We start from the raw sequence: 922,746 nt of genomic DNA on the forward strand, positions 1-922,746 counted from the left end.
CCGCCCGCCGACGGGACGGGCCATTCAGGAGATCGCACGGAGTCCATCAATCAGTCGCAGGATGAGGGCCGGGTCGAAGACGTCCTCGGTACCGCCGACGTGCACGTCGAGGTGGCCGGCGGCGCGCAGGTCGCCGACCAGGACCCGGGTCACGCCGAAGTGCATCCGCATCCGGGCGGAGATCTCGGCGACCGAGATCGGCTCGCCGCAGAGCGCGACGATCGCCTGGAGTTCGGGGGCGAGCCGGGACGACACCGCCCACGAGCCGGTCTCCGGGCGGGCGGTCACCTGGGTCTCCAGGCCGATCGCCGGGTCGGCTCCGGTCGTCCGCCCGGCGGTCAGCACGAACGGTCGCGGGCTGGCCGGCCGGTCCGGGCCGGTGTCGACCCCCTCCGGCTCCGCCGGCGGGGGCGGGCCGGCGGGGGACGACCGCAGGTAGGGCCGGATCCGGACGGCGGGGTCCGGATCCGGTTCCTCGCCGGCGACCTCGGGGGTCATTGCTGAACGGCGTTCTTCAGCTCGGCGATGAGGCGCGGGGTCAGCGCGCCACCGGCCCGCCCGGCGAAGAGCGTCATCTCGTACGCGACGGTGCCGAGGTTGGCGGACCGGTCCGCGACGACGCCGAGCACCGAGCCGCTGCTGATCGCGCTGATCAGCAGGTAGCCCTCGGCCATGTCGACGATCACCCGGTTCAGGCCGCCGAGGGCGTACCAGCTGGCGGCGCCGCCGGCCAGGCTGGTCATCCCGGACACCACGGCGGCGAGCCGTTCCGCGTTGGAGCGGTCCTTGATCGCGGACATGGCCATCAGCAGGCCGTCCGAGGAGACCGCGATCGCCTCCATCACCCCCGCGGTGCTGGAGGTGAACGAGTCGAGCAGCCAGTTGAAGGTGCGGGCCTCCGGGCTGAGCTCGCCGGGGTGGCTGTCGACGTTGTCGTGCAGGAAAGGGCTGGTCACCGTGATGATCCCTCTTCGTTGCGGCGGTCTGGACTGACTTCGCGCAGAGCACGGGCGACGCCCGCCTCGAACTGGGTGATGAGGTCGCGTACCTCGGCCGGGTCGCCGGGGTGCGGGCTGGGCGGTGGTGCGTGCGGTGCGGTGACGGTGAGGTTCGCCCCGGGGACCCGCCGACTGAGCCGCGGTCGCTCGGGCGTGGGCTCCACCGGTCCCGCCGGGTCCGGCCCGACGACGCCGGCCCGGGTCGGTTCGGTCGTGGCCGCCCGGAAAGCTTCGGCGGCGTCCGCCCGGATCGCTTCGGGGACGTCGGCCCGGATCGGTTCCGGGACGTCCGTCCGGATCGGCCCGGTGGTGCTCGGCCGGGTGCGTTCCGCCCGGAGGATGCCGGACTGGAACTCCTCGACCAGCGCGCGGACGGCCGCCGGGTCGGCCGGCTCACGCCGACCGGCCGGGCGCTGCTCGACCGGCTCGTCGCGCTCTACCTGGACCGGCTGCCACCCGAGCTGGCCGCCCGGGAGGCGAGCCGGCTCGACGGCGGTGAGCTGCACTTCGCCTGGGCCGGCCCGACCTCGCCCGGCCGACAGCACTACTACCGGGTGCAGGGCGACGACCTGCTGATCGAGTACGACAACACCACCGACGACGGCAACCACGCGCACACCGTGCTGCGCCACCCCGCCACCGACTTCGGCCCCGATCCCCTGACCACCCACCACACCCACCACCACTGACCGTGACCCGCTCCCGGCGGACCCCGCATCGCCTCGCTCAACTCGCGGACGACCGCGTCTACCCGCCGTGATCACGCTCGATCCTGGATCGAGTGGCATCCGGGCGAGTGGATGGCCACTCGATCCAGGATCGAGCGGCCAACCCGCCGACGCGGAGGTGGTCAGGCGAGGCGTGGGACGGGTCAGGCGCGGGGGCGGACGATCTCCACGGTGGAGCCGGCGACACCGTGCAGCGCCTCGAAGCCGCTGGGCTCGACGCGGCTGTGGTCGAACTGGCGCATCAGCCGCGCGCCCAGCGCGACGCCGAAACCGCCGAGCGCGAGGGCGACCAGCTCGGTGGCGAGCAGGGCGCCGGTGGCACCGCGCTGCGGCGAGTGCGACCGGATCAGGCAGACGAGCAGGAAGAGCCCGGCCATCGCCGCGTTGACCAGGTTGAAGGTCACCGCCGTCCGGCGGGTACGGCCGGCCCGGACGTCCCACAGGTCGACCATCCCGGCGAGGGTGGCGAGCGCGGCGGCGGCCAGCGCGGCGACCGACGTCCAGTAGCCGACCTCCCCGAGGAAGGCCGGTCCACCGGCCACGTCGGCCAGGTCGAAGACGGCGGCGCTGACGAAGAGCCCGAACGGGAACGTCACCAGCATCGGTTGGATCGGATTTCCGTGCACCCTCAGCCGGCTCTCCATCGGTTCCTCCCCAGATTCGCGCAGCTCACCAGTCCAGGGTGCTACCCGAGCGCCACCGGGGCGAAACGAAACCCCGCTCAGCTCTCCCGGGGCCGGGAGACGGTGACCACCAGCCGCTCGGCCACCTCGCGCAGCGGAATGTCCAACGAGGAGGCGGCGCTGCGGAGCACGTCGAGCGCCTCGGGCGCCGGGCAGCCGCGCTGGGTCATGATCACCCCGATGGCCTGGCCGACGACCCCCTTCTCCAGCAACGTGCTGTCCAGCGCGTCGGCCTGGGCGGCCCGTCGCTCCCGGTCCCGGACGGCGGCCAGCAGCAGTCCGGCGTGCTCGGCGAGGAGCATCGCGGTGAGCTGGTGCCGGGCGGTCAACGGGCCGGCCGCCCCGCCGTACAGGTTGATCACCCCGATCACCTGCTCGTCCACGTCCACCGGCGCGGAGATCACCGCCCGTACGCCGAGGTTGCGCGCCCGGGCGGTCCAGGCCGGCCAGCGTGCCTCCTGGTCCAGGTCGGACGCGGTGATCATCTCCCGGCGGTGGATGGCGCTCATGGCGGGCGAGTCCGGGCCGTGCCGGAGGTCGTCCAGCTCCGCCAGCTCCGGGTCGGAGGCGGCCACCCCGGCCGGCTCGCCGGCCCGCAGCGCCGTGAACCCGCAGCAGGTGACGCCCTCCACCGCGTCCCGGGCGATGCGGACCAGCTCGGTCAACGCCTCGTCGAAGGTGGTCACCGCGATCAGGCCGGCGGTCAGCTCGCGCAGCAGCGCGGCGGTCTCCAGGGCCCCGAGCGTGTCGATCATGGGTTCCCGCGTGTCCAGGTTCACCGGGTCACGGTCCCCGCCACCCCCACGCACGACCACGCGGTGTCCCGGTACGGCGCCATTGCCTGTGTCATCCGCCTGCCTCTTCCCGACTCGAAAGCCCCGGGCTACTACCCTCGCAAATCAGCGCCGAAACCACGCAAAGGGGTCCCACCCGGCGACGGTACGCCGAACGGGACCCCTGAGCAGGTCAGCGGGAGCCGGAGATCAGCCGCCGCCCCACCGAGGCGATCAGCCGGTCCAGCTCCGAGCCGAACGGGTTGTCGTGCACGAGGTAGGTCCAGGTGGCGGTGGGCCGGACCAGCTTCGAGGCGTCCGGCTCCCAGTCCTCGCCGAACTCGGTCTCCTCGAAGGTCGCGATCGTCCGGGCCTCGATCTCCGGGATCAGCGCGTTGAACGCCGGCACCGCGCTGCGGTGGAACTCGTCCAACGGGTCGAGCCGCCCCAGGGCCCGCAGGTGTACGCCCTCGCGGACCTCGGAGAGCTCGGCCAGGTGCTCGGCCCAGAGCCGGTCGAGGTGATAGAGGGCGATCGACCGGGCGGCCCGGGCGAGCAGGTCCTCGTCCATCTCGCCGGCCTTCTCGGGCACCCGCTCCAGCAGCATCAGCGCCGCGATGTCGCTGGTCAGCAGCCGCTCCCGCCGCTCGGCGAGGGCCTTGCGCTGCTGCTCGATCACCACGCTGTAGCGCCAGGTGTTGCGGTGGATCTCGTGGTTGACGCCCTCGGCGACCCGCTGGGCGTGCTCCACCGCGTAGTCGACCTGCGGATCGGTGACCAGACCGTCGGCGTTCATCCGCGGCGACGGCGGGACCGTGTCGCCGGCGTGCCGGACCACCAGGTCGTCCTCCAGGCTGACCAGGAAGACCGACCCACCCGGGTCGCCCTGCCGGCCGGCCCGGCCGCGCAGCTGGTCGTCGACCCGGCGGCTGTCGTGCCGGCCGCTGCCGATCACGTAGAGCCCGCCCAGCTCCGCCACCCGGTCCCGGTCGGCCTGGTCGCTGCCGCCGAGCCGGATGTCGACGCCCCGACCGGCCATCTGGGTGGAGACGGTCACCGCACCGTACGCGCCGGCCTCGGCGATGATCGCCGCCTCGTCGTCGTCGTTCTTGGCGTTGAGCACCACGCAGGGCACCCCGGCGGCGTGCAGGCCGGCGGCCAGCCCCTCGGACTCCTTCACGTCGAGGGTGCCGACCAGCACCGGCCGTCCGCGCTCGTGGTTGCGCCGGATCTCGTCGATCAGCGCCTCTTCCTTCTCCGCCCGGGTGGCGTAGATCCGGTCCGGCTCGTCCTCCCGGACGCACGGGGTGTTCGGCGGGATCACCGCCACCTCGAGGCCGAAGAACTCGCGCAGCTGGTCACCGACGAGCACCGCGGTGGCGGTCATCCCGCACACCGTCGGATAGAGCGCGATGTACGCCTGCACGGCGATCGTGCCGAGCACCTCGCCCTCGGCGGTGGCGTCCAGCCCCTCCTTCGCCTCGACCGCCGCCTGCAGCCCGTCGGGCCAGCGGCGGCGCTGGGCCACCCGGCCGCGCATCTCGTCGATCAGTTCCACCGAGCCGTCCCGGACGATGTAGTCGACGTCGCGGTGCAGCAGGGCGTACGCGTGCAGCGCCACGTTGACCGCGGAGAGCTGGCCGACGTGTTCCTCGTCGTACAGGTCGATGCCGCCGAGCTTGGCCTCGACGGTGGCCAGGCCGGCGGAGGTGAACGCGACGCTGCGACCGTCCTCGGCGACGGTGTAGTGCCGGCCCCGCCGCAGGCCACGGACCAGCGCGGCGGCGGCGTGCACCGGGTCCTGCTCGCCGGCGACCGCGCCCGCGAGGACCATCGGCACCCGGGCCTCGTCGATGAGGATGGAGTCGGCCTCGTCGACGATGGCGGTCCGCAGCGGCGGCTGGACCCGGTCCTCGAGGTCGGTGACGAGCTGGTCGCGGAGGAAGTCGAAGCCGGCCTCGCTGACCGACACGTAGGTGACGTCGCAGCCGTACGCGGCGCGCCGCTCGTCGGGCGTGGATGCCTCGTTGACCCAGCCGACGGTCAGCCCGAGCAGCGTGTAGACCGGTGCCATCCACTCGGCGTCGCGGCGGGCCAGGTAGTCGTTGACGGTGAGCACGTGCACCGGGCCGTTGCCCATCCGGACGTGCCCGTACGCGGCGACGGTCGCGGTGAGCGTCTTGCCCTCACCGGTGGCCATCTCGGCGACCTTGCCGGACAGCAGCGCCATCGCGCCGAGCAGCTGCACGTCGTACGGCCGTTGGTCGAGGCCGCGGCGGGCGGCCTCCCGGCCGATCGCGCAGATCTCCTCGTAGCCGCTGGCGGTCGACGCGGCCTCGGTCAGCTCGGCGTCGTCGAGCTGCCGCAGCTCCTCCTCGCGCGCCTCGACGGCGGGGAGCAGCTTCTCCAGCGGGGCCAGGTCGACCGTCGTCCCCGGGCGCTGGAGGAACCGCCGGAACCTGCTCTTCAAGCGTTGCGACACACCCATGAGCGGCAACGGTACGCGAATCGGGGCCCGTTGTGCGGCCCGGCCGGCGCCGGGTCGCGCGGGTGTCCGGAATCCGCCCTGTCCGCCCAGCTCAGGAGGGTTGGCGCGGGTCAGCTGACGAGGAGCTGGTGGGTGGCGAGTTCGCGGTAGAGCGGGCTGGTCACGGTCAGCTCGTCGTGGGTGCCGACGGCGACGACCCGACCGCCGTCCAGGACCACGATCTGGTCGGCGTCGACGACCGTGGAGAGCCGGTGCGCCACGATCAGCAGCGTACGCCGGACGGCGACCGCGTCGATGGCCCGGCGCAGCGCGGCCTCGTTGCGGGCGTCGAGGTTGCTGGTCGGCTCGTCGAGCAGCAGCACGGGCGGCCCGGCCAGCAGCGCCCGGGCGATGGCCAGCCGCTGCCGCTCCCCGCCGGAGAGCAGCACCCCGCCCTCCCCCACCTGCACGCCCAGCCCTTCGGGGGCGCGGTCGGCGAGGTGGCCGAGGTTGACCTCGGCGAGCACGGCGCGCAGTTCGTCGTCGGTGGTGTCCGGCGCGGTGATCAGCAGGTTCTCCCGGAGCGTGCCGGCCAGCACCGGCGCCTCCTGCTCGACGTAGCCGAGCCGGGACCGCAGCGCGTCGCGGGGCAGCTCCCGCACGTCGGTGCCGGCCAGCCGCAGCGTCCCCTCGGTGACCTCGTAGAAGCGTTCGACCAGGGCGAGCAGGGTCGACTTGCCGGCACCGGAGGGCCCGACCAGCGCGGTCCGGGTGCCGGCCGGCACGGTGAAGGTGACCTCGCGCAGCACCGGCGGACCGCCCGGATAGCCGAACCCGACCCCGTCGAACTCGACCGCGACCGGTCCGGCCGGGAGCGTCGCCGGCCGGGTCCGCCGGTCGTCGGCCCCCTCCACGGGTACGTCGAGGATCTCCTCGATCCGGGCGAGGGCGCCCAGCCCGGTCTGCAGCTGGGTGTAGGCGTGCACCGCCTGGCCGAGCGGCAGCACCAGGAAGAACAGGAACATGACGAAGGCGACCAGGTCGCCGACGCTGATCGCCCCGGCCGCGACCCGGGCCCCGCCGACGGCGAGGACCAGCAGGAAGGCGCCCTGCATGGTGACCGTGCCGACCGGCCCGACCACCGCCTGCACCCGGGCCACCCGCAGCCCCGCCGCGTACGCCGACTCGGCGCTGCCGGCGACGGCGGTGGCCTCCCGGTCCTCGGCCCGGCTGGCCCGGATGGTGCGGGCGGCGGAGATGGCGCGCTCCACCGCGGAGGTCATCTCGCCGACCCGTTCCTGGGCGCGGCGGGCCAGGCCGCGCACCCGGCGGGCGACGGTGAGGGCGAAGCCGACGCCGAGCCCGACGGCGGCGAGGGTCACCCCGAACAGCGGCGGGTCGAGCAGCAGCATCGCGGTGCCGGCGCCGAGCACCATGACCGCGCCGGTGACCGTCTCGAAGAGGCCGGAGGTGACCACCGCGCGCAGCAGGGTGGTGTCCGAGCCGACCCGGGACAGCAGGTCACCGGTGCGGCGGCGGTCGTACTCGGCGATCGGCAGCCGCAGCAGGTGCCCGGCCAGCCGCCGCCGGGTGCCCAGCACCAGGCCCTCGGCGGTGCGTTGCAGCAGGTAGTCACGGATGCCACCGACCACGGCGGCGGCCACCACCAGGGCGACCAGCAGCGCCACCAGCGCGCCGATCGGCCGGGTCGCGGTCATCCGGTCCAGCACGGCCCGGGTGAGCAGCGGCTGCCCGAGCGACGCCGCCGCGCCGGCCAGCGACAACGCGCCCACCACGGCGAGGGTGCCGCGGTGGGCGCGCAGGTAGGGCAGCAGGGCGGCCAGCCCCGGTGGGCGGCCGACATCGGTGGTCATGACAGCACCGTATCCGGCGCCGGCCCGGCCTCAGCGGGTGAGCACCACCTGGAGTTCCTGCCGACGACGCTCCGCCAGGTCGGTCAGCAGCGTCGGGGCCTGGTCGAACGGCACCACCGCCGAGACGAGGTGCTTGCGGATCTGGTCGCCGTACTCGCGCAGCAGGTCGATGGTCTCCCGGGACAGCCGCTCCCGGTCCCAGGTGGGGGCCAGGCCGCGCGGCACCCGGCCGATCTGGGCGCAGCGCAGCGTCAGGCCGTTGTGGTGGAACTCCTCACCGAACCGGACCTCGTCCGCGCCGGCCTGGTAGAAGGCCAGGTCGACGACGGTGCCCTGGGGGCGCAGCAGGCGCAGCGCGAGCTGCAACGCCCAGGCCTGCCCCCGGCACTGGAAGACCACGTCGGCGCCCCGGTCCCCGGCGGCGTGGTTCCACCGGGTCTTCAGCACCACCGCCGGGTCGTCCGCCTCCGGGTCGAGGGTCTCCAGGCCGAGCGCCTCGGCGACCGCACGACGCTGCGGGGTCGGGTCGAGCACCACCACGGAGGCAGCGCCGTGCCGCTGCGCGAAGAGCGCGGTGAGCAGCGCCACCACCCCGCTGCCGACCACCGCCACCCGGCGGCCCCGGACCCCGTCGCCCAGCGACCGTACGTCGGTGCCGCAGAGGTCGGCTGCGGCGTGCAGCAGCCCGTTGGCGCAGATCGGGCCCATGTGCGCGACGTAGACGCCGAGCAGCGGATCGAGGTCGTCGGGGAGCGGGACGAAACGTTCGGCGACCGGGTCGGCGACGTAGCCGGTGCGGTGGCCGTAGGTCATCGCACCGACGGTGCCGACGGTGACCGCCGGGGTCCGGCTCTCCACCACCCGGCCGACCTGCATGTAGCCGAGCCGGTTCACCGGGTAGGGGGTGCTCGCCGCGCCGGGCTGGAAGAGGCCGAGGTCGCCGTTCCAGGTGACGTTCAGGTAGGGGTTGGTGCCCTTGACGAAGCTGAGTTCGGTGCCGGCGGACACTCCGCTGTAGAGGGTCTCCACCCGGAAGGTGCCCTCGCGCAGCTCACCGGCGTCCTGCTCGACCAGTTCCACCTGGCCGGGCCCGCTGACCACCACGACGCTGTCACGCATCGACGGTCACCCCCGCTGCGACGGCGGTGGCGGGCGCGGCGGCCGGACCGGTCGGCAGCGCCACGCTGCGTCCGGTCCGGGCGGACTCGGCGACGGCGAGGGCGAGCCGCTGGGTGCGCAGCGCCTCCGCGTACGGGACGCGGACGTCGTCGCCGACCCCACGGACCGCGTCGACGAAGGCCCGGTCGACGGCCACCCGGGCGCCGTCCGGATCGGCGGGCAGGTGCCGCTCGCCGTCGGCGTCCCGCACGGTCAGGCCGTCCTCGGCCAGCGACAGCGCCAGCCCGTCGGCGAGGATCTCCAGGCCGGCCCGGTGCTTCCAGGTCAACACGCAGGCGGCGGCGAGGGTGCCCACCGCCCCGCTCTCGAAACGCATGGTGGCCGCGGTCACCGAGTCGATGTCGGCGCCGTCGACCGGCGGCGGGGTGCCGTCGCCGTACGCGGTCACCTCGGTCGCCTCGCCGACCAGCGCGCGGACCAGGTCCAGCACGTGCGCGGCCTGTTCCACCACCGGGCCGCCTGACCGGTCCCGGCGGGCCCACCAGGCCACCGGCGGCACCTTGTCCAGCCACGCGCCGTTGACCATCCGGACCGGATGGTCGGCGAGCAACTCCCGCGCCTGTTCCACCACGTGCAGGTAGCGCCAGTGGTGGCCGACCGCGGTGAGCAGCCCACGCCGCTGCACCAGCTCGGCGATCCGCTCGGCGGTCTCCAGGTCCACCGCGACCGGCTTCTCCACGAACATCGGCACCCCGGCCGCGATCACCGCCTCCTCGACGGGCCCGTGCGCGAACGGCGGTACGCAGACGTACACGGCGTCCGGTCCGGCGGCGAGCAGTTCGTCCACATCGGCGAAGGCCCGGGCGCCGTGCGCCCCGGCGAGCGCCTCGGCCGCGCCCCGGTCGACATCGGTCACCCCGAGCAGCTCCACGTCGTCGAAGCCACCCAACACCCGCGCGTGGCGTTGCGCCACCCCGCCGGCCCCTACCAGTCCCACCCGGCACGTGCGCATTCCATCGGCCCTCTCGCCACGGTTCACGGATACGTTTCAGCTCTCCCCCTGCCGGCACCGGGCCAAACCCGGCGGGTGGCGCAACGAGACGTTCATCCCCGGAAAACCTGCCGGTGTCCGATACGTGATCAAGCTGATAGGAACAATCCGGTTAGCGGGCTGCGCGAACTGGGAAAACATTGTCTGCGTTTCCGCCACGACCAGGGGGTGCCTGTGCGGGATACAGAACCGATCGTCTCACCGGTGGTGGAGGCCTGGGCCACGTATCGGACGACGTCGGCGGCCGAGTGGCCGGCCCGGCGGCTGATGCGGGCCAAGGGCGACAGCCGGGTCAGCGTGGTGCTGCCGGCACGGAACGAGGAGTCCACCGTCGGGGCGATCGTGTCGACGATCCGCGAACACCTGATGGACCGGGTGCCGCTCGTCGACGAGCTCATCGTGGTGGACTCCCGGTCCACCGACCGGACCGCCCAGGTCGCCCGCGCCGCGGGCGCGGAGGTGGTCGGTCAGGACGCGATGACCCGGGGCCTGCCCCGACTCACCGGCAAGGGCGACGCGCTCTGGGCCGGCCTGGCCGCGGCCCAGGGCGACGTGGTCGCCTTCATCGACGCGGACCTGCGGGAGTTCCGCCCGCACTTCGTCACCGGCCTGATCGGGCCGCTGCTCACCGACCCGTCGGTGGACTTCGTGAAGGGCTTCTACCACCGGCCGTTGGTGGGGGCGACCGGGGTGGAGGCCGACGGCGGCGGCCGGGTGACCGAACTCATGGCCCGCCCGCTGCTCAACCTGTTCTGGCCGGAGCTGGCCGGTTTCGTCCAGCCCCTGGCCGGTGAGTACGCCGGCCGCCGGGAAGTGCTGGAGCGGGTGCCGTTCGTCTCCGGCTACGGGGTGGAGACCGCGATGCTGATCGACCTGCTGGAGCTGGTCGGTCTCGACGCGCTGGCCCAGGTCGACCTCGGCGAGCGCAAGCACCGCCACCAGGACACCGCCGCGCTGGGCCGGATGTCCGCGCAGATCATGCTCACCGCCTGGTCCCGCCTGCAGCGGCGCGGCTGGGCGAGCCCGGGCACGATGCCGGCCGCCCTGCTCACCCAGTTCCGGCGGGGCGGGTCCGAGGCGCTGCCCAACCTGGAGCGCGAGATCGTCGTCAACGACGTCTCGATCCAGGAGCGCCCGCCGCTGGCGGAGCTGCGCCACCGGGTGCCCCGCCGGCGGGTCGCCGCGTGACCGCCGTCAACACGTCGATCCCCGTCCAGGGAAGGGACACCGCACGATGAGTCTCACCGTTCTGATGAACGCCGGTCCCTGGTTGTCCGTGCCGCCGCCCGGTTACGGCGGCATCGAGAACGTCGTCGCGACCCTGGTGCCGGAGCTGCGGCGGCTGGGCGTGCGGGTGGTGCTCGCCTCGGTGGAGAGCAGCACCCTGCCGGTCGACGAGAAGATCTCGGTCTTCCCGGACGGGCAGTTCCACGCCCTGCAACGGCCGTACAACCAGGTCTGCGGGGTGTCGCAGGCGCACCTGGGCGGGGTGGTCCGGGCGCTGCACTCGCGCGACGACATCGACCTGGTGCACGACCACGTGGAGGCGGTCGGGCTGGCCACCATGGCCGCGATGGGCCCGGACGCGCCGCCGGCGCTGCACACCCTGCACTGGGACCTGGCCAAGCACCCCGAGCTCTACGGCCAGCTCGACGGCGGGGACCGGGTCCGGGTGAACGGGGTCTCCGCCTCGCAGCTCGCCCGCGCCCCGCGCGCCCTGCGCGACCACTCGGTGGGGCACGTGCACCTGTCCACCCCGCTCGCGGTCGGCGCCGACCGGCGGCCCCGGGTCGACAAGGGCGACTACATGATCATTCTCGGTCGGATCAACCCGGGCAAGGGACAGGACGTCGGTGCCCGGCTGGCCCGGCAGGTGGGCTTCCCGCTGGTCCTGGCCGGGCCGGTCGGCCCGTACCACCGGCCGGAGGACCTGGCCGCCGCCGGTGACGAGGCCCGGCAGAACCCGGACGTCCGGTTCTTCTACGACCACGTCGCCCCGCACATCGACGGCGACCTGGTCCGCTGGGTGGGCACGGTGGCCGGCCAGGAGCGCGACGACCTGCTCGCCGGGGCCCGCGCCTCGCTGTTCCCGCTGCGCTGGGAGGAGCCCGGCGGCACCGCCGTGGTCGAGTCCCTGGCCCTGGGTACGCCGGTGGTCGCCACCGCCCGGGGCTGCCTGCCGGAGCTGATCGAGCACGGTCGTACCGGCCTGCTCACCGGCGACGAGGAGGAACTGGGCGACCTGGTCCTCGCCGCCGACCTGCTGGACGAGGCCGAGTGCCGGCGGGAGGCCGCCGCCCGGTTCACCCCGGCGGTGATGGCGCAGCGCTACGTGGAGCTCTACGAGCGGGTCCGCCGGCTCGCCCTGCAACCCGCCTGAGGTGTAAGGAGGGGCCCCTTGTTAACACCCGTCTGTTAATAAGGGGCCCCTCCTTCGTTTGGGGTCGGGCGGGACGGGAAAGCGCCGGTGCCTCGATCCGGGGAGGGACCGGTGACGAACTCGACGGCTCACGCCCGGGCCCGCCGCAACCCGGCCGACGGCCGCGCCCCGGTACGCCGGGCGGCCGGCGGCCTCGCGGTCCTCTTCCTGCTGCTCGGGCTGCTCGGCTTCGTGCCCGGGGTGACCAGCGGCTTCGCCGACCTGCGCTGGGCGGGCCACCACTCGGGGGCGATGCTGCTCGGCGTCTTCCAGGTGTCGGTGCTGCACAACGCCGTACACCTGCTCTTCGGGGTGGTCGGCCTGGCGCTGGCCCGGACCGCCGGTGGCGCGCGGACCTGGCTGGTCGGCGGCGGCGCGGTCTACCTGGTGCTCTGGCTCTACGGTCTCGCCGTCGACCAGCGCAGCGCGGCGAACTTCGTCCCGGTCAACGACGCGGACGGCTGGCTGCACCTGCTGCTCGGCGCCGCCATGATCGCGTCCGGTCTGCTCACCGGACGTGACGCGCATCGCCACCGACCAGGCCCGGGCGGGCGGCCGGTGCGGTTTGGCCGGCCGGGGCGCGGGTAGTTTGCAGGCCTGCGAAACCACCGAAACGAGGCCTGATGTCCACCGGTATCAGCTGCGAGGTCCGCGACGAGGCAGCCGTCACCGTCGTCCGCCTCGCCGGCGAGCTGGACCTGTCCACGATGCGCTCGCTGCACACCGTGCTCGACCACTGCCTCACCGCGCAGCCGGACGCGCTGGTGGTGGACCTGTCCCGACTCGCCGTGACCGACCCGCTGGCCCTGTCGGTGTTCGCGGCCGCCGCCCGCCGGGCCGCCGACTGGCCGGCCGTGCCGATGGTGCTCTGCTCCCCGCCGCCGGAGACGGCGACCTGGCTCGCCGAGACCACCGCCTGTCGGGTGGTGCCGGTACGGCAGGACTGCGCCGAGGCGACCGCGGTGGCCAACGCCGCCGCCGCCCCTCGGCTGCGGGCCCGGCTGGAACCGGTCGCCGGCGCCTGCCGGCGGGCCCGGAGCTGGTGACCGACGCCTGCGGGCGGTGGAACGTCCCGGAGCTGGCCGGTCCGGCCTCGCTGGTGCTCAGCGAGCTGGTCGGCAACGTGGTCCGGCACGCCGGCACCCCGATGCAGGTGACGCTGACCCTCCGCCGGCCCTACCTTCAGCTGGCCGTGGCCGACGGCAGCCGGCGGGCGGCGTGCGCCGCGACCGGCCGTGACCTGCGCGCCGAGGGCGGCCGAGGGCTGCTGCTGGTGCGGGAGCTGACGCAGCGCTGGGGCAGCGCCCCGGCCGGCGACGGAAAAGTCGTCTGGGCACTGCTACCGGCGATCTGACCGAAATTATCCTTCTCGCCTGGTTACATGGGCGGAAGGGCGGGTAGGCACGCCCGTCCTTTCTGTCCTGACGACGGGGTGAGAAGCCATGCCCAAGCGGGTAGTCACGGAACCGGCCCGAGACCGGGGGCCCGCCATCCTGGCACCGGCCCGGTTCGGCGGTTACCCGGGACCGGTGCGCGGAGCGGTCAAGGGCAGCTCGCTGATCAAGCTGCTCGCCACCACCGACGCGAAGCTGATCGGGCTGCTCTACCTGGGCACCTCGTTCGCGTACTTCCTCGTCGGCGGCTTCATGGCCATGCTGATCCGCGCCGAGCTGGCCCAGCCGGGCATGCAGTTCCTCTCCCCCGAGCAGTACAACCAGATGTTCACCATGCACGGCACGATCATGCTGCTGCTCTTCGCGACACCGATGGTGTTCGGGTTCGGCAACTATCTCGTCCCGTTGCAGATCGGCGCCCCGGACGTGGCGTTCCCCCGGCTCAACGCCTTCGCGTACTGGCTGTACTTCTTCGGCGCGCTGATCGCCGTGGGCGGCTTCTTCACCCCGCAGGGCTCCGCCGACTTCGGCTGGACGGCGTACACCCCGCTGAGCACCGCGCAGCACAGCCCCGGGGTGGGGGCCAACATGTGGGTGGTCGGGCTGGCGGTCTCCGGCCTGGGCACCATCCTCGGCGCGGTCAACCTGATCACCACGGTGCTCACCCTGCGGGCCCCCGGCATGACCATGTTCCGGATGCCGATCTTCACCTGGAACCTGCTGCTGACCAGCGTGCTGGTGATCCTGGTCTTCCCGCTGCTGGCCGCCGCGCTCTTCGCACTCGCCGCGGACCGGATCCTGCACTCCCACGTGTTCGACCCGACCACCGGCGGACCGATGCTGTGGCAGCACCTGTTCTGGTTCTTCGGGCATCCCGAGGTCTACATCATCGCGCTGCCGTTCTTCGGCATCATCACCGAGATCATCCCGGTCTTCTCCCGCAAGCCGATCTTCGGCTACACCGGTCTGGTGCTCGCCACCATCGCCATCACCGTGCTGTCGATGAGCGTCTGGGCGCACCACATGTTCGCCACCGGCCAGGTGCTGCTGCCGTTCTTCAGCATCCTGAGCTATCTCATCGCGGTCCCCACCGGGGTGAAGTTCTTCAACTGGATCGGCACCATGTGGAAGGGGCAGCTGACCTTCGAGACGCCGATGCTCTTCGCCGTCGGTTTCCTGGTTACCTTCCTGCTCGGCGGCCTCACCGGGGTGCTGCTGGCCAGCCCGCCGGTGGACTTCCACGTCACCGACACCTACTTCGTGGTGGCCCACTTCCACTACGTCCTCTTCGGCACCATCGTCTTCGCCGCCTTCGGCGGGCTCTACTTCTGGTTCCCGAAGATGACCGGCCGGCTGCTCGACGAGCGCCTCGGCAAGGCCCACTTCTGGACCATGTTCATCGGCTTCCACGCCACCTTCCTGGTGCAGCACTGGCTCGGCAACGAGGGCATGCCCCGCCGCTATGCCGACTACCTGCCCAGTGACGGCTTCACCACGCTGAACATGATCTCCACGATCGGGTCGTTCGTGCTCGGGGCGTCCACCCTCTTCCTGATCTGGAACATCTGGAAGTCCTGGCGGTACGGCGCGATGGTCACCGTCGACGACCCCTGGGGCTTCGGCAACTCGCTGGAATGGGCCACCACCTGCCCGCCCCCGCTGCGCAACTTCGACCGGATGCCGCGGATCCGCTCCGAACGGCCCGCCTTCGACGCCAAGTACGGCACGCTCGTCGCCGACCTCGGCCGGGACCTGCCGCAGCGGACCACCAAGCCGCCACAGCACTTCGCCGAGGAACTGCGCCACGAACGGCACCGCCCCGAGTCGCCGGCCGCCGAGGGGGCGCACGGCGCCCGCGCGGCCGTCGAGTACCAGCCCGCCCCGCAGTCCGGGGCGCGGCCGGTGGTGGTGCCCGAGCCGGAGCAGATCCGCCGGCCGAGCTTCGAGGAGACGGACGTGTCCGAGGAGGCCGAACCGGGCACGCCGGGCCAGCCACCGCAGGAGACCGAGCGGTGGCGGCACCCGCGCGGCCACGGGGACACCCCGGAACACTGACGGGCACACCGGAGGGGCCGGCGCCATCGGGCGCCGACCCCTCTCGTCGTACGGAAGCTCAGTCGGCCGCGGGCAGGCCGGCGGCGGCCAGTGACCGGCGGACGGCCGGCTGGACCCGGGTCAGTCGCAGCGGCACCCCGGTGCGGACCGCCGCGTCCCGGCCGGCCATCAGCGCGGCGATGCCGCCGGCGTCGACGGCGCCCGCGCCGACCAGGTCGACCACCACCTCGCGGGGCTGCCCGGTCACCGCCTCCAGCATCGCCCGGCGCAACTTGTCCGCACCGTCCCGGTCGACCTCGCCGCCGACGGAGACGACCACCTGGTCGCCGTGCTGCTGCACCGAGATCCGGGTCTTCGCCGGCTCCGCCTCGGCCGTCCCGTTCTGCCAGGGCGGCGGCGCGTCGGCGAGCATGGCCTGCCGCAGCCAGGTCAGCGCCCGGGACAGCAGCCGGGAGACGTGCATCTGGGAGATGCCGAACCGGGCGGCGATCTCCGCCTGCGTCTGGTTGCCGTAGAAGCGCATGGCGAGGATCCGCCGCTCCCGCCAGGGCAGCCGGTGCAGCAGTCCGCTGACCGTGACCCGGTCGTCGACCGATTCCAGCGCGCTGTCCGACTCACCGACCAGGTCGCCGAACTCGGCCGAACTCTCCCCACCGACCGGCGCGTTGAGCGAGGCCGGGCTGTAACCGGCGGCCGACTCCAGCGCGGCGAGGATCTCCTCCTCCGGCGTCTCCAACCGGGCGGACAGCTCGGCCACGGTGGGCGCGCGGGACAGCTCACTGGTGAGCGCCGCCGTGGCCTGCCCCACCTCCAGGATCAGGTCGCGCAACCGGCGGGGCACGTGCACGCCCCAGGTGCGGTCCCGGAAGTGCCGTTTGATCTCACCGACGATGGTGATCGCCGCATACGCGGTGAACGAGCCCCGCTCCGGGTCGTACCGGTCGACCGCGTTGACCAGGCCGAGGCGGGCCACCTGCTCCAGGTCCTCCAGCGGCTCCCCCCGACCGCGGTAGCGGCGGGCGAGCCGGCCGGCGAAGGGCAGCGCGAACCGGACGAGGTCGTCCCGCGCCTCCTGCCGCCGCTCCGGCGGCAGCCCGGCGATCCGCGCCGCGTACGCCAGCGCCGCCGCGTCGAGATCCTCCAGCCCGCGCTCGGTGGGTGGTGGTGGTGTGGTCGTGGTGGTCTGTCCGAACATCCGCGCCTCCCTCGCCGAAGGTCCCCCGCCCGGATTGGGAAACCGGTCGTGCGCGTGGTCGAGCCACGCACCGGGCCGGAAGTGGGTTACGTGACGGGCACGTAGGAAGCGACGACACGTCGCTGCGCAGCGCCGATCGCCGTCGCAGCGAGCGGTGTTCCCGCTCCGTAGGTACTCAATCACGGACCGCGAGGTCGTGAGGATGTTTCGCCGGGGTTGGTGGCACGAGGCGCGGGTCCGCCGCCGGCGCATCCCGGCAGGTGCCGCTCAGCTGACCAGCAGGCCCTGGTGGGCGCCCCCGTCGCGGAGCGCGTCGAGCGCGTCGACCATGCGCAGCGGCGGCGGCACCGGCAGGTCGTACGGCTGGTTGCGGAGCACCTCCGTGGCCCGGCGGGTGGGCACCGAGGAGACCGGGTAGCCGCGGGCCGAGCCCCGGTCCAGGGCCCGCCGCCGACGGCCGAACGCGGCCACGGCGAGCCACTGCGGCAGCCCGGCGAGGGCCGGCGAACGCACCCCGGGCGGCTCGGGCAGCACGTCCACCGAGCTGAACGGCTCGCTGCTGGCGAGCCACCACTCCACCCCCTCCACCCGGCGTCGGGTCGCGTTCTCGCACCAGTACGGCACCAGCCCGGCGCGCAGCACCTGCCAGGGGTCGAGCAGCCGCCCGCACTCGACCACCAGCCGGTTCCCGGTCTTGCCGTGCCGCCGCAGCCAGCGCCGGTACAGGTCGGCGACCACGGCGCTGAGCGCGTCCGGGTGCGGCACGCACACCCGGTGCAGCGGGTGACCGTGGCGGCCGGTCCAGCCCCGGACGGAATCGTCGAAACCGGACTCCACGCCGTGCTCGGCATCCCCGTGCGGGGTGGAGACCTGGGGCGGCACCCAGTGCCGCCCGTCCCCGCCGGCCGAGCGGAGCACCTGCCGCAGCGCGGGCGCGTCCGGGTGGAAGTCGACCGGGTCCAGGCCGCTGGCGGGGCAGCCGACCTGGAAGCTGTGCCCCCGTCCGTCGTCGAGCAGCGGCCAGGTGCGGGCGTCCCGCAGCAGCAGCACCGGGGCACCCGGGTCGAGCCGGTCGGCGAGGAAGCGCCGGTACGCCCCCGGCAGCGTCCGCCACCGTACGGCGAGGGCCACCGTCGCGCCGGCCAGGGCCCCCGGCTGGCCGGGCAGTGCACCTGCCGGACGTGCACGTCGGGGTTGCCGGCCAGCAGGCGGGCGGCGAGGGCCGCACCGTGGTCGAGGGCGTCCTGCGGCCGGTCCACCGCGCCGCGGCTCCAGTGCACCGTCGTCTCGAAGCCGGTCGGCAGCCAGGGCATCCCGAGGGCGACCGCCAGGTGCGCCGCCGCGCCGTGCGGCGAGCCGAGCACCACGCCCGGCCAGCGGCGGTGCGGATACTGGCCGGCGATCCAGCCGGCCACCCGCTCGGCGTCCACCTCGGCGGTCTGGGCCGGGGTGAGGGCGAGCCGACCGGCGGCCCGGGACGCCGCGGCCCGCCGGAGCGGTTCGGGGGCACCGACGAAACGGGACGGCGGGACGGGGCGACCCAGGTCGGCGCAGTCGTCGCCGCGCAGCGCCCGGGCGGTCGCCGCCACCAGCACCCGGGCGGTGCTGCCGACGGCGACGACCCGATCGCCGGCCAGGCCCGCGTCCGCCGCCGTCAACCCCACCGGCACCTTCGGCACCGGCCCCACCTTGCCTCGTTCGCTCACCACGCGGCCCGGCTTCCCGTCCCTATCGGGTCTAAACGGGCATCCCCCCACGCGCCGGACCAATCCCCGGTCCGGCGGCTGACCGGGCGGTAGCGACGCACGCCGCGCAGGGACACCGAGTCGCCGTGGTCCGGCGGTGCCGGGCGGAAGCAGGGCGGCCCGGCGTGGCGGGCACCCGGACGGGCACTCCAGCGCGCATGCCCGACGACGAGCCCACTGCCCCGGCCGCCGCCACCATCACCCCCTACCAGGACGGACCGCTGCTGGTCCGCGGCGACTTCGCCCTGGTCACCCCGGACGGGCAGCGCATCGACACCCGCCGCGGCACGGTCGCGCTCTGCCGCTGCGGCAAGTCCGCGCTGAAGCCGTTCTGCGACGGCACGCACAAGGCGGTGCGGTTCCGCGCCGGCACCGACCGCGAGGCCCGAGGCCCGGCTCAGGCGGCGGAACGGACCGCCCGAGCCCCGGCGACGGTACGCAACGACGAACGGCCGGCCGCCCAGCTGTCCAGCAGGTGAGCGGTGAAGAGCGAGATGAGGTTGTTGGTCGCCAGGTTCACCGCCGGCACCCGGTCCAGGTGGGCGGCGTAGCCGGTGTCCAGGTCCAGCCGCTGCACGGTGACCCGGAACAGCTCGGCGTGCATCCGGTCCAGCCGGCCGTCGCCGTACTCGTCCATCTGGATCCCGACCAGCGCGGCCATGGCGGGACCGCCGAGGCGGTGACCGGGTCGACCGCGTCGACGTGCGCGCCGAGCCCGCCGGCAGGTCGTGCGGCGGCTGCCGCACCGCCGCCAGCAGGGCGGCGGACAGCGGGCCGCGCGCCACCGGCAGCGGCGCGGGCCCGTAGCGACGGTCGACGGATCCGGACATGCCACCTCCAGCGAAGACGATCTGCTGGACATGCCCTGGTCGGGGTCGACTAGACGAGGCCGTCGGCGCCCACCGCCAGGTTGGCGAGCGTCCGCTCCCGCACCCGGCGGGCCGCGTCCCCGTCGGCGAAGAGGCCGCGCAGATCGGCCAGCGCCGGCTCCGGTGGGTCCAGCGGCACGGCCGGGTCCACGATCGCCTCCAGCACGCTGGGCCGGTCCGCGGCGAGGACCTCGTCCCAGGCGGGGCCGACCAGCTCCGGCCGGTCCACCCGGACGCCGTGCAACCCCAGCAGCCGGGCCCACCCGGCGTACGGCACGTCGGGGCGGCGGTCGGCCGACTCCCCTGGTGGGGTGCGCCCGGCGCCCCGGCCGGACTGGTCCCGGTTGTTGAGCACCAGCACCACCAGCCGGGGATCGCGCCACTGTGGCCAGTGGTGCGCCACGGTGATCAGCTCGGCCAGGCCGTTGAGCTGCATCGCCCCGTCGCCGAGCAGCGCGACCACCGGTCGGTCCGGACGGGCCAGCTTGGCGGCCACCGCGTACGGCAGGGCGCAGCCCATCGAGCCGAGCGTGCCGCACAACTGGGCGGTGACCTCCGGCGGCAGCGCCAGGTGCCGGGCGTACCAGTAGAGGACCGAACCCACGTCGACGGCGAGGGCGCCACGACGGGGCAGCCGGGTGCCGAGTTCCTGGAGCACCAGTTGCGGGTTGATCGGCTCCGCCGGCACGGCGGCCCGTTCCGCCACCTCCGCCCGCCACCGGTCGACGGAACCCTCCACCACGCCGCGCCACTGCTGGTGGCGGCGGCCGGGCACCCGGGTCAACAGGGCACGCAGCGTCTCCACGGCGTCACCCACCAGCGGCACGTCCACCGGGTAGCGGGCGCCGATCCGGCGCCCGTCGATGTCGATCTGGACGGTCCGGGCCTGCCCCGGCACCGGGAGGTAGTCGGTCCACGGGTCGTTGGTGCCGACCAGCAGCAGGGTGTCGCAGCTGCCCATCAGCTGGGCGGCGGCGGTGGTGCCGACCTCGCCGAGCACGCCGGTGTGGAACGGCAGCCGCTCGTCGAGCACCGGCTTGCCCAGCAGCGAGGTGGCCACCCCGGCGCCGAGCCGGTCGGCGAGCGCAACGATCTCGTCGGCCGCGCCGTGCGCGCCCTGCCCCACCAGGATCGCCACCCGCTGGCCGGTGCTCAGCACCGACGCGGCGGCGGCCAGGTCGCCGTCGTGCGGCAGCACCCGGGCCAGTGGCTCCCCCGGCGTCGCCGAGAGGATCCCGGCGGCCTGCGGCAGCAGTTCCCGCACCGGGGCGAGCTGCACCTCGCGCGGCAGCACCACGCAGGTGGGGCTCCGGGTCGCCGCCGCGGTACGGAACGCCTGGTCCAGCACCGCGGGCACCTGTTCCGGGGCCCGGGCGTAGCGGACGAACTGGCAGACGTCGCCGAAGAGCCGGCTCAGGCCGATCTCCTCGTGGGCCGCGCCCAGCGGGCCCGAGACGTCCTCCCCGATGATCGCCACCACCGGTTTGCTGTCCAGCTTGGCGTCGTAGAGGCCGTTGAGCAGATGCACCGCGTTCGGTCCCTGGGTGGCCAGGCACACCCCGATCTCGCCGGTGAACTTGGCGTGCCCGGTGGCCATGAAGGCGGCGGTCTCCTCGTGCCGGGCGGGGATGAACTCCGGGTCCCCGCCCGAGGCGTCCAGGGCCGCCACCACGGGGGCGATCGCCGGCGCGGGACAGCCGAAGGCGCGCGGCACCCGCCAGGCGCGCAGCCGCTCCACCACCAGGTCCGCCCCCGTACGGTCAGCCATTGCCCCGCCCGGGGGTGCTCGCGTCGACGTAGCGCAGCACCGCACCGACCCCGTCGGTGAGCTCCGGCGCCTCCTCCGGCGCCAGCACGGTCAGCTCGGCGTCGGTGCCGACCAGCGCCCGCAGCAGGGCGGCGTCGGCGCGCACCGGCTGCGGGTCGGCGACCGACATGGCGGCGAGCTGGTCCGGGTCGGTGGCGATCTCGGTCGGGTCGGGGCCGACCCACAGCTGCCCGTCGGCGGAGGCGTCGTCCACGATGAGCATGGTGTCGACCTGGTTGCGCTGCAGCGCCCGGACCACGGCGTCCAGGCCCGCGCCGACGTCCTCCTGCAGGCCGAACCGGTCCAGCGCGGCGGTGACCCGCTGGTCGGCCACCTCGGCGATGGTCTGCACGGTCAGGTCGTCCATCGCCGTCGGGTCGGCGCCGCCGGCCCGCTTGCCCGCGTCGGTACGCACCAGCACGTCCTGCCACCGCTCGGGGAGCTGGGCGGCGATCATGCCGGTGGCCCGGATGTCGCCGGCCACCAGCACCACGTCGGCGCCGACCTTGTCGGCCAGCTCGGCGGTGGCCGCGGCGGCGTCGCCGGCGTTGTGGTGCCACGCCTCCATGGCGGCCCGCTGATAGCGGGACTGGGACCAGCCGCCCGGCTGCACCCGGCGCAGCTGCCAGCTCTCCCGCCCCTGCACGTGGGCGCGGCGGGGCACCCCGCCGGCGCTGACCGCCACGGCGTCGGCGCCGGTCCGGTCGGCGAGCACCCGCACCCAGGCGACCTGCTCACCACGCTGGGCGACCAGCGGCATGGTGTGCGGCAGCGCGGACCAGGTGGCCAGGTCACGCAGCGGCGGGGCGGCCAGGTACTCGGTGAGCACCACCCGCCCGCCGGTGGCGAAGACGGCCACGCCGTAGTCGCCCGGCATCGGGTCGTGCCCGCGGACCACCCGTTCCACCGCGTCGATGGTCCCCGCGTCGGCGCCCTGCTCCAGCAGTTGGCCCTTGAGGGCCCGCCAGCGCAGGTCCAGCGCGGGACGCGAGTCGTGGGTGTCCCGGGAGGCGTCCAGATAGACCGAGCACCACGGCCCGGGACGGTCGTAGAGCGGGCGCAGGAAGGACAGCTGCATGCTCGACCCCTTTCCGGCTCGGCCGCACGCATACCCGCGCCGGTCCGGAGTTCACCTGCCGGTCAACCGCGTGAAGTGTGTTCATTCACGTCGTTCAACCCGATCGGCCGATACCATCGGTACACGTAACGGAACTCTGGGTGGTGACCATGGAAACGGACCTGCACACTCCCCGCGTCGTCCACCCGACGGAGCGGATCGTCACCGGCCGGGTGCTCCGGCTGCTGGAGGGCTACCCGCGCGAGGTCCGGGTGGGGCAGCCGGTCCTGGTGGCGGTCCTGACGGCCGCGGGCGTGGTGGGACTGCTGATGCTGCTGGTGCGCTCGCTGCTGACGAACGTCGGCGGAGGCGCCCGACGCAGCTTCAAGGAGCTGAAGAAGGGCCCGGAGTTCCTGGTCACCCCGGTGCGGCTGCGGGACCGCGCGGAACGGCTGGTCGAGGTGGAGCTGCACGGGCACCTGCCGCAGAGCGCCCTGCACCCCGGCGACCACGTGCAGGTGACGCTCCGCCCCCAGCCCGACGCCGACCTGCCGCCGAAGATCGAGCGGATCGTCAACCTCACCACCGGGCAGCTGCTCACGCCGCGCACGGCCACGGTGTGGTCGCACCTGGGTCCGGCGCTGCTGCTGCAGGCCACGCTCGGCGCGCTGCTGCTGTGCGGCATCGCCGCCTGGTCGATGCTCCGCTAGCCGCTCGCGTCGACCGCCGGTCAGCCGACCGGGGTCGGCGTCCGGCGCGCGTCGGTCGGGTCGTCGAGCAGGCCACGCCGGCGGGCCCGGCGCTCGAAGACGACGGTCGCGAACGGCGGCACCGCGCAGGCCAACGCCACCACGGTGGTCACCGGCGACCAGCCGCGCAACCGCGCCACCACCAGCACGAGGATCCCGTACGCCACGAAGAGCGCGCCGTGGATCGGCCCGAAGACGTGCACGCCGATCTCGTTGCCGGGCGGGCCGTACTTGACGGCCATCCCGGCGAGCAGCGCCGCCCAGGAGCAGGCCTCGGCGATCGCCGCCCACACGAACAGCCTGGTCGCCTTCTCGCGCATCGCACTCCCCCACCCGACGGTCGCCGCCATGGTAACCAGCCGGCCGGCCCGAGCCGCGCCGCCGGACCCGGACGCGACCGGGATCACCCGGCCGCGGACGGGGTAGGTAAAGGGACCTTCGGGTCTTCCCCGCCCCACGGTGTCGTGCAAGGTTAGGGGAACCAACGGTGACAGGGTGGTGACCATGGGCGAGGATGTCGGCGCACGGACGTTCAGCCGGGAGGACCGGGCCCGCTACCGCGAGAAGGTCCGGCGCTGCCTGGACGTCTTCGCCGAGATGCTGCGCGAGTCGCGCTTCGACGTGGAACGGCCGATGACCGGCCTGGAGATCGAGCTGAACCTGGTCGACGACGACTCGCTGCCGGCGATGCGCAACGCCGACGTGCTGGCCGCCATCGCCGATCCGGACTTCCAGACCGAGCTGGGCCAGTTCAACGTCGAGATCAACGTGGCGCCGCGCCGGCTGACCGGCACCGGCACCGCGCAGTTCGAGGAGCACGTCCGGGCCAGCCTGAACGCCGCCGAGACCAAGGCCCGGACCGTCGGCGCGCACATGGTCATGATCGGCATCCTGCCGACCCTGCGCCCGGCGCACCTGACCGCCGACACGCTGTCGGCCAATCCGCGCTACGCGCTGCTCAACGAGCAGATCTTCGCGGCCCGCGGCGAGGACCTGCAGATCTCCATCGGCGGGGTGGAACGCCTCGCCACCACCGCGGACACCATCACCCCGGAGGCCGCCTGCACCAGCACCCAGTTCCACCTCCAGGTCAGCCCGGCCCAGTTCGCCGACTACTGGAACGCCGCCCAGGCCGTCGCCGGCATCCAGGTCGCCCTCGGCGCGAACTCGCCGCTCTTCTTCGGCCGGGAGCTGTGGCGGGAGACCCGGGTACCGCTGTTCCAGCAGGCCACCGACACCCGCTCCGAGGAGATCAAGGCCCAGGGGGTACGCCCCCGGGTCTGGTTCGGGGAACGCTGGATCACCACCGTCTTCGACCTGTTCGAGGAGAACGTCCGCTACTTCCCGGCGCTGCTGCCGGTCTGCGACCCGGAGGACCCGGCGGCCACCCTGGCCGAGGGGGGCGTGCCGAAGCTCGCCGAGCTGCGCCTGCACAACGGCACCATCTACCGCTGGAACCGCCCGGTCTACGACGTGCTCAAGGGACGCCCGCACCTGCGGGTGGAGAACCGGGTGCTGCCGGCCGGGCCGACCGTGGTGGACACCGTCGCCAACGGCGCGTTCTACTTCGGCCTGGTCCGGGCCCTCGCCGAGTCGGACCGTCCGCTGTGGTCGCAGATGTCGTTCAGCGCCGCCGAGGAGAACTTCCACACCTGCGCCCGGCACGGCATCGACGCCCAGGTGTTCTGGCCCGGGCTGGGTTACCTGCCGGTGACCGAGCTGGTGCTGCGCCGGCTGCTGCCGCTGGCCCATCAGGGGCTGGACCGGTGGGGACTCGACCCGGGCGAGCGGGACCGGCTGCTCGGCATCATCGAGCAGCGCTGCCTGACCGGGCGCAACGGCGCGACCTGGCAGGTGGAGACGCTGCACCGGCTGGAGTCGGCGGACCATCTGGACCGCCCGGAGGCGCTGCGAGAGGTGGTCCGCCACTACGTCGAGCTGATGCACAGCAACCGCCCGGTCCACGAGTGGCCGCTGCCCTGAGCGGCCCGCCCGGGCATGACCTGCCGGGCAGGCCGGGGCACGACGCGGTCAGACCTTCAGCACGACCTTCGTGCAGTCGTCCTGCTTCTTCTGGAAGATCTGGTAGCCCTTCGCGGCGTCCTTGAGCGGCAGGTGGTGGCTGATGACGAAGCTCGGGTCGATCTCGCCCCGCCGGATGCGCTCCAGCAGCGGCCGGGTGTAGCGCTGGACGTGGCACTGCCCGGTCCGCATGATCAGCGACCGGTTCATGAACGCGCCCATCGGGAACTTGTCCACGAACCCGCCGTACGCGCCGATCACCGAGACCACTCCCCCGCTGCGGCAGGCCAGGATCGCCTCGCGCAGCGCGAACGGCCGCTCGGTCTCCACCCGCGCCGCCTGCTTCGCCCGGTCGTAGGCGTACATCGCGGCGTTGCCGTGGTGGCCCTCCAGGCCGACCGCGTCGATGCAGGCGTCCGGGCCCCGGCCGGCGGTCAGCTCGTTGAGCGCGTCGAGGACGTCGGTCTCCTCGTAGTTCAGCACCTCCGCCCCGGCCCGGTCGGCCGCCAGCCGCAGCCGGTACGGGTACCGGTCGATGACGATGACCCGTTCCGCGCCGAGCAGCCGGGCGCTGGCGGCGGCGAGCAGCCCGACCGGTCCGGCGCCCCAGACGGCCACCACGTCGCCGGGCGTGATGTCGCACATCTCGGCACCCATGTAACCGGTGGGGAAGATGTCGGCGAGCATCAGCGCCTGGTCGTCGGGCACCTCGTCGGGGACCTTCAGCGGGCCGACGTCGGCGAAGGGCACCCGGGCGTACTCCGCCTGACCGCCGGCGTAGCCGCCGGTGAGGTGGGAGTAGCCGAAGATGCCGGCAGGCGAGTGGCCCATCAGTTTCTCGGCGAAGCCGGCGTTCGGGTTGGAGTTCTCGCAGACCGAGAAGAGTCCCTGCTGGCAGGAGCGACAGCGGCCGCAGGCGATGGGGAAGGGCACCACCACCCGGTCGCCGACGGCGAGGTTGCCCACCTCGGGGCCGACCTCGACCACCTCGCCCATGAACTCGTGGCCGAGGATGTCGCCCTCGCGCATCGCGGGGATGTAGCCGTGGTAGAGGTGCAGGTCGGAGCCGCAGATCGCGGTGGAGCTGATCTTCACGATCGCGTCCCGCGAGTTCATGATCTTCGGGTCCGGGACGTCGACGACCTTGACCTTGTCCTTGCCCACCCAGGTGGTGGCCTTCATCGTGTCTCCTTCGGGCAGGTCAGCGGCCGGAGCCGGCGGACAGGGGCTGGGCAGGGCGCTGGCGGAGCTGCTGCCCCAGCGAGATCCCGTCGGGGCCGGCGTCGGAGCGGACCACCTCGCCGGTCTCCAGCACCTGCTTGAAGCGGCGCAGGTCGTCGCGGACCTGCTGCTCGGGCTCCTCGCCGAACAGCTTCGCCACGGCCCGACCGAGGCGACCGGCGGGCGGCGCGTAGCCGAGCTGCACGCGGACCTCGGTGCCCCGGTCGCCGGGGGCCGGCAGGAAGCGCACCCGACCGGCGTTCGGCACCCGCGCGCCGGGCAGCGAGCGCCAGGCGAGCGACTCGTTCGGCCGGTCGTCGACGATCTCCGCGTCCCAGGAGATCGACCGGCCCGCCGGTCCCCGCGCCACCCAGTGGGAACGGCGCAGGTCGTCGGCCCGGACCGACTCCAGGTGGGTCATGAACCGGGGCAGGTTCTCCAGGTTCCGCCAGAACCGGTACGCCTCGCTGGCCGGGGTGTTGACGGTCACCGCGAGTTCCATCCGGACCAGTCGCCGGCGGGCCCGCCGGGCTCGCCCCGCGCGCAGCGTGGCCACCACGTCCACGGCGGTGATGCCGGCGATGACGGCGGTGGTCACGGCGACCCGACGGCGTCGGTCGCCGGACCGGTCGGCCCAGGCCCGCCCGAGCAGCGCCAGGTCCATCGCGTCCCCGCCGACCCGGCTCCCCGTCCACCGGCCGGGGTGCCGCCCCGCAGCAACCCGGCGGCGGGGGCCAGCTCACGCAGCCCGATCGCCGGCAGCAGCGCCCGGGCCTCGCGCGAGTCGTCCAGGCCGGTCCACCGGGCGACCAGGTCCGGCGCGAGCAGCGCGCCCGCGCCGAGGGCCAGGCTGACCAGCCCGAGGGTACGCGGCAGCGCGCCGCTGCGCGCCGACCCGTCCAGTTCGGGCAGCACCACCCCGTCGATTCTCTCCACGTCCACGCCTCGCTCCCGCGTCGTCGGGACCGCCCCGCCCGGCGGCCGGCGGTGATCCCGCCATGCTGACGCTATGCCCCCGAATCGGGACACGAACCCCGAATCCACGCGCGGGCCGCCGGATATCGACCGCTGGGTGCCGGAGGCCGGATGCCGACCTCTGCGCGCCGGAAGCCGGATGCCGGTCGGGCACCAGGCGCTCTTCCGGCGACGACCAGCACGATGCCCCGGTTCTCCTTGCCGCCGGTGGGCACCGGCGAGTCCTCCGCCCGGTCCCGTTGTTCACCGAGCCGGACCAGGCTCACGGCCGCTACGAACCTGATTACATCAGTGGATCAGGCACTCGACGGTGATCATGATTCATGTGGGTAATCAGGTTCGTAGCGGCAGGGCAGCGTCTTCTCCCGTCGCGTATCTCACCCACCGGCGGCGGGCCCGGACGGGGCTGCTCACGGCATGCCAGCCGGTGACGAGACCGTTCGCGAAGCCGGACACCGGCCAGCGGCGGGCGAGGACGGCCGGCGAACCAACCCGGCCACCGGCTGAACCTGGCCAGCACCCGACCCGGCCGAGGACCCGACCCGGCGGGACGGACAGCGGCGGCCGGGTGCTCGGCCGCCACTGCCGGGGCGGCTCAGGCGACGATTGCGGCCGTCTCGGCCGGCAGCTGGAGGCCGTCCCGCATCACCGTGACCCCGGTGCCGGTGGTCAGCAGGACGGTGCGTACCGGGCCGGGCAGGTTGATCCGCTGTGCCTTGCCGGCCAGGTTCGCCACCACCAGCGTCTCGCCCCGGCGCATCACCAGGAACTGGTCGCCGTGCCGGACCTCGACCGCGTCCAGTCGGGGGTCGGACAGGTCGGCGCGGCTCTTGCGCAGGGCGATCAGCCGCCGGTGGAAGTCGTACATCTCGCGGTGTTCGGGTTTGTCCAGCTCGGCCCAGTCGAGCCGGGAGCGGACGAAGGTCTGCCGGTCCTGGGGATCGGGCACGTCCCCGGGCGGCCAGCCGTGCGCGGCGAACTCGCGCCGACGGCCGGTGGCGACGGCGGTGGCCAGCTCCGGCTCCGGGTGGCTGGTGAAGAACTGCCACGGGGTGCTGGCCGCCCACTCCTCCCCCATGAACAGCATCGGGGTGAACGGCGCGGTCATCAGCAGCGTCGCCCCGACCCGCAGCAGCGCCGGGGAGAGCGTGGCGGAGATCCGGTCACCGGTGGCCCGGTTGCCGATCTGGTCGTGGTTCTGCAGGTACGCCACGAACCGGTGCCCCGGCGTCCGCTGCCGGTCCACCGGCCGGCCGTGGCTGCGCCTGCGGAAGCTGGACCAGGTGCCGGCGTGGAAGAACGCTCCGGTCAGCACGTCCGCCAGGCACTCCAGGGAGCCGAAGTCGCCGTAGTAGCCCTGCCGCTCGCCGGTGAGCAGGGTGTGCAGCGCGTGGTGGGCGTCGTCGTTCCACTGGGCGTGCAGGCCGTACCCGCCGGCCTCCCGTGGCGTGATCAGTTTCGCGTCGTTGAGGTCGGACTCGGCGATCAGCGACAGCGGCCGGCCGAGGTGGGTGGCCAGGGCCTCCACCTCCACGGCGACCTGCTCCAGGAAGTGGGTGGCCCGGGAGTCGGGCATGGCGTGCACGGCGTCCAGCCGCAGCCCGTCGACGTGGTAGTCGCGCAGCCACATCAGCACGCTGTCGATGATGTAGCGGCGCACCCCGTCGGAGTGCGGGCCGTCCAGGTTGACGGTGCGGCCCCAGGTGTTGCTCTGCTCGGTCAGGTAGGGCGCGAACATCGGCGCGTAGGCCCCGGAGGGCCCGAAATGGTTGTAGACGACGTCGAGGATCACCCCCAGCCCCTTGGCGTGGGCGGCGTCGACCAGTCGTTTCAGCCCGTCCGGTCCCCCGTACGGCTGGTGCGGGGCATACCAGCAGACCCCGTCGTAACCCCAGTTGTGCTCGCCGTTGAAAGCGTTGACCGGCAGCAGCTCGATCAGGTCGACGCCGAGGTCGACCAGGTGGTCGAGGCGGCCGATCGCCGCGTCGAAGGTGCCCTCCGGGGTGAAGGTGCCGATGTGCAGCTCGTAGAGGATGCTGCCGGGCAGCTGCCGGCCGGTCCAGCCCTGGTCGGTCCAGTCGAACGCGGCGTGGTCGTAGCGGCGGCTCGGGCCGTGCACGCCGGCCGGCTGCCAGGCCGATCGGGGGTCGGGCAGCGCCCGCTCGTCGTCGCCGAGGACGAAGGCGTAGTCGGTGCCCGGGCCGGCGTCGGGCACCTCGACCCGCCACCAGCCGTCCGGGCCGGAACGCATCTCGTGGTCGGCGACGCCGGGCAGGCGCAGCCGGACCCGGGCGGCCTCGGGCGCCCACACCGTGAACTCGGTCATGCGGCAGCCTCCACGGAGTCGGTGGGAGCCAGGAGGGCGACGGGATAGGTGCTCAACAGATCATGAAGGAGCAGCTCAGAACCACTGTAGACCCGACCGGTGAACAGGTCGGTCACCGGATGAACAGGAAGTGACAGAGTCGTGTCGCGCCAGCCGCCGGCCTCGGCCAGACCGAGCGGCAGCCGGGTGGCCACGGCGATCGCCCCGCCCCGGTCGAAGGCGACCACGTGCGTCCCGGCCGGCCCGTGCGCCGGCACCGGCCGGTAGCCGGCGAACAGCTCCGGGCGGTCCCGGCGCAACCGCAGCGTCCGGGACACCACCAGCAGCTTCGCCGCGCCGTCGGCGGCCACGTCGGGCCGCCGGCCGGCGTCGAGCCGGGCCAGCAGCTCCCGGCGTACGGCGAAGTCGACCGGGCGGCGGTTGTCGGGATCGACCAGCGAGTTCTCCCAGAGCTCGGTGCCCTGGTAGGTGTCCGGCACACCGGGCATGGCGAGCTGGACCAGCTTCTGCCCGAGCGAGTTGGACCAGCCGGCCGGGGTGATCCCGGCGGCGAAGGCGGTCAGCTCGGCGTGCAGCTCCGGGTCGTCGTACATCCGGTCGACCAGGGCGTGCAGCTGCCGCTCGAAGGCCGGGTCGGGGTCGGCCCAGCTGGTGGAGACCGACGCCTCCCGGGCGGCCTTCTCCACGTACGCGTGCAGGCGCTCCCGCTCGATCGGCCAGGCGCCGACGGCGGTCTGCCAGAGCAGGTGGGCGAAGGCGGGGTCGGCCAGCGGGGCGCGGGACATCCAGTCGCCGACCCGCTCGGCCCAGCGGCCGGGCAGCTCGGACAGGACGGCCAGCCGGGCCCGGACGTCCTCGCCGCGCTTGGTGTCGTGGGTGGAGAGGGCGGTCATGCTCGCCGGCCAGCGCACCTGGCGGGCGGCGGCGAAGCGGTGGAACTCGGCCGGCGGCACGCCGAAGTGGGCGGGGCTGCCGCCGACCTCGTTGAGCGCGACGAACCGGCTCCACCGGTAGTAGGCGGTGTCCTCGACGCCCTTGGCCATCACCGCGCCGGTGAGCTGCGGGAACCGGGCGGCCAGCTCGTGGTCGGGGTCGCGGAGCCGGGCGGTGACCGCGTCCAGGGTGGCGGTCAGGTCGGGGCGGCGGCGCCCGGCCTCGGCGCGGGCGGCGGCCAGGTGCCGGGCCCCCTCCGGCGGGTAGCCGCGGTAGACCGGGAAGCAGGCGGCCAGCTCGGTGAGGGCGGCCCGGACCTGTTCACGCTCCAGCTCGGGCACGAGCGCGGCGAGCCGGCTCAGCTCGGCGGCGAGCAGCCGGGTGGCGGCCTCCAGCTTCGTGTCGTGGGTCAGGTTCGGCCAGGAGGTGGCCTGCCCGGTGAGCCGGGTGTCCAGGGCGGTGAAGTCGCCCTCGGCGCGCGGGTCGACGAAGAGACCGCTGACGGCGGCGAGGGCGTCGTAGCCGGTGGTGCCGTCGACCGGCCAGTCGGGCAGCTCCTCGCCGTACTCCAGGATCTTCTCCACGACCAGCCACGCGGCGGGCGCGGCGGCGCGCAGCCGGGCCAGGTATTCCGCCGGGTCGCGCAGCCCGTCCGGGTGGTCCACCCGGATGCCGTCCAGCTCGCCGGCGTCGGCCCAGCGCAGGATCTCCGCGTGGGTGGCCCGGAAGACCTCCGGGTCCTCCACCCGCAGGCCGGCCAGGTCGGAGACGGCGAAGAACCGGCGGTACGTCAGCTCGCTGTCGCCGCGCCGCCAGGAGACCAGCTCGTAGTGCTGCCGGTCGTGCACCTGCCGGGGGTTGCCGGCGTCGGTGCCGTCGGCGATCGGGAAGCGGTGCTCGTGGTAGCGCAGCTCCCCGTCGGCGACCTTGAGGTCGTCGAGGGCGTCGGGGGTGTCGGCGAGCACCGGCAGCAGCAGCCGACCCCGGTCCCAGTCGATGTCGAACCAGTCCGCGTACGCCGACTCGCGGCCCCGGCGCAGCACGTCCCACCAGGCGGGGTTGGCCGCGGGTCGGGCCACCCCGGCGTGGTTGGGCACGATGTCCACGACCAGGCCCAGGCCGGCGGCGCGCAGCGCCCGGACCAGCCGCTGCCGGCCGGCCTCGCCGCCGAGTTCGGGGTTGACCGCGCGGTGGTCGACCACGTCGTAGCCGTGCGCCGAGCCGGGGGTGGCGGTGAGCAGCGGCGCGCTGTAGAGGTGGGTGACGCCGAGGTCGGCGAGGTAGCCGGTGAGGCCGGCGGTGGCGTCGAGGTCGAACCCGGGCCGCACCTGGACGCGGTAGGTCGACCCCACCCGCGTCGTCGCGTCGGGTCGGGGGATGTCGGTCATGGTCAGGCCGTCCTCTCCAGGACCAGCAGGGAACGGTCGGGGACGCAGACGGTGCCGCCCGCCTCGACGACCGTGGTCTTCTCCGGATCCGGTTCCGCGGTGCTGATCACCAGTTCCCACCGCTGACCGAACTCGGCCGGCGGCAGGGTGAAGTCCAGCGCCGCGTCGTGGGCGTTGAAGAGCAGCAGGAAGGAGCTGTCCCGGTGGCGTTGGCCGTACTGGCCGCGCTCCCGGATGCCGTCGCCGTTGACGAACAAAGCCACCGAGCGGCCGAAGTCGTTGCCCCAGTCCTCGCCGGTCATCTCCCGGCCGGCGGGGGTGTACCAGGCCAGGTCGGGCAGCTCGGAGCCGGCGGTCCGGCCGCCCACCGGCAGGCCGGTGAAGAACCGGCGGCGACGGAACACCTGGTGCCGGGTGCGGAACTCGGTGACCCGCCGGACGAAGTCGAGCAGGTCGTCGTCGGCGGACTCCCAGTCGACCCAGGCCAGCTCGCTGTCCTGGCAGTAGGCGTTGTTGTTGCCGTGCTGGGTGCGGCCCAGCTCGTCGCCGTGGCCGATCATCGGCACGCCCTGAGAGAGGATCAGGGTGGCCAGGAAGTTGCGCCGCTGCCGGGCCCGCAGGGCGAGCACCCCGGCGTCGTCGGTCTCCCCCTCGACGCCGCAGTTCCAGGAGCGGTTGTGGCCCTCGCCGTCCCTATTCTCCTCGCCGTTGGCCTCGTTGTGCTTGTCGTTGTACGACACCAGGTCGTTGAGGGTGAACCCGTCGTGGCAGGTGACGAAGTTGATGCTGTGGAACGGGCGGCGGCCGTCGTCCTGGTAGAGGTCGGCGGAGCCGGAGATCCGGGAGGCGAACTCGGCGAGGGTGTTCGGCTCGCCGCGCCAGAAGTCGCGGACGGTGTCGCGGTATTTTCCGTTCCACTCGGTCCACTGCGGCGGAAAGTTGCCGACCTGGTAGCCGCCGGGGCCGACGTCCCACGGCTCGGCGATCAGCTTGACCTGGCTGACCACCGGGTCCTGCTGGACCACCTCGAAGAAGGTGGAGAGGCGGTCGACCTCGTAGAACTCGCGGGCCAGGGTGGCGGCGAGGTCGAAGCGGAAGCCGTCGACGTGCATCTCGGTGACCCAGTAGCGCAGCGAGTCCATGATCAGCTGGAGGGAGTGCGGGCTGCGCACGTTGAGGCTGTTGCCGGTGCCGGTGTAGTCGACGAAGTAGCGCCGGTCGGACTCGGACAGGCGGTAGTAGCTGGGGCAGTCGACGCCCTTGAAGCTGAGCGTCGGGCCGAGGTGGTTGCCCTCGGCGGTGTGGTTGTAGACCACGTCGAGGATCACCTCGATGCCGGCGGCGTGCAGCGCTCGGACCATGCCCCGGAACTCCTGCACCTGCTGGCCGAGCCGGCCCAGCGCCGAGTAGCCGTGGTGCGGGGCGAAGAAGCCGATGGTGTTGTAGCCCCAGTAGTTGCGCAGGCCCAGGTCGGCCAGGCGGTGGTCGTGCACGAACTCGTGCACCGGCATCAGCTCGACGGCGGTCACCCCGAGCCGCTTGAAATAGTCGATCATGACCGGGGAGGCGATCGCCGCGTACGTGCCGCGCAGTTCCTCGGGGATGTCCGGGTGACGCATGGTCAGCCCGCGTACGTGCGCCTCGTAGATCACGGAGTGGTGGTAGGGGGTGCGCGGCGGCTTGTCGTTGGCCCAGTCGAAGTAGGGGTTGACCACCACCGACTTGGGCATGAACGGCGCCGAGTCGGTCTCGTTCATCCGGTCCGGCTCACCGAGCACGTAGTCGTAGACCGCCGGGTCCCAGGAGACCTCCCCGTCGACCGCCTTCGCGTACGGGTCGAGCAGCAGCTTGTGCGGGTTGCAGCGCACCCCGTTCGCCGGGTCGTACGGGCCGTGCACGCGGTAGCCGTAGCGCTGGCCGGGTTCGATCCCGGGCAGGTACGCGTGCCAGACGTAGGCGTCGACCTCACGCAGCTCGACCCGGCGTTCGGTGCCGACGTCCCACTCGTCGAAGAGGCAGAGCTCGACCCGCTCGGCCACCTCGGAGAAGATGGCGAAGTTGGTCCCCATCCCGTCGTAGGTGGCGCCCAGGGGATACCGCTCGCCCGGCCAGACCTGCATGTCGCTCCTTCGGCCCATGATCATGAACGCACCGGTGGGCGTCCCGCCGGTGCGCACGCCGCTAATGCCCAGCGTCCCGCGCGCCCAATCCACCCGTTCGGACCGTAACCGAAATCCACCCACCTGAGGCGGGGTGGACCTTTGGGTGTCGTCCGTCACGATCGCGCCTCTCGAGATGCGGTGCGGCGCGGAATGCCCTTTGCTGGTGCTCGGACGCGCGCGCACGCGTCGTCCGTCCGGCCCTCGGCCACCCCCACCACGCTCCCCCGCCGCCAGTGTCGTCGGCGCGCCCCTGCATGTATGGATGGAGATTGATGTGACGACCCTGCGGGTCGGCGAGCAGACCGCCACCGCCGTGGACCGGACCCACCGGCCCACCCTCACCTCCCGGCCCCAGCTCCCCCCGCCCGGCGGCGGCGGCGTCCCGCCCCGGACCCGGCGCATCCTGATGCTCTCCTGGGAGTACCCGCCGGTGCTCGTCGGTGGCCTCGGCCGGCACGTGCACGCGCTCTCCGTCGCGCTGGCCGCCGCCGGGCACGAGGTCACCGTCGTCACCCGCCACACCGAGGGCGCCCCGCTGGAGGAGTACGCCGACGGCGTGCGGATCGTCCGCGCCGCCGAGGACCCGGTCACCTTCCCGCTCGCCACGAACTCCCTGCTCGCCTGGACGATGGCGTTCAACCACACGCTCACCCGGGCCGCCCTGCGCGCCGCCGAGTCCGGCTCGTACGACGTGATCCACGCCCACGACTGGCTGGTCGCGCACACCGCGATGACCCTGCGCGAACACCTGGACGTGCCGCTGGTCAGCACCATCCACGCCACCGAGGCGGGCCGGCACCAGGGCTGGCTGCCGGAGGAGATGAACCGCACCATCCACGGCGTCGAGCAGTGGCTCGCCGCCGAGTCCGGCCGGGTGATCGTCTGCTCCGGCTACATGCGCGACGAGGTGGGCGCGCTCTTCGGGGTTCCGGGCGCCCGCGTCGACGTGGTGCCCAACGGGGTGGAGCCGCACCGCTGGAAGGTGTCGGCGTCGGCGGTGGCCGCCGCCCGGACCCGGTACGCCGGGGACGGCCCCCTGGTCACCTTCGCCGGCCGGCTGGTCTACGAGAAGGGCGTGCAGCACCTGCTCGCCGGGCTGCCCCGGCTGCGCGACCGGCACCCGGGCCTGCGCGCGGTGATCGTCGGCGACGGCCCGTACAAGGCGGCGCTGGAGGCCGAGGTGCACCGGCTCGGGCTGGGCGGCACGGTCAGCATGCCCGGCTTCCTCGGCGGCACCGACCTGCCCGCCGTGATGGCCGCCTCGGACTGCTTCGCGGTGCCGAGCATCTACGAGCCGTTCGGCATGGTGGCCCTGGAGGGCGCCGCCGCCGGGGCGCCCCTGGCGGTGGCCCGCACCGGCGGGCTGGCCGAGATCGTCGAGACCGGGGTCACCGGGATGACCTTCGCCCCGCAGGACCCGGACGGGCTGAGCGAGGCGGTGCACGCGCTGCTGTCCGACCGGGAGCGGGCCCGCACCCTGGCCCGCCGCGCCCGGCGGATGGTGCACGAGCAGTACGGCTGGTCCGCCATCGCGGCCCGCACCGCCGCCGCGTACGCCGCCGCCATCGCGGGCGACGCCCGGTTCACCGCCGAGCGCACCGAACAGCGGATGGCGCTCGGCCGTACCCTGCCCGCCCTCCCCGACGGCAACCTTCTCGCCGCCGCCGGCCTCCGCTGACCCCGCGCGGGGCGCGTACGCGAAAAGGCCGCCGACCCCTCGCGGGGTCGGCGGCCTTCGTCGTGGGTGCGGGGCTCAGCGCTCCGCGGCCGGCGGGTAGTCCCGCGCGGGGTAGCCGGTGTAGATCTGCCGGGGGCGGCCGATCTTGGTCTCCGGGTCGTTGATCATCTCGCGCCACTGGGCGATCCAGCCGGGGAGCCGGCCGAGCGCGAAGAGCACCGTGAACATCTTGGTGGGGAAGCCCATCGCCTTGTAGATCAGGCCGGTGTAGAAGTCCACGTTCGGGTAGAGCCGGCGGGAGACGAAGAAGTCGTCGGCGAGGGCGATCTCCTCCAGCTCCATGGCGATGTCCAGCAGCGGGTCCGGCTTGGCCATCCGGCCGAGCACGTCCTGAGCGGCCTTCTTCACGATGGCGGCGCGCGGGTCGTAGTTCTTGTAGACCCGGTGGCCGAAGCCCATCAGCTTGACGCCGTCCTGCTTGTCCTTGACCTTCTGCACGAAGGACCGGACGTCGCCGCCGTCTTCCTTGATCTTCTGGAGCATCTCCAGCACGGCCTGGTTGGCGCCGCCGTGCAGCGGGCCGAAGAGCGCGTTCACGCCGGCCGAGACCGAGGCGAAGAGGTTGGCGTTGCTGGAGCCGACCAGCCGCACGGTCGAGGTGGAGCAGTTCTGCTCGTGGTCGGCGTGCAGGACGAAGAGCATGTCCAGCACCTTCGACATCACCGGGTCGACCTCGTACTCCTCGGCCGGTACGCCGAAGGTCATCCGCAGCAGGTTGTCGACGTAGCCGAGCGAGTTGTCCGGGTAGAGCAGCGGCTGGCCGATCGACTTCTTGTACGCGTACGAGGCGATGGTGGGGACCTTCGCCATCAGCCGGATCGTGGACATCTCCACGTGCTCGGCGTCGAACGGGTCCAGGCTGTCCTGGTAGAAGGTGGAGATGGCGCTGACCGCCGAGGAGAGCACGGCCATCGGGTGCGCGTCGCGCGGGAAGCCGTCGAAGAACCGACGCATCTCCTCGTGCAGCAGCGAGTGCCGCCGGATCCGGTCGCTGAACTCGGTCAACTGGGTCGGAGTCGGCAGCTCACCGTAGATGAGCAGGTAGGAGACCTCCAGGAAGGAGGACTTCTCGGCCAGCTGCTCGATCGGGTAGCCCCGGTAGCGCAGAATGCCGGCGTCGCCGTCGATGTAGGTGATCGCGGACGAACAGGCGGCGGTGTTGACGAAACCGGGGTCGTAGGTGGTCATCCCGGTTTCCTTGAGCAGCTTGCTGACGCCGATGCCGGCGGGTCCCTCGACCGCGGGCTGCACCGGCATCGACAGCTGCCCACCGGGGTGGTCGAGCTTGACTTCCGTCATGTGTTCCCTCGCTTCGCCGGCAAGATCTTCGCTGAATTGCCTTCGCTTTTACCGTAAACACGGTCGTGGGGACACCGCTCGCCGTGGTTCTGCGGTGAGGTATGCGTCACCCGTTTCCCGACGAGTCGGCGCGGAAACCCGGCCGGGCGGGTCCGGGCCGCCGACGGGTGCCCCGCCGGACGACGCTGGGAGCGCGCCCAGGAAATGCCTGGTGGAGGGCCTGGTGGTGGCGTGGGCGGCGGCTCAGGAGAGGGTGAGGCGGCGCAGGGTGCCGTCGGCGGCCACCCGGAAGAGGTCGAGCCGGTTCGGTCCGGCGGCGAAGAGCCGGTCGTCGGGGAGGAACGCGGCGAACCGGCGTCCGCCGGAGTCGGCGGGGACGACCGGGACGACCGCCCCGATGGTGCCGTTGACCGCGACGGCGAGCTTCGTGCCGTCCGGCACCGAGGCGGGGACGGTGCCCCAGACCAGCGCCGGCAGTTCGCCGTGCGCGGGGTCGACCGCGCGGAACGCGTCGAGGTTCGCCACCCGGGCGGTCCCGCCGACCGGCCGCTCCCCCGGCCGGGTGCCGACCAGCGGGTCCGGTGCCGGGGGCGGGAGCGGGGCGGGCACGCCGCCGGTGATGGTGGTCGGCTGGCCGGGACGGTCGTAGAAGAGCTTGTCGCCGCCGGGGCGGGGGGCCTGCCGGGCGGAGCGGCCGTCCATCCGCCACGGGATCCGGACGTGCGTCTCGTCGGCGATGGTGGGCAGCAGGTCCACGTGCTGCCAGTTGCGGTCGTCGACCCGGCCGGCGCGCTGGCCGGGCTCCTTGACGAACATCGGCACCCAGGCGACCTGGCCGGCGGCGTGCACGATCGCGTCCATCCCCCGCCCCTGCCAGTCCCGGGTGAAGCTCACCCCGTGGTCGGCGGTGACCAGGACCAGCGCCTTGTCGTACAGGCCGGTGGCGCGCAGGGTGCGCAGCGTCTCGCCGATCAGCCGGTCGGTGTAGCCGAGCTGGGCGAGGTGCCGCTGCCGGGCCAGCTCCACCCAGCCGGCGCCGTCGTTGGGCAGGTCCTCCGGGGCGGCGTAGTGCGCCCCGGACGGCAGCCAGACCCACGGCGAGTGCGGCATGAGCAGGTGCAGGAAGTGCAGGGTCGGGCGGGCCGACGGGCGCAGCCCGGCCAGGAACTCGGTGAACCGGGCCGGCTGGTTGTCGTCGAGGGTGTCCCAGCGGAACTTCGGGTCGACGGGCACCGGCTCGGCGGCGTCCAGGCCCGCCTCGGCGCGGCTCAGCTCGCGGTAGGAGTCCTCCGGGTCGACCCGGCTGTCGACCGGCGCGGTGACCTGCCGCAGGAGCCGGCCGCTCTCCCGGACCAGCACGCCGAGCCCCTGCTCGGGGCTGGCCGGCTGCTCGCAGCGGCTGGGCGGGCAGAGCCGGGTGATGCTCTCCTGGGCGCGGACGTCGTAGAGGCCGCCGAGGGCGGTGAAGAGGTTGTCCGGGTACTGCGAGTAGTGCGGGGCGACAGGTCGGGCCGGGTAGCGGCCGGTCAGCATGGCCGGCAGCGCGTAGGGCGTCCAGCCGCTGACGCCGGTGGCGTTGCGGTACCAGGTCGACCCGGCCGCCAGCTCGGCGAAGTGCGGATAGCGGGCGGAGTCGATCTTCCCGTCCGGGCCGAGCAACGAGACCAGCGGCAGCTCGTCGAGGACGATCATGACGACCGGTGGGTGGCTGCCCGGGCCGGCCACCCCCGCCGCGCCGGAGTGCGCGCGGGGCAGCACCACCGCCGAGGCCGGTGAGGCGAAGAGGAAGAGCCCGACGAAGACCGGCGGCCCGATCGCCGCGGCCCGCAGCACCCGGCCGGGCACCCGCCAGCGCCGGTGGGCGGCCGCGCCGGCCGCGCCGGCCACCCCCGCAACCAGCAGCAGGGGTACGCCCCGCAGCGGCGTGAGGTGCCGCCCCACCTGCACGGCGAGCGCGCCGAGCAGCAGCCCGACGAGCAGCGTGTGCACGGCCGCGCGGGCGGTCCGACCGGCCATCCGGCTCACCACCCCGACCAGCGCGACCGCCACCGTCGGCACCACGGCGATGAGCGCCACCAGCAGCAGGATGTCGGCCGGGGCGGCCCGGTGGAACAGGAAGAAGTCCGGGCTGCGCCCGAGCACGTCGAGCAGGGGCTGGGTGACCACCAGCCCGACCAGGGCGGCCACCTCCAGCAGCCGGCCCGCCTCCGCCCGCCACCGCCGGCCGGGCCGCGCCGGCTCGGCCGCGACCGGCCGCAGCCCGGGTGGGGCGAGGGTGTCCTCAGCCACCCACGACCGCCTGGTAGAGCGTCCGGGTGCCGGAGGGCAGCTCCCAGCGACGCTCGACCCGGCAGCGCGCGGCGAGCAGCCGTTCGAACTCCTCCCGGCGGTAGTCGGGGAAGAGGCCGTCCGGCTTGTTGGCCAGCAGCCGGCGGGCCATCGGGTCCTCCGGGTGCACGAACTCCACCACCAGCCGGCCACCGGGCACACCGAACCCGACGAACTGGTCCACCACCTCGGCCAGCGGCACGTTCCGGCCGATCGCGAGGTGGTGCGCCACGGCCAGGGCGAGCACCACGTCCGCCCGGGTACGCGCGGCGAAGCCGGCCCGCTCGACGCCGCGCCAGCCACCGCCGGGCGACGGGTCGGCGAGGTCCATCACCAGCGGCAGGATGCGCCGCTCCCCCTCGGCGTGCAGCGCCCGCCAGAGCGCGTCGACCACGGCGGGATCCTGCTCGACGGCGACCACGTAGCCGGCGTGCCGGGCGGCGATGCGCGCGTACCGGCCGTCGTTGGCGCCCAGGTCGACCGCGAGCGCGGGTGAGCCGGCGGCGGCCACCGCCCGGTCGACGAAGCGCTCCTTGGCCAGCCGGTCCGCCGCCGAGTAGGCGCAGGTGCGCTGGTAGTCCGCCCAGTGGCTCTCCCCCGGCCGCCGGTCCAGCCGGCGGACCAGCTTCTCCAGCCCGCGTACGGTCGCCGCCGCCAGCTCCCGGGAGTAGCCGGCGGCCCGCAGCTGGGCCCGGACGTCGGCGGTGCTGGCCCGGGCGTTGCGCTGCTGCATCGCGCCGTGCAGGTGCACGTGGGTGAGCACGCCGGGCAGCAGCCGGCGGCTGCCGCGGAAGAGCGGGCGCAGCTGTTCCGGGTCGATGCCGTCGACCCGGGCCCGTAGCCACGGCTGGAAGTCCACCCCGAGGTGGGCCTGGAGCAGCAGCGGGCAGAGCAGGGTCTGGCAGAACTGCCGGTAGCCGGCCCAGGGTTCGCCGTCGCGCAGCGGCGTGAACGAGCCGACGTCGATGAAGACGGGGTACGCGCCGCGCCACTGGAGGTTGTAGGCCGAGCCGTCCTTGGTGGTGAAGCCGGCCGCGACGGCCTCCCGCAGGATCTCCAGGTGCAGCAGGGCGGCCTCGCGCAGCATCCCGGACGACCACTCGTACGGGTGCGAGACGAACGGGATGCGCTCGTGCCGGAGCACCGCGGACCAGGGCGGGGTCGCGGCGACCTCCTCGGTGCCGCAGACCCGGCCGTCGGCGAGCAGGGCGCGGAAGAAGTCGCTGGCCGCCAGGGCCCGCCAGTCCGCGGCCGACCGCTCGTCGAGGCCGCGCAGCACCTCGGTGCCGCGGTGGAAGACCCGGTTGCCCGGGTCGCGGAAGGAGCCCGGTTCCACCCGGGTGTCGGTGGCGGTCATCGCCGGGCCCGGTCAGATGTCGGCGGACTGGCGCCGGGGCACGCCGTCCGGGTCGGCCGGCAGCGGGTCGGCCGGGGCCGGGTCGGTCGGCCGGGGGCGGAACCGGCCGACCAGCCGGCGCCAGTAGAGCTTGGCCGCGACCGCCACACCCGCCACGCCGCCGACCACTGCCTGCACGATCAGGCTGCCGGAACCCGCGTCCAGGTAGGCCAGGTGCATCATCGACCGTTTCCTTCCCTCGCCGTCGTGGCACCGACCGGGTACGCCGATAAGCGGCTTTTGACCCGTATAGCCGGAGTTGTCCTCGACACTAGCCCGGACGAGCCGGGCGTGCGGGGCACACGGACCACTCCACCGCCGTCCGTTTCGTTCGAGACGGCCGGCCGGGACCGGTCCTGGCGTGGCCGCATGGCACCTCGCTTCGACTTCATCGGCCTCGTCGTCACCGACATGGCCCGCAGTCTCGACTTCTACCGGCGGCTCGCCACCCCGACCTCCCGACGTCAGGTCCGCCCGTGGTGCATGGCGAGGCGGAGCAGGACGAACCGCGACACGGTGGCCACCAGGTTCGCGGCGACCAGCACGGTCAGCTCCAGCGGGCGGGACGGCGTCGTGCCGGCGTGCAGGACGGCGAGCGAGCCGCTGGTGAGCGCCAGGCCCAGCGCCAGGGCGAGCAGGCCCTGCAGGTGATGCCGGCCGGCGTGCCGGCGGCCGGTGACGCCGAAGGTGAGCCGCCGGTTCGCGGCGGTGTTCGCCACCGCCGTCACCAGCAGGGCCAGCAGGTTCGCCGCCTGGGCCCCGAGCACGCCCCGGGTCGCCACGAACAGCGCCAGGTAGGCCAGCGTGCTGGCCACCCCGACGGCGGCGAACCGGACCAGTTGTCGGGGCAGCCCCACCGGCACCCGGGCCGGGGGCGGCGTGAGCGGGGCCCGGCCCAGCTGCGCCCGCAGCTCGGCCAGCGGCAGCGCGCCCGTCACCAGCGCCCGGGCCAGCCGGCCGATGCCGCGCAGGTCGGCCAGGGCGGTGGCCACGATGTCGACCCGGCTGTCCGGGTCGTCCACCCAGTCCACCGGCACCTCGTGGATGCGCAGCCCGGCCCGCTGCGCCAGCACCAGCAGCTCGGTGTCGAAGAACCAGCCGGTGTCCCGGACCAGCGGCAGCAGGCGGGCGGCCACGTCGGCCCGGATCGCCTTGAAGCCGCACTGCGCGTCGGAGAACCGCACCGCCAGGGTGCCCCGCAGCAGCAGGTTGTAGCCGCGCGAGATGACCTCCCGCTTGGCGCCCCGGACCACCCGGGAGGTGCGCGCCAGCCGGGTGCCGATGGCCAGGTCGGAGTGGCCGGAGATGAGCGGCGCGACCAGCGGCAGCAGGGCCGCCAGGTCGGTGGAGAGGTCGACGTCCAGATAGGCCAGCACCGGGGCCGGCGACGCCGACCAGGCCGCCCGCAGGGCGCGTCCGCGCCCCTTGGCGGGCAGGTGCAGCACCGCCACGTCCGGCAGCTCCGCGGCGAGCGTACGGGCCACCGCGAGGGTGCCGTCGACGCTGGCGTTGTCCGCGACGGTGATCCGGAACGGGTACGGGAAGTGTGCGGTCAGGTGCGCGTGCAGCCGGCGTACGCAGGGGCCGAGGTCCCGCTCCTCGTTGTGGACCGGCACCACCACGTCGAGCACGGCGGCCGGCGTCGTCGGCCGGGCCCGGACGGCGGACCGAGGGGACGTGCTCATCGCGCTCCCCCTCACTGTCCGCTGGTCAGGTCATAGACGGTGACCCCGTCGACGGTCTTCGCGGCGTAGTGCCCGGCGACCCAGGCGGCGATCTCCCGGGAGGCGCTGCTGCCGCCGTCGGCCCGGAACCCGGCGCCACCGAGGAAGTAGTGGATCTTCCCCTCGGCGACGTACCGCTGGAACCGGGCGAGGGTCGGTGACGGGTCGCTGCCGTTGAAGCCGCCGATCGCCATCACCGGCCGCCCGGTGGCGAGCTGGTAGCCGGCGGCGTTGTTCGACCCGATCGTCGCCGCCACCCAGGTGTACGCGTCGGCGTCCGCCGTCAGCAGCGCCGTCATCTCGGCGCTCGGCTCGCGGGCGTCCAGCAGACCGCCCGGGCCGCCGCTCCGGGTGCCGCGGCCGTCCGGGAAGCCCGGGAACTGCCCGGTCTGCCCGCCGGTGCTGCCCGGCACGCCCGGCAGGCCCGGCGGCAGCTGCCCGTTCTGCCCGCCGCCGGGGAAACCGGGAACCTGACCGGTGCCGTCGTTCTGGCGCGTGCCGCCGTCCTGACCCGTGCCGCCGGTCTGACCGGTGCCGCCCGGGAAGCCGGGGAACTCGCCGCCCGGGAACCGGCCGCCGGGGAAGCCGCCCCGGCCGGGACCGAAGGCGCCCTGGACGAACGGGCCGGCGGTGGGGATGGAGCCGGTGTGCGGGGTGGCGGCGGTCTGCACCGCGTAGCCCACCGGACCGGCCAGCGCGGCGGCCACGCCGAGCGCCAGCACCAGCGCGACGGCCCGGCGGGGCAAACGGTCGACCAGTACGACCAGCACCGCGGCGGCGAGCCCGGCCACGATCACCGCGATCCGCAGCCACGGCTGCCAGTCGGCGCTGCGGGTGAGCAGTCGCCACGACCACCAGGCGGTGAGCACGAGGGTGAGGGCGAGCACGGCGGTGGCGGCCGGGGCGCGCCACCGGGCGGCGGCCGGCGGGACGGGCTCCACCGGTCCGGCCGCGGCGGTCCGCTCCTGCCAGAGCAGGGTGGCGCTCGATGCCCACCAGCGCGCCGACGGCCGGGGCGAGCGCCACCGTGTAGTACGCGTGGAAGATGCCGGACATGAAGCTGAAGACCAGCCCGGTGACCAGCAGCCAGCCGCCCCAGAGCAGCAGGCCGGCCCGCCGCCGGTCGGTCCGGGGCGCCCGACCGACCAGCACCAGGGCCGCCACCAGCAGGACCAGCGCGGCCGGCAGCAGCCAGGACACCTGCCCGCCGACCTCGGTGTCGAACATCCGCAGCCAGCCGGTCTGCCCGGAGAACGGACCGCCACCGCCCATCGGCCCACCACCGCCGACCCGGCCCTCCTCGTCGCCGGTGAGCCGGCCGAGACCGTTGTAGCCGAGGGTCAGCTCCAGGATGCTGTCGTGCTGCGACCCGCCGATCCAGGGGCGGGCGCCGGAGGGCACGAGTTCCACGATCGCCACCCACCAGCCGGCGGTGACCAGCAGCGCCAGCCCGGACAGCAGCAGCTGCCCCACGCGACGCCACCGCCCGGTCGGCGCGGCCAGCAGGTACACCCCGGCGAAGACCGGGATCACCAGGAACGCCTGGAGCATCTTGGTGAGGAAGCCGAGGCCGACCAGCACGCCGACCAGCGCGAGCCACCGGGTGCTCGCCGTCTCCACCGCGCGGACCGTGGCGTACGCGGCGGCGACGAGGAGCAGGACCAGCAGCGCGTCGGGGTTGTTGAACCGGAACATCAGCGCGGCGACCGGGGTGGTGGCGAGCACCGCGCCGGCGAGCAGACCGGCCACCGCACCGTGCCAGCGGCGGACGGTGGCGAACAGGACGCCGACCGAGGCGACGCCGAGCAGCGCCTGCGGCACCAGGATCGACCAGCTGCTCAGCCCGAAGATCCGCACCGACAGGGCCATCAGCCAGAGCGCGGCCGGCGTCTTGTCCACCGTGATGGAGTTCGCCGCGTCGGACGAGCCGTAGAAGAACGCCTGCCAGCTCTGGGCGCCGGCCTGCGCCGCCGCAGAGTAGAACGAGTTGGCCCAGCCGGACGCGCCCAGCCCCCACAGGTAGAGCAGCCCGGTGACCAGCAGCAGGGCCGCCAGGGCCGGCCGGGTCCACCGGGGATCGGCCGGTCGGTCACCCGGCCACCGGACGGGTTCGGGGCCGGTCACGGCGGGCGTGGGTGCCGACGGGGGTTCGGGGTCCGTCGGCGCCCCGGGCGCGGTCAGCAGGCGCTCTGTTCTGTCCATGCCGGGAAGCCTCCGGGAGCCCGCTGACCCGGTCCCGTGAGCGACCTATGCGTCGGCTGTGGAACCGGGCAGCCACACGGTGAAGGCGGTACGGCCGGGGCGGCTGGCCAGCTCCACCCGGCCGTGGTGGGCCTCCACCACGGCGGCCACGATGGCCAGGCCGAGGCCGGTGCTCCCGTGCTCCCGGGACCGGGAGCTGTCCCCGCGGGCGAACCGCTCGAAGACCTCCGCCTGCAGGTCGGGCGGCACACCGGGCCCGTCGTCGACGACGCTCAGCTCGACGCCACCGTCGACCGGGGCGAGTCGGGTGGTCACCGTGGTGCCGGGCGGGGTGTGCACCCGGGCGTTGCCGAGCAGGTTCGCGACCACCTGGTGCAGCCGGGGCGCGTCGCCGGTCACGCCCATCGGCTCGTCGGGCAGGTCGAGCTGCCAGTGGTGCTCCGGGCCGGCGACGTGCGCGTCGCTGACCGCGTCGACCACGAGCGCGGTCAGGTCCACCGGCTCGGCCACCAGGGGTCGGCCGGAGTCCAGCCGGGCCAGCAGCAGCAGGTCGTCGACGAGGCTGGTCATCCGGGTGCCCTCGGACTCCACCCGGCGCAGCGCGTGGGCCACGTCCGGGGGCACCCGGTCCCGCCCGCGCCGGGCCACCTCCGCATAGCCCCGGATGGCCGCCAGGGGCGTACGCAGCTCGTGGCTGGCGTCCGCGACGAACTGGCGTACCCGCGTCTCGCTGGCCTGCCGCGCGGCCAGCGCGGCGGCGACGTGGCCCAGCATCCGGTTCAGCGCGCCGCCCACCTGACCCACCTCGGTACGCGGGTCCGTGTCGGACGCCGGCACCCGCACCGACAGGGCCACCTCGCCCCGGTCCAGGGGCAGCTCGGCGACCCGGGCGGCGGTGGCGGCGACCCGGTTGAGCGGGCGGAGGGCGGCCCGGACGATGAGCGCGCCGAGGAGCCCGGCGATCACCAGGCCGGCGGTGACCACCCCGGCCTGGGCGAGGACCATCCACATGACGATCTCCTGCACCCGGCCGAGCGGGTAGGCGAACACCAGGACGTCGCCGTCGGACACCTGCCGCGCGACGGCCCGGTAGTCGCCGTGGTCGCCGAGGTCCACGGTGCGCGGCCGGCCGTCGGTGGGCAGCCGGGTCAGTGGGGTCACCTCGCCGGCCGGCAGCGACTCGGCGGTGCCGGCGGCGGTCCGGATCCGGCTGCAGGTGACCTGCCCGCCCACCACCTTGACCGCCACCGAACCGGACGGGAAGCCCGGTGGCGGTTCCGGCCCGCACGACTGAGGGGTGCGGGGGAACGACGCCGGATCGCGGAAGAACGGCGGCACGTCCTCGCGCCGGCGGTCACCCGCGGTGAGCTGGTTGTCGACCTGGGTGATCAGGAAGTGTCGCAGCGCGACCGTGGTCAGGCCGCCGACGCCGATGCTGACCAGGGCGAGCAGCGCCACCACGGAGACCACCAGCCGACGGCGCAGGGTCCAGCCGGCGAGCCGGGCCCGCAGCCGCCCGGCCAGGTCACTCGGCGGGCTTGAGGACATACCCCGCGCCGCGCAGCGTGTGGATCATCGGCTCCCGGCCGGCGTCGATCTTCTTCCGCAGGTACGAGATGTAGAGCTCCACGACGTTGGCCTGGCCGCCGAAGTCGTAGTTCCAGACCCGGTCGAGGATCTGCGCCTTGCTCAGCACCCGGCGCGGGTTGCGCATCAGATAGCGGAGCAGTTCGAACTCGGTGGCGGTGAGGGTGATCATGTCCGGCCCCCGGCGTACCTCGTGGCTGTCCTCGTCGAGGGTGAGGTCGCCGACGGTGAGCACGGCGTCCTCCCGGGCGGCCACGGCGAACCCGGAGCGGCGCAGCAGCGCGCGCAGCCGGGCGATCACCTCCTCCAGGCTGAACGGCTTGGTGACGTAGTCGTCGCCGCCGACGGTGAGCCCGGCGATCCGCTCCTCCACCGCGTCCCGCGCGGTCAGGAAGAGCACCGGCACCGTGGGGGTCTGCTCGCGCAGCCGGCGCAGCACCTGGAAGCCGTCGAGGTCGGGCAGCATCACGTCGAGCACCACCGCGTCCGGCTGGAACTGCCGGGCGGTGCTCAACGCCGCCATGCCGTTGCCGGCGCTGCGCACCTGCCAGCCCTCATAGCGCAGGGCCATCGACAGCAGGTCGGTCAGGGTCGGCTCGTCGTCCACCACCAGCACCCGGACCGGCTCGCCGTCCGGTCGGCGCAGCTCGATCCGGCCCTGCGCGGCCTGCCCCTCCATGACCATGTCCCCCATCGTGGGCGCGGTCGCTGTACCGGCCCTGTCCCGATCCTGTGTACCAGCTGTGCGGGCGGTGCACCCCGTACCCGAGCGCCGCCCGGCCGGTCACTCGGTGTCGCCGAACGGGTCGGTCCGGACGAAGCGCATGGTCCAGACGCCGTAGCCGTCGCGGCGGTCCCGTTCGTAGAGGTGGTCGGGCCCGCCGCCGGCCGGGGACGGCTGCCCGCCGGGGTGCCGCACGATCCAGCGTCGCGGGGGCTCGCCGTCCGGGTCGGCGGGCAGCTCCCGGACCAGTTCGTCGGCCGGTCCGCCGACGAACCGTACGCTCACCACACCCACCCTGCACCACCCTCCGCCATGGACTCGTCACGCCGCGTCAGCGTCGTCCCTGCTGGGCAAGCTACCGCGCGTGCGACGACGCTCCCGGCGGTTTGCCCAGCTCGGACGCCGGGTACCGCGTCCCGAAGTGCCGGTGTCACCGGCGGGACGAGGGCGAGGAGCGATCGATGAGGACGCTGGGCGGGCGGTACCGGCTCGAACAGCGCATCGGCATCGGCGGCATGTCCGAGGTGTGGCGCGCCCACGATCTCGTGCTGGACCGACCGGTGGCGGTCAAACTCATCTCCCCCGGCCTCGACCACGAGGCGGCGTCCGTGGAGCGGATCCGGGACGAGGCCCGCTCGGCCGCCCGGCTGGTGCACCCGAACGTGGCCAGCGTGCACGACTTCGGCACCGCCGCGTCGGTGCCCGGGCGCGAGCTGCCGTACATCGTGATGGAGTTGGCCGAGGGCGAGACGCTCGCCGTCCACCTGCGCGAGGGTCCGCTCGACTGGCGGATCGCGGTACGGGTCTGCGCCGAGGTGAGCGCCGCGCTGGCCGCCGCGCACGCGCACGGCATCGTGCACCGGGACGTGAAGCCGGCCAACGTGATGCTCACCCCGGCCGGGGTGAAGGTCCTCGACTTCGGCATCGCCACTCCGGCCGGCGCGCCGGACCGCACGCCGGACGGGATCGTGGTGGGCACCCCGGCCTATCTGGCACCGGAGCAGCTGGACCGGCAGCCGGCCACCCCGGCCGCGGACATGTACGCCCTCGGCGTGCTGCTCTACTACTGCCTGACCGGTCGGCTGCCGTACGCGGCCAGCAGCACCACCCAGTTGCTGGGGGAACGTCGGCGGCAGGCGCCGGAGCCGCTGCCGGAGATCGAGAGGCTGCCCGCCGAGGTGGCCGACCTGTGCCGGCGCTGCCTCGCCGACGACCCGTCGAGCCGACCGACCAGCCTGATGGCCGCCCTGGTGCTGGCCGAGGTGGTGGACGCCCGGGTGTACGTGCCGATGCTCGCGACCCCGCCGCGGCAGCGCAACGGGACGGTGTCCCGGTGGACCGAGCGGGCGGCGACCGAGGCGACCGAGGCGGTGGCGCTGGACGGGCCGCCGACCGCCTGGGGCGGCTGACGCGGCACCCCGGCGGTTTCACCCGGGCGGGGTCGGGAACCCGGGCCGGTGAGCGACGGGAGGAACGCGATGCCGGATCCGAGTTCCTGGCTGCATGAGGCCACCGCGACCGCGGCGGGCGGCCACGTACGCACCGACGACGGAGGGCTCTCCTCGGCGCTGGCGTCGCCGTTGGCGCCGCACTGCACCGGGCTGACCCCCGAACAGCTGCTGGCCGCCGCGTTCGCCTCGTGCCTGCACCACGCGGCGGTGGAGGCGGCCGGCGGGATCACCGACGAGGCGCACACGGTGCAGGTGACCGCGGAGGCGAAGCTGGGCCGCGACGACGACGGCCGCTACCGCGCCGACGTGCGCGCGCAGATCTCGTCGGCCGGGTTGAGCCGGCAGCAGCTGGCCGAGCTGGTGGAGCACGCGGACCGCCTCTGGCCCTTCTCCAGTGGGGACAACTCCCGCCACCGGCTGACCGTCACCCCGGCGGAGAACGGGCGGCACTGACTACCAGCGGAATCCGGCGGTGACCGCGCGGTGGTCACTGTCCGGCGTGTGCAGCACCCCGGCCGAGGTGGGGGTGAGCCCCCGGTAGAGGACGTGGTCCGGTCGGGTCACCGGCACCGGTGCCGGCCAGGTGAACCCGAAGCCCTGCCCGGCGTCGCTCTGGGCGTCGTGCAGCAGCCGGGCGAGCGGCGCGAAGACCCGGTCGGTGGGGGCGGTGTTGAGGTCGCCGAGCACCACCAGCCGGGGCGCGTGGTCGGCGCGCAGGGTGGCGGCCAGCGCGGCGACCGTCTCGTCCCGGGTGGCGGTGTCCCCGGCGCGGGCCGAGCCGAGGTGGACCACGTAGACCACCAGGTCACCGTCGGGGGCGGCGACGACGGCGCGCAGCGCCCGGGTCCAGCCGAGCCCGGTGTCGACGCCGGTGGAGCCGCGGATCGGCCAGCGACTCCAGAGGGCGACCGTGGAGACGGTCGCCCGGTGCGGGTAGCGCCCGCCGAGGGCGGCGTCGATCTGCCGGTCGTCGTCGACCTCCTGCAGAGCGATCAGGTCGGCCCCGGAGGCGGCGAGCGCGTCGACGGTCGCGCTCGGGTCGGGGTTGCCGGAGCGGAGGTTCTGGCTGGCCACCCGCACGGCGGCCGGCCCGGCGCCGGCGGCCGGGGGCAGCCACTCGCCGCCGTACAGGGCCAGCCAGACGACCGCCGGCACCAACACGGCCGCGAGCGCCGGCCGGGAGCGGCGCAGCAGCGCCACGAGGGCGAGCAGGGGTACGCCGAGACCGAGCAGCGGGGTGGCACTGTCCAGGAGACTGCCGAGGCCGTGCACGTTGGGGACCGCCCGGTGGCCGGCGAGCACCGCGGCGAGCAGGCCGGCGAGGAGGCCGACGACGAGTCCCCGTCGGCCTCGGTTCGGCTCGCCTGCCGGCGGTTCGTCGCTCACGTGCCCGGTCACCGTCCGCATCGTACCGAGCGGCGGTCGCCCGCCGGTCGCCGATCACCGGGCCGGGCCTTCGGGCCCACGGTGGAGCCGATGCCACCGATGAGGCCGATGCCCACCCGGGCCGAACGGCCGATGGCCGCCCGCCGACCGGGAAAGACGATCTTCGGGGGTCTTTGCACCACCAAGGGCGACTTGCCGGATATTTACGATGGAACCGGTGAGCCTGTTTCATAGTCATCTGGGCTGATTGTGCGGACGGATAGCGGCAAATTGTGACTCAAGGCACCAACTATCCCGATGGCAACGGCCGCGTGGCTCTCTAGCCTCGGCGGGTGCATCCCGACGACTCCCCCACGCAGCAGACGACCGAGGCGCGACCCGCTGACCGCTCCACCGACGTCGCATCAGCCGAACGGATGATCGGACGCCACCGGACCCCGCCGCCGCCCCGGCGACGGCCCCTCGCCTCCACCCCGGCCCGGGTCGCCGTGGCCACCGGCGTCAGCTGCTGTCTCGGCCTCGTCGCCGTCGTCGGCGCCCGGGACACCGGGCAACGGCACGAGCCCGTCCGGGAGGTCCTCGCGGACCGAGCCGCGGCCGACCAGCGCGCCTCCCGTGACTTCCAGCGCGGTGCCCCGCCCGTCACCCCGACCGCGGGTGTCCGCCCCACCGCCACCGCGACCCCGGCGCGCCGGCCCGTCACGCCGCAACGGCCCCGCCCGGTCGCCGGACTCGACCAGCGCCAGATGGACAACGCCAAGGTCATCGTGGACGTCGGACGGGACATGCGGATGCCGCGCCGCGCCCTGGTGGTGGCGCTCGCCACCGCCATGCAGGAGAGCGACCTGCACAACCTGGCCAGCGACGTGCTGCCCGAGTCGTACGACTATCCGCACCAGGGCAGCGGCGCCGACCACGACTCGCTCGGGCTGTTCCAGCAGCGCCCGAGCAGCGGCTGGGGCAGCGTGGCCCAGCTGATGCGCCCCGCGTACGCGGCCCGGGCGTTCTACGCGGCGCTGAAGGAGGTGCCCGACTGGCAGGAGCTCAGCGTCACCGACGCGGCCCAGGCCGTGCAGAGCTCCGCATTCCCCGGCGCGTACGCCAAGCACGAGAAGCGGGCCACCACGGTGGTCGACGTGCTGGTCTGAGCACGGTTCAGGCGGCGCTGCGCTCGCCCGGCGGCTCCTGCGTCGCGTCGGTCGCCGGACCCGCCGCCCGGGTCACCGGGACGCCGGCCGCGGCGGTGGGCGTGTCGGCCGGCACCGGGTCGACGGCCACGCCGGCCAGCAGGTCGTCCACCCGGGCCGCGCGCCGGTGCCGGGCCAGCAGCGCGGCCTCGAGGTCCCGGCGCGCCCGCACCGCCTCCGCGTACGCCCGCTCCCGGACCTGACGGGCCTCCTCGCGGGCGGCGTCGAGTTCGCCGCGGGCGCGGGCCAGCAGGTCGGCCGCCTCCCGCTCGACGGTCGCCGCACCCGCGCGCACCGCCACCACGTCACCGTCCACCGGCCCGGCCAGCAGGTCGCGCAGGACGGTCGCCTCCTGCCGGATCCCGTCCCACTCGCGGCCCACCCCGGCGGCGCTCTCCGCGCGCGCCGCGAGCCGACTCAACCGGACCGCCAGCTCGTCCAGGCAGGAATCGACCTGCCGCTGGTCGTAACCGGTCCCGACGACGGAGAACCTCATACTGTCGCCCCCCAGGCAGCTGCTGTTTCCTTCCCCCACCCGCCGATCCTGGACGGTGCCGGGCCCGGCCGGGGCGGTTGGCGGAAAATGTTCAGCATCCGCAGGTCGCGGTCAGCCCCGCTTGGGCAGCACCACCACCCGGCCGAAGAACTCGTCGATCCGGCGCACCACGTCGTTGAAGTCGTCCAGGTCGATCGGCTTCGTCACGTACGCGTTCGCCTGGAGGGTGTAGCTGCCGACGATGTCGGTGTCCGCGTTCGAGGTGGTCAGCACCACGATCGGGATGGTCCGCAGGTCCTCGTCCTGCTTCACCTCGCCGAGCACCTGCCGGCCGTCCATCCGCGGCATGTTCAGGTCGAGCAGGATCACGTCGGGGCGGTGCGCGTCGGTGTGCCGGCCCTCCCGGCGGAGGAACTCCATCGCCTCCTGGCCGTCGCTGACCACGTCGATGACCTTCTCGACGTCGGAGTCCGCGAGGGCCTCCTCGATCATCAGGACGTCACCGGGATCGTCGTCCACCACCAGGATGCGGACGGGGCTCGGGGTGCCTGGACCCATGGATCTACCTGCTTCGTCTAGAAGGCGGAACAGCGACCGCACGGTCACCTGTTGGCGGGCGAAATCTAGCCCATCACGAGGCCGACTGCGACCTCGGGTCGGGCACCGCGTCGTACGTCAGGACCTCGGCGAGACCGGTCACCTGGAGCACCCGGGCGACCCGCCCGGTCGCGCCGGTGACCCGCAACCAGCCGCCGTCGACGGAGGCGCGGTTGTCGCCGCGGACGAAGGCCGCGATGCCGGTCGAGTCGCAGAAGGTGAGCTCGGTCAGGTCGACCAGGAACTGCCGGACGCCGTCGGCGACCAGCCCGTCGATCGCGGCGTTGAGCTGCGGGGCGCTGCTCATGTCGAGCTCACCGGCGAGGCGCAGGCACACGGGCGCGCCGTCCCGGCGGGCGTACGCGACGGTGAAGGTCACCGTGGCCCCCCTCGCTCCACCGCAGGCGGATGCTTGCAGTGGAGCAAGTATAAGCAGGGGGTCGGGCCGTCCTCAGCGCCCCGCCGCCGCCGAGACCAGGACGCGGCTCTGCGCCAGGAACGCCGCCGCGCGGGGGAAGTCCCGCAGCAGCTGGCCGTAGTGCTCCAGGGTCAACCCCACCGCGCCGGCCGGCACCCCCCGACTGGTCAGGATCGACACCAGCCAGCCGACGAACTCGGTGAAGAGCGTGCCGTCGTCGACGAAGAGCGCGGCGGCCAGGAAGTCGACGATGTAGCCGAGGTCGCTGATGGTCGAGTCGAGCTGCGCGTCGGTGTAGTCGTTGACGCTCGGCACCCGCTCCCGCAGGTCCGCCAGGGCACTGTCGATCAGCTCGCCGCGCCGCTTCACCAGGCTCGCGTACTCGTCGTCGGCCAGGTGGTCCAGCCGGGCCGGGGTGACCCGGCGCAGCGCCCGCTCGTCGGCCACCAGGTCGGCGGCCGACGGCGCGTCCGGCGCCCACGGCACCCCGAGCCGGGCCGCCCAACGCCCGTCGTCGCCGAAGCCGCGCCCGCCCACCAGCACCGGCACGTCCGCCCGGCGGCACGCCTCGATCATCCGGTGCGCGTACGGCAGCCGCATCGGCAGCGCGCAGGCCAGCGCGACCGCGTCGGCGTCGTACCGGTGCAGGTACGACACCAGGTGCGCGGCCGGCACGCTGGCCCCGAGGAAGGTCACCTGCCAGCCACGCAGCCGCAGCACCTCCGCCACCAGCCGGGGCGGCAGCGCGTGCCACTCCCCGTCCATGCAGGCGACCACGATCCGGCCGCGCTCCGGGCGCGGGTTGGCGTACGCGGCGACCGCCGCCACCACCCGCTCGCTGATGTGCGTCGCGGCGTGCTCCTGGGCCACGCTCCACTCGTTACGCGCCCAGCGCTCCCCCACCTCGGCCTGCGCCGGGGCGACCAGGTCCAGCAGCACCCGCTCGGCGGGCACCCCCGCCTCGATCAGCCCGAGCGCCACCTCGACCGCGCCGTACTCGTCGGCGTCGGCCAGGAACTCCAGATAGCCGGGGTAGGCGTGGGCCGGGTCGGCCGCCGTGCTGGTCGCGGTCACGCGCTGCTCTCCCTCGGGTCGTCGGCGGGGGCCCGGTTGGGCACCGCGTGCAGGTGGCGGGGCGCCCGGGTGCCGGTGCCGGTCGCCCGGAGCGCCAGCACGGCGATGTCGTCGTGGTCGCCGTGCGCCAGCCAGTCGCAAGTCACCTGCTCGACCCGCTCGGCGAGCGCCGGCGCCGGCATGCGCGCGCAGCCGGAGACGGCGGTCAGCAGCCGGTCGGTGCCGAACTGCTCGTCGCCCCGCCGCCCGCCGCGCGCCTCGGTGACCCCGTCGCTGTAGAGCAGGCAGGTCTCGCCGGGCTCCAGCCGGACGGTGACCTCCCCGATGCGGGGGTCGGGGACGACGCCGATGAGCATTCCGCTCAGCGGCACCGCCTCGACCTCGCCGGAGGCCCGCAGCAGCAGCGGTGGGAGATGGCCACCGCCGGCCATGGTGAGGGTCAGGCTGCCGTCGCGGTGCGGGCGCACCACGCCCAGCACCATCGTGGCGAACCGGCCCTGGCCGTGCGCCTGGGTGGTCTCCAGCAGCGCGTCGTTGAGCAGTTTCAGCAGCCGGCCCGGTTGCGACTCGACCCGGTGCAGCGCCTGGAGGCACTGGCGGAGCTGCCCGGTGAAGACCGCCGCCTCCACCCCCTTGCCGGAGACGTCGCCGAGGAAGAAGACCGAGCCGCCGTCGGCGAGCCGGTGCGAACCGTAGAAGTCGCCGCCGATGCGCAGTCCGGCCTGCGCCGGCCGGTACGCCGTACCCCACTGCACGCCGGTCGCCGGGGTCGGCTCGACCGGCACCAGGCTGGCCTGGAGGGTGTCGGCGACCTCGGCCTGGTCGCGATAGAGCACCGCGGTGGTCAGGGCCGCCCCGGCCCGGCCGGCGAAGGCGCGGACCAGGTCGATGTCGGCCTCGTCGTACCAGCGGGCGGTGCGCCGGGCGACCAGCAGCACGCCGACCGGATCGTCACGACCGGGCAGCGGCACCACCCGGGCGGTGGCCTCGCCGGTCGTCAGCCCGGGCAGCCAGCCGGCCTCCACCGCCTGCTCGACCAGCCAGTCCAGGGTGTGCGGCTCGACGCCGCCGAGGCCCTCGGCGATCGCCGCCGGCAGCGCCGTCGAGCTGAGCATGCCGCTGTCCACCGCCGGGGCCTCGTCGTCGCTGCGGGAGGCCCGCCACCAGCGGGCCCGCCCCGAGCGCGGGGCCAGCACCAGCACGGCGACGTCGGCGAGGGTGGGCACGGCGAGCCGGACCACGGCGGCGGCGGCCCGGTCGGGGTGCAGCGGGTTGCCGAGCTTCTCCCCGACCACCGCCAGGAACGCTGAGCGGGCCCGCTCGGCCAGCAGCGCGTCCGCCCGGCTGACGCTCTCGGTGACGTCCTCGACGTACCAGCAGCAGCGGGCGGCCGAGAGCGGGACCTGGCGCATCCGCAGCCGGCGCTCCCGGTGGGTGAACTCGGCCGGCCCGCTGCCGGTGAACGGTGCCAGGCCGGTGGCCTCGAGCACCGCGCCGGCGCGGACCTCGGGCAGCAGCCGCTCGGCGACGGGGCTGACGTGCCGCACCACGCCGTCGGCGTCGCAGACGATCAGGCCCTCACGGAAGTGCTCGACCACCTCCGACCAGTCGGGCGTGGCGAGGTCGCGGTCCGGAGCCAACGGGGGCAGGGCGGACCGGGCCGGGACGGCGGCGGACCGGGCCGGGGCCCGTGCGGCACTCGGCGTGGAGATCCGTCCGTCGCCCGGGTCCCAGTCCCTGACGTCGGCAGCAGTCACCAGCTTGAGCCCCACTCCTTGTCGACATCCGCGGCGTCGATACCCGCGGTCCACCGGAAACAGCCAGTGTGTTCCAATCTCTTCGCCCCACCCTACGCCGGTATGCCGGGACCGCCACTCCTACGGGCGCGTGAGCCGGCCGGGCGCTCGTCACCGGGCGGGGTGGTTGCCGGGTTGTTACGATCTGGACGGCCCTTGTTTCCCGATCGACAGCCGACGGAAAGGCGTGAGTGTGGTGTCCCAACGGAGGAAGCCCGAGGCGACCCCGCTGACCATCTCCGTCGACCGCACCGACCCGCACGCCCCGGTCGTCCTGATCGGCGGTGACCTGGCCTTCACCACCGCCGCACCGCTGCGCACCGAGGTGGACCGGCTGTTGGCCGAGGCTCCGCCCGTCATCGTGCTGGACTTCGCCGATCTGCTCTTCATCGACAGCACCGGCCTGGCGGTGATCGTGCACGCCTGGCGGGAGGGTCAGCAGGGTGGCACCGCCCTCCGGCTGCGTGCCACGCCGCGCTTCCTGGAGACGATCCTCGACATGACCGGTGTCACCGGCCTGCTCGCCCGGCCGCAGCCCGGCGAGCGCGCCGACCTGTCCCAGGCGGACACCGCCACGTCGGCCTGAGCCACCCCGGGGTTTCCCCGGCGGGACGGGCTGGGAACAATGGAGTCATGCCCGCCCAGCTGTTGACCATCGAGGTGCACCGGCTCGACGCCGGTCGCGCCCGACTCCGGCTGGCCGGCGACTTGGACTTCGACACCGCGCCACAGCTGGTGGCCGCCGCCGCCGAGCTGCGCCGGGACGGCTGCCAGGAGCTGCTGCTCGACTTCGCCGAGGTCGGGCTCTGTGACTCCTCCGGGCTCAGCGCGCTCGTGCTGATCCACCGCGCCGGCACCGGGCCCATCCGGCTCAGCGGCACCAACCCGCAGGTCCAGCAACTGCTGGACCGCACCGGCCTGGGCGAGCTGCTGGCGGTGGCACCCCCCGTCGCCCGCGACGACACCCGCGAGGTCGGCTGACAGAGTGCGGCGACCCGTCGGGCCGACATTTCATTCATGATCGTCTGCACTCCGTGGTCACGACACGCCGGGCCGACGTGCCGCCACCATCAGACGATCTTCGTCGGCCGGGAGGCCGCTGAGACCGGGACCACACTCCGTCGTGGCGGGCGGTGGGCCACCCGGGCGGCGCCCCGGAGAGGGGTGGCCCCCGACCCTGGGACCAGGGGTCGGGGGCCGGGAGAAAGGCTCAGGCGGCCGGGACGGGTTGCAGGCGCGGGCCGCTCTCCCGCAGCTGCTCCGCGCCGGGCGGCTCGGCGTCCTCCGGTGGCCCGGAATCGGGCGTCTGGAAGAGATAGCGGACGAACTCCCCACCCGCCTCGTTGTCGTCCGCTCCGGGCCACTGCCCGACACAGTCGACGCCGACCACCTCACGGCCGGTGCCGTCGGCCTCCTCCAGCAGTGCCCAGAGGGACACCGGATAGCAGCGGGTGGCCTCGGGCGTCACCTGCCAGCGGGCGTACCAGCCGGGTCGGGCGGGGACGATCTCGACGATCCTCTTCATGACGACCTTCCCTTCCGCGTGCGTCGGAAGATTTCCGGTCCGTCCCGAGCGTGCCGGCCGGGCGGGTGACCGGCCCTCACCCGCTGCGAATGAAGCCGGCCGGCCGGATCGTCCGGGGCGGCCGGCCCGCCGTTTCGGTGCCGGGCACCCGGGAAGGCTCACCGTCGAGCAGTCCGACGAGGAACGAGGTGTGACGATGCGCAAGCAGATGGAGGGCGACAACCAGCGCCGTCGAGCGCTGGCCCGCCAGGCCCGGGAGCAGGGTCGGCAGCCGAGCGAGACCGGCGCGAGCCTGAGCGCGTCCAAGCAGGTCACCTCCCTGGACCGGGGGCGGCGGACCGGTCCCCCACCGGCCGGGCGGCACAAGCCGGACAGCACGCGCGGCGGACCCGCCCCGCCGCCGGCCGGCATGCCGGAGCGCCCCCGGCCGCAGCCGCGGCCCGGCCCGGCGGTGACCACCCTCGGCTACCGCGATCTGGTCGACGACGTGGGTCGCCGCGCCGGTGTCGACTTCTCCACCGCGAAGGTGGGTGCCGAGGCGACCGTGCTCGCGCTGGCCTGGGCGCTGGACGAGGCGGCCCGCGAGCGGCTGCTGGAGGCGGTGCCGGTGAAGCTGCACGACGTCGTGCCGGTGGACGGCATCGAACGGCACGAGGAGCTGCCCGGCTTCCTGGCCGAGGTGGCCCGGATCAGTGGTCGCAGCCCCGAGCAGGCCCGCTATCAGGCGGAGGCGACCCTCGCCGCGCTGGCCGAGGCGGACGGCGACCTGGTCGAGTCGCTCCGCGTACCGGACGGGTTGCGGGAGTTGCTGACGCCGCCGGCACCCGGCGGCGGCCTGGTGGGGCCGGCGTCCGCCGCCGCGCCGCTGACCGACCAGGAGCTGCGGGAGGCCCTCACTCGGCTGCCGTACTGGTCGAGTGACCGGCAGTCGCTGGTGCGGACCATCGAGCTGCCCGCCGGCAACCTGGACCGGGTGCTCGACCGGATCGACCAGCTCCGGGTGGACCTCGGACGCGGCCCGCAGATCGGCCGGCCGGAGCCGGACAGCGCCGTGCTGACCGTGCGCAACCGCCAGGTCGACGGGGTGACTGCCGCGGACGTCGACCTGGCCCGGCGGATCGACGACGCCATCGAGGAGGCCGGCGCGGGGATGGCCGCCGGCTGACCGAGGGGCCGGCGGGCGGTGCGCCCGCCGGCCCACCCGGTACCGTGGCCCGCCATGGACAGCCCCGCCGACGAGCTCACGCTGGTCGTCGACCCGGCCCGGCGGACCGGGCGTACGCTGCTGGCCGGCGGCGTGGCCCAGTCGTACGTGGACGTCGTCGACCCCCGGCACCTGCACTTCGAGTACGTCCGCCGGATGGCCGCGGTGCTCGACCTGGCCGCCCCGCCCGGCCGGCCGCTGGAGGTGCTGCACCTGGGCGGTGGCGCGCTCACCCTGCCCCGCTGGCTGGCCGCCACCCGCCCCGGGTCGGCGCAGCGGGTGGTGGAGCGGGATCCGGCGGTGGTCGACCTGGTCCGCCGGGAGTTGCCGGCACTGCCGCCGGAGGTGGAGGTGACGGTCGGCGACGCCCGGGACGTGGTGACCGCCGCCCCGCCCGCCCGGTACGACGTGGTGCTCGCCGACATCTACCGGGCCGCCCGGATGCCCGCCCACGTGGCCGGCGTCGAGTTCGTCACCGAGGTTGCCCGGACGCTGCGCCCGGAGGGCGTCTACCTGGTCAACGTGACCGACCTGCCCCCGCTGACCTTCTCCCGTACCCAGGTGGCGACGCTGCGCGCCGTCTTCGCCGACGTGTGCCTGGTGGCGGACCGCCGGATGCTGCGCGGCCGCCGGTACGGCAACCTGGTGCTCGCCGCCGCGCACCGCCCCGACCGACTGCCGGTACGCCGGCTGGCGGCCCGGGTGGCCGCCGATCCGCTGCCCGGCGGGGTGCTGCACGGCGCGGCCCTGGCCGCCTTCGTCTCCGGTGCCCGCCCGGCCACCGACGCCACCCTCGCCCGCTGACATCGACCAGCCGCCGAACACCCGGGGTCCCAACTCCGAGACTGCGTTAGGTAGTCTCCCGAACGCATCCGGTGGAGAGCTGGCGAGAACGAACCGGGGCGACGACACACGTCTTCGGTCCTAAGGACGGCCCTCGGCTCCGGCAGTCCATACGGCAGGGTTGACGACCTCGGGTACGGAGACCTCGCTGGCAACCTCTAGCGTTACAGGGGATCAGATGGCACGTGGGCGCCGGGCACAGGCCGCCAGGTATGCCCTGTACCTCGTACTCACGGTCATGATCACAAACCTGACCGGCTTAGCGATCAACATTCTGTCGTCCGGTGAGGGGAAGCTACCTTTTGGCTTGGAGAGCCTCCGCGACCATGCCGTCGAGTGGACCGTCGGTCTGACGCTGGCAATGGGCGCACTGGCGCTGGTGATGTGGCGGCGCCAGGGGGACAGTTCACCGCAGCAGAGCGATCCACCGCCCCCCACTCTGCAGGAACCACCGGGTTGGGTGGTGAAACGACCAGCCGAAGTGGACCATGTAGTTCACGGCCTGATTAGGGGTGACGGTCAGGCGGTCGGAATTACGACGGCGCTGCAGGGGGCCGGCGGATTCGGCAAGACGACGCTCGCCACCGTCGTATGCGCGGACCCTCGCATCCGCCGCCGGTTCCGAGGTCGCGTGTACCAGGTCACCCTGGGCCGGGACCTTGTCTCGCCGGAGGCCATCGCCAGCAGGGTGAACGACACCATTCGCATCATCACCGGAGAGGACACCAACTACTCCGACCCGCGACTCGCCGGACAGCACCTTGGCCGGCTGCTGCACGACCGGCCCCGGATGCTGCTGCTCGTCGACGATGTCTGGAACCGCGACCAGGTGTCTCCGTTCCTTCTCGGCGGTCCGAGATGTGCTCGGCTCGTGACAACCCGGGTTTCTTCCGCGCTCCCTGGTGACGCCACCACGATCAAGGTCGACCAGATGTCGCCGGAGCAAGCACGACAGGTGCTCGTGTGGTCGCTGCCCAGCCTTCCACACCAGACGGTGGAGCAACTGCTAGCCGCGACGGGGCGGTGGCCCTTGCTGCTACGCCTGGTGAACCGGGTAATCGCCAACGCCGTCGAGGAGAATCGTGATCCGGCCAGGACGGCCGCGGACATCCTTCGGCTCCTGAGTGAAGGGGGCCCCGCAGAAATCGACGGCCTCACCGACTCCTGGCAGGAACTGGACCTCAACATTCCGGAACAACGCGCGCGAGCGGTGCGCGCGACCATCGAGGCCAGCACCAAACTGCTCGATAACGGCGGTGACCAGCGCCTCGCCGAACTGGGGATCTTCGTGGAGGACGAGTCGATCCCTATCCGGGCGATTGCAGTGCTGTGGGAGCGGACCTCGTCTCTGACCCGGACGGAGTCCGAGACGCTGTGCCGCAGAATGGTCCAACTCGCGCTGGTGCGCCACGCCTCAACCGACGGCACCTCGTTCGCGATCCACGATGTAGTCCGCGACTTCCTTCGCGCCGAGCTCGGCGCAGACAAACTTGAGGCACTCAACAAGACGCTCGTTGAGGCAGTTGCGCAACGGCTGCCCCGGGTTGCGGCAGCGGCAGCGGACTCGTCCTCGCGGATTCGAATTGCCTGGTGGGAGCTCAAACGGGAAGATCGCTACCTCTGGGATCACCTCATCACACACCTGGTGGCAGCCGGCCGGGCCGACGAGGGTGAAGAACTCGCCGGTAACCTGGTGTGGGCGGGACAACGGCTGATGCGTTTCGGTCCCGCCGCCCCCTACAGCGATCTCGCAGCCTTCGACACCCCAGGAAGTCGGTTGCTCCGGGCCGACCTCGGTCGCGCCTCACACCTGCTCGCACCGACCGATCCCCCAGAAGCGGTCATCCACATCCTGCACAGTCGCCTTCGCGACCGATCGAGTTGGCAGGCACAGGTGAAGCAACTCGACAGCGTCACGGTCGGCCCGCGCTTGATACACCGCTGGGCCATGCCGGACCTGCCGCACCCGGCAATGCGACGCAACCTGGTGGACCACGATGGCGCGGTCCTCGCCGTCGCCATGGCGTCTGACGGCGCTTGGCTAGCGACGTCCGGCGAGGACGCAAAGGTCCGACTGTGGGACAGCGCGACCGGTCAGATCAGGGCGACTCTGGACGGCCACACCGGTCCCGTTCGGTTGATCCGTCTGAGCGCCGACGACAAACGGGTGGTCACGGCCAGCGGGGACGACGTGCGGATCTGGGAGGCGTCGAGCGGACGAATGCTCATGCGCCTACCCGTTCAGGGCGGAGTGGTTAACGACTTGGCCCTAGCGGCCGACGGGACATGGGTGGTGACAGCTGGCAGCGACCCTGCCGCGCGGATCTGGGACACGGTGAGCGGACGGCTAATACGCAAGCTTCCCGGCCACGCCTCGACGGTCACGGCCGTTACGATGCCTCCGGACAACTCCTGGATCGCTACCAGCAGTGGATGCACTGTACGGATCTGGGACGCCTCGACGGGACAACTCAGCGCGACTTGCACCGGCCATCGCGGAGAGGTCACTTTGCTTTCGGCCTCGCCCGACGGTCGATGGCTGGCATCCGCTGGAAAGGACGAGGCCGCGCGAGTATGGAGCAGTTCAGACGGGTCTCCGCTCGCTGTACTTCATTCCGGTTCCGGCTGGTTGTCGGCTATTGCCTTCGGAGCCGACAGCAGCTGGGTCGCCACCGCCAGCAAAGCTTTCGTCCATCTCTGGAGGCTCCATACACCCGACAAGCCGGTCGTCCTAGACACATCGGCGGGCCACGTGGTGGGTCTGCGTTCGTCGCCCACGTCCCGGTGGCTGGCCAGCGCGGGCAGCGATGCGACCATTCGCCTCTGGAACACCAGATCTGGTCGCTCGATCGCGACGCTCGGTGGCCACGCGGACCGGCTGACGGCCCTCCGCGTCGCCCCTGACGCGTCCTGGCTGGTCTCCACCAGCCGAGACGGCACTGTTCGAACGTGGGACGTCGAGGCAGCGAGCGAGCAGGTCACCCGTACAGGTGACAACAGACTCGCCCACATCAGCGCGGCGGCCGATGGCTCTTGGATCGTCGCTACGGGAGGCGGTGATGGCGCTCGTGTATGGAAAGTGTCGGATGCCAGAAAACTGCGGGTGATCCACCACGATCCCCTCAAGAAGGTGGGCTCCGGCGCTGAGTCGACCCTGAACGCGATCGGCGTCACCGGCGGTTTCCTCGCCACCTTCGGCAACGACGAGAGAATCCGCATCTGGGACCCCTTCGTAGAATCGGACGTGCATGAACTACGCCTAGACGAGAACGAGCGGGCGGGCCGGCGCGTCAAGGCCATCGCATCCGATCCATCGGGGCCCTGGTTAGTGGCCCACGACTCGGAGAACAACCTTCGCGCATGGAATCTTGAGCACCAACAGCAGATTGACGGGAGAATCCTGGACAAGGCCCTTACATTCAAGATCGGTGCGGACCGGACGGCGGCTCTTGCCGTACGCCAAGGGACACTGCTCATTGGTGAGGCCAACGGGTCAGTCCGCACCTGGGAATTGGAGACCGACTCTGTCCGATGGTCCACGGTGGGTACAGGTCCGGTCACCGCCGTAGAATTTTTGCCGGAACAGGGCATAATCGTCACCTCCAGCAACGCTGCTGCAGTAGTGATCTGGCGGGAAGGCCAGCCGAAGCCTGTTACGGAGCTCGCCACCGACGGTAAGGTGACCGGCCTCGTCGCGACACTCGACTGCCACCACCTTGTCGTCACCACAGCTCGGGGAAGCATGGAAGTCTTCGCCGTGGAGTCCTGGAGGCGGGTGACCGTAATGCGCATCGACGGTGACCTCACCTGCTGCACCCGAATTCCCGGCAGCAACCTCATTGCGGTGGGCGGTTTGCGCGGTCTATACATGTTCGAGCTCCGGACGGACTAGTACATCAAGTAGGTTTTCCGCGCCCCCGGCCGGGTAGCCGCGCCGGATGAGCAGAGCCGAGGACCGGGGCACCGCCCGCCGGGCGCTGATCGTCATCGGTCTGGTGCTGGTCACCCTGCTCGCGCTGGCCCTGGTCTGGGCCACCCGACGGGTGCTGATCTGGCTGCTGGTGGCGGTCTTCTTCGCGGTGGCGTTGAAACCGCTGGTGGACCGGGTGGAGCGGCGCTGGGTGCGCCGTCGCGCGCTGGCCACCCTGCTGGTCTTCCTGGCGGTGTTCGGGCTGCTCGGCGCGCTCGCCGCGGGGATCGTGCTGCCGTTGCTGGACGAGGTGGGGCGGTTCGCCGACCGGGCGCCGGAGCTGCTGCGCGAGGCCCGCGCCGGCCGGGGACCGATCGGCGAGGTGCTGCAACGGCTGCAGCTGCGGCAGTACGCCAACAGCCACTCCCACCAGATCAGGGAGTACGGCGCACAGCTGCGGCAGCCGGCGGTGGGGCTGGTCCGGGGCGTGCTGGAGACCCTCGCCGGCCTGGTGACGGTGATCGTGCTGGCGTACCTGATGGTGCTGGAGGCCCCGAAGCTCATCGCCGGGACGCTCGCCCTGGTCGGCGACGGCCCGGCGGAGCGGCTGCGCCGGGTCGGCCGGGACACCTCCCGCACGATCACCGGCTATCTCAGCGGCAACCTGCTGATCAGCGTGATCTGCGGCGGTCTGACCTTCCTGGTGCTCTTCGTCACCGGCGTGCCGTTCGCGGCGGTGATCGCGCTGCTGGTGGCGATCGCGGACCTGATCCCGCTGGTCGGCGCGACGCTGGGGGCGATCCTCGCGGCCGGGGCCGGTTTCCTGCACTCGCCGGGCACCGGCGTGGTGGTGCTGGTCTTCTTCGTCGTCTACCAGCAGGTGGAGAACCACCTGCTGCAACCGCTGATCATGTCCCGCGCGGTCCGGTTGAACCCGCTGACCGTGCTGGTCAGCGTGCTGCTCGCCGCCGAGCTGGCCGGCCTGGTGGGTGCCCTGCTGGCCATCCCGGCGGCGGGCGTCGGGCAGATCCTGCTGCGGGAGTTCGCGCCGGCCGGGCTGCGGACCGTGCCCGCACCGGCCAGCGACGACGATTCGGCCGGCGGCCCGGACCCCGGGGACGGGGACCGGCCGCCGGCCGACGACTGACCGGCCTGCTCAGGCCCGGCGGACCACCTCGGGCGACTCGCTCTCCAGCGGCACGGCGGTGCCCGGCACCAGGCCGAGCTGCACGGCGGGCCGGGGCAGGGCCGCGTCCAGCACCCAGTCCGCCCCCACCCGGGCCCGGTTCCCCGGCATGGCGAGCAGGTGATAGCCCCGGGTGACCGCCTTGGCCGGCAGGCCGGCCAGCGACACCTTCAGCGGGTTCGCCGCGGCGTCCTTCCCGCCGAGGTCGACCACCCAGCCCAGGTCGTGGTGCTTGTACGGCTTCCGGGTGCCCTGCCCGTACGAGGCGGCGATGTTGTGCGCCACGAGCTTGCCCTGCCGCTGCGCGTGCTGCGCGGTCATCGCGCAGACCTGGCCGGGGCGGGTGATGTCGGGCACGGCGGAAGCGTCGCCGCAGGCGTACACCTCGGGGAAACCGGGGACGGTCAGGTACTCGTCGACCACCAGCCGGCCCTTCTCGGTGCGCAGGCCCAACTCGGCGACGAACGGGTCGGGGCGTACCCCGACGCACCAGACCAGGCTGCAGGTGGGCACGTACTCACCGTCGGTCAGCATCACCCCGTCGGGGGTGGCCTCCGAGACGGAGGTGCCCATCCGCACGTCCACGCCGCGCCGGCGCAGCACCCGGTCTGCGGTGGCCGACATCCGCGGGTCGAGTTCCGGCAGCACCCGGGGCGCCACGTCGAGCAGCATCCAGCGCGGCCGGACGTTCAGGTGCGGGCGCTGCTTGACCAGCCGGTCGGTGAAGAGCTGGCCGTGCGCGGCCACCTCGGTGCCGGTGTAGCCCGCGCCGACCACCACGAAGGTGGTCCGGGCGCGCTGCTCGGCCGGGTCGTCGGTCAGCTCGGCCAGCTCGACCTGCCGCACCACGTGGTCGTGCAGGTAGAGCGCCTCGGGCAGGCCCCGGAAGCCGTGCGCGTACTCGGTCACCCCGGGGATCGGCAGCAGCTTGTTCACGCTGCCGACGGCGAGCACGAGGCGGTCGTACGCCAGCCGGCCCCGGTCGCCCTCCTGCTGCCGGTAGCCGACCCACCGGTTCTGCAGGTCGACCCGGTCGGCCTCGCCGACCACCACCCGGACGCCGTCGAGGGTGCCCGACAGCGGCACCGAGATGCGGGTCGGCTCCACCACGCCGGCGGCGACCTCGGGCAGCAGCGGCAGGTAGAGGAAGTAGTCGGTCGAGTTCAGCAGGACGATCTCGGCCCGCTTGCCGGCGAGCCGGCTCAACGTCTTCGCCGCGTGGTATCCGGCGAACCCGGCCCCCACGATCACCACACGAGGTTTCGTCATGCCCGCTGCCGTTCCCGTCGACACGCCCGACAAACGTGCCCGCCGAGCCGCCGTAGACATGGACAAACGTCACGACATGGGACGAGGATGCGCTGATGGGATCCCACGAGACCGCCGGGGAACGACCCACGAGGTCGACCCGGCGTACCTTCCTCACCGCGTCCGCGGCGGCCACCGCCGCCACCGTCGCCGCCCCACTGGCCACCCCGGCGGCGGCGCACGAGCCCGGCCCGCCGCCCGGCCCCGGCCGGCCGGTCCGCCCGCAACCCCCCGGCCGTGCGCTGGCCGCGCTGCTGCGCGAGGTCGACCCCGACCGGATCGAGGCCACCGTCCGCCGGCTGGTCGCCTTCGGCACCCGGCACACCCTCTCCAGCCAGGACGACCCGCAGCGCGGTATCGGCGCCGCCCGGGACTGGATCCACGCCCGCCTGTCGGAGTACGCCGCCGCGTCCGGCGGCCGGATGACGGTGGAACTCCAGTCGTACGTCCAGCAGCCGGCCTCGCGGATCCCCACCGCGACCCGGATCACCAACGTGGTGGCGACCCTGCGCGGCGTCTCCTCCCCCGACCGGGTGTACGTGGTCACCGGCCACTACGACTCCCGGGCCACCGACGTGCTGGACGCGGTGAGCGACGCCCCCGGCGCCGACGACGACGCGTCCGGCGTGGCGGTGCTGATGGAGCTGGCCCGGGTGATGGCGACCCGGCCCACCGAGGCCACCGTCGTCTTCGCGGCCGTGGCCGGCGAGGAGCAGGGCCTGTACGGCTCGACGTACCTGGCCGGGCAGCTCAAGGCGGCCGGCGTCGACGTGCAGGGCATGTTCAGCAACGACATCGTGGGCAGCAGCACCGCCGACGACGGCACCCGCGACCCGCGGACCGTCCGGCTCTTCGCCGAGGGGGTGCCGACGGCGGAGACCCCCGCCGAGGCGAGCGTCCGCCAGTCGGTGGGCGGCGAGAACGACTCCCCGTCCCGGCAGCTCGCCCGGTTCGTCGCCGACGTCGCCGAGAACGGCGCCACCGGGATGCGGGTGCGGGTGATCTACCGCCGGGACCGCTACCTGCGCGGCAGCGACCACATCTCGTTCCTGCGCCAGGGCTGGCCGGCCGGCCGCTTCACCGAGCCGAACGAGGACTTCGCCCACCAGCACCAGGACGTCCGGGTGATCGACGGCGTGCAGTACGGCGACCTGCCGCAGTTCTGCGACTTCGACTACATCACCCGGGTGGCCCGGGTGAACGGCGCCGCGCTCTGGTCGTTGGCGCAGGCGCCGGGCACCCCGAAGGGGGTCGTCGTGGTCACCACCGACCTCACCAACGACACCACGCTGCGCTGGCAGCGCGGGGACGAGCCCGACCTGGCCGGCTACGAGGTGCTGTGGCGGGAGACCACGGCCGCCGAATGGCAGCGGGTGATCGCGGTCGGCGACGTCACCGAGGCGACGATCGACCTGTCCAAGGACAACGTCTTCTTCGGCGTCCGCGCGGTGGACCGGGACGGGCACCGCAGCCCCGTCGCCTTCCCCCGCCCCGGCAGCTGAGCCGGGTCCCCGGCGGTCGACGTCTCAGTCGGCCGCCGGGGCGGTGACCGCCCAGCGTTCGTGGTCCCGCCACGCCCCGTCGATGAACAGGTAGTCCGGGGAGAACCCCTCCAGCCGGAAGCCCAGCTTCCGGGCCAGCCGCCGCGACGGCTCGTTGCCCGGCTGGATGTTCGCCTCCAACCGGTGCAGCCCCACCACCTCGAAGGCGTGCGCCACCACCAGGCCGACGCCGGTCGAGGCGTGGCCGGTGCCGGCGTACGGCCGGAACGCCGCGTAGCCCAGGTAGCCGCCGCGCAGCGCGCCGAGGACGATGCCGCTGATCGAGGCGTACCCGGCGATCTCCCCGCTGGCCCGGTCGCAGAACAGGTAGCCGGCGCTGTCCCGGCGGCGGATCTTGCGCAGCCAGGCGGCGTACGCGGCCGGATCGCCCGGGGCGGTGAGCCACGGGTGGTGCAGGTCCCGGCTGCGCCGGGCGGCGGCGACGAACTCGGCCTCGTCGGCGGGCCGGGGCCGGCGGATCCCGACCGCGCCCGCGGTACGCAGGTATCTCACGTCGGCACACTCTCGCCGCACCGACAGCCGCTGTCCAGCCCGACTGAAAGGATCTTGGTGTCTAACCAGGCCCCGGGGCCCAGGGCCTTCGTCAGCGTCAGGAGGGCCAGGGAACCTCGTGGTACGTCACCGACGAGGCGATCGAGATCAGGTACTGCTGCCCTCGCAGCGGCCCCTCCCACAGGGCGTCGACGTCGACGGGGTGGTCGTCCAGGAAGACCATCGGCCAGTGGCGCTCCACCGGATGTTGGCTGGGCCTGGAGAAATTCGCCTGTGACCAGCTGACGTAGATCCGTCCGTCGTGACCCGGCGCGTGGTAAGTCCACGTCGGCGGCGACAGGAGCCGCCCGTCCCCGGGCCTGCCATTGGCCGCGAGGCTGGCCTCCACATCCTGCAGCGTCTCGCCGCTGTCCGTCATCAACCCGGCTTGCTGCGCCGCGGCGTCCAGCTGGCGCAGCACACCGGACAGCTCTCCCCGCACGGTGAAGTACCTGCCCTCACTCCGGCTGCACCGGAGTCGGTAGGGGTCGTGCGGCCACAGGGGGTCCGTTTCGCCGGCCAAACAGGTATCGGAGGTCGACGTCGCGACCGGCCGCAGTGCGGGGGTTCGCTCGGCGAAACCATCAAGGATCTCGTCGAGCTGGATGGCTGCCTGTGAGCTCGCCTGCCTGACGGCGTCAGAGTTGGCCTCACTGGTGGTGTCCTGCGGAGTGGGGGCGTCCGGCCCACACGCGGTCAGGGCGAGTGTCAGGAGGAGAGCTGCTGCCAGCTTGATCGGGTGCGGAGAAGCCACGGCCATCAGCATGCCGTCTCGACGTGTCGGGGTGCCTGAGCCGGCGTACTCATCCGTCGTGAGCGCCGGGCTCCTCTCCCGGCCCGGCAGCTCATCGACGTATCCAGACAAATCCTCGCGTTCGCCCGTGCCGCAGGTGTGAACCGTGAAGCCGCGGCCTAGGCTGGTGGCTCGGACGACAGGAGGTCGATCATGGGGATGGCTCTTCTCGGCACGGTGCTGGTGCTCGCTTCGTCGCGGCGGACCACGGCGTCCTGACCCGAGCCGGCGGCCCGACCGGCCGCCCGGCCCCACCCGATCCGCGCCGCCCCTGCCGGCGCACCGATCGTCCCCCGGACCTCGCCCCGCTTCGCGAAGCGATCAGGTGACCCGCCCTCCGCGCGGGTCCTCCGTCATGGCGTGACCACGCCACCACATCGCTTCCGAGGGAGTTCCTCGTGTTTCCGGACCATCCGTCCGGGCGCCCCGTCGCGCCCGGACGTCACCACCCTGCGCGGTGGTCGGCATGACCACCGACGTCACCCGGGGCCGGCTCGGCCCCGACTTCCTCCGTCTCTGGACCGCCAGCGCGGTCTCCAACCTCGGTGACGGCGTCACCATGGTGGCCGGGCCCCTCCTGGTCGCCTCGCTCACCCGGGACCCGGCCGCGATCGCCGCGGCGGTGCTGGCCCAGCAACTGCCCTGGCTGCTCTTCGCGCTGGTCAGCGGCGCACTGGTGGACCGGCTCGACCGCCGTCGACTGATCGTCGGCGTCAACCTGGGCCGGGGCCTGGTGCTGGCCGCGCTGGCCGTCGCGGTGCTCACCGGGCTGGTCACGGTGCCGCTGATCTGCCTGGCGTTCTTCCTCACCGGCGTCGGGGAGACCCTCGCCGACACCGCCGCCGGGGCACTGCTGCCCTCGGTGGTGCCGCCGGAACGGCTGGAGCAGGCCAACAGCCGGCTCTTCGCCACCTTCGTGGTGGGCAACCAGTTCGCGGCGAAGCCGCTCGGGGCGTACCTCTTCGTGGTCGCCGCCGCGCTGCCGTTCGGCGTCGACGCGGCCAGCTTCGGGCTGGCCGCGCTGCTGCTGGCGCTGCTGCGCTGGCGTCCGGTGCCGCCGGCGGCGGCGGAGCCGGCCGCCGTCGACCCGCCACGCTCGCTGCGGGCCGACATCGCCGCCGGGGTACGCGCCCTGTGGCGGATACCCGTGCTGCGGACCCTCGCCGGCTGCATCGCGGTGATGAACGTGGCGTTCTGCGCGGCGTTCGCCGCGTTCGTGCTCTACGCCCGGCAGCGGCTCGGCCTCGCCGAGGTTGGGTACGGCGTGCTGCTCACCGCGTCGGCGTTCGGTGGGCTGGCCGGCACCGGGCTGGCGCCCCGGCTGCGGGCCCGGTTCGGCACGGCGGCGCTGCTGCGGGCCGGCCTGCTGATCGAGGTCGGACTCCAGGTCGTCCTCGCCACCACCCGGCAGCCCTGGGTGGCGGGTGCGGCCATGGCCGTCTGGGGGGTGCACGCCATGGTGTGGGGGGTGCTGGTGGTGTCGTTGCGGCAGCGGCTCGTGCCGGACCGGCTGCGCGGCCGGGTGAACAGCGTCTACTCCCTCGCCGACCTGGGTGGGGCGGCCGTCGGCACGGCGGTCGGCGGTTTGCTGGCCCGGGCGACCGGGAGCATCGTGACGCCGTTCTGGCTGGCGGCCGCCGCGTTGACCGTGCTCACCGCGCTGGCCTGGCGTCGGCTGTCCGCCGCGGACGGCTGAGCACCGTCGCCGGTGGGGAGGGCTGCTCCAGCGCTCCCCACCGGCGGCGACCCGGTCGGCGGGCAGCCCACGCGGCGCTGACGGCCCGGGTCACCACCGAACCGCCGTCGGACGGTCGCCTGCGCGTCACGTCGGTGTCGCCGTCGCGTCCCCTGCCTCGTTGAGGTTGGTGTCACGCCGGAGCAGCCGGCCGACCAGCCGAGGAGCAGCAGGTGACACCGGACGACAGCACGCCCACGCCCCGACGGGGCCGGGTCGTCATGCTCGTCGACAACCGGGTCGAGGGCGACTCCCGGGTGCAGAAGGTCGCCCGGTCCGCCGCCGAGGCGGGCTGGGACGTCACCCTGCTCGGCCGGTCCCCGCACGGCGGGGAGGTGACGTGGCGGCTCGGCGCCGCCGAGGTACGGCTGCTGCCGGTGCCGGACCCGCTGGACCGCCGCCGGCACGAGTTCCGCCGCTCCTGGCTGCGGTGGCCGCTGGCGTACCGGCCGGGTGGGATCGCCGAGCACCGGGCGCACCAGGTGCGCGGCTGGCAGGCCGACCTGACCGTCGAGGCGGCGCTGCTGGAGCAGCGGGCCCGCGCGGGTGCGCTGGACGGCGCCGACTGCGCCGGGCCCGGCGCCGGTTGCGGGTGCGGTCGACCGCCGCCCGGCTGCTGGAGCGCTGGGTGTGGCTGCGGACGAAGATGATGCACCGGGTCCGCAGCGGCCGGAAGTTCCGCAACCCGTGGGACCGGGCGTACACCCTGTTCTGGCAGGTGGTGCGGGGGACCGCGCGTGGCGGCGGCTGGAGCCCGGCCTGTGGGACTACGAGCTGGCCTACGGCCCCGAGCTGGACCGGTTGCGCCCCGACCTCATCCACGCGCACGACTTCCGGATGCTCGGCGTCGGTGCCCGCGCCAAGATCCGGGCCGCGGCGCGGGCCGCCGGGTCGCGCTGGTCTGGGACGCGCACGAGTTCCTGCCCGGCCTGCGACCGTGGCGCGACCACGCCCGCTGGCTGCCGGCCCACCGCGCCCACGAGCGGAGTACGCCCCGTACGCCGACGCCGTGGTCACCGTCTCCGCCGATCTGGCCGAGCTGCTGCGCCGGGAGCACCGGCTGCCGGAGCTGCCGGCGGTGGTGCTCAACGCGCCGGCGGTCGAGCACCGCCCGGCCGGTGCGGCGCCGCCGCCGGACCTGCGCACCGCGTGCGGGCTGACCGGCGACGTGCCGCTGCTGGTCTACAGCGGCGCGGCGGCCCCGCAGCGCGGCCTGGCCACCCTGGTCGACGCGTTGCCCCGGCTGCCCGGGGCCCATCTCGCGCTGGTGGTCAACCCGGCGCTGCGCCACGTCGCGCAGCTCGCCGAGCGGGCCGACCGGCTCGGGGTGGCCGACCGGCTGCACGTCCTGCCGTACGTGCCGCACTGGCAGGTGGTGCCCTTCCTGGCCGGCGCGGACGTCGGGGTCATTCCGATCCACCACTGGCCCAACCACGAGATCGCCCTGATCACCAAGTTCTTCGAGTACGCCCACGCCCGACTGCCCGTGGTGGTCAGCGACGTCCGCACCATGGCCGCCGCCGTCCGGGAGACCGGTCAGGGCGAGGTGTTCACCGCCGACGACGTCGACGACCTGGTCCGCGCGGTCACCACCGTGCTGGCCGACCCGGGTCGCTACCGGGCCGCGTACGACCGGCCCGGCCTGCTGGCCGGCTGGACCTGGCCGGCGCAGGCCGAGGTGCTGGAGCAGGTCTACCGCCGGCTGCTGCCCGCCGCGCCCGGCACCGTCGGCACCGCCGTCCCCGAACCCGCCGAAGGAGCGCTCCGATGACCGCGCCCGACGTCAGCGTCATCGTCCCCGTCTTCGACACCATGCCCTACCTGCGCACCTGCCTGGACTCGCTGCTGGCGCAGACCATCGGGCCCGACCGGATGCAGATCGTGGCCGTCGATGACGGTTCCACCGACGGCGGCGGGCGGCTGCTGGACCGGCTCGCCGCCCGGCACCCGGGCCTGGTGACCGTGGTCCACCAGGCCAACTCGGGCGGTCCCGCCGCGCCCTGCAACCGGGGTCTGGAGCTGGCCACCGGCCGGTACGTCTTCTTCCTCGGCTCCGACGACCACCTCGGGCCGGAGGCCCTGGAACGCCTCGTCGCCGCCGCCGACCGGTACGGCTCCGACGTGGTGCTCGGCAAGGTGGTCGGGGTCAACGGCCGGCACATCTTCGCCGACGTCTTCGCCGGCGGCAACGTCGTCGACGTGGACCTGTTCGACTCCGCGCTGCCCTGGTCGCTCGCCAACACCAAACTGTTCCGCCGGGACCTGGTCGACGCCCACCGGCTGCGTTTCCCCGAGGACATGCCGGTGCTCAGCGACCAGCCGTTCACCCTGGAGGCCTGCTACCGGGCGCGGCGGATCACCGTGCTGGCCGACTACGACTACTACCACGCGGTACGCCGGCTCAACGCGCGCAACATCACGTACCACAGCCGGGTGGAGGCGCGGCTGGCCAGCGTGGAGCGGCTCTTCGCGTTCGTCGCCGACCTGATCCCGGCCGGTCCGCGCCGCGAGGCGGTGCTGCGCCGGCACGTCGGCCTGGAACTGGCCAACCTGGTCGGTGACGACTTCCGGCTGCTGGACCGGCCCACCCAGGAACAGGTGCACGCGACGGTCCGTCGGCTGGTCGAGCGGCACGTCACCGACTCCCTGCGGGACCGGCTCGACATCGAGGCGCGGCTGCGGCTCGGCGCGGTGACCACCGGCGGGGTGGACGACCTGCTGGCCGTGATCGCGCAGGACGCCGAGCACGGTGTCCCGCCGACGGTGGTCCGCGGTGACCGCTGGCACGCCGGCTATCCGGGGGCCGACCGGTGGGCCGACGTCACCGACGTGCGGGCGGCCTGGCTGGCGAAGCTTGACACCGTCGCGGTGCACTGGACCGACCGGGACACCCTGGCGGTGACCGCCCGCAGCCCGTACCCCGGTTTCGCGGTCGACGGCGGACCGGTCCGGCTGGTGGCCGGGCACCTCGCCGGCACCACCCTGCTGGACGCCACCGACCCCACCGGCCGGACCGTCCGCACCGACTTCCCGGTGCAGCGGCTCCTCGCCGCCAGCGCCGCGACCGGGCAGCGGCACCCGGTCCGCGCGGAGCTCACCGGCGCGTACGGCCGGGGCAGCGCGCCGGTCCGCGCGCCCCGGCTGGCCGCCGGCCGCCCGCGCCTGCTGCGGCACGGGTTCCGGCTGTACGGGGTGGCCGCGACCGTCGACCGGCGCAGCGGGCAGCTCGTCCTCTCGGTCGTGCCGGTGACCGTCCGTCAGGTGACCGCCCGGCTGGCCCGCCGCTTCCGGCGTGACCCGGCGGCCTCCGCGAAGCGGCTCCCGGCGGCCCGGCCGGCGGAATCCCCGGCGGCGGGCGTGACCGCGCCGGGGACCCACGCCGAGCCGGGCCGGGCCGAGGTCGGTCAGCTCACCGTCACGTCCTGAGACTCGCCGACCGCGTCGAAGACGTTCACCCCGAACCGGCCGGTGGCGTACGTGCCGTCCAGCACGTCGATCACCGGCGTCGCCCCGGCGTCCAGCCAGACCTGGAGGCGCGGACCGGCGGCCACCACCCGCAGGTGGTACGTCCGCCCGGGCACGATCGGCGTCGGGTAGGTGGCGATGTCCCGGCCGGGCCGCCAGAGCTTGACCAGGCCGTCGGTGTCGATGTTGGCGGTGTAGTGGCCGGTGCCGTCCGGGGTGGCCCGGAAGGTCAACCCGGCGGCCCGGCCGGCGAGCACCCGCAGGTCGCCCTGGTAGGTGAAGTCGCCGCCGGTGCGCTCGGCGAGCCGGAACCCGTTGTCCATCCGCCGGCCGCGCAGGCCGCCCGCGGTGACCGTCCACTCCCCGGCCACCGGGTTCCACCGCTGGTCCAGGTTGGTGCGGAAGCCGACGGCGTCGCGCCGGACGTTCTGCACCACGGCCGCCCCGGCGAAGACGTTCACCCCGAGCCGGCCGGTGGCGTACGTGCCGTCCACCGCATCGATCACCGGGGTCGCGCCGTGGTCCAGCCACACCCGGATCCGCGACCCCGTGGCGTTCACCTTCAGGTGGTACGTCCGGCCCCGGCTGATCGGCGTCGGGTACACCGCGATGTCCCGGCCGGGCCGCCAGAGCTTGACCAGCCCCGCCGCGTCGACGTTGACCGAGTAGCCGCTGCCGTCGGGGCCGGCCCGGAAGGTGAGGGCGGCGGCCGCTGCGGTCTCCAGCCGCACGTCGGCCTCGTAGTCGAGGTCGCCGCCGGTGCCGGCGCTGAGATAGAAGCCGTCCCCGGTCGCCTCGCCGCGCTTGCCGCCGGTGACGTCGGTCCAGGAGCCGCCGACCGCCTGCCACGGGCCGGGTAGGTTGCTCTCCAGCGTCGGCTCGCCCCGGCCCCAGGTGGAGCCGATCCGGTGCAGCGCCAGCGAGACCACCTTCACCGCGCCGCCCTCGGCGACCAGCCGCACCCCCTGGCTGGCGGGGGCGGAGTCGAACGTGACGTTGTCGGTCCAGGAGAGCCGCCCGTCGCCGCCGAAGATCTCCAACTGGCCCCGGTCGACCAGCAGGTGCAGCTTCACCCGGCCGCCGGTGGCCGGCAGCGGCGCCCCGTCGAGGGTCTGCGCCAGCCGGTCGTAGCTGACCGCCCGGTCGTACGTGCCGTCGGCGCGGGTGTGCAGCCGGAAGCCGAACCGGGTGGCGGTGCTGGCGGCCAGGTCGAACTCCGCCTCGATCTCGTAGGTGTCGGCGCTGACCCCGGCCAGCGGGTCGGTGATCGGATCGGTGGTCACCGTCCGGTCGGTCCAGCTCTGCGAGCCGCTGCGCAGGGTGGCCAGTTCGGCGACCGGGGTCCGGGTCAGCCGGACCCCCTCCGGCCAGGTACGCAGTCCGAGCCGCACCGGGAAGGAGGCGTTCCCGGTCCAGGTCGTGCCGTGGTTGGAGGGCTGCCAGACCAGCTGCACCACCCGGTTGTCGGGCAGGTTCGAGAAGGTGAGGCCGGCGTAGAAGGTGCCCTTGTCGAAGGTGGCGCCCTGGTCCATCCGCTGCGGGGTGGCCGAGTCGGGGGTGAAGGTGACGCCGTCGAAGGAGCCGACGACGTACTCGCCGCTGGCGTCGGTGAGCACCCACTTGGTCGGGCCGGTGCCGTCGAGCGGCAGGGCGAAGAAGTCCGGGCACTCGACCAGCCAGTCCGCGGCGTGGCGGCTGCGGAAGGTCCAGTCGCGCAGGTTGGGTGAGGTGTAGAAGTGGGCTGCGTTGCCGCCGTTGTCCGACCAGACCACCATGACCCACCGGTTGGTGGCCGCGTGCCAGAAGACCTTCGGGTCGCGGCTGTTCGCCGGCATCGAGATGACCTTGCGCCCGCCGTCGTAGTTCTGGAAGGTCCGCGCCCCGTCGTTGCTGTAGGCGATGCTGACTCCGTTGGTGCCGGTGAAGACCACGATCGGGGCGTCGGTGCCGGTCTTGAGCCCGGAGGTGTTGGCGGTGTCGACGACCCCGCCGCCGGACCAGAGGTCGCCGGGGTGCACGCCGGGCTCCAGGGCGATCGGCTTCTGCGTCCAGTGCACCAGGTCGGGGCTGGTGGTGTGTCCCCAGTGCATGGTGTCCCAGCCCAGCCCGTGCGGGTTGTGCTGGTAGAAGAGGTGGTACTCGCCGTTGTACCAGAGCGGGGCGTTGACGTCGTTCATCCAGCCGGCCCGGGAGCTGAAGTGGAACTGGCCGCGCCCGGGCTCGTCGTAGCCGGTGCTCGGGTAGGGGAACTCGGGGTAGTCGCCGGGCGTTCCGGCGGTCGCCGGCACGCCGGGCAGCAGCGCCAGGACGGTGACCAGCAGCGCGAGCAGCGTCCCGCGCCGGGTCCGCGCCGCCGTCACGGGGTGGCCCGGAAGGCGTAGTTCGTCGTGTACGCCTGGAGCTGCGCGGCGGTGCCGCTGTCCAGCACCCGGGTGCCGGTGCTGGTGGCGTCGAGCACCACCGTCTTCACCGCCACGTTGGCCACCGTGTGGTTGGTGGCGATCACGTTGCCCGCGCCGCCGGCGACCAGGATCATCGTCGGCGTCGCGCCGGCCGGGGCGATCTTCGCGGGGTCGACGTACCAGGCGATCAGGTTGCCGGTGACCAGGTTGTTGTCGCCGCGCAGCTGGATCACCCCGAACAGGTCGTCCCGGCCGTTGCCGTACGGCTGCATGGGTCCCCACGGCTCGGCCTCGCGGCGCAGGTGGTTGCCGCTGACCAGGTTCTCCTTGTTCAGCCCCTCGAAGACGATCATGCCGGGATAGAAGCCGTGCAGCCGGTTCGCGGTGATCGACGAGCGGTTGGTGTTCTTGAACTGGACGGCGCTCTTCCCGCGCGGGAAGATGTTGTTCGCGGTGACCAGCAGCCCCTCGTGCCCCTCGGCGAAGAGCGAGTAGCCGACGTAGCCGGCGCCGATCAGGTTGTCGGTCACCTTGGACGCCTGACCGGAGCCGATCAGCTCGACGCAGTTGCCGCACTCGGCGATGAAGTTGTCGCTGACGCTGAGCGCGTCGGCGTTGCGCACCACCAGGGCCCGCTCCAGATAGACGAAGCCCATCCGTTCGATCCGGAAGGCGTCGTTGTCGGTGTCGACCAGGATGCCGACCTTGCCGTTGCGGTAGGAGTTCTGGTTCGGGGTGAAGCTGACCCCGTCGAGGCAGAAGTTCTCGAAGACCACCGCGCTCAGCCGAGGGTTGCCGGTGCGGGCCACCCGGAACGCCTCGGCCTTCCCGTCGGTGTTCTCCACCCGGATGCGGCTGCCGCCGGGCCAGATCTCCCACCAGCTCGACGTGTCGCCGGAGTTGTAGCGGATGCTGGAGGAGGTGAAGCCGTGCCCGGAGCCCTTGATGGTCAGGTAGCTGACGTCGACGTCGACCCGGGTACGCAGTGGATAGTCGCCCGGCGGCAGATAGATCACCGCGCCGGGCTTGCTCGACTGGCTGGGCTGGCCGGCCTTGATGTCGGCGATGATGCTGTTGATCACGGCACCGACGTCGGTGAAGCAGGTGACGCCCGGGTTCCCGGGCACGGTCCAGGTGGTCACGTCGTAGACGGTCGACATGGGACTCCCCTTCGAGGTCGGGCGGGCTCAGAGGACGCCGATGAGGGCGCGGTGCGAACGGGTCGGCGGGGCCGGGCGGCGGCCGGCACCGTCGCTTCCGGGGCCGGTGTGACGGCGGGGGCGGCGACGGCCGCGGGGGTCGCGGTGAGCGCCGCCGGGAGGGCGGCGGCGCCGAGGCAGAGGGCCCGCAGGAGGGTACGGCGGGGCAGGTGGGCTGGGCTCATGGAACTCTCCGATGCTGGGGTGCCGGCACGGGCCGGGACGGTCGGGGAGAGTGACGAAACGATCGGTTCATCGATCGTTAACACGTGTTAGTACTCCGCGCCCCGTACCCTGTCAAGACACTGACCGCGACCGATAGGCTCGGCCGGTGACCGCCGAGCGCCCCGCCCGACCGTCCCAGCGGGACGTCGCCCGGCTGGCCGGGGTGTCCCGCACGACGGTCTCCTTCGTGGTCAACGGGGTGACCGACGTGGCCATCTCCCCCGCCACCCGGGCCAAGGTCTGGGCGGCCGTCGAGCAGCTCGGCTTCCGCCCCAACGAGCTGGCCCGGGGCCTGCGCTCCAGCCGCAGCACCGTGCTCGGCCTGGTCACCAGCGCCATCGCCACCACCCCGTACGCGGTGGGGATCATCAAGGGCGCGCAGGAGGCGGCGGCCCGGCACGGGTGGACGTTGCTGATCGTGGACACCGACGGCGCGGGCGAGCCGATGCTGGCCACCGCCGCCGCGATGACCCGCTGGCAGGCGGCCGGCCTGATCCTCGCCACCGACCACCACCGCACGCTGACCCTCGCCGGCGACCTGACCGGGTTGCCACCGACCGTCCTGGTCAACTGCGTCGACGCCGACGGCCGGCTGCCGGCCGTGGTGCCCGACGAGCGACAGGGCGGCCGGCTCGCCACGGCCACCCTGATCGAGGCGGGTCACACCCGGATCGGGCTGGTCAACGGCCCACCCGACTACCCGGCCTCGGCGGGCCGACTGGCCGGTTGGCGGGACGCGCACGCCGCCGCCGGGCTGGCGGTCGACGAGCGGCTGGTCCGGGTCGGCGACTGGTGGCAGGAGTCCGGCTACGCCCACGCCGCCGACCTGCTCGACCTGCCCGACCCGCCGACCGCGCTGTTCTGCGCGAACGACTGGATGGCGATGGGCGCGTACGACCTGCTGCGCGAGCGCGGCCGGCGCATCCCGGCCGACGTGGCGGTGGTCGGCTTCGACAACCGCGAGGAGATCGCGGCCCACCTCCGCCCGGCGCTGACCACCGTCGCCCTCCCCTACCGGGAGATGGGCCGCCGCGCCGTCGACCACCTCGTCGCCGGCACCCTCCCCGCCACCCCCGAACTCCTCCCCTGCCCCCTCATCCCCCGCGCCTCCCACTGACCCGTTTGCGTCTCCTTCCACCCGGATCCCGACGCAAAGCTCTTGATCACGAGGGCGAGGGGGGCGGGGCGGGGTCGCGGAAATTTACCGGTTCGACACTTGACCGCCACAGGACGCGCTCTTAGGCTCTGCCAAAAGCTTTTGCCAAAAGGTTTTGGCACTGGTCAACCGCACCCTCACCACGCGCCCCGGCGCGCGCCCCCACGCGCCCGGCGAACCCCTGAACGGAGCAGCATCATGGCCCCTCGCGCTCTCCCCGCGACAACCGGCGGGTGGCACCGCCGTGGCTTCCTCGGCCTCGCCGGCGGTGCCGGCGCCGCCGCCCTGCTCGGCACCGCCGCCTGCGGCGCCGGCGGCGACAGCGGCACCGGCTCGACCGACGCCAAGACCCTCACCGTGGCCTGTGAGGGCGGCGGCAAGATCGAGCTGCAGCCGGTGGTCGACAAGTTCAAGCAGGACACCGGCACCACCGTCACCCTGGTCGAACTCCCCTACGACGGCCTGTTCAACCGGCTGACCAGCGAACTGGCCAGCGGCAAGCCCTCCTTCGACGTCTGCGCCGTGGACGCCGTCTGGATCCCGCTGCTGGCGAACAAGCTCGCTCCCCTGGACGGCCTCTTCACCGCCGAGGTCAAGAACGACCTCTTCCCCGCCCTGGTCTCCGAGGCCCAGTCCGGCGGCGCGTTCATCGGCATGCCGGTCTGGACGAACAGCGAGATCCTCTTCTACCGCAAGGACCTCTTCGAGGACCCGAAGGAGAAGGCCGCCTTCGCCAAGAAGTACGGCTACCCGCTCGCCCCGCCGACCACCTGGCAGCAGTTCACCGACATCGCCACCTTCTTCACCCGGCCCGACCAGAAGCTCTACGGCACCGACGTCAAGGGCGCGGTGGAGACCGAGTGGCTGGCCCACGTGCTCCAGGCCGGCTCCCCCGGCGTGGTCCTCGACGACAGCGGCGCCGTCATCGTCGACAACGCCCAGCACCTCGCCGCGCTGACCTTCTACGCCGACCTGAACAACAAGCACAAGGTCGCCCCGGCCGGCGCCGCGCAGACCGACTGGAGCGCCGCGCAGAACCTGTTCAACCAGGGACAGACCGCGATGACCCGGTTCTGGGCGCACGCGTACCGGCAGATCCCGAAGGACGCGAAGGTGGCCGGCAAGGTCGGTGCCGCGCCGATGATCGGCGGCACCGCCGGCGTCGCCGGCATCCCCGGCCCGTGGTACCTGTCCGCCCCGAAGGGCGGCGCGAAGGGCGACCTCGCGCAGCAGTTCATCAAGGCCGCCTACGACAACAACGCGCTGAGCATCGAGACCAGCCTCGGCCTGGCCGCCCGCAAGTCCGCCTACCAGCAGTACGCCGACAAGCCCGGCTACGAGTCGTTCGGCCCGCTGCTGGCCACCCTCAACGCCTCCGCCACCCGGGCCCGCCCGGCCAGCCCGCACTGGCAGCGGATCGTGGACAGCGTCCTGGTCCCCACCATCCAGAAGGCGCTCACCCCGGGAGCGGACTACGCCGCCCTGCTCAAGGCCGCCCGTACCCAGATCGAGGGAATCATCAAGTGACCCGGACAGCGCCGGTGGCGCCGCCGCGTACCCCGTCGGCGCCGGCACCGGGAACCGCCGCCGTCCGACGGCGGTCGCGGGCCCGCGGCCGGTTGTCGGACGCGGGGTACGCCACCCTGCTCGCCGCCCCGGCTGCGGTGGTGCTGCTCGCGCTGGTCGGCTGGCCGCTGGTCAAGCTCGTGGTGGACAGCCTGTACACCGGCTCGGGGCTCGGCGACGGGCGGAGCTTCGCCGGGCTGGACAACTACCTGACCGCGCTGACCGACCCGGGCATCCGGGCGGCGGCCGGCCGGACCCTGGCGTACACGGTGATCGTGGTGACGGCCGAGCTGGTGCTCGGCCTGGCGGTGGCGCTGCTGTTCCACCGGCTCGGCCCGAAGGCCCGGATCCTGCAGACCCTCTTCCTCTATCCGCTGATGATCGCCCCGGTGGTCGCCGGCCTGCTCTGGCGGTTCCTGATGATCGACAACGTCGGCATCGTCAACGAACTGCTCACCCGGGTCGGCCTGCTGGACAACCCCGGTGACGTCTCCTGGCTCAGCGACCCCGACCTGGTGCTCTTCTCGGTGGCGCTGCCGGACATCTGGCTCACCACCTCCTTCATGACCCTGGTGCTCTACGCCGGCCTCCAGGCCATTCCACCGGACCTGTACGAGGCGGCCCGCCTCGACGGCGCGCGCGGACTGCGGCTGCTGGTCAGCGTGACCCTGCCGCTGCTGCGGCCGGTGATCGCGGTGGCGCTGATCATCCGGGGCGTGGACGCCGCCCGGGCGTTCGACGTGATCCTCATCCAGACCGACGGCGGTCCGCAGTCCGCGTCGGAGACGTTGAGCCTGACCATCTACAAGACGATGGTCAGCTACAACGACCCCGGCACGGCCGCCGCCACCAGCACCCTGTTCATGATCGTCATGATGCTGGTCGCGATGGTCGCGGTGCTGACCATCTGGCGACCGGGCAAGGAGTCCTGATGTCGCACCTGCTCGCCGCGCGGATCAGGACCGGGCTGCTCTGGGCCGCCGCCGTCGCGGTCGTGGCGCTCTACGCCTTCCCCTTAGGCTACCTCGTGCTCACCTCGTTCAAGCCGGCCGTCGACGCCATCGCGGTGCCCCCCACCGTGCTGCCGCAACGGTTCAGCCTGGACAACTACCTCACCGCGCTCCAGCGGCCCGGGGTCACCGCCTCGTTCGTCAACAGCGTCAGCACCGCGGTGATCGCGACGCTGCTGTCGATGGCCCTGGCCATCCCGGCGGCCTGGGCGATCACCCGCTACCGCAGCCGCACCGGGCGGATCCTGATGGCCGGCTCGCTGCTGGTCCGGATGGCCCCGGCGGTGGCCGTCGGCATCCCGCTGGTCACCATCCTCGGCGCGGTGGGCCTCACCGACACTCCGACCGGGCTGGCCCTGGCCCAGACCACGGTGGCGCTGCCGCTGTCGATCTGGCTGCTGGCCAGCTTCTTCGAGGGCGTGCCCCGGGAGATCGAGGAGGCCGCGCTGGTCGACGGCTGCGGCCGGTTCACCGCGCTGCGGCGGGTGATCCTGCCGGTGGTCTCCGGCGGGGTCGCGGTCACCGCCATCTTCGCCTTCCTCGCCTCCTGGAACGAGTTCCTCTTCGCCCTGCTGCTCACCTCGGTACGCGCGCAGACCACCCCGATCGCGATCGCCAACTTCCAGAGCCAGTTCGGCCTCGACTGGGGCCCGATGACGGCGCTGGCCACCCTCTACTCCGTACCCGCGGTCGTCCTCACGCTGCTGCTGCAACGGCGGATCGTCGCCGGGCTCAGCCTCGGCGCGGTCAAGGGCTGACGCACCAATTCCCCGTACCACCCCGGAAAGGAAGCACCATGTCGTTCTGGCGACCCACCAGCCCTCTCGCGGGCCTCACCCGGGTCAAGGCCGGCCGCTCCAAGCGCGAGTCGAGCTGGGACCGTACCGGCGGCAACCGCGACTTCGCGGTCGTCCCGCCGGGCGAGACGCACGTCCTCGCGGACATCGAGGGCACCGGCGTCATCGAGCACATCTGGCTGACCACCCGCTGCTACTCGGAGAAGTACCTGCGCAAGCTGGTCATCGAGATGTACTGGGACGGCGAGGAGAACCCGAGCGTGCGCAGCCCGCTGGGTGACTTCTTCGGCGTCGGGCACGCCACCTGCACGCACTACGTGTCGCTGCCGCTGAGCATGGTGTTCGGCCCGCGCCGCGGCCCTAAGGGGCCGTTCGCCGCCGCGATGAACTCGTACTTCCCGATGCCGTTCGGCAGCTCGGCGAAGATCGTCATCCGGAACGAGTCGGACAAGCCGATCGAGAACCTCTTCTACTACGTCGACTACGACCTGACCGACGAGGCGAAGCCGGACGACGTGGCCTACTTCCACGCGTACTACCGGCAGGAGAAGCCCTGCACGCCGGTGCCGAACGGGCTGGCCCCGGGTGAGGTGCCGAACCCGTGGGACCTGCCCGGGGTGAACCTGACCGGTGACGACAACTACGTCATCCTCGACACCGACGGCGGGGCCGGGCACTACGTGGGCTGCGTGCTGAGCATCGACAACCACAACGCCTCCAACCAGCCGTACACCTGGCCCGGCGAGGGCGACGACATGATCTTCATCGACGGCGAGCAGTGGCCCCCGTCGCTGCACGGCACCGGCACCGAGGACTACTTCAACGCGGCGTGGGGCTTCCCCAGCGGCGCGTACGCCGGGCCGTACCACGGCATCAGCCTGGCCAGCAGCCCGCAGGAGCACTTCGGCCTGTGGAGCATGTACCGGTTCCACATCGAGGACCCGGTGCGCTTCTCGAAGTCGATCAGGGTGACGATCGAGCACGGGCACGCCAACGACCAGGGCAACGACTTCTCCTCTGTCGCGTACTGGTACCAGCACCACCCGCACAAGCCGCTCGCCGAGCTGCCGCCCGTGGAGGAGCGCCTGCCGCGCCGCTGGCCCGAGCACGGCCTGTGGGACGAGTGACCGGTCCGATACCGTTGACCGGCCGTCCACTCCGGACGTCCGGACCCCCGCGAGCAGGGTGATGGTGAGCTGATGGGATCCAAGGCGAGCATCCGGGACGTCGCCGCCGCGGCGGGCGTCTCGGTGACCACCGTGTCCCACGTGCTGAACAACAAGTCCGGCACCCGGGTCAGCCCGGAGACCCGCGAACGCGTCGAGTCGGCGGCCCGCCAGCTCGGCTACGCGGCGAACGGGTTGGCCCGGGGGCTGCGGCTGCAACGCTCGCAGACCCTCGGCCTGCTCAGCGACGTCATCGCCACCACCCCGCACGCCGGCCGGATCATCCTCGGCGCGCAGGAGACCGCCTCGGCGCGCGGCTGGGTGCTCATGCTGCTCACCACCGGGGGCGACCCGGAGGTCGAGCGGCGGGAGATCCAGGCGCTCGCCCAGCACCGGGTCGACGGCGTCCTCTACGCGACCATGTACCACCGGGTGGTGCGGGTCCCCGACGAGCTGGCGCCGATGCCGGTGGTGCTGCTCGACGCCACCAGCGCCGACCCGGCGTGGCCGTCGGTGGTGCCCGACGAGCGCGGCGGCGGCGAGGTCGCCGTCCGCGAGCTACTCACCCACGGCCACCGGCGGATCGGTTTCGTCACCAACGTCGACGACATCCCCGCCACCCGGGGCCGGCTGCTCGGCTACCAGGCGGCGCTGCGCGAGGCCGGGGTGCCGTTCCGGCCGGAGCTGGTGCACGCCGAGGTCTCCGACAGCCACGGCGGCTACCGCGCGTCCCGCGACCTGCTCGGGCTGCCGGACCGGCCCACCGCCCTGTTCTGTTTCAACGACCGGATGGCGATGGGCGCCTACCGGGCCGCCGCGGAGCTCGGCCTGCGGATCCCCACCGACCTGTCGGTGATCGGTTTCGACAACCAGGAACTCATCGCGGAGGGGCTGTTCCCCGGGCTGAGCACGGTGGCGCTGCCGCACTACGAGATGGGCGCCTGGGCGGTGGAGACCATGGTCGACCTGCTCAACCAGCCGAAGGGGACCCGCCGGCGGACCGCCCGGCAGGTCGTCATGCCCTGTCCCCTGGTCCGCCGCGACTCGGTCGCCGCCGCCCCACCCGCCTGAGCCACCGCCGTACCCCGTCGGTCTCCCCCGCCGACGCCACCCGCCGCCGTGCGCGGCGGCCGAACCCCCGCCGCCTGCGCGCGGCACCGAAAGGACCCCACCGTGCTGCGACTTCCCGACGCCTGGATCTGGGACTTCTGGTTCGCCCGCGAGGGTGACACCCACCATCTGTACTTCCTGCGCGCCTCCCGGGCGCTCGGCGACCCGGAGCGGCGGCACTTCCGGGCCAGCGTCGGCCACGCCGTCTCCACCGACCTGCGCAGCTGGACCCAGCTCGCCGACGCGCTGGTCCCCGCCGACCGGCCCGCCTTCGACGACGTCGCCACCTGGACCGGTTCGGTCCTGCGCGGGCCCGACGACCGCTGGTACATGTTCTACACCGGGGCCGGCAGCACCGAGCGCGCGCTGGTGCAGCGGATCGGGCTGGCCACCTCGACCGACCTGGTCACCTGGGAACGGCACCCCGCCGCGCCGGTGCTCACCGCCGCCGGCCGCTGGTACGAGCGGTTCGGCGACTCGACCTGGCAGGACGAGGCGTGGCGGGACCCGTGGGTCTTCGCCGACCCGGACGGCGACGGCTGGCACATGCTGATCACGGCGCGGGCCAACGAGGGCCCGGTCGACGACCGGGGCGTCATCGCGCACGCCCGCTCGCACGACCTGGTGCACTGGGAGGCGCAGCCGCCGGTCACCGCCCCGGGCAGCGGCTTCGGGCACCTGGAGGTGCCGCAGGTGGAGATCGTCGACGGCCGGCCGATCCTGCTCTTCTCGTGCCTGCACGACCAGCTCGCCGAGCGCTGCCGGGACGCCCGCGCCTGCGGGGTCTGGGCGGTGCCCGGGGACTCGCTGCTCGGCCCGTTCGACGCCGCGAAGGCACAGCGGCTCACCGACGACAGCCTCTACAGCGGACGCCTGGTCCGCGACGACAACGGCCGCTGGCAGCTGCTGGCCTTCCTGCACCACGACGAGGAGGGTCGCTTCGTCGGTGAGCTGAGCGACCCGATCCCGGTCCGGGTCCTCCCGGACGGCACGGTGCTGCTCGGGGACGCCGAGCCGGGCACGCCCTACTCGGTGCACGGCCGTCGGCAGGTCGCCCCGGACCCGACGCAGGCCGGCGACCGGACCCAGGCCGACACCGTGGGAGTCTGACGCGTGCTCACCGTGCTCGGCGAGGCCGTGATCGACCTCGCGCCCTCCGGCGTCGGCGACCTGTTCGCCGCGCACCCCGGCGGCAGCCCGCTCAACGTCGCGGTGGGGCTGGCCCGGCTCGGCCGCCCCACCACCATGCTGGCCCGGTTCTCCCGGGCCGCCTTCGGGCGGCGGTTGCAGGCCCACGCCGAGACCAACGGGGTGGATGTCACCTCGGCGGTGGCCGACGACCGGCCGGCCACCCTTGCCGTCGTCTCGCTCGACGACACGGGAGCGGCCGGCTACGACTTCTATCTGGACGGCACCAGCGACTGGCACTGGACCGCCGACGAGCTGACCGGGCTGCCCGCCGACACCCGGGTGCTGCACACCGGCTCCCTCGCGGTGCTGCTGCCGCCCGGCGCGGACGCGGTCGCCGACCTGCTGGCCCGCGAGCACGCCGCCGGGCGGGTGCTGGTCAGCCTCGACCCGAACGTCCGCCCGGCGGTGCTCGCCGACCCGGCCGCCGCCCGGGACCGGCTGCTCACGCTGGCCCGGCACACCCACCTGGTCAAGGCCAGCGACGAGGACCTGGCCTGGCTCTTCCCCGGGGCCCCGGTGGAGACCGCCGCCCGCCGGTTGCTCGACCTCGGCGTACGCCTGGTGGTGGTCACCCGGGGGGCGGCCGGCTCCTACGCCGCGACCACGTCGGTCGAGGTGAGCCGGCCCGCCCGGCGGGTGACCGTGGTGGACACCGTCGGGGCCGGGGACGCGTTCACCGCCGGGCTGCTGGACGCCCTGGTCGAGGCGGACGCGGCGACCCCGACGGCGATCGGGGACCTCGACGTGGAACGACTCGGCGCGGTGCTCGACCACGCCACCCTCGTCGCCGCGCTGACCTGCCAGCGGGCCGGCGCGGACCCGCCCCATCGCGCCGACCTCGCCTGACCGCCGCGTGCTGACGGGCCCGACCCGCGACGGCTCAGAGCGGACGCGGGTGGGGCTGGTCGAGGGGCATCGGCACCTGGAGATAGGTGGAGCCGCGCAGGTCCAGCCAGGCCCGGTCGGGGGCGCGGACCAGCCGCAGCATCACCTCCGTGCAGGTGGGGCAGCGGCCGACCAGTCCGGGCGCGTGGGAGAAGACGTGCAGCCCGGCCATCGGGCCGACCGTCCCGCACGACGCGCAGCGCCCGGTGGCGGAGCTGAGGTCGACGGCGAACAGCTCGCCCAGCGGCCCGTCGAGCATGTTGCCGTCCAGGTACGACATGTCGGTCATCAGGTCTCCTCGCCGTTCACCCGGTCGGGCCGAACCGTTCGGTCTTCACCCGCCGCGCCGGATGCCCCAACCCGACCAGCAGGTCCGCCGCCGTCTCCACGAACCCGGTCGGGCCGCAGACGAAGCAGAGCGGCTCCAGGTCGGCCGGCCAGCCGTGCGTGTTCACGTCGGCCAGGCCGAGCCGGTGCGGTTCGCCCCGCCAGCCGTCGGGCGCCGCCCGGGTGTAGACGTACGCCACGTCGAGGCCCTGGTCGTCGCGGGCCCGGCGGCGCAGCTCGTCGGCGTAGATGACGTCCGCCGGGGTGCGCACCGAGTAGATCAGCCGGAACGGCGCCCGGCTGCCCGCCGCGCGGCGGGCCCGGATCATCGCCATCAGCGGCACCACCCCGGAGCCGCCGGCCACCAGCAGCACCGGCGCGGTCTCCGCGGTCCGCCAGACGAACCAGCCACCGACCGGCCCGCGCACCTCCACCGGGTCGCCGGGGGCGAAGACGTCGATCAGGTACGGCGAGACCTCACCGTCGGGCACCTTCTGCACGGTCAGCGCGATCCGGTCGCCCTCGGCGGGCCAAGCCAGCGAGTACGAGCGGGCGGCCTGGTAGCCGTCCGGGGCGGTGAGCCGGACGTCGACGTGCTGCCCGGCCAGGTGCCCCGGCCAGCCCGGCACCTCCAGCACCAGGGTCTGCGCGGTCGGCGTCTCGGTCCGGCGCTCCACCAGGCGGGCCACCCGCCAGGTCAACGGCCCACCGGTCCTCGGTACGGCCACCTCAGTCGCCCTGGTAGCGCTGCTCACGCCACGGGTCGCCGTAGTCGTGGTAGCCGGCGGTCTCCCAGAAGCCCGGCTCGTCGTCGACCAGCAGCCGGATCCCGCGCACCCACTTCGCCGACTTCCAGAAGTAGAGGTGCGGCACCAGCAGCCGGGCCGGTCCGCCGTGCTCGCGGTCCAGCGGCGCACCGTCGAACGTGTGCGCCACCCACGCCCGCCCGTCCCGCAGGTCCTCCAGCGGCAGGTTGGTGGTGTACCCGCCGTACGAGTGGACCAGCGCGTAGTCGGCGGCGGTGTCGATGCCGTCGAGCAGGGTGTCCAGCGAGACGCCCTGCCAGCTGGTGCCGAGCTTGGACCAGCGGGTGACGCAGTGGATGTCCACCGTCGGCGTCTCCTGGGGCAGCGCCATCAGCTCGGCCCAGGACCAGCGGTGGTCCGTGCCGGTCTCGTCGGTGATGACGAACTCCCAGGTCTCCTGCGACACCCTGGGGGTGGGGCCGGCGGAGAGCACGGGGAAGTCCTCGGTCAGGTACTGCCCCGGTGGCAGGGCCGGCTCCGCCGAGCGGGGCCGGCCCTGGAACCCTGGCGACACGATTCCCACTCGCCTTTCCTACCACCCGGGGGGCGGCAGGGGCATCGGGTCGCCGTATCCGGTGGCGCGGGCAGCTCAGTGCCGCTCGGCGACGACCTCCTTGTCGCCGGGCGGGGCGTCGCGGGTGGCGCGGAGGCTGGTCAGCGTCACCACCACCAACACGCCGATGATCACGCCGAGGGAGGCCAGCGTCGGGATCTCCGGCACGCCGGCCCAGATGCCGTGCGCCCAGTGCAGGCCGAGCTTGACGCCGATGAAGGCGAGGATGATGGCCAGGCCGTAGCTGAGGTGCACCAGCCGGCTCAGCGCGGCGTGCAGCACGAAGTAGAGCGCCCGCAGTCCGAGCAGCGCGAAGGCGTTGGTGGCGAAGACCAGGTACGGGTCCTCGGTGATGCCGTAGACGGCGGGCACCGAGTCGACGGCGAAGACGATGTCGGTGGCGAGCACCGCGACGACGACCAGCGCGAACGGGGTGAGCGCGCGGCGGCCCGCCTGGCGGATGGTCAACTTCGTGCCGTGGTACTCGTCGACCACCGGCATCACCTTGCGCAGCAGCTTGACCGACCGCATCTTGTTGATGTCGACCTCCTGCTCGTGCCCGGAGACGGCGTCGCGCAGCAGCTTGACCGCGGTGGCGATCAGGATCAGGCCGAACAGCAGGAAGGCGAAGTCGAGGGTCTGCAGGGCGGCGGCGCCGAGGGCGATGAAGACCGCGCGCAGCACCAGCGCGCCGGCGATGCCGTAGAGCAGCACCCGCTGGGCTAGCACGGCGGGCACCGCGAACGCGGCGAGCAGCAGCATGAAGACGAACAGGTTGTCGACCGACAGGGACTTCTCGACCAGGTAACCGGTGAGGTATTCCACGCCCTGCTGGGAGCCGAAGCGGGACCAGATCCACGCGCCGAACGCCAGCGGCAGGGCGATGTAGAACGCCGACCAGCCGAGCGCCTCGCGCATCGACACCTCGTGCGGGCGGCGGGTGACCAGGAAGTCCAGCACCAGCAGCACGAGTACGCCGACGATGGTGACCGCCCAGAGCGTGGGCGTACCGACCGACGACAACTCGGCGGCGGACAGATAGGTCAGATCGCGCATGGAGCCTCCTCGAACACCGTGTCATGTTCGAGGTCTCCTTCACCCACGGATCGTGGGCAACCACCCGAGGCACGCCCGGGGCGCGCCGTACTGACCGGAATGGTTCGTGGGAAGTACTCCCCTCGTGGCTCCCAGGTTAGGGCATCCTCACCGTGCTGCCAAACTTCGACGCAGCACGGTTGCCCTGGTCAACGGCTGTGTGGGAGCGCGGCGCCGGTCCCGGGCGCCGGGCGGCGACGCCTGCGCCTATCGTGGCCCGATGACCGATGACGCCCCGGCCCCGAGCGGCCCGCTGACCGGCGTACGGGTGGTGGAGCTGGCCGGGATCGGTCCCGGCCCGTTCGCCGCGATGATGCTGGCCGACCTCGGCGCGGACGTGGTCCGGGTGGACCGCACCAGCCCGGCCGGCTTCGGCAGTCCGCCCGGTGACCTGCTCAACCGGGGCCGCCGGTCCGTCGCCGTGGACCTCAAGTCGCCCGGGGGCCGGGAGGTCGTGCTGGCCCTGGTCGCGGGTGCCGACGCGCTGGTCGAGGGGTTCCGCCCCGGGGTCACCGAACGGCTCGGCCTCGGCCCGCAGGACTGCCACCGGGTCAACCCCCGCCTGGTGTACGGCCGGATGACCGGCTGGGGTCAGGACGGCCCGCTCGCCCCGTCGGCCGGGCACGACATCGACTACCTGGCGTTGACCGGGGCGCTGCACGGCATCGGCCGGGCCGGCGAGCGCCCGGTGCCGCCGATGAACCTGCTCGGCGACTTCGGTGGCGGCGGCATGATGCTGGCCCTGGGCGTGGTCGCCGCCCTGTACGCGGTCCGCGCCGGCGCGCCCGGCCAGGTGGTGGACGCGGCGATCGTGGACGGCGTGTCGGTGCTGTCCACCCAGATCCACGCGCTGCGTCGGTTCGGCATGTGGCGGGACCCGCGCGGGGTGAACCTGCTCGACGGCGGCGCCCCGTTCTACGACACGTACGAGTGCGCCGACGGCCGGCACGTCGCCGTCGGCGCGCTGGAGCCGCAGTTCTATGCCGAACTGGTCCGGCTGACCGGCTTCCCGCTCCCCGGCGACGAGGCGCCCGACCGGAACGACCCGGCGAACTGGCCGGCGCTGCGCGCGGCGTGGGCACGGTTGTTCCGGACCCGCACCCGCGACGAGTGGACCGCCCTGCTGGCCGGTACGGACGCCTGCGTCGCGCCGGTGCTGGACTGGCGGGAGGCGCCGGAGCACCCGCACCTGGCCGCCCGGGGGGTCTTCGTCGACCACGACGGGGTGACCCAGCCCGCGCCCGCCCCGCGCTTCTCCGGCACCCGACCGCGCTGCGCCGGCCGCCGCCGACGCCCGGCGAGCACACCGACGAACTCCTCGCCGAGGCGGGCTTCGACGCGGAGCGCATCGCCGCCCTGAGGAACAGCGGCGCGATCGGCTGACCCGGCGGCACCGCGGCCATCAGCGGCCGCGGACGCCGGCAGGCGGGCGCGCGACCGGTCGGCGGCGTTCCCGCCGGCCGGGCGAACGACGGGCGGTGCGTCAGGGGCGGCGGAGGGTGGCGCCGGGGGCCAGGGCCGGCTCCACCATGTCCCGGTAGTCGCGTGGTAGCTGGGTGACCAGGTCGTCGAACTCGCCGCCGCTGATCGCCTCGCGCAGCGCGGTGAAGACCGCCCGGATCGCGTCCCGGGCGACGTTGCCGTCCACCCCGGCCCGCCGGCCGACCCGGGCGACGAACTCGGCCGCACCGAACCGGTCGGCGGCCTCCGTGTCGGGGCCCGGCTTCAGCACCACCTGCAGCGGCCGGGGCAGCTGGCCGGCGAGGTCGAGGACCTCACCACCGGTGAGCCGCTCGGCCAGCGTCTCCAGGGTGGCGTGGGTCAACTCGACCGCCCGTTCGGACGAGGTCCGGGTGCGCTGGGCGACCTGGTCGACGAAGGTGTCGTAGTTCATCGGTGGTACCCCCTTCGGGTGCTCGCCGCCGCGTACCCGGCGATGCCGGCGGAAAACGGCGGTGAAATTCTCCGGCGGCCGGGCGTGACCGGCGGGCCGGTGGGTAACCGCGGCCGGTCGTGACCGCAACCCCAGGCGCGAGGGAGCCCGTTCCATGGCGAGTTACACGGACGTCCTTGAGTACCTGTCGGCGTTGGACTACCCGGCCGGGAAGGACGACGTCGTCCGCGAGGCCGAACGGGAGGGCGCGCCGCCGGAGGTGCTGAAGGCGCTGCGGGCGTTGCCCCCGGTGGACTACGCCAACGGCACCGAGGTGGCCCGGTCGGCCGGCATCGACGCCGCACCGGAGGTGGACGCGTCGCAGCGGGCGGCGCAGGCCCGCGAGCCGCACACCCGGGTGTCGCAGCACCTGCGCGGCATCTGACCGACCCCGGTGCGGCGTCCGAGCGGCCACCCCGACGGGCACACCCCGGCGGCGGTCCAGCTCACCGTGATGGGGCTGGTCGGGGTGGCCTGCGGGGGACTCTTCGGGATCCTGCTCTCCGCCCGGCTCGCCCCGCTGGTGGGCTGGGACGCCGCGGCGCTGGCGTGGCTGGTCCTGCTCTGGTGGCGACTGTGGCGGGTGGACGCCGACGGCACCGCCCGGCTGGCCGTACGGGAGGACCCGAACCGGGCCGTCCGGGACGTGCTGCTGCTGGTGGCGTGCCTGGCCAGCCTGGTGGCGGTGGGCGTGCTGCTGACCACCGCACACCCGATCGCGCCGGGCCTGCCGCTGGACGCCTACGGCGGGCTGGGCGTGCTCAGTGTGGTGCTGTCCTGGTTCGTCGTGCACACCGTCTTCACCACCCGGTACGCCCGCCTCTACTACGCCCGTACGCCACCGGGCGGGGTGGACTTCCACCAGGCCGAGGCGCCCTGCTTCGCGGACTTCGCCTATCTGGCGTTCACCGTCGGGGCGACGTTCCAGGTCTCCGACACCGACCTGTCCGGCGCGGAACTGCGGCGTACGGTGCTGCGGCACGCCCTGCTGTCGTACCTGTTCGGGGCGGTGATCATCGCCGCCACGGTGAACCTGCTGGCCGCGCTGGCGAAATAGCCCCGCAGACAGGCGGGCGCCCCGGGTCACGAACCGCGACCTGGGGCGCCACGCAGTACCTGTCCCAGCGGGTCCGCGCCCGAACCGGGTCGCGGCCGCCAGGGTGGTGGATGGTCGCCCGAACCGGGCGGGCATCCCTGCCACGATCATCGTACCGGACGCCATCATCCGAACGGATGACTTTCGGGGAAGTGTGTCCGGGGGCACGTCCTGATCAGCGGGTCAGCTCGGCGTACCGCTTCTCCAGGTCGACTCGGGCGAGGGCCCCCACCAGCCAGGACAGCCGCTCCGACTCACCGCTGCCGGCCAGGCCGGCCAGGTCGGCGGCCGACCGCCCCAGCCCGAGCCGACGGGCGGCGACCAGGGCCCGCCGGTCGGCCACCGGCGCCACCTCCCGCCACACCGCCTGCACCTCGCGGAGGAACAGCTCGACCACCTGGTCGTCCACGCCGGGCAGGTCGGTGAGCAGCCGCCGCTCCCGGGCGGCGTCCTGGTGCGCCTCGGTCCGCAGCCGGCGCAGGTCGCCCCGGTACCGCTCCACCACCGTACGGGCCAGGTCGCCGAGGACGTCGGCGAGCCCGTCGACGTCACCGCGCCGGCCCGCCTCGCGCAGCACCCGGACCCGGTCGGCGTGCAGCGACCCGGCCAGCCGGGCCGCGCTGTCCCAGCCGTTGGCGCGCAGCGCGTCGGCGGCGGCCACGGCGCGCCGGAAGTCCCCGCGCCGGCCGAGCAGAACGGACAGGTAGAGCACCTGGAACAGGTGGGACGGGTTGTTGACGACACGGAAGCCGTACTGCTCCGCGAAGCCCCGGCCGTCGCCGGCGAGCCGGCGGACCAGCCGCTTCTTCTCCTCGATGCTGGACATCGCACTGGTCGACATACCGGCGACTACCCGCACCGGGGACGGGCAATCAGCCGAACAGGGTGCCGCGCCGGTCGCGGGCCTTCAACCGGGTGGTGGGCAGTGCCGGGGCCGGCAGCGGCGGCGCCGCGTCGTCGGCCACCGTGCCGAACCGGCGACCGGCCATCCAGTCCTCGCGGGCGGCGGCGACCTCCTCGTGCGACCGACCCACGAAGTTCCACCACATCACCAGGGGCTCCTCGAACGGCGTGCCACCGAGCAGCAGCAGCCGGCTGCCCGGCTCGGCGCGCAGGGTCAGCGCGTCCCGACCGACACCGAGATAGAGCAGCGCGCCCGGCGCGAGGGCCACCTCGTCCACCCGGGCCGAACCGGACATCGCCAGCAGCCCGTACTCGAAGTCGCGGCGCAGCGGCAGCGTGGCCGGCGCCGGGCCGCGGACCTCCAGCTGCGCGCCCAGCAGCGGGGTGTGCACCACGGCCGGGGAGCGCGCACCGCCGAGTTCGCCGACCAGCAGGGTGACGTCCAGGTCGCCGTCGCGCCAGGCGGGCAGGTCGGCGTGGTGCGCGAAGTCGGCCGCGCCAGCCCGCGCCGGGTCCGGCAGCGCCACCCACAGCTGTACGCCGTGCATCAGCGGCGGATGCGCGGCCGGCGACCGTTCGGAGTGGGCGATGCCGTGGCCGGAGGTCATCACGTTGAGCTCACCGGGCCGGATCGGCTGCACGTTGCCGAGGCTGTCCCGGTGCACGATCTCGCCGTCCAGCAGCCAGGTCACCGTCTGCAGCCCGGTGTGCGGGTGCGGCGGCACCTCCATGCCGGGGCGTTCCGCCACGTCGTCCGGCCCGAAGTGGTCCACGAAGCACCAGGCGCCGACCATCCGGCGCTGTCGTTGCGGCAGCAGCCGCCGCACGGTCGTGTAACGGCCCAGCGGCACGTCGTGGCCGGGCAGCAGCACACTGCCCGGGTCGGCGCCGGCCACGCCGGCCGGCACGGTCTGCGCCGGCATCGATTCGGTACGGTCCACCGCCCGACTCTACTCAGTCACCGCCGACGGTCACCGTGTTGGCACCCGCCACCAGGTCGACGTAGAGCCGCCGGACCGCACGGTCCCAGCCCGGCGAGCCGAGCAGCTCACCGGCCGCCACACCGTCCCGGCGGTCCGCGCCGACGGCGACCGACCCGGCACCCGACGCGACCCGCACCCGGACCGGCACCTCGTCGGGGACGCGGATCACGAACTGGTTGACGCCCCCGGTCATCCGCACCGTCAGCGTCCCGGCCGGGCGCGGCAGGCGCAGCTCCGTCCGGGTGGCGCCACCCACCAGTTCCACCCCGGCGACCCGCGCCGAGGTGAGATCCAGCAGCTGGACGTCGACGCCGCCGACGATCCGCAGCCGCCAGGTCACCCGCGAGTTGAGCAGCACCTCCACGGCGGCCGTACCCCGGCGGCCCCGCTCCTGGACGCGCAGCCGCACCCGGTCACCGGAGAGTTCCGCCCGGGGGCTGACACTCCCGTCCGGCGGGGTGCTGATCCGGTAGAGGTCCTCCCCCAGGTCGGCCGTCCGCAGGCCGAACGTGGTCAGCCCGTCCACCAGTTCGAAGGTGGCCCGGCGACGCCCGGCCAACGGCGCGGCGAGCACCTGGTCGGCGGCGGCCTCCGCCGCGCCCACCCCGCCGGACTCCGCCCCGGTGGCCGGTGCCGGCGGTCGACCGCCCCCGGAGAAGGCGAAACCGAGCCGCTCGGGATGCGACATCGTCACCACCACCGCCACCACACCGAGGACCACCACGAGCACGGCGGCGGCGGCGAGCACCGGGCCGGCCCCGGCCACGCCCGTCCCGCCCGGCGCGCCCGCCCGGCCTGCGGCGGCGTCGGGGTCGCCCGACACCTCGACCACCGGCGCCGGTGCCGCCGTCGTCGGCTCCGGTCCTGCCGGACGGCGACCCGCGTCGTCCCCCGATACCGCCATGCTGGTCCCCTTCCGCGGTCCCCCGCGTGGCAGTACGTACCCGGCGCCCGGTCGGATCACTTCGTCGGGCAACCCCCGGCTCCGGCACGGGCGGGCGAACGGCGTCAGGTGGCCCGCGCGCGGACCTTGGCCGCGCACGCCGCCAGCACCTCCCGGGCGTCCAGGCCCAGGCTCTCCACCGCGACGAGGGCGGTGAACGCGACGTCGGCCAGTTCCGCGGCGACGTCCTCGCGGCGGTGGGTCACGCCCTTGCGCGGGTTCTGCCCGAGTACGCCGATCCAGGCGCCGGCCACCTCCCCCGCCTCCTCGGTCAGCTTGAGGATCCGACAGGTGAGCTCGGTGTCCCCGCTGCCGTTGGCGGCGTCCAGCCATTCGCGTGCGCCGCGTACCGCGGTCCAGATCGACTCGTCCACGGCCACCAGTGAACCGGACGGGGCCGGTGGTCCGTACTCGGACACGTCGGCGGCGACGAGGCCGCCGGATAGGAAGGGACGTGTCGGTGATGCCGGAAGCCGTCGAGACGGTGTTCGCGAGCGTGGTGCGCCGGAACCCGGGTGAGCCCGAGTTCCACCAGGCCGTCCGGGAGGTGCTGGAGAGCATCGGCCCCGCCCTGGCCCGGCACCCCGAGTACGCGGACGCGCGGATCATCGAGCGGATCTGCGAACCGGAGCGGCAGGTCATGTTCCGGGTGCCGTGGGAGGACGACCGCGGGCGGATCCGGGTGAACCGCGGCTTCCGGGTGGAGTTCAACAGCGCGCTCGGCCCGTTCAAGGGCGGGCTGCGCTTCCACCCGTCGGTCTACCTGGGCATCGTCAAGTTCCTCGGCTTCGAGCAGATCTTCAAGAACGCGCTGACCGGGCTGCCGATCGGGGGCGGCAAGGGCGGCGCGGACTTCGACCCGAAGGGCCGCTCCGACCGGGAGGTGATGCGGTTCTGCCAGAGCTTCATGACGGAGCTGTACCGGCACATCGGCGCGCAGACCGACGTGCCGGCCGGGGACATCGGGGTGGGCGGCCGGGAGATCGGCTACCTGTTCGGGCAGTACAAGCGGATCACCAACCGGTACGAGTCGGGGGTGCTCACCGGCAAGGGCCTGGCGTACGGGGGTGCGCAGGTGCGGCGGGAGGCGACCGGGTACGGCGCGGTGTTCTTCGCCGACGAGATGCTGCGGCAGACCGGGGACAGCCTGGACGGCAAGCGGGTGGTGGTCTCCGGCTCGGGCAACGTGGCGATCTACGCGATCGAGAAGGTGCACCAGCTCGGCGGGACGGTGGTGGCCTGCTCCGACTCCGACGGGTACGTGCTGGACGAGAAGGGTATCGACCTGGCGCTGCTGCGGGAGCTGAAGGAGGAGCGTCGCAGCCGCCTGCACGACTACGTACGCCACGTGCCGCACGCGGTGGCGGTCTCCGGTCGTACCGTGTGGGAGGTCCCCTGCGACCTGGCCCTGCCGTGCGCGACGCAGAACGAGATCGGCGGCGCGGAGGCCGCGACGCTCGTGGCCGGCGGCTGCGTCGCGGTGGTGGAGGGGGCGAACATGCCGACCACGCCGGAGGCGGTCCGGATCCTCGGCCGGGCCGGGGTGCGGTTCGCGCCCGGCAAGGCCGCCAACGCCGGCGGGGTGGCGGTCAGCGCGTTCGAGATGCAGCAGAACGCCGGGCGGGAGTCGTGGACGTTCGACCGGTCGGAGCAGCGGCTGCGGGAGACCGTGCGGGACATCCACGCCCGCTGCTGGTCCACCGCCCAGGAGTACGGGGTGCCCGGCGACTATGTGGCCGGGGCGAACATCAACGGGTTCCGCCGGGTGGCGGAGGCGATGCTCGCCCACGGGGTGGTCTGACCGGACACTGTGGGTGGACCGGGCGGGCTTGACTGACCGAACGGTCAGCAGGTCATTGACAGCGGTCCACGGCGGGCCTAGTTTCAGGGCGCTACCGGCCGGTAGGCATCCGTCCCGCCTGGTCGCCCCCGGTGGGCGGCACCCGTTCCCGGGGGAGCAACGATGCTGACCTCAACCACCCGCCTGGTCCGCCGACTGCTCGCCGTCGGCACGACCCTGACGCTCGCGGTCGGGCTCGCCGGCGCCGCGCCGGCCGTCGCCGCCGACCGCGACGGCGACGGCAGCCAGCCGCTGCCCGGCTACACCATCAGCAATCCGCCGCTGGCGCCGGTGGAGATCTCCGGCGCGGCCACCACCGTCCGCCAGGGCGTGCACCGGCACGCCGGCTACATCATCGAGACGCCCGCAAAGTGGAACGGCGACCTGGTGATGTGGACGCACGGCTACCGCGGCCAGAGCACCGTGCTCTCCCCCGAGCCGCCCGCCTTCGGCCTGCGGCAACGGATGCTGGAGCAGGGGTACGCCTGGGCCTCGTCGTCGTACGCCACCAACGGCTTCGACATCCGCTCCGGCGTGCTCGGCACCCGCGACCTGGCCGACCTCTTCGGTCGTACCGTCAAGCGTCCGCACCGGGTGCTGATGGCCGGTGTCTCCATGGGCGGCTACATCATCGGCCGGTCCCTGGAGCAGTACCCGGGCTACTACGACGGCGCGCTGCCCATGTGCGGGGTGCTCGGCGACCACGAGCTGCTCGACTTCTACCTCGACTACAACCTGGTGGCGCAGGCCCTCGCCGGGGTGCCGGCGTACCCGACGCCCACCGACTACCTGACCAACGCGGTGCCGAAGATCCAGGTGGCGCTCGGTCTCGCCGGGCTCAAGCCGGGCGGCCCGGACACCACCACCGACCTGGGCAAGCAGCTGCGGGCCATCACCGTCAACCGCTCCGGCGGCGACCGCCCCGGCGCCGAGGCCTCCTTCGCGGTCTGGAAGGACTTCCTCTTCGCCATCAGCACCACCAACGGCGGCGACTCGCCCGCCCAGCGCCCCGGCCAGCTCGCCACCAACCTGCTGACCCGCTACACCCCGAACAGCCCGGTGAACGTCAACGCCGGCGTCCAGCGGGTCGCCCCGGAGAACCTCTGGCAGCGGCTGTCGCCCACGCTGACCGAGGTGCCGCGGATCAGCGGCCGGCCGACCGTGCCGGTGCTCAGCCTGCACGACCTGGGTGACCTCTTCGTGCCGTTCTCGATGGAGCAGGCGTACGCCCGGGACGTGGCGTGGCACGGCCGCAGCCGGTTGGTCGTCCAGCGGGCCGTCCGGGCCTCCCAGCACTGCGAGTTCAGCCCGACCGAGGCCGGCACCGCCTGGGACGACCTCACCACCTGGGTACGCACCGGCGACCGGCCCGGCGGCGATGCCGTCACCGACCCGAAGGCGGTCGCGGCCCCCGACTTCGGTTGCCGCTTCAGCGACCGGGCCGAGTACGCCGCCGGCACCGGCACCCGCCGCCTGTACGCCCCCTGTCCCTGAGGGATCCGCTTCTCACGCCGCTGGCCGGCACCCCGGGTTCGGGGTGCCGGCCAGCGGCGGTTTGCTCCCTGAGTCAGCTGTTCCAGTGCTGGGCGACGAGGTCGGCGGCCTGCTGCTCCCACTGCGCGTACGCGTCCGGGTAGGCCGACACCTGCACCGTCTGCGCGGCGTCGGTCAGCGGCATGTCCTGCCACCCGTCGACCTGCTTCAACCCCTTCAGGAACGCCAGCGTCGAGTGCTCGGGGTCGGTGATCTGCTCCGGCGTACCCCAACCACTGGACGGGCGCTGCTGGAACAGACCCAGCGAGTCATGATCGTTCTTGTCACCCAGGTGGCCCAGGTTCTCCAGCTTCGACTCCTGCAGACTCGTCGCGATCGAGATCACCGCGGCCCGCTCCGGCAGACCCGCCTTCTTCGTCGCGGCGATGATCGCCTTCGCGTTGGCGGTCTGCTCGCCGTTCAGGTCGATGTGCGACTGCGCGCCCTGCACACCGTGCGGGATCAGCTTGCTCGTGTCCGGCTTGTCGGCCTGCACCGCCGCGACCGGCTTACCGGTGGTGACGGGGGTGGTGTCGGCGTGAGCGGCGATCGGACCGGCGAACACACCACCGGCGAAAGCCAGACCAGCAATACCCAGCACACTCTTACGCAGCATCGTGTTCATCGAAAGCTCCTCGGGGGTCGGCGCACACACCCGACCGGGGAGGTCGGACGCGACGCAAGCACCGTCAGGCGCTCCACACACAAAAAGGGGGAAAGTCTTCGACCGGCGGGCTCGCGGGGCGGGTGCCTCTTCGCGGCGCCGGGACCAGGTGTAACGACCGGCCGCCCACCCGCATTCCGGGGCCGGGCCCGTCCACCAGGCCGGTGTTCGGCGGTGCTACTCGGTCGTACGGTGGGTGTAACGATCCCGCCCCCGCCACGATTCCGGCCTGAGGATGCCCCCGGTCACACCCCGAACCGGACATTACGCCCAGACGGCACGTCGCACCCCGCCGAAGACCCCATCAGGGCGCACCGCCGGCACCGCCGCGACCAGCCCAGGGGTCTGGCCCGCCGTGACCGGCGCAGGGATCAAGCCTGACCGCCCGGAGCCGGGCACGGCGGGCCAGACCCGCCACGCGACCCGACAGAGACACGATCCGAGGGGAGTCAGTGCGGGCCGTCGTCGTACCCCCGGGTCCGCTCCCCCGACCAGGTCCCGCCGCGATAGACGGTCCCCCGCGCGACGGGAGGCGGCGGCGTCGCGGCCGGGGTGGCGGCCCGGCGGGCCCGGCGGGCACGACGGACCCGGCTGACCACGAACCAGCCGACGGCCCCCGCGCAGCCGACGATGACGACGTTCTGGACGGCGCCGACATAGCTCTCGACCCGGTGCCAGTTCTCGCCGAGCAGGTAGCCGGCCAGCACGAAGGTGCTGTTCCAGATCAGGCTGCCCAGGGTGGTGTAGAGCAGGAAGACCCGGACCGGCATGCGTTCGACGCCGGCCGGGATGGAGATGAGGCTACGGAAGATCGGGATCATCCGGCCGAAGAAGACCGCCCGGGTGCCGTGGCGGAGGAACCACGCCTCGGTCCGGTCCACGTCGTCCAGCTTGACCAGCGGCAGCCGGGCGGCGATGGCGCGCATCCGGTCCCGCCCGAGGGCCGCGCCGACCTGATAGAGGACGAGCGCCCCGAGCACCGAGCCGAGCGTGGTCCAGAGGATCGCCCCGACCAGGCTCATCCGCCCCTGACTGGCGGTGAAGCCGGCCAGCGGCAGGATCACCTCGCTGGGGATGGGCGGGAAGAGGTTCTCCAGGGCCACGGCCAGGCCGGCTCCCGGACCGCCGAGCCGTTCGACCAGGCCGGTGACCCAGCCGACCGGGCCGTCACCGGCCGGCTCGGCCCGGGTGGTCGCGACGCGCGGACCGAGCAGGAGCTGAGCGTTTCCGATCATGCGGCAACGGTACGGGGCGTGCCGCGGCTCGCCCAGCGCGACGGCGCCGCAGGTGGTTCAGTCCTCGGCGCGGTCGCCGCCGGACAGCTGGGCGTACGCGTCGAGCAGCTGCTGGAGCCGGGCGGCGGTGTCGTCGCCGAGGCGTCCCCGGTCGGCCGCCTCGGCGACCCGTTCACGCAGCTCGGCGAGCCGCTTGGCACGGTCCTTCGGCTTGCCCCGGCCCAGCTCGGCGGCCTTCTTCCGCAACTCCTCGGCGGTCTTCTCGTCGATCTGGTCGGTGGCCCGGGCGTCGGCGAGCACGGCGGCGAACTCGGCGGCCAACTCCCGCCGGGTGACCGGCACCGACCGGCCAGGGGCGGGCGCGGCGGTCGTCGCCGACGGCGGCGCGGATGTCTCCTCGGCGGGCTCCTCGCCGGGTACGACGGTGACCGGGCCGGCGTCCGGCGTCCGGTCGGCGCGGTCGCTGAGCACGAGCGTCCCGACGAGGCCGAGCAGGAGCGCCACGCCGGCCGCGACCAGCCCGGCGATGGCGCGGTTCGACCGGGCCGGTGGTCGCGGCGGGGCCGGGACGGCGGGCGGGTCGGCGGACCGGGGCGGGCGCCCGGTCGATCAGGGTGGGCGGGTGCGCGGGCGGGGCCACGGTGGGCAGCAGGGCGGTGGGCGGGTCGGCGGGCTTGCCGGCGCCGAACCGGGTGGCGAGCTGCGCGGCGGTGGGTCGCCGGCCCGGGTCGAGCGCGAGGCAGGCCAGGGTCAGCTCGGCGAGGTCGGCGGGCAGCCCGGGTACGCGCAGCGGCGGCACCGGTGGCCGGTTGGCGCGTACGTCGAGGACGTCCTCCCAGGTCAGCACGGGCAGTGGCGCCCGACCGGTGAGGGTGCGGTAGAGCAGCGCGCCGAGGGCGTACACGTCGCTGGCCGGGTCGGCCGGGCCGGGCGTCATCCGCTCCGGCGCGAAGTACGCCGGGGTGCCCATCATCAGCTCGCCGGTCTGCCCCGGATGGCGCGGCCCGGCCAGCGCGGCGATGCCGAAGTCGAGCACCTTCGCCCCGGTCTCGGTGAGCATCACGTTGCCCGGTTTGATGTCCCGGTGCACCACGCCGATCCGGTGCGCGGCGGCGAGGGCGGCGGCCACATGTCCGGCCACCCGGACCGCTTCGGGCCAGGGCAGCGGGCCGGTGGTCAGCCGGTCGGCCAGGTTCTCCCCCTGCACCAGCTCCATGACCAGGTACGGCACCACCGCGCCGCCGGCCAGCGTCGCCTCGCCGTAGTCGTACACCTGGGTGACGTGCGGGTGGGTGAGCCGGGCGGCGGCGCGGGCCTCGCGCTGGATGGTGGCGCGCAGCTGCGGATCGGCGGCGAGCTGCGCCGCGAGGGCCTTCACCGCGACGGGGCGGTGCAGCACCTCGTCGTCGGCGTGCCACACCTCCGACATCCCGCCCAGGCCGATGCGCTCGCGCAGGACGTACCGGTCGTGCAACCGCAGCGCAGGTGTGAACGGCGACATGGTGGTCCAGTCTGCCTGCCGCCGGTCAGGGCTTGCGGGCCACCCCGCCGTACATGCTGACGTCGACGACGGAGGGGCGCGGCTGCGGCTCGCCCTCGGCCCGCCACTCGGCGACCGAGGTGATGCCCGGCTCGACCAGCTCCAGTCCGGTGAAGAAGCGGCTGAACTCGTCCCGGCTGCGCAGGTTGATGATGCCGTGCGGACCGCCGCCCCGGGCCGCTGCCTTCGCCTCCTGCGCCAGGTGCGGCGGGAGATGGTCGTGGGTGGCGTGCGACGCGGCGAGGTAGCTGCCGGCGGGCAGCGCGTCGAGCAGTCGGGTGACGGTGGCGTACGGGTCGTCGCCGTCGGGGACGAAGTGCAGCACGGCCAGCAGCATCAGCCCGACCGGCCGGGACAGGTCGAGGGTGCGCCGCAGGTCGGGATGGGCGAGGATCTTCTCCGGGTCGCGCAGGTCGGCGTCGATGTAGGCGGTGGCGCCCTCGGCGGTGCTGGTCAGCAGGGCGCGGGCGTGGGCCAGCACGATCGGGTCGTTGTCGACGTAGACCACCCGGGCGGCGGGGGCGAGCCCCTGGGCCACCTCGTGGGTGTTGTCGGCGGTGGGGATGCCGGTGCCGATGTCGAGGAACTGCCGGATGCCGGCCTCGCGGGCGAGGTGACCGACCGCGCGCCGCAGGAAACGGCGGTTCTCCAGGGCACTGATCCGGATGGTCGGGAACCGTTCCGCCATGGCGTCGCCGGACTCCCGGTCGGCGGCGAAGTTGTCCTTCCCGCCGAGCCAGTAGTTGTACCGGCGGGCGGGGTGCGCCACCGAGGTGTCGATCCGGTCGCTGGGGTGGGCCGGACCGGTCGCGGTGTCGGGAACTTCGGTGGTCAAGGGGCCCTCCACGGCTGCGCGCCGCCGCGCCGGGCGGCGTCCGTCCACTCTCCTGCGTCGGCGCTCATGGTAGTGCCCGGCGTGGATCGGGACGGCCCCGGGACCGGTTACGACGGGTAGTGCTCGGCGAGGATCCGGCCCAGGATCTCCGCGGTCCGCTCCGGCGGCTCGGCCTCCACGCAGAGCCGCTCCATGGCCAGCGCGTAGTAGTCGAGGTCCTCCCGCTTGTCCAGGTAGATCGCGCTGGTCAGCTGCTCGATGTAGACGATGTCGGGCAGGTCCTGGTCGCCGAAGCGCAGGATGGTGAAGGCGCCGCCGGCCGCGGCGTGACCACCGGCGTCGAAGGGCACGATCTGCAACCGTACGTGGGGTGACCTGGTGGCCTCGATCAGCGCGGTCAGCTGTCCGCGCATGACGTCCGGACCGCCGATCGGTCGACGCAGGGCGGCCTCGTCGACGACCGCCCACAGCTGGGGCGGCTGCGGGCGGCGCAGCAGCTCCTGGCGCTCCACCCGCAGGCTCACCCGTCGCTCGACCTCCTCGGGCGGGGCGGCGCGGTGGCCCAGCAGGATCACCGCGCGGGCGTACTCCGGGGTCTGCAGCAGGCCGGGCACGAACTGCACCTCGTAGGTGCGGATCAGCGCGGCGGCGGCCTCCAGCCCCAGGTAGGACTGGAACCAGTTGGGCAGCACGTCGCCGTAGCGGTGCCACCAGCCCGGGCTGTTCGCGTCCCGGGCCAGCTTGAGCAGCGCGGCCCGCTCGTCGGTGTCGGTGACGCCGTAGAGGGTGAGCAGGTCGGCGACGTCGCGTTCCTTGAAGCCGACCCGGCCGAGCTCCATCCGGCTGATCTTCGACTCGGACGAGCGGATCTCCCAGCCGGCGCCCTCCCGGGTCACCCCGGCGCCCTCACGCAGCCGGCGCAGCTGCGCGCCGAGCAGCATGCGCAGTACGGTCGGACCGGTGGCCGGGCCGCCCTCACCGGGAACCATCGTCACGTGCCGTCCTTCGCATGCCAGGGGAGTGGCGGGCCGGACGCCCGACGGGTAAGCATGCCATGAACCGACAGTGAGGTGAACTCCCCCGTACGGCCGTGTCAGTCCCGTCGACGGGACCGCCTGCCGGGGAGGAGGTGGTCGAAGTCGCCGTCGCGGGCGCCGAGCACGAAGGCGGCGATCTCGTCCACCGTGTAGATGAGGGCGGGTCCCTCCGGGTGGCGCGAGTTGCGCATCGCGACTCCCGCACCGTCGGGCAGTTCGGCCAGCTCGACGCAGTTGCCGCTCGGGTTGCTGCGGCGGCTCTTCTGCCAGCGGAGCGAGGGGAGCTGACTGACGGGTACGCCGTTCTCGGGCTGCTGCATGGGGCGTCTTTCTGTGGAAAAGCCAGCCGATGCCGCGGGAGGAGCGGTGGTGGCGCGGGGGCGTGTCGGTCGGAAGGGACGCTCGTGCACGTGCATCTGCTATTGCATCTGCATTGGACAGCGATGATACTTCATGTGCGGTGTACCCATTCGTTCACTGAGGGTTACCGCATCTGGGCTGCCACCAGGGAAAACACGGGCCGGAGCGGACGGTGGACCGACCGCGACGGCGAGGCGACGGCTGGGATGAGGGAGGACTCGTGCCGGATCCGATGACGGTCGCCTCCGGCGTCTCCGCCGCCGGTGCCCTCGTCTCCGCCTGGCAGCTGCGGCGCCGGGCACTGCGCGCCGAGGCCGAGATCGAACTCCTGCAGGCCGAACTGGCGGCCGAGCGGCACGCGGCCAGCCACGACCCACTCACCGGACTGCCCAACCGGCGGGCCTTCTACCGGCTGGCCGGGGCCCTGCTGGCCAGCTCCGCCGGCACCCCGCTGATCGCCGTCGTGCTCGACCTCGACGGCTTCAAGCTGGTCAACGACCGCTACGGGCACGCCGCCGGGGACCAGGTGCTGATCAGCGTCGCCCAACGGCTGGCCGCCTTCGCCGGCGACAACCCGGTGGCCCGCCTCGGCGGCGACGAGTTCGCCGGCCTGCTGGTCAGCCCCACCGTCGACCGGCGGTGGATCGAACGCGCCACCCGCCGGCTCTGCGAGGCCCTGGCCGCGCCGATCTCGCTGGGCACCCGGACGGTCCAGGTCACCGCCTCCGTCGGGCTGGCACCGGTGCACGGGCCGACCCAGCTCGCCGAGGCGCTGTGCCGGGCCGACGCGGCCATGTACGAGGCGAAGAGCGTCGCCCCCGCCCGGCCCACCCGGCAGCTCGTGGACACTCCCTATCTGGCGGAGTGCTGAGTCAGTCGCGCTCGCGGCCCAGGTCGCGCAGCGCCCGGCGGGCCAGGGTGACCAGCCCCAGCGGCGACAGCAGACCGTCCACGATCGACAGTGCGCGCACCCGGTCCGCCTCGGGCAGACCCGCGTCGGCCACGTCGGCGGACCAGCTCCACATGTCGTCCAGCGCCCGCACCCCGAGGTGGTACGCGAGCCGGACCGGGTCCGGCCGCACCGGACCGTAGCCGGCGAGGAAGGCGGCCTCGTCCACGCCCGCCGCAGGGGCGAACGCCGGACCGCCGCCCAGCACGAACATCAGGTCCCGCTCACGGGGCGCCAGCACGGCGTCGTCCCAGTCGATCAGCCAGACCTGCCGGTCGGGCCCGAGCAGCAGGTTGCCCAGGTGCGGGTCGCCGTGGCAGAGCACGAGGTCGGCCGGGCGCTCCCGCAGCTCGGCACCGAGCCGGTCGACCTGGTCAAGCAGGGTTGCCAGGTCGGCGGCGACGGCGCGCCAGCGGGCCGCCACCCGCCGGGTCCACCCGTCGGCCGTCCGGTCGTCCACGGCGCGCAGCCGTTGATCCGTGCGCCGGGTCGCCGCGCCGACCGCGGCGTGCGTGTGGTCCTCCCGGGGCAGGTCGGCCAGCTCACCGGTGACCGGGGTGGCGTGGGTCGCGGCCAGCACCGCGCCGTAGCCGCGCCAGTGGGCGGGACGCACGCCGGCGCGCCTCGCTCGTCGGAGACCCACGGCACCACCGACAGCCGCCGCCCGTCGCGGACGGCGTAGACCTGGCCGTCGCGGGTGCGGCGCGGGCGACGACGCCCGGCACGCCGCGCCCGGCCAGCCGGGCCGGCACCAGCAGACCGGTCGGGCTGCCACCGCCGGAGAGCTTGACCGCACAGGCGGCGCCGTCCACGGTGGTCGCCCGCCAGAGCCGGGCGGTGGGATCCGCGCCGAAGCCGACCGGCACGGCGGAGACCAGGGTCAGCCCGAAGTCCGCCGCCACCCAGGAGGCGATCCGGTCGTCGACCGGATCGCTGGCCTCCCCGGGCACCGCTCAGCGCCAGCCGTAGCCGGCGCGCAGCGCCTGACCGACCCGGTCGAACCGGGGCCGGTCCAGCACCGCGCCCTCGCGCCGGATGCTGTCCTCGCGCATGGTGAGCACCCGGTCCAGGCGTACCCAGCTCGGCCGGTTGTCCCGGTCCCAGGAACCGGGTCCGAGCGCCAGCCAGTGCCGCTGCCCGTCGCGCTCGCTCTGGCTGGAGAGCATCAGGCCGAACAGGGTGCGGCTGCGCCGGCCGACCACCAGCACCGGGCGGTCCTTGCCCTGGCGGGGGTCCTCCTCGTACGGCACCCAGGTCCAAACGATCTCCCCCGGGTCGGCCTGCCCGTCCAGCTCCGGGGCGTACGACAGCTCGCGCCGCTGCAACGCGCTGACCTGGCGGCGCCGCGCGACCTGGGCCGGGATCGGACCCGGGCGGGCCGGCGCGGCCGCGCCCCCGGTGAGCCGACCGAGCGGGACGCCACATTTCTCAACAGACCTGCCACGGCCGGCAGCCTATCGCCCGTCGCCGCGCCCGGCGGGGCGCCGCCGTCGGCGCGGCAAGCGGTGAGTACGACCGGGGCGGCGGAGCCGGCCTCGGCGACGAACCCGGGCGGCGCTGGTCCCCGCCGAGCGGCCCCACCCGCTCCCCCGCCGAACTGGCCCGGCTGACCGGGGCGGGCACGCCCAGCACCGGTAGCCTGACGGCTGCGCCGACGCGCGGAGGGAGAGCCATGAGCGAGCTGCCCCGGGACCTGCCCGTCGTGGAACGCCGCGCCGTCCGGCTGGTGGTGCGCGACCGGGGCGGGCTGATCCTGCTCTTCCACACCCGCGACCCCGAGCATCCCCGGCTGGGCACCTGGTGGGAGCTGCCGGGCGGCGGCATCGACCCGGGTGAGACGGTGGCGCAGACCGCGCTGCGGGAGCTGCGGGAGGAGACCGGGTTCGTGGTCACCGCCGCCCAGCTCGGGTCGCCGTCGTGGCGGCGGCGGGCCAGCTTCGTGCACCGGCAGCGGCGGCACGTCCAGGACGAGGTGGTGCTGACCGTACGTCTGGACGCCGACACGCCCGACGTGGACGGCACCGACCGACTGGACTACGAGGTGGAGGACTACTTCGGGTTCCGTTGGTGGCCGGTGGACCGGATCGTGGCGAGCCGGGACCGGTTCTATCCCGGCCGGCTGCCCGACCTGCTGGTGCCGTTCCTGGCCGGCGACCAGATCGACGAGCCGTTCGAGCTCTGGTCGTGAGCGGCGCCGGCCGCCGGGCCGTGACCGGATCCGGCGCCGGGCGTGCCGGACCGGCGGCCGGTGGGCACAGTGGTGCCATGAGCACCCTCCAGGACGCCCTCGCCCGGTACGCCGCCCGCCTGCACGCCGCCGCCGGACCCGGCCACCACGTCACCTCCCCGCTCGGCGCCTGGCTGCTGCTGGCGCTCTGCGCCCCGGCGGCGAGCGGCGGGGAGCGGGACGCGCTGGCCGACGTCCTCGACGGACCCGGCGGACGCCGCGACGCGGGCCGCCGCGCTGCTGGCCGAGCCGCACCTGGTGCCGGCGGCGACCGCCGTGTGGCAGCGGGCGGGTCGGCCGACTGGCAGGCCGGGCTGCCTCGCAGACCGCGACCGGCCTGCTGCCGGACCAGGCGACCCTCGACACGTGGGCCCGCGAGCACACCGGCCTGATCGACCGGTTCCCGCTGCGGCTCAGCCTGCAGGTGGTGCTGGCGCTGGCCAGCGCGGTGGCCTCCGGGTCTCCTGGGTCGACCCGTTCGACGTCGCGCCGGCCGCCGACCTGGGGCCGGAGAGCTGGTGCCGGGACGCTGACCTGGTGCTGCGCAGCCCCGGGCACGGGCACCGGAGCTGGATCGCCGCCGACGAGGGGGCCGGGGACGTGATCGTGCACGCCGCGCCGGCCCGTACCGGGTCGGGGGCCGGGCTGACCGTGGTGTCGGTGGCGGCGGCGCCGGACGTCGAGCCGGCGATTGCGCGGCCGCCCACCGGCTGGCCGTTGCCGCGGCGGACGGGGCGGAGCCGGGGCGACGGTCCCCGTTCGACCTGCCGCTCGGCGGGACGGCGCTGTGGGAGCTGCGTCAGGAGCGGGTCCGCACCTGGCGACCGACGGGCGCGAGGAGCGCCACACGGCCGTGCTGCCGTGCTGGTCGGCGCGGAGCGAGCACCCGCTGACCGGTGCCGGCCTCGGGTTCGACGTCGTCGGCCGGGCGCTCGCCGGCCGGCTGGGCGTGCCGGGGGCCGGCGTCGAGGCGCGGCAGAGCGCCCCGGCCCACTTCGGCCGGTACGGCTTCGAAGCCGCCGCCGTCACCGCCGCGTTCGCCCTGGTCAGCCTCGCCCCGAGGGGTGGCCCGGACGGCGGAGCTGCGCTTCGGTCACCCGTACGCGGTGGTGGCGGTGGCCACCGACGAGCGGCGGGACGGCGCCGGGGTGTGGCACGGGGTGCCGGTCTTCTCCGCCTGGGTGGCCACCCCGCAGGAGCCGTCGGCCGACGACCTCGCCGACCCGCCCCAGGCCGGCTGACGGTTCACCCCTCGTACGGGGGGCGTGGGATCGGGTCGACCATCGCGTCGAAGCCGCGCGGCAACTGCGCCACCATGTCCTCGAACTCGCCGACGGTGACCGCCTCCCGCAGGGTGGTCAGCACCGCCCGTACGCCCACCTCGGCGACGGCCGGGTCCACCCCGGCCCGGTGGGCCACCCGGAACAGGAACTCCACCGACCCGCCGGTCGGGGTGTCGCCGGGCGGGGCGGCGAGGTAGCCGCTCAGCTCGTCCGGCAGTTGGGCGGCCAGGTCCTCGCTCTCGCCGCCGGTGATCCGCTCGGCGAGGGTCTGCAGCACCGCGCGGGAGATGGTGGCCGCCTGCTCGACGGGCAGCTCGGCACGGCGGGACACCGCCTCGACGAACCGGGGAAACCGCACGTCGCCCTCCTGTCCTCGCCGGCCCGCCCGACTCCGGGACCGGCGACGCGGTTACCCGCACCGCCCGTCGACAAACGGCCGGTGCGGGGCGCGGGCGGCCCCGATCGCCGACGGTCCGGGGTACGCCCACCGGCGTAGCCCGGACCGGCCGCTACGCCGCCGGCGGTAGCCGGGGTGACGCGGCCACGCCGACGACCCACCGGGGGCCGGCGGTGGATGCTGCGGTCCATGAGGGAGATGGCACGCGCGTACACCGTTCTGGGTCTGGTCGTCGGCGCCGCCGGCATCGGCGGGCTCTGGGCGGCGGGGGTGGAGTTCCCCGTCGCGATCCCGCCGGGGATCGTCATCCTGCTGGCCGGCGCGCTCGTCGTGGGCCTGGGCCGCCGCTGGTGGTGGTCACCGGCGGTGGGGGTGCTGCTCGGCCTCTTCGTGGCCGTCGGCTGGGCGGTGAGCCCCTCCGGCTGGGGCAACCTGACCGCCGGGCGGGCGCCGCCGTGGCGGCCGGTCAGGCGGTCCAGCTGGCCGGGTGTGCTCACCGCCAGGTGGTCGCCGGGGTGACCGCGACGGTGTAGCCAGCCGGCGGTCCCGCGCGGCGGCGTGACCGGCGGACTGCCGACGGCGTCAGCTTCCGCAGCAGCCACCGGCCTGGGCGGCGGCCGGCGCGGCGCCCAGGGTGATCAGATTCAGCGGGACGACCCGCGGGCCGCCGGAGACCCCGGTGGCGAGACCCTTGCCGGCCGGTTCGGCGGTACCGCAGCAGCTGTCGCCGCCGGCCGGGTCGGCGGGGTCGCTGCTGCAGACGCCGGTCTCGGGCAGGTCGAGCCGGACGTCCCGGGCCGCCGCCCAGTCGCCGGCGAGCGCCGCCACGACGGAGCGGACCTGCTCGTAGCCGGTGGCCATGAGGAAGGTCGGGGCCCGGCCGTAGCTCTTCATGCCGACGGCGTAGTAGCCGGCCTCGGGGTGGGACAGCTCGTCGACCCCGTGCGGGGGGACGGTGCCGCAGGAGTGCTCGTTCGGGTCGATCAGCGGGGCGAGGGCCCGGGTGGCGCCCAGCACCGGGTCCAGGTCCAGGCGCAGCTCGGCGGCGACGGAGTGGTCGGGGCGGAAACCGGTGGCGGCGACGATCCGGTCCACGACCACCGCCTCGCCGCCGTCGGCCCGCCGGACGACCACGTCGACCCGGCCGCCGGCCGGTCGCAGCGCGTGCACGGAGAAGCCGGTGAGCAGCCGGATCCGGCCGGCGTCGACGCGCGCGCAGCCGCGCGCCGAGCGCACCCCGGGCGGGCAGGGCGTCGGCGTCGCCGCCGCCGTAGGTGCGGGTGGCGCTGGTGGAGCGGATCGCCCAGGTCACCTCGGTACCGGGCACCTCGGTGGCCAGTTCGACCAGGCTCAGCAGGGTGTTCGCGGCGGAGTGGCCGGCACCGACGACCAGGGTGTGCCGCCCGGCGAACCGGTCGCGGTCGGCACCGAGCACGTCCGGCAGCGCGTGCTCCAGGTGCGCCCCGGCCGTGGTCTCGCCCCGGGCGGGCAGACCGGAGCCGCCGATGACGTTCGGGGTGCGCCAGGTGCCGGAGGCGTCGATCACCGCGCGGGCCAGCAGTTCGTCACCGTCGGCGAGGCGGACCAGGAACGGGGTGGCGTCCCGGCCGGCGGTACGCAGCCGGTCCAGGCCGAGCCGGCTGATCGCCTCGACCCGGGCGCGGTAGCGCAGGTGGGGCGCGAGCTGCGGGAGTTCGGCGAGGGGCTGCAGGTAGTCGGCGGCCAGTTCCGCCCCGGTGGGCAGGGCGTCGGGGTCGGGGGCCGCCCAGCCGGCCGCGTCGAGCAGGCGCCGCGCGGCGGCGTCGACGTCGTACCGCCAGGGGGAGAAGAGCCGGACGTGTCCCCACTGCCGGACGGCTGCGCCGACGCTGTCGCCGGCCTCCAGGACGGTGAAGGGCAGGCCCCGCTCGTGCAGGTGGGCGGCGGCGGCGAGGCCGACCGGGCCGGCGCCGATCACCACGACGGGCAGTTCGTCCAGGGCGTTCATCGGTTCTCCTGTGCGGTGGAAGATGGATCAGATCAGCGGGCTGCGGCGTTCGAGCAGGATCACGTCGCGCCACCGGCCGTGGTGGCGGCCGACCCGTTCCCGGGTGCCGACGACCCGGAAACCGGCCCGCCGGTGCACGGCCAGGCTGGCGGTGTTCTCCGGGAAGACGCCGGACTGGACGGTCCAGATGCCGGCCGCCTCGGTGCCGGCGATCAGGGCGTTCAGCAGCAGCCGGGCGACGCCACGGCCCCGGGCGGCCGGGTCGACGTAGACGGAGTGCTCGACCACCCCGGCGTAGACGGCGCGGGTCGAGGTCGGCGAGACGGCGACCCAGCCGAGCACGGCGTCCGCCCCGTCGACGGCGACCAGGCGGTGGTCGGCCAGCCGGCCGGCGTCGAACGCCGCCCAGGTCGGCGCGGTCGTCTCGAAGCTGGCGTCGCCGCCGTCCAGGCCGGCCTGGTAGATCGCCAGCACCTGCGCGGCGTCGTCGGCGTTCATCGGGCGTACGGTGGTGTCGGCCGGCACGGTGCCACCCCCTTCGAGGACTGTCTCGACGTTCGTCGAAGCAGACGGTTGCACATTGATTAGACATCTGTCAACCTAGAGCGATGTCGAAGCAAGCGGCCCCTCCCCCCGACCGCGCCGACGTCCCCTGCTGCGCGCCGCTGGCGCAGCGGCGGGTGCCGGCCGGGACCGCCGCCGCCCTCGCCCCCGCCTTCAAGGCCCTCGGCGATCCGGTCCGGCTGCAGCTCATGTCGATGATCGCCTCCGCCGAGGGCGGGGAGGTCTGCGTCTGCGACCTGACCCCGGCGTTCGACCTGACCGGGCCGACCATCTCGCACCACCTGCGGACGCTGCGCGAGGCCGGCCTGGTCGACGCGGAGCGCCGGGGCACCTGGGTCTGGTACCGGGCCCGGCCCGCCCTGCTGGGTCAGCTCGCCGCCCTGCTCACCGTCGAGCCGGCCGGATGACCGGCGCGTCCTGGCGGCGGCTGCTGGCCGAGTTCACCGGCACCGCCCTGCTGGTCACCGCCGTGGTGGGTTCCGGCATCATGGCCAGCACCCTCTCCCCCGGCGACGTGGGCCTCCAACTCCTGGAGAACTCGACGGCCACCGCGTTCGCCCTCGGCGCGCTGATCCTGATCTTCGGCCCGGTCTCCGGCGCCCACTTCAACCCGGTGGTCTCCGCGGCGGACTGGTTCCTCGGCCGCCGCGCCGGCACCGGCCTCACCGGCCGGGACCTCGGCGGTTACGTGGTCGCGCAGGTCGCCGGGGCGATCAGCGGGTCGGTGCTGGCGAACCTGATGTTCGACCTGGCGGCCGTGGACCTCTCCGGCTCCGACCGCACCGGCAGCCACCTCTGGCTCGGCGAGGTGGTCGCCACCGCCGGGCTGATCCTGCTGATCTTCGCGCTGGCCCGCTCCGGCCGCGCGCCGGTCGCCCCGGCCGCCGTCGGCGCCTACATCGGCGCGGCGTACTGGTTCACCTCGTCCACCTCGTTCGCCAACCCGGCGGTGACGGTCGGCCGCGCCTTCACCGACACCTTCGCCGGCATCGCCCCCGGGTCGGTCCCCGGCTTCGTCGCCGCCCAACTCGTCGGGCTCGCCGTCGGCACGACGCTGCTGCTGGCCCTCTATCCCGACGCGGGGCGGGCCGCCGACCAGGTGGTCGTCCCGACCGAAGACCCCGCACCGACCGCCTGACCCCCGCGAGAGAGGCCCCCGATGTCCGACAAGCCCAGCGTGCTCTTCGTCTGCGTGCACAACGCCGGCCGCTCCCAGATGGCCGCCGGGTGGCTGCGCCACCTCGCCGGCGACACCGTCGAGGTCCGCTCCGCCGGCTCCGCCCCCGCCGACACCGTCAACCCGGCCGCCGTCGAGGCGATGCGCGAGGTCGGCATCGACATCACCGACCAGACCCCCAGACTGCTGGAGTACGCCACGGCGGAGTCCTCCGACGTCATCGTCACCATGGGCTGCGGCGACGCCTGCCCGGTCTTCCCCGGCAAGCGCTACGAGGACTGGAAGTTGGAGGACCCGGCCGGCAAGGGCGTCGAGGCGGTCCGCCAGATCCGGGACGAGATCCGGACCCGGGTGGAAGTCCTCCTCGCCGAGCTGCACGCCGCCTGAGGCGGAACACCCCGGCCCGGCCCGCTGAGCCGGCCGGACGCGCCCGCCGATGGCTCAGCCGTCGGCGAGCGCGTCGAGGGCCAGCGACGCCGTCCAGCTGAAGGCCGGCGAGCCCAGCCCCGCGCCGGTGTCCGGGTGGAAGTACTCGTGACAGCCGGCTCGCGCGACAAGGTCCAGCATGGACTCCCGCAGTCCGGCGGCGAGGTCGGGCCGGTGGTGCAGGCGCAGGCCCAGCCGGAGCAGCCAGGCGATGTTCAGCCAGCTCGGCCCGCGCCAGTAGCGCAGCGGCTCGAAGTCCGGCGCGGTCCGGTCGTGGCTGGGCAGCGGTCGGGCCATCCGGGCCGCCAGGCCGAACCGGACCGAGCACGCCTCGGCCAGCACCGCGCCGACCTGCCGGGCGGGCAGGTCCGGCAGGATCAGCGGCAGCAGCCCGAGCGCCGTACGCGCCGGGACGAGTCGACCGGTGCGCAGGTCACGCGGGTGGAAGGTGCCGGTGGCCGGGTCGTACAGGCGGGCCACCACGGTCTCGGTGATCCGGGCGGCCCGGTCCCGGTGCGGTCCCGGGTCGGCGCCGACCACCGTCGCGATCCGGGCCAGCGCGTGCTCGGCCGCCCCGAGCGCCGCGTTGACCAGCGGACACTCGACCAGGAACGGATGGCCGCCGGCCAGGCCCGAGTCCCGGTAGCGGGCCTCGCGGTAGGCGGCGACGATCGCGACGTAGCGCGCGTAGTCCAGGTCGGTGGGGCGGTGGGCGGCGTCGGCGTGCGTGGTGTCGTGCCGGCGGTACGCCCGCATGACGGCGGCGTCCGCGGGCACCGCCGCCAGCGGCGCGTCCCAGGCCGGGCTGTTGTCCAGCCCGGACTCCCACGGGTGCACGATGCAGGCGAGCCCGGCGCCGCCGACGTCCCGGCGGACGGTCAGGTAACGCTGCTGGGCGACGAGCCGGGGATAGAGCCAGCGCAGCGCCTGCACCGACGCCTCGGTGGGGGCGCGGCGGTGCACCAACCAGGCGGCCAGGGCGTGCACCGGTGGTTGCACCATCCCGGAGGTGGCCACCGGTGGGGCTTCGTCGGCCCGAGCGGAATCCCAGAACTCGGGCCCGGGGAAGTACGACCCGACCCGCAGCGCGGGGTTGAACACGATGTGCGGCACCCGCCCGTCGGCCCACTGGGCGGTGAAGAGGGTACGCAGCTCCCGCCAGGCCCGGTCGGGCCGGACGTGGGCCAACCCGACCGCGATGAACGCCGAGTCCCAGCTCCACTGGTGCGGATAGAGGGTCCGGGACGGCACGGTGTGGTCGTGTTCCCAGTTGGCGTCGAGGGTGGCCAGGGCGAGCCGGTGCACCGCGGCGGTCCGTTCGTCGCCGCGGGCCGGCCGAGGCAGTCCGGCGGAGGCGGTCAGCTCCGCGCCGGAGCCGGGGGCGGGGGTGCTCACGCCGCGGCCCGCCTGGGCTCGGCGTCCCGCAGCACGGTGGCGGCCTGCCGCAGGGCGCGCAGCGGGTCGCCGCGCAGCCGGCACTCCAGCGCCAGCCAGCCGGGGTAGCCGATCTCGTGCAGCGCGCCCAGCAGGCCCGACCAGTCCAGGTGCCCGGCGCCGGGCTGGTGGCGGTTGGAGTCGCTGACCTGGACGTGCCCGAGGTACGGCGCGGCGGCGCGCAGCGCCTCGGGACCGTCGTCCTCCTCGATGTTCATGTGGTAGGTGTCCGCGACGACACGGACCGAGGGCAGGCCGACGGCGGCGCAGAGGGCAACCGCCTCGTCGAGCCGGTTGACCATGTGGTCCTCGTACCGGTTGAGGGGTTCCAGGAAGAGGGTGACCCCCTCGGCGCGGGCGTGTTCGCCCAGCTCGCCGAGGGCGTCGACGAGCACCTGCCGGTCGCCGGCCGGTGACCGGGGCGGGTCGAACGGTGGCAGCCGGCGGGAGAACATCCCCCAGGCGGCGGGGGTCATCGCGCCGAGACCGCCGAGTTCGGCGATCACCGAGAGCTGGGAGCGCAGGTTGCGGACCGCGTCGCGGGAGCGCTCCGGGTCGAAGTCGCCGATGAAGTGGTCCATCTCGACGCAGACGGTGGGCATGACGACGCCGTCGGACCGGGCGCGGCGCAGCTCCGGCAGCCGGCGGGCGAACGCGAGGTCACCCCGGCCACGCAGCTCGATGCCGTGGTAGCCGAGGCTGGTGGCGAGGGCGAACTTGTCGGACAGCGTGGTGCCGGGGAGCAGCTGCTCCTGGCAGGCGAGTGGGATGGGCATCAGAACCTCAGTACGACTTGGAGAACGTCACCGTCACCGCGGTCGAGCAACGTGAGCGCGTCGGCCACCGCGCCCGCGTCGACGACGTGGCTCACCAGCGGCAGCGGGTCGACGCTGCCCTCGGCCACCAGGTCCATGAAGGTGTGGGCGATCCGGGTGCCGGTCCACCGGCCGGCCAGGCCGGGCAGCGGGGCGGGCCCGGAGACCTGGGCCGCCACCAGTTGGATCCGGTTGTGGTGGAACTCCTCGCCCAGGGCGAGCCCGGCGGCGTACCCCTGGTAGAAGCCGGCGGCGACGACCCGGCCGCCGGGTGCGGTGGCCCGGATGGCCTCGTGCAGCGCCGGGTACGACCCGGACAGCTCGACGCAGACGTCCGCGCCGCGACCGTCGGCGGCGGCGCGCAGCACCGTGGCGGCGGACGCGACGGCGGCGTCGACGGTCAGCCGGGCGCCGAGGCGCGCGGCGACCTCCAGCCGGGCGGGCACCCGGTCCACGGCGACCACCCGGGCACCGGAGAGGGCGGCGAGCCGGGTGCCGAGCAGCCCGATCACGCCCTGCCCGAAGACGCCCACCCAGTCGCCGAGGTGCAGGTCACCGGCGAGGACGGCGGTGAGCGCGATGGCGCCGGGGCGGGCGAAGACGGCGGTGAGGGGGTCCACCCCGGCCGGCAGCGGGCTGACCGCGCCGGCCGGCAGGACTGCCTCGGCACGGTGTCCCCAGATGCCCCAGACGAGCTGGCCCGGGTGGCGGTCGGGGACGTCGGGGGCGACCTCGACGACCTCCCCGACCTCCTCGTAGCCGAAGCCTGCGACCGGGTAGGGGGTGGGGTTCTGGCGGGGCACGAACATCCGGGTGGCGTCGTCCCACTGTTTGGTGAGGCGGGGATTGCTGCCCCGGTAGAGGGTCAGCTCGGTGCCGGCGGAGATGCCGGAGTAGCAGGTGCGGACGCGGACCTGGCCGAGGCCGAGCGGGTCCGCGGGGCAGGGCTCGAGGCTGATCCGTCGAGGCCCGGCCAGAGAGACAACCCAATTGCCCATGGCGTCGCTCCAGGGAAGTACCGGAGGCCATTCTACCAGCTAAATCGGCATATGCGGTTGAATCGATGTATCGATGGGTATAGAAGGCTCGATGTACCCTTCGAGAGGAGTGCCGCCGATGCCAGCTTCTCCGGTGCGCCTGCTGGCCACCACCCTGATCCTCGCAGTTGCCGGGGTCGGAACGGTGGCCTGCGGCGACGACGCGCAGAAAAGTGACAGTTCCCAGATCACCGTCTGGAGCCTGGAGGACGTCGCCGACCGGGTGAACGCCACCAAGGCGATCATCGCCGACTACACCGCGAAGACCGGCGTGAAGGTCAACCTGGTCGCCGTCAACGAGGACCAGTTCCCGTCCCTGATCGCCTCCAGCGCCGCCGCCGGCGACCTGCCGGACGTGGTCGGCTCGGTGTCGCTGGCCGGCATCCGCACGCTGTCCGGCAACGACCTGCTGCACCCCGACGCCAACGCGAAGATCGTCGAGAAGCTGGGTCGGGACACCTTCTCGCCGCGGGCCCTGGAGCTCACCTCCGACGACGGGAAGCAGCTCGCCGTCCCCAGCGACGGCTGGGGCCAGCTGCTGGTCTACCGCAAGGACCTCTTCGCCGCCGCCGGCCTGCCCGCCCCCGACACGTACGACAGGATCGCCGCCGCGGCGGCGAAGCTGAACACCGGCGGGGTCGCCGGCATCACCGCCGCCACCGCCCCCGGTGACGTCTTCACCCAGCAGACCTTCGAACACCTGGCGCTGGCCAACAACTGCCAGCTCACCGACGACGCCGGGAAGGTGAAGCTGGACTCCCCCGAGTGCGTCGAGGCGTTCCGCTTCTACGGCGACCTGGTGCGCAACCACTCGGTGAAGGGCGCGCAGGACGTGGACACCACCCGGGCCACCTACTTCGCCGGCAAGGCGGCCATGGTGATCTGGTCGCCGTTCATCCTCGACGAGCTGGCCGGGCTGCGCAACGACGCCCGGCCCACCTGCCCGCAGTGCCAGTCCGACCCGGCGTTCCTGGCGAAGAACAGCGGCTTCGTCACCGCGATCAAGGGCCCGAACGGCACCGAGCCCGCCCAGTACGGCGAGATCAGCTCCTGGGCGGTGCTCGACGGGGCCGCCTCCCCGGCGTCCTCGTTCGTGGAGTACCTGCTCTCCGACGGCTACCCCCGCTGGTTCGGCATGTCCCCCGAGGGACGCGTCCCGGTACGCCGGGGCACCCCGGACGACAAGGACAAGTTCCTCACCGCCTGGACCACCAGCCCGGCCGGGGTGGACACCAAGAAGCCGCTCTCCCAGGTGTACGGCGACGACGTGCTGGCCACCCTGCGCCGCAGCCCGGACACCTTCGGGCGCTGGGGGCTGCCGCAGGGGCAGGGGAAGCTGGTCGGCGCGATCCTCGGCGAGCTGCCCGTACCGAAGGCCCTGGCCGACGTGGCGGGCGGGAAGTCCGACGCCGCCGCGGCGGCCGCGCGGGCCCGCAGGGACGTCGAGGCGATCGCCAAGGGGGTGAATTGAGCACCACGGCGCCGGAGGCCGGCCGCTCCCCCACCCGGGAGCGGCCCACCCCCGGCCGCCGCCGCCCGCTCACCCTGCGCCGCCGCGAGTCCCGCGCCGGGCTCGCCCTGGTCGCGCCGACCCTGCTCGTCGTGGTCGCGGTGATCGGCATCCCGATCGTCTGGACCGTGGTGCTGGCCTTCCAACGGGTACGCCTCGCCACCCTGCGCAAGACCGGCCTCTTCGGCGAGCTGACCCTGGGCAACTTCGACCGGGTGCTGCACACGCCCGGGTTCGCCGACACGCTCTGGACCACCCTGCTCTACAGCGTCGGCGGGACGTTCGGCTCGATCGCGCTCGGCCTGGTCGCCGCGCTGGTCGTCCGTCGCCCGTTCCGGGGCCGCACCCTGGTCCGGGCGTCGATGCTGCTGCCGTACGTGGCGCCGGTGGTGGCGGTCGCCTTCGTCTGGCAGGTGATGCTCGACCCGCAGCTCGGCATCGTCAACGACTGGGGCCGCCGGTTCCTCGGCTGGGACGCCCCGGTGGCGTTCCTGTCGCAGGACTCCACCGCCCTGTGGACCGTGATCGCGTTCGAGGCGTGGCGCTACTTCCCGTTCGCGTTCCTGTTCCTGCTGGCCCGGCTCCAGGCGGTGCCCGGCGAGCTGGAGGAGGCCGCCCGGGTCGACGGGGCCACGCCGACGCAGCGCTTCCGGCACATCCTGCTGCCGCAGCTGATGCCGGTGATCGGCCTGCTGGGGGTGCTGCGGTTCATCATGACGTTCAACAAGTTCGACGACGTCTATCTGCTCACCGGTGGCTCGGCCGGCACCGAGGTGGTCAGCGTCCGGGTCTACCAGTTCCTGACCGCGCGTACCGACATCGGTGCGGCGGCGGCGCAGGCGGTCGTCCTGGCCGTGGTGCTGATCGTGTTCGTCGCGATCTACCTGCGCTTCTTCTCCGGCCGACAGGAGGCGTGATGGACCGCGACCGGATCGAGACCGTTTCGCTGCGCTGGCTGCGGCGCCTGGTGATCGCCGCCTTCCTGCTGGTCACCCTGCTGCCGTTCTGGTACATGCTGGTGCTGTCGGTACGCCCGATCGAGCGGCTGCTGCTCGACCCGGGCGCGCTGCTGGTGCCGGTGAACGAGCTGACCGTCGCCACGTACGCGGAGGTGCTGCGCTCGGTCGAGCACGGCGGGCAGGGCTTTCTCACCTTCATCCGCAACAGCGGACTGGTCGCGGTCGCCGCGACCCTGCTCACCCTGGTCGTCGCCATCCCCGGCGCGTACGCGGTGTCCCGGCTGCGCTTCTTCGGCCGGCGGCAGGTCAACGTGCTCTTCCTCGCCGTCTACCTCTTCCCGTCGATCGTCATCGCGATCCCGCTCTTCGTGGTCTTCACCCGGGCCGGGCTGCGCGGGTCGCTCTTCGGGCTGGTGCTGGTCTACATCTCGCAGACCCTGCCGGTCTCGGTCTACATGCTGAAGAACTACTTCGAGACGATCCCGGTCAGCCTGGAGGAGTCCGCCGCCATCGACGGGGCGGGGCGGCTGGGCATCATCCGCCGGGTCAGCCTGCCGCTCGCCGCGCCGTCGATCATGGCCGTCGCCCTGTACGACTTCATGATCGCCTGGAACGAGTACCTGTTCGCCCTGCTCTTCCTGGTGGACCGGCCGGACCGGTGGACCGTCTCGCTGGGGCTGTCCCTGCTGGCCGACGGCGTCGAGGTGCCCAAGACGGTGCTGATGGCCGGCTCGGTGATCCTCACCCTGCCCATCGTGCTGCTCTTCTTCGCCGGCGAGCGGCTGCTGACCGAGGGGTTGACCAGCGGCGCGGAGAAGGGCTGAGCCCGCCGGGCCGGCCGCAGCCCGATCGGCCGGCCCGGCGGGACCCGTCCGACACCTGGTCGGGAAGGCCCGGTTACCGTGACTGCATGGCCAAGCCGACCCGTTGGGTGACCGACACCGATCCCGGCCACTCGCAGTGGTATATCGACCGGTTCCGCCGTCTCGCCGCCGAGGGGGCGGACCTGGCCGGTGAGGCGCGACTGGTGGATGCCCTGGTGGCGCCGGGCGCGCGGATCCTGGACGCCGGCTCCGGCACCGGACGGGTGGCCGCCGCGCTGGCCGCCCGGGGACACCGGGTGGTCGGGGTGGACGCCGACCCGGTGCTGGTCGACGCCGCCCGGGCGGACCACCCGGGGCCGCGTTGGCTGGTCGGCGACCTGGCCGAACTGGACCTGCCCGCCCAGGGCGAGGCGGAGCCGTTCGACGCGGCCGTGATCGCCGGGAACGTGATGACGTTCGTCGCGCCCGGCACCGAGCGGTCCGTGCTCACCCGGGTCGCCGGCCACGTCCGCCCGGACGGGCTCGTGGTGGTCGGGTTCGGCACCGACCGGGGATATCCGCTGCCCGACTTCGATGCCGACGCGGCGGCGGCCGGGCTCGGCCTGGAGCACCGCTTCGCCACCTGGGACCTGCGCCCCTGGCGGGACGACGCGGACTTCGCGGTGAGCGTGCTGCGCCGCCCGGCATCCTGAGCCGCACCGGCCGGGCGGCGTACCGGCCGGCCTTGGGGGCGAGGCAGGTCGCGCGGTGCAGGTCAGGCGGGGGCGGCGACCGCGCGGGCGGCGGTCGGGTCGAGGGCGCTGCCGGCCGGGACCAGGTCGACCAGCCCGGCGGAAGCCGCACCGGCCGGACGCCGGCATAGCCGAGCATGCCCAGCACGCCGGCGTCGGCGAGCACGTACCGCCGGCCCAGGTCCGTGACGACGCAGATCGCGCCACCGGACGCGCCGGGGGCGGCGACGGCCTCCACCACCGCGCCCCGACCCGGCTCCACCAGCACCTGGTCGGCGAGCAGGTCGCCCCGCCCGACCGGCGGCACGCTCCGGGGGCGGCGGTGAGGTCCGGCGGGGTGACCCCGGTCCGCACGTCGCGTACGCCGGTGTCGTCGCCGACCCGGGCGCAGATCGCGCCGGTGTCCCCGCCGGCGAGCCGGGGCGGGCCGGTCGGCGGGGCGGCCGGGCCGACGGGCACCAGGTCGGGCCGCTTGGGCAGGGCGGCGAACCGGCCGAGGGTGATCGGCTTCGGCTCACCCTGACCGGTGCGGGCGAGCAGCAGGCTCGCCTGGAGTTCGGTGATGCCGGCCAGCCCGTCCCGCTCCGCCACCGCGTACTGGCGACCGCCGCCGGAGTTGCGGACCAGGTAGACGTCGCCGACGGTGGCACCGGAGACCGCGTCGGACGGCCGGCCGAGCCCTCGCACGGGTGGCGGCGCCAGGTCGGCACCGGCCGGCAGGGTGTTCAGCAGCGCCGGTGCCACCGGCACGGCGCGTTCCCGGGTGGCGGCCAGCGCGGCGAGCACCCGGTCGGTGTCCCGCAGCAGGTAGCGCCGCTGGTGCCAGAGCAGGTGGATGGCGCCGTCCGGGTGCCGCAGCAGGATCCCCTGCTCGCCCAGCGGTTGGCCGCCGGTGGCGTCGCGGCCGATGAGCAGGGCCGAGCGGGGCTCGCCGCGCCCCGGCTCGGTCGACGGGACCGAGCAGACCGTCCACGCGGTGGTGGCGAGCCGGGCCGGGGCGGGCAACGAGTCCGGGGCGTCGGCGATGCCCAGCGGCAGGCCGCGCGGCACGCCGTCGATCGAGCGCCGGGAGACCAGCACGGTCCGCGGCCGTTCCGCCCCGATGATCAGCAGGGCGGAGGCGTAGTTGAGCACCGGGTGCAGCTTCTGCTCCCGATAGACGAACCGGGCGCCGGACTCCTTCTCGACGATCACCGCGCTGCTGTCCCGCCAGGACGTGCCACCCCCGGCGAAGAGGCCGTAGAGGGCGAAGCCGCCGAGCCCGATGACCGCGACCAGGACGCTGGCCAGCCCGGCGCCGGCCAGCCGCCGGAACGGCGACCGCGCCGGGTCGGTCTCCCGCATCACCAGCGCGGCGACCGCCCGCTGCACGGTGAACTGGTACGAGTGGAGCTGGTCCTGCCGCGACGGCATGGGGTCCCTTCCGTGGGTCGGTCGGGGCACAGGATAAGCGCTCCGTCGATCCCTCGGGGACCCTGCGTGGTGCCGCCCTCCCCCGCCCCGGTCAGGCGACGGCGGTGTCGCACACGGCGTGCCAGGCGCCGTATCCGCCGAGCAGGTCGGAGACGTCCCGGCGGCCGGCGGTGCGCAGCACGCTCGCCGCGACCGAGGAGCGGTACCCACCGGCGCAGTGCACGACGACGGGACGGTCCGCCGGCACCTCGTCGAGGCGTCGGGACAGCTCCGCGAGCGGGACGTGCAGCGAGCCGGCGATGGCGCCCTGCTCCCGCTCGCCGGCGTTGCGCACGTCGAGGACCACGGGCGGGTCGGCGCTCTCCAGCGCATCGCGCAGTTCGGTGGCGGTGCGGCGGCGGGCCGGGGTCAGTTCGGCCGCCAGTTCGACCAGCGCGGTCTCCGCGTCCCGGAGGTGTCCGACCACCCGGTCGAAGCCGATCCGGGCGAGTCGTACGACGATCTCCTCCTCCCGGTCGTGCGGGGCCACCACGAGGACCGGGCGGTCCGGGGCGACGACGCTGCCGGCGGTCTCCGCGAAGCGGCCGTCGGCCGGAACGTTTATCGCACCGGCCAGGTGCCCGGCCGCGTACTCGTGCGGGTCGCGGGCGTCGACCACGACCGCGCCCTCGGCGCGGGCCCGGGCGAACTCGGCGGTGGTGAGCGGCCGGGCCGCGGCGGTGGAGTCGAAGAGGTCGCGGGCCCGGCGGTTGAGCACGGCGTCGAAGGCGAAGTAGCCGGGCGCAGCGGGCTGGCCGCCGGTGACCAGGGCGAGGAACTGTTCCCGGCTCATCGGCGCGCAGGCGTAGTTGGTGCGGCGCTGCTCGCCGATGGTGGACTGCCGCTCGGTGGAGAGGTTCTTGCCGCAGGCGGAGCCGGCGCCGTGGGCGGGGAAGACCCGGACCTCGTCGGGCAGGCCCATCAGCTTGCGCTGGACGCTGTCGTAGAGCATCGCGCCGAGTTCGTCGGCGGTGACGCCGAACGAGGCGAGCAGGTCGGGGCGGCCGACGTCGCCGATGAAGAGGGCGTCGCCGGTCAGCACGCCGTACGGCACGATGGCGTCGGCGTGCTCGTGGACCAGCACGCTGATCGACTCCGGGGTGTGGCCCGGGGTCTCCATGATCTCCAGGGTCACGTCGCCGAGGCTGATCCGCTCCCCGTCGGCCAGCTTGCGGATCGGGTACTCGGTCTCGGCGCGGCGTCCGTAGCCGATCCAGGCGCCGGTCGCGGCGGCGACCTCCAGGTGGCCGGCGAGGAAGTCGGCGTGGAAGTGCGTGTTGATCACTCCTTCGATGCGCAGGCCGCGCGCCCGGGCGTCGGTCAGGTACTCGTCGATGTCGCGGCGGGGGTCGACGAGCACGGCCCGGCCGGTGGCCTCGTCCGCGACGAGGTACGACGCCTGGGACAGGCAGTCCAGGTAGTACTGGGTGAACAACATGGTGCGGACTCCTTCACGACGATGACGGGCGATGTACCGACCGTAGCGCATACCCCCGGGGGTATATTCCGGCCAGGGAGCGGGGAATCGCCGCGGGTGGATCCGGGGTTCAGGATACCGGTGGGGGTATGCGATGGTATGCCGGTACCCCCTGGGGTATGTTGGGGAGCAGGAGGTAACCGTGAAGCTTCGACCCGAGATGACCGGTGACGCACTGACCCGGCTCAAGCGAGCCCGGGGCCAGCTCAACGCGGTCATCGAGATGATGGAGAGCGGCCAGGACTGCCGCGAGGCGCTGACCCAGCTCGCCGCCGTGTCGAAGGCGATCGACCGGGCCGGCTTCAAGATCATCGCCTCCGGCATGCGGCACTGCAACGCCGCCCGCGAACGCGGTGAGACGCCGGAGATGACCGAGGAGGAGCTGGAGAAGCTCTTCCTCTCCCTCGCCTGAGGCACCGACTCGCCCGAGGCGCCGACCTCCGCCCACGCCGCCTGACCACGGCGTGGGCGGGTAGTCGCCCGTCCGGAACAAGAGCGCACTCTGCCCACTGGATACCCCCGGGGGTATAAAGAAGGGAAGAACGACATGACCGTGCAGGTGTCCGTCCTCGCGACGTCGTCGCTCGGCGACAGGCTGGGCCGGCTGATCGACTGGGGCGCACCGGTCACCCTGCTCGCCGACACCCCCGAGCAGGTCGCCGACGCCCAGCGGGAACTGGTCCGACTCGGCATCGACCGGCCGGCCGCGCAGGCCACCGGGACACCCGAGGAGTGGGCGGCCGCACCCGGCGGGCTGCGGGAGCTGCGGACGGCCGACTTCCCGGCGCTGGCCGCCGCCCGGGCGGGCGCCACCCCGGCCGGGCTGCCCCACCCCGACGTCGTGCTCGACGTCCGGATGACCGACGAGTGGCGGGCCGGGCACGTCGACGGTGCCGTGCACGTCCCCCTGCCCGACCTGCCCGGACAGCTCGCCGACGTACCGGCCGGCACGGTCTGGGTGCACTGCGGATCCGGCTACCGGGCGACCGCTGCCGCGTCGCTGCTGACCAACGCCGGCCGCGAGGTCGTCGTGATCGACGACCGGTTCGACCGGGCCGGTGTCGCCCTGACCGCCTGACCCCACCCGCCCGTACCGGCCGACGCACCCGCGCCGGCCGGCGTACGACCCTGCCGTCGAGCCTGGCGGTTTGTCCCCGAAAGAGGAGAGATGAGCACTTCCGCGACCACCCCCCGCCCGGCCACCATCGACGCCGCGAGCCTGCGCGAACTGATCGACTCCGGACGCGCACCCCGTCTGCTCGATGTGCGCACCCCGGCCAAGTTCGAGACGTCCCACATCCCCGGCGCCTACAACGTCCCGCTGGACCTGCTGAGGGAGCACCGCGCGGAACTGCGCAACCACCTGGCCGAGGACGTGGTGCTGATCTGCCGCTCCGGCGCCCGGGCCACCCAGGCGGGACAGTCCCTCGCCGGGGTCGGGCTGCCGAACCTCAAGGTCCTCGACGGCGGCATGCTGGCCTGGCAGGCCGGCGACGCACCGGTCCGGCAGGGCACCCCCCGCTGGGACCTGGAGCGCCAGGTCCGCCTCTTCGCCGGGTCGATCGTCCTGGTCAGCGTCGTGGCCTCGATCTTCGTGCCGGGCCTGAAGTGGGTCGCCGGGCTGATCGGCGCCGGGCTCACCTTCGCCGCGGTCACCAACACCTGCGCGATGGGGATGCTGCTCGGCAGGCTGCCCTACAACCGGGGCGCCAGCTGCGACCTGGACACCATCGTCGGCCAGCTGCGGGAGAGCACCGGAGCGCGGGCATGACCGGGACCCTGGCCCTCACCGTCGGGCTGGCCGTGCTGATCGGGGTCGCCCTCGGCCTGCTCGGCGGCGGCGGGTCGATCCTGGCCGTGCCGCTGCTGGTCTACGTGGCCCACCTGCCCGCGAAGGAGGCGATCGCCACCTCCCTGCTGGTGGTCGGCGCCACCAGCGCGGTGGGCGTCCTGCCCCACGTCCGGGCGCACCGGGTCCGCTGGCGTACCGGACTGGTCTTCGGGCTGGCCGGGATGACCGGCGCGTACGGCGGCGGCCGGCTGGCCGAGTTCGTCCCGGCCGGCGTCCTGCTCACCGGCTTCGCGCTGATGATGCTGGCCACCGCCGTCGCGATGATCCGCGGTCGGCGGCCGGTCGAGGGCCGGCCGGTGCCGCACGAGCTGCCGATCCTCCGGGTGATCGTCGACGGCGTGGTGGTCGGCCTGGTCACCGGCCTGGTCGGGGCCGGCGGCGGCTTCCTGGTCGTGCCCGCGCTCGCCCTGCTCGGCGGCCTGCCGATGCCGGTCGCGGTCGGCACCTCCCTGGTGGTCATCGCGATGAAGTCCTTCGCCGGGCTGGCCGGCTACCTCTCCAGCGTCAGCATCGACTGGGGCCTGGCCGCCGCGGTGACCGCCGCCGCCGTCGTCGGCAGCTTCGTCGGCGGCCGGCTCGCCGGTCGGATCCCCGCCGACGTCCTGCGGAAGTCGTTCGGCTGGTTCGTGGTGGTGATGGGGGTCTTCGTCCTCGCCCGGCAGCTACCCGTCGGGTGGGCGCTCGGACTGGTCGCCGTCGCGGCCTCGGCGGTGGGCGGTACGGTCACGATGATGCTCTGGGGACGCCGGACGGAGGGACACAGTGGACAGCCACGCGTGGGACACCCGGTACGCGAACACGCCGGGACTGGTGTGGAGCGCTGAGCCCAACCGCTTCGTGGTCGAGTCGGTCACCGGGCTGGCCCCCGGTGCCGCGCTCGACCTGGCCGCCGGCGAGGGACGCAACGCGGTCTGGCTCGCCGGGCAGGGCTGGCGGGTCACCGCGGTGGACTTCTCGCCGGTGGCCGTCGAACGGGGCCGTGAGCTGACCGCCCGGCACGGCGTGGAGGTCGAGTGGCGGGTGGCGGACGTGACCGCGTACCGGCCGGTGCCCGGCTCGTACGACCTGGTGCTGCTGATCTACCTGCACCTGCCCGCCGCCGCCCTGGCCGGCGTGCTGGCCTCGGCCCGGCGGGCGCTGCGCCCGGGCGGCACCCTCGTGGTGGTGGGCCACGACCTCGCCAACCTCGAGGGCGGCATCGGCGGCCCGCAGGACCCGGCGGTGCTGCTCACCCCGGAGACGGTGGTCGACGGGCTCGCCGGGCTGCACATCCGGCGGGCCGAGACGGCCCGCCGCCCGGTGGCCACCGCCGACGGCCGTACCGTCGACGCCCTCGACACGGTCGTCGTCGCGAGCCGATCGGCCGACTGATGGCCCCCGTGCGGCGCGACGACGCTCAGCCGCCCACGCTCCGCCCCGCGACACCGGACGAGCCGGACGAGCCGGGCCGGACGGACCAGTTCGGACCGCCCGACCCGGCCACCGCCGATCCGGCACTCGAGGACCCCGGCCCCTGGACCGACGCGGTGCTCCTCTTCGTGGTGCCGTTCGCGCTGCTGGCGTGGCTGGCCGTCGCGTACTGCGTGCTCGCGCTCTGGGCCGGGCGGACCAGCATCGAGGGCATGCTGACCTTCTCGGCGCTGGTGCTCCTCGTCCCGACGAGCGCGCTGACCGCAGCGGGCACCGCCGTCACGATCGTCCTGCTGCACCGCCGTGGCTCGCCCCGGGCCGCCCGCGCCGTCGGGTGGCTGGGCCTGCTCGGGCTGGTCGCCGTGGTGGTCTCCGCCGGTCTGGCGTTGGCTCTCTGACCCGGTGGCGCTGCCCGACCGGCCGGCATCCGGCCCGATCGGACGGATGCCGCCGGCCGGCGGTCAGGGGCGCAGGATCAGCCGGATCGGGTTGCCCTGCTTGTCGTGGACCCGCCGGACCGCCTCCGCCGCGTCGGCGAGCGGCAGCACGTCGCTGACCGACGCGGCCAGGTCGAGCCGGCCCTGGCCGGTCAGCGTCACCAACTGGTCGACGTGCTCGGCCTCCGAGCCGTAGTGCCCGTGCACGGACTGCCCGAGATAGGTGAACCGGCTGTCGGAGGCGATGGTGACCGGCTGGTTGGCGATGCCGGCGAGCACCAGCCGGCCGCGCCGGCCGAGCACCGTCAGCGCCTGTTCGCGGACCGGCGTGACGCCGGCGAAGTCGAAGGCGACGTCCAGCCCCCGGGCGGCGGTCAGCTCCAGCACCGCATCGCGGAAGCCGTCGTCCTTCGGGTCGAGCGCCACGTCCGCGCCGAGGGTCAGCGCCCGTTCCCGGGCCGCCGGCAGCGGGTCCACCGCGATCACCGGGGCGGCGCCGACCAGCCGCAGCAGCTGCACCGCGTGCGCGCCGAGGCCACCGACGCCCCACACCCCGACGGCCTCCCCCGGCCGGGTCCGGGCGGTGTCGGTCACCGCCGCCCACGGCGTGGAGACCGCGTCGGGGATGATGCACGCCTGCTCGAAGGGCAGGTCGTCGGGGATCGGCACCAGGGTGTCCTCGCGGGCGAGGGCGTACTCGGCCCAGCCACCGTCGTAGTCGACGCCCCGGGTGAGCACCGTGCCGCGCCGGTCCCGCTCCCCGGCCTGGAGCAGCACCCGCTGCCCGGGGAGCCAGCCGTCCACGCCGTCGCCGAGCGCGTCGACGGTGCCGGCCACCTCGTGACCGAGGGTCACCACATCGCCGGCCAGGTAGAGCGGGGTGAGGGTGCCGTCGATCAGGTGCACGTCCGACAGGCACACCCCGGCGGCGACGACCCGGACGCGGACCTGCCCGCGACCCGGCTCCGGCACCGGCACCGACTCCATCCGCAGCTCTCGTCCGGTCACGTGCAGCCGTCCGGCCAGCATCTCCGCCACGCCGTTCTCCTCTCGGGACATCTCGACCGGTTCGCGTACCCCGGACGGGGCGGACGATGCCGGCACGGGCGAAAAAGCGCAACCCCGGCGGACCGTCCGGCGCCCGCCCGGCGGACCGGTAACATCCGGTGACGAAACCGGCGGAAGGATCATCCCGTGGTCGCGCGATTCGAGGAACTGGCCTGGCGGGAGACCCCGATCGGGGAGATCAGCCTGCGTCGCCGCCGCGATCCGGCGCTCGACGTCGACGTGTACGAGGTGAAGCTCGACGACGAGTTCCTGATGTCCAGCCTCTTCCCGGTCGCGGAGATCGAGCTCGCCCGGCTCGGGCTGGCCCCGCTGACCGGCCGGGACCTGGACGTGGTGGTCGGCGGGCTGGGCCTGGGTTACACCGCCCGGACGGCGCTGGAGGACCCCCGGGTCCGGTCGCTGGTGGTGGTCGAGGCGATCGAGGACGTGATCGACTGGCACCGTCGGGAACTGCTGCCGTTCGCCACCGGGCTGGCCGGCGATCCGCGTACCCGGTTCGCCCACGCGGACTTCTTCGCCGCGGTCGCCGACGGCACCGGCTTCGACCCCGAGTCGCCGGGGCGTCGCTTCCACGCCGTGCTGCTGGACGTGGACCACTCCCCCCGCCAGGTGCTGCACCCCAGCCACGCCGCGTTCTACACGGTGGACGGGTTGCGGCGGCTGGCCGCGCTGCTGCACCGCGACGGGGTCTTCGCGCTCTGGTCGAACGACCCGCCCGACCCGGCGTTCCAGCGGGTGCTGACCGAGGTGTTCCCCACCTCGGTGGCGCACGTGGTCCGCTTCCCCAACCCGTTGCAGGGCCGGGAGTCCGCAAACACCGTCTACGTGGCGCGGCACTGACCGCCGCCGCGGGCACGGCGGCGGCGGGAACGGCACCGGACGCGCATGGCCGGCGGCGGAACGGGAAGCCGGGCGGTCGGCATCCTCGTCACGGGAGGCGAACATGCGCGCCTTGCTCTGGGTCGTCGGCGTCGTCGGCGGCGCGCTCATCCTGCTCGGGCTGCTGCTGGAGGCGGTCCGCTGGCTGGTGATCATCGGGATCATCGCGCTGGTCGCGGTGGTGGTGTGGGCCTTCCTGCGCGGCCGGCAGGCGATGCGCCGACGCTGATCCCGGCTACGGCTCAGTAGGTTACCGAGCGGTAAGTTATGCTGCGCGTGGTGCCACCCCCACCCAGCGAGGAGACGGCGATGGACCCGACCGCGCAGCGGCCCTGGACCCGCAGCTACGCCCCCGGCGTACCGGCCGACGTCGCCGAGTCGACCGACTCGCTGGTCGACCTGCTGAGCTCCGCCGCCCGCCGGTTCGGCTCCCGGGTGGCGCTGGACTTCTTCGGCGCCACCACCAGCTATGCCGAGCTGGACGCCCAGGTCACCCGCGCGGCCGAGGCGTTGCGCCGGCTCGGCGTGGCGCGCGGCGATCGGGTGGCCCTGGTGCTGCCCAACTGTCCGCAGCACGTGGTGGCCTTCTACGCCGTGCTGCGGCTCGGCGCGGTGGTGGTCGAGCACAACCCGCTCTACACCGCGCAGGAGCTGGCCCACCAGCTCACCGACCACGGCGCCCGGGTGGCGGTGGTGTGGGACAAGGTCGCCCCGCTGGTCGTCGGGCGCGGCAAGGTGGAGACCGTCGTCGCCGTCGACCTGACCCGGGCGCTGCCACCCCTCAAGCGCCTCGCCCTGCGGCTCCCGCTGGGCAAGGCCCGCGCGGCCCGGGCCGCGATGACCGCGCCGGCGCCGGGCACCCTCGCCTGGTCGGGGCTGCTCGCCGCCGCGACCCCGCTGGCCGCCGACCATCCCGCGCCGCGCGCGGAGGACACCGCGCTGCTGCAGTACACCGGCGGCACCACCGGCACCCCGAAGGGCGCCATCCTCACCCACGCCAACCTGCGGTCCAACGCGGCGCAGGGCCGCGCGTGGGTGCCGGGCCTGCGCGACGGCGAGGAGACGGTGTACGCGGTGCTGCCGCTCTTCCACGCGTACGGGCTGACGCTCTGCCTGACCTTCGCGGTGAGCGTCGGCGCCACGCTGGTGCTCTTCCCCCGCTTCGACCTGGAGCAGGTTCTCGACGCGGTGCGCCGCCGCCCGCCGACGTTCCTGCCGGCCGTCCCGCCGATCTACGAGCGGCTGGCCACCGCCGCCCGCGACCGTGGCGTCGACCTGACCTCCGTCCGGTACGCCATGTCCGGCGCCATGGCCCTGCCACCGGCCACGGTCGAACTGTGGGAGTCGGTCACCGGCGGCCTGCTCGTCGAGGGGTACGGCATGACCGAGACCTCGCCGATCACCCTGGGCAACCCGGTCTCCCCCGCCCGTCGACCCGGCACCGTCGGGGTCCCCTTCCCCTCCACCGACATCCGGATCGTCGACCCCGAGGACCCGTCCCGGGACCGCGGTCAGGGCGAGGCCGGTGAGCTGCTGGTACGCGGCCCGCAGGTGTTCGCCGGCTACTGGAACCGCCCCGAGGAGACGGCACAGGTGCTGCTGCCGGAGGGCTGGCTGCGCACCGGCGACATCGTCACCATGGACCGGGACGGCTTCGTGACCGTGGTGGACCGGATCAAGGAGCTGATCATCACCGGCGGCTTCAACGTCTATCCGTCCGAGGTGGAGGAGGCGTTGCGCCGCCTCCCCGGCGTACGCGACGCCGCCGCCGTCGGGATGCCCGGCCGGGACGGCGAGGAGGTCGTGGCCGCCGTGGTCCTGACGCCGGACGCGACCGCCGATCCGGACGCCCTCCGCGCCGCCTGCCGGGAGCACCTCGCCGGCTACAAGGTGCCCCGCCGGATCGTGGTGGTGGACGACCTGCCCCGTTCCCAGATCGGCAAGGTGCTGCGCCGCCAGGTCCGCGACACGCTGCTCGCCGGCCACTGAGCCGCCGCACCGGCTCGGGTGCGACCGTCACCGGGGCGCGACCTCGAGGCCGGTCCGCCAGTTGAGCTGGTGCGGCTCGTGTCACCGGACCGACCCGGGTCGCCTCCAGTACGGTCTCGGTCCGGTGGATACCGAGGAAACCGTGCGACCAGGCCAACGGCTCTACGAGATCGACCTGCTGCGGTTCATCGCCGCGCTGGGCATCGTGATGCTGCACTACACCTTCCGCGGGCAGTCGACCGCCTATGACTTCGCGCCGCACCTCGGTCGGGTCGCCCAGTACGGCTACCTGGGTGTGGACCTGTTCTTCGTCATCAGCGGCATGGTCGTCCTGATGAGCGTGTGGGGGCGCACCGGCCGGGAGTTCCTGGCGTCCCGGATCTCCCGGCTCTATCCCGCCTACTGGCTGGCCGTCACGCTGACCGCCGTCGTGGTGGTCGTGGTCCGGCCCCCGTGGCATTCCGAGGTGACCGTCACCCAGTACCTGGCGAACCTGACCATGTTCCAGTCGGTGGCGGGCATCCCGCACGTCGAGGGCGTCTACTGGACACTCTGGGTGGAGTGGCGCTTCTATCTGCTGCTGCTCGGTTTCACCCTGATCGGCATCACCGTGCGCCGCACCCAGTGGCTGCTGTGGGGGTGGCTCGCCTGCGGCGTCGCCATGCAGGCCCTGCCGGTGCCCGAGGTCGTCCGGGCGGGGTTGCGGTTGGTCGTCCAGCCGCAGCTGTGCCACTACTTCATCGCCGGGATGTGCCTCTATCTGGTCCACCGGCACGGCATGACGCTGTCGCGGGCCGCGCTCCTGGTGGCCTGCTTCGTCAACGCGGTGGTGCAGGCTCCGCCCCGGTTCGAGGAGCGGGCGGGACTGACCCCGAGCCTGACCGTCGTCACGCTGATCCTCGCCGGGATCTTCACGGTGATGACCCTCGTCGCGACGGGGGGCACGAGGTGGCTGCGCCGGCCGTGGCTCGCCACGGCCGGCGCGATGACCTACCCGCTCTACCTCATCCACTCCACGGCCGGCACGGTCCTGTTCAACGCCCTCACCGCCGTGCTGAACCCGTGGCTGGCCCTGCCGCTGGTCGTCGCCACGATGTGCGCGCTCTCGTGGCTGATCGCCACACAGGTGGAGAACCGCTGTCGGCCGCTGCTGACGGCCCGGCTGGCGGGTCGGGCCCGGCCGCCACGGACCAGCCCGGCCGTCTCCTACGCGGGTTCGTCCCTCTCGTAGGTCGTGACCGGCTGCCGGAGGACGGTGCGTCGCCGGTCGGGGGCGACCCGGCGGAAGTCGCTGAGATAGACCTCGTGGTGGGTGCCGGCCGGGCGCAGTCCGTGGTCGGGGAGGAACCGGTGATGCAGCCGGGCGAGCACGTCGGCCTCGTCGTCGAAGGAACCGACGTGCAGGGTCTGCACGCATCGCCCCTCGGTCAGGGTCCGGAGGCGGACGTCGTCGAGGCGTGCCGGTCGGTGCTTCGCCCCGGCCTGCGCGACGGCGGCCGTGACCATGGCCTGGTCGATCCAGTCCGGCACCATCAGCATCAGCGTCCAGTCCCACCGGGACTTGTCCCGTGCGGTGGTGAAGGTGGCCATGTCCTCGGCCCACCACAGGCCCTCCAGGGGCGGGACGACGTAGTCGCGCCCGAGCTCCCGCTTGCTGGCGAACTTCAGCTGGTACGCCACCGGGTAGAGCGCCTCGACCGCCTCGGCGAAGGCGGGCGAGGTGTTGGGGTCGCCGTGGCCGTCGGCCGTCAGGTATCGCAGGTCGGGCACGTCGACGAGCCGGAACCGGCCGCGTGGCGCCCGGTAGGCGTCGAGGGTCTTCCTGAAGTCGATCTTGTCAGCGGTCCTGATCGTCACCGGGCACCTGGGCTCGGGTGGCGAGCCACTGCCTTTCTGCCTCCAGGAGGCCGAGGGAACAGGAGAAGACCTCACGCGCCGCGAGCGGGAGGGGGGCCTGCGCCGACCGGGCGGCGTGGATCGCGGCGATCCGGGCGTCGATCTGCGCCAGCCGGGTGCGCAGCGCCTGCGCGTACTGCTGAGTCGTGAGCAGGGACAGGTTGGCGAGCCCGACCAGCAGCGGCTGCGGGACCGGCCGCGCCTCGGCGACCAGGGCCAGCGCGTTGCGGGCGGCGACCCGACGCCCCTCGGCCGTGGCGTGGAAGACCCGCCGGGACTTCGCGGTGGCGGGCGCCTCCGGGACATGGAGCAGGCCACGCCGTTCGAGCTTGGCCAGCAGGTAGTAGATCGACGAGAACGCCACATCGGTCCACTGTCGGATGCCGCGCTGCTCGATGACCTGCGCCAGGTCGTAGCCGTGCTGCGGCCGTTCGACGACCAGGCCCAGCACGGTCAGCTCGGCGGGAGTCAACTCCACGGCATTACTCTAACACTGGAATAATCGTGCGTCGTGCCGGTCGAGGGGCCGTCCCTGGTCATAGGATCGGGCCATGGCAAGGACCGACCGGGCCAGCCGGGTGATCGCCGCACCACCGACGACCGTGTACGCGGCCCTGCTGGACCGCGCCGCGATCGAGGCATGGCTGCCGCCGGAGGGCATGCGCGGGCGGGTCGAGCGGTGGAACCCTCGCCCCGGTGGCGGGTTCCGGATGACCCTCACCTACCTCGACCCCACCGACAGTCCGGGCAAGACCTCGGACGCGACGGACGTCGTCGACGTCGGGTTCGTCGCCCTGACGCCGCCGGAGCGGGTCGTGCAGCAGGCCGTGTTCGCGGCGGACGACCCCGCGTACGCCGGGACCATGACCATGAGCTGGCACCTCGCCGCCACCCGCGGGGGCACCGAGGTCACGGTCACCGCCACCGGCGTGCCACCCGGCATCGACCAGGCGGCCCACCAGGCCGGCATCGCCTCGTCCCTGGCCAACCTGGCGGCATACCTGGCGACGGCCGATGGACGTGGCTGACCGGCGGCAGGTGCTGAACTTCCGCGTCCGGGCCCAGCAACTCGACCGGACCGGCGGCTCACTCGCGGACACCGCCGTCCTCGACATCGGGGTGCAGGACACCGGTCCGGACGGCAGCCGGTGGGCGCTGGCCGTCCGCGGGGTCGACGTGGCCGCGGTGTCGGCCGAGGAGCTGACTCTGCTGTGGACCGTACGCGGCGCGCCCCACCTCTACCGACGCGCCGACCTGCCGCAGGTGGCGGCCGCGGTCGAGCCGTTCTCCGACGCCGACGCGGGCAAGCGCATCTTCGACGCAGCGCGGCCGTTGAAGGCGGCCGGCATCGGCAACCTGGCCGCCCTCGACGAGGTGGCCGCCCGGATGCGGGACGTCGTCGGCGGGCCCACCGTCAAAGGGGAGGTCTCCGGTCGCCTGGCCGAGATGATGCCCGAGCCCTACCTGCGGTTCTGCCGGCCGTGCAGCACCACCCACCTGTACGAGATGCCGTTCCGGCTGGCCGCCGTGCGGGCCGGGCTGGAGCTGCAACTGGACACCTCGCCCCCGGTGCTGCGCCGCATCCCCGGGTTCACGAAGGCGGCCACGCCGGGCGGTCGGTTCGACCTCATCCGCGCCTACCTGCGGTTGCTCGGCCCGGCCACCCCCAAGCAGGTGGCCGGCTATCTCGACGCGCCGGTCAAGGAGGTCAAGGCACACTGGCCGGCGGATGTGATCGAGGTGGAAGTCGAGGGCGAGGCGCGCTGGCTGCTGGCCGCCGACGAAGAGGCGCTGCAGCCGGCCGACGTCACGGCGATCCGCCTGCTCGGTCCGTTCGACCTCTTCCTTCAGGCGCGGGACCGGGAAACGCTGGTGCCGGACCCGGTCCGGGCCAAGGAGTTGTGGCCGGTGCTGGGTCGCCCCGGTGCCGTGCTGGCCGACGGTGAGCTGGTCGGCACCTGGCGGCCCCGCAGGACCGGCCGGACGTTCACGGTTGCCGTGCAGCCGTGGCAGAAGCTGCCCGGCACCCGTCGCAAGGCCATCGTCGAGCAGGCCGAACGACTCGCCGCGTACCGTGGCGTCCCCCTCGCCGGCGTCGACTTCGCCGACTGACAGTGCTCACCCGTCGTGGGCCAGCCCGGCCTCGTAGGCCAGGATCGCCGCCTGGACGCGGTTCTTCAGGCCCAGCCTCAGCAGGATGGCGCTGACGTGCGTCTTCACCGTTCCCTCGGCGAGGGAGAGCGACCGGGCGATCTCGTGGTTGGACATGCCCCGGCCGACGAGCGCCAGGACCTCCCGCTCGCGGGTGGTCACCTGCTCCAGCCGGGTCCGGGCCGTCCTGGACCGCACCAGCCCGTCACCCAACTTCGTGATCACCCGCTGGGCGATCCTCGGGGACAGGAAGGCCGCTCCGTCGGCGACCGACCGTACGCCGAGAATGAGCTCGCGCGGGTCGGCGGCCTTGAGCAGGAAGCCGCTCACGCCGAGGGCGAGCGCCCGGGCCACGTACTCGTCCTCGTCGAAGGTGGTCAGCATGACCACCGCCACCGCCGGCGCCACCGCGGCCAGCTCGGCGGCGGCGGACAGGCCGTCGAAGCCCGGCATCCGGATGTCCAGGAGCGCGATGTCGGGCCGGTGCCGCCGGACGAGTTCGACGGCCTGGCTCCCGTCGGCGGCCTCGGCGACCACCTCGATGGCCGGATCGGTCGTCAGGATGGCGGCCACCCCGACCCGGATCGCCGGCTCGTCGTCCGCGAGGACCACCCTGATCATCGCCGCTCGACTCCTGTCGCCGGTGCGGCCGGCAGGTGGGCGGTCACCGTGAACGCGCCCTCCCCGGCGTGCGCGTGCACCGTGCCGCCGATCAGCTCCACGTGCTCCCGCAACGTGGCGATCCCGGTACCGGTCCCGGCCGGTGCGGGCGGCCGCGCGACCGGGTTGCGCACGGTCACCGCGATGGTGTCGCCGACCGGCTCGATGCGGACGTCCACGTCAGCCCCGGGCGCGTGCCGTGCCGCGTTGGTCAGTGCCTCCTGCACCACCCGGTACACGGCCCGGTCGGTAGTCGGCGCAGTCACCCCGTCGACCGTGCTGCGCAGGTGGACGGTCATCCCGGCGGCCCGCGCCCGCCTGACTAGTGCGTCGACGGACTGGTCCACGGCGGGATCCGACGTGGTGCGTAGCTGGTGCACGGTGCGGCGGAGCCGGTCGGTCGCGGCCACCGCCGAGGCCCGGAGTTGCGCGGCGGTCTCCCGGTCGGCCTCGGTCACGTCGGGCCCGAGTTCGAGCGCGCCGGCCCGCAACGCGATCAGGGCCAGCTCGTGGCCGATCGCGTCGTGCATGTCGGCCGCGAACCGGGCGCGTTCCCGCAGCCGGGCGCGGTCGGCGACGAACTGCCGCTCCCGTTCGAGGTGCGCCACCCGCTCCCGCCCCGCCCGGACCAGATCGGCCTGCTGGCGGCGGAACCGGCCGGCCAGCCACGGCAGCGTCACGAAGACACCGAGCGCCAGCAACGCGCCGGCGCCCGCCGACACGTCGATGACCGCGTACCCGGCGGCCGGGAGCGCGACGGCCGCCAGCAGCACCACGTCGCGCCGCACCGGCAGGTGCCGCCCGTGGAGGTGGGCGGCCACCACCAGGGCCGCGAACAGCGCCTGCCGCCACGCCGGCAGCCGGTCCATGTCGAGGCCGTTGAGCACCGCGCAGCCGGCGAGCAGGACCAGCAACAGGCCGTTTCTCACCGGGCCGACCCTACCGATCGCAGGCGGGTCAGCCGCGCGGCGGCGGTCGCCAGCCCGGCCACCGCCGCGACGGCGAGCGTGATCGTCAGCGGCACCGGGAAGTACGTCAGCTGAGCCCAGGTGACGGCCCGGCCGTTCATCAGGAACGACACCCACTGCGGATACGTGGCGAACACCGCCACCGGCACCAGTACCCCGACCAGTCGGAGCGCGGTCCACCACCCCGCCCGCCCGGCACGTCGGCGCGCCCAGCGACCGGATCGGCGTACCCCGAGAATCCCGAGCCCGACGGCGGTCAGGGCGGTGAGCGCGAGGATCAACTCGGTCGTCTGCCGTCCCCCGCCCGGCGTGGTCGGCCGGCGGCCGTCGGCGAGGGCGACCAGCCCGAGCAGGACGTCGTACGTGTCGTCGTGCAACGAGGCGCTGTTGGTCAGGACCGCGAAGCCGAAGCCGGTGGCCGGGTCCACCGCCTGGACCGCCGTGTACGTGAACAGGTTGCCCGAGTGCACCAGCAGTTTGCGGCCCGCCACCACCTCCTCCCCCCAGCCCATGGCGTAGTCGGCGCCCCGGGGTGGCTCGTGGAGTACGGCCAGGCTGCCCGGCGTCACCACCGGCGGGCCGTAGCCGGCCTGGCTGATCAGCCAGCGGCCCAGGTCGGACGCAGTGGTGACCACCCCGCCGGCACCCCCACGGAACCCCGGCAGCTCGGTGCGGGGCACCCAGGCGCCGTAGACGGAGACGAACCCGTCCGCCGGCCGCACCACCCGGTCCCCGACGGCGCTGCCGGCCATGCCGAGCCGCCCGAAGACCCGCTCCCGCATGGCGACGGGGAAGTCGCGCCCGTCGACGACCTCGACCAGCCGGGCGGCGACGTCGTAGTTGACGTTGCAGTACTCCCAGCGGGCTCCGGGCTCACCGGCCAACGTGCCGGGTCGCAGCGCGGCCAGGTAACCGGCGAGGGTCGTCGCCCGCTGGGTCGCGCCGATGTCGACCGTCCGGTCCGACAGGCCCGAGGTCTGGTTCAGCAACTGCCGCACGGTGATCCGGGCGGCGCGCGGATCGGCCATCCGGAACTCGGGCAGGTAGGTGGCGACCGGTCGGTCCAGCACCACCCGCCCCTCGTCCACGAGGGTCATGACCGCCGCCGCGGTGAACGACTTGCTCACCGACGCCACCCGCATCGGCGTGTCGGCGGTGACCGGCCGGCCGGATGCGTCGCGCCCGAGCCCGGTCGCGTGGACGACCCGGTCCCGGTGGGTCACCACCGCGGACATCCCCGGCAGTCCGGTCGAGTCGGCGGCCTTCCTGAGGTAGCCGTCGATGGCGGTGGGCGTGAGGGCAGCCACCGGCCCGTCACCCCGGGCGGGCCCGGGCGCGGCGACGACCAGGGACACGACGACAGCTGCCAGAAACGTCTTTCGCATGGGTCGAACCTAGGAACCGGCGAGCGCAGAAGCGCCTGGCGATGGTCGCGGCCGACCCCTGACGAAAGTCGTAGCCGTCGACCACGTCGGACCGTGTCGTACTAGCCTTCGCCGCATGGCCCTGACACCGGACGAGTTCTACGACCACGCGATCTCCGTCGCGGACGGCGAGCGCCGGCTCCCGCTGGCCCGCATGACGGGTTGGCAGATCAGCCCCTTCGAGCCGGACGGGCTGCGGGTGTCGCCGTTGCGCCCGCCGGTGCTCCCGGAGCCCTCGCGGCACGGCGAGGACCCATCGGACTGCAGCTCCTGCCGGGACCGGGACGAAGGGATCTGGGTCAACGACCACTGGCGGCTGACCCGGATCGCGGGAGTAGGTGTCCCGCTGGTGCTCATGCTCCATCCGCGCGAGCACTACGACATGGCGGATCTGCCCGACGAGCTGGCCGCCGAACTGGGCCTGCTGAGCACCCGCATCGTCCGCCACGTGCAGGCGCTGCCGCACATCTCGCGGGCCCACGTCTATCGCATCGGGGACGGCGGCGCGCACCTGCACGTGTGGTTCTTCGCGCGGCCCGAGGGACAGGCCCAGCTGTACGGATCGTGGCTGGTCGTCTGGGACGACCTCCTCCCGGAGTATCCGGCGGACGTCGCGGACGCGGACGCGGAACTCGTGGCGGACGCGTTGGTGGCGTCCCACGGAGGCCGTCGGCTGCCCACCGGGTGACCGGCCCCTTTTGCTACGCGCCCGCCCGGGCGGTGCCGGCGAGCGCCTCGATCAGCGGCAGCGGGTTGACGTAGTCGCGGCACGAGAGGATCTGGCCGTCCCGCACGCGGAACACGGCGATGACGGTCTGCTGGAACGGCGCGCCGGTCGGCACGACGGTGCCGTGTGCGTCGTACTCGACGATGACCACGTGGGGATCGGTGGTCTCGTGGAGCACGACGTGGCGGTGCTCGTCCACCCGGATGGCGGCGTCGGCCACCCGGGCCAGGTGCTCGCGGATCGCCGGCCGGCCCTGCACCCGCGCGGGCACGCCCGGCGGTCGGTACGGCCACTCGAGGTAGCCGTCGGGCGCCATCAGCGCCACGAACGTCTCGACATCCCGTTCGCGGCCGGCCCGGAGCACCCTCTCGACGAGTTCGCGCGGTGTGCCGGTCATCGTCCCACCTCTCGTTGAACGCCTGTTGATTGAACGACCGTAGAATGAGGATCGGGCTCTGTCAACGACCGTAGAATGAGCAGGTGACGGAGCCGAGCGCCAGACCGACCCGGGCCCAGCAACGCCGCCGGACCGAGGACAGGATCCTCGCCGCGGCCCGCCAGATGTTCGCCGAACTCGGCTACGACCGCACCACGATCCGTGCCGTGGCCCGGGCGGCGAACGTCGACGCCGGCCTGGTCATGCACTACTTCGGCACGAAGGACGAGCTCTTCGCGCGGGCCGCGACGCTGCCCGCCGACGAGGTGCCCGGCGATGCCGTCGACGAGGTGCCCGAGGGGCTGCTCACCTCGCTGGCCAAGCGCCTGGACAGCGAGCCGGCGGCCTCACTCGCCGTCCTGCGTTCCATGCTCACCAACCCCGACGCCGCCGACCGGTACCGGGCGGCAGCCGAGCCCCAGCTCGCCCGGATCACCGCCGGGATCCCCACCGCCGACGCGGAACTGCGCGCCAGCCTGCTCAGCGCCATCGTCCACGGCGTGATCATCGAGCGTTACCTGCTCCGACTCGGCCGCCTCGCCGACGCCCCGCCTGACCAGATCATCGACCTGCTGCGCCCGTGTTTCCAGGCCCTGGCCGCGGCGGAACCGCCACCGCCGGCCGACCAGCCGTCGATCGAGGACTGAGCGCCCGCCGGGGATGTCAGCTCAGGGTGGCCGCCTTGCACAGCAGCACCGAGCGCTCCCGCTGGTTGGTGCAGAGCCGGGCCGCCCGCTCCAGCTCGGCGCACGCCTCCGGTCGCCGGCCGAGCCGGGCCAGCAGCTCACCGCGCACGGTGGGGACCAGGTGCGAACCGGGGAGCCGGTCCGCGGCGATCAGCTCGTCCACGATGGCCAGGGCCTGCGCCGGGCCCGAGGCCATGGCGACGGCGACGGCCCGGTTCAGCTCGACCACCGGCGAGGGCGCGACCCGGCCGAGTGCCTCGTAGAGCAGCACGATCCGGTCCCAGTCGGTCGCCTCGACCGAGGGCGCGGAGGCGTGGGTGGCGGCGATCGCCGCCTGCAGGCCGTACGGACCGAGGCCGCGAGCCGATGCCCTGGCCAGCGCGGCCAGCCCGCGGCGGACCGCCGATACGTCCCACCGCCGCCGGTCCTGCTCCGCCAGCAGGACCGGCGAACCGTCCGGGGCGGTCCGGGCCGGGAAACGCGCGGCCGTCAGCTCGAACAGGGCGAGCAGGCCGTGCACCTCCGGTTCGGCCGGCTGCAACGCGGCCAGCGTGCGGGCCAGCCGAATCGCCTCGTACGCGACCTCGGGACGCAGCAGCCGGTCCCCCGACGTGGCCGTCGCCCCCTCGGTGAAGATCACGTAGAGGACGCCGAGCACACCGCCGAGCCGCTCGCGGCGCTCGTCGGCAGCCGGCAGCTCGAACGGCACGCCGGCCGCCGCGATCGTCTTCTTGCCCCGGGTGATGCGGGCCTGCACGGTCGGCACGGTCACCAGGAACGCGCGGGCGATCTGCTCGGTGGAGAGGCCGCCGACGACGCGCAGGGTCAGCGCCACCCGGGTCTCCGGGGAGAGCACCGGGTGACAGCTGACGAACATCAACGCCAGCACGTCGTCGTCGATCCGGTCCGGGTCGATTTCCTCGTCGACCCCCGGGTCGGCGGCCAGGAGGGCGTACCGGTGTCGGAGGGCAGCCTGACGGCGGACCGCGTCGATCGCCCGCCGCCGGGCGGTGGCCATCAGCCAGCCGGCCGGATTCGCCGGGGCGGCGAGCGGCCAGGACACCAACGCTTCGGCCACCGCCTCCTGGGCCGCGTCCTCGGCCAGCCCGAAGTCGCCGGTGAAGCGGGTCAGCGCGGCGACGATCCGCGCTGACTCGATCCGCCAGACGGCCTCGACAGCGGCCGCACCCATCAGAGCGGGCCGTTGTTCCCGCTGCCCTGCGGGACCTCGTCGGCCTCGGCCACCCGCCGCACCTCGATCTTCGACCCGAGGGCCGCCGGGACCCGCGTGGCCCACTCGACCGCCTCACGTTTCGAGGCGACGTCGAGCAGGAAGTAGCCGCCGAACAGTTCCCTGGTCTCGCCGTACGGCCCGTCGGTGACCACCGGGGCGGCGCCGCTGAAGTCGACCACGACGCCCTGGGCCGGATCGTCCAGCCCTTCCGCCGCGAGGAGCACACCGGCCTTGATCATCTCCTCGATGAACTGGCGGGTGGTGGTCATCATCTCGTCGATGTCGGCCATCATCGCCGCGTTCGACTCGTCGGTACCCCGCATAATCAGCAGGTACTTCGACATCGCGTTCTCCTCGTCCGGGGCCGCCTGTCGGCCCTCGCACCGTCACGTCGAACGCGCGGCCCGCGGATCGACACGGCCGGCGGAGAAATTTCCCGCCGCGGCGCGGCCGGTCCCGCCGCCCCGCGTTCGCCCGGCAGCGGCAGCACCCGATGTCTCTGGGCGGGGGCCTTTCGGGCCTTGTCACTGTGCGTCGAGGTCGCGCAGGGCGTAGCGGAGGTGCTCCCACTCCTCCTCCAGGATCACGTGCAGGCAGTGCACAACCGGCTCCTCGCGCTCGGCCGACCAGGCGGTCGGTCGCGACTCGGCGAGCAGCTCCGGCGTGACGTCGGCGAGGAAGTCGCGCACCATGGCCTGCCGCTCGGCACGCAGCTCGAGCGTCTCGGCGAGGGTCGGCTGCCCGGTCGCGAAGATCGACGTGTCGTATCCGTCCGTCTCGTACTCGACGTGGGGTTGGCCGAGCGGGTGGAAGGGCTGCGGCCGCCGCTGGATCGCCTTGCCGAGCCACGCGTCGGTGGCGAACGCGAGGTGGCGCAGGGTCTGCGCGAACGACCACTCGCCGTCGACCGAGACGTCGGCGGCACCGTCGGGCATGGACGCGACGCGGTCGACCGCCGCCGCCCAGGCCCGCTCCAGCGCCGCCCACGCCCCGCGCAGGCCGTCGGGATCCATGGCGTGCCGCAGCTCTCGCCCGGGAAACCGCCGGTTGAGCTCGGCCTCGACGAGCGGCGCCACGTCGACCCCGTTGACCACCAGCGCACCGTCCGCGAGCCACGGCGCGTCGATGTCGAGCCCGCGCACGTCGACGCCCCGCATCACCGCGCCGGCCAGCGTCGACCTGGTAAACCGCGCGCCCCGCAGATCCCTGTCGACGAACATCGTGACGTCGTCCTGGGCCACCTGGTTCTCCCTCCCTTCGGCGATCGCGGCGATGCTAACGAGCGGGTCCGACAACGATGCCGACGAGCCGGGACGGGCGCTTCGGGTCAGGCGGTCCACTCCGGGTCACGGCCGATGAAGCCGAGCAGTCTGGTCTGCGGGTCGGCGTCGTCCTTGACCGGTACGCGGGGACCGTACTGCCCGGACGAGCGGATGATCTCCTCCATCGGCTGCATCCCGGCCAGCAGTTGCGCACAGTGCTCCCGGTCGAGGCGGTCGTCCTGGCCGGTCGCCCGGGCCAGGTCCCAGGTGTGCATGAACACGTCGGTCGTGTAGAACTGGTCGATCGCGCGGTCCAGCGGCAACTCGCCGAGATGCGGATTCGACAGCCGACGGCCGGCCGTGGCCGGGTCGTCGAGCAGGGACTGCACCGCGTCGCGGTGGGCCTGCCACGCGGCGGCCGGGTCGTCGTCGACCGACGGCCCGGCGGGCAGCCGGACACCGGCGCCGGCGGCCAGGAACGGCGGCAACCATTCGGTGAGGTGGCGTACGACGTCGCGGGCGGTCCATCCGGCGACCGGCGCGGGCGCGTCCCACGACCGGGCACCGTGGACCCGGTCGGTGAACCCGCGGCTGACCTGTCGGTGCCGCTCGGCGGGCCGGTCAGACAGTGCCATCGGCGAGCAGCCCTTCGAGCTTTGCGTAGCCCTCGTTGACCCCGGTCTCCATGCCGCCGGCCAGCCATGCGTCGCGGGCCTCGAAGCTTTCCACCAGCGACTGGGTACGCAGCAGCGTCCGCCCGCCGTCGAGCCGCTCGAACCACAGCGTCTCCAGCGCCACGCCGTCGGGTTGACCCTCGAAGGTGAAGGTCTGGACGATCCGGTCCGGCCGTACGTCGTGGAAGCAGCCCCGGAACGCGTACTGCTCCCCGTCGCGGGTGGCCACGTAGCGCCAACTGCCGCCCGGGCGCGCGTCCCACTCCTCGATGCGGGTGTCCATCCCGTCAGGGCCGACCCACCGCACGAAGAGCTGCGGATCGGTGTGCGCCCGGAACAGCTGCTCGGGCGTGGCGTGGAACTCTCGGCGCATCCGGATGATCGGCACCTTCGGGTCGGCCTCGATGGTCGTCTCGGTGATGGCGCTCATGCCACCCTTCCTTCCTCGGTCTGGTCGGTCGTGTCCTGGTTCATCTGTGCCAGTACGGCGTCGAGGCGGCGGTACCGCTCCTCGGCCTGGCGCCGGTAGCGTTCGATCCACGTCTCCATCAGGTCGAAGACCTCGACTTCCAGCCTTACCGGACGGGGTTGCGGCCCAGCGGGCCGGCTCACCACCCCGGCGTCCTCCAACACCTTGAGGTGCTTGTAGACCGCCTGCAACGAGATCGGGTAAGGCTCGGCGAGCTGGTTCACCGTCGCGTCGCCCACCGCCAGCCGAGCCACCATGTCGCGCCGGGTCGGATCCGCGAGCGCCGCGAAGACCCGCGACAGCGTGTCCGCCGCCATCGACACCCCTCCCGCACTTTCAACCTGCTAGTTGAAAATCAAGCTACCCTCGCCGTGCGACCGCGTCAACCGAAAAGGTGAAAGCGCAGGCCAAAGCGGCAGAGGCCAAGGTGTCACAGCGCAGCGATAGCCTGCTGTCATGGCGAGGGCGGAACTGGATGAGCTGATCGTTGCCGACGCCGACGGGCTTCGCGCGTGGTTGTCGGTCAACCACGCCACGTCGCCCGGCGTGTGGCTCGCCCTGACCAGGAAGGGCGGCACGGTCACCACCCTGACCTGGCAGCAGGCGGTCGACGAGGCCCTGTGCTTCGGCTGGATCGACGGGCAGGCCCGGAAGCGGGACGAGGAGAGTTCCTGGATCCGGTTCACCCCTCGCCAGCCCCGCAGTTCCTGGTCGCAACGGAACGTCGCCCACGTGGCCCGGCTTGAGGCAGACGGGCGCATGCAGCCGGCGGGCCGCGCCGCGGTGGAAGCCGCGAAGGCGGACGGCCGATGGGCCGCCGCCTACGCCCCGCCGTCCGAGGCGGAGGTGCCGGCCGATCTCCTCGCCGCCATCGCCGCCGAGCCCGCCGCGCAGGCCATGTTCGACGTGCTCACCAGGACCAACCGGTTCTCTCTCATCCACCGCGTCAACGCCGTGAAACGGGCGGAGACCCGGGCGCGCAAGATCAGCGAGTTCGTCGCCATGCTGGCCCGACACGAGACGATCCACCCGCAGAAGGCCACCCCTGTTGGCTCCGCCGGGCCGCCGGAAACCGCGGCGCGCGCCGACGACGCCGACGGCTAGGCTGCCGGCCGTGTCCACGATCGTCTCGGTCAACCTGGCGGTGCCGCAGCCCAACCCGGCCAAGGGCGTCGGTGTCACCGGCATCGACAAACGGCCGGTCGACCACCCGGTGCCCGTGCGGGCGCCAGGACCGAAGACGACGGGGCTGCACAGCGGCCTGGTCGGCGACCAGATCTTCGACATCGAACACCACGGCGGCGACGACCAGGCGGTCTACGCGTACGCGCGGGAGGACTACGACTGGTGGCAGGCGCGGCTGGGCCGCCCGCTGGCCAACGGGCTCTTCGGCGAGAACCTGACCACCGAGGGCGTGGACGTCAACGGCGCGGTCATCGGCGAGCGGTGGCACATCGGTCCGCGGTTGGTGCTCCAGCCGACGTTCGGCCGCATCCCGTGCGTCACGTTCGGGCACCGGATGGGCGAGCCGCACTGGGTCAGGACCTTCACCCGTGCCGATCGCCCCGGGGCCTACCTGCGGGTGCTGGAGCCGGGCGAGGTGCGCGCCGGTGACCCGGTGACCGTGGCGGACCGCCCGGCGCACGGGGTGACGATCGCGCGCGCGTTCCGGGCGTACCTGACCGAGCCGGAGCTGCTGCCCGAGCTGATCGGGATCGACGGGCTGCCCGACGACCTGCGCGAGACGCTGGCGGAACGGCTCCCCCGCCAGCGCTAGCACCGGCGCCCCGTGGCCGGCGGCCCGTCACCGTTCCCGGCAGCCCGTCGCTACGCCGTCGAGCTGCGCCAGCACCCGCAGCCGCAGGGTCCGGTACTGCTCGCGGCATCGTCGCGGGACGCCCGGTGGCCGGTGCTGCACCTCACCGCCGACGACGACCTCTTTCGGCCGGAACTGATCAGCCGTGAGGTCCACCTGGCGACCGTCGGGCAGCCGGTTCCAGTAGTGGTGACCGACCTTGGCGGCGCCGACGAAGACCTCGCCGAGGACCAGTTCCCCGCCGAGCAGGTCCTGGACGACCAACGCGGTCACTCCGCACTGCCCCCGGGCGGGATTCTCCGGCCCCCAGTCCCGCGCGTCGTGCGGGTCGCAGGTGTCGGCTCCCCAACTGGCGCGAAACATCGGGTGCAACTCTTCCAGGGCGAGCATCTGCGAAACCCTCCTCCCTCGCCGGACACCTGCCGGACGCTGAGGTGAAGGGTGCACCCTCGACCGGCTTGAGGATCAAGGGGAAGCGTCGTCGGTCGCGTCGTGGAATGCTTCGGGCATGCCGTCCCTCCCACCGACCTTCGCCGACCAGGTCATCGCCCAGCCGCCCCGGGCCCAGTTCGAGTCGTTCCTCGACGAGCACCGCGACGCGCTCAACGGTTGCCTGGACGGGCTGACCGAGGAACAGGCGCGCCGGTCGTTGGTGGCCTCCCGGACGACGCTGCTGGGCCTGGTGAAGCACGTGACCTTTGTGGAGAAGGTCTGGTTCGACCAGGCCGTCACGGGCCGGTCGCGCGCGGAGATCGGCATCCCGGCGGCGTCCGAGGACTCGTTCCTCCTCACCGACGACGACACGATCGCCACCGTGCGGCTCGCGCACCGCGAAGCCTGCGCGGCGGCACGCCGTACGACGTCGGCCTTGGAGCTGGACGACATCCTTCCCGGACATCCGCGGGGTCCGCTTCCGCTGCGGTGGGTCTATCTCCACGTGCTGCGCGAGCTCGCCCAGCACTGCGGGCACGCCGACATCCTCCGTGAGCAACTCCTCGACGAACGGCCCGTGGGCCCGGCTTCGGTAGGGGTTCCGCAGCTCGGAGAGTTGCCTGCGGACACCGGTCAGGCCTTCGGCGCACCGTAAGGGAGCGCGAAGAGCCATTGTTGCGGGATGCGACCGTGGCGAGCCTCGAACCAGGGCTGCCACCCGGTGTCGGCATCCTCGTTCAAGGTGAGGAACAGGTGATTGCCCATCGACTGAACGGTGTATCCGATGCCGTCGGGCGTGCCGCTCAGTCGCCACCGCTGCGAAGGAGAACCGTCGGGCTCGCGCATCTCGGGATGCGGTGCGGCGCTCAGCGCCAAACCGTTCGACTCCGAGACGATGAGGACCTCCCCCTCGACGCCGCTGGGCCTCAGCGTCCACAACTGCTGCGGCTGCCCGTGTGCGGCCCAGACGATGACGCCATGGTTCGGCTCCGCAGCGTATGCCGTGTCCAGGCCCTTTCCGCAGGATCGCGCGACGATGACGAAGGGACCGGCGACCGGTGGAGACAGCTGTCGGACTCACGACCGACATGCTCACTGCGCTGACCGTCGCGTCAGTTTTCCGAGCACCCCCGGCGGTGCCCGCTCGGCTCCCGGTCAGTGGGTCAGGCCTCGGCCGCGCACCAGCGGCAGGAAGATCTCGTCGACGATCTCGACCAGCACCTCGTCGGGCACGGACGGAATCCCCCGCAGGGCGTACTCCCCGCGCAGGAGCATCAGTGGCAGCGCCGCCACCCGCGGCTGCACCGCCTCCGGGGGCGCCTCGCCACGGGCCACCGCCCGGCTGAGCAGGGTGAACCAGGCGGCGTTCATCGCCCGGCCGCCGGCCTGCTCGCGCAACAGCTCCAGCAGCGCCGGCTCGTCGGCGGCCGCCGCCAGGAGGTCCCGCAGGATCGCCCCGAAGGGTGAGGACCAGGTCGCGTTGGCCCGCCGCAGCAGCTCCAACGCGTCGCCCCGGAGGCTGCCGGTGTCCGGCGTCGGGGTGCGGGTGTCGGCCAGGTGCTTGTAGGCGGCGATGCCGAGCGCGGCGCGCTGCGGCCAGCGCCGGTAGATGGCGTTCTTGTTGGTGCCGGCGCGCCGGGCGACCTTGTCCATCGTCATGCCGGCGTAACCGGAGGCGGTCAGCTCCTCGGCGGCGGCCCGCAGGATCGCGTCCTCCAGCTCCGCACCTCGTCGTCGCTGTCCGGCCGCCACGGTACGCATCGTACGCCAACCCATGTAAGGTACTGCCCGTACCCTAAAGGAGGTAGCAATGCGCGCCTGGGGCGTCACCTACGACACCGGCTTCACCACCGTCGGAACCACCACCCACGAACCCTTCGACCCCGACGTCGTCGCCCGGGACATGCGGGTCATCCGCGACGACCTGCACGCCGACGCCGTCCGGATCACCGGTGGGGTCGCCGACCGCCTGGCGGTCGCCGCCCGGCACGCGGCAGCCGCCGGCCTGGAGGTCTGGTACTGCCCGTTCACCAACGACCTGACCCCTGACCAGCTCCTGACCTTCCTGCTGGACGCCGCCGAACGCGCCGAGCGGATCCGGCGGGACGGGGCGAACATCCGGTTCCTCACCGGCTCGGAGATCAGCATCATGACCCTCGGGATCCTGCCCGGCGCCACCCTGACCGAGCGGGCGGCCGTCCTCACCGACCCGGCGCGGGTCCGCGAGGTCCTTCCCACCGTGCAGCGGGAGACCAACGCGCTGCTGGCCCGCGCCGCCGCGGGCGCCCGCGCCCGTTTCGGTGGCCTCATAGGGTACGCGTCGCTCCCTATGGAGGCGGTTGACTGGACGCCGTTCGACTTCATCGCCACCGACGCCGGCTACCGCGACGCCAGCAACGCCGCCGCCCTGCCGGCGAGCCTCGCCGCCATGACCGCCCGGGGCAAGCCCGTCGCCGTCACCGAGTTCGGCTGCGCGGCCTTCACCGGCGCCGCCGACCGGGGCAGCCGCAGCGACATCATCGAGTACGACCAGCACACCGCGCGGCCCGTCCGACTCACCGAACCCGTCGATCGCGACGAACCCGAGCAGGCCGCCTACCTGCGCGATCTCCTCGACGTCTGGGACGCCGGTGGCGTGGACACCGCCTTCGTCCAGACCTTCGCCGCCCGGCACCTGCCCACCTCGGACGATCCCGCGCAGGACTTCGACCGGGGCAGCTTCGGCATCGTGAAGGTCCTCCCACCCGGCCGCACCGGGACCGCCTACCCGGGCATGCCGTGGGAGCCGAAGGCCGCCTTCCACTCCTTGGCCGAATACGGTCGCGCCCGGGCCGGCGCGTCCACGGTCTGACGCCGCTCACGCGAGGCGCTGGAGACGGACCTTCGGCTGCTCGTTGCGCAGGTGACCTTGCTTGTGCTGGCGGACCTGCTCGTCCCACACCTCCTGGTCGTAGTCCGGATCCGGCGGGATCCACCTGTGCGAACCGTCGCTGTAGTGGAACTTCTCGTCCCCCGGTCGCAGGATGCTCACCGCAGCCACCCCAGGAAGCGCCGGTGCAACGCGCCGGCCGGCGCCCAGCTCAGGTCCGCAGTGGCGTGGACGAGCTGCGCCCCCAGGTACAACGCCAACGACACCGGAGCGTCCGCGTACTCCGCCCGCAGTTCACGGCGGCGGGTCGCGCACGGCCACGGCGCACCGCAACCACCGCACGACCAGACCGGCGGCACCGGGCCGTGGGTGGTCACCCGCGCACCCCCGGGAACCGCGCGGCGGCCGCCCGCGCCCGCTGGCCGGTCACCCACTCCACCTGCCGGCACGGGTACGGCACCAGCCGCGCCCGGCGCCCCACGCACATCCCGTCCCGACCCCGCAGGTGTACGGGCTCGTCGTCGCTCACTGCTCCCCCTGGTCCGGCCAGTGGCCGCGGTTGATCGGGATGCGGTGGCGGGCTCGGCACGGCAGGTCCGCACCGCACCGGCAGACCCGCCGCCACCTCCGCCAGCTCCACAACGGCCGGTGCCGCCGTGCGAGCGTCAGCGCGACAGCGAGCAGATACGCCTCGTATGTGACCCGTGGCGCGAAGCGGCCATCGCACCTACCGCTGACGCCGAGGAGGGACCAACGCAGGCTCGGCACCGCTGGCCCGACCTCGCCGGTCGGCGTCTGATCCGGGTTGGCCATCGCGAGGATGCGACGCTTCGCCGCCTCCTGCTCGGCCGCCTGGATCTGCTGGCCCAGACTCTGCCGCGCGGCGTCGCGCCGACCGCCCATCGCTACCTCCGCCGGTAGGGGCGCGATCGGTCAGCCGTGAGAGAACGTGGCTCCGCCGCACCCGGCCACGGGAGACAATCGCCTCCTCCGAAACGGACAGTAGAGCCGACAGGTGATCGCGTAATTACCGTCGGTTATGACGCCAGGTTGATGCCCAGTCGGCCGGCCAGCAGTCGCAGATCGCGCGGCACGGCCCGCTGCTTCGCCCGCTGCGCCATCGCCACGACCGCATCCTGCACCAGCGGATTCAGCGCGAACGGCACGGGCGCGGCCTGCTCCGCCCGTACGAACGCTGCCAGCGCCTCGGTGTCCCGCCGGCCGGAGTCGGCCAGCGCACGACCGAGGTCGACCCAGTAGGACATCTGGCGGATCGATGCCACGAGGATCTGGGGCCGCACCGTTCGGGACAGCTCGATCACCCGGCCGGGCTCCCCCGATTCCGCCGCGATGGACATCTCCCACAGTCCCACGTTGGTCGGCCCGAAGCCGCAGCCGTTGAAGCCGGCGCCGTCCGGCGGATCACCGAGGGTCGCCGCCTCACGAGCCGCCTCGGTGAGATGATCACGAGCGACATCAGCTCGCCCGCTCACTGTGGAGGTCAGCGCGGCCGACAGGTGCAGCTGCCCGAGCATCTGCCGGACCCTCTCGTCGGCGGCCGCAGGCTGAAGCGCAGCCAGCGAGCGGTCGGCAGCCCGGGCGGCCAGCGGAGCGGACTCGATCGGCAGACTCTGCGCGTAGGCAAAGCGGGATGCGGCGAGCCACGCCGGCTCCTCGGCCTCCTCGGCGGCGGTCACCGCGATCCGAGCGGCGTTGAGTGCCAGGTGCCGGTACCCGAGATTGCGCAGGCAGGTCGACGCCTGGTACGCCACCCGAGCCAGTACGGTGCCGCCGATCGCCGCGGCGTCCAGCAGCAGATGGGGAAGCATCCGGGCCATCGCCGGATAGTTGCAAAGGTTGCGAAGCTCGTCGCTGCGTGCCACGTCGGCGGTCAGCTCATTCCTTCCCCGGCTCGATGACCGGCGCTCACCATCCTCGATCTCGATGAGAGCGGACCAGATGGCCGGTACGCTCTCGGCGGCACGCTCCCGAGCCGGATCGCCGGGCTCGGTGCCCTGCCCGAGCAGATCAGCGACCGTGACCTGCAACGCGGCGGCGACGGCGACCAGGGTGGAGCGTCGGTCGATGGTCTTGTGGCCGGACTCGACCTGCGAGATGTACGGCTGGCTGACCCCCGCCAGCCCGGCGAGAACGGCCTGGCTCATTCCGCCACGGCGCATCCTCCAGTAGCGGATCCGGGCACCGATCGTGTCTGCCTTGGTAGCCATACCTTCGCCTGCTTCCAGGTCGAGGACTGGGACTGCCGACCAGTCCAACTCGTGGGTAGCCGCCAATCGGACGGTACCGTGTAGCCCTCAGCCGCGTCTCGGGCCATGTCGGGCGGGTTGACCGGACAGGGACGGGCAGATGAGCGACGACCACGACGCCGCCGGGGCGATGAGTTTCATCTTCGAAGCGGGTGTGCTGAAGCGGGCAGCGCGAACCGGCTGGTGGTTCGCCGGCGTGAAGAACCCGGGTTCATCGCCGAGCACTCGTTCCGTACCGCGCTCATCGGGATGATGCTGGCTGCCATGGAGGGGGCGGACCCGGCGCGCGTATCCATGCTGTGCGTTCTGCACGACACCCAGGAAACCCGGATCACCGACATCCCCCACATCGCCAAGCGCTACCTGACCGCCGCGCCCAACACCACCGTCACCGCCGACCAGGTTGCCAACTGCCCTCCTGTGGTCGCCGACGTCATCACCGATGCCGTCACCGAGTACGAGGCCGGCGAGACCCTCGAAGCCGTCGTGGCCCGCGACGCCGACAAGCTGGAATGCCTCGTCCAGGCCGTCGAGTACCGCCACCAAGGCATCGACAACGTCCAGCGGTGGATCGACAGCTCGCGGGCTGCGCTCAAGACCGAATCGGCTCACCGCCTCGCCGACGCCGCAATCCACGGGCAACCTCTCGCCTGGCTGAACCCGCCTCGACAGCCTGAATAACATCCCTGAAATCAGCGCTCTACCACTTCGGTGGGGTGACTATCGGTCCTGATCATCGGGCACGTCGCCACGCATGGGCACCCGACCGCCTGTGTGGACCCTAGGATCGGGATGATGGCGGAGAAAGGGCTGACGGTTCGGCCGGCGAGCCTGGCGGATGTTGTTTCATTGGTGGAGCTGCGCCTGGCCAATGCTGAGGCACACCTTGCTCTCGACGCTGCCACTTACCGCGTTCCGCATCCGGCCTGTCCCTCGGTAAGAGCGTGGATCAGCAGCAGTGAGGTCGTCATCGGGGCCGGATCATGGCACCGAGGCCGCGTTCCACGACGGTGTGTCCCACGTGCCGTCGGCGGTCCAGCGGCGCAGACGCTCGTGGCAGGTCGTCCACGGCGCTCAGGAAAGGTTGTGCAGATGGAGCCGGCAGCAGCGGCCGACAGAGCTTGGCGCGAACTGTTGGATGACAAGCAGCAGTGGTGGTCGGAGCATCCGGTCTTCAAGGCCGCCTACGAGAACCCCACGTTGCGCACGCTCTTCCCCTTCGCCACGCACGGAACGCTGAGGTTCTTCAGAACCCCGTGGGCCTGGCCCGACAAACCCGTTCACGACCTGCCGCTCATCGCCTGCGGCGGCCCGCCCTACCAGGTCATCTCCGCCGGTTACGAACGGCTCATCGGTCTGGCCGGGTCAGCGGAGGAAGCCGTGGAGCTTGTCGTCGCCAATCTGCCGCCCTCGACCGGGCCCGGTCCCGTGCACTGATCCAGGGCGTCGTCCCCGGCACCCGACCCGGCCTTGCGAATAGTCGTATACGCCTATAGGTTGCTCGGGTGCCCCTGAATGCGTCCCGGAACAGCCTGGTGTTGCCGATCCTCGGACTCCTCGTCGAGCAGCCGGCACACGGTTACGACCTCACGACACGTCTGCGCGAGCGATACGGACACCTCCCGGTCACCCGCAGCACGGTCACCACCCTGCTGAAGGCGCTCGACAAGGCCGGTCTGGTCTCCGCCCGTCCTCCCGAGCGAGTGGACAACCGGCCACCACGTACGGCGTACCAGTTGACCGCCGCCGGTCTGGCCGACTTCCGCCGCAAGGTCGAGGCCGGGGTGCGCGACACCCCCGCAGCGTCCGTGGACTTCGTCATGGCGGTCGCCTATGTCGGAGTTCTTCCGAGCGAGCACGCGTCGTCCATCCTGTCCGGTCGGGCCGACCGACTGGACCAGGAACTGGCCGCCCTTTCGCAGCTCCCGGACGGCGACGTACTCGAAGTGCACATGCTCGAAGTCGCCTACTGGCGCACCATCGTCGCCGCCGAGGTCACCTGGCTCCGGACCCTGGTGCGGCGAATGCGGACACACGAGATCGCCTGGCCGGTCCGGCAGATCGACCAACACGGGAGGGCAGACGCGTGAAGTTCGGTATCTATCCCGGCGGGCGGGCCGGCACGGTCTGTTCCCACCCACCCGACGTCGCCGCGATCCGCCGCGTCGTCGCCGACCTGGCGGGCGGTCGTCCCTTCGTCATCCGCGAGTACGTGCACTTCTTCGGCGACACGGCACCGCCGGACGTCGTCACCTCACTCGGCGCCGAACACGAACTCGACCACCTCACCATGCCCGACGAGTGGTACGTCGAGGACAGCCGCGAACTGGATCTCGTGGTCAGCTACCTCCCCCGCGTCGCCGACCTCTCCGGATGGCTGAAGTTCCTCGACACTGTCATCGACCGCTACGGTCACCTGACGCGCTACCTCCAGGTGACGCTCGAACCGAACTTCCCCATCCCGCTCATCGACGGGAGCGCTCCCGGCGTCCTCGAAGCCCTCACCGTCGGCATCCCGCACGCCCGTGCCGTACTGGACCGGCAAGGGCTCCAGCACGTACGGGTCGGCTTCTCGGTCGCCGAGCCAGCCGAATGGTTGGGCGGCGACGAGCAGTTCTGGTCGTACCTCTCGTCGCTCCCGTACCGGGACTTCGCGGCCCACGTCGACTACGTCGGCCTGGGCCTGTATCCCGACGCCTTCTCACCCGTCGCCCCGCGAGGCAACCCGAGAGACACCGCATCCCTCACCAGACACGCCCTGCACCACTTGCGGAACGGATCCCTGCCCCGGGCGCACATCCCACCCGGCACTCCCCTCCACATCGTGGAGAACGGCACCCCGAGCGGGTCACCGCGCACCGAGCAGGACCAGTGCGACTCACTGTCCGACATGCTCGGTGTCATCCTCGCCGAACAGGAGACGCTGAACATCACCCATTACGAACTGTTCAGCCTGCGGGACGGCGACAGTGGTTCCACGGAACCCACCGGGACCCTCGGGCTCCTCACCGACACCTACCGACCCAAGCCCGCCTTCGCAATCTACCGCGACATCGTCCGCGGCAGTGGCGAGCTGCCCGGCACCGACCGTCCCTGAGCGCGGCGCACCGAACAGCAGGCGGGCCGATGTCACCATCGGCCCGCCAACACCGGTCCGGCCTTTCTCAAACGCTGCTGTACACCTTCTCCGCGGGCCGGCTGGCGGCCCGGCGGCGGGAACCGAGGGCGAAGGCGACCCCGCCCAGCCCGGCCGCCGCCCCGCAGAGGCAGAACGTCGCCCGATAGCCGAAGTGCTCGACGGCCACGCCGGCCAGGATCCCGGAGACCAGCAGGCCGGCTGTGGACGCGTTGGCGAAGAGCGTGGTGGCGCGGCCGGTCGCCGGGGCGAGGAGGTCCTGGAAGTAGCGGATGCCGGCCGCCCCGACGATCGCGATCCCCACGCCCCGGAAGACCTGCCCGATCACGAGCATCAGCATGGTCGAGGACACGGCCGTCAGGGCGTAGAGGCAGACGAAGGAGCAGAAGCCGCCGAGGATCAGGGCCCGCTGGCTGACCCGCGCCGGAACGACGGCCAACCCCAGGGTGACCACCACCTCCACCGCCGCGCACACACTGAACAGCACCCCGACCGACGCCGGCTGTTGATGCAGGGCACGCGTGACGAACAACGGCAGCGCCACACCGCCCGCGAACATCGCGGCGAAGAACAGGGTGACGCTGGCGGTGAGCAGGACGGGGATGCTTCCCGGCGACGTGCTCGCACCCGCGACGGGCCGGGGCCGCGGCACGACGAGAACGGTCAGCGCAGAGGCCAGGAACACCGCGGCGGCCGTCCACATCAGCCCTGAATAGCCGCCCCGGGACAGCACGAGCGCGCCCAGCAACGGCCCGACGGCCCACGCCAGGGACCAGGCCGAGCGCAGCAGCGGCGCGGAACGCTGCCCGGCCGCGCCCTCGCCCAGCACGGAGCGGGCCAGGGCGAACAGTTGCGGAAAGGCCGCTCCCACCGCCCCGAGCACCGTCGCCGCCATCAGGAGCAACACCGGGAAGCTCGAGACCTTCGGCAGCAGCAGATAGCCCGCCGAGCCCGACAGGATCACGGCTGTCGCGTACGTCCGCGCGGGTCGGCGGTCGAACAAGCGGCCCAGCCACCAGCCGATGGCGATGCCGCCGATGGCGACCACCGAGGCCCACACACCGATCTGCAGCGGCGTCAGACCCACCACATCGGCGCCGAAGAGCACGATGTAGGAATTGACCATCGAGTCCGCGATGCCGAGCAGGAGGACGGCGGCGGAGAGCGCGAGAAAGGGCACCTGGTCTTCGTACCGGTCGGAACTCTCCGGCGACACCGGTTAACCGTGTCACCGCCGACGGATCTTGCTGTCGTCGAGGTCGGTCGCCACCGACTTCAGGTCGCGGTAGTCGGCGCTCCGCCCGCAGGTCCACGGGAATGGTCAGGGATCCCTGGCCCACCGGGCGAACGCGCCCGAGCATGGACAATGGATTGATCAGCAATATATGTTGCTCCGGTGAGTGAGATGCGTGAGGCCACCTTTCTGATCCTGACTGCGCTGGCCGACGAGCCGCGTCACGGTTACGGGATCATCCAGGAGGTCGGTGTCCTGTCCGGCGGCCGCGTCACCCTGCTGCCGGGAACCCTTTACGCCGCCCTGGACCGGCAGGTCGCGCAGGGCCTGGTCGAGTTCAGCCACGAGCAGGTCGTCGACGGCCGGCTGCGCCGCTACTACCGGCTACGCGCCGACGGGCGCGCCGAGCTCGTGCGCCAGACGGAGCGGCTGCGCCAGCTGACGTCCGCCGCCGAATCCCGGCTGCACACCCTACGGCCCAAGCTCGCCTGACCCCCGACCGTCGTAGCTCCTGGGAGAATCCGTGCACCGCTGGCTGCTGCTGTCCTATCCGCGCGACTACCGCCGCGAGCGCGGCGCCGAAATCCTCGAGACGGTGCAGGACGTCGCACCCACCAGCCGACGTGCGCGGGTGGCCGCGAATCTCGTACGCCACGGTCTGCGCGCCCGCCTCGGACGACCGGCGAGTCGCTCCGTGGTCGTCTGGGCATCGATCTTCGCGGTGGTCTGCGGTCTCTTCGCCGCATCCTTCGCCACCTGGCTCACCTGGGTCGACTCCCGCCCGCTCGACCACGACGAACTGGCCGGCGCGGTCGGCCACCTCTATCCGGACCAGCAGGTGAGCCACCTGGACAGGGACGACCCACCCTCCGCGTTCACCATCTACGGGCAGCCGCTGAGCTGGAGCTCCGCCTCCGACCTGCTGTTGGGTGACGGCGGGGAGTATTCGCTGGCCGTGCTCGGCGCGTCCTTCGAGCAGCTGCCCGCCGGCCGTCCGCTCGTCCTCGCCGAGCTCCGGCAGCGGCTCCAGGCCGCCGGCTGGGACGACACCGAGCCGGTCTACTCGAACGCGTACGACTGCATTCCCGACGACCCGCGATGCGACCCTGCCTCGATACCCGCCGACATCACGGTGTACGCGAAACGTGGCGACAACGTCCTCGAAGTACACATCAACGCCGACAACACGACCCCGGTGATGGACTTCGCCATGACCCGGTCGACCCCTTCGAGCTCGTCTCCCGCCGGTGTCGTCGCCTTCGTGCTGGGCGCGTCGAGCGGCTGGTGCCTGTTCGGCTGGGCCAGCCGACGCACGGAAGGGGGGCATCCGGCGGCCCAGGGAACGGCGAAGTTCCTGTACGGCTTCGCGATGTTCCTGTGGTGGGCACCGATCCTGCTGAGCGCGCCGCAGCTGCTCTCCCACCAGCTGAGCGAGCCGCACGTCCGCTGGCATCCACTCTGGGAGTGGCTCGGTCAACCCGTCATGTCGCTGCCGTTCCTGCTCGGCTGCCTCATGCTGACCCTCGCGCTGGGCCTCGCCGCGCTGCCGCACCGGCAGCCGGCCGATCGGACGCTCGCACACGGCTGAGACATCTCGGACCGGGGCGCCCGCAGTTCGAGGCCAACCACCGGCACGCCCGCGGCGCGGCGGTTGCGTGCCAACCGGTGACGGGGACAACGGGTTTGCACAGGCAGCGGGCTGAGAGTTCGACTGCCCACCATTCCCGTGACCCGTACGACGGCCTGCTTGGCGCCGGCGTGCGCGTCTCCGTCGACACCCAGGCCTGTGACGAGGTGCGGCTCTCCTGCCGTCCGTCCCACCGACGCCGCGCCGGAAAAGTGGTTGCTGGTGGGTGCGGCGGTGGGCGATGCTCCGGCTGTGCCGGCTCTCCTTCCCGTGCTGTGGTTGTGTGGCCCCTCGGGCGTCGGCAAGTCGACCATCGCGTGGGAGCTGTTCACCGGGCTGCCTGGATCCGGCCACGTCGACATCGACCAGGTGGGCATGTGCTTCCCGGAGCTTCCCTCCGACCCCGGCCGCACCGTGCTGGAGGGGCGCATCCTCGGCCGGGTGGTGGCGAATTTCGCGGCGGCGGGTGCCGGCTGCCTCATCGTCTCGGGATACGTGGACTCCCGTCGGGGCGTGCATACCGGGTACTTGAGGCAGGCCGTGCTCACCGTGCTCCGGATGCGTTGCGACCAGCCGGAGCTGCGCCGACGCCTGGAGATCCGGGCCCGCCCTGGAGAACGGCGGGAATCCGCGCTACGGGAGGCGGAGCTTCTGGATCGCAGCTCGCCTGCGTATCGGGTCCTGGACACCACCGGGCGCACCGCCGTCGAGGTGCTCGAAGCCGTCCGCGCTCGATGGCCGAAGCATCCCGCCCGACAGCCAGGTCCCTGGCCGGACCCCCCGCGAACGCCCGGTGAGATCCTCTGGCTGTGCGGTGCGACCGCGGTCGGGAAGTCGACGATCGGGTGGGAGGTGGCTGAACGGTCGCGGCGCGCGGGACACATCACCGGGTTCGTCGACCTGCAGCAGATCGGCTTCCTCGACCCGGCGCTCGGGCACGATGCCGGCAATCACCGGCTCAAGGCGGCGAATCTCGCCGCCGTCTGGGCCGAGTTCCATCGGCACGGGGCCCGGCGACTGGTGGTGGTCGGCCAGGTAGCGGACCACAGCCAGGTCCGTCGCTATCTCGAGGCGCTTCCCGCCGCCACCGTGATGCTGTACCGACTGCACGCGGGCCCGGAGCAGTTGGGCGAGCGCATCCGGCACCGCGGGCTGGGCGGCGGCCCACCCATCGCCGGTGACGAACTGCGTGGCCGACCCCCTGTCGTGCTGGCTCAGGCGCGCGAAGCTGCCGTCGCACAAGCGGCGGCGTTGGACCGCGCCGACATCGGTGACCTTCGCATCGACACCGACGGCCGTTCCGCCCAGGACATCGCTCAGGAGATCATCACGCGTACCGGTTGGTGATCGACACCAGTTCGGAGACTTCGGCCGGTCGGATCGATCGAGGTTCGTCGGCTGGTGTCCGGCCCGCTTCGGCCACGGCGAGGAGGCGCCGGCGGCGCCATGCGAAGGGCTGCCACCCTGCCACGCCAAGACGGGGGATCAAGGCGGGGGCCCGGCAAGGGTCTGCGGGTGGCAGGGCCGGTCACGGCGAGCCGCATCACTCGCGCCGCTCGTCCGCCTCATCGCCCATCACCCCGACGGGCACCATCAGCAACGACCCGATCGCCATGCAGAGCAGGAAGGGAACCATCGGCAGGCCGGCTCCGACCGAGGGCCGCCAGACGAGCATGATGCCCGCCACCGCGCACAGCCCCAGGAGCGCCACACCCGCCGTGGCCAACAGCGGAGCGCGTACGCCTCGGGCCACCGGCCCGCGACCCCATCGGCCGCCGACGGCTGAGCCCAGCACCAGCAGGCCGCAGAACGTGATGCCGAACCACGTCCCGGCCCCGGTCCCGGCAGTCATCAGGATCAGGACACCGACACCCACCGCCGCAGCGGACAGGAAGAACAGCAACCTCCGCACGATCCATCCTTCCCCGCGTCGGACCGGGACCACGTCGATCGATCCGACCAAGGGTCGCCGCGCGGCGCAACCGGAGGCGCACGGCTCGGAGCAGGGCGACGCGTTCGAGGTCGACGACCTGTGGGCCGCCGTCGACCCGGCGGCCGGCGAGGGCTGGTCGGCCGTGTCACCGCCGACGGACCTTGATGCTGTCGAGGTCCGTCGCCACCGACTTCAGGTCGCGGTGGTCGGCGCCGAGTCCCCGGACGGCGGCCGCAGCGAGTGCCTCCGCCTTGCCGATGACGACTGCTTCCCCGTCCTCCGCGGTCGCTGGGACCAGCCAGCGGAAGGTGAACGCGACCAGGGATCGCTCGTAGGTCACGGTGCCCTACTACGGCTCTGGCACTGAGATGATCGCCCAACGGGAGATTCGCGACGCCGCCTGGGACTGGTTGAGCATTCCGCGCAATGCCGACGGGATCAGGACGTACGTCGACCGCTGGACGGCGAGGATGGCGGCCTTGTCGACGATCGAGGGTGGACGGCCGTTCCGCGACGACCCGTGATTCAGCGCACGCGGCGGTAGTGCATGGCCACCGCGCCGTTGCGGAGCGGCTCCGCCGAGAGCAGCTCGAGCCGGCGCGTGCCGGGCAGCCCGTCCTGGTACAGCGTCGGGCCGTGGCCGGCGATCCGGGGATGGACGAGCAACCTGTACTCGTCGATCAGGTCCAGCCGGTCGAGCTCGGTCGCGAGCTTGCCGCTTCCGAGAAGGACTCCGGCCGGGGTCGCGTCCTTGAGCTTCTGCACGCCCTCGCGCAGATCGCCGGCAATGTGGTGGCTGTTGGCCCACGGGAAGTCCGTGCGCGTCGACGACACCACGTACTTGGGTTTGGCCTCCAGCTTGACCGCCCACTCGCGCATCGCCGCCGGTGCCTCCACATCGCCGCGGGCGACGGCCGGCCAGTAGCTCTCCATCATCTCGTAGGTGACGCGGCCCCACAGCATCGCCCCGCCCTCGTCCATGAGACGGGTGAAGAACGCGTGTGTCTCGTCGTCCACGATCCCCTCCTGGTGGTCGACGCAACCGTCCAGGGTGAGGTTGAGGCTGAAGATGAGCGGTCCCATGGCCGGCGAGTCTAACGCCACCACGGCGTCGGCCAGGGGATCCTCGCATCAGCGAGACCCGACCATGGGGGCACGGTTCATGTCATACGTACGGCGCTTCGACCACGTCGGCATCACGGTCGCCGATCTCGATGTCGTGACCGCCTTCTTCGTGGCGCTCGGCCTGGAGGTCGAGGGGAGGATGTTCGTCGAGGGCGAGTTCCTGGAGACGGTCTGCGGCATTCCCGACTCGCGTACCGAGATCGTCATGCTGACGTCGCCCGACGGTGGCGCCCGCCTGGAACTCGCGCGCTTCGTGCGGCCCGACTCCGTGCCCGGCTCGCCGACCGCGATGGCCAACGAACTGGGCTTGCGCAACGTGTCCTTCGAGGTCAGCGACCTGCGGGCCGCGGTCGACTGGGCAGCGAGCGAGGGCTACGGACTGGTCGGCGGTATCGGCGAGTACGAGGGCGCCTGGCGGATGGCGTACGTGCGGGGGCCGGAAGGAATCATCGTCTCGCTGGCCGAACGCGTCGGGACGCCGTGACGGGGACAAATGGATTGCCCGAGAGTCCGGCGGAGAGTTTGACTGCTCGCCATGCCTTCCCCCTCACCGGTCTTCGTCGCGGGTACGGGTCGTTCGGGAACGTCACGGATCGCCGACATCATCGGTGAACATCCGCTGATCCATCGGATTCCCATGGAGACCCGGTTCCTCATCGACCCTGGTGGACTGCGGGACCTGGCCGACGCGCTCACCGATCGGTACGACCCCACCGTCGGCGAGGACGCCCTGCACCGGCTGGGTGACTTCCTCACCGTACGAGTGCCCGGCCGACGCGACGATCGCGGCAAGACCGTTCCCGAGCTGGTCGGCGCGCAGCGCTACCGGGACGCCGTACACCGGCTCTGGCCGCAGTTGGTCGCGTGCACGTTCGACGAGCCCGCCTCCCCGGAGGGTTTCGGCGACGCCGACCGGCCTGCCGGGCCGTTCGCGCCGCCGAGCCGCCGACGGGTACTGCCCAGGTACTTCAGTGACCGGGCCGAACTGATCGCCATCCTGCGCGGGCTGATCGACACCCTGTTCGGCGGAGCGGCGGCCGACGCGGGCAAGCCGACCTGGTGCGAGAAGACACCGTTCAACCTGCTGTACATGGACTTCCTCTGGGAACTGGTCCCCGGAGCGACCATCGTGCACATCACGCGTCACCCGGTCTCGGTGCTCGCCTCCCACCTGGCCCAGCCATGGGCACCACCCACCGTCGACGGCGCGCTCGCCTACCTCACGCCGATCTACCACCGCTGGCTCACCTGGAAGAACACGGTCGACCTGACGGACAGGCGATACGTCGAGGTGAAAGCGGAAGACCTCGCCGCCGACTGGCCCGGGCAGCGCCGCGCCCTATTCGAACGGCTCGGCGTCGACGACGTCGCCACCCCGTCGACGTTCCAGGCGCACAAGCTGGCGAACCGCAGCGACCAGTTCGACGCCGAGATCCGCCAGGTCATCGAAGCAGCGCTCGGCGACATCATCCCGGCCATGGGATACGCGTGACGGCTCTGGCGTCATCCCTCTCCTCGGCTTGACCTTGACGCAGCGTCAACCCTGCATGCTGGCGCCATGAATCCCCGGATGACATCCGAGCAGGCCACCGAGCCTGCGATCCAGGTACGCGGCCTGGAGAAGTCGTACCAGGAACTGCACGTGCTGCGCGGGGTGGACCTCGACGTGGCCCGGGGCAGCATCTTCGCCCTGCTCGGCTCGAACGGCGCGGGCAAGACCACGCTGGTGCGCATCCTGTCGACGCTGCTCAGGGCGGACGCGGGAACAGCCGGCGTCAACGGCTTCGACGTGGCCGGGCAGGCACCGCAGGTGCGTGAGTCGATCAGCCTGACCGGGCAGTTCGCGGCCGTCGACGAGGTCCTCACCGGTCGGGAGAACCTGGTGCTGATGGCGAGGCTGCGGCACCTGAGGAATGCTGGTCGCATCGCGGACGACCTGCTGGGCCGCTTCTCCCTGACCGACGCGGCGACCCGGCGGGTGTCGACGTACTCCGGTGGCATGCGCCGCCGTCTCGACATCGCGATGAGCCTGATCGGGAACCCGCCGGTGATCTTCCTCGACGAGCCGACGACCGGGCTCGACCCGCAGGCGCGTCTCGAGGTGTGGCAGGCCGTCCGGGAGCTGGCCGGGCAGGGTACGACGGTGCTGCTCACCACGCAGTACCTCGACGAGGCCGAACAGCTCGCCGACCGGATCGCGATCCTGCACCACGGGCGCATCATCGCCAACGGCACCCTTTCCGAACTCAAGCAGCTCCTTCCGCCCGCCAAGGTCGAGTACGTCGAGAAGCAACCGACGCTCGAGGACGTCTTCCTCGCCATCGTCGGTGACGAAAGCACCGACACCGACGCCGGCTCCGCCAACCTCTCCACCACGAACAACTGAGGACTCTCGATGACCAAGCACTTCTTCGGCGACACCGCCGTCCTGCTGGGGCGGTCCCTGCGCCACATCAGCCGCAGCCCGGACACCATCATCACGACCGCCATCATGCCGATCGCCTTCCTGCTGCTGTTCGTCTACGTCTTCGGCGGCGCGATCCGGACCGGGTCCGACAGGTACGTGAACTACCTGCTGCCGGGCATCCTGCTCATCACCGTCGCCTCGGGCATCTCCTACACCGCGTACCGGCTCTTCCTCGACATGAAGGGCGGCATCTTCGAGCGGTTCCAGTCCATGCCGATCGCCCGTTCGTCCGTGCTGTGGGCGCACGTGCTGACCTCGCTGGTCGCCAATCTGATCTCACTCGTGGTGGTGGTGCTGGTCGCCCTGGCCATGGGCTTCCGCTCGGGCGCCGGCGTGCTGGACTGGCTCGCGGTCACCGGGGTCATGGTGCTGTTCACGCTGGCCCTGACCTGGCTCGCCGTCATCCCGGGCCTGACCGCGAAGTCCGTCGACGGCGCGAGCGCGTTCTCCTACCCGCTCATCTTCCTGCCGTTCGTCAGCTCCGCCTTCGTACCGACGGAGAGCATGCCCGGCCCGGTACGCGCCTTCGCCGAGAATCAGCCGGTGACCTCCATCGTCGACACCATCCGCAAGCTGTTCGCTCAGCAGCAGGTCGGGGACGATGTCTGGATCGCCCTCGCCTGGTGTGCCGGCCTGCTCGTCGTGGCGTACGGCGTCGCCATGGCCGTCTACCGGAGGAAGATCAGTTGACGACGGTCCTTCTCGGTGGAGGCTGAGGGCATGCTGACGATCGGACGGCTGGCGGCCTACGCCGGGGTGACCATTCGCGCGGTGCGGCACTACCACCAGATCGGGCTGCTCCGGGAGCCGGAGCGCGACGCCTCCGGCTACCGGACGTACGACGCCGCCGCCGTCGTGCGGCTCGTCCGGATCCGAACCCTGGCCGAGGCCGGTGTCCCGCTGGCCCGGGTCCGCGAGCTGCTCGACGCCGAGCCCGAGACGTTCGCCGCCGCGACCGCCGAGATCGACCAACGGTTGCGGACGCAGATCCGTACCCTGCAGGAGCACCGGCGGCGGATCGCGCGCCTGGGATGCGGCGACTCCCTGGCCGTCCCGCCGGAGGTGGCCGACTATCTGGACCGGCTACGGGCGATCGGAGCGTCCCCGGCCGCCGTCGAGTCGGAGCGGGACGCCTGGATCCTCATGGCGGCGCGCTGGCCGGAGGCGATCCCGGAGATGATGGTCCAGAAGGTGGCTCAGCTGTCCAACCCGAAGGTGGTCCGGCTCTATCAGCTCATCGACCGGATCGCCGAGAACTGGGCGGACGAGGAGCTGCTGGCCGAGACGGCCGACCTGATGAGTGAGCTGTTCGCGCAGGCGGAGGCCGCCGGGGAGCTGACCGGGCAGGACGATGTCACGCCCGACGAGGCGTTCATCCGCCTGATGGACTCGTTCGCCGATGCCGCCCATCCTGCCGTCGCCCGGCTGCGGGAGCTGGTCGCGGAACGCGGGTGGGTCGGCTGGACCCGGGTGGAGAAGCGCCGGCCGTGAGGCGGCGGTACGGCTCTTCGCCGTGCGACGCGGGGCAGGACGTCGGGCGCTGAGCATCCGTTGATCCCCAGCGCCCGACTGACCGGTCCCCCGCGATCCGTGGCGGCTACTCGCAGCCCAGGGCCTGCTCGTAGCCGGTCGGTGACTTCCCGTCGGCCACCATGTCGGCGTACTCCCAGAACACCTCCGGCCAGTCGCCGGCGTCGTTCATCTGGTGCAGCACCTTCCACCGGTGGCTGCTGCGCAACGCGTCCGCGGCCCGCTGTACGGCGGCGGCGTCACCGGCCTTGCGGGCGCGCAGCCATTCGCTGATCCACCCGCAGCCGACGCGGCTGGTGACCTTGGCGCCGAACTGGTAGGCGTCGTTGGTGCCGAGATCCGCCAGTGCCGCGGGGTCGAAGCCGGGCGGGAGCGGCACGTCGGCCAGGACCTTGGCCGCCTGCTCGCTCACCCGCTCGGGTGTGACGATCTCCGCCGGGAGCGCGGCCAGCCAGGTACGGGCGTCGACGCGGACCACGTGGGCGAGCAGCTGATCGAACTCGCTCCGCGTCCAGCCGAGGCTGCTGCGCAGTTCGACGAAGGAGCCGTCGCGGGGCCGGAGCATGACGGCGAAGTCGCCCGCCCGGTAGCGGAACAGGTCTGCGGGCCAGCGGTCCACCTGTACCCGTTCCGGCCTGCTGACGTCGAGTCGGTCCCGGTGGTAGCTGTCGTACTGGTCGGCGGGGTACCAGTTCATCTCCACCTCCCGTTCGCCGTTCCGGAAGGCGATGGTGCCCGTCTTCTCGGCGAAGCCGTAGACGGTGGTCGCCTTCCAACCGGGCTGGTCGATCAGCAGCCGCGGGTTCTCCTCGGCCGCCTTGAGCACCATCGCCGAGTACCCGACCGGCCCCTTCGCTCCGGAGGTGATCCCCGGGATCACCGGCTGCCGTTCGGGCTGACGGCCGTCGAGGACGGAGACGGCCAGGACACCGGCGAGGACCGCGGCCGCCACGCCGCCCGCGGCGAGGGCGCTCAACACGCCGCGGCGCGCCCGCAGGGGCCCGGGCGGCAGTTCGGCGACGGGTTCGAGGGTCGACAGGGACACGATCTCCTCCAGGAGGTGCTGCGCGGCCCCGTCGAAGCGCCCGATGACGTCGGGTCGGTACGGGTCGGCATCCCGGATCATCCGGTCGAGGTGCTCGTCCGTCATCTGCCCTCCTCCGAGGTGCGTACGGCCATGACGCCCAGTACATGTCCGGGTGGACCGTCGCCGTCACCGATGAGATTCCGCAGCCGGGCCCGGGCGCGGGACAACCGGGTACGGACCGCGGCCGGGTTCACCTGCAGTACCTCGGCGACCTCGCGCGGCTCCAGCCTCTCCCAGAAGGTCAGCATCAACACCTCCCGGTCCAGCTCCCCCAACTGGGCCAGCGCGGCCCGCACGGTGAGCCGTTCGGGCACCTCGCTGCCCGGGTCGACGGCAGCGGCCATCCCCAGCCGTTGGCGCAACCGGTCGCCCAGCCGTTCCCGGCGCGCTCCGCCGCGGTGGTGGTTGGCCAGCACGCGCCGGGCCACGCCGTACAGCCACAGCCGGGCTTCGGCCTCCGGCGGCATGTCCCGGCTGCGCCGCCAGGCGACGAGGAAGGTCTCCGCGACCACGTCGGCGGCGTCTTCGGGCTGCGCGACGCGCCGCGTGGCGTACGCCAGCAGCGGTGCGAAGTTGACCGCGTAGACGCGTCGGAAGCGGTCCTCGTGCTCGGTCCCGGAGCTCACGTCCAATCCATGTCCGGTCGAGCACTCGTCGTGACAGGCCCGCCGGAAAATCCTCGACGGTCAGAACCAGCCCTCCCGGGTGTCCAGGGTGGTCCGGTCCAGGCTCTCCAGCAGGTCGAACTGAGGTCCCGTGCGGGGCAGCTCGTAGCGGAAGAAGTAGCGCGCCGCCTGCCGCTTCCCCGCCAGGAACTCCCCCTCCGCCCCCTCCGGCGCTCCCATCGCCTCCACGGCGAGCAGCTGCTCCAGCCACATCCAGGCGATCACCACATGTCCGACCGCCTCCAGATAGAGCGAGGCGTTCGCCAAGGCCAGTTCCGGGTCGCCGCTGCCCCAGAGCCGGCGGGTCACCACGCCGATCCGGTCCACCGCGGCCCCGAGGTGCCCGGCCAGCTCGGCGGCCTCCCCGTCGGCCTTCCAGGCCCGGGTGACCGTCGCGCCGATCGTCTCCAGCAGCAGCGCCAACCCCGCGCCACCCTGCATGGTCACCTTGCGGCCGAGCAGGTCGAGGGCCTGGATGCCGTGGGTGCCCTCGTGGATGGGGTTGAGCCGGTTGTCCCGCCAGTGCTGCTCGACGTCGTAGTCGCGGGTGTAGCCGTAGCCGCCGTGCACCTGGATGGCCAGGTCGTTGGCGGCCAGGCACCACTGTGAGGGCCAGCTCTTGGCGATCGGGGTGAGCATGTCCAGCAGCAGGTGGGCCCGCTCGCGGTCGGCCTCGGCCGGGGCGGTCCGCTCCTCGTCGAGCAGCCGGCCGCAGTAGAGGACCAGGGCGAGCGCGCCCTCCACGTAGCTCTTCTGGGCCAGCAGCATCCGGCGTACGTCGGGGTGGGCGACGATCGGCACCTGCGGCGCGGTCGGGTCCTTGTCGGCGACCGGGCGGCCCTGGGGGCGCTGGCGGGCGTACGCGACGGACTTGAGGTAGCCGGTGTAGCCGAGGGCGGTCGCGCCGGCGCCCACCCCGATCCGGGCCTCGTTCATCATGTGGAACATCTGCGCGAGCCCCTGGTGCGGCTGGCCGACCAGGTAGCCGACCGCCCCGGCCCGCCCGTCCGGCCGGTGCACGCCCTCGCCGAAGTTGAGCAGGGTGTTGGTGGTGCCCCGGTAGCCCATCTTGTGGTTGAGGCCGACCAGCACCACGTCGTTGCGCGGACCGGGCTGACCGTTGTCGTCGAGCAGCACCTTGGGCACGATGAACAGCGAGATGCCCTTCACCCCGGGCGGTCCCCCGGGGATCCGGGCGAGGACGAGGTGGACGATGTTCTCGGCCAGCTCGTGGTCGCCGCCGGAGATCCACATCTTGGTGCCGGTCAGCCGGTAGGTCCCGTCCTCCTGCGGCTCGGCGCGGGTGGTGATGTCGGCGAGCGAGCTGCCGGCCTGCGGCTCGGAGAGGCACATGGTGCCGAAGAAGCGACCCTCGACCATCGGCCGGACCCAGGTGTCGACCTGCTCGGCGCTGCCGTGGGTGAGCAGCAGGTTGGCGTTGCCGAGGGTGAGGAACGGGTAGGCGGCGGTGCTGACGTTGGCGGCCTGGAACCAGGCGAAGCACGCCGCGGCGACCACGTGCGGCAGCTGCATCCCGCCGACCGTCCCGTCCATGGTCGCGGCCAGCAGCCCGGTCTCGGCGAAGACGTCGAGGGCGGCCTTGACCTGCGGAATGGTGTGCACGCGGCGGCCGTCGAAGGTGGGCTCGGCGAGGTCGGCGGCCCGGTTGTGGGTGGCGAAGTGCTCGGCCGCCACCCGCGCGGCCAGGTCGAGCACGTCGTCGAAGGTCTCGCGGGAGTGCTCGGCATAGCGGGGGCGCTCGGTCAGCCGGGTCACGTCCAGCCAGTCGTGGAGCAGGAACGCCAGGTCCCGACGGGACAGCAGGGTGGACGACGACACGGGTCTCCTTCCGGCGGGCCGGCTCAGCCGCGACGCAGCCCGGCGACGGCTTCTCGCAGGTCATCCTGGCTGATCGGGCCGGCCGGCGCACCCTCGGTCGCCTCCCGCATCGCCTTGGCCAGCTGCACCCGGCGCAGCAGTTCGCGGATGTCCGCGCCGGTCAGGCCGGGGGTGAGCGCGGCCAGCTCGGCCGGGTCGACGTCGGCGGCGAACATCCGGAAGCCGGGCCCCTCGTGCCGGTCGATCAGCTCGCGGACCATCTTCGTGATGATCTCCGCGCGGCCGGTCTCGTCGGGCGCGGGGATGGCGACCTTGATGTCGAAGCGTCCGGAGCGGATCAGCGAGGCGTCCACCCGTTGCGGGAAGTTGGTGGTGGCCACCACGATCACGTCGGGGTTCTCCTCGAACAGGGTGTTCATCTCCTGCTTGAAGATGCCGGCGACCGCGTTGACCGCCTGGCTGGCGGCGTCCCCGCCGGCCCCGGCATAGCTGATGATGCTGTCGAACTCGTCGAAGAGCATCACGGTGGGCTGCCGGTAGCGGCGGGCCTCCCGGAAGATCTGCTTGATGTTCCGCTCGGAACCGCCCAGATACTTGTCGAGGATCTCCGGGGTGCGGATCTCCCGGAAGTCGGCGCCGATCTCGTTGGCCAGGGCGCGGGCCAGCATGGTCTTGCCGGTGCCGGGCGGGCCGTACATCAGGATGCCCTGCGGCCGGCGGGCGCCCCAGCGGGCCATCACCTGCGGGTGACGGAACGACACGGCGATCTCCCGGAACCGGGCGACCACCTCGGCGAGGCCGCCGACCTGGTCGAGGGTGACCGCGTCGCTGCGCGGCACGGCGCGGACCGGCGGCGTGGGCGGTCGGCCCACCGGGAAGGCCCGGCCGCGCAGCGCCCCTCGCCGGCCAGCTCGCGGACCGCGTGCAGCACCAGACCGACCACGGCCCGCAGGTGCGCCGGCCCGACTTGCGCGCTGGGCAAGGCCACGCGCAGGGTCACCGTCCGTCCACCGTCGGCACTCTCGTCGTACGCCAGGTCGGGGCGCAGGCCGAGCGCGGCGGCCTCGCGCAGCGCCACGGCCCCGGCCGGGTCCTCGTCGAGGGTGCCCGGCGGTCGCAGCCCGAGCCGGCGGGACGCCTCGGCCAGCAGCCCGCCGGCCGACGGGTCGCCGCCGGCCAGGCGGCGCACCAGCAGCACCCGGCCGGGCCGGCGACACCCAGGCTGAGCAGGCCGACCGCCCGGCCGGCGGCGGCACGGACCTCGGCGTCGAAGTGGTGGGTCCCGTCGGCGGCCCGGACGGTGAGCCGGAGGGCGCGCAGCGACGCGGAGCGGTGGGCGTCGCCGAGCAGGCTCGACCGGGCCGGCTGCGGCGGCGGCGAGCAGGCCCGGGGCGTCGTGCACGGTGACCCGGGCGCCGAACAGCTCGAAGCTGTCGGCACCCGGTCGGAGGTCGTGCCCGTTGTCCGTCATGGACTCGTGTCCTTCCGCCGGTGACCTCCCGAAAGTCTGCCAGCCACCCCCGACGACCCGCCACCGTCGCGCCCCTCGGACCCGCCGCCCGAGGGACCGTGACGGGCTCCGGCCCGGACACCGTGACGGTGCCGGGCCGGACAGCGGTCGGGGTGGGGGCGGGTCAGGCCGGCGCGCCCGACGAGGCCAGCGCGGCCGGCACCGCCCGCTCGGCCCGCCGGTTCGGCAGGGAGAGCCGGATGACCTTCCACCAGGCGGAGGCGACCTGCTTGGGCAGCGGGCCGGTGGTGTACTTCAGCCCGTACCGGTCGAACAGCGCCCGCACCTGCGGGGCGATCTCCTGGTAGCGCTTGCTGGGCAGGTCGGGGAAGAGGTGGTGCTCGATCTGGAAGGACAGGTTGCCGGTCATGATGTGCATCAGCCGGCTGCCGCTGATGTTGGCCGAGCCGAGCATCTGCCGCAGGTACCACTCGCCCCGGGTCTCGCCCTCGATGGAGGTCCTGGAGAACGTCTCCACCCCGTTCGGGAAGTGCCCGCACATGATCACCGAGTGGCTCCACAGGTTGCGGATCAGGTTCGCGGTGAAGGTGGCGGCCAGGGTGCTGAGGAAGGAGGGCCCGGACAGCAGCGGGTGGATCAGGTAGTCCTTGAGGAACTGCCGACGGATCTTGCGACCCACGGCGCGGGCCCGGGCCCGGAACTCCGGCGACTTGTGCCGCCCCTTCTGCAGGTTCCGCCCCAGCTCCAGGTCGTACGCGGCGATGCCGTACTCGAAGAAGCAGGCGTTGATGAAGTTCCACAGCGGCTGGCCCAGGTGCATCGGGTGCCACTTCTGGTCCTCGTCGACGCGCATGATGCCGTACCCGAGGTCGTTGTCCTTGCCGAGCACGTTGGTGTACGTGTGGTGCAGCTGGTTGTGCGAGTGCTTCCACTGCTCGGCCGGGGAGACGTGGTCCCACTCCCAGGTCGTGGAGTGGATCTTCGGGTCGCGCATGAAGTCGTACTGGCCGTGCAGGATGTTGTGGCCGATCTCCATGTTCTCCAGGATCTTGGCCGCCGCGAGGCCGGCGGTGCCGACGACCCAGGCCGGCGGGAAGAGCGAGAAGAGCAGCACGGCCCGGCTGCTGATCTCCAGCGTCCGCTGGGTCTTGATGACCTTGCGGATGTAGGTCGCGTCCGACTCGCCGCGCTCGGCGAGCACCCGGTCCCGGATGGCGTCCAGCTCCTTGCCGAGGATCTCGATGTCCTCGGCACTGAGGTGGGCGATCGGGTTGACGGCCTTCTTCTGGATCACGGTCACGTCGGCCTCCTGTCTACAGGTCGATGTCGCAGGTACCGGCCGCCGCCGACACGCAGGTCTGGATGAGTACGCCGTCCCCCGGGACGGCGGTGGTGACGTCACCGGTGCGCAGGTCACGGACGGCGCCCTGGCGCAGCGGCAGCACGCAGCCGTAGCAGATGCCCATCCGGCAGCCCGACGGCATCAGCACCCCGGCGTTCTCACCGGCGTCGAGGATCGGGGTCGCGCCGTCGGCCTCGACCGTCACCGCGGCACCGGTGAAGGTCACCGTGCCGCCCTCCCCCGCGGAGATCACCGTGGGCCGGAACCGCTCGGTGTGCAGCCGGTCGGCGAGGCCCTTCGAGGCCCAGTGCCCCTCGACCGCGTCGAGCATGCCGACCGGGCCGCAGGCCCAGGTCTCCCGCTCGGCGTGGTCGGGGACCAGGTCGTCCAGCTCGTGCACGCCGAGCAGCCCGTCGACGTCGGTGTGCCGCTCGACCAGCCGCAGCGCGCCCTGCGCGGCCAGCGCCCGCAGCTCGGCGCCGAAGATGACGTCACCGGCGGCCGGTGCGGAGTGCACCAGCACCACGTCGGCGCGGGTGTGCAGACCGGCGCGGAGCATTCCCATGACCGGGGTGATGCCGCTGCCGGCGGTGAGGAAGAGGACCCGCGGTGGGGTGGTCCCGGGCAGCACGAAGTCGCCCTGGGCCTGGTCGAGCTGCACGATCGTGCCGGGGCGCACCCGGTGGACCAGGTAATTGCTGACCTTCCCGTCCGGGATGGCCTTCACGGTCACCGCGATCCGGCCGTCCGCGCCGCCCGGCGGACAGGTCAGCGAGTACGCCCGCCACTGCCGCACCCCGTCGACGTCGACGCCGAGCCGGACGTACTGCCCGGGGGTGTGCCCCCGCCAGCCGCGGCCCGGCTTGATGACGACGGTCGCCGCGTCGGGGGTCTCGGGGCGCACCTCGACGATCCGGCCGCGCAGGGCGGCCCCGGCGCGCAGCGGCGCGACCAGGTCGAGGTAGTCCTCGGGCAGCAGCGGGGTGGTCACCGTCTCGGCCAGCCGCAGCAGCCGGTCCCGGACGGAGACCCGCTGCGGCGGGCGCGGGACAGTTGTGGTCATATAACCAGGGTGACCGCGTGAGCGCATAACATCTTGACCGACGAAGGTGAAACAGCCACAGTTTTTTGTTCGGGGAGAACAAACATGTCGGACCAGTCCGGGACGACCCGGCGCGCCGCCCACCTCGAACTGGACGAACAGGTGGCCGGTCGGCTCCGGGACCGCCTTCCCGTCGTCGCCGAGCGCACGGTCAGCGCGATCACCGCCGAGGTGCCCAGCTATTCCGGCACCCTCACCGGCAGCATGCGGGAGAAGATCGAGAACGCGGTACGCCTCGCACTCGGCACGTTCCTGCAGCTGTTGGAGGGTACCCAGCCGTCCGACCCGAGCACCCCGCTCACCCCCGCCCTGGCGGCCGCGTACGCCCTGGGCAGTGGGGAGGCGCGCGCCGGGCGGAGCATGGACGCGCTGCTGGCCGCGTACCGGATCGGTGCCCGGGTGGCCTGGCGGGAGGTCTCCACCACCAGCGTGCAGGCCGGGCTGGCCGCCGCCACGGTCGCCGAGTTCGCCGAGCTGATGTTCGCCTACATCGACGAGCTGTCGGCGGCCAGCGTGGCCGGGCACGCCGACGAACTGGCCAGCGCCGGTCGGGCCCGCCGCCGCTCCCTGGAGCGCCTCGCCCAGCAACTGCTGGCCGGCGAGCCGGAGGAGACGCTGCGGCGCAGCGCCGAACGGGCCGACTGGCCACCGCCGCGCACGCTGACCGTGGTGCTGCTGCCCCGCCGCAGCCTCCGCGCGGTGCTGGCCCTGCTCAGCCCGCACACCCTGGAGAGCGGCGAGGACCTGCCCGGGGTCGAGCCGGCCGAGGAACTGGCGGTGCTGCTGGTGCCGGACGTGCACGCGGGCCGCCGCCGGCAGCTCACCCGGGTGCTGCACGGCCACCGGGCGGTGCTCGGGCCGGCCCGCCCGTGGCACCGGGTGGCCACGTCCTACCAGCGTGCCGTCCGGGCACTCGCCCTCGACCTCGGCGACCCGACCGGGGAGGCGCCGCTGGACACCGAGCAGCACCTGGCGCGGTTGCTGCTCAGCATGGACCCGGAGGGCCTGGCCGACCTGCGCACGCAGGCGCTGGCGCCGCTGGCGTCGCTGCCACCGGCCACCGCGCACCGGCTCGCCGGGACGCTGCGCTCCTGGCTGCTGCACCAGGGCCGCCGCGACGACGTCGCCGCCGACCTCTTCGTGCACCCGCAGACCGTCCGCTACCGGATGGGCAAGCTGCGCGAACTGTACGGCGACCGGCTGCACGACCCGGCCACCGTCCTCGACCTGACCCTCGCCCTGGCCGTCCCCCCACCGCCGCCCGAGCCGGACTGAGCCGGGACGGCCGGCCCGGCGGCACCGGGCCCTTGGGCCCTGTCCGCCGACCGGCGCCGGCCGCAGGGTGGGAGGGGACGAGCAACGAGGAGGCCCACCATGAGCCAGCCATCGACCTGGACGGAGCAGACCGCCACCGTACGGGTGCTGGAGGCGGCGGCCCGCCAGTCCCTGCACGCCCCGTCGGTGTTCAACACCCAACCGTGGCGCTGGCGGGTCGCCGGGGGCGCGCTGGAGCTGCGTACCGACCCGGGTCGGCAGCTCACCGTGACCGACCCGGACGGCCGGTTGCTGGTCCTGAGCTGCGGCGCCGCCCTGCACCACGCCCGGATCTCGCTCACCGCCGCCGGCTGGGGCGTCGAGGTGGACCGGCTGCCCGACCCGGCCGACCCGGGGCTGCTGGCGCGGCTGCGTACCACCGGCCCGGCCGAGCTGGACGTGGCCGCCGGCCCGCTGGTCGACGCCATCCCGCGCCGGCGCACCGACCGGCGCGCGTACGGTGACCGGCCGGTGCCCGAGCCGCTGCTGACCCGGCTGCGGGAGGCGGTCGAGGCCGAGGGTGCCCACCTGCACGTGGTCCGGCCGGACCAGATGCCGATGCTGGCCGTCTCCACCGCGCGCGCCGCCGACGCCGAACTGGCCGACCCGGCGTACCGGGCGGAGTTGCGCGAGTGGACCAACCGGCCGGCGGGCAGCGGGACGGCGTGCCCACCGCGACCGTCCGGCCGGCGCCGCGCCGGGTCCCGGTACGCGACCACGCCCGGCGGGGCGGCCGGGCTCACCGCCGGCACGGACTTCGACCGGGGCGCGGCGTACGTGATCCTCTTCGGTGAGCGGGACGACCCGGCGGCCTGGCTGCGCGGCGGCGAGGCGCTCTCCGCGCTGCTGCTCACCGCGACCGCGGCGGGCCTGGCCACCGCGCCGATCAGCGACGCCATCGAGCTGGCCTGGCCGCGCCGGATGATGCGCGACCTGCTGGCCGGCATCGGCGATCCCTACCTGGTGGTGCGGGTGGGCTGGGCACCGGCCGGCGAGCTGCCGCCCGCGCCCCGCCGCGCGCCCGCCGAGGTGATCGAGGTCGACGGCTGAGGTGGCCGGGGGGACCCGGGTCGGGCGCGGCGGCACGGCCGCGCCCGGCCCGGGTCAGCTGGTGCGCGGGACGATCTCCATCTGCCCCATCATCCCGAAGGCCGAGTGGTCCAGCATGTGGCAGTGGTAGAGGTAGCGGCCCAGGAACCCGTCGAAGGTGGCCTGCACCCGGACCGACTCCCCCGGCCGGACGTAGATGGTGTCCTTCCACCCGGACTCCCCCGGCGCCGGCGGCGCGCCGTCGCGGTCCAGCACCCGGAACTGGGCCAGGTGCATGTGGAAGGTGTGTTCCAGGTTGAGGCCGGCGTCACCGTTGACGATCTTCCAGATCTCGGTGCTGCCCTGCGTGATGGTGGTGTCCACCCGGTCCGGGTCGAACGCCTTGTCGTTGATCAGGCTGGCGAAGGTGACCGGGTCGACCCGCATCACGAACAGCCGCTCCGCGGTGGCCGGCGGCAGCGTCGGCAGCGGTCGCAGCTGCGGCGGGACGCAGCTCGGGTCGGTCGCGCGGCGGACGACGTCGAACCGGACCAGCGGCCCGCCGGTCGCGTCGGCCAGCACCACGTGGTCGCCGACGGCGTACCCGGAGAAGTCGATCACCACCTCGGCCCGCTCCGCCGGCCCCAGCAGGATCGAGGTGCGGGGCACCGGCGCGGGCAGCAGCCCGCCGTCGCTGCCGACCTGGGTCAGGGTGGCCCCGCCCGCGTTGACCTCGAAGGTGCGGTGGGTGGAGGCGTTGAGCAGCCGCAGCCGGTAACGCCGGGCGGCCACCGGGAAGTACGGCTGGTGCCGGTTGTTGGCCAGCAGGGTGTTCCGGCTGAACGGGTCGGCCTGGTTCCACACCAGCGAGCCGTCCTCGGCGAAGAGCGAGTCGCGCAACGCGATCGGGATGTCGTACGGGCCCGACGGCAGGCGCAGCGCCGCCTCGTCCGACCCCTCGATGAGATAGAAGCCGTAGAGCCCCCGGTAGACGTGCTCGGACTCGGTGTGGTGGCTGTGGTCGTGGTACCACAGCGACGCGCCGGCCTGCTGGTTCGGGTACTCGTAGACCCGCTCCTCGCCGGGCTGGATCAGGTCCATCGGGTGGCCGTCGTGCTGGGCGGCGACGTGGCCGCCGTGCAGGTGCACGTTGACCGGCTGGTCCAGCCGGTTGCGGTAGGTGACCCGGACGCGGCGGCCCTGCCGGGCCCGGATGGTCGGGTTCACCGGGTAGCCGCCGTAGCTGAGCATCCGGCTGGTCAGGCCAGGGATGATCTCGATGTCGGCGGTGGTGACGTCGAGCCGGTAGTGGTCGGTGTCCGCGGTGACCGCCACCGGGCGCAGCACGGGCGGCACCACCAGCGGGCGGGTGAACGGCTCGCCGGTGGCGGCAGACCTCACCGGGTGCGGCGGGCGGTGGTGGTGCGCCGGGGCGCCGCCCGGAGCGGCGGCCGCGGGCGTGATCGTCTCGGCGGCGGGGATGACCAGCGCGGCTCCCGCCGCACCTCCCAGTGACAGCAGCGTACGTCGGTGCACGGGGTCCCCCGAATCGTGGATTGCGGCCGACCACCTCCCCGGCCGGCCCGCGTCGCGGTCGATCGTGGCACCCGCCGGCCGCGCCGGCTTCTTCCAGATTGCTCTTCTGCGCGCTCAGTCAGTCCACACCGGACACGGCGGACGGAACCGGCCCCGGGCCACCCTGGCGGGGCGGGACCGGGGCCGGTGCGACGCGGTCGGTCAGCGGGTGACGGTGGCCAGCGTGGCCGGCGCACCCGGCGAGACGGGCACCCGGCGGTCCCGCCGCCGCTCGCCCCACCAGATCCACCACCAGTACAGGCCACGCAGTGCGCAGACGATGGTGACCGCGAAGAACAGCGTGTAGACGACGTTGAACACCATCAGCACGCCGTAGACCGTCGCGACCGACGAACCGAACATGAACTGGTTCTTGAAGGTGGTCGGGGTGGTGCCGGGGTCGGTGATCATGTAGTTCGTGAAGAGCACGAACGCGACACCGGTCATCGGCACCAGCGCCGCCCAGAGCGCGACGTCCCAGACGAAGTGCCGGATGAGCGCCTGGATCACGAACCCGCCGACCCAGCCCATGATGAGCGGGACCTTCTTGGTGAGCACCGCGTTGAGCACCGTGCCGGAGGTGATGATGACCAGCGGCACCACGATCCGGATGACGTCCGGGACGTTCTCCGTGAAGTGGTACGGCGGCGCGATGTTCACCCAGGAGAAGGCGAGCAGCGTGACGGTGATGCCGAGGTTCGACGGGTTCATGAAGTGCCGCATCCGGCCCTTGATGGGCGCCTGGAAGACGGCCTTCTGTCCGATGGCGACCACCACCGCGAACGCGATGGGCCAGAAGTTGTCGTTGGCATAGAGGAGCATGTTCGCCGCGAGCGCGGTGATGTGGGTGGGCAGCAGGAAGGTGTAGAGCCCCCACATCCCGTTGCCCCGGTAGGCCGGGGTGCGTCCCCGCGACCAGGCCGCGATCGCCTCGATGACGATCTCGGCGCCGTAGCCGACCGCCAGGGCGAGGAACGGCCAGGTCCACGGCTGCTCGAAGCCCAGGACGGTGTAGCCCAGGATGTTGAAGATGCTCATCGAGATGGCGAAGTTGCGCAGCGCGATGTAGCGGGGATCCTTGGCGTCCACCCGGGGCGGTGCGCCGTTGCGGGACTGCGGGGCGGCCGGCGGGGTGCTGGCCGGGGTGGGCACGGTCGTCGGCATCCCGACGGGTGCGGAACCGATCCGATGGGTCTGCGTCATGACGCCTTCACCTCCTGAGCCTGAGTGGTGAGCATGAGGTCGTGCCAGCCGGTGGAGAGGTCCAGCTGCTGGCGGTGCGGGACGCCGTCGAGGTCACGCCAGCACACTTCCGCCGAGACCGGCTTCGCGCCCTGATGACCGAGGCCGAAGAAGACGTCGAAGCTGCGCTTGCCGGAGTGGCCGCCGCCACCGTCGAGCTGGCTGACCCGGGTGCTGCCGTCGGCGAGCGTCAGCTTCACCTGGGCCCCGTACGCCGGCGTGCCGACCGGCCCGTCGGCACCGGCGCCGGCCGCCGGGCGGTAGAGGCGCAGACCGAGGAAGTCGCCGCGCTTGCCGCTGGTGTTGCGGTAGTAGGCCGGGGCACCCCACTGGCGGGCGACGGCGAAGTCCTGGCCACCGTCGCCGTCGGCGTCGGCGACCGCGATGCCGCGGGTCGGGATCGGCACGTCCAGGCCGAGGTCGTGGCTGAGGTTGACGAAGCGGCCGCTGTCCTCCCTGGCCCAGAAGCCGACCGGCTCGGAGCCGGCGATGTCGTCACCGGGCACCGCCTTGGGCCACATGTCCGGCTCGCGGAGCATCAGGTCGTTGCTCATCGCGAGCTCCTGGAGCCAGTTGAACCGGTTGATCCTGCCCTTGACGAAGCCGCTGGCCTGGACGACGGAGAGCTTTCCGCTGTTGTCGAAGTCCGCCATCTTGGCGTCCCAGCCCCAGCCGATCCAGGCCATGTTCAGCCGGGCGGCCCGGTTCTCGAACGGCGCCCGCCCGGCGGCGAGCTGCGCCCTGGCGTCCGCGGTGTCCTTGGCGGTGTTGTGCCAGACGAAGTTGCTCTCCTCCAGGCCCCAGGAGACGGTGATGTTGCTGACGAACATGTCGAAGCGGCCCTCGCCGGAGAGGTCGCCGAAGTCGACCCCCATGCCCTTGAACGAGTCGTGCCCGACCACCAGCGACTTCGGCGTCGCCGGTCCGCGGCGTCCCTCCGCCAGGGCGAAGCGGATCCGGCCCGGGGTGGAGACGTTGTGGAAGAAGCGGTCGTTGCCGAAGTCGTTGGCCAGGTAGAGCTCCGGCAGCAGGTCACCGTCGAGGTCGGCGGAGCCGGCGGCGAGCGTCCAGCCGGTGCTCACCTTCGGGTCCAGGGCGGGCTGCTCCTCGAAGCGCACCGAGTCGGCCGACGCGGACGTCCAGCGCAGCAGGTGCGCGCCACCGCCGTTGCGGGCCGAGGACATCGAGTGGTTCATCTCGACGTTGGGCTGGCCGACGGGGTTCAGGACCTCGCTGTCCCGGAAGTAGTTGAACACCCCGAGGTCCGGGTGGCCGTCACCGTCGAAGTCGGCCACCGCCACCGCGTTGGTGTTCCACAGCTTGCCGTGGTAGACGCCGTCGGAGGACTCCTGCTCCGGCAGCACCTCGATCGGGCGGAAGCTGGCCAGCGTCAACTCGGCCCGGGTGGCGCGGTGCAGGAAGAGCACCGGCGTCCGACCCCAGTAGTAGACCAGCAGGTCGTTCCACCCGTCGCCGTTGAAGTCACCGGGTACGCAGCCCATCGGGGACATCGTGGCGCTCTTGGGCAGCGGCGCCGGATCGAGCACGAACGGCTGGTAGCCGCCACCGCTGCCGGGAGCGGGGGTGACGATCGCGGCGTCGCTGCGGGTATCGACCAGGCAGAGGTCGTTGGCCACCCCGGTGCCGTCCAGGTCGTTGACGGCGATCGCCGCGCCGACCGACGACACCCACGACCTGATGTGCTCGTACTTGGGGTTGACCGCCCGCACGGTGTGCTGTGGCAGGCCCGGCGGCAGGGCGATCGGCAGCTCGGTGAAGCCGAACCGGGACGCCAGTGAGGCACGGTCCGCGGCCGATGCCTGCGGCAGACGGGCCACCTGGAACAGTGCCGCCAGGAGCACGAGCACGAAGATGGCGGGAGCTAGGCGGCGGAGCTTTCCGACGGGTTTCGTTGGCATCGCTTCCCCTTGCTTGGACGGCGTGCGGCGCATCCGGCACCGGTGCCCGGTCCGGGACCGGGCCCGACGCGCCGGCCCGACCCGGCCGCCGGCCCGTGGTGCCGGCGGAACGGCACCGCGTCGGCGGCGAGACGGTCAGGCGTGCGGACGGGATTCGGCACCGGACGACGGGGGTGGGAATACCACCTGACCGAAGTGCCGACGGACGGACGGCAGCGGGACGAAAGGCTGTCCTGACGTTCGTAATCCTCACGGCCGGCCGTGCACGAAGTCTTCTCAATAATTGCTCTGCAAACCTCGTCGGCCGGTGATTCGCAATTTTGGAGAAAAGATTTTCCGAGTACGCACGAAGGCCACCGACCAATGTCGGTGGCACCGGCGTTCAGCTGGGGTCGCAGTCGCCCCGGTCGTCCTGGCGGGCCGCGAGGCGGTGCTCGTACGCCATCCGGCGCATCACCGCGAAGGCCACCTCGAACAGCACGGTGCGGGCGACCACGGTGGCCGCCGGCACGGCGGGGTCCACGTCCTCGATGCTGCGGGCGAGCCGCTCGGCCGCCTCCGCGTAGGGCACGAACGCCTCGGCCTGGCAGGAGCAGCCCAGCCCCTGGAGCGCGGCGAGAACCTGGGCGAGGGTGTCGCGTTCCCGGGCGTCGGGCGCGATCCGCCACCCGATGGCGTCGATGAACTGGTCGGTCTGCTGGCGTGCGGTGCGCAGGGAACGCCCCTCGGCCTCCGGCATCGGGTGCTGCGCCAGCAGCCGGTCGTTGACGATGCGGGCCAGGCCCTGGGGGGACAGACAGTTCGCGTCGATCGCTGCCAGCACCTCCCGTACCGACGCGAGACTCATCATGCCGATCCCGGTGAGCAGCCGGATCAGGCGGAGCCGGACCAGGTGGGACTCGTCGTACTCCGCCTGGTTGCGCGCGGTCGGTGTCCCCGGAGGGAGCAGTCGCTCGCGGAGGTAGAACTTGATGGTTGCCACGGAAACACCGCTCTGCCTGCTGAGATTCGAGATTTTCATCGAACTCCATCAGTTGTTTAGCGATGACCTCGGCTCATGCTGCCACACCTGACCAGCCAGCGACAGAGCTACTGATCGGTCGCCCACCTGACAGCATCCCAGGAGAAATTCCGGACACTTGGCTATTAGCGGCACCATTGGGCAATAACCCACGGTCGTCGCATGAGCACTCCGTGTAACTATGGCAAAACCCCTGGTCACGGGGGTTGTCGAGGCGTCCCGGCGGAAGTTCTACCGGCCGCGGACGAAGATCGACCGTCACTTTCCGTACATCTTTCTGGATAGTGGAAATTGCCAACCTCCCCTTTCCAAATGATTGCTCAGTTTGTCGGTCGGGCGCGTCTCCGGACCGACGAAACAGCAGCTCAGGAGGCATGTGGACACAGCGTAACCAGGCATCGGCCGGCCGGGCGGCCGGCTGCGACCAACGGAGTATTGCCGCCGGGCGCTATCACCCCTAACATCAACTTCCGTCACTCGGTGCTACAACGAGGGGGAAGCTTGGGCGTGTGACTGCCGACGGTTGAACACACACGCACCACGCCACCTCACGGGTATGGGACCAGCAACCGGACAATTCTTGCGCACTTCGTCGCGGGAATTGCGCCGCGCACGTCGCCACGGGTCCATCGTTTACCCGACACCGTGACAGGGACCTTTACTGGGGAGGTAAAGAGGTCATGGACAACGCCGCGGAAAAAGCTGTCGAACGCGTCATCGCAGCCATGCACGACAATCTCGGTGAACAGCTCACCATCGACGACATGGCACGGGTCGCGATGTTCAGCAAGTTCCACTTTTCGCGGATCTTCCAGCGGGTCACCGGGGTGTCCCCCGGCAGGTTCCTCTCGGCCCTGCGACTGGCGCAGGCCAAGGAGCTGCTGACCTCCACGTCGTTCAACGTGTCGGATATCAGTCTCCGGGTGGGCTACACGAGCGTCGGGACCTTCAGCTCCCGGTTCACCCGCAGTGTGGGGCTCTCCCCCACCACCTACCGCCGGCTGCGGGGCATCGCGCCACGCATCCAGTCCGGCACCGACCTGGTCGACCCCACCCAGGCGACCGGCATGGTCCGGGGCCTGCTCACCCCGGCCGACCCGGACAAGCCCGGGCTCACCTTCATCGGCCTGTTCCACGACCGCATCCCCGAGGGGCGGCCGGTCAGCTGCGCCGTGCTGGCGGAGCCGGGCCCGTTCCTGCTCGACAAGGTGCCGCCCGGATCGTGGTACCTCCTCGCGCACTCCGTCGCCGAGAGCCCGGAGCAGGCCGTCGAACCGTCCTCGCTGCGGGGCGTGGGCCTGGCCGCCGCCACGGTCGGCCCGCTCACCGTCGGGCAGTCCGACATCGTGGAGAACGCCGACCTGCACCTGCGGCCGATGCGCTCCCTCGACCCGCCGGTGCTGCTCGCCCTGCTCGACGTGCGCAAGACCGCGATGGCCCGGGTCGGTCGCGCGCCGCAGCGGTATCCGCTGGCGGCCTGACCCGACCGCACACGGTCCGGCCGGCCACCGCCAGTGCGGTGGCCGGCCGGACCGTGTGCGTGCCGGACCCCACGCCCACCGACGCCGCCCTCCACCCGGCGGCCCGGCGCCGGACCCGGACCGGTGGCCGACACCGTGGTCGGCGGCCGTACCGGCCCGGTGGCGGACAGCGACCCGGTCGACGGCCTACCGGCCCGGTGGCGGACAGCGACGTGGCCGGCGCCGCGGGGCGCCGGCCACGTCGCGAGCGGTCGGTCAGGACACCGGGCGTACCGACATCGGCAGACCGCCGCGCACCCGCAGGGACAGCATCGGCTCGGCCACCACCGGATGGCCCGGCTTCAGGACCAGGTCCAGCTCGCGGACGAGCATCGCGATGACGAAGGTGGCCTCCATCATCCCCAGGTGGTTGCCGACGCAGAACCGCGGACCGGCGCCGAACGGCAGGTACGCGTACCGGGGCCGGTCGGTGGGCCGGTCCGGGGCGAAGCGGTCCGGGTCGAACCGCTCCGGCCGGTCCCACAGCCCCGGATGCCGGTGCAGGGTGTACGGGCTGATCAGCACGTCCGCACCGGCGGGCACGTGGTAGCCGCCCACCTCGTCGTCCGCCAACGCCAGTCGGGGCAGCAGCCACACCGGTGGGTAGAGCCGCATCGCCTCCTCCACCACCGAGGTGGTGTAGGGCAGCCGGTGCAGGTCCTCGTACGCCGGCAGCCGCCCGCCGAGCACCGACACCGCCTCGGCCCGCAGCCGCTCACGGACCTCCGGGTGCTGGTCCAGCAGGTACAGCGTCCAGCTCAGCGTGCTGGCCGTCGTCTCGTGCCCGGCCAACATCAGGGTGACCAGCTCGTCGCGCAGCCGCTGCCGCCCGACCCGCCGGTCCGCCTCGGCGGCGGTGGACACGACCAGCCTCGACAGCACGTCGTCCCGCCCGTCGCCGGCCGGGTCGCGGTCGGCGACGAGCCGGTCGACGAGGCGTTCGAGGTCCCGGCGGGCCCGCCGGAACCGCACCTGCCGTGGCAGCGGGATCCAGGTGGGCACCGCGCCGAGCGTCTCCAACTCGAACATCGCCTGGTCCTGCACGGCGGCGAAGGACGCACCCACCGAGCCGAACGCGCTGGCGTCCGCGTCCAGCAGCGCCCGGCCCAGCACCCCGAGGGTCAACCCGGTCATCTCCTGGACCACGTCCACCGGGCCCTGGCCCGCGTACCGCCGCAGGCGCTCGACGAGCCGCGCCCCCTCCTCGGCGATGACCGGCGCCATGGCGGCGACGCGCCGGCTCTGGAAGGTCGGCTGGATGACCCGGCGCTGCTTGCGCCAGAGCTCACCCTCGCTGGTCAGCAGGCCGTCACCGAGCGCCCGCTTGGCGTGCCGCAGGCCGACGCCCTTGTGGTAGTTGCCGCTGTTGTCGGCGAGCACGTGCTTGGCGTGCTCGGGATGGTTGAACAGGTAGAGGGTGATCGGCCCGACCGGCAGCCGGACGGCGTCGCCGTACCGGGCCGCGGCCGAGGCCAGCATGCTGAGCCGGTCCCGCCGCATCGCCGCGAGCAGGCGCAACGTCGCCGTCCGGGGCGGGCCCGGTGGTACGACTCGGGGCAACTGGTCGATGGTCATATCGCCACATCGCTTCGCTTCGGTTCGACCTGTCGGAAGCCGCCGTCGACGAACAGCAGCGCGTCGTCGCCGAGACTGCGGTCCATCCAGAGCAGCTCGCCGAGGAAGATGCTGTGATCGCCCCCGTCGTACGTGCGCCGCAGCGCGCACTCGAAGTGGGCGAGCGCGCCGGTGATCAGCGGCGCGCCGGTCCGGCCGCCGGGCAGCCAGTCGACGGAGTCGAACTGTTCCCGGCCCAGCGGCCTGCGCCGGTCGGCGAAGTAACGGGCCACCGCCTCCTGCTCCGCCGCCAGCACCGAGACGCCGAACGCGCCGGTGTGCGACAGCACCTGGTGCATGACCGCCTCCCGACCGACGCAGATCAGCACCAGCGGCGGATCGAGGGACACGGTGGCGAACGAGTTGGCGGTCATCCCGTGGGGGGTGGCGCCACCGACGGTCACGATCGTGACGCCGGTGGCGAACGCCCCGAAGGCCCGCCGGAGCAGTTTCGTGTCGGTCACCTCGGCCGGGGGCCTGGCATGCACGTCCACGAGCGCCTCCTCATACGGCTCGGACGCCTCACCCACGGACGGGTGCGCGTTGGTACGACTCAAGTGCCCGCGCGAGCGCTTCCGGCACCCGGGCCGGGACGGTGCGCGTGTTCGGGCCCCGCATGCAGGCAACCCGCTGGCTGCCGCGGGCGATCAGGGTCTCCCCGCCGTCGGCGTCGAGCCGGACGTAGTCGAACCCGAACTCGATCTGCGTCTGCGCCAGCTCCACCAGGCGCATCCGGATGGCGAGGTCGTCGAAGGCGGTGATCTCGGCGAAGAACTCGCAGTCCACCCGGAGCGTGAAGAGCTTCAGGTCGTCCTGCAGGTCCGCCAGCACCTCCGGCGCCCGGTCCCGCAGGAACATCTCCCGGCAGCGTCCCTGCCAGCGCAGGTAGTTGACGTAGTAGACGTTCCCGACGATGTTGGTCTCCTCGAACCCGACGGTGTGCCGGTGCTCGTAGTAGCTCTCCACGGTCAGTGGCTCCCCTCGACCAGGACGGCGATCACGACAGGCTCGGTGACGTCCCGCAGGGTCGTGGCCGTCACCGCGATCCGGTGGCTGCCGGACGCGAGGACCGTCCACCCCGGACGGGGGGTGGCCGACAGCGTCAGCGGTTCCCGGTTGGTCCGGCCGGCCTTCTGCAGACACTCCACCGCGGTCCAGACCCGGGTGGCGGCGGTGGCCCGGTCCTCGCCGGTCGCCCGGCCGATCGCCTCGGCCAGCGCCTGGTGCGGGCCGAGCAGGCCCTGCCACACGGCGTCGGGACGCTCCTCGACCGGTTGCAGGTCGCAGGCGACCGGGCCGTCGGCCACCACGCAGAGGGTGACCCCCGCGCCGTGGCTGGCCGACATCGACCGGCCGCCGTCGGCTCCGTCGGCCGTCCGGCCGGTACCGCACCTCGACCGGCGCGCCGCACGCCCGGCCGGCGGCCGTCGCGGTGGGCCCGTCGGGCGGTCACGAAGTCGGTGGACGTCGGCTCCCCCGCCGGCTCGACCGCGGCGGCCACGTCGACCCCGACCAGGTCGGCCACCGTACGCTGCAGGTAGGGGCCGAGCAGCGGCGGCGCCCACGGCCCCCGCCCGTCGTTCTTGCGGACCGCCTGCAACCGCAGGCCCTCCCAGCGCTCGAGCGGCGTCCCGGCGGCGTCGCGGAGCACCACATCGTAGACGTAGGTGTCCCGGTCGCGGTGCCGCTCGGTGGCGCAGAAGCGCAACCCCTCGGCGCTGAACACCGCCGGCCCCGCCGCCTGGACCCGGGCGATGCCGGCCGGCAGCAGGGTCGCGTCGGGCACGCAGACCTGCAGACCGTGCATCAGCGCGTCCCGGGTGCCCGGGTCGCCCAGCAGCAGCCGGCCCGGCAGGAACCCGGCGAACCAGTCCGTCGTCGGGTCGGCCGCCACCGCCACGTCGACGTCCCGGGCCGCGACCCGGTGGTAGCGGCGCAGCCGCTGGAAGCGTCCACCCTGGAACAGCACCGGGCCGTACAGCTCGGTGGCCGGGTCCAGGGGCACCGCCGGCAGGTCGGCGGGGACCTGGGTGGGCGGTCCGTCGGCGACGGCACCGGCACCGGTACGCAGCCGGGCCCGGAAGTGGTCGACGACGAAGCCGGTCTCCTCGCTGTGCAGCGCTACCTCCACCGTGTCCGCGCCGGTCACCACCGCCGCGATCCGGATCCGGGTGGTCCCGTCCGGCGGCACCACCACCGGCCGGAGGAACTCGGCCTGCTCGATCACCGGCACCGACTCGTCGCCGGTGACCGCCGCGGTGACCTGTGCCATCGCCTCCATGCCGAAGACGGCGGGGAAGAGCAGGTTGCCGTCGAGCAGGTGGTCGGCGAGATAGCGGTCGGTGCCGGCGTTCAGCGCGACCTCGGACACCAGCTCCACCCCGTGGTAGCGGATCAGCGGGCGGTCGACGAAGCGCAGCAGCGGCAGCTCCGGCAGGTCGTACCGGACGGTGTCGACGCCCTCGGTCCGACCGCTGATCACCACCCGGTCCGGGCTGTCCGGGTCGGTCAGCAGCCGGCGCAGGATCGCGATGCCCTGGTCCGGGGTGATCGGGGTGACGCCGTCGCGGGTCAGCGACTCCACCACGGACAGCCGCTCGCCCATGCCGACGCCGGACCAGACCGACCATTCCAGGCAGCGGGTCCGGCAGTGCGGGTGTGCTTGGCCGAACTCGCGGGTGAGGTCGGCCAGCCACTCGTTCGCGGTGGCGTAGTGCGCCTCGCCGCGCAGGCCGGCGCGGCCGATGATGCTGCCCAGGGTGACCAGCATCCGCAGCCGGTCCGGGTCGACCGCGGCCAGCACGGCCCGCAGTCCGTCGACCTTCGGCGCGAAGGTACGCCGGAACGCCTCCCGGTCCAGCTGGGTCAGCGCCGCCGGCTCGTTGCGTCCGGCGCCGTGCAGCACGGCGGTGACCGGGCCCAGGGCCGCCACCAACTCGTCCACGGCCCGCCGGACCTGGGCGGGGTCGGTGACGTCGGCGCGGGCGTACCGCACCCGGACACCGGCTTCGGCCATCCGCTTCAGGTTCACCCCGAGCTCGGCGTCCTCTGCCGGGTCGGCGCGCCCGATCAGGGCGAGCGCGGCCCCGGTGTCGGTGGCGACGGCCAGCGCGCACTCGGCGGTGATGCCCTTGCCGCCACCGGTCACCAGCAGCACGTCGGTGGCGTCCAGCGGCGGGTCCGTCCGGGCCGCCTCGACGGGCAGCACCCGCAGCGTCGGCACCCGCCGGGCACCCGACGCGTCGTAGTGGACCTCGGCGAACTCGGCGGTCGCCGCCACCTCGGCCACCACCGGAGCGACGTCGCCGACCTCGGCCGGCAGGTGCACGACGGTGACCCGCAGCTGCGGTGCCTCCAGCCGGAGCGTCTTGGCCAGCCCGGCCGCGCCCCGGTCCCGCTGGACCAGCACGAACCGGTCACCCGCGGCTCCCGACAGCGCTGCCTTCGCCCCGTCGAGCGCCAGCCCGACGTGCTCCTCGGTGGCGCCGGCCGGCAGGCAGACCAGGACACCGCCGCCGACCGCGGCCGACTCCAGCGCGGTCCGCAGCGCCGACCCGAGCGGGTCGGACGGCTCGGCGTACAACTGCCAGGCCCGCGCTGCCCGGCCGCCACCGGCGGCGGCAGCGGCACCTCGTCGAGGTCGACCGACCACGGCCGGGCCCACGGGCGGCACCGGTGACCGGGGCCGCCGCCGTCGCGTCGCCGGGCCAGGCGGTCTGCGCGAGCGTGTCCAGCGCGTCGGCCAGCTCGCGGACCGTGGCGGTGGCGAAGTTCGTCGGCGTCTGCGCCGGCGGCACGGCGAGCTGCGCCGCGACCTGGTTGACCACCCGGCCGACGGTGATCGAGCTCGGGTGCAGGTCGTCCAGGAGCCGGCTGTCCTCGCGGACCAGCTCCAGCGGCAGCTCGGCGCGTTCGGCGGCCAGCCGCCGCAGCAGCTCGACGGCCGGCTCGGCCGCGTCACCGGCCGGTACCGGCACCGCCTGCGGTGCGACCGCCGGAGCCGGTGCGGGGCACCCGGCCGGGCGGGTCCGGGCCGGCAGGTCGACCGGCGGCGCGGCCGCACACGGGCTGGCGAAGAAGCTGAACGTCTGACCCAGCCGCAGCGGACGCATCAGCCGCCCGTGGAACAGCGGGGCCTCGTTGACCGGCGCACCGACGACGTACGCCGCGCCGACCACCCCGAGCACCCCGGCCAGCGACTCGCTGTCGGTGTCCAGGGCGATCGCGGGGACGTCGGTGGCCGCCGCGGCGAGACCCGCCAGCACCCGGCCCGGGCCGACCTCGACGAAGAGGTCGACGTCCTTCGCCGCGACGGCGACGGCCTGCGCGAACAGGACCGGGTCGGTGATCTGCCGGTGCAGCAGGGCCGGCACGTCGGTCTCGGCCGGCAGCGCCTCACCGGTCACCGTCGAGACGACCCGGCGGGTCACCGGGCCGAAGCGCTCGTCGGCCAGCGCGGCACCGAACGCCGCCGCGGCCGGGGCCACCAGCGGCGAGTGGAAGGCGTGCGACACCGCCAGCCGGGTCGCGGTGATGCCGGCCTCGCCGGCCCGCGCGCAGAGCGCCTCGATCTCCTCGACCGAGCCGGCGACGACGGTCTGGTGCGGGCCGTTGTAGCCGCCGATCACCACCGACGTACCGGCGGTCAACTGCGCGACGGTGTCCGCCGAGGCGTTGAGCCCGGCCATCGTGCCGGAGGCGCTGTGCCGGCTCATCGTCCCGCCCCGGACGGCGGCCACCCGCAGCAGGGTCTCCTCGTCCATGGCGTCGGCCCAGTGCAGCGCCGACAGCTCGCCGAGGCTGTGCCCGACGGCCACCGTCGCCGCCAGGCCCAGGGTGTCCAGCACCCGCAGGCCGGCCATCGAGCCGGTGACGATCCGCGGCTGGGCGACCTCGGTGGCCACCGCGTCCGCGCCCACCGGCAGGGCGGCCCGCGCGTACACGTCCTCCGCCTCGGCGAAGCGGCGCCGCAGCGCACCCCCGCTCAGACCGCGCCCCGAGCCCTGGCCGGGGAAGAGGAACCCGATCCGGCCGGGACCGGTGGCGTGGCCGAGGAAGCACCGGCCGTCCGGGCTGAAGAAGCTCGTCTCCCCGGCGGTGATCTTGTCGCGCAGGGTACGCAGCCGCCGCTCCGCGTCCTCCGGCGACGAGACCACCGTCGCGGCCCGGAACGGCAGGTCGCGCAGCTCTGCGTGCAGGGTGGCGGAGAGGTCGGCCAACTGGGCGTACGCGACGGTGGGCACGAACGCCAGCAGCTGGTCGAGCCGCTCGCCCAGCTCGTCGACCGAGGCGGCGTCGACCACCAGCAGTTCGACGTCCTGCAGGGCCGAGGCCAGCGCGGCGGTCCGGCTGTCCAGCCGGCCCCGGCGGCGGCCGTCGGTGTTCTCCAGCACGATGTGCGTGTTGATGCCGCCGAACCCCATCGCGGTGATGCCCGCCCGGACCGGGGCGCCGGCCGGGAACGGCTCCGCCCGGCGCAGCACCCGCAGCTCGGCGCCGTCCTCGGTGAGCAGCTCGTGCGGCTCCACGCAGCCGATCGCCGGCGGCAGCACCCCCTGGTGCACGGCCATGGTGGCCTTGATCAGGCCGGCGACCCCGGCCGCCGCCTTGGTGTGCCCGATCATGCCCTTGATGGAGCTGATCGCGGCGGGCGTGGTCGCCCCGGCCGCCCGGCGGGCCAGGGTCAGCGCCCGCAGTTCGGTGGCGTCACCGACCGCCGTGCCGGTGCCGTGCCCCTCGAACAGCCCGACCGTGTCGACCCCGAAGCCGGCCCGCTCGTACGCCCGGCGCAGGGCGAGCTGGTAGCCGCTCACCTCGGGCCGGGTGATGCCGCCCTTGCCGTCCGAGGAGATGCCCCACCCGGCGATCGTGGTGTAGATGCGGTGCCCGGCCCGGCGGGCCTCGTCCTCCCGCATCAGCACGACCATCCCGCAGCCCTCGCCCGGCCAGAAGCCGTTGGAGCCCCGGTCGTAGACGCGCATCTCGCCGGTGGCCAGGGCGCCCGTCTTGGCGAAGCCGATGATCTCGAACGGGTCGATCGACAGGTCCACCCCACCGGCGACCACGACGTCGAGCTCGCCGTCGACCAGGCCCTTGCAGGCCGTGGCGACGGAGAGCAGGGACGACGAGCAGGCGCCGTCCACGGTGTAGCCGCCACCCTTGAGGTCGAAGTGGTTGCAGATCCGGCCGGCGATGGTGTTGGAGAGGCCACCGGCCAGGGTGTCCTCGTCGATCTCCGGGAACGGGCTCTTGAAGGTGGCCTCGAAGTCGTCCAGGAAGGTGGTCAGCTGGTCGTCGTCCCAGTTCTGGTCCTTCAGGGCGGCGGCCACCATGCGCCGCACGAACGGCCAGCGCAGCCGCAGCTGGTTGGCCCGGGAGAACTCGCCGGTGAGGCTGTTGCCGACGATCACGCCGGTCCGCTCGCGGGGCACCCCCTCGGCCATCGGGAAACCGGCGTCGGCCAGGGCCATGGCGGCGACGTCCAGGGCCAGCCAGTGGGTCAGGTCGGTGGAGCGGTAGGTGCTGCCGGCGACCTTGTAGGCGATCCGGTCGAACTCGTACCCCTCGATCACCGCCGCGTTCCGGGCGTAGAACCGGTCCGGGGCCTTGGGGTCGGCGTCGTAGTACTCGTCGAGGGACATGCGGACATCGGGCAGCCGGCGGAAGGCGCGACGACCCGCGAGCGCGTTCTCCCACAGCTCCCGGGGTGACGTGGCGTCCGGGTATCGGCACGCCATGCCCACGATGGCGATTCTGGTCATCTGCTCAGGACCCTCCTTGTGCCGGGACTCCGGCCGGTACGGCCGGGGTCCTGCGTGAGTCGTCGTACGGGGGCGTCAGCACTGCCCGAGCGACACGAACGATGCGGAGATGCGCTGCCGCCAGACCTCCCAGGACGGCACGGAACCGCCCTCGGGCAGGTCGACCAGCGCCTCGTCGGTGACCTTCTGCGCCTGCGCCGCCGGCATCCCGCAGAAGATCTGGGTGGCCAGCTCGGTGTGCGGGCCGAGCAGTCCGGCCCGCACCCGCGCGCCGGCGGCGAACGCCGAACCCTGGGCGAGCTGCGGGCGGTACTCGGCGCCGCGCTCCCACAACGTCCGCAACTCGTCCTCGTCGGCCCCGCCGGCGTAGGTGGCGGCGAGCCCGGTGCCGCTCCACAGGTCCGCCCGCCGCTCGCGCGGGTACGCCTCGATCAGCTGCGCCACCCGCTCCGGGTCGGTGCCGCCGACGAACCACAGGGCACGGCCGATGCCCTGGTCGATGGCGTGGCCGGCGTACCAGCCGTGGTCGTCGCCCGGCCAGGGGAAGTTCTCCTCCCGGTAGCGCCGGCGCACGTACCGGTCGGTGCGGAAGTAGGCCTGGTGGAAGCCGTAGCCGTCGAGCACCAGCCAGCGCAGCAGCGGGTCCGGGGCGGCCAGCCGGGACCAGAGCGGCCGGGGCAGCCGGGCCATCGCCCAGCCCACCCCGACGTACGCCATGTAGACGTGCGCGTCACCGCGGCCGGCCAGCAGCTGCGGCACGTACCGGGGCCGGCCCGGCCGCAGCGCGTCCCGGACGGCGAATCCCATCGCCGCGCCCTCGTAGGCGAAACCCCGGAACCGGAAAGGCACACTTTCCAGTTCCCGCTCCGCGGCCGACACGTCGGACGCCTCCGCCGCGTGACCGAAGCCGCGCAGGAAGCTGGCCCCGATCGTCTCCAGCAGTTCCCGCGCCTGCGGATTCTTGACATGGAAACCGCGTACGTCGAGTTTCGTTTCCGACACGTCCGGCGTCAGTATTTTGCGCCGCAGCGTCCCGAACACTCCCATGAAACGCTCCCTGCGTCATCGCGCCAATCGGGAAGAGTTTCCCGGGAAATCGTCCCAAGCAATCGAAGGTAATTGCTTCTTCAAATGTGCCGAGCAGGCGTTCAGCAATTTCACCGCGGCGGGACGGGCCGGTCGGCGGGCCTCAGCTCGGCCGGGCGGACGGCGCGACGGCCAGCCGGTCCCGTACCCGGCCGCGCCAGGTCTCGTAGTGGGGCTGCGCGGCCGCCGGGAACGGGTCGACCACGACGTCGTCGGCGAGCTGTGCCGCCGCGGTGGCGTCCACGCCGGCCAGGGTGTGCACCGCCACCTCGCTGTGCGGCGGCACCGCGCCCGCCCAGGTCCGCGCCTTGGCGGCGAAGACCGCGCCCTGGGCGAGGTCCGCCGCGTACGGCCCGGCGTGCCGGCGCAGCGCGGCGAGGTCCGCCGCGCCGCAGCCGCCGGCGAAGGTGGCCGCCAGGCCCACCCCGCTCCACAGGTCGGCGTGGCGGTCGGTGGCGAACCGGCCCACCGCGGCGGCGACCGCCGGGACCTGTCCACCGTGGATGAACCACAGGGCCCGCCCGACGCCCTGGTCCCAGGCACGGGCGAAGTACTCCGGGTGCCCGTCCCACGGGTAGGGCTTCGGCCGCCGCTGCCCGTCGACCCAGCGCGGGGTGTCGAAGTAGGCGCGGTCGAAGCCGAGGCCGTCGACGGCGAGCCAGCTCATGGTGGGGTGGTAGGGCACGTCCGGCAGGTCGGGCAGCACCCGGGCCCAGAGCGGGCGGGGCAGCCGGGCCATCGCGAACCCGATGCCGATGTACGCGAGGAAGATGTGCCGGCGGCCCGGTCCCCGCAGCAGCGCCTCGGTACGCCGGCCCCGCCCGCCGGCCATCGCGTCCCGGACGGTGCACGCCATCGTGGCGCCCTCGTAGGCGAAGCCCCGCTGCTCCGGGTCGACCAGTTCCAGGCGACGTTCCAGCTCCCACAGCTCGCGGACGTCGATGCCCCATTCGAAGCCGCAGATCACCGCCTGCGGGATCGCCTCCAACCGGCGGGTGACGTCGGCCGGCGCCGGGGGGAACCCCCGACGCCGGAAGCCGACCTCCGCCATCGACGGCGTCATCATCAGGCTGCGCAGTGCGCCGAATACGGTGGGCATGGTCCCTCCTGACCCCGTGCCGGGTGCGACGGACCCATCGTCGTACGGGCCCGCGGAGGTGGGCGTCTCCTGCCGTGCGCTGTGGCCGGCGGCGGTTCAGTCCCGCAGTCGGGCGGGTCGCACCAGCACCGTCAGCAGCGCGAGCAGGGCCGCCACGGCCACCAGGGACAGCCCGAGACTCAGCGGGTCGTCCCCGCCGTGCTGGTGGCCCGTCGCGGCGCCGGCCGCCTCGGCGGCGGGATCCGGGACGGCGGTCGCGGGGACCCCGGGGCCGGCGGCGGTCACCCGGAAGCGGTCCACGCCGGACACCTCCCGCCCACCGGGGAGCACCACGTGGTAGCCGATCAGGTAGCCGCCGGCGGCGGAGATCGACACCGGCGCGGTCACCGTCGTGCCGGCGACCGTCGGCGGGCCGACGGTGACCCGGTCCCCACCGGCCGTCGTCACGGTCAGGTGGACCTCGCGGGGGGCCACCTCCCGGTCGAACACCAACGCCACCGTGGGCGGCGGGGCAGCGAGGGTGGCCCCGTCGGCCGGCGTCACGGCACGCAGCGTGGCGGGACTGGACTCGCTGAGCGCGACCAGGAGCCCCACCGTCACCACCACCAGCACCACCGCCGCCCCCAGCAGCCGGCCCCGCCGGCGGTCCCCCGCCGCCGGGACCGGCATCCGGTCGCTCACCGGGCGCTCCGGCTCGTCACCCGGTCACGGCTCATCGGGCGGCGAGCAGTTCGGCCGGTCGGGCGCAGTCGCAGACGGCGGCGCGGGCCTCCGCGACCGACGGCCGCAGGTGCAGCCAGACGGCCACCACCATGGGCAGGAACACCAGGGTGTTGTAGGCCAGGTGCAGCTCCACCCGGGGGATCAGGAGCTGGATGAAGCTGGTCGGCACCGGCCGGCCGAACAGGAAGTGCCCGGTCTGGGCCTGCAGCAGCAGGGCGAAGTGCTCGATGTGGTGCCAGAACTGGATGGCCAACGCGACCGTCCACCAGGTACCGGCGCGACCGACGAACGCCTTGCGCAGCAGGAACAGTCCGATCAGCATGACGATGGCGTACCCGTAGTGCAGCCACTCCGAGGTGATCAGCCAGGGGTAGAACTGGCCGAGCACCCCGCGGGACTGCTTGACCGGCCGGTGCAGGCCCCAGATCTGGTACGCCTGCACGAGGTGCTCGGCCCAGTGTCCGAGCACGACCAGCATGAACAGGTTCAACGCGAGCCGGTGACCCGCGCCGTTGAGCCACCCCACCGACCGCCGCTCGGCGGTGTCGAAATCGGTCATCTCAGCCTCCTGATCGGGCGACCTCACCGCACGCCCGGCCGCGGGCTACGGCGCGTCCAGCCTGGCCGACGCGGCGGGGCCGCCGCGTCTTCGAACGTGCGCTCCTCGGTGCTATCGGCCGGTCGGCTGATGCCAGGCACCCACCCGGCGGGCCGCCGCGAAGCTGGCCCAGGCGGCCACCTCGACCAGCGTCACGTCGTCCGGATGCCACTGCCGGAACTCGGTCACCACGTCCTCGTCGACCTGGTAGGAGGCCACGGCGGTCAGCAGGGCCAGCCGGGCGGCGGCCCGGTCGGCCGGTTCCAGGTCGGCCACCAGCAGTTCGCACCAGCGCCGGCTCAGGCCGGTCTCCGCCCCTGCCAGCCGGCCAGGTGGTCGGCGACCACCCGGCGGACCGCCGGCGGCACCGACCGGTCGCCGGCCGCCTCGAAGGCCGCCGCGGCCTGGGCCACCGCGGCGGCGACCGTCGGGCTCGGGCGCGCCCAGGCGGCGTCCGCCGGCAGCGGGGCGTCCGGCAGCAGGTGTACGGAGAGCCCGGCGGCGCGCGGCTGCCGCAGGGTGGGGCGCAGCACCCGGCTCACCCCGCGCTTGAACCGGCGCCGGGCCTCGGGGCTGAGCCGGGGCGGCAGCAGGAAGCTGGAGAGGAAGACGTTGACCACCCGGGTCAGGTAGTGCATGGCGACCAGGACGCCGACGAGTTCCGGGCGGTGCCGGTCGCCGAACGGCTCGGGCAGCGGACCCCGGCCCGGCTCGGCGGCGGTCCGCGCCCACTGGGCCAGCGGTCGCAGGCTCGCGTCCCGCAGGTCGCCGGGGCGGTCGGCGACCAGCGCCTCGGCGTCGTCCTCGCCGACCAGGTCGTACATGCCGGTGCTGTGCATGTCGACGCAGTACGGGCAGATGTTGGCGGTGGACACGGCGGTCGCCACCGCCTCCTTGACGTCCCGGCCGACCGTCTCGCTGGGCAGCATCGGCTCCCGCATCAGCATCCAGTACGCCGCGGCCAGGTCGGGCACCGGCGAGTGCAGCTGCACCGGCGGGCTGACCAGACCCATCTCGGCGGAGGACTGCCGGTAGACCGTGCGCAGGACGCCGGTGGCGGCGCCGACCGGCACCGGCGTGACGTACCTGACCTGACGTTGGGCGACCGACGCCGCGATCCGTCTGGCGACCATGCTGTCCTCCTCGGGGCGCGGGTCCACCTCGGCGCCTGGCGCACCCGTGACCCTGAGGACATGGATACTGGCGGCACAGACCGCCCCGCAAGCGCTCGTCACGGTCCGAGCACGCTGGGATAAATGCGCGGTCCGGCGATTCCGACCCACCATTCCGGACCGCATTCCGGCGCGTTCACCTGTGCGCTATCCATTTCCTGTCGTGGGCCACCGGTTCCGGTTCCGCCGGCCACTCGGCCCGCAATTCGCGGCACCGTCGCACGGCCGGTGTCCCTGCGCACGACGAAAGATGCGTCGCGTGACGCGCCGATCGGACGATGTGGCGGCAGCGGACGGGCGCGCGCCCCGGCACCGCCGGGTGGCCACGGCAGGCTCACCGGCCCGTCCTGGAATCCGACGGACGGACCGGCCGGCACGGCCGCCGGGGAGCCGTCGGTGTCGAGGAGGCGACGTGGTGAGTTCCGATTCCGAATCCGACACCTGGACGATGACCCTCGAGGCGTTCGCCGACACCATCATTCCCGGCGAGAAACGCTTTCCCGGGGACCGGGCCGTCGCGGGGGTCTCCACCGGCGGCGGCGCGGTCGCCTCCGGTGCCGTGGAGATGCTCGCCCACCCCGCGGGCGGCCTCGCCGAGTCACTGGACGGCCTGGTCGCGTTGCTGAACGGCCACGCGGCCCGGTACGCCGACGAGCAGCACCGGGTGCTGGCGGCGGACCTGCCGCCGTTCGTCGCGCTGTCCTATCCGGACCGGGCGGCGCTGGTGCAGCAGCTCACCGCGCCCGACCACCCGGAGCGGAGCATCTGGGTGGGGATGGCGCTGTTCAGCAACATGGCCTTCGACAGCGCCGCCCACCTGAGCACCCCGCAGGCCCTGGCCGACGGGCACCCGGGCCTGTTGACCATCGGCTACGAGCGACCCGACGCCGACGGGCTCTGGCGCTTCGGCAATGCCTCGTACGGGCGCCGGCTCGCCGACATCCACCCGCAGACCACCACGACGGGGAGTCCCGCATGAGCAGCATCGAGAGCACCGACGTCGTCGTCATCGGCAGCGGGTTCGGTGGGGCGATCGCCGCCTACCACCTCGCCGCCGGTGGGGCCCGGGTGGTGGTCCTGGAGCGTGGTCCCTGGCTGTCGGCCGAGGAGTTCGACCACGACTTCAAGCTGGGCGCGTCGTACACCCGGATCTTCGACTTCGTGGTCGGGGACGGCATGAGCGTGCTCAGCGGCAACTGCGTGGGCGGCGGCAGCGTGGTCTATTTCGCGACCATGCCCCGCGCGCCGCGCTTCACCTTCGAGCGCCGCGGCAGCATCGGCCGGCGGATGTGGCCGGCGTCGATCAACCGCGACACCCTCGACCCCTGGTACGACGTGGTCACCGAGTCGCTGCCGGTGACCGCGCAGAGCTGGGACAAGGTGCCGTACGGCGGTGGCCTGTGGGCGGCGGCCTGCGCGCACGCCGGGCGGACGGCGAACCCGGTGCCGTCGGCGGTGGACGTCGACCAGTGCACCAACTGCAACTGGATGATGGCCGGCTGCCGCTTCGACGCGAAGAAGTCGTTGCTGCTGAACTACCTGCCGGGCGCGCTGGCCCACGGCGCGCAGATCCGCCCGCTGCACGAGGTGCAGCACCTGTCCCGCACCGACGACGGCGGCTACCGGGTGCACTACCGGATCGTCGACGACGAGGACTACCGGGTGCTGCACGAGGCGGGCGCGATCGACGCGAAGATCATCGTGCTGGCGGCCGGGGCCGGGGCGACGCCGGTGATCCTGCAACGCTCCGAGCCGACCCTGGGCAAGATGCCGCACGCCGTGGGGCGCTACTTCTCCGGCAACGGCGAGCGGCTCAACACCGCCGCGTTCGACGAGGACCGGGTGCGCGAGGTGCTGGGCCTGAGCCGACCCGACGGGGTGCCGTACGAGGCGCACCAGATCGGCCGGGGTCCGGTGGTGGCGAGCTGGGACCGGCTGGACGGGAACCTGCCGGAGTACGAGCGGTACTCGCTGGAGCAGCTCTACTTCCCGCCCGGCCTGGGCACCATCCTGGCGCAGGCCCCGGACGCGGCCGGGCCGAGCTGGTTCGGGGTGGACAAGAAAGACTTTCTTCGCCAATGGAAGTCGTGGCTCACCATCTTCACCATGTCCGAAGACGACAATGAGGGCGTGTTCGGACCACCCCCGGAGACCGGCAACGCGCGCCGCTTCTCCCAGCAGATGCTCGGGCACGGGCCGCTGTCGTACCGGCCGACGGCGAACACCTGGCGCGGCTGGGGCCTCGCCGACGCCGATGTGCGGGACATCCTGGAGCGCGACGGGCTGGCGAAGGTCAGACCGTGGACCAACGACCTGGTCGGGGCGTACACCGTGCACCCGCTGGCGTCCTGCCGGATCGGCGACGACCCCGCCACCTCGGCGCTGGACGACCGGCACGAGCTGCGCAACCACCCCGGCATCTTCGTCACCGACGGTTCGGCGGTGCCCGGCGCGCTGACCGTGAACCCGGCGCTGACCATCTCGGCGCTCGCCGAGCGGGCCATGCCCGGCATCGTCCGCGCCGCCCAGGAACGCGGCGTACGGGTCACCTACGGCGCCCCGCACCCCGCGCCCGCCGCCAGCTCCCGTATCGCCGGCTCGCCGCACCTGACGGCGGCCCGCTGACCCCGCGCGGCGCCCGCGGTCACCGCGGGCGCCGCCCGCCCAGGAGAGGACCGCCATGGCTCAACTGATCGCCCGGGTGACCCGCGCCGCCGCCCTGGGGCAGATCCGGTACGTCGCCCCGGTGCCACCCGCCGCGGCCACCGGTGTGGTGCGCACGGTCTACCAGCAGATGGAACGGGACTTCGGGATGCTCGCCACCCCGGTGGCGCTGCACGCCGCCGCCCCCGACGTGCTCGCCGCCTGCTGGACCCTGCTGCGCGAGACGCTGCTGGCGCAGGGCCCGGTCAGCCGCGCGGACAAGGAACTCGTCGCGGCGGCGGTGTCGGTCGGCAACGCCTGCCCGTACTGCGTGGACGTGCACGGTGCGGCGGTGACCGGGCTGGCGGGCACGGACCGCACCGCCGCGGTGGTCGCCGCCGACCGGCTCGACGAGGTGCCGGACGCCCGGCAACGGGCGCTGGCGGGCTGGGCCCGGGCCAGCGGCCGGGTCGACGACCGGCCCGCCGCGCCGTTCCCGCCGGCCCGGGCCGCCGAGCTGATCGGCGTGGCGGTGGCGTTCCACTACCTCAACCGGATGGTGAACGTCTTCCTGCCGGACTCGCCGGTGCCCGCGCCGCTGCGGCGGCTCGGCGCGGCGCGCGCCCGGCGGATGGCGGGCCGGGTGCTCGGGCCGCTGGCCCGACGGCGGGTCGGGCCCGGCGCGTCCCTGCCGCTGCTGCCGGCCGCACCGACCGCGCCCGACCTGGTCTGGGCGGACGGCAACACCACCATCGCCGACGCGGTGGCGCGGGCGGCGGCGGCGATCGACACGGCGGGGGAACGCAGCGTGCCGGTCCGGGTCCGCTCCCTGGTGCTCACCCACCTGGTCCGGGCCACCCCACCGCCCGGCCCCGGCGACCGGCGACGGATCACCGAGGCGGTCGCCGACCTGCCCCCCGGCGACCGGGCCGCCGGCGAACTGGCCCTGCTGACCGCGCTCGCCTCCTACCGGGTCACCGAGCGGGAGATCGAGGCGTTCCGGCGTCGCCAGCCGGAGGATGCCGCCCTGGTCGGGCTGACCGCCTGGGCCAGCATGGCCGCCGCCCGGCAGATCGGCCTGCGGCTGCGCGCGGACCTGGCCGCCGGCCCGCTGACCGAGGGGGCGTACGGTGACCGGACCGGTCCGGGCGCGCAACCCGTGGGCCGCGCTGGCGGTGCTCTGCCTCGGCAACTTCCTCATCCTGCTCGACACCAGCATCGTCAACACGGCCGCCCCGCAGATCATGGGCGACCTGGACACCGGCATCGACGAGATCCTGTGGGTGCTGAACGCCTACCTGCTGGCGCTGGCGTCCCTGCTGATCGTCGCCGGCCGCCTCGGTGACCTGCTGGGGCCGCGCCGGGTGTTCGTCGCCGGCCTCGCCGGGTTCGCAGCGGCCTCGCTGCTGTGCGGGGCCGCCCGTACCCCGGGGGAGCTGATCGCGGCGCGGGCCGTGCAGGGCACCGCGGCGGCCGCGCTGCTGCCGCAGGCGTTGGTGCTCATCTCGGCGATCTTCCCGCCCGCCCGGCGGGGGGCCGCGTTCGGCATCTTCACGGCCGTCGCCGGCCTGGCGGCGGTCAGCGGACCGACGCTGGGTGGGCTGATCCTGACCGATTTCGGCTGGCGCTGGATCTTCCTGGTCAACCTGCCGATCGGGGTGGCCGGCGTGGTGGCGACGCTCCGGCTGGTGCCGGACCTGCGCTCCGCCCGACCGGCCGGGTTCGACCCGGTCGGCGTGCTGCTCGCCACCGCCGGCCTGGTCGGCGTCGCCTACCCGCTGGTGGAGGGGGAACGGCTGCGCTGGGGGCCGGTGGTCGGACCGGTGACGGTGCCGATGATCCTGGCCGCCGGCGTGGTGCTGCTGCTGGCGTTCGTCGGCTGGGAACGCCGGCATCCCGCGCCGCTGGTGCCCACCGGGCTCTTCGCCGACCGCACCTTCACCGTCGCCGTCGTCATCACCATGGGCACCTCGTTCGCGCTCTACGGCTTCCTGCTGGTCTTCGTCATCGAGACGCAGACCCTGCTCGGCATGAGCCCGCTGCTGGCCGGCGTCACCGCGCTGCCGTGGACCGTGACGCTCAGCGCGGTGGCCCCGGTGGCGGGCCGGCTCACCGACCGGCTCGGCGGCCGACGGCTGCTGGTGGTCGGCCTGACCGCGTACGCGGCCGGGGTGTTCGCCGTGGCCGCGGTGCCGGCGGCGGACGCCACCCCGGCGACCTTCGTGCTGCCGCTGGTGCTGGTGGGGATCGGGATGGGGGCGGCCATCGCGCCCACCACCACCGAGGCCATGCGGGCGGTCCGGCCGGCGCTGGCCGGGGCCGCGTCCGGGGTGCTGAACACCGCGCGTCAGGTCGGTGGCGTGCTCGGCGCCGCGGTGGCCGGCGCGCCTGCTGCAGCACCGGCTGGTCGCCGGCCTGCACGCCAGTGTCGCCGCGCGGGCCGGTGACCTCCCGCCGGAGCTGCGGCCCGCCTTCCTCCGCGGCTTCGAGCGGGCCGCCGCGCACGGGCTGAACCTGGGCGCGGGCCAGCACGGCGGGGTGAGCCCACCGGCCGGTCTCGCCGCCGGACCGGCGCAGCGGTTCTCGACCGCGGCGGCGGACGCGTTCGCCGACGCCTTCCTGCCGGCGGCCCGCACCACCCTCACCGTGGTCGCCGTCGTGCTGCTGGTGACCGCCGCCCTGGCCACCCTGGTGCGCCGCCGGCCCGCCGGCGGGGAACCCGCCCAGGTGCCGCAGCCGGTCGGCGCGTCCGCCGCCGGCACGGCCGTCCTCGACCGACCGGAGCCCCACTGACCTGCGACCACCGGTGACCAGCACCGGGCCGGCCACGTCCGCAATCCGGAAGGTGCGACCGCAACCGGCCCGGTGCCAAGGTCGTGATGCGGATCGGCGGGCACCGGCGGCACCGGCTCCCCGCACCGCGTTCCCCGCGCCGACCGGTGTCACACCGGCCGGTCGTCGCGCCGACTGTCCTGCCCACACCGTGACCCAAGGAGCATCCTGTGGACCTCACCGACGCGCCGCCCACCGCGGAGCTCGTCCGCCGCGCCGCGGAGCTTGCACCCCTGCTGCAGAAGAACGCCATCTGGCAGGAGGAGAACCGCCGCCTGCACGACGGGACGATCGAGGCGCTGACCGACGCCGGGCTGCTGCGGATGCGGGTGCCGACCCGCTACGGCGGCTACGAGTCGGACATGCGGACCGTCGTCGAGGTGATCGCCGAGATCGCCCGCGGCGACGGCTCGACGGCCTGGACCCTGTCGGTCTGGGCGATCAGCACCTGGATGGCCGGCCTCTTCCCGGACGAGGTGCAGGACGAGATCTTCGCCGTTCCCGACGTGCGGATCAGCGGCATCCTCAGCCCGTCCGCCGTCGGGGTGCCCGCTGACGGTGGCATCGTCCTCAACGGCCGGTGGTCGTTCAACAGCGGCGTCCAGCAGAGCAGCTGGAACACCAACGCGGCGGTGCTGGCCCACCCCAACGGCGAGTACGAGCCGATCATGGTGGCGCTGCCGGTCTCCGAGCTGGAGGTCATCGACGACTGGCACACCGCCGGCCTGCGCGGCTCGGGCAGCGTCACCACGGTCGCGAAGGACCTCTTCGTGCCGCAGGCGCGGGTGCTGCCGATGGGCCCGGTCCTGCAGGGTCAGCACCGGTCGGTCCGCAACGCCGCCTCGCCGGTCTTCCAGGCGCCGTTCATGCCGACCGCCTGCACCACCATCGCGGCCACCGCGCTCGGCCTCGGCCGGGCCGCACGGGACGCCTTCTTCGAGCGGCTGCCCGGCCGCAAGATCACCTACACCAGCTACGAGAGCCAGGCCGAGGCGCCGCTGACCCACCTGCAGGTGGCGGAGGCGACGACCAAGCTCGACGAGGCCGAGTTCCACGCGTACCGGGCCGCGGACCGGCTGGACGGCAAGGCCGCCCGGGGCGAGGCGTGGACGCTGGAGGAGCGGGCCCGTACCCGGCTCGACCTGGGCGCCACGTGCCAGCGGACGAAGGAGGCCGTGGACATCCTCAACACTGCCAGCGGTGGCTCCTCGATCTACACCACGGTGCCGATCCAGCGCATCGAGCGGGACGTGCAGACCCTCAACCTGCACGCCATCATGCACCCCAACACCAACCTCGAGCTGTACGGGCGGATCGCCTGCGGCCTGGAACCCAACACCCTGTACCTGTGACGGGCCGGATGGCCGCGGAGACCCGTACCACCGTGCCGCGGCCACCGTCCCGCCCGACGAGCGAGAGGACCGCACCGTGACCCAGCAGGACGTCATCGCCGACCTGACCGCCGACGGCGAGGAGCTCGACCGTCTGGTCGCCGGACTCGACCCGGCCGACTGGAGCCGGCCCACCCCGGCCCCCGGCTGGACCATCGCCCACCAGATCGCCCACCTCGCGGCCACCTTCCGCCTCGCCGCGACGGCGGCGGCCGAACCGGACGTGTTCCGGGCCGTCACCGCCCGGCTCAGCAGCGACTTCGACGCCAACGTCGACGCCGCGATGGCGCCGTACCTCGCCGAACCGCCGGAAACGCTGCTCGACCGATTCCGGGCCGAACGCGCCGCCGCCGAGAAGGCGCTCGCCGCGGTGCCGGCCGGTGAGGTGGTGCCCTGGCTGGTCCGCCCGCTGCCGGCGCCCGTGCTCGCCGCCGCCGGGATGATGGAGCTGTTCGGCCACGGTCAGGACATCGCCGACGCGCTGGCCGTGCGCCGCCGGTACACCGACCGGGTCGGGCACCTCGTCGGGTTCGCCGTGCGGACCTGGGACTTCGGCTACCAGGCGCGCGGGATGTCCACCCCGGACGTGCAGTTCCACTGGTCGCTGACCGCCCCGTCCGGACGGCGCTGGGAGTTCGGGCCCGCCGACGCCGAGCAGCGGATCAGCGGCCCGGCCGTGGACTTCTGCCTCCTGGTGACCCGGCGGCGGCACCGCCGGGACCTGACGCTGGTGGCCACCGGACCGGACGCCGACCAGTGGCTGGACATCGCCCAGGCCTACCGGGGACCGGCCGGGCCGGGGCGTACCCCCGGGCAGTTCACCACCGGCGACTGACCGCGCCGGCCACGGCGCCCGGCTCCACCCGGAGCCGGGCGCCGTGCTGAAAGGCGGTCGCCGGCCCGCCGTCGCGACGAGGAGGAATCGTGTCCGCACCCCGCAGCAGCACCGGGCACTTCACGATACGGGCGGTGCGCGGCGCCGTGCAGGTGCCCCGCGACGACCCGGACGCCATCGGGCGCGGCACGGTGGAGCTGCTGACCGAGGTGCTGGCGCGCAACGCGCTGACCGTCGACGACCTGGTCAGTGTGCTCTTCACCGCGACACCGGACCTGCGCAGCGCGTTCCCGGCGGCGGCGGCCCGCCGGCTGGGCCTGCACGACGTGCCCCTGCTCTGCGCCACCGAGATCGACGTCCCGGACGCGCCACCGCGGATCATCCGCCTGCTGGCCCACGTCCACACCGATCTCCCCCGCACCGCCCTCACCCACGTCTACCTCGCCGGCGCCGCCACCCTCCGCCCCGACCTCCCCACCCCTAACCCCCCGACCCCCTCCCCCTGACCCCGCCCAAGCGCGTTGATCATGGGCTTAGCGGCAGGAATCGGCCTGTTTCCTGCCGCTAACCTCATGATCAACGCGCTGGGTCGGGGTGGGGTGGGGGTGGGGTGGGGGTGGGGTGGTCAGGAGACGCGGAGGCAGGGGGGGTTGCGGCGGGGGCCGGTGGGGGGTGCGCAGTGGGTGTTGTAGGCGGTCAGGAGGGTCTGGGCCTCCTGGGTGGCCTGGGTGAAGCGGGTGGCGGGGTCGGCGTCGTGCAGGAGGACGTCGTGCATGGCGCGGGCGTTGACGTCCTGCATGCCGCCGAAGTCGCCGAAGAGGGCGCCCCGCGCGGCGGGCGACGAGCCGGACGCGGCGAGCTGGTCGACGCCGACCCGGGCGTGCGGGTTCTGCGCGAACCAGCCCTCCCGCTCCAGCAGCTTCACCGCGCTGCCGGTGATCGGCAGGTAGCCGGAGACCTTGTGCCGGTCGGCGGCGTTGCGCGGGTTGTCGAGGTACTGCATGAAGGCGAGCGCGCCGTCCCGTACCACCGGGTCCAGGCCGGCGGTGAGCCAGAGCGAGTCGCCGCCGATCAGGTTGCCCACGTACGGCACCGCGTCGTTGTGCGGCAGCCGGGCGGCCACCACCTCGAAGCCGCCGTCCCGGCCGGCCTGCACCAGGTGCGGTGCCGCCACCGAGGAGCTGACGGTCAGCGCGGCCCGCTGCTGCGCGAAGGCCATGAAGGTGCCGCCCCAGCAGGTGCTCGGGTCCATGTCCTCGGTGTAGAGGAAGTAGCCGTCCCGGTGCAGCCGGCGCCACCAGCCGACGAACGCGAGCATCTCCGGCGAGGCCAGGTCGACGGTACGGGCCCGACCGGACCGCCCGTTGTCGTGGTCGGCGAGCAGGCCACCCTGCTGGGCGATCGCCTGCTGGAAGATCCACCCGTGGTTGGGCCAGGTGATGGCGTACTCCGGACCGTCCGGCAGGGCGGCGACCGCCTTGCACGCCGCCTCCACCTCCGCCCAGGTGGACGGCACGGTGGTGACCCCGGCGGCGGCGAGCACGGTGGTGTTGGCGTACAGCAGTGCGGTCGACGCCAGGGTCGGCATCGAGGCGAGATCACCGTCCACGGTGTAGAACTCCCGCACCCGCGGCAGGATGTCGTCGAGCACGACCGGCTCGCCGAGGATCTCGCGTCGGCCGGCGATCGCCTTCGTCACCGAGGTGAACAGCGGCCCACCCGACGGGTGCACCATGTCCCGCGCCTCCTGGGTGGCGGTCAGGTAGATCTGGGCCACCGCCGGGGTGACGCCCCGGTCGGCGGACTCCGAGACCACGCGCGGCAGGTCGTGGAAGTCGTGCCCGGTGATGACGACCTCGTATTCCGGGTGCCGGGCGTTGAAACTCGCCGCCATTTCCCTCGTCTGGTCCAGGAAATGCGGCGTGTTGTAGTAATGGAGCCAGAACTCCACGATGGTCCGATCGCTCATCGCTGTCGTTCTCCTTTCGCGGACAACCGTTCCTCAACTCCGTCCGCCCCGCAGACCGGCAATTCCTCCCGCCATGATTCGGGGCGGCGTGGCGGGGTCGCATCTCTGTGCGTGCGGTGCGCCGTCACCGCCCGACCGACACCCAGGTGGCCTCCGCCCGCGCGGCCACCGCACCGTCGACGTCGTACAGGGTGCTGCGCACCAGCGCGCGGCGGCCCTCGGTCCGGACGACCCGACCGACCACGAGGCACTCGGTGCCGGGTCGGGGCAGCCGGTCGACGGCGACCGCCAGCCGACCCAGCAGGTACGACCGGTCCGGCTCGATGACCGTCCAGCCGCCCGGGCAGTCCAGCGCCGCCCAGACGGCGAGCCGGACGGGCACCCCGTCGGCCGGCAGTACGACCACCCCGCTGGTGCTCCCGTCGGCCGCCCGGCGCGGGCGGATCCGCAGCCCGTCGGGGCGCCGTGGGCCGCAGACGAAGCAGGTGGGCAGGTGGTGCGGCCCGTGCCGGGGCACCCACCCGGTGGGCGGGCCGGCCGGGGCGACGGCGGGGATCCCGGCGGACCGGGGTCGCACGGTGGCGACCAGCCGGCCGCCCGGGGCGTGCAGGGCCGCCCCCGTACCGTCCGGGTGCAGCGTCAGCGGCACGCCCAGCGGGGCGGGGCTGCGCAGGGTCACCTCCGGCACCGCCGGCGCGGCGGGCAGGGCCGCGGCGACCAGGCCGCACGTCCAGCCGCCGTTGCCGGCGCCGGGCGGCCCGCCGTAGCGTGGCTCGACCCGCAGCCGCGCCGTCACCGACGCACCGCCCGCCCGGCCCCGACCGACAGCGAGCCCCGGGCCGACACCGGACCCACCCCGACGGCGGGACCCGCACCGACGTCGGAACCCGCACCGACGTCGGGGCCGAGGCCGACAGCGAGCCCCGGGCCGGCATCGGGACCCGCGACGGCATCGGGACGCGGCGGGGCCGGCATCAGGACCGGGCCAGCATCAGGACCGGGTCGGTGAGCAGGTCGGCGACGTCCCGCAGCACCCCCGCCGCGAGGTCGCCGTCGACCACCCGGTGGTCGAAGGAGAGCGCCAGGGTGGTCACCTTGCGGACCGCCAGCGCGCCCTCGTGCACCCAGGGCATGTCGCGGACCTGGCCGACCGCGAGGATCGCCGACTCCCCCGGGTTGAGGATCGGGGTGCCGCCGTCCACCCCGAACACCCCGGTGTTGGTGATCGTGATGGTGCCGTCGGTGAGGTCGGTGGGCCGGGACCGGCCGGCCCGCGCCGTGTCCACCTGCGTCTCGATCGCCGCCGCCAGCGCCGGCAGCCGCAGCGCGTGGGCGTCCTTGACCTTCGGCACGAGCAGGCCACGGGCGGTCGCCACGGCGATGCCGAGGTGGACGTGGTCACGCAGCACGATCTCCTGGGCCGGCCCGTCCCACCACGCGTTGATCATCGGCCGTCGCTCCACGGCGAGCAGCAGCGCCCGCGCCACCAGCAGCAGCGGTGTGACCCGCAGTTCGCGGAAGTCGGGCAGCTCGCGCAGCCGGGCCACCGCGTCGACCGTCGCGGTGACGTCGGCCTGCACCCAGGTGGTCACCTGCGGCACCGTGGACACCGAGCGGACCATCGCCTCGGCGGTCGACCGGCGTACCCCCCGCACCGGGATGCGGACGGGCGCGGCGCGGCCGGCGGCGCGCCGGATGTCGTCGCGGGTGATCGCGCCGTCCGGTCCGCTGCCGGTCACCGCGGCGAGGTCGACGCCGAGGTCGCGGGCCAGTCGCCGGGCCGGCGGCGTGGCCGCCACCGGGGCGTCGCCCGGCCCGGCCGGTGGCCGGGACCGGTGCTGGCGCCGCTCCCCCCTGGGCGCGCCCCGACGCCGGGCGTGGAGCCGTACCCGACCAGCGCCGGCGCCCGGTGCGGCACCGCGCCGACGAGTTCCGCCGGTACGTCGGCGGGAGCCTCCACCGGCTGCTCCTGCGGCCGGTCCACGGTGACCGCGATCAGCGGCGTGCCGACCGGCACCGTGGCGCCCTCGGCCACCAGCAGTTCGGCGACCCGGCCCGCGAACGGGCTGGGCAGCTCGACGGCCGCCTTCGCCGTCTCGATCTCCACCACGACCTGGTTGACCGTGACCGGGTCCCCCGGGCGGACGTGCCAGGTCAGGATCTCCGCCTCGGTCAGGCCCTCACCGACGTCGGGCAGGTTGAAGTGCCGCAGCTCGTCCATCGTCACTCCGCGGTCGTCCGGTCCACCGCCGCCAGGATGCGGTCGACGCCGGGCAGGTAGTCGCTCTCGGCCCGTGACGGCGGGTACGGCGCGGAGTAGGCACCGACCCGTTCCACCGGGGCCTCCAGGTGGTAGAAGCAGCGTTCGGCGACCCGGGCGGCCAGCTCGGCGCCGAAGCCGCTGAACACCGGCGCCTCGTGCACCACCAGGCAGCGCCCGGTACGGCGCACCGACGCCAGCACGGTCTCCTCGTCCAGCGGGTTGAGCGAGCGGAGGTCGACGACCTCCAGCGACGCCTCGGCCACCTCCGCCGCCTCCAGGCAGGTCTTCACCATCGGCCCGTACGTCAGCACCGTCACGTCGTGCCCGGGGCGGACCACGGCCGCCCGGTCGAACGGCAGCGCCCGGCCCGGGTCGACCTCGACCGGTCCCCGGTCCCAGTAGCGGCGCTTGGGCTCGAAGAAGATGACCGGGTCCGGGCAGGCGATGGCCTGCTGGATCAGGGTGTACGCGTCGGCGGGGCTGGCGCAGGTGACCACCCGCAGCCCGGCCGTGTGGGTGAAGTACGCCTCCGGCGACTCGCTGTGGTGCTCGGGTGCGCCCACCCCGCCGCCGAACGGCACCCGTACCACGACCGGCAGCTCCAGCCGGCCGGCGGTGCGGGCCCGCAGCCGGGCCAGCTGGGTGGTGATCTGGTTGAACGCGGGGAAGACGAACCCGTCGAACTGGATCTCGCAGACCGGCCGGTAGCCGCGCAGGGCCAGCCCGATGGCGGTGCCCACGATGCCGGACTCGGCCAGCGGGGTGTCCAGCACCCGGCTCTCGCCGAAGTCCTTCTGCAGGCCGTCGGTGACCCGGAAGACGCCGCCGAGCCGCCCGACGTCCTCGCCCATCACCAGCACCGCCGGGTCCTGCTCCATCGCCTTGCGCAGGCCCTCGTTGATGGCCCGGGAGAGCGCCCAGGTGCGGGCGGCGGGCCGGGCGGTGGCGGGACCGGTCGGCGGTGCGGCGGGCGGCGGCTCGGTGACGACGGCGCGCGGTGCCCGGTCGGGCCGGTGGGCCCGCGCCTCGTCGGCCAGTTGCCGGTGCGCGGCGGCGTAGACGTGCGACCAGATGACCTCCGGGGCGGGCTCGGCCAGGCCGAGGCAGCGCCGGCGCAGCTCCGCGCCCGCCTCGTCGACCTCGGCGTCGACGGTGGCGAGGAACGCCGGGTCGGCGGCACCGGTCCGGACCAGGTGGGCGCGGACCCGGCTGATCGGGTCGCGCAGCCGCCACCGTTCCAGCTCCGCCTGCTCGCGGTAGCGGGTGGGGTCGTCGGTGGTGGTGTGCGGGCCCATCCGGTAGGTGACCGCCTCGATCAGGGTGGGCCCCTGCCCGGACCGGGCGTTCTCCATCGCCGCCCGGGTCACCGCCAGGCAGGCCAGCACGTCGTTGCCGTCCACCCGGACGCCGGGGAAGCCGAAGCCGGCGGCCCGCCGGTACAGCGGCACCCGGGACTGCTTCTCGGTCGGCACGGAGATCGCCCACTGGTTGTTCTGGCAGAAGAACACGATCGGCGCGTTCTGCGCCGCCGACCAGACGAACGCCTCGTTGACGTCGCCCTCGCTGGTGGCGCCGTCACCGAAGTAGACGATGGCCGCCTCCTCGACACCGTCGCGCTGGATGCCCATGGCGTAGCCGGTGGCGTGCAGCGTGTGGCTGCCGATGACGATGGCGTACGGGTGCAGCCGGTGGTCGGCGGGGTCCCAGCCGGAGTGTGCGACGCCGCGGAAGGAGGCGAGCACGTCGGCGGGCGGCACGCCCCGGCACCAGGCCACGCCGTGGTCCCGGTAGGTCGGGAAGACCATGTCCGGGGCGGTGAGGGCCCGCGCCGAGCCGACCTGCGCGGCCTCCTGCCCGAGCAGGGACGGCCAGGCGCCCAGTTCGCCCTGCCGGGCCAGCGCGAGCGCCTCGGCGTCGAGCCGGCGCACCAGCAGCAGGTCCCGGTAGAGGCCGCGCAGTTCCTCGGTGGACACGTCGAGGCGGTAGTCCGGATGCTCCACCCGGTCTCCGTCGGGGGTGAGCAACTGGACGAGGTCCGGATCGGGCGCGGTCTGGGCACCCGGCGGTGTCGCGGGCGGGTAGTCGATGGTCACGTGCCACTCCTCGTCAGGGGGAACCGGCCGGCGCCGGGTTCAGGCCGGGTGGGCGCGGTCCCGGCGCGGGCCGCCGGGCCGCGGATCGACCCGGTGCGAGCGGACGTACGCGTCGCAGGCCGCCCGGTCGGTCGGACCGTGCACGGTCGTCCACCCGGTCGGGACGTCGATCGGGTACGGCCAGAGCGAGTGCTGGCCCTGCTCGTTGACCAGCACGGAGAAGACGGCGTCGGGAACGTCGAAGGGGTTGGTCATCACGCTCTCCCGGCTGTGGTTCGCAAGGGGTCAGGCCGCGACCGGGTCCAGCCACCGGGCCAGCGCGGCGGGGGTGGCGGCGTCGAAGACCAGGCTGATCGGGACCTCCCGGCCGAGCACCGCGCGGATCCGGCTGACCAGCCGCATCGCCTGCAGCGACTGCCCGCCCAGGTCGAAGAAGCTGTCGTCCGGCCCGACCCGCGGCATGCCCAGCACGTCCGCGAAGATCTCGCAGAGCGCCCGCTCCCGTTCGGTCTCCGGGGCCCGGCCGCCGTCCTGGGGGCCGAGTTCCGGCACCGGCAGCGCCCGGCGGTCGACCTTGCCGTTGCCGGTGAGCGGGAGCCGGTCCAGCGGGACGACGACCGAGGGGGTCATGTAGTCGGGCAGCAGCCGGCCGACGTGGGCGGTCAGCGCGGCGACGTCCACCGGCCCGGCGGCCGGCACCACGTACCCGACCAGGCGCCGGTCGCCGGTGGGCACCGGCACGGCGACGACCGCGGCGTGCGCCACCGACGGGTCCGCCTCCAGGGCCGCCTCCACCTCGGCCAGTTCGACCCGGAAGCCCCGGACCTTGACCTGGTCGTTGGCCCGGCCGCAGAAGTGCAGCAGCCCGTCGGTGTCCCGCCGGACCAGGTCACCGGTGCGGTACATCCGCCGGCCGGGCAGGCCGTCCGGGTCGGCGACGAAGCTCGCCGCGGTCAGCTCCGGCTCGTCGACGTAGCCGCGGGCCAGCCGCTCGCCGGTGAGGTAGAGCTCGCCGACCGTGCCGTCCGGCACCGGCCGCAGCCGCTCGTCCAGCACCCGGTGCCCCACCCCGTGCAGCGGGCGGCCCATCGGCACCACGTCGGCCGGCGGGTCGACGGCCGTCATCGGCGCGTGCACGGTGAACAGGGTGGCCTCGGTCTGGCCGTACATGGCCCGCACGGTGAGGTCGGGGCAGTGTCGGAGCACCTTGCGCACCGCGCCGGCCGAGACCACGTCGCCGCCGGTGAGCACCTCGCGCACCCCGGCCAGGCAGGTCGGGTCCTCCTCGGCGAGGACCCGGAACAGCCCGGCGGTCAGGTGCAGCCCGGTGACCTCCTCGTCGCGGACCAGCCGGCGCAGCGTCGGCGCGTCGGGCACCCCCGGCGGGGCCACCACGACCCGCCCGCCGCGCAGCAACGGCACCCACAGCTCGTACGTGGAGACGCTGAACGCGTGCGGGGCGAGCATCGGCACGCAGCTGTGCCGCCCGGTGTCCCAGCACGGGTCGGCCACCAGCCGCAGCACGCCCCGGTGGGTCACCGCGACGCCCTTGGGCTGCCCGGTGGAGCCGGAGGTGTACATCACGTACGCCACGTCGTCGGGGTGCGTGCCGGCCGCCGGGGGCGGGCCGTCGGGACCGGTGGCGCCGTCGACGCGCAGCGCGACGACCCCGTCGGGCAGCGAACGGTCGCCGGTGGCGGCGTGGGTGAGCGCCAGTGCCGCCCCGGACCGGTCGAGGATCCGCCGGATCCGTTCGTCGGGGCCGGCCTGGTGCAGCGGCAGGTAGCAGGCGCCGGCCCTGAGCACCGCCAGGAAGGCGACCACCACGTCGGCGGAGCGTTCCAGCAGCACCGCCACCGGCTCCTGCGGCCGTACGCCGTGGGCCACCAGCCGGGCGGCCAGGCGGGCGGTCTCGGCGTCGAGGTCCCGATAGCTGAGCCGGCGCTGCCCGTCGACGACGGCAATCGCGTCCGGAGTCCGTTCCACCTGCGCGGCGAAACGTTCCTGAATGGAGGTGAATCGCATCAGGCCCCTCTTTTCCCCGACAGTTTCCGCACTGGTTGGAATTCAATTTCTCCGCTTGCAGAAAGCGTGCCACCTGACCCACCGGGAAACATCTCTCGAATTGCCGTCACGGGTCGCGGCCACCGGTCAGCGCAGCGCCGACGTGTGCGGGGCGACGTCGTGGCGGAACAGGCCGTCCGGGTCGACCCGCGCCCGGACCCGGTCCACCGCCGCCACCCCGGCGGCGTCGAGGTGTCCCTGCGGCTGGTCCACGGTCTCCACGAAGGTGGGCGCGGTCCGCCCGGTGTCCCAGGGGGTGAGCGCCCGGCGTACCGACGCGCAGTGCCGGCGGATGTCCGCCGCGGTGACCGGACCGAACGGCATGCCACCGCTGACGTACGCGTAGCGGGCGGGCAGGTGGTCGAGGACGCCGCCGCCGGGGCCGGGCACCGCGAGGGCGCCACCGAGCTGGCGGAGCTCGGCGTTGATCAGCGGCGAGCCGGAGCCCGGTCCGACCGCCGTCAGGAACGCCGCCTCCCCCGCCTCGTCCAGCTCGCGCAGGAGCAGGTGGTCGCCGACCAGCGGCACCGGATCGGCCGGGTCCAGGTGGGCCTCCAGCACGGCCAGCGGCCCGCCGGTGGCCCAGCTGTCCTGGATGGGGGGTGCCACCGCCCGCAGCGGACCGAGCAGGTCGTCCGCCGCGCGCCGGGCGGCCGGCAGGTCGTCGTCGGTGCCGGCGAGCACCGCGCCGTCGACGCAGACCACCGGGCCGGCCGACAGCGCCGGTGGGATCACCCCGTCGATCGCCGGCAGGTTCATCACCCGCAGCGAGGTCGTCGCCCGGTGCGGCGCGTCCCGGGTCCAGCGCCGCCAGGCGGCCAGCAGCCCGGCCGCGTGGTCGGCAGACCAGAAGGCCGCGCCGGTGACCACGGCGGCCACCGGGAAGAGCGCCAGCTCCACCGCGGTGACCACGCCGAAGCCACCGCCCCCGCCCCGCAGGGCCCGGAACAGCTCCGGGTCGTGGTCGACGTCCACCCGACGGAACTCGCCGTCGGCGGTCACCAGCTCCACCGCGCGGACGCTGTTGGCGGCCAGGCCGACCTGCCGGCCGTAGCTGCTCACCCCGCCGCGCAGCAGGTAGCCGACCGCGCCGACGGTGGGCGAGGAGCCGTGCGGCGCGGCGAGGCCGTGGGCGGCGGCGGCGCGGGCCACCTCACCCCACCGGGTGCCGGCCGGGATCCGGGCCACGCCGGTCGCCGGGTCGATCCGCACCTCACCGGCGATCCGGGTACGGATCAGCAGCCCGCCGTCGACGGGACGCGCGGCGGCGCTGCCGTGCCCCGTCGAGTGCACCCGGACCGGCCAGCCGCGCCGGCGGGCGTCCAGGACCGCGGCGCGGACCTGCCCGACCGTACGGGCCGTCACGGCGGCGGCCGGGCGTACCGGGGCCGCCAGGTTGAACACCTCGACGGCGGCCTGGTACCCGGCGTCCGCCGGGAACAGGGTCAGGCCGTCCACCTCACCGACATTGGTCACCACAGCCTCCAGGGGTTCCGGCGCGCCGGGTGGCCGGCGGCGCGGGGGGTCAGCCCACCGCGAAGTGGGCGCGGGTGTACTCGCGGGTGGCCCGGGTGGGCAGGAAGACGGCGAAGCCCGCGTGGGTGTGCAGCATCGACATGTCGCGCCAGATCCGTTCCAGGCGCTCGCCGTGCCGTACGGCGCTGGACCCGGCGGTCGGGAACAGGTGCCGCTCGACCGCCTGCCAGCACAGCCGGATCACCTGCCGGCAGATGGTGGCCAGCCGCAGGTCCTGCTCCCGGGTGAACGCCTCCGGGCCGGCGGCGCAGAGCTCGTGCCACTGGCGGACCGCGTCGCGCAGCGCCGCCTCCGCGGTCGCGATCATGCCGGTGGCCTCGCCGTACCAGAGTTGGTAGTCGGGGTCCTCGGTCCGGCCGACGACCGGCGGGAAGACGGTGCGCCGGGAGCGCATCAGTTCCGCGTAGACGTCCAGGGCGCCGTACGCCATGCCGACCGAGAGGGCGGCGACCTCCAGCACCATGAAGCTGATCGGCCCACCGCCGTACTGCGGGTTGCCGTGCAACGCCCGGCCGGGCGTGCCGAGGGTGACGTCGACCTCGCTGAGGTGGGTGTCGGGCAGGACGAACTCGGCGGGCAGGTCGGCGTCCACGGTGATGCTGTGCGAGCCGCTGCCGCGCAGCCCGAGCTGGCCGCCCCAGTCGTCGAGCCGCCGCCACTGGTCGCGCGGGGCCACGAAGAGCACCGGCCGGGGCGGCCCGCCGTCGTCCGGCTCGGCCAGCGCGTGCCCCAGGAAGTGCGTCGCGTAGGGCGCCCCGGAGCAGTAGTTCCAGGTGCCGGTGACCGTCCAGCGGCCGTCCGGCCGGCGGTGGGCGGTGCCGGACGGCACGATGGTGGCCGGACAGACGAAGTCCCCGTCGGCGAAGAACCGCGCCTGCGCCGCCTCGCCGAAGAGGGTCGCCACGGCGACCGCGTGGGTGGCGCCGAGGCAGTACATCCAGCCGGTCGACGGGCAGGCCCGGGTCAGCTCGGTGACCACCGCGAGGAAGGTGCCGATGTCGGTCTCGTAGCCGCCGTAGCGGCGCGGCACCAGCATCCGGTAGAAGCCGGCCTCGCGGAACGCCTCGTGCACGTCGGGGGCGTAGTAGGTGCGCTGCTCGGTCTCCGCCTGCCGCCGGACCAGCAGCGGGGCCAGTTCCCGGGCCCGGGCCAGCAGCTCGGCGGGGGTCGGGACGGGTTCCGGCGACGAGCCGGGCGCCGGCCCGGCCTGCTCCGTGACGACCGCCATGGCAGCACGCTCCTTCACCGTCGCTCCTCGTCGCCGCGCCCGGCGGCGGGTGCCCGCCGGTGGTCGACGTGCCGCCGGTCCGCGGCCCGGCCAGCGTCACACCGGCCCCGCCGGACGGTCACCTTCCGGGTTGCGGTCTGCCACCCCGCCGGACCACCAGGGCGGCCCCGCCCGTCCCCTGCGCACGCTGGAAGAAGGGCCGTCCGGAGCGGGCCGGTAGCGTCGGTCGCGGTCACGACGACCGGGCCGGGCCGCGCGCCCCCGGGTCGTCGGGCCGGGCCGTCCGCCGCCTTCAGGCGGTACGCCGGCGGGAGGAGCGCCCGCCGGCCCCAGTCAGGCCCGGGGAGCACGGGCCGGCAGATGCGAAGGAGCCCGTCAGCATGGACACCGCGCCGACCGTGACCACGGATGGTCCCCTGCTCAGCGGCATCCCGTTGTCGTACAACCAGGAGTTCCTCTGCGGGTTCGACCGCGGCGACGAGGAGGGCCCGTTCGGGCCGCACAACCACATCGTGCACGGCTGGCGGCTGCGCGGGCGGGTGGACGGGCCCACCCTGCGGCTGGCGCTCGGCGACCTGGTGGTCCGGCACGAGACCCTGCGTACCCGGATCATCCGGCACGGCCCGCAGCAGACCCAGGAGGTGTTCCCGGCGGTCCTGCCCGACCTGGCCGTCCGCGACGAGCCCGGCCTGACCGCGGACGCCCGGGAGCGGCGGGTGGAGGAGCTGCTCAACGAGGTCGAGGCGGGCGAGCTGCCGGTCGGCCGGCTGCCCCTGCTACGGGCGCTGCTGGTCACCTTCGACGCCGACGACGCGCTGCTGATCCTCGTCGTGCACCACACCGCGACCGACGGCTGGTCGGTCCGCGTGCTGGCCCGGGACCTGGCCGGCCGGTACGCGGCCCGGCGCGGCCACCCCGGCCACGAGCTGCCGCCGGCCAGCCCCTACCGGGAGTACGCGCAGTGGCAGCGGTCGCTGCCGGCGGAGTCGGCCGGGCCGGCCCGCGACTACTGGCGGGCGGAGCTGCGCGACGCGCGGATCTTCGCGGTGCCGGCGGACCGCCCGAAGTCGGCGGGTCTGCCGGAGTCCACCGCGGTGCACCGGTTCCTGATCGGCGCCGAGCTGGTCGCCCCGGCGTTGCAGGTGGCGCGGGCCAGCCGCAGCACCCCGTTCATGGTGCTGCTGGCGGCGTTCACGCTGCTGGCGAACCGGATGACCGGGGACACCGACGTGGTGGTGCCGACGTTCTCGCCGGGCCGCGCGGACGAGCGGTTCACGTACACCGTGGGTCCGTTCTTCAACCTGCTGCCGCTGCGGACCCGGCTGGCGGACTGCCGGACGTTCCTCGACGTGGTGGCCCGGGTGCGCCGGTCCTGCCTGGACGGGTACGGCCACGACCTGCCGTTCCCGCAGATCGCCGCGGAGGCTCCCGAGCTGATGCTGCCGGTGCTGCGCGACGACGCGGCAGCCTGCGTGTTCCAGGTCTTCCCGTTCCCGTTCGTGCTGGACGACGAGCGGGTCGGCGACCTGGTCTGGACCGAGATGCGTCGGCGGCTGGTGTCCCAGCCGGTCGGCTCCGACGTGCCGAACGGGGCACTGTGGACGCTCAACCTCGACCCGGTCGGCGACATCGTGGGCAGCGTGCAGTACAACAGCAACCTCTACGACGAGCGGACCGTCGCGGCGATGGTGCGCGGCTACCGCGAGGTGCTGGCCGAGGTCGTGCCGGCCGCGGACGCGCCGCTGCGGCTGGCCTGACGGACGCCGCAATCCAGAAGATCCGCTCGGACCCGGGCGACTGCCAGGATGAGGACACAGGCTCCACTCGCCGCTGCCGCTCGGCGGACGACAGCCGCGCCCCCGACGTACCTCACCCGCCCGGCCCCGGTGCCGGTGGGCGCCGGCACGCGAGCGGAGCACGAGGCAGGAGGTACCCGATGACCCAGGCCGCGCAGGCGCGCCCGACGGCCCCCGGCCCCGAGTCGGGCGACCGCCGGTCCACCCGCCCGCTGACCGGTGACGAGTACGTGGAGAGCATCCGCGACGCCCGGGAGATCTACCTGTACGGCGACCGGGTCGCCGACGTCACCACCCACCCGGCGTTCCGCAATCCGGTGCGGATGACCGCCCGGCTGTACGACGCGCTGCACGATCCGCAGCGGCGCGCCGAGCTGACCGGGCCCACGGACACCGGCAGCGACGGCTGGACGCACCGCTTCTTCACCACCCCGCACAGCGCGGAGGACCTGGTGGGCGCGCAGCGGGCGATCGCCGGGTGGGCCCGGATGACCTACGGGTGGATGGGGCGCAGCCCCGACTACAAGGCGTCGTTCCTGGGCACGCTGGGCGCGAACGCCGACTTCTACGACCCGTTCGCCGACAACGCCCGCCGGTGGTACCGGGAGTCGCAGGAGAAGGTGCTGTTCTGGAACCACGCCATCGTGCACCCGCCGGTGGACCGGAACCGCCCGGTGGACGAGATCGCCGACGTGTTCATCCACGTGGAGCGGGAGACCGACGCCGGGGTGGTGGTCAGCGGGGCGAAGGTGGTCGCCACCGGGTCGGCGCTGAGCCACTACAACTTCATCGCCCACTACGGGCTGCCGATCAAGAAGCGGGAGTTCGCCCTGGTGGCGACGGTGCCGATGGACTCGCCCGGGGTGAAGCTGATCTGCCGGCCGTCGTACGGGGCCGCCGCGGCGGCGATGGGCAGCCCGTTCGACTATCCGCTGTCGTCCCGGCTGGACGAGAACGACACCATCCTGGTGCTGGACAAGGTCCTCATCCCGTGGGAGAACGTCTTCGTCTACGGCGACATCGGCAAGGTGCAGACCTTCGCCGGCCGGTCCGGGTTCGTCGAGCGGTTCACCTTCCACGGCTGCACCCGGCTGGCGGTCAAGCTGGAGTTCATCGCCGGCCTGCTGGCCAAGGCCCTGGAGATCACCGGCACCCAGGACTTCCGGGGGGTGCAGGCCCGGCTGGGCGAGGTGCTGGCGTGGCGCAACCTGTTCTGGGCGCTCTCCGACGCCGCCGCCCGCAACCCGGTGCCGTGGCACCACGGCGCGGTCCTGCCGAACCCGCAGTACGGCCTGGCGTACCGCTGGTTCATGCAGATCGGCTACCCCCGGGTGCGGGAGATCATCCAGCAGGACGTGGCGAGCGGTCTGATCTATGTCAACTCGGCGGCGGAGGACTTCCGCAACCCCGATGTCCGCCCCTACCTGGACCGCTACCTGCGCGGCTCGAACGGCACCGACTCGGTGGGCCGGGTGAAGGTGATGAAGCTGCTCTGGGACGCGGTGGGCACCGAGTTCGCCGGCCGGCACGAGCTGTACGAGCGCAACTACGCCGGCAATCACGAGAACACCCGGGTGGAGCTGCTGCTCAGCCAGGCCGCCGACGGTCAGCTCGACGGCTACCGGGCGTTCGTCGAGTCCTGTCTGGACGAGTACGACCTGGACGGTTGGACGGTGCCCGACCTGGCGCCGCTCGACGACGTCCGCGCCCACCGGGCGCGCGGGGGCGGGGCATGACGGACCTGCTGTCCGGGTGCGACGCACCGGGTGACGGCATCGGCACCGAACGCACCATCCATGGCGTACGATTCTCGGCATCTTGTGGACAGCGTCCACAAGATGCCGACGTACCGCTGGCGCCCACACGCCCGGACGCGCCCTGCGAGACAGTCCCGGGAATGAGGAAGGAAGTCCCATGCACGATGCGACCCTGACGGCCGTGGGCCAGCGGGCAGGCCGCCGACAGTGGTTGGGGTTGGCCGCACTGGCCCTGCCCACGCTGCTGGTGGCCATCGACAACGGCGTCCTTATCCTGGCGTTGCCCAAGCTCAGCGCCGACCTGGAGGTCTCCGGCACGCAGCAGCTGTGGATCACCGACGTGTACGGCTTCATGCTCGCCGGTTGGCTGATCACCATGGGCACGCTCGGGGACCGGATCGGTCGGCGGCTGCTGCTGATGGTGGGCGCGACCGCGTTCACCGCCGCGTCGGTGGTCGCGGCCTACTCGACCAGCGCCGAGATGCTCATCTTCGCCCGGGCCGCGATGGGTGTCGCCGGCGCGACGCTCATGCCGTCGACGCTCGCCCTGATCATGAACATGTTCGCCGACGCCAAGCAGCGCGGCTTCGCCATCGCCTCCTGGGCCACCTGCCAGTTCGTCGGCTCCGCGCTCGGCCCGGTGGTCGGCGGCCTGCTGCTGGAGCACTTCTGGTGGGGTTCGGTGTTCCTGCTCGGCGTCCCGGTGATGCTGGTGCTGCTGCTCGTCGGGCGGGCCCTCCTGCCGGAATACCGCAGCCCCGGCAGTGGCCGCCTCGACCTGGTCAGCGTCGCGGTCTCGCTGGCCGCCATCCTGCCGATCATCTACGGCATGAAGGAGCTGGCGGTGCACTCGGGCGCCGACCCGGTCGTGCCGACCACCGCGCTCGTCGTCGGCCTGATCTTCGCGGTCGTCTTCGTGCAGCGGCAGCGCCGGCTGGACGCGCCGCTGCTGGACCTGAGCCTGTTCCGGAACCGGTCCTTCACCGTGCTGCTGTGCACGATGCTGTTCAACGGCGCGGCGATGGCCGGTCTCGGCCTGCTCAGCAGCCAGTACGTGCAGAGCGTCGCGGGCCTGACGCCCGGCCAGTCCGGCCTGTCGCTGGCCCCGATGGGCATCTCCATCGCGGCCGGCACGATGCTGGCGCCCCTGCTGGTGCGGCGGATTAGGCAGGGCACGGTCATCTCCGCGGGCCTGGTCCTGTCCACCCTCGGCTTCGTGCTGATGACCCAGGTCGACGCGACCGGCGGCCTGTTCCTGGTGGTGGTCGGCATCGTCTTCATCTTCCTGGGCGACGGGCCGCTGGTCGCCCTCGGCACCGGCCTGATCATGGGTTCGGTGCCGCCGGAGCGCGCCGGTTCCGCCGCGGCGATGTCCGAGACCAGCCTCAACCTCGGCGGCACCCTCGGCATGGCCGTGCTGGGCACGGTCGGCGCCGCCATCTACCGCAACCAGATGGCGGACGCCGTCCCCGCCGGACTGTCGGCGGAGGACTCGGCGGTCGCCCGGGAGACGATCGCCGGTGCGACGGCCGTCGCCGACAAGCTGCCGGCCGGGCCCGCCGGGCAGCTGCTCGACGCCGCCCGGGAGGCGTTCACCAGCGGCCTCAACGTGGCGGCGACCATCGGCGTCGTCATCTTCGTGGTGTTCACCATCCTGACCGCCGTCACCATGCGGCAGCGGGACCGGGAGGCCGCGGCGGCCGAGCAGACGCCGACGGAGGCACCGGCGACCGCCTGAGCCGACCGGGACGTCCGGCGTCCGCCGCTGACCCCCCCAGGCAGCCGGACGCCGGTCAGCGGGGCCGGTGGGTACGCATCGCGTACCCACCGGCCCCTTCGTCGTACCCGCCGACGGGCGCCGTCGGAGCGGCCGTGGGATTGCGACGGGACGGCGAACGCACGGCGTGCAAGGTGCGCAATCTGAAAGACGTGCCGGGGACGGCCCGTTGCTAGTTTCAGCAACCAGTCAGCCGCATCGACCGGAACTGGCGACCGACGCTCCGGCGTCGGCAGCGCGGGCGAACGGGATCTCCGCGGTCGTACGCCAGCAGCGGTAGCGCGGTTCGCCATCCATCCCGCTCCGGAAAGTGGCCCCTCATGACAGCTACACAGGACGTCCGACCGTCCCGGCTACCCTCTCTGACCGGGCTGCGGTTCCTCGCCGCGCTCCTGGTCTTCATCAACCACGTGCAGCACCTGAACGTCTTCGCCGACCCGGCGGTGCAGAAGGGATACGTCAAGGCCGTCGAGAACGCCGGCCAGATGGGGGTGTCCTTCTTCTTCATCCTCAGTGGCTTCGTCCTGACCTGGGTCGCCCGGCGCGACGACACCGTCGGGCAGTTCTACCGCCGGCGGTTCTTCAAGATCGTGCCGAACCACGTCGTGGCGTACCTGGCCTCCCTCGCCCTGCTGCTGGCGGCGGGGGTGCCGCTCTTCGCGCCCGAGGCGGTGGCGAACTTCTTCCTCGTCCAGTCCTGGATGCCGAGCTCCGACTACATTGTTTACTCGGTCAACGGGGTGACCTGGTCGCTCTCGGTCGAGGTGCTCTTCTATGTCAGCTTCCCGCTGCTGATCCTGCTGGTGGGCCGGCTGAGCCCGCGCCGGCTCTGGTCCTGGTTCGTGGGCCTCGCGGTGCTCTCGGTGGTCGTCCCGCTCGTGGTGGCGCAGTTCCTGCCCAGCGGCCCGAAGAGCCCCTTCGCCGGCCCGGAGTCCTGGCCGGTGCTCTGGATCAGCTACTTCTTCCCGCCGATGCGCCTGTTCGAGTTCGTCGCCGGCATGATCCTGGCCAAGATCGTCATGGCCGGCCGGTTCCCGCGGATCGGCGCGCTGCCGATGGCGCTGCTGACCGTCGCCGCGTACGTGGTGTCGATCGTGGCCCTGCCCCCGTTCTCCGCCTACTACGTCGCGGCGATCTACCTGGTGCCGATGGGTCTGCTCATCGCCGCCCTGGCCGTCGCCGACGACGAGGGCCGGCGCACGGTGACCGGCACCCGGCCAATGGTGTGGCTCGGTGAGATCTCCTACGCCTTCTTCCTCATCCACCTGTTCATCCTCTTCAACACCCACGCCGCGCTCGGTGGCCAGTGGGCGGGCTGGGGCGGTTACCAGCGCAAGGCGCTGAGCACCCCGCTGGCGGTGCTGTTCGTCCTGGCCGTGCTCGGCCTCTGCGTACTGCTGTCCTGGCTGCTGTACGCGCTCGTCGAGCGGCCCATGATGCGGCACTTCTCCCGCCCGCGCCGCGGTGGCCGGCCCGCCGGGACGGTGCCCACCGACCCGGCCGCGCTGCCCACCTCGCCCGCGCCCGCCGGCTCGGCGACGCACCCGCCGGCCCCCACCGCCTCCTCCGGCGTCTGACCCCTCCCCGCACCGCCCCGCCCCGGGGCGCCGTCCGCCGACGGCCACCCGGGGCGGGGTGCGTCCGCGCCCCGGTCGCCGCCCACCCACGACCACCCCGGGCGCGGTGCGTCCCGCGCGAACGCCGCCCACCCACGACCACCCCGGGCGCGGTGCGTCCGCGCACCGAACGCCCCCCACCCACGACCACCGGGGGCGGAGGTACGCCTGCGCTTCGCCGTCCGCGAGCCTGCCGGCCCCGGCCCTCCTCACCCGCTACAGCTTTGATGACGAATATGAATCACCGGCAGGACCCGCCCGCCGGGGCGCCGCGATTCATCTACGTCATCAAAGCTGTAGCGAGGTTGGAGCGGTGCCCACGAGGCCCGGTCGGCCCGTGGCCGGGCTGACGGGGTCCGGCGTGAATCGGCGACCCCGGGTCCGGCCCGGCCGCCGAAGCCGCTCTCCACGCCGAAGATGCCGGTCCGTATCGCGGGGCGGGAGGGGTCCCGGAGCGGGCGCCCGGCCGCCGCGGTGCCCCGACCACCGCCCTCGATGAGCCACGGCACCCGGCGCCGGAGAGGTACGCCTCGCACCCGGGCAGGAGACGACGATCGGCCAGGTTCCCCGGGGGAACCTGGCCGATCGGTCGACGGCGGGCGGTCAGTGGTGGTGCTCGCCGCCGTTCACGTCGAGGCACTGCCCGCTGACCGCCCGGGCCAGGTCGGACAGGAGGAACACCACCGCGTCGGCGACGGCGTCCGGCTCGGGCAGGCGCCGCAGGTCGATGTTGGCGGCCACCTCGTCGTAGACGTCCTGCACCGACACGCCGCGCTCACCGGCCAGGTGCGCGAACCAGCCACGCAGCGCGTCGGCCCAGATGTAGCCGGGGGCCACCGTGTTCACCCGGATGCCCCGCGGGCCCAGCTCGGCGGAGAGCGTCTGGGCCAGGGCCAGCAGGCTCGCCTTCGACATCTTGTACGCGCCGAACATCGGCTTGGACTCGCGGATGACGCTGGAGTTCACCATCACCACCGCGCCCCGGCTCTCCTCGAGCGCCGGCGCGAAGAGCCGGGTCACCCGCAGCGCGCCGAAGACGTTCGTCTCGAAGCCGGCCCGTACCGCGTCGAAGTCGACGTCACCCAGCCCGACCAGGGGCGGGTTGGCGAACGCGTTGTTGACCACCGCGTCGACCCGGCCGAAACTGCCGACCGTGGTCTCGACCAGGGCCGCCACCGACGCCTCGTCGGTGATGTCGGTCGGCACCGTCAACGCCCGCCGGCCCTCCTTCTTCACCTCCTCGGCCACCTCGGCGAGCACCGGCTCGCTGCGGGCGGCCAGCACCACGTCGGCGCCCCGGCGGGCGCTCTGCACGGCGATCGCGCGGCCCAGACCGGGCCCGACGCCGGAAACCACCACGACTCTGTCCTGCAACATGCTCGGCTCCTCACGAGATCGAACGGGACGCGGCCGGCGCTGACCGGCCGAGGGACGGACACCACCCGCGACCCGGCGGGCGGACGGGGATCAGGCCGGCAACTCGACGGAGAGGCCGTGCCGGAACACGTCACCCGGGTCGTAGCGCCGCTTCACCGCCTGGAGGCGGGGATAGTTGCCCTTGTAGTACAGCTCCTGCCAGGACACGCCCGACGTGTTCCAGGCGGGGTCGGCCAGGTCGACGTCCGGGTAGCCGATGTAGGAGCCGTCGGTACGGTCGTCGCAGACCGGCACGCCGCCGGTCTGCGCGAACAGGTCACGGTAGAACTCCCGTACCCATCCGATGTGGACGTCGTCCTCGGCGGCGTCCTGCCACATGCCCGCACTGCACATGAGCTTGAGGATCGAGTCCCGCTGCGGCATGGCGGTGGCGTCCGGCGCGACCGCGCCCACCCGGCCGCCGAAGCCGGTGAGCAGGATGCAGGCGCTGGGGTTGGCGTAGTCGTCCCGGGTCAGGTGCCGCCAGACCGCCGCGAGCTGCCGGTCGGTGAGGCCGCGCCGCAGGTAGGCCGCCTTGTTCTTGTACCGCCCCTTCGGGTCGTTCGGCCAGCTGTACGACGGCATCCACTCGCTCATCCACGGCATCACCTGGTCGACCGTCATGCTCGGCTGCACGCCGCTGCCGGCGCTCATCGCCTCGAGCTGGGCGTCGAGCAGCTTGTCGCTGTCCGGCACCGCCTCGTCGATGACGGCGGTCAGCACGAACATCGGCGCCGACCGGTGCATCACGATGAGGTTGGTCCACATGTGCGCGTACGGGGAGTCCGGGGCGCTGTTGCGCTCGTACCAGGTGCAGTAGTTGCGCAGCAGGGTGGTGAGCGCCGCCTCGGTCATCGTCTCCCACGACCACATGACGTCGCGCCGGCGCACCCGGGCCGGCGCCTTCGGCAGCACCGCCTCCGGCTCGTGCGACACCGCGTCGGGGCTGCGCATCCAGTAGCGGGTGACGACGCCGAAGCTGCCGCCGCCCGCGCCGGTGTGCGCCCACCACAGGTCGTGGTGCGGGTCGTCCGGCTCCCGGGTGGCCACCACGGCCCGGGCCCGGCCGGTGTCGTCGACCACCACCACCTCGACGGCGTACAGGTGGTCGACGACGAGGCCGTCGCGGCGGGACAGGTGGCCGTAGCCACCGGCCGAGAAGTGGCCGCCCACCCCCACCTCGAAGCAGGTGCCGGCCGGCACCGTCACGCCCCAGCGGGCGAAGAGCGCCCGGTAGACGTGCCCCAGCTTGGCGCCGCCGCCGATGGACACGGCGTGGAACCGCTCGTCGTACGAGATGTCGTCGAGCTGGGAGAGGTCGAGCAGCACCTGCGTGTCGGGCAGCGCACTGAAGTTCTCGAAGCAGTGTCCGCCGCTGCGTACCACGATCCGCTTGCCGGCGGTGACCGCGGCCTGGACCGCGTCGACCACCTGCTCGGTCGTCGTCGGCACCCGGATCACCTCGGGCCGGGTCACGAACCGGTGGTTGTAGGCGTCGAGCAGGTTCTCGTAACGCGGGTCGTCGGGGGTGACGGTGGCGGCGCCGGCGATCGTGCCGGGTCGCTCGGTCATGGTCATGGAACTCCCTCCGGTAGGCGTTCGCGGCCCACCGACGGTGGCACGGGGCCGGTCGGTCGGGCATCTCTGGACGTGCGCTCCGCGCCGGCCGGTGACGACCGGAGACGCCCGGGTGACCCGGGCGTCTCCGGCACCGGTCAGCGCAGCGGGCGGACGAACTCCCGGACGTCACCGACGAGGAGTTCGGGCTGCTCGAGGGCGGCGAAGTGACCGCCCCGGTCGAACTCGGTCCACCGGGTCAGGGTGGGCAGGATCGTCTCCGCCCACCGGCGGACGGGACGCACGGCGTCCTGCGGGAACACCGCCACCCCGACCGGCGCGCGCAGCGGCCACGGGCCGGCCCAGGTGGCGACGAACTCCTCGTCGAGCCGGTTCGACTCGTAGTAGAGCTGGGCGCTGGAGCCGGCGGTGCCGGTCAGCCAGTACAGCGACGCGTTGGTGAGCAGCCAGTCGCGGTCCACCGCGTCCTCGGGTCCCTTGCTGGACTCGGTCCACTCCCAGAACTTCTCCACGATCCAGGCGAGCTGGCCGACCGGCGAGTCGGTCAGCGCGTACGCCAGGGTCTGCGGGCGGGTCGACTGGATCTTGCGCCAGCCGGCACCGTCCTGTTCGAAGTGCGCGGCGAACCGCAACCGGGCCAGGTCCTCCTCGGGCAGCCCCTCGAAGGCGGCCGGGTCCTGGGGCGGGAACGTGGCGAGCATGTTGACGTGCACCCCGAGGACGTGGTCGGGGTCGGCGAGGCCGAGCTTGAGCGACACCGGTGACCCCCAGTCGCCGCCCTGGGCGACGTACCGGTCGTAGCCGAGCCGGCGCATCAGCTCCGCCCAGGCGCGGGCGACCCGGTCGACGCTCCACCCGGTCTGCCGGGGGGCGGCGGAGAAGCCGTACCCGGGCATCGACGGGATGACCAGGTGGAAGGCGTCGCGGGGGTCGCCGCCGTGCGCCGCCGGGTCGGTGAGCGGGCCGATGACGTCGAGGAACTCCAGGAACGAGCCCGGCCAGCCGTGGGTGAGCACCATCGGCACGGCCGTCGGCTCGGGTGACCGGACGTGCAGGAAGTGCACGTCGACGCCGTCGATCTCGGTGACGTGCTGCGGCAGCCGGTTGAGCCGCGCCTCGGCGGCCCGCCAGTCGTAGCCGGTACGCCAGTACCCGGCGAGTTCCCGCAGGTAGTCCAGCGGGACGCCGCGGCTCCACCCCACGTCGGGCAGTTCGCCGGGCCAGCGGGTCAGGTCCAGCCGTCGGTGCAGGTCGTCGAGGGCTTCCTGCGGGATGTCGATGCGGAACGGGCGCATGGGGTCACCTCTCGCGGGTCAGGAGGTCCGGGGCGACGGTCCGGGCAGCCACCGCCGCACGGTCTGCCACAGCACCCGGACAGCCGTGGCGGGGCGCATCAGCGCCGACGGTGGGTCGATCAGGCCGGCCGCGCGGATGAAGGCGTTGGTCAGGTTGGCGTCGTACGCCGCGCCGTCGTGCAGCCGCGACACGTACGCGTTGGCCAGCCGGATCTTGAGGGTCCGGCGGCCCTCCACCCCGGCGTAGCCGAGGTCGGCGCCGGCCGAGAAGTCCCAGGGCACCGCCACCGTCGCGGCGACGTCCCGGAAGAACGCCCGGGCCTGCGGCAGGGCGCCCCGGCGCAGGTGGTCGCGGAGCACCAGCGACTCCAGCGCCGCCACCGTCATGCCCTGCCCGTACACCGGGTTGAAGCTGCACACCGCGTCGCCCATCACCAGCAGCCCCTCGGGGAACCGGTCGAGCTGCTCGTAGTGCCGCCACACGCTGGCCGGGAACTGGAAGGTCACCGGGTCGTCGATCGGCTCGGCGTCCTTCACCGTCTCGTAGATCTCCGCCGCCGGCAGGGACCGCGCGAACGCCAGGAAGCCGTCCGGGTCGGTCGGCGGGTGATCGCCCAGCACGCCGGTGAGCGACAGCTCCACCCGGTTGCCGGGGCCCGGCAGGCGATAGAAGAAACCGCCGCGCGGGTGGCTGGGCGTGGCGATCGGGATGACCGCGATCTCCTTGCCGAACGGGTCGTCGGGCAGCCGGTAGTGCCGGGTGGTGTAGGCCAGGCCCACCTTGACCCGCTGCTCCGGCGGCCGGGGGTAGCCGAGTTCCGCCAGCCAGGCCGGCGTGCGGGAGCCGCGCCCGGTGGTGTCGAGGACCAGGTCCCCGTCGAGCACCCGCTCGGTCCCGTCGTCACGGGAGCGCACCCGCACGCCGGTCACCCGGGCCCGGTCGGCCGTGGTGACCAGGTCGAGGATGTCGTGCCGCTCCAGGAACGTGACGTTGTCGATCTTCTGGACCCGCTGCCGGACGTGGAACTCCAGCACCGGCCGGGTGGCCGGCACGGAGAGCAGGCCGGTGTGCCCGGAGCGGACCCGCCGGCCGTTGAAGTACCAGCGGATCCCGCCGCTGAAGTCGCCCGGTGTCACGCCGGCGTCGATCAGCTCGGTGGTCAGCCCGGGGAACTGTTCCTCCAGGATCTGCTGGCCCCGGGCCACCAGGCCATGCGCGTGACCGCCGTGCGGCACGCCCCGCCGGACCCCCTCCACGCCGGTCAACTCGTCCCGGTCGACGAGGACCACCTCGCTGAACGACTCGGACAGCACCCGCGCGGCCAGCAGGCCCGCCATGCTGCCGCCGAGTACGACGACCCGGTCACCGACACGGTGTGCCATCGTGGTCCCCTCTCTGCTCTCGCGGTCCGTGGCTCAGGCGCCGACGGGGGTGTTCTGGTAGGCGGCGATCCGCCACTGCCCGTCCTCCCGGCCGATCACCCAGGTGGCCCGGATGGTGCGCTCCGGCGCGACCTCGGTCTCCCCCGGCGCGAGCACGCCGCCGCGGGTCACCACCACCACGACGTCCGCGCCGACGGCGCGCACCGACAGCGGCTCGCCGAAGACCCGGGTGCCGCGGTACGGGCCGGCGTACGCCTGGCGCATGAAGGCCCGGATCTGCTCCCGGCCGGTCAGGAACACGTCGCCGGGCAGGATCATCGTGCCGTCGGAGGTGAACGTGTCGGCGAACGCGTCGCCGTCGTTCTTCTCCCACGCCGCCACGATCTGCGACGGGACGGCGACGGCCTCGTCGGCGACGGTGAACTGATTAACCGACATGTTCTTCTCCTTGTTCGGCCAGTGCGGAAAGCGGACTGCCGGGCCCGGAACAATGGCGATCGGGGCCGGCGCCGAAAGGCTGCCGGTCCGCGACGGCGTCCGCCGGCGGACCCGGCCACTGGCAGCCTGGCACCCGCCCCCGGCCACCGGCACCTCCTGGATTGCGCTCCGGCCGCACCCCCGCCCGGCGGCTCCGTGCGGACCTCGCCCGCCGGCCCGGTCACCACCCGGGCGACCCGGCGCGGCAATTTTGAATAACTGATCCGGACCGGCGTGTGGATACAGTCGAGCGGGCGGAACGCCAGCGGCGATGCCCATTCACCACGGCCGAATAATCATTTCCTGCCGACGACACGACACCCCGGTCGACGTTTTCGTGAACGGCGCCCGTGGTCGAGGCGTCCCCAATTCTTCCGGAGGTTCGCATGACCGGCCGACCTGTGCTCATCGACCCCAGCGGCAGGGACATCCACGGCGAGGGGGCCCGCATCCGCGCCGGCGGCCCGGTCTCCCGGATCGTGCTGCCCGGCGGCGTCCCCGCCTGGTCCGTCACCGGGCAGGAGGCCGCCCGTCAGGTGATGGCGGACCCGCGGCTGTCCAAGGACCCCCGCCGGCACTGGCGGGCCTACACCGAGGGCCGGATCGGCGAGGACTTCCCGCTGATCGGCTGGGTGCTGATGGAGAACATGACCACCAGCTACGGCCCCGACCACAGCCGGCTGCGCCGGCTGACCGCGAAGGCGTTCACCCCGCGCCGGGTGGAGGCGCTGCGACCGAAGGTGCACCAGGCGGTGCAGGAGCTGCTCGACGACCTCGCCGCCACGCCGGCGGGCGAGGTGGTCGACCTCAAGCGGCGGTACGCGCACCCGCTGCCGGCCCGGGTCATCTGTGACCTGTTCGGCGTGCCCGAGGAGTCCCGGGCGCAGATCCTGCGCGGTGGTGAGGTCAATGTGGACACCACCATCAGCCCGGAGGAGGCCGCCGCGAACGTCGCCCAGTGGCACCGCGACCTGCAGGACTTCGTGGACAGCAAGCGGGCCGAGCCGGGCGACGACCTGACCAGCGACCTGCTCCAGGCGCAGGAGGAGGACGGCTCGCGGCTCAACGAGAGCGAGCTGATGGGCACCCTGCACCTGATGCTGGCCACCGGGACCGAGCCGGTGATGAACCTGATCGCGAACACGGTGCGGGCCCTGCTGACCCACCCCGACCAGCTCCGGCTGCTCCGCGACGGCACGGTGAGCTGGGCCGACGTGATCGAGGAGACGCTGCGGGCGGAGGCGCCGGTGGCGCACCTGCCGTTCCGGTTCCCGCTGGAGGACGTCACCGTCGCCGGGGTGACGATCCCCCGGGGCGAGCCCGTCCTGATCAACTTCGCGGCGATCGGCCGTGACCCGCAGGTGCACGGCGAGACCGCCGACCGGTTCGACGCGACCCGCGCCGACAAGTCCCACCTGTCGTTCGGCTACGGCATGTACCGCTGCATCGGCAACCAGCTCGCCCTGCTGGAGGCGTCGATCGCGCTGCCCGCGCTCTTCGACCGCTTCCCCGACCTGACCCTCGGCCTGCCGCCGGAGCAGATCGAGCCGCAGGTCACCTTCATCATGAACGGCGTCGCCGAGCTGCCCGTCCGGCTCGCCGCCGCGGTGCCGGCGGCCGCGTGAGGCGTACCGAGTCCCCCAACGAGTCCGAAGAGGTGGTCGAGTCATGAGAGCTGCGGTCGTACCGGGTGTCCGGCAGCGGTGGGAGCTGCGCGAGGTGCCGACGCCCCGGCCGGGACCGGGCGAGGTGCTGATCCGGGTCCGGGCCAGCGGGGTGTGCGGCAACGACGTGTGGCTCACCGACGGCACGTACCCGTATCCGGAGATGGACCCGACCATCCTCGGGCACGAGCCGGCCGGTGAGGTGGTCGAGGTGGGGCCGGGCGTGACCTCGCGTCGGGTGGGCGACCGGGTCGGCGCGACCTGGGTGCAGGGCACCTGCGGCACCTGCGCGTACTGCCGGCTCCAGCTGCCGCTGACCGGGCAGTCGGCGATGAACTGCGCGGCGCCGGCGATGACCGGCATGACCCGCCAGGGCGGGCACGCCGAGTTCATCGCGGTGCCCGCCGACAGCACCGTGCTGCTGCCACCGGGGCTGTCGTACGAGCTGGCCGCCCCGATGCTCTGCGCGGGCTACACCGCGTGGTCGGCGCTGCGGGCCGCCGACCCGCAGCCGCACGAGCGGGTGGCGGTGCTCGGCATCGGCGGACTGGGCCACCTGGCGGTGCAGTTCTCCCGCGCCTGCGGGTTCGAGACCGTCGCGGTGACCGGCACCCCGGACAAGCACGACCTGGTCCGCAAGCTCGGCGCGGACCTCGTGGTCGGCGACGGCGACGAGCTGCGGGACTCAGGCGGCGCCGACGTCGTCGTGGTCACCGGTACCTCGTTCGCCGCCGCCACCCGGGCCCTGTCCGGGCTGCGGGTCAACGGCCGGATGGTGCTGGCCACCATCGACCCGGCCGGTTCGTTCACCATCGACCCGAGCCGGCAGTTCTTCGCCCAGAACCACCGGATCCTCGGCGCCACCCACAACGGGCTGCCCTACCTGGTGCAGGCGCTGGAGCTGGCCGCGCAGGGCGCGGTGACCCCGATGGTGGAGCTGTTCGACAGCGAGCAGGTCACCGAGGCGGTCGACCGGGTCGCCGTCGGCGACGTCCGGTTCCGCGCCGTGGTCACCTACTGAGCGCGGCGGTTCACGCCGGCCGGCCCTGCGGGGTCGGCCGGCGTCGCCGTCACAGCCCCTTCTCCACCATGTCCAGCAGGAGCTGCCCGACGTGTTCGGCCTCGGCGTCGTCGACGCTGCGCAGCGGCCCGTCGATGAGCAGCGTGGCCAGGCCGTGCACCGCGGACCAGGCCAGGAACTCGGCCCGGGGGCGCCGCCGGGCCGGCAGCGCGCCGGCGTCGACGAGCCGGTCCAACGCCTCGCCCAGCAGGGCGAAGGGGCTGCGACCGCTGTGGCCGCCCTTGTCCGGGCTGGTGGCGGTGGTCAGGTCGGCGGGCACCGAGACGGCGGTGCGGAACAACCCCGGCTCGGCCCGCGCGAAGCGCAGGTAGCCGGTGCCCACCGCGCGCAGGTCGGCGCGGGCGCGGGCCACCGGGTCACCCTCGGTCGGGGCGGCGGCGAGTTCCGTCTCGATCGCGACGGCCAGCGCGGACTGGGCCGACGAGCAGACCGCGTGCAGCAGCGCGTCGCGGTCGGCGAAGTGCCGGTAGGCGGCGTTCGGCGCCACCCCGCCCGCCGGGTCGCCTCCCGCAGCACCACCGCGTCCGGCCCGCCCGCGCGGGCCATCGCCAGGCCCGCCTCGAGCAGGGCCCGCCGCAGGTCCCCGTGCCGGTAGGTGCTGCGCCGGGGACCGGACTTCGGCGGGCCGGGTAGTTCGGCGCGCAGGCCGGTCATCGTCGCTCCATGTGGACACCGTACACAAGCGGCCGCCGTCCGCGGCGCGGCACCCCGGCGTTCGCCCAGCGTAACCGGGTCGCCGGCACCCGGACCGGGGCCGGACAGGCGGATGCCCGCCGTCGCCGGGGCGACGGCGGGCATCCGGACCGGGTTCAGATCAGCTGCCCCGTGCAGGCGTCGTCGATGTACGCCTGCTTGGCCGCCGCGTCCCGGTTGGACTGCAGGTAGCGGGACCAGCCCCGGCGCTCGTGCGAGGTGCAGTCCAGCTCCACCACCTCCTGGGTGGGCCGCAGGAAGCCCGGCTTCGGCGGGTACGGCAGGAAACCCTCCTGGTCCTTGTAGTAGAGGCCCTGCCACATCTCGGTCTTGTCCCGCCAGACGCAGACCAGCATGAAGTACTTCGCACCGTCGCGGTGCAGCATCACGAAGCCGATCTCGTTGCGGAACTCCAACCGCCCGGCCTCGACCTCGGCCCGCAGGAAGGCACGCGCCTCGTCGCTGACCTCGGGCGTGGCCTCCTGGTCGGCGAGCCGGATGTCGTACCACTTGAGGTAGCCACCGGGCACGGCCAGGTTCTCACCCGGGTAGATCTGCTTGTCCTGGTGCTTCCAGTCGCTCGGGTACTCGGCCAGGTTCTCGAGGTGGGAAATCGTCTGCGTCACGGAACTGCTACCGCCTCACTTGTCGTTGCGAACACGTGGATCAGCTGCCGGTGGCGTACAGGTCTGCTTCCTCCCACCTCCTGAGTCGCTGGTAGTCCGCCTCCACCTGCCCGACGTCGGGCGAGCTGAGGTAGAGGTAGCCGGGGGACGTGGCCAGGTCGACGGTCGGCCCGATCGGGGCGCCCTCGGGCGCGGTCAGCACCAGCTCCAGGAACGAGTCCAGGGAGCGGATCCGGTCGAGGCGCTCGCCGGCCGGGGCGACCCCGGGCCGCGGGTTGATCAGCGTCACGTACCGCAACCGGTTGAGCAGCCGGTACGGCGGCAGCGCGCCGGAGATCAGGTCCTCGGGCCGGGCGATCGCCCGGGCCAGGCAGTCGATCTGGTCGGTGCCGAGGCACCGGGACACGATGGCCGGTACGTGCGAGCCGCCCGCCCGGCCGGCCGACTCGACCAGCACCGGGCCCTCCTTGGTCAGCATGACCTCGGTGTGTGCGGCGCTGTTGCGCACCTCCAGCGCGTCCAGCACCGCCAGCGTGTACGCCACCAGCGGCCCGACCACCGGGTCGTCCGGCGGCACCGGCTCCTCGTGGTCGTACATCAGCGCGCCGCTGTCGAGCTGCCGCTTGTGGTAGCGCCACACCTCCACGACGTGGTGCACCCCGCCCCGGCTGACCGTGTTGACGAAGTACTCGTCGCCGTGCAGGAACTGCTGGCCCAGCAGCGTGTCGTTGCGGGCGCCGTACCGGTCGGTGCTGCCCAGCACCCGCCCGGCGGCCTCGCGCAGCTCGCCGGCCGTCCGGCAGACCGCCACGTTGTCCGTGCCGGCGCTGGAGCGGGGCTTGACCACCACCGGCCACTCGCCGAGGTCCTGCGCCCAGTCGACCAGCTCGTCGACCGAGCCGGTGGCGATGCTGCGCGCGACGGGCAGGCCGGCTTCCCGGACCGCCTCCACCATCTCGTACTTGTCCCGCCGGGCCCGGGGCCGGCTCATCCCGTTGCCCGGGGTGCCGAGCTCCGCCGAGAGCGCCTCGGCCAGCAGCACCCCCGACTCGGTGCCCGGCACCACGAACTCCACCCCCAGCGCCCGCAACCGCTCGGCGGTGGCCGCCAGGTCACCCTCGTGCGCGATCTCGTGGGTGAAGTTCCCCGGCGGGTAGGGCAGGTGCACGTCCGGCGTGCCCGACCGGACGTGCACGACGTCCACGTCGTACCGGGCGAGGGCGGCGGGCAGGAAGACCCCGATGCCGCACGCGTCGACGATCGCCGTTCGCATCACACGCTCCGTGCTTCGGTCGGGGCCGGTGCGCCGGCCGGTACCAGGGACGCCGGGCTCGGCCGCCGCTCGTGCCGGCCGCGGGCCAGCACCCCGACGCCGACCAGCGCGGTGATCCCGACGACGCCGACCAGCGTGACGGCCGACGGGCGCAGGCGGGCGTCCGGCAGTTGCAGCAGCAGCGCCATCGGCGGGGAGAGCGCGGAGATCAGCGAGGCGGTGATCGGCTCGGTGTGCTTGATCCCCACCTGGATGAGGTACATGGGCAGGCCCACGCCGATCACCGCGACGACCAGCCCCGGCAGCAGCGCGGGCGGCAGGGCGCCCGGGTCGCCGACCAGCACGAACCCCCAGGTCATCGCCATCATCAGGAAGAACCGCACGGCCAGCACGGACTGCGGGTCGAGCCCTGCGTCGCTGAGCCGCTTGGAATAGATGACGTTGGCGGTGGAGGTGAGCCCGCAGACCAGGGTCAGCGCGAGCCCGACGACCGCCGCGTCGACGCCGACGTCACCGACCCCGCTGCGCCCGGTCACCGACGCCCAGACCAGCAGGGCGAGGAAACCGCAGATGGCCACCGAGACGGCGATCTCGGCGCCCAGCACGCTGCTGCCCCGGCGCAGCAGCGGACCCAGCACGACGGTGAGCACCGGGCCGATGGCCAGCCCCACTACGTTCACCACCGCGGGTTCCAGGTATTTCAGCGCGAACAGCAGCGACAGCCAGGTCACCGCGGTGGAGACGTTGATCGCGACCACGTCGTACCGCCGGGTCCGCAACGGCGCGAAGGTCGCCGCGGGACCCCGGCGGACGAGGTCGAGGCCGAGGAAGAACAACCCGCAGAGGGTGAACGAGACGGCCGCCAGGCTCAGCGTGTCGACCTTCTGGAGCTGGTTGCCGGCGTAGACGTCCACCAGGGCGGACATCGCGGCGAAGAGCAGCAGCACCAGGATGCCCCGGTTCGTCCGCCGGCCGGCGGCCCCCGTCATACGGCGGCCATCCGGGGGATGCTCGCCGCGGCGCGGGCCAGCGCCGCCGCGTCCACCGCGTCGTCCTCCAGGATGCCGGCGAAGTACTTCTGGTAGGCCACCAGGTCGAAGTGACCGTGCCCGGACAGCCCGAACAGGATGGTCCGCGAGGTGCCCTCCTCCCGGCACCGGATCGCCTCGTCGACCGCGACCCGGACCGCGTGGGTGGACTCGGGGGCCGGCAGGACGCCCTCGGCGCGGGCGAACTGCACGCCCGCCTCGAAGCAGCGGGTCTGCGGGACGGCCACCGGCTCGATCAGCCCGTCCTCCACGGTCCGGGTGATCATCGGGCCGATGCCGTGCGCCCGCAGGCCACCCGCGTGCACCGGCGGCGGGACGAACTCGTGCCCCAGCGTGTGCATCCGGAACAGCGGCCCCAGCCGGCCGGTGTCGGCGTAGTCGTAGGCCACCACGCCCTGGGTCAGGGTCGGGCAGGCGGCCGGCTCGACGGCCAGCACCCGCACCGCGCGACCGCCGCGCAGCTGCTCGCCGAGGAACGGGAAGGCCAGGCCGGCCAGGTTGCTGCCGCCGCCGGCGCAGCCGACCACGATGTCCGGGTAGTCGTCGGCGAGGGCGAACTGGCGGATCGCCTCCTGCCCGATCACCGTCTGGTGCAGCAGCACGTGGTTGGCCGCGCTGCCGAGCACGTAGCCCAGCGAGGGGTCGGTGCCGAACGCCTCCAGCGCCTCCGAGGTGGCGATGCCGAGACTGCCCGGGGAGTCCGGGTGCTCGGCCAGGATGGCCCGGCCGACCGCGGTCTCCTCGCTCGGGCTCGGCACGCAGACCGCCCCGTACGTCTCCATCAGCGCCCGCCGGTACGGCTTCTGCTCGAAGCTGACCCGGACCATGTAGACCTTCGCGGTCATCCCGAAGAAGTTGGCGCTGAGTGCGGTGGCGCTCCCCCACTGCCCGGCGCCGGTCTCGGTGACCAGCCCGGTCTTGCCGGCCAGCTTGTTGTAGTACGCCTGCGGGATGCCGGTGTTCGGCTTGTGGCTGCCGGTCGGCGCGACGCCCTCGTACTTGTAGTAGATCCGCGCCGGGGTGTCCAGGGCGCGCTCCAGCCGGCGGGCCCGGATCAGCGGCGACGGCCGCCACAGCGCATAGATCTGCCGCACCGGGTCGGGGATCTCGTACTCCCGCTCGGTGCCGATCTCCTGCTCGATCAGCTGCTCCGGCATGGTGTACGCCATCTCGTCCCGGGTCAGCGGCTCGCCGGTGGCCGGGTTGAGCGCCGGCGCCAGCGGCCCGCCCTTCAGATCGGCCGCCAGGTTGTACCAGCTGGTCGGGATGTCCTGCTCGTCAAGCAGGAACTTGGTTCTCTCCAGCACGGGAGTCCTCCTGTGTCGTTGCCTCGGCGACCAGCGACCCGGTGGCCGTCGTGTAGGAGCTGGCGAACAGCAGCGGATGAGCCGTCCGGATGCCGTCCACCACGAGGTCGTAGGGGACGTCGTCGAACTCGCCCCGCATCTGCAGGAACTCCATGTGCTGCCGGCCCTGCTCGTCGAAGGGGTGGTAGAGGCTGTCGGACCGCCCGTCGAAGTCCAGCGGCCTGATCCGGTAGAGCTTGCAGAGCATCTTGTTGAACACCGGCGTCGCCCTCACCCAGGTGCCGTCGAGGTGCACCGAGGTCAGGCTGTGGAACCGGAACACGTCCCCGCCCACCAGCTCCCGCAGCCGGGGCGAGGCCAGGTGGTTGCGGACGTCGCCGTAGACGATCCGGCTCGGCACGCCCACGGCGCGCAGCGCCGCCGCGTACACGATGGACTTGTGGACGCAGAAGCCGAAGCCGCGCTCGAGCACGCCGCTGGCGGTGAGTCCGCGCCGGGACAGGTCCGCGCCGTACACCTCGTAGCGGATGCCGTCGCGCACCGCGTAGTACAGCCGGACCGCCTTGTCCACGTCCGTCCCGCCCGCGTCGTCGCCGAGGGCGTCCCGGACGAACCGGCGCACCACGGGCGAGTCGTGGTCCAGGAACTCGGTGGCCCGCACCAGTGCCGGGTCGGTCTCGCTCATGCCGTACGCCCCCCTGTCGGGCCGGTCGCCGGGGCGGTCCGGCCCAGCCCCATCAGGGCCGCCACCCGCTGGCGTTGGATCTCCGAGGTGCCGGAGTAGATCGTGCCGGACACCGCGTTGCGCAGGTCCTTCTCCAGCCCGTACTCGGTGGTGTAGCCGTAACCGCCGAAGACCTGCACGGCGGCGAGCGCGGACCGGACGTTGCTCTCGCTGACGATCAGCTTGGTGATCGCCACGTCGGTGGCGACGTTCTCCCCGGCGGCCATCCGCTCGGCGGTGTCGTAGAGCCACTTGCGGGAGGTCTCCAGGTCGATCCGCATGTCGACGATCCGGTTCGAGACCGACTGGTAGGAGCCGATGGCGGCCCCGAACTGGGTGCGGCTGCGGGCGTACTCGACGCACCGCTCCAGGCGGTGCTGCATCTCGCCGAGCACGCCGGCGAAGCCGCAGAGGATCTCCCACCGCATCACCGCGTCGAGCACCAGCAGACCCGCGCCGACCGACCCGACCACGTGGTCGCGGGGCACCCGCACGTCGTCGAGGAAGAGCTCCGACAGCGGCGACGTGCGCAGCCCCATCTTGCCGATCGGACCGCCCACGGTCAGGCCCGGCGAGTCCCGCCGGACCAGGAACGCGGTGACCGCCACCGGACTGCCCGGGCGGCCGGTCCGCGCGTAGACCACCACCAGGTCGGCGATCGGGCCGTTGCTGACGAACGCCTTGCTGCCGCGCAGCACGAAGTGGTCGTCCTCGGCGACCGCGGTGGTGGCCATGTTGGTGACGTCGGAGCCGCCGGCCGGCTCGGTGATCGCGTGCGCGCCGATCATCGTGCCGGCCACGATCTCCGGCAGGTAGCGCTCCCGCAGCGCCGGGGAACCGAAGCGCTGCACCGGGACGCCGGTGCTGACCAGGTGGGTGCAGGCGGAGAAGGTCAGCCCGGCGTCCCGGCAGGCGTAGCCCAGCCCCTCCAGGACGTACATCGTGGTCGGCAGGTCACGACCGAGGCCGCCGAAGCGCTCCGGGAAGGGCAGCCCGAACAGCCCGGTCGCCCGGAGCCGCTTCCAGCCGTCCCAGGAGAACTCGCCGCTGGCGTCCCGCTCCAGGTGGTCCGCGCCGACCAGTCGGCCGGCCTGCTCCGCCGCGTCGCGCAACGCCCGTTGTTCGTCGGTCCATCGCATACCCCGGCCGCCTCAGTACTGCGAGAATTCGACGGAGTCCAGGTTGTGTCGCTCCGGACCGACGAGCGGTGGGTTGAAGACGCTGACCAGTTCCAGGTCGGTCTCGGGCGCGGCGATCAGGAAGTGCGCGTCGTGTTCGTTCAACGCGTACAGCACGCCGGGCCGCAGCTCCCAGCTGCGGGAGCCGTCGGCGGTCTGCACCCAGCCCCGGCCGCCGATGCAGTAGCACGCCTCGAGGTGGCGGCGGTACTCCAGTTGCGACTTGGTCCCGGCGCGCACCACCGTGTGGCACACGGTGAAGCCCATCTTGTCGGTCTCGAGCAGGTAGCGGTAGCTGAGGCCGTTGCCCCACTCCACCGGTTCGGTCTGTTCCCTGGTGCGAACGATCATCAGTCCAGTCCTCGTCCGGTCAGCCGATGGCGGCGTGGTCACGGGCGGCGGTGACGAACGCCGTCATGGCAGCGACCGACCGGAAGTGCTCCGGCGAGATGTCCAGGTCGTCCATGGGGATGCGGTAGCGTTCGCCGAGCCAGGCGATGAGCTGGAGCAACCGCAGGCTGTCCACCACACCGGTGTCGAGCAGGTCGTAGGCGGGGTCCAACTCCTCGGGGGCGGTGCCGGGCAGGTATTCCGACACCACGTACCGGGTTATCTCGTCGGCGAGACTCACGTCAGCTCCCTCATCAGGTGGTCACGGACCCGGCGGCGGTCCACCTTGCCGGTGGGCCCGACCGGCAGCGCCTCGCTGACCAGTCGGAACACGTCGGGGATCGCCACCCGGGTGAGCCGGGCGGCGCAGTACGTACGCAGGGCGAGGCTGCTCGGGCCGGTGCCGTCGACCCGGACCACGGCGTGCAGCCGGGTGCCGGCCGCCGGGTCGGGCAGCGCGACGACGACCGCCTCGACGACGCCGTCGTGGCCCTGGACGACCCGTTCGACCTCTTCCAGGTTGACCCGTACACCCCGGACCTTGACCTGGAAGTCGTTGCGCCCGGCCAGCGTCAGCCGGCCGTCGGCACCCCGGTGGACCAGGTCCCCGGTGCGGTACCAGGTCCGCTCGCCCCGGTCGGTGACCCGGCGGAAGAACCGGTCCGGCGCCTGGTCGCCGAGGTAGCCGTCGGCCTGGAACGGCGTGGCCACCACCAGCTCGCCGGTGCCGGGGCCGGTCAGCACCTGCCCCTGGTCGAGCAGCGCCACCTCCACCCCGGGGATCGGCCGGCCCAGGGGCAGCACGTCGTCCGTGGCGGCCTGCTCCGGGCCGAAGGTGTGCAGGAAACTGTCGTTGGTCTCGGTGCAGCCGTACACGTTGTGGAAGGTCGCCCGGGGGAACACGGCCGGCAGCCCGGCGCGGACCCGGCGCGGCGTGTGGTCGCCGGTCAGCAGGACGTGCCGGACCGCCGGGAATGCCTGCCCGTCGGCCGCCTCGGTGAGCAGCCGGAACAGCATCGGTACGGCCTGGACGACCGCCGGCCGGGCCTGCGCGAACAGCTCCAGCAGGTAGCGGGGCTGGACCGCCCGGGCCGGGTCGACGAGGACCACCTCCCCGCCGTGGCTCAGCGTCGCCCAGACGTCCAGCAGGCAGAGGTCGAAGTTGAGCGGCGCGTAGTTGAGCACCCGGGTGCCCTCGGTGAGGTCGAACTGCTCGGCGGCCCAGTCGACGAACCGCTCGACGCCGGCGGCCGACAACGGGACGATCTTGGGCAGTCCGGTGGAACCCGAGGTGGTCAGCAGCAGGCAGGTGTCCGGCGGCAGCGCGCCGCCGGTGCCGCCGGGACGGGGCGGACCCGCAGGCCCCGTCCTCGGCCGCGAGGACGGCCGCGCACCCGGCGCGGGCGACCAGCGCGTCGAAGACCTGCGCACCGAGGTCGGTGGAGAGCAGCAGCACGGGCTGCCCGGCGGCGAGGCAGGCGAGCACCGCCGCGACCGACTCGGGCGACTTGCCGGCGCGGAGCGCGACCGGCGCCCCGGCGGTGGGTACGGCGGCCAGCTGGGCGGACGCCTTCGCCGCCAGCTCGACCAGCTCGGCGTAGCTGACCAGCCGGTCCTGCCAGCGCAACGCGGTCGCGTCGGGTATCCGGTCGGCCTGTTCGTGGATGCGGGACGCGAGGGATCCGATCGACATCACTTCCCCCCTTCACCGGTGCCGACCGGTCATCTCCCCCGACCGGTCCGGCGCACCGATCTTCGATTCCGGCGCACGGACCGTGCATCTTTCAAAATGCGCAGTCCCATCGGCGGGAAGACCGCGTCCGCGTGTCATCGGGGTGACACGCTGGTACCCCACCACGTCGATGTGTACGGTGTCCACTACACGACGCTGTCCGGACACCGCGGTGTCCACTCGGGAAGGGCTGGAATGGCGCGAGTTCTGCTGGATGTCACGATGTCGCTGGACGGCTTCATGGCCGGTCCCAACGTCAGCGTCGAACACCCGATGGGTGAGGGCGGTCTCCGCCTGCACGAGTGGCTCTTCAACACCTCGACCAGCGAGGTCGACGCCGGGATCGAGCGGGAGATGTCGGCCACCGGCGCGGTGGTGCTGGGCCGGCGCACGTTCGACGTCGGGATCAACGTCTGGAACGACACCCCGTTCCCGGTGCCCTGCTTCGTGCTGACCCACGACCCGCTCGCCGAACGGGTCGAGAAGAGCGGCACGTTCACCTTCGTCACCGACGTCCGGGACGCCCACGCCCGCGCCGTCGCCGCGGCCGGCGACCAGGACGTCCGGCTGATGGGGGCCGAGGTCGGCCAGCAGTTCCTGGCCGCCGGCCTGGTCGACGAGGTGCGCATCCAGCTCGCCCCCGTGCTGCTCGGCGCGGGCCGCCGGCTCTTCGAGAACCTGGGCACCGAGCACATCGAGCTGGAGCGGTTCCGCACCGTGGAGTCGCCGTACGTGACCCACCTGTGGTTCCGGGTCCGCCGGGACGCGCCCGCGCGTTCCTGACCCGCCGGTCACCTGCCCGGGCGCGGTCCCGGCACCCGGGCAGGACCGCAATCTGAACGAAGACAGCCACCGCCGCGCCACCGCATGCTGGGTCTCCGCCGTACGGACCATCCGACGAAGGCGAGGCCGGTGCCGTGACCGATTTCCCAGTACGTTGCGCGGTTCCCACCGGGCCGCCCCGGCGCGCGGCACAGCGGAGCGTCCGATGAGGCCGGCCGACCCGGCCCAGGTGGTCGCGATGTCGATGCTCGGTGCGGCGGTCGACGGTCCCGTCGTCCGCCGGCAGGTCGGGGCCCGGCTGTCCGCCGCGGACGGCACCGAGTGGCTCGACGCGGCCGGCGGCGGATTCGGCCCGGGCCACCCGGCGGTGACCGCGCGCATCGCCGCGCAACTGCGGCGGGTGGCGCTGTCCAGCCGGGTGTTCGTCAGCCGTCCGCTGGCCGAGGCGGTCACCGCGCTGGACGCCCTCGCGCCGGGGCCGCTCACCATGTCCTACCTCTGCAACAGCGGCGCGGAGGCGCTCGACGCGGCGCTGAAGCTCGCCAAGGGCAGCCACCCGGAGCGACGGCGGATGCTCGGCCTGCGCGGCGCGGACCACGGCAGCCTCAGCCACGGGCTCGCCCTCACCCTCGGGTCCGGCCTGTCGGCGGACGCGCCGTTGCAGCCGGTCGGCGTGCCGGCCGACCGGGCGGCGGAACTGGCCGACCTGGTCGACGACAGCGTCGCCGCCGTGGTGCTCGCGCCGGCCGCGCCGGGCCGGGCGCTGGCCGACCTGCCGCCGTCGTGGTGGCACCGCCTGCGGGCCGCCTGCGACGCGGCCGACGTGCTGCTGGTCGTCGACGAGCGGACCACCGGCCCGGCCCGGGTCGGTGCGGGCCTGGCCAGCGACCTGCTGCCCGTCCTGCCCGACGCGGTGGTCCTCGGCGAGACGATCGGCGCCGACGCGGTCCCGGTCGGCTGCATGATCACCACCGCGGCCCGGTACGACCGCGTCTACGGCCGCCGCAACCCCACCGTCCAGGGATCCACCTTCGGGGCGAACCCGCTCTCGGCCGCCGCGGTCACCGCCGTCCTCGCCGTGGTGCGGGACGAGGACCTGCCGGCACGGCAACGGGCGGTGGCCACCGAGGCCGTCCGGACCCTCGGCGGGCTGGCCGACCCGCACGGGCCCGTCCGGGCGGTCGGCGCCGACGGGTCACTGATCTGGCTGCGTACCGACTCGGCGGAGACCGCCGCCTCGCTCGCCCTCGGCCTGGCCCGGGAGCGGGTCCTGGTCCGCCGGCCCACCGGCCCGGTGCTCGCCGTGCTGCCCCCGCTGACCGCCGACCCGCCCGACGTGACAACCCTGCTGGACCGGGTGGCCGCCGCCGCCGGCCGGCTGACCCCGCAGGCGGTGACCCGGTGACCGCCGTCGAGAGCCGGGAGGGCGTGCTGGCCGCCCTCGGGCGACACTGGAACCCGACGGCCGCCGCCATGCTCGCCGGCTCCGGACGGCAGCTCGAGGGGCACGCCGAGGGCACCCGGGTCTGGTCCGAGGACGGCGCCGAGGCGCTCGACCTCGCCGGCAGCTTCGGTGTCTTCCTCGTCGGGCACGGCAACCCGCGGGTCCGCGCGGCCGTGCTCGACACCCTGTACGCGGCGCCCACCGTCCCGCCCGGTGCCGTCCACCCGGCCACCGCCGAACTCTGCGTGCTGCTGCGCGAGGTGCTGCCGGCCGGGCTGGAACACTTCGTCCTCGGCTGCTCCGGCGCGGACGTCACCGAGACGGCGCTGCGCGCGGTGCGGCTGGCCCGACCGGACCGGCCCCGGATCGTGGTGCTGGAGGGCGGCTACCACGGCAAGACCCTCGGCTCGATGCCGGTGCTGGGCCAGGCCCACCAGCGCCACCAGTTCGAGCCGCTCGGCGGTGACCTCGTCGTCCTGCCGTACGGCGACGCCCGGGCCGTCGAGGCGGCGCTCGCCGACCGCCGGGTCGCGGCGGTGATCGTCGAACCCGTCCTCGGCGGCGGCTACCTGACCGTGCCGCCGGCCGGCTATCTCGCCGCCGTGGCCCGGGCCTGCGCCGACACCGGCACGCTCCTGGTCGCCGACGAGATCCAGACCGGTTTCGGGCGCACCGGCCGGATGTTCGCCGTCGACCACGACGGGGTGTCGCCGGACATCATGCTGCTGTCCAAGTCGCTGACCGGGGGCGTCGTGCCGGTGGCGGTCTGCGCGCTGACCCGGCAGGTCGTCGAGGACGCCCGACGGCATCCCGGGCACCACGAGGCGCTGCTCACCGCCGACAGCTGCACCAGCGCGCTGGCCGTCGCCGCCGCCGCGGCCACCATCATCGAGGTCCGCGAACGGGACCTGCCGGCCCGGGCCGCCGTGCTCGGTGCCCGGCTCGGGCAGGGGCTGGCCGAGATCGTCCGACGCCACCCCCGGCACGTGCTCGACGCCCCCGCGATCGGCCTGATGACCGGCCTGCGGACCCGTAACCCGGCGGTCGAGCTGATGCTCACCATGGGACTGGCGGCGCGCGGCATCCACACCGGCTTCTCGCTGTCGGAGGAGATCCGCCGGCCGGTGCTGCGGCTCTACCCGCCGCTGACCTGCACCGAGGCGGAGATCGACCGGGTGCTGGCCGCGACCGAGGAGGTGCTCGCCGGCCTGGACCGCCGGTCCCGGCTGATGACGACGGTGACCAGTTGGCTGCTGCGCCGCCAGTACGGGCGGCAGGCGGCCCGGGTCCGCCGACTGATCGGCTGGTCGTTCCGCCTGCCCTGGTGACCCGGGGATCAGCCCGCCCTGGTGGCCTCGGATCAGCCCGCCTGGTCGGACAGGGTCGCGTGCATCTCCCAGGCGAGGATCTCCGCCGGTTCGGTGGCGGTGACCCGCTGACCACCGGTGGCGGTGAACCGCACGGCGTCGCCGGCGCCCAGTGGTCCGGTGCCCTCCAGGGTCACCGCTCCGCGCGGCACGAACAGGTGCAGGTAGGGCGCGTCGGGCAGCTGCACGCTCTGCCCCGGCTGGAGCCGGGCGGCGTGCAGCGCCGCGTACCGGTTCCGGATCCGGATGGCGGCGGCACCGGCGTGCCGGTCCATCCCGGAGGCGACCGGGACGAGCCGGCCGGAGAGCAGCTCGTCGTCGATTTCCAACTGCTCGTAGCCGGGCGTGATCCCGGACTCGTCGGGCACCACCCACATCTGCACGAAGTGCACCTCGTCGTGCGGCCGGTCGGGCTCCAGCCGGTACGCGTCGTTCTTCTCGCTGTGCAGGATGCCGGTCCCGGCGCTCATCCGCTGCGCCAGCCCGGGATAGATGACGCCGCTGTGGCCGGTGGAGTCCTGGTGCACGAGGGAACCGCGCAGCACCCAGGTGACGATCTCCATGTCCTGGTGCGGGTGGGTCTCGAAGCCGGTGCCCGGGCGGACGATGTCGTCGTTGTTGACCAGCAGCAGTCCGTGGTGGGTGTTGGCCGGGTCGTAGTGCCGGCCGAAGGAGAACGAGTGTTTGCTGTCCAGCCAGGCGATGCGGGTCTTGAAACGCTGGTCGGCACGCCGGACGTCGGTCCGTGGGGTGAGCAGGGTGGACATGGCGGGTCCTCTCCGTCGGGTCGGTCAGCGTTGGGCGCGGAACAGCCAGTGCTGCTGCTCGACGGCCCCGGTGACGGTGATGAGCAGGTCCTGCGAGACCGGGTCGCTCGTCGCGGTGTCGGTGACGGCCTGGCGCAGCGTACGGACAAGGGCGAACAGCGCGTCGGTCACGATCTCGACCGCGCTGCCCTCCTCGACGTCGCCGTGCTCCAGGGTGGGCAGGGTGGACTGCGCGGCGACCGTCGCGGCCCGGCCGTCCGGGTTGAACCCGACCGCGACCGCCCGTTCGGCGACCTCGTCGGCGTACCGGCGGGCGAGGTCGGCGAGGTCGTCGAGCTGCCCGTGCAGGCTGCGGAAGTGCGGGCCGGTCAGGTTCCAGTGCGCCTGCTTGGCCAGCATGCCCAGGTTCAGCAGGTCGGCCAGCGCCTGTTGCAGCGCCTCACCGGTGACCTTCCGGTCCGTCGAGTCCAGAATGCCGTCGACGACTGCCATGGGGTTTCTCCTGTCGGAAGGGGGCGGGCCGGCCCGGCGTCGCCGCCGGGCCGGTCACCGCCGGTCGGTCGGTCAGGCGGAGGTGGCTCGGATCGCCTCGCGGATCACCGCGACGACGTCCGTCGGGCGCGACAGCATCATCAGGTGGGACGAGTCGAGTTCGACCGTGGTCATCCCGGCCCGCTGGTAGCCGAAGCGCTCCACGTCGGGGTTGATGGTGTGGTCGGCGGCGGCCACCACGCCCCAGGACGGCCGGGTCTTCCAGGCCGCCACCGGCGCCGGCTCGCGGAACGCGGCCGCGGCCAGCGGCCGCTGGGAGACCGCCAGCACGGCGGCGAGGTCCGGGTCGACGTCGTGGGCGAAGATCGCCGGGAACCGCAGGGCGTCGACGGAGACGTCGGTGCCCTCCCCGCCGTCTCCCGTCGGGTAGGGCGTCTGGACCAGCGCCGAGGCCAGGTCGGAGTCGGGGAAGCGGCCCTGCAGCTCGCCGAGGCTCTCCCCCTCCGCCAGGGCGTAGCCGGCCAGGTAGACCAGGCCGACCACGTTCTGCTCGGCCCCGGCGACGGTGATGACCGCGCCGCCGTAGGAGTGCCCGACGAGCAGCACCGGGCCGGGGATCTGCCGGACGACGGACGCGACGTACGCGGCGTCACCGGTCAGGCTGCGGTTGGGTACCGCCGGCACGACGACCTCGACGCCCCCGGCGAGCAGCTCCGCGGTCACCGCCGCATAGCTGGACGCGTCGGCGAACGCGCCGTGCACCAGCACCACCGTCGGCGCGGACGGGCGGCTCATGCGGCGATGAAGTCGAGCAGATAGCGGTTGACCAGCTCCGGGTGCGTCCAGGCGATGTTGTGCGGGCCGTCCGGGACCACCTCGAAGCGCAGGTCGGCGATCAGCCCCGGCAGCCGGGCGGCGGTGGCCTCGAGCGGCAGGATCCGGTCGGCGTCGCCGTGGACCAGCAGCGTCGGCACGTCGATCTTCGCCAGGTCGTCGCGGAAGTCGGTCAGCCAGGTGTCGACGCAGGCGTACGCGGCGTACGTGGAGGCGCCGAGCGCGGTGACGAAGCTGTTCTGCCACGCCTCGTCGCTGATCCGGGTGCCGCCCAGCACGTCGACGTTGTAGAAGTTGTCGAGGAAGCTCTTGAAGTACGCCGGCCGGTCGGCGACCACGGCGGCCTTGATGTCCTCGAACACCTGCCGGTCGACCCCCTCGGGGTTGTCGTCGGTCTTCAGCAGGAACGGCGGGATGGCGCCCAGCAGCGCCGCCTTGCGGACCCGGTCCGAGCCGTAGGTGCCGAGGTAGCGGGTCACCTCGCCGGTGCCCATGGAGAAGCCGACCAGGATGATGTCGCGCAGGTCGAGGTGCTCCAGCAGGGTGTTCAGGTCGGCGGTGAAGGTGTCGTAGTCGTAGCCGACCGTCGGCTGGCTGGACCGGCCGAAGCCGCGCCGGTCGTACGTGACGACCCGGTGGCCGGCCGCGAGCAGCTCCCGGGACTGCTTCTCCCAGGACGCCCCGTTGAGCGGGTAGCCGTGGATCAGCACGACCGGCTGGCCGGTCCCGTGGTCCTCGTAGTAGATCTCGATGTCGCCGCTGTTCTCTTCGCCGACCTTGACGTAGGGCATGGCGCACTCCTGGTGATGAGAGGGGATCGGGTCGCCGGAAGTCCCGCAGGCCCCGCGCCTGCCGGCCTTGGCGAATCGCTCACCCAGAGTCAACCGGGCCGCGTCCGGAGGCACCACGAAGAAGACACGCAGAAGTGGCGCGGAAACCGGCCGCGTCCGCCCGTTTGCGCACCTCAGGGGGTGTCTGTGCGGTGCGGTGCTGGGCAACCGGGGTGCCGCGTGGCACGATCGCGCAGGTGACCAGCAGACCCGACCCGGCGCAGCAGCTGCGGGACCTCGCCCGGTTGCGCCGCGTCCGCGACCGCATCGACCGGGAGTACGCGCAGCCGCTGGACGTCGAGGCGCTGGCCCGGGGCGCGCACATGTCGGCCGGGCACCTCAGCCGCGAGTTCCGGCGCGCGTACGGCGAGTCGCCGTACTCCTATCTGATGACCCGGCGGATCGAGCGGGCGATGACGCTGCTGCGGCGCGGTGACCTCAGCGTCACCGAGATCTGCTTCGCGGTCGGCTGCTCGTCGCTGGGCACCTTCAGCACCCGCTTCTCGGAGCTGGTCGGGGTGTCGCCCAGCGTCTACCGGCAGGAGGGGGCGCGGGTGACCGCGGGGATGCCGCCGTGCCTGGCGAAACAGGTGACCCGACCGGTCAGGAATCGAGAAGCGCAGCTCGTGCCGGCGCACCTAGCCTGATCGACATGGACATCACCATCAACACCACCTTCCTCCCGCACGACGACCCGGACGCCTCGCTGGCCTTCTACCGCGACGTGCTGGGCTTCGAGGTCCGCAACGACGTCGGGCAGGGCAAGATGCGCTGGATCACGGTCGGCCCGGTCGGCCGGCCCGACACCTCCATCCTGCTGGCGCCGCCGGCCGTCGACCCCGGGGTCACCGACGACGAGCGGCGCACCATCACCGAGATGATGGCCAAGGGCACCTACGGCTGGATCCTGCTGGCCACCCCGGACCTCGACGGCACCTTCGAGAAGCTCCAGGCCAGCGACGCCGAGGTGGTCCAGGAGCCGATCGAGCAGGCGTACGGCATGCGCGACTGCGCGTTCCGCGACCCCGCCGGCAACCTGATCCGCATCCGGGAAACGCGCTGAGCCGTCCGGCCACCGCGTCCCCGACCCGCCCGAGCGATGGAGAGACGATGACCACGGCCACCGGGACGGACCCGGGCTCGCCGGCGCCGCACGCCGCCGACCGCCACGACCTGATCCGGGTGGTCGGCGCCCGGGTCAACAACCTGAGGGACGTGAGCGTCGAGATCCCGAAACGCCGGCTGACGGTGTTCACCGGGGTCTCCGGCTCGGGCAAGAGCTCACTGGTGTTCGGCACGATCGCCGCGGAGTCGCAGCGGATGATCAACGAGACCTACAGCACGTTCGTGCAGGGCTTCATGCCGACGCTGGCCCGGCCCGACGTCGACGTCCTCGACGGGTTGACCACCGCGATCATCGTCGACCAGCAGCGGCTCGGCACCGATCCCCGCTCCACGGTCGGCACCGCCACCGACGCGCACGCGATGCTGCGCATCCTCTTCAGCCGGCTCGGCCGGCCGCACATCGGCTCGCCCCAGGCGTTCTCCTTCAACGTGGCCTCGATCAGCGGAGCGGGCGCGGTCACCGTGGAACGCGCCGGTCGGACCACGAAGGAGCGGCGCAGCTTCAGCATCACCGGCGGGATGTGCCCCCGCTGCGAAGGGCGCGGCGCGGTCACCGACTTCGACCTGTCCGCGCTCTACGACGACAGCAAATCGCTCAACGAGGGTGCGCTGACCGTGCCCGGCTTCACCATGGACGGCTGGTACGGCCGCATTTTCGGCGGCTGCGGCTTCTTCGACATGGACAAGCCGATCGGTAGGTACACCAAGCGGGAGCTGCACGACCTGCTCCACCGGGAGCCCACGAAGATCAAGGTCGAGGGCATCAACCTGACGTACGAGGGGCTGCTCCCGAAGATCCGCAAGTCCATGCTCGCCAAGGACCCGGAGGCGATGCAGCCGCACATCCGCGCCTTCGTGGAGCGGGCGGTCACCTTCACCACCTGCCCGGAGTGTGCCGGCACCCGGCTCACCGCGGCGGCCCGGTCGTCGAAGATCAGGGGCATCAGCATCGCCGACGCCTGCGCGATGCAGATCAGCGACCTCGCCGTCTGGGTACGGCAGCTGGACGAGCCGTCCGTGGCGCCGCTGCTGGCGTCGCTGGGGCGCACCCTCGACTCGTTCGTGGCGATCGGGCTGGGCTATCTCAGCCTCGACCGCCCCTCGGGCACCCTGTCCGGTGGCGAGGCGCAGCGCACGAAGATGATCCGGCACCTCGGTTCCGCGCTGACCGACGTCACCTACGTCTTCGACGAGCCGACGGTCGGGCTGCACCCGCACGACATCGCCCGGATGAACGACCTGCTGCGGCAGCTGCGCGACAAGGGCAACACCGTGCTGGTCGTGGAGCACAAGCCCGAGGTGATCGCGATCGCCGAGCACGTCGTCGACCTGGGTCCCGGTGCCGGCAGCGGCGGCGGCGAGGTGGTTTTCGAGGGCACCGTCGAGGGGCTGCGGTCCAGTGGCACGGTCACCGGGCGGCACCTGGACGACCGGGCCGCCCTGAAGCCGTCGGTGCGTACGCCCACCGGGGTGCTGCCGGTGCGCGGCGCCGGCACCCACAACCTGCGCGACGTCGACGTCGACATCCCGCTCGGCGTGCTGGTGGTGGTGACCGGGGTGGCCGGCTCGGGCAAGAGTTCCCTGATCCACGGCTCGGTGTCGGGCCGGGACGGGGTGGTGGCGGTGGACCAGGCGGGCATCAGGGGCTCCCGGCGCAGCAACCCCGCGACCTGGACCGGACTGCTCGACCCGATCCGCAAGGCGTTCGCGAAGGCCAACGGCGTGAAGCCGGCGCTGTTCAGCGCCAACTCCGAGGGCGCCTGCCCGGCCTGCACCGGTGCCGGGGTCGTCTACACCGACCTGGCGATGATGGCCGGCGTGGCCACCGTCTGCGAGGAGTGCGAGGGCAGGCGGTTCCAGGCCGAGGTGCTGAAACACACCTTCGGCGGCCGGAACATCAGCGAGGTGCTCGCCATGTCGGTCGACGAGGCCGGCGAGTTCTTCGCCGCCGGCGCCGCGAAGACACCCGCGGCGCACCGGATCCTGTCCCACCTGGCCGATGTCGGGCTCGGCTACCTCCGTCTCGGCCAGCCGCTCACCACGCTCTCCGGCGGCGAGCGGCAGCGGCTCAAGCTCGCCACCCATCTGGGCGAGCCGGGCGGCGTCTACGTCCTCGACGAGCCGACCAGCGGCCTGCACCTCGCCGACGTCGAGCAGCTGCTCGGCCTGCTCGACCGGCTCGTCGACGCCGGCAAGTCGGTCATCGTGATCGAGCACCACCAGGCGGTCATGGCACACGCCGACTGGATCATCGACCTGGGCCCGGGCGCCGGCCACGACGGTGGCCGGATCGTCTTCGAGGGCACCCCGGCGGAGCTGGTCGCCGCCCGCGCCACGATCACCGGCGAGCACCTCGCCGCGTACGTGGAGGGCTGACCGGGGCGGGGCAGCGCACCAGGTGGGACGCCGGTCACGAACCGGTCGACCGGCCGGCGGCGCGTGGAAGAATCCCCCGGAGAACCACCCCCGGGAGATCCAGATGCCGGACGACGAGGCCTTCGGGCCGTTGCTGCGAACGTTGCGCCAGAGCGCCGACCTGACCCTGGAACAGCTCGCGGAACGCTCCGGCGTCAGCGACCGGGCGATCAGTGACATGGAACGCGGGGTGAGCCACGGTCCGCAGACCCGTACGGTCGCGGCGATCGCCGACGCCCTGCGGCTCGACCCGGAGCGCCGCACGGCGTTGACCTCAGCCGCCCGCGCCGGCCGCCGGCGCACCGCGCACGGCCGGCAGCCGACCCCCGGCCGTACGCCGACGCAGCCGGATCCGGCGCCCGTCAGTCCCCTGCCGGCCCAGCTCCCGGCGGACCTCGCGGTCTTCGCCGGCCGCCGGGACGAGGTGGCGGAGCTGGTCGACGGGCTGACGTCGGCCGGGACGACCGGCGCACCACTGGTCAGCGTGGTCACCGGCATGGCCGGCATCGGTAAGACCACGCTGGCCGTGCACTGCGCGCACCGGCTCGCCCCGCGCTACCCGGACGGCCAGCTCTACGTCGACCTGCGCGGCTTCGACCCGGCCGGGCCCGCCCCCACCGAGGAGGCGCTGCGCGGGTTCCTGACCGCCCTCGGGGTGCCGTCGCGCCAGGTGCCCGCCGAGGTGGACGCGCAGGCCGCCCTCTACCGCAGCCTGCTCGCCGGGCGGCGGACGCTGATCCTGCTGGACAACGCCCGCGACACCGGGCAGGTCCGGTCGTTGCTGCCCGGCGCGGCCGGCAGCCTGGTCATCGTCACCAGTCGCAGCCAGCTGCCCGGTCTGGTCGCCACGCACGGCGCCCACCCGGTCCCGCTGGGGCTGCCGGACCGGGACGACGCCCGGGAGGTGCTGACCCGCCGGATCGGCCGGGCCCGGATCGCCGCCGAACCGGACGCCGTCGACGAGATCGTCGAGCGGTGCGCCCGACTGCCGCTGGCGCTGGCCATCGTCGCCGCCCGGGCCGCCACCCACCGGCAGTTCCCGCTCGCCTCGATCGCCGACGAGCTGCGCCGGGCCGCCGGTGGTCTCGGGTCGTTCACCGGTCCCGAGGCGAGCGCCGACGCGCGGACGGTCTTCTCCTGGTCGTACGCCGCGCTCGGCCCCGCCGCGGCGCGGCTGTTCCGCCTGCTGGCGCTGCATCCGAGTGCACCGGCCGCCGTCGAGGCGGTCGCCAGCCTGGCCGGCACGCCGGTCGACCGGGTCCGGCCGCTGCTGGCCGAACTCACCGGGGCGCACCTGGTCACCGAGCCGCTGCCCGGCCGGTACGCCTTCCACGACCTGCTGCGCGCCTACGCCGCCGAGTTGTGCGCGGACGGGTCGGCCGAGGAACGCGAGGCGGCGCTGCGCCGGCTGTACGACCACTACCTGCACTCGGCGTACGCGGCGGACCGGCAGATCAGCCCCACCCGGCCGGCCATCGTGCTGCTCTCGGAGCCGGAACCCGCGGTGACGGTCGTCCGGCCCGGGGACGAGGGCACCGCCGCCGACTGGTTCAGCGGACACCGCCCGGCGCTGCTCGCCACCGTCGAGGCCGCGTACGCCGACGGCTGCGACGACGCCGCCTGGCGGCTGGCCTGGACGCTGGAGCAGTACCTGGAGCGGTGGGGGCACTGGGCCGACTGGACGGCGGCGCTGCACACCGCGCTGCGGGCCGCGCGCCGGCTCGACGACACCTACGCTCTCGCCCAGGTCCACCGCGGGCTGGGTCTGGCCGCCCTGGTCACCGACGTCGAGGATCCGCTGCCGCACTTCACCGCGGCGCTCGCGCTCTTCGCGCGGCTCGGCGACGTCGAGGGGCAGGCGGCCGGCCAGCGCGGCCTGGCGACCACCCACCAGTGGCAGGGCCGCGCCGAACTGGCGCTGCACCACGCAGGGCTGGCACTGGAGCTCTATCGGGCGGCGGGGAACCGCAACGGGCAGGGCCTGACCCTGAACCTGGTCGCCGTCAACCACCTGGAGCGCAACCGGGCCGAGGCGGCGCTGCCAATCGTCGAGGAGGCGATCACGCTGCTGGACGGGGTGGGCAACCGGCGGGGGGAGGCGGCCGTCCGGGACACCCTCGGCTCGGTCCAGCACGCCCTCGGCCGGCACCGGGCGGCGATCACCGCGTACCGGTGCGCGGCCGACCTGCGGGCGCAGGTGGGTGACCGCTACCAGCAGGCGCGCACCCTGGTACGCCTCGGTGACGTGCAGGTCGACACCGGCGACCGGGACGGGGCGCGGGAGACCTGGCGGACCGCGTACGGACTGCTGACCGAGATGGCCCATCCGGACGCCGAGGGCGTGCACGCCCTGCTGGCGACGGTCGCCTGACGCACCGATGGGCCCGCCTCCCGGGCGGGAGGTGGGCCCATCGGGGTGCGGCTCAGTGGCGGCGGCGGCCGTAGGCGCCGGCGGCGATGAAGACGCCGATCGCGGCGAAGACGACCTGGAGCAGCAGCTCGATCCAGTCGATGCCGCTGGTGTCGTCGACGCCGAGGGCGCCGGCGACGAGGGTGCCGAGGATCGCGGCGACCACACCGATCAGCAGGGTGAGCCAGATCGGGATGTTCTGCTTGCCGGGCACCACCAGCCGGCCGAGGGCGCCGATGATCAGTCCGATGATGATGGCGGTGAAGAAGCCCGTTACCTCCACGGGAGCCGTCCCTTCCTAGAAGTCTCGTCGTCAGCGACGTCTCCGTGCCCCGCGCGGCGGGCCGCCCAAACCGGCGACCGGGGCGTGGGCCTGTTTTGTCACACGACTGTCATGGGCCGGGTGAGGCCGGTCACGCCCGCGCCGCCGGCAACGGCACCCCGGTCGGCGGTGACGGCTCGTCGGGGGTCAGCGCGGGCTGATCAGGGGGGCGTAGTCGGCCCGGGTCAGCGGCCCGGTGGAGAGTGAGCCGTCCGCGCGGGGCACGCCGAGCGGCGCGCCGTCCCGCTGGAACACCACGGCGGTCACGTCGGCGCGGCTGGTGAGGGTGCAGACGATCTGCCCGAAGGCCAGCACCTCGTCGCTGCGGCCGGTGTCGTCCCCGGCGTCGTCGAGGGTCACCTGGGCGCGGTTGCCGGCCACGGCGGCGCTGGCGGCGCTGATCGCGCCGGGCAGGGCGCTGGCGACGTCGGCGTCGCGTTCCGTCGTGGTGGGTCCGGCCAGCAGGTGCCGCAGGTGTTCTCCGACGGTGGGCGGCCGGTCGACGCGTCGGAGCACCGGGACGATCCGGTTGTCGCGGACGAAGCAGAGCGTCTCGGTGGCGGGACCGGCGGGCGCGGTGCTGTCGGCCGGGGCCGGCACGGGGAACGGCCCGGGCGGCGGCTGGACCGTACGGGGGCGTCGTCGGTGGGGACGCCGCAGCCGGCGAGCAACGCGACGAGGGCCAGCGGGGCGAGGCGGCGGCGGTTCACGGCAGGCTCCCCGGCAGGGTGACCCGGAAGCGGGCGCCGCCGCCGGGGCGGTCGGTGACGGCGACGTCGCCGGCGTGGGCGGCGGCGTGCTGGGCGACGAGGGCGAGCCCGAGGCCGGTGCCGTCGCCGGTGCCGCGGGTGTGCGCGGCCCGCCCCCGGACGAAGCGGTCGAAGATCGCGTCCCGGTCCTCGACGGGTACGCCGGGCCCCTCGTCGTCGACCTCGATGACGCCGGTGTCGCCGTCGCGGGTCAGCCGCAGCGCGACCGGTCCCCCGCCGTAGGTCACCGCGTTGTCCAGCAGGTTCGCCAGCACCTGCGCGACGCGTCGCCGCTCGACCCGCCAGGTCACGGGCAGCCGCGGTGCGGTGTGCACCAGGGAGAGCGGCAGGTCCCGGGCCGCGCACGCCTCGCGGGCCAGGGCGACCACGTCCACCGGGACGCGGTGTGCGGGCTGGTCGCTGCGGGCGAGGTCGATCAGGTCGTTGACCAGGCGTTGGAACCGGTCGATCTCGTCGGCGACCAGCCGGGCGGCGGTGGCGGTGCGCTCGTCCTGGTGCGCACGGTGGCGGGCCAGGACGCTGGCCGCGGCGGCGAGGGTCTGCAGGGGGGAGCGCAGTTCGTGGCTGACGTCGGCGGCGAAGCGGCGGTCCCGCTCGATGCGGTGGGCGAGCTGGTCGACCATCTGGTTGAACGAGGTGGAGAGCCGGGTCAGGTCGGGGTCGGTGGCCGGGTCGAGGCGGGTGGTGAAGTCACCGGCGGCGATCTTCTCGGCCGCACTGGCGACGGCGGTCAGCGGGCGCAGGCCGTGCCGGGTGGCGTACCAGCCGAGCGCCGCCCCGGACCCGGCGACCATGATCGCCACGGTGGTCAGCGCGAGCGCCAGCACCTGGAACGTCTGCTCCAGCTCGCGCAGGGAGTTGACCTCGTAGTACGTGGCCGTCGCGGAGAGCGGAACGGCGACCACCAGCGCGGTCTGGCCGTCGACGCGGACCCGCTGCACCGCCGGCGCACCGGTGGCGACGGCCTGGCGCAGCTCGGCGGGGATGGCGGTGGTGGCGACCGGTTCGGCGGTGCGGGCGTACCACCGGCCGTCGAGTTGCAGCACGGGGCGCCGGCTGCCGCCGGTGTCCAGCGAGCGGAGCACCGCCACCACGTCGGGGACGTCCGTGTCGAGGCCGGCCCGTACGACGGTGGCGTCGAAGTAGGCGACGCGCAGGGCGGTGCGTTCCCGCTCGTCGAGCAGCGAGCGGCGGGTCAGCTCGTAGGAGACCAGGGCCATCGACACGGCGAGCAGGAGGGCGCCGACGGCGTACGCGGCGGTGACCCGGGCACGCAGTCCGAGGCGTCTCATCGTTGCAACTTGTAGCCGAGGCCGCGCAGGGTGACCAGGTGCTCGGGGTTCGCCGGGTCCGGCTCGATCTTCTGCCGCAGCCGGCCGACGTGCACGTCGACCAGTCGTTCGTCGCCGCTGTCGTAGCCCCACACCAGGCTGAGCAGCTGCTGCCGGGACAGCACCCGGCCGGCGTGCTCGGCCAGCTCGCAGAGCAGCCGGAACTCGGTGCGGGTCACCGGCACGGGCCGGCCGGCGCGGCGCACCTCCCCCGCCTCCGGGCTGATCTCCAGGTCGCCGAAGACGAGCACCGGCGGTGCGGTGGCGACGACCGGACGGGCGCGGCGGCGCAGGGCGCGCAGCCGGGCCGTCAGTTCCTTGATCGCCACCGGCTTCACGACGTAGTCGTCGGCGCCGGCCTCCAGCGCGGCGACGATGTCGTGGGTGTCGTCGCGGGCGCTGACCACCACGATCGGCACGTCGTCGTCCCGGCGCAGCTGCCGGATGCACTCGAAGCCGTCGAGGCCCGGCAGCATCAGGTCCACCAGGACGTAGTCGGCCGGCTCGCGGCGCTGGCGGCGCAGGCCCTCCTCGGCGGTGGCCGCACCGAGGGTGTCGTACCCCTCGTCCTCGAGCGCGAGCAGCAGGGCCAGGCGGATACGGTCGTCGTCCTCGATCACCAGTACGGCCGTCATGCCCGGCATCATCCCCGGGCCGCCGGGCGGGCCGCCAACCGTGGCCGCCGGCTGGCGGATTTGTCACGCAACTGTCACAGGTCCGCGCGGTGACCGCCGCACCGGCCCGGCACGGTGGTGGGCGACCGGGTCCGCGAGGAAAGGGGTACGACCGTGACGACGCCGTTGGCGCCCGCGGGGTGCACGCTGCCGCTGGTCGAGGTGTGCGTCACCGAGTTCGACCTGGCCTGCCTGCCGGAGACGGGCGCCGTGTTCGACCGGCTGCTGGCCCTGCGTCCCGCGCAGGTGGTGGTGGACCTGTCCCGCTGCCGGCACGTCGACGCCGCCGCGATCGGCCTGCTGCTGGACGTGCACCGGCGGCTGGCGCGGGCCGACGGGACGCTCACCGTCCGGGACCCGAACCCGCGGATCCGGCGCATCCTGCAGACCGCCCGCCTGGACCAGGTCCTACCGGTGGTGACCGGCACCGCACCGGCCGGCGACCCGGCGGTACCACCCGCGCGGCCGGTGCCGGCCGCCTGCGGCAGGGCCGCGGTCGCCACCCCGCACTGACCCGCCGGACAGCGGCGGTACCGGCAGCTCCGGCGCAGGAGGCAGCATGAGCGTCCACGGCCTGATCAGCGCCCTCGTCGTCGGCCTCGTCGTGGGTGCCCTCGGCCGGCTCGTCATGCCCGGCCGGCGGGGCATCCCGGTGTGGCTCACCCCGGCGGTCGGCACCGTCGCGGCACTGCTCGGCAGTGTCGCCGCCCGGCTCGCCGGCCTCGGCGCCACCGGGTTCGGCGTCCCGGACCTGCTCGTCCAGATCGGCGTCGCCGGCGTCGGGGTGGTGCTCGTCGCCGCCACCACCGGCCGGGACCGCTCGCCCACCGGTTGAACCACGGACACCCGGGTCGAACCCGACCGGGTGTCGTCGCCCGGCACACCCGCCGGGCACGGAGGAAGGACCAGCACATGACCGTCGTCCCGGACGACCACCTGATGACCCTGATCTGCGACAGCTGCGGCGAGACGGTCACCGCGACCGCCTGCGTGCTCCCGGACGCGGAGGTCGTCTGGACGCTGGTGTCCGAGCACGGGTGGAGCGGTTCCCCGTTCGCCACCGGCCCGCACCGCTGCCCCCACTGCAGTCTGCTGCCCCCGTCCGGCGGCGGCCCCACCCGGTGCGACGGGCACGGGCCCGGCGGCATCCTCGGCATCGACCATCTCGACGACGCGACCGTCATCACCGCTACCGGCGACCTCGACCTGGACACCGGCGACACGCTGCGCACCGCGCTGCGCCACGCCGCCGAGACGGGCCGGCACGTCGTGGTGGACCTGGGGGGCGTGCACGTCATCGACTCCACCGGCCTGGGCCTGCTCGTCCGCGCGCACCAGGACGCCCGCGAGCGGGGCGTCACGCTCTGCCTCGCCGCGCCGTCGCGGTTCATCCGTACGGTCCTGCACACGATGCGCCTGGACGGGGTCTTCCCGGTCTTCGACAGCCGTACCGACGCCCTGGCCCACCTGGCCACCGGCGACCCGACGCCGCCCACCACGACGCTGTCGTACGCCGGCTCGTGACCGTCGTGTCCCGTCAACCCAGCGAGAGGAGAGTTCGGTGCTGATGCCCGGCCAGTTCCCCGAGGAGCACCCCTGGCAGGCCGACCCGTCGCCGCCGCCGGCCGAGCACGACATCCGGATCGCCACGGCCGTCGCCCAGCGGCTCAGCAGCGACTGGACCACCCGCCGTCAGCAGATCGTGGTGAGCGTGCAGAACCGCGTGGTGGTCCTCACCGGCATCGTTGCCGACCCGGAGACCCGGCAGGTCGCCGGGGAGATCGCGTGGGACACCGACGACGTGTTCGACGTCTGCAACGCCCTGCGGCTCTCGCGGCCCCGGCGCTGATCAGCCAGGAGCGGGTCCGAGCGGTCCGGGACCCGCGGTCGCGGCCCGCCACTCGTCGGCCAGCACGGCGAAGACGAGCTGGTCGGCCCACTCGCCCCGGAACCGGTAGCTGCGCACGTGGCGGGCCTCCTGTCGCATGCCGAGCCGGGTCATCAGCCCGGCGGACGCCTCGTTCCCGGCGTGGCACCGGCCATACACCCGGTGCAGCCCGAACTCGTCGAACCCCAGGGCCAGCAGCGCCGTGACGGCCTCCGTGGCCAGCCCCCGGCCGCCGTGGTCGGGGTGGAAGACGTACCCGATCTCGGCCGTGCGGTCGCGCCGGCTGCGCCACACCAGCTCCACGGTCCCGATCACGCCGGCGTCGGTGGCGACCGCCAGCGTCAGGCAGTCGCCCTCCGCGCGCAGCGCGTCCTCGGCCGCCATGGCGAGCACCGACGCCCGGGACTGCTCCCGGGTACGCGGCTCGGCGCCGAGCATCCACCGGACGACGTCGGGCCGGCGCTGCCAGGCGTGCACGTCGTCGAGGTCGCCCAGGGTGACCGGGCGCAGGGTGAGCCGCGCGGTGCGGATCGGGTACGTCGGCCGGAACACCGGCCGAGTCTAGGCAGCGGTGTCCGGTCGCGGGTTCAGCGACGTACCGGCATGGCCAGGGCACGGTCGCACCTGGCCCGGTCCTCGGCCAGGTGGGAGGCGAACACGCAGGTGAGCCCCGGACGCCGGTCCAGCGCGGCCCAGAGCAGCGCCCGCGCCGCGGCGTCCAGGGACCGCCCGGGTTCGTCGAGCAGCACCACCGGCGGGTCGCCGAGCAGGGCACGGGCGACGCTGATCCGGGCCCGCATCCCGGCGGAGCACTGGTTCGCCGGCACCCGGGCGTAGTCGGTGATGCCGAGCTCCTCCTCGACCCGGGCGACGGCCCGGGCGGCCTCCCGGGTGGACAGTCGCATCCGGGCCACCAGCAGCAGATTGTCATGCCCGGAGAGCTGGCCGCAGAGGGTCTGTTCCGGGGCGAGCGCGACGCCGACCAGCCGGCGGGCGGCGGGTGAGCCGGCCGGGCGTCCGGCGACCGTGGCCCGGCCGGCGCTCAGCGCGAGCGTGCCGGCCAGGCAGCGCAGCAGGGTGGTCTTGCCGGCGCCGTTGCCACCGGTCAGCAGCAACCGGGTGCCGGGCGCGACCGCCAGGTCGAGGCCCGAGAAGACCGGGCGTCGCCGGAAGGTTCGCCCGGCACCGTCGAGTCGCAGCATGTCAGGACCGAGTGGACCGCGCGGTCAGATCGATCTCTGGAGGCCGGCCCGACCCTCGGCGTCGTCGACGCCGGGAAAGCCGCCCTGGATCAGCCCGGCCGGCGCGTCGAGCCGACGCAACCGCGGTAGCCGGTAGCCCTGCGGAGCCGACCATGCCGGAGCAATCTTCATCAAATCTCTCATTCGCCAGGAATGCCGACCGTCGCTGGCGTCGGCGGGCACCGGCAGTGAACGGCGGGCGGGACAGGGTGACGGACGCGGTGCCAGCAGGCCACCGACCTGCCAGAACATGATATACCAAGATAGCCCCATTTCAATGCATGTAAGGCTATTTCGCATTCGTTCTTCCCACTGCCGGCAATCGGCCGGGCCCACGGGGTGCCCGTGCCCGCCGTGCACCGTGCCACCACCCGGAAAGGCAGGTCCGATGCCACCCTCGTCCCGCATCCACGCACTGGTGGGATCGGCGCTCCCCGGCCTGCCGGTCGCGACGGTCAAGCCGTGACCACCACCACCGGCGGCCTCGCGCTGCGCTGCCTCGCCCTCGACGCCCTGGCCGTGTCCACCAGCGACCTGCTGCGCCGGCAGGGCGTCGACAGCGTGCTGCTCAAGGGCGCCGGGCTGGCCCGCCGGCTCGGGGTCGACCGGCTCTACGCCGACGTGGACCTGCTCGTCGCACCGCACACCATCACCGCCGCGCAGACCGCCCTGCACGCCGCCGGTTACCGGCCGACACTTCCCCCCGACCTGTACGACGTCGCCGGGCCCTGGCACGAGCAGCCCTGGTCCGCCCCCGGTCCGCTGCCGCTGGCCGTGGACCTGCACCGCGGCTTCGCCGGGGTTGGCGACCCCGACGCGTTGTGGCGGTCGCTGCGCGCCGGTGCGGGGCCCCTCGACCTGGCCGGCGGGCACGTCCTCGTACCGGACGAGTCCGGCGCCGCCCTGCTGGCCGCCCTGCACGCCGCCACCCCCGGCGGCGTCGGCAAACCCGCCCAGGACCTGGCCCGCGCGCTGACGGTCCTGCCCCCGGACGCCTGGGACGCGGCGGGCCGGCTCGCCGCCGACTGCGCCGCCACAGCGGCGTTCACCGTCGGGCTGCGGGTGCTGCCGACCGGCAGGGCGCTCGCGGACCGCCTCGGCCTGCCGACCACCCCGGACCGTCGTCGGCCTGGCTCGCCGCCCGGCTGGCCAGCTCCACCTCGGTCGGCCTGGCCCGCTGGGCGGAACAGTCCGGGCCGGGGCACCGCCTCCGCTTCCTCGCCCGGCTGATGGTGCCGCCACCGCCCTACCTGCGGCAGCTCGACGCGGGCGCCCGGCACGGCCGGTGGGGCCTGCTGCGGGCGTACGTCCGGCGGGCCGGCCGGCACGTCCGGGGCCTGCCCCGGGCGCTGCAGGAGCTGCGGACGGCGCGGCGGCGGCAGCATGACTGACCGGTTGCGGGCCCTGGCCCGGCTGACCCGCCGGCACGGGCCGCTCGGCCTGGCCCTGGCGGCCTGGACGATGCTGGCCTGCCGACGGGTACGCCGCCAGCTCGCCCGGGGCGGGCTGGACGCGGTACGTCTCTCCGCGCCCCCACCCGGCGGCACCGACACCCTGGTCCGACACGCGCTGCGCCGCAGCGGCGGCAACTGCCTGGAGAGTGCGCTGGTGCGGCAGCGCTGGTTCGCCCGGCACGGGGTGACCCGGACCGTGGTGATCGGGGTCAGCGGGCCCGGCGCCGGCTTCCACGCCCACGCCTGGCTCGACGGCGACCCTGACCCGCACCGGCACGAGCTGGCGGAGATCCTGCGGCGGCCGGCGCCGCCCTCCTGGCTGCCCTGACCGGACCGCCGCCCCGCCGCCGCGCCGGGCCCGCCGGCGACACGGCTGTCAGCGGCGTTCGAGCAGGTCGGCGGCCTCCAGCTCGGCGAGGAAGGCGTGCACGTCGGCGACGGCGCGCTCCGGATCGACCGGTTCCCGCCCGGCCAGCACCCCCGCCAGCTCCCCGACGGTGGCCCCCGCCACCAGGTACGGCCAGAGCAGCGCGGCCGAGCGGTCCAACGCGAAGTAGACCGACTGCCGGACGTCCAGCAGCACCGCCTCGTCGCCCGCCGCCCGCCAGGCCACCCGGTCGTCCCGGACCCGGTAGACGGTCGAAGTGTCGGTGTTCATCTCGGTTCCTCCTGAGTAGGTCGTCGCGGTGCCGCCGGCCAGTTCTGCTGCGCCCGTCCCCTCACCGGGAGTGCTCGCCGGCACCGACGAGGAGGCGAGCGACATCAGTCACGGGTGAGCACCCCCCGGCGCCGGCCGAGCCACAGCGCACGATCGAAGATCCAGGCGGACAACGGCAGCAGTACGGCGGTGATCCCGGCCAGTACCGCGGCCGCGCCCCGCCAACCGCCCCCGCCGAGCGCGTGCCGCAGCCCGTCCAGCGCGATACGGGTCGGCAGCACCGCGCACACCGGGTGCAGGACGTGCGGCAGCACCGACGGCGGGAAGTACGTGCCGGACAGGAACGACAGGGCCACCACCAGCAGCCGGGCGGCGGGATCGCCGTACCCGACCGCGACCCCGATCCCCATCAGCAGCACGCAGAACGGCAGCGTGCACAGGGCCGTGAGAGCCAGCATGACCGCCACCCCGGGCCAGTCGGCGTGGCCGACGTGCAGGCCGAAGAAGCCGGCCAGCACGGCCAGATAGAGCGCGGCGCGCACCAGCGCGAAGGCAAACGGGTAGCCGGCCAGTCCCAGCCCGACCGACCAGGCCGGCACCGGCTGCGCGGCAAGGAGTTCCAGGGTCCCGTCCCGCTGCTCGGTGACCACCCGGGCGACCACCTGCAGGGTGGCGGCCTGGAGCACCAGCAGGAAGACGATGCCCACCGCGACGAAGTCGAAATAGCTGGCCGCCCGCTCCAGGCCGCCGGCCGGTACGGGCGTGAGCACCCGGGACACGAACAGGAAGACCAGCAGGTTGAGCAGCCCGAAGAGCAGGTCCAGCAGAAACGACAGGCGCAGCCCGCGTCGCTCGGTCAGGTCCCGGCGCAGCAGCGCCAGCAGCCCCCGCCCGCCGGCCCGCCACTGCGACGGCGCCCCGCCGGGCGTACGACGGTCGCCGTTCTCCGCGACGCGCACCCCGGGAGGGCCCGCGAGCAGCACGTCGATGCCGGACGGCTCCGCCCCCGGCCGTCCGGCGGCAGCGCCGCCGCCCGCCGGCAGCCCGTCGAATCCCCGCATGCGCGCCTCCTCCCATCGGTTAACGCGCCTGCGGCCGATACGGCACTCCCGGCAGACATCCGATGCGGGCCGGCGGGCTAGCGTGGGCGGCACGAACGACCCTGGAAGGGCAGCCGTGGGTGGTCTCGACGAGGCGGCGTCGGTCTTCACCGGGGTGCGACCGCGCCTGTTCGGGATCGTGTACGCCAGCTCGTGGGTGATGATCTCGTGACGCTGAGTCAATTGTGTGTCCCCTTTGGGGCTGTTGCTGGCGATAGGTGCTGTCAAGGCGTAACGTCTATGGACTCCTGTCCATACGGTGGATAGCATTCGAAGTAATTGTTGCTGAGCAATCAATCCAACGGGGGTTCACATGATTGCGCTGACCGGCAGTTGTCCGCCGTCCGCGGTGGCACAGGGGTGACAATCTTCTGCTCATTGCGGTGCCCCTCTTCCCGCTCGCCCTTCTGATACCGGTCCCTGGCAACGCCGCCCATCGGATCAATCACGATCTGGCCGTGCCAGTCGATTCCCCTCCTGGTCCGGGGACGGCTCCGCCTGCCGTCCGCTCGGACGATCATTCGCCGGTCTGATCTCTGGCCGTTCATCGGCGCCCGCTCGTCCGGGCGCCGATCACACCTGTCCTGAGCTGGGTCATTCCGGTTCGGTGTGCAGTTTTTCGGCATGGCTTCACGCCAGTGGAAACACGTCCGCTGGAGTCGTACGAGGAGTGTTGATGGGTCAACGCAAAGCAGCCGTGGTCATAGCCTCCGCGCTATTGGCTGCATCGGTGCTGGTGATTCCGACAGGTGGTTCGGCAATCGCCGCTCCGTCCGGCGGCAAGGACAGGGTGGGAAAGCCTGTAGTGTCGCCGAAATCGAAGTCCTCGGTGTGGTTGTTCGACACGCCGCACACGTCCTCGTCGCGTACCACCCTCCTGGCCGGGGCGGCGCCGTCGGTGCCGAAGGGCACCGGGCCGGTACGCAACGCCACCCAGCTGTCGTTCTCGTTGAGCGACCGTCTGCAGGCGAAGGTGAACGTCGGTTCGGGCAACCTGATGCTGAGCAGCACCGAGCTCACGCTGCCCGGCATAGCGGGGAACGTCACCATCGGCGCGACCTTCAACAGCCTGCTGCTGGGAAGCGACCTGGCCACGGGCGCCCACGGCGCCGGGTGGCGCACGCGCGCCGGTCAGGACGTCAAGCTCTACCCGGCCGACGACGGCTCGGTGACGTACGCGGCCGCCGACGGTGTGGTCGGCAAGTTCACCGCTTCCGGCTCCGGCTATGCCGCCCCGAGTGAGTTCAAGGCCACCTTGGCGCACAACGGAACGGGCTGGAAGCTCACCGAGCACGACAGCGGGAAAGAGCTGTTCTTCGGCTCCGACGGCCTGCTCGACAAGACCGAGGACCGCAACGACAACGTCACCGATGTCGCCTACAGCGGCGGGCAGATGACCGGCATCACCTCCGACCGCGGCCCCACCTCGGCGCGTACGGCGGCGGCGACCTGGACGGCCGGGAAGATCGGGAAGTACCGGCAGACCGCCAGCGACGGCAGCTGGCGTGAGGTGTCGTACGCCTACGACAGCAGCGGCCGCCTGCAGACGATCCAGTCGGCCACCTGGCGCAAGGTGATGTTCGAGTACGACGCCGCCGGTGACCTGACGAAGATCACCACGAAGGACAACACCTTCGTCACCCTGACCTACGACGGCCAGCACCGGGTCACCTCGCTGACCCAGGTCACCGACAACGCCACGATGCAGGGCTCCACGACCCGCCTGGCGTATCCCACCTCCACCCAGACGCTGGTCGCCGACGCGCGGCAGGACATCTCGCTGGCCGTCTCGGCGGTGCCCCACACCACCTACAACCTGAACAGCGACAAGCGGGTCACCGAGGCGATCGATCCGGCCGGCAACAGCCAGAGCAAGACCTACACGCCGTTCAGCGACGTGAAGACCTCCATCAGCCCGGAGAACTCCACGGTCACCAACACCTTCGGCGCGAACGCCGGTGAGTCGATGACCAAGTCGGAGTCGCCGACCGGCGCCAGCGCCTCCGCCGCGTACGCCAATGCCGCCACGTCGACCAACCCGACGGCGAACTTCCAGCCGTCGTCGTCGATCGACACCCAGAGCAACAGCTCGACCTACACCTACAACGGCGCCGGCAACCGCACCTCGACAGCCGACGCCCTCGCGGCGAAGGCCGACGTCGACTACAACACCGATGGCACCGTCAAGACGTCGACCGACCCGGCCAACACCGGCAACCCCACCAACTACAGCTACGACGGCAGCAAGCAGCTCACCACGGTCACCCCGCCGACCGGCAACGGCCTGGCGACCAAGACCATGACGTACGACCCGTACGGCCGGCTCAGGACCGTGGACGACGGCTGCACCACCACCTACACCTACAGCCTCGACGACCGGATCTCTGAGATCGCCTACTCCGGCTGCGGTACGCAGCCCTCGGTGACCTTCGACTACGGCGGCACCGGGAACCTGCTCACCCGCACCGACGCCACCGGCACCACCACCTGGTCGTACGACAACCTCAACCGGCTGCGCGAGCGGAACAACCCCGGCGGTGGGATCCTCAAGTACGTGCCGGACCCGGTGGGCAACCTCGAGCAGCTGACCGACGGTCGGGGCACCACGAGGTACTACTACAACTCGCGGAACTGGCTGGTCCGGATGGACACCGCCGGGGGCACACGCTACAACTTCCAGTACGACAAGGACGGCAACCGTACCTACACGTACTTCGCCGCCAACGACGTCAACAGCGTCTACGCCCTGCGGATCAAGACCACGTACGACAAGTCGAACCGGCCGACCCGGATCACCGCCACCCGCAACTCGGCGAGCCCGGCCACGGTCTTCGACGTCACCTACTGCCACGCGAACTATGTCTCCGGCTCGCCCTGCTCCACTCTGAAGACCGACGACACCGGCCTGCGGCAGTGGCAGAAGGACGAGGTGACCGCTGCGGTCAGCCAGTTCAGCTACGACAAGGCCAACCGGCTCACCAAGGCCACCAACTACAACGGCAAGACCTACGACTACGCCTACAACAGCAACGGCAACCGCACCAGTGTCAAGGTCGACGGCACCACCACCCAGACCCTGACCTACAACACGGCCAACCAGGTCACCACCACCAACAACACCTACGACGGCCGCGGCAACCAGACCCGCAGCAGCTCGCCGTCGGTGAACCCGATGACCTACAACTCGGTCAAGCAGATGACCGGGGCCAACAGCGGCACCTACTCCTACGCCGGCGCCGACCAGGTGGAGCTGGTGCAGAACGCCTCGGCCACCATGCAGTACGGCATGGAGGACCAGAACGGGATGGCGTGGCTGCAGTCCTGGACGGCGAACGGGTCGACGGCGTACGTCGAGCGGGACGGCATCGGTACCCCGCTGGGCCTGCGGCTCGGCTCCACCGACTACGCCTATGTGCTGGACGCGCTGGGCTCACCGGTGGCGATCGTCAAGGCCGACGGCACCGTCTCGGCCACCTACCGCTACGACCCGTACGGCAACGGCACCACCACTGACGAGTACAACCTCGGCCAGACGAACCTGATCCGGTACACCGGTGGGACGTACGACCTGACCACCGGGTTCACCAAGCTCGGGCAGCGGTGGTACAACCCTGCGCAGGGACGCTTCACGCAGTCGGACAGCCTGAGCTTCATCGGTAGTCCGGAGCACGGTAACCGGTACGCGTACGCCGGCGACAGCCCGGTCAACTACATCGATCCAACCGGCCTGAGCTGGAAGGCGGCACTTGCCGGTACCCTGATCGGCGGAATTGCCGGCATGGCCGCGTGGGGTCTGTCGGGCGGCAACCCTGTCATCGCAGGTGCGGTGGGCGGCGGCGTCGGCGGATTCGCGCAGTCAGCTATCGGCGATTACGAGGACGGGGAGCCGGTCGACTGGGGCAACGCCCTTGCTGAAGGAGCGATCGGCGCGGCGGGTGGCGCCGCCCTCGGCTTCCTCCAGAGCCTGCCGCCCAAGCCGACTCTGTGAAAGCGGAGGTGAGGGCGGCGGGACCGCCCTCACCTCCTGGCCATGTCGAGAAAACAGGAGTGACCGCATTGCCCTTCGCCCGGCTACCATCGCCAAAAAAGATGAGCATCGCTGAGAGCAGCTACTGGTATCTGACATGCGTTTCACCCTGGATCGTCGCCTGGTCGGGCTACGAGTTGATCTCGGGTGAACGCAGAGATGCCCTACCGTGGATTTTGCTGATCGTCTCGGTCGCGGCACTGATCGCTGGTGTCGCCGGGCTGGTCGTATTGAAGACCAGGCGAAACTGACCTGTGCCACCACGGCGGCCGCGAAGCGCCCGCCGTGGTGGCTGGTCTGCCTCCTGGCTCATCGGAGCCCCAGTGGGGAGAGCGTGCGTCATCGCCGTGTCGTCCGTCAGCCATTCGCCGAGGCTGTCAGATGCTGGAGAACCGGGTCGACGCCACGACGGCCCTAACCCGCCCGGAGGGTGAGCAGGGTGATCTCGCTCGGCGCGAAGATCCGGAACGGCGGACCCCAGAAACCGGTCCCCCGGCTCGTGTAGAGCTGGGTTTGGCCGTGCCGGCTGAGACCCTGCACCACCGGCTGGTCGAGCCGGACAAGGTAGTGGAACGGCCACATCTGGCCGCCGTGGGTGTGCCCCGACAGTTGCAGATCCACGCCGGCCGCGACCGCGTCGTCGATCTGCTTGGGCTGGTGCGCCAGCAGCAGCACGGGCAACCGCGGGTCGGTGCCGGCGAGCGCCGCGGCGTGGTCGGCCCGGTGGCCGGCCACGCCGGACGAGGCTGCCGTCACGTCGTCCACTCCGGCGACGACGAGCCGGGCACCGCCCCGCTCGACCACGAGGTGCCGGTTGTGCAGCGGCTCCCAGCCGAGGGCCCGCATGTGCTCGACCCAGCCCTGCGCCTCGCCGTAGTACTCGTGGTTTCCCGTCACGTACACCCGGGCCAGCCGGGCCTGGACTGCGCCCAGCGGCGCGGCCTGCGCCCGCCGCTGGTCAACCGTGCCGTCGGCGATGTCGCCGGTGTGGCAGACGATGTCGGCGGCCAACCCGTTGACCACCTCGATGGTCCGGGCGGACCAGCGGGCGCGGTCGATCGGGCCGTAGTGGGTGTCCGTCAGCAGCACCACCCGGACCCCGTCGAGGCCCGCACCCAGCCGGTCGACGGTGACGTCCACCCGCCGGACCCGGGGCACCCGCATCGCCTCGGCGTACCCCCAGACGGCCAGGACGACCGAGACGACCGCCGCACCGACCGCCACCGCTCGGGACCGCACCGGATCGGCGACCCCTGCGGCGGCCAGCGGGAGCCGGGCCACGTTGCCGAGCAGCGCCCAGACGAACAGGATCCAGACCAGACCGAGGAGCGTGTCCCCCGCGCGGGCCGCCGCGTCCAGCCGCCGACGGCCGTGCCCGAGATACATCAGGACGGGGAACGCGACCATCGCGACGACGAACACGCTCGTGCCGGCGGCCACCACCGGCGCCGGCCACCGCGCCGCCACCGTCAACGTCCACCACGGCAGCCCGAACAGCAACGCCAGGACCGCGACCAGCGTCGCCCCGGACACCAGTGGTCGCAGCGACCGTCGCGCCGGCCGCACCTGTACGGCATCGCCAGCAGCCATCGTCGTCCTCCCGTCGAGTCCGTGCAGCATGACACGGTCCGGGCCGGATCGACCACGCCCGGAGACCGGGACGGAACCGGTCAGGGTTTACTCGCGGACCGACCAACCCCGAGGATCGAGGTCAGTGCGGGAGTTCGGCGGCGCAGCAGGCCTCCCCGTCGGCGGAGAGCAGGCCTTCGAAGTCGGCACACTTGATCTTGAAGCGGCCGTGCTGGCCCCAGCCTGGCCCCCAGGAGTTCTGGAACAGGTACGCCTGCTCCTCGTCCAGCCGGTCCAGCATCACGTAGCAGTGCCCGCCGGCCACCTTGCCGGTCGGCTTCACGTAGCCGTCGGCGTCCGGGTGGAACATGTCGTCCGTCCAGTTGGTGCCGACCACCACCGATCCCTGGGCGTTGATCCACTGGTCGATCTCGGCCAGCGAGCCGGCGAACGCGAACGCCGCGAGCCGACCCCGGTTGCGCAGCGCCAGCGCCCCCGACCGGACGGTCGAGCCGTTCTCCGCCCGCGGCTCGCCGTCGATCACCTTGCACTCGTAGTACAGCGCATGCGCGTCGGCGTTCTGGTACTCCCCCGGGACCGGCGTGGCGTCCACCCAGCCCGACCAGCCGAAGCCCACACAGTGCCCGGTGTCGCCCTGGTCCAGCTGGAGCGGCAGCTGCCAGGCCGGGGCCGCATCACCGGCCGGCGTCGGGCCCGGCGCGGGTGGGATCCCGCCGGCCTGTTTCTTGAGCCAGCGCCAGAAGACCAGGTACGCCCGCCAGTCGGTGAAGTACGTGGTCTCGCTCAGCACCTGCTCGATGGTCCGCTGCCGGATCTCCTCCGGCGGCTCGGCGATCTCCATCAGCCGCGACATCGACCAGTCCCGCGGGTCCGGCCGGTACACCCGGCCCAGCAGATGGGGGCCGATCACCTCGCTCGCGCTGCGTTCCGGTGGGTCCTGCGCCAACCGCCGGTCCAGCTCCATCACGGCCTCCTCTCCGACCAACCCCCAGCAGGGGTGTCAGCTCCCACGATGCGCCCCGGCCGACGGCCGGCACTGTCCGTTTGCCGACTGCCGGCACGGAATCCGCCGGCCGGGTGGGCTCGGCGAGCGGCTACAGTCAGCTCTCACGTTGGCGAGGCTCTTCATCCAGCGCGGAGGCGCTGACCCGGGGCCTCCGGCGAGCCGTGCGGCGTGGTGCTTCCTGCTCGCGGCGGACCACTCCTCGGCCGGGCTGGTGAGCGGCGGCCGGAGCCGGGCGGAGGGCCAGTGGCGCGACGCGTCGGCCTTCTCCACGGCTTGGCGTTCCTGGTGGGCGCGCAGCAGCAGAACACCCCGAACGAGGTCGACGCGCGGCCACTTGAGACCGGCCAGCTCCCCTCGCCTGGCGCCGACCACGATGGCCAAACACCCAGGCGGTACGCAGCCGGTGATCGGCGTGGCGCCTGAGGCACTTCGCCGACTACGCCGGCGTCCAGACGCCCTTACGCCTCATCGTCTCCCGCTCGGCCTGCCGAGGCTGTCGTCCGCGCCGAGGTCCGCTCCCCCGTAGGCGGCGCGCGCCTCGCCCTGCCCGTAGGGCAGCGGTCTGGCTGGGGAACTCCTGCCGCTCGTGCTGGCGGCGGCGCCCGTTCGCGTCGGGCGGGAGGTCGATGATGAAGAATCAGCGGGGCTGGCCGTTGGAGAGGCGGTAGCCGTAGACAGTCATGGGGTTGCACTTCCGCAGTAACGGGATCGGGGATGCAACCCACGTTGAGCGATCTCCGTTACCGCCAGCGTTACCACAAGATCACACAAAACACGGCCTCGGACCGAGCCCGCGGGTTCGTGTAACGAGCCGAAGGTCTCGCCCTCAGCAGCCGATCGCGGCCTCGATCCGGCTCGGTACCGACTTGCAGACCTCGGCGCGGTCGGGGTGCCAGTAGGGATCCAGCAACCAGGACCACTGCCGCTCCTGATAGTGCAGCACAATCCAGCCTATCGGTGGGGTGCCCTGGACCGGCGCGTACGCGAATCCGGCCTGACAGACGACTGAACCGGTGACCTTCAGATTCACGTCGCTGCCCTCAAAGATCCCGGGGCCCAGGGTGTCGACACGCTTCGCGAAGGCGTCCCTGGTCAGGCACGGCCCGGTGGCGGCGCCGCGGGGTTTGCCGGTCGGCGAGGCGTTCGGGTCGTTCCCGGGCGGCGCGGCGATGCTGCGTACGTTCGAGGCGATCTTCGTGCCCTCACCGTTGATCTCGCTGTAAAGCTTGCCGCCGTCCGGAACCACGACCGCCTTGAACGACTTGCTGAGCTGCCGGACTGCTGCCACCGGCCCGCCGTCGACGCTGACCCACTTGCCGTCGTCAAGTCGCCACAGGCTGGACGGCATCATCGGGATTCCGCCGTACGGATCGCAGAGGTAGCTGGCCATCGTCGCGTACCACCGCCGGTCCCGTCCCTGCCACGCGTCGTTCAGGAAGACCTCGGCGTTGTCGGTGGCGAGGGTTGCGGCGTTCGTCGTGGTCGGCGGGCCACCAGCGATGTCCGCGGTCCGGATTGGGCCAGGGTGGGCACAATCGCCCTGGGATGTGACGACCTGGTAGACGAGCTTGCCGCCGCCGGCCGCGATCGTGATGTGCTCGGCCAACTCCGGGAACTTCTCGACGGTCCTGGCCTGACCGCTTCCCGTCACCCAGCTCAGGGTGCCTCCACCGCCGCTGCGGGTGAGCACCGCGAACCCATCGTCCGCACCGGCCACGGCCGTTTTCTGCCCACTGGGGAGGGTCGTCCCGAGTGTCCGCGAGGAGCCGCCCGCGAGATCCCGCAACGTGACCTTGCCGCCGGAGTCCGCCCAGGCTACGGTCGATCCGGTGACTGGCACGGCGTCGGTGCACCCGCAGCGCACCTTGCTTTCCTCGGTGCCGAGCACGTAGAGGTAGCCGTCGCTGCCGGCCGCGAACGCGTACCGCCCGTCGGTGGTCCAGCGAGCCTCCCCGGCGATCGGGCCGGACGTGCGGAGCGTGACACCGGAGCCGCGTACAACGGCCAAATCATTGTCGCCGGTGTACGCGTAGAGCGGCTCGCCGCGGGCTAGATACTCCGCAACCAGGCCGAGGACCTCGTTGGTGTGCTGGATTACGCGTGCCTCATTCGAGTGGTAGCACGTGCCGAAGAGCGAGAGTAGCCAGTACTGCCGTACGTCGATGTCGGCCTTGCGGTTAAGCGCTCCCAGCAGGTTGTCCCAGGCCGACTGCGTGAGCGACGAGGTGACCCGGCATTCGGCGACACGTTCGGCATGGTCGCCGGAGGTCGCCGAACTGGTCGACACGATGACGTCGCCCAGGTCCACCTCCGGCCCCCTGGCGAAGAAGAGCCCGGTCTCGACGACCGCGCGGCTGGCCAGCGTGTTGACCTCGGTGCCTTCCGGCCACGCGGCCAGCGACTTCATCTCCGGGCTGCCGGGCGCGAACGAGTGCATCGCCGAGAGGAAATCGACAAGGTCGGCGCACCCCGGGAAGTTCCCCACGTCATGGCAGAGCGCGAGAAGCTGGTGAACCGTGGCCGCCAAGGCGGAGGTCGTTTTGTCCATCTTCGCAGCCTCGCTGGCGAGCGAAGTGACAAGACCGGAGATCAGCGAACCTTCGTACGGGGTACCGAGCGTGACCACCAGCCCGACGTGCCCGCGCCGCTCGACTCCGCCCGGCGCCGCCTCGGACAGCGACCACCTCGTGATCAGCCCACCCATCGAATGCGCGACTACCACCACCTTGTGTCCGCGGAACGCCGTGTTCTCCGCCAGGCAATTCATTGCCTCAATGACCCGCGGCGCCCCGCTCCCGTCTTCGAGAAAGAACTTCTTGGCGACGTCGCTGTAGTCGACGGTGTAGACCGCGGCCCCCGGTAGCTTCTGAAGGTTGCCGAGCAGGCTGCTCTTCACCCGCGGCTCGATGTTGAGGGTGGAGAGATTGATGGATTCCGACCACATGCGCGGGTTACCGCCGTTCCAGCCGTGCACGAGCAGAATCGGGGTGTAGTTGCCGTCCCCGTGCGGCGTGCGCTGGGCACCCTTCTCGAGCGGCGCGAGCTCAGTGTGCGCACCGCAGTTCGCCGGCGGTGTTGTGGCGGCGTAGGAGGGTGTCGCGGCCGGTGCACTCGCGGCGACGAGTAGCATCGCGGCGAATGCGATGGTCATTGTTCTCACGCGGCCGTGGTGGATAGGACTCGCCACGCGCCCTCCTCCTGAATGACGACCAGCCGGAACCGGGTCCCTTTTGCGCCGGGTGGGGTTGCGGTCACGAGCACAGAGGCAACGGATCCCGTACGGCGCCAGCTCGCGCCATCGACTGCAAGGGTCGTGCCAGCGGGCAGCGCCTTCCGCACGTCGCCGAACTGGTCACGGCTCCCGGCGGCAAGCGCACTGGTGTCGGCGGCGGCAAACTGAGCAGGGAGGCCTTCGACCACCCTGGTGACGGCGGTAAGACGCTCCGCCTCACCCGGGTCGGCAGTCGTTAGCACCACGACCTTGCCGGTCAGTTCTGCCGGCTTCTCGGCTCCGCCGCCGCGATTCCAGACGAAGGTGCCGACACTGCCCGCTACCACGACAACGACGGCCGCTAGAAGCAGAGCCTTCTTCACTCGGATGACCTCCCTGCCCGGACCGGGGCTGTAGCGTAAATCGACGGGTGAGCATGCACGAGAGCCTTGAGGACGCAGTCCGACTATCCGTCCGGCTCAACTTCGCCAACCGTCCAGCACTTCGTCCGGCCACTAGCTTGATCGTGAACCTGTGATCGGGTGACATCTACTCCTGATCAGGAGAAGAGCTCTTGATTGATCACTCCTCCCGACTAGGAAAGAAGATCAAGAATCAAGGGCTGTCAGGTGATCAGTAAGCCATTCCGTCCAAGCGTTTGACTCCTGCACGCTGTCACGTGGTGCGGACATGATCGTGGTGGAGGATGACAAAGCGCCGCAGCGACGGTCTTTCCGATCCACTGCGGATCCAGGCTGACGTTGCGTAGCGCTCTGAATAAAAGTAGGCTTCCACAAGCCGCTGGCCTGCGTAGGCTTGGCATCTGGCCGCGACTGGTGGAACCGCGTCGCAGCGACGATCTCAGTCGAGCACCTGAGCCTCCACGACCACGGACGAGCCGGTGGCTGTCTTGCGCACGTGTAGGCGCGATGGTATCCGCCTGCGCAGTTCCGTGATATGGCTGACCAGTCCGACGGTTCGGCCACCGGAACGCAGGGCGTCGAGCGCGTCGAGCACCTGATCGAGCGCCTCTTGATCGAGACTGCCGAAGCCCTCGTTAACGAACAGACTGCCGAGTTGAGTGCCGCCTGCCTCGGCCAGGACGACATCGCTGAGTCCGAGGGCAAGACATAGCGAGACCAGGAAGGTTTCCCCGCCGGAGAGCGTGGCGGGACGACGTTCCTGGCCAGTCCACGCATCGATGACGGACAGGCCGAGTCCGTTTCGCCCGGCGCGGCGGCCGGTGTCTGACTCGGTGACGTGACGCAGCAGGTAGCGGTTGTAGGTGACCTGCCCGAGGCGGGTGTTCGCTCGTCCCCTTACCGAGCCGGGTGGAACCTGGCGGCGGGCAAAGTTCGGTGGGCCGCCTCTGTGACGACGTCGGCAACGATGGTCCTGGTGTACGGCCAGCCCGCAGCAGTGGAACCCGGCGTCCACCAGAGACGACACCCGGGCCCGCAACCTGCCCGGCATCAGCCACCGACAACGAAATGGGCCCCCGACTCCGTCGGCGGCCCATCACGAAAGATCGAGGTTGGTTGTCAGGTCCGCGCTCTGCCTGAGGGGTTGATGGCCTCGCTGACCTGGGACCGAGGCATGGAACTCGCCGAGCACAAGCGGTTCACATCGCCACCGACGTCAAGGCCTACTTCGCCGAAGCGACTACCCGCCTGTGCACCTGAGCTCAATCCGATGGAACTGCTGTAGTCCTCGCTCAAGAAGCGTGAACTCGCCAATGTGCCGACAACCACCTCGCAGAAGCCCGACGCTACCGAACAGGGCATCCGCCGGATCAACCAGAACCGCCGGATGCCCTGTTCGTTTTCCTCGCCCACACGGGCCTCACTATCCATCCATCAACCCCACAGAACTAACGATCAGTAGGGCTCACAGAAGAAGATGTGGACGAGCGGCGCACTGACTCGTTGCGTCAAGTAACAGAACCTACAGGTTGTTTACCTGCGGGCCCTTAGATAGCCTGGGGCATGCAGTCAACATAGCCAGTCACTCGCGCCGACGTGTCGTTCCAGTTGGAAAAATTCCACGTCGCCGTTTGAGGGGCTTCTTTGTCCAGCGACAAATCTGCATCAACCCCTGTAGGGTGCGATGCACTTCCGCCTGCAAAAAACGGCACGTTTGCAGGGCAGCCGAGCTCCACTTTTGCCACACCAGGCAGAATGAGCCCCTTAGCGGGAACAACGACGTCCTGCTTGATTCGAATGTTTGGATCGGGTTGCTGGGCAATGGATGAGCAGGTAACTTCCATGGCGACCCAGACATTCTTGGCCGGGTTGCTATACTGGTTACCATTGAAGAAATCAACTCTCGTTTCTCCAGGATTACTTTCCGTCGCGATGTTGATCAGGCGCCCACGGCTTCCGGAGATCGCGAGGGAGACGGACTTCGCGTAGGGGTAAGCTGACGGACACTTCACCTTTACATAACTGGCTGTCTGAGGGGCGGCCCAACCAGAGTTCGAGGCGAGATAATCGCTCGAACTGGCCGCTGCAGCGCTGGCACCCGGGGAAAAGAGAATGAGTCCCGCGGCGATTGCCGCGGCTCGGCGGATAGCGGTGGAAGGCATCAGAAAACGCTCCTTGCAGAAGTTGACCAGATGATTGCGGTTCTTCGATGAGCCGAGCGGCCTCGCGCGGCGATGCGACGGTCCGTCAGACCGTCGTCGGGGTTCGGTCCGCCGCGGTCGCGCGGGCCAGCACCAGGGAGAGTGGGACGCTTCCGCCCAGCGGCACGATGTCCGGCTCGTCGAAGCCGGCGTCCGCGAGCCAGGCGCGGTAGTCGGTGAGGTGATGCACGTCGCCCGTCGAGGTACGGCCGGCGAGCCCGAGCGCGTAGAGCGCGACCGACCGCCGTGCAGCGGCGTCCTCGGATGTCGCAGGCAGAACGTCGACCACCGCGACGCGGCCGCCCGGCCTGAGCAGGGCGGCGACCCGGCGGAGCAGGTCGGCGCAGGTGGCCCGGTCGAAGAGGTGGCAGAGGTTGGCGACCACGGCGGCGTCGAACCGGGGCTCGGGGGCCTCGCCGACGGTCAGCACGTCCGTGCCCCAGAAGGAGAACCGGTCGGCGACTCCCGCCACGTCGACCGCGGCCCGGGTCGTGGGTAGGACCTCCGGCAGGTCGAGGGCCGTGATCCTGACGTCAGGCGTACGGCGGGCGACGGCGATGCCGTAGATCCCGCCGCCCGCGGCGACATCGAGAACGTCACGCACGCCGGGGCCGAGGACGTCCGCTACCCGGCCGGCGATGTCGTGCTGCGCTGCCGACAGCGCGGCGACCGCCCCCGGATAGAGGCGGCCCGCGCCGTCGGCGGTGCGGACGTCGACCGGCGGCAGGCCGGTCCGTACAGTGTCGTCGAGCCGGTCCGCGCTCGTCAGCAGTCCGCCGATCTGCTCGGCGCCGGGAACGGCGAGCCGGAACCGGCCCCGCTCGGCCACGACCACGCCGATCGCGTCGAGCGCCTCCAGCAGCAGCCGCGTGCTGCGGGGATTCGTGCCGGCCCGCGCGGCGACGTCCTCGGCCGGGCCGGGAGCCGCAGCGAGTTCCGCCAGCACGCCAGTCCGGTCCGCGGCACGCAACGCGGCCACGGTGTGGATGGCTTCGACCGCGACGTTCAACGCGCTCATCGGTCGACCGTCGAGACGATCGTGACGATGCCGTTCGTTCCATCGACGCGGACGACGTCGCCGTCTCCGAGCCGGGACGTCGCCGATGCGGTCGCGACGACGGCCGGGACGCCATACTCGCGGGCGATGATCGCCGGGTGGGATAGGGTGCCGCCGGAGTCGGTGACGAGCGCTCCGACCGACGGGAAGAGCACCGACCACACCGGGGAGGTCGACGGGCAGACGAGGACGTCGCCAGGTCGCAGCCGAGCGAATTCGGTCTCGTCGCGGACGACGCGGACCGTGCCGGTGTAGATGCCGGGCGAACCGGCGACTCCGTGTATCGGGCCTGTGGTGTCGCCGGGGCGGATCGGCGGGAAGATCTGGTTCGTCGTCCAGAGGAACGCCGCCATCGCGAACCGCGTTGGCCCGGGCAGCAGGGACAGCGGCGGCGGGTCGGCCGGCGCCGGCCCGTACACGTCCGGCCCCGGGTGGGCGAGCACCCAGGCCCGCTCGCCGAGCCGGCGAAGGACAACCTCGCGCTGGTCGTCACGGTCCGCGAGGGCCGCGATCAGCTCGTCGGCCTCAAGCATGAAGGCATCATCCGGCTGGTCCACCTGGCCGCGTTCCGCCAACCGGATGCCCACCGCGAGGGCGGCGTGGTGCAGCACCGCCAGCGGCCGGCTGACCGTGGCGAACTCGTTGTCCTCCCGTACGGGGTAGGCCGCCGTCGCCGCCGCCAGGTCCCGCTCGAAGCGTTCGGCGTCGGCTTTCGGGCGCCCGGCGAGGGAACGGCGGGCGGCGGCGAGCGCCTCCTCGCGGTCACGCGCTACGGCCGCCTCCTTGGCCGCGGGATCGGCGTCACCCTCGAGCTGGTCCCGCAGCAGTCCGAGGATCAGGCCGGGTCGCTCGTCGATGGTCGGCTCGGCAGCGTCGTACTGCAGGGCCCGGCAACCGTAGTCCCGCAGGTACGCGTCGAGGGCGGCGGCGACGACAGGGTCGGCGGCCTGGACCTCGGCCAGCGGGGCGCCCTCGCGAAGCCGTGCCAGGGCTTCCGGTGAGCGTCGGATCAGGCCGGCCACCTCGGCGAGTGCGCGAGCCGGCGCCGTCGAACGGTGCGATGTGCCGGAGACGAGCCGGAACGTCTCCGCGATGTCGAGGCCGAGGACGTCCCGGCAGGTGAAGTAGAACCGCGACAGTTCCATGCACAGAGCTCCGTGCAGCCGGAAGTGGACGTCCGTGCCGTCCCGGACGAGCGTGACGGCGTCCCGCAGGTGCGCGGCGAGCGCGTCATCGCTCAGACCCGCCCGGTCCACGGCCAGCAGCTCGGTGGTCCGCCTCGTCAGGTCTGGCTGCCACTGCTCGTGCCAACGGCGTACCCATTGCCCTGCAAGGTCCTGGTCCTGCGCCCGGAGCGCCGCAGCGTTGCGGGCCCGCATGGGTGGCGCCAAGCGGGCGGCGAGCCAGGTTACCCAGGCCGGTGCCTTCGGCGGCTCCTTGCCGCCCAACGGGATGATGCGCTGGTACTCCCAGCCGCCGATGTCACGGAACTCGATTCCGTCGACCAGCAGCCCGAGTTCCTCGCAGACCTCGGTGAGGGTACGGCCACGCTGGTCAAGCCAGGATCGGTTCACGGGTGTCCAGGGCAATGGCGCATGGCTGGCCTCGCGCTGCCAGTAGCCCGGCGGCAGGTCGGCAGGCACCTCGACCGGAACGACGACTCTGGTGGAGGTCGGCAGCGTCGTCACCGGGCGGGCCTGCAACAGGTGAACCGCGCCGGCCGCGTCGAGCGCCCACTCGACGTCCTGCGGGCCCTCCAGCAGCGCCTCGGCGCGCCGGGCGAGGTCCGCCACGGCCTCGGCCTGAGCGGCGGTGAGGACCGTACCGTCCGGTGACGGCGCGATCCGGGTCGCGAGCTGACCGACCTGCCAGTGTTCCGGGGTCGCCGCACCGCTCACCAGCCGCTCGCCGAGCCCCCGGACGGCGTCGATCGTGACGACGTCACGCGCGCCGGTCACCGGGTCGGCGGTAAAGGCGACGCCGGCAGCGACAGCATCGATGAGCGGCTGCACGAGGACGGCGATCGTGGCGGCCTCGAGTCCGCTGCTGCCGTGGTACCGGGCGACGCGGTCCGCGCTCGCCGAGGCGCGGCACCGCTCCACGGCGGCGAGCAGGGCGTCGCGACCGCGGACGTCGAGGACGGTCTCGTAAAGCCCGGCGAACGAGGCGTCGGCGCGGTCCTCGTCCAGGCCCGACGAGCGCACCGCGAGCGGGACGTCGCCCCACCGCGCGGCGGCCGCGACGAGCAGGTCGGCGACACGCCCGTCGAGGCCGGCGTCGGCGCGCAGCACGACACCGTCCGGCACGGGCAGGCCGAGAGCGCGCAGGTGGGCCAGCGTCGCGGCCTTCCGGCCCGCGGTCGCCGGGTCTGTCGCGGCGTCGAGGTCGAGCACCGCGGCGAGATGCAGAATGGTTGACGGGGTCATGATCGGTCTCCTCCTTGGCTGTGTGGAGGATGTTTCCGCCATCCCTGGTTCCCGGGACATACGCAGGCCTACGTATCTCCGATCCGGTCGAGCACGTAGCGGGTCAGTGCGGTGCGGGAGGAGACGCCGAGGCGTACGTAGATGTTCTGCAGGTGCGTCGTCACCGTCCGCGGACTGATGAACAGGCGCCGCGAAACCTCGGCGTTCGACAGCCCCTCCGCCACCAGGCGAGCGACCTCCTCCTCACGGGGGCTGAGGTCGAGCGGTCCTGCCGCGGGCCGGGCCCGCGTGGTGCGTACGCCAAGCCGGCGTAGCAGGGCACGAGCCCGATCGACCTCGTGGCCTGCCTCGATGCGCTCGGCGGTGGCGAGCGCAGCGCGGACGGCCTCCCCCGTCGCCGCGTCGGCCGTCCCCGCGTCGAGGGCCCTGGTGGCGGCGTCGAGCCGGGTCGTCGCCTCCTCCAGCCGGTAACCGAGGGCGGCGTAGAGGTCGGCGGCGCCGGACAGCGCCGCCCGGGCCGCCTCCGGGTCGCCCGTGGTGGCGTGCAGCAGCCCTTCCACGCGGCGTACCGACGCCGCGGGCCACGGCGAGCCGGGTCCGACCTCCCGCAGCCGGCTCAGAGCCTGCCGGGCAGCCGGCACGTCACCGTCGAGCAGGCACGCCTCGGCGAGCACCTGCAGGCAGCCGCCGAGCAGGGCACTGCCCGCCGAGAGCGACTCCTCCGCCCGGGCACGAGCACAGGTCGCGTCGCCGGACTGCAGCAGCGCGAGACACTCGACGTACTCGATCGGCGAGAAGGCGTGCCGGTCTCCCTGCGCCCAGTGGCCGTGCTCCGACCGGATCGCCGCCACGAGCGCGAGTCCCTCCTCGGCCCGGCCGCGCCGGACCATCCCCAGCCCGCGTATGGCCTGCCGGATCAGAACGCCACGCTGGAAGCGGCCGCCGAGATCCAGATCGCTGAACCGCGCCAGCCAACGCGCCTCCGCAGCCACGTCTCCCCGCAGCTGAGCGATGAAACCCAGGTAGAGCAGGTACACGCCGCCGAGCGTGGGCACTCCCAGCCGTGCCGCGAGGCGGAGCCCGTCGAGGCTGTCTCGCTCGGCCGTGGCGAGATCGCCCCGGATGAAGGCAACCTGGCCCCCGGGACGGCGTACGTGCTCGCGCAGCACGTCGTCGCCCGTCGCGTCGGCACTCGCGTACAGCTCGCGGACGGCCGGCACCGCCGCTTCGAGCTGCCCTCGGCGGATCATCAGGGTGATCCGTGCGTACAATTCCATCAGGCGGGCCTTGCCGGACCCGGTGGCCCGCACCAGGGCGCCGAGCCGGTCGAGTTCGACGGCGAGCCGCGCGTCATCGACGCGGCCGGCGAGCGTCGTCCGGGTCTCCTGCAGGGCGATGTGATGAGGTCCCACGGCCACCCCGGTCAGTTGGCCTTCGGCATCGGCGAGGCGCTGCCATGCCTCGTCGAAACGGCCGACGTTCCAGTCGGAGAGCGCCGCCCGCCGCAGGCGGTGCGCGCGCTCCGGACCCGGCGGGCCGGCGGACGCGGCCCGCGACCAGGCGGTGAGCGCGGCGGGGAAGTCGCCGATGATCTCGGAGGCGACGGCGAGGGTGTCGAGCAACCCGGCCCGGCGTTCGTCGCCGGCGTCGAGCCGGTCCAGAGCTGCCTGCGCATCGGCCGCCGCCTCCTCGCCCGCACGGCGGCGGAGGGCCTCCGCCGCAGCGGGGACAAGGACGTCGAGTGCCTCCTCCGGCGGCAGCTCCGACCCGGCGCCGCGGACGTGACGGGCCATCCGGGATGTGTCCCGGGGCATCGACGCCTTGACGGCACGGGCGAGAGCGGTGTGCAAGCGGCGCCGCGTGACGGTCGGCAGCCGGTCGTGGGCGACTTCGGCAAGCAACGGGTGGGACGCGCGGTACGCGACGCCGTCCGGCCCCTCCTCCTCGAAGATCAGACCGGAACTGAGCAACCCAGTCACTCCGTCGAGGGCCCGGTGCTCGTCGAGGACCGAGGCCAGCAGCACGTGCGGAATCGCACCCGGGCTCACCGCGAGAAGATCCATGACGGCGTGCGCGGCGTCCGGCAGCCCGGAGATCCGGTTGCCCATCAGCTCGGCTACCGCTGCCGGGACCGGTACGTCCAGAGCCCGGTCGAGCACCCATTGGTCGGCGACGCGGCGCAGGGCCCCGGACGCCAACAGCGCGCCGACGATCTCGGTGACGAACAGCGGGACGCCCCCGGACCGTTCGACCAGCAGGTCGGTCAGGGTCTGCGGGACCACCCCGCCGACGAGCGTCTCCGTGATGGCGGCGACATCCCCCGCGGCGAGCCCGTGCAGGTCCAGCGCGGTGAACTCGGCCGTTCTGCGCAGCGCGGCCAGCATCTGCCCGGCCGAGGTGCCCTGCACCTCGGCGCGGTGGGTGAGAAGGAGCAGGAACGGCCGCTCGTCCAGCCCACGGACGAGATACTGGACCAGCCCCAGCGTGGCGGCGTCCGCCCAGTGCACGTCATCGAGCAGCCACGCGACCGGCGCACGCCGCGCGGACCGGTCCACCAGCCGGCGGACTGCCTCGAACAGCCGAGTACGTTCCAGTCCGGGATCACCGAGATCGGCCGGTGCGGGGACGCCGAGCCCGTCGAAGAGCCGGGCCAGGTCGGTGAGCCCCTGACCCAGCGTGGTCCCGCCGTCGACGAGCGGGCGCAACGCCTCGACGACGGGGGCCAGCGACAGGTCGCGGTCCAGCGGCCCGGCGGCGCTGGCGAGGACGGTGAAACCCGAAGCCTCGGCGATCGCCAGCCCCTCCCGGGCCAGCCGGGTCTTCCCGATGCCAGGCTCACCGCCGATGGCGACGACCTGGGCGCGACCGGCGGCGGCACGGCGCAGGGCATCCCGCAGGACCTGACACTCACCTGTCCGACCCATGATCGGCGGCGGCGCCGGGCGGGCGTCGCGCTGCCCACTGGCCACTGACGGACCTCCTGTCGTCGGCCCCATTCCTCCGAGGGGGCGCTCCCGCCGGCGAGCGGTGACGACGTCGCTGCTCGCCGCCCGGCCACGGCCGCCGAGCCGGACCCCCGGCCGATGGTTCCCACAGGGTACTCAGTCGCAAGCGCAGCTCAGCCCCGGTACGGGCGTGGTTCCGGGCCTGGCACGGGCTCGCCCTATATGCGGCGACCCGCGAGATCGAGGGCTTGGACGGTCAGGCGGTCACCCTACTGGCCGCGCAGCTCGCAAACGATCCTGACGGGCAGGTCCGCACGATGGCCGCCGCACACCACGAAGCGATCCGCGAGGACCGGCGTGGTCAGGCAGCAGGCCCAGTTTCCGATCCGCCCGGCAGGGCTGCGCCGTGCCGTCGGCTGGATCCAACGCCACACACAGCAAGCGCCGGCACTGATCGTCATCGACGGCGCCGGATCCTATGGCGTCACCTTCACCGAGCAGTTGATCGCAGCCGGCTTGACCGTCGCTGAGGCACCTGATGTCCCGTCTTCCACCCGCCGCCGCCGCGGCAAGAGCGACGCCGTGGAAACCGTCGCGATGGCTCAAGCCGCTCGCAGCTCGGACGTCCACCACCTGTGCTGGCCGCGCGGCGCCTGAACCGAACACTCTACACCGTCGCGCTGGTCCGCATGGGCCACGATGCGCGAACCCGCGACTACGTCACCCGCCGCACCAGCGAGGGCCGCACCAAACGCGAGATCATGCGCAGCCTCAAGCGCTACATCAGCAGGCAACTCTTCTGGACTCTGGACGGAGCCAACGCTTGACAGCTATAGAAGCATCTCATTAGAAGAAGATGGGGTCAGCGAATTCGAGCATAACAGACTTTCCCAAATTGTTTATAAATGTGACGCTTGATTTGGTGACCTCAATTCTTTCAAAGGAGTTGCCATTTCGCATGAATACGACCCAAACGAGATTTCCACTTTGGTCGAGACGCGCGAAGTACCCCTCGGACCCGTGAGCACCTTCCCCGCAACAAACATAGCCCAAGTCGTACGGCAATTCGACCCGCGCCGACTCGTCGATTTCAGCCACTTCCGTTGGGTCGTCGCCGACCATGCGGCCGGCAGAGCGGCGCCCTTGTGCTTGCCCCGGGCCCGCCGGTAACGGCTGAGCGCCCGGGCGGTCTTGGGTCCGAACCGTACCCGTCGGTCCTTGGCGCCCTTGCCGTGGAAGCGCACCGACTCGGTGTTCAGGTCAATATCGGTCATGAGGAGGTTACCGACCTCGGACAGGCGGGCGCCAGTGTTGCAGTACAGCCGGATCAGCGCCTCGTCGCGGAGGTTGGCGAAGCTCTTGCCCTTACACGCGTCGAGGAGCTTGCCGGTGTCCTCGTCGCGCATGAGCGGGATCAACTTCCGGGGTGTTTTCGGCTGCCGCACCCGCTCCATCGGCGAGCGGTCGACGGCCTGCTCGTCGACCAGCAGCCACTTGAAGAACTGCTGAAGCCCCTTGTGCTTGTTCAACGCGGTCGACGCGGACCTCGTATCGATCATCCACGCCTGGAACGCCTCCACGTGCGCCCGCGTCACCGCGCACGGATCCTCGGCCGCGTCCTCGGCATCCGGGTCCGGCCAGTGCTCCCTCAGATAGCGGCCGAGTTGGGCGGCGGCGAGGGGGTAGTTGTAGCGGGTGGTCTGCGGGTAGTTCCCGGCCCGCAGCGACCGGTCCCAGTCGCGGAGGAACCCGGACCAGGTCCGGGACAGTCCGACGGTGAGCTTCTGAAGATCGAGGAGTGGCATTCGGCACCTGCCCGAGTCAAGGAGTCCAACAGCGACGTCCTAGACCAGGCATCCATGCCAAGCGATAAAAAGAGGGCTTCCGCAAGTCGCTGACCTGCGGAAACCCTCTCGCTGTCGGGACGGCCGGATTCGAACCGACGACCCCTTGACCCCCAGTCAAGTGCGCTACCAAGCTGCGCCACGTCCCGATGCCCCCGCGTGGTCTTCCCCGCGACAGCCGGTACAGCTTAGCGCAGGATCCCCGTACCCCGCGCACACCCCCTCCCGTGCCGCCGACCCCTCCCCAGGGGGCAACCGTCGGGTCGCGCCGGCCGGCGGGGTGGGGTCAGCGGGGTGGGGCGGCCACGCTCTGCCGGGACACCAGCGTCGGCGCGATCGTCTGCCGCAACTCCCCGACCGTGTCGGACTCGATCTGCGCCAACAACAAATCCAGACTCGCCCGCGCCACCGCCACGAAATCCGGCCGCACCGTCGTCAACGGCGGGATGAAATACGCCGCCTCCGGCACATCATCAAACCCCACCACACTGACATCACCCGGCACCCGACGCCCGTACTCGTGCAACGCCCGCAACACCCCCAACGCCAAATGATCATTCGCCGTGAACACCGCCGTCACCTCCGGCATCCGCGCCAACATCTGCCCACACCGATAACCCGACGCCGCCGACCAATCCCCCGGCACCAACGGCGGCTCCTCCACCCCCGCCGACCGCAACGCCTCCCGCCACCCCTCGATCCGCCCCGCACTGTCGAACCAGTCCGCCGGACCCGACACGTGCCACACCGTCCGATGCCCCGCCTCCAACAGATGCCCGGTCGCCTCCCGCGCACCCGCCACCTGATCCACCGTCACCAACGGCACCCGACGACGCGGATCACCGTCGACCGTCACCAACGGCACATCCTTCGGCAGATGCTCCAACGCCTCACCCGCCGACTCCACCGGAGCGATCACCACGATCCCCGCCACCCGATGCGCCAGATGCCGCTCCACCGCCGCCGAAATCGACACCTGATCCAAATCCCGAACACTACCCACGGTGACCGCGAAACCCTCCTCCGCAGCCGTCTGCTCCAACGCCGCCAACAGCGACGCCGGACCGTACAAGGTCGTGTTCTGCGCCACCACACCAATGACCTGCGACCGACCCGTCACCAGAGCCCGCGCCGCACGATTGGGTCGATACCCCAACTCGGTGATCGCCGCCTGCACCCGCAGCCGCGTCTGCTCACGCACATTCGGATGCCCATTCAGCACCCGCGACACCGTCTGATGAGAAACCCCCGCCAGACGAGCCACATCGGTCATCGCGGGACCCCGCACGGCACCCACCCTCCCGCCACACTCCGACCGCACCCCGGCGGCGACACCGAACGGCCGGATTCACCATCCGCAGCCCGTCTTCCGGCCCGGCGAGACGACCCGGGCCAGGCCCCACAAGGCCAGCGCCAGTCTACGCCCAGGTGTCATCCGGCCACGTCAAGGCGACATCGAAGCGATCATCGCGGTGGCCGGGCGCACGGGGAACCGGAGTGCCGCCGGCGGGCCCATCGTCCGACGGGTGACCGCCGGGCGGTTGCCGGCCCGGATGGGACCTGGAACCGGCCGAACTCGGGATGCCTTCAAGGCTGTAAATGTGAACGACAACTTGATAGTTTCTCGGCGGGAGCGCAGGGCACGCTCCCCGTACGGGATCACCGACCGCGCGCGGCCCTCTCGGGCCCAGGCCGCGACGCCCTTTCCGCCGGCGACCGTTCCGGGCATTGAACAACGTCTGGCAGTTCTTCACGGGCTACCGGTACGCGATCTTCAACTGCGCCACCGGCAGCCTCGACGGCCCGGTCACCGTGCCGCGCTTCCAGCTCAGCACGCCCTGATCCCGCCGGATCGGGTGGCCCCGCACCGTCGCGGCGGAGCCGACCATCCTTCGGGCAGCTGATCGACAACACCTACGACATTGGGGATCATCGATTCCATGAACATCGGGTCCACTGACGCTCGACGATCCGCCGGGATCGCGAGCCCCGACCGTGCCGCCCCCGTGACGGGCGGGCCGCGCGGGTGGCGCCACCCCGCGGTGGAACCGGCCCTGGCCATCCTGGCCGGCCTGCTGCTGGCGGTGGCGCTGACCTGGCCGACACTGCGGCATCCGGGGAGCACGGTCCCCGGCGACCTCGGCGACCCCACGTTGCAGGCGTGGCAGGTCGCCTGGGCCGGGCACGCCCTGCTGACCGACCCGGTCGGCCTCTGGCACTCGAACACGTTCTATCCCGAGAGTTACACCTACGCCTACAGCGACACCCTGCTCGGGTACGCCCCGATCGGGATGCTCGGCACCGGCTTCGAGGCCGCCGTGGTCCGGTACAACGTGCTGTACGTGCTGCTGCACGCGCTCGCGTTCGTCGGGGCGTACGCGCTGGCCCGGCAGCTCGGGTCGGGCCGGTGGGGCGGCGCGGTCGCCGGCATCGCCTGGGCGTACGCGCCGTGGCGGCTGGCGCACGCCGGCCATCTGAACATCCTGTCGAGCGGGGGGATCGCGCTGTCCCTGGCGATGCTGGCCCGGGGCCACGGCTGGTCGTTGCGCCACGGGTACCGGCCGCAGCGGCGGCGGCCCGGCTGGGCGCTGGCGGGGTGGCTCGTCGCCGCCTGGCAGGTCAGCCTCGGCTTCGGCATCGGGCTGCCCCTGGTCTACTTCCTGCTGGCCGCGGTGCTGGCGGCGGCCGGCTGCTACGGCTGGTCCTGGTGGCGCAGCGGGGAACGCCCCCCGTTCGGCCGGCGGCTGCTGCTCGCGGACCTGACCGGCGGGGCCGCGTTCGGCGCGGTGACGCTGCTGCTCGGGCTGGTCTATCTGCACGTCGTCGACCTCAATCCGCAGGCCCACCGGGGGCTGGACTGGACGAAGATGTTCTCCCCACCGCTGATCGGTTTCGTCACCGCGCCGGCGGACTCGTGGCTGTGGGGCGAGCCGCACGCCGCCGCCCGCGAACAGCTGTCCTGGCCGCCGGAGATGGCGCTGCTGCCGGGGATGACGGTGATCGGGTTGGCCGCGGCGGGACTGTTCGTCTCGGTCTACCCGGTACGGCACCGGATCGCGCTCGGGCTCGGGGTGCTCACGACGGTGCTGCTCGGTCTCGGTGCCACCCTCGGTGGCGACGGGGATCCCGGCTACCTGACCCTGTCGACGCACCTGCCGGGCTGGGACGCGTTGCGTACCCCGGGGCGGCTGATGCACTGGACCAGCCTGCTGCTGGCGGTGCTGGCCGCCGGCCTGGTGACGGCGCTGGCCGAGTCGACGGGTCGGACCGCGAAGGCGGAGCCGACCGGCAGCACCACCTCCGGCAGGACGGCGACCCGCCGCTGGACGAGGTTCGTCGCGCCGGTGATCCTGCTGGTGCCGCTGGTCATGGTCACCGTCGAGGGTGTCAACCGGACCCCGCACCCGGTCGTGCCGCGGCCACCGGCCGCGATGCGGACGGCACCGGAGCCGGTCCTGCTGCTGCCCGCCGGCGGGGTCGGCGACCTGACGTACATGTTGTGGTCGACCGACGGGTTCCCGCGGGTGACCAACGGGCTGGCCGGATTCGAGCCGGCCAGTCAGGCACGGACCCGGGCGGCGGTGGCGTCCTTCCCCGACCCGGGCAGCGTGGCGTACCTGCGCGGGATCGGCGTGCGGTCGGTGGTGGCCGTGCCGGACCGGGCCGCCGGGACGCCGTGGGAGGGCATCGCGACCCGGCCCGTCGACGGGCTGGGCATCACCCGGGAGGATCACGACGGTGTGCTGGTCTACCACCTCTGAGCAGGGGCACGCCGGGCGCACCGGCGTTGCCGACGGACGGCCCGGCACGGGCGGGACGAGGTGAGGGCGGTGCGCCTGTCGGTGGTGGTGCCCTGCTTCAACGAGGAGGCGTCGGTCGAGCGGCTGCACGAGACCGTGAGTGCCGCGCTCGCCGAACTCCCCGACGTGGACGTCGAGGTGGTGTACGTCGACGACGGCAGCGAGGACGGCACCCTCGCGGCGCTGCGCCGGCTCGCCGCCGCCGACCCGACGGTCTGCTACACGTCGTTGAGCCGCAACTTCGGCAAGGAGGCGGCGATGCTCGCCGGCCTGGAACGGGCCACCGGTGACGCCGTCGTCATCATGGACGCGGACCTGCAGCACCCGCCACGGCTGCTGCCCGAGATGGTGGCGTTGTACCGGCAGGGCTTCGACCAGGTGATCGCCCGCCGGGACCGGCGCGGCGACCGGCTCGTCCGGATGCTCGCCTCGCGGTCCTTCTACCGGCTGGTCAACTGGTGGATCGACGTGCGGTTGCTGGACGGGGCGGGTGACTTCCGGCTGCTGTCCCGACTCGCGGTGGACGCGGTGCTGGCGATGCCGGAGTACAACCGGTTCTCCAAGGGCCTGTTCTCCTGGATCGGCTTCCGGACGGCGGTGGTCGCCCACCACAACGAGACCCGGCAGGCCGGGAAGAGCAGATGGACGTTCGGCAAGCTCTTCAACTACGCGTTCGACGGCCTGCTGTCGTTCAACAACCGGCCGCTGCGGCTGGCGATCTACGGTGGCCTGTTCCTCACCCTGATCGCCGTGGCGTACATGGCCTGGGTGGTGGCGGACGCCATCGAGAAGGGCATCGACGTGCCCGGGTACACCACGATGATCGTCAGCGTGATCGGCCTGGGCGGCATCCAGATGATGATCCTGGGCGTGATCGGGGAGTACATCGGCCGGATCTACTACGAGACCAAGCGTCGGCCGCACTATCTGGTGCAGGAGACCGAGCACCTGGCCACCGAGGCCGGCGAGGTGCGCGGGTTGCCGGTCCGGCCGGTGGCGCGGTGGACCGAGCGGGGCCAGTGGACGGTGCCGGCGCGGGAGGACCCGTACCGACGTCGCTCCCGTCGGCGGGTCGACGAGGAGCCGATGACCGGCGAGGCGAGCTGAGCCCGACCCGGCCGAGGGCGTGCGCCTCAGGGCGTGACCCGCGCGGACCCGCGATCGGGCTGCGCGGCGTGGCCGGGTGCCCGGCCACGCCGCCCGTCGTCAGCCGCGTAGCGACCACTGCTGGTTGGCCCCGCCGTGGCAGTCCCACAGGGCGATCTTCGTCCCGTTGGTGGTGCCCCGGTTGGAGGCGTCCAGGCAGCGTCCGGACTGGACTCCGCTGATGGTGCCGTTGGCGTTGACGTTCCACTGCTGGTTGGTCGCGCCCGTGCAGTCCCAGATGATCACCCGGGTGCCGTTCGCGGTGCCGGCACCCTCGGCGTCCAGGCACTTGCTGCCGTACACCTGCAACTGCCGGGCGGCGGTCCAGGTCCAGCGCTGCATGGCGCCACCCCAGCAGTCGTAGAGCTGCACCTGCGTGCCGTTGGTGGTGCTGCCGCCCGGCACGTCCAGGCACCGGCCGGACTGCACACCGACGATCTGGGTGGTGGTGCCGCCCGTACCGCCAGGGGTGCCGATGCTGCCGGCCACCGCCTGCAGGGCGCGATACCAGACGGCGGCCATCTTGTCGTAGCCGGTCGCGGTGGGGTGGATGCCGTCGATCAGGTCGGCGGTGGTCACGGCGCTGTGCATGTCGACGAGGTGGACGTGCCGGCCGGCGTTCGCCTTGGCCTGCACGATGCCCGGGACGGCCGCGTTGAAGCTGCGTACCGCTGCCTCCTGACCGCTGTTGGCCAGCGGGGTCAGCTGCGCGACGAACACCTCCGCGTCGGGGGCCGTGTTCGTGATGTGGTCGATCAGGGTGGAGAGCCGGTTCGGCGCGGTGGAGACGTTGTAATTCTGCAGGATGTCGTTGGTGCCGATGTGCAGCAGTACGGTGTGCGGCCGGTAGGTGTTCAGCCAGCCGACCACGCTCGCGTCGAGCTGGTCGATGCGCCAGCCGGGGTGGCCCTCGTGGTCGTGGTCGCCGAGGCTCGCCGGCCCGTTGTACTGGGAGCCCACGAAGTCGGTGGTGTAGCGGCCGTTGGCCAGCCGCTGCCAGAGGCCGATGCGGTAGCCGCCCGGCACCTGGGTGCCCTCGGTGATGGAGTCACCCAGCGGCATCACCCGTACCCCGCCGTTGGACTCGGCGGCCGCCGGGCCGGCCTGGACCACCGCGCCGGCCACCAGGGTGGCCAGCGCGGCGCCCGCCGCGAGCCACCGTGCCATTGTTCGCATGCTCGTTCCTCTCGGTCGGGTGCACGGCGGGTGGCGGCGTCGCGCCACCCGCCGTGCGGGACGGTTCGGGCGGGTTCCCGCCCGTGCGTCGGCTCAGGACGCGGTACAGGTGAGCGAGGGCGTCGACGTCGGGCCGTTCGCCAGGAAACCGAAGGTGGTCGAGCCGCCGGCGGACAGCGGACCGTTGTACGAGACGTCGCGGACGGTCGCCGTGGTGCCGCTGGTGGTCAGGGTGCCGTTCCAGACCTGGCTGATGCTCTGCCCGCCGGCCAGGGTCCACTGCACGGTCCAGCCGGTGATCGCCGCGGTGCCGGCGGTCACGGTGACCTCACCCTGGAAGCCGCCGGACCACGTGTTGGTGGTGCGGTAGCTCGCGCTGCAGGCGCCACCGGCCGGCGGTGGGCTGCTCGGCGGTGGGGTCGGGGTCGGCGACGGCGGTGGGCTGCTCGGCGGCGGGGTGGGGGGCGGCGTGCTGCCGACCGGACTGAACCGCCAGTTGTCGAGGTTGAACAGGTAGCCGCTGCCGCCGGTGAACCGCAGGTACAGGTCACGGGTGCCGGTGGCGCCGCTGACCGGGCAGGTGGTGTCGGTCCAGGTCTGCCAGCCGCCGGTGCCGGCCACCCGGCAGGTGCCCACCAGGGGGCCGGTGGCGCTGTCCAGCCGCAGCTCGATGGTGCCCCCGGACGCGCCGGAGGCCACCCGGGCCGTGTACGCGGCGGCCCCGGTGCCGAAGCCCGCTCCCTTGACCTTGAGGTGGTCGCCGTTCTCGATCCAGCCGACGTCCATGCCGCCGCCGGAGGCCGCCTCGGTCTCCACCCCCGACTCCCAGGCGATGGTCTCCGCCTCCTGCCGGACGTACGGGTTGAGCGTCCCGACCTGGGGCGCTCCGCCGGTGGTCATGGTGATGGTCGGGATCGTGCCGTCGGCGTTGTAGGAGAACTTCTCCACGGCCACCGAGCGGGTGAAGCCGCCGCCGCCGGGCAGCGCACCGTTGTGGTAGAAGAAGTACGACCCGCCCTTGAAGTCGACGATGCCGGGGTGGTTGGTGAAGCTGCCGCCCTGGGTCGGCATGACCGTCCCCCGGTAGGTCCACGGTCCGAGCGGACCGGGTGCCGTGGAGTAGGCGATGAACTCCGAGCAGCACTTCGCCGCGTAGACGAGGTAGTAGAGGCCGTTACGCTTGTAGACCCACGGCGCTTCCTCGAACAGCGTCGGCCGGTTCGCGTCCCCGGTCCGGGTGCCGAACCCGGCCGTGGTCAACGGGATCTGGGTGGGGCTGCCCGCGTACGACACCATGTCGGGGTTGAGCTTCACGTACCACAGGTGCGGGTTGCCCCAGTAGAGGTACGCCTGGCCGTCGTCGTCGATGAAGACCGTCGGATCGATCTCCCCGTTGCTCACCAGCGGATGCCCGATGGCGTCCCGGAACGGCCCGGTCGGGCTGTCGGCGACCGCCACCCCGATGCCCATCTGGCCGGTGGCGCGCACCGTCATGGGCACGTACCAGTAGAACCTGCCGTTGCGGGCGATGACCTGCCCGGCCCAGGCGTCCTTGCTGGCCCAGCTGAAGCTGGCGATGCTGAGCGGGGAGCCGTGGTCGGTCCAGTTCACCATGTCGTCGGAGGACCAGACCCGCCACTCCTTCATGGTGAACCAGGTCGAGTTGTCCTCGTCGTGACCGGTGTAGAGGTAGACCCGGCCGTTGTGGACCAGCGGCGCCGGGTCGGCCGTGTAAATCGTCTGCACGATCGGGTTGTCCGCCCGGGCCGGCGCCGGGAAGGCCCCCAGCACCGCCAGCAGGCTCACCACCAAGGCCAACCAGCGCCGGCGGCCGGCACGCGCGGACGCAGCGCCCGACTGCCCGGCCATCAGCTCCGGCTCCACTTCTGGTCGGTGCCGCCGGTGCAGGTGGCCAGCACGATCGGCGTGCTGTTGCCGGTCCCGCCGCCGTTCGGGGCGAGGCAGAGGCCGGACTGGACACCGGTGACGCTGCCGTCGCCGTTGACGTTCCACTGCTGGTTGGCGCCGCCGTTGCAGTCCCAGATGATCACCTTGGTGCCGGGCGTGGTGCCCTGCGCGTTGGCGTCCAGGCACTTGCTGCCGTACACCTGCAGTTGCTTGCCCGCGGTGGCGGTCCACTGCTGGTTCGCACCGCCGTTGCAGTCCCAGAGCGTGACCTGGGTGCCGTTGGTCTGGGACTGGTTGGGCACGTCCAGGCAGCGGCCGGAGTTGGTGTTGCGGACCACGTCGGTGATGCCGCCCGGGTCACCGCCGGGGCCGGCCACCACGGCGAGGTTGTCGAACTGGGCGGTCTCCCCCTGGCTGGTGCCGAAGCCGACCTGGCCGGTGCCGAAGGTGGCGTCGCTCGCGGTGCCGACCGTCGTGCCGTCCACGGTGGCGGTGATGGTGCTGCCGGAGAAGCCGAGGGAGAGGCTGTACCAGCGGTTCGTGCCCGGCGCCGCGACCGTGCCGCTGCGCAGGGTGGTGAGCTGACCGGCGGTGTTGTTGCGCAGGATCGACCAGGAGCCGGTGTCGGTGACCCGCAGGAAGTACGCGTTGTAGCGGCCGATCGGGTCCAGGTTGGTGGTGCCGACGTGCCCCTCCAGTTGGGCGTAGCCGGCCTTCTCGAGCAGGGCGTCGGCGGAGACCGTGTAGTTGCCCCAGCTCAGGTTCCCGCCGTAGGTCGCCGGGTCGGCGAGGGTCTTCCAGGTGATCGGGGCCTGCGCCGACATCTGGCGCAGGCAGGTGCCGGCGCGGCCCCCGCCGCAGCCGACGGTCTCGAAGGCGCCCTGCATGTCCTGCAGGTACTTCGGCATCCGCCCGGTGGCGTAGCCCTCGAAGTCGTCGCGGTACGGCAGGCCCAACGAGCCCTGGGCGGGGCTGGTGGCGGTCCCCTTGCCCTGGCCGGTGGTGGTGGTGACGCTGTAGAGGTAGCCCGGCTGGACGGTCAGCGAGAAGCTCCCGCCCGACGGGGTGAGGTCGGCGGTGTGCACGAAGTGGTCGCCGGTGTTGTTGGAGTTGAGGTTGGTCGCCCAGACGTGCACCGGGCCGGTGGAGAGGCCGCCGGTGACGTTGACGGTGACCTGCTGGGCGCTGGTGGCGTCCATCGTCTCGACGATGGTGCTCCAGTCGGTGTTGTTGGTCGACTTCAACGAGACGTAGCTGCCGTTGGCGCGGTTGCCGTTGAGGTAGCCGCTGGAGGAGTCGAGGTATTTCCAGCCGGGCGCGGTGAACTGGGTGGTGTGCGCCAGCGCCCAGGTGTCCTTGCCGACCGCGTACCAGCCGGACCAGGGCTGGTTGGCCAGGATCAGGCCGACGGTGGCCCACGGCAGGTTGGGGGTGATCGCCGCGATCAGGTCCCAGTTGAGGTAGGCGACCATCCGGCCGTCGAGGTAGCCGCGGTTGATGCCCCGGGCCAGCGGCTTGGCGCCGTCGTTGTAGTCCTGTGAGCCGCCCTCGCTGTCCCACAGCGTCTTGCCGGTGCTCGTGGCGGTGGACGACACCGTGCAGGTGGTCTGGGCGCTGAGGTAGCCGCACGGGTAGTGGCCGCTGAGCACGTCGATGCTGTTGCGCAGGGTGGTGTTGCTCGCCACCGCGTTGGCCGGGTTCCAGCTGCCGGGGTAGTCGTCGCCATAGATGATCTTCACGCCGCCGTAGCCGTGGCTGTCGAGCGCGCTGCGCAGGTTGATGGTCCAGTTCGCGTCGGTCTGCTTCTCGTTCTGCGCGGCGGTGATGTAGTCCATGGTCAGGTTGTGCTGCTTGGCGCAGCCCAGCCAGTCCACGAAATAGTTGATCATGTCCGGGGACATGAAGGTGCCGTTGCCGATCCAACCCGGCGCACCCCAGGGCAGCGCCGCCAGCTTGATGGCGGGGTTGCGGGCCTTGGCCTGCTCCATGATCCACCACTCGTAGCCACGGTTGCAGTTCAGGTCACCGCGGACGTGCTCGTGGCTCGGCTCGGCACCGCTGGTCGAGTTGGTGTCCCCGCCCATCTCCACCTTGAGGATCTGCAGGGCGGCGCCGTAGCCGGGCTTGAAGAGGTAGTCGAGGACCTGGCCGCGCTGCGGCTCGGGGTAGTCGATGAGCAGCCGGCTGTTGCCGCCGCCGCCACTGACGGCGCCCACCCCGTCGAACGTGTGCCCGCCGGAGGTGCCGTTGACGGTGATCGACGTCGCGGCCCGGGCCGGGCCGGCGGTCACCGCCACCAGACCGGTGGCGGCCAACGCCGCGGCAGCCAGCGCGACCACCGGCCGCGCCGGGCGGCTGGATTGTCTTGGTATCGACACTGATGGATTCCCTTCGACAGCGGTACGGCGGGCCCCGGTCGGCACGGCCGGACGGGGAGGTGGAGGTACGACGGAAGGCGACCGCGGCCGGCGACAGCCGGCAGCCACGGTCGTACGGGCCTGCCTCACCAGCGCCATGCCGACGACGGCAGGAGGTCGAGTCCTGGCGGGTCGGCTGCCCGGACGGCGGTGGCGAGGGACCTAAATGTTAACGATAACATCCATGGGCATGATTAAGCCAGACCGGCCCGACGGGTCGCCCGACCCACGGAGACGTGATGATCCCGCGGTTGCGTACCGGGGCATGGACACCCGGCCGCGTGGCTCCGCCGGGCGGCTCGGCTCGGCTCCCGGGCGTGGTCAGGAGCGATGGTGCGACCGGGCCACCGGATAGCCGCAGAGCAGACCGGCGGCGAGCAGCATCAGGGCGCGGGGCGTGACCGCCGCGCGCAGCTTGCCCAGACCGGCCTTCGGGTCCACCACGGTGCCGGCCACGTCACCGGCCGCACCTACCGCCACGTCACCCAGCCTGTCGAGGTTCCGCATCGCCACCCCCTCGCCCGGCGTCACCCGGCCCGGTTACGGCGAAACGCGCCCGCGATCCGGTGGACCCGGACCACTCGCCCTCACGAATGAAATTCAGGACAGAAGATCCTAAAGCAGCATTAATCACTCATCGGGTTGCTAATCATTGCTTGTCTACCCGTTCGGCAGGGAGCGCCCGTGATACCTCGACGACACCTCATGGCGGCTGGCCTCGCCGGCCTGGCCGGCCTCGCCGTACCGCTGTCGGGCGCGGCCGCGGCCGGCCGGACGCGCGGCGCGTCGGGGCCACGGGACCGGGTGCCGCCGGCCGCTGCCGGCACGGCACCCCGCTCGACCCGGAGACCATCCCCCGGTACGTCACCCCGCTGCCGGTACCCGGACGCATGCCGGCCGTCCGCTCCGGGGGCGACGTCGACGAGTACCGGATCGCTGCCCGGCAGTTCGCGCAGCAGGTCCTGCCCGTCGGGCTGCCGCGCACGACGGTCTGGGGGTACGGGTCGGCGGACCACCCGGGAACGTTCGGCTACCCGGCCCGCACCATCGAGGCCCGGGTCGGCCGGCCGGTCCAGGTCACCTGGCTCAACCAGCTCATCGACGGCCACGGGCGGTACCTGCCCTTCTTCCTGCCGGTGGACCCGACGCTGCACTGGGCCAACCCGCCCGGCGGGATACCCGGACGGGACTCGGCCGGATCGCTCACCGACCCGGACGGCCCGGTCCACTACACCGGCCCGGTGCCGCTGGTCACCCACGTGCACGGGCTGCTGACCCGGCCGGAGTTCGACGGGTACCCCGAGGCATGGTTCCTGCCGGACGCCCGCGACATCCCGGCCGGTTGGGCCCGGGTGGGCAGCTGGTACGACCGGTACGCCGAGATCGCCCGGGAGCGCACGGGGCTGCGCTGGCGGCCGGGCTCGGCCACCTACCGGTACCCGAACGACCAGCCGGCCGCCGCCTACTGGTTCCACGACCACGCCCTCGGCCTGTCCCGGCTGACCATCCACGCCGGACTGGCCGGGTTCTACCTGCTGCGCGGCGGCGCGTACGACCTGCCACCGGGGGTGCTGCCCGAGAGCCCGGACGAGATACCCATGCTGATCCAGGACCGGTCGTTCCGGGTCGACGGCTCGTTGTACTACCCGGACCGCAGCGCCGGTCACCACGACCGGGCGGACGCCGCGCCCCGGCCCGGCCCCTCCCCGGACCCGTCGACGCCACCGGTCTGGGTTCCCGATGTCCGGGGCGACACGATGGTGGTCAACGGCGTGACCTGGCCCGTTCTGCACGTCGGGCGCCGCCGCTACCGGCTCCGCCTGCTCAACGGCTGCAACGGCCGTACGCTGGTCCTCGCGATCACCGCCCACCCGACGGCCCGACCGGCGCGGGCGGAGCTGCCGCTGTGGCAGATCGGCTCGGACGACGGGTTCCTGCCCGCACCGGTCCGGCTGGACCGGGTGCTGCTCGCACCCGCGCAGCGGGCCGACGTCATCGTCGACTTCACCGCCGTACCGCCGGGAGCGGTGCTGTACCTCGTCAACGAGGGTGCCGACGCGGCGCACGGCGACGACCCGGGGTACGGGCCCACCGACCCGCGTACCACCGGCCAGGTGCTCAAGCTGGTGGTGACCGGCCGCGACCGGGCGGACCGGAGCGTACCGCCGGACCAGCTCTCGCTGCCGGCGCCGGCGACCACGGACGGTGGGGTGCGGCGGACCCGCCGGCTGCTGCTGACCGGGCGGCACGGGTCAGCGGCGGAACCGGGTGTCCTCCTGCTCGGCACGGTGGACGGCCGGGGCCGCGAGCGACCGCTGCACTTCGACGACCCGGTCACCGAGACGCCGGTGGTGGACGAGCCGGAGATCTGGGAGCTGCACAACCACACCCCGCACGCCCACCCGATCCACCTGCACGGTGTCCACTTCCGGCTGGTCGGACGGGGCCCGGACGGCACCCGCCCACCACAGGCGCAGGAACGCGGCCTGCTCGACACGGTGCTGGCCCATCCGGGCCAGGTGACCCGGATCCTGGCCCGATTCGCCACGCCCGGCCGGTTCGTCTGGCACTGCCACAACCTGGAGCACGAGGACAACGAGATGATGCGCCCGACCGAGGTGCTGCCCTCCGGCGCCGCCCGCACCGGGGACGGCGGCCGGGCCGGGACGGACGCCGCCCGGCTGGCGGTGGGCGGCGTACTGACCCTGGGCGCGGCCGGCGCGGCGGCCCTGGCCCTGCACCGCCGCGCCGGTCGCTCCGGCTGAGCGGGGCGTGCCGGTCGAGCGCGGCCGGCGGGGACGGTCAGTCCCCGGTGTTCATCGACCTGATGCCGCTGCTCAGCGTCGCGGTGACCGCCGAGACGCCGACCAGTCCGGCGAAGACCAGCATCGTCACCGCGGCGGGGAACCGGGCCAGCAGCAGCCCGGCCAGGCCGGGCGCGAGGGCCGCGGCCGAGGTGGCGGCCAGGAAGATGACGCTGACCACCCGGCCCTGGAGCCGGTCCGGCGTGATCGCCGCCTGGTAGCCGAAGAGCACCGCGTTGGCGGTCGGGGCGAGGAACACCGCCGCCGCCAGCGGCACCGCGGCCAGCACGCTGGACGGCACCAGGGCGCTGGTCGCCATCAGCGCGGTGGTGGCCCAGCACAGCACGATCACCAGGGTCGGCAGCCGCAGCCAGCGCTGCACCGCCGGGGCCGCCAACGCGCCGAGGAACCCGCCGAGGCCGAAGATCGTGCTGGCCAGGCCGACCAGGACCGAGGGTGTGCCGGCGCGTTGCAGGGACACGATGATCGCGAAGATCATGCCGGTGAAGGCCATGTTCAGCGGCGCCGCGATCACCAGCAGCGCCCGCAGGAACGGGTTGGCCAGCACGAACCGGACGCCTTCGGCCGCCGCCGCGCCCCCGGACTGCGGGGCCGCCTCGGTGCGGGGTTGTTCCATCGGCCGGCGGATGAGCAGCACCGCCAGCAGGGAGAGCAGGTAGGACACCGCGTTGCCGACGAAGGGCAGGGACCGGCCGAGCCCGTAGAGCAGGCCGCCCAGGGGTGGCCCGGCGAGCTGGGTTCCGTAGGAGCGGGCCTCGTTACGCGCGACGGCGGCGGCGAGCTGCCCGGCCGGCACGAGGTTGCGTACCGCGGCGTGTTCGGCGGTGCCGAAGAGCGCGTTGGCGGCGGCACCGACCACGGTGACCAGGAGGATCATCGGCAGGGTGGCAACCCCGGCGAGCACCGCGCCGGACAGCGCCAGGTAGGCCACCAACCGGACCACGTCGCAGACCGCCAGCAGCGTACGGCGGGGGAAGCGGTCGGCCACCACGCCGGCCGGCAACCGGCAGGCCAGCGTGGTGAGCAGCCCCGCGCTGCCGACCAGACCGGCCTGGGCGGCCGAGCCGGTGAGGAAGAGCACCAGCAGGGGCATCGCCAGATTGGACATGGCGGAGCCGAGGTCGGAGAGGCTCTGGCTGATCCACAGCAGGTTGAAGTCACGGTTGCGCCAGAGGCTGACCGGACGTTCGGGGCCCGCCACCGGCGGGTCGGTGACGGTGCTCATCTGTTCCTCGTCGGGTGCGGTCAGGGCCGGCTCGGTGGCGGCGCTCATGCCGGCCACCAGGAGCCGGGGGCGGGACGCAGGTCGTCGAACCACTCGGCCGTCGGGTCGTACTCGGCGAAGAACTGCCGACCCACCTGGGCCGCGTCGCGCGCCTGCAACATGCGCAGGCTGAACAGCTCGGTCCCGCCGATCCGCACCACGCCGTCGACCAGCACCTTGCCGGGGGCGGCGGACATGACCGGCCCGCGCGCGGTGCGGGCGAGCCCGGATACCGACCGGATCGCGTCGGTGTAGACCTGCCAGGCGCGGACCAGCGGCACGCTGAAGTAGCTGCGGGCACCCGTGTCCCGCTCCACGAACATGTAGTACGGGACCACGCCCAGTTCCACCAGCCGCTGCCACATCGCCGCCCAGTCCCCCGCCCGGTCGTTGACGTGCGCGATCAGCGGCGCCTGGGCCCGGATCACCGCACCGGTGGCCCGGATCCGGGCGATGGCCCGGCGTACCTGGTCGGTGGCCAGCTCGCGCGGGTGGGAGAAGTGGGCCATCACCGCGACGTGCCGGCCGGCGGCCACGATCCGTTCGAAGAGGCGCAGCAGCTCGTCGGCGTCCGGATCGGTGGTGAACCGCGCCGGCCAGTACGACAGCGCCTTGGTGCCGAAGCGGAGGGTGCGCAGGTGTTCGAGGGCCGGGTCGAGCAGGGGGGACACCCACCGGTCCAGCACCGCCGCGCTCATGATCATCGGATCGCCGCCGGTGAACAGCACGTCGGTGACCCCGGGGCTCTCGGCGAGGTACCCGACCACGTCCGCGACGTCCGACGCGGCCTGCCGGATCTCGGTGTTGCCGACGAACTGCGCCCAGCGGAAGCAGTAGCCGCAGTAGGAGTGGCAGGTCTGCCCCTGCGACGGGAAGACCAGCACGGTCTCGGCGTACTTGTGCTGCAGGCCGAGCAGCCGGCGGCCCCGGTGGGTCGGCACGTTCGCCTCGAGCTGGGCGCCCGGGTTCGGGTTGAGCCGGGCGTGGGCGTCCCGGGCCGCCTTGCGGATCACCCCCGGCTCGGCCGCGGACAGGCGCAGCCCCGACAGATGGTCGAAGACGTCCGGCGGCAGCATGTCCCGGTGCGGGAAGGTGAGCCGGAAGATGGGATCGTCCGGAACGGCCGACCAGTCGATGAGTTCGTCCACGACGTACTGGTTGACCTTGAACGGCAGCACCGAGGAGACGACCCGCAGGTCGTGCAGGTACTCCTCGGGCATGCCACGCTCGCCGGCGAGCCGCGCCAGACGCTCGTGGGAATAGACCTTCATCACCGTCGCCTCGTTGTCAGCGGGATGGGACAGGGGTGGCCGTCGTCGGACGGCCCGGGTCGGGACGGTCCACCCGGACCGCCCCGACCCCGGACACGTCAGCCCTGCGCGGCGGCCATCCGCTCGCGCAGCCTCTTCGGACGCATGTCGGTCCACACCTCGTCGATGTGGGCGAGGCAGTCCGTACGGCTGCCCTCGAAGCCGGTGGCGGTCCAGCCCGCCGGCAGCTCACGGTCGGCGAACCAGATCGAGTACTGCTCCTCGTGGTTCATCACGACGCGGTAGGTGCGGTCATCGTCGTCGACGGCCATCGCCGTTCTCCTTCTCGTTCGGTTACTCGGTCGGACGGGCCCCGGTCGGGTGACCGGGAAGGGTGCGGCGCGGGCGGTGGCCGCCCGCGGGATCTACAGGCGGACCGGCAGTGCCCGGAGGCTGCGGTTGAGCAGCGACGGCTGCCAGCTCACCTCGGTCGTGGCGAGCGCCAGCCGGGGCGCGGCGGCCAGCAGGTCGGTCAGCGCCGCCCCGGCCACCAGCCGGGCCAGCGGCGCGCCCAGGCAGAAGTGGCCCCCCTGCCCGAAGCCCAGGTGCGGATTCGGGTGCCGGCGCAGGTCCAACTCGTCGGGGCGGTCGAAGCGCGACGGGTCCCGGTTCGCGCCGGCGGTGACCACGTAGAGCCGCTGCCCCGCCCGCAACCGGCGGCCGGCCAACTCGAAGTCGTCCTTGACGTGCCGGATGGACATCTTGGACGGCCCGTCGAAGCGCAGCAGCTCCTCCACGGCGACCGTGGCCAGCTCCGGGTCGTCGCGCAGCAGGGCCAGCTGGTCGGGGTGGCGCAGCAGGTTCCAGGTGCCCACGGCGATGAGGTTGCTGGTGGTCTCGCCGCCGGCGAACGCCACGTGGGTGAGCATGGCGACGAACTCGTCCTCGCTGACCGACTCCCCCACCAGGCCGGTGGCGAGCGCCGCGCTGATCAGGTCCTCGCGGGGCGCGGCCCGACGGGCCCGGACCAGCGTGCGCAGATAGTCGAAGAGGTCCAGCAGGGCCTGCTGCGAGCGGTCGTTCTCCTCCGGCGACTGCACCGCGCCCAGGGCCAGGTCGCCGACCTGGATCGCCCACCGCTGGAACATCGCGGTGTCCTCGACCGGTACGCCCATCCAGGCCGCCGCGACGGTCGCCGGCAGCGGCCGGGCGAACTCGGCGACCAGGTCGATGACGCCACCGCCGGCACCGGCCCGGGCGGCCAGTCGGGTCACCGCCTCCTGCACCATCGGACGGTTGCGTCGCACCTGGCGGGCCCCGAAGGCGCCCCGGAAGACGCTGCGCAGCCGCCGGTGCTCGGGCGGGTCGACGAAGACCATCCAGCCCGCCATGATCGTGAAGGCGCGGGCCGCCTCCGGGCTGAGCAGGTCCAGCGGGGTCTGGGCCAGCATCGGGCTGATCCGGTCCGCGGAGATCGCCGGCTCGGTGTAGCAGGCCGCCGCCGGCTCGTAGCCGGTGACCAGCCACGCCCGGTGCACCGGGCTCCAGTGCACCGGCTCGGCGGCCCGCAGCTGCGCCAGGTACGGGTACGGGTCGGCGACGAGGTCGTCGTCGAGCAGGTAACGGTCGGTCAGGGTCGCGGTCCTCACGGTCTACGCTCCAGCAGCTCGGCGGCGAGGGCGGCGACGGCCGCCACGCCCGGTTCGGTGACCATGCTCCGGTGGGTGCCGGGCAGGTGGTGCACGGTGAGCGCGCCCGGGAACATCTCCCGGCAACGCCGCTCGTAGGCGGGCCCGTCCTCCCCGGCGACCACCGACGGGCGACCGGGCCCGGCGGTCGCCGCCTCGGCGGTGACCAGCAGGTGCGCCGGCCCGAGGTAGGGCTGCGGGCGGTAGCCGGCGGCGGCGCGCAGCAGCGCCGTCCACATCGTCACCGGCCAGTCGGCGCCCAGTTCCGCCTCGGCCTCGTTGACGCCGGCCGCGACCAGGGTGGCGATCAGCTCGCGTTCCTGGCTGAGCCGGGCCGGGGTGCCCGGGGTCAGCTCGCGGAGCGCCGCGCGCATCGCCACCGCCCGGTCCAGCAGGTCCAGCGCCTCGGTGACCGCGAACGTCCCGTCCTCGTCGGGCACCGCCGGTTCGAGCAGCAGCAGGACGTCGACCTCTTCGCCCGCGGCGGTCAGCCGGATCGCCATCTCCTGTGCGATGTTCGCCCCCATCGACCAGCCGAGCAGGGCGTACGGGCCGTGCGGCTGGTGCGCCCGCAGCTCGCGCAGGTAGTCCTGCGCCAGCCCGGTCATGGTGTCGGCGTCGACGCCGCCGTCGATGCCCCGGGCCTGCAGGCCGCGTACCGGCCGGCCGGCGGGCAGCGCCTGAGCCAGCGGCAGGTACCAGGCGACGCTGCCGCCGCTGGGGTGCACGCACCAGAGCGGACGGTGGCCGGCGTCGCCGTCCCGCAGCGTCACCACCACGCCGGCGTCGTGGCGGACCGCCGTACCGGGCTCGACGGGCTGACGGGCGGCGATCGCGGCGGCCAGCGCCGCCACCGTCGGGTGCTCGACCAGATCGGCCACCCCGACCGGCAGGCCCAGGTCGCAGGCGCGGGCGGCGAGCCGCACGATCGCCAGCGAGTGGCCGCCGAGGGCGAAGAAGTCGTCGTGCACGCCGACCCGGTCCAGCCGCAGCGTCTCCGCCCACAGCTTCGCCAGGGTCGCCTCGACCTCGGTCCGCGGCTCCAGGTAGGGCCGGTCGGGTTCGCTGGCCGCCGTCGGCGCCGGCAGGGCCGCCCGGTCCAGCTTGCCGTTGCCGGTCACCGGCAGCGCGTCCAGCGGGACGAACGCGGCCGGCACCAGGTAGGTGGGCAGCCGGTCCCGCAGCCAGCGGCGCAGGTCGGCGGCGTCGGGCAGCTCCAGCCCGGACACCGGCACCAGGTAGGCCACCAGCCGGGCGTCACCGGGCCGGTCGGCGTGGGCGGCCACCGCGGCCATCGCCACCTCGGGACGGGTGGACAGCACCGCCTCGATCTCGCCGAGTTCGATGCGCCGGCCGCGGATCTTGACCTGACCGTCGATCCGGCCGCCGAAGTCCAGGCTGCCGTCGGCCCGCCAGCGTCCCCGGTCACCGGTGCGGTACAGCCGCCGGCCGCCGCCGGCCGGGTCGGGCACGAACCGGTCCGCGGTCAGTCCGGGCTGTCGGAGGTAGCCCCGGGCCAGCGAGTCGCCGCCGAGGTAGATCTCACCGGCCACGCCGACCGGCACCGGCCGCAGCTCGTCGTCGAGCACGAGCACCGTGGTGCGGGCCAGCGGCCGGCCGATCGGCACGCTGACCGCGTCGGCCGGCAGGTCACGGACCTGGTGGGCGGTGACGATGAAGATCGCCTCGACCGGCCCGTACCCGTTGACCAGGCGCAGGTGCGGCCAGCGGGCGGCCAGGTCCCGGCAGTGCGGCGCGGACGCCGCCTCCCCGCCGAAGACGACCTGCCGCAGCTCGCCCAGTTCCGCCGGCACCTCCTCCACCGCCAGGTTGAACAGGGTGGTGGTGAGGAAGGCGGTGGTCACCCGGTGGCGGCGGATCGCCGCGACGATGCCGGCCGGGGTGACCGGCCCGGCCGGGTAGAGGGCGCAGGTGCCGCCGTGCAGCAGCGGACCGAAGATCTCGAAGATCGCCGCGTCCCAGTTGACGCTGCTCAGGTGCAGCACCGTCTCGTCCGCGCCGAGGTGCGCGAAGTCCTGCCGCAGCAGCGAGTCGACGATGGACCGGTGGGTCACCGCGATGCCCTTGGGCCGCCCGGTGGAACCCGAGGTGTAGAGCACGCAGGCGAGACTGTCGGGGTCCGGCGTCGGTGCCGGCGGGTCGGCCGGCTCGGCGGCGAAGGTCTCCTCGGCGAGGGTGAGCACGGTGCCGATCCGGGCGGGCACCTGGTGCCGCCAGGCGGGCTGCGCCAGGGCCAGGTCGACGCCGGCGTCCGCGGCGAGCAGGTCGAGGCGGCGGCGCGGGTCCCGCGGGTCCAGCGGCAGGTACGCCGCACCGGCCTTGAGGATGCCGAGCATGCCGACGATCAGCTCCACCGACCGTTCGGCGCAGAGCCCGACGACCCGGTCCGGTCCGGCGCCGTGCCGGCGCAGATGGTGGGCGACCCGGTTGGCCCGCGCGTCCAGCTCGGCATAGCTGAGCGGACCGTCCGGGGTGGCCAGCGCGACCTGCCCCGGCTGGGCGGCGACCTGGGCGGCCAGCACGTCGACCAGGCTGCGCGGGTCGGACGCGGTGTCGGCGACCCGGGTCCGGCCCTCCTGCGCCGGGGTGGGGACGCCGGGCGCCGCGTCCGGGTCGGCGACCATCCGCGCGAGCAGGTCGCAGTACGCGTCGGCCAGTCGCTCCACCTCCCCCGGCGACATCCGCCCGGCGTCGGCCTCGAAGGAGACGCCTTCCGGGCCGGTGGTGACCATGAGCCCGAAGTTGGTCCGGGCGATCTCCTCGATCTCCTGCTTGTGCTCGCTGTCCAGACCGTGGAAGTGCACGTAGTTGAACGCGGTGTCCACCAGCACCTCACCGGCCCACCGGCCGCGTTGCAGCTCAGCGAGGGGGAACCGCCGGTACGGCAGGAGCGCCTGCTCGGCGGCGAAGACGTCCCGCAGCAGACCCAGCCAACTGGTGGCGGCCGACCGTACGCCGAAGGGCACCACGTTGAGGAAGAGCCCGCGCATGCCCTCCGCGCCGGCCCGCTCCGGACGCCCGTTGGTGGCGAAGCCGGTGGCGTACGCCTCACCGTCGGCGAGCTGCCCCATCAGGTGGTGGTAGGCGGTGAACAGGACGGTCTTGCGCGGCACGCCGGCCCGGGCGGCCAGGGCGTCGATGCCGGAGCGCAGGTGCCGGTAGTCGCGCAGCACCTCGCAGGTCGACTTGTCGGCCGGCTCGGCACCGACCGAGCGGGGCACCCGCACCGGCGGGAACTGCTCCACCATGGCGTCCCAGAACGCCCGGGCGGCCGGGTCGGCCACCGCGGCCCGCTCCAGCGCCACGTACTCCGCGAAGCGGGGCACCGGGCCGGCGGACGGCTCCTGAGGCGCGCCGGTGACCGCCCGGCGGTGCCGGTCGACCAGCTCGGCGATGAGCGAGGTCAGGCTCCAGCCGTCCAGCACGGCGTGGCAGTCGGTGATGGTGAGCCGGTACTCGGCGTCGTTGAGCACGTGCACGTGCAGCCGGATCAGCGGCGGCTCGGCCAGCTCGAACCAGCGCACCGACTCGGCCTGCAGGTGGTCCCGGACCCGCTGGGCCTGGGCTTCCTCGGCCAGGTCGCGCAGGTCGTCGACGCCGACCGGCAGGGTGGCCCGCTCGTGCACCAGCTGCAGCGGTTCCTCGTAGGAACTCCAGTCGAACCCGGTGCGCAGGATCTCGTACCGGGCGACGACGGCGTCCACGGCGGCCTGCATGGCGGCGGCGTCGAACCCGGCCGGCTCCTGCACCCGGAAGCTGGTCACGTTGTGGTAGGCGCCCTTGCCGGCGTCGGCGAGCAGCTCGTAGAGCATGCCCTGCTGCATCCGGGTCAGCGGGTAGGCGTCCGCCAGGCCGGCGGGCAGCCGGTCCCGGTCGGCCGGTGCCACCATGGCGAACCGCTCGACCGGTGCCGCCCCGGCCGGGTCGGTGGCCCGCCGGTCGGCGGCGGCGTCGACGGCCCGGGCCAGCTCACCGAGCGCCTGGTGGGCGAAGACGTCGCGCAGCGCAACGGTGACACCGCGCCGCTCGGCGAGACCCACCACCCGCAGCGCGAGGATCGAGTCGCCGCCCAGGTCGAAGAAGCGGTCGGTGACGCCGACCCGGTCGGTGTCCAGGGCGGCGCACCACACCTCGGCCAGCAGCCGCTCGGTGGGGGTGGCGGGCGGGACGTGGTCGCGGGCGACGGCCAGGGTCGCCCCGTCGACGTCGGGCAGCGCGCGCCGGTCCACCTTGCCGTTGGCGGTCAGCGGCAACGCCGGGAGCACGGTGAACGTCGCCGGCACCATCGCCTCGGGCAGCCGGTCCCGCAACCAGCGCCGCAGCTGCTCGCCGGTCAGCTCGCCGTCGACCACCAGGTAGGCGTGCAGCCGGTGCTCGCCGCTGCGGTCCCCCCGGGCCACCACGGCGGCCTGGCCGACCGCCTCGTGGCGCAGCAGGGCCGCCTCCACCTCACCCAGTTCGATCCGGTGCCCGCGGATCTTCACCTGGTCGTCGGCGCGGCCCCGGTACTCCAACTCGCCGCCGGGCAGGAACCGGGCCCGGTCGCCGGTGCGGTAGAGCCGGGCACCGGGGGCGGCGGAGAACGGGTCCGGCACGAACCGCTCCGCGGTCAGCCCCGGCCGGCCGAGGTAGCCGCGCGCCAGGCCGGCGCCGCCCACGTACATCTCGCCGGTCGCGCCGACCGGGACGGGCCGCAGGTGCCGGTCGAGCACGTGCACGGTCAGGTCGCCCAGCGGCCGGCCGATCGGGGAGGTGGCGTCGCCGGCCAGGTCGGCGGCGGTGACCAGGCGGTGCGTGACGTGCACGGTGGTCTCGGTGATGCCGTACATGTTGACCACCCGGACCCCGGCGCCGGGCCCGTCGAGCCAGCCGTCCAGCTCGGGTACGTCGAGCTTCTCGCCGCCGAGCACCACGTGCCGCACGCCGAGCTCCGCGAGCGGCCGGTCGCCGAGGGCCGCCCGCAGGTTGCGGAACGCGCCGGGGGTCTGGCTGAGCATGGTCACCCGCTCGGCGGCCAGCAGCGCGGCGAACCGCTGCGGATCGCGGGCGGTGGCCTTGTCGACCACGACGACCGTGCCGCCGCGGGTCAGCGCGCCCCACAACTCCCACACCGAGAAGTCGAAGGCGTACGAGTGGAACAGGCTCCACACCCCGCCCGGCGGCAGGTCGAGCGCGTCCACGCAGGAGTCGAGGAGGCGGACCACCTGCCGGTGCGCCACCCCCACGCCCTTGGGGCGGCCGGTGGAGCCGGAGGTGTAGATGACGTAGGCGAGGTGGTCGGCGTCGGTGACGGTCGACGGTTCCTCGGTGGACGCGGCGGCGATGGTCGGGTCGTCCAGGGGCAGCAGTCCGGCCGGGTCCACCGGCACCCGGTCGGCGAGGTCGGGCGAGACCACGGCCAGGCGTACGCGAGCGTCGCCGACCACGTAGGCCAGCCGGTCGCGCGGGTGCTCCGGGTCCAGTGGCACGTACGTGCCGCCGGCCTTGAGGATGCCGAGGATGCCGACGGCCAGGTCGAGGTCGCGGCGCACGCAGAGCGCCACCGGCGTCTCCGGCCCGACCCCGGCGGAGCGCAGCCGGTGGGCGAGCTGGTTCGCCCGCGCGTTCAGCGTGGCGTAGTCGACCCGCTGGTCCCCCGCCACGACGGCGACGGCGCCCGGGTCGGCGGCGACGTGCCGGGCGAACCGCTCGTGCAGCAGGTCCGCCGAGGGGTACCCGCGCACCGGGGCGGTCCAGGTGGCGAGCGAGCGCTGCTCGTCGGCCGGCAGCAGGTCCAGCTCGGCCAGCGGGGTCTCCGGGTGGGCGACGGCCTGCTCCAGCAGCCGCCGGTACTGCGCGGCCCACCGCCGGACGGTCGCCGGCCGCCACAGGTCCGCGCGGTGGAAGAACGCGCCGGCCAGCCCGTCGGGACGGCGGGCGGTCTGCAGGATCAGGTCGAACTTGACCGCGTCGAGGTCCAGCTCGAACCGCGCGCCGGTCACCGGGCCGAGGCGTACCGGCCGGTCGTCGGCGTCGTCGTCGAGGCTGAACATGGCCTGGAAGAGCGGGGTGCGCTCCAGGCTGCGGTCCGGGGCGACCTGGTCCACGACCCGCTCGAAGGGCGTGTCCTGGTGGTCGTACGCGCCGAGGGCGTCGGCGCGGACCCGGTCCAGCAGGTCGGTGAAGGACGGGTTCCCGGCGAGGTCGGCGCGGAGCACCAGGGTGTTCACGAAGAAGCCGACGACCTGCTCGACCTCGGGCCGGTCGCGGCCGGCGACCGGGGTGCCGATCCCGAAGTCGGCCTGACCGGTGAGCCGGGCCAGCACCACCTCGAACGCGGCGAGCAGGGCCATGTAGAGGGTCGCGCCGCGCTGCCGGGCGAGCCGCTCCAGCGCGCCCACCAGGTCGGCCGGGACGGTGAAGTCGCAGCTCGCGCCGGCGGTGGAGCGGCCGGCGGGGCGCTCGCCGTCGGTGGGCAGTTCCAGCGCCGGCAGCCCGGCGAGCCGGTCCCGCCAGTACGTCAGGTCCCGCTCCCGACGGTCCTCGGCGGCGGTTCCGCGCTGCCAGGCCGCGTAGTCGGCGTACCGCACGGGCGGCTCGGGCGACGCTGTTCCGGTGTAGAAGGCCTCCAGGTCCCGCACCAGCACCCCCATCGACCAGCCGTCGGCGACGATGTGGTGCAGGGTCAGCAGGACCACGTGGTCGGTCGGCGTGAGCCGCCAGCCGGTGACCCGGAACAGCGGCCCGGTCGCCAGGTCGAACGGCTCCCCGGCCACCTGCCGGGCCGCCTCGGCGACCGCGGCGGCGTCGTCCGCGTCCCGCCAGTCGACGCCCGGCCAGCCGACGACGATCTCCTGCCGGACCACCCCGTCGACGACGGTGAACCGGGTCCGCAGCGCCTCGTGCCGCTCGACCAGGGCGGCGAACGCCGCGTCGAGCCGGTCGCGGTCCAGCGGCCCGGTGAGCCGCCAGGCCACCGGGATGGTGTACGCCGCGCCGGCGCCGTCGAGCCGGTCGAGGAAGACCAGCCGTTCCTGCCCGAACGAGACCGGCAGGTCGTGGGTGCCGCTGCCCCGGGTGATCCCCGCCGGGGCGGTACGCCCGGCGTCTCCGGCGAGCCGCCGACGGAGCAGCTCCTGCTGGGCGGCGGTGAGGGCGGTCATCGGGTCTCCTCCAGTTTCCGGGCGAGCCGGGCGATGGTGCGGGCCTCGAAGAAGCTGCGCAGGGTGAGCGGGGCGGCCAGCCGGTCGCGCAGCCGGGAGATGACCCGCAGCGCGGTCAGCGAGTGGCCGCCGAGGGCGAAGAAGTCGTCCTCGACGCCGACGTCGGGCCGGTCCAGCAGGTCGGCCCAGACCTCGGCGATGACCCGTTCGGTGTCGGTACGCGGCGCCACCCGGGTCACGGCGGTCCGCTCGGCCCGGATCTCGGGCAGCGCCGCCCGGTCGACCTTGCCGTTGCCGAGCAGCGGCAAAGCGTCCAGGACCAGCAGCTCGGCCGGGATCAACGCGGACGGCAGGCGGGCCTCCAGGTGCCCACGCAGGTCCGCCTCGGTGACCCGGCCGTCCGGGGTCCGCTGGGCGTAGCCGGCGAGCCGCCAGCCGTTCGGCCCGTCCGGGCGGGCCACCACGGCCGCCGCGCCGACCTCGGGATGCTCGGCCAGCGCGGCCTCCACCTCGGCCGGTTCGACCCGCACGCCGCGTACCTTCACCTGCCGGTCGAGCCGGCCGCGGAACTCCAGCGTCCCGTCGGCGAGCCAGCGCGCCGCGTCGCCGGTGCGGTACATCCGTGCACCGGGCGGCCCGGCCGGGTCCGGCAGGTAGGCGGCGGCGGTGAGCCCGGGCCGGTCGTGGTAGCCGCGGCTCACCCCGCTCCCGCCGATGTGCAGTTCGCCGAAGACGCCCACCGGCACCGGGCGCAGCGCCGCGTCGAGCACCTGCACGGTGGTCCCCGGCATCGGGACGCCGATGCCGATCGACTCGTACGCCCGGCCCGGGTCGAGGTCGGCGAGGGTGGTGGTGACGGTCGCCTCGGTGGGGCCGTACTGGTTGACGACCCGGCGCAGCCCGGGCAGCGCCCGGTGCACCTTGGCCAGCAGCGCCGGGGTGCACGGCTCCCCGCTGAGCACCAGCAACCGCAGCCCCGGCAGGGTCGCCGCGCCGACGTCACCGGCGTCGAGCAGCTGGTGCAGCAGCGACGGCACCATGCTCAGCAGCGCGGTCGGCGCGGGTCGGCCCGGCAGGTCGGCGGCGAGCGTGGACAGGTCGGACCGGCCGGCCATCAGCACGGTCGCGCCGACGGTGAGCGGGCCGACGCAGTCCCGCAGGAACGCGTCGAAGCCGGTCGAGGCGCGTTGCAGGACGACGTCGTCGGGTCCCAGCCGGTAGTGGGCCAGGACGGTGTCGAGGTAGGCGGTGATCCCGGCGTGCTCGACCAGCACGCCCTTCGGCGTCCCGGTGGAGCCGGAGGTGTGCACCAGGTAGGCGAGCTGGCCGGGGCGGACGGGGACGGCGGGCAGGTCGGCCGGCGGGGCGGTGGCCCGGGCGACGGTGAGGGTGTCCGGGTCGAGCACCAGCAGTTCCTGCTCGGCCAGTCGCGCCAGCCGGTGCGGCGGCAGCTCCGGGTCGACGAAGGCCATGCCGGCCTTCCAGACGCCGAGCACGGCGACCACCGTGTCGACGCCCTGGGGTGGCCGCAGCCCGACCCGGTCCTCCGGCCGACGCCCCGCTCCCGCAGGTACCGGGCGAGCTGGTCGGCCCGCCGGTCCAGGGCCGCGTAGGTCAGCTCGCCGGGCTGGCCGACCACCGCCGTGCTGTCCGGGTGGTTTCCGGACGCGATCGGCGATCCGGAACAGCAGCGAGCGGAACGGGGCGGTTGGGCGGCCTGCGGGGCCGGGACGGCGTCGGCCAGCGGCAGGTCGTCGATCCGGGCCGCCGGGTCGGCGGCGACGGCGCGCAGCAACCGGACGTACGCGCCGGCCATCCGCGCCATGGTGGCGGCGTCGAAGATGTCGGTGGTGTAGTCCAGCGCGCCGGCCAGCCCGTCCGGGCCGTGCACCAGTTCCAGGGTCAGGTCGAGCTTGGCGGCGCCCCGGTCCACCGGCTGGGCGACGCCGGTCGCGGCACCCAGCCGCAGGGTGTCCAGGGTCCAGTCGTTGTAGCTGAACAGGGCCTGGAACAGCGGTGAGCGGCTCAGGTCGCGCTCCGGGCTCAGCTCCTCGACGAGCCGGCCGAACGGCAGCTCCTGGTGCTCGTACGCGGCGAGCGCGTCGTCGCGTACCCGGCCGAGCAGGTCGGTGAAGCGGGGACCGCCGGCCAGGTCGGCCCGCAGCACCAGCGTGTTCAGGAAGAACCCGACCACCTCGCGGACCTCCGGCCGCCCCCGCCCGGCGACGGGGGTGCCGACGGCGAAGTCGGTCTGGCCGCTCCACCGGCCCAGCAGCACCTGGTAGGTGGCGAGCAGCGTCATGAACAGGGTCGCGCCGTGCGCCCGGCTGAGTCGTTCCAGCGCGGCGACGACGTCCGGTTCGACGGTGAACCCGACGCTCGCCCCGGCGCCGGCGCGCACCGGCGGCCGGGGCCGGTCGGTGGGCAGCTCCAGGTCGGGCAGGCTGGCCAGCCGCCGGCGCCAGTGGTCCAGCTCCCCGGCCAGCCGGTCACCGGCGAGCCGGTCGCGCTGCCAGGCGGCGAAGTCGGCGTAGCGCACCGGCGGGCGGGCACGTCGACGCCGTCGTAGCCGGCCTCCAACTCCCGGACCAGCACCGCCGCCGACCAGCCGTCGGCGATGGCGTGGTGCAGGGTGAGCAGCAGCAGGTGGGTGTCGCCGGCCTGCCACAGCACGGCCCGGAACAGCGGCCCGGTGGTCAGCTCGAACGGCCGGCGGGCCTCCCGGGCCAGGTCGGCCTCCGCGTCGGCCCCGGTGGCCGCGACCCGCCGGTCCAGACCGCCCCAGCCGGGCAGGACGTCCTGCCGGACCACCCCGTCGACCAGGGCGAACCGGGTACGCAGCGACTCATGCCGGTCGACCAGCGCGGCCAACGCCGCGGCCAGCCGGTCGGCGTCCACCGGCCCGGTCAGCCGCCAGGCCAGCGGGATGGTGTACGCCGCCCCGGCGCCCTCCAGCCGGTCGAGGAAGACCAGCCGTTCCTGCCCGAAGGAGACGGGCAGCCCGACGGTCTCCTCGCCCCGGATGATCGGGGCGACCCGGGCGTCGGTCCCACCGAGCAGGCGGGCCAGCCCGGCGACGCTGCGGGCGGTGAACAGGTCCCGGAAGGTGATCTCCCGGCCGGTACGCGCGGCGACCGCGCCGACCACCTTGATGGCCAGCAGCGAGTGCCCGCCGAGGGCGAAGAAGTCGTCGTCCATGCCCGGGTCGGTGACGCCGAGCACCTCGGTGAAGATCTCCGCGAGTTGGCGTTCCAGTTCCGTCGCCGGCTCCCGCCGGCCCGCGCCGGTGGCGTACGTCGGCTCGGGCAGGGCGGCCCGGTCGACCTTGCCGTTCCCGGTCAGCGGCAGCTCGTCGAGGACCACCACGGCGGCCGGCACCAGGTACGCCGGCAGCACCTGCCCGAGGTGCGCCCGCAGGTCACCCAACTCGGTCGGGTCGGCGGCCACGTACGCGACGAGGCTGAGCACGCCAGCGCGGTCGGGGCGGGCGAGCACCACCGCGTCCCGGACCGCCGGGTGGCGGCGTACCGCCGTCTCGATCTCGCCCGGCTCGACCCGGAAACCGCGCACCTTCACCTGCCCGTCGGCCCGGCCGACGAACTCCAGCACCCCGTCGGCGGTCCACCGGACCAGGTCGCCGGTGCGGTAGACCCGGCCGCCCGGCGCACCGAACGGGTCGGGCAGGAACCGTTCGGCGGTGCGGGCCGGCGCACCGACGTATCCCCGGGCCAGTCCGGCACCGCCGAGCAGCAGCTCGCCGACCACCCCGGTCGGTACGGGCCGCAGCGCCCGGTCGACGACGTAGGCGGTGGTGTGGTGCATCGGCCGGCCGATCGGGACGCGACCGGTGCCGCCGGTGGGTGTGGTGACCGGGTGCCAGGTGCCGAACGTGGTCGACTCGGCGGGGCCGTACATGTGCAGCAGCCGGCCGGGACCGCCGTGGGCGAGCAGGCCGTCCACGGTGGCCGGGTCGGCGGCCTCCCCACCGAAGAGCACGTGCCGCAGGTCGCGCAGGGCGTCCGGGCGTTCCCGGGCGACCTGGTGGAACAGGGCGGTGGTGAGGAAGAGGGTGGTGACCCGGTGCCGGGCCAGGTGGGCGGCCAGGGCGGCGGTGGAGAGCGCCACGTCGGGCGGGGTGACCACCAGGGTCGCCCCGGCGACCAGGGTGGCCCACACCTCGAAGGTGGCCGCGTCGAAGACCGGGTTGGCGGCGAACGCCACCCGGTCGTCCGGCGTGAGGTCCAGGTAGCCGCCGTCGTGGACGGTGCGGACCAGGCCGCGGTGGGTGATGCCGATGCCCTTGGGGCGCCCGGTGGAGCCGGAGGTGTGCACCACGTAGCCGAGCTGCTCCGGGTCGACCGGGACCGCCGGGTCGGTGGTCGGCCGCCGGTCCAGGTCGGCGGCGTCGCGGACCAGGTCGACGACCCGGCAGTCCAGGCCCGCGCCGTCGTGGTGCCCGGCGGCGGTGACCAGCAGGGTGGCGCCGGCACCGGCGGTCATGTGCCGGCTGCGTTCGGCCGGTTGGTCGGCGTCCAGCGGCAGGTAGGCGCCGCCGGCCCGGAGCACGGCGAGCTGCGCGCGGACCAGGTCGGCCCGCGCGGCAGGCTGACCGCCACCACGGTCTCCGGGCCCACGCGCCGAGGTCGCCAGGGTGGTGGGCCAGGCTGGTTCGCCCGCCGGTCCAGTTCGGCGTGTACGTCCAGACGGTCGCGCCGTCCACCACGGGCTGGTCGGGGTCGGCGGCGATCCGGTCGGCGACGAGGTGGTGCAGCGGCCGGGCGGGTAGCACCGGGGTCGCCGCGGTGCTCGCCAGCAGGGCGTCCCGCTCGGCCGGGTCGAGCACCGGCCAGTCGCCGAACCGGGCGCCGGCGTCGTCGGCCACGGCGCCGAGCAGCCGGACGTACGCCCCGGCCAGGCGGTCCACCGTGGCCGGGTCGAACAGGTCGGTGGCGTACTCGAACAGGCCGGTACGGGTCCCGTCGGGCGCCTCGTCGACGAAGAGGGTGAGGTCGAACTTGGCGGTCCGCCAGCCCAACGCGAGTTCGGTGACCGTCCGGCCGGGCAGCCGCAGCGCGGTGAGCGCGGTGTCCCGCAGCGCGAACATGCTCTGGTAGATCGGCGTACGGCTGAGGTCCCGCTCGCCGCCCAGCTCCGCGACCACCTGTTCGAACGGCACGTCCTGGTGCTCGTAGGCGCCGAGGGTGGCCTCGCGGACCCGCCCGACCAGGTCGGTGAAGGTGGGGTCGCCGGCCAGGTCGGCGCGGACGGCGACGGTGTTGACGAAGAAGCCGACGACGTGCTCCACCTCGGCCCGGGACCGGCCGGCCACCGGCGTGCCGACGGCGAAGTCGTGCTGCCCGCTCCACCGGCCGAGCAGCGCCTGGTACGCGGCCAGCAGCACCGTGTGCAGGGTGGTGTGCTGCTCCTGGGCCCACGCGGTGAGCCGGCGCAGCGCGTCGGGCGGCAGGTCGAAGCGGTGGGTGGCGCCGTCCGCGCCGAGCACCGCCGGGCGGGGCCGGTCGGTGGGCAGCTCCAGCGCCGGCACCCCGGCGAGGCTGTCCCGCCACCACTTCAGCTCGGCGGCGAGCCGGACCGGACCGAGGTCGGCGCGCTGCCAGCGGGCGAAGTCGACGTAGCGCACCGGCGGCGCGGGCGGGGTCGCGCCGGCGTAGAGGTCGCCGAGTTCGCGGGCGACGACACCGAGCGACCAGCCGTCCGCGACCACGTGGTGCAGCACCAGCAGCAGCACGTCGTGTTCGGGGAGGCGGACCAGCGTGGCGCGCCACAGTGGCCCGGCCGCCAGGTCGAACGGTTCGCGGATCCGGGCGGCGGCCAGTTCGTCGGTCCAGGCGTCGGCGTCGACCCGCTCCAGTGCCACCGTCGGTTCCGCCGCCACCACCGGTACGTCGTCGACGAACCGGGTCCGCAGTGCGTCGTGCCGGGCGGCGAGCCGGTGCAGCGCGCGGCGCAGGGTGGCCTCGTCGAGGTGGCCGTCGACCCGCCAGGCGACCGGGATGACGTAGTGCGGGCTGTCCGGGTGGATCCGCTGCAGGAACAGCAGCCGCTCCTGGCCGAACGAGGCCACCGCCGGCGTGTCGTCGTCGCCGGCCACCAGCGCCGGCGCGGTGTCCGGCGTGGACGCGGCGGCGACCGTCTCGGCGAGACCGGCGACGGTCAGCCCCTCGAACAGGTCCCGGAGGGAGACCTCCACGCCCAGCTCCTCCCGGAGGCGGGCGATCAGCCGCACGGCCAGCAGCGAGTGCCCGCCGAGGGCGAAGAAGGTGTCGTCGACACCGACCCGGGCGACCCCGAAGACATCGGTCCAGACCTTCGCCAGGCGCTCCTGCACCGGGTTCTCCGGTGCCCGGTACGCGACGGCCAGGTCGGGCCGGTCCGGGGCGGGCAGCGCCTTGCGGTCCAGTTTCCCGCTCGGCGTCAGCGGCAGCTCGGCCAGTGGCACGAACGTCGACGGCACCATGTAGCCGGGCAGCCGCTCGGCCAGCCGGTCCCGCAGCACGTCGAGGTCCGGCCCGCCGTGGTCCGACCCGTCCCCCGGCCGGTCCCCGACGACGTACGCGACGAGCCGCTTCTCGGTGGCCTCGCCGGTGGCCACCACCACCGAGGCGCGCACCCCCGGCTGGTCGTCGAGCACCGCCTGGATCTCGCCCAGCTCCACCCGGTTGCCGGCGAGCTTGAGCTGCTCGTCCACCCGGCCGAGGTAGTCGACCACGCCGGGGCGGTGCCAGCCGGCCAGGTCACCGCTGCGGTACATCCGGCCGCCCGGCTCGCCGTACGGGTCGGGCAGGAACCGCTCGGCGGTCAGGCCCGGCTGGCCGAGGTAGCCGCGGGCGAGCTGCACCCCGGCCAGGTACAGCTCACCCGGACCGTCCCCCGGCGCCGGGCGCAGCTCGGCGTCGAGGATGTGCAGCTGGGTGTTGTCGACGGCCGCGCCGATCGGCACGCTCGCCCCGGACCACTCCGGCCGGCAGGCCCACGCGCTCACCTCGATGGAGGCCTCGGTGGGGCCGTACAGGTTGTGCAGTTCGACGTCGGGCAGGGCGCGCAGCACCCGGTTCTGCAGGTCGGTGGGGAGCGCCTCGCCGCTGGCCAGGATCCGGCGCAGGCTGTGGCAGTCGGCGACGCCGGGTTCGCCGACGAACAGGGCCAGCATGGTCGGGATGAAGTGCACGCTGGTGATCTGCCGGCGCTGGATGGTCTCCACCAGATAGCGGGTGTCCCGGTGCCCGCCGGGGCGGGCGATGACCAGCCGGGCACCCACCATGAGCGGCCAGAACAGCTCGTGCACCGACACGTCGAAGGCGTACGGCGTCTTCTGCAGCACCCGTTCGTCGGAGGTCATGCCGTACTCGTGCTGACCCCAGCGCAGCCGGTTGACCACACCCCGGTGCTCGACCACCACGCCCTTGGGCCGGCCGGTCGAACCGGAGGTGTACATGACGTAGCAGGCGTTGCGCTCGTCGACCACGACGTCGCACGGCTCGTCCGGTTCACCGTCGGCGTCGGCGAGGGTCAGCTCGGGCAGGCCGGGCAGGCCCAGGTCGACGTCCATGCCGGGGCCGCGGACCAGGGCCACCGCGCCGCCCTGACCGGCCATGTAGGTCAGCCGGTCGGTGGGCAGTTCCAGGTCCAGCGGCAGGTAGGCGGCGCCGCTCTTGAGGACGCCGAGCAGCGTGACCAGCAGGTCCAGGGAACGCTGGGCGCCGACGGCGACCACCGTCTCCGGTCCGGCGCCGGCCCGGCGCAGGGCGTGGGCGAGGCGGTTGGCCCGCCGGTCCAGGTCCCGGTAGGTCAGCTCCGCGCCCTCGAACTCCAGCGCGACCGCCTCCGGGGTACGCCGGACCTGCGCCTCGATCAGACCATGAATGGTGCTCACTGGTTCTGCTCCTTCAGTGCCTGCTCGACGTCCTCGCTGCTCATCGCGGCGATCTCGGCCATCAGGCGGTCCTCGACGGCGGCGGCGAGCCGGGCCACGGTGGGCTGTTCGAAGAGGGTGCGGACGGCCACCTCGCAGCCGAAGGCCGCGCGCAGCCGGATGGCGACCCGGGTGGCGAGCAGGGAGTGGCCGCCCAGGTGGAAGAAGTTGTCGTGGACACCGATCCGGTCGACCCGCAGGACCTGCCGCCAGATGTCGGCGACGGCCTCCTCGGTCGGCGTACGGGGTGGCTCGGCGTCGGCGCCGGGCGGTGCCCGGTGTCCCGCCGGGTCGGGCAGCCGGTCCCGGTCGACCTTGCCGCCGACGGTGCGCGGCAGCTCGTCGAGGACGATCAGCACGGCCGGGACCATGAACCCGGGCAGCCGCTCGGCCAGCCGGTCGCGCAGTTCGTCGACGGCCACCTGATCGCCGGCGAGGTAGGCCACCAGCCGGTCCTGCCAGGCCACCACCACGGCGTCCCGGACACCCGGATGCTCCCGCAGCCGCGCCTCCACCTCACCGACCTCGACCCGGAAGCCGCGCACCTTCACCTGGCCGTCGGCCCGACCGTGGAACTCCAACTGCCCGTCCGACCGCCACCGCACCAAATCGCCCGTGCGGTACAACCGGCCACCCGGCTCCCGCCCGTACGGGTCCGGCACGAACCGCTCCGCGGTCAACCCCGGCCGACCCAGATAGCCCCGCGCCAACTGGGTGCCGCCGACGTAGAGCTCACCGACCGCGCCCACCGGCACCTCGGCGAGGTCACCGTCGAGCAGGTACAGCGCCCGGTCCCCCACCGCGCGGCCGATCGGCACCACGCCGTCCACCTCGGACGGCACGTCGTAGACGGTGGCGCTGATCGTGGTCTCGGTCGGTCCGTACGTGTTCACCACCGCCACGTCGGGGTGGTGCCGGCGCCACCACGCCAGGTCGGCGGGGCGGACCGCGTCACCGCCGAGCACCAGCAGCCGCAGCCCGGCCGGGCTCCAGGTGGGTGCGGTGGTGCCGTCGGCGGTGACCTCGGCGATCAGTTCGGTGAGATAGCCGGGGACCACCTCCATGACGGTCACCCGGTGGCGTTCCACGTCGGCGACGAGCTGGGCCGGCGCGACCAGGCCGTGTTCGGGCAGCACCAGCGCCGCGCCGCAGGACAGCGCGGGGAAGATCTGCTCGACGGAGGCGTCGAAGGCGAGCGCGGCGAACTGCAGCACCCGGTCCGCCGGACCGAGCCCGAACCGCCGCCGCATCCGCGACACGTGCGCCGCCATCGCCCCCCGCGACACCCCGACCCCCTTCGGCCGGCCCGTCGACCCCGACGTGTAGATCACGTACGCCAACTGCGCACCGTCCACCGCCAGCCCCGGGTCGTCGTCCCGGCCACCGTCCGGCAGCGCCCCGTCCAGCACCACGGACGCGCCCAGGTCGGCGGTGACCAGGTCGACCCGCTCGGCCGGCCACTCCGGGTCGACCGGCACGTACGCCCCGCCGGCCTTGAGCACACCGAGCACCGCGGCGAGCAGGTCCACCCCGCGCGGTAGCCGGACCACCACCGGCGTCTCCGGCCGTACGCCCCGTTCCCGCAGCCCCCACGCGACCCGGTTGGCCCGCGCGTTCAGTTCCGCGTACGACAGCACGCCGTCGGTGGCGACAGCGGCGAGCGCGCCCGGGTCGCGGCGGGCCCGGTTCTCGAACGCGGTCACCGGGTCGATCACCCGGCCGGGCTCCTCGGCGGCGCCGAACCGGCGCAGCAGCGCCGTCTCGGTGGCCGGCAGCGCCGTCGCGCCGATCCGGGTGTCCGGCGCGGCGGCCACCGCGGCGAGCAGGTCCTTGCACCGCTGCACCAGCCGGTCGATGGTGGTCGCGTCGAACAGGTCCGTGCGGTACTGCACGAAACCGCCGGCCGAGCCGGGGTCGGTGGTGAAGGTGACCATCAGGTCGAACTTGGTGACGTCGAACGGGATCTCGGCGGGACGCAGTCGGGCGGCGCCGAGCCGGGGCGCGGCGACCGAGCGGACCTCCAGGTCGAACATCACCTGGAACAGCGGCGACCGGCCGGGATCGCGGTCGGGGCGCAGCTCCGCCACCACCCGCTCGAAGGGCAGCTCCTGGTACTGGTAGGCGTCCAGCGCCCGGTCGCGCACCCGGCCGAGCAGCTCGGTGAAGGTCGGGTCCCCGCTGGTGTCGGCGCGCATGACGAGGGTGTTGACGAAGAACCCGATGACGTTCTCCACCTCGGGCCGGGTACGCCCGGCCACCGGCACCCCGACGCCGAAGTCCTGCTGCCCGGTCCACCGGGACAGCAGCGCCTGGAACGCGGCCAGCAAGGTCATGTAGAGGGTGGCGCCGTGCCGGCGGCCCAGCCGTTCCAGCCCGGCCACCAGCTCCGGGTCGAGGGTGAACTCGCGGGTCGCGCCGGCCCAGGAGGGGTGGGCGGGCCGGGGGCGGTCGGTGGGCAGTTCGAGCGCCGGCAGGTCGGCCAGCCGCTCGCGCCAGTGGTCCAGTTCGGCGGTGAGGCGGTCACCGGTGAGTTCCTGGCGCTGCCAGCCGGCGTAGTCGGCGTACTGCACCGGCAGCTCCGGCAGGGGCTCGCCGGCGTAGGCCGCGCCCAGCTCGCGTACCAGCACGCCCATCGACCAGCCGTCGGAGACGATGTGGTGCATGGCCAGCACGAGCAGGTGGTCGTCGGGCCCGAGCTGCCAGACCAGGGCCCGGAACAGCGGGCCGGTGGCCAGGTCGAACGGGCGGTGCAGCTCCGCGCCGGCCCGGGCCACGGCGGTGGCGTACGGGTCGGCCTCCGCGCTCGTGTCGGACCAGTCGGCGGTCACCTCGCCGGCGGCGGCGACCCGCTGCACCGGCGCCGTGTCGACGACCGGGAAGGTGGTCCGCAGCGACTCGTGCCGGTCGGCGAGCTGCCGCAGCGCCCGGTCGAGCCGGTCGCGTTGCAGCGGGCCGGTCACCCGCCAGGCCAGCGCGGCCATGTAGTCGGGCGCGTCGGGCTCCAGCCGGTGCAGGAACCACATCCGTTCCTGCGCGAACGAGAGCGGGAAGTCGCCGCTGCGGCGTAGCCGGGTGATCGCGGGTGCGGGGTCGGCGGCCGGCCCCGGCAGGGCGGCGGCGAACTCGGCGATGGTCGGGTGGGCGAAGAAGGTCCGTACGTCGACCGGCCGGTCGAGGGCCTTCACCAGCCGGGCCACCGCGAGGGTGGCGAGCAGCGAGTGGCCGCCCAGGTCGAAGAAGTTGTCGTGGACACCGATCCGGTCGACCCGCAGGACCTGCCGCCAGACCTCGGCGATCGCCTGCTCGGTCGGGGTGCGCGGCGCCACGAAGCTGTCGGTCACCTCCGGACGGTGTCCCTCCGGGTCGGGCAGCCGGTCCCGGTCGACCTTGCCGCCGACGGTGCGCGGCAGCTCGTCCAGGACGACCACCACCGCCGGCACCATGAACTCCGGCAGCCGCTCGGCCAGCCCGTCGCGTACGTCGGTGCCGCTGAGGTCGTCGCCGGCGAGGTAGGCCACCAGCCGGTCCTGCCAGGCGACCACCACGGCGTCCCGGACACCCGGATGCTCTCGCAGCCGCGCCTCCACCTCACCGACCTCGACCCGGAAACCGCGCACCTTCACCTGGCCGTCGGCCCGACCGTGGAACTCCAACTGCCCGTCCGACCGCCACCGCACCAAATCGCCCGTGCGGTACAACCGGCCACCCGGCTCCCGCCCGTACGGGTCCGGCACGAACCGCTCCGCGGTCAGCCCCGGCCGGCCCAGATAGCCCCGCGCCAACTGGGTGCCACCCACGTACAGCTCACCCACCGCGCCCACCGGCACCTCGCGGAGCCGGGCGTCGAGCACGTGCAGGGCGCGGTCGGCGAGGGCCCGGCCGATCGGCACGGTGCCGGTGAGGCCGCACGGGACCTCGGCGAGCGTCGTGGTGACGGTGGTCTCGGTCGGCCCGTACGCGTTGAGCACCGTCACGTCGGGGCAGCAGGTGGCGAAGCGGTCCACGTCGACGGGGCGGACCACGTCGCCGCCGAGCACCATCGTCCGCAGGGCACGCGGCACGGTGCCGCCCCGCTCGGTCAGCTCGGCGACGAGTTCACCGAAGTACGCCGGCGGCAGGTTGGCGAGCGTGACGTCGTGCCGGTCCAGCAGCGGCAGCAGCGTGGCGGGGGCGACCAGCCCGTGGTCCGGCAGCACGAGGGCCGCGCCGCAGGACAGCGCCGGGAAGACCTGGTCGATCGAGGCGTCGAAGGCGAGCGCGGCGAACTGCAGCACCCGGTCCGCCGGACCCAACCCGAACCGCCGCCGCATCCGCGACACGTGCGCCGCCATCGCCCCCCGCGGCACCCCGACCCCCTTCGGCCGGCCCGTCGACCCCGACGTGTAGATCACGTACGCCAACTGCGCCGCATCCACCGCCAACCCGAGGTCGTCGTCCCGACCACCGTCCGGCAGCGGCCCGTCCAACAGGATCTCGAGGCCGGCGTCGGCGCGGACGAAGTCGACGCGTTCGGCCGGCCAGGACGGGTCCAGCGGGACGTACGCCCCGCCGGCCTTGAGCACACCGAGCACGGCGGCGAGCAGGTCGACGCCCCGGGGCAGCCGGATCCCGACCGGTGTCTCCGGCCGCACGCCCCGCTCCCGCAGCCACCAGGCGACCCGGTTGGCGCGCGCGTCCAGCTCGGCGTAGCTGACCGTTTCGTCGCCGGCCAGGACGGCCACGGCGGCGCCGTCGCGGCGGACCCGGTCGGTGAAGGCGACCACCGGGTCGACCACCCGGCCGGGCTCCTCGGCGGCGCCGAAGCGGCGCAGCAGCGCGGTCTCCGCCGCCGGCAGCTCCAGCGCCCCGACCCGGGTCCCGGGGTCGGCGACCACAGCCGCCAGCAGGGCCCGCCAACGCTGCGCGAGCCGCCCGATGGTGGCCGCGTCGAACAGGTCGGACCGGTAGACGATCGTCATCGCCAGTTCGTCGCCGCGCGGTTGGGCGAAGAGCGAGACCGCGAAGAGCGCCTTGGGCCGGTCGGTCTCGAAGTCGGTGAAGCGCAGCGGGCCGGCCGACGGGCCGTCGCCGGGCACGTTCTGCATCGCGAACCAGGCGTCGATCAGCGAGTCCGTGTCGGGCCGCTCGGGCCGCAGCTCCCGGACCACCCGCTCGTACGGGACCTCCTGGTGGTCGAGGGCGTCGAGGGCGTCGTCGCGGACCCGGCCGAGCAGCTCGGCGAAGGTCGGGTCCCCCGCCAGCCGGGCCCGTACGACCACCGTGTTGACGAACAGGCCGATGAGGTTCTCCACCTCCGGGCGGCTCCGGCCGGCCACCGGGGAGCCGATGCCGAAGTCGTGCTGCCCGCTCCACCGGCCCAGCAGCACCTGGAAGGCGGCCAGCAGCGTCATGTAGAGGGTGGCGCCGTGCTCCCGGCCGAGCCGGTGCAGCCCGGCCACCAGTTCCGGGCCGATCACGATCTCGGTGGTCGCCGCGGCGTGGGACGGTTGCTCGGGGCGGGGCCGGTCGGTGGGCAGGGTCAGCGCGGGCAGGCCGGTGAGCTGGCGACGCCAGTAATCCAGGTCGGCGCCGAGCCGGTCGCCGTCGAGTTCCCGACGCTGCCACTCGGCGAAGTCGACGTACCGGACGGGGAGTTCGGGCAGCGGTTCGTCGGCGTAGGCGGCGGCCAGCTCGCGGGCGAACAGGTTGACCGACCAGCCGTCGGAGACGATGTGGTGCATGGCGGCCAGCAGTACATGTTCGGTGTCGCTGAGCCGCCAGACGACCACCCGCAGCAGCGGACCGGTGGTCAGGTCGAACGGCCGCTCGGCCTCGGCGCCGGCCTGGGCGGTGACCTCGTCGGCCGAGCTGGCGGTACGCCAGTCGACGGGGACGTCGATCGACCGGGCGAGGACGACCCGGGGCGTCCCGTCGCGTTCGAGGAACACGGCGCGCAGCGCGTCGTGCCGAGCGACCACGGTGTCGAGCGCCGCCGCCAGGCGCGCCCGGTCGAGCGGCCCGTGCACCCGCCACATCGGGGTGGTGACGTAGGCGGTACCAGAGCCTCCGTCCAACCGGTCGAGGAACCACATGCGGTGCTGCGAAAACGACACCGCGTAATCGTCCTGCATACAATTCGCTGGCTGGCGCAATTCGAATTCCCCTCGGCTGGAAACTGGCAGGCGGCAGGCTCGTCAACCGCAGCGCAAGGCGCGCGGTTGCACTATTAGGGCGGCCACGACAAAGGCCGACAACGCTCATTCGCCGTCCGCCAGAATGCACAAGAAAGCGGGAATGGCCGCATGCGCGACGCATCCCACCGCACCAAGTCGATCAAGAAAGGGTCCGGCCACACGCCTGATGGCGCTACCTTGTGTCGGGTTTACCCCGCTACGACCACAACCCAGAGATCATTAGTCCACTCCCCCAAGACCTTATCGATCATTAAGTTCGTCGACCGCAGTGGATCCCCCGACAACTGCGGACAGCACCCATTCTGCAACGGACGGCAGCCATTCCGCAAACCTCCGGGTGTCGGGAAGGCGATGATCACGAGGGCTACCGAGGCACCGGATCACCAATGATGCCTACCCATTAGGTGAGGATTTTCCAACGTTGCAGCAGTTGAGGACGGGGGTCCGGGGCCGACGCCGGCGGCCCGGCGACCGGGCGGCGGCGCCCCGACACCGGCGAAAAATTCCTTCGTGTTCGGCGTGTCGGGCGGCACTCAGGGCCACGGCGACGCCCCCACTGGCACTCAGCCGTCGATGCCTGCTCGCGCGGAGGTGAGGGCATCCCATCCGGCCATCGCACAACCGATGACCGCTTCCAGCTCGGCGCGGGTGGCGCCGTCGCGGGCCTGCACGGAGAGTCCCTGCACCACGGTGGCGTAGTAGCGGGCGGCGGCGTCGACGCCGGCGTCCGACGCCGCGAGGTCCCCGTCGGCGACGCCCCGGACGAGTCGGTCCTTGATGGCGGTGACCTGCGTACGCCGGATGTCGGCCAGCAGTTCGCGGACCGCGTGGTTCTCGACCGCGCCGGTGGGCGCGGCGAGGACCAGCATGCAGTAGTGCGGCGCGTCGGGGCGGGTGATCTGGTCCGCGGTGGCGCGCAGCATGGCGTGGATCGCGGCCCGGGCGGTCGGGTGCTCGTCCAGCGCGCGTCGGGGCGGCGCGCCGGCGGTCGCGCCATAGAGCTCCATCACCTGCCGGAAGAGGTCGGCCTTGCTGCCGAAACAGGCGTAGATGCTGGCGGAGGCGATGCCCATCGCCTGGGCCAGGTCGCTGAGCGAGGTGCCCTCGTAGCCCCGCTCCCAGAACAGGTCGAGGGCCTGCCGCAGGGCGGCGTCGGGGTCGAACGTGCGCGGCCGGCCGCGAGTAGCCATCGGTACGTCTTCCTCGTTGTTTGTCGCTCGACCAAGTTTACGTTGACCCACGAAGGTCACCGTGCCAAGGTTTGTTTGTCGATCGATAAACAAAATGGAACGGATGGTCATGAGCATTCCCGCAACGATGCGCGCCCTGCAGCAGACGTCCCTGGACGGCCCTCGGGGTCTTCGTCTTGTCACCGGCGCTCCGGTGCCGAGCCCGGGGCCGGGCGAGGTGCTGATCCGGGTCGCCGCCGCCGGCGTGAACTTCGTCGACATCTCGCAGTCCCGCGGCACGTTCGCGGGTGGCCCACAGCCGCCATACCTGGCGGGCATCGAGGGTGCCGGCGAGGTGGTCGCGGCGGGGCAGGGCGTTTCGGTGGAGCCGGGTGCGCACGTCGTCGGCGTCGGCATCCGGGGAGGCGCCTTCGCCGAGTACATGGTGCTGCCCGCGGCGGGTGTGGTTCCGGTGCCGGCGGGTTGGGCCGACGAGCAGGCGTTGGGCATGGTGGTGTCCTGGCCGACCGCGCTGGCGGCCCTCGGACCGCTCGGCCGGATCCGCGCCGGGGAGACCGTGCTGATCCACGCCGCCGCCGGTGGGACGGGGCAGGCCGCCGTGAAAGCGGCGAAGCACTACGGCGCGACGGTGATCGCCGCTGCCGCACGGGAGAAGCATGCGGCGGTCCGGGCGCTGGGGGCCCAGCACGTGATCGACTCCCGTGGCGCCGACCTCGTCGCCGAGGTGCGGCGACTGACCGACGGCGTCGGCGCCGACCTGGTATTGGAGTCGGCGGGCGGTGTCACTCTCGCGGCCAGCCTGGCCGCGGCCAAGCGGGTCACGGGTCGGGTGGTCGTCTACGGCCTGGCCGGCGGCGAAGCTGCCGTCACCAACTGGGACCTCGTCTACCGGCACCCGGTCCAACTCATCGGACTGAACATCGGCGCCCTGATCCAGTTCGCACCGCAGATCTTCGGTGCGGTCATGGACGAGATGTTCACACTGCTCGCGGCCGGAGTGCTCGGCCCCGGCCAGCCCACCAGCTACGCGCTCACCGAGGGGCCGACGGCGCTCGCGCAACTCGAGGCGCGAGCCACCGTCGGCAAACTCGCGCTCGTGCCCTGAGCAGACCGGCCGGATCAGTGCCGGCGCCAGGCAGCCACTCCCGCCGCCGTGGCGCCCAGCCTGGCGGCGGCGAGCAGGCGGTGCCGGGACAGCCACGCCTGCGGGCTGTGGCCGTGGGCACGGCCGGTGAAGTCGCCCCGGGCGCCGTAGTCGTGCCCGCCCGGCTTCCGCCGGACCAGGGCTTGCATCCGGTACCCGGGTACAGGCTTACCGTCGAGGCATGAGCGACCACCGCCTCCGGCCGGCCGCCTGGCCACCTGACACGTGCACCCTGCCGACAGCGGAGCAGCCGCTGCGGCTCGCCGAGTTCGACCAGTTCTTCCGGGACGCGGTCCGTGGTGCCGACCGCCTCTCGGCGCACCGGCTGCGTCTGCACCTCGACGGCGGGCCGCAGGTGGCACAGGCGGCTCGGGAGCTGACCGCCCGCGAGTCGTCCTGCTGCTCGTTCTTCACGTTCGACCTCGTGCGGACCGGCCCGGACTCGTTGACGCTGGACGTCCGCGTACCGGCGGCGCACGTCGGCGTCCTCGATGCCCTCGCCGCGCGGGCCATGTCGGTCCGGGTTCTGCGATGACCGGAGCGCAGCTGCGCAGCGGCCAGCTCGCCGACGCGGTCGGCGTCAACCTGCAGACCCTGCGCTACTACGAGCGCCGGGGACTGCTCACCGCCCCGCAGCGGTCACCCGGCGGGCATCGGCTCTATCCGGCCGACACGGTCACCCTGCTGCGGGTGATCAAGACCGCGCAGCGCCTCGGCTTCACCCTCGACGAGGTCGCCGACCTCCTCGACGCCGGCCGACACCGGCACCGCGGACGCGACACCGGCCTCCAGGCCCGCGCCACGGCCGAACTCGCCGAGGTGGAGCAGCGGTTGCGGAACCTCACCGTCATCCGCGACACCCTGCGGGCCGCGATCTCGGCCGGCTGCGACGACCTGGTCACCTGCGCCGGCAGCTCCTGCTGCCCCCTGCCCTTCGCTGAACTCGCCGAGACGAACGACCGTGCCGGCACCCACTGACCGGGTACGCCGCCTGCTGCCCTCCGGGCTGACCGGACTTGCCGGAGCCGCCTACTGCGTACTGCCGGTGTTGCTGACCGCCGGGGTGCTCGGCGGCGCCGGCTGGGCCGCGGTCACCCGTTTCGTGCCCGGCGTCGCCGTCGCCCTGGCCGTGCTCGCCGGCCTGGCCTGGTGGTGGGCGGGCAGCCGCCGTCACTGCCGCGGCTGCGCCGGCGGCACGTGCTCGTGCACCCGGGACGACCAGCGGCGACGCCCGGCGCGCAGGCTACGGTCGGACGCATGACCGTGGCCCGCTCGATCCTGCTGTTCCTGCTCGCCGCGCTCGCCGAAATCGGCGGCGCCTGGCTGGTGTGGCAGGGCTGGCGGGAGAATCGGGGCCTGCTCTGGATCGCGGCCGGAGTCGTCGCGCTCGGCTGCTACGGCTTCGTCGCCACGTTCCAACCCGACGCCAACTTCGGCCGCATCCTCGCCGCCTACGGCGGTGTCTTCGTCGCCGGCTCCCTCGCCTGGGGCATGGTCGTCGACAAGTTCCGCCCCGACCGCTACGACCTCGTCGGGGCCGCCATCTGCCTCGTCGGCGTCGCCGTCATCATGTACGCCCCGCGCTCCGGGTGACGGGCCGGCCCGCCGAGCGACACAGCTGCTCTCCCCGTTCGGCCCAGCCGCCGGAGGCAGCGAGGAGCAGCGGGGCGCCGGGACGTCAGAAGCCGAGCAGGAACAGCACGCCGGCGGCGGTCAGGCCGACCTCCACGAGGGACACGAACAGCCGGTCACTGATCCGCCCCACGGTCTTGCGGCCGGCCCAGGCGCCCAGCAGGGTCGCAGGAGTCAGGGCCACCCCGAACAGCAGGACGGTGCGGTCGAGCAGCGCACCGGCACCGTAGGCGGCGATCTTCGAGGCGTGCATGACCAGCGCGCCTGCGGCTTCGGTACCGATGTAGGCGGCGCGGGTCAGTCCGTACGCGAGGAAGAACGGTGCGGTCAGGGGCCCGACCGACCCGAGCAGCGCCGAGCCGAGCCCCGAGGCCGCGCCCACGCCCGCGAACGCCCGGTCGGACGGCCGCCGCGGATGCGGGTTGCGTCGTCGCCAGACGACCACCGTAACGAGGAACACCCCCAGCAACCGCTTGAGCGGCCCCAGCGGGGCGTGGGCCAGCAGCAGCCCGCCCAGGACGGCGGTGGGCACCGCGCCCAGGGCGAACCAGCGCACCAGCCGCCGGTTCACCTCCTGCCGGTTGAACCACACGCGCGAGCCGTTGCTCCATAGCTGCGTCAAGGTCAGCATCGGCACCGCCATCCGCAGTCCGAACAGCGCGGTGAACACGGGCAGCAGCAGCACGCCGCCGCCGAAGCCGGCCACCGCCGACAGCCAGGCCAGCGCGAACGCGGCCACCGACGCCACGGCGAGGGCGCCGACCGGGTCCGACGCCATGCCCCACCTCCGGACGCTCACAGACCGTCTTACTGTACCGTCCAGACGGTACAGTAAGACGGTGCGAAGAACTCGTGAGCAATTGCTCGACGCGGCGACCCGGGTCCTGCTCCGCGACGGAGCCGAGCACGTGACCCTGTCGGCCGTGGCCGCGGAGGCCGGCGTGAGCAAGGGCGGCCTGCTCTACCACTTCGCCAGCAAAGCGGCCTTGGCGGCGGGACTGGTCGACCGCCTGGTCGGGCGGTTCGATGCGGCGATGCACTCCTGTGACGAGCGACCAGGGGCGGCCACGCGCACCTACCTGGCGCACAGCGTCGGACAAACGCCCGCCGGCGACAGGCAGGCCGCCGCTGCGGTCCTCGCGGGGCTGCTGATGGACCCCGCGAGCCTGGCACCGTTGCGGGAGCGCTACACGCGTTGGCAGCACCGGTTGGAGAACGACGGCATCGACCCGGCCGTCGCGACCGTTGTCCGCCTCGCCGCCGACGGATGGTGGCAGGCGGAACTGCTCGACCTGGCCCCTCCCGACCCGGCGCTGCGGGAACAGGTACTCGCGATGCTCGACAGCCTGATCACCGGCGGCGACTGATGACTGAGGCATGGATCAAGCGCCTGATGTTCGGCACCGACGTCGGGTTCCTGTTGTACTGGCTGGCCAACGCCGCCCAGGTCGTCCCGCCTTATCCGAGTCCGATTCTCAACGCCTGGAACTGGTCCTTCCTGGGGCTGGATACGCTCGCCGCGGCCACAGGTCTGGCTTCACTGCGCATGACACGGCGCCGACATGACGGTGCCGGCACCCTACGGGCGGTCTCGCTCGCCCTGACCCACGCCGCCGGGCTGCTCGCCGTCAGCTTCTGGGCTCTGCGTTGCGAGTTCGATCCCCTGTGGTGGCTGCCCAACCTATGGCTCACTCTCTTTCCCGACGCCGCGCTGGTCTCCACACTGCGGCGACCGTGAGGAGGGGAACGCACTCGTGCGCCGGGGCGGGGTGCGCGTCGGCCCGCCGGCTGCTGGACCGCCGCCCGGGCCGGTCAGACGAACCCCGGGTGTGACCGTCCGACAGGACGCGAGCAGACCGGATTCGCCGCCGGGCCTGCTCGACCCGCCCGCCAGAACGGTCACGGCGCGCGGCCGTGGTCCGGTTGCCGACCACGAGCCGGCCGGGTAAGAAGAGTTCAGTTATCGAGTTCGATGCGAGGAGACCGTATGAGACCTCCGGCCCTCACTGCCGCGACGATGGTTCTGGCGACGGTCGGAGCGGTCGGCGTCTCCGCCCCCGCCCAGGCGAAACCGGTCGAACCGGCGAAGACACCCACCGCCGTCGGGTACGGAGGCGCGATCTCCACGGTGGACGCCACTGCCACCGCGGTCGGGCTCGACGTGCTGAAGCGCGGCGGCAACGCGGTCGACGCCGCGGTCGCCGCGGCCGCGACGCTCGGCGTCACCGAACCCTTCTCGGCCGGCATCGGGGGCGGTGGTTTCCTCGTCTACTACGACGCCCGCACCAAAAAGGTGCACACCATCGACGGCCGCGAGACCGCGCCGGCGTCGACGACCGAAACCCTCTTCATCGACCCGGCCACCGGGCAGCCGTACGCCTTCGACGAGGCCCGCATCAGCGGACTGTCGGTCGGCGTCCCCGGCACCCTGCTCACCTGGCGGGACGCGCTCGACCGGTGGGGAACCCGCTCGCTGGCGCAGACGCTACGACCCGCCGAACAGGTCGCGCGAACGGGCTTCACCGTCGATGAGACATTCGCCGGTCAGGTCGCCGCGAACCAGGCCGCCTTCGCCCAGTTCAGCTCCACCAGCGCGCTGTACCTGCCAGGCGGCCACCCACCGGCGGTCGGCGCGACCCTGCGCAACCCCGACCTCGCCGCGACCTACCGCCTCATCGCCCAGCGGGGCACCGACGTGTTCTACCGGGGTCGGATCGGCCGGGACGTGCTCGCCACCGTGCAGAGCCCACCGCTGGCCGCGCAGCCGACCACGTCGTGGCCGTATCCGATCCGTCCGGCCGCGATGACCGCCGCGGACCTCGCCTCCTACCGCACCCGCTCCCCGGCGCCCACCCGCTCGGACTACCGCGGCCTCGAGGTGTACGGCATGGCCACCCCGTCCAGCGGCGGCACCGCGGTCGGGGAAGCCCTCGACATCCTCGAACGGTTCGACCTGCGGTCGATGACCGCGCCCCAGGCGCTGCACCACTACCTGGAGGCCAGCGCGCTGGCGTTCGCCGACCGGAACCGCTACGTCGGCGACGGCACCCCCCGCCCGACGCTCCGCGAACTGCTCAGCGACGCGTACGCCGCCGAGCGGGCGTGCCGGATCGACCCGGCGGCGGCGCTGCCCAAGCCGGTCGCGCCAGGTGTACCGGACGGCAGCTACGGCGGATGCCAGGCGGCGGCGCGCGCCGACACCCGGGACGACCGCACGGGCACCACGAACCTGACCGTCGCCGACCGCTGGGGCAACGTCGTGGAGTACACGCTGACCATCGAGGCGACCGGTGGCAGCGCGATGGTCGTACCCGGACGGGGTTTCCTGCTCAACAACGAGCTGACCGACTTCAACTTCAGCCCGACGCAGGGGACGGCGCCGGACCCGAACCTGCCGGCGCCGGGCAAACGGCCGCGCAGCTCCATGGCTCCCACGATCGTGCTGGCCGGCGGACGGCCGTTCCTGGCCGTCGGCTCGCCGGGCGGGGCGACGATCATCACCACCGTCCTGCAGACACTGGTCAACCGCATCGACCTCGGCATGACGCTGCCGCAGGCGCTGGCCGCGCCGCGTGCGTCCCAACGCAACGGCACCACGACGCAGGCCGAGCCTGCCTTCATCGCCGCGTACGCCGACGGCCTCCCGCCGGGTCACGTCCTCGCGTCCACGACGGAGATCGGCGCCGCCACCGGCATCGAGTTTCTGCGGGACGGTCGGATGGTGGCCGTCGCCGAGCCGGAACGCCGCGGCGGCGGGGCGGCGGCCGTCGTCTCCCGGCCACGTCACTGAGCTGGCGTTCCCGACGCGGGGCGGTCCGGCGGCAGACCGCCCGTCATCAGCGGGCGGCGCTGCTGTCGGCGAGGATCTGTCGAGCCACCAGGGACGCGTCGAGGAGCGCCTGCCATCGGTTGGCACCGCGGCGGGGGCCGGCGGTCAGCCGCCAGAGGGCACAGCGACCGTCGAGGGTGTCCAGGCGGGCGCCGCCCCGGTCCTGGTCGAGCAGGGCGACCAGCGCGCCGAGCGCCGGATGGTGCGCGAGAGCGGTGACGGCGGGCGCGGCGCAGTCCCGCCGCACGGTGAGGCGGAGACCGGCGACCGGCACCGCGACGGTCGTCGAGCCGTGGGGCCGGAACCTGTCGCTGAGGCGGTGGTGCTGCCGGCCGTGCCGGTGCAGCGAGAGCTCGGCGTGGGGCAGCGGCACGACGGTCGCCGGAGCGTCCCAGGCCACCATGTCGAAGGACGCCGTGTCGTACTCGTCGTGGAAGACGGACAGGTGGGAGGCGAGCATCCCGTCGGGTGAGGCCGCGGCCCAGTACTCGCACGGTGTCGGTCGCCGGCCGCTCAGCTCTTCCACGTCGGCCCGGGCCAGGACCGGCGGCTGGAGCCCGACCAGGGTCGGCGGTGCCACCTGCTGCCACCCGCGCGCGGCGGCGGCGGCGAGCATCGCCGTGGGGGCGTTCGGCTCGCGCCACCGGGAGAAGACCATGGCGTGAGGCTAGCGAAGAGGCGGGCCGCCGGGACGGCGAGAACCATTGAACGATCAGCCACGCCATTCACCCCGATCGGAGCACCGCGCGACGTGGTCGGCGAGACGCCCGGGTGGAGAACCCCAGGGCGTCTCGCCGGTTGCCGCCACTACCCGCTCTGGGTCACCGCCGCACGAACTTGACCGCGTCGGCTCGGGCGCAGCCGCCGCCGCTGCCGGTCAGCGTGACATGGCCCGCGGTCCCGGCGGCGAAGCCGTACTGGCCGAGGGAGACCCAACCGGTGCCGCCGGACCGGCCGTTGACCGTGGTGGGCGTGCTGCCCGCACTGTGCGTCACGGTCAGTCGGGCGGCCGGGTCACCGTTCGAGCTGACCACGTTGCGGTAGAAGACCTCGTACGTGCCCGCGGCGCGCAGGGTCGGCCGCCAGGTCGCGGCGGCCCCGGCGACCGAGCAGCCGGCGTACCGGGTGGTGGAACCGACCGTCCAGCCGGACAGCGACGAGTCGAGCCACGGGCCGGACTCGGTGTAGCCGTAGGAGGCCGGACCGTCGTTGTCGACGTAGGCGTCCTTCAACCAGTAGTGCACCCAGTCGAACTGGGTGGCCGACGGCAGCTTCGAGTCGTCGGGCAGCGCGCCGTAGCCGATGCTGGTGAGCCACATCGCCACGTAGTCGTGGGTGTCCTCGCTCGGCAGGTAGGACGTGGTGCGGGTGAGTTGCCCGTCGACGTAGAACTTGACCGACGTCTCCGACCAGTCGACGCCGTACGTGTGCCACTGCCGCACGTCGAAGCCGCTGGGGCCGTAGCTGCCGGTCTTGCTCGACGCGGCCTTCGCCCCCGAGCCGGCCCAGAGGTGCACGTTCTGCGCGGTGTACGTCGGGTTGACCGAGTCGTTCTCGAAGATGTCGATCTCGGTGCGCTGTTCGGCCGGGTAGGTGGTGGTGCCGTCGCCGGCCTGGAGCCAGAAGGAGCCGTGCCAACCGGCACCGTCGGTTACCCGCAGCCGGGACTCGTAGTAGCCGTACCGGAACCGTTGCTTGCTGACCACGCCGCCGGCGGTGTAGCTCTTGCCGGCGTAGCTCTCCTTGCGGTGGTGGACGTTCAGGTAGCCGCCCGACACGCTGACGTTCTCCGGTCGTTGGGCGCTGTTGGCCTTGACGTCGGTGCGGTAGTGCCACTTCGTGGTGTCGAGGGCGGTGCCGTCGAACTCGTCGCTGAACACCAGCGTATACGCACTGCTCGGCGGGCTCGCCACGGCCGGTGCCGGCGGGGCGGCGACGGCGGTGAGCAGGCTGAGCCCGGTGCCGAGCAGGACGGCGCCGGCGAGCAGCCGGCGGTGGTGGTGGGGGAATCGCACGGTGGTGCCTCCTCTGCGGGGGTGAGGTACGCAGGTGGCGCGGCGACCGTTGAGCACCCGACGGGGGCGACCAGCCGGGGGCCGGGGAGGGTCGACCCTCTTCCAGAAAAACTGACCGTCGATGCCGAACACAGAAGTCGCTTGCTGCTGGCGGTAAGTTATCTCACATATTGCAAGTGGTCAATCGCGAACAGGCGCGCAGGTCACACGCCCCGGCATCGACCACCGTCCGGCTCTCAGGCGGGCCTGATTGTCGGGCAGCTTTCCCCGCAGCGGCTTCCGTGCAATGCTCTTGCACATGCTGAGCGCCGACCCCGTCTCGCTGCACACCTATGAGCAGGGTGAGGGGCCACGGCTCGACCCCCGGACCGGCGAGCTGATCTTCGTGGACATCGCCGGGCACGCCGTGCACCGCAGCCGCCTCTCCGGCGGCACGCTGCGGCCGGTCGGCACGTACGACCTGGGTGCGCCGGTGGGCGCCGTAGCGCCCCTCGCCGCACCCGGTGCGGGCTGGCTGGTGGCGGTCGCCGACGACGTCGTCCACCTCGCCGAGGACGGCACCCGCACGGTGCTGCACACCGACCTCGCCGCCGACCACGGGCAGTTGAACGACGGCGCCTGCGACCCCGCCGGGCGGTTCCACTGCGGCTCGCAGAGCCGGCTGCGCCGACCGGTGGCCCGGCTCCACCGCCTCGACACCGACGGGTCGATCCATGTCGCGCTGACCGGCGTGACGGTCTCCAACGGCATCGGCTTCACCGCCGACGGCACCACCATGTACTACATCGACACCCTGCCGGCCCGCTGCCTGGACTCGTTCGAGGTACGCCCGGACGGCAGTCTCGGGCACCGCCGGACGGTGGCGCCGGTGTCCGGCGGCAACCCGGACGGGCTGGCGATCGACGACGAGGGCTGCATCTGGGTCGCCGTCTGGGACGGCTGGACCGTGCACCGGTACGCGCCGGACGGCCGGTTGCTCACCGAGGTACGGCTACCGGTGGCCCGCCCCACCGCGGTGGCCTTCGCCGGCTCCACCCTGCTGGTCACCACCGCGTACCACGGTCTGGACGCGACCCAACGGGTCGCGCAACCGGACGCCGGACGGATCTTCGCGGTCGATGTCGGGGTCGGCGGACCGGCGGCCTACCCGTGGCGTGGACGACCGCCGGCCCGGTAGCGCAGCGTCGGCAGCGCACCGGGTGGACGAGGCCGGTCGCTCAGGTCGACGAGAGCAACGGTCGCAGGGCCGGCAGCGCCGCCGGGTCGGCCAGCGCGGCGCCGAGCGCGACCATCGCCGCCCCTGCCGCCAGGTAGTCCGGCGCGTCGGCCGGTCGCACCCCGCCGGTGGCGACGATCCGCAGCCGGGGAAAGGGGCCGAGCAGGCCGGCGATCCACTCCGGACCGAGGGCCGAGGCGGGAAAGGCCTTCGCAGTGGCACCCGGCACGCCGCGCCCGCTGCGCCTCCGTCGGGGTGGCCACCCCGGGCAGGTGCGGCAGGCCGGCGTGCAGGCTGGCGGCCAGCACCTCCGGGTCGAAGCCGGGAGCCACGGTGTACGCCGCTCCGGCGGCGGCCGCCGCAGTGACCTGTTCCGGTGTGACCACGGTGCCGGCCCCGACCGTCAGGTTGCGGCGGGCGCCGGCGGCCACGGCCGCCGCGAGGGCGGGCACCTGCGCCGGTTCACCGATCGGCACCTCCAGGGCGGTCACTCCGAGGTCCCAGGCCGCGGTGGCCAGGGCCACGGTGCGGTCCGGGTCGTAGCCCCGCAGGATGGCCATCACCCGCGCACCGCCGAAGAGTTCGTCGAGCGTCGTCACGGTCGGGCCTCCTGGAGGTCGGCGGGGAGCTGGACGGTGTCGCCGGTGGTGCCGAGCACGGCGGCGGCGACCCGGTGGCCGAGTCGCAGCCGGGCCGGCACGTCGGCCCCGCGCAGCAGCGCGGCCAGGTAGCCGGCGGCGAACGCGTCTCCGGCGCCGACCGGTTCGAGCACCGGCACCGGGACGGTCGGCACGAAGGTGTCCCCCTCGGTGGCGCCGACCGCACCGTCCTTGACCACCACCGCGCCCGCGCCGGGCAGCACGGCCCGCACCTGCGCCGGGTCGGTGCAGCCCCAGAGGCGGTTGGCCTCGTCGAGGCCGACGAAGACGACGTCGGCCCGGTCGGCCAGCTCGGCCAGGACGGTGGCCGCCTCGTCCGGACCGGACCAGAGTGCCGGGCGGTGGTTGACGTCGAAGCTGACCAGCGCGCCGCGGACCGGTCGGTCGGCCAGGGTGTGCCGGACCAGGTCCCGGGCGGCCGGGGACAGCGCCGGGGTGACCCCGGTCAGGTGCACCAGCCGCGCGGCCGGCGGCAGCATGCCCCGGTGCAGTCGGGCCCCGGCCGAGCCACGGCGCAGGTAGTGCACGGCGGTACCGTCCGGCGCGGGGTCCTTGAAGAGGACGCCGGTGGGATGGTCGGGGTCGGTCTCCGCGCCGCCGATGTCCACCCCGGCGGCGGCGATGCGGTCGAGCACGAGCCGCCCGAGCGGGTCGGCGCCGACCCGACCCCGCCAGGCGACGCGCACGCCGAGCTGGGCCAGGCCGATCGCCACGTTCGACTCCGCGCCGGCGACGTCGAGGTGGGCCGGTCCCCCGTGGTGCAGCCGGGCCGGCGGCTGCGGGGCGACCAGGGCCATGGTCTCGCCGATGCAGTACGCGTCAGTCATCGAGGAACCGTCGGCGCAGGTCGGCGCGGAGGAAGGCGGCCGGCGAGGCGATGGAGAGCCCGCCGTCGACGGGCAGGACCGTGCCGGTGACGAACGAGGCGGCCGGTGAGGCGAGGAAGCAGACCACCGAGGCGATCTCCTCCGGGGTCCCGATCCGGCCGAGCGGATAGCCGGCTGCGGCATCCGGCACCGCGGCCGGGGCGATCATGCCGGGCGCGACCGCGTTGACCCGTATCCCGCGCGGCCCGTACTCCAGGGCGAGTTGGCGGACCAACCCTTCCAGCCCCGCCTTGGCGGCGGCGTACGCCGGGACGCCGGGTGCGGCCAGGGTGCCGTTGACGCTGGAGACGGCGACCACGGCGGCGCCCGGTCGCAGGTGGGGCAGGGCGGCCCGGGTGACCTGGAAGGCGGTGCCGAGGGTAGCGTCCAGGGCGGCCTGCCACGCGTCGTCACTGGTCTCGGTGATCGGGGCGACCGGCATCACGGCGGCGGCCAGGATCAGCACGTCGAGCCCACCGGCGGCGGCGAGTGCGGCAGCGACCGCCCGCCGCGCCCCGGCCGGGGTGGCGCAGTCGCCGACCACGTCGTCATGGCCGGCGGCGGCAGCCAGGCTGGCGCCGGTGACGGTGTGGCCCGTCGCGGTGAGCTGGGCCTGGACGGCGCGGCCCAGTGGGGATGACGCGCCGACGACCAGCGCACCACGGTGCTCGGGCATTCTGCTCCTCAACGGTCGGTGTGCCGGCTCGTGACGGGAACGGCAACAGCGGCTAGAGTGTCATAGCCGGCAACTCACTTTCAAGGGGTGCACGTGGTTTCCGATAACGCCTCCAACCAGAGCGTGCTCCGCGCCGCCGCGGTGCTCGACGCCTTCACCCACGGGCGCCCCGAGCTGCGGGTCACCGACGTGGCCAAGGCGACCGGGCTGGGCCTGTCGACCACCTCGCGGTTGTTGGCGACCCTGGAGTCGCTGGAGTTCGTGGAGCGGGACCCGATGTCCAACCTCTACCGGCTCGGCGCCAAGACGGTCACCCTCGGCGGGATCGCGGTCAACCAGATGCCGGTGCACCGGGCCACCCGCCAGATCGTGCAGAACCTGGCCCGCGAGCACGGCCTCGGCGCCAACGTCGCGATCCGCCGCGGCGACCGGGTCTTCTACGTGGCCAACTTCGAAGGGCCGCTCGCCCCCCGGTCGTTCACCCTGGTCGGGCAGACCAATCCGCTGCACGCCACGGGGCTGGGCAAGAGCCTGCTCAGCGGCCTGGACCCGGCGGTCCGCCGGTCCCTGCTGCCGGACCCGCTGCCCGCGTTCACCCACCGGACCATCACCGACCCGGCCGCCCTCGAGGCGGAGCTGGACCGGATCACCGGCCGGGGATACGCCACCGAGCTGGAGGAGCTGGCGCTCGGCCGGGCCTGTGTCGCCGCCCCGATCCGGGACGGCTCCGGGGAGATCGTGGCGGCCCTGTCCATCTCCGGACCGCTCTCCGCCATCGACCTGCCCCAGCGCGAGTCGCAGCTCGCCTCCGCGGCCATCGAGGCCGCCGACGCGGTCAGCGTCAGCCTCGGTCACCACGCCCCGGCCGCACTGACCACCCTCACCTGAGGTCCGCTGCCCGGTGCCGGTCGGCCGGCACCGGGCAGCGACGACTCACAGACCGGTCGCCGCCAGGATCGCGTCCAACTCGGCGACCGTCACCTCGTCGATCGGCTGGGCGGGAGCGCGCACCGTGGCCGTCGCGATGACCCCCCGGCGGACCAGCACGTGCTTGTGGATGGCCCAGGCCAGACCCGGCTGGAGGCCGTACCGGATCAGCGGCAGCAGACGGTTGAACCCCTGGTACGCGTCGTCGCGCAGCCCCTTGGCCCAGTCGTCGAGCACCGGGCGCAGCGCGTCGGGGAACTCGCAGGCCGGCATGGTGCCGACCGCTCCGCGCGCGTACTCCTCGAGCAGGAAGAGCGCGTTCTGCCCGCCGAACACGGCGAACCCGGGGGCCGCCCGGCCGACCGCACCGCACTTCGGGGCGGTCGGTGGTGCCTCCACCTTGACCGCGTCCACCCCCGGCAGCGCGGCCAGCTCGGCCAGCAGCGGCACCGGCATCTGCACGCCGGTCATGTTCGGCGCGTCCTGCACCATCACCGGTACCGGCACCTGCGCGGCCAGCGTCCCGTAGAAGTCGGCCAGCTGCGCCGGCGACGGCTTGACCATGTACGGCGGCAGCACCATCAACCCGGCCGCCCCGTGTTCGGCGGCCTGCCGGGCCTGCTCCACGGCGGCCGGCAGGCCGGTGGCGTTGACCCCGACCACCACCGGTACGGCACGTCCGACGACGGCGTCCACGGCGTCGAGGATCTGCTCCCGGTCGCGGGCCGAGAGCGCGAACGTCTCGCTGGCGAAGCCGAACAGCGCTATCCCGTCCACCCCGCAGGCGAGCTGGAACTCCAGCAGCCGGTGCAGGTCGGCGACGGCCAGGGTGCCGTCGGAGGCGAACGGGGTGGCGAGGATGGGTACGAGACCGGTCACGGGGAAGGTCACCGGGTCACCTCCGCGAGGGTGTCGAGGTCGATGTCGATGCCGAGCCCGGGGCCCTGCGGCACGGGGAAGCCGTCCGGGCCGTGGCGCAGCGGTTCGGCCAGCAGCCGGTTGCCGACCGGGAACGGGTTCGGCTGGTACTCCATGGCCACCAGCTCGGGCGTCGCGGCGCAGACGTGCAGCGCGGCGGCGAGCGCGATCGAGCCGGCCACCGAGTGGTGCGGTGCCACCGGCACGTGGGCGGCGTCGCAGAGCTGCACGAACGCCATCCCCTCGGTGATCCCGGTGCGGCCGATGTCGGGCTGGCAGATGTGCAGGGCCCGGCGGCGCAACCAGTGCTCCGCCTCGTACCGGCTGCGCAGCGCCTCGCCCACGGCGATCGGGGTGCGGACGGCGCGGGCCAACTCGCGGTGCCCCTCCACGTCCTCCGGGGCGAGCGGGGCCTCCAGGAACCAGGCCCCCCGTTCGTCCAGGCCGTGGGCCAACCGGCGGGCGTCGAAGAGCGGGTACGCCCAGTGCGCGTCGAGGGCGATCCGCACCCCGGGTACGGCGGCGGCCACCGCGTCGTAGGTGGCCAGGTCGGCCTCGACCCCCGCGCCGAGGTGCAGCTTGACCGCGGTCATGCCCTCCTCGGCGGCGGCCCGGGTGGCCGCCGCGGCCCGCTCGTCGTCGGTGCCGCCCGTCAGTCCCGAGCGGTACGACGGGACGACCGTGCGGAAGGCACCGCCGAGCAGCTCGTGGACGGGTACGCCGAGGGCCCGGCCCCGCAGGTCCCACAGCGCGATGTCGACGGCGGCCACCGCGTCGGCCTGGTGCCCGCTGAGGTGTCCACGGACCCGCATGAGCTGGCGCAGCCGGTGCTGGAGCACCGCGACGCCGGCCGGGTCCTCGCCGAGCAGGGCCGGGGTGAGCAGTTGCGTGACGAGGGTGGCGACCGCCTCGGTGCCGACCGGGGTCAGCGCCTCCCCCCAGCCGACCAGGCCGTCGTCGGTGTGCACGGAGACGATCAGGGTCTCCAGGTCACGGGGGTAGAGCGTGTTCCTCGGGGGGAGCACCCGGTAGTCGGGCCACCCGGACAGGGCGTGCTCGGGGCGGTCCCCCAGATAGGTCGCCGCGGCCTGTCGGACTACGTACGTGCGTACGTGGCTGATCTTCATGGCGCCTCGCGGGATAGATGTTTCCAGCCTGTTGACGGTGTGCAACAGGCACGCCTACTCTTCCGCAGTACGAGAGTGAATTGCAAGATGTGGTTCTGATCCTTCAGCCAGCGCAAGCCAAACCCGAGAGGAGTGAACCCGTGGCCTCCCCTGTCCCCCGCTCCCCACGGGCCCTGTCCAATGGGGTCGTTGCGGTACTCCTCCTGCTGCCGGGCCTCGGCCTGCTGGGCCTGGTGTCGGTGTATCCGCTGATCGCGTCCTTCCTGACCAGCCTGTCCAACGAGAGCCTGGTCCAGCCGGGACGGACCTTCGCCGGTTGGGCCAACTACGCCGCGGTGCTCGACAGCGGGTTCGTCGACACCGTCTGGACCACCCTGGTCTTCACGACCGGGGCCACCCTCACCCCGTTCGTGGTCGGGCTCGCCCTCGCCCTGCTGCTCGACATGCGCATCCCCGGACGGAACGCGCTGCGCGGGCTGATGCTGCTGCCCTGGGTCATCCCCGGGGTGGTCGTCTCGTTCCTCTGGTCCTGGATCTTCAACAGCAACTACGGACTGCTCAACCAGGTTCTCGGCAGTCTGGGGCTGCCGGCGGACCACTCCTGGACCGGGGACGTCTCCACCGCGATGCTGACGGTGATCGTCGCCAAGACCTGGACCACCTTCCCCTGGGTCATGGTCACCCTCCTCGCGGCACTCAAGAGCGTGCCGTTGGAGATGCTCGAGGCGGCCCAGATCGACGGTGCCACCCGCTGGCAACGGACCTGGCGGGTCAAGCTCCCCCAGGTCCGGGGCGTCATGCTCGTCGTCGGGATGCTGGAGATCATCTACAACTTCCAGCACTTCGACATCATCTACGTCCTCACCGGCGGCGGCCCCGGCAAGGCGACCTCCACCCTCGCCATCCGGATCTACGACGAGGCGTTCCGCGGCTTCGACCTGGGCCGGGCCGCCGCGCTCGGGTTCTGCGGACTCGTCCTGCTCGCCGCCCTGTTCACCGTGTACCGATGGCTCGACCGTCGCGTGGAAGGTCAGAACGCATGAGCACCGTCCTGGACACCCCCCGCCCCGCACCACCGGCCGGCGCCGCACCCGGCCGTCCCACCCGCCGGCGCCGGATCCGTGACCGGGTCGGCGCCGAGCGTCCCGGGGTCCTCGGCTGGGCCCTGCTGATCCTCCTGCTCGGCTTCGGGCTGTTCCCGATCTACTGGATGACCGTCACCGCGTTCACCCCGGACGCCGACGCGATCGGCGGCGACTTCCGGCTCTTCCCGGCCCGCCCCACACTGACCCACTTCGCCGCGTTCTTCGCCGACGCGACGCTGGTCCGCTACCTGGTCAACTCCCTCATCGTGGCCGGGGTGACCGCCCTGCTCGGGGTGGCCGCCGCCACCTACATGGCGTACTCGTTCAGCAAGTTCCGCTACCGCGGGCGCGGGTCGCTGATGACGATGGTCTTCGTCTCGCAGCTCTTCCCGTCGTCACTGCTGCTGATCGCGCTCTACGTGCTGTTCCAGAACCTCGGCCTGCTCTACACGTACACCGCGCTGGTGCTGTCGTTCTCCACCTTCACGCTGCCGCTCTGCGTCTTCGTGCTGAAGGGCTTCTTCGACGCCATCCCGGACGACGTCATCGAGGCGGCCAAGATGGACGGTGCCGGCGAGTGGACCGTCATCCACCGGGTCGTCCTGCCTATCACCGGACCCGGCCTGGTCGCCGCCGGTCTGTTCGCCTTCATCCGGGGCTGGAACGACTTCATCTTCGCCCTCACCCTCGGCGGCCCCGACACCCAGACCCTGCCCCCGGGACTGGTCCGCACCTACATCACCGAGGCGCAGGCGAACTGGCCCGACCTGATGGCCGCGTCCCTGATCGTCTCCGCCCCGGTGGTCGTCGTCTTCATCCTGCTCCAGCGGTTCCTGGTCACCGGCCTGGCCGCCGGCGCCGTCAAGGGCTGACCGGGGCACGCCGCGCCTCCCCACCACCCACATCCCCCTTCCCACGTTCAGGAGAAACCGATGAGCGCCACTCTCAGCCGCCGTACCCTGCTGCGCGCCCTCGGCGCCGGCGCCGGTGTCGCCGCCCTGTCCGCCTGCGCCTCCAAGGGTGCCGCACCGGCCGCCGGCGACAAGGCCGCCAAGGAGATCAACTTCTACAACTGGTCGATGTCCGAGGAGGCCAACAAGCCCGCCTGGGAGAAGCTGCTCGCCGCGTACCGGTCGAAGCAGCCGGCCGTGAAGATCGACCCGGTGGTCTACCCGTGGACCGGCTTCCTGGAGCCGATGCTGCTCGCGGCCCGCAACGGGCAGACCTTCGGGGCCCTGCAGATGCCGATCGACCAGCTCACCGCGTTCGCCTCGCTCGGCGTCCTCGAAGACCTCGGCGACCTGGCGAAGAAGAACGACTACACCCCGTCCACCCTGCTGATCGGGCAGGCGAACGGTCAGCAGCTCGCCCTGCCGCACTACTCCGGCGCGATCGGCATGTTCGTCAACCAGACCTGGCTGGACCGGATCGGGGTCAAGGACGTACCGGCCACGGTGACCGAGTTCGAGAGCCTGCTCACCGAGCTGAAGAAGGCCACCGGCAAGGCGCCCTACCTCGGCTCGACCAAGGACCCGGCGCTGAAGGACCTGATCCCGTGGATGTGGACCTTCGGTTCGGCCGTGTACGCCGACGGGCGGGTCCAGGTCAACGACGACGGCGGGGTCCGGGCCCTGGAATGGTACAAGGGCCTGCTGGACAAGGGCCTGATCCTGCGCGACATCTCGCGTACCGAATCGCGGGTCATCTTCGGCCGCGGCGACGCCGCCCTCTACGACGACGCCACCCTGGCCCGGCAGTTCCTGCTGGCCGCACCGAAGGGCAAGGAGGTCGCGGCGGTCACCCGCCCGGTCTCCCGGCCGGTACTGGCCGCCGGGGACAAGCCGCGGGCGATGTCGCACGGCCACTGCGTGGCGGTGTTCAAGGGCAAGGGCGCGGAGACCGGACGGCAGTTCGCCGAATACCTCACCGCCGACCCGGAGAGCCTGAAGACGTTCTTCGAGGGGACCAGCCTGCCGCCGGCTGCCACGAAGGCGCTCCAGTCGCCGTGGTTCACCTCCGACACCTACCAGATGGACTTCGCCGAGAAGGTGACCCGGACCGCCTCCGCCGACCCGTTCTGGGTGCTGCCGAACTTCGCCCAGGTCGAGAAGGTGCTCACCGACGCCGTCGGCGCGGTGCTTTCCGGCCGGGAGAAGGCCAAGCCGGCACTGGACGCCGCCGCCGCCGCGATGCAGGACCTGATCAAGAAGTAGCCCGGTCCCTCCCGCTCCCCTCACCCCCGAAGGAGAACGATGCGACAAACGAGCGTACGGCGGCTTGTCGCCGCGGCGCTGGGCACGGCGCTGCTGGGTGTCGCCGTGCCGGGCCTGGGCTCCTCCGGCGCGGCGGCCGCCGAACCGCCGGTACCCGGACGACAGCTCCTCGCCGACGACTTCGCCGCCGGCACGACCAACTGGCGGGCGGTCACCGGCAGCCTCACCGAGTGGCAGCCGGCCAGCGCCGAGATCGACTACCTGACCATCGACGCCCGCACCCAGACATCCGGCCGCTACATCACGCCCACCACGGCGCTCACCCTGCCGGACCGGTACGAACTACGGACCCGCGTACGTTTCGAGGCCGCCTCGACCGGCCCGAGCCTCAACCTCCTGACCGACTTCCAGGGTGACCCGCTCGTGGTCAGCCAGCGGAACCTGGCCGCGCAGATCCTCGGTCCGGGCAGCATCCAGGTCTCCCGCCCGAACGCCACGGTGGTCTGCAAGGGACCCGCGCCGGTCCAGACTGGGCAGTGGCACGAACTGGTCATCCGCCGGGCCAACGACATCTCGGTGGTGGAGGTCGACGGGCAACGGGTGGCCTCCGTGGCGGCACCGGCCGCCGGTGGCACCCTGGCGCTCGGCGCTTACCACGTGAAGGCGTCCTTCGCCTCGCTCGCCGTGTACGAACTCGACCAGGTGCCGGCGGACCACCCCACCCAGGCCGGCGGTTGCCAGTGGACACCGCCCGGGACACCGGACGTCGACCAGCCGGTCCTGGTCAACCAGAGCGGCTACGACGTCGACCGGCCGAAGCGGTTCACCGCACCCCGGGCCGCCGCCGGTGACACCTTCGTCGTCACCGACGCCTCCGGCGCGACCCGCTTCACCGGTACGGTCAACGGCCAGGTCGGCGACTTCACCAGCTTCCGGCCCACCGACACCGGCCCGTTCACCATCCGGGTCGCCGGGGCGGCCGGCACCGGTGACTCGGCACCGTTCGGCATCGGCGCCAGCTGGACCGAGCGGGTGTCGTACGAACGTGCCGTCAACTTCATGACCGACGCGCGCTGCTACTACGGCCGGTTCAGCCAGCGGGTACCCGGTGGCACCCACCCGGACTGCAAGCTGGCCGTCGGCTGGCGGGACGGCCACCAGTTCTCCTTCGAGCTGTCCACCCTGGTCGACCTCTACCTGTCCAACCCGGCGGCGTTCGACCGGATCAAGGACCCCACCGCGGTGTACGAGGGACTGCCGGTCACCCTGCCCGCCGACACCCCGGAGATCATCCGCCTGATCCACTGGGCGGTGGAGAGCTACCTCGACGCGGGCGTCAACCACACCCTCTTCAAGGAGCAACTGGCCGCCTTCCTCTACGCCTACCCGTACCTGTCCGACCACATCCCCCGGTCGGTCTACGAACGGGCCAGGGACTACCTGTTCCCGCTGTGGGGCCAGGACGCCAAGGACCGCTTCGCCTGGCACGACTACACCCCGCACACGGCCAACCTGTTCCAGGTCTACACCCAGGTCGGTACCGGCAAGGGCGAGTTCCCGCCCGGCCACTCGGTCTGGCCCAACCTGATGATGTACGAGGTGGCCAAGCGGGAGGGACGCGCCGACGCCGACCGCTACCTCACCGCCGCCCGGGACCAGGCCGCCTGGCTGGTGGGCAACCTCGACGTCGCCGCACCGCAGACCACCAAGGGACAGCGGCAGGGCGAGTACCACCTGATCACCGGACTCGCCCGGTTCGCCCTGACGTACCCGGACCAGGCACCGGCCGGCATCCGGCCCTTCGTCCAGAAGTGGGCCGACGTGGCCATCGCGCGGTCGGACAACATGTGGGACTTCCGCCGGTACTCCGACAGCCGGTGGACGATCCCGTCGTTCACCGGCGGCGCGGCGGCCGACCCCAACGAGACCGGCAACGTGGCCGGCTTCGCCTCACCCGCACTCGCCGCCGCGACGCTGCTCGGCACCGGACCGACCAGGGACCGACTGCGCCAGATCGCCACCGCGCACGTCGACAACCTCTTCGGCCGCAACCCGACCGGCCGGCACGCCTCCTACCGCGCGGCCACCGGCCAGTGGGGCTTCGAGGGCGTCGAGCTGGGCTGGTACTCCGAACTCCAGGGCGGCTACGGCAAGCTCCAGGGCGTACGCGGTGTCCTCGACGGCAGCCCGAAGAACGAGCACTACCCGTACAACCCGCAGCTCGGCAACATCGGCTGGACCGAGGGATGGGTCACCTTCAACACCGCCTGGAACGAGTCACTGGCCTGGCTGGGGGCGGCGAACACCACGCTGCGGGCCCGGGACCTGCACGGGCACCCGGCCACCCGGGTACCGGCCGGGACGACGGTGTCGCTGACGCTGGAGGCGCCGCTCAACCTGGACCCCGCCGCGCTGGACACGGCGGACCTGCGGCTGGTGGTCAACGGCGTCGACCGGGGCACCGTGCCGGTACGCCAGGCGGTGGAGAACACCGACGTCCTGACCGGCGAGCTGGACCTCGCGGCGTTGGGCGCCGCGCCGGGTGACCGGATCGAGGTCCGGTACGGCTACGGCGACTTCACCCGGCACGCCGGCTTCACCGTGGTGCACGGCTGCGACGGTCGGGTGGCCACCGTGGTCGGCACGGAGGGCGACGACCTGCTGCGCGGTACCGCAGGGGCCGACGTCATCGTCGGGCTCGGCGGGAACGACGTCCTGCTCGGCCTCGACGGTGACGACGTGATCTGCGGCGGCGCCGGCAACGACGTCATCAACGGCAACGACGGCGACGACCGGCTCTTCGGCGGCCCCGGCACGGACGTGGTCAACGGGAACGACGGCGACGACGTGATCTCCCAGGACGGTCCCGCCACCGGCTGACCGGTAGCACCGTTGCGGTGCTCGAACCGCGCACACGCAGCACGAGCAGGAAGGAACGTCCGGCGACCGTCACACGGTCGCCGGACGTCTCCGTTTCCAGGATGGTCCCGGAGCACGCTCCCCATGACGGAGGTGACGCCGGTGAGGAACACGCGCACGGGTGCTGTCTCCTGTCTGTCGGGCGTCGTCGGACGGGTCCTCCGGCGCGACCGGGCCAAGCCTCCGGCCGGTCGATGAGCGGCCCGTCCTCGGGAACTGGTCGACTTACCGAGTAATGGTGTAATGATGTAATCAGAACCGTCAGGAGGTTGCCATGTCCCCTCGTACCGCCCCGCACGGGGCTCGCCAGGACCCGCCCCCCGCCGACGACGCCACCGGCTGGATCACCGGGGCCGTGCCGGACGGCTGGTTCTCGGAGCCGCCGCAGATCGTCATCGACCGAGACGAGATCATCATCTGGGGGCGTCTCCCCGAGCCCCAGCTGGCGGCCGACGCCACCGACGCCGACCGCACCGCCGCCCAGTCCGGGCGGATCCACCAGTTCCGGGAGGACACCCGCGACGACCGGATCCGGGTCGCCCGGCAGGCCGAGCACCGCTACCGGCGCAAGGTGAGCTGGGGTGCCCGGTGCGGCGCCGCCGAGCAGCTCTTCTCCCACCTCGCCGCACCGGTGATGACCCGGCTGCGCCAGCCCGAGCGCCAGGTGCTCGACACGTTGGTGGAGGCGGGCGTCGCCCGCTCCCGCTCGGAGGCCCTCGCCTGGTGCGTCCGGCTCGTCGGCCGGCACACCGACGACTGGCTGACCCAGCTGCGTGAGGCCATGACCGCGGTGGACGACCTGCGCCGCCAGGGCCCGGACGGGCTCTGACGGCCGTCGGGCACCGCAACGGCAGCCCCGCCGCGCCGAACCCGCCCCCGGTGCCGATCGCGCACCGGGGGCGGGGCCGTCCACCGGTCAGGTCGGCGGCGCGACACCCGCCAGCTTCGCGGCGCAGGCGGTCTGCGCCGCCTGCCAGGTCGCCTCGTCGACGCCCGCCGGCTTGGGCGGGCTCCCGCCGCCCGGTCCGCCGGCACGCCGGACGGCGGGGTCCCACCGGGCACACCGGACGGTGGTGTCCCACCCGGCATGCCGGACGGCGCGCCGCCGGGCGGAGCAAGCGTCACCCCGTTCTGCGCCAGGCAGTCCACGTACCCCTGTAGCGCCGACGGGTCGAACGGCGCTGCGCCCACGGGCGCGCCACCGGAGGGGTGGCTGCCTCGCCGGGGTCGGTGCCGCCGCCGTCGTCCGACCCGCAGGCAACGGTCATCCCGACCAGGCCGGCGAGCGCGGCCTCGCTGGTGCTGACCACCGCCGCGGCCCAGGTGCCGGTGGTGCCGCGCAGCAGCGACACCAGAGCCGGGTCGACCCGCCCGCCCGCTCCCGGGAGGCCGCCGGCGCCGCCGGAGGGCTCGGGGAAGTCCGCCGGGGAGGCGGCCACCGGGGAACGTCCGCGCCAGGCGTTCGGCCAGCTCCGCCTGCCCACGCCGGCGATAGAAGCGGACCGTGGTCCGCATCACGTTGACGACGTCGCGCCATCCTCGTACCGTCGAGACCACAAGCGGACCACAGTCCGCTTAATCGAGGAGATCGACGATGACGAGCCTTCTGCACATCTCCGCGTCACCGAGGGGCGAGCACTCCGAGTCGCTCGCCATCGCGCGGCAGTTCACCGACGCCTATCGGGCCGCCCACCCCGACGCGACCATGGAGCACTGGGATTTGTGGGACGGGTCGCTCCCCGCGTTCGGGGTCGGGGCCAACGCCAAGATGACCGTGTTCGGCGGGGGAACCCCCACCGGCGCGGAGGGCGCGGCCTGGGCCGAGGCGCGCCGCGTGTTCGACCGGTTCGCCGCGGCCGACCGGGTGGTGTTCAGCGTGCCCATGTGGAACGGCACGGTCCTCTACGTCCTCAAGCAGTTCATCGACGTGGTGAGCCAACCCGGGTGGGTGTTCGGCGTCGACGCGGCGACGGGCTACGACGGCCTCCTCGCCGGCCGCGGCACGCGGGTCGCCGTGATCTACACCAGCGCCGTGTGGGCGCCCGGGGTACGACCGGAGTTCGGCGCCGACTTCCAGTCCACGTACTTCTCCGACTGGCTCCGGTGGACCGGCCTGGCCGACATCACCGAGATCCGCTTCCACCCGACCCTCACCGGCGACCGGGACCTCGCGCGCGCCCGCGCGCTCACCCGGGCCCGCGACGTCGCCGAGACGTTCTGACGCACCCGGGCGTCCGGCGGCACGCCCCGCCGGACGCCCGGTCCGGAAACCGCCAGCACCAGACCCGGCGGCTGCGGCACCGTTGACCGCGACCGCCGCCGGGCACCCGGCCGACCTTCGGCTGGGCCGCCCGCACCATTCAGGTGGCGCTCATCGGTCATGCTCAGAAACATGATCCGGTTCGTGCTCAACCTGCTGTGGCTCATCTTCGGCGGCGGCATCGTCCTCGCCGCCGGCTACGGCATCGCCGCGCTGATCTGCTTCCTCCTGGTCGTCACCATTCCGTTCGGCGTCGCATCGCTCCGGCTGGCGGTCTACTCGTTGTGGCCGTTCGGCCGCACCGTCGTGCCCAAGCCGGGCGCCGGTATCGTCTCCGGGCTGACCAACATCCTCTGGGTGGTGCTCGCCGGCTGGTGGCTGGCCCTGACCCACATCCTCGCCGGTATCGCGCTGTGTCTGACGGTCATCGGCATCCCGTTCGGCATCGCCAACTTCAAGCTCGTGCCCGCCGCATTCTGGCCCCTCGGCCGCGAGGTTGTCGACGCACCATAGAAGCAACGACCCTGCTCCACAGTGCTGGCTACCTCTGCAGACGCAGAGCGAAACGGCGCCCTCGCCTGACGTGCGGCGGCACGCGTCAGGCGTATCGCCCATCCGCCGGTACAGGACACCTCACGGTGCACGGGAGCAGGTCGCGTCCGCAGGTCGGTGCGCCAGACGGCGACCGAAGCGGGTGCGGGGCCCCTGCAACAAACCTGCACGTCCCGCCTCTTGCCCTGCAGGTAAGCGCTTTCCTAGTCTGATGTTCATCAATGTCGCGAGCCCTCGACCCGGGCTGAGGGTGCGGACACGAGGTCATTCGCGGTGTCGGGCGGGAAAGGGTGCCCGCCCGCACCGCGCTCACTCCTGAGGAGTCCACCAGTGCGAATCGCAGTGCGACACAAGTTCCTTGCCGGCAGCACCGCCGTGACCGCCCTGGCCGCGGTTGCCGCGGCATTGCCGATGACCCAGGCATCAGGCGCGGCAGGCGGCCCCGGTCCCGCCCCGGTCAGCGTCAATGCGACGAACCTCAGCCTCGGGGCCGGCGCCGACGGCTCCAGCAAGGCCGACGGCACCAGCTACGGCAACGTGACCGACGGCAACCTGAACACCTACTGGTCGCCGTCCGGCTCGACCGGCCGCATCTCGGTCAAGTGGGATTCCGCCACGACGGTGGGCTCGATCAACATCCGGGAGGCGGCCGGCGCCATCGGGGTCATCCGCTCCTGGCGGGTCGTCAACAACGACACCGGCGCCACCCTGGCCAGCGGCACCGGGGCCGGGGCCGTCACCTTCGCCGCCACCTCGCTGCGCAAGGTCAACTTCGAGATCGCCAGCGCGACCGGCACCCCGAAGGTCGCCGAGTTCGAGACGTACGCGTCCGGCTCGGCCACACCGCCGCCGACCACCCCGCCGCCGACGACTCCCCCGCCGACCACGCCACCCCCGACCACGCCCCCGCCGTCCGGCAGCACGCTGTACGTGGCCCCGAACGGCACCGACGGCGCGGCCGGCACGCAGGCGAACCCGACGACGCTCACCTCCGCGATCACCAGGGTTGCCGCCGGCGGCACGATCTACCTGCGCGGCGGCACCTACCGCTACTCGCAGACCATCACCATCGGCCAGGGCAACGACGGCACGTCGAGCGCGCGCAAGAACCTGTTCGCCTACCCGGGTGAGACCCCGATCCTGAACTTCTCGGCCCAGAGCGAGGACCCGGCGAACCGCGGCCTCGCCGTCGGCGGATCGTACTGGCACATCCGCGGCATCGTCGTCGAGCGCGCCGGGGACAACGGCATCCTGCTCGGGGGCAGCAACAACATCATCGAGCGTACGGTGACCCGCTACAACCGGGACTCGGGGCTCCAGCTCTCGCGGCTGGTGGCCAACGCGCCCCGCGACCAGTGGCCGTCCGACAACCTCGTGGTGAGCACCGAGTCGCATGACAACGCCGACTCCGACGGCGAGGACGCCGACGGGTTCGCGCCGAAGCTCACCGTGGGCCCGGGCAACGTCTTCCGCTACACCGTGTCCCACAACAACATCGACGACGGCTACGACCTGTTCACCAAGACCGACACCGGAGCCATCGGCCCGGTGACGATCGAGTCCTCGCTCGCCTACGGCAACGGCACCCTGAGCAACGGCGGCCAGGCAGGCGCCGGTGACCGCAACGGCTTCAAGCTCGGCGGCTCGGACATCGGCGTGAACCACATCGTCCGGGGCAACATCGCCTACGACAACGGTCATCACGGGTTCACCTTCAACCGCAACGTCGGCTCGATGACGGTGTCGAACAACGCCAGCATCGGCAACACCGAACGCAACTTCAACTTCGAGGGCGGATCCTCGGTGTTCCGGAACGACACCTCCTGCGACGGCGGCTCGAGCGACAAGATCGTCGGCAACTCCGACAGCTCGAACCAGTTCTGGTCCGGCACCAACGGGTCCCGGTGCGCCCAGTACTCCGGTGCCCTGGGTTGGTCCTTCGCCTCCGACGGGCGCCTGGTCGTCACCTTCGGCGGCAGGGTGGTCACCCCGTAACGGGCCGGCCGACGCCGGCGTCAGATGACGCCGGCGTCGGCCGCGAGCTCTGGCCGGTGTGGCGGTCCTCAACCGGGCGGTGCCCGTCGACGGCACCACGACGGCCGGCCCGCGCCCGGGAGCCGGAGGGCCGACGCCGGGCCACAGCCGTGCTCATCGCCAGCCGAGGCCGTAGACGCAACGCTGCCGGTGACGCCATCGAACCCACGCGCACGGCTGACTCGTGATGCTGCCCGAAGTCGTAGAACCGCCCACTCGAAGGTCCTCCGGCTGCACGCTTCGCCGGCGGAGGAGGATCAGGCTGTTCGCAGTTCGAGGACGAGGTCCCGCAGGGCTGCCCGGTCGGCGTGGCCGGCCTTGGCCATCAGACTCGCGACATGCTTCTCCACGGTGCGGGGGGAAAGGTGCAGCCGTTCGGCGATCTCCCGGTTGCCCAGCCGTGCGGTGATCATGTCGAGGATCTGGTATTCGCGTACGGTGATGCCCAGCTCCCGCAACGATCGCGGGATGCCGTCGACCCCCTCGCGGCGCTGTCCCGTCGCGACCCCGGCTCGCCGCAGCAGCGCACGGCAGGCACCGGCGACCCGTACCGCCTCGGCATTGTGGAAGAACGCCTCGGCCTCGCGCAGCCAGGACACCGGGTCGCCCCAGCCGTCGGCGAGCGCCGGCTCGGCGATCAACCGGAGGATCAGGTGCCGGGCCAGCGGATAGGGCTCGGCTGCCCGCAGGGCCGAGGCGGCCGCCGCCTCCGCGACGGGCCGCTCCCCCGTCCTGCCGGCCAGCACCGCCCGGGTTGCTTCCACGAACTGCCAGTTCCACCGCAGCCGTCGCACCCCGTCCGCGCCGTTCTCGTACGTCCCGACGTCGTCCTCCCCGGCCAGCGCGCGCAGCAGCGGGTGCAGTCCGACCCGGCCGCTGATCGGCGAGAGCGCCGGGTTGCCACCGTCGGCCTGGAGGGTGCTGGCCAGCTCGGCGAGGGCTCGGGGCCGGTTCTCCTCGAGCAGGGAGCAGAACGCCCGGGCCAACCCGAACACCTTCGCGTCGGCCCAGTGGGCGTCCTTCTGCTGCCGGCGCAGCTCGCCGATGACGCGTTCCATCTCGCGACGATGACCCTGGTGGGCCGCGACGACAGCCCGCGTCTGCCCCAGGTGTCCGGCGGTCTCGCCCAGCTGCAGACGGGTGGTGGCCGGCAGTGCGCGGTCGATGATCTCGGTCGCCTCGGCGAACCCGCCCTGGAGGGCGACCTGCAGGGCGATGCTGGACTCCGCCTGGTATGCCGCCGTGACCGCGCCGGCCGTCCAGGCGTCCCGAGCCACGTGGCGAAGTCGACGCAGGCTACCGTCCCGGGCCGCGTCGTCGTTACCCAGCCGGACCAGGGCGTGGATCTCCCAGATGCGCAGCCCGTGCTTCACGGCCAGCTGCCGCGACCGTTCCAGGTAGAGGGTCGCCTCGTCGACGTCCCGGCGCCGGGTCAGCGTGCCGAGCAGCTGCCACGCCTGGCACGCCACCACCGGGAGGTCGTGCTGCTCGGCGACGGCGGCGGCCTGCCGGGCCATCCGCTCGGCCAGCTGGAACTGGCCCGGTCCCGGCAGTTCGAAGACCAGGTGCGCGGAGACGACGTCGATGGCGGCGGTCTGCTCCGGTGACGCGTCGTCGCCGAGCAGGCGGCGGGCGGCGGTGATCTGGTCCAGGCCATCGGCGGTCCGGGCGGCAACGACCGCGGCCCAGGCCAGGTGGGTGTGCAGGGCAGCCAGCCGGGCGGGGTTCCATCCACCGCCGACGCCGTCCAACTCGGCGATCATCTGCAGCGAACGGTCGATCTGGCCTGCCTCGACCAGTGCCTGCACCCTGGACTCCTGGACGTCGGCGTGCAGCGCGGGGTCGGCGGTGACCAGCGGCTCCGCCTGCTCCAGCAGGTCGACGGCCGACGCGGCGGCGCCGTCGGCCATGGCCCGTCGGGCCGCCTCGGCCAGGTGACGGCCCGCGCCGGTACGATCTCCTGCCCGCAGGCGCAGCGTGGCGGCGAGCTGGCAGAAGACGCCGGGCAGGTCGGGGTGGATGGCCTCCACGGCCTCGAACGCCCGGGTCGCCAGCTCGGTCCTGCGTGTCGACGCACAGGTGTCGAGCAGGGCTTCGGCGATCAGTGGATGCCGGAACATGTACCAGTCCTGGCCGTCCGGGCGGACCAGCTCGGCGGCTGCGCCGTGATGCAGTTGCCGGACGAGGTCCGGCTCGTCGAAACCGCTGGCGCGGTGCAGCGCGGTGAACGGGAACCGCTCCCCGAAGATCGCGGCGGAGACCAGCAGCTCACGCTCGCGCGGCTCGTACGCCTCCAGCCGGCGGGCCAGGCGACGGGCAACGGAGCCGGGGACGTACGCCCGTGGCGGACCGGTCAGCCGCCACCCCTGCGGGGTGTCGCTCAGCCAGCCGCTCTCCAGCATCTCGGCGAGCAGTTCCTCGGCCAGCGCCGGGTTGCCGGCGCTGGTGCGCCACAGGGGCTCCACCACCTCGTCCGGCAACCGGGTGGGCTCGCCGTCCAGCCAGTCGGCGACGACCTGACGCAGCTCGTCGCGGGTGAGGCGGCGCAGTCCGAGCAGATCTGCGACGCCGTGCCGGTCGGCGGTACGGGCCAGGTCCATCGCTGCGCAGTCCCGCTCCCGGGTGGCAGCGATCAGCGCGATCGGCTGGTCGGCCAGGTTGTCGGTGAGGTACTCGACGATCGCCAGCGTCTCGGTGTCGGCGTTGTGCAGGTCGTCCAGGACGATCAGGCAGCCGCTCTCCCGACCGGCCAGACTCAGCAACCGCAGCACGCCCTCGGCGAGCACTATCAACGACTGGTCGGCGGGGGTCGGCCCGAGGTCACGCCACTCGGGAATGAGCGGCCCGAGCAGGAGCCGGTACGGGCCGAGCGCCTCGGTGGCACTGCCGGCGGTCCGGGTGTAGGCGAGTAGCGCCTGGGTGAGCGGGCGGAACGGCGTCGCGGGTGCCAGGCCACCGCAGCGCCCGCGCAGGACCACCATGCCGGCGGCCTGGCCGATCCGGCCGGCCTCGGCGAGCAGGCGGGAGCGGCCGATACCGCTCTCGCCGTGTACGAAGATGCTGCCGCCGTTGCCTCCGCGTGCCTCGTCCAGAACGCGTTCCACCTGGTGGATCGCGCCCTCGCGGCCGCGTAACGGTGCTGTCCGGGTCGCCATCGTGGCCGATGGTAGTGATCGACCGTGACCGAGGTCCATCCACCGAACGGCAGGCCGCCCGTCGATGGATGGACCCCGGTGGATGCCGCTACGGCCGGTGGATGCAGCAGCCGGTTCCGGAGTCGGCACTGGCGGTGACCGCTGCGGGTCCGGCGAGGGCGATGCCCAGGGTGGCGGCCGCCGCTGCCAGCACGGTGGCGATGGTGAGGCGGATCCGGTTGCGGCGGTTGTTCTCGGTGGTGATCATCGTCGTTCCTTCCGCGAGCTGAGCCCGGTGAGGTCCCCGGCGTGCTGGGTCGCAGGCGCCGCGGCCTCCGGTGGCGGATCCCGGGCCCGTCGTCGTGGTCGTTGCTGACCTGCAGACGGAACCCTCCCACGCAGGCGTCCGGGGCGACATGGGTACGTTGCACGTATCTTTCCCCGGTGGTCCGCGCGCTCAGGCCCGCAGGTCGAGCAGGGGCTCGGCGTACGCGGACCGGCCGCACACCGTCATGAGCACCGGCGCCTGCCCGGCCGGGGTGCCCAGCAGCGCGCCGAGGTGGTGCTCGTCGAAGGACCGGGCGGGCCGGGCGAAGAGTCCGTGGGCCGCGGCGGCCATGCTGAGGCCGTGCGCGACCCACCCGCACCACACCTGGAGCAGCCCCCAGGCGTCGTCGCCCAGCTCGGTGACGAGCGCGCGCAGGTCCACGGTGAACACGCAGATCGCGAGGGCGTGCCGTACTCCGCAGTCGTTGGCGGTGGAGAGCGGGTAGCCGAAACTCTGCTCGATGCGGGCCGGCAGGCGGTCGTCGAGGGTGCGGGGTCGCACGGTGCCGCCGTCGACCTCGTACCAGCCGGTCGGCAGGTCGGCGACGCGGTGCAGCACGACGCCGAGACCGACCCGCTCGCCGACCGCGCGCAACCGCCCGGTCGGGGCGGGCACGGCCGCCCAGGCGAGCAGGTCGTCGAGGAACGCGCGGTCCCCGCGTGCCGGCCGCGCAGGCCGGTCAGCGGGGCGCGCACCCGGCCCGCGGAGCGGCGCCACAACACCTGCTCCCAGCTCAGCACCGTGCCCGGCGGCAGGACGGGGATGCCAGGCGCGGTGGTCCCGGCGGACGCGGCCGGGCCGGTGGTCGCGGCCCGGGCCACGCGGTGGCCGACCATGGGCGCCAGGTCGGCGAGGGTACGGTCGGCCGACGCGGCCGGCAGCCGGTCATCGGGGACCGTGGTGGCGGGCAGGTCGACCGGTTCCGGCAGCGGACCCGCGTCGCGCAGCACCGCGGTGACCGGTGCCGCCCAGCTGCCCGGCCGGTGGCGCCGACCAGGTCGGCGGCGCTGGTGACCGTCGGGCCGTCGGTCGCCGCCACCGCCCCGAGCCCGGCCAGCTCGGCGGCCACCAGGAGGCTCCGCAGGTTGATCCCGGTCTCCAGGTCGGTCAGCGCGCAGCGCAGCGCGCCGTACGGCGCCGGGAGGTCGGTGTGCCGGGCGGCCAGCACCACGGTCACTTCACCCGGGCCGGGCCGCAGCGGCGGCGGAACGGACACGTCGGGCACGTCGACCAGCGCGTGCCGGTAGACGTCGAGGTAGCCGGCCGGTCCCGCGGGCGGCACGACGAAGACGTGCACGGGGAACTTGCTGCGCACCGACGCGGTCACCCGATGGTCGTTGGCCGGGTTGGACGGTTCCCGCCGCTGGAGCCCGAACGCGGCGAGCAACACGGTGCCCAGCCGCTCCCAGGAGACCGGCCCGGCCGGCAGTCGTCCGGCCGGGTAGGCCGCCGCCGCCAGCGCGGCCGTCGTGCCCGGCGGTAACGGCCGGCCGCGCACCCCACGCGCCGCCGCAGGCGGGAGCAACGCCGTCGTCGGCACCGACTCGTCGATGACGATCGGGTCGTGCAGGATGCCGCGCAGGGGACCCTGGCGCAGCGCGAAGCGGAGGGTGTCGGTCGCGTCGGCCATGGTCACTCCAGCCACATCGGTCCGTACGCCAGCGGCAGGTCGCCGATGACCGGGTCGGATACCAGCGGGTCACCGGTGAGGCGGCGACCGCCGAGGGTGGTGTACAGGTGGGTGAGCGCGGCGGAGACGGCGTCGTCGCCGCTCTGCGCGATGGTCCACGTCCCGGGCAGGACGACCGACGGGGCACCGGCGTCCACCGTGGCGAGCGCGGCCATCAGCGTGGCGTACAGGGCGGCGGCGGCCCCGGACGCCCACTCGGCCGCGAGCAGGTCGCCGGTCGGGTCGTACGCGCCGGCCAACACCCAGTCCCCCACCGGGAGCCGGCGTAGCCGCAGCGTGACCGGCCGCTCGTGGTAGTCGCGCAGCGCCGCAGCGACGGCCCGCGCGGCGGGACTGAGCCGGTCGCTGTCGGCCGGCGTGCCGGGCTCGTCCCGGAGCAGGTCGGCCCCGATGAGGCGCAGGCCGCCGTCGAGCCGTCGGCGCGGCTCGTCGAACCCGGCGGCGGCGACCCGCCCGGGCCCGAGGTCCGTCCCGCACCGGGCCCGGGCCAGGGCCAGCAGGGCGTCGGCCTCGGCGGCGGCCGTGGTGACGCCCCAGCCGTACACGGCCGGGAGAGCCGTCCACCGGTTGCCGGGCGACCCGGCGCAGCGGCGGCACCGGGGCCGGCTCGGGCAGCGGAACACCCCAGCCGCGCCACGGCTCGGTCAGGTCCACGGGCGGCTCGGTGGCCAGCGGGACCTCGACGGTGTCGGCGGCCGGCCCGTGCACCACGGTCAGGGTCTGCGCCCCCCGCTCCAGCAGGTGGTCCAGCACCCGACGCGCGGCCAGCGAGCCGGCCAGGACCGCGCCGACCGGGAGCGGCGCCGCGCCGCCGGCCAGCGCGCGTTGCCACTGCTCCGCCCGGTCCATCGCGGCGGTCACCCCCGGCAGCGCGGACCGGTCGGGCAGGACCGGGCCGACCATCACCGCGCCGGGCCGGGCCCATCACCGGCAGCACCGGCACCCCGGGGGGCGGCGTGACGTCGACGGCGACGACCAGGTCCGCGTCCGCGCCACCGGCACCGACGCCGGCGGCGGCGAGTCCACTGCGCGCGCCGGCCGCCGCCGGTCCGTCGCCGAGCACCGTCACCGTCGTGCGCCGCAGGGTCGCGAAGGCGGCGTACGGCTGGGCGCAGTGCTCCTCCAGGTAGGCCAGCACGTCGGCGTAGCGCGCGGCGCTCTCCCGGTCCGGCGGCGGGGCGACCGCCGGGTCGACGGTGAAGAGTGCGCCGCGCTCCAGCAGCACCGCGACCACCCGGTCCAGCGCCGGCCGGGCGGGCGCCGCCACGGTGGCCAGCAGCTCCTCGACGGTCGTCCCGTCGTAGAGGTCGCCCAGGGCGCCGTCGATCAGCGGAAAGAGCGCGGGTGGCCCGGTGAGCAGGAAGGAGTCGTCGGCGCGGGTGCAGCGGACGCCGCGCGGCGCCGGTACGAACTGGGTTCCGGGGCGGAGCTTCACCTTCATCGGGGCCTCACCTTCTCGGGGCCGAGCAGCACCCCGGTGTACGCCTCGGCCCGCAGGTACCGCTGCGCAGCGGCACGGACCTCGTCGTCCGTCGTCTCGTGCAGCGCCACCGGGAACCGGGTCAGCCACCGGGGGTCCAGCCCGGCGACGGCGACCCCGCAGAGGGCCTCGGCGAGGCCGATCTGGGTGGACTCGGAGATGGCCGTGATGCCGGCCAGGTGACCGCGGGCCGCCTCGATCTCCGCCGCGGTGGGTGGTGCGGTGTCACTGATCCGGGCCAGCAGCGTCCGGGTCTCGTCGACCGCCGCCCAGGCGTGCTCGGGGGCGCAGCCGAACTGGATGACGCTGAGCGCCCGCCCGGCCTGCTCCTCGATGCCGGAGGACGCGGTGTAGACGTAGCCACGCTCCTCGCGCAGCCGGTGCACCAGTCGGGAGCTGAAATAGCCGCCGTACACGTGGTCGGCCAGGCGCAGGGCGATGAAGCCGGGGTCGACCCGGGCGAGCGAGGGCGCGGCCAGACGGACGTCGGCCTGCTGGGCGCCCGACCGGTGCCGGAGCACGACGGTGTCGCCGGTGGGCAGCGGCGGGGGCCCGAGCGCGACGGCGGGATGCGGTGCCGCCCAGCCGGCCAGCCGCTCGGCGAGCAGGGCGACCGCGGCGTCCGGGTCGACGTCGCCGACCAGGACGAGCACCGACCCGTTCGGTACGAGCCGGGTCGCGTGCAGCGCGGCGACCTGCTCGGCGGTGACCGCGCCGACCTGCTCGGCGTCGGGGGTCTCCACGGCGGCCGGGTGGTCGCCGAAACAGTGCCGCAGCAGGGCCGCCCGGGCGATCCACTCCGGCAGCGTGCCGGCCAGCCGGACCCGCTGGAGCAGCCGGGTCCGCTCGAACTCCACGACGTCCGGCCGGTACGCCGCCCCGGTCAGGCAGTCGGCCAGCACCTCGGCGAGGGTGTCGAGCTCCTCGGCGAGCGCGTGGCCGGAGACCCTTAGCCGCTGCGGTCGGACCGACGCGGTCAGCGCCGCGCCGGCGGTGGCCAGCTCGTCGTCGATGGTGGCCCGGTCCCGCCGTGCGGTGCCGGAGAGCAGGCTGGCCGCCAGCAGTTCGGCGACGGCGACGTGGGTGTCGTCACCGGGGGCGGCACCGAAGGGCACCGCGAGGCGCAGCTGGACCAGCGGCACGGCCGGGCGTCGGGCGACGAGCACGCGCAGGCCGTTGGGGAGCGTGAGGTCGGTGACCTCCCGGTCGTTGACGGACGGGGTCACGGTGGTCACCTTCCGCCTCCGGAGGGTACGAGGTGCACGGCGGCGTGGCGCCGGCCGGCCAACTCGGCGGCGGCCGCGCGGACCTCGTCCGCGCCGACCGTGGTCAGCTCGGCCAGCGCGGAGAGGGCCAGTTCGGCGCGGTCGTGCAGCAGCTCGAAGGCGGCGACCCGCCGGGTCCGGGCGCCGATCGGGTCGATGTCGCGGTACCAGTCGGCCCGCAGCCGGGCGGTCGCGCGCAGCAGCTCCGCCTCGGTCGGGCCGTCCTGGGCGAGGGCGGCCAGTTCGCCGAGAATCGTCTCCTCGACGGCCCCGGCCGGGGTACGCGGCCCGAAGACAGCGGACACCACCAGGGCGTCCGGGTCGCGGCTCTCGAACGGCCCGCCGGTCAGACCGAGGTGCGCGGTGACCCGGGTCGCCGGCCCGTAGTCGCGCACGGCGGCCCGGACGAGTCGGCTGGCCGGTCCACCGCCGAGGACCGCGGCGACCACCAGGGTCGCGAGGTACGCCGCGACGCGGGGGCAGGCACCTGCCAGCCGAGGGCGAGCGCGGGCGGGGCGAGCGGGTCGGGCCGCTCGCTGCGGCGTACCGCCCGGGGTGGCTGTTCGCCGAGGTCGACCGGTGCCGGCACGGCACCCGCCGGGATGGCCCCGAAGTGCCGCTCGGCCAAAGCGAAGGCGTGCTCGGTCGGGATCTGGCCACCGATGGCCAGCACCGCGTTGCCCGGGTGGTAGTAGTCCCGGTGGAAGGTCTCGCACTCCGCGACGGTCGCGTCGGCGAGCGCGGCCACATCACCGTAGCCGTCGTGGGTGTTGGCCTCCCGGGTGAACAGCACCGCCGGGAGGTGGAAGGTCGGGAAGCCGCCGTACGGGCGGTTGAGCACGTTGCGGCGGATCTCCTCGGTGACCACCGCCACCTGGTTGGTCACGTCGGCAGCGGTGACGTTCAACGCCCGCATCCGGTCGGCTTCCAGGCGCAGCCCCTGCTCCAGGGCCGCAGCGGGCAGCGCCTGGAAGTAGCTGGTGTGGTCACGGTGGGTGGTGCCGTTGAAGACGCCGCCGGCCGCCTGGACCTGCCGGGCGTACGTGGCCCGACCCGGCCCGCCGCCGCCCTGGAACATCAGGTGCTCGAAGAGGTGGGCGAACCCCGGCCGCGTCTCGGTGCGGTATCCGACGTCGTAGGCGACCGCGATGCCGACCGCGCTCAGCCGTGGCTCGTCCAGCGCCACCACCCGCAGGCCGTTGGCGAGCCGGTGCCGGGCGAGGGCGGGCGCAGCCAGGGTGAGGCTCATTTCGAGATGCCCCGTACCGAGCGGACACCGAACCAGAGCGCCAGCACCGCCGCGGTGAGCGCCACCGTCGAACCGACCAGGACCGGCCGGCCGGTGGTCTGACCGGCGAACAGGCCCCGCGCGGCGTCGACGACGTGCGACAGGGGGTTGACCCGCGCCACCACGGCCAGCCAGGCCGGCGCCAGGGTGAGCGGCAGCAGGACCCCGGACAGCAGCAGCGACGGCAGGGTGAACGCGTTGACGATCTGGCCGAACGCGCCCTCGGAGCGGACCCGCAGCGCCAGCGCGTACGACACGGCGGACATCGCCACCGCGAAGACCGCCAGCAGGACGAAGGTGAGCAGGATCCCGCCGGCCGGGGCCCGCAGGCCGAACGCGACCGCGCCGAGCACCAGCACCGCGGCCTGCGCGAGCACCACCAGCACGTCCCGGCTGATCCGGCCGAGCAGCAGACCGAGCTGGCTCGCCCCGCTCACCCGCATCCGGTCCAGCACCCCGGACCGGGCCTCGGCGAGCACCCCGAAGCCGACGAACACCGCGGCGAAGACGCACTGCTGGACCAGCAGGCCGGGCACGAAGAAGCGCCAGGAGTTGCCGCCGCCGAACCCCTGCACGTCGTTGAGTCCGCTGAGCAGCGGACCGAACAGGACGAGGTACAGCACGGGCTGGAGCAGCCCGGTGACGACCCACGCGGGGTTGCTGACGGTGTAACGCATGGAGCGCTGGAAGATCACCCAGGCGGTGCTCATCATGCTGCCACCTCCGTGCGGAGCGGGCTGGCCGTGGCATGCCCGGTGAGACGCAGGAAGACGTCGTCGAGGGTGGGTCGTTTGACCGACACCGAGGTGAGGGCCACCCCGGCCCGGTCGAGTTCGCGCAGCAACCCGGGCAGGCGACGCTGGGCGTGGTCGATCTGGAAACGCACCCGGCCGGGAGCGGTGTCGGCCGCGCAGCCGGGCAGCTCGGCGGCGATCACCGCCGAGGCGGCGCCGAGCTGGTCGGTCTCGAGCACCACGACGTCCCCGCCGAGCTGCTCCTTGAGGGCGTCGCTGGTGTCGTCGGCGACGATGCGCCCCGCGTTGATGACCACGACGCGATCGCACAGCGCGTCCGCCTCGTCCAGGTAGTGCGTGGTGAGGAAGACGCTGGTGCCCTGCGTGGCGCGCAGCTCACGCAGCAGCTGCCACAGCTCGGCGCGGCTGTGCGGGTCGAGGCCGGCGGTCGGCTCGTCGAGGAAGAGCACCTCGGGCCGGTGCACCAGGCCGAGTGCCAGGTCGAAGCGGCGACGCTGCCCACCGGAGACGCGCAGCGCCGACCGGTCGAGCACGCCGGTGAGGTCGAACCGCTCGGCCAGCTCGGCGGTCCGGGTCGCGGCCTGCCGGGCGCTCAGCCCGTGCAGGCGGGCCTGGGTACGCAGCTCGTCGCCGATGCGCTGCGGGACGAAGGAGCTGGCCTGGCTCACGTAACCGATCCGCCGCCGGACCTCGGCGCGCTGCCGTACGACGTCGAAGCCGGCGACGGTGGCCCGGCCCGCGGTCGGGTCCAGCAGGGTGGTGAGCATCCGGACCGTGGTGGTCTTGCCGGCGCCGTTGGGCCCGAGGAAGCCGACCACCTGGCCGGCGTCGACGGCCAGGTTCACCTCGTGCACCGCGTCGACGCTTCCGGCCCGTGACGTGTATGTGCGGGACAGTCCCTCCGCGCTGATCACGTTGACTCCCTTCTTCCGTGTGCCCCCACCATGGGCCTTTCCGAAGGGTCTGCCAATGCTTCCGCCACGCCCTGGCAGCTTGTTGCCGAGCGGCCCGGAAATCTGCATCTTGATGCCGCCGGGAAATCTTGTGCGGCGGCTCCACGATCGCGCATCGTGTTTTCAGGTCACCACCGGAAACACCGATCGCACTCAATTCATGAAGGAGAAAAGCCATGAACGCTACCCTCGACTTCGGCTCGTTCGACGTCAGCGAGCTCGCCGTCCTGGACGCCACCGACGCCGTCGCGCTGCCCGACATGGGCGCGTCCGTCATCATCATCATCGCCGACACCCCGGACGGCGAGGAGATCCTCAGCGAGGACCCGCTGAACGCCTCGGGTTCCGCGTCGACCTCGTCGTCCTGCTGCTGAGCGAATTCCCCGGAACACGTACGACCCGGGCGGCCGACCTCTGATCTGACCGCCTCGCTCCATCGGTGACCGACCATTTACCGGCCATTCGGCGGGTGCCTTTTCCGGAACTCATTCCGGTCGAGCACGCCGTGTATTCCCTGGAGTCACCATGTTGAATCTCGGCCCAGGTAAGGCCGTCCGCATCACGGACCACAGTGCACAGCCGCGGGAGCTGCTGCGGGAACTCGCCGAACCGATCCGGCGACTGAAGTCCTCGCAGCAGCTTCCCGTGGTGCACGTACGACGGGGCTGGCTGCACGGCTCCCACCTGCTGGTCACGGCCCGGCCGTACGCCGACCGCGAGGCCGACCTGACGGAACTCGCCACCCGGGCCGGAGCCTTCGCCGCGGCCCGCCCGACGCCCACCCCCGACGAGCAGAGCTACCTGCGGCGGGCCTCGGACCTGGCGCGCTGGGAGAACGTCCGGCAGGAACTGTCGCCGGTGCACCCGCACGGCCACGTCGAGGTCGTCGCGCACCAGCCGCGTCCCGCCGGCGCGCCCGCCCTCGCCCTGGCCGCCGACCAGATCCTCGGCCGGTTCCTGGAGCCGATGCTGGCCAGCGCCGCCCTGCGGGACGACGAGATCCTGCCGCACCTGGCGGCCGTGCTGGGCATGCTCGCCCGCACCCATCCCCGGGGGATCAGCGCCGGGGTGCTGCCGTACCGCTCGCACGTTGAGGGTGTCTCCTCCGCCACCGGCAACCACACCGACCTGCGGGCCCGCTACGCCCAGCGCTATCCGCACGACGAGCAGGTCTTCCGGGCCGCGCTCACCGACGAGCCGAGCCCCGCGCTGCGCGCCTGGGAATCGGCCTTTCTGTACGCCTGGGGGGTGGCCGAAGGGCTGACCGCCGCCGGATCGGTCACCGACCGGGCCATCCAGGAGGCGATCGGCCCGACCCCGCTCCCCCTGGGCACCCCGGTCCGCAGTGACTTCATCGGCGAGATCCTCCAGACCGGCCTGGTCGCGGACCCGTCCTACCGACACGTCGCGCACCGGGTCGTGCTCAACGTCCTCTACTGGTCGCTGACCTGCTTCGGCATCACCCCACTGCAGCGCTACTACCTCTGCTACGGGCTGAGCGAGGCCACCGACCAGATCACCGGCGAGACGGCGACGCAGCGGTTGCACCGGTTCGCCCGCGAACTGAAGGGCCAGTCGTGACCGATCTGCTGCACCCCGCCGACGCCCACGTGACCACCGGTCCCGGATGGGACCTGGCCGACACCGCGTTGCTGCGCCTCAACCCGACCCCCGGGCGCCGGCTGGGCGGTCCGACCCTGCGGATCGCCCTCCAGGCGCTCTATCTCGCCGGCCGCGAGCAGCACCAGTGGCGCGAACCGGCCTGCGCCGAACTGTACGAGCTGACCGCGGCGGCGACCGGCGCACAACGGCACCGGCTGCTGCAGCTCAAACGGGCCGTCCACAACGGCCGTGACCCGCAGCCCGAGCAGCTCGCCGCGCTCTGGCCGGAGAGCGCCCCGCCGCCGGCGGTCGCCGCCTGGTGGCGGGCCACCGAACGGTCGCTGCTGGCCCGCAACACCCTCAAGGCCGCCTACCCCAGCCTCCTCGCCGAGGAACGCCGCGTCCTGGCCGACGCGATCGGCGGCGAGCCGTTCCAGCTGTCGTTGGCGCTGAACTCCCCGCAGGTGCTGGACGCCGTGCAGCGCTACCGGCGCGCCCCGGGTGAGCCGTCGGCCCGGGACCGCAAGTCCGAGCGCGGCATCCTCCAGCACTACGCCCGCGCGGTGCTGCGGGTCAGCCCGCTGTCCCGGCTGACCGCCGTCGGCTTCGCCCGGTGGTCGCCGGAGGGCGAGCCGATGGACCGGGCCCGGTTCGACCGGCAGCGGACGCGGTCGGTGCTGACGCCCGACCGCGCGTTGCTGTCCAGCCTCGTCACCGGCATCGTCTCCGCGCCCGGTGCCGGGGGCGTCCCGGACGTCGTGCAGCGCAACCCCACGCTCCGGGTCGACAAGCACGTGCGGTTCCACCACTGGGCGGCGGGCCGGCGGCGGGCGCTCGCCGCCGCGCTGACCGACCAGGTCGCCGCCCTGCTGCGGCTCACCCAGCTGGGACCGGTGCCGAGCGGCACGCTGGCCACCGAACTGGCCGCCCGGCTCCGGGTCCCGGTGAGCGAGGCCGCCCGGCTGGTCGCCGCCGCCGTCGAGGCCCAGATCCTGGTGGCCGCCCCGGTCCTCGACGAGCAGGCGGTCGACCCCGTCCCGGCAGCGCTGGGCCTCCTGCTCGACCGGGATCCGACGGCCGCCGCGGAGATCGCCGCCCTCGGCGAGGCGCTGAAGCTCGCGCGGCGCGGCTCGGTCGGGGAACGGGTGGCCGCGCTGTCCCGGATCAGGGCCGTCGAGGGCCGCCTCAACGAACGCAGCGCCTTCCCGGCCCGCCTGCACGTCAACGAGGACTACCTGCTGCCGCCCGGCACGGTCTCCCCGGCCGGCTACGAGCCGGCGCTGGCCGACCTGCGGGCGGTCACCGGGTTCCACGCGATGTTCGACCGGCACCACGAGATCCGCGCGTTGCTGGTACGGGCCTTCGTCGACCGGTTCGGCCCCGGTGCCCGGGTGAATCTCGTCGACCACGCGGAGGAACTGGTCGAGGCGGTACGCCGCCGGGAGGGCGTCCTCGGCGCGGCCGGCGCGAGCGGCGGCGACCGGTCCGCCGCGGAACGGTTCGGCCCGGCCGACGGCTCCCTGGTGACGCTGCTGGACCGGCGCGCGGCGGCGCTGCGGCAGGTCACCGCGGCGATCGAGGCCGCCGGGGACGCGCCCGAGGTGGTGCTGGCCCCGCAGTGGCTGGCCGGGCTGGCCGACGGACTGCCCGAGCGGTACCGGCCGGCGGCGGCGTCGTACTCGATGATCGTGCAGCCCGACCGCGGCCTGCTCGTGGTCAACGCCTGCTACACCGGCCACGGCCAGGTGGTGAGCCGTTTCCTCGGCCTCCAGCAGGAGATGGGCAGCGACGCCACCCAGCGGCTGCGCGACCGGATCCGGCAGCGGTACGCCCGCCCCGGCGTCGCCGTCCGTGAGGACCGGGGCCTGCACCGGTCCAACATCAACCATCGGGTGCGGGTGCTCGACGACACCCTCGACCCGGCCGACTGGCTGGGGCTGCGGCTCGCCCACGACCTGGCCACCGACCAGTTGTCGGTGCTCGACCCGGACGGCGTCCGCGTGGTGGTGATGGGCCTCGGCATGAAGTGGATCGAGCTTCAGCCGGCTCCGCTCACACTGGCCGTGTGGCTGCACGACACCGGGCGGGTGGCGGTGGACCCGGTGGCCGTCCGGCACGCCGAAGCGGTGCGTGCCTGGGACGGCGATCCGGCGGGACACCCCACCGTCGGCTATCCCCGGCTGCGCGCGGGTGGCGTGGTGCTGCAACGCCGACGCTGGTATCCGGGCGCGGACCTGCCCGCCGTCGCGGACCCCACCGATCCGGCCGGTCACCTGGTGGCGCTCACCGCGTGGCGGGCGGCGCACGGCGTACCCGACGAGGTGGTGCTGAAGACGCCGTTGTGGACCGGACCGGCAGCGAACGGCGACGACGCCGACGCGCCGGGCGGGGCGACCGCCCGGCTGAGCCGCTACCTGACCGCCCGCCGGCGGGAGAAGCCGCAGTACGTCGACCTGGCCAGCGCGCTGATGGTGCGGGTCCTGCCCCAGTCCCTGGAACGGCGGCTGCCGGGCTATCTGGAGGAGGCGCTGCCCGGCGTGCGGTCGGGGGCCCGCGCGACGGAGTGGACCCTCGAACTGGATCTGGCCCGTGAGGCGGCGGACCGATGAGGGTGAAACTGCGCCCCGGCACCCACTTCGCGCCGGTGCCGCAGGGCATCTACTGGACGCGGGCGGGCCGGTCGTTCCTGCTCACCGCCCCGGCGGGGCTCTATCTGGCGCTGGACAGCCAGCTGGACCTGTTGACCCGCGGCACCGACGTGGACGAACTCTCCTCTGCGCTGGGCGAATCCGCCCGCCCGGCCGTCCAGCGGATCCTGGACACCCTGCTGGACCGGGACGTGCTGCTCGACCTGGACCGGGCGGGCACCCCGCCCACCCCCGGCGAGGCGGACCGGTACGCCGAGGTGCTGAGCTATCTGGAGGCCCGCTGCGCCGACCCGTACCGGGTCTTCGCCCGGCTGCGCGCCTCGGTGGTCCCGGTGCTCGGCGACGGCCCGGCCGCGGCGGTGGCCCGGCGCACCATCGTCGGGTACGGCGCGACCACCACCGCGACCGTGTCGCCCGGGACGGAGCTGGTCGTGCTGGTCGACGACGCCGACCGGCCGCTCGACCTGGTGGCCGCCGCGGCGTCCCTGCCGGCCGGGACCCGGGTCGTGCCGGTGCACGCGGGAGAGCGGATCGCCCTGGTCGGGGCGCCGGAGGCCGGCGACCTGGCGGAGTTCGTCGCGCTGGGCCGCCGGGCCGGCGACTGGGCCGCCGCCGAACCGGACGGTGCGGCGCCCTGCCCGCTGAGCGCCGTGCTGGCCGGGTCGCTGGCGACCCACGCCGTGCTCGGCGCGCTGACCGGAACCCTGCCCGCCGAATCCGCGCCGACCCTGGTGCACGGCCACGACGTGCAGGCGCAGCGGCTCCCCGGCCGACCGCCCCGGCCGCCGGGGACACACCCGAGGCGATGCTCGACCGGCTCGGCCCGCTCTTCGCCCGCTGGACCGGGCCGTACCGTCGGGAGCGGGACCTCGACCTGGCCCAGTTGCCGATGTCGCTGGCCACCGCGGAGCTGGTTCCCGGGCCGGGCCGGGTGGCCGGCTGGGGCGACGACCGCGCCCAGGCCGTCCTGTCGGTTCGCCTGGCGGCCGCCCGCGCGGCCGTCGGTCCGGCCGGTCCCGGCGTCGCCGCGGCCGGGCCGACCACTGGGCACTGGCGGCCGACGGCGCTGCGGTTGCTCGGCGCCGCTCTGCTCGACACCGCCACCGGTACGGCGACCGGCTGGGACGACCCGCCGGCCGCCGCCCGCACCCTGTGGAGCCTGCTCGACGAGCACTACGAGCGGGCGGTGCAGGCCCGCCGCCACACACTGCCCGACCTGGACTGGGTCCTGGTCGAGGTGACCAGCGCGGACGGTACGGTCCGGCCGCCGAGTGGGGCGAGACGCCCGAGCTGGCCGCCTGGGCGGCGCTGTCGGCGGCCGTGCGCAGGCCCAGGCCGCACCGAGGTGCGTGCCTTGCTCGCCGCCGACCGCGTCGGCACCCACCGGCTCGCCCAGGCCGGCGGTGACCGGCTGCGGCGGCTGACCGACCGGCTCGACGCCCTCCTCGCCGCCCGTGGCCAACGGATCACCGGCGACCCCGACGCACCGGACCCGGTCGCCGGTGACGTGCCGCTGGTCGCCGGCCCGGTGGTGCTGCGATGACCGGCACACCGGTCGGGACCGTCCGGCTCGGCCCGCAGGCACCGGCCTCGTGGGACTGGGCGACCTGGGCCGCCGGGCTGCCCGGACACCTGGTCGCCGCCACGGGCGGCCTCGACCTCGGCTGGGAACGGCCTCGCGGACGGCCGCCGCCGCGCAGGCCGCCGCCTGCTCCCGGTACGGGTCACCGCGACGGAAGTGCTGATCGGCCGCCGACCGGCGGGGACGACGACGCCTGCCCCGGCTGCGTGCAGGCGCACAGCGAGTACCGCCGTTGGGAGACCGCCAAGCGACCCGAACGCGACCGGTCGGACCGGAGGGTCGTACGCCTGGGCAGGGCGACCTGCCCGCGGCGGCCGGCGGCGCGGCGTCCTTCCTGCCCTGGCTGGCCGAGGTCGTCGGCGCGGTGCTGACCGGCCGCCGGCCGCACGCACCGGTCGGTCCGGGCGACCTGATCGCCGTCTCCGCGACCGGCACGGTCACCCGCCACCGGGTGGTCCGTACCTTCCGCTGCCGGCTCTGCGGCGGGTCGGACCGGCCGCTGCTGACCGGGCCGGACGTGCCACCCGGGCCACTGGTCCGGCAGCGGCATCCGTCGCCCGACCCGGTACCGACCCGCTCGGGTGCCCCGTTCGGGCTCGACCCGGACCGGATGCGGGCTGCCCTCGGTGACGGCCGGTTCGGTCCGCTGGTCCGGGTGGCCCGCAACGCGGCCGGCGCCTTCCCGCTGGTCGAGGCGGAACTGCTGGCCGGTACCCCGGCCGGAGCCGGGCGGGCGGTCCGGTTCCGCGAGGCGGAGGCGATCGCGGTGCTGGAGGCGTACGAGCGCCTCGGCGGTTATCCGCACGCGGCGCCGATCGTGCCGCAGCGCACCCGCCGGGAACTCGGTGACCTGGCCCTCGACCCGACCCGGCTGGGGGGATACACCGACCGGCAGCTCGCCGCGCCGACCTGCCGGATCCGCCCGTACCACGAGGACGCCCCGCTGGACTGGGTGTGGGGCCGCCCGCTGGACGGCTCGGCGCCCCGGCTGGTCCCGGCGGAGGTGGGTTTCTACCGCTACGGGTACGGACTACGCGGCACCGACCCGCGACCGTACTTCCTGGAGTCGTCCAGTGGCAGTGCGCTGGGCAACAGCCTGCCCGAGGCGGCTCTGCACTCGCTGCTCGAACTGGCCGAGCGGGACGCCTTCCTGCTCGCCTGGCACCGGCGACGGCCACTGCCGACGATCGATCCGGACTCGCTGACCGATCCGGACTGCCGGATGATGCTGCGCCTCGCCCGTGCCCGGGGTTACGACGTGCACCTGCTGAAGGCCACCGCCGACATCGACGTCCCGGTGGTGTGGGCATTGGCGATCCATCGTGACCGGGCCCTGCCGGCCAGCTTCAGCACCGCCGGCTGCCACCCCGATCCGGTGGCCGCTGCCCGGGCCGCGCTGTGGGAGCTGTGCCAACTGGTTGCCGCCGGGCTGGCGTGGGACCCGGCCGAGGTGGAGCCGATGGTCACCGACCCCTGGCTGGTCGAGGACATCGCGCACCACTGGCGGCGGTACACGTTCCCGCAACTGCTCCCCCGGGTGGAGACCGTCCTGGGCGGCCCGGTCGGCACCGTCGAGGACGCCTTCCCCGACTGGCCGCAGCAGTTGAGCCGGGCCGCCGACGGCGATGTCACCGGCGCGCTCGAGTTCGTCGCCGGCCGGTTCGCCGCCGCCGGGCTCGACGACATCCTCGTCGTCGACCAGTCCACCCCCGACCACACCGCCGCCGGACTCACCGTGGTCAAGTGCGTCGTGCCGGGGATCGTACCCATGTGCTTCGGCCAGGCCCACCAGCGGCTCTCCGGCCTGCCCCGGCTGCGCGCCGCACTCGGGCCGGACGCCGACGACCGGTCCCCGGACCCGCACCCGTTCCCCTGACCCGGAGGACCGATGACCCTCGACGTGCGCCGTTTCGCCTTCCAGCAGGGGCCCGGCAAACGCTACCTGGGGGAACAGGGCCTGGTGGACGACGACGCCGCCACCACCAGCCTGCTCCCGCCGCCCGCGGCCCGTACGGACACCGGACGGCTGCTGCCCACCGGCACCCACGACCTGCTCGCCGGGACGACCTATCCCGACCGGTGCCCTCCGGTCGCCGACCCGGAGCAGCGGTTGGGGCACCTGCTGCTCACCGCCTTCGGGCTCCAGCGGCGGGAACCGTCCAACCAGTACAACGACCACCGGACGGTGCCGTCCGGGCGCGCCCGCTTCCCGGTGCACGCCTTCGTGAGCCGGCCCGGGCGGTTGCGCTACCTCGACGTGTACCGCCACGCGCTGGTGGACACCCCGGCGGCCGGGCCCACCGACGGACCGGTGAGCGTTCTGCTGGCCGCCCGCTACACCGACCTGCCCGACCCGTACGGCCGGCTCCGCTGCGCCATCGGCGAGGTCGAGCTCGGCGTCTACCTGCGCGCCCTGGCCGTGGCCGCCGACCTGTTCGGGGTGGCGGCGACGGTACGCCTGGACAGCGCGTCGGTGACCGCAGCCGCCTCGGCGGTGGCGGCTACCGGGCCCGGCGTCTGGTCGCCGCCGCTGGTGGTTGCCCTGGCGGGCGCGGAGTCACCGGCCGCGGGGACACCGCTGCCCAGCCCGGGCTGCTCCGCCGGGTCCGCTGACCGGGATGCGCTGCTCAGCCCGGCCGGTGGTGCGCTGGACGAGGTGGTGGCCGTCGCCGCGCACCGCCTGGCCCTGCCGCCGACGCCCCCGCAGCCGTTGCGCGGGCTGCCGGTCCAGCCACCTGCGGTCGAGCTTGAGCTGGGCCGACCTGCTCTGGCGGCGCAGCGCCGGCCGGGTCCCGGCCGGCACGTACGGGTTCGCGCTGACCCCTTCCCCGGTCGGTGAGGAGGCGCTGCGGGCCATGCTGGCGTGGCTCGCCGTGCCGCCGCCGGGCGGGCCGCTGCGCGAGGTCGCCGCCCGGGTACGCGTCACGGTGGCGCTCCAGCGGGTCGGCGACCGGCCCACCGGCGCCTACCGGGTGGTGTCCGGCGAACCCGAACCGCACCGGCTCGACCCGCACCTGCTGCGCCGGATGCAGCCCGGGTTCGGCCGACCACCGTCCGCCGACACCGACGCCGGCTTCCGGCACGCGTCCCTGGTCTGGGTGTTCTCCACCGACGTGGACGCGCTGCTCGACGACCTGGGCCCGGCCGCGTGGAGCCTGCTGCAACTGTGGTGCGGCTGGGCGACCCAGGGCCTCTGCCTGGCCGCCGCCGCGCACGGACTGGTCGCCCGTCCGGCCCGATCCTTCGATGAGCACCACGTCCAGCCGTTGGCCGGTCTCGACCGGCGGGAGGTGCCGGTGTTCATGACGGTCTGCGGCACGTCCCGCTTCACCGAGCCGATGCTGGACCTGCGGTCATGACCGACTGGCAGAGCTGGCACCTGCATGTCGACAGTCTCGCCCCCCGGGCGGTCGAGGCGGCGGTGCTCGACGTGGTCGGGCCCACCGTGGCCGAGTTCGGGCGAAACGCGGACCGCCCCCGACCGTGGTTCTTCATCCGCTACTGGCAGGGTGGTCCACACGTACGTTTACGGCTGGCCGACGCCGGTCCGGACGCCGCAGCCGTCCAGGAGGCGCTGGCGCGCCGGACGGCGGCCGTCAACGCGGCCCTGCCGGCCGGGTCCCGGTTGACCACGGAGGACTATCGGCGGTCGGCCGCACCGATCGCCGACCGGGGCGAGGCCGGTATCCCGCTGCCACTTACCCCACTGCTGCCGCCCGGCTCGCATCCCGCCCGGTACGAGCCGGAGTTCGACCGCTACGGCGGCAGCGCGCTGATCGGCGTCAGCGAAGCCCTGTTCCACGCGTCCAGCGTGGTGTGCCTGCGGGCGTGCCAGGCCCGCGCGGGCGGTTCGCGGACCGCCGCGGACGGGTTGGAGGCGATGGCCGCGACCCTTTCCGCGTGGCCCGGTGACCGGCTCGCGCTGCTGCGTGGCGCCCGGGACGGGTGGGCGCGGTGGCTGGGCGCAGAGTTCGACGACGCCGCGGAGCAGGCCCGGACCCTCGCGCATCTCGTACCGGCCCTGCGGGAGCTCACCGACGGCGCCACCTCCCGGTGGACTCCCTGGACGGCACGGCTCGGTGCTGCCGCCCAGGAGTGGATCGACCGGCTCGGGCCCGCCCGGGCCCGGCAGGTCTTCGGCTCCCACCTGCACATGACCCAGAATCGACTCGGGGTCGGCGCCACGCGTGAGGGCCGCCTCGCCGCGATCCTGCTGATCCTGCTCGACGGCGCTCCGTGACCACCGCGCAGCAGCCGGAAAATGTGCGTGCGTCGTACCGATGTCCGGTCAGGCGGGTGCCCGCATGCTGGGTCTGAGCGGAATCCACCCGATCCGCTGCGGAGGCAGACCACGGTCGCACCGGCCGTGTGGGGGGAGGCATGACGTGACCGTGAACATCGACATCCTGCCGGGACCGGAGTTCCGTGCCACCGAGCAACAGCTCGCGCTGGCCGGGGACGCGAAACGATGGAGGCAGGCCCTGTTGTCGGCGTACCGCGCACTGTCCCGCGAGGTGGCGGAGGTCGACACCCTGCCCGGCTTCGACACCGTACGTGGTGCCGGGGCCAGCACCGGCGTGCTCCTCGACCACCTGCGGAAGGCCCAGGAGGCCACCATCTGGATCCACTCCGTGACCGGCATGTTCGCCGGCCTCAACCGGCTGCCGTCCGTACCGCGGCTGCGGGTCCTGGTCGATGCGCGAGCCGCGGACCTGGACCGGATGCCCTGGCTACGCACCGTCGACACCCGGCTCACGACGGCGTCCCCGTCGGAGGGCCCCGAGGGCCCGGACGCTGTCGTCCTGGACGGCGCGACGGTGGCCGTCATCCCCCGGCCGGCCGAACCGGAGCCGTACGCGCTGATCCTCCGCCAGAACGGGCTGGCCGAACTCGTGCAGGCGATGTTCGATCTGGCCTGGCCCGGAGCGCCGGCGCTGCTGCAGGAACCGACCTGTCGGACCGCCGACGCCGAACTCAAGCGGCAGATCATGTGTCAGCTCGCGGACGGCGGCAAGGACGAGGCGATCTCCCGGGCGCTGGGCATCTCGCTGCGCACCTGCCGCCGGTACATCGCCGAGATCCTGACCGACGTCGGGGCGGTGAGCCGGTTCCAGGCCGGGTACCGGCTCGGCCGCGACCGTCTGGCGGGAGCCCGATGAGCGCCCCGCCCGCGATCGAGCTGACCGGACTGGCCAAGCGGTTCGGTACGGTCGTCGCCGTCGATCACCTGCAGCTACGTGTCGAGCCGGGCGAGGTCGTAGCCCTGCTCGGGCCCAACGGGGCGGGCAAGACCACCACCCTGGACCTGCTGCTGGGCCTGGCCCGACCCGACCACGGCACCGTCCGGTTGTTCGGGCGTACGCCCGCCGACGCGGTCGCCGCCGGTGACGTCGCGGCTGTGCTCCAGACCGGGGGCCTGCTCAAGGACCTCACCGTCGAGGAGACCGTCCGGTACGTCGGCTCCCTGTACGGTCAGCACAGTCGGGCGGCGATCGCGGAGGTGATGAACCGCGCCGACCTCACCGGCATCGCCCGGCGGCGCGTCGGCCGCTGCTCGGGCGGGCAGCAGCAGCGCCTCCGGTTCGCCCTGGCGGTGCTACCCGAGCCACGGCTCCTGGTGCTGGACGAGCCGACCGCCGGGATGGACGTGTCCGGGCGGCGCGACTTCTGGTCGGCCATCCGCCGCGACGGGGCGGGTGGGCGCACCGTGCTGTTCTCCACCCACCAGCTCGAGGAGGCAGACACCTACGCCGACCGGGTCGTGCTCATGCGGCGGGGCCGGGTGGTCGCCGACGGTGAGGCGTCCGAGATCCGTCGGCTGGCCCTCGGGCGCCTGGTGCGCGTCACCTGGCCGGACGCCGATCCCGGCGGGCTGGCGGAGCTGCGCCGGCTGCCCGGGGTCCGCTCGGTGGAGGCCCGCGGGGTCACCGTGTGGATCCGGACCGAGGATTCCGACGCCGCTGCCCGCCACCTGCTGCACCACACCCCGGCCCGGGACCTGGAGGTCACCTCCACCAGCATGGAGGAGGCGTTCCTGGCGCTGACCTCCGACCTCGACGAACAGGAGGCGACGCGATGACCGCACCGGTGATGGTTGGCATCAACCGCACGATACTGGGGATCGAGGTCCGGCGAATCCTGCGTAATCGACGGACCCTGCTGTTCGTCGTCGCGATGCCGGCGGTGTTCTTCCTGGCGTTCGGTCTGCCCTGGCGGGACAAGCCGGCCGGCGCGAGGACGTTCGCCGTCATCATGATCGGCATGGCGGTCTACGGCGCGATGGTGGCCACCACCGCCTGCGGCGCGGCGGTGGCGGTCGAGCGCGGGCAGGGCTGGAGCCGGCAGCTGCGGCTCACCCCGTTGCGGCCGGCCGCGTACATCGCGGTGAAGGTCGCGACGGCGATGGTGCTCGGGTTGGTCGCGGTCCTGGTCGAGTACGCGCTGGGCGCCGCGGTCGGGGTGCGGATGCCGCTGGCCACCTGGCTGGAGTCGGGGCTCGCGGCCTGGCTGTGCTCGCTGGTGTTCGCCGCCTTCGGGCTCTTCGTCGGGTTCCTGCTGCCGGCCGAGAACGTCATGCAGATCCTCGGTCCGCTGCTGGCGCTGCTCGCCCTCGGCGGTGGCCTGTTCCTGCCGCTGGACCTGCTCCCGCACGCCGTTCAGGTGGTGGCCGCCTGGACTCCCGCCTACGGGGTCGGGGTACTCGCCAGGGCGCCGTTGACGGGCGGACCGGTCGGCGTCGCGGCGCTCGCCGTGGCGGCCTGGACACTGCTCTTCATGGTCGGCGCGATCAGATTGTTCCGGCGTGACACGGCCCGCGTCTGAGCCGGCTCAGGCCGATGACGTTCCGAGCTGCAGGCGGCCGATCCGAGTTCAACGCCCCGCAGCTCGCCGCGCCGACCCCGCCGCCGGTGCCGATCGAGCACCGGCGAGGGGCCGGTGCGGGGCCGTCCACCCGTCAGGTCGGCGGCGCGACGCTCGGCAGCTTCGCCGCGCAGGTGGTCTGCGCCCCCTGCCAGGTCGCCTCGTCGACGCCCTCCGGCTTGGGCAGGCCCCCACCTCCCGGTCGGCCCCGTGCCGGCGGCGCACCTGCCACCACGAAAGAGGTCACCGATCGGGGACTGACAGGTCATGACGTGATCGATAGCTTCGGGCGAAAGGTGAGGCTGTGGCCTGTTCGACCTAACCCCGGCACGAGTGTGCGCCGCCGCCGGCCGCAGTCACCGACCCCGACCGGAGGACCTTCATGACCAGGACCCGCAGGACGATGACAGCCCTCGCCACCGCGGCATTGGCCGTCACGGCGGCGACGGGTGCCGCCTCCCCGGCACAGGCCGCCAACATCCAGTACTTCTCGGGCTACTCGACAGCGGTGATCGGTGGCGGGCCCGGCAACACGATCCAGGACGCACTCATCCGCGCCCAGGCCAACGCCGAGGCGAGCATGCGCGCATACGAGCAGCAGTTCGGCAAGACCTGCATGGTGACCTACCGCGACGGCAACTGGCAGAGTGGCGGCGGCTACGGCGTCATCCTCGCCGACTACCAGATCACCGCCAATTGCATCTGATCACCGCCGCCCGGGGGCGCGCCGTCACCAGGCGCGCTCCCGGGCGGCGTCGACCCGACGCACCGCACCAGGTCGTGGTCGCCGTCGACCGCGTACGCGCGGGCGTCCCCCTCGTGAGGGTGAGCCGTCGGCGAGGCCACGTCCAGCGGCGGCGCCGGGAAGTACGCAGTGCTGCTGAGCCGTTGACGATCCACCGGCGACGTCGACACGAGCCCGCCGGTGCTCCGCACCCGGAACCGCCGATCCGCCCGCTACGCGGCCCGGCCCCCTTCGGACGCCTCGCCCCGGAACGCTTCGCCGCCGACCGAAGGGTTCCGGTCCTATCGTCGACGACCATGCCGAGCACGAGCGACCCGACGGTCCGCGCCCATGTCACGATCCGCCCGAAGATTCTCTACTTCGGCACCCCGGTGGTGCTGCTGAGCACCGAGAACGAGGACGGCAGCGCCAACCTCGCCCCGATCTCCTCCGCCTGGGCGCTGGGGCGGACCGTCGTACTCGGCCTGGGCGCCGGCGGGCAGAGCGGGCAGAACCTCGCCGCCCGGCCCGACCTGGTCGTCAACCTGCCGGCCGCACACCAGTGGCGGGCGGTCGAACGCCTCGCGCCGCTGACCGGCCGGCATCCCGTGCCGCCGGACAAGCGCGACCGCTTCCGCCACGAACCGGCGAAGTTCGCCGCCGCCGGCCTACGCCCGCAACCCTCGACCCACGTACGCCCGCCCCGGGTCGCCGAGTGCCCGCTGCACCTGGAGGCCCGGGCGGCCCGGATCCACTCCGCAACCGGCGACGGCTTCCTCATCGTCGAGGCCCGGGTCCTCGCCGTGCACGCCGACCCGGGCATCGTCGTGCCCGGCACCGACCACGTCGACCCGGGTGCCTGGAACCCGTTGATCTACAACTTCCGCCACTACTTCGGGCTCGGGCCGCAGCTCGGCCACAGTTTCCGCTCGGAGACGCCAGCGGACGGCCGCGACCGTTCCTGACCCCGCCGGGAAGGGCGCCGGCAGCGGGCCGGCCACGTGCCGCCGGCCGGTCCAGGTCACGCCCCGGTGCCCGGGGCCAGGTCGCGCAGCACGACACCGGCGGGGACGGGCAGTTAGCGCGAGCCGGGGGTGGTGCCGGCGCGGGTGGGGCTCGCGCTCGTGGCGGGGGCCCGGCCCAGGCCGCTGATCCCGTCGACGGCGGCGGGCGGCGTGGCGGTCGACGTCCGCGGCGCGGCGGCGGCCGGCTGCGGGCCGGCTGCGCCGGCCGGCGCGGCGACGGACGTCCCGGCCCGGTCACCGCAGGCGGTGACGGCCAGCAGGATCACGACGGTGGCCACGGCGGCGTACGGGCGTGCGGCGTTCGGCATCGCCTTCCCTCCTGAAGCGACACAGATGCTACGGACGGCGCCGGCCGGTTGCCCCGGTCCGACGGAATGCGCACATCGGACCGGAAATCGGTGACGCGGCGGGCGCCCGCGCGTCAGGGCGCGGTCAGGGCAACGGTGGCCGGGACGCGCGCAGCGCGGCGGGCCGCAGGGTCGACATGCTGAACCAGCCCCACCGCCCGGTGACCCGTTTGAACCGTCCGTGCCCGAGGGCACGAAGGTAGCCGGTGTCGGCGCGGGTGTCGACGTCGCGCCAGTAGGTGCCGCCCGTGCTGAGCACGAGGCAGGCCACGTCGCGGTCGTCGGGGCCGCGCGGGTTGTCGAGGATCAGGCGGGCCTGCACGGTGGTCACCACGCCCGGCTCGGTGCGGATCCGTTCGCCGGTGCCGCCGCCGGAGAAGTCCTCCGCGTACGAGCTGCCGGAGGCGCTGTCGGACCGCTGGGCCGACCGCCACCGGCCGGTCCCGTGCGCTGCGCACAACCGCCAGCGCCGCGGCAGCCGCGGCGGACGCCCGGTCCCCTTCGACACGACGCCTACCGCCTGCGCAACACTGTCGAACGCGCTGTGGGCAAGCTACGCGGCCACCGCGCCGTCGCCACCCGCTACGACAAAGGCGACCACGTCTACCGCGGCACCGTCGACATCGCCGCCAGCGGCATCTGGCTCCGCGACCCCCCACCTGATCTGCAAGATATGCTCTAGGCGTCGGCGGGCGGCATCCCGTCGCGCCGCTCCGCAGCGAGACGGAGCTTCACGTAGGGCCACTGAAGTGCACTTCAGCACGCAAAGCGGACTCCGGCATGCACGGCGGCGGCGCCGGAAAAATCTTGAAGAAGATCCAGGCCTGGCTGTCGATCCGGCGGCAGGGTGTTCGTCGTCGCTGATGACGGAGCCGGACAGGCCGGCCCGCGACCCAGTGCAGGAGGCAGCTCCATGGCCAAGTACGCGATCCTCATCTACGAAGACCCGGCCTACTACGCGAACATCTCGCCCGAGGCGTGGCCTGCGATGGTCGACGCGCACAGCAAGTTCGTCGAGCAGGTCTTCGCGCTCGGTGGGTCCCTGGCGGGCGGGGAGGCGCTCGCGCCCCCGACGACGGCCACCACGGTCAAGGGTGGCGGCACGGTGACGGACGGCCCGTTCGTCGAGACCAAGGAGACCCTCAACGGCTTCTACGTCGTCGAGGCGCGTGACCTCGACCACGCCGTCGAGATCGCCAAGCTGTGCCCGGCCCCGGCCCCCGGCGGCGGCGTCGAGGTCCGCCCGGTCGTGGACCCGACGACGAACCCGTTCTGATCGCTCCCCGCGACGAGCCGACCGCGTCCGCCGTGCAGGCGGACGCGGTCGCTGCCGCGCTGGCGCAGGCCCACCGCTCTGAGTGGGCCTTCGTGCTGTCCGCCACGGTGCGCGTCACGGGCGACCTGGACGTCGCGGAGGAGTGCGCGCAGGAGGCGTACGTCAGCGCGCTGCGGACCTGGACCCGGGACGGCGTCCCGAAGCGGCCCGGCGCGTGGCTGACCACCGCGGCGCGGAACCAGGCGCTGGACCGGTTGCGTCGCGAGGTCACCCTCCGGCGCAAGCTCCCGCTGCTCGTGGAGCCGGCGACCGTCGATCCGCACGACCCGGCCGACCCGGACCGGCCCGACGCCGCGGTGCCGGACGACCGGCTCCGGCTGGTGTTCACCTGCTGCCACCCCACCCTCGCCCCCGAGGCCCGCGTCGCCCTCACCCTGCGCCTGGTCTGCGGCGTTCCCACGCCCGACGTCGCCCGGGCCTTCCTGGTATCCGAGCCGACGATGGCGGCACGGATCACCCGGGCCAAGAAGAAGATCTCCGAAGCGCGGATCCCCTACCGGGTCCCGGGCCGGGCGGAGCTGCCCGAGCGCCTGGACAGCGTGCTCACCGCCGTGCACCTGCTCTTCAGCACCGGCCACACGGCCGGCGAGGGGGACGCGGTCGTCCATGAGGAGCTCTGCGACCGGGCCCTGCACCTCGCGCGCACCCTCGCCGCGTTGCTCCCCGAGCAGGCCGAGACCCGCGGCCTGCTGGGCCTGCTGCTCCTCACCGACGCGCGCCGGGCCGCCCGGACCGCCGAGCAGGGCCGGCTGCTCCTGCTCGCCGACCAGGACCGGACGCGCTGGGACCAGCACGCGATCCTGGAGGGGCTCACGGTGACGGCCGGGGCGCTGGCGTCCGGCCCACCGGGGCGGTTCACCCTGCAGGCGGCGATCGCCGGCGTGCACGCGATGGCGCCGTCCCTGGAGCAGACCGACTGGCCGCGCGTCGTGCACCTCTACGACCGGCTGCTGGCGGTGTGGAACACCCCGGTGGTCGCGCTCAACCGGGCCGCCGCCGTGGCGTTCGCCGACGGTCCGGCCGCCGCCCTGCCGCTCCTCGACGAGTTGGCGACCGATCCCCGGCTCGCCGACTACCCCTACCTTCCCGCCACCCGCGCCGACCTGCTGCGCCGTCTCGGCGACGCCGCCGGCGCGGCTCAGTCGTACCGGCGCGCGATGGAGCTCACGGCGAACGCCGCGGAGCGCGCCTTCCTGAAGCAGCGCCTGGCCGAGGTCAGCCGCGCCGCCGGTGCCGAGCCCGCGCACGGCTGAGGACGGCGGGCTCGGCGGTCACCTCCGAGGCCTCGCCCGGGGCTCCAGCGCCAAGACCAAGATCAAAGGTTTGTGGTGCTGGGACAGATACACAAGCGCGGGGCCTTCAAGCCCTGGCACCGACTTCGACACAGGCCCTAAGGTGTCCACGAGGTCTCCAGTTTTCAGGTTCTGCTTGGTCGCTGAACCATCTACCGGAGACCTCACCACCGATCTTCGACACGCCGAGCGGTCACGCCAGCTCAGGCACCACCGCCGACTTCGACACAGGCCCTAGTAGTGCTTTGTTAGGTCGGCGTGTCGTGGGGTGGTTGGAGGGGTCCGGGGTAGTTCGATGTTGGGGTGACCCCTGACGAGCTTTCGGTTGTGCGGCAACGGCTTGAGGCGTTCGCCGCGGATGTGTTCACCCCTTTGGTGCGGTCGGATCAGCGGGCGAAGGGTGAGATGTATCTGCGGGGATTGCTGCTGGACGGGCGGCGCAAGTCGATGCAGCCGATGGCGCAGCGCCTCGGGGTGGATCATCAGGGGTTGCAGCAGTTCGTTTCGACCTCGACGTGGGACACCATGGCGGTGCGGATGCGGCTGGCTCGCCGGGCCCTCGAGGCGGTCGAGCCGGTGGCGTGGGTGGTCGACGACACCGGTTTCCCGAAGGACGGCAAGGGATCGCCGGGCGTGGCCCGGCAGTACTCCGGCACGTTGGGCAAGGTCGCGAACTGCCAGATCGGGGTGAGTGTCCATGCGGTCACCGACACCGCGTCGTGTCCCCTGGATTGGCGGCTGTTCCTGCCTACGTCGTGGGACGATCACGCCGTTGACGAGGCCGACCGCCCCGATGTGATCGCCCGCCGGTCGAGGTGCGGAATACCGGAGGACGAACACCATCGTCCGAAGTGGGCGTTGGTCATCGAGATGCTCGATGACCTGGCCGCGCATGGCCTGCGCCCGCCGCTACTGGCCGCCGACGCCGGCTACGGGGACAACAGCCAGTTCCGCAGCGCCCTGGACGAACGTGGGATCGGCTACATCATGCAGGTCAAAGGCGACGCCCTCGCCCACAAGCCAGACGTGCGGCCGGTCGAGCGGGTCTGGTCCGGACGGGGCCGACCACCGACCCGCACCGACCCGCGCTACCCGAAGACGGCCACCAGCCTGGTCGAACACGTCCGCGCCGCCGGACGCGAGTCTGCAGAGACGATCACCTGGCGAGAAGGCTCAAAAGGCATGATGAGATCGCAGTTCATCTTTCTTCGAGTGCGTCCGGCCGGGCACCGCGTCGCCCGGGACACCGACGGCACCCTGCCCGAGCGGTGGCTCATCGCCCAGTGGCCCAACGACCAGCCCGAGCCGGTCAAGTACTGGCTGTCCAGCCTGCCCGCCACCACCAGCCACACCGACCTGGTCCGCCACGGCAAGATCCGCTGGCGGATCGAACACGACTACCGCGAACTGAAGACCGGCCTCGGACTGGACCACTTCGAAGGCCGCTCCTGGACCGGCTGGCACCGCCACGTCACCCTGGTCACCGCCGCGCACCTGTTCATCACCGAACTACGCCTGGACCCAAAAGCGGCTGCGCCGGCCTGACCCTCTACAGGGTCATCCGCGAGCTGCAACGACTCCTCGCGACCTGGACCGGCGCCTGCATCACCTGCCACCAACCCGTGAAACCGTTACACCGCAACAAACGCCACCGAACCTAACAAAGCACTACTAGCCGTCGATCCGGCGCTGCCGGTGCTCGTGCCGGACTGGGTGCATCCGCTGCTCGCGCCGGTCGACGGGCCGATGCCGCAGGACGCGGCTTCGTGGCAGGACGTGGTGGAGTCATTCCACAAGCTGCTCGCCGCCGAGATCAGCGACGCTGGCGTGTTCGAGCGCGACTTCTCCACCAGCACGGAGGTCGACCGGCTCGCGGGACGAGTTGGCTTACGGCGTGAACCCCGGCACCACGTCGGCGAGCGCCTGGTCGAGGATCTCCAGGCCCAGGTCCAGCTCGGCGTGGGTGGAGGTGAGCGCCGGCGCGATGCGGAAGACGCCGCCCATGCCGGGCAGCTGCACCACATTCATGTGCAGGCCCAGCTCCAGGCACCGCCCGGTGACGGCGGCACCCAGCGCGTCGGCCGGTCGTTTCGACTCCCGGTCGCTGACCAGCTCCAGCCCGACCAGCAGCCCGCGGCCGCGCACGTCGCCGACCACCGGGTGTCGCTGGCCGATCTCCCGCAGGCCCTTCCGGAGGTACGCGCCCAGCTGCGCTGCCTGTTCGTCCAGCCGGTCGGCCTCCAGCACGTCCAGGACCGTGTTGCCGACCGCGGCCACCAGTGGGTCCGAGACGTGCGTGGTGAAGAAGAGGAAACCGCGCTCGTGCGCGGTGTGCTCGATCTCCGGGCTGGTCACCACCGCAGCCAGCGGTAGGCCGGCACCGAGCGTCTTGGACAGGGTCAGGATGTCCGGCACGACGCCGTCACGCTGGAACGCGTACCACTCGCCGGTGCGGCACAGACCTGTCTGCGCCTCGTCGAGGATCAACAGCCCGCCGCGCTCGTGCACCTTGTCGCGCAGCGCCGCGAGGTATCCCGGCGGCAGGTCGATCACGCCGCCGGAGCTGAGGATCGGCTCGACGATGCACGCCGCCAGACTGCCCACCGACTGGGCGTCGAACAGCTCGAACGAGAACTCCAGCTGACGCCGCCAGTCCAGCTCGCCGCCGGGAAGGGTGAAGTCGGGCCGGTACGCGTTCGGCGTGGGGATCGCGAAGTTGCCGGGCGCTGCGGGCCCGTACCCCTTGCGCCCCGAGCTGTAGGTGGCGCTCGCCGCCGCCTGCGTCATCCCGTGCCATGATCGGGCGAACGAGATGATCTCGTGCCGACCGGTGACCAGCTTCGCCATCCGGATCGCCGCCTCGTTGGACTCCGCGCCGGTGGTGAGCAGCAGGGCCTTGTCGAGCGGCGCGGGCAGGGAGCCGGCGAGGCGGCGGGCCAGCTCGACCACGGGCCGGCTCAGCATGCCGCTGAACAGGTGGTCGAGGGTGGCGGCCTGTTGCTGGATCGTGGCTACGACAGCGGGGTGGGAGTGACCGAGGATGGCGCTCATCTGCCCCGACGTGAAGTCGAGCAGGCGGCGACCGTCCGCGGTGAACACGAAACTGCCTTCGGCACGATCGATGATCTCGTGTACGAAGCTGCCCGCGCCGGTGTAGCGGACCAGGTGACGATCGACGTCGGACCAGAACGAATCAGCCATGAACCGACGCTAGGCAGTCCCGGGGAGGCACGTCCATCGCACATTTCCGTTGTCGCTGTTAAGCAGAGCCGTACAGTCGGGGGTCATGACGCTGAATCCGTGGCGGCTGCGCCTGCTCGCCGACCTGGCAACCTACGGCACCGTCCGAGCCGTTGCGCAGCGCGGCAACCTGAGCCCTTCGGCGGTGTCTCAGCAGCTGGCCACGCTGGAACGGGAGACCCGGACCGCGCTGCTGGAACGCGCCGGGCGGCGGGTGCGGCTCACCGCGGCCGGGATGTTGCTCGCCGGCCGGGCTCGGGAGATCCTCGCGGCGATGGAAGCGGCCGAGGCGGAGCTGCGCCGCCTTGCCGACGAGCCGGCCGGCACGGTGACCGTGGCCGCGTTCCAGAGTGCCGTGCAAGCCCTCGCCGATCCGGCGCTGGCCCGTCTCGCGGCCCGTCACCCGGACGTGAGCGTGGTGTTGCTGGAGCTGGAGCCGCACGAGAGCATGCCGGCGCTGCGTCGGGGCGACGTCGACCTGATCATCACGACGGCCGACTTCGCCGGCGCCGAGCTCTCCCCGGAGATCGACCTGGTGCCGCTCGCCACCGACCCGGTCGTGCTCGTGCTGCCCCCGGAGCACGCGCTGACCGGCGCCGAGTCGGTCGCCCTGGAGGCGTGCGCGCAGCAGCGCTGGACATTCGACGTAGCCGGCTCGTACATGTCCGAGCTGTCCACCCGGCTGTGCCGGGAGGCCGGCTTCGAGCCCGTGGTGATCTGTCGGTTCAACAACTACATGCTGGCGCTCCAGCACGTGGAGAACGGCCGCTCGATCACGATGCTGCCAAAGCTGGCGGTGGACCCGCGGTACCGGGTGGTGACCCGACCGCTGAACCCGCCGCTGACCCGGCGCATCACCACCGCGGTGCGGCGACCGGCTGCGTCACGTCCCGAGGTGACGGCCGTGCTCAGCGCGCTGAGAGCAGGTGACTGACCTCGGCCGCGAGCCCCGGCCGGGACCTGTCAGCCGGCAGAAGCGCGGCTCGACGACCCTCTGCGAGCTTCGTTCGCCGGTCCAGGTCAAGGCGCGGACACAGGTCGGCGTTCGGGCTGAATCGCGCACGACGCTCAGTGCCCGGATCCACCACGGGCTGCGCAGTAACCGCTTCCAACGTTTGCCCGTCTTCGATCGCCTGGGTGGTCGTGGGGGTGGTCCCGGTCAGGGGCGCTGGCCGGGATGTGCGCCCGAGGTGTTCGTGCGCGGTCGCTGGTCAGCACTCGAAGACCGCGCTGATCAGGTTCTGCAGGTGAAGGCGTTCGCCTGGATCGGTGCTGGTCCTCTGTCTGTCGCTGATCGCCTGGGCCCACTTGACCTTCTGGTCGGCGTCGGTCATGCCCTTGTGATTGCTGACGAAGTCCTGCGCGTCGTCCCACCGGCCGCTGCTGATCGCGTCCAAGGTTTGGAGGATGCCGGTGGTGAATCGGATCTCACCGAGCGCCGCCTGGTCGTTGACGCCCCTGCCGGTCGCCTCGACCAGCCAGACCAGGCCCGTGGTGCTCGTCCCGGTCCCGTCGACGAGGTGCCCGGCCAGTTCGAGTTTCTGCAACTCCTCCAGCAGCACGCTCGGGCGATCCTTTTTGGGTGCTTCCACGTAGCGGGGCACGACGTCGCTGACGGGCCCGAGTTCCAGCAGTGGCTTGACCAGGTGCGCCATGGCGCTGTCCGGCATCCGGGTGGCCATCTCGTCGGCAGCTCGCAGGTTTTCCGGGGTGTGGTATTCCGACGGCGCGTTCGTGATCTTGCGTTGTTGGTCCCGCAGGCCGTTGCTGGCCCACACGAGCGAGCCGAAGGACTCCGACACCCGGTTGAATTTCGGGGCCGCACCGCTCGCTGCCACCGCCGAGTCCAGCAGACCCGCAGTGATCTCCGGGGACTGGACCAAAGCGCCGCTACGGCTGTGGGCCGTCGCCTTCCAGGCGGTCCCCAAGCCGGCGGGGACCTCGCTGAGCAGCGTGACGCCGTAGGCGTCCAGCACCGACAGCACATCGAGCGACGGCCGGCCCGGCGTGAACACCAGAGGCCGAACTCCGGCCTGCGCGAACTGCTCCAACCGCTGGTGAATCGCCGAACGGTCGCGCGCATCCAGCGCATCACCGCGCTTCGCCTCGTGAAAGTAGATCCACAGGTCCGGCCGCTTCCTCGCCGCGTTGATGAGTGTCTTCGGCACCCGGGCCGTCGTCCCGGCGTTGGTCACCAGGTTCGGCGCGTCCTCCGCGGGCCGGTTGAGGTGCCGATCCAGCGCTGCCTGCAGCCACTCCGGCTCGGGCGCCAGGTCCGAATCGGCGGGCGACGAGAAGCCACGCGACGGCCCTTCGCCGGGCAGCAGGGTGCCGGGGGAATCGATCGTCGCCGCATCGGGCAGGTGGTGGTCGGGCTCGATGGGTTCCGAGGTCTCCCTGGACGGCTCGAACCGCGGCGTCGTCACCGGCGGCTCCTGGACAACCTCGACAGATGTGGGAGCCCGGGCCTCGGGCGGCTGTTCCACCGAGTTCAGGAACTGCGTCCTGATGCGCTGGGCGAGCGCGCCCGGCCGGTGGGCCGCCGCCGGGCTCACACCCAGGAACCTCTGCCGGAAGTCGTCCAGCAGGTCGTAGTGCCGCTGTTCCAGGCTCCACCACTCTCGGCCGGCCTCCTCCCACGTCGCGATCAGCTCCGGCAGCGCCGCTTCCGCCGTGGTGCGCCCCGCGCTGCCCTCAGGGTGGAAGTGGGCTTCGAACCGGGCGGCGTCCAGGTTGTCCGCCGCGGCGGTGAAGTGGTCGGCGGCCTTTGCCAGTCCCGTCTCGTGTCGGGCTATCTCGTCGAACGCGGCGGCCCGGCCGGTGGGGTCGGTCGTGGTGGGAATGCCCAGCGCGGTCCGCGCGTCGTGCAGGCCCATGCGGAGGGTGACCGTGGTGGTCTCCGTACCGGTAATGGTTCTGGGTGCGGAGCCGATCGTCCCGGCCAGGGTGATGGTGACCTCGACGCGACTCAGGTAGTCGAGGGCGGCCGAGGCGCTTTCCGGCTTGACGTTGCCGAGCGGGCCCGCCGACGCACCGATGGCTTCCGTCGCCCCCTGCTGGTCGCCGTTGAGCAGACCCGGGCCACCGTGCTCGAGGCCCTGGTAGGCGTCATTGGTGAAGCCCCGGCCGAGGATGGGCAGCCGGGGAGCCCGCAGGGACTGCACCAGTGAGTCGGTGCCGGCACTGTAGCCGGCGGTCGTCGCGGATGCGTGTTCACGGAAGACACCCGAACTGACGCCGTGCAGTGCCACGCCCTCCGGCACGATCCGGAGATTGATCTTCGCGTGTTGGCCGAGGAGTTGCGCGCTGACCACCGAGGGTAGGTCCATCCCGGCGGTCGTCATCATCTTCGGCACAGCGGGCAGCAGGATCTCCGGCGTGAGGCTGTGGTGGATCTGGTGTGCGCCGCCGCGGCCCGGGGTCTTGAGCCGTTCGGCGGCGTCCTCGAGCAGATCCTCGACGGTGGTCTGCAACTCGGCGAGCCGGCTGATCTCCTCCGGAGTGAACCGGGGCGGCAGTGGCAGGCCGTTGACGGTGCGCCAGCCCGGGTCCATCGACTCCGGCGCCCTGATGACGTACTCCCGGGCGAGCTCGTCACCCGGTCCCACCGTGCGGGGCAACCGTAGATCGTCGGCCCACCGGTCCTGGGTCACGAAGTCGTCGACGACGAGCAGGTCGGAGTCGATCCGGGTGCCGTTGTCGAAGATCACGAGGGAGAACCTGACCGGGAACCGGAGGCGAGCCTTCACGCCCCGTGCGGAGCTCAGCTCCATGTTCGTGGCGGTCTGGCCGGTGCCCTGCGTGTTCGCCACCTGTGACGAGCGGCCGGCGGTGTCACCGAGGCCCGCGGCGAGGTTCTCGCCGTGGTGGTTGGCGACGCCGGTACCGGCGACCCCGAGCGTGTCGGTGTGGCCGTGCGTCTGCTGAATCGTCGTACCGGCGTCGCTGATGTGGGTCAGCTTGACGTCGATGTCATCGTGGCTCGCGACGAAGCCCTCGAAGATCGGCTTGCCGCATGGCTCGGCGACGAGTCGGATGTCCCGGGAGTGTTGGGTGGTCTTGCCCGGCTTCATGTGCAGAACGGAAACGCCACCGTCGACCAGTGACGACCAGTGCGCGGCCACGCCGTCGGGGGTGAGCAGCTGCAGCAACCGACGTCGGTTGAGCATCGGGTCGTCGAGGCCCGACCTTGAGACGGACTTGGAGATCTTCGCCAGCGAGACGTTCTCGGCCCGGCCCCGGAGGACGTCGAGCAGACCAGTGAACCGGCCCGTGCCGGCGTCGGCGCTCTCCGCCGCCGCGCTCAGCGCCTTGATCATCGAGTCGGTGAGGTTGGGGGTCTCGCGGAAGGTGTAGAGGCCAAGGCCCACACCGTGCCCCGGAGGCAACCGCAGTTGAGTGTCCGGCCCGGGCGACCAGGGTGCGCCGAACGAGCCGGTGTCTCCGGTGAGCGGCCTCAACAACCCCAGCCGCTGCACCTCCTCGCCGGCCAGCCGCAGGTAGATGGCGTTGCCCATGGTGCCGTGCCGCTCGGTCGACTTGAAGTGGTGCAGCCAGTCACCGAACCGCATCGCCTGCGGCAGGATCGCGTACCTCGCCGGGTCGGTGGTGATCTCGGCCGCGACCGAGACCCGCATGTCGAACTTGACCAGGTACGACCGCATCTTGCCCTTGCGGTTGTTGGCGTTGCGTTCGATCACCCCACCGATCTCGAAGCTGCGCCGTACGGCGCGCGAGTACAGCAACCATTCGTGGGTCACGCTGAGCAGTCCGCCACCGCCGCTGGTGCTCTCGCCGGTGCCGGACTTGCGCATGTTGGCGGAGAATCCGGCCCGCAGGATGAGCTGGTTCTCGGCGGTACGTGCGCCCTCGACCGAGGCGCCGCCGACCGTCGCCGACTCGGTGGCGACAGGTGTCGCCGTGGTGGGCACGAGCACGGAATTGATCAGCGCGGCGGTGACAGTCAGATCCACGGCCGCGCCGTCCGCCGACGTCAGCACCTTGTCGACGGTCCACTGGCCGTTGAGCATCGACCGCAGCCCGCTGACCTGTTCGTGATCGGCGAAGCGGCGCGTCAGCGCCGCCCAGGCCTCCATGCCCTCGTCCAGCGAGTCGGTGCCCCGTAGCCCGCCGAGCTTGGTCCGCGATGTCAGCTCCGCACCGTAGGTCTGGGCATCCCTGAGCGCGTCCCGGGCCAACTGCAGGACGTACGGGCTGGCGGGCAGGTCGTCCACGGACAGCCAGTCGAGAACGTCCACCTTCGCCGGCTGCCCGTCGGCGTGGTCCACCCAGGTACGCAGCGTGCCGCGTTCGAGCGGGGTGCGCCGGTGGACGTTCACCGGGTCGGGCCGCGGTTGGAACGTGACCGGGTATTCGTGCCGGATGTCGGTGACGCTTGCTCTGTCGAACAACACGGTGACCGGGCGGCGCTGCGACAGGCGCAACCGGGTGATCTGCCGGAACCGGGTGCCGGGAACCAGCTCACGGGTGTACCGCTGGGCGTCACCCGTCGGTCGAGGTAGGCGCTGGTGCACCGTCCGGCCCACCTTCACCACCGACCGCGGATCGTGTCCGAGGCGGGTCACGTACGAGTAGATGTGCACCGTGAGTTCGAGTTCGTTGTCGAACGCCTCGGAGTCCGGGGTCCCGCCGTTGAGCCGGATCTGCTGGCCGGACAGTTGCGTGGCGCTTCGCCGCACCAAGCGGCGACGCACCTCCAGCGCCCCGCCGGGGACGAGCGCCGATGAGACCGGGCCGGGCACCCGCAGTACGCCGCCACTCTCGACGGACGCACCGATCCGTCGTTGGCCGGATATGATGATCTTCTGTTGGGCGCCGTCAACGGTGGCGTTGCGGACCGCGTGGCGCTGCTCGGTGCCCTGGTGCACGAAGTCCCTCGTGTACCGACCGGTCACGTGCACGACCATGTGCTCGGTGCCGAAGGGCCGGGTGCGGATCAGCTGGGCGATCAGGCCGGTCTTGAGGATGGTGCCGGTCGCCGCCCGCCAACCGCCGGGGTGCAGCACCCGGTCGAGCTCGGACTGGTTGTGCAGCCGCTCGATGGCGGATTTGCTGCCGGCCATCCGGGTGACCTTGCCCGGGTCGGTGAACTTCGGGAGGAAGCCACCCTTGTGGGCCCGAACGGTGGAGATGACGTCGAGCCGCAGCTGAGTGAAGGCACTGAGGCCGTACGTCACCGAACGACCGCCGGTCATCGCGTACGGCGGGACGTGGCTGAGCGGTGCGGGGATGACGGTGCCGGTGCCGGAGAGCAGTTCGGCGGCCTTGTTCAGTGGCATCCGGCACAGCACCACCAGGTCGACGGTCGTCGGCCCGATCGGCACGGCAGCGAACGGATTGCGGGAACCGGGCACCTCCCGCAGCGCCGGAGTGAGGACCAGCCGGAAGTGCGCCTCCACGGCGACGTTCCTGATGTCCTTGAACTCCGTGCCGACCCGGGTGGTGCCGCCGCTCGTGGCGGAGGCGGTCATCGTCCGCACGCTGCCGGCGAAGAGTCGCAGCTGGACGTACCCGGTCCCCCACGCCCACCGGACCGGGACGAGGTTGATCGCACCCCCGACTCGACTGGCCTGCTCCAACTTCGACCCGGCGGTCAGGCCGGGCTGGTGACGGAACGACGACTTGGGGATGTCGGCCAGCACACCGAGCCGGGGCAGCGTCGCGGTGATGTCCAGGGACAGGGCGTGCGCGTTGTGCGCGCTGCTGATCAGCGCCGGATGTACGGCGCCCTCCAGGCCGGGGACCAGTTTCGCGATGATCGACGACTCGGAGAGCAGGCCGCGGGCCTGGTTCCGGCCCACCGAGCCGGGCTCGACAGCCTTGCTCGGCCCGAGCCGGACGAGCAGCTCCTCGGCCACGTCGTTCCAGGTCGAGGTGGCCGGAGCCCCGTTGACGCCGGCTCTCAGGATCCGAACCGGCGTGAGAGTCTCCACCAGCAGCGGCGTGTGCCTGGCCGGATCGATGGGGACCAGGTCGGGCTCACGCACGGTGGCGTTGGCGATGTCGTCGACCGAGCGGTAGATCACCGGGCTGACGACATCCGGGCCTCGGGTCCCCGGCGCTGCCTGCGGCCCGAGAACCGGGCTGCGGATGTCGGACGCGTGGACGAGAAAGACGACCTGCCGTTCGAGCAGGTGCGAGGCGCCGCCGCTGCGGATGTTGTGCGAGTCGGTGACCCGGGTGGTGAACTCGAAGGTCTCCAGCGGCCGCGACAGCGCCACCTCGAACCCGCCGCCGGCGCCGTACCCGACCCGTTGGGGCAGCATAGTGCTCACACCGAGCGACCCGGCGCCACCGACGGTGTCCGACTTCTGCGTGACGGCCAGGGAATCGGCTCGTGTGTCGAACTTGGCCTTGTCCGCCTCCTGACTGATGAACCCGGTCGCCTCGTCGGCGGGGAGGGGGGTGATGGTGACCCGGTGCCATCCGTGCATGGCGTCCCGCACGTCGAAGCTGCGACCACCGGTGACGAAGAACGACTCCGGCTCAGCCCGCAGGGCCTGGACGATCTCCTGGGCGTTGACCGGGCGCTGGGCCAGCAGCGGGACCCTGCTCTTCCAGGTGCCAGCGATCCGGTCGTGCACCGCGGCGTTCACGCTGGCCACGATGCCGTCGATCAGAGCCTCCAGTTCGGGGATCGAGTCCACCTCGTGGAGCAGCTCGGGGCGGGCCGTATAGGTCCCTGGCAGCGGGGTGAGCGTGGTTTCGGGAGCCGCCGGGACGACCTCCACGGGCGGCGTCACCGTGAGCTGGGATGCCGGCGGCGCCGACCGCGCGTCGACTGGTTCCGCGACCTCCCGAGGGTCGGCGCGAGCGGGGACCAGATCCCGGGTGGTGGCGTTCGCCGCAACCCCGGCCGGCGGCGATGGCAGGGACACGTCGAGCGGGAAGGCGGTGCGGGGAAAGTTCACCCCCGTCGGCGTCCCGCCGACGAATGCGAGCACGCCGAGTCCGTCCGGGTCCCGAACGATGTGGAACGTTTCGGGCTGGGCATCCTCGGTGCGCCGGACGTCGACGACCGCGCGTTGGCCCGGGGTCAGCAGGTCCAGCTGTCTGATCAGGTCGGCCGGGCCGGCCGCCGCGACGGTCACGGCGTCCGTCGGCCGTACGTCGGCGAGACCGCCGTGCCGGGCGGCCACGAGCGCCGAGGGCAGACCGATCGCCATCGCGTCGGGCGACAGCCGGACCTGGCCGTGCATCGCGGGCAGACGCGGAGCTTCGGCGGTAGCTGTGACCAGGGGCGACCTGTCGAGGAGGTGACGCTCGGGCAGCACGCGTACGCCAGTGGCCGCCCCGGCCGTGGTGACCCGGCCGGCGGCGTCCATGGGCAGGATCCGGTCGTCGCCGGGCACGAGGAGATCAGCGCGGCCGGGCAGGTCGACAGGCAGGCCGTGCGCCCTGCCCCGGCCGTCGACCTCCCCGCGGGTGATACGGCGCGTCAGCTCCGGCGAGAGGACCTCGACCATGCGCGCGACCGTCGCCGGGTGCTGGCGCAGCAGCGCGTCGATCACCCGCGACGCGCCCAACGCCCCGCTGCCCAGATGGATCTGGACCACACCCTCGGGGGCCTGCGACTCGCGGACGTACCTGGGGGCGGGTCCCCCGTCGAGCTCCACCGCGAGCCCGGAGGGGACCGGCACGAGGCCGTCGAGGCAGAGCGCCGAACTGACCGTGGAAGCCATCACAGGGCCTTTCTCCGCAACGGGTTCACCAGGTCGCGATGCGCTCGAGCAGCTCGAGCGGCTCCCGCTCGGCGGTGAAACGCGGCAGGACCGAGTACTCGTAGATGTGGTTCCACGCGGTGCGGTCCGGATCGGGAAGGCAGTCGATCGCCGCGCCGATCTTCTTGAGGACGTCGACGTCGTCCGCCGAGCGGGCCGCCAGGCCGCTGCCACGCTCCGAGAAATGATGCCGGTGAGCGCCTCGGTCAACGTCCCGTTACTGTGGAAGACCTCCTTGGCGTTCGGTGCGCGCACGGCGCGCGTTGGAGCAGTTCCGCGACCGACCGAACACGTGATCGGCCGGCTCGACCGTGACCCGCCCGGCGGCTCGGCCTGCAGATCCCCCTGCTACGCGCCCCGGCGTGCCGATGCGCCACCCACTCTGCGTCGGACAGGTCATGCCGCCTCGCCACCGCTAGCCTGGGTGATTTCACGGTGATCGCCGATCATGACGGGTCGTCAGCGTGCAGATGACCGGAAGAGGACTGTCTCGCTAACGTGTTTCCGGCGATCTTGGTCAGTTCGATGTTCGGTTGCGGGTCCTGACGGACACCTGGAGCCCACCGCCGCCGGCGTCGGCTGTGTGGGGCGTCGTGCCGGGCGGTCCACGATCTTGCGCGCCTCGGTGACGGTCGCCGGGCGGCGAACCAAGCGTCAGGTGTCGAGGCCTGCGAGGTTCAGACGTTCGAGCAGGCTGGGCTTGCGGCGGTGGCAAGCAGTTCCCCGGCGGTGCGGGCGACTGCCGCGACCACGACGCACTGGTTGAAGATCAAGCTAGGGCAACACGAGGGCGCCTGTCCCCCGAATGGGGACCTTCATCCCTCTCGGCCGGCGGAGCAAGGATCCGCCCATGGCAACCGGTGGGGCCGTGGCCCAGAGCTACTTCTTCCAGCCTCTGCGGCACTTCAACCCGTTCTGGGGCGAGGTCATGCCGCCGATCGTTGATCTGACCAACGCGACGCGATCCGTGTGGGAGGACGCGACCGACAACGTGGATCTGGCGGTGGTCGAGGCGGTCACCGGCATGGGCGGCGCGGTGGCGCTCTGGCGGGCGTACCGGCGGGATGCCGACGACAGCTCCGCTGCCCTACGCCGGGTGTACGTGGCTGAGGTCGAGGACCCCGACGCGGTTGTGGACGTGGCGGCGGCATCGGCTGCCGCCGGCACGGACGCAGTGGTCGAGTTCTTCCCGACCGGAGGGGCTGGTTCGCCGCACGCTCAGGCGGCACTCGGTGGCGCGGCACTGCTGTGGGCCGCGAACGCCGATGGACCCGTCATGATCGCTCGGCTCTTCGACCACGACGACCCGGAGACCGGACCGGCGTGGTCGGACGATCATCTGCTGTTGAGCGGTGGCGAGGCGAACGCGGTGTTGCGGTATCTCGACAACGGCACCCCGATCGTGTCCACGGCAGCCGTGATGGTGGATTTCCGGGACCTGCCCCGAGGCATGGTCGTGCCGATGGGGTTCCGCACCGACGGCAGGTGGGTCTGGAACGACGCGGTCACGTACTACCTACGAACTCATGCTCTTGCTCCCGAGCCGGCGTTCCTCGACCACATCCGCCGGGCGGGCCCCGTTCCGGCGACGCTGCCCCTGGTGGACCGTCACCGTGCCGTCGCCGCCTTGCTGAGTCCACTCGCCGAGGAGCAGACCTGAGCCGTCGCTTCCGCCCCTGTCATGTGAACGAGGACTTGCCGGTGCCCTTGTGAGATAGGCCATAGTCGGCAATGAGTGACAGAGCGGAGGAGAGGCGACGTGGATGTGCTTCGGATCTGCCGCGAAATGCTCACCCTTGTCGGGCCCAGCATTTTCCAGTACATCGCCGGCTCCGTCGGGGTGACGGTCCACCATCAGGTGTACGAACTCGCCCGCCGGACCAAGGTCCCGGGTGGCATCGCGGTGCTCACTCCCCTGTCGGCAGCCACCTCCACAAGCTTTCGTGACTACCTACACCACCTGGTGGCCATGGACGGCCGGCTGACGGTGATCCCGTTCGACCCGGAGTCCTCCGGGCACCTCAGCGGTCTGGAAGACACAGCCCGGGTGCAGGACGGGTTAGGCATCGTCGTCGGGGTGCCGGGAACTGCCGTCAAGGGCGATGTGCCGAAGCACCTGGAGGCCCGACTGGAGCCGGTCGGAACGACAATGCATTTCGGTACGACCGGCCTACCGCCTAACGCCTACCGTCTGCTGCCCGAAGCACTGATGGCGAACCGCAGGCAGCTCGCCAAGTTGGCTGCGGCGGCGGACCAACGACCCTCCGTGGCCAAGATCAGCCAGCTCGCGACCGATGGGAGCCGAACGGCCGGGGATGACGGCGTGGCGGTGGGTGACCTCACGCCTCTGGCCGGCGTGTACTACGCGATGTTCGGCGATCTACCCGAGCTTTCCCTCACGGAACTGCTCGCCACCACGAGCCCGCTGTCTCGACCGCGTCTGGACGATGCCCTCGGCCTGGCGTCGGCGCCCATGCCCATGGCGAACATACTGCAGGAGTTCGAGTCGGGTCGGGCGGCTGCGGCACTGGTTCACGCTCCGTTCGACTCCCCGACTCCCGGTTCGTTCTGGCTGGTGCAGGACGACGCCGGGCAGTTGCGGTGGGCGACCGGTGGCCAGCCGCTCGCTCCGGTGGTGCTGGATGGGGCCGTCGACCCGAGAACGGCCGTCCTGGAACACCCGCACAGCACGTTCGTCGTCGTTGACCCGGACGGTGTGCCGTACCAGCCTGAGCTGCCGGCCGAGCCGACGTGGACGCCGCGGGTGTCGGCGAACGCCCGACTGAGCGGCAACACGATCCTGCTCGGCCCGGACGGGCCATCCGCCGCAATCAACGAGATCATGGCGGCGCTCGACGGACACGGCGGCAAGATCCTCGTGGTCAACGTCCGCCGTGGCCCTCGCACCAAGCACGGATCCACCCTGGACAAGCTCGCTGCGTCGGAACTGCACCACACCTTGGCAGCGAATCCTGAGATCCTGGTGGTGGTAGCCACGGAGGACAACGATGAACTGAAGTTCATCGTTGCCGACCAGCACGGACGGGCCTCGGTACAACCGACGATGGTCGGCTTCGACAGGCGTTGGGATGTGCAGGGGGCCCGGTCGGTACACCGGGAACGATACCCCAGCCTCACAGACGACGCGTTGACGCGAGCCGTGGCACTTGCCGACCCGACAAAAGCCGCTCCCTCGGCACGGGTAGCGGAGTTCGTCACTCAGCCGACGTGGGAGGCAGCAAGGGAATACCTGGAGCGATTTGGGGCCGAGTTGCGCACCGAACAGGTCGCCCAGGAGTTGAGGGCCCTGGAAGCAGCGGACAAGGCCAACGGAGAACGGCCCTACCGGTACGGGCTGATCAAGGAAAGTCCGTTCTACCGGGAGAACCGGGTTCTGAGCGCTTTCCGGGTATTGATCGAGCAGGATCTGCGTGCACGGGCCGATCAGACACTGCGCGGCAGGGCTCCGCTGGAACCGCAGAACCCCTGGCTCGCGGAACCGGTGGCGGCGCACACCCAGACGGCCGACTCCACGTTGTTCCTTGGCTACCTCACCGGACGTCCCCTGGACGGAGCCCGCCTCGGCAGGGAGGTAGGTCCCTATGAAACGAACCTCCTGTGGTTACGGGAGTTGCTCCAGGCCGCGAGCAGCAGCGCCATGACACAGGTCAGCATCGCTGACGTCCTCGCGGTGGTGCGCGCCAAGGGCGAACTCGAGGAAGAACGGGCAAAGCGCACCCCGGGCCAAGCGGAAATCTTCCGCGCGCACGCCGCTGTCGTGGAGGCGATCGCCAACATCGTAGGCGCTGAGGAGACGGCAGTCGGCTGGCGCGACCTGCTCAAGGCCACCGACTGCCTCAGCGGTCCGGATCGGGTCGCCTGGCACTACATCTTCAAGGACATCGTCGTGCCGGCGTTTCCGGATCACGAGTTGGTTTTCAAGGACATGATGAATCACATCGTGATCTGTCACGACAAGGCCGGTGCGTAATGCCCGGCACCTCTCTCCCGGATATCTGCCTCTACGGCTTCCGGCCGACCGAGTCTGGCTTCATCCTCCAACTGGAGAAGACAAAGGTGCCTGCTCAAAAGGCGCCCATCGACGGCGTGGTGCAGGTGCACCTCGTTGGCCTGACCGCCGCCTCGCTCGCCCTCGGTGGGGCCGAGGGCGCGACGGTGACCGAGGCGCTGGGTAGACAACATCCGGCGACTGTCGCACGGATGGCCGTGACGCTTGACCCGGAGCCTAGCCACCTCAGCCGCGACGAGGCTCTGGCCATCGCCAATCGCCTCCGCGTGTACCTCGATCTGCCAGGACATCCCGACCTGCTCCACCCCGTCGACGACCGGTTCCTACCCATCACCGTCGAGCGCGGTGTCCCAGCAGACTTGGCTACCGCGACCGGCGTCCGGGTGATACCCGAGAACCATCTGGTGCGGGATTTCACCGAGCCCGCGGGCATGTCGGACCTTCACTACCCGGCGATGCGCGGCCAACTGCGTATCACCTCGGACACCGCCGAGATCGGCCTACCACGCGTGGTGGTCGACGCGCTGCCGATTCCGACCACCGAGCCGCCGGCCGGGTTCACCGAGCCGCTGCCCCTGCACACCTACGCCGAACTGGTGTCGCTTCTTGACGGTCTCGCTCCCGGACAGATGGCGAAGTTCACCGTAACCGCCTCCGGCCGCACCTACACGTTTGTCGCCACGATGCACGAATCCGGCCTTGCGGTGCGGGATGACAATCGGCTACCGGCGTCGCTGCCTCGGCGTCCGGAGTCCATCTCCGTGTCGCTGCCGGCCCCGGCCGCAACCGTTGATCGTCACGCCCGCCAGAAGTTGGACGCGGACCAGTTCCTGAAGGCGGCGGCGGCGGCAGGCCAGCCCGAGGTACTACTGCCGGTCGGGTTCGATTCTCTCGGCGGATCACCCGGCACGCTGGGCTGGGGTGAGCGCGGCAGGCTGGAAAAGATCGGCGAACGCCCGCTGACGGACCCCGGCATGGTCGCACAGATGGTGATCAAGCACCGCCCGCAGATGTCCTCCGACCCAGCGGAGCAGCTCAAGATCAATCAGGACATCCGCGATGGGATCCAGCGCCGTCACAAAGACTTGGGCGCCGTCGAATTCGGACGCAGGTTGACCGGGATCGGTCTGCATCTGTGGGTCACTCGCGGCGGCGAGCGGTCCCGGCTGACGGTGCGGTGGAAGCTGAATGGCCCCTCCCGTTCGGCTGACGGTAAACTGCGCCCGATTCCCGCCGCCGAGGTGAAGAAATCGCTGTCCGGAGAGATCGCCGGAACGTCGATCGACCCCGGCTACCACATGTCGCACCGGACCACAGAGACGACGGCCAAGGCTCTGGGAACCAAGCTGCCGTTCGGGGTGCGCATTCTGCAGGGAACCCCTTATTTGCCATGGGTGCAGGTCGGCGCGGACATATTCGTCAGTCTCAAGGATGTGGATTCCACCTTCTCCGAGCAGGCCTACACCGCGAACCTCAGCATGCCCCTCGACGGCACCACGCGCTACGTCCCCGTCTTTGGCGAGTTGGAGTTCGACTACCTGCCGGAGAGGAGTGACGTCCGAGAGACCCACACCGGTGGAGCAGGTGCCGCGGTGTTGTCGTTCCCCGCCGAGCAGGTGGACGTGCAGGGTGGAAGAACAGGGACCGATTTCCACGTCAGTCTGCCGGCGGAACCCACCGATGATCAGCGTCGGCGGATGAAGGCGATTATCAGTACGGCGGTACCGGAATCCATCGCGGGCCCGCAAGCCCTCGCCGAAAAGGTCGTCGCCGCGCTGTCCCTGTCCGAAAACGAGGTCCGCAACGACATCGAAGATCGGTTCGCCAACGAGAGCCTGACGCTACAGGAATTCCTGAACTTCGTCGGCCCGGGCGCCGTGAGCCAAGATTTCGAGGGTGGTGGAAAGAAGTTCGCAATCGTGGTCTCCGGGCTGCCCCTGGAGGTGCGGCGCGTGGACGAGCGATCGGACGGCGTGGTCAAGAACGACTTCCGACACAATCAGCAGAAGGGCTCCGGCGAGGGGCAGGGCCGCTCGGCCGGCTTGGCACCCTACCTGCGGCCCAACTTTGGCGGAGCTCTGCCAGTGGCGGCGATGATCGGCCTCGATCTCAAGGCAAACGTCTCGGGCAAGGTGAGCGGGGGGGACACGCATTCGGTGACCTACGCCGAGGGCAGCACCACCTGGCACATCACCACCGAGACCGGACCGACGGCGGTCTACAAGGTCACGACGGCGTTGAAAGCCGACGTCACCTCCGATGCCGGCCCGGTCGCCCCCGTCACTTTTACGGGCACAATGACCGTCCATGTGCCCTTGGTGGACGCCGACAGGTTCGAGCGGTCGCTGCGGTCGATCAACGAGGCGACTGGCCCGGTGCAGCTGAGCACTGACCCGCAGGACACCGACATCCGGTATCTACCGGCCGAGATCGAGAACGGCGACTCGCTTGGGGATGGTGTGGTCACCGGCCTGCCAGGTTTGGAGGAGGTGATCCCGGAAATGCTCCGGCTGGTGGGCGAATCCGGCACCCGGCGTAGCGCCCTCGAGATGATCGAACTTCAAAGGAAATTGGGGCCGTTGTACGACCCCAATGCCCTGCGTGCCCTACAGGATCTGCTTTACCCTCACCCGGGCAGCAACGGCGCCAATGGCGCGGCGGCAGATGGCGACAGTGACGGCTTCTTTTACGGGCTGCCGTTCACCGTCACGTGGGAGAACAAGGACGGGAAAGTCGAGGTTCACCACTTCCTGCTCTCCCTGCGCAAGAGGACGGCGCCCTCCGGAGCACCGCCGCCGTTGTCGTCCCATAGTCCTCCGCGTCAGGGCTTCAATCTGACGTTCTCCGGCCCCACCTCAGCAAAGGAGTACGCCGACGGGCGGCAGAACGACCGTGGGTTGAACCTTTCCGCCCTGGCCACGGTGGATCTTCTCAGGTCGCCCGCAGCCGGCGCTGGGCGAGGGCCGGGGCGTTTCGGACTGCTCAACGTCGGTGTGCAGGGCGGCCACGAGCAAGGCTGGTCCGGCGCGCAGGAGCGGCGGGCAGGGGAAAGCTCGATGCGGGTGGGGGCGGTCTCGCACGAAGGCACGATGTACCCGTTCTGGGCGGACGTTGAGGCCGTCATCGAGGTGCGTAGCGGAACCGGCAGCCCTCTGCCAAGTGTGCTCTCCGCCCAAGTGAGGGTCACCGTTCCCGAGCCGTTCACCCGGCGCGAGCCCCCCGCGCCGGACGAGGCGGCAGCGATCGGGAGGATATCGGTCGTCGACACCGCTGCTTCGAACGACATGGGATCGCGTAGCCCGGCCGGGTCGGGACCGGAGCGGAGCCAGGTGCCGGCAGGGGTGACCTCGCTGGCCCCCGGCGATCTGGTCAGGGGCACGCTCGGCGGGCCGGCGCTGGCCGGGGTGCTCCGCAGGACACCCCCAACCGGAATGTCGCAGGCTGCCATCGATGACCTGACGCTGTGGCTGGCCAACCCGAACTGGCTAGTGCTGGTGCTGGCCGGCCTGGCGGCACCTGAAGACGGCAGCGGGGTGACGCTGACCGGCACGTTTTCCCGATTGCGGCCGAAGGGAGAGACGGGGATCCCGGGCCGCGACTGGGCGGTCTGGGAGCGGACGGTGGGAAGCGTCCTTTTTGATGCGAACGGGCACACCAGCGCCTCCGAAGTGCCGGCAGCCGGGTTCATACCAATACCGAACGGAATCGTGATCGGGACGAGCGCCGAACCGGACGGCACGCAATCGCTCGGGCTGCTTCCCTTGCCCAAGAGGGTCGTCGGCCACAAATCCACGCAACAAGGCACGGTGCGCTCGCAGGTGACGTCGACCGGCCGATGGGAGGAGCGCCCGGCCACCCACGACCGGTATCTGGTCGACGTGAAGTGGACGATGACGGTCGACGGGGGAAAGCCGGTCCGGATCTCCGTCACCGGGGTTCCCGTATTGCGACGGTCGGGCCCTGAGGTGTCTGGGCCGCCGCCCCGAGTGCCTCGGTCCCTGGACTGGTCGCGCATCCCGGTGTTGTCGTCGACTCGGAGGCTGGAGCCATTGCCGGATGCGGGCCAGCCGAACCAGCTCAATCCGGTGGGTCAGATGGTCGCGTCGTTGCTGAAGCGTAACAATCTGGTCGGCCTGATCATCGAGAAGTGGCGCGGCTGGGGCGATCCCCGGTCCGAGCTCAAAGAGTTGAGTGAGTTCACCGAGCTGACCTGGTTGCAGACGATGATGCCAGCGCTGCTCGGCGCCGGCGTCCCTCTCCTGTCCATCGACGGCAAAACGGTGATCGTTTTGCGGGCGTACCGTCGCGGCAGCTACAAGCATGCCGACGCCGAGTTCGACAGCACGATCATCCGCTTCGGCGCGAAAACGGTCACCACCGAGCAGTCGATCACCAATATCGATGCGCACGGCTGGCATTTCTCCTCGTACGGAATGCAGGGCTTCCCCAACGGCACCGCCACCTCGTGGCGCATACACCCTGACGTTCTGCGCATACTCACCGGTTTGACTACGAGCGCTGCCGCCCACCAAGAAATGGATCGGAAATTCCTCACATATCACGCCGAATCCTCACATGTGTACAAAGGCTCCGTGGAGTTCGTCGCCACCCTCGTCACGGCGGAGGGCTACACTCTGCCGAGCGCGTTCGAGCGAGCCTCCGGGCTGGAGTCCCAGTCCAGGACAGAGATCGGCAGGGCGACGGTTCGGGAGCACGTCGGCGCCTCAGAGGACGTGCTGCCAGATCCGGCGCAGGCGACCTCAGCGGCCCCGCCGCCCACGGTGACGCTGCTGGAGCCATTCAATCTGTCGAGGCCCGATTACAGTCGGGCCGATATGAACTGGTTCCCCGTCTCAGTTTCCGACATTCGGGACGGCCGGGTCACCGTGCTCGAATTCGACCCCGACGTCGTACGCGCCCTCTCGGCTGAAATCCACGAGGTCCTGCGGACGTCGTCGGTCAACAGGTTTATCAGTGACGGAATTCCGGCGGTCGACCTCTTACATATCCTTGAACAGCTCGCGGCGCCGACCGTCGTCGAAGACGCGGTGGGAACCGGGCATTCGTTCGAGACGGGCCGTTCAGAGGGTTTACTCAAGGGCGAAGCCGGCGTAATCAGGATCCAATACCAATTTTTCAACGCTGCGCTCGATGGCTACCTCGACGTGACCCGGCGGACCGAGCGCGGCTTCAAGTCGAAATTTTCAGCCGGGCGACAGGTGCAGAGCACCAAGCGCGACGAAGTGGAGTCAATTCTCAGCTTCGCCACGTCTTCGCTGCCTGACAGGGCGACCGACCTGCCCGCCCGGGACGCGGTACCCGTTGGCATTCCCAATGCAAGCCTGAGCAGGCAGTTGTCGAAGGGGAGCACAGCAGCCACCAGCTCATTGCATGCCAGTTTCTCCGAACAGAGGGGCCAGCACCCGCTGACGATGACGAGCGTGCTGCTGCGGTTCCAGGTGACCCTCGGCGAAAAAATGTTGGTGGACGAAGGCTTCCGGCTCGACAACGCAGTATCGATGGTGGTGGACCCCGAGACGGCCCTGGCCAATGCCCCCTACTTCAGCCCGCCGGGCCGCCCGGTCGAGACGGTGTTCGATGACGGCATCCCGACCCCCGCCGGGCGGTTCTTCCCCGCCGGGGATGATGCTGAGACCTACTGGGCGGCGGCCCACGCGCAGCAGATGTTCCCCTCCTCGGTAGTGGTCACCGGCCGGTACGACCCGTTGACCGACCGATTCAGCGGCCAGGACGTGGCAGGCCTGTCCAGTCGGCTGGCCCCGCTCGTGGGCGACAGCGGCCTGGTCGTCCTGCCCGTGGGTGGGGTCGGTGACATCCGTGCGCTCCATCCTGTCGGCGGGGCCGACCCGAGGCATCAGCGCTCGTTCGCCGCCCGGCTGGCCGCACAACTCGAGCGCGACGCGCCGGAGAAGAACATCCGGGTGATCGCACCGGCACACGACGACGATGTCCTGCAGACCCCCGTCACGCCGGATGCGCGGCCGAACCCGCCCGGACAGTTGGTCGCGATGCGGTTCTCCCCCGTAGTCGAAGGGGCGCCTCCGCAGGAGGTGGCTGCGCTCGGAACCTTCGCGGAGCACTCGGCGAACGGGGAGTTTCAGCCGCTGGATCACGACTTGACCCCCGCGGTGCTCTCCCGAGAACAGAATCGGGGGGCGCGGCCAGTTGGTGGTCAGAAATCCATCCCAGGCGCCCGCCCGCCCCTCGGGAGATTCGGTTGGTCGGCCCGTCGGCCGTTTCCGACCGACGAAGAATCGAAGATGGTCGCGGGGTGGGTCACCGGCAAGGTCGTCATCGGCGGTGCGGAGTCCGACCAAGCCCCGGAGCGGGCCGGTTCGATGCTCCCCGGTGTGGTGCAGGTGTACGTCCGAGGCGGAACGCCGGGCGAGCTGGTCTTCGCCGCGCTCGGGCTGGTGGCCGAGCGGGCCGAGACCGGCCACATGCTGCGCGTGCTGACCGTCGATGGCGACGGTGTGACGGTGCAGCCCGACTACGATGTGGGATACCGCTCGTCGACCGGCGAATTCACCGCCGGCTCGCTGTTCCAGAAACTCGCGGACCGTCATCTCATCGACGTGGACGTCGACAACGGCCATGCCGAGCCGAAGCGCCTGCGTCCACACAAGGGTCTGGCCGAGGGACCGGCCAGCGACGCCGAACCCGTTTCGCAGGGCTCCGTCACACCGGGCACCCCGCAGCCCAGCGGGGCCGATCTCGACGCAGCCGTACCGGCCGCGGGCCAGCGCACGGGCGACAGCGACCTGACCTCGGAGCCGCAGTGGCTGCGGGACTCTCTCGCCCGAATCAAGCGGCCGTACGAGGACACACCGAACCTGCTCAGTGACATGGCGGTACTTGGCCTCCAGAAGGCGACGTTACCGCCGGGCGCCCTCAGGAGCATCGCGTCCAAGCGACAGGGCCAGTATTTCGTGTGGCTCAGCACGGCAGCTGGCGACGCGGTGGACCGACAGGTGTACGAGTGGTTGAACGAGCGGCTGGAACAGCTCGCCCAGGCCGGGAGGACGCTCATCGTGGTGACCCGCGGCCGGCCCACCCTCGACGATGTGACCGGCGGATCAAGGCTCGCGCCGGGGCCCGAGAAGCGCAGCCTGGACGCGCTGCTCGCTAGGTACGGTGTCGCTGTCGTGCACGAGGTACCGCAGAGTTCCGGCGGGCTTCACGGGCTGAATGTCGACAACAGCTGGAAGGTACACGGGCCCACGCCCGCAACAGCACACGACGGGGAAGCGGACGCCACCTGGGACAAGATCAATGCGTCCCTGGTGGACGCCGCCCTCCGCCTGACCCGACCGACCAGCGCCGTGCACCCGGTGTCCGAGGCGTTCGGCGCGCTGGCGTGGGGCGCGAAGAGCGTACGCGAGCAGTTCGAGCTGCTGGGAGAGCGCCGGACCGACCTGCTGAACGAGGCAAACCTGGAGCAGGCCAGGCGAATGGCCGAGCGGGTCCCGACCAGCATGAGCATCGCCCTGGTCACACCCCTGCTGCGCTTCGGCCGGTACGTGGACGTGGACGTGGTGGTCAGGTTCACGGAGGCCCTGCCGACCGAGCGACCGGGCACGCTGCTGAGTGCGGTCGGCGAGCTCGACAAGGCCGGCAAGCTGAAGGACCCGCAGGACGGCGGCGTTGCCACCGGTGACTTCGTGGATCTGGTCCAGGCGGTCCGGTTGGGCGCGCCGAAGGTGGAGCACGGCGGCTTCGACTTCGCCGTGTCCCTGCTCCAGGCCATCGACCAGGTCAAGGCCGGCAGGTTCGGCGACGCGCAGAGGCTCATCGAGGTTCACCGCGGGGACCTCGAACCGACCCAGAAGGAGGCTTGGGTCAACGCCCTCGGTGAGCTCAAGGGCGGCATGACCGACGACACCGAGCGCAGCAGCCTCGAATGGCTGCTGGCGGAGGTGTACAAGTGCTGATCGGACGTGCCCGTGCTCGCGCGGCTTCCGGTCTGCGGCGGGTCAGGCGGGCGGAGGCCCGCCGGCATGCTCGCGACGCAGGACGGGCAGCACCTCGGAGCCGAGGATGTCCAACTGTTCCAGCACCGTGCTCACCGGCAGCCCGGCATGGTCGATCAGGAAGAGCAGACGGTGACAGTCACCGACGTACTCCCGGTAGCCGAGGACCCCGTCGATGATCTGCTGAGGGCTGCCCACCGTCATCGGTGTGGTGTTCATGTGCTCCTCCAGCGAGGGTCCGTGGCCGTAGAGGGGCGCGTTGTCGAAGTACGGCCGGAACTCCCGGACCGCGTCCTGTGACCTCGGCCGGACGAAGACATGTCCACCCAGCCCGACGACCGCCTGCTCGGCGGTGCCGTGGCCGTGCGCGGCGTACCGCTCGCGAAAGGTCCGGACCAGCCGGGCCGTGTGCTGCCAGGGCCACATGATGTGGTTGGCGAAGAAGCCGTCACCGTGGGCGGCAGCCAGTTCCACGGTCTCCTGGCTGGACACCGCCGCGTGCCAGACGAACGGCGGCTCGGCCGCGAACGGCCGCGGCACCGCCGTGAAACCCTGCAACGGCGTACGGAACTCACCGGACCAGTCGACGGTGTCCTCGTCCCACAGCCGGCGTAGCAGCCGGTAGTTCTCGGCGGCCAGCCGGTGACTGTCGTCGGCGTTGCGGCCGAACCACGGATACACAGGGCCGAAAATGCCCCGCCCGAGCATCAGGTCCAACCGGCCTTCGCACAGATGCTGCACGGTCGCGTAATCCTCGGCGACCCGGACCGGGTCGTTGGTGGTGACGAGCGCCGTCGCCGTGGAGAGCAGCAAGCGGCTCGTCCGCGCGGCCAGATAGCCCAGCAGCACGGCCGGCGCGGACACGGCGTACGGCGGGTGGTGGTGCTCGCCGACGGCGAAGACATCGAAGCCGGCCGCCTCGGCGTGCTCGGCGATCCGTGCCATGTGGTGTATCCGCTCGTTCTCCGTCGGCATCCGGCCCGTCACGGGGTCGGGAGTGCGGTCGCCGATACTGTAGACACCAATCTGCATACCCGTCAGACGCCCGGAGCCGGCGACCGGTTCAGATCGCGGCCCGGCTCATCGGCCGGGGGTGGCCGGCGTACCCGCGCTGCGAGGCAGGAACACCGTGACGACGACCCGGGCGCCGTGGGTGACGGCGATGTGGGATAGATCGGCGATGCCGACCGGCAGTTCGCCGGCGACCTCGTGCACGCCGGTCCGGCCGGTCCAGTTGACCAGCGGCCACCGCCGACCGTCGAAGGTGTAACCGTAGAGCCGGTAGCCGGTGCCCTCGTCCAGACCGCTCAGTGTGGCCCGCACGGTGACCCTGTCGCGTCCTTCGGTGAGGAGGACCGACATGTTCGCGCCGGAGTCCGGGTCCGTCGCGGAGGCGACGGCGGTGGGGACGGTGACCGGCTGCCCTTCCAGGGCCGGCGGGTCGAGCAGGGCCCGCGCGGCGATTCCGGCCACCGTGAGGGTGAGCAGGAGCAGGGCGCTCAGGCTCGCGAGGGTGGCGGATCGCCGGGAGAAGAGGCGCTTCCGGGTGGACCTCGCACGCTGGCCGTCGCCCGCATGTGGGATGTCCGGCGGGCGGTCGAAGCCGGGTCGGGTCGGGTGCGCAAGGGGCCGTCGGGCGGCCGGCTGCTGCGTCGGTACGGCCGGCAGTGCAGCCCGCTGCTCAATGGGCGGTGGCTTGTGGACCGGTGCGACCGGCCGGGGTGCCGCCCTCTGCTGCGGGGGCTCTTGGATCGGCGCCACCGGCGGGGGTGCGATCCTCTGCTGCGAGGGCTTCTGGACCGGTGCGACCGGCGGGGGTGCCACCCGCTGCTGCGAGGCCTTACCCTGCCCGAGGTCGGGTCCAGCGGCGGCAGGCGCCTTCCGGGCTGCCGTCTCGACACCCGTACGGCCGCGCCGATGCCGGAACCGGCGTTTGTCGGTCTCCTGGGTCTCCTCGCCCGCCGGGCCTGCCAGCTCCTGCGGCGCGAACCGCGCCGGAAAGGCCGGCGGCACCGCCGTCCCCAGTGCCCCGTAGTGGTTGAGCAGGTCATCCCCGTCGTCGCTGAGCAGGGCCAGCGCGGCGAGCGTCTCGCACACCTCGGTCGCCGCCGTCCGGCACAGCTGGCACGACTGGAGATGGTGGCCGACCTGCTCCCCGCTACGCCGGTCGAGCGCGTCGAGGTAATAGAGGGCCAGCAGGTCCGCCACATGGGCGCCCGTAGCAACGTCTTCCACCCGCATCAGACCCTCGGTTTACCGACTTTTCGACGACCATCGCTCAAAGTACGCCTGCCGGCACCGTTCAGGCGGGCGGCATCAGGCCCGGGGCCATGCTGTCGAAGATATCCCGCGGGTCGGGCATGCGGCGTTTCTTGATCTAAGGAGTTGCGCTGTCACGTCGCGTAGCGCCGCCGGCATCGCGTCTCGAACTCTTCCGAGCCAAGCACCGCATCCCTCGATCCCTCGGCCTGCTTCGACACGGTCAGCCTGCCACCGGTGCTCAAGACGCTGTAGTCCTCCAAGTAGGGGCTGACAACCATGTCCCCCATGCTGACGAGGTGGTCGAGGACCGCACCGCCGGGGTGACCTGGCGGGTCATCCCGGCCGTCGGGTCGCTAGGAAGGGGATCGGGACCGGCCGCAATCCCCTCTTCGAGGCGGGGGGAGGTCCTCGACGAGGCGACTCGCAGATTTTCGCGAAAGCGTGAACTGGGGACGGTCGCGCGCCGTTTGATGGCTGCCCCCACCCTGCCGGGGGTGGTAGCAGAAGCTTGGAGGAGCGCGTGTTCACAGTTGCGATCGTCGCGGAGCATCCGATCTCCCGCGCGGGCATGGAGAAGTTGGCGTCCGACGACGCCAACATGCGGGTGGCGGCCGCTGTCGGGTCGGTGGCGGAACTCGACCCGACAGCTGGCTCGTACGACGCGGTGGTGTTGGATCTTCCGCAGATCGACGTGGCGACGGTGATCCAGATCGCGAAGGTGGCCGCTCTGGGCCGGCCGCTGGTCAGCTCGTCGTGGACCGGCTCGGCGACGTTGCTGGCCACGATCCGGGCCGGCGCGCGCGGCTGCATCAGCCGGTTCGCGGAGCAGGCCGATGTGCGTGAGGCGATGCGGGTGATCGTGCAGGGCGGCTTCTACGTGTGTCCGAAGATGGCCGGTCGGTTCCAACTGGAGTTGACCAATGCCGAAGACGAGGACGCCACCAGCCTGGCACCACGGGAGATCGAGACGCTGCGCCTGATCGCGTCGGGACTGACCCACTCGCAGATCGCGACCCGGATGGGCCTGTCGCAGGCGACCGTGAACACGTACGCGAAGCGGATCCGCGCCAAGCTCAACGTCAACAACAAGGCTGACCTGACCCGGGTGGCGATTGAGCTGGGCCACTACTCGAAGGGCTGGCGGTCCACCTCAGCCGCATGAGCAGCGGCCCGCGCTTCGGACGTAGGTCAGCGCTATCTGCGCGGTTTGCCGGCCGCGCTCGTCAGGTGCACCGACACGACCGTGCCGGACGGATCGCGCGAGACGGTGAAGTAGGACAGGTCGCCCACGTCCACCCCCGCGAGGTCGCCCGTGACGTCCTGCACACCGGCCTGCCCGAGCCATTGCACGACGCGGTGTGTCGTGCCATTGGCCGTCACCGCGTACAGGACGTACTTGTCGCCTTCCTTGAGGCCGACGACGGTGGCGCGCACCCGCGTGCCGCCGTCGTCCAGCCCGGTCAGGAAGATCGAGACGGTGGCGCCCGACCTGTCGTCCTTCGCGGTGGCGTTCACGGTCACCGTGGTGACCGAGGCGTCCGGCGTGCCGGGCCCGCGCACGAGCGCGCTGAGCCCGAGGCCGGCGACGACCAGGGCGACGGCCAGCAGGGAACCGAGGCGTACGAGACGGGTGCGCTTACCGCGCGTACGGGATCGGACCGGCCCGGTCTTTCCGGTCCGTCCGGGGGGACGGCTACTGAGGACGGGCGCCGGATGGCTGTCTCGCGCCGGGGGTTCGGTGATGACTCCGAGCTCCGCGGCCAGGTCAGCCAGTTCCAGAAGGGCGATGGCGTCGACGACGGCGTCCGCCTGCGTCCGGCAGGAGTCGCAGTCCTGCAGGTGCCGATGGATGGCGTCGCTCTCTGCCGGGCTCAGCTCACCGAGGAAGTGCGACCCGAGGGTCGACTCCTCGACGTGTGCGTCGCCGATGTGGTCGGTCATCACTTGTCCCATGACTACTTGATGAGCATCCAACGCTGGTCGCGGGCGCGGTCCTGCCTGTCGTACTGCTCGACACGGTAGCTGTTCCCGGCACCGTCGGCGATCGGCGGACCCGGGTCGTCGCCGAGCAGGTCCACGACACTGCCCGACCGGCTCATGAACCTGAGCATGCCGCTGTCCGTCTCAACAGGCTGTGGAGATTGGCGTCTACAGCATCGGTGACCGCACGACCGACCCGCTGACCGGGCGGCGGCCGACGGAGCGGGAGAAGCTCAGATCCGTGGTGCGGATCGCGGAACACGCCGAGGAGGTGGGTTTCGACGTGTTCGCGCTGGGAGAGCATCACCAGCCGCCGTACGCGTCCTCCGCGCCGGTGGCCGTGCTCGCCTACCTCGCCGCGCGCACCAACCGGATCCGGCTGTCGACGGCGGCCACGCTGATCACCACCGGCGACCCGGTACGGATCGCCGAGGACTACGCGACGCTGCAACACCTCTGCGACGGACGCCTGGACCTCCTGCTCGGCCGGGGCAACGCCGGGCAGGCGTATTCGTGGTTCGGCAGGGACGCCCGGGACAGCTACCCGCTCGCGGCCGAGAACTACGCACTACTACGCCGCCTGTGGGCGGAGCAGGACGTGAACTGGACCGGCACGTTCCGCACGCCGTTACGCGGCTTCACCTCCGTGCCGCGGCCGCTCGACGATGTGGCGCCCTTCGTCTGGCACGCCGCGGTCGCCAGCGAAGAGACCGCCGAACTCGCCGCCCGGCACGGTGACGGTCTGTTCGCCATGCACCTGTTCTGGCCGTGGCAGCACACCGCGGCGCTCGTCGGCCACTATCGGGAGCAGTTCGCGAAGCACGGGCACGGCGATCCTGACCAGGCGATCGTCGGCCTCGGCGGCCAGGTGTACGTCCGCCCGCGTTCGGAGGACGCTGTCGAGGATTTTCGGCCCTACTTCGACAATGCCCCGTACGCGTCCGGCTCTGCGCTCGAGCAGTACCTGCGCCAGACGCCGCTGGCGGTCGGCAGCCCCCAGCAGGTCATCGACAAGGTGCTCACCTTTCGCACCTACGTGGGTGACTACCAGCGTCAGCTCTTCCTCATCGACCACGCGGGACTGCCGGAGAAGACGGTCCTGGAGCAACTGGACCTGCTCGGCGCCGAGGTGCTGCCGGTGCTGCGCCGCGAGTTCGACGCGGACCGGCCCGCCCCGGCGCCGTCCGACACGGCACCACCGCGCTGAATACCTGGTTTCCGACATCCGTCGTCATCGCCTCAATGCCTGAGCCGCCCCGACCATCAACAGTAGGAGTGCACGTGCCGGGCAAGATCATCGAATGCCTCGGGGGTACGCTGCAGTCGGTGCCTGGCCGGGGCTTCTACTTCCAGGCCGGACTCACCGGTGGCGATCTGGTTGACGAGGCGCTGCGGTCCACGGCCCAAGACATACCGGTGCCGAGCCAGGTCGCGATGTTCCTGCGCACGGACATCGAGCCGGCACACCGCGACGGGCTGCGCTCGTATCTGGAAAACCTCGACTCGGCAGCCCGGGCGATAATCACGCTCGTCGCCCTCAGTCCACTCGGTGTGCTCGTGGACGCGACCCGGCTGCGGGAGTTCGCCGACCGCTACGACCTTCCGGTGTACGCCCCGGCGTCGATGCGCGGCGAGGAATCGTTCGTCGCGGTGGACGCCACCGGCACCGAGACGGCCGCGGAGCCGGCCGCGCACCTGGTCCTTCCTCGGAACGCGATGGCGCAGCGGACCGCGCTGGAGAGGCTCTCGGCCGCTCTCGAACGGTCGGCGGCTGACCCCGCCGCCCAGGCCGAACAGTGGCTTTCGATCGTCGGTGACCTGCAAGCCGAGCTCGGTGTCGAGCCCGCGCCGACAGCGGACCAGGACGCCTACCGCGGCCGGGAGGAACATGCCACGACGTACGCCATCGGCACCTACATCTCCCTCTTCCACCGGGCTCCAGATCAACTCACCGATCTGCGGACGCGCACGAGACCGCTCGGGGTCGGCGAGACGTTCGATGTGATCGGGGCCCGTCCGGCGATGGTCGAGCCCCAGCGGACGATCGACTTCCTCCGTACTCATCCAGGTGCCGCCGCCCTGGTCAGCGGGCTTTCGTTCAGCTCGCCGACCAGGCAGTTGTTGTGGTTGACCAGCGGCGGGGACGGAGCGCTCTCGTGGGCCGACCCCCGGGCGGGTGAGCGGGTGCCGTTCTCCGTGGACAGTTCGGCCGACTGGCGTACGTCCGTGCTGTACGGCGAGGAGACGGTAACCGCCGTCTTCGACAGCAACGGCGAACCCACCGCGCTTCCAGACGTACCCGCCGAGATTCTCACATCGGTGCCACCGGCGCCGCTGATCGGCGTGCCACCGGGGGCCATCGCCCGCCCCCGCGACGGCATGGTCCTGATCGGAGACTGGCCGGAGTCGGCACAGAAGCGGCTGGGGTTGGATCGGATCGACGTTACCGGCCTGCCGGTCGTCGCCCTCGACGTGCAGGAACTGCGGACCGAGCGCACCCTCGACCCCGGCCAGCGCAACGTCCTGGGCACCACGCTTCAGCGGCTCCAGGCAGCGGGAGCCCGGCCGATTGTCATCGCGAGCGCGCGCAGTGACGTCGTCGAAGCGATCGTTCAACGGCATCGTGGCACGCTGATGCAGGTCATCCCGAAGAACCTGGACTTCACGATCGAGGTGCGGACCGGTTCGACGGTGAGCCGGACCTCCGGGCCGCTCGACCAGCAGGCCGTGAACGACGCCGCCGCACCGGGCCAGGACAGACCTCTACCCGTCCCGCCGGTGGTGCGTGGGCTGCTCAACACCGACACCTGGGAACAGGCTCGCGACTACGTCCAGGCCAACCTGGCCGAGCTGACCACCCGGTCCGCGGTCGACGGGCTGCGCGAGATGCGCGAGGCGACCACCGAGCCCGAGCAGAACGACCTGCCCGGAACAGCCGAGCTTGCGCCCTCGGATCGCCGGCTCAGAGCCTTCGAGGTGATCGCGGCCATCGGTACGAACGTGGGCTTCCGAGCCGGGGAGACGGCACTGGAACCCACCGCCCGGCTCACGATGACCACGGAGCCGCCGATCGCGTTCGACCGATCGGTCGACCTCACGTTCGTGTTCGACTACCTGACCGCCCGGTCGCTCCCGCCGATTGCCAACGATTCGCACGTGCCGGGGCCGTATCAGACCCGGCTGCTCTGGGACGGCCTGCTCTTTCAGGCGATGCTCGACCGGAAGATCGCGCCGCAGCAGGCGGTCGTGCTGCGCGACGCGGCGGACCAGTCGCCCGCGGACACGGCACGGATCACCATCGGCGAATTGCCCACCGGGCATGCCCACGCCTTGATCTTCGACGCCGTCAGCCGTCTGCTCGAACGGTACTTTCCGGAGTTCGCCACGAACGCCGGCCGAGGGGCGGACTGGGAGACCGTCCGAGAACACCTCAGGGCTGTGCTGACCGAGACGTGTCTGACCGGCGAGGACCGGGTGCCCTGGCACTTCCGCCTGGAGAAGGTGTTTCTGCCGCTGGCCGAAAGCCTGATGCCCGAGCCGAAGGTCGAGCTCCTCACCCGCACCGCCGACCTCAAGCGCGAGATCAACTTCTGCCACTGAACCTTCGCTTCCGTCGGTCGATGTCGACGCCGCAACGCGCAGCACCGAGGAGTCATGATGACCACGCCCTTGGAATGTCCCGAGTTCATGAACACCTGGGTGACTTCCGGCCGCTGGCTGGACCCCACCAGGCAGCCGATCCCGCAGGAAGTGCTCACCGCCCCCCGCCGGAGCGCTCCTGGCGGAGCGGTGCTGGAGGTGCGACTGCCCGGTGAGTTCGCCGGCTCAGAACTCGTCCGGGCTGCGCTGCTCGCCGAAACACGGGAGAGCCTGACCGCCGCTGTGCACCGGCCCCTCGCCGCCGAGCTGGACCGGCCGGACTTCGACGTGGTCTCTCGGGCGGACGCTATCGGGCTTCCCGTCGACCTGCCGGCCAGGTCTGCAGCGGCCACCAATCTGTCGGGGGCTACGGCCGGCCGGGTGACCCACCTGGACGAGCACGGCGGTCTCGTCACCGACGTCGCCCGCGCCACGTTCGTGCGCGTCCACCCGGCGGCGCACCTGGCTGATGCGCATGCCGCCTCGGACAGCCCGGTGGATAAGGTGTTTGGGCCGGTGCGGCCGGTGTACTCGGATGCGGGCCTGCGGTTGCTGCACGAGAGTGATACGGCTCATCAGTCGCATGCCGATGCGTTCGTGGTCGGCGGGGACTACAAACTCTCGATGGAGGGCGCCGAGGGTGAGCTGGTCGCGGGCGGACACACCTACGACCCGGCAGTGGTAGCCGGCCTGATCCGGAGTGATCCCCACTGGAACGGTCGCCCGATCACGATCGTGGCCTGTGAGGCGGGCCTGTGGTTCGCTCGTGGTCTGGCGCGGGAACTCGCCGCGGTGCCGGTGCGAGCGGCCATGGGCGTGGTGAGAACGACCGACCGGGGGCATGTCGTCGTCGACGACCCCAGTGTGATCGGCGCCCCGTGGGTCACGTACCAGGCTGACGACAACGGAGACGTGCAGGCCACGTTCCACCAGCAGGCTCATGCGCCGGACGGGCTGGCGCCGACCGCGGCCGAGATCGCAGCGGCCGACACCACCTGGCGAATTGGGCTGGAGACCGAGGTCGCCATCCAGATCGGGTCGCCGGACAACCAGTTCACTCTGGAAGAGGGTGAGGTCCTCGCCTGGTCCCCTGAACTAATCTTCAAGGTTGACAGCCAGCATCGGACGATCAACGGTCGGACCGGCCGTGTCTGGATCATTGAGATCGTCTCCCGGCCCGCGAGAGTCACGGAGCACGAGAACGCTCTCAGCCTCAGTGCAGTCCGATCTGCCCGCTCCAGAGCCCTGCGTGGACTTCTCACCATCCCGGAAGGGCGGTACGTCTCACTAGGGGATGCGCTGGGCAACGTGCCGGGCATCGAGTTCTCCGTGAGCGGCTCCGGCAATTCGGCGGCCGACAGTGTCATGGTCCTGGGCGGCGAGTTTGCGGCCCCGTACACGCAGTGGACTGCGGGCCTGAAGAGCTACTCACTGTACAACTGGGTGCAGTTCGCGTTGAACAACTTCGACCACACCGGAAGTCAGGATCTGCGGGACCTGGCCCGGGAAGGCCTCGCGATCGGTGACCGGGTCGCCGCCGACTTCCTGGAGTACACCCGCGCCCGCGGACTTCCCTGGCATGCACGCCAGATCGCCGGGCACCTCGCGTTCTTGTATCCCCATCTCGGAACGAACATAAAAAGGTTCATCTACAACCATACCCGCACGCCAGCGCTGATTGCCAAACACTTCCTTCTGCTCGCCACCCGCAAGAACTTCGCGGACATGCACGCCGATCTGCCCGACCGTGCCCAGGTTTTTCTGAGACAACGCGCTCAATCCATCAAGAACATGATGAACGAGTATTTCATCAGATATGACAACATCGATATCGTTGTCGATGGATTGCCGGAGGTCTACGACAGCTCGACCGGTGGAGCCAACTTCTTCCACAATGCGTATTTTGGCAGGGCAGCCGACAACATTCTCTACGGCTACCGCTACCTCGACGGTTCGCCGGTGCCGTTCTATGACGTCGGGGATGAATTTGGGATCAACCTCACCCGGGACGGCGTCGATGCGCACGACGTAGTGGGCGGCGAGTTCCGTTACCTCCACACCAGCCGTTCCGGCCTGCCTGACATCGATCGGCAGACAGAAGAAATAGCGGACATGACGGCGGCGTACGAAAACCCGCCACGGATCCGGGAGCGGGAGCTCGACGCCATCAACCGAGCGGTCGACCAGGTCGACCGAGAAATCGGAGACACGCACGACAACATCGCCGGTCGGCTCCAACATCAGCAGCAGACGCAGTCATCCCTGCGGCGCCTGCTCGAGCGGGCCAGCACCAATCTCTGGCAAGCCCAGGACAATCTCAGTTACGCGAGGGACGCCATGCTTGCCGCCCGGGACGGCCTACCACCCTCCAACCGCTTCCGGGACCACACCCTTACGATTCTGCAAGGAGCGAGACAGCGGGTCGCCTCCGCCGAGAACCTGGTGGACCGCATCGAGCGGGCGCTGCAGGGCTCTACCCAGTACAACCAGTACGTGGGTGTGACCTTCGTCGACTTTGCCCCGACGAACACCACCGGGCAGGCCGCCGCAGCCGTGACGGACCTGGACCCGGCGGCTGTCCAGCAATCTCCGCGACCACGGCTGGCCGACACCGATGACAACAATCTTTCGCAGCGGCCCGCACTGCTGCGCCCGGATCTGGACTCCGACAGCCGGCGCGAGCTCGTCGACGAGCTGAGAAAAATTGCGACCATCCCCATAACCGGATGGCTGCAGCAACTACGGTCACACGCGGAACGCGACACGGTCGACGCGGCGACTTTGCACGAAATCGACACGGCCTCGGCAATGTGGGAAAACTTCGCCGCAAGCGCCGAAAAGACCATTCCCGGCATCGTGCAGGACACTGTTCTTGTCTATCAGCAGGCCTATGCTGCGATCACCCGACTGGCGCAGAAGCAGCACGCCCATCCCGACCGGCTCCACAACCAACATCCGCTCCCCGCAATCAACGAATTCGTGTCCGCCCGGCACAACCTGTGGCAACAAGCAGAAACCCCACCCTTCTCGCATCACCCGACAGCACTACCGGGTGACGTCCTGGTGAACATGGTGCGGTCGATCCCGACGCCGCCCGTGCGGTTCGACGACCTGGTGCCGAAGGAGCCGGACGGGCTGCACGCGATGCTGTCCGCCTTGACGGTGACTGGGCGTTACGGTGTGGGGCGGTCGCTGCGGGCCAGGTTGACGCGGGCCGCCACCGCCGGGGACACCGCGGCCGGTGATGCCCTCGGCGTGCTGGACCAGCTGGCTCGGCAGGTCGACCTCGTGCGTTCGCGGCTGGGCACGATGACGCCGGATGGCCTGTCGGCGGTTCGTGCGGAGTTCCACGATCTCCTCCTCCTGGTCGATCAGGCGTACCGGAAGGGCAGTGCCGTCCTCGGCGAGTCGGCTCCAGACATGACTGTGCTGACGGGTGATACACACTCCGACGCGCGGATGGCTGCCGCCGAGTTGCGTGCTGCCGGGTTGCCGTGGAGGGCTGTTCTTCGGATCGCCGCGAGTGGGGTGGTGGATCAGGCCGCGGTGGGGCGGGTCGCGCGCGACTTGGGTCTGGATGAGCCTGGTGAGCGGCGGTTGGTGGAGTTGTCGGAGGTGCTGGGTGGGGTGCCGGTGGTGTTGTCGCCGCCGGCGTATGCGGTGGCTCGGGATCTGGGGTTGCATCCGGAGCAGGTGGTCGCCGCGGTGGGGGACGTGCTGGCGCGGGTTGCCGGGGATTCGGTGGTGGTGGATCCGTCCGGTGGTGCGTGGGTTGATCGTCTGGTGGAGGCGTTGGCCGGGGAGGGTGTGCGTAATCGGATTGATCTGACTGATGTGGTGCGGTTGGCGTCCGGGTTGGGGTTGGACGCCGGTGAGCGGGCGGAGTTGCATCGCCTGCGGGGCGATGGTGTTCCGTTGGCCTTGTTGGCGGAGTTGCCGGCTGAGTTGGCGTTGGAGAGCATCCGGACCAGCCGTGGGCGGATTGTCACCACGTCGGCGCAGTGGGCGCGAGCACTGGGGCTCGCGGTGCCGGCTTCGCTCGTCGCGGCGGCTGAGGTCCTCGGTGTCGAGCCGTTCGACGTGTTCTTTGTGGTGTCGCGGTGGCCGGGGTTGGTCGCGGGTCTGCGGGTCGAGGTGGTGGACCCGCAGTTGCTCGGTGAGGCGCGGGTGTCGGCGGTGCGCCGGCAGGGCCAGGCGTACGGGACCGCGGTGCGGGACCGTCTGGTCGCGCACGGGTTCGACGGTCCACTGATCGCCGAGTGGATGAAGCACAGTGCCCGGTTGGGATTCTTTGTGCAGAACTTGGGCGAGTTGTTCGGCTCGCGGGATCCGGAAGCGAACCGGTATCCGTTGCGGTTGGTGGCGGCGGCATTGCCCGAGGTACGGCCGGAGACTGTGATCGATCAGCTGTTCGATCTGCCGGATGTGCCGGTGCCTGCGGTGGTCGAGGCGGGATGGGTGCGCCGGATGGAGCACCTCGAGCATCGGTTTGCTCAGGTGGGGGTGACGGCGGACCGCGTGGGGCTCGGCGATGGCGGGGCCGCCCGATTGGTGGATCTGGCGGAGCGTACGGGTGTTCCGTTGGTCGCCGAGGAGGTGCTGCGGACGGCGTATCTGGCCGGTGGGGTCGATCCGGCGGACGTGGCCGGTCTGGCCGTCGGGCTGGGTGTCGACGTGTCGTTGCTGCGGCCGTTGGTGCCGCTGCTGGGTCGGGTGACGTCGTTGGACGAGCGGCCGTCCACCGACGAGTTGGTCACGGAGCTCCGGCGGTTCCTGAACGTCGATGGTGACGACCAGACGTTGGAGGCGCTGCTGTGGGTCGGGGCCCGGGGCAACGGCCCGGACGGCCTACTCCTGTCCGAACTACGCCACCTGGGAGAACGAATCCTCGACCTGGCCCCCGACTATCTGCGGAGCGACCCCTTCACGCGGGTGAACGAGCGCGCCTCGTCGATCCGGAAAGCGGCCAGTGCGATGCGCGGCGCTCTCCCGACGGACCACCCGGTCCCGGGCATACTCGACGCGGTGGAGGGTGTGGCCGACTCCGCGCGGGACGTCGTGCTGGAGATCTTGGCCGCCGACCGGGCCGAGGCGGCTCGCAGGGCCGGGACGTTAGCCCTGGAGGTTCATCGGTTGGCCGACCCCGACAGCGACCGGGCGGACACGGTGAAAGACCGGCTGGACAGCGACGACCTGCCGGTGGTCTCGACGGAGGGCCTCGAAATCGCGCTGGCCATCGACGCTCTCCGGCTGGCCGGTGACGGCGTGGTGCGGGCCACGGAGAGCCTGGACCGGCCGCTGCGGATCCTGGCCCGGGAGATCGTCGAGCAGCTCAGCGAGACCGCGGGCGAGCTGGCTTACCTGCTGGCCGCGCAATTCCGGTCGACAGACGGAGCCACTGCGGCCGAGTGGGCGTCCTTCATCGACGCCGAGCTGCAACCGGACGAGGGCGGCGACTGGCCGTTCCACAGGTCGACGACGGGCGACCCCGACATGCTGCTCGCCGACGCCTACTGGGCCGAGCGTCTGGACGTCGAGGCGGAAGAGATCGAGGCCGCCCTGGCCGGCTCCGTCGACCTCGAACTCGTGGAGCTGCTGGGGCTGAGTCGGCGTACCGGCGTTTCGACCGACACTCTGATCGACCGGCTCCTCGAGGACGGTAGCTGGCTCGTCGGCTTCGCCGACGCGGTCACGGAGGCGACGCGCGAGTTCGGAGACGCCGTCGTCGATGCGGAGGCGCTGCGCAACATCGAGCTCGTCGCGTACCGTCTCAATATCCGCCCGGCGCGGCTGATGCGAATGACGCGGTCGGTGTGGGGGTCCAGCGGCGAGGTGTTCGCGCAGGGCACGGAGCGGTTCAGGGAATACGTCGTGCGCCAACTCCAGAAAATGAGTGAGCGCTTCCCGGTCGAGACGCCCCTCCGGGGCGCGTTCATGAGTGACTTCCGGCTCACCCTCGGAGATCTCGATGCTCCGAGGCGCATGGAGAGGGCGATCCGCCACTGGTATGCGGGGGTCCTCGGGCTGGGCGGGCGAGACACGGACATCGTGTTCGGAGGCGGGTGGTTCCGGCTGGGGTCCTGGCTCGATGTTCTGGAGGATCTGCGGCAGGAGCGGCAGGAGCGGGATCCGGCGGGCGGTTGGGAGGTGGAGAACATCCTGCGGCTGGGTGTGTCGCTGGGGGATCTCAGTCAGGAGTGGGTGACTGCGTTCAGTCTGCACGTCGGACGGGTGCCCAGGCCTGGCGAGGTGGAGCGGATCGCCCAGGAGTGGGAGGTGGTGGAGCCGGTCCGGTTGTTGATGGTGTCGTCGCTGTTGCACACCGATCCGCGGGATCTTTCGCGGGCGTGGCAAGGTGAAGCGGAGGAACTGCGGGGCCGGTTGTCCGTGCTCAACACCGAGGCGGACCGGTTCACGGCGGTGACGAGCGTCGCTGCTGCTCTGCGGCGGGCTGGTTGGCGGGCTCTGGACTATCCGGGGGCGCCGGCCCTGCTTGCCCGGGTGTCCGTGAACGCCGAGCGGGTTCTGACCGATCTACCGGAGCGGGCTCATGCCGCTGGTCGTACGCAGATCGATCTGCTCTTCGCGGCGAAACGGGCGTTCGAGCTGCCCACGTCGGTGCCGCCGCACCTAGTGATCAAGCGGGAGTCGCAGCAGAAGGCGCTCGGGGATCCGCGATTGTTCGAGGCGTACGTCCGCTCGACAGCCCCGCCCGGTGACGTCGAGTCCAAGGTGTATCGCGATTCCGCCTGGATGTCTCCGCAGCAGCTGGCCCGCCATGCGGTGGATTGGGCCAACGGCCTGTGGCGGCGCTATCGAATCCGACCCGAGCAGATCTGGCGGTTGTACGACGTGAGCATGGCGAGCGGAGAAACTCTGGCGTTGCTGAAGGAGCCGACGCCCGCCGTACGTGACACGCTCGACGACTGGCGCTCAGCCGCCTTCCCGGACCACTTCAAACAACGGATCGACCGGATCCTTGTCCGGTCGTCGAACGACGTCGACCTGCTGAAAAACGTCCGGGAATTCGGCGACCGGGTGGCGGCGGTCGGCCAGTCGACCCTGCCGCGTCTGGATCTGCCCGAGTTCCGGGGAGATGCCACGGTGAGTGTGGTCCTCCAGGTGGTCGAGGACGAGGCCGCGACCGCCGAGCTCTTCCTCGTGGGCCGGCAGGACGACGTCGACATGACCGAAACGAACGTCGATGGCTCGAGGGTGCTGCGGCTGGACCTACGCCTGGACGGCGAGGCTCCGAATTGGCTGCTCCTCGAGGAGCTGCTGTCGGCCGCCGCCGGACGTGGGCTCTCGGTCAACCGCGTCGACGTGAGTGCGGGCGAGAGCCGGATACGGGTGGATGACCTGGTCGATGCGGACGGGACCGCCCGTCAGCTCCTGCTTCTGGCGCTGACGGACGACGACCCGGTGCGCCGCCTGGCCGTCCTGGGTTGGAGCAAGACCGAGGACCCGGAGCAGTTGCTCCGGCGTACCCCGGAAACGGCCGGCACGACCGTTGAGGACTTCGAGTTGTTCCCGAAGGGTCAGCTTCGCGCGCTGGCCATGCTGAGCGCGGCGAGCGTCCGGCGAGCCGCCGCGGTCGCGGCCCGCGTCGAAGGAGCCGCCCCCGCGGACGACACGGCCTCCGTCGGGACCGACACGACGATGGCTGCCCCGGCGAGCCCTGCCCTGTTGGCGGAGCCGGAGGACGAACCATCGCACACCACGGACATTGTTCCAGTGCCCGACGCCCTCTCCCGGCCGGTCGGCGGCGCGCTGGCCACCGGGCCGGACGCGCTGGCCATCGCGGTGCTGGCCGCCGCTGCGGGACAGAACGTGCCGTTGCCGGTGAGCGATCCCCCGGGTCTGTGGCGACACGTGGCGGCCCGGATCCGGGACTCTGTCGTCGCACCGCCGGCGATGCGCACCTCAACCGAGGAGGCGATCGCTTACCTGCTCGACGTCGGCGCACGGGCGGCGGTCGAACGGGCCTGGGACCTCTGGAATCCGGACGAACCTCTCAGTCTGCTCGACATCCTCGACCAGTCGGATCTGCAGTTCGTGGCGTACGACCTGGAGAACGAGGGCCACCACACGGCAGCGGCGCTGGTGTCGCAGGTCGCCGAGGGGCTGTCGGTCGCGCACACGTACGGCGCGATGCTGGCCGATGAGGATCTGCGGGTCGCGCTCCCGCGGGGGACGCTGGCCGAGGCCGTCGCCTACGCCCTGGCTGTCACCGTGGTCGTCGTCGATCCGGGGGAGCCCGACGGCATGGGGTTCGGCCCGGAGGGTACGCCGCGGCTGTTCATCGAGGGCCGCGACGGCGCTTACGGCGCGTACGTCCCGGCCGGGCCCGTTGTCGCGGTGGCCCGGACCGTCCCGGTGGCCGCGCCGCCCGTCATCGAGGCGACACGTGACCCGATCGAGATGGCCCGGGTCGCCGCGGGCATCCAGGGCGTCGGCCGTACTCTGACCACCCGTCTGGCGCAACACCCCGACACGCTGGACCTGGCGGAACACCTGCGCACGAGTGCCGCCCGGCTGCAGGGCGCGCTGCTGGGCGAGGGGAACCTGCCGCCGGCCGTGATCGTGGACATGTACCAGAACCTGCTGCTCACCCTCGACCAGACGCTCGGTGCGGTCCGCGAGCGGGTGCCGGACATGGCGGCGGTCCTGCCGACGGTGGCCGGCCTGGTCGATCTGGCCACCGCCACCGACCCAGGGCAATCGGCGGCTCCGGAACCGAGTTGGGATCTGCGGCGGGCTGACACGGTCACCGAGCACGGACGCCTCTATGTCGTCTCGTCCCATGGACCGGAACCGGAGAGGCTGGTCAACGGACTCGCCGCGAGCCTCCCACCCGGGGAGGTCGTCATCCTGCTGGGCGTAGGGCGCGGCCTCAACCTCGTGGACCAGGACATCAAGACCGTCAACGAACTGATGGAACAGTTCGCTCAGCGCGGCCGACTGCCGATCGTCGTGACCCGTGGGCGGCATGACCACCTGGTGCAGCGGCTCACCCCCTACGGCGCGGCCATCCTGCACCCCCCGGCCAAGCCGGACACCGGTGGGCTCACCATGCACCTGGACAACCTATGGGCAGCCACCGCCACCCACCCGGCCAACCAGAGCCTCGCCTCAGCGCAGACATGGCGCACGCTCGACCAGGCAACGCTGCGCGCAGTGGCCGCGCTGGGCCGACCGACCGCCGCGGTCAAGCGCATCGACGACCGGCTCGGGACGCTGATCTGGGCACCCGACCTGCGGTCGCAGTCGCACCGGCACTCCGTCCGCGACAGCCTGCGTGGCTGGAACCCTGACCAGATGTGGTACCACCTGACCGAGGTCCAGGACATGATCGGCCGAGTGCCCGACCAGCCGTCCGTGGCCACCTTGGAGCCGGTCCTCGAACTGGCCACAGCCGGCCACGCCCACGTTCTGGCCGACTACTTCAACGCCGACGACGCAAACCGCACGGAGGCGCTGCTCTCCGTCACCGCCGAACTGCACCGCGCCGAACAGCTCGACCGCGACGGCCTGACCACCGGCAAGCTTGCCGGGGTCGTCGCCGCGGTCGGCATCGACGACTTCACCCCTTCACTGGTACGGATCATCGGTGCCATCGCCTCCGGCGCCCTCACCGACGTCCAGGCCGCCGACAAGTTCATCACGGACAACCGCCACAAACTCACCCCTGAACAGAAGTCCGAAGCCGTCGAGGCCATCAGCACCCTCCATACAACCGAGCACGAACCCATGGCCGCACACAAGGAGGCACTAGAGAAACTGGCCGCCGCCGTTCTCCGGTGCCCTTAGGGGCTGTCTCGCTGACGGCCCTCAACCTCGGCGAGCCGTCAACACGCGAATACGGCCTCGATGAGTGCCTGCAGGCGCTGGCGCTCGTGTAGGGCGGCGGAGCCGGATCCAGGTGGTCAGCGGCCGGGCGGCGTGGTGGCCCAGCAGCAGGCCCATCCGGATCCTGCTCTCTGTCCCGTACTGCCGGCGTCAGCTACCGAAGGCCGATCGGGCCTCGGTGATCTCGCCCATGCGCTGCCCGGTCAGCTGACGTCCCTTGACGGGGACATGCGAGAGCCGCCGCCGGTTCCCGGCGGCGGCTTTCCGTGCATCGCGACCTGGACGAACATCCGAGGTATCAGGCCCGACACCGGGCCAGGTCCACCGCTGATCGACGCTTGCGCCAGCCGTACACCGCGGTCTGCGACACCCGCAGCCGGCGCGCGATCTCCGGCACCGGCGCGCCGAACCACAGTGGACGGACCTGGCGATTCAAGGTCTGTGGCACGAGCCTGCGTGTGTCGGCATCGATGATGATGCCTTCTCCCACTCTTGCGACGCAGGCCGTGCCATAACGGACCGTGACGGGTTTACCGCACGGACACGCTGTCGCCGGACCGGAGCCGGCGCGAAGCACCGACCGCCGCCGCCCGGGCTGCCTCGGGGCTGGCGGCGGCCAGGGCCGCCTCGGCGATCTGGCGGCACTCGTCCAGGGTGTGCGCGGCCAGGGACTCGCGCACCGCCGGGATGCTGCGGGGCGCCATGGACAGGCTGGTGATGCCCAGGCCGGCCAGCACCAGGGCGAATGCGGGATCCGCGGCGGACTCTCCACAGACACCGACCGGCTTGCCCGCCTCGGCGCCGGCTGCCGCGCAGGAGGCGAGGAGCGCGATCAGCGCGGGCTGCCAAGGGTCGAGCAGTTCCGCGAGTTCGCCACACATGCGGTCGGCGGCGAACGTGTACTGGCTGAGGTCGTTGGTGCCGATGCTGAGGAAGTCCACGTGGCGCAGCACCTGGCCGGCGCGCAGGGCCGCGGCCGGCACCTCGATCATCACGCCGGCGGTCGGCAGGCCGTGCTCGCGGCAGGACTCGGCGAACGCGGACGCCTCCCCCGCCGTGGCGACCATCGGCGCCATCACCCAGACGTCGGCGTCCGCCGCCGCGGCGGCCGCCGCGATCGCGGCCAGCTGGGTGGTGAGCACGGTAGGTGTCTGCCGCCCGACCCGCAGACCACGGATGCCCAGCGCGGGGTTGGGTTCATCGGCCAGCCGCAGGAACGGCAGCGGCTTGTCGGCGCCGGCGTCGAGGGTGCGTACGACGATCTTGCGGCCGGGCAGCGCGGCGAAGACGTCGTGATACGCGGCGACCTGCTCTTCGTGTGACGGCGGGTCGCCGCGGTCGAGGTAGAGCAACTCGGTGCGGAACAGGCCGACGCCTTCCACCTCGCCGGTGAGGTCGCGGGCGGAACCGATGTTGGCGAGCAGCGCAATGGAATGGCCGTCTGCGGTGCGCCCGGGGCCTCGGGATCGGGCCCGGCGTTCGATCTCCGCGAGCCGGTCCGCGTTGACGGTGGTCACCGTCTCGGCAGAGACGTCCGCGACCACCTCGCCGCTCGCGCCGTCGAGGCTGACCAGCGTGCCGTCGGCCACGTCCAGGATGCCCGCGCAGCGGACCACGGCCGGGATGCCGAGGGTCCGGGCCAGGATCGCGGTGTGGCTGGTCGGCCCGCCCTCGGCTGTGATGATGCCCCGTACCAGGGCCGGGTCGAGGCCGGCGGTGTCGGCGGGCGCCAGGTCGCGGGCGACGAGCAGGTACGGGTGGCCCGGGTCCGGCACCCCCGGCATCGGCAGCCCCAGGCACGCCGCGACGAGACGGTCCCGCACGTCGTCGAGGTCGCTGACCCGTTCGGCGAGGTACCCGCCCGCGGCTTCGAAGGCGGCCCGGTGCCCGGCGAGCACGTCGGTGATCGCGTGCGGCGCGTCCGCACCGCCGTCGATGGCGACGTCGACCGCGTCGACGAGCGTCTCGTCCTGCGCCATCATGACCTGCGCGCGCAGGACCTCGGCGGCGGTCGCGTCCAGGGCGGTGTCGGCACGCCGGGTCAGGTCGGCGGCGACGGCGAGGACTGCGGCCCGGACGGCCGCCTTCTCGGCCCAGGGATCAACGGTCTCCGCCGACGGCGGCAGGGCCGGCGGCGGGGCCAGCCGGTAGACCGGCCCCGCCGCGCCGCCGGGGCTGGCCCCGATCCCCCGAAGCTCACGCATCGACGGCGTCCAGATCACGTTCGAGGAGGCTGGCCAGAGTGTCGAGGGCGGCCTGCGCGCCGTCGCCGTCGGCCTCCAGGGTGACCTCGGTGCCCTTCTTGGCGCCGAGCGACAGCACGGCGAGCATGCTGCGGGCCGGCACGGGCTTCTTGTCGCCGGTGCGGATGGTGACCAGCACCTGCTGCTTCGCCGCCTCGGCGACGAACAGGGCCGCCGGGCGGGCGTGCAGCCCGCTCGCGGAGCCGACGAGGACTGTTCTGGTGGGCATCGGATCCTCCTACGGCTCGATCGTCACCTTGATCGCTTCACCGCGCGCGACGATGCCGAAGGCGTCGAGGGCGCGGTCGAGCGGCAGGCGATGGGTGATGAGGTCGGCTACCGGCACGGCGCCGCTGGCGATGAGCCGCAGCGCCTCCTTGTTGTGCTCCGGGCTGGAGCCGTTGGCCCCAACGATGGTCAGCTCGCGGTAGTGCACGAGGTTGGAGTCCAGGGAGATGACCGGCTTGTCCTTCGGCAGGCCACCGAAGAAGCTGATCCGGCCCTGCCGCGCGGTCATCTGCACCGCCTGTTCCTGGGCGGCGCCCGCGGCCGTGGCGGTGATGACGACGTCGGCGCCCCGGCCCTCGGTGAGCTTGAGCACCGCGTCGACCACGTCGGTCTCGGCGCCGCAGATCGCCGCGTCCGGCTGCACCAGGTTGGCGGCCAGATCGAGGCGTTCGCGGTTGAGGTCGACGAGGAACACCCGGGCCGCGCCACGCGCCCGGGCCAGGCGGACGTGCAGGCAGCCGATCGGGCCGGAGCCCACGACGACCACGTCGTCGCCCTCCCCCACCCCGGCGAGGTTCTGGCCGTTGAGGACGCAGGCGAGCGGCTCGGCGACGGACGCCTCGGCGAAGCTGAGTCCCTCGGGGATCCGGTTGAGCCCGTCGACGGCGAGGACGTTGTGCGGCACGACCATGTACTCGGCGAAGCCGCCGTCGAAGTGGTATCCCATCGACACCTGGTTGGGGCACACGGTCATCCGGCCGTGCCGGCACTCGGCGCAGGTGCCGCACGGGATGGCGGCGATGACCTGCACCCGGTCCCCCGGCTGCCAGCCGGTGACGTCGCCGCCGACCTCGGTGATCTCGCCGGCGATCTCGTGGCCCATGACACGCGGCGGATCGATGTGGTGGTGGCCGAAGCGGGAGATCTTCACGTCGGTGCCGCAGGTAGAGCAGGCGCGGACGCGGATCTTCACGTCGGCGGCGCCCGGCGTGGGCTCGGGGGCGTCCTCGATGCGGACGTCACCGGGCGCGTGGAATCGGACAACCTTCACGATTGCTTCCCTTCGAGAATACTGATCACGTCATCGACATTCGTCGACTCTCGTAGCCGCTGTGCCTGTTCCGGATCCATCAGCACCGAGGCGAGCTGGGCCAGGATGTCCACGTGCCCGTCGCCGGCAGCGGCGATGGCGACGCAGACCCGCACGTCGAAGCCGTCCCAGTCGACGCCGTCCGGAAAGCGCAGCACCGCGAGGGCATCGCGCTGGACCGACTCCTTGCTGTGCAGCGTCCCGTGCGGGATGGCGACACCCTCCCCGATGTACGTGGAGACGCTCTGCTCACGGGCGAGCATGGCGTCCACGTACGCCGGGGCGACCGCGCCGACCTCGACGAGTACCGCGCCGCAGCGGCGGATCGCCTCGTCCCGCGATCCGGCCCGCTCGTCGAGCCGGATCGCGTCCCGGGCCAGCAGCTCAGCCACTCAGTTCACCGCCGCGCTGCACCGCGTTCACGACCTTGGTGACGCCCGGGTCGCCGAGGAACACCTGGATCGGCACGATCACCTTGTCGGGCGCGCTGACCCGGGCCCGCGCGGCGAGCCCCTGGTGGCAGATGACCACGTCGGCGTCGGCCGGGATCGAGTTGACCGGCGTGTGCTCGACGGTCACCGCGTTCTTCGCCAGTTGCCGCCGGAGCTGGCTGGCCAGCATCACGCTGCTGCCCATGCCGGCGTCGCAGGCGACGACAACCTTCTTGATCTCTGTGCCGTTGATGGTGGGCATGCTGCTCAGACCTCCTGCTTGGCCGGTTCGGTGCGGGCCTCGTCCTGGCTGGCGACCCGCTCTCCGTCGGGGCGCACGGCCGTCTCTTCGTCCGGGCGGACAGCGGTCTCCCCATCCGGGCCCAGGTCGGCCGCGGCGGGCTCGCCGCGGCCGAAGCCGAGCAGGGCCGAGGCGACCGCGAAGGTGACGGCAGCCGCGATCAGGACGCCGAGAAGGACCCCGAAGTGGCTGCCCTTGGGGGTGACCGCGAGGTAGGCGAAGATGCTGCCCGGCGAGGGGGTGGCGACCAGGCCCGCACCGGTGATCACGAAGGTGCCGACGCCGGCCGCGCCCCCGGCGATCATGGCGAGGATCAGCTTCGGCTTCATCAGCACGTACGGGAAGTAGATCTCGTGGATGCCGCCGAGGAACTGCACGATGATCGCGGCCGGTGTGCTGGCCCGCAGCGCGCGGGGGCCGAAGAGCATGAAGGCGAGCAGCAGGCCGAGGCCGGGGCCGGGGTTTGACTCGATCATGAAAAGGACCGACTTGCCCTTGTCGGCCGCCTCGGCGATGCCCAGCGGACCGAACACGCCGTGGTTGATGGCGTTGTTGAGGAAGAGCACCTTGGCGGGTTCGACGAGCACCGAGGTCAGCGGCAGCAGATCGTTGTCGACGAGCCAGTCGACGCCCGAGCCGGCCTGCTTGGTGAGCCATTCGACCACCGGGCCGACACCGTAGGCACCGCCGATGGCCATCGCGGCGCCGATGATGCCGGCGCTGAAGTTGTCGACCAGCATCTCGAAGCCGGGACGGATCTTGTTCTCGACCAGGCCGTCGAACAGCTTGAGGACGTAGGCGGTGAGCGGGCCGATGATCATCGCGCCGAGGATCATCGGCACGTCCGCGCCGACGACGAGGCCCATGGTCGCCACCGCGGCCACGACCGCGCCGCGCTGGCCGTGGACCAGCCGGCCGCCGGTGTAGCCGATGAGCACCGGCAGCAGAATGGTGATCATCGGGCCGACCAGTTCGGCCAGGGTCTTGTTGGGGATCCAGCCGGTCGGGATGAACAGTGCGGTGATCAGGCCCCAGGCGATGAACGCGCCGATGTTGGGCATGACCATCGCGGCCAGGTAGCCGCCGATGCGCTGCACCGTGGCTTTGAAGCCTTGGCCCTGCACATCTGGTGTGTAGGAGGAGGAGCTCACGGGGGTATCTCCTTCGGAAGGGTGGCGGTCGGAGGGCCGCAGGGGAAACCGGCCGTCCGGTCAGGGGTGGATGGTGACAAGGTGGCGGAACAGGTCCGCGGGGCCGGGCATCCGGCTGCCGGGCAGGCTCACCGCGGCAGCGCCCCAGGCCAGGCCCTCGGCGAGAGCGGCGGTGCCCTGCGCGCCCGCGGCGAGGAACCCGGCGAGCAGGGCGTCGCCGGCGCCGACGGTGCTGCGGGGCCGGGCGACCGGACAGGTGCCGGTGTGCACCCCGTCGGCGTCGACCAGCACGGCGCCGTCGGCACCGAGGCTGGCCACGACGGTGCCGGCCCCCCAGTCCCGCAGGCACTGGGCGGCGTCGACCACGTCGCCGAGGTCGGTCAGCGGGGCGCCGACCACCTCGGCCAGTTCCTCGCGGTTGGGCTTGAGCAGGTTCGCGCCGGCCAGCGCCGCCTCGCGCAGGGCCGGGCCGCTGGTGTCGACGGCGACCCGGACGCCGGCAGCACGCAGCTTCCGGCACAACCGGGCGTACGCGTCGGCGGGCAGACCGGGCGGGACGCTGCCGCACAGCACGACCCAGTCGGCACCGTCCGCGCGGGCGAGCACCCGGTCGATCACCTCATCGAACTCGGCGCGGTACATGGTCGGGCCAGGCTCGTTGATCTTCGTGACCGTGCCGTCGGGCTCGGCCAGAGTGATGTTGGAACGGGTCCGTCCGGAGATCGACACGGCGAGGACCTCCACGCCCTCCGCCTTGAGCAGGCGGATGAGCTGGTCGCCCTCGTCACCGCCGGACGGCAACACCGCTACCGACGGCACCCCGTTGGCCAGCAGGGCACGGGATACGTTGACGCCCTTGCCGCCGGGGTCGAGGTGGGCCGCGGCAGCCCGGATGACCTCGCCCCGGGTGAGCGAGTCGACCTCCACGGCGCGGTCGAGGCTGGGGTTGAGGGTTACGGTGACGATCATGCTCGCACCACCCGAACGCCCGCAGCCTCCAGGTCACCGACCAGGTCGCGGTCGGCACGGCTGTCGGTGATGAGCAGGTCGACATCGGCCAGCTCGGCGAACCGGGCCAGATAGTCGTTGCCGAGCTTGGTGTGATCGGCGACCAGCACGGTGCGGCGGGCCGCACGGACCATCGCCCGCTTCACCGCCGCCTCGGCCGGGTCCGGGGTGGTCAGCCCCCGCTCGACCGAGATGCCGTTGGTCCCGACGAACGCGACATCGACGTAGAGGTCTGCCAACGGCCTCAGCGCCCAGTCGTCGACGGTCGCGAGGGTCTTCCCGCGAACACGTCCACCCAACAGCAGGACGTTGAGGTTGGCATACGTACTGAGGGTCGTGGCGATGACCGGCGAGTTGACCACGACGGTCAACTCGCGGTCGACCGGCAGCAACTGGGCCAGCCGGGCGGTGGTGGTGCCGGCGTCGAGAATGATCGCGCCCTCCTCCGGCACCTCACTCAGGGCAAGCTTGGCGATGCGCTCCTTCTCCTCGATGAGCACCGCGTCACGCGCCGCCAGCGCGGGCTCGAACCCGAGCCGCTCGACCGGGATCGCTCCACCATGGACCCGGCGCAGCACACCGGCCCGCTCCAGGATGGTGAGATCACGGCGGATGGTCTCCGACGTCACGTTGAGCCCGTCGGCCAGGCCAGCCACCTCGACCCGGCCCACCTCCCGGGCGATGCGAAGGATCTCCTGCTGTCGCTCTTCGGCGTACATGCTGTTGTTTCACCGCCGTTTCATTTTGCTTGTGCTTTGTTTACGCCCGGCTCGGGTGGAAGTCAAGGGAAGAGCCACAGAAAACCACATCGCCGTCACCGCCGGACGGACGGTCGGTCCACACCGCATCGCCGTCGATGGGCAGCCCAGGCACCCAGCGGCCCCGGCCGCCCTCGTCGGACGTCCTGGGTGGACAACTGGTGATCCCGGGTGTAAGTCTTTGCCGCGTGCGACCCTCCCCAGACGTCAGCGGCGCCAGTGACACGGCGGCTGACCCGCAGCCCCCTGCGGATGGCCTGAGTCCGAGCAGAGACCGTCCCGAAGATGTCGCCGCCCTGCGGCATCTGCAGCAGGTCCACGCGCCCGTGCTACTGAGCTTCCTGACCCGGTTGACCAGGGGCGACGTCCACCGCGCCGAGGACATCGTGCAGGAGACGCTGTTGCGGGCGTGGCGGAATCCAGAAGCCCGCAACGCCGAGGGACACTGGAACCGGGCCTGGCTGTTCACCGTTGCCAAACGCATCCTGATCGACCAGGTGCGCTCCGCCGACGTCCGGCCGGCCGAGCTGCCGGTCGATTACATCGATGATCACGCGCAGCCGGACGACGCCATCGAGCGCCTCCTGGACGCACGTGAGGTCCGGGCCGCGCTCGACTCCCTGCCCGAGCGGCTGCGTATCACGCTGGTCGAGATCTTCTTCCGGGAACGGTCGGTGTCCGAGGCCGCCGACGCTCTCGACGTCCCGGCCGGCACCGTCAAGTCACGCACTTTCTATGCCCTTCGGGCCATGCGAGAGGCACTCGTCAGTCGCGGCTTCGATTTCGATCCCACAGACCAGCGCGAACGAACCTGACGGCGCGTAAGCAGCCTCAGTCAACGAACGCCGACAGTGCCTCGGTCACCTGGCTCATCCGCTCTTCGGTCAGCCGGCGCAGCTGCGCGCCGGCGTCCTTCAGGGCCTCCAGCACCAGGTCCTCGACCTCCTCGTGCTGGGCGCGTCGGAGCAGCTCCGGGTCGAGCCGGACGTCCCGGAACTCGGCGTCAGCGGTCATCGTCACGGCCACCGCGCCGTCACAGGAGCTGCCGACCACCTCGCTGACGACCAGCCGGTCCCGCATATCCGCCATCTGGTTCGAGACCAGCCGCAACCGCTCGAGCATCTGGTCAAGGTCGTTCGACGCCATCGCGCACTCCTTCCACGGGCTTCCCGGAACACTCCCACGGCTCACGGGATCGGCCGCCAGGTCCCCGAAGGGGGACGTGCCAGAGCCGCCGCCGACTCCCGGCGGCGGCTGCCGGCGGGCCTGTCAGACCTTCCAGGTACGCACGTTCGCCCATTCACCATCGGCGTAGTTGTTCCACGACACGTTCATCGCCGAGGCGATCTGACCGAGAACGCCGGTCGGGCCGAAGAGGCCGTCCGCGGCGATGTTCCACTCGTTCTGCAGGCCCTGGTAGTAGGACTGCGCGGGCCCTTCCCAGGTGTCCTGCAGCGGTGCCAGCTTGGCGATCAGGGCATCCAGCTGACCGACGATCTCGGTCGCCTTCGTGTTGAGCTGCTGACCGGCGAGTTCGAGCTCCGCGGGTACGCGCAGATTACTGGTGGCGGGGTCTGCCATGGTCCACTCCTGATTCTGATGATGGAGGCGGTGCCGCGATCACTAGAGGCGGGCGCCGGGAATGTCACCGTTGACCGCGACCAGGCTGGAGATGTTGGCCTGCTCCGCGTCGACGTAGTTGACGAAGTTGCCGCGCAGACCGGACGCGATGTCGGTGAGCGCGTCGTGCAGCATCTTGCCGAACACATCGAAGTCGTGCATCAGGATGTTGAACTGGTCGGACGCCACGCCGTGCCAGATCCCCTGGAGGTTCACGACGTAGGAGCGCAGTGCCGCCAGCTCACCGTCGATGTCCGTCGCGGTGGTGTCACAGCTCGCCGCCGCATCGGAAATCATCTCCGGTGTTACGAGAATATGGTCCATGCCGTTCCTTCCTCGATTCCTGAACATCAGGCTCCCCGCGCTCCGCGTTCGCCGCGAGAGACCTTTTTAGGGGACAACAGGCGCTATTTGGCGTTCGTCATGTTCTTGGTGTTCGCGCCCTCGGCGCCCACGTAGGTGTCGTAGGACTTCTGCATGGCGCGGATCGCGTCGTCCAGTAGACCCTTGGTGTCGATCGTCAGCTTGCTCATGTCCTTGCCCAGCTCCTGGTACTTGGTCCCGGACGGGCTCACCCACGCGCTCCCGACCGCGTCCTCGAAGTACGCCCACAGAATTTTCAGCGCTACTTCGATCGCGTCCCGCTCGCCCTCGATCTTCTTGATCGCGGCGCCGAGCTTTGGGATCTCGACGGCGTATTCCGCCCGCTCGCCGTTGACGATCTGGTAGATCGGGTTGCCGTCGGAGTCGGAACCGACCACGGTGCCATTGCCGAACGTCGACTCGACCAGCCCGTCGGCCGTGTATTTGATGTCGACGGTGTTGCCGTCGCCGTCATAGCCGTGCGTCGGGCGGGCCTCGCTGTCGAACTCGTCGTACGTCCAGCCGTTCGCCTGCGAGTTCAGCAGGTCACCCTTGGCGTCGCGGGTGACGATGTTGCCGTCGCTGTAGGTCCAGACGCTGCTGCCGTCCTTCGCGTAGACCACCTTCACCGTTCTGCCGGTGCCGTCCTCAGTGCCCGCGGTCGGCCGATCCTGGGCGTCGAACGTGTCGAATGTCCAGCCATTCGACTGCATCGACGTCAGATTATCCGCGCCGTCGCGCTTGACGACCGCGCCGTCACCGAACGTCGACGTACTCGACCCATCCGGACCGTAGGTTATCGACACCTGCTGCGCCGGCCGGCCGTCCCGGGCCGGGACCACGCCATGCGTCGGGCGCTCCTTGGTGTCGAACGTGTCGTACGTCGTCCCGTCGGAGAGGACCTGCTTCGTGAGGTTGTAGTCGGGGTCGCGGTAGATCTTCGTGCCGTCATCCTCGTACGACTGCACACTGCTGCCATCGGGGGCGTAGGTGATGTCCACGTTCCGGCCATCGATGACGCCGTGGACCGGCCGGTCCTCACCGTCGAACTGGTCGTAGAACCCGGCGCCGTTCGGCAACTCCTGCCGGGCGATGCTCCCGTCGGGGTTGAGCGTGACTTTCTCACCACCGGCATACGACTGCACACTGCCGCCGTCGGGGGCGTAGGTGATGTCCACGTTCCGACCATCGACCACACCATGCGTCGGCCGGTCCTCACCGTCGAACCGGTCGTAGAACCCGACGCCGTCCGGCAACTCCTGCCGAACGACACTCCCGTCGGGGCTCAGCGTGACCGTCTCACCACCGGCATACGACTGCACACTGCCGCCATCCGCGGCATAACGAATATCGACGTTCCGACCATCAACCACACCATGCGTCGGCCGGTCCTCACCGTCGAACCGATCGTAGAACCCGACGCCGTCCGGCAACTCCTGCCGAACGACACTCCCGTCGGGGCTCAGCGTGACCGTCTCACCACCGGCATACGACAGCACACTGCCGCCATCCGCGGCATAACGAATATCGACGCTCTGACCGTCAATGACGCCGTGAACCGGCCTGCCCTCACCGTCGAACCGGTCGTAGAACCCGACGCCGTCCGGCAACTCCTGCCGCACCACATCACCATTAGCGTCCAGCGTGACCGTCTCACCACCGGCATACGACTGCACACTGCCGCCATTCGCGGCGTAACGAATATCGACGTTCCGACCATCAACCACACCATGCGTCGGCCGGTCCTCACCGTCGAACCGGTCATAGACCCCACCGTCCGGCAACTCCTGCCGCACCACGCCACCATCAGCATCCCGACTTACCGAAGTGCCGTCGCCGTACCGCCACGTGCTACCACCATCACCGCCATAAACCACATCCACCGGCTGACCATCAACCACACCATGCGTCGGCCGACCGCCACCATCAAACCGATCGAACACCCCACCATCCGCGGTGGCCTGCCGCACCACGCCACCGTCGGGGTCCAGCATGACCTTGTCACCACCGGCATACGACAAGACACTGCTGCCGTCGGGGGCGTAGCTGATGTCCATACCCTGGCCATCGACAACGCCGTGGATCGGCCTGCCCTCATTGTCGAACCGGTCATAGACTCCGCCGTCCGCCAACTCCTGCCGCACCACGCCACCATCAGGGTCCTGAATGACCTTGTCACCACGGGCGCTCCGCACGAAGGCCGGCTCAACCGGGCTGAACTGGGCCGCGTCAGGCTCCGCCGGCTCGGCTGGATAAATCACGACCGGGCTGGCCTGGGCTAGAGGGATGCCGTCGACGGACTCTGGTGTGGACACGGCAAGCTCCTGCGACTGATCGGCTGGACAGCGATCTGAGCGTATGAGCGGGCCGGGAGATCGGGGCAAGCCATCCGTTCGGGGACGTGGAACGGAGTTTCTAGCCGCATCCGCAACCCGATCCCGAACGGCCTCCCGGCACGGGCGAGGGGATGGCGTGGAGGAACCGTGTACACAGTCGCGGTGATGGCCGAGCAACCGATCTGGCGTGCCGGCCTGGAGACGCTGGTCGGGGACGATCCGGTCCACGGGTGGAATCGGCGGTGGCCGGCATCGACGACCTGCCGGAAGCTTCGATCTGGTGGTGCTGGATGTGGCCCGCCCGGAGTGCACGGTCGGCAGCCTGATCAGGCGGACGATCCGGCACGGGCCGGTGCTGGTCGGCGCGGAGTGGCCGGGAGCCGGCGGCCTGATGGAGTCGATCCTCGCGGGTGTGCGCGGCTGCGTCAGCCGGCAGGCCGAGCAGGAGGCCGTACGCGAAGCGACGCGAGTGACCGCGCAGGGTGGTTCCTACCTGTGCCGACGCCTCACGGAGCGGCTGCCGGAGGGTTTGTCGCAGCCGCCGGCGCAGGAGCCGGGTGGGTTGGCGCCGCGCGGGGCGGAGACGCTCCGCCGGCGACGAGGCGAAGTGACCCGTCGAGCAATCGAACGTGGCCGTCTCCCGCGCCGTCGAGGGCTGAACGGGCCCGGAGGACGCCGCCACCGGCCTCCCCCGGGCACCCGCTCAGAACAGCGTCCGGCCCACCATCATGAGGTGCCCGAAGGTGCCGAAGACGCCGATCGTCAGCGGTGCGATCGCCATCGCGGCCCCGGCTCCGACGACCTCGGAGCGGCTACGGCGGATCGGCGGTTTCGGCCCGGAGCCGGTGTGCTTCCGGCGCGGTGGGATCAGCACGCTCATGCCGACACCGACCAGCACCACCGCGAGCGCGATGCCCACGAGCAGCGACGAGGCGCCGGCACCGCCCATCGACTTCGTCCCTGCGGCCAGCAGGCCGAAGACACCGGCGGCGGTCGCGACGGACAGCATCCACAGCTCGGCCGTGAAGGCGGCGCCCCTGCTGCGCGCGAAGAGAGCCAGGCAGCAGATGCCCCCCAGCACGACGGCGAACGTACGCCCGGAGAGCGCCAGCACCGGCAGGGCGATGCAGAGCGCCACGATCGGCCCGCCCATGACGACCGCGGTGACCTGGGCGGAGCGGTCGACGAGCCCGGTGGTGGCCTCGGCGAACGCCTGCCGGCCGCGGGGAAGCTTCTGACCCCACGCGGTGACGGTGGCGGCGAGCCGGCGCGACATGGCCAGCATGCCGATGGCGACGGCGGCGACGACGGCGCTGGCCTCGACGGCGTCCGCCTCCAGACCACCGGTGAGCGCCACCACGCCGGCGCCGACGGCGAGGGACAGCTCGACGGCGATGAGGAGCACGTCGCCGAACATGGCGACGGCCATGAGCATCGCGGTGTTGGCGCCGACGGCGGCGCCGGACCACGCGGAGAAGCCGAGGCCCTCGGCGACGAGGCTGCCGGCGGCGGCCAGCGCCGGCACGGCGGTCAGCGCCATCAGCTGGATGAGCACCGGTGGGGTGGCCGATTCCTTCTGGCGTACTCCCCACGCCGCCCCCAGCAGCACGAGGCCACCGACGGTGAGGCCGATCGCCGCTCCGGTGTCGGCGTCGTGGCGGAAGCCGACCAGCACCGCCGCGGCCAGCAGCAGCAGCAGGCCGATGCCGGTGACGACCGGGCCGGGGTGCACCGAGCTCAGCCGCAGCTCCTCGGTCTCCTCGGCGACGATCTCGTCGATCTCCTTGACGATGGGCGCGTCGACCGGGCCGTCCGCCAGGTCGTAGAGGTAGAGGACGTCGCCGTCGACGACGCCGGCCTGGAGCAGGCTGGTGTCGAGGGCGAACGGGCCGGTGTCGGGCCGGGACAGCGTCCACACGGGTGGAAGCTGGTCGTTGCCGTCCTGGCCGCACACGGCGGCGAGTCGCGGGGTGAACTCGCCGAGCGGGCTCAGCGACGGGAGGGCGACGTCGGTGCTGCGGTAGGTGCCGACCACAGTGACGCGGGTCTGTTCGTTGGCCATGACGGGTCTACCCCTGGGTGGTCTCGGTGAGGGCGGTCTGGATGAGGCGGTTGGGCTGGCCCCGGCGGACGAGCACACCCCGCCCCGGGGGCCGCTGCGCCGCGCGTTCGTCGCCGAGCACGATCCCTTCCTTCGGATCGCCCGAGAGGATGAGGCCGCCGCAGCCCATGTCCCGAATGCGGGTGGTGAGCGTGTCGGACATGCCGCTGCGGACCATCCCGGCGACCCGGCGGGCGAGGACCAGGTGCAGGCCGACCTCGCGGGCCTGCGGGACGAACGGCAGCAGCGGCGCGAGGACGCTCTGCGGGCCGACGATCAGGTCGTAGTCGTCGACGACCACGTAGATCTCGGTGCCCTCCCACCAGTCGCGCGCCTTCAATTGCGCGGGGGTGATGCCGGGCGGAGGTACCCGCTCCTTGAGCTTCTCCACCACCTGCTGCACGTACACCTGGGCCGTCCCCGCGTCGCCCGCGTACGCCCCGAGGTGTTCCTCCGGCACGGCACCCATCAGCGTGTGCCGGTAGTCGATGAGCACGACGCGCACGTCGTACGGCGAGGTCCGCTCGACGAGTCCGCTGAGCCAGGTACGCAGCAGCGAACTCTTGCCCGACCCGGCGTCGCCGTAGACGAGGAAGTGCGGGTCGCTGCCCTGCAGGTCGAGTCCGACCGCGGAGAGGTCGTGCTCGGCGAGGCCGATCGGTACCGCCTCGCCGGGCAGCTGCGGCAGTTCGCTCACCAGCACCCGCTGCGGCAGCAGCCGGATCGGCGGTGCGGCCGGCCCGGTCCAGTGCTCGGTCACCTTGGCGAGCGCCTCTTCCTGGGCCTCGCGCAGGCCGTCGGCGGAGTCGTTGCCGTCGAGGCGGGGCAGGACGAGCTGGAAGAAGACGCCGGGCGCGCTGATGCCCCGGCCGGCCATGTTGGACGGGATCCTCGCGGCGAGCCGGCGGTGGACGTCGGACTCGGTGGGATCGTTGAGCCGCAGCTCGATGCGGGTGCCGATGCTGTCCCGCAGGGCGGGCCGGATGTCGTTCCACCGCCCGGAGGTCATGACGAGGTGGACACCGGCACCGAGCCCACGTGCGGCGATCTCGGTGACGTACGCCTCCGCGTTCTCGAACTCGGCCCGCAGCGCCCCCCAGTTGTCGATCATCAGGAAGACGTCGGCCGCCCGTAGCCCGGCGGGGAGCAGCCCCGCCTGGCGGCGCTCGCGCAGCTCGGCGATGGACTCGACGCCCAGTTCGCGCATCTGCCGCTCGCGCCGCACGATCAGCGTGCGGATCTCGGCGAACGTGCGATTGACCAGCTCGGGGTCGTTACGCCCGGCCACAACGCCGACGTGCGGCGCGGAAGCATACGGGTGCAGCGTGCCACCACCGAAGTCGATGCAGTAGAACTGCAGCTCGTCAGGGGTGTGCGTGAGCATCCCGGACATCATCACGGTGCGCAGGAAGGTGCTGCGGCCGGTGCGCGGGGCGCCCACCGCGGCAAGGTGTCCGTGCACACCGGCGAAGTCCATCACCAACGTCTCCTGGTCCTGCTTGAGTGGCAGGTCGATGAGACCGATCGGGACGGCGAGTCGGCCGGAGAGCGGCCACAGGCGGGCGGCGTATCCGCGGCCGGTCTTGGGCGTCGGTCGGCCGACGAGGTGGTCGAGGGCCAGTGCGGCGGGCAGCGGTGGCAGCCACACCTGGTGCGCGGGACTGGCGATCGAGTGCAGTCGCTCGGCGACGATCTGCAGCTCGGTGGGGCCGGGCCGGGCGGCCAGCTCCGCGAACTCGTCGCTCTCGCGACCGACGACGACGGCGTCGGAGCGCAGGTCGAACGGCGCGATGGTGGTGTCGCCCGCGCCCATTCCGGCCAGCCGCTCCTCTGGGCTGACGTAGGGGGCGGAGACGTGGGCGACCCGGAACCGCTGGTAGATCGACTCGTCGACCTTGAGGTACGCGGATCCGGGAATGGACGGCAACTTGTACGCGTCCGTCGTGCCGATCACCGTGCGGCTCTCGGCCGCGGAGAACGTGCGCAGGCAGATCCGGTACGACAGGTGCGAGTCGAGACCGCGCAGCCTGCCCTCCTCGAGCCGCTGGGTGGCCATCAGCAGATGCATGCCCAGGGACCGGCCCACCCGGCCGATCTGGACGAACAGGTCGGCGAACTCGGGGCGCCCGGAGAGTAGTTCGCTGAACTCGTCGACGACGATGAGCAGCGTGGGCAGCGGTTCGAGGGGTTCACCGTCGGCGCCGACGGCACCGGCCGCGCGGCGGATCTGGTACTCGCGTACCGTGTCGATGTTTCCCGCGTCCCGCAGGATGTGCTGGCGGCGCTGCTGCTCGCCCATGAGCGCGGCCAGGACACGGTCGATCATCGCCGCGTCGTCGGCGAGGTTGGTGATCAGCCCCGAGACGTGCGGGAGGTCTCGGAGCGGCGCGAACGCGGCACCGCCCTTGAAGTCGATCAGGACGAACGAGAGCAGCTCCGGCGAGTGTGTCAGCGCCAGGCCGGTGACGAGCGTCCGCAGCAGCTCCGACTTGCCGGAGCCGGTCGCACCCACGATGAGCCCGTGCGGTCCGGAGCCGCCCTGGCCGGACTCCTTGATGTCCAGCATGACGGTCTGGCCGTCGCCGTCGGTGCCGATCGGGGCGCGCAGCATGCGCGGGTCCCCCGCTTTGACCCAGCGGCTGGTCACGTCGGCGCGGCCGGGGTCGCTGCCCAGGACCATCTCACTGAGGGAGCGGGTACGGGTCAGCACCTGCTCCCGCTCGTCGCTCAGCCGTAGCGGGGCGAGGTTGCGGGCGATGAGTTCGGCGAGCTGCGGGGTCACCTCGTCGGGCCGGCACCGGTGTGCGGGGGTGACCACCGCCGCGAGGTTGCCCTCGCTGACGATGTGCCCCTCGTGGTCGAAGCGGATGCGCAGGTCGACGCGGCTCGGCTCGTCCTGCTCGCGCTGGCTGAGGAAGACCAGCGTGATGCCGAGCTGGTGACCGGCGGCCTGGAGCAGCGCCTTCATCAGCTCGGAGCGGCCCCACTCGGAGAAGGGCGCGAACCCGGTGAAGAGCACGACCAGGCGGCGCTGCCTGGCGTCGTCGGAGCGCTCGCCGCTGAGCATGTTGCGCCGGCTGATCTGCTGCTCGTTGCGCTTGGCCAGCTCACCGGCGAGGAACGCGCCGAGCACCTCGGGGTCCTCGGCGACCAGCGACACCGTGCCACTCTCGCCTCGTGCGTCGGGCTCGAACGTGTGCGGGAGCCACTTGGTCCACTCCCACTGCTCGGCCCCGGAGGTCTCCACGGCGATGGTGACGTCGTCCGGCGCGTGCAGCACGCCGATCTGGGTGAGCATGGCCCGGGCGAGGGTGTCCGTCTGTGGTGGGCTGCCCACGACGCTGAGCACGCCGGCGCGACCCACGTCGATGATCATCGGCTGCGCCGCGACGTGGCCCATCCGGTCGATGAGCCGGTGTGCGGCCTGCAGCGACTCCCAGTCGTAGTCGCCCAGCGGGTCCATGTTGGGGTCCAGCCCCAGCGGGGTGGCGAGCCGGACCGCACCGTGACCGATGCGTACGCGCAGGAAATCCTCGTCGCTCTGCCGCCGCTCCCACACCCGGTGCCGGTTGGTGCTGATCGACCACAGCCGGTGCGGATCGGGGTCGGCAAGCATCGTGACGGTGCGCTGGGCGGTCGCGACCTCGCGCGCCTCGTCACGGGCCAACGCGAGGTGGCGGCGGTAGCGGGTGCGGGCCTTGCGGGCCTGCCGACCGTTGGTGCTGCGCTGCGACATCCGCATGCCGATGACCGCACCGGTGGAGGTCAGGAAGAACAACACACCGATGATGATCAGTGCGGGCTTTCCGAACGTCACCATGTAGGCGGCCATACCGACACTGGACAGCAGCGGAAGCAGCAGGGTCCAGGCGTTGTTCGCCGGGTTCTCCTTGGGCGGCTCCGGCGGGTTCGGCAGCGTGACCTGCTGCGAGGGGAGCTGCGGCAACAGCATCCGCGCGGGGCGGTGGAACGCCAGGCGGCTCATCGGGCTCCTCAGCCTCGGACGTCGAAGGCGATGTCGGTCAGGTCGGCGGCTTCCAGGGTGCTCAGCTGCTCGTCGCTCGGGTCGTCCAGCTCGGCGACCCGCCCGGCGTGGTTCTCGGTCATCTCCTGGAACACCTTGCGAGCGAACCGGCCGTTGCCGAAGCCCTCGCCGCGGTCGACCGTGACGAAGTAGCGGGCCAGGCTCGCGCGGGCCGCGTCGGACAGCCGGTAGTCGTGGTCGCTCGCCTGCTTGTCGACGATCCGCACCAACTCGGTCTCGTCGTAGTCGTCGAAGGTGAGGGTGCGGGAGAAGCGCGACGACAGGCCGGGGTTGGCGCCGATGAAGCGGTTCATCTGGTCGGGATAGCCGGCGACGATCACCACCACCTCCTCCCGATGGTCCTCCATCAACTTCACGAGCGTCGCGATGGCCTCGTTGCCGAAGTCGTTGCCCTGCCCTTCGGGCACGAGAGCGTAGGCCTCGTCGATGAACAGGACCCCGCCGAGCGCACGCTGGAATGCGGCCTGCGTCTTGGGAGCGGTGTGTCCGACGTACTCGCCGACCAGCATGCTGCGGTCGACCTCGACGAGGTGGCCGCTGGTGAGCATGCCGAGGGCCGCCAACAGTTGGCCGTAGAGGCGGGCGACGGTCGTCTTGCCCGTGCCGGGGTTGCCGGCGAACACCAGGTGGCGTGACATGGGCGGTGGTGCCAGCCCGGCTTCGCGGCGGCGCTTCACGAGGTGCATCAGCTTGACCATCGTGCCCACGTCCCGCTTGACGCCGGTCAGACCGATGAGCTCGTTGAGCTGGTCGAGCAGCGGCTGCAACGCGTTCTCCGGCGTCTCGGTCGGCGGTTCCCCGCCGGTCCCGTCCTTCTTCGTCGCTGTTCGGGCGACCGCCGGCACCGTCTCCGCCGTCGCGGGCCACACCGGGGACCCCACCCGCTCGCTGTGACAGGCCTCGAAGACCGGGGCGGCGTCGTCCGCCAGGCTGACGTCCTCGTCGGCGTCCCGAACGGCGCAGCGGCGCAGCACGGGGTCGGCCGCAGCGCCAACGTGGATCGCCGGGTAGCCGGTACGCGAGATGCTGACGTCCTCGGCCTCACCGTGCGCGCCCGCGGCGAAGTAGAGGCCGTTCTTCCGGACGTCGGTGATCGACACGCGGCGCAGCACGGGGCGGGCATCCGTCCACACCGCGAGCCCGCTCCCCCCGACCGTGTCGATCTCGCAGTCCTCGAGCACCGGCTCGGCGTCGGCGTCCAGGAAGACACCCGCCGCCCCGCAGCGTGCCACCGTCGACCTGAGCAGGGTCGGTGCCGAGCCGGCCGCGATCTCCACGCCGGTGTGGGCGATGTCGCGCACGGTGCAGCCGGCGAGCAGAGCCCGGTGCGGGGTGTCCACGCGCAGGCCGGTGCCGCAGTTGGTGATCGTCACCGCGCGCAGGACGGCGTCAGCCGCGTCGTCGACCTGCACGCCGACGAGTTCGGCGTGGTCGATGCCGGTGTCACTCGCGTAGAGCATCGCGCGACCGGAGGCCCGGATGCCGAGCTCGGCGGTCACGGCCACGGCGACGCCCAACAGGGTCACCGCCGCCGTGCCGGTGAGATGCACGGCGGTGAAGCCGCACTCACGCACCTGCGCGTCGCGCAGCTGCAGGTGGCTGTCGTCGACCGCGAAGACGCCGTTGGCCTTCGAGCCGGTCAGCGACCCGCCACGCCAGCGCACCTGGGCTTGGTCGCGCAGCGCCACGCCGGTCTGGGCGCTGTTGGTGACGCGCGCCGAGCGGACCGCCAGCCGGCTGTCCTGCACGGCCAGTACGCCCGCGCTGCCCGCCCGGTCGAGGGCGCTGTCGTCGAGCAGCGTCGCCGACTCGCCGCCGGTCACGATGCCCGCGGCCCCGGTGCGGCTGATCTCGCACCGTCGCACCACGACTCCCCCGGTCGGGCCCGGTTCGGCGGGTACCAGGTCGTCGGGGCGGCCGGGGCGCAGCGCGGGCCACCAGTCGGCGCCGAGGCCGCCGCTGCCGAGGACGCGTACGCCGTCGCCACCGACGTCGTGGATGTGGCTGTCGAGCAGGCGCAGCGCGGCGCTCTCGCGTACCTCCACACCCGCATCCCCGGTCGAGCCGATGTCGCAGCGTTCGAGCACGGCCGTGGCGGTGTCGCCGACGCGCACGCCGACGCCCGACACGTCGTGCAGCACGGCGCCGGACAGCACCAGATGCGACGAGCTGTCCGCCACCACCCCGACCCCGGAGATCTTCGTGACGCGCAGGTCGTCGGCCGTCAGCCGGGCACCGTCGGCCACGCTGAGCGCGCACGGTCCGGTCTCCTCGACGGCGCAGCCGGTGAGCGTGGCTTCGGCCCGGCCGCCGACATGGACGAACCCGGCGCTGACCCGGCTGGACACCAGGTCGAGGTGGCCGGCCGAGACCAGCACGGCGACGCCGCCGGTCCCGCCTCCGCGTACGGTGATGCCGCGCAGCGTGACCGAGCCGCCGCGGACCTGCACCGCGGGCCCGTCCGGCGCGACCAGTTCGACCACGCCGGATTCGTCCTCGGCGACGATCGTCACCTCGTGGTCCAGGACCAGGCACTCCCGGTAGGTGCCCGGGGAGACCGCGACGACCGTGCCGGGCCTGGCGGCGCGGACGGCCGCACCGATCGTCTTGTGCCGGCTCCACACTCGGGTGGAGACCCGCTCGACCCGGCCGGTCGGTGGGGTACGGGCGGCGGCGGGAGCGGCGGCGACGAACGACTCAGCTGGCACAGTTCACCCGTACCTGACCGAACGCGACCCGGGCTCCGCCGGCGCCGGAGGTGTTCGAGGCGTCGAGTCCGACGGCGATCTGGTTCTGGTGCACGGGGTAGCTGCCCGCGTCGAACCACCGGCCGGCATTCGCCTGCTGGTCGATCGTGAAGCTCGCGAACGGGGCACCGGACGGCCCCGCGGTCACCGTGTACGTGGCCTTGTCGACCAGCTTCGAACCGGTCCTCGGGAGGTAGACACTGACGTGGCAGGAGTTGATGGCCTTGCCCGTGGTGAACCACCAGGTCGCTGACTGGCCGGTGACCGGCCGGCCGTCCTTCCTGCCGGGCTGCGGCAGCGTCACGGAGGTGCCGTGGCAGCCGCCCTGCGACCAGCCGCCCGCACCGATCGTGCGCCACTGCCCGGTACGGCCGCGGGCCTCGAACCCGCGGTCTCCGGCGGCCTCGCAGTCCCAGCCGGTCACCGCCTCGAAGGTGCCCGTCGGCCGGACGCTCGGCGCCACCGTGGTGCCCTTCGCCGCGGCCTTTTGCGCCGGTGTCATCGGCCGGACCAGGTTCCAGAACACGCCCACGACGACCGCGCCGACCGCCACCACCGCGGTCACGGTGATCAGGGTGGGCAGGCGTACGGTCGTCCGCTCGCTCGCCGGGCGTTCGGCGGCGTGCTCGACGAACGCGCGGACGAACTCGCGTCGCTGGCTGACCTCGGCCGACGCCTGGTGCTCGGGGGCCGGCGGGGCCGCCACCGTGGCGCGCCGCACCGGCTGCTCGGCGACGGGGTCGGTGCTCACCGGCTCGGTCATGCGACCGGTCGCCGGAGCGGCCCGGGCGCGGCGCCGAGGTCCGACCCGGCCGGCATCACGTCGGCCAGGGTCGGAACGTCCACTTGCAGCGCCCGGTGGACATGAGCGTCGTCGGTCGTGTGGTGCATGCTCTCGTTCCCCTCGCGCGCCGGCCCGGTGAACCGGACATCGCGATCATCGCCCCGGCTGCGGGGACGCGGCCAACCCCCGCGAACGGGGGACACCGTCGCAGAACCCGTCGGTCAGCAGTCGAGAACCAACTCGGCGAAGCGTTCCAGCACGGCCCGGTTGGCGTTCGCGGATCCGGCCAGCCCCAGCAGGGTCTTCATCAGCGGGATTTTCGTCCCCACCAGCAGACCCTCCGCCGCCGACTGCACCTGCGCGGCCGGCACGGACCCGCCGCGAAGCGCCGTCTGGGCGTACCCGAGGACCCCGGCGAGGGCCACGTCGGAGCGGGCCGGGTTCGCCAGGCCGACGTACAGCTCCGGCAGGGCGCCCCGGACGGCGTCATCGGCCTCGAACAGGTCGAGCAGCAACAGGTCTCGTGCCGCCGCGTCCGGCTCGGACAGGAACGCCGCGACGGCGTCCAGGTGGCCGGCGAACCCGAGGGTTGCCACGGCGTCCCGGGCCGGGCCGCGCTCCACCGCACCTCGCCGCACGCCGGACAGGCCGCCCGCCGTCACGTCCGACTGCGTGGCGCTCGCCGCCCCGGCAGGACCGTCCCGCCACTGCTCGGGCAGCGGACTGAGCCAGTGCACCGCCGATTGCCCAGGCTCGACCGGCAGCCGGCCGATCAGGTCGAGACCGGCTCGCGCGACCGCCGCCGGGACCGCGACCCCGGGCTCCCCGACCACGATCAGGGCGCCCCCGCTCTCGGCACCCGAGCGGACCCGGAGGGCGAGCTCCGGATCGGGTGACCCGGCCGGCCGCGCCCACAGGCCCCACGGCAGATCCTCCAGGGTCCAGCCCTCGGGCAGCTCGAACCGATCGGGGTGATCGCCTCGCCGCAGCCCGTACGGCGTCTCCGGCTCCCGGCCCGGCGGGGTCACGAGCCAGTGGTCCGCCCAGCGTCGCAGGCTCGGCGTGCCGTCCGCGGCGACCGGTGCCGCCCGTCGGGCCTGCCGCTCGTCGGCGGGCCGCTCGGTGTACGCCACGGTGACGCCGTAGCGATCACCGAGCGTGCCCAGCACCGACGCCGGCGCGGACGGGGCGTGCACGACGATGGCGGCGCGCTGCGCCGGATCGGGCACCCGGTCGGTGACCTCGGTGAGGAAGCGGGCGAGATCCACGCCGGGCGACACGATGACGCGCTGCTTCCCGGCGATCGGCAGGAAGCTCTGCGCGATCGTCGTCATCACGTCCGCCGATGGGGTGCCCGACTCGGTCAGCAGGAGACCCGAGGCGACCGGCGCGACTCCGCTCGGCAGCGCCGCCCCCGCGTCGAGCAGCGCGCTGCGCAGCGCGCCGGGGCCGAGCACGTCCAGGTTCGGCGCCTCGATCGTCGTCTGCTGTGCGAGAAGGCGCAGGCCGGTGTCGACCGCCTTCGCCTCCGCCGCCGTCGCGGCACCGCGGAACAGACGGTCGTAACGGGTCAGCCAGTCGTGCGCGAAGGCGATCGACAGGTCCTTGACCACCGTCGGCGGCAGCGCGTCGCGGGTGGCCAGCAGATCCTCGAAGGCTCGCTCGGCGCGACGTAGCTCGGAGCCGACCTGCTCGTGGTGCAGCAGACGCCCGGGCACCGACCCGGGCAGCCCGGCCACCCGCTCCGCCAGCTCGGCGACGGCCGCCGCGATGGCGATATCCGTGCCGTTCCCCCGCTGCGCGCGGGCCCGGGCCGCCGCGTCCGCCTCGTGCAGCACCGCCTCGACCTCGCCGACGATGCGGGCCCGGACGTCGGCGGGCACGTCCCGCCCGTCGCGGTGCAGGCCGGCGCCGACCCCGACCCGAACGGCCTCGAGGACCGGCAGCGCCGCCTGTTCGTAGGCGGTCGGCGGTGCCGCCAGGCGGGCGGTCGCTCGGTCATCGGTCCTGGCGGCGGCCTCGGCGCGAGCGGCGTACTCACGAAGACGGGCGTCGGTGAAGTGGCGGGCGATCTCGCGGGCGATCTCGGCGGCGACGCTGTCCCAGTGCGCGGCCCTGCTCGCCGCGAACGGGTCCAGCTGCTCGCGCACTTCCTTGCGCAGCCGCGCAAAGGCGTCGGTGAAGAACGACTCCACAGCGAGCGCGTAGGCCGAATCCGGTGGTATCGGCCGGCCGTGACGCTCGGCAGCATCCCGGTGGGCCGCCACGGCGGCGGCGACCGCCTCGTCGTGCCGGTGCGCCTGCAGGTACACGAACGCTTCCTGGCGGATGGTGGTGCGCAGGTGCGCGTACTGGTGCCGCCACTCCGCCTCGGCCCGAAGGAACATCGGATCGAAGACGCGTGCGCCCGCATCGATCGCGGGGGCGAACACCTCCCCGAACCATCGCCGACCGATGGTGACGTAGTCCGCCCGGAATCCGTCGAGGATGCCGGGAGCCAGGCCGTCGAGCGTCGCCGTGCCCGTGCGCTCGGTCTCGGCCCTGGCCTCGGCGAGCGCCGTGTCGAAGTCGCGAACCAGGTCGGGTCGGTGCCGCTGCGCCAGCAGCGCGGTGTCGAGACGGTCGGCGTACCGCACCCGCAGGGAGTTCGCGTCCCGGTGCCACTGCTTCGCCCGCTCGGCGTCGCTCAGGGCCGCGATCTTGTCGACGGGCCTGCGCAGCGCGTCCAGCTTCTCCTGGAAGGCCTGCCGCTGCAGGTCCTCCAGGCCGTGGAAACGCTGATTGTTCAGGGCGAGCTGCTCGACGGCGAACTGCTGGCCGAGGACCCGCAGGGACACCTCCGAGAGGCTCTGGTCCGGTGCGGTTGCCAGGCCCGCGCCGATCGACCCGTGGAACTTCGTCGCCGCGCTCTGCGCCGCCGCCCAGGCCTTGCCCGCCACGAACAGGTCGGTCCGGGCGCTGTCGAACTGCCGCTGCGCGTACGCCTGCCACACCGCCTCGCGGCCACCGTCCTCGGCGAAGCGCGCGTCGTCGCCCTGATGGCGGATGGCGTCGTGGTGGCGCAGCACCTCCGCGGTGAACGTGCGGCGCATGCGGTCCAGCACGGACACGGGCAGGGTCAAGCCGTGGTCGTAGTCGACCACATCGACCGCCCGGGTGAAGACGTCGTCGGCCAGCTCGGCCGCCTCGAGCTCCTGACGGAGCCGGACCGGGTCGCCGACCCACCGGTCGCCCAGCAGGTCGCGGATCGCCGGCGGGACCGCCCCCACGTCCCGCATCGTGTCCAGCGTGGCCAGGAACTCCGCATCGGCAACTGTCGGTTCGTCGGCGACGTCGGACGGTTGGTCCCTGACGGCCCGTTCGATGATTCCCGGGAGGGCGGCGGCCGCTGCGGCGACGGCACCCTGCCAGGCCGCCGCCGGCTGGTTACGCCAGCCGTCGGCGATGCGCTTGGCGTATTTGGCCAGGACGCCGTCCAGATCGAGGAGGACCCCGGGATTCGCCGTGCGGAACTCGGCGACCGCGGCCCGCAGACGGCTGTCCGCGTCGAGCCCTGCCGCGTGCAGGTCCCGTTCCGCCGCGGTGGCCGCGAGGACGCGGTCCTCGATGTCCCTGTGGGCCAACTCCTGGGGCGTCGGCGCCGTGGTGTCGCGCGCGGGCGGACGGCCGGACGGGACGGCGGGAGTGACGGTGGGCGGGGCGTCGATCGGGTCGCGGGACAACGGCGCCGCCATGGGCAGCCCGTCGCCCGGCCCCTCCGGCTGGACGCTCTCCACCCCACGAGCCGGGGCGGGCGCGGGGCCCGCCGACGGGCCGTTCAACGCAGCAAACCGCTGTCTGAGGACATCGGCCTGCTCCTTCAGGTCGACCGGCATACGTTCGGGCGGCGTCACGTCGTCCGCGAGGTTACGGTGGTCGGTGTTGTTGCCGGCCAACTCCCGGGGCGTCAGCGCCGTGGTGTCGCGCGCGGGCGGGCCGCCAGCCGGGGCGACGCGGGCGACGGTGGGCGGTGTGCCGATCGGGTCACGGGTCAGCGGCGCCGCCATGAGCAACTCGTCGCCCGGCCCCTCCGGCTGGACGCTCTCGGGCCGGTTCTGCTTTCCGGGCAGCGGCGTCACGTCGTCCGCCTTCATCCGGGCGCCGAGGTCGTCGATGACCTTGCCGAAGGTGTGCCTGTTGGCCTTGGCCTCTACGGCCGCCTGCGCCGCGAGCTCGTCAGCGTGCCGTCCTGCGGTGACGGCGGAGATCTTTTCGCTGATCTCCACCTGTACCTTTTCGACGCCGTCCCAGTCGTCCTTGCGGTACGCCTCCGCCAACCTACTGCGGGCACTGGCGACGAGATCGTCGGCGAGGCCCTCGCCGTCCGGAATCGTGAGGGCCGCGAACTCGTCGAAGAGCCTCGTCGTCAGCCGCGCCGACGCCAGCTCGGCACGGAAGGCGGACCGGGCCAGGTCGCGCAGCTCGGCGTCACCGCCGGCCAGGTCCTGCGTACGTAGCTTGTTCGGCGTCAGGTCGTGGCGGGCGTACATCTCCTCGACGAGGGTCTTGCGTACACGGACGACGGTCGCGCCGCGCAGGAGCGTTTCGCCCCAGCGGTCCTCGATGTCCCGGAGCAGCTGCGCGGTGGCGGCGTCGTCGAGGCCCGCGTCCTCGGCCAGTTCCCTGCCGAAGATCTGCAACTCCTTGAGGCCGGAGTCCGTCGGCACATCGAGCCCCGCCGGGAGTTCCTCGCGCGCCAGCGGGCCCTCCGGCACGTCCAGCTGCTGAAGCTGCTGGTCGAACGCGTCGTCCTGCGCCCGGGAACTCGAGTCCGAGAACTCGTCGGTGTGGCCCATCCGCTCCGAGACGGACGGCTCTGCCTTCGGCCCCGGCGACGGCTTGAGCGGGACACCCGCGTGCAGCTCGGGCAGCACGTCCCGGCGGAACGCCTTCTGGACTCCGGCTTGGGCCTGGAGCTCCCCGGAGGTCAATGCGGGGGCCTGCTCCGGCGGCACCGGCTTGGCGGCCGGCTCCCGCAGGGCGTCGAACGGCGTCCGCAGGTCGTCGAATCGCATCTCCAGCTTTATGTCGGTAAAGTGCTCGTTCAGCTCGGCGCGCATCGTCGACAGGTCCCGCCCAATACTCACCGGTTCGGTGATCTCCCTGATCCGGGCCTCGTCACCCTGCCGATAGGCGAGCGTCAGCCGCTCCCGTACCGCGTCGTCGAAGGTCCTTCCGAATCGCTCGAAGTCGTCTGCGTACAGCCGCACCCACTCGTCGTAGAGGCGGTTATCGACGCCCAAAACGGCCAGCTCGTCGCGGTAGACCCGCCGCGCGTTCCGGCCGCCGAGGCCACCGTCGAGGTCACGGGCGGCGAAGACCGCCGCGCGGTCCGGGTCCATGCCCGCCCGCACGGCGGTGTTCTCCAGCAGCGTCCGCTTCGCCTCGTCCAGCGAGAGCGTCAGGTCGTATCGCTCCTGGACCTCGGCCTGGATCCGGCTGATCTCCTTAGGCCAAAGCCCGGCTTGCTTGCCGAGGTCGTCAGCCGAGGCCAGCAGTTCGTCGAGCTGGTCTCGGTGCGACGGTTGGTCCGGCAGGCCCGAGGGGCTCTCCTCCGTGTCACGTTGGAAACGCGCCCACTCCTCTTCGGAGGCCACGATATCGTCGTGGCGCTGCCGCACCGGCGGCTCGACCCGGGTCGGCTCCGCGGGCGTCCTGAGGCCCATGGCCTCCGCCGTGCTCGCGCCGTTCTCGACATTGACCCGAGACTTCAACTCCCTGAGCGGCCCGGCACGGAAGTCCTTGGCGAACGCCTCCTGCGCGGCCCGCTCGGCGGCGGCATCGGAGGCCGCGACCGCCTCCTCGTCCGCTCTCCCGTGCCCGAGCTGCTCCAGCCGACGTCCCAGCTCTGCCGTGACTCTCTCCGAGGCCGCGTCCTCCGCTGCTGCACGAAAGGCGACGGCACGATCGAGTTCACTCTGGATCCTCTCCTCAGTCGCGTCGTCACCGGTGCGCTTCGCCTGAGTCAGCTCCCTGCGGACAGCCTGCGTATACGGGACGCCGACCTCCTCGGCGCGGCCGATGCGCCAGTCCACCACCAGCTCGATCCTCCGGTTGTCGTCCGCGAACGCTCTGATCTCGGCCTTGAACTCCTGATGGGCGGCCCACGATCTCGCGGTGTTCGGTGACGTGGCTCGCTCCGCGAAGTTGCGGGCCACGCCCTCGTCCATTCCGGCGCGCACGCCGATGTCCGTCATCAGCTTGCGCGTGACGGCCGCGTCGGCGCCCTTGCTCAATATCGCGTCGCCATGTCTGGTGTACGAGTCCAGTAGCTCGTCGATCTCCCGCCGGGGCAGCCCGGCCGCGGCACCGAATTCCTCGATCAGCTCCTTAGGACGCTCCATGTCCGCCGGCACGGCAGGAATATTCAGCTCGTCGAACTTCTGCGCGCGTGGTTCGGTCTTCGGGACCTCCGGCAACTTGTCGCTTCCCAGCCCGGTTATCCGGTCCAGCAGCGACCGGGACGTCGGGGCGCCGGCCGACGGGGCGTTCAACGCGCCAAACCGCTCCTCAGGCGCCCTGACCAGCCCACTGTCCACCGGCCGCTTCACCGCCGGCGGCGCACTCTCGGCCCGCCGCACGGGCACGTCACCCGACTCCACCGGACGGCCCCGTACGGCAGCGGGGCCCTCCCCCCCACGAGCCGGACCAGACGCGACACCCGACGGTCCTTCCAACGCCTCGATCTGCAGGCTCCTGACCTGCCCGCCGCCGACCGGCGCGGTGGGATGGGTGCCGGTGGGCAGGTCCGGCGTAGCGCCGGGGCGCGGGCCCATCGCGGGCGGCAGGCTCAGGCCGTGCGGCACGGGCGCGGGCCCGCTCGTCGCCGTGTGATGCCCGCGGCCCAATCCCGTCGGTACACCGACGACCGACGAAGCGGGCGTGGAGGGGGCGCTGACCGACCACTCCGACGCCGATGACGGGGTGACCCGGCCGGACTGCGTCGGGCTGGCCGGCGGGTTCTCCGCGGGGTACGGCGACCGCGTCGGCAGGGTGGTCACCTCTGGTTTCGCCACGGTGGTCGGCACCTGCCCGGCGGTCGGGGTGGTGGGCGATTCGGGGGTCAGCGCCCGGGTGGGCCCGGTGATGGTGGAGGCGTTCTCCGGGACGGCCGTACGGCCCGGCTGGTGCGGAGCGCCCGGGGCATGGGTGACCTCGGGTCCCCCGACCGTCATCTTCGGCGGCGGTTGACCGACCACGTCACTCCGCCCGGCGACGAGGTCGACGCTGCCCCGCTGGGACGGCGTAAGGCTGGTCGGCGAGAACTGTTCGCCGTTGACGACCCGTGTCGGCTGGCTGACGCTGCGGCCAAGCTCGAGATTGGCGACCGGTTGATCAGTTGGCCGACTGGCGACGCCGCCGGGATGCGGGGCCTCGCCCTTGACGGTGCCTCCACCGGTGTCGACCCGTAGCGAATGGCGAACGGTGCCGTCACGGTCGAGGTTGGCGACCGGCCGATCACTGGCCGCCACCACAGGTGGCCGGGCGGCGCCCGACACCACAGGTGGCCCGTCGCCGGCCGACACCTTGGGTGGCCGGTTGGCCATGACGCCGCCGCCGGGCAGGGCGGTGTCGCCGGTGAAGGTGCCGTCACCCGGTCTCGACGGCGCGCCGACGTGCGGGCCGCCGCCGGAGACCGCCTGCCTGGTCGCGGTGGTAGGCGGCACCGGCGTCGCGGGGGTGGTGACGTTCTCGAAGGTGTGCGGGGCGGGCTGCGGAGTGGCCTGCTTGACGGTACGGCCGGCGCTGCCCACCGACCCTTCGCCGGAGTGGACCCGCTGGTCTCCCAGGCCGCTGGTGGGGCCGCCTGGGCTCACGTCCGGGATGTGCGGTGGGGCCAGGTCGGTGGCGCTGACCGCTGCGTCCCGGACGGGCATGGGGGTGCCGTCGACAGTGTTGTTCCTAGGGAGCGTGTCTCCGGCGGCGTGCGTGCCGTTGGTGGTGCCGTCGCCCTTGCGTGTCGGCGCGGGCTTTGGGAACCCGCCGGGCCCGCCCCCGGCTTTCGTCCTTGGGAACGGGACGAGCTCGGCGGGACGGATGGAGAAAAGGCCGCCGAGGATGCTGGCGAGGAAGACGTTGACCAGGATCGGCATTGCCGAATAGTCGACGGGCACATTCATGACGCCGGAGACGGCGTCCCGGACCGAGAACTCCAGCACGACCTGCCACGTGCCCCAGACAAGGGCGTTGATCGCAAAGTCGAAGAGCGCCGTGACGATCCTGCTCGCGAGGGTGCCCATGGCGGTCACCAGGCCCGCGAGCACGTCGGCGAGGATGGCCAGCGCCTTGAAGAGCACCGCGCCCAGGCCCATGGTGAGCAGGTCGAGGAAGGACAGCACGATTTCGACGATTAAGTTGGCCCTCTCCTTGTCGATCTGCTTCTGGACCTCGTCGGCGTAGTCGTCGAGGACCTTCGCGAACTCGTACGCGGAGTCCTTCACCTGTTTCAGCTTGAGTTCGACGTCGAGCGTGGCGATCTCCGCATAGAAGTTGGCTAACCCACGCCAGGTCGTTGCGTGGTACGCCTTGCTGACGCCGGCGCCCAGGGTCGTCAGCCGGTCGCCCTGTTCCCGCCACTCCGCGGCGAGCTGGCGCACCAACGCGGGATCGGCATGGCCGTTATATGAAGCCACGGCTCAGCTTTCCTCGGGCTTGTGCCAGGGGTAGGGGTTGTCGACGTAGTCGGCCTTGATCGGGTCGAGTGTGGTGTCCTTGCTCGGGGGCGGCGCGCCGTCGCCGCTGTCCTCCGGCTCCTGCGCCATCTGCTCACTGAAGGCTTTCCACATGTCCTTGACGGACAGCTCGACGCTGTCGTAGTTGGCGGCGGCGACGAGGACTCCGCCGCGGAGCTGGTCCAGCAGGCCTGGCGTCTCGACGGTCTCGCCGTCGGCGCTCGGCACCCCGAAGAGCCGCTCCTGGATGTCCGTGAGCCGGGTGTTGAACTGTGTGGCGGCGTCGGCGCTGTCGCCGATCCAACCGAGTTTGAGGTCGGTCCAGGTCTTGCCGATGGTCTCCCAGTGCTCGGCGATGCTGGTGATGATGCCCTTGATGGTTTCTGCGGCACTTTGCATCTCCGACGGCGACACGTCGATCTCCGTCGACGCGAGGTTGTAGTTGGCCTCGGCCATCGCGTCACCCCTGCTGGTCCTGGTCCATCCCGTCGCCGAGACGCTAGCCAGGACCACGCCGAGTCCTCCAGCCCCCACTTCGGGGACGTTGTCGCCGTCACCCCCGGACCGCGAGGGTTGCGGGCATGGATATCGAGAACGTCGGCGAAGCCATGGGCGAAACCGACGCGGTGCCCGTCGACCTCGACCAGACCTGGGGGAAGGGCCGCAACGTCGACGGCGACGTCAAAGGCGAGGACTCCTCGCTCGTCTTTACGCGCCCGGAGCCGGACGGCAAGGGCGGCTTCGTCGATGCGGACGGCAACCCGGTCGACGAGGACGGTAAGTACATCCCGCAGTCCGACGGCAAGGGTGGTTGGGTCGACGGCGACGGCACGCCGGTAACCAAGGAGGGCGCGCCGCTGCCGCCCGCCGACGGTTCGATTCCCGGCGCGGTGACCCCCGGCTTTACGGTCAGCACCGGCAGCATCCGCGACGCCGAGACCACCATCCTCGGCCTGACGAAGACCGAGATCGACGCTTTCGAGACGTTCCGTGACAGTGTCATGCAGCGGGCCAGCTGGATCTTTTACGCCGAAGCCTACGAGCAAACCGTGGTGCAGAAGCAAGGGGGCGGCCCCCCGACGAATGGCAACACCTACGGAACGTTCCAGTGGGATGAAGTCGAATACTACCCGAACGTCGTTGACCCACACCCGGAGATGACCGAGCAGCTCCAGTACAGCCAGTACCAGCTGCTGCAGTCCGTGGGTGGCGCGCTGGAGCTGGTGGGCCAGTACGTCGCCAAGCTGAACAACTCGGCCCAGATGTATGCCTCGGCAGACATCCAGTCCGCACCGCCCACCGACTGAGGATCCCGCCGCTCGGCGACGCGGCGTCGGCTCCTGGCATGGATCTCCCGAGCCGCTCGTGAACCTGGACCCGGTTCCACCCGTCCCAGGGTCGGTCCGCGACCGAGGGCGGCAGCCACGACGAAGGAGCACCGGGCGTTCGAAGTCGCCGTCGCCACGGTCGAGGATCTCCTCGCGCTGGGCGGGCGCTACGACGTCCTGGCCCTGGACCTACCGGAGGCCGCCGACGCCGGAGTGATCTCACTGGTGTCGTCGGTGGGCCGGCCACTGGTCAGCGCCGGCTGGCAGCAGACCGGCCTGGTGGCCGCGGTACGCGCCGAAGCGCGCGGTTGCGTCGGACACCGCACCGAGCAGCAGGACATCGGCGAGGCCCTGCACGTCATCGCCGGCGGCGGGTTCTCCGTCTGTCCCCGGCTGGTCGGCCGTTTCCGCGAGGAACTGGCCCGCGGCGGCGACGAGTCGGGCGACCGGCGGAGTTGACCCGGGCCGCGATCGGGCTGGGTCACTACCGGCAGAAGCGGCCGGTGACCCGGGCCGCCTGAGCCGGCCACCCCGCACGACGAACGGTCCGGGCACATCGCCCGGACCGTTCGTACGCCGCCGGTTCAGTCCTTGGCCCGCGTCGACTTGGCACCCACCGAGGCCTTCGGATCCGCGACGCCACGATCCGCCGTCTCGTCAGGCGGCGGTGCGCTGACGGGCGCGCTGGCGGAGTCCGGTGTGGGGGCGGACCCCGCTGCGCGCGACGTCTGCACGGTGGGCGGCGGCGACGGCGCGGCCACGGGCTTCTCCGGCGTCCGGGTGCTCGACGTCGCCAGCTCCTGAGTGAGCTTGACCGACGGCGGCCGGACCGCCGCGGGGGGCGGCGGGGGATCATCGTGGGGCGGCTCGGCTGGCGCCTGCCCCTCCTCCGGCGCGATGCCGGCATCGGAGTCGTCACGCAAAAGCCGGCGGATGCGGAAGACCAGCAGCACCGCCGCGGCCAACGCCACCAACGCGACGATCACCAGCAACGTGGTACGCCCCCCGCCGGGGCCGGCGTCGATCGAGGCGAGCTGTTTCGCCCGCTCGCCGGCGGCGGTGGCCTCCTCGGGTAGCACTCTCGTCACCGACGCGGCTGGGTTGATCAGTCCGTAGCCGAAGCTGCCGTCCGGCACGGTGCCGTCGGTCATCTTGTCGGCGGTCACCTCGATCCGGTGCGCGACCTGCTCCGCGTCCAGGTCCGGGTACGCGGAGCGGACCAGCGCCGCGGTGCCGGCGACGAACGCGACGGCGTACTGGGTGCCGCTGCCGGTCCAGTTGCCGGTGCCGGTGATGCCGACGCTGCTGACGTTCACCCCGGGGGCGACCACGTCGATGCCACCCTTGCGGTAGTCCGCCGCGCCCTGGCTGTCCACGCCGATGCCGGCGACGCGCAGGGTGCCCTCGCCGATCTCGGCCTCGGGGTTGACGGCCTGGGAGTCGAGCGACGCCCCCAGCACCACGAGGACGTTGCGCTGGGTCGCGGCGGCGATGGCGTCGGTGACCACCTTCTGGGTGGTGTCGACGTAGGAGCCGAGCGCGATGACTGTCGCACCGGCGCTCACCGCGGCGGTGATGCCCGAGGCGGAGTCCTGGGCCGACACCTTCGTGCCGGTGCCCGCGATCCGCACCGGCATGACCGTGGCGTCCGGGGCGACACCGGCGATGCCGCCGCTGACGCCCTGCGCGACGATCAGGCCCGCCATCGCGGTGCCCGTGCCGAGGCAGTCGGTGTCACCCCGACCGTTGCCGATGACGAGGTCCGAACCGACGGCGACGTGGCCCTTGAGCTGCGGCAGACTGCCGTCGACACCGGAGTCGACGACGGCCACCAGCTGGCCCTTGCCCTTGCTCTGCGGCCACGCCTTGTCCGCGGCCAGTCGTAGACCGGCCCAGTTGGACGAACCGCTCGATGCCGCCGCGGTGGCGCATTTGCCGCCGCCGCTGTTGCCGCCCTTGGATCCGCTGGTCTTCGCCGAGCCGGGACCGGAACCGCCGGAGCTGCCGGGCTGGCCGCCGCTGGAGCTTCCGCTGCCCGGCGGCGCCGTGGCCGAGGGCTGGACCGCTGCGGGTGAGGGCTTGACCGCCACGTCCGGGGCCTTGTCGGGCAGGACCCCGTACCGCACTCCGGCGCCGACGGCGTCCCAGGGCAGCACCAGCAGCCAACCGGCGTTGAGCTTGGCGCCGTCGATGAGTGTGGCGCCGTCGGGTTGGGGGCGCCCCACGTTCAGGTTGAAGATCTCGACAGATCGGGATCCGTCGCCGAGGACGCGCCCGGCGATCTCGGTGAGGTTCTCCTTCGCGCCGCCCTGGGCCGGGGCGACCGTGTAGTACTTGACGTACTGGTCGTCGGCCTGCGCGGCTGCCACGCCGGAGCCAAGCGTTCCGACCGCCACGGTCAACGCCAGGACGACCCGCGCTGCCACCCGGGTGATCAAGGACATTCGCCACTCGCCTTTGTCGATGGGATACTCCCCCGTCCGCCGGGAGCGGACGCGGGATGATACGTCGGACCGAGGTCAGCTCGATCTGCTCGGCTCGCCGGCCGGGCTCAGCAGGTGTACCGAGACCACCGTGCCGGCGGATTCGCGTAGGACATTGAAGTAGGACAGCTCGGCGACGGTCACGCCCGTGAGGTCGCCCGTGACGTCCTGCACGCCGGGCTGCCCGCGCCAGGCCACCACCCGGTGCGCCGCGCCGTCGGTCGTCACCGCGGACAGGACGTACGTCTCGCCCCCCGCGAGCCCGACGAGGGTGGCCCGCACCCGCGTGCCACCGTCGTCGAGTTCGGTCAGGAACACCGAGACGGTGACGCCCGACCTGTCGTCCCTCGCCGAGGCGTTCACCACCTCCGTGGTGACCGAGCGGCCGCGGGTGGCGGGCTCGCGCAGGAGCGCGCTGAGGCCGAGACCGCCGACGACCAGAACGATGGCCAGCAGGGCGCTGAGACGTACGAGACGCCTGCGCCTACCGCGCGTACGGGAACCGGCCGGCCCGGTCCCGTCGCCGCGTGCGGAGGGACGGCTGTTCCGGCGCGGCGCCGGGCGTGTCCCCGGCGCCGCGGGCCCGGTGGCGCTCCCGGACCGCGCAGCCATGGCTGCCATCTCCAGAAGGGCGACGACGTCGACGACGGCATCGCCCTTCTCCCGGCAGGAGGCGCACTCCTGCAGGTGCCGGTGGACGGCGTCGCTCTCCGCCGGGCTCAGCTCGCCCAGGAAGTGCAACCCGAGGGTCGTCTCCTCGATGTGAGCGTCGCCGGTGCGGTCGGTCATCACAGGCCTCATGACTACTTGATGAGCATCCAACGCTGGTCACGGGCGCGGTCCTGCCTCGTGTACTGCTCGACCCGGTAGCCGTTCCAGGTGCCGTCGGCGTTCGGCGGGCCCAGGTCATCGCCGAGCAGGTCCATGACCTTGCCCGAATTGCGGTTCTTGAGGTAGATCTGGCCCTCGCCTGCGTCGATGAGCTGCCATTCGGCGCTCGCCTTGACGGTCGGCTTCTCCAGCACGACCAGCTTCGCGTAGTCCTCCTTCGACGCGTTCTCGACGGCGAGCTTCTTGCCGTTGAAGGCGTTCGTGATGGTGACGTAACCGCCGCCGGCGTCGGCGATCCTCCAGTACATGTCCGCGGTGCGGAGATTCGCCCACAGGGTCACTCGGGTGTTGTCGGCGGCGCCAACGAGATCCCTGCCGGGCATGTCGAGGATCGATCCCGCCCACACGTTGTGCAACAGGTACTTCGCGCCCGGATCGAACTTCACGCCCTCGGGCCTGTTCGAGGGGGGCGCGGACCGCACCGGGGAGGACTTCGACGGCTCCGGCGTGGGCACCTTCGTAGACGTGGGCGTGGGCGTGGGCGGCGGCGACTTCGGGCCGGCCGGCTTGGTCGCCCGGCGACCCAGTCGGGAGTCCTTCTCGTACAGCGCGGCGTTCCGCGCGACCTCGTGAGCGAGCTGCGGCACGCTGGTGCGCGGCAGGCCGTTGGCGAGGCGGATGACGTCGGGACCCCACTGGTAGGCGCCCAGCGCCAGCGTGTACGGGTCGGCCCCGCTCAGCCCGGTGAACTGGTCCGTCAGGTCGCACATGGCGATGGTCATCGCGGGGATGGCGTCGGCCGGATTCCACATCGACGAGTCTTCGCGTGGCTGGTATCGATCCCACAGTTCGGTGGTGAACTGCGCGATGCCGGCCGCGCCCGACGACGAGCGCCGGTTGGCATCGAAGCCGGACAACACCCGGAGCTGCGCGGCGATCCGGGCCGGCGTCATGGTCGGACAGATCTTGCCGGCGGCGTTGATCGTGTCCACGAGGTCGTCCGGGACCTTCGGCCCGGCGGTCACCGGGCCGGTGGACTCGACCCGCTCGGCGTTCGTGCTGAACTGCGGCTGGTTGGCGTACCAGTTCGCGTACGCCTTCACCTTGTCGACGTACGCCTTGACGGAGCCGGGCACGCCCTTGGCAGCCTTGACCGCGTCGACACCCACCTCACCGGCGGCGACCGCAGCGGCCCACAGGTCACCCTTGACACCGGCAGAGCGCAGCGTGCCGACGTGTTCGCAGGTCCGATGAGCCAGGGCGAGGATGTTCGCCCGCCGGTCGGTGCGCTGGGCGTCCTTCCACGGGCGCCACTTCTGCCAACTGCCGTCGTCCAGATCGGCGATGCCGCGGCTGCCGCCGGTCGCGCCGAAGGCGGTGGCGGCCATCACCTGCGCGGCGACCTTCGGCGGTGTCAGCGACGGGCAGGAGAGCGCCGCGGACACGACGGACGGGACGTCCTCGTCCGGCACCGCTGCGCCCTTGAGCTTCTCACCGGTCGCGATCGCGGGCACCACTTCGAAGGCGAGGGCGGCACAGACCACGATGGTGAGGGACAGCGCCACCACCTCGGTGCGTCCACGGGTCGTCGATAGGAACCGTCGCCACGCCGGGCGTGGCCTCACTCTTCCAGTCATGTTTCCATTTCTCGAATCGTTCGATGAGCGACCGGGGAGTCGTACGCGACCAAGACGTACGGGCGAAGGCTACGGTTCACGTCCTCTGGTCTTCTTCTGCGACTTGTTCTCGGCTCGGAGATGGAAGTCACGGCCGGCCAGGTTCTCGCGTAGCGCGCAGGGCGTAGAACGTCCGGGACTTCACCGTGCCCTCAGGTACATCGAGGACCTCGGCGACCTCCGACACCGGTCGGTCCTTGAAGTGGATCTCCACGAGTGTCTGACGCAGTCGCTCGGGCAACGCGTCCAGGGCAGCCCGCACCTCGTGCCGGTCGAGCATCCGCTCGGTCGGGTCCTCCGCCAGGGCGTGCGTGCCGATCTGCTCGTCGGAGATCTCCTGAGGCCGGGCCTCGGCCATTCGCACCTGATCGATGAAGATGCGCTTGGCCACTGTGAAGATGTAGGCCCGGCTCCAGCGACCGTCCGCGTGTCGCGCCTCGGGGTTCCGCCAGGCCCGTAGTAGGGTTTCCTGAACGATGCCCTCGGCGCGGTGGACGTCGCCCCCGGTGAGCCGGGTGAGGAAGTTCAGCAGGACCGGGCCGTGTGTCTGCTGAAGGAACCGCAACGCCTCCACCTGGTTATCGGCGACGTCCCCTGCCACGGCTGCCGATTGCCCCGGATCGGGGACGTCCGGGTCCGAGCAGGCGGGATCGTGGCCACCGGAGGTGGGCGCGAAGGCGTTGGCCACCCGCGCATCGTGCCGGCTTTCTGGCGCTATGTCACCCTCTGCGGCCCTAGCCAGAGGTGACGGCCGCGGTAAGATCATGTTACTCCACAGTGACTTCAGCTCTCGCGCCAGTTCTTCCAGCTCACCGCAGGCCAGAGCCCTCCTGTTCGCCACGAGCCGGGAAGGACTGCGGCGCGGGTGACCACTTCGCCGGCCCGCTCCCGATCTGTTCTTCCGCGCAAGGCCACAATCGACTAACTCCGAGGACTGAAGGACCCAAGCGACCAACGCGCCACCATCGACCGGGAACTGCCGGACGGACTCACACGGGCGATGTCGTCGGCCGCACGTGGACTCCCGTCGCGGAAACCCAGCCCTCGCCTGCTGAACCTCCCAGTCGGGTGAGGCGGCTGGCGATGTCAGCGGGGAGTCCGGTCGCGTCGCCGTGGGTCGTCAGTACGAGTCTCAGCGACCCGGCGTACGTGACGACGCCGAGGATCCGTTCGTCGCGAACCTGCGTCGACATCGTGGGTCCCCAGATCGCGACCGCCGACGTGTCGGGCTCGGCTGTGCCCAGGTTGGTGATCTCCAGGTCGGCGGTGGTCGCGGCCAGCATCGCCGCCTCGGCCTGAAGGGCGTCGGCGGGGTTGAGCGAGGCCAGCATCAGCGCCGCGTCCCGGGCGGCGCCCCGTGCTGCTCGCAGTTGTGCCGTCGCGTCCTGCGCGAGGGACCAGAGCGCGCTGCGGGCAGGGTCCCGCAGCACCACGGTCGTCGCCGTGAAGCGGTTAACGACGTCGTCCTCGAGACCCAGCGCCGCGCGGAGGTCGATGGGAACGTTGATACGGATGCTCTCGGCCCCGGTGAGCGCGGAGAGTGCCTGCGCGGCGGCGGCGCAGAGAGCACCCTGGACGGTCGAACCCTTGACGCGGGCGGTGGAGCGCAGGTGTGCGGTCGTCGCGGGGTCGAGTGCGGCGATCTCGATGCTCGGTGCCGTGGCGTCGAACGGTCGGATCGTGGCGACGGCCGGCTGCGCCGCAGGGCCCGGGGTGTGACCGGTCGGCCGCTCCGCCTGGGGTGGGCCCTCGAGCAGACTCTCCTGGTCGATGGGCACCGGCCGGGCCGGGGGCGTCTGCCCGGCGAGGATCGCGAGAAGGTCGTGTGCGGCGCGCAGCGCGCCGCGTCCGTCGGTGATCTGGTGGGAGAACGTCAGGAGGACGACGGTTCCACGGTCACCGGATGCGTCGCTCACGAGCGTCGCCCGCGCCAGCGGACTGCCGCCGGCGTCGATGGGACGCGTCTGCTCCTGCGCTGCCGCTTCGCGCCAGTCGTCCCCGCGGACCTGTCGGACACCGATGGGCTCGGTCGACGCCCGGAACGCCGGCCGTTCGCCGGTGCGGTCGATGCCGACGGCGAGCAACGGGTGCGTCTGCTGGAGTCGCGCGAGCGCGTCCTCGAGCTGCTGCGCCGAGACGGGCGACGCGAGTTCGACGACGAGCGAGAACTGTACGGGGTTACGACTGATGTAAAGGTCGATGACGTGCTCGAACGCCCCCAGCGGACGCACGACAGGGTGTGCTGGAGAGTGGCGCATGTTGTCCTTCGGGTCGATCGGATGGGCCACGTCAGTGCTCGGACTGCTCGGCCCCGGTGCTGTCGTTCGTAACGGGTCGACGGGCGGTTGCACCCTGGATGAGACACCCGGCCGCAGCGGCACACTCAATCCCGCGCCCATGTGATTTCCGCCTCGGAGGCCGGTGAGCCGACGCTCGCTTCACCGACACGTCCGGTCCGTGCGGACGCTCGGCGGCCAGTGGGTGCGGTCACCCCGTCAACAATTGGCCAGCATCACCTCCGTCGCCACGGCCCTTCGCTGCGACCGGTCGCCGCCGTCCGACCCTCGCGCAAATCGCCGCCGTCGCCGTACGCCGTACGGAGATCGCACCGATCCGTCAACGGACATCGCTGAATGGGCCGCCGTCGAAGACGCGCTCAGCGAACCGGGAGCCGATCAGAAGGTGCGCCTCGGCGCTGGGGTGCAGGTTGTCCGGCAGCGGTTCGTCGTCCGGCCCGTACAGGTCGGTCCCCTCGAGGTAGTGGAGGTTCTTGTCCGCCGATCGGCGGTCGAACAGCGAGCGCAGCTCGGCACGGATCACCTTGAGGGTCAACCGTCCAGGGCCGGCCTCCCCGGCGGCGACGAACCGGACCTGGTCGCTGCCGAGCGTTGCCGGGTCGAAGGCACCTGGGCCAGGGGTCTCCTCATGGATCGCACAGAACAACGGCGAGATGAGCAGAAGCGGCGTGTCGGGATGCCCGTCACGGATGGTGTCCAGAAATCCGTGCACGGCGGGAACGAACGCACGCAGGCGCATCGCGTCGAGGTTCACGACGTTGATGCCGAGTTTGACGCTGATGACATCGGCCGGAGCGTCCCGGATCACCCGGGCCAGAAACGGGTCGACCAGCGCGCTACCGCCGAGACCAAGGTTGCGCAGCTCGACTCCGGCGCGGCGGGCCGCGACCGCCGGCCAGATCTCGCTCGGCGCGAGCGCGTTGGAGCCCTGGCTGATCGAGCTGCCGTGGTGCACCCACAGCGGCGCCACGGTCCGGTCCGGTTCGATGGGGGCGTCGGCGCGTAGCTCGACGAGGTCGACCGTCTCGTTGTGCGGCAGCCATATCTCGACCCGGTGCCGGCCCCGAGCCAGACCGGAGACGGTGGTCGCGTGCGACTGCCCCGGCCGGAATGCCGTCTCGCCGGTGGCGAGGTCGACCTCGACCCGGTCACCACCGGCGAGTTCGTCACGGAGCACCCGCTCGCCGTCGACGTAGACGTCGATGCGTCCGCGGGGCCGGTCGGCCCCCTTGTAGGCGAACCGGGTCGGGTGCGTGACCAGGGTGAACGAGGTAGCGGCCGTGGCGAAGACGACGCGTACGCCAGACGGTTGACTCTCCATCGCAAGCAGTTGGCCGTCCGGGAACTGCTCGCGTACCCAGGTAGGTAGCCGGTGCGGCCGCAGGCCACGCGGGGTGACCTCCACCTCGGCGGCGCCTCGGACGAGTTCTGGGGTAAGCGTCACGATCGAGTCTCCTTCGGACCGGGCCAGGTGTGGAGGGCCGTGTCGAGCGCCCGCTGCCACGGGAGAGTCAGTTTGCCCGCGCCCACATGACTCAACCTAACAAGTGTCGAGCTTTACCTACAACCTTTAGGTAATAGCCATCATTACCTAAGCAGATGGCGTTGGTCACACTCACGCGGGCGGGCTGCGGCTGCGTCAGCCGCCCGCGATCCCGCGAACCACCGCCTCGCGGGTGCGCGCCCTGATGGGCGACGACGTGCACCGGAAGCGGCCCGAGAACAACCGACTCGCCGGACCAAGGGGGTACGCCGGGTACGGCGTACCCCCTTGGCACATGGAGATGAGAGCAGTGACCGCCGGTCGCGGAGTTCATGCCGTTCGCGGTCGACGTGGGCGACATCGCTGATCACTGGATGCTGCAACCACTATCGGCTGCGCACCTGACCAACCGCCACCTGGACCGGCGTCCGCCCCCTCAAGGTGACGCAGACCGGCCCGAAGCACATGAGCCACGGCATCGGCACACCGGACCGTTGGCGCGCCCGGACGCCCTGAGCTGACGGCTCCGCGTCATCCGGCGCTGAATGCCTCGATCTGGCACTCGCGTTCGAGTTCGTCGGCGTTCGGCGGGATGACCACGTTCGACGACTTCCAGCTCCAGCCGTCGTCGGTCTCCACGATGGGCATGCCCTTGGCCTTCAAACACTCCACATGCTTGTGCCACTGCTGCTTGTAGTTCGGGTTCAGGTCGGGGTCCATCTCCTCCGGCACGAAGTTGGGTTTCTTCGCGGCGCAGGCCCGGAACGTCTCCGGTGAGGCCTGGGACGGGTCGACGAAGCCGGTGAGTTTGGCCTTCTCGGAGTCGTCGACCCGGGCGCCGTTGTCCTTCATGCACTGCCAATACGCGCGGGCCCACTTCTCCTGCTCGGCTGCGGTGGTGTCCAGCCGGGCGCGCGGCCCCTGTGCCGAAGCCGGCGACGACGACGCGGCCGGCGCCTGGGAGATCGACGCGACCTCGGGAACCGTCTGCTCCGGGGTCGCGCCGCAACCGCTCAGCAGGACCGCCAGCACTGATGCGGTCAATGCCGCCTGTAGTTTGGTCATACGGCCAGTTTTCCTACTCTTTGTCGGGAAGCTGTCGGGCTGCAATTGCGATTCAGGAGGCGAGCGCCTGCGCCGGAGGAAGCCGTGCCGCCTGCATCGACGGGTAGACCCCCGCGACCACGCCGATCAGCGCCGCCCCGCCGAGTCCGGCCAGGGCCGCGGACGCGGGTATCACCACCGGCCAGCCGAGCCAGGCGGCATAACCCGCCGTCGCCGCCGCGCCGATGAGGGTGCCGGCGAACCCGCCGAGCAGCGACAACACGACGGACTCGGTGAGGAACTGGCCGCGAATCTGGCCCCGGCTGGCGCCCAGCGCCCGTCGCAACCCGATCTCCGGGCGTCGTTCCAGCACCGAGATGACCATCGTGTTCGCGACGCCGACGCCACCCACCAGCAGCGCGACCACCGCCAGACCGAGAAACAGTGCCGAGAACGTGTTCGCCGTCGCGCGTTTGGCGGCCAAGGCGTCCGACGGCAGGCTCACCCGTACCTGACCCGGGTTCGCCGGGTCGACGGTGGCCTGCAGGACCGACCGGACCTGTTCGATGGCCGGCTCGTACGTGCGCACGTAGATCACCGTGGGGCGCCGGTCGAAGTGCAGGTAGGTGGCCGCCGATTCCCAGCCGATGATCGCCGCCACGTCCAGGTCCGGGGAGAGTGGGACCGGGGCCAGGATGCCGCGTACGGTGAACCATTGGCGGCCGACCAGCACCTGCGGTGGTGGCTCTCCCGGCCTCAGGTCGGGGATGCCGAGCCGGGTGGCGGTCGCCGAGCCCAGCACGATCATCGGCAGTTTCGCGGCGGTCGCGTCGAGGAAACTGCCGCTGTGCATCCGAGCACGGAGGACCGGCAGCAGGTCCGGCGAGCCGGCCAGCACCGCGAGTCCCGCGCCGTCGCCCTCGGCGCTCTGATCCGAGCGGCGCAGCGGCGTGTGTGTGTTGGCCACCGCGGCCACCTGCCGCACCGGGCCGATCCGGGCGACCATGGCCGGGGCCTGCGCCGGCAGGGCCACCGCCTCCCCGGTGCCGCTCGGCGCCGGGGAGACCTGGAGGACGTCGGTGCCGAGAGCCGACAGTTCGGCCATCAGGTTGCGCTGGCTGGACGCCGGTATGCCGGTCACCACGACGATCGTGGCGATGCCGATGGCGATGCCCAGCGCGGACAGCACGGCCCGCACCTTCCGGGTACGCAATCCGATCAGTCCGAGGGCCAGCAGGTCCAGCGGGGTGAGCCGGACGGGGCGGGTGGCACGGTCGACGGTTTTCATGCCGTACCTCGGGCGGAGTCGGCGTGGATCCGGCCGTCGCGGACCTCGACCCGGCGCGGCAGGCGCGCCGCGATGTCCGCGTCGTGGGTGATCACGACGATCGTGGTGCCCTCAGCGTGCAGCCGGGTGAGCAGGTCGAGCACGGTACGCCCGGTGCTGGTGTCGAGGGCGCCGGTGGGCTCGTCGGCCAGCAGCAGCGCCGGATTGTTGGCCAGGGCCCGGGCGATGGCGACCCGCTGCTGTTCGCCGCCGGACAGCTGGTTCGGCCGGTGTGTCATGCGGTGCGTCAGACCCACCCGGTCGAGGGCTTCGGCGGCCAGGGGGCGCCGCCGGCGGCGGGGCACACCCGCGTACAACAGGCCGGTGGCGACGTTGTCCACCGCGGAGAGCCCCGCGGAGAGCCGGAACTGCTGGAAGACGAAACCCAGCCGCCGGGCGCGCAGGGCGGACAGCTGCCGGTCGGAGAGGCCAGCGACGTCCGTACCGTCGATCTCGACCGTGCCGGAGGTCGGCCGGTCCAGCGTGCCCATGGTGTTGAGCAGGGTCGACTTGCCTGATCCGGACGGTCCGACCACGGCCAACAGCTCCCCCGCGCCGACATCGAGGTCGACGGCGTCCATGGCCACCACCCCGCCGGGATAGATCCTGGTGGCCGCGCGCAGTCGCAACACCGGGGTCATGAGGTGGTCACGACCCGGGTGCCCTCGCTCAGGCCGTCGCTCTCGACCTCGACCATGCCCCGGGCGATGAGGCCGGTGGTCACCGGGACGAGACCACCGCCGGAGACCTGCACGGCGTAACCGCCCTCGTGCAGCGCGAGCAACGCGCCGACCGGTACGGCGAGCACGTCCTCGCGGACCTCGGCGACGAAGTCGACCTCGACGGCGGCGGAGTCGAGCCGGGCAGCGTCGGCGGCCCGGACGAAGGCGACGGTGATCGTGATGGTGGGCGCGGCGTTGGGGTCGCCACCGGTCGGGTCGACAACGGCAGTGGTGCCGATCGACGCGACCCGGCCGGGCACCGACGTGCCGTCCGGCATCGTCACCTCTACCGTGTCCCCGCGCTGCGTCGTGCCGGCGTCGCCGACCTCGGCCGGCACGCTGATCACCTTGGTGGCGCCGGTGATCGTCATGAGTTCGTCGCCGGCCACGTCCCCGATCTGCGCGGTCAGCGCCGCGACGCGGATCGGCCCGGACTGGACGACCACATCGCCGCGGCCGACGACCCCGGTCTCCGGCCGGTGAAGATCACGCTGCCACGACTTGATCGCCGTAATCAGGGACCGGGTCAGGACCGCCTCGCCGCGCTGCACGGTCACCGGCGCGGACGGCGCCGCACTCGCGTGCGGGGCGGGTGCCGTGCTCGCGGGCAGGGCCGGCGTCGGAGCAGCAGCGGCGGGTTGGATGACGGAACCGGCCCGGGGCTGGGCGCCGATCCGGTAGCCGAGTGCCGTCAGATTGCGGGCGATCACGCTGACGTCGCGGCCGACAAGGCCACGCCGGTCGAGCGGGCGGTACAGCGGGACCTCGCCGTAGAACAACGGCACCGGCCGGTCGTCGATCCGGTAGACCGGCCGTCCCCGCTCGATGACACGGCCCACCGCGGGCAACCACGTGATCACCCCACCATCGGCGGCTTTCAGCGGCCTGGCCGCCCCGTACCCGATCGTGCCCGGCAGCGGTTTGCCGCTGCTCAGATCCGTCCGCACCACCGTGACGGTCTGCAAAGGCTGCGCGGTGGCGGCCGGCGAGGCGTTCGTGCCGGTCCGGCCACCGGTCGTCGCCCACACGGCGGCACCCGACCCGGCCAGCACGAGCGCGAGCGCGCCGTACCCCCAGAAGCGCTTGGTTGGTGACATGAGCCGATCTTCGGAGAAGATTGTGGGGAACCTGTCGGGTCCGGCCGGCCGCCGCAAGATCGCACCTATAGTCGGCGCCGTGTGTGCCGCCATCCTGCTCGCCGAGGACGACCCCAGCCAGGCCGAACTGGTCCGCCGCTACCTCGTGGCCAGCGGGCACGACGTCACCGTGGCGCCGGACGGGCAGCGAACGCTCGAGCTCGCCCGCTCCCGCCGGCCCGATCTGATCGTGCTCGACGTGATGATGCCGCGCCTCGACGGGCTGACCGTCTGCCGGGTCCTGCGCGAGGAGTCACCGGTCCCGATCCTCATCCTGACCGCCCGCAGCAGTGAGGACGACATGCTGCTGGGTCTCGACCTGGGCGCCGACGACTACCTCACCAAGCCGTACAGCCCCCGGGAGCTGATGGCCCGAGTGCGTACGCTGCTGCGCCGGGCCGTCCCTGCACCGGCCCGTCCGGAGCGGGTGCTGCGCATCGGTCGGATCGTCGTCGACCTGGACGGGCACACCGTCACCGTGGCGGACCGGCCGGTCGAGTGCACGCCGGCCGAGTTCGCGATCCTGGCAGCCATGGCGGCTCAGCCCGAACGGGTTCTCACCCGCCCGCAGCTGCTGGAGCACACCCGTGGCATCGACCGCGAGTCGACCAATCGGGCGATCGACACCCACATCATGAACCTGCGCCGGAAGGTCGAATCAGATCCGCGCCGCCCCGTCCACCTGCTCACCGTCTACGGTGTCGGCTACAAGATCTCCGATGCGGCGCGGTAGGGTCCCGCTCCGGCGCAGCCTGATCGTCCGGCTGCTGGCGGCGTCGCTGACGATCGCCGTCACCGCGATCGTGGCCACCGCCTGGCTCACGTTCCGCGCCACCACCCAGGTGATCCAGCAGGAGCGGAGCCAGTCGCTGGCCAACCACGCCCAGATCTACGACTCCCTGACCGGCTACGCCGCCACCCACACCAGCTGGGCATCCGCCGGTCCGCTACTGGCCGACCTGGCCCGGCACACCGGACGGCGGATCACCCTGACCACCCGCGACCGGACGGTGCTGGCCGAATCCGCGCCAGGACCCGCACTGCACGGGACCGCACCGTCGGCAACCGTCGACCCGCTGCGGCTGGACGCCGGTCTCAGCGGCCGCCCGGACGGCAGCATCGACCCGAGAGTCATCGGGCCGTACGCCCTGTCCGCGAAGGAGGCGACGGTGCTGCGGGACGCCGCCGAGCGGACGGCGACCTGCATGGAGACATACGGCATCAGGACCGAGATCTCGGTACGGGCGTCCGGGCGCCCGGCAGTCGAGACGCTCGGTGCCGAGGACGCGGCGGCCCGCGCCGAGTGCACGCTGCCGTACCTGAATCTGGCGATGTCCAGTGAGCAGCGGCCGTTGGCCGACCTGGCCGAGGCGACCAGCACCTGTCTGGGCCGGCCCGGCGCGGTTCGGGCGATCTCTCCGGACTTCACCGCCGTTCTGTCCGCGGGCGCCGGCCCGCCGTCGGACGCCGTCGAGGACTGTGTCCTGGAGAGCCGCCGCGACCAGCTCCGGAGGTACGTCGCGCCGCCGGCGCTGGTCTTGGTCACCTCGCTGCGTGGCGAGGCCGGCGGCACGACCATCGACCTGTCGCGGCCCAGCCTGCTGCGCATCTTCGGGGTCACCGGTCTGGTGCTGGCGCTGGCCGTCGGCGTCACCGTGCTGGTCGGTGTCCGGCTGGTGCGCCCACTGCAGACACTGACCGACGTGGTCGGTGACCCGTCCGGGCGCCGGCGGCGGGTCACGGTGCGTACCCATGACGAGATCGGCCGGCTCGCTACTGCGTTCAACGAGCTCAGCGAGCACCGCGAGCAGCTGGAACGCCAGCGCAAGGACATGGTCAGCGACGTGGCGCACGAGCTGCGCTCACCGCTGACCAACATCCGCAGCTGGCTGGAGGGCGCTCAGGACAGGGTGGTCCCGCTCGACCCGCAACTGGTGGACCTGGTGCTCAACGAGGCCGTACTGCTCCAGCACGTCATCGACGATCTGCGCGACCTCGCCGCCGCGGACGCCGGGACACTGCGGCTGCACCCCGAGCCGACCTACATCAACGATCTTCTCGCGCAGGTCGTGGAGGCGCACCGAGGATCAGCGGAGCGCGCCGGCACGCTTCTCGTCAGCGAACCGGCCGACGACCCGCTGGTGACGGTCGACCCGAACCGGCTCCGACAGATGGTCGGCAACCTGGTCACCAACGCGATCCGGCACACGCCGGCGCGCGGACGAGTGACCATCCGCTCCGGCGTGACGGCCGACCGGCTGACGATCTCGGTCATCGACACCGGCACCGGGATCCCCACCGCGGATCTCCCCCGCGTCTTCGACCGCTTCTGGCGCGCCGACGCTTCCCGAAGCCGATCCACCGGCGGCAGCGGGCTGGGCCTGTCCATCGTCCGGCGCCTCGCCGAAGCCCACGGCGGCACCGTCAGCGCGGCGAGCGAGATCGGTGTCGGCAGCACCTTCACCCTCAGCCTCCCGACAGCGTGACCGGCCGCACCCACGCCCTGACATGACGGCTTGACCGTGCCCCTACGACACAGTTTCCACTCGGGCAGGTACACCTCGACACGCACTCGAAGGGCCTGCTGATGGACACCTCACCGACCGTCGATCCACGACACCCGGCCATCCACGTGAAGCCGGCGTCGCCCACGTCGGCCCGGCCGGGCGTCGACGACTCCCGGCCGTTCGGCGCCCACCTGCGGATGGCCTGGTGGAAGCCGCTGGTGGCGATCGTCGTACCGCTGGTGATGCTGCTCGTGCTGCAGATTCTCGGCTATCAACTCGCCGGTGCTCTCACCGGCAGCGACGACCCGATGGCGGCGACCATGACGCCGTCGAAGTTCCTCGCCGTGAACCTCGCCACCATCGTGACCGGTGTGCTGGCGGTGCTGCTGCTGGCCAGGCTGGCCGGGGTGCCCTGGCGCACGCTGATCAGCTCACCGCGCTCGCTCGATCGGCGCCGCCTGGTGCGCTACCTGCTCAGCGCGGCCGTGTTGGTGGCGGCCGGCATCGGGGTGGTCGCCGTGCTGGCCCCCGACTCCCCGGGATGGGTCGCGTTCGGCGTGTCCGGCACCACCGTCGTCATGGTTGTCCTGACCTTGCTGACCACGCCGCTTCAGGCCCTCGGCGAGGAGCTGATGTTCCGCAGCGTCGCCCTGACCGCGGCGGCGTCCTGGGTGCGCGCAGTCCGTCCGGCGCTGGCCCTCGGTATCGTCGTCTCCAGCCTGCTGTTCGCGCTGTCGCACGGGTCCAGTGACCCGTGGCTGTTCGGCTACTACGCCTTCATCGGCGCCTGCACCGCCCTGATGGCGATCATGAGTGGAGGTATCGAGGCACCGGTCGCCTTCCACGTCGCCAACAACGTCCTGTTCACGATCGTCAACACGGTGATGTCGGACGGCGAACCGTTCGCCATCGAACGCTCCTCCGGCAGCGGCGACGCCGCCGTGCTGCTCCTGGCCCTGGTCAACGTCGCCATGCTCGTGCTCGTCTGGTGGCGCGAGCGGAAGTCCCGTGCCGCCTGAACCGCCCGAGCCGCCCGAAGGAGACGCGACCATGGCCTGGAGCACCCGCGAGATCGCTGAGCTGTCGGGAACCACGATCAAAACGGTCCGTTACTACCACGAGATCGGACTGCTCGACGAGCCCGATCGCCGATCCAACGGCTACAAGCAGTACGAGATCCGCCACCTGACCAGGCTCTTGCAGATCAAGCGCCTGACCGGGCTGGGTGTCCCGCTCGAACAGGTCGCCGCGATGGGCACCGACCCCGACGGGCTGGTGTCGGTCTTCCGGGCCATCGACACCGAACTCGAAGCGACCGTGGAACGACTGCAGAACATCCGACGGGAATTGGCGGTCCTGACCCGGCCCGGGGCGGCGCCCGACGTCCCGGCCGGGTTCCACGCCGTCGCGGAACGTTTGCGCGACAACGACCGCGCCCTGCTCATGGTGTACGCCCAACTGTTCTCCGACGAATCGATGCAAACGGTTCAGCAGGTCCTTCGGGACCGTCCCGACGACGCCTTGGACGAGGCCTTCCGCGACCTGCCCGCCGACGCCGACGAGGCCACCCGACAAGCGCTCGCCGAACGACTTGCGCCACTGATGGACCCCACGGCCACCACCAACCCGGTGACGCTCGCACCGAAAGCCACCACACCCCGGCAGTCCGACGCCGCACGCAGCACCGCCGGCCAGGCCCTCGAGGCGCTGTACCACCGCGCCCAGCTCGACGTACTGCGCCGGGCATACGAGATCAGCAGCCGACCCGGAGGAACCGGAAGTCACGGCAGCTGAAGAGCGATCCATCGAGCTTGGCGTCAGATCGAACAGCTCCACAACGTCTCGTAGGGGCTGCCCTGTCCACCAACTTCCGCGGGGTGACGGAGTGGCACGTGCGCGGTCATCCGTACGGGCCCGTTCTGGGTCATCCAGTACCAGATCGAGGTCTTCCAGGCCACGGCCGCGTCGGTCTCCACCAGCGAGGGGTTGGCCAGCAGCGGGAGCCCGAGGGCGATATCAGCGGCGTTGTAGTTGAAGTTCCAGCTGAGCTGGATCGGCCCACGCCCGTAGTAGTCAGCCTGGCCGGCTGGGCATCCGTACGGCTGGCTGGCGTCGCAGTACTGCGGATATTTGGCCTGATTCTGCTCGACGACATGGACCAGGCCGCCGGTCTCGTGGTGCACGTTAGCCAGGAAGGCTGCGGCTTCTTGCCGCTGCACGATGGTGCTGCCGGTCCTGGTGAAGCCCGGGTACGCGCTCAGCGCGGCCACCAGACCGGAGTAGGTGTAGAAGGAGTTCCGGCCCGGGAACATCTGGTTGAGCTGGGCCTCGGTGACCACGAAGTCGCCCGGGTTGCCGGGGGCGTGGTGCTGGTGGGCGGCGTGGACCCGCCGCAGGTACCGAGGTCGTTCCAGACGCCGGTGGTGCCGGGCGGCGCCTCGTTCCGGGTCCACCACTTCGCCTGGTAGTTGTGGCCGTTCGCGGAGACCTGGTTCCCTCCGGTATAGACGGCCGAGGGCTGCCACGGCACCGCACAGGCGGCGGCGGAGGCTGAGGTCATCGGGACGATCGCGGGTCGCCACTCGCGGTGGGGAGGGACCGGTGCGTGGTCCCTCCCCGCCGTGTGGGTGGTGCGTCGGCGCTCGGCTCAGCCGAGTCCGCCCTTGATGGCGCCGATCAGCTCGCCGTTGCTGGTGTCACCGGAGAGCTCCCAGAAGAAGGCGCCACCGAGGCCCTGGTTCTTCGCGTACGTCATCTTTCCGCCGATGGTGGACGGGGTGTCGTAGCTCCACCAGTTGCTGCCGCACTTGGCGTACGCGGTGCCGGCGACGGTGCCGGTGGCCGGGCAGCTGTTCTTGAGCACCTTGTAGTCCTCGATGCCCTGCTCGTAGGTGCCCGGGGCGGGGCCGGTGGCGGTGCCGCCCGGGGCTGCCTGGGTCACCCCGGTCCAGCCCCGGCCGTAGAAGCCGATGCCGAGCAGCAGCTTGTTCGCCGGGACGCCCTTGGCCTTGAGCTTCTGGATCGCCGCGTCGGACCAGAAGCCCTGCTGCGGGATGCCGGTGTACGAGGTGAGCGGCGAGTGCGGCGCGGTGGGACCCTGGGCGGCCCAGGCGCCGAAGAAGTCGTACGTCATCGGCATGTACCAGTTGACGTACTGCGCCGCCGCGGCGTAGTCCGTCGCGTCCAGCTTGCCACCGTTGCTGCCGTCCGCGGCGAGCGCTGCGGTGACCAACGCCGAGGAACCGAACTTGCTCCGCAGCGCGCTCATCACGTTCTTGAACGCGTTCGGGCCGCTGGCGTCGCACTGTAGGCCGCAGGCGTTCGGGTACTCCCAGTCGATGTCGATGCCGTCGAACACGCCGGCCCAGCGCGGGTCGTTCACCAGGTTGTAGCAGGAGTCGGCGAACGCGGCCGGGTTCTGCGCGGCCTGGGTGAAGCCGGCCGACCAGGTCCAGCCACCGAAGGACCAGATCACCTTCAGGTTGGGGTACATCTTCTTGAGCTTGCGGAGCTGGTTGAAGTTGCCGCGCAGCGGCTGGTCCCAGGTGTCGGCCACCCCGTCGACGCTGTCCGCCGCGGTGTACGCCTTGCTGATCGCGGCATCGGAGTCACCCAGCGCGCACTTTCCACCGGCGGTGTTGCCGAACGCGTACATCAGGTGGGTCAGCTTCGCCGCCGACCCGCTCGTCGCGATGTTCTTGGGGTAGTACTTGCGGGCGTAGACACCCCACTCGGCAAAGTACCCGACGACCTTCTTGCCGTCGGTGGACGGCGGAGTCGCGGTCGGGGTCAGAGTCGGCGACGCGGTCGGAGTGCCGGTGGGCGACGCGGTGGACGGCGGCGGGGCCGACTTGGTGGGCGTGACCGTCGGCGAGCTACTCGGCGTGGACGTCGGGGTGCTGTCGCCGCCCCCACCACACGGAGCGCCGTTGATGGTGCAGTTCAGCGGCGCCTTGAACGCTCCGGTGCCGTTGTAGCCCCAGTTCGCCTTCGCACCGGCGGCGATCGGGCTGGCCCAGCTCTTCCTGACCGCGACGTAGTGGTTGCCGCTGTTGGTCACGTCGGCGTCCCAGAAGCTGCTGATCGTCGTACCGGCCGGTAGATCGAACTCGATGCGCCAGTCGGTGACTGAGTCGCCGGTGCCGTTGGCGACGGTCACCTTCGTCTCATGGCCGCTGCCCCAGTCCTGCGCTGCGGCGAAAGTGGCGCTCATCGCGCCGGTGTCGGCGCCGGTGATGCTCGCGACGAGGTCGGTGGCGCCGAAGGCGGACGCCGCCGGCACCGCCGCGGCGGCGGTCAGTGCGACCACGGCGCCGGCCCAGAGCGAGCGGCGGAGTGATCTCTTCATGGGGATCCTTCCCGTTGTGCGTGCCTAACTGGTGGGCGGTACGGGAGCGCGCCAACGTGCACCTGGTCAGGTGCTCGTCCAACGCGCGCTCCCGTACCTCGGTACGAGTGGGGGTTCCCGTACCGCCGTGCGTGTCCCCGGTGGGTGGTCCAGGGTCGGACCGCCGGCGCCGGTAGGGCCGGCGGAGTTTGCCGTCAGAGGCGCTGCCAGAGCGCGGCGGTGCTCGCCGGCTCCCAACCCTCCAGCGCCGTGTGTGCCTGCAGGCACCGGTAGTCCACGCCGCCGTAGCTGACGACGGTGCCGGTGGCGTACGCGGTACCGGCCTGCCACCCCTTGGTGCCGGGAACGATGGTCGGGGGCGTGGTCGTCGGCGGCGTGCTGGTCGGGGGCGTGGTCGTCGGCGGCGTGCTCGTCGGGGGCGTGGTCGGAGTCGTGCCACCGCCGACCTGGAGGTCGATGCAGGCGTAGAAGGCAGCGGCCGTGTCGGCGATGTTCCAGCGCGCCAGCAGCTTCTGCCGTCCGCTGTAGCCGCTGAGGTCGACGTTGTGGGTCACGGTGGCGTTGGGCTGACGACCGGCGTCGTCGAAGACGGCGATGCGGCGATCACCGATGAAGTACTCCCAGGTGCTGGTCGAGTGCCGTGCGGTCAACGCCCAACTGAATGTGACGTTACGGCCGACCGGGGTGGCGCGCCACGCCTTGCTGTCGTCGTTCAGCTCCGGGAAACGCTCGTTCCCGCCGTTGCACTGCATCGAGCCCTTCGGCGCCTCCACGCTCTGGGGTTCGAACTTGACGTTGCCGCAGTCCGGCACGATGCCCTGCGCGCACTGCGCCTGCCGGCTCGGCGGGTTGGACACGTATCCGTGTGCCTGCGCGGGGGACGCCACGAGGGCCGAGGTCAGGACGGTGCTGCCGACCGCCAGGGGCAGCAGAAGTTTCTTGCGCTTCACGGGTTCACCGCTTTCTGGTTGACGCGACCGCATTCCATTGCGCTGAGGCAATGGGAAACGGTGGTGGGGGTGTGCGACCTCAGTACCGTAAAACGCGCGACTCCCTCAGGAAACAAGGTTAACTATTGCTTCAGGTACTGATGATGTGGAATCAACAAAGGACCGGGCACCGCCAGAAAAGCGGCGGTCCCGCCTGGGGCCCCGAAGGACACCCGAGCGGGACCGCCGCTCCTGCCGGTGTGCAGGGTCAGCGGGTGACCGACAAGGTCACGCCCGCACAACCCGTCGTACCGGACAGGCTGACATAGTGGTAGCCGGGTTTGGGCGCGGTGACCAGGAGCGTCTCCGAGTTGCCCTTCGCCGCCGAGCGCCGCAGGTAGGAGTCCCTGGACGCCCATCCGTCGGGGTGGTAGTAGAGGTCGCAGTCACCCGTTCAGCCGGCCGACGAGATACCCAGCCGGTCCGTGCCGGCGGGCACGAGCAACCACAGGTAGTCGTAGTTGCCGGCGGCCGCGGCACGACCGGTCCGTTGGCAGTCCAGACCCAGGCTGTTGCGGTCAGGTCCGGCACAGGTCCGCACCACCGAGCCAACGGTGACCGACCGGCCGACCGTCGCCGTCGCGCCCTTGTCGTCGGTGACGGTCAGCCGCACCTGGTAGGTCCCGTCGGTCCGGTACGTCTTACGCGGGTTGCCGGCCCGCGAGGTGCTGCCGTCGCCGAAGTCCCACGTCCTGGCGACGACCCGACCGTCGGTGTCCGAGGACCTGTCGGTGAACGAGAGGGTCCGTCCACTGCTTCGGTGCGTGAAGTCCGCGGTCGGGGCCTGGTTGACCGCCGGGTCCGGCGAGGTGGTGGTGTCGGGTGACACGCTCGGCGACGCGGAGGGCGACCCGCTCGGCGCCGAGGGACTGGGCGAGGACGGCGACGGCGTGGGCGAGGACGCGCTCGGCGTGGGTGAGGCTTCGTCCGACGGCGTTACCATCCGCTGACACCCCCCGCTCGCGCAGGCGGCCAGCCAGGTGAACCAGGAGTTGTCGTAGCGGGTGCCGATGTCGGCGGTGAGCAGTCGACGGGCGGCGGCGTAGTCACCGGTGCGGTACGACCGGAGCACGGCGTCGACGTCGCCGCGATGGTTCTCGATCATGTGCCGGACCGCGAGGTAGCCCCACAAGTAGACCCGGGTGCTGTCCTGCCCGTACCCGGTGTCGAAGACGGTGCGCAGCGAGTAGGTCCGCCGGCCGGCCTCGGCCACCGCGCTGCTGTAGACCTGCCCACGGTAGTGGTAAGAGACGTACTCGGCGAATCCCTCGATCCACCACACCGTCGGCGTCTGCGTGGCGGTGCCGAAGTCGCCCCGCATGTCGAAGCGACCGTCCAGATAGTGGGTGTACTCGTGGTTGAGGTTCCAGATCTCGAAAGTGGGCCTGGACCACTCCGCCTCGTACGCGATGAACCTGGCCTGATTTCCGGTCGCGGCGGGATTTCCTTCCAGGTACATGCCGCCGTTGTTCGTGTCGATGCCGAAGGTCGCTCCGGCGTAGGCCCGGTAGTCGTTGCTGGAGTTGTAGACGACGACTTCCAGCGCGGTGTTGTTGTCCGCAGCCACCGGACCAGGGTCTCGGACCAGCCGATGGAAGAAGGCGTCCTGAGCCAGCAGACTGCGGCAACTCGCCTCGGCCTCGGCGATGGTCATCTGCTGGGCGCGGATCCGCAGCGTGGGGCTGCAGATGTGCCGGAAGACCAGCACGTCGTTGAGCTGTCCGGCCAGGCCACACGTCTGGTAAGCCGCACAGGACGGGCGGTCGTACGTGTCCGCCATCTCCGCCGTGCCGATCCACAGCGAGGCCGTCGGACCGGTGCGCCCACTGTGGGCGAGCACGTCGCGAACCTGCTCACGGGTACGGCCGCGCAGGGCGTCGTACTGGAGGAAGCGTCCGAGTTCCCGGCCCGCGTTGACGACCAGGAAGTCCTGCTCCGTGCCGAGCACCCTCTCGTGCTGCCGGGCGAAGTCGTGCAGGGTGTCCAGCAGCTGCGGGTCGGCGCGGACCGCGGCGACGAAGTCGGGGTCCCGGCGGCCGTGGAACAGCAGCGTGAACGCCTGGTTCACCGCGTTGACCATCCACCACGAGCGGTTGTACTTCGGCCCGTACGACGACAGCGTGCCACGCACCACCGGCAGGTAGAAGCGGTTGAGGCCCAGTTCGTCGGCGAGGACCAACGCTTCGGTCCGGATCTCCCCGTTCACGTCGTTCACCACGGCGAGCGCCGGGTTGGCGAAGAGCGTGTCCAGGGCCGGTCGGGCCGCTGCCGCGAGTCGCTGGTCCGGCTCATCGCCGTGGGCGCGCCGGAACGCATGCCCGGTGCTGAGGTAGAGCGCGAACTGAGCCGCGTGGGACGGACTCTCGCGACGACCTGCCTCCTCCGCGAAGGCCCGGACGATGGTGGTCAGTTTGCCGTCCTCGAAGGCGCGACTGCCCTCGGTCCGCCCGAGCTTCGACAACCCGGCGATGCACTCGGTGGTCGACCGCTTCACCCGGTCGACCAGGTCGGCACCGCGCTGGTCGGTGTAGTCACGGGTGACGCACTGACCCCCGGCTGGGGCTGCCCCGGTGACCGGCCGGCGCTTCAGGGCCACCGACGCGTCGTCGTAGCTGCGGTACGCCTGGTCGTGCGAGGCCGGAAGCGGAGCCCGTTCGTCCAGCGGCTCGGGTTCATGGGACACGTGATCGAGCGTGTCGTTCGACGACAACGGCACGATCGGGGAGGCCGAGGTGGGACTGGCGGCGGGTCGCCGCTGGTGCGCGGTAGTCCAGGCCACGGCGCCCGCGGACAGGAGCACGGTCGCGATGCTGAGCGCCAGCAGTGCCCGTAGGCGCTGACGTCGGGGATCTCTTCTCATGCGAGACCTTCGTGGGAGAGAGGGGAAGCCGCCGCCGGGTGGGATTCCGGCGATCGCAGTCCGCGGACATCGTCCGGATGCGGAGGACGTGCGGCACGCTGTCCGGCGGCGGTGCCGGTCCGGGACGGGCCGCACCACGATGGTCGTGAGATGGTGCGCCCGCTTACCGACGTCGGGACGCTAATGGCGTGAATTCGCGGGGCACAAGCCAACTAAGCCGATCGAAAGAATGCGCCGGGCCGTATCTCCGGCTTCTTAATAACGGGGTTCGGCGAGTTGGCGGCCACCGTGTCGGCTCCGCCTGAAAACTGACCACGTGGTTCCGGCTGAATCGGGACCACCTCCTGAAGCATCGGGAGGTGCTGAGCGTGGAGGACTGGGCGGAGATCCGGCGGCTGCGGCGGTCGGAGGGTATGGCGATCCAGGCCATCGCACGGCGGTTGAGGATGTCTCGCAACACCGTGAAGAAGGCCCTGGCTAGTGATGAGCCGCCGCGGTATCGGCGGGCGGCGAAGGGCTCGATCGTGGATGCGGTCGAGCCGCAGATTCGGGCGTTGTTGGCGGAGTTCCCGGAGATGCCGTCGACGGTGATCATGGAGCGGGTTGGGTGGACCCGGGGCAAGACGGTGTTCTGTGATCGGGTGCAGCAGTTGCGGCCGTTGTTCCGGCGCCCGGATCCGGCTCAGCGGACGGAGTATCTGCCGGGTGAGTTGGCGCAGTGTGATCTGTGGTTCCCGCCGGCGGACGTGTCGTTGGGTTTCGGGCAGGTCGGCCGGCCGCCGGTGCTGGTGATGGTGTCGGGGTATTCGCGGTGGCTGTCGGCGGTGATGATCCCGTCTCGGCAGTCGGCGGACCTGTTGGGCGGGCACTGGACGCTGATCTCGGGGTGGGACCGGACGCCGAAGGCTCTGGTCTGGGACAACGAGTCCGCTGTCGGGCAGTGGCGGGCCGGACGGCCGCAGCTGACGGAGGCGATGAACGCCTTCCGCGGGACCCTCGGCATCCGCGTGATTCAGTGCCGGCCGGCGGATCCGAAATCGAAGGGCCTGGTGGAGCGGGCCAACGGCTATCTGGAGACGTCGTTCTTGCCCGGCCGCCGGTTCGCCTCACCAGGCGACTTCAACGCCCAACTCACCGAGTGGTTGGTGCGGGCGAACAACCGCCGGCACCGAATGTTGGGTTGCCGACCCGTGGACCGGTGGGATGCCGACCGGGCCGCGATGCTGTCGCTGCCGCCGGTCGCGCCGGTGGTCGGTTGGCGGCAGAGCACCCGGTTGCCTCGGGATCATTACGTCCGGTTGGACGGCAACGACTACTCGGTGCACCCGGCCGTGGTGGGCCGACGGGTGGACATCGTCGCCGACGCCGACCGGGTGCAGGTGTTCTGCGAGGACCGCCTCGTCGCCCGGCATGACCGGTGCTGGGCCAAGCATCAGAGCATCACCGATCCCGCTCACCGCCAGGCCGCCGCCGATCTGCGAACAGCGGCCCGACAGGTGCCGGCGCCGGCGGTCACGACCGAGGTGGAGCACCGTCGGCTGGCCGATTACGACCGCATGTTCGGCCTGGACGAGGTGGCCGCCTGATGGCCACCAAGACCAACCGCAACGTCGCATCGGAGATCGCGTTCCTCACCCGCGCCCTCAAGGCGCCGTCCCTCGCTGCCTCCGTCGAACGCCTGGCGGAGCGGGCCCGAGCGGAATCCTGGACGCATGAGGAGTTCCTCGCCGCCTGCCTGCAACGCGAAGTCGCCGCCCGCGAAGCCCACGGCGGTGAGGGACGCATCCGTGCAGCTAGGTTCCCGGCCCGCAAGAGCCTGGAGGAGTTCGACTTCGACCACCAACGCTCTCTGAAGAGGGAGACGATCGCCCACCTGGGCACCCTCGACTTCATCACTGGCCGAGAGAACGTCGTCTTCCTCGGCCCGCCCGGCACCGGCAAGACCCACCTGTCCATCGGCCTCGGGATCCGGGCCTGCCAAGCCGGCCACCGCGTCGCGTTCGCCACCGCCGCTCAATGGGTGTCCCGCCTGGCCGACGCCCACCACGCCGGCCGGCTGCAGGACAAACTGGTCAAGCTCGGCAGGATCCCGCTGCTGATCGTCGACGAGGTCGGCTACATCCCCTTCGAAGCCGAAGCCGCGAACCTGTTCTTCCAACTCGTCTCGAACCGCTACGAACGAGCCTCGCTGATCGTCACCAGCAACAAGCCCTTCGGCCGCTGGGGCGAGGTGTTCGGCGACGACGTGGTCGCCGCAGCCATGATCGACCGCCTCGTCCACCACGCCGAGGTCATCTCCATGAAGGGCGACAGCTACCGACTCAAAGACCGCGACCTCGGCCGCGTCCCCGCAGCCAACAAGACCAACGACTAAAGATCAACAAAACCGAGGTGGTCCAGTTTCAGCCGGACCACGGTGGTCCCGTTTGGGGCTCTGGCACACATTTTGTGAGTCGCGCTCGTCGGTAGTTCGGGTTGGGTGCCGGGATGGAGATCATTCCGGCGTTGCTGCCGCACCTGACGGGCCTGCGGTTGGACGCGGTGGTGGTCCGGGGTGTCGGGGTCAGGATCGATGCGGCGACACAGACTGTGCGGGCGCGGTGTGGCACCTGCAGCACCTGGTCGACCACTGTGCATGGCCGCTATGTGCGGAGGCTGGCGGATGTCAGGTTGGGTGGTCACGAGGTGCTGGTCGCGTTGACGGTCCGCCGATTCACCTGCGTGAACGGCGAATGCGGGCGGCGGACGTTCGTTGAGCAGGTGCCCGGGCTGACTCGTCGGCATGCCCGTCACACCGTCGTGGCGGCCGGTGACCTGGAGGCCGTCGCGGTGGCGTTGGGCGGTCGCCCGGGCAGCAGGCTGGCGCATCGGTTGGCGGTGTCGGTCTCCCGGTCAACGTTGATCCGGATGATCCGCCGGATGCCCGACCCGCCGCCGGTGACACCGACGGTGCTGGGCGTGGACGACTTCGCCCGCCGTCGTGGGCACCGCTATGCGACCGTGCTGCTCGACATGCACACCCGCCGACCGATCGACGTCCTGCCCGACCGCACCGCCGACACCCTCGCCGCCTGGCTGCACGAACATCCCGGTGTTCAGATCATCTGCCGCGATCGAGGCGGCAGCTACGCAGACGGCGCCCGCAAGGGAGCACCTGATGCGATCCAGGTCGCCGACCGGTGGCACCTGCTAAAGAACCTCAGCGACACCGTCGAGAAAGTCATCCGCGGGCACCGCCGATGCCTACGCACCCACACCGAACCAACATCTGCCCTGGCCGCGCCGGCCGACGAGCCGGGCGAGACGGGGCGTCGGGCGGCGAACACGCGCCAACGCCACGCGGCCGTGCACGCTCTGCGAGCCGAGGGGCTGTCGATCAGCGCGACCGCCCGCCGCCTCGACATGAACGTCAGAACCGCCCGCAAGTACGCCCACGCCTCCACCGCCGAGGCGTTGATCGGCCCGAACGCCAGCAGCAGACCCAGCGTCCTCGCCCCGTTCCACTCCTACCTGCAGCAACGCCTCACCGACGGCGTCCATCAGACCGCTGACCTGCACGCCGAGATCCTGGCCCGCGGCTACCACGGCAGCCTGCGGGTGCTGCGCGACTGGCTCACCATCAACCGCAACCGACCCGCCCCTGCGACCGCAGTCCGGGTGCCGTCGGCCCGGCGGATCACCGCCTGGATCATGCGACCCGGCCACAAACTCACCGACGACGAACACGCCGCTCTCGCCGACGCCCGCCGCCGCTGCCCGGACCTCGACACCGTCGCCGACCTCGCCCGCGGGTTTGCCGCCCTGGTCCGCCACCAAGGCACCGGGCAGCACCTCGACGCTTGGATCAACCGCGCCCGCCGCGCCGGATACCCCGAGATCCGCGGCTTCGCCGCCGGTCTTGTCAGCGACCGCGACGCCGTCGTCGCCGGCCTCGCCCAGCCATGGAGTTCAGGTCCGGTCGAGGGCCAGGTCAACCGCATCAAGACGATCAAGCGACAGATGTATGGCCGGGCGAACCTCGACCTCCTCCGCAAACGCGTCCTGACCAACTCGTGAGCCGCCATCAAGATCAATCACAGAATCTGCGCCAGAGCCCCGTTTGGGGCGGCGTTGACACACCGGTCGCGCGAGGCGACGGGTCGGGCATCGCGTCATGTTATGGGGCCGATGTCATGGCCGACGGCGGCGCGCCGCAGGACGATGGAGGACCAGGCGCAGAATCGGAAGACTCATGGCGAAGGTCCTTCTCATCGATGACGACGCCCGTTGCCGGGCACGGACGAGTCGCCAGCTGACGCGGCTGGGCCACGCGGTGGCCAGCCTCGACACCGAAGCGGTCGGGGCCGCCGCATCCGCTCTCCTGCGCCGCGGCACCCGGCGACCGGATGTGGTGGTCATCGATCCCTTCGTCAGTGACATGCATGCCCTGCCGATGGTGCAGATGGTGTGCGCGACCGCTCGCCGGCCGGTCCTGGTGATGACCGCCCCTCGACCGGATCACGAGATCGCTCGCATTCTCGTGGCGGGCGCGGACGACTATGTCGGCAAGCCGGCCTCACCCCTCGTCCTGGACGCCCGGATCGGGGCCATTCTGCGTCGCCGCCCGGTCGAGGAGGAGGCGGACCAGCTGATGGTCGGTCAGCTGCGCCTGGATTCCGCGTCACGTGAAGTCAGTGTCGCCGGACGAGCCCTGTGTCTGACCCGGACGGAATTCGATCTCATCGCGCGGCTGGCAGAAGCACCGGGCAGGTATGTTCCCCGGGCCCGACTCGCCGAACTCCTCTCCCCCGACGGCTCCCTCTCTGTCGGCGCGCTCAACACCTTGCTGTCACGGCTGCGGGCCAAGCTGGGAGAATCGGCCCGGCAACCCCGCTATCTGCACAGCAGCCGCAGCAGAGGCATCGCGCTAATGGATGCGGAACGGGGTTAGCTGACCGAACGCGCCCGGCGGTCACCGGGGCTGAGCACTGAGAGAGCTCTGCCACCAGCGATGAAAGCCGGGATTGTCCTGCGCGTGAGCGGCTATCGCCCGAGTGACCGCATCGACCAGCGTGCTCGCCTCGCGCGAGGAGAACGTGACGCGCTGCCACACCAGGCTCAGCCTGGCCATCTGCGCCTCGTCGGCCAGCGGCAGGGTCACGGTACCCGGAGCCGCCGGCCAGGACGGGTCCACCAGGCGGACGCATCTGCCCTGAGCCACCAGCGGCCAGGCAGCGCCGCTCGGCGCGTCGTAGCGGAGCAGCGGCTCGAAGCCCTCCTTACGACAGGCGTGACGCAGCGCGGCGAGGGACCCGTCGTCGGCGCCGGGCGGCCGTACCCAGAACTCCTGGCGCAGGTCCGCGAGCCGCACCGACTCCCGACCCGCCAGGCTGTGCCCCGCCGACATGGCCACGAAGATGGGATACCTCGGCAGCAGGATGCGGTCCATCAGCCCCTCGGGCAGCTGCGGGACGAAGCCTTCGACGAAGCTGACCAGCCCGACATCGAGCAGTCCCCTGGCGGTCAGGTCGAGCAGGGTCCGGGACGAAGGCTCGATACGCAGCCCGACGGCGGTCCCGGGCATGGCTTCCTCGACGCACCGCACCAGGCTGCTGCTGGCGGCGACGTGCACCGCTCCCATCCGCAGCAGTTCCCGGGACGGGGCACTCACCGGCAGATTCTCCAGGATCGCGTCCAACTCGCCGAGCACGACCCGGGCACGGCTCAACAGCTGGCGGCCCGCGTCGGTGGGGACCACGCCGCTGCGGCTACGGACGAACAGGCGGGTGCCGAGTGCCTCCTCGATCCGGCGCAACTGAGTGGTCAGCGCCGGCTGGCTGATCCCCAGTCGCACCGAGGCGCGGCTGATGCTGCCCACCTCCGCGATGGCGGAGACGGCTCTCAGATGGCGCACCTCAACCTGCATGCGCCCACGATACGGAGACCTGCGGCAGCGCCCGACCACTCACACCGCCCCGATCATCGATGGGCAGATCTTCATGCGCGTCCGACGGCCGGGCCGGCGTCAACCGTTGAGCAGGCGAAGCGCCTCGCGTACCTGGGCCTGCCGTGACCGGGCCAGCCGGGCGGCCAGCTCCCGCACCTGCGGGTCGTCACCGGTCTTCCGCGCCGCCGCGAAGTTCGCCGCTATCAGTTCGTGGGACATGAAAAGGTTCAGGAAGAGCTTGTCCGCTTCCTTGCCGACGGGGCTGGCCATGAGTTGCGCGAGGTCATCCGGCCTGACGCTCTCCAACGCGTCGGAGGTGCCGTGACCGCCGTGGCCCTCCGACGATCCGACGTGGATGTCTGTGGGCATCGTCGACCCGGCATTCGTCTTCAGCAGGCGATTCATGTCGGCGATCTCTGCTTTCCGGGTCACGGTGATCGCGGCGGCGAAGGTGCGGACGTCCTCGCGACCGGCCCGCTGTTGCCCGAGCTTCGCCAGCTCCAGCCCACGCTCGTCGTGCCCGACCAGCAGCCGCAGGAAGGCCGCGTCGTTGTCGGCCCGCACGACCGGCGCACTGGCCAGGGGTGGGGACGCCGAGCCTTGGTCGGCGGACTGCGCGCCGTCACATGCCGAGAGCGTGAGGGCCGCCAACAGGACAGGTACGACAAGACGGGTACGACGCACGACCGACTCCGAGGTGGGTTGATGGACGGGAACCGCCGAGTTGACGAGATCCGGGGAATGCGGATACCAACCGCGAGGGGCAGGACGTCCCCGATCAGCGGTGGTCGCCAGCGACGGTATCAGCGCCGGCCGGTCGGCTACCTTGGCGAATTGTTGGATGTTCCGGAACAAAACTTCAACCGCGTGATGACCGGTCCAGCGTCGTCTGACGAGGCGGCAGCGGAAAGCTCAGGACGATCCGGGCGCCACCCAGCTCCCTGCTTCTCCCGATCTCCAGCCGACCGCTCGCGTGCGTACACATCCGATGCACGATGTCGAGGCCCAGGCCGCTCGACGCGGCTCCGCTCACTCCACGCTGCACCGCCTGGTCGGCGTCGGTGATACCGGGTCCGCCGTCCTCGACGACGAGGGCCCGCGCCGTGACGGTCACCCGGAACGGTGTACCGGCCGGAGTGTGCCGGAAAATGTTGCCGAGCAGTGCGTCGACGGCGCTCACCAGCTCCGCCCGTGGTACCGGTACCGGCACGGGCGTCGTGCCACCACGCCACTGCCACTGCCGCTGCTGGTGTTCGGCGGGAAGGGCCCAGAACGACAGCCGGTCGTTGACCACCTCGGCCAGGTCACAGCCCTCGGCGCTACCGGCCGTACCCGGATTTCGCGCCGCCGTGATGATCGCGTCGACCTCGGCCTCGATCGCGTCGATGCCCTCGATCAACCGCTGCTGGAGGGTGCCGCCGGCGAGGGACTCCGCGTCCAGGCGCAGCGCCGTCATCGGTGTCCGTAACCGGTGCGACAGATCTGCGGCACGTTCCCGTTCCTTCAACAGCAGAGCGTGGAGGCGCTCCGCCATGAGATTGAACGTCCTACCGACCTCGGCCAACTCGGCCGGTCCGGACGGCTCGACGCGGGCCTGCAGGTCGTGCTGACCGATCCGCCGGGCCGCCGCGGCCAGGTGCCGCGCCGCCGTGACCGGGCCTGCAGCGAGCCGATCGGCCAGGACGGTCGAGCTGGCCACCAGCACGGCCGCCAGCACCACCATGGACAACCGCGCCGGACCTACCCCGCGCTCCAACTCGGTCCGCGGCACCCAGACCTCGATGACCCCGATCCGGCCCGGCGCGAAGGTCGACGGCTGCAGGAAGACCACGCCGTCGGGGACGTCGGCGGTCAGCGGCTGCCCGGTGTCCATGACGAGCCGCAGATCAGCTGGCTCAGCGCGCGGCACACCGATCGGCTCCTCGTCCGGAAGATGCAACGCGAGCCGGCCATCGGCACCGGCAGGGGTGCTCGCCACCACGCGCTCCAGCACCGCGCGGTCCTCGGTAACCGTGACCGCGGCGATGACGACCGCCGTCTCACCGCGGGCGTCGGCGATCGCCCGGTCGTGGGCGATCTGGCCGGCCAGGAGGGCCAGCGGGACGAGGAAGGCGATGGCCACCATGGAGGTGACCGCCAGCGCGCCGCGAACCAGTCGGCTTCTCAAGGCGAACTGGTCAGCATCAGCCCGACACCACGGATCGTCCGTAGCATGCCGGGCCGGGCGGCGGACTCGCCCAGCTTCCGCCGCAGGATGGAGGTGTGAGTGGCGAGCGTCTGATCACCCCTCATCAGCGGTTGCTTCCAGATCGACAGGTACAACTCCTCGCGGGTGATCACCCGGTCCGCACGTTCCGCCAGGTAGCGCAGCAGCTCGAACTCCTTACGGGTCAGCGTCATCGGGCTGCCGTGGAACAGGACCGAACGAGTGTTCGGATCGATCCGTAACGGCCCGACCGCCACGATCTCGGACAGCGGCGGATCGAGGTCCCGGCGTGGCGTGCCGGAGCCGCCTCGGCGCAGGACCGCCGCGATCCGGGCCAGCAACTGCGCTGCGGAGAAGGGCTTGGTCACGTAGTCGTCCGCACCGGCGTTCAGCAGGCGCACGATGTCGTGTTCGGCCCGGCGGGCGGTGGCCACGATCACCGGCACCGAGCTGACGGCTCTGATCATCACCAGTGCGTCGGCCCCGTCCATGTCCGGCAGCCCGAGGTCCAGCACGATCACCGACGGCTTGACGGACATGGTCAACGTGAGCGCCTCCATCGCTGTCGTCGCCGGCTGCACGAGGTAGTCGGCCTTGGTCAGCGCCAGGGTGAGAGCCCGTCGTACGGAGGGGTCGTCTTCGACGATCAGCACCAGCGGCATGACGTCAGCCTTTCGATGTGTCAGGGTGTTCGGATGCGTGGATGGCGAACCGTCGGTGTCGTAGCTGCCTGGGCCGCCTTCACCTCGGCCAGCACGGCCGTCGTGTGGTACGGGCTCGGTCCCGTACGAGATGCTGCAGTCCCCCACCGGGTGCAGACGCTGACACAGGCCGAACTGCACCAGATGGCCAGGAACGCCCGAGCCACCCCGTCGTCGAGCCCCGCGCCCAGCGTCGCAGCGCCATCACCCACGACCACCGCGACTCCCCGTCAGACCCGGTCACCGGGCAAGTCACCCACCCGACCGGCCGACCAGCCGTCCCGCGACGGGTGGAAGCAGGTCAGGGAGAAGGACGGCACATACTCCTACGTCCGTCGGTTCGAGGTCGAGGGAGGACAGACGACCATCCGGGCGGTCTCCGGCAAGATGATTCTCGGCTCGGCGACGCCCAACCCCGGCTACTCGGTGAACGTCGAGCAGAGCAGCCCGGACCGGCTGCTCCTGCGGTTCATCTCCCGCGACCGGGTGATCATGATCGATGCTCTCTGGTGGGAGGGCCGACCCTTCGTCACCGTGACCCCACTGGGTGGCTGACTGTCAGCCGTTCGAAAAGACATGCACACCCCACCACCCGCTGCTGTCGTGGTAAAGGCCGACGCCGACCTCGGTCCACTCCCGAGTCGTCTGATTCTTGTAGTGCCCGGGGCTCGTCCGCCACATATCCTGCAGCCTGCGCGCGGCCTGCTCGGCATTGAGGTCACCGTCGCTCCACCAGACGATGTTCTCGCTGGTAGTGGTTCGCTGGCCGCGTACCAGGTAGTCCCGTTCGCTCCCGGAGTGGTGGAACGAGGTCCGGCGCATGAGTTCGGCCCACCTGCGGGCGAACTGGCTGAGGTCCCCCTCCTGCGCCACCGGCGGCAGACCCACCTTGGCCCGTTCCTCGTTGAGCAGTGTGAGCGACCATCGTTCGGCCTCGGCATTGACCTGCCCGGCACTCGTCCCACCGGGCCTGGACGAACCACCGGTCACCTGCGGCCTACCGGGTCGAACTGGTCCGCCGGACTCGACAGGGCGACTACCTGTGCGCGGTGACTGGCTCTTCGCCGGCACCGGCGTGGGGGAGGCCACCGGCTCATCGGGCAGACTGCTCGTCGACGGTACGGAGCTGGCAGTGGTCGATGGGGCCGCCGCGCTCACAGAGATGCCGGGGACCACCCGGTCGGCGGCCTGCGGCGCAGTCGATTCGGGTGCTGCCGACCATACGGTGGTCGGCTGTTTCCTCGGTTCCAGTCCGGTGAGCATCGTCTGAGCCCCGGCCGCCATCGCCACCACGAACACCGCCACGCCGGCGAGGAACACCAGCCGCCTCCACGAAGCAGGCTTCCCGGACGGCAACGCCCCGGACCGATCAGCCGGAGGCGGCAGCACGCCCAACTCCGCGAGGCGCGGGTCGAACTCCGTCCAGTTCGACCGCCACGGCGGCGCACCTGAGGCGGAGAACTCCTCATCTTCGAGGTGACGGCCCTGCCCCGTCGCTGCTGCGGCGTAGTCCGTAGGCCGGTCGGACATGCTGCGGTGTCCATGATCCCTGCTGTTCATACCGTCCGGTCCTCCATCGGTGTTTCTCCTCCGTCACCCTCCGACGGACCGCCATCTCGACCTGTCGGAGAGGTGAGCGGCCCAGACGGTACCGGCCGGGGCCCGCAGAAAGACGGCTGCTTGTTGATTGCCTGAGAATGGCGAGTCGCTTCGCCCGTCCTGCCCCGTTGTCGGCCACCGAACCTCACGTTTGTCTTAGGCGACGGAACGCATCAGGCGCGATCACTGACCCGGGAGTGAGAAGGCGAGACCTGAAGAATGCATCCAGCGAAGGTAACGAGAATCGAAATCAGCTTCGCCAGCCGCATTCCCTTGGCAAGACTGACTCGGCTGGCGCAGCAGCGCAGGCGATCGACCCGGTGGCCGCATTGGCGGCGGGCTGCCTCGCGCCCGGGCAACCCGTGTCCACCTGTCCGACAAGAAGGGGCATCACACCGTGCAAAGCCGGTCGTGGAGCTGTAAATCGACGGGAAAGCCTCCAGCGGCTCCCCTCCCGCGGCGGATACGGAAGGAGCGGCCAGACACTCCCGTTCCCCCGGGGCAGGGCGACGCCGACGAGCGGTCGACGCCTGGCGATCATCGCGGGTGGCCGCACTCGGCCGGCTGAGGTTCGGCATCACGTCGTCGCCCTGATCAGCTCGAACGACGCAAAGGCGAACACGGCCGCCGAACAGGAACACCCCCGCCGGCCGTGGTCATGGCGCCGACGCCAACCGATCAACGTACGGCGGTCGTCGCGCCACCACCGGCGGTCGGCGAGCAACCACGTACTGGGCGGCGCTGCCACCGGGCCTGACCCGCGAGCGGCGGTCGCCGGGCGACTGCTCTCGGAGCGTCAGGCACGGAAGCGGTAGCCCATGCCGGGTTCGGTGATGAGGTGCTGCGGCCTGGCGGGGCCGTCCTCGATCTTGTGGCGCAACTGCGCCATGAACTGGCGCAGGTCGCCCGGTCTCGTCGTGGCGCGCCAAACGGGCCCGGCGCAGCCTCAGCGGGGCACCCCGGCTGCGGGTCGTCGGCGTCGATCATGTTCGAGAATAGCGGCACCGGCGAGGAAGCCGAACTAGGTGGCGCGCCGCGCCGTGTCGTGACTGGACAGCACCGAGGTGGTCGTTGCACCCACGCCGTGGTACGCGGCCATCGACTCCTCGATCGCGGCGCTTGCCGGTCGGGGTCCCAGACGGTGCCGAGGGAGTCGAAGCTGAAACCCTGGTGTATCTCGGCGAGTCAATCACGTCGTACCCGCCGTCGACGCCGCCGGAGGGATAGAACGGGCTGAGCCAATCGCGTCCACGCCGAGTTCGGCCAGGTGCGGCAGGCGTAGGTGATGCCCGGAGGTCACCGACTCCGCCACCTCGCCGTCGCTGAACGAGCGCGGATAGACCCGGTAGACCATCGCGTCACCCACCACCCCGCTGGCGCGGAGGAACGAAGAAACCGTAATACAGCGTTGCAGGATTGTTTCCACCAGCCAAGCGCCGGAGGTGTACACACTCGATCGACTGTGGGCTAGCTGGCGGTGTGGCGGGAGGGTCGTCTTCCGGACCACCGGGGACGACTCCAGCACCCGCCGGTGATGGCTGCCCTCGCGCGACCCGAGCTGGCGCATCAGAGGGTCCGCTAGCCGACGGGTCGCGCGGTACTGGCTCGTCGGCTGGCGACAGCACATTGGGCGCCGGGTTGGCGGGGACCGATGTCGCTCTGCTCGTCGGGAATCGGCTCGACCTTCCGCTTGCCCTCGGTCGGCTGCCGTGGCGGCATGTCGATGCCGATTGCTCGGGCGTACTCGGCGAGGATGCCGCCGGCTTCGGCGAGCAGCCATGAGCCGTCGCGGAGCTTGACGGTTCCTGGGCGTAGTTGCCCAGTGCGGTTGGCAAGGGGTTGTTGGCTCCGGTGGTCAGGGCGCGGAACTCGGCTCGGGCGCTCTCGGCGTCCTGGATGACGACCTTGGTCAGGTCCTGCTGTTAGCCGTTGGAGACGTGCAGGGTCGCGGAGCGCGGCGGCGATGTCGGGCAGGGTCACGGTTGGTACCTCCGAGTGAGGTCGGCTGCGGGATCGGGTCCGGCGGTGATGCAGCGGGAATTGATGAGCTGAGGTCGGGTCGCACTGGGTGTTCTTCGACGCAGGCGGTCGTAGCGGATCAAGGTGGCGGCGGCTTGTTCGGTTGGCCTGGTGAGCCGTAGGGCGCCGGATGATCCAGTTGCTGGCGGTGCCGAACAGCACCGAGTAGCCGGCGTGGCAGGATTTGACCCCCGAGCCCAATCGCCAGATGCTTTAGCGTCGACAATGGGCAGGTGGGCCGCTGGTTCGGCACCGCTGTTGCGGCGCGACGGCCGACGGCGGGCCGCTGGATCACGCCACACCGCCGAGTGTCTCGGCGCGGCAGGGGCCGCAGTTGCGGGCGGGACTGCCCCGGTGTCGAGCGCATTGGTCGGCGCGACGGCTGTCGGCGGAAGCGCCGGTGGCGGTTCGTGCGCGCGGACGCGCGGATATTTCTTTGATGGTTAAGGACGGTTCGTCTGAAGCACGCTTCGTGCCGTTCGGTCGCGTGCTTCGTGTCGTCAGGTAGTGGGCTTCACCCCGTCTGGACGTCGGCTTCACCCCGTCAGGTAGTGGGCTTCGCCCCGTCCGGGGGTGGGCTTCACCCTGTTTGGACGTCGGCAACGCCCGGTCGAGGGCGCTGCCTTGTCCCATGGAGAACGGTGCTGTGCCCCGCTTGGTCCCGGTTGTCAGACCGGCTGTCCGGGCCTCGTCGTTCCGGTGTGGTTGCTGGCACTCGCCCGGCTGAGGTTGCGCGAGAGGTTCCTGGGAGCCGGGTAGCGGCCGGCGGCGGTCCAGCGCCAGGTCCCAGACGACAGGTCGGCGGTCGGCCGCCAGGAAGGCGGCGCGGCTTTGGTCGCCACGGCGGATCAGACCGAGCTTTTCAAGGGTTTTCAAGTCGCTTTGCACGGATCGGACTGTTTTGCGGGCGTAGAAGGCGAGGCGTTCTTGGCGAGGGAAAGCGCCTCGGCCGGCATCGTCGGCGTGGTTGGCCAAGCCGATGAGCACGGCGAGGCAGGACGGGGGAACGTCCGGTGCGTGGGCGAGCGCCCAGGTGACAGCCTCGACGCTCATCACGCCGCCTTCGACATGTCGGTTCGTCGCGTGCTGGTCCCGCAACGCCGGCCTTTCAGGTCCAGCAGCGGGATACGGCGGTGGGCGTAGGCAACTGAGGCGAGTCCCGTGCCGCTGGCTGTTGTCGGTCGCACGGCTGCAGTGAGGGGTGACCGCTGTCGCATCGATCTTTCTCCCTTTGTCCGTAAGTAGATGACGAGTGCAGGGCTCGCCCCTGCCGTCCTGAACGGGCGGCGACTGATTGATGTCTGCCTTCGCCACCAAGGTCAAGTCGTGCTGTGGGACTGCGGCATAGCGACCGCCATCTCCGCCCCGAGGTGGGGCCGTCGAGGTGGTGCTTCAGCCGCCCGGTACAGCGAGGTACCGGAGGGCCGCTGGGCTCACCGCGTGCCCAGCCAAGGACTTTTCGCGGCGCGGTCGTACGGGCCGGCGAAGAGTTCTCGGGTGGCGGGTGGGCCTCAGCGGTGGCGGCCCAGGAGAAGATGCAGGGCAGCGGCCGCCTGGGCGGGTACGACGCCGCTACCGAGGACGCGCAGCGCTCCGGTTCGTGGTAGATCCAGCGTGGGGTCGATGACCCAGGCCGGCGGGCAGACCCATAAGCCTTAGGGTTCTCGAGCGTCCGGGCTAGATCATCTGGACTATCGGTGGGGTCCGGGTGTGGCTTGGCCCATGACGACGCCCGGTGGTTCGAGCGGTATGGCCGCCCCGCTCCTCCTGGACGCCCTGGCCGCCGATTGAGAACCGCGAGTCGCCGCTGTCTAAGGCTGTCCTGGCGGGGATATCCCTCGGCTGTCCATACAACCCTCCACTTGGTGGCATCGGACGGCGCAGCAGAGCGCGGTCGCGCAGGTCGAAGCAGTCGCATGGTCATCTCCTCGACAATGAGCACGGGCGGACGGGATGGGTGCGTTGTACCGGGGTGGGGGCAAGCGCCCGGGTGCGGATGTCGGTCTGATCAACGGGGTGCCGGAACGGGCAGGTGAGGAGTTGCTGGAGTCGCCCCCGCGTCTGCCGGGTGGCCGGGGTGGTTAGGCCTGCCGGTGCGCGATACGGGATCGCCTCGGTGATCGCTCATGTCGATGTTGGCTCCACACCGCGCGGGTGTCGGCGACACTTCCAAACCGGCGTTTGTGTGCTCTGGTGAACACCTGCGCCACTCACAGCGGCTCACAACGGCTCACAGAACCGCGCGTCCCACCACACGCTGACCCCCGAGCCGGCAGCGCACCGTCCCCACGCCAGTCACCGTGGCAGCGAACGAGGTTTCGATGACATGCCGGGTCGCGGCCGGTTCCTGGCCACCCCGCACGGGGCCACTGACACGCCGTCGCGGCACCGACATGCCAGATGGCCACGAGAGCCAGGCAACAGGACACGCACTGATGCCAGCCGATGGCCCCATCGCCACGACATGTCCGCCTGTCGCGAAGAACGCCATGTCCAATAGACGGTTGACGGACCGGCCAAATGACCCCGGCGGTGTCACAGCGATGCGGTCAACACAGGCCCGGCCGCGCTTGTGGCCGGTCGGATGCCGTCGGACACCTCTGACACACGGACGGCCACACTGTCCCAGCCCTGCCCGGCAAGACATCGGACCGGGCACGTGCCCGCGATGTCCGTCGGCGGCCATGGACGGACGACGGCCTCCGACATGTAACACGGGGGTCTTGTCAGCGAGCGTGTCGTCACGGCCGTGACCACCACCTCCCTGGAGGACATCATGTTCATCGGCGTTCTTCGTTGACATCGCCCCGCCCGCACTTGACATCGGGATCGGCGCGCCGCGAACCCGGGTGCGGGTCCGTGCCGGAACCGGTAGCACGCCGGCATGACGCGCCGGGCGAGCGAGACGGCGGGGTGTTGTCATCCCGACGGAGCCGTGGCTAGGCCGGACAACCGAGAGAATGCCTGCCACCACGTCCCTGATCAGCTGTCCGCCCAGCCCCGCTGTCACCGTCGGTCGCAGGACTCGGCGTCTGACATTCGGTGTCCGGCGCCGGATGACAGAGGTCATCCGGCGGACGGCCTGTTGGGCGCAGAACGGCTCGCCAAGGACAGGCGAGGGTCGCTGGACGGGTCGTGCCGGCACTGACCCCTGCCTCCCGCTACGCCGATTGACAGTCCACCGGCCGGTGAACGGTTCTGGTCGACAGAAGTCGCGGACTCCCGGACGGACTGGCCGACACCTCCAACGGCGCCCCTACTGGTCGCCGGATCCGCCCGCAGCCACTTCGTCCGGCCGCAGTCCGCTAGCCGTGATCAGCCCCTCCCAAACCATGCCGGATCAGGGTTGTGTGGACACTGTGAGGGACTGTGGGAGCCCTGTGAGAGCTCTGTGAGAGAGGGAGGGCGTTCGTCAGAGCACACAAACGCCGTTTAGAGGGTGCGGGACACGTATCGCGAGGCCAGCGGCTCCCCACCGCCGCCCTTACCAAGCCGCTCCGCAGGTGCTGCCATCTGCGGGGTATGACCCACCCCGATCCACGTCCGCAGTGCAGCTGTCTCGCCCGGAACGGCGGCCCTCCGAAGCGCAGAAGCCCGGCAACCCCTCACGCCACAGTGCCCCCCGGCAGGGCAATCGGAGTGCCCGCGGCCAATGCGAGGAGGCCAGCCCCGCATGGGTGGCCCCATCGGCTTCCGGCCTTGCTGTCCCTGCTGCGGTCCGTGCTGCCTGCCGTTTCGCGGTCCGTCTTCAGGTGGACCGCGACACGGACGGGTCCCCGCGTCCGTCAGTGCAGGCCAACCCAGGCCTGACCGATCCGACCGCTGCTCAGAGACACCTGCGGTGTCATCTCCCCCAAACGCACATCCGAAAGGGAACCTCGTGCCCGACCAGGTCCTGCGCGTGCAGTCCGTCCTGACCGCCCGCGACCACCTCCTGCTTCAATGGCTCACCGACCACGGCGTGTTCACCACACCGCAGCTCGCCCACGCCCTGTTCCCCTCCCTGGACTACGCCCAACACCGCCTCACACGCCTCACCGCCCTGCACGTCGTGGACCGGTTCCGGCCCTTTCGTCCCGACGGCGGCTCGTTCCCGTTCCATTACGTCATCGATCAACTCGGCGCGGAGATCGTCGCCGCCCAACGCGACCAACCACCACCCCGCCCCGGCCACGCCAAGACCAACCGGCGGCGGTGGACCGCCGCCCGCACCCTCGGCCACCGCCTCGGCGTCAACAGCTTCTTCACCGACCTCGCTGGCCACGCCCGCACCCACCCCGACCACACCCTCACCCGCTGGTGGCCCGAATCCCGCTGCGCCCAAACCGGCGCGTTCGCCCGCCCCGGCGACCCCGTCGCCCTACACGCCTTGGCCGCCCCGATCCGCCCCGACGGACACGGCATCTGGACTACCCCCCGCGCTCAGGTGCCGTTCTTCCTCGAACACGACACAGGCACCGAACCCCTCGCCGAACTCATGCGCAAACTCATCGGCTATGCCCGCCTCGTCGACGCCGGCGGACCCCGCTGGCCTGTGCTGTTCTGGCTCCACTCCGCCACTCGCGCCCACCACCTCCACCAACACCTCACCACCATTCGAGTGCCCGTACCCGTCGCCACCGCCAGCCGCGACCACGCCACCCACGGACCAGCAGGACCGGTCTGGCACCTCCACGGCCACCCCGGGCCACTCACCCTCGCCGACCTCGCCACCACCATCCCGGACAACAGCCACGGCAGCCTCGACTAATTGACATCGACCTCCGCCGACCCGCCGCAGGACCCTCGCACCCACCGAGCGCCAGCTGTCGAATCCTCCCCGCAGCCCGACAGCATCCACACCTCTGAATGCCGAAATCCTCGCCGGACATCGGAGGCCTGCTCCCCGACTTGACCTTGGGTATGAAATGAGCGTGGATCCCACAACGGGGTGCGGGGTAAGACGGTGCTGACCGACGTCGGGCCGGTGCAGATTGAGGTGACCCGGGCTCGGGACGGCACGTTCGAGCCGCAGATCGAGCGCCAGCGCCAGCGCCGGTTACCCGGGGTCGAGGACATGGTGACCTCGCTGTCGGCCATGGGATTGACGACCGGCGAGATCCAGGCCCACCTGGCCGAGGTGTACGGCGCGGACGTGGCCAGAGAGACGATCTCCACGATCACCGACAAAGTCGTCGACGCGAGATCTCCCACGCCGATCAGCAGTGGGCGTCGACTCATCACCACGGCCCGGCCCTGCTGCATAGGGTCGACCCACGTCGCGGGTTGACCGAGCACGACTTCGATGCCATCAAGAGCTGGCTCAGGCGGGCGCGGTAGTGCGATCTGGACGTCGTCGCAGTCGCCGTGCTTGACGGGCTGTCTGACCACTCGGGACCGACGTTTGCGAACGGTGCGCGCGGAACGGGGGCACCGGTAGCCTGCTTAGCTGCTCTACGGGGACGGAATGTTCGGTAGCTGGTCGTCGTCGCGTCCGGTCTGGGGTAGCCCGGCGGCAGCTGCGATGGTCTTGACGGCCTCGTTCAGTCCGGTGGTCTCGGGTAGGACGAGTTCGTCGGGCCAGCCCAGGACGTCATGGGCGGCGTACCAGCCGCTCATGTGCTTCGCGGTGAACTCGCTGGCCTGTGGGCGGGTGAGGTGCCGGCGCAGGGTCTCGGCAAGGGAGACGTCGAGGTAGCAGAACAGTGACCGGCCGCGGTGGTCGTCCCGCAGGGCGGTCAGCATGCTGCGGTAGCGGCTGCTGTGCATAATGCCTTCCAAGACCACGTGGTAGCCGTGGTCGAGGGCGAACCGAGCGGTCTGCGCGATCAGGGCGGGTGCGGCGCCGCCGGGCAGGTCCCGTTCGCGCAGCAGGATGCGGCGCAGGTAGTCCTGCTCGACGAGGGCGCAGCCCCGGCCGTGCCGGCGCCGTAGCTTCCGGGCGATGCTGCTCTTGCCGGAGCCGGAGTTGCCCCGGATGCAGACGAGGATCGTGTCCGGGCTGCCCGTGGGTTCAGCGCGCACGATGCCTCCTCGCTTCAGGTGTTGCGCACGGTGAGGTTGAGGGCGGCGACGGTCAGCTGGGTGAGGTCAGGAAGTTGGTCCTCACCGAGGGTGACGCCGCGTAGGTTGTCCAGCGGCGTCTTGAGCCCGTGGAGGCGGCTGCCCCGCAGGTCGGCCCCGTCGAGGTGGCAGGAGTCCAGTTCCAGGCCGGCGAGGTCACATGACCGCAGTGCGACGCGCGGTAGCCGGCAGGAAGACCACGCGCCGTTGGTGAGAGTGCAGTCGGTGAATGCGACCGAGCCGGCGGCGGCGACGCGGTGGAAGGTGGCGTAGTCGAATCGGCAGCCGTCGAACAGAACGTCCTTGAGGCGGACGTCGGTGAGTCTGGTGCCGGTGAACCGGGAGCCGGTGATCGCGCACCGTTCGATGGTGATGCCGGTCAGGGTCGCTCCGGAGAAGTCGGTGCGGGTGATCTCGCAGCCGAAGAGGCTGCCGGCTTCCCACGTGCTCTCGCTCAGGTCCACACCGGTGATCAGGCTGCTGCGGATGCTGACGTCTTCAAGGTGCACGCCGCGCCACGCTGCGCCCTCAACCAGGACCTCGGTGAGGCTGTCGGCCAAGTCCGTCGTGGTGTCGAGGTCTTCCGGCTCGAGGTCCGGCAACAGGACCTTCACATCGCCGATCGTGCTGGTGCGCATGTGTCCTCAACCTGTGCGGGCGCGGGGTGGGCACGCCACCCCGCGGGTCCCCCTGGTGGGGGCGGCTACTTCTTCTTGTTCCAGTTGTCCCAGCCGGGTCGGCTGTCGAACTTTCCGCGGTTGTCCCAGGTGGGCCGGTTGTCGAACTTCGCCGCGTCGATCGACGCTACCGACCGCTGCGGGTCGACGCCGAGGCGGGCGAGTTGCTCGGGTGCGGCGTTGACGAGGACCGCGAGAGCGTTGGTCATGAGGTTCCTCCTTGAGGGGTGAGGTGATCCGCAGCCGCACGGACGAGGGCCTGACGGGTGGTTCGGCAGTAGGTGGTCTCGCGGGTGGTGAACGTCGCGTGCTCGAAGTAGCGGTTGCCGGCCTGGGTGCCCCGGCAGAAGCCGTAGAAGGCGCAGTGATCGGCACAGTCGTTGAGGGCCGTGACGAACTCGGCGACGTAGTCCAGGTCGCCGGCGCGGGCGAGCATGGCGGTGATGGGCTGATGGAGGACGTTGCCGGCGATGAAGTCGCCGTATCGCGGCTCGGTGATGCCGAGCAGCTCCGGTGACAGCAGCGCCACGATCGCCGACCGGGTGGCGGCGACCTCTCCGGCCGGCAGGCCGGTCGGCACCAGCGCGAGGGTGGTGTCACCGAGCCCCCCGGTCCAGTTCCAGTCGTAGCCACGGGTATTGAAGCTGACGCCCATGTAGTAGGGCGAACCGGTGACGTCAGCGCGGTAGCCGGCCGCCCCGGTGGTCGCGTACAGCTCCGCGGCCGCCCAGTAGAACTCGTCACCGACACCCGCGTCCTCGTACGGGCCACCGCCGACGTTGTCCGTGCCCGGCGCCAGCCGGTTCGGGTTGGCCTTCGCGGCGGCGTACGCCTTCTCGGCGGCGGCTAGCGCGCGGCCGGAGAAGGCCGCGTCGTACGGCTTCCACAGCCGCGACGCCTGCGCGGCGGTCGCCGCGAGGTTCAGCGTCGCCGCGGTGCTGACCGGCGCGGGCCTGTCCCGCTCCGTGCTTGAGGGCTTGGTCAACGAGGTAGGGCGTGGCTACCTCGGGCACCACCCGCAGGCGTTGATGGACGCCACCGAAGTCCGCGTGCGCCGGCCGATCGCGGGTCGAGCCGGCTGAGACCGATTCGTGTCCGGTAAGGCCCGACTCAACACCATCAAAGCCTTGGTGATCTGCGATCCGCTCGGTCGGCTGCTGTTCTGCGGCGAGACACGTCCCGGTTCGATGCATGACCTCACCCAGGCCCGCACCGCTGGTCTGGTCGGCCTTCTCCTGAACGCGCCCCTGGGCGTGCAGATCCTGGCCGGCGCCGGCTACCAGGGCCTCGGCACCGACACCAACGGCGCGGTCATCACCCCCAGACCCAAGCCGCGCAAACGTCAAACCACCCTGCCACCGAGCGTCATCGCCGCCCACGAGGCGGCACGCAAACGGCACTCCTCCCAGCGCATCCGGGTCGAGCACGCCATCGGACACCTCAAGAACTGGCGGATCCTCGGCCGCTACCACGGCCGACGCGAGTCCTTCGACACCACCATGCGCACCATCGCCGGGCTCCTGTCCGACCACCAACACACCGACCGCACCGAACACCACCCTGAACGAATCCGTGCCCTACCCGCCGCACCCCACCTCCGATGAAACGGCGCAGCTCCCGCTATCGCCGACCACGCACGAGGTCGTTAGCCCATTGATTCGTCGGCGATCCCGGGGAACGCCGCCGGATGCCGGCAAATCCAGTCCCAGTACGCTGGCGACCGGCGGGCCTGCGATCGATAGAGGCCGCGCACAAGGCCCAACACCCGGTCCGGCAACTGCCCACCGGCCAGGGCCGGGTCCCACGCCAGGTAGAGATGCCTCGCGGGCGACTCGGCCAGGCCGTGCAGGGGCACCACCCGGTAGGGGGGTATGGAGTGGGCGAGCGCGCTGGTGAAGGCGACCGCCCGCCCTGCGTCGATTAGCTGCCGGCCCGCGGTGGACGATGTGGGTACCACCTCTGCCGTCGGGTAGTTCGCGAGAATCCGGCTTTCCCAGTCGAACGGCGTCTGACTACGCGGGCTGACCACCCACCGCTCGGAGTCCAGTTGTGCCATCTCCAGCAGGTCAGCCGCACCGAGTGGGTGCGCCCGCCCGATCTGCACCCAGATCGGTTCGTGCACGACGGTGGCCACGTGCAGCGGTGCGGGAACGTCCAGCGGTTCGCTGGGGAAGGCCGCCAACAGAGCCATGTCCAGCTGCCCCCGCCGCAGCATGGCTGACAGTTCGGCGGCGTCGTCGGTGAGCCAGTCCAGCTGCCTCTCCGGCATTCCGCTGGAGATGTGCTCAGCCATCCGCCTGCTGCACAGCTCGATCAGCCCCAGCCGCAGCCGCGGCATCGGCTCCGATGGGCTGCGGACCTCCCGGATCACCTGCTGCCACTGCTCGGTCAGGGTCGGCAGCCGGGCGGCCAGCGCCGAGCCGGCCGAGGTGAGCGCCACGTGCACCGTGGAACGTTCGAGTAGCCGCTGCCCCAGGTCACGCTCTAGGCGCTGGATCCGCCGGACCACGGCGGAGGGTGACAGGTGCAACCGCTCGGCGGCGCGGCCGAACGAAAGCTCCTCGGAAACCTCGGCGAACGCCTCGAGATCGGGCCACTGCACACCGCTGTTTATACCTCCCATCGATGAACGCCGAGCAACGTACCCACCCGGTCACGTGCATAGTTGCGCCGCGCGCAGCAGGAGCGCGGGCCGTGGTGCAACATTGTCACTTCCGGTTTCTGCCATATCTGTCCTTCCCTTGATGGTGCTGGTTCACTCCACTACGGAAGGTGCGACATGCACGTGCTTTCGGCCCCGTACCGCGCTCTGGCATGGGTGCGCGGGGGCCTACGAGTCACCGCCATCACCCTGCTGGCCACCCTGCTGATCGGGCTGGGAGGCGCCACCCCTGCCCGCGCCGATGGTCTCAGGCAGTTCCAGGTTGGGTCGCAGACCCAGGTCAGCCTCCAGTTCGGCGGCGCCAACTCGCCGTACGACCCGGGCTGCTATCAGGTCCAGATGGACCGGCCGGACCCCCGCTGGCCGGGATCGATCATGAGCTTCTACATCACCGCGAACAACTGGTACCCCGGCTCGTGGGGGCTCCCGCTGAACTTCTCCTACACGTCGTACTGGCAGACGGTGTCGGTGGGGACCGCCGGCGGAGTGATCACGGAAGGCGGCACCAGCGTCAGCGGTGCGCTGGCCACCATCGAGCCGGGCGCGATCGTCACCGTGACCCGGGTTTCCACCATCCCGATCAGCCTTCCCGGCAACCCGTACGGCTGGACCTGCACGCCGCCGGGTGGTGAGCAGTGTCGGGACTTCACCGTGACCGGCGAGTACGGTGCGGTGACCTATGGCGTCCTGCTCGGCAACTCCGACTCCCGCAACGTCATCGACAGCCTCGCCTACGCCCAGCTCAAGGGACGATTCTGCTGGCAGGACGGCAAGGTGACCCAGCATCTGATCAAACCGATCCAGTACGACTTCACCTCCTCCCCCGTACCCCCCGGGCTCTTCTTCTCCTTCCAGAACCCCCGTAACGGCCTCGAGTACTCCAATCAGGACGGCGCCCGGTACCAGATCGATCAGGCCGGCGTCGACGTCCACCTGGACATCCCTGAGGACATCGAGATCTCCGGCGTGAAGATCCCCAAGTTCGGCTCCCGCAAAATCGGATCGATCAAGTTCGACACGGCCCTCAAAGGTGACGGCACCGTCGACATCGAGAACGCCTCCAAGGTGTGGCTGGGCCCCCTAGAACCGAAGTTCTGATCGGACGGCGGCTGGCGGAGGACGACAGCCGGTGGCCGGGCCGAAGAGGCCCGGCCACCACGCGCCCCCGGCCAGATTCGGGCCAGGATGGTCTTCGTCGTGTCGATCTCGCCCTATTGACCAGGTCCTTGCGCTGCTAGGCGAGCATGATCCGACCGGCGGGAGGCTGCCGGTAGCGATCGAGACGAGCCAGGGACTGCTGTTAGCTGGTCTCCGAGCCGCGGGTCGACAGGCGTTCGCGATCAATCCTCTTGCCGTGTCGCGTTGTTGGGACCGGTATCGGGCCTCATGCGGCAAGTCGGAGGCGTTCGACGCGATGGTGCTGGCGAACATCCTGCGCACCGACGCGACCGCGCATCGGCCACTGCCCGCCGACAGTGAGTTGCTGCAGTCGCTGCGGGTCGTGACCCGGGCGCAGCAGGATGCTGCATGGGACCAGATCACGCTCACCAACCGGATCCGTACGCTGCTGCGGATGTTCTCTACCGCCGCCCTGGCGGCGTTCGAACGCGGCGGACGGCACCGGCTCGACTCGCCGGCCGCCCGGATGATTCTTGCCGCGGCGCCGACGCCTGCGGCCGCAGCTGCGCTGGCTCCCCACGAGCTCGCGGCGTTGCTGCGCTGCGCTGGCCGTCAACGCGGCATCGCCGCCGAGGCGGACAAGCTGCACGGCATCCTCCGCGGCGAGCAGATGCGCCAACCAGCAGCCGTCGAGCAGGCCATGGGCCTGCACCTTCAAGGACTGGTGCGGCAACTCGACGCGATCTGCCAGACGCTGCAGCAGCTGGAGCAGCGTGTCGACGAGGTGTTCAGGGCTCACCCCGACGCGAAGATCGTCACCAGCGTCCCCGGTCTCGGCGTGCAGCTCGGCGCCCGGCTGCTGGCCGAAATCGGCGACGACCGCAGTCGCTTCGCCGACGCCCGCGCGTTACGTGCTTTCGCCGGTGCCGCGCCGGTGACCCGTTCCTCGGGCAAGAGCAGTTTCGTGCACGCCCGCCCCGCCAAGACCGACCCGATGAACTGGAGTCAGGCCCAGCTTGACGGCCGCCTACCGATCACCCTGCGGACAGCCGAACAGGTCAAGAAGATCCTCCGGTTCAGAGCACCGTCAGATCCGATCGCCAGCCGCTACGCCCAGTACATGGGGTCTGCTGCACCGATAGGTGACATCTGAGATGGCTTGCCCTGCGGGCGGGCTGGAAAAATGTCGCTGTGCCCAAGCCCTACCCCCCGAGAGTTTCGTGATGACGTCGTGCGTGTCGCTCGTGACCGCGAGGCGGGAGTGACCGTCGAGCAGGTCGCGAAGGACTTCGGGGTGCACCCGATGACGTTGTTCAAGTGGCTGCGCCAGTCCGACGTTGACGCCGGGACCAGGTCCGGGACGGCTAGCAGTGAATCCGCCGAGCTGCGCGAAGCGCGCAAGCGGATCCGGTTGTTGGAACAGGAGAATGAGGTCCTGCGCCGGGCCACCACCTACCTGTCACAGGCGAACCTGCCGGGAAAAGGCTCTACCCGCTCGTGAGCGAGTTGGCCGCCGACGGGATCCCCGTCGCGGTGACGTGCCGGGTACTGAACATCGCTCTCCAGCCCTACTACCGGTGGCTGGCCCGACCAGTCACCAGCGCCGACCTGGTGGCGGCGTATCGGGCCAACGCGTTGTTCGACGCCCACCGTGATGATCCGGAGTTCGGTTACCGGTTCCTGGTCGACGAGGCCCGCGACGCCGGGCAGCCGATGGCCGACCGCACGGCGTGGCGGATCTGCTCGGGTAACGGCTGGTGGAGCGCCTTAGGTAAGAGGAAGCGTCGGGGCAAGGGCGGCAAGGTAGGCCCACCGGTGCACGACGATCTGGTCCAGCGGGACTTCACCGCCGACGGCCCGAACCGGCTGTGGTTGGCCGACATCACCGAGCACCACACCGGCGAGGGCAAGCTTTACCTCTGCGCGATCAAGGACATCTGGTCCCACCGGATCGTCGGCTACTCCATCGACTCGCGGATGAAGTCCCGCCTCGCCGTCACCGCACTCGACAACGCCGCCGCCAGACGTGGTGACCTGGCCGGTTGCGTGTTGCACACCGACCGCGGGTCGCAATTCCGGTCCAGGAAGATGCGGCGTGCTCTGGACCGTCACCGGATGGTCGGCTCCATGGGTCGCGTCGGCGCCGCCGGCGACAACGCCGCCATGGAGTCCTTCTTTGCCCTCCTGCAGAACAACGTCCTCAACCGGCGAACGTGGGCCACCCGCCAGCAACTACGGATCGCGATCGTGACCTGGATCGAACGGACCTACCACCGTCGCCGACGCCAGCGGTCGCTGTCCCGGTTGACCCCCGTTGAATTCGAGACCATCATGCACCCACCGGCCAGTCAGGCCGCGTGACTACACCTGTCACCTGCCGGTGCAGCAGACCCGCCGGAGGTGCTGAACGCCTACGTGGCACGGTATCTAGACGAGGACGAGGGAGCCCCGTCACTAGCCAGCGACCGGATCACGTACGCGCCCGACGGGACGGCGCTGGTCGCGGACCGGGCGACGATGTTGGGAAGCATGATGCAGATAACCGCCGACCGGGCCGCCACCAAGCTGTCTCTCCACTGGCAAGTCGTCTAGCTCGAGGTAGTACTCGGGCCACAGATGGTGATCGGAAGCTTCGGTGTCGATTCGCTGGATGTGGTTAAGGCAGCAGGAGCCGCACAAGCCAGCCATCTTCACGGGTCAGCAGTAAGCGAGGAGCGCCGGACGGGGGATGGTAAGACGAAGGTGTAAATCCTGATCGAGGAACAGCGCCCGATGTCTGAGATGTCTATGGTCGCCGCAGATTCCGCCACGGCGGCGATGCAGGGGTCGGGCCATCCGGCGGATGGAGTCGACGCGGAGCTGATCGCCCAACTGGTAGAGCAGGTCCGGACTGCTGGGTTGCAGCTGACCGACAATGGCAGTCTATTGCAGCAGCTGACGAGGCGGATCCGGGAATCGGCGTCCACCTGGCGGTGATGAGTTTCGACCGACCGGAACGGGCCGCCGCAGGTGGACCACCCGCCGGAAACCCACTCTGAACGCCTCCGACGTCGCCGTCGAACCCGTCCGTCGGCTGTCGGGGGTGTCGGCCGGACGCTCGTCGCGCTCCCGCGGTCGCCGCAGCATCACCGGCTGGCTCATCGCCCGTTCCGCCTCCCCACCTGCTCGCCGTCGCGGTCGCCGACCGCGCCCCCGGCGCCTCGGGGCGCGGACGGAGCGGTCGACGGCCGCTCTATGACGCGACCGCCCTCTCAGTTCAGCGCGGGTTCAAGGTTTTTCCACCCGGTGCCCTGCGGAGAAATCCGGGACCACCGCTGAACCGGGACCGGGGCCGGCGCGTAGTCGGTACACCGCGGTCCGTGGACGGAGGGCGGCACGCCGGGGCCGGCGGCGGAAGGCCGCCCGCCGGCTGACCCAGTCACACCCAGCGTTCGAAGGAGTGACCATGTCCGACATCCCCTACGACTACGAGCCGGATCCGCTGGATCCGTCGCACCGCGCCCAGACCTTAACGTCGTGGAGACCGAGTACGAGCTGGAGGCCACGGACCGGCACTACAGTCTGCCGGTCAACCCGTACAGCCAGTCGACGTACACGTATGCGTCGTCGTCCACGGTGCCGCCGCAGTTCACCGACTCGTTCAACAACGGTCGGCGGATGTCCCCGCCGGCACCGGCGCGGTCCGGCCGGCAGAGCTCGACCCGGGACTCCGTCGCCGGTCCACCTTCGTGGCCACCGAACCGGACCGGCTCGTGGAGAAGGCCATTCGGGTGGGGGCGGTGACCACGCCGGAGCCGGTCGATCCCCGGCGGGGCAGCCAGGTGAACCCGCGCAACCCCAACCGGCCGACCGACCTCAGCGGCATGGGCCTGAGCATCGCCGGCACCGCCGCCAGTGTTCCGCAGCTCACCGCGACCGGCGCGTTCGTCGCGGCCGGGGGCCACGATCTCCGCGGCGGTTGACCAGCGGCGGACCGCGATCTAGCAGCAGTCGCAGAACCTCGACCTGGAGCGCGGGCAGAACCGGCGGCAGTCGACCACCGCCCCGGCGGCGGGCACAAGGCAGCAGCAGGCGCCGGCGCGCACCCGCTGACCCGTCCGCACGAACCGACGGGCCCGGGTGCACCGCACCCGGGCCCGTCGTCGTCCACCCGTCAGCGAGCCTCGCGCCAGTTCTGGTTGCTCTGGCTCGCGGCGCACTCCCAGATCTGCAACGGCGCGCCGTCGTCGGAGTTCCAGTCGCGTACGTCGAGGCACTTGCCGGAGTTCGGGTTACGCAGCAGCCCGCCCTCGGCCACCCAGACCTGCGCCGGCCCGCCGGTGCACCAGGCGAGCTGCACCTTGGCCGCGTTGTCCCGGGACGCCCATGCCACGTCCATGCACTTGTCCAGCACCCTCAGGGTGTCACCGGACCCTCGGGTGAACCATTGGGCCGGGGTGCCGTTGCACTGCCAGAGCTGCAACCGCACGCCGTCGGCCGACTCGCCGTTCGGCACGTCGACGCACTTGTCCGCGTACCCGCGCAGCGCGAAGCCGGTGGCGTACTTGAAGATCGTAGCCTTGGCCAGTGGCACCAGCGGGGCGCCGCCGCTGCGGAACGTCACCACGACCTCGCCGCAGCCGGGGCAGTTGTACACGGTCTCGTTGCCGGCCACCCGGTCGTGGGTGGACCACAGGTAGGCACGCGGGCCGAACGGGAGCAGCGCGGCGGTGTAGGCGCTCTGGGCGTCCCGGTTCGGGTTGACGCAGTTCACCCGGTCGCCCCTGGCCGGGTCGCGTACGGCGTGCGCCGCCGGGCAGGCGGCGAGCAACTGCCCCGCGGAGCAGTCCCACCGGGCGCAGCTGCCCGCCTTCTCCGGCCGAGGCGCGCCGGGCGCGTCGATCGTGATGGTCGTGGACACCGCGTCGACGTAGCTGACGTTGTACCAGGGCGCGGCCGGATTGTTCCGGTCGAAGTTGAACTCGGCCAGGCTCACCGGCTCCGCGCCCCGCTCGCACCTGTCGGCGAAGGCGCCGCAGTCACCCACGAGGCAGCGGAACCCGCCGTTCGGGTCGCCGTCGCAGCGCTGGCGGGCGAAGAACCGGCCGCGCCAGTGGCCCGGCTCGCCGGCGTCCGGGATGACGATCGTGCTCCGCTCGCCCGGACGCAGGACGGGCAGGCCGGTGATCGGCCGGGAACCGTCCCCGCTCTCCCCCGCGCCGATCCACAGCGTCTCCGCGGTGCCGTTGACAAACGTCACCCGTTCCCCGGTGGCGGCGGTCGCCGTACCGCCCGGCACGCCCACGATCAGTCCGAGCGCGAGCAGCACCACGGCGAGGAGCGCTGCCCTTCCGCCCGCCCCGCGTGCCGGGCGGGTGCCCCGGTCGACGCCTTCGGATGCGGCAGGGTCCGCGCCCGACACCGCGGCCCCCGTCCCACGGGTCGGTGACGATCCGGTCCTCACAGCCATGTAGCCCTCCCTCGGCCTGGCGGGGACGCGCCGCGTCCCCCGACGGGTGCGACAGGCGCACGGCCTTATGACGGCGCGGGAGGGGAACCGGTTCAACCGGAGGTGACCCGGATCGGGAGCGTCCGGTCAGCGTGAGATCGGCGCGTCACGAGGGACTGCGGTTTGCGTTCTACGGCCGGATGTCCACCATCGATCATCAGGATCGAGCGTCGTCGTGCCGGTGGCAGCGCAACTACGCCGAAGACCTGATCGCCGGTCATGGTCGCATCGTGGCGGAATTCTTCGACGAGGGTGTCTCCCGCCGGATCGCCTGGCCGGACCGGCCGCAGGCGGCCCTGCTGCTCGCCGCCATGGCGGACCCGGCACGTGGGTTCGACGCGATCGTCATGGGCGAGTATGAACGTGCCTTCCACGGCCAGCGGCTCGAACAGTTGACCTCCACGTTGCTCAGGCATGGTGTGCAGTTGTGGCTGCCGGAAACCTACAGGCCGGTGGACTTCGACAAGCCTCGCCAACTCGCGTTGCTGGACCTGCTGGGCGTGCACTCCCAACGCGGGGTGTCCCGGGCCCGGCACCGCACGACCGCGGCGATGCGCGCCCAAGCCGAACTGCAGGGTCGATATCTCGGCGGCCGGCCGCCCTACGGCTACCGGCTGGTCGACGCCGGCCCTCATCCGAACCGTGCCCACGCCGCCTGGGGACGCCGTCTGCACCGCCTGGAACCTCAGCCACCAGCATCCGCGACGTCAACCGCACCGAAACCACCATCGCGGCACCCTCGAAACGCACCCCCTCCACAGCCGTTCCCTTGAAACCCAGAAGGCGGTTGCTGACAGCAGCGGCGCGCACGCGGGAGCCCCTCATCCAGAACGGTCTCAGCAACCTTCTGAACGAGCCGGCCCCCGGTGCGCGCCGCCGTTTTGTCCGCTACAGCCTCTTAACCCCACCCACAGAAACCCGAGGATTGGCACACCCGTGCTGCAGACATGAGCTCAGCCCGCTCAACATCGAGGAGCAAGGGACATCTCCACCGACGGCCCAACTAGCGCCGCCCCGTGTAGGTGACAGAAGCCGCTCTACGGCGCCACGTACGGCCGGGAAGCTTCTCGGAAACGGCGGTACTTGCTCACGACAGGGCTGTCAAACGCGTCCCAGAATTCCTGACTCAGCTCACCGACCGCCATCAGATCGAGCAGGTCCGTGGCCGCAGCCCAGTCCGCCTGACCTTCCGCCGTCACCTGCATGTGACGGTAGATCGCCGCCTCGTCCGCGTACCGCTCGTGCTGTAGGAACGTGCCGTCCTCCTGGCAGAAGATGTGGTATTCGAGAACATAAGGCTCCTGCGACTCGGTAACGGGCAGCACCTTCTCCAAATATTGCTCGAAACGCTCCTGCTCGCCGTCCTTGACGCGATACCGGAAGATCAGATCGACCTGCTTGGTCATGGCGATGCACCTCTCTTTGACGTGGTGTTTGTCCGAGGTCAAGGCTAGGTCGCCCGGTTACCATGGGCATGATGTAGAATGCTCCCATCGTTGCCCGATCCGCTCCGGCCGCCGGCCTCGACCGCCTGTCCTCTCGCGCCTCGACCGCAGAAAGTCGGCCAGTCCTCGGCGGTCCATGCGACAAGTCTCCCCGGGAGGGCGCGCACCATCCAGGCACCGTCGCTACCTGGATGAGCCGGACCGGCCCGGCCCAGGCTCGAAGCATGACAAATCTGCTCAACGAAAAGGTCGCATTCGTCGGCGGCGCGGGCCGCGGCATCGGAGCCGCGGCGGCCCAGCTCCCGGGTTCCGCAGCTTGTAGTCAAACGATCATCGGGATCTGGGCGCAGAGCAGCGAAGATTGAGGTGTGCCGCTGAAGGGTCGTGTGCCCACGCGTCCTTGCCGATTCCTGATCTTGGCTACCTGACGGGATCTCAGCTCTGAAGCCCATCCCCATCCCTGGTCCGGTCGTGGACAGCCCGGTCCAATCGAAGATCGGGGCACGTCCTTCAGGGTGTCAGTGTGTATCGCGTCAACCGAGGCTAGAGACGAGGTGATCTCCGTTTCATCCGACTCGCGATACAAGCGCACAGAACGCGCCCGGAGTTCGTCGGGGCACTTCTTCGGTGCGGCCACGAATACTTCCTAAACACGATCAGTCGAACATGCTTGGGAAGCTCCGCATAAGACGCGCCCAGTTCAGGAATCAACCAAATTTTGGGCTCTGTCTCACATTCGGTGGTGACCGAAGGTGGTCGATGTCGTTGAGATCATGTGTGCAAGATCGATGATCTTACGAAGATGGTGTTCTCGGGGCTGCTGCCGCTGGTGATCGACGACGTGACGGACGAGGGCGAACGGATCCTGGTACGGGCTCGGACTCCCGAGGGGCCGGTGGCCTGTCCGGGTTGCGCGGCCGTGACGGGCCGGGTGCACGGGTATCACCAGCGGACCGTCGCGGACGTGCCGGTCGATGTCCGGCCGGTGGTGGTCCGGGTGCGCATACGTCGGCTGGTGTGCCCGACGCGGGGCTGCCGTCGAACGTTCCGGGAACAACTGCCCGGGGTCCTGGACCGCTACCAGCGCCGCACCTGCCGGCTGATTTCCCAGGTCGGTGTGGTGGTGCGGCAGTTGGCCGGCCGTGCCGGCGCGCGGATGTTGTCGGCTCTGGCGGTGGTCGTGTCCCGGCACACCGCCCTGCGGGCGCTGCTGCGCCTGCCGTTGCCCGAGCGGCTGGTGCCCAGGGTGCTTGGGGTGGACGACTTCGCGTTGCGGCGACGTCAGCGATACGCCACCGTCCTGATCGACGCGGTCACCCGTGAGCGCATCGATGTGCTGCCGGACCGCAAGGCCGCAACGCTGGAAAGGTGGCTGCGCGATCATCCCGGTGTCGAGGTGGTGTGCCGGGACTCCTCCGGCGCCTACGCCGAAGCCGTTCGCCGTGCCCTGCCCGAGGCGTTGCAGGTCGCGGACCGCTGGCACCTATGGCACAACCTCGCCGAAGCCGTCCGCAAGGAGGTCACCGCGCACAGCTCATGCTGGGGCAAAGCAGGCCCGCCGCCGCAGGACGGCAGACGAGCGTTGACCACTCGCCAGCGGTGGCAGCAGGTCCACGACCTGCTCGACAAGGGCGTTGGCCTGCTGGAATGCGCCCGACGGCTCAACCTCGGCCTCAACACCGTCAAACGCTACGCCCGGATCAGTGAACCCGAACGCCTGGTCCGCGCACCGCAGTACCGGCCCACCCTTGTTGACCCCTACCGCGAGCACCTGCGCCGCCGCCGGGAACATGACCCCGCCGTCGGCGCCACCCAACTCCTGGCCGAGATCAGAGAACTGGGCTACACCGGCAGCCTCAACCTGCTCTACCGCTACATCACCCAAGGCCGCGTCGAAGCCGACCGCCCGGCTCTGTCGCCCAGGCGTCTGACCCGCTACCTCCTCACCGACCCCGACCAGCTCAAAGAACACCAGCGGACGTTCGTTGACGCTCTCACCGCGGCCTGTCCCCAGATGACCGCGCTGGTCAATTTTATCGGCTCGTTCGCCGCGCTACTCACGCCCGCGGGCGGCAACGACGACCGTCTCACCGCGTGGATCGCCGAGGTCAAGGCCACGGACCTGCCCCACCTGCACACGTTTACCCGCGGCCTCGGCCTTGACCGCGACGCCGTCAACGCCGCCCTGGCCTACCCCTTCCACAACGGCGGCACCGAAGGCGTCAACACCAAAACCAAACTGATCAAGCGACAGATGTACGGACGCGCGGGCTTCGCTCTCCTGCGTCATCGAATCCTGCTCGGCTAACCAGCACCCTCCGTCACCACCGAATGTGAGACAGAGCCAAATTTTGGACAGGCCCCTACAGCGCTCGTGCGTGTTGTAGCGGTGGAACACCATACCGTTGCCGGTAGTCGCGGCTGAATTGTGAGGCGCTGACGTAACCTACTGCGGAGGCGGTGGACGCAGCGGTGTAGGAACCGGTTGCCAATAGTTGGCGGGCGCGTTGCAGTTTGAGCTGCTTGTGGAACCGCATCGGGCTTGTGCCGGTGGCTAGTCGGAACTGTTTCGCCAATGCGCTCGGACTGCAATGAGCAACAGCCGCCAATTCAGCAAGGGAGACTTTATGGGCGATCTTTTTGGCGAGATAAGCGGTAGCTAAACGCACCGTCGCTATGTGGCCGGGGGCCATTGCTCTCGTCAACGAGCCGCCGAGCGGCCCGATCAGCACGCGATAAAGAATCTCATCCTCAACGCGCCGGGACAAGGTCGCGGCATGGGCCGGTTCGTCGTTCAGTTGCACCCAACGAGACACCGCATCCAGTAATCGCTCGTCCATGATCGCGGTCGCGAAGACTCGGTCCACCGGATGTCCCGATCGTCCATCTTCATTCAATTCCACAATCAGGTTAGCCAAGATGCGCTCATCGAGGATGAGGGTCACCGCGCGATACGGAGCCTCGAACGCCGCTGAAACGGCAGCGTCGATCACCCCCACGAACATCTCACCTCGGCTGACCATCAGCGTCTCGTCATTGACGAGCAGGCTCTTCGCGCCTCGTGCGACGAAGCACACCATCGGCACATATCGGAGATCCTCTGCCGCCGCCTGCTCATTTACACTGACCAGCAGTTGGTGGTCGACGACCGTCGGAGTACCGAAGCCGGTCGCATGGCGATCGATCAACGATGACAGGCGGTCCAAGCCGACCTGCGAAGCGGACCGGGCGATGACGGGATCGTTCTGCACCATCCCTATTCTACCCGCGCACCTTGTGACGATGCAGGTCGACCTAATCTTCAGGCATCGCGTCAAGGACGGGGAGCAGGTCCGTTTCGAGCAGTATTTTAGCCTCGATCCACCGACGTGATTCGTTCGGGGCTTGGTCGTAAAGTTCTGTATTGGGTGGTTTCGGGGCATGACGGTGTCGCCGATTATGTGATCGGCTTGCTCCGGGCGTGGTCGTTGCGGGGTGGCGCGGCAGGGCCCCGGCAAAGTCGTGAGGTGATGCCGAGAAGGGCCAGGGGGCGGGTGCCGTCGCGGGCGTGATGTCGGTTGACGGCGGCGATGTTGGGGAGGCATGGATCGCAGCCGGGCTAGGGCGCGTTTCGTAAGTCGCGTTGGCCGGGTGAGGTCACGGCGTGGCGGTGATCGATAACTGAAGAGGTCTCCGGTAAGTGGGTTAGCGACCAAGCAAACCTGAATACCGGAGACCTCGTGGCCAGCCTAGCGGCGGCGGCGCGGCATGACCTGAGCGACATCCAGTGGCAGCACCTGTGCCCGTTGCTGCCTGCGGAGTCGTCGTGGGGAAGGCCGTGCAAGTGGACCAGGCGACAGATCATCGACGGCATACGGTGGCGGGTACGTACCGGTGCGCCATGGCGTGACGTGCCCGCGAACTACGCCCCGTGGCAGACGCTGTATCGGTGGTTCCGCCGGTGGCAGCGTGATGGCACCTAGGCCCGGATCCTGGCCGGGCTGCAAGCTGCCGCCGATGCGGCCGGGCGGATCGACTGGACCGTCAGCGTCGACTCCACGATCAGCCGCGCCCATCAACACGCCGCCGGTGCCCGTCGTGACGGCGACCGGCAGAAAGAACCACCGGGCGGGATCCTTGCCGAGCCTGCTGATCATGCGCTGGGCCGTTCGCGGGGCGGGTGGACCACCAAGACTCACCTCGCCTGCGAACAGGGCCGCAAGGTTCTGGCCACCGTCGTCACGGCCGGGCATCGCGGTGACAGCCCGCAGTTCACCACAGTCCTCGACCGCATCCGAGTTACCCGCTGCGGTCCCGGCCGGCCCCGGACTCGCCCGCAGCAGGTTCTGGCGGACCGGGCCTACACGTCCAAGGCCAACCGTGCCTATCTGCGCCGACGGGGAATCAAGGCCTGCATCCCGAGCAAGACCGACCAAGACGCCCACCGCCGAGCCAAAGGCTCCCGCGGCGGCCGGCCACCCGTTTTCAACCCGGAGACCTACCGCCGACGCCACGCCGTGGAGTGCGGCATCAACCAGCTCAAACAACACCGCGCCATGGCCACCCGCTACGACTGTGAGGATGATCAGGTGCCGCCCGGTGCTCGGGTCTGACCCGCGTTACGACCGGCCCTTCGGTGCCTTGAGTTTGATCTGTCGGCTCGGGTCCTGGGTGGTGCTTGTTGCCGCCGGACCGGCGGGACGTGTCCCGATAGGGGCCTTGCCGCTAACAAGGCGCCATCACAGTCCTGACCGCCCCTTGCCGGCCGGCGACGGCCATCCGTTCCCGAGCCGTCAGGAGCCGAACAACCGTGTCCAGCATGTCGCACCCGCCAGTGGCCGAACCGCATGACACCGCCGTTGAGGTGATCCTTGGCGTCGACACGCACAAGGACGTCCACGTCGCGGCGGCCGTCAACATCCACGGTGTCCTGCTCGACAGCTGTAGTTTCCCCACCACCGCCGAGGGCTACCAGGCGATGGTGGACCGGGCCATCGCGCTCGGCCCGCTTCGGCGGGCCGGGGTGGAAGGCACGCATTCCTACGGCGCGGCGCTGACTCGCCATCTACTGACCGCGGGAATCGGCGTCATCGAGGTCAACCAACCGGACAAGGCCCACCGGCGCCGCCGCGGCAAGACCGACGCCATCGACGCCGAAGCGGCAGCTCGAGCGGTCCTTTCCGGCAGGGCAACCGCCCTGGCCAAGGCAGGCGACGGCCATGTCGAGCGGATACGGCTGTTCAAGCTGGCCAAAGCCTCGGCCACCAAATCGCGAGCGCAGGCGATCAACCAGCTCAAAGCCGTCCTCGTCGGCGCCGACCCGACGCTGCGCGACTCGATGACCGGGCTCAGCAACCCCAAGCTCATCCACCGATGCGCCGACCTGGAGCCGGGCCAGCCGGACACACCCGCAGCAGCCGCTGCCTACACCCTGCGCCTGCTGGCTCGCCGGATCATCGAACTCACCAGCGAGGTCGACGATCTGAACCAGCGGATCACCGAGGCCATCAACGCCCACACACCCGAGCTGCTGCAGCGTTACGGCGTCGGCCCCGACACCGCAGCAGCTCTGCTCCTGGCCGCGGGCGACAACCCGCAACGGCTCACCAGCGAAGCGTCCTTCGCGGCCCTTTGCGGAGTCAGTCCCATCGAGATGTCCTCGGGCAAAACCCAACGACGCCGGCTCAACCGCGGCGGCGACCGCCAAGCCAATTCGGCCCTCTACATGATCGTCATCGCGCGACTTCGCTGGGACCTGCGCACCCGCGCCTACATCGACCGACGCGTCAGCGAAGGCAAAACCAGACGCGAAGCGATCCGCTGCCTGAAACGCTACGTCGCACGCGAGCTCTTCGACCTCATCGCTCAGACCCCGCATCCCGCCAGCCAGACATCGACCGCTTGACATCCATAGGGGCATCAAACTCGCTGTGCGCTACGAAGCCACCCTGACCATCGCCGCCATCAACCAGCACCTCCGAGCCTTATGAAACAGGGGCTAACGGCACCACCGCCCGAAGGTCACGACCGGGATTCACGTTCTGCGGCATCGAAGGATCGCTATCCACCGCGAACCCGCTGAAAGATCCTCAACTGGACGCAGAGCATAGATCAACTCAAAGATCTTCGAACCGACCTCTGAGGGAGTAGAACTCGGGTCGGGATTACCCCTCGGACCTGACCGATGCCCAGTGGGCGCTGATCGAGGCACTACAGGCAGGGCGGCAACCGCCGGACGATCGCGTCGACGGGCCCGGGAATGACTGTCGCAAGCGGACGTCCGTTCCGGTAGCGCGCCTGCGCCGACTCGATCCGCACGGCGGCCAGTACCTCCCCTACCACGATCCACATCATCTGCCAGGCGTACCGCTCACCCACGCAGTGCCGAGGACCGAGGCCGAACGGCATGAACGCCGTCTCCTGCGAGATCGGGCAGCCGCTCGTCCCCGAGGACCACGGGTCGAACGACGGACCGACCGGGAAGTGGACGTGATCCCTGTGCATGGCCCACGGACTGTACAGAACCTCGGTACCGCCAGGCAGGGTAAGGCCGCCGAGCACGGTGTCGCGCACCGTGCGCCGGGAGATCGCGAAGATCGGCTGACGGCTGCGCAGCACCTCCGAGAGCACCCGTTTGAGTAAGGGTGTTTCGGCGAGATCCGGCCCGTACTCGACACCGCGGGCTCGAGCAGCGGCCAGCTCCTCCCGCAGGTCGTCCTGGAGCGCCTGGTCACTGGCGAGCTCGACCGTTAGCCAGGCGAGCGCCGTGGCGGCCGTCTCCGCGCCGGCCAGCGTCACGGAGACGATCTGGTCCGCGATTTCCTCCGAGCTCAGCGGTTTTCCGTCGGGACCGTCGACCGACCGCATGACCGAGACGAGATCGAGCCGGTCGGAGGTCGCTCCCCGGTGGGAATTCATGGCCGCGACGATGGCCGACCTCAGCCGGTCCATCGCGGTGTCGTGCAACCGGTTCTTCTTCGTCGGCACGCGGAGGTACCAGCCGGGAACCACGGTGCGCAGCATGGCTGACTCCAGTACGACGGCCAGCCACTCGTGGATGCCGTCGAACTTTCCAGCATCGAGCTCGGTGCCGAACATGGTGGCACCCAGGATCTTGAACGCCACACGGTGCAGTGCGGCGTCGAGGTCGACTGTGCCGTCCCAGGCCACCACGTCCTCGCGCACCACCTCGGTCATCAGCCCGGCGAGGCCGATGACGTGCTCCCGCTTGAAGAACCGGTCGAGGTAGACCCGCTGCCTGCGGTGCTCGGCCCCGTTCGCGGTCACGACCCCGTTGCCCACCAGGCGCCTCACCCGGTCGAAGAACACGCCCTTCTCGAAGTCACCACGCCGGTCGACGAGCATCTCTTTGACCAGCACAGGATCCGTGAGGTGGACGAGGTCTTGACCGAACGCGCGGAACACGTGTACGCCTGCCGTGTCGTTGAGCGAGGTGACATAGGTCAGCGGGTCTCGACCCAGCCTGACCACCTCCCGGACCAAGCTCGTGCCCCGGTATAGGCGGACGCGGTAGCCGGCGGTCCGGTCAGACCAGTCCTTCCGCCACGAGGTCCCGGAAAGCCTTGCGGGTAAAGCGCGTGCTGCCCTGTAGAAGCTGAACAACCTGCGGGTACCGGCCATCCCACTCATGCCCTTCTCCGTTGTAGCGAGTGGTGCGGTACGACCATTCGACATTCCCGCACATCATGTGCCAGAGCAGCGCGCCGTAAGCGTTCACCGGATGGTCGGCTCCCAGCTCGGCGACGGCGTCGTGCAACTGCTTGCGGAAGGCGTTCTCATTGCGCAGCACCTCGAGCCCGACGCGATCGAACGCCTCCTGAACGGTGAGCCGCTCGCTGAGGATCAGCGTGGCGACGGCGTTCACGACGTCGTCGGCCTCGGCCTCCGCCCGAAACGAGTACAGGTCGTTCGTCAGCGCGATGTGGTCCAGCGCGTGCGCCAAGAGCCGCTGCTTGTGCTCCGCACCGCTCGCCTCGGAGATCGGCGGTGCGAGGGCCTCTCCGAGAGCGAAGTACATGCCCATGCCGACGCTGTTGCGCCGCATGCGCAGGTACGTTTCGAAGTCGTACACGGTCGCGGAGTTGCGATACCGCACCTCTTCCACGCAGCCGACGAAGAACCGGTACACCTCGCGGTGCAGGCTCGCCCACACCTCGTCGGTCAGGTACCCGCGGAGCGTGGAGAGGCACTCGATCAGCGGCTTGAACCAGGTCGCCATCTCCTCATCGACCGAGGCACCAGGTGCTCCACCGTCGAACACCACGTCGATGGCGGCCTTCAGCGTCGTTGCGTACACCGCGTCGCTGCCGAGGCGCTCCTTGTCTACTAGCGCGTTGTCTAGAATGGACAAATACTCGGTATACCTTGCTGCGGCGACCAAGAAGTCGTAGGGAGCGGTGGGCAGGACGAAGACCGTCCATAGTGATGCACGCTCGGCGAGCAGGGTCGTCAGATCGGCCGGCGGCAGCAGGTTGACGAGTCCTTGGCGGCACCACTGCTGGCTGTCCTCGACGACCTTGGCGCTGTCCTGCCTCTCAACGGCGGGCACGCAGTGCCCGAGACTCGGCAGCAGGACATAGGTGCCACTCAGCGCCTGGTTGAGACTCTTTGCCACGGCGGGAACCTCTCAGTGGACAGAACGGGAAGCCGGTCGTGTGGAATGAGCTCGTGCTCGATGTGGTCGATCGTCCGGCCCGAGAACCCGGCTTCGCGCAGCCTGACGCGTGCTCCCTCCAGCAACGTCTGCAGTTCACCGATGATCCGGTCCCCGTGCGCTCGCACGAGTCCGCGGTAATAGGTGAGGTCTGACTCGGTGCAGTGGCCGTGCCCGTAGACCTGGCGCAGCAGCGCCAGCTCGTCGGCGGTGGCGTGGCTGCGGACGAGGTGGTGCAGGAGTGTCGCCTTGCCGGTGTTCATGTCGTCCAACGGGTTCTTCCCCGTCGTGGCGGAGTCGGCGAGCAGTCCGTTGAGGTCGTCGAGGAGTTGGAAGGCCTCCCCGTACGCCGATCCGACCGTGTCGAGCAACGGCAGCACCTCGTCGTCTGCCTCGGCGCACAGGGTCGCCAGCGTCATCGGCGCGATCACGGTGTACCAGGCGGTCTTGTTCACCGCCATGCTGGTGATCGCGCTGCGGTCCGCGTTCACTCGGCGATGTTCGAGCAGGACGTCCTGGAATTCACCGACCACGGTGCGCAGCTGCACGTCCTGGAAGAATTCGGTCGTGCGCTCGCGCACGGGCTCGTTGACGCGGCCTATCGCACGGGCGCACAGTACCAGCAGCACGTCCCCGCCGAGCAGACCGGCCGCGAGCCCGAGCCGGGCAGGCCGGCGGGACGGCAGGTCGCCGTTGCGCTGTTCCGCGAGGGTTACGCCCCAGCCAGTGTGCAGGGTGGGGTGGTGCCTGCGGGTGTCGCTCTCGTCGATGATGTCGTCGTGGACCAGTGCCGCGGCGTGGAACAGCTCTAGTGCGGAACAGGCGTGGGCGAGGTTGGTGAGCGCAGGATCCGTGGCTCTCTGGTAGCCGTTCAGCACGTGGGCCGCCACCCGAGTCCGCCGCATGCTGCCGAATCTGGTGACGAAGTCGGCCAGCCGTTCCTTGAACATCGAGATCTGGTCTGTGGTGCCGAGATCAGTGGTGTTGGGATCGCAGCTGCCAGCCAGCGCGGAGAACTCGGCGAGCAACTCGGCCACGTTCGCCCGAACCCGCCGGGAGAGCTCGGCGGCGACGGACTCGTCGTCCGTCATCGCTTCACTACGCTCTCGAGCCGCATCGGCAGGTCGCCCGCGGGCACGAGGGAACCCATGGTGGCCGGCCGCACCTGCTGACCTGGCAGCAGCGACAGGTGGTAGCGCTGCAGGACGTTGACCAGGGTGATGGACGTCTCGATCCACGCGAAGTGCTCGCCGATGCAGTTGCGCACCCCTGCCCCGAACGGCAGGAAGGCGGTGCGCGGGTACTTCTTGCCGCCGTCGAGCCAGCGGCCGGGCTTGAACTCGTCGGGATCGTCGTAGATCGCTGGGTCGCGCTGGATCGTGTAGACGGAGTAGAAGACCTGGGACCCGGTCGGCAGCGCGTACCCGCCGAGCGTCGTCGGCGCGAGCGTTCGACGGCCGAGGAACCACACGGGTGGATACAGCCGCAAGGATTCCTTGACGACGGCCTGCAGCAGGGGCACCCGGTGGAGGGCCTGCGCGGTGCCCTCCGCGACCACGTCGAGCCCGGTGACCTTCTCGCGAAGCTGCTCCTGGACGTCCGGATGCCGTGCCAGCAGGTAGCAACACCACGCCATGGCGCTCGGCGTCGTCTCCGAGCCCGCGGTGAGGAAGGTCAGAAATTCGTTGAGGATCTGTGCCCTGTCGTTGTCCCGGCGTGCGGTCTCGTCGTCAACGTTGGCGAGCACGTCGATGAGGTCCGCCCAGTCACTCGACGCACGATCCGCGGCGAGTCGCCTTTCGACGAGTCTGTCGCCCAGCGCCCGCAGCTCGCCGATCGCCGTGTAGAAGGTCCGTTTCTCCGCGGTGGGCAGCGCGTCGAACACCTTGGTGGGCAGGGCACCGCGCTTCTGCATGCCCGAGATGACGACGGGCATCCTGCTCTGGACGAGAGCAACGTCGGCGTCGTTCATCGTTGTGGAGAAGAGCGTGTCGATCACGACCCTAGTGGCCAGCCGGTAAAACTCCGGGTAGAGGCGCACGACACCGAAATCCGACCACGACTCCACCATGGCTACGCTGTACTGGTGCATGGCGTCGATGTAGTCGTCGATCGACGGCTTGTTGAACATGGGCTGCATCAGCCTGCGCTGACGGAAGTGGAAGTCGCCCTCTGCGAGGAGGACACCGTTGCCCAGCAACGCACGCGCCCGCTCGTACTGGACCCCCTTGTCGTACTTTTTCGCGTCGTTGACCAGCACGTGGTAGAGCAGTTCGTGGTTGGCGATCAGGTAGGCGTCCGTCCACCCGATCTTGAGGCGGGACAGCGGTGCGGTCAGTGCCGCCTCGCTGAAGAACTCGAGCTGGTCTTTGAAGATGCCCGGTGCGTGGCCGACGATCGGCTTAGCATTCGGCACCAATGGCGGTTTGACGGCCACGGTGTGACTCCTTACCACAGGAGGGGCAGCGAGCTGAAGCTGCGGAAGACGTAGCCACCGGGCATTCGGATAGGCGGGCTCTCCTCGTCGAAGCGGGGAGTCGCGGGAATGGCCGCCAGTAGGTGCGCCAGCACGATGCGAGCCTGCGCCCGCCCAAGGTGAGCGCCGACGCAGTGGTGGACGCCGTACCCGAACGCTATATGCCTGCTCGCGTGGGGCCCGTTGCCCCGCTTGCCCTCGAGCGCCGAGTAGGCCCCGATGGCGAGGTGCACTCTGGCGCCGGCGGGCACAGTTATACCGTGCAGCTCAGTGCTCTCCTCCACCAGCCGCGGGGCACTCTGCAACGGGGGGTCGAGCATCAACGTCTCCTCGACGAAGTCCGGTATCGCGGCCGGATTCCGTGCCAGGGCCTCCCAGCGCCCGGTCTCGATGAGAAGCGCCACCGCGTTGCCGATCAGCCCGGACGCCACGTCGTGCCCAGCGCCGATCATCATCCGAGCCGCCACGATGACATCGTTGACATCGTGCACGGCGGACGGCGTGTCGATGGCATCGACCATGTCGAGCAGCAAGCACGCCCGACGCGCGGACGTGATTTCCTCGATCAGGCCTCTCATGTAGTCCTCGTAGGCGCGCACCGATAAAGCCGCTCGCACCTGGTCCTTCTCCGGCATCTGCAGGACCTGGAGCGCGATCCATTGGTCGTTCCACTGCTTGACCCGCTGCCGGTCCTCATCCGGAATCCCGATGACCTCGGAGAGAACCTTGATGGGCAGCGGAAAAGCAAGCTCCCCGAACACGTCGAAACCATGCCGGCCGGACAGGTCACCGCACATCTCGGCAGTCAGCTCGCGGATCCGGGGTTCCAGATCCGCGACCGCGGCCGAGGTGAACGGCCTGCCGAACGTTCGTCGAAATGCCGTGTGCTCCGGCGGAGCCTCGTTGATCAGCGCACGGCCGAAGAACAGCGTGTCCGCTAGAACCTCCCGCGCCGCGCCCGCTATGGGAACCTGCCCCTCCAGACATCGTGCGCTCGAGAACCTGCTGTGATCTTTGAAAAGTTCGAGCATCAGCTGCGGGTCGGTCACTACGAAGTCGTTCGGCCCGACTCTGCTCAACGGCGCCTCGGACTGCATCGCCCGGTACATCGAATACGGATCCTCAGTGAAGTCTTCGATAGTCCTGGCAAACGACAAAAGACCCCCAGGTGAAATCAATGACAAAGAATCAGTCATCCATCTTTGCCATCGTGACTATGAGGAGGCCGCCGGGCAATCGAAATGAAAGAAAGATGGAAGATGAGCGCGCAGGGCGTCGCACAACACTCGACCCCACTACTTGGGCATTCACCTGAACGGCATCCCGCCGACGGTCCGCACTCCACCCTCGACGAAATGGAACGACTGCGTCCAGACACGTGTCCGTGTGAAGTTCCAGGAGGTTTTGGACGTCAGTGCTTCATAATATGCTTGACGGACTTAGAGTACGTCTGATATTCAGCCAGGCTGATTCCTTTGTTCGCTGGTCCTCGCCCGTTGTTCCGGCTCGTGGGCCAGGCGTGAAGATGGAGCGGCGCCCATATCGATGAGACCTGTCCGCGCGCGGTGGGCGTTGATCGAACCGGTCCAGGCGCAGTGGCGGGCGGCGTGGCCTGGTCTCGGAATCAGTCAACCGGTGCATGATCTGCGGGAGATCGTGAACGGGATCCTCTACGTCACGCGCACGGGAATCGCCTGGGATTACCTCCCGCACGACTTCCCGCCCGCGAAGGCCGTCTAGGACTGCTACGCCCAGAGGCAACGGGATGGCACGACGCAGCAGATCCACGATCTGCTGCGTCACCGGCTGCGAGAAGCAGAGGGCCGCGACGGGTCACCGAGCGCTGCGGCGCTCTATGCGCAGAGGGTCGAGATCTCATGCAACGTAAGGGAACTCGAGCAAGACATCGACGCGGCCAAGAGGATCAAAGGCCGTAACCGGCACAGCGCGACCAACGCCCTGGGGTTGCTGGTGGCCGTCATAGTCACCGCCGCATCAGTGTCGTGCACCGCCGCCGGCAACGACCTCCTACACGTGCTGGCGGTCGATCATCCCGCGGCGTGACGCCGGCACGCACCGGAGGCAGGGTGGCCAGGTGTCGTCACCTCGTCGGGGTTACCCCTCGGATCTGACCGATGCCCAGTGGGCGCTGATCAAGGCGCTGCTGCCGGAGCCGAACACCGACCGGCGGCGTGAGGAGCACCTGCGGCGGGAGATCGTCTACGCGATCCTGTACGTGGTCCGCTCCGGGTGTCCGTGGCGGTACCTGCCGGCGGATCTGCCGCCGTGGCAGACGGTGTACTGGTACGTCACCCGGTGGGAGACGCAGGGGTGACCGAGAATTCCCGGCCACACTGCAGGTCAAAGCCCGCATTCAGCAGGGTCGCGAGCCGCAGCCGTCGGCCGGGATCATCGACTCGCAGTCGGTCAAGGGCGCCGGCACCGTCGGCGCGGACAGCCGCTGCTACGACGCCGGCAAGAAGGTCAACGGCAGGAAGCGGTTCATCGTCACCGACATCACCGGCTTGCTGGTCACCGTGGCGGTGCTCGCTGCGTCGTGGCAGGACCGCGATGGCGCCACGACCGCCCTGCTCCGCGCGTACCTGGCCACCCCGATTCGGCACGTCTTTGCCGACCAGGGCTTCGCCGGTCGCCTGGGCCCGCGACATCCTCACCGCCACCCTGCAGATCGTGCGCAAGCCGGCTGATCAGCGAGGCTTCGCGGTACCACCGCGCCGGTGGATCGTGGAGCGGACTCTGGCCTGGCCGGGCCGCCTACCGTCGGTTGGCCCGTAACTACGAACGCCACCCCGAGGTCTCCGGAGCCATCATCCGCTGGGCCGCCATCGCCGGCATGGCCAACGGATCGCGGTGAACCGGCTCACCGACACGCCCGCCGCGCCTTCACCTGGAACTGATCAACCCCCGCTCAAACATGCGCATAGAAGGGCGGCGCCGCCGGCCGGAACCGCGTCAGGAGCTGCAGGTGTTGAGCCTGCTCTGCAGGGCGGACTTCTCTGACGATTGCAGGGTGAGGCCCCAGGTGTATTTCACGGTGATCCACATTTTGCTGTAGGTACAGCGGTAAGACAACAGGGGCGGCTGCCAGGTGGAGGGGTCCTGGTCGCCCTTGGCCTGGTTGACGTTGTCGGTGACGGCGATCAGCTGCGGGTGGGTGAGGTCGTTGGCGAAGCTCTGCCGGCGGCTGGTGGTCCAGGCGTTGGCGCCGGAGCGCCATGCCTCGGCCAGGGGTACGACGTGGTCGATGTCGACGTCGGAGGCGGCGGACCAGGTGGCGCCGTCGTAGGGGCTGTACCAGCGGCCCGAGGTGGCGGCGCAGGAGCTGTCGGCGACGACGGAGGTGCCGTCGCGCTTGAGAACGGTCTCGCGGGTGTCGCAGGTGCCGCTGATGGTGATCCAGTGCGGGAACAGATCACGGGAGTAGCCGCTGGTCGAGCCCTGCGCCGCCACCGTCAGCGCGTTGAGCTGCGACTGCGCCGTCGCCTTGGAGGGGATTCCCGGAGGCGTGGCCATCGCCGGCTGCGCGTTCACCGCCACCAGGCACGCGCCGGTGAACGCTGCGACGGCAGTCGCAGCGACACGGCGCCGCAGCGAGGATCGGGGGGCATCAGGGTGTTGCGCATACGGGACTCTTGGGCGACCGGGGTGGACAGCGACCGTCTCCATCGATCATGTCCATCGAAGGTGGTCCTTGTGAAGAGGTGGAGGCAATTCCGCGAAGACCTATTTCCTGCGCTCCAGGCGCGCCGTCCGGCCCGGCTTTTCGTAGTGACGTTTGCGCATGGCGTGCATGACAGCGGCGCGTGGACGATCCCGGGCTCTGCAGGGGTGTTGATCTGGATACCTCTCGATGTTCGGCCAACATGCTCCGCCAGCCATCGCGTCACTCCGTACGCTGACGAGCGCATCCCAAGCAGCAGACGGCCAGTTCGCTGCGGGGTGAGTTCGACGGCGAACCTGAAGCCGTTGCCATGATCCAGCGTCCCCTCGCCGCCGACGTGGCGGTATCTGATGCCAGCAGGCCGCCAACGTCGCCTCATCACCGCCCCAGCGACGGCAAGTACGGCGCGGCCGGCGATCGCGCCGGAGACCGGCGTATCGCCGCGAGCAGGTCGACCGCCTCCCTGGCGTACCGTCAGGCCGCCGTGACGCTGACGGCGAAGCCGCAGGCCAGATGGGTGAGGATGTCACCGTTGCGGAGTTGGGCCAGGGCGAGCAGGGGTCTGCCGGCTGGCGTCGAGGCGCCACCACCGACCTCGGGGTCGGGTGCGTTCGGTGCGGAGGAGGTCGGCCAGGGGGTTCATAATGCGGCCGGATAGCGCGAGTGAGGACGGGTAAGGCAGCACAGAGACGCTCTCGGTTGGAGCATCAGATCCTGGTCGACTGCGGTCTCACCGGGAGCGTCGTCCTATGTAGACATCAGATCTCCGCCGCGCGCACCGTGACCAGGCCCCGCACGACGGAAAAGGGCTCACTGGCCGTCCTTGATTACCGCCAGTAGGCTTCCTCCTGTATCCAGTGGAAGCGCCGGCTGACGAGAGGGAAGGATTCGAGATCGACCCGATGCATGCGCAGTTTCACCTGCCTACCGTCAATCTCGCCTTCCAGTGCTAGCTGGTCCTCCGCCGGATTTTCTAACGCTAAGGTTGTACTCTGCTGTGGATGGTTGATGTTGAACAATATGATGGAGCCGTTTTGCGTGTCGATCGTGGCGAGGTAGTTGTCGAGCGCGTCGTCCATGCGCTGAACGGTTACAGTGTCGGCGGACTCCACGATAAAGCGTCGCCACCGCTTCCCCTCGGTCGTCAGGGGTGGGAGCTGCTGACCATTGACCAAGAACTCGTCTACGTTCCAGATCCCGTACAGGGCGGGCTTCTCGCGTCCGCTGCCGTGATTCTTCCAGAACGTCCACGCGTTGCGAAGTTGCGCGCCGAGCACCCACCCTCCTGCGATAACCTCGGCGGCTGCGGCGATCTGGTTCGCACGGTGCGAACGGAACGGCTTCCGTCGACGCGTGGGGATGACGGCGTGGTCCGTCAGGAGGGCCTGGACAAAACGCTGCGACTCCGGCGCCAGCAGCACGAGACTGAGCAGCAGCAGGTGGGACGAATGGATCTTCACCGGAACGTCGAAGGTCATGTTGAGGAATAACACGTGACCCATCTCGGCCGCTGAGACCAACGCTCCAAAGTGTGTGGTTTTGGGCACGACTAGCAGCGCGCCGGCGGCGATTTCCGCACAGCCCAGCAGCCGCTGATACGTCTCCGAGTATGCCGACTGCGACCAGAGCACCGTCATCGGGCTGAAGTTGCCGAACGGCTCGACCAGCCTGGCCAGCGGAAGTTGGAACTGCAGCGGGACGGCCTTGGCGGCACCGTAGTAGAACAGCTGCCCGGCGAGGCACATGCGCACCGCGAGGTCGAACCACGGGCGCCAAGCATCCTCATCCTCTGCTCGACTCCGGTCCAGAGCCGTCCAAACCGGGGCCGCGACGGCGGCGACCGCCAGCCAGCAGAACTGGCCCACCCATGCGAACCGGTCGTCGCCGCCGTCGAAGCGCTTACTTAGGGTTGTTCCGAAGATGCTCTCGGCCACCCAGTTCCGCACCGGATGCATCGCCCAGACCTTTGCCCAAGCGTCGGCCACCTCCTGCCGGCGTCCTAGACCTCCCCCTACCAGAGCCAGCAGCACTTGAGGCGTCGTGAGGCAGTAAAGCCCGGAATATATGATGCCGGCGCGGCCAGCGACTCGGGCGACCTTGCTCCAGCGTGGTACGCCCAACTGGCGGGCAGTAGGCCGGTTCGCACGTCTGGCCGCTCGGTTTGGTCGTGCGGTCAAGCCTTCCACGAGCCACGTTCCTACTCGTGTCCACCTCATGGCCTATCACCCTCGTGCTTGCCGTTTTTCTGGTTCAGGAATTCGTTTTTCTCGCCCACGACAGGCGGCGGCGCCGGGTCAACGTGCGGCGGCGTATCGCCAGGCGACGGAGGCTGCCATCGGCTCAGCACGCCGGTGCGGTACGGCCGGAAGCGGTCGTGGTCATGCGCCCATATTCCCTCTCTGCCGCACCATCATTCTCGATTCCTTGCCGACTTCTGTCATTCGGTCCACCGAGCCGGGAGACGGCACCACAATTGATGCCGATGGCTGCGCCACCGGCACGGAGGCCCGCGTTCGGTAGAGCGCGAGGTCGCCTCGTCGCCGTCGAGCGCGGGAAGGGATCATGAGCAGCGACAGAGTAAACCAGCTTCAGGCCCTAACTCGTAGCGACGTTGCAGGCCTCACCGCGGACGTGACCGGCGTCGTGCTGCTGCCAGAGGACAACGGGTATGCCGCGGAATGCGCCACGTACAACACCGCAGTTCCGCGTCTTCCCGCAGTTGTTGTCGGGGCCGCCTGCGCCGCTGACGTCCAGCGTGCTGTTCGTTTCGCTGGCGCTCACGGCCGCCCCGTGACCGTGCTGAACACCGGCCACACCAGTCTTCCTTTGGGCCGAGATGCCGTATTGATCACCACACGCCGGATGACGGGGGTGACGATCGATACGACGCTCGCGCGCGCCCGGGTGGGTGCCGGAGTTCGCTGGCAGCAGGTCATCGAGGCGGCCGCGCCGCACGGCCTCGCCCCGCTCAACGGCTCGTCGCCGACTGTCGGTGTGGTCGGCTACACCCTGGGAGGCGGGCTGAGTCCGACCCTGGGCCGAGCGTTTGGATGGGCTAGCGATCACGTGACCGCACTTGATGTCGTCACCGCGAACGGCGCCCTTCGCCACGCCACGGTCGCGACCGAGCCCGAGCTGTTCTGGGGTATCCGTGGCGCCAGGGAGAACCTCGGCATCGTCACCGCGATGGAGTTCGACCTTTTTCCGGTCAGTCGACTGTACGGGGGTTCGCTGGCGTTCAGCGGTAAGCATGCCGAGGCGGTGCTGAGCGCCTATGCCCGACTCACCGCGCTCGCTCCGGACGAACTCACGACGTCCATCGCGTTCCTACGCTCGCCCGACCTGCCGGCCTTCCCCGCGTCGCTACCTGGCACCTGCACGATCCACGTCCGGGTGTCGTGGCTGGGTACCGCCGCGGAAGGGGACGCGTTGCTGCGGCCGTTAAGGGAGGCCGCGCCCACGCTCGCGGACACCGTCGCCGATATGCCTTACAGCGCATTCGCCAGCATCCACGCTGACCCTGTCGATGCCCTGCCGTTCGCCGAGCGCACCGTCACGCTTGCGGCGCTGGAGCCGCGTCTGATCCAGCGGCTTGTCGAGGACCTAGGAGGAGAGTCCGACGGCGCACCGGCCATAGTCGGGCTTCGTCACCTCGGCGGCGCGATGGCGGGCCCATCGATCAACGCAGGGGCGGCAGGGCTGCGCGACGGTGAGTTCGCGCTGTGGGTGATCGCTCTCGGCGACGAGAGCACCACCGCGTCAGCACGGCCGTGGACCGATGCCTTCTTCGGTCGACTCGGACCATGGCTGGTGCCCGGCAGACTCCTGAACTTCATGGGTCGCGATGACGTCGGCGAGGAGGCGGTCCGAGCGGCCTATCCGCCAGCAACGTATCGGCGAATGCAGGAGGCCAAGGCCGCGTACGACCCGGGGAACCTCTTCCGGCTGGGGCACACCATCCCGCCCCATCCATAGTGAGGTCTTCGCAAGGGACCCGCTCGGACGGTGCGTCGTCGTGCGGCCGAGGCCGCACGACGACGCACCCATCTCCGCGCGGGTCCTTAGCTGCCGACGTAGTCCGCCAGGTGCTGGCCGGTAAGTGTGGAGCGGGCGGCTACGAGGTCCGCCGGCGTGCCCTCAAAAACCACTCGGCCACCATCGCGCCCAGCCCCGGGGCCGAGATCGATGATCCAGTCGGCATGCGCCATGACCGCTTGGTGGTGCTCACTCACGATGACCGAAGTGCCGGAGTCGACCAGCCGATCGAGCAGGGCCAGCAAATGTTCCACGTCAGCGAGGTGCAGCCCGGTGGTCGGTTCGTCAAGCACGTACACGCTGCTGGCATCGCCCATATGCGCAGCAAGCTTGAGCCGCTGCCGTTCACCTCCGGAAAGCGTGGTGAGCGGCTGGCCGAGGCTGAGGTAGCCAAGACCGACCTCGACGAGCCGTCGCAGGACGGTGTGCGCGGCCGGCGTCCGCGCCTCCCCGGCGCCAAAGAACTCAGCGGCGTCCGACACCGACATTCCGAACACGTCACTGATGGTGCGGCCACCAACGCGGTAGCGTAGAACGGACGCCTGGAACCGCTTCCCCTCGCACTCATCGCATGGCACGGCGATGCCTGCCATGATCGCGAGATCGGTGTAGACGACCCCGGCTCCCTTGCACTGAGGGCACGCGCCCTCAGAGTTAGGGCTGAACAGTGCCGGCTTGACACCGTTGGCCTTGGCGAACGTCTTGCGGATCGGCTCTAGCATCCCCGTGTAGGTCGCGGGGTTGCTGCGTCGCGATCCCTTGATGGGTCCCTGGTCCACCGTCACGACGCCGTCGTGAATAGCCACCGAACCGCGGATCAACGAGCTCTTGCCGGAGCCCGCCACTCCGGTGAGCACGGTGAGCACGCCGAGCGGGATGTCGACGTCGATGTCGCGCAGGTTGTTGGTGTTGGCACCACGAACCTCAAGCCTGCCCTTCGGGGTGCGGACCGACGGCTTGAGACGGACCCGGTCGTCCAGATGCCGTCCGGTAATGGTGCCGCTGACGCGTAGTCCATCGACCGATCCCTCATAGACCACCTGACCACCCTCGCCACCCGCCTTGGGTCCGAGGTCAACGACATGGTCGGCGATTCGGATCGTCTCCGGCTTGTGCTCCACCACCAACACGGTGTTGCCCTTGTCGCGCAGCCGCACGAGCAGGCCGTTCATCCGCTGGATGTCGTGCGGGTGCAACCCGACGGTGGGCTCGTCGAAAACGTACGTGACGTCGGTGAGCGCGGAGCCCAGGTGCCGGATCATCTTGGTGCGCTGGGCCTCGCCGCCCGACAGCGTCCCGGAGGGCCGGTCGAGCGAAAGATATCCCAGCCCGATGTCCACGAAGGCGTCCAGCGTCTGAGCGAGCACCGACACCAGTGTGGCGACCGACGGCTCCTCGAGCCCACGGACCCACGCGGCCAGCTCGCTGATCTGCATAGCGCAGGCGTCGGCGATGTTGGTGCCGTCGATTTTCGCCGATCGGGTTAGTGCGGTGAGTCGCGTGCCGTCGCACTCGGGGCAAGTCGCGAAGGTCACCGCCCGGTCCACGAACGCTCGAATGTGCGGCTGCAGGCTCTCCTTGTCCTTGGCGAGGAAGGAGTTACGGACCCGGGCAACCAGGCCTTCATATGTAGTGGTGACGCCCTTGACCTTGACCTTGAGCGGTTCCCGATGTAGAAGGTCGTGCATCTCTTGGGCGGTGTAGTCGCGAATCGCCTTGTGAGGGTCGAAGATGCCTGACTCGATGAAAGACTGGACTACCCAGCCGCCGGGTTTCCAGCCGGGGACCGTGATCGCGCCGTCAGCCAGCGACTGAGCGCTGTCGTAGAGCAGGTTGGCGTCGATATCGGTGACGACGCCCGTGCCTTCACAGTGCAAGCACATGCCGCCAACAACGCTGAAACCCTTTTCGATGGTCTTCCCGCCGACTGTCAACGTGCCAGACGCGTCGGCCGTGGCCACGTTGAACGCGAAGGCCTTCTGCGATCCGATGTACGGCTTGGCGAGCCGGCTGAACAGGATGCGCAGCAACGCACCCGCGTCGGTAGCGGTGCCGACCGTGGAGCGGGGGTGGCCGCTCATGGGCTGCTGGTCGACAATGATCGCGGTGGTTAGCCCGTCCAGCATGTCAACCTCGGGCCTGGCCATGGTCGGCATGAAACCTTGGACGAAGGCGCTGTAGGTCTCGTTGATCAACCTTTGCGACTCTGCGGCGATCGTATCGAAGACCAGTGAGCTCTTGCCCGAGCCGGACACTCCCGTGAATACCGTCAAACGGCGCTTCGGAATCTCGATGGTGACGTCTTTGAGGTTGTTCTCTCGCGCGCCGTGTACGCGGATCCGATCGTGCTTGTCGGCGATGCGCGGCTCAGTGTCGGTGCTCGCCCCGACAGTCATCAGGCCTCCCTATTTGGGATCGGAAAGTATGCGCGGGACGCGAATGCTGCGTCGCCGATGGCAGCCGGCCAACCTGCCTGCGGCCTGCCGGTGGCTGCGGTATCCGTTGGAACAGCAACGGGACCCTCGGCGACATCAACGTGGGCCACCCGCGCTGCCCTCGTTCAACAAGTTAAGCGTACACCTGTAATTCCGGTTGAAGCTATGTGGCATTTCTTCGCGCCTTTGTCGCCTTAAGTTTCAAACCAAGGTACAGCATGCCCGGAGCATGGACATCTGCTCAAGGGCCCTAAATCGAGTCGCGCTGCCGCGGGCACGTCGCACCATCTCCTCAGTGGAGACCACAGGAGAGTGCCTGCTCTTGCCGGATTCTGTTCCGGGTACCGGCGTCAACCGCGGCCCCGCCTATGGTGAGCAGGCTGCAGTGCTGGCGTCTCCCTGCAGGGACGGCGACCGGCGCTCCCGGCTCGACAGCGGCGACGACGAGAGGGGGGGTCGGTTGAGCACGGCGACCATCGTCGGCGGGGGTCCAAACGGGCTAGCGGCAGCAGTGAGTTTGGCGCGCGCTGGCGTGCAGGTGACTGTCTTAGAAGCCGCCGACACTATCGGCGGCGGCACCCGCTCCAGTGAGGCGATAGTCCCCGGCCTGCTGCACGACCACTGCTCGGCAGTCCACCCGATGGCGGTAGGCTCGCCCTTCCTCGGCGAACTGGGGCTGGAGCGGTACGGCCTGCGGTGGCGGCTCCCTGAGATCGACTGCGCCCACCCTCTCGACGACGGGACCGAGGGCGTCCTATACCGGTCAATCAACGACACCGCGGTGGCCCTCGGTGTCGACGGGCCGCGCTGGGCTCGACTTCTCGGTGGCGCAGTCCGGAACTATGACCTGCTGACCGAGGATATTCTCGGCCCGATCCTGAGCGTCCCCCGCCATCCGCTGGCCCTGGCCCGCTTCGGGATCCTGGCACTCGCTCCGGCCTCGCTGGTGGCCGCTACCTTCGCTACCGAACAGGCGAAGGCTCTCCTCGGCGGGGTCGCCGCACACGCCTTTCAACCGCTTGAATCACCCCTGAGCTCGAGCATCGGCCTGGGCATCCTCGCGGCCGGACACCGGCATGGCTGGGCGGTCGCCGAAGGCGGTTCACGGCGCATCACCGACGCGCTGGCCGCCTTCGCAGCAAACCTTGGCGCGGTGATCGAGACTGGAGTGGCCGTGCGCTCGGCGGCAGACCTCCCTGCGGCCGACGTCACCCTCTACGACCTGTCGCCGACGTCTGTCGCCCGTATTCTCGGCGACCGTTTGCCCCGGCATGTAGCTCGTGCCTACCGCCGCTTTCGTTACGGGCCCGGTGCTTTCAAAGTCGACTTCGCGGTCCAAGGCGGAGTGCCCTGGACTGCCCCCGCCGCACGACGAGCGGGCACCGTTCACCTAGGCGGCACATTCGCTGAAGTTGCCCACACGGAGCGGCAGATAGGGCGAGGCCTGATGCCAGACCGCCCCTTCGTTCTGGTCGGCCAGCAGTACCTCGCGGACCCGGGCCGTTCGGTAGGCGATGTGCATCCGCTATGGACCTATGCACACGTGCCCCATGGCTATACCGGCGACGCTACGGAGGCAATCGTCGCCCAGATAGAGCGCTTCGCCCCTGATTTCCGCAGTCGCGTCGTTGGCATGTCAACCCGCACGACGATCGACCTGGCCACGTACAACCCCAACTACGTCGGCGGCAACATTCTCACCGGTGCCAAAGATGTCCGCCAGCTCCTCTTCGGTCCCCGCATCGGCCTGCGCCCATACGACACCGGCCTGCCCGGCCACTTCCTCTGCTCCGCGGCGACACCACCGGGCCCCGGTGCGCACGGCATGTGCGGCGCCCACGCGGCGGACCGCGCATTGCGGCACCTGCGGCGATGACATCCGCGGGCACACGGCCCAATCTCAGGCGTTGGCCCGGCGCGCGGGCGCAGCCGCGTCCGCGGTGTCGCCGAGCGACTCGACGTACCGAGACAAGTGAGCGGACGCGTGGAGCATGGCGTGGCCCCGGACCGTCAGCCCTCGCCGCCAGTCGTGCAGGGCGGCGTAGATTGCGCTGGCACCTCCCGCCACGCCGATCTGCTCGATGACGGTCTTGATCTGATCGAGCCCGTAGCCGCCCCGTCTTAGCAGCTCGGCCAGCTCCGCGTCGCGCAGGTCGGCGGCGCCGTAGCGGCGCTGCCCGGAGACGGGATCACGGTCCGGCTTGAGGATGCCCGCCCGCTCCCAGTTGCGCAAAGTAGCCGCGGTCACGCCGAGGCGCTCAGCGAGCGCCCCGATCCTGAGCGTCGTGGCGCCTGCGGACCGATGGGGAGCGGTACCCGCAGCAGTCGCGAGGTTCTCGAGCGCCTCGCCAACAGTGTCGAGCGTTTCGCGGTCGCGCAGCAGCTGGGCATGACTGCGGTCAATGACCGCCAGCGCGGCGTCAATCCGGCCCGTATTCACGGCTCGCATGATCTGACCGCCGAACCCGTACCCGTGCGCCGCCACAAGAGCGAGATAGGCGCGCAGGGCCGCCGCGTGCGACTCAGTGTAGGTGCGGTAACCCGTCGCTGTGCGGCGAGCCGGAGGGATGCACCCATCCTCCTCATAGTTGCGCACGGCCTGAGTGGAGATGCCGTGCTCGCGGGCGAGGTCGACCGGACGCAGGTTTCGCATAGCTTGAGAGTTTATCAGATTCTCAGGCGCGGAATTGTCACCAAGTCTCAACCGAGATTACAGGTATATGATGAGGTATGTGAACCGGCACAAGGTTCGCCGACACGTGCGGTGGACAACTCTGGCTCAGGGAGGAACACCGAACATGCCTGCAGCGATCGACGTGGCTGGGCTTTGCAAGAGCTTCGGCCCGGTGACCGCACTCGATCACCTCGACCTCACCGTTCCCCAAGGGACAGTGCATGGCCTGCTTGGCCCCAACGGCGCCGGCAAGACGACTACCGTTCGGGTGCTGAGCACCCTGGTCAGTCCAGACAACGGTAAGGCGGAGGTCTTCGGTGTCGACGTGCGCAGCGACCCTCGACGAGTACGGTCCGCCATCGGACTGACTGGCCAATATGCCGCGATCGACGAGCTACTGACCGGCCGGGAAAACCTGCACATGATCGGCCGACTCTTCCGGCTGTCTCGGGCCGATAGCAGGGCTCGCGCCGGCGAGCTGCTGGAGCGCCTGGACCTGGGCGAGGCGGCTGACCGGCAGGCGAGGACGTACTCGGGCGGGATGCGCCGTCGGCTCGACATCGCCACCAGCCTTATGGCACGCCCTAGGCTCATCTTCCTCGACGAGCCGACCACGGGCCTCGACCCACGCAGCCGCCTAGAGGTATGGCGGATCGTGCGGGAGCTGGTCGCCGAGGGGACGACGGTGCTGCTCACCACGCAGTACCTGGAGGAGGCAGACCAGCTCGCCGACGCACTGTCAGTGATTGATCAGGGCAAGGTTATCGCCTGCGGAACCCCAGACGAATTAAAGTCACAGGTCGGCGAGGACTGGGCCGTGGTCACCCTGATCTACGCCACCGACCTCGACGCGACCACCGAACTGCTGCGTCGCACGTTGGGCGCGGACCCGGCCGTCGACCCGGTGGCGCTCCGGGTGCAGGCGCCCCTGCCCCACGGCGGATCGCTCGCCGAGCTACTACACCTGCTCAAGTCCTCCGGCATCGGTATCGGCGACGTCTCCGTTCGCCGTCCGACCCTCGATGACGTGTTCCTCGCGGTCACAGGTCGCTCCGCCGACCACGGGGCGAACAAGCAGGAGACCAGAAAGGACAAAAGGCGCCCATGACGTCCACGACCTTGACTCCACAGCGCGGCCCGGTGCAGGCCCAGCCGCCGACCGGAGTTTCCTGGTGGTTCTCCGACGTATGGGAGATGACGCTACGAAATATTCGGCACCTGCTACGCAGCCCTGAGCTGGTGATGTTCTCACTCGTACAGCCGGTGCTGTTCATCCTGCTCTTCACATACGTCTTCGGCGGCGCGATCGACATCGGCGGTGGGGAGTACGCCCAGTTCCTGCTCCCAGGCATCTTCGTCCAGATGGCGCTCTACGGGTCGGCTGCCGGCACCACCATCGGCATCGCCGCGGAAATGCGCACCGGATTGATGGACCGTTTCCGCTCTATGCCGATGAGCCGCACTGCGGTGCTTGTCGGCCGGACGCTCTCGGAGGTGTTCCGTAACGTCTGCGCCATGGCAGTGATGGTGCTCATCGGCATGCTCGTCGGTTTCCGATTCCTCAACGGGTTCCTGCCGGCGCTGGTCGGTATGCTGCTGTTGCTGCTCTTCGGCTACGCGGTGTCATGGCTCGGCGCCTTCATCGGACTGTCAGTGCGCAGCGCGGAGGCCGCCCAGGCGGCCGGCGGCGTGTGGATCTTCCCCTTCACTCTGATTTCCTCAGCGTTCGTGCCGACCGAGACGATGCCCGGATGGCTCCAGGTCTACGCCGAGCACAGCCCCATGACCGCAGCCGTGAACGCATTGCGCGCGCTGTTCAGCGGTGGGCCGGCGGGAAGCTGGGTACTCCAGACCGTCGCCTGGTCAATCGGCTTGATTATCGTCTTCGGTGGGCTCTCGGTGCGCAGGTACGGATCCCTCACCAATCGCTGAGCGGCAGCCCACGGCGCGGAGACGGCGATGACAGAGGTGAGCAAGATATCGTGGAGGAAACAGGCGCCAGCGCGAGTATGGGAGCATGACGGCACCCGCTTCGCCACCGCATGGGATGGACGCGTTGACCGAGATCTTCGACGCCGTCTACCGCGGTGAGAGCCCGTTCGGTCAGCGTCCCCCGTGGGACATCGGCGGGCCGCAGTCCGCCTTCGTCGCGGCTGAAGAGGCCGGGCTTATCCGCGGTGCGGTCCTCGACCCTGGGTGCGGTACCGGCGAAGATGCGCTTTACCTGGCCAGCAAGGGCTACGCCGTGACAGGGCTGGACTTGGCGCCGACTGCGGTTGCCATCGCGCGGCGCAAGGCCGCCGCGCGTGGACTGCAGGCGACCTTCGAGGTCGCCAATGTTCTTGATCTTGTTGGCTACGACCAACGCTTCGACACGGTGATCGACTGTGGCCTGGCGCATACCTTCGACCTCGGCACCCTTCGGAGGTACGCCGCCACACTCCATCGGGTTTGCCGGGCCGGGGCGCTCGTTCATGTGCTCGAGATCAGCGACCGCGGTGCCGAACAGATGCAGGCGCGGCTCGCCGAGGTAATCGAGCAGATCCCCGCTAAGCGCCCCACCGACGCCCCGCAGCGCACCTCTGCCGACCTGTGCAGCGGCTTCGCCGAAGGGTGGACTGTCGAGGCCGTCACCGAGACGGTGATGCAGGCGATCCTGCCGGGTGCGTCGGAGCCCTTCGACATACCCGCTTGGTCCGGGCGGTTTCGCCGCGCCTGATGTCGCGAGTAGACGGCATACACCGCCACGGAAGGTATCGTCCCATGCCCTCGCCGCACGACGCCCAGACAGTGGTCATCGGGGCCGGCCCTGCCGGCCTCACGGCAGCACTCGTCCTTGCCAGGTACCGCCATCCGGTGGTGGTCGTGGACGGCCGCCAGGAACCGCGCAATAACGCGTCGGAGGGTGTCCATGGCCATGTCGGCCTGGATGGTGCCTCCCCCGACTACATCCGGTCGCGGGCGTGGGCGGAACTCTCCCGATATGCGACCGTACAGCGGCGCCGGGCCGACGCCGACAACATAGAGGCCGTTCACGGCGGCCGGTTCCGCATCGGCCTTGACATCGGCGAGACCATCGAGAGCTCAAGTGTCCTGCTCGCCACCGGCGTCGTAGACGTCCATCCGAATCACGTCAGCGGTTTCTCCGCCTGCTGGGGGCGCAGTGTGATTCACTGCCCGTTCTGTCTAGGAGAGGAGAACGCTGGCGGACGCTGGGCCGTCGTCACAGACGACGCGCGACTGGCCGCGCTGTCGGCCGTAGCGTTCCGCGCCTGGAGCGACGACACCGTCGCCATCTGCGCCGAGTCAATGCCGGATATCAACGACGCTCGCACTAAGGCGCGCGGCATGGGAGGCGACATCGTCACGGGCGCCATACGTCGCCTGCACCACCAGGGCGGGGCCCTGCAGGCGGTCGAGTTCGACGACGGTCGCGTTCTGGAGCGCGACACGCTGGTGTGGACGCTGCCGCAGCGGCAGCAGCCCGTTGTCACGCGGGCGATCGAGGATCTGAAGCTGACAGCCGACGACGCCGGATTTGTCACCGTCGACGCAACCCAATGCACGAGCGTTGCTGGCCTGTTTGCAGCCGGCGACGTGGCCGCTCGGTGGAGGCAGTCGTTCACCGCGGCTGCCGCGGCGGGTGCGACGGCCGCCGAGGCCATCCACGCCGCGGCGATCCTCAGCGCCGTACAGCACTGAACCGAGCCCCAAGCGTGGCTCGAAGGCCGCCCGCACCAGCCGCCGCAGGCCCATGGCGCCCATCGCTAGGAGGCACCTTCAAAGGATTTTGGTGTCGGATGACGTAGCGCGTGGGCCGTCGCTCCGAGTTGTCTAACCTCGAGCGGGAAGCCCTGTCGAGGTATCTGCCCTCGGTGGTTACCAGTGGTCGACCGCGAGCCGATCACCGGCGGGTGCTCAGCGGGATCGAGCGGAAGGCACGGGCCGCAGCGGCGTGGCGGGGCGTGCCCGCCCCCTGCAGGTCCTGACAGTCGATCCACGCCCGTTTCCCCAGGCCGGCCCGGACGACACGTTCGAGCGGACTCTCTCCGGAGTCCAGGTCGACACGGATGCCGAAGACATCGACTGGCTGGTGCCGGTGGACTCCCCGATCGTGCGAGCCCACCAGCACCCCGCCGGCGCTAAAGGGGGCACCGAGAAGCGGACGAATCACCAGATCACGCCCTCGGTCGATCTCGAGGTGGACCGACCACCAAGATTCACCTCGCCTGCGACAGCCTGGGCCAGACGCCGGCATTTGTGATCTCCGGCGACGACGTCAACCACCGCACCCCCTCACACACGTTACGGCCGCTATCCGCGTCAAGCGTTCGAAGTTCCGTCCGGCCACGGGTCCAACCCGAGCACGTCATCGCCGACATGGGCTACAGCTCCAAAGCCAACCGAGCCGACCTGCGCCGACACGGCATCGGACACACCATCGCCGAATGAGCCGACCAGCAGGCCAACCGGCGCCGGCGAGGCAGCCACGGCGGCCGGCCGCCGATGTTCGATAAGCAGCTCTACAAGCGGCGCACCGTCGTCGAGCGGTGCTTCAACCGGCTCTACCAGTACGGCAGCGTCGCCACCCGATACGACAAGACCGCCACACCTCGTACCAAGCCCCTGTCACGCTCGCCGTGCTACTCCAAAGGTGGTGAATCTTTGACGACACGTCATACGGCCTCACGGGCTGCTGCTCTCCAACAGGTACCCACGACCCCACACGGTCCGTACCGACAGCCCCATCGCCTGGATGCGGCGGCGAAGCCGCATAACGTGCAGGTCGAGAGAGTTCCGCGTCAGCTTCTGCACCTGCGCGCGGAGAGCGTCCACGAATTCTTCCCGATACACCACCTCTCCGAAACGCTCGATAAGCAGCTCCATGAGCGTGGCCTGGGCGTTGGAGAGCGTGACCGACTGACCACCGAAGCTCAGCGTCCCCGCCGCGTCGAGCGTCGGGATCCGTTGACTATTCAGCCGGTTCTGCAGAGCCCTGACCCTCGCCTCCACGTCATACTGCGAGATCGGCGCTCGAACCCAGTCTTCGAACGGATCGACGCAGACTGGTGGCTGCGCGCCTCCTTCCACCACAAGCAGCCGCGGCACACCGTCTCGGTTGTAGCGGCTCCTCAGCTCCCGTTGTGCTGGCCATCGCAGAAAGATGACACCATTGTTCGACACACCCACACCGCATCCCTTCCCCGATTCGGCATTTGGCGCATGAGCATCCGTGCGGACATCTCGCACGGATCGTTAACCGTGCGTGACTTCCCGCAGGCTGTTGGGCCGCATGTCCGTCCAGTTCGCCTCGACGTACGCGAGGCTCTCCGCATGGCTGGCCGGACCGAAGACTGAGCGCCACCCGGCAGGTACGTCTGCGAACGTCGGCCAGAGTGAGTGCTGATCCTCGTCGTTGACCAGCACGTAGAACTGACCGTCCTCGTCATCGAACGGGTTGGTGGTCACTTATCGCCTCCAGAAGTCGTTCCATCAGTCAATTGCTGGCCAGAGGCCACGCCGGCGCGGAGCATCCGGTTGATGACACGGCTAATCTCGGCCGCGTTACGCGGCCAGTACATTTCGTTGTGAGCGCAGGCAATGTCGTAACGGTGCACCCGGCCATCGACGTACTGCTGCCAGAGCATGTCCATTTCCTCGTCTAGCTGGCGCTTGTCGTGGGTCTCTGGGTCAAGCAGCGCGTTGAAGAAGACGACATCGCCGCGGTACCGGCGCGAGGTGTAATGCCGCATCTGCTCCATGTGGTCCACGAAGATCGACGACGCGGTGCCGACCAGGAACTCGTACTCCTCCATTCCCTTCAGATGGCCCATGTAGTTGGCGAGGAAGACGCGCACCTCCCTCTCGTCGAGGGCTTCCAGGTCGGCGAAGTGGCTGGCTGGCGCGGCGTCCAGCAGCGCCAGGAGCGCCACCTCGTGCCCACGGCGCTGCAGCTCCGCAGCCATGGCATGCGCTAGCGTGCCACCGAAGGACCAGCCCAGCAGGTAGTACGGGCCACGAGGCTGGACCTCCTGCACCTGTCGCACATAGTCATCGACCATGTCCTCGATCGAAGTCGACGGGGGCGTAAGCCCGTCGAAACCGCGGGCTTGGATGCCGTAGAGGGGCCATGCTGGGTCGATGTGTCGTCCGAAGCTCAGGTACGGCCAGCTCAGTCCCCCGCCTGGGTGTAGCCACCACAGCGGCGGATTGTCCCCCGCAGTGCGGATCGGTAGCAGAACGGCGAACGGGTCCTCGAAGCTCACCTCCGTGTCCGCGGACAACTGCTCCGCGAGTTCCGCCACCGTGGGGTGTTGGAACACCGTCCTGATGGGCACGTCGATGCCCAGCTTCTCGTGGATCTGCCAGACAAGGCGGGTCAGTCGCAGCGAGTGGCCACCGCAGGCGAAGAAGTCATCGTCGATGCCGACCCGGTCCAGCCCCAGCACCTCGGCGAATAGCCCTGCGAGGGACTCCTCGCGTGGGGTGCGGGGGGCCCGATACGCACCGGCAACCGGGTCGGGATCCGGCAGCGCGGCGCGGTCGACCTTCCCATTCCTGGTGAGCGGCAGCTGGTCGAGGAGCATGATCTCGCTCGGCATCATGAATCCTGGCAGTTCGCGGGCCAGGTCCTCGCGTAGCAGCGACGGCAGCCGGGACGCCCGAACCGAGACCGCAGGCGTGTTGGTGAGTCGCCCGGAGCTGATGCGCGCGGGCCGGTACACACCGGCGCAGACGAAGGCGCCGACATCGGGCAGCACGACTGCGTCGAAGTGCTCCGCTGCCTCCATCGACCACGTGCAGTACACCGCCAGCCCTCGGGCAGCACCCCACGCTTCGAGCTCAGCGGGGTCGAGTGAGCCCCGATCGTCGATAGTGCCGCCCCACTCGCCGGCCTCGGTGACCAGCCTGGCGTTCGGGATGCCGGCAAGACGGACAGGGCCGCCGTGGCGTGCCAGCGCTGACTCTACATCTGTCAGCTCGCGCACCTCCGATCCCCAGGCCGCGACCGGCAGGTCCGCGAGATCCAAGGGCTGAGCCGGTTCCTTGTGCAGCACGACCTCGAAGCGGTGCCGAGTGAGCTCGTTGTGGTAGCTGCCCTTCTTGAGGCGAATGTCGGTGCCGACCACCTCAGGCCGCGCGTCGGCCCATCGGGTGAAGTAGTCGGGGTCGATGACCAGTTCTTTCTCGTCCAGGACCGCGCGCTCGACCGCGGCCTGCACGGCGGACGGCCGGTCGTCGGGGTGCCGGGCACGGTGGACCGCGGCGCTGAACGACCTCTGGGTGCGATAGTTACGCACGTCACCGATGACGATTCGTCCCCCCGGAGCCAGCCGAGCCAGTGCGATGTCGAGCACCTTGGTGAGGTATTCAGCATCCGGGAAGTACTGCACTACCGAGTTGAGAATCACCGTGTCGAAATGTGCTGCGGGCAGGTCACCGGGCTTGTCGGCGGGCAGGCAGCGCAGAGTCACCCGGTCCGACAGCCGAGGGTCGGCGTCGACCTGCGCGCGCAGACGGTCGATGACGGGGGCGGAGAAATCGGTGCCCCAGTACTCCTCAACTCGTGGTGCCAGCGGGCCCAGCAGCAGGCCGGAGCCGACGCCGATCTCCAGCACCCGCCGTGGGCGGAGTGCCTGCACTCGCTCCACCATGGCCTCGCGCCATGCCCGCATCTCAGGGAGCGGAATGGCTCGACCGGTATAGGAGCTGTTCCAGCCAGTGAAGTCGTCGCCGACCCCTTCCAGGCTCACCTCGCTCGCACCGTACATAGAGTCATAGATGCCGCGCCACTCATCGACCTGTTCGACGGCCTCCTGTTGCGACGAGACGGATGCGTCGGGCACTACGTAGGCGACGAGGTGGCGCTCACCTGACCGGTCCATGCGGACGGTGGCCACCGCCTGTGCCACACCAGCGCGCCGGCGCAGTGCAGCCTCGATCTCCCCCGGTTCCACGCGGAAGCCGCGGACCTTGATCTGGTCGTCCACCCGGCCCAGGTACTCCAGGAGCCCGGCAGAGTTCCAGCGCACCAAGTCACCCGTGCGGTACATGCGCCTACCGGGCGCCCCGAACGGATCGGCCACGAATCGCTTAGCGGTTAGGCCTGCGCGGCCGGCGTAGCCGCGAGCGACACCGTCGCCCGCGATGTACAGCTCCCCCACCACTCCGGGCGGCACGGGCCGGAGACGCTCGTCGAGAGCACGCAGTGCGGTGCCCTGCATTGGTCTACCGATGGGCAGCGGGTTGGTGCACTCGTCCGCCGAGGTCACCCGATGCCGAGCGGCGAACGTGGTGGTCTCCGTCGGGCCGTAACCGTTCACCACCACCAGACCGGGGCAGGCGTCGAGGACCCGGCGGGTCGCGGACGGCGACAGTACGTCCCCCCCTGCCCAGACCTCGGAGACCTTCGCGAAGCACTCCGGATGCTGCTCCGCCATCACGGCGAACAGGCCTGCGGTCAGCCACACGCCGGTCACCTTGCGCTCGACGATGGCCTGGGCCAGCACCGCGATGTCCAGCCGGCCTGCGGGTGCTACCACCGCCGTACCGCCGCCGAGCAGCGGCACCCACAGCTCGTATGTCGACGCGTCGAACGTGTGTGGTGAGTGAACTAGGACGCGGTGGTGCGCTCCACCGGTCCAGCAGTCGTCGAGTGCGAGGTCAACCACGTTGCGGTGGCTCACCTCGACGCCCTTCGGGCGGCCGGTCGAGCCGGATGTGTACATCACGTACGCGACGCTGTGCTCGCCGATATCAGGGATATCGGGTGCCGAATCTGGATAGGCGGAAAGATCCTCATTCGCGAGGCTGTAATCCACGACGACGTCGGGGGCGAGATCGGCGAGCATGAAGTCGATGCGCTCGCTCGGGTAGCCGGGGTCGACTGGAACGTATGCCGCTCCGGTCTTTAGCACCGCAAGGACCGTGGCGACCAGCAACGGCGAGCGGTCGAGCACCAGCGCGACCCGACCGTGCGGGCGGGCACCGCTCGTCTGCAGATGGCGAGCGATGCGGTTGGACCAGCGGTCCAGCTCGGCGTAAGTCCATCTGTCCGCGCCGTCCGCGGTGACCAGTGCTGTGACATCTGGGTGCGCAGCAGCCACGGTCGCGAACCGTTGGTGTACCGGGACCGCCTCGAGCGGCGCGTCGCGGCCCTGACCGCCCCAACGGGCCAGCGTCGCTGATTCTTCGTCCGTAAGGAGGTTCACAGCCCCGATGGGCGTCTCCGGTACGGCCACCACTTGGCGCAGGAAGTGCGTCCAGCGGTCGAGCAGCGTGGTGATCGTGTCGGTGTCGAAGAGCTCCGTCGCGTACTCCGCGAAACCGGAGATGCGGCTGAGTCTGTCGTCGGCACGTTCGGCGAGGCTGATGAACAGGTCGAAGCGCGAAACACCGGTGTTGAACAGTTCCTCGGACACGCTCAGGCCCGGCAGGGTGAACTCTGGCCGCGCGTTGTTCTGCATGGCGAGGCAGACCTGGAACAGGGGATGGTGGGCAGGCGACCGCACCGGGTTGAGCACCTCGACGAGGTGTTCAAACGGAATGTCCTGGTTGTCGTAGGCGGCCAAGCTCAGTTCCCGCACCCGGCCGACGAGCTCGGCGAAACTAGGGTCACCAGAGACGTCGGCCCGCAGCACCCAGGTGTTGACAAAGAAGCCCACGAGCCCGTTGAGTGCCTCGTCGGTGCGGCCGGCGATGGGCGAGCCGATCGGCACGTCGGTGCCTGCGCCCAGCCTGGTGAGCATCGCGGCGAGCGCCGCGTGGAGCACCATGGACACCGTGGCGCCGGTCTGCCGGGCCACCCGCCGGATGCCCTGGGTGAGCTCCTCGTCGAAGTCGAGGGGGACCAAGTCACCTTCGTACGACGCCGCCGGGGGGCGGGCTCGGTCGGTAGGCAGGTCGATGGTTTCCGGCAGGTCCGCCAACTGGGTCGTCCAGTAGTCCAGCTGCCGCCGGTACAGGCTGTCTGGGTCGTCACTGGAGCCCAACAGCTGCCGTTGCCACAGGGTGTAGTCCGCATACTGGACCGGCAGCGGTTCCCACGCCGGTCGCCCGTCGCGGCATCTGGCCTCGTACGCGGTAGCAAGATCCTTCGCGAGCGGCAGCGCCGACCAGCCGTCCGCCGCGATGTGGTGCGCGGCGATCAAGAACACCGATTCGCGGGCACTGATCCGGAACAACCACGCGCGGATGGGGACCTCGGCGGTGAGGTCGAAGGGCCGGCGGGCGGCCGAGCGCAGGGCGGCGTCGAGTTCAGCCTCGGCGACTTGGGTCTCCTCCCAGGGCACTTGGACCTCATCCATGGCGATGACCTGCTGATACGGCTCGCCGTCCGCCTCGCCGAAGACGGTACGCAGAGATTCGTGCCGCATCACGACGTCATGCACGGCACTGCGCAGAGCTGTCGCGGCGAGTGTGCCGCGCATTCGCAGGGCCAGCGAGACGTTGTAGGTCGCCGAGGGCCCTTCGTACCGGTGGATGAACCACAACCGCTGCTGGGCGAAGGAGAGCGGCAGCCGCTCCGGCCTGGCCTGAGGTTGCAGCGATGGTCGGACGTTGTTCACGTTCGTCAGGTGCACCGCCAGCTCGGCGACTGTGGGTGCTTGGAAGATTACCCGAATAGGGATTTCCACGCCGTGCACCGCGCGAATCCGGCTGACCAACCTGGTCGCGAGCAATGAGTGTCCGCCGACGGTGAAGAAGTTGTCGTCCACGCCGACCCGGTCGAGTCCGAGCACTCCGGCGAAGAGTGCGCAGAGAGACTTCTCCTCGGGCGTCGTCGGGGCTCGTCCGCTGCTGCCTACCGTGTAGTCCGGTACGGGGAGCGCACGACGGTCCGGCTTGCCGTTGTCAGTCAGCGGCACGCTACCGATCGGTACGATCGCGGCGGGCACCATGTACTCGGGCAGGCTGTCCCGCAGATGTGTACGCAGGGCGGGCAGCAGCGTGGTTATACCGCTGGCCACTGCAGGGTTGTTGACCAGCATTCGGTCCCCCGCCGCGGGAACGTACGTGTTGCTCAGGATTCGGCCAGGCTTCGGGCCGTCCTGAAAAATGAGCACGTCGACTTGGTCGACCGCGCTCGCCGACAATGCCACGACCGCATCCCAGCCGTGCTGCTCCGCCCACGCGCGAACTGCGGCCGGATCGAGCGGTGGCGTTGCGGGCGCGAGGGTCTCCTCCACGCCCAGCTCGCGTGCGGCGGCGCACTCGTCGGTCAGGCGCGCGTTCGGCACGCCGGTGACGCGGACGGCTGCTTCCTTTCGGGCGGCGACCCGCTCGGCGAGCCTATCGAGGTCACCGTCCCACACGATGGCGGGCACGGCGTCCAGGGATGGCAAATCGGCCTGTCCGACCGGCTTATGCAGCACGACCTCGTACCGGTGTCGGGTGAGCTCGTTGTGGGCGGTGCCGTCCTTCACCCGGAGGTCGACGCCGGCGCCGCCGGCCCTCGTGGCCCAGCGCAGGAACCACTCGGGGTCGACAACGAGCTCCTTCTCCAGCAGCACGGCTTGTCCAACGGCGCTGCGCAGCACGGCCGGCGTAGCGTCTGGGTGCTTTGCCCGCAGGATGGCGGCCTGCAGGACCCGGAGGGAGCCCGCCCGTCGGATGTCGCCCAGGACAATCCGCCCGCCGGGCGCGAGTAGCTCCCACGCACCGTCGAGAACCCGCTGCAAGTACTGCTCGTTTGGGAAGTACTGCACGACGGAGTTGAGGACCACGGTGTCGAATCGGTTGCGGGGAAGGCCGGACAAGTCGTCGGCGGCTTGGCACCGCAGTGCCGCGCGGTCGGCCAAGCCGGCGCCTGCCACCTGCTGCTGTAGTCGTTCGATCACCGATGCGGAGAAGTCGGTCGCCCAGTACTCTTCCACCTGCCCCGCGATATGGGCGAGTAGGAGCCCGGATCCAACGCCAAGCTCGAGGACATGCCTCGGCGACCAGCACAGGATGCGATCTACCGCCGCGTCCCGCCAGGCCCGCATCTCCTCGAGCTGGATCGGCTCGCCAGTGTAGGCGCTATTCCAGCCGGTGAAGTCGTCACCGAGGTCGGTGTCTTCGCCGTCGGCGTATGCCTGCTCGTAGACCTCCTGCCACTCGTCGACCTGCTCGCTCGCTCCGCCCGCGGTGTCCAGGGCGCTGGTGTCCGGGACGACGTAGGCGACCAGCCGCAGGTCGCCGGGCTGGTCTTCGCGCGCGGTGACGATGGCTTGGCGGACGGCCGGGTGCCGGACCAGGACGTGCTCGATCTCGCCGGGTTCGACGCGGAACCCGCGCAGCTTCACCTGGTTGTCCGCCCGGCCCTGGAAGCAGATGTTCCCGTCGGGGAAGAAGCTGGCCCGGTCGCCGGTCCGGTAGAGACGGTCACTGTCACGGTCACTGAAGGGGTCGTGCACGAAGCGTTCGGCGGTCAGATCCGGGCGGTTGGCGTAACCGACGCAGAGAACGTCTCCCCCGATGTACAGGTCGCCTTCGACGCCGATCGGGCACGGCTGCATGTGCTCGTCGAGAACGTAGTAGCGCGCGTTGTCGATGGGACGGCCGTAAGGGATGCTGTGCCATGCCGGGTCGATCTCGCGAACGCGGAAGTAGTTGGACCATACTGTTGCCTCGGTCGCCCCGCCGAGGCTGATGACCTCTGCGCGGCGGAACACCTTGCGAATCTCGTCCGGCAAAGGCAGCGGCGTGTAGTCACCGGAGAGAAATACCAGGCGCAGGTTGTCGGTCCCGTCCCACTCTTTGTCGGAAGAGAGCAGCGGGGGCAACTGATTGAGCGTGGTCGGCACTGAGTTCCAGAAGGTGATCGGCTGGGTGAGCAGCAGATTCAGCAGCAGCTCAGGGTCGCGCTGCTCAGCCTCGTCGGCGACGTACAGCCCACCGCCGCATCCGAGCAGGCCGAAGATGTCGAAGACGGAGAGGTCGAACCCCAGCGAGGTGAGGCACAGGCCGATGTCGTCGGGGCCGAAGTCGAAGGTGCGGTAACACCAGTTGAGTAGGTTATAGACGGGTCGGTGCGTCATCACGACGCCCTTAGGCTTTCCGGTGCTGCCGGACGTGAAGATGACGTACGCGGTGTTGTCGGGTCCGGTAACCGGGTCCGGGTTCCCCGCTGAGCCGGGCGGTGCCGACTCCCCCTCGGCGGCCACCTCGACTAGCTCGACACCCACAGGGAGGGCCGGTGTCGACGTGTCTGAGGTGGACAGCACCAGTGGTGCGCCGGTGTCGGCGAGCATGCTGGCGATACGCTCGGCGGGGGACGATGGCTCCAGCGGCAGGTACGCTCCGCCCGCCTTCAGTACGCCGAAGACCGCAGCGACCATGACTGGACCTCGGCGGATGCTGATGCCGACGACGGTCTCCGGGCCGACGCCGCGCTCCTTGAGGTCCCAAGCGATCCGGTTCGCCCGGTCGTTCAGCTCGCCGTATGTCATGCTCCCGTTGGCCCAGCGCAGCGCGACCGCTCCCGGCCGACGGGCGGCCTGTTGCTCGAAGAGCAGGTGGAGCGGCCCCGGGCAGGGGAAGTCGCGAGCCGTGTCGTTCCACTCGATCAAGACCTTGTGGCGCTCAGCCGCGTTGAGAGGTGAGATCGCCTCGGTGGGCGGCGTCGGCGCAGTGCTGAGCTTCCGCTCGCCGACGGCCGGTACGTCGAGGGCGTCGATGGTGATCGTTGGGTCGTCGATTGTTTGTTCCACGACGCGTATGAAGCGCGCCGCGATCCCCTCCACCGTTGAGCGTTCGAAGAGTTCGGTGGCGTACTCGATCTCCCCCATCACCGAGCCGTCGGACTTGTTTGGCGCCAAGTTGAAGAACAGGTCGAACTTCGCGGTGCCTGTGGGGATCGGTTCCATCGACACTGTTAGACCCGGCATGTCCAGCGTCGGCGGGGCGTTATTCTGCCACGCGAGCACCACCTGGAACAGCGGGTGGTACGCAGCCGAACGCTCCGGGCGCAACGACTCCAGCAGCCGTTCGAACGGGACATCCTGGTTCTCGTAGGCCGCGAGTGCCTTCTGCCGCACTTGATCTAGAACCGATTCGAAGGACGACTCCGGGGAGACGTGGACTCGCAGCACCCAAGAGTTTACGAAGAACCCGATCAGGTCATGCAGTGCCTCGTCGGTACGCCCCGCGATCGGTGATCCGATCACCACGTCGGTGCCACTGCCCATCCGGTTCAGCAGCACCACCAGCGCGGCTTGGAACACCATCGACACTGTGACGCCGCGGGCCCGGGCCATCGCCTCCACCCGTGCGCGCACCTCAGCAGGCAGCTCCAGGGGCACCGACCCGCCCAAGTTGCTCGCCACCGACGGCCGCGGGTGGTCCCACGGCAGCGGCAACGGTTTTGACACGCCGGCGAGTTCCTCACGCCAGTACGCTGTCTGGACAGACAGCAGACTCTGCGGATCCGTCTCGTCCCCGAGTTCCTCGCGCTGCCACAACGCGTAGTCCGCGTACTGCACCGGCAGGTCCGTCCACTCCGGGTCGCGACCGGCCACCCGCGCGCGGTATGCCACTGAGACGTCGCGCGCCAGCGGCGCCAACGACCCGCCGTCACCGGCGATGTGGTGGATCACGAGCACGAGCAGAAACTGGTCGTCACCGTACTGGACGAGGCTCGCTCGGAGCGGCACGTCGGTCGACAGGTCGAACCAGCTTCGGGTGACCGATGAGATCACACCCGACACCCGGTCCGGAGCTACCCGACCCCAGTCCTTCCAGGGCAGCTCGACCTCGGCTGGGTCGAGGATGCGCTGGAAGGGCTCTCCGTCCAGCTCCCCGAAGACGGTCCGGAGCACCTCGTGGCGCCCCATGACGTCCTGGAATGCGGCACGCAGCGCGGCGGCGTCAAGCGTCCCGGTGAAGCGCAGGAGCAGCGGAATGTTGTACGTCGAGGATGAACCCTCAAAGCGGTTGATGAACCAGATGCGCCGTTGCGCGTATGACAGGGGGATCATATCTTCGTTCACCTCTTGATCATTTTGCGCAGCGGCTTGCGAGCAGGGGCGGACATCTCACTCCAGCGAAGGGCCAACTCAGCGACGGTCGGTGAGGTGAAGAGGGTCCGGATCGGGATCTCCACCCCCAGCTCCGCCCGGACCCGCGCCACCAGGCGGGTGGCGAGCAGCGAGTGGCCGCCCAGGGCGAAGAAGTCGTCGTCGACCCCGACCCGGTTGACCCCTAATACCTCACCAAATAGTCTGCACAGCGTTGCTTCTTGCGGGGACTCCGGCGCCCGGTAGTCGTCCCCGCTGAATTCCGGCCTTGGCAACGCCGAACGGTCCAGCTTTCCATTCGGCGTCAATGGCAGCTCGGGTAGGACGACGACGGCTGCCGGCACCATGTATCCGGGCAGACTCTCTCCCACGAACGCCCGCAGCTGCTCGGGAACCGGCTCCGCGTGCCCGGCTTCGGGCACGACATACGCCACGAGCCTGCGGTCGTCGGGAGAGTCCTCACGGGAGAGAACGACGGCTTGGCGGACGGCTTCGTGTCGGATCAGGGTGCCCTCGATCTCGGCGGGTTCGATGCGGAAGCCCCGCAGTTTGATTTGGTGATCGGAGCGGCCGAGGTACTCCAACTCACCGGTGTCGGTCCAGCGTGCGAGGTCCCCGGTGCGGTACATCCTGGAATTCGCCGGACCGAACGGGTTCGCGACGAACCGGTGGGCGGTCAACCCCGGTTGGCCGGCGTAACCGCGGGCGAGACCCCGTCCGGCGATCCAGAGGTCACCGATCGCGCCGGGGGGAACTGGACGCAAGGTTCGGTCCAAGACGTAGACCTGGTAATTGGCGACAGGACCGCCGATGGACGGGGGCATGCCCGAGGAGCCGGGCATGAGATGCGCGGCCGTGGAGTAGATGGTGGTCTCGGTCGGGCCGTAGAGATTGGTCACCTCGGCCGCGTGCGCGCACAGCTCCTCGGCCAGCGACACGGGCAGCGCCTCACCGGTGGAGATCACCCGCAGCCCGGCCAGGCATTCCGCGGCGTGGGTGACCAGCACCTGCCAGAGCGCCGGGGTCGCCTGCATAACGGTGACGCCGGCCCGCCGGAGAAGGTCGCGCAGCACTAGGGGCTGGGTTACCTCCTCCGTGCCCGCCAGCACCACCCTGGCTCCGCACAGCAGAGGGAGGAAAAGCTCCAGCGCGGCGATGTCGAATGCGACCGTAGCGACCGCCAGGACCCGGTCATTCTGCGAGAGCGAGAACCGGTCCTGCATGCCGAGAAGGATGTTGGTCAGCGCTCCGTGCTCGATGACCACGCCCTTCGGTCTGCCAGTAGAACCGGAGGTGTAGATGGTGTAGGCGGTGTGCCGCGCGTCAATGGTGGCGGGCGGCTCGTCGGTGGAACAGGCGATCAGGTCCGCCTCAGCCAGCTGCCGCGCATCCAGTACCAGCACCGGCGCGCTGTCCTCGATCACGGACCGCACGCGGGCGGCCGGGTAGTCCGGATCCACCGGGATGTAAGCCCCACCCGCCTTCCACACGGCCACCAGCGCCGCCACCAAATCAACCGAGCGTGGCAGCAGCACCACCACCCGGGACTCCGGTCCTACACCGCTCCCAATCAACCAGTGCGCCAACCGGTTGGCCCGCTCGTTCAGCTCCCGGTAGGTCACCGTGCGGCCATCATGCTCGACCGCCACCGCGTCCGGGGTCGCCGCCGCCTGCGCGGCGAACAACTCGGGCACGGTCACCTCAGGAACCACAGTTGCGGTGTTGTTCCACCGGCGCAGAACCCGATCCCGTTCCTCCTCGGTCAGCACGTCGATTGCACCGACGGGTGCCTGCGGGTCGGCCGCGATCTGCCTCAGCACGTTGATCAGCCGATCGGCGATGACCTTCACCTCGTCTTGAGTGAAGGCATCGTGCTGGTACTGCAGGGATAGGCGTACCAGCGGATCGGCCGCTGCGATAACAGTCAGCGGGTAGTGGGGTGGGGCGTACGGACGAACGCCGGTCACGGTCAGGTCCGATCCCGCGCTCGCGGCGCTGAGGCCCGCCCGGTCGACGGGGAACGACTCGAAGACCATGAGCGTGTCGAAGAGCGTGCTCATCCCGAGTGACCGCTGAATGTCAGCGAGCCCGACATGGTGGTGGTCCAGTAACCGTGCCTGGGTGTCCTGCAGCCGCCGCAACATCTCCGCGATGCTGTCGGTCGGTGCGCACCGTACGCGCACAGGCACCGTGTTGATGAACAGCCCGATTGCCGCCTCCACCCCCGGCAGTTCCGCGTGACGGCCGGAAACGGTGGCGCCGAAGAGCACGTCGTCCCGGCCGGTCAGGCAGCCAAGAACGACGGCCCACGCGCCCTGCACCAGGGTGTTGACGGTGACGCCGATGCTCGCGGCTCGACGCGCCAGCAGCGCGGCGTCCTCCCCGGGAAGCGCGGCCACCACTTGTCCGCTGCCTGTACGGTCCGACCGCGGCCCGGGTGCTAGCAGGGTGGGCTCTGCCACCCCGGCCAGTTCCGCCTTCCACGTGCGTGCCGACCACGCCCGGTCCTGCCGTGCCAGCCATTGCAAGAAGTGCCGGTAGCCGGTGGTGGGCGGATCTGCGTCCCGACCGTTTACGGCATAGAGCCGGATCAGCTCCCGCTCGATCAGCGGCAGCGACCAACCGTCGAACAGCACATGGTGCGCGGTGAGAATAAGCTCGGCCTGCTCCGACCCCAATGTGACCAGGGCGAGCCGCAGCAGCGGTGGCGTGTCGGTGTCGAATCGAGCATTCCGTTCGGCGGCGACAATGCGCTGGAAGCGTTCATCCGCCGCCGGCTCGCCGGTGAGGTCAATGTGCAGCCAGGGCAGCGAGACGTCGTCGACGACGACCTGTACGGGTTCACCGGTGCTAGTGGAGAGGAATGCCACCCGCAGGTTCGGGTGCCGATTGATCAGGGCCTGGCCGGCGGCGCGCAGGCGCGTCGGATCGACCGGACCGCTGAGCCGGAACACGAACTGGGTCTGGTAGGCCCCGGTCGCCGTGTCGGTGAGCATCGTGTGAAACAGCAGACCCGCCTGCAGGGGGGTGAGGGGCCACACGTCACTTATTCGGCCGAAGCGTTGTTGCCAGTCGTCCAGCTGGAGCTGGTCCACCGACACCAGCGGCACGTCCTGCGGAGTCATGCCAGTCGCGCCCCCGTTTACCAGGGTCCGCAAGCCGCGTAGGGCGGCATACCAGGTGTCGGCCAGGGCGTGGACCTCGTCGGCGTTGAGCACACCGGTGGCGAAGGTGAACAGGGCGGTCAGCTGCGCACCGTCGCCGGTATCGGTCACGAGGGCGTTGAGCTCCAGTGCGCTGACCACGGGCATGGAGGCATGGGGTGCCGGGACCAGCTCGTCGAACTCCGGTGCCGGGGTCCACCCCGGCTCGCCTCCCGGCTGAGGACGGGCGAACGAGAAGTGTCCGAGGAAGTTGAACTGGACGTCGTCCACCGGGTACCGGCGCAGCACCGTCGCGGTCTCGTCGTTCATGCAACGCAGCAGTGTGTAGCCGTTGCCGTCGCCGGGTAGTTCGCGCCGCTGCTCCTTGACGCGTTTGATGGCTTCCCCCGCCGCCGCTCCCCCGGCGATGGCCTCGTCAACATCGATTCCCGACAGGTCGAACCGGACGGGATGGACACTCGTGAACCAGCCGACGGTACGAGAGAGGTCCGCGCCGGGCACCAGCTCCTCGTGCCGTCCATGCCCCTCTAGGCGGACGACCGTAGCGCTCTCGGGCGCGCCACGCCGGTGCCGTGCCAGCGCCAAGAGCAGAGCGGTGAGGAGTACTTCCTCTGCGCCACTGCGATATGCCGCCGGCACGGCCGTCAGCGCGGCACTGGTGAGGTCGGCGGGTAGCCGTAGGCGGACTGTCTCCGTCGCCGCAGTGATATCCGCTACGGGATCGAGCGGTCGAGATCCGACCGGTGCCGCGGGGCCTGACAGTAAGTCGCGCCACAGTGCGAGCTCGGCCATTCGCTCGGGCCGCGCCGCCTCGTCCGACAGCGCCTGCAGCCACCGCCGCAATGACGTTCCGACCGGGGGTAGCTCCGGCGTCGCGCCCGCGCGGACCTGCCGCCACGCTTCGGCCAAATCGGGCAGCAGCACCCGCCAAGACATCCCGTCTACCACGAGGTGGTGAGCCACGATCAGCAGCCGTCCGTGTCCGCCTGCGTCCGGCTCGAACCACACGAGCCGGAGCATTCGTCCCGCGTGGGCGTCGATGTGACGCACCGTCGCCGTCGCCTCCTTGGCCAGCAGCTCCCCCCAGGAGTCGCAGCTCCAATCCCCCGAACAGCGCAACTGCTTGATGAGTGCCGCAGGGTCAGGGGTGCCGGGCGGCTGCACGAGCAGGCCGCCCTCAACCAGGCGCGAGCGCAGCACGTCGTGCCGGTCGAGCACGGCGCCCACGGCTGCGGTGAGGGAGTCGTGGTCCACCCCGGTGGGCAGTTCCAGTACGAGCCACTGGGCGAGCCGGTCCAGGCCCGGGCCACGCTCGGCGATTAGCCGCGCCATCGGCGGCAGCGGCACCAGGCCGACACCGCCGCCGTCGAGCTCGGCGAGCGCTGGCGGGGATGTGCCCTGGGTGGCGGTGACGGCTAGCGCGGCGACGGTGCGGCATTCAAAGACGGCGCGTGGGGTGAACACGAGGCCGCTCGCGCGGGCGCGGGTCACCACCTGGATCGCCCGGATGCTGTCGCCACCGAGGGTGAAAAAGTCGTCGTCCACCCCGATCTCGCTCAGCCCTAGCACCTCGGCAAATGCGTCCGCGAGCACCCGCTCCTCTGGGGTGGCGGGCGGCCGGTGGGCACGGGGGGTGAACTCTGGTTCCGGCAGCGCGCCGCGGTCCAGCTTGCCGTTCGCGCTCAGCGGCAGCCGATCCAGGACGACGAAGGCTGCGGGAACCAGATGTGCCGGTATTCGACCTGCGATGAAGGCCCGCAGCTCGGTGATGTCCAGCCCGGTGTGGAAATCCCAGTCTGAGCCGTGCCGGTCGATGCCGCCTGAAGCGGTTGGCACGACGTAGGCGACCAGCTGATTGGCGCCGTCGGCACCGCGGCCCGCTTTGGCGAGGACTGCGGCCCTGGCCACCCCGGGGTGCGCGGCCAGCGCCGCTTCCACCTCGGCGGGCTCGACTCGAAAGCCGCGAATCTTTACCTGGTGGTCCGCGCGGCCCTCGAACTCAAGTTGGCCGTCGGCGTTCCAGCGAGCCAGGTCACCGGTGCGGTACATGCGCTGCCCGGGCGGCCCGAACGGGCACGCAACGAAGCGTTCCGCCGTGAGAGCCTGGCGGCCGTGGTAGCCCCTCGCGAGGCCGGCACCTGAGATGTAAAGCTCGCCGCGTACGCCGGCCGGGACCAGCCGTAGACTGCTGTCGAGCACCAGCATGGTGGTGTTCTGGATCGGCGTGCCGATCGGAATCGTGGTTACGCCCGGCCGGTATTGCCAGGCCGTGACGTCCACTGCCGCTTCGGTCGGCCCGTACAGGTTGTACAGGGGCACGCCGAACAGCCGGAAAAATCGGGCGGCCAGGGCGGCGGGCAGGGCCTCGCCGCTACACACGACGCGGCGCAGGCTAGCGCAGGAGTGTGCGATCTCGTTGTCGGCGAACTCCGCGAGCATCGACGGGACGAAGTGAAGCGTGGTGACCCCAGCTTTCTCGATCACCTCGGCGAGGTAGGCGGGGTCGCGGTGGCCGTCTGGTCGGGCTACGACGAGCGTCGCGCCGGCGATCAGCGGCCAGAAGAACTCCCAGACTGATACGTCGAACGAAGCCGACGTCTTTTGCAGCACCCGGTCGGTGGAGTCCAACCTGAAGTGGTCTTGCATCCACAGCAACCGGTTTACGATCGCGGAGTGTGGCACGACGACGCCCTTGGGCTGGCCGGTCGAGCCCGACGTATAGATCATATACGCGGGATGCCCCGTGGAGATGGGCGCGACCGCAGTGGGGCTGTCGGCTATCGGAGTGTCGTCTGCTGTGATCACGGGGATGCCGGTGATGGACAGCTTCTCGGTGGCTGTTTTGACGCCCAGCACGAGGACGGGCTGGGCATCGGCGAGCATGAACTCTATACGAGCAGCTGGATAATCTGGATCAATCGGCACGTAGGCCGCACCGCTCTTGAGCACCGCGACCAGCGCCACGACGAGTTCCAGCGAGCGGGGAATCACCACGGCGATGAACCGCTCGGGCCCGGAACCGTTCTCGGTCAACGTGCGGGCGAGGTGATCGGATCGGTCGGCGAGCTCCTGGTAGGTCAGGGACGCGCCCTCGAAGGTCACCGCAAGGGCGTGAGGGGTAGCGCGGGCCTGTCGCTCAAGCAACTCGGTCAGCGTGACGTCCGGCACGGCCACCGCCGGGCCCGAGCATCCGGCGAGCAGCGCCCGCTGCTCGCCGTCTTGGAGCACGGGGGCGTCTGCTACCCGCGCCGAAGGGTCAGCCATGGCCGCGCGGAGAAACATCACGAATCTGTCGACCAGGCCGGCGACGTCCTCGTCGCCGTAGAGCGCACTCGGCGCATCGAAGCGGACAAACAACTCGCTACTGCGAGTGCCGTCGGTATAGATGCAGACCATGACCTCGTCGGCGAGGCCGAACGTGCCACCAGCAAATCGCGCCACCCCGTCACCGAGGTCGAGCGCTTCGACGAACGGAATGACGTTGACGACAGCACCGAACGGACCGCGCGTCTCGGCTGCGCGCCCGGTGGCCCTCTTGATCAATGCGGTTTCGTGCCGGGCGTGCCGGAGCACGGCGACGCGCTCGCGGCGCAGCGCTGTGGCCAACTCCAGAAGGCTCGCTGCAGGAGCCACCTCGACTTGAACTGGCACCCGGTTCGAGAAGAGGCCCATCGACCGCCGCAGGGCACCAGTGCGGTGGTTGACCGTGATGGTGTGCAGTGGCTTGGACACGCCGCACATGAGCCGTAAGTATGCTGTTGCCGCTGCGGCGATAAGGTCGGGGACACTCGCGCTCGACGCCGCGGCCTGGCGTGTCCAGGAGGCGACCTCGGCGGCGGGAACCGTCGCAGTGCGCGTGGTCATGCCCAGCGGTCGGGTGAGCCTATCCCAGTACCCGGCGTGGGGAGCGCCAGCAGACGGGCGGACACCAGCAGGAAGCCGCGCTGCGGCTGCCTCATAGGTGAGGTACTCCTGCCAGAACCGCTCGGCGTCGGCGAACCGACGCGAGGACCGATACGCCTCGTCGCCCTTTGTGGCGTCAGTCCACGACCACGTAGCGTTGCCAGGGATGGCGGAGCCTTCACTCAGCGCCCGATAGACCTCGGCAATCCGGCGAGATAGCAGCGTAAGGACGCCGAACGCGTCGGTGAGGATATGGTGGAACACGAGGACCAAGAGGTGACGGTGACCGCCCAGCCGGATCGAGCCAATCCGCAGGAGCGAGTCCCGCTCAAGGTCGAAGGGCCTAGCGACTAGATCGGCCACAAAGTCCCGGGCGGCCTCGGCCGGATCCTCGGCGTCGCTCACATCGACATGGAACGGCTCCCACCCTCCCATGTCTCTGGTGACCAGCCACAAATGGTCGCCCTGTCGACGGAAGTTCACCGCAAGCGCGTCCGCTTCCGCCACGACGGCCTTCAGCGCCGAATCGAGGAGGGGTAGGTTTAGGTCACCGTTGACATCCCACAGCGACGCCACGTTGTTCGGTCGGTCCGGTGCGAACTGCTGTGCGAGCCACATAGCCTCCTGCGCCGACGTAACGCCGATCCGTCGCATCCAGGTATCCCTCCCGCGGATATGGGATCCGCGCCACCCCGTCGTCCTCGCGACCAATCGTCGAGGCATCGCAGAGGTTCGACCACTAAGGTGAAAGAGTTTGGCCAGAGATCAAGAAGGAAGCCCAGTACAGCGACGATCACCTAAAGCGCTGTGTCGTAACCAAGCGGGGCATGGTGACCGTTGCAGGGTTGGCGGGACGCGGATCATGCGGTGCGGGACGTAGAGGTATTCACTCCAGAGCGGTAGATCGCCGCCACACGTGGATTTGCGTCGAGGGTTGATCACCTCACACTGCCGCTGCGGCGCCGTCGGCCATGACCGGCAGTCGGTTGACCGACCGTGGATCACCGACGGCATGCCAAGCATCTGCCGACACCAATGGTGACCTGCGGTCCTGTCGAGTACCGATGGTTTATGCTCCGCGCGACCCAGCCCTAGACCCAAGTCGGGATCGAGGTGCCGTCGACGATCGCGACCTGGTCGACCGACCGTCGCTGCACTGGCGCGAAGGAGAGAGCGGTCCGAAGATGTCGATTCTATTCGTATGACGGATGAGCTGGTCACACGGTCTATCCGCTGTGGCCGTCGAGGGGTGAGCAGGCTCTTGAGGTGGTGTTCATCGACGAACTGGGGCCTGGCGGGCGCTTTCGGATGATCGTTGGCGTTATTTCGGGCGCGCCGAGCCGCGTCGCCGGGCGCTGGATGACCTGGCCGGGGCAACTGCCGATATCGGCGAGTGAAAACGGCTGGACTGTGGCCGAGGCCGCTGCTGACACCATGCTCGACCGGACGGAGCGACAGCTCGACAGGCTGCGCCGGACTCGGACATTGTTCGCGGTGAGCTGTTTGCCTAGGTCTTCGGGCCCGTCGGCTACGACGGGCTGCTGGCCATCGGCGATGCGGCGCCTGGCCAGCCCGGACAGGTAGACCACGTGAGGCCCCCACGCGTGAGCCACCGCGACAGGCAGAGCGCCGATCGAAACCGGCTGGTCGACCACGAGAAGCCGGCCGAGGCGGGCGAGCTTGTCGACCAACTGCCGCATCCGGGCCTCGGTGTTCAGCAGTGCCGCGTCATGCAGCCGCTTGCCGTCCGGTGCCGACGCGATTGCGTGGTGATCACCCTTGCCGACCTTCAAGCCGAGGTAGATGCCGCAACCGTCTTCTACCGCGCTACGTATGGTCCCCGCCGCCTCGGTCGCTGGTCCAGGTGCCGGACTGTCGGCAATCGCGTTATGAAGTGACCTACCCCCACACGGGTGGCTGGGTACCTATCAGCGGTCCACCGACGCCACCCGAGCCGGCGACAACCCCCGGATCATGCCTACGACAGGGGGAGGAAGTCATACCGGATCCGGGCGACCGAGGGCGGGCGCGGCAAGGGTCGACGGTGCTTCCGTTACCCCCCGCGACCCCGAAGACCCCTGCCGCTAGGTCGACTGTCAGTGACAGGCGTTAGTACGTCCCTCAGGCCCGATGCGGACACGCGATTGCGGTAGATGCGCGGTGACCAGCTAGGTCGATGTCACCAGCCCGGGTTGAAGAACGTGCTATGTCGGCTGCTCTGGGCTCTGAGGGTGCCGGGCCGCGGTGTTCGCACCGCCGGCGCTGGTACGGACCACCTCCGCGACGGTCACCTCGTAGTCGGAGTACCACGTTGTGTGGCCCATCCGCTGCGCCGCGCGGTGGTCGTCGTCCGTGCGCCACTTCTCCAGCGTCTCCTTGTCCTGCCAGAAGAGGACCGCGAGGCGTTCGCCATCTTCTGCCGTGTACTGCTTGATCTTGACTGGGTCGGACCCGGCGATGGCGCGGACCCGCTCTGTCAGGCGCTCCTCGGTAGCGTAGTACTCCTCGCCCGCCTCATCGGAGAGACGGGAGCTGAACAGGATGACAAACATCAGCACTCCCCTAGGCTCGCTATGCCGGCGGCGGACACGCAGGCGCGCAGCCTGGAGTTCGACGCCGAGACCAGTTCCGCGCCGTGCCTGCTCAGCAGGTCCTCGACCAGGCTATCCAGACGTCTGTCGTCTTTCAGCACTGCGGCGTAGCTCTCCTCGGTGAAGGCACACCGCTCGTACAGGGGTACAAATCGGTCGGGAAATAGGGCGATGAGACGGTTCCGTAGCTCCTCGGCGTGGGCGATGCTTTCCGCTGGCGGGTTCGCCATGTGGTGGTAGTGCTGATATGACAGGTAGGAAATCGCATGCGCGTCCTCGATCCGGATTTTCTCGTAGGCGGCTAGCGCAGCCGCCCAATTCTGGGTGGAGTCGAGGCGGTCGACGAGTGTGCGGACATCCTCGAAGCCGCAGTTCATACCGTGCCCCATGAACGGTGCCATCGCGTGGCAAGCGTCTCCGAGCAGCGCGAGCTTGTCGCGCCACACCCATCGGTCACAGCTCACGGTCATGATGGTGCCGATCGACTTGACGGAGAGCTGATCGGCGAGGTCGGGAATGGCGGCCGCCGGCTTGCCGAACCGTGATACGAACATCTCGAGCAGGTCCTGGCCGCTCTCGACGACGGCATAAGAGGGTGCCGGCCCTTCGTGCCGTAGGAACAGCGAACCGGCGAAATTCCCCGAGGGTAGCGGGAAGGCGGCGAACAGCGCGTCACCGGTCGGCCAGTAGTGCATAGTCGACGGATCCAGCCAGCCACCCGGTACATCGATTTCCTGGTGTGCCAGCTCGAGTCTCCGTACCACCGCCTGCGCTCCACGCGTGACCAGGGCCGCGCGCACGACGGAGTGTGCGCCGTCGCAGCCGAGCACGCGGCTGTACGCCATCCGAGTCGAGCCATCGCCGTTTTCTACTTCCACGGCCGGGACGTCCGGATCGACCTCGCGGACCCGCTGCTCAAACAGGATCTTGACCCCGGGAGTCGCCTCGGCGGCGTCCAACAGGAGGCAGTGCAGACGCGCCCGCTCCACGGACCAAATCGGCCGCCAATCGCGGCTGTAAGGACTGACGTGGGAGCGTCCGTCCGGTAGATGCGCACAGCGGCCGTGGATGGGCAGGCAGATAGCGCGTACTGCGGCGTCGAGACCCAGCTCCGACAGCGCCCGCCAGCCGCGCGTCGACAGCATTACCGTGATGGAACGGCCTCGTCGACCGCCGCCACGACGGGGATCGGCTCGTCTTTCTAGGACCGTCACGGGCCCGAACCGCGGCGCCAGGTACATGGCGGCAATCGCGCCCACTGGTCCTGCACCGACGATGGCGATCCCGCCTCGTTCCTCCGAGCGAGCCATCTGGTTGTCCCGCATGTCACCGCCGTCTCTCCTCGCGGCACTCCCTTCCGGGGGCCGGGTGTTCACTTCGTCAATGAGGCGAGGCGGCTAACGCAGCTCTGCCATGACAGCGGCACCCGTCTGCGCCGTGCTCAGCGATCCGCCGAGGTCAGGCGTCACGCGGCCCGCCTCGACAGCGGCCACCACCGCCCGCCGAATGGCCCCGGCCTCGTCGGCGTGGCCCAAATGCTCGACCATCAGCGCCGTCGATAGGATCGCGCCCAGCGGGTTGGCGGTCCCGGTGCCAGCGATGTCAGGTGCGCTGCCGTGCACCGGTTCGAACAGCCCGTATGCGGTATCGCTATTCAAGTTGGCAGACGGCGCCATCCCCAGACCGCCCGCGAGTGCAGCGGTGAGGTCGCTGAGGATGTCCCCGTACGAGTTGTTGGTGACAATGACGTCGAAGGCCGTCGGGTCGCTGACCAGCTTCATGGCCGCCGCGTCTACGTACAGGTGCGACGTCTCGACATGCGGATACCGTTCGATGGCCTCGCGCCAGCAGCGCTGCCATAGCTGCCCGCCGTGTCGGACGGCGTTGGCCTTATCCACCATGCACACTGACCTACGGGCTACGGAGAAGGCGAAGTCCAGGACCCGCGACACGCCCCGGTGGGTGCTGACGTCGAGGTCGACTGCGAACTCCTCCGGTGACGCGGCACGCATGCTCCCGCCGATCCCGCTGTACAGGCCTTCGGTGTTCTCCCTGACGATCACGCAGTCGATCCCGCGTCGTGCTGGATCGCGCAACGGGCTGAGCCGGTCGTGCCACAAGTGCGTCGGACGGTAGTTCACGTACAGGTCGAACTCGAGGCGGAGTCTGGACAGCACGGTGCGCACGTACGCCGTCTCGCTCACCCGTGGATCCCCGATCGCGCCGAGCAGTGTGGCGTCGCTGTTGCGAAGGTGGTCGAGGTCGGCTTGAGATAGGGCGTTGCCCTCATGCAGGTACGTGTTCACATTCACGTTGTCCAACACATCGAACTCCAGCCCGAGACCGAGCACCTGGAGGAGCGCGAGCGCCGGTTCGATCACCTCCGGACCGATTCCGTCTCCGGGAATGACGGTGATCCGCTGCATGGGGATGCTCATGCCGGGTTCCGGCCCAGGACGTCCGAGATCAGCTCCCTGGTTTCGGTAGCGATGTGGAAATGCCCGCCCGCGCGCACTCGTAACGCGAACTCACCTTCGGTAACCGCGGCCCATCCTGCTAAGCGCGCCTCGTCTACGAGTGGGTCTCCGGTGCCGTGGTAGCAGGTCACCGGGCACGAGAGCGGGTTGGCCGCCGAAGGCGGTTGGTAAGTAGCGTGCGCCCGCAGGTCCGAACGCAGCGTCGGAAGCAGAAGCTCGCGCAGTTCGTCATTCTCAGCGATTCCGGGCTCGATGCCGCCTAAGTGTTGCAGGATTTCCCAGAACTCATCGTCGGGCGCTAGGTGTACTTGAGGGTTGGTCATGTGGCCCGGCGGCAGGCAGGCGGAGACGCAGAGCCTCCTCGGTTCCCGGCCTCCGTCGCGCAGCGCCAATGCGGTTTCGTAGGCCACCACCGCACCAAGGCTGTGCCCGAACAGCACGTAGTCACCCATGGGCAGCCGGAGCAGCTCCGTCGCGGCGTGCGCCGCCATCATCGATACAGTGTCTACCAACGGCTCGATGAACCTGTCGCTACGTCCGGGGTATTGGACTGCTAGGAGTTCCACACCAGGCGGCATCGCGGAAGCCCATTCAGCGAACGCCGCGGCGGAACCCCCGGAGTGCGGGAAGCACACCACGCGCAGGGAAGGAGCCGCAGCGGTGGTCAGCGACCGCAGCCAGCCTAGTTGCCTCTTCCGGCTCATCAACCCGCCTTTCTCGCCAGTCTCCGCTGCCCCTGACATGTTCTGTCGACTCCGGACCGCTTCGCCCGATCGCCGAAAGATCTACGCAAGAAATCGGGGAATTTAGTTTGCGCGTTGCCACGATAAAAAAGGAGTGAAAAACCCACTGGAGCGCGCTGTAACGATTTCCTGAAAGGTAAGTGATCATGCTGGATGGATTTGTGCCCTGGCCCGGTCATCTAGCGGCGGAATACCGTCGGAAAGGATTGTGGATAGGCAAACCCTTGGGCGACCTGATGCATGATTCTTGCGAGCGGCACGCCGATCGGACGGCGGTGGTCTGCGACGATGAGCGAATGACCTACGGTGAGCTGTCCCAACGCGCGGATCGGCTGGCCGGCGGCCTGCTCCGGCTGGGCATCAGGCCCTTGGACCGGGTCGTCGTACAATTGCCCAATATCCCGGAGATCGTCGTCGTGGTCTTCGCTCTGCTGCGCGCCGGCGCAATCCCGGTCCTGGCGCTTCCCGGTCACCGCAGAACCGAAATTTCCCACGTGGCTGACCACTCGGGAGCGGTCGCCTACATTGTGAAGGACCGTTTCGGCGGCTTCGACTTCCGCCAGCTGGCCAGGGAGGTTTCCTTCATCCCTCACGTACTCGTCAGCGGCGACGCCGAGGAATTCACTGCGCTAGAGTCCGTCAGCATCGGGGGTGCCGCGTTGCCTAGGGTGGACGCAGCCGATCCGGCGCTGTTCCTGTTATCCGGTGGCACGACGGGACAACCGAAGCTGATACCTAGGACACACGATGACTACGGCTATGTCATGCGCGCCACCGCCGAGGCCGTGCATGCGGACGAGGAGTTCACGTACCTCGCCGTCAACCCGGTCGCTCACCAAGCCGCGCTGGCATGCCCCGGGGTATTCGGGACGCTGCTAGTCGGTGGCAAAGCGGTCCTCACTTCGAGCGTGCGCCCCGACGAGGTGTTCCCGCTGATCCGTCGAGAGGGCGTCACCTTCACGACGGTCGTTCCCTCCGTGCTGCGCCTGTGGGTCGACTCAGGCCGGGCGGATGGCGATCTATCTCAATTGATTATCCAAGTCGGCAGTGCCCCGCTGGACCCTGGGCTCGCACGTCGAGCGGGCGATATTCTGGGCTGCCGGATCATGCGGTGGTACGGCATCAGCGAAGGGTTGCTGACCCACACCAGGTTCAACGACCCGGAGGACGTAGCCGTGAGCACCGATGGTCGGCCCATGACTCCACACGACGAAGTGCGAATCGTCGACCGGCTGGGGGCTCCCGTACCTGACGGCCACATCGGCGAGATGCAGGCACGTGGCCCTTACACCATTCGCGGATACTTCCGCGCTCGCGAGGAGAACACTCGTTCATTCACGCCCGATGGCTTTTTCCGCACGGGCGACCTCGTCCGGCGCTCGGACGACGGCAACATCACAATCATGGGTCGAGCGAAGGACGTTATCAACCGCGCGGGCGAGAAGGTGTCGGCAGAGGAGGTCGAGTCCCAGTTGCGCACCCACCCCGCCGTGCGGGACGCCGCAGTCGTCGGGGTGGCGGATCGCCTCCTCGGCGAGCGCACCTACGCGTTCTTGGTGGTCGGCGACGATGACGTCCGGGCACCTGCAGTGAAGGAGTACCTCATCGGACGCGGTCTGGCTACCTACAAGATCCCCGACCGGGTAGTCCGAGTCGACGAGCTGCCCCGAACCCCGATGGGCAAGGTGGACAAAAAGGCGCTGCGCTCGCTCGCCGCGAACACCCGACGATGATGCCACAGGAGAGCGGAGCGCTACGGCCGGTCAGCTGTTCTGTCCATGAACGTCGGTGACAGGGCTGAGCTCTTGAAATAGGTGAGGACCTCCGGGTGAAGTACAGCTCGCGCCACCCGGAGGTCCTCGTGCCGGACGCTAACGCACCCCTGCCTGAACGCGGCGGGCTGCATCTTGCCCGCTGCGTGGCCGATGGCGGTTGGCCGCTGCTGCGGGTCGCGGAGCGGTGCCAGGTCAGTCCACCACGGTCAAGCGGTGGGATGACCGGCATCGCGAGGAGGGGCTGGCAGGAATGATCGACCGGTCGAGAGGTCCGCATTGGTCACCGCGCCGCACGCCGGCGCCGAGCGAGCGGAAGGTGCTGCACCTGCGGGTACGGCGGCGGAAGGACCCGCCCTGCACCGCCGGCCGACTCGGCGTGGCGACTTCGACGGTCACGCGTGACTACGCGGGGCAGGGTGGCCGGGCTGGCACACCAATGAGCCCATTTCATCTTGCGTAGCGGTTGGCTTCGACGTGGTGCAGGACGAGGATGGCCTGCACGATCGGGGTCGCTCGTCGTGGGCAGCAGCGCAGCTTGTTGAGGATCTTCCAGGTCTTGAGGGTGGCGATGGCGCGTTCGCCGCGGGCGCGGATCTTCGCGTGGGCGCGGTTGACGGCCTTCTGCCGGCGTGACAGCTTCGGGCGGAAGCGGCGCCGCTTGAATGGCGTGCGCACGCTGCCGTGGACGCCCTGGTAGCCCTTGTCGGCGAAGGTCATCACGTCTGCCCTGCTCAGCACCTCGATGATGCCGTGGGTGCGGGCTGCGGTCAGGTCGTGGACCGAACCGGGCAGCGCTGGCGAAGCCCAGACGAGCCGGCCAGCGGCATCGGCGATGACCTGCACGTTCACGCCGTGGTGCTTGTGTTTCCCGGAGTAGTAAGGCCGCTGGTCGGCGACCCGGTCGATCGGAATCAGGGTGCCGTCCAGGATCGCGTACGCCAGTCGACGGATCCGTTCCATGGCGGTGGCCAGACCGTCGGCTACCGAGCTGAGCAGGGCTATCGCCTCCTGCACGTAGCGCCAGGCGGTGGCGACGCCAATCTCGAAGCCGGCCGCGAGTCGGGTGTAGGTGTCGCCGTTGCGCAGGTGGGCGAGAGCGAGCAGCGCCTGCCAGCCGGGTTCGAGGCGCCGCCACCGGGATCGGCGCTGCTTGCGGTGGCCGCGGATGCGTTCGGCGAGGTGGTTCAGGGTGCGGCTGGACAACGGAATCGTGGCGGGGTAGGACAGCATGGCGAGGCTCCCGGTCGGGGCTTCGAGTCTTGGTCGACAGCTGTCCTACCTGGAGCCTCGCACCCATCGATCACCGGGCCCACCGCACCCGTCCTGAGCTGCAAGATCAGCTTGGAAAAGGCTTAATGAACCTGAGCGGAAATCGATTCGTCTACTGTCGTGGCAGCATTAGCCGTTCGCAGGGTTGAACTACTCGCATCCGTGGGACGACGTGGAGGTACGGCGGCCTCCTCGAAACGGCTCGCTCAGTGAGTCATATTCATCCTGCCTAGTAATCGAACTTGGTCAGCGGTATCCGCGATAAGCTGTACGTTCACGCCATGGCTTTCTGCTTGGCAAAGGACTCGGCGACCTGGTCAATCGGGAACAGCGTGCCGGTCAGGATCACGTACGCCAGCAGCAGGATACGTGGCACGGCGGCGTTTAGGTTGTTGGCAACCGAGCCCGGCAGGGCAACCGCTTCCTGGATGTAACGCCGGGCGATGATGACGGCGATCTCGAAGTCGACCCGTAAGCCGCGAGCAGGAGTCGCCGTTACTGGACGGGCCATGCCAACACCTGCCGGCCAGGATCGAGGCCTCACCCATCGGATTCGCATTGCTTACGACGGCCTTGGGTGGTTTCGGCGAGGTCGTTCAGCTGTCGCTGAACAAAGAATCGTGGCATGCAAGGCGCATGGCGAGGCGCCGGGTGAGGGCCTCGAGTCGTGGTCAATAGCTGCCACCCGGGCCAGTCACACCAGTTCAGATCTACTGTTTCAGCTGAAAAAATGCTTGGACTGCAATTCCCATCAGCGGAAATAGCGACAAACCTTGCGTGAGAAATCAGCCAATGTTATTGTCGCCATCATCCAGACAAGAATCACCGCCTGGGAGAGTTCTTGGTCAGCGACATTCATGCCGGCGTGAAATTCATACGGTGGCCCACACAGAGAGACTTGCGAAATAAATACAGGAGAGAGAAGATCCCGTGTCTGCTGGTCGTGGAGGCGGGCGCCCGTCCACCAATATGCAGCGACCCGCGGGAAGATTGGGTTCGGACACCTATATCAAAAGGCGATCTCGATGCCCGCGTGGAAGCCCTCGTTATTCGATCAATGAAGAGTCAAACGCCGGTCGTGGACTCGACCGGAGTCTTGCGGCTCGGATCCCGGTCGACGACGATATCCCAGGCGCAGGTAGAACTGCTGGACCCCCTCATTAAGCATTTCAAGCAGGTCGTCTATCGGCAGGAGCTGGAGCACCGGCTCGCTAGGCGGGCGACAAGGCCAACAAGGAACTCTCTTGATCTGCATATCATGCGGCTACGACGCCGGGTCGCATCAGTCGGCTTGGTGATCCGAACGGCCTGGGGGCGAGGCTACGTGCTTGAGCCGCAGCCAGGCACGAGCGATACGCGGGCGGCAGGCTGGTCAACCGACGGGGCTTCGGATCTTGAACGGCTGCGGTCCTCGTCCTCATCGATCATCGCGCTCACGGATCGATCGTCGAGCTTACGGAACCCGTCTGAACTGCAAGATCCTCTGAAAGGAGATCAGTTAATCTAGTGCAACTGGCCCCGCAGTCGACGCAACTCTGGAAAGGGTCGGATGATCCGGCGCAACAGAAACTCGATACCGCTACTGCCGCCGGTACCTTCGATGTTTCCGACCATCTTCGATATCAGTGCCAGATGGGCAACTTTCCAATGCCAATATCCATTTCCGATTTCCAGTAGCGCTTCGACGATGCGGTGTAGTGTCCTGGCACTCACTCCGAGGCGGCATACCTCAGCAACCGAGAGGTTATGATACCCAACCGCCGCTGTAAATGCCTCGTAAAGACTGCCGGGATTTCGGTCGTCGCCGAGCAGTCCGGTTAACTGTCGGAACTGCGCGGACTGGACCCCGCTCGCTGTGTCTAGGCGCGGCCGGAACTCGACGAAGTGGCGGATCGGCAGCTTCTCCAGTGCGAGCAGTTGGTGATGCAGCACACGGAGGATCTCACCCGTGCGCAACAGAAACTCAACGCCCAGCTCCAAGTCGTCGGGGCCGCAAGGAGGAGTGAGCGTCTGAACGACAGCGTCCAGGTCGGCCACCACCTGCTTCAGCCACAGCTCACAGGACTGGTGCGTGATGATGAAGAACTGCTCGGCCAGCGCTACCGCCCTGTCATCCGTCGCCGGAGTCCGCATCTCCTGCAACGAAAACAGCGTCTCGAGCCGGAGGTAATCGGCGTACTTCAGAGCGGTCAAAACATCACTCCTCACCGGTCACCACCCGCCGGCCTCAGCCGGCGCTTAGTGCCTTTAACGCCACTGACCGGCGCGCGCCGGTCATACTGACGATTCCATGACCCAGGACACAAGCTTGGCACGACGACATAGGCCACGACCGAAATCTTTCGCTTCTCATTCAAGCGCGAAAGACCTCGGCCAGATGCGCGTAACAGCTTGGAGCCTAGCGGTGATGATGCCGGCATGAGCAGGCGGACGGAGCTGGACCTAACCGACCCCACCACCTTTGTTCGAAACGACCCCCACGATTTTTGGCGCGAGGTGCGCCGGACCAGGCCTGTGTACTGGCAGGACGGCAATCCCGGGTTCTGGGTTGTCGCACGGCACGCCGACGTGCTCGCCTGCTATGCCGATGTGACGGCGTTGAGCTCGGCGTATGGGACCGTGCTGGAGACCATGCTGCATGGCAGGGATCCTGCTGGCGGGAAGATGCTCGCGGTCACCGACCGGCCCCGGCACCGCGAGCTACGCAATCTGATGCAGCGAGCATTCTCGCCGCGCGTCCTCGGCGCGGTCGAGCGCAACGTGCATCGGCGGGCGGCCCGACTCATCGAGACAGTGGTCGAGCGGGGCGAGTTCGACTTCGCCACGGAGGTTGCGGAACACATCCCGATGAACACTATCTGCGATCTGCTCTCGATTCCCGAAGCAGACCGCCCACGACTGCTGCAGTGGAACAAGCTGGCGGTGTCCGTAGACGCCGCCGATGCCGACCAGATCGACTCCTTTGAGGCGCGCAGCGAGATCGTCGGCTACTTCATGGAGATTGCCCAGCACCGTCGGCGTGTGCCGGGCGACGACGTCATCAGCATGATCGCTACTGCCCAGGTCGGGGACCGACAGCTCACCTTGGAAGAGGTGGCGCTCAACTGTTACAGCCTGATTCTCGGCGGCGACGAGTCGTCCCGGGTGTCGGCAATTTGCGCGGTGAAGGCGCTCGCCGAGCACCAAGGGCAGTGGCGCGCTCTGCGTAGCGGCGGAGCGAACGTCGACACGGCCGTTGAGGAGGTGCTCCGGTGGGCGACTCCCGCGATGCACTTCGCCCGCACGGCGATTCGAGATGTAGAAATCGGCGGCCAGGCGGTGCGCGGGGGGGACATCGTGACGATGTGGAACGTCTCGGCCAACAACGACGAGGACGTCTTCGGCATGCCCCGGCGTTTCGACCTAACCCGTTGGCCCAACAGACACGTGTCGTTTGGGCACGGCCCGCACTTCTGCGTCGGAGCGTTCCTTGGCCGGGCGGAGCTACGGGCCCTGCTGAGCGCGATGACACGGTCAGTTACCGACATCCAGCTCACCGGTAAGCCCTTGCCGATCTATTCGAGTTTCCTGCAGGGTTACAGCAGCCTGCCGGTCGCCTTCCGCTGATCACGCTACGCCGGCACGGAGACGGTCCACCGCCGTGGCAAGCTCACCGAGCGTGGCCGACTCCAGGACGGTCCGGATCGGCAGCCGGATGTTAAGTTCCTCGCGGATGTGCCCGGCAAGTCTGGTTACCTGGATCGAGTGTCCGCCTAGCTCGAAGAAGTTGTCTGTGGGGTGGGCTTGCGGGACGGCGAGGATGTCCCGTACCAGTTTGCAGATGATCGCCACGGAGGAGTCACCCGACTCCATCTTGTCCTGCCGCTGCGGATCGCTGGACCGCGCCTCTGGTGCGGGCAGGGCGCTCCGATCGATCTTCCCGTTCGCCTGGGTCGGGAACCGGTCCAACACAATGATCTTCGTTGGCACCATGTGAGCGGGGAGTGCCTGCCCAACGTGAGTGCGCAGCTCAACCGACGTAACCGGAGCGCTGGCGGTGACGTAGCCAACGATGTGCGCGTCGGCCATGTCACCACGGACCACTGCGACAGCCATATCCACCGCGGGATGGGAGACCAGCCGGTTCTCGATCTCTCCCAGCTCGACCCGGAAGCCGCGTAGCTTTACCTGGCCGTCCACTCGGCCGGCGAAATGAAACTCGCCGTTGGGTGCTGCATAGCCGCGGTCACCTGTTCGATACATCCGGCTGCCGGGTGGCCCGAAGGGGTCCGCCACGAACTTGGTCGCGGTCGCTGCGGATCGGTTCAGATAGCCGCGGGCAAGACCGCTGCCCGAGATGTACAGCTCGCCCTCTGTCCCCGACGCCACTGACCGCAGCTGCTCGTCGAGCACGTAGATTTCATTTCCGATCCACGGCGCGCCGATGGCCACAGCTTCGGCGTGCCGGATCGGTCCGCCGATCGTGGCGCCTACGGTGACCTCGGTGGGGCCGTAGCCGTTGTACATCCGCCGGCCGTGAGCCCACTTCCGCACCAGGGTCGGCGTACAGCTGTCCCCCGTGGACATGACAGTGCCGCCTACAAGGACGTCGTCTGCGTCGGTTTCGCTCAACGCGACCGGCGGCAGCACGGCATGGGTAACGTCGTACTTAAGCAGAGTGTCCCGTAACGGTTCGCCCGGCAGCAGGTCTTCGGCGGCCGCCATAACGAGCGTCGCACCTGATAGCAATGCGAGGCTCACGTCCCAGAACGCCGCGTCGAAGCTCATCGACGCCCACTGGAGCACCCGGTCACCGGGCCCGGCACCCAATACAGCGGCCTGCGTGGCCACCATGTCGCTCACGCCGCTGTGCGGCACGGCCACGCCCTTCGGTGAGCCGGTCGAGCCCGACGTATAGATCACGTACATCAGGTGCTCCGGGCGCAGCGGTGCGCGACGCTCGTGCTGGACGATGTTGTGATCCGGCAACAGGGCACAGGCCTGGAGGACGTCCGGCTGGTCGAGCACGATCTCCGGCAGCCCGGCCTCTAGCACCGCCACCGAAGAGGTGCGCACCAGCAGGGCTGGCCGCGCGTCGGAAAGCATGAACGACAGGCGCTCCACCGGATAGGCCGGGTCAAGCGGCAGGTAGGCACCGCCTGCCTTGAGCACCGCCATGATCGCGATGATCAAGTCGTTGGACTTCGGCACCGCGACAGCGACGACTGAATCCGGACGCACACCGCTCGCTATGAGTCTCCGAGCCAGCCGATTGGCCCTCGCGTTGAGTTCCTCGTATCGAAGAGCGCCTTCGTTGTCAATGACCGCAGACAGCGCGCCGTGCCGGACAGAGATCGACTCGAACAGGTCAGGGACCGTCTCCAACGCAGCAGCTCCTTCAGCAGAGACCGTGATTAAGGGCGAATCTAGCTTTGTCCCGGCACGCGCCCGGCGGATCCTTCCGCCTTCTTTCAAGGGCCAACGCTCTGGCCACACTGGCCTGAATTGAAGTTTTGACAGTTCATCGACGTGATCGACGTCTGACCTGTGCCGGGCTGTGTAGCTGCTCGTCGATGCTATTCACGCGAGGCGTCATGGGGTGCCCTACGTGTCTGTTGTGGTCACCTGTCAGGCGGCCAGGATGTTGCACTTTTGTTGATCAATGAATTTGTGGGGTGGCGGGCAGAGCTGAACGATCTATTGACCCGGCCCACGCACCTACAGGCGCCCAGAGCTTCGCCGAGAGGGCTGCCCTCCCTGTGGTCGGGTTGTTGTCGTTTCCGACGGCGAAGAACGGCTGTACGGTCGCTGAGGCCGCTGGCGATACGACGCCCGACCGGCTGCAGCGTCTACTCAACGGGTCAGCTTGCGACATCAGCTGCCGTCCGTGTGGCGAGGAGACGTTCACCCTCACAGCCGACCGCCCTACTACCGGTGGCTCGCCCAACCGGTCGGCAACGCCGCACTCGTTGCCGCTCACCGCGTGAACACCCTGGTGGATGCCCACCGCGATGACCTGGAGTTCGGCTGCCGCTTTCCTGGTCGACGAGGCCCGCAACGCCGGACAGGCGACGGCAGAGCGAACCGCGCGGAAGATCCGTTCTGTGCGCCCACGCCTACCTCGCCGTCACCGCCGCGCAGGCCAAAAAGGGGGCGCTGAATCCGATGACGGCCTCATTCCCCTCACCCTCGGCGAGGTCCGCCGTCTCCTGGCACACCTGATCACCACCACCCGACCGTTCGACCACATCCATCGATGGTCACGATGGCGACACCGACACCAGTACCGCGCCAGAACAGCCCACTACCAGCGAAGACACCGACTTCATCAGGTGCGGCTGGAGTACTAGTCCGCCCCGATCGTCACTCAACACCCCGTTATGCCAGTGGGTGTGGCTCACCGGTGAGTGCCGCCAACGCCGCAGCAACCTCGTGGACGGTTGCGCGTACGTAGGTGGCGGTGGTTCCGGCATCTCCCCCGCCGGCGGAGTGACCGGCGTAGGCGCGGGCGATGGCGTACCCGAAGTTGCGCTCCACCCACGTCAGCGTGGTGTGCCGTAGCCAGTGGGTGCTGATCTGCTGCGCGTGCACCCAGGGCAGGTGTTCACCGATGCGCACCCACAGGTGGTCGTAGCGCCGGTACGTGATCGGCTGGCCGCTGCGGTACCGGAACACCGGCCCCGTCTCGGTCGCATGCCGCTGCTCGGCGTGCCGCTGCAGATATCGCATGAGCGTCGGCGACACCGGCTGCCACCGCACCGTCTCACCCTTCTCCCGCAGCAGGATCAGACACTGATCCGAATCCAGGTCGACCGGCCGCAAAGCGAGAGCCCCACCCCGACGGCACGCCGTCTCGGTGTGCAACCGCAGCAGCAGACTGTCCAACGCCGGATCGTCACCCGTGGACGCCGCCACCTCGTTGATCTCCGCCAAACGCACATCCGCCAACGCCCGCCGGGTGCTCGGCAACCGCCGCGGCTTCGCCACCTTCAACGCCGGGTTCTCCGCCTCAGACAGGAGGCCGTCGGCGACCGCCCGCCGGTACAGGCATCGCAACGACGCGATCAGATGCTCCGCCGCGCTGCGCCCGCCCCGCGCATTCCGCCGGGCCACCACATGCGTCTTGACGTACTCCGCCAGCCGCTCGATCTCCGATGGTGTCGGCTCATCGATACGCCGCCGGCCCCACTGCTCGACCACGCGCTTCCAGTACGACCCGTACGCCCGCCGCGTCCCAGCACTCACCGCAGCGGCAACCACCGGGACGTACTCCGCGAACGTCGGAGCCGGCGGACGGTCCGACGCCACTGCCAACAGGTCCGCTGGAGAGATGCCCATGCGCGACAGCAACAACCGAGCGGCCTCCAGTTCGGCCTTGCCCGCCACGCCGCTCACGACTCACCGCCCGCGAACGCCTCGGCGTGCACTCTGGCGACCACCGCGTCCAGCGAGGCCGGCGGGTGCAGCACGAGACGTCCGGCCTTCGGATCGGCCGCCAGCAGCACCCGATCGCCGGCTGTCAGCCCGCACCACTGGCGGACCACCGCAGGCAACCGCACATGGCCCTCTTTCGTCACCTGGAACACGCCGCGCGGGTCAGGGTCGACGATGATCAGACCGCCGCTTTCCCTGATGCCCAGCCTGAGGCCAGGAGCCCAGCCGCGCGCGGCCATCACCGCCCGATCAGCGACGCGGCCATGCACATCAAGAGTCGCCAGCCCATACACCGTGCTGCCGTCACGAGTAGGAGCCAGTCGCGCCAGCGGCAAAGGCGGTCGCTTCATCGCGGCACGCGAGTCGCCGCGGATCTTGAATCCGCCTGATGGAACCACCGCCGGGATCACCGAATCGATTGGCCGGTCGCTCATGACCCACCTCGCCTGAGGACGAGGCTGCTGCCAACGACGGTGACAGAAAGTGAAAACAGGTGGTCAAGCATGCTTGACCACCTGTACGTCCAACGTCGCATGGATGCTACGCGGGAGTGTCCGAGGGGGGATTCGGACCCAAATTCGCGGCACCCATGCGCAGCATGGGTGCTCATGCCGTAAGCCTATAGCAGCCAGCGGCCATGAGGAGAAGCAGTGAAGCCGCCGGATCGGACGCCCAAGCGCTCACGGCGGCAGGGTCGGGTGCGCCGTGGCCTCGTTGGCTGAGTGCCAGCCTTTCTGGGCAAGTGCCTTCAGCCCTCGCGCCGCCCTTGATCAGCAGATCCCTCGCTAGTCATCCACACCCCTCTGATGGATGCGCGTGACGAGTCCTGCCTGCCGCAGGGTTCGATGTAACATCTCCATAGCCAGCACCAAGGTATCCGGTCCTCAACGCCGTTGAGAATTTCTTCTGCAGCCCGCCGAATCTGCACCCGAGGCTCTGCATCCCGATCGTCGGCGTCGTCGGCTGTTTCCCGTAGGGTCTGAAAGGCAGCGAGGATCGAGATGACCTTGGCTTTCGGATCTCCGGCAGCAAACTGGAGGTCGGCGTAGCGGTCCACCCACCAGACCAGCCCAAGAGCAGGATCAGTGAGGCGGCGCTGCAGCATCCGCAGCTGAACCGTCTCACGGGCGAAGGCGGTGTGAAGAGCATCCTCCTCAGCGCTTCGTCGTCGCATTGCCCGCCGAGCGGCACGGCAGACGGAAATTCGTCCGCTGCCGCTGATACGGATGCGAGCCTCGGCATCACAGACGTCGCGACACAGCTCGACGTTGACCGCGTCCTCCGCTCTTTCGCGCTCGAACAGCCGGTATTGACCTGCGATTGTTCTCACCGTACACCCGTACCAGCACGGCACCACGGCGACCGAAGCAGTACCGCGCCATCGCCGTCGACGGCAAGCCCTTGCGTGACGACCCGCAGGGCCGACATCTCGCTGGCCGGCCACCGTGCGGCTGCCGGCTCGTCGACGCCGGCCCCCACCCGAACCACGCCCGCGCCGCCTGCGGGCGCTGTCAATGCTCGCTGGACTCCGAATTCTTTCTTCGCTTCGCTCTAGAGCATGACGATCAGCGACAACTGATCGGCGAAGCCGAGATTGGGCACACAGAATAACACCGTCTGGCTGCTGCATGAAAGCTTCGACGGACGTCAAGGCATCATCGATGCACTATTCCGTTGGCGGACTGAGGACCACTCGCACCGTCCCCTCGAAGCGGGAGGCCCGAAAGGATTTACCAAAACCTCAGTCTATTATCGGCAACAGATTCGAGCCAACGACGCATCTTCGCTCATGTAGAGCGCTTCCCTGATCGCGGGCTGGCAGCATCCCCCTCACTCCAAATCGAAATTACATGGCCATCTCCATATTCCTCAGAAACGAGGGACCTAGCTTCTTCCAGAGACCTGGCGAGAATACGTAGGCGGATGCCCGGCTTTTCTTCAATCCAGATCAGTCCCACATACTCGCGAATCGGCTGACTCTCGTCGACGCTCACGTCGATCTCCACAACGGTCACTTGAAGGATGCAAGACAAACGGCGCTGTTGCAGAAGCCGCCGATAATTGTACCCGGCCCTTGAAGCACCTGCTGCACCTCAGCAGGAGACATCGACGGCAGGTTGTGGACAGTAACTCCAGGGAGACTACCAAACCTTGCGACATCATCAGCATAGAAGCCGGCATCAGAGATCAGTGAGCCGTCGGGGAGCCCGTGGGCGCCGCTGATGATGTGCACTTCGTCGCCCCGCATTAAGGCGCCGTTGACGATGCCCACGAAGTCATTTTGAGCGATCTCTCCACTAGAAACAAACAGACGCCCTCCGGCCGCGTTGACACCTTCCTCTGATATCACACCGCCGAATTGACTTATGCCGCGCGAACTAGCTGTTGCCGGCCGGAGAAGTCTTGAACCTGCAACAACTCCCCCCGACGCGGCGAGCGCCGGAGCATAAATCACTAAGGCTACAGCGATGATGTCTACAAGCTTCCTCGTTATACATACAACAGAGTTAGCACAGCTTGTGTCATCAAGATATTTTTCGACGTTTCTGCAGTCGTTGAACTTGGCGCACTGAATCATCGGTGATCCCGCCACGCACTTTTGCGCCAAGCAAAGCCACTGTCCAGTTGAAACCGCATCAGGAACCACTTTCTTCGTCTTGCGCGAGGAAGGTGACTCCGGATCCAAGTGGATGCAGCGTGATTGACACCTGAGATTGGTTGGATTCCACCTGCGCTTCTCGTTGTCCTGCCGCTGCTCCGCCTTGCACTCCGATCCGCAACCAGCGCCGCCATACCTCAGTTCGGTGTTGATTTGGGAGTGGCGCGACGGCTTCCCACCGGCCCATTGGGCGTCCTCTGGACTAAGCCCACTCGGGTCGCTTGAGGTGACCGGACTATTGCTAGCGTAGGAATAGGCATTCCATTGCTGCGGATCTGCCAAGTCTTGTAGGGGGTCTACAGAGATGAATCGACCGAGATTGGGGTCGTATTCGCGTACGCCGAGGTGGATCAACCCGGTGGGACTGTTATCGCCACCAACGAAACCCTTGGGGTTGACCCAGGAGACTTGTGACCCGCGGGAGTTTCCGTAGGGGGTTTGGTAGCGGTGGGCAACAGTCTGTGTGCTCGAGTTGCTGACCGTGGCGTATTGGGTGCCTTGATGGTCAGCGAACAACCAGGTGAGGGCGCCAGCAGTGCGGGAGGCGATGAGCTTGCCACCGAACGTGTAATAGCGTGTCGTATTGCGATTAGTGCCGTTCCAGCGGATTTCCATATCCGGCAGGTAGAGGGTAGTGCCGGTAGCATCTCTCCGGATGAGGCGGTTGCCGCCGACGTCATAAATGTTGCTGCCAGCCGTAGGAGCATCGCCGGAAATGCTGGTGAGGTGTCCCTCGGGGTCCCAGGACAGGTTTTGAGAAGCGCTTCCTGAAGCACAGGCGTTGGTGCTGCTGCCGGCGGGTCGGCAGGTGGTGTTCCCGGCGTTGTCGTAGGCGTAGGCGTTGGTGACGGTCGGTTGCCCGGGTGTTTCGGTGGTGACGGCGGTCGTGGCGTGCGGTTGCACTACGTCCTTGCCGCCGGCGGGGACGATGTAGCTGTGTTTGGTGTCGCCGCCGCTGGTGTGGGCGGTGTCGGTGAGGCGGTTGCCGACCTTGTCGAAGGTCCAGTCGTGCCAGTAGGGGGCTGGGCCGCCGAGGTTCCCGACCGACGGTGCGGTCGTGCAGTCGACGCCGGACTTGGGGGTCCAGGCGGTGGTGAGCCGGCCGAGCGGGTCCTGCTGGAAGCACTGGGTGTCGGTCGGGCCGACCTGGGGTTGGTCGGTGATGGAGGTGATGTTGCCGGCGTCGTCGGTGTCGTAGGTGCGGTTGGAGACGGTGCCGGTGGAGGTTTCGGGTTTGACGTGAGTGTTGGTGAGCCGGCGGGTGGTCAGGTCGTAGGTGTTGGTCTCGTCGACGTAGTTGCCGGCGTTGGATTTGCGGGTGGTGAGGGTGGGTTCGCCGTAGGCGGTGTACTGCTGTCCGATGACGTAGCTGCCGCCGTAGGTGGAGCCGGTAGTGAGGGTGACGGGCAGGCCGGAGGTGGCATCGTAGGTGGTGGTGACGGTTTCGCTGGCGCTGAGGTCACCGGCGGCGGGCATGGTGACGCTGCTGGGTGAGCCGTCTTGCTCCCGGTAGCCGTAGCCGATCTCCCAGGTGGTGTTCAGGCCGGTTTCCGTGGCGGGGATGACGTACTGCACCGCGCCGGGCTGGTAGCGCTTGGTGAAAGAGAGGAACCGTTGCTTGTAGGCGTTGGTGGAGCCGGGTGGGTCGAAGCGGGTGGCTTCGGTGAGCTGTCCCCGGACGACCTCACCGCCGAACATGATGTCGGTCTTGTCGTACTTCCAGCTCGCCCGCTTGGTGGCGGTGGAGATGGTGTCGTCGTAGAGACCGATTTTGCGTCCGAGTGTGTCGTACTGATAGGCCAAGACCTCGCCCCGTGCGTCGGTGGTGGTGGCGAGGTCGTCGGTGTCGTAGTACGTGCTGTTGGTGGTGCCCTTGTCGGGGTCGCTACTGGAGGTTTGGCGGCCCTTGACGTCGAAAGCGTAGGTCCATTCGTTGCCGTCGGCGTCGGCGACGGTGGTCAGCTTGCCCTTGCGGTTGTAGGTGTAGCGGGTGCTCTGGTAGGCGCCGTCGATGCCCTGGCTGGTGATGTGCTGCCGCAGCTCGATGATGCGGCCTTGAGCGTCCGTGACGGTGGTGGTGGGAGTACCGCCCTTGGGTGGGGTGACGCTGGTTCGGTCGCCGAGGTAGGTGGTGGTGGTGCGCCACTTCTCGACCTGGCTGATGACCTCGTCGGTGCCGAGAAGGATGCTGGCGGTGGGGCGGGACGCGTCGTCGTAGACGGTGCGGGTCACGGCGGGCACCGACGACTCAGGCTGGGCCCACAGGGTGCCCGATGGCGCGCCGATCTTGCCGTGGGCGGCGTAGGTCGCGTCGACACGACCTGACTTGTCGTAGATCGTGTCGGTGATGACACGGTCACCGTTCGCGCCGGTGGACTGTGTCTGGCGGGGCCGCAGCAGGGCGTCGAAGATCTGATACGTGGTCAGATATCCGCCGCCGGCGTGGAGGGTCCTGACCTGGACGTACGGGTATGCGTTGCGACCCGACGCGTAGGAGTAGCTGTAAGAGGCCGACGGCGTGGCCTCGCGGTTGGCGCGGTCCCAGCCGACGGCCCATACCTTGCTGACCCGGCCGAGCGGGTCGTAGGTGCTGTCCTTGACGCGGCCGTTGGGGTCGGTGGTCTTGACCGGTGCTCCCCAGTAGGGGGCGTTGGTGACGGTGGTGCTCCAGTCGGTGCCCCCGTTGGGGTCGGGGCTCTTCGTGGTGACGGAAGCGACCGGGCCGGTGGCCGGCGTATAGGTGGTGAGGGTGGTGTTGCCGCGTACATCCGTGGCAGAGGCGAGGCGACCGAATACGTCCTGGGTGCTCTGGGCGGTGGTTTGCCAGGTGGTGCCGGTGGATGCGGACCACGTCTTGAGCTTCTCCACCTTGGTGACCGCACCGTAGGTGGGTTCAATGTCCGGGTTGGCAGCGCCGTCGTAGGTGTTGCGGGTGTCGGAGATGATGTCGTTGGTGCTGGTCGGATTTTGGCCGCAGGCCAGCCCGGTTGTCGTGGTTTGTTTGACCGTGCCGGTGATGTTCGCGTTGGTGTTGCGGTTGTACGTGAGCGTCGTGCACTGCTCGTCGCCGGTCGTGGGCCACTCGCCGTCGTCCTGTGTCCAGGTGACGGTGCCGTAGGAGTCGTCGAAGCTCGCCTGGGTGCGCGTAGTGCGCCAGCCGTCCTGTCCGTCGACGCCGAGCGCGGTCGCCTGGTAGGTGGTCTTCGTGTTGACGAACCGGGCGGTGACGGCGTCGCCGTTGATGGTGCGCGTCGCGGTTTCCGGGGAGCGCCAGGGTACGTGGACGGTCTTGCTGACCGGCTTGGTGAGAGTGCCGTTGTAGACGACCTCCTCGCGGATCATGCCGGCGAACTGGTCCTCGTCGTAGACGGTCTCCGAGCCCAATGACGCGCCGATGGCGACGGTGCGGCTGCCGCCGGCGGTGTTGAGGCGGTCGCCGTGCATGCCCTGCAGGAAGGTGGTGCGGGTCAGGGTCTGCCGGGGTGCGTCACCGGTGCGGGTTTCGACGGTGCGGTAGCCGCGGAACTGGCTCCACGTCTTGCGCTTGGGTTTGATGAGCCCGTCGTCGTCGGCGTAGTGCCAGGCCGGGTCACCGAGGTAGTCGTAGAAGGTGTTCTGCACGGGGGCCTGGTAGTCGAGGCCGTCGACGACAGCGGGGATGTCGGACTGGGACACCTGCCGGACGACGTACTTGTGCCACCACTCGCGGATGTCCGGGCCGTCAGGGTTGTAGGGATCCGGCCCGATGACCGGGTAACAAAGCTTTGTGTTGGTCTCCGGCGCGCTGGGCAGATTGCTGGAGGAGCATTCGCGGTCGCTGTAAGTGACCTGGATCTTGGATCCAGTTTCGGTGATGATGTTGCCGATCCGGTTGCGGTTGTTCGTGGTGTTGTGCGAGGCGAGGACCCGGTTCTGCAGGGACGTGGGTTCGAACGTCACCGGCGGCAAAGCGATCGGGGCGAGGTTGTCGGGAACGGTGGCGGTGGATCCGGTGGCAGTGGTGTTGGTGACCAGACCGGTGTGCACGATGGAGGCCAGCCACATGCCGGCGTAGTCGCTGCCGTCACCGACCGACGGGTACGTGTGCGTAAACGTCCAGGAGTCGACGTCCTGCCAGGCCGGGGTGGTCTTGGTGGTGTCCCACACGCGGGTCGTCACCTTCGCCAGCCGCTTGGTGGACCAGAACGTGGGCGCGTAGTTGGTGCCGCAGGTGGTGGCGGTAGAGGTGCATTCCTGGTCCCAGGGGACGTCTTTCCAGCTGACACCGGGGCTGTGGTTGGTGCAGTTCGAGTCGCAGCGGTCCAGGGCGGTGAACGTGACCTGCCCGGTGGAGATGATGGATCGGCTCCCGGACCGGTCCCAGGTGCCGTAATCGATGCGGCTCAGCGTGCCACCACGGGTGTAGACGGCCTTGTCGCTGGCGTTGAGGTTCTTGCCGTACCGGTTCGTCTCCGGGCTGTACCAGTAGGACATGGTGTTGCCGCGGGGGTCGACAACGTAGTCGAGGTTCCACCGCCAGGCCTGGTTGCAGAACGACGTCGCGAAGGTGCCACCGTTGCACGGCTCATTAGTGTGGTTCCCGGCGACCGGGACGGTCCACGTAGAGTTCGTGGCGGTGCTCTGGCCGGGTGGGTTGTTCAGGCCGAAGAAGTACTGGGTGCCGTCGGTGGTGGTGACCTTCCAGTGCTCACCGCCGTTGGCGCCGTTACTAGCCCCGGGTAGCTTCTCGATCTTCGCGCCGTCCTCGTCGCGGGAGTGCCAGCCCTTGCCGGCTTCGAAGACCAGTTCGCTGCCGCCACCGTTGAGGGACATGGTCGCGTTGTAGGAGCGCCAGCACAGGTCGCCGGTCTTCACCGTGTTGTTGGCCGAGCCGGCCATGTCCTCGCTGCACGGCACGTAGCTACGTTCGATGAACCCGGGTGAGTAGTCGAAGCCCTCACCGACCCACGACGGTTGGCTGTTCTCCGCGCTCGAGCGCCCGTCGACAGTTCCGGAGGAGTAGGCCAGGGACACCTTCGGCGCCAAACCGGCCGCCGGCGGGACGCGCATGTCGTAGGACCAGGTGAAGTTGCCGGTCGATCCGCCGGAGGACCAGGTAGAAGACGCGGCCAGCGGCGTGGCGGAGTAGTCACCCTGCACACCAGCGGGACCTGCCGCGAGGGCCATCACCGTGCCAGCCGACCCTACGGCCACCCGGGCGCTCACGGTCCCCTCTGCGACGGAATTGACCGACTTCACCGCGGTCGCTCGGCAGTCGGCTGCGGAGGGGGTCGTCAGAGCACAGGATGGGAGCGTCCATAGCTTGAGCCGTGAGGACCAGTTTCCGCCATAGGCGTGGCGGAAGGTGCTGTAGTCGACGGTGACATCAACGTCCGCCGGCCCTGCCGCACCCTCAGGACGGAGGGTCAGCAGGAGGCCGTTTCGCCAGGCGCTGGGGCTCTTGCCGCGGTCGTGGACCTCGACATCGACTCCGGTGACGGTGCGGCCGGTGGTGGTCGCGGCACGGGTCACCGTGACCGGCAGGCTTCCGACACGGGCAGGGATGGCGGCTGCGGCGCGAGTGGTGGTCGCCGGTAGGGCGGCGCGGGCTCGGCCCGGCGCCGGCCAAATCGGCTTGGCCCACGTCGCGGTCTTCGCCGGCTTGGTCGGCAGCGCCTTGTGCTTCGCCGGTCCGCCGATCGAGTCGAGCTTCTCGACCGGGACGCTGTGGTGCGTCGGGTGTGGCTTGGCCTGCGCCGGGGGTACTGCGAGCGCGCCGGCGCTGAGGATCGCGGTCAGGGTCGCCGCGATCAGGCGACGTGGCGTGGACAGCATTCGAGTCCGGTGGGGTCGGTTGGTCGGGGTCGGCACCTTGTGCAGGTCCTCTCGGGTGATCCTCCGGCGAGGTGCCGGTTCCTGATCGTGCAGCTGGTCAGCGGCGTGCGGTGGCGTGGTCATTCGTCGCCCGTCTGGCTGACCTGCGTGTCGTAGAGGTCGCGCACGCCGCCGTCGGTGAACGCGCCTTGGTAGGCGACCACGTCGTCCACGCCGCCACGGAACCAGTCGGTGAACCCGGCGGGCTGGTCGGAGCGGCCGACCACGAACGGTCCGGTGGCGTTCCATCGCTGCCAGGCGGCGGCCATCGGTGTGGTGGCCGCGAGCTTCCCGTCGACGTAAAGGCGGATTTGGCGGTGCTCGACGTCGAGCACCCCCGTCAGCTGGTGCCATTCCGTCGGGTCCGTCGCGGCGGCAGCCGCGGTGGTGATGGCGGTGGTGTTGGTCGCGCCCGCGCGGATCGTGAACGCCCACTGCCCGCCGGAGGTGTCGGTGAACTGCAGGTCGAAACCGCTGTATCCGGAGGCGTGGTCCTGCGACAGGACCGTCTGCCGGCCAGTTGCGGCGTCCACCCGCGCCCACGCCGACACCGTGAACGAGGCGTCTGTGCGCACCACCGCCCCGTCGCTCCAGTTCGGGTTGATCTCATCCCCGAGGTTGTTTTGGGCGCGGCCGTACTCCTGGGTGACCTGGTTGTAGTGCGGATCGGCCGGATCCTCAACGAAGTGAGAGCCGTCCAGCAGCAACGCCTTGTTGCGCTGCCCGTAACCGACCCAGGTGCCTTCGGTGAGAGCGAGTTGCCGGCTGAAGTCGCCCACCTCTGCTACCCGGCAGGTAGCCGGGTCCGGGGTGATCTCGTAGCAGGGGTAGGCGTTCTTGAAGTCCCATGCGGAGGTTTTCGGGGCGGTGACCATGCCCGGCTCGTTGTAGGGGTAGGCATCCGTGGCCAGGCTGCCGGTGAAGTCTTGGGCTACCAGGACCCGGTCGTAGACCTGCACGTCGGCGATGGCTCCGGTGAACCATTTCGCTGGCGTCGTGTTGAAGCCACGGCCGATGGAGAAGATCCCGGTCGCTGCCCAGGGTGTGGCCGCTCGGTCGGCGTCACCGACCAGTGTGCCGTTGACGTAGAGCTGCATCTTGCCCGACGGCCGGTCGAACACCCCCGCCACGTGGGTCCACTTCCCCACGTCGGCGGATGTCAGGGCGGCGACCGCAGCCGCGGAGCGGGTCGCGCTGGTCTGGTCCGGGGTGTCCTTCATGACGAACGCCCATCGCGGCGTCAACGGCGATCCCGCCATCCGCACGCCGAGCTGGAACCCTGCGGCGCTCGTGCCGTCCTGGCTGACCGCGACGTTGTCCTCACTGGTCGGCAGCGCCGACAGTCGCACCCACGCCGCCACGCTAAACGACTGGGTCGTGTCCACCACCGGCTGGTTGTGGTTCAACGCCGAGGATGACCCGTTGAAAGTCGGGCTCGCGGCCCCGGGCAGCCGCAGATTCGGCGACCAGGTCACGCCCGTCGGAGCCAGCGGAGTGGCGATCGGCGCCCCAACCCGGTCGTCGGTCAGCGCCTGGGTCTGGTTGACTCCCGGCCGTGTCTCCAGCTTCCACCAGTTCGCCGGCGGCGCCGGCCGCTCCACAATGAAGGCCACCGACCCCTGCCCCTCTGTCAAGGCGGAGTTGATCGCCGACACGTACAGGATGTTCTCCCCAAACTTCGGGGCGGTCAGAGTCACCGTCGCCGTGCGAACACCCGCCCCCGTGGCCGTGATCTCCGTCGTGGGCGGAGAGCTCCAGCCGTAGCGGAACTTCATCACCGTCGACGTGTTCGACGACAGCGTGAACACGCCCTTCTCCCCCGGCCCCGCAGGCAGGGTCGTCACCGTCGCGGTCACGTCCGGGTAACTCACGTCGGTCGTGAACTCACACCACGCCGACCACGCGCTGGCCAGGTTGTACGGGGCCGGGTCGGTGGCCATCGCCCGGAACGCATACGACTTGCCGTTGACCAGACCCGACAGCGCCGCCGTGGTCGACCGGCCGCCCGCCGGAACCGACGCGCCCGCCGGTGCCGGCTTACGCGGGGTGCTGTCGTTGTAGGTCCCCGTTGCGGGGATCTCCAACCACTCCCACTTCGTCGTCAACGCCTGCGTCCCGTCCGCGTCAGGAAACACCGCTGACAGGGCCGGCGTCAGCGTGCCGATGGTCGCTCGCACCCCGGCCGAGCAAGCGGCGCCGGTCGTCTGCAGTCCGTACGGCTGTCCCGGGTAGGAGCTGAAGTCGACGATCAACTTCACACTGTTCGGGAAAAACTTCTTCCACCGATCCTGGGTGGTCTCACCGCTGCCATTCCCCGCGCAGGCGCAGAACGCCAGCGTGATGTACGGAGCGGAGTTCGCCGCATGATCCTGGATCTTGCTCGTGATCACCGAGCTTTCGAAGGTGACCGTCATGTCCGGGTCCTTCGGGCCGCACCCGTCAGCCTCGTTGCCGTGCGAGTACGCGTTCTCGATAGCCTGCTTCATGGTCGGCGACCACTTTGTGCGCGGCGTCGAAGAGATCGGTCCCGCGTGCCACAGGTAGGTGATCGTGTCATCGCAGGAATAGGAGTGATCCAGCGTGGCCTGCACATAGGCCTTCGCGATGTACTTCTTCGCGATACCCGCCAGAGGGAAGTCGAAGAACGACCGATACAGCACCCCGGTGTCCGGGCTCTTACCGACCCGCGCGACGGTGACATCCGAGTTGGACGAGTTGTTGTTGGTCGCGTACGCCCACCGGCTCTTGCCCGTCGACCACGGCGGGTCGATGAACACCGGGAACACCGCATCCCCGCCGGTCAACAAGGTCTGATCGGGGTGCAGCAGAACGTCTCCGTCGCTGGTCACCTCCGTCCGCACGGGCGCGTCGCAGCGGCGTCCCCAGGGCCCGCAGGCGACGATTCCGCCGCCGCCATGCCGGCGACGCGCGCCGTCGTCTGCGGTCGCGCCGCTGAACTCGGCGTCGAATCCCACATCGTCGCCGTCGCCGACTCCGCCAACACCTGACCGTTAGCGACCGCACGCAACCCGCCGTCGCCGGCCTGAACGGCCCGCGCGTCACCACCGATGTCGAACCGCAGCTGACGCAACGCCGGGTTCGCCGCCGCCTCCGGCGTCTTCACCACCAACACATGAGAAAAGCCCGTCCACGTCGCGCGCACCACCAGATCCACACCCGGCAAGACCTCCGAATAGGTCGCCGACTCCCCCGCGACCGTCGGCGCCGGCAACGAACCACCCTGCCACGACAGACTGAAACTCATGCCCTGGCGCACCAGCGTCACCATCGGCCCGCTGCCACCAGAAGAGAACCGCACATCAGCCACCGACACCGCCGGACGCCACAACCCGTCCCCACCACGGACCAACGACAGGTCCACGGGCGCCCACGACCCATCCGCGCGACGCGCCCGCTGGGGCACCACCCCTGACTCCTGCTGGAATCCGCCATCGGGCAACGCGAAGACCTGCGTCAGCTCCGACCGCCCCGCGGCTACCTCCACCCGCTGCCCAGACTCCTCCGCCAAGCGCGAGGCAGCTGCCACGTCCCGCGCCACCAGCGGTCCCCTCGGCGCCGACGCAGCTGCCGCCGCTGGAGCACCCGGTGCCACCAACAAGCCTGCGAGAAGCACCATCGACAGCACCAGCGCCGAGCGCCGCCGTGGCCGATGAACAGCCGAGGAAGGACCAACCCATAGCCGGGCAGCAGTCACCACAAGTCCCCCGTTGATTACCGTGAATGAAGTCGCCGAACTGTAGAGATCACGATCACCTGCTGTAAAGATCCCTCACAACTTGCAAGGAGGATCCGGACACCTACACGCAGGGCAGGCACGAAAGCAACGCAGCGTGACCGGCCTGCACGCCCTGCCTGCAGGGCCTCGTGATCGCGAGGATTTCGTGACTGGCGTGCTCGGCGCTGGCACCTTCGAAGCCGCCGAAGAGGTCATCGCGGCGGCCGCCGTGTGCTGTCACTGGCCTCGCCGTTCGGCGCAAGGCAGCAGCGACGACCGCTCGATCACTCGCATGGGTGACGAACCGCCACAATCTCGTCTCCGGCCGCTAGCTTGGAAGAGGCCATGAGCAGGCAGGCGTGCCGATCGTGGAGGTCCCATGACGACGCGAACAGATGTGATCCCCGGCCAGCCCACCCTCACATCGTGGGCGACTCAACAACGGAGGTTCCGACCACGGCGGTTCACCCCGTCGCCGGAGGAGCTGCGGTTTGCGTTCTACGGCCGGATGTCCACCATCGATCATCAGGATCGAGCGTCGTCGTGCCGGTGGCAGCGCAACTACGCCGAGGACCTGGTTGCCGGCCACGGTCGGATCGTGGTCGAGTTCTTCGACGAGGGTGTCTCTCGCCGGATCGCGTGGCCGGACCGGCCGCAGGCGGCACGGCTGCTCGCCGCCATGGCTGAGCCGGCGCGCGGGTTCGACGCGATCGTCGTGGGTGAGTACGAACGCGCCTTCCACGGCCAGCAACTCGAACAACTGACCCCCACCTTGCTCAAGCATGGTGTGCAGCTGTGGCTGCCGGAAACCCACGGACCGGTGGACTTCGACAACCCCCGACAGGTGGCGCTGCTGGACCTGCTGGGCGTGCACTCCCAGCGGGAGGTGTCCCGGGCCCGGCACCGCACCACCGCCGCCATGCGCGCCCAAGCCGAACTCCAAGGACGGCATCTCGGTGGCCGACCACCCTACGGCTACCGCCTCGTGGACGCTGGTCCTCATCCGAACCGCGCCCACGCCGCCTGGGGACGCCGCCTGCACCGCCTGGAACCCGACCCGGCCACCGCACCCTGGGTCAGGTGGATCTTCGAGCAGCGGCTCGCCGGCTACAGCGTGGCCAGCATCGCCCGCGCCCTCAACGACACCGGCATACCCTGCCCGTCCGGCGCCGACCCGGCACGTAACCGCCACCGCAGCGGCCACCAATGGATGCTGACCACCGTCGCGGCGATCCTCGCCAACCCCCGCTACACCGGCCGCCAAGTGTGGAACCGGCAACGCACCGACCACGACGACATCGAGCCAGACGGCACCATCAGCCGACACCACGAAATCCAGCGCCGGAACGCCGCCCCACAGTGGGTCATCTCCCGCCAGATCGCCCACCCGCCACTGGTCACCGAGGCACAGTTCATCGCGGCCCAGGCCATCCACACCGCGCCCACCCCAGCTGACGGCGCTCCCCGCCGCTACCTCCTGGCCGGCCTCGTGTGCTGCGGCGTCTGCGGCCGCATCATGGACTCCCACTGGGTCCACGGCCGCCCCGGATACCGCTGCCGGCACGGCCACACCAGCAGCCGTACCAAGACCTCACCCCGACCGAAGATCCTCTACATCCGGGAAGACCACCTGCTCGACCGCATCCGACACGACCGCGGACTACACCGGCACCAGCCTGCGCTGCGCAGCCCCGACCCGGATAAGGTCGCCACCTACCTGCACACCAACAACATGATCATTGTGTGCGACCACCACGCATGGACCATCGAATCCGAGACCGCGGTACACACGCTCAACCGACACGGAAGCGGCTTCGCCGCCACAGCAAAAATCCCCGCCCAACGGGACGGGGATCACGCAAAACACGAAGAACTATCACGCTTCGTGTGGAAATAACGTGTCCGAGGGGGGACTTGAACCCCCACGCCCTATACGGGCACTAGCACCTCAAGCTAGCGCGTCTGCCATTCCGCCACCCGGACCTGCTCGCCCAGCCTACCCTGTCGGCCGGAGGCGACCTCGTCGCCCCTCGGCCGCCCTGGCGGGCCGCACGGGGCATTACTGTACACGGCCCGGATGGATCATGCACATCGCCGCAGCCTGGCCGATCATGCCGGGCATAACCGCAGGTCAGCGGCATGGTCGGCGGACTCGCTCGGCCGCCGGGCCGGGGCGCCGTAGTCGGCGGGTGGCGTCCGGCCACCGACTACGGGCAGCATTGCTGGCGTGTCCGACCCCTTCCCCCTGAGCGTCGCTCGGCACCAGGCGCTCGCCCTGCGTTCCGCCGGTGACCTGGCCACCGCCCGCCAGTTGCTGGAAGCCGCGGTCGAGTCGGCCCGTCCGGCGTACGGGGAGGACCACCCGGAGGTGCTGGAGAACGCCCATCTGCTGGCCCGGCTGCATCACGAGGCGGATGACCCGACCGCGGCCCGGCGGGTGCTGGAGGAGACGTACGCGGCCGGGGAGCGCGGGCGCGGCGACGCCGACCCGCTGATGCTGGCGGTCTCCTATGACCTGGCCGTGGTGGCCGAGGAGCTGGGCAACCGGCACGAGGCCCGCCGCAACTACAGCCGCGTCGCCACCGTCGGGCCCGCCGTGCTCGGTCCCGACCACCCCGCCGTACGCAACGCCCGTGAGTACCTCGGCGAGGGCGCTCCGGGACCGCAGCCGGACCTCGCCGGGCCGACCATGACCCTGCCGTCGGTGCCCGCCCCCCGCTCTCCGCACGCCGGGTCGGCGGCACCACCGGCCCGGGCTGTCCCCGCCGCGCCTATGCCGGCACCGCCCCTGACCGGGCCGGACCGGCCACTCCGTGGACCCGAAGTCCAGCCGCAGCCGCAGCCGCAGCCGACGATCGCACCGGCCGCCGCGCACGTCCCGGAACCGTCGCCCTGGGCACCGCCGTCCGCGGCGACGGTTCCGCCCCGGCCAGCGCCCGGACCGGCGACCAGCCCGGCCGTTCCCGCCCTCCCGCCCAGCCCCGCGCCGCTCCCGGCATCCTCCTCACCGTGGAGCCCGAGACCGGCACCGTGGAGCCCGGCACCCACCGCATCTCCCGGCCCTGCCTCCACTCCTGCCGACCCGACCTTCGCGCCACCCGGCCCGGCCGCCGCACCCCCGGTGCCGTCGTCCGCACCGGCGCCTCGAACGCCGCTGGGACCGCGGACGCCGTCACCGGTACCGCCGGTCGCCCCACCGGCGTCGGTCACCGCCCGACCGGCCGGCACGTCGGCGTCGGCCGGTGGAGCGGCAACACCTTCAGCGGAGGCACCCGTTGCGGCGCCTGGTGTACCGAGCGGGACGGGTGACCAGCAGCCGGGGGTGCGCGCACCTGGCTGGGCGAAGCCGACCATCGCGGTGCAGCAGATCGCCCCGCTGCTGGAGACGACGGCGCCGCCGACCGGGGCGACGATCCCGCCGGCACCGCCGGCTCGGACTCCGGTCGTCCCGAGCCCGGACGGGCCGCTCCCCCCGCCCCCGGTAGTGCCCCGGCTCCAGCGGAACGCATCCGCCAGCCCGACCCCGGCCGGCGGACTACCCGCCGGCACGTCGGCGGGGCCTCCGAACGGCCCGACCGGCATCGCCCACCCGACCAGCAGCGCTTCCTTTCCGACCAGCGGCGCTCCCACTACCGCCCCTCCGGTCAGCGGACCGCCCGGCTCCTACCCGACCAGCGGCGCGCCGGCCACCGCCCAGCCGACCAGCGGACCACCCGCCGTCTCCTACACGACCAGCGGCGTTCCCACCAACGCCCACCCGGCCGGCGGACCCGGGCCCTCCTACCCGACCGCGACGCCCTACCCGGCCCAGCAGGAACTCGGAGCACCCCAACCGGCGGGACGAGTGCCCGGAACGCCGGTCGGTGGCCCGCACGTCGATGCGCCGGCCGGACCACGTGCCAACGCGGCGGCCGGACCGCGAGTCGACGCGCCGGCCGAGCCGCCGCACCCGGTCGGCGGTCCGGCCTTCGGCCCGCCGCCGGTGAACCCGGCGGCACCGGTCGGCGGGTCGCCGTCACCGGAGTGGGCGACGACGTCGTGGAGCGGCGTCCCGGCGGGGCACCTCGCCGACCGACCGGCACCGGGCCACGTGGAGCCACCCTTCCCGGCGTACCCCGGGGAGCAGGGCGGGCCACCGCCGGCGGCGTACCCGATGGGGGCGGAGCCGGCGTCGCGCGGGCGCAGGCGGGCGGTCGTGGCCGGCGGGGTCGCGGTCGCGGTGGCCGCGCTGGTCGGGGTGGGTGCGGTGGTGCTGGGCCGGGACGATCCGGCGCCCGCGCCGGCACCCGGGCCGACGGGCGCGGCGCCGGAGGCGTCCGGTGCGCCGCCGGGCGGGCTGGAGCTGCGCGACGACAGCACCACCATCACCATCACCTGGACGGACCCGACCGGCGGCGGGGTGCCGTTCATGGTGGCGGGCGGCCGGGCCGGCCAGCGGTTGGGGGTGATGGCCACGGTGGACGCGGGGCAGACCAGCTACACGGTGAACGGGCTGAACGCCCGGCTGGACTACTGCTTCACGGTGCTCGCGGTCTATTCGACGGACAGCTTCGCAACCTCCGGGCAGGTCTGCACGGACCGGGAGGGTGGCCGGTCGCCGGGTTGACCGTCGCGCCACTGCGGACACGCTGGGTGTCCACAGGCGGACGGTGCGGGTTCCCCCGCCCGCGACCGGCCCATATGATGGCTCCCGGCTCTGGGGAGGGTCGCGGCCGCACGGCCCGTCTCCCCCGCACCGAGACGGGAAGGCGACCGGCTGTGGCCACCATCGAGGACGTCGCGCACACCGGGACGGAGCCGGCCCGGCCCCGCCGCCCCCGCCTCCGGCGGGGCGGGCTGGTGACCATCGGTACGGTGGCCGCGCTGCTGGCCGCCATGGGGTTGACCGTCCTCGGCCTCGGCGCCGCCGACAACGCGGTGGCGAACTACGACGCCGCGTCCTGGCTGTGGAGCACGGGCCGCAGCGAGCTGGCCCGGGTCAACGGGGTCACCGCCCGGGTCGACACCCGGGTCGAGGTGCCGGGCGCGCGCCGGCACTCGGTGCAGGTCACCCAGACCGACCGGCTGCTGGTGCTGCGGGATCTGCGGACCGGTCAGGTCAGCTCGCTGGACCTGGCCACGCTGCAGATCACCGCGACCACGCCGACCACGCCCGGTCTCGGGGTCAACGTGGTGCTGCACGAGGAGACCGCGTTCGTGGTGGACGCGGTGCAGGGCATCGTGCGGCAACTCGACCCCCGGTCGTTGACGCCGGTGGGCGAGCCGGTCCGCTATCCGCCGGGGATCACCGGCGGCGCGTTCGACGGCAAGGGTCGCCTGTGGATCGCGGTGCCGAGCGAGGGTACGGTCTCCGCGGTCACGGGCGCCGCGCTGCCGACCCGGACGGGTGCGCCGCCGTCGCCGGGTGCCGGGTTGAGCCCGAAGCGGGTCGAGACGTACGACGTGGCGGAGCCCGCGCACGAGCTGGTGGTCTCCACCCTGGACGACGGGGTGGCGGTGCTCGACCGCACTTCGGCCTCGCTGGTCACGGTGCGTTCCGGGCAGACCCGGCGGGCGAGGCTGACGTTGAGCGCCCCGGCCACCCTGCCGGCGCGGACCAGCGGCACCCAGGTGCCCGTCACGGTGCCCGGCGAGCGGCGGGTGCACGTGGTCGGCGAGGACGGCGAGGTGCGGCAGTTCACCGTGCCGGGCAGCGGCACCGAACTGAGCCCGGCGGTGGCCTGGGCGGGGCGGTTCTACTGCGGCGACGAGACGACCGGCACGGTCTACTCGTTCGACGCCGACGGCAAGCTGGTGGACACCGTTCCCGGCACCGGTTCCGCCGGCCCGCTGGAGCTGGAGGTGCGGGAGAACCACCTGTTCATCAACGCTCCGAACGCGGCGACCGCCCGGGTGGTGGACGACCACCACCAGGTCCGCACGGTCAACAAGTACGCCAACGACGTGCTCGGCGGCGACCCGCCGCCGGTCGCCCCGCCGCCCCCGCCGAAGAAGCCGCAGGTGGGCAAGCCGGGCGCGCCCCGGAACGTCACCGCCGCCGCCGGCAACGCCTCGGCCCGGGTGAGCTGGCGGGCCGCCGCCGCGAACGGCGCCGAGATCAGCCGGTACGTGGTGGAGGGCGCCGGCCAGCGGCACGAGGTGGGCGCCAACCAACGGGCGGTGGAGGTCACCGGCCTGACCAACGGGGAGACGTACACCTTCGCGGTGCACGCGGTGAACGCCAAGGGCGACGGGCCGGCGCGCCGGAGCAACCCGGTGACGCCGACCGCGGCGGTGCCCGACCCGCCGTCGGCCGTCACCGCCGAGGCCCGGCCGGACGGCACGGTGCTGGTGACCTGGCCGGCCGCGAACGGGCAGGGCAACACCATCGCCAGGTACGCGGTGACCGCGACCTCGGCCGGCACCAACGCCCCGGCCGGCGAGTCGACGAAGACGCAGCTGATCGTGCCGGCCGGTGAGTTGGAGTACGGCACCCAGTACGCCTTCACCGTGGTCAGCGTCAACGACAAGGGCGCCGGTTCGGCGGCCTCCCCGGTCAGCAACACGGTGGTGCCGTTCGCCCCGCCGGCCCCGGCGACCGAACTGCGCGCCACCACCGTCGCCAACCGGCCGGGTACCATCGCGGTGCAGTGGGCACCGGCGGTGGACAACGGCCGCCCGGTCACGAAATACCTGGTGGACGTGGGCGGGCGGAGCAGCGAGGTGACCGACACCCGGGCCACCGTCAGCGGGCTCGGCGACGGGCAGAACGTGACGGTCAAGGTGAAGGCGGTCAACGAGGCCGGCCCCGGCCCGGAGGCCACCACCACCGCCCGTACCGTGGCCGCGCCCCGGGTCACGGTGACCGGCTCGTCGGCCGACGCGACCTCGGTGACGGTCACGTTCACGGTGGACGCGGGCGGCGGGAAGGCCACCTGCTCGGCGGTAGCGGGCGGGAAGAGCGCCAGCGGCAACTGTGCGAGCCTGCGGGTGACCGGGTTGACGCCGGGGACGGCGTACTCGGTGACGGTGACGGCGAGCAACGCGGCCGGCAAGGGCACCGCCGACCGGACCCAGTCGACCGACCCGCTGTACGGCATCGCCACCTGCAACAACGGCCCGACGGGCGACCAGCGCACCTACTGTGACCGCGACGTGCCCGGGGACCGCAACGGCAACGAGATCTTCTCGGTGCCGCGCCAGGACAACGCCGAGCAGGTGGGCTGGGCGAAGCCCGGCACCCGGCTGAAGGCGTACTGCCGGATCCAGGGCGAGAACGTCGACTCGTGGATCTACAACAGCCAGAAGCAGAGCACCTGGTGGGTGCGGGTCGAGTACAAGGGACGGAACTACATTCCGTGGGCCTGGCTCAACCTGTCCGGCGGCGACACCATCACCGTCCTGCCCACCTGCTGACCCCAGTCGAGGAGCACCGGAGCACGTGAACAGCCACGAACCGCTCACCCAGCCGGAGGTGCAGGGCTTCGCCGCCCTGGCCGCCCGGCTGGCCGAGAACGTCAACGCGGTCGTGCTGGGCAAGCCGCAGGTGGTCCGGCTGGCGTTGACCGCGCTCTTCGCCCAGGGGCACGTACTGCTGGAGGACGTGCCCGGGGTCGGCAAGACCACCCTGGCCCGGGCCGTCGCGGCCACCGTGCAGGGCGAGTGGCGGCGCATCCAGTTCACCCCGGACCTGCTCCCCTCGGACGTCTCCGGAGTGACCATCTTCAACCAGGCCACCCGGGGCTTCGAGTTCCACCCCGGTCCGGTCTTCGCCAACATCGTCATCGCCGACGAGATCAACCGGGCGTCGCCGAAGACCCAGTCGGCGCTGCTGGAGGTGATGGAGGAGCGGACGGTCACCGTGGACGGCGTACGCCACCCGGTGCCGCAGCCGTTCCTGGTGGTCGCCACCCAGAACCCGGTGGAGATGGACGGCACCTACCGGCTCCCGGAGGCCCAGCTCGACCGGTTCCTGGTGAAGCTCTCGGTGGGCTACCCGGACGAGGCGGTCGAGGTGGAGGTGCTGCGCGGGGCCACGGTCCGCTCCCCCGACTCGCTGAGCCCGGTCACCGACACGGCCACCGTGGGGGAGATGGTGAAGATGGCCCGCCGGGTGCACATCGCCGAGCCGCTCTACACGTACGCGGTCCGGCTGGCCGCCGCGACGCGTACCCACCCGCAGGTGCGGGTCGGGGTGAGTCCCCGGGGCGTGATCGCGCTGACCCGGGCGGCCTGCGCGTACGCGCTGGTCGACGGGCGGGGCTGGATCATGCCGGAGGACCTGAAGACCCTCGCCGAGCCGGTCTTCGCGCACCGGCTGCTGCTCACCGCCGACGCGCAGGTGCGCGGGGTGACGGCCGCCGAGGTGCTGCGCCAGGCCGTCGCCTCGGTGCCGGTGCCGCTCCCCTCCGGCCAGCCCGCCCCGGTACGCGGCTGAGCCGTGCGGATCACCGCCCGGGGTGTCGGGCTGCTCGTCGCCGCCGTCGTGCTGCTGGTCGCCGGTTTCCGTTTCGCGTACCCGGAGCTGACCGTGCTCGGCGCGGCGGCCGGCGTCGCTGTCGGGTACGCCCTGGTCACGGCGGCCTGGCGGCCCCGGCTGGCGGTGACCCGCAGCGTCGACCCGGACCGGGTGGCCCGGGGCGAGCCGGCCGTGGTGACGCTGATCGTGCGGAACACCGGGCGGCTGCGGGCGGCGAACCTGCTGGCGGAGGACCGCTGCGGCGACAGGTGCGTGCCGGTGCCGGTGCTGCGGTTGCGGCCGGGGCGGGACACCACGGTCCGCTACGACGTGCCGACCCACCGCCGCGGCGTGGTGCCGATCGGCCCGCTGCGGGTCACCCGCCGCGACCCGCTCGGGCTGGTCGCGCTGGCCCGACCGTACGGGGAGACCGTGCCGGTCTGGGTGCACCCGCGCATCCATCCGCTCGGCGCGGTGCCGCCGGGGGCGGGACGCAGCCTGGACGGCCGCACCGACGCGGTGCCGCACGGGTCGATCACCTTCGACTCGCTGCGGGAGTACGTGGTCGGCGACGAGCTGCGCCGGGTGCACTGGCGGACCAGCGCCCGGGTGGGTGAGCTGATGGTGCGGGAGAACGTGGACACCAGCCTGCCCCGGCTGGTGGTGGTGCTGGACAACCGGGCCGCCGCGCACCCGGTGCGGTCGGCCGGGGTGGCGGAGTCCTTCGAGGCCGGCTGCGAGGCGGCCGCGTCGGTGGTGGCCGCCGCCGTCCGCGAGGACCTGCCGGTGACCCTGCTGCTGGTGGCGCCGGACCCGGCGGGTGGTGACCCGCCGCTGGACCGGCTGGCCGCGGCCGGGCTGACCGACGGGGGCGGGGACGTGCTGTCGACGGCGGTGAGCCGGTTGCGGCAGGAGCGGCTCGGCGACACCCTGGTCTTCCTGACCGGGCCGGGTGGCCGTGGTGACCTCGGGCATGTCGGCGCGCTGCGGGGGACGTACCCGTCGGTGATGGTGGCGGTCCTCGGCGCGACCGAACCGACGCCGCCGGGCGGCGCGGGCCTGGTGGTGCTGGATGCGGCCGACGGCGCGGAGTTCGCCGCCGGGTGGGACGGGATCCGCCGGTGGTGACCGGGTCGGACGCCGACCGGGCGGCGTGGTGGCGGCCCGTGGACGTGCTGCGCGCAGTCCCGGTGCCGCTGGCCCTGGTGGCGATGATCTCCCTGGCCGGCGTGGTGCTCGGCCGGGTGTACGCCGGTGACCTGCTGACCCGGCTGACGGTCGGCGCGGCGGTCGGCTCGGTGCTGGTCGGGGTGGCCGCCCGGCGGCTGCCGTCGTGGCTGGTCGCACCGCTGTCGGTGCTCGCCCTGGCCGGGTGGACGGCGCTGTCGCTGCGGCTGGCCGCCGCACACGCCGAGCTGCCCGGCAGCCTGGCCGGGGTGGCCGGGGACGCGGCGCGCAACGCGGTCCCCGGCTGCTGACCGCGATGATCCCGGTCGAGCCGGCCCCCGACACGGTGCTGGTGCCGGTGGTGGCGGCCTGGCTGGCCGGGCTGGCCGGCGCGGAGGTGGCGCTGCGGGCGGGCCGGGTGCTGCTGGGCTACCTGCCACCGGCGCTGCTCTATGCCGGGGCGGTCTACGTGGTGGGCCCGAACGCCGAGCCGGCGATCTGGCCGACGGTGGCGTTCGCCGCGGTCGCCGCGGTGGGGCTGGCGGTGCCGGGCCGGCGCGACGCCGGCGACCCGGCGGCCGGTCTCACCCCGGCGGTACGCGCCGCGGTGCGGCTGCGCCTGGCCGGGGCCACGGCGGCGGGGCTGACGGTGGTCGTCGGGGTGGCCGCCCTGCTCGGCCCGGCCCTGGCCGGTCAGGTGGACCGGCGGCCGGTGGATCCCCGCCGCTACGTGGAGCCGCCCCGGGTGGAGTCGTTGGACGAGAACCCACTGATCCGGATCTCCGGGTGGGCGCTGAACCCGGACCAGAAGCTGCTGGAGGTGCGCGGGGGCGGTCCGGACGCCCGGATCCGGCTGGCGGTGCTGAGCGACTACGACGGGGTGACCTGGCGGGTCGGTGCCACGTACCGCAACGCGGGCCGGATCCTGCCGGTGTCGCAGTCGCCGCCCGGGGTCACCGTGGAGACGGTCCGGCAGGAGATCACCGTGGCGGAGCTGACCGGGCGGCTGCTGCCGGCGGTGGCCACCCCGCGTGAGGTGACCGGCGCCCGGGCCGCGTACGACCCGGCGACCGGGACGCTGATCCGGCCGGAGGGGCTCACCCCGGGGCTGCGGTACGCGGTGACGTCGGCGCGGGAACGTCCGGAGGGGAACCTGCTGGCCACCGCGAACGTGCCGGCCGGCGACGCGGTGGCCCGGGAGCTGCGGGTGGCCGACGGGGTGCCGGAGCCGCTGCGCCGGCTGGCCGCCCAGCTCGCCGAGTCCAACGGCGCCCCGTACGCGCGGGCCGCCTCGATCGAGCAGTTCCTCGCCGAGCACTACCGGGTGACCGCGGACGCACCGAGCGGGCACGCCTACCCGAACCTGGCGTTCTTCCTGTTCGGACCGCGTAACGGCGGCGGGCAGCAGGGCACGTCGGAGCAGTTCGCGGCGGCGTTCGCGGTGCTGGGCCGGTTGACCGGCCTGCCGACCCGGGTGGTGGTGGGGTTCCGGCCGCGCGGCGACGGCCCGGTCCGGGCGGCGGACGCGTCGGCCTGGCCGGAGGTGCTCTTCGACGGGGTCGGTTGGGTGCCGTTCGACCCGATGCCCCGGCCGGACGAGAAACCGCGACCGGTGGAGGAGGACTTCCGTCCCACCCCGGACGACCCGCCGCCGTCGCAGGTGCCGGAGCCGACCGTGGAGCCCACCGCCACGCCGGCCGCGGTGGCGTCGGGCCCACCGCGCCGGGACGTCGGGCCCTCCACGCCGGCGCTGGTGGGGGGCGGGCTGATCCTGGTGGTCGGCGGGCTGCTGCTGGTGCTGAACCTGGCGCGCCGGAACCTCACCCGGACCCGGCTGGAGCGGGGCGACCCCGGCGAACGCGTCGCCGGCGCCTGGCGAGAGGTGACCGACGCGCTACGGCTGGCCGGCCACCCGGTCGGCGACGACCTGGCCGCCGCGGAGGTGACCGACCGGGCCCGCCGGGCCCTCGCGCAGGACGGGACGGCGCTGACCACCGCCGGCACCCGGGCGGTCGACGGGCCGGCCGCCCAGGTGGGCGAGCTGGCCGCGCTGCTCAACCAGGTGGCCTTCGCCCCGGGCACGGCCACCGGGGCGCAGGCCGACCGGGCGGCGACGCTGGCCGACGGGTACGTCTCGGCGCTGCGCTCGGCCCGCCCGTGGTGGCGCCGGTTGCTCTGGTCGGTGCATCCGGTCCGCTGCGCTGGCGTCGCTGACGTCCGATGGCCGCCGCCTCCTACCATGCAGGCGTGTCCACCGGGATCTGGCTGATCGTCACGCTGGCCGCCCTCGTCCTCGCGGCGGCGACCACGGCCGGCGTGGTCGCGCGGTCCCGTCGTCGCCGCCGACCCGTGACCCGTGCGGAGCGGCTGGCGGCGGCGGCGAAGGCGGCCCGGCAGCTGCGCCGTTCCGCCCCTCGGCCGCATCGTGACACCTTCGAGCGTGGCGCCGATCCGACGGACCGCTACTCCGCCGCGATCCTGGAGAACAGCACCTACGGCGACGCGGCCGGTCACGGAGGCGGCTCCTACTGACCGGCGGCGCGCAGCTTGCGGACGAGTTTGCGCAGGCCGGCCTGCCAGCCGTCGGGGTCCTCGGCGCGCCGCCGGGCATACGCGGCGACCTCGGGGTGCGGCAGGATCAGGAAACGCTCCTCGGCCAGCCCGGCGATGGTGGCGTCGGCGACCTGGCCGGGGGTGAGCACCGCGCCGGAGGCGGCGATGACCCGGGCGCCGAGGTGGCCGGCGGCGAGCCCGTCGGCGAGCATCGGGGTGTCGACGCCCTGCGGGCAGAGCGCGCTGACCCGGATGCCGGCGTCCCGGTAGGTGATGGCGAGCCACTCGGCGAAGCCGACCGCCGCGTGCTTGGTGGCGGTGTACGGGGCGTCGCCGACGGCGGTCAGCACGCCCGCCGCCGAGCAGGTGAAGAGCAGGTGTCCCGCGCCGCGCCGGAGCATCCCCGGCAGCACCGCCCGGGCGGTGTGCACGTGGGCGAGGACGTTCACCTGCCAGGCCCGCTCCCAGTCCGCGTCGGGCGCGTCCACTCCCCCGCCGGTGGCCACGCCGGCGTTGGCGCAGAACAGGTCGATCCGGCCGTACCGCTGCTCGGTCTGCGCGACCAGGGCGCGGACCTGGTCGGGCGCGGTGACGTCGAGGGCGACGCCGTGGGCGACCGGGCCGATGCCGTCGGCGACCGCGCGGGCCGCGTCGGCGGCCAGGTCGGCCACCACGACGGCGGCGGCGCCCTCGGCGGCGAACCGGCGGGCCAGGGCGGAGCCGATGCCGCCCGCGCCGCCGGTGATCACCGCCACCCGGTCGGTGAGGTTCATTGTCGGCTCCCGTCCGCGACGCCGAGTCGGGGGATGAGGGCGGCGAGCGCCGCCGCGCCGCCGGCGGACAGCTCGGGCGTGGGCAGCAGCGCCGTCACGGGTACGTCCACCCCGGCGGCGGCGTAGCGGCGGACCTGTTCGGCGCAGTGCTCGGGCGAGCCGTGCAGCACCAGTGCGTCGACCACCTCGTCGGGCACCGCGGCGGCGGCGCCGCGCCGGTCCCCGGCGTCCCAGGCCGCCCACATCGGCCCGAGCGAGTCCTGGCGGCCGAGCCAACGGTGGAAGGCGGCGTACGCGGGCACGGTGAGGTAGCCGGCGATCAGCCGGCGGCCCAGCGCGCGGGCGTGCCCGGCGTCCTCGGTGGGGCAGACGAAGATCCGGGCGACGACCTCGAAGCCGGGTCGGCGGTCGCCGAGTTCGGCGAGGGCCCGTGGCACGTCGTCGGCGGCCAGCCAGTTGAGGATCACCCCGTCGGCCTCGGCGGCGGCCAGCCGCAGCATGCCGGGGCGCAGCGCGGCCAGCAGCACCGGTGGCGGCACGGCCGGCGGGCGTTCCAGGGTGAACCGGCGGACGGTGAAGGTGTCGTAGACCTCGTCGACGGTCTCGCCGCGCAGCGCCGCGCGGAGGAATCGCAGCACGTCCCGGGTACGCCGGAACGGCTCGTCGAAGCGGCCGGCGTTCCAGTCGCGGACCAGGACCGGCGAGGAGGCGCCGATGCCGAGGGCGAACCGGCCGGGGGCGGTCTCGGCGAGCGCGGCGGCGGTCATCGCCAGCAGCCCCGGCCCCCGGGTGAAGACGGGGGTGATGGCGGTGCCGAGGCGCAGTCGCGGCTGCCAGGCGGCGGCGAGCGTGAGCGGGGTGAACGCGTCGGTGCCGGCCACCTCGGAGGACCAGACGTCGGTGAAGCCGGCCCGGTCGAGGGCCGCGTAGACCGCGGCGTGGTCGGCGAGCGGGATCCCGCTCAGCGGCACCGTCATACCCCATCGGTTCGTCACCGGTCGATCGTGCCCGCTGGCCGCCGCCCCGAGCAAGATCCCGCAGGGATCCGGGCGTTGTGCTCCGATACGCCCGGAAAGAGTGTTACGACTGCCAGGTGGGCCGGACCGAGGGTGGGAGGCGATGGTGAGGACCCCCGAGCCAGCCGCCCTGCTGCCCGAGGACCAGGGGGGCCGGGCCACCTTCCTGGAGCTCTTCTTCGACCTGGTGTACGTCTTCGCGCTGACCCGGATCGGCGCCCGCGCCTTCGAGGACCTGGCCGTGGAGCCGGCGCACGGGAGCGTGTGGCGGGCGCTCACCGGAGGCGGCAAGACCCTGATCCTGCTTTTCGCGCTCTGGGCGCTCTGGCAGGGCACCGCCTGGACCACCAGCCGCTACGACCCATACCACATCTGGTTGCAGACGATCGTGATCACCGCGCTGGTGTGCAGCATGGTGATGGGGGTGGCGGTCCCCCGGGCGTTCAGCACGACCGGACTCGCCTTCGCCGTCGCGTACGTGGTGGCGCAGGTGAGTCGGCCGGGGATTCTGCTGCTCGCGCTGCGCCGCCCGCAGTACCGGCGACTGAAACAGCGCATGCTGATCACCTTCTGCGCCACCGGCGTGCTCTGGATCGTCGGGGCGTTCCTGCCCACGAACCCCCGGGTCGTGCTCTGGGTGACCGCACTCGTGCTCGAGTACCTGGCGCAGCGGTTCGGCTGGCCGGTGCCGGGGCTGGGCCGCTCGACCGTCTCCCGCTGGGACATCCACGGTGAGCACCTGGCCGAGCGCTACCAGCAGTTCTTCCTCGTCGCGCTCGGCGAGACCATTCTGGTCGCCGGGGTGTCGTACAGCCGGGACCCGACCAGCCTGACCAGGACCGCCGGCTTCGCGGCCGCAGTCGTCACCTCGGTGCTGCTCTGGCGCATCTACGTGCAGCGGGCCGGACAGATCCTTGCCGAGGCGGTCACCCGGGCCGCCCATCCCGCCACGATCGGCCGGTCCGCCGCCGACACCCACCTGGTGATGGTGGTCGGCGTGGTCGCCACCGCGATCGGCTACGAGCTGGTCAACGAGCACCCCACCGGACACGGCGAGATCCCGTGGATCGCCATGATCCTCGGTGGGCCGGCGATCTTCCTCGCCGGCCGGGCCCGCTTCGAGTACGAGGTGTTCGGCCGCGTCTCACCGTCGCGCTGGCTGGCGTTCCTCGTCCTGCTCGGACTGATCCCGGTCCTGATCCACGTGGCGCCGCTGGCGTCGGCCTGGGCGGCTGCCCTGGTGCTGCTCGCCGTGGCGGTCGCCGACGCCCGCCGCGCCTGGGGCCGCCCGCCCGAAGCCGCCGCCCCACCGTTCTGACCGCCGGCCCCATCGACCCGCCAGCCCCGTCGACCCACCGCCATCCCGGCCCGTCCGCCACCACCCGGGGTCCCACGCGCCGGCCATCCCCCGGGCGACGCCGGGGGTGCCGACCGGTCGGACCCGGGACTAGCATCCGCCAATGACCTTCTCGATCGTCGCCCGCTCGGCGGACGGGCTCCTGCACGGTGTCGCCGCGGCCAGCAAGTTCCTCGCCGCCGGTGCGCTCGTCCCGGCCGCCGAGGCACAGGTGGGCGCCGTCGCGACCCAGGCGCACGTCAACCTGGCGTACCGATCGCAGGGGCTGGCGCTGCTGCGTACCGGCGTGGCCGCCGCCGACGTGGTGGCCGGCCTGGTCGCCGCCGACCCCGGCCGGGACGACCGGCAGCTCGGTGTGGTCGCCGCGACCGGCGACGGCGCGACCTGGACCGGGCCGCGCTGCCACCCGTGGGCCGGCGGTCAGGCCGGCGACGGCTGGGCCGTGCAGGGCAACATCCTCGCCGGCCCGCACGTCGTCGACGCGGTCCGAGACGCCTGGCTGGCCGGCGGGGAACTGCCGTTCCCGCAGCGGCTGCTGGCCGCGCTGCACGCCGGTGACCGGGCCGGCGGCGACCGGCGGGGCCGGCAGAGCGCCGGCCTGCTGGTGGTGCAGCGGCACGGTGGTTACGCCGGCACCGGCGACAACCTGGTCGACCTGCGGGTGGACGACCACCCCGACCCGGTGACCGAGCTGGGTCGACTGCTCGACACGCACACCCTGCTCTTCGGCAAGCCGGACCCGGCCACCCTGCTCGACCTGACCGGCCCGCTCGCCGACGAGGTCGCCGCCCTGCTGGCCGCCGCCGGCCACCCGACCGGGGCTGCCGGGCCGGACGACGCGCTCGCTTCCTGGGCCGGGGTGGAGAACCTCGAGGAGCGGCTGGTGCCCGGCCGGATCGACCCCATCGTGCTGGACCACCTGCGCCGCACCGTCCCGGCCACCCGCGCCGGCGACTGACGTCACGCCGCCGGCCGCCATGCCGGTCCGGGTCCGGATCAGGCGCCGAAGGAGAGCCGGCGCACGCCCGCGTCGGCGCTCAGGTCCCGTTCCCGGCCGGTGCGGTCGGCCCGGCCGGTGGCCTCGCGGATCAGCGTCACCGGATCCCGGTCGAGCGCATCGGGCCCGGGCCGGCCGCCGGTCAGCAGGTCGGCGATCACCGCGGCGGCCGCCGGGGTCAGCCACGGTCGCCGGTCCAGCGCCACGGCCAGGTCCAGGCCGTGCACTCCGACCTCCACCACCCGGGTACGCAGGAACTCGGTGAGCGCCATCGCGTCGCCGTGCCGGGTGCGGACCAGCCGCCCCGGCGGCTGCCCGCCGACGGCCGCGTCGGCGTCCCGCCAGGCCCGCGCGAACCCCGCCACCACCTCGGGTACGCCGGCCGACCCGCGCGCCGCCCGTCGGGCGCTGTCGATCCGGTCCTCGTCCACCTTGGGCGTGAACTTGGCGGTGCCGAAGTAGCCGGCGGCGTCCACCTCCGCCCGGTCCGGGGCCGGCGCGGCGAGCATGTCGACCAGCCGGCCCGCCCCGGTACGGACGTGCGCCACGAGGTCGCGCACCTGCCAGGACGGGCACGGAGTGAGCCGGTCGAGATCCGGCGGCGCCAACCCACCCAGCACCTCCTCCAGCCGCGCGCACTCGTCCCGGAACGCCGCCCGTACGTCGTCCATCCGGTCCTCCCCCGATCGTGAAACACCGCCGGCTGAAGGGGATACGGCGGCGAAGCCAAGCGTGCTGGGCCTAGCGTAGTAGGCTGACAGTTATGGGCCGGTTCTCCGAGGAAGAGCTGCACGCGGTTGTCTCCCGGTACGAGGCGACGCGGGCGGCGGCGCTGACCGAGCGGGACGAGCAGCTACGAGCGTTTCATGCGGCCGGCTGGCGGCCGGTGGATCTGCAGCGGGTCACCGGCTACAGCCGGGAGACGATCCGTCAAGCACTACGACCTGAAGTCCGGCGGGCGACCAACCTCAGCCGGCGCCGGACATCACCCCAGCCGCCAGCGGACTACCGGCCCTACGGTGACCGGAAGCCCTACGTGGTGGCCGAAACCCTTGCCGCCCTGCACGGCCCGACCGACGGCACGGTGACGCTTCCGCGTCACCTCGACTGGTCGGGCCACGCCCAGTACGACCTGAACCGGACCGCGCGCCTGGCCAGCATGTACAAGGTGGTGCTCACCGAAGCCAGCACCGTCGAGGACCTGCACACCTGGCTCGATGCCGACCTCCTCCGGCGGCTCTGGCCCGCCCTCTGGCTGCCACCCCAGCTCCGCCAGCGCTGGGAGGACGCCTTTCCCGAACTCGCCGCGACCCGCAACAACGCGGCATAGCGGTGGACCCCTTCCACGAACGCCTCGCCCGCACCGGGCTCGGCGCGGCCGAGCGATACGGCTTCGCGCTGGCCGGCGGATACGCGGTGCAAGCCGCCGGGCTCCTGGAGCGGCCCAGCGAGGACGTCGACCTGTTCACCGCCTGGGACCGCCGCGACGAGTTCACCGCCGCGGTCACCGCCGTCGTGCACGCCTACCGAGACGACGGCCTCACCGTCGAGACCGAGCGGCAGTACGACACCTTCGCCCGGCTGGCCGTCACCGACGGCGTGCGGGTCTCCAAGGTCGAACTCGGCGTGGACTGGCGTGCCAACGAACCGATCCTCATGGCGATCGGACCGGTACTCCACCCCGACGACGCGGTTGCGAACAAGATGAGCGCACTCTATGGGAGAGCGTTCGCTCGTGACTTCATCGACATCGACGCCACGCTCCGATCCGGCCGCTACACCCGCGAAGCGCTCCTCAACCTTGCGCAGCGCGCCGACCGTGGCTTCGACCCGCGCATCTTCGCCGACGCTCTCGGACAGGCCGCCCTGCTCGATCCTGACGACTTCGCCCAGTACGGTGTCGCCGGCCGAGCGCTGACCAATCTCCGTGGCCGATTCGCCGAATGGCGCCGAGAACTGCTCGGCGAGGAGGAGCCTCCTCGAACTGACGGCTCCGGCAGTTGATCCTGCGGCGATCCGTCAGCGCCCGGGACGGCACCATGTGCCTGTGGCCTCCCAGGCATGAACAGGACGTGGCGTTCCGATGGCCTTTCCCGCGGACGGCGGCGTTGAGGTAGCCGCCTCGGCCAGTTCGCTGCTCTGTCCACCGGGCTGGGTCGGGTTCGTCGCGTTGGGCGACGCCGCCCTCGCCACCGTGCCGGCGGACAGTCGGGCCGGGCTCGTACGCGAAGCGTTGCACGTCCTGCCCGTCGCCGAGGTCGGTAACCCGCCGGCCGGGCCACCGTTGGCGGCGACCTGATCGCCGGCACGCCTGACCATTCGGCAACTCACCACCTGGCCGGGGATCCGTGCAGCGAAGCTGTTCGAAGCAGCGCCCGTTTCGCGGCAGGTGGGCCGGGTACGCGGCCGGCGGACGAAAGGGGGCGCCAGATGGCGGGCATCATGCTGCGCAGCACCGCGTTCACCGACCACGACCTGCTGCCCGGACGTTTCGCCCGGGACGGCGGGAACGTGTCACCACCGTTGCAGTGGGCGGACGTACCGGACTCGGCGGAGGAGTTGGTCCTGCTGGTCGAGGATCCGGACGCCGGCCGGGAGCCGTTCCTGCACTGGCTGGTCACCGGGATCTCCCCCGACTCGGGCGAGGTCCCCGAGGGCAGCACGCCGCCGGGCGGCCAGGAGTGGCCGAACAGCTTCGGCGAGCGCGGCTGGAGCGGGCCGCAGCCGCCCCGCGGCGAGGAGGCCCACCGGTACTTCTTCCGCCTCTATGCCCTGGACCGGCCGCTCGAGCTGCCGGAGACGCCGCAGGCCGCCGACGTGCACCGGGCGATCGAGGAGCGGGAGATCGCCAGCGGCACCACGGTCGGCACGTACTTCCGCTGATCAGAGCCGGCGGGTCACCGCCGGTCAGCCCTTGACGCGGGGCACCAGGCGGTGCACCGACGTGAGGACCAGCGCGGCCACCACAGCCATCGCCCCGGCGATGCCGGCCGCGCTGCCCGCGTACCCGACGAGGAGCGGACGGCGGCCCAGCTCGGCCGCCGGGACGTCGCGCAGGTCGAGCAGCCAGGACAGGGCCAGCGCGGACGCGACGACCGCGAGCAGGCCGCCGACGCCGAGCACCGCCGCCGCGATCCGGTGCGAGTCGGCCGACGACACCTGGGCCCGTTCCCGCTGGAAGACCAGCAGGACCAGGCCGGCCAGCGCGGCCCAGACGCCGACCACGAGGAAGGCCGCCACGGCGTCGCTGGGCCGGTGCCAGCCGGCGGAGAGGGTGGCCACCCCGGCGGCCGCCGCGTACGCCACGCCGAGGAAGGCGCCGAGCACCCGCACCTTGCGGGGCAGCACGAGGATCAGGGCCACGGCGACCGAGGCCGCGATGGCGGTGTGCCCGCTGGGCAGGCTGTTGCCGGCCGCCGCCCGCTCCGGGTCGACCCCGAAGTCGGGCCGGGTGAGCACGTACTTGAGCAGTTGGGTGGTGACGTTCGCGCCGGCGATCAGCAACGTGGCGGTCACCGCGAGGGCCTTGCGGCCCCGGATCAGCGCGATGAAGCCGATCACCGCGGTCGCCGCCAGCAGCGACACCACCGACATGGCGTTGAGGATGCGGTTGACCGGCCCGTCGATGGTGTCCTGCCCGATCCGGTTGCCGGTCAGCGCGACCGTGTCGAGCCACTGGCCCACCTCGGTGTGCAGGGCGAACCGCCACACCACCAGGAACGCGGCCGTCTGGACCAGGGCCAGTACGACCAACCAGACTGCCGTCCAACCCCTTGCCGTCTCCCGCACCCGCACACCGTAGCGGGGTGTCACCGGTTCCGCTCAGGCCGGGGCGGCTTCCGGGACGGATCGGTGCGGCCGGCCTCGATCGGGTGCGCCTCCGGTCGGGGAGCGCTCCCGGCCGGGCGGCCCACCGGAGCGCCGTCGCGGCCTCCCGAACTGACCGACCACTCAGGACATTTCTCGCCCGGGCATTGACGGCGACAAACGCGGATCTTATGTTCACCCGGCACCAGTGCGATCTAGCTCACATACAGGAACTTCTCCGCGAAGGACACCCATGCGACGTACCCTCGCAGCCGCCGTACCGCTGGCGCTCCTCGCCGCCGGTCTGGCCGCCGCTCCCGCCGCGGCCGCCACCAGCCTGCCGGTCGGCGGCGTCATCGCCAGCTCGGACGACGGCAACGTCCCGGCGAACACCCTCGACGGTGATCTCGCCACCCGCTGGTCGGCCCAGGGCTCCGGCTCCTGGATCCGCTACGACCTCGGTGCCGCCACCACGGTCGGCTCGATCGCCCTGGCCTGGTACAAGGGCAACGAACGGACCAGCAGCTTCGCCGTGCAGACCTCCACCGACGCCGCCTCCTGGACCACCGTCGTGGGCCAGCGCAACAGCAGCGGAACCAGCCTCCAGTTGGAGACCTACGACTTCACCGACCGCGCGGCCCGGTACGTGCGGGTGGTCGGCTACGGCAACCCGATCAACGACTGGACCAGCATCACCGAGACCCGGATCTACGGCGCGGACGGCAGTGGCTGCGCGGTCCCCGCCGACGTGCTGAACCTGACCAACTGGAAGGTCACCCTGCCCACCGGGCCGGCCGAGGACCCGGACACGATCACCCAGCCCACCCTGGACGGCTTCCAGGCCTCCCCGTGGTTCGTCACGGCGGCCTCCTGCTCCGCCGTGCGGTTCCGGGCGGCGGTCAACGGCACCACCACCAGCGGCTCCGGCTACCCCCGCTCGGAGCTGCGGGAGATGACCGGCAACGGCACCAGCAACGCGAGCTGGTCGTCCACCTCCGGCACCCACACGATGACGTTCGAGGAGGCGTTCACCGCCCTGCCGGCGACCAAGCCGCACCTGGTCGGCGCGCAGATCCACGACGCCAACGACGACATCACGGTGTTCCGGCTGGAGGGCACGAACCTCTACGTCACCAACGGCGACAACGCCCACTACAAGCTGGTCACCGGCAGCTACCAGCTCGGCACCCGCTACCGGGGTAGGTTCGTGGTCAGCGGCGGGCAGGTCAAGGTCTACTTCAACGACGTGCTCCAGGCGACCATCACCCGCAGCTTCTCCGGCGCCTACTTCAAGGCCGGCGCGTACACCCAGGCGAACTGCACCAACTCCTCACCGTGCAGCGACAGCAACTACGGCCAGACGCTGATCTACGCCCTCTCGGTCACCCATTCCTGACCCGAGCCGACCGACCCGATCGGGGCCACCCCACCCGTGGGCGGCCCCGATCGGCGTTTCCCGGTCTTCCCCGCCGCGCAGCGTCCCGGCAGGTGGCGAGCGGGTCACCGGGTCCGGCGCGAGGAGGGCGTGGGCGGTGTCGGTCGGCCGCGACCGGGTGGGCGGTCGGTACCGTGCAGCCGGGAACCCACACCGTGACCGGCAGGAGGCGACGTGACCGGCACCGCACCAGGGCGGACACCGCCCGCCGACCCACCGGCGACGGAGTCCCTGGCGGACCTCCTCGGCGGGCGACGCGGGGCGGTCGACGCGACCGTGCCGCCGGTGGCGTTCGCGGTCGGCTGGCTGGCCGCCGGACTGTGGGGCGGGGTGGCCGCGGCGGTGCTGACCGGCCCGCGGTGGCGGGCTGGCGGCTGCGGCGCGGGGACCGGCCGCGTTCGGTGCTGCTCGGGCTGCTCGCGGTCTGCCTGGCCGCGCTGGTCGCGTTGCGCACCGGCCGGGCCGGCGACTTCTTCCTGGTGCAGCTGGTGTCGAACGCGGCGAGCGCGCTGGCCTGGCTGGTGAGCATCGTGGTGCGCTGGCCGCTGCTCGGGGTGGTCGTCGGCACGGCACTGGGGCAGCGGGGCCGCTGGCGGCGGGACCCGGCGCTGCTGGCCGCCTATGCCCGGGGCAGTTGGGTGTGGGCGGCGACCTATCTGCTGCGGGTGGCGGTCTTCCTGCCGCTCTGGCTGGCCGGCCAGGTGGTCCCGCTGGTGGTGGCCCGGGTGGCGCTGACCTGGCCACTGGTGGCGTCGGCGCTCGCGCTGAGCTGGCTGGTGATCCGGCGGTCGCTGCCGGCCGGGCATCCGGGCCTGCGGCATCCGGTGTCGCCGGTCGGGTCGGACGGCGGACCGGGTGACCGCGGACCGGGCAACGGCGGAGCGGACAGCGAGGGGCCGGGAAATTAGGAGAGAGGCCGCCACGGGGGGAGCGGCCTCTCCGGTGAATTACGTTACTCCGTCCGCGCCCCGGGTGTGATCCCGTGGCGGCCCGAATTTCAAGGGCTTTTTCGCGGCACGCTCGACTCTGGACTTCGGTGGTGGACCGACCGTTCCGCTGCGTCGGCCGGAACGGCCGGCCCACCCGGCCCGACCGTGGGAGTCAGGCCGTCCACCGACCGGGCTCTCCGTTCCCCCAGACCCGGTCGGTCTCCGGACGGGCGGGTGCCCCCGCCCGTCCGGAGAAGTCGCCTCAGCCGTTGGGGAACAGGTTGCCGTAGTCGGCGTACGCCATGGCGACGTCGGCCTGGGCCCAGAAGCGGTGGTAGTTGAAGGTCGGCTCCGGGCCGCCCTTCAGGTAGGCGTCCACCTTGGGCCAGTCCGGGTCGTTCTTGTAGAACGACCGGATGTCCAGGAAGCTCTTGCCGGCGGCGATGGCGTCACCGTTCGGCATCTTCCCGGTCCAGCCGGCCGGGACGTAGAGCCCCTGCCCGTCGGCGGCGTTGTAGACGTCGTCGAAGCGCTTGTAGTCGCCACGCTTCTCCGTGGTGGACACGCCCTTGGCGTCGCTGGCCGCGGAGAGCGCGTCCAGCAGGCCCTTGGCGGTGTTCTTGGCCGCCACGTTGCCCGACTTGGCCGCGTACGCGATCAGGGTCCGGGCGTAGGCGGCGGCGACGCCGACGTCCTGGCCCTTCACCGTCACCTCGACGTGCAGGTTGGTGTTCGGCTGCGGGCTGGTCGGGTTCCAGTTCGCGGGCTGGCCGGTCCACTTCATGTCCGACGGGATGGACCAGTTGGTGCCGACCGTGGTGTTGGCGATGGCCCACGGCACCCACTTGTCCAGCAGCGCCTTGGCCTTCGCGTTGCCGGTCTGCAGGTACAGCTCGGCGATCCGCTGCATCGACCACGCCTGCATGCCGAACCACTGGTTCGACGGCGGGTCGTTGTAGACCGGGTCGACGTCGTAGTACATGCCGTAGAAGGTGGCGGTGCCGGCCGGCGGCTGGGCGTAGCTGCCGTCCCAGCTGTTGGTGGCGCCACCGGCGATGCCGCCCTCGGCGGACTGCAGCCAGGTGTAGAACTCCAGCTGCCGGTCGAAGCTCTTCTGCCAGTCCGCGGTCGCGGTGGGCGACTTGGGCTTGAGCTCCGGCACGTTGGTCAGCGCCCAGGCCGCGAGCGGGTTCTGGTAGCCGAAGTGGTTGTGGCTGGAGCCGATCCGCCAGGACCAGTTCTGCTGCGGGTCGTACGCGCCACCCCAGGCGTAGTACCAGGACATCAGGTAGTGCGCCGAGTCCTTGCCGCTGCCGGCCGGGCAGGTGGCGGCGCCGACGCAGTTGCCGATCTTCTTGAAGTACTTGTCGAACATCGCGTACCGCAGGTAGTCACCCATCTTGGCGGCCTTCGCCACGGTGGCCGCGACGTCGGCCTCCTTGCCCTGCGCCTTGGCCCAGGTCAGCGCCCAGTACGCGGCCTGCACGGCGCGGGCGTCGGCGTCCGGGGCGTCGGTGTACTTCCACTGCTTCGCCGGGGCGTTGGACTCCTTGACGAACAGGTCGAGGTAGCCGTACTGGCCGCCGTGCTTGAACGTGTCGCAGGACGGCTGCGGCACGGTCTCCCACACCGACTCCTGGGTGCCCCGCTGGAAGGTGTTGATGTACGCCGGCTTGGTGGTGCCGTCGCCGCAGTGGCCGAAGCCGTACGTGTTGTCGACGTCCATCAGCCAGTGCATGCCGTAGATGTCGCCGGTGCCGTAGGTGGACTGGAGCTCGGCGCGCAGCGGGTCCTGGCCGACCGGCACCGACGGCTGGAGGGCCGACGGGTACTGGCTGGGCAGGTTGTACTCGGCGGCGTACTGGGCGGTGCCCGGGGCGCCGGCGGTGGGCTGGTCGGCGTGCGACGGGATGATGTACTTCTCCATCACCGTCCAGGCGTTGTTGAACGGGGCCCAGTTCTGGGTCACCCGGCCGTACTGGGCCTCCAGCCAGAGCCAGAAGCTGAACGCCTCCGACGTGGTCTCGTGGCCGTGGTCGGGCGCCTCGACGATCAGCGTCTCCACCGAGTGGTACGGCACGCCCTCGGGGCTGAAGTACCCCGAGTTCTTGATCTTGCCGTACTGGTCGAGGAACTTCTTGATGTACGCGTTGTCCCCGCCCGGGGTGTCGTTGTCGGCCTCGGTGGCGACGACGGCCAGCGGCGCGAAGCCGGTGGCCGAGGCGGTGACCGTGGCGGTGCCACCGACGGTGTCGGCGTCCTCGGCCGCGGCGACCGTGGCGGAGACCCCGGTGCTCCAGTTGCTCGGGGTGAGCGTCAGGGTCGTCGGGGAGACCGTGACGTCGCTGTCCCCGGTGACGGCGAGGGTGACCGGGACGTTCGCGGTCGGCGCGGCGCTGAGGGTGTACTTCACCGTGGCGGTGCCGCCCTCGGGGACGGTCACGGCCGACGGGGTGGCGATCAGCTTCGGACCGGTGGCCGGGTTGACCGTGAAGGACTTCTCGGCAATCGCCGTGGCACCCGCGTTGTCGTACGCCTTGGCCTGCACGGTGTAGCTGCCGGCGGGCAGGTCCAGCAGGTCGTAGCCGTACGGGGCGGTGGTGTCGGTGTTGACCAGCAGGCCGTTGCGGTAGAACTCGACCTTGCTGATCGTGCCGTCCGGGTCGCTGGCGGTGGCGGTCAGCGGCACGTCGGCGGGGGCCTCGAACGGCCCGGCCGGCACCCCGAGGGAGACCGTCGGCAGCTGGTTGGTCGGCGCGCCGTTGCAGGCGACCCCGTTGAGAGTGAAGGCGGAGGGCTTCGGGTTGGACCCGCTGTAGACGCCCTGGAAGCCGATGTCGGTGCTGGCGCCGGTGGCGAGGGAGCCGTTCCACGACTCGTTGGTCGCGGTCACCTCGGTGCCGGACTGGCTCCACTTGGCCGACCAGCCGTAGGTGACCTTCTGGGTGCTGTTGCCGAAGTTCCACTTCAGCGTCCAGCCGTTGAGGGCGTCACCCAGGTTCTTGACGGTGACGTTGGCGGTGAAGCCGCCACCCCAGTCGTTGGGCGCGTACACCACGTCGCAGGCAGGGGCGGCCTGCGCGGCGCCCGCCGGCAGGGCGACCCCGCCGATGGCGAGGGTGGTGGCGGCGAGCATCGCCGTACGGCGACGTCTTGCCAGGAGTCTCATCTGCGCGGTGTCTCCTCGGACCAGGCCGGGAACCGTACGGGTCCCGGCGGGGCGCCTCCACGTGGCGACGGGGCACACGGGGGGACGGAAGCGCCCGGGAAAAGGTCGACCCCCGGCCGTGCCGGGGTCGGGGTGCCGCACCGGACGGACCGGTTGCCCTCGGCGACCCACGCTCGCGCGTTCTGGCTCCGCTGCGTTGATTCGACAGTCTGCCATGGAAGCGCTCCCACGACAAGCACCATCGCGTTCAGGCACGTCCATGTTTCGATCTTGTTTTGGGGCTTTCACAAAGCCGTGACGGGCGTTACAGTCGCTGCATCGCCGATGGGAGCGCTTCCATCGACGGAGATGTACAGAGAAGATCGTTGCGGGCGTCCGCGCCCGCAACGCGCCAGCCAGAGGCTGACGACGGGCCAGCCCGGACGCCGCCGTCAGCCGTCACCCACCGGCATGGAGGGAGGTGGAACCAGAGCCACTCGCGTGGCCCGGCTCCCGCGCGACACGCACGGTTCGGACGCCAATTCCAGACGTGCGTGTGTGCATCACAGGTGGGGACGGGGGTTGCCCTCCCCCGTCCCCACACTAAACCCCCGTTGTCGACGGGAAAAGAGGCCGACGGGTCAGGCGCGACGCGCCACCCGGCCGGCCTCGCTCGCTATCCGCACCATCCGCCGGCCCGCGGCGTTGCGCCGGCCGACGAACCCCTCTCCCCCGCCCCGGCCGCCGGGAACGGCCGGACCGCGCCCGGTCGCGGCCCGACGACACCGCGGCCGGCAGCGCCTGCCGTACGATGGGAGCGCTCCCGGCCGTCGGGTGGCCCCAATCCTCCGAGGAGAACGCCCATGTCGATACTCACCCGACGGCGGTTGCTCCGCCGCGCCGCCCTCTCCGCCTGGCCGCTGGCGCGGCCCGCGCCGGACTCGCGGGTAGCGCGGCGGCCGCCGTCGTCGCCGCTGCCGCCACCGGCGGCTGCGAGAACACGCCCGACGCGGACCGGGAGAGCAGCCCCGACCCGACCGGCCCGCTGCGCTTCCCCCCGGGCTTCGCCTGGGGCGCCGCCACGTCGGCGTACCAGATCGAGGGCGCGGCCAAGGAGGACGGCCGGGGTGAGTCGATCTGGGACACCTTCAGCCACACCCCCGGCCGCACCCGCAACGGCGACACCGGCGACGTCGCCGCCGACCACTACCACCGGTACCGCGACGACCTCGACCTGATGGCCGAGATCGGACTGCGCAGCTACCGGTTCTCCATCTCCTGGCCCCGGATCCAGGCCGACGGCGCGGGCAAGCCCAACCAGCGCGGCCTCGACTTCTACCGGCGGCTGGTCGACGGGCTGCACGAGCGGGGCATCGCCCCGATGGCCACCCTCTTCCACTGGGACCTGCCGCAGGCGTTGCAGGACGCCGGCGGCTGGGAGTCCCGGGACACCGCCCACCGCTTCGCCGACTACGCCGACGCGGTCTTCCGCGGCCTCGGCGACCAGGTGCCGGTCTGGCTCACCATCAACGAGCCCAAGACCGTGGTGCAGAACGGCTACCTGTGGGGACACCACGCCCCCGGCCGGCAGGACCCGCAGGCCGCCTACCTGGTCGCCCACCACCTCCAGCTCGCCCACGGCCTCGCCGTACGGGCGCTGCGGGCCACCGGCCAGGACGGCCGGATCGGTCCGGCGCTCAACCTGCACCCCTGCTACCCGGCCGACGACAGCCCCGAGGCCGCCACCGCCACCCGGCTCTACGACGGCTACGAGAACCGCCTCTATCTCGACCCGATCCTCAAGCGCGGCTACCCGCAGGACGTGCTGGCCGACCTCGGCCCGGACAGCCGGATGGTCAAGGGCATCCACGACGGCGACCTCGACGTCATCGCCAGCCCGGTCGACCTGCTCGCCGTGCAGTACTACACGCCGATCTACGTCACCGGTCAGGGCGACACGGTCCGCAAGTGGCCCACCTCGGAAGCGGAGTGGCAGCAGATCCACCCCGAGGGGATGTACGACATCCTGACCCGGGTGACCCGCGACTACGGCCGGATCCCGATCACCATCACCGAGAACGGGCTGCCCTGCCCGGACACCCTCGGCGCCGACGGCACCGTCGACGACGCCGGCCGGGTCCGGTTCCTCCGCGACCACTTCGCCGCCGCGCACCGGGCCGTCGCCGACGGGGTGCCGCTGGAGAGCTACCACGTCTGGTCGCTGCTGGACAACTTCGAGTGGGCCGAGGGCTACGACCAGCGCTGGGGCCTGGTCTACGTGGACTACCCGACGCAGCGCCGGGTGCTCAAGCGCAGCGCCCACTGGTACCGGGACGTCATCCGCAACAACGGCCTCTGAACCCGCCACGGGCCGGTCGGGACATCCACCCCGGCCGGCCCGTACGCCTCAGCGGGGCAGCGCCTGCTGCAACTCGGCGCGCAGCGCCGGGGTGAGCATCTCACCGGCCTGCTTCGCCAGCCGCGCCATCTCGTAGCCCACCACGCCGATGTCCGCGTCGGCACCGGCCAGCGTGGCCAGGATCGAGCCGTCCCGGATCTGCATCACCAGGAAATAGCCCCGGCCCATCTCGACCACGGTCTGCTTGACGATGTCCCCGTCGAACATCTGCGCGGCCCCGGCCGTGATGGACATCAGCCCCGACGTCACGGCGGCCAGCTTGTCGGCGTGGTCGCGGGGCAGGTGGGCCGAGATCGCCACCAGCAGCCCGTCGGAGGAGACCACCACCGCGTGCGCCACCCCGGGAACCCGCTCGGCGAACGCGTTCACCAGCCAGCTCAGGTCCCGGGCCTCCTGACTCATCGTCATCATCGTTGTCCTCCCTCGGTCGGCCCGCCGGCCGGCGGCATGACGATCTCCCTGGTCTCCTCGGCCTCCGCCCGCCGCACGCCCCCGTAGAAACGGGAGAGCATGCCGCCGACCGCGTCCGGGTCCGGCTCGTGGCGCGGCATCGGGTCGGTCGGGCGGGCCGGCTGGGTGACCGCGGCGAGCTGGGCCATCGGCACCCGTACCGGCAGACCCCGCTCGTTGGTCCCACCGGTGACCGGCGTCGCGGCGGGTGGCGGTGTCACACCCAGCGTCGACGACGACGGTCCCTGCCGGGAGAACCAGCCGCTGCCTCCGGCGGGGGCCGCCGAGGTGAGCACGTCCCCGGCCCGGGCCGGCCCCGGCCGGACCTGGCGTGGCAGCGCCGGCTGCTGGCGTACGTCGGGGTGGCTGCTGCGGCGGGCGGCCCGCCACCGGCAGCTCGGCCGACTGCGGCGGACGCCCGGCCACCGGCAGCTCCACCGCCGACGCGGTGGGACCGACCACCGGCTGGTCGGCTGGTGCCGGCCGGCGACCGGCCACCGGCAGCGGCTCGGCGGCGCCACCGGCGGGGTGCTCGGCCCGGTCGCCGCGGCGACGAGCTGTGAGCATCCGCGGCGCGGCGGGCTGGTCCAGCTCGGGGGCGGGGGCCGAGGCCAGCAGGTCCGCCGGCAGCCGGACCTGCGCGACGAGCCCCTCACGCCGGCCCCGCAGCCGCACCTGGATCCGGTGCCGCGCACCGAGGTGGCTGACCACGAACAGCCCCATCCGCTCGGAGGCCGCCACGTCGGCCGCCGGCGGCTCCGCCAGCACCGCGTTCGCCTCGGCCAGCGCCGACGGGCTCATCCCGAGCCCCTGGTCGGCGATCTCCACCAGCGCACCGGAGCCCTCGGCCCGCGCGGTGACCTGCACGACGGTGTCCGGCCGGGAGAACGCCGTCGCGTTCTCCAGCAGCTCGGCCAGCAGGTGCACCAGGTCACCGACGGCGTGCCCGACGAGGTGCAGCTCGGCCGTCGAGGAGTGGCGCACCCGCTGGTACTGCTCGATCTCGGCGCTCGCGGCGAGCAGCACCGCACCCAGGCCCACCGGTCGGTTCCACCGTCGGCTCGACTCCGTACCGGCCAGCACCAGCAGGCTCTCGTCGTTGCGCCGCATCCGGGCGGCCAGATGGTCCAACCGGAACAGGTTCTCCAACTGGTCCGGGTCGCTCTCCTCGCGCTCCAGGTCGTCCAGCAGCTCCAGCTGCCGCTCGACCAGCACCTGACTGCGCCGGGCCAGGTTGACGAACATGGCGTTGACGTTGCGCCGCATCATCGCCTGCTCCACGGCCACGCTGACCGCGCTGCGGTGCACCGCCACGAAGGCCTCGGCCAGCTCACCGATCTCGTCCAGCGAGCGGACCACCGCCGGGGGCACCTCGATGTCGGTGACCGGGCTGTCCACGGCCCGCAGCCGGTCCAGCGCGTCCGGCAGCTCGACCTGCGCGATCCGCAGGGCCTGGCCGCGCAGCAACCGCATCGACCGGGCGATGGACCGACCGATCAGCAGCGAGATCAGCACGGCGACCAGCAGCACCGCGACGATGCCGCCGACCACCAGCAGGGTGTCCCGCAACTGGGCCGAACTCACCTCGTCGGCGCGGGTCACCGCGTCGTCGAGCACCTCGCGTTCGAGTTGCCGCAACAGCTCCTGGCGCTGCTCGCTGGCCGCCCACCACTGCGGGGCGGGCAGCACGGCCGGGTCGCCGGCGGCGGAGGGCAGGCTCTTCTCCTCCAGCTTCGTGGCCGCCACGAACGCCGGATCGAGCGAGGTCTGGTCGTAGCGGCGGATCTGGTCGGTGGTCGCCGCCACCCGGAACGCGCCCAGCGCGGTGAGCTGCTGGGCCCGCAGGTCGGTGATGCTCACCTGGTCGTTCAGCTCGTACCGGCCGGCGCGGGCGGCGGCATAGAGCTGGGCGCGGATCCGCGAGGTGAGTTCCTTGACCCGGGCGAGCTGCACGTACCGCAGCACCGCGTCGCTGAGCGCCTGCTGGTCGGTCCCCGGCGACGGCTCGGCGAGCAGGGTCAGCAGGGCGTCGACCGACCGGTGGTAGTTGCTGAGGATCGTGTCGCTGCTGAGCACCGCCGCCGGCACCGTGGCGCGGATGTAGACGACCTGGTCGTACGCCTCCAGCACCTGCGAATAGGAGACCCGCCACGCGGCGTCCGCGTCGACGAGTGGCTCGGCGGCCTGGCGCAGCTCACCCATCGCCTGGTCGGAGGCGATCTGCAGCGGCTTCAGGGTGGCGATCGCGGCGTCCCGGTCGGCGCTGCCGCCGGCCCGCCGCAGCGCGGCCAACTCCCCCGCGGTGCGGTCCCGTTCCTGCTGCAACCGGTCCACCACCGTGGTGATCTGCCGACCGATGCCGACCTGCTGGGCGAAGTCGCTCAGCGCGGCGGTCTGGCCGACCAGGCCACGCGCCTGCACGCCGGCCAGCACGAGAAAGGCGAGCGACGGGATGACCAGCACGGTGGCGAGCTTGGTGCCCATCCGCCAGTCCCGCAACCGGAGCGGGGACCGCCGCCGGTGCGGTACGACCCGAACGTCGAAACGGCTGCGGCGGTGCTGGGACACCGCGCCCCCGCCCGGGTCGGGACCTGCGCCCACACGTGCCTCCTCGGTCCCTCGCCTCCACCGGGGTCGGGGAGCGCTGTCCATCCAACCAGGCCGTCCGGTGGTGTCAACGGCCTGGCCGGCCGACCAGGAAGGTCAGCGTGGTGGGGCGTCGGCTGCCGGGTCCGGCGTGTCCGGCTCGTCCGTCCGGCCGATACCGGTGACGTGTGCCCCGTCGGCCACCCGGCCCAGCGCGACCAGCGCCGCGCCCATCGCCCCGATCTCCGGATGGTGCTGATGGCGGACCCGCCGGGGCGCCAGCGTCTCGGCGAACGTCTGCCGCCACCACGCCGAGGCGGCCATCGCGCCGCCACCGAGCACCACCTCGGCCGGTGCCCCGACCCCGGACTCCAGCAGCGCCAGGTCGTCGGCGACCAGGCGGCAGAGCGCGGTCATCAGACCGGCGAGGATGTCCACGGCGGTGGTGTCGAACCCGAGCCCGCGCAGCTCACCGGAGCCGGCGGGCACCAGGCCAGGCGGGCGGTCGCCGCCGAAGCGCGGATTCACCACGAGCCGCCCGTCCGTCGCGACCCGGGCCAGCGCGGCCTCCAACTGCGCCCCCTGGGGCAGCCGCAGCTCCCGGTTCGCCCAGGCGAAGAGGTTGCCCCCGCTGGAGTAGGCGGCCCCGGTGACCACGTGGTGGTGGTCCACCCGGTAGCGCCAGAGCTGGTCGGGCAGCGGCGCGAGGTCCGCGCGAGCGGGCTGAACCAGCCGGACGGCGGCCGACGTGCCGACGGTCACCGCCGCCCGGGTGGCGTCGACGCAGCCGGACCCGACGTTGGAGGCGGCGCCGTCGTCCACCGGCGCGGCCCAGGCCGCCCCCGCCAGCTGCGGCCACCGCCGGGCGTACGTGGACCGGAGGCGCCCGCGCCAGCCGGCGGGCGCCAACGGCGGCAGGTCGGCCGGCCGGACCTCGGCCAGCTCGCACGCCTCCGGGTCCCAGTCCATCCGGTGCAGGTCGAGCAGGCCGGTGCCGGAGGCGAGCGAGACGGACATCGGGGCCTCGTCGAGCAGCACGCCGAGGACGTAGTCGACCAGGCCGACGAAGCGCGCCACCGGCGTCGAGGTGCGGTCCCGCAACCAGGGCAGCCGCACCGACCAGTAGCAGCGGTGGAACCAGGTGCCGGTGCGCTGGTGGAAGGCGTCCGGGTCGGCCGGTCCGACCGCCGTCGCCAGCGGTGCCGGCCGGGTGTCCAGCCAGGTAAGCACCGGACCGAGGGGCTCACCGGCGGCGTCCAGCGGCAGCACCGAGTGCCACTGCGCGGAGGTCGCCACCAGCTCGACGTCGCGCAGGTGGCCGGCGGCGGCCAACTCGTCCAGGCACTCGGTCAGGCAGGCCAGATAGCCGGGACCGTCGAGGGTGCCGCTGCCGTCGGCCCCGGTGGCCACCCGGACCTTGCGCCGGGCCAGCGCGCCGGGCAGCGGGGTGGCGTCCGCGTCCAGCACGAGTCCCCGTACCGAGGAGGTGCCCAGGTCGAGAGCGAGAATGTTCATCGCCGGTCAACCTACCCGTCGGGGCCGCCGACAACGCCAAGATCCGCGCGGGCCGGCGCGGTGGCCACGACGAACGGGGGCCCGCACGACCGTCGGGTCGCGTACAGTGATCGTCATGCTCGCGCACCTGTCCTGCTGGTGGCCCGCCGACCCGGCGGCCCACCCCCGCGCGTAGCTTCCCCACGCGGCCGCCCGACGAGGCGGCCGCCGGTCCTCCCCCGGCACCCGGGTCGCCTCCACGGCGGTCACCGGCCCACCGAGGAGAACCGATGACCCGCCCGCACGACCTGCTCGCCGCCGTCGCCGACGGCCGCGACCCAGGCCCCTTCGCGCTCGTCCGCCGCGAGGGCGCCGACCAGCTCGAGCTCTTCACCGGCACGGTACGCACCGCCGACCGGCTCGCCGACATCCCGCTGCCCGACGGCCCGCCCGGCCCGCGCACGCTGGCCCTGGTGCCGTACCGACAGGTCGCCGAGCGGGGCTTCGCGTACGTCGACGACGGCGTGCCGCTGGAGTGCCTGGTGATCGACGGGCACCAGCGGATCGGCCTGGCCGAGGTGCTCGGCACACTGCCGGACGCCCCGGTGGTCACCCGCGACGCCGGCTTCGACGTCACCGACGACGAGTACGCCCGCATCGTCGGCCGGGTGCTCGACGAGGAGATCGGCCGGGGCGAGGGGGCCAACTTTGTCATCCACCGCACCCTGCACGCCACCGTGCAGGGTCCACCACTGGTGGCCGCGGCCGCCGCGCTGCGCCGACTGCTGCTGGCCGAACGCGGGGCGTACTGGACGTTCCTGGTGCACACCGGCAGCCGGATCCTGGTCGGGGCCAGTCCGGAGCGGCACGTCAGCGTGGACGACGGCCTGGTGACCATGAACCCGATCAGCGGCACCTTCCGGCACACCGGCGCGGCGGCCGACCGGGACGCCCTGCTGCGCTTCCTCGACGATCCGAAGGAGATCGAGGAGCTGTACATGGTGCTGGACGAGGAGCTGAAGATGATGGCCTGCGTCGCCGAGCACGGCGGGCAGGTGGTCGGGCCGTACCTGAAGGAGATGACGCACCTGGCGCACACCGAGTACCTGCTCGCCGGCCGGGGCGCGCTCGACGTGCGGGAGGTGCTCCGGCAGACCATGTTCGCCCCGACGGTGACCGGCAGCCCGATGGAGAACGCGTGCCGGGTGATCGCCCGACACGAGCGGACGGGCCGCCGCTACTACGCCGGGGTGCTGGCCCTGCTGGGGCAGGACGCCGACGGCCGGCAGACCCTCGACGCGCCGATCCTGATCCGTACCGCGGAGCTCTCGCCCGAAGGCGCGCTCCGGGTGCCGGTCGGCGCCACCCTGGTCCGGCACTCCACGGCCGCGGGCGAGGTGGCGGAGACGCACGCCAAGGCCGCCGGGGTGCTGGCCGCGCTCGGCCTGGCCCCGACGCGCCGCCGGCCGGGGCGGCCACCGCGCCGGCGCCGTCGCTCGCCGACGACCCGGCGGTACGCGCCGCGCTGGCCGCCCGCAACGCGCCGCTGGCCCGGTTCTGGCTGGAGCAGCGGGGCGCGACGGCGCTGCCCGGTCTGGCCGGCCGCCGGGCGTTGATCGTGGATGGCGAGGACACCTTCACCGGTATGCTCGCCCACCAGCTCGGCGCGCTCGGGCTGACCGTGGCGCGCTGCGACTGGCACCGGCCCGAGCCGACGGCGGCGTACGACCTGGTGGTGGTGGGTCCGGGCCCGGGTGACCCGCGGGAGGTCGCCGACCCGAAGATGGCGGCGCTGCGCGAGCAGCTGGCCGGTCTGCTGGCCACCGGCCGGCCCACCCTGGCGGTCTGCCTCGGGCACCAGTTGCTCGCCGGGCTGCTCGGGTTGCCGCTGCACCGCCGGGACACGCCCTACCAGGGGGTGCCCCGGGACGTGTCGGTGTTCGGCACGACCCGTCGGGTGGGCTTCTACTCCAGCTTCACCGCCCGCGCCGACGCCGACCGGGTCGCCACCGCGTACGGACCGGTCGAGCTGTCCCGCGAGGCCGGGGACGGCGCGGTGCACGCGCTGCGCGGGCCGGGCTTCGCCGGCGTGCAGTTCCACCCGGAGTCGGTGCTCAGCCGGGACGGCATGGCGGTCCTGGCGGACCTGCTCGGGCATCTGCTCGACCGGCCGGCGCTGGCCGGGCATGGTCGGGCGGAACGGGGGTAGGGCTGGGGGTGACCGGTGGTCCGGGCGGGCCGCGAGCCCCCGCCCGGCCACCGGTCGCCCCGTCCGGGATCAGCCGGGCAGGCCGCGCTTCAACGCGGTGCCGATCTGCACGGCCCGCTTCGCGGTCAGCCGGGACGCGGTCAGCGCGACGTCGTCGGGCGCGGTCTCGCCGTTGTTGCTGGTGTGCGAGGCGCCGTACGGGTTGCCGGAGGTGAACTGGCTCGGCTCGGTGTAGCCGGGGGTCACCACGACCCCACCCCAGTGGTAGAAGGTGGTGTACAGCGACAGCAGGGTCGACTCCTGGCCACCGTGGGCGGTGGCGGTCGAGGTGAAGCCGCTGTAGACCTTGTTGGCCAGCGCGCCCTGCGCCCAGAGCGGGCCGGTGGTGTCGATGAACTGCTTGAGCTGAGCGGCGATCATGCCGTAGCGGGTGGGCGACCCGAAGATGACCACGTCGGCCCAGGTGAGGTCGTCGAGTTCCACCTCCATCACGTCCTGGGTCTCCAGGCGGTGCGCGTGCCAGCCGGAGTTGGACCGGATCGCCTCCTCGGGGGCGAGTTCACGCACCTTGCGCAGGCGTACCTCCGCGCCGGCCTCGCCGGCCGCCTCGCACACCGCCTGCGCCATCTGGTACGTGATGCCGGTCGCGCTGTAGTAGATCACCGCGACCTTGGTCTGGCCAGCCATCAGTCGTTCCTCCTCGGTTCGGGGTCAGCTCCGGCGACTACCCGTTAGTTGCGGCGTCAAACGCCGCCCTGCTGGCAGCCGTAACGGTGAGTGTCGATCCTGTGTCAGGGCTCAAGATTTGCGCAAGTTCCGAGCCGGGCCGGTGTCGAAACCCCTGCGGCCGAGGATTCTGATCGCACCGGTGCCGGCGGAACCTGCCGCCGCCCCGCAACGGCGAACCTGAACGGGGGATCGCGCTCCGCCGGCGACCTGGCTGGCGTAGCGCGATCAGGGGGTGACAAAACCCCCATTCCTCGCGGGTTCTGCTGCTACTCCTCCTATTCGTCCCGAATCCCCGGCATGCTTCCCGGCCCCGGCGGGGATCCTCGTCGTGACCCACGAGAGGAAGGACGAACCATGCGACTGACCGAGCAGCAGATCCGTTCGCTGTACGGGCAGGACGTCCAGGACCGCTCGGGCGCGAAGATCGGCAGTGTGGGCCAGGTCTGGGCCGACGCCGCCGGCGAGCCGACCTGGGTCAGCGTGAAGACCGGGGTGATGGGCCACCACGAGTCGATGGCCCCGCTCCAGGCGGCCCGCATGCAGAACGACGGCCGGCTCCAGATGCCGTACGACAAGGCCACCGTGCGGAGCGCGCCGAGCGTGGAGACCGGCACCGACCAGCCGCTCGACGCGGACCAGCTGGCGCAGCTGTACCGGCACTACCAGCTGCAGCAGCAGGGCGCGGCCCAGCAGCCGCCGCAGCGGATGCCGGGCGCTCCCGAGATGGTCCGCTCGGAGGAGCGGATCCAGGTCGGCGCCGAGAGCGAGCCCGCCGGCACGGCCCACCTGCGCAAGCGGGTGGTGACCGAGAACGTGCAGACCACCGTGCCGATCGAGCACGACGAGGTGAGCGTGGTCCGCGAGCCGATCACCGCGGCGAACCGCGGCGACACCCGGCCGGACATCCGTGAGGAGCAGCGCGACATGGAGCTGCGCGCGGAGCATCCGGTGGTCGCCAAGGAGCAGGTGCCCGTCGAGCGGGTACGGCTGAACAAGGACGAGGTGGTCGAGGAACAGCCCGTCAACGCGCAGGTCCGCCGGGAGATGGTCGACGCGGACGTGCCGGAGCGGGCGCGCCGGAACCGCTGACCCCGGTACGACGCGGGTCATCCCGGGCGGGTGGGCGAGAGCCCACCCGCCCGGTCGCGTTCCGGCACGGTCGCGCTGTCGGATCGGCCGCCTATGCTCCCGTCCATCACCGACGGAAGGTTGCCCGTGGACGTGCGGCTCACCGGCGCGGAGGCGCTGGCCCTGCGGATGACCAGCCTGCTGCTGCGTCCGCACCCGATCGGCCGGCCGACGGACGTGGCCGGGGTGGTCGAGTGGTTCGGCGCCATGCAGGCGCAGGACGTCGCGAGCGGTCTGTGGTCGCTGGGCGTACGCCTGCCGGAGTTCACCCTGACGGACGTGCTGGCGGCGCTGAAGGAGCGTGCGGCGCTGCGCACCTGGCCGATGCGGGGCACGGTGCATTTCGTACCCTCGCGGGACGCCCACTGGATGCTGGCGGTGACCGGTGTGCGGGCGCTGGCCGGCGTGGCGGCCCGCTGGCGGTCGCTGGGCCTGACCGAGGCGGACGCCGAGCGGGCGCTCGACGTGCTCGGCGCGGCGCTGGCCGGCGGCGGCCGGCTCACCCGCGCGCAGTGCCTGGCCGCGCTCACCACGGCCGGCGTCGACACCACCGGGCAACGCGGCTACCACCTGCTCTGGTACGCCAGCCTGCGCGGGGTCACCTGCATCGCCCCGCACGTCGACGGCGAGCAGACCTTCGTCCTGCTGGACGAGTGGGTGCCCGATCCGCACCACCCGGAGCGCGACGAGGCGCTCGGCATCCTGGCGTCGCGCTACTTCCGCGGCCACGGCCCGACCACGGTGCGGGACTTCGCCGGCTGGACCGGGCTGACCCTGACCGACGCCCGGCGGGGCGTGGCGGTGGCCGGTGACACGCTCGCCGTCGTGCGGGTCGACGACACGGAGTCACTGGTCGACGCGGCGCTGCTCGACGCCCCCCGAGGACCGGTCGACGACCTGCACCTGCTGCCCGGCTTCGACGAGTACCTGCTCGGTTTCAAGGACCGGACCCTGATGCTCGAGCCGGCGCACCAGCAGGCGGTGGTCCCCGGCAACAACGGCGTCTTCCAGGCCACCGTGGTCCACGCCGGCCGGGTGGCCGGCACCTGGCGGCGCACTCTCACCAGGAACCGGGCCACGGTCACCGTGCATCCCCTGACGCCGTTCGACGACGGACTGCGCGCCCGCGTCGAGGCGGCCCTGGACCGGTACGCACGCTTCCTCGGACTGCCGCTGCGTCACTCCTGGTGACCGAATGGGGCCGGTCTCCGCCGGAACGTGCTGCCGCTCCGGCAGCACGTCCGTGCGCCGCGTTGGTAGGTTGCGCTCGTGAATCGCGTTCGGGCGGCGCTGTACCTCGACTTCGACAACGTGTTCAGCGGCCTCTACAAGTTGGATCCGGACGTGGCGATTCACTTCGCCGAGGATCCGGGGGGATGGCTGCGCCGGCTGGCGGCGACGGCCACGACGGATGGCGAGCGGCGCTGGCTGGTCCTGCGCTGCTACCTGAACCCCGCAGGCTGGGTGTACCGCACGGGCCCGAGCGAGGAGCAGCCGCGGCTGTACTTCTCGAAGTTCCGGCCCTTCTTCGTCCGCGCCGGCTTCGACGTGATCGACTGCCCGCGCTACAGCAGTACGAAGAACGCCGCCGACATCAGGATCGTCGTCGACGCCGTCGACGCGCTGTCCGCCGACACCCGGTACGACGAGTTCGTGATCGCCTCCGGCGACTCCGACATGACCCCGTTGCTGCAGCGCCTGCGCCGCTCCGACCGGCGAACGATGATCGTGTCACCGGCGGACGCTGCCGAGGCCTTCACCGCTATCGCCGACCAGGTTCTCGACAGCCAGCACCTGCTGGCACTGGTGCAGGGTGAGTCGGTCGACCTCGACGATGACACCGACAGCGAGGTGGAGGACGAGTTCGACGAGCAGCTGGCCGCTGCCGACGGTGTCCCCCCTACCGCTGGCCAGGGCGAGGCGTACGAGGCCTTCCGGTCCATCCTGACCGAGGAGTACGCCAGGGCGAGCGAGCCGTTGAACATGGCCTCGCTCGCCTCCCGGCTGCGGACGCAGCTCGGCCACTCGGTCAGCGACAGCAACTGGTTCGGCTTCGGCAGTTTCGCCCGCGCCGTGGGAAGCCTCGCGTTGCCGGATCTGCGGATGTCGCAGCACCTGCTCTGGGACACCAGCCGCCACCCGGCCCCGACGGCCGCCATCGCAGCGCCGCGCGTCGCGCTACCGGATCCCGTCGAGCGCCTGGTCGATCAGGTCGAACTGCCGCGGATGCCGCAACACTGGTGGCCGGCGCTCTACCGGACACTCGCCGAATACGCCCGGTCCCAGCGGTTCAACCTGACCCAGTGCACCAGCTGGGTCCGAGACCAGCTGCGCGAGCAGGGACTGCCGGTCAGCCGTAACGCCGTCGGGTTCGTCGTGCGGGGTACCTCGTACGGCGGGTGCCCGTTGCACCGCCAACCCGCTCCTGCGGCGGACGAGATAGCCACCGCGTTCGTCGCCAACGTCCTCAGCCGCGCCGACGCCGCGGAGGTCACGTTCTCCGACGAGGAGATCGCGACGGTTCGCGCCTGGTTGGGCGCACCGCCTGACGGCGGCACCGAGCAGGCAGGCCGGTGAAGGACCGCAGGTCACCGGCCTGCGGACACAAGCCGAGCCCCGGGTCAGGAGACGGGGCGGACAGGTGGCGAAGAGCGCCACCGGCCCGCCCCGTCCCGGTCAGTCGGCGAGGGCGCCCGACGCCCGGCCCTCGTGCAGGGTCAGGTTCCGGCCCGTGGTCGGGTCGAACAGGTGGATCTTCTCGAGGTTGAACCAGACCCGCCGGCTCTCCCCCTCCCGCACCGGCGACTCGGCCGAGAGGCGGGTGACCAGGCTCGCCCCGGCGCCGGTGAAGTCGGCGGCACCGGCGTCCGCGGCCAGCTCCTCCAGCTCGGCGGCGCTGGCCCGCTCACCCTCGACGGTGAAGTAGACGTACTTGTCCGAGCCCATCGACTCGACGATGTCCACCGGCGCCTCGAACTCCATGCCCCGGCGACGGGTGTCGTCGTCGACCAGCTCCGCGTCCTCGAAGTGCTCCGGCCGGACACCGAGGATCAGCTCGCGCGGGGCGTCCGCGCCGTCGAGCTGCCGGCGGACCCGGTCGCCGATCGGCACGTCACCGAGCGCGGTCCGCAGCTTGCCGTCCTCCACGGCGGCGTGCAGGAAGTTCATCGACGGCGAGCCGATGAACCCGGCGACGAAGAGGTTGCGCGGGTGGTCGTAGAGCTCCTGGGGCGGGCCGACCTGCTGCACCGCGCCGCCCCGCATGATCACCACCCGGTCGCCGAGGGTCATCGCCTCGGTCTGGTCGTGCGTGACGTAGACGGTCGTGGTGCCGAGCTGCTTCTGCAGCCGGGACACCACCGTACGCATCTGCACGCGCAGCTTGGCGTCCAGGTTGGACAGCGGCTCGTCCATCAGGAACGCCTTCGGCTGCCGGACGATCGCCCGACCCATCGCCACCCGCTGCCGCTGGCCGCCGGAGAGGTTGGCCGGCTTGCGGTCCAGCAGCGGGGTCAGCTCCAGGACCTTGGCGGCCTCGTCGACCTTCCGGTCGATCTCGGCCTTGTCCAGCTTCGCCAGCCGCAGCGGGAAGGCCATGTTCTCCCGGACCGTCATGTTCGGATACAGCGCGTACGACTGGAACACCATGGCGATGTCCCGGTCCCGGGGCGCCTTGTCGTTGACCCGCTCCCCCGCGATGCGCAGCTCACCGGAGCTGATGTCCTCCAGTCCGGCGATCATGTTCAGGGTGGTGGACTTGCCGCAGCCCGACGGGCCGACCAGGATCACGAACTCGCCGTCGGCGATCTCCAGGTCGACGTCCTGCACCGCGACGGTCCCGTCCGGGAACCGCTTACTCACCTTGTCCAGCACGATGTCAGCCACTGTTACCACCTATCCCTTGACTGCGCCGGAGGTCAGACCGGAGACGATGCGGCGCTGGAAGAAGAGCACGAACAGGATGATCGGAATGGTGATCACCACGGCGGCGGCGCAGATCGCCCCGGTGGGGTCCTCGAACTGCGACTCGCCGGTGAAGAACGACAGCGCCACCGGGACCGTACGGGCCCGCTCGGTCGAGGTGAGCGTGATGGCGAAGAGGAAGTCGTTCCAGCAGAAGATGAAGACCAGGATCGCCGTGGTGAACAGCCCCGGCGCGGCCAGCGGGGCGATGACCCGCCGGAACGCCTGACCCTGGGTGGCGCCGTCCATCTTCGCCGCCTTCTCCAGGTCCCAGGGGATCTGCTTGAAGAACGCCGACAGCGTGTAGATCGCCAGCGGCAGCGCGAAGGTTATGTACGGCAGGATCAGCCCCGGCCAGGTGTCGAAGAGCCCCAGCTGCCGCTCGATCTCGAACAGCGGCGACACCAGCGACACCTGCGGGAACATCGCGATCAGCAGGGAGACCCCGACCAGCAGCTTCTTGCCGGGGAAGTCCAGCCGGGAAATCGCGTACGCGGCCATCGCGCCGAGCACCACCGCGATCAGGGTGGCGATGAGCGCGATGCCGATCGAGTTGGCCAGGGCCCGGACGAACTGATCCGTGTCGAAGATCGTCCGGTAGTTGTCCAGCGTCCACTCCCGGGGCCAGAACTTCCCGTCGGTCAGGGTGCCCGGGGTCTTGAACGACAGCGAGGCGATCCAGAGGACCGGGACCAGCGCGAAGACGACGACGATCACGTCGAGCAGACCCCAGCGCAGCTTCGCCCGCGTGGTGGTTTCGACTGCCATGTCAGCGCCTCTCCCCGTCGTCGCTGCCGGGGGCAGCGGTGCCGAACAGCTTCACGAAGACGAAGGCGATGATCGCCACGGTGATGAAGATCAGCACCGACATCGTGGAGCCGATGCCGAGGTTCAGACCCCGGATCAGGTTGTTGTAGGCGAGCATCGACACCGACGAGGTCTCGTTGCCGCCGTTGGTGAGCACGAAGATGTTGTCGAAGACCCGGAACGCGTCCAGCGTGCGGAACAGCAGCGCGACCAGGATCGCCGGCTTCATCACCGGCAGCATCACCTTGGTGAACCGCTGCCAGGAGGTGGCGCCGTCGGTGGAGGCGGCCTTGAGCAGGTCCTCCGGCACCAGCGCCAGGCCGGCCATCAGCAGCAGCGCCATGAACGGGGTGGTCTTCCAGATCTCCGCCAGCATGATGATCGCCAGCGAGCTGGCCCGCTCGGTCAGCGGCGCGCTGCCGTCCATGAGGTTGGCCAGGTAGCCGGTGCCGGGCGTCCAGGCGTACCGCCAGGAGAACGCGGCGACGACCGTGACGATCCCGTACGGGATCAACGCCGCGGTCCGGACGATGCCCCGACCGACCAGGGTCCGGTGCATGATCAGCGCGAGCCCCATGCCGAGCACCAGCTCGACCGCCACGGTGACCACCGTGATCAGCGCGGTGACCCCGAACGCGGTCCACCAGAACTGGTTGCTCAGCACGGTGGCGTAGTTCTCCAGCCCGATGAACTCCCGCTGGTCGGGGAAGCGCAGGTCGAACCGCTGCAGCGACAGCCAGATCGAATAGATGATCGGGTACGCGGTGACCAGCACCATGACCAGCGCGGCCGGTGCGCAGAGCAGCCAGCCGAGCTTCCGTTCGGCCTTCTTGTTCTCGCTCAGCGGCGCCTTCGCCGACCGGCGCGCGGCCCGCTGGGTCGGTACGGCGGCGTGCCGTCCGGTGGCGGCGGCCGTCTCGTCGGCGGCGACGTCCGCGCCCGTCGGGGTGGCGTTGATGCTCACGGGAGCACCCCCTTCGATTCGAGCGCGTCGGCGATAGCCTTGCGCAGCTCGTCGGCGGTCTGCTCGGGCCGGATCCCGGACGGCGGCGACAGCAGCGCCGACATCACCGTGGAGATGCTCTGGTAGGCGGGGGTCAGCGGGCGGACCGCCGGCTCCTTCAGCTCCTCCAGGATGGTGTCCTTCATCGGGTACGCCTTGTCCATCTCCGGGTCGTCGTAGACCTTCTCGATGGTCGGCGGCACCCCGTCGTTGACGGCGGAGAACTTCTGGTGCTCGGCGTTACGGATGCACTTCGCCGCCTCGAACGACTCCGTCGGGTGCTTCGAGTAGGTGCTGACGGCCAGGTTGACGCCGCCGATGGTGACCTTGCTCGGGGTGCCCGCGTCGATCCCCGGCACCCGCGCCCACGTGACCTTCTTCGCCAGGTCCGGGTTGGCCTCCTGCATCGCCGGATAGACGAACGGCCAGTTGACCTGGAAGGCGCCCTGGCCGGACTGGAACTCCAGCCGGACCGGGTCCTCGGTGGCGTTGCTGAACGACGGCGACGTCACGCCCGACGTGGCGAACTTCTTCAGCTGGTCGAGCGCCTTGACGGTGCCGGCGTCCATCACGGCCTTCTTGCCGTCGTCGCTGAGGATCTTCCCGCCCGCGCTCTCGGCCAGGGTGTTGTAGAGGACGACCAGACCCTCGTACTGGGCGCCCATGGTGAGCACCTGGTAGGGCTTGCCCTGCTGCTTGAGCTGCTGGGCCGCGGAGATCATCTCGTCCCAGGTCTTCGGCGGCTGCTGAACCAGGTCGGTGCGGTACCAGAGCAGCTGGACGTTGGTGTTCTTCGGCGCGGCGTAGAGCTTGTCCTCGTAGCGGGCGGTGTCCAGCGGGCCCGCGAGGGTGCCCTGCTCGGCCTCCGCCTTGTCCTGGCCGGTCCACTCACGGATCCAGTCGGCGCTGGCGAACTCCTGGGTCCAGGTGACGTCGAGACCGAGCACGTCCATCCCGGTGTCCTGGGCGGCGAGCCGGCGCACCATCTGCACCCGCTGGTCGTCGGCCTGCCGGGGCAGCACCCGATAGACGATCTTGTAGCGTCCCTGGGCCTGCGAGTTGCAGTCGTCGACCACCTTCTGCAAATTCTGCTCCGGCGGGTAGTACAGGTTGATCATCGGTGTACCGCCGTCGTCACCGGAACCGCAGGCGGCGAGCGGCGCCACCAACGTCAACGCGGCGGCTGCGGCCGCCGCGCGGAAACGTGGGCGCCGCCGACGGGCGGCCTCGTCGGGGTCTGCAGTCATCGCCCTCCCCTTTTCTTCGGCGAGAGCCGGGGAGGTGACGTGCCCCGGCGCACGGCGAGACGGCCGGGGCCAGGTGTTGCGGTCGGCCCGACCCCGGACGTTTCGTGCGCCCACAGTGCCCGACCTGCGACATTGCGAAACATCGCCGGTGTTCGAACGGTTGTTCAGGAGCAACTGTGGCGCGGATCACCGAGCTGCGGGCCGCGCCGGCCGCCCGTAGGCTCGGCGGATGGACGCCACCTTCTTCTTCGATCCCGCCTGCCCGTGGACCTGGCGCACCTCGCGCTGGCTGGTCGCCGTCGCCGAGGCCCGCGGCCTGGACATCGAGTGGCGGGCGTTCAGCCTGGCCATCCTCAACGAGGGTCGGATCGCCCCGGAGTACGCCGACGCGATGACCGCGTCCGGCCGCGCCCTGCGGCTGGTGGAGGCGCTGCGCGCCGAGGGCCGCCACGACGACGCCGGCCGCTTCTACACCGAGCTCGGCACCCGTACCCACGACGCCGGCAACCCGATCTCCGACAAGATCGTGGCGGCGGCCGTCGAGGCGGCCGGCCTCGCCGAGGCCGCGCCGGCCCTCGACGACGAGCGCTGGGACCGGGCGGTGCACGAGTCACACGCCCTGTCGTACGCCTCGGCCGGCCCGGACATCGGGTCGCCGGTGCTGATGGTGCCCGGCGCGGAGCGGGGCATCCACGGGCCGATCGTCACCGAGGTCCCCGGCACCGACGACGCCCTGACCATCTGGGACTCGCTGCTGCCGCTGCTGCGGCTGACCACCTTCCACGAGGTCAAGCGCGGCCGTCGCTGACCCGGGAACCCGGCTCCCCCTGACCCGTTCGGGGGAGCCGGCTGCCCCGCGCCGGGGAGGCCGGGACCGCGCCCGGGCCGGCACCGTCGAGGCATGACATCCCGATGGGCGAGATGGACGCCGCGGTCCGCGGCGCTGGGCAGCCTGGTGTACGCGGCGGTACACGCCTACTGGGCGGTGGCCGGCCCGCCGCGGTTCCCCGGGCCCGGTGAGTCGTTCCTGCCGGAGGGCTGGGCGCCGGTGGCGGCGAGCGCGGTGGCGGCTGTCGTCGCGCTGCTGGTCACCGTGGGGTGGGACAGCCGGCCGGTCGTCCGGTGGTCGCTGGCCGCCTCGGGCTGGGTCACCGGCGTCGCCCTGCTGCTGTACTCCTTCATGCTGCCGTTGAGCCTGCTGACGGTCCTCGGCGCGCTCTTCGGGGCACCCGTGCGGCGGGCCGACCTGGCGGTGCTGCTGGCCCAGGGCAGCGGCGCAACGACGGGAGTGCTGGCGGTCGCGGTGGCTGTCGTGGCGCAGCGCCGGGCCCGTCACGCCTGCCCGGCCTGCGGCCGGATCCACGGCCGCTCCCCCGAGCGGCGCACCGATCCGTCGCCCTGGTGGGCGTACCTCGGCGGGTACGGCGCCGTCGCCGCCTGCCTGCTCCGGCTCGGCGCGCAACTGCCGGACGGTTTCCGGATGAGCCTGTCGCCGGGGACCACCCGGGCGTTCGTGCTGACCTTCCTCGTGCTGATGGTGCTGGCCGGTACGGTGCTGCCGCTCGCGCTGGCGCACCGCTGGGGACGGATCTGGCCCGGCTGGGTGCTGCCGCTGGCGGGTCGGCCGGTGCCGCGCTGGCTGGTGCTCGGTCCGGCCCTGTTCGTCGGTGCCGGCCTGACCGGCTACTTCGGCGTCGGCGGGACGACCGCGTGGGCGACCGGGCGGATCCCGGGGGCGTCCGGCTGGTTCCTGCCGGTGACGCTGGCCGCGTACACGGTCTGGGGGCTGGGGCTGCTGGTCGCCGCCGCCTCCTACCTGGCCCTGACGAGGCCGGTGTGCCCGACGCGGGCGACCGGCGGCGACGAGCCGGAACCGTCCCACCCCACCGGCATGATGGCCGGATGATCGCACGCTTCAAGGACCGCTGCCTGCGGCTCGCCGGGCCGGAGCCGGCCGCGCTGCTGGCGGCCGGTGCCCGGCTGGTGCGCGAGCCGGACACGGAGGTCAGCCGGTGGGTGCTGGCCGACCCGGCGGGCAACGAGTTCTGCGCCTTCCCGCCGCGTCCCACCCAGTGAGCGGGGAGGCTACCCAGCGTCCGGCGGGTGGACTAGCGTTCCCCTAGCTCCGCAGCCAGCGCGTCGCCGTCGAAGTCGATACGCCTCCGGCCGACCCCAGCCCGCCCGAACGGTTGGTAATCGCGCGAACCCCCTTCTGCCGGTTCACCGGTTGGGCAGGATCGTCCCCAACGAGGAGGTTGTCGTGCAGGACACCCGCGCTCTCGCCCTGACGTTCGAGGTGAGCGGCCTGCCCCCGGTCAAGACCGAGGCCCTGTCCATCTTCGCCGCCGGCCACCGGCAGGCGACGAGGGTCCGCGCCCTGCTCCAGGCGGCCTGCACCGCGGCCCAGCGCACCGGCTGGACGCCGCTCGCCGGGCCGATCGAGGTGGACCTGACCCTGCGCTGCCCGCCCGGGCACCGCACCTCCGACGCCAGCACCCTGCTGGGCGGGGTGTGCGCGGTGCTCCAGGACAAGAAGCGGGTGGCCAACATCGGGCTGGCCCACCTCGGCGTCCTCGTCGACGTCGCCCTCTACGACGACGACCGGCAGATCCGCCGGTTGTCGTACGTGGAGGAGCCGGCGGAGGACTTCTCGTACCAGGTCCGGGTGGCCGCCGTACCCACCGTGGTTTGACCGACGGCCGCGGTGGGGTACCGCGGACGCCGACGAAGGGAGCGCCGATGTCGGAGCCACATGTCACGCTCGACCCGAGCGGGCTCGACCCTGTGCAGCAGAAGCTGCGCGGCCCGCTGGAGGATCAGCTGACCTCGGCCCTGCAGGCGGCCACCGAGCGGATCCGCGCCAGCTATGCGGGCGAGCCGGTCGAGGAGGTCTGTCGCCGGCTGCTCGACGAGACCCGGGCGGGCCTGCACCCGGACATCGCCGCCGGCTTCAACCCCGACATGGACGAGTTCTGCCGGGTGGCCGTGGCGATCGTCCGGGGCGGGGTCTCCTGAGACACGCCGACCCGACCGCGCCGGCCCGGTGCCGGCGCGGTCGCTTCTGCGGGCCGGTTCAGCCGCGGCGTACGTCGACCGAGACCACGTGCAGGCCGTCGGGCCGGGTGGACTCGGCCAGCCGGACCGGCAGCGGGGTGCCCGTGGTGCGCAACCCGAGGCCGAACCCGAGGTGTCCCTCGAAGTCGCCCGCCGGTGCCCAGCCGCGCAGGGTCGGCAGGTCGACCGCCCGGCCCGGCGCGGTGTAACTGGTCCGGCCGTTGCTGAGGTGGCCCTGCGCCGGGTCGAAGCGGACCGAGAGGTCGGCGTCGCCGGGCAGGTCGATCGGGTCGCCGCTGCCGTCGGACGCCACCCGGTCGACCAGGGCCACCTGGTAGCCGGGGGTCGGACCACGGAAGGCGAAGGTGACCCGGGTCCAACCCTCGCCCGGATGGTCGCCGACCCGGATGTCGACCAGGACGGGCAGCGGCTCGCCGGGCGCCGGGGTGACCGGCACCCGCACGGCGTGGCCGACCCGGGCCGGTGCGGTGGGGATCGCCCAGCCGTAGGTGACCCGCCAGTCGGAGGCGGCCGGTGTGCCGGTGGGGGGTGCGGGGGCCGTGGTGGTCACCGCGCTCGGGGACGGGGTGGGGGCGGCGGTCGCGCTGGGCGCGGCTGCCGTCGAGGGCGCTGACGTCGCGCCGTCGTGGTCGGTCGTGGTGCAGGCCGCCGCGAGCAGCACGACCAGGCCAGAAAACAGCAGTGGTACGCGCTGAGGTGTCATGACTGAGTGTGGCGCTCGACCGCCCACCCGGAGAAGAGGCGTTCGTCCCTGCTCAGCGTCATTGTCGTAATCCGGTGTGCACAGGGTGCCGCGACCGGCGGGACGGTGGGACGAGGCGGGGGCGGGTCAGGACCGGGTCCGCAACTCCCCGATCCTGACCCCCAGCCGTCCGGCGTGGTAGCGGATTTCGCCGTTGCGAGCGCGGCGGGCGTGGCACGCCGCCCACGCCGGGCTCAACACGGCGAGCCGGCCCGCATGCACTCAGCTCCACGGTGCCCAACTACCGGACTTCGGTGCGTTCCGACTCACCCCGAAGAGCCGTGAACGCGCGCTCAGGTTAGGCAGCCCGCCGCAGGTCGGACAAGCTTTTCCGGGCCCGGCGGAGTGTGATTGATACCTACGTTGAAATACGGCATGTCGGCGTAACACGGTCAGTCGAGCTGGCGCTGTTTCTCATCGAAGCGACCGGTCCGTTCGGCGGCCGGTCGACCGGCGCGGAGACCGCCCGCCGCCGCTGCGCCCACGATCAGCGCAAGCGCTCCCACGTGGAGCAGGCGTACCCCGGCCGGCGCCGGCACGGTGCTGGCCGGCAGGGCCGGCAGGACGGCCGCCCCGGCGACCACCACCGGCAGGGCCGCGCCCCAGAACAGGCCGGGACGCGCGGGTGGCGGGGGTGGGCGTACCCCGGTGAAGATCTCATGCCGGCGGGCCGCGCGCAGCGCCAAACCCACCACGAGCACCGCGCCCACCGTGCTGTTGACCGCGTCGGTGACGAGCGGCCAGTGGACGCCGGCCACCGAATAGAAGTTGTCGATCCCCAGCAGGCGCCACCAGCGCTGGCTGTGCGCGACCCGGTCCCAGGCGACGTGGCTGAACGCGCCGATCAGCGCCGAGCAGAAGGTGACCTGCCAGGGGTGCCGCACCCCGCCGAGCGCGGCGTGGTCCGGCCAGCCGAACGCCCGCTGTCCGGGCAGGTGGACGGCGATGCCGGCCATCGTGCGGCGGACGATCCAGGCATAGCCGAGGGCGACCGGCAGGCACCACCAGAGCAGCCCGGCCAGGGTGTGGGTCCGCATCCCCAGGTCGAGGCGGGTGCCGGTGAACAGGTAGCAGGCGTCCGGCGCGACCGCGCCGGTGACCAGCGCGACGCCGTCGAACCAGCGCGGTCGCCACAGTTTCAGCGGCAGCACCGGCGCCAGGTGCGACGGGAACGTCAGGGGCATGAGCTGGACGGTACCGGGCCGGTCAGAAGTGCCGGCGCAGATCCGGGAAGGCGGCCAGTCGCAACACGCCCCGGTCGCCCGGGTCCAGCTCGTCGTGCTCCAGCACCCAGGTGTTCGCGTTCGGGATGAAGACCGCGTTCATGCCGGCGGCCCGGGCCGGGAGGATGTCCGACCGCGGGGAGTTGCCGATCATCCAGGCGTCGGCCGGCGCGAAGTCGTGCTCCCGGGCCAGCCACCGGTAGGTGTCGGCGTTCTTCTCCCGGACGATGTGCGCGGCACGGAAGTGGTGCAGCAGCCCGCACGCGTCGAGCTTGCGCTGCTGCTCCTCCCGGTCCCCCTTGGTCAGCAGCAGCAACTCGTGCCGGGTGGCGAGGTCGTCCAGCGTCGCGGCCACCCCCGGCATCAGCTCGACGGTGTGCCCGACCAGCGCCGAGGCCAGTTCGTCGATCTCCCGGCGTTCCCGCTCGGTGGCCGGCCGCGCGCGCAGCTTCTCCAGGCACTCGCCGAGGCTGCGCAGGAAGACCTTGCTGCCGTAGCCGTGCGCCACCGCGTTGGCCCGCTCGATGTCGTCCAGCACGGCCCGGATCTCCTCCCGGTCGAGCGTGGGGTGCGCCAGCCAGTCGAGGAAGTCGTCGATGACCCGTTCGAAGAGGACGTTGTTCTCCCAGAGCGTGTCGTCGGCGTCGAAGACGAGCACCTGACCCTCCCGGCGCTGCGGCATGTGTATTCCCCTCCCCTGTCCGGACCGGGCCACGCTACTGCGGCCGGCCCGCACGGACGAACCCGTTTCCGCCGGCCGGCTGGACGGTCGGCGCGGACTGACCGAACGCCGACGGACGGGCGGCGGGCAGCCGACTGTGCGGGGCCGGCGCCGGCGGGATGCTGCCTGGATGAGGAATTCTCGCGACCGGCAACGCCGCGGGACCAGGGCCGGACGGTCGTACCGGAAACGGGCCGCCACCGGTCTGCTCGCCGCGCTCGTCGCGGTGGGCACCGCGCTCCCCGCCACCCCCGCCCGCGCGGTCAACGCCGCGCACTCCACCGTGGTCGGCGCCGACCCGGCGAACTGGACGCCGCACGCGCTCGACGGCACCGTGTACCGGATCCTCCAGCTCGGCAGCCGGGTGTACGTGGCCGGCTCCTTCACCAAGGTGCGCAACGCCGGGACGACCGCCGAGCTGGCGATGGCGCGGCTCGTCGCGTTCGACGCCACCACCGGCCGGATCGACACCACCTTCCGACCGGTGGTCAACGGCACCGTCAAGGCGCTGGCCGCCGCCGCCGACGGTCGCTCCCTCTATCTCGGCGGGTCGTTCACCTCGGTGAACGGGGTCGCCGCGCCCCGCGTCGCGCGGGTCGACGCGGCCACCGGCGCCCGGGTGGCCGGCTTCGCCCCGGCGGTGTTGAACAACCAGGTCAACGACATGCGGCTGGTGGGCGACCGGCTCGTCCTGGGCGGGGCGTTCCAGACCGTCGGCGGGGTGACCCGACGCGGGCTGGCCGCCCTGAACGCCACCACCGGAGCCGCCGACGGCACGGTCGACCTGCGACTGGACGGCCCCCGGACCACCACCACCGGCGTCACCGCACCGGTCAAGGTCGAAGCCCTCGACGTCTCCGCCGACGGCAGCCGACTGGTCTTCGTGGGGAACTTCAGCACCGTCGCCGGGCAGCCGCGGCACCAGCTCGCCGTGGCGGGGCTGACCGCGACCGGGGCCGCCCTCTCCGGCTGGTCGACCGACCGTTACCGACCGCAGTGCTCCGCGCGGATACCCAGCTACCTGCGCGGGGTGGACATCTCCCCGGACGGCACCTGGTTCGTCGCGGTCACCACCGGCGCGGCGTTCCCGGGCACCCTCTGCGACGCCGCGTCCCGCTTCGAGTTCGGCACCGCGGTCGGCGCCAAGCAGCCGACCTGGGTCAACTACACCGGCGGGGACACCCTGCTCTCGGTGGCGATCACCGGCGCGGCGGTCTACGTCGGCGGCCACCAGCGCTGGCTGGACAACCCGTACGGCCGTAACTCGGCCGGCGCGGGGGCGGTGGAGCGGCCCGGGATCGGGGCGATCCACCCCACCACCGGCAAGGCACTGGCCTGGAACCCGACCAAGGACCGCGGGGTGGGCACCGGCGAGCTGTACGCCACCGATCGGGGCCTCTTCGTCGGCAGCGACACCACCACGGTGGCCGGCGAGTACCACGCACGGCTGGCCTTCTTCCCGCTGCCGTGAGCGGCGCAGGGTGAGGATCAGGTCGGCGACCAGCGCCGTCCACCCGGTCTGGTGCCAGGCGCCCAGGCCGGCGCCGTTGTCGCCGTGGAAGTACTCCGGGAAGCAGATCAGGTCCCGCCAGTCCGGGTGGGTCTGGAAGAGCTGGGCCGCGCCGTAGATGGGGCGCCGACCCCAGCCGTCCCGGGTGAAGAGCGAGATCAGCCGGGCCGAGATGTCGTCGGCGATCTCGTCCAGGGTCCGCTTGCACCCCGAGCGGGTGGGGTACTCGACCTGAAGGTCGTCGCCGAAGAACGCGGCGTAGTCCCGCAGCGCGCTGACCAGCAGGAAGTTCGTGGGCATCCAGATCGGCCCGCGCCAGTTGGAGTTGCCGCCGAAGAGCCCGCTGGTGGACTCGGCCGGCTCGTAGCCGACGCTGAACTCCTGGCCGCCGAGGGTCACCGTGAACGGCTTGTCCAGGTGCGCGCGGCTGAGCGTACGCAGGCCGTACTCGGAGAGGAACTCGTCGGTGTCGAGCATCCGGGCCAGCAGCCGGACCACCTGCTCGGGGCCGACCATGGACAGCAGCCGCTGCTGCCGGCCGTCCGGGCCGAGCCGGCGGGCGCCGATCACGTCGGCGTACTCGGGGCGGTTGGTGAGGAACCAGCGCAGCCGGGCACCCAGTTCGGGCAGCCGGTGCAGGGTCCGTGCGGTGAGCCGGGTGGTCGCCGCGAGCGGCAGCAGCCCCACCACCGAGCGGACCTTCAGCGGCACCTGGCTGCCGTCGGCCAGCCGCAGCACGTCGTAGAAGAAGGCGTCCTCGTCGTCCCAGAGCCCCTGGTCGTACGCGGCGGCGGCGATGTACGCGAAGTGTTCGAAGAACTTGGTGGCGGTGTCCACGTACGCCCGGTCGTGCTCGGCGAGCACGATCGCCATGTCGAGCATGTTCAGGGCGTACATGGCCATCCAGCCGGTGCCGTCGGACTGTTCGAGCACCCCGGCCACCGGCAGCGCGGCGGAGCGGTCGAACGGACCGACGTTGTCCAGCCCGAGGAAGCCGCCCTCGAAGACGTTGTTGCCGCCGGTGTCCTTGCGGTTGACCCACCAGGTGAAGTTGAGCAGCAGCTTGTGCATCACCCGGGCCAGGAACTCGTGGTCGCGGGAGCCGTCGATCTCGAAGACCTTCAGCGCGGCCCAGGCGTGAACCGGCGGGTTGACGTCGGCGAACGCCCACTCGTACGCGGGGATCTGCCCGTTGGGGTGCAGGTACCACTCGCGGAGCAGGAGCAGCAACTGCTCCTTGGCGAAGCCGGGATCGACCCGGGCGATGCTGACGCAGTGGAAGGCCAGGTCCCAGGCCGCGTACCAGGGATATTCCCAGGGGTCGGGCATGGAGATCACGTCGAAGCTGGTCATGTGCCACCAGGCGCTGTTGCGCCCGTGCCGGCGCCCGGCCGGCGGCGGCACCGAGCCCGGGTCGCCCTCCAGCCACCGTTTGACGTCGAAGTGATAGAACTGCTTCCCCCACATCAGCCCGGCGATCGCCGTGCGGGCCACCAGCGTCTCGTCGGGGCCGGCGGCGGCCGGGACGACCCCGGCGAAGAAACGGTTGGCCTCGGCCCGCCGGGCCCAGAGCACCGCGTCGAAGCTGTCGCCCAGGTCGGCCCGGGGCGGCGGCACGCTGCCGGGCGGCGGGGCGGTCCGGGTCAGCCGCAGCCGGATCTGCCGCTGGCCGCCGGCCGGCACGTCCAGCACGTAGTGCAGGGCGCCCTTGGTGCCCACCCGGTCCGGGTTGACGGTGGCCGCGCCGGCCACGACGTGGTCGTTGATGCCGTCCTTCGGGTACGCCGACCGCCCGGGCAGTCCCCACAGCCGCTCGGCGTTGGTGTCGTTGTCGCAGAGCAGCGGGGTCGGCGCGCCGTCGCCTTCGAGGAGGACCTGGCCGAGCACCCAGTGCTCGCCGACCAGTCGGCCGTCCTCACCGGTCAGCGTCGGCACCCGGTCACCGCCGGGCAGCCCCCACGCCCAGGTGTTGCGGAACCACAGGTGCGGCAGGACGTGCAGGGTCGCCGCCTCGGGGGCCCGGTTGGCGACGGTGACCAGGATGCACATGTCCGTCGGGGTGGCCTTGGCGTAGTCGACGGTCACCGCCCAGTACCGGTCGTCGTCGAAGATCCCCGTGTCGACCAGCTCGTACTCGGTGTCGTCCCGGCCGCGCAGCGCGTTGACCGCGACCAGCTCGTCGTAGGGGAAGGCGGCCTGCGGGTAGTGGTAGCGCCAGCGCATGTACGAGTGGGTCGGTGTGCTGTCGAGATACCACCAGTAGTCCTTGGCGTCCTCGCCGTGGTTGCCGCCGTCGCCGCCGAGGCCGAACATCCGCTCCTTGAGGATCGGGTCGTTGCCGTTCCACAGGGCGAGGGCGAAGCAGAACGTCTGCCGGTCGTCGCAGACGCCCGCCATGCCGTCCTCGTTCCACCGGTAGGCTCTGGACCGCGCGTGATCGTGGGGGAAGTAGTCCCACGCCGTGCCGTGTTCGCTGTAGTCCTCCCGTACCGTCCCCCACGCCCGCTCGGACAGATAGGGACCCCATGCGCGCCAGTCCTGCTCGCCGGCATCTGCCTGGGCGAGACGGATCCGCTCGGGGTCGGGGGCGTCGGAAGCTGACCGGTCAGTGAACACCTGCACATCTTCGACGCCGCCGGGGTACTTCACCACAGCGGCCATTGTCGTCGTGGCGTGTTACACGCCGCTGCCGGTGGAGGAAAGTTGATCGACATTCGTTTCGGCCCGCAGGTCTGCGGCGAGCTGTCCGCCTCGGCGAGCCGGGAGTGGCTGGTCACCGACGGTCGCGGCGGCTACGCCATGGGTACGGTGAGCGGCCTGCGCACCCGCCGCTACCACGGGCTGCTGGTGGTGGCCGACCGGACACCGGCGGTCCGCCGGCTGGGACTGGCCGCCCTGGACCCGGCGGTCGTCCTGCCCTCGGGTGCCCGGGTACGCCTCGGCGCGCACGAGTGGTCCTCCGGCGACGTCGACCCGCGCGGCTTCGAGCTGCTGGAACGCTTCGACCTGGTCGACGGGGTGCCCCGGTGGCGGTGGCGGATCGGTGACGTGGTGATCGAGCGGGAGATCGCCATGGCGTACGGCCGGTCCTGCGTCGCGGTCGTGCACCGGCTGGTCTCCGGCGGCCCGGTCCGGCTGGACCTCTCCGCCGCCTGCACCTGGCGCGACGCGCACGGCGAGCGGCGGGCCGACGGGCCGACGCCCCGGCTGGAGCCGGCCGACGGCGGCGCGGTGGTGGAGGGGGCGTTCCGGCTGGCCGGCCCGGACTGGACGCCGGAGGGGCAGTGGTGGCTGGGCGTGCGGCACCGCGAGGAGGCCGCGCGCGACTGAACCGGACGAGGACTCCTGGTACGCGGGCCGGTTCTCCGGCGCGCTCGACGTCCCCGGCGACACGGTCTCGGTGCTGGCCTGGGCGGACGACCTGCCGACGAGCCGGCCGGCGACCGCGCTGGTCGAGGCGGCCCGGCGGCGGCACCGGGAGGTGGTGGCGGCGGCGAAGCCGGCCGACGCGGTGGCGGCGACCCTCGCGCTGGCGGCCGACGCGTTCGTGGTGAGCACGGCGGCCGGGCCGGACGTGGTGGCCGGCTACCCCTGGTTCGGCGCCTGGTCGCGGGACACCATGACCTCCTACGAGGGGCTGTTCCTCTGCACCAACCGCGCCGACGAGGGGCGCGAGCTGCTGCGGTCGTACGCGGCGACGCTGTCGGAGGGGATGCTGGCGAACACCGCCGACACCGGCCGGGTGGAGTACAACACCGTCGACGCGACGCTGTGGTTCCTGCACGCGGTGAGCCGGCACGTCACCGTCACCGGCGACACCGACCTCGGCGACGAGCTGCTGCCGGCGCTGCACGCGGTGGTCGACGCGCACGTCGCCGGCACCCGGTACGGCATCGGCGTCGACCCGGCCGACGGGCTGCTCACCCAGGGCGGCACCCCGGGCACCGCGCTGACCTGGATGGACGCCCGGGTGTACGGGGTGCCGGTGACGCCGCGTACCGGCAAGCCGGTGGAGGTGAACGCGCTCTGGGTGAACGGGCTGGCCGGGCTCGCCGAGCTGACCGAGCTGGCCGGCCGGGACGCCACCGCGCTGGGGGGGCTGCACGCGCGGGCGTCGGCCTCGTTCCGGGACCGCTTCCCGGCACCCGGGGTGGGCTGGCTGCACGACGTGGTGGACGGGCCCGCGCCGGCCTACCCGCTGGGCGGCGCCCCGCACCACGACGACGACCTGCTCCGCCCCAACCAACTGCTCGCCTGGTCGCTGCCGTACGCGCCGCTGGAGCCGGACGAGGCGACGCTGCGGCGGGTCACCGCGGGGCTGTTCACCCCGCTGGGGCCGCGCAGCCTCGCCCCCGACTCCCCCGGCTTCGTCGGGCGGCACCGGGGCGGTCCGGCGGAGCGGGACGGCGGCTACCACCAGGGGACGGTCTGGCCGTGGCTGATCGGGCCGTTCGTCGACGCGTACCGGCGGGCCGGACTAGGCACCGATGACCTTTTGGTCGGTCTTGAGGGGCATTTGGGGGAATATGGCCTCGGCTCGGTGAGTGAGACGGCCGACGGGCTCGCCCCGCACGCCGCGACCGGCTGCCCGTTCCAGGCGTGGTCGGTCGCCGAGCTGCTGCGGGTCCGGCGCAGCGTCCGGTAACCCGTTACATCCCGGCAACGGCGGCGTCTCCGCCGGTTAGCCACCGGTCGGCAGGATGGGCCCCGACCCGGACGGAACGGCGGGCACCCGGTGCGGTGCCGGCCGTCGCGCGCCGCGGGAACAACTCCGAGGGGGCCGCATGTCACCGGACGCCGACGTGATCGACATCCACCCCGCCCGGCACCAGCGGGTGCTGATCCTCTCCTGGGAATACCCGCCCGTGCTCGTCGGTGGACTCGGCCGGCACGTGCACGCCCTCTCCGTCGCGCTGGCCGCCGCCGGGCACGAGGTCACCGTCGTCACCCGGCACGCCGAGGGCGCACCCCTGGAGGAGTACGCCGACGGCGTCCGGGTCCTGCGCGCCCCCGAGGACCCGGTCACCTTCCCGCTCGCCACCGGTTCCCTGCTCGCCTGGACCATGGCGTTCAACCACACCCTCACCCGCACCGCCCTGCGCGCCGCCGAGTCCGGCCCGTACGACGTGATCCACGCCCACGACTGGCTCGTCGCGCACACCGCCGTCACCCTCGCCGAGCACCTCTCCCGGCCGCTGGTCACCACCATCCACGCCACCGAGGCGGGCCGGCACCAGGGCTGGCTGCCCGAGGAGATGAACCGGACCATCCACGGCGTCGAACACTGGTTGAGCAACGCCTCCGCCCGGGTGATCGCCTGCTCCGGCTACATGCGGGACCAGGTGACGCGGCTGTTCGACGTACCGGCGGGGCGGATCGACGTGGTGCCCAACGGGGTCGACGACCGGGCCTGGCACGCCCGCCCGCAGGCGGTCGCCGCCGCCCGCGCCCGCTTCGCCGCCGACGGCCCACTGGTCGGGTACGCCGGCCGGCTGGTCTACGAGAAGGGCGTGCAGCACCTGGTGCACGCGGTGCCGTACCTGCGCGGCCGGCACCCGGGGCTGCGGGTGGTGATCGCGGGCGACGGGCCGTACCGGGAGGAACTGGTCGCCGAGGCCCGGCGGCTGCACCTGGGCGACACGGTCCGCTTCGCCGGCTTCCTGGACGCGACCCGGCTGCCCGCGGTGCTCGCCGCCACCGACGCGACCGTGATCCCCAGCCTCTACGAGCCGTTCGGCATGATCGCCCTGGAGGCGGCGGCCGCCGGCGCGCCGCTGGCGGTGGCGAGCACCGGCGGGCTGGCCGAGATCGTCGAGCCCGGCGTCACCGGGGTCACCTTCCCGCACAGCGACCCGGACGCGCTCGCCGGCGCGGTCGGCCGGCTCCTCGGCGACGAGGTCTTCGCCCGCCGGGTGGCCCGCCGGGCCCGCACCATGGTCGCCGAGCGGTACGGCTGGGCCACCATCGCCGCCCGGACCGCGACCAGCTATGCCACCGCCCGGCGGGAGCACGGCACCTTCCAGGCCCGGCGGGCGGCCGCCCTGCTGGCCGGCGGGCGACCCCGGATCGACATCCCGGACGGAAACCTGCTGATCGGCCAGGGGGCCGCCTGTTGATCAGATGTCGCCCGACAACCGATAGGTCCCGTCCGATCGATTGGCTATTGTGGACGGCGACCAGCGGTGAGGAGGACGGTGCAGCAGGTAGTGATCGCCGACCGGTACCGCCTGCTCGACCTGGTCGGCCGCGGTGGGATGGGCCGGGTCTGGCGAGCCCGCGACGAGACGCTGCACCGCGAGGTCGCGGTGAAGCAGGTGGTGGCGCCGAACTGGCTGGCACCCCACGAACGCGACGAGCTGCGCGGCCGGACCATGCGGGAGGCCCGCACCGCCGCCCGGCTGAACCACCCGAACGTGGTGCGCGTCTACGACGTGGTGCAGGTCGACGACGACCCGTGGTTGATCATGGAATACGTCCCCTCCCGGTCGTTGCAGGAGGTCATCGAGGCGGACGGCCCGCTCGACCCGCGCCGGGCGGCCGGCATCGGCCTGGCGGTGCTGGCCGCGCTCCGGGCCGCGCACGCCGCCGGGGTGCTGCACCGGGACGTGAAGCCGGCGAACGTGCTGCTGGCCCGGGACGGGCGGGTGCTGCTGACCGACTTCGGGCTGGCCGTCTTCGACGGCGGGGACGGCGTGATGACCCGTCCCGGGCTGGTGCTCGGCTCCCCGCAGTACGTCGCACCGGAGCGCGCCGCCGAGGGCGTCTCCACCGCCGAGGCCGACCTGTGGTCGCTCGGCGCCACCCTGCACGCCGCCGTGGAGGGCCGTTCCCCGTACGCGCGCAGCACCGCGATGGCCACCCTCGCGGCGCTGGCCAGCCAGCCGCCGGACCCGTCACCGCACGCCGGGCCGCTGGAGCCCGTGCTGGCCGGGCTGCTGCGCCGCAATCCCCGCAACCGGCTCGGCCCCGACGACGTGGCCCGGCTGCTGGCCACCGCCGCCTCCACGGCCCCGCCGGCCGGCGGCCCGCCGGCCGGCCGACCGGCCGGGGCCGGCCTGGGACAGCACCGGCGCGACACCGGTCGAGCGGCCCGAGGAGGCGGAGCGGGACGGCCGGTCACCGGCCGGCACCGCCGAGGCGTGGAGCCGGGCCGCCCGCGCCGGCGCCCGCCCTCCGATTCCGGCTCCCGACCACCCCGCACCCCGGCCGGGCACCCCGACCCGGACCGGACGACGCCGCTGTCGCCCGTCACCGCCGGTCCACCACCCGCCCCCGGCGCGGCGGCGCAGCCGACCCGGCGGTGGGGGCTCGCGGCGGTCGCGCTCGTGGTCGCGACGGCGGCCGGCGTGGGCACCGTGGTGGCCCTGCACGAGGCGCACGAACGCTCGCGGGACATGCCGGGCGAGGCGTACGGCGAACCACCGCCCGGCTATCCGGCGCCGGACCCGGGCCGGGCGGGCCGGGACCGCCGCCGGGTGGCCGGAACGTGCCACCGCCCCGTTCGCCTGCATCCGGCCGTTCCCGGTCGGCGAGCCGGTGGTCGCCGCCGCCCCCGCCGACGGCGACGTCGCCCTGCCGGCCGGCTGGGTCTGGCACGCCGACCCCGGCGGGTTCCGGGTCGCCGTGCCCGCCGGCTGGTGGTACGCGCGGGAGGGGAACGCCGCCTGCTTCCAGGACCCGACGAGCCGCCGCATCCTCAGCGTCGAGCCGCCCACGGGCGGCGGTGCGGACCTCACCGGTCAGCTCCGCTCGGCCCGGCGCACGCTGGCCGCCGCCGGTCGGCTCCCCGGCTACCAGGAGGTCCGCCTGGCCCCGGTTCCCGGCGGGGCCGAGTGGGAGTGCCGCTTCCGGACCCCGTACGGGGAGCAACTGCACGCGCTGCGGGTCCTCCCCGCCGACGTCGGCGGCTGGACGCTGGGCTGGAGCGCCCCGGAGACCGACTGGGCCGCCGGCACGGCCCAGTTCGCGGTCGTCCGGCAGAGCTTCCGGCCGGGTCGTCCCACCCACTCGGCGGGCTGACGTCCGGGTTCGGTGACCGTCCCATGGCCGACAGAACAGGTCGGGCAGCGGGCCGGCGAGGACATACTTCCTGGTGGTCCGGCAGCGCCGCCGACCCGGTCACCGAGCCCCCTCCCCAGTGGACCGTCCGGGTGATGCCCTGTCGTCCAGCGGCTGACTACAGTGGCGTAGTTTTGGCGATCAAGATCTCTGGGGAGGGCGAGCCGACATGATGGGACCGTCCCACGCGCTGTCCGGCGCGGCGGTGTGGCTGACCGGCTCCTGGGCGTTGGACCAGTTCGCCGACTACCACCAGACACCGCTGGCGCTCGCGGTCGGCACCGCGGTCTGCGCCGGTGGGGCGCTCTTTCCCGACCTCGACCTCTCCGGCAAGGTGACCCGCAACCAGGGCGGCGCCACCGTGGCCCGGACCTTCGGCGTGTTCAGCCTCTTCGTCGCCGAGGTGGTGGAGAAGATCTCGCTGGGCGTCTACTACGCCACCAAGCTCAGCAAGGACCCGCGGCGCAACAACGGGCACCGCACGCTGACCCACACCCTGCCGTTCACCGGTCTGGTCGGCTGGGGCACCACCGCGCTCTGCGCCCACTACGGCAAGTGGGCCGTGGTCAGCATCCTCTTCTTCATGATCGGTCTGGCGCTGCGCGGCCTCTTCGACTCCTGGGCCGAACGGGCCGGCTGGGTGATCGTCACCCTCGCGTCGGCCGGTGCCGCCTGGTTCACCTTCGCGAACCTCCCCGGCGACCGGGGCTATCCGATGATCGGGCTGGCCGTCGGCGTCGGCTGTCTCGTGCACATCCTCGGCGACATGATCACCCGCGCCGGGGTGCCGATCCTCTGGCCCATCCCGATCAAGCGCCGGATGTGGACGATGGTCGGCCTGCCCAACAGCATCGCGCTGCGTACCGGCAGCAAGGCCGAGGTGATCGTGCTGCGGACCGCGTTGACCGTGCTGGCGGTGCTGGCGGCGGTGGGGCTGGTCGCCCCGTCGGTGCTGCACCGGTTCAACATCGAGGTGTGACGAGCGGGTCACGTCGCCGCACCGTTGCACCGGGACGGACCGCCGTCCCGGTCAGGCGCCGACCCGCTGCTCGGGGACGTTGAGTCCGTAGAGGGCCATCAGCTCCGGGGTGTCGACCCGGCTGCCGTCCGCGACCGAGTCGCAGGAGATGTCGACGATCTGGTCCTTGTGCGCCAGCAGGTAGGGCCGGGCGCCGACGTCCGCGCTGGCGAGCGTGGCGATGCCGGACCAGTGCCGGCGGCCGAAGAGCATCGGGTAACCGCGCAGCCCGCCGTAGGTGGCGCAGACCAGCACGTCCGGGTACGGCAGCGCGGTCACCCGCCGGACGGCGGCGACCGTCAGTCCCGGCATGTCCACCGGCACCACCACCACCGCCTCGATCCCCCCGTCGGTCAGCGCGGCCAGCCCGGCGCGGATCGACGAGCCGACCCCGGTCCCCCACGCCCGGTTGACCACCACGGTGGCGGCGGTCAGGTCCGTCGTCCGGCGCACCTCCTCGGCCGCCGCGCCCAGCACGACCACGACCTCTGCGCAGCCCGCCTCGGTCATCGTGTCGATCATCCGGCTCACCAGGGGTTTCTTCCCCTGGTGCAGCAACGCCTCGGGTCCACCGATCCGGCGTCCCCCACCCGCGGCGATGATCATTCCTGCGATCCGGTTCAGCTGCTCCCCCTCGTCCGTGGGGGCGGTCCATGGCCGGCCCGTCCCGTCGTACGCACAACGGGCCCAACGAGCACGCCCCGGATCCGGTAGCGGGGCAAAAGGGAAAATTGCCCGACTATGCCGCGTCGGCGTAGCAGTCGACGATGGACAGATCCAGCGGGAACCGGACCGGGGTGTCCCCGAACAGCAGCGCCGTGGCCCGTTCCCCGGCGGCGCCCACCGCCCGGGCCACCGCGTCGGCCTGACCCGCCGGACAGTGCACCACCACCTCGTCGTGCTGGAAGAAGACCAGCTCGGCGTCGCTGCCGGCCAGGGCGGTGCGCAGCGTGGCCAGCAGGGTCGCCGCCCACTCGGCGGCAGTGGCCTGGATGACGAAGTTGCGGGTGAACCGGCCCCGGGAGCGGGCGGCCCGGGCACGCGGGCTCTGCGGGTCGACCCCGCCGTCCGGACCCGGATCGTCCCCGTCGGTCACCGGCACCCCACCCGGCGGGCAGGTACGCCCCAGCCAGGAGCGCACCAGACCACCCGCCTCACCGGTCCGGGCCGCCGCCTCGACATACCCGAACGCGGTGGGATAACTGCGCCGCAGCACCGCCAGGGCGGGCACCGCCGCGCCGCCGGTCTGCCCGTACATCGCGCCGAGCAGGGCCACCTTGGCCCGGGCCCGGTCACCGGCGAAGGCGTCCCGGGCCAGGGCGGCATAGAGGTCACCGGCACCGCCGGCCGCGGCGAGCCGGGCGTCCCCGGAGACCGCGGCCAGCACCCGGGGTTCGAGCTGGCCGGCGTCGGCCACCACGAACCGCCAGCCCGGATCGGCCATCACCGCCCGCCGGATCACCTTGGGGATCTGCAACGCGCCGCCGCCCCGGGTCGCCCAGCGGCCGGAGACCACGCCGCCGGGGACGTACTCCGGGTGGAAGCGCCCGCCGGAGACCCAGGCGTCCCGCCAGGCCCAGCCGTGCGCCGTCCAGATCCGGTAGAGCTCCTTGTATTCCAGCACCAGCGGCACCGCCGGGTGCTCCACCCCGCGCAGCACCCAGGCCCGGGTGTTGGGCAGCTCCACCCCGACCCGGGCGAACGCCTTCAACAGCTCGGCCGGCGAGTCGGCGTGCAGCTGCCGGACCCCGAACGCGTCGGCGATCCGGGCCGCCAGCTCGGCCAGCCGCCGGGGCGGACCACCCACCGGGGACGGCTCGCCCAGCAGCTCGGCGAGGACCGCGTCGTGCACGTCGGCCCGCCACGGCAACCCGGCCGCGCCCATCTCCGTGGCGATCAGCGCACCGGCCGACTCGGCGGCCACCAGCAACCGGAACCGGCCGGGGTGGGTGGTCGCCGCGATCCGGGCGAGCTGGTCCGCGTACACCTGGGTCAGGGTCTCGATGCCCGGGCCCGGCGGACCGGACGGCGCGTCGAAGAGCGCGCCCTGCCCGTGCCCGGGTGGCTCCGGCGGGCGGGGCGGGTCCGGCGGGACGGGCCCGCCGGTCAGCCGCGCCGACGCCGCGGCGAGCGAGCGGGGCTCGCCCCACCGGCCGGCGTGGCCGAGCAGCAGCCCCTCGGTCAGCTCCACGTCGTGGCAGCGGTCGAGCCGGACCCCGGCGCGCAGCAGCGCGGGATAGAGCGCGGCCCCCGACCCCCACACCCAGCGGGGTCGCTCGGCGGCCTCCCGCGCGGCCACCGCGGCGGCGAGATCGGTCACCGGCTCGGCGGGACCGGCCGGCCGCCCGACGGCGTCGAGCGCCTGGAGCACGCCCCCGCCCCGCTCGTCCGCCACCACCCCCACCACCAGCACGGACGCGATTCTCCCTCGCCCGTACGACACCCACCCCCACCACCCACCCCCCGCCCCCACCGTCGCCCCCCGCCACCCAGAAAGCGCCACTTTCACGGAAACAGTGGCCACTCCTCGTGGAATGGCCACTGTTTCCGTGAAAGTGCAGGGCGACGACGGGAGGGGCGGGCGCGGGTGTGGGGGGGGTGGGAGGGGGGGGATTACTTGCTGACGCCGGCGGTGAGGCCGGACTGGACCTGGCGTTGGAAGATCACGTAGACGACCAGGACCGGGAGCATCGCCATGGTGACGCCGGCGAAGAGACCGCTCCAGTCGGACTTGTAACCCTGGTTGACCGAGAGTTCGATCAGCCCCTGGGCGATCACCTGGTGCTTCGGCTCGCCGGCCACCGACTGCATGAGCAGGGTCGGCAGGTACCACTGGTTCCACTGGCCCAGCACGTTGAAGATGCCGATGCTGATCAGGCCGGGTTTGGCCATCGGCAGCATGACGCTGAAGAAGAGCCGGCTGTGCGAGGCCCCGTCGACCATGGCCGCCTCGGCGATCGAGTCGGGCAGCGTCCGGAAGAACGAGTGCATGAAGAAGATCGTGAACGACAGCGACCACGCCACGTAGACCACGATCAGCATGAGGTGCTTGTTCGGGCCGAGCAGCGGGAAGGTGACGCCCATGTTGTAGACGCCCTTGAACAGCGGCACCGCGGCCAGATAGATCGGCAGGGTCAGGCCGGAGAGGAACATGTAGTAGATCAACCGGTTGCCCGGGAACTCGTAACGCGCCAGCACGTACGCGGCCATCGAGCCGAGCAGCATGGTCAGGAAGACGCTGCCGGCCAGCACCAGGACGGTGTTCAGGAAGAACGCCCCCAGGTGCCCCGCCCCCCAGGCCCGGGAGAAGTTCTCCCAGTGCAGCTTGTGCGGGATCAGCGACAACGGCTCGCGGATGACCTGCGAGTCGTCCTTGAACGCCGACATCACCACCCAGACCAGCGGATAGATCACCATCACGGCCCAGACCACCAGGAAGGCGTGGGAGAAGCCGTTGAAGATCCGCGAGCCGACCGCCGCGACGCGCGACGGCGCGGGCCGCGGCCGGGTGCCGCCGGTCGGGGGAACCGGGCCCGGTCGGGTCCGGTCACCATGGGTCACCGTGCTCATCGTCCAGGCCTCCTCAGTACTCGATCCGGTCACGACGGGTGATCCTCAACTGCGCCGCGGCCAGCAGGATCGTGAAGATCGCCAGGGCCACGCCCATCGCGCAGGCGTAGCCGAACTGGCCCTTCTGGAACGCGGTGAAGTTGAGCACCGACGCGAAGATCTCGCTGGCGTGGTTGGGGCCGCCCTGGCTGGGGGTCATGACGAAGACCAGGGCGTACATGTCCAGGGCGATGAAGCCCAGGTAGACCCAGGCCACCGAGATGGTCTCCCGCAGCAGCGGCAGGGTGATCCGGAAGAAGGTGTGGAACCGGCCCGCCCCGTCGAGGATGGCCGCCTCGTAGATGTCCTTCGGGATCGACTGCATCGCCGCCGAGAAGAGCACCATGTAGAAACCGGCGCCGCTCCAGACCGCGATCAGCAGCAGCCACCACAACACGGCCGGTACGCCGAGGAACGGCTCCGGGTCGGCGGTGAAGGCGATCGGGTTCGCCGGGTCGACCAGCCCGATCTTGATGAGCAGCCCGTTGACCAGACCCTGCGAGTCGGACCGGTAGATCTGCTGCCACATCACGGCGATGACGACCAGCGACAGCACCTGCGGGAAGAAGAAGATGACCTTGTAGATGCTCGACCCGAACACCCCGCGGATGCCGGCCCTGTCCTCGCGTCCGCCCACGTTGAGCAGGAACGCGAGGAACAGGGCCAGCCCGATGGTGAACAGCGGCACGGTGACCAGGAAGAAGACGTTGTGCCAGAAGGCCTTCCTGATCAGTTCGTCGGAGAAGAGCCGGACGTAGTTGTCCAGCCCGACGAACTGCTGCTTGTCGGAGTAGCCTCCCCAGCTGGTCAGCGAGTATCCGGCCGCCTGGGCGAAGGGCCACACCACATAGAAGAGGTACAGCGCGACGGGCAGGGCCAGGAACCCCGTGACGAAGCGCGCAACACCGTGCCGCATTCCACTCACTCTCTCGTCCGGATCAGGCGGTGCGGGTCTGCTTCTTGATCGACGAGTCCTTGGCGACCTTGTCGGCGGCCGCCTGCATCTTGTCGACGAACTGCTGCGCGGTGAGCCGGCCGGCCATCAGCTCCTCGGAGAGGTTCTGGCTCTCCTTGTCCAGGTCGGCGTAGAAGTCCCAGAGCTTGACCTTGATGAGGTCCTTGGGCGCGTTCTTCATCAGCTCGTTGGCGGTGGTCAGCGAGGTGTCCTGGACGCCGTCGCCGGAGCCCTTGGTGGAGGCCAGCGACTTGGTCAGCTCGGCGAACTTGGCGGAGCCGGACTTGGAGAGCACGGCCCGCAGGAACTCCTTCGCGGCGGCCTTGTTCGGGGCCTTGCTCGGCACCACGATGCCCTCGCCGGCGCCGGCGAAGACGTCCTTCGGCGCCTTGTCGCTGGCGCCGAGGCCCCAGTAGTCCGACAGCTTCATCTCGAAGCCCGGCGGGATGGTCGCCGACATCTCGTTCTTCAGCCAGGTGCCGACCTGGATGAAGGCCGCCTTGCCGTCGAGCCAGGCCTGCTGCGACTGGGTGTGGTTGAGGTTGCCCGGCAGGAGCAGCTTGTCCTTGACCAGCTTCTCCCACGCCTGCAGCGCCGGCAGGACGCCCTCGGCCTTCCAGGCGTTCTCCTTCAGGTTGTCGATGTCGATGATCGCCTGCTTACCGGCGGACTTCCAGATGGTCGCCTGCAGCGCCCAGCGCGGGTAGTAGCCGTGCACCGCGTCGTGCACGTACGGGGCGATGCCCTTCGCCTTGATCTTCGGCGCGAGGGCGAAGAACTCGTCGAAGGTGGTCGGCGGCTGCCAACCCTCCTTGCTGAACAGCGCACCGTTGTACCAGTTGCCCCAGACCGTGTACGCCACGTTGACCACGTAGAACTTGCCCTGGAAGGTGCCGTCGACGGCGGTGCCCGGCAGCAGCGAGTCGCCGACCGTGCCCTCGCCGTCCCAGGCCGGCGCGGCGAGCAGGTCGTCCAGCGGCTCGATGGCGCCCTCGTTGACCAGGGTGCTGATGTCCATCATGTCGGCGCCCGAGTTCATCACCACGTCACTGGGCTGGGTCGCCATCTTCGGCTGTTCTTCGGTCTTGATCTTCTGGGTGGAGCTCATGTTGACGGTGACGTTCGCGTGCTTCGCGTTGAAGACCGCCTTGTCCTCCTTGGCCCACTGGTCGCCCAGGCCGCCGTTGAAGATGACCACCTTGACGGCGCTGCCGTCCTTGACGCCGAACGGGTTGTCCTTGCTCTTCGCGGCGCCCGCGTCGTCGGACTTGCTCGGCTCGCTGCCGGCGCAGGCGCTGAGCAGCCCGACGGCCGGGACGGTCAGCAGACCGGCCGCGGCGGCCCGCCGCAGCAGGGTCCGGCGGTCCAGGTCGCCGAGGTTGGGGTTAACCGACATCTTGTCTCTCCTTGTGGTGTCGGGTCAGGCGGTCCGCCGGAGACGCCCGGCGTACCGCGACTCGAGGGCGAGGTTGTGCTCGTCCCCACCGGGGACGTTGGCGGAGAGGTAGATAGGGGGTACCTCCCCGGCCTGGTGGAACCGTCGTACGACCTCCGCGGTCAGCAGCTGCGCCAGCAGCGCCGCGGTGACCGAGGAGACCGCACAGACCGCGCCGCCGCCCTCGAGCGGCAGCAGTGCGTCGCCGTACGGCGCGCCGTTGTCCAGCACGACGTCGGCGAGGTCGGCGAGCCGGTGCCCGGACGGGTGCCGTGGGGCGACCCGGGCGGTGTGCTCGACCGAGGTGACCGCGATCAACGGGTGACCCCGCTGCTTCACCAGCGTGGCCAGCTCGACCACCGAGCCGTTGATGCCGGACTGGGAGGCGACCACGAACACGTCCTGCGGCTGTGGTGCCGCGAGGGCGTAGAGCTGGTGGGCGACGGCCGGGTCGCGTTCCAGCTTGGGGTCGGCGAGCACGTCCGGGGACGCGTCGCCGTGCAGCACGAGGTCGTGCAGCGTGAGCCGGTTGGTGGGGACCAGGCCGCCGGCCCGGGCCACCAGCTCGGCGGCGAACGCCTCGGAGTGGCCGGCCCCGAACGCCTGGAGCACCCCGCCGGCGCGCAGCCCGGTGGCGATCAGGTCGGCCGCCCGGTCCACCGGTTCGGCCTGGGTGTCGACCAGCCGGTCGAGCACCGGGCGGACGGCCTCGGCGTACCCCTGGGCACTGATCATGAATGGGCTCCCTTCGCGGCCTTGTGCCCGTCGACGGCCTGGGCGGTACGCCGGAAGGCCGCATGGGCGCGGTCGTGGGTGCGCTGGGCCACCGCGATGTAGAGCAGGTCGAGCACGACCAGCTGGGGGTGGCGGGCGGAGAGCGCGTCGGGCCGGAAGGTGGTGGCCTGGCTGGCGGTGAGCAGGACGATGTCGGCCAGCTCGGCCAGCGGTGAGCGGGGGAAGCCGGTCAGCGCGATGGTGGTCGCGCCCCGGCTGCCCGCCTCGGCGAGCATCTCGATGGTCTCCCGGGTCTGCCCGGTGTGCGAGATGCCCAGCGCCACGTCGCCGGCGCGCAGCAGGGCGGCGCTGGCCAGGCCCTCGTGCACGTCGTTCCAGGCCCAGGCGGCCACCCCGATCCGGTGCAGGCTGAACTGCATCTCCTCGCCGACCAGCGCGCTGCCGCTGGCGCCGAAGATGTTCACCCGGGCGGCCCCGGCGATGGCGACGGCGGCCCGTTCGACCTCGGCCAGGTCGAGCAGGGCGGCGGTGTCGTGCATGGCCCGGGTGTCGGCGGCCATGATCTGGTCGAGCACCCGGGACAGCGGGTCACCCGGCTGGATCTCCCGGCCGATGTCGACGGTCCAGCCGGCGGAGCGCGCCCGGCCGGTTTCCGAGGCGATGCCGAGCCGCAGGTCGGCGTAGCCCTCGAAGCCCATCGCCCGGCAGAACCGGGTGATGGTCGCCGGTGAGGTGCCGCTGCGCTCGGCGAGTTCCACGATGGTCGCCCGGGCCGCCGCCTCGGGGTCGCTGAGCACGTGTTCGGCGACCCGGCGCAGCGCCCCGGTCAGCTCCCCCGCGCCGGCCCGCACCCTGGCCAGCACCCCGTCGGCGCCCCGGCGGTCGAGCGCGTCGGCGTCGACCACCGCGGTCCCCGCGGCGGTGTCCACCTCGTGTTCAACCATGGGAGGCCTTTCGGAAAAGAGTGTTAACTGTTAGTGGTAAAAGTTCTTACTGAAGGCCCCTCCGTGTCAATAGCGTGGGCGAAGTTTTCAAACCGTTACCTGCCGCACCCGCCGTCGGGCGGGCGCGGATCTTGCTTCTGCGGCCCCGGCCGGACAGCATGGAGCCGCCAGCGCGAGACACCGGGAGGCGCAGCGGATGTCCGGCACCGTCGTGGTCGGTCTCGACATCGGGGGTACGTCCACCCGCGCCGCCGCCTACGACCTGACCGGCGCGCGACTGGGCACCGGTCGGGCCGGCGGCGGCAACCCGACCAGCCACGGTGCCGAACCGGCCGCGGCACAGCTGCTGGCCGCCCTGCGCGGCGCGCTCGCCGACGTCGACCCGACCCGGGTCCGGGCCGGCACCATCGGGCTGGCCGGGGCCGGCCGGCCCTCGCCGACCCGCAGGCCCGCGCCGCCTTCGACGGCGCCTGGTCCACCGCCGGCCTGCGCTGCCCGTACGCCGTGCACGGCGACGCCCTGGTCGCGTACGCCTCGGGCACCGCCGCCCCGGACGGCACGGTGCTGATCGCCGGCACCGGCGCGATCGCCGCCGGAGTGCGTGACCTCCAGCTGGACCGGGTCGCCGACGGACACGGCTGGCTGCTCGGCGACGCCGGCTCCGGGTTCTGGCTGGGCCGGGAGGCGGTCCGCCGGCTCCTCGCCGACCTCGACCGGGCGCACCGCCCCGGTGACCTGGAGACCCGGGTGCTGACCGAGCTGACCGGCTCCCCCGAGGTGGCCGCCCGGCCGCGCGCGACCGCCGACGCGGTGGTCCAGCGGGTGACCCGGCGACCACCCGTGGAGTTGGCCCGGCTCGCCCCACTGGTGGTGGCGGCGGCCCGCGACGGCGAACCGACCGGGGTGGCCCTGGTCGCCGAGGCCGCCGCCCGGCTCGCGGAGAGCGCGAGCCGGATCCGGCCGGCCGGCGCGACCGACCCGGTGGTGCTCGGCGGCGGCCTGCTCACCGGGGACACCCGCTCGGCGACGCGGTCCGCACGGAACTGGGGTCGCGGTGGCCGGACGCGCCGCTGCGTACGGCCGGCGACGGTGCCGCCGCGGCGGCCTGGCTCGCCGCCCGCGAGCTGCCCGAGGTCACCGACCCGGCCGCCCTGCACGCGCTCCTGGTCCGCACCCCCGCCTGACCGTTCCGGCCACCACAGGCCCGACACCGACCGGTACGCCCGGAACCCGCCACCGAGCACGACGGCCGGCCAACCCGGTACGGGTCGGCCGGCCGTCGCCGGACAGGTCACGCTCAGGCCGTCGGGTGCCCCTGGGGCGCCTGACCGTGCTGGCCCTGCTGCGACGGGTACTGGCCCTGCGGGGCCTGGCCGTAGTCGCCCTGCGACGGGTACTGGCCCTGCGGCACCTGGCCGTGGTGGCCCTGCGGCGGGTACTGGCCCTGCGGCGCGGCCTGACCCGGGGCCGGCCAGCCCTGCGCGGCCTGACCCGGGGCGGCCGGGTAGACCTGGCCGGGAACGACCTGGTGGTGCACGGCCGCCGCATTGTCGGCCTCCTTCGCCTCCTTGCGCGCCTTGACCGCCCGCACGATCAGCAGGATCGGCAGGATGAAGGCGTAGAAGAAGATCCGGTACCTGGTGCCCACGGGAGCGAGGAACATCAGATAGAAGCCATAGCAGAAGAAGGCGAGGCCGATGACGGCGTTCAGGATCCGGGAGCCGGTGCCCTGCTCCTTGATGGCCAGGCCGGTGACGATCATCGCGATGCCACCGAGCATCAGCAGGATCTCGTATACAAGCTCAAACATGTAGTTTCCTGTCAATCCGGTGAAGGTGCCGGCCCACCATAGAGGAGCCCCCGCCGGTCCCGCTGCCCCGTCACCCGTGGTGGGCGACACCTCACTTGAGCTGGCCGGCGGTGAGTCCCGCCTGGATCTGACGCTGGAACGCGACGTACACCACCAGCACCGGGAGCACGGCGATGGCGAGGCCGGCGAAGAGTTGCGCGTAGTCGCCGGCGTACCCCTGGTTGACGGCGAGCGCGTTCAGGCCCTGGGCGAGCATCCACTTCGACTCGTCGCCCTGCATCAGCACCTGCGGCAGCAGGAACTGGTTCCAGTGGCTCAGGAAGTTGAAGATCCCGACACTGATCAGTCCCGGTCGCGCCATCGGCAGCATCACCCGGAAGAAGAGCCGGAAGTGGCCGCACCCGTCGATCAGCGCGGCCTCCGCCACGGCCGTCGGCAGGGTGCGGAAGAACGCGGTCAGGAAGAAGACCGTGAACGGCAGCGAGTAGGCGGTGTAGACCAGGACCAGACCGGTCCAGGTGCCGAAGAGGCCGGCGTTGCGCACCACGAAGAAGAGCGGCACCAGGGCCAGGAAGACCGGGAACATCATCCCGCCGACGAAGAGGTAGTAGAGCACCTGCCGGCCGCGGAAGTCGTATCGGGCGAAGACGTAGGCGGCGGCCGCGCCGAGCAGCATGGTCAGGGTCAGCGACCCGGCGACGACCACCGCGCTGTTGAGGAAGTAGCGGCCGATGTGCGCCGTCGTCCAGGCCCGCGCCCAGTTGTCCAGGCGCAGCTCGCCGGGCAGCCCCCACGGGTCGGCCAGGATCTCGCCGTTGTCCTTGAGCGAGCTGAGGAACATCCAGACCAGCGGCAGCAGGGTCATCGCCGCCCAGAGCAGCAGGAAGCCGTGCGAGAAGACGTTCGCCACGCCCAGCTCCCGACGCAGCGGCCGGTCGGTGGCGCGCTGCGCGACCGCCGCCCGGACCGGCGGGGCGTCGGAGTCCACAGTGGTCACGAGTACTCGATCCGATCGCGCCGGGCGGCCCGCAGTGCCAGCACCGCCACCGAGAGGGTCAGGAAGAACATCACCACGCCGATCGCCGAGGCGTACCCGAACTTGGTCTCGCTGCCGAACGCGGTGTCGTACATCCGCATGCCGATCACGTCCGAGGTGAAGTTGGGGCCGCCGTTCGTCATCAGCTGGACCAGGATGAAGCCGTCCAGCGCGGCGATGGCCAGATAGATCCAGGCCACCTGGACGGTGTCCCAGAGCAGCGGGATGGTGATCCGGCGCAGCATCACCGCGCGGGAGGCGCCGTCGAGCAGCACCGCCTCGTAGATGTCGCGTGGGATGGCCTGCATCGCCGCGCCGAAGAGCACCACGTAGAAGCCGACGTTGCTCCAGACCATCACCGCCAGCACGCACCAGAAGGCGAACCGGGGATCACCCAGCCAGGCCGGCGCGGGCAGGCCGACCGCCCGCAGCGCACCGTTGAGCAGCCCGCTGGTCGGGTGGTAGATCTCCTTCCACAGCAGCGCGATGATCACCACCGAGAGCACCTGGGGGAAGAAGTAGACCAGCCGGTAGACCGCGCTGCCGCGCACGCCGGTGACCCCGGCCCGGCCCTTGCGCCCGCCCATGGTGAGCATGGTGGCGAAGAAGAGACCGAGCGCGATGGTCAGCACCGGCACCACGGCGAGCAGGATCGCGTTGTTGGTCAACGCGTTCCAGACGTACCCGTCGTGCAGCAGGGTCCGGAAGTTGGCCAGGCCGACCGGGTCGGCCTGCGCCGAATAGCCCAGCCAGTCGGTGGTCGAGATCTGAAAGGCCTGGAGGTACGGCGAGAGCACGAAGACGCCGTACAGCACCAGTGGTGGCAGCAGGAAGCTGACGATCAGCGGGTATCGGCCGTGTCGCACCGGCGGGACCCCTCCCTGGTTCGGCCGGTGGGGGCGGGGATCGCCGCCCCCACCGGAGACGTCACGCGGTCCGCTTGTACTTCTTGATCGAGCTGTCCTGGGCGATCGAGTCGGCACCGGACTGGCACTGGGCGAGGAACTGCGCGGGGGTGGACCGGCCGCTGAAGAACTCGCCGCAGGCCGCGTCGACGAGGTTGCGCTCCAGCTTGCGGTAGTAGTTGTTGTAGACCCAGTTGAAGCCGTTGTCGCCGGACGCCTCCAGGGCCTTCACCACGGTGGTCAGGCCGAACGGCAGCTCGACGCCCTCGGTCGCGCCGGCCACCACGGTGAGGCTGGCGACCTTCTTCGTGAAGTCCTGCGCGCCCTTGCGGGACAGCATCGTACGCAGGTATTCCAGGCCGCCGGCGCCGTTCTTGGCCTTGGCCGGGACGATGAACGGCTCCCCGGCGGTGCCCCGGACCGCCTCGAACGGCAGCTTGTCGCCGCTGCCGAGGCTGGGGGTCGGCGCGACGGTCATGTCGAACCCGGCCGGGGTGACGTCCTTCTGCTCGCTCTCCAGCCAGGAGCCGCAGGAGATGAAGGCGGCCTTGCCCTGGCACCAGGCGGTCTGCGACTGCTTGTGGTCCAGGCCCGGCGAGCCCTCGAGGATGAACTTGTCCTTGACGATCTGGTACCAGGCGTCGGCGGCGGCCTTCATCGCGTCGGACTTCCAGGCGTTGGGCTCCAGGTTGTCGATGGCGGTGGCGACCGACGGGCCGCCGAACTTGATCGCGGTGGAGATCAGCGGCCAGCTCATGTAGCGCGGGTGGAGACCGGCGTACGTCCAGGGGGCGATGCCGGCGGCCTTGATCTGCTTGCAGAGCGCGATGTGCTCGTCCCAGGTCTTCGCGTACTGCCAGTTGCGCTCGGTGAAGAGCTTGGTGGAGTACCAGATGCCGTAGACGGTGTAGGTGTAGTTCATCACCAGGAACCTGCCGTCGTACGAGCCGACCTCGACGGCACCGGGGAGCAGGGTGTCCTTCACCGTCTTGCCGGGGATGTCGAGGCTCGGCGCGGTGAGCAGCTCGCCGAGGTCGGCGAGGGCGTTCTGGGCGACCAGGCCACCGGGGTCGATCTGGCCGGCGCCGGAGTTGTTCACCACGTCGGGCGGGGTGCCGTCGACGAACCGGGGCTGGAGCGTCTTGTTGATCTCCTGGGTGGCGGAGTGCTTGATCTCGGCCTTGGGGTACTTCTCGCGGTACATCGCCTCGTGGGACCTGGCGTACTCCTCGCCGAAGCCGCCGTTGAAGATCACCACCTCCAGCGGGGCGTCCTCCTTGACGCCCAGCGGGTTCTGCGCGCTCTTGGTGCCCTTGTAGGTGCCGGAGTCGCCCTTGTCGTCGGCACCGGAGGTGGCGCAGCCGGCGAGCAGGCCGGCGGCGGGGGTGGCCAGCAGGCCGGCGGCGGCGCTGCGCCGCAGGATCTCACGCCTGTTCATCACATCTCCTCGGTTCGGGTACGGGCGTCCGCTGGGGGTGGCGGCCGTCGTGTCGAGGCACGGGGGTGTCGCTTGTCTTCACTTCATGTGATGTTGCTGAAGAATTTCTACGACAGTGGCGCGCGGACCACAAGACCCGACGGCCGAACCGTTATCAGCACCGGCCAGCCGACGCTGGCATAGCCTGGGCCCATGCGCCGCCTCCGGCAGCTCGCCGAGCGCACTCCGGCCACCCGGGAGCGGTACGTCGACCTGCTCCGGGCGCTCGCCATCACCATGGTCGTTCTCGGTCACTGGGGCGTCACCGTCATCGGTCACGACCCGACCGGCCGGCCCACCGGGCACTCCGCCCTCGGTGACCTGCCCTGGGTCTGGCCGCTGACCTGGCTGGCCCAGGTGATGCCGGTCTTCTTCCTGGTCGGCGGGTACGCCAACGCCGCCTCCCTCACCGCCCGCCGCGCTCACGGGGGAAATGCCACCGGCTGGCTGATCGACCGCAGCGCCCGCCTGGTCCGCCCCACCACCGCCCTGCTGGTGGTGCTCGCGGTCGGGGCCGCCGTCGCCCGGCTGCGCGGCACCGACGCCACCGAGATCCGCACCGTGGTCTGGTTCGCCACCATCCCGCTCTGGTTCCTCGTCGCCTACCTGGTGGTGGTCCCGCTGACCCCACCGATGTACGCGCTGCACCGCCGCTTCGGCCTGGCCGTGCCGCTGGTGCTGGTCGGCCTGGTGGCGCTCGGCGACCTGGGCCGGCTGCTCGGGCCGGCCGGCCTGGCCACCGGGAACTACCTGTTCGGCTGGCTGGCCGTGCACCAGCTCGGCTTCGCCTGGTACGACACCCGCTCCCCCGACCTGCCGCGCCGGCGTCGGCTCCCCACGTCCCGCCGGGCGGCGCTGGTGCTGCTGGCGGGCGGGCTGCTCGCGCTGGTCCTGTCGACGGTGGTCGGGCCGTACCCGGTGGTGATGCTGAACGTGCCCGGCGAGCGGCTGGACAACGCCGCGCCGCCGAGCCTGGCGCTGCTCGCGGCGGCCACCACCCAGCTCGGGCTGGTCCTGCTGCTGCGCGATCCGGCCACCCGCTGGCTGCGCCGCAGCCGTCCGTGGCAGGCGGTGATCGCGGTGAACGCGGTGGTGCTGACCGTCTTCCTCTGGCACCTGACCGCCGCGGTGCTGCTGGTCGGGCTCCTCGACGCCCTCGGCGTGCTGCCCACCCCCCGGGTCGGGTCGGCGGCCTGGTGGGCGTGGCGGATCCCCTGGCTGGCCGCGCTGGCCGTGCTGCTGGCCGCGCTGGTCGCCGTCTTCGGCCCGATCGAGGCGCGCAGCCGTCGGTACGCCCCCGCCGGGCCGGGCAGCGGCCCCGGGCCGGGGAAAACCATCGGGCCGGGAACCGCCCGGCCCGGCGGGGCGACCGGCCGGCGGCTGCGCACCGGGCTCGCGGTGGCCGGTTACGCCGGGGTGGTGGCGGGACTGCTGCTGAACAGCCTGACCCGCAAGGCCGCCCCGGAACCGCTGGGGCTGCCCGCCCCGGCGCTGGTGGCGTACCTGGCCGGGGCGGGGGTGCTGCGGCTGCTCAGGTCTGGGTGGGGAAGCCCAGGTTGACCCCACCGCCGCTCGGGTCGGGCCAGCGACTGGTGACCACCTTGCCCCGGGTGAAGAAGGCGACCCCGTCGGCGCCGTGCGCGTGCAGGTCGCCGAAGAGCGACGCCTTCCAGCCACCGAAGGAGTAGTACGCCATCGGCACCGGGATCGGCACGTTGATCCCGACCATGCCGACCTCCACCTCGTGCTGGTAGCGCCGGGCCGCACGACCGTCGTTGGTGAAGATCGCCGTGCCGTTGCCGTACGGGTTGGCGTTGACCAGCTCGACCGCCTCGTCGTACGAGCCGACCCGCAGGACGCTGAGCACCGGGCCGAAGATCTCGTCCGTGTAGATCGACATCTGCGGGGTGACGTGGTCGAAGAGGGTCGGGCCGAGCCAGAAGCCCTCCGCCGCGCCGTCCGGGTCCGCGTCCCGCCCGTCGACCACCGGCACCGCGCCGGCCGCGATCCCCGACTCCACGTAGGAACGGACCTTTGCCGCGTGCGCGGCGGTGACCAGCGGACCCATGTCGCAGCCCCGCCGGCCGTCGCCGGTACGCAGCCCGGCCATCCGCTCGGCGATCCGCGCGACCAGGGCGTCGGCCACCGGCTCCACCGCCACCAGCGCGGAGATCGCCATGCACCGCTCCCCCGCCGACCCGAAGCCGGCGTTGACCGCCGCGTCGGCCGCCAGGTCCAGGTCGGCGTCGGGGAGCACGACCATGTGGTTCTTGGCCCCGCCGAGCGCCTGCACCCGCTTGCCGGCCATCGACGCGCGCTGGTGCACGTACCGGGCGACCGGGGTGGAGCCGACGAACGAGACCGCCTTCACCCCGGGGTGGTCGAGCAGCGCGTCGACCGCCTCCTTGCCGCCGTTGACCACGTTGAAGACCCCGTCGGGCAGGCCCGCCTCGGCGAACCACTCGGCCAGCAGCAGCGCGGCGCTCGGGGTCTTCTCGCTCGGCTTGAGCACCACCGCGTTGCCGCACGCGATCGCGACCGGCACGAACCACAGCGGCACCATCACCGGGAAGTTGAACGGCGAGATCACCGCCACCACCCCGAGCGGCTGGCGCAGGCTGTAGGAGTCGACCTCGGTGGAGACGTTCTCCGAGAAGCCGCCGCGCAGCGCCGAGGGGATGCCGCAGGCGTACTCGATCACCTCCAGGCCGCGCTGCACCTCGCCGGCGGCGTCCGCGAGCACCTTGCCGTGCTCGGCGGTGATCACCTCGGCGAGCCGGTCGCGGCGCGCGTGGACCAGCTCGCGGAGCGCGAAGAGCACCGCCGTCCGCTTGGTCAGGGAGGCGTCCCGCCAGCTCCGCGCCGCCCGCTCGGCGGCCTCGACCGCCCGCGCCACGTCCGCGGCGCAGGCCAGCTCCACCGCTCCGGTACGCCGACCGGTGGCCGGGTCGAAGACGTCGGCACGCCGCTCGGAGGTGCCGTCGACCCGCTTGCCGTCGACGAAGTGCCCGATGCTCGCGCTCATGCCGAACCACCCTTCGTTCCCGACTGCGGGGCTCGCAGAACCGGCTCACTCCTCGCGCTCACCGGACCGCCTCGGCGCTGGTGCGGATCGCGTCGACCAGGATGGCGAGCCCTTCGCGGGCCTCGTCCTCGGTCAGCGTCAGCGGCGGGCCCATCCGCAGCACGTTGCCGTGCAGCCCGCCCTTGCCGGCGAGCAGCCCACCGGCCCGGCACGCCTCGAAGACCCGGACGGTCAGTGCCGGGTCGGGCTCGGTGGTGCCGGGCCGGACGAACTCGACGCCGAGCATCAGCCCCTTTCCGCGTACCTCGGCGACGCAGTCGAGATCGCCCACCGCGGACCGCAGGCCGTCGGCGAGGATCGCGCCGACGCGGGCCGCGTTGGCCTGGAGGTCGTGGTCCAGAAGGTAGTCCAGGACGGCGTTGCCGGCGGCGGTGGAGACCGGGTTGCCGCCGAAGGTGGAGAAGCTGATCGCCGGCACCGACTCCAGCACGTCGGCCCGGCCGACCACGCCCGCGAGGGCGAAGCCGTTGCCGATGCCCTTGGCGAAGGTGAGCAGGTCGGGGGTGACGTCGTGCGCCTGGTAACCCCAGAAGTGCTCGCCGGTACGACCCCAGCCGGTCTGCACCTCGTCGGAGACGAAGAGGATGCCGGACTCGTCGAGCACCTTCTTCCAGGCGGCGAAGAGGCCGTCCGGCGGGTGCACGAAGCCGCCGACGCCCTGGATCGGCTCGGCGATCAGGCAGGCCACGTCACCGGCCGTCTGGGTGGCGAGCACCTCGCGCAGGTCCTCCACCGCCGCGTCGACCTGCTCGTCGGGGCCCAGCCGGGACAGCAGGCCGCGCAGCCGCTCGCCGGAGTGCAGCCAGGCCACCTGGAGCGGGTTGAGCGCGCTCGCCGACCAGCCGCGGTTGCCGGTGACGCCCATCGCCGCGTACGACCGGCCGTGGTAGCTGTTGCGGACGGCCAGGATCTGGTGCGAGCGGCGGTAGTTGGTGGCGACCAGCAGCGCCGCCTCGTTGGCCTCGGTGCCGGAGTTGGTGAAGAAGACCCGGGCGTCGGGGATGCCGGAGACCCGGGCGACCTTCTCGGCCAGCTCGACCTGCTGGCGGATCAGATAGAGCGTGGAGGTGTGCACGATGCCGGTGCGCAGCTGCCGCTCCACCGCCTCCCGGATCTCCGGGATGTCGTAGCCGATCATGTTGGTCAGCACACCACCGAAGAAGTCGAGATAGCTGCGCCCCTGCGCGTCGGTGACCCGGCGTCCCGAGCCGGAGACCAGCTCCATCGGCTCGTCGTAGTAGAGCGGCATCCAGGACGGGAGCACGGCCCGGTGCCGGGCCAGCAGGTCGTCGGAGGTCATCGTGTCGGCACCCTTCAGCGGCTGTTCTGTCCTCGCACGCTTTCACCGCCCGGCGGCAGGGACAACTGTCACTGTGTAGCGCAGCGGCGGTGCAGGGCTGACAGCGCGTCAACCCGGACGCTGCGCTTTCCGGGGCGGTACGTGATCTGCACTCACCTTTCCGTCGGTCCGCGTGCCGGTCAACCACTCATTCCGTACCGTGGATCGCGCCGCCCGGGCGACCGGCCGGCGACGGTAGCATCCGCGACGTGCGGACTGTGCGGGTACGGCTGCCGGGTGACCCGGCGGGGACGTCCGGGGACGAACTCGCCGCCGGGGTGCGGGCCTGGGTCCAGTCACCGCCGCTGCGCGCCCTGGTCGCGCACTTCGGCGGCGACTGGCCGGCCGGTGGGCTCGACGCGGTGCTGGCCGGGCTGGACGACTTCTCCGCCCGGCACTGGGACTTCCGGGACGGCCGGGAACGCCCGGACGCCCGGGAACCGGCCTTCGACCCGGCCACCGCCGGGCTGGTCCTCGCCTCGGCCGACGCGCTGGGCCTGGTCCGGGCCGCCCCGCCGGCCCTGCCCCGGTACGCCCACCTGCTCGTGCTCGGCGGGCTGGCGCACGCCTGCCTGCGACGCACCGAATACGCCGCGCACCTGGTACGGACCGGCACCGGGGTCGGCGGCGAGGTCGCCGTGCTGGGCAGTTTCCGGCCGCTGTCGCCGGCCGAGTCGCGGACCCTCGACGCCGCCGGGGTCCCCGGCTGCGCCACCGAGGTGGACGTCCTCGACGCCGGGGTGCGCGCCGCGTTCGGCGTGGACACCCCGCACGAGGAGGCCGGCGCGGATCCCGGGCATCCGCACCGGGCCTGGTCCTCGCGGACCTACCGGCCACCCGGCCGACCGCCGGTACGCGTGCTCGCCGCCCGTCCGGCGAACCCGAGCGGCGTCGCGCGCACACCGCCGACACCCAGCGGTTCTGGGCCGAGCACGTACGGCTGGGCGGCGCCGACCGGGTGCTGATGGTGACCGCCCCGATCTACGTGCCCTTCCAGCACTGCGACGCGCTGCGCACCCTCGCGGTGCCGTACGGCTGCGGCATCGACACCGTCGGGGTGGACCCGGCGTCGGCCGCGCCGGCCGGGATACCGGAGCCCACGCTCACCCCGGGCCGCTACCTCCAGGAGATCCGCTCGGCGATCCGCGCGATGCGGGCCCTGCACGACCTGCTGCCCCCGACCGCCTGAACGGGCCCGGTCGACGCCCGGCGGACCGCCGGGCGTCGACCGGTGGACGGTCAGTTCACGTACACCGGGCTGCCGCCGACGGTGCTGTCCTTGACCGGCGAGTACCGGACGCTGAAGTACGAGGTGCTGAAGCAGGTGCTGGGCCCGGAGGACTTGGTCAGCACCTGGTTGGTGAAGACGATCGAGTTGGTCGAGTTGACCGCAGTGCCGTTCAGGCCGGCCGTCTTGTAGACGCAGGTGATCGGGCCGAGCAGCGTGTTCAGCACGATCGTGCTCTGGATCGACCCGGAGATGGTCACCGCACCGGCACTGGTCACCGACGTGGTGTACGGCAGGTTGTTGACGGTGATGCTGCTGACGCCGGTGGTGCCGAGCACGTTCGTGGTGCAGCTGCCGAAGGTCTGCGCGGTGAGGCTCTCGGTGGCGGTGCCCGGGGCGGTCGGGTTGGTCAGCACCTTGGCGCTGAAGCTGGAGGCGGCGCACTTCACGCCGGTGGTGCCGGTGGTGGTCGAGTAGAAGGTCGCGCTGGTGCCGCTGGCCAGGCCGGCCTGGATCACGTGGCCGACGGCGACGGCGGAACCGCCGACGCTGCCGTAGGTGAGCACCGACGAGGCGAGCGAGGACGTCGGGGCGGCAGCGGCCGGGGCCGCACCGAGCAGGCTGGTCAGCAGGGCCACGGTGGCGAGGCCGGCGCCGGTTCGTCCGTACCTGGGCATGGTTCTTCCTTCCGGTGGTGGAACGGGGGTGTCGGGCCGCCCGGACCCCGGGCGGCGGGGGCGCGGTCCCCGTGCGGCCTCGGGGGCCGGACGGGTCGGGGCCGTCCGGGGCGGACGGCGCGGGCCGGACCGGTCGGGGTCCGGCCGGGCGGTGGCGGATGCCGGGCGTCAGCGCGGCGGGTGCGGTGGTGCCTCGCGGCGTGGCCGCGTCACCTGCGTCTCTCCGGCCTTGGGAGGGGACTCGTGGGTGGCGATAATGGCTGCCATCGCGCCCTCCTTCGACGAGCTCGGGGTGATCGCCCAGGGAGATCACCAATCGTGACTGGAGGCCAACTCAGAGTGCAGAATTTATAAACCCCTGAGGGTCGCAAAGTCAATGCATCCAAGGAGGTCGATCACTTGACCGCTCCGCGCCGTCCGCGACCGGCGCCCGTCCCGCTGCCCGGCGCGCGCCCCGGCCGCGACCCGGACCGCGCCATCAAGCGCGGCCCACGCCGGGTCTCCGCCGAGGTGGTGGCGGCGACCCAGCGCGACCGCCTCTTCGACGGGCTCGTGCAGGAGGTGGCGACGAGGGGTTACGACAACGCCCGGGTCACCGACATCTGTCGCGCCGCGGGGGTGACCCGCCCGGCCTTCTACGCCCTCTTCACCGGCAAGGAGGACGCCTTCCTCGCCGCCTACCGGCACGGCATCGCGGTGGTGTCGCAGCTGATGGAGAACGCCTACCGGGAGGCCGGTCCGCAGTGGCCGGACGCCGCCCGGGCCGCCCTGCGCACCCTGCTGGAGGTGCTCGCGAGCGTGCCGGCCTTCGCCCGGATGGCCCTCGTGGAGGTCGACGCGGCCGGTCCGGCCGCCCGCCGGGAACGGGACGCCCTGCTCACCAGCTTCCGCCGGTTCTTCGTCGACGCCGGGCCGGTGGACAACGCGGTCGACCGGGACCTGCTGGTGTCCACGGTGGTCGGCGGCCTGTACGCGACCATCCGCAGCCGGGTGGCGCAGGGGCCGGTCGAGGAGCTGTCGCAGCTGCTCCCGGTGCTCACCTACGCGGCCACGGCCCCGTTCCTGGGGCGGCAGACGGCGAGCCGGGCCACCCACCCGGTCCGCCCCGACGGTCCGGCCGCCACCGCACCCTGCGCCGAGCCGGTCGCCGGCCGAGCGGACGCGGCCCGGTGAGGTGAGCGCGGGTAGGAAACCCGCCGGGGTTCTCACCGTTGGCCGCATTTCGCAGATGCCGCCCAACGTCGCCCCACTACCCACTGTTGACCCCACCTTTACCCAGCGGTAACTTCGGCCTGCGTCCCCTGGGCGCGGCACCGTGCGCAGCCAATTCAGGTCTCTTCCACCACACCGGCGAGCGGCCGTCCCGCCGATGAATTGATCTCGAAAAGGAGCCGCCATGTCCGAGCAGACCGCACCGATCGAACCGGACCCGCCGCAGAGCGGGGTCCGCTGGCGTCGATTCGCCGTCACCTTCGGCACCGTGGCGGTCGGCGCGGCCGGCATGATCGCACTGACCGCCCAGGGCGCGCTCGGCGCGCAGTTCGCCATCTCCGGCATGCCGTTCACCGTCACCGCCGACCGCCTCGACGGCACCGGCTTCGAGCAGTTCGCCACGATCGACCACATGATCGAGAACAGTCCCAACGAGGGCGACACCGGCGGCCAGGTGCTGGTGATGGTCTCCGCGATCGACCGGGCGAAGCTGACCAACCTCTGCCAGAGCATCAGCCTGGGCGGGATCAACCTGCGGATCACCGCCGGGGACGCCGGCACGCCGGTCACCGCCAGGACCCTGGTCGTCGACGGCGACGAGGTCGCCGGCAACGCCTCGTTCACCAACATCAACGTCGGGCAGGACGCCAGCACCCTGGACCAGGTGCCCGGCGTACGCGGCAACCCGGGCGTCTTCTCCCAGCAGGCCGACAAGGTGACCATCACCAACGTCCGGCAGCACAACTACGCCACCACGGCGGCCGTCTTCACCCTGCCGAACCTGCACATGTCGTTCAGCTCCGACGAGTGCTGACATGACCACCGAGGACCACGCCGCGGTGCCGGCCGTCCGCCACCCCGGCGGGCGCTGGCGCCGCTGGCGGCGGGCCCGCCCGTTCACCGCCGGCCTGCTGATCACCCTCGGCGGCGCCGAGATGCTGGTGACGCTCCGGGCACCCCTCGGCGTGCTGCTGCACGTCGGGCCGCAGGGGCTGGCCGGCTACCTGGTGCCGATGATCCTGGTGCTCTGCGGCGTCCTGCTGGTCACGGCCCCGCAGCAGCGGGTCTTCTACGCGCTGCTCTCCCTGCTGCTGGGGCTGATCTCCTGGCTCACCTCGAACCTCGGCGGGTTCGTGGTCGGCATGCTCCTCGTCCTGGTCGGTGGCGCGCTCGCCTTCGCCTGGACGCCGGACAAACGGCCCGCACCCGCCCCGGTCGGGGCGGACGCCGACGCCGCCCCGTCCGCTCCCCGGGACCCGGCGGACGCCGCCGCCCCACCGGCTCCCCGGGATCCGGAGGACGTCGGGGCGGACCTGCTGCCGGGCGGCGACCCGCCGGAGCGGGCCCCGGTGGAACGGGCCTGACTCAGCGGGCCGTGTCGGCCACCGCCTGGGCGAACACCTCCGAGCGGTGCTCGAAGTTGCGGAACCGGCCATAGCTGGGGGCGGCCGGCGAGAGCAGCACCACCCCGCCGGTCGGGGTGAGCTTGCGGGACAGTCCCACCGCGTCGACCAGGTCCTCGGCGAGTTCGGTCCGCACCCCCGGGAGCCCGGCGAGCGCCTCGACGATGCGCGGGCCGCTGTCCGGGATGCCGATCACGGTGATCTCCCGCTCGGCCAGGTGGTCCCGTAGCGGCGTGTAGTCCAGGCCCCGGTCGGTGCCGCCGACGATCACCGTCAACGGCCGCCCCTCGTACGCGTCGATCGCGTGCATCGCCGCGTACGGGCTGGTGGCCAGGGTGTCGTCGACGAAGGTGAGCCCCGACGGGTCGGCGATCTCGGTGAGCCGGTGGGCCAGCCCTTGGAAGCCGGCGACCGCCACGGCCAGGGTGTCCTTGCGGGCGGCGACGTCCACGCCCAGCGCGTCGAGGACGGCGAGGGCCACGCAGAGGTTGCCCTCGTTGTGCCGGCCCACCAGCGGCAGCACGGCGCGCGGGAAGAGCGGCTGGTCGCGCAGGTGGAACCAGGGCGTACCGTCCGGGCCGGTGGCGACGTGGGTGGTCTCCGGCCGGCCGGCGCGGACCACGGCCCGGTCGCCCAGCTCCACGGCCAGGCGCGGGTCGGCGCCGTTGACCACCACGGTGTGCGGGCCGTGGTCGAGCAGGTTCAGCTTGTCCCGGTAGTACTCCCGTTCGCCGCCGTGCGCGTCGAGGTGCTCGGGGAAGAGCGCGGTCACCACGGCGACCCGGGGCGAGTCGGCCAGGTCGGCGCACTGGTAGCTGGACAGTTCCAGCACGTACAGCTCGGCCTCGGGCAGGTCGAGCAGGGGCACGCCGATGTTGCCGCCGAAGACGTTGGGCCGGTCCATCGCGGCCAGCAGGTGGCTGATCAGGCTCGACGTGGTGCTCTTGCCCTTGCTGCCGGTCACCCCGACGGTGCGGTCCGCGTGGTCGGCCATCCAGAGCGCGCTGCCCTGGGTGACGGTGACGCCCCGGTGGCGCAGCTCGACCATCCACGGGTGGGTGCTCGGCACGCCGGGCGAACGGACCACCACGTCGGCGGCGGCCAGCCGGGCGAAGCCCTCCTCCCCGGTGACCAGGGGCGCCGCCGCCGCGAGCGGACCCTCCCAGGGCAGGGTGAGAAAGTTGGCACTGTCGTCCACGGCGACCAGGCCGGCCGGGCCGTGCGCGGCGATCGCGGTCACCGCCGCCCGGCCCTCCCGGCCGGCCCCCCAGACGGCGACGGTACGTCCGCGCAGGTCAGACAGGCGCACAGGCTCTCCTCGGGGGTTTCGACGACGATCGGCGGCCGGGGTCCGACGCAGCCGGACACGGCGGACGAACCAGGGCCTAGTATGGCGTGTGCCCAACGAGCAGCTCCGGCGGATGGACGCCTTCACCTTCCCGTCCTACTCGATCGACTTCGCCACCGGCGAGGCGTTGTTCGACTACGCCCTGACCGGACCGGACGGCGAGCAACGGTTCACCGAGGTGATCACCCTGCCGCTGCCGGCCGAGCCGGTCTCCGATGCCACGGCCGCCACCCTCGGTCGGGTCCTGGAGCTGCTGCACGTGGTCGCCGGGGTCAGCTACTACAAGGCCGCCGCGCCGCCCCGGCTGGTGCTGCCGGCGCCGCTGGGCGCGGCCGCCGTCGAGCTGGTCACCGCCGTCTACACCAAGGGCCTCGCCGAGTACGCGTACCGCAACCAGCTGCCGCACGTGCTCCAGCTGCGCCCCGAGGTGCCGACCGGTTCGGTCACCCCACCCCGGGTGTACGACGACTCGGACCGTCGCCCGCTGTCGGCCGTCGGCGGCGGCAAGGACTCGATCGTCAGCCTGGAGGCGCTGCGCCGGGCCGGCTTCGACCCGGTGCCGTTCTCGGTCAACCCGAACCACGTCATCGTCTCGGTCAACGAGGCGTCCGACCTGGTGCCGCTGGCCGCGCGCCGGCGGATCGACCCGGTGCTGTTCGACCTCAACGACGCGGGGGCGCTGAACGGGCACATCCCGGTCACCGCGATCAACTCGCTGATCGCGGTCGCCACCGCCGTGCTGCACGGGCTGGGCCCGGTGGTGATGTCCAACGAGCGCTCGGCGTCCGACCCGAACCTGATCTGGAACGGTCACGAGATCAACCACCAGTGGTCCAAGGGCGTCGAGGCGGAGGGGCTGCTGCGGGCCGCCCTCGCCGAGCACGCCGGCCTCACCGAGCCGTACTTCTCGCTGCTGCGGTCGCTGTCGGAGCTGCACATCGCCCGGCTCTTCGCCGCGATCGACCGCTATGACGACGTGGTGACCAGCTGCAACGCGGCGTTCAAGTTGCGCGACGCGAGCGAGCGCTGGTGCCGCAACTGCCCGAAGTGCCGCTTCGTCTTCCTGGCCATGGCGCCGTTCATGTCCCGGGAGCGGATCACCCACATCTTCGGCGGTGACCTGCTCGCCGACCCCACCCAGCTCCCCGGCTACCGGGAGCTGCTCGGGGTGGACGGGCACAAGCCGTTCGAGTGCGTGGGCGAGGTCGAGGAGTCGGTGGTGGCGCTGAGCCTCCTCGCCGAGCAGGAGCAGTGGCGCGACGCCCCGGTGGTCCGCGCCCTGGTCGACGCGGTCCCCGACACCGCCTGGTCGGCGGCGGCGACCTCCGACGTCTTCACCCCCGGTGGCCCCAACTTCATCCCCTCCACCTACGCCAAGACCCTCACCGCCCTCACCTAACCCACCCCCACCCGCCCACCCCACCTCTCGCGCCGCACTTTCACGGAAAGAGTGGCCATTCCACGCCCCATGGCCACTCTTTCCGTGAAAGAGGGATCGGCAGGGCGGACGGGCGGAGGGTGGGTCAGGGGGTGCGGATGGCGTCGAGGGCCAGCAGGGCCACGTGGAGGGAGAGGCAGGCGTCGACCGAGTCCAGGTCGGTGTCGAGGATGCGGCCGATGCGGGCCAGCCGCTCGTAGAAGGCCGGGCGGGACAGGTGGGCGGCGGCAGCCGCGGCCGACTTGTTCCGGCCCTGCTCCAGGTAGGCGCGGAGGGTACCGAGCAGTTGCTCCCGGGGGTGCTGCGCGTCGTAGGCGAGCAACGCGCCCAGTTCCCGCTCGACGAAGGTCTGCAGCCGGGGCTCGTCCCGCAGCAGGTGCAGCAGGCCGGCCAGCCCGACGTGCGGCAGCCGGAAGATCGGCAGGTCACGGCGGTCCCGGCGGGCCGCCTCGGCGATCTGCCGCGCCTCGATCAGCGACCGGCCGGCCTCCCGCAGGCTGCCGACCCCGGAGCCGGCGGCCACGATCACCGCTGCTGGACGGGGCGGGGCGGCGTCGAGGCGTACCCGACGCACCGCCGCGGCGAACGCGGCCAGGGCCTTCTCCTCGCCGGCCGGGTCGGGCAGCGCCAGCAGGACGCCCACGGCCTGGTCGTCGACGGCGCTGGTGAGGCCGGTGAGTCGGGCCTCGCGCAGCGCGTGGCCGACCGCCTCGGCCAGGTCCCGTAGCCGGGCCGGGCCGGCCTCGGGGCCGGTCTCGGCGGCGGCGCCGTCCCCGGCCGGGTCGTCGGCGCGGTGCCGGACCACCACGCCGACCAGGTGCCGACGGTCCAGCGCCACGCCGAGTGCCTTGGCCCGCAGCGCCACCTCGTCGACCGGGCGGGAGTGGTCGAGCAGGGCGGTGAGCAGCGTACGGTGGATCTGCCGTTCGAGGCCCTCGGCGTCGCGCCGGATCAGCCGGCCGAGCGCCAGGGTGGAGGCGGCCCGCTCGATCAGGATGGTCAGCCGGGTCGGCGGGGTACCGGCCGACCAGCGCAGCAGCAGCCGGCCCCAGTCCTGGCCCCGGGCGCCGACGGTGGTGACCAGCCAGCCGCTGTCCGGGTCGTACGCGGTCCGCCCGGCCGGCCGGATCCGCCGGGAGTGCTGCTCCCAACCGTCCAGCAGCAGCTCCGCGCTCTCCCCCGCCGGGTCGTACGCGAGCACCTGCCGGGACAGGTTCTCCAGCACCACCGGGCAGCCGGCCAGCTCGGCGGCCTGGCGTACCACCTCGGTGGGGCCGGCGCCCTCGACGGAGAGTTCGGTGAACCGCTGGTGGATCTCCTCGGTGGCGCGCAGCTCGGTGAGCTGGGCGTCCACGATCAGCGCGTGCACCGCCTCGGTGATCCGTACGAACGGGGTGGCCCGCCGCAGCTCGACCAGGGGCAGTCCGCGTCGCTCGGCGGCCGCCGCCATCACCCGGGGCACCCCGCTGACATAGCGGCGGCCCAGCTCCACCACCAGACCGGAGACCCCGACGTCGGCCAGGTCACCGATGAACGCGCGCAGGCCGGCGTCGTCGGCGGGCAGCCCGATGCCGGTGGTGAGCACCAGCTCCCGCCCGCCGAGCAGGGTGGCGATGTCCGGCACCTCGGTCACGTGCACCCAGCGGACCGGCTGGTCCAGCCCGGCCTCCCCGGCGACCAGGCGCGGGGCGCCGTGGCGGACCGGGTCGAGCGCGAGAACCTCACGGACGGTAGGGAACACGGGCGACACGCTACCCTGCGTCACCCCAGGTCTCGAACCGCCGAGTCTTCGATCCGGGCCTGGTGCTCAGCGGGAGGCATCGCCCGGACCGGGAAGGCGACCGCCCCGATCCGGGCGAGAGGGTCCCGCTGCATCGCTCAGTCGACGCCGAACTCCATCGCGGCGCGGTCCAGTGCCTCGTCCTCGACGGAGGGGACGCCCCGGGAGGCGATGGCCTCCGCGCCGCCCTGCGGCATCGCGCCGATCAGCCCGGTCGAGGCCGCCTGCGCGGCGCCGACCATCCGCTGGGGCGTCGCACCGACCATGCCGAGGGTGGCGTACTGCTCCAACTTCGCCCGCGAGTCGGCGATGTCCAGGTTGCGCATGGTGAGCTGGCCGATCCGGTCCGACGGGCCGAACGCCGAGTCCTCGGTACGCTCCATCGACAGCTTGTCCGGGTGGTAGCTGAACGCCGGGCCGGTGGTGTCCAGGATCGAGTAGTCCTCGCCCCGGCGCAGCCGCAACGTCACCTCGCCGGTGACCGCCGTGCCGACCCAGCGCTGCAGCGACTCGCGCAGCATCAGTGCCTGCGGGTCCAGCCAGCGCCCCTCGTACATCAGCCGACCGAGGCGGCGACCCTCGTTGTGGTAGTTCGCCAGGGTGTCCTCGTTGTGGATGGCATTGACCAGCCGCTCGTACGCGGCGTGCAGCAGTGCCATGCCGGGCGCCTCGTAGATGCCCCGGCTCTTGGCCTCGATGATCCGGTTCTCGATCTGGTCCGACATGCCCAGGCCGTGCCGGCCGCCGATGGCGTTGGCCTCCAGCACCAGGTCGACGGGGCTGCCGAACTCCTTGCCGTTGATGGTCACCGGGCGGCCCTGGTCGAACCCGATGGTGACGTCCTCGGTCGGGATGTCCACGGACGGGTCCCAGAACCGGACGCCCATGATCGGAGTGACCGTCTCGATGCCGGTGTCGAGGTGCTCGAGGGTCTTCGCCTCGTGCGTGGCGCCCCAGATGTTGGCGTCGGTCGAGTACGCCTTCTCGGTGCTGTCCCGGTAGGGCAGGCCGCGTTCGAGCAGCCACTCCGACATCTCCCTACGCCCACCCAGCTCGGTGACGAAGGCGGTGTCGAGCCACGGCTTGTAGATGCGCAGCTGGGGGTTGGCCAGCAGGCCATACCGGTAGAAGCGCTCGATGTCGTTGCCCTTGAAGGTCGAGCCGTCGCCCCAGATCTGGACGTCGTCGGAGACCATCGCCCGCACCAGGAGCGTCCCGGTCACGGCCCGGCCCAGTGGGGTGGTGTTGAAGTAGGCGCGCCCGCCCGAGCGGATGTGGAAGGCGCCGCAGGTGAGCGCCGCCAGGCCCTCCTCGACGAGAGCGGTGCGGCAGTCGACCAGTCGCGCGACCTCGGCGCCGTAGCTGAGCGCGCGACCGGGCACCGAGGCGATGTCGGGCTCGTCGTACTGGCCGATGTCAGCGGTGTAGGCGCAGGGAACGGCGCCCTTGTCGCGCATCCACGCGACCGCGACCGAGGTGTCGAGACCGCCGGAGAAGGCGATGCCGACACGTTCGCCGATGGGCAGGGAGGTGAGAACCTTGGACACAGGAAGATCATGCACCCAACTGCATTCTTATGCAATCGGATCCGGAGACTCCACCGGCCGACGGTGTCTTTCCTGCGGTCGAGTAGCGTCGCCATGATCGTGATCAACCGGAAGGGGAGGCATGGACGGGACGACGGTCGACCGGCGTACCTTCGGGAAGCTGGTCGGTGCCGCGGGGGTGGGGACGCTCGGCGCGGGAGCACTCGGGGCGGCGCCGGCGGGCGCCGCGCTGCCCATCTGGACGACGTCCGGTACGGCGGTCAGCTCGCTGAGCGCGTTCGACGACACGATGAAGAGCTTCATGCTGGACCGGCAGATCAGCGCCGGGCAGCTCGCGGTGACCTATCAGGGCCGCCTGGTGCTGGCCCGCGGCTACGGCAACAACTCGCCGCAGAACATCCGGCCCACCACGTTGTTCCGGGTGGCCAGCCTCTCCAAGTCGTTGACCGCGGCGGCGCTCGTCCGGCTGGCGCAGGACGGCAAGCTGAGCCTCGGTGACCCGGTCACCAAGTTCCTCGACTTCATCCCGCCGGCCGGGCAGACCGTCGACCCCCGACTGAGCCAGGTCACCCTCTGGCGGCTGCTGCAGCACACCGGCGGCTGGGACAAGGACCTGACCAACTTCGACCCGGTGTTCCGGGACAAGGTCATCGCCGACGCGCTGGGCGTGCCGATGGAGCTGACGCACGCCGACGTCATCCGGTTCATGTCCGGCCAGCCGCTGATGCACGACCCCGGCTCGACGGTCTCCTACAGCAACTACGGCTACCTGCTCGCGGGCCGGATCATCGAGAAGGTCAGCGGCCTGCCCTACGAGACGTACGTCCAGCAGGCGCTGCTCGCCCCGCGGGGCATCACCCGGATGGCGAGCGGGTGGACGATCGGTCGGCGCAGCGGCGAGGTGGGGGGCTACGGGTCCCAGTACACCGGCCCGACCGTGCTGGACAACTCGGGCACCATCGTCAACGCCCCGTACGGCACGTTCAGCATGCGCATCCACGACGCCAACGGCGGCTGGCTCGCCTCCGCGGTGGACCTGGTGCGCTGGGCGGCCACCTTCGACAGTGGCAACACGGTGTTGAACAGCACCTCGCTCAGCCGGGTGTTCGCGGTGCCCAACCCGACCGGGGTGAACGCCGACGGCTGGTACTACGGCCTGGGCTGGCAGGTCCGCCCGGTCACCGGCGGCACCGGACGCAACACCTGGCACACCGGCAGCTTCGCCGGCACCTACAGCATCATGGTGCGTACGTACCAGGGGATGAGCTGGGCGGCCGTGCTCAACCGGCGCGACGACGAGTCCGGGCTCAGCTACAGCACGATCGACTCGGCACTCTGGGCCGCGTCCCGCGCGGTGACCAGCTGGCCGACCCACAACCTCTGGTCGACGTACTTCGGCTGAGCCGCACCGGCGTCGGGGGCGGCGACCGTCGTCCCCGACGTCACAGCGGGTCGTCGCGGCCCAGCTCCCAGCAGGCGACGGCGGTGGCGGCGGCCACGTTGAGCGAGTCCACGCCGCGCCGCATCGGGATCACCACGCGTACGTCGCTGGCGTCCATGGCCGCCCGGGTCAGGCCGGCCCCCTCGGCCCCCATCAGCAGGGCGGACCGGGCCCGCCGGGCCGCGTCCAGCCGCTGGATCGGCACCGCGTCGGGCGCGGGCGTCATCGCCAGCACCGTGAAACCCGCCGCCCGGACCTGGGCCAGCGCGTCCGGCCAGGGTTCCAGCTTCGCGTACGGGACGGCGAAGACCTCGCCCATGCTGACCCGGACACTGCGCCGGTAGAGCGGGTCGGCGCAGGTCGGCGAGAGCAGCACCGCGTCCACGCCCAGGCCGGCCACGGCCCGGAAGATCGCGCCGAGGTTGGTGTGGTTGTTGACGTCCTCCAGGATCACCGCCCGACGGGCGTCCGCCAGCACCTCGGCCGCGGTCGGCAGCGGCTTGCGGTGGAACGAGGCGAGCACGCCCCGGTGCACGTGGAAACCGGTGGCCCGCTGGAGCACCGCCGGGGTGGCCGCGTAGACCGGGGCGTCGCCGGTGTCCAGGTCGGCGAGCTGGTCGCTCCGCTTCGCGTCCACCAGGTAGGACCGGGCCGGGTAGCCGGCCCGCAGCGCCCGCCGCAGCACCAGCTCCCCCTCGGCGATGAAGAGGCCGTGCGGCGGCTCCCAGCGGGTACGCAGCTCGACGTCGGTCAGCGCACGGTAGTCGGCGATCCGGTCGTCGTCGGGGTCGGTGATCTCGTGGACGGGCACCCGACGATTCTGCCGCACGCGCCGGCCCACCCCGCGCCGCGCGGGTGCCGGGCGAGGGACGTCACCGTGGCCCGGTCAGCCCGCCCGGTGGTAGCGCAGCAGCACGGACCTGCCGTCGAAGCCTCGACTGTCGACCAGCCGCAGGTCGACCCGGCCGGTCCCGGGGAGGACCGGCTTCCCGCCGCCGAGCACCACCGGATGCACGATCGCCTGGTATTCGTCGACCAGGCCGAGCGCGGTCAGCGCCGCACCGGCGCCGGCCCCGCCGGTGAGCAGCAGGTCGCCGTCCGTGCCGGTGCGGAGCTCGGCGAGTGCCGTGGCGAGGCCGGCGCCGCCGACCACCCGGGCGCCGTGGCCGGCGGCGGTCAGTGTGCGGGACAGCACGACCTTCGGGGTACGCCGCCAGATCGGCGCGAAGGCCAGGTCGTGCGGGTGGTCGCTGTGGGACTCGGCCTGCGGCCAGTAGTGCGACATCATCTCCCAGACCCGGCGCCCGTAGAGGAACGCGCCGGCCCGCTCGCTCAGCTCCAGCGAGTACGCCGACAGTTCCTCGCCCATCGCGGGCCAGTCGAACTCGCCGTTCGGGCCCTCGATGAAACCGTCGACCGACTGGTGCACCCAGTAAATGATCTTTCCCATGGCGATTCTCCCGGATCGGTCGCGCCCCGGCGGGACGCGTACCGGTGGGGTCGGAGCCGGCCGGCGCGATCCGACAACCGGCCCGGCCGAACTTGTGCCGTCGGGGTACCGTGCCCGGGCGTGGCCCCTCCCGTGATGATCGCGCTGGTCGGGGTGGACGGATCGGGCAAGAGCACCCAGGCGCGCGCCCTCGCCCGGCGACTCACCGCCGCCGGCACCCCGGCCCGGTACTTCGAGAACGCCGGCGGTCGGCCGCTGTGGAACCGGCTGGCCCGAGCGTTGGGCCGGCCGGACGGCAGGGCGCTGTTCGGTCGTACCCGATATGCGGCCCTGGAGGCGGCGGTGCGCGCGGCGGCGATGGCCCGCACGGTGCTGGTCAGCCGGGTGACCGGGCGGACGGCGGTGCTGGACCGCTGGACCTGGTGCCAGGACGTGATCATGACAGCGCGGGGTGACCGGGGCCGGCGGGCGGTCCGGGCCGCGTACGCGATCTTCCCGCGACCGACGGTGGTCTGCTTCCTGGCCACCTCGCCCGAGGTGGCGCAGGCCCGGGTGACGGCCCGCGGCATCGACACCGAGGAGCTGGCCCACCTGCGGGCGCTGGACGCCGCCTACCGGGCGCTGCCGGAGTTCGGCACGTTCGTGGTGGTCGACGGCGACCGGGACCCGGAAGAGGTGGCGGCGGCGCTGGACCGGCTGGTGGCACCGCTGGTCGGCTAGATTGCCGATCATGGAGTACCACCTGGTGGACCGGCTGCCCACGGTCGACGAGTTCGTCGCCGTCACCACCGCGGTCGGCTGGACCGACGCGTACGACCCGGTGGCGATCCCGGCGTCGCTGGCCGCCTCGCTGCACGGCGTGGTGGCCGTCGAGGGCGACCGGGTGATCGGGCTCGGCCGGCTGATCGGGGACGGGGCGATCTACTACTACCTGCAGGACCTGGCGGTGCTGCCGGAGCGGCAGCGGCGCGGGGTCGGCACGGCGATCCTGGGCCGGCTTGAGGGGTGGATCGCCGGTCGCGCCGGCACCCGCACCTTCGTCGGCCTCTTCGCCGCCGGGGACTCGGTCGGCCTCTACCGCCGCTTCGGGTACGCGGTGCACGACGACATGACGGGCATGTTCCGCGTCGGCCCGTACCGCCCGGGGCGGTGAGCGGGGGCCTCCCCCGTCGGGCTAGCCGCGGCGGTTCTGGAGCCAGCGGAGCAGGTCGGGCGGCAGGTTGTCGCTGGGCGTGGGCGACGTCGGCGTGGGCGTCGGGGCGGGCTGCGGCCTCGGGCGTTGCGGGTCGCCGGCCAGCTCCCGGCTGGGCGCGGTGAAGTCCTTCACGGGCTGCCCGTCGACCGCGGTACGGATCACCCGGGCCACCGCGTCGATCACCTTCGCCTGGACCGGCGAGCCGACCAGGTCGGTCGAGTCGTCCGGGTTGGCGGCGATGCCGGCGACCGCCACCTGCGGGGTGAAGCCGACGAAGGTCTCGGTGGCGTTCCGCTCCGAGCTGCCCGTCTTGCCGGCCACCGGCCGGTCCACGATCCGGCCCACCGAGGTGGCCGTGCCGCCGTTGCACTGCCCGTACGCGGACTGCTGGCCGACCGGGCAGCGGGCCGCGTCGGTGGCGGCCCGGGCCACGTCGGGCTCCAGCACCTTCTTGCAGGACGGCTGTCCGACGGCCACCTTCTCGCCGTTAGCGGCGGTCACCGAGACCACCGGCAGCGGCGTGCAGTACGTCCCCTCGGCGGCCACCGTGGCGTACGCGTTGGCCAGGTCGAGCGGGGTGGTGGCGGCGACGCCGAGGGTGAACGCCCCCCAGTTCTTCGCGTCGTTCCTGGCGAAGGCGGCGTCGGAGTCGGCCCGGAAGGTGATGCCGAGCCGCTGCGCCATCTCCACCACCTTCTCCTCACCGACCTGCTCGGCCAGCCAGACGAAGTACGTGTTCACGGAGCGGCCGAAGCCGTCCCACATCATCCGGTACCCGTCCATCCACTCCGGGTTGGCGTTGGCCGGGCACCACTTGCCGTCGCAGTTGCCCTCGGCGTCGGAGGCGTACCGGGTGGGCAGTTTGGCCGGCGCGTCGAAGCCGGTCGCGAGGGGCTTGCCGGCCTCCAGCGCGGCGAGCATGGTGAACAGCTTGAAGGTGGAGCCGGCCTGGTAGCCGTCGACGCTGGCCCCGCCGGAGATCAACGGGTTGACGGTGTTCGGGTGGTTGGCCTGCCCGGCCGGGTTGTCGGCGAGGCTGTAGTGCCGGTTGACCGCCATGGCGAGCACCCGGCCGGTGCCCGGCTGGACCGCCGCGATCGGCAGCGCCCGCTTGTTGTCGTACCCGTAGACGCCGGTGGCCTGCTGCTGCGCGGTCTGCTGGATCTTCGGGTCGAGGGTGGTGACCACCGTGTAGCCGCCCCGGCGCAGCGCCTGCTCACGCTCCTCGGCGGTGCCGCCGAAGGCCGGCTGGGTCAGCCACCACTGGCGCAGGTAGTCGCAGAAGAAGCCCCAGTCGTCGTGTCCCTGGGCCACGGCGGTGCAGCCGTTCGGCTGGGCGGTGGGGTGCAGGGTCAGCTTCTCCGCCTTGGCCGCGGTGGCCTGCTCAGGGGTGATCGCGCCGGTCCCGGCCATCGCGTCGAGCACGTAGCCGCGGCGCTGGAGCGCCTGCTGCGCGTCGCCGTCGATCGGGCTGTACGCGTCGGGCGACTGGACCAGCCCGGCGAGCAGGGCCGCCTCGCCCAGGGTCAGGTCGGCGGGCGCCTTGCCGAAGTAGCGCTGGCTCGCGGCGGCGACGCCGTACGCGCCGGAGCCGAAGTAGGCGATGTTCAGGTAGCGGTTGAGGATCTCGTCCTTGCTGAGGGTCTTCTCCAGCGCGGTCGCGTACCGGATCTCCTGGAGCTTGCGGCCGACGGTCTGCTCGGTGGCGGCCTGCCGCTCCTGCGCGGTGCGGGTGGGGTCGGTCTTGAGCACGTTGCGGACGTACTGCATGGTCAGCGTGGAGCCGCCCTGCGCGGTGCCGCCGCCGGAGACGTTGGCGACCAGGGCGCGGGCGATGCCCCGCAGGTCGGCGCCGCCGTGCGAGTAGAAACGCCGGTCCTCGGCGGCCACGATCGCCTGCCGCATCACCGGGGCGATCTCCGCCAGCGGCACGTCGGTGCGGTTGACGTCGTAGAACGTGGTGATCAGGGTCTTGCCGTCGCTGGCGTAGAGGTAGGAGCGCTGCGGCTGCGCGGGGGTGCGCAGCGCGTCGGGCAGTTCCGCGTACGCCCCGAGGGCCGCCTTGGTGAGCTGACCGCCGATCAGGTTGCCGGGCAGCGCCGCGACGGCGAGGACGAGCCCGGCGAGCAGGCCCGCGAGCAGCACGGTGAAGAGCCGCGACAGCGGCGACCGGGAGGACGGCATGCCCTCCAGGATTACCGCGAAAGCCGCCAACCGGCCACCCCGTCAGGCAACTGTCAGTTACCTCACGGCAACTCCCCAGCCTCCCCCCACGCCGCCGACTGGCCGCCGCACGCCGGCCGCCGCCCCGTTGATCATGGAGTTGGCGGCGATGTGGATCTCTGAAAGTGCCGCAAACTCCATGATCAACGACGCTGGGCGGTGGGGTGGGTGGGGTGGGTGGGGTGGGTGTCAGGTGGGGAGGGGGCCTGGGGGGGTGGGTGGGGTGGCGGCGACGCTGGCGGTGGCGGCGTCGCGGGCGATGGTGGCCGGGACCAGGCGGCCGGAGCGGTAGCCGATGCCGATGCCGGCGACCAGGACGAAGATCGCCCCGAAGGTCTGCAGGGAACCGATCAGCGCGCCGCCGAGGCCGAGCAGCGGGGCGGCGATCATGAGCATCACCCCGTCGCCGTAGCTGAACATGCCCGACCGGGCGACCGACCAGCCGGTGAGGAACCAGCCCGCGCTGTAACAGAACGCCCCGACCAGGACCAGGCTCCGGGCGGTGGTGCCGAAGACCGGGGTCTGCTCGGCGAGCCCGGCGAAGGGCAGCATCAGCACCATGCCGGCGAGGCTCACCAGCAGCCCGGCCGCGGCGACCCGCCGGCAGCGGGTGGCGGCGAGCAGGCCGGTGAGGGCCAGCAGCGCGAGCAGGCCGAGCCAGACCGCGGCCACCCACCCCACCAGGTACACCGGCCGCCCGTCGGCCGGGTAGGGGTCGTTGCCCACCCCGCCGTCGCTGGCCATCGCCACCGCGCCGTAGAGGATCGCGTACGCGGGCAGCAGCCAGACCGCCGCACGGGCGAAGCGGCGTACGGACCAGGCCCAGCTGGCGTTGGTGGCCGGGGCGGCCGGCCCCGGGTCGGGGACGAACGGCAGCACCCCGAACCCGCCCCCGGTACGCCGGGTGCCGAGCGGTCCGGCGGGGTCGTGCGCGCCGGTCACCGGGGTCCTGGACCACAGGCGGTTCGCCGGATCCTTCATGCGTCACCTCGCTCCGCCGACGGGCGGCGCGGGACGCGTACGGCGCCCCGACTCCTGCTCACCACCCGTCCTCAGACCGATCGTGGCAGGCGTCGGGACGCCGTATGAGTGTTTCTCGCATTTGCCGTCCGGGATCGGACGGCAGCCCGGGTCAGCCCCGCTCGCGCCGGTCCGTCGGGTCGTTGAGCAGGCTGTCCGGGGAGACCGGCTCCGGCGCCGGCAGCCCCTGCGGGGCGGTGCCACCGGTGGCCTGCGCCTCGGCGACGCGTACCTCGTCGTGGATCTGCTGGGCGGCGTTGGCCGCCGCCCGGGCGGCCTCGGCGGCCTCCCGCTCGACCTCGCTGGCGTGGTCGGCGGCCTCCGGTGACGGTACGTCGCCGACCATGTTGGCCAGCCCGCCCAGCGCGCCGCCCATCCCCTCCAGCGCCTTGGTCAGCTCGGTCGGGACGATCCACACCTTGTTGGCGGTGCCGTTGGCGATCTGCGGCAGCGCCTGGAGGTATTGGTAGGCGAGCACCTTCTGGCTCGGGTTGGCCTGGTGGATCGCGTCGAAGACCGTCCGGATCGCCTTGGCCTGACCCTCGGCCTGGAGGATCCGCGCCTGCCGGTCACCGTCGGCGCGCAGCACCGCGGCCTGCTTCTCGCCCTCGGCGGTGAGGATCTGCGACTGCTTGTGCCCCTCGGCGTTGAGGATCGCCGCGCGGCGGTCCCGCTCGGCGCGCATCTGCTTCTCCATCGAGTCACGGATGCTCGGCGGCGGCTCGATCGCCTTGATCTCCACCCGGGTGACCTTGATGCCCCAGCGCCCGGTGGTCTCGTCCAGCACGCCCGACAGGTGCCGGTTGATCTCCTCGCGGCTGGTCAGCGCCCGCTCCAGGTCGAGCGAACCGATCACGTTCCGCAGCGTGGTGACGGTCAACTGCTCGATCGCCTGGAGGAAGTTCGAGATCTCGTAGGTGGCCCGGACCGAGTCGACCACCTTGAAGTAGAGGACGGTGTCGATCGAGACCACCAGGTTGTCCGAGGTGATCACCGGCTGCGGCGGGAAGCTGACCACCTGTTCCCGCATGTCGACCTTGGTCCGGACCGCGTCGATGAAGGGGACCAGCAGGTTCAGGCCCGGGTTCAACGTCCGCTTGTACTTCCCGAGCCGTTCCACCACGTCCTGCCGCTGCTGCGGCACGATCCGTACCGCCTTGACCAGGGTCACCATCACGATCACCGCGATCGCGATCAACAGGACCGCTGCAAACTCCATACCGTTCACCTTGTCCCTTCGGGCAGCTCGCCCGGGGTGGAAATGTCGTCCTGCCAGACCAGGGCGGTCGCACCCTGGACCTTTATCACCTGCACCCGCTCACCCGCCGCGAAGCTCTGCGTCGCGTCGTACGACCGGGCGCTCCACAACTCACCGTCGATCTTGACCAGGCCGTGCTCGGTGTCCACCGGCTCCAGCACCAGGGCGGTGACCCCCTCCAGCGCCTCCACGCCGAACGCCTGCTCCCCGCTCTCCAGCGCGGAGAGCGCGTGCCGGCGGATCACCGGCCGGACCACCGCCACGGAGAGCGCGGAGACCACCGTGAAGACCAGCGCCTGGAGTGGTACGGGCGCACCGAGCGCGGCGGCGCCCGCAGCCGCGAAGGCGCCGGCGGCGAACATGATCAGGAAGAGCGTCGTCGTGAAGATCTCGGCGACGGCCAGTACGACACCCAACACGACCCACAGCACGGCGTCCACGCACCAATCGTGACACGTCGTGGCACGCCGCCCCGCCCCGCGATGATCAGTAAGCTCGGCGGACGCCCCGACCCGCCGACGTCAGGAGAACACCGTGCCCCTGCTGCCCGAGACGATCCGTCAGGTCGACCTGCTGGTGGGCCGGGCCCAGGCCGAGGGACGCACCCCGTCGCTCGCACTCGGCGTGGTCCGGGACGGCGAGCTGGTCCACCTGGCGGTGGCCGGTGAGAACCCCCGCCCGGACGCCGACCGGCAGTACCGGATCGGCTCGATCAGCAAGACGATGACGGCGGTGCTGGTGATGCAGCAGCGCGACGCCGGGCGGCTCGCCCTCGACGACCCGCTGGAGCGCCACCTGCCCGGCACCCCGGTCGGCGCGCTCACCCTGCGCCAGCTGCTCGGCCACGCCGGCGGCCTGCAACGGGAACCGGACGGCGCCTGGTGGGAGCGGACCGAGGGCGTCGAGCTGGCCACCCTGCTCGCCGGCCTGACTTCGGACAAGATCGCCTATCCGCCGCACCACGTCTACCACTACTCCAACCTGGCGTACGGGCTGCTCGGTGGGGTGCTGGAGCGGATCACCGGCACGCCCTGGTCCGACCTGCTCCGCGAGCGCCTGCTGGCGCCGTTGGGCATGCACCGGACGACCTACCACGCCACCGAGCCGTACGCCCGCGGCCATGTGGTGCACCCGTGGCACGACACGCTGCGGGAGGAGCCGCGTACCGACACCGGGGCGATGGCGCCGGCCGGGCAGCTCTGGTCCACCGTCGAGGACCTCGCCCGCTGGGCCGCCTTCCTGGCCGACCCGGCGCCGGCGCTGCTCGCGCCGGAGACGCTGACCGAGATGTGCGCGCCGGTGGTGATCAGCGACCTCGACGCCTGGACCGGCGGGCACGGCCTCGGCGTGGAGCTCTACCGGGTCGGCGAGCGGGTGTACGTCGGGCACGGCGGCTCGATGCCCGGCTACGTCGCCGGCCTGGTGGTGCACCGCCCCAGCCGGACCGCCGTGGTCGACTTCGCCAACTCGTACGGCCTGCGCGGCGGGCACCACATCGTCGGGCTGGCCCGGCAGGCCCTCACCCTCGTGCTGGACGCGGAGCCGGCCGCCCCGCGCCCGTGGGTCCCGGCCGAGGCGCCCCCCGCCGAGCAGGCCGAGCTCACCGGCCGCTGGTGGTGGATGGGCATCGAGTACGAGGTCCGCCCCGCCCCCTCCGGCGACCTCTGGGCCGGCCCGGTCGGCCAGCCGGTGCTCCGGTTCACCCGGGTCGACCGGGACCGCTGGCTGGGCCGCAGCGGCAGCCAGCACGGTGAGACCCTGGCGGTGCTCCGGGACGAGGCGGGACACCCGGTCGCTCTCGACATCGCCACCTTCGTCTTCACCCGCACCCCCGACCAGGAGCCCTGACCCCGCCGCCGGCCGGACACCGGCCAGCCGGCGGACCGGCGGACCGGCGGACCGGCGGGCCGGCGGACCGGCGGACCGCGGGCCGGCGGACCGGCGGACCGGCGGGCCGGCGGACTGGCGGACCGGCGGCCGGCGGACCGGCGGACCGGCGGGCCGGCGGACCGGCGGACCGGCGGGCCGGCGGAGCCCGGCGGGCCGGCGGACTTGACCAGCCAGCCCGAGCGGGGCAGCGGCCGAGCGGGCAGCGGGCCGAGCGGCTCGCCGGGCCGAGTGCGCTTGGCCACCTGGCCCGGGCCTGGCAGAGGCCGGGCCTGGCAGAGGCCGGGCCTGGCAGAGACCACCCAGGGGCACTCGGCCCCTACAGCTTTGATGACGTAGATGAATCACCGGTGATTCATCTACGTCATCAAACTGGTAGCGCCGGGAGGACGGCACCTCCCCGGTGAGCGTCACCGCTCCGGCCGCCGACCTGAGGACGCCCCGGCGCGGCGCACCGTCCCGGTCAGGCCGCCCCGGTCAGGCCGCCCCGGTCAGGCCGCCCCGGTCAGGACGGCTCGGTCAGGACGGCTCGGTCAGGACGGCTCGGTGACGAAGTCGATCAGCCGTTCCATGGCGTTGATCAGCGGCGTCTCCACGTCGGCGAAGCTGTCCACCCGGGACAGGATGTGCCGCCACATGGCCGCCGGCTCGGCCACCCCGAGGGCCGCGCAGACGCCCTCCTTCCACGGCCGCCCCGGCGGCACCACCGGCCACGCCGCGATGCCCAGGGCCGCCGGCTTGACCGCCTGCCACACGTCGACGTACGGGTGGCCGGTGACCAGCACGTGCGGCGAGGTCACCCGGGCCACGATCCGGCTCTCCTTGGAGCCGGGCACCAGGTGGTCGACCAGCACCCCGAGTCGTCGGGTCGGGCCGGGACCGAAGTCGCGTACCTCGGCGTCGAGGGCGTCGATGCCGTCCAGCGGCTCCACCACCACTCCCTCGACGCGGAGGTCGTCGCCCCAGATCCGTTCGACCAGGGCGGCGTCGTGGATGCCCTCCACCCAGATCCGGCTGGCCTTGGCGACCTGCGCGCGGACGTCGTCGACCGCGATCGAGCCGGAGGCGGTCCGCCGCCGCGCCGCCGGCACCGGGGACCGTACCGGCCGGCGCAGCGTCACCGGCTCGCCGTCGAGCAGGAACGCCGCCGGCAGCAGCGGGAAGTTGCGCCGGCGCCCGTGCCGGTCCTCCAGCACCACCGCACCGGACTCGAACCCCACCACCGCCCCGCAGAAGCCGGAGTCGGCGTCCTCGACGACCAGGTCCGGCTCGGCGTCGACCTCGGGGGTCACCTTCCGCCGCCGCCAGTCCCCCGCCAGCACGTCATCGCCGTATCGCCGCACCATGCCGAGCACGCTAACCGCCGGCCCGGTACGCCGCCCGTCGACACGCCACCCACCAGCCGGGCAGGAAGGGGCGAAGCGGGCAGTTCGGGGCAGGTCACGCCACCGGAGCGGCAGTCGAGACAGGGGCGGCGGTGAACACGTACCCTTTCGGCATGTCCTCCCCCGCAACGGGCGCGGCCACGCTGGCTCCGCGCCGGTCCAGCCGTTTTGTTGCCTGGGTACGCGCCTGGCGTGCCGGCCTGGTCTCCTTCGACGAGGTCGCCGACTCCGTCGCGGGCGACGAGGAGCACCTGGTCGCGGACGCCCCCGGCACCTGGACCGATGTCCCGCTGCGGGACGCGCTGCCCACCCTGGCGAAGCTCTCCCCCGACGAGATCCGGCTGGTGCTGCCCGCGCCGGGTGACCCGCGCGGGCTGCCCGGTCCCGGTGACTTCGCCGGCGCGGCGCTGCTCACCGGGGAGGCGGTGGTCGCCGGCGGCCTCGGACTGATCCCCGAGGTGCGCAGCCACACCTCCGGCTCCGGGATGACCTGGGAGACGGTGCTCTGGCGGGTCTATCCACTGCCGGCGGACGCGCCGAAGGCGTCCCTGGCCGGTCCGGGCGCGGCCGAGGCGGAGGCCGAACTGGCCATGGCACTCGCCGAGACGACCGCCGCGCTCACCCGCCTCGACGTGGCCCAGTGGCGACCCGAACTGGCCGGTGCGCTCGCCGCGCTGCGCCGCCCGGACGGCACCACCGACCTGCCCCCGGGCTTCGACCCGCGCGCCCGGCGGCTCTTCGCCCGCGCGGCCGTGCTCGACCGGGTGCTCGCCCTCGCCGGGGAGAGCGCGCCCGGCGGCGCGATCAACAACTACGAGGCCCAGCAGCGCGACGCGGCACTCCGGCCGCTGACCACCGCCTGCCGGCAGGCCCTGGTCGCCGCCTGCAACGCCCCGCTGCGGCCCTGAGACGCCCCGGCCGGCCCGGCGGCGGGGGTCAGACCTCGTCGACCAGGTCGGCCACCGAGTCGACGATCCGCGACGGTCGGTACGGGTAGCGCTCCGCCTCGGTCCGGCTGCTGATCCCGGTCAGCACCAGGATGGTCTCCAGCCCCGCTTCCAGGCCGCAGAGGATGTCGGTGTCCATCCGGTCGCCGATCATCGCGGTGGTCTCCGAGTGCGCGTTGATGGTGTTCAGCGCCGACCGCATCATCATCGGGTTGGGCTTGCCGACGAAGTACGGCTCCACCCCGGTCGCCTTCGAGATCATCGCGGCGACCGAGCCGGCGGCGGGCAGCGCGCCCTCGACCGACGGGCCGGTGACGTCCGGGTTGGTGCAGATGAACCGGGCCCCGTCGTTGATCAGCCGGACCGCCTTGGTGATCGCCTCGAAGCTGTAGGTGCGGGTCTCCCCCAGCACCACGTAGTCCGGGTCGAAGTCGGTCAGCACGTACCCCACCGCGTGCAGGGCCGTGGTCAGCCCGGCCTCGCCGATCACGTACGCGGTGCCGCCCGGGCGCTGGTCGTCCAGGAACTTGGCGGTGGCCAGCGCCGACGACCAGATCGCCTCCTCCGGCACGTCCAGCCCCATCCGGACCAGCCGGGCCTGGAGGTCCCGCGGGGTGTAGATCGAGTTGTTGGTCAGCACCAGGAAGGGCTTGCCGGACGCCCGGAGCCGCTTGACGAACTCCGGTGCGCCGGGGACCGGCTGGCCCTCGTGCACCAGCACGCCGTCCATGTCGGTGAGCCAGCTCTGCACCGGCTTGCGTTCACGCATCAGGGGTCCCAGGGGGTGTCGGGGGTGGGCTCAGGGCCGGCGGGCCGGCGGTACGCAGCACGGGGTCGGGCAGGTGTCCCACATCGGCAGCTCGCCGAGGCGGCGGCGCAGCTGCTCCCCGTCCGACGCGGTGCGCTCGGTCACCAGCTCGCGGACCATCGACACGAACCGCGGGTCGGTGCCCGGGGTGCCCGCCCGGACGAAGTCCAGACCGAGCTGCTCGGCCGTCTCCAGCGCCTCGGTGTCCAGGTCCCAGATCACCTCGAGGTGGTCGGAGACGAAGCCGATCGGGCTGACCACCACACCGGTGACCCCCTGCCCGGCGAGGGTGGCCAGGTGGTCGTTGATGTCCGGCTCCAGCCACGGCACCTGCGGCGGGCCGGAGCGGCTCTGCCAGACCAGGTCGTACGGCAGGTCGGGCGCGGCGGCGGCGTGCACCAGCCGGGCGGTCTCTGCCAGCTGGGCGGTGTACCGACCGCCCTGCGGACCCGCGGTGGCGGCCATCGAGCTGGGGACGGAGTGCGCGGTGAAGACCAGCCGGGTGCTGTCCCGCCGCGCCGGGTCGAGCTGGGCGAGCGCCGCCCGGACCGCGTCGGCGTGCGGCTCGACGAAGCCCGGGTGGTCCCAGAACTGACGCAGCTTCTCGATCACCGGGGCGTCCGCGCCGACCGCCGCCCGGGCCTTGGCGATGTCCTCCTGGTACTGCCGGCAGGAGGAGTAGCCGCCGTACGCGCTGGTGACGAAGGCGAGCGCCCGGCGCACCCCGTCGTCACGCATCTGCGCCACGGTGTCGGCGAGCATCGGGTCCCAGTTGCGGTTGCCCCAGTAGACCGGCAGGTCCACGCCGTTCGCGGCGAAGTCCGCCCGGATCGCGGCCAGCAGCTCCCGGCACTGCTCGTTGATCGGGGAGACCCCGCCGAAGTGCAGGTAGTGCTCGGCGACCTCGGCCAGCCGCTCGGGCGGGACGCCCCGCCCCCGCGTCACGTTCTGCAGGAACGGCAGCACGTCCTCGGGCCGTTCCGGACCACCGAAGGAGACCAGCACCAACGCGTCGTACGCCATGGCCCCATTCTTCCCCGCCGCAGTTCACGGGCGCGCGACGCCCCCCGGGGTGTGGCCGTACGCCTCAGGCGCCGATGGCGTGGTAGCCGCCGTCGACGTGGACGATCTCGCCGGTGGTGGCCGGGAACCAGTCCGACAGCAGCGCCAGGCAGGCGCGGGCGGCCGGCTCCTGGTCGGTGAGGCTCCAGCCCAGCGGGGCCCGCTCGGTCCAGGCGTCCTCGAACTGGTCGAAGCCGGGGATCGACTTCGCGGCGATGGTGCGCAGCGGCCCGGCGGCGACCAGGTTGCTCCGGATGCCCTGTTTGCCCAGGTGCAGCGCCAGGTAGCGGGAGGCGGACTCCAGCCCGGCCTTGGCCACGCCCATCCAGTCGTACACCGGCCAGGCCTTGGTGGCGTCGAAGGTCAGGCCGACCACCGCGCCCCCGGCGGACATCAGCGGCAGCGCCGCCATCGCGAGGGACGTGTAGGAGTACGTGGAGACCTGCAGCGCGGTCGCCACGTCCTCCCACGGGGCGTCGAGGAAGCCGCCGCCGAGGCAGCTCTGCGGGGCGAAGCCGATCGAGTGGACCACCCCGTCCAGGCCGTCGACGTGCTCACGCACCTTGTCGGCCAGGCCGGCGAGGTGCTCCGGGTTCGTCACGTCGAGCTCGATCACCGGGGCCGCCTCGGGCAGCCGCTTGGCGATCCGCTCGACCAGGGAGAGCCGGCCGTAGCCGGTGAGCACGACCTGCGCGCCGTTCTCCTGGGCGAGCTTCGCCACCGAGAAGGCGATCGAGGCGTCGGTGATGACGCCGGTGACCAGCAGCCGCTTACCGGCGAGCAGTCCGGACATTTGCAGAACCTCCGTGTGTCTCAGTGACCCATGCCCAGGCCGCCGTCGACCGGGATGACGGCACCGCTGATGTAGCCCGACGCGTCCGAGGCGAGCCAGGTGACCACGGCCGCGACCTCGTCCGGCTCGGCGAACCGGCCCGCCGGGATGGACCTGCGGTATTCGGCGCGGCGCTCCTCGGGCAGCTTCGCCGTCATGTCGGTGTCGATGAAGCCGGGGGCCACCACGTTCGCGGTGATGTTGCGGCTGCCCAGCTCGCGGGTGATGGAGCGGGCCACGCCGACCAGCCCGGCCTTGCTGGCCGCGTAGTTGACCTGGCCGACGCCGCCGTAGAGGCCGACCACCGAGGAGATGAAGATCATGCGTCCCCACCGGGCGCGGAGCATCTTGGTGGAGGCCCGCTTGGCGCACCGGAACGCGCCGGTGAGGTTGGTGTCCAGCACCGAGGTGAACTGCTCCTCGGACATCCGCATCAGCAGCGTGTCGTCGGTGATGCCGGCGTTGGCGACCAGCACCTCGACCGGGCCCAGCTCGGCCTCGACGGCGCTGAAGGCGGCGTCGACGGAGGCGGCGTCGGTGACGTCGCACCGTACGCCGAAGAGGCCCGCCGGCGGCTCGCCGCTGCGATGGGTCACCGCCACCCGGTCGCCCTGCTTGGCGAAGGCCTGCGCGACGGCCAGTCCGATTCCGCGGTTGCCACCGGTCACCAGCACGGTACGGGCCACGGTTCCCCCTGAAGCTCAGCTGATCTCTCGGTCGGTGGCGAGCCTAGGGGTTACCGGTAGGTAAGCGCTAACGGTGGCGGGGCATCGGCGCGGTGGGATCGGCCGGACGTGGGGGCCGGCCGGGCCGACCGGCCGAGTGCGGGGGCGCGGGAACGCCGGTGTACGATGATCCGCGTTTGCGGGCCGAAGATCGCCCGCGCTCCGGGCCCCGCCGACCGCAGGAGGTGATCGCTGTGCGAGATAGCGATCCTCCCAGTCGTGGCCGGGCCGATCGTCAGCCCCGCTGAGCCACGACTCAGCAGGTGAGCTGACCCAGCCTCCGCTCCCCCCACCGTTGCACCGTCGGCCCCGGCCGGGGTGACCGTGCTGCGCCGCCCGGCACCGGGCGGCCGGGGAGCACCCCGGTCACGACTTCGTGTGTGCGCGTCCTGATCCACCCCCGGTCCCCGTACGCCGACGTGGACCGTCCTGCCGCCACCGGAGCCTGTCCCATGAGCCGTTACGTCGCCCCGCTGGGCTTCACCCTCGCCGCCGTCTGGGTGGCCGTCCTGTTCGTCCTGGCCGGCGGCGGTCACTGAGCACCGCCGGCCCGCCCGCCGCTAGAGCAGGCGCGACGACCAGAGCAGGCTCAGCCCGCCCGCGCAGAGCGCCAGCAGCAGCGCGATGCCCGCGTACCACTGGGTGATCTCCCGCGGCTGGGTGCGGAACCCGATCGAGCTGCCCATGTCCTGGTAGACCTGCTTCAGCTCGCTCACCGACGCGGCCTCGTAGAAGAAACCCTCGGTGGTCTCGGCGAGCTGGGCCAGGGCCAGCCGGTCCACCGGCACCCGCTGGAGCTGGCCACCGATGTCCACCTGCCCCGCGTCGGTGCCGAACGCGATCGTGGAGACCGGCACGTTCGCCGCCTGCGCCGCCGCGGCGGCCTCCTCCACCGACCGGCCCGCCGTGCGGTAGCCGTCGGAGAGCAGCACGATCCGGGCCGGCGGGATGCCCGCCGCGCCGTCCGCCGGCACCGACCGGATCGCCTCCAGGCAGGTGAAGACCGCCTCGCCGGTGGCGGTCGCCTCGGCCAGCACCAGACCGTCGATGGCGGTGGTCACCGCCGACCGGTCCTTGGTCGGGGAGACCAGCACGTTCGCCGACTTCGCGAACGACACCAGCCCCAGGTTGTAGCTCTCCGGCAACTCGCCGACGAACTGCTTGGCCGCCTCCTGGGCCGCCTCCAGCCGGTTCGGCGCCACGTCGTCGGCCTGCATCGACAGCGACACGTCGATCGCCAGCATGACGGTGGCCCGCTCCAGCGGTTCCTTGGTGTCCACCGCCGGGCGGGCCATCGCGGTGGCGAGCACCAGCAGGCAGAGCAGGAACGCGGTCGCGGCGACGTGCCGCCGCCAGCCCAACCCCTTCGGCGCGACGGTCCGCAGCAGGTCCACATTGGTGAACCGGACGGCGTACGCCCGGCGGTGCAGCTGCCGCCAGACGTACGCGGCGGCGAGGGCGAGCACCGGCAGTACGGCCAGCAGCCACCACGGTTGCAGAAAACGGATCATCGTGTCGTCCCTCGGGTGCGGGCGTGCCGCTGCGCGGCCACGAAACGCACCATGTCCAGCAGCCAGTCTCGGTCGGTACGCAGCCTCAGGTGCCCGGCGCCGGCGGCGCGCAGTTCGGCGGAGATCGCGGCGCGCTGGGCGGCGGCCGCGTCCGCGTACCGGCGGCGCAGCCGCGGGTCGGCGGTCTGCACCTCGTGCAGCTCCCCCGTCTCCGGGTCGACCACCGGCAGCACCCCCACGTCGGGCAGTTCCAGCTCGCGCGGGTCCACCACCTCGATCGCCAGCACGTCGTGCCGGACCCGCAGCTTACGCAGCGGCCGGCCCCACTGCTGCGGCGGCGCGAGGAAGTCGGAGATGACCACCGCCACGCCCCGCCGCCGGGGCGGCCGGTTCAGCGTGTCGACCAGGACGCCGAGGTCGCTGCGCCCCGGCTGGACCTGCGCCTCGGCGATCGCCGGAGCAGCCCTGGGCCTCCTTGGGGCCGGTGTCCGTCGGCGGGCAGCCGCAGCGGGGCGTGCCCGGCCCGGCCGGCGGTGCCGTGCCGCGCCACCAGGCGGCGCGCACCGGTGCGGGTGGACCGGTGCCGACGACCGCGCCGATCCGGTTGCCGCCGCGTACGGTCAGGTGGGTCAGGGCGGCCGCCGCGGCGACCACCACGTCCCGCTTGAGCCAGCGTCCGGTGCCGAAGTCGAGGCTGGCCGAGAGGTCCACCGCCAGCCAGGTCTCCAGCTCCCGGTCGGCCACCGTACGCCGCACGTGCGGCATCGTGGTCCGGGCGGTGACCGGCCAGTCCATCCGGCGGACGTCGTCGCCGGGGCGGTACTCGCGGGACTCCCCCGCCTCGCTGCCCGGCCCCGGCAGCAGTCCGGCGTAGTCGCCCTGGAGCAGGCCGTCGAGCTTCCGGGTGACCAGCAGCTGCAACCGGGACAGGGCGGCGCCGGAGCGGTCGCCGGCGGCCGGCAGTCGGGTCGGTGGGGTCACGGCCGTTGCCCGGGCCAGCCGGCGCCCGGGGGCACGGCCGGCGGCGGGGTGGCCTGCTGTCGGGGCGCGACCGCGGGCAGCGGGATGGTGGACATCACCCGGTGCACGATGTGGTCGGCCGGCACGTCGTCGGCGAGCGCGTCATAGCTGAGCACCAGCCGGTGCCGCAGGATGTCCGGGGCGATGTCCTGCACGTCCTGTGGCAGGGCGTAGTCCCGACCGCGCAGCAGCGCCAGCGCCCGGGTGGCCCGGACCAGGCCGAGCGAGGCGCGCGGGCTGGCGCCGTACTGGATGAGCTGGGCGACGTCCGGCATGCCGTGCTCGGCCGGGGCGCGGGTGGCCAGCACCAGCCGGACCGCGTAGTCGACCAGCGCGTTGTGCACGAAGACCTGGTCGGCCTTGCGCTGCAGGGCGATCAGGTCGGGGGTGCTGAACACCGGCGCCGGCTCGGGTGCGGCGACGCCCATCCGGTAGACGATCTCCCGCTCCTCGGCGTCGGTCGGGTAACCCACCACGATCTTCATCAGGAAGCGGTCCCGCTGCGCCTCGGGCAGCGGATAGACGCCCTCCTGCTCGATCGGGTTCTGCGTCGCCATCACCAGGAACGGGTCCGGTACCCGGTGCGTCTCGCCGCCGATCGACACCTGACGCTCGCTCATCACCTCCAGCAGCGCCGACTGCACCTTGGCCGGCGCCCGGTTGATCTCGTCGGCGAGCAGGAAGTTGACGAAGACCGGGCCCAGCTCGACGTCGAACTTCTCGCTGGACTGCCGGTAGATGCGGGTGCCCATGATGTCGGCGGGCACCAGGTCGGGGGTGAACTGCACCCGGGCGAAGGAACCGCCGACGACCCGGGCCAGGGTCTCCACGGCGAGCGTCTTCGCCACGCCGGGCACCCCCTCCAGCAGGCAGTGCCCCCGGGCGAGCAGGGCCACGAACATCCGCTCGACCATCCGGTCCTGCCCGACGATCACCCGTTTGATCTCGAACAACGCCCGCTCCAGCAGGGTGGCGTCCTCCGCCGGGGTGGTGCCGGCGGGCGGCGGCGCGGCCGGCACGGCCTCGGTCGGGGTCGGGGCATCGGGCGTGGTCGGCTGGGCCACCGGTCCTCCACAGCATGATCGATCGTCGCGGTGTGGTGCGTGTCAAGACTGTCATGCCCGGCTGAGTGCCGAGGTGGGGAGAAGCCGATTTTCGCCGTGCCGCGTCGCCGGGCCGGAACGCGCCGGTTCGACGCGGGGAAAAGCGTTGAACACGGGTGGACAGGAAGGGGTCCGGCGTGTGTACGATTCACCCCGTCGCCGGGCGGCTCCCCCCGTGGCCGCCCGGCGCTCAAACTTCCGCTCACCGCGGCCTAGACTCGCCCGGATGAGCTCCCCCACCCCGGTCGACGAGCCGCCGATCTGCTCGGCACGCGGCTGCCGCGCGCCCGCCGTCTGGGCGCTGCGCTGGAACAATCCCCGACTGCACGACGCCGACCGGCGCAAGACCTGGCTGGCCTGTCCCGACCATCGGGAATCGCTCGGTGACTTCCTCGGCGCGCGCGGCTTCCTGCGCGAGGTGGCACCGCTGGCCGGATCGCCTAACCTCGAAGGGTGAACGAGCGCAGCGGACCGGTGCCCGCCGAGGACCACCCCGGGCCGCCGCCGGCCCACCCCCTGGAACCCTGGCCGGACACCGTCCGCTGGCAACGCATCTCCACCGACCTGATCTGGGTGGAGCTGATCCGCCTCGGCATCCTGCTCGCGGTGCTGCTGATCGGGCTCGGCGTCGGCTGGGCGGCCAGCGGCCACTGGGCCTTCGGCGCGGCCCTCGGGCTGGTCCTGCTGCTGGCCGGCTGGCGGGCCGTCACCATCGTCCGCGCGGTACGCGCCTGGGGGTACGCCGAGCGCGCCGACGACCTGCTGGTCCGGCACGGGCTGCTGGTGCGGCGGCTGTCCATCGTCCCGTACTCCCGGATGCAGTTCGTCGACGTCAGCGCGGGCCCGCTGGAGCGCGCGTTCGACCTGGCCACCGTGCAGTTGCACACGGCCGCGGCGGCGAGCGACGCCCGGGTGCCGGGCCTGCGCCCCGCCGAGGCGTCCCGGCTGCGGGACCGGCTCACCGCGCTCGGCGAGGACCGGGCGGAGGGCCTGTGAGCGAGGCCCAGCACCGGTCCGCCGCCGTCCTGGCCCGTGCCGGGCTGGCCAGGATGGGGCAGCCCGGCGGGCCGCCGGTCGAGGAACCACGGCAGCGGCTGCACCCGCTCAGCCCGGTGCTGCACGGCGCGAAGTCCATCGTCGTGGTGGTCGCCGGCCTGTCCTGGTCGACCCTGTCCCGGGTCGGGTTCGGCTGGTTCGCCGTGCTGGTGGCGGTGCTGGCGCTCGGGGCGACCGTGCTCGCGGTGATCAGCTGGTACAACACCGGCTACCACGTGGTGGGCCGGGAACTGCGGGTGCACGAGGGACTGCTGTGGCGGCGTACCCGGGCCATCCCGCTGGAACGACTCCAGGCGGTCGAGGTGGTGCGGCCGTTGCTCGCGCAGCTCACCGGGCTGGCCGAGCTGCGCCTGGAGGTGGTCGGCGGGGGGCGTACCGAGGCGCCGCTGGCGTACCTGGGGGTGGCCGAGGCGGCGGCGCTGCGGGAGCGGCTGCTCGTCGTCGCCGGTCGCACGCCCGGCCTCCCGGAGGCCGCCCCGCCGACCGCGGACCAACCGCCCGCGCCGGCACCGGCGGGCCGCCGGCTGCACACCGTACGCAACGCCGACCTGCTGGTCAGCCAGCTACTCACCCCGCAGGCGTTCCTGCTGCCGTTCGGCGTGGCCTTCGTGGTGGCGCAGTTCCTCTCCGAGGGGTCCTGGTCGTTCATCGCGGTGGCCAGCACGCTGACCGCGATGGCCGGCGTCGTGCTGCAACCCGTCCGCCGGGTCCTCGACGACTGGAGCTTCCGCCTCGACCGCGACGCCGACATCCTGCGGGTACGCAACGGACTGCTGGAGACGCGGGCGCAGACGGTGCCGCTGCACCGGGTGCAGACGGTCGGGGTGACCTGGCCGCTGCTGTGGCGGATGAAGGGCTGGCTGCGGCTGCGGCTGGAGGTGGCCGGCTATTCGGGGGCCGAGCCGGACGACCGGAACCGCCCGGACCGGCTGCTGCCGGTCGGTGACCTGTCGACCGGTGAACGGATCGTGGCGGAGGTGCTGCCCGGGGTGTGGCTGGGCGCGCTGCCGTTGACCCCGCCGCCGGCCCGGGCCCGCTGGCTGCGCCCGCTCAGTCGGGCGGCGCTCGGCACCGGTCTCGACGACCGGGTCTTCGCCGCCCGCTCCGGTCTGCTCACCCGGCAGCTGACGATCGTGCCGTACGCCCGGATCCAGAGCGTGCGGGTCACCCAGGGGCCGGCGCAGCGCCGGCTGCGGCTGGCCACGGTGCACGCCGACACGGCCGGCGGGGCGGGCGCGGTCGCCCACGGACCGGGACGTGCGGGCGCTGGGCGCTGGCCGCCGAACGACCGAACGGTCGCGGGCGGCCCGCCACGCCGACGGACGACGGCGACCCTAGCCGCGCCGAGCTGCGGTCGGGCCACGACCGCGCGCCGACGGAGGCCGGGGCCGGGCCGACCGGCGACGGTGGGTCGTGGTCGGGGGGTGCGGTCGGTGGATCAGCGGTCGGCGGACGCCGGAGCGACCTCGGCCGACCGGTCCGCCGGGCGGTCCACCGGCGCGTCGGCGGGCTGCCGGGCCGCCGGCACCGCCGGCCGCCGGGCCGCCCAGGCCCGTTCGGCGAGGCCGACCACCAGGAACGTGATGCCGACGTACGTCCAGCCGACCAGCACGTCGATCAGGTAGTGCTCGCCGCTGTAGATCAGCGTGAACGTCATGGCCAGCGGGTAGGCCAGCAGCAGCGGCCACCAGCGCCGCCGGGTGGTGGGCAGGAAGAACAGCACCACGAACAGGGCGAAGGCGGTGTGCAGCGAGGGCATCGCCGCCACCGGGTTCGAGGCGATCTGACCGGCGTTGAGCACGTTGCCGGCACCGTGCATGCCGACCGTCTGCCAGCCCCGGGTGGAGATCCGGGCGACTTCGGTGAGCAGGCCGTTCTGGGCCGCCCACCACGGCGGCGCGGCCGGATAGAGGAAGTAGGTGGCCAGCCCGGCGGCGCAGAGGAAGCCCCAGCGCCGCATGAACGCCGCCCAGCGCGCGCGGTCCCGCAGCCAGAGCACCCCGGCGGCGGCCAGCGCCACCACGAAGTGGGAAAAGTAGACCCAGCTGGCGAGCACGTCCCACCAGTGCACCTCGGGCCGGTAGAGGTGCTGCTGCAACCAGACGGTCGGCACCTCGCCGCCGGTCGCCCAGCCGACCAGGAACCGGTCGGCGACGATCAGCTCCAGGGCGTGCGGCGTGGCACCGTTGTCGGCGAATCCCCGGGAGAGGTTGTAGGCGGCCAGCAGCAGCACCACCGGGATCCAGTCGCGGGCGAAGCGCAGGTGGCTGCGCCACGGTCGCGACGAGTTCCACGCGATGGTCCCCGCCCAGATCCAGAGGAAGGCGTACGCCGGGTCGGTGGGCAGGCCGATGGCCAGCCAACCGGCCACGAAGAGGACCGCCCAGACCGTCATGGCGACGATCCGGCGCCGGCCGCCGTCGGGCGCCGGGTCGGTCGGGACGGGGGGCTGAGGATCGGTCACGACGGCCATCGCGGTCAAGGTTAACGGCGGGCGACCGACCGGTGGACGCCGACCACCGCCGCGAACCCCACCTCGGCGGGCCGGTGCCGCTCCCGTCGAGGTGGGCAGCCGGTTGCCGGCGCGTACGGGCCGGGCGGCCGGGCAGCCCCTAGGCTGAACGCATGCAGGAGCAGTCGGACCCACCCTTCCCGCCGGGCCTGAGCGCCCGGGTCGAGCTGACCGTGACCGACGCGGACACCGCCCAGGCCGTGGGCTCCGGTGACGTGCCGGTGCTCGGCACACCCCGGGTGGTGGCCCTGGCCGAGGCGGCGACCGTGGCGGCCACCGCGACGCGGATGCCGCCCGGGCGGACCACCGTCGGGCTCCGGGTCGAGCTGGACCACCGCGCGCCCACCCCGGTCGGCCGGACGGTCGCCGCGACGGCCACGCTCGCCGGGGTCGACGGCCGGCGACTGCTCTTCGAGGTCACCGTCACCGACGGCGCGGAGACCGTCGCCGCCGGCCGGATCGAGCGGGTGCTGGTGGACCGGCAGCGGTTCGTCGAGCGGGCCGGGGCCGCCTCGTGAGCGCCCGGTTCGTCGAGGTCGCCGACCGGGTGCACGTGCTGCGCGACCCGCTGCTGCACGTCAACGTGACGCTGGTGGTCGGCGACGGCGCGGCGCTGCTGGTGGACACCCTCTCCACCGCCGGCCAGGCGCGGGAGCTGGCCGAGGCGGCCCGGCTGGTCACCCCGCACCCGTGGACCATCGTGAACACCCACCACCACTTCGACCACTGCTTCGGCAACGCCACGCTGGCCGCCGACCCGCCCCGCCCGGTGTACGCCCACGAGCTGGCCGCCGCCGCGCTGCGCGACCGGCCCGACCGGTTGCGCCGGGCGGCGTACGAGGAGATGCGCGACGAACAGCCGGCGCTCGCCGTCGAGCTGGCCGACACCGTGCTGCTCGCCCCGACGCACACCGTGCACACCGAGACGGTGCTGGACGTGGGCGGCCGGCGGGTGCTGTTGCGCCACCCGGGGCACGGGCACACCGATGCCGACCTGGTGGTACACGTACCGGACGCGGACCTGCTGGTCGCCGGCGACCTGGTGGAGCAGAGCGGGCCGCCGGCGTTCGAGGAGTCGTACCCGCTGCAGTGGCCGGACGCGGTCGCCGACCTGCTGCGGCTGACCACGCCCACGACGGTGGTGGTGCCCGGCCACGGCGAGCCGGTCGATGTGGAGTTCGTCCGCGCCCAGCACGCCCGGCTCGCCGAGCAGGCCTGGCTGATCCGTGCCGCCCACACCGCCGCCGCCCCACCCGAACGGGTCGCCGCCGAGTCCCCCTTCGGCGCCCGCGCCGGCCTCACCGCCGCCCGCCGCGGCTACGCGGAACTCGACGGCACCGCCTGACCCGGCGTCGATCATGGGGTGGTGGTGTCGGTTCCGCCCCGGTATGTCGGCTGTGCCGGGGACCACGGGTCCATGATCGACGCTGGGAAGGGGTGCGGTCAGCCGGGAAAGCGGGTGGTGACGGCGGTGCGGGTGGGCATGGAGATGGCGCCGCCGGGGGATTCGCAGACCAGGGCGGCGACGCGGAGGGCGTAGGCGACGCGGTGCTGCCAGCCGGTCGGGTCGGTGGGTTCGCCGTCGGCGAGCAGGTCGGCGATGAGCGCGCCCATCACCGAGTCACCGGCGCCGGTGGCGTCCACCGCGTCGACCTTCGGCGCGGGGATGCGTACCACGTCGGGGCCCGTGGCGACCAGCGCGCCGGCCGCACCCAGGGTGACCACCACCGTGGTCGCGCCGAGTTCCCGCAGGTACGCGGCCACTCCCTCGACCGGCTCCCCCGGATAGAGCAGTTCGGCGTCGGCGGTGCTCAACTTCACCAGGTGGGCGCTGGCGGCGAACTCGGCGACCACCTCGCGCAGCCCGGCCAGCGCCCCCGGCCCGGTCAGCAGCCGGGGCCGGACGTTCGGGTCGAACACCCGCAGCGCACCGGCGATCGACCAGGCCCGGCGGGCGGCGGCGAGCACCGGCGGTTCGAGCAGCACGATCGACCCGCAGTAGAGCACGTCCGCGCCCTCGACCAGCGCGACGTCCAGGTCGTCGGCGGTGAGCAGACCGTACGAGCGGGGTTCGCCGTAGAAGCGGAAGTCCGGCTCGGGGCCGGCGAAGGTGGCCACGCCCAGCGCGGTCGGCGCCGGCACGGTGACCGTGCCGGTCAGCCCGACGCCCGCGTCGCTCAGGAAGGCGCGGATCCGGTCGGCGAGGGCGTCGTCGCCGAGTGAGCCGACGAACCGGGAGTCCCCGCCGAGCCGGGCCACCGCCACCGCCACGTTGAGCGGGCCGCCGCCGATCGCCTGTCGGTAGACCGGCTGCCCGTCGTGCTCGGCGTCGAGCAGGTCGACCAGTGCCTCACCGAGCACCACCGCGTACCCCATCTCCGGTTCCCTCCGTTCGTCGTACCCACGATCCTGGCGCACGGTGCCGGTCCGGCGCACGGGGACGACGCGGACCCGGGCACCCGGTGCGGGCCCTTTGCTCTGCAGCCATCGGCGCAGCAGGCACTGTACGTCACCTGCTGCGTCGGTGGCTGCAGAGCAAAGGGCACCGGAGGCAGCCGGGGCCGGCACCGCCCACATCGACGTACGACTATTGCGTCCGGTGTCGGGGCGTGATGGGATGGCGCTTGCCGGAGCGGCGCGGGGGCTGCCGCGCCACCGGCGTCGGGATCCGGTCGACCAGCGAGGGCATCCCGGTCCGTGCCACGGACCGCAGGCGGTGCGCGCGTTCCGCCCGGCCGCACGACGGCCGCCGGGCGCGGCACCGCGACAGTCGCATCCGCTCGTCGCAGCGGGGTGGGCCGGTGCGGGCCACGCCCCGCGAGTCAGGAGAACCTCGTGTCCCGATCCCGTACGGCCGCGCTGCTCACCGCGGCCGCCACCCTCCTGTTCGGCGCCGTCGCGCTGACCGCCGGCCCCGATCCGGCCGCCGCGCACGGCGCGGCGATCACCCCCGGCAGCCGGACCTATCTGTGCTGGAAGGACGGCCTCACCGCGACCGGTGAAATCAAGCCCAACAACCCCGCCTGCGCGGCGGCGGTCGCCCAGAGCGGGGCCAACTCGCTCTACAACTGGTTCGGTGTGCTGCGCTCCGACGCCGGCGGCCGGACCGTCGGCTTCATCCCCGACGGCAAGCTGTGCAGCGGCGGCAACCCCGGTTACGCCGGATACGACCTGGCCCGCGCGGACTGGCCGCTGACCCACCTGACCGCCGGGGCGAAGCACGACTTCCGGTACAGCAACTGGGCCGCCCACCCGGGCACCTTCTACTACTACGTGACGAAGGACAGCTGGGACCCGAACCGGCCGCTGGCCTGGAGCGACCTGGAGGACCAGCCGTTCCTGACGGTCACCAACCCGCCGCAGAGCGGCTCACCGGGCACCGACGGGGGCTACTACTACTTCAGCGGCAACCTGCCGGCGAACAAGAGCGGGCGGCACATCATCTACTCCCGCTGGGTCCGCTCGGACAGCCAGGAGAACTTCTTCGGCTGCTCCGACGTGACCTTCGACGGCGGCCACGGCGAGGTGACCGGCGCCGGCCTCGGCGGCACGCCCACCCCGACCCCGACCACGCCGACGCCCACCCCCACCACGCCGAGCCCGACGCCAACCCCGACCGCACCGAGCCCGACGCCGACCCCGACCACCCCGCCGCCGGGGGGCGACTGCATGGCGGTCTACAAGGTGGTCAGCGCCTGGCCGGGCGGCTTCCAGGGCGAAGTCATGATCATGAACCACAGCTCGCGCACCTACGGCGGCTGGGTGGCGACCTGGACCTGGCCCAGCGGTCAGCAGCTCACCCAACTCTGGAACGGCACGGCCAGCACGACCGGTGCCACGGTGACCGTCACCAACGCCGCCTGGAACGGCACCGTCGCCCCCGAGGGCACCACCACGTTCGGCTTCACCGCCAACACGACCGGCGCCAACACCCTTCCCACGGTCACCTGCTCCGGCCGGTGACCCCGGCGGCGCACCCCGGCTGAGACGAGCAAGAGGTTTGCGTCGCCGGTACGAACTCCGGCAGACGCAAACCTCTTGATCGACGATCCAGGGGCGGACGGTCAGCGGACCATGCTGCCGACCACCGGCTTGGTGAGCAGGGCGGACTGGTTGCGCTGGATGCCGGGGTCGAGGGTCTTGGCCACGAAGATGGCGTGCCAGATGCAGAAGATCAGCACGGTCCACACCTTGCGGGAGTGGTCCGCCTCCTCCCGCTTGTGCTCCTCCAGCAGCCGCATCGCGTACGACAGGTCGAGCAGGTCACCGGCGCCGGAGGTGGACAGCACGTGCCGGGCCCACTCGTACATCTCGCCGCGCAGCCAGACCCGGGTCGGGGTCGGGAAGCCGAGCTTCTTGCGGTTGACGATGGCCGGCGGCACCACGCCCTGCAGCGCCTGGCGCATCGCGTACTTGGTGGCGTCGGAGCGGGGCGGGAGCTTCAGGTCCACCGGGATGCCGGCCGCGACGTCGAAGACCTCCCGGTCGAGGAAGGGCACCCGCACCTCCAGCGAGTGCGCCATCGAGATCCGGTCGGCCTTGACCAGGATGTCGCCGCGCAGCCAGGTGTAGAGGTCGACGTACTGCATCTTGGTGACGTCGTCCAGCTCGGTGCACTCGGCGTAGATCGGCGCGGTGACGTCGGTGTAGCGGACCGAGGGGTCGTAGCGGCGCAGCAGGTGCTGCTTCTCCTCCTCGGTGAACATCCGGGCGTTGCCGTAGTAGCGCTGCTCGATCGGGGTGGTGCCGCGCTCCAGGAAGCTCTTGCCCTTGACCCCCTGCGGAATGGCCCTGGAGACCGCCCGCAGGCCCTTCTGCACTCCGCCCGGCAGGCCGTTGACCGTGCCGAGGGAGAGCGGCTCGCGATAGATGGTGTACCCGCCGAAGAACTCGTCGGCGCCCTCACCGGAGAGCACCACGGTGACGTGCTCGGCGGCCTTCTTGGCGACGAAGTAGAGCGGGACGAGCGCCGGGTCGGCCACCGGGTCGTCCAGGTGCCAGATGATCTTCGGCAGCGCGTCGATCATGTCCTGCGGCCCGATCTTGGTCGGGATCGTGGTCACGTCGAGGTGTCGGGCCGAGTCCTGGGCGACGTCGATCTCGGAGTAGCCGGGGACGTCGTAGCCGACGGTGAAGGTGAGGATGTTCGGGTTGAACTCCCGGGCCAGCGCCACCACCGCGGTCGAGTCGATCCCGCTGGACAGGAACGAACCGACCGGCACGTCCGAGCGCATGTGCATCCGGACGCTCTCCCGGAGCGTCTCCCGGATCTCGTGGTAGAGCTTCTGCTCGTCGGGGACCGGGGTCGGCCGGAACACCGGCCGGTACCACCGGCGTACGTCGATCCGGCCGCCCGGCGTCCAGGTCAGGTACTCCCCCGAGCCGATCCGGTTGATCCCCCGGTGCAGGGTGCCCGGCTCCGGGACGTACTGGAGGGTCAGGTAGTGGCTCAGGTTGGCGGTGTCGATCCCCGCGTCACCCTGGTAGGCCGACTGGGCGAAGGGCAGCAGCGCCTTCTTCTCCGAGGCGAGATAGAGCCCGTCGGCGGTCTCCAGGTAGTGCAGCGGCTTGATGCCGAAGTAGTCCCGGGCGCCGAACGCCCGCCGCTCCTGCCGGTCCCAGATGACGAAGGCGAACATGCCGCGCAGCCGGGTGAGCACCTGCTCGCCCCAGTAGTGGTAGCCGGCGACGATCACCTCACCGTCGCCGTTCGTGGCGAACTGGGCCCCGAAGTCCCGGATCAGCTCGTCGCGCAGCTCGATGTAGTTGTAGATCTCGCCGTTGAAGGTGAGCAGGTAACGGCCGCCCGCGTAGGGCAGCGGCTCGTGGCTGAGCGCCACGTCGATGATGGCCAGGCGCTTGTGCGCGAACACACCGTCCGCGTACCGGCCGGAGGCGTCGCCGACCACCTCGACCCCGGTCTCGTCCGGGCCGCGGTGGTGCAGGCACTCCAGTGCTCCGGCGATGTTGTCGCGGTGGGCGGCGGCGTCGCCGCGCGCGCTGAAGAAGGCCAGGAGTCCGCACATGGTCAGCATCTTTTCACGCGGGCCGGGCGGGCGTCGCGGCACCGCTGGCTCTGCCCCCCGCCGCGCTCCGCGACCCACCGTCGGCTGCCCGGCCCGGGCCGCCGGGTAGCGTCTGGACCAGCAACGACGCGCAGCAAGGGGGCGGATCATGACCGAGGAGCGGAACCAGCCGGACGGTACGGAGTCGCACGACCCGGACTTCCCGGAGGCGTTCCTGGCGTTCATGCGGCAGGGCTGGCGGGACACCGAGCTGCCGGTCGGCCCCCGCCCGGAGGTGCCGAACCACGCCAAGCGGCGGGCCGCGCTCGCCGCGGCCTTCCCCGGCGAGACGCTGGTGATCCCCACCGGCACCGAGAAGGTACGCGCCAACGACACCGAGCACCGGTTCCGGCCGGGCAGCGACTTCGCGTACCTGACCGGCGACCTCGATCCGGACAGCGTGCTGGTGCTGCGCCCGGGCGGGGACGCCACGCTGTTCATGCGGCCCCGCTCGTCCCGCCGTACCGATGAGTTCTTCCGCAGCCGGCACGGTGAGCTGTGGGTGGGCCGCCGCCCCACGCTGAAGGAGAAGTCGACCGAGCTGGGGCTGCCGACCGCCGACCTGACCGAGCTCGACGCGGCGCTGGCCGACCTGGCGCCGGGGCGTACCCGGGTGCTGCGCGGTGTCGACGCCCGGGTGGACGCGGCGGTGCGCCCGTACGACGGTGCCCGCGCCGAGGGCCGGCCCGGCCGCGACCGCGAGCTGGCCACCGCGATCGCCGAGCTGAAGCTGGTCAAGGACGAGTGGGAGATCGCGCAGCTGCAGGACGCGTGCGACGCGACCGTCCGCGGCTTCGAGGACGTGGCCCGCGCGTTGCCGGCCGACCGGGGCGTCGCCGAGCGGCTGCTGGAGGGCGTCTTCGCGCTGCGCGCCCGGCACGACGGCAACGACGTCGGGTACGGCTCGATCGTCGGTGCCGGCGAGCACGCCACGATCCTGCACTGGGTGCACAACCACGGCGCGACCCGGCCGGGCGAGCTGCTGCTGATGGACATGGGGGTGGAGAACCGCAACCTCTACACCGCCGACGTCACCCGGGTGCTGCCGGTCGACGGCCGGTTCACCCCGCTGCAGCGCCAGGTCTACGACGCCGTGTACGCCGCCCAGCAGGCCGGCATCGAGCGCTGCCGGCCGGGCGTGCCGTTCCGCGACGTGCACCTGGCGTCGATGCGGGTGCTCGCCGAGGCGCTGAAGGACCTCGGCCTACTGCCGGTGAGCGTGGACGAGGCGATGGACCCGGCCTCGACGGTCTACCGCCGGTGGACCCTGCACGGCACCAGCCACATGCTCGGCATCGACGTGCACGACTGCGCCAACGCGCGGAAGGAGACCTACCGGGACGGCCCGCTCGGCGAGGGGTACGTGCTCACCGTCGAGCCGGGGCTCTATTTCCAGCCCGAGGACGAGCTGGTCCCCGAGGAGCTGCGCGGCATGGGCGTCCGGATCGAGGACGACATCCTGGTCACGGTCGACGGTCCGGTGAACCTCTCGGCCGGGCTGCCGCGCCGCTCCGACGAGGTGGAGACCTGGCTGGCCGAGCAGCGGGAGGCAGGTCCGCGCCTGCCGGGCTGAGCGTTCCGTACGGTGGCGGGCTCGCCACCGGCGTCTGCGACGTGTGCTGTCGTACCGACGCCGGTGTCGGGCCCGCCGCCGTTTGCGCTGCTCGGCACCCTTACGGCCGGCGCGGCCCGGTCGTACCGACGATGCCAGATGTGAGCGTAATGCGGGGTTTTCTCGGATAAGTCCTCGTCGCGAGGATCCTTCTCATACGGTGAGCATCAGAGGCTACAACCGATTTGTAGCTTGTCGCCCCACCTGCGGTGGTGCGAAGCCTTTGAAGCACGAAAGGGCGGAAGGCTCTGATGTCCAACGACGTAACGACTACCGACGGCGGGGCCCCGATGACCCCGCCGACGAACAGGCGGCGGGCGCTCTGGGTCGCCACCGGCGTGGCCGGGCTGACCGGCGTCGTCGGTCTGGCGGCGCTGGGGGGTCTCGCCGCTCGGGACAACAAGTCGGACGACGCGCAGCGTGCGTCGGAGAACCAGGCCGCCGCGCCGCGGAACGTCAGCGACGCCGGCAAGGCCGAGGACGAGGCCGGCACCGACGACCAGAAGAAGGACCGCGACGCGCGGAACGCCGAGGACGAGTACGGCCGGGACGGCAAGGGCGGTGACGAGCGCGGCGAGCACGGCCGGGAGAACAAGGACCGGGACAAGGACCGGGACAAGGACGAGCACGGCCGCGTGCGGGAGGTGCCCTGCGACGACGAGAAGCTGATCGAGGCCGTCGACCTGGCCAACCGGGACCACGGCGGCACGCTCAAGCTCGCCCCGCACTGCACCTACGAGCTGAGCTTCTCCGACAAGAAGACCGGCACCGGCCTGCCGACCATCCGGCAGGAGATCACCATCAAGGGCCAGGACTCCACGATCAAGCGCGACTCCGAGGACGCCTTCCGGCTCTTCCGCGTCGCCGACGGCGGCGACCTGACCCTCAAGGACGTCACCCTCAAGGACGGCAACGCCGCCGAGTTCAAGTACGGCCAGGCACCCTCGACCAGCTCGCAGGGCGGCCAGGGCCTCCAGGCCCCGCAGGGTGGCCAGGCCGGGCCCGCGTACCCCGGTCCCGGCAAGGACGGCGAGGCGGACGGCGGTGCGCTGCTGGTCGAGCACGGCGGCAGCGCCCACCTGGAGAAGGTGAAGCTGACCGGCAACAACGCCGAGGGCAACGGCGGCGCGATCGCCAACTTCGGCCGGGTCGACCTGGCGTGGAGCCTGGTGGAGGGCAACCACGCCCGGGGCAGCGGTGGCGGTGTCTTCAACGCCGGCCTGCTCAAGGTCAAGGAGTCCCACGTCGCGGACAACACGGCCGGTAAGAACGGCGGCGGCATCGCCAACGGGCACGGCAAGAAGTACGGCTTCCCGCACGTCGTGATCGACGGTCGCGACCAGGCCGGCAGCGTGGAGATCTTCAAGAGCGAGATCGAGGGCAACCAGGCCGGCGACAACGGCGGCGGCCTGTTCAGCTCCGGCGGGTTCGTCAAGATCGCCTTCGCGGCCGTCAAGGAGAACACCGCCTGCCGCAACGGCGGTGGCATCTACGCCGAGGACACCGACCTCGATCTCGAGAAGGTGCTGGTCGCCGGGAACCACGCCGACAAGGACGGGGGCGGCATCGTCAACACCGGCGGTAAGCACGAGGAGAGCCTGGTGCCCGGCGGCGACGAGCGCGACCGGCGCGCCACCGCCACCATCGCCGACAGCAAGATCGTCGACAACACCGCCGGGCGCTTCGGCGGCGGCATCTTCAACGGTGACCTGGAGGTCAAGCTCGAGGACGGCTTCCTGCAGGCGCCCGAGGGCGGGGACAGCCGGGGCGACAACACCCTGCTGACCCTGCGGGACACCGAGATCAAGGGCAACACCGCCCTCAACGGCGGCGGCATCTTCAACAACAAGGGCACGGTCACCCTGACCAAGACCCGCGTCACCAAGAACACCGCCACCGACAGCTCCAAGACCCACCGGGTCGCCGGCGGCATCCTCAACAACGACGGCCGGGTCCGCCTCGACGAGACCTCGACCGTCACCGACAACGACCCGACCAACTGCGCCGGCACCGTCAAGGACTGCTTCAACTGAACCACCACATAACCGCGGGGGTCCCTTTCCGTCGCCCGGCGACGGGAAGGGACCCCCATCGTCCTCCTTCGCGGGGTACGTCGGGCCCGTCCCGAATGCGGCGCACCATCGGCCGGCGCACGCTTTCCGCCCGGACCGGGCCGCTTCGCCACCGGTGACGCCGCTGCCGCCCCGCCGTCCCGCCTGCTGCCGGCTGCACCGCCCACACACCTTATGTGGGCTTTTTTCGCATATGCACACGAGGCGAAGAAAGCTCTCATACGGTGTTCTTCAGAAGCTACAACCGATTTGTAGCGAAGGCCGCCTCGCCGTGGCGAAGCGACCTTGTCTGGTACAAGGAGAGGGCAGAGAGCTCCGATGTCCAACTACCTTCGCAATAACGATGACGCCGTTCGTGAGACGACCTCCCCGATCCGTCGTCGCCGGCTCTGGCTCGCCACCGGCGTCGTGGGCCTGACCGGGGCGGTCAGCCTGGCGGGCGTGGCCTACGCGACCACCGGCGCCACCGGCCCGCACCGGCTCGCCGACCTGAAGTGGTCGACCGCCCAGCAGCTCAGCGACGACACCCACGGCGACGAGAAGGACCGCGACGCGCGGAACGCCGAGGACGAGTACGGCCGGGACGGCAAGGGCGGTGACGAGCGCGGCGAGCACGGCCGGGAGAACAAGGACCGGGACAAGGACCGGGACAAGGACGAGCACGGCCGCGTGCGGGAGGTGCCCTGCGACGACGAGAAGCTGATCGAGGCCGTCGACCTGGCCAACCGGGACCACGGCGGCACGCTCAAGCTCGCCCCGCACTGCACCTACGAGCTGAGCTTCTCCGACAAGAAGACCGGCACCGGCCTGCCGACCATCCGGCAGGAGATCACCATCAAGGGCCAGGACTCCACGATCAAGCGCGACTCCGAGGACGCCTTCCGGCTCTTCCGCGTCGCCGACGGCGGCGACCTGACCCTCAAGGACGTCACCCTCAAGGACGGCAACGCCGCCGAGTTCAAGTACGGCCAGGCACCCTCGACCAGCTCGCAGGGCAGCCAGAGCCTCCAGGCCCCGCAGGGTGGCCAGGGCGGCCAGGCCGTCCAGGCGCCGCAGATCGTACAGGCGCCGCAGGGGGCCCAGGCCGCGGCGGCTCCGCAGGGGGCGCAGGCCGCTCAGGCTCCGCAGGGAGCGCTGGCGGTGGCTCCGCAGGCCGTGCAGAGCGGGCCCGGGTACCCGGCGCCGCGCAAGGACGGCGAAGCGGACGGCGGTGCGCTGCTGGTCGAGCACGGCGGCAGCGCCCACCTGGAGAAGGTGAAGCTGACCGGCAACAACGCCGAGGGCAACGGCGGCGCCATCGCCAACTTCGGCCGGGTCGACCTCGACTGGAGCACCGTCGAGAACAACCACGCCCGGGAGAACGGCGGCGGCGTGTTCAACACCGGCCTGCTCAAGGTCAAGGAGTCCCGTGTCGCCCACAACACCGCCGGCGAGAACGGCGGCGGCATCGCCAACGGGCACGGCAAGAAGGACGGCCCGCACATCGTCGTCGACGGCCGCGACGAGGCCGGCAGCGTGGAGATCTTCAAGAGCGAGATCGAGGGCAACCAGGCCGGCGACAACGGCGGCGGCCTGTTCAGCTCCGGCGGGTTCCTCCAGGTCAGCTTCTCCTACGTCAAGGAGAACACCGCCTGCCGCAACGGCGGTGGCATCTACGCCGAGGACACCGACCTCGACGTCGACCACGTCATCGTCGCCAAGAACCACGCGACCTTCGGCGGCGGCGGCATCGTCAACACCGGCGGCAAGCACGAGGAGAGCCTGGTGCCCGGCGGCGACGAGCGCGACCAGCGCGCCACCGCCACCATCGCCGACAGCAAGATCGTCGACAACACCGCCGGCGGTTTCGGCGGCGGCATCTTCAACGGCGAGTGGCTGGTCAAGGTCTCCGACGGCTTCGTGGAGGGGCCGGAGGGCCGGGGCGACAACGCCCTGCTGACCCTGCGGGACACCGAGATCAAGGGCAACACCGCCCTCAACGGCGGCGGCATCTTCAACAACAAGGGCACGGTCACCCTGACCAAGACCCGCGTCACCAAGAACACCGCCACCGACAGCTCCAAGACCCACCGGGTCGCCGGCGGCATCCTCAACAACGACGGCCGGGTCCGCCTCGACGAGACCTCGACCGTCACCGACAACGACCCGACCAACTGCGCCGGCACCGTCAAGGACTGCTTCAACTGAGGCAGCTTGCCGGCCGGACCGGTCGAACCGAACCGGCCCCCTTCGCCGAGGCGAAGGGGGCCGGCTCACGTCCGTCCGGGTCAGCTCTGGACGAACACCGCCACGCTGCGGGCCGGCACGGTGAACGTGCCGCTCGCCTTGGCGAACGAGGCCGTCCGCAGCACCGGGTCGGCGGAGGTACGCAGCACCGGGTGCAGCGCCACGTTCGCCCCGCGCAGGCCGGTCACCGTCTGCTCCGCCGCCTTCGGGGTGGCGTTGAAGACCACGGTCACCGACTTCCACTTCCCGTCGAGCCCGCGGGCGTCGAGGGTCATGGTGAGCACCCCGGGCGTCTCCTGCTCACCGGAGAGCGGGAAGGCCACCCGCTTCTGCACCTGGTCGGCGGTGGTCAGCCCGAACACCGGCGAGGACTCGCGGATCTTCAGCAGCTCCGCGTACCGGGCGTCGGCCAGGTCGATCGCCGCGCAGTCCGGCACCAGCTTCGGATCGGCCAGCAGCGGCTTCGCGTACGGCCACTTGTCCTGGTTGTCCTGCGCCGGCGGGAGACCGGCGCCGAAGCCGTTGCCCTGGGTGCAGTCCCAGCGGATCTGGTTGAACCAGTCACCGGAGTTGAACGAGTTGCGGTCCAGCGACTTGGAGCGCAGCCGCTCCGAGCCGGCCGTCACGAACCCGGGCCCCTGCCCGAGGGCGGTGGTCGACAGGGCCAGCACCTGCATCCGGGCCCGGTCCTGCGCCGAGGTGTCCTGCGGCAGCTTGTACGCCAGCGCGTCGTACAGGATCTCGTTGTCGTGCGCGTCGACGTAGGTGACCGCCTCGCCCGGCGCGGCGGTGTAGCCGGCCGGTGAGCCGTTGTAGTCCACCTGCGCACCGGTGACGACCTTGCCCGACGAGTCGGTGAACCGGTAGCCGCGCAGGTTGCCGGTCAGGCCGACCTTGATCAGGTCCTGGGAGTGCCGCAGTCGGGCCTTCTGCTCGGCGGCGGTGCCGTTGACGTCGTCCCCGTTCGGGTCGGTATAGAGACCCGAGGCGAAGCCCTGCACCCGCGGGTTGCCGTCGAACGGGCCGCCGCCGCGGACCGCGTCGCGGAGCCGGTCGTTGAAGGTGGCGATACCGGTGCCGGCCATGTTGGCCTGGGTGGCCTGCACGAACCGGGCGTCGTTGGCGACCTCGCCGAAGTTCCACCCCTCGCCGTAGAGCAGGATCTTCTTCCCGTCCACACCGTCGCGCGCCACGGTCAGCTTGTCCAGCGCGGCCCGGACGGCCAGGATGTTCGCCTTCGGGTGGTGACCCATCAGGTCGAACCGGAAACCGTCCACCTTGTACGCCTTGGCCCAGGTGACCAGGGAGTCCACCACGAGCTTGCCCATCATGGCGTGCTCGGGGGCGGTGTTGGCGCAGCAGGTGGAGTTGGCGATGCTGCCGTCGTCCAGCTGCCGGTGGTAGTAGCCGGGCACCACCTGGTCGAGCACCGACTTCGGGTCGGTGCCGGCGGCCGAGGTGTGGTTGTAGACGACGTCCATGACTACGCGCAGGCCCGCCTGGTTGACCCCGGCGACCATCTGCCGGAACTCGGTGGTCCGCTTCGCACCGTTCGGGTCGACGGCGTAGCCGCCCTCCGGCACGGTGTAGTGCAGCGGGTCGTACCCCCAGTTGAAGCCGTCGGACTCGGCGACCGCCGCGACGCACTTCTGCTGCTGGTCGGAGTCCGGCGGCAGCGCGGCCAGGTCACAGGCCGGCTGCTGCTGGTCGGCCCGCTTCTCGGGGATGGTGGCGAAGTCGAACGCCGGCAGCAGGTGCAGGTAGTTGACCCCCGCGTCGCCGAGCGACTTCAGGTGCTTCATGCCGGCGGTGTTCGGGTCGGTGAAGGCGAGGTAGGTGCCCCGCCGCTCGGCCGGCACGCTCGCGTCGGCGATGGAGAAGTCGCGGACCGACAGCTCGGAGATCTGCGCCCTGGACGACGGCACCGCCGCCGGCTTGCGCAGCGTCGCCCAGCCGGCCGGCGCGAGCGCCGGGTCGGTCAGGTCGACGAGCTGGCTGTGCGTCGAGTCCGGCGCGAGGGCCACCGAGTACGGGTCGGTCACCGAGGCGGTGACCACCTTCTGCGCGGCCGGCTGCCACGCCTGCACCTGGTAGCGGTAGTACTTGCCGGTCCACGACTTCGTGCCGCGCACCGACCAGACGCCGGTGCGGTCGTTGCGGCTCATCGGCACGGTCTTCGTCGGCTCGGCCGTGGCCGAGTCGAAGAGCTGGAGCGACACCGTCCGGGCGGTGGGCGCCCAGACCGCCAGGGTGGGCACCTTGCCGGCGAAGGTCGGTCCGAGCTTCGCCGTGGTGGCGGCCCGGTAGACGTCGTCGAGCACGCCCGGGATCTGCACCCCGGTCGCGCCGAGCAGGGTGCCCGCGGCGTCCCGCTCGGTCACCACGAGCTGCCCGCGCAGCGCCGCCGGCACCTTGGCCAGGTCGGCCTGGCCGAGGCTGAAGGCGTGGTAGGCCCACAGGTGCGGGAAGGCCGCGCGCTGGGCCTCGGTGAGCCCGTTGCGCTGCGCCCGCAGCGGCAGCGTGGTGTACGTCCCGGAGAGCTCACCGTCGGTGATGCTGAGCCCGCCGGCCGGCGCGGCGACCAGGGCGTACTGCTTGCCGTCGGTCGGCCCGGTCTGCCAGGCGACGGTGGACCGGTCGATCCACTGCGCCTTCTCCTTGGTGATGTCGACGTCCTTCGCGACGCCGGAGGACGTGGCCGGCAGCAGGCGGCCCTTGACCCCGGCGAGCAGCCACACCTCGTGCCCGGCGGCGGCGAAGTCGAGCCGCTGGTCGTCGGGCTGATCCTTGGCGTCGCCGTTGTGGATGATGTAGTTCAGCCCGGTCGCCCCGGCCGCGAGCGGCACCCGGAAGACCGCCCCGTACGAGTCGATCTTCTCCGGCTTGAGCGGGTTGCCCCAGTCGGTGGGGTTGGCGGCGCCGTCCCAGAGGTGCAGGCCCCAGCCGTCGTAGTTCCCGTCGGCCTTGCGCCAGTGGATGACCGCGGTGCTCTGGTCGACCGCCGGGTCGGGCTCGCCGGTGGCGGCCTGCCGGGTCGGGTAGAGCGTGCCGTCGCCCTGCTTGACCCAGACCTCACCGGTCTGCGTCACGTCGATGGTGCGGTCGTTCGCGACGTCCTTGTTCCCGTCCTTGTCGACCACGAGGAACCCGACCGACTTCGCGCCCGGCTTCAGCTTGACCCAGGCGAACCGGCCGAACGAGTCCTCACCGGCGAACGGCTGCCCTTTGGGCCACTCGGTGGCGTACGCCGGGTCGATGTCGCCCCAGGTGTAGAGGCCCCAGTCGGCGTACCCACCGGCCGGACGCTGGTAGTGGACCACCGCCCAGTCCCGCGACGCGCCCTGCGCCGGGGTGCCGACGACGCCGGTGGAGCGGGCGCTCGCCGTCCGGCCCTTGCCGTCACGCACGACCGCCTTGTACTCCACCTTCGTGCCGCCGGCCAGGCCGGTCAGGTCGTGGTGCACGGTGTACGGCGCGGTGTGCGCGGTGCCCAGCAGGGTCCACTTGCCACCGGGGACCCGGGCGGCGAAGGTGACCGTGGCGAGGGGGTCACCGGTGACCTGGGCGGTCACGGTGGCCTTGGTGGCGACCGGGTCGGTGCCCGGCGCGGTGATGGTGATGCCCGGGGCGGCGTCGGCCTGCGGGATGGCCCGGTCGGCCTTGAGCACCACGGCCGACATGGCCGGCACGGTGACGCTCAGCTTGCCGTCGGCGCCGGCCGTCGAGGTGGCCGCGCCGCCGTAGATGCCGGTGAAGGCCGCGCCGGCCGACCAGGTGTCCACGGAGACAGTCTGCGCGGTGGACGCGTTGTTCACCGCGACGACGTGTTCGGTGCGGTCGGACGGCAGGATCCGGGAGAAGGCGAAGACGCCCGCGCCGTCGGCCGCGTACCGGGTGACCTGGACGCCGTCGCGCAGGGCCGGGTTGGCCGCGCGGAGCTTGCCCAGCTCGGCGATGGTCCGGTACAGCGGGTGGGTCTTGTCGTACTGGTCGCTGGCGTGGGTGCGGGTGGTGCCGATCAGGTCGTCGTCGAGGTAGTCCGCCGTCTTCGTGGCGAACATGTCCTGCCGGGCGTCCTTGTCGCCGCCGGGGCCGGTGAAGCCCTGCTCGTCGCCGGAGTAGACGACGGGCTGACCACGGGTGAGGAACATCAGCTGGTGGGCGAGCTGGTCGCGCTTGAGCTGGCTGGCGTCGTCCCCGCCGGTCGCCGCGATGAACGAGCCGATCCGGCCCATGTCGTGGTTGCCGAGGAAGGTGGTCAGCCGGTTCGCGTCGGTGTCGCGGGCGGCGTACAGGTCGTCCTTGGCGTACACGTCGGCGAGCGCCTTGGCGGAGCCGTCGGCGGCGGTGTAGCCGCGCGCGGCCTCCTGGAAGGAGAAGTCGAGGGTGGCCGGCAGGCCGCCGCGCCGCACGTACGTCGACTCGATCTCCTGGTCGGCGCTGTAGACCTCGCCGAACATGAAGAAGTCCTTCTTGCCGGCCTTCTCGGCGGCCCGCTTGATGCCCTGGCTGAACTGCGGCCAGAAGTCGAGGTTGGCGTGCTTGACGGTGTCCAGCCGGAAGCCGTCGACGCCGGTGCTGCCGATCCAGTCGCCGTAGACCTTGGTCAGCCCGCGCACCACCTCGGGACGCTCGGTCCACAGGTCGTCCAGGCCGAAGAAGTCGCCGTACTCGCTGTTCTCGCCCGCGAAGGTCGAGTCACCGCGGTTGTGGTACATCGTCGGGTCGTTCAGCCAGGCCGGGACCTTGACCTTCGCGTCGGCCGCGCTGGCGAACGTCGGCGTGTACGGGAAGGACTTCAGGTTGACCTTCGGGAAGTCCCGGGTGCCGTCGGCGTAGTTGCGGTCCTCGAAGGGCCGCCCCTGCGCGTCGGAGTACGGCGCGGTCTTCTTGTCGACGTACGCGTACTTGTCCTCGGCGTACTTGATGACGTCGGCGGTGTGGTTGACGATGACGTCGAGGTAGACCTTGATGCCCCGCTGGTGGGCCAGCTTGACCAGCTGCTTCAGCTCCTCGTTGGTGCCGAAGTGCGGGTCGACCTGGGTGAAGTCGGTGATCCAGTAGCCGTGGTAGCCGGCGGAGACGTCCGCGCCGGTGCCCTGCACGGGCCGGTTCTTGAAGATCGGGGCGAGCCAGATGGCGGTGGTGCCGAGGCCCTGGATGTAGTCGAGCTTGTTGATGACGCCCTTGAGGTCGCCGCCGTGGTAGAAGCCCTTGTCGGTCGGGTCGTACCCGGTGCTCAGCCGGTCACCGGTCAGGCCGCCGGAGTCGTTGCGCTTGTCGCCGTTGGCGAAGCGGTCCGGCAGGACGAAGTAGAACTGGTCGGCCTTGGCGGTGCTGTTGCCGGCCTTGAGCAGCGTCTCGACCGACGGTTCCTGGCTCCACTGGGGCGCGCCGGCGGCGGCGAGGAGGTCGGTGCGGGGGGCCCGGTCGGTGGCGTCGTTGCCCAGTTGGTGAACGGCGACCGGCACGCCGACGAGGGCGAGGGTGAGGGTGGAGACCAAGGCGAGCAGTGCCTTGCGGGATATCGGCGGGGGTTTCATCGACGGCCTTCCTCTGGTCGTGATTCGCCCGCACGCTAGCTCTTGCCGAAACATTCTGCAATACCTTGCAAACCAAGTCGTAATAAAGCAGCTTGCTTGCGAAATCCGACGTCATCGGGGCGCACCGCGACCGTCGCCCACGGTGACGGGCGCGGCCGGGCCGGCGGGTCAGAGCCCGGAACAGGCCGCCCCGTCGACCGTGCACTGGGCGGGACGGGTGGTGCCGCTCGTCTCGTAGTGGAACCGCAGCGACACCGACGCGCCCGCCGACAGGTCCACCCCGCTGGTGTACGTGAAGACGTCGCCGGAGACGCCGGCCCGGCCCTGCTCCGCGCCCTCCACCCAGGACGTGACGAGTCGCCCGTCGGGGAAGACCAGCCGTACCGTCCAGCCCCGGGCGGTCGAGTCGGTGTTGCTCAGCCGCACCTCGCCGATGAAGCCGCCGTCGAAGGTGTCCACCACCTGGTACCGGCCGGTGACCAGGGCGGGCGGCGGGACCGGGGCCGGTGACGGCGGCGGTGGCGGGGTGGGCCGTCCGCTGCCCGCGCCGCCACCGGACGACGCGGACGTCCTCGCCACCGGCCCGCCGGTGCTCGGCAGGACGGTGGAACGCGGCGAGAGCCCCGGCACCACCGGCCCGGTCGCCGTCGGCTCCACCGGGGACGGGGTCGGGGACGGCAGCTCGGGCAGCGGCACGGTCGCCGGTGGGGGGACGGGCTCGGCGTCGCGGTAGGGGCGTCGCCCGCGGGCCGCACCCAGCGCGACGACCAGCAGCACCACCATCACGATGACGCCGATCGACACCACCACCCAGGGCGACGAGGCGATCGCGGTGCTGGTGCCGGGCGATGATCGTGCGCGACGAGTGCCGGACATGCCCCTCCCCTGTCGATCCTGTCCGGTGAGAGTAGCGATCGACGGCATTGCCGGAAAGTGCCCGACCCGCGCCGCCGGCCTGGTCAGGCGAGGGTGCAGGCCGCCCCGTTGACCGTGCACTGACCGGGCCGGTCACCACTGCCGGTACGGCTGAAACTCATCTCGACGACCGTGCTGCCGCCCGACGCGAGCGGCGCGGTACCACGCAGCACGTACCAGCCGTTGCCCTGGGTGGTGACCGACACCCCGGACGACGAGGACGCCCGGATGCTCTTCACGTTGCCGGTGAAGAGCAGCTCCACCCGCCACTCCTGGGCAGCGGACGACCCGTTGCGTACGGTCAGCAGCGCGGTGAAGGAGTCCCGGTCGCTGCCGGTGGCCTGGTAGCGCGCGGTCACCGTGCCGGACCGCGAACCGCCCGGCGCGGGCGTCGCCGAGGTCGACGGCCGGACCGACGCGGACGGCCGGGCCGAGGCGCTCGCGCTGCGCGACGGCGTGGCCGAGGCGCTGTCACCCACGGCCACCAGCGGGGCGGCGGTCGGCGCGGCGGACGTCGTCGGCGGGGCGAGCGGCAGGTAGATCGGTGGTGCGGGCGCGGGCGCCGCCTGCCGCACCGGCGTACGCAGGGACAGCAGCGCGACCACCAGCAGGCTGACCAGCAGGCCGACGCCGAGGAGCACCACCAGCCACGGCACCGAGGCCAGCACCCTCGACACGGATGACGGGGAACCGGGCCGTGCGTCATGCCGGACGCTCATCAGGTCCCCCTCCGCCATCATCGACGCGCCAGCGTAGCCAGCCCGCCCCGACGAGCACAGCCACCCCCACGTGATCCGACCGTCCGGCCGGTACGCCACGGAAAACGGCTGGCCACCGCAGGTCGGTTCGGGTCTACTCACGACCATGCGCACGCTGATCCCACCCACCGGACGGGCACGCGCCAGTCTCCTCGCCGCGAGGGCCGAGCACACCGCCGAGAGCTTCGCCCGCCATGTCGCCGAGCTGTGGCTGCAGGAGACGCCGTGCCCGGTGGGCTGGGTGCCGGACACCACCCACTGGCGGGTCGGGGACGACGAGACCCTGGGCAGGATCGTCCTCCGGCACCGGCTCGCCCCAGTCCTGGACGAGGTCGGCGGCCGTCTCGGGTACGAGGGCCCGGCCGGCACCCGGCGACGGGGCACGCGACGCCGCTGCTTCGGACGGCGCGGCCGGTGGCCCGGGCGCTCGGCATCGAGACCGCCCTGGGCACCTGCGACGTGGCCGACGAGGCGTCGCGGCGGGTGACCGGTCAGGCCGTGCGGATGACGGTGCAGATGGCCGGGCCGTCGTCGGTGCTGCGCAGCAGGTAGCGGTAGCGCTCCCCCGGCACGGCCTGGCCCTGGCTGTCCAGGAACTCCCACCGCACCGCCACCTCGGTGAGCAGCGCGGAGACCGGCTGCACGTCCTCGATCAGGGCGTTCGCCGCGATCAGTTCGCGCTCCTGATAGTCCGGTGCGGCACCGACGAAGGAGAGCGCCACCGCCGCCGGCGAGGTGAACGAGAAGCTGTAGGTGTCGGCCACCACCAGGCCGGGCAGGGCGTAGCAGCCGGCGATGGCGGGCACGTCTCCGGCGGTGAGCGCCACGCCGTACCGGTCGAAGAAGTCGGTGAGCGTGTCGAAATCAGTGGAAGCCTTCACGCCGCAGTCAATTGCCGGGCGGCGGTCACGGCAAACCTGCTCAGCGGGGCGGGATGCGTACCTCGATCTCCTCGCCCAGCCGCGCGCCGTCGCACAGGTCCAGGTCGTCGCCGCTCCAGAACCGCCCGGGGTCGTACCAGTTGGGACGCCGGCCGGCCGGCAGCAGCCCCATCGCCTCGTACGTCACCGCCACCACCTCGGCGCAGTACGCGGTCTCCAGCGCCCGGTCCCGTACCGACACGCCCCCGCCGTCCGACCCGGACGGTCGCGGGCGGCGGACGGCGGGCACCCGTCCGCGGGCCCACCGCCAGGCGAGCTGTGCGGTGGACGGGAACGGGGTGCCGTCGAGCCGGGCCACGGTCCGCAGCACCGCCTCCTCCATGGCGGCGTCGGCCGACGGGTCGAGCTGGCGCAGCCAGGCCCGCTGCCCGTACCGGTTGGCCCAGACGCAGACCGCGTCGCGCAGGTCGTGCAGCTGCACCCCGCGCTGGTGGGTGCCGGTCCACAGGTCCGGCAGGGACCGGCCCAGCTCGGCGTGCCACATCAGCGGTGGCATGTCGTCCAGCACCACCGCCATGCCGACGTGGTTGACCGGGCTGTTGGTGGTGAACTGGATCGCCCGGTCCGGCACGCTGCGTCCCCGGAACACCCACACGTCGCCGGTCCGGGTCAGCTCCACGGCCTCGTCCAGACTGATGCTCATGAGGGACTACCCTAAGCCGATGCGGCAACGTGTGCGGTGGTGGAAGGTGCTCGGGCTGGCCGGCCTGGCCGGCGTGGCGGCGTCCGGTGTGGTCATCGCCCGGGCGGAGCGGCGGCGCCGCGCGTACACCCCGGAGGAGATCCGGGACCGGCTGCGCGAGCGGCACGCGAAGGCCGCGGGCAGTCCCAGCCCGGCCGACGACCGGGCCTGACCCGGCGCCGCGCCGCTCACCCGCCGTCGCGGGTCGCCCGGCGCACCGCCTCCGCCAGCGCCTCCGGGGTACGACCGACCAGCGCGCCGCCGTCGTCGAGCAGCAGGATCGGTCGCTGGATCAGTTCGGGGTGCGCCACCATCGCCGCGATCCAGCGCGGCTCCTCGGTGTCGTCCCGCGCCCAGTCGGCCATGCCGAGGGTGTCCGCCGCCGGCTCGCCGGTACGGCAGATGTCCCACGCGCGGGCGTCGAGCCGACGCAGCACCTCGGTCAGCTCGGCCGGGCCCGGCGGCTCCACCAGGTACGCCCGCAGCCGGTAGGGCACCCGTGCCTCGTCGAGGGTGCTCTGCACCCCGGAGCACTTCGAACAGCTCGGGTTGTGCCAGATCTCCATGCCCGGCATCGTCGCAGACCGTTCCCCGCGCGGCGTCAGCCCTTCCGGACCGTCTGCGCCCGGGTGGCGAGGTCGTCGAGCTGTCGGACGACCGTCTCGACCGGGGCGGAGGCGTCGATCTCGACGGTGGCGGTGGCCCGCAGCAGAGGCTCGACGGTGGCCAGGTGCTCCAGCACGGCGGCCCGTTCCTCGGGCCGCTTGCCGTAGGGGTTGTTCGTTCTTCCGGCGATGCGCGCCAGGAGCACGTGGGCGGGGGCACTGAGCAGCATGACGTGATCGAAGCGCGGATAGAACTCACCCTGGTTGCTCTTGCAGCCGGCCACGAAGAGGCTGCCGTCGCGGTGGGCGGTGAGCAGCCCGTCGATGGCCTCGGCTCGCCAGATCCAGTCCGCGGTGCCGTCCGGCAACGTGACCCATCGGCTCCACTCGTCGGTGTCGGTGTCGACGACGCGGTGTCCTCTCGCGGCGAGAAGCGCAGCGCCGTCGACTTACCGGTCCCCGACATCCCCGTGACCAACACCTTCACCACTCCCCAACCCTAGGCCCGCCCCCCGTCACCCCTTCCCGGCCCAGCTTTGCGTCACTTTCGGTGAGTACCGCTGTCATCGACCAGGCCCTCACGGAAAGTGACCGGTCGTGCTGCCGCTGGCTGGACCGTCATCGCCGATGCGCTCTGCTGAGCTGCCCGAACGCGGTTTCGCGCCATCCCCTCGGCACCGCGCTCCGCTCCCTTTGCTCTGCAGCCACCGACGCAGCAGGTGACGCACGGTGCCTGCTGCGCGGATGGCTGCAGAGCAAAGGGACCGCATCGTGTGTCCGGCCGGCGCAGAGATGGTCACGTTTGGTGATCAGCTGGACCCGGTGCCACGGTCACGGCACGGCTCCCGGCACCCCTCCGCCTGTCCGGGCCCATGCGCCCATGGCGGACATCAGGGCCCCCGGCCGCCAGGCCGCCCCGGCCGTCACGCAATGGCGCACGGGGCTCGCGGCGCTCGCGGGGGCGCAGCCGGGCGATCTGCGTGGGCGTCATCCTGGCGAGCGGCGTAGATATCGACACGCTGGGCGGTCTGCGAGGTTTGACGCCAGTCAGCATGCCGGAGCGGTGTATGGCGTTTCGTCCGGCCCGGGTGGGGCGCTGAGTTGCGGCTGAGGGCTTTGATGGCGGGCGTCCCGTGGTCGGGACCACCCGCCGGACGGAATCCGGGCGGGGTGCGGGTGGTTGTACCGGGCAGACCGTGTGGCATCCGGGCCCGCGCCGAGAACGCCGCCGGCGGGAATGACCGGCCACCGGCCGTCGTTACATCCCCGGACCGCGAACACCCGGTCCCGAGCCGGTGAGGTCGAGGGAATCACTCCCCGCCACCGGTCGTTACATCCCCGGGCCACCGAGCAGGTCGACCACGATCGCCGGACGCCCCGAGACTTTCCCCTTTCGCGGCACGACCGCATCCCCCGTCGCGGGTGCCGCGCAACCCCCGAATGGAAGGCGTGATCTGATCATGGCTACCACTCTGCTGCGCAAGACCGTGCTCACCGCTGCCGGTATCGCCGCCACCGCCGGTGGCATCGCCGGACCCGCCATCGCCGCCCAGGCCGCCCCCGCCGAGAAGGCCACGTCGTCGGTCACCACCGACCGCAAGGGTCACGGCGAGCGGGAGCTGAACGTCCGCTACGAGGCCCAGCCCAACTTCTACTACTGCGGCCCCGCCGCCACCCGTAACGCCCTGAGCGTCCTCGGCAAGAACATCGACGTCGACGCCATGGCCAAGGAGATGGGCACCACCGAGAACGGCACCAACAGCATCAACGACATCACCCCGGTGCTGAACAAGGAGACCGGCAAGCACTACCGGTCCGTCGAGATCCGGGACAGCAAGGCCGACGACAAGCAGACCGACACCCTGCGCGCCGACATCGTGCGTACCGTCGACGACGGCCGTGCCGTGGTCGCCAACATCGCCGGCACCGCCACCGACACCGACGGCAACACCCACAGCTTCGAGGGTGGGCACTACATCAGCGTGGTGGGCTACCGCGACGGCGGGAAGATCGTGACGATCGCCGACTCGGCCAACCCGGACCAGGCCGCCTACCGGATGAGCGTGGACAACCTCGCCGACTGGATCGCCACCCGCGGCTACAGCGCCTCCTGACCGGACAACCGAAAGGGCCGTCCCCATCACGGGGACGGCCCTTTCGTCAACTGTCGGGCCGGGCAGCTGGAAGGTCAGCGGTCGGTGCCGGCCTGCACCGGTTCGGCCTCGTCGGCCGGCTCCGGCGCTTCGAAATGGCGGGCCCGGCGGCGCAGCCACCAGGTGCTGGCCAGCCCGGCGACCACGGCCAGCGCCAGCCCGGCCCAGGAGATGTCCTTGAGCCAGTGCTCGGCCGCCCGACCGACGCTGAACAGCAGGTAGGTGGTGCCGAACGCCCAGACCAGGCCGCCGGCCGCGTTCGCCAGCAGAAACCGGCGGTACGGCACGTGCAGCGCACCGGCGAGCGGCCCGGCGAGGATCCGCAGCAGCGCCACGAACCGGCCGAAGAAGACAGCCCACACGCCGTGCCGGGCGAAGCTCTGTTCGGCGCGGGCGAGTTGGGCGGGGCCGAGATGTCGGGGGAAGCGCCGGCCCAGCCGGGCCAGCAGTGGGCGACCGCCCCGGCGGCCGATCGCGTACCCGATGGAGTCGCCGACGATGGCGCCGGCCGCGGCGGCGGTGGCGACCCAGTGCGGTTCGACCACGCCGGTGGCGGCGAGCAGGGCGGAGCTGACCAGGACGATCTCGCCGGGCAGTGGCACGCCCATGCTCTCCACGCCGATCACCGCGGCGACGATCAGATAGACGACGCCCGGCGGCAGCGCGGAGAGCCAGTGCTGTACGTCGACCACCGCCACCCCTTTCCGGTCCGACCTCGAACCCTACCCTCGGCGCGACGTCGGGGCCGCCCGCTCGTGGCGAACGGGTGTCGCGCAGCAGCGGCACGCCCACGTCCGCCTATAGCGAGGGCTTATGACACCCCACCAAGTATTGATTTCTCTCGTTGTCCCGGCTGTCCGATCCTGGGACCACTCCCGTCCTCCACCCGCCACAGTCGGGTACGGCGTGAAAGGTCCCCCATGATCAGTTCTTCGCTCCGATGGTCACCACGCGGCCGCCTGCTCACGGTCCTGGCCGCCGTGGTCACCGCCCTCGCCACGGTCGCCTCCACGGTCCTGCCGGCCACGCCCGCCCGGGCCGATTTCGGCATCTCCTGCGGCTTCCTGACCACCACCGACGGCTGGCGCAACTGCGAGACGTGGCTGAACGGCGACCGGGAGATCAACGACATCGAGCCCTACTTCGCCTGGGTCCACCTCGGTGACAAGGTCTCCTACAAGAAGCAGGCGACCACCAACAACGTCGGTCGGATCTTCGTCAGCGGCAACTCCTCCTCGTGCAGCGGATACGGGATCACCGACGACACGCCTGTCAAGGTGACCCAGATCGACACCTTCACCTTCAGCACCATCGGGTTCGGCTTCACCGTCAACCCGTCGACCTCGTCGGGGACGATCAACGTCACGGCGGGTGGCACCAGCGTCAGCTTCACCAACGTCCATGACCGGGGCAGCTGCGTCCAGCACAACTACGGCATCGAGTTCCTCCCCACCGGCCTCGGGGTGGTCTGGTCCATGGCGCACAGCACGACGACCACCTTCGACTGGGGCGGTGGCCGCAGCTGGACGGTCGGCACGTACGACACCACGAGGTTCCCGGGCGTCTGAGCCGCCGCGGGCCACCCCGACCTCCACCGTCGGGGGCCGGGTGACCGTTCCCGTCGTCGCTGACGCGGCGGCGGGAACGATCGCGGGGTCGGCGTCGCCGGGAACAGCCGTCTGGTGCCGCCGGGCGAGCAGCGTCCGGGCGTACTCCGGGTTGTTGGCCAGGGCCGCGTCGAGGTAGCGCCGCCGCATCAGGTCGGCCAGCACGACGACCAGCTCGTGGGCCACCTCGCCGGTGGACCAGATCAGCCGGAGGGTCCGTTCCACCGGGTCGACCAGGGGACGCTGGACGTAGTGCGGACTGCCGAGGTTGATCGGCGATCCCAGGGTGACGCAGCCATGATCGGCGATCATGTATTCGATGGCGGTGCCGTCGGTGGCGGCGTGGCGTACGCGGGGCTCGAACCCGGCGCTGCGGCACGCTTCGACGACGAACCGGCGCAGCCGTTGCCCGGTCGGGCGGAGCACCCACGGGTCGCCGGCCAGCTCGGCCAGGGCGACCGCGGGCGCCTCGGCCAGCCGGTGCGAGCGGGGCAGCACCACCCAGATCGGCTCCCGGTCCAGCACGACCGAGCCCAGTCCGTCCAGCGGCAGCGGGGCCGCCTCGAAGTCGTAGACCTGGGCGGCGTGCCGCTGGCCGGCCCGGATCTGCGCGACGCTGCGTTCGGACAGCTCCACCGCCACGTCGAAGTCCGTCGTCGGGAGGAGTCGCCGCAGCGGGCCGAGGATCCGGGTCAGCGCCGGCGCCTCCGCGCCGAAGCGGAACGTCGTCGGGCCGCCGCCGGCCATCACCCGGTCCACCTCCGTCAGGTCGAACACCACCCGCTCGGCGAGGGGCAGCAGTCGACGGCCCGCCTCGGTGAGGCGGACCATCCGGGTGGTGCGTTCGAACAGCGTCAGCCCGAAATGCCGTTCGAGCCGCTTGACGTGGGCCGTCACCGCCGGTTGCGTGAGCCCGAGGAAGAGGGCAGCCCGGCTGAAGCTCTTCGATCGGGCCACCGCCAGGAACACTCGCAGCTGTCGGATCTCCAGTTCCAACCGGTCGCCTCCGTCCGACCGCGGGCCCCTCCGCGAGCCGACGGGTCATCGCCTCCGCCGACGCCTACATAGTGCACCACGAATGTGTCTCACCCGTGGGGCCCGAACTTGCGTCGATAGCAAGACGGACGTACGGTTTTGTTGAACGAGAATCGGCGGTAAGTGTCACCTAACCGGGGCGTCGTCCCGGCCGGTGCGACAGACTGCTCAGGACTACTCACGGTCGCTGGTGTGAAGGAGTACGACGTGGCGAGCCTCGACACCTTCGGTGCGAAGACCCAGCTACGCGTCGGAGACGCGAGCTACGAGATTTTCAAGATTGACAAGGTGGAGGGCCACGACCGACTGCCCTACAGCTTGAAGATCCTGCTGGAGAACCTGCTGCGGACCGAGGACGGCGCGAACATCACCGCCGACCACATCCGTGAGCTCGGTGCCTGGAACGCCGACGCCGACCCGAGCGTGGAGATCCAGTTCACCCCGGCGCGGGTGCTCATGCAGGACTTCACCGGCGTGCCCTGCGTCGTGGACCTGGCCACCATGCGGGAGGCCGTCCGCGACCTCGGCGGCGACGCCACCAAGGTCAACCCGCTCGCCCCGGCCGAGCTGGTCATCGACCACTCCGTCATCGCCGACCTGTTCGGCCGCGCGGACGCCTTCGAGCGCAACGTCGAGCTGGAGTACGAGCGCAACAAGGAGCGGTACCAGTTCCTGCGCTGGGGCCAGACCGCGTTCAACGAGTTCAAGGTCGTCCCGCCGGGCACCGGCATCGTGCACCAGGTCAACATCGAGTACCTGGCCCGTACGATCATGGAGCGCAACGGCCAGGCGTACCCGGACACCGTGGTCGGCACCGACTCGCACACCACGATGGTCAACGGCCTGGGCGTGCTCGGCTGGGGCGTCGGCGGCATCGAGGCCGAGGCGGCCATGCTCGGCCAGCCGGTCAGCATGCTGATCCCCCGGGTCGTCGGCTTCAAGCTGCACGGCGAGATGCCGGCCGGCACCACCGCCACCGACCTGGTGCTGACCATCACCGAGATGCTGCGCAAGCACGGCGTGGTCGGCAAGTTCGTCGAGTTCTACGGCCCCGGCGTGAGCGCCGTGCCGCTGGCCAACCGGGCCACCATCGGCAACATGTCCCCGGAGTACGGCTCCACCGTGGCGATCTTCCCGATCGACGCCGAGACCGTCCGCTACCTGGAGCTGACCGGCCGCGACCCGCAGCAGGTCGCGCTCGTCGAGGCGTACGCCAAGGAGCAGGGCCTCTGGCACGACGCCGACCACGAGCCGGACTACTCGGAGCGGCTGGAGTTGGACCTGGGCACCATCGAGCCGTCCCTGGCCGGCCCGAAGCGCCCGCAGGACCGGGTGCCGCTGGGCAGCGCCAAGACGCTGTTCCGCTCGGCGCTGACCGACTACGTGGCCGCCGACGAGACCGGCGGTGACCCGGGGCGCAAGCCGGGCGTGCCGCAGCAGCAGAAGCCGTTCGGCACGGACGGCCCGGCCGACGAGGCCAGCGCCGAGTCCTTCCCGGCCAGCGACGCCCCGGCCAACGGGGTCAACGACCCGGCCGACGCGCCGCGCGACCTGGAGACCGCCGCGGTGGGCGCGGGCGGTCGGGCCACCAATCCGGTACGCGTGACCGGCGCCGACGGCGTCGAGTACGAGCTGGACCACGGCGCCGTGGTGATCGCCGCGATCACCTCCTGCACCAACACCTCCAACCCGCAGGTGATGCTCGGCGCGGCGCTGCTCGCCCGCAACGCCGTCGACAAGGGCCTGAGCCGCAAGCCCTGGGTCAAGACCACGCTGGCCCCGGGTTCCAAGGTCGTCATGGACTACTACGACCGCGCCGGCCTCACGCCCTACCTGGAGAAGCTCGGCTTCAACCTGGTCGGGTACGGCTGCACCACCTGCATCGGCAACTCCGGCCCGCTGCCGGAGGAGGTCTCCGCCGCGGTCAACGAGGGCGACCTGGCGGTCGTCTCCGTGCTGTCGGGCAACCGGAACTTCGAGGGCCGGATCAACCCGGACGTCAAGATGAACTACCTGGCGTCCCCGCCGCTGGTGGTGGCGTACGCGCTGGCCGGCACGATGGACATCGACCTGGCCAACGAGCCGCTCGGCGAGGACACCGAGGGCAACCCGGTCTTCCTGCGCGACATCTGGCCGAACAGCGCCGAGATCCAGGACGTCATCGGCAAGGCGATCGGCGCGACCGGCTTCAGCGCCGCGTACGCCGACGTCTTCGCCGGTGACGAGCGCTGGCAGTCGCTGCCGACCCCGACCGGCGACACCTTCGCCTGGGAGGGTGAGAGCACCTACGTCCGCAAGCCCCCGTACTTCGAGGGCATGCAGCAGGAGCCGCAGCCGGTCGTGGACATCACCGGCGCGCGGGTGCTGGCCAAGCTGGGCGACTCGGTGACCACGGACCACATCTCCCCGGCCGGCTCGATCAAGGCCGACTCCCCCGCCGGCAAGTACCTCGCCGAGCACGGGGTGCCGCGCCACGAGTTCAACTCGTACGGCTCCCGTCGGGGCAACCACGAGGTGATGATCCGGGGCACCTTCGCCAACATCCGGCTGCGCAACCAGCTGGTGCCGGGCGTGGAGGGTGGCTTCACGGTCAACCACCTGACCGGCGAGCAGTCCTCGATCTACGACGCCTCCACCGCCTACCAGGAGGCGGGCATCCCGCTGGTCATCCTGGCCGGCAAGGAGTACGGCTCCGGCTCGTCGCGGGACTGGGCGGCCAAGGGCACCATGCTGCTGGGGGTCCGGGCGGTCATCGCCGAGTCGTACGAGCGGATCCACCGCTCGAACCTGATCGGCATGGGCGTGCTGCCGCTGCAGTTCCCGGTGGACACCACCGCCGAGTCGCTCGGCCTGACCGGCACGGAGACCTTCTCCATCACCGGCGTGACCGCGCTCAACGACGGCGACACCCCGCGCACGGTGCAGGTCACCACCGACACCGGCGTCCAGTTCGACGCGGTGGTCCGGATCGACACCCCGGGTGAGGCGGACTACTACCGGCACGGCGGCATCCTGCAGTACGTGCTGCGCCGCATGATCGCCAGCTGACGTACCCGAAGAAGGGCCCCTTCCCGCGACGGCGGGGAGGGGCCCTTCGGCGTTTCCGGCGGCGGGCGCCGTCGGCCCGGGTCAGCGCGCCCCGTCGGGCCCGGCGGAGCGGGACCGGACCAGCGCCTCGATGCCGTCCAGGATCCGTTCCAGCCCGAAGACGAAGTCCGCGTCGGGGTCGTCCGGCTCGCCCTCCATGTCCCCGCCGGCCATCAGCTCGCTGACCTCGGGGAACCGGGCCGGGTCGACGACCTTGGCGAGCCGCCGCCCGTACGTCGTCATGGCCTCCTCGGCGGTCGAGCCGGCGGCCTGCGCGACGGCCTGGATGTCGAGGGTGACGGTCGCCCAGTACCGCACGTAGCCGCTGACCAGCAGCACGGTGGCGACCTTCTCCTGCCCGCCGAGTCCGGTCGGGCGGAGCACCACCAGCGCCTGCTCCATCCAGGCGATCTGGTTGGGCAGGATCGGTGGCGAGCCGACCGACACGTGCCGCAGCCAGGGGTGCCGCCGGAAGCCGGCCAGCTCGCCCCGGGCCCACCGGCGCAGCCCCTCGCGCCAGGTGACCTCGGGGCCGGGCGTCGGGCCGGGCGGCCCGAAGGCCACGTCGGTCATCAGGTCCAGCAGTTCGGTCTTCGCGGCGACGTACCGGTAGAGCGACATCGGGGCGGTGCCCAGCTCCTTGGCGACCCGGCCCATCGAGACCGCGGCGAGGCCGTCCGCCTCGGCGACGGCGATCGCGGCGCGGACGATCCGGTCCAGGCTGAGCCCGCGCTTCGGTCCTCTGGTGGGCCGTTCCCGCAGCCCCCAGGCGGCTTCGAGGCTCGCCGGCAGTCCGCTGTCGCTGTCGTCTTTCATCGCTCCGCTTCCCGTCGCTTGACTGCCCATCCTATTACTGCGTATAACGTACGCAGAACCGCGTACGGCATACGCAGTTAACGGGTCGCGGTGGCGCGGCTCCCGACAAGAGGAGGTGGCCGCATGACCGCGGTGAGCACGGCGGGGCCCCGGGCGGGCCGGCGGGAATGGCTCGGCTTCGGGGTGCTGATGCTGCCCCTGCTGCTGGTCTCGATGGACGTGTCGGTGCTCTACTTCGCCGTCCCGTTCATCAGCCGGGAACTGGCCCCGACCAGCACCCAGCAACTCTGGATCTTCGACATGTACGGCTTCGTCCTCGCCGGCCTGCTCATCACGATGGGCTCACTCGGGGACCGGATCGGTCGGCGTCGGCTGCTCCTGCTCGGCGCCGCCGCGTTCGGCGCCGCCTCGCTGCTGGCCGCGTACGCCGGCAGTGCCGAGGTGCTGATCCTCGCCCGGGCGCTGCTCGGCATCGGCGGCGCCACCCTGATGCCGTCGACGCTCGGCCTGATCCGCAACATGTTCCGCGACGACAAGCAGCGGGGTACGGCGATCGCGATCTGGACCGCCGCGATGACCGGCGGTATCGCGGTCGGACCGGTGCTCAGCGGCTTCCTGCTCGAACACTTCTGGTGGGGCGCGATCTTCCTGATCAACATCCCGGCGATGGCCCTGCTGCTGATCCTCGGCCCGATCCTGCTGCCCGAGTTCCGCACCCCGCGGGCCGGCGGCTTCGACCTGGTCAGTTCCCTGCTGTCGCTGGCCACCGTGCTGCCGGTGATCTACGGGATCAAGGAGTTGGCCCGGGACGGCTTCGCGCCGCTGCCGGCGGCGGGCATCCTCGGCGGACTGGTCGTCGGCGCCGTCTTCGTCCACCGGCAGCGCACCCGGCCCGACCCGATGATCGACGTGGCGCTGTTCCGCCGTCGGGCGTTCGGCGCCTCCCTGCTGGTCAACATGCTCGGCATGTTCGCGATGGTCGGCTTCGCGATCTTCACCACCCAGTACCTCCAGCTCGTCCTCGACATGAGCCCGCTGCGGGCGGCGCTGTGGAGCCTGCTGCCGACCGTCGGGGTGGGGGCCGCCGCGCCGCTCGCGGCGGTCGCCGCCCAGAAGGTCAACCGGGCGTACGTCATGGCCGTCGGCTTCGTCGTCGCCGCCGGCGGCTTCGCGGTGCTGACCACGGTCCGGGCCTGGTCGAGCCTGTGGCCCGTCATGATCGGTGCGAGCCTCTACGCCGCCGGCATCGTGGTGGTGATGTCCCTGGTCACCGACGTGGTCCTCGGCGAGGCGCCGCCCGAGCGGGCCAGCTCGGTCTCCGGCCTGCTGGAGTCGGCGACGGAGTTCGCGGGCGCCCTAGGCATGGCCCTGCTGGGCAGCGTCGGCAGCGCGGTCTACCGGAACCGGATCGGCCCGGCGCTGCCCGACAGCCTGCCCACCGGGGCCGCCGGCGAGGCCCGGGAGACGCTGGCCGGCGCCCTCGACCTGGCGGCCGGACTGCCCGGCGGGACCGGCGGGCTGGTCCTGGCGGCGGCGCGGGCAGCGTTCCTGGACGGCATGCACGCCGCGGCCGTCGCCGCCGGCGCGGTGATGCTGCTGGCCGCGGCGCTCTGCGTCCTCCTGCTCCGCCACGCCCACGCGGCCGACGCCGCCGCCGCGCGACCGGACGGGCCGCCCGACCCGGGCAGCGCGCACCCGAGCAGCGACCACCCGGCCGCGGTCCGGCCAACCGCCTAGGACAACCGTCGCACAGCCGGCGCAGGGTCCCGTCCCGCGAAGGGTCGCGGGACGGGGCCCTGCCGCGTTCACCAGGGGATCACCCCGGCGTCCTCGAAGTACCCGCCGGTCGGGCCGTCGTCGGGCAGGGTCGCCAGCCGGATCGCCACCGCCGCGCCCTGTTCGGGGGTACGCACGCCCCGGAAGCCGTTCAGGTCGGTCGCGACGAAGCCCGGGCAGGCGGCGTTGACCAGGATGTTCGTGTCCCGCAGCTCCTTGGCGTACTGGATCGTGACGGCGTTGAGCATGGTCTTCGACGGCGAGTACGCGGCTGACAGCGGGCCCGTGTCGCGCTCGTCGAGGGAGCTGGACTGCCGGGTCAGCGAGCCGACGCCGCTGGACATGTTCACGATCCGGGGAGCCGGGGAGCGGCGCAGCAGCGGCAGCATCGCGTTGGTGACCCGCAGCACGCCCAGCACGTTGGTCTCCAGGGCCGTCCGCACCGCCGCCAGGCTCACCGTGCTGGGCTGCTGCGGCATGCCGCCGGTCACGCCCGCGTTGTTGACCAGCACGTCGAGCCGGCCGGCGCGGTCGGCGACCAGCCGGGCGGCGGCGGCCACGCTCGCGTCGTCCGTCACGTTCAGCGGTACGCCGAACGCGTCGACGCCGGCCGCCCGCAGCTTCGCCACGGCGTCCGCCCGGCGCTGCTCGTCCCGGGCGCCGACGCCCACGCTCCAGCCGAGCGCGCCGAGGCCCGCCGCGATCTCGTACCCGATTCCCTTGTTCGCGCCGGTGACGAGCGCGATCGTCCGTTCGTTCATGCCGCCGATGCTGGCCGGGATCCGGCCGGCCACCAACACCGTCCGGGTGGCCGGCGATACCTCACGGGTATCGACCCCGGGTACGGTGGTGGGATGGAGACGCGGGAGCTGCGCTATTTCGTGGCGGTCGCCGAGGAACTGCACTTCGGGCGGGCCGCGCGACGGCTCGGGATCGCGCAGCCGCCGCTGTCGCGGGCGATCCGGCAGCTCGAACGGCGGCTCGCGGTCACCCTGCTGGAACGCAGCAGCCGCGCGGTCGCGCTGACCGTGGCCGGCTCGGTGCTGCTGCGGGAGGCCCGGGCGGCCCTCGACGCGGTCGACGCCGCCGGCCGCCGTACCCGCCGGGCCGCCCTCGCCCCCACCGGCGAGCCCGGCCTGGTCCTGGTCACCAAGGCCGGCGCGAGCGGTGAACTGCTGCCGAAGCTGCTCGACGCGTACGCGGCCGAGCCCGACGCGGTCACCGTGGACGTGCAGCTCTGCGGCATCGGCGAGCAGGAGCGACTGCTGCGCGACGGGCGGGCCGACGTGGCGCTGCTGCACCGTCCGTACGACTCGGTGAGCGGGTTCGACAGCGAGGAGCTGCGCACCGAGCAGCAGGTCACGGTCCTGCCGGCCGGGCACCCCCTCACCGGCCGGGCGGAGCTGCGGATGGCCGAGGTGGCCGCGCTGCCCGACCTGCCGTTGCCGCGCTGGCCCCGCCGCGACGGCAGCTACCCGGACGGCCCCGGCCCGGTGGTACGGGACCACGCGCAGCTCTACCAGCTGATCGCGCTCGGCCGGGCGGCGGCGGTGCTGCCGGAGTCGTGCCGGGTCCACCTGCGCGCCGACCTCGCCACCGTGCCGGTGCCGGACGCCCCGACGGTGACGACGGTGATCGCCTGGCCGCCGCACAGCCGGTCCCGGGCCCTCGCCGCGCTGGTCCGCACCGCCACCCGCCTGTAGAACGCGAATCCGCTCGCGGCGCGCCAGCACCTGGGGAACTGCCGGCGGCACCCGGGTCGCCCAAGTCGACAGCCAGGCCCCGGCGCCGATCATCGAGCAGGCGTCCACATTGCTACATTGGATCCGCCTGGACACGCTTCGTGGCATCGACCAGGCGCGGCTGACGGCGGCAGGAGGACGCATGGCACCGGGGCCGGTACTGGTGATCGGACTCGATCCGGTCCGGATCCCGGGCTGGGATCCCGAGCCCGTCGTGGCGGCCATCGCGCGCGGCCAGGCCCGTTTCGAGGCCCACGGGATCGAGGCCGACCTCTGCCTGGTCGTACCGGACGACACCGCCGAGGCGGCGATCGTCGAGGCGCTGACCCGGAAGCCCTACGCCTGCGTGGTGGTCGGGGGCGGCATCCGTAAGCACGAACCGCTGCTGGAGCTTTTCGAGCAGGTCGTCAACCTGGTCCGGCAGCACGCACCCGGCGCCGCCATCGCCTTCAACAGCACCCCCGAGGACACCGCCGACGCCGCCCTGCGCTGGCTGCGGTAGGCCGACTTGTCGTTCGGCGTGCCCGATCGCGGCACTGATCGGCTGACGGTGGTGGGCCTGAACTCGATCGCCCATCTCCTGCCCAGGGCACGCGGTCGGTGCGGCGTGTACGAGTTGACCTTCGCCGACGGTGAACGCTACGTGGGACAGGCGGTCGACGTGGTGGCGCGGTTCGGCCAGCACCGACGGACCTGGACCGACATCGTGGAGCTCGCCTTCCGGCAGGTCGGTCGTGACCGGCTCGACGAGGTCGAACGGGATCAGATCCGCCGACGGGAGGCGGCCGGGGTGCCGCTGCGCAACGTCGTGCACACCACCGGCCGGCTCGGCACCAGCGACCTGGACCTCCACCTGTCGCCGCCGGAGCAACGGCGCTGGCTGACGGACCACCAGCCGCACCAGGTCCGCCTGGACGCGCGACCGGACGATCCCGTCCTGCACCGCCGCAGCCGGCACCGGTTCGACCGGTTGCAGGCCGATCCCCGGTTCACCGACGAACTGGCCCGCCTGGTGGGTGCCTACCTCCGCGCCACGATGCCGGTGCCGGAGCTGACCGAGTTGAGCTACTGGACGCTCAGCGCCCTCCCCGGCACCAACGCCGCCAGCTACCCGCGACTGTTCACCCTCACGGTGCACGCTCTGGAGACCCTGTACGTGTGCCACGACCGACACCGTCCGGAGGAACCGCAGATCTGGGTGAACGTCGACCGGGCAGTAGCGCGGTCGCAGCTCCGGACCCGGTTCCGGCTGGCGACGATGCACGCCGTCGAGGGCCACTACCGGATCCGCCCCGGCGTGCTGGGCCTGCGCTTCACGTCGGTGCGCTCCGCCCGTGACGCGCTCACCCAGCCAGGGATCATCAGGGCCGCCCGCAGGCTCAACCTCGACCTGATGCGAAAGGGGCCGGCACTCAACTGGAAGACCCACTGCCCGCACCTCGTCGAGCGCGTGCTGTCCGACTGACCGGTCGGCCCCGCGTACGCCGATCGGGTGGGTCAGTCGGCGGCGCGGCGGCGGGCCTCGCGGGTCTTCATGGCGTGCTCCAGCAGGGTGATGAGGACCTCCTTGCTGGACTCCCGCTGCCGCGCGTCGCAGAGCAGCACCGGTACGCCCGGGTCGAGGTTCAGCGCGGTCTGCACCTCGCCCAGCCGGAACTCCCGGGCACCCTCGAAGCAGTTCACCGCCACCACGAACGGGGTGCCCCGCTCCTCGAAGTAGTCGATCGACGGGAAGCAGTCGGCGAGCCGTCGGGTGTCGGCGAGCACCACCGCGCCGATGGCGCCGAGCGCCAACTCGTCCCAGACGAACCAGAACCGGTCCTGTCCGGGCGTGCCGAACAGATAGAGCACCAGGTCGTCGCTGATGGTGATCCGGCCGAAGTCCATCGCCACCGTGGTGGTGTTCTTGTCCTCCACCCCGGAGAGGTCGTCGATGCCGATGCCGGTCTCGGTCAGCACCTCCTCGGTCCGCAGCGGGCGGGTCTCGCTGACCGCGCCGACCATGGTGGTCTTGCCGGCACCGAAGCCGCCGGCAATGAGGATCTTGATCGCGGTGGGCAGCGGCGCCGCGCCCGCCGGCCGCTCAGAGCGCCCGTAGTCCATTGATTACCGCCTCGAAAACGCTCTCGTCGGGAAGGCCGGCCGATGTGGGCCGTGGCTCACGGACCCTGACCAGGTTGCGGGCCACCAGGTCGCCGAGGAGGACCCGGACGCTGCCCACCGGCAGGTCCAGGTGTGCGGCGACCTCGGCCACCGACAGGATCCGCTGGCAGAGACCCACGATGGCCACGTGTTCCGGCCCCAGGCCGGCCTCCGAGCCCACGTCGGCCCGGGTCGCCGTCACCAGGGAGATCAGGTCGAAGGTGCCGGTGACCGGCCGGGCCCGCCCACCGGTCACCGCGTACGGGCGGACCACCGGGCCCGCGTGGTCGTCCACCCACTCCTGCGCGGCAGGCTCCCCGGTCGCTGTCATCGCGCCAGGTTCTCGCCGGGCGACACCTCACGGGTCGGCGAGGCGACGAACTTGCCGACCCGGGTCACCAGCATCGCCATCTCGTAGGCGATCAGCCCCACGTCGGCATCCTCGCTGGCCAGCACCGCGAGGCAGGCGTTACGGCCGGCCGCCATGACGAACAGGAACGACGACTGCATCTCGATGATGGTCTGCTGCACCTGCCCGCCACCGAACCGCTTGCCGGCGCCCCGGGCCAGGCTCTGGATGCCGGCCGCCATGGCGGCCAGGTGCTCGCCGTCGTCCCGGCTCAGCCCCTTCGACGCGGCCATCAGCAGCCCGTCGGTGGAGAGCGCCGCGGCGTGCTCCGCCTGCTTCACCCGGCCGACCAGATCGTCCAGCAACCACGTCAGGTCGGAACTCGTTGCGGTCTTCTGCGCCACTCGTCGTCCTCTTCTCCCCCGGCTGGTGCGCCGTTCTCGTGCGTCGGCGTCGTACGCCCGGCGACCTGTGCCGCCGGGCCGACGCCCTCGTCAGGTCGCCTGCTCGTCCCCGGTGTCCGGCCCGGCTGCTGCCTCCCGGCCGGTCCCGCCGACCAGCCGCGCCGCGTCGGTACGACCGCGTCGGGTGCCGCTCTGGTAGGAGGCCATCATCCGGCGCATCTGCTCCGGCGGCCGGGTCGCCTCGTCGTCGGCCTCCGTCTCCACCTCGGACGCCTCGTCCCGCAGCTCCGGCACCAGGTTCGCCTGCCGCACCCGTACCGGCAGTCCGGAGTCGGTGAGCTGGGGCTCGGCCGGCGCGGTCCGGGGCGGCTCGGCGGGCACCGCCGGCTCCGGCGCGGTGGGCACCGTCGTCGGCAGGCCGGTGGGGACGGTCGGGTCCTCCAGCGCCGGCTGCCGGCGCCGGGTCCGGGTCGGCAGGACGGTCGGGGTTCCGGCAGCGGCTCGACCTCGCTCCCGTCGCCGGTCGGCAGGGTGTCGACGGCGGCGGGGCGGACGTCCACCGCGGCCGGTGCCGAGGCGACCGCCCCGGTCGGTGCGGTCATCGCGGCCGGCGTGCCGGCGGTCCGGTCGACACCGGCCGGGCGGGACGGGACGTCGCCGGTGGCGGGACCGTCCGAACCGGTGGCGTCCCCGCTGACCAGTTCGAGCGGGATCAGCACCACGGCGGTCGTCCCGCCGTACGGGGACTCCTTGAGCCGCACCCGCACCCCGTGCCGCGAGATGAGCCGGCTGACCACGTAGAGGCCGAGCCGGGAGGCCTGGGCGAGGTTGAGCTCGGAGCGGTCCACGATGCGGTGGTTGGCGGCGGCGAGGTCCTCCTCGGGCATGCCGAGGCCGCGGTCCTCGATCTCGATGACGAAGCCGTTGCCCACCATCTGGCCGCGCACCTCGACCGTGGTGTGCGGCGGCGAGAAGGAGAGGCCGTTCTCGATCAGTTCGGCCAGCAGGTGGATGACGTCACCGACCGCGCGACCGGCGAGGAACACCCGCCCGAGCGGCAGCACGTTCACCCGGGTGTAGTCCTCGACCTCCGCCACCGCGCCCCGGACCACGTCGACCATCGGCACGTTGCGCCGCCAGGACCGGCCGGGCGTCGAGCCGGAGAGCACGATCAGGTTCTCGGCGTTGCGCCGCATCCGGGTGGCCAGGTGGTCGACCCGGAACAGGTCCTCCAGCTCCTCCGCGTCGTGCTCCCGCCGCTCCATGGCGTCGAGCAGGGTGAGCTGGCGGTGCACCAGCGCCTGGGTGCGCCGGGCCAGGCTGAGGAACACCTCGCGGACGCTGCGCCGCAACTCGGCCTGTTCGACGGCGGTCCGGATGGCGGTCTCCTGCACCGCGTTGAACGCCTGGCCCACCTGCCCGATCTCGTCGTCGCCGAACTCCAGCGGGGGCGCCTCCCGGGCGACGTCGACCTCCTCGCCGTGGCCGAGCCGCGCGACCACGCCGGGCAGCCGCTCCTCGGCCAGCGTGTGGGCGGCCTCCCGCAGCCGCTCCAGCTGGCGCAGCAGGGTCCGGGCGGTGGTGATGGAGATGATGATCGAGGCGATGACGGCGAGCAGACCGAGACCGGTGGCGAGCACCAGCCGGACGATGACCATGATGGCGGTGCCGGTGGCCCGGCTGACGATGCCGTCACCGCCCGCGGCCACCACCTCGTCGACGGCGGTGAGGGTCGGGTCGACCGTGCCGCGCCACCGGGTGTCGTCGAAGGGCAGCACGTCGCTCGGGCGACCGTCCCGGATGATCTGGTCCTGGGTGGTCCGCAGCCGGCTGAACGCCTCGCCCTCGGTGAGCTGCTGGTAGCGCCGCTGGTCGTCCGCGGAGAGCCGGGCGGCGGTCTCGGTGCCGAGGAAGCGTTCGGCGCCGACCAGGGAGACGAACCGGGCGTACTCGGGGCCGCTGATCCGGCGGCTGCCGGACAGGCCACTGACCAGCGCGTCCTGCTGGGAGATCAGCTCCTTCATCCGGTTGAGCTGGATGAGGGCGGCGGCATCGGCGGCGATCTCCTTGTCGTCCAGGCTGCCCGTGACGTCGTACACCTGGAAGATGGACTCGATCGCCTCGGTGTAGCCCTGGGCCGCGGCCACCCGGTCGACGCTCCGCTCGTTGACCGCCTTGCGCAGGTCGCGCAGCGCGTTCAGCCGCTGCACCGACTGGTCGAGACGGCTGCGCAGCAGGCCGCTGCCGGCCAGGTCGACCTGCCAGTCCTTGACGGACCGCTCGAAGGTCGCCGCCAGTTCCTCGGCCCTGCGCTGCTCCGTCTGGTACGCGTCGCGCTGCTCGGCGGCGGGGATGCTGAGGTACGCGGTGGCGAGCCGCCGTTCCAGTTGCAGTTCGCGCAGCAGCGGTTCGCTGGGTACGTAGACCTTGCTGTTGAGCAATTGCACGCCCAGAAGGTTGAAGCCGTCCCGCACGGTGACCCACGCCGCGAACGCCCAGAGAGCGACCAGCGAGAGCAGGAGGGCGACGATCTTGGTGCGAATGCTGGTACCGCGAGAACGCATCGGACCGTCCAGACAGGGCGCTGACTCAGCTCATCAGCGCATGATCGTATTGAGGGGGCTCGTCCTGCGCACTACCGTCCAGGGGCGCGGGCTGTGCGTACGCTAGCAGTGTCCACAGGTCCCCTCAAGTCGCTGAATGTCTGCTGTGCCCGCTTTCGGCACACTGACCGCCTCCCTGGCCGGCCGCCCGCCTCCCGCCCTGAGCAGGTGTTCCGTGGCGAGATGCCGCGCGGTGAGCACCGCCGCCTCGACGACGGCCACCGGCCGGTAGAGCTCCTTGCCGTACCACAGTGGAGGGTGCGGCGGGTCGGGCGGATCGATCAGCCGGCCGTAGCCTCGGGCGATCGCGGCGGTCACCCCGGCGGCGGCCCACGGCGCGGCGAGCAGGACGTGCAGGGCGTACGCCGTCTCCTCCACGGTGCCCGACCAGCGTCCCCACGAGCCGTCCGCGTGCTGGGTACGCAGCACGAAGCGGACCGCCGCGCCGACCGCGTCCGCCGCCGTCCGGCCGGCCCCGGAACCGACCAGGGCCAGCACGCAGCAGGCGGTGGCGTAGTAAGGGGAGGCGTGCCAGCGGTCCTGCCAGCCGCCGTCGGCCGACTGGCGCTCCCGCAGCACCGCAGCGAGGCGGGTCGGGACGGCCCGGTGCCGGGCATTCGCGTCCGGATGGTGGGCCAGGTGCCGGGCGAAGGCGTCCAGGACGTGCGCGTTGGTGGTGACCGAGAAGCCGTCCTCCCCCGGCCAGGTGCAGAACCCGTCGGCCGTCTCGTACTCCCACAGCACGGCCGGGTCGGCGGGGCGGCCGAGCCGACCCAGCGCGTCCAGGGCGACGGCGGTGGTGTCCGCGTCCGTCGGCAGGCCGGCCCCGGTGGCGATGCCTCTCCCGGTCGCGACGGCGAGGCTGTCCACCAGTGCCGCCGGCGGGACCACCGGGACGCCGGCCCGGAGCAGCCCGCTGAGCACCCAGGCCCGTTCGAAGACCGTGATCGGCGTCGGGCACGGCACCGGACCGCCGCCGTGCCGTACCAGCTCGGCCAGGAAGCCCCGGGCCGCCGCGCCGTCCGGCGGGCGGGTCGCGGCGGCCAGGCCGCCGTCGCCGCCGGGGATGGCGCCCACCGCCAGCGGATCCCCGCCGTGCGCGCCGGGCAGCCGGTCCGGTGGCAGCTCCAGCACCTCGACGAAGTGGGCGAGCTTGGCGGGCAGGTCGACGCCGGCCGCCACCCCGGCCCGGATCCGGTCGAGCCGCTCCCGGGTCACCCCGGCCGGCAGCCCTGGCCGACCGGCCGGCAGCCGGTGCCGGACCTCCGGCGCCAGCCGGTCCAGCCGCTCGCCGATCGAGCCGACCAGCGCCGGCACGATCAGGTCCGCGCCGGGCGTGTCCGGCAGGTCGACCGGGCCGAGCGGCCCGTGCAGCGCCCGCAGGCCACCCGCCACCGCGTCGAGCAGACCGGCGGCGGGCGTCCCCGGCCGGGCCAGCTCCGCCAGCAGCGCGTCGGTGGCGCTCACGGTCGGCACCAGCGCGTACCCCTGGACGGGTGGTCCCCACCGTGCCGTCGGCCGCTGCGCGCGCAGCAGGTGCGCGACGCGGGCGTCGTGCCCGGGCAGGCCGGGCGCGACCGCGACCAGCCGGGCCGTCTCGTACGTGGACGGGTCGACCTGTCCCCACGGCCGCCGCGACAGTCCGGCGACCAGCTCGTCGGCCGGGCGGGGCAGCGCGGCGGCCCGGGCCGGCCGGGTCATCACGCCGCCCCCCAGAAGTCGGAGAGCTGATAGAAGCCACTGGTGTAGGCGATCTGCCGGTGCAGGTACTCCGCCTGCCGGGGGCTGCGGTCGGCGAGCGCGGCGATCCGCTCCCGGCAGCGGGCGGCCAACTCGGTCAGCCGGGTGGTGACCTCGGCCGGCTCGGCGACCAGCAGCAGCGCGTTGAGATCCCCCCACTCCAGGTCCCGGCGGTGGGTGGCCAGGTCGTTGACCAGCCGCAGTACCCGCTGCACGTCCCGCCCGACACTGCGCAGCTCGGGCAGGTGGTCCAGGCAGTCCGGGTCACCCACCGAGATCCAGTGCGTCACGTTGACGAACGAACAGGCTAGGTTGTCGGCGTTGTCGAGGTATCCGTCGAGGTCGAGCGGCGGCCGGCCGGTGACCGGGTCGGTCGGCAGGCTCTTCCAGTCCCACTCGCGGGCGACCGCCTGGAACATCCGGTCCAGTTCCTCCCGCCACACCGTCCGCTGGGCGGCCCAGGCCGGCGCGGTGGTCAGCTCGTCGCGGATCTCGGCCAGCAGGTGCGCCAGCTCGGCGCCGCGCGGCGGGGGCGCGCCGTCGGCCACGGCCAGGCAGTCCGCGACGGTACGCCGTACCTCCTCGGCGGTGCCGGCCCGGGTGTCGATCGCCCAGTCGGCGGCGAAGACCCAGAGCAGCACCCGGGTGGTGAGGCGCAGCCGCGCGGCCGGGTACCAGGGCGCGGTGAACGCGATGGCGGTGGCCACCGAGCTGAGCAGCGCCGGGTCGAAGGTGGCCGCCGAGAAGAGCCCGGGGTGCCGGGCAGCGACGTCCTGCAGGTCACGCAGCCCCCGGGTGGCCAGGGCGCAGATCCGGCCCTGCTCCGCCACCGAGGCCGGGGCCACCCCGCCGTCGAGCGTGGCGGCCGGCGGTGGGCCGCTCACCGGGAGACCGGACCGTGGGCCGGGGAGAGGGTGAGCTCCATCCGCTGCCGGGGCGACAGCGAGGCACCCATCCGAGGCGTCAGGTCGGCCGGGCCGCCCAGCTTGAAGCGGAACCGGCTGAGCACGGTGCCGACGATGAGCTGCGCCTCCAACAGGAAGAGGTACTGGCCGAGGCACTGGTGCGGACCACCGCCGAACGGGAAGTAGGCGTACCGGTAGCGGCGGCGCGGCTGGTCGGGGGCGAACCGCTCCGGGTCGAACCGGGTCGGGTCGGGCCAGAAGGTCGCCATCCGCTGGGTCACGTACGGGCTGACCAGCACCGTGGCGCCGGCGGGCAGCCGGACGCCGCCGACCACGTCGTCGGCGACCGCGGTACGCGGGATCAGCCAGCCGGCCGGATAGAGCCGGAGCAGCTCGTCCAGGACCATCCGGCCGTAGCGCAGTTCGCCCAGGTGCTCCCGGCGGACCGGCCCGTCGCCGACCACCCGGTCGATCTCCTCGTAGAGCCGGGCCGCCACGTCGGGTTGGGTCTCCAGCACCGGCCAGAGCCAGGACAGCAGCGCGATGGTGGTCTCGGTGGCGGTGGAGAACATCGCCACCACGTCGCCCCGGATCTGGTACTCGTCGGGTACCCGGCCGTCCGGGCGGGGCCGGCAGAGGGTGGCGATGATGTCGTCGCCGTCGTCGGGGTTCGCCCGGACCGACCGGATGATCGGCAGCACCACCTGGTCGATGGTCCGTACCGCCTCCCGGAAGGCCCGGTCGCCGGGCATCGGCACCGCGTACGGGACGAAGGGGGCCAGCAGCCGGGGGATCATCGCGGTGGTCACCGTGTCGAGCGCGGCGCTGATCCGCAGCGCGTCCACGAGGGTGATGCGGTCGGCGAAGAGCACCCGCATGGTGGCCCGCAGGACCAGCCTCTTCAACTCCTGCGCCCCGTCGACCGGGCGGCCCGCCCGGGCCGGTTCGGCCCAGTCGTCCACCGCCTCGCCGATCGCCTCCGCCATCCGCTCGACCAGCGTCTCCGCCCGTTTGGCGGTGAACAGCGGTTGCAGGGCGGCCCGGCTGGACTCCCAGATCTCGCCCTCGGCGACCAGGATCGCCTCACCGACCACCCGACGCACCGGACGCCAGAGCAGGCCCCGGTCGTCCCGGATGTAGTTGGCCGCGTTGTCGCGCAGCACCCGCTGCAGGTGCTCGGGGTGGGTGACCAGCCAGGGCCGGAACGTGCCGAGGTTGAGCCGGACGACGCGACCCTCCGCCTCGTCGGCGATCCGCACCAGCCCTCCGAGCGGGTCCTTCATCAGCGTCGGCAGCGCTCGGCGTACGGGCACGTCGACCGCCCGGCCGGCGGTCGGGGCGGGATCACCACTCACCGCGTCGGACATCAATATCTCCCTCGTCGTCTCGGCACGTCACGTCCACATCGGCTGTCAGTTGTGGAGTCGGCCGCTCCGGTGGGTCATGACTATGTCACTGACGCGAGATATCCTCCAGACGTGCTCGCGGTGAGAATTCCGCAAGTGGAACATCGGGGTGCCGGCCGGTCGGAACGTGGGCGCGCCGCGGCCCCCTGTGCCAGGCTCAGGGGCATGGACGACAAGACCATCCTGAACCGGATCTCCGAACTGGTCGACGAGGAGCACCGGCTCCGCTCGACCGCACAGGAGCACGAGTCCGGCACCGACGACGAGGCCAAGGAACGGCTGCGGGCGCTGGAGGAGTCCCTGGACCAGTGCTGGGACCTGCTGCGTCGCCGCCGGGCGGCCCGGCAGGCGCACGGCGACCCCGACGCCCAGGGCGAGCGGCCCCTGTCGGAGGTGGAGCGCTACCTGCAGTGACCCGCCGTCCGGTCGGACGGACGTGGCCGTCCCGGGCGGGTGGACCCGCCCGGGACGGCCACGCTCAGCGCAGGCCGCCCTCGCGCAGCAGCACCTCGGTCAGCGCGGCCGGGTCGGCGTCCGACGCCGGCAGGCCGCGGGCGACGAACCAGGTGGCGACCACCCGGACGTCGCGGGCGAGGAACTCCGCCCCCTGCGGGTTGGCCACCACGTCGACCACCTGCGGCAGGTCGATCAGCACGAGCCGTCCCCGGTGCACCAGCAGGTTGTACGGGGACAGGTCGCCGTGGGCGTAGCCGGCCCGGGCCAGCACCACCAGGGCGTCGACGAGCTGGTCCCACAGGTCGCGCAGCCCGGCGGCGTCGGGGCGTAGCTGGGCCAGCCGTGGTGCCGCCTGGCCCTGCGCCGCGTCCCCGACGAACTCCAGCATCAGCTCGGTGCCGAGCAGCTGGACCGGGTACGGCACGGCGATCCGCCCGGAGGCGGCGCCGATCTCCCAGAGCCGGGCGAGGGCGCCGAACTCGGCCGCCGCCCACTGCCCGGCGATCATCTGCCGACCGAAGGCGGTACGCCCCGCCATGGCCCGGTTCTCCCGGGACCGGCGGACCCGACGGCCCTCCAGATAGCCGGCGTCGCGGTGGAAGAGCCGGTGCTGGGCGTCCCGGTAGCGTTTCGCCGCCAGCAGGCAGGACCGGTCGGTGCCCGGCACGGCGCGGCGGACCAGGTGGACGTCCGCCTCCTTGCCGGTCTTGAGCACGCCGAGTTCGGCGTCCTTCGCGGCCAGTTCGGTGACCAGCCACTCGGGGTGCGGTTCCGGTCCGTGCACGGCCTGGTCCCAGGAGGACCAGCCGCCCTCGGGACCGGGTTCGTCGTCGGGTTCGGCGAGGGCCGGCTCGGCGGACCGGCCGCGCTTCAGGAAGGAGGGTTCGTCGTCGTCGAAGCGGCGCCTGCCGCGGCCACGGCGCTCGTGCGCCGGGATGTCGTTGTCACGCAAGGTGGGGTTGATCCTTCGATCGAGGCTGATGGAGGCAGGTGGAACGACCCTGCAAAGACGGCCATGACCGACCTCCTCTCCTCGACCGGGTGTCACCCGGCAGCGCACTCGCGCGGCCCCATGCTCATCGGACGCCCGCGTCGTGGTCAACCGATTTTCGGCCAGGGCGGCGGCGGCCCGCTCAGCCGCCGAGGACCACGGCCACCGCGGCGATCAGCCCGTCCACCGTGCGGGTCGGCGCGAACCGGGTGTCCGACCAGCTGCGGCCCCGGTGCAGCCAGACGCTGGGCAGGCCCACTGCCGCCGCGCCCCCGATGTCCGCCTCGGGGCTGTCGCCCACCACCCACGCCCCGCGCAGCGGCAGCCGGGCCCGCTGGGCGGCGAGCGCGAAGATCCTCGGGTTGGGCTTGCTGACCCCGACCTCCTCGGAGATCACCCAGTCGGCGACGTAGCGGTCCAGCCCCGTACCGCGGATCTTCGCGTCCTGCTGGCGGGTCGCGCCGTTGGTCACCACCACCGGCACCCAACCCGCGTCGTCGGCGATCCGCAGCGCGCAGGCGACCAGCGGGTCGAGCCGGGTGTTCGCCGCCACCCCGTCGTGCAGCTCCTCGACCAGGTCGATGGAGGGGATGCGGAGCGCGTACCGGTCCCGGATGGCGTCCGCGACGTCCCACCGGTCGGTCAGCCCGTCCGCGTCGACGGAGAGCAACCAGTCGATGTCGGTGGGCGGTGCGCCGATGTCGGCCAGGAAGCGCTCACCCCAGGCACGGAACGGCCCCGCCCGGTCGAGCAGGGTGTTGTCCAGGTCGAGCAGGAGCAGCGGCACTCGGGCACCTTACGGGACTTCGACCGGCCGCCGACAGGGCCGAGTCGCCCCCGGGTCAGCCGCGCAGCACCGTCCGGGACGGGCCCTGGTCGGGAAGCCGGTCGGTGAGCATGGTGTGCGCCGCCCGGGTGGCCGCGAGCGCGGCCGGGTCGAGGTTGGCCACCAGGAGGTCCTCCCCCGTGTCGGCACCCCGGGCCAGCGGGCGCCCCTCGGGGTCGTACACGGCGGCGCCGCCGTTGAACCGCCACGGGTCGGCGCCACCGACCGCGTTGGCGAAGACCACGTACATGGTGTTGTCGAGGGCCCGGGCGGCGTAGTACAGGTCGCGCCGGTGCGCCGAGCCGGCCAGGTAGCCGCTCGGGCAGAGGTAGCCGTGCGCGCCGTCGGCCGCGGCGGCCCGGCCGTGCTCGGGGAAGCAACCGTCGTAACAGATGCCGAGGCCGAGCCGCCAGTCGTCGACGAGCAGGGTGGCACCGCGTCGGCCGGCGTCGAAGAGGTCGCGCTCGCCGCCCCAGAGCTGCTGCTTGTCGTACGCCACCCGGACGGCCCCGGACGGGTCCACGACCAGCGAGGAGATGGTCCGCCGCGCGTCGGGGTGGCGGACCGAGGCACCCAGCACCACGGTCGTCCCGCCGTCCCGGGCGGCCTGCCGCAGCGGATCGAGCCGCGGGTCGTCCACCGCCTGGTCGGCCGTCGCGGCCAGGTCGGTGCCGGCCGGGTCGGCGGCCAGGGTCGGCGGGTGGTACGCCGGCAGGAAGAGCTCGGGCAGTACGGCGAGCCGGGCACCGGCCGCGGCGGCCCGGTCGGTCCACCGGGCGGCGGCGACGGCGTTGCCGGCGAGGTCACCGGGGACCGGCTGGGCCTGCACGGTCGCCACGGTCAACGGGTGCGCGGGGGACGGGGCTGCCGGGGTCACCGGGTGATCGTAGACCGGGACGACCCGCCCCGATCCCAAGCCGTACGTACGGTTTGCGTCGGCCCGGGGCACCTGACACGATCGACCCGTGCCCAGAGTAAGTCAGGACCAGCTCGACGCGCGCCGGCAGGAGATCCTCGGCGCCGCGCGGGCGTGTTTCGCCCGGCACGGCTACGAAGGCGCCACCGTACGCCGCCTGGAGGAGGCGACCGGCCTCTCCCGCGGCGCCATCTTCCACCACTTCCGGGACAAGGACTCGCTCTTCCTCGCCGTCGCCGAAGACGACGCCGCCGCCATGGTGGAGACGGTCGCCCGCAACGGCCTGGTCCAGGTGATGCGGGACCTGCTCGCCCGCGCCGGCTCCACGGACACCACCGGCTGGCTCGGCAGCCAGCTGGAGGTCTCCCGGCGGCTGCGTACCGACCCGGCCTTCGCCCGCCGCTGGGCGGAACGCTCGGCGGCCATCGCGGAGGCCACCCGCGAGCGGCTGATCCGCCAGCGGGAGGCCGGTGTGCTGCGCGAGGACGTACCGATCGACGTGCTGGCCCAGTTCCTGGAGCTGGCCTACGACGGTCTGGTGCTGCACCTGGCGATGGGCCGACCGGCCGGCGACCTGGGGCCGGTGCTGGACCTCGTCGAGGAGGCGGTCCGCCGCCGCTGACCGGCACCGGATCTCGGTCCGGTAACTCGACCGGCCGGCCGGATCAGCCCTGGCGGGGCTGCTCCACAATAGGGCCGCGTACCCCTCGCGACAGGAGCAGAACATGGCGGTCCTCGCGGCACCCGGCGACACCTGGGGCATCCCCGGCCCCGTCTTCCTGCGGTGGTACCTCCTGGCGGCGGCCGTGCTGGTCGTCGGCAGCCTGATCCACCGGCTCACCGCCCTGGCCGGCACGTCGACGGCCGGCGCTCCACTCGGTCCCCAGCAGGTCGCCTACCTCAACGGGGGTGACCAGCTCGCCGTCTGGACCGCGCTCGGCGGCCTGCGCCGCAGCGGTGCGGTCGACGTACGCCCCGACCGGCGCCTCACCACCGGCGCGACGATGCCGGTCGGGGCCACCCCCCTGGACCAGGCGATCTACAACGCGGCCGCCCGGCACCTCACCGCCCGCGAGCTGCGCCGCGACGAGTGGGTGGTCCGCGCGCTGGACCAGCTGCGCGACGGCCTCCAGCAGCGCGGCCTGACCCTCTCCCCCGAGCGCCGCAACGCCGTCCGGCTCGGTTCGGTACTCCTCGGCGCACTCGTCCTGATCGGCGTGGCACGGCTGGTCACCGGCCTCTCCCACGGGCGGCCGGCCGGCTTCCTGATGCTCACCCTGGTGCCGCTCGTCGTCGTGTCCCTGTTGCTGGCCCGGGTGCCGTGGCGCACCCGCGCCGCCGACCGGGAGCTGCGCGAGCTGCGCCGCCGGCACAGCTTCCTGCGACCCGCCGTCGCCCCCGCCTACGCCACCTACGGGCCGTCCGACGCGGCGATGGGGGTGGCCCTCTTCGGCACCGCCACCATCTGGGCGATGGACCCCGGCTTCGCCGCCCAGGCGGAGGTGCAGCGCCAGGCGATGAGCGGCACCGGCTCGTCGGGCAGCTCGTGCGGCGGTGGCACCTCGTGCAGCGGCGGCAGTTCCTGCGGGGGCGGCAGCTCCTGCGGGGGCGGCGGGTGCGGCGGCGGAGGCGGGTGCGGCGGATGACGACGCCCGGGACCGACCCGTCCGGGATCGGGATCGGCTGGCGGCCGGAGATCGCCGGTTTCGTGGCCGGGCTGCCCGGACTGCGCTTCGTCGAGGTGGTGGCGGAGACGGTCGCGGCGACCGGCCCGCTCCCGCCCGAGCTGGCCGAGCTGGCCGAGCGCGGCGTCACCGTCGTACCCCATGGGGTGAAGCTGTCGCTCGGCGGCGCGGAGCCGGTGGACGCCGCCCGGGTGTCCCACCTGGCCCAGGTGGCGGCGGCGCTCGACGCGCCGCTGGTCAGCGAGCACATCGCGTTCGTCCGGGCCGGCGGCCTGGAGGCCGGGCACCTGCTGCCGCTGCCGCGCAGCCGGGAGGCGGTCGCCGCGGTGGTGGCGAACGTGCGGCGGGCGCAGGCGGAGCTGCCGGTGCCGATCGCCCTGGAGCCGATCGCCGCGCTCTTCGACTGGCCGGACGACGAACTCGACGAGGCCGACTTCCTGACCGAGATCCTGGACGCCACCGGGGCGCTGCTGCTGCTCGACATCGCCAACGTGCACGCCAACGCACGCAACCGGGGCGGTGACCCGGCGGCCCTGCTGGACCGGCTGCCGCTGGAGCGGATCGCCTACGTGCACGTCGCGGGCGGCGCCGAGCAGGGCGGCTTCTATCACGACACGCACACCGACCCGGTCCCCGCCGAGGTGCTCGACCTGGTGCGTGACCTGTGCGCGCGCCGCCGGCCGCCGGCCCTGCTGTTGGAACGCGACGGCTGCTACCCGCCGGCGGCGGAGCTGCGCGGCGAGCTGGATGCCCTCGCCACCGCTAGCGGCTTCCCGGTGGTCACATGACCCGCCCCGAACGACCGCCGGGTCGCACCGGCACGGACGCCGCCCCCGGCGGGCCGACCGGACCCGACGGATCGACCGGACCCGACGGATCGACCGGACCTGGCGGAGCGACCGGAGCCGGCGGGGCGACCGGAGCCGGCGGGGACCTGGCCGCGCGGCAGGCCGCGCTGGTCGCGGCCCTGGTCGCCGGTGCCCCGACGCCGCCCGGCTTCGACCCGGCCCCGGTCGACGCGGCCCGCCGCGCCCTGCTGCGCAAGCGGGCCGGCGACGTGGCCCGACACTGGCCGCTGCTCGCCGCCGGCCACGGCGCCGACTGGCCGGAGACCTTCGCCGACTGGGCGGCCGGCCGCCCCACCAACGGCTCGCTCCGAGACGGCTGGGACCTGGCCCGCGAGCTGCGCGACCGGGGCACGCTGCCGCCGCTGGGCGCCGACGAGCTGGTCGCCCGGGAGGCGGCCACCCGCTACGACGGTCGGACCGCCCCCGGCCCCGCCGGCTGCCGGCCGTCGCCCGGGCCGGCGGCTGTCGCGGTGCAGCTCGCCGGTCGGGTACGCCTGCTTCGCCCCGCCGCCGGCTGACCCCCGCTGCGCACCCGCACCGGGTACGGCAGGATCGACGGCATGGATCTCGGACTCGCCGACCGGGTGTACGTGCTGACCGGTGCCTCCGGCGGCCTCGGCCTCGCCACCGCCGAGCAGTTGGTGGCCGACGGCGCGAAGGTGGTGATCTCGGCCCGTGCCCCCGAGCGGGTGGCCGCCGCCGTCGACGCGCTCGGCGGCCCGGACCGGGCGATCGGGCTGACCGCCGACCTGACCGACCCGGGCACGCCGCACCGGCTCGTCGCCGCGGCCCGCGAACAGTTCGGTCGCCTCGACGGCGCACTGATCTCGGTGGGCGGCCCGCCTCGCGGCACCGCCGCCCAGGTCACCGACGAACAGTGGCGGGAGTCCTTCGAGACCGTCTTCCTCGGCACCGTCCGCGCCGCCAGGACGGTCGCCGCCGCCCTCACCGACGGGGGCGCGATCGGGCTGGTCCTCTCCACCTCCGCCCGCGGCCCGGTGCCCGGCCTGGGCATCTCCAACGGCCTGCGCCCCGGCCTGGCCGGGGTGGCCAAGGACATCGCCGACGAGTACGGCCCCCGGGGCGTACGGGTGGTGGGCCTGCTGCCGGGACGGATCCTCACCGACCGCAACCGGGAGCTCTTCGCCGCCACGGGCGACGCCGAACGGGCCCGCAAGGAGGCCGAGGCGACCATCCCGCTCGGCCGCATCGGCGCGCCGGCCGAGTTCGGCCGGGTGGCCGCGTTCCTGCTCTCCCCGGCCGCCAGCTTCGTCACCGGCGTCACCGTCCCGGTCGACGGCGGCGCCCTCCGCACCCTGTGACCGCCCACCCGCGGCCCACCAGGGACGAGCTGGCGGCGGCGGCCGACCGGACCATTCCGGACCTGATCGGTCCCGGGCTGGACGTGCTCTTCGTCGGGATCAACCCGGGGCTCTGGTCGGCGGTCACCGGGTGGCACTTCGCCCGGCCGGGCAACCGGTTCTGGCCGGCGCTGCACCGCGGCGGTTTCACGCCCCGCCAGCTGGACCCGAGTGAGCAGGACGAGCTGCTCGGCCTCGGGCTGGGCATCACCAACATGGTGGCCCGGGCCAGCGCCCGCGCCGACGAGCTGAGCGCGGCGGAACTGCTGACCGGCGCGGAGCTGCTGACCGCCAAGGTGGCCCGGTACCGGCCCCGGTGGGTGGCGGTGGTCGGGGTGACCGCGTACCGGGTGGGGTTCGCCCGGCCGAAGGCCACCTTCGGGCCCCAGCCGGAGCTGCTGGCCGGAGCCCGGCTCTGGGTCCTGCCCAACCCGAGCGGGCTGAACGCGCACTTCACCGCCGAGACGCTGGGTGCCGCCTTCGGCGAGCTGCGCGCCGCCAACGTCGACGGGGTGGCGACGTGATCCCGGTACCCGAGCCGGACTGCTGGCTGCATCCGGACGTGGTGGTGGGGCGTTCCTCGATCGCCGGGCGGGGACTGTTCGCCCGCGTGCCGATGGCAGCCGGCGAGGTGGTGTCCCGACTCGGTGGCCGACTCGTCCCGACTCGGCAGCTCGCGGGCCTCCTCGACGCCGCCGCCCGGGACCCCGCGCGGCCGTACGTGGACAGCATCACCGAGGGGACGGACCGGCACCTGGTGCTGCCGCCTCGGCGTCCCAGCGGCTACGGCAACCACAGCTGCGACCCGAACCTGTGGTGGGTGGGCCCGTACGAGCTGGCGACGCGGCGGGAGATCGCGGCCGGCGAGGAGCTGACCAACGACTACGGCACCAGCACCGGTGAACCGGGCTTCACCATGTCCTGCCGCTGCGGCTCGGCGCTCTGCCGTGGCGTGGTGACCGGGGACGACTGGCGACTGCCGGCCCTGCGGGAGCGCTACGGCGAGCACTGGGTGCCCGGCCTGCTCGCCCGCATCCGGGGCGAGTGGGACTAGCCGGCCGGGTCAGTTCGCGACGGCGGGGGGCAGCGCCTCCTGTGCCACGTACTCGCCCATCGGCACGGTCCGCACCACCGGCTCCGGCTGCTCCGGTCCGGCGTACGGGGTCGGCGAGTCGGCGACCGCGAACTGGGTGCGGTAGAGCTCGGCGTAGAGGCCGCCGACGGCGACCAACTCGTCGTGCCGGCCCCGCTCGACGATCCGCCCCCCGTCGAGGACGAGGATCTGGTCGGCGTCCCGGACCGTGGAGAGCCGGTGCGCGATCACCAGTGCGGTACGCCCGGTCAACGCCACGGACAGCGCCCGCTGCACCGCCGCCTCGCTCTCCGAGTCCAGGTGAGCGGTGGCCTCGTCGAGGATCACGATCGACGGGGCCTTCAGCAGCAGCCGGGCGATGGCGATGCGCTGCTTCTCACCGCCGGAGAAGCGGTAGCCCCGCTCCCCGACCGTCGTCTCCAGCCCGTCGGGCAGCGAGCGGACCAGGTCGGCGACCTGCGCCCCGGCGAGCGCGGCCCAGATCTCGTCGTCGGTCGCGTCGGGCTTGGCGTAACGCAGGTTCTCCGCGATGGTCTCGTGGAACAGGTGGGAGTCCTGGGTGACCACGCCGATCTCGTCGCGCAGCGAGGCGAGGGTGGCGTCCCGGACGTCGACCCCACCGACCAGCACCTGGCCGTCGCTGACGTCGTAGATCCGGGAGATGAGCATGGAGAGCGTGGACTTGCCGGCGCCGGACGGGCCGACCAGGGCCACCATCTGCCCCGGTTCGACGCCGAACGAGACGCCCTTGAGCACCGGCTCGTTGACCGTACGGTCCAGGGTGGCGACCTCCTCCAGGGAGGCCAGCGACACCTCGGCGGCGCTCGGGTAACGGAACCGCACGTCGCGGAACTCGACCCGGCCGTTGCCCCGGGGCACCGGCACCGCGCCCGGCTTCTCCTCGATGCCGGGGTGCAGGTCGAGCACCTCGAAGACCCGGTCGAAGGAGACCAGGGCGCTCATCACGTCGACCCGGACGTTGGAGAGCGCGGTCAGCGGGCCGTAGAGGCGGGTGAGCAGCAGCGCCAGGGTCACCACGGTGCCCGCGCTGACCGCACCGGTGACCGCGAGCCAGCCGCCGAGACCATAGGTGAGGGCCTGGGCCAGGGAGGCCACCAGCAGCATCGCCACGAAGAACGTCCGCGAGTACATGGCGGACTGGATGCCGATGTCGCGGACCCGCTCGGCGCGGCCGGCGAAGCGGCGTGCCTCGACCTCGGGCGAGCCGAAGAGCTTGACCAGCAGCGCCCCGGCCACGCCGAACCGCTCGGTCATCGTCGCGTTCATCTTCGCGTCGAGGTTGTACGACTCCCGGGTGATCTCGGCGAGCCGCTTGCCGACCCGGCGGGCCGGGATGATGAAGATGGGTAGCAGGATCAGCGAGAGCGTGGTGATCTGCCAGGAGAGGGTGAACATCACGCCGGCGGTGAGCACCAGCTGGATGACGTTGCTGACCACCCCGGACAGCGTCGAGGTGAAGGCCCGCTGGGCACCGAGCACGTCGTTGTTGAGCCGGCTGACCAGGGCGCCGGTCTGGGTCCGGGTGAAGAACTGCAGCGGCATCCGCTGGACGTGGTCGTAGACCCGGGTGCGCAGGTCGAGGATGATTCCCTCGCCGATCCGGGCCGAGTACCACCGTTGGACGAGGGAGAAGAGCGCGTCGGCGACCGCCAGCGCGGCGATCACCAGGGCCAGCCGCACCACCACCGAGCCGGCCTCGGTGCCGCCCCGGTTGATCGCGTTGATCACGTCACCGGCGAGCACCGGGGTCGCCACCCCGATGACCGCGGAGATGACCACGGTGACCAGGAAGACGACGATGTCGCGCCGGTAGGGTCGGGCGAAGGCGACGATCCGCTTGGCGGTGCCGCGCTTGAGCTGGTGTCCGGAGACCTCGTCGCTGCTCCGCATCGACCGGAGCATGCTCCAGCCCGCCATGCCCCCGCCGTGCATCGGACTGGACACTCGTCACCTCCGGGTCGTGGGCAGCACGCGTCGTCGGGTCAATTCTCCCGACGACTACGACAACCTCGCGAGTAACCCGGATCTTCCCGAACGGTCCTTACTATTCTCCGCGGCCGGCGAGATCACGCAACCGGCGGGTCTGGGCTTCCCGCTCGGCCCGCTGCTGCTCGGTGTGGGAGCGTCCGCCGGCGCCCGCGAGCAGCGCCTTGATCTCCACCACGGCGTCCCGGTTGCCGGCGAGCAGACCGGCGGTCAGGTCCCGCACCGCCGCGTCCAGCTCGTCGGTCGGTACGACCAGGTTGGCCAGGCCGATCCGGTCCGCCTCGGCGGCGTCCATCCGGCGGCCGGTGGCACAGATCTCCAGTGCCCGCGCATAGCCGACCAGCTCGACCAGCCGCTTCGTGCCGGCCAGGTCCGGCACGAGGCCGAGGGTCACCTCGGCCATGGAGAGCTTGGCGTCCTCGGCGAGCACCCGCAGGTCACAGGCGAGGGCGAGTTGGAAACCGGCACCGATCGCGTGCCCCTGCACGGCCGCCACCGAGATCACGTCCGGTCGGTGCAGCCAGGTGAAGCCGCCCTGGTACTCGGCGATCCGGTCCGCGCACTCCTGCTCGGGCAGGGTGGAGAGTTCGGCGAAGGACCCGGGGCCGGAGGCACCGGCCACCGACAGGTCCAGGCCCGCGGAGAAGGCCCGCCCCTCGGCGCGTACGACCACGACGCGCACGTCGCCCGGCAGGTCCCGGGAGAAGTCGCTCATCGCGCGCCACATGGCCGGGGTCTGGGCGTTGAGCACGTCGGGCCGGCACAACGTGACCGTGGCAACCGGCCCGTCGCAGTCGAGTCGTACCCCGGTCGTCTCGGCGGTCACCGGACGACCCGGAGCACGATGCTGATGGACGACGCTGGTGGGCGGGTCACGCCTTCTTGCGGCGCCGGGCGCCGCCGCGCTGCCGCAGCTGCACCCCGGACTCGGTGAGCACCCGGTGGATGAACCCGTAGGAGCGGCCGGTGGAGGCCGCCAGCGCACGGATGCTCTCCCCGGAGGTGTACCGCTTTACCAGGTCCTTGGCGAGCGTCTGACGCTCGGCTCCGACGATCCGGCGACCCTTCTCAGTGCTGGTGGCTGTGCCAGTGGAGGCCATGCTGATTCCTCACGTCGCAGACTGTGCGGTTCGGATACGGTCCCACCTATTAGACCGCCTCCGACGATCATGCGCTAGATATCAACTCTTCGCCAACCGACACGCTATGCGATGTCAACTTCCCGATAGCGTGATCCTGGCTACCAGTCGCCGTACGATCGCCCGTGCTGCGCCGACTGCGGCGTGGGGCCGTACCCTGCCCGGCGTGACCGACCCCCTCGCCGCCGCAGCCGGCGCGGCCGCCGTCTTCGCCGCGACCAACCTCGACGACGTCGTCGTGCTCACCGTGCTCTTCGTGGCCGCCCGCGGCGCCGGCCGGCCCCGTCCTTGGCAGATCGTGGCCGGGCAGTACCTGGGCATCGGCACGCTGGTCGCCGTCGCGGTGGTGGTCGCCGCCGGGCTGCTGGTCGTGCCCGACCCGTGGACCGGCCTGCTCGGCCTGCTGCCGATCGGGCTCGGGATCCGTGCCCTGGTCCGCCGCGCCGACGACGACGAACCGCCGGCCGTGGTGGGCAGCCTGCTCGGCGTGGCCGGGGTGACCATCGCCAACGGGTCCGACAACATCGCCGTCTACGTGCCGGTCTTCCGCTCCCTGGACCCGACCGCCGGCCTGGTCTGGCTGCTGGTCTTCGCCGCGCTGGTCGCGGTCTGGTGCGCCGTCGCCGCCCTGCTCGGCAGCCACCCGGGAGTGGTCCGACTGGTCGGCCGGGTCGGTCACTGGCTGGTGCCGGCGGTCTTCATCGCCATCGGCGCGACCATCCTGCTCACCTCCGGCGTCCTCCCCCACCTCACCACCCTCCTCCCCTGACCCACCCACCCGGCCAGACCCGATCGCCGTTGATCATGGAGTTGGCGGCGATGTGGATCTCCGAAACTGCCGCCAACCTCATGATCAACGCAGCGAGGGGGGCGGGGGGGTGGGGGGGTGGGGGGTGGGGGTGGGGGGTCAGGCTAGTTCGACGAGTTCGAGGAGGTCGTCGGACCAGGCGTCCTCGTCGCCGTCGGGGAGGAGGATGGCGCGGTCGGGCTTGAGGGCCAGGACCGCGCCCGGGTCGTGGGTGACCAGGACGATGGCGCCGGGGTAGCGGGCGATGGCGTCCAGCACCTGCTCGCGGCTGACCGGGTCGAGGTTGTTCGTCGGCTCGTCCAGCAGCAGCACGTTCGCGCCGGAACAGACCAGCGTGGCCAGGGCCAGCCGGGTCTTCTCACCACCGGAGAGCACGCCGGCCGGCTTGTCCACGTCGTCACCGGAGAAGAGGAACGCGCCGAGGATCCGGCGCAGCTCCGTGTCGGTCTGCTCCGACGCGGCACTACGCATGTGGTCCAGGATCGTCCGGTCCACGTCCAGCGTCTCGTGCTCCTGGGCGTAGTAGCCCAGCCGCAGCCCGTGCCCCGGGCGCACCTCGCCGGTGTCCGGCTCCAGCAGGCCACCGAGCATCCGCAGCAGGGTGGTCTTGCCGGCGCCGTTGAGGCCGAGGATGGCCACCCGGGAGCCGCGGTCCACCGCCACGTCGACGTCCGTGAAGATCTCCAGCGACCCGTACGACTTCGACAGCCCGCTCGCGGTCAGCGGGGTCTTGCCGCACGGGGCCGGGGTCGGGAAGCGCACCTTGGCCACCTTGTCGGCGTGGCGCACCTCCTCCAGACCGGAGATCAGCTTCTCGGCGCGGCGGGCCATGTTCTGCGCGGCGACGGTCTTGGTGGCCTTGGCCCGCATCTTGTCGGCCTGGGCCATCAACGCGCCGGCCTTCTTCTCGGCGTTGGCCCGCTCCCGGCGGCGGCGCCGCTCGTCGGTCTCCCGCGCCTCCAGGTACGCCTTCCACCCCAGGTTGTAGACGTCGACGACCGAGCGGGTGGCGTCCAGGAACCAGACCTTGTTGACCACCGACTCCAGCAGCGAGCCGTCGTGGGAGATCACGATGAGGCCACCCTTGTGGTTGGCCAGGAAGCCCCGCAGCCAGGTGATCGAGTCGGCGTCGAGGTGGTTGGTGGGCTCGTCGAGCAGCAGGATGCCGCCGCCGTTCTCACCGGCGTCGCGGAACAGGATCCGGGCCAGCTCGATGCGGCGGCGCTGACCGCCGGAGAGGGTGCCGATGGTCTGCGCCAGGGCCCGGTCCGGCAGGCCCAGGTTCGAGCAGATCCGGGCCGCCTCGGCCTCGGCCGCGTACCCGCCGAGGGCGGCGAACTGGTCCTCGAGCGCGCCGTAGCGGCGGACCAGCTTCTCGTCGGTGTCCTCGGCGAGCTTCGCCTCCAGCTCCTTCATCTGCGCCATCAGCACGTCGAGGCCGCGCGCGGAGAGCACCCGGTCCCGGCCGGTGACCTCCAGGTCACCGGTCCGCGGGTCCTGCGGCAGGTAGCCGATCGCGCTGCGCCGGTCGATCTGGCCGGCGTACGGCTGGCCCTCCCCCGCGAGCACCTTGAGGGTGGTGGTCTTGCCCGCGCCGTTGCGGCCGACCAGGCCGATCCGGTCACCCGGCTGCACCCGCAGCGTGGTGTCGGACAGCAGGATCCGGGAACCGGCGCGCAGTTCCAGGCCGGTGGCAGTGATCATGGTGGCGGTACTCGCTCTCGGGGTTCCGGAAGGGCTGACTCAGGGCACGCGAAAGCGCCGGCGGGTTTTCCTCTTCCCGTCGGCGCGGGGCCGTTCAGCCTTCGCAGCGCAGCACCCGACAAGTGTACCGGGCGTCGTCTGTCGCTCCTGCGGATTACCGGGCAAGATCATCGGGTACCGAATTCGCCGTCCGGACCCGGTCCGGTACCGCAACCACCACACACGGACTAATCGGTGATCGGGGTCAACATGGAGCTGAACGAGAACGCGCAGGTCGACACCAGCCAGGTGGACGATCGGCGAGGATCCGGTGGCGGCGGGGGGATGGGCATACCGATCCCGATCGGCGGTGGCCGGGGCGGGATCGTGGGCATCATCATCGCCGTGCTCGTCGCCCTGGTCGGCGGCGGTTTCGGCCTCAACGCGGCGACCAACGGCGGCGGCGGATCCGACGCGGGCGACAACACCTCGCTGGAGCAGAAGTGCTCGGCGCAGGACGCCCTGAAGCAGCTCGACTGCCGCAACACCCTCTACGTCAACTCGATCCAGGCGTACTGGACCAAGGCGATGCCGGAGGTCTTCGGCGACCAGTACAAGCCGTCCAAGACGGTCTTCTTCAGCCAGGGCGTGAACACCGGCTGCGGGCAGGCCGACTCCGGCGTCGGACCGTTCTACTGCCCGGCCGACGACCTGGTCTACATCGACCTGACCTTCTACAAGCTGCTCGCCGACCAGCTCGGCGCCGAGGGTGAGTTCGCCCAGCCGTACGTGCTGGCGCACGAGTACGGCCACCACGTGCAGGACCTGCTCGGCACCGAGGCGCAGATGCGCCGCCAGCAGCAGCGCGACCCGAACAACGCCAACGCGCTCTCGGTCAAGCTGGAGCTGCAGGCCGACTGCTATGCCGGCGCCTGGGCGAAGAACGCCACCGGCACCTCGGACGCGCAGGGTCAAAAGATCTTCAAGAGCATCACCGAGCAGGACATCCAGCAGGCCATCGACACCGCTGAGAAGATCGGTGACGACGCGATCCAGAAGCGTGCCGGCCGCCCGGTGAACCCGGACGAGTTCACCCACGGCACGTCGGAGCAGCGCCAGCAGTGGTTCACCAAGGGCTACTCGACCGGTGACCCGAAGGCCTGCGACACCTTCGGCAGCAGCCAGTAACGACCCCGGTATCCGTGCCGTCGGCCTGCGCCGCTGCCACCATGGACAGCGGTCAGGCCGACGGCACAGCACTATCTACCGCCGGCGGTCAGCTCAGGGTCACCTGGGCCGGGGTGGACCGTCCGGTGGTGGTGCCGTCGCCCAACTCGCCCCCACCGTTCGCGCCCCAGCACCACAGGCTGCCGTCGGTGCGGATCGCGCAGGCGTGTTCGGTGACGTCGACACCGTCGGTCCAGGTGGTGGCGGTGCCGACCCGGGTGGGCGTGGACCGGTGAACGGTGGTGCCGTCGCCCACCTGACCGGACGTGTTCTTGCCCCAGCACCACAGGCTGCCGTCGGTGCGGGCCGCGCAGGACGCGTCAGCGCTCGCGCCGACCCGGCTCCAGTTGGTGGCCGTGCCGACCTGGACCGGCGTGGTCTGGTAGGCGGTGGCGACGCCCAGCTGCCCGTACCCGTTCTCACCCCAGCACCACAGGGTGCCGGCGCGGACCCCGCAGGTGTGGGCGTACCCGGCCGTCACACCGGTCCAGCCGGTCGCGGTGCCGACCTGCGCCGGCGTCGTCTGGGAGCCCAGGATGCCGAGACCGAGCTGCCCGTCCGAGCTGTAACCCCAGCACCACAGCGTCCCGTCGGTACGGAGGGCGCAGGTGTGCGCGAAGCCGGTCGTGACGCTCGCCCAGGTGGTCGCCGTACCGACCTGCAACGGGCTGGTCGCCGTCCAGGGCGACGTGCCGACGCCCAGCTGGGAGGTCCGGTTGAAGCCCCAGCACCACAGCGTCCCGTCGGTACGGACGGCGCAGGTGTGCTCGTAGCCGGCGCTGACCCGGGCCCAGGTGGTGGCGGTGCCGACCTGCACCGGGGTGCTCCGGTTCGTGGTCGTCCCGTCTCCGAGCTGGCCCCGGTAGTTGCTGCCCCAGCACCACAGCGTCCCGTCCGTCCGCACCCCGCAGGTGTGGCTGGCGCCGGCGTCGACGGCGGCCCAGGTGGCGGTACCGACCCGCGCGGGGGTGCTCCGGTTCGTGGTGGTGCCGTCGCCGAGCTGGCCGCTGTAGTTCGCGCCCCAGCACCACAGCCCGGCGTCGCCGGTGACGGCACAGGTGTGTGCGGTGCCCGCGGTGACGCTGGTGACCGTCGGGGCGGCCAGGGTGCCGCGCTCGACGGGGCTGACGGCCGCGGACGCGGTGCCGACCGTCAGCGCGGCGGTGAGCACGACGGCTCCGGTGGAGATCGCCGCGGCGGCGGCGAGGAGCCGGGTCGCACGGCGCCACCGGGCCCGCAGCCGACCGTACTGATCTGTGTTCATGAGGGTGTTCTCTCCCAACGATGTCGGTGCCTGGACGACGAAGCTGCCCTGGCGGGTCGCCCGGAGACCCACCTCTTCGTCGCACCGACCCTATGCATCGGCTCAACTCGATGCACTACCGGCGGATGGGATTGACCCTCTTGGGAGGAACTTTGCCGTTCAGCGGACCAGAATGTGGACCGCTCGGGCGGCGGTGACGGCGGCGACCAGGACGGCGTGCCGGGGCTCCGGGACGTCGAGGAGGCGGCCGGCGCGCAGCGCGGCGAGCGGGGCCAGCCGGCGGTCGGTCAGCACGGTCTCCACCGCCCGCCGGTCGCCACCGCAGACCAGGGCCGCCAGGTTCGACACCTCCGGCAGCAGCAGGCGTACGGCCAGCTCCGCCGCGTCGGCCAGGGCCGCCTTCGCCTGGTTGTCGCGCCGCCGGGCGAACCGCTGCTGGGACCACCCACCGGCGGCGGTACGGCCCTGCACGTAGCGGGTGTCCACCTTGGAGACGACCAGTTCGGCGCCCTCGGCCACCCCGACCGCCACCGCGCCCTTGCGGGCCAGCAGCAGGCCGAGCCGACGGGGTGCGCCGGCCGCCGCCACGAACCCGGGCACGTCCGGGGTGGGCGGCGCACCCGGCGGGGTGTGCAGCTCGGCGGTCGCGCCGTCGGGGGCGGCGAGCAGCAGCCCGTACCCCTCGACGGTGGTGGTGGGCGGGCCGTGCCGGTCGGCGAAGCCCTCGACCCAGCGGGCGACGCGGGTCGGGTCGACCTCGACCCACCGGCCGCCCCCGGCTGCGGGTCGGCTGGTCACCGCTCGACCGTACGGCACGCCCGGTCAACCCGGCAGCAGGGTGACGACCGCGAGCCCGGCGATCAGCGCGCTGGAGACCAGCCCGGTGACCAGCCGGCCGCGGGGTCCGGCCAGCGCGCGGCCGACCAACGAGCCGCCGCCCGCGATCAGCAGTTGCCAGCTCGCCGAGGCCAGGAACGCGCCCGCGACGAAGAGTCCGGCGGTGGTGGCGTCCGGTTCGGCGGTGTCCCGCCGGCCGAGCACCAGTGCCGCGAAGTAGACGACGGTGGTCGGGTTCAGCAGGGTCAGCCCCAGCACACCGGCGAAGGCCCGGACCGGCGTGGTGAGACCGGTCCGCGCCGGCGTGGGCGCGACGGCCGCCGGTCGCCGGGCCCGCCAGGCGGAGCGCAGACCGTGTACGGCGAGCCCCAGCAGCACGAACGCGGCGATCACCCGCAACGGGCCGGCGACCGGGGCGATGACCCCGGCCAGTCCCGCGCCGCCGAGTGCCGCGACGGCCGCGTAGAGGCCGTCGGCGGTGGCCACCGCCAGGGCCGCGGCGGCACCGACCCGGAAGGAGGTACGCGCGCTGAGCCCGAGGATGAGGATCGCGATGGCGCCGACGGGGATGGCGACGCCGTAGCCGGCCACCAGACCGGCGAGGAACGCGTCACCCATGACGGGTGGGCCCGGACCGCCTTCCGACAGGTGCCGTCTGCTGTCGCGCCCCGCCGACGAGGGCGTGGGTGGACAGGGGCGGGCAGCTGCGGAGAACGGTCACCCGGCCATTCTGGCCGGCGCGGACCTGCGGCGAAATCGGATTTCGCCACCGCCCCGACCAGCCGCTCCGTGCCCACCCTCGTGCGGCGGGACAAGGGTCGCGGCGGGACAAGGGTCGCGGCGGGACAAGGGTCGCGGCGGGACAAGATCGTCTGATGTTGCCGGCACTCCCGGACGGCGTGTCGGAGCCGGGACGTGCAGACGATCATGCGGCGAGGGCTCGGCGAAGGAGGATGGTGCCCAGGGAGGGGCTGCACGGCGCGGGCGCGGTGCCCCCGGAGGGGAACCGCGCCCGGTGACCGGCGAACTGCGGTCAGACGTTGAAGCCGAGGGAGCGGAGCTGGTCCCGGCCCTCGTCGGTGATCTTGTCGGGGCCCCACGGCGGGAGCCACACCCAGTTGATCCGAATGTCGTCGACCAGTCCCCCGCCGGGGCCGGTGGTCAGCGCCTGCCGGGCCTGGTCCTCGATCACGTCGGTCAGCGGGCACGCCGCCGAGGTGAGCGTCATGTCCAGCGTGGCCACGTTCTCGTCGTCCACGTGCACGCCGTACACCAGACCGAGGTCGACCACGTTGATGCCCAGCTCGGGGTCGACGACGTCCTTCATCGCCTCCTCGATGTCGGCGACGGCGGCCTTGCGCCCGTCGGTCGCCGGCGCGGAACCGTCGGTCGCCACCGCGCCGGTCTCCGGCGTGCTGGTCTCTTCGCTCATGCCTTCACCTCCGGGCTCACGCCCACACCGGCGCGTGCCGCGGCGTCCTTGAACGCCATCCACGGCAGCAGCGCGCACTTGACCCGGGCCGGGTAGCGGGCGACACCCGCGAACGCCACCCCGTCACCGAGCACGTCCTCGTCCGGCGTGACCTGGCCACGGCCGGACATCAACTCGACGAACGCCGCGTGCACCGCGAACGCCTCACCCGCGTCCCGACCGCGCAGCAGCTCGTGCAGCACGCTCGCCGACGCCTGGCTGATCGAACAGCCCATGCCGTCGTACGAGATGTCGTGCAGCGCGTCGCCGTCGGTGGCCACCCGGACGGTGATCTCGTCACCGCAGGTCGGGTTGACGTGGTGCGCCTCGGCGACCCGGTCGCCCGGGTCGTCGGCGTCACGCAGGCCACGGCCGTGCGGGTGCTTGTAGTGGTCCAGGATGATGTCCTGGTAGAGAGATTCGAGCTGCATCAGTCGAACACCTTCCGCACCTGCTCCAGACCCGACACCAGGGCGTCGATCTCCTCGGTCGTGGTGTACAGGTAGAACGAGGCCCGCGTCATGGCCGGTACGCCGTACCGGGTGCAGACCGGCTTGGCGCAGTGGTGACCCACCCGCACCTGCACACCGAGCGAGTCGAGGACCTGCCCGACGTCGTGCGGGTGGATGTCGCCCAGCGCGAACGAGATCGTCCCGCCCCGCCCGACCGGCACCGTCGGACCGAAGATCCGCAGGCCGGGGACGGTGGCCAGGGCGTCCAACGCGTACGCGGTCAGTTCCTTCTCGTGCCACTGGACGGCCCGCATGCCGACCCCGGTGAGATAGTCGACGGCCGCGCCGAGCGCGACGGCCTCGGCGATCGGCGGGGTGCCCGCCTCGAACCGGGCCGGCGGCGCCGCGAACGTGGACCGCGCCATCGACACCGTCTCGATCATCGAGCCGCCGCCCATGACCGGGGGCATCGCGGCCAGCAGCTCGCCCCGGCCCCAGAGCACGCCGATGCCGGTCGGGCCGCACATCTTGTGGCCGGTGAAGACGATGAAGTCGGCGTCGAGGTCGACCACGTCGATCGGCATGTGCGGCACCGACTGCGAGCAGTCGAGCAGCAGCAGCGCGCCCACCTCACGGACCCGCTGGGTGATCCGCGCGGTCGCGTTGACCGTGCCGAGGATGTTGGAGACGTGCACCAGCGAGACGATCTTCGTCCGCTCGGTGACCAGCTCCACCAGCCCCGACTCGTCCAGCCGGCCGGACTCGGTGAGCGGGAACCAGCGCAGGGTCGCGCCGGTCCGCTCGGCGAGCAGCTGCCACGGGACGATGTTCGAGTGGTGCTCCATCTCGGAGATCACGATCTCGTCGCCCGGGCCGATCCGGAGGCGCGGGTCGGCGTCCGGACGCAGCGAGGCGTTCGAGAAGGCGTACGCCACGATGTTGATCGCCTCGGTGGAGTTCTTGGTGAACACCACCTCGTCCACGCTCGGCGCGTTGACGAACGCGGCGATCTTCGCCCGCGCCCCCTCGTACGCCTCGGTCGCCTCGGTGCCCAGGGTGTGCACCGAGCGCGACACGTTGGCGTTGTGCCTCGCGTAGTGCTCGGCGAGCACGTCGAGCACCTGACGCGGCTTGTGCGAGGTGTTGGCGCTGTCGAGATAGACCAGCGGGTGCCCGTTGACCTCCCGGTCCAGGATCGGGAAATCGGCCCGCACCCGCGCCACGTCGAAGCGGGGCACGTCGTCGTACTGCGGCATGCCCGCCGGGATGGTCAGGGAGGTCATCGTGGGTCAGGCCCGGGCCGCGCCGGCTCCGGCGACGTACCGCTCGTAGCCCTCTTCCTCGAGCTTGTCGGCCAGCTCCGGGCCGCCCTGCTCGACGATCCGGCCGGCGACGAAGACGTGCACGAAGTCGGGCTTGATGTAGCGCAGGATGCGCGTGTAGTGGGTGATCAGCAGCAGGCCGGTGTCGCCGGTGTCGCGCACCCGGTTCACGCCCTCGCTGACCACGCGCAGCGCGTCCACGTCGAGGCCGGAGTCGGTCTCGTCGAGGATGGCGATCTTCGGCTTGAGCAGCTCCAGCTGCACGATCTCGTGCCGCTTCTTCTCACCGCCGGAGAAGCCCTCGTTGACGTTGCGCTGGGCGAACGCCGGGTCCATCTGGAGCTTCTGCATGGCCCCGCGCAGCTCGCCGGCCCAGGTGCGCAGCTTCGGCGCCTCGCCGTCGATGGCGGTCTTCGCGGTACGCAGGAAGTTGGCGACGGAGACGCCGGGCACCTCGACCGGGTACTGCATGGCCAGGAAGAGGCCGGCGCGGGCCCGCTCGTCGACGGACATGGCCAGCACGTCCTCGCCGTCGAGGGTCACCGAGCCGCCGGTGATCTCGTACTTGGGGTGGCCGGCGATCGAGTACGCCAGGGTGGACTTGCCGGAGCCGTTCGGGCCCATGATGGCGTGGGTCTCCCCCGACCGCACGGTCAGGTTCACCCCATCCAGGATCGGCTTGAGCTCACCCTCGGGCAGCTTGACCGACACCTTCAGGTCGCGGATCTCCAGGGTGCTCATCAGCGGGTCACTCCATTGCTCGGCGTCAGACTGACGTAGATGTCGCCGTCGCGGACTTCGACGGGATAGACGGGAACGGGTTCGGTGGCGGGGAGACCGGTGGGCTCACCCGTACGCAGGTCGAAACGGGATCCGTGCAGCCAGCATTCCAGCGTGCACCCCTCGACCTCCCCCTCGGAGAGGGCGACGGCGGCGTGCGAGCACTCGTCGTACACGGCGTAGAACCGGTCGTCCTCGCCGTGCACCAGGGCGAGCTTGGTGCCGTCCACGTCGGCGCTGATCACGCTGCCCTTCGGCAGGTCCTCGGTCGAACAGATCCGGATCATCAGGCGCCCGCCTTGGCCAGCCGCGCCTCGATCGCGTCGCCGAGCCGCTCGCGCAGCTCCTCGACCGGAATCTTGTTGATCAGCTCGGCGAAGAAGCCGCGGACCACCAGCCGCCGGGCCTCACCCTCCGGGATGCCCCGGGCCATCAGGTAGAACAACTGCTCGTCGTCGAAGCGGCCGGTCGCGCTCGCGTGGCCGGCGCCGGCGATCTCGCCGGTCTCGATCTCCAGATTGGGTACGGAGTCCGCCCGCGCGCCGTCGGTGAGCAGCAGGTTCCGGTTGATCTCGTACGTGTCGGTGCCGGTCGCCTCGGCCCGGATCAGCACGTCACCCACCCAGACGGTGTGCGCGCTGGCCCCCTGCAGGGCGCCCCGGTAGCCGACGTAGCTGCGGCAGTCCGGCACGGTGTGGTCGACCAGCTGGCGGTGCTCCAGGTGCTGGCCCGAGTCGGCGAAGTAGACGCCGTACAGCTCGGCCTCGCCGCCCCGGCCGGTGTACTCCACGCTGGTGTACTGCCGGACCAGGTCGCCACCGAGGCTGACCTGGACGTGGATCACCTTGGCGTCCCGGCCCAGCTTCACCTTCAGGTGCTGCGCCTGCACGGCGTCGTCGGCCCAGTCGGCGACGGTGACCAGGGTCAGCTTCGCGCCGTCGGCCACCGACACCTCGACGTTGTCGGCCAGGGTGGCCGAGCCGACGTGCTCCAGCACCAGGGTCACCTCGGCGAACCGGCCGACCTCGACGAAGGTGTGCCCGAAGGCCACGCCCTGGGCGCCGTCGCCGACCACCCGCAGGCTCACCGGCGCCGACACCACGGCGTCCCGGGCGACCTCGACCAGCAGCGCCCCGTCGGCCGCCCCGTGCGCGAGCGCACTGATCCGGTCGACCGGGGTGAGCACGCTGCCCACCCGCGGGTCGTCGGAGCCGATCCGGGAGACGGTGACGCCCTCGGGCAGGTCACCGTACTCGTGCCGGACCGTGGCGGTCGCGGCCTGCGCGTCGCCGACCAGGCCGCGCAGGCGCTTGAGCGGGGTGAAACGCCACTCCTCCTCCAGGCCGGTCAGGGCCGGGAAGTCGGCGACGTCGTACGAGCGGAGCGCCTGCGACTTGGTGCTGGGCGGCGCGGAAGCCTGGGTAGTCATCTCTTCCTTGGTCTGTGCTGTTCCGTCGGGGGCCTGGTGCGGCGGGCCGGTTTCCCGGCCCGCCGTGCGGGAGTGGCGGCGTCAGCCGACCGCGCCCTCCATCTGCAGCTCGATCAGGCGGTTGAGCTCCAGGGCGTACTCCATCGGGAGCTCCTTGGCGATCGGCTCGATGAAGCCGCGCACGATCATCGCCATCGCCTCGTCCTCGCTCAGGCCCCGACTCATCAGGTAGAAGAGCTGGTCGTCGCTGATCTTGGAGACGGTCGCCTCGTGCCCCATCGACACGTCGTCCTCGCGGATGTCGACGTAGGGGTAGGTGTCCGAGCGGGAGATGGTGTCGACCAGCAGGGCGTCGCACTTGACCGTGCTCCGGCTGCTGTGCGAACCCTCCAGCACCTGCACCAGGCCCCGGTAGGAGGTGCGGCCGCCACCACGGGCGATCGACTTCGACACGATGGTGCTGCTCGTGTGCGGTGCCGCGTGCACCATCTTGGCGCCCGCGTCCTGGTGCTGGCCCTCACCGGCCATGGCCACCGAGAGCACCTCGCCCTTGGCGTGCTCGCCGGTCATGTAGACCGCCGGGTACTTCATGGTGACCTTGGAGCCGATGTTGCCGTCGACCCACTCCATGGTCGCGCCCTCGTGGCAGACGGCGCGCTTGGTGACCAGGTTGTAGACGTTGTTCGACCAGTTCTGGATGGTCGTGTAACGGCAGCGCGCGTTCTTCTTGACGATGATCTCCACGACCGCGCTGTGCAGCGAGTCGGAGGAGTAGAGCGGCGCGGTGCAGCCCTCGACGTAGTGCACGTACGCACCCTCGTCGACGATGATCAGCGTCCGCTCGAACTGGCCCATGTTCTCCGTGTTGATCCGGAAGTAGGCCTGCAGCGGGATCTCCACGTGCACGCCCTTCGGCACGTAGATGAACGAGCCACCGGACCACACGGAGGTGTTCAGCGCGGCGAACTTGTTGTCGCCGACCGGGATCACCGTGCCGAAGTACTCCTTGAAGACGTCCTCGTGCTCCTTGAGGGCGGTGTCGGTGTCCAGGAAGAGGACACCCTGCTCCTCGAGGTCCTCGCGGATCTTGTGGTAGACCACCTCGGACTCGTACTGCGCGGCGACACCGGCGACCAGGCGCTGCTTCTCCGCCTCGGGGATGCCCAGCCGGTCGTAGGTGTTCTTGATCTCCTCCGGCAGGTCCTCCCAGCTGGTGGCCTGCTTCTCGGTGGAGCGCACGAAGTACTTGATGTTGTCGAAGTCGATCCCGGTGAGGTCCGCGCCCCAGGCCGGCATCGGCTTGCGGCCGAACAGGCGCAGGCCCTTCAGGCGCAGGTCGAGCATCCAGGCCGGCTCGTTCTTCTTCGCCGAGATGTCCCGCACCACCGCCTCGTTGATACCGCGCTGCGCGGCGGCCCCGGCGACGTCGGAGTCGGCCCAGCCGTACTCGTAGCGACCGAGGGCGGCGAGCTGCTCCTCCTGGGTCAGGGGCTGGACGATCTGCTCGGTCATCTATCTGTCCTCACAGTGGTGACGGTGTTTCCGGACTTCGTACGCGGCTGACCGGGAATGTGCGTGGTGCACACCCCGTCGCCGTGCGCGATGGTGGCCAGGCGCTGCACGTGGGTGCCGACCAGGCGGGAGATCACCGCGGTCTCGGCCTCGCACAGCTGGGGGAACTCGGCGGCCACGTGCGCCACCGGGCAGTGGTGCTGACAGAGCTGACCGCCGGAGGCGATCGTGGACGCGTTGGCAGCGTATCCCTCGGCGGTGAGCGCCCCGGCGAGCGCCTCCGCCCGCGCGAGCGGGTCGGTGCCGGCGTCCTCCATGGCGGCCCGGCAGCGGTCCTCCAGGGCGGCCACCTGGTCGGCGGCGAACGCCTCGACCGCGTCGGCACCTCCGTTGCTGGCGATCCAGCGCAGCGCGGCGGTGGCGATGTTGTCGTAGTGGTGGGTGCCGCAGCGGACCCGGGCCGCGTCGGTCAGCAGGAACACCTTGGCCGGACGGCCCCGACCGCGGCTGCCGCGCACGGCCTGCTCGCGGGCGACCACGTCGCCGTCGGCGAGCATCGCGTCGAGGTGCCGACGGATCGCCGCCGGGCTGAGCCCGAGCGCCGTGCCGAGCTGGGCGGCGGTGGTCGCCCCCCGCTCCAGCAGCAGCTGGGTGACCCGGTCGCGGGTGGAGAGGTCGGCGGCGGTGGACTCCGGCTCGGCCCGCCGGACGCCACGCGGTGCCCCGCCGGCGGCCGGGGCGGCCGTCGGCTGGTGCCCGGAGAGCGCCGCCGCGTTTTTCACAACGCCAACGTTACGTAATTCGTCCAGGGCCCGCAAACCCGGGTCCCGGTGATCCGGACCACCGGCACCGCGGAGTCGCCCGATCGGGCACCACTACGGTGCGTAGGATTCGCTCCGTGAAGCGATCCGTCCGTTTCCCGGCCCCCGCCGCGCTGCGTGGCCCGCTCGACCGGTTCCCGGTGTCGACCACGCTGCTGCGCCGCCTCGCGTACGCCTCGATCGTGTCGAACGTGGCGGTCGTGGTGACCGGCGGGGCGGTCCGGCTGACCGCCTCGGGCCTCGGCTGCCCCACCTGGCCCCGCTGCACCGACGACTCGTACACCACCACGGCCGAGATGGGCGTGCACGGGGTGATCGAGTTCGGCAACCGGCTGCTCGGCTTCGTGGTGGGGTTCATCGCGCTCGCCGTGCTGCTCGCCGTGCTCGCCCGGCGCCCCCGGCCGCGCGGGCTGCTGCCGTTGGCGGTCGCGGTCTTCCTCGGCATCCCGGCCCAGGCCGTGCTCGGCGGGATCACCGTGCTCACCAACCTCAACCCGTGGGTGGTCGGGCTGCACTTCCTCGCCTCGATGGCGGTGATCGCCGCCGCGTACGCCCTCTGGCGGCGCACCGTCGAGCCGGACGGCCCGACGATCCCCACCGTGCCGGCGCCGCTGCGCCACCTCGCGCTGCTCACCACCGTGGTCGGCGCGGCCGTCCTGGTGGTCGGCACCTGGGTGACCGGTAGCGGCCCGCACGCCGGCGACCAGGGCGCCAAGCGCAACGGCCTGGACCCCGAGGCGATCTCCCAGCTGCACGCCGACGGGGTCTTCCTGCTGATCGGGCTCTCGGTGGCGCTGGTCTTCGCCTTCCGGGCGGTCGGCGCCACCCGGGCCACCCGGGCCGCCGTGGTGCTGGTGGCGGTGGAACTGGGGCAGGGCCTGATCGGCTTCGTGCAGTACTTCACCCACCTGCCGGCGGTGCTGGTGGCCGCGCACATGCTCGGCTCCTGCCTGGTCCTGCTGGCCACCCTCGCGGTGCTCTGGTCGACCCGTGAACGCGGCCCGGTCGCCCCCCTGGCCAGGCCGGCCGAGACCGCCACCCCGGTCACCACCGCCGCCTGACCCACCCCCGCACACCGCCCTGGGTCACCCCTGCCCGCCGCGCCCCGATCGAGGCAGCAGTTTCTCGGAAACAGTGGCTTCCCTACGGGCTGAAGCCACTGTTTCCGAGAAACTGCGCGGATCTTGGTCGTGGGGGTGGGTCAGGGCAGGTGGGCGGTGATGGCGGCGGCGAGGCGGTCGGGGGCGCCGTCGGCGTACCCGATGAAGAGGCTGGGCTCGGTGAGCTCCAGCTCGACCAGGACGGGTGAGCCGTCCGGGCCGGGGATGAGGTCGACCCGCGCGTAGAGCAGCGACCCGGTACCGCCGGGGATCGCGTCGAGGACGCGGCGGGCCACCGCCAACTGTTCCGGCGTGGCCGTCCGGGCGTCGATCTGCTCCTCCTTGTAGAGCGCGGTCTCGCCGAGGTCGGGACCGGTCAGCATCGGACCCTTGCGGATCGCGTGGCTGAAGGCCAGGCCGCCGGGGCCGGTGAAGAAGAGCAGGGCCGTCTCTCCCACGGTGTCCACCGCGCTCAGGTACGGCTGTAGCATGCTGACCCGGCCGGCTGCGGAGAGTCGCGCGACGTGCGCCTCGGCGAGCGTCCGGTGCTCCGGATCGGCCAGGTCGTACCGGCCGGTGTCCTGGCTGCCGGCGCTGACCGCCGGCTTGATCACGTACTCCCCCGCCTCGGCGGGCGGGGTCCAGCGCTCCCCCGGCTCGACCCAGACCGTCGGCACGGTCGGTACGCCCGCCGCCGAGAGCTCGGCCAGGTAACGCTTGTCGGTGTTCCAGCGGACCACGTCGGCGGGGTTGACCAGGCGCGGAACGGTCTGCGCCCAGGCGACGAACTCGTCGCGCCGCAGCGCGTAGTCCCAGGGTGAGCGGAGCACCGCGAGGTCGTACCGGGACCAGTCGACGCTCGGGTCGTCCCAGACGGCCGGCTCGGCGTGGACGCCGAGGGCGGTGAGCGGGGCGAGCACGAGCCGATCGTCCGGTTCGAGGTCCGGCAGCTTGGTGCAGGTGACGAGAGCGACCCGGGGTTTCCCCCGGGTCGACTGGTGGTGGTCGGTCAATTTATGTGTCTAACGAGCCATCGTGCGCCGGGCCATCGACCGCCACAGGTCGTTGCTCGGACGCATCTGGTCCATCAGTTCCCGCTCCCAGGTGTTCTCGACGGTGACTCCCGCCGTGGCGCAGGCCTGCCGCGCGACGACGGTGTCGTCCGCGAACTGGTCGGCCCACGCGCCGTCCTCACCGACGAGGACGATTCGTGCCCCACGCTTGCCGACGTACTCGATGACCGCCTTCGCCCCGCCGTGCCCGGCGGCGAACGACTTGATACCCGCGACCAGACCGTTGAGGGCCGGTGCGGGGGCGGCCTGCTGAGCCGTCAGCGTCGTATCGGAACCATCTGCCATGACGCGAAGCCTAAGCAGAGTCCCACCCGGATGTGCGAGAACCATGAACTATTTGTGATGCCAATTACCTCCTGGTTTAAGGAAGACCACAGGTAATTTGACCGGATTTGCCGGCACAAGATGGGGCGAACCGGGCGGGGCGGATCGTCACAATCTGTCCGACTTGAGCCGCCTCAACTCAAGCCGAAAAAAATTCTGGTGAAATCCCGCACCTGCGGAAACTCGGCCACCCCGGGTGGCCACGCCGGGCTCGTTCAGAGCAGCGCGTCGAGCGCCACCGCGGCGAAGAGGATGGTCAGGTAGGTGGTGGACCAGTGGAACAGGCGCATCGGCTTGACCGCCTCGCCCCGCGCAGCCCGCCGGCAGAGCTTGTGCGCCTCCACCACGAAGATGCCGCCCACCACCAGCGCGGTGACCCCGTAGATCGGGCTCATGCCCAGCGGCCAGACGGCGAGCGAGGAGAGCAGTGTGAGCCAGGAGAAGATGATGATCTCGGCGTTGACCCGGCGCACCGACGCCACCACCGGCAGCATCGGGATGCCCGCGCGGGCGTAGTCCGCCTTGTACTTGATGGCCAGCGCGTAGAAGTGCGGCATCTGCCAGAAGAAGACCACCGCGAAGAGCCCCCACGCGGCCGGCGACAGCGTGCCGGTGACCGCGGCCCAGCCGATCAGCACCGGCGCCGCCCCGCACGCGCCGCCCCAGAAGGTGTTGGCGGCGGTGGTCCGCTTGAGCCAGAGCGTGTAGACGAGGTCGTAGTAGGCGATCGCGGCCAGGGTCAGCCCGGCCGCCAGCCAGTTGGTGGCCACGGCCATCAGCACCACCGAGACCACCGCGAGCACGAGCCCGAAGACCAGCGCGTTGCGCGGCGACACGGTGTGCGCCGGCAGCGGGCGGCGCTTGGTACGCCGCATCAGCTGGTCGATGTCCCGGTCGATGTAGCAGTTGATGACGCTGGCCGCGCCGGCCGCCAGCGAGCCGCCGATCAGCACGACGGCCACCAGCCACAGCGACGGCATGCCACCGTCGGCGAGCATCATCGCCGGCACCGTGGTCACCAGCAGCAGCTCGACGATCCGGGGCTTGGTCAGCGCCACGTACGCCGAGACGACCGCGCGGACGTCCCGCCGCCCGGTCGCCGACGCCGCGTCCTCCGTGCGCACCGGCGGCTGCCCGGCAGAGTTGCTGACGGGGCGCTCGGTGATCATGCTCACGGATTGCCACCTTCCGGCATCGGCAGGGGGAGATCGGATCGGTCGGGACCCGTCGCGGGTCCGCACACCGCCCCACAGACTACGCGTCGTCGTTTGCGCTGCCCGGGCGACCCGACAACGGTGCGGGTCGTCACAGTCGGGATCGAACGCCCGGCGCCGCCCAGCCGTACCCACCAGCATGCCGAGATCCCCGGGCGGAGGTTTAGGACCGCTCGATAGGGTCATCGGTGAGGGTTCCGCCCATCTGCCGAGGAGCACAACCATCGTGGCTGCCAACCGACCCGAGCAACCCGCACTCAACTGGTCCGACCTCGACCGCAGGGCCGTCGACACGGTCCGCGTGCTGGCCATGGACGCCGTGGAGAAATCCGGCAACGGTCACCCGGGCACGGCGATGAGCCTCGCGCCCGCGGCGTACCTGCTCTTCAACCGGGTCATGCGGCACAACCCGGCCGACCCGAACTGGCCCGGCCGGGACCGGTTCGTGCTCTCCGCCGGGCACTCCAGCCTGACGCTCTACATCCAGCTCTTCCTCGCCGGCTACCCGCTCGCCCTGGACGACCTGAAGTCGCTGCGGCAGTGGGGTTCGCTCACCCCGGGCCACCCGGAGCACGGCCACACCCCGGGCGTGGAGACCACCACCGGCCCGCTCGGCCAGGGCCTGGGCAACGCGGTCGGCATGGCGATGGCGGCCCGCCGCGAGCGCGGCCTGTTCGACCCGGACCCGGACCGCGCCGACTCGCCGTTCCGGCACGACATCTGGTGCATCGCCTCCGACGGCGACATCGAGGAGGGCATCAGCCACGAGGTCAGCGCCCTCGCCGGCCACCAGCAGCTCGGCAACCTCTGCGTGATCTACGACGACAACGAGATCTCGATCGAGGACGACACCCGGATCGCCAAGAGCGAGGACGTGGCGGCCCGTTACGAGGCGTACGGCTGGCACGTGCAGACCGTCGACTGGCGGCGCGGCGACGCCGACCAGGACGACTACCACGAGGACGTGGAGGCGCTGTACCAGGCGCTGCTGGCCGCGAAGGCGGAGACCGACCGGCCGAGCTTCGTCGCGCTGCGCACCATCATCGGCTGGCCCGCGCCGAACAAGAAGAACACCGGCAAGATCCACGGCTCCGCGCTCGGCGCGGACGAGGTGAAGGCCACCAAGGAGATCCTCGGCTTCGACCCGCAGCAGACCTTCCAGGTGGACGAGGAGGTCCTCGGGCACGCCCGGCAGGTGCTGGAGCGGGGTGCCGAGGCGCAGGCGGCGTGGACCACCGCGTTCGACGCGTGGGCGCAGGCCAACCCGGAGCGCAAGGCGCTGTGGGACCGGATGGCCGTCCGGCAGCTGCCGCAGGGCTGGACCGACGCCCTGCCGACCTTCCCCGCCGACGCGAAGGGCGTCGCCACCCGGGCCGCCTCCGGCAAGGTGCTGGAGGCCCTGGCCCCGGTCCTGCCGGAGCTCTGGGGCGGCTCGGCCGACCTGGCGGAGAGCAACAACACCACCATGAAGGGCGAGCCGTCCTTCATCCCGGCGGTGCACGCCACCAAGGACTTCCCGGGCGACGAGTACGGCCGCACCCTGCACTTCGGCATCCGTGAGCACGCCATGGGCGCGATCCTCAACGGCATCGCCCTGCACGGCGGCACCCGGGCCTACGGCGGCACGTTCCTGGTGTTCAGCGACTACATGCGCCCGTCGGTCCGGCTCGCCGCGCTGATGAAGCTCCCGGTGACGTACGTCTGGACGCACGACTCGATCGGCCTCGGCGAGGACGGCCCGACCCACCAGCCGGTGGAGCACCTGACCGCGCTGCGGGCCATCCCCGGCCTGGACGTGGTGCGCCCGGCCGACGCCAACGAGACCGCGTGGGCGTGGCGGCAGGCGCTGGAGCACACCGACCGGCCGACCGCGCTGGCGCTGTCCCGCCAGCCGCTGCCGACCATCGACCGGGAGCAGTACGGCCCCGCCGAGGGCACCGCCAAGGGCGGCTACGTGCTGGCCGAGGCGTCCAACGGCAAGCCGCAGGTGATCATCGTCGGCACCGGCTCCGAGGTGCAGCTCTGCCTCACCGCCCGGGAGCGGCTGGAGGCCGACGGCACCCCCACCCGGGTCGTCTCGATGCCCTGCCAGGAGTGGTTCTACGAGCAGGACGAGTCGTACCGGGAGTCGGTGCTGCCGCGCGGGGTAAAGGCACGGGTGAGCGTGGAGGCGGGCATCGCGATGTCCTGGCGCGGGATCGTCGGCGACAGCGGCGAGAGCGTGAGCCTGGAGCACTACGGCGCGAGTGCCCCGCACACCGTGCTCTTCGAACAGTTCGGGTTCACCCCCGACCGGATCGTGGCCGCCGCGCACGCGGCGCTGACCCGGGTGGGCGACATCACCGGTTTCACGACCGGCAACTGAGGGGAGCGTGGACGGCATGACGGACAGGCTGAGCGAGCTCACCGCCGCGGGTGTGGCGGTCTGGCTCGACGATCTTTCCCGGGTACGACTGAGCTCCGGCGGGCTGGACCAGCTCCGCCGGGAGCAGCACGTGGCCGGCGTGACCACCAACCCGAGCATCTTCGCCAAGGCGCTCAGTGACGCCACGGAGTACAACTGGCAGCTGACCGACCTCGCCACCCGTGGCATCGAGGTCGAGGAGGCGGTCCGCATGCTCACCACGTACGACGTGCGGTGGGCGTGCGACGTGATGCGCCCGTCGTACGACGGCAGCGCCGGGGTGGACGGCCGGGTCTCGATCGAGGTCGACCCCCGGCTGGCCCACGAGACGGCGAAGACCGTCGCCGAGGCCAAGGCGCTCTGGTGGCTGGTCGACCGGCCGAACCTCTTCATCAAGATCCCGGCGACCGAGGAGGGCCTGCCGGCGATCACCGCGACCCTGGCCGAGGGGATCAGCGTCAACGTGACCCTGATCTTCGGGCTGGACCGCTACTCGGCGGTGATGGAGGCCTTCCTCGCCGGCCTGGAGCAGGCCAAGGCGAACGGCCACGACCTGTCGAAGATCGGCTCGGTGGCGTCGTTCTTCGTCTCCCGGGTCGACACCGAGGTCGACAAGCGACTCGAGAAGATCGGCTCCGACCGGGCGAAGGCGCTGCGCGGCAAGGCCGCCGTGGCCAACGCCCAGCTGGCGTACGAGCGCTACGGCAAGGTCTTCTCCTCGGACCGCTGGCAGGCCCTGGCCGACGCCGGCGCTCACCCGCAGCGCCCGCTCTGGGCCTCCACCTCGACGAAGAACCCCGACTACCGGGACGTCATCTACGTCGAGGAGCTGATCGCCCCCGGCACGGTCAACACCATGCCGGAGTCGGTCATCCACGCGTACGCCGACCACGGCGAGACGCGGGGCGACACCATCACCGGCTCGTACGACGACGCGCGGCAGGTCTTCACCGACCTGGAGGCCGTCGGCGTGGACATGGCCGACGTGATCGCCACCCTGGAGCGCGAAGGCGTGGAGAAGTTCGAGGCCAGCTGGCTGGAGCTGCTCGAAGGGGTGAAGAAGTCGCTGACCGAGGCGGCGAAGGGCACCGGCGAGCCGAACAAGGCCGCCAAGGACAACGCGCAGGCCGCCCAGCAGGCCGGGGGCAACGCGTGACGATGGGCGCCGTCCGCGCCCCGGGGATTCCCGGGGCGCGGCCCGCCGTCGTCCGGCCCGGTCCGGTGGCGACGTGAGCGACCTGCTGGCCGGACCGGTGGACGTGGCGGCCGGGCTGGCCGTGTACGGCGCGGACCCGGTGGACCGGTCCGCGCCGGCCTCTGTCCGGGCCGCCCTGGTGGCCCGGGACGTCCCCGGCCGGCTGGCCGCGAAGGACCCCACCCTGTGGGGCCCGGCGGCCGAGGCCGAGGCGCGGACCCGGCTCGGCTGGGTGGACACCCACCTGCGCAGCCGGGAACTGCTCCCCCAGCTCGCCGAGCTGATCGACGAGCTGGCCGACCTGGACCACGTGGTGCTCGCCGGGATGGGCGGCTCCTCGCTGGCCCCGGAGGTCGTGGCGCGGACCCTGGGTCGCCCGCTGACCGTGCTGGACACCACCGACCCGGGGCAGGTCCGCGCGGCGCTCGCCGACCGGCTGGACCGTACCGTCGTGGTGATCTCCAGCAAGTCCGGCACGACGGTGGAGACCGACAGCCACCGGCGGGCCTACTGGCAGGCGTTCCTGGACGCCGGCATGACCGAGGCCGAGGCGGCCCGGCACTTCGTGGTGGTCACCGACCCGGACTCGCCGTTGGCGGCGACCGCCGCCGAGATGGGCGTGGTCACCATCGTCGCCGACCCGGAGGTCGGCGGCCGGTACTCGGCGCTGACCGCGTTCGGCCTGGTGCCGACGGCGCTGGCCGGGGTGCCGGTGACCGAGCTGCTCGACGACGCCGAGGCGCTGGCCGGTTCGCTGGGGCAGGACCGGGACAACCCCGGCCTGGCCCTGGGCGTGGCGCTCGGCGCGGCGGCGACCACCGGCCGGGACACCGTGGCCCTGGTCGGCGACGGCACCGGCCTGGACGGGCTGGGCGACTGGGTCGAGCAGCTACTCGCCGAGTCGACCGGCAAGGCCGGGCTCGGCATCCTGCCGGTCGTGGTCGAGTCGCCGCAGGCGCCCGGGGCGACCGGGCCCGGCGTGCTCACCGTGGCCTACGGCGGGGCGCTGGCGGCCGGGGCCGTACCGGGGGTAGGCGGCGCGGACGTGGCGGTCAACGGCCCGCTCGGCGCCCAGTTCCTGACCTGGGAGTACGCCACCGCCGTGGCGGGCGCGGTGCTCGGCGTCGACCCGTTCGACCAGCCGGACGTCGCGGAGAGCAAGGAGAACACGGCCCGTCTGCTGGCCGCCGGACCGCCGGCCGCGACGCCGTCGTTCACCGAGGGCGCGATCGAGGTGTACGCCCCGGCGGGCGCCCCCGACGACCTGGCCGGCGTGCTGCGGTGGCTGCTCGACGGGCTCGGCGACGACGGTTACCTGGCGGTGTCGGCGTACCTCGACCGGCACGCCGACGCGGCCGTGGCCGGCCTGCGCCCGCTGCTGGCCGGGGCGACCGCGCGGCCGGTGACCTTCGGCTGGGGCCCCCGGTTCCTGCACTCCACCGGCCAGTACCACAAGGGCGGCCCGGCGGTCGGCAGCCATCTTCAGCTGACCGGCGCGGTGACCGCCGACCTGCCGGTGCCCGGCCGGCCGTACACCTTCGGGGAGCTGCAGGCGGCGCAGGCCGCCGGCGACCGGCAGGCCCTGGCCGACCGGGGGCGACCGGTGCTGCGACTGCACCTGACCGACCGGGCGGCCGGCGTGGCCCAGCTTCTCGTTGCGGCCGGACGGACCTGACGTGACGATGGACGAGACGAACCCAGCGGAGCGAGGAGGCACCGTGAGCGGCGACGAGCACGCCGGTGCTGCGAGCCCCGCAGTCGCGAATCGAGGAGATACGGTGAACCCGCTGCGCGACCCCCAGGACCGGCGACTGCCACGGATCCCGGAGCCCTGCGCTCTGGTGATCTTCGGCGTCACCGGTGACCTGGCGCGGAAGAAGTTGCTGCCGGCGGTCTACGACCTGGCGAACCGAGGGCTGCTGCCGCCCGGTTTCGTGGTCCTGGGCTTCGCCCGGCGGGACTGGGGTGACGGGGACTTCGAGACCCTGGCCTGCGAGGCCGCCCGCAAGCACGCCCGCACCCCCTGGCGGGACGAGGTCTGGGCCCGGCTGGCCGGCAACATCAAGTTCGTGGGCGGCTCGTTCGACGACGACGCGGCCTTCGACCAGCTGGCCACCACGCTGGACGAGCTGCGCACCAGCCACGGCATCCCGGGCAACGCCGCCTTCTACTTCTCCATCCCCCCGGCGGCCTTCCCGGTGGTGCTCAAGCAGCTGGCCCGCACCGGCATGGCGGACAACGCCAAGTCCGGCGGCTGGCGGCGGGTCGTGGTGGAGAAGCCGTTCGGCAACGACCTGCCCTCCGCGAAGGAGCTCAACGACCTGGTCGACGACGTGTTCACCGGGCAGGACGTCTTCCGGATCGACCACTACCTGGGCAAGGAGACGGTCCAGAACATCCTGGCCCTGCGGTTCGCCAACAACCTCTTCGAACCGCTGTGGAACTCCAAGTACGTCGACTCGGTGCAGATCACCATGGCCGAGGACGTCGGCATCGGCACCCGGGCCGGCTTCTACGACACCGTCGGCACCGCCCGTGACGTGCTGCAGAACCACCTGCTCCAGCTCCTCGCCCTGGTGGCGATGGAGGAGCCCACCAGCTTCGACGCGGACGAGATCCGCGCCGAAAAGCTCAAGGTGCTCAAGGCCATCACCGTGCCGAAGGACGTCGCCCGGGACACCGTGCGCGGCCAGTACCTGCCCGGCTGGGTCGGCGGCGAGCGCGCCGTCGGCTACCTGGACGAGGAGGGCGTGCCCGAGGACTCCACCACGGAGACCTACGTCGCCGTCCGGCTCGGCATCCAGAACCGTCGGTGGGCGGGGGTGCCGTTCTACATCCGCGCCGGCAAGCGGCTGCCCCGCCGGGTCACCGAGGTGGCCATCATGTTCAAGAAGGCGCCGCACCTGCCGTTCAACCCGGCGGACATGGAGTCGCTCGGCCCCAACCAGCTGGTCATCCGGGTCCAGCCGGACGAGGGCGTGGTGCTGAAGTTCGGTTCCAAGGTGCCCGGCACCACGATGGAGGTCCGCGACATCGCGATGGACTTCCAGTACGGCGAGGCGTTCACCGAGTCCAGCCCCGAGGCGTACGAGCGGCTCGTGCTGGACGTGCTGATCGGGGACCGGACGCTCTTCCCGGACGCCGCCGAGGTGGAGCAGAGCTGGCAGGTCGTGGACCCGCTGGAGCACGCCTGGACGGGCACCAAGCCGGAGCCGTACCGGTCCGGCGAGTGGGGGCCGCGCGCGGCCGACGAGATGCTGGCCCGCGAGGGCCGGGCTTGGAGAAGAGCATGATCGGGCTGTGGGACACCACCGGCAACGAGGTGGTCAAGGCGCTCGCCGCCGAACGGCGCAGCGCCGGCGGGGTGGCCAGCGGCATGGCGCTCACCCTGATCGTGGTGGCGGACGAGAAGCAGGTCCGGGAGGCGGAGGCGGCGGCGACCATCGCCGCGGCCGCCCACCCGTGCCGGATCGTCGTGGTGGTCCGCTCCGACGTCGAACGGGACCGTAACCGGCTGGACGCCGAGATCGTCGTCGGCGGCCGGCTCGGCCCGTGCGAGGCGGTGGTGACCCGGATGTACGGTCGGCTGGCCCTGCACGCCGAGTCGGTGGTGATGCCACTGCTGGTGCCGGACGTACCGGTGGTGACCTGGTGGCACGGCGAACCGCCGGTGGAGATCTCCACCGACTTCCTCGGTGTGGTGGCGGACCGCCGGATCACCGACTGCGCGCAGGCGGCCGACCCGATCGCGGCGCTGAAGCAGCGGGCCGCGGACTACGCCCCCGGCGACACCGACCTGGCCTGGACCCGGATCACCCCGTGGCGCACCCTGGTCGCCGGGGCGTTCGACACCACCCAGGCCCGGGTCACCGAGGCGACCGTGGTGGCGCCCCGCACCGACCCGACGGCGGCGCTGATGCGCGGCTGGCTGGCCGCCCGGCTGGGCATCGACCCGGCCTGGGAGCACACCGACGAATACCCGCGGATGCGCGAGGTGCAGCTGCGCTGCGCCAACGGCGACGAGCTGACCCTCACCCGGGACGACAGCATCGCGACGTTCCGGCGGACCGGTCAGGACGACCGGACGCTGCCGCTGGTGCGCCGGCCGCTCGGCGACGAGCTGGCCGAGGAACTGCGGCGGCTCGACGCCGACCAGATCTACGCCGAGGCGCTGGGCACCGCCGCCGGGCTCACCGGGTTGGACGAGCGTCCCGCCCACCGGCGGCACGTGTGGAAGGACCCGGCGACCGCCCAGCGGGCCGAGGCGGGGATCACCGCGCACGCCGGCGCGACCGCGAACCCGTGAGCGGGACAGGTGACCGCGAGGCGGTCGGAACACGAGGGCACGACGAATGAGTGAGGCGAGTGTCGCCGTCCACGCCGACGCCGACCTGCTGGCGCAGGCGGTGGCGGCCCGGCTGGTGGTGAAGCTGCTCGACGCGCAGGCGGACCGGGGTCAGGCCTCGGTGGTGCTGACCGGCGGGCGGATCGCCGCGGCGGTGTACCGGGCGGTGGCGGCGCTGCCGGCCCGGGACGCGGTGGACTGGTCCCGGGTCGACGTCTGGTGGGGTGACGAGCGTTTCCTGCCGGCCGGCGACCCGGAGCGCAACGAGACCCAGGCCCGGGCGGCGCTGCTGGACGCGGTGCCGCTGGACCCGGCCCGGATCCACCCGATGCCGGCCTCCGACGGCCCGGCCGGCAACGACCCGGAGGGGGCCGCCGCCCGGTACGCCGAGGAGCTGGCCGTCGCGGCCCGCCCGGGGCACGCCGCGCTCCCCCACTTCGACGTGCTGATGCTGGGCGTGGGCGAGGACGGGCACGTGGCGTCGGTCTTCCCGGAGCACCCGGTGCACCACGACAACCGGCCGGTCAGCGCGGTGCGGGGCAGCCCGAAGCCGCCGCCGGTGCGGACCACGCTCACCCTGCCGGCGATCAACACGGCCGAGGAGGTCTGGCTGGTGGCCAGCGGCGCGGACAAGTCCCGCGCGGTGGGCATGGCGCTGGCCGGGGCGGGTCCGGTGCAACTGCCGGCGGCGGGGGCGCACGGCGTCGCACGTACCCTCTGGCTGCTGGACCGGGCCGCGGCGGCCGACGTGCCGGCCCGCCTGCGCAGCGTGCGGAAGTGAGCAGCGGGCAACGGTCGTAGCTGCCCGTCGCCGCGGTCGGTCAGGACCGGCCGCGGCGGCGGCGCAGGGCGGCCAGCGCCTCGGCGAGGATGGCCTCCCCCTCTTCGGGGGAGCGCCGCTCCTTCACGTACGCCAGGTGGCTCTTGAAGGGCTCGGCCCGGGCCCGGCCGGGCGGGTTCTGCGCGTCGGGGCCGGCGGGCTGGCCGCAGTGCGGGCACTCCCAGCCCGGCGGCGTCTCCGCCTCGGCGGCGATCTGGATCTCGACCCGGTGGTCGTTGCGGCACCAGTAGGTGACCGCGCGGCGTGGGGCCGGCGCATAGCGCTCGGTGAGTCGTTCGGGACCGGACCCGATCCGGGTGCCTCGGAAGGTGTTGCCAGTCAGCACGCTGCGCTCCTGTCGTGGTGCGGGGACCACCGCTCAGGGCGGGCGGCGGGGCGGTGCCGTGCGGGCGGAGAAGAAAACTGCGCGCGGCCCGCCGTGACGGACCGCGCGCAGATTGTACGACCTGACGGGCTGGCTATGCCCCGCTGCTCATCTGGAGGCGGAGCCAGAGCCCGATCCCCACGATGCAGGCGAACCAGACGATCCCCACCAGGACGGTGTAGCGGTCGAGGTTCTTCTCGGCCACCGACGACCCGGCGAGGCTGGAGCTGACGCCACCGCCGAACATGCTCGACATCCCGCCACCCTTACCTCGGTGCAGCAGGATGAGCAGGGTGAGCATGATGCTCGTGATGATCAACAACACGATCAACGTGTATGCGAACGCGATCGGCATGGTCGGGGTCAGTCCTCTCGTAGCGATCATCTGCCCGGGCTGGTCGGGCGTGCGGCACCGGCCTGCGGACGGGCAGAGTCCAGGATAGCGAGCGATCAGCGGGTGATGTGCTCCGGGAACCGGCAGATCTTCGCGAACTCCTCGGCGTCCAGGCTCGCACCGCCGACCAGGGCCCCGTCCACGTCCGGCTGGGCCATGATCGAGGCGACGTTCGAGGACTTGACCGAACCGCCGTAGAGGATCCGGACCTGGTCCGCCGTGCCCTGGTCGTAGGTCTCGACCAGCCGCTTGCGGACCTCCCCGCACACCTCCTGGGCGTCCTCCGGAGTGGCCGTCTTGCCGGTGCCGATCGCCCAGACCGGCTCGTACGCCACGACGACCTTGGTGACCTGCTCGGGGGTGAGCCCCTTCAGGGCGCCGTCGAGCTGGTCGCAGCAGTGCGGCACGTGCCGCAGCTGCTCCCGGATCTCCAGCCCCTCGCCGATGCAGAGGATCGGGGTGAGCCCGTTGGCCAGCGCGGCGGCCACCTTGGCGTTGACGATCGCGTCGTCCTCGTAGTGGTACTGCCGGCGCTCGGAGTGCCCGACCGTCACGTACGTGCAGCCCAGCTTGGCCAGCATCGCACCGGAGATGTCCCCGGTGTACGCCCCCGACTGGTACGGCGACAGGTCCTGCGCGCCGTACCCGATCAGCAGCTTGTCGCCGTCCACCGCGGTCTGCACGGTGCGCAGGTCGGTGAAGGGCGGCAGGACCACCGTCTCGACGTCGGTGAGCTGCTTCTCGGTGAGGCTCGCCGCGAGCTTCTGCAGCAGCAGGTTCGCCTCGAGGTGGTTCAGGTTCATCTTCCAGTTGCCGGCCATCAGCGGCCGGCGGGTGAAGCCCGCCATCAGTCCTCCAGCGCCGCGATGCCCGGGAGGGTCTTGCCCTCCAGGTATTCCAGGGACGCCCCGCCCCCGGTGGAGATGTGCCCGAACGACGACTCGTCGAGGCCCAGGGCGCGGACCGCCGCGGCGGAGTCGCCGCCGCCGACCACGCTGAACGCGTCGGCCTTGGTGATCGCCTCGGCGATCCCCCGGGTGCCGTTCGCGAAGGCGGCCATCTCGAAGACGCCCATCGGGCCGTTCCAGAAGATGGTCTTCGCCTGGGACAGCGCGGCGGCGAAGCCGGCGACCGTCTCCGGGCCGATGTCCAGGCCCAGCCGGTGGCTGGGGATGCCGTCGGCGGGCACCGTGTCGTGCGCGGCGTCCGGGGCGAAGGCGTCCGCCGCCACCACGTCGACCGGGAGCATGATCTTGCCCGCGGACCGCTCCAGGAGGTTACGGCAGGTCTCGACCATCTCCTCCTCCAGCAGGGAGGAGCCCACCTCGTGGCCCTGCGCCTTGAGGAAGGTGAAGCACATCCCGCCGCCGATGAGCAGCCGGTCGACCGTCGGCAGCAGGGCCTCGATCACCGCCAGCTTGTCGGAGACCTTGGAACCACCGAGCACCACCACGTACGGGCGCTCCGGCTCGCCGGTCAGCTTGCCGAGCACCTCGACCTCGCGCAGCACCAGCCGGCCGGCCACGTGCGGCAGCCGGGCGGGCACGTCGAAGACACTGGCGTGCTTGCGGTGCACGGCGCCGAAGGCGTCGTCCACGTACGCGTCGCCGAACGCGGCGAGCTGGTCGGCGAAGGCGCCCCGCTCGGCCTCGTCCTTGCTGGTCTCGCCGGAGTTGAAGCGCAGGTTCTCCAGCAGCGCGACCTGACCGTCGGCCAGCCCGTCCACGGTGGCGCGGGCGGAGTCGCCGACGGTGTCGGAGGCGAAGTGCACCGGCGCGCCGAGCAGCTCACCCAGCCGGCCGGCGACCGGCCGGAGGCTGAACTGCGGGTCGGGCGCGCCCTTCGGGCGGCCCAGGTGGGAGCAGACGACCACCTTGGCGCCGGCCTGCACCAGCGCGCTCAGCGTGGGCAGCACGGCCCGGATCCGGCCGTCGTCGGTGATGTCCCCGGTCTGCTTGTCGAGCGGGACGTTCAGGTCGGCGCGCACCAGCACGCGCCGACCCGACACCCCCTCGGCGAGCAGGTCGTCGAGGTTGCGGATCGTCACAGCGACTGACCCACCAGCTTGACCAGGTCCACCAGGCGGTTGGAGTAGCCCCACTCGTTGTCGTACCAGCCGACGACCTTGACCTGGTTGCCGATCACCTTGGTCAGCGGCGCGTCGAAGATGCACGACGACGGGTCGGTGACGATGTCGGCGGAGACGATCGGGTCCTCGTTGTAGCTGAGGAAGCCCTTGAGCGGGCCCTCGGCGGCGGCCTTCAGCGCGGCGTTGACCTCGTCCACCGTGGTCTCCCGGCCGACCTCGACGGTCAGGTCGGTGGCCGAGCCGGTCGGGATCGGCACGCGCAGCGCGTAACCGTCCAGCTTGCCCTTCAGCTCCGGCAGCACCAGGCCGATCGCCTTCGCGGCGCCGGTCGAGGTGGGGACGATGTTCAGCGCGGCGGCCCGGGCCCGGCGCAGGTCCTTGTGCGGCGCGTCCTGCAGGTTCTGGTCCTGCGTGTACGCGTGGATGGTGGTCATCAGACCCTTGGTGATGCCGAACGTGTCGTTCAGCACCTTCGCCATCGGCGCCAGGCAGTTGGTGGTGCAGGAGGCGTTGGAGATGATGTTGTGCTTCGCCGGGTCGTACTGGTCGTGGTTCACACCCATGACGACCGTGACGTCCTCGTTCTTCGCCGGCGCGGAGATGATGACCTTCTTGGCCCCGCCGTCGATGTGCGCCTTCGCCTTGGTGCCGTCGGTGAAGAACCCGGTGGACTCGATGACGACGTCGACGCCGACCTCGCTCCACGACAGCTTGGCGGGGTCCCTCTCCTCGAACACCTTGATGGCCTTGCCACCCACGGTGATCTCGTCGGCGCTGGCCTTCACCTCGTGCGGCAGGCGGCCCAGGATGCTGTCGTACTTGAGCAGGTGGGCGAGCGTCGCGTTGTCGGTCAGGTCGTTGACCGCGACGACCTCGATGTCAGCGCCGGACGCCAGCACTGCCCGGAAGAAGTTACGGCCGATCCGGCCGAAGCCGTTGATGCCAACCCGGATGGTCACAGGTCCCATCTCCTCGCGTTCTGGTCCGCCGGCGTCAGACCCGGGCCGGCGGAAATGTGTTCGCCGACCGTTGGAGCCGGCCGTTGACGGTTCATCTCGGCCACCCCGCCGCGGCCCTGAAGGACCTGACCGCCCGAGGCGGTGGGCACAACGAGGGGTGCCTGTGCCGGCCCCCTTGCCGTACGCAGCGACCTTATCCGAGCGTGCGGCGCCGCGCTGCGTCGGGTGGTGATCCCGCTCGCAGAATGGCGACCCACCGTCCTATCAGACCACGAGCATGTCGGGCGTGACGGCTGCTTCCGTATCCGGGATACCCAGGTCGCGGGCCCGCTTGTCGGCGAGCGCCAGCAGCCGGCGGATCCGGCCCGCGATGGCGTCCTTGGTCAGCGGCGGATCGGCCAGCGCGCCCAGCTCCTCCAGCGAGGCCTGCCGGTGCTCCAGCCGCAGCCGGCCGGCCGAGGTCAGGTGGTTGGGGGCGTCGTCGGCGAGGATCTCCAGCGCGCGGGTGACCCGGGCCGCCGCGGCGACCGCCGCGCGGGCCGAACGGCGCAGGTTGGCGTCGTCGAAGTTCGCCAGCCGGTTCGCGGTGGCCCGCACCTCGCGGCGTACCCGGCGCTCCTCCCAGGCCAGCACGCTGGAGTGCGCTCCTATCCGGGTGAGCAGCGCGGCGATCGCGTCACCGTCCTTGACCACCACCCGGTCGACCTGGCGGACCTCGCGGTTCTTGGCGACGATGCCGATCCGGCGGGCAGCGCCGACCAGCGCGAGCGCCGACTCCGGGCCGGGGCAGGTGATCTCCAGCGCGCTGGAGCGGCCCGGCTCGGTCAGCGAACCGTGCGCCATGAACGCGCCCCGCCACGCCGACACGGCGCAGCAGACGTTGGCGGCGACCACGTGCGGCGGCAGGCCGCGTACGGGCCGGCCGCGCACGTCGAGCAGCCCGGTCTGGCGGGCCAGCGCCTCGCCGTCCTTGACCACCCGGACGATGAAATGACTGCCCTTGCGCAGCCCGCCGGAGGCGAGCACATGGATCTCACTCGGGTAGCCGTAGACCTCGGCGACCTCCCGCCGCAGCCGCCGGGCCACCGCGCCGGTGTCCAGCTCGGCCTCGACCACCACGCGACCCGACACGATGTGCAGCCCGCCGGCGAAGCGCAGCAGAGCCGCCATCTCCGCCCGTCGGCAGCAGGGCTTGGGCACGTCCACCCGACTCAGCTCGTCCTTGACCGCAGCCGTCATCGCCATAGTGCGCCCCTCCACGGACCGGTACCGGCGTGTCGCCGGTGATTACGTACGTGCTTAACGATCGGCGCCCAGGACAGGCACCAGCGCGGCGCCCAGGGCAGCCGGATCATGACGGGGCGTGCCGTCGGTGACGGCGACGGGAGCGAGGACCAGCCGGGCACCCAGCGATTCTGCCGCACGTTCGACCGCACCGGGATCACCCACCGCCGCGGAGTCCGCCAGCACCAGGTCCAGCTTCAACTCGGGCAGATAGCGACTCAGGGTGGCCAGATGGTCGGCCAGGGAGAGCCCCCGGGTCTCCTTCTCCGCCACCAGGTTGAGCGTCACCAGCCGTCGGGCCGGGCTGGCGACGATGGCGTGCGCCAGCCCCGGCACCAGCAGGTGCGGCAGCACGCTGGTGTACCAGCTGCCCGGCCCGAAGATCAACCAGTCGGCCGCGCCGATCGCCGCGACCGCCTCCGCGCAGGGGGCCGGCGCGGCGGGCGTCAGCAGCAACGACTCGACCTGCCCGGTGGTCACCGCCACCTGGTGCTGGCCGCGCACCGTACGTACCTCTTCGGGGTGGTCCGGGACCGCGCCGCGGACCCGGGCCTCGATCCCGACCGGCTGCCGCGACATCGGCAGCACCCGGCCGACCGCGCCGAGCATCGCGCCGGCGTGGTCGAGGGCGGCCACCGGGTCGCCGAGCTGCTCCATCAGGCCGCAGAGCACCAGGTTGCCGACGGCGTGCCCGGCCAGCCCGTCCTCCGCCGCACCGGCACCCGCCGACCGCGGCGAAGCGGTGCTGGAACAGGCCGGCGCTGCGCCGGGTGGCCGGGTGGTCGCCGGCCAGCGCGACCAGGGCCTGCCGCAGGTCGCCCGGGGGCAGGCCGCCGCGGGCGGCGCGCAGCCGGCCGCTGGAGCCGCCGTCGTCACCGACGGTGACCACCGCGGTGAGGTCCAGGTCCAGTTCGGGTACGCAGTGCCGCAGCGCCCGCAGGGACGCCGAGAGGCCGTGCCCGCCGCCGAAGGCGACGACCTTCGTACGGGTCATTCCCGCCCCAGGTCCCGGTGCTGCGCGTTGGCGGAGAGCCCCGACTCGCGCAGCCGCCCGGCCAGTTCCTCGGCGATGGCGACGCTGCGGTGCTTGCCGCCGGTGCAGCCGACCGCCACGGTCAGGTAGCGCTTGCCCTCCCGCTCGAAACCGGCGGTGGTGGCGTTGACCAGGTCCGCGTACGCGGCCACGAAGGCGTCCGCGCCCTCCTGCCCCAGCACGTACGAGCTGACCGCCTCCTCCCGCCCGGTGTGCTCCCGCAGCTCCGGCACCCAGTACGGGTTGGGCAGGAAGCGGGCGTCGAGCACGAAGTCGGCGTCCGGCGGGAGACCGTACTTGAAGCCGAAGGAGATCACGGTGACCCGCAGCCGGCGGGCGTCCTCGCCGCCGAAGAGCTCCTCGACCCGGCGGCGGAGCTGGTTGACGTTCAGGTGGCTGGTGTCGATGATCACGTCGGCCTGCTCGCGGGCCTCCTCCAGCAGGGCCCGCTCGTTGGCGATGCCGTCGGCGAGCCGCCCCTCGCCCTGCAGCGGGTGCGAGCGGCGCACGCTCTCGAAGCGGCGGATCAGCACCTCGTCGTCGGCGTCGACGAAGACCACCCGGGGCGAGAACCCGCGCTCCTTCAGCTCCCGGATCGCGCCGGCCAGGTCGGTGGAGAACGCCCGCGAGCGGACGTCCAGCACCATCGCCGTACGCCGGGCCGCGCCGCCGGCCTTGAAGGCCAGCTCGGCCATGTCCAGCATCAGCGCCTGCGGCAGGTTGTCGACCACGTAGTAGCCGACGTTCTCCAGCGCCCGGGCCACCGTGCTGCGGCCGCCGCCGGACAGTCCGGTGACCACCACCAGGCTGGTCTCCGCCTCGGTCGGCTGTGTCGCTGTCCCCGCCGGCACCGGGTCCGCCGCCGTCGTCCGCGCCTCGCTCACCTGCTACCCCCAGCCGTGGCGCCGCGGCCGGTCGGCCGCGCATGGTCAATCAGCGACTCTAACTGCTGGGACCCCGCCCGGGATTCCACGGGGTGACGACCGGAACATCGCCTTGTCCGTTCCCCTCCCCGGTCCCGCCTTCCCGGTCCCACCTCGTCGATCATGGGGTTGGCGGCACCGATGGAGATCCGCACCGCCGCCAACCCCATGATCGACGGACTGGAGCGGGGGCGCGGGGCGGGAAGGAGGGGTGGTGTCGGGGGACGCTCGTAGACTGCGCCAATGGTCTCCCCCACCGATCTGCGGACCGAGGACGCCTCCGGGGTGCTCCGGCGGGTGTTCGGCTACGACGCGTTCCGCGGCTTCCAGCAGGAGGTCGTCGAGCACGTGGTGGCCGGCGGCGACGCGCTGGTGCTGATGCCGACCGGTGGTGGCAAGTCGCTCTGCTACCAGATCCCCGCCCTGGTCCGGCCGGGTGTCGCGGTGGTCGTGTCGCCGCTGATCGCGCTCATGCAGGACCAGGTCGACGCGCTCACCGCGGTCGGCGTCCGCGCCGGCTTCCTCAACTCGACGCAGGACCTCACGTCTCGGCGGCGGGTCGAGGCGGCGTACGTCGCCGGCGAGCTGGACCTGCTCTACCTGGCCCCCGAAGGGCTGGCCGTGCGGTCCACCCTCCAACTGCTCGAACGCGGCACCATCGCGCTCTTCGCGATCGACGAGGCGCACTGCGTGTCGCAGTGGGGGCACGACTTCCGCCCCGACTACCTCAACCTGTCGATGCTGCACGAGCGCTGGCCCGGCGTGCCGAGGATCGCGCTGACCGCCACCGCGACCAGCGCCACCCGGTCGGAGATCGCCACCCGGCTCAACCTCACCGACGCCCGGCACTTCGTGGCCAGCTTCGACCGCCCCAACATCCAGTACCGGATCGTGCCCAAGCGGGAGCCGCGCAAGCAGCTGCTGAGCCTGCTCCGCGACGAGCACCCGGGCGACGCCGGCATCGTCTACTGCCTCTCCCGGGCCTCCGTGGACAAGACCGCCGAGTTCCTGGTGGCCAACGGCATCCCCGCGCTGCCCTACCACGCGGGCCTGGACGCGGCGACCCGCGCCGCCAACCAGCAGCGCTTCCTCCGCGAGGAAGGGCTGGTCATGGTGGCCACCATCGCCTTCGGGATGGGCATCGACAAGCCGGACGTACGCTTCGTCGCCCACCTCGACCTGCCGAAGTCGGTCGAGGGCTACTACCAGGAGACCGGCCGCGCCGGACGGGACGGCCTGCCGTCGACCGCCTGGCTGGCGTACGGGCTGCAGGACGTGGTGCAGCAGCGCAAGATGATCGAGACGTCGGAGGGCGACCTGGCCCACCGCCGCAATCTCGCCGCCCACCTGGACGCGATGCTCGCCCTCTGCGAGACGGTCCGCTGCCGGCGGGTGCAGCTGCTCGAATACTTCGGCGAGACCACCACGACGGCCTGCGGCAACTGCGACACCTGCCTGAGCCCGCCGGAGTCCTGGGACGGCACGGTCGCCGCGCAGAAACTCCTCTCCACCGTGTTCCGGCTCGACCGGGAGCGCAACCAGCGCTTCGGCGCGGGCCACTGCGTGGACATCCTGCTCGGCAAGCAGACCGACAAGATCACCCAGTACGGCCACGACAACCTCTCCACCTTCGGCATCGGCACGGACCTGCGCGAGACGGAGTGGCGCGGGGTGGTGCGCCAACTGCTGGCGGAGGGACTGCTCGCCGTCGAGGGCGACTACGGCACCCTGGCGTTGACCGAGGCCAGCGCCGAGGTGCTGGGCCGCCGTCGCACGGTGACCATGCGCCGCGAGCCGGAGAAGGTGCCGTCCAGCCGGTCGGCGAAGCCCCGCGGCGCGGCCACCGTCGTCGCCGAGCTGGACCCGGCCGCCGGGTCGCTCTTCGAACGGCTGCGCGCCTGGCGGGCGGCGAGCGCCAAGGAGCAGGGCGTTCCCGCGTACGTGATCTTCCACGACGCCACCCTGCGGCAGATCGCCACCGACGCCCCCACCTCGCTGGCCGAGCTGTCCCGGATCAGCGGCGTCGGGGAGAACAAGCTCGCCAAGTACGGCGAGCAGATCCTCACCGTCCTCGCCGGCAACGACGCCTGACCCGGACGACGAAAGGGCCGACCCCGGGGGGTCGGCCCTTTCGCGTGGTTGTCGCGGATCAGGAGGAGTAGCCGCGGCTGGCGATCCAGTGGGCCAGCTCGTCGACGCTGATCCGGTAGGAGGCCTGGTCCGGGTTGGCGGAGTCGGCGATGGTCACGGTCTTGCCACCGTCGCGGTAGCCGACGACGCTGATGTAGTGCCCGCCCTCGAAGGAGTGGGTGGTGCCGTCGGTGTCGGTGGCGGTGCCGGCGATGTTGGCGACCACGGCCCGGCCGTCGTCCACGGCCCGGACGACGTCGGCGCGCAGCTGCTCGACGCGCTTGCCGTCGACCTTGTCGGCCGGGATCTCGGTGCTGTGGTACGCGTTGCGGCCGGTCTCCTTGTTCAGCACCGGGGTGATGTCGTTGATCGAGTTGGTGCCGTCCTCGGTGGTGCCCATCTCCTTGGCCATGGCGTCGACGTCGATGGCCTTGCCCTGCACGGACAGGGCGTTACGGGTGGCGGCGGGGCCGCAGTAGTAGAAGTTGGGCTGGGCCTCGTAGCGGACGTTCAGCTCCCGCTCGCCGTGACCCTTGCGGTCGGTGGTCACCGACGACGCGGCCTTCTCGGCGGGGGTGGCCTGGGCGGCGATGGCGGGTCCGGCGATGCCACCGGCGGTGGCGGCGATACCGGCAGCGGTCAGCACGGTCTTGCGCAGCAGAGTGGTAGCCATGATCAGATCACGCCTTCCATTCGGGGGTGTGCGGCGCGGGCGCAGGGGGGTGCGGTCGTGCCGCGAAAGCTTTCGGGGGATGCACGGCACCCGCACGGGGGCATGCCGCGAAAAGGGGGAAAGTCCGGGGGCGTCCGGCGGTCGTGGTCGACCTGCTCGGCGGCCCGGGGATGTAACGACCGGCGGCGGGGAGTCATTCCCTCGGCCGTACCGGCTCGGGACCCGGTGTGCGCGGTCCGGGGGATGTAACAGCGGTCGGCGGCCGGCCATTCCGGCCGGGTCTCCCTCGGCCTTGGAGCCGACCGGCTCACCGTTCTCGATCCGGTCATTTCGACCGGGCTTCCTCGGCTCGGGGCCGGGATGCCGCGCGGTCTGCCATGTTCAACGACCCGGCCCCCGGCATGATTCCGCCTGGCGGGTGGCCCGACCACGGGACGCCCGGCATCAACGACGCAACCGCCCCACCGACCCCGAACCCCCAACTCCCCAATCGGACAATCCACGCATCTGCCCCGTCGAGACCATCCCGCCGACGCGGCACCCCACCCGCCCGGGCTCGCACCCTGCGCGGTCCGGAGAGGCTGGTGTCACGGGCCGCACCGCCCTGAGAGCAGCGAGGCGGAGCGGTCGGTGGAACGTCATGGAGGTCACCGAGGCCCGGAAACCTCCATGACGTCCCACCGAGGGTCCCGCCTCCAGCCAGCAGCCCGACATTCCTCGCACCACAGCCGCGAGCGACTCACCGACCCGTACCGCAGATCGGCACGCGCCACCCCAGGCAGGGGGATCGTCTGCACCGACGCACCCCGCCCCAACCCGCACCGACCAGGACCCGGCCACCCGGCCCCCGCCCCCTCCCGCGCCGATCATGGAGGAGTGGCGCCCGAGAAAGGGCTTTCATGGCTTCCGTTCACCACCACAACTCCATGATCGCCGCGAATCCGGACCGCAGGGACTGCCACCGCGGGCACGGGCACGGAGGCACGAAGGGTTCACGATGCGCCGGCCTGTGGGCCCTCCGTCGGCCACCGAGGGCTGGCGGGACGGCGGGCGCGGGTGTCAGGGGTGCGGCGGGGTGGCGGTGGCGGGGTCTTCGAGGGCGGCGAGGATGGCCTCGGCGGTCCGTTTGCCCACGCCGGGAACCTCGGTGATCTCCTCGACGGTGGCGGCGGAGAGGCGCTTGAGGGAGCCGAAGTGCCGCAGCAGCGCCTTGCGGCGTACCTCACCGAGGCCGGGGACGTTGTCCAGCGCCGACTCGGTCATCCGCTTGGAGCGGCGCTGCCGGTGGAAGGTGATGGCGAACCGGTGGGCCTCGTCGCGTACCCGTTGAAGCAGGTAGAGCCCCTCGGAGGTGCGGGGCAGGATGACCGGGAACTCGTCGTCGGGGAGCCAGACCTCCTCCAGCCGCTTGGCCAGTCCGCAGAGCGCCACGTCGTCGATGCCCAGCTCGGCGAGGGCCTGGGCGGCGGCGGCCACCTGCGGCGCGCCGCCGTCGACCACCACCAGCTGTGGCGGGTACGCGAACTTGCGGGGCCGCCCGGTGGTCGGGTCGATGCCGGGCCGGTCGGGGTCGCCGGCGGTCTCCTCGCCGATCTCGCCGCTCTCGGCCCGGGCGTCCAGATAGCGGGCGAACCGTCGGCGCAGCACCTCGTGCATGGCGGAGAGGTCGTCGGTGGCGCCCCGGACGATGAACCGGCGGTATTCGCTCTTGCGCGGCAGCCCGTCCTCGAAGACGACCATGCTGGCCACCACGTCGGTGCCCTGGATCTGGGAGACGTCGAAACACTCGATGCGCAGCGGTGACGTCCGCATGCCGAGCGCGTCGCTGATCTCGTCGAGCGCCTTGCTGCGGGTGGTCAGGTCGCCGGCCCGCTTGAGCTTGTGGCGGGCGAGGGCGTCCTTCGCGTTGCGTGCCACCGTCTCCATCAGCGACTTCTTGTCGCCGCGCTGCGGCACCCGCAGCGACACCCGGCTGCCCCGGTGGGCGGAGAGCCAGTCGGTGAGCGCCTCGGCGTCCGCGGGCAGTTCGGGGACGAGCAGTTCCCGGGGCACGTCGCCCTCGCCCTGCTCGTCGCCGTACACCTGGGTGCAGAAGTGGTGCACCAGGTCGCCGGTGGTGAGGTCCTCGGTCTTCTCCACCACCCAGCCACGCTGGCCGCGGATACGCCCGTCGCGGACGTGGAAGACCTGGACGGCGGCCTCCAGCGGGTCGTCGGCGAAGGCGACCACGTCGGCGTCGGTGCCGTCGCCGAGCACCACGGTCTGCTTCTCCATCGCCCGGCGCAGCGCCGCGACGTCGTCGCGCAGCCGGGCGGCCCGCTCGAACTCCAACTCCTCGCTGGCCTGGATCATCTCCCGTTCCAGCTTGCGGACCATGGTGTCGGTGCGGCCGGCCATGAAGTCGCAGAAGTCGTCGACGATCTCCCGGTGCCGGGCTGCGGAGACGGTGCCGACGCAGGGCGCGGAGCACTTGCCGATGTAACCCAGCAGGCAGGGGCGGCCGACCTGGGCGGCCCGCTTGAACACCCCGGAGGAGCAGGTCCGCGCCGGGAAGACGCGCAGCAGCAGGTCGAGCGTCTCGCGGATCGCCCAGGCGTGCGAGTACGGCCCGAAATAGCGCACCCCCTTGCGCTTGGCGCCCCGCATCACCTGGAGCCGCGGGTACTCCTCGTCGAGGGTGACCGCCAGGTACGGGTACGACTTGTCGTCGCGGTAGCGGACGTTGAACCGGGGGTCGTACTGCTTGATCCAGGTGTATTCGAGCTGGAGCGCCTCGACCTCGGTGCCGACGGTGACCCAGTCGACCGACTCGGCGGTGGTGACCATCTGCTGGGTGCGCTGGTGCAGCCCCCACAGGTCGGCGAAGTAGGAGTTGAGCCGGCTGCGGAGGTTCTTCGCCTTGCCGACGTAGATCACCCGGCCGGTGCCGTCGCGGAACCGGTAGACCCCCGGTGACTCGGGGATGGTGCCGGGCGCGGGACGGTAGGTCGAGGGATCAGCCACGGCTCCGAGATTAGCCGCTGCGCCCGACACTCCCGGCGACGCCGAGCTGCCCGGTCGCCCCCGGCAAACCGCGAGCATCGACCACTTCCAATGCGATGCCGATCGACGTTACCATCCGGTATCCGAATGTTCTTCGTGTAATGATCCCCATCCCCCGCGGAGGATCACATGCACCGTCCCCCCACCGTCCCCCGTCGACTCCTCGCCGGTCTCACCGCCGGCCTCCTCGTCGCCGCCGGCCTGGTCACGTCCCCGACCGCGCCGGCCGCGGCGGCCACCCCCACCGCCGGCCTCTTCGCCCCCGGCGACCACTGCCTCGGCGAGTGCGGCGACATCCTGCCGCCCGGCCAGAACGGCAACGCCACGCTCGTCGACATCCTCGGCAACCAGACCCTCGGTACCCTGCCCCGGCACTCCGCCGACCAGCTCGGCCGCTACGCCGACCTGGTCTACGGGTACGCCGGACTGCGGCCGGAGCAGATCGGCACGTTCTTCGCCGACGCGTCGTTCGGCGTACCACCCACCCAGGTCGAGCGGGACTACTCCCCCCGCGCCGACGTACGGATCGTGCGGGACCGGGCCACCGGCGTGCCGCACGTCACCGGCACCACCCGCGGCGGCACCATGTTCGGCGCCGGGTACGCCGGTGCCGAGGACCGCCTGTTCACCATGGACCTGCTGCGGCACGTCGGCCGGGGCACGCTCACCCCGTTCGCCGGCGGCGCCCCCGGCAACCGGGCGCTGGAACAGAGCGTCTGGCGCAACTCGCCCTACACCGAGGACGACCTGCGCGCCCAGGTCGAGGCGTTGCGCACCAAGGGACCGCGCGGCGAGCAGCTCTACGCCGACGTCCAGGAGTACATCGCCGGCATCAACGCCTACATCGGCGTCTGCATGGCGAACCGCAACTGCCCCGGCGAGTACGTGCTCACCGGGCACCTCGACGCGGTCACCAACGCCGGCGGCCCGGAGCCGTTCCGGCTGACCGACCTGATCGCCATCGCCGGCGTGGTCGGCGGCCTCTTCGGCGGCGGTGGCGGCAACGAGCTGCAGTCGGCGCTGGTCCGGATCGCGGCCCGGGCCCGGTACGGCACGGTCGCGGGCGACCAGGTGTGGACCGCGTTCCGGGGCCGCAACGACCCCGAGGCGGTGCTCACCCTGCACGACGGGCAGCGCTTCCCGTACGGCGACGCGCCCGCCGACGCGGCCGGCGTGGTGCTGCCGGACGCCGGCTCGACCCGACCCGAACCGGTGGTCACCGACCCGACCGGTTCGGCCGGCAGCACCGCCGCCACCGGCTCCTCCGAGCTGGCCGCCGCGCTGTCCGGACTGACCATCTCCCCGCAGCACCGGGGCATGTCGAACGCGGTCGTGGTCAGCGCCGCGCACTCGGCCACCGGCCACCCGGTGGCCGTGTTCGGCCCGCAGACCGGCTACTTCTCCCCGCAGCTGCTCATGGTGCAGGAGCTGCAGGGGCCGGGGATCAGCGCCCGGGGTGCCGCGTTCGCCGGGCTCAACCTCTATGTGCTGCTCGGCCGGGGCCAGGACTACGCGTGGAGCGCCACCTCCTCGGTGCACGACATCACCGACACGTACGCGCTGCCGCTCTGCACCACCGACGGCAGCGCGCCGACCCTGGCCAGCGACCACTACCGCTACCGGGGCGCCTGCCTGCCGATGGAGCGGCTCGCGCACGTCAACACGTGGAGCCCCACCGTCGCCGACAGCACGCCGGCCGGGTCGTACCGGCTGGTCGCCTGGCGCACGAAGCTGGGGCTGGTGGCCTGGCGGGGCACGGTGGGCGGCCAGCCGCACGCGTTCACCCAGCTCCGCTCGACCTACCGGCACGAGGCCGACTCGGCGATCGGCTTCCAGCTGTTCAACGACCCGACGCAGATGGGGTCGGCGGACGCCTTCTTCACCGCGGCGAACAGCGTCGACTACGCGTTCAACTGGTTCTATGTGAACGCCACCCAGGCGGGCTACTTCAACTCCGGGCGCAACCCGCTGCGCGCCGCCGGGTCCGACCCGAACCTGCCGATGCGGGCCGAGCCGGCGTACGAGTGGCAGGGCTACGACCCGGCCACCAACACCGCCGCGTACGCCCCGCTGTCGGCGCACCCGCACTCGACCGACCAGGACTACTACGTCAGCTGGAACAACAAGCAGGCCGCCGACTTCGGCGCGGCGGACGGCAACTTCAGCTTCGGCGCGGTGCACCGGGCGAACCTGTTGGACCGACCGGTGCGCGACGCGCTGGCGGCCGGCCGTACCTTCGACCGGGCCTCGCTGGCGTCGCTGGTGGAACGGGCCGGCCTGACCGACCTGCGCGGCGCCGAGGTGCTCGACGAGCTGATCCGGGTGCTGGAGAGCCAACCGGTCACCGACCCGGCGCTGGCCACCGAGGTCAGCCGCCTGAAGGCCTGGCGGCAGGCCGGCGCGCTGCGGGTGGAGACCGCCAAGGGTTCGAAGGTCTACCAGCACGCCGACGCGATCCGCACCTTCGACGCCTGGTGGCCGCTGCTGGTCCGGGGCATGTTCGCCGCCCCGCTCGGCACCGACCTCTATCAGTCGCTGGTCAACGCCCTCCAGGTCAACGAGTCACCCTCCGGCCACCAGCAGGGCGACGTGTCCGACCTGCCCGGCTCGGCCAACGAGACCCAGGCGCACAAGGGCTCGTCGTTCCAGTACGGCTGGTGGGGCTGGGTCGACAAGGACCTGCGGACGGTGCTCGGCGACCCGGTCCGGGGCGGGCTGGGCCGCACCTACTGCGGCGGCGGCGACCTGACCGGCTGCCGGCAGATCCTGCTGGACACCCTGCGCAGCGCGGCGGCCACCCCGGCCGGCGAGGTCTATCCCGGTGACGCCTCCTGCGCCGCGGGCGACCAGTGGTGCGCCGACGCGATCGTCCAGTCGCCGCTGGGCGGCATCAGGCACGCCACCATCGCCTGGCAGAACCGGCCCACCTACCAGCAGGTCGTCTCGTTCCCGGCGAAGCGCGGCGACGACCTGTCCAACCTGGCCGCCGGTCGGCCGGTGACCGCGTCCAGCAGCCAGTTCCTGCTCAGCCCCGGCAAGGCCGTCGACGGGGACCTGGGCACCCGTTGGAGCAGCTCCTGGTCCGACGACCAGTGGCTCACCGTGGACCTCGGGTCGACCCGCGCGGTCGGCCGGGTGGCGCTCGCCTGGGAGGCGGCGTACGCGCGGTCGTACCGGATCGAGGTCTCCAACGACGGGACGACCTGGCGTCCGGTCTGGTCGACCACGACCGGCGACGGCGGCACCGACGTGGCGGCCTTCCCGGCGACCACCGCGCGGTACGTCCGGATGCACGGCCTGACCCGCGCCACCTCATACGGCTTCTCCCTCTGGGAGATGGCCGTATACGCGCAGTGACCGGCCCCGGCCGGCGCGGAGAAACCCCGCGCCGGCCGGGCACGGGTCAGGCGAGCGAGATCTGGTCGCCGTCCACCTTGATGTTCTTCGGCGCGAGGGGGCGTGGCGCGGGGCCCTCCTTCACCGAGCCGTCGGTGATGGAGAACCTGCTGTTGTGGCAGGTGCAGTTGATGGTGCCGCCGTCGACGTTCGACACCGGGCAGCGCTGGTGGGTGCAGATCGGGTCGAAGGCCTTGAACTGCCCCGGCTCCGGCTGGGTGATCACCACGCCCTTGCTGGCGTAGACCGCGCCGCCGCCGACCGGGATGTCGGTGGTCCGGGCCAGCGGAGCGGAGCTGCCCCGGCCGCCGCCCGCCGGGTCGCCGGTGTTGGTCGCGCCGGGCGGGCCCCCGCTGGTCGGCGCCGACGTCCCGGTGCCGGAGTCGTCGTCGCTGCCGCAGGCGGCCAGCACGACCGCCGCCCCGGCTGCTCCGGCCCCCGCCAGCAGGGCGCGGCGGGTCTGCGTACCCGGCCCGGTCAGCTGCTGATCGTCACTCATGTCCGACCTTCCTCTCGGCTGCCGCCGCCCGTCGTGATCCGCGGCCACGCTTCTGCACACGCACCACCGTGCCGGACGGTTCATACCCGCGCGTCACCGTACGCGCAACGGAACGGGCGCACCGGATTTCCGGCCCGCCCGTTCCGTGTTCCGCCCGTCCGTCGTACCGTCGCTCAGCTCGCGGCGGCCACGGCCTTGCGGGCCCGCGACTTCGTCGCGCTGCCGTTGGCCTTGGCCGCCCGGGTGGTGGCCGCCCGGGCGCCCTTCGCCTCGCCGTCGAGCTTGAGCACCTGGCGCAGGAACTGGCCGGTGTGGCTCTCGGCGACCTCGGCGACCTCCTCCGGAGTGCCGGTGGCGAGCACCGTGCCGCCCCGGTGGCCGCCCTCCGGACCCATGTCGATGATCCAGTCGGCGGTCTTGATCACGTCGAGGTTGTGCTCGATGGTGATCACCGTGTTGCCCTTGTCGACCAGCCCTTCGAGCACCATCAGCAGCTTGCGGATGTCCTCGAAGTGCAGGCCGGTGGTCGGCTCGTCGAGCACGTAGACCGTCCGCCCGGTGGAGCGCTTCTGCAGCTCGGAGGCGAGCTTGACGCGCTGCGCCTCGCCACCGGAGAGGGTCGGCGCGGGCTGCCCGAGGCGGACGTAACCCAGACCGACGTCCACCAGCGTCTTCAGGTGCCGGTGGATGGCCGGGATGGCGGAGAAGAACTCGGCCGCCTCCTCGATCGGCATCTCCAGCACGTCGGAGACAGTCCTGCCCTTGTAGTGCACCTCCAGGGTCTCCCGGTTGTAGCGGGCGCCCTTGCAGACCTCGCAGGGGACGTAGACGTCCGGGAGGAAGTTCATCTCGATCTTGATGGTGCCGTCACCGGAGCACGCCTCGCACCGGCCGCCCTTGACGTTGAACGAGAACCGGCCGGGGCCGTAACCCCGGACCTTGGCCTCGGTGGTCTCGGCGAAGAGCTTGCGGACGTGGTCCCAGACCCCGGTGTAGGTGGCCGGGTTCGACCGGGGGGTGCGGCCGATCGGCGACTGGTCCACGCCGACGACCTTGTCCACGTGCTCCAGCCCGGTGACCCGGGTGTGCCGGCCGGGGACCAGCCGGGCGCCGTTGATCTGGTTGGCCAGCACCGCGTGCAGGATGTCGTTGACCAGCGTCGACTTGCCCGAACCGCTGACCCCGGTGACCGCGATGAGCTGGCCGAGCGGGAACGAGACGGTCAGGTTGCGCAGGTTGTGCTCCCGCGCCCCGTGCACCACCATCTCCCGGCCCGGGGTCTGCGGCCGGCGCATCGCCGGCGTCGGGATCGACCGCCGGCCGGACAGGTACGCCCCGGTCACCGACTCGTCGTTCTCCAGCAGGGCCGGCACCGAACCGCTGTGCACGATCCGGCCGCCGTGCTCACCCGCGCCCGGCCCGATGTCGACGATCCAGTCGGCGACCCGGATGGTGTCCTCGTCGTGCTCCACCACGATCAGCGTGTTGCCCAGCCCGCGCAGCCGGATCAGCGTCTCGATGAGCCGGTGGTTGTCCCGCTGGTGCAGGCCGATCGACGGCTCGTCCAGCACGTAGAGCACGCCCACCAGGCCGGAGCCGATCTGGGTGGCGAGCCGGATGCGTTGCGCCTCGCCGCCGGAGAGGGTGCCCGCCGGACGGTCCAGGGAGAGATAGTCCAGGCCGACGTCGAGCAGGAACTTGAGCCGCGCGTTGATCTCCTTGAGCACCCGCTCGGCGATCATCTTCTGCCGGTCGGTCAGCTCGATGCCGGCGAGCAGGTCGGCCGCCTCCCCCACCGACAGGTTGCAGACCTCGGCGATGCTCCGGCCGGCCAGGGTGACCGCCAGCACCTCCGGCTTCAGCCGGGCGCCGCCGCAGGCCGCGCAGGGCACGTCCCGCATGTAGCCCTCGTACTTGTCGCGCGACCAGTCCGACTCGGTGTCGGTGTGCCGGCGCTCGATCCACTGCACCACGCCCTCGAAGCCGGTGTAGTAGGAGCGCTCGCGGCCGTACTTGTTGCGGTAGCGGACGTGCACCTGGTCGTCGGAGCCGTGCAGGATCGTCTTCTGCGCCCGCGACGGCAGTGCCCGCCACGGCGTGTCGACGTCGAAGTGCTGGCTCTCGCCGAGCGCCTCCAGCAGGCGGAGGAAGTATTCGAGGTTGTGGCCGGTGGCCCAGGGCTGGATGGCACCCTCGCGCAGGGTCCGCTCCGGGTCGGGGACGACCAGCTCCGGGTCGACCTCCTTCTTGGTGCCCAGGCCGGTGCACTCCGGGCAGGCGCCGTAGGGCGCGTTGAAGGAGAAGACCCGGGGCTCCAGGTCCTCGATCGCCAGCGGGTGGTCGTTGGGGCAGGCCAGGTGCTCGGAGTAGCGGCGCTCCCGCTCCGGGTCGTCCTCGGCCAGGTCGACGAAGTCCAGCAGGACGAGACCGCCGGAGAGACCGAGCGCGGCCTCCACCGAGTCGGTCAGCCGCTGCTTGGCGCTCGGCTTCACGGTGAGCCGGTCGATGACCACCTCGATGGTGTGCTTCTCCTGCTTCTTGAGCTTGGGCGGCTCGGTCAGCGGGTGCACCACGCCGTCAACCCGGGCCCGGGCGTAGCCCTTGGACTGGAGCTCGGCGAAGAGGTCGACGTACTCGCCCTTGCGACCGCGCACGACCGGGGCGAGCACCATGAACTTGGTGCCCTCGGTCATGGCCAGCACCCGGTCGACGATCTGCTGCGGGCTCTGCTTGGAGATCCGCTCGCCGCAGACCGGGCAGTGCGGCTCGCCGATCCGGGCGAAGAGCAGACGCAGGTAGTCGTAGACCTCGGTGATGGTGCCGACGGTGGAGCGCGGGTTGCGCGAGGTCGACTTCTGGTCGATGGAGACGGCGGGGCTCAACCCCTCGATGAAGTCGACGTCGGGCTTGTCCATCTGCCCCAGGAACTGCCGGGCGTACGACGAGAGCGACTCGACGTAGCGGCGCTGCCCCTCGGCGAAGATCGTGTCGAAGGCCAGGCTCGACTTGCCCGACCCGGAGAGCCCGGTGAAGACGATCAGGGCGTCCCGGGGCAGATCGAGACTGACGTCACGGAGGTTGTGCTCGCGCGCGCCACGGATGATGAGTCGGTCGGCCACGGTCCGTGTACTCCCGGGTGAAGAAGATGAGGTGACTCTGTCCGCTCCGGGATGCTTCCGGGCGGTTTTCGAGCGGCCTCCAGGCGGTCAGGGCATGCCGGGAGAACGCCCCGGCAACTCTAGCCCCGAGGTACGACAACTTCCCGTGCCGGCGCATTCCCACAGCTCAGCCCGGTCGGGCGGGACGCGTCCCGCCCCGCCCGACCGGTCACTTCGCCGCGCTGCTCAGGGACGCGCCTCGCGTCGCCGGCCGCCGCGCCAACCGCCCCGCCGTTCGGTGCCGAGCCGGGCCTCGCGGCGGCGGCTCTCGAAGGCCACCTCCCGCTGCAACCGCCGCCAGTTCTCCCAGCGGCGCACCGGCAGCTCGCCGGTCTCCAACGCCGCCCGCACCGCGCAGGCCGGCTCGCCGTCGTGCGCGCAGTCGGCGTACCGGCAGCCGGTGGCCAGCTCGGCGATGTCGGCGAACGCCCGGTCCAGGCCGGTGACGCCGTCCAGCAGACCGACCGCCCGCACCCCCGGGGTGTCCACCACCGCGCCGCCGCCGGGCACCGCGACCAGCGAGCGCCAGGTGGTGGTGTGACGGCCCTTGCCGTCCACCCGGCGGATCGCCTGAGTCGGCATCACCGGCGTGCCCACCAGGGCGTTCACCAGGCTCGACTTGCCCGCGCCGGACGGGCCCAGCAGGCCGAGCGTGCGCCCGGCGACGATCTCGGGCCGGAGCGCGTCGAGCCCGGTGCCGCGTTCCGCGCTGACCGGCAGCACCGGCACTCCCGGGGCCACCGCCGCCAACTGCCGGGCGATCGCAGCCGGGTCGGCCGCCAGGTCCGCCTTGGTGAGCACGATCAGCGGTCGGGCCCCCGACTCGTGCACCAGGGAGAGCGCCCGCTCGATCCGGGCGACGTCCGGCTCCGGGTGCACCGCCTCGACGACCGCGGCGCTGTCCAGATTGGCGGCGACGACCTGCCCGCTGGCGTCCTTGCCGGCGGTGCGGCGGACCAGCGCGGTGCGCCGGGGCAGCACCGACTCGATGGTCGCCCGGCTGTCGGGCCAGGCGCCCACCAGCACCCAGTCGCCGACGGCGGGCAGCGCGGTCAGGTCGCGGGCGGCGGCGGCCAGCACACCCCCGCCGAGACTGGCGCGGATCGGCCCGTCCGCGCGGAGCACGGTGCAGACCCCCCGGTCGACCCGGGTCACCCGGCCCGGGCGGTGGTCGCTGCGCCGTCGTACGTGGGCCGCCCATTCGGCGTCCCAGCCGAGGGCGGTCAGATCGATGGTCATGGCATCCTCATCGGTGTCGAGGCGGTAGTTGGCGGAACACGCGTGCTGGGACCGGCATGTCACCACCTCCACTCCGGCTTCCGGTGCCGCGTTCGTCGTGTGCCGACGGTAGGTGGCCCCGCGACGCGCCGAAAGCGATTTCCGCGGCGACGCACGGGGCGTACGACCGCTAGGGTCGACGGGTGACCAGCGATCCCCTGTTGCTGACCGGCGAGCTGGACGACGCCACCGACCGCCTGCTGCACGCCGTGGACGAACTCGACGCCGCGGACGTGGCCGCCGACTCGCTGCTGCCGGGCTGGACCCGGGGGCACGTGCTGACCCACCTCGCCCGCAACGCCGACGCCTTCGTCAACCTGCTGACCTCGGCCCGGACCGGCGAGCCGATCCCGATGTACGCCAGCCCCGCCGCCCGCGCCGCCGACATCGAGGCGGGCGCCGCCCGACCGCCCGCCGCCCTCCTCGACGACCTGCGCCGCAGCGCGGAGCGGTTCACCGAGGCGGTGGCGGCGATGCCGGTGGCGGCCTGGGCGGCCACCGTCGAGACCCGGCGCGGCCCGTGGCCGGCCGCGTCCCTGGTGTGGGGCCGGTTGCGCGAGGTCGAGGTGCACCACGTGGACCTGGCCGCCGGCTACCGGCCGGCGGACTGGCCGGAGGCGTTCGCCCAGCGGTTGCTGCACGAGGTGACCGCCGGCCTGGTCGACCGCGCCGACGCGCCGGCCATGGTGCTGCGCTTCGACGGCAGTGCCCACGAACTGCTCGTCGGCGAGCCGACGGACGCGCCCACGGTCACCGGGCCGGCCGCCGAGCTGGCCGCCTGGCTGATCGGCCGCAGCCCGGGCAGCACCCTCACGGTCACCCCCGACGGCACCCTGCCGACCCCTCCCGAGTGGATATAGAGGACGCATGACCTACACCGGAGACGTCACGCCCGGCGGTGCGCCGGCCGTACGCGAACTCGACCGGCTCACCATCACCAAGCTGTCGGTGGGCCCGATGGACAACAACGCCTACCTGCTGCGCTGCCGGGACACCGGCGAGCAGGTGCTCGTCGACGCCGCCAACGAGGCGCCCCGGCTGCTGGACCTGGTCGGCGACGGCGGCCTCGCGGCCGTGGTCACCACCCACCAGCACATGGACCACTGGGTCGCGCTGGAGGAGGTGGTGGCCAAGACCGGCGCCCGTCCCCTGGTGCACGCCGACGACGCGGCCGGGCTGCCGATCGAGGCGGAGCCGCTCGCCGAGGGCGACACCGTCCGGGTCGGCGACTGCGCCCTGGAGGTCATCCACATCAAGGGGCACACCCCGGGCTCCGTCGCCCTGCTCTACCGCGACCCGGCCGGCTCCCCGCACCTGTTCACCGGGGACAGCCTCTTTCCCGGTGGGGTCGGCAACACCGACCGGGACCCGGAGCGCTTCGGCCAGCTCATCGACGACGTGGAGCACAAGCTCTTCGACCAGCTGCCGGACGAGACCTGGTTCTATCCCGGTCACGGCCGGGACAGCACGCTCGGCGCGGAGCGCCCGTCGCTGCCGCAGTGGCGCGCCCGCGGCTGGTGACCTGCCGGCCGGTGCGGCCACCCGCCGCACCGGCCACCGCCGGCAGGCCCTGCCGCAGGCCCGGGTCGACCCGGGGCCGACGCGGTCAGCGCGGTCGCAGCACCTGCACCCGGCGCACCGGCGAGTCCACGAAGGGTTCGGTGGTGGGCACCGGATAGCTGGCCACCACCTCCATCCGACCGGCCGGCAGGTGGCCACGACCGGGGTCACCGACGAGCACCTCGACGCCGTCGGCGGCGGTCCGCTGCAGGAACGGCAGCACCCGCGCGGCCATCTCCGGGCTGTAGAACACGTCCCCGGCGACCAGCAGATCGGCGTGCACGCGGCGGTCGAGCAGGTCGTCCCCGGTGACGTCGAGGGCGACCCGGTTGGCCCGGGCGTTGACCGTGACGGCGGCCACCGCGTACGGGTCGATGTCGTTGGCGACGACCCGCTCGGCGCCGGCGAGCGCGGCGGCGATCGCCACCAGGCCGGAACCGGCGGCGAGGTCCAGCACCCGGCGGCCGGTGACCAGCTCGGGATGGTCGAGCAGGTGGCGGGCGAGCGCCTGCCCGCCCGGCCAGGCCGACGCCCAGAACGGCGGCGGCAGGCTCCGGCCGGCGTCCGCCTCCATCCGGGCCCACCACACGATGGCGTCCTCGGCCAGGTGCAGCCGGACCTCGGGTACGAAGGGCGTCTCGGTCAGCCGGAGTCGGTCCAGTCCCGCGCCGGGCACGGCGATCTCGCGTTCCAGTTCGGCCAGCGCCGTGGGGCTTCTCATCGAGGTCAGCATGCCCTGTCCGGGCGCTGCGGGGGCGACTTTCCCGGCCCGGCGACGGATTCGATGGAACTACGACGGCACTTCCGGCAGCAAATCGGCGTCCGGGGGACTACTGTCGGGGAGGTAATGGGCGATCATCGGCTCGACGGCCGGTGATCACCCGCATTGAACAGGGAGAGATTGCATGGCAACCGGCACTGTCAAGTGGTTCAACTCGGAAAAGGGCTTCGGCTTCATCGAGCAGGACGGCGGAGGCCCGGACGTGTTCGTCCACTACTCGGCCATCGCGACGAGCGGCTATCGGGAACTCAACGAAGGCCAGAAGGTCGAGTTCGAGGTGACCCAGGGGCAGAAGGGGCCGCAGGCGGACAACGTCCGCCCGATGTAGCTCCGTGCCGGTGGCGGCGGTCGGTTTCCGACCGCCGCCGCAGCGCATCTCGGGCCGGTCGGATGCGACACAGCTCACGGCACCGGCCCAGCGGGCCGAGCAGCAGGATGAGCGGGGTCGCCGCCGGCCGGCCGGTCAACGACGCCGACACCGTCGGCGGCGACCTGACCGACCCGGCGGCCGTACCCGCCCCGGCGAGGGTTCAGGCGACCAGACGCCGGGCCAGTTCGTCGGCGACCTGCTTGGCGACGGTCGGTGGCAGCGCCGCCGCGATGGCCTGCGGCGTGAGGGTGGCCAGGATGCCGGCGACGATCGCCTGCTCGTCCACCATGTCCTTGCCGGCCAGCGCGGCCACCTCGGCGCGCAGCGCCGTCACCTGCGCCAACGCGGCGTTCGCGTCGGCCCGGGCGCTGAACAGCGCGTGCACCGTCGAGATCGGCGGGCGGCTGCCGGCCGCGTTCACCACGTAGTCGTTGTAGAGGCGGGCCCAGACGGCCTGGGCGATCTCGTCGGCGGTGGGCATGTCTTCCTCCAGAAGGCCGATGCTGGTCAGGTAGCGGCGGAACAGCGGGGTCTGGTCCCGGCCCGCCTTGATGGAGTCGCGGAAGAAACTGAAGTGGGTGTGCCACAGGTGGGTGTCGTCGCCGGTGGTCCGCCGGCCCAGCCGGTCCCACCGCTTGACCGTCCGGCCGTCCGGTGAGTAGATGATCGATCTGATGTCCCGGGTGTCGGCCGCGTCCGCGACGCACTGCGCGACGCACCAGCTGGAGAAGGTGTACAGGTTGTGGGTCACCCCGTCGACCCGGATCTCGAACATCCCCACGTCCAGTCCGGCGGCGTCCAGGGTCAACCCGCTGGAGTCCCGGATGGACTCGACCACGGAGTAGTCGTTGGCCACCACCCGGTCGGAGCCACAGTGGTAACCACCGCGGTGGGAGGGGTCGCCGACGATGCCGACCTCGCCGGGTTCGAGGTCCTGGTCGCGTTCGGTGTTCGGGTCCACGTCGAGATAGGTGAGCAGCAGACTGCGTACGGCCAACAGGTTGGCAGGAGCCCGCGTCATCGGATCTCCCATTCGGGATCGGAGCGGCACCCGGGCACGACGGTCACTCCCTGTAGGCGACAAGGGTGATCGGTGGCCTGGGTGAGAACGCTGCAGGACGTCGAGCAGTTGACCCGAGGATATCTGGGCTTTCGAAGTATTCCCAGTTCAGAAGCACCATCTGGAACCGTGGGCCGGTTTCACGTCGACAGCGGGACGAGTGGTACGGGCCGCCGCAATCCACTCGGAACATGAACACTGCGTGACAGCACGCGTGCTCGGGCTCGGCCAGACGGCCGTCCGGGCGGGGTCGGTCAGTCCGCCGCGCGGCGGGGTGGCTCCGGGCGGGCGGCCCGCACCGCGTCCCGGTGCTCGCGTACCGAGGTGCTGATCTCGGCCATGAAGCGGTGGACCACTGCCAGCTCCTCGTCGCTGAAGCGCGCCATCACCCGGTCGGTCCGGGTGCCGAGCGGGCGGAAGAACTCCATCGCCAGGGCCGCACCCTGGTCGGCGTAGTGCAGGAAGACCTTGCGCCGGTCGGCGGTGTCCCGGTCGCGCCGGATGTGCCCGGCGCGCTCCAACCGGTCGACCAGCGCGGTGACCGAGCCGGACGAGAGGTTGAGCTGCTCACCGAGCCGGCCCGGGGTGATCGGGTCGCCGGCCAGCTCGGCGTCCATCACGGCGATCAGCGCGTGCAGGTCGGTGCCGTTGAGCCCGTGCAGGCCGGCGAAGGCGTGCCCGACGTGCTGCGCGTCCACGGAATAGCGCCGCAGGTCGTTGGCGATGTCCGCGATCATCTGCCCCCGACGGTCGCCCCGTCGTCGATACATGCCGTGCGCTGCCACGTGTCGTCGATCCCCCTGTCGGACAGGCCGTCAGCAGCATAGAGCGCCGCAGACCATCTCGCCGATGAAGATGCTCGCCCTTCGAGTTGCCAGGCTACTCTTGATGAGCGAAACTCTCGGCAATCGAGATTTCACCGTCGAAGCACCGTGAGGGCATCCGATGTCTCTGTTCACCCGCGTCGCCCGGGGCCGACTGGCCGCGTGGCTCACCGTGGTCGCCGCGATCGCCATCGGCGCGGCCGTGTTCGGCCTCCCCAAGCCCGACAACCCGGCCCCGGTGTCGTCCACCGGGCTCTCCGTCGAGTGGCAGTCGACCCAGGTCGAGCGGCTCCAGCGGGAGCTGCCCTCCAGCGACGTGCAGCCCGCCATCGTGGTGGTCAGCCGCGACGACCGCGCTGCGCTCACCGAACCAGACCGCGCCGCCCTCACCGGCGCCTCGGCCGGGCTGGCCCGGTTCGCGGCCGGCGGCCGGGTCAGCCCTCCGCAGGTCTCCCCGGACGGCGCGGTCGCACTCGTCGCCGTGCCGCTGTCCACCGCCGGCGGCCAGGAGCAGGTGGCGGAGACCGTCGACCAGCTCCGCGGTTCGCTCCAGGCACTGCCCGACGACCTCACCGTCGAGGTGACCGGCGGACCGGCGTTCACCGCCGACCTCACCAAGGTCTTCGAGGGCGCCGACACCACGCTCCTGCTGGTCACGGCCGCTGTCGTCGCGCTGCTGCTGCTGGTCACCTATCGCAGCCCGTTCCTGTGGATCGTGCCGCTGGTCGTGGTCGCGGCCACCGAGCAACTCACCCTGCGCGCGGTCGACACCATCGTCCCGGCGGTCGGCATCCACCTCCAGGGCGGCGCCGTCACCGGCATCGCCAGCGTCCTCGTCTTCGGCGCCGCCACCGACTACGCCCTGCTGCTGATCGCCCGATACCGCGAGGAGCTGCACCGCGAGCAGGACCGCTTCGCGGCCATGCGGGCCGCCCTGCGCCGCACCGCCGAGCCGATCCTCGCCAGCGGCGGCACCGTCGTCCTCGGTGTGCTCACCCTGCTGCTCTCCGAGCAGGAGACCAACCGGGCGCTCGCCGTGGCCTGCGCCACCGGCGTCGTGTTCGCCATGCTCTCGGCGCTGTTCGTCCTCCCCGCCGTCCTGGTGATCTTCGGCCGCGGACTGTTCTGGCCGTTCGTGCCCCGGGTCGGCGACAAGGTGCGCGAGGGCCGGCTCTGGAGTCGGCTGGGCGCCGCCGTGGTGCGCCGCCCGGTGCCCGTCGCGGTGCTCTCGACGCTGCTGCTCGCCGGGCTGGCCCTCGGCAGCCTCGGCATCCGGACCGGACTGTCCGAGACCGAGCAGTTCCGGGTGAAGCCCGAGGCGGTGGCCGGCGCGGAGACCCTCGCCCGGGCGTTCCCCGCCGGGACCACGCAACCCGTCGCCGTGCTGACCACACCGTCGGCGGTGGCGGCGGTCACCCAGGCCGCGGCGGCCGTACCGGGGGTCGCCTCCGCCCGCCCCGGTGACGCGGGCAGCACCGTGGCCCAGGTCGACGTCGTGCTGAACGCCGAGCCGGGCACTCCCGCCTCCGACCGGACCGTCGAGGCGCTGCGCGACGCGGTCGCGGCCGTACCCGGTTCGGCCCCGCCGGCGGTCGACGGCGTGGACCGGTTCGACGGTGCCGTCGTCGGCGGCACCGTCGCCGCCACCTACGACACCGACGAGGCCAACGGTCGGGACCAGCTGCTCATCCTGCCGATCATCCTGCTGCTCGTGGGCGCGGTGCTGGTGCTGCTGCTGCGCGGCCTGCTCGCGCCGCTGCTGCTGGTGCTCACCGTCATCGCGTCGTTCTTCGCCAGCCTCGGCGCGGCGTGGCTCCTCTTCGACCACGTGCTGGACTTCCCGGCCCTGGACAGCGGGGTCCTGCTGCTCGCCTTCGTCTTCCTGGTGGCGCTCGGCGTGGACTACAACATCTTCCTGGTCACCCGGGCCCGCGAGGACGCCCGGCGGACCGGCACCCGGGACGGCATGCTCTCCGCCCTCCGGGTCACCGGCGGCGTGATCACCAGCGCCGGCATCCTGCTCGCGGCGGTCTTCGCCGTCCTCGGCGTGCTGCCGCTGATCACGCTGACCCAGATCGGCATCATCGTGTGCATCGGTGTGCTGCTCGACACCCTGCTGGTCCGTACGGTGCTCGTGCCGGCGTTGGCGTTCGTGCTCGGCGACCGGTTCTGGTGGCCGGGACGGATCCACCGGGAGCCGGCGGCCGACCCGACCACGGCGCCCGCCGAGCCGGTCGCCGCCCGCGACTGACCCGCACCGTGACGGCGGGGCCGCAGCGGTACGTCCGCTGCGGCCCCGCCGGTCGGTTCAGTAGTCCAGGCAGACGCACTCGGTCATCAGCGCCCGCACGTTGCGCACGTACTGCGGGTTGGGGATCGCCAGCGGCTCGCCCTCCCGGGCCACCGCGGCGTGCCCGTAGTTGAAGGCGGAGATGACCGCGTTGAGCAGGCAGGAGTTCAGCTCGGCGGTGCACAGCGAGGCGTCCAGCCGGTAGTCGGACTCGAAGTACATGTCGCCGATGTACTTGGTCAGCCAGGCCAGGTAGTTGGCGCCCAGGTAGGCGTTGTCCCGGTAGTCGTCGATGTCGTACGACTCGCCGAAGCGCTGGTTCATCCAGTCGGCGGTGGCCGGCATCACCTGCATCAGCCCGATCCCGCCGTCGCAGGCGACGATGTCGGACTGCCAGCCGCTCTCCTGCCAGGCGGTCGCCTTCATCAGGGGCAGCGGGATCGCGATGTCCGGCGCGGAGGTCGGCCAGTACGTCTTCGCCGCCGCGTCGCCCAGCGCCGCCTTCACCTGGCTGCGGCTCGCCTTGGTGCCCCGGTGGGTCGGCTGGCACCCACTGGGCGCCGGCTTCGGCGGGGGCGGCGGCACCCGGGTCTCGGTGGGCGCCTTCGGGGTGGTCAGCGGCGCCGTCGAGGTCCGGCTGGGCTTCGGCCGGGGCTTCGGCTTCGCCGTCGGCCTGGCGGAGGCGCTGGGCTTCGTGCTCGGCGCGGCACCCATCGCCGCCACCCCCGCCGGTTCCTCGGTCGGCTCGTCGACGGGCGCCGCGACGGCCTCCTCGGTGGGCGGCGCGACCGGCGCGGCCACCTCCCGGGGCGTCCGCTCCTCGCCGCCGCACCCGGTGATCCCCCCGGCCAGCAGCAGGGCGGCGACGACCGCGACACCCACCCGTCTCGTGAACACACCCATTCCGGCCCCTCCCCCGTGGCTGTCAGCGGACCCTAACAAGAACCGGTGCGCCCGGATGCCCCGTCGAGATGCGCCGCCGGGGTGGCGGGCGGCCCGAAAAGATGTGTCGCCGGTCACGGCCACCGCCGCCGACCCGGAGCGCCGGGACGCGTCCCGGCGTTCCCGCGTACGCTAGGAAGCCGACCAGCAGCAGGGTCGCCGCTCCCGGCTCCACCAGACCGACGAGCACCGGGGTCGCACCGCGACGGTCGTCGCGGCGACCGGGTGGCTCGGCCGGCGCCCGGCGGGCCCTGCCGCCACGTCCTGAAGGTCGGGCATCCGTTCGGGTACGACACCGGCCGGCGCGCCCAGCCGCCGGACCGGTCGGCATCGGCAGTTCCGCAGAGATCCGGGCGCGCCCGGGGGTGACCCCGGCCCGTGTCCCGGCAACCGCAGACAGGAGTATGGAGGGTATGCAGCTTCGCACCGACCTCCGCAACGTCGCCATCATCGCCCACGTCGACCACGGCAAGACGACCCTGGTCGACGCCATGTTGCGGCAGGCCGGCGCCTACGGCGCCCGTGGTGAGACCACCGAGCGGGTCATGGACTCGATGGACCTCGAGCGGGAAAAGGGCATCACCATCCTGGCCAAGAACACCGGCGTGCGGTACCTGCCGGCGGACGGGTCCGACCCGGTCACCATCAACATCATCGACACCCCCGGCCACGCCGACTTCGGCGGCGAGGTCGAGCGGGGCCTGACCATGGTCGACGGCGTGGTGCTGCTGGTCGACGCCAGTGAGGGCCCGCTGCCGCAGACCCGCTTCGTGCTGCGCAAGGCGCTCAAGGCCCGGATGCCGATCATCCTCGTGATCAACAAGGTGGACCGCCCGGACGCCCGGATCAAGGAGGTCGTGGACGACACCTACGAGCTCTTCCTCGACCTGGACGCCGACGAGGAGCAGATCGACTTCCCGATCGTCTACGCCTGCGCCCGCGACGGCATCGCCTCGCTGACCCAGCCCGCCGACGGCGCCGTGCCGGACGACAGCACCTCCCTGGAGCCGCTGTTCCGCACCCTGCTCGACACCATCCCGCCGCCCGCGTACGAGGACGGCGCGTCGCTGCAGGCGCACGTCACCAACCTCGACGCGTCGCCGTTCCTCGGCCGGCTCGCGCTGTGCCGGGTCCGGCAGGGCACCATCCGCAAGGGTGAGACCGTCGCCTGGTGCCGCACCGACGGCAGCACCCAGCGGGTCCGCATCTCGGAGCTGCTGATGACCGAGGGGCTGGAGCGCAAGCCGGCCGACTCGGCGGGCCCGGGCGACATCATCGCGGTCGCCGGCATCCCGGAGATCATGATCGGCGAGACCCTGGCGGACGCGGAGAACCCGATCCCGCTGCCGCTGATCACCGTCGACGAGCCGGCCATCTCGATGACCATCGGCACCAACACCTCGCCGCTGGTCGGCCGGGTCAAGGGCGCCAAGGTCACCGCCCGGATGGTGAAGGACCGGCTCGACAAGGAGCTGATCGGCAACGTGTCGCTGCGCGTGCTGCCGACCGAACGGCCGGACGCCTGGGAGGTGCAGGGCCGTGGCGAGCTGGCCCTGGCCATCCTGGTCGAGCAGATGCGGCGCGAGTCGTACGAGCTGACCGTCGGCAAGCCGCAGGTGGTCACCCGGGAGATCGACGGCAAGACCTGCGAGCCGGTCGAGCGGCTGACCATCGACGCCCCGGAGGAGTACCTGGGCGCGATCACCCAGCTCCTCGCGACCCGCAAGGGCCGGATGGAGCAGCTGGTCAACCACGGCACCGGCTGGATCCGGATGGAGTGGCTGGTGCCCGCCCGGGGCCTGATCGGCTTCCGGACCGAGTTCCTCACCGACACCCGGGGCACCGGCATCCTGCACCACGTCTTCGAGTCGTACGAGCCGTGGTTCGGTGAGCTGCGGACCCGGAACAACGGCTCGCTGGTCGCCGACCGGTCCGGTGTGGTCACCCCGTTCGCCATGATCAACCTGCAGGAGCGCGGCCAGCTCTTCGTCGAGCCCACCACCGAGGTGTACGAGGGCATGATCGTCGGGGAGAACTCCCGCTCCGACGACATGGACGTCAACATCACCAAGGAGAAGAAGCTCACCAACATGCGGGCCTCGACCTCGGACGAGACCGAGAAGCTGATCCCGCCGCGCAAGCTGTCGCTGGAGCAGGCCCTCGAGTTCTGCCGCGAGGACGAGTGCGTCGAGGTGACCCCGACCGCGGTCCGCATCCGCAAGGTGGTGCTGGACCAGACCCAGCGCGGCCGGATGGCGGCCCGCCGCAAGCACGCCGGCTGACCCGACCGTCGGCCCGTACCGGAGCCCGGAACGCCTCGGCGGTCCGGGCTCCGGCGTGTCCGGCCGCCGGCCGGTCGACCCGAAGGGGGGCCGCCGGGGCCCCGACGCCCGGCCCGTCGGCCCCGGGGGCGGACCGGCAGCGCCCCGATCGGCTACGGTCAGCCGCATGAGCTGGGTTGATCTCGACGCACACCTGGACCGGGTGCCGGGCACCGTCTCCGCGTACGTGGCGCGGCTCGGCGCGGCACCGACCTGGACCCGCCGGCCCGACGCCACCCACTACGCGGCGAGCACCATGAAGCTCGCCGTGCTGGTGGCCCTGCACCGGGCCGCCGAGGCCGGCACCCTCGACCTGGACGCCCCGGTCGCGGTGCGCAACGCGTTCGACTCGGCGCTGCCCGGCGCGCCCGAGTTCACCTGCGCCCGGCACTACGACAACGACGAGGCGGTCTGGGCACGGGTCGGCGGGACCGCGCCGCTGCGTTGGCTCGCCGAACGGATGATCATTCGCTCCAGCAACCTGGCCACCAACATCGTCATCGGCCGGGTCGGGCTACCCGCCGTGGCGCAGGCGTGGGCGCTGGGCGGCGCCCGGCACAGCGTGACCGGCCGGGGCATCGAGGACTTCGCCGCCCGGGAGGCCGGCATCACCAACCTGGTCACCGCCGCCGACCTGGCCGCCCTGCTCGACGCCCTGGCCCGCGGGGTCGACCGGCCCGGCCCGCTGGCCTCGCCGGCCGGTTGCGCCGCGATGCGGGACGTCCTGCTCGCCCAGGAGCACCGGGAGGACCTGGCCTCGGGGCTGCCCGAGGGCACCCCGATCGCCCACAAGAACGGCTGGGTACGCGGTGTCCGGCACGGTGCCGGCGTGGTCTACCCGCCCGACGCGCCGCCGTACGTGATCGTCGTCTGCACCACCACCGACCTGGCCGACGGCGGGCCGGACGGTGAGCAGGTGGAGGATGACGCGTGCCGGCTGATCGCCGACATCTCGGCCCAGGTCTGGGCCGCCCGCCACGACCTCACGGCCTGACCCACCCTCCCGCCGGCACGACGGGGACATCGACCACCGTTGACTACTGAACCGGTTCAGAAATACCATCGTCCTGCCGTCGGCCCGTGAGCCGGAGGACGACGGCGGCGCGCGGCCCGGGCAGCCCGCGCAGGCACGTGATCCGAGAACTTCTCGGGTCCATCCCGGCGAGCGCCCGGCACCGCGTCGGACTCGACGCGCGGGTCTGCTTGCCTTAACCGATTCAGTCAGCATCCGCGAGGAGATCACCCATGCGCCTCCGCGCCCGGTACCGACCCCTCACCCTCGGCTGCGCCGCCGCCACCCTGCTGGCCGGCGCCGTGGTCGCCCTGCCCGCGGCGCACGCCGCCACCACCGCCTGCACGGTCACCTGGCAGCCCACCAACGACTGGGGCAGCGGCGCCACCGTCGACGTCACCGTCACCAACCACGGCGCGAGCCTGACCGGCTGGACGCTCGGCTGGACCTTCCCCGGCACCCAGCAGGTCACCTCCAGCTGGAACGGCAGCTACCAGCAGACCGGCGCGGCGGTGACCCTGCGCAACGCCGACTGGAACGCCACCCTCGGCACCGGCGCGTCCGCCACCGCCGGCGTCAGCCTCAACTACACCGGTGGCAACCCCGCGCCCACGGCCTTCACCCTCAACGGCGACCCGTGCACCGGCCCGTCGACCAGCCCCAGCACCTCGCCGAGCACCAGCCCGAGCCCCAGCACGTCGCCCAGCACCAGCCCGAGCACCAGTCCCAGCCCGACCGGCGACCCGAACCCGACCGACCCGCCCGGCATCGGCCGGGTCACCCGGCAGGGCACCAAGCTGCTGCTCGACGGGCGGCCGTTCCGCTTCGGCGGGGTCAACCTGAGCTGGCTCGGGCTGGACGAGAACGTCGGCGGCATCGCCTACCCGACGACCTTCCGGATCGACGACGGCCTGGACACCGCCAAGGCGATGGGCGCGACCGTGGTCCGCTCGCACACCCTCGGCATCTCCACCGCGCACCCGCTGACCCTGGAACCGAAGCTCGGCCAGTTCAACGACCAGGCCTTCGCCAGCATCGACTACGCCGTCGCCGCCGCCAAGGCACGCAGGCTGCACCTGGTCGTGCCGCTGACCGACAACTGGCACTGGTACCACGGCGGCCGGCACGACTTCACCGACTGGCTGGGCCTGCCCGAGGACGCCTTCTACACCGACCCGCGGGCGGTCGCCGCGTTCGAGGCGTACATCGACCACCTGCTCAACCACGTCAACCCGTACACGAAGACGGCCTTCAAGGACGAGCCGGCGGTGCTCGCCTGGGAGCTGGGCAACGAGCTGACCGGGGTGAACACCACCTGGATCCGGACCATCTCCGCGCACCTCAAGCAGCTCTCCCCGCAGACCCTGGTCGCCTCGCACTGGAGCGGCCAGGAGTACGGCGTCGACGAGGTGGACATCGTGGACGCCCACTACTACCCGTTCAACTCCGCCGACCAGATCCGCAACGACGCCCGGGACATCACCTCGCACGGCAAGGTCTACCTGGCCGGCGAGTACGGCTCCACCGACGTCACCAGCGCCAAGCTCGACCCGCTGGTCGGCGACCCGAACGTCACCGGGGCGCTGTTCTGGCAGATCTTCCCGCACCGCGACGACTTCGGGTACGTGCAGCACAACGACGGCTACACCCTGCACTACCCGGGTGACGACGCCACGATGCGCGGCCGCGCCGACGCCATCCGCCGCTTCCAGTACGCGATGAGCGGTGTCACCGTGCCGCCGGTACCGGCGCCCGGCGCCCCGCTGCTGACCAGCGCCCAGCGCACCGGCGGCGGGGTGGCCCTGGCCTGGCGCGGCTCCACCACCGCCGCCCGCTACACCGTGCGCCGCTCCACCACCGGCGCCGACGGGCCGTGGACCACCATCTGCGACAAGTGCGCCTCGGACAACAACACCCCGTGGACCGACACCGCCGCCCCGGCCACCGCCGCCTGGTACCAGGTCACCGGCTACACCGCCGACGGCGTCGCCGGCCCGGCCTCACCGGCGCTGAAGACCGGCGAGGGCTCCACCATCGGCACCACCCTCTGGGACTTCGAGTCCGGCACCGACGGCTGGGCCGGCACCAACCTGGCCGGCGGCCCCTGGTCGGTCACCGACTGGGCCACCTCCGGCACCCACTCGCTCAAGGGCGACCTCACCCTCGGCGCGCGGACCGCGTACCTGGCCCGGACCGGGACGCTCGACCTGAGCGGCCGGACCACCCTGCGGGTGTCGGCCAAGCTCGCCGGCTGGGGCAACGCCGGCAGCGGCATCCAGGTCAAGGTGTACGTCAAGACCGGCGCCTCGTGGACCTGGTACGACGGTGGACCGGCCACCCTGACCACCGCCGGCGCCACGCTCACCCTCAGCCTCGCCGGGGTGGCCAACCTCGGCGACGTCCGGGAGGTCGGCGTGCAGGTGGTCAGCCCCGCCGACAGCAGCGGCACCTCCGCCGTCTACCTCGACAACGTGACCGTGGCCTGACGCCCGCCGGTCGGGGCGGTCCGACACCCGCCCCGACCGGCGCCGTCACTCCAGCAGGGTGTCCCGCAGGTCCTCGATCAGCTCGTCGGTGACGCCCAGGCCGTCGCGCAGGTACGCCCCGAACGAGCCGTGCACCCGCAGCACCTCGTCGTACGCGGCGTCCAGGTACTCCGGCCGCACCTCCAGCACCGGGCGGACCGCCGCCGGGTCCAGGTCCGGCTGCCGCCGGGTCATCGCGTCCAGCAGCACCTCCCGCAGGCTCACCGTGAGCTCGTTGTGCCGCAGGTAGTCGTCCCGGATCGCCGCGTCGTCCACGCCCAGCGCGGTGAGCAGCACGACCGCCAGCCAGCCGGTGCGGTCCTTGCCGGCCGAGCAGTGGAACAGCAACGGCAGGTTCCGCTCCCGCGCCGCCAGCCGCACCGCCGCCCCGAACCCGGCCCGCGCCGACTCCCCGGTGACGAACCACCGGTAGATCGCCGCCATCGCCGCCGGCGTGCCCTCGGCCGCCAGCTCGTCGTACGCGCCCAGGTCGTGGCCGAGCAGCACCGCCGAGACGTACGTGAAGACCGGGTGCGCCGGATCGTGCACCGGCAGGTGCACCACCCGGGGATCGCCGACCAGCCGGTCCGGCGGGGCGACGTCCTGCTCGGAGGCGTCCCGCAGGTCCACCACGCAGGCGGGGGCGAGCTTGCCGAGCACCGGCAGGTCCTCGTCGGTGAGCCGACCCAGCGCGGGGGTCCGGATCAGCCGGCCCACGCGTACCCGCCGCCCGCCGGCCGCGGGCAGGCCGCCCAGGTCACGGGCGTTCGGTGCGCCCACCAGTGCCCAGTCCCGCTGCGCCATCCGCTCTCCCCTGCTCGTGCCCACCTGCGTATAGGGTGCCGCACATGACGATCGCCGCGGTACGCACCCACCGGCTTTCCGCCCCCTTACACACCCCGTTCGTCACCGCGCTGCGCCGCGCCACCACGGTGGACACCCTGGTCGTGGAGCTGATCGACGACGACGGACGGTCCGGTTTCGGCGAGGCGCCGCAGATCTGGCAGGTGACCGGGGCGTCCGTCGCCGGGGCGGAGGCGTGCGTACGGGAGGTCATCGCGCCGGCCCTCGCCGGGCGGGACGCCGACGACCTGGTGGCCCGCTGCGGCGAGGTGCAGCGGGCGGTGGCCGGCAACGAGTCGGCCAAGGCGGCCGTCGACGCGGCGCTGCACGACCTGGCCGCGCGCCGGCTCGGCGTACCCCTGGTGCGGTTGCTCGGTGGCACCGCCCTGCGGGTGCCGACGGACGTCACGCTGGCCGCCGGCGACGCGGTCGAACTCGCCGCGGCGGCCCGGCAGCGGCGGGCCGAGGGGTTCGGCGTGCTGAAGCTGAAGGTCGGCACGGACGCCGGCGGTGACCTCGAGCGGGTCCGGGCGGTCCGGGCCGCGGTCGGGCCGGACGTCCGGCTCCGGCTGGACGCCAACCAGGGGTGGACGCCGCGCGAGGCGGTCCGGATCATTCGCGGCATCGCCGACGCCGGGCTGGACGTCGAGCTGGTCGAGCAGCCCGTCTCCCGCTGGGACCTGGACGGGCTGGCCTGGGTCAGCGACCGGGTGGAGCTGCCCGTTCTCGCCGACGAGTCCGTCTTCGGCGTGCGGGACCTGGTCGAGGTGATCCGCCGCCGGGCGGCCGACATGGTCAACGTCAAGCTGGCCAAGTGCGGTGGCCTGCACGCCGCCCGCACGCTGCTGGAGCTGGCCGCGGCGCACGGCGTGGGCACGGTGGTCGGTTCGATGATGGAGACCCAGGTGGGCATCGGCGCGGCGGCCAGCCTGGTCGCCGCCTACGGCACCACCGCCGTCTCCGACCTCGACGCCGCCTGGTGGCTGGCCTGGTCGCCGGTGCGCGGCGGCATCCGGTACGACGGCGCGACGGTGCTCCTGCCCGACTCCCCGGGTCTCGGCATCACGTCCGTCTCTGAAGTAAAGATGCAGACTCGTGGTTGATGCCCGGCGGAATCTTTCATAGGGTCGCGGAAAGGCGGCACGATCTGGGGGTGGGCGTGGAGCTGCAACCGGGCCGCGAGGCCGTCGTCCGGGTGCCCGTGGCGACCCTCTGGACCTCCCCCGACGCGGTACGCCCCGTCGACCGTCCCGCGCTGGGCGACACCCCGGACACCGCCGCCTGGGTCGCCGGCATGGACCACGACCAGCAGGTCGGCGAGTGCGTGCTGAGCCAACTCCTGCTCGGCGAGCGGGTGGTGGTCACCGAGTCCCGCCCGGACGGCTGGGCACGGGTCGTCGCGCTCGGCCAGCCGGCCGCCGCCCGCGACCCACGCGGCTACCCCGGCTGGCTGCCCGCGGCGCAGCTGACCCTCCCGCCGGCCGCCGGCGTCGGGACGCCGGGCACGCCGCTGGTGGTCGACGCGCTCACCACCAGCCTGCACGCCGCCGCCGACGGACCGGTGGCGCTCACCGGCGTCGCCCTCGGCACCCGGCTCACCCCGGGCTGCCCACCGGTGAACGGGTGGCGCCCGGTCCACGTCCCCGGGCACGCCGGGCAGCTCTGGGCAGCGGAGGCGGACGTGGCGCTGCTGCCCGCCGAACGGCCGGAGGCGAAGGAGGCACTCGCCGTGGCCGAGCGGTTCCGGGACGTGCCGTACGTGTGGGGCGGCCTCACCCGCCACGGCATCGACTGCTCGGGGCTGGTCCACCTGGCCTGGCGGCGGCTCGGGCTGGTCCTCCCCCGCGACGCCGACGACCAGGCCGAGGCCACCACCCCGCTGGCCCTCGGTGACGAGCGCCCCGGCGACCTCTACTTCTTCGCCCGGCCCGGGCGACGGATCCACCACGTCGGCATCGTCACCGGCGAGCCGCGCGACGGTCAGCGGCGGATGGTGCACGCCTGCTACCGGCGGCGCCGGGTGCTGGAGGAGGCGCTGCCCGCCGACCGGGTGGCCACCCTGGTCGGCGCGCACCGGGTCTGAGCGCAGTACGCGACGCGGGGCGCACCCGGGACCGGGCGCGCCCCGCGGGCGACGGACCGGTCAGCGCCGGGCTTCGGCCAGCTCCCGGCGGCGGTCCCGGGACGACTTGACCAGGCTCGCGGCGGTGGCCACGGCGAGGGTACCGAGGATGACCAGCAGCGAGAGCCAGATCGGGATGTGCGGTGCCCAGGCCACGTGCTCGCCGCCGTTGACGAACGGCAGGTTGTTGTCGGCCAGGGCCTCCAGCACCAGCTTGACCCCGATGAAGCCGAGCACCACCGCCAGGCCGTAGCTGAGATAGATCAGCCGGTCCAGCAGGCCACCGAGCAGGAAGTAGAGCTGCCGCAGCCCCATCAGCGCGAACACGTTCGCGGTGAAGACCAGGTACGGCTCCTGGGTGATGCCGAAGATCGCCGGGATCGAGTCCAGCGCGAAGATCAGGTCGGTGGTGCCGATGGCGATCATCACGATCAGCATCGGGGTGAAGAGCCGCCGGCCGTTCTCGTGGGTGGTCAACTTCGCGCCGTCGAAGGTCCGCGACAGCGGCAGCGCCTTACGGCTCCACCGGATCAGCAGGTTCTCGCTGAACTCGTCCTCGTCCGGCTCGCCCTGCCGGGCCAGATTGATCGCGGTGTAGATCAGGAACGCGCCGAAGATGTAGAAGACCCAGGAGAACTGGGCGATCAGCGCGGCGCCGGCGGCGATGAAGCCACCGCGCATCACCAGCGCCAACACGATGCCGATGAGCAGCACCTTCTGCTGGAACTGCCGGGGCACCGCGAACCGGCCCATGATGATCACGAAGACGAAGAGGTTGTCCACCGAGAGGCTGTACTCGGTGAGCCACCCGGTGTAGAACTGGCCCGCCACGCTGGCACCGGCGGTGAACCAGAGCCCCACGCCGAAGAGCAGGGCCAGCCCGACATAGAAGGCGACCCACAGGCTCGACTCACGGACGCTGGGCTCGTGCGGTCGACGGCCGATGATCAGCAGGTCGACGAGCAGGACGGCCGTCATCGCGACGAGAGTCCCGGCCCACACGTATCCGGACACGTTCAATTCCATCCTCCGGCAGACACGCAGCGTCGGGCACACCGTACGCCGAGTGAGAGGCCGGGGTGCGTCGACGCTGACTGTGGTGACTGTCGGAGGTCTCTTCCGCCGCCGGCCCGGTGACGGGTCGGCGACCGACGGAGCCGGGGCGTGTCGCCAGGGTCGGCGGACGTCCGTGCTGACGACTTCGTCGCGGGGGAATACTCCCCTCCTCGGCCGCCATTGTTCACCATCGGACCCGCGCAGTGCATCTCCAGGGTCCGGATTGCCCCCGTGATGCACTGCACCGTGCCGGTGGGCGGGATCACACCCGCGCGCGCCGGGGCTCCGGCGCCGTGGTCTATCGCCGGGTCAGACCGCGCCGGCGAGGTCCGCCAGGGGGCGCCGGAGAGGCGGAAGATGGTCAGCTCCTTGCCCTGCACCGAGGGGATCTCCGCGCCGAGCGACCGGTAGAAGGCCGCGGTCGGCTCGTTGGTCACCCGACCCCACCACTGCATGTGGCGGTATCCGCGCTCGGCGCACAGGGCGGCCAGCGTGTGCAGCAGAGCCCGGTCGACGCCACGACCGACCGCGTCCTGCCGGACGTAGATGTCGTCGACGTGGATCGCGGTGCCGCGCCAGGTGCTGTAGACCAGGCACCAGAGGGTGTACCCGACGACCTCGCCGGTCGTGTCGTCGACGGCGAGGTGGGCGAAGGCCACACCGGGCTCGACCAATGGGGAGCCATGTCCACATCCTTGGCCAAAGACGTCACCGCGCACGCGACGCACCGCCCGGACGCCGCGGCGCTGCTGTTCGGCAGCGCCGGGGAACGCGTCGTCACGTACGCGGAACTGGTCGAGACGGCGGACCGGGTCGCCGCGGAACTGGCCGACCGGTATCCGGACCCGCGACGGCCGCTCGCCCTCCAGGCGGCGAAGTCGCCCATGACGTTCGCCACGGTGCTGGCCTGCCTGCGGCAGGGACGGCCGCTGCTGCTCGCCGCCACGGAACTCGGCCGGTAACTCCTGGCCGAACTGGTCCGGCGCAGCGGCTGCCAGGCCGTGCTGGGGGTCGCCGACGGCGCCCTGACGCACCGGCCCGCGACCGGCGACCCGCACCCCGCCCCGGTGCTGCCGCCGGACACCAGCCGGCTGCTGACCACCTCCGGTTCCACCGGCACACCCAAGCTCGTGCCGCTGGGCGGACCCGGCATCGACGCCTTCACCACCTGGGCGGGGAACGCGTTCGCGCTCGGCGCCGCGGCGCGCGTGTTCAACTTCGCCCCGCTCAACTTCGACCTCGCCCTGCTGGACGTCTGGACGACGCTGCGGCACGGCGGCTGCGTGGTGAGCGGTCCGGGTCACCACTCGCAGTGCGTCCTAGGAGGCTAGGTGAACGGATCGGGCCGGGTCGGCTCGCTCGCGGGCAGCAGGGGGTCGGCGAGCGACCAGCCGGCCGCCAGCAGCGCGTCGCAGGCGGCCACCGCCGTGGCCAGCCGCTGCGGGTGCGCGCCGCGCAGCTCGACCACCGGCACCCCGCAGTCGGCCAGCTCGGCCCGGAACCGGCCGGTCATCCAGGCCCGCAGGTGCTCCCCGTCCCGCAGGCCGTCGTCGTCGAACGGGACGCCCTCGTGGTCGGTGAGCAGGTACAGCGCCGGTCGGCGGGCCGTCGCCCGTACCGCCGGCGACGAGGAGCCGAGGTAACGCTCCTCCCAGACCGCGGTGGCCCGGGCGTCGGTGTCGCAGAACAACAGCGGACCGCTGGCCCGGGCCGCCGCGTCCTCGGCGCGCTGCTGCTCCCGGACCACCTCGACGAAGTCGTCCCGGCCCCAGGTCACCTCGGCCACCGTCGCGGCCGGCCGGCGCCGCCGCAGCCCGGCGAGCTTGCGCGCGGTCAGCTCCCGGCCGTACTCGGGGACCCAGGCGGTGCCGTAGTGGGCGGCGAGCGCCGCGGCCATCGTCGTGGTGCCGGTCGACTCCGCGCCCACCACCACGACCCGGCGGACGAACCAGGCCCGCACCGCCGGGTGCAGCCACCGCCAGTGCCCCGCCGGGTCCGCCCGCACCGCCGTGCCGGAGACCGGCACCGCCCGCCGGCCCGGGTCCACTTCCACCGGCACGGCGTCGAACCGGCGGGCCAGCTCCTCGCCGTACGCCTCGGAGGAGAAGACCGCGTCGACCGGCTCCGCCCCGACCGCCGCCCGGAACACCGCGCAGTGCGCGTCCCAGACCGCCGGGTCTGCATAGTCCACCGGGTGGTCGTCGTACCGGCCCACCACCCGGACCCAGGGCGTGGCCGCGTGCGCCTCGCGCAGCCAGGCGACCCGGTCGTCGAGCGGGATCGACTCCCGGCGGGACGGCGCGACGACCACGGTGACCCTCGCGCAGCGGGCCGCAGCGGCCTCGATCAGCGCGTGGTGCCCGGCGTGCGGCGGGTAGAACTTCCCCACCACCAGCCCGTGCCCGAACTCCCGGCCGTCGACCGGCCCGCTCACGCGGCCACCGGGGCCGGACCGGGCGGCACCGCCGTCGCCGCCGACCGCTCGCGCAGGTCCGCCCGCCACGCCCGCAATCCCACCACGCAGAGCGCCAGGAAGATCAGGTACAGCCCGCCGGTCAGCCAGAGCCCCTTGTACGCGTAGAGCGGGATGTAGATCAGGTCGGCCACGATCCACAGCCACCAGCTCTCCACCAGCTTGCGGGTCTGGCCGTACGTGGCGAGCAGGGAGAGCGCGGTGGTGAGCGCGTCGGCCAGCGGCACCGTCGAGTCGGTGAACCGGTCCAGCAGCACCCAGAGACCGGCGGTGAGCAGCAGCCCGGCGACCGCCAGCGCCCACCACTCCCGGCGCCCCGTCCGGGCGACCGTGAGCCGGCTGCGCCGTTCCCCGCCGAAGAGCCAGTGCCACCAGCCGTACGCGCCGAGCAGCACGTAGACGACCTGCAGGCCGGCGTCGGCGTACAGGCCGGTGGTCCAGAACAGCAGCATGAGCAGCAGCACGTTGGCGATGCCGATCGGCCAGTTCGCGATGTGCTGCCGGGCGACCAGCCAGACGTTGACCACGCCGGTGCCGAAGCCGAGCAGTTCCGCCCAGGTGGTTGCGGTGCCGGCCACGCTGAACGCCGTGCCGGTGAGCCAGTCGATCATGTCGTCCTCCCCGTGTGCCCGCCCACCCTAGAGCGGGAGAGCCGCACCGGAACAGACCCCGGGGCAGGCGCGCCGCCGGCCGGCGTGGGAGGCTTCGGTCATGGTTCTTGAGGTCGCGCTGATCGACGTCACCCCCGGGCACGAGGACGAGTTCGCCGCCGCGTACGCGAAGGCGTACCCGGTCATCACCGGCGCCGAGGGGTGCCGGTCGGTCCGGATGACCCGGGGCGTCGAGTCGCCGTCCCGGTTCGTGCTGCTCGTCGAGTGGGACTCGGTGGAGGCGCACGACGTGAACTTCCGGCAGACCGAGCGGTTCCAGCAGTGGCGGGCGCTGATCGGCCCGCACTTCGCCGGCCCGCCGCTGGTCGAGCACTTCGTCGACGTCCCGGCCTGACGCTGCCGCCGCGGAGCTGTCGTACCCCTCGGTTAGCGTGCACGCGACGCGCCGGCCACCGGTCCCGACGGACATCGGGGGCGCCGGGCCCGGTGGCCGCGCGGCCCTGACCGGTGGCGGCCCTCAGTCGGCCCCGGGGCCGCCGGGGACCGGGATCCGGGGTCGGGGCACCACCGGCACCTCGGCCCGCCGGGCCAGCACCTCCACCGTCTCCTCGGCCGACAGCGCCGCCGCCTGCAGCCAGTCGATGAGCCGCTCGTAACGGGCCACGTCCTCCTCCGCCACCAGGCGCAGGTCGGTGGTGAGGGTCTCCACCATCACCGTGCGCGGGTCCGCCGGGTCGGGGAAGGCGTAGTACGAGAACGGCGTCAGCGGGTGCACGTCGGCGTGCGGCGCGGCGTCCCGGGCGAGCAGGCGGATCGTCACGTTCGGCCGGTCGGCCAGGGTCACCAGGTGCCGCACCTGCTCGCGCCAGACCTCGACCGGCAGGCCGCCCGGGTCGCAGGCCCGCTCGTCGAGCAACGCCGTGTAGTCCGGCGGGTCGGGTCGGCACACCAGTTCCTGGCGCACCGCGCGGGCCCGCACGTCGGCCTCGGCGTCGACGTCCGGGCAGAGCAGCGCGCCGGCCGCCACCCGCAGTCGCGCGTACGCCGGTGTCTGCAGCAGGCCCGGCACCACCGCCGGCTGATATTCCACGATGGTCGCCGCGCCGGACTCCAGCTCGGCGTAGCCGCGCTGGCGCTCCCCCATCTCGCCCAGCCCCTTCCACCAGCCGCGGCTGGTGGCGGCGTCCCGGGCGATGAGGATCAGCGCCTCGCGCTGGCCGGCCGGGACCTGGTAGACGTCGAGCAGGTCGAGCACGTCGGCCAGGTCCGGCCGGCTCTGCCCGAGCTCGATGCGGGACAGCTTCGATGTGGACGCCCACCCCAGCCGGCCACAGACCTGCTCCAGGGTGAGCGCATCCCGGTGGCGCAGCCGGCGCAGCTCCGCGCCGAGTCGCGCCCGCCGGATGACGGGACTTGCTGATGACGGCATCCGTGCCTCCCCACCGTGGGAGCGTACGCACGACCGTCACACAGGGCAATACCTTGCTTGCTCACCGCAACCATGAAGGCCGGTCGACCGGCCGGTACGGGCCACCGCCCGGCGGTGGCCCGCGCCGACGTCAGGGCCGGTACGTGCCGAAGGACCAGACGTTGCCCGCCACGTCACGGGCCGCGTAGTCCCGGGAGCCGTAGTCCGTGTCGAAGGGCTCGGCCACGATCTCCGCACCCGCCGCCGCCGCGCGCTTGTGGTGCGCGTCGATGTCCTCGACGACCACGTAGATCCGGTAGTCGTCGTCGGCCGGACGGACCTGCGGGCCGTCCCCGCCGGCCAGCATGACGAGGTCGTCACCGTAGCGGAGCTCGGCGTGCCGCACGTTGCCGTCGGAGTCCTCGTCGACCTGCTGCACGGTGAAACCGAAGGCGTCCCGGAGGAAGGCCACGGCGGCGCGCGCGTCGGGATACCGGAAGACCGGGTAGATGCTGCTCATGCCTCCATCATGCGGCCGGCGCGGTCAGCGGGGATTGGACAAATGTGACCCGGCGGCGGTCAGCTCCGACGGGCTCTCGCCGGTGAACTGCCGGAAGTCCCGGATCAGGTGGGACTGGTCGTAGTAGCCGCAGCGCACCGCCAGCTCCGCCCACCCGGCGCCCGGGACCGGCTCCGCCCCCGGCGCGGTGATCAGCTCGCGGCCCAGGGACGCGTACGCGGTCTGGAACCGCAGCAGGCGCGCCACCACCTTCGGCGGCAGGCCCAGCTCCCGACGGAACCGGACGGCGAGGTGCCGGCGGCTCCAGCCCACCTCCTCCACCACCTCGGCCACCCCGATCCGGCCCCCACTGCCGGCGAGCAGCCGCCAGGCGGCGACCAGCGCCGGATCGACCGGGGCCGCGCCGGCCAGCCGGTCGACCAGCGCGGCGTCCAGCAGGGCGAACCGGCGTGGCCAGTCCGGCGCCCTCGGCCAACCGGTCCCGCAGCCGGCCCAGCCAACCCTCGTCGCGCCGGCCCGCGCCGGCACCGCCCGGCAGCCGGTCCGCCGCCACCGCGCGGTTGGCCAGCTCACTCAGCGGTACGCCGAGCAGCCGGCGGGCCGCCGGTGGGGAGAGCAGCACCTGGACACCGGTGCCGACCCCCACCGTCCGCGCCGTGCAGTACGCGTCGAACGGACCGGCCACGAAGGAGTCCACCCCGTACACGCCGCGCTGGGCGTGGCGGTGGTCGGCGACGTCCAGCGGGGCACCCCAGCCGAGGATCAGCACCACGAAGGCGCCGGCCACCTCCCGGCGTACCAGGGGGTGGGCGACGTGCTCCCGGTAGCCGAGGTAGCGGTCCACGTACGGACGCAGTCGTGGCTCGGGGAACCCGACCACCGCCTCGGCGAGCTCGGCGTCCACCCCCTGCTGCTCCCCTCGCCTCACCGCACTCCGGCGGCGTCCATCCCCCGCAACTCCTTCTTGAGGTCGGCGACCTCGTCGCGGATCCGCGCGGCCAGCTCGAACTGCAGCTCCCGCGCGGCGGCGAGCATCTGGTCGTTGAGCTCCTGGATGAGGTTCGCCAGGTCGGCCCGGGCCATGCCCTCGCGGGACGGCGCGGCGGCACCGCCCCGGCTGCGACTGCGGGTCTCCTTGACCGGCGCCTTGCCCCGGGACAACTGCCGCGCCGCGCCGCCGACCCGGCTGTTCTCGGTGTCCTCGGCCTCACGGTAGATGTCGTCCAGGATGTCGTGGATCTTCTTCCGCAGCGGCTCCGGGCTGATCCCGTTCGCCTCGTTGTGCGCGATCTGCTTGTCCCGCCGCCGGTTCGTCTCGTCGATCGCCGAGGCCATCGACGGGGTGATCTTGTCGGCGTACATGTGGACCTGGCCGGAGACGTTACGGGCGGCCCGACCGATCGTCTGGATCAACGACCGGCCGCTGCGCAGGAAGCCCTCCTTGTCGGCGTCGAGGATCGCCACCAGGGACACCTCCGGCAGGTCGAGGCCCTCCCGCAGCAGGTTGATGCCGACCAGCACGTCGTACTCGCCCTTGCGCAGCTCGCGCAGCAGCTCCACCCGGCGCAGCGTGTCGACCTCCGAGTGCAGGTAGCGCACCCGGATGCCGTTCTCCAGCAGGTAGTCCGAGAGGTCCTCGGCCATCTTCTTGGTCAGCGTGGTGACCAGCACCCGCTCGTCCCGCTCGGTACGCAGCTTGATCTCGTGCATCAGGTCGTCGATCTGGCCCTTGGTCGGCTTCACCACGACCTCGGGGTCGACCAGACCGGTCGGGCGGATCACCTGCTCGACGTACTCCCCCTGGGACTGCTCCAGCTCCCACGGGCCGGGGGTGGCCGACAGATAGACCATCTGCCCCACCCGCTCCAGGAACTCGTCGAAGCGCAGCGGACGGTTGTCGGCGGCGCTGGGCAGCCGGAAGCCGTGGTCGATCAGCATCCGCTTGCGGGAGGCGTCGCCCTCGTACATACCGCCGATCTGGGAGACCGTCTGGTGCGACTCGTCGATGACGGTGAGGAAGTCGTCGGGGAAGTAGTCCAGCAGGCAGTGCGGCGGGCTGCCGGGCAGCCGACCGTCGATGTGCATGGAGTAGTTCTCGATGCCGGAGCAGAAACCGACCTGGCGCATCATCTCGATGTCGTACGTGGTCCGCATCCGCAGCCGCTGCGCCTCCAGCAGCTTGCCCTGCCGCTCCAGCTCGGCCAGCCGCTCGGCCAGCTCGGCCTCGATGTCGCCGATCGCCCGCTCCATCCGCTCCGGACCGGCCGCGTAGTGGGTCGCCGGGAAGATCAGCAGGTGGTCGACCTCGCGCACCACGTCGCCGGTGAGCGGGTTGAGGTAGTAGAGCTTCTCCACCTCGTCACCGAAGAACTCGATCCGCAGCGCCAGCTCCTCGTACGCCGGGATGATCTCCAGCGTGTCGCCGCGGACCCGGAACGTGCCCCGGTTGAAGGCCATGTCGTTGCGGGTGTACTGGATGTCCACCAACCGGCGCAGCAGCTTGTCGCGCTCGATCTCCTGACCGACCCGGACCCGGACCGCCCGGTCGAGGTACTCCTCCGGGGTGCCCAGCCCGTAGATCGCGGAGACGGTGGCCACCACGACCACGTCCCGCCGGGTGAGCAGCGACATGGTCGCCTTGTGCCGCAGCCGCTCGACCTCCTCGTTGATCGAGGAGTCCTTCTCGATGTAGGTGTCGGTCTGCGGGATGTAGGCCTCGGGCTGGTAGTAGTCGTAGTAGGAGACGAAGTATTCCACCGCGTTGTGCGGGAGCAGCTCGCCGAACTCCTTGGCCAGCTGGGCGCAGAGCGTCTTGTTGGGCGCGAGCACCAGGGTCGGGCGTTGCAGCCGCTCGACGAGCCACGCCGTGGTGGCGCTCTTGCCGGTGCCGGTCGCGCCGAGCAGCACCGTGTTACGGTCACCGCGCCGGACCCGACGCTCAAGCTCGTCGATGGCGGCCGGCTGGTCGCCGGCGGGCTGGAAGTCGCTGACGACCTGGAAGCGGCCGTCCAGCCGGGGAATGTCGAGCGCCATGACCCCAACGGTACGCCGCAGGTCCGACACTCCGGGGCGGGCCGACGGGGCCAGCCCTGACCGCCCTCGATATTTCCGTTGTGTGGACCATCTCACCGGGCTACGCTCTCGTCGTAGGCCGCTCGCGGCGGCCGACCGGGCCGGTGGTCGCCCCTTCGAGGGCCGCCGCCCCCGGCACAGTGGGTCGCAGCACCCGGACATCACCGGAGTGCGCGCCCGACGTGGTCGCGCTGGAGGCGCAGACCGGCCGCCGCGGGCGCCCCTGCTCGTCACCCTCGACCGGCCGGTGCGTTCTCCACTCGTGGAGACCTCCCCCGCCGACCCGCCCCGCCTCGCCGACCGGCCCCGACCGGTCGAGCGGCCCGGACCGGCCGACCCGCACCTCGACGCCGCCGTGCCGCCGGCACCCGACGCCGACCCGGAGCCGGACGGGGACGACCCGGGCGACGCGCCCGAGCCGGGCCGGCACCGTCGGGTCACCCTGCTGGCGCTCGGCGTGCTGGCCGCCGCCTCCGCCGCGGCGCTGGTCGTCGGGGTGCCGAACTGGGGGTCCGCACCGGCCGACCCGCCCGCCCGCTCACCGCCGCCGAGGCCGAGCGGCTCGCCGCGATGCGGGTCACCAACCACCGCGACCTCCGGTCCGGCGTGCACGTCACGGTCGGCGGCGGGTCGGGGCGTACCGAACTGGTCGGCTGGGTGGACTGGTCCCGGCCGCTGGTCTACCTCGACGTCGGCGGACCCGGCGCCGGACCGGACCGCGGCCTGGTCCAGGCGACCGGACCGACCCTGCTGGCCCGCCCCGACCCGACCGCCGTGCCCACCCCCGCACGGCCGCCGCTGATCCCCCCGACCGACCGCTGGCGGCTGCCCGAGCCGCCCGCCGGGCGGGATCGGCCGCGGTGGTGGACCTGCTCCTCGATCTCGGCGCGGCCCGGGCCACCGCGTCGGTACCCGCCGACGCCCGCTGGACCGGCCGCGACACCGTCGCCGGCACCCCGGTGGACGTGCTCCGGACACCCCTGGCGGCCACCGGCGACCCGGCACCGGGCCGCCAGTTCCGGCTCTGGCTGGACCGGGACGCCCGACTGCACCGGCTGACCGGCCCGCTGCCCGACGGCACCCCCGTGACGGTGGAACTGGCCCGCAGCGACCGCCCGACACTGCGCCCGGTCGACGCCCTCGGTGGCCGTCCGGGGCTGCCCCGGGCGCTCACCGGGGCCGAGGCGCAGCGGCTGGTCCGGCTGCCGGCCCGGCTGCGCGCGGGCGGCGGGGCCACCCTGACCCTGACCGCACCGCTCGACCCGACACGGAACCTGCGCGGCGGCGGCTGGCTGAGCTGGACCGGCGCGACGGCGTACCTGGCCGTGGGTGACCCGACCGCCGCCGGGGGACGGACCCTGCTGCGGTACCGGGCCGGCCAGGTCGGTCGGGCCGAACTGGCCGCCGGCGGCGACCCGGCCGCCCCGCCGCCGATCCCCCCGCCCGCCGGCCTCACCTGGTCCACCGCCTCACCCCGGGACGACCTGGACCGGCTGGTGGCAGCGGCGCTCCGGGCGGGCGCGACGGCGGTCGCCGCCCGGTCGGCGGTCCGGCTGCGCGGCGACCGGGTGGCCGACCGCACCGTGGACGTCATCGAGGTACGCGTGCCACGGTCGCCGGCACTGCGCTACTGGATCGACCGGACGGGCCTGCTGCGTCGGCTGGAACTGCGTACCGGGCGCGGGGTGTGGGCGCAGCTCGACCTCGGCCCCGGGCGCGGTGCCGACCCTGCCGACCGGAGCGCGCTGATCCACCGGGTCACGGCCGGCCCTGCCGGCCGATGCGCGCTGAGCCACCGGGTCGCGGCCGGCCGAGGTGCAAGCCGTGGGTCAGGGCGGGCCGGCCGGCGCTGAGTCGCCGGGTCAGGGACGCCAGCCGGTCTGCGCCGCCCACTCCTCGGCCCGCAGGTGCTCCTCGTCGAACCAGGGGTCGGTCAACGTACCCCCGGTCGCGGTGTCCGGGGCGACGTCCACCAACTCCCGCTTGAGCTGCAGATAGGCGGCCCGCTCGTCCGGGTCGGCGCGCAGGTGGTCCCGCATCAGCAGCGCGTACCGCCAGCCCGGCGAGCCGGCCACGCGCAGGTGCAGGTTGACCGGGCGGCCCGGGTCGGCGCTGCCGTGCAGCCGCTTCGCCCACCGGTCGCTGCCGGACGGCCGCGGCGTGTCCCAGCACTCGTCGGGCAGGCGCGGGAACCCGGCGGCGGCGAGCCGCTCCGCGAGGGGCCCGTCCGCCTCGGCCAGCGACGTCACGGTGAGCTGGACGTCGATCACGTCCGCGGCGGCGAGACCCGCCACGGCGGTCGACCCGATGTGGTCGACCCGCGGGTCGGCGGGGGCGACCGCGTGCCGGATCCGGGCGGCCAGCCGGGCGTACTGCTGCGGCCAGGTCGGGTCCGGCCCGGTGAGCGCGGCCGGGTCCGGTCGCACCGCCCGCTGCTCGCGCAGGTTCCGCTCGTAGGGCACCAGCCGGTGGTGCCACAACTCGTCCACCGCGGCGTGCAGCTCGGCCAGCGTGCCGTCGTTGGGCAGCAGCACGTCGGCCGCCGCCTGCCGGCGGGCGTCGTCGGCCTGCGCGGCGATCCGCCGCTCGGCCTCCGCGCGGTCCATGCCCCGGTCGCGGGTCAGCCGGGCCAACCGGGTGGTCACCGCCGTCTGCACCACCACCACCAGGTGGTACGTCGGCGCGAGCCCCACCTCGACCAGCAGCGGTACGTCGTTGACCACCACGGCGTCCGCAGGCGCGGCGGCGGCCAGCTCGGCCGTACGCGCCCGCACCCGCGGATGGGTGATCGCCTCCAGCCGGCGGCGCGCCGACTCGTCGCCGAAGACCACCGCACCCAGCGCCGCCCGGTCGAGCGCCCCGTCGGCGTCCAGTACGCGGGTGGAGAAGGCGGCGACGATCTCCGCCAGCCCTTCGGAGCCGGGGGCGACCACCTCGCGGGCGATCCGGTCGGCGTCGATCACCACCGCCCCCAGCGCGGCGAGCCGCGCCGACACGGCGCTCTTGCCGGACCCGATGCCACCGGTCAGTCCCACCATCAGCACCGGACCAGTCAACCCGATCACCCACCCCCGACCAAACCCCACCCCCACCCCCGCCCACACCCACGTGATCATCTGCACTTCCCGGCACCGACACGCCGGCCAGGAGTGCCGGGAACGTCAGAGGATCTCGTCGAGCCGCGACCTCGACCGGGAGGGGGGCGACGCGGCGGGGCGACGCGTGACGGCGTGGCGACGGCCCGGGCGCCGGGTGCGGTACAGCGCAGAGTGGACCGGAGGGCGGGGTGTGCCGGCCGATGTCGACCATGTCGCTCGGGGAACGGCGAGGGCCCCGCCCCCGACGACCCGGTGGAACCGGATCGTGGGGGCGGGGCCCGTCGTCAGTGACCTCTCCAGGTCTGCCGCGTCGTCAGACGCGCCGCGCCGGAGGTGTCGCAGCGGTCACTTGCCGCCGGCGAGCTTCTCCCGCAGAGCGGCGAGCGCCTCGTCGGTGGCCAGGGTGCCGGCCGGCTCCTCGGCCTGCCGGCTCGGGGCCGACGAGCTGGTCGAGGTGGTGGTGCCACCGGTCGACACGGCCGGAGCCGGGTTGGCAGCGGCCTCGGCGTCGGCGGCCCGGGAGGTCTGCACCTGCTTGGTGTGGGCCTCCCAGCGCTGACGGGCCTCGGCGTACTGGTTCTCCCAGGTCTCGCGCTGCTTGTCGTACCCCTCGAGCCACTCGCCCGTCTCCGGGTCGAAGCCCTCCGGGTAGATGTAGTTGCCCTCGGCGTCGTACGTCGCGGCCATGCCGTAGAGGGTCGGGTCGAAGTGCTCCTCGCCCTCGACGAAGCCCTCGTTGGCCTGCTTGAGCGACAGCGAGATCCGGCGGCGCTCCAGGTCGATGTCGATGACCTTGACCATGACCTCGGAGCCGACCTGGACGACCTGCTCCGGGATCTCCACGTGGCGCTCGGCCAGCTCGGAGATGTGGACCAGGCCCTCGATGCCGTCGTCCACCCGGACGAAGGCGCCGAACGGCACCAGCTTGGTGACCTTACCCGGCACGATCTGCTGGATCGCGTGGGTGCGGGCGAACTGCCGCCACGGGTCCTCCTGGGTCGCCTTCAGCGACAGCGAGACCCGCTCGCGGTCCAGGTCGACGTCCAGGACCTCGACCTCGACCTCCTGGCCCACCTCGACGACCTCGGACGGGTGGTCGATGTGCTTCCAGGAGAGCTCGGAGACGTGCACCAGACCGTCCACGCCGCCGAGGTCGACGAAGGCGCCGAAGTTGACGATCGAGGACACGACGCCCTTGCGGACCTGGCCCTTCTGCAGCTTGTTGAGGAACTCGGTGCGCACCTCGGACTGCGTCTGCTCCAGCCACGCCCGGCGGGACAGCACCACGTTGTTGCGGTTCTTGTCCAGCTCGATGATCTTGGCCTCGAGCTCGCGGCCGACGTACGGCTGCAGGTCACGCACCCGCCGCATCTCGACGAGCGAGGCGGGCAGGAAGCCGCGCAGCCCGATGTCGAGGATGAGACCACCCTTGACGACCTCGATGACCGAGCCGCGGACGACACCGTCCTCGTCCTTGATCTTCTCGATCGTGCCCCAGGCCCGCTCGTACTGCGCCCGCTTCTTGGAGAGGATCAGACGACCCTCCTTGTCCTCCTTCTGGAGGACCAGGGCCTCGATGTGGTCACCGACCGAGACGACCTCGGCGGGGTCCACGTCGTGCTTGATCGACAACTCCCGAGAGGGAATGACGCCCTCGGTCTTGTAGCCGATGTCGAGCAGGACCTCGTCCCGATCGACCTTGACGACGGTGCCTTCGACAATGTCGCCGTCGTTGAAGTACTTGATGGTCTCGTCGATCGCGGCGAGGAAAGCCTCCTCGGAACCGAGATCGTCGTGGGTGACCCGGGTGGCGCTCGAGGGGGCCTCGATGCTGCTCGTCATGTGGGCGGTTGCTCCGGTCGGATGGGTTGTCACAGCAGGCGTGGTGTCGCAGTGACCATTTCGCGCCAACGGATCCGCCGCCGGGACACACCGAACGATCGCCAAGTGAAGATCATTAGTGGCTCCGGTGACCGCGCACCTGCTCCCTGCCGAGGCACACGATCCGCGAGCGCATCGTCTAGCCTACCCGCTGCATTACCACAGCGTGCAAGGCCTCCCGTCCTGTCGCACCCGCGCCAGCTGCGAAAGAGGAGATTTCGCGCGGTAAGGGGCGGTCGCTGTCTCGTCCGTCACACCAGCCCCATCCGTACCATCGGCCGGCCCGGCCGCCGCGACGCGCCGGGCCGGTCGGTGACGGCGCCGAGGCGACCGGGGCCTAGCGTTACCGGGTGGATGACGACAGGGTGACCCGGCGCCGGGTGGGCGACGGCGAGGTGCGGCGGGCCAACCGCGGCTGGTGGGACGGCGACGCCGACGACTACCAGGCCGAACACGGCGCCTTCCTGGGCGACGTGGACTTCGTCTGGTGCCCGGAGGGGCTGCGCGAGGCCGACGCCCACCTGCTCGGCGACGTCGGCGGCCGCCGGGTCCTGGAACTCGGCTGCGGTGCCGCGTCCGCCGCCCGCTGGCTGGCCGCGCAGGGTGCCCGGCCGGTCGCCCTGGACCTCTCCGCCGGCATGTTGCGGCACGCCGCGCGCGCCGCCGCCAGCACCGGGGTACGCGTGCCGCTGGTGCAGGCCGACGCGCTCGCCCTGCCCTTCGCCGACGCGGCGTTCGACATCGTCTGCACCGCGTTCGGCGCGATCCCCTTCGTCGACGACTCGGCCGCGGTGATGCGGGAGGTGGCCCGGGTGCTGCGCCCCGGCGGTCGGTGGGTCTTCTCGGTGACCCACCCGATGCGCTGGGTCTTCCTGGACGACCCCGGCGAGGGCGGCCTGACCGCCGTCCACTCCTACTTCGACCGCTCCCCGTACGTCGAGCAGGACGAGCACGGGGTGGCCACGTACGTCGAGCAGCACCGCACCCTCGGCGACCGGATCCGGGAACTGGTCGGGGCCGGGTTCCGCCTGCTGGACCTGGTGGAACCCGAGTGGCCCGAAGGGCACCAGGGGATCTGGGGCCAGTGGAGCCCGCTGCGCGGCCGGCTCTTCCCCGGCACCGCCATCTTCGTCGCCGAGAAGCCGGCCTGACGCACCCGTCGCACGCGCTGTGCGCCCGGCCGAGCCCGAGCGGCGAGCGGCAGTACGAGCTGGTCGCCGAGAGCGCCGAGCTGATCGAGCTCACCGAACCGTTCGAGATCAAGCTGCCCGTCGGGGAGATCACCCCCTGAGCCGTCCGGCGTTTCCGGGCAGGCGCGCCGGGTACCCGGACGGCATGGCCGAGAAGGAGTTCCGAACGGGCGACCACGTCTCCTGGGCCAGCCACAGCGGCCGGGCGTACGGCGTGGTCACGGGAAAGATCACCGAGCGGACCCACGTCCGCGGGCACGCGGTGAACGCGTCCCCGGAGGACCCGCAGTACCGGATCCGCAACGACGACTCGGGTCGGGACGTGGCCCACCGCCCGGAGGTAATGCGCCGTGAAGAACGATGACGAGCAGGAGATCTACCGGGAGTTCACCGAGGCGGTGAACATGAGGCCCGGCGAGCTGTCGAGCTGGCTGGAGACCGACGAGTCGAAGCAGGTCGGCTGGCACAAGGGCGGGAAGTCGGGCGGCGGCGAGTCGGTCGGCCACGAGTCGGGCCGGCGGATCATCGACCTGCTGCGCCGCAAGCGCGCCGAACTCTCCGCGGCCGACTACCAGCACATGCGCAAGGTCGTCGGGTACGTGCACCGGCACATGGCGCAGCGCCCCTCCGGCGACGTCCGGGACACCAAGTGGCGCTGGTCGCTGATGAACTGGGGGCACGACCCGCTCAAGGGCTGACCGCGCCTGACACCCGGCACTGGCAACCCATCGCCCCGACGAGGGCGCCGATCAGTGGTCGGCGCTGTTCCAGTCGCGGCCCTCGCCGACGGAGACCTCCAGCGGCACCGACAGCGGGTACGCCTCACCCATCTCCTTGCGGACCAGCGCCTCCAGGGTCTCCCGCTCGCCGGGGGCGACCTCGAAGACCAACTCGTCGTGCACCTGGAGCAGCATCCGGGACCGCAGCCCGGCGTCGCGCAGCGCGGTGTCCACGTGCAGCATGGCGACCTTGATGATGTCGGCGGCGGAGCCCTGGATCGGGGCGTTCAGGGCCATCCGCTCGGCCATCTCCCGGCGCTGCCGGTTGTCGCTGACCAGGTCGGGCAGGTAGCGCCGGCGCCCCAGGATGGTGGAGGTGTAGCCGTCCTGCCGGGCCCGGGCCACCACCTCGTGCAGGTAGTCGCGGACGCCGCCGAAGCCGGTGAAGTAGTTCTCCATCAGGCCGCGGGCCTCCTCGGCGGTGATGCCGAGCTGCTGGGACAGGCCGAAGGCGCTCAGCCCGTACGCCAGGCCGTAGTTCATCGCCTTGATCTTGCGGCGCTGGTCGGCGGTGACCTGGTCGACCGGGACGGCGAAGACCGACGAGGCGGTGGCGGCGTGGAAGTCGTGACCGGAGTTGAACGCCTCGATCAGCGCGTCGTCCGACGACAGGTGCGCCATGATCCGCATCTCGATCTGGCTGTAGTCGGCGGTGAGGAGGCATTCGTAGCCCTCTCCCACCACGAACGCCCGGCGGATCCGCCGCCCCTCCTCGGTGCGGATGGGGATGTTCTGCAGGTTGGGTTCGGTGGACGAGAGCCGGCCGGTGGCCGCCACCGTCTGGTTGAACGTGGTGTGGATCCGGCCGTCGTCGGAGACCGACTTGAGCAGCCCGTCGACGGTGGACTTGAGCTTCGCCACGTCCCGGTGCCGCAGCAGGTGCTCCAGCACCTGGTGCGGCTGCTGCGCGTAGAGCCACTGGAGCGCGTCGGCGTCGGTGGTGTAACCCGTCTTGATCTTCTTGGTCTTGGGCAGCCCCAGCTCGCCGAAGAGGATCTCCTGGAGCTGCTTGGGCGAGCCGAGGTTGAACTCCCGGCCGACGGCCGCGTACGCGCCCTGGGCGGCGGCCTTCACCTCGGCGGCGAAGTGCGCCTCCAGCTCGGACAGGTAGTCGGTGTCGGCGGCGATGCCGGTGCGCTCCATGGTCGCCAGCACCCGCATCAGCGGCAGCTCCACGCCGGCCATCAGCCGGGCGGACTGCTCGCCGTCGCGGGACAGCTCGGCGTCGATCGCGTCGGCCAGGTCGAGGGTGGCCCGGGCCTGGAGCATCAGGTTCTGCTCGGCCTCGCCGTCGACGCCGAGCCCGTCGAGGGTGAGCTGGCCGGTCTCCGGCGCGTCGACCCGCAGCTCCCGGTGCAGGTAGCGCAGCGCCAGGTCGGTCAGGTCGTAGGAACGCTGGTCGGGGCGGGCCAGGTAGGCGGCGATCTGGGTGTCGCGGGCGATGCCGGCCAGCTGCCAGCCGTGCGCGGCGAAGGCCAGCACGGCGGGCTTGCTGTCGTGCAGCACCTTGGGCCGCTCGGCGTCGGCCAGCCAACCGGCCAGCGCGGACTCGTCGGTCGCGTCGAGGGTGGCCGGGTCGAACCAGGCCGCCGCACCGGCGGCGGTGGCCAGCGCCATCCCGGTCACCGTGGCGGTGTGCCGCCGGTTGGGGCCGGTGTCCAGCTTCACGGCCAGCCCGACCGGGGTGCCGGCCGGGGCGTGCGTCTCCAGCCAGCCGGCGAGCGCGCCGGGCTCGGTGAGCTTCTCGCCGGCCAGGTCGAAGCCGGCCTCGGCCTCCGGCTCGACGGCCTCCAGGTACTGGTAGAGCCGGTCGCGCAGGATGCGGAACTGGAGGGTGTCGAAGACCTGGTGCACGGCCTCCCGGTCCCAGCCCTGCCAGCGGGCGTCCTCGGGGCGGATCGGCAGCTCCAGGTCGGAGACCAGGCAGTTGATCTCGTAGTTGCGGATCACGTCGGCGAGCCGCTCGCGCAGGCTGTCGCCGGCCTTGCCCTTGATCTCGTCGGCCCGGGCGATGACGCCGTCCACCCCGCCGTACGTGTTGATCCACTTCGCGGCGGTCTTCGGGCCGACCCCGGGGATGCCGGGCAGGTTGTCGCTGGTCTCGCCGACCAGGGCGGCCAGGTCGCGGTAGCGCTGCGGGCCGACGCCGTACTTCGCCTCGATCGCGGCCGGGTCCATCCGGGCCAGGTCGGAGACGCCCTTGCGCGGGTAGAGCACGGTGACGTCGTCGCCGACGAGCTGGAACGCGTCCCGGTCGCCGGTGCTGATCAGCACCTGCATGCCCTGGTCGCGGGCCTGGCAGGCGAGGGTGGCGATGACGTCGTCGGCCTCGTAGCCCTCGGCCTCCACCACCGGGATGCGCAGCGCGGCGAGGACCTCCTTGACCAGGCTGACCTGGCCCTTGAAGTCGGTCGGGGTCTCGCTGCGGCCGGCCTTGTACTCCGCGTACTTCTCGGTGCGGAAGGAGCGGCGGGAGACGTCGAACGCGACCACGATGTGGGTGGGCTGCTCGTCGCGCAGCACGTTGATCAGCATCGAGGTGAAGCCGTAGACCGCGTTGGTCGGCTGCCCGGTCGTGGTGGAGAAGTTCTCCACCGGCAGGGCGAAGAAGGCCCGGTATGCCAGGGAGTGTCCGTCGACGAGGAGCAGGCGCGGCGTCGTAGCTGTCACGGCAGCGACTCTAGTCCGTACGCCCGACATCCCTGAGCCGGCGGCACCGCGTCGCCGCCGGAAAGCGACGGCCGGGAGCAAACGCGGCGGCCGGCCGCCCCGCGAGGGGACGACCGGCCGCCGACGGTACGACCTCAGGCCACGCCGAGGTACGCCTCCTTGACCGCCGGGTCGTGCAGCAGGTCCTGGCCGGAGCCCTTCTTGACGATCCGACCGGTCTCCAGCACGTAGCCCCGGTGGGCGCGGGAGAGCGCCTGCTGGGCGTTCTGCTCCACCAGCAGGATCGTGGTGCCCTGCTCGTTGATCCGGGTGATGATCTCGAAGATCTGCTGGATCAGCTTGGGGGCCAGCCCCATCGACGGCTCGTCGAGCAGCAGCAGCCGCGGCCGGGCCATCAGCGCCCGCCCGACCGCCAGCATCTGCTGCTCACCGCCGGAGAGCGTGCCGCCGGCCTGCTTGCGCCGCTCGGCCAGCCGGGGGAAGAGGTCCATGACCATCTTCATGTCCTCGGCGACGCCGCCCTTGTCCCGGCGGGTGTACGCCCCCATCTCCAGGTTCTCCAGCACCGTCATGCCGGGGAAGACACCCCGACCCTCGGGCGCCTGCCCGATGCCCCGGGCGACCCGCAGGTCGGCGCGCATCCGGGTGACGTCGGTGCCGTCGAAGACGATCGAGCCCTGGGCCACCGGGCGCAGCCCGGAGATCGCCCGCATGGTGGTGGTCTTGCCGGCGCCGTTCGCGCCGATCAGCGCCACCACCTCGCCCTCGTCGACCGTCAGGCTGATCCCGTGCAGCGCCTGGATCCGCCCGTACAGCAGGGTCAGGTCCTTGATCTCAAGCAGCATCGGTCGGCACCCCCAGGTAGGCCGCGATCACCTTCGGGTCCTCACGGACCTCGGCCGGCAGTCCCTCGGCGATCTTCTTGCCGAACTCCAGCACCACGATCCGATCGGTCACACCCATGACGAGTCGCATGTCGTGCTCGATCAGCAGCACCGTCGTGCCGTTGTCCCGGATCTTACGGATCAGACCGTTCAGCTCCTCCTTCTCCGCCGGGGTGAAGCCGGCGGCCGGCTCGTCCAGGCAGAGCAGGGTCGGCTTGGTGGCCAACGCCCGGGCGATCTCCAGCCGGCGCTGCTCGCCGTACGAGAGGTTGCGGGCCAGGTCCCCGGCGCGGCGTTCGATGCCGACGAAGCGCAGCAGCGCGTACGCCTCCTCCCGGCCCTCCCGCTCCTCCCGCCAGTGCCGCGGCAGCCGCAGCATGGCGGCGATCACGCTGGTCTTGTGGTGGGCGTCCGCGCCCACCATCACGTTCTCCAGCGCGGTCATCTCCGGGAAGAGCCGGATGTTCTGGAAGGTCCGGGCGATGCCGGCCTTGGTGATCCAGGACCGGCGCTTGCCGTTGGTGCGCTGCCCCTGGAACCGGATCTCGCCCTCGGTGGGCCGGTAGACACCCGTCATCGCGTTGAAGCAGGTCGTCTTGCCGGCGCCGTTCGGGCCGATCAGGCCGAGGATCTCGCCCTTGTAGAGGGTGAAGGCGACGTTGTCGAGGGCCACCACACCGCCGAAGCGGAGGGTGACGTTGTCGACCTCCAGCAGCGGCTCCCGCCCGGCCGGGGCGGTCTCGCCCGGGGTGGGCTCGACCGGCCGGTCGTCGCCCTTCGCGGGCGGCACGCCGACGGTGCTGCGACCGTCGTCGGCGATGTCCCGCTCGCTGGTCTCGTCCCGCTCGCTGTGCATCTGCGGCTCACTCATTGGGCACCGTCTCCTGGGGAACCGCTTCCTTGCGCCGGTCGGCGATCTCCGCCGCCCGCCGCCGGTTGGGCACCATACCCTGCGGCCGGAAGATCATCATGACGATGACGACGAGGCCGAAGACCAGGATCCGGTACTCGGCGGCGTCGAACTCCACCCCGATCAGGTCGCCGACACCACGCAGCCACTCCGGCAGGTACCAGGTGATCGCACCGCCGACGATGGCGCCCTTGATGTTGCCGGCCCCGCCGAGGATGACCGCGGCGAGCACCAGGATCGAACTCTCCAGCACGAACTGGTCGGAGTTGATGAACGTCTGTTTGCCGGCGAAGACCGCACCGGTCAGGCCCGCCACGGCCGCGCCGATCGCGAACGCCCACAGCTTGTACTTGAACGTCGGCACGCCCATGATCTCGGCGGCGTCCTCGTCCTCCCGGATCGCCACCCAGGCCCGGCCGACCCGGCTGTTGGCCAGGTTCCGGATCAGCAGCAGCACGATGAGGATCAGGGTGAGCATCAGCCAGTAGTAGGGCCGCGCGTCGACCACCCCGAAGAGCGCCTTGCCGTCCGAGCCCTTGCCCGGCGGGTGCGGGATGGCGGGGATGCCCCGCTGGCCCTGCAGCAGGCCGTCCTGGCGGGCCGCGTACAACCGGATCATCTCGGCGAAGCCGAGCGTCACGATGGCCAGGTAGTCGCCGCGCAGCCGCAGCGTCGGGCCACCGAGGATCACGCCGGAGACCATCGCCACCATGACCGCGATCGGCACCGCGGCCAGCCACGGCCAGTTCGTGCCGAACCGGCTCTCCGGCGACGTCAACAACGCCACCGTGTACGCGCCCAGCGCGTAGAAGCCGAAGTAGCCGAGGTCGAGCAGGCCGGCGAAGCCGACCACCACGTTGAGCCCGACGGCCAGCAGCACGAACACCGCGGTGTCGAAGAGCACGCCGGCGAAGTCCGAACGGGTGGTGTAGAAGGCGAAGTAGTCGCTGCCGATCGGGAAGCCGAGGTATTCGTAGAACCACTTGTTGGGCAGGATGTAGAGCAGCACGATCAGCGCCGCGATGGCCGCCCACCGCACCTGCTTCGGCATCGCCGCCCAGCGCCCCTTGAGCGCGGAGCCGCGCTTGTTGTCCACGGTGGCGGTCATGCGCGCGCCCTCCCGAGAGATTCGCCGAGCAGACCGGTCGGCCGGAACATCAGCAGCACGATCAGCAGCACGAAGCCGGTGAAGTCCTTCCACTCGCCGCCGAACAGGCCGGCCGCGTAGTTCTCCACCACGCCGAGCAGCAGGCCGCCGAGCAGCGCGCCACGCAGGTTGCCGATGCCGCCGAGCACCGCGGCCGAGAAGGCCTTGAGCCCGAGCAGGAAGCCGACGTTGAACTTGGTGAAGCCGAACCGCAGGTCCCACAGCAGCGCGCCGACGCCGGCCATCAGGCCGCCGAGCACGAAGACCAGCAGGATGACCCGGTTCTTGTTGACGCCCATCAGGGCGGCGGTGTCCGCGTCCTGCGCCACGGCCCGGATGCCCCGGCCGAGCCGGCTGCGGTTCACGAACTGGTCCAACGCGATCATCATGATCAGCGTGACGGCGAGGATGAGCAGCTGGAGGTTGGTGACACCGGCGCCGAAGACCGAGAAGACGGTCTTCTGCGGAATCAGGTCCGGCATACCGAACGGCGCCCGGCTGGTGCCGATGCCGAACGACTCGGCGAGCACGAAGGACGCGCCGATCGCGGTGATGAGGAAGGCCAGCGGCGGCGCGTTGCGGCGGCGCAGCGGCCGGTAGGCGACCAGCTCGACCGTGACCGCGGTGAGCGCGGAGGCGGCCATCGCGACCACCAGACCGGCGACGACGGCCAGGATCAGCGGACCGAGCGCCGGGGCGGGCGAGTTCTGGTCGTAGCCGAGGGCCTGCCAGGTCCACAGGGCGGTGAAGGTACCGACCATGAAGACCTCGGAGTGGGCGAAGTTGATCAGACGCAGTACGCCGTACACCAGGGTGTAGCCGAGGGCGACGAGCGCGTAGATCGCGCCCTGTTCCAGCCCGGTGATGGTCAGCGCCGGGAAGTTCCCGAACAGCTCATCGAAGTTCAAGTGGGGGCTCCAACTGTGCGGCCAAGCGGTGCGGCCGGGAGAAGACACTCCCGGCCGCACCCACCTGGTGTCCCGTGGCGGGACCGGAGAAGAACCGGTCAGGCCTTCGGGATCTCGATGTCGGGGACGACCTTGCCCGCGTTCACCTTGAACGCCCAGACGATGACCTGGGCCGGGTCCAGCTCGCCGGTGGACTCGAACTTGTAGGTCACGCCGGTGGCGGCACCGGTGCCGTTGTAGGAGTTGATGAAGCTCAGCAGGTCGGCGCGGGAGGTCTTGCCGGCCTTGATGCCCTCCAGCATGATCTTGGTGATGTCGTACGACACGTCGGCGTAGGTGCCCGGCTCGGCGTTCTCGAAGGCCGCCTTGTAGTCGGTCACGAAGGTGCCCTTGGCCGCGGTGGCCGGGGCGCACGGGCAGGTCAGGATGGTGCCCTCGGCGACCTGCTCGCCGGCAACCTTGATGAAGTTGGCGTCGTTGACACCGTCACCGGCGACCATCGTGCCCTTCCAGCCCGCACCCTTGAGCTGCTTGAGCAGCAGGCCGGCCTCGGTGTAGTAACCACCGAAGAAGAGGACCGTCGCGCCGCTGCTCTGGATCTTGGTGACCACGGCGGAGAAGTTGGTCTGCTTGACCTGGATCTTGTCCTGGCCGGCCGGGGTGCCGACGACCTTCTTGACCTCGTCCACCAGGCCCGCGCCGTACGCCGACTGGTCGTCGACGAGGTAGACCTTCTCGGCCTTCAGCACGTTCTTGATGTAGCGACCAGCGGCCGGGCCCTGCGAGGTGTCGTTGCCGACGCCCCGGTGGAAGATCTTCCAGTTCTTGGTGCTCAGGCTCGGACGGGTCGCCGACGGGGTGATGATCGGCAGACCGGCCTCGTCGAAGATCGGGTCGGCGACCTCGGACTCACCGGAGAACGCCGGGCCGATGATGCCGACGACCTTGCTGTCGCCGACGGCCTGCTGGGCCAGGGCGGGAGCCTTCGCCGGGTCACCCTGCGAGTCGTACTCGCTCAGGTTGACCTTGCAGTCGGCGTTGTCCTTGTTGTACTGGTCGATGGCCAGCTTGGTGCCGTTGCGCATGTGGATACCGAGACCCGCGGCGTCGCCGGTCAGCGGGCCGAAGAAGCCGATCTTCAGGTCGCAGGCGGCCTTGCCCCCGCCGCCGGCCTCACTACCGCTGTCGGCCTTGCAGGCCGCGCCACTGAAAACGAGCGCGCCGATGGCCACGCCACCAAGCACCCGAGCGAGCTTCTGCCTCACGGCTCGTACCCTCCTCCGTCCGAAGGCCCGGACCACCCACCGCGAATTGGACCTTGCGAAGGGAATGGCCGGACCGACCGCGATCCCGGTCTGGGCCGGGACGTTATCCCACCTGTGGGGCACGCCGTAAGGCCTGGAAGGTCGGGTTGACCGAACCGTTACGTTGAGTGGTCGGATTCACAGATGTGCTGTAACACACGCGCCCGATGAAGGGGAAAACCGGACATCCGACACCCGTCGGAAACACGCTGGTGGGAGGGTCAGCCGGGACTCCACGGCCCGTCCGCCCACCACACCCCGGCCCCCGCCGAGTCGTCCACCAGCAGTAACACCGAGGCACCCGCGCCGGCCACCGCCACCGTCCGGTCGCTGCCCGCCGGCACCGCCACCGGCACCGCCACCGGCGACCAGGCCACCCCGTCCCGGGAGAACCAGCCCGCGCCGGTCGCGTCGCCCGCCACCACCGCGAACGCCCCGCCGGCCACCGCCGCCAGCGACCACACCCGACCCGGCCGGTCCGTACCCGACCCACCGAACCCGCCGCCCGCCCGACCCGTCCCGCCGTCGACCAGCCAGGCACCCAACCCGTCACCCCGGCGACCCACCGCCACCGCGCGCTCCCCCACCCCGACCACCCGCTGCAGGTCCGCGTCGGTCCCGGCCGCCGGCAGCACCGCCCGCCGCCAGGTCAGACCGTCCGTCGAGCGCCACACCGCCGGATCCGTTCCGGTACGCCCCGACGACCGCACCGAGCCCACCAGGAGCCACCCCGACCCGGTCGCCACGCCGTCGGCCACCCACGGCCGCCCCGCCGCGTCGGCGGCCAGCCCCGGCACCCCGCTCACCAGGCGGAAGTCCGACCCGTCCGCGGCGACCCAGGCCGCGCCGCCGGTGGACCGGTTACCCGAGACCAGCCAACCCCGCGGGCCGCCCGCGATCCGGCCCACGTTCACCGCGTCGGGGCCCCCGAACACCTCGAACTCGGCCGGCACCTCCACCAGCGACCCGTCGGCGACCTGCCGCCAGGTGCTGATCCGCGGATTGCCGTGCACCCCACCGCTGCGGCCACCCACCGCCGCCAGCCGGCCGTCCCGGCAACCCGCCGCGGTCAGCACGTTCTCCCCGCCGTACGGGCTGCGCGGCACCGGACGCAGCGCCGTCCAGGCGGAGCCGTCGGCGCTGGTCCAGGCCGCCGGGCGGGGCACCCCGGCGGCGTCGGCCACCGCGCCCACCACGAACCACCGGCCGGCGCAGGCCGTCGCGTCCCGCAGCAGCAACCGGCCCGGCGCACCGGGCGGCACGGGCAGGGTCACCGACCGCCAGGCCGGGCGGACCGGCTCCGGCGACGTCGGCCCGGCGTGGCCGGACGCCCGGCACCCGGCGGGCAGCAGGACCACCAGGCCGAGAACCGCCAGAGCACGCCGGGCACGCATGCCGAGGATCGTATCGACCGGGGACGACACGTGGCGTCCACCGACGAACCGGGCTCCCGACACCGCCCCGCCCCGGCGCCGTCCGAACGCGGCGACCGGTGCGCCACGCCGCCGACATCGCGGTATCCCGGGTCGAGGCCGTGCGCCATGTCGCCGACACGGCGGTGCCAGGCAAGGGCGGCTGTCGGGCCTGGTTGGTCGGCGCGGGTCAGGCGGTGGGCTGGGCGACCTCGCCGCCGGCGGTCTCCGCGAGGATCCGCTCGGCGACCTCCTTCATGGTCATCCGGTGGTCCATCGCGGTGCGCTGGATCCACTTGAACGCCTGCGGCTCGGTCATCCCGTAGGTGGTCATCAGCGCGCCCTTGGCCCGCTCCACCGTCTTGCGGATCTCCAGCCGGTCGGTCAGGCCGGCGACCTCGGCCTCCAGCGCGGCGATCTCCGAGTAGCGCGACAGCGCGATCTCCACCGCCGGCACCAGGTCGCTCTTCTGGAACGGCTTGACCAGGTAGGCCATCGCGCCGGCCGCCCGCGCGCGCTCCACCAGGTCCCGCTGGCTGAACGCGGTCAGGATGATCACCGGGGCGATCCGGGCACCGGCGATCCGCTCGGCGGCGGCGAGCCCGTCCATGATCGGCATCTTGATGTCGAGGATGACCAGGTCGGGCTTCAGCTCCTCGGCCAGCCGGACGGCGGTCTCGCCGTCACCGGCCTCGCCGACGACCTCGTAGCCCTCCTCGACCAGCATCTCGGCCAGGTCCAGCCGGATCAGCGCCTCGTCCTCCGCGATCAGTACGCGCCTGCGCTCAGCATCCGTCTCGGCCACGAGCCACTCCCACCATCGATCTCGGCACGGCTACCACCCATGCTCCCGCATGAGCCTAGTCGGGTACAGTTAGCGGCACTCGCCGGGATGGTGGAAGGGTATACACGGAAGTCTCAAACACTTCTGCCCGAAAGGGCTTGCGGGTTCGAATCCCGCTCCCGGTACTTTTGTCATACACGTGTTCGATGATGCTCGTGTGCATCCTCCCGAAATGCGGGCGTGGACCCGCGCTCTCCGCGCCGAGGGCCACAGCATCCGGTCGGTAGCCCGCAGTCTCTCGTTGCCCTACGCCACGGTCTGGCACTGGTGCGTCGACCGGCCGGAGCCGGCCGTGGTCGGCACCGCTCTCCGCTGCTTCCGCTGCTCACCGGACGTCGCCCAGCCGACAGACCCCGGTGCTTACTCCTACCTGCTCGGTCTCTATCTCGGCGACGGGCACCTTGCCGTGACCCCGAAGGTGCCCGTTCTCCGGATCGCCTGCACCAACATCTATCCGGACCTCGTCGACGCATGCGCCCGCGCGATGCTCGCAACCCTCGCCCTCAAGGTGCAGCGGATCCCGAAAAGAGGCTGCGTCTCCGTGGAGAGCAGCGGCCGGCACTGGCCGTGCCTGCTTCCCCAGCACGGACCCGGAAAGAAGCACGACCGCCCGATCGTCCTGGCCGACTGGCAACGGGAGATCGTCGAGGTACACCCGGGCCACTTCCTGCGCGGACTCTTCCACTCCGACGGCTGTCGCGTCGCGAACCGGGTCACCGTGCGCGGCAAGGCCTACGTCTACCCGCGCTACATGTTCGCCAACGAGTCCACCGACATCATGGGGCTGTGCCAGTGGGCCCTCGACCTGCTCGACATCTCCTGGAAGATGAACCGCCGCAATTCGCTCTCCGTCGCCCGGCGGGAGGCGGTCGAAGCGCTCGACCGGCATGTCGGCCCCAAGTCCTGACCGACGGACCTCGGCTCCGCCGGCCCCAACTCATGATCGGCGGCGTGAGCGCGCACCGGGAGGACCGCCGGACGCCCAACTCCACCGGCCCCGGTTCTGACCGACGGTCGGCCCGCGCTCAGGCGAGTCGGGCGAGCGCCTGCTCCAGGTCGGCGCGCAGGTCCTCCGGGTCCTCCAGCCCGACGGAGATCCGCAGCAGCCCGCCGCCGGGCTTGGCCTCCCCCTCGACCGGGCGGTGGGTCAGCGAGGCCGGGTGCTGGATGAGCGTGTCGACGCCGCCGAGCGACACCGCGTGGGTGATCAGCTGGCAGGCGCCGGCGACCGCCGCCGCGGCGGGCGCGCCGCCGCGTACCTCGAAGGCGAGCAGGCTTCCGGTGCCGGACATCTGGCGGCCGACCAGCCCGGCCGGGTCGTGCGCCGAGGGGTGGTGGACGCGCGCGACGGCGGGGTGCCCGGCGAGCCAGGCGACGAGTTTCTCCGCGCCGGCCTGCTGGGCGCGGACCCGCAACGGCAGGGTCTGTAGCCCGCGGTGCAGGAGGTAGGCGCCGAGCGGGTGGAGGATCGCGCCGGTGACGGCGCGGACCTGGCGCAGTCGGGCGGCCCAGCCGGCGTCGCAGGCGACGACGCCGGCGAGCACGTCGCCGTGGCCGCCGATGCTCTTGGTGGCGCTGTGCAGCACGAGGGCGGCGCCGTGCCGGGCGGGCTGCTGGAGTACGGGGGTGGCGACGGTGTTGTCGACCAGGAGTGGGACGTCGCCGGCGGCGCGGGCGAGGGCGGCGATGTCGACGAGGTCGAGGGTGGGGTTGGCCGGGGTCTCGACGATGACGAGCGCGGTGTCGGGGCGGATCGCGGTGGCGACCTCGTCGGGGCGGGCCCAGGTGACCTCGGTGCCGAGCAGGCCGGTGGCGAGGACGTGGTCGGTGCCGCCGTAGAGGGGGCGGACGGCGACGAGGTGCCGTTTCCCGTCGCGGGTGGCGGCGAGCAGCGTGGCGGTGAGGGCGGCCATGCCGCTGGCGAAGGCGACGGCGTCGGTGGTGCCTTCGAGTTCGGCGAGGGCGGTCTCGAAGCGGGCGACGGTGGGGTTCCAGAGGCGCTGGTAGACGGCGCTGCCGCCGGGCGCGAGGGTGCCGCCGGTGGCGAGCAGTTCGTACGCGTCGCCGCCGTCGTCGACCGAGGGCAGCGGGTTGGTGGTGGAGAGGTCGATGGGCGGCACGTGGACGCCCAGGGCGGCGAGGTCGTCGCGCCCGGCGTGCACGGCCCTGGTGTCCACTGCGGTCATGGCGGAAGCGTCGAACATCAGCACTGATAGGGGCAATAGATTCGCAGAAGATTCTGTGTTTACCTCTTCCAACGCTGTGAAGTTCGGTGAATGATGTTCCCATGCCGCCCGCACCGAATGATGTACGGCCCTTCGCGGCCCTGGACGACGTCGACCGCGCGATCCTGACGGAGTTGGCCGCCGACGGTCGGCTGCCGAACAACGCGCTGGCCGAGCGGGTGGGGGTGGCGCCGTCGACGTGTCTGACGCGTACCCGGGCGTTGCGCGAGTGCGGGGCGATCCGCGGGATCCACGCGGAGGTCGACCCGGCGGCGGTGGGGTTGCCGCTGCAGGCGCTGGTCTCGGTGCGGTTGACGGCGCACGAGCGGGCGGCGGTGGACGCGTTCCGGGCCCGGTCGGTCCGGCTGCCGGGGGTGGTGTCGGTGTTCCACGTGGCCGGGGCGGAGGACTACGTGCTGCACGTGCGGGCGGCGTCGGGCGACGCGCTGCGGGACTTCGTGCTGGACCAGCTGGCGGTGGATCCGGCGGTGGGGCACACCCAGACCAGCCTGATCTTCGAGCAGGCGCGCGGGGTGGGCTGACCTGTTAACCGGGGGCCCCTGCTCTACCGCAGGCGTTAACAGGGGGCCCCTCCTTCTGGTGTGACGTAACCGGCGAGGGGAACAATTCCGGCGGGCGGGGAGTTGGCGAACGGTGTGACAGACGTACCGTTGGCTGTTCTTGATCTTGCCCCGGTGGCCGCGGGCGCGAGCGCCGGTGAGGCGCTGCGGCACACCACCGAGCTGGCCCGTCGCACCGAGGAGCTGGGCTATCGCCGCTTCTGGGTGGCCGAGCACCACAACATGCCGGCGATCGCGAGTTCCGCGCCGGCGGTGCTGCTGGCGCACCTGGCCGCGAACACGAGCACGATCCGGCTGGGCTCCGGCGGGGTGATGCTGCCCAACCACGCGCCGCTGGTGGTGGCCGAGCAGTTCGGCACCCTGGAGGCGCTGCACCCGGGCCGGATCGACCTCGGCATCGGCCGGGCGCCCGGCACCGACCAGGTGACCGCGCTGGCGCTGCGCCGCACCATGGAAGGGCTGTCGGCCGAGGGGTTCCCCCGGGAGCTGGCGGACCTGATGAACTACTTCAGCGGCGAGCAGCCGGGGCCGATCACGGCCACCCCGGGGCGTGGCCAGCAGCCGGCGATCTGGCTGCTGGGCTCCAGCGGGTTCAGCGCGCAGCTGGCCGGGCTGCTCGGGCTGCCGTTCTCGTTCGCGCACCACTTCAGCGCGCAGAACACGATCCCGGCGTTGGCGCTCTACCGGCAGCACTTCCGGCCGTCGCAGTGGCTGGACCGGCCGTACGCGATGGTCGCGGTGAACGCGGTCTGCGCGGAGACCGACGAGCGGGCGCACTGGCTGGCCGGTCCGGCCGGGTTGTCCTTCCTCAAGCTGCGGTCGGGGCGGCCCGAGCCCCTCGCGACGCCCGAGGAGGCGGCGGCCTACCCGTACACGGAGCTGGAGCGGGAGTTCGTCGCGCAGCGCCGGGAGGGGCAGGCGACCGGTTCGCCGGAGACGGTGGCCCGGCAGCTCGGCGAGCTGGTGGCGCGGACCGGCGCGGACGAGCTGATGCTGACCACGATGGTGTACGACGTGGCCGACCGGGTCCGCTCGTTCGAGCTGATCGCCGAGAAGGTGGCCGGCGGCCTGTCCCGGGCAGTCTGAAACACGCTCTTCACGATGGCGTCACCGCACCGTCGCGTGGTGCGCCTACCTTGGTGACCGGTGGTGGTACGGCACTCCCCGATCGGGACGGGTCGGGGGTGCTGCGGTGTGGTGCACCGGGTCGCCGGCCGAGCGGATTCCGCGGCCGGCGACCCGGTGCCTGCGTTTCCGGCTCCGGTGTCCGGGCCGGTCAGCGCAGGTAGATGTGCGGGGCGGGCGGGGTGGCCATTCCGTCGCCGAGGAAGAAGCCGGCGTGCGGCGGCTGGTTGTACGCGGTGTTCTGCCAGGCGATCGAGACCCGGTACTGCGGGTCGTGCATCAGCGTCGGGAGGCGCAGTGTGGTCGGCGTGGGCGTGCTGTAGATCCGCAGCGCGGAGCTGTCGCCGGTGCGCCAGACCACTTCCTCCCGCCAGTCGCCGAGGATGTCGCCGGAGAGCGCCGGGGTGGACTTGGTGCCGTTGTTGGCGGACACGCCGCTGCCGGTGAGCAGCCGCGTCTCGCCGGCGGTGCCGTACTTGTCGATCTTCGTGCCGTCGAGCAGTTCCCGGACCGGGTCGCCGTCCCACCAGGCGAGGAAGTTCGCCGACGACGGCTTGCGCCCGATGTTCTCGCCCCGGGTGTTGCGCAGCCCGTCCACCGCGGAGGACCAGGACTCGGCGCCAGGGCTGCCGGCCCAGACGTCGTCGGAGACGCCCCGGCCGTTGTCGCCGTTCGGCGCGGTCTGCCAGAGCAGCTGCCCGGTGCGGGCGTCGGACATCCACGAGCTGGGCTTGCTGCCGTCCTCGTCGACCTTGAAGACCTCCAGCCCGGCGCGGGACGGGTCGAGGTCGCCGACGTGCAGCGCGTCGCCGTGCCCGTTGCCGGTGGAGTAGCGCAGCGTGCCGTTGTCGTCGATGGTGGCGGCCCCGTACACGATCTCCTGGCGGCCGTCGTTGTCGACGTCGGCGACGGAGAGCTGGTGGTTGCCCTGGCCCGCGGCGGCGCCGTTGCCGCTGGTGTTGGAGTCGAAGGTCCAGCGCTTGGTGAGGGTGCCGTTGCGGAAGTCCCAGGCGGCGACGACCGCGCGGGTGTAGTAGCCGCGCGCCATGATCAGTGAGGGGCGCTGCCCGTCGAGGTAGGCGGTGCCGGCGAGGAACCGGTCGACCCGGTTGCCGTACGAGTCGCCCCAGGAGGAGACGGTGCCGCGCGGCGGGTCGTAGGTGACGGTGGAGACGGCGGCGCCGGTGCGGCCGTCGAACATGGTCAGGAACTCCGGGCCGGAGAGCACGTAGCCGCTGGAGTTGCGGTAGTCGGCCGACGACGAGCCGATCACCTGGCCGGTGCCGGAGCGGGTGCCGTCGGCGGTCTTCATGGCCACCTCGGCGTCGCCGTCACCGTCGTAGTCGTACACCTGGAACTGGGTGTAGTGGGCGCCCGCGCGGATGTTGCGGCCCAGGTCGATGCGCCACAGCCGGGTGCCGGTGAGGGTGTACGCGTCGACGTAGACGTTGCCGGTGTAGCCGGACTGCGAGTTGTCCTTGCTGTTGGACGGGTCCCACTTGAGCACGAACTCGTAGCGGCCGTCACCGTCGAGGTCGCCGACGCTGGCATCGTTGGCCGAGTAGGTGTAGGCCTCCCCGCTGGGGGTGGTGCCGCCGGGCGGGGCCTGGATCGGCACGTCCAGGTAGCCGTTCGCGAACTGGAGCGCGGGGGCGGACGCCGCCTGCTCCGCGCCGTTCACCACGGCCCGCACGGTGTACGCCGAGCCGGCCGCCGCGCCGCTGTCGAGGTAGCTGGTGGCCCCGGTGATCGGACTGCCGTTGACCTTGGTGGAGCCGCGGTAGAGGTTGAAGGACACGCCGCTGGTCTCGGTGCCGAGCAGCCGCCAGGAGACCAGGTTCCCGGTGCCGGAGCGGACGCTGATCAGGCCCCGGTCGAGCTTCTCCAGCTGCTTCGCGCCGGCGGGCGGGGTGGTGCCGGTCGGGGTCGGCGTCGGGCCGGTGGAGGTGGGTGGGGTGCTGGTGGGGGTGGTCGTCCCGGTGCAGGCGGTGCCGTTGAGGGTGAAGCTCGCCGGGGCGGGGTTGCTGACGTCGTTCCAGCCGGCGTTGAAGCCGAAGTTGGCGGTGCCGCCGGTGCCGATGGTCGCGTTGTAGCCGGCGTCGCGGGCGGTGACCTGGGCGCCGGACTGGGTGACCGTGGCGTTCCACGCCTGGGTGACCTGCTGGCCGGCGGTCCACGACCAGCCGAGGGTCCAGCCGTTGACCGGGTCGCCGAGGTTGGTGACGGTGACGTCGGCGCCGAAGCCGCCGGCCCAGGAGTTGGTGATCCGGTAGTCGACGCGGCAGCCGGCGGCGGCCGCGCTGGCGGTGACGGTGGTGAGGGCGCCGGCCACGAGGGTGGCAGCTGCTGCCGCGCCGAGCAGCACGGTACGGCGGCGCATGGGGGTGGAATGCACGGGCTGGCCTCCGGGGAGGTCGGACGCGCGACGGGCCGAGCCGTCGACCTGCCCTGGGCCGACGGAGCTCCTCGTCACGCTGCGATGTGATCGACGTCCATGATTAGGCTCCGCGCCCGCCGATCGTAGGACAACGTTTTCCCGGAGCACAACCAGCCCCGGCGTTGATCCGCGCCGGGCCACCTGATCGACTCGGGGCATGGCTGAGCACATGGATCCCGAGCAGTTCCGGCGGGCCGGTTACGCGGTGGTCGACTGGATCGCGGACTACTGGACGACGCTCGGGCAGCGCCCGGTGACGTCGCAGGACCCGCCCGGCGCGGTGGCCGCCGCCCTGCCGGCCGGGCCCACCCCGCACGGCGAGCCGGTCGAGGCGGTGCTGGCCGACCTGGACCGGGTGATCGCGCCGGGGCTGACCCACTGGCAGCACCCGGGTTTCTTCGGCTATTTCCCGGCGAACACCTCCGGCCCGAGTGTGCTGGGTGACCTGGTCAGCGCCGGCCTCGGGGTGCAGGGCATGCTCTGGGCCACCGGTCCGGCCTGCACCGAGCTGGAGACGGTGCTGCTGGACTGGCTGGCGGAGCTGCTGGACCTGCCGCAGCGGTTCCGGTCCACCGGTCGCGGCGGTGGGGTGATCCAGGATTCGGCGTCCTCGGCGACGCTGGTGGCGACGCTGGTGGCGCTGCACCGGGCCAGCGGAGGCCGGTGGCGGGAGTCCGGGGTGGACCGGCGCTACCGTGCCTACACCTCGACCCAGGGCCACTCGTCGATCGAGAAGGCGGCCCGGATCGCCGGGCTCGGCGCGGACGGGGTCCGCCCGGTCGAGGTGGACCCGCAGACCCAGGCGATGCGTCCCGAGGCGCTGCGCGCGGCGATCGAGGCCGACCGGGCCGCCGGTGTGGTGCCGGCCATCGTGGTGGCCACCATCGGCACCACCTCCACCACCGCCATCGACCCGCTGCCGGAGATCGGTGCGATCTGCGCCGAGTACGGGATCTGGCTGCACGTCGACGCCGCGTACGCCGGGTCGGCCGCGGTCTGCCCGGAGCTGCGCTGGACGCACGAAGGACTGGAGCACGCCGACTCGTACTGCTTCGACCCGCACAAGTGGCTGCTCACCGGCTTCGACTGCGACGCGTTCTGGGTGGCCGACTCCGGCGAACTGATCGAGGCACTGACCGTGCTGCCGGAATACCTGCGCAACGCCGCCAGCGACTCCGGTGCGGTGATCGACTACCGGGACTGGCAGGTGCCGCTGGGTCGACGGTTCCGGGCGCTCAAGCTCTGGTTCGTGCTGCGCTGGTACGGCGTGGAGGGCCTGCGGGCGCACATCCGCTCCGGGGTGTCCCTGGCCGACCGCTTCGCCGCCCGGGTCGAGGCCGACGACCGGTTCGAGCTGACCGCCGCGCACCCGTTCTCGCTGGTCTGTTTCCGGCTGCGGGCGGGCGACGAGGTGAACGCCGAACTGCTGCGGCGGGTCAACGCCAGCGGCCGGGTGCACCTGACGCACACCCGGATCGAGGGCCGGTACGCGCTCCGCCTCGCGGTCGGCTCCCCGCTGTCCACCGAGAAGCACGTGGACGAGGCCTGGGACCTGCTCGCCGCGGCCGCCGACGACCTACTCACCCGCTGACCGGGGCCGGTCAGCCCTCGACGGCTGCGGCCAGCGGCCGGGTCTGCTCCGGCCCGGCCGGCGGCGTCGCGGTGTCGGCGGTGGCGAGCAGCGCGGCCTCCGCGAGGGCCCGGGCCCGGCGGGTACGACGCAGCGCCCGCACCGCCAGCACGATCGCGACCACCCAGCCGGCGGCGAGCAGCCCGTAGACGACGGCGGGCACCGCACCGCCGACCTCACCGGCGCGCAGCAGGGTACGGGCGTTGCTCAGCACGATCACGCCACCGATGGTGGCGCCGAGCAGTTGGGCGGGGACGATCCGCACCAGCCAGGCGGCGATCGGCGCGGCCACCAGGCCACCGATCAGCAGCGCCGCGACGGTCGGCAGCAGGAAGCCCTCGGAGCCGAGGCCGATCAGGAAGCCGATGCTGGCCGCGCCGGCCACCACGAACTCGGCGGTGTCCACCGAACCGATCACCTTGCGGGGCTCCATCCGGCCGGAGACCAGCAGCGCCGGGGTGGCGACCGGACCCCATCCGCCGCCGCCGGTGGCGTCGACGAAGCCGGCGACCAGGCCGAGCGGGCCGAGGAACCGCGCCCGCAGCGGGCCGGCCGCGCGGTTGGCCCGCAGCGGCCGGGAGAAGCGCACCAGCAGGTACGCGCCGAGGGTGAACAGGATCGCCGCCATCCACGGGGCGGCCGACTCGGTGGAGATCGAGCTGAGGAAGGTGGCCCCGGCGAAAGCGCCGATCGCGCCCGGTACGGCGATCCGGCCGACCACCCGCCAGTCGACGTTGCCGAACCGCCAGTGCGAGACCCCGGCGGCGAGCGTGGTGCCGATCTCCGCCAGGTGCACCGAGGCGGAGGCGGCGGCCGGCGCCACCCCGGCGAAGAGCAGCAGGGTGGACGAGGTCAGCCCGTACGCCATGCCCAGCGCGCCGTCGACCAGCTGCGCGGCGAGCCCGACCAGAGCGAGGATCAGCAGCTTGCGCACGAGCGCCCCCTGTCTTTTCGGCATCTCCTATCAACTTGGTCGACAATGCGGTACGGGAGCCGCTCCGGTCAAGTCCCCTATCGGCTAGTGGGACGCGCCGGACGGCGCGGACCGCGCGACGGAAGGGCCGGCGTCGGAAGGCCGGGCGAGGCAGGGCGGCCGCGCTAGAGCGGGCGGTCAGCTCCAGGCGCGCGGGTCGGCGGCCAGCTCGTTGACCCGGGCGGGCAACTCGCCGCCCGCCACGTCGCCGATGGTGACCAGCTCCAGGATCTCCCGTTCACTGGCCCGCAGCGCGATCCAGACGTCCTGCAGGGCGCGCGCGGCGCCCTGGTAACCGAGCTGCTCCGGCCGCTGGCCGCGGACGTGCGCCAACGGCCCGTCGATCACCCGGATGACCTCGGCCAGGGAGATCTCCCCGGCCGGTCGGGCCAGCCAGTAGCCGCCCTCCGGGCCGCGCTGGGCGTGCACGATGCCACCCCGACGCAGCTGGAGCAGGATGCTCTCCAGGAACTTCGGCGGGATGTCCTGGGCCCGGGCGATCTGCTCGGCGGTGACCGGCCGGCTGCGCCCGGTCGCTCCCCCGTCGGTGACCGAGGCCAGTTCGGCGGCCGCGCGGAGCGCGTAGTCGACCCGGGCGGAGAGACGCATGCCGGTCAGGTTAGCCCGCTGATCGGCCGGCCAGGTCGCCGACCCTCAGCCGAACGGCCACGGAACGCCCGACCCGCCGGTCAGTCCTCCACCCGGCGCAGCAGCCCCTCCTGGACGGCGCTGGCGATGTGCCGGCCGTCGGCGGTGAACATCCGGCCGGCGGCCAGTCCCCGCCCGCCGGACGCCGACGGGCTCCAGCAGTCGTAGAGGAACCACTCGTCGGCCCGGAACGGCCGGTGGAACCACAGGGCGTGGTCGAGGCTCGCCCCCACCACTCCCCCGGGCCCCCACACCTCGCCGTGCACCGACAGCACCGAGTCGAGCAGGGTCAGGTCCGAGGCGTACGTGAGGGCGCAGGCGTGCAGCAGCTGGTCGTCGGGGAGCTTGCCGTCGATCCGCATCCAGACCCGCTGCTGCGGCTCGGCGGGCCGGTCGCCGGGGCGTACCCAGCCGGGCTCGCCGACGTAGCGGACGTCGATCGGGCGCGGGATCTGGCCCCAGATGCCCAACCGCTCCGGATAGCGGGCCAGCCGGTCGGTCATGGTCGGCACGCCCTCCGGCCCGGGCACGTCCGGCGGGCTGGGGGCCTGGTGGTCCAGCCCTTCCTCGTACCGCTGGAAGGACGCCGACATGAAGAAGATCGGCTTGCCGTGCTGGAGCGCCACCGAACGGCGCACCGAGAACGACCGGCCGTCCCGGACGTTCTCCACCTCGTAGGCGATCGGCTCGGCGGGGTCGCCGGGGCGGACGAAGTAGCCGTGCAACGAGTGCACGAAGCGCTCCGGGTCGACGGTGCGGCCGGCGGCGACCAGCGCCTGACCGGCGACCTGGCCGCCGTACACCCGCTGCGGACCGACCGGGGGACTCATCCCCCGGAAGGTCATCTCGCCGGTGTGCTCCAGGTCGAGCACCTCCAGGAGCTGGTCCACCGCGGCCTGGCCCGTGGCCACCCCGCCGTCCGTCACTGCACCGTCTCCGTTCGCGACTGCGGGGCTCGCAGAACCGGCTCGCTCCTCGCGCTCACTGCAAGGCCCGGGCGGAGGCCGCGTCGACCAGCGAGCCGAGCTGGTGCACCCGCAGGGTGTTGGTGGAGCCGGGGGTGCCGGGCGGGCTGCCGGCGACGATGACCACGTAGTCGCCGGGGTTGGCCCGGTTGAGGCCGAGCAGCGCCTGGTCGACCTGGCGGAACATGTCGTCGGTGTGCTCGACGAACGGCATCAGGAAGGTCTCCACGCCCCAGCAGAGGGCGAGCTGGTTGCGCACCTCGGGGACCGGGGTGAAGGCCAGCAGCGGCAGGTCGCAGTGCAGCCGGGCGAGCCGCTTGACGGTGTCGCCGGTCTGCGAGAAGGCGACCATGGCCTTCGCGCCGATGGCCCGGGCGATCGAGGAGGCCGCGACGGTGAGGGCGCCGCCGTGCGTACGCGGGTCGTGCTGCAGCCGCGGCACGCCGATCGAACCCGCCTCGGTGGTGGTGATGATCTTCGCCATGGTGCTGACGGTGAGCACCGGGTACTTGCCGACGCTGGTCTCGCCGGAGAGCATCACCGCGTCCGCGCCGTCGAGCACCGCGTTGGCCACGTCGGACGCCTCGGCGCGGGTCGGCCGGGAGTTCTCGATCATGGAGTCGAGCATCTGGGTGGCCACGATGACCGGCTTGGCGTTCTCCCGGCACAGCTGCACGGCACGCTTCTGCACCAGCGGCACCTGGTCGAGCGGCAGCTCCACGCCGAGGTCGCCCCGGGCGACCATGACGCCGTCGAAGGCGAGCACGATCGCCTCGAGGTGGTCGACCGCCTCGGGCTTCTCGACCTTGGCCAGCACCGGCCGGCGGACGCCCTCCTCGTCCATGATCGCGTGGACGAGCTTGATGTCCTCGGCCGAGCGGACGAAGGAGAGCGCGATCAGGTCGACGCCCAGGCCGAGGGCGAAGCGCAGGTCCTCGGCGTCCTTGTCGGACATCGCCGGGACGCTGACCGCCACGTTGGGCAGCGAGACGCCCTTGTTGTTGGAGACCGGACCGCCCTCGGTGACCAGGCAGCGGATGTCGTTGCCGGTGACGTCGCTGACCTCGACGGCGACCCGGCCGTCGTCGATCAGCAGCCGGTCACCCGGCTTCACCTCCTGCGGCAGCTTGCGGTAGGTGCAGGAGACGCGGTCCTTGGTGCCGAGGATCTCGTCGCTGGTGATCACCACGGAGTCGCCGGTGCGCCACTCGTGCGGACCGTCGGCGAACTTCCCGAGCCGGATCTTGGGGCCCTGCAGGTCGGCCAGGATGGCGACCGGGTGGCCGGCCGTGTCGGCCGCCTCGCGGACCAGCCGGTAGACCGACTCGTGATCTTCGTGGCTGCCGTGGCTGAAGTTGAGCCTCGCCACGTTCATACCCGCCTCGACGAGCCCCCGGATGCGCTCCGGCGACGAGGTGGCGGGACCAAGAGTGCAGACGATCTTCGCGCGGCGTGTCACGCCCATCAGGCTAGTCTCTCCTCCGGGTCGGCCTGGCGGTCGACCCCTTTCGGACTGCGGAACAATTGTCCAACGACGCGCGATGACCGCGCAGCGGGCGGACGGAACCGCACCGGAACGTCGTGTGTGGCGGGCATCGGCGACCGCGCGGCGGAAATCGTACCGCCCGGTCTCCAGACGCGCCGGAGTGCTCCCGCGGACCATGCGTCGCGTCGATCGACCGGGGGCGGGACTGCCGGCCGGCGGGGTGCGGCGTGGACCGGGTCAGCTCTGCGTCTTGGCGAGCGGGAACTCCAGCGAGCCGGCCGGGCAGAGGAAGGTCAGCACGTCGACCCGGTAGAGCCCGGCCTGCACGGCCGGGTCGGCCTCCATCACGCTGCGTACGTCGTCCACCGAGCCGGTACGGGCCAGCCCGAACCCGATGGGTGGGTCGGGCTCGCGGGCCGGGCCGTCGACCGAGCCGTCGATCAGGATGACGCCGCGCCGCTGGAGCGCCTGCATGTGGTGGAGGTGTTCGGCCTGGAGCCGCTGCACCGTCTCCTCGGGCAGGGCCCGACCGGACGGCCCGGGATAGAGCACGATGCACTCGTACGTGTCGAGCGCGAAGTCGACCTGCGGCGTGCCCGTCATGGTGCCCCCTCCCCACGTACGCCCAGCGTCGCACGGCCCGTGGCGGCGCACCGGCTGCTCCGCGCAACTATCCCCCGGTGCCGTTCCGGTCTTCGACCTGCTGCGCCGTTCGTCTGGGCCGGTCGGCGACCGCCAAGATCGACACGGGCCGGGCCGGCTCGACGCTGGTACTTTCCGGTTGGTGAGGAGAAGGACGGCGAGCGGAGGTCCGAGCGTGAGCACGACCCCGTCCGCCGGGACTCCACCGGACGGCACCCGGTGGCAGGCGGTCTTCGCGACCGGCGGGGAGATGGGCGCGGCGATCGCCGCCCACGACTGGTCGACCACCCCGCTCGGCCCGGTGCAGGAGTGGCCGCCGAGCCTGCGTACGGCGGTGGCGATCGCCCTGCACTCGCGCTTCCCGATCCTGTTGTGGTGGGGCGACGAGCTGGTGATGCTCTACAACGACGCCTACCTGCCGATCCTGGGGGCGTCGAAACGGAACGCCCTGGGCCGCGCCGGCGCGCAGGTGTGGCCGGAGGTGTGGGACGTCATCGGGCCGATGCTGGTCGACGTGCTGGCCGGGCGGGGCGCCACCTGGAACCAGGACCAGTTGCTGCTGCTCGACCGGAACGGCTTCCTCGAGGAGTGCTACTTCACCTTCTCCTACAGCCCGATCGTCGACGAGTCGGGCACGCCGGGCGGGGTGTTCACGGCGGTCACCGAGACCACCGACCGGGTCGTCGGCGACCGGCGGCTGCGGCTGCTCGGCGCCCTCGCGGCCGGGCTGGCCGATTCCGCCGAGCCGGACGAGGTGGGCCGGCGGGCCGTGAAGATCATCGGCGATCATCCGGACGTGCCGTTCGTCCGGCTGTTCGTCGTCGAGGCCGCCGGGTTGCGGCAGGTCGCCGGGAACGGGGACGTCGCACCGGCCGGGGTCGAGGAGTCCTGGCCGCTGGCCGAGGCGCTGGCCGGCGGGGAGACCCGGTTGCTGCCGTTCGACCCGAGCGCCGACCCGGAGCGTCCGGGCACGCCGATGGTGGCGCTGGTGCCCGTGCCGGAGCCCGGTGGCGCCGCCCCCACCTCGGTGCTCGTCGTCGGCCTGAATCCGCGCCGTCCGGTCGACGCCGACTACCGCTCCTTCGTGGAGCTGCTGGCCGGGCACATCGGCACCGCGCTGGCCGGCGCGACGGCCTACCAGGCGGAGCACCGGCGGGCGGAGGCGCTGGCCGAGCTGGACGCCGCGAAGTCCGCCTTCTTCGCCAACGTCAGCCACGAGCTGCGTACCCCGCTCACCCTGATCGCCGGGCCGGTACGCGACGCGCTCACCGACCCGGCCCAGCCGCTGCCGGCGACGCTGCGCCGCCGGCTGGAGCTGGTGGACCGCAACGCGGCCCGGCTGCGCCGGCTGGTCGACAGCGTGCTGGACTTCAGCCGGATCGAGGCGGGTCGGCTGTCGCCGGACCGGGTCGCGGTGGACCTGAGCCGGTTCACCCGGGACCTGGCCGCCGCCTTCGCCCCGGCCGCCGAACGGGCCGGCGTCGGCTTCGAGGTGGCGTGCGACCGGCTGCCCCGGCCGGCGTACCTGGACCGGCTGATGTGGGAGAAGATCGTCCTCAACCTGCTCTCCAACGCCCTCAAGGCGACGGTCGCCGGGACGATCCGGCTGGCGTTGGCCGACGAGGACGGGCGGGTGCGGCTCACCGTCTCCGACACCGGAGTGGGCATCCCCGCCGACGAGGTGCCCCAGCTCTTCCAGCGGTTCCGCCGGGTCGCCCGCCCGGCCGGGCGCTCCGCCGAGGGCACCGGGATCGGGCTGGCGCTGGTCCGCGAGCTGGTCACCCTGCACGGTGGGGAGATCGACGCGGCGAGCGCCGAGGGGGCGGGCAGCACCTTCACCGTCCGGATCCCGTACGGCGAGGCAGCCGACGGGACGGCCGGGGCACCGACGACCGCTGCGCCGACGACCGCCGCGACGCTCGCCGCGGAGCTGTCCGGCCCGGCCGGCGCCGGCGAGATGACCGGCCCGCGCGACGCGCCGCTGGTGCTGGTCGTCGACGACAACGCGGACCTGCGGTCGTACGTCTCGGAACTGCTCGCCCCGCACTTCCGGGTCCGGGCCGTCGCCGACGGGCGGGCCGCCCTGGCGTCGCTCGCCGCCGAGCTGCCCGACCTGGTGCTGGCGGACGTGATGATGCCGCGCCTGGACGGCTTCGGCCTGCTCGCCGGGGTGCGCGCCGACCCGCGCACCGCCCACCTGCCGGTGGTGCTGCTGTCGGCCCGGGCCGGCCCGGAGGCGGCCGTGGAGGGGCTCACGGCCGGCGCGGACGACTACCTGGTCAAGCCCTTCTCGGCGGACGAGCTGCTGGCCCGGGTGCGGGCCAACCTGGACCGGGCCCGGGCCCGGCTGCGCCAGGGCGAACTGGCCGCCCAGGTGGTGGAGTCGATCTCCGACGGGGTCTGGGTGGCCGACCCCGACGGGGTGATCTTCCAGGTCGACGGGACGTTCGAACGGCTCACCGGGTACGGCCAGGCCGGTGCCCCCTACCGGCCGCCGTACCCGTGGTGGCCCGACCCCGCCGCGTACCCGCAGGAGCGGGCGCTGCTCGACCGGGCCCTGGTGCACCTGCTCGACGAGCACGTCGGCGGCTACGAGGTGCCGTTCCAGCACCCGGACGGCCGGCTGTACTGGGTGTCGGTGTCCGCCACCGAGGTGCCGGATCCGGAGAACGACCGGGTGCTGCTGGTCGGCACGGTCCGGGACGTGACCGCCGAGCACGAGGTGACGCAGCGGCACCGGGCCGCCGCCGCCCTGGTCGACCGGCTGGGCGGGGCGACCGACGAGGCGGCGGTCCTCACGCTGACCGCGGACGCCCTCGGCCGGGCGTTCGACGGGACGGCCTGGCTGGCCCGGCGGGACGACACCGGGGCGGCGTACGCCGGCACCGGCCGGGTAGCCGGGCTGGACCCGGCGGTGGCGGCCCGGCTGACCGGCGCGGAGCCGGACGGGCCGGCCCCGGACGCGGAGGTGCCGGGGATCGGTGGCCGGCTTCGCACCGCCAACCGGGAATGGGTGTACTGGGTACAGTTCCTCGCCCCTCGGCCGGTCCCCGCGGACGAGCGGATGCTCGGCGGGCTGCTCGTCGCGGCCGGCAGCCAGGCGCTGCAACGGGTGGAGACGGTCGGGCTCCAGGACGCGACGGTGGAGGGGCTGCGCGACGCGGTCCGCGAGGCCACCGAGCGGGAACGGGCCTGGCGGGCGGAGGCCACCGCCCGGGTCGAGCAGCAGCGCGCGGAGGAGTCGGCCCGGCGTACGGCGGCGGTCAGCCAGGCCCTGCTGGACAGCGCCCCGGTCGGGTTCGGGCTGGTCGACACCGAGCTGCGCTACCTGCAGGTGAACCCGGCGATGGCGGCGATCAACCGGCTGCCCGCCGCCGACCACATCGGCCGGCGGCCGAGCGAGTGCCTGCCGTTCTACGAGCCGCGGATGGAGGAGCTGCCGCGCCGCGCGCTGGCGCACGGGCCGATCGTCGGGGTGGAGTTCACCGTCGAGGCGGAGCCTCCGGCGACCGGCCGCCAGCACCTGGTCGCCAGTTACTTCCCGATCCGGATCGCCGACACCGACGAGCTGGCGGGGCTCGGTTTCACCGTCGTCGACGTCACCGAACGCACCCGCCTGCTGGAGGCGCTCGGCACGGAACGGGCCCGGTTCGAACAGCTCGCCGCCACCGACGTCCTCGCCGTCTTCGGCGGTGTCGGTGAGCGGATCACCGAGGCGAACGAGGCGTTCCTGGCGATGCTCGGCTACACCGGCGAGGACCTGGCGCGGGGGCGGTTGACCTGGCCGGGGCTCACTCCCCCGGGTTGGGAGGAGCCGGACCGGCGGGCGCTGGTCGAGTTGGCGGAGACCGGCCGGGCGCGGTCCTACGCCAAGGAGTACCGGCACGTCGACGGGCGCCGGGTGCCGGTGCAGATCGGCGTGGTGGCCCTGGAGCGGGAGCCACTGCGCTGGCTGGCGTACGCGACGGACCTCACCACCGAGCGCGCCACCCAGGCCGAGCTGCGGCTCTTCCAGGCCCTGGTGGAGCGCTCCGGCGACTTCATCGCGGTGGCCGCCCCCGACGGCCGGGCGGTCTACGTCAACCCGGCCGGGCGGGCGCTGGTCGGGCTCGACGGGTCCGGCGGCGTGGACGGGCTGGCGCTGGTCGACTTCGCCGCCCCGGACGCCCGCCAGGTGTGGCGCAACGAGCTGATCCCGGCCGCACTGACCCGGGGCCACCACCGGGCGGAGAGCCGGCTGGTCCGGCTGGACACCGGCGAGCAGGTGGAGGTGGACCACCAGACGTTCACGGTGACCACCGGCGAGGACCGGGAGACCACCGCCTTCGTGGCGACCGTGGCCCGGGACATCAGCGAACGACAGCGGACACTGCGGCAGGCGGAGGCGCTGGCCCGGTTGGCCGGTGGGCTCAGCTCGGCGCGCGGCCGGTCGGCCATCGTCGACGCGGTGACCACGCTCGCGCCGGCGGTGGTCGACGCCGCCCTGCTGCGGGTGGCGATCGCTCCGCCGGGGGGGACCGTGCTGGAGGTGGCCGGCGGGTACGCGCCCCCCGGTGAGCTGCTGGTGGACGCCGACGAGCCGCTGGCCCGGGCGGTCCGGGACAACGCGGTGCTGCCGCTCGCCGAGGCGGACGGCACCAGTGGCGTCTGCCTGCCGCTGCGGTACGGCGACGGGGGCGCGCTCGGCGCCCTGGAGGTGCGCTGGGACCGGCCGGTGACCGACAACGAGGCGTTGCGCAACCTGCTGGACGCGGTGGCCGGGCTGTGCAGCCAGGCGTTGCAGCGGGCCGAGCTGACCGGGTCGGCGCAGGCGATGGCCGACTTCGCGGCCCGGCTGAGCGTGGCCCGGTCCACGGTGGAGGCGATCGACGTCATCCTGACCGCCGCGCCGGTGGCGCTCGGCGCCGCGCTGCCCGGCCTGGCGATGCACGACGAGGGTCGCCGGATCCGGCTCTGGTACAACGACGAGGTGCCCGCCGGGCTGGCCGCCACCTTCGCGGACCTGACCGTCGACGACCCGCGGCCGGTGGCGTACGCGCTGCGGGCCGGTGAGCGGGTGATCCTGCGGAACCGGGGCGAGTTCGCCGAGCGGTTCCCCGGCCTGCCCGACCCGGTGGGCGGGCACGGCCTGGTGACCACGGTGGCGCTGCCGTTGTTCGACGCGCAGCGGCGGCCGATCGCCGCGCTGGGCTTCGGCTGGTGGCGGGAGCGGCCGTTGCGCGAGGGCGACCTGGCGCTGCTGGACACCATCGCCGATCTGTGCGAGCAGACCCTGGAGCGGGTCCGGCTGGCCGCCGCCGAGCACAACCTGGTGACCCGGCTGGCCGGGCGGCTGCGCAGCTCGACCCTGACCACGCCGAGTGGGCTGGAGTTGGCCACCCGCTACCAGCCGGCGATGAGCGGCCTGCACCTGGGCGGCGACTGGTACGACCTGGTCGGGCTCGGCGACGACCGGCTCGCCGTGGTGCTCGGCGACGTGGTCGGGCACCGGGTGGAGGCGGCGGCCGACATGGCGCAGCTGCGCACCATGCTGAACACGCTGATCCGGCTGGGCGTACCGCTGGAGGAGGTCTTCGTCCGGCTGACCGAGCTGCTCGGTTTCGGCTTCCTGGGCACCTGCCTGGTGCTGGTGGTCGATCCGGCGGCCGGCGTGGCGCACGTCGCCCGGGCCGGTCACCCGCATCCGGTGCTGCTGCGCCGGGGCGGGGCGCCGGAGCCGGTCAGCACGGTCAACGCGATGCCGCTGGGCATGGTGCAGGAGCCGATGACGATCGCCACGGTCCCGTTCGGCCCGGGCGACCTGCTGGTGGCGTACACGGACGGGCTGGTGGAGCGGCGCGACCGCTACTACGACGAAGGGGTGGCGGCGCTGCACCGGGCGCTGGTCGGGGTGCGCGACGAGCCGGTGGAGGCGATCGCCGACGCGCTGCTGCGTGACCTGTCCGGTTCCGAGGACGACCAGGCGCTGGTGGTGCTCCGGCACGTCGGCTGAGCGTGTCCGCACGCACAATCGCCGTCGGCGACGTTGAAGGCGGCGATCCGGGGGAAATGCAGCGGGTCGGTGGCTAGATTTGCCGCAGACGACGACGCACAGGAGGACCGCCATGGCGACCAGTGCCAGCAGCACCCAGCCCGCGAAGGCGTCGGGTACGTACCGGATCGGCGGCGACCTGCAGGTCGACCGGCTGGGTTACGGGGCGATGCAGCTCACCGGGCCCGGGGTCTGGGGCGACCCGAAGGATCCGGCGGAGGCCGTCCGGGTGCTGCGCCGGGCGTACGAGCTGGGCGTCACGTTCATCGACACCGCCGACTCGTACGGGCCGTTCGTCTCCGAGATGCTGATCAAGGAGGCGCTGCACCCGTACGCCGACGACCTGGTCATCGCGACGAAGGCCGGGCTGACCCGCTCGGGCCCGGGCGACTGGCGGCCGGTGGGCCGCCCGGAATACCTGCGCCAGCAGTGCGAGCTGAGCCTGCGTCACCTGGGCCTGGAGGCCATCGGGCTCTATCAGCTGCACCGGATCGACGAGCAGGTGCCGCTGGCGGACCAGCTCGGTGAGCTGGCCCTGCTCAAGCAGGAGGGCAAGATCCGACACATCGGGCTGTCCGAGGTGACGGTGGAGCAGATCGAGGCGGCCCGGAAGATCACCCCGATCGTCTCGGTGCAGAACCTCTACAACCTGGCCGACCGCAGCGCCGAGGACGTGCTCGACTACTGCGCCCGCGACGACCTGGCGTTCATCCCGTGGTTCCCGATCGCCACCGGCAACCTGGCGAAGCCGGGCGGCCCGCTGGACGCGATCTCCACCGACCACGGCGCGACGCCCGCGCAGCTCGCGCTGGCCTGGCTGTTGCGCCGGTCGCCGGTCATGCTGCCCATCCCGGGTACGTCCTCGGTGGCGCACCTGGAGGAGAACGTGGCCGCCGCCGAGGTGCAGCTCACCGACGACGAGTTCGAGGCCCTCGCCAAGGCCGCCTGACCTCGCGTACGCCGGACGGCCGGCCGCCCCCGGTGGGGTGGCCGGCCGTCGGTGCGTGGTCTAGACGGCGAAGCAGTTGGGGCGGACGGTGGCGTCGGCGAGCACCTGCCGGACCGCCGAGTAGGTGGTGCCGTCGAGGACGAGGCCGAGGTGGCCGACGACCCGCAGCGGGCACCACGCCTGGATGAGCACGTTGGTCGCGCCGTCGGCGAGGACCGCGTTGTCGACCGGGCGGACCAGCTCGTCCTGCCAGGTCCGGATGGTGCTCCAGCGCACCGTTCCGGGGGTGTCGTCGCCGCCGTTCAGGTCGCCGAGGAAGCTGGACCCGATGGACATCTGCTGGCAGGCGGGGATGCCGGCGCAGCTGCCCAGGCCGACGAACTTGAGGATGTTGGCGACGTAGGTGCCGTACTGCGGGCTGCCGAGGCTGAGGTAGTGGTCGACCTTGGCCCCGCCGCCGAGGAACTTGACGTACCAGCGGGAGACGAGGCCGCCCTCGGAGTGGGTGACCAGGTCCACCTTGGCCGCGCCGGTGCTGGCCCGGACCTGGTCCACGTAGGACGACAGCGCCTTGGCGGACTCGCGGATGTCGCCGAAGCCGAGGTTGGGCAGTTGGTAGATCCAGACCCGGTAGCCGTCGGCGCGCAGCCGGGCGGCGATCGGCTCGTAGGCGATGGAGACGCCGATCAGGCCGCCGACGACGATGACGGGGTTGGCGTCCGCGGCGGCGGCGAGTGCCGTGTCGGCGGTGGCGGCGGCGTCGGGCGGGGCGGCGGTGCTGGTGGCGGTGCGGTCGGCGGTGCGGTCGGCGGCCTGGGCGGCGGTGGCCGGTACGAGCAGGGCGGCGACGACGCCGGTGGCGGCGAGGATCGTTCGGAGCAGCATGGCTGCACCTCCGGTGGGAGGTACCCGGGGGGCCCGGGACGGGGCGGGTGGGGGATCCGATCGATCGGTGGCACGATCATGCGTGGTGCGTTTCACACCCGTCAATGAAAAGTTACGCGCGGGTAACAAGAAGTCGCGCGGTATGCGTCTTCCGGCATACCGGGCGGACGGCGCGGGGCCGGGCGCGTCCCCGCCCGACCCCCGCGCTGACCTGCGACTCAGGCCGCCCCGTCGGCCCCGTTCCCGCCCGCCTCGCGCAGCGCCCGGGTGGCCTGCGCCAGCAGCGCCGCCGGATCGGTCCGGCCGTTGACCTGGAGTTCCACCTCGCCGTCGGCGCTCTGCACCCGGATGCTCACCTCGGTACGCTGCTGATCCACCCAGCTCTGCACCAGGTTGAACAGTCCGGGCAGCAGGCCCTGCGCCACCACCGCGATGATCACCGCGTCGCTGAAGCCGGGGCGACCGCCGGTGGCGGCCGGGTCCCGCACCGTGGCCCGGAACTCCGGCCGTCGGTGCAGCCAGGGCAGCAGCCCGACCTGGACCGGTCGGGTGACGCGGGGGGTCAGCACCAGCCGGACGGGCCGGCCGGGGGACGGATCGGTCACTCGGTTCTCCACTCACTCGTCGCCGGGCAGGAAGGTCAGCGTGCCGTCGACCACCGACAGCACCCCGCTGACGCCGAAGGTCTCGTCGTCGGTGAACGGCGTGCTGCCACCGAAGTAGTCGGTGGTGGTGCCGGTCGCCCGGGCCGACCCCTGGGCGTCGTAGGGCGTCGCCACCCGGGCCGTGGTGGGCCCGGTCAGGGTCAGCTCGATCGTCGGGTACTCGGTGATCTTCCAGGCGATCTTCTTCACCGTGCTGCCGTTGTAGTAGCGGAACGGGCAGCCCTCCGGCGCGGCGACCCGCTTCGCGGCGCAGCCGTCCAGGTAGCGCCGCACGCTCTCCTCCGCGGTCCGCCGGGCGTCCGGCGTGAGCGTCGGGACCAGCTCCGCGCTCCCCACGCTCTCCTGCCCGGGTACGACCACCACCGGCTGCGCCGGCGTCTCGCTGAGCGCGTTGCGCCGACCGTCCACCGTGTACGCCCCGGGCAGCAGCGGCACGCTGACGCCCGCGTCCCCGCCGGCCGGCACCGCAACCCCGTTGACGGTCAGACCGGGCTGCCCGTCGGGGAGCTGGAACGTCGCGGGCCCGGCGACGATGCGCCACTCGTGGAACAGCCCGAGGGTCGCCGACTCCTGGCGTTCCAGCGGCAGCTCGGCATCGAGCCGCCGGCCGGCCAGCTGGAAGGAGACCTTGGCGACGGCCTTGTCGCCGGTGCGGTCGATCGACCGCACGTCCACGTCGGTGGGTGGCTGGTAGCCCTTCGCCTCGACCATCCGGGCGAGCAGGTCGTCCGCCCCGGCCGCCGCCCGGGCACCCGGGGTGAGCTGTTCCAGCGCGGCCCGCGCGTCGTGGTCGGCGAGCGCCTCGAAGTAGCTGTCGACCACCGCCCCGGGGCGGAACAGCGCCCACTGCGCCACCCCGAGCACCCCGGTGCCGACGCAGCAGACCAGCATCACCACGCCCGCCACCAGCCAGGACCGCGGGGTGCCGAGCCCGCCGGGCGGGCCGAACAGCTGCGCGGCGGTGACCGGGGCGACCGGCTCACCGGCGTCGGCCGGGTCGTCGGCGTGGGCCCGGTCGTCGGCGTGCACCGGGTCCGGGGCGGCGGCCAGCCGGTCCAGCCGGTCCAGCCGCAGCTCCGACGGGGGGTGGGTGGCGCAGACCGCCTCGTCCCAGCCGCTGCGACCGCTCTCGAACGACTTGCGCCGCTCCAGCATGTCCCGCATGCCCCGGGTGTGCCCGGCGAGTACGGCACCGGCGTCGGCGCGGTACTCGGCGGCGCGGACGTCCCGGGAGTGCAGCGGCAGCACCACGTACTTCATGGTGAGCAGCACCGGCCAGAATACGACGAACACCACGAAGTTGGTGGCCGGGTGCGGGAAGGTCCGCATCAGCCAGGTGGGCACCGCGTGCACCAGCACCAGCGGCAGCGCGACGCCCCGGACGAAGGCGCTGGTCACCTCGTCCCCGGTGCGCCAGTGCACCAGCTCGTGGCTGAGCAGCGCGGCGACGTCCTCGTCGGACTCGGTGAGCAGGCTGGTGGTGACCACCACGTGCCGGGCGTACGCGCGGGCGTTGGTCAGCACCGGGTCGTCCTCGATGAGCAGCCGGGGCACGCCCGGCAGGCCGAGGCGGCGCGCGCACTCGTGCAGGATCGGCCGGAGCCGCTCGGCCTCGCGGCGGCTGAGCCGGCGCGCCCCGGAGACGGCGAGCAGCCGGGGCTCCAGCAGCACCCGGTAGAGGGTGTAGAGCACGCCGGTCAGCACGGCGGCGGCGACCACTCCGGCGAGGCCGGTCAGCAGGTTGGCCGGTTCGTCGAAGGCGTCCCGCCAGGGCAGCACGAGCACGGCCAGGATGCCGCCCAGGAAGCCCGCGACGAAGAAGAGGAAGCCGCCGACGAGACCGCCGGACCGGTTCAGGAAGGCGTCGAGCAGCGCGCCGACCAGGGGCGCGTCGCGCAGCTCGGGCGGGACGGCGTCGCTGAGCCGGGTGCCGCCGAGGAAGAGGCCGGTGCCGCCCAGGAGGAGCCCGCCCCAGACCGCCGCGAGCAGCGCGACCGGCAGGTAGAACCAGGTGGCCACGAACGCGCCCAGCACGCCCCGCCAGTCCCGCAGGATGCCGGCGCGCAGCCACACCCAGGCGTTCGGATAGCCGGGGGGACGGTCCGCGAAGCCGGTGCGGCTGCCGTGGTGCGGCGGGTCGCCGACGTGGGCGTCCGGATCGGCGGCCGGGCCGGGTCCGGGCTGCGGTTCCTCGACCGCCGGTCGCACCTGCGGATCGGGGTGCGGATCGCTCACGGAGGGCTCCTCGGCTCGGTCGCCGCCCGGCGGTGGACGGCACGGTGCACGGGCACGGCGAATCGGACGGGCGGCGGTGCCGACCGTCGGAGAACGTGCGCAGGGAACGGGGGTCGAACTCCGGTTCACCGAATTCGACGTCGGGGGACATTACCGTCAGCGAATGGATCACGCCAGTGCGTTCCGGCCCGTGGCCGGTTTGCCGGAGGCAGATCCGCTGGTGCGGGGCGGACTGTCGGATAACCGTCTCGCCGCGCGGGCCGCAGGGGGCATGCCGTCGGCGGCCCCGGACCTCACCCCGGCAGGCCGGTACGGATCGGCAGGCGGACTGCCCGGCATGCGCCCGGGCGGCCGTCAGGACGCCTGGCGTGCGGGCCGTTCGTCAGGACGCGTGCGCGCCCGGCCGGTCGCAGGACGCCAGGCGGACGGGGCGGTCGTCAGGACGCCTGGCGGACGGGCCGGTCGGCCAGCCAGACGTCGGCCAGGTCGCCGAGGGGCACGCCGAGGGCCTGACTGAGGCAGACCACGGTGCCGAACGCCGGTGCGGGCAGCCGGCCCGCCTCGATCTTGCGCAGCGTCTCCGGGGAGATGCCGGCCGCCAGGGCCACCTCGGTGAGGCTGCGGCCGGCCCGCGCGGCGCGGAGGGCGACGCCGAGGCGCTGACCTGCGGCGATCTGCGCGGGGGTGAGTGGTTGGCGCACCATGCCAGCAGGATAGCCCGTCGGCGCCGCTCGGCGGACGTGGTATAAAAATACCGCATCGGAGAGGGAGGCTGTCATGATCGAACTGAAGTCCACCGAGGAGATCGACCGGATGGCGGTGGCCGGCCGGTTCGTCGGTGAACTGCTCGCCGAGCTGACCGGGGTCGCCGCCGTCGGCGTCAACCTGATGGACCTGGAACATCACGCCCGCCGCCGGATCGCCGAGCGTGGCGCCGAATCCTGCTACTGGGACTACGCCCCGTCGTTCGGCCGCGGCCCGTTCCGCAACGTGCTCTGCCTGTCGGTCAACGACGCGGTGCTGCACGGCCTGCCGCACGACTACGTGCTGCGCGACGGTGATCTGCTCAGCATCGACATGGCGGTCGGCATCGACGGCTGGGTCGCCGACTCCGCACTGTCGGTCGTCGTCGGCACCCCCGACCCGGCCGACCTGAAGCTGATCGAGGCCACCGAGGTCGCCCTGGCCGCCGCCATCGCCGCCGCCCAGCCCGGCGGCCGGCTCGGCGACATCTCCGCCGCGATCGGCGAGGTCGCCCACTCCTACGGCTACGGCGTCAACGCCGAGTTCGGCGGCCACGGCATCGGCCGCACCATGCACGAGGACCCGCACGTGTCCAACTCCGGGCGCACCGGCCGGGGCATGAAACTCCACCCCGGCCTCACCATCGCCATCGAGCCGTGGTTCTGCCGGACCACCGACAAGATCCGGGTGGACGAGGACGGCTGGACGATCCGCTCCGCCGACGGCTCCCGCACCGCCCACTCCGAACACACCGTCGCCATCACGGCCGCCGGCCCGCAGGTGCTGACCGGCCGCCCGGGCTCGGCCGACGGGCAACCCACCGCCGCCTGAGTCGGCCCTCCCGGCCGGCCCACGCCGTGGTCGAGCAGGCGCGGCGCGGGTCGGTGGCGGGTCAACTGCCCAGGGCCTGCACCTTGGCGATGGTCTCCTGGACGTGCTGCTTCGCGGGTTCGCCGCCCTGCACGGCCTGGTTGAGCGCCTGCCGGTAGCCGTCGATCACCCCGATCAGCGGTCCCGCCGCGACCCCTTCGAGGGCCCCGGCGACCAGTGCCCGCGCCTCGGCGGCGTCCTGCGCGGCGGCGGCCGTCTTGGCCTTCGCCTCGTCCAGCTTCTGGGCCGCCGCCGCCAGCCTCGCGATGATCTGCGCCGCGCTCACGCGCCCTCCCCCGGTCGTCCACTCCGGCCAGAGCAGGCCGACGCAGAGATCCTGACACGGAACGGCACCGGCGGGCACCTGTCAGTCGGGGTCGAGCAGGGCGACGAGGCGGCGTACGGCCGGGTTGGTGGTGTCGTGCCGCCAGGCCAGGGCGATGTCGACGGTCGGGACGGGGGCGGTGAAGCGACGCAGGCGTACCCCGGGCACCTTCAGGGCGCGGGCGCGGCCGGCCGGCACGGCCGCGACCACGTCGCCACCGGCCACCGCGCGCAGCAACTGCTCGTCGTCGGGCTCCTGCCGGACCAGGTGGAACCCGCCGTCGGGCCAGACCTGGGCGATGGTCCGGTCGAACATGCCGGGGCCGTTCTCCCGGGGCCACATCACCGCGGGCAGGCCGACCACCTCGGTCCGGTGCACCCGCCGCCGGCCGGCGGCGAGCGGGTGCCCCGCCGGCACCGCCAGCAGCAGTTCCTCGGCGTCGACGGTCCGGCAGGTCAGGCCGGGCTCCGGCACCGGCGGGCGGACGAAGGCCACGTCCAGGCGGCCGGCGAGCAGCCCGGCGACGTTCGGCGCGGTCCAGCCCGTCTCGGCGACCAGCTCCACCTCCGGATGCCGCTCCCGGAAGCGGGCGACCAGCGCGTCGACCCGACCACCCCGGGCCGAGCGGGTGTACGCGAGCCGCAGCCGACCCCCGCGTCCACCGACCAGGTCGCGGATCCGGGCGGTGGCGGCGTCCACGTCGGCGAGCAGCCGGCGGGCCTCGGCGGCGACCTGCTCCCCCACCCCGGTCAGCGCGCAGCCGTGGCTGTCGCGGTGCAGCAGCGGCACCCCGAGCTGCCGTTCCAGCGCCCGGATCTGCTGGCTGAGCGCCGGTTGGGCGATCCGCAGCCGGGCGGCGGCGCGGGTGAAGTGCAGTTCCTCGGCGAGCACCACGAAGTACCGCCACCGGCGCAGGTCGTCCCGGCCGGGATCGGACGCAGCCATGCGGCGAGCATAAGCCCGGCTTATCGCCACCGACGGATTCCGTCTTGGACGCCGGCCGCCCGGCGGCGACACGCTCGGAGTCCGGCCGCCCGCTCCGGGGCGGCCCCGGAGGTGGGGAGACCGGCGATGCGCAGACGAGCGGACGTGCTGGTGGTGGGGGGCGGAATCATCGGGCTGACGGCGGCGGTGCGGCTGCGGGAACGGGGTGCCCGGGTCGACCTGCTCGCCGCCGACGACCCGGCGGAGACCGTGTCGGCGGTGGCCGCCGCGGTCTGGTATCCCACCCACACCGAGGCGGACCCCCGGGTGCTGCGCTGGGCCACCGACACCCACACCGAGCTGACCCGGCAGGCGGCGGCCGGCGTGCCCGGGGTGGTGGCCCGACCGACCCGGATGCTGCTGCGCCGCCCGTGGGACGGCCCGCCGTGGTGGGCGGCGGCGACCGGCGACCTGACCGTCCGACCCGGCGAGGCACCCTGGGCGGCCGAGCTGCGGTTCACCGCGCCCACCGTGGAGATGCTGCCCTACCTGGGCTGGCTGCGGGACCGGTTCACCAGCGCCGGTGGCCGGGTGCTGCGTGACCGGCTGGCCCGGCTCACCGACGGCTTCGCGCTGGCCCGGACGGTGGTCAACGCCACCGGCCTGGCCGCCGGCCGGCTCGCCGACGACCCGGCCGTGCACCCGGTACGCGGACAGCTCGTGCTGGTCGCCAACCCGGGCCTGACCACCTCGGTCCGCGACGAGGAGAACCCGGCGGGCATCACCTACGTGCACCCGCGCCGGCACGACGTGGTGCTCGGCGGCACCTTCGAGGCCGGCGAGTGGGACACCCGACCCGATCCGGGCGTGTCGGCGGCGATCCGGGCCCGCTGCGTGGCGCTGGTGCCGGAGCTGGCCGACGCGCCGGTGCGCGGCGAGCGGGTCGGACTGCGGCCGGCCCGGCACGGCGGGCTCCCGGGTCGAGGCGGTGGCCGGGGACGCGCCGGGGCGGCGGCTGGTGCACGCGTACGGGCACGGGGGCGCGGGCGTCACGCTGGCCTGGGGCTGCGCCGACGAGGTGGCGATGCTCGCGCTCGACGGGGCGAGTCTCGATCGCTGATCGTCGTCCGGGACTGTCAGCCGCACCGTGCGGGCCCACGGCTTCGCCCGTAGGCACCTCCCGCAGTCGGTCATGAGGGTAGGTCACTCGAAGAGGTGCCGATGGCTGCTGCTCCAACGGATCCGTGCAGCTACCTCGTCAAGGACGCCGGAATCCTGCCATGCCGCCTGCGGTTGCCGCCCTTCGGCCGCCAATCGCCCGGCCCGCTGCCACACGGCCCGCTGCTGGGCGATGACCTCGTCGACGAGACCGGTGGTCGTCGCGAGCCCGTACGCCTCGGCGAATCGCTCGATCCGCTGCCGCCGGTTCGGCGGGGTGGAATACCGCAACGACTGGAGGCAGGCGCTGTCGTCCCGGAACGGTGCCACGTACTCCAAGGCGTAGGCGACATCGTGAATGGGCGGGGCCGGCCAGGCGTAGTCCCAATCCAGGATGCCCACGGGCTGGGTGCCCCGCCACACCAGGTTCCACGGCCCGAAGTCACCGTGACACACCAACTCGCCCGCACCCATGGTGCCGGCGCAGGCAGCCCACCCGGCCTCCGCAGTGGGACGGAAGCCCCGCACCGCCTCGTGGTAGTCCCGCAGGAGACGTGCCATCGCCACCAGGCCAGCGTCCTCGACGACCTTCGCCCACGCGGCACCACCGGACTCACCCTCGATGTAGGTGAGCACCTCGCGACCCTCGGCATCGATGCCGAGCAGCCGGGGAGCGTACGGGAAACCCACGCTCTCCAGATGCCGCAGCAGCTCATGGATGGTCGGCGACCAGGGGTGCAGAGGACGGCGCACGGTGTCACCCACGCGTACGACCCGGCGATGCGGATCGTCCTGAAGGACCTCATGATCCGTCATGTTCGGGACGATACGGGATGGCGGCCGGCCCTTTCCCCGCGGCGACGCATGCCCTCGGGCTCAGCCGGCACAGGATCGGCCGGACGATCTGCGGGCTCGCAGCGACCTGAAGGAGCCGCCGCTCCGACGAGGGAGCGGGTCAGGGGCGCCGGCCGGGCAGCCGGGTGACGAAGGTCCGCCAGGCGTCGGGGGTGAAGGTCAGGGCCGGGCCGGTCGGGTCCTTGGAGTCGCGGACCCCGACCACCCCGGGCAGGTTGTCGGCGACCTCGACACAGTTGCCGCCGTTGCCGCTGCTGCGGCTGCTCTTGCGCCACCGCGCGCCGATCAACTCCATGTCTGCGCCACTTCCCCGAGAAGGTCGACTGACTGCCGGTGGGAGAGCGCCTCGCCGCGCACGTTCTCCCACGCCGTCATCATGGCCGCGAGGTCGTCGGGATCGCTAGCCACTTGCCCCTGCAACTGATTGTCCAGATAGCCGGCGACCCGGTGGTCCGGCAGGGTCGCGATCACGAACGGCCCGTTCAGTCCGGCGTAGACGCCCACGGTGGACGGCACGACGTGGACCCGGATGTGCGGCTCGGCGCAGGCGTCCACCAGGGCCTTTACCTGCTCACGCATGGTGTCCCGACCACCCACCGGCCGGCGCAGCACCCCCTCGTCGACGACGGCGGTGAACTGCGGCGGATCGTCCCGGCGCAACACGCCCTGCCGGGCGAGGCGGGCGGCAAGGTGACGCTCCACATCACCGCGCGGAATCAGGCCACCTCCGTCAAGCACGGCCCGCGCATACGCCTCGGTCTGAAGCAGGCCCGGCAGTACCAGCGGCTCAAAGGACCGCAGCGACACCGCCTCGCGCTCGATCTCCTGCCAGGGACGGAACCAGACCGGCTCACGACGTCTCGAAGTGTCCGGCCAGATGTCCGACACGTCCCGCCGCAGCACCTCGGCCGCCGACACCCGGTGCCGTCCGTGCGGGATCCGCCCCTCGCTGAGCCACCGCCCCACGGTCTTCGGGTCCACCCCCACCCGCTCCGCGAGGGCCTCTGTGGTGAGCCCGGTCTCGTGCAGCGCCACCCGTAACGCGTCGTTCACGGCTCCTCCGTGGGATGTCTGAAATATCCGCCGACCATATCGCTACGCGGTGTATCTGACCAGTGACAGGCGGAAATCTTGCCCACAGAGGACGGCGCGGCCGGTGGAGGCGGAGCCCGGCGGTCGCGTCCTGTCGGGGGCCGCCCCGGACGCTCACCCCGGGCGGCCCCTCCCGACCACTGACGAACAGGGGGACGCGGTGCCCGAGACGACCCGGCGAATCAGGGCCGGTGAGCTGCTGCTGCTGACCCGCGAGGCGTCCCCGCAGTTCACCGTCCCGATCCGGGTCCGGGTCGTGCGCGAACTGACCGACCGGCACCCGCCCTACGGCTGGACGTGGATCGAGGTCTACCAGCTCGGCCGGGCGGGTCAGGCGGTCGCCAAGCGGGAACTGTTCGTCCTCCGTGACGGCCTGCGCCGGCTGCCCGATCCCACCCCGAGCGCGCCGGCCCGCAGGCGGGCGGGAGCCACCCGGTGACGGCCCTCCCCCAACGCCGCGAGCACACCGCCCTGCCGCCGACCTGGCTGTGCCGCGCCTGCGCACACCCGTGGCCGTGCGGGCCGGCGCGGCTGTCCCTGTTGCGCGAGTACGGCCACGACCGGGTGGGCCTGCTGGTCCATCTGGCGTCGCTGATGACGGTCGCCCGGGAGCACCTGGCCGACCTCGACCAGGGCACCGCTCCGCGCCTGAAGGACCGCTTCCTGGGCTGGGTCCGGGCCGCCACATAGCCGAATCCGCCGGGCGATCGACTTCCGTTGCGGAGATCTTGGAAGGAAACGGTCCCCTGAGGGCCCGAAGTTTCCAAGATCCAGGAAGAGTGCCCCCCACGGTCAGCGGAGGAGGCGGAAAGCCAGAAGGTAGGCGCAGTAGAGGGTCGGGGAGAGCAGGGCGCAGAGCACGAAGCCGAGCGGGACGTACCGGGGCGTCGGCACGGGACCGTCGATCACCGGGCTGCCCCAGCGGCCGAGGATCAGATAGCCGGCGAGGAACCCGGCGACCGGCACGCCGGTGCACATCGCGGCGAGCACCAGGCCCAGGCCGAGCGCCTGGGTCGCCGGGGAGACCGCCGCGAAGAGCAGCAGCACGCCGCCCGCGAGGGCGCAGGCCGCGTACACGGCGACCGCCCGGGCCTGCGGCGACCAGGTGGGCAGCAGCGCGGGCCGGTGCGCGAGCGCCTCGGCCTGCTGCCCGTGCCGGTCGGCGGAGTCGGCGAGCTGCCCGGCCGCCGCCAGCTCCCCGCCGGGTCGTCCGCCCGGTCATCCGGGGGTACGGCGGGTGCGGCGGGCCGCTCGGTGGCGTCGACGCCGATGGCCCGGCCGAGCTGGTCGAGGCGCTGGCCCTGGGCGGTGAGCCGCTGACCGAGCTGCTCGACGGCGGTGTGCAGGGTGCGGCGGCGTTCCGTCTCGGCGGCGACGGCCTGCTCCCCGCCGCGCCGCCGGGTGGAGAGCTCCCGGGCGACGGCCGCGTACTCGTCGAATCCGGCCACCGTCACTCCTGCTCGTCCGGGTCGTCAACGAAGGGCACGATCAGGCTGGTCCGCTGCTCGTGCCGGTCCACCAGCAGGGCGCGGCCGGCGCGCGGGGTGTAGCTCAGGTCGTGCACGCCCAGGTGCAGGCCGAGGTCGTTGCCGGGCACGTTCAGCGCGACCAGGCAGGCCACGTCGTCGCGGTGCTGGGTGCCGCCGAGGTCCTCGCCGAGCCGGCGCAGCCCGCGCCACCAGCCGAGCAGGTGCACCCCGTGCCCGGGGCCCAGCCGCAGCAGGGCCCGCAGGTCGTCGTGCCCGGAACGGAAGGTGACCGGGTCGGCGGCGGCCAGGGTGGCGGAGGCCGCGTCCACCCCGAAGACCACCAGATAGGTCCGGTCCTCGGCGTCCACGTTCGGGGTGGCGAGCAGGGGGATGCGGTCGCGCAGGGCGGCGGCGTCGAGGCGTTCGACCCGGTGGCCGGCGGCGGCCAGGGTCATCGCCAGGTCGTCGGCGCGGCCGACCGTGCCGGGGGCGAGCGGGGCGAGCAGGAACCGGGCGGTGCCCTTGACGTGCTGCCGGGCCAGGGCGAGGGTGGCCGCCCGCAGCACGCCGACGCCGGAGTCGTCCGTGCCGACCACGGCGAGGTGCCGGCCGGGGTGGCGTCCAGGCGGAACCCGGCGGGGCTGCCGGCCACGTCGACCGTCCGGCCGACCAGCGCGAGCGGCGGGTCGGTGCCGGGCCGCAGCGCGGTCCAGGTCGGATCGTCGGCCAGCCGGGGCGTCTCGTACCCCCGGAAGACGGTGGGGGGTCGCGCGCCCGCCGGCCGGGCCGCCCACAGGTCGTGGCGCAGCGTCGCCAGGTCCTTGGCGGCGGCGTGCGCGTCGGGGAAGCGGACCTCGGTGTTCGCGCCGGCCACCCCGCCTGCGGTGTTCACGACGGCGGCACCGACCGTGAGGGTCTTCGCGGCGTCGTTGAGCGGGTCCAGCACGCCGCTGCCGCCGGGCAGCGCGATCCGCAGCGGGAACTGGCCGAAGATCGCCTCGGCCCGGCCGTAGAGGGCCTCGATGCCGGTGGTGCTCTGGCTGGCCAGCACCAGGTGCAGGCCGTACGAGCGGCCCTTGCGGGCCAACTCCTCCAGCAGGTCGACGGCCTGCCGGGCGAGCGCGTCGTTGCCGGCCAGCAGCACGTGGAACTCGTCGACCACGGTGACGACCCGGGGCGGCCGGGCGTTCGGGGGCAGGTCGGCGAGCTTGGTGACGCCGTGCCGCTTGAGCAGGCCGGCCCGCCGGGTCAGCTCCTCGCGCAGGTCACGCAGCACGGCCACGCCGTACTCCCGGTCGGACTCGATGCCGACGGCGCGGGCGTGCGGCAACCAGGACGGGTCACGCTCGGTGGGGACGAACTCGGTGAAGCTCACCCCCTCCTTGAAGTCGAGCAGGTGCAGCTGGAGTTCGGTGGGGGCATAGCGGGCGGCGAGGCCGTAGAGCACGTCGAGCAGCAGCACCGTCTTGCCGGCCCCGGTCCGGCCGCCGACCAGCCAGTGCGGGGTGGCGTCGTCGAAGGCGACGCTGACGGATTGCCGTCCGGACCGGCCGAGGACGGTACGCAGGCCGGTGGCCGACGACTCGGTCCAGTGCCGCTCGGGCAGCAGGTCGGCGAAGCGCACCGCCTCGGCCCGTCGGGTGGCGGCGGCGAGGCGGGCACCGAGGGCGGCGACCGTGCCGGCGGGCGGGTCGACGGCGAGCACGACGGCGGCGGCCAGCCCGCTGCCGTCGACGCTGAACGGCTGCCCGGGCGGGTCGCCGACCAGCGCGTACTGCTCGTTGAGGCGCAGCTGGGTGGTGGCGCCCAGCGGCGGCGCGCCCGCCGGACCGGCCGGCGGGTGACCGGCGAGCAGGACGCAGACCGCCGCGGCCGGGCCGGCGTGGGTGAGCGCGGCCAGCCGGGCCAGCTCCTGGGCGGCGGGGCCGACGCGGCCACGATCAGCAGCAGCTCCTGACCGGCCGCACCGGCGTGCTGGGCGGTACGGGCGTGCCGTTCCGCCTCGTCCAGCAGCGCCGCACCTCGGCGGCGGTGGTGGCCGCCGGGGCGAGCACGCCGGCGTCCAGCAGTGGGCGCAACGGCAGGAAGGCGGCCCCGAAGGCAGCCGGGTCGATCCCGGCGACCCGGACCGTGCCGGCCGGCGCGGCGGCGAGCAGCGCGACGACCAGCGCGCGCAGCAGCTCACCGACCCGGGGGTCGCGGGCGTCGACGTCCACCGCGAGGTGGGTGCCACCGGCCAGCGGCACCAGCACCGGGAACCCGCCGTCCAGGGTGGTCGCCTCGCCGATCCGCACCGGCACCGGAGCGGCGGTCAGGTCGGCGGTGCCGGCGCTGCCGGCCAGCTCGGTGCCGAGCCGGGCCAGCCGGGCCACCAGCTCGGGACTGCCCGGGGCGGTCGGACCGGCGGCGGCGAGCGCCTGCCGGGCCCGCTGCCAGCGCCGCAGCGCCCGCGGTGCGCGGCGACCGCCTGCCCGTACGCCGTCGCGAGCCTGCCCACCCTCTGCCCCTCCGACGCCCCGGACCGATCGGAGGAACCCTAACGGACGCGTACCGGATGGGCACAGCGCGCGAGCCCACGCACCCGGACCGGCACCGCGCGGGCGGCTGCACGGAGCGTTGGTCCACTGTTCACCTCGGCGCCGTCGACCGCGTGGTCCGCCGTTCCCCCGGGACGGCTTGCCTGCAGGTGGAACGACCCGAGTGAAACAGGAAGGCGACGACGTGACCTCCTCCCCCTTCTCCCGCCGCTCCCTGCTGCGCGGCGGCGCGGCCGGTGGCCTCGGCATCGTGGTGGCCGGCAACCTGGAGGCCATCGCCGGACCGGCAGCGGCCCGGGCCGCGACCCGGCCGGCGGTCGGCTACGGCGAGCTCGTCCCGGACCCGGCCGGCCTGCTGGCCCTGCCGCCGGGCTTCTCGTACACGATCGTGGCGCAGGCCGGCGCGACGCTGCTGGAGTCCGGGCAGCCGACGCCGAGCGACGCCGACGGCACCGGCTGCTTCCGCAGCCCGCACGGCTCGGTGCTGGTCAACAACCACGAGATCGGCGGCAGCGAGCCGTACGGCGTGCCGGCGCTGGCCGGGCTGACCTACGACCCGGGTGCCCGGGGCGGCACCACCACCATCGAGGTGGACCAGCACGGCCGGCGGCTGCGCGAGTACGTCAGCGTGGCCGGCACGCACAACAACTGCGCCGGCGGCATCACCCCGTGGGGCACCTGGCTGACCTGCGAGGAGACCGAGCAGAAGGCCGGCGGGAAATACCTCAAGGACCACGGGTACGTCTTCGAGGTCGACCCGCACGACCGGGCCGCCAACCAGAACCCGGTGCCGCTGAAGTTCCTCGGCCGCTACTCCCACGAGGCGGTGGCGGTCGACCCGTACACCCACTCGATCTTCCTCACCGAGGACGCCAGCGGGCCGCACGGCCTGTACTTCCGGTGGACGCCGCCGGCCGGTTTCCGGGCCGGCAAGGGCGCGCTGCGCGCCCTGGCGGAGCGCCCCGACGGCGACACCGTGGGCAGCCTCCAGGCGATGAGCTGCTACCTCGGCGGCCGGCACGTCGCCGACCTCTCCGAGGCCACCACGCCGGGCACCCGCTACCGGGTGCAGTGGGTGGACGTGCCGGACCGGGACGCGAAGACCGTCTCGGTGCGCAAGCAGTTCACCGACGAGCAGGTGACCCGCAGCCGCAAGCTGGAGGGCGCCTGGTGGGCCGACGGCGGCGCCTACTTCGTGGCCAGCTTCGCCCGCACCGACGACGGCAGCGTCAACGAGCACGACGGTCAGGTCTGGTTCTACGACCCGCGCACCGAGACGATCACCCTGAAGACCATCTTCGGGGTGAACGCCGACCCGGACGCCGACGCCGGCAACTTCGACGGGCCGGACAACATCACCGTCTCCCCGTACGGCGGGGTGATCCTGGCCGAGGACGGCGAGGGGGTGTCGCACCTGGTCGGGGTGACCGCGCAGGGCAAGGCGTACCCGCTGGCCCGGAACGAGATCAACGAAAGCGAGTTCACCGGCCCGACGTTCAGCGCGGACGGGACGATCCTCTTCGCCAACATCCAGGACCCGGGGTACGTCTTCGCCATCACCGGCCCGTGGGGGCGGCCGAGCAACGCCCACGTGTCCTGACCCGACGCGCGCGACGGCCGGCACCCCGGGTGGGGGGTGCCGGCCGTCGGCGTACGTCAGCCGATCGCGTCGGTCAGCGCCTTGAGGTAGCCGTACCGGTAGCCGTCGGCGTCCGGGTGGTACGCCTCGACGACCCCGCTGACGTCGTGGATCCACGGGTCGGCGGCGCAGACCCCGTGCCCGGCGAAGGCGGAGCGGGTGTCCACGAAGGTCGCGCCGGCCGCGCCGGCCCGGGTGGCGGTGACCGAGGCGAGCAGGTCGGCGGCTTCGTTGAGGATGGTCCGCTTGTAGGTGCTCATGGCCAGCAGGCCGCACCAGTTCGTCTCGAACAGCCGGGGGTAGCCGAGCACCACCAGCCGGGCGTTCGGGGCCCGGTTCCGGATCGCGGCGTAGGTGGCGCCGAGCCGGCCGGGCAGCGTGCCGGTGGCGAAGCTCTTCGCGTTGTTCACCGCGGTGGTGCAGGTCGACGTGCTGCCGAAGCGGCAGCTGCTGATCACGTCGGCGAAGCCGGCGTCGTTGCCGCCGATGGTGATGGTGACCAGGGTGGTGGTGCTGCTGAGCGAGTTGACCTGGCTGTTGATGACATCGGCGGTGACCGCGCCGCCGCAGGCCGGGAAGCGGAAGCTGGTGACCGCGTGGGCGGCGGCCCACAGCGGCGCGTACGACTTCTGGCTGCGCAGGCAGGTGGAGAGGTCGTACGGGCCGGCGCCGACGCCGGAGGAGTAGGAGTCGCCGAGCGCGACGTAGTTGACGGTGGCCGCCTGGGCGACGCCGGGGATTCCGACGGCGCCGAGGGCGGCGGCGAGGACGGCGACCAGCGCGGTGCGGGCGCGACGGAACATGACGGGACCTCCACGGAACAGGGGTGGTGGAGCCCTTCGACCGCGCGCGTGGCCTGGGGTGGGGTGGCGTTACTGGCCGGTAATGCTATCGAAACATCGACACAAAATGAATAGTGCGATCGCCGCGCACGGACAGACATGTTCACATCTGTCGATTAGGTTGGCCGGTGCCCCACACCACGATGGAGGGAGTCCACCTCGTGCGACGCGTCCTGACCGCGGCCATCGCCGCGCTGACCGTCACCACCGCCGGCACCGTCGCCACCGGCGCCTCGGCCACGCCGCCGCCCCACCGGGCCCGCGCCGGCCGGCACCCGCCTCGGCCACCGGCACCCCCGGCAGCCCCGGGCTGGGCGACAGCTACTTCGCCGACTACGGCAACGGCGGCTACGACGTCGACCACTACGACATTCGGCTGCGCTACGAGCCGGCCACCGACCGGCTCAGCGGCACCACCACCATCCTGGCGCGGGCCACCCAGGCGCTGTCCCGGTTCGACCTCGACTTCCTCCTCGACGTGGAGTCCGTCCGGGTCAACGGCTGGCCGGCGAGCTTCCACCGGGAGGGCGTCCACGAACTCGTGGTGGACCCGGCCCGGCCGATCGCCGACGGGCAGCCGCTCACCGTCGTGGTGAAGTACAGCGGCATTCCGTCGCAGGTGAGCACGCCGGGCTTCACCTCCTGGACCCGCGTCGCCGACGGGGCGCTCGCGGTCAACGAGCCGGAGTCGGCCTGGTGGTGGTTCCCCAGCAACGACCACCCGAAGGACAAGGCGACCTGGGACGTCTCCGTCTCGGTGCCCACCGGCGTCGAAGTGATCAGCAACGGCGTGCAGCCCCGCCCGCCGCTGGCCGAGGCCGGCAACCGCACCCGGTGGAGCTGGCGCAGCACCAAGCCGGGCGCCACCTACCAGGCGTTCATCGCCATCGGGCAGTACGACATCGTCACCGACACCGCGCCGAACGGGCAGCCGGTGGTCAACGCGTACAGCACCACGCTGGGCGAGCGCCTACCGGCCGCCCGGGCCAGCATCGAGCGCACCGCCGAGATCGTCGACTGGGAGAGCGGCCTGTTCGGGCCGTACCCGTTCGAGGCGCAGGGCGGGGTGGCCGGCCCGATCGACGGCTTCGGCTTCGCCCTGGAGACGCAGACCCGCCCGGTCTTCGGGCAGAGCTTCTGGCGGCGCGGCGCGAACCCGTACGTGGTGGTGCACGAGAACGCCCACCAGTGGTTCGGTGACTCGGTGTCGGTGGCGGACTGGAGCGCCATCTGGCTGAACGAGGGCTTCGCCTCGTACGCCGAGTGGCTCTGGTCGGAGGAGCAGGGCGAGGGCACCGCCCAGGAACTCTTCGACTTCACCTACGCCGACTATCCGGCCGACGACGAGTTCTGGCAGGTGCTGCCGGGTGACCCGGGCGCCGACCGGGTCTTCGACGCGGCCGTCTACGACCGGGGCGCGATGGCGCTGCACCAGCTCCGGCTGGCCGTCGGTGACGACGCCTTCTTCCGGATCCTGCGCGACTGGACCGCCGGGCACCGCTACGGCAACGGCACCATCGCCCAGTTCCGGGCGCTCGCCGAGGCCGTCTCGGGGAAGGACCTGGACGCGGTCTTCACCACCTGGCTGTTCACCGCCGGGCGGCCGGAGCTGGCCACCGCCACGGCCCGGGCCGCCGCACCGGCCCAGCCGAAGTCCTGGACGAAGATCCGCCAGTCGCACCAGCCGCTGGCGCACTGAACGGTCGGTCGGTCGCCCGCCCCGGCTTCCGGGGACGGGCGACCGGCCCGCCCGCTGAGCGACCGGCCAGCCCTGGCCCAGCGTCCGGGCAGTCCCTGGAACCGCCCGGCCCTTCGTCGGCCGGGCCATTGCTGACCTGAGGTCGCCGGCCTCCGCCGGCGCGGCGTCCGCTCGGCACTCTCCGACGCGCCCCTGCACGAGGGGCAACCGTCCGCCCAGCGCCGCTACCGCTTTGATGTCGTCAATGAATCACTCCGGCACGACGTCGCAGCCGTCTGCACTGACACCGGGCGAGCCGGGCCGGCGCGGCGCAGAGTCAGCCGGGCCGGCGCGGCACAACGAAGGCCGGGCGGACGCCCACCCCCGGTTCACGGCGGGGCGGGAGTAGCGCTCGCAGTTGTCCACCGGGGCGCCGTCACCCGCGATTCATTGACGTCATCAAACTCGTAGGCGCCGCACCGACCGGGCGGGCGGCCACCCACCAGGGCCGACAGCCGACCAGGGGTGCCCGAACAAGGGCACCCCTGGTCCGCGACGTCGGGCCGACGAGGCCTGGTCGGCGAGGCATCGTCGACGATGCGCTGTCGGCCCGGGGGCGCTGGCCGGGTAAGCGGGCCAGCGGGCGGGGCGACGATCGGGTCAGCGGGCGGCGAGGGGCTGGCGGGCCGGGTCGACCGGGGCGGGCAGCGTGCCCACCCCGCCCAGGTAGGCGTGGATCGCGGCCGCCGCCGCGCGGCCCTCGGCGATCGCCCAGACGATCAGCGACGCGCCCCGATGCATGTCACCGGCGACGAAGACGCCGTCCGCGTCGGTCTGCCAGTCGGGCCGGGCGTCGACCGCGCCCCGCGCGTTGCGGGTGACCCCGAACTGCGCCAGCAGCGGCTGCTCCTCGGTGCCCTCGAACCCGATCGCCAGCAGCACCAGGTCCGCCGGCAGCTCCCGCTCGGAGCCGGGCAGCGCGGTGACGATCCGCCGGCCGTCCCGCTTCTCCACGGTCACCTCGGCGATCCGGACCCCCTTGACCTGGCCGGTACCGTCGTCGACGAACTCCTGCACCGCCACGGCGAAGACCCGCTCGCCGCCCTCCTCGTGCGCCGGATAGTTCCGCAGCACCCACGGCCAGGTCGGCCACGGGTCCCGCTCGGCGTCCCGGCTCTCCGGCGGCTCCGGATAGAGGTCGAGCTGGTGCACGCCGGCCGCGCCCTGCCGGTGGGCCACACCGAGGCAGTCGGCGGCGGTGTCGCCACCGCCGATGATCACCACGTGCTTGCCGGCCGCGTCGATCGGGGTGCCGTCGGGCAGCACCGCGAGCGCCGGCCGACCCTGGCCGGCCGCCGCGACCACCCGGTTGGCCGCCACCAGGTGCGACATCGCCTGGTGTACGCCGCGCAGCTCGCGGCCGGGCGTCTCCGGGGTGTCCCGGCCCTGCAACGCGCCGCAGGCCAGCAGCACCGCGTCGTGCCGGGCCCGCAGCTCGTCGGCGGTCACGTCGACGCCCACGTCCACCCCGGTGCGGAACTGCACGCCCTCGGCGGTGAGCTGCGCCAACCGGGTGTCGATGTGCTGCTTCTCCAGCTTGAAGTCCGGGATGCCGTACCGGAGCAGGCCACCGATCGCGTCGTCGCGCTCGTACACGGTGACGGCGTGACCGGCGCGGGCGAGCTGCTGCGCGGCGGCGAGCCCGGCGGGCCCGGAGCCGACCACGGCGACCGACCGGCCGGTCGGCGCCGGCACCGGGCGGGCCGCAGCCCGCCCCGGGCCACCGCCGCGTTCGCGATCTCCACCTCGACCTGCTTGATGGTCACCGGCTGCTGACCGCCCAGGCCCAGCACGCACGCCGCCTCGCAGGGCGCCGGGCAGAGCCGGCCGGTGAACTCGGGGAAGTTGTTGGTGGCGTGCAGCGACTCCACCGCGGCGTCCCAGTTGCCGGTACGGACCAGGTCGTTCCAGTCCGGGATGCGGTTACCCAGCGGACAGCCCTCGTGGCAGAACGGGATGCCGCAGTCCATGCAGCGGGTGGCCTGCTCGCGGATCAGCTCCTCACCGGCCGGCGGATAGACCTCCCGCCAGTCGGTGATCCGCACCGGCACCGGACGGCGCGCGGGCAGCCGCCGGTCGTAGCGCAGGAAACCGTTCGGGTCAGGCACGAGCAACCTCCTGGGCCGCCACCCGCGTGACGGGCGGCACGGACGGGGTCAGCGCGGTCATCACCGCGTCGTCGACGTCACGGCCGGCGGCTTCGGCGGCCCGCATGATCTCCAGCACCCGGCGGTAGTCCCGGGGCACCACGGCGGTGAACTCCTCCACCGCCTCCGGCCAGCGCTTCAACAGCTCCTCGGCGACCGCCGAGTCGGTCTCGGCGAAGTGCCGCTGCACCAGCTCGTGCAGCCGGTCCCGTTCCTCGTCCCGCAGCGGGGTCAGGTCGACCAGCTCGGTGTTCACCCGACGCCGGTCGAGCCGCCAGACGAACGCGGTGCCGCCGGACATGCCCGCGGCGAAGTTGCGCCCCGTCTCGCCCAGCACCACCACCGTGCCGCCGGTCATGTACTCGCAGCCGTGGTCGCCGACGCCCTCGACCACCGCGACCGCGCCGGAGTTGCGCACCGCGAACCGCTCGCCCACCCGGCCGCGCAGGAAGACCTCGCCGGCCGTGGCCCCGTACAGGATGGTGTTGCCGGCGATGATCTGGTCCTCGGCCCGCTCCCCCGCCCCGGCCGCGGACGCGGCGAACGGTGCGGCGGCGTCCGGACGGACGACGAGCCGGCCGCCGGAGAGGCCCTTGCCGACGTAGTCGTTGGCGTCGCCGTGCAGCCGCAGGGTCACCCCGTGCGGCAGGAACGCGCCGAAGGACTGGCCGGCGGTGCCGCGCAGCAGGAACTCGATCGTGTCGGTGGGCAGGCCGGTGCCGCCGAAGCGGCGGGTCACCTCGCCGCCGAGCATCGCGCCCACGCTGCGGTGCTCGTTGCGCACCGCCACCTCCACCCGGACCGGTGTGCCGTCCCGCAGCGCCGGCTCGGCCAGCGCGATCAGCTCGTTGTCCAGGGCCAGCTCCAGGCCGTGGTCCTGGGCCCGGATGCCGCGCCGCGCGGCGTCCGCCGGCAGCTCCGGCAGCTGGAGTACGGGCGCCAGGTCCAGCCCGTGCCCCTTCCAGTGGTCGATGGCCGGGGCGAGGTCGAGCAGCTCGGTCTGCCCGATCGCCTCCTCGATCGACCGGAAGCCCAGCTCGGCGAGGTAGCCGCGGACCTCCTCGGCGAGGAAGAGGAAGAAGTTCTCCACGAACTCCGGCTTGCCGGTGAACCGCTCGCGCAGCACCGGGTTCTGGGTGGCGATGCCGACCGGACAGGTGTCCAGGTGGCAGACCCGCATCATCACGCAGCCCTCGACGATCAGCGGCGCGGTGGCGAAGCCGAACTCCTCGGCCCCGAGCAGCGCCGCGATCAGCACGTCCCGGCCGGTCTTGAGCTGACCGTCGACCTGCACGGTGACCCGGTCGCGGAGCTTGTTGAGCAGCAGCGTCTGCTGCGCCTCGGCCAGGCCCAGCTCCCACGGGGTGCCGGCGTGCTTGAGCGAGTTCAGCGGGGACGCGCCGGTGCCGCCGTCGTGGCCGGAGATCAGGATGACGTCGGCCTTGAGCTTGGCGACGCCCGCCGCGACGGTGCCCACGCCGACCTCGCTGACCAGCTTGACGTGCACCCGGGCGGCCGGGTTCACGCACTTCAGGTCGTGCACGAGCTGGGCGAGGTCCTCGATGGAATAGATGTCGTGGTGCGGCGGCGGCGAGATCAGGCCGACGCCGGGGGTGGCGTGCCGGGTCCGGGCGATCCACGGCCAGACCTTGTTGCCGGGCAGCTGACCGCCCTCGCCGGGCTTCGCGCCCTGCGCCATCTTGATCTGGAGGTCGTCGGCGTTGACCAGGTATTCGCTGGTCACGCCGAACCGGCCGCTGGCGATCTGCTTGACCGCGGAGCGACGCGCCGGGTCGTGCAGGCGCTCGACGTCCTCGCCGCCCTCGCCGGTGTTGGACTTGCCGCCGAGGCGGTTCATCGCGATGGCGAGGGTCTCGTGCGCCTCCGCCGAGATCGACCCGTACGACATGGCGCCGGTGGCGAACCGCTTGACGATCTCGGTGGCCGGCTCCACCTCCTCCAGCGGCACCGCCGGCCGCACCCCGGTACGCAGCCGGAACAGCCCGCGCAGCGAGCCGGCCTGCGCGGCCAGCTCGTCGACCTTGGCGGTGTACTGCCGGAACACGTCGTACTGGCGGCTGCGGGTGGCGTGCTGGAGCAGGAAGACCGTCTCCGGGTTGAACAGGTGCAGCTCGCCCTCGCGCCGCCACTGGTATTCCCCGCCGACCTCCAGCCGGTCCGAGGTCTGGGTGCCGGGGGCGGGCCAGGCCAGCGCGTGCCGGGCGGCCACCTCGGCGTGGATCTCGGCCAGCCCGATCCCGCCGATCTTGCTGGGGGTGCCCCGGAAGTAGCGCTCGACCAGCCGGGTGTCCAGCCCGACCGCCTCGAAGACCTGCGCCCCGCAGTACGACGAGACCGTCGAGATGCCCATCTTCGACATGATCTTCAGGACGCCCTTGCCGAGCGCCTTGACCAGGTTGCGGACCGCCTTGCGCGGCTCCACGCCCACCAGCGCGCCCGTGGAGATCATGTCCTCCACCGACTCGAAGGCCAGGTACGGGTTGACCGCCGCCGCGCCGTAGCCGATCAGGACCGCCGCGTGGTGCACCTCCCGGCAGTCACCGGACTCCACCACCAGCGCCACCTGGGTCCGGGTCTGCTCCCGGACCAGGTGCTGGTGCACCGCCGCGGTGAGCAGCAGCGACGGGATCGGGGCCAGGTCGGCGTTGGAGTCCCGGTCCGACAGCACCAGGATCCGGACGCCGTCCTCGATCGCCTCGGAGACGTGCCGGCAGATCTCGGTCAGCCGGGCCTTGATGCCGGCCCCGCCGTCGCGGACCCGGTAGAGACCGGAGACCCGGACCGCCTTGAAGCCGGGCAGGTCACCGTCCTCGTCGATGGAGAGGATCTTGGCCAGCTCGTCGTTGTCGATCACCGGATGGGGCAGCACGATCTGCCGGCAGCTCGCCGCGCCCGGGTCCAGCAGGTTGCCCTCCGGGCCGATGGTCGACGCCAGGCTGGTCACCAGCTCCTCCCGGATGGCGTCCAGCGGCGGGTTGGTGACCTGGGCGAAGAGCTGGTGGAAGTAGTCGTAGAGCAGCCGCGGCCGGGTCGACAGCGCGGCGATCGGGGTGTCCGTACCCATCGAGCCGATCGGCTCCGCACCGACCCGCGCCATCGGCGCGAGCAGGATCTTCAGCTCCTCCTCGGTGTAACCGAAGGTCTGCTGGCGGCGGCGGACCGAGTCGTGGGTGTAGACGATGTGCTCGCGCGGCGGCAGGTCGTCCAGCTCGATCAGGCCGGCGTGCAGCCACTCGTCGTACGGCTGCGCGGCGGCCAGCTCGGCCTTGATCTCGTCGTCCGAGACGATCCGGCCGTTGACCGTGTCGACCAGGAACATCTTCCCCGGCTGGAGCCGGCCCTTGGCGACCACGCCGGCCGGGTCGAGGTCGAGCACGCCCGCCTCGCTGCCCAGCACGACCAGACCGTCGGCGGTACGCCACCAGCGGCCGGGGCGCAGGCCGTTGCGGTCCAGCACCGCGCCGACGATCTCGCCGTCGGTGAAGGCGACCGAGGCCGGGCCGTCCCACGGCTCCATCAGGCTGGCGTGGAAGCGGTAGAAGGCGCGCTTGTCCGCGCGCATGTCCGGGTCGTTCTCCCACGCCTCCGGGATCATCATCAGCACCGCGTGCGGCAGGCTCCGCCCGGCCAGGTGCAGCAGTTCGAGAACCTCGTCGAAGTTCGCCGAGTCCGAGGCGCCCGGGGTGCAGACCGGGAACACCCGGCGGATGTTGCCGGGCAGGTTCGGGCTGCGCAGCAGCGCCTCGCGGGCCTGCATCCAGTTCCGGTTGCCCCGGATCGTGTTGATCTCGCCGTTGTGCGCGATGAACCGGTACGGGTGGGCCAGCGGCCAGGACGGGAAGGTGTTGGTGGAGAACCGCGAGTGCACCAGGGCGATCGCGCTGACCACCCGGGAGTCGGTCAGCTCCGGGTAGTACGCGGGGAGCTGGTCGGGGGTGAGCATGCCCTTCCAGACCATGGTCCGCCCGGACAGCGACGGGAAGTATGCCGGCACGCCCCGCTCGGCGGTCTCCCGCTCGGCCTGCTTGCGGACGCAGAACGCCACCCGGTCCAGGTCGAGCCCGGTCAGCGGGGAGCCGGCGGGACCGGCCGGCGAACCGGTGAGCCGGTGCGCGGCGAGGAAGAGCTGCCGGACCCGGGGCATCGCCGCCAGCGCGGTCTCGCCCAGCCCGCTCGGGTCGGTCGGGACGTCCCGCCAACCCAGCACGTCGGCGCCCTCGACCAGGGCGTACTTCTCCACCACCCGGCGGGCGCGCGCCTCGGCGGCGTCGTCGTCGGGGAGGAAGACCAGACCGGTGGCGTACTGGCCGGCGGGCGGGAGCGGGAAGTCCACCACGGCGCGCAGGAACGCGTCCGGCACCTGGATCATGATGCCGGCGCCGTCACCGGTGTTGTGCTCCGCGCCCCGGGCGCCCCGGTGGTCCAGCCGGCAGAGCGCGCCGAGCCCGTTCGCGACGACCTCGTGCGACCGGCGCCCGTGCAGGTCGGCCACGAAGGCCACGCCGCACGCGTCGTGCTCCTGGGCGGGGTCGTAGAGCCCGCTCGCGGGCGGGGCCGACTGCGGGCTGCTGAGAGGGTACGGAAAGGCCACCGGGCCTCCTGTCGTCACTCAGGTTGGATCATGGTCGGGACGACGTCGGCCCTCGTGGGTTTATTGAGTCTACGTTAGGGCTTACCGCGCAAGGCCAGTTCGGATTGATCACACTTCCAGCATCTGGGACGTGTAGTCTCGCGCGGTGGATGTCGTACGCGCCGAGCTGGTCGACCGGTTGGAGCGGTTCTACGACGCGGTGCCCCGCGACGGTGCGCGGACCGAGGAATACGGCGGGGTGGTGCTGTTCGTCCGCGACGGTGCGGGATGGCCGTTCTATGCCCGGCCGCGACCGGGCGCCTCCGCCCCGCCGTCGCTGGCCGACGTGACCACGGTACGCGCCCGCCAGCGGGAGCTGGGCCTGCCCGAGGCGTTCGAGTGGGTGCACGAGGTCACTCCCGACCTGCTCGCGGTGGCCCGCTCCGCCGGGCTGAGCGTGCTGGAGGCGCCCCTGATGGTGCTCGACCCGGCGCACCTGCCCGACCCGACGGCGCTCAGCGACGTACCGGTGCGGGTGCTCGACCCGGCCGCGCCCGGCTTCGCCGCCGACGTGGCGCTCCGCCGGGCCGTCGCGGCGGTCGGCTTCTCGCACGGCGGCACCGCCCGCGGCGAGGCCGGGCCGGCGGAACGGGACGCGGCGGTGGCCCGGCTCGACGTCGCCGCCCTCACCGAGGAGAGCGTCCGGATCGCCGACGGCCGGCGGGTCTCGGTGCTCGCGGAGACGGCCGAGGAGGGGGCGCTGGCCAGCGGGATGGCGATGCGCGTCGACGACGTCGCCGAGATCGCCGGGGTGGCCACCCTGCCGGTGGCCCGCCGCCGAGGGCTCGGCGCGGCGGTCACCGCCACCCTCGCCCACGAGCTGCGGGCGGCCGGCACCGACCTGGTCTTCCTCTCCGCCGGCAGCGAGGAGATCGCCCGGGTCTACCTGCGGGTCGGGTTCCGCCGGGTCGGCACCGCCTGCATCGCCGAGCCGGCCGCCGTCATCGGCCTGACCGCCCGGCGCCGCCTGCCTGCCGGCCACCACCGACCGCGCGGACCGCTACCGGCCCACCGACCGCTGCCGGCGGTTCGGGGGCTGCCGGCAACTCCAGGCCGGCGGCTGCCACTGGGCGGCGGCGGAGGCGGCGGTGTTGCGCAGCCGAGGGCTGATCGTGCCCAGGGCCGCGTCGCGGGCGCGCAGCGCGAGCCGCCCCCGGGTCTGCAGGACCGCCGACATCCGGCGGGTCTGCCGGACCACGGTCGCCGCGCGGGGCCGGCGCAGCCGGTCGTACGACGCGACCGCGTCGGGCAGCCGGGACTCCCTCAGCAGCGAGGCGAGGGTCGCCGCGTCCTCGAAGGCGAGGCACGCGCCCTGCCCGAGGTGCGGTGGCATGGCGTGCGCGGCGTCACCGAGCAGCACCACCCCGCCCGGCCCGACCGGGAAACCGTACGCCCGGGGCAGCGGGCGCAGCTCGCGGATCTCCTGCTGCACCAGGTCGGCCGGGTCGGTGGCGTCGAGCAGCTCGGCGATCGGCGCGGGCCAGCCGGCGAACCAGCGCTTGAGCAGGGTGAGCTGGGTCTCCGGCGGCTCCGGCCGGGGCGCGCCGGCAGCGGTGGCCACCCAGTAGATGCCGCCCCGGCTGGAGCCGCCGGCGGTGCCGCGCTCGCCCAGCGAGGCGGCCACGAACCGGTAGCCGGCACCCAGCGTCTCCCCGCCCACCGGCTGATCGGCGGGGAGCCTCGGCGCCTGGTACCAGGGGATCACCGCCCGCCAGGCGGCGCACCCGGAGCTGACCACGGTCGCCTCGGGGGCGAGCTGCCGGCGGATCTCGCTGTCGGTGCCGTCGGCGGCGACCACCAGGTCCGCCTCGATGGTGCGGCGGCCGTCACCCACGGCGGGGCGTTCCCCGGAGACCGCCCGCACGGTCCGCACGGCCACCCCGGTACGCAGTTCCACCCGGTCGCCGAGCCCGGCGATCAACGCGTCGTGCAGGTCCTCCCGGTGCACCACCACGGGCATCCGTTCGGCGGGCGTGGGACGCGGCTGCACCAGCCACTGCCCGTCGGGACGGCGGATCCCGCCGTCGGGCAGCTCGGTGGCGATCGCGTCCAGCCCGGCACCGAGGCCGAGGGCGCGCAGCGCGCGTACCCCGTTGGGCCAGAGCACGACGGCGGTCGGCTCCGGGCGGACCCGGTCGGCCCGCTCCAGGAGCGTGACCTGCCAGCCCGAGCGGGCCAGCGCGCCGGCTACCGCCAGGCCACCGAGGCCGGCGCCGACCACCACCGCGGTACGCATGACTCCCCGCTCAGCTGTCCCGGTCGGCGGGGCCGGCACCCGTGGCGCCGGCCCGGTCGGCGGGTGCGCCGCTCGTGTCGGCGCGGGCGGCGGGTGCGCCGGTGGTGTCGGCGCGGGCGGCCGGCTCCTCGTCCTCCGAGGTCCCGGCCCGGGTGGCCTCGGTGTCCGCCGTCCCGGCCCGCGTCGCCTCGACCTCGCCGGCCTCGACCTCACCGGGGGCGGTTTCGGCGGGGGCGGTTTCGGCGGGGACCTCGCCGGTCTCCTGGTAGGCGCGGAACTGTTCCTCGCTGACCACCCGGTAGCCCTCCGGGGCCACCGTGGCCGGGCCGGGCTCGCGGGCGGAGAGGTCGACCTGGGACACGTCGCCACCGGCGGGCGGGACCGGGGTCGCCGGCACGCCGATCGGGACCAGGTACTCCCGGGGCCCGCGGACCCGGAGGAAGTAGATCAACGCGCCGAGGAAGACCAGCCCGGCGGTCCAGACGTTGATCCGCAGGCCGAGCACGTGGGTGGCCTCGTCGGTACGCATCAGCTCGATCCAGAACCGGCCGGCGGTGTAGCCCATCACGTAGAGCGCGAAAGCGCGGCCCCGGCCGAGCCGCAGCTTCCGGTCCAGGACGAGGACCAGTGCGGCGACGCCGACGTTCCAGAGCGCCTCGTAGAGGAAGGTCGGGTGATAGAGCCCCGGCTGCAGGATCGGGTTGCCGGCCTCGTCGCGGAGCGCGTGCCCGGGGTTGTCCGGGTCCATGACGTGCACCTCGAGCCCCCACGGGAGGGTGGTCCGACCGCCGTAGAGCTCGTTGTTGAACCAGTTGCCGAACCGGCCCACCGCCTGGGCCAGCGGCAGGCCCGGAGCCAGGGCGTCGGCCACCACGGTCAGCGGGATGCCGAGCTGCCGGGCGGCGATCCAGGCACCGATGGCGCCACCGGCGACCGCGCCCCAGATGCCGAGCCCGCCCTCCCAGATGGCGAACGCCTTGAGCGGCTGACCGCCGTCGCCGAAGTATTTGTCCGGCGAGGTGATCACGTGGTAGAGCCGCGCGCCGACGATCCCGGTGGGCACCGCCCAGACCGCGATGTCGAGCACCGCGCCCGGGGCCACACCCCGCTGGCGCAGCCGGCGTTCGGTCACCACGCAGGCCACCACGATGCCGGCGACGATGCAGAGCGCGTACGCCCGCAGCGGGACCGGACCGAGCTGCCATACGGCGGTGCTGGGGCTGGGCAGGGCCGCCAGTGGGGTCATCGGGGCGAGGGTCACGGGTCTACACGCTACCGGGGCGGACCACTCTCGCGGCACCCCGGTCCGCGGTCTTCGCACCGGTCCGAGGCCCCGCAGGTCGCCGCGGTCCGGAACGTCCACGCGGAGACCTCCGCCGGCACCCGCCCGCCCGACGCCCGCCCCTGTGGCGCCCGCTCCCCGCTGCGGCGGTGAACTGCCACGGCACCACCTCCCGCACGGATCACGGTGGCACGCCGCGCCGACGTGGCCGGTGAACACCGAGCGCCGCTGTCTCGGGGCCGCCGTGCAATCGCTACGAACTTGATGACATGAATGAATCACCGTACCCTCGGCCGGACTTGCCACTTCTTCCCGGAACAGTGGCCACCGCGGCACGGCATACCACGCTTTCCCGGAAACAGTGGCCACGGCCGACGCCGGGCCCACGCTTGCCCAGAAAAAGTGGCCACCGACGGCATCGCCCCGAAGCCTGTACCGAAAACGGCGGCCATGGCCGGCGGTGCCCCCCAGCCCTCCCAGCGAACCTGCGCGGATCCGGGGCGGGCATGGCTCACCCCGAACCGAATATGTCATCAGGTTCGTAGTGTCCGGCGGACGGGACACCCATCGTTGGCGCGGTGGACGCGGGCGGACGCCGGCACCCCGGCCGGCCGAACGGGCGGCCGGCCGGCCGGGGAGCCGGCCCAACGGGGGCCGTGGTGGTCGGTCCGGGACGGTCAGCGGACGGGGTTGCGGACGCCCTCGGCCAGCTCGGCGCTGAGCGCGCGCAGGGCGGCCAGGCCGGCGGCCTGGTCGCCGGCGTCGAGCAGGCAGCGGATCAGGGCGCTGCCGACGATGACGCCGTCGGCGTACCCGGCCACGGTGCCGGCCTGGGCGCCGGTGCCGACGCCGAGGCCGACGCCGACCGGCAGGTCGGTGACCTCACGCAGCCGGGAGACCAGCACCGGAGCGGCGTCGGAGGTCTGCGACCGGGCGCCGGTGACGCCCATGATCGCGGTGGCGTAGACGAAGCCCCGGCAGTGCTCGACGGTCATCCGCAGCCGGGCGTCGGTGGAGGACGGGGAGACCAGGAAGGTCCGGTCCAGGCCGTACGCCTCGGAGGCGGCCAGCCACTCGTCCGCCTCCTCCGGGATCAGGTCCGGGGTGATCAGCCCGGTGCCCCCGGCGGCGGCCAGGTCACGGGCGAACGCGTCGACGCCGTACTGCTCGATCGGGTTCCAGTAGGTCATGGTGACCACCTGGGCACCGGTGGCCGCGACGGCCTCGATGATGCGCAGCGTGTCCGCGGTCCGGACACCGCCGGCCAGGGCGATGTCGCTGGCCTTCTGGATGACCGGTCCGTCCATCACCGGGTCGGAGTAGGGGATCTCCACCTCGATGACGTCCACCCCGGCCTCGACCATGGCGGTCATCGCGGCGATGCTGCCCTCGACGGTGGGGAAACCGGCCGGCATGCAGCCGACCAGCACGGCCCGCCCGTCGGCGCGGGCCTTGTCGAAGGCGACCCCGATCCGACTCACGCTGTCACTCCTTGTCGAGGATGCCGAAGTACTCGCCGGCGGTGTGCACGTCCTTGTCGCCCCGACCGGAGAGGTTGACCACGATGACCGGCTCCCGGCCCAGCTCGGCGGCGAGCGTCGGGGCGATCTTCAGCGCGCCGGCGAGCGCGTGCGCGCTCTCGATCGCCGGGATGATCCCCTCGGTGCGGCAGAGCAGCTCGAACGCGGCCATCGCCTCGGTGTCGGTCACCGGCGTGTAGGTGGCCCGGCCGCTGTCGTGCAGCCAGGCGTGCTCCGGGCCGACGCCCGGGTAGTCCAGGCCGGCCGAGATCGAGTGCGACTCGATGGTCTGGCCGTCGGCGTTCTGCAGCACGTACGTCCGGGTGCCGTGCAGCACGCCGGAGGTGCCGCCGGTGATGCTGGCCGCGTGCCGGCCGGTCTCGACGCCCTCGCCACCGGCCTCGAAGCCGTACAGCCGGACGTCGGCATCGTCCACGAACGCGTGGAAGATGCCGAGCGCGTTGGAGCCGCCGCCGACGCAGGCCGCGACCGCGTCCGGCAGCGCGCCGGTGAGGTCCAGGCACTGCTGGCGGGCCTCCTCGCCGATGCCGCGCACGAAGTCCCGGACCATCTCCGGGAACGGGTGCGGCCCGGCGGCGGTGCCGATCAGGTAGTGGGTGTCGTCGACGTTGGCGACCCAGTCCCGCATCGCCTCGTTCATCGCGTCCTTGAGGGTCCGCGAACCGGTGGTCACCGGGACGACGGTGGCGCCGAGCATCCGCATCCGGGCCACGTTGAGCGCCTGCCGCTCGGTGTCCACCTCGCCCATGTAGACCACGCAGTCGAGGTCGAACAGCGCGGCGGCGGTGGCGGTGGCCACGCCGTGCTGCCCGGCGCCGGTCTCCGCGATCACCCGCTTCTTGCCCATCCGCCGGGTCAGCAGGGCCTGGCCCAGCACGTTGCGCACCTTGTGCGCGCCGGTGTGGTTCAGGTCCTCCCGCTTGAGCAGGATCCGGGCGCCCGCCTTCGCGGAGAACCGCTCGGCGGTGTAGAGCAGCGACGGGGTGCCGGCGTAGTCGCGCAGCAGGGCGCCGAACTCGGCGAGGAAGCCCTCGTCGGTCATCGCCTTGCGGTACGCCGCGTCCAGCTCGTCGAGCGCCGCGACCAGCGCCTCCGGGACGAAACGGCCACCGAAGCGGCCGAAGTGACCGGCGGCGTCGGGAAGCTGGCCGGCCGGGGCCGACGCGTTGGCGCTCATCGCGAAATCCTCTCGCTGCTGCGGTGCCGGCGCGGGATCAGCGCACCGGACGGGGCGTCGCCGGGTGGTTCCCGGCGTTGACCAGCTCGGCGACCGCCTCGCGGGGGCTCTTCTGGGTGACCAGGCCCTCCCCCACCAGCACGGCGTCGGCGCCGGCGGAGGCGTAGCGGATCAGGTCGTGCGGGCCGCGCACGCCGGACTCGGCGATCTTGACGACGCTGCTGGGCAGGCCGGGCGCGATCCGCTCGAACACCGAGCGGTCGACCTCAAGGGTACGCAGGTCACGGGCATTGACCCCGATCACCTGCGCGCCGGCCTCCAGGGCCCGGTCGGCCTCCTCCTCGGTGTGCACCTCGACCAGCGCGGTCATGCCCAGCGACTCGATCCGCTCCAGCAGCCCGACCAGCGCGTTCTGCTCCAGCGCGGCGACGATCAGCAGCACCAGGTCGGCGCCGTGGGCGCGGGCCTCGTGCACCTGGTAGCTGGAGACCACGAAGTCCTTGCGCAGCACCGGCACCTTCACCGCGGCGCGGACGGCCGCCAGGTCGTCCAGCGAGCCGCCGAACCAGCGGCCCTCGGTGAGCACGCTGATCGCGCGTGCGCCACCGGCGGCGTACTCCCCGGCCAGGTCGGCGGGGTCGGCGATCTCGGCCAACCGTCCCCGGGACGGCGACGAGCGCTTCACCTCCGCGATCACGGCCACGCCGGGCCGCCGCAGGGCCGCGTACGCGTCCAACGGTGGCGGCGCGGCGGCGGCCAGCTCGCGGATCCGCTCCAGCGGGACCTGCTCCTGGCGCCGGGCCACATCCTCGCGGACGCCGGCCAGAATCTCGTCGAGCACGCTTGCGGACGACGCCGATCCGGCTCCGTCCCCCTCCGCGTGCGCATGCTCAGCAGTCACCAACGGACTCCCCTCTCCGGGTGTCATGGGCCGATGCTAGGTGGCGCCACCTGGCCTCAAGTGCCGGGGGTATGGCGCTCCTCACGAGATGGGCTGTGGCATGATGGCCGACTTGCGGTGAACGAAATGTCACGGAGCGCGACCCTGCCCATCGAGCGGCGTCACCTCCGCCCGGCGGGCACCGCCCCGCGTCACATCGACTGCCGCCCATACCTCATCTCACCACGCCCGCGCGCCCGGCGCTGGACACCGCTGTCCGATCGACGGTGTGACCAAGCTCAAGGCCGAACGGCCCTCCCCAGGTCGCACCCCGCGTCGGACAGTTGACCTGCGCTTCATCACGGCGAAACGCGAGCCCGGCACCATTTTTCTCGGGCAGACTCGACGAGGCGCCTGCCGACCCTTCGCCCACGATCCACTGCGGGGTGACCATGAGCACCAACAGCCCGAACCAGAGCATCGGACTCACCACCATCTCCCGGACCGTCGCGTCGCTCGCGGTCGGCATGGTGGACACCCTCGAACGCGCCGTCGTCGGCGACGGCCGGGCGCGCACCGCCCGCGGCAACGCCTGGGAGGCGGTCTGCGCCGACCGGGCCCGCGCCGAGCAGCGCGCCGAACTGGAGCGCCTGGTCGCCGAGCTGGCCGCCGCCCATGGCCGCCGCCCGGGACCGCCGCGAGGCGCGTACCGGCCAGCCGGTCAGCTGACCGTCGGGTCCTCGCCCCGGTCCAGCGCGTCCCAGGCGTCCCGGGTGCCCCCGCCCGACCGCCGGGCCCGACGTCGTGGGCTGCGCCCCAGCCGTCGCCGGCCGCTCGTAGCGGGCACCCATCGCCGGCCAGCCGCCGCCACGCAGCGCGGTGAGCAGGCCACCGGCCGCGGCGACCAGCCCACCCAGCAGGCAGAGCGCCGGCCACTGCCGGCTCACCGAGCCGCCGAAGTCGGCGGTGAGGCCGTACCCGCCGCCGGCCGCCACGGCCAGCCCGAGCAGGGTCAGCAGGCCGCCGAGCAACCGCCGGAGCCGGCCCCGGGTGGCGAGTACCGCGCCGCCGCCGGCGAGCGCGACCAGCGCCAGCGGGAAGAGCCAGGGCAGCAGGTCGGTGCCGGTGCGCAGCTGCCGCGACGGCGGCAACGCGCGCGCGGGATCAGCTCCACCGACCAGGTCCTGGTTGCCGCCCAGCAGGCCAGGCCCGCACCGGCCAGGCAGCACAGCACGGCGTACGTCAGCTCGCGCCGCCCTGCCCGGACGGTGCCGCCCCGGCGGGGGCCTCCGGGGCCGGTGGCCCGGCGGCCGAGGCGGCCGGCGACTGCGGCTCGACAGGCCGCGTCGGGTCGGCGGCCGGGTCGGGTCGGCGGGTGGGGTCGGGTCGGCGGGTGGGGTCGGGTCGGCGGGTGGGGTCGGGTCGCTCATCGGGCCGGCCGCAGGGTCTCGGCGGCGGCGATGGCGGCGAGCACCGCGGCGGCCTTGTTCCGGGTCTCCTGGTCCTCGGCGGCCGGATCAGAATCGGCCACCACCCCCGCCCCGGCCTGCACGTAGGCCCGCCCGTCGCGGATCAGCGCGGTCCGGATCGCGATCGCCATGTCCAGGTCGCCGCCGAAGCCGAAGTAGCCGACGGTGCCGCCGTACAGGCCGCGCCGGACCGGCTCCAACTCCTCGATGATCTCCATGGCCCGGACCTTGGGCGCGCCGGAGAGGGTGCCGGCCGGGAAGGTGGCGGCGAGCGCGTCGAAGGCGGTGCGGTCCGCCCGCAGCTCGCCGACCACCGTCGAGACGATGTGCATGACGTGGCTGTACCGCTCGATGGTGGCGAACTCCGGCACCTCGACCGTGCCGGGGCGGCAGACCCGGCCCAGGTCGTTGCGGCCCAGGTCGACCAGCATCACGTGCTCGGCGCGCTCCTTCGGGTCGCTGAGCAGCTCGGCGGCGAGGCGGGCGTCGGCGGCCGGGGTGCCGCCCCGGGGGCGGGTCCCGGCGATCGGGTGCAGCAGCGCGCGGCGTCGGCCGTCGGCGGTGGTGCTCACCTTCAGGTGCGCCTCCGGCGAGGAGCCGACGATGTCGAAGCCGTCGAAGCGCAGCAGGTACATGTACGGGCTGGGGTTGGTGGTGCGCAGCACCCGGTAGACGTCGAGCGGGTCGGCGTGGGTCGGGCGTTCGAAGCGCTGGGCGAGCACGATCTGGAAGCACTCGCCGGCCCGGATGGCCTCCTTGGCCGCCTCGACCGCCTTCGGGTAGCCGCCGTCGGGGGTCCGGCAGCTCACCTCGCCGACCGCCGGCCGGTCGACCGTGGAGATCATGGGCGGAATCGGTCGGGACAGTGCGGTGGTCATCGCGTCCAGCCGCCCCACCGCGTGGTGGTACGCCGCCGCGACCAGCGCGTCCCGCCCCGGTGCGTCGGGCGGGGGCAGGACCGCGTTGGCGACCAGGATCGCCGAGCCGTCGTAGTGGTCGAGCACCACCAGGTCGGTGGCGAGCATCATGCCCAGCTCGGGGACGCCGAGGTCGTCCTCGGTCAGCTCGGGCAGGCGCTCGAAGCGGCGGATGAGGTCGTACCCCAGGAAGCCCACCATGCCGCCGGTCAGCGGCGGCATGCCGCTGGCCGGGTCCCAGGCCGGGCCGGCCAGCGCGGCGACCGTCTCGCGCAGCACCCGGACCGGGTCGCCGTCGGCCGGCACCCCGGCGGGCGGCTCACCGGTCCAGAGCGCGGCGCCGTCGCGCTCGGTCAGCGTGGCGCTGCTGCGGACGCCGATGAAGGAGTAGCGGGACCAGGCCATGCCGGCCGAACCCACGCCCTGCTCGGCCGACTCCAGCAGGAAGGTGCCCGGCCCACCGGCGAGCTTGCGGTAGACGCCGACCGGGGTCTCCGCGTCGGCGAGCAGCCGGCGGGTGACCGGGACGACCCGCCACCGGGCCGCCAGCTCGGTGAACGCGCCCTGGTCGGGGCTGACCGTGCCGTCGGTCATGACGTCGCCTCCGGCGAGGTGACCGGCAGTTCGGTGAAGAAGCAGGTCCGGTTGCCGGTGTGGCAGGCCGCCCCGACCTGGTCGACGCTGACCAGCAGCGCGTCCCCGTCGCAGTCGAGGGCGACCGACCGGACGTGCTGGTGGTGACCGGAGGTGGCGCCCTTGACCCAGTACTCCTGGCGGCTGCGCGACCAGTAGGTGGCCCGGCCGGTGGTCAGGGTGCGGTGCAGCGCCTCGTCGTCCATCCAGGCGACCATCAGCACCTCGCCCGAGTCGTGCTGCCGCACCACCGCGGCCACCAGGCCGTCGGGGGTACGGCGCAGCCGGGCGGCGATCGCCGGGTCGAGCCGGGACGGGCGGACCGGGCCGGGGGCCGGAGGCTCGGCGGAGCTGGCGGGGGCGCCGGTCAGCGGCGCGTCGGATGGGGGCACAGTCAGCCATTCTCCCGTACGCGGGGTGGGCACCGGCGACGTGTCCCGACCGGCGGGCGTGCAGCGCTGCACCGACCGGGTGAGCTGGGCCAGGTAGCGGTCGAGCCGGCCGTCGAGCAGCGCCTCGGCCAGGTCGGTGCCGACCGTCTCGGCGAGCTGGCCGGCGTACGGGCGGATCAGCGGGACGGTCCCGGTGACCAGCCGGGCGGCGGCGGCCGCCACCTGGCCGGTGGAGCCGGGGCGCAGCCCGAGGCAGAGCAGCATGTCGTCGCGGTATCCGGGCGGGGCGACCGGCAGGTCCAGGGCGGCCGCGAAGGCGGCCCGGCGGGAGACCACCCGGACGGACGGGTTGGCCAGCCGCAGCACCGACGGGCAGAGCCGGGCCAGGTCGGCGGCGGCCAGCCGGACCCCGAGCGGGTCGTCGGCCCAGCGGGCCCCGGCGACCTTGCCGAGGGTGGCGATCAGCTCCTCCAGCCGGGGCTCGTCCGCCGGCTGACAGAGCACCGGCAGGTCGATCCGGCGGCGCCACTCCGGCACGGCCCAGATCAGCCGGGCGGGCGCGGTCACCGGCAGCCCGAACGCCCAGTCCGCCGGCTCGCCCAGCCGGTGCACCCAGGACCGAATGTCCCGGGCGGCCACCGAGACGTGCACCAGCCGGCCCTCGAACTCGGCGAGGAAGGCCCGGCGGGCGGCGTAGGGGCGGCCGGGCGCCCCGGCGGACGGTGTGGTCGGCGACCGGCCCGCCGCCCCGGGTGCCGGGGCGGCGGGTGGTTCGTCGGTGGCGACCAGCACGTCGAGGTCCACGTCGCTGTGTTCGGTGGCGCCCCGGCGGGCGTGGCTGCCGCGCAGCATGATCCCGACGACGGGACGATCGGCGGCCTGCCGCAGGCGGGCGGCCCAGTCGTCGAGGAAACCGGTCTCGGGCAACGGAGCGGGACCCACCGCGCCATCGTGCCGGATGCCCGTTCTCAAGCGCAATGACCGTTGGCGGACCGGGTGTCCGATGCAAAGGCTAGTGCCCGACGGTTCGCATTCCTGCCTCGGTGTACCTTTCCCCGGCCACCGCCTCGGCCGGCACCGCCTCCCGCAGCCGGGCGAGCTGCCCCGGGTCCAGGGTGATGTCGGCCGCCGCCGCGTTCTCCTCCAGGTAGCGCACCCGCTTGGTGCCGGGGATCGGGAGGACGTCGTCGCCCTGGGCCAGCAGCCAGGCGAGCGCCGCCTGGGCCGGCGTGCAGCCGATCTCCGCCGCGACCGCGCGTACCGCCTCGACCAGCCGCAGGTTGGCGTCCAGGTTGCCGTCGGCGAACCTGGGCACGTTCCGGCGCCAGTCGTCGTCGGCGAGCTGCTCGCGGCTGGTGATCGCCCCGGTGAGCAGCCCCCGGCCCACCGGCGAGTACGCCACCAGACAGACGCCCAGCTCCCGGCAGGTGGCCAGCATCTCGCCCTCGACGTCCCGGCTGAACAGCGAGTACTCCATCTGGACGGCGGCGATCGGGTGCACCGCGTGGGCGGCCCGCAGGGTCGCCGGGTTGACCTCGGAGAGGCCGATCAGGCGCACCTTGCCGGCCGTCACGAGGTCGGCCAGGGCACCGACGGTCTCCTCGATCGGCGTGGCCGGGTTGCGCCGGTGCAGGTAGTACAGGTCGATGGTGTCGACCCCGAGCCGGCCGAGCGAGGCGTCGCAGGCCTCCCGGGCCCAGGCGGCGCTGCTGTCCACGTAAGCGCCCGGGGTGCCGGTGCCGCCGAAGCGGTCGCCGGTGCTGCGGTTGCCGAACTTGGTGGCCAGGAAGACCTCGTCCCGGCGGGCCTTGACGACCGGGCCCAGCAGCCGCTCGTTGGCGCCGAAGCCGTACATGTCGGCGGTGTCCAGGTGGTTGACGCCCAGGTCGAGGGCCCGGTGCAGGGTCCGCGTCGACTCGGCGTCGTCACCGGTGCCGTACGCGAAGCTCATCCCCATGCAGCCCAGGCCGATCGCCGAGACCTCCGGGCCGGTCGCGCCCACTCGTCGTCGGATCATGCCCGCTCCTCCTCCGCCCTGCGATACACGTCGATCTTGTAGTCGAGCACTTCGAGGTCCCCCTCCAGTTCGGCGATCCGGGCCAGCACCCGGGCCCGGTGCGCCTCGAAGAGCGCCCGCCGGGCGCCGATCGTCCGGTCGCCCTGCCGGGCCAGCTCGGCGTAGCGGCGCATGTCCCGCACCGGCATCCCGGTCCGGCGCAGCCGGGTGAGCAGCACCAGCCAGTTGACGTCGCCCTCGGTGTAGCGCCGCCGGCCGGCCGAGTCCCGCCCGACGGGGGCGACCAGCCCCTCCTGCTCGTACCAGCGCAGCGTGTAGGTGGTCAGGCCGACCCGCTCCGCGGCCTCACCGACGGTGAGGCTCATCTCCCGCGTGCTGATGTCCACGCGTCCAGGCTTCCAGTTCGAGGGCACTCGAAGTCAACCGTTGCGCGCGGACGAATAACTCATCTACCGTTGAGTTCAACAGGTGATGAGTTTTCTGGGAGGCGGGACGATGGAGGACGCGACACTGGTCCGCGACCTGGTCGTCGACCGGGGCCGACGGCGGGTGCTGCACGGCATCAGCTGCGCGGTACCGCGCGGCGCGGTCACCGGGCTGCTCGGCCCGAGCGGCAGCGGCAAGACCACCCTGATGCGGGCGATCGTGGGCGTGCAGACGGTCACCTCGGGCACGGTCACCGTGCTCGGCCGGCCCGCCGGCCACCCGGAGCTGCGCCACCGGGTCGGCTACCTGACCCAGGCCCCCAGCGTCTACGCCGACCTGACGGTCCGGGAGAACGCCCGCTACTTCGCCGCCCTGCACGGGCGTCGCCCCGCCGACGCCGACCGGGCGGTCGCCGACGTCGGGCTCGCCACGGCGGCCGGCCAGCTCGTCGGCACCCTCTCCGGCGGCCAGCGCAGCCGGGCGTCGCTGGCCTGTGCGCTGGTCGGCGAGCCGGAACTGGTCGTCCTCGACGAGCCGACCGTGGGCCAGGACCCGGTGCTGCGGGCCGAGCTGTGGGCCCGGTTCCACCAACTGGCCGCCGCCGGGACGACCCTGCTGGTCTCCAGCCACGTGATGGACGAGGCGGCCCGCTGCGACCGGCTGCTGCTGATCCGGGACGGGCGCCTCATCGCCGACGACACCCCCGACGCCATTCGGGCCGCCACCGCCGTCGACGACCTGGAGCAGGCGTTCCTGCGGCTGATCCGGGCGAACGAGGCGGCCGAGCGGCCCGTCGGCCAGGAGGAGGACCGGTGAACCCCCGCATCCTCGCCGCGACCAACGGGCGCATCCTGCGCCAGCTGCGGCACGACAAGCGGACCGTCGCGCTGCTCGTGGTGGTGCCGACCGTGCTGCTCACCCTGGTCTACTTCATGTACGTCGACCAGCCCACCCCGCCCGGGCAGCCCACCGTCTTCGACCGGGTGGCCCTGATCATGCTGGGCTTCTTCCCGTTCATCATCATGTTCCTGGTGACCAGCATCGCCATGCTGCGGGAACGCACCAGCGGCACGCTGGAACGGCTGCTCACCACCCCGCTGGGCAAGCTCGACCTGCTCTTCGGGTACGGCATCGCGTTCGGGCTGGCCGGGGCGGTGCAGGCGAGCATCGCCACCGTGGTGGCGTACCGGGTGTTCGACCTGGACACCGCCGGCAGCAGCTGGCTGGTCGTGCTGATCGCGGCGGTCAACGCCGTGCTGGCCGTGGCGCTCGGGCTGCTGTGCAGCGCCTTCGCCCGTACCGAGTTCCAGGCCGTCCAGTTCATGCCGGTCGTGGTCCTGCCCCAGCTGCTGCTCTGCGGGCTCTTCGTGCCCCGGGGCGAGATGGCCGGCTGGCTCCAGGCGATCAGCGACGTGCTGCCCCTGTCGTACGCGGTCGAGGCGCTGCAGGAGGTCGGCGCGCACCCGGACCCGACCGGGACGATGTGGCGCGACGTGGCGATCGTGGCCGGGGCGGCGGTGGCGGCGCTGGTGCTCGCCGCGGCCACCCTGCGCCGGCGCAGCGGATGAGGGCGCGACGGACCGGCCGCCGGCCCGGCAACCCGGACACCCGCGAGTCGATCCTCGCGGCGGCGCGGACCGCCTTCGCCGAGCGCGGCTTCGACGCCGCCTCGATCCGGGTGATCGCCACCGCCGCCGGGGTGGACCCGGCCCTGGTGCACCACTACTTCGGCACCAAGGAGGAGCTGTTCCGGGCCACCGTCGAGATCCCCGTCGACCCGGCCGAGCTGCTGCCGGGCGTGCTGGCCGGCGGGCCGGACGGGGTCGGGGAACGGCTGGTCCGCACCTTCCTCGGGGTGTGGGACTCCCCGGCCGGCGCGGCGGCGGTCGCCCTGCTCCGCTCGGCGGTGAACAACGAGTGGAGCGCCCGGCTGCTGCGCGAGTTCCTGGTCACCCAGGTGCTGCGCCGGGTCCTCGACCGGCTCGACCTCGACCCGGCCGAGCTGCCGCTGCGCGGCGCGCTGGTCGGCACCCAGCTCGCCGGCCTGGCCATGATGCGCTACGTGATCCGGTTGGAACCCGTCGCCTCCGCCGACCCGGAGACCCTGGTCGCGGCGATCGGCCCGACCGTGCAGCGCTACCTGACCGGTCCGCTGCCGGCCTGACCGCCGGCCGGGCCGGTCCCGGGCCGACCGGCGGCCGGGTCGGTCCCGGGCCGACCGCCGGTCAGCGGGTCTGCTCCAGCCAGGAGGCGTAGAGCAGGGCGTAGACCGAATCGGGATCGCGGAGCAGCTCGTCGTGCGGGCCGCGCTGCACGATCCGGCCCCGGTCCACCACGATCACCTCGTCGGCGGCCTGCGCGGTGGAGAGCCGGTGGGCGATGGCGAGCGTGGTCCGGCCCCGGGTGACCGCGTCCAGGGTGCGCTGCAGGCGTACCTCGGTGGCCGGGTCGACGGCGCTGGTCGCCTCGTCGAGCACCAGCAGGTCCGGGTCGGCGACGTACGCCCGGGCGAGCGCCACCAACTGCCGCTCCCCCACGCTCAGCGCCTCGCCCCGCTCACCGACCGGGGTGTTCAGCCCGGACGGCAGGCCGTCCAGCCAGTCGGCCAGCCCCAGCTCGGTGAAGGCCGCGGTGAGCTGCGCGTCGGTCAGCCCGGGCCGGGCGAAGCGGACGTTCTGGCCGACCGTGGCGTCGAAGAGGAAGCCGTCCTGCGGCACCATCACCACCCGGGAGCGCAGCGACTCGAAGCGCACCTCGCGCAGCGGCACCCCGGAGAGCAGCACGTCGCCGGAGGTCGGGTCCATCAGCCGGGTGAGCAGCTTGGCGAAGGTGGTCTTGCCGCTGCCGGTCTCGCCGACCACCGCGACCCGGCTCTTCGCCGGGATCTCCAGCTCCACGTCGTGCAGCACCGGCGGGCCGCCCGGATAGGCGAAGGTGACGTGATCGAAGCGGATGTCCAGCGGGCCCGGCGGCAGTTCCCGCCCCTGCTCGCCCGGGTCGGCCACGTCGGGGGCGACGTCCAGCACGTCGAGCACCCGGCGCCAGCCGGCGATCGCGTTCTGCGCCTCGTTGAGCACCTCGGTGGCGATCTGCACCGGCTGGATGAAGAGGGTGACCAGGAACAGGAACGCGGTGAGCTGGCCGATGGAGAGGGTGCGGTCCGCCCCCAGGTTGACGCCGACCACGACCACCCCGGCCAGCGCCAGACCGGCCGCCAGCTCCCCCACCGAGCTGCCGACGATGCTGATCCGGATGGCCCGCTGCTGCGCCTGCCGCTGCGCCTCGATGGCCGTGTCCAGCCGCCGGGCGGTCCGCCCGGCGATGCCGTACGCCCGGATCACCGGCGCCCCCACCACACTCTCCCCGATGGTGCCGAGCAGGGTGCCCATCCGCTGCCGGACCACGCCGTACGCGGCGGCCAGCCGGCGCTGGAGCAGCCGGATCACCAGCAGCGCCGGGGCGAACGCGCCGAGCACCACCAGGGTCAACTGCCAGGAGTACGCCAGCATGACGGCGGTGGTCACCACCAGCTGGCCGAGGTTGACGATGAGGATCACGCCGCCCCACTGGAGGAACTGGGTGATCTGGTCGACGTCGCTGGTGACCCGGGAGACCAGCGAACCGCGCCGCTCGGACTGCTGGTGCAGCATCGACAGGTCGTGCACGTGCCGGAACGCGCGGGTGCGTACCCCGGCGAGAGCCGTTTCGCTGACCGTGAACAGCCGGCGCATCATCAGGTAACCGCAGGTGGTGGTGACCACCAGCACGGCGGCGGTGGCGACGACCGTCGACCAGACCACGCCCAGGTCGAGGCCGCCGACGATGCCGTGGTCGATGCCCCGCTGCACGGCCACCGGCACGGCCACCCGGCCGACCATGTAGACCAGCGCCAGACCGATCGTGCCGGCCAGCCCGGTCTTCAGCTCCGGGGAGAGCGCCAACCCCCGCCGCAGCGTCCGCCAGGTCGACTCGGCCGCCTGCTCCGCCTCGGTGGTGGTCGTCACCGGTCCGACCTTTCGTTCGCGGCTGCGGGGCTCCGCTCCGCTGCACTCCTCGCGCTCACCGGTCAACCTCGACTTCCAGGCCGGAGGTCAGCGGTGTGACCTCGTCGTACGGGCGGGTCTGCTCGCGCTCCTGCTCGGCCTGCTCGTAGGCGGTGACCAGGTCGGCGTAGCCGGGGACGGTGGCGAGCAGCTCGGTGTGGGTGCCCCGGGCGACCACCCGGCCGTGCTCGACGTAGATCACCTCGTCGGCGAGGGCGATGGTGGCCCGCCGGTAGGCGACCACCAGGATCGACGCGGCGGCGCCGCCCTGCGCCGGGGCGCGCAGGCCGGCCAGGATGGCCGCCTCGACGCGCGGGTCGACGGCGCTGGTGGCGTCGTCCAGCACCAGCAGGCGGGGCCGGCCGGCGAGCGCCCGGGCCAGGGTGAGCCGCTGCCGCTGGCCGCCGGAGAGCGAGGTGCCGCGCTCGCCGACCATGGTGTCCAGCCCCTCGGGCAGCGCGGCGACGAAACCGTCCGCCTCGGCCAGCCGCAGCGCCGCCCACACCTCCTCGTCGCCGACGCCGGCCCGGTCCAGGGCGATGTTGGCCCGGACCGTGTCGTCGAAGACGAACGGCACCTGGGCCACCAGCGCGATGGTCGAGGCGAGCGAGGCGGCGGTGAGGTGGCGGACGTCGACGCCGTCCAGGGTGACCGTCCCGGAGTCGGGGTCGACCAGCCGGACGGCGAGCGAGGCGATGGTGGACTTACCGGCGCCGGTCGGCCCGACCAGGGCGACGGTCTTCCCGGCCGGCACGGTGAAGCCGACCTCGCCGAGCACCTGGGCGCCGGGCAGGTGCGCCTCGGCCGGCTCGTACGAGAAGTGCACGTCGTGGAAGGCGAGCGTGGCCGGCCGCGGCTCGGCCGGGTCGAGCGTGACCTCGCCGTACGGCATCTCGCCGGTGGCGTCGAGCACCCGGCGCACCCGGTCCCAGCCGGCGACGCTGCGCGGCAGCTCGGCCAGCACCCAGCCGATGGCCCGGACCGGGAAGGCCAGCACGGTGAAGAGGAAGGCGACGCTGACCAGCTCGGTGACGGTGATCGCGCCCTGGCGCAGCCGGAACGCGCCCACCACCAGCACGGCCAGGGTGCCGAGGCTGGGCAGGGTCTCCAGCATCGGGTCGAAGACGCCGCGCAGCTTGCCGACGGCGATCAACGCGTCGCGCAGCTCACCGGCGCGGGATGCGAACCGGGCGGTCTCCTGGGACTCCCGGCCCATGGTCTTGACCACCAGCGCGCCGTCGAAGCTCTCGTGCGCGATCCCGCTGACCTCGGCCCGCAGCCGCTGCGCGCGCGCCTGGCGGGGGGCCATCCGGCGGGAGTAGACCACGTTGAGCGCGAAGAGCGCGGGGAAGACGGCCAGTCCGACCAGCGCCAGCGCCCAGTCGGTGAGGAAGAGCGAGACGACCGCGCCGACCAGCATGACCAACGTGCCGACCGCGAACGGCAGCGGCGCGATCGGGTACCAGGCGGCCTCCACGTCGGAGTTGGCGTTGGACAGCAGCGTGCCGGTGGCGTTGCGGTGGTGCCAGGCCAGCGGCAGGTCCAGGTAGCGGCGGGTGACCCGGCGGCGGTAGGCGGCCTGGAGCCGGAACTGCATGTAACCCGCGCCGAGCCGGCGGCCGAAGATGCCGACCACGCGCAGCACGCTGATCCCGAACAGCGCCGCCGCGGCGAGCGCGAGCACGCCGGCGCCGACCTGGCCGCGCTCGACGGCCGGCACCACGACGTCGCCGACCACCCGGCCGACCACGAACGCGCTGGCGATCACCATGAGGCCGAAGAGCACGCTCCCCGTCACCGCGACCGCGAAGATCCGCGGTTGTTCCCGGATGGCCCGGCCGAGCACCCGCAGCCCTCGGCCGAGGACGTCCCGACTTGTCCCGCTCGCCACGCAGTTCCCCCGCCGTAAGTCGCCGTTGTGTCCCCTCATCCTTACCGGTCGACGCCCGCTCCGCCGACCCGGAACGCGTATGTCCGCCGTCACGTCGCCGCCGCCCGTGCGCGTCGCCCACCGTCCACGGTCCACCGGCACGTCGCCCGCCGCCCACCGGGATCGTGCTCGATCCGGCACGCGGTGGTGTCGCACCGCGCCGGAGGCCACCCGATCCGGGACCGAGCGGCCTGCGAGACCGGCCCCGGGCGTCAGGGGAGGCGCGCGGGGGTGGGCGCGCCTACCATCGAGCCATGCCGCGGTACGCCCGGTCGGAGCGCGAGGCGCTCGCCGACCTGATGCTGGAACTGGGACCGGACGCGCCGACGCTCAATGACGGGTGGACGACCCGTGATCTGGCGGCGCACCTGCTCGTACGGGAGCGTCGCCCGGACGCCGCCGGGGGCATCCTGCTGCCGCCGCTGCGCCGGTACGGCGAGGCGGTGCGCCGCCGGGTGGCCGCCGGCCCGTACGCGGAGCTGGTGGCCCGGGTGCGCCGGCCGCCGGTGTGGAGTCCGCTGAGCAACCCGCTCACCGACGAGCTGGTCAACACGATGGAGTTCTTCATCCATCACGAGGACGTCCGCCGGGCCCGGCCCGGCTGGCTGCCGCGCGACCTGCCGGCGGGGTTGCAGGCGGCGCTGTGGAAGCGCACCGCGCTGCTGGCCCGGATGGCGTTGCGCCGCTTCCCGGCGGACCTGCTGGTGCAGGCGCCCGGGTACGGCGAGTTGGGCGTCGGCCGGGGCGGTGAGCGGCTGCGGGTGGTCGGGGCACCGGGCGAGCTGACGCTGTTCCTCTCCGGCCGGCAGCGGGTGGCCCGGGTGCAGCTCGACGGGCCGGGCGCGCTCGCCGAGCGGTTGCGGACCGCGGGTCTGGGCATCTGAACCGGTGGCCGAAATCGGTCGGAGGAAGAAGTGAAACATCCTCCACCCAGTGATGTATGCCGATATCGAGTGCCGTAACCTACTGCCCGCCGCCCCACCCGGGGGCGGCGTGACAGGGGGCGCCCATGCGGAGCTTCGCGGTCTCGGCGCTGCACGAACCCCCCTTCCCGGCCCGCCGCCACCCCGACACGGACCGGGTCGCCGGGAGAGCCTGGCCTGGGCCCGGGCGCTGGGCCTGGTCACCGGCGCGCAGCCGGAGCGCCGGCTGCGCCGGGCCGCCGCCGCCGAGTTGGCCGGGCGGACCTGCCCGGAGGGCCGGTCGAGCGGCTGCGGCTGCTCACCGACCTGATCGGCTGGCTGTTCGTGGTGGACGACGCGTGCGACGACGACGGTCTCGGCACCACGCCGGCCCGGCTGGGGCCGACCGTCGCGGGCCTGCTCGACGTGCTGGACCGGCCCGGCGCGCCGGGCCCGCCCCCGGCCGGGGCACTCGCCGCCGGGCTGGACGACATCTGTCGCCGGGTCCGTGCCTGCGGCTGCCCGACGCTGCTGCTGCGCCTGGTGAGCCAGCTGCGGGAATACCTGCTCGGGCTGCTCTGGGAGGCGGGTTACCGGGAGCACCACCGGGTCCCGACGGTCGCCGAGTACGTCCAGCTGCGCCGGCACACCGGCGGGGTGCGGCCGGCGTTCACCCTGACCGACCTGGCGCACGACGGGCCACCCCGGGTGGGCCGGCACGCCGAGCCGGCGCTGGTGGCCCTGGACCTGCTGGCGGCGGACCTGGTCTGCTGGTGCAACGACATCTTCTCCTTCGGCAAGGAGCACCGGGCCGGGACGGACCCGCTGAACCTGGTCACCTCGATCGCCCGGGAGTCCGCGGCCGGTGAGACGGTGGCGCTGCGGGCGGCGGCGGCCCGGTTCAACGCCGCGCTGGCCGCGTACGTGGCGGGCGACGCCGCGCTCGACGGCGACCCGGAGGCCGGCCCCTACCTGGCCACCCGGCGCAACTGGATCCGGGGCACCTACGACTGGTCGCTCCGCGCCGCCCGGTACGCCTGAGGACCGCACCACCCGTCGGGACGGGACCGACGGCACTAGCCGATGCCCGGGTGCAGGCAATACTCTTCGGTAACCGCAAAACGACGTGACCCCCGTCACGCCTCCACCCTCGAAGGCGGCTACAGCGATGGCTCTCGATGTACCGTACCGTTCCATCCCCGACATGTTCCTCAAGCGCGTCGCGGCGACCCCCGGCCGCGACGCGTTCGCCCACCCGGCCCCGGACGACTCCGGCCCGGTCTGGCTGACGTGGGAACAGGTCGGGCAGCGCGCGAAGGCGGTCGCCGCCGGACTGCACGGGCTCGGCGTCGGCCTGGAGGATCCGGTGGCGATCCTGGCCAACACCCGGCTCGACTGGGTGATCGCCGACTTCGGCATCATGTGCGCCGGCGGTGCCACCACCACCGTCTATCCGACCACCGAGCCCGAGGACGCGACCTACATCATCGCCGACTCCGGTTCCCGGGTGCTCTTCGCCGAGAACCCGGCCCAGGCGGCGAAGATCGCCGGCGCCGACCTGCCGGCGCTGACCCACGTGGTGCTCTTCGACGGCGCCCCCGACCCGGACGCGGCGGTCCCCCAACTCACCCTCGCCGAGCTGGAGGAGCGCGGGACGCGGGCGCTGGCGGCCGAGCCGGACCTGGTCGACATGCTGGTCGCCGGGGTCGGGCCGGAACACCTGGCCACGCTGATCTACACCTCGGGCACCACCGGTCGGCCCAAGGGCGTCGAGCTGCTGCACGGCGGCTGGTGCTGGGAGGGCGTCGCGCAGGCCGAGGTGGGGCTGCTGCGCGACAACGACCTGCAATACCTGTGGCTGCCGCTGTCCCACTCGTTCGGCAAGACGCTGCTCTGCGGTGCCACCCACGTCGGCCTGCCGACGTACGTCGACGGTCGGGTGGAGAAGCTGGTCGAGCTGCTGGCCGTGGTGCGGCCGACGCTGATGTGCGGCGCGCCCCGGGTCTTCGAGAAGGTCTACAACAAGGCGGTCACCACCGCCCGGGACGCCGGCGGCGCCAAGGCGAAGATCTTCGCCTGGGGCGTCCGGGTCGGCACCGAGAAGGTCGCGCTGGAGCAGGCCGGCAAGCCGGTCCCGGCCGGCCTGAAGCTGAAGTACGCGCTGGCGGAGAAGCTGGTCTTCAGCAAGCTCCAGGCCCGCCTCGGCGGACGGATCCGGGTGCTGGTCTCCGGCGCGGCCCCGCTGAGCAAGGAGATCGCCACCTTCTTCGCCGCCGCCAACCTGCCCATCTCCGAGGGGTACGGCCTCACCGAGACCAGCGCCGGCAACTTCGTCAACCGGCCGCACGCGCTGCGGATCGGCAGCGTCGGCCAGGCGATGGGCGACCTGGAGTGCCGGATCGACACCGACGGGGAGATCCTGGTCCGCGGCCGGCCGGTGATGCGTGGCTACCACAACCTGCCCGAGGAGACCGCCGCCGCGTTCACCGAGGACGGCTTCTTCCGTACCGGGGACATCGGCAGCCTCGACGACCAGGGCTTCCTGCGGATCACCGACCGGAAGAAGGACCTGGTCAAGACCTCCGGCGGGAAGTACATCGCGCCGTCGCACATCGAGGGCATGTTCAAGGCCATCTGCCCGTACACCTCGCAGGCGATCGTGATCGGACAGGCCCGCAACTACTGCACCATGCTGGTCACCCTCGACCCGGACGCGATCACCGGCTGGGCGGCCGGCGGGCCGCTGGAGGGCCGGCCGTACGCCGAGATCGTCGCCTCGCCCGAGGCGCAGGCCATGGTCGAGGAGTACGTGGCCGAGCTCAACGGCCGGCTCAACCGCTGGGAGACGATCAAGAAGGTCACCATCCTGCCCCGCGACCTGACCATCGAGCACGGCGAGGTCACCCCCTCGCTCAAGATCAAGCGCCGGGGCGTGGAGAGCAACTTCGCGGCCGAGATCGACAAGATGTACGCCGGCAGCCTCGCCGAGCTGTGACACCGCCCGACCGACGGCCGCGTCCCACTCCGGGGCGCGGCCGTCGGGGTGCCGCCGCGCCCCGGCCGGCGGTCGGGACGCCGCCGGGTGCAGCCGGCCGGTCAGAGGTGACGCTGCCGCCACCGGCTCTGGTCCGCCTCCACGGCGAGCTGCTCCTCCAGGGCGAGCTGTCGCACCTGCCGCCGCCGGCCGTCCTCGCTGAGCGTCTCGGCCACCACCGCGGCCAGGCAGAGCACCGCCAGCAGGGCCAGCGCCACCAGCTCCGGCAGCCGGGCGGCCACCGGGGCGACCAGCGCGAGCAGCAGGACGGCCAGCAGCAGCGGCCGGTGCAGGACCCGCAGCGCGCGGAGCGCGCAGCCGACCAGGCTGAGCAGATAGAGCCCGACGCCGCCGTAGAGAACCGTGATCCAGAAGCCGCCCAGCGGCACGCCCCAGGGCGGTGAGTCCGGTGCCGCCGCCTCGGCCAGCAGGTCCTTGATGCCGAGCGCGAAGAAGATGATCCCGGCGATCATCGGCAGGTGCAGCCAGGTGTAGACGTCCCGGGCCAGCCGGGCCCGGGCGGCCGGCTCGCGGGTGTGGTGCAGGACCTGCTCGACGGCGAACGCCAGGGTGTCGAAGTACGCCCACCAGAGCACCGCGGTGACCGCGATGCCGAGCACGGCGGCGACCACCACCGGGCCGGTCAGCGGCAGCCCGCTGATGAACTTCGGGCCGATCCCCAGCGCGATGATCGACTCACCGAGCGCGACCAGCACCATCAGCGCGTGCCGTTCCGCCCAGTGCCCGGCCGAGACGACCGCCCAGTACCCGCCGCCGAGCGTCATGCCGCCCCCGTACTCGACGGCCAGGGCGGCGCTCCAGAGCGCCAGCTGCAGGGCGATCGCGGTCGGCCGGTCGGCGATCCGCTGCGGCACGGTCCCGGCGGTGGCCAGCAGCGCGGTCGCGGCCACCGCCAGGGCGGCGAGCAGCAGCCACCGGCGCAGCCCGGCCGGATCGCCGCGGGCCACCCAGCCGAAGATCGCGAGTTGCCCGGCGCGGACCAGGAAGTAGCAGGTGGCGAAGGTCAGTGGGCCGTTCAGCCCGCCGGGCCGGTCCACGAACGCGCCCGGCATGCTCAGCGACAGCAGGAAGGTGGCCGCCACGGTGACGAAGCCGACCACCGGGAGGATCCCCTGGTCGGCACGGACCGCGTTGCCGAGGCCGGCGAAGCCCGTCCAGCACCACCAGAGCAGGGCCAGCACCAGCAGGCAGCGGAACAGGTTGACCGGGGTGGGGCGGCTGGCGGTGAGGCTGGTGACGGTGAGGAACGCGAAGACGAAGACCAGGTCGTAGAAGAGTTCCAGCCGGGTGGTCCGGGACCCGGCCCCACCCGGCCGCACCCCCTGCGACCACCGGGCCGCACCGCCACCGTTGCCCACCCGCGCAGTCTCCCAGCCGGACCCCCGCTGTCAGGGCGGATCGGCCCGGCCGCCGCCCGCAGGGATCAGCCCGGGTGCGCCGGCCCGGCCCCGTGCTCGGCGAGGAACTCCTCGCGCAGCGCCCGCCGGGCCGCGCCGAAGAGCACCACCTCGGTGCCGACCATCCCCACGCAGACCAGCGCGAGCAGGCCGAGGGCCGCCAGGGCCGGCAGGTGGTCGGCCACCGGCAGCAGCACCACCAGCAGCACCATCGCCGCCACCCGGGGCCAGTTGACCGAGCCCATGTTGCGCAGCCGGAAGCCGAGGTGGCCGAGGAGATAGAGGATCACCCCGCCGTAGAGGGCGAGCAGGCCCAGCCCGTGCAGCGGGTCGGCGAGGGTGTGGTGGGTGCCGTCCCCGACGTACGCCAGGACCTTCTTGAAGCCCAGCGCGAGCAGGATGATTCCGGCGACCATCGGCAGGTGCAGGTAGGTGTAGGAGTCCCGGCCCAGCGCGGCCCGTTCGGCGCCCTCGGCGCGGGCCAGCACCCGCTCCGCGGCGATCGCCACCACGTCGAAGTACGCCCACCACAGCGCGGCGGCGACCGCCACGCCGAGGAAGGAGGCCACGATGATCGGCCAGGAGATCGGCAGCGCGGTGACCCCGACGCCGATCGCGACCAGCGACTCACCGAGCGCCACGATGATGATCAGGCCGTGCCGTTCGGTCCAGTGCGCGGCCGAGAAGATCCGCCAGCCGCGCGCCCCGATCGCCATGATGCCGCCGTAGTCGATCGCCAGGGCGAGCACCCAGAGCAGGGTACGGAGCGCGACGACACGTCGCGGGTCGTCGCTGAGCTGCTGCGGCAGCAACGCGGCGGTGAAGAGCAGGGTGGCCCCGCCGAGCATCGGCCAGGTGGCGCGGGCCACCTGTCGGCGCAGGCCCTCGTCGTCCCGGGCGGCGTGCCGGTAGAGGACCAGGTGCAGCACCCGGACCACCAGGTAGCAGGCGGCGAAGACCACCGGGCCGGGCAGCCCGCCGCGCAGGTCGACGAAGGCCTCGGGAATGGTCACCGCGACGACGAACATGGTGGCCATGACCGCGAAGAGGACCACCCGCACCACGCCCTCGTCGGCCCGTACGGTGTTGCCCAGCCAGGCGTAGCAGCACCAGCTCCACCAGAGCAGGGCCAGCACCAGCAGGCCCCGCCCCAGCCCGGACCAGGTGAGGTCGCCCGCCATCAACGCGGTCACCTGGGTGAGCGCATAGACGAAGACCAGGTCGAAGAAGAGCTCCAACGAGGTGACCGTGGAGCCCTCGGTCATCACCCGCATGCGCGGCGTGCGCCGCGTCCTGTCCGTCACGGCGGACAGTCTTCCAGCCGGCGTCCGGCGGCGACTCCTCCGGTCGTCCGGCGTGCCGGTCCCACCCGTCAGGCGATGACCGACGGCTCCCGCCACTGCGGGCGGCCCGCACGGTCCAGGTCGTAGCGGACCGCGGCGAGCCGGCCGACGGCCTCCGCCAGGTCCGCCGCGGGCAGCGTGAAGGGCAGTCGCAGGAAGCGCTCCAGGGTGCCGTCCAGGCCGAACCGGGGCCCGGGTGCCAGTCGTACGCCGGTCTCCTCGGCGGCGCGGGCCAGCGCGCTGGAGATCGGCCCGTCCAGCTCGACCCAGAGGGTGACGCCGCCCCGCGGCGCGGTGACCCGCCAGTCCGGCAACCGCTGGGCCAGCGCCTCGATCAGCGCGTCGCGCTGGGTGGCGAGCTGGGTGCGGCGGGCGGCCACGATGGCCGGGGCGTCGGCCAGCAGGTGCACCGCGACGAGCTGGTCCAGCACCGGGCTGGCCATGTCGACGCCGACCCGGGCGGCGGCGAGCCGCTGCACCTGGGGGGCGGAGGCGCGTACCCAGCCGATCCGCAGGCCGCCCCAGAAGGGCTTGCTCATCCCGCCGATGCTGATCACCCGGGAGTGCCGGTCGAAGGTGGCGACCGGCGGCGGCAGCTCGGTGCCGTCCAGTGGCAGGTCGACGAAGGACTCGTCGATCACCAGGTCGGTGCCGGCGGCGTGGGCCGCGCCGACCAGCCGCTCGCGCAGCTCGGTGGGCATCAGGTGACCGGTCGGGTTCTGGAACTCGGGGATCAGGTAGGCCAGCTTCGGCCGGCCCTGCCGGATGCTGCCCAGCAGCAGGTCGGCGTCCCAGCCGGTGCCGTCGGCGGCCAGGCCGTGGGTGGTGACCCGGGCCCGGCGGGCGGCGAGCGCCGCCAGGGCGTTGGGGTACGTCGGCGACTCGACCAGCACGCCGCCGCCGGGCGACAGCGCCAGGCGCAGCACCAGGTCCAAGGCGTGCTGGGTGCCGCTGGTCACCATGATCTGCTCGGGACTGGTCGGCAACCCCCGGGCCGTGTACGACCGGGCCACCGCCTCGCGCAGCTCGATGATCCCGGTCGGGTGGTAGCCGGCCCCGCCCAGGTAGCGCGGCAGGTCCTCGATGGCGGCCCGGGCGGCCGGGACGAGTTGCGGCGGGGCGGCCAGCGCGGCGACCCCGAGGTCGATCATGTCCCGGTCGTCCTGCGGGGTCCAGAGGCCGGTGCTGGCCATCCGGTGGTTGCCGGGCAGCATCGTCCAGCTGCCGGCGCCCCGCCGGCTGGCCAGGTGGCCGCTCTCCCGCAGCTCCCGGTACGCAGCGGTGACCGTGGTCCGGCTGATCCGCAGCGCCTCCGCCAGCTCCCGCTCGGCCGGCAGGCGTACCCCCAGCGGGAGCCGGCCGTCGGCGAGCAGCCCCCGGACCGCGGCCGCGAGCGCGGCGTAGTCCGGGCTGCGCCGCCGGCCGGGCAGGGCGTGCCACTGGCCGAGCAGCCGCGCCAGTTGAGCGCCACGCACCTGGCTCGTCATGGCCACCCCTCCGGAATTGGCTTTAAGTATCGCTGAGATTGGCACCTAGGGTGGCACGCATGGCACCGATTGGCAATCTCCGGTACCGGCCAGTCCGCCGGTTGACCCAGCTCTACACCGGCCTCGCTCTCTACGGCGTCAGCATGGCGCTGATGATCCGCTCCGGGCTCGGCCTCGACCCGTGGGACGTGTTCCACCAGGGGCTGGCCCGGCAGACCGGGCTGTCCTTCGGCACCGTCACCATCGCCGTCGGCGCCGTCGTGCTGCTGCTCTGGATCCCGCTGCGCCAACGCCCGGGGCTCGGCACGATCAGCAACGTCCTGGTGATCGGCCTGGTGGTCGACGCCACCCTGGCCCTGCTGCCGGCCGGCGGGCCGTGGCCGCTGCGGGCCGGGCTGCTGGTCGTCGGCATCGTCGCCAACGGCGCCGCCACCGGGCTCTACCTCGGTGCCCGCCTCGGCCCCGGCCCCCGCGACGGCCTGATGACCGGCTACGTGGCCCGCCGCCCCGGCCGCTCGGTACGCCTCGTCCGTACCGTCATCGAGGTCACCGTGCTGGCGCTCGGCTGGCTGCTCGGCGGCACCGTCGGCCTCGGCACGGTCGTGTACGCGCTCACCATCGGGCCGCTGGCCCAGTTCTTCATCCCGCTCTTCGCGGTGCCGCCGCGCCCGAGCCGGAGCCGGAGCCGGAGCCGACCGCGCTCCGCCCCACCGCCGGGGCCACCGAGACCGCCTGACGCCCGGCCACCCGGCCGCCCCGCCGCCTGCCGACCGCGCCCCTGTCCAGGGCCCGGCCACCGAGACCACCCGGCCCTGACTACCCGGCCGCCTCGCCGCCTGCCGACCGCGCTCCTGCCCACCCCCGCCCGCCGTGACCGCCCACCGGCCCACCAGATCGTGCTCGATCCTGGAGGTAGTGGCCTCCGCCGGCCGAGGAGGCCACTACCTCCAGGATCGAGTGCCGGGCCGGGCGGATCGCGCGGGCGGGGAGCGGCCGGGAGGGGTGGGGCGGTCCGGCGCGGGCGCGGTCGGTCGGGGTGGGCGGGGATGGTGACCGTGGGCGTGCCGGCCGCCACCGACCGGGATCGGCCCCACGGGCCGTGAGCTGCGGTGACGCCTGATCGCAAAAGTAGGTGTTTTCTCTGCGGCCGGGGGCGGGCATCATTCGTGCATGGGGGAGAACGGATGGCGCCGCACCGACGCCTGGATCTTCGTCTCACTGGTCATCGCGAGCGGTGCCGGACGGCACCGCCGGGCGGCCTCGACCCGGCGCCCCGAGGGGGTGCGGCTGACTGACGTGCTCTCCACCGCCGACCACCTCAACCGGAGCATCCCCGAACGGCACGAGGTGGAGACCGCCGTGCGGCGCCTCGTCGGCGCCGGTCTGGTCAGCGTCTCCGACGGCTGGTTCCGGATCACCCCGGAGGGCGAACAGCTCTGGCGCAGCCGGCCGAGCGCCGGCCTGGCAACCACCGTGGACACCGTGCAGGGGGTGCTCAGCCGCCGGCACGAGCCGGGCACCGCCGAGTGGAGCCTCGCCGAGGACGACCACGCCGCCGCCGTGCAGGAGTACGTGGTCCGGTCGATCCCGTCCCCGCGCCGCTCCCCCGAGGGCCAATCCGGCCGCGACTGACCCGCCCCGGCGGTCCTTCTGCGGGGCCGGGCCCTGAGGCCGGACGCCGAAACCGCCTGCTGGGCCCCGATCCCGAACGACCGGCCCGCCTTGTCACCCTTGGTGCCGGGCAGTCGGACGAGACGGCGGACGCCCAACCAGCCCCCGGTCGGGTTCTGGGGCGTCGACGGACTGGCGGGCCCCCGATACCTGGCGACCGGACCGCCCGCCGGGGCGGTCCTGGTGCCGGGCGGTCGGCCGGGCCGGTGTCAGCGAACGGGGTGGCCGGCGACGCGCAGGGCGTCCTTGACCTCGCCCACGGTCAGCTCGCCGAAGTGGAAGACGCTCGCCGCCAGCACCGCGTCCGCGCCCGCGCCGATCGCCGGTGGGAAGTGCGCCACCTGACCGGCGCCGCCGCTGGCGATCACCGGCACGTCGACCACCGCGCGGACCGCCTCGATCAGCGCCAGGTCGAAGCCGGCCTTGGTGCCGTCCGCGTCCATCGAGTTGAGCAGGATCTCCCCCGCGCCCAGCTCGGCGCCGCGCGCCGCCCACTCGACGGCGTCGATGCCGGTGCCCCGGCGACCGCCGTGGGTGGTCACCTCGAAGCCGCTCGGCGTGGTGCCGGCCGGGGCCCGTCGTACGTCGAGGGAGAGGACGAGAACCTGCCGGCCGAACCGGTCGGCGATCTCGGCGATCAGCTCCGGGCGGGCGATCGCGGCGGTGTTCACCCCGACCTTGTCCGCCCCGGCGCGCAGCAGCGTGTCGACGTCGGCCACCTGGCGGACGCCGCCACCGACGGTGAGCGGGATGAAGACCGACTCGGCGGTGCGGCGGACCACGTCGAGCATGGTGCCGCGGTCGCTGGAGGAGGCGGTGACGTCGAGGAAGGTCAGCTCGTCGGCGCCGGCCCGGTCGTACGCCGCCGCCAGCTCCACCGGGTCACCGGCGTCCCGCAGGTCGAGGAAGTTGACCCCCTTGACCACGCGCCCGGCGTCCACGTCCAGACACGGGATCACCCGTACCGCCACCGTCATGCCGCGAGCCTATCCAACGCCGACGCGGCGGTGACCGACCTGTGAGGCCGGCCACCGCCGCGGCGGGTGGATGGTCAGACGCGGACGAGCATCTTGCCCAGGTTCTCGCCGCGCAGCAGGCCCAGGAACGCCTCCGGGGCGTTCTCGATGCCGTCGATCACGGTCTCGTCGTACGACAGCTTGCCGTCGCGCAGCCAGCCGGCCATGTCGGCGACGAACTGGTCGCGCAGGTGGCCGTGGTCGCCGACCAGGAAGCCGCGCAGGGTGAGCCGCTTGCCGATGACCAGCGCCAGGTTGCGCGGCGCGGCCGGCGGCTCGGTGGAGTTGTACTGCGCGATCATGCCGCAGATGGCGGCCCGGCCGTGCAGGTTCATCGCCCCGATGGCGGCCTCCAGGTGCTCACCGCCGACGTTGTCGAAGTAGACGTCGACGCCGTCCGGTGCGGCGGCCTTCAGCGAGTCCTTCACGGGGCCGTCGTGGTAGTCGAAGGCGGCGTCGAAGCCGAGCCCCTCCAGCCGCTCCACCTTGGCCTTGGAGCCGGCGCTGCCGACCACCCGGGCCGCGCCCCTGAGCTTGGCGATCTGGCCGACCATGCTGCCGACCGCGCCGGCCGCGCCGGAGACGAAGACCGTCTCCCCGGGCTTCATCGCGGCCACGTCGAGCAGCCCGGCGTACGCGGTGAGGCCGGTCATGCCGAGCACGCTCAGGTAGGCGCTCACCGGGGCGAGGGTCGGGTCGACCTTGCGGGCGGCCTTGGCGTCGACCAGCGCGTACTCGCGCCAGCCGAGGCCGTGCAGCACGGTGTCGCCGACGGCGATCCCGTCCGCCTCGCTCGCCACCACCTCGCCGATCGCGCCGCCGTCGAGCGGGGCGTCGAGCGCGAACGGCGGCACGTACGACTTCACGTCGTTCATCCGGCCCCGCATGTACGGGTCGACCGACATGAACTGGTTGCGGACCACGATCTGGCCGGGGCCCGGGGTGGGCACCTCGGTCTCCACGAGGCGGAAGTTGTCGGCGGTGGGCCAGCCCTGCGGGCGGGAGGCCAGGTGGATCTCACGGTTGGTGCTCATGCGCTGTCGTCCTTTCGTACGCGATGGTCGGGGTCGGTGGGCGGCGGTCAGGCCGCGGCGGCCTCGCGGACGGTGAGGGCGACCTCGATGTTGCCACGGGTCGCGTTGGAGTAGGGGCAGACCTGGTGAGCCTGGGCCACCAGCTGCTCGGCGGCGGCGCGTTCGATCCCCGGCAGGTCCACCACGAGGGCGACGGTCAGGCCGAAGCCGCCGCTGCCGTTCGGCCCGATGCCGACCTGCGCGTCGACGACGGAGCCGGTGACGTCGGCCTTGGCCTTGCGGGCCACCAGCCGCAGCGCGGAGTGGAAGCAGGCCGCGTAGCCGGCGGCGAAGAGCTGCTCCGGGTTGGCCGCGCCACCCGTGCCGCCCATCTCCTTCGGGATCGCCAGGTCCAGGTCGAGGGTGCCGTCGGAGGTGCGGACGTGCCCGTCCCGGCCGTCGCCGGTGGCCTGCGCGGACGCGGTGTAGAGGACCTGCATGGTGGTCACTGCTCCTTCTGTCGGTGGATCGTCTCGGTGACCCGGGTGAGGGTGTCGCGCAGGCCGACCAGCTCGGTCTCGGTGAGGCCGGTGGCGCGGGCGACCCGCAGCGGCACCTCGTCCATCCGCTGCCGCAGGGCGGCACCGTCGGCGGTGAGCCCCACCTCCACCCGTCGCTCGTCGCGCGCGGCGCGGGTCCGGACCACCAGGCCCGCCGCCTCCAGCCGCTTGAGCAGCGGGGAGAGCGTGCCGGAGTCCAGCCGCAGCGCGGCACCCAGCTCGGAGACCGAGGGGGCGTCGTCGCCGCGCTCCCAGAGCACCAGCAGCACCAGGTACTGCGGGTAGGTCAGGCCGAACTCGTCGAGGATGGGCCGGTAGACGTCGGTGACGGCGCGCGACGCCGCATAGAGGGCGAAGCACACCTGCCGCCGCAGCACCAGATCATCGGTCACGTCCAAAACCGTAGCGCGCGATTAAGTTGTGCACAACCGACCGGGCCCACGATGTGGCCGCACCCACATCCCCGACATGACCCATCGCCAGCGACCCAGGGCGTCCGATGATCCACACAAATTCACGGAAAGAGTGGCCACTCCTCATGGAATGGCCACTCTTTCCGTGAAAAAGGCCGCCGAGCGCGAAGCGGGGTGGGGTGGTCAGGGGGCGGGGAGCCAGGCTTCCAACTCGACCTCGACCAGGTGCTCCGGGTCGAGCAGGCCGGCCACCACCACCATGGTCGCCGCCGGGCGGACCGCGCCGAACACGGCGTTGTGCGCCCGGCCCACCTCGTCGGCGTACAACCGGTCGGTCACGTACATCCGGGTGCGGACCACGTCGGTGGGCTCCGCGCCCACCTCGGCGAGGGCGGCCAGGCCGATCCGCAACGCCTGCGCGGTCTGCGCCGCGGCGTCCCCGACGTGCACCACCCGGCCGTCGACCGTCGACGTGCACCCCGCCGTCCAAGCCAACTGACCGGCCCGGACCACCCGCGAGTAGCCGTACAGCGCCTCCCACGGGCCGCCCGAGCCGAGCCGGGTGACGACCCCGTCGTCCCCCGCCACCGTCGTCACGAGGCGGTCCGCAACGTCTCCAGCGCCTCGGCCACGGTGAACGCGCCGGCGTAGAGCGCCTTTCCGGCGATCACACCCTCCACGCCGAGCGGCTCCAGGGTCGCCAGGGCGCGCAGGTCGTCCAGCGTCGAGACGCCCCCCGAGGCGATCACCGGGGCGGAGGTCCGGGCACAGACCTCGCGCAGCAGGTCCAGGTTCGGCCCGCGCATCGTGCCGTCCTTGGTGATGTCGGTCACCACGTAGCGGGTGGCGCCCGCCTTGTCCAGGCGCTCCAGCACCTCGAACAGGTCACCGCCGTCGCGGGTCCAGCCGCGCGCCGACAGGGTACGACCGCGCACGTCCAGGCCGATCGCCACCCGGTCGCCGTACTCGCCGCAGACCCGGTCGCACCACTCCGGGTTCTCCAGCGCGGCGGTGCCGATGTTCACCCGCGCCGCCCCGGTGCCCAGCGCGGCGTGCAGCGACTCGTCGTCCCGGATGCCGCCGGAGAGCTCCACCTTCACGTCGAGCCGGCGGACCACCTCGGCGAGCAGGTGCGCGTTCGTGCCCCGGCCGAACGCGGCGTCCAGGTCCACCAGGTGGATCCACTCCGCCCCGTCGGACTGCCACGCCAGCGCGGCCTCCACCGGGTCGCCGTACCCGGTCTCGCTGCCGGCGGCGCCCTGCACCAGTCGGACGGCCTGACCGTCGGCGACGTCCACGGCGGGCAACAGGGTGAGGCTCACAGGTCTTCTCCTCGCATCAGGTACGACGGTCCAGGGCGATCACCACGATCGCCGGCAGGACCAGCAGCAACAACACGACCAACGCCAACCGCAGCGCCAGGTCGTCGACGAAACTCCAGATACCGACCAGCGCCGCCCCGGTGAACAGCACGATCGCCGCCCGCTCCCGGCGGGTGTGCCGGGCCAGCCGGCCGTTCCGGCCGCGCCGCAGCTTCGGCGTCAACCGGCGTACGACGGCCCGCCGTCGCTCCCGACGGGCCACCCGGCGGCGGCGGACGGCGCGCTCCCGCTCCAGCTCGGCCTGGCGGGCCTCGCGGCGGCGGGCCCGCTCCTTGCTCACCGCGCGCCCACAGCCCGGCGCCCGGCTCGCCGCACCGGCCCGCTCCGCGCGCGCTCGCCGAGCGGCCCCGGGCCCGCGCCCCCGGCGCGCTCCGACCGCTCACAGGCCGGCGAGCCAGTTGCGCAGCAGCGTGGCGCCGGTGTCGGCGGACTTCTCCGGGTGGAACTGGGCCGCCGACAGCGGCCCCCGCTCCACGGCGGCCACGAAGTCGGTCCCGTGGTGGGCGGTGGTCACCCGGGCGCCCGCCGCGACGAGCCCGGCCACGTCGTTCACGCCGTAGGAGTGGACGAAGTAGAAGCGGCTGTCGGCGGGCAGCCCGGCGAAGAGCACCGAGCCGGCCGGCGCCTCGACGGTGTTCCAGCCCATGTGCGGCAGCCGCCGGGCGGGCAGCTTCGTCACCCCGCCGGGCAGCAGCCCGAGCCCCTTGGTCACCACGCCGTGCTCGTCACCGTGCGCGAAGAGCACCTGCATGCCGACGCAGATGCCGAGCACCGGCCGGCCGTCGGCCACCCGCTCGGCGATGACCGGACCGGCGCCCAGCGCCTCGATCCCCGCCATGCAGGCGGCGAACGCGCCCACGCCCGGCACCACCAGGCCCTCCGCCTCGGCGGCGGCGGCCAGATCGTCGGTCACCGTGACGTCCGCGCCGACCCGCTCCAGGGCACGCTCCGCCGAGCGCAGGTTGCCCGACCCGTAGTCGAGCACCACGATCCGCTTGGCCATCTCATCCCCTCCCGGGCAGCAGCCAGAGCAGGCCGCCGACGGTGGCCAGGACGGCCAGCACTCCGGCGATCACCACCGCGACGCGGGGCGCGCCCTGCTTGTGCAGGGACCACGCCCCACCCACCAGGACGCCGCCCACGATCAGCAGCACCGTACCCATCAGAGGGCGCCCTTGGTGCTGGGGATCGCGCCCGCGTTGCGGGGGTCGATCGAGGTGGCCTCGCGCAGGGCGCGGGAGACGGCCTTGAACTGGGCCTCCACCACGTGGTGGGCGTCGGGGTGGCCGCCGGGGCGGGCCGCCCGCAGCACGTCCACGTGCAGCGTGATCCGGGCCGCCTGACCGAAGGACTCCCAGATGTGCCGGGTCATGCTGGTCGGATAGACCGGACCGATGTACGGCGCGAGCGCCGGCTCGTCGTGCACCACGTACGGCCGCCCGGAGAGGTCGACGGCGGCCCGGACCAGCACCTCGTCCATCGGGACGGTGGCCGAGCCGTACCGCCGGATGCCGGCCTTGTCGCCCAGCGCCTGGTCGAACGCGGCGCCCAGCGCGAGCGCGGTGTCCTCCATCGTGTGGTGCGCGTCGATCTCCAGGTCACCCACGGTGCGGACGGTCAGGTCGAAGCCGCCGTGCCGGGCGATCTGGTGGAGCATGTGGTCGTAGAAGCCGACGCCGGTGGTGATCTCGGCCTGGCCCGTGCCGTCGAGGTCGATCTCGACGAGGACCTTGGTCTCCTTGGTGATCCGCTCCACCCGGGCGGTCCGACTCATGAGAGCTTCTCCATTGCAGAAAGGAAGGCGTCGGTCTCGGTGGGGGTGCCGGCGGTGACCCGCAGCCAGCCGGGCAGGCCGACGTCGCGGACCAGCACCCCGTGCTCCAGCAGGGTGCGCCAGGCGGCGGCCTGGTCGCCGGCTCCGGGTCCGGGCACGGCGTCAGACGCGCCGCGCCGGAGTTGTCGGTCGCCGGCGACCTGGAAGAGCACGAAGTTGGCGTCGCTGTCGGCCACCCGGTGGCCCCGGGCGCGCAGCTCGGCGACGATCCGGTCGCGCTGCTGCATGATCGCGGCGACCGTGCCGAGCAGGTCGTCCCGGTGGGCCAGCGCCGCGCGGGCGGCGGCCTGGGTGAGCGCGGAGAGGTGGTAGGGCAGCCGGACGAGCTGCACCGCCGCCACCACCGCCGGGTCGGCCGCCAGATAGCCCAGCCGGCCACCGGCGAAGCCGAACGCCTTGCTCATCGTCCGGGTGACCACCAGCCGCGGGTGGCCGGGGAGCACTGCCAGGGCGCTGACCGTGCCGGGCCGGGCGAACTCGGCGTACGCCTCGTCGACGACCACCATGCCGGGCGCCTCGTCGAGCACGGCGGCGACCACGGCCGGGTCCAGCGCCGTGCCGGTGGGGTTGTTCGGCGAGCAGAGAAAGACCACGTCGGGCCGGTGCTCGCGGACCTGGGCCACCGCCTCGTCGGCGGTCAGCCCGAAGTCGACGCCGCGCCGGGCGGGGATCCAGCCGGTGCCGGTGCCGAGCGCCAGCAGCGGGTGCATCGAGTACGCCGGGACGAAGCCGAGCGCGGTGCGCCCCGGGCCGCCGAACGCCTGGAGCAGCTGCTGCTGGATCTCGTTGGAGCCGTTGGCCGCCCACACCTGGTCGACGGTGAGCCCGTGCCCCAGATAGGCGGCCAGGTCGGCGCGGAGCGCCACGGCGTCCCGGTCCGGATAGCGGTTGAGGTCGCGCAGCTCGGCCGCGAGGGCCTTGCCGATGGCGTCCACCACCGGCTCGGGCACCGGGTAGGAGTTCTCGTTGGTGTTCAGCCGTACCGCCACGTCGAGCTGCGGCGCCCCGTACGGCGTGAGGCCGCGCAGGTCGTCGCGGAGCGGCAGGTCGTCCATCGTGGTCACGGGGTCCCCTCCCCCGCGAAGCGGACGCTGACCGCCTGGCCGTGCGCCGGCAGGTCCTCCACGGTCGCCAGGGTGACCACGTGCGGCGCGACGTCGCGCAGCGCGTCCTGGGTGTATTCGACCAGGTGGACGCCGCGCAGGAAGGACTGCACGGAGAGCCCCGAGGAGTGCCGGGCGCAGCCGCCGGTGGGCAGCACGTGGTTGGAGCCGGCGCAGTAGTCGCCCAGCGACACCGGCGACCAGGCGCCGACGAAGATCGCCCCGGCGTTGCGCACCCGCAGCGCCCAGTCCCGGGCGTCCACGGTCTGGATCTCCAGGTGCTCGGCCGCGTACGCGTCGACCACCCGCAGCCCGGCCTCGAGGTCGTCGACGAGCACGATGCCGCTCTGCTCGCCGGTGAGCGCGGTGGTGACCCGCTCGACGTGCCTGGTGGCCGGCACCTGCCGGGCCAGTTCCCGCTCGACCGCGTCGGCCAGGGCCACCGACGGGGTGACCAGCACGCTGGCCGCGAGCGGGTCGTGCTCGGCCTGGCTGATCAGGTCGGCGGCGACGTGCGCCGGGTCGGCGGTGTCGTCGGCCAGGATGGCGATCTCGGTCGGGCCGGCCTCGGCGTCGATGCCGACCACGCCGCGCAGCAGCCGCTTGGCGGCGGTGACCCAGATGTTGCCCGGGCCGGTGATCATGTCGACCGGGTCGCAGCGGTCGACGCCGTCGGGGTCGACGGTCGACCCGTACGCCAGCATCGCGACCGCCTGGGCACCGCCGACGGCGTAGACCTCGTCGACACCGAGCAGCGCGCACGCGGCGAGGACCCGCTGGTCGGGCAGGCCGCCGTTCTCCTGCTGCGGCGGGCTGACCACGACCAGGGAGCGGACGCCGGCCGCCTGGGCGGGCACCACGTTCATCACCACGGTCGACGGATACATCGCCAGACCACCGGGGACGTAGAGGCCGACCCGGTCGACCGGCACCCAGCGCTCGGTGACCGTGCCACCGGGCACGACCTGGGTGGTGTGGTCGGTGCGCCGCTGGTCGGCGTGCACCTTGCGGGCCCGGGTGATCGACTCCAGCAGCGCGGCGCGGACCTGCGGGTCCAGGGTCCCCTCGGCCTCCTTGATCGCGTCGGCCGGCACCCGCAGGTGCTCCGGGGAGATGCCGTCGAACCGCTCGCTGGCCTCGCGGATCGCCGGGTAACCATGCTCCCGGACCGCCTCCACGAGGGGACGGATCCTCTCGACCGCCACGGAGACGTCGAGCTGGGCACGGGGCAGCAGGCGGCGCGGGTCGCGCTCGCCGCCGCGCAGGTCGATCCGAGTCAACACCCCTGCGAGTCTAGGCGGCCCGCTCCGGGGCGACCCGCGCCGCCCGGGAGGCGGGACGGTGAGCCGGGACACGCCGTCGTGGCGAGATCGGGCTAGGCTCGTTCCGTGACTGTGCGGCTGCCGGTGTTCCCGCTCGGAACGGTGCTCTTCCCGGGACTGGTGCTGCCGCTGCACATCTTCGAGGAGCGCTACCGCGAACTGGTGCGCCACCTGCTCGCCCGACCCGAGGGGGCGCCCCGCGAGTTCGGCGTGGTGGCCATCCGGGCCGGCTGGGAGGTGGCCGCGGCCGGGCCGCCGGAGCGACCGGGGCTGGGCGGCGGCGAGGTGACCCTGCACGAGGTGGGGTGCACCGCCGAGCTGCGGCAGGTCACCGAGCTGGACGACGGCGGGTTCGACATCGTCACGGTGGGGCGGCGCCGGTTCCGGGTGGTCGAGGTCGACGACTCCGCCGCGCCCTACCTGACCGCCGAGGTGGAGTGGCTGCCCGAGTCGACCGGGCCGGACGAGGTGGCCGACCTGCTCGCCGCCCGGGTGATCTCGGTCTTCCGGCAATATCTCGGGCTGATCCGGCCCGACCCGGAGGAGGTCTCCGAGCAGCTGCCGGAGGATCCCACGGTGCTGTCGCACCTGGTCGCCGCGACGGCCGCGCTGACCGTCGCGGACCGGCAGCGGCTGCTCGCCGTCGACGACACCGCCGGCCGGCTCCGGGCCGAGCTACGGCTGCTCAACCGCGAGGCGGCGCTGCTGCGTCAGGTCCGGGCGGTTCCGGTGCCGCTGACCGAGCTGGCCGGTCCGCCGGCCCCCAACTGACCTCGCCGGCACCGAGCCCACCCGCACCGAGCCCGCCGGCACCGAGCCCAACCGCCTCGACCGGCGGCCAGGCCGCGTCGAGATCGGGCTCCGGCCGCAGCGACGGCCACCGGGACCAGCCGGCCAGCAGGGTGTACGTCACCGCCACGCCGAAGGCCGGCAGCAGCAGGTTGCCGTGCGGCACCGGCAGCACGCCGAGGAGCCAGTCCACGCCGCCGGCCCGCAGGTCGGCCGGCTTGGTGAAGGCCCGCCCGTCCGGCGCGGTCTCCAGCAGCCGGTGGTACGTCGCGAGCCCGATCCGCCGACCCAACTGCCAGGCGACCACCGCCGCGCCGAGTGCGCCCAGGACCCCGGCGACCAGCCAGACCGGGCCCCGCCGGCGACGCAGCAGGAACCACAGGGCGAGCCCGGCGAGCACCCCGAAACCGAGCCCGAGCAGGCTGAACCACCCGTCGGCGGCGATCGGCTGCTCCGGCTGGGTGGTGCCGTAGATCGCCCCCTCGGGGGTCTTCACCACCGGGGTGTCCGGGGCGACGGCCGCCCAGAGCAGCCCCCAGCGGCGCGCCCAGCACGGTCAGCAGCAGCGCGACGCCCACGGCGAGCCCGAGCGCCCGGCGTATCCCCCGGGCGGGCCGCGCGGGTGACCGGGGTGGCGTACGGCGGGGGCGGCGGGGCGTCGCCGCGCGGCGGCTCGGCGGGCCCGCCGGGCTGGTCGGCGGGACGCTCGGGGTCGGAGGTGTCCGGGCTCACCCGATGATCCTCTCAGGCCGGGCGGCGGCGCGGGGTGCCGGTGCCGGTCACCGGGCGAACGGCTCCAGCATCACCGCGGCGGCCTTCAGCCACGCCGCCCGGGTCTCCGGCTGGAGCTGGTGGTACTCGATCGACGAACCGGTCTCCAGCGCCGCGTCGTACGGCACCACGGCCACGGCGCGGGTCCGGGTGGCGAAGTGCCGCTCCAGGTCGTCCTGGAGCGACGAGCGGCCCGGCGTCGGGCAGGAGATCAGGGTGACCGCGTTGTCGGCCAGCTCCCCCATCCCCACCTCGTGCAGCAGGTCGAGCATCCAGTCGGCGCTGAACGCGGCGTCCTCGCGGGGCACGGTGGTGACCACGAGCTGGTCGGCGGCCTGCATCACGGTGCGCCAGTTCGGGCTCTCCACGTTGTTGCCGGTGTCCACGCAGACCACGTCGTGGGTACGCCGCAGCAGCTCCAGCACCCGCTTGACGGTGAACTGGTCCAGCCGCTGCGCGAAGCGCGGGCTCTCCTCCCCAGCCAGCACGTCGTACGAGCCGTCGGAGGCGTGCCGCAGGTAGTCGTCGAGGTGCTCCAGCAGGGGTGCGCCCTCCAGGATCTCGATCTGCGCGAGGTCGGAGATCAGGTGCCGGATGGTCCGGGCGTGCCGGGCGCTGCCGGCGCGCAGCCCGAGGGTGCCGCGCAGCTCGTTGTCGTCCCAGGCGAGCACGCCCCGCCCGCGCACGCTGCCCACCGTGGCGGCGGCCAGCACGGTGGCGGTGGTCTTGTGCACGCCGCCCTTCGGGTTGGCGAAGGCGAGCACCCGTGGGGTGCCCAGCTCCCGGCGGAGCACCCCGGCGGCCCGCTCCTGCTCGGTCTCCGGGGCCGGCGCCTCGCCACTCCACCCGGGCCGGCTCGCTGCGCACCGGATAGCCGTCGGAGATCGCCGGTGGTTGGACGCCGGCACCGGCTCCACGGCCGGCCGGTACGTCGGGACGGGCTCCGCCGCCGGGAGCGCGGGCTCCGCCGCCGGATAGCTCGGTGGCCGGTAGCCGCTGTCGAGCAGCGGGGCGTAGCGGGACTCCGGGGGCGGTGCCTCGTGCCGGTAGCCGTTGTCCAGCACCGCGTAGCGGGACTCGACGGAGGCGGTGCCCTCGGCGCGGCTCGGGCACGGAGCGACCCACCGCCGGTTCGGCCCGGTGCGGCGGGTCCGCCCGGTACGCCGGATCGGTCCGGTACGCCGGCTCGGCGCGGGGTGCGGGCAGCGGGTCGACCCGGGAGCCGGGCTGCCGGTCGGCCCGGTAGCCGGTGTCGGTGCCGTAGGCCGGGTCGACGCCGTACCCGGGCTCGGCGCCGTACGTCGACGCGGTGCCGTAGGCCGGCTCGGCACCGTAGCTCGGCTCGGCCTGGTAGCCGGGCTCGGCCGGGTAGCCGGGCTCGGCCGGGTAGCCGGGCTCGGCGCGGCAGCCGGGTTCGAGGGTGTGACGGGTCGAGCCGGTAGGCGGGCTCGACCCGGTAGCTCGCCTCCACCCGGTAGGCGGCCTGCGTCGTACGTCAGGTCGGCGGGACGGGCGGTCGCGGACGCGCGGCCGGACCACGCCGTGCCGCCGCCGCGTCGAGGCAGCGGCTCGACGGCCGCGCTCTCCTCGGCGCGGTGGTCCGCCTCGGCCTGCTCCGCGCTCCGGCCACCGAGCCGGGCCTGGTCGAGCAGCGCCCGCCACCGCGGTGCCGGCTCAGCCTGCCGACCCCAGCCGGTTTCGCTGCCATCCAAGGCTCGCCCTCCCAGACCCATCGATATCCGCCTGACAGGCTACGAACGAAACCCTATTCGGACCACACCCGTCTGCGCACATCCGTAGGTGGCCATCTTCACCGCCGTACCGGAGTTTTTTCCGTCCCGCCCACGTCCGGCGAGGTCGGCGCGGGTGCGCCGGACGATACGCCGTCACCCGGGCGCGGTGAGGAACCGCTCACCGAGGGTGCGGCTTCCGACGAATCGCCCACCGGCGGCGGGGTGGTCAGGTCGTCGTCGGCGGGTGGGCGGGCCACGTCCCGCTGCTCCGGCAGCGGCGGGGTGAGCACCGTCCGGTCCAGGCGCACCAGCTCCGGCCGGGTCGACGGCCCGCACGTCGAGCCGCGCCGCCAGGGCCCGCAGCCGCGCCGCCGGGCCCCGGACCAGCGCCGCATAGACGCAGGCGCAGGCCGTCCGGTAGGCCGCCGCCTCGGCGGCGGAGACCTGCGCGCCGCTGGCGTACACCCGGCGCAGGTCCGGGTCCGCGGCGGCGGCCGGGGCGGCGGCGCGGGCCCGGTAGTCGGCGGCCTCCCGGTCCTTGCGGTCGGCGACCTGCGCCATTCCCGCGACCACGTCGCCGGGGAGCCGCAGCGCCGCGATCCGGACGAGCTCGGTCTGCCGGCCGGGCAGTGGCACCCGGGCGACGACCGCCGAGACCGGCAGTCCGTCGAGCGCCACGGCCGTCTGCTGCGGGGTGAGGTAGGTCGAGAAGGAGACCAACGCGTACCACCCGGCTGGCCGGCGGTGACGGACCGGCCAGTGCGGCCAGCTCGACGGCGGCGGCGTCCAGGTAGTCGGGGATCGGGTCGCCGGCGGCCACCCCCACCCGGGTGACCTCGCCGACGGTCCGGTCGACCGCCGGCCCGCGCCGCCCGGTCCACGCGGCGGCGAGCAGGACCGCCGCCGCGCAGAGCAGGGCGACCCAGGTCAGCGTGGCCGACCGGGACCGGCCGGGGCGCGCCGGCTCGTCGGTGGACACGGCGTCTCCTGCTCGTCGCTCGCGGTCAGTCGCGGAGGATCTCCAGCGCGCGGGCCAGGTCCTCCGGGTAGTCGCTGACGAAGGTGACCTGATCGCCGGTACGCGGGTGCGCGAAGCTCAGTGACCGGGCGTGCAGCCACTGCCGGCTCAGCCCGAGCCGCGCCGACAGGGTCGGGTCGGCGCCGTAGGTCAGGTCGCCGACGCACGGGTGGCGCAGGGTCGAGAAGTGCACCCGGATCTGGTGGGTACGCCCCGTCTCCAGCCGCACGTCGAGCAGGCTCGCCGAGCGGAACGCCTCGAGCGTGTCGTAGTGGGTGATGCTCGGCTTGCCGCCGGTGACCACCGCCCAGCGGTAGTCGTGGTGCGGGTGCCGGTCGATCGGCGCGTCGATGGTGCCGCGCAGCGGGTCGGGGTGGCCCTGCACCACCGCGTGGTAGCGCTTCTCCACCTCGCGGTACTTGAAGGCCCGCTTCAGCGCGGTGTACGCCTGCTCGCTCTTGGCCACCGCCATGATCCCGGTGGTGCCGACGTCGAGCCGGTGCACCACGCCCTGCCGCTCGGCGGCGCCGCTGGTGGAGATCCGGTGGCCGATGGCGGCCAGCGCGCCGATCACGGTCGGGCCGGTCCAGCCGGGGCTGGGGTGCGCGGCCACGCCGACCGGCTTGTCCACCACCACGATGTCGTCGTCGGCATAGACCACGTTCAGGCCGGGCACCGCCTGCGGCACCACGGTCGGCGGGGCGACCGGGGCGGGCAGGGTCACCTCCAGCCAGGAGCCGGCCTTCACCTTGTACGAGTTGGCCCGCGCGATCCCGTCGACCAGCGCGTCACCGGCGTCGACCAGGGTCGCCGCGGCGGTGCGGGAGAGCCCGAAGAGCCGGGACACGGCCTGGTCCAGCCGCATGCCGTCGAGGCCGTCCGGGACGGGCAGGGAACGCTGGTCGCCGCCCGCGGCGAAGGCGGCCGTCATGCCCGCCCCCGCTGCTCGCTGCCGGCGGCGGCGTCGGTGCTGTCCGGCGTGCCGTCGGGCGCGGCGCCGGCCCGGCGGCCGTCGCGCTGCCGGCCGGTCAGCTCCAGGATCACGGCCAGGGTGACCCCGCAGACCAGGGCGCTGTCGGCCAGGTTGAACACCGGCCACACCTGCCCGTACGGGTCGAAGAGGCTGATCATGTCGACCACGTGGCCGACGAAGTGGCCGGGCGCGCGGAAGATCCGGTCGGTGAGGTTGCCGAGCGCCCCGCCCAGCACCAGGCCCAGTGAGACCGCCCAGGGCACCGAGCGCAGCCGCAGCGCCATCCAACCGATCCAGCCGATCACGCCGATGGTGATCAGCGGGAAGATCCAGGTGTGGCCGGAGCCGATGCTCCACGCCGCGCCGCTGTTGCGGGTGAGCGTGAGATAGACGGTGCCGCCGAGCAGCGACACCGGACCCCGACCGGTCAGGGACGACAGCGCGAGCTGCTTGGTGCCCAGGTCGGCCAGGAGGGCGACCAGGGCGACGCCGAGGAGGACCCCGACCGCGGTACGCCGGGGCGTGCCGCCACCCGGCTCAGCGGTGCCGGATCCGGCGGGCGGTGCTGCGGTCATCTGCTCCCCATCGACGCTCTCGGCGGTGATCTGTCACCGTCTGGACGAGCCGCCGGGGAGCGGGCTCAGCGCCGCTCCTCCAGCTGCTTGCAGGTCACGCAGAGGGTGGCCGACGGGAAGGCGGCGAGCCGCTCCACCGGGATGGGGTTGCCGCACCGCTCGCACCAGCCGTAACCACCCTCGTCGAGCCGCTCCAGGGCGCGCTCGACCTGCGTGATCCGTTCCAGGATGCTGTTGGCGAGTGAGATCTCCTGCTCGCGCTCGAACGTCTTGGTGCCCGTGTCGGCCTGGTCGTCCCCGGCCGAGTCGGTCAGCCGGTCACGCTGCAGCTCGGTGATCTCGCTCAGCGTCTGATCGTACTCGGCGCGCAACTCGTCGCGCCGGGCCGCCAGCGCCGCCCGGATCTTCTCGGTCTCCGCCGCGCTGCGGGTGGCCTTCGCCACCGGCTTGCGGCCGGCGGTCCTGGTGTCGGCTGGCTTCGCCATCGTCAGCTCCCTCGGCCGCGAGTTCCGCGGCGATCGGCGTGCCTGGGCAGGGACCGCCGGCACGGCGTCCCCCATGTACGGAACGGGCGCACGCCGATCACGGCCGTGCACTCCGGAGGGTGGCAAGAATACGGAACGTACAGGCGTCCGACAATGTGCCGCACCGTAGCACCGTGCTTCCACCCCGAACAGCCACCAATCGGGGCAAAGGGAACGCTAGCAGATCATTCGTCCCGATCTTCGCCGTACTCGCCAAACCAGCGGGCCAGCCGGCCCCGCCGGCTCACCGCCCGCAACCGCCGCTCCGCCTCGTCGCGTACCTCCGCGGTGGCCACGATCAGCAGGCTGTCGCCGACCTTCAGCCGGGTGTCCGGCCCGGGCACGAAACCCGTCCCGTCCCGCAGGACGAGGGTCACCGAGGCGCCCACCGGCAGCCGCAACTCGTCCACGTGCACCCCGCCGAGCCGGGAGCCCGGCGGCACCTCCAGCTGGAGCAGGTCCGCCCGCATCCGCTCCAGCGGGGCGGTCTCCACCCGGATCTCGGCCGCCTCGGCCGGTGCGGTCACCCCCAGCCGCCGGGCCACCGGAGCGAGCGTGCCCGCCTGGAGCAGGGTGAAGATCACCACGAGTACGAAGACCGCGTCGAAGAGCCCCTCCGCACCGGCCACCCGCTGCGACAGCGGGATGGTGGCCAGCACGATCGGCACCGCCCCGCGCAGCCCGGCCCAGGACAGGAAGGCCTGCTCGCGCAGGGCGAACCGGAACGGCAGGGCGGAGACCGCCACCGACAGCGGTCGGGCGGCCAGCACCAGGGCCAGCCCGGCGACCACCGCGGGGAGCACCGCGGTGGGCAGCCGGCCCGGTGCGGCCAGCAGCCCGAGCAGCACGAAGAGGCCGATCTGGGCCAGCCAGGCCAGCCCGTCGGCGAAGCCGAGGATCGCCTGCCGGTGCGGCAGCCGGGCGTTGCCGAGCAGCACCCCGGCGACATAGACGGCGAGGAAGCCCGAGGCGTGCAGCACCGCCCCGGCCGCGTACGCCAGCACGGTGAAGCCGACCACCGCGATCGGATAGAGCCCCGCCGAGGGCAACGCCGCCCGGCGCAGCGCGTACCGGCCGGCGATGCCGGCGGCCACCCCGACGGCGGCCCCGACGCCCAGCTCGTAGCCGACCAGGGGGATCTCGTACCACCAGGGATGGGTGGCCGCGCCGGAGCGGGACAGCAGCACCACCACGATGACCACCGGGGCGTCGTTCATCCCCGACTCGGCCTCCAGGGTGGCCACCAGGCGGGGCGGCAGGCGCAGCCGTCGCAGGGTGGCGAAGACGGCCGCCGCGTCGGTGGAGGAGAGCACCGCGCCATAGAGCAGCGCCAGCCGCCAGTCCAGCCCCAGCAGCAGGTGCACCGCCAGGCCGACCACCAGGATGCTCACCACCACGCCGGCCGTGGAGAGCGCGGCGGCCAGCCCGAGCACCGGGCGCAGCGTGCTCCACCGGGCGCTCAGACCCCCCTCCGCGATGATCACGATGAGCGCGCAGAACCCCAGCATCCGGGTCAGCTCGACGTCGTCGAAGCGGATGCCCAGCCCGGCCTCGCCGATCGCCACCCCGAGGGCGAGATAGACCAGGAGACTCGGGACGCCGAGCCGGGTGGAGAAGCGCACCGCGCCGACCGCCACCAGCAGGACCGCCGCGCCGAGCAGCAGCGCCAGATCCAGGCCCGGGGTCATCCGCGGCCGGCCCGGTCAGGGTTCACGCGGCCGATCCGTCGCGCAGCCGGCGCAGCACGTCGGGCAGCTCCGCGGCGGCGCGCTCGACCAGGAAGAGCTTGTCCCGGCTGGCCGCGCCGGCCCGCAGCGACACCGCCGCCGGCCGGACGCCCAGCGCGTCGGCGAGGGCCCGGCGGGCCGCCTCGGTGGCCCGGCCGTCGACCGCCGGGGCGTGCACGGCGATGACCAGCGCCGGACCGTGCGGGCCGTCGAAGCGACCACCGACCCGGGCCCGGGCGGCACCCGGCTTCACCCGTACGGCGACGGTGAGCGTGTCGTCCATCCGCGCCGCTGCTCAGTTCGGACGCGCGTCGGCGAGCAGGGCGGTGTCCGGGGCGCAGTGGCCGCACGGCGTGAAGCCCAGCTCCACCGCCTCGGCGACGGGCAGCGCCTCGTCGTCGCGCCCGACCAGGTGCGGGCAGCCGGCCAGGTGGTAGCGGGCCCGCCCGTCGACCACCCGCACCTCGGCGTGCAGCCGGGCCACCCGGGCCGCGTCGGCCGGCGGCACCCGCTGGACGGGCGGCTCGCCATCGAACGGGTCGGCCCCGGACCGGTCGCCGTCGAACCGGTCATCGTCGAACCGGTCGCCGTCGAACCGGTCATCGTCGAACCGGTCGCCGTCGAACCGGTCACGGTCGAACCGGTCACCGTCGAACCGGTCGCCGTCGAACCGGCCGGCGGTGAACGGGTCGGTGGGAAACGCCTCGGCGGCGAACGGGGCACGCGGGACCGGCGGGGCGTAGGGGTCGGTGGCCGACGGACCGGGTGGTTGCCGCCACCCGGTCTCGTCGGAGTGGACCGTCGGAGGAACGTGCTGGACCGGGAACTCCGGCTCCACGAGCGGTGGCCCGTACGCGGACCGGCCACCGGACGGGAAACCCGTGCGGGACCGGCCACCGGGCTCGGTGACCCGTTCCGTCGCCGCCGCCCGTGCGGCGGCGGCCTGGCGGGCACCGACGACGAGGGCGACGGCGGCCAGCAGGCTCGCCGCGAGAGAGGTGATCAGCAGGGGGC

Annotated in this window: 752 protein-coding genes, 3 tRNA genes and 52 pseudogenes (1 of these 807 only partly in view); 327 read left to right on the plus strand and 480 right to left on the minus strand. The window is 72.2% G+C overall.

The window, feature by feature from the left end; translation table 11 throughout:
- Nucleotides 1-24: 24 nt before the first annotated feature.
- A complete protein-coding gene (locus tag MRQ36_RS00005; RefSeq protein ID WP_242791209.1) occupies nucleotides 25-498 on the minus strand; it encodes a DUF742 domain-containing protein in 474 nt (157 codons plus the stop codon).
- A complete protein-coding gene (locus MRQ36_RS00010) occupies nucleotides 495-956 on the minus strand; it encodes a roadblock/LC7 domain-containing protein (RefSeq protein WP_242791210.1) in 462 nt (153 codons plus the stop codon). Before MRQ36_RS00010 ends, MRQ36_RS00005 begins: the two co-directional genes overlap by 4 nt.
- A 416-nt stretch (nucleotides 957-1,372) precedes the next feature.
- Here MRQ36_RS00010 and MRQ36_RS34255 point away from each other — a divergent pair.
- Nucleotides 1,373-1,687 (plus strand): annotated as a pseudogene (locus MRQ36_RS34255) (DUF3500 domain-containing protein); the annotation flags it as partial.
- Nucleotides 1,688-1,869: 182 nt separating this feature from the next.
- Here MRQ36_RS34255 and MRQ36_RS00020 read toward each other — a convergent pair.
- The 6 genes from MRQ36_RS00020 to MRQ36_RS00045 all read right to left on the minus strand — a co-directional run bounded on the left by MRQ36_RS00020 (nucleotide 1,870) and on the right by MRQ36_RS00045 (nucleotide 9,654).
- The gene (locus MRQ36_RS00020) at nucleotides 1,870-2,370 is read right to left on the minus strand and encodes a DUF2231 domain-containing protein (protein WP_308194760.1); all 501 of its coding nucleotides are present in this window, start codon (nucleotides 2,368-2,370) and stop codon (nucleotides 1,870-1,872) included.
- A gap of 77 nt (nucleotides 2,371-2,447) precedes the next feature.
- Nucleotides 2,448-3,188 carry a GAF and ANTAR domain-containing protein gene (locus MRQ36_RS00025; RefSeq protein WP_242791214.1) on the minus strand — a complete coding sequence of 247 codons (741 nt, stop codon included), beginning with the start codon at nucleotides 3,186-3,188 and terminating at the stop codon, nucleotides 2,448-2,450.
- 187 nt (nucleotides 3,189-3,375) lie between these two features.
- Nucleotides 3,376-5,670 (minus strand): accessory Sec system translocase SecA2, encoded by a 2,295-nt coding sequence (gene secA2, locus MRQ36_RS00030; RefSeq protein ID WP_242791217.1) that lies wholly within the window; start codon nucleotides 5,668-5,670, stop codon nucleotides 3,376-3,378.
- A 110-nt stretch (nucleotides 5,671-5,780) separates the two neighbouring features.
- The gene (locus MRQ36_RS00035; protein WP_242791219.1) at nucleotides 5,781-7,523 is read right to left on the minus strand and encodes an ABC transporter ATP-binding protein; all 1,743 of its coding nucleotides are present in this window, start codon (nucleotides 7,521-7,523) and stop codon (nucleotides 5,781-5,783) included.
- A gap of 30 nt (nucleotides 7,524-7,553) precedes the next feature.
- Nucleotides 7,554-8,642: a zinc-binding alcohol dehydrogenase gene (locus MRQ36_RS00040; protein ID WP_242791221.1), complete on the minus strand. Its 1,089-nt coding sequence runs from the start codon at nucleotides 8,640-8,642 to the stop codon at nucleotides 7,554-7,556.
- On the minus strand, nucleotides 8,635-9,654 hold the full coding sequence (locus MRQ36_RS00045; RefSeq protein WP_242791223.1) for a Gfo/Idh/MocA family protein: 1,020 nt from the start codon (nucleotides 9,652-9,654) through the stop codon (nucleotides 8,635-8,637). The genes MRQ36_RS00040 and MRQ36_RS00045 overlap by 8 nt, the downstream gene beginning before the upstream one ends.
- A 246-nt stretch (nucleotides 9,655-9,900) precedes the next feature.
- On the opposite strand from MRQ36_RS00045, the gene MRQ36_RS00050 reads away from it, so the two are divergent.
- The 6 genes from MRQ36_RS00050 to ctaD all read left to right on the plus strand — a co-directional run bounded on the left by MRQ36_RS00050 (nucleotide 9,901) and on the right by ctaD (nucleotide 15,561).
- Nucleotides 9,901-10,881 carry a glucosyl-3-phosphoglycerate synthase gene (locus MRQ36_RS00050; RefSeq protein WP_242800762.1) on the plus strand — a complete coding sequence of 327 codons (981 nt, stop codon included), beginning with the start codon at nucleotides 9,901-9,903 and terminating at the stop codon, nucleotides 10,879-10,881.
- A 46-nt stretch (nucleotides 10,882-10,927) separates the two neighbouring features.
- Complete coding sequence (locus tag MRQ36_RS00055) at nucleotides 10,928-12,073, plus strand: glycosyltransferase (protein WP_242791225.1); 1,146 nt, start codon at nucleotides 10,928-10,930, stop codon at nucleotides 12,071-12,073.
- A gap of 111 nt (nucleotides 12,074-12,184) precedes the next feature.
- Nucleotides 12,185-12,700, plus strand: a complete 516-nt coding sequence (locus MRQ36_RS00060; protein ID WP_242791227.1) for a DUF4383 domain-containing protein — start codon at nucleotides 12,185-12,187, stop codon at nucleotides 12,698-12,700.
- 35 nt (nucleotides 12,701-12,735) lie between these two features.
- Nucleotides 12,736-13,158, plus strand: coding sequence for an STAS domain-containing protein (locus tag MRQ36_RS00065; RefSeq protein ID WP_242791228.1), 423 nt, complete (start codon nucleotides 12,736-12,738; stop codon nucleotides 13,156-13,158).
- Nucleotides 13,155-13,466 carry an ATP-binding protein gene (locus tag MRQ36_RS00070; protein WP_242791229.1) on the plus strand — a complete coding sequence of 104 codons (312 nt, stop codon included), beginning with the start codon at nucleotides 13,155-13,157 and terminating at the stop codon, nucleotides 13,464-13,466. Before MRQ36_RS00065 ends, MRQ36_RS00070 begins: the two co-directional genes overlap by 4 nt.
- An 88-nt stretch (nucleotides 13,467-13,554) precedes the next feature.
- Nucleotides 13,555-15,561: a cytochrome c oxidase subunit I gene (gene ctaD, locus MRQ36_RS00075; protein ID WP_242791231.1), complete on the plus strand. Its 2,007-nt coding sequence runs from the start codon at nucleotides 13,555-13,557 to the stop codon at nucleotides 15,559-15,561.
- Between the two features lie 58 nt (nucleotides 15,562-15,619).
- Here ctaD and MRQ36_RS00080 read toward each other — a convergent pair whose 3' ends face one another.
- Both MRQ36_RS00080 and MRQ36_RS00085 read right to left on the minus strand, forming a co-directional pair.
- Nucleotides 15,620-16,756 carry a SigB/SigF/SigG family RNA polymerase sigma factor gene (locus MRQ36_RS00080; RefSeq protein ID WP_242791233.1) on the minus strand — a complete coding sequence of 379 codons (1,137 nt, stop codon included), beginning with the start codon at nucleotides 16,754-16,756 and terminating at the stop codon, nucleotides 15,620-15,622.
- A gap of 267 nt (nucleotides 16,757-17,023) precedes the next feature.
- A pseudogene (locus tag MRQ36_RS00085) lies at nucleotides 17,024-18,414 on the minus strand (hypothetical protein).
- Between the two features lie 245 nt (nucleotides 18,415-18,659).
- Between MRQ36_RS00085 and MRQ36_RS00090 the strand changes: the two are divergent.
- On the plus strand, nucleotides 18,660-18,980 hold the full coding sequence (locus MRQ36_RS00090; RefSeq protein WP_242791235.1) for a CDGSH iron-sulfur domain-containing protein: 321 nt from the start codon (nucleotides 18,660-18,662) through the stop codon (nucleotides 18,978-18,980).
- Here MRQ36_RS00090 and MRQ36_RS00095 read toward each other — a convergent pair.
- From MRQ36_RS00095 to MRQ36_RS00105, 3 genes are all read right to left on the minus strand, one after another.
- Complete coding sequence (locus tag MRQ36_RS00095; protein ID WP_242791237.1) at nucleotides 18,899-19,162, minus strand: iron-containing redox enzyme family protein; 264 nt, start codon at nucleotides 19,160-19,162, stop codon at nucleotides 18,899-18,901. The genes MRQ36_RS00090 and MRQ36_RS00095 overlap by 82 nt on opposite strands.
- 218 nt (nucleotides 19,163-19,380) lie before the next feature.
- A complete protein-coding gene (locus MRQ36_RS00100; protein WP_242791239.1) occupies nucleotides 19,381-21,138 on the minus strand; it encodes a thiamine pyrophosphate-binding protein in 1,758 nt (585 codons plus the stop codon).
- Nucleotides 21,131-22,255, minus strand: coding sequence for a Vms1/Ankzf1 family peptidyl-tRNA hydrolase (locus MRQ36_RS00105; RefSeq protein WP_242791241.1), 1,125 nt, complete (start codon nucleotides 22,253-22,255; stop codon nucleotides 21,131-21,133). Before MRQ36_RS00105 ends, MRQ36_RS00100 begins: the two co-directional genes overlap by 8 nt.
- 140 nt (nucleotides 22,256-22,395) lie before the next feature.
- Between MRQ36_RS00105 and MRQ36_RS00110 the strand changes: the two genes are divergently transcribed.
- Entirely contained in the window at nucleotides 22,396-22,944 is a 549-nt protein-coding gene (locus tag MRQ36_RS00110) for a hypothetical protein (protein ID WP_242791243.1), read from the plus strand.
- Nucleotides 22,945-22,964: 20 nt separating this feature from the next.
- On the opposite strand, the gene MRQ36_RS00115 is transcribed toward MRQ36_RS00110, so the two are convergent.
- Nucleotides 22,965-23,303, minus strand: coding sequence for a DUF3817 domain-containing protein (locus MRQ36_RS00115; protein WP_242791245.1), 339 nt, complete (start codon nucleotides 23,301-23,303; stop codon nucleotides 22,965-22,967).
- Nucleotides 23,304-23,487: 184 nt separating this feature from the next.
- Here MRQ36_RS00115 and MRQ36_RS00120 point away from each other — a divergent pair, with 184 nt between their 5' ends.
- Nucleotides 23,488-24,966: a glutamate--cysteine ligase gene (locus MRQ36_RS00120; RefSeq protein WP_242791247.1), complete on the plus strand. Its 1,479-nt coding sequence runs from the start codon at nucleotides 23,488-23,490 to the stop codon at nucleotides 24,964-24,966.
- 48 nt (nucleotides 24,967-25,014) lie between these two features.
- Here MRQ36_RS00120 and MRQ36_RS00125 read toward each other — a convergent pair whose 3' ends face one another.
- From MRQ36_RS00125 to glgX, 6 genes are all read right to left on the minus strand, one after another.
- On the minus strand, nucleotides 25,015-26,187 hold the full coding sequence (locus MRQ36_RS00125; protein ID WP_242791249.1) for a zinc-dependent alcohol dehydrogenase: 1,173 nt from the start codon (nucleotides 26,185-26,187) through the stop codon (nucleotides 25,015-25,017).
- A gap of 19 nt (nucleotides 26,188-26,206) precedes the next feature.
- Complete coding sequence (locus MRQ36_RS00130) at nucleotides 26,207-26,890, minus strand: SRPBCC family protein (RefSeq protein WP_242791251.1); 684 nt, start codon at nucleotides 26,888-26,890, stop codon at nucleotides 26,207-26,209.
- Nucleotides 26,821-27,168 (minus strand): hypothetical protein, encoded by a 348-nt coding sequence (locus MRQ36_RS00135; protein WP_242791253.1) that lies wholly within the window; start codon nucleotides 27,166-27,168, stop codon nucleotides 26,821-26,823. The genes MRQ36_RS00130 and MRQ36_RS00135 overlap by 70 nt, the downstream gene beginning before the upstream one ends.
- A gap of 628 nt (nucleotides 27,169-27,796) precedes the next feature.
- Nucleotides 27,797-29,527, minus strand: a complete 1,731-nt coding sequence (treZ, locus tag MRQ36_RS00140; RefSeq protein ID WP_242791255.1) for a malto-oligosyltrehalose trehalohydrolase — start codon at nucleotides 29,525-29,527, stop codon at nucleotides 27,797-27,799.
- Nucleotides 29,524-31,848, minus strand: coding sequence for a malto-oligosyltrehalose synthase (gene treY, locus MRQ36_RS00145; RefSeq protein ID WP_242791257.1), 2,325 nt, complete (start codon nucleotides 31,846-31,848; stop codon nucleotides 29,524-29,526). The genes treZ and treY overlap by 4 nt, the downstream gene beginning before the upstream one ends.
- Nucleotides 31,849-31,850: 2 nt before the next feature.
- Nucleotides 31,851-33,968 (minus strand): glycogen debranching protein GlgX, encoded by a 2,118-nt coding sequence (gene glgX, locus MRQ36_RS00150; protein ID WP_242791259.1) that lies wholly within the window; start codon nucleotides 33,966-33,968, stop codon nucleotides 31,851-31,853.
- 316 nt (nucleotides 33,969-34,284) lie between these two features.
- On the opposite strand from glgX, the gene MRQ36_RS00155 reads away from it, so the two are divergent.
- Nucleotides 34,285-35,688: a glycosyltransferase family 4 protein gene (locus tag MRQ36_RS00155; protein WP_242800764.1), complete on the plus strand. Its 1,404-nt coding sequence runs from the start codon at nucleotides 34,285-34,287 to the stop codon at nucleotides 35,686-35,688.
- A 75-nt stretch (nucleotides 35,689-35,763) separates the two neighbouring features.
- Here MRQ36_RS00155 and MRQ36_RS00160 read toward each other — a convergent pair whose 3' ends face one another.
- The 9 genes and pseudogenes from MRQ36_RS00160 to MRQ36_RS00200 form a co-directional block, all read right to left on the minus strand.
- Complete coding sequence (locus tag MRQ36_RS00160) at nucleotides 35,764-37,047, minus strand: citrate synthase (protein WP_242791267.1); 1,284 nt, start codon at nucleotides 37,045-37,047, stop codon at nucleotides 35,764-35,766.
- 243 nt (nucleotides 37,048-37,290) lie between these two features.
- Entirely contained in the window at nucleotides 37,291-39,306 is a 2,016-nt protein-coding gene (locus MRQ36_RS00165) for a sulfatase-like hydrolase/transferase (protein ID WP_242800766.1), read from the minus strand.
- A 22-nt stretch (nucleotides 39,307-39,328) separates the two neighbouring features.
- Nucleotides 39,329-40,732 carry a class I SAM-dependent methyltransferase gene (locus tag MRQ36_RS00170; protein ID WP_242791269.1) on the minus strand — a complete coding sequence of 468 codons (1,404 nt, stop codon included), beginning with the start codon at nucleotides 40,730-40,732 and terminating at the stop codon, nucleotides 39,329-39,331.
- Between the two features lie 12 nt (nucleotides 40,733-40,744).
- The gene (locus MRQ36_RS00175) at nucleotides 40,745-40,954 is read right to left on the minus strand and encodes a hypothetical protein (protein WP_242801526.1); all 210 of its coding nucleotides are present in this window, start codon (nucleotides 40,952-40,954) and stop codon (nucleotides 40,745-40,747) included.
- Nucleotides 40,955-41,235: 281 nt separating this feature from the next.
- On the minus strand, nucleotides 41,236-42,456 hold the full coding sequence (locus tag MRQ36_RS00180) for a dolichyl-phosphate beta-glucosyltransferase (RefSeq protein ID WP_242791271.1): 1,221 nt from the start codon (nucleotides 42,454-42,456) through the stop codon (nucleotides 41,236-41,238).
- 11 nt (nucleotides 42,457-42,467) lie between these two features.
- Nucleotides 42,468-44,697 (minus strand): annotated as a pseudogene (locus MRQ36_RS00185) (glycosyltransferase family 39 protein).
- A gap of 45 nt (nucleotides 44,698-44,742) precedes the next feature.
- Nucleotides 44,743-46,245, minus strand: coding sequence for a cell wall metabolism sensor histidine kinase WalK (locus MRQ36_RS00190; protein ID WP_242791273.1), 1,503 nt, complete (start codon nucleotides 46,243-46,245; stop codon nucleotides 44,743-44,745).
- A complete protein-coding gene (locus tag MRQ36_RS00195) occupies nucleotides 46,223-46,963 on the minus strand; it encodes a response regulator transcription factor (protein WP_242800769.1) in 741 nt (246 codons plus the stop codon). Before MRQ36_RS00195 ends, MRQ36_RS00190 begins: the two co-directional genes overlap by 23 nt.
- 105 nt (nucleotides 46,964-47,068) lie before the next feature.
- Nucleotides 47,069-47,293, minus strand: a complete 225-nt coding sequence (locus MRQ36_RS00200) for a hypothetical protein (protein WP_242791274.1) — start codon at nucleotides 47,291-47,293, stop codon at nucleotides 47,069-47,071.
- A 176-nt stretch (nucleotides 47,294-47,469) separates the two neighbouring features.
- On the opposite strand from MRQ36_RS00200, the gene MRQ36_RS00205 reads away from it, so the two are divergent.
- Together MRQ36_RS00205 and MRQ36_RS00210 are read left to right on the plus strand one after the other, a co-directional pair.
- Entirely contained in the window at nucleotides 47,470-48,417 is a 948-nt protein-coding gene (locus tag MRQ36_RS00205; protein ID WP_242791275.1) for a serine/threonine-protein kinase, read from the plus strand.
- Between the two features lie 69 nt (nucleotides 48,418-48,486).
- Nucleotides 48,487-48,912: an OsmC family protein gene (locus MRQ36_RS00210; RefSeq protein WP_242791276.1), complete on the plus strand. Its 426-nt coding sequence runs from the start codon at nucleotides 48,487-48,489 to the stop codon at nucleotides 48,910-48,912.
- On the opposite strand, the gene MRQ36_RS00215 is transcribed toward MRQ36_RS00210, so the two are convergent.
- On the minus strand, nucleotides 48,913-49,857 hold the full coding sequence (locus MRQ36_RS00215; RefSeq protein WP_242791282.1) for an endonuclease/exonuclease/phosphatase family protein: 945 nt from the start codon (nucleotides 49,855-49,857) through the stop codon (nucleotides 48,913-48,915).
- A 320-nt stretch (nucleotides 49,858-50,177) separates the two neighbouring features.
- Here MRQ36_RS00215 and MRQ36_RS00220 point away from each other — a divergent pair, with 320 nt between their 5' ends.
- Nucleotides 50,178-50,993, plus strand: a complete 816-nt coding sequence (locus MRQ36_RS00220; RefSeq protein WP_242791290.1) for a hypothetical protein — start codon at nucleotides 50,178-50,180, stop codon at nucleotides 50,991-50,993.
- A 7-nt stretch (nucleotides 50,994-51,000) separates the two neighbouring features.
- Here MRQ36_RS00220 and MRQ36_RS00225 read toward each other — a convergent pair whose 3' ends face one another.
- From MRQ36_RS00225 to MRQ36_RS00245, 5 genes are all read right to left on the minus strand, one after another.
- Entirely contained in the window at nucleotides 51,001-51,528 is a 528-nt protein-coding gene (locus MRQ36_RS00225; protein WP_242791292.1) for an ATPase, read from the minus strand.
- A 111-nt stretch (nucleotides 51,529-51,639) separates the two neighbouring features.
- Complete coding sequence (locus tag MRQ36_RS00230) at nucleotides 51,640-52,086, minus strand: response regulator (protein WP_242791294.1); 447 nt, start codon at nucleotides 52,084-52,086, stop codon at nucleotides 51,640-51,642.
- A gap of 73 nt (nucleotides 52,087-52,159) precedes the next feature.
- Nucleotides 52,160-52,504: an STAS domain-containing protein gene (locus tag MRQ36_RS00235; RefSeq protein WP_242791296.1), complete on the minus strand. Its 345-nt coding sequence runs from the start codon at nucleotides 52,502-52,504 to the stop codon at nucleotides 52,160-52,162.
- Nucleotides 52,505-52,576: 72 nt separating this feature from the next.
- Nucleotides 52,577-53,617: a B12-binding domain-containing protein gene (locus MRQ36_RS00240; protein WP_242791305.1), complete on the minus strand. Its 1,041-nt coding sequence runs from the start codon at nucleotides 53,615-53,617 to the stop codon at nucleotides 52,577-52,579.
- A complete protein-coding gene (locus tag MRQ36_RS00245) occupies nucleotides 53,614-55,374 on the minus strand; it encodes a PP2C family protein-serine/threonine phosphatase (RefSeq protein WP_242791308.1) in 1,761 nt (586 codons plus the stop codon). The genes MRQ36_RS00240 and MRQ36_RS00245 overlap by 4 nt, the downstream gene beginning before the upstream one ends.
- Nucleotides 55,375-55,609: 235 nt before the next feature.
- Between MRQ36_RS00245 and MRQ36_RS00250 the strand changes: the two genes are divergently transcribed.
- Entirely contained in the window at nucleotides 55,610-55,999 is a 390-nt protein-coding gene (locus MRQ36_RS00250) for an STAS domain-containing protein (protein ID WP_242791309.1), read from the plus strand.
- Between the two features lie 47 nt (nucleotides 56,000-56,046).
- Entirely contained in the window at nucleotides 56,047-56,394 is a 348-nt protein-coding gene (locus MRQ36_RS00255; RefSeq protein ID WP_242791311.1) for an STAS domain-containing protein, read from the plus strand.
- A 229-nt stretch (nucleotides 56,395-56,623) separates the two neighbouring features.
- Here the strand turns inward: MRQ36_RS00255 and MRQ36_RS00260 are convergent, their stop codons facing one another.
- Entirely contained in the window at nucleotides 56,624-56,938 is a 315-nt protein-coding gene (locus MRQ36_RS00260; RefSeq protein WP_242791314.1) for a hypothetical protein, read from the minus strand.
- A gap of 196 nt (nucleotides 56,939-57,134) precedes the next feature.
- On the opposite strand from MRQ36_RS00260, the gene MRQ36_RS00265 reads away from it, so the two are divergent.
- From MRQ36_RS00265 to MRQ36_RS00280, 4 genes are all read left to right on the plus strand, one after another.
- A complete protein-coding gene (locus MRQ36_RS00265; protein WP_242791316.1) occupies nucleotides 57,135-58,103 on the plus strand; it encodes a DUF2267 domain-containing protein in 969 nt (322 codons plus the stop codon).
- 54 nt (nucleotides 58,104-58,157) lie between these two features.
- Nucleotides 58,158-58,946, plus strand: coding sequence for a spermidine synthase (locus MRQ36_RS00270; RefSeq protein WP_242791318.1), 789 nt, complete (start codon nucleotides 58,158-58,160; stop codon nucleotides 58,944-58,946).
- Nucleotides 58,947-59,223: 277 nt separating this feature from the next.
- Nucleotides 59,224-62,877 (plus strand): NB-ARC domain-containing protein, encoded by a 3,654-nt coding sequence (locus MRQ36_RS00275; protein WP_242791321.1) that lies wholly within the window; start codon nucleotides 59,224-59,226, stop codon nucleotides 62,875-62,877.
- Between the two features lie 46 nt (nucleotides 62,878-62,923).
- Nucleotides 62,924-64,042, plus strand: coding sequence for an AI-2E family transporter (locus MRQ36_RS00280; protein WP_242791322.1), 1,119 nt, complete (start codon nucleotides 62,924-62,926; stop codon nucleotides 64,040-64,042).
- Nucleotides 64,043-64,051: 9 nt separating this feature from the next.
- Here MRQ36_RS00280 and MRQ36_RS00285 read toward each other — a convergent pair whose 3' ends face one another.
- Nucleotides 64,052-65,350 carry an NAD(P)/FAD-dependent oxidoreductase gene (locus tag MRQ36_RS00285; protein ID WP_242791324.1) on the minus strand — a complete coding sequence of 433 codons (1,299 nt, stop codon included), beginning with the start codon at nucleotides 65,348-65,350 and terminating at the stop codon, nucleotides 64,052-64,054.
- Nucleotides 65,351-65,445: 95 nt separating this feature from the next.
- Between MRQ36_RS00285 and MRQ36_RS00290 the strand changes: the two genes are divergently transcribed.
- Nucleotides 65,446-66,891, plus strand: coding sequence for a M20/M25/M40 family metallo-hydrolase (locus tag MRQ36_RS00290; protein WP_242791326.1), 1,446 nt, complete (start codon nucleotides 65,446-65,448; stop codon nucleotides 66,889-66,891).
- 24 nt (nucleotides 66,892-66,915) lie between these two features.
- Here MRQ36_RS00290 and MRQ36_RS00295 read toward each other — a convergent pair whose 3' ends face one another.
- Nucleotides 66,916-67,443 (minus strand): GNAT family N-acetyltransferase, encoded by a 528-nt coding sequence (locus MRQ36_RS00295; protein ID WP_242791329.1) that lies wholly within the window; start codon nucleotides 67,441-67,443, stop codon nucleotides 66,916-66,918.
- A 97-nt stretch (nucleotides 67,444-67,540) separates the two neighbouring features.
- Nucleotides 67,541-68,248 carry a hypothetical protein gene (locus MRQ36_RS00300; protein WP_242791331.1) on the minus strand — a complete coding sequence of 236 codons (708 nt, stop codon included), beginning with the start codon at nucleotides 68,246-68,248 and terminating at the stop codon, nucleotides 67,541-67,543.
- A 493-nt stretch (nucleotides 68,249-68,741) separates the two neighbouring features.
- Between MRQ36_RS00300 and MRQ36_RS00305 the strand changes: the two genes are divergently transcribed.
- The 3 genes and pseudogenes from MRQ36_RS00305 to MRQ36_RS00315 all read left to right on the plus strand — a co-directional run bounded on the left by MRQ36_RS00305 (nucleotide 68,742) and on the right by MRQ36_RS00315 (nucleotide 73,436).
- Complete coding sequence (locus tag MRQ36_RS00305; protein ID WP_242791333.1) at nucleotides 68,742-69,971, plus strand: MFS transporter; 1,230 nt, start codon at nucleotides 68,742-68,744, stop codon at nucleotides 69,969-69,971.
- Between the two features lie 260 nt (nucleotides 69,972-70,231).
- A pseudogene (locus tag MRQ36_RS00310) lies at nucleotides 70,232-71,781 on the plus strand (glycosyltransferase family 4 protein).
- Nucleotides 71,778-73,436: a glycosyltransferase gene (locus MRQ36_RS00315; protein WP_242791335.1), complete on the plus strand. Its 1,659-nt coding sequence runs from the start codon at nucleotides 71,778-71,780 to the stop codon at nucleotides 73,434-73,436. The pseudogene MRQ36_RS00310 and the gene MRQ36_RS00315 overlap by 4 nt, the downstream one beginning before the upstream one ends.
- On the opposite strand, the gene MRQ36_RS00320 is transcribed toward MRQ36_RS00315, so the two are convergent.
- Both MRQ36_RS00320 and MRQ36_RS00325 read right to left on the minus strand, forming a co-directional pair.
- Nucleotides 73,415-75,835 carry a glycoside hydrolase family 32 protein gene (locus tag MRQ36_RS00320; RefSeq protein ID WP_242791336.1) on the minus strand — a complete coding sequence of 807 codons (2,421 nt, stop codon included), beginning with the start codon at nucleotides 75,833-75,835 and terminating at the stop codon, nucleotides 73,415-73,417. The two genes, MRQ36_RS00315 and MRQ36_RS00320, sit on opposite strands and share 22 nt — an antisense overlap.
- Nucleotides 75,832-77,037 carry a NosD domain-containing protein gene (locus MRQ36_RS00325; RefSeq protein WP_242791337.1) on the minus strand — a complete coding sequence of 402 codons (1,206 nt, stop codon included), beginning with the start codon at nucleotides 77,035-77,037 and terminating at the stop codon, nucleotides 75,832-75,834. The genes MRQ36_RS00320 and MRQ36_RS00325 overlap by 4 nt, the downstream gene beginning before the upstream one ends.
- Nucleotides 77,038-77,407: 370 nt before the next feature.
- Between MRQ36_RS00325 and MRQ36_RS00330 the strand changes: the two genes are divergently transcribed.
- From MRQ36_RS00330 to MRQ36_RS00365, 8 genes are all read left to right on the plus strand, one after another.
- Nucleotides 77,408-78,418, plus strand: coding sequence for a LacI family DNA-binding transcriptional regulator (locus MRQ36_RS00330; protein ID WP_242791338.1), 1,011 nt, complete (start codon nucleotides 77,408-77,410; stop codon nucleotides 78,416-78,418).
- 237 nt (nucleotides 78,419-78,655) lie between these two features.
- Nucleotides 78,656-79,984, plus strand: coding sequence for a sugar ABC transporter substrate-binding protein (locus MRQ36_RS00335; protein WP_242791339.1), 1,329 nt, complete (start codon nucleotides 78,656-78,658; stop codon nucleotides 79,982-79,984).
- On the plus strand, nucleotides 79,981-80,955 hold the full coding sequence (locus MRQ36_RS00340) for a carbohydrate ABC transporter permease (RefSeq protein WP_242791340.1): 975 nt from the start codon (nucleotides 79,981-79,983) through the stop codon (nucleotides 80,953-80,955). The genes MRQ36_RS00335 and MRQ36_RS00340 overlap by 4 nt, the downstream gene beginning before the upstream one ends.
- Nucleotides 80,955-81,791 (plus strand): carbohydrate ABC transporter permease, encoded by an 837-nt coding sequence (locus tag MRQ36_RS00345; protein ID WP_242791341.1) that lies wholly within the window; start codon nucleotides 80,955-80,957, stop codon nucleotides 81,789-81,791. Before MRQ36_RS00340 ends, MRQ36_RS00345 begins: the two co-directional genes overlap by 1 nt.
- Before the next feature lie 38 nt (nucleotides 81,792-81,829).
- Nucleotides 81,830-82,957, plus strand: a complete 1,128-nt coding sequence (locus MRQ36_RS00350; protein WP_242791342.1) for a glycoside hydrolase family 172 protein — start codon at nucleotides 81,830-81,832, stop codon at nucleotides 82,955-82,957.
- A gap of 72 nt (nucleotides 82,958-83,029) precedes the next feature.
- Nucleotides 83,030-84,067, plus strand: a complete 1,038-nt coding sequence (locus tag MRQ36_RS00355) for a LacI family DNA-binding transcriptional regulator (protein ID WP_242791344.1) — start codon at nucleotides 83,030-83,032, stop codon at nucleotides 84,065-84,067.
- 102 nt (nucleotides 84,068-84,169) lie between these two features.
- Nucleotides 84,170-85,216, plus strand: a complete 1,047-nt coding sequence (locus tag MRQ36_RS00360; protein ID WP_242791346.1) for a glycosyl hydrolase family 32 — start codon at nucleotides 84,170-84,172, stop codon at nucleotides 85,214-85,216.
- Nucleotides 85,217-85,219: 3 nt separating this feature from the next.
- Nucleotides 85,220-86,143 (plus strand): carbohydrate kinase, encoded by a 924-nt coding sequence (locus MRQ36_RS00365; protein ID WP_242791348.1) that lies wholly within the window; start codon nucleotides 85,220-85,222, stop codon nucleotides 86,141-86,143.
- A 34-nt stretch (nucleotides 86,144-86,177) separates the two neighbouring features.
- On the opposite strand, the gene MRQ36_RS00370 is transcribed toward MRQ36_RS00365, so the two are convergent.
- The 4 genes from MRQ36_RS00370 to MRQ36_RS00385 all read right to left on the minus strand — a co-directional run bounded on the left by MRQ36_RS00370 (nucleotide 86,178) and on the right by MRQ36_RS00385 (nucleotide 88,924).
- Nucleotides 86,178-86,471, minus strand: coding sequence for a DUF6510 family protein (locus MRQ36_RS00370; protein WP_242791350.1), 294 nt, complete (start codon nucleotides 86,469-86,471; stop codon nucleotides 86,178-86,180).
- A gap of 16 nt (nucleotides 86,472-86,487) precedes the next feature.
- A complete protein-coding gene (locus MRQ36_RS00375) occupies nucleotides 86,488-87,237 on the minus strand; it encodes a ferredoxin reductase (RefSeq protein WP_242791353.1) in 750 nt (249 codons plus the stop codon).
- A gap of 1 nt (nucleotide 87,238) precedes the next feature.
- Entirely contained in the window at nucleotides 87,239-87,829 is a 591-nt protein-coding gene (locus MRQ36_RS00380; RefSeq protein WP_242800771.1) for a sulfite oxidase-like oxidoreductase, read from the minus strand.
- 75 nt (nucleotides 87,830-87,904) lie between these two features.
- Nucleotides 87,905-88,924, minus strand: a complete 1,020-nt coding sequence (locus MRQ36_RS00385) for a TerC/Alx family metal homeostasis membrane protein (protein WP_242791358.1) — start codon at nucleotides 88,922-88,924, stop codon at nucleotides 87,905-87,907.
- A gap of 259 nt (nucleotides 88,925-89,183) precedes the next feature.
- On the opposite strand from MRQ36_RS00385, the pseudogene MRQ36_RS00390 reads away from it, so the two are divergent.
- Nucleotides 89,184-90,346 (plus strand): annotated as a pseudogene (locus MRQ36_RS00390) (CaiB/BaiF CoA transferase family protein).
- A 100-nt stretch (nucleotides 90,347-90,446) separates the two neighbouring features.
- Here the strand turns inward: MRQ36_RS00390 and MRQ36_RS00395 are convergent.
- Complete coding sequence (locus MRQ36_RS00395) at nucleotides 90,447-90,857, minus strand: DUF2267 domain-containing protein (protein ID WP_242791360.1); 411 nt, start codon at nucleotides 90,855-90,857, stop codon at nucleotides 90,447-90,449.
- Between the two features lie 154 nt (nucleotides 90,858-91,011).
- Between MRQ36_RS00395 and MRQ36_RS00400 the strand changes: the two genes are divergently transcribed.
- Together MRQ36_RS00400 and MRQ36_RS00405 are read left to right on the plus strand one after the other, a co-directional pair.
- A complete protein-coding gene (locus MRQ36_RS00400; RefSeq protein ID WP_242791361.1) occupies nucleotides 91,012-91,281 on the plus strand; it encodes a DUF2795 domain-containing protein in 270 nt (89 codons plus the stop codon).
- Between the two features lie 9 nt (nucleotides 91,282-91,290).
- The gene (locus tag MRQ36_RS00405) at nucleotides 91,291-91,953 is read left to right on the plus strand and encodes a DUF1345 domain-containing protein (RefSeq protein ID WP_242791363.1); all 663 of its coding nucleotides are present in this window, start codon (nucleotides 91,291-91,293) and stop codon (nucleotides 91,951-91,953) included.
- Between the two features lie 214 nt (nucleotides 91,954-92,167).
- Here MRQ36_RS00405 and MRQ36_RS00410 read toward each other — a convergent pair whose 3' ends face one another.
- From MRQ36_RS00410 to MRQ36_RS00425, 4 genes are all read right to left on the minus strand, one after another.
- Nucleotides 92,168-92,818, minus strand: a complete 651-nt coding sequence (locus tag MRQ36_RS00410) for a hypothetical protein (protein WP_242800773.1) — start codon at nucleotides 92,816-92,818, stop codon at nucleotides 92,168-92,170.
- A gap of 46 nt (nucleotides 92,819-92,864) precedes the next feature.
- Nucleotides 92,865-93,836 (minus strand): pirin family protein, encoded by a 972-nt coding sequence (locus MRQ36_RS00415; protein WP_242791365.1) that lies wholly within the window; start codon nucleotides 93,834-93,836, stop codon nucleotides 92,865-92,867.
- Nucleotides 93,837-93,849: 13 nt separating this feature from the next.
- Nucleotides 93,850-94,782, minus strand: a complete 933-nt coding sequence (locus MRQ36_RS00420; protein ID WP_242791366.1) for a cell wall-active antibiotics response protein — start codon at nucleotides 94,780-94,782, stop codon at nucleotides 93,850-93,852.
- A gap of 104 nt (nucleotides 94,783-94,886) precedes the next feature.
- Nucleotides 94,887-95,195 (minus strand): MazG-like family protein, encoded by a 309-nt coding sequence (locus MRQ36_RS00425; RefSeq protein ID WP_242791368.1) that lies wholly within the window; start codon nucleotides 95,193-95,195, stop codon nucleotides 94,887-94,889.
- 89 nt (nucleotides 95,196-95,284) lie between these two features.
- On the opposite strand from MRQ36_RS00425, the gene gdhA reads away from it, so the two are divergent.
- Together gdhA and MRQ36_RS00435 are read left to right on the plus strand one after the other, a co-directional pair.
- The gene (gdhA, locus tag MRQ36_RS00430; RefSeq protein WP_242791369.1) at nucleotides 95,285-96,622 is read left to right on the plus strand and encodes an NADP-specific glutamate dehydrogenase; all 1,338 of its coding nucleotides are present in this window, start codon (nucleotides 95,285-95,287) and stop codon (nucleotides 96,620-96,622) included.
- Nucleotides 96,623-96,784: 162 nt separating this feature from the next.
- Nucleotides 96,785-98,155 (plus strand): S9 family peptidase, encoded by a 1,371-nt coding sequence (locus MRQ36_RS00435; protein ID WP_242791370.1) that lies wholly within the window; start codon nucleotides 96,785-96,787, stop codon nucleotides 98,153-98,155.
- 73 nt (nucleotides 98,156-98,228) lie between these two features.
- On the opposite strand, the gene MRQ36_RS00440 is transcribed toward MRQ36_RS00435, so the two are convergent.
- The 7 genes from MRQ36_RS00440 to MRQ36_RS00470 form a co-directional block, all read right to left on the minus strand.
- Nucleotides 98,229-98,819 carry a hypothetical protein gene (locus MRQ36_RS00440; RefSeq protein WP_242791371.1) on the minus strand — a complete coding sequence of 197 codons (591 nt, stop codon included), beginning with the start codon at nucleotides 98,817-98,819 and terminating at the stop codon, nucleotides 98,229-98,231.
- 488 nt (nucleotides 98,820-99,307) lie between these two features.
- Complete coding sequence (locus MRQ36_RS00445) at nucleotides 99,308-100,093, minus strand: DedA family protein (RefSeq protein WP_242791372.1); 786 nt, start codon at nucleotides 100,091-100,093, stop codon at nucleotides 99,308-99,310.
- A gap of 57 nt (nucleotides 100,094-100,150) precedes the next feature.
- Nucleotides 100,151-100,339 carry a hypothetical protein gene (locus MRQ36_RS00450; protein WP_242791373.1) on the minus strand — a complete coding sequence of 63 codons (189 nt, stop codon included), beginning with the start codon at nucleotides 100,337-100,339 and terminating at the stop codon, nucleotides 100,151-100,153.
- A complete protein-coding gene (locus MRQ36_RS00455; protein ID WP_242791374.1) occupies nucleotides 100,266-101,594 on the minus strand; it encodes a serine/threonine-protein kinase in 1,329 nt (442 codons plus the stop codon). The genes MRQ36_RS00450 and MRQ36_RS00455 overlap by 74 nt, the downstream gene beginning before the upstream one ends.
- A 25-nt stretch (nucleotides 101,595-101,619) precedes the next feature.
- Nucleotides 101,620-102,468, minus strand: a complete 849-nt coding sequence (locus MRQ36_RS00460; protein WP_242791376.1) for an SAM-dependent methyltransferase — start codon at nucleotides 102,466-102,468, stop codon at nucleotides 101,620-101,622.
- Between the two features lie 107 nt (nucleotides 102,469-102,575).
- Nucleotides 102,576-103,457: a helix-turn-helix domain-containing protein gene (locus MRQ36_RS00465; RefSeq protein WP_374251068.1), complete on the minus strand. Its 882-nt coding sequence runs from the start codon at nucleotides 103,455-103,457 to the stop codon at nucleotides 102,576-102,578.
- Nucleotides 103,458-103,561: 104 nt separating this feature from the next.
- Complete coding sequence (locus MRQ36_RS00470) at nucleotides 103,562-103,825, minus strand: DUF397 domain-containing protein (protein ID WP_242791379.1); 264 nt, start codon at nucleotides 103,823-103,825, stop codon at nucleotides 103,562-103,564.
- A 260-nt stretch (nucleotides 103,826-104,085) separates the two neighbouring features.
- On the opposite strand from MRQ36_RS00470, the gene MRQ36_RS00475 reads away from it, so the two are divergent.
- Entirely contained in the window at nucleotides 104,086-104,736 is a 651-nt protein-coding gene (locus MRQ36_RS00475; protein WP_242791380.1) for a GGDEF domain-containing protein, read from the plus strand.
- Between the two features lies 1 nt (nucleotide 104,737).
- On the opposite strand, the gene MRQ36_RS00480 is transcribed toward MRQ36_RS00475, so the two are convergent.
- From MRQ36_RS00480 to MRQ36_RS00490, 3 genes and pseudogenes are all read right to left on the minus strand, one after another.
- The gene (locus MRQ36_RS00480; protein ID WP_242791381.1) at nucleotides 104,738-105,427 is read right to left on the minus strand and encodes a phosphotransferase; all 690 of its coding nucleotides are present in this window, start codon (nucleotides 105,425-105,427) and stop codon (nucleotides 104,738-104,740) included.
- A complete protein-coding gene (locus MRQ36_RS00485; RefSeq protein WP_242791382.1) occupies nucleotides 105,357-105,764 on the minus strand; it encodes a hypothetical protein in 408 nt (135 codons plus the stop codon). Before MRQ36_RS00485 ends, MRQ36_RS00480 begins: the two co-directional genes overlap by 71 nt.
- 3 nt (nucleotides 105,765-105,767) lie before the next feature.
- Nucleotides 105,768-106,258 (minus strand): annotated as a pseudogene (locus tag MRQ36_RS00490) (type II toxin-antitoxin system PemK/MazF family toxin).
- Nucleotides 106,259-106,486: 228 nt separating this feature from the next.
- Here MRQ36_RS00490 and MRQ36_RS00495 point away from each other — a divergent pair.
- The 3 genes from MRQ36_RS00495 (at nucleotide 106,487) to MRQ36_RS00505 (ending at nucleotide 108,282) form a co-directional block, all read left to right on the plus strand.
- Nucleotides 106,487-107,002, plus strand: coding sequence for an NUDIX hydrolase (locus MRQ36_RS00495; protein WP_242791384.1), 516 nt, complete (start codon nucleotides 106,487-106,489; stop codon nucleotides 107,000-107,002).
- Between the two features lie 77 nt (nucleotides 107,003-107,079).
- Nucleotides 107,080-107,433: a hypothetical protein gene (locus MRQ36_RS00500; RefSeq protein ID WP_242791386.1), complete on the plus strand. Its 354-nt coding sequence runs from the start codon at nucleotides 107,080-107,082 to the stop codon at nucleotides 107,431-107,433.
- 672 nt (nucleotides 107,434-108,105) lie between these two features.
- Entirely contained in the window at nucleotides 108,106-108,282 is a 177-nt protein-coding gene (locus tag MRQ36_RS00505; RefSeq protein ID WP_242791388.1) for a hypothetical protein, read from the plus strand.
- Between the two features lie 4 nt (nucleotides 108,283-108,286).
- Here the strand turns inward: MRQ36_RS00505 and MRQ36_RS00510 are convergent, their stop codons facing one another.
- Nucleotides 108,287-108,682 (minus strand): DUF2267 domain-containing protein, encoded by a 396-nt coding sequence (locus MRQ36_RS00510; RefSeq protein WP_242791390.1) that lies wholly within the window; start codon nucleotides 108,680-108,682, stop codon nucleotides 108,287-108,289.
- A gap of 228 nt (nucleotides 108,683-108,910) precedes the next feature.
- On the opposite strand from MRQ36_RS00510, the gene MRQ36_RS00515 reads away from it, so the two are divergent.
- Complete coding sequence (locus tag MRQ36_RS00515; protein ID WP_242791392.1) at nucleotides 108,911-109,240, plus strand: hypothetical protein; 330 nt, start codon at nucleotides 108,911-108,913, stop codon at nucleotides 109,238-109,240.
- Nucleotides 109,241-109,303: 63 nt separating this feature from the next.
- Here MRQ36_RS00515 and MRQ36_RS00520 read toward each other — a convergent pair.
- Nucleotides 109,304-110,708 (minus strand): annotated as a pseudogene (locus tag MRQ36_RS00520) (FAD-dependent oxidoreductase).
- Between the two features lie 27 nt (nucleotides 110,709-110,735).
- A complete protein-coding gene (locus tag MRQ36_RS00525) occupies nucleotides 110,736-111,206 on the minus strand; it encodes a GNAT family N-acetyltransferase (protein ID WP_242800774.1) in 471 nt (156 codons plus the stop codon).
- Between the two features lie 110 nt (nucleotides 111,207-111,316).
- Here MRQ36_RS00525 and MRQ36_RS00530 point away from each other — a divergent pair, with 110 nt between their 5' ends.
- The 3 genes from MRQ36_RS00530 to MRQ36_RS00540 are packed head-to-tail and all read left to right on the plus strand — an operon-like array spanning nucleotide 111,317 to nucleotide 112,836.
- Nucleotides 111,317-111,679, plus strand: coding sequence for a metalloregulator ArsR/SmtB family transcription factor (locus MRQ36_RS00530; RefSeq protein ID WP_242791394.1), 363 nt, complete (start codon nucleotides 111,317-111,319; stop codon nucleotides 111,677-111,679).
- Nucleotides 111,676-112,410, plus strand: a complete 735-nt coding sequence (locus tag MRQ36_RS00535) for an MIP/aquaporin family protein (RefSeq protein WP_242791396.1) — start codon at nucleotides 111,676-111,678, stop codon at nucleotides 112,408-112,410. The genes MRQ36_RS00530 and MRQ36_RS00535 overlap by 4 nt, the downstream gene beginning before the upstream one ends.
- 21 nt (nucleotides 112,411-112,431) lie before the next feature.
- Nucleotides 112,432-112,836, plus strand: a complete 405-nt coding sequence (locus tag MRQ36_RS00540; RefSeq protein WP_242791398.1) for an arsenate reductase ArsC — start codon at nucleotides 112,432-112,434, stop codon at nucleotides 112,834-112,836.
- A gap of 54 nt (nucleotides 112,837-112,890) precedes the next feature.
- On the opposite strand, the gene MRQ36_RS00545 is transcribed toward MRQ36_RS00540, so the two are convergent.
- The 3 genes from MRQ36_RS00545 to MRQ36_RS00555 are packed head-to-tail and all read right to left on the minus strand — an operon-like array spanning nucleotide 112,891 to nucleotide 116,122.
- A complete protein-coding gene (locus tag MRQ36_RS00545; protein WP_242800776.1) occupies nucleotides 112,891-114,219 on the minus strand; it encodes a hypothetical protein in 1,329 nt (442 codons plus the stop codon).
- Between the two features lie 47 nt (nucleotides 114,220-114,266).
- The gene (locus MRQ36_RS00550; protein ID WP_242791400.1) at nucleotides 114,267-115,085 is read right to left on the minus strand and encodes a sugar phosphate isomerase/epimerase family protein; all 819 of its coding nucleotides are present in this window, start codon (nucleotides 115,083-115,085) and stop codon (nucleotides 114,267-114,269) included.
- Nucleotides 115,085-116,122: a zinc-binding alcohol dehydrogenase gene (locus tag MRQ36_RS00555; RefSeq protein ID WP_242791402.1), complete on the minus strand. Its 1,038-nt coding sequence runs from the start codon at nucleotides 116,120-116,122 to the stop codon at nucleotides 115,085-115,087. Before MRQ36_RS00555 ends, MRQ36_RS00550 begins: the two co-directional genes overlap by 1 nt.
- 118 nt (nucleotides 116,123-116,240) lie before the next feature.
- Between MRQ36_RS00555 and MRQ36_RS00560 the strand changes: the two genes are divergently transcribed.
- The 4 genes from MRQ36_RS00560 to MRQ36_RS00575 all read left to right on the plus strand — a co-directional run bounded on the left by MRQ36_RS00560 (nucleotide 116,241) and on the right by MRQ36_RS00575 (nucleotide 120,146).
- The gene (locus MRQ36_RS00560; RefSeq protein ID WP_242791404.1) at nucleotides 116,241-117,632 is read left to right on the plus strand and encodes an ABC transporter substrate-binding protein; all 1,392 of its coding nucleotides are present in this window, start codon (nucleotides 116,241-116,243) and stop codon (nucleotides 117,630-117,632) included.
- Entirely contained in the window at nucleotides 117,629-118,588 is a 960-nt protein-coding gene (locus tag MRQ36_RS00565; RefSeq protein ID WP_242791406.1) for a carbohydrate ABC transporter permease, read from the plus strand. Before MRQ36_RS00560 ends, MRQ36_RS00565 begins: the two co-directional genes overlap by 4 nt.
- Nucleotides 118,588-119,454, plus strand: a complete 867-nt coding sequence (locus MRQ36_RS00570) for a carbohydrate ABC transporter permease (protein WP_242791408.1) — start codon at nucleotides 118,588-118,590, stop codon at nucleotides 119,452-119,454. Before MRQ36_RS00565 ends, MRQ36_RS00570 begins: the two co-directional genes overlap by 1 nt.
- A gap of 86 nt (nucleotides 119,455-119,540) precedes the next feature.
- A complete protein-coding gene (locus MRQ36_RS00575) occupies nucleotides 119,541-120,146 on the plus strand; it encodes a bifunctional 2-polyprenyl-6-hydroxyphenol methylase/3-demethylubiquinol 3-O-methyltransferase UbiG (RefSeq protein ID WP_242791410.1) in 606 nt (201 codons plus the stop codon).
- 62 nt (nucleotides 120,147-120,208) lie between these two features.
- Here MRQ36_RS00575 and eccB read toward each other — a convergent pair.
- Both eccB and MRQ36_RS00585 read right to left on the minus strand, forming a co-directional pair.
- Nucleotides 120,209-121,598: pseudogene (eccB, locus tag MRQ36_RS00580) on the minus strand (type VII secretion protein EccB).
- 91 nt (nucleotides 121,599-121,689) lie between these two features.
- Nucleotides 121,690-123,075 carry a rhodanese-like domain-containing protein gene (locus tag MRQ36_RS00585; protein WP_242791412.1) on the minus strand — a complete coding sequence of 462 codons (1,386 nt, stop codon included), beginning with the start codon at nucleotides 123,073-123,075 and terminating at the stop codon, nucleotides 121,690-121,692.
- Between the two features lie 181 nt (nucleotides 123,076-123,256).
- Between MRQ36_RS00585 and MRQ36_RS00590 the strand changes: the two genes are divergently transcribed.
- The 6 genes and pseudogenes from MRQ36_RS00590 (at nucleotide 123,257) to MRQ36_RS00615 (ending at nucleotide 126,774) form a co-directional block, all read left to right on the plus strand.
- Nucleotides 123,257-123,526, plus strand: coding sequence for a metal-sensitive transcriptional regulator (locus MRQ36_RS00590; protein WP_242791414.1), 270 nt, complete (start codon nucleotides 123,257-123,259; stop codon nucleotides 123,524-123,526).
- A 183-nt stretch (nucleotides 123,527-123,709) separates the two neighbouring features.
- Nucleotides 123,710-124,192, plus strand: a pseudogene (locus MRQ36_RS00595) (rhodanese-like domain-containing protein); the annotation flags it as partial.
- Nucleotides 124,193-124,282: 90 nt separating this feature from the next.
- Nucleotides 124,283-124,885, plus strand: coding sequence for a rhodanese-like domain-containing protein (locus tag MRQ36_RS00600; RefSeq protein ID WP_242791416.1), 603 nt, complete (start codon nucleotides 124,283-124,285; stop codon nucleotides 124,883-124,885).
- Nucleotides 124,882-125,790: a sulfite exporter TauE/SafE family protein gene (locus tag MRQ36_RS00605; protein WP_242791418.1), complete on the plus strand. Its 909-nt coding sequence runs from the start codon at nucleotides 124,882-124,884 to the stop codon at nucleotides 125,788-125,790. Before MRQ36_RS00600 ends, MRQ36_RS00605 begins: the two co-directional genes overlap by 4 nt.
- On the plus strand, nucleotides 125,729-126,337 hold the full coding sequence (locus tag MRQ36_RS00610; RefSeq protein ID WP_242791420.1) for a class I SAM-dependent methyltransferase: 609 nt from the start codon (nucleotides 125,729-125,731) through the stop codon (nucleotides 126,335-126,337). The genes MRQ36_RS00605 and MRQ36_RS00610 overlap by 62 nt, the downstream gene beginning before the upstream one ends.
- Nucleotides 126,337-126,774 (plus strand): hypothetical protein, encoded by a 438-nt coding sequence (locus tag MRQ36_RS00615; RefSeq protein WP_242791422.1) that lies wholly within the window; start codon nucleotides 126,337-126,339, stop codon nucleotides 126,772-126,774. Before MRQ36_RS00610 ends, MRQ36_RS00615 begins: the two co-directional genes overlap by 1 nt.
- Nucleotides 126,775-126,837: 63 nt before the next feature.
- Here the strand turns inward: MRQ36_RS00615 and MRQ36_RS00620 are convergent, their stop codons facing one another.
- Nucleotides 126,838-127,842 carry a zinc-binding dehydrogenase gene (locus MRQ36_RS00620; RefSeq protein ID WP_242800778.1) on the minus strand — a complete coding sequence of 335 codons (1,005 nt, stop codon included), beginning with the start codon at nucleotides 127,840-127,842 and terminating at the stop codon, nucleotides 126,838-126,840.
- A gap of 165 nt (nucleotides 127,843-128,007) precedes the next feature.
- Between MRQ36_RS00620 and MRQ36_RS00625 the strand changes: the two genes are divergently transcribed.
- The 4 genes from MRQ36_RS00625 to MRQ36_RS00640 all read left to right on the plus strand — a co-directional run bounded on the left by MRQ36_RS00625 (nucleotide 128,008) and on the right by MRQ36_RS00640 (nucleotide 131,980).
- The gene (locus tag MRQ36_RS00625) at nucleotides 128,008-128,721 is read left to right on the plus strand and encodes a spermidine synthase (RefSeq protein WP_242791424.1); all 714 of its coding nucleotides are present in this window, start codon (nucleotides 128,008-128,010) and stop codon (nucleotides 128,719-128,721) included.
- Between the two features lie 103 nt (nucleotides 128,722-128,824).
- Entirely contained in the window at nucleotides 128,825-128,989 is a 165-nt protein-coding gene (locus MRQ36_RS00630) for a hypothetical protein (RefSeq protein WP_242791426.1), read from the plus strand.
- Between the two features lie 80 nt (nucleotides 128,990-129,069).
- The gene (locus MRQ36_RS00635; protein ID WP_242800780.1) at nucleotides 129,070-130,749 is read left to right on the plus strand and encodes a long-chain-fatty-acid--CoA ligase; all 1,680 of its coding nucleotides are present in this window, start codon (nucleotides 129,070-129,072) and stop codon (nucleotides 130,747-130,749) included.
- A 124-nt stretch (nucleotides 130,750-130,873) separates the two neighbouring features.
- On the plus strand, nucleotides 130,874-131,980 hold the full coding sequence (locus MRQ36_RS00640) for an acyltransferase (RefSeq protein ID WP_242791428.1): 1,107 nt from the start codon (nucleotides 130,874-130,876) through the stop codon (nucleotides 131,978-131,980).
- On the opposite strand, the gene MRQ36_RS00645 is transcribed toward MRQ36_RS00640, so the two are convergent.
- Together MRQ36_RS00645 and MRQ36_RS00650 are read right to left on the minus strand one after the other, a co-directional pair.
- A complete protein-coding gene (locus tag MRQ36_RS00645; protein WP_242791430.1) occupies nucleotides 131,956-132,606 on the minus strand; it encodes a GyrI-like domain-containing protein in 651 nt (216 codons plus the stop codon). The two genes, MRQ36_RS00640 and MRQ36_RS00645, sit on opposite strands and share 25 nt — an antisense overlap.
- Entirely contained in the window at nucleotides 132,587-133,123 is a 537-nt protein-coding gene (locus MRQ36_RS00650) for a PadR family transcriptional regulator (RefSeq protein WP_242791432.1), read from the minus strand. The genes MRQ36_RS00645 and MRQ36_RS00650 overlap by 20 nt, the downstream gene beginning before the upstream one ends.
- Nucleotides 133,124-133,196: 73 nt before the next feature.
- On the opposite strand from MRQ36_RS00650, the gene MRQ36_RS00655 reads away from it, so the two are divergent.
- Together MRQ36_RS00655 and MRQ36_RS00660 are read left to right on the plus strand one after the other, a co-directional pair.
- Nucleotides 133,197-133,673, plus strand: a complete 477-nt coding sequence (locus MRQ36_RS00655) for an SRPBCC family protein (protein ID WP_242791434.1) — start codon at nucleotides 133,197-133,199, stop codon at nucleotides 133,671-133,673.
- The gene (locus tag MRQ36_RS00660) at nucleotides 133,660-134,757 is read left to right on the plus strand and encodes a winged helix DNA-binding domain-containing protein (RefSeq protein WP_242791436.1); all 1,098 of its coding nucleotides are present in this window, start codon (nucleotides 133,660-133,662) and stop codon (nucleotides 134,755-134,757) included. The genes MRQ36_RS00655 and MRQ36_RS00660 overlap by 14 nt, the downstream gene beginning before the upstream one ends.
- 6 nt (nucleotides 134,758-134,763) lie before the next feature.
- Here MRQ36_RS00660 and MRQ36_RS00665 read toward each other — a convergent pair whose 3' ends face one another.
- Genes MRQ36_RS00665 through MRQ36_RS00675 form a run of 3 tightly spaced genes read right to left on the minus strand, consistent with a single transcriptional unit; the run spans nucleotide 134,764 to nucleotide 137,809 of the window.
- Nucleotides 134,764-135,417: a response regulator transcription factor gene (locus MRQ36_RS00665; protein ID WP_242791438.1), complete on the minus strand. Its 654-nt coding sequence runs from the start codon at nucleotides 135,415-135,417 to the stop codon at nucleotides 134,764-134,766.
- Complete coding sequence (locus MRQ36_RS00670) at nucleotides 135,414-136,385, minus strand: sensor histidine kinase (protein WP_242791440.1); 972 nt, start codon at nucleotides 136,383-136,385, stop codon at nucleotides 135,414-135,416. Before MRQ36_RS00670 ends, MRQ36_RS00665 begins: the two co-directional genes overlap by 4 nt.
- Nucleotides 136,382-137,809, minus strand: coding sequence for a serine hydrolase (locus MRQ36_RS00675; protein ID WP_242791442.1), 1,428 nt, complete (start codon nucleotides 137,807-137,809; stop codon nucleotides 136,382-136,384). The genes MRQ36_RS00670 and MRQ36_RS00675 overlap by 4 nt, the downstream gene beginning before the upstream one ends.
- 115 nt (nucleotides 137,810-137,924) lie before the next feature.
- Here MRQ36_RS00675 and MRQ36_RS00680 point away from each other — a divergent pair, with 115 nt between their 5' ends.
- Nucleotides 137,925-138,536 carry a hypothetical protein gene (locus MRQ36_RS00680; RefSeq protein ID WP_242791444.1) on the plus strand — a complete coding sequence of 204 codons (612 nt, stop codon included), beginning with the start codon at nucleotides 137,925-137,927 and terminating at the stop codon, nucleotides 138,534-138,536.
- 13 nt (nucleotides 138,537-138,549) lie between these two features.
- Here MRQ36_RS00680 and MRQ36_RS00685 read toward each other — a convergent pair whose 3' ends face one another.
- The gene (locus tag MRQ36_RS00685; protein ID WP_242791446.1) at nucleotides 138,550-138,972 is read right to left on the minus strand and encodes a nuclear transport factor 2 family protein; all 423 of its coding nucleotides are present in this window, start codon (nucleotides 138,970-138,972) and stop codon (nucleotides 138,550-138,552) included.
- Nucleotides 138,973-139,055: 83 nt separating this feature from the next.
- Between MRQ36_RS00685 and MRQ36_RS00690 the strand changes: the two genes are divergently transcribed.
- Nucleotides 139,056-139,658, plus strand: coding sequence for a TetR/AcrR family transcriptional regulator (locus tag MRQ36_RS00690; protein WP_242791448.1), 603 nt, complete (start codon nucleotides 139,056-139,058; stop codon nucleotides 139,656-139,658).
- A 16-nt stretch (nucleotides 139,659-139,674) separates the two neighbouring features.
- On the opposite strand, the gene MRQ36_RS00695 is transcribed toward MRQ36_RS00690, so the two are convergent.
- From MRQ36_RS00695 to MRQ36_RS00720, 6 genes are all read right to left on the minus strand, one after another.
- The gene (locus MRQ36_RS00695) at nucleotides 139,675-140,889 is read right to left on the minus strand and encodes an RNA polymerase sigma factor (RefSeq protein ID WP_242791453.1); all 1,215 of its coding nucleotides are present in this window, start codon (nucleotides 140,887-140,889) and stop codon (nucleotides 139,675-139,677) included.
- Nucleotides 140,889-141,275, minus strand: a complete 387-nt coding sequence (locus MRQ36_RS00700; protein ID WP_242791454.1) for a YciI family protein — start codon at nucleotides 141,273-141,275, stop codon at nucleotides 140,889-140,891. The genes MRQ36_RS00695 and MRQ36_RS00700 overlap by 1 nt, the downstream gene beginning before the upstream one ends.
- Nucleotides 141,276-141,455: 180 nt before the next feature.
- Nucleotides 141,456-142,271, minus strand: a complete 816-nt coding sequence (locus MRQ36_RS00705; protein ID WP_242791455.1) for a DinB family protein — start codon at nucleotides 142,269-142,271, stop codon at nucleotides 141,456-141,458.
- Nucleotides 142,259-142,828 (minus strand): TIGR03086 family metal-binding protein, encoded by a 570-nt coding sequence (locus MRQ36_RS00710; protein WP_242791456.1) that lies wholly within the window; start codon nucleotides 142,826-142,828, stop codon nucleotides 142,259-142,261. Before MRQ36_RS00710 ends, MRQ36_RS00705 begins: the two co-directional genes overlap by 13 nt.
- Nucleotides 142,815-143,297: an SRPBCC family protein gene (locus tag MRQ36_RS00715; protein WP_242791458.1), complete on the minus strand. Its 483-nt coding sequence runs from the start codon at nucleotides 143,295-143,297 to the stop codon at nucleotides 142,815-142,817. The genes MRQ36_RS00710 and MRQ36_RS00715 overlap by 14 nt, the downstream gene beginning before the upstream one ends.
- Entirely contained in the window at nucleotides 143,294-143,653 is a 360-nt protein-coding gene (locus tag MRQ36_RS00720; protein WP_242791460.1) for a metalloregulator ArsR/SmtB family transcription factor, read from the minus strand. Before MRQ36_RS00720 ends, MRQ36_RS00715 begins: the two co-directional genes overlap by 4 nt.
- 139 nt (nucleotides 143,654-143,792) lie before the next feature.
- On the opposite strand from MRQ36_RS00720, the gene MRQ36_RS00725 reads away from it, so the two are divergent.
- Together MRQ36_RS00725 and MRQ36_RS00730 are read left to right on the plus strand one after the other, a co-directional pair.
- Nucleotides 143,793-144,440, plus strand: a complete 648-nt coding sequence (locus MRQ36_RS00725; RefSeq protein ID WP_242791462.1) for a YdeI family protein — start codon at nucleotides 143,793-143,795, stop codon at nucleotides 144,438-144,440.
- Between the two features lie 10 nt (nucleotides 144,441-144,450).
- Nucleotides 144,451-145,113: an MOSC domain-containing protein gene (locus MRQ36_RS00730; protein ID WP_242791463.1), complete on the plus strand. Its 663-nt coding sequence runs from the start codon at nucleotides 144,451-144,453 to the stop codon at nucleotides 145,111-145,113.
- Between the two features lie 27 nt (nucleotides 145,114-145,140).
- On the opposite strand, the gene MRQ36_RS00735 is transcribed toward MRQ36_RS00730, so the two are convergent.
- The gene (locus MRQ36_RS00735; RefSeq protein ID WP_242791464.1) at nucleotides 145,141-145,542 is read right to left on the minus strand and encodes a hypothetical protein; all 402 of its coding nucleotides are present in this window, start codon (nucleotides 145,540-145,542) and stop codon (nucleotides 145,141-145,143) included.
- Between the two features lie 118 nt (nucleotides 145,543-145,660).
- On the opposite strand from MRQ36_RS00735, the gene MRQ36_RS00740 reads away from it, so the two are divergent.
- Nucleotides 145,661-146,239 (plus strand): DinB family protein, encoded by a 579-nt coding sequence (locus tag MRQ36_RS00740; RefSeq protein ID WP_242791465.1) that lies wholly within the window; start codon nucleotides 145,661-145,663, stop codon nucleotides 146,237-146,239.
- Here the strand turns inward: MRQ36_RS00740 and MRQ36_RS00745 are convergent.
- Nucleotides 146,218-146,523 (minus strand): RICIN domain-containing protein, encoded by a 306-nt coding sequence (locus MRQ36_RS00745; protein WP_242791466.1) that lies wholly within the window; start codon nucleotides 146,521-146,523, stop codon nucleotides 146,218-146,220. The two genes, MRQ36_RS00740 and MRQ36_RS00745, sit on opposite strands and share 22 nt — an antisense overlap.
- A 216-nt stretch (nucleotides 146,524-146,739) precedes the next feature.
- On the minus strand, nucleotides 146,740-147,336 hold the full coding sequence (locus MRQ36_RS00750; protein WP_242791467.1) for a TetR/AcrR family transcriptional regulator: 597 nt from the start codon (nucleotides 147,334-147,336) through the stop codon (nucleotides 146,740-146,742).
- A gap of 58 nt (nucleotides 147,337-147,394) precedes the next feature.
- On the opposite strand from MRQ36_RS00750, the gene MRQ36_RS00755 reads away from it, so the two are divergent.
- A complete protein-coding gene (locus MRQ36_RS00755; RefSeq protein WP_242791469.1) occupies nucleotides 147,395-148,435 on the plus strand; it encodes a hypothetical protein in 1,041 nt (346 codons plus the stop codon).
- Between the two features lie 6 nt (nucleotides 148,436-148,441).
- Here the strand turns inward: MRQ36_RS00755 and MRQ36_RS00760 are convergent, their stop codons facing one another.
- The 5 genes from MRQ36_RS00760 to MRQ36_RS00780 form a co-directional block, all read right to left on the minus strand.
- A complete protein-coding gene (locus MRQ36_RS00760) occupies nucleotides 148,442-148,615 on the minus strand; it encodes a hypothetical protein (RefSeq protein WP_242791471.1) in 174 nt (57 codons plus the stop codon).
- Nucleotides 148,612-148,830 (minus strand): hypothetical protein, encoded by a 219-nt coding sequence (locus MRQ36_RS00765; RefSeq protein WP_242791473.1) that lies wholly within the window; start codon nucleotides 148,828-148,830, stop codon nucleotides 148,612-148,614. Before MRQ36_RS00765 ends, MRQ36_RS00760 begins: the two co-directional genes overlap by 4 nt.
- The gene (locus MRQ36_RS34260; RefSeq protein WP_242791475.1) at nucleotides 148,827-148,982 is read right to left on the minus strand and encodes a hypothetical protein; all 156 of its coding nucleotides are present in this window, start codon (nucleotides 148,980-148,982) and stop codon (nucleotides 148,827-148,829) included. Before MRQ36_RS34260 ends, MRQ36_RS00765 begins: the two co-directional genes overlap by 4 nt.
- On the minus strand, nucleotides 148,979-149,356 hold the full coding sequence (locus MRQ36_RS34265) for a hypothetical protein (protein WP_242791477.1): 378 nt from the start codon (nucleotides 149,354-149,356) through the stop codon (nucleotides 148,979-148,981). Before MRQ36_RS34265 ends, MRQ36_RS34260 begins: the two co-directional genes overlap by 4 nt.
- A gap of 134 nt (nucleotides 149,357-149,490) precedes the next feature.
- Nucleotides 149,491-150,681, minus strand: a complete 1,191-nt coding sequence (locus MRQ36_RS00780; protein ID WP_242800782.1) for a helix-turn-helix domain-containing protein — start codon at nucleotides 150,679-150,681, stop codon at nucleotides 149,491-149,493.
- Nucleotides 150,682-150,820: 139 nt separating this feature from the next.
- On the opposite strand from MRQ36_RS00780, the pseudogene MRQ36_RS00785 reads away from it, so the two are divergent.
- The 4 genes and pseudogenes from MRQ36_RS00785 to MRQ36_RS00800 all read left to right on the plus strand — a co-directional run bounded on the left by MRQ36_RS00785 (nucleotide 150,821) and on the right by MRQ36_RS00800 (nucleotide 153,817).
- Nucleotides 150,821-151,401: pseudogene (locus MRQ36_RS00785) on the plus strand (HD family hydrolase).
- Between the two features lie 411 nt (nucleotides 151,402-151,812).
- Nucleotides 151,813-152,157 carry a DUF6193 family natural product biosynthesis protein gene (locus MRQ36_RS00790; RefSeq protein WP_242791479.1) on the plus strand — a complete coding sequence of 115 codons (345 nt, stop codon included), beginning with the start codon at nucleotides 151,813-151,815 and terminating at the stop codon, nucleotides 152,155-152,157.
- Nucleotides 152,158-152,225: 68 nt separating this feature from the next.
- The gene (locus MRQ36_RS00795; RefSeq protein ID WP_242791480.1) at nucleotides 152,226-152,810 is read left to right on the plus strand and encodes a PadR family transcriptional regulator; all 585 of its coding nucleotides are present in this window, start codon (nucleotides 152,226-152,228) and stop codon (nucleotides 152,808-152,810) included.
- The gene (locus MRQ36_RS00800; protein ID WP_242791481.1) at nucleotides 152,807-153,817 is read left to right on the plus strand and encodes a hypothetical protein; all 1,011 of its coding nucleotides are present in this window, start codon (nucleotides 152,807-152,809) and stop codon (nucleotides 153,815-153,817) included. The genes MRQ36_RS00795 and MRQ36_RS00800 overlap by 4 nt, the downstream gene beginning before the upstream one ends.
- Before the next feature lie 67 nt (nucleotides 153,818-153,884).
- On the opposite strand, the gene MRQ36_RS00805 is transcribed toward MRQ36_RS00800, so the two are convergent.
- Complete coding sequence (locus tag MRQ36_RS00805; RefSeq protein ID WP_242791482.1) at nucleotides 153,885-155,036, minus strand: MFS transporter; 1,152 nt, start codon at nucleotides 155,034-155,036, stop codon at nucleotides 153,885-153,887.
- A 225-nt stretch (nucleotides 155,037-155,261) separates the two neighbouring features.
- Between MRQ36_RS00805 and MRQ36_RS00810 the strand changes: the two genes are divergently transcribed.
- From MRQ36_RS00810 to MRQ36_RS00820, 3 genes are all read left to right on the plus strand, one after another.
- Nucleotides 155,262-155,582, plus strand: coding sequence for a PadR family transcriptional regulator (locus tag MRQ36_RS00810; RefSeq protein ID WP_242800784.1), 321 nt, complete (start codon nucleotides 155,262-155,264; stop codon nucleotides 155,580-155,582).
- A 31-nt stretch (nucleotides 155,583-155,613) separates the two neighbouring features.
- Nucleotides 155,614-156,678: a hypothetical protein gene (locus MRQ36_RS00815; protein ID WP_242791483.1), complete on the plus strand. Its 1,065-nt coding sequence runs from the start codon at nucleotides 155,614-155,616 to the stop codon at nucleotides 156,676-156,678.
- Nucleotides 156,679-156,939: 261 nt separating this feature from the next.
- Nucleotides 156,940-158,064, plus strand: coding sequence for an AAA family ATPase (locus MRQ36_RS00820; RefSeq protein WP_242791484.1), 1,125 nt, complete (start codon nucleotides 156,940-156,942; stop codon nucleotides 158,062-158,064).
- A 196-nt stretch (nucleotides 158,065-158,260) separates the two neighbouring features.
- Here the strand turns inward: MRQ36_RS00820 and MRQ36_RS00825 are convergent, their stop codons facing one another.
- Together MRQ36_RS00825 and MRQ36_RS00830 are read right to left on the minus strand one after the other, a co-directional pair.
- Nucleotides 158,261-158,620: a hypothetical protein gene (locus tag MRQ36_RS00825; RefSeq protein WP_242791485.1), complete on the minus strand. Its 360-nt coding sequence runs from the start codon at nucleotides 158,618-158,620 to the stop codon at nucleotides 158,261-158,263.
- Nucleotides 158,621-158,795: 175 nt separating this feature from the next.
- Entirely contained in the window at nucleotides 158,796-158,990 is a 195-nt protein-coding gene (locus MRQ36_RS00830; RefSeq protein WP_242791494.1) for a DUF6204 family protein, read from the minus strand.
- Between the two features lies 1 nt (nucleotide 158,991).
- On the opposite strand from MRQ36_RS00830, the gene MRQ36_RS00835 reads away from it, so the two are divergent.
- Entirely contained in the window at nucleotides 158,992-159,174 is a 183-nt protein-coding gene (locus MRQ36_RS00835; RefSeq protein WP_242791496.1) for a hypothetical protein, read from the plus strand.
- Nucleotide 159,175: 1 nt separating this feature from the next.
- On the opposite strand, the gene MRQ36_RS00840 is transcribed toward MRQ36_RS00835, so the two are convergent.
- Complete coding sequence (locus MRQ36_RS00840; RefSeq protein ID WP_242791498.1) at nucleotides 159,176-159,733, minus strand: dihydrofolate reductase family protein; 558 nt, start codon at nucleotides 159,731-159,733, stop codon at nucleotides 159,176-159,178.
- 79 nt (nucleotides 159,734-159,812) lie between these two features.
- Between MRQ36_RS00840 and MRQ36_RS00845 the strand changes: the two genes are divergently transcribed.
- The 5 genes from MRQ36_RS00845 to MRQ36_RS00865 all read left to right on the plus strand — a co-directional run bounded on the left by MRQ36_RS00845 (nucleotide 159,813) and on the right by MRQ36_RS00865 (nucleotide 163,733).
- On the plus strand, nucleotides 159,813-160,259 hold the full coding sequence (locus MRQ36_RS00845) for a VOC family protein (RefSeq protein ID WP_242791500.1): 447 nt from the start codon (nucleotides 159,813-159,815) through the stop codon (nucleotides 160,257-160,259).
- 153 nt (nucleotides 160,260-160,412) lie between these two features.
- Nucleotides 160,413-161,267: a sulfotransferase gene (locus tag MRQ36_RS00850; RefSeq protein WP_242791502.1), complete on the plus strand. Its 855-nt coding sequence runs from the start codon at nucleotides 160,413-160,415 to the stop codon at nucleotides 161,265-161,267.
- A gap of 78 nt (nucleotides 161,268-161,345) precedes the next feature.
- Nucleotides 161,346-162,161, plus strand: coding sequence for an ABC transporter ATP-binding protein (locus MRQ36_RS00855; RefSeq protein WP_242791504.1), 816 nt, complete (start codon nucleotides 161,346-161,348; stop codon nucleotides 162,159-162,161).
- 9 nt (nucleotides 162,162-162,170) lie between these two features.
- Nucleotides 162,171-162,932, plus strand: a complete 762-nt coding sequence (locus MRQ36_RS00860; RefSeq protein ID WP_242791506.1) for an ABC transporter permease — start codon at nucleotides 162,171-162,173, stop codon at nucleotides 162,930-162,932.
- A 30-nt stretch (nucleotides 162,933-162,962) separates the two neighbouring features.
- Complete coding sequence (locus MRQ36_RS00865) at nucleotides 162,963-163,733, plus strand: MerR family transcriptional regulator (protein ID WP_242791508.1); 771 nt, start codon at nucleotides 162,963-162,965, stop codon at nucleotides 163,731-163,733.
- A gap of 106 nt (nucleotides 163,734-163,839) precedes the next feature.
- Here the strand turns inward: MRQ36_RS00865 and MRQ36_RS00870 are convergent, their stop codons facing one another.
- From MRQ36_RS00870 to MRQ36_RS00900, 7 genes are all read right to left on the minus strand, one after another.
- The gene (locus MRQ36_RS00870) at nucleotides 163,840-164,922 is read right to left on the minus strand and encodes a hypothetical protein (RefSeq protein ID WP_242791510.1); all 1,083 of its coding nucleotides are present in this window, start codon (nucleotides 164,920-164,922) and stop codon (nucleotides 163,840-163,842) included.
- Complete coding sequence (locus MRQ36_RS00875; protein ID WP_242791512.1) at nucleotides 164,919-165,485, minus strand: RNA polymerase sigma factor; 567 nt, start codon at nucleotides 165,483-165,485, stop codon at nucleotides 164,919-164,921. The genes MRQ36_RS00870 and MRQ36_RS00875 overlap by 4 nt, the downstream gene beginning before the upstream one ends.
- A 60-nt stretch (nucleotides 165,486-165,545) precedes the next feature.
- Complete coding sequence (locus tag MRQ36_RS00880; RefSeq protein ID WP_242791514.1) at nucleotides 165,546-167,363, minus strand: acyl-CoA dehydrogenase; 1,818 nt, start codon at nucleotides 167,361-167,363, stop codon at nucleotides 165,546-165,548.
- Between the two features lie 23 nt (nucleotides 167,364-167,386).
- The gene (locus MRQ36_RS00885) at nucleotides 167,387-168,202 is read right to left on the minus strand and encodes a 26S protease regulatory subunit (protein WP_242791516.1); all 816 of its coding nucleotides are present in this window, start codon (nucleotides 168,200-168,202) and stop codon (nucleotides 167,387-167,389) included.
- Nucleotides 168,100-168,552, minus strand: coding sequence for a hypothetical protein (locus tag MRQ36_RS00890; RefSeq protein ID WP_242791518.1), 453 nt, complete (start codon nucleotides 168,550-168,552; stop codon nucleotides 168,100-168,102). The genes MRQ36_RS00885 and MRQ36_RS00890 overlap by 103 nt, the downstream gene beginning before the upstream one ends.
- Before the next feature lie 445 nt (nucleotides 168,553-168,997).
- Nucleotides 168,998-170,134, minus strand: coding sequence for an acyl-CoA desaturase (locus MRQ36_RS00895; RefSeq protein ID WP_242791527.1), 1,137 nt, complete (start codon nucleotides 170,132-170,134; stop codon nucleotides 168,998-169,000).
- Between the two features lie 13 nt (nucleotides 170,135-170,147).
- Nucleotides 170,148-171,239, minus strand: a complete 1,092-nt coding sequence (locus MRQ36_RS00900; RefSeq protein WP_242791529.1) for a ferredoxin reductase — start codon at nucleotides 171,237-171,239, stop codon at nucleotides 170,148-170,150.
- A gap of 84 nt (nucleotides 171,240-171,323) precedes the next feature.
- Here MRQ36_RS00900 and MRQ36_RS00905 point away from each other — a divergent pair, with 84 nt between their 5' ends.
- Together MRQ36_RS00905 and MRQ36_RS00910 are read left to right on the plus strand one after the other, a co-directional pair.
- Nucleotides 171,324-172,553 carry a CdaR family transcriptional regulator gene (locus MRQ36_RS00905; RefSeq protein ID WP_242791531.1) on the plus strand — a complete coding sequence of 410 codons (1,230 nt, stop codon included), beginning with the start codon at nucleotides 171,324-171,326 and terminating at the stop codon, nucleotides 172,551-172,553.
- A 99-nt stretch (nucleotides 172,554-172,652) separates the two neighbouring features.
- Nucleotides 172,653-173,642, plus strand: coding sequence for a nitroreductase family protein (locus MRQ36_RS00910; protein WP_242791533.1), 990 nt, complete (start codon nucleotides 172,653-172,655; stop codon nucleotides 173,640-173,642).
- 54 nt (nucleotides 173,643-173,696) lie between these two features.
- Here MRQ36_RS00910 and MRQ36_RS00915 read toward each other — a convergent pair whose 3' ends face one another.
- From MRQ36_RS00915 to MRQ36_RS00930, 4 genes are all read right to left on the minus strand, one after another.
- A complete protein-coding gene (locus MRQ36_RS00915; protein ID WP_242791535.1) occupies nucleotides 173,697-175,157 on the minus strand; it encodes a multicopper oxidase family protein in 1,461 nt (486 codons plus the stop codon).
- Nucleotides 175,158-175,358: 201 nt separating this feature from the next.
- The gene (locus tag MRQ36_RS00920) at nucleotides 175,359-176,399 is read right to left on the minus strand and encodes an enediyne biosynthesis protein (protein ID WP_242791537.1); all 1,041 of its coding nucleotides are present in this window, start codon (nucleotides 176,397-176,399) and stop codon (nucleotides 175,359-175,361) included.
- Complete coding sequence (locus tag MRQ36_RS00925) at nucleotides 176,396-178,357, minus strand: CRTAC1 family protein (protein WP_242791539.1); 1,962 nt, start codon at nucleotides 178,355-178,357, stop codon at nucleotides 176,396-176,398. The genes MRQ36_RS00920 and MRQ36_RS00925 overlap by 4 nt, the downstream gene beginning before the upstream one ends.
- A gap of 382 nt (nucleotides 178,358-178,739) precedes the next feature.
- Complete coding sequence (locus MRQ36_RS00930; RefSeq protein WP_278187395.1) at nucleotides 178,740-179,378, minus strand: MerR family transcriptional regulator; 639 nt, start codon at nucleotides 179,376-179,378, stop codon at nucleotides 178,740-178,742.
- A gap of 680 nt (nucleotides 179,379-180,058) precedes the next feature.
- Between MRQ36_RS00930 and MRQ36_RS00935 the strand changes: the two genes are divergently transcribed.
- Nucleotides 180,059-180,859 (plus strand): helix-turn-helix domain-containing protein, encoded by an 801-nt coding sequence (locus MRQ36_RS00935; protein ID WP_242791543.1) that lies wholly within the window; start codon nucleotides 180,059-180,061, stop codon nucleotides 180,857-180,859.
- A gap of 255 nt (nucleotides 180,860-181,114) precedes the next feature.
- Here MRQ36_RS00935 and MRQ36_RS00940 read toward each other — a convergent pair whose 3' ends face one another.
- The 10 genes and pseudogenes from MRQ36_RS00940 to MRQ36_RS00985 all read right to left on the minus strand — a co-directional run bounded on the left by MRQ36_RS00940 (nucleotide 181,115) and on the right by MRQ36_RS00985 (nucleotide 193,912).
- Complete coding sequence (locus MRQ36_RS00940; RefSeq protein ID WP_374249693.1) at nucleotides 181,115-182,458, minus strand: cytochrome P450; 1,344 nt, start codon at nucleotides 182,456-182,458, stop codon at nucleotides 181,115-181,117.
- Between the two features lie 11 nt (nucleotides 182,459-182,469).
- Nucleotides 182,470-183,006, minus strand: coding sequence for a flavin reductase family protein (locus tag MRQ36_RS00945; protein WP_242791549.1), 537 nt, complete (start codon nucleotides 183,004-183,006; stop codon nucleotides 182,470-182,472).
- Between the two features lie 28 nt (nucleotides 183,007-183,034).
- Nucleotides 183,035-183,478 (minus strand): thioesterase family protein, encoded by a 444-nt coding sequence (locus tag MRQ36_RS00950; RefSeq protein WP_242791555.1) that lies wholly within the window; start codon nucleotides 183,476-183,478, stop codon nucleotides 183,035-183,037.
- A 2-nt stretch (nucleotides 183,479-183,480) separates the two neighbouring features.
- Nucleotides 183,481-189,273: pseudogene (locus tag MRQ36_RS00955) on the minus strand (SDR family NAD(P)-dependent oxidoreductase).
- A gap of 75 nt (nucleotides 189,274-189,348) precedes the next feature.
- Nucleotides 189,349-190,320 (minus strand): DUF1702 family protein, encoded by a 972-nt coding sequence (locus MRQ36_RS00960; protein ID WP_242791556.1) that lies wholly within the window; start codon nucleotides 190,318-190,320, stop codon nucleotides 189,349-189,351.
- Between the two features lie 142 nt (nucleotides 190,321-190,462).
- The gene (locus MRQ36_RS00965) at nucleotides 190,463-191,458 is read right to left on the minus strand and encodes a DUF1702 family protein (RefSeq protein ID WP_242791557.1); all 996 of its coding nucleotides are present in this window, start codon (nucleotides 191,456-191,458) and stop codon (nucleotides 190,463-190,465) included.
- A 96-nt stretch (nucleotides 191,459-191,554) separates the two neighbouring features.
- Nucleotides 191,555-192,139, minus strand: a complete 585-nt coding sequence (locus MRQ36_RS00970) for a copper resistance CopC family protein (protein WP_242791558.1) — start codon at nucleotides 192,137-192,139, stop codon at nucleotides 191,555-191,557.
- Between the two features lie 31 nt (nucleotides 192,140-192,170).
- Nucleotides 192,171-192,740 (minus strand): hypothetical protein, encoded by a 570-nt coding sequence (locus MRQ36_RS00975; protein ID WP_242791562.1) that lies wholly within the window; start codon nucleotides 192,738-192,740, stop codon nucleotides 192,171-192,173.
- A 111-nt stretch (nucleotides 192,741-192,851) separates the two neighbouring features.
- Nucleotides 192,852-193,055: a hypothetical protein gene (locus MRQ36_RS00980; RefSeq protein WP_242791565.1), complete on the minus strand. Its 204-nt coding sequence runs from the start codon at nucleotides 193,053-193,055 to the stop codon at nucleotides 192,852-192,854.
- Nucleotides 193,056-193,078: 23 nt separating this feature from the next.
- On the minus strand, nucleotides 193,079-193,912 hold the full coding sequence (locus MRQ36_RS00985) for a carboxymuconolactone decarboxylase family protein (RefSeq protein ID WP_242791573.1): 834 nt from the start codon (nucleotides 193,910-193,912) through the stop codon (nucleotides 193,079-193,081).
- Between the two features lie 487 nt (nucleotides 193,913-194,399).
- On the opposite strand from MRQ36_RS00985, the gene MRQ36_RS00990 reads away from it, so the two are divergent.
- The 8 genes and pseudogenes from MRQ36_RS00990 (at nucleotide 194,400) to aroH (ending at nucleotide 202,158) form a co-directional block, all read left to right on the plus strand.
- A complete protein-coding gene (locus MRQ36_RS00990) occupies nucleotides 194,400-194,930 on the plus strand; it encodes a DUF5987 family protein (protein ID WP_278187692.1) in 531 nt (176 codons plus the stop codon).
- The gene (locus MRQ36_RS00995; protein WP_242791577.1) at nucleotides 194,927-196,576 is read left to right on the plus strand and encodes a GMC family oxidoreductase; all 1,650 of its coding nucleotides are present in this window, start codon (nucleotides 194,927-194,929) and stop codon (nucleotides 196,574-196,576) included. Before MRQ36_RS00990 ends, MRQ36_RS00995 begins: the two co-directional genes overlap by 4 nt.
- A gap of 55 nt (nucleotides 196,577-196,631) precedes the next feature.
- A pseudogene (locus MRQ36_RS34270) lies at nucleotides 196,632-197,693 on the plus strand (carboxymuconolactone decarboxylase family protein); the annotation flags it as partial.
- Between the two features lie 31 nt (nucleotides 197,694-197,724).
- Nucleotides 197,725-199,041, plus strand: a complete 1,317-nt coding sequence (locus MRQ36_RS01005; RefSeq protein WP_242791583.1) for a DHA2 family efflux MFS transporter permease subunit — start codon at nucleotides 197,725-197,727, stop codon at nucleotides 199,039-199,041.
- Nucleotides 198,950-199,387 (plus strand): hypothetical protein, encoded by a 438-nt coding sequence (locus MRQ36_RS01010; RefSeq protein ID WP_242791584.1) that lies wholly within the window; start codon nucleotides 198,950-198,952, stop codon nucleotides 199,385-199,387. Before MRQ36_RS01005 ends, MRQ36_RS01010 begins: the two co-directional genes overlap by 92 nt.
- 209 nt (nucleotides 199,388-199,596) lie before the next feature.
- Nucleotides 199,597-200,778: an acyl-CoA dehydrogenase family protein gene (locus tag MRQ36_RS01015; RefSeq protein WP_242791586.1), complete on the plus strand. Its 1,182-nt coding sequence runs from the start codon at nucleotides 199,597-199,599 to the stop codon at nucleotides 200,776-200,778.
- A gap of 76 nt (nucleotides 200,779-200,854) precedes the next feature.
- Nucleotides 200,855-201,652, plus strand: a complete 798-nt coding sequence (locus MRQ36_RS01020; protein WP_242791587.1) for a TIGR03084 family metal-binding protein — start codon at nucleotides 200,855-200,857, stop codon at nucleotides 201,650-201,652.
- Between the two features lie 89 nt (nucleotides 201,653-201,741).
- Nucleotides 201,742-202,158: a chorismate mutase gene (gene aroH / locus MRQ36_RS01025; protein WP_242791588.1), complete on the plus strand. Its 417-nt coding sequence runs from the start codon at nucleotides 201,742-201,744 to the stop codon at nucleotides 202,156-202,158.
- 119 nt (nucleotides 202,159-202,277) lie between these two features.
- Here aroH and MRQ36_RS01030 read toward each other — a convergent pair whose 3' ends face one another.
- From MRQ36_RS01030 to MRQ36_RS01070, 10 genes and pseudogenes are all read right to left on the minus strand, one after another.
- The gene (locus MRQ36_RS01030) at nucleotides 202,278-203,621 is read right to left on the minus strand and encodes an extracellular solute-binding protein (protein ID WP_242791589.1); all 1,344 of its coding nucleotides are present in this window, start codon (nucleotides 203,619-203,621) and stop codon (nucleotides 202,278-202,280) included.
- Between the two features lie 124 nt (nucleotides 203,622-203,745).
- Complete coding sequence (locus tag MRQ36_RS01035; RefSeq protein ID WP_242791590.1) at nucleotides 203,746-204,417, minus strand: hypothetical protein; 672 nt, start codon at nucleotides 204,415-204,417, stop codon at nucleotides 203,746-203,748.
- 178 nt (nucleotides 204,418-204,595) lie between these two features.
- Nucleotides 204,596-205,420 carry a dihydrolipoamide acetyltransferase family protein gene (locus MRQ36_RS01040; protein WP_308194762.1) on the minus strand — a complete coding sequence of 275 codons (825 nt, stop codon included), beginning with the start codon at nucleotides 205,418-205,420 and terminating at the stop codon, nucleotides 204,596-204,598.
- Nucleotides 205,357-205,842: a biotin/lipoyl-containing protein gene (locus MRQ36_RS33745; RefSeq protein WP_308194763.1), complete on the minus strand. Its 486-nt coding sequence runs from the start codon at nucleotides 205,840-205,842 to the stop codon at nucleotides 205,357-205,359. Before MRQ36_RS33745 ends, MRQ36_RS01040 begins: the two co-directional genes overlap by 64 nt.
- A 2-nt stretch (nucleotides 205,843-205,844) precedes the next feature.
- Nucleotides 205,845-206,819 (minus strand): annotated as a pseudogene (locus MRQ36_RS01045) (alpha-ketoacid dehydrogenase subunit beta); the annotation flags it as partial.
- 81 nt (nucleotides 206,820-206,900) lie between these two features.
- Nucleotides 206,901-207,977: pseudogene (gene pdhA, locus MRQ36_RS01050) on the minus strand (pyruvate dehydrogenase (acetyl-transferring) E1 component subunit alpha); the annotation flags it as partial.
- A gap of 39 nt (nucleotides 207,978-208,016) precedes the next feature.
- A complete protein-coding gene (locus tag MRQ36_RS01055) occupies nucleotides 208,017-208,232 on the minus strand; it encodes an MbtH family protein (protein WP_278187396.1) in 216 nt (71 codons plus the stop codon).
- A 30-nt stretch (nucleotides 208,233-208,262) separates the two neighbouring features.
- A complete protein-coding gene (locus MRQ36_RS01060; RefSeq protein WP_242791596.1) occupies nucleotides 208,263-210,002 on the minus strand; it encodes a non-ribosomal peptide synthetase in 1,740 nt (579 codons plus the stop codon).
- Nucleotides 210,003-210,128: 126 nt separating this feature from the next.
- Nucleotides 210,129-211,517, minus strand: coding sequence for an FAD-binding oxidoreductase (locus MRQ36_RS01065; RefSeq protein WP_242791599.1), 1,389 nt, complete (start codon nucleotides 211,515-211,517; stop codon nucleotides 210,129-210,131).
- 49 nt (nucleotides 211,518-211,566) lie between these two features.
- Entirely contained in the window at nucleotides 211,567-212,805 is a 1,239-nt protein-coding gene (locus MRQ36_RS01070; RefSeq protein WP_242791602.1) for an acyl-CoA dehydrogenase family protein, read from the minus strand.
- 380 nt (nucleotides 212,806-213,185) lie between these two features.
- Between MRQ36_RS01070 and MRQ36_RS01075 the strand changes: the two genes are divergently transcribed.
- The 4 genes from MRQ36_RS01075 to MRQ36_RS01090 all read left to right on the plus strand — a co-directional run bounded on the left by MRQ36_RS01075 (nucleotide 213,186) and on the right by MRQ36_RS01090 (nucleotide 219,712).
- A complete protein-coding gene (locus tag MRQ36_RS01075; protein ID WP_242791604.1) occupies nucleotides 213,186-214,562 on the plus strand; it encodes a condensation domain-containing protein in 1,377 nt (458 codons plus the stop codon).
- Between the two features lie 179 nt (nucleotides 214,563-214,741).
- Nucleotides 214,742-216,337, plus strand: coding sequence for a 4-hydroxyphenylacetate 3-hydroxylase N-terminal domain-containing protein (locus tag MRQ36_RS01080; RefSeq protein WP_242791608.1), 1,596 nt, complete (start codon nucleotides 214,742-214,744; stop codon nucleotides 216,335-216,337).
- A 178-nt stretch (nucleotides 216,338-216,515) separates the two neighbouring features.
- Nucleotides 216,516-218,096: an MFS transporter gene (locus MRQ36_RS01085; protein ID WP_242791610.1), complete on the plus strand. Its 1,581-nt coding sequence runs from the start codon at nucleotides 216,516-216,518 to the stop codon at nucleotides 218,094-218,096.
- Nucleotides 218,097-218,455: 359 nt separating this feature from the next.
- Complete coding sequence (locus tag MRQ36_RS01090; RefSeq protein WP_242791612.1) at nucleotides 218,456-219,712, plus strand: acyltransferase; 1,257 nt, start codon at nucleotides 218,456-218,458, stop codon at nucleotides 219,710-219,712.
- 642 nt (nucleotides 219,713-220,354) lie between these two features.
- Here MRQ36_RS01090 and MRQ36_RS01095 read toward each other — a convergent pair.
- The 5 genes from MRQ36_RS01095 to MRQ36_RS01115 all read right to left on the minus strand — a co-directional run bounded on the left by MRQ36_RS01095 (nucleotide 220,355) and on the right by MRQ36_RS01115 (nucleotide 225,861).
- On the minus strand, nucleotides 220,355-221,128 hold the full coding sequence (locus MRQ36_RS01095) for an SDR family oxidoreductase (protein WP_242791614.1): 774 nt from the start codon (nucleotides 221,126-221,128) through the stop codon (nucleotides 220,355-220,357).
- A 90-nt stretch (nucleotides 221,129-221,218) separates the two neighbouring features.
- A complete protein-coding gene (locus MRQ36_RS01100; RefSeq protein ID WP_242791616.1) occupies nucleotides 221,219-222,739 on the minus strand; it encodes an FAD-binding oxidoreductase in 1,521 nt (506 codons plus the stop codon).
- A 143-nt stretch (nucleotides 222,740-222,882) separates the two neighbouring features.
- Nucleotides 222,883-224,040 (minus strand): epoxide hydrolase family protein, encoded by a 1,158-nt coding sequence (locus MRQ36_RS01105; RefSeq protein ID WP_242791618.1) that lies wholly within the window; start codon nucleotides 224,038-224,040, stop codon nucleotides 222,883-222,885.
- An 18-nt stretch (nucleotides 224,041-224,058) separates the two neighbouring features.
- The gene (locus MRQ36_RS01110) at nucleotides 224,059-225,423 is read right to left on the minus strand and encodes an NAD(P)/FAD-dependent oxidoreductase (protein ID WP_242791619.1); all 1,365 of its coding nucleotides are present in this window, start codon (nucleotides 225,421-225,423) and stop codon (nucleotides 224,059-224,061) included.
- Nucleotides 225,424-225,456: 33 nt separating this feature from the next.
- Entirely contained in the window at nucleotides 225,457-225,861 is a 405-nt protein-coding gene (locus tag MRQ36_RS01115; protein WP_242791626.1) for an SgcJ/EcaC family oxidoreductase, read from the minus strand.
- A gap of 425 nt (nucleotides 225,862-226,286) precedes the next feature.
- Here MRQ36_RS01115 and MRQ36_RS01120 point away from each other — a divergent pair, with 425 nt between their 5' ends.
- Together MRQ36_RS01120 and MRQ36_RS01125 are read left to right on the plus strand one after the other, a co-directional pair.
- On the plus strand, nucleotides 226,287-227,525 hold the full coding sequence (locus MRQ36_RS01120; protein ID WP_242791629.1) for a cytochrome P450: 1,239 nt from the start codon (nucleotides 226,287-226,289) through the stop codon (nucleotides 227,523-227,525).
- A 43-nt stretch (nucleotides 227,526-227,568) separates the two neighbouring features.
- A complete protein-coding gene (locus MRQ36_RS01125) occupies nucleotides 227,569-228,585 on the plus strand; it encodes an alcohol dehydrogenase catalytic domain-containing protein (RefSeq protein WP_242791632.1) in 1,017 nt (338 codons plus the stop codon).
- A 49-nt stretch (nucleotides 228,586-228,634) separates the two neighbouring features.
- Here MRQ36_RS01125 and MRQ36_RS01130 read toward each other — a convergent pair whose 3' ends face one another.
- The 11 genes and pseudogenes from MRQ36_RS01130 to MRQ36_RS34275 all read right to left on the minus strand — a co-directional run.
- Nucleotides 228,635-229,132 carry a TetR-like C-terminal domain-containing protein gene (locus MRQ36_RS01130; RefSeq protein WP_242791636.1) on the minus strand — a complete coding sequence of 166 codons (498 nt, stop codon included), beginning with the start codon at nucleotides 229,130-229,132 and terminating at the stop codon, nucleotides 228,635-228,637.
- A gap of 322 nt (nucleotides 229,133-229,454) precedes the next feature.
- Nucleotides 229,455-229,964 (minus strand): hypothetical protein, encoded by a 510-nt coding sequence (locus MRQ36_RS01135; RefSeq protein ID WP_242791639.1) that lies wholly within the window; start codon nucleotides 229,962-229,964, stop codon nucleotides 229,455-229,457.
- Between the two features lie 40 nt (nucleotides 229,965-230,004).
- Nucleotides 230,005-231,237, minus strand: a complete 1,233-nt coding sequence (locus tag MRQ36_RS01140; protein WP_242791642.1) for a phosphoribosylglycinamide synthetase — start codon at nucleotides 231,235-231,237, stop codon at nucleotides 230,005-230,007.
- Nucleotides 231,237-232,226, minus strand: coding sequence for a DMT family transporter (locus MRQ36_RS01145; RefSeq protein WP_242791643.1), 990 nt, complete (start codon nucleotides 232,224-232,226; stop codon nucleotides 231,237-231,239). The genes MRQ36_RS01140 and MRQ36_RS01145 overlap by 1 nt, the downstream gene beginning before the upstream one ends.
- Complete coding sequence (locus MRQ36_RS01150; RefSeq protein ID WP_242791644.1) at nucleotides 232,223-233,593, minus strand: TrpB-like pyridoxal phosphate-dependent enzyme; 1,371 nt, start codon at nucleotides 233,591-233,593, stop codon at nucleotides 232,223-232,225. The genes MRQ36_RS01145 and MRQ36_RS01150 overlap by 4 nt, the downstream gene beginning before the upstream one ends.
- Nucleotides 233,565-234,278, minus strand: a complete 714-nt coding sequence (locus MRQ36_RS01155; RefSeq protein ID WP_242791645.1) for a transglutaminase family protein — start codon at nucleotides 234,276-234,278, stop codon at nucleotides 233,565-233,567. The genes MRQ36_RS01150 and MRQ36_RS01155 overlap by 29 nt, the downstream gene beginning before the upstream one ends.
- Nucleotides 234,275-235,456: an acyl-CoA dehydrogenase family protein gene (locus MRQ36_RS01160; protein ID WP_242791647.1), complete on the minus strand. Its 1,182-nt coding sequence runs from the start codon at nucleotides 235,454-235,456 to the stop codon at nucleotides 234,275-234,277. Before MRQ36_RS01160 ends, MRQ36_RS01155 begins: the two co-directional genes overlap by 4 nt.
- Before the next feature lie 12 nt (nucleotides 235,457-235,468).
- Nucleotides 235,469-235,846 carry an ectoine synthase gene (locus MRQ36_RS01165; RefSeq protein WP_242791649.1) on the minus strand — a complete coding sequence of 126 codons (378 nt, stop codon included), beginning with the start codon at nucleotides 235,844-235,846 and terminating at the stop codon, nucleotides 235,469-235,471.
- Nucleotides 235,847-235,865: 19 nt separating this feature from the next.
- Nucleotides 235,866-236,126 carry an acyl carrier protein gene (locus MRQ36_RS01170; RefSeq protein WP_242791652.1) on the minus strand — a complete coding sequence of 87 codons (261 nt, stop codon included), beginning with the start codon at nucleotides 236,124-236,126 and terminating at the stop codon, nucleotides 235,866-235,868.
- Entirely contained in the window at nucleotides 236,123-237,316 is a 1,194-nt protein-coding gene (locus MRQ36_RS01175) for an AMP-binding protein (RefSeq protein ID WP_242791655.1), read from the minus strand. The genes MRQ36_RS01170 and MRQ36_RS01175 overlap by 4 nt, the downstream gene beginning before the upstream one ends.
- A pseudogene (locus MRQ36_RS34275) lies at nucleotides 237,303-237,578 on the minus strand (AMP-binding protein); the annotation flags it as partial. The pseudogene MRQ36_RS34275 and the gene MRQ36_RS01175, both read right to left, overlap by 14 nt.
- A gap of 234 nt (nucleotides 237,579-237,812) precedes the next feature.
- On the opposite strand from MRQ36_RS34275, the gene MRQ36_RS01180 reads away from it, so the two are divergent.
- The 3 genes from MRQ36_RS01180 to MRQ36_RS01190 all read left to right on the plus strand — a co-directional run bounded on the left by MRQ36_RS01180 (nucleotide 237,813) and on the right by MRQ36_RS01190 (nucleotide 241,172).
- On the plus strand, nucleotides 237,813-238,400 hold the full coding sequence (locus MRQ36_RS01180) for a dihydrofolate reductase family protein (RefSeq protein WP_242791659.1): 588 nt from the start codon (nucleotides 237,813-237,815) through the stop codon (nucleotides 238,398-238,400).
- 205 nt (nucleotides 238,401-238,605) lie between these two features.
- The gene (locus MRQ36_RS01185) at nucleotides 238,606-239,805 is read left to right on the plus strand and encodes an aminotransferase class III-fold pyridoxal phosphate-dependent enzyme (RefSeq protein WP_242791661.1); all 1,200 of its coding nucleotides are present in this window, start codon (nucleotides 238,606-238,608) and stop codon (nucleotides 239,803-239,805) included.
- Nucleotides 239,802-241,172: an aspartate aminotransferase family protein gene (locus MRQ36_RS01190; RefSeq protein WP_242791664.1), complete on the plus strand. Its 1,371-nt coding sequence runs from the start codon at nucleotides 239,802-239,804 to the stop codon at nucleotides 241,170-241,172. The genes MRQ36_RS01185 and MRQ36_RS01190 overlap by 4 nt, the downstream gene beginning before the upstream one ends.
- Before the next feature lie 32 nt (nucleotides 241,173-241,204).
- Here MRQ36_RS01190 and MRQ36_RS01195 read toward each other — a convergent pair whose 3' ends face one another.
- The 4 genes from MRQ36_RS01195 to MRQ36_RS01210 all read right to left on the minus strand — a co-directional run bounded on the left by MRQ36_RS01195 (nucleotide 241,205) and on the right by MRQ36_RS01210 (nucleotide 244,095).
- The gene (locus MRQ36_RS01195) at nucleotides 241,205-241,978 is read right to left on the minus strand and encodes a pirin-like bicupin family protein (RefSeq protein WP_242791666.1); all 774 of its coding nucleotides are present in this window, start codon (nucleotides 241,976-241,978) and stop codon (nucleotides 241,205-241,207) included.
- A 24-nt stretch (nucleotides 241,979-242,002) separates the two neighbouring features.
- On the minus strand, nucleotides 242,003-242,470 hold the full coding sequence (locus tag MRQ36_RS01200) for a Dps family protein (RefSeq protein WP_242791668.1): 468 nt from the start codon (nucleotides 242,468-242,470) through the stop codon (nucleotides 242,003-242,005).
- A 72-nt stretch (nucleotides 242,471-242,542) separates the two neighbouring features.
- Nucleotides 242,543-243,265 (minus strand): alpha/beta fold hydrolase, encoded by a 723-nt coding sequence (locus MRQ36_RS01205; protein ID WP_242791670.1) that lies wholly within the window; start codon nucleotides 243,263-243,265, stop codon nucleotides 242,543-242,545.
- Nucleotides 243,262-244,095: an alpha/beta fold hydrolase gene (locus MRQ36_RS01210; RefSeq protein ID WP_242791679.1), complete on the minus strand. Its 834-nt coding sequence runs from the start codon at nucleotides 244,093-244,095 to the stop codon at nucleotides 243,262-243,264. The genes MRQ36_RS01205 and MRQ36_RS01210 overlap by 4 nt, the downstream gene beginning before the upstream one ends.
- A gap of 236 nt (nucleotides 244,096-244,331) precedes the next feature.
- Here MRQ36_RS01210 and MRQ36_RS01215 point away from each other — a divergent pair, with 236 nt between their 5' ends.
- The 4 genes from MRQ36_RS01215 (at nucleotide 244,332) to MRQ36_RS01230 (ending at nucleotide 250,045) form a co-directional block, all read left to right on the plus strand.
- Nucleotides 244,332-244,781, plus strand: coding sequence for a helix-turn-helix transcriptional regulator (locus MRQ36_RS01215; RefSeq protein WP_242791681.1), 450 nt, complete (start codon nucleotides 244,332-244,334; stop codon nucleotides 244,779-244,781).
- Nucleotides 244,782-244,786: 5 nt separating this feature from the next.
- Nucleotides 244,787-245,197, plus strand: coding sequence for a VOC family protein (locus MRQ36_RS01220; protein ID WP_242791682.1), 411 nt, complete (start codon nucleotides 244,787-244,789; stop codon nucleotides 245,195-245,197).
- Nucleotides 245,198-245,244: 47 nt separating this feature from the next.
- Complete coding sequence (locus MRQ36_RS01225; RefSeq protein WP_242791695.1) at nucleotides 245,245-247,635, plus strand: excinuclease ABC subunit UvrA; 2,391 nt, start codon at nucleotides 245,245-245,247, stop codon at nucleotides 247,633-247,635.
- A gap of 103 nt (nucleotides 247,636-247,738) precedes the next feature.
- A complete protein-coding gene (locus MRQ36_RS01230) occupies nucleotides 247,739-250,045 on the plus strand; it encodes a helix-turn-helix domain-containing protein (RefSeq protein WP_242791697.1) in 2,307 nt (768 codons plus the stop codon).
- A 52-nt stretch (nucleotides 250,046-250,097) separates the two neighbouring features.
- Here the strand turns inward: MRQ36_RS01230 and MRQ36_RS01235 are convergent, their stop codons facing one another.
- The 4 genes and pseudogenes from MRQ36_RS01235 to MRQ36_RS01250 all read right to left on the minus strand — a co-directional run bounded on the left by MRQ36_RS01235 (nucleotide 250,098) and on the right by MRQ36_RS01250 (nucleotide 253,142).
- On the minus strand, nucleotides 250,098-250,367 hold the full coding sequence (locus MRQ36_RS01235; RefSeq protein ID WP_242791700.1) for a GlsB/YeaQ/YmgE family stress response membrane protein: 270 nt from the start codon (nucleotides 250,365-250,367) through the stop codon (nucleotides 250,098-250,100).
- A gap of 186 nt (nucleotides 250,368-250,553) precedes the next feature.
- Nucleotides 250,554-251,116, minus strand: a pseudogene (locus MRQ36_RS01240) (GerMN domain-containing protein).
- Nucleotides 251,113-252,468, minus strand: coding sequence for a cell wall metabolism sensor histidine kinase WalK (locus MRQ36_RS01245; RefSeq protein WP_242791703.1), 1,356 nt, complete (start codon nucleotides 252,466-252,468; stop codon nucleotides 251,113-251,115). The pseudogene MRQ36_RS01240 and the gene MRQ36_RS01245 overlap by 4 nt, the downstream one beginning before the upstream one ends.
- Entirely contained in the window at nucleotides 252,465-253,142 is a 678-nt protein-coding gene (locus MRQ36_RS01250) for a response regulator transcription factor (protein WP_242791706.1), read from the minus strand. The genes MRQ36_RS01245 and MRQ36_RS01250 overlap by 4 nt, the downstream gene beginning before the upstream one ends.
- Before the next feature lie 153 nt (nucleotides 253,143-253,295).
- On the opposite strand from MRQ36_RS01250, the gene MRQ36_RS01255 reads away from it, so the two are divergent.
- The 4 genes from MRQ36_RS01255 (at nucleotide 253,296) to MRQ36_RS01270 (ending at nucleotide 255,030) form a co-directional block, all read left to right on the plus strand.
- Entirely contained in the window at nucleotides 253,296-253,694 is a 399-nt protein-coding gene (locus MRQ36_RS01255) for an STAS domain-containing protein (RefSeq protein WP_242791708.1), read from the plus strand.
- 46 nt (nucleotides 253,695-253,740) lie between these two features.
- Nucleotides 253,741-254,016 carry a GlsB/YeaQ/YmgE family stress response membrane protein gene (locus tag MRQ36_RS01260; RefSeq protein WP_242791711.1) on the plus strand — a complete coding sequence of 92 codons (276 nt, stop codon included), beginning with the start codon at nucleotides 253,741-253,743 and terminating at the stop codon, nucleotides 254,014-254,016.
- A 77-nt stretch (nucleotides 254,017-254,093) separates the two neighbouring features.
- Nucleotides 254,094-254,705, plus strand: a complete 612-nt coding sequence (locus tag MRQ36_RS01265; protein WP_242791721.1) for an STAS domain-containing protein — start codon at nucleotides 254,094-254,096, stop codon at nucleotides 254,703-254,705.
- Between the two features lie 37 nt (nucleotides 254,706-254,742).
- Complete coding sequence (locus MRQ36_RS01270; RefSeq protein ID WP_374249716.1) at nucleotides 254,743-255,030, plus strand: BON domain-containing protein; 288 nt, start codon at nucleotides 254,743-254,745, stop codon at nucleotides 255,028-255,030.
- On the opposite strand, the gene MRQ36_RS01275 is transcribed toward MRQ36_RS01270, so the two are convergent.
- The 3 genes from MRQ36_RS01275 to MRQ36_RS01285 are packed head-to-tail and all read right to left on the minus strand — an operon-like array spanning nucleotide 255,031 to nucleotide 256,442.
- Nucleotides 255,031-255,621, minus strand: coding sequence for a GNAT family N-acetyltransferase (locus MRQ36_RS01275; RefSeq protein WP_242791724.1), 591 nt, complete (start codon nucleotides 255,619-255,621; stop codon nucleotides 255,031-255,033).
- 35 nt (nucleotides 255,622-255,656) lie between these two features.
- On the minus strand, nucleotides 255,657-256,271 hold the full coding sequence (locus MRQ36_RS01280; protein WP_242791728.1) for an ATP-binding cassette domain-containing protein: 615 nt from the start codon (nucleotides 256,269-256,271) through the stop codon (nucleotides 255,657-255,659).
- 24 nt (nucleotides 256,272-256,295) lie between these two features.
- The gene (locus MRQ36_RS01285; RefSeq protein WP_242791742.1) at nucleotides 256,296-256,442 is read right to left on the minus strand and encodes a hypothetical protein; all 147 of its coding nucleotides are present in this window, start codon (nucleotides 256,440-256,442) and stop codon (nucleotides 256,296-256,298) included.
- A 330-nt stretch (nucleotides 256,443-256,772) separates the two neighbouring features.
- Between MRQ36_RS01285 and MRQ36_RS01290 the strand changes: the two genes are divergently transcribed.
- The 3 genes from MRQ36_RS01290 to MRQ36_RS01300 are packed head-to-tail and all read left to right on the plus strand — an operon-like array spanning nucleotide 256,773 to nucleotide 258,092.
- Nucleotides 256,773-257,540 carry a nucleotidyltransferase family protein gene (locus MRQ36_RS01290; protein ID WP_242791744.1) on the plus strand — a complete coding sequence of 256 codons (768 nt, stop codon included), beginning with the start codon at nucleotides 256,773-256,775 and terminating at the stop codon, nucleotides 257,538-257,540.
- Complete coding sequence (locus tag MRQ36_RS01295) at nucleotides 257,540-257,701, plus strand: hypothetical protein (RefSeq protein WP_242791746.1); 162 nt, start codon at nucleotides 257,540-257,542, stop codon at nucleotides 257,699-257,701. Before MRQ36_RS01290 ends, MRQ36_RS01295 begins: the two co-directional genes overlap by 1 nt.
- Nucleotides 257,694-258,092 carry a lasso peptide biosynthesis protein gene (locus MRQ36_RS01300; protein WP_242791748.1) on the plus strand — a complete coding sequence of 133 codons (399 nt, stop codon included), beginning with the start codon at nucleotides 257,694-257,696 and terminating at the stop codon, nucleotides 258,090-258,092. Before MRQ36_RS01295 ends, MRQ36_RS01300 begins: the two co-directional genes overlap by 8 nt.
- Nucleotides 258,093-258,140: 48 nt before the next feature.
- On the opposite strand, the gene MRQ36_RS01305 is transcribed toward MRQ36_RS01300, so the two are convergent.
- The 3 genes from MRQ36_RS01305 to MRQ36_RS01315 all read right to left on the minus strand — a co-directional run bounded on the left by MRQ36_RS01305 (nucleotide 258,141) and on the right by MRQ36_RS01315 (nucleotide 260,533).
- A complete protein-coding gene (locus tag MRQ36_RS01305) occupies nucleotides 258,141-258,422 on the minus strand; it encodes a PqqD family protein (protein WP_242791750.1) in 282 nt (93 codons plus the stop codon).
- Between the two features lie 104 nt (nucleotides 258,423-258,526).
- Nucleotides 258,527-259,483 carry an ABC transporter permease gene (locus MRQ36_RS01310; RefSeq protein WP_242791752.1) on the minus strand — a complete coding sequence of 319 codons (957 nt, stop codon included), beginning with the start codon at nucleotides 259,481-259,483 and terminating at the stop codon, nucleotides 258,527-258,529.
- A 720-nt stretch (nucleotides 259,484-260,203) separates the two neighbouring features.
- Nucleotides 260,204-260,533, minus strand: a complete 330-nt coding sequence (locus MRQ36_RS01315; protein WP_242791754.1) for a hypothetical protein — start codon at nucleotides 260,531-260,533, stop codon at nucleotides 260,204-260,206.
- Between MRQ36_RS01315 and MRQ36_RS01320 the strand changes: the two genes are divergently transcribed.
- Both MRQ36_RS01320 and MRQ36_RS01325 read left to right on the plus strand, forming a co-directional pair.
- Entirely contained in the window at nucleotides 260,520-263,510 is a 2,991-nt protein-coding gene (locus MRQ36_RS01320) for an RHS repeat-associated core domain-containing protein (RefSeq protein ID WP_242791756.1), read from the plus strand. The genes MRQ36_RS01315 and MRQ36_RS01320 overlap by 14 nt on opposite strands.
- 101 nt (nucleotides 263,511-263,611) lie before the next feature.
- The gene (locus MRQ36_RS01325; RefSeq protein WP_242791758.1) at nucleotides 263,612-263,800 is read left to right on the plus strand and encodes a hypothetical protein; all 189 of its coding nucleotides are present in this window, start codon (nucleotides 263,612-263,614) and stop codon (nucleotides 263,798-263,800) included.
- Nucleotides 263,801-263,963: 163 nt separating this feature from the next.
- Here MRQ36_RS01325 and MRQ36_RS01330 read toward each other — a convergent pair whose 3' ends face one another.
- The 9 genes from MRQ36_RS01330 to MRQ36_RS01375 form a co-directional block, all read right to left on the minus strand.
- Entirely contained in the window at nucleotides 263,964-265,139 is a 1,176-nt protein-coding gene (locus MRQ36_RS01330) for a metallophosphoesterase (RefSeq protein WP_242791760.1), read from the minus strand.
- A 121-nt stretch (nucleotides 265,140-265,260) separates the two neighbouring features.
- Nucleotides 265,261-266,103 (minus strand): hypothetical protein, encoded by an 843-nt coding sequence (locus tag MRQ36_RS01335; RefSeq protein WP_242791762.1) that lies wholly within the window; start codon nucleotides 266,101-266,103, stop codon nucleotides 265,261-265,263.
- An 868-nt stretch (nucleotides 266,104-266,971) separates the two neighbouring features.
- A complete protein-coding gene (locus MRQ36_RS01340; RefSeq protein WP_242791765.1) occupies nucleotides 266,972-269,296 on the minus strand; it encodes a hypothetical protein in 2,325 nt (774 codons plus the stop codon).
- Nucleotides 269,297-269,301: 5 nt separating this feature from the next.
- The gene (locus MRQ36_RS01345) at nucleotides 269,302-269,739 is read right to left on the minus strand and encodes a hypothetical protein (RefSeq protein WP_242791767.1); all 438 of its coding nucleotides are present in this window, start codon (nucleotides 269,737-269,739) and stop codon (nucleotides 269,302-269,304) included.
- Between the two features lie 478 nt (nucleotides 269,740-270,217).
- Complete coding sequence (locus tag MRQ36_RS01350; protein ID WP_242791769.1) at nucleotides 270,218-270,793, minus strand: SbcC/MukB-like Walker B domain-containing protein; 576 nt, start codon at nucleotides 270,791-270,793, stop codon at nucleotides 270,218-270,220.
- 532 nt (nucleotides 270,794-271,325) lie between these two features.
- Nucleotides 271,326-271,940, minus strand: coding sequence for a hypothetical protein (locus MRQ36_RS01360; protein WP_242791771.1), 615 nt, complete (start codon nucleotides 271,938-271,940; stop codon nucleotides 271,326-271,328).
- 85 nt (nucleotides 271,941-272,025) lie between these two features.
- Nucleotides 272,026-272,997, minus strand: coding sequence for a methyltransferase (locus tag MRQ36_RS01365; RefSeq protein ID WP_242791774.1), 972 nt, complete (start codon nucleotides 272,995-272,997; stop codon nucleotides 272,026-272,028).
- Nucleotides 272,994-275,462: a PEP/pyruvate-binding domain-containing protein gene (locus MRQ36_RS01370; protein WP_242791777.1), complete on the minus strand. Its 2,469-nt coding sequence runs from the start codon at nucleotides 275,460-275,462 to the stop codon at nucleotides 272,994-272,996. Before MRQ36_RS01370 ends, MRQ36_RS01365 begins: the two co-directional genes overlap by 4 nt.
- Before the next feature lie 68 nt (nucleotides 275,463-275,530).
- Nucleotides 275,531-278,431 (minus strand): AAA family ATPase, encoded by a 2,901-nt coding sequence (locus MRQ36_RS01375; protein ID WP_242791780.1) that lies wholly within the window; start codon nucleotides 278,429-278,431, stop codon nucleotides 275,531-275,533.
- A 333-nt stretch (nucleotides 278,432-278,764) separates the two neighbouring features.
- Between MRQ36_RS01375 and MRQ36_RS01380 the strand changes: the two genes are divergently transcribed.
- Both MRQ36_RS01380 and MRQ36_RS01385 read left to right on the plus strand, forming a co-directional pair.
- Nucleotides 278,765-279,064 (plus strand): hypothetical protein, encoded by a 300-nt coding sequence (locus tag MRQ36_RS01380; protein ID WP_242791783.1) that lies wholly within the window; start codon nucleotides 278,765-278,767, stop codon nucleotides 279,062-279,064.
- Nucleotides 279,043-279,234: a hypothetical protein gene (locus MRQ36_RS01385; protein WP_242791786.1), complete on the plus strand. Its 192-nt coding sequence runs from the start codon at nucleotides 279,043-279,045 to the stop codon at nucleotides 279,232-279,234. The genes MRQ36_RS01380 and MRQ36_RS01385 overlap by 22 nt, the downstream gene beginning before the upstream one ends.
- 72 nt (nucleotides 279,235-279,306) lie before the next feature.
- On the opposite strand, the gene MRQ36_RS01390 is transcribed toward MRQ36_RS01385, so the two are convergent.
- The 3 genes from MRQ36_RS01390 to MRQ36_RS01400 all read right to left on the minus strand — a co-directional run bounded on the left by MRQ36_RS01390 (nucleotide 279,307) and on the right by MRQ36_RS01400 (nucleotide 281,524).
- Complete coding sequence (locus tag MRQ36_RS01390; protein WP_242791789.1) at nucleotides 279,307-280,212, minus strand: tyrosine-type recombinase/integrase; 906 nt, start codon at nucleotides 280,210-280,212, stop codon at nucleotides 279,307-279,309.
- A gap of 114 nt (nucleotides 280,213-280,326) precedes the next feature.
- A tRNA-Pro gene (locus MRQ36_RS01395) sits at nucleotides 280,327-280,400 on the minus strand.
- 137 nt (nucleotides 280,401-280,537) lie between these two features.
- A complete protein-coding gene (locus MRQ36_RS01400; protein WP_242791790.1) occupies nucleotides 280,538-281,524 on the minus strand; it encodes a LacI family DNA-binding transcriptional regulator in 987 nt (328 codons plus the stop codon).
- A 667-nt stretch (nucleotides 281,525-282,191) separates the two neighbouring features.
- Between MRQ36_RS01400 and MRQ36_RS01405 the strand changes: the two genes are divergently transcribed.
- Nucleotides 282,192-284,012, plus strand: a complete 1,821-nt coding sequence (locus MRQ36_RS01405) for a hypothetical protein (RefSeq protein WP_374249726.1) — start codon at nucleotides 282,192-282,194, stop codon at nucleotides 284,010-284,012.
- A gap of 69 nt (nucleotides 284,013-284,081) precedes the next feature.
- Nucleotides 284,082-285,044: pseudogene (locus MRQ36_RS01410) on the plus strand (glycosyltransferase family 2 protein); the annotation flags it as partial.
- Nucleotides 285,045-285,257: 213 nt separating this feature from the next.
- Here the strand turns inward: MRQ36_RS01410 and MRQ36_RS01415 are convergent.
- The 4 genes from MRQ36_RS01415 to MRQ36_RS01430 form a co-directional block, all read right to left on the minus strand.
- Complete coding sequence (locus MRQ36_RS01415) at nucleotides 285,258-286,373, minus strand: ricin-type beta-trefoil lectin domain protein (protein ID WP_242791795.1); 1,116 nt, start codon at nucleotides 286,371-286,373, stop codon at nucleotides 285,258-285,260.
- Nucleotides 286,374-286,466: 93 nt separating this feature from the next.
- Nucleotides 286,467-288,242, minus strand: a complete 1,776-nt coding sequence (locus MRQ36_RS01420; RefSeq protein WP_242791798.1) for a family 43 glycosylhydrolase — start codon at nucleotides 288,240-288,242, stop codon at nucleotides 286,467-286,469.
- On the minus strand, nucleotides 288,242-290,797 hold the full coding sequence (locus MRQ36_RS01425) for a ricin-type beta-trefoil lectin domain protein (RefSeq protein ID WP_374249728.1): 2,556 nt from the start codon (nucleotides 290,795-290,797) through the stop codon (nucleotides 288,242-288,244). The genes MRQ36_RS01420 and MRQ36_RS01425 overlap by 1 nt, the downstream gene beginning before the upstream one ends.
- Before the next feature lie 222 nt (nucleotides 290,798-291,019).
- Nucleotides 291,020-291,205, minus strand: a complete 186-nt coding sequence (locus MRQ36_RS01430) for a hypothetical protein (protein ID WP_242791805.1) — start codon at nucleotides 291,203-291,205, stop codon at nucleotides 291,020-291,022.
- Between the two features lie 383 nt (nucleotides 291,206-291,588).
- Here MRQ36_RS01430 and MRQ36_RS01435 point away from each other — a divergent pair, with 383 nt between their 5' ends.
- A complete protein-coding gene (locus MRQ36_RS01435; protein WP_242791808.1) occupies nucleotides 291,589-293,463 on the plus strand; it encodes a multicopper oxidase family protein in 1,875 nt (624 codons plus the stop codon).
- Nucleotides 293,464-293,500: 37 nt separating this feature from the next.
- Here MRQ36_RS01435 and MRQ36_RS01440 read toward each other — a convergent pair whose 3' ends face one another.
- The 11 genes and pseudogenes from MRQ36_RS01440 to MRQ36_RS01485 form a co-directional block, all read right to left on the minus strand.
- On the minus strand, nucleotides 293,501-294,796 hold the full coding sequence (locus tag MRQ36_RS01440; protein WP_242791811.1) for an MFS transporter: 1,296 nt from the start codon (nucleotides 294,794-294,796) through the stop codon (nucleotides 293,501-293,503).
- The gene (locus MRQ36_RS01445; RefSeq protein ID WP_242791813.1) at nucleotides 294,793-296,058 is read right to left on the minus strand and encodes a KamA family radical SAM protein; all 1,266 of its coding nucleotides are present in this window, start codon (nucleotides 296,056-296,058) and stop codon (nucleotides 294,793-294,795) included. The genes MRQ36_RS01440 and MRQ36_RS01445 overlap by 4 nt, the downstream gene beginning before the upstream one ends.
- A gap of 98 nt (nucleotides 296,059-296,156) precedes the next feature.
- Nucleotides 296,157-296,369 carry an MbtH family protein gene (locus MRQ36_RS01450; RefSeq protein ID WP_242791815.1) on the minus strand — a complete coding sequence of 71 codons (213 nt, stop codon included), beginning with the start codon at nucleotides 296,367-296,369 and terminating at the stop codon, nucleotides 296,157-296,159.
- Between the two features lie 93 nt (nucleotides 296,370-296,462).
- A complete protein-coding gene (locus MRQ36_RS01455; RefSeq protein ID WP_242791818.1) occupies nucleotides 296,463-297,686 on the minus strand; it encodes a cytochrome P450 in 1,224 nt (407 codons plus the stop codon).
- Nucleotides 297,683-304,888, minus strand: coding sequence for a non-ribosomal peptide synthetase (locus tag MRQ36_RS01460; RefSeq protein ID WP_242791822.1), 7,206 nt, complete (start codon nucleotides 304,886-304,888; stop codon nucleotides 297,683-297,685). The genes MRQ36_RS01455 and MRQ36_RS01460 overlap by 4 nt, the downstream gene beginning before the upstream one ends.
- Complete coding sequence (locus MRQ36_RS01465) at nucleotides 304,885-306,393, minus strand: non-ribosomal peptide synthetase (RefSeq protein ID WP_242791824.1); 1,509 nt, start codon at nucleotides 306,391-306,393, stop codon at nucleotides 304,885-304,887. Before MRQ36_RS01465 ends, MRQ36_RS01460 begins: the two co-directional genes overlap by 4 nt.
- A gap of 293 nt (nucleotides 306,394-306,686) precedes the next feature.
- Nucleotides 306,687-307,556, minus strand: a pseudogene (locus tag MRQ36_RS33045) (condensation domain-containing protein); the annotation flags it as partial.
- A pseudogene (locus MRQ36_RS01470) lies at nucleotides 307,511-309,454 on the minus strand (amino acid adenylation domain-containing protein); the annotation flags it as partial. The pseudogenes MRQ36_RS33045 and MRQ36_RS01470, both read right to left, overlap by 46 nt.
- Before the next feature lie 304 nt (nucleotides 309,455-309,758).
- Nucleotides 309,759-312,782 (minus strand): annotated as a pseudogene (locus tag MRQ36_RS01475) (amino acid adenylation domain-containing protein); the annotation flags it as partial.
- A complete protein-coding gene (locus MRQ36_RS01480; RefSeq protein ID WP_278187399.1) occupies nucleotides 312,779-318,931 on the minus strand; it encodes a non-ribosomal peptide synthetase in 6,153 nt (2,050 codons plus the stop codon). The gene MRQ36_RS01480 and the pseudogene MRQ36_RS01475, both read right to left, overlap by 4 nt.
- Before the next feature lie 626 nt (nucleotides 318,932-319,557).
- Nucleotides 319,558-320,184, minus strand: a complete 627-nt coding sequence (locus MRQ36_RS01485) for a TetR/AcrR family transcriptional regulator (protein WP_242791829.1) — start codon at nucleotides 320,182-320,184, stop codon at nucleotides 319,558-319,560.
- 109 nt (nucleotides 320,185-320,293) lie between these two features.
- On the opposite strand from MRQ36_RS01485, the gene MRQ36_RS01490 reads away from it, so the two are divergent.
- On the plus strand, nucleotides 320,294-321,289 hold the full coding sequence (locus tag MRQ36_RS01490; RefSeq protein ID WP_242791831.1) for a zinc-binding dehydrogenase: 996 nt from the start codon (nucleotides 320,294-320,296) through the stop codon (nucleotides 321,287-321,289).
- 14 nt (nucleotides 321,290-321,303) lie between these two features.
- Here MRQ36_RS01490 and MRQ36_RS01495 read toward each other — a convergent pair whose 3' ends face one another.
- Nucleotides 321,304-321,477, minus strand: coding sequence for a hypothetical protein (locus tag MRQ36_RS01495; RefSeq protein WP_242791834.1), 174 nt, complete (start codon nucleotides 321,475-321,477; stop codon nucleotides 321,304-321,306).
- Between the two features lie 32 nt (nucleotides 321,478-321,509).
- Here MRQ36_RS01495 and MRQ36_RS01500 point away from each other — a divergent pair, with 32 nt between their 5' ends.
- From MRQ36_RS01500 to MRQ36_RS01515, 4 genes are read left to right on the plus strand one after another with little or no spacing between them, the layout of a single operon-like run.
- Nucleotides 321,510-321,863, plus strand: coding sequence for a hypothetical protein (locus tag MRQ36_RS01500; RefSeq protein WP_242791836.1), 354 nt, complete (start codon nucleotides 321,510-321,512; stop codon nucleotides 321,861-321,863).
- Nucleotides 321,860-322,306: a MerR family transcriptional regulator gene (locus MRQ36_RS01505; protein ID WP_242791838.1), complete on the plus strand. Its 447-nt coding sequence runs from the start codon at nucleotides 321,860-321,862 to the stop codon at nucleotides 322,304-322,306. Before MRQ36_RS01500 ends, MRQ36_RS01505 begins: the two co-directional genes overlap by 4 nt.
- Nucleotides 322,290-322,589, plus strand: a complete 300-nt coding sequence (locus MRQ36_RS01510; protein WP_242791840.1) for a hypothetical protein — start codon at nucleotides 322,290-322,292, stop codon at nucleotides 322,587-322,589. The genes MRQ36_RS01505 and MRQ36_RS01510 overlap by 17 nt, the downstream gene beginning before the upstream one ends.
- Complete coding sequence (locus tag MRQ36_RS01515) at nucleotides 322,586-322,921, plus strand: YnfA family protein (RefSeq protein WP_242791842.1); 336 nt, start codon at nucleotides 322,586-322,588, stop codon at nucleotides 322,919-322,921. Before MRQ36_RS01510 ends, MRQ36_RS01515 begins: the two co-directional genes overlap by 4 nt.
- An 85-nt stretch (nucleotides 322,922-323,006) precedes the next feature.
- Here the strand turns inward: MRQ36_RS01515 and MRQ36_RS01520 are convergent, their stop codons facing one another.
- Complete coding sequence (locus MRQ36_RS01520) at nucleotides 323,007-323,738, minus strand: sulfite exporter TauE/SafE family protein (protein ID WP_242791844.1); 732 nt, start codon at nucleotides 323,736-323,738, stop codon at nucleotides 323,007-323,009.
- Here MRQ36_RS01520 and MRQ36_RS01525 point away from each other — a divergent pair.
- The 3 genes from MRQ36_RS01525 to ggt all read left to right on the plus strand — a co-directional run bounded on the left by MRQ36_RS01525 (nucleotide 323,737) and on the right by ggt (nucleotide 326,750).
- A complete protein-coding gene (locus MRQ36_RS01525) occupies nucleotides 323,737-324,327 on the plus strand; it encodes a TetR/AcrR family transcriptional regulator (RefSeq protein ID WP_278187400.1) in 591 nt (196 codons plus the stop codon). The two genes, MRQ36_RS01520 and MRQ36_RS01525, sit on opposite strands and share 2 nt — an antisense overlap.
- Nucleotides 324,327-324,698, plus strand: coding sequence for a DUF5360 family protein (locus tag MRQ36_RS01530; protein WP_242791848.1), 372 nt, complete (start codon nucleotides 324,327-324,329; stop codon nucleotides 324,696-324,698). The genes MRQ36_RS01525 and MRQ36_RS01530 overlap by 1 nt, the downstream gene beginning before the upstream one ends.
- A 234-nt stretch (nucleotides 324,699-324,932) precedes the next feature.
- Nucleotides 324,933-326,750, plus strand: coding sequence for a gamma-glutamyltransferase (gene ggt / locus MRQ36_RS01535; RefSeq protein ID WP_242791851.1), 1,818 nt, complete (start codon nucleotides 324,933-324,935; stop codon nucleotides 326,748-326,750).
- A gap of 46 nt (nucleotides 326,751-326,796) precedes the next feature.
- Here ggt and MRQ36_RS01540 read toward each other — a convergent pair whose 3' ends face one another.
- Both MRQ36_RS01540 and MRQ36_RS01545 read right to left on the minus strand, forming a co-directional pair.
- Entirely contained in the window at nucleotides 326,797-327,447 is a 651-nt protein-coding gene (locus tag MRQ36_RS01540) for a hypothetical protein (protein WP_242791854.1), read from the minus strand.
- Between the two features lie 163 nt (nucleotides 327,448-327,610).
- The gene (locus MRQ36_RS01545) at nucleotides 327,611-328,804 is read right to left on the minus strand and encodes a glycoside hydrolase family 16 protein (RefSeq protein WP_242791856.1); all 1,194 of its coding nucleotides are present in this window, start codon (nucleotides 328,802-328,804) and stop codon (nucleotides 327,611-327,613) included.
- Nucleotides 328,805-329,102: 298 nt separating this feature from the next.
- Between MRQ36_RS01545 and MRQ36_RS01550 the strand changes: the two genes are divergently transcribed.
- Complete coding sequence (locus MRQ36_RS01550; protein ID WP_242791857.1) at nucleotides 329,103-329,981, plus strand: SMP-30/gluconolactonase/LRE family protein; 879 nt, start codon at nucleotides 329,103-329,105, stop codon at nucleotides 329,979-329,981.
- 40 nt (nucleotides 329,982-330,021) lie between these two features.
- Here the strand turns inward: MRQ36_RS01550 and MRQ36_RS33050 are convergent, their stop codons facing one another.
- From MRQ36_RS33050 to MRQ36_RS01565, 4 genes and pseudogenes are all read right to left on the minus strand, one after another.
- Complete coding sequence (locus tag MRQ36_RS33050) at nucleotides 330,022-330,249, minus strand: hypothetical protein (RefSeq protein WP_308194765.1); 228 nt, start codon at nucleotides 330,247-330,249, stop codon at nucleotides 330,022-330,024.
- A 52-nt stretch (nucleotides 330,250-330,301) separates the two neighbouring features.
- Nucleotides 330,302-330,580: pseudogene (locus tag MRQ36_RS33055) on the minus strand (2-dehydro-3-deoxyphosphogluconate aldolase); the annotation flags it as partial.
- A gap of 35 nt (nucleotides 330,581-330,615) precedes the next feature.
- Nucleotides 330,616-331,506, minus strand: coding sequence for a sugar kinase (locus MRQ36_RS01560; RefSeq protein ID WP_242791863.1), 891 nt, complete (start codon nucleotides 331,504-331,506; stop codon nucleotides 330,616-330,618).
- Entirely contained in the window at nucleotides 331,499-332,221 is a 723-nt protein-coding gene (locus tag MRQ36_RS01565; protein ID WP_242791866.1) for an SDR family NAD(P)-dependent oxidoreductase, read from the minus strand. Before MRQ36_RS01565 ends, MRQ36_RS01560 begins: the two co-directional genes overlap by 8 nt.
- A 93-nt stretch (nucleotides 332,222-332,314) precedes the next feature.
- Between MRQ36_RS01565 and MRQ36_RS01570 the strand changes: the two genes are divergently transcribed.
- Nucleotides 332,315-333,109 carry an IclR family transcriptional regulator gene (locus MRQ36_RS01570; RefSeq protein WP_242791869.1) on the plus strand — a complete coding sequence of 265 codons (795 nt, stop codon included), beginning with the start codon at nucleotides 332,315-332,317 and terminating at the stop codon, nucleotides 333,107-333,109.
- Nucleotides 333,110-333,154: 45 nt separating this feature from the next.
- Here MRQ36_RS01570 and MRQ36_RS01575 read toward each other — a convergent pair whose 3' ends face one another.
- Nucleotides 333,155-334,039, minus strand: coding sequence for a dihydrodipicolinate synthase family protein (locus tag MRQ36_RS01575; protein WP_242791871.1), 885 nt, complete (start codon nucleotides 334,037-334,039; stop codon nucleotides 333,155-333,157).
- On the minus strand, nucleotides 334,036-335,193 hold the full coding sequence (locus MRQ36_RS01580) for a mandelate racemase/muconate lactonizing enzyme family protein (RefSeq protein WP_242791872.1): 1,158 nt from the start codon (nucleotides 335,191-335,193) through the stop codon (nucleotides 334,036-334,038). The genes MRQ36_RS01575 and MRQ36_RS01580 overlap by 4 nt, the downstream gene beginning before the upstream one ends.
- Before the next feature lie 140 nt (nucleotides 335,194-335,333).
- Here MRQ36_RS01580 and MRQ36_RS01585 point away from each other — a divergent pair, with 140 nt between their 5' ends.
- The 5 genes from MRQ36_RS01585 to MRQ36_RS01605 all read left to right on the plus strand — a co-directional run bounded on the left by MRQ36_RS01585 (nucleotide 335,334) and on the right by MRQ36_RS01605 (nucleotide 342,239).
- A complete protein-coding gene (locus tag MRQ36_RS01585) occupies nucleotides 335,334-336,236 on the plus strand; it encodes a carbohydrate ABC transporter permease (RefSeq protein ID WP_242791873.1) in 903 nt (300 codons plus the stop codon).
- A complete protein-coding gene (locus MRQ36_RS01590) occupies nucleotides 336,233-337,150 on the plus strand; it encodes a carbohydrate ABC transporter permease (RefSeq protein WP_242791874.1) in 918 nt (305 codons plus the stop codon). The genes MRQ36_RS01585 and MRQ36_RS01590 overlap by 4 nt, the downstream gene beginning before the upstream one ends.
- A gap of 60 nt (nucleotides 337,151-337,210) precedes the next feature.
- On the plus strand, nucleotides 337,211-338,491 hold the full coding sequence (locus tag MRQ36_RS01595) for an extracellular solute-binding protein (RefSeq protein WP_242791875.1): 1,281 nt from the start codon (nucleotides 337,211-337,213) through the stop codon (nucleotides 338,489-338,491).
- Between the two features lie 39 nt (nucleotides 338,492-338,530).
- Complete coding sequence (locus tag MRQ36_RS01600; RefSeq protein ID WP_242791876.1) at nucleotides 338,531-341,371, plus strand: hypothetical protein; 2,841 nt, start codon at nucleotides 338,531-338,533, stop codon at nucleotides 341,369-341,371.
- A 313-nt stretch (nucleotides 341,372-341,684) separates the two neighbouring features.
- Nucleotides 341,685-342,239, plus strand: coding sequence for a hypothetical protein (locus MRQ36_RS01605; protein ID WP_242791879.1), 555 nt, complete (start codon nucleotides 341,685-341,687; stop codon nucleotides 342,237-342,239).
- 292 nt (nucleotides 342,240-342,531) lie between these two features.
- Here MRQ36_RS01605 and MRQ36_RS01610 read toward each other — a convergent pair whose 3' ends face one another.
- Nucleotides 342,532-342,894, minus strand: a complete 363-nt coding sequence (locus tag MRQ36_RS01610; RefSeq protein WP_242791880.1) for a hypothetical protein — start codon at nucleotides 342,892-342,894, stop codon at nucleotides 342,532-342,534.
- Between the two features lie 110 nt (nucleotides 342,895-343,004).
- Between MRQ36_RS01610 and MRQ36_RS01615 the strand changes: the two genes are divergently transcribed.
- The 3 genes from MRQ36_RS01615 to MRQ36_RS01625 all read left to right on the plus strand — a co-directional run bounded on the left by MRQ36_RS01615 (nucleotide 343,005) and on the right by MRQ36_RS01625 (nucleotide 346,217).
- A complete protein-coding gene (locus tag MRQ36_RS01615) occupies nucleotides 343,005-343,631 on the plus strand; it encodes an FMN-dependent NADH-azoreductase (RefSeq protein ID WP_242791882.1) in 627 nt (208 codons plus the stop codon).
- A gap of 171 nt (nucleotides 343,632-343,802) precedes the next feature.
- On the plus strand, nucleotides 343,803-344,183 hold the full coding sequence (locus MRQ36_RS01620) for a YccF domain-containing protein (RefSeq protein WP_242791883.1): 381 nt from the start codon (nucleotides 343,803-343,805) through the stop codon (nucleotides 344,181-344,183).
- A gap of 369 nt (nucleotides 344,184-344,552) precedes the next feature.
- On the plus strand, nucleotides 344,553-346,217 hold the full coding sequence (locus MRQ36_RS01625) for a cellulose-binding protein (protein WP_242791885.1): 1,665 nt from the start codon (nucleotides 344,553-344,555) through the stop codon (nucleotides 346,215-346,217).
- Between the two features lie 296 nt (nucleotides 346,218-346,513).
- Here the strand turns inward: MRQ36_RS01625 and MRQ36_RS01630 are convergent, their stop codons facing one another.
- The 10 genes from MRQ36_RS01630 to MRQ36_RS01670 all read right to left on the minus strand — a co-directional run bounded on the left by MRQ36_RS01630 (nucleotide 346,514) and on the right by MRQ36_RS01670 (nucleotide 357,110).
- Nucleotides 346,514-349,411 (minus strand): AAA family ATPase, encoded by a 2,898-nt coding sequence (locus tag MRQ36_RS01630; RefSeq protein WP_242791887.1) that lies wholly within the window; start codon nucleotides 349,409-349,411, stop codon nucleotides 346,514-346,516.
- A gap of 88 nt (nucleotides 349,412-349,499) precedes the next feature.
- A complete protein-coding gene (locus MRQ36_RS01635) occupies nucleotides 349,500-349,658 on the minus strand; it encodes a hypothetical protein (RefSeq protein ID WP_242791889.1) in 159 nt (52 codons plus the stop codon).
- Nucleotides 349,659-349,847: 189 nt separating this feature from the next.
- Entirely contained in the window at nucleotides 349,848-350,435 is a 588-nt protein-coding gene (locus tag MRQ36_RS01640) for a hypothetical protein (RefSeq protein WP_242791892.1), read from the minus strand.
- A 16-nt stretch (nucleotides 350,436-350,451) separates the two neighbouring features.
- A complete protein-coding gene (locus MRQ36_RS01645; protein ID WP_242791897.1) occupies nucleotides 350,452-351,348 on the minus strand; it encodes a hypothetical protein in 897 nt (298 codons plus the stop codon).
- Between the two features lie 2 nt (nucleotides 351,349-351,350).
- Nucleotides 351,351-351,953 carry a hypothetical protein gene (locus MRQ36_RS01650; RefSeq protein WP_242791900.1) on the minus strand — a complete coding sequence of 201 codons (603 nt, stop codon included), beginning with the start codon at nucleotides 351,951-351,953 and terminating at the stop codon, nucleotides 351,351-351,353.
- Nucleotides 351,954-352,845: 892 nt separating this feature from the next.
- A complete protein-coding gene (locus MRQ36_RS01655; protein WP_242791903.1) occupies nucleotides 352,846-354,114 on the minus strand; it encodes a pitrilysin family protein in 1,269 nt (422 codons plus the stop codon).
- Between the two features lie 5 nt (nucleotides 354,115-354,119).
- A complete protein-coding gene (locus MRQ36_RS33065; RefSeq protein WP_308194766.1) occupies nucleotides 354,120-354,602 on the minus strand; it encodes an insulinase family protein in 483 nt (160 codons plus the stop codon).
- Nucleotides 354,500-355,402, minus strand: coding sequence for a pitrilysin family protein (locus MRQ36_RS01660; protein WP_278187402.1), 903 nt, complete (start codon nucleotides 355,400-355,402; stop codon nucleotides 354,500-354,502). The genes MRQ36_RS33065 and MRQ36_RS01660 overlap by 103 nt, the downstream gene beginning before the upstream one ends.
- Nucleotides 355,399-356,154: an ABC transporter permease gene (locus tag MRQ36_RS01665; RefSeq protein WP_242791906.1), complete on the minus strand. Its 756-nt coding sequence runs from the start codon at nucleotides 356,152-356,154 to the stop codon at nucleotides 355,399-355,401. Before MRQ36_RS01665 ends, MRQ36_RS01660 begins: the two co-directional genes overlap by 4 nt.
- Nucleotides 356,151-357,110 carry an ABC transporter ATP-binding protein gene (locus tag MRQ36_RS01670; RefSeq protein ID WP_242791907.1) on the minus strand — a complete coding sequence of 320 codons (960 nt, stop codon included), beginning with the start codon at nucleotides 357,108-357,110 and terminating at the stop codon, nucleotides 356,151-356,153. Before MRQ36_RS01670 ends, MRQ36_RS01665 begins: the two co-directional genes overlap by 4 nt.
- A 215-nt stretch (nucleotides 357,111-357,325) precedes the next feature.
- Between MRQ36_RS01670 and MRQ36_RS01675 the strand changes: the two genes are divergently transcribed.
- The 12 genes from MRQ36_RS01675 to MRQ36_RS01730 all read left to right on the plus strand — a co-directional run bounded on the left by MRQ36_RS01675 (nucleotide 357,326) and on the right by MRQ36_RS01730 (nucleotide 369,803).
- Entirely contained in the window at nucleotides 357,326-357,523 is a 198-nt protein-coding gene (locus tag MRQ36_RS01675; RefSeq protein ID WP_242791909.1) for a hypothetical protein, read from the plus strand.
- Nucleotides 357,524-357,674: 151 nt separating this feature from the next.
- Entirely contained in the window at nucleotides 357,675-358,730 is a 1,056-nt protein-coding gene (locus MRQ36_RS01680; RefSeq protein WP_242791910.1) for a hypothetical protein, read from the plus strand.
- Nucleotides 358,727-361,360, plus strand: coding sequence for a lantibiotic dehydratase family protein (locus MRQ36_RS01685; RefSeq protein ID WP_242791912.1), 2,634 nt, complete (start codon nucleotides 358,727-358,729; stop codon nucleotides 361,358-361,360). The genes MRQ36_RS01680 and MRQ36_RS01685 overlap by 4 nt, the downstream gene beginning before the upstream one ends.
- Nucleotides 361,357-362,640, plus strand: a complete 1,284-nt coding sequence (locus MRQ36_RS01690; protein ID WP_242791914.1) for a hypothetical protein — start codon at nucleotides 361,357-361,359, stop codon at nucleotides 362,638-362,640. The genes MRQ36_RS01685 and MRQ36_RS01690 overlap by 4 nt, the downstream gene beginning before the upstream one ends.
- Nucleotides 362,641-362,753: 113 nt before the next feature.
- Complete coding sequence (locus MRQ36_RS01695) at nucleotides 362,754-362,942, plus strand: hypothetical protein (RefSeq protein ID WP_242791916.1); 189 nt, start codon at nucleotides 362,754-362,756, stop codon at nucleotides 362,940-362,942.
- Nucleotides 362,943-363,213: 271 nt separating this feature from the next.
- Nucleotides 363,214-364,857: a YcaO-like family protein gene (locus MRQ36_RS01700; protein WP_242791919.1), complete on the plus strand. Its 1,644-nt coding sequence runs from the start codon at nucleotides 363,214-363,216 to the stop codon at nucleotides 364,855-364,857.
- 12 nt (nucleotides 364,858-364,869) lie between these two features.
- Nucleotides 364,870-365,820 carry a hypothetical protein gene (locus MRQ36_RS01705; RefSeq protein WP_242791922.1) on the plus strand — a complete coding sequence of 317 codons (951 nt, stop codon included), beginning with the start codon at nucleotides 364,870-364,872 and terminating at the stop codon, nucleotides 365,818-365,820.
- On the plus strand, nucleotides 365,729-366,340 hold the full coding sequence (locus MRQ36_RS01710; protein ID WP_242791924.1) for a nitroreductase family protein: 612 nt from the start codon (nucleotides 365,729-365,731) through the stop codon (nucleotides 366,338-366,340). The genes MRQ36_RS01705 and MRQ36_RS01710 overlap by 92 nt, the downstream gene beginning before the upstream one ends.
- Nucleotides 366,337-367,221: a thiopeptide-type bacteriocin biosynthesis protein gene (locus tag MRQ36_RS01715; RefSeq protein WP_242791927.1), complete on the plus strand. Its 885-nt coding sequence runs from the start codon at nucleotides 366,337-366,339 to the stop codon at nucleotides 367,219-367,221. Before MRQ36_RS01710 ends, MRQ36_RS01715 begins: the two co-directional genes overlap by 4 nt.
- A gap of 145 nt (nucleotides 367,222-367,366) precedes the next feature.
- Nucleotides 367,367-368,140: a hypothetical protein gene (locus MRQ36_RS01720; RefSeq protein ID WP_242791930.1), complete on the plus strand. Its 774-nt coding sequence runs from the start codon at nucleotides 367,367-367,369 to the stop codon at nucleotides 368,138-368,140.
- Nucleotides 368,137-369,060, plus strand: coding sequence for an ABC transporter ATP-binding protein (locus tag MRQ36_RS01725; protein ID WP_242791931.1), 924 nt, complete (start codon nucleotides 368,137-368,139; stop codon nucleotides 369,058-369,060). Before MRQ36_RS01720 ends, MRQ36_RS01725 begins: the two co-directional genes overlap by 4 nt.
- On the plus strand, nucleotides 369,057-369,803 hold the full coding sequence (locus tag MRQ36_RS01730; RefSeq protein ID WP_242791933.1) for an ABC transporter permease: 747 nt from the start codon (nucleotides 369,057-369,059) through the stop codon (nucleotides 369,801-369,803). The genes MRQ36_RS01725 and MRQ36_RS01730 overlap by 4 nt, the downstream gene beginning before the upstream one ends.
- A 133-nt stretch (nucleotides 369,804-369,936) precedes the next feature.
- Here MRQ36_RS01730 and MRQ36_RS01735 read toward each other — a convergent pair whose 3' ends face one another.
- Nucleotides 369,937-370,089 carry a hypothetical protein gene (locus MRQ36_RS01735; protein WP_242791934.1) on the minus strand — a complete coding sequence of 51 codons (153 nt, stop codon included), beginning with the start codon at nucleotides 370,087-370,089 and terminating at the stop codon, nucleotides 369,937-369,939.
- 135 nt (nucleotides 370,090-370,224) lie between these two features.
- Between MRQ36_RS01735 and MRQ36_RS01740 the strand changes: the two genes are divergently transcribed.
- The gene (locus tag MRQ36_RS01740; RefSeq protein WP_242791935.1) at nucleotides 370,225-370,548 is read left to right on the plus strand and encodes a hypothetical protein; all 324 of its coding nucleotides are present in this window, start codon (nucleotides 370,225-370,227) and stop codon (nucleotides 370,546-370,548) included.
- Nucleotides 370,549-370,883: 335 nt separating this feature from the next.
- Entirely contained in the window at nucleotides 370,884-371,531 is a 648-nt protein-coding gene (locus MRQ36_RS01745; protein WP_242791947.1) for a flavin reductase family protein, read from the plus strand.
- Nucleotides 371,532-371,644: 113 nt separating this feature from the next.
- Here MRQ36_RS01745 and MRQ36_RS01750 read toward each other — a convergent pair whose 3' ends face one another.
- The gene (locus MRQ36_RS01750; RefSeq protein WP_242791949.1) at nucleotides 371,645-371,899 is read right to left on the minus strand and encodes a hypothetical protein; all 255 of its coding nucleotides are present in this window, start codon (nucleotides 371,897-371,899) and stop codon (nucleotides 371,645-371,647) included.
- Between the two features lie 124 nt (nucleotides 371,900-372,023).
- A complete protein-coding gene (locus MRQ36_RS01755; RefSeq protein ID WP_242791952.1) occupies nucleotides 372,024-372,446 on the minus strand; it encodes a hypothetical protein in 423 nt (140 codons plus the stop codon).
- Between the two features lie 405 nt (nucleotides 372,447-372,851).
- Here MRQ36_RS01755 and MRQ36_RS01760 point away from each other — a divergent pair, with 405 nt between their 5' ends.
- From MRQ36_RS01760 to MRQ36_RS01770, 3 genes are all read left to right on the plus strand, one after another.
- The gene (locus MRQ36_RS01760; protein WP_242791954.1) at nucleotides 372,852-373,214 is read left to right on the plus strand and encodes a YciI family protein; all 363 of its coding nucleotides are present in this window, start codon (nucleotides 372,852-372,854) and stop codon (nucleotides 373,212-373,214) included.
- 92 nt (nucleotides 373,215-373,306) lie between these two features.
- Nucleotides 373,307-374,527 carry an RNA polymerase sigma factor gene (locus MRQ36_RS01765; RefSeq protein WP_242800789.1) on the plus strand — a complete coding sequence of 407 codons (1,221 nt, stop codon included), beginning with the start codon at nucleotides 373,307-373,309 and terminating at the stop codon, nucleotides 374,525-374,527.
- A 342-nt stretch (nucleotides 374,528-374,869) separates the two neighbouring features.
- A complete protein-coding gene (locus tag MRQ36_RS01770; RefSeq protein WP_242791957.1) occupies nucleotides 374,870-376,111 on the plus strand; it encodes an IS701 family transposase in 1,242 nt (413 codons plus the stop codon).
- A 342-nt stretch (nucleotides 376,112-376,453) separates the two neighbouring features.
- Here MRQ36_RS01770 and MRQ36_RS01775 read toward each other — a convergent pair whose 3' ends face one another.
- Nucleotides 376,454-377,767: an aspartate aminotransferase family protein gene (locus MRQ36_RS01775; RefSeq protein ID WP_242791959.1), complete on the minus strand. Its 1,314-nt coding sequence runs from the start codon at nucleotides 377,765-377,767 to the stop codon at nucleotides 376,454-376,456.
- Between the two features lie 85 nt (nucleotides 377,768-377,852).
- On the opposite strand from MRQ36_RS01775, the gene MRQ36_RS01780 reads away from it, so the two are divergent.
- A complete protein-coding gene (locus tag MRQ36_RS01780; RefSeq protein ID WP_242791962.1) occupies nucleotides 377,853-378,740 on the plus strand; it encodes a LysR family transcriptional regulator in 888 nt (295 codons plus the stop codon).
- 277 nt (nucleotides 378,741-379,017) lie between these two features.
- Here MRQ36_RS01780 and MRQ36_RS01785 read toward each other — a convergent pair whose 3' ends face one another.
- On the minus strand, nucleotides 379,018-386,508 hold the full coding sequence (locus MRQ36_RS01785; protein WP_242791965.1) for a hypothetical protein: 7,491 nt from the start codon (nucleotides 386,506-386,508) through the stop codon (nucleotides 379,018-379,020).
- 889 nt (nucleotides 386,509-387,397) lie between these two features.
- Here MRQ36_RS01785 and MRQ36_RS01790 point away from each other — a divergent pair.
- From MRQ36_RS01790 to MRQ36_RS01800, 3 genes are all read left to right on the plus strand, one after another.
- A complete protein-coding gene (locus tag MRQ36_RS01790; RefSeq protein ID WP_242791967.1) occupies nucleotides 387,398-388,207 on the plus strand; it encodes a hypothetical protein in 810 nt (269 codons plus the stop codon).
- A gap of 99 nt (nucleotides 388,208-388,306) precedes the next feature.
- Entirely contained in the window at nucleotides 388,307-390,538 is a 2,232-nt protein-coding gene (locus tag MRQ36_RS01795) for a hypothetical protein (protein WP_242791970.1), read from the plus strand.
- On the plus strand, nucleotides 390,538-398,529 hold the full coding sequence (locus MRQ36_RS01800; RefSeq protein ID WP_242791972.1) for a hypothetical protein: 7,992 nt from the start codon (nucleotides 390,538-390,540) through the stop codon (nucleotides 398,527-398,529). The genes MRQ36_RS01795 and MRQ36_RS01800 overlap by 1 nt, the downstream gene beginning before the upstream one ends.
- Nucleotides 398,530-398,571: 42 nt before the next feature.
- Here MRQ36_RS01800 and MRQ36_RS01805 read toward each other — a convergent pair whose 3' ends face one another.
- The 3 genes from MRQ36_RS01805 to MRQ36_RS01815 all read right to left on the minus strand — a co-directional run bounded on the left by MRQ36_RS01805 (nucleotide 398,572) and on the right by MRQ36_RS01815 (nucleotide 401,108).
- Entirely contained in the window at nucleotides 398,572-399,600 is a 1,029-nt protein-coding gene (locus MRQ36_RS01805) for a CE1758 family FMN-dependent luciferase-like monooxygenase (protein WP_242791982.1), read from the minus strand.
- A gap of 48 nt (nucleotides 399,601-399,648) precedes the next feature.
- Nucleotides 399,649-400,776, minus strand: coding sequence for a hypothetical protein (locus MRQ36_RS01810; RefSeq protein WP_242791985.1), 1,128 nt, complete (start codon nucleotides 400,774-400,776; stop codon nucleotides 399,649-399,651).
- Between the two features lie 185 nt (nucleotides 400,777-400,961).
- A complete protein-coding gene (locus MRQ36_RS01815; RefSeq protein WP_242791987.1) occupies nucleotides 400,962-401,108 on the minus strand; it encodes a hypothetical protein in 147 nt (48 codons plus the stop codon).
- A 242-nt stretch (nucleotides 401,109-401,350) separates the two neighbouring features.
- On the opposite strand from MRQ36_RS01815, the gene MRQ36_RS33750 reads away from it, so the two are divergent.
- On the plus strand, nucleotides 401,351-401,992 hold the full coding sequence (locus MRQ36_RS33750; RefSeq protein ID WP_242792001.1) for a response regulator transcription factor: 642 nt from the start codon (nucleotides 401,351-401,353) through the stop codon (nucleotides 401,990-401,992).
- A 32-nt stretch (nucleotides 401,993-402,024) separates the two neighbouring features.
- Here the strand turns inward: MRQ36_RS33750 and MRQ36_RS01825 are convergent, their stop codons facing one another.
- Nucleotides 402,025-402,771 (minus strand): zf-HC2 domain-containing protein, encoded by a 747-nt coding sequence (locus MRQ36_RS01825; protein WP_242792004.1) that lies wholly within the window; start codon nucleotides 402,769-402,771, stop codon nucleotides 402,025-402,027.
- Between the two features lie 14 nt (nucleotides 402,772-402,785).
- Nucleotides 402,786-402,929, minus strand: a complete 144-nt coding sequence (locus MRQ36_RS01830; protein WP_242792007.1) for a hypothetical protein — start codon at nucleotides 402,927-402,929, stop codon at nucleotides 402,786-402,788.
- Nucleotides 402,930-402,964: 35 nt separating this feature from the next.
- Between MRQ36_RS01830 and MRQ36_RS01835 the strand changes: the two genes are divergently transcribed.
- The 3 genes from MRQ36_RS01835 to MRQ36_RS01845 all read left to right on the plus strand — a co-directional run bounded on the left by MRQ36_RS01835 (nucleotide 402,965) and on the right by MRQ36_RS01845 (nucleotide 416,259).
- Entirely contained in the window at nucleotides 402,965-404,017 is a 1,053-nt protein-coding gene (locus MRQ36_RS01835; RefSeq protein WP_242792010.1) for a CE1758 family FMN-dependent luciferase-like monooxygenase, read from the plus strand.
- Nucleotides 404,018-404,091: 74 nt separating this feature from the next.
- Nucleotides 404,092-406,410 (plus strand): hypothetical protein, encoded by a 2,319-nt coding sequence (locus MRQ36_RS01840; protein ID WP_242792013.1) that lies wholly within the window; start codon nucleotides 404,092-404,094, stop codon nucleotides 406,408-406,410.
- A gap of 57 nt (nucleotides 406,411-406,467) precedes the next feature.
- On the plus strand, nucleotides 406,468-416,259 hold the full coding sequence (locus tag MRQ36_RS01845) for a hypothetical protein (RefSeq protein WP_242792016.1): 9,792 nt from the start codon (nucleotides 406,468-406,470) through the stop codon (nucleotides 416,257-416,259).
- A gap of 337 nt (nucleotides 416,260-416,596) precedes the next feature.
- Here the strand turns inward: MRQ36_RS01845 and MRQ36_RS01850 are convergent, their stop codons facing one another.
- The 9 genes from MRQ36_RS01850 to MRQ36_RS01890 all read right to left on the minus strand — a co-directional run bounded on the left by MRQ36_RS01850 (nucleotide 416,597) and on the right by MRQ36_RS01890 (nucleotide 423,469).
- Nucleotides 416,597-416,746, minus strand: coding sequence for a helix-turn-helix domain-containing protein (locus MRQ36_RS01850; RefSeq protein WP_242792019.1), 150 nt, complete (start codon nucleotides 416,744-416,746; stop codon nucleotides 416,597-416,599).
- A gap of 82 nt (nucleotides 416,747-416,828) precedes the next feature.
- On the minus strand, nucleotides 416,829-418,502 hold the full coding sequence (ptsP, locus tag MRQ36_RS01855; RefSeq protein ID WP_242792034.1) for a phosphoenolpyruvate--protein phosphotransferase: 1,674 nt from the start codon (nucleotides 418,500-418,502) through the stop codon (nucleotides 416,829-416,831).
- Nucleotides 418,495-418,770, minus strand: coding sequence for an HPr family phosphocarrier protein (locus MRQ36_RS01860; RefSeq protein WP_242792037.1), 276 nt, complete (start codon nucleotides 418,768-418,770; stop codon nucleotides 418,495-418,497). The genes ptsP and MRQ36_RS01860 overlap by 8 nt, the downstream gene beginning before the upstream one ends.
- Nucleotides 418,771-418,779: 9 nt before the next feature.
- A complete protein-coding gene (locus MRQ36_RS01865; RefSeq protein ID WP_242792040.1) occupies nucleotides 418,780-419,820 on the minus strand; it encodes a zinc-dependent dehydrogenase in 1,041 nt (346 codons plus the stop codon).
- A complete protein-coding gene (locus MRQ36_RS01870) occupies nucleotides 419,817-420,251 on the minus strand; it encodes a PTS sugar transporter subunit IIA (RefSeq protein WP_242792043.1) in 435 nt (144 codons plus the stop codon). Before MRQ36_RS01870 ends, MRQ36_RS01865 begins: the two co-directional genes overlap by 4 nt.
- Nucleotides 420,244-420,552 carry a PTS lactose transporter subunit IIB gene (locus MRQ36_RS01875; RefSeq protein WP_242792047.1) on the minus strand — a complete coding sequence of 103 codons (309 nt, stop codon included), beginning with the start codon at nucleotides 420,550-420,552 and terminating at the stop codon, nucleotides 420,244-420,246. Before MRQ36_RS01875 ends, MRQ36_RS01870 begins: the two co-directional genes overlap by 8 nt.
- Nucleotides 420,553-420,557: 5 nt before the next feature.
- Nucleotides 420,558-421,742 carry a PTS mannitol transporter subunit IICB gene (mtlA, locus tag MRQ36_RS01880; RefSeq protein ID WP_242792050.1) on the minus strand — a complete coding sequence of 395 codons (1,185 nt, stop codon included), beginning with the start codon at nucleotides 421,740-421,742 and terminating at the stop codon, nucleotides 420,558-420,560.
- 60 nt (nucleotides 421,743-421,802) lie between these two features.
- A complete protein-coding gene (gene pfkB / locus MRQ36_RS01885) occupies nucleotides 421,803-422,711 on the minus strand; it encodes a 1-phosphofructokinase (protein ID WP_242792052.1) in 909 nt (302 codons plus the stop codon).
- Nucleotides 422,708-423,469 (minus strand): DeoR/GlpR family DNA-binding transcription regulator, encoded by a 762-nt coding sequence (locus tag MRQ36_RS01890; RefSeq protein WP_242792055.1) that lies wholly within the window; start codon nucleotides 423,467-423,469, stop codon nucleotides 422,708-422,710. Before MRQ36_RS01890 ends, pfkB begins: the two co-directional genes overlap by 4 nt.
- Before the next feature lie 344 nt (nucleotides 423,470-423,813).
- Between MRQ36_RS01890 and MRQ36_RS01895 the strand changes: the two genes are divergently transcribed.
- A complete protein-coding gene (locus MRQ36_RS01895) occupies nucleotides 423,814-424,323 on the plus strand; it encodes a sigma-70 family RNA polymerase sigma factor (protein ID WP_278187721.1) in 510 nt (169 codons plus the stop codon).
- Nucleotides 424,324-424,339: 16 nt separating this feature from the next.
- Here MRQ36_RS01895 and MRQ36_RS01900 read toward each other — a convergent pair whose 3' ends face one another.
- From MRQ36_RS01900 to MRQ36_RS01945, 10 genes are all read right to left on the minus strand, one after another.
- On the minus strand, nucleotides 424,340-424,654 hold the full coding sequence (locus MRQ36_RS01900) for a YbaB/EbfC family nucleoid-associated protein (protein WP_242792061.1): 315 nt from the start codon (nucleotides 424,652-424,654) through the stop codon (nucleotides 424,340-424,342).
- 123 nt (nucleotides 424,655-424,777) lie between these two features.
- On the minus strand, nucleotides 424,778-425,089 hold the full coding sequence (locus MRQ36_RS01905; protein ID WP_242792064.1) for a WXG100 family type VII secretion target: 312 nt from the start codon (nucleotides 425,087-425,089) through the stop codon (nucleotides 424,778-424,780).
- A 42-nt stretch (nucleotides 425,090-425,131) separates the two neighbouring features.
- Complete coding sequence (locus tag MRQ36_RS01910) at nucleotides 425,132-425,479, minus strand: WXG100 family type VII secretion target (protein ID WP_308194767.1); 348 nt, start codon at nucleotides 425,477-425,479, stop codon at nucleotides 425,132-425,134.
- 56 nt (nucleotides 425,480-425,535) lie between these two features.
- On the minus strand, nucleotides 425,536-427,806 hold the full coding sequence (locus MRQ36_RS01915; protein ID WP_242792073.1) for a hypothetical protein: 2,271 nt from the start codon (nucleotides 427,804-427,806) through the stop codon (nucleotides 425,536-425,538).
- A 724-nt stretch (nucleotides 427,807-428,530) separates the two neighbouring features.
- Nucleotides 428,531-429,889, minus strand: coding sequence for an EsaB/YukD family protein (locus tag MRQ36_RS01920; protein WP_242792086.1), 1,359 nt, complete (start codon nucleotides 429,887-429,889; stop codon nucleotides 428,531-428,533).
- A 7-nt stretch (nucleotides 429,890-429,896) separates the two neighbouring features.
- Nucleotides 429,897-433,913, minus strand: coding sequence for a type VII secretion protein EccCa (eccCa, locus tag MRQ36_RS01925; RefSeq protein ID WP_242792090.1), 4,017 nt, complete (start codon nucleotides 433,911-433,913; stop codon nucleotides 429,897-429,899).
- A gap of 8 nt (nucleotides 433,914-433,921) precedes the next feature.
- The gene (locus MRQ36_RS01930) at nucleotides 433,922-436,681 is read right to left on the minus strand and encodes a right-handed parallel beta-helix repeat-containing protein (RefSeq protein WP_242792092.1); all 2,760 of its coding nucleotides are present in this window, start codon (nucleotides 436,679-436,681) and stop codon (nucleotides 433,922-433,924) included.
- On the minus strand, nucleotides 436,671-437,471 hold the full coding sequence (locus MRQ36_RS01935; protein WP_242792096.1) for a hypothetical protein: 801 nt from the start codon (nucleotides 437,469-437,471) through the stop codon (nucleotides 436,671-436,673). The genes MRQ36_RS01930 and MRQ36_RS01935 overlap by 11 nt, the downstream gene beginning before the upstream one ends.
- 254 nt (nucleotides 437,472-437,725) lie before the next feature.
- On the minus strand, nucleotides 437,726-446,140 hold the full coding sequence (locus MRQ36_RS01940) for a hypothetical protein (protein WP_242792100.1): 8,415 nt from the start codon (nucleotides 446,138-446,140) through the stop codon (nucleotides 437,726-437,728).
- Between the two features lie 39 nt (nucleotides 446,141-446,179).
- Nucleotides 446,180-446,671, minus strand: a complete 492-nt coding sequence (locus MRQ36_RS01945) for a hypothetical protein (RefSeq protein ID WP_242792103.1) — start codon at nucleotides 446,669-446,671, stop codon at nucleotides 446,180-446,182.
- A gap of 125 nt (nucleotides 446,672-446,796) precedes the next feature.
- On the opposite strand from MRQ36_RS01945, the gene MRQ36_RS01950 reads away from it, so the two are divergent.
- Both MRQ36_RS01950 and MRQ36_RS01955 read left to right on the plus strand, forming a co-directional pair.
- Nucleotides 446,797-447,522, plus strand: coding sequence for a hypothetical protein (locus MRQ36_RS01950; protein ID WP_242792105.1), 726 nt, complete (start codon nucleotides 446,797-446,799; stop codon nucleotides 447,520-447,522).
- Between the two features lie 234 nt (nucleotides 447,523-447,756).
- Nucleotides 447,757-448,002: a hypothetical protein gene (locus MRQ36_RS01955; protein WP_242792108.1), complete on the plus strand. Its 246-nt coding sequence runs from the start codon at nucleotides 447,757-447,759 to the stop codon at nucleotides 448,000-448,002.
- 125 nt (nucleotides 448,003-448,127) lie between these two features.
- On the opposite strand, the gene MRQ36_RS01960 is transcribed toward MRQ36_RS01955, so the two are convergent.
- The 10 genes from MRQ36_RS01960 to MRQ36_RS02005 form a co-directional block, all read right to left on the minus strand.
- A complete protein-coding gene (locus MRQ36_RS01960) occupies nucleotides 448,128-449,987 on the minus strand; it encodes a S8 family serine peptidase (protein WP_242792111.1) in 1,860 nt (619 codons plus the stop codon).
- Nucleotides 449,988-450,062: 75 nt separating this feature from the next.
- The gene (locus tag MRQ36_RS01965) at nucleotides 450,063-450,815 is read right to left on the minus strand and encodes a zf-HC2 domain-containing protein (RefSeq protein WP_242792114.1); all 753 of its coding nucleotides are present in this window, start codon (nucleotides 450,813-450,815) and stop codon (nucleotides 450,063-450,065) included.
- A 14-nt stretch (nucleotides 450,816-450,829) separates the two neighbouring features.
- Complete coding sequence (locus tag MRQ36_RS01970) at nucleotides 450,830-452,422, minus strand: RICIN domain-containing protein (protein WP_242792116.1); 1,593 nt, start codon at nucleotides 452,420-452,422, stop codon at nucleotides 450,830-450,832.
- A 199-nt stretch (nucleotides 452,423-452,621) separates the two neighbouring features.
- Nucleotides 452,622-453,221: a sigma-70 family RNA polymerase sigma factor gene (locus tag MRQ36_RS01975; RefSeq protein WP_242792124.1), complete on the minus strand. Its 600-nt coding sequence runs from the start codon at nucleotides 453,219-453,221 to the stop codon at nucleotides 452,622-452,624.
- Between the two features lie 301 nt (nucleotides 453,222-453,522).
- A complete protein-coding gene (locus tag MRQ36_RS01980) occupies nucleotides 453,523-454,821 on the minus strand; it encodes a hypothetical protein (RefSeq protein WP_242792126.1) in 1,299 nt (432 codons plus the stop codon).
- A 328-nt stretch (nucleotides 454,822-455,149) separates the two neighbouring features.
- A complete protein-coding gene (locus MRQ36_RS01985; RefSeq protein WP_242792128.1) occupies nucleotides 455,150-456,274 on the minus strand; it encodes a GDSL-type esterase/lipase family protein in 1,125 nt (374 codons plus the stop codon).
- A gap of 570 nt (nucleotides 456,275-456,844) precedes the next feature.
- A complete protein-coding gene (locus MRQ36_RS01990) occupies nucleotides 456,845-457,378 on the minus strand; it encodes a hypothetical protein (RefSeq protein WP_242792130.1) in 534 nt (177 codons plus the stop codon).
- A 52-nt stretch (nucleotides 457,379-457,430) separates the two neighbouring features.
- Nucleotides 457,431-458,645: an ABC transporter permease gene (locus MRQ36_RS01995; RefSeq protein WP_242792132.1), complete on the minus strand. Its 1,215-nt coding sequence runs from the start codon at nucleotides 458,643-458,645 to the stop codon at nucleotides 457,431-457,433.
- Nucleotides 458,642-459,325 carry an ABC transporter ATP-binding protein gene (locus tag MRQ36_RS02000; protein ID WP_242792134.1) on the minus strand — a complete coding sequence of 228 codons (684 nt, stop codon included), beginning with the start codon at nucleotides 459,323-459,325 and terminating at the stop codon, nucleotides 458,642-458,644. Before MRQ36_RS02000 ends, MRQ36_RS01995 begins: the two co-directional genes overlap by 4 nt.
- Nucleotides 459,322-460,596, minus strand: a complete 1,275-nt coding sequence (locus MRQ36_RS02005; protein ID WP_242792137.1) for an efflux RND transporter periplasmic adaptor subunit — start codon at nucleotides 460,594-460,596, stop codon at nucleotides 459,322-459,324. Before MRQ36_RS02005 ends, MRQ36_RS02000 begins: the two co-directional genes overlap by 4 nt.
- Between MRQ36_RS02005 and MRQ36_RS02010 the strand changes: the two genes are divergently transcribed.
- From MRQ36_RS02010 to MRQ36_RS02025, 4 genes are all read left to right on the plus strand, one after another.
- Nucleotides 460,583-461,275 (plus strand): response regulator transcription factor, encoded by a 693-nt coding sequence (locus MRQ36_RS02010; RefSeq protein WP_242792140.1) that lies wholly within the window; start codon nucleotides 460,583-460,585, stop codon nucleotides 461,273-461,275. The two genes, MRQ36_RS02005 and MRQ36_RS02010, sit on opposite strands and share 14 nt — an antisense overlap.
- Nucleotides 461,262-463,028: a cell wall metabolism sensor histidine kinase WalK gene (locus MRQ36_RS02015; RefSeq protein ID WP_242792143.1), complete on the plus strand. Its 1,767-nt coding sequence runs from the start codon at nucleotides 461,262-461,264 to the stop codon at nucleotides 463,026-463,028. The genes MRQ36_RS02010 and MRQ36_RS02015 overlap by 14 nt, the downstream gene beginning before the upstream one ends.
- A gap of 101 nt (nucleotides 463,029-463,129) precedes the next feature.
- A complete protein-coding gene (locus tag MRQ36_RS02020; protein ID WP_242792146.1) occupies nucleotides 463,130-464,068 on the plus strand; it encodes a CPBP family intramembrane glutamic endopeptidase in 939 nt (312 codons plus the stop codon).
- Between the two features lie 31 nt (nucleotides 464,069-464,099).
- Nucleotides 464,100-464,843 carry a MerR family transcriptional regulator gene (locus tag MRQ36_RS02025; RefSeq protein ID WP_242792148.1) on the plus strand — a complete coding sequence of 248 codons (744 nt, stop codon included), beginning with the start codon at nucleotides 464,100-464,102 and terminating at the stop codon, nucleotides 464,841-464,843.
- A gap of 23 nt (nucleotides 464,844-464,866) precedes the next feature.
- Here MRQ36_RS02025 and MRQ36_RS02030 read toward each other — a convergent pair whose 3' ends face one another.
- The 5 genes and pseudogenes from MRQ36_RS02030 to MRQ36_RS02050 all read right to left on the minus strand — a co-directional run bounded on the left by MRQ36_RS02030 (nucleotide 464,867) and on the right by MRQ36_RS02050 (nucleotide 471,069).
- The gene (locus MRQ36_RS02030; protein ID WP_374249767.1) at nucleotides 464,867-465,502 is read right to left on the minus strand and encodes a chitinase; all 636 of its coding nucleotides are present in this window, start codon (nucleotides 465,500-465,502) and stop codon (nucleotides 464,867-464,869) included.
- Between the two features lie 11 nt (nucleotides 465,503-465,513).
- A pseudogene (locus tag MRQ36_RS34280) lies at nucleotides 465,514-465,609 on the minus strand (hypothetical protein); the annotation flags it as partial.
- 87 nt (nucleotides 465,610-465,696) lie between these two features.
- Nucleotides 465,697-467,397: a glycosyl hydrolase family 18 protein gene (locus tag MRQ36_RS02040; protein ID WP_242792157.1), complete on the minus strand. Its 1,701-nt coding sequence runs from the start codon at nucleotides 467,395-467,397 to the stop codon at nucleotides 465,697-465,699.
- A 194-nt stretch (nucleotides 467,398-467,591) separates the two neighbouring features.
- Nucleotides 467,592-468,347, minus strand: coding sequence for a lytic polysaccharide monooxygenase (locus MRQ36_RS02045; protein ID WP_242792158.1), 756 nt, complete (start codon nucleotides 468,345-468,347; stop codon nucleotides 467,592-467,594).
- Nucleotides 468,348-468,780: 433 nt separating this feature from the next.
- Nucleotides 468,781-471,069, minus strand: a complete 2,289-nt coding sequence (locus tag MRQ36_RS02050) for a collagenase (protein ID WP_242792160.1) — start codon at nucleotides 471,067-471,069, stop codon at nucleotides 468,781-468,783.
- Nucleotides 471,070-471,605: 536 nt separating this feature from the next.
- Between MRQ36_RS02050 and istA the strand changes: the two genes are divergently transcribed.
- The 4 genes from istA to MRQ36_RS02070 all read left to right on the plus strand — a co-directional run bounded on the left by istA (nucleotide 471,606) and on the right by MRQ36_RS02070 (nucleotide 476,176).
- Entirely contained in the window at nucleotides 471,606-472,832 is a 1,227-nt protein-coding gene (gene istA / locus MRQ36_RS02055; RefSeq protein WP_242792162.1) for an IS21 family transposase, read from the plus strand.
- Nucleotides 472,832-473,620, plus strand: coding sequence for an IS21-like element helper ATPase IstB (gene istB, locus MRQ36_RS02060; protein ID WP_242792172.1), 789 nt, complete (start codon nucleotides 472,832-472,834; stop codon nucleotides 473,618-473,620). Before istA ends, istB begins: the two co-directional genes overlap by 1 nt.
- A 113-nt stretch (nucleotides 473,621-473,733) precedes the next feature.
- A complete protein-coding gene (locus MRQ36_RS02065; RefSeq protein WP_242792175.1) occupies nucleotides 473,734-475,302 on the plus strand; it encodes an ISL3 family transposase in 1,569 nt (522 codons plus the stop codon).
- 175 nt (nucleotides 475,303-475,477) lie between these two features.
- The gene (locus tag MRQ36_RS02070) at nucleotides 475,478-476,176 is read left to right on the plus strand and encodes a response regulator transcription factor (protein WP_242792190.1); all 699 of its coding nucleotides are present in this window, start codon (nucleotides 475,478-475,480) and stop codon (nucleotides 476,174-476,176) included.
- Between the two features lie 21 nt (nucleotides 476,177-476,197).
- On the opposite strand, the gene MRQ36_RS02075 is transcribed toward MRQ36_RS02070, so the two are convergent.
- The 4 genes from MRQ36_RS02075 to MRQ36_RS02090 all read right to left on the minus strand — a co-directional run bounded on the left by MRQ36_RS02075 (nucleotide 476,198) and on the right by MRQ36_RS02090 (nucleotide 480,040).
- Nucleotides 476,198-477,151 carry a LysR family transcriptional regulator gene (locus tag MRQ36_RS02075; RefSeq protein ID WP_242792193.1) on the minus strand — a complete coding sequence of 318 codons (954 nt, stop codon included), beginning with the start codon at nucleotides 477,149-477,151 and terminating at the stop codon, nucleotides 476,198-476,200.
- 99 nt (nucleotides 477,152-477,250) lie between these two features.
- Nucleotides 477,251-478,027, minus strand: a complete 777-nt coding sequence (locus MRQ36_RS02080) for a DUF305 domain-containing protein (protein WP_242792196.1) — start codon at nucleotides 478,025-478,027, stop codon at nucleotides 477,251-477,253.
- Nucleotides 478,028-478,031: 4 nt separating this feature from the next.
- Nucleotides 478,032-479,339, minus strand: a complete 1,308-nt coding sequence (locus MRQ36_RS02085; protein WP_242792198.1) for a HAMP domain-containing sensor histidine kinase — start codon at nucleotides 479,337-479,339, stop codon at nucleotides 478,032-478,034.
- The gene (locus tag MRQ36_RS02090) at nucleotides 479,336-480,040 is read right to left on the minus strand and encodes a response regulator transcription factor (protein ID WP_242800790.1); all 705 of its coding nucleotides are present in this window, start codon (nucleotides 480,038-480,040) and stop codon (nucleotides 479,336-479,338) included. The genes MRQ36_RS02085 and MRQ36_RS02090 overlap by 4 nt, the downstream gene beginning before the upstream one ends.
- Before the next feature lie 150 nt (nucleotides 480,041-480,190).
- On the opposite strand from MRQ36_RS02090, the gene MRQ36_RS02095 reads away from it, so the two are divergent.
- Nucleotides 480,191-480,634, plus strand: a complete 444-nt coding sequence (locus MRQ36_RS02095) for a hypothetical protein (RefSeq protein ID WP_242792200.1) — start codon at nucleotides 480,191-480,193, stop codon at nucleotides 480,632-480,634.
- A 3-nt stretch (nucleotides 480,635-480,637) separates the two neighbouring features.
- Here MRQ36_RS02095 and MRQ36_RS02100 read toward each other — a convergent pair whose 3' ends face one another.
- The 4 genes and pseudogenes from MRQ36_RS02100 to MRQ36_RS34285 all read right to left on the minus strand — a co-directional run bounded on the left by MRQ36_RS02100 (nucleotide 480,638) and on the right by MRQ36_RS34285 (nucleotide 484,750).
- Nucleotides 480,638-481,399: a CAP domain-containing protein gene (locus MRQ36_RS02100; protein WP_242792202.1), complete on the minus strand. Its 762-nt coding sequence runs from the start codon at nucleotides 481,397-481,399 to the stop codon at nucleotides 480,638-480,640.
- 1,075 nt (nucleotides 481,400-482,474) lie between these two features.
- Nucleotides 482,475-482,579: pseudogene (locus MRQ36_RS02105) on the minus strand (winged helix-turn-helix domain-containing protein); the annotation flags it as partial.
- Between the two features lie 288 nt (nucleotides 482,580-482,867).
- The gene (locus MRQ36_RS02110; protein WP_242792204.1) at nucleotides 482,868-483,104 is read right to left on the minus strand and encodes a hypothetical protein; all 237 of its coding nucleotides are present in this window, start codon (nucleotides 483,102-483,104) and stop codon (nucleotides 482,868-482,870) included.
- 884 nt (nucleotides 483,105-483,988) lie between these two features.
- Nucleotides 483,989-484,750, minus strand: a complete 762-nt coding sequence (locus MRQ36_RS34285; protein WP_374249773.1) for a helix-turn-helix domain-containing protein — start codon at nucleotides 484,748-484,750, stop codon at nucleotides 483,989-483,991.
- 2,827 nt (nucleotides 484,751-487,577) lie between these two features.
- Between MRQ36_RS34285 and MRQ36_RS02115 the strand changes: the two genes are divergently transcribed.
- On the plus strand, nucleotides 487,578-488,447 hold the full coding sequence (locus tag MRQ36_RS02115; RefSeq protein WP_242792208.1) for a replication-relaxation family protein: 870 nt from the start codon (nucleotides 487,578-487,580) through the stop codon (nucleotides 488,445-488,447).
- A 174-nt stretch (nucleotides 488,448-488,621) separates the two neighbouring features.
- A pseudogene (locus MRQ36_RS02120) lies at nucleotides 488,622-488,873 on the plus strand (transposase); the annotation flags it as partial.
- A 257-nt stretch (nucleotides 488,874-489,130) separates the two neighbouring features.
- Here MRQ36_RS02120 and MRQ36_RS02125 read toward each other — a convergent pair.
- The 5 genes and pseudogenes from MRQ36_RS02125 to MRQ36_RS02145 all read right to left on the minus strand — a co-directional run.
- Nucleotides 489,131-489,700 (minus strand): kinase, encoded by a 570-nt coding sequence (locus MRQ36_RS02125; protein ID WP_242792211.1) that lies wholly within the window; start codon nucleotides 489,698-489,700, stop codon nucleotides 489,131-489,133.
- Nucleotides 489,701-489,714: 14 nt separating this feature from the next.
- Complete coding sequence (locus MRQ36_RS02130; RefSeq protein ID WP_242792214.1) at nucleotides 489,715-490,377, minus strand: pentapeptide repeat-containing protein; 663 nt, start codon at nucleotides 490,375-490,377, stop codon at nucleotides 489,715-489,717.
- 65 nt (nucleotides 490,378-490,442) lie between these two features.
- A complete protein-coding gene (gene amcA / locus MRQ36_RS02135; protein ID WP_242792217.1) occupies nucleotides 490,443-490,625 on the minus strand; it encodes a multiple cyclophane-containing RiPP AmcA in 183 nt (60 codons plus the stop codon).
- Nucleotides 490,622-490,945 (minus strand): annotated as a pseudogene (locus MRQ36_RS02140) (radical SAM protein); the annotation flags it as partial. The pseudogene MRQ36_RS02140 and the gene amcA, both read right to left, overlap by 4 nt.
- A gap of 90 nt (nucleotides 490,946-491,035) precedes the next feature.
- A pseudogene (locus MRQ36_RS02145) lies at nucleotides 491,036-491,401 on the minus strand (glycoside hydrolase family 9 protein); the annotation flags it as partial.
- Between the two features lie 106 nt (nucleotides 491,402-491,507).
- Here MRQ36_RS02145 and MRQ36_RS02150 point away from each other — a divergent pair.
- Nucleotides 491,508-492,020, plus strand: a complete 513-nt coding sequence (locus tag MRQ36_RS02150) for a transposase family protein (RefSeq protein WP_308194768.1) — start codon at nucleotides 491,508-491,510, stop codon at nucleotides 492,018-492,020.
- A gap of 41 nt (nucleotides 492,021-492,061) precedes the next feature.
- On the opposite strand, the gene MRQ36_RS02155 is transcribed toward MRQ36_RS02150, so the two are convergent.
- Nucleotides 492,062-493,018 carry a LysR family transcriptional regulator gene (locus MRQ36_RS02155; RefSeq protein WP_242792223.1) on the minus strand — a complete coding sequence of 319 codons (957 nt, stop codon included), beginning with the start codon at nucleotides 493,016-493,018 and terminating at the stop codon, nucleotides 492,062-492,064.
- A gap of 177 nt (nucleotides 493,019-493,195) precedes the next feature.
- Here MRQ36_RS02155 and MRQ36_RS02160 point away from each other — a divergent pair, with 177 nt between their 5' ends.
- The 7 genes from MRQ36_RS02160 (at nucleotide 493,196) to MRQ36_RS02190 (ending at nucleotide 498,159) form a co-directional block, all read left to right on the plus strand.
- On the plus strand, nucleotides 493,196-494,176 hold the full coding sequence (locus MRQ36_RS02160) for a hypothetical protein (protein ID WP_242792225.1): 981 nt from the start codon (nucleotides 493,196-493,198) through the stop codon (nucleotides 494,174-494,176).
- A gap of 31 nt (nucleotides 494,177-494,207) precedes the next feature.
- On the plus strand, nucleotides 494,208-495,350 hold the full coding sequence (locus MRQ36_RS02165) for a transposase (protein ID WP_242792227.1): 1,143 nt from the start codon (nucleotides 494,208-494,210) through the stop codon (nucleotides 495,348-495,350).
- Nucleotides 495,351-495,380: 30 nt separating this feature from the next.
- Nucleotides 495,381-496,558, plus strand: a protein-coding gene (locus MRQ36_RS02170; protein ID WP_242792229.1) for an IS3 family transposase whose coding sequence is annotated in 2 segments (ribosomal slippage) — nucleotides 495,381-495,674 and nucleotides 495,677-496,558 — 1,176 coding nt in all. Because the reading frame shifts where the segments join, the coding sequence is not laid out codon by codon here.
- 39 nt (nucleotides 496,559-496,597) lie between these two features.
- On the plus strand, nucleotides 496,598-496,789 hold the full coding sequence (locus tag MRQ36_RS02175) for a hypothetical protein (RefSeq protein WP_242792231.1): 192 nt from the start codon (nucleotides 496,598-496,600) through the stop codon (nucleotides 496,787-496,789).
- Between the two features lie 180 nt (nucleotides 496,790-496,969).
- Nucleotides 496,970-497,173: a hypothetical protein gene (locus MRQ36_RS02180; RefSeq protein ID WP_242792233.1), complete on the plus strand. Its 204-nt coding sequence runs from the start codon at nucleotides 496,970-496,972 to the stop codon at nucleotides 497,171-497,173.
- Nucleotides 497,174-497,713: 540 nt separating this feature from the next.
- The gene (locus tag MRQ36_RS02185) at nucleotides 497,714-497,980 is read left to right on the plus strand and encodes a hypothetical protein (RefSeq protein ID WP_242792241.1); all 267 of its coding nucleotides are present in this window, start codon (nucleotides 497,714-497,716) and stop codon (nucleotides 497,978-497,980) included.
- The gene (locus tag MRQ36_RS02190) at nucleotides 497,977-498,159 is read left to right on the plus strand and encodes a hypothetical protein (RefSeq protein WP_242792242.1); all 183 of its coding nucleotides are present in this window, start codon (nucleotides 497,977-497,979) and stop codon (nucleotides 498,157-498,159) included. Before MRQ36_RS02185 ends, MRQ36_RS02190 begins: the two co-directional genes overlap by 4 nt.
- A 191-nt stretch (nucleotides 498,160-498,350) precedes the next feature.
- Here the strand turns inward: MRQ36_RS02190 and MRQ36_RS02195 are convergent, their stop codons facing one another.
- Entirely contained in the window at nucleotides 498,351-499,505 is a 1,155-nt protein-coding gene (locus MRQ36_RS02195) for a ricin-type beta-trefoil lectin domain protein (RefSeq protein WP_242792244.1), read from the minus strand.
- Between the two features lie 272 nt (nucleotides 499,506-499,777).
- Here MRQ36_RS02195 and MRQ36_RS02200 point away from each other — a divergent pair, with 272 nt between their 5' ends.
- A complete protein-coding gene (locus MRQ36_RS02200) occupies nucleotides 499,778-500,458 on the plus strand; it encodes a recombinase family protein (RefSeq protein WP_308194769.1) in 681 nt (226 codons plus the stop codon).
- Between the two features lie 264 nt (nucleotides 500,459-500,722).
- Here the strand turns inward: MRQ36_RS02200 and MRQ36_RS02205 are convergent, their stop codons facing one another.
- Nucleotides 500,723-501,091, minus strand: coding sequence for a putative quinol monooxygenase (locus MRQ36_RS02205; RefSeq protein ID WP_242792249.1), 369 nt, complete (start codon nucleotides 501,089-501,091; stop codon nucleotides 500,723-500,725).
- Between the two features lie 263 nt (nucleotides 501,092-501,354).
- On the opposite strand from MRQ36_RS02205, the gene MRQ36_RS02210 reads away from it, so the two are divergent.
- Together MRQ36_RS02210 and MRQ36_RS02215 are read left to right on the plus strand one after the other, a co-directional pair.
- Entirely contained in the window at nucleotides 501,355-501,495 is a 141-nt protein-coding gene (locus MRQ36_RS02210; protein ID WP_242792251.1) for a hypothetical protein, read from the plus strand.
- 437 nt (nucleotides 501,496-501,932) lie between these two features.
- Nucleotides 501,933-503,438 carry an ISL3 family transposase gene (locus MRQ36_RS02215; protein ID WP_242792253.1) on the plus strand — a complete coding sequence of 502 codons (1,506 nt, stop codon included), beginning with the start codon at nucleotides 501,933-501,935 and terminating at the stop codon, nucleotides 503,436-503,438.
- Between the two features lie 55 nt (nucleotides 503,439-503,493).
- Here the strand turns inward: MRQ36_RS02215 and MRQ36_RS02220 are convergent, their stop codons facing one another.
- A complete protein-coding gene (locus MRQ36_RS02220; protein WP_242792255.1) occupies nucleotides 503,494-504,381 on the minus strand; it encodes an AraC family transcriptional regulator in 888 nt (295 codons plus the stop codon).
- 468 nt (nucleotides 504,382-504,849) lie between these two features.
- On the opposite strand from MRQ36_RS02220, the pseudogene MRQ36_RS02225 reads away from it, so the two are divergent.
- Together MRQ36_RS02225 and MRQ36_RS02230 are read left to right on the plus strand one after the other, a co-directional pair.
- A pseudogene (locus MRQ36_RS02225) lies at nucleotides 504,850-505,722 on the plus strand (IS5 family transposase).
- Nucleotides 505,723-505,928: 206 nt separating this feature from the next.
- On the plus strand, nucleotides 505,929-507,014 hold the full coding sequence (locus MRQ36_RS02230) for an IS110 family transposase (RefSeq protein WP_242800791.1): 1,086 nt from the start codon (nucleotides 505,929-505,931) through the stop codon (nucleotides 507,012-507,014).
- A 305-nt stretch (nucleotides 507,015-507,319) separates the two neighbouring features.
- On the opposite strand, the gene MRQ36_RS02235 is transcribed toward MRQ36_RS02230, so the two are convergent.
- From MRQ36_RS02235 to MRQ36_RS02255, 5 genes are read right to left on the minus strand one after another with little or no spacing between them, the layout of a single operon-like run.
- Entirely contained in the window at nucleotides 507,320-508,600 is a 1,281-nt protein-coding gene (locus MRQ36_RS02235) for a cytochrome P450 (RefSeq protein ID WP_242792265.1), read from the minus strand.
- A gap of 55 nt (nucleotides 508,601-508,655) precedes the next feature.
- Nucleotides 508,656-509,744, minus strand: coding sequence for a terpene synthase family protein (locus MRQ36_RS02240; protein ID WP_242792267.1), 1,089 nt, complete (start codon nucleotides 509,742-509,744; stop codon nucleotides 508,656-508,658).
- On the minus strand, nucleotides 509,717-510,874 hold the full coding sequence (locus MRQ36_RS02245) for a polyprenyl synthetase family protein (RefSeq protein ID WP_242792269.1): 1,158 nt from the start codon (nucleotides 510,872-510,874) through the stop codon (nucleotides 509,717-509,719). Before MRQ36_RS02245 ends, MRQ36_RS02240 begins: the two co-directional genes overlap by 28 nt.
- On the minus strand, nucleotides 510,871-512,220 hold the full coding sequence (locus MRQ36_RS02250) for a cytochrome P450 (RefSeq protein WP_242792277.1): 1,350 nt from the start codon (nucleotides 512,218-512,220) through the stop codon (nucleotides 510,871-510,873). Before MRQ36_RS02250 ends, MRQ36_RS02245 begins: the two co-directional genes overlap by 4 nt.
- Before the next feature lie 11 nt (nucleotides 512,221-512,231).
- A complete protein-coding gene (locus tag MRQ36_RS02255) occupies nucleotides 512,232-513,455 on the minus strand; it encodes a cytochrome P450 (protein WP_242792279.1) in 1,224 nt (407 codons plus the stop codon).
- A gap of 349 nt (nucleotides 513,456-513,804) precedes the next feature.
- Here MRQ36_RS02255 and MRQ36_RS33755 point away from each other — a divergent pair, with 349 nt between their 5' ends.
- From MRQ36_RS33755 to MRQ36_RS34290, 3 genes are all read left to right on the plus strand, one after another.
- The gene (locus MRQ36_RS33755) at nucleotides 513,805-513,999 is read left to right on the plus strand and encodes a transposase (protein WP_308194770.1); all 195 of its coding nucleotides are present in this window, start codon (nucleotides 513,805-513,807) and stop codon (nucleotides 513,997-513,999) included.
- A 355-nt stretch (nucleotides 514,000-514,354) separates the two neighbouring features.
- Nucleotides 514,355-514,594 carry a transposase gene (locus MRQ36_RS02260; protein ID WP_242792281.1) on the plus strand — a complete coding sequence of 80 codons (240 nt, stop codon included), beginning with the start codon at nucleotides 514,355-514,357 and terminating at the stop codon, nucleotides 514,592-514,594.
- A 76-nt stretch (nucleotides 514,595-514,670) separates the two neighbouring features.
- On the plus strand, nucleotides 514,671-514,967 hold the full coding sequence (locus MRQ36_RS34290; protein ID WP_374251074.1) for a transposase: 297 nt from the start codon (nucleotides 514,671-514,673) through the stop codon (nucleotides 514,965-514,967).
- A 265-nt stretch (nucleotides 514,968-515,232) separates the two neighbouring features.
- Here MRQ36_RS34290 and MRQ36_RS02270 read toward each other — a convergent pair whose 3' ends face one another.
- Nucleotides 515,233-515,946, minus strand: coding sequence for an HNH endonuclease family protein (locus MRQ36_RS02270; protein WP_374249785.1), 714 nt, complete (start codon nucleotides 515,944-515,946; stop codon nucleotides 515,233-515,235).
- Between the two features lie 822 nt (nucleotides 515,947-516,768).
- Nucleotides 516,769-517,971: a DoxX family protein gene (locus MRQ36_RS02275; RefSeq protein WP_242792287.1), complete on the minus strand. Its 1,203-nt coding sequence runs from the start codon at nucleotides 517,969-517,971 to the stop codon at nucleotides 516,769-516,771.
- A gap of 532 nt (nucleotides 517,972-518,503) precedes the next feature.
- On the opposite strand from MRQ36_RS02275, the gene MRQ36_RS02280 reads away from it, so the two are divergent.
- Nucleotides 518,504-519,916 (plus strand): FAD-binding oxidoreductase, encoded by a 1,413-nt coding sequence (locus tag MRQ36_RS02280; protein WP_242792289.1) that lies wholly within the window; start codon nucleotides 518,504-518,506, stop codon nucleotides 519,914-519,916.
- An 86-nt stretch (nucleotides 519,917-520,002) separates the two neighbouring features.
- On the opposite strand, the gene MRQ36_RS02285 is transcribed toward MRQ36_RS02280, so the two are convergent.
- Nucleotides 520,003-522,372, minus strand: a complete 2,370-nt coding sequence (locus MRQ36_RS02285) for an excinuclease ABC subunit UvrA (protein ID WP_242792291.1) — start codon at nucleotides 522,370-522,372, stop codon at nucleotides 520,003-520,005.
- A gap of 499 nt (nucleotides 522,373-522,871) precedes the next feature.
- On the opposite strand from MRQ36_RS02285, the gene MRQ36_RS02290 reads away from it, so the two are divergent.
- Nucleotides 522,872-524,287: an NAD(P)/FAD-dependent oxidoreductase gene (locus tag MRQ36_RS02290; protein WP_242792293.1), complete on the plus strand. Its 1,416-nt coding sequence runs from the start codon at nucleotides 522,872-522,874 to the stop codon at nucleotides 524,285-524,287.
- Between the two features lie 24 nt (nucleotides 524,288-524,311).
- Here the strand turns inward: MRQ36_RS02290 and MRQ36_RS02295 are convergent, their stop codons facing one another.
- Entirely contained in the window at nucleotides 524,312-525,064 is a 753-nt protein-coding gene (locus MRQ36_RS02295; RefSeq protein ID WP_242792295.1) for a MerR family transcriptional regulator, read from the minus strand.
- A gap of 145 nt (nucleotides 525,065-525,209) precedes the next feature.
- Here MRQ36_RS02295 and MRQ36_RS02300 point away from each other — a divergent pair, with 145 nt between their 5' ends.
- The 5 genes and pseudogenes from MRQ36_RS02300 to MRQ36_RS34295 form a co-directional block, all read left to right on the plus strand.
- Nucleotides 525,210-526,193 carry an ATP-binding cassette domain-containing protein gene (locus MRQ36_RS02300; RefSeq protein ID WP_242792298.1) on the plus strand — a complete coding sequence of 328 codons (984 nt, stop codon included), beginning with the start codon at nucleotides 525,210-525,212 and terminating at the stop codon, nucleotides 526,191-526,193.
- Nucleotides 526,190-527,017 carry an ABC transporter permease gene (locus tag MRQ36_RS02305; protein WP_242792300.1) on the plus strand — a complete coding sequence of 276 codons (828 nt, stop codon included), beginning with the start codon at nucleotides 526,190-526,192 and terminating at the stop codon, nucleotides 527,015-527,017. Before MRQ36_RS02300 ends, MRQ36_RS02305 begins: the two co-directional genes overlap by 4 nt.
- A gap of 124 nt (nucleotides 527,018-527,141) precedes the next feature.
- Nucleotides 527,142-527,804, plus strand: coding sequence for a class I SAM-dependent methyltransferase (locus tag MRQ36_RS02310; protein WP_242792302.1), 663 nt, complete (start codon nucleotides 527,142-527,144; stop codon nucleotides 527,802-527,804).
- Between the two features lie 44 nt (nucleotides 527,805-527,848).
- Nucleotides 527,849-528,787, plus strand: a complete 939-nt coding sequence (locus MRQ36_RS02315; RefSeq protein ID WP_242792304.1) for an NAD(P)/FAD-dependent oxidoreductase — start codon at nucleotides 527,849-527,851, stop codon at nucleotides 528,785-528,787.
- A gap of 110 nt (nucleotides 528,788-528,897) precedes the next feature.
- Nucleotides 528,898-529,693: pseudogene (locus MRQ36_RS34295) on the plus strand (IS5 family transposase); the annotation flags it as partial.
- A 78-nt stretch (nucleotides 529,694-529,771) separates the two neighbouring features.
- On the opposite strand, the gene MRQ36_RS33760 reads toward MRQ36_RS34295, so the two are convergent.
- The 9 genes and pseudogenes from MRQ36_RS33760 to MRQ36_RS02360 form a co-directional block, all read right to left on the minus strand.
- The gene (locus MRQ36_RS33760; RefSeq protein ID WP_242792305.1) at nucleotides 529,772-530,275 is read right to left on the minus strand and encodes a helix-turn-helix domain-containing protein; all 504 of its coding nucleotides are present in this window, start codon (nucleotides 530,273-530,275) and stop codon (nucleotides 529,772-529,774) included.
- Between the two features lie 66 nt (nucleotides 530,276-530,341).
- Nucleotides 530,342-530,554 (minus strand): MbtH family protein, encoded by a 213-nt coding sequence (locus MRQ36_RS02325; protein ID WP_242792306.1) that lies wholly within the window; start codon nucleotides 530,552-530,554, stop codon nucleotides 530,342-530,344.
- Nucleotides 530,551-540,057, minus strand: a complete 9,507-nt coding sequence (locus MRQ36_RS02330; protein WP_242792310.1) for a non-ribosomal peptide synthetase — start codon at nucleotides 540,055-540,057, stop codon at nucleotides 530,551-530,553. Before MRQ36_RS02330 ends, MRQ36_RS02325 begins: the two co-directional genes overlap by 4 nt.
- Nucleotides 540,054-547,805: a non-ribosomal peptide synthetase gene (locus MRQ36_RS02335; RefSeq protein ID WP_242792312.1), complete on the minus strand. Its 7,752-nt coding sequence runs from the start codon at nucleotides 547,803-547,805 to the stop codon at nucleotides 540,054-540,056. The genes MRQ36_RS02330 and MRQ36_RS02335 overlap by 4 nt, the downstream gene beginning before the upstream one ends.
- A gap of 893 nt (nucleotides 547,806-548,698) precedes the next feature.
- Nucleotides 548,699-548,956 (minus strand): annotated as a pseudogene (locus tag MRQ36_RS02340) (transposase); the annotation flags it as partial.
- 399 nt (nucleotides 548,957-549,355) lie between these two features.
- Entirely contained in the window at nucleotides 549,356-549,703 is a 348-nt protein-coding gene (locus MRQ36_RS02345) for an antibiotic biosynthesis monooxygenase (protein WP_242792319.1), read from the minus strand.
- Nucleotides 549,703-551,067, minus strand: a complete 1,365-nt coding sequence (locus MRQ36_RS02350) for an NAD(P)/FAD-dependent oxidoreductase (RefSeq protein ID WP_308194771.1) — start codon at nucleotides 551,065-551,067, stop codon at nucleotides 549,703-549,705. The genes MRQ36_RS02345 and MRQ36_RS02350 overlap by 1 nt, the downstream gene beginning before the upstream one ends.
- A 72-nt stretch (nucleotides 551,068-551,139) precedes the next feature.
- Nucleotides 551,140-552,180, minus strand: coding sequence for an isocitrate/isopropylmalate dehydrogenase family protein (locus MRQ36_RS02355; protein ID WP_242792320.1), 1,041 nt, complete (start codon nucleotides 552,178-552,180; stop codon nucleotides 551,140-551,142).
- Entirely contained in the window at nucleotides 552,177-552,962 is a 786-nt protein-coding gene (locus tag MRQ36_RS02360) for an alpha/beta fold hydrolase (protein ID WP_308194772.1), read from the minus strand. Before MRQ36_RS02360 ends, MRQ36_RS02355 begins: the two co-directional genes overlap by 4 nt.
- Before the next feature lie 146 nt (nucleotides 552,963-553,108).
- Between MRQ36_RS02360 and MRQ36_RS02365 the strand changes: the two genes are divergently transcribed.
- Together MRQ36_RS02365 and MRQ36_RS02370 are read left to right on the plus strand one after the other, a co-directional pair.
- Nucleotides 553,109-554,695 (plus strand): (2,3-dihydroxybenzoyl)adenylate synthase, encoded by a 1,587-nt coding sequence (locus tag MRQ36_RS02365; RefSeq protein WP_278187409.1) that lies wholly within the window; start codon nucleotides 553,109-553,111, stop codon nucleotides 554,693-554,695.
- Nucleotides 554,696-554,921: 226 nt separating this feature from the next.
- Nucleotides 554,922-555,197 carry a leucine zipper domain-containing protein gene (locus MRQ36_RS02370; RefSeq protein WP_374249793.1) on the plus strand — a complete coding sequence of 92 codons (276 nt, stop codon included), beginning with the start codon at nucleotides 554,922-554,924 and terminating at the stop codon, nucleotides 555,195-555,197.
- On the opposite strand, the gene MRQ36_RS02375 is transcribed toward MRQ36_RS02370, so the two are convergent.
- Entirely contained in the window at nucleotides 555,185-555,967 is a 783-nt protein-coding gene (locus tag MRQ36_RS02375; protein ID WP_242792333.1) for a transposase family protein, read from the minus strand. The genes MRQ36_RS02370 and MRQ36_RS02375 overlap by 13 nt on opposite strands.
- A gap of 313 nt (nucleotides 555,968-556,280) precedes the next feature.
- On the minus strand, nucleotides 556,281-556,517 hold the full coding sequence (locus MRQ36_RS02380) for a hypothetical protein (protein WP_242792335.1): 237 nt from the start codon (nucleotides 556,515-556,517) through the stop codon (nucleotides 556,281-556,283).
- A gap of 546 nt (nucleotides 556,518-557,063) precedes the next feature.
- On the opposite strand from MRQ36_RS02380, the gene MRQ36_RS34300 reads away from it, so the two are divergent.
- A complete protein-coding gene (locus MRQ36_RS34300; RefSeq protein WP_374251076.1) occupies nucleotides 557,064-557,513 on the plus strand; it encodes a helix-turn-helix domain-containing protein in 450 nt (149 codons plus the stop codon).
- Here the strand turns inward: MRQ36_RS34300 and MRQ36_RS02385 are convergent.
- The gene (locus MRQ36_RS02385) at nucleotides 557,510-558,199 is read right to left on the minus strand and encodes a tryptophan 2,3-dioxygenase family protein (RefSeq protein WP_242792337.1); all 690 of its coding nucleotides are present in this window, start codon (nucleotides 558,197-558,199) and stop codon (nucleotides 557,510-557,512) included. The two genes, MRQ36_RS34300 and MRQ36_RS02385, sit on opposite strands and share 4 nt — an antisense overlap.
- Nucleotides 558,200-558,424: 225 nt before the next feature.
- On the opposite strand from MRQ36_RS02385, the gene MRQ36_RS02390 reads away from it, so the two are divergent.
- A complete protein-coding gene (locus MRQ36_RS02390) occupies nucleotides 558,425-559,612 on the plus strand; it encodes a cytochrome P450 (RefSeq protein WP_242792339.1) in 1,188 nt (395 codons plus the stop codon).
- Here the strand turns inward: MRQ36_RS02390 and MRQ36_RS02395 are convergent, their stop codons facing one another.
- From MRQ36_RS02395 to MRQ36_RS02430, 8 genes are all read right to left on the minus strand, one after another.
- Nucleotides 559,613-561,370: a non-ribosomal peptide synthetase gene (locus tag MRQ36_RS02395; protein WP_242792341.1), complete on the minus strand. Its 1,758-nt coding sequence runs from the start codon at nucleotides 561,368-561,370 to the stop codon at nucleotides 559,613-559,615.
- Nucleotides 561,371-562,363: 993 nt separating this feature from the next.
- Nucleotides 562,364-563,380 (minus strand): site-specific integrase, encoded by a 1,017-nt coding sequence (locus MRQ36_RS02400; protein WP_242792343.1) that lies wholly within the window; start codon nucleotides 563,378-563,380, stop codon nucleotides 562,364-562,366.
- Nucleotides 563,377-563,853, minus strand: a complete 477-nt coding sequence (locus MRQ36_RS02405) for a hypothetical protein (protein WP_242792345.1) — start codon at nucleotides 563,851-563,853, stop codon at nucleotides 563,377-563,379. The genes MRQ36_RS02400 and MRQ36_RS02405 overlap by 4 nt, the downstream gene beginning before the upstream one ends.
- Nucleotides 563,854-564,167: 314 nt before the next feature.
- The gene (locus tag MRQ36_RS02410) at nucleotides 564,168-564,749 is read right to left on the minus strand and encodes a hypothetical protein (protein WP_242792348.1); all 582 of its coding nucleotides are present in this window, start codon (nucleotides 564,747-564,749) and stop codon (nucleotides 564,168-564,170) included.
- Nucleotides 564,750-565,206: 457 nt separating this feature from the next.
- Entirely contained in the window at nucleotides 565,207-565,434 is a 228-nt protein-coding gene (locus MRQ36_RS02415) for a hypothetical protein (RefSeq protein WP_242792350.1), read from the minus strand.
- The gene (locus MRQ36_RS02420; RefSeq protein WP_242792351.1) at nucleotides 565,431-571,892 is read right to left on the minus strand and encodes an RHS repeat-associated core domain-containing protein; all 6,462 of its coding nucleotides are present in this window, start codon (nucleotides 571,890-571,892) and stop codon (nucleotides 565,431-565,433) included. Before MRQ36_RS02420 ends, MRQ36_RS02415 begins: the two co-directional genes overlap by 4 nt.
- Nucleotides 571,893-572,011: 119 nt before the next feature.
- A complete protein-coding gene (locus tag MRQ36_RS33765; protein ID WP_242792352.1) occupies nucleotides 572,012-574,780 on the minus strand; it encodes a LamG domain-containing protein in 2,769 nt (922 codons plus the stop codon).
- Nucleotides 574,777-575,313 carry a hypothetical protein gene (locus MRQ36_RS02430; protein WP_242792353.1) on the minus strand — a complete coding sequence of 179 codons (537 nt, stop codon included), beginning with the start codon at nucleotides 575,311-575,313 and terminating at the stop codon, nucleotides 574,777-574,779. The genes MRQ36_RS33765 and MRQ36_RS02430 overlap by 4 nt, the downstream gene beginning before the upstream one ends.
- Before the next feature lie 733 nt (nucleotides 575,314-576,046).
- On the opposite strand from MRQ36_RS02430, the gene MRQ36_RS02435 reads away from it, so the two are divergent.
- Nucleotides 576,047-577,564, plus strand: coding sequence for a recombinase family protein (locus MRQ36_RS02435; protein ID WP_278187410.1), 1,518 nt, complete (start codon nucleotides 576,047-576,049; stop codon nucleotides 577,562-577,564).
- A gap of 2 nt (nucleotides 577,565-577,566) precedes the next feature.
- Here MRQ36_RS02435 and MRQ36_RS02440 read toward each other — a convergent pair.
- A tRNA-Leu gene (locus MRQ36_RS02440) sits at nucleotides 577,567-577,650 on the minus strand.
- A gap of 244 nt (nucleotides 577,651-577,894) precedes the next feature.
- Here MRQ36_RS02440 and MRQ36_RS34305 point away from each other — a divergent pair.
- From MRQ36_RS34305 to MRQ36_RS02470, 6 genes and pseudogenes are all read left to right on the plus strand, one after another.
- On the plus strand, nucleotides 577,895-580,273 hold the full coding sequence (locus MRQ36_RS34305) for a tetratricopeptide repeat protein (RefSeq protein ID WP_374249800.1): 2,379 nt from the start codon (nucleotides 577,895-577,897) through the stop codon (nucleotides 580,271-580,273).
- A 152-nt stretch (nucleotides 580,274-580,425) separates the two neighbouring features.
- The gene (locus tag MRQ36_RS02450) at nucleotides 580,426-583,062 is read left to right on the plus strand and encodes a fibronectin type III domain-containing protein (protein ID WP_242792355.1); all 2,637 of its coding nucleotides are present in this window, start codon (nucleotides 580,426-580,428) and stop codon (nucleotides 583,060-583,062) included.
- Between the two features lie 25 nt (nucleotides 583,063-583,087).
- Nucleotides 583,088-584,083, plus strand: coding sequence for a MoxR family ATPase (locus tag MRQ36_RS02455; protein WP_242792356.1), 996 nt, complete (start codon nucleotides 583,088-583,090; stop codon nucleotides 584,081-584,083).
- Between the two features lie 3 nt (nucleotides 584,084-584,086).
- Nucleotides 584,087-585,232: a DUF58 domain-containing protein gene (locus MRQ36_RS02460; RefSeq protein WP_242792358.1), complete on the plus strand. Its 1,146-nt coding sequence runs from the start codon at nucleotides 584,087-584,089 to the stop codon at nucleotides 585,230-585,232.
- Nucleotides 585,208-587,540: pseudogene (locus MRQ36_RS02465) on the plus strand (transglutaminaseTgpA domain-containing protein). The gene MRQ36_RS02460 and the pseudogene MRQ36_RS02465 overlap by 25 nt, the downstream one beginning before the upstream one ends.
- On the plus strand, nucleotides 587,519-587,803 hold the full coding sequence (locus MRQ36_RS02470) for a hypothetical protein (RefSeq protein ID WP_242792360.1): 285 nt from the start codon (nucleotides 587,519-587,521) through the stop codon (nucleotides 587,801-587,803). The pseudogene MRQ36_RS02465 and the gene MRQ36_RS02470 overlap by 22 nt, the downstream one beginning before the upstream one ends.
- Here the strand turns inward: MRQ36_RS02470 and MRQ36_RS02475 are convergent.
- Together MRQ36_RS02475 and MRQ36_RS02480 are read right to left on the minus strand one after the other, a co-directional pair.
- Nucleotides 587,797-588,597: an SDR family oxidoreductase gene (locus MRQ36_RS02475; RefSeq protein ID WP_242792362.1), complete on the minus strand. Its 801-nt coding sequence runs from the start codon at nucleotides 588,595-588,597 to the stop codon at nucleotides 587,797-587,799. The two genes, MRQ36_RS02470 and MRQ36_RS02475, sit on opposite strands and share 7 nt — an antisense overlap.
- On the minus strand, nucleotides 588,594-589,574 hold the full coding sequence (locus tag MRQ36_RS02480) for an LLM class F420-dependent oxidoreductase (protein WP_242800793.1): 981 nt from the start codon (nucleotides 589,572-589,574) through the stop codon (nucleotides 588,594-588,596). Before MRQ36_RS02480 ends, MRQ36_RS02475 begins: the two co-directional genes overlap by 4 nt.
- Before the next feature lie 142 nt (nucleotides 589,575-589,716).
- On the opposite strand from MRQ36_RS02480, the gene MRQ36_RS02485 reads away from it, so the two are divergent.
- Together MRQ36_RS02485 and MRQ36_RS02490 are read left to right on the plus strand one after the other, a co-directional pair.
- Nucleotides 589,717-590,931, plus strand: a complete 1,215-nt coding sequence (locus MRQ36_RS02485; protein WP_242792364.1) for a low temperature requirement protein A — start codon at nucleotides 589,717-589,719, stop codon at nucleotides 590,929-590,931.
- Between the two features lie 142 nt (nucleotides 590,932-591,073).
- On the plus strand, nucleotides 591,074-591,928 hold the full coding sequence (locus MRQ36_RS02490; RefSeq protein WP_242792366.1) for a DUF1028 domain-containing protein: 855 nt from the start codon (nucleotides 591,074-591,076) through the stop codon (nucleotides 591,926-591,928).
- Between the two features lie 38 nt (nucleotides 591,929-591,966).
- Here the strand turns inward: MRQ36_RS02490 and MRQ36_RS02495 are convergent, their stop codons facing one another.
- Complete coding sequence (locus tag MRQ36_RS02495) at nucleotides 591,967-592,638, minus strand: maleylpyruvate isomerase N-terminal domain-containing protein (RefSeq protein ID WP_242792368.1); 672 nt, start codon at nucleotides 592,636-592,638, stop codon at nucleotides 591,967-591,969.
- 92 nt (nucleotides 592,639-592,730) lie between these two features.
- On the opposite strand from MRQ36_RS02495, the gene MRQ36_RS02500 reads away from it, so the two are divergent.
- The 4 genes from MRQ36_RS02500 (at nucleotide 592,731) to MRQ36_RS02515 (ending at nucleotide 594,850) form a co-directional block, all read left to right on the plus strand.
- Complete coding sequence (locus tag MRQ36_RS02500; RefSeq protein ID WP_242792370.1) at nucleotides 592,731-593,297, plus strand: hypothetical protein; 567 nt, start codon at nucleotides 592,731-592,733, stop codon at nucleotides 593,295-593,297.
- A 2-nt stretch (nucleotides 593,298-593,299) separates the two neighbouring features.
- Entirely contained in the window at nucleotides 593,300-593,971 is a 672-nt protein-coding gene (locus MRQ36_RS02505) for a nucleotidyl transferase AbiEii/AbiGii toxin family protein (protein WP_242792372.1), read from the plus strand.
- Nucleotides 593,972-594,050: 79 nt separating this feature from the next.
- Nucleotides 594,051-594,266: a hypothetical protein gene (locus MRQ36_RS02510; protein ID WP_242792374.1), complete on the plus strand. Its 216-nt coding sequence runs from the start codon at nucleotides 594,051-594,053 to the stop codon at nucleotides 594,264-594,266.
- A 131-nt stretch (nucleotides 594,267-594,397) separates the two neighbouring features.
- Entirely contained in the window at nucleotides 594,398-594,850 is a 453-nt protein-coding gene (locus MRQ36_RS02515) for a YbhB/YbcL family Raf kinase inhibitor-like protein (protein WP_242792376.1), read from the plus strand.
- A 24-nt stretch (nucleotides 594,851-594,874) separates the two neighbouring features.
- On the opposite strand, the gene MRQ36_RS02520 is transcribed toward MRQ36_RS02515, so the two are convergent.
- Entirely contained in the window at nucleotides 594,875-595,762 is an 888-nt protein-coding gene (locus tag MRQ36_RS02520; protein WP_242800794.1) for a phosphatase PAP2 family protein, read from the minus strand.
- Nucleotides 595,763-596,027: 265 nt separating this feature from the next.
- On the opposite strand from MRQ36_RS02520, the gene MRQ36_RS02525 reads away from it, so the two are divergent.
- Entirely contained in the window at nucleotides 596,028-597,170 is a 1,143-nt protein-coding gene (locus MRQ36_RS02525) for a polysaccharide lyase family 7 protein (protein ID WP_242792378.1), read from the plus strand.
- Nucleotides 597,171-597,383: 213 nt separating this feature from the next.
- Nucleotides 597,384-598,117, plus strand: a pseudogene (locus MRQ36_RS02530) (DUF3159 domain-containing protein).
- 283 nt (nucleotides 598,118-598,400) lie between these two features.
- Here the strand turns inward: MRQ36_RS02530 and MRQ36_RS02535 are convergent.
- Entirely contained in the window at nucleotides 598,401-601,298 is a 2,898-nt protein-coding gene (locus MRQ36_RS02535; protein WP_278187748.1) for a glycoside hydrolase family 48 protein, read from the minus strand.
- Between the two features lie 799 nt (nucleotides 601,299-602,097).
- Between MRQ36_RS02535 and MRQ36_RS02540 the strand changes: the two genes are divergently transcribed.
- The gene (locus tag MRQ36_RS02540; RefSeq protein ID WP_242792382.1) at nucleotides 602,098-603,645 is read left to right on the plus strand and encodes a GH1 family beta-glucosidase; all 1,548 of its coding nucleotides are present in this window, start codon (nucleotides 602,098-602,100) and stop codon (nucleotides 603,643-603,645) included.
- 48 nt (nucleotides 603,646-603,693) lie between these two features.
- Here MRQ36_RS02540 and MRQ36_RS02545 read toward each other — a convergent pair whose 3' ends face one another.
- Both MRQ36_RS02545 and MRQ36_RS02550 read right to left on the minus strand, forming a co-directional pair.
- Nucleotides 603,694-606,756 (minus strand): nitrate- and nitrite sensing domain-containing protein, encoded by a 3,063-nt coding sequence (locus MRQ36_RS02545; RefSeq protein WP_242792384.1) that lies wholly within the window; start codon nucleotides 606,754-606,756, stop codon nucleotides 603,694-603,696.
- A gap of 102 nt (nucleotides 606,757-606,858) precedes the next feature.
- The gene (locus tag MRQ36_RS02550; RefSeq protein ID WP_242792386.1) at nucleotides 606,859-608,256 is read right to left on the minus strand and encodes an FGGY family carbohydrate kinase; all 1,398 of its coding nucleotides are present in this window, start codon (nucleotides 608,254-608,256) and stop codon (nucleotides 606,859-606,861) included.
- A gap of 269 nt (nucleotides 608,257-608,525) precedes the next feature.
- On the opposite strand from MRQ36_RS02550, the pseudogene MRQ36_RS02555 reads away from it, so the two are divergent.
- Nucleotides 608,526-610,444 (plus strand): annotated as a pseudogene (locus MRQ36_RS02555) (chorismate-binding protein).
- A 69-nt stretch (nucleotides 610,445-610,513) separates the two neighbouring features.
- Here MRQ36_RS02555 and wrbA read toward each other — a convergent pair.
- A complete protein-coding gene (gene wrbA / locus MRQ36_RS02560) occupies nucleotides 610,514-611,131 on the minus strand; it encodes an NAD(P)H:quinone oxidoreductase (protein ID WP_242792388.1) in 618 nt (205 codons plus the stop codon).
- A gap of 396 nt (nucleotides 611,132-611,527) precedes the next feature.
- On the opposite strand from wrbA, the gene MRQ36_RS02565 reads away from it, so the two are divergent.
- From MRQ36_RS02565 to MRQ36_RS02575, 3 genes are all read left to right on the plus strand, one after another.
- Nucleotides 611,528-612,262: a PRC and DUF2382 domain-containing protein gene (locus MRQ36_RS02565; protein ID WP_242792390.1), complete on the plus strand. Its 735-nt coding sequence runs from the start codon at nucleotides 611,528-611,530 to the stop codon at nucleotides 612,260-612,262.
- 126 nt (nucleotides 612,263-612,388) lie between these two features.
- Nucleotides 612,389-613,492, plus strand: a complete 1,104-nt coding sequence (locus tag MRQ36_RS02570) for a winged helix DNA-binding domain-containing protein (protein ID WP_242792392.1) — start codon at nucleotides 612,389-612,391, stop codon at nucleotides 613,490-613,492.
- A gap of 78 nt (nucleotides 613,493-613,570) precedes the next feature.
- Complete coding sequence (locus tag MRQ36_RS02575; RefSeq protein WP_242792394.1) at nucleotides 613,571-614,878, plus strand: NYN domain-containing protein; 1,308 nt, start codon at nucleotides 613,571-613,573, stop codon at nucleotides 614,876-614,878.
- A gap of 99 nt (nucleotides 614,879-614,977) precedes the next feature.
- On the opposite strand, the gene MRQ36_RS02580 is transcribed toward MRQ36_RS02575, so the two are convergent.
- Genes MRQ36_RS02580 through MRQ36_RS02595 form a run of 4 tightly spaced genes read right to left on the minus strand, consistent with a single transcriptional unit; the run spans nucleotide 614,978 to nucleotide 619,321 of the window.
- Nucleotides 614,978-616,186: an ABC transporter ATP-binding protein gene (locus tag MRQ36_RS02580; RefSeq protein WP_242792396.1), complete on the minus strand. Its 1,209-nt coding sequence runs from the start codon at nucleotides 616,184-616,186 to the stop codon at nucleotides 614,978-614,980.
- Between the two features lie 9 nt (nucleotides 616,187-616,195).
- Nucleotides 616,196-617,032 carry a carbohydrate ABC transporter permease gene (locus tag MRQ36_RS02585; RefSeq protein ID WP_242792398.1) on the minus strand — a complete coding sequence of 279 codons (837 nt, stop codon included), beginning with the start codon at nucleotides 617,030-617,032 and terminating at the stop codon, nucleotides 616,196-616,198.
- Between the two features lies 1 nt (nucleotide 617,033).
- Nucleotides 617,034-618,035: a sugar ABC transporter permease gene (locus MRQ36_RS02590; RefSeq protein WP_308194773.1), complete on the minus strand. Its 1,002-nt coding sequence runs from the start codon at nucleotides 618,033-618,035 to the stop codon at nucleotides 617,034-617,036.
- Nucleotides 618,032-619,321 (minus strand): ABC transporter substrate-binding protein, encoded by a 1,290-nt coding sequence (locus MRQ36_RS02595; RefSeq protein ID WP_242792400.1) that lies wholly within the window; start codon nucleotides 619,319-619,321, stop codon nucleotides 618,032-618,034. The genes MRQ36_RS02590 and MRQ36_RS02595 overlap by 4 nt, the downstream gene beginning before the upstream one ends.
- A 229-nt stretch (nucleotides 619,322-619,550) precedes the next feature.
- Here MRQ36_RS02595 and MRQ36_RS02600 point away from each other — a divergent pair, with 229 nt between their 5' ends.
- From MRQ36_RS02600 to MRQ36_RS02620, 5 genes are all read left to right on the plus strand, one after another.
- Nucleotides 619,551-620,129, plus strand: coding sequence for a DsbA family protein (locus MRQ36_RS02600; RefSeq protein ID WP_242792402.1), 579 nt, complete (start codon nucleotides 619,551-619,553; stop codon nucleotides 620,127-620,129).
- A gap of 93 nt (nucleotides 620,130-620,222) precedes the next feature.
- Complete coding sequence (locus MRQ36_RS02605; protein WP_242792404.1) at nucleotides 620,223-621,227, plus strand: hypothetical protein; 1,005 nt, start codon at nucleotides 620,223-620,225, stop codon at nucleotides 621,225-621,227.
- On the plus strand, nucleotides 621,224-621,397 hold the full coding sequence (locus tag MRQ36_RS02610) for a VOC family protein (protein ID WP_242792406.1): 174 nt from the start codon (nucleotides 621,224-621,226) through the stop codon (nucleotides 621,395-621,397). The genes MRQ36_RS02605 and MRQ36_RS02610 overlap by 4 nt, the downstream gene beginning before the upstream one ends.
- Before the next feature lie 184 nt (nucleotides 621,398-621,581).
- Nucleotides 621,582-622,013, plus strand: a complete 432-nt coding sequence (locus MRQ36_RS02615) for a hypothetical protein (protein WP_091345834.1) — start codon at nucleotides 621,582-621,584, stop codon at nucleotides 622,011-622,013.
- Nucleotides 622,014-622,060: 47 nt separating this feature from the next.
- On the plus strand, nucleotides 622,061-622,336 hold the full coding sequence (locus MRQ36_RS02620; RefSeq protein ID WP_242792408.1) for a hypothetical protein: 276 nt from the start codon (nucleotides 622,061-622,063) through the stop codon (nucleotides 622,334-622,336).
- Nucleotides 622,337-622,394: 58 nt separating this feature from the next.
- Here the strand turns inward: MRQ36_RS02620 and MRQ36_RS02625 are convergent, their stop codons facing one another.
- From MRQ36_RS02625 to MRQ36_RS02635, 3 genes are all read right to left on the minus strand, one after another.
- A complete protein-coding gene (locus MRQ36_RS02625) occupies nucleotides 622,395-623,099 on the minus strand; it encodes a hypothetical protein (protein WP_242792410.1) in 705 nt (234 codons plus the stop codon).
- Between the two features lie 431 nt (nucleotides 623,100-623,530).
- The gene (locus tag MRQ36_RS02630) at nucleotides 623,531-624,322 is read right to left on the minus strand and encodes a DUF4184 family protein (RefSeq protein WP_242792412.1); all 792 of its coding nucleotides are present in this window, start codon (nucleotides 624,320-624,322) and stop codon (nucleotides 623,531-623,533) included.
- A 22-nt stretch (nucleotides 624,323-624,344) separates the two neighbouring features.
- The gene (locus MRQ36_RS02635; RefSeq protein WP_242792414.1) at nucleotides 624,345-625,043 is read right to left on the minus strand and encodes an HAD family hydrolase; all 699 of its coding nucleotides are present in this window, start codon (nucleotides 625,041-625,043) and stop codon (nucleotides 624,345-624,347) included.
- 463 nt (nucleotides 625,044-625,506) lie between these two features.
- On the opposite strand from MRQ36_RS02635, the gene MRQ36_RS34310 reads away from it, so the two are divergent.
- A complete protein-coding gene (locus MRQ36_RS34310; protein WP_374251079.1) occupies nucleotides 625,507-626,553 on the plus strand; it encodes a hypothetical protein in 1,047 nt (348 codons plus the stop codon).
- On the opposite strand, the pseudogene MRQ36_RS02640 reads toward MRQ36_RS34310, so the two are convergent.
- Nucleotides 626,554-629,253: pseudogene (locus MRQ36_RS02640) on the minus strand (glucosidase); the annotation flags it as partial.
- A gap of 42 nt (nucleotides 629,254-629,295) precedes the next feature.
- Here MRQ36_RS02640 and MRQ36_RS02645 point away from each other — a divergent pair.
- The 5 genes and pseudogenes from MRQ36_RS02645 (at nucleotide 629,296) to MRQ36_RS02665 (ending at nucleotide 635,629) form a co-directional block, all read left to right on the plus strand.
- Nucleotides 629,296-631,237 (plus strand): annotated as a pseudogene (locus MRQ36_RS02645) (amylo-alpha-1,6-glucosidase).
- A 139-nt stretch (nucleotides 631,238-631,376) separates the two neighbouring features.
- Complete coding sequence (locus tag MRQ36_RS02650; RefSeq protein ID WP_242792416.1) at nucleotides 631,377-632,708, plus strand: glycosyltransferase family 4 protein; 1,332 nt, start codon at nucleotides 631,377-631,379, stop codon at nucleotides 632,706-632,708.
- A gap of 138 nt (nucleotides 632,709-632,846) precedes the next feature.
- Nucleotides 632,847-633,509 (plus strand): annotated as a pseudogene (locus tag MRQ36_RS33775) (serine/threonine-protein kinase); the annotation flags it as partial.
- Nucleotides 633,510-634,128: 619 nt separating this feature from the next.
- Complete coding sequence (locus MRQ36_RS33780; RefSeq protein ID WP_242801528.1) at nucleotides 634,129-634,611, plus strand: hypothetical protein; 483 nt, start codon at nucleotides 634,129-634,131, stop codon at nucleotides 634,609-634,611.
- Nucleotides 634,612-634,819: 208 nt separating this feature from the next.
- Nucleotides 634,820-635,629, plus strand: a complete 810-nt coding sequence (locus MRQ36_RS02665; protein ID WP_242792419.1) for a metal-dependent hydrolase — start codon at nucleotides 634,820-634,822, stop codon at nucleotides 635,627-635,629.
- Nucleotides 635,630-635,680: 51 nt separating this feature from the next.
- On the opposite strand, the gene MRQ36_RS02670 is transcribed toward MRQ36_RS02665, so the two are convergent.
- From MRQ36_RS02670 to MRQ36_RS02700, 7 genes are all read right to left on the minus strand, one after another.
- A complete protein-coding gene (locus MRQ36_RS02670) occupies nucleotides 635,681-636,274 on the minus strand; it encodes an NTP transferase domain-containing protein (RefSeq protein ID WP_242792421.1) in 594 nt (197 codons plus the stop codon).
- Nucleotides 636,275-636,407: 133 nt separating this feature from the next.
- Nucleotides 636,408-638,111, minus strand: coding sequence for a bifunctional 3'-5' exonuclease/DNA polymerase (locus MRQ36_RS02675; RefSeq protein WP_242792424.1), 1,704 nt, complete (start codon nucleotides 638,109-638,111; stop codon nucleotides 636,408-636,410).
- A gap of 170 nt (nucleotides 638,112-638,281) precedes the next feature.
- Nucleotides 638,282-639,238 (minus strand): carbohydrate ABC transporter permease, encoded by a 957-nt coding sequence (locus tag MRQ36_RS02680; protein ID WP_374249816.1) that lies wholly within the window; start codon nucleotides 639,236-639,238, stop codon nucleotides 638,282-638,284.
- Nucleotides 639,239-639,251: 13 nt separating this feature from the next.
- A complete protein-coding gene (locus MRQ36_RS02685) occupies nucleotides 639,252-640,193 on the minus strand; it encodes a carbohydrate ABC transporter permease (RefSeq protein WP_242792426.1) in 942 nt (313 codons plus the stop codon).
- 22 nt (nucleotides 640,194-640,215) lie between these two features.
- A complete protein-coding gene (gene ngcE, locus MRQ36_RS02690) occupies nucleotides 640,216-641,628 on the minus strand; it encodes an N-acetylglucosamine/diacetylchitobiose ABC transporter substrate-binding protein (RefSeq protein WP_242792428.1) in 1,413 nt (470 codons plus the stop codon).
- 24 nt (nucleotides 641,629-641,652) lie between these two features.
- Nucleotides 641,653-642,402 (minus strand): sugar isomerase domain-containing protein, encoded by a 750-nt coding sequence (locus MRQ36_RS02695; RefSeq protein WP_242792430.1) that lies wholly within the window; start codon nucleotides 642,400-642,402, stop codon nucleotides 641,653-641,655.
- A complete protein-coding gene (locus tag MRQ36_RS02700) occupies nucleotides 642,399-643,346 on the minus strand; it encodes a MurR/RpiR family transcriptional regulator (RefSeq protein WP_242792432.1) in 948 nt (315 codons plus the stop codon). Before MRQ36_RS02700 ends, MRQ36_RS02695 begins: the two co-directional genes overlap by 4 nt.
- Nucleotides 643,347-643,542: 196 nt before the next feature.
- Here MRQ36_RS02700 and MRQ36_RS02705 point away from each other — a divergent pair.
- A pseudogene (locus tag MRQ36_RS02705) lies at nucleotides 643,543-644,530 on the plus strand (N-acetylglucosamine kinase).
- Between the two features lie 113 nt (nucleotides 644,531-644,643).
- On the opposite strand, the gene MRQ36_RS02710 reads toward MRQ36_RS02705, so the two are convergent.
- From MRQ36_RS02710 to ngcE (MRQ36_RS02725), 4 genes are all read right to left on the minus strand, one after another.
- A complete protein-coding gene (locus MRQ36_RS02710; RefSeq protein WP_242792434.1) occupies nucleotides 644,644-645,156 on the minus strand; it encodes a hypothetical protein in 513 nt (170 codons plus the stop codon).
- 91 nt (nucleotides 645,157-645,247) lie between these two features.
- Nucleotides 645,248-646,153, minus strand: coding sequence for a carbohydrate ABC transporter permease (locus MRQ36_RS02715; RefSeq protein ID WP_374249819.1), 906 nt, complete (start codon nucleotides 646,151-646,153; stop codon nucleotides 645,248-645,250).
- Nucleotides 646,150-647,058, minus strand: a complete 909-nt coding sequence (locus MRQ36_RS02720) for a carbohydrate ABC transporter permease (RefSeq protein WP_242792435.1) — start codon at nucleotides 647,056-647,058, stop codon at nucleotides 646,150-646,152. The genes MRQ36_RS02715 and MRQ36_RS02720 overlap by 4 nt, the downstream gene beginning before the upstream one ends.
- Before the next feature lie 61 nt (nucleotides 647,059-647,119).
- Nucleotides 647,120-648,535: an N-acetylglucosamine/diacetylchitobiose ABC transporter substrate-binding protein gene (ngcE, locus tag MRQ36_RS02725; protein WP_242792436.1), complete on the minus strand. Its 1,416-nt coding sequence runs from the start codon at nucleotides 648,533-648,535 to the stop codon at nucleotides 647,120-647,122.
- A 192-nt stretch (nucleotides 648,536-648,727) separates the two neighbouring features.
- Between ngcE (MRQ36_RS02725) and MRQ36_RS02730 the strand changes: the two genes are divergently transcribed.
- On the plus strand, nucleotides 648,728-650,134 hold the full coding sequence (locus tag MRQ36_RS02730) for an acyltransferase (protein ID WP_242792437.1): 1,407 nt from the start codon (nucleotides 648,728-648,730) through the stop codon (nucleotides 650,132-650,134).
- On the opposite strand, the gene MRQ36_RS02735 is transcribed toward MRQ36_RS02730, so the two are convergent.
- Together MRQ36_RS02735 and MRQ36_RS02740 are read right to left on the minus strand one after the other, a co-directional pair.
- Complete coding sequence (locus MRQ36_RS02735; RefSeq protein ID WP_242792438.1) at nucleotides 650,106-651,599, minus strand: CoA-acylating methylmalonate-semialdehyde dehydrogenase; 1,494 nt, start codon at nucleotides 651,597-651,599, stop codon at nucleotides 650,106-650,108. The two genes, MRQ36_RS02730 and MRQ36_RS02735, sit on opposite strands and share 29 nt — an antisense overlap.
- A 58-nt stretch (nucleotides 651,600-651,657) precedes the next feature.
- The gene (locus MRQ36_RS02740) at nucleotides 651,658-652,959 is read right to left on the minus strand and encodes an aspartate aminotransferase family protein (protein ID WP_242792439.1); all 1,302 of its coding nucleotides are present in this window, start codon (nucleotides 652,957-652,959) and stop codon (nucleotides 651,658-651,660) included.
- 248 nt (nucleotides 652,960-653,207) lie between these two features.
- Between MRQ36_RS02740 and MRQ36_RS02745 the strand changes: the two genes are divergently transcribed.
- Together MRQ36_RS02745 and MRQ36_RS02750 are read left to right on the plus strand one after the other, a co-directional pair.
- The gene (locus MRQ36_RS02745; protein WP_242792440.1) at nucleotides 653,208-653,963 is read left to right on the plus strand and encodes a hypothetical protein; all 756 of its coding nucleotides are present in this window, start codon (nucleotides 653,208-653,210) and stop codon (nucleotides 653,961-653,963) included.
- Nucleotides 653,964-653,965: 2 nt separating this feature from the next.
- Nucleotides 653,966-654,187 (plus strand): hypothetical protein, encoded by a 222-nt coding sequence (locus tag MRQ36_RS02750; protein ID WP_242792442.1) that lies wholly within the window; start codon nucleotides 653,966-653,968, stop codon nucleotides 654,185-654,187.
- Nucleotides 654,188-654,237: 50 nt separating this feature from the next.
- Here the strand turns inward: MRQ36_RS02750 and MRQ36_RS33095 are convergent, their stop codons facing one another.
- The gene (locus MRQ36_RS33095; RefSeq protein ID WP_278187414.1) at nucleotides 654,238-654,903 is read right to left on the minus strand and encodes a Tat pathway signal sequence domain protein; all 666 of its coding nucleotides are present in this window, start codon (nucleotides 654,901-654,903) and stop codon (nucleotides 654,238-654,240) included.
- Nucleotides 654,904-655,302: 399 nt separating this feature from the next.
- On the opposite strand from MRQ36_RS33095, the gene MRQ36_RS02760 reads away from it, so the two are divergent.
- The 3 genes from MRQ36_RS02760 to MRQ36_RS02770 all read left to right on the plus strand — a co-directional run bounded on the left by MRQ36_RS02760 (nucleotide 655,303) and on the right by MRQ36_RS02770 (nucleotide 657,479).
- Complete coding sequence (locus tag MRQ36_RS02760) at nucleotides 655,303-656,076, plus strand: TetR/AcrR family transcriptional regulator (protein WP_242792444.1); 774 nt, start codon at nucleotides 655,303-655,305, stop codon at nucleotides 656,074-656,076.
- Nucleotides 656,077-656,299: 223 nt separating this feature from the next.
- Nucleotides 656,300-656,929 (plus strand): DUF6230 family protein, encoded by a 630-nt coding sequence (locus tag MRQ36_RS02765; protein WP_242792446.1) that lies wholly within the window; start codon nucleotides 656,300-656,302, stop codon nucleotides 656,927-656,929.
- A gap of 1 nt (nucleotide 656,930) precedes the next feature.
- Nucleotides 656,931-657,479, plus strand: coding sequence for a DUF6114 domain-containing protein (locus tag MRQ36_RS02770; protein WP_242792448.1), 549 nt, complete (start codon nucleotides 656,931-656,933; stop codon nucleotides 657,477-657,479).
- 1 nt (nucleotide 657,480) lies between these two features.
- On the opposite strand, the gene murD is transcribed toward MRQ36_RS02770, so the two are convergent.
- Nucleotides 657,481-658,827 carry a UDP-N-acetylmuramoyl-L-alanine--D-glutamate ligase gene (murD, locus tag MRQ36_RS02775; protein WP_242792451.1) on the minus strand — a complete coding sequence of 449 codons (1,347 nt, stop codon included), beginning with the start codon at nucleotides 658,825-658,827 and terminating at the stop codon, nucleotides 657,481-657,483.
- Between the two features lie 88 nt (nucleotides 658,828-658,915).
- Between murD and MRQ36_RS02780 the strand changes: the two genes are divergently transcribed.
- Entirely contained in the window at nucleotides 658,916-660,265 is a 1,350-nt protein-coding gene (locus MRQ36_RS02780; protein ID WP_242792453.1) for a hypothetical protein, read from the plus strand.
- Nucleotides 660,266-660,389: 124 nt separating this feature from the next.
- On the opposite strand, the gene MRQ36_RS02785 is transcribed toward MRQ36_RS02780, so the two are convergent.
- Both MRQ36_RS02785 and argG read right to left on the minus strand, forming a co-directional pair.
- On the minus strand, nucleotides 660,390-662,054 hold the full coding sequence (locus MRQ36_RS02785; RefSeq protein ID WP_242792455.1) for a PucR family transcriptional regulator: 1,665 nt from the start codon (nucleotides 662,052-662,054) through the stop codon (nucleotides 660,390-660,392).
- A 128-nt stretch (nucleotides 662,055-662,182) separates the two neighbouring features.
- On the minus strand, nucleotides 662,183-663,631 hold the full coding sequence (gene argG, locus MRQ36_RS02790) for an argininosuccinate synthase (protein WP_242792457.1): 1,449 nt from the start codon (nucleotides 663,629-663,631) through the stop codon (nucleotides 662,183-662,185).
- A gap of 121 nt (nucleotides 663,632-663,752) precedes the next feature.
- On the opposite strand from argG, the gene MRQ36_RS02795 reads away from it, so the two are divergent.
- Nucleotides 663,753-665,033: a serine hydrolase gene (locus tag MRQ36_RS02795; protein ID WP_242792459.1), complete on the plus strand. Its 1,281-nt coding sequence runs from the start codon at nucleotides 663,753-663,755 to the stop codon at nucleotides 665,031-665,033.
- A 40-nt stretch (nucleotides 665,034-665,073) separates the two neighbouring features.
- On the opposite strand, the gene MRQ36_RS02800 is transcribed toward MRQ36_RS02795, so the two are convergent.
- Both MRQ36_RS02800 and MRQ36_RS02805 read right to left on the minus strand, forming a co-directional pair.
- Nucleotides 665,074-665,913, minus strand: coding sequence for an RNA methyltransferase (locus MRQ36_RS02800; RefSeq protein ID WP_242792461.1), 840 nt, complete (start codon nucleotides 665,911-665,913; stop codon nucleotides 665,074-665,076).
- 45 nt (nucleotides 665,914-665,958) lie between these two features.
- Complete coding sequence (locus tag MRQ36_RS02805) at nucleotides 665,959-666,522, minus strand: dihydrofolate reductase family protein (RefSeq protein WP_242792463.1); 564 nt, start codon at nucleotides 666,520-666,522, stop codon at nucleotides 665,959-665,961.
- Between the two features lie 120 nt (nucleotides 666,523-666,642).
- Here MRQ36_RS02805 and MRQ36_RS02810 point away from each other — a divergent pair, with 120 nt between their 5' ends.
- The gene (locus MRQ36_RS02810) at nucleotides 666,643-667,242 is read left to right on the plus strand and encodes a thymidylate kinase (RefSeq protein WP_242792465.1); all 600 of its coding nucleotides are present in this window, start codon (nucleotides 666,643-666,645) and stop codon (nucleotides 667,240-667,242) included.
- A 10-nt stretch (nucleotides 667,243-667,252) separates the two neighbouring features.
- On the plus strand, nucleotides 667,253-667,675 hold the full coding sequence (locus MRQ36_RS02815; RefSeq protein ID WP_242792467.1) for a GNAT family N-acetyltransferase: 423 nt from the start codon (nucleotides 667,253-667,255) through the stop codon (nucleotides 667,673-667,675).
- Between the two features lie 21 nt (nucleotides 667,676-667,696).
- On the opposite strand, the gene MRQ36_RS02820 is transcribed toward MRQ36_RS02815, so the two are convergent.
- The 4 genes from MRQ36_RS02820 to MRQ36_RS02835 all read right to left on the minus strand — a co-directional run bounded on the left by MRQ36_RS02820 (nucleotide 667,697) and on the right by MRQ36_RS02835 (nucleotide 672,658).
- Nucleotides 667,697-669,901 carry a transglycosylase domain-containing protein gene (locus MRQ36_RS02820; protein ID WP_242792469.1) on the minus strand — a complete coding sequence of 735 codons (2,205 nt, stop codon included), beginning with the start codon at nucleotides 669,899-669,901 and terminating at the stop codon, nucleotides 667,697-667,699.
- Nucleotides 669,902-670,129: 228 nt separating this feature from the next.
- The gene (locus MRQ36_RS02825) at nucleotides 670,130-670,921 is read right to left on the minus strand and encodes a hypothetical protein (RefSeq protein ID WP_242792471.1); all 792 of its coding nucleotides are present in this window, start codon (nucleotides 670,919-670,921) and stop codon (nucleotides 670,130-670,132) included.
- 151 nt (nucleotides 670,922-671,072) lie between these two features.
- Nucleotides 671,073-672,179 carry an SPFH domain-containing protein gene (locus tag MRQ36_RS02830; RefSeq protein ID WP_242792473.1) on the minus strand — a complete coding sequence of 369 codons (1,107 nt, stop codon included), beginning with the start codon at nucleotides 672,177-672,179 and terminating at the stop codon, nucleotides 671,073-671,075.
- Between the two features lie 5 nt (nucleotides 672,180-672,184).
- The gene (locus MRQ36_RS02835; RefSeq protein ID WP_242792475.1) at nucleotides 672,185-672,658 is read right to left on the minus strand and encodes an NfeD family protein; all 474 of its coding nucleotides are present in this window, start codon (nucleotides 672,656-672,658) and stop codon (nucleotides 672,185-672,187) included.
- A gap of 94 nt (nucleotides 672,659-672,752) precedes the next feature.
- Between MRQ36_RS02835 and MRQ36_RS02840 the strand changes: the two genes are divergently transcribed.
- On the plus strand, nucleotides 672,753-674,066 hold the full coding sequence (locus tag MRQ36_RS02840; RefSeq protein ID WP_242792477.1) for a serine hydrolase: 1,314 nt from the start codon (nucleotides 672,753-672,755) through the stop codon (nucleotides 674,064-674,066).
- A 572-nt stretch (nucleotides 674,067-674,638) separates the two neighbouring features.
- Here the strand turns inward: MRQ36_RS02840 and MRQ36_RS02845 are convergent.
- Nucleotides 674,639-675,451, minus strand: a complete 813-nt coding sequence (locus tag MRQ36_RS02845; RefSeq protein ID WP_242792479.1) for a DUF3097 domain-containing protein — start codon at nucleotides 675,449-675,451, stop codon at nucleotides 674,639-674,641.
- Nucleotides 675,452-675,603: 152 nt separating this feature from the next.
- Between MRQ36_RS02845 and MRQ36_RS02850 the strand changes: the two genes are divergently transcribed.
- Entirely contained in the window at nucleotides 675,604-676,398 is a 795-nt protein-coding gene (locus tag MRQ36_RS02850) for a hypothetical protein (RefSeq protein ID WP_242792481.1), read from the plus strand.
- Between the two features lie 28 nt (nucleotides 676,399-676,426).
- Here the strand turns inward: MRQ36_RS02850 and MRQ36_RS02855 are convergent, their stop codons facing one another.
- The 4 genes from MRQ36_RS02855 to fabG form a co-directional block, all read right to left on the minus strand.
- Nucleotides 676,427-677,206, minus strand: coding sequence for an HAD-IIA family hydrolase (locus MRQ36_RS02855; protein WP_242792483.1), 780 nt, complete (start codon nucleotides 677,204-677,206; stop codon nucleotides 676,427-676,429).
- 30 nt (nucleotides 677,207-677,236) lie between these two features.
- A complete protein-coding gene (locus MRQ36_RS02860) occupies nucleotides 677,237-678,268 on the minus strand; it encodes a ferrochelatase (protein ID WP_242792485.1) in 1,032 nt (343 codons plus the stop codon).
- Nucleotides 678,269-678,332: 64 nt separating this feature from the next.
- Nucleotides 678,333-679,100, minus strand: a complete 768-nt coding sequence (gene fabI / locus MRQ36_RS02865) for an enoyl-ACP reductase FabI (protein WP_242792487.1) — start codon at nucleotides 679,098-679,100, stop codon at nucleotides 678,333-678,335.
- A 20-nt stretch (nucleotides 679,101-679,120) separates the two neighbouring features.
- Nucleotides 679,121-679,825, minus strand: coding sequence for a beta-ketoacyl-ACP reductase (gene fabG, locus MRQ36_RS02870; RefSeq protein WP_242792489.1), 705 nt, complete (start codon nucleotides 679,823-679,825; stop codon nucleotides 679,121-679,123).
- A gap of 419 nt (nucleotides 679,826-680,244) precedes the next feature.
- On the opposite strand from fabG, the gene MRQ36_RS02875 reads away from it, so the two are divergent.
- A complete protein-coding gene (locus MRQ36_RS02875; protein ID WP_242792491.1) occupies nucleotides 680,245-680,403 on the plus strand; it encodes a hypothetical protein in 159 nt (52 codons plus the stop codon).
- A gap of 21 nt (nucleotides 680,404-680,424) precedes the next feature.
- Here the strand turns inward: MRQ36_RS02875 and MRQ36_RS02880 are convergent, their stop codons facing one another.
- The 3 genes and pseudogenes from MRQ36_RS02880 to MRQ36_RS02890 form a co-directional block, all read right to left on the minus strand.
- A complete protein-coding gene (locus tag MRQ36_RS02880; protein WP_242792493.1) occupies nucleotides 680,425-681,375 on the minus strand; it encodes a VWA domain-containing protein in 951 nt (316 codons plus the stop codon).
- Nucleotides 681,372-682,314, minus strand: a pseudogene (locus MRQ36_RS02885) (DUF58 domain-containing protein); the annotation flags it as partial. The pseudogene MRQ36_RS02885 and the gene MRQ36_RS02880, both read right to left, overlap by 4 nt.
- Nucleotides 682,315-682,352: 38 nt before the next feature.
- Nucleotides 682,353-683,459, minus strand: coding sequence for a MoxR family ATPase (locus MRQ36_RS02890; protein WP_242792495.1), 1,107 nt, complete (start codon nucleotides 683,457-683,459; stop codon nucleotides 682,353-682,355).
- Nucleotides 683,460-683,724: 265 nt separating this feature from the next.
- On the opposite strand from MRQ36_RS02890, the gene MRQ36_RS02895 reads away from it, so the two are divergent.
- From MRQ36_RS02895 to MRQ36_RS02905, 3 genes and pseudogenes are all read left to right on the plus strand, one after another.
- Nucleotides 683,725-683,955 (plus strand): hypothetical protein, encoded by a 231-nt coding sequence (locus MRQ36_RS02895; RefSeq protein WP_242792497.1) that lies wholly within the window; start codon nucleotides 683,725-683,727, stop codon nucleotides 683,953-683,955.
- Nucleotides 683,952-684,494, plus strand: coding sequence for a PH domain-containing protein (locus tag MRQ36_RS02900; RefSeq protein ID WP_242792499.1), 543 nt, complete (start codon nucleotides 683,952-683,954; stop codon nucleotides 684,492-684,494). Before MRQ36_RS02895 ends, MRQ36_RS02900 begins: the two co-directional genes overlap by 4 nt.
- 36 nt (nucleotides 684,495-684,530) lie before the next feature.
- A pseudogene (locus MRQ36_RS02905) lies at nucleotides 684,531-685,892 on the plus strand (PH domain-containing protein).
- A gap of 100 nt (nucleotides 685,893-685,992) precedes the next feature.
- On the opposite strand, the gene MRQ36_RS02910 reads toward MRQ36_RS02905, so the two are convergent.
- Nucleotides 685,993-687,027 (minus strand): phosphatase PAP2 family protein, encoded by a 1,035-nt coding sequence (locus MRQ36_RS02910; RefSeq protein ID WP_242792501.1) that lies wholly within the window; start codon nucleotides 687,025-687,027, stop codon nucleotides 685,993-685,995.
- Between the two features lie 152 nt (nucleotides 687,028-687,179).
- On the opposite strand from MRQ36_RS02910, the gene MRQ36_RS02915 reads away from it, so the two are divergent.
- Nucleotides 687,180-687,584: a thioesterase family protein gene (locus MRQ36_RS02915; RefSeq protein ID WP_242792503.1), complete on the plus strand. Its 405-nt coding sequence runs from the start codon at nucleotides 687,180-687,182 to the stop codon at nucleotides 687,582-687,584.
- The gene (locus MRQ36_RS02920) at nucleotides 687,581-688,411 is read left to right on the plus strand and encodes an MBL fold metallo-hydrolase (protein ID WP_242792505.1); all 831 of its coding nucleotides are present in this window, start codon (nucleotides 687,581-687,583) and stop codon (nucleotides 688,409-688,411) included. The genes MRQ36_RS02915 and MRQ36_RS02920 overlap by 4 nt, the downstream gene beginning before the upstream one ends.
- Nucleotides 688,412-688,509: 98 nt before the next feature.
- On the opposite strand, the gene MRQ36_RS02925 is transcribed toward MRQ36_RS02920, so the two are convergent.
- A complete protein-coding gene (locus MRQ36_RS02925) occupies nucleotides 688,510-689,442 on the minus strand; it encodes a carbohydrate kinase (RefSeq protein ID WP_242792507.1) in 933 nt (310 codons plus the stop codon).
- Between the two features lie 459 nt (nucleotides 689,443-689,901).
- Between MRQ36_RS02925 and MRQ36_RS02930 the strand changes: the two genes are divergently transcribed.
- Entirely contained in the window at nucleotides 689,902-691,029 is a 1,128-nt protein-coding gene (locus MRQ36_RS02930; protein ID WP_242792509.1) for a lytic polysaccharide monooxygenase, read from the plus strand.
- Between the two features lie 101 nt (nucleotides 691,030-691,130).
- On the opposite strand, the gene asnB is transcribed toward MRQ36_RS02930, so the two are convergent.
- A complete protein-coding gene (gene asnB, locus MRQ36_RS02935) occupies nucleotides 691,131-693,092 on the minus strand; it encodes an asparagine synthase (glutamine-hydrolyzing) (RefSeq protein ID WP_242792512.1) in 1,962 nt (653 codons plus the stop codon).
- Nucleotides 693,093-693,240: 148 nt separating this feature from the next.
- On the opposite strand from asnB, the gene MRQ36_RS02940 reads away from it, so the two are divergent.
- From MRQ36_RS02940 to MRQ36_RS02950, 3 genes are all read left to right on the plus strand, one after another.
- Nucleotides 693,241-694,704, plus strand: a complete 1,464-nt coding sequence (locus tag MRQ36_RS02940; RefSeq protein WP_242792514.1) for an aminopeptidase P family protein — start codon at nucleotides 693,241-693,243, stop codon at nucleotides 694,702-694,704.
- Nucleotides 694,705-694,994: 290 nt separating this feature from the next.
- Nucleotides 694,995-696,776, plus strand: a complete 1,782-nt coding sequence (locus MRQ36_RS02945; protein ID WP_242792516.1) for a hypothetical protein — start codon at nucleotides 694,995-694,997, stop codon at nucleotides 696,774-696,776.
- Nucleotides 696,777-697,133: 357 nt separating this feature from the next.
- Complete coding sequence (locus MRQ36_RS02950; protein ID WP_242792518.1) at nucleotides 697,134-699,002, plus strand: hypothetical protein; 1,869 nt, start codon at nucleotides 697,134-697,136, stop codon at nucleotides 699,000-699,002.
- Between the two features lie 80 nt (nucleotides 699,003-699,082).
- Here the strand turns inward: MRQ36_RS02950 and pulA are convergent, their stop codons facing one another.
- The 3 genes from pulA to MRQ36_RS02965 all read right to left on the minus strand — a co-directional run bounded on the left by pulA (nucleotide 699,083) and on the right by MRQ36_RS02965 (nucleotide 706,176).
- Nucleotides 699,083-704,584, minus strand: a complete 5,502-nt coding sequence (gene pulA, locus MRQ36_RS02955) for a pullulanase-type alpha-1,6-glucosidase (RefSeq protein WP_242792520.1) — start codon at nucleotides 704,582-704,584, stop codon at nucleotides 699,083-699,085.
- 168 nt (nucleotides 704,585-704,752) lie between these two features.
- Complete coding sequence (locus tag MRQ36_RS02960; RefSeq protein ID WP_242792522.1) at nucleotides 704,753-705,460, minus strand: cellulose binding domain-containing protein; 708 nt, start codon at nucleotides 705,458-705,460, stop codon at nucleotides 704,753-704,755.
- A gap of 83 nt (nucleotides 705,461-705,543) precedes the next feature.
- Nucleotides 705,544-706,176: a cellulose binding domain-containing protein gene (locus MRQ36_RS02965; protein ID WP_242792524.1), complete on the minus strand. Its 633-nt coding sequence runs from the start codon at nucleotides 706,174-706,176 to the stop codon at nucleotides 705,544-705,546.
- Between the two features lie 187 nt (nucleotides 706,177-706,363).
- Here MRQ36_RS02965 and MRQ36_RS02970 point away from each other — a divergent pair, with 187 nt between their 5' ends.
- Entirely contained in the window at nucleotides 706,364-706,744 is a 381-nt protein-coding gene (locus tag MRQ36_RS02970) for a hypothetical protein (protein WP_242792526.1), read from the plus strand.
- Between the two features lie 4 nt (nucleotides 706,745-706,748).
- Here the strand turns inward: MRQ36_RS02970 and MRQ36_RS02975 are convergent, their stop codons facing one another.
- The gene (locus MRQ36_RS02975) at nucleotides 706,749-707,138 is read right to left on the minus strand and encodes a hypothetical protein (protein WP_242792528.1); all 390 of its coding nucleotides are present in this window, start codon (nucleotides 707,136-707,138) and stop codon (nucleotides 706,749-706,751) included.
- Nucleotides 707,139-707,178: 40 nt separating this feature from the next.
- Nucleotides 707,179-707,841: a hypothetical protein gene (locus tag MRQ36_RS02980; protein ID WP_242792530.1), complete on the minus strand. Its 663-nt coding sequence runs from the start codon at nucleotides 707,839-707,841 to the stop codon at nucleotides 707,179-707,181.
- A gap of 19 nt (nucleotides 707,842-707,860) precedes the next feature.
- Here MRQ36_RS02980 and MRQ36_RS02985 point away from each other — a divergent pair, with 19 nt between their 5' ends.
- Nucleotides 707,861-708,052, plus strand: coding sequence for a hypothetical protein (locus MRQ36_RS02985; RefSeq protein ID WP_242792532.1), 192 nt, complete (start codon nucleotides 707,861-707,863; stop codon nucleotides 708,050-708,052).
- A 16-nt stretch (nucleotides 708,053-708,068) separates the two neighbouring features.
- On the opposite strand, the gene MRQ36_RS02990 is transcribed toward MRQ36_RS02985, so the two are convergent.
- Nucleotides 708,069-708,446: an ArsC/Spx/MgsR family protein gene (locus MRQ36_RS02990; protein WP_242792534.1), complete on the minus strand. Its 378-nt coding sequence runs from the start codon at nucleotides 708,444-708,446 to the stop codon at nucleotides 708,069-708,071.
- A gap of 35 nt (nucleotides 708,447-708,481) precedes the next feature.
- Nucleotides 708,482-708,853: an ATP-binding protein gene (locus MRQ36_RS02995; RefSeq protein ID WP_242792536.1), complete on the minus strand. Its 372-nt coding sequence runs from the start codon at nucleotides 708,851-708,853 to the stop codon at nucleotides 708,482-708,484.
- A gap of 1,092 nt (nucleotides 708,854-709,945) precedes the next feature.
- On the opposite strand from MRQ36_RS02995, the gene MRQ36_RS03000 reads away from it, so the two are divergent.
- A complete protein-coding gene (locus MRQ36_RS03000) occupies nucleotides 709,946-710,599 on the plus strand; it encodes a C39 family peptidase (protein ID WP_242792538.1) in 654 nt (217 codons plus the stop codon).
- A 74-nt stretch (nucleotides 710,600-710,673) separates the two neighbouring features.
- On the opposite strand, the gene MRQ36_RS03005 is transcribed toward MRQ36_RS03000, so the two are convergent.
- Nucleotides 710,674-711,330: a DedA family protein gene (locus tag MRQ36_RS03005; protein WP_242792541.1), complete on the minus strand. Its 657-nt coding sequence runs from the start codon at nucleotides 711,328-711,330 to the stop codon at nucleotides 710,674-710,676.
- A 228-nt stretch (nucleotides 711,331-711,558) separates the two neighbouring features.
- Between MRQ36_RS03005 and MRQ36_RS03010 the strand changes: the two genes are divergently transcribed.
- On the plus strand, nucleotides 711,559-712,206 hold the full coding sequence (locus MRQ36_RS03010) for a hypothetical protein (RefSeq protein ID WP_242792543.1): 648 nt from the start codon (nucleotides 711,559-711,561) through the stop codon (nucleotides 712,204-712,206).
- Between the two features lie 237 nt (nucleotides 712,207-712,443).
- On the opposite strand, the pseudogene MRQ36_RS34315 reads toward MRQ36_RS03010, so the two are convergent.
- Nucleotides 712,444-713,214: pseudogene (locus MRQ36_RS34315) on the minus strand (LysR substrate-binding domain-containing protein); the annotation flags it as partial.
- Nucleotides 713,215-713,472: 258 nt separating this feature from the next.
- Between MRQ36_RS34315 and MRQ36_RS03020 the strand changes: the two are divergent.
- On the plus strand, nucleotides 713,473-716,328 hold the full coding sequence (locus MRQ36_RS03020) for an aconitate hydratase (RefSeq protein ID WP_242792547.1): 2,856 nt from the start codon (nucleotides 713,473-713,475) through the stop codon (nucleotides 716,326-716,328).
- Nucleotides 716,329-716,409: 81 nt separating this feature from the next.
- Here MRQ36_RS03020 and MRQ36_RS03025 read toward each other — a convergent pair whose 3' ends face one another.
- Nucleotides 716,410-717,183, minus strand: a complete 774-nt coding sequence (locus MRQ36_RS03025) for a TetR/AcrR family transcriptional regulator (RefSeq protein WP_242792549.1) — start codon at nucleotides 717,181-717,183, stop codon at nucleotides 716,410-716,412.
- Nucleotides 717,184-717,306: 123 nt separating this feature from the next.
- Here MRQ36_RS03025 and MRQ36_RS03030 point away from each other — a divergent pair, with 123 nt between their 5' ends.
- Nucleotides 717,307-718,920: an MFS transporter gene (locus MRQ36_RS03030; protein WP_242792551.1), complete on the plus strand. Its 1,614-nt coding sequence runs from the start codon at nucleotides 717,307-717,309 to the stop codon at nucleotides 718,918-718,920.
- A gap of 68 nt (nucleotides 718,921-718,988) precedes the next feature.
- Here MRQ36_RS03030 and MRQ36_RS03035 read toward each other — a convergent pair whose 3' ends face one another.
- Nucleotides 718,989-719,720 carry an SDR family oxidoreductase gene (locus tag MRQ36_RS03035; protein ID WP_242792553.1) on the minus strand — a complete coding sequence of 244 codons (732 nt, stop codon included), beginning with the start codon at nucleotides 719,718-719,720 and terminating at the stop codon, nucleotides 718,989-718,991.
- Nucleotides 719,721-719,813: 93 nt separating this feature from the next.
- Here MRQ36_RS03035 and MRQ36_RS03040 point away from each other — a divergent pair, with 93 nt between their 5' ends.
- The 3 genes from MRQ36_RS03040 (at nucleotide 719,814) to MRQ36_RS03050 (ending at nucleotide 722,166) form a co-directional block, all read left to right on the plus strand.
- On the plus strand, nucleotides 719,814-720,662 hold the full coding sequence (locus MRQ36_RS03040; RefSeq protein ID WP_242792555.1) for a LysR family transcriptional regulator: 849 nt from the start codon (nucleotides 719,814-719,816) through the stop codon (nucleotides 720,660-720,662).
- Nucleotides 720,663-720,843: 181 nt separating this feature from the next.
- Entirely contained in the window at nucleotides 720,844-721,203 is a 360-nt protein-coding gene (locus tag MRQ36_RS03045) for an AraC family transcriptional regulator (protein ID WP_242792556.1), read from the plus strand.
- Nucleotides 721,204-721,254: 51 nt separating this feature from the next.
- Nucleotides 721,255-722,166 carry a GIY-YIG nuclease family protein gene (locus MRQ36_RS03050; protein ID WP_242792557.1) on the plus strand — a complete coding sequence of 304 codons (912 nt, stop codon included), beginning with the start codon at nucleotides 721,255-721,257 and terminating at the stop codon, nucleotides 722,164-722,166.
- A 32-nt stretch (nucleotides 722,167-722,198) separates the two neighbouring features.
- On the opposite strand, the gene MRQ36_RS03055 is transcribed toward MRQ36_RS03050, so the two are convergent.
- The 7 genes from MRQ36_RS03055 to MRQ36_RS03090 form a co-directional block, all read right to left on the minus strand.
- Nucleotides 722,199-722,804 carry an ATP/GTP-binding protein gene (locus MRQ36_RS03055; RefSeq protein WP_242792558.1) on the minus strand — a complete coding sequence of 202 codons (606 nt, stop codon included), beginning with the start codon at nucleotides 722,802-722,804 and terminating at the stop codon, nucleotides 722,199-722,201.
- Nucleotides 722,785-723,174, minus strand: coding sequence for a DUF742 domain-containing protein (locus tag MRQ36_RS03060; protein ID WP_242792559.1), 390 nt, complete (start codon nucleotides 723,172-723,174; stop codon nucleotides 722,785-722,787). The genes MRQ36_RS03055 and MRQ36_RS03060 overlap by 20 nt, the downstream gene beginning before the upstream one ends.
- Nucleotides 723,171-723,596: a roadblock/LC7 domain-containing protein gene (locus MRQ36_RS03065; protein WP_242792560.1), complete on the minus strand. Its 426-nt coding sequence runs from the start codon at nucleotides 723,594-723,596 to the stop codon at nucleotides 723,171-723,173. The genes MRQ36_RS03060 and MRQ36_RS03065 overlap by 4 nt, the downstream gene beginning before the upstream one ends.
- Before the next feature lie 206 nt (nucleotides 723,597-723,802).
- The gene (locus MRQ36_RS03070) at nucleotides 723,803-726,160 is read right to left on the minus strand and encodes a nitrate- and nitrite sensing domain-containing protein (RefSeq protein WP_242792561.1); all 2,358 of its coding nucleotides are present in this window, start codon (nucleotides 726,158-726,160) and stop codon (nucleotides 723,803-723,805) included.
- A gap of 102 nt (nucleotides 726,161-726,262) precedes the next feature.
- A complete protein-coding gene (locus MRQ36_RS03075; protein ID WP_242792563.1) occupies nucleotides 726,263-727,900 on the minus strand; it encodes a prenyltransferase/squalene oxidase repeat-containing protein in 1,638 nt (545 codons plus the stop codon).
- Entirely contained in the window at nucleotides 727,900-728,823 is a 924-nt protein-coding gene (locus tag MRQ36_RS33100) for a terpene synthase family protein (protein WP_308194774.1), read from the minus strand. The genes MRQ36_RS03075 and MRQ36_RS33100 overlap by 1 nt, the downstream gene beginning before the upstream one ends.
- Entirely contained in the window at nucleotides 728,820-730,157 is a 1,338-nt protein-coding gene (locus MRQ36_RS03090; RefSeq protein WP_242800798.1) for a cytochrome P450, read from the minus strand. Before MRQ36_RS03090 ends, MRQ36_RS33100 begins: the two co-directional genes overlap by 4 nt.
- A gap of 258 nt (nucleotides 730,158-730,415) precedes the next feature.
- Here MRQ36_RS03090 and MRQ36_RS03095 point away from each other — a divergent pair, with 258 nt between their 5' ends.
- Nucleotides 730,416-730,664 (plus strand): DUF2630 family protein, encoded by a 249-nt coding sequence (locus MRQ36_RS03095; protein ID WP_242792565.1) that lies wholly within the window; start codon nucleotides 730,416-730,418, stop codon nucleotides 730,662-730,664.
- Nucleotides 730,665-730,728: 64 nt separating this feature from the next.
- On the opposite strand, the gene MRQ36_RS03100 is transcribed toward MRQ36_RS03095, so the two are convergent.
- The 3 genes from MRQ36_RS03100 to MRQ36_RS03110 all read right to left on the minus strand — a co-directional run bounded on the left by MRQ36_RS03100 (nucleotide 730,729) and on the right by MRQ36_RS03110 (nucleotide 733,400).
- Complete coding sequence (locus MRQ36_RS03100) at nucleotides 730,729-731,658, minus strand: serine protein kinase RIO (RefSeq protein ID WP_242792567.1); 930 nt, start codon at nucleotides 731,656-731,658, stop codon at nucleotides 730,729-730,731.
- A gap of 181 nt (nucleotides 731,659-731,839) precedes the next feature.
- Complete coding sequence (locus MRQ36_RS03105) at nucleotides 731,840-732,484, minus strand: HAD family hydrolase (protein WP_242792570.1); 645 nt, start codon at nucleotides 732,482-732,484, stop codon at nucleotides 731,840-731,842.
- 55 nt (nucleotides 732,485-732,539) lie between these two features.
- Entirely contained in the window at nucleotides 732,540-733,400 is an 861-nt protein-coding gene (locus MRQ36_RS03110; RefSeq protein ID WP_242792572.1) for a carbon-nitrogen hydrolase family protein, read from the minus strand.
- Nucleotides 733,401-733,488: 88 nt separating this feature from the next.
- On the opposite strand from MRQ36_RS03110, the gene MRQ36_RS03115 reads away from it, so the two are divergent.
- The 7 genes and pseudogenes from MRQ36_RS03115 to MRQ36_RS03145 all read left to right on the plus strand — a co-directional run bounded on the left by MRQ36_RS03115 (nucleotide 733,489) and on the right by MRQ36_RS03145 (nucleotide 738,387).
- Nucleotides 733,489-734,061: a TetR/AcrR family transcriptional regulator gene (locus MRQ36_RS03115; RefSeq protein ID WP_242792574.1), complete on the plus strand. Its 573-nt coding sequence runs from the start codon at nucleotides 733,489-733,491 to the stop codon at nucleotides 734,059-734,061.
- Nucleotides 734,062-734,164: 103 nt separating this feature from the next.
- Complete coding sequence (locus tag MRQ36_RS03120) at nucleotides 734,165-735,085, plus strand: TIGR04222 domain-containing membrane protein (RefSeq protein WP_242792576.1); 921 nt, start codon at nucleotides 734,165-734,167, stop codon at nucleotides 735,083-735,085.
- Nucleotides 735,082-735,912: a DUF692 domain-containing protein gene (locus MRQ36_RS03125; RefSeq protein WP_242792578.1), complete on the plus strand. Its 831-nt coding sequence runs from the start codon at nucleotides 735,082-735,084 to the stop codon at nucleotides 735,910-735,912. Before MRQ36_RS03120 ends, MRQ36_RS03125 begins: the two co-directional genes overlap by 4 nt.
- A 146-nt stretch (nucleotides 735,913-736,058) precedes the next feature.
- Nucleotides 736,059-736,490 (plus strand): annotated as a pseudogene (locus tag MRQ36_RS03130) (hypothetical protein).
- Nucleotides 736,491-736,532: 42 nt separating this feature from the next.
- Nucleotides 736,533-737,294, plus strand: a complete 762-nt coding sequence (locus MRQ36_RS03135) for an SDR family oxidoreductase (RefSeq protein WP_242792580.1) — start codon at nucleotides 736,533-736,535, stop codon at nucleotides 737,292-737,294.
- Nucleotides 737,291-737,857 (plus strand): G/U mismatch-specific DNA glycosylase, encoded by a 567-nt coding sequence (gene mug, locus MRQ36_RS03140; RefSeq protein ID WP_242792582.1) that lies wholly within the window; start codon nucleotides 737,291-737,293, stop codon nucleotides 737,855-737,857. The genes MRQ36_RS03135 and mug overlap by 4 nt, the downstream gene beginning before the upstream one ends.
- Complete coding sequence (locus MRQ36_RS03145) at nucleotides 737,854-738,387, plus strand: SET domain-containing protein (protein WP_242792584.1); 534 nt, start codon at nucleotides 737,854-737,856, stop codon at nucleotides 738,385-738,387. Before mug ends, MRQ36_RS03145 begins: the two co-directional genes overlap by 4 nt.
- A gap of 9 nt (nucleotides 738,388-738,396) precedes the next feature.
- Here MRQ36_RS03145 and MRQ36_RS03150 read toward each other — a convergent pair whose 3' ends face one another.
- From MRQ36_RS03150 to MRQ36_RS03160, 3 genes are all read right to left on the minus strand, one after another.
- On the minus strand, nucleotides 738,397-740,379 hold the full coding sequence (locus tag MRQ36_RS03150; RefSeq protein ID WP_242800799.1) for an ABC transporter ATP-binding protein: 1,983 nt from the start codon (nucleotides 740,377-740,379) through the stop codon (nucleotides 738,397-738,399).
- Nucleotides 740,380-740,491: 112 nt separating this feature from the next.
- Nucleotides 740,492-741,259: an enoyl-CoA hydratase/isomerase family protein gene (locus MRQ36_RS03155; RefSeq protein ID WP_242792587.1), complete on the minus strand. Its 768-nt coding sequence runs from the start codon at nucleotides 741,257-741,259 to the stop codon at nucleotides 740,492-740,494.
- Between the two features lie 46 nt (nucleotides 741,260-741,305).
- Complete coding sequence (locus MRQ36_RS03160) at nucleotides 741,306-741,533, minus strand: helix-turn-helix domain-containing protein (RefSeq protein ID WP_200212706.1); 228 nt, start codon at nucleotides 741,531-741,533, stop codon at nucleotides 741,306-741,308.
- Nucleotides 741,534-741,738: 205 nt separating this feature from the next.
- Here MRQ36_RS03160 and MRQ36_RS03165 point away from each other — a divergent pair, with 205 nt between their 5' ends.
- A complete protein-coding gene (locus MRQ36_RS03165; RefSeq protein ID WP_242792589.1) occupies nucleotides 741,739-742,341 on the plus strand; it encodes a cadmium resistance transporter in 603 nt (200 codons plus the stop codon).
- A 138-nt stretch (nucleotides 742,342-742,479) separates the two neighbouring features.
- Here the strand turns inward: MRQ36_RS03165 and MRQ36_RS03170 are convergent, their stop codons facing one another.
- The gene (locus tag MRQ36_RS03170; protein WP_242792591.1) at nucleotides 742,480-744,084 is read right to left on the minus strand and encodes an ABC-F family ATP-binding cassette domain-containing protein; all 1,605 of its coding nucleotides are present in this window, start codon (nucleotides 744,082-744,084) and stop codon (nucleotides 742,480-742,482) included.
- Nucleotides 744,085-744,333: 249 nt separating this feature from the next.
- On the opposite strand from MRQ36_RS03170, the gene MRQ36_RS03175 reads away from it, so the two are divergent.
- Nucleotides 744,334-745,251, plus strand: coding sequence for a neutral zinc metallopeptidase (locus tag MRQ36_RS03175; protein ID WP_242800800.1), 918 nt, complete (start codon nucleotides 744,334-744,336; stop codon nucleotides 745,249-745,251).
- Nucleotides 745,252-745,339: 88 nt separating this feature from the next.
- On the opposite strand, the gene MRQ36_RS03180 is transcribed toward MRQ36_RS03175, so the two are convergent.
- The 11 genes from MRQ36_RS03180 to MRQ36_RS03230 form a co-directional block, all read right to left on the minus strand.
- Nucleotides 745,340-746,554 carry a hypothetical protein gene (locus MRQ36_RS03180; RefSeq protein WP_242792593.1) on the minus strand — a complete coding sequence of 405 codons (1,215 nt, stop codon included), beginning with the start codon at nucleotides 746,552-746,554 and terminating at the stop codon, nucleotides 745,340-745,342.
- A 159-nt stretch (nucleotides 746,555-746,713) separates the two neighbouring features.
- Nucleotides 746,714-747,352 (minus strand): acVLRF1 family peptidyl-tRNA hydrolase, encoded by a 639-nt coding sequence (locus tag MRQ36_RS03185; RefSeq protein WP_242792595.1) that lies wholly within the window; start codon nucleotides 747,350-747,352, stop codon nucleotides 746,714-746,716.
- Between the two features lie 24 nt (nucleotides 747,353-747,376).
- Nucleotides 747,377-748,009, minus strand: a complete 633-nt coding sequence (locus tag MRQ36_RS03190; protein ID WP_242792597.1) for a LysE family transporter — start codon at nucleotides 748,007-748,009, stop codon at nucleotides 747,377-747,379.
- A gap of 415 nt (nucleotides 748,010-748,424) precedes the next feature.
- Nucleotides 748,425-748,823 carry a metal-sulfur cluster assembly factor gene (locus MRQ36_RS03195; protein WP_242792599.1) on the minus strand — a complete coding sequence of 133 codons (399 nt, stop codon included), beginning with the start codon at nucleotides 748,821-748,823 and terminating at the stop codon, nucleotides 748,425-748,427.
- On the minus strand, nucleotides 748,820-749,293 hold the full coding sequence (gene sufU / locus MRQ36_RS03200; RefSeq protein ID WP_242792601.1) for a Fe-S cluster assembly sulfur transfer protein SufU: 474 nt from the start codon (nucleotides 749,291-749,293) through the stop codon (nucleotides 748,820-748,822). Before sufU ends, MRQ36_RS03195 begins: the two co-directional genes overlap by 4 nt.
- Nucleotides 749,293-750,597 (minus strand): cysteine desulfurase, encoded by a 1,305-nt coding sequence (locus tag MRQ36_RS03205; RefSeq protein WP_242792603.1) that lies wholly within the window; start codon nucleotides 750,595-750,597, stop codon nucleotides 749,293-749,295. The genes sufU and MRQ36_RS03205 overlap by 1 nt, the downstream gene beginning before the upstream one ends.
- Before the next feature lie 6 nt (nucleotides 750,598-750,603).
- Complete coding sequence (sufC, locus tag MRQ36_RS03210) at nucleotides 750,604-751,377, minus strand: Fe-S cluster assembly ATPase SufC (protein ID WP_242792605.1); 774 nt, start codon at nucleotides 751,375-751,377, stop codon at nucleotides 750,604-750,606.
- Nucleotides 751,377-751,703 (minus strand): non-heme iron oxygenase ferredoxin subunit, encoded by a 327-nt coding sequence (locus MRQ36_RS03215; protein ID WP_242792607.1) that lies wholly within the window; start codon nucleotides 751,701-751,703, stop codon nucleotides 751,377-751,379. The genes sufC and MRQ36_RS03215 overlap by 1 nt, the downstream gene beginning before the upstream one ends.
- Nucleotides 751,703-752,845: a Fe-S cluster assembly protein SufD gene (gene sufD, locus MRQ36_RS03220; protein WP_242792610.1), complete on the minus strand. Its 1,143-nt coding sequence runs from the start codon at nucleotides 752,843-752,845 to the stop codon at nucleotides 751,703-751,705. Before sufD ends, MRQ36_RS03215 begins: the two co-directional genes overlap by 1 nt.
- Before the next feature lie 81 nt (nucleotides 752,846-752,926).
- Nucleotides 752,927-754,357 carry a Fe-S cluster assembly protein SufB gene (sufB, locus tag MRQ36_RS03225; RefSeq protein WP_242792618.1) on the minus strand — a complete coding sequence of 477 codons (1,431 nt, stop codon included), beginning with the start codon at nucleotides 754,355-754,357 and terminating at the stop codon, nucleotides 752,927-752,929.
- Nucleotides 754,354-755,139, minus strand: a complete 786-nt coding sequence (locus MRQ36_RS03230; RefSeq protein ID WP_374249854.1) for a helix-turn-helix transcriptional regulator — start codon at nucleotides 755,137-755,139, stop codon at nucleotides 754,354-754,356. Before MRQ36_RS03230 ends, sufB begins: the two co-directional genes overlap by 4 nt.
- A gap of 152 nt (nucleotides 755,140-755,291) precedes the next feature.
- On the opposite strand from MRQ36_RS03230, the gene MRQ36_RS03235 reads away from it, so the two are divergent.
- A complete protein-coding gene (locus MRQ36_RS03235; RefSeq protein ID WP_242800802.1) occupies nucleotides 755,292-756,239 on the plus strand; it encodes a heme A synthase in 948 nt (315 codons plus the stop codon).
- Between the two features lie 140 nt (nucleotides 756,240-756,379).
- Here MRQ36_RS03235 and MRQ36_RS03240 read toward each other — a convergent pair whose 3' ends face one another.
- The 3 genes from MRQ36_RS03240 to MRQ36_RS03250 form a co-directional block, all read right to left on the minus strand.
- Nucleotides 756,380-757,291 carry a RimK family alpha-L-glutamate ligase gene (locus tag MRQ36_RS03240; protein ID WP_242792620.1) on the minus strand — a complete coding sequence of 304 codons (912 nt, stop codon included), beginning with the start codon at nucleotides 757,289-757,291 and terminating at the stop codon, nucleotides 756,380-756,382.
- A gap of 9 nt (nucleotides 757,292-757,300) precedes the next feature.
- Entirely contained in the window at nucleotides 757,301-757,636 is a 336-nt protein-coding gene (locus tag MRQ36_RS03245; RefSeq protein WP_242792622.1) for a hypothetical protein, read from the minus strand.
- Between the two features lie 254 nt (nucleotides 757,637-757,890).
- Entirely contained in the window at nucleotides 757,891-758,850 is a 960-nt protein-coding gene (locus MRQ36_RS03250) for a heme o synthase (RefSeq protein WP_242792624.1), read from the minus strand.
- Nucleotides 758,851-759,115: 265 nt separating this feature from the next.
- Here MRQ36_RS03250 and tkt point away from each other — a divergent pair, with 265 nt between their 5' ends.
- From tkt to pgl, 6 genes are all read left to right on the plus strand, one after another.
- Complete coding sequence (tkt, locus tag MRQ36_RS03255) at nucleotides 759,116-761,254, plus strand: transketolase (protein ID WP_242792626.1); 2,139 nt, start codon at nucleotides 759,116-759,118, stop codon at nucleotides 761,252-761,254.
- Between the two features lie 16 nt (nucleotides 761,255-761,270).
- The gene (gene tal, locus MRQ36_RS03260) at nucleotides 761,271-762,449 is read left to right on the plus strand and encodes a transaldolase (RefSeq protein ID WP_242792628.1); all 1,179 of its coding nucleotides are present in this window, start codon (nucleotides 761,271-761,273) and stop codon (nucleotides 762,447-762,449) included.
- A gap of 73 nt (nucleotides 762,450-762,522) precedes the next feature.
- Nucleotides 762,523-764,163, plus strand: a complete 1,641-nt coding sequence (locus MRQ36_RS03265) for a glucose-6-phosphate isomerase (RefSeq protein WP_242792630.1) — start codon at nucleotides 762,523-762,525, stop codon at nucleotides 764,161-764,163.
- Nucleotides 764,164-764,266: 103 nt separating this feature from the next.
- Nucleotides 764,267-765,781 carry a glucose-6-phosphate dehydrogenase gene (gene zwf / locus MRQ36_RS03270; RefSeq protein ID WP_242800803.1) on the plus strand — a complete coding sequence of 505 codons (1,515 nt, stop codon included), beginning with the start codon at nucleotides 764,267-764,269 and terminating at the stop codon, nucleotides 765,779-765,781.
- On the plus strand, nucleotides 765,778-766,794 hold the full coding sequence (locus MRQ36_RS03275; protein ID WP_242792632.1) for a glucose-6-phosphate dehydrogenase assembly protein OpcA: 1,017 nt from the start codon (nucleotides 765,778-765,780) through the stop codon (nucleotides 766,792-766,794). The genes zwf and MRQ36_RS03275 overlap by 4 nt, the downstream gene beginning before the upstream one ends.
- 46 nt (nucleotides 766,795-766,840) lie before the next feature.
- Entirely contained in the window at nucleotides 766,841-767,614 is a 774-nt protein-coding gene (gene pgl, locus MRQ36_RS03280; protein ID WP_242792636.1) for a 6-phosphogluconolactonase, read from the plus strand.
- Between the two features lie 40 nt (nucleotides 767,615-767,654).
- On the opposite strand, the gene MRQ36_RS03285 is transcribed toward pgl, so the two are convergent.
- The 8 genes and pseudogenes from MRQ36_RS03285 to rapZ form a co-directional block, all read right to left on the minus strand.
- A complete protein-coding gene (locus MRQ36_RS03285; RefSeq protein WP_242792638.1) occupies nucleotides 767,655-767,999 on the minus strand; it encodes an RNA polymerase-binding protein RbpA in 345 nt (114 codons plus the stop codon).
- 133 nt (nucleotides 768,000-768,132) lie between these two features.
- On the minus strand, nucleotides 768,133-768,393 hold the full coding sequence (secG, locus tag MRQ36_RS03290) for a preprotein translocase subunit SecG (RefSeq protein WP_242800804.1): 261 nt from the start codon (nucleotides 768,391-768,393) through the stop codon (nucleotides 768,133-768,135).
- Between the two features lie 95 nt (nucleotides 768,394-768,488).
- Entirely contained in the window at nucleotides 768,489-769,280 is a 792-nt protein-coding gene (gene tpiA / locus MRQ36_RS03295; protein ID WP_242792640.1) for a triose-phosphate isomerase, read from the minus strand.
- On the minus strand, nucleotides 769,280-770,479 hold the full coding sequence (gene pgk, locus MRQ36_RS03300) for a phosphoglycerate kinase (RefSeq protein WP_242792642.1): 1,200 nt from the start codon (nucleotides 770,477-770,479) through the stop codon (nucleotides 769,280-769,282). The genes tpiA and pgk overlap by 1 nt, the downstream gene beginning before the upstream one ends.
- Nucleotides 770,476-771,480, minus strand: a complete 1,005-nt coding sequence (gap, locus tag MRQ36_RS03305) for a type I glyceraldehyde-3-phosphate dehydrogenase (RefSeq protein WP_242792644.1) — start codon at nucleotides 771,478-771,480, stop codon at nucleotides 770,476-770,478. The genes pgk and gap overlap by 4 nt, the downstream gene beginning before the upstream one ends.
- 264 nt (nucleotides 771,481-771,744) lie before the next feature.
- Nucleotides 771,745-772,725, minus strand: coding sequence for a DNA-binding protein WhiA (gene whiA / locus MRQ36_RS03310; protein WP_242792645.1), 981 nt, complete (start codon nucleotides 772,723-772,725; stop codon nucleotides 771,745-771,747).
- 54 nt (nucleotides 772,726-772,779) lie between these two features.
- A pseudogene (gene yvcK / locus MRQ36_RS03315) lies at nucleotides 772,780-773,758 on the minus strand (uridine diphosphate-N-acetylglucosamine-binding protein YvcK).
- Nucleotides 773,755-774,681: an RNase adapter RapZ gene (rapZ, locus tag MRQ36_RS03320; RefSeq protein WP_374249861.1), complete on the minus strand. Its 927-nt coding sequence runs from the start codon at nucleotides 774,679-774,681 to the stop codon at nucleotides 773,755-773,757. Before rapZ ends, yvcK begins: the two are co-directional and overlap by 4 nt.
- A gap of 282 nt (nucleotides 774,682-774,963) precedes the next feature.
- On the opposite strand from rapZ, the gene recQ reads away from it, so the two are divergent.
- Entirely contained in the window at nucleotides 774,964-776,811 is a 1,848-nt protein-coding gene (gene recQ / locus MRQ36_RS03325) for a DNA helicase RecQ (RefSeq protein WP_242792646.1), read from the plus strand.
- Nucleotides 776,812-776,869: 58 nt separating this feature from the next.
- On the opposite strand, the gene MRQ36_RS03330 is transcribed toward recQ, so the two are convergent.
- A complete protein-coding gene (locus MRQ36_RS03330) occupies nucleotides 776,870-777,523 on the minus strand; it encodes a C39 family peptidase (protein WP_242792647.1) in 654 nt (217 codons plus the stop codon).
- 1,059 nt (nucleotides 777,524-778,582) lie between these two features.
- Nucleotides 778,583-780,526: an excinuclease ABC subunit UvrC gene (uvrC, locus tag MRQ36_RS03335; protein WP_242792648.1), complete on the minus strand. Its 1,944-nt coding sequence runs from the start codon at nucleotides 780,524-780,526 to the stop codon at nucleotides 778,583-778,585.
- Nucleotides 780,527-780,694: 168 nt separating this feature from the next.
- Here uvrC and MRQ36_RS03340 point away from each other — a divergent pair, with 168 nt between their 5' ends.
- A complete protein-coding gene (locus tag MRQ36_RS03340; RefSeq protein ID WP_242792649.1) occupies nucleotides 780,695-783,922 on the plus strand; it encodes a penicillin acylase family protein in 3,228 nt (1,075 codons plus the stop codon).
- Nucleotides 783,923-783,968: 46 nt separating this feature from the next.
- On the opposite strand, the gene MRQ36_RS03345 is transcribed toward MRQ36_RS03340, so the two are convergent.
- The 3 genes from MRQ36_RS03345 to rsgA all read right to left on the minus strand — a co-directional run bounded on the left by MRQ36_RS03345 (nucleotide 783,969) and on the right by rsgA (nucleotide 788,857).
- Nucleotides 783,969-784,460 (minus strand): Rieske (2Fe-2S) protein, encoded by a 492-nt coding sequence (locus tag MRQ36_RS03345; protein ID WP_242792651.1) that lies wholly within the window; start codon nucleotides 784,458-784,460, stop codon nucleotides 783,969-783,971.
- A 173-nt stretch (nucleotides 784,461-784,633) separates the two neighbouring features.
- On the minus strand, nucleotides 784,634-787,579 hold the full coding sequence (gene uvrA, locus MRQ36_RS03350) for an excinuclease ABC subunit UvrA (RefSeq protein WP_242792653.1): 2,946 nt from the start codon (nucleotides 787,577-787,579) through the stop codon (nucleotides 784,634-784,636).
- A 225-nt stretch (nucleotides 787,580-787,804) separates the two neighbouring features.
- Nucleotides 787,805-788,857, minus strand: coding sequence for a ribosome small subunit-dependent GTPase A (rsgA, locus tag MRQ36_RS03355; protein WP_242792655.1), 1,053 nt, complete (start codon nucleotides 788,855-788,857; stop codon nucleotides 787,805-787,807).
- 182 nt (nucleotides 788,858-789,039) lie between these two features.
- Here rsgA and MRQ36_RS03360 point away from each other — a divergent pair, with 182 nt between their 5' ends.
- Together MRQ36_RS03360 and MRQ36_RS03365 are read left to right on the plus strand one after the other, a co-directional pair.
- Nucleotides 789,040-789,756, plus strand: a complete 717-nt coding sequence (locus MRQ36_RS03360; protein WP_242792657.1) for a maleylpyruvate isomerase family mycothiol-dependent enzyme — start codon at nucleotides 789,040-789,042, stop codon at nucleotides 789,754-789,756.
- Nucleotides 789,757-789,763: 7 nt separating this feature from the next.
- Entirely contained in the window at nucleotides 789,764-790,417 is a 654-nt protein-coding gene (locus MRQ36_RS03365) for an MBL fold metallo-hydrolase (RefSeq protein ID WP_242792659.1), read from the plus strand.
- Between the two features lie 85 nt (nucleotides 790,418-790,502).
- Here MRQ36_RS03365 and MRQ36_RS03370 read toward each other — a convergent pair whose 3' ends face one another.
- Nucleotides 790,503-791,177: a methyltransferase gene (locus tag MRQ36_RS03370; RefSeq protein WP_242792668.1), complete on the minus strand. Its 675-nt coding sequence runs from the start codon at nucleotides 791,175-791,177 to the stop codon at nucleotides 790,503-790,505.
- Between the two features lie 184 nt (nucleotides 791,178-791,361).
- On the opposite strand from MRQ36_RS03370, the gene MRQ36_RS03375 reads away from it, so the two are divergent.
- A complete protein-coding gene (locus tag MRQ36_RS03375; RefSeq protein WP_007072071.1) occupies nucleotides 791,362-791,565 on the plus strand; it encodes a cold-shock protein in 204 nt (67 codons plus the stop codon).
- Nucleotides 791,566-791,767: 202 nt separating this feature from the next.
- Here MRQ36_RS03375 and MRQ36_RS03380 read toward each other — a convergent pair whose 3' ends face one another.
- Nucleotides 791,768-792,628 (minus strand): hypothetical protein, encoded by an 861-nt coding sequence (locus tag MRQ36_RS03380; RefSeq protein ID WP_242792670.1) that lies wholly within the window; start codon nucleotides 792,626-792,628, stop codon nucleotides 791,768-791,770.
- 293 nt (nucleotides 792,629-792,921) lie between these two features.
- Complete coding sequence (locus MRQ36_RS03385) at nucleotides 792,922-793,437, minus strand: MarR family winged helix-turn-helix transcriptional regulator (RefSeq protein WP_242792672.1); 516 nt, start codon at nucleotides 793,435-793,437, stop codon at nucleotides 792,922-792,924.
- A 175-nt stretch (nucleotides 793,438-793,612) separates the two neighbouring features.
- On the opposite strand from MRQ36_RS03385, the gene MRQ36_RS03390 reads away from it, so the two are divergent.
- The gene (locus tag MRQ36_RS03390) at nucleotides 793,613-795,742 is read left to right on the plus strand and encodes an efflux RND transporter permease subunit (protein WP_242792674.1); all 2,130 of its coding nucleotides are present in this window, start codon (nucleotides 793,613-793,615) and stop codon (nucleotides 795,740-795,742) included.
- A 57-nt stretch (nucleotides 795,743-795,799) separates the two neighbouring features.
- Here the strand turns inward: MRQ36_RS03390 and MRQ36_RS03395 are convergent, their stop codons facing one another.
- On the minus strand, nucleotides 795,800-796,684 hold the full coding sequence (locus tag MRQ36_RS03395; RefSeq protein ID WP_242792676.1) for a lytic transglycosylase domain-containing protein: 885 nt from the start codon (nucleotides 796,682-796,684) through the stop codon (nucleotides 795,800-795,802).
- 452 nt (nucleotides 796,685-797,136) lie between these two features.
- On the opposite strand from MRQ36_RS03395, the gene typA reads away from it, so the two are divergent.
- The 3 genes from typA to MRQ36_RS03410 all read left to right on the plus strand — a co-directional run bounded on the left by typA (nucleotide 797,137) and on the right by MRQ36_RS03410 (nucleotide 802,542).
- A complete protein-coding gene (gene typA / locus MRQ36_RS03400) occupies nucleotides 797,137-799,005 on the plus strand; it encodes a translational GTPase TypA (protein ID WP_242792678.1) in 1,869 nt (622 codons plus the stop codon).
- Between the two features lie 166 nt (nucleotides 799,006-799,171).
- Nucleotides 799,172-800,038, plus strand: a complete 867-nt coding sequence (locus MRQ36_RS03405) for a serine hydrolase (RefSeq protein ID WP_242792687.1) — start codon at nucleotides 799,172-799,174, stop codon at nucleotides 800,036-800,038.
- 251 nt (nucleotides 800,039-800,289) lie between these two features.
- The gene (locus tag MRQ36_RS03410) at nucleotides 800,290-802,542 is read left to right on the plus strand and encodes a cellulose binding domain-containing protein (RefSeq protein ID WP_242792689.1); all 2,253 of its coding nucleotides are present in this window, start codon (nucleotides 800,290-800,292) and stop codon (nucleotides 802,540-802,542) included.
- A 45-nt stretch (nucleotides 802,543-802,587) separates the two neighbouring features.
- Here MRQ36_RS03410 and MRQ36_RS03415 read toward each other — a convergent pair whose 3' ends face one another.
- Nucleotides 802,588-803,385 carry a tyrosine-protein phosphatase gene (locus tag MRQ36_RS03415; RefSeq protein WP_242800806.1) on the minus strand — a complete coding sequence of 266 codons (798 nt, stop codon included), beginning with the start codon at nucleotides 803,383-803,385 and terminating at the stop codon, nucleotides 802,588-802,590.
- A 44-nt stretch (nucleotides 803,386-803,429) separates the two neighbouring features.
- Between MRQ36_RS03415 and MRQ36_RS03420 the strand changes: the two genes are divergently transcribed.
- Nucleotides 803,430-804,527, plus strand: a complete 1,098-nt coding sequence (locus MRQ36_RS03420) for a mandelate racemase/muconate lactonizing enzyme family protein (RefSeq protein WP_242792691.1) — start codon at nucleotides 803,430-803,432, stop codon at nucleotides 804,525-804,527.
- Nucleotides 804,528-804,577: 50 nt separating this feature from the next.
- Nucleotides 804,578-805,507: a C40 family peptidase gene (locus MRQ36_RS03425; RefSeq protein ID WP_242792693.1), complete on the plus strand. Its 930-nt coding sequence runs from the start codon at nucleotides 804,578-804,580 to the stop codon at nucleotides 805,505-805,507.
- A gap of 60 nt (nucleotides 805,508-805,567) precedes the next feature.
- Here the strand turns inward: MRQ36_RS03425 and MRQ36_RS03430 are convergent, their stop codons facing one another.
- The gene (locus tag MRQ36_RS03430) at nucleotides 805,568-806,566 is read right to left on the minus strand and encodes a TerC family protein (RefSeq protein WP_242792695.1); all 999 of its coding nucleotides are present in this window, start codon (nucleotides 806,564-806,566) and stop codon (nucleotides 805,568-805,570) included.
- Nucleotides 806,563-807,276: a GNAT family N-acetyltransferase gene (locus tag MRQ36_RS03435; protein WP_242792696.1), complete on the minus strand. Its 714-nt coding sequence runs from the start codon at nucleotides 807,274-807,276 to the stop codon at nucleotides 806,563-806,565. The genes MRQ36_RS03430 and MRQ36_RS03435 overlap by 4 nt, the downstream gene beginning before the upstream one ends.
- A gap of 9 nt (nucleotides 807,277-807,285) precedes the next feature.
- Between MRQ36_RS03435 and MRQ36_RS03440 the strand changes: the two genes are divergently transcribed.
- Together MRQ36_RS03440 and MRQ36_RS03445 are read left to right on the plus strand one after the other, a co-directional pair.
- Nucleotides 807,286-807,564, plus strand: coding sequence for an AMP-binding protein (locus MRQ36_RS03440; RefSeq protein ID WP_242792697.1), 279 nt, complete (start codon nucleotides 807,286-807,288; stop codon nucleotides 807,562-807,564).
- 39 nt (nucleotides 807,565-807,603) lie between these two features.
- Nucleotides 807,604-807,933: an AMP-binding protein gene (locus MRQ36_RS03445; RefSeq protein WP_242792698.1), complete on the plus strand. Its 330-nt coding sequence runs from the start codon at nucleotides 807,604-807,606 to the stop codon at nucleotides 807,931-807,933.
- On the opposite strand, the gene MRQ36_RS33105 is transcribed toward MRQ36_RS03445, so the two are convergent.
- Both MRQ36_RS33105 and pnuC read right to left on the minus strand, forming a co-directional pair.
- Nucleotides 807,930-809,036 carry an AAA family ATPase gene (locus MRQ36_RS33105; RefSeq protein ID WP_308194775.1) on the minus strand — a complete coding sequence of 369 codons (1,107 nt, stop codon included), beginning with the start codon at nucleotides 809,034-809,036 and terminating at the stop codon, nucleotides 807,930-807,932. The two genes, MRQ36_RS03445 and MRQ36_RS33105, sit on opposite strands and share 4 nt — an antisense overlap.
- Nucleotides 809,033-809,686, minus strand: a complete 654-nt coding sequence (gene pnuC / locus MRQ36_RS03465; RefSeq protein WP_242792700.1) for a nicotinamide riboside transporter PnuC — start codon at nucleotides 809,684-809,686, stop codon at nucleotides 809,033-809,035. The genes MRQ36_RS33105 and pnuC overlap by 4 nt, the downstream gene beginning before the upstream one ends.
- A gap of 100 nt (nucleotides 809,687-809,786) precedes the next feature.
- On the opposite strand from pnuC, the gene MRQ36_RS03470 reads away from it, so the two are divergent.
- Nucleotides 809,787-810,080 carry an antibiotic biosynthesis monooxygenase gene (locus MRQ36_RS03470; RefSeq protein ID WP_242792703.1) on the plus strand — a complete coding sequence of 98 codons (294 nt, stop codon included), beginning with the start codon at nucleotides 809,787-809,789 and terminating at the stop codon, nucleotides 810,078-810,080.
- Nucleotides 810,081-810,203: 123 nt separating this feature from the next.
- On the opposite strand, the gene MRQ36_RS03475 is transcribed toward MRQ36_RS03470, so the two are convergent.
- The 5 genes and pseudogenes from MRQ36_RS03475 to uvrB form a co-directional block, all read right to left on the minus strand.
- Complete coding sequence (locus tag MRQ36_RS03475) at nucleotides 810,204-811,115, minus strand: helix-turn-helix transcriptional regulator (RefSeq protein WP_242792705.1); 912 nt, start codon at nucleotides 811,113-811,115, stop codon at nucleotides 810,204-810,206.
- Nucleotides 811,116-811,245: 130 nt separating this feature from the next.
- Entirely contained in the window at nucleotides 811,246-811,614 is a 369-nt protein-coding gene (locus MRQ36_RS03480) for a VOC family protein (protein WP_242792707.1), read from the minus strand.
- A 24-nt stretch (nucleotides 811,615-811,638) separates the two neighbouring features.
- Nucleotides 811,639-812,187, minus strand: coding sequence for an AraC family transcriptional regulator (locus MRQ36_RS33785; protein WP_242792709.1), 549 nt, complete (start codon nucleotides 812,185-812,187; stop codon nucleotides 811,639-811,641).
- 37 nt (nucleotides 812,188-812,224) lie between these two features.
- Nucleotides 812,225-812,542 (minus strand): annotated as a pseudogene (locus MRQ36_RS33790) (hypothetical protein); the annotation flags it as partial.
- A complete protein-coding gene (uvrB, locus tag MRQ36_RS03495) occupies nucleotides 812,539-814,647 on the minus strand; it encodes an excinuclease ABC subunit UvrB (protein WP_242792711.1) in 2,109 nt (702 codons plus the stop codon). The gene uvrB and the pseudogene MRQ36_RS33790, both read right to left, overlap by 4 nt.
- 286 nt (nucleotides 814,648-814,933) lie before the next feature.
- On the opposite strand from uvrB, the gene MRQ36_RS03500 reads away from it, so the two are divergent.
- A complete protein-coding gene (locus MRQ36_RS03500) occupies nucleotides 814,934-815,488 on the plus strand; it encodes a hypothetical protein (protein WP_242792712.1) in 555 nt (184 codons plus the stop codon).
- Nucleotides 815,489-815,546: 58 nt separating this feature from the next.
- Nucleotides 815,547-816,539 carry a hypothetical protein gene (locus MRQ36_RS03505; protein ID WP_242792713.1) on the plus strand — a complete coding sequence of 331 codons (993 nt, stop codon included), beginning with the start codon at nucleotides 815,547-815,549 and terminating at the stop codon, nucleotides 816,537-816,539.
- Nucleotides 816,540-816,548: 9 nt separating this feature from the next.
- Here the strand turns inward: MRQ36_RS03505 and coaE are convergent, their stop codons facing one another.
- Nucleotides 816,549-817,730: a dephospho-CoA kinase gene (gene coaE / locus MRQ36_RS03510; RefSeq protein ID WP_242800808.1), complete on the minus strand. Its 1,182-nt coding sequence runs from the start codon at nucleotides 817,728-817,730 to the stop codon at nucleotides 816,549-816,551.
- 399 nt (nucleotides 817,731-818,129) lie between these two features.
- On the minus strand, nucleotides 818,130-819,626 hold the full coding sequence (gene rpsA, locus MRQ36_RS03515; protein ID WP_242792715.1) for a 30S ribosomal protein S1: 1,497 nt from the start codon (nucleotides 819,624-819,626) through the stop codon (nucleotides 818,130-818,132).
- A gap of 389 nt (nucleotides 819,627-820,015) precedes the next feature.
- On the opposite strand from rpsA, the gene MRQ36_RS03520 reads away from it, so the two are divergent.
- The 3 genes and pseudogenes from MRQ36_RS03520 to MRQ36_RS03530 form a co-directional block, all read left to right on the plus strand.
- A complete protein-coding gene (locus MRQ36_RS03520; protein ID WP_242792717.1) occupies nucleotides 820,016-820,816 on the plus strand; it encodes a class I SAM-dependent methyltransferase in 801 nt (266 codons plus the stop codon).
- A 184-nt stretch (nucleotides 820,817-821,000) separates the two neighbouring features.
- Complete coding sequence (locus MRQ36_RS03525) at nucleotides 821,001-821,219, plus strand: DUF2945 domain-containing protein (RefSeq protein WP_242792719.1); 219 nt, start codon at nucleotides 821,001-821,003, stop codon at nucleotides 821,217-821,219.
- Nucleotides 821,206-821,550 (plus strand): annotated as a pseudogene (locus tag MRQ36_RS03530) (DUF3140 domain-containing protein); the annotation flags it as partial. The gene MRQ36_RS03525 and the pseudogene MRQ36_RS03530, both read left to right, overlap by 14 nt.
- A 54-nt stretch (nucleotides 821,551-821,604) precedes the next feature.
- Here MRQ36_RS03530 and polA read toward each other — a convergent pair.
- The 8 genes from polA to MRQ36_RS03570 form a co-directional block, all read right to left on the minus strand.
- Complete coding sequence (polA, locus tag MRQ36_RS03535; protein WP_242792721.1) at nucleotides 821,605-824,304, minus strand: DNA polymerase I; 2,700 nt, start codon at nucleotides 824,302-824,304, stop codon at nucleotides 821,605-821,607.
- Between the two features lie 134 nt (nucleotides 824,305-824,438).
- Nucleotides 824,439-825,149 carry an ABC transporter ATP-binding protein gene (locus tag MRQ36_RS03540; protein WP_242792723.1) on the minus strand — a complete coding sequence of 237 codons (711 nt, stop codon included), beginning with the start codon at nucleotides 825,147-825,149 and terminating at the stop codon, nucleotides 824,439-824,441.
- Nucleotides 825,139-826,059, minus strand: coding sequence for an ABC transporter ATP-binding protein (locus MRQ36_RS03545; RefSeq protein WP_242792725.1), 921 nt, complete (start codon nucleotides 826,057-826,059; stop codon nucleotides 825,139-825,141). Before MRQ36_RS03545 ends, MRQ36_RS03540 begins: the two co-directional genes overlap by 11 nt.
- Nucleotides 826,052-827,206, minus strand: coding sequence for a branched-chain amino acid ABC transporter permease (locus MRQ36_RS03550; protein ID WP_242792727.1), 1,155 nt, complete (start codon nucleotides 827,204-827,206; stop codon nucleotides 826,052-826,054). Before MRQ36_RS03550 ends, MRQ36_RS03545 begins: the two co-directional genes overlap by 8 nt.
- Nucleotides 827,203-828,153 (minus strand): branched-chain amino acid ABC transporter permease, encoded by a 951-nt coding sequence (locus MRQ36_RS03555; RefSeq protein ID WP_242792729.1) that lies wholly within the window; start codon nucleotides 828,151-828,153, stop codon nucleotides 827,203-827,205. Before MRQ36_RS03555 ends, MRQ36_RS03550 begins: the two co-directional genes overlap by 4 nt.
- Before the next feature lie 98 nt (nucleotides 828,154-828,251).
- Complete coding sequence (locus tag MRQ36_RS03560; RefSeq protein WP_242792731.1) at nucleotides 828,252-829,418, minus strand: branched-chain amino acid ABC transporter substrate-binding protein; 1,167 nt, start codon at nucleotides 829,416-829,418, stop codon at nucleotides 828,252-828,254.
- A gap of 260 nt (nucleotides 829,419-829,678) precedes the next feature.
- Nucleotides 829,679-830,851, minus strand: a complete 1,173-nt coding sequence (locus tag MRQ36_RS33115) for a hypothetical protein (RefSeq protein WP_278187419.1) — start codon at nucleotides 830,849-830,851, stop codon at nucleotides 829,679-829,681.
- Between the two features lie 208 nt (nucleotides 830,852-831,059).
- Nucleotides 831,060-831,674, minus strand: a complete 615-nt coding sequence (locus MRQ36_RS03570) for an ANTAR domain-containing response regulator (protein ID WP_242792733.1) — start codon at nucleotides 831,672-831,674, stop codon at nucleotides 831,060-831,062.
- An 81-nt stretch (nucleotides 831,675-831,755) separates the two neighbouring features.
- On the opposite strand from MRQ36_RS03570, the gene MRQ36_RS03575 reads away from it, so the two are divergent.
- Together MRQ36_RS03575 and MRQ36_RS03580 are read left to right on the plus strand one after the other, a co-directional pair.
- Nucleotides 831,756-831,838, plus strand: a tRNA-Leu gene (locus tag MRQ36_RS03575).
- A gap of 47 nt (nucleotides 831,839-831,885) precedes the next feature.
- Entirely contained in the window at nucleotides 831,886-832,620 is a 735-nt protein-coding gene (locus MRQ36_RS03580) for a transcriptional regulator (RefSeq protein WP_242792735.1), read from the plus strand.
- A 118-nt stretch (nucleotides 832,621-832,738) separates the two neighbouring features.
- Here MRQ36_RS03580 and MRQ36_RS03585 read toward each other — a convergent pair whose 3' ends face one another.
- The gene (locus MRQ36_RS03585) at nucleotides 832,739-833,917 is read right to left on the minus strand and encodes a PLP-dependent aspartate aminotransferase family protein (protein WP_242792737.1); all 1,179 of its coding nucleotides are present in this window, start codon (nucleotides 833,915-833,917) and stop codon (nucleotides 832,739-832,741) included.
- An 83-nt stretch (nucleotides 833,918-834,000) separates the two neighbouring features.
- Here MRQ36_RS03585 and MRQ36_RS03590 point away from each other — a divergent pair, with 83 nt between their 5' ends.
- Together MRQ36_RS03590 and MRQ36_RS03595 are read left to right on the plus strand one after the other, a co-directional pair.
- On the plus strand, nucleotides 834,001-834,480 hold the full coding sequence (locus tag MRQ36_RS03590; protein WP_242792739.1) for an Lrp/AsnC family transcriptional regulator: 480 nt from the start codon (nucleotides 834,001-834,003) through the stop codon (nucleotides 834,478-834,480).
- Between the two features lie 114 nt (nucleotides 834,481-834,594).
- Nucleotides 834,595-835,605 carry an LLM class flavin-dependent oxidoreductase gene (locus tag MRQ36_RS03595; RefSeq protein ID WP_242792741.1) on the plus strand — a complete coding sequence of 337 codons (1,011 nt, stop codon included), beginning with the start codon at nucleotides 834,595-834,597 and terminating at the stop codon, nucleotides 835,603-835,605.
- Nucleotides 835,606-835,795: 190 nt separating this feature from the next.
- Here the strand turns inward: MRQ36_RS03595 and MRQ36_RS03600 are convergent, their stop codons facing one another.
- On the minus strand, nucleotides 835,796-838,024 hold the full coding sequence (locus tag MRQ36_RS03600; protein ID WP_242800809.1) for a cellulose binding domain-containing protein: 2,229 nt from the start codon (nucleotides 838,022-838,024) through the stop codon (nucleotides 835,796-835,798).
- A 214-nt stretch (nucleotides 838,025-838,238) separates the two neighbouring features.
- Between MRQ36_RS03600 and MRQ36_RS03605 the strand changes: the two genes are divergently transcribed.
- The gene (locus MRQ36_RS03605; protein ID WP_242792742.1) at nucleotides 838,239-839,672 is read left to right on the plus strand and encodes a pyridoxal-dependent decarboxylase; all 1,434 of its coding nucleotides are present in this window, start codon (nucleotides 838,239-838,241) and stop codon (nucleotides 839,670-839,672) included.
- 10 nt (nucleotides 839,673-839,682) lie between these two features.
- On the opposite strand, the gene MRQ36_RS03610 is transcribed toward MRQ36_RS03605, so the two are convergent.
- From MRQ36_RS03610 to MRQ36_RS03630, 5 genes are all read right to left on the minus strand, one after another.
- Nucleotides 839,683-840,645 carry a sulfite exporter TauE/SafE family protein gene (locus MRQ36_RS03610; RefSeq protein ID WP_242800810.1) on the minus strand — a complete coding sequence of 321 codons (963 nt, stop codon included), beginning with the start codon at nucleotides 840,643-840,645 and terminating at the stop codon, nucleotides 839,683-839,685.
- Between the two features lie 177 nt (nucleotides 840,646-840,822).
- A complete protein-coding gene (locus MRQ36_RS03615) occupies nucleotides 840,823-841,293 on the minus strand; it encodes an Rrf2 family transcriptional regulator (RefSeq protein WP_242792743.1) in 471 nt (156 codons plus the stop codon).
- 80 nt (nucleotides 841,294-841,373) lie between these two features.
- On the minus strand, nucleotides 841,374-842,258 hold the full coding sequence (locus MRQ36_RS03620) for an acyl-CoA thioesterase II (protein ID WP_242792744.1): 885 nt from the start codon (nucleotides 842,256-842,258) through the stop codon (nucleotides 841,374-841,376).
- Nucleotides 842,259-842,313: 55 nt separating this feature from the next.
- Nucleotides 842,314-843,762, minus strand: coding sequence for a pyruvate kinase (pyk, locus tag MRQ36_RS03625; protein WP_242792745.1), 1,449 nt, complete (start codon nucleotides 843,760-843,762; stop codon nucleotides 842,314-842,316).
- 258 nt (nucleotides 843,763-844,020) lie between these two features.
- A complete protein-coding gene (locus tag MRQ36_RS03630; protein WP_242792746.1) occupies nucleotides 844,021-844,386 on the minus strand; it encodes a YciI family protein in 366 nt (121 codons plus the stop codon).
- Nucleotides 844,387-844,600: 214 nt separating this feature from the next.
- Between MRQ36_RS03630 and MRQ36_RS03635 the strand changes: the two genes are divergently transcribed.
- Nucleotides 844,601-850,417, plus strand: a complete 5,817-nt coding sequence (locus MRQ36_RS03635) for a PAS domain S-box protein (RefSeq protein ID WP_242792747.1) — start codon at nucleotides 844,601-844,603, stop codon at nucleotides 850,415-850,417.
- 112 nt (nucleotides 850,418-850,529) lie between these two features.
- Nucleotides 850,530-851,405 carry an aldo/keto reductase gene (locus MRQ36_RS03640; RefSeq protein WP_242792749.1) on the plus strand — a complete coding sequence of 292 codons (876 nt, stop codon included), beginning with the start codon at nucleotides 850,530-850,532 and terminating at the stop codon, nucleotides 851,403-851,405.
- Nucleotides 851,406-851,465: 60 nt separating this feature from the next.
- Here MRQ36_RS03640 and MRQ36_RS03645 read toward each other — a convergent pair whose 3' ends face one another.
- The 4 genes from MRQ36_RS03645 to MRQ36_RS03660 all read right to left on the minus strand — a co-directional run bounded on the left by MRQ36_RS03645 (nucleotide 851,466) and on the right by MRQ36_RS03660 (nucleotide 855,894).
- Nucleotides 851,466-852,290 (minus strand): triacylglycerol lipase, encoded by an 825-nt coding sequence (locus MRQ36_RS03645; RefSeq protein WP_242792751.1) that lies wholly within the window; start codon nucleotides 852,288-852,290, stop codon nucleotides 851,466-851,468.
- Nucleotides 852,291-852,508: 218 nt separating this feature from the next.
- Nucleotides 852,509-852,895, minus strand: a complete 387-nt coding sequence (locus tag MRQ36_RS03650) for a hypothetical protein (protein WP_242792753.1) — start codon at nucleotides 852,893-852,895, stop codon at nucleotides 852,509-852,511.
- A gap of 12 nt (nucleotides 852,896-852,907) precedes the next feature.
- Nucleotides 852,908-855,190, minus strand: a complete 2,283-nt coding sequence (locus MRQ36_RS03655) for a M48 family metalloprotease (RefSeq protein ID WP_242792756.1) — start codon at nucleotides 855,188-855,190, stop codon at nucleotides 852,908-852,910.
- Between the two features lie 437 nt (nucleotides 855,191-855,627).
- Nucleotides 855,628-855,894, minus strand: a complete 267-nt coding sequence (locus MRQ36_RS03660) for a helix-turn-helix domain-containing protein (protein WP_242792758.1) — start codon at nucleotides 855,892-855,894, stop codon at nucleotides 855,628-855,630.
- 73 nt (nucleotides 855,895-855,967) lie between these two features.
- Here MRQ36_RS03660 and map point away from each other — a divergent pair, with 73 nt between their 5' ends.
- Nucleotides 855,968-856,765, plus strand: coding sequence for a type I methionyl aminopeptidase (gene map / locus MRQ36_RS03665; RefSeq protein ID WP_242792760.1), 798 nt, complete (start codon nucleotides 855,968-855,970; stop codon nucleotides 856,763-856,765).
- Between the two features lie 61 nt (nucleotides 856,766-856,826).
- Here the strand turns inward: map and MRQ36_RS03670 are convergent, their stop codons facing one another.
- Together MRQ36_RS03670 and MRQ36_RS03675 are read right to left on the minus strand one after the other, a co-directional pair.
- Entirely contained in the window at nucleotides 856,827-857,090 is a 264-nt protein-coding gene (locus MRQ36_RS03670) for a DUF6244 family protein (protein ID WP_242792762.1), read from the minus strand.
- A gap of 81 nt (nucleotides 857,091-857,171) precedes the next feature.
- Entirely contained in the window at nucleotides 857,172-858,074 is a 903-nt protein-coding gene (locus MRQ36_RS03675) for a LysR family transcriptional regulator (RefSeq protein WP_242792764.1), read from the minus strand.
- Between the two features lie 126 nt (nucleotides 858,075-858,200).
- Here MRQ36_RS03675 and MRQ36_RS03680 point away from each other — a divergent pair, with 126 nt between their 5' ends.
- Nucleotides 858,201-859,226, plus strand: a complete 1,026-nt coding sequence (locus MRQ36_RS03680) for an FAD-dependent oxidoreductase (protein ID WP_242792766.1) — start codon at nucleotides 858,201-858,203, stop codon at nucleotides 859,224-859,226.
- Nucleotides 859,227-859,256: 30 nt separating this feature from the next.
- Here the strand turns inward: MRQ36_RS03680 and MRQ36_RS03685 are convergent, their stop codons facing one another.
- The 3 genes from MRQ36_RS03685 to MRQ36_RS03695 form a co-directional block, all read right to left on the minus strand.
- Nucleotides 859,257-860,027: an aminoglycoside phosphotransferase family protein gene (locus MRQ36_RS03685; RefSeq protein ID WP_242792769.1), complete on the minus strand. Its 771-nt coding sequence runs from the start codon at nucleotides 860,025-860,027 to the stop codon at nucleotides 859,257-859,259.
- 139 nt (nucleotides 860,028-860,166) lie between these two features.
- A complete protein-coding gene (locus MRQ36_RS03690) occupies nucleotides 860,167-860,361 on the minus strand; it encodes a DUF397 domain-containing protein (protein WP_242792771.1) in 195 nt (64 codons plus the stop codon).
- Complete coding sequence (locus MRQ36_RS03695) at nucleotides 860,352-861,119, minus strand: helix-turn-helix transcriptional regulator (protein ID WP_242792772.1); 768 nt, start codon at nucleotides 861,117-861,119, stop codon at nucleotides 860,352-860,354. Before MRQ36_RS03695 ends, MRQ36_RS03690 begins: the two co-directional genes overlap by 10 nt.
- A 199-nt stretch (nucleotides 861,120-861,318) precedes the next feature.
- On the opposite strand from MRQ36_RS03695, the gene MRQ36_RS03700 reads away from it, so the two are divergent.
- Both MRQ36_RS03700 and MRQ36_RS03705 read left to right on the plus strand, forming a co-directional pair.
- Entirely contained in the window at nucleotides 861,319-861,597 is a 279-nt protein-coding gene (locus tag MRQ36_RS03700; RefSeq protein ID WP_242792774.1) for a hypothetical protein, read from the plus strand.
- Nucleotides 861,594-861,848: a flavin reductase gene (locus tag MRQ36_RS03705; protein WP_242792776.1), complete on the plus strand. Its 255-nt coding sequence runs from the start codon at nucleotides 861,594-861,596 to the stop codon at nucleotides 861,846-861,848. Before MRQ36_RS03700 ends, MRQ36_RS03705 begins: the two co-directional genes overlap by 4 nt.
- Nucleotides 861,849-861,950: 102 nt before the next feature.
- Here MRQ36_RS03705 and MRQ36_RS03710 read toward each other — a convergent pair whose 3' ends face one another.
- The gene (locus MRQ36_RS03710) at nucleotides 861,951-862,235 is read right to left on the minus strand and encodes a hypothetical protein (RefSeq protein ID WP_242792778.1); all 285 of its coding nucleotides are present in this window, start codon (nucleotides 862,233-862,235) and stop codon (nucleotides 861,951-861,953) included.
- A 48-nt stretch (nucleotides 862,236-862,283) separates the two neighbouring features.
- Here MRQ36_RS03710 and MRQ36_RS03715 point away from each other — a divergent pair, with 48 nt between their 5' ends.
- On the plus strand, nucleotides 862,284-862,478 hold the full coding sequence (locus tag MRQ36_RS03715) for a hypothetical protein (protein ID WP_242792780.1): 195 nt from the start codon (nucleotides 862,284-862,286) through the stop codon (nucleotides 862,476-862,478).
- Between the two features lie 130 nt (nucleotides 862,479-862,608).
- On the opposite strand, the gene MRQ36_RS03720 is transcribed toward MRQ36_RS03715, so the two are convergent.
- From MRQ36_RS03720 to MRQ36_RS03730, 3 genes are all read right to left on the minus strand, one after another.
- Complete coding sequence (locus MRQ36_RS03720; RefSeq protein ID WP_242792782.1) at nucleotides 862,609-863,193, minus strand: hypothetical protein; 585 nt, start codon at nucleotides 863,191-863,193, stop codon at nucleotides 862,609-862,611.
- The gene (locus MRQ36_RS03725; protein ID WP_242792784.1) at nucleotides 863,079-864,332 is read right to left on the minus strand and encodes an FtsK/SpoIIIE domain-containing protein; all 1,254 of its coding nucleotides are present in this window, start codon (nucleotides 864,330-864,332) and stop codon (nucleotides 863,079-863,081) included. Before MRQ36_RS03725 ends, MRQ36_RS03720 begins: the two co-directional genes overlap by 115 nt.
- 235 nt (nucleotides 864,333-864,567) lie before the next feature.
- Nucleotides 864,568-864,999 carry a hypothetical protein gene (locus tag MRQ36_RS03730; protein ID WP_242792786.1) on the minus strand — a complete coding sequence of 144 codons (432 nt, stop codon included), beginning with the start codon at nucleotides 864,997-864,999 and terminating at the stop codon, nucleotides 864,568-864,570.
- Between the two features lie 349 nt (nucleotides 865,000-865,348).
- On the opposite strand from MRQ36_RS03730, the gene MRQ36_RS03735 reads away from it, so the two are divergent.
- Entirely contained in the window at nucleotides 865,349-866,764 is a 1,416-nt protein-coding gene (locus tag MRQ36_RS03735) for an alkaline phosphatase PhoX (protein ID WP_242792788.1), read from the plus strand.
- A 56-nt stretch (nucleotides 866,765-866,820) separates the two neighbouring features.
- On the opposite strand, the gene MRQ36_RS03740 is transcribed toward MRQ36_RS03735, so the two are convergent.
- Nucleotides 866,821-867,606 (minus strand): SGNH/GDSL hydrolase family protein, encoded by a 786-nt coding sequence (locus MRQ36_RS03740; RefSeq protein ID WP_242792790.1) that lies wholly within the window; start codon nucleotides 867,604-867,606, stop codon nucleotides 866,821-866,823.
- Between the two features lie 160 nt (nucleotides 867,607-867,766).
- Between MRQ36_RS03740 and MRQ36_RS03745 the strand changes: the two genes are divergently transcribed.
- Nucleotides 867,767-869,344, plus strand: a complete 1,578-nt coding sequence (locus MRQ36_RS03745; protein WP_242792792.1) for a M1 family metallopeptidase — start codon at nucleotides 867,767-867,769, stop codon at nucleotides 869,342-869,344.
- 639 nt (nucleotides 869,345-869,983) lie between these two features.
- On the opposite strand, the pseudogene MRQ36_RS03750 reads toward MRQ36_RS03745, so the two are convergent.
- Together MRQ36_RS03750 and gltB are read right to left on the minus strand one after the other, a co-directional pair.
- Nucleotides 869,984-871,491: pseudogene (locus tag MRQ36_RS03750) on the minus strand (glutamate synthase subunit beta).
- Nucleotides 871,484-876,142, minus strand: a complete 4,659-nt coding sequence (gene gltB / locus MRQ36_RS03755) for a glutamate synthase large subunit (RefSeq protein ID WP_242792794.1) — start codon at nucleotides 876,140-876,142, stop codon at nucleotides 871,484-871,486. Before gltB ends, MRQ36_RS03750 begins: the two are co-directional and overlap by 8 nt.
- A gap of 145 nt (nucleotides 876,143-876,287) precedes the next feature.
- Here gltB and MRQ36_RS03760 point away from each other — a divergent pair.
- Nucleotides 876,288-877,127, plus strand: a pseudogene (locus MRQ36_RS03760) (GNAT family N-acetyltransferase); the annotation flags it as partial.
- Between the two features lie 54 nt (nucleotides 877,128-877,181).
- Here the strand turns inward: MRQ36_RS03760 and MRQ36_RS03765 are convergent.
- The 5 genes from MRQ36_RS03765 to trpC all read right to left on the minus strand — a co-directional run bounded on the left by MRQ36_RS03765 (nucleotide 877,182) and on the right by trpC (nucleotide 883,258).
- Nucleotides 877,182-878,417 carry an NAD(P)/FAD-dependent oxidoreductase gene (locus tag MRQ36_RS03765; protein WP_242792795.1) on the minus strand — a complete coding sequence of 412 codons (1,236 nt, stop codon included), beginning with the start codon at nucleotides 878,415-878,417 and terminating at the stop codon, nucleotides 877,182-877,184.
- Between the two features lie 10 nt (nucleotides 878,418-878,427).
- Nucleotides 878,428-879,678, minus strand: a complete 1,251-nt coding sequence (lgt, locus tag MRQ36_RS03770; protein WP_242792799.1) for a prolipoprotein diacylglyceryl transferase — start codon at nucleotides 879,676-879,678, stop codon at nucleotides 878,428-878,430.
- A gap of 698 nt (nucleotides 879,679-880,376) precedes the next feature.
- Nucleotides 880,377-881,180 carry a tryptophan synthase subunit alpha gene (gene trpA, locus MRQ36_RS03775; protein WP_242792810.1) on the minus strand — a complete coding sequence of 268 codons (804 nt, stop codon included), beginning with the start codon at nucleotides 881,178-881,180 and terminating at the stop codon, nucleotides 880,377-880,379.
- Between the two features lie 4 nt (nucleotides 881,181-881,184).
- On the minus strand, nucleotides 881,185-882,417 hold the full coding sequence (gene trpB, locus MRQ36_RS03780) for a tryptophan synthase subunit beta (protein WP_242792812.1): 1,233 nt from the start codon (nucleotides 882,415-882,417) through the stop codon (nucleotides 881,185-881,187).
- Nucleotides 882,418-882,454: 37 nt separating this feature from the next.
- Nucleotides 882,455-883,258 (minus strand): indole-3-glycerol phosphate synthase TrpC, encoded by an 804-nt coding sequence (gene trpC / locus MRQ36_RS03785; protein ID WP_242792815.1) that lies wholly within the window; start codon nucleotides 883,256-883,258, stop codon nucleotides 882,455-882,457.
- A 491-nt stretch (nucleotides 883,259-883,749) separates the two neighbouring features.
- Between trpC and MRQ36_RS03790 the strand changes: the two are divergent.
- Nucleotides 883,750-883,986: pseudogene (locus MRQ36_RS03790) on the plus strand (hypothetical protein); the annotation flags it as partial.
- A 32-nt stretch (nucleotides 883,987-884,018) separates the two neighbouring features.
- Here MRQ36_RS03790 and MRQ36_RS03795 read toward each other — a convergent pair.
- The 6 genes and pseudogenes from MRQ36_RS03795 to MRQ36_RS03820 all read right to left on the minus strand — a co-directional run bounded on the left by MRQ36_RS03795 (nucleotide 884,019) and on the right by MRQ36_RS03820 (nucleotide 889,111).
- Nucleotides 884,019-884,543 (minus strand): annotated as a pseudogene (locus MRQ36_RS03795) (Trp biosynthesis-associated membrane protein).
- A 180-nt stretch (nucleotides 884,544-884,723) separates the two neighbouring features.
- Complete coding sequence (locus MRQ36_RS03800; protein WP_242792817.1) at nucleotides 884,724-886,277, minus strand: anthranilate synthase component I; 1,554 nt, start codon at nucleotides 886,275-886,277, stop codon at nucleotides 884,724-884,726.
- The gene (gene hisI / locus MRQ36_RS03805; RefSeq protein WP_242800811.1) at nucleotides 886,274-886,708 is read right to left on the minus strand and encodes a phosphoribosyl-AMP cyclohydrolase; all 435 of its coding nucleotides are present in this window, start codon (nucleotides 886,706-886,708) and stop codon (nucleotides 886,274-886,276) included. Before hisI ends, MRQ36_RS03800 begins: the two co-directional genes overlap by 4 nt.
- A gap of 180 nt (nucleotides 886,709-886,888) precedes the next feature.
- Nucleotides 886,889-887,560: pseudogene (locus MRQ36_RS03810) on the minus strand (phosphoribosyl-AMP cyclohydrolase); the annotation flags it as partial.
- A gap of 160 nt (nucleotides 887,561-887,720) precedes the next feature.
- Nucleotides 887,721-888,725, minus strand: a complete 1,005-nt coding sequence (locus tag MRQ36_RS03815) for an aldo/keto reductase (protein WP_242792819.1) — start codon at nucleotides 888,723-888,725, stop codon at nucleotides 887,721-887,723.
- Nucleotides 888,722-889,111, minus strand: a complete 390-nt coding sequence (locus MRQ36_RS03820) for a MerR family transcriptional regulator (RefSeq protein ID WP_242792821.1) — start codon at nucleotides 889,109-889,111, stop codon at nucleotides 888,722-888,724. The genes MRQ36_RS03815 and MRQ36_RS03820 overlap by 4 nt, the downstream gene beginning before the upstream one ends.
- A gap of 109 nt (nucleotides 889,112-889,220) precedes the next feature.
- On the opposite strand from MRQ36_RS03820, the gene MRQ36_RS03825 reads away from it, so the two are divergent.
- Genes MRQ36_RS03825 through MRQ36_RS03835 form a run of 3 tightly spaced genes read left to right on the plus strand, consistent with a single transcriptional unit; the run spans nucleotide 889,221 to nucleotide 891,315 of the window.
- Complete coding sequence (locus MRQ36_RS03825; protein ID WP_242792823.1) at nucleotides 889,221-889,967, plus strand: ABC transporter ATP-binding protein; 747 nt, start codon at nucleotides 889,221-889,223, stop codon at nucleotides 889,965-889,967.
- Complete coding sequence (locus MRQ36_RS03830; RefSeq protein ID WP_242792825.1) at nucleotides 889,964-890,719, plus strand: ABC transporter permease; 756 nt, start codon at nucleotides 889,964-889,966, stop codon at nucleotides 890,717-890,719. Before MRQ36_RS03825 ends, MRQ36_RS03830 begins: the two co-directional genes overlap by 4 nt.
- Nucleotides 890,716-891,315, plus strand: coding sequence for a TetR/AcrR family transcriptional regulator (locus MRQ36_RS03835; protein WP_242792827.1), 600 nt, complete (start codon nucleotides 890,716-890,718; stop codon nucleotides 891,313-891,315). Before MRQ36_RS03830 ends, MRQ36_RS03835 begins: the two co-directional genes overlap by 4 nt.
- 61 nt (nucleotides 891,316-891,376) lie before the next feature.
- Here MRQ36_RS03835 and MRQ36_RS03840 read toward each other — a convergent pair whose 3' ends face one another.
- Nucleotides 891,377-893,155: an ABC transporter ATP-binding protein gene (locus MRQ36_RS03840; RefSeq protein WP_242792829.1), complete on the minus strand. Its 1,779-nt coding sequence runs from the start codon at nucleotides 893,153-893,155 to the stop codon at nucleotides 891,377-891,379.
- Between the two features lie 55 nt (nucleotides 893,156-893,210).
- Nucleotides 893,211-895,085, minus strand: a complete 1,875-nt coding sequence (locus MRQ36_RS03845) for an ABC transporter ATP-binding protein (RefSeq protein ID WP_242792831.1) — start codon at nucleotides 895,083-895,085, stop codon at nucleotides 893,211-893,213.
- 293 nt (nucleotides 895,086-895,378) lie between these two features.
- Here MRQ36_RS03845 and MRQ36_RS03850 point away from each other — a divergent pair, with 293 nt between their 5' ends.
- From MRQ36_RS03850 to MRQ36_RS03865, 4 genes are all read left to right on the plus strand, one after another.
- Nucleotides 895,379-896,008, plus strand: coding sequence for a TIGR03085 family metal-binding protein (locus tag MRQ36_RS03850; RefSeq protein WP_242792834.1), 630 nt, complete (start codon nucleotides 895,379-895,381; stop codon nucleotides 896,006-896,008).
- A gap of 49 nt (nucleotides 896,009-896,057) precedes the next feature.
- Entirely contained in the window at nucleotides 896,058-896,357 is a 300-nt protein-coding gene (locus MRQ36_RS03855) for a hypothetical protein (RefSeq protein ID WP_242792836.1), read from the plus strand.
- Between the two features lie 14 nt (nucleotides 896,358-896,371).
- Nucleotides 896,372-897,067, plus strand: a complete 696-nt coding sequence (locus tag MRQ36_RS03860; protein WP_242792838.1) for a terpene synthase family protein — start codon at nucleotides 896,372-896,374, stop codon at nucleotides 897,065-897,067.
- Nucleotides 897,068-897,194: 127 nt separating this feature from the next.
- On the plus strand, nucleotides 897,195-899,021 hold the full coding sequence (locus MRQ36_RS03865) for a long-chain fatty acid--CoA ligase (protein WP_242792840.1): 1,827 nt from the start codon (nucleotides 897,195-897,197) through the stop codon (nucleotides 899,019-899,021).
- Between the two features lie 101 nt (nucleotides 899,022-899,122).
- Here MRQ36_RS03865 and MRQ36_RS03870 read toward each other — a convergent pair whose 3' ends face one another.
- From MRQ36_RS03870 to MRQ36_RS03880, 3 genes are all read right to left on the minus strand, one after another.
- The gene (locus tag MRQ36_RS03870; RefSeq protein WP_242792842.1) at nucleotides 899,123-900,439 is read right to left on the minus strand and encodes a low temperature requirement protein A; all 1,317 of its coding nucleotides are present in this window, start codon (nucleotides 900,437-900,439) and stop codon (nucleotides 899,123-899,125) included.
- A 65-nt stretch (nucleotides 900,440-900,504) separates the two neighbouring features.
- A complete protein-coding gene (locus tag MRQ36_RS03875) occupies nucleotides 900,505-901,782 on the minus strand; it encodes a low temperature requirement protein A (RefSeq protein WP_242792844.1) in 1,278 nt (425 codons plus the stop codon).
- A gap of 68 nt (nucleotides 901,783-901,850) precedes the next feature.
- Nucleotides 901,851-903,308, minus strand: coding sequence for a PLP-dependent aminotransferase family protein (locus MRQ36_RS03880; RefSeq protein ID WP_242792846.1), 1,458 nt, complete (start codon nucleotides 903,306-903,308; stop codon nucleotides 901,851-901,853).
- A gap of 59 nt (nucleotides 903,309-903,367) precedes the next feature.
- Between MRQ36_RS03880 and MRQ36_RS03885 the strand changes: the two are divergent.
- Both MRQ36_RS03885 and MRQ36_RS03890 read left to right on the plus strand, forming a co-directional pair.
- A pseudogene (locus MRQ36_RS03885) lies at nucleotides 903,368-904,018 on the plus strand (YitT family protein); the annotation flags it as partial.
- 460 nt (nucleotides 904,019-904,478) lie between these two features.
- Nucleotides 904,479-904,940, plus strand: coding sequence for a hypothetical protein (locus MRQ36_RS03890; protein ID WP_242792848.1), 462 nt, complete (start codon nucleotides 904,479-904,481; stop codon nucleotides 904,938-904,940).
- 248 nt (nucleotides 904,941-905,188) lie between these two features.
- On the opposite strand, the gene hisF is transcribed toward MRQ36_RS03890, so the two are convergent.
- From hisF to hisD, 12 genes are all read right to left on the minus strand, one after another.
- Nucleotides 905,189-905,956 (minus strand): imidazole glycerol phosphate synthase subunit HisF, encoded by a 768-nt coding sequence (gene hisF / locus MRQ36_RS03895; protein ID WP_242792851.1) that lies wholly within the window; start codon nucleotides 905,954-905,956, stop codon nucleotides 905,189-905,191.
- A 74-nt stretch (nucleotides 905,957-906,030) separates the two neighbouring features.
- A complete protein-coding gene (locus MRQ36_RS03900) occupies nucleotides 906,031-907,029 on the minus strand; it encodes an NADP-dependent oxidoreductase (protein WP_242792852.1) in 999 nt (332 codons plus the stop codon).
- Between the two features lie 47 nt (nucleotides 907,030-907,076).
- Complete coding sequence (locus MRQ36_RS03905; protein ID WP_278187802.1) at nucleotides 907,077-907,508, minus strand: organic hydroperoxide resistance protein; 432 nt, start codon at nucleotides 907,506-907,508, stop codon at nucleotides 907,077-907,079.
- 5 nt (nucleotides 907,509-907,513) lie between these two features.
- The gene (locus MRQ36_RS03910; RefSeq protein ID WP_242792854.1) at nucleotides 907,514-907,960 is read right to left on the minus strand and encodes a MarR family winged helix-turn-helix transcriptional regulator; all 447 of its coding nucleotides are present in this window, start codon (nucleotides 907,958-907,960) and stop codon (nucleotides 907,514-907,516) included.
- Nucleotides 907,961-908,164: 204 nt separating this feature from the next.
- Nucleotides 908,165-908,578: a RidA family protein gene (locus tag MRQ36_RS03915; protein ID WP_242792855.1), complete on the minus strand. Its 414-nt coding sequence runs from the start codon at nucleotides 908,576-908,578 to the stop codon at nucleotides 908,165-908,167.
- Complete coding sequence (priA, locus tag MRQ36_RS03920; RefSeq protein WP_242792862.1) at nucleotides 908,575-909,303, minus strand: bifunctional 1-(5-phosphoribosyl)-5-((5-phosphoribosylamino)methylideneamino)imidazole-4-carboxamide isomerase/phosphoribosylanthranilate isomerase PriA; 729 nt, start codon at nucleotides 909,301-909,303, stop codon at nucleotides 908,575-908,577. Before priA ends, MRQ36_RS03915 begins: the two co-directional genes overlap by 4 nt.
- Before the next feature lie 16 nt (nucleotides 909,304-909,319).
- Nucleotides 909,320-909,643 carry a hypothetical protein gene (locus MRQ36_RS03925; protein WP_242792864.1) on the minus strand — a complete coding sequence of 108 codons (324 nt, stop codon included), beginning with the start codon at nucleotides 909,641-909,643 and terminating at the stop codon, nucleotides 909,320-909,322.
- A 99-nt stretch (nucleotides 909,644-909,742) separates the two neighbouring features.
- Nucleotides 909,743-910,366, minus strand: coding sequence for an imidazole glycerol phosphate synthase subunit HisH (gene hisH, locus MRQ36_RS03930; RefSeq protein WP_242792878.1), 624 nt, complete (start codon nucleotides 910,364-910,366; stop codon nucleotides 909,743-909,745).
- A gap of 1 nt (nucleotide 910,367) precedes the next feature.
- Complete coding sequence (locus MRQ36_RS03935; protein ID WP_242792880.1) at nucleotides 910,368-910,526, minus strand: hypothetical protein; 159 nt, start codon at nucleotides 910,524-910,526, stop codon at nucleotides 910,368-910,370.
- Entirely contained in the window at nucleotides 910,526-911,137 is a 612-nt protein-coding gene (hisB, locus tag MRQ36_RS03940) for an imidazoleglycerol-phosphate dehydratase HisB (RefSeq protein ID WP_242792882.1), read from the minus strand. The genes MRQ36_RS03935 and hisB overlap by 1 nt, the downstream gene beginning before the upstream one ends.
- Nucleotides 911,134-912,261: a histidinol-phosphate transaminase gene (locus MRQ36_RS03945; RefSeq protein ID WP_242792884.1), complete on the minus strand. Its 1,128-nt coding sequence runs from the start codon at nucleotides 912,259-912,261 to the stop codon at nucleotides 911,134-911,136. The genes hisB and MRQ36_RS03945 overlap by 4 nt, the downstream gene beginning before the upstream one ends.
- Nucleotides 912,258-913,583 carry a histidinol dehydrogenase gene (hisD, locus tag MRQ36_RS03950; RefSeq protein ID WP_242792886.1) on the minus strand — a complete coding sequence of 442 codons (1,326 nt, stop codon included), beginning with the start codon at nucleotides 913,581-913,583 and terminating at the stop codon, nucleotides 912,258-912,260. Before hisD ends, MRQ36_RS03945 begins: the two co-directional genes overlap by 4 nt.
- A 105-nt stretch (nucleotides 913,584-913,688) precedes the next feature.
- Here hisD and MRQ36_RS03955 point away from each other — a divergent pair, with 105 nt between their 5' ends.
- Nucleotides 913,689-914,393: an LON peptidase substrate-binding domain-containing protein gene (locus tag MRQ36_RS03955; protein ID WP_242792894.1), complete on the plus strand. Its 705-nt coding sequence runs from the start codon at nucleotides 913,689-913,691 to the stop codon at nucleotides 914,391-914,393.
- Here the strand turns inward: MRQ36_RS03955 and MRQ36_RS03960 are convergent.
- The 10 genes and pseudogenes from MRQ36_RS03960 to MRQ36_RS34325 all read right to left on the minus strand — a co-directional run.
- A pseudogene (locus tag MRQ36_RS03960) lies at nucleotides 914,308-915,143 on the minus strand (DUF2567 domain-containing protein). The gene MRQ36_RS03955 and the pseudogene MRQ36_RS03960 overlap by 86 nt on opposite strands.
- Before the next feature lie 47 nt (nucleotides 915,144-915,190).
- Nucleotides 915,191-916,246: a MinD/ParA family protein gene (locus tag MRQ36_RS34320; protein WP_374249900.1), complete on the minus strand. Its 1,056-nt coding sequence runs from the start codon at nucleotides 916,244-916,246 to the stop codon at nucleotides 915,191-915,193.
- A gap of 822 nt (nucleotides 916,247-917,068) precedes the next feature.
- A complete protein-coding gene (locus tag MRQ36_RS03970) occupies nucleotides 917,069-917,635 on the minus strand; it encodes a hypothetical protein (protein ID WP_374249901.1) in 567 nt (188 codons plus the stop codon).
- A gap of 284 nt (nucleotides 917,636-917,919) precedes the next feature.
- Nucleotides 917,920-918,864, minus strand: a complete 945-nt coding sequence (locus MRQ36_RS03975) for an RluA family pseudouridine synthase (protein ID WP_242792897.1) — start codon at nucleotides 918,862-918,864, stop codon at nucleotides 917,920-917,922.
- Nucleotides 918,861-919,481 carry a signal peptidase II gene (gene lspA / locus MRQ36_RS03980; RefSeq protein ID WP_242792899.1) on the minus strand — a complete coding sequence of 207 codons (621 nt, stop codon included), beginning with the start codon at nucleotides 919,479-919,481 and terminating at the stop codon, nucleotides 918,861-918,863. Before lspA ends, MRQ36_RS03975 begins: the two co-directional genes overlap by 4 nt.
- Before the next feature lie 65 nt (nucleotides 919,482-919,546).
- Nucleotides 919,547-919,966 (minus strand): TraR/DksA C4-type zinc finger protein, encoded by a 420-nt coding sequence (locus MRQ36_RS03985; protein WP_007463005.1) that lies wholly within the window; start codon nucleotides 919,964-919,966, stop codon nucleotides 919,547-919,549.
- A gap of 224 nt (nucleotides 919,967-920,190) precedes the next feature.
- The gene (locus MRQ36_RS03990; RefSeq protein WP_242792900.1) at nucleotides 920,191-921,693 is read right to left on the minus strand and encodes a potassium/proton antiporter; all 1,503 of its coding nucleotides are present in this window, start codon (nucleotides 921,691-921,693) and stop codon (nucleotides 920,191-920,193) included.
- A gap of 22 nt (nucleotides 921,694-921,715) precedes the next feature.
- Nucleotides 921,716-922,015, minus strand: coding sequence for a DUF167 domain-containing protein (locus MRQ36_RS03995; RefSeq protein ID WP_242792902.1), 300 nt, complete (start codon nucleotides 922,013-922,015; stop codon nucleotides 921,716-921,718).
- Nucleotides 922,016-922,027: 12 nt separating this feature from the next.
- Nucleotides 922,028-922,270, minus strand: a pseudogene (locus MRQ36_RS04000) (hypothetical protein); the annotation flags it as partial.
- A gap of 171 nt (nucleotides 922,271-922,441) precedes the next feature.
- Nucleotides 922,442-922,746, minus strand: a pseudogene (locus tag MRQ36_RS34325) (hypothetical protein) (its annotated part continues 73 nt past the right edge of the window); the annotation flags it as partial.

Source organism: Micromonospora sp. R77, assembly GCF_022747945.1.
Taxonomy (GTDB): domain Bacteria; phylum Actinomycetota; class Actinomycetes; order Mycobacteriales; family Micromonosporaceae; genus Micromonospora.

Excerpts from the sequence above, each read along its gene's own strand:
- MRQ36_RS02210 (WP_242792251.1), top strand. The coding sequence starts at position 501,355 with ATGACAAATCTGCTCAACGAAAAGGTCGCATTCGTCGGCGGCGCGGGC.
- MRQ36_RS02910 (WP_242792501.1), bottom strand. The coding sequence starts at position 687,027 with ATGGCCGTCGTGACCGATCCTCAGCCCCCCGTCCCGACCGACCCGGCG.
- MRQ36_RS03825 (WP_242792823.1), top strand. The coding sequence starts at position 889,221 with ATGGAGGACGCGACACTGGTCCGCGACCTGGTCGTCGACCGGGGCCGA.
- MRQ36_RS01965 (WP_242792114.1), bottom strand. The coding sequence starts at position 450,815 with ATGACCGACCGCACCGGCGACGCTCACATCGAGGAGACGACCCTCGGG.
- MRQ36_RS00900 (WP_242791529.1), bottom strand. The coding sequence starts at position 171,239 with ATGACCACAACTGTCCCGCGCCCGCCGCAGCGGGTCTCCGTCCGGGAC.
- MRQ36_RS00210 (WP_242791276.1), top strand. The coding sequence starts at position 48,487 with ATGCCGGATCCGAGTTCCTGGCTGCATGAGGCCACCGCGACCGCGGCG.
- MRQ36_RS01775 (WP_242791959.1), bottom strand. The coding sequence starts at position 377,767 with ATGGCTGATTCGTTCTGGTCCGACGTCGATCGTCACCTGGTCCGCTAC.
- MRQ36_RS03370 (WP_242792668.1), bottom strand. The coding sequence starts at position 791,177 with ATGAGAAGCCCCACGGCGCTGGCCGAACTGGAACGCGAGATCGCCGTG.
- MRQ36_RS00410 (WP_242800773.1), bottom strand. The coding sequence starts at position 92,818 with ATGTCCAGCATCGAGGAGAAGAAGCGGCTGGTCCGCCGGCTCGCCGGC.
- MRQ36_RS02680 (WP_374249816.1), bottom strand. The coding sequence starts at position 639,238 with ATGAGCACGGTGACCCATGGTGACCGGACCCGACCGGGCCCGGTTCCC.
- MRQ36_RS00575 (WP_242791410.1), top strand. The coding sequence starts at position 119,541 with ATGGCCAAGCCGACCCGTTGGGTGACCGACACCGATCCCGGCCACTCG.
- MRQ36_RS03630 (WP_242792746.1), bottom strand. The coding sequence starts at position 844,386 with ATGACGGGCACGCCGCAGGTCGACTTCGCGCTCGACACGTACGAGTGC.
- MRQ36_RS01360 (WP_242791771.1), bottom strand. The coding sequence starts at position 271,940 with ATGCCTTCCACCGCTATCCGCCGAGCCGCGGCAATCGCCGCGGGACTC.
- MRQ36_RS03645 (WP_242792751.1), bottom strand. The coding sequence starts at position 852,290 with ATGCTGCTCCGAACGATCCTCGCCGCCACCGGCGTCGTCGCCGCCCTG.
- MRQ36_RS03935 (WP_242792880.1), bottom strand. The coding sequence starts at position 910,526 with ATGGGTACGGTGCTGCTGATCGTGGGCGGCGTCCTGGTGGGTGGGGCG.
- MRQ36_RS00305 (WP_242791333.1), top strand. The coding sequence starts at position 68,742 with ATGACCACCGACGTCACCCGGGGCCGGCTCGGCCCCGACTTCCTCCGT.
- MRQ36_RS02130 (WP_242792214.1), bottom strand. The coding sequence starts at position 490,377 with ATGCGCACCAGCACGATCGGCGATGTGAAGGTCCTGTTGCCGGACCTC.
- MRQ36_RS03125 (WP_242792578.1), top strand. The coding sequence starts at position 735,082 with ATGACGACGCCCGGGACCGACCCGTCCGGGATCGGGATCGGCTGGCGG.
- MRQ36_RS00525 (WP_242800774.1), bottom strand. The coding sequence starts at position 111,206 with ATGAACGCCGACGACGCCGCGCAGGTGCTGGCGATCTACCAGGCCGGC.
- MRQ36_RS00120 (WP_242791247.1), top strand. The coding sequence starts at position 23,488 with ATGGGCGAGGATGTCGGCGCACGGACGTTCAGCCGGGAGGACCGGGCC.
- MRQ36_RS01180 (WP_242791659.1), top strand. The coding sequence starts at position 237,813 with ATGGCGCGAGTTCTGCTGGATGTCACGATGTCGCTGGACGGCTTCATG.
- MRQ36_RS01160 (WP_242791647.1), bottom strand. The coding sequence starts at position 235,456 with ATGCGATGGACCGACGAACAACGGGCGTTGCGCGACGCGGCGGAGCAG.
- ggt (WP_242791851.1), top strand. The coding sequence starts at position 324,933 with ATGCGAGGAGACCGTATGAGACCTCCGGCCCTCACTGCCGCGACGATG.
- MRQ36_RS01890 (WP_242792055.1), bottom strand. The coding sequence starts at position 423,469 with ATGTACGCCGAAGAGCGACAGCAGGAGATCCTTCGCATCGCCCGGGAG.
- MRQ36_RS01615 (WP_242791882.1), top strand. The coding sequence starts at position 343,005 with ATGACGAGCCTTCTGCACATCTCCGCGTCACCGAGGGGCGAGCACTCC.
- MRQ36_RS02550 (WP_242792386.1), bottom strand. The coding sequence starts at position 608,256 with ATGAACATTCTCGCTCTCGACCTGGGCACCTCCTCGGTACGGGGACTC.
- MRQ36_RS01950 (WP_242792105.1), top strand. The coding sequence starts at position 446,797 with ATGGATATCGAGAACGTCGGCGAAGCCATGGGCGAAACCGACGCGGTG.
- MRQ36_RS03195 (WP_242792599.1), bottom strand. The coding sequence starts at position 748,823 with ATGAGCGAAGAGACCAGCACGCCGGAGACCGGCGCGGTGGCGACCGAC.
- MRQ36_RS03010 (WP_242792543.1), top strand. The coding sequence starts at position 711,559 with ATGATCAGTTCTTCGCTCCGATGGTCACCACGCGGCCGCCTGCTCACG.
- MRQ36_RS01860 (WP_242792037.1), bottom strand. The coding sequence starts at position 418,770 with ATGCCCACCAGAACAGTCCTCGTCGGCTCCGCGAGCGGGCTGCACGCC.
- MRQ36_RS00500 (WP_242791386.1), top strand. The coding sequence starts at position 107,080 with ATGAGCACCCTCCAGGACGCCCTCGCCCGGTACGCCGCCCGCCTGCAC.
- MRQ36_RS01305 (WP_242791750.1), bottom strand. The coding sequence starts at position 258,422 with ATGAACACCGACACTTCGACCGTCTACCGGGTCCGGGACGACCGGGTG.
- MRQ36_RS01245 (WP_242791703.1), bottom strand. The coding sequence starts at position 252,468 with ATGAGACGCCTCGGACTGCGTGCCCGGGTCACCGCCGCGTACGCCGTC.
- MRQ36_RS00370 (WP_242791350.1), bottom strand. The coding sequence starts at position 86,471 with ATGACCGACATGTCGTACCTGGACGGCAACATGCTCGACGGGCCGCTG.
- MRQ36_RS00270 (WP_242791318.1), top strand. The coding sequence starts at position 58,158 with ATGGACAGCCCCGCCGACGAGCTCACGCTGGTCGTCGACCCGGCCCGG.
- MRQ36_RS00695 (WP_242791453.1), bottom strand. The coding sequence starts at position 140,889 with ATGGGTGCGGCCGCTGTCGAGGCCGTCTGGCGGATCGAGTCAGCGCGG.
- MRQ36_RS02075 (WP_242792193.1), bottom strand. The coding sequence starts at position 477,151 with ATGCAGGTTGAGGTGCGCCATCTGAGAGCCGTCTCCGCCATCGCGGAG.
- MRQ36_RS02915 (WP_242792503.1), top strand. The coding sequence starts at position 687,180 with ATGCAGGAGCAGTCGGACCCACCCTTCCCGCCGGGCCTGAGCGCCCGG.
- MRQ36_RS03175 (WP_242800800.1), top strand. The coding sequence starts at position 744,334 with ATGGAGCTGAACGAGAACGCGCAGGTCGACACCAGCCAGGTGGACGAT.
- MRQ36_RS02860 (WP_242792485.1), bottom strand. The coding sequence starts at position 678,268 with ATGGCGTACGACGCGTTGGTGCTGGTCTCCTTCGGTGGTCCGGAACGG.
- MRQ36_RS00845 (WP_242791500.1), top strand. The coding sequence starts at position 159,813 with ATGTCATACGTACGGCGCTTCGACCACGTCGGCATCACGGTCGCCGAT.
- MRQ36_RS03055 (WP_242792558.1), bottom strand. The coding sequence starts at position 722,804 with ATGGACTACGGGCGCTCTGAGCGGCCGGCGGGCGCGGCGCCGCTGCCC.
- MRQ36_RS03585 (WP_242792737.1), bottom strand. The coding sequence starts at position 833,917 with ATGTTCGACGCTTCCGCCATGACCGCAGTGGACACCAGGGCCGTGCAC.
- MRQ36_RS01525 (WP_278187400.1), top strand. The coding sequence starts at position 323,737 with ATGCCCCACCTCCGGACGCTCACAGACCGTCTTACTGTACCGTCCAGA.
- MRQ36_RS01425 (WP_374249728.1), bottom strand. The coding sequence starts at position 290,797 with ATGGCGCTGGTGAGGCAGGCCCGTACGACCGTGGCTGCCGGCTGTCGC.
- MRQ36_RS00080 (WP_242791233.1), bottom strand. The coding sequence starts at position 16,756 with ATGTTCGGACAGACCACCACGACCACACCACCACCACCCACCGAGCGC.
- MRQ36_RS02525 (WP_242792378.1), top strand. The coding sequence starts at position 596,028 with ATGCGACGTACCCTCGCAGCCGCCGTACCGCTGGCGCTCCTCGCCGCC.
- MRQ36_RS02420 (WP_242792351.1), bottom strand. The coding sequence starts at position 571,892 with ATGCTGTCCACGCCACGTCGCCTGATCGCGGCGACCCTGACCGCGATC.
- MRQ36_RS01420 (WP_242791798.1), bottom strand. The coding sequence starts at position 288,242 with ATGGCCGGGCAGTCGGGCGCTGCGTCCGCGCGTGCCGGCCGCCGGCGC.
- MRQ36_RS03025 (WP_242792549.1), bottom strand. The coding sequence starts at position 717,183 with ATGAAAGACGACAGCGACAGCGGACTGCCGGCGAGCCTCGAAGCCGCC.
- MRQ36_RS03470 (WP_242792703.1), top strand. The coding sequence starts at position 809,787 with ATGGTTCTTGAGGTCGCGCTGATCGACGTCACCCCCGGGCACGAGGAC.
- MRQ36_RS01435 (WP_242791808.1), top strand. The coding sequence starts at position 291,589 with ATGCCGGCCGTCCGCTCCGGGGGCGACGTCGACGAGTACCGGATCGCT.
- MRQ36_RS02650 (WP_242792416.1), top strand. The coding sequence starts at position 631,377 with ATGTCACCGGACGCCGACGTGATCGACATCCACCCCGCCCGGCACCAG.
- MRQ36_RS00205 (WP_242791275.1), top strand. The coding sequence starts at position 47,470 with ATGAGGACGCTGGGCGGGCGGTACCGGCTCGAACAGCGCATCGGCATC.
- MRQ36_RS01495 (WP_242791834.1), bottom strand. The coding sequence starts at position 321,477 with ATGCAAGCCCTGGTCCGGCGGAAGCCGGGCGGGCACGACTACGGCGCC.
- MRQ36_RS01400 (WP_242791790.1), bottom strand. The coding sequence starts at position 281,524 with ATGACCGATGTGGCTCGTCTGGCGGGGGTTTCTCATCAGACGGTGTCG.
- MRQ36_RS34285 (WP_374249773.1), bottom strand. The coding sequence starts at position 484,750 with ATGAGCGTCGAGGCTGTCACCTGGGCGCTCGCCCACGCACCGGACGTT.
- MRQ36_RS00385 (WP_242791358.1), bottom strand. The coding sequence starts at position 88,924 with ATGCGCGATCTGACCTATCTGTCCGCCGCCGAGTTGTCGTCGGTCGGT.
- pnuC (WP_242792700.1), bottom strand. The coding sequence starts at position 809,686 with ATGATCGACTGGCTCACCGGCACGGCGTTCAGCGTGGCCGGCACCGCA.
- MRQ36_RS03180 (WP_242792593.1), bottom strand. The coding sequence starts at position 746,554 with ATGAACACAGATCAGTACGGTCGGCTGCGGGCCCGGTGGCGCCGTGCG.
- MRQ36_RS02230 (WP_242800791.1), top strand. The coding sequence starts at position 505,929 with ATGTCGCACCCGCCAGTGGCCGAACCGCATGACACCGCCGTTGAGGTG.
- treZ (WP_242791255.1), bottom strand. The coding sequence starts at position 29,527 with ATGACCGAGTTCACGGTGTGGGCGCCCGAGGCCGCCCGGGTCCGGCTG.
- MRQ36_RS02480 (WP_242800793.1), bottom strand. The coding sequence starts at position 589,574 with ATGACGGTGCCGCTGAGCGGGATCCCGCTCGCCGACCACGCCGCGGTC.
- typA (WP_242792678.1), top strand. The coding sequence starts at position 797,137 with ATGCAGCTTCGCACCGACCTCCGCAACGTCGCCATCATCGCCCACGTC.
- MRQ36_RS01115 (WP_242791626.1), bottom strand. The coding sequence starts at position 225,861 with ATGTCGGTTAATCAGTTCACCGTCGCCGACGAGGCCGTCGCCGTCCCG.
- MRQ36_RS00045 (WP_242791223.1), bottom strand. The coding sequence starts at position 9,654 with ATGCGCACGTGCCGGGTGGGACTGGTAGGGGCCGGCGGGGTGGCGCAA.
- MRQ36_RS03040 (WP_242792555.1), top strand. The coding sequence starts at position 719,814 with ATGGAGACGCGGGAGCTGCGCTATTTCGTGGCGGTCGCCGAGGAACTG.
- hisF (WP_242792851.1), bottom strand. The coding sequence starts at position 905,956 with ATGACGGTGGCGGTACGGGTGATCCCGTGTCTGGACGTGGACGCCGGG.
- MRQ36_RS02280 (WP_242792289.1), top strand. The coding sequence starts at position 518,504 with ATGAGCAGCGACAGAGTAAACCAGCTTCAGGCCCTAACTCGTAGCGAC.
- MRQ36_RS00440 (WP_242791371.1), bottom strand. The coding sequence starts at position 98,819 with ATGAACACGATGCTGCGTAAGAGTGTGCTGGGTATTGCTGGTCTGGCT.
- MRQ36_RS00550 (WP_242791400.1), bottom strand. The coding sequence starts at position 115,085 with ATGCCCATCCCACTCGCCTGCCAGGAGCAGCTGCTCCCCGGCACCACG.
- MRQ36_RS03660 (WP_242792758.1), bottom strand. The coding sequence starts at position 855,894 with ATGGTGCGCCAACCACTCACCCCCGCGCAGATCGCCGCAGGTCAGCGC.
- MRQ36_RS00445 (WP_242791372.1), bottom strand. The coding sequence starts at position 100,093 with ATGATCGGAAACGCTCAGCTCCTGCTCGGTCCGCGCGTCGCGACCACC.
- MRQ36_RS00105 (WP_242791241.1), bottom strand. The coding sequence starts at position 22,255 with ATGCAGCTGTCCTTCCTGCGCCCGCTCTACGACCGTCCCGGGCCGTGG.
- MRQ36_RS01090 (WP_242791612.1), top strand. The coding sequence starts at position 218,456 with ATGACAGCTACACAGGACGTCCGACCGTCCCGGCTACCCTCTCTGACC.
- MRQ36_RS01690 (WP_242791914.1), top strand. The coding sequence starts at position 361,357 with ATGAGGGTGAAACTGCGCCCCGGCACCCACTTCGCGCCGGTGCCGCAG.
- MRQ36_RS02595 (WP_242792400.1), bottom strand. The coding sequence starts at position 619,321 with ATGACTGCAGACCCCGACGAGGCCGCCCGTCGGCGGCGCCCACGTTTC.
- MRQ36_RS01635 (WP_242791889.1), bottom strand. The coding sequence starts at position 349,658 with ATGATCACCACCGAGAACAACCGCCGCAACCGGATCCGCCTCACCATC.
- MRQ36_RS00910 (WP_242791533.1), top strand. The coding sequence starts at position 172,653 with ATGAGCCAGCCATCGACCTGGACGGAGCAGACCGCCACCGTACGGGTG.
- sufB (WP_242792618.1), bottom strand. The coding sequence starts at position 754,357 with ATGACCGAGCAGATCGTCCAGCCCCTGACCCAGGAGGAGCAGCTCGCC.
- MRQ36_RS01105 (WP_242791618.1), bottom strand. The coding sequence starts at position 224,040 with ATGCGCCCGTTCCGCATCGACATCCCGCAGGAAGCCCTCGACGACCTG.
- recQ (WP_242792646.1), top strand. The coding sequence starts at position 774,964 with ATGGTCTCCCCCACCGATCTGCGGACCGAGGACGCCTCCGGGGTGCTC.
- MRQ36_RS02670 (WP_242792421.1), bottom strand. The coding sequence starts at position 636,274 with ATGATCATCGCCGCGGGTGGGGGACGCCGGATCGGTGGACCCGAGGCG.
- MRQ36_RS01060 (WP_242791596.1), bottom strand. The coding sequence starts at position 210,002 with ATGCGATTCACCTCCATTCAGGAACGTTTCGCCGCGCAGGTGGAACGG.
- ngcE (WP_242792436.1), bottom strand. The coding sequence starts at position 648,535 with ATGAACAGGCGTGAGATCCTGCGGCGCAGCGCCGCCGCCGGCCTGCTG.
- MRQ36_RS33115 (WP_278187419.1), bottom strand. The coding sequence starts at position 830,851 with ATGCGTGCCCGGCGTGCTCTGGCGGTTCTCGGCCTGGTGGTCCTGCTG.
- MRQ36_RS03120 (WP_242792576.1), top strand. The coding sequence starts at position 734,165 with ATGGCGGTCCTCGCGGCACCCGGCGACACCTGGGGCATCCCCGGCCCC.
- MRQ36_RS00790 (WP_242791479.1), top strand. The coding sequence starts at position 151,813 with ATGGAGCCGGCAGCAGCGGCCGACAGAGCTTGGCGCGAACTGTTGGAT.
- sufD (WP_242792610.1), bottom strand. The coding sequence starts at position 752,845 with ATGACTACCCAGGCTTCCGCGCCGCCCAGCACCAAGTCGCAGGCGCTC.
- MRQ36_RS01450 (WP_242791815.1), bottom strand. The coding sequence starts at position 296,369 with ATGGCCGTCGACGACGATGACCGCACCTACCGCGTCGTGATGAACCAC.
- gdhA (WP_242791369.1), top strand. The coding sequence starts at position 95,285 with ATGCCGGAAGCCGTCGAGACGGTGTTCGCGAGCGTGGTGCGCCGGAAC.
- MRQ36_RS01405 (WP_374249726.1), top strand. The coding sequence starts at position 282,192 with ATGAACATCGGGTCCACTGACGCTCGACGATCCGCCGGGATCGCGAGC.
- MRQ36_RS00635 (WP_242800780.1), top strand. The coding sequence starts at position 129,070 with ATGGACCCGACCGCGCAGCGGCCCTGGACCCGCAGCTACGCCCCCGGC.
- MRQ36_RS01995 (WP_242792132.1), bottom strand. The coding sequence starts at position 458,645 with ATGAAAACCGTCGACCGTGCCACCCGCCCCGTCCGGCTCACCCCGCTG.
- MRQ36_RS02255 (WP_242792279.1), bottom strand. The coding sequence starts at position 513,455 with ATGACTGATTCTTTGTCATTGATTTCACCTGGGGGTCTTTTGTCGTTT.
- MRQ36_RS00560 (WP_242791404.1), top strand. The coding sequence starts at position 116,241 with ATGCCAGCTTCTCCGGTGCGCCTGCTGGCCACCACCCTGATCCTCGCA.
- MRQ36_RS00300 (WP_242791331.1), bottom strand. The coding sequence starts at position 68,248 with ATGCTGATGGCCGTGGCTTCTCCGCACCCGATCAAGCTGGCAGCAGCT.
- MRQ36_RS01415 (WP_242791795.1), bottom strand. The coding sequence starts at position 286,373 with ATGCGAACAATGGCACGGTGGCTCGCGGCGGGCGCCGCGCTGGCCACC.
- MRQ36_RS01730 (WP_242791933.1), top strand. The coding sequence starts at position 369,057 with ATGACCGCACCGGTGATGGTTGGCATCAACCGCACGATACTGGGGATC.
- pyk (WP_242792745.1), bottom strand. The coding sequence starts at position 843,762 with ATGGGCGTGACACGCCGCGCGAAGATCGTCTGCACTCTTGGTCCCGCC.
- MRQ36_RS03160 (WP_200212706.1), bottom strand. The coding sequence starts at position 741,533 with ATGGCCTCCACTGGCACAGCCACCAGCACTGAGAAGGGTCGCCGGATC.
- MRQ36_RS03880 (WP_242792846.1), bottom strand. The coding sequence starts at position 903,308 with ATGACGAGCCAGGTGCGTGGCGCTCAACTGGCGCGGCTGCTCGGCCAG.
- MRQ36_RS02300 (WP_242792298.1), top strand. The coding sequence starts at position 525,210 with ATGCCTGCAGCGATCGACGTGGCTGGGCTTTGCAAGAGCTTCGGCCCG.
- MRQ36_RS01715 (WP_242791927.1), top strand. The coding sequence starts at position 366,337 with ATGACCGACTGGCAGAGCTGGCACCTGCATGTCGACAGTCTCGCCCCC.
- treY (WP_242791257.1), bottom strand. The coding sequence starts at position 31,848 with ATGACCGACATCCCCCGACCCGACGCGACGACGCGGGTGGGGTCGACC.
- MRQ36_RS03245 (WP_242792622.1), bottom strand. The coding sequence starts at position 757,636 with ATGGCAGATGGTTCCGATACGACGCTGACGGCTCAGCAGGCCGCCCCC.
- MRQ36_RS02815 (WP_242792467.1), top strand. The coding sequence starts at position 667,253 with ATGGAGTACCACCTGGTGGACCGGCTGCCCACGGTCGACGAGTTCGTC.
- MRQ36_RS00285 (WP_242791324.1), bottom strand. The coding sequence starts at position 65,350 with ATGACGAAACCTCGTGTGGTGATCGTGGGGGCCGGGTTCGCCGGATAC.
- MRQ36_RS02390 (WP_242792339.1), top strand. The coding sequence starts at position 558,425 with ATGAGCAGGCGGACGGAGCTGGACCTAACCGACCCCACCACCTTTGTT.
- MRQ36_RS01665 (WP_242791906.1), bottom strand. The coding sequence starts at position 356,154 with ATGATGAGCACCGCCTGGGTGATCTTCCAGCGCTCCATGCGTTACACC.
- MRQ36_RS03405 (WP_242792687.1), top strand. The coding sequence starts at position 799,172 with ATGAGCTGGGTTGATCTCGACGCACACCTGGACCGGGTGCCGGGCACC.
- MRQ36_RS00020 (WP_308194760.1), bottom strand. The coding sequence starts at position 2,370 with ATGGAGAGCCGGCTGAGGGTGCACGGAAATCCGATCCAACCGATGCTG.
- MRQ36_RS03095 (WP_242792565.1), top strand. The coding sequence starts at position 730,416 with ATGGACGACAAGACCATCCTGAACCGGATCTCCGAACTGGTCGACGAG.
- MRQ36_RS01220 (WP_242791682.1), top strand. The coding sequence starts at position 244,787 with ATGGACATCACCATCAACACCACCTTCCTCCCGCACGACGACCCGGAC.
- MRQ36_RS01660 (WP_278187402.1), bottom strand. The coding sequence starts at position 355,402 with ATGAGCCTCACCCTGGCTGCGCCCGCCCTCGCCCGGCACCGGCTCGCC.
- MRQ36_RS01780 (WP_242791962.1), top strand. The coding sequence starts at position 377,853 with ATGACGCTGAATCCGTGGCGGCTGCGCCTGCTCGCCGACCTGGCAACC.
- MRQ36_RS01580 (WP_242791872.1), bottom strand. The coding sequence starts at position 335,193 with ATGAAGATCAGCCACGTACGCACGTACGTAGTCCGACAGGCCGCGGCG.
- MRQ36_RS01600 (WP_242791876.1), top strand. The coding sequence starts at position 338,531 with ATGCGACAAACGAGCGTACGGCGGCTTGTCGCCGCGGCGCTGGGCACG.
- MRQ36_RS03135 (WP_242792580.1), top strand. The coding sequence starts at position 736,533 with ATGGATCTCGGACTCGCCGACCGGGTGTACGTGCTGACCGGTGCCTCC.
- MRQ36_RS00470 (WP_242791379.1), bottom strand. The coding sequence starts at position 103,825 with ATGCAGCAGCCCGAGAACGGCGTACCCGTCAGTCAGCTCCCCTCGCTC.
- MRQ36_RS00230 (WP_242791294.1), bottom strand. The coding sequence starts at position 52,086 with ATGGGTCCAGGCACCCCGAGCCCCGTCCGCATCCTGGTGGTGGACGAC.
- MRQ36_RS00810 (WP_242800784.1), top strand. The coding sequence starts at position 155,262 with ATGCGTGAGGCCACCTTTCTGATCCTGACTGCGCTGGCCGACGAGCCG.
- MRQ36_RS01335 (WP_242791762.1), bottom strand. The coding sequence starts at position 266,103 with ATGGAGCTGGACCGGCGGTTGGCGCAGGACCCACCGGAACGCAGCGCG.
- MRQ36_RS01680 (WP_242791910.1), top strand. The coding sequence starts at position 357,675 with ATGTTGAATCTCGGCCCAGGTAAGGCCGTCCGCATCACGGACCACAGT.
- MRQ36_RS02970 (WP_242792526.1), top strand. The coding sequence starts at position 706,364 with ATGCGCACGCTGATCCCACCCACCGGACGGGCACGCGCCAGTCTCCTC.
- MRQ36_RS34310 (WP_374251079.1), top strand. The coding sequence starts at position 625,507 with ATGGCGCGGCTCGTCGCGTTCGACGCCACCACCGGCCGGATCGACACC.
- MRQ36_RS01480 (WP_278187399.1), bottom strand. The coding sequence starts at position 318,931 with ATGCAGGACGATTACGCGGTGTCGTTTTCGCAGCACCGCATGTGGTTC.
- MRQ36_RS03685 (WP_242792769.1), bottom strand. The coding sequence starts at position 860,027 with ATGACGGATCATGAGGTCCTTCAGGACGATCCGCATCGCCGGGTCGTA.
- MRQ36_RS01520 (WP_242791844.1), bottom strand. The coding sequence starts at position 323,738 with ATGGCGTCGGACCCGGTCGGCGCCCTCGCCGTGGCGTCGGTGGCCGCG.
- MRQ36_RS02945 (WP_242792516.1), top strand. The coding sequence starts at position 694,995 with ATGTCCAACGACGTAACGACTACCGACGGCGGGGCCCCGATGACCCCG.
- MRQ36_RS00100 (WP_242791239.1), bottom strand. The coding sequence starts at position 21,138 with ATGGCTGACCGTACGGGGGCGGACCTGGTGGTGGAGCGGCTGCGCGCC.
- MRQ36_RS02985 (WP_242792532.1), top strand. The coding sequence starts at position 707,861 with ATGCGGCAACGTGTGCGGTGGTGGAAGGTGCTCGGGCTGGCCGGCCTG.
- MRQ36_RS01230 (WP_242791697.1), top strand. The coding sequence starts at position 247,739 with ATGCCGGACGACGAGGCCTTCGGGCCGTTGCTGCGAACGTTGCGCCAG.
- MRQ36_RS01195 (WP_242791666.1), bottom strand. The coding sequence starts at position 241,978 with ATGTCCACCCTGCTCACCCCACGGACCGACGTCCGGCGTGCCGACCAG.
- whiA (WP_242792645.1), bottom strand. The coding sequence starts at position 772,725 with ATGGCGATGACGGCTGCGGTCAAGGACGAGCTGAGTCGGGTGGACGTG.
- MRQ36_RS00355 (WP_242791344.1), top strand. The coding sequence starts at position 83,030 with ATGGGATCCAAGGCGAGCATCCGGGACGTCGCCGCCGCGGCGGGCGTC.
- MRQ36_RS00870 (WP_242791510.1), bottom strand. The coding sequence starts at position 164,922 with ATGACGGACGAGCACCTCGACCGGATGATCCGGGATGCCGACCCGTAC.
- MRQ36_RS03345 (WP_242792651.1), bottom strand. The coding sequence starts at position 784,460 with ATGAGTGACGATCAGCAGCTGACCGGGCCGGGTACGCAGACCCGCCGC.
- MRQ36_RS01750 (WP_242791949.1), bottom strand. The coding sequence starts at position 371,899 with ATGCCGAACGCCGCACGCCCGTACGCCGCCGTGGCCACCGTCGTGATC.
- MRQ36_RS00275 (WP_242791321.1), top strand. The coding sequence starts at position 59,224 with ATGATCACAAACCTGACCGGCTTAGCGATCAACATTCTGTCGTCCGGT.
- MRQ36_RS00780 (WP_242800782.1), bottom strand. The coding sequence starts at position 150,681 with ATGGCTACCAAGGCAGACACGATCGGTGCCCGGATCCGCTACTGGAGG.
- MRQ36_RS00735 (WP_242791464.1), bottom strand. The coding sequence starts at position 145,542 with ATGCTCGCCCTGGAAGAGTTGCACCCGATGTTTCGCGCCAGTTGGGGA.
- MRQ36_RS01145 (WP_242791643.1), bottom strand. The coding sequence starts at position 232,226 with ATGACGGGGGCCGCCGGCCGGCGGACGAACCGGGGCATCCTGGTGCTG.
- MRQ36_RS02855 (WP_242792483.1), bottom strand. The coding sequence starts at position 677,206 with ATGCGTGAACGCAAGCCGGTGCAGAGCTGGCTCACCGACATGGACGGC.
- MRQ36_RS03215 (WP_242792607.1), bottom strand. The coding sequence starts at position 751,703 with ATGATCCGGATCTGTTCGACCGAGGACCTGCCGAAGGGCAGCGTGATC.
- MRQ36_RS02295 (WP_242792295.1), bottom strand. The coding sequence starts at position 525,064 with ATGCGAAACCTGCGTCCGGTCGACCTCGCCCGCGAGCACGGCATCTCC.
- istB (WP_242792172.1), top strand. The coding sequence starts at position 472,832 with ATGGCCACCAAGACCAACCGCAACGTCGCATCGGAGATCGCGTTCCTC.
- MRQ36_RS01645 (WP_242791897.1), bottom strand. The coding sequence starts at position 351,348 with ATGGCCGACGCGACCGACACCCTCCGCTTCGCGCTGCGCCAGGGTCCC.
- MRQ36_RS00455 (WP_242791374.1), bottom strand. The coding sequence starts at position 101,594 with ATGTCGCCGTTCACACCTGCGCTGCGGTTGCACGACCGGTACGTCCTG.
- MRQ36_RS33755 (WP_308194770.1), top strand. The coding sequence starts at position 513,805 with ATGAGACCTGTCCGCGCGCGGTGGGCGTTGATCGAACCGGTCCAGGCG.
- MRQ36_RS02830 (WP_242792473.1), bottom strand. The coding sequence starts at position 672,179 with ATGGAGTTTGCAGCGGTCCTGTTGATCGCGATCGCGGTGATCGTGATG.
- MRQ36_RS02315 (WP_242792304.1), top strand. The coding sequence starts at position 527,849 with ATGCCCTCGCCGCACGACGCCCAGACAGTGGTCATCGGGGCCGGCCCT.
- pfkB (WP_242792052.1), bottom strand. The coding sequence starts at position 422,711 with ATGATCGTCACCGTAACCCTCAACCCCAGCCTCGACCGCGCCGTGGAG.
- pulA (WP_242792520.1), bottom strand. The coding sequence starts at position 704,584 with ATGAAACCCCCGCCGATATCCCGCAAGGCACTGCTCGCCTTGGTCTCC.
- MRQ36_RS01430 (WP_242791805.1), bottom strand. The coding sequence starts at position 291,205 with ATGCGGAACCTCGACAGGCTGGGTGACGTGGCGGTAGGTGCGGCCGGT.
- MRQ36_RS02345 (WP_242792319.1), bottom strand. The coding sequence starts at position 549,703 with ATGTTTGTCATCCTGTTCAGCTCCCGTCTCTCCGATGAGGCGGGCGAG.
- MRQ36_RS03540 (WP_242792723.1), bottom strand. The coding sequence starts at position 825,149 with ATGCTGCTTGAGATCAAGGACCTGACCCTGCTGTACGGGCGGATCCAG.
- MRQ36_RS01110 (WP_242791619.1), bottom strand. The coding sequence starts at position 225,423 with ATGGCACACCGTGTCGGTGACCGGGTCGTCGTACTCGGCGGCAGCATG.
- MRQ36_RS01225 (WP_242791695.1), top strand. The coding sequence starts at position 245,245 with ATGACCACGGCCACCGGGACGGACCCGGGCTCGCCGGCGCCGCACGCC.
- MRQ36_RS02015 (WP_242792143.1), top strand. The coding sequence starts at position 461,262 with ATGCGGCGCGGTAGGGTCCCGCTCCGGCGCAGCCTGATCGTCCGGCTG.
- MRQ36_RS03975 (WP_242792897.1), bottom strand. The coding sequence starts at position 918,864 with ATGACGGCCGCCTTCGCCGCGGGCGGCGACCAGCGTTCCCTGCCCGTC.
- MRQ36_RS02365 (WP_278187409.1), top strand. The coding sequence starts at position 553,109 with ATGCTGGATGGATTTGTGCCCTGGCCCGGTCATCTAGCGGCGGAATAC.
- MRQ36_RS00660 (WP_242791436.1), top strand. The coding sequence starts at position 133,660 with ATGGACGTGGCTGACCGGCGGCAGGTGCTGAACTTCCGCGTCCGGGCC.
- MRQ36_RS02475 (WP_242792362.1), bottom strand. The coding sequence starts at position 588,597 with ATGAACCTCACCGACCGGGTGGCGGTGATCACCGGCGGCGCGGGCGGC.
- MRQ36_RS00530 (WP_242791394.1), top strand. The coding sequence starts at position 111,317 with ATGTCGAAGCAAGCGGCCCCTCCCCCCGACCGCGCCGACGTCCCCTGC.
- MRQ36_RS03045 (WP_242792556.1), top strand. The coding sequence starts at position 720,844 with ATGGCACCGGGGCCGGTACTGGTGATCGGACTCGATCCGGTCCGGATC.
- MRQ36_RS00840 (WP_242791498.1), bottom strand. The coding sequence starts at position 159,733 with ATGGGACCGCTCATCTTCAGCCTCAACCTCACCCTGGACGGTTGCGTC.
- MRQ36_RS03190 (WP_242792597.1), bottom strand. The coding sequence starts at position 748,009 with ATGGGTGACGCGTTCCTCGCCGGTCTGGTGGCCGGCTACGGCGTCGCC.
- MRQ36_RS01515 (WP_242791842.1), top strand. The coding sequence starts at position 322,586 with ATGACCGTGGCCCGCTCGATCCTGCTGTTCCTGCTCGCCGCGCTCGCC.
- MRQ36_RS01280 (WP_242791728.1), bottom strand. The coding sequence starts at position 256,271 with ATGCTGCGACTCGACGGTGCCGGGCGAACCTTCCGGCGACGCCCGGTC.
- MRQ36_RS00990 (WP_278187692.1), top strand. The coding sequence starts at position 194,400 with ATGACCCTCGAGGCGTTCGCCGACACCATCATTCCCGGCGAGAAACGC.
- MRQ36_RS03480 (WP_242792707.1), bottom strand. The coding sequence starts at position 811,614 with ATGAGCAGCATCTACCCGGTCTTCCGGTATCCCGACGCGCGCGCCGCC.
- MRQ36_RS02620 (WP_242792408.1), top strand. The coding sequence starts at position 622,061 with ATGTCGGAGCCACATGTCACGCTCGACCCGAGCGGGCTCGACCCTGTG.
- MRQ36_RS02980 (WP_242792530.1), bottom strand. The coding sequence starts at position 707,841 with ATGAGCATCAGTCTGGACGAGGCCGTGGAGCTGACCCGGACCGGCGAC.
- MRQ36_RS00920 (WP_242791537.1), bottom strand. The coding sequence starts at position 176,399 with ATGACGCAGACCCATCGGATCGGTTCCGCACCCGTCGGGATGCCGACG.
- MRQ36_RS01785 (WP_242791965.1), bottom strand. The coding sequence starts at position 386,508 with ATGGCTTCCACGGTCAGTTCGGCGCTCTGCCTCGACGGCCTCGTGCCG.
- MRQ36_RS02245 (WP_242792269.1), bottom strand. The coding sequence starts at position 510,874 with ATGACGGACGACGAGTCCGTCGCCGCCGAGCTCTCCCGGCGGGTTCGG.
- MRQ36_RS02895 (WP_242792497.1), top strand. The coding sequence starts at position 683,725 with ATGAGCTCCCCCACCCCGGTCGACGAGCCGCCGATCTGCTCGGCACGC.
- MRQ36_RS01760 (WP_242791954.1), top strand. The coding sequence starts at position 372,852 with ATGGCCAAGTACGCGATCCTCATCTACGAAGACCCGGCCTACTACGCG.
- MRQ36_RS03420 (WP_242792691.1), top strand. The coding sequence starts at position 803,430 with ATGACGATCGCCGCGGTACGCACCCACCGGCTTTCCGCCCCCTTACAC.
- MRQ36_RS33745 (WP_308194763.1), bottom strand. The coding sequence starts at position 205,842 with ATGGACGAGCTGCGGCACTTCAACCTGCCCGACGTCGGTGAGGGCCTG.
- amcA (WP_242792217.1), bottom strand. The coding sequence starts at position 490,625 with ATGACCAACGCTCTCGCGGTCCTCGTCAACGCCGCACCCGAGCAACTC.
- MRQ36_RS01745 (WP_242791947.1), top strand. The coding sequence starts at position 370,884 with ATGCCGAGCACGAGCGACCCGACGGTCCGCGCCCATGTCACGATCCGC.
- MRQ36_RS00715 (WP_242791458.1), bottom strand. The coding sequence starts at position 143,297 with ATGAGCGCCATCACCGAGACGACCATCGAGGCCGACCCGAAGGTGCCG.
- MRQ36_RS01095 (WP_242791614.1), bottom strand. The coding sequence starts at position 221,128 with ATGTTGCAGGACAGAGTCGTGGTGGTTTCCGGCGTCGGGCCCGGTCTG.
- MRQ36_RS01460 (WP_242791822.1), bottom strand. The coding sequence starts at position 304,888 with ATGACCGCCCTCACCGCCGCCCAGCAGGAGCTGCTCCGTCGGCGGCTC.
- MRQ36_RS03440 (WP_242792697.1), top strand. The coding sequence starts at position 807,286 with ATGTCCACATCCTTGGCCAAAGACGTCACCGCGCACGCGACGCACCGC.
- MRQ36_RS01295 (WP_242791746.1), top strand. The coding sequence starts at position 257,540 with ATGGTGCCGCCACCGCCCTACCTGCGGCAGCTCGACGCGGGCGCCCGG.
- MRQ36_RS01330 (WP_242791760.1), bottom strand. The coding sequence starts at position 265,139 with ATGGCTGCTGGCGATGCCGTACAGGTGCGGCCGGCGCGACGGTCGCTG.
- MRQ36_RS02940 (WP_242792514.1), top strand. The coding sequence starts at position 693,241 with ATGACCGAGGAGCGGAACCAGCCGGACGGTACGGAGTCGCACGACCCG.
- MRQ36_RS01310 (WP_242791752.1), bottom strand. The coding sequence starts at position 259,483 with ATGCGGGGATTCGACGGGCTGCCGGCGGGCGGCGGCGCTGCCGCCGGA.
- MRQ36_RS03395 (WP_242792676.1), bottom strand. The coding sequence starts at position 796,684 with ATGGGTGTGTTCACGAGACGGGTGGGTGTCGCGGTCGTCGCCGCCCTG.
- MRQ36_RS01485 (WP_242791829.1), bottom strand. The coding sequence starts at position 320,184 with ATGGCTACTCGCGGCCGGCCGCGCACGTTCGACCCCGACGCCGCCCTG.
- rpsA (WP_242792715.1), bottom strand. The coding sequence starts at position 819,626 with ATGACGAGCAGCATCGAGGCCCCCTCGAGCGCCACCCGGGTCACCCAC.
- MRQ36_RS01055 (WP_278187396.1), bottom strand. The coding sequence starts at position 208,232 with ATGACCAACCCCTTCGACGTTCCCGACGCCGTCTTCTCCGTGCTGGTC.
- MRQ36_RS01080 (WP_242791608.1), top strand. The coding sequence starts at position 214,742 with ATGACCCAGGCCGCGCAGGCGCGCCCGACGGCCCCCGGCCCCGAGTCG.
- MRQ36_RS01370 (WP_242791777.1), bottom strand. The coding sequence starts at position 275,462 with ATGACCCCGTCAACCATTCTGCATCTCGCCGCGGTGCTCGACCTCGAC.
- MRQ36_RS02665 (WP_242792419.1), top strand. The coding sequence starts at position 634,820 with ATGATGGGACCGTCCCACGCGCTGTCCGGCGCGGCGGTGTGGCTGACC.
- MRQ36_RS01990 (WP_242792130.1), bottom strand. The coding sequence starts at position 457,378 with ATGACCAAACTACAGGCGGCATTGACCGCATCAGTGCTGGCGGTCCTG.
- MRQ36_RS01210 (WP_242791679.1), bottom strand. The coding sequence starts at position 244,095 with ATGCCCTACGTCAAGGTCGGCGAAGAGAACAGCGGCGACATCGAGATC.
- MRQ36_RS03030 (WP_242792551.1), top strand. The coding sequence starts at position 717,307 with ATGACCGCGGTGAGCACGGCGGGGCCCCGGGCGGGCCGGCGGGAATGG.
- MRQ36_RS01445 (WP_242791813.1), bottom strand. The coding sequence starts at position 296,058 with ATGAAGGTCTATTCCCACGAGCGTCTGGCGCGGCTCGCCGGCGAGCGT.
- MRQ36_RS00090 (WP_242791235.1), top strand. The coding sequence starts at position 18,660 with ATGCCCGACGACGAGCCCACTGCCCCGGCCGCCGCCACCATCACCCCC.
- MRQ36_RS01530 (WP_242791848.1), top strand. The coding sequence starts at position 324,327 with ATGACTGAGGCATGGATCAAGCGCCTGATGTTCGGCACCGACGTCGGG.
- MRQ36_RS02540 (WP_242792382.1), top strand. The coding sequence starts at position 602,098 with ATGGGAGCGCTCCCGGCCGTCGGGTGGCCCCAATCCTCCGAGGAGAAC.
- MRQ36_RS03365 (WP_242792659.1), top strand. The coding sequence starts at position 789,764 with ATGACCTACACCGGAGACGTCACGCCCGGCGGTGCGCCGGCCGTACGC.
- MRQ36_RS00335 (WP_242791339.1), top strand. The coding sequence starts at position 78,656 with ATGGCCCCTCGCGCTCTCCCCGCGACAACCGGCGGGTGGCACCGCCGT.
- MRQ36_RS00620 (WP_242800778.1), bottom strand. The coding sequence starts at position 127,842 with ATGCTGGCCGGACGGCTGCACGTGACCGGACGAGAGCTGCGGATGGAG.
- MRQ36_RS01490 (WP_242791831.1), top strand. The coding sequence starts at position 320,294 with ATGAGCATTCCCGCAACGATGCGCGCCCTGCAGCAGACGTCCCTGGAC.
- map (WP_242792760.1), top strand. The coding sequence starts at position 855,968 with ATGATCGAACTGAAGTCCACCGAGGAGATCGACCGGATGGCGGTGGCC.
- MRQ36_RS03075 (WP_242792563.1), bottom strand. The coding sequence starts at position 727,900 with ATGACCCGGCCGGCCCGGGCCGCCGCGCTGCCCCGCCCGGCCGACGAG.
- MRQ36_RS02360 (WP_308194772.1), bottom strand. The coding sequence starts at position 552,962 with ATGTCAGGGGCAGCGGAGACTGGCGAGAAAGGCGGGTTGATGAGCCGG.
- MRQ36_RS02025 (WP_242792148.1), top strand. The coding sequence starts at position 464,100 with ATGGCCTGGAGCACCCGCGAGATCGCTGAGCTGTCGGGAACCACGATC.
- MRQ36_RS02405 (WP_242792345.1), bottom strand. The coding sequence starts at position 563,853 with ATGAGCGACCGGCCAATCGATTCGGTGATCCCGGCGGTGGTTCCATCA.
- MRQ36_RS00985 (WP_242791573.1), bottom strand. The coding sequence starts at position 193,912 with ATGGTCGCCAGACGGATCGCGGCGTCGGTCGCCCAACGTCAGGTCAGG.
- MRQ36_RS01790 (WP_242791967.1), top strand. The coding sequence starts at position 387,398 with ATGGCAACCGGTGGGGCCGTGGCCCAGAGCTACTTCTTCCAGCCTCTG.
- MRQ36_RS00725 (WP_242791462.1), top strand. The coding sequence starts at position 143,793 with ATGGCGAGGGCGGAACTGGATGAGCTGATCGTTGCCGACGCCGACGGG.
- MRQ36_RS01030 (WP_242791589.1), bottom strand. The coding sequence starts at position 203,621 with ATGAGCGATCGGACCATCGTGGAGTTCTGGCTCCATTACTACAACACG.
- eccCa (WP_242792090.1), bottom strand. The coding sequence starts at position 433,913 with ATGAGCCGCCTGGCGTTCCACCGCCCCGCGCGGATGCTGTTGCCGCAG.
- MRQ36_RS01605 (WP_242791879.1), top strand. The coding sequence starts at position 341,685 with ATGTCCCCTCGTACCGCCCCGCACGGGGCTCGCCAGGACCCGCCCCCC.
- MRQ36_RS01120 (WP_242791629.1), top strand. The coding sequence starts at position 226,287 with ATGACCGGCCGACCTGTGCTCATCGACCCCAGCGGCAGGGACATCCAC.
- MRQ36_RS02880 (WP_242792493.1), bottom strand. The coding sequence starts at position 681,375 with ATGATCCGTTTTCTGCAACCGTGGTGGCTGCTGGCCGTACTGCCGGTG.
- MRQ36_RS02805 (WP_242792463.1), bottom strand. The coding sequence starts at position 666,522 with ATGGGAAAGATCATTTACTGGGTGCACCAGTCGGTCGACGGTTTCATC.
- MRQ36_RS03275 (WP_242792632.1), top strand. The coding sequence starts at position 765,778 with ATGATCGGGCTGTGGGACACCACCGGCAACGAGGTGGTCAAGGCGCTC.
- MRQ36_RS02350 (WP_308194771.1), bottom strand. The coding sequence starts at position 551,067 with ATGCGGGACAACCAGATGGCTCGCTCGGAGGAACGAGGCGGGATCGCC.
- MRQ36_RS02070 (WP_242792190.1), top strand. The coding sequence starts at position 475,478 with ATGGCGAAGGTCCTTCTCATCGATGACGACGCCCGTTGCCGGGCACGG.
- MRQ36_RS00605 (WP_242791418.1), top strand. The coding sequence starts at position 124,882 with ATGACCGGGACCCTGGCCCTCACCGTCGGGCTGGCCGTGCTGATCGGG.
- MRQ36_RS03390 (WP_242792674.1), top strand. The coding sequence starts at position 793,613 with ATGTCTCTGTTCACCCGCGTCGCCCGGGGCCGACTGGCCGCGTGGCTC.
- MRQ36_RS02635 (WP_242792414.1), bottom strand. The coding sequence starts at position 625,043 with ATGCCGCAGCGCCGGGAGGGTCAGGTGCTCGTCTTCGACGCCGACGAC.
- MRQ36_RS00225 (WP_242791292.1), bottom strand. The coding sequence starts at position 51,528 with ATGAGGTTCTCCGTCGTCGGGACCGGTTACGACCAGCGGCAGGTCGAT.
- MRQ36_RS01505 (WP_242791838.1), top strand. The coding sequence starts at position 321,860 with ATGACCGGAGCGCAGCTGCGCAGCGGCCAGCTCGCCGACGCGGTCGGC.
- MRQ36_RS02770 (WP_242792448.1), top strand. The coding sequence starts at position 656,931 with ATGACCACCGAGGACCACGCCGCGGTGCCGGCCGTCCGCCACCCCGGC.
- MRQ36_RS00600 (WP_242791416.1), top strand. The coding sequence starts at position 124,283 with ATGAGCACTTCCGCGACCACCCCCCGCCCGGCCACCATCGACGCCGCG.
- MRQ36_RS03865 (WP_242792840.1), top strand. The coding sequence starts at position 897,195 with ATGGCTCTCGATGTACCGTACCGTTCCATCCCCGACATGTTCCTCAAG.
- MRQ36_RS00700 (WP_242791454.1), bottom strand. The coding sequence starts at position 141,275 with ATGTCGAAGTACCTGCTGATTATGCGGGGTACCGACGAGTCGAACGCG.
- MRQ36_RS02355 (WP_242792320.1), bottom strand. The coding sequence starts at position 552,180 with ATGAGCATCCCCATGCAGCGGATCACCGTCATTCCCGGAGACGGAATC.
- MRQ36_RS01085 (WP_242791610.1), top strand. The coding sequence starts at position 216,516 with ATGCACGATGCGACCCTGACGGCCGTGGGCCAGCGGGCAGGCCGCCGA.
- MRQ36_RS00960 (WP_242791556.1), bottom strand. The coding sequence starts at position 190,320 with ATGGGAGTGTTCGGGACGCTGCGGCGCAAAATACTGACGCCGGACGTG.
- MRQ36_RS02490 (WP_242792366.1), top strand. The coding sequence starts at position 591,074 with ATGACCTTCTCGATCGTCGCCCGCTCGGCGGACGGGCTCCTGCACGGT.
- MRQ36_RS00095 (WP_242791237.1), bottom strand. The coding sequence starts at position 19,162 with ATGGCCGCGCTGGTCGGGATCCAGATGGACGAGTACGGCGACGGCCGG.
- MRQ36_RS01205 (WP_242791670.1), bottom strand. The coding sequence starts at position 243,265 with ATGAGCCGCCCGTCCGCGCCGACGGTGGTGCTGGTGCACGGCGCGTTC.
- MRQ36_RS00710 (WP_242791456.1), bottom strand. The coding sequence starts at position 142,828 with ATGGCACTGTCTGACCGGCCCGCCGAGCGGCACCGACAGGTCAGCCGC.
- MRQ36_RS02020 (WP_242792146.1), top strand. The coding sequence starts at position 463,130 with ATGGACACCTCACCGACCGTCGATCCACGACACCCGGCCATCCACGTG.
- MRQ36_RS03035 (WP_242792553.1), bottom strand. The coding sequence starts at position 719,720 with ATGAACGAACGGACGATCGCGCTCGTCACCGGCGCGAACAAGGGAATC.
- MRQ36_RS02005 (WP_242792137.1), bottom strand. The coding sequence starts at position 460,596 with ATGGCGGCACACACGGCGCCGACTATAGGTGCGATCTTGCGGCGGCCG.
- MRQ36_RS00535 (WP_242791396.1), top strand. The coding sequence starts at position 111,676 with ATGACCGGCGCGTCCTGGCGGCGGCTGCTGGCCGAGTTCACCGGCACC.
- MRQ36_RS02500 (WP_242792370.1), top strand. The coding sequence starts at position 592,731 with ATGGGCCGGTTCTCCGAGGAAGAGCTGCACGCGGTTGTCTCCCGGTAC.
- MRQ36_RS00570 (WP_242791408.1), top strand. The coding sequence starts at position 118,588 with ATGGACCGCGACCGGATCGAGACCGTTTCGCTGCGCTGGCTGCGGCGC.
- MRQ36_RS01910 (WP_308194767.1), bottom strand. The coding sequence starts at position 425,479 with ATGTTCAGGAATCGAGGAAGGAACGGCATGGACCATATTCTCGTAACA.
- hisB (WP_242792882.1), bottom strand. The coding sequence starts at position 911,137 with ATGAGTCGGACCGCCCGGGTGGAGCGGATCACCAAGGAGACCAAGGTC.
- MRQ36_RS02375 (WP_242792333.1), bottom strand. The coding sequence starts at position 555,967 with ATGCTGTCCTACCCCGCCACGATTCCGTTGTCCAGCCGCACCCTGAAC.
- MRQ36_RS01250 (WP_242791706.1), bottom strand. The coding sequence starts at position 253,142 with ATGACGGCCGTACTGGTGATCGAGGACGACGACCGTATCCGCCTGGCC.
- MRQ36_RS03590 (WP_242792739.1), top strand. The coding sequence starts at position 834,001 with ATGCCGCCCGCACCGAATGATGTACGGCCCTTCGCGGCCCTGGACGAC.
- MRQ36_RS02090 (WP_242800790.1), bottom strand. The coding sequence starts at position 480,040 with ATGCCGCTGGTGCTGATCGTCGAAGACGACCCCTCCGTACGACGGGCT.
- MRQ36_RS03205 (WP_242792603.1), bottom strand. The coding sequence starts at position 750,597 with ATGACCTCCCTGACCATCCCGGCGGGCATGCCGCAGTACGACGACGTG.
- MRQ36_RS00515 (WP_242791392.1), top strand. The coding sequence starts at position 108,911 with ATGAGGGAGATGGCACGCGCGTACACCGTTCTGGGTCTGGTCGTCGGC.
- MRQ36_RS00035 (WP_242791219.1), bottom strand. The coding sequence starts at position 7,523 with ATGACCACCGATGTCGGCCGCCCACCGGGGCTGGCCGCCCTGCTGCCC.
- MRQ36_RS02795 (WP_242792459.1), top strand. The coding sequence starts at position 663,753 with ATGGACGGGACGACGGTCGACCGGCGTACCTTCGGGAAGCTGGTCGGT.
- MRQ36_RS00260 (WP_242791314.1), bottom strand. The coding sequence starts at position 56,938 with ATGAAGAGGATCGTCGAGATCGTCCCCGCCCGACCCGGCTGGTACGCC.
- MRQ36_RS00925 (WP_242791539.1), bottom strand. The coding sequence starts at position 178,357 with ATGCCAACGAAACCCGTCGGAAAGCTCCGCCGCCTAGCTCCCGCCATC.
- MRQ36_RS03340 (WP_242792649.1), top strand. The coding sequence starts at position 780,695 with ATGCACCGTCCCCCCACCGTCCCCCGTCGACTCCTCGCCGGTCTCACC.
- MRQ36_RS00630 (WP_242791426.1), top strand. The coding sequence starts at position 128,825 with ATGCGCGCCTTGCTCTGGGTCGTCGGCGTCGTCGGCGGCGCGCTCATC.
- MRQ36_RS02740 (WP_242792439.1), bottom strand. The coding sequence starts at position 652,959 with ATGACCTCCGACGACCTGCTGGCCCGGCACCGGGCCGTGCTCCCGTCC.
- MRQ36_RS03550 (WP_242792727.1), bottom strand. The coding sequence starts at position 827,206 with ATGACCGCCACCGTGGACAACAAGCGCGGCTCCGCGCTCAAGGGGCGC.
- MRQ36_RS02700 (WP_242792432.1), bottom strand. The coding sequence starts at position 643,346 with ATGGTTGAACACGAGGTGGACACCGCCGCGGGGACCGCGGTGGTCGAC.
- MRQ36_RS03385 (WP_242792672.1), bottom strand. The coding sequence starts at position 793,437 with ATGTATCGACGACGGGGCGACCGTCGGGGGCAGATGATCGCGGACATC.
- MRQ36_RS03070 (WP_242792561.1), bottom strand. The coding sequence starts at position 726,160 with ATGCGTTCTCGCGGTACCAGCATTCGCACCAAGATCGTCGCCCTCCTG.
- MRQ36_RS00040 (WP_242791221.1), bottom strand. The coding sequence starts at position 8,642 with ATGCGTGACAGCGTCGTGGTGGTCAGCGGGCCCGGCCAGGTGGAACTG.
- MRQ36_RS02485 (WP_242792364.1), top strand. The coding sequence starts at position 589,717 with ATGGTGAGGACCCCCGAGCCAGCCGCCCTGCTGCCCGAGGACCAGGGG.
- MRQ36_RS02205 (WP_242792249.1), bottom strand. The coding sequence starts at position 501,091 with ATGACCAAGCAGGTCGATCTGATCTTCCGGTATCGCGTCAAGGACGGC.
- MRQ36_RS01675 (WP_242791909.1), top strand. The coding sequence starts at position 357,326 with ATGAACGCTACCCTCGACTTCGGCTCGTTCGACGTCAGCGAGCTCGCC.
- ctaD (WP_242791231.1), top strand. The coding sequence starts at position 13,555 with ATGCCCAAGCGGGTAGTCACGGAACCGGCCCGAGACCGGGGGCCCGCC.
- MRQ36_RS03680 (WP_242792766.1), top strand. The coding sequence starts at position 858,201 with ATGCGCAGACGAGCGGACGTGCTGGTGGTGGGGGGCGGAATCATCGGG.
- MRQ36_RS01920 (WP_242792086.1), bottom strand. The coding sequence starts at position 429,889 with ATGGCCAACGAACAGACCCGCGTCACTGTGGTCGGCACCTACCGCAGC.
- MRQ36_RS02270 (WP_374249785.1), bottom strand. The coding sequence starts at position 515,946 with ATGGAGACGGTCGCTGTCCACCCCGGTCGCCCAAGAGTCCCGTATGCG.
- MRQ36_RS03765 (WP_242792795.1), bottom strand. The coding sequence starts at position 878,417 with ATGCGTACCGCGGTGGTGGTCGGCGCCGGCCTCGGTGGCCTGGCGGTA.
- sufU (WP_242792601.1), bottom strand. The coding sequence starts at position 749,293 with ATGCAGCTCGAATCTCTCTACCAGGACATCATCCTGGACCACTACAAG.
- MRQ36_RS00280 (WP_242791322.1), top strand. The coding sequence starts at position 62,924 with ATGAGCAGAGCCGAGGACCGGGGCACCGCCCGCCGGGCGCTGATCGTC.
- MRQ36_RS00965 (WP_242791557.1), bottom strand. The coding sequence starts at position 191,458 with ATGCCCACCGTATTCGGCGCACTGCGCAGCCTGATGATGACGCCGTCG.
- MRQ36_RS01875 (WP_242792047.1), bottom strand. The coding sequence starts at position 420,552 with ATGCCCACCATCAACGGCACAGAGATCAAGAAGGTTGTCGTCGCCTGC.
- MRQ36_RS03060 (WP_242792559.1), bottom strand. The coding sequence starts at position 723,174 with ATGACAGCGACCGGGGAGCCTGCCGCGCAGGAGTGGGTGGACGACCAC.
- MRQ36_RS02630 (WP_242792412.1), bottom strand. The coding sequence starts at position 624,322 with ATGCCCCTGACGTTCCCGTCGCACCTGGCGCCGGTGCTGCCGCTGAAA.
- MRQ36_RS00420 (WP_242791366.1), bottom strand. The coding sequence starts at position 94,782 with ATGGCGGTATCGGGGGACGACGCGGGTCGCCGTCCGGCAGGACCGGAG.
- MRQ36_RS00130 (WP_242791251.1), bottom strand. The coding sequence starts at position 26,890 with ATGGACCTGGCGCTGCTCGGGCGGGCCTGGGCCGACCGGTCCGGCGAC.
- MRQ36_RS01165 (WP_242791649.1), bottom strand. The coding sequence starts at position 235,846 with ATGATCGTTCGCACCAGGGAACAGACCGAACCGGTGGAGTGGGGCAAC.
- MRQ36_RS01825 (WP_242792004.1), bottom strand. The coding sequence starts at position 402,771 with ATGACCGACCACATCGGCGACGCACACGTCGAGGAGTCGACCCTCGGG.
- MRQ36_RS00315 (WP_242791335.1), top strand. The coding sequence starts at position 71,778 with ATGACCGCGCCCGACGTCAGCGTCATCGTCCCCGTCTTCGACACCATG.
- MRQ36_RS03150 (WP_242800799.1), bottom strand. The coding sequence starts at position 740,379 with ATGCACGGCGGGGGCATGGCGGGCTGGAGCATGCTCCGGTCGATGCGG.
- MRQ36_RS00935 (WP_242791543.1), top strand. The coding sequence starts at position 180,059 with ATGGACAACGCCGCGGAAAAAGCTGTCGAACGCGTCATCGCAGCCATG.
- MRQ36_RS03675 (WP_242792764.1), bottom strand. The coding sequence starts at position 858,074 with ATGGCTGCGTCCGATCCCGGCCGGGACGACCTGCGCCGGTGGCGGTAC.
- MRQ36_RS03815 (WP_242792819.1), bottom strand. The coding sequence starts at position 888,725 with ATGATCCGACGACGAGTGGGCGCGACCGGCCCGGAGGTCTCGGCGATC.
- MRQ36_RS02765 (WP_242792446.1), top strand. The coding sequence starts at position 656,300 with ATGTCCGAGCAGACCGCACCGATCGAACCGGACCCGCCGCAGAGCGGG.
- MRQ36_RS01200 (WP_242791668.1), bottom strand. The coding sequence starts at position 242,470 with ATGGCAGTCGTCGACGGCATTCTGGACTCGACGGACCGGAAGGTCACC.
- MRQ36_RS02950 (WP_242792518.1), top strand. The coding sequence starts at position 697,134 with ATGTCCAACTACCTTCGCAATAACGATGACGCCGTTCGTGAGACGACC.
- MRQ36_RS01440 (WP_242791811.1), bottom strand. The coding sequence starts at position 294,796 with ATGAGCGCCGCCACCGAGCCGGCCCTGACCGCACCCGACGAGGAACAG.
- MRQ36_RS00265 (WP_242791316.1), top strand. The coding sequence starts at position 57,135 with ATGCGCAAGCAGATGGAGGGCGACAACCAGCGCCGTCGAGCGCTGGCC.
- MRQ36_RS01540 (WP_242791854.1), bottom strand. The coding sequence starts at position 327,447 with ATGGTCTTCTCCCGGTGGCGCGAGCCGAACGCCCCCACGGCGATGCTC.
- MRQ36_RS01340 (WP_242791765.1), bottom strand. The coding sequence starts at position 269,296 with ATGACCATCGCATTCGCCGCGATGCTACTCGTCGCCGCGAGTGCACCG.
- MRQ36_RS02515 (WP_242792376.1), top strand. The coding sequence starts at position 594,398 with ATGGCGGGCATCATGCTGCGCAGCACCGCGTTCACCGACCACGACCTG.
- MRQ36_RS01900 (WP_242792061.1), bottom strand. The coding sequence starts at position 424,654 with ATGGCGTCGAACGACCTTGACCAGATGCTCGAGCGGTTGCGGCTGGTC.
- MRQ36_RS03605 (WP_242792742.1), top strand. The coding sequence starts at position 838,239 with ATGGCTGAGCACATGGATCCCGAGCAGTTCCGGCGGGCCGGTTACGCG.
- MRQ36_RS00975 (WP_242791562.1), bottom strand. The coding sequence starts at position 192,740 with ATGACCGATTTCGACACCGCCGAGCGGCGGTCGGTGGGGTGGCTCAAC.
- MRQ36_RS00665 (WP_242791438.1), bottom strand. The coding sequence starts at position 135,417 with ATGATCAGGGTGGTCCTCGCGGACGACGAGCCGGCGATCCGGGTCGGG.
- MRQ36_RS01155 (WP_242791645.1), bottom strand. The coding sequence starts at position 234,278 with ATGAGCGAGACCGACCCGGCACTGGTGCGGGCCACCGAGTTCCTGGAC.
- MRQ36_RS03375 (WP_007072071.1), top strand. The coding sequence starts at position 791,362 with ATGGCAACCGGCACTGTCAAGTGGTTCAACTCGGAAAAGGGCTTCGGC.
- MRQ36_RS01945 (WP_242792103.1), bottom strand. The coding sequence starts at position 446,671 with ATGGCCGAGGCCAACTACAACCTCGCGTCGACGGAGATCGACGTGTCG.
- MRQ36_RS03900 (WP_242792852.1), bottom strand. The coding sequence starts at position 907,029 with ATGAGCACCAACCGTGAGATCCACCTGGCCTCCCGCCCGCAGGGCTGG.
- MRQ36_RS02735 (WP_242792438.1), bottom strand. The coding sequence starts at position 651,599 with ATGAGCGCGAGCATCGGGCACTTCGTCGACGGCAAGCGGGTCGACGGC.
- MRQ36_RS01390 (WP_242791789.1), bottom strand. The coding sequence starts at position 280,212 with ATGCCACTCCTCGATCTTCAGAAGCTCACCGTCGGACTGTCCCGGACC.
- MRQ36_RS03580 (WP_242792735.1), top strand. The coding sequence starts at position 831,886 with ATGCGGGCGTGGACCCGCGCTCTCCGCGCCGAGGGCCACAGCATCCGG.
- MRQ36_RS01565 (WP_242791866.1), bottom strand. The coding sequence starts at position 332,221 with ATGCCCGAGCACCGTGGTGCGCTGGTCGTCGGCGCGTCATCCCCACTG.
- MRQ36_RS02695 (WP_242792430.1), bottom strand. The coding sequence starts at position 642,402 with ATGATCAGTGCCCAGGGGTACGCCGAGGCCGTCCGCCCGGTGCTCGAC.
- MRQ36_RS02730 (WP_242792437.1), top strand. The coding sequence starts at position 648,728 with ATGCGCCGCCTCCGGCAGCTCGCCGAGCGCACTCCGGCCACCCGGGAG.
- hisH (WP_242792878.1), bottom strand. The coding sequence starts at position 910,366 with ATGGCCAAGCGGATCGTGGTGCTCGACTACGGGTCGGGCAACCTGCGC.
- MRQ36_RS00685 (WP_242791446.1), bottom strand. The coding sequence starts at position 138,972 with ATGACCGGCACACCGCGCGAACTCGTCGAGAGGGTGCTCCGGGCCGGC.
- MRQ36_RS02495 (WP_242792368.1), bottom strand. The coding sequence starts at position 592,638 with ATGGACGACGTACGGGCGGCGTTCCGGGACGAGTGCGCGCGGCTGGAG.
- MRQ36_RS00655 (WP_242791434.1), top strand. The coding sequence starts at position 133,197 with ATGGCAAGGACCGACCGGGCCAGCCGGGTGATCGCCGCACCACCGACG.
- MRQ36_RS00615 (WP_242791422.1), top strand. The coding sequence starts at position 126,337 with ATGGCCCCCGTGCGGCGCGACGACGCTCAGCCGCCCACGCTCCGCCCC.
- MRQ36_RS02585 (WP_242792398.1), bottom strand. The coding sequence starts at position 617,032 with ATGGCAGTCGAAACCACCACGCGGGCGAAGCTGCGCTGGGGTCTGCTC.
- MRQ36_RS00865 (WP_242791508.1), top strand. The coding sequence starts at position 162,963 with ATGCTGACGATCGGACGGCTGGCGGCCTACGCCGGGGTGACCATTCGC.
- MRQ36_RS01595 (WP_242791875.1), top strand. The coding sequence starts at position 337,211 with ATGAGCGCCACTCTCAGCCGCCGTACCCTGCTGCGCGCCCTCGGCGCC.
- MRQ36_RS03835 (WP_242792827.1), top strand. The coding sequence starts at position 890,716 with ATGAGGGCGCGACGGACCGGCCGCCGGCCCGGCAACCCGGACACCCGC.
- MRQ36_RS02435 (WP_278187410.1), top strand. The coding sequence starts at position 576,047 with ATGACGACGCGAACAGATGTGATCCCCGGCCAGCCCACCCTCACATCG.
- MRQ36_RS00345 (WP_242791341.1), top strand. The coding sequence starts at position 80,955 with ATGTCGCACCTGCTCGCCGCGCGGATCAGGACCGGGCTGCTCTGGGCC.
- MRQ36_RS02000 (WP_242792134.1), bottom strand. The coding sequence starts at position 459,325 with ATGACCCCGGTGTTGCGACTGCGCGCGGCCACCAGGATCTATCCCGGC.
- MRQ36_RS01140 (WP_242791642.1), bottom strand. The coding sequence starts at position 231,237 with ATGCGAACGGCGATCGTCGACGCGTGCGGCATCGGGGTCTTCCTGCCC.
- secG (WP_242800804.1), bottom strand. The coding sequence starts at position 768,393 with ATGCCGATCGCGTTCGCATACACGTTGATCGTGTTGTTGATCATCACG.
- MRQ36_RS01365 (WP_242791774.1), bottom strand. The coding sequence starts at position 272,997 with ATGAGCGCGTTGAACGTCGCGGTCGAAGCCATCCACACCGTGGCCGCG.
- MRQ36_RS00290 (WP_242791326.1), top strand. The coding sequence starts at position 65,446 with ATGGGATCCCACGAGACCGCCGGGGAACGACCCACGAGGTCGACCCGG.
- MRQ36_RS34265 (WP_242791477.1), bottom strand. The coding sequence starts at position 149,356 with ATGGGCGGTCGGCGCGACGCCGCGCGGCAGAGTCTGGGCCAGCAGATC.
- MRQ36_RS03990 (WP_242792900.1), bottom strand. The coding sequence starts at position 921,693 with ATGACCCCGGGCCTGGATCTGGCGCTGCTGCTCGGCGCGGCGGTCCTG.
- MRQ36_RS01260 (WP_242791711.1), top strand. The coding sequence starts at position 253,741 with ATGAGCGTCCACGGCCTGATCAGCGCCCTCGTCGTCGGCCTCGTCGTG.
- MRQ36_RS02625 (WP_242792410.1), bottom strand. The coding sequence starts at position 623,099 with ATGACACCTCAGCGCGTACCACTGCTGTTTTCTGGCCTGGTCGTGCTG.
- MRQ36_RS00850 (WP_242791502.1), top strand. The coding sequence starts at position 160,413 with ATGGAGACCCGGTTCCTCATCGACCCTGGTGGACTGCGGGACCTGGCC.
- MRQ36_RS03995 (WP_242792902.1), bottom strand. The coding sequence starts at position 922,015 with ATGGACGACACGCTCACCGTCGCCGTACGGGTGAAGCCGGGTGCCGCC.
- lspA (WP_242792899.1), bottom strand. The coding sequence starts at position 919,481 with ATGACCGCAGCACCGCCCGCCGGATCCGGCACCGCTGAGCCGGGTGGC.
- MRQ36_RS00860 (WP_242791506.1), top strand. The coding sequence starts at position 162,171 with ATGACCAAGCACTTCTTCGGCGACACCGCCGTCCTGCTGGGGCGGTCC.
- MRQ36_RS03850 (WP_242792834.1), top strand. The coding sequence starts at position 895,379 with ATGCCGCGGTACGCCCGGTCGGAGCGCGAGGCGCTCGCCGACCTGATG.
- MRQ36_RS02285 (WP_242792291.1), bottom strand. The coding sequence starts at position 522,372 with ATGACTGTCGGGGCGAGCACCGACACTGAGCCGCGCATCGCCGACAAG.
- MRQ36_RS00540 (WP_242791398.1), top strand. The coding sequence starts at position 112,432 with ATGTCCGACAAGCCCAGCGTGCTCTTCGTCTGCGTGCACAACGCCGGC.
- MRQ36_RS00115 (WP_242791245.1), bottom strand. The coding sequence starts at position 23,303 with ATGCGCGAGAAGGCGACCAGGCTGTTCGTGTGGGCGGCGATCGCCGAG.
- pgl (WP_242792636.1), top strand. The coding sequence starts at position 766,841 with ATGAGTGAGGCGAGTGTCGCCGTCCACGCCGACGCCGACCTGCTGGCG.
- asnB (WP_242792512.1), bottom strand. The coding sequence starts at position 693,092 with ATGTGCGGACTCCTGGCCTTCTTCAGCGCGCGCGGCGACGCCGCCGCC.
- MRQ36_RS01265 (WP_242791721.1), top strand. The coding sequence starts at position 254,094 with ATGACCGTCGTCCCGGACGACCACCTGATGACCCTGATCTGCGACAGC.
- MRQ36_RS02925 (WP_242792507.1), bottom strand. The coding sequence starts at position 689,442 with ATGGGGTACGCGGTGGTGCTCGGTGAGGCACTGGTCGACCTGCTCGAC.
- MRQ36_RS03740 (WP_242792790.1), bottom strand. The coding sequence starts at position 867,606 with ATGTTCCGTCGCGCCCGCACCGCGCTGGTCGCCGTCCTCGCCGCCGCC.
- secA2 (WP_242791217.1), bottom strand. The coding sequence starts at position 5,670 with ATGGGTGTGTCGCAACGCTTGAAGAGCAGGTTCCGGCGGTTCCTCCAG.
- MRQ36_RS00680 (WP_242791444.1), top strand. The coding sequence starts at position 137,925 with ATGGCCCTGACACCGGACGAGTTCTACGACCACGCGATCTCCGTCGCG.
- MRQ36_RS02710 (WP_242792434.1), bottom strand. The coding sequence starts at position 645,156 with ATGTTTGAGCTTGTATACGAGATCCTGCTGATGCTCGGTGGCATCGCG.
- MRQ36_RS00125 (WP_242791249.1), bottom strand. The coding sequence starts at position 26,187 with ATGAAGGCCACCACCTGGGTGGGCAAGGACAAGGTCAAGGTCGTCGAC.
- MRQ36_RS01320 (WP_242791756.1), top strand. The coding sequence starts at position 260,520 with ATGCTGAGCAGCACCGAGCTCACGCTGCCCGGCATAGCGGGGAACGTC.
- MRQ36_RS01960 (WP_242792111.1), bottom strand. The coding sequence starts at position 449,987 with ATGTCCTTGATCACCCGGGTGGCAGCGCGGGTCGTCCTGGCGTTGACC.
- MRQ36_RS03330 (WP_242792647.1), bottom strand. The coding sequence starts at position 777,523 with ATGGCTACCACTCTGCTGCGCAAGACCGTGCTGACCGCTGCCGGTATC.
- MRQ36_RS01125 (WP_242791632.1), top strand. The coding sequence starts at position 227,569 with ATGAGAGCTGCGGTCGTACCGGGTGTCCGGCAGCGGTGGGAGCTGCGC.
- MRQ36_RS01100 (WP_242791616.1), bottom strand. The coding sequence starts at position 222,739 with ATGACCGAGCGACCCGGCACGATCGCCGGCGCCGCCACCGTCACCCCC.
- MRQ36_RS00180 (WP_242791271.1), bottom strand. The coding sequence starts at position 42,456 with ATGAGCACGTCCCCTCGGTCCGCCGTCCGGGCCCGGCCGACGACGCCG.
- MRQ36_RS02180 (WP_242792233.1), top strand. The coding sequence starts at position 496,970 with ATGTCTGAGATGTCTATGGTCGCCGCAGATTCCGCCACGGCGGCGATG.
- MRQ36_RS00465 (WP_374251068.1), bottom strand. The coding sequence starts at position 103,457 with ATGGTTCCCGGTGAGGGCGGCCCGGCCACCGGTCCGACCGTACTGCGC.
- MRQ36_RS02380 (WP_242792335.1), bottom strand. The coding sequence starts at position 556,517 with ATGGCCCGTCCAGTAACGGCGACTCCTGCTCGCGGCTTACGGGTCGAC.
- MRQ36_RS02160 (WP_242792225.1), top strand. The coding sequence starts at position 493,196 with ATGCACGTGCTTTCGGCCCCGTACCGCGCTCTGGCATGGGTGCGCGGG.
- MRQ36_RS00495 (WP_242791384.1), top strand. The coding sequence starts at position 106,487 with ATGAGCGAGCTGCCCCGGGACCTGCCCGTCGTGGAACGCCGCGCCGTC.
- MRQ36_RS01185 (WP_242791661.1), top strand. The coding sequence starts at position 238,606 with ATGAGGCCGGCCGACCCGGCCCAGGTGGTCGCGATGTCGATGCTCGGT.
- MRQ36_RS02825 (WP_242792471.1), bottom strand. The coding sequence starts at position 670,921 with ATGAAGGATCCGGCGAACCGCCTGTGGTCCAGGACCCCGGTGACCGGC.
- MRQ36_RS02685 (WP_242792426.1), bottom strand. The coding sequence starts at position 640,193 with ATGCGGCACGGTGTTGCGCGCTTCGTCACGGGGTTCCTGGCCCTGCCC.
- MRQ36_RS00395 (WP_242791360.1), bottom strand. The coding sequence starts at position 90,857 with ATGAACTACGACACCTTCGTCGACCAGGTCGCCCAGCGCACCCGGACC.
- MRQ36_RS00435 (WP_242791370.1), top strand. The coding sequence starts at position 96,785 with ATGCTGACCTCAACCACCCGCCTGGTCCGCCGACTGCTCGCCGTCGGC.
- rsgA (WP_242792655.1), bottom strand. The coding sequence starts at position 788,857 with ATGACCATCGATCTGACCGCCCTCGGCTGGGACGCCGAATGGGCGGCC.
- MRQ36_RS00740 (WP_242791465.1), top strand. The coding sequence starts at position 145,661 with ATGCCGTCCCTCCCACCGACCTTCGCCGACCAGGTCATCGCCCAGCCG.
- MRQ36_RS03170 (WP_242792591.1), bottom strand. The coding sequence starts at position 744,084 with ATGATCACTGCCACCGGCCTGGAACTGCGCGCCGGTTCCCGGATCCTG.
- ptsP (WP_242792034.1), bottom strand. The coding sequence starts at position 418,502 with ATGCGTGAGCTTCGGGGGATCGGGGCCAGCCCCGGCGGCGCGGCGGGG.
- MRQ36_RS03380 (WP_242792670.1), bottom strand. The coding sequence starts at position 792,628 with ATGACGCGGGCTCCTGCCAACCTGTTGGCCGTACGCAGTCTGCTGCTC.
- MRQ36_RS00255 (WP_242791311.1), top strand. The coding sequence starts at position 56,047 with ATGCCCGCCCAGCTGTTGACCATCGAGGTGCACCGGCTCGACGCCGGT.
- MRQ36_RS00755 (WP_242791469.1), top strand. The coding sequence starts at position 147,395 with ATGCGCGCCTGGGGCGTCACCTACGACACCGGCTTCACCACCGTCGGA.
- MRQ36_RS03890 (WP_242792848.1), top strand. The coding sequence starts at position 904,479 with ATGGGGGAGAACGGATGGCGCCGCACCGACGCCTGGATCTTCGTCTCA.
- MRQ36_RS00350 (WP_242791342.1), top strand. The coding sequence starts at position 81,830 with ATGTCGTTCTGGCGACCCACCAGCCCTCTCGCGGGCCTCACCCGGGTC.
- MRQ36_RS01705 (WP_242791922.1), top strand. The coding sequence starts at position 364,870 with ATGACCCTCGACGTGCGCCGTTTCGCCTTCCAGCAGGGGCCCGGCAAA.
- tpiA (WP_242792640.1), bottom strand. The coding sequence starts at position 769,280 with ATGGCGGGCTTCACCCGCCGGCCGCTGATGGCCGGCAACTGGAAGATG.
- MRQ36_RS03475 (WP_242792705.1), bottom strand. The coding sequence starts at position 811,115 with ATGCCGTCATCAGCAAGTCCCGTCATCCGGCGGGCGCGACTCGGCGCG.
- MRQ36_RS02305 (WP_242792300.1), top strand. The coding sequence starts at position 526,190 with ATGACGTCCACGACCTTGACTCCACAGCGCGGCCCGGTGCAGGCCCAG.
- MRQ36_RS03640 (WP_242792749.1), top strand. The coding sequence starts at position 850,530 with ATGGCGACCAGTGCCAGCAGCACCCAGCCCGCGAAGGCGTCGGGTACG.
- MRQ36_RS00905 (WP_242791531.1), top strand. The coding sequence starts at position 171,324 with ATGTCGGACCAGTCCGGGACGACCCGGCGCGCCGCCCACCTCGAACTG.
- MRQ36_RS01845 (WP_242792016.1), top strand. The coding sequence starts at position 406,468 with ATGACCACGCCCTTGGAATGTCCCGAGTTCATGAACACCTGGGTGACT.
- MRQ36_RS03410 (WP_242792689.1), top strand. The coding sequence starts at position 800,290 with ATGCGCCTCCGCGCCCGGTACCGACCCCTCACCCTCGGCTGCGCCGCC.
- MRQ36_RS02845 (WP_242792479.1), bottom strand. The coding sequence starts at position 675,451 with ATGGTGCGGCGATACGGCGATGACGTGCTGGCGGGGGACTGGCGGCGG.
- MRQ36_RS00065 (WP_242791228.1), top strand. The coding sequence starts at position 12,736 with ATGTCCACCGGTATCAGCTGCGAGGTCCGCGACGAGGCAGCCGTCACC.
- MRQ36_RS01830 (WP_242792007.1), bottom strand. The coding sequence starts at position 402,929 with ATGAGCCGGTCGGGCAGTGTCGTGGACCTGCTCGGCGACGACCCGGGT.
- MRQ36_RS02990 (WP_242792534.1), bottom strand. The coding sequence starts at position 708,446 with ATGGAGATCTGGCACAACCCGAGCTGTTCGAAGTGCTCCGGGGTGCAG.
- MRQ36_RS01905 (WP_242792064.1), bottom strand. The coding sequence starts at position 425,089 with ATGGCAGACCCCGCCACCAGTAATCTGCGCGTACCCGCGGAGCTCGAA.
- MRQ36_RS02040 (WP_242792157.1), bottom strand. The coding sequence starts at position 467,397 with ATGAAGAGATCACTCCGCCGCTCGCTCTGGGCCGGCGCCGTGGTCGCA.
- MRQ36_RS02605 (WP_242792404.1), top strand. The coding sequence starts at position 620,223 with ATGACATCCCGATGGGCGAGATGGACGCCGCGGTCCGCGGCGCTGGGC.
- MRQ36_RS00555 (WP_242791402.1), bottom strand. The coding sequence starts at position 116,122 with ATGGGCAATTGGGTTGTCTCTCTGGCCGGGCCTCGACGGATCAGCCTC.
- MRQ36_RS00190 (WP_242791273.1), bottom strand. The coding sequence starts at position 46,245 with ATGTCCTCAAGCCCGCCGAGTGACCTGGCCGGGCGGCTGCGGGCCCGG.
- MRQ36_RS00005 (WP_242791209.1), bottom strand. The coding sequence starts at position 498 with ATGACCCCCGAGGTCGCCGGCGAGGAACCGGATCCGGACCCCGCCGTC.
- MRQ36_RS03415 (WP_242800806.1), bottom strand. The coding sequence starts at position 803,385 with ATGGCGCAGCGGGACTGGGCACTGGTGGGCGCACCGAACGCCCGTGAC.
- MRQ36_RS02600 (WP_242792402.1), top strand. The coding sequence starts at position 619,551 with ATGGACGCCACCTTCTTCTTCGATCCCGCCTGCCCGTGGACCTGGCGC.
- MRQ36_RS01070 (WP_242791602.1), bottom strand. The coding sequence starts at position 212,805 with ATGGCGGTCGTCACGGAGCAGGCCGGGCCGGCGCCCGGCTCGTCGCCG.
- MRQ36_RS00175 (WP_242801526.1), bottom strand. The coding sequence starts at position 40,954 with ATGATGCACCTGGCCTACCTGGACGCGGGTTCCGGCAGCCTGATCGTG.
- MRQ36_RS02820 (WP_242792469.1), bottom strand. The coding sequence starts at position 669,901 with ATGCCGTCCTCCCGGTCGCCGCTGTCGCGGCTCTTCACCGTGCTGCTC.
- MRQ36_RS01725 (WP_242791931.1), top strand. The coding sequence starts at position 368,137 with ATGAGCGCCCCGCCCGCGATCGAGCTGACCGGACTGGCCAAGCGGTTC.
- MRQ36_RS02335 (WP_242792312.1), bottom strand. The coding sequence starts at position 547,805 with ATGCGACGGATCGGCGTTACGTCGGCGCAGGAGGCTATGTGGCTCGCA.
- MRQ36_RS00930 (WP_278187395.1), bottom strand. The coding sequence starts at position 179,378 with ATGAAAATCTCGAATCTCAGCAGGCAGAGCGGTGTTTCCGTGGCAACC.
- MRQ36_RS00055 (WP_242791225.1), top strand. The coding sequence starts at position 10,928 with ATGAGTCTCACCGTTCTGATGAACGCCGGTCCCTGGTTGTCCGTGCCG.
- MRQ36_RS00160 (WP_242791267.1), bottom strand. The coding sequence starts at position 37,047 with ATGACGGAAGTCAAGCTCGACCACCCCGGTGGGCAGCTGTCGATGCCG.
- MRQ36_RS01815 (WP_242791987.1), bottom strand. The coding sequence starts at position 401,108 with ATGGTTGTCAGCCCCTACTTGGAGGACTACAGCGTCTTGAGCACCGGT.
- MRQ36_RS00720 (WP_242791460.1), bottom strand. The coding sequence starts at position 143,653 with ATGGCGGCGGACACGCTGTCGCGGGTCTTCGCGGCGCTCGCGGATCCG.
- MRQ36_RS01620 (WP_242791883.1), top strand. The coding sequence starts at position 343,803 with ATGATCCGGTTCGTGCTCAACCTGCTGTGGCTCATCTTCGGCGGCGGC.
- ngcE (WP_242792428.1), bottom strand. The coding sequence starts at position 641,628 with ATGTCGGTTAACCCCAACCTCGGCGACCTGGACCGCCGGACCCTGCTG.
- MRQ36_RS03600 (WP_242800809.1), bottom strand. The coding sequence starts at position 838,024 with ATGCGCCGCCGTACCGTGCTGCTCGGCGCGGCAGCAGCTGCCACCCTC.
- MRQ36_RS03905 (WP_278187802.1), bottom strand. The coding sequence starts at position 907,508 with ATGCAGGTCCTCTACACCGCGTCCGCGCAGGCCACCGGCGACGGCCGG.
- MRQ36_RS00995 (WP_242791577.1), top strand. The coding sequence starts at position 194,927 with ATGAGCAGCATCGAGAGCACCGACGTCGTCGTCATCGGCAGCGGGTTC.
- MRQ36_RS33095 (WP_278187414.1), bottom strand. The coding sequence starts at position 654,903 with ATGCCCAGGTACGGACGAACCGGCGCCGGCCTCGCCACCGTGGCCCTG.
- MRQ36_RS03800 (WP_242792817.1), bottom strand. The coding sequence starts at position 886,277 with ATGACCGACGGCACGGTCAGCCCCGACCAGGGCGCGTTCACCGAGCTG.
- trpB (WP_242792812.1), bottom strand. The coding sequence starts at position 882,417 with ATGAGCGCCAACGCGTCGGCCCCGGCCGGCCAGCTTCCCGACGCCGCC.
- MRQ36_RS00855 (WP_242791504.1), top strand. The coding sequence starts at position 161,346 with ATGACATCCGAGCAGGCCACCGAGCCTGCGATCCAGGTACGCGGCCTG.
- MRQ36_RS00400 (WP_242791361.1), top strand. The coding sequence starts at position 91,012 with ATGGCGAGTTACACGGACGTCCTTGAGTACCTGTCGGCGTTGGACTAC.
- MRQ36_RS02960 (WP_242792522.1), bottom strand. The coding sequence starts at position 705,460 with ATGTCCGGCACTCGTCGCGCACGATCATCGCCCGGCACCAGCACCGCG.
- MRQ36_RS01560 (WP_242791863.1), bottom strand. The coding sequence starts at position 331,506 with ATGACTGACGCGTACTGCATCGGCGAGACCATGGCCCTGGTCGCCCCG.
- MRQ36_RS00170 (WP_242791269.1), bottom strand. The coding sequence starts at position 40,732 with ATGACCGCCACCGACACCCGGGTGGAACCGGGCTCCTTCCGCGACCCG.
- MRQ36_RS01075 (WP_242791604.1), top strand. The coding sequence starts at position 213,186 with ATGGACACCGCGCCGACCGTGACCACGGATGGTCCCCTGCTCAGCGGC.
- MRQ36_RS01805 (WP_242791982.1), bottom strand. The coding sequence starts at position 399,600 with ATGCAGATTGGTGTCTACAGTATCGGCGACCGCACTCCCGACCCCGTG.
- MRQ36_RS03985 (WP_007463005.1), bottom strand. The coding sequence starts at position 919,966 with ATGGCGAAGCCAGCCGACACCAGGACCGCCGGCCGCAAGCCGGTGGCG.
- MRQ36_RS01300 (WP_242791748.1), top strand. The coding sequence starts at position 257,694 with ATGACTGACCGGTTGCGGGCCCTGGCCCGGCTGACCCGCCGGCACGGG.
- MRQ36_RS02850 (WP_242792481.1), top strand. The coding sequence starts at position 675,604 with ATGTCCTCCCCCGCAACGGGCGCGGCCACGCTGGCTCCGCGCCGGTCC.
- MRQ36_RS01325 (WP_242791758.1), top strand. The coding sequence starts at position 263,612 with ATGAGCATCGCTGAGAGCAGCTACTGGTATCTGACATGCGTTTCACCC.
- MRQ36_RS01550 (WP_242791857.1), top strand. The coding sequence starts at position 329,103 with ATGCTGAGCGCCGACCCCGTCTCGCTGCACACCTATGAGCAGGGTGAG.
- MRQ36_RS03615 (WP_242792743.1), bottom strand. The coding sequence starts at position 841,293 with ATGCGTCTCTCCGCCCGGGTCGACTACGCGCTCCGCGCGGCCGCCGAA.
- MRQ36_RS03690 (WP_242792771.1), bottom strand. The coding sequence starts at position 860,361 with ATGGAGTTGATCGGCGCGCGGTGGCGCAAGAGCAGCCGCAGCAGCGGC.
- MRQ36_RS02065 (WP_242792175.1), top strand. The coding sequence starts at position 473,734 with ATGGAGATCATTCCGGCGTTGCTGCCGCACCTGACGGGCCTGCGGTTG.
- MRQ36_RS01285 (WP_242791742.1), bottom strand. The coding sequence starts at position 256,442 with ATGAAGATTGCTCCGGCATGGTCGGCTCCGCAGGGCTACCGGCTACCG.
- MRQ36_RS02215 (WP_242792253.1), top strand. The coding sequence starts at position 501,933 with ATGGTGTTCTCGGGGCTGCTGCCGCTGGTGATCGACGACGTGACGGAC.
- MRQ36_RS01630 (WP_242791887.1), bottom strand. The coding sequence starts at position 349,411 with ATGGCGACCCGGACAGCACCGTTACGCGGCCGCGAGGGCGCGATCCAC.
- uvrB (WP_242792711.1), bottom strand. The coding sequence starts at position 814,647 with ATGGCGCTCGACATTCCCCGGCTGGACGGCCGCTTCCAGGTCGTCAGC.
- MRQ36_RS03000 (WP_242792538.1), top strand. The coding sequence starts at position 709,946 with ATGGCTACCACTCTGCTGCGCAAGACCGTGCTCACCGCTGCCGGTATC.
- MRQ36_RS02565 (WP_242792390.1), top strand. The coding sequence starts at position 611,528 with ATGCGACTGACCGAGCAGCAGATCCGTTCGCTGTACGGGCAGGACGTC.
- sufC (WP_242792605.1), bottom strand. The coding sequence starts at position 751,377 with ATGAGCACCCTGGAGATCCGCGACCTGAAGGTGTCGGTCAAGCTGCCC.
- MRQ36_RS02510 (WP_242792374.1), top strand. The coding sequence starts at position 594,051 with ATGGCCTTTCCCGCGGACGGCGGCGTTGAGGTAGCCGCCTCGGCCAGT.
- MRQ36_RS02610 (WP_242792406.1), top strand. The coding sequence starts at position 621,224 with ATGATCGCACGCTTCAAGGACCGCTGCCTGCGGCTCGCCGGGCCGGAG.
- MRQ36_RS03525 (WP_242792719.1), top strand. The coding sequence starts at position 821,001 with ATGGCCGAGAAGGAGTTCCGAACGGGCGACCACGTCTCCTGGGCCAGC.
- MRQ36_RS01800 (WP_242791972.1), top strand. The coding sequence starts at position 390,538 with ATGCCCGGCACCTCTCTCCCGGATATCTGCCTCTACGGCTTCCGGCCG.
- MRQ36_RS01740 (WP_242791935.1), top strand. The coding sequence starts at position 370,225 with ATGACCAGGACCCGCAGGACGATGACAGCCCTCGCCACCGCGGCATTG.
- wrbA (WP_242792388.1), bottom strand. The coding sequence starts at position 611,131 with ATGGCTGGCCAGACCAAGGTCGCGGTGATCTACTACAGCGCGACCGGC.
- MRQ36_RS00195 (WP_242800769.1), bottom strand. The coding sequence starts at position 46,963 with ATGGAGGGGCAGGCCGCGCAGGGCCGGATCGAGCTGCGCCGACCGGAC.
- tal (WP_242792628.1), top strand. The coding sequence starts at position 761,271 with ATGACGGACAGGCTGAGCGAGCTCACCGCCGCGGGTGTGGCGGTCTGG.
- MRQ36_RS01590 (WP_242791874.1), top strand. The coding sequence starts at position 336,233 with ATGAGCACCGTCCTGGACACCCCCCGCCCCGCACCACCGGCCGGCGCC.
- MRQ36_RS01500 (WP_242791836.1), top strand. The coding sequence starts at position 321,510 with ATGAGCGACCACCGCCTCCGGCCGGCCGCCTGGCCACCTGACACGTGC.
- MRQ36_RS00675 (WP_242791442.1), bottom strand. The coding sequence starts at position 137,809 with ATGCGAAAGACGTTTCTGGCAGCTGTCGTCGTGTCCCTGGTCGTCGCC.
- MRQ36_RS03545 (WP_242792725.1), bottom strand. The coding sequence starts at position 826,059 with ATGAGTGAGCCGCAGATGCACAGCGAGCGGGACGAGACCAGCGAGCGG.
- MRQ36_RS00325 (WP_242791337.1), bottom strand. The coding sequence starts at position 77,037 with ATGTCGACCGTCTACGACGTGACCACCTGGACCGTGCCCGGGAACCCG.
- glgX (WP_242791259.1), bottom strand. The coding sequence starts at position 33,968 with ATGCAGGTCTGGCCGGGCGAGCGGTATCCCCTGGGCGCCACCTACGAC.
- MRQ36_RS00585 (WP_242791412.1), bottom strand. The coding sequence starts at position 123,075 with ATGTTGTTCACCCAGTACTACCTGGACTGCCTGTCCCAGGCGTCGTAC.
- fabI (WP_242792487.1), bottom strand. The coding sequence starts at position 679,100 with ATGTCCGGACTGCTCGCCGGTAAGCGGCTGCTGGTCACCGGCGTCATC.
- MRQ36_RS34300 (WP_374251076.1), top strand. The coding sequence starts at position 557,064 with ATGAAGAGTCAAACGCCGGTCGTGGACTCGACCGGAGTCTTGCGGCTC.